Raw genomic sequence first — 676,802 nt, forward strand, 5'->3', positions numbered from 1 at the left:
AGAATCCTCGGCGCGCTCGCTGTAGCGCCACGACGACCGGGACGACTGCGCATCACTTTCCGCATAGCCGTGGGCGGCGTAGCGGCCGCCGTCAGAGCGATAGGACTCCCGATCGGCGTAGGCCCGTCCGCCCCGGGCGTCTTCGCTGTAGCTGTAGCTCTCGCTGCGTTCGTAGGACTCGTAGCTGCGGCCGCCCGCGCTGTAGCGGTCGTCCTGGCGATGGCCGTAGGCCCGCTCATAGGGCTGGGCGAAGTGGGTCACCGCGCCCGACTGGCCGTAGGCGTGGTAATGGTCGGCTGGCGCGTAGGCGTAGCGGTCGGCCTGCGGCGGCTGACCCTCGCGATGGTGGCGGTGACGATCGCGGTGGGACCAGGACTCCTCGCGCTCGGCGTACTCATGACCGCGGACCTGCGCCCCGCCCTCGTAGCGGCGGTAGTGGCGCTCGGTCTTCGCCGTGGTCCGGCGATGGGCCTTGGACGTCTTGCGCCTGACCACGGCGGGCTTCGCCTTGTGGGCCGTCTTCGTGGCCACCGGCGGGCAGACCGGCTGCGGCTGGGGCGGGCAGACGGCCGCGGGCTGCGCAGGCAAGGCGGCGGGCGCGGCGGCCGGGGCCGCAGCGATCGGAGCGGTGACCTTGCTGGGCAAGGACGGCTTGGGCGTGGGCGCCTCGTTGCACGCGCTCAGCGCCAGGGCGGCGGCGATCGGGATCAGCAGGCGAAAACGCATGGCGGCCTCTTGGTCACGGAGCCCACAAGGATGGAGACGCCGTCCCGTTAACGCTGTGCGATTCTCCGTGTGCGCGAAGGAACGCCTCAACGAGGCGATCATATAGCGCCAGGCGCTTGTAGTCGCGGAAGGCTTGCGGGGCGCTGCGCCAGGCCTGGGCGAACGCCGCCAGGCGCGCCGGCTCGGCTGCGACGTCGGCCAAGGGATTGAGCCAGATGCGGATCGTGAAGACGGCGCCGCCGGTCTGCGGCAGGCGTCGCAGGGTCTGGCGCTCCACCCGCAGAAACAGCGCCTCGCCAGCCGTCTGCGGCGTGACGAGCGGCAGCCGGGCGCGGTAGGGCGCAGGATCGGGGACGCTCAGGACGTCGGAATTGAATAGGCTCCAGTTGCGGCGCTCCAGCACCAGCCCGGGGCGCAGCCCCTCGAAGATGCGTTCCACCCGGCGCAGGAACCGCTCGGAAAAGCCGTTCACCGGCCCGTGCAGCTCGGCGAGGCTCTTGCCGAGCACCTCCTCCGCCCGGAAGAAGCTGGCCGCCGACAGGCTGAGGGCTGTGAGCCTCCAGGCGCCGTCCGACTTCTCCATGAGGCACAGGTCGTCGGACACCCGGCGGGCGGCGGCGTAGAGCGGCGGCAGGTCGCCGGCCGGTTCGCCCGGAGTCCCGAGGGCGGCGTCGACCAGCCGGGCGATTTCGAGCTGGCCGGCTCGGGAGCCCTGGGCCTCGGCGAACACGTCGGGCCGGGCCGCGGCGAAGAGCGGGTCCTTGCGGGCGGCGGGATCGGCCTCGCCGCCCTCCAGCCACCCGGTCTCCGGGATCGGCCTCAGCCCGATGGCGAAGTCGGCGGATTCGGTCCATGGGGCGTGGCGAAGGCTCATCAGGGCGCGCGCCGCCGCCGAAACGCACCGACGGCGACAGCCGCCGCCGCCACTCCCGTCGCATTGGCCACCACGTCGCGCCAGTCGCCCTGGCGGCCAAGCTGGGTCGCCGCCTGCAGGAGCTCCAGGCCGACGCCCAGAACCAGCACGCCGCCGATCAGGGCCAGCGGCCGCCGGGGAAACAGCAAGAGGCCAAGCCCCGTGAGCACCAGATAGGCCAGGGCGTGCTCGGCCTTGTCCCAGAAGGTGATGGACCGGGGCAGCGCGCTGGACGGAACCAGCGACAGCCAGAGCAGCACGGTCACGGCGAAGCCGAAGGTGACGATGCGCGGAAGCAGGGGCAGGCGCTCTGGAGACATCGGCTCGTGATAGCAGATCGCCAGGTCCGCCGCGCCCCTGGCGGCTTGCGCGGCCCGGCCCCGGTCTCTAGCGTCGCGCCGGTTCGAAAAACGGAGCGGAACGGGCGATGGCGATCGAGGCGGTGATCTGGGATTTCGGCGGCGTGTTCACCTCTTCGCCGTTCGAGGCGTTCAACCGTTTCGAGGCCGAGCGGGGACTGCCCAAGGACATCATCCGCCGGGTCAACGCCACCAACCACCACGACAACGCCTGGGCCCTGTTCGAACGCAATGAGATCGACGCGGCCCGGTTCGACGAGCTGTTCCTCGAGGAGTCCACGGCCCTGGGCCACCCGGTGCGGGGCGCCGACGTGCTTCCGCTGCTGTCGGGCCAGGTGCGGCCGCGGATGGTCGAGGCGCTGAAGATCTGCAAGCAGCATTTCAAGGTCGGCTGCATCACCAACAACGTGGTTTCGATGCACAGCCCCGGCCAGGACGAGATCCAGCGAGCCGCCGGCGCCATGGGCCTGATCATGCCGCTGTTCGACGCCATCATCGAAAGCTCCAAGGCCGGCGTACGCAAGCCCGACCCGAAGATCTACGTGATGATGTGCGAACTCCTGGCGGTGAAGCCGCAGGCCTGCGTCTACCTCGACGACCTGGGGATCAACTGCAAGCCGGCGGCGCAGCTCGGCATGACGGCGATCAAGGTCAGCGGCGTGGACCAGGCGCTGGCCGAACTGTCGCAGGCCACCGGCCTCACGTTTCCGGAAGAGGCGGCGGCCTGATGGGCCGGCCGGCCCGCATCGGCGCCGCGGCGGCCCTGGCGCGCCTGCCCGCGTGGCGCGCGGTGGAGGGCGGGCGCGACGCGATCGAACGCAGCTTTCGCTTCGCCGACTTCAACGCGGCCTTCGGCTTCATGGCCCGGTCGGCGCTGATGGCCGACAAGCTGGACCACCATCCGGAGTGGTTCAACGTCTACAACCGCGTCGATGTGGTGCTGGCCACCCATGACGCCGACGGGGTGACCGAGCTCGACGTCGAGCTCGCCGCCTTCATGGACCGGGCCGCGGCCGAGGCCGGGGCGATCTGACGAGAAAAGGGAGCGTACTCATGGCGGGACGGGTCGAGGGGAAGAAGGCGTTCATCAGCGGCGGGGCTCAGGGGCTGGGCGCGGCGATGGCGCGCCGGCTGGCCGAGGAAGGCGCCAAGGTGTCGCTGGCCGACATCAACCACGAAGGCGCCAAGGCCGCCGCCGCGGAGATCAACGCGGCGTTCGGCGCCGGCACGGCCTTCGCGTTCCCGCTGGACGTCACCCGGGAAGACCAGTGGATCTACGCCCTGGAGGAAGCCGACGCGGCCATGGGCGGGATCTCGGTGCTGATCAACAACGCCGGCATCAGCCGCGGCGGCGACATCGAGAGCCTCAGCTTCGAGGACTGGAAGCTGGTGATGAGCGTGAACGTGGATTCCGTGTTCCTGGGAACCAAGCACGCGCTGAAGTACCTGCGTCAGAACCAGCCCGGCTCGATCATCAACATCTCCTCGATCGCGGGCCTGATCGCCGCGCACAACACGCCGGTCTATAACGCCTCCAAGGCGGCGGTCTGGCTGCTGTCCAAAGGGATCGCCCTGCATTGCGCAAAGCAGGGCCTGGATATCCGCTCCAACTCCATCCACCCGACCTTCATCGACACGCCGATCCTGGACCCGCTGCGCCAGCGCTTCGGCAAGGAGGAGGCGGAGGCCAAGCTTGCCCGCCAGGTGCCCATCGGCCGCATCGGCGCGCCGCAGGACATCGCCAACGCCGCGCTCTATCTGGCCTCCGACGAGAGCCGGTTCATGACCGGGGCGGAACTGAAGCTCGACGGCGGCATCTCGGCGATGTGAGCGGGCGGGCGGGCGCCCGGACCGTCAGTTCATCAGGATCGTGCCGAACAGCAGGCGCGCGCCGGGACGTCCCAGCACGCGGTCGGTCTCGCGCTGCAGTTCGCGGCCGAGGAAGTCGGCGTTCGGCGGGGCGCCCGGCGCCAGGCCGTTGGCGTAGGTCTGCAGCACCTGGAAATAGGCGGCGCGCAGGCGCGGCGTCGAGGCCTCCGCGAGTTCGCGCACCTTGGGGTCGGGGACGTCGAGGCCCGTCTCCACCGTCAGCACGCCCCGCTTGCCGTTCCGCTTGCGGACGGTGGCGGTGAGGATCGGCATCCGCACATAGGGCGATGCGGGGCCCGCCGCCTTCTTTTCGCCGCCGCCGCTGGCGGCGGCCGGACCCGCAACGACCGACAGGACGGCCGCCGGCAGGGCGATCAGGGCAAGGAACGCACGGCGTCTCATGCGGTCGTTCTGCCGCATTTAGGGTTAGCGCTCTCTTTACGCCCCCCGTGGGCAGATGGCCGCAGCGATTCTCGACCACGTGACTGCGGAGGCCCTGGTGCAGCGGTTCGCCCCCACCTCGCTCGACCTGGACGGCAAGGTGATCCTGGTCACCGGCGGCACCGGCTCCTTCGGCCGCCGGTTCGTCGACCGGGTGCTCGGCCAGACCCGGCCGCGCAAGTTGATCGTCTATTCCCGCGACGAGCTGAAGCAGCACGAGATGCAGATCGAGCTGCAGGAGAAGTTCGACGCGGCGAAGCTGGCCTGCATGCGCTTCTTTCTGGGCGACGTGCGCGACCGCGAGCGCTTGACGCTGGCGCTGCGGGGCGTCGACGTGGTGATCCACGCCGCGGCGCTGAAGCAGGTGCCCGCCGCCGAGTACAACCCCTCCGAATGCATCCACACCAACGTGCTGGGGGCGGAGAACGTGGTCTGGGCCTGCCTGACCAACCGGGTGAAGCAGGTGGTGGCGCTCTCCACCGACAAGGCCTGCAACCCGATCAACCTGTACGGCGCGACCAAGCTGGCGTCCGACAAGACCTTCGTGGCCGCCAACAACCTCTCCGGCGACATCGGCGCGCGCTTCTCGGTCGTTCGCTACGGCAATGTGGTGGGCTCCCGCGGCTCGGTGGCCCCTCTGTTCCAGCGCCTGATCGCCAAGGGGGCGGACGAGCTGCCGATCACCGACCCGCGGATGACGCGCTTCTGGATCACCCTGAACCAGGGCGTCGATTTCGTCCTGTCCTCCCTGTCGATGATGCGCGGCGGCGAGATCTTCGTGCCCAAGATCCCCTCCATGAAGATGACCGACCTGGCCGCGGCCATGGCCCCGCAGGCCAAGATCAAGATCATCGGCATCCGCCCCGGGGAGAAGCTGCACGAGATGATGATCAGCCAGGACGATGCGCGCACCACCGTCGACCTGGGCGATCGCTACGCCATCGAGCCGGCCTTCGTGGAGTACGCGCGCACCCCGCACGCCGCCACCCACCCCCTCGTCGCCGAGACCTTCGCCTACTCCAGCGATTCCAACGACGAATGGCTGAACGGCGAGGGGCTGCTCGCCATGCTCAACGAATCCCATGACTGAGCCGATCCTGCCCTACGGCCGCCAGACGATCGAGGACGACGACATCGCCGCGGTCGCCGAGGCGCTGAGGGCGGACTTCCTGACCACCGGGCCCCGGGTCGAATCCTTCGAGCGCGCCTTCGCCGAGACGGTGGGCGCGCCGCACGCCGTGGCGTGCGCCAACGGCACGGCGGCCCTGCACCTGGCGATGCTGGCCCTGGGCGTCGGGCCGGGCGATGTCTGCATCGCGCCGTCGATCACCTTCCTGGCCACGGCCAACTGCGCCCGCTTCGTCGGCGCCGAGGTCGTGTTCGCCGACGTCGACCCCGACACCGGCCTGATGACGCCCGCCACACTGGCCGAGGCGCTTGGCCGCGCAGGGGGACGGGCGGTTCGGGCCGTGCTGCCGGTGCACCTGCGCGGCGAGGTTGCCGAGCTGCCGGCCCTCAAGGCGCTGGCCGAGGCGGCCGGCGCGGTGCTGGTGGAAGACGCCCCGCACGCGCTCGGCTCGACCATGCGCTTCGGCGTCCAAGAGACGGTCGGCGACTGCCGCCATTCGGCCATGGCGACCTTCTCGTTCCACCCGGTCAAGACCATCGCCACGGGCGAGGGCGGCATGGTGACCACCCGTGACGCGCTCCTCGCCGAGCGTCTCCGGACCCTGCGCAGCCACGGCATGGTGCGCCCGACCAGCGCAGATCCCTGGTGGTACGAAATGCCGGAGCTGGGGTTCAACTACCGGCTGCCGGACGTGCTCTGCGCCCTCGGCCTGTCGCAGTTGGGCAAGCTGCCTCGCTTTGCGGAGCGCCGCCGGAGCCTGACCGCCCGCTACCTGGAGCGCCTGGAGCCGCTGGCGCCCATGGTGCGGCCGGCCGCCCGGTCGGCCTGGAGCGATCCCGTGCTGCACCTGATGGTCGCGCTGATCGATTTCGAGGCCGCCGGCCGCTCACGCCGGCAGGTCGTCGAGGCGCTGCGGTCCCGCGGGATCGGCAGCCAGGTCCACTATATCCCCGTGCACCGCCAGCCGTACTATGCTCAGCGCTACGGGCCGCTGACCCTTCCCGGCGCGGAGGCCTGGTATGCGCGCTGCCTGTCGCTGCCGCTCTATCCGGGCATGGACGACGCCGACGTCGATCGCGCCGTGGACGCCCTGGCCGAGGCCCTCGGGGCCTGACGGGCTCGAGCGCGGGCGGCGTCAGGCGGCGACGCCGGCCTGCATGAAGAGGTCCTTCACCTGCGCCATGCGCTCGGGCGCGGCGGCCAGCTCGGCCCGCGTGTCGTCCAGGCGCGCCAGGCGCAGAGCCTCCATCCGCGCCCGGTCGGCGGCCGGCCCGAGGGGGGCGGCCTCGCCGGTGGCGAGCTTCAGCAGCAGGGTCAGGCGATGGGCGGCCGGCGCGGCCGCGCGGGCCACAGTGGCCGTTAGCTTGGCGTCGGCCTCCACCATCCCGCCGAGATCGCCCAGCTTGACCTGGATCGGCTGGTAGTCGTCGGGCAGGAGGCCGCCGCGCCCGACGGCCCTTTGCAGGCGCGCCAAGGTCGCCAGTTTGGCCGCCGGCGAGTCCGGGCCGTAACGGAATTCCTTCTCGAAGCGCAGGGCCATCACCACGGCTGCAAGGTAGCGGGCCGCCTGGCGCTTGTTGGCCGCGCCGATGACGTTCTCCACCAGCCAGATGAGCGCCTCGACCTCCTCGGCCGCCGACTTCTCGGTCCCGAGGTAGGATTCGACGAAGTCGCCGGTTATCAGGGTCTTTGAGCGGGCAACGAACACGGCCTGGACCTCTTCCGGAGGCAGGATCGCCCCGGTGGCGGCGGTGAGCGCCATGGCCAGGCCCCGCAGCACGTCGATCTCGCCCTCGGCGTCGCCGGGCTTCAGCCGGCGCGGGCCGTTGAGCTCGCGCATCACGCGGCGGACGATGGCCGAGCGCACGTGGCGGAACTCCTCGCCCTTGAGCCATTCGGCCAGGCGCTTCGCCGGCGCCGTGAGCTCCGGCATGATCTTGGCTACGGAGGGCTCCACCCGCATCAGGGCCTCGACCGCCTCCACGGCGGTCAGACGCGTCATCGCGGCCAGCCGCTGGCCAAGGTCGAGCTCCTTGCCCAGGAGGTCGTCCAGGCCGACGTTGGAGCCGAGGATCTCGGCCAGAGGCTGTTCGACGGTCTGCAGCGCCAGCTGCCGCGCCGGGCCCTTGGCCGGCGCGCCGTCGGCCAGGTCCAGGAGACGGCCGATCTTGTCGCTCCAGTTGCGCGCCGGGGCGATGGAGGCGGCCACGCCCGCGCCGAGGAGGTAGCCGCGCTCGGGATCCTGGGCCACGCGTTCGGCGGCGGCGGCGAACCCCTCCTTGTCGACGTCCGGCAGGACGCCTCGCCGCATGTCCTTCAACAGCCGCTCGATCGCCCGCTCGACCAGGGACTGGAAGGTGCGCATCAGTTCGTGGACGGTCAGGCCCCGCGCCTGGGCCTCGGGCACCGCCACCTTCTGGATCGCATGCTGCAGCTCGACGCCGGAGGCCTCGAGCTGTTCCACGAGATCGGCGCGATGCAGCAGCTCGAAGGGCGTGGCGTGATGGCGCTCCAGCCAGCCGTCGAGCAGCCGTCCGATCCGTTCGCGCGCATGGATGGTGTAGAGGTCCTGGGGCGCGACGCAGAGCGGCTCGCGGTCGTCGGCCGCCTTCTTGGGTTTGGCGGTGTCCGGCGCGCCCTTATTTAGTATGGTGACGGACTGGAATTCGCGCGTCTCTGGATCAAGGGTCTCCTTGGTGACGCGCACGGATATGGCGCGACCCTCCTTGAGGAGTTCCTCGGCCGAGGCGATCGCCGCCGTGCGGTTTTCCGTCGCCTGTTCGAGTGTCCACTGGGCGCCGGCCTTGCGACGACTGAAGACCTCATAGTGAATCTGTGCGCGATCCATGTGGGCCCCTCCCGCCCAAGTATTTAAGATTACACGGATATCCTTAAGGCCGCGTTGACCGCGCAGTGTTCGCCCAAATGAGGCCATGGTGCTGGCCGACTAGCACCTGACAAAGCTTCGCAAGGAGATGCGATCCCAGAATGGCCAAGATCACCCTGGTGGACGACGACGAGAACATCGTCACCTCAGTCAGCCTGGCCCTGGAAAGCCACGGCCACACCGTGACCGCCTACTACGACGGGGCGGCCGGCCTGGCCGCGCTGGAGTCCGATCCGCCCGACCTCGCCATCCTCGACGTCAAGATGCCGCGGATGGACGGCATGGAAGTGCTGCGCCGGCTGCGGCGCACCTCCGACGTGCCCGTGATCATCCTGACCTCCAAGGATGAGGAGATCGACGAGATCCTCGGCTTCAACCTCGGCGCCGACGACTACATGCACAAGCCGTTCAGCCAGCGGCTGCTGATCGAACGGGTCAAGGCGATCCTGCGCCGCGCGGGGCCGATGGAAGAGGACGCCGGCGGAGCCGCAAACGGCGCCAACGGCGCGGCCGGCGACGCCGCCTCCCGGGCGATCAAGCGCGGCAAGCTGACCCTGGATCCGGCCCGCCACGACTGCCTGTGGGACGGCAAGCCGGTGAAGCTGACCGTCACCGAGTTCCTGCTCCTGCAATCGCTGGCCCAGCGCCCCGGCTTCGTGAAGAGCCGCGACAACCTGATGGACGCCGCCTACGACGACCAGGTCTATGTCGACGACCGCACGATCGACAGCCACATCAAGCGGATGCGCAAGAAGTTCCGCGAGGTCGACAACACCTTCGACGCGATCGAAACCCTTTATGGCGTCGGATACAGATACCGCGAAAGCTAGGCGCGGCCCGCGCCCCTCGCGGATGCGCTGGCTGCCCGGCTCGCGGCTGGGGCGGACGATCATCGCGCTGAACATGCTGGCCCTAGCGGTGCTGGTGTCGGGCGCGCTCGTCCTGAACGAGCTGCGGCGGGGCCTCGTCAACGCACGCGTCGACAGCCTGACGACCCAGGGCGAGTTGATCGCCACGATCATCGACCGCGCCGCCACGGTGGGCGAGCCGACGCCGGCGATGAACGCCAGCTACGCCAGCGAAATCCTGCAGATCCTCTCCAACCCGCGCTCGCAGCGGGCGCGGCTGTTCGACGCCGAGGGCCGGCTGATCGCCGACAGCTACTGGGTGGCGGACCGGGTCGAGTGGAAGGCCCTGCCTCCAGCGCGGTCCCGGGACGAGGCCTTCGCCAACCCCTTCCAGGCCGAGCCGACCACCCCCGCCGGCGAGGAGGCCCAACGGGCCCTGCGCCGGGAGGTGGGGCTGGCCCTGCGCGGTGAGCACATCGCCGGGATGCGGGTGGCGGACGACGGCGAGCGGGTGGTCTCGGTCTCTATCCCGATCCAGCACGTGCAGGCCGTGCTGGGCGTGCTGACCCTGGAGGCCAGCGACGTCGACGAGATCATCGCCGCCGAGCGCGTGGCCCTGGTGCCCTTCATCCTGGTGGCCGTCAGCGTGATGCTGATCTCCTCCTGGCTGCTGAACCGGCTGATCGCCCAGCCGGTCCGCCGCCTCGCCCGCTCCGCCGACCGCGTGCGCCAGGCGCGGGCGCGCTCGATCTCCCTGCCGGACCTGGCGCGCCGGGACGACGAACTGGGCGACCTGACCCGGTCGCTCCAGGACATGACCGACGCCTTGTCCGAGCGGATGGACGCCATCGAAAGCTTCGCCGCGGACGTGGCCCACGAGATCAAGAACCCGCTGACCTCCATGCGCTCGGCCGTCGAGACCCTGGAGCTGGTGGCCGACCCCGTTGCCCGCGAGCGGCTGCTGCGCATCCTGAAGCAGGACGTGGGCCGCTTGGACCGGCTGGTGACCGACATCTCCAACGCCTCGCGCCTGGACGCCGAGCTTTCGCGCGAGGACCCGCGGGCGCTGGACCTGGGCAGGCTCCTGAACGAGGTCGCCAGCCTCTACCAGGCGACCCGGCGCGAGCACGAGCCGGCCGTGGTTCTCTCCGCCGCCGCCGAGCCGATGATGGTGTCCGGCCGCGAGGGGCCGCTTGGGCAGGTGTTCCGCAACCTGATCGACAACGCCCGCTCCTTCAGCCCTCCCGGCGGCGAGGTGCGCGTGGCCGTCGAGCGCGGCCGCGGCCAGGTGCGGGTGACGGTCGACGACGACGGCCCCGGGGTGCCGCCGGAGAACCTGGAGACCATTTTCGAGCGCTTCTACACCTCGCGGCCCAAGGGCGCGGCGTTCGGCGGCAATTCGGGCCTGGGGCTGTCGATCGCCCGCCAGATCGTCGAGGCGCACGGCGGCGACATTCACGCCGAGAATCGCGCTGACGCCGAGGGTCGGGTCCTGGGCGCGCGCTTCGTCGTCTTCCTGCCCGAGGCGCGGCGATGATCCTGCACGCCGGGCTCCTCGCCCGTCGACTGGACCGCGCCTGGGCCGGCGTTCTGGTCGAAGGGGCCTCCGGCGCCGGCAAGAGCGACCTGGCCCTGCGCGCGCTGGACGAAGGTTTCCGGCTCGTGGCCGACGACCGCGTAGTGGTCTGGGCCTGCGAAGGACGGCTCTGGGGCCGCGCGCCCGACGTCCTGCAGGACCTGATGGAAGTGCGCGGGCTCGGCGTGGTGCGCACGCCCGCCCTGCGGTTCTGCGAGATCCGCCTCGTCGCCCGCGCCGGCGCGAGTGAACGCATGCCCGAACCCTCGGCCGCCCGCCACCTGGGCGTGCGGCTGCCCCTGATCATGATTCAACCGCTGGAAGCATCGGCGCCTGCGAAAATGCGTCGCGTGCTTGAGCATCTTGGACAAGGACAAGAAGGGGCGTATCAAGCCGGGTTCGCGGCGCCGTGCTCGCCGCACCGGGTGGGGATACCCCGTTGAGAGAGTTGGCATGATCGGCCTCGTGATCGTCACCCACGGGCGGCTGGCTGAGGAATTCGTGTTCGCCATGGAGCACGTGGTCGGCCCGCAGACCGCCGTGGAGGCGATCTGCATCGGCCCCGACGACGACATGGAACGGCGGCGCCAGGACATCCTGCGGGCGTGCGAGCGCGTCGATTCCGGCCAGGGCGTGATCCTGCTCACCGACATGTTCGGCGGCACGCCGTCCAACCTCGCCATCTCTGTGATGGACCAGGCCAAGGCCGAGGTGATCGCCGGTCTGAACCTGCCGATGCTGATCAAGCTCGCCAGCGTACGCACCCGCCAGAGCCTGGAGGAATGCGTCGCCTGCGCCCAGGAGGCCGGGCGCAAGTACATCTCCGTGGCCTCCTATGTGCTGACCGGCGAGAAGTGAGCGCGCGGCGGATCGTCGAGATCGTCAACGAGCGCGGCCTGCACGCCCGCGCTTCGGCCAAATTCGTGAAGATGGCCGGCGCCTACGACGCCGAGGTGACCGTAAGCCGCGACGGCCAGACTGTGGACGCCCGCTCAATCATGGGCCTGATGATGCTGGCGGCGGGGCTCGGCTCGACCATCGAGATCGCCGCCGAGGGCGCCCAGGCCGCCGAAGCCGTCGAGGCCCTCGCAGCCCTGGTCGCCGGCCGCTTCGACGAAGACCGCTAGCCGCCTTGCGCTAGACCTCCGCCGCCTCGGGCGCGGCGTAGGTCAGGGCCAGGAAGATATCCTCCAGGTCCGGGTCCTCGGTGGCGATGTCCTTGATGTGCAGCCCCGAGGCCCGAACCGCGGCGAGCACCTGTTCGACGCTGGATTCCCCGGTTCGATAGGTCACGGCGAAAGCGCCGCCGGCCCGCGAGCGGGTCTCGAATCCCTCCAGCTGGGGCGCGGCGGCCACCGGCTCGGCCGGGGTGACGATCACGTTGCGGGTGTCCATGCGGCGCAGCAGCGTGGTGGTCGGCTCGCAGGCCACCACCTGGCCGCGGTTGATGATGGCGATCTGGTCGCACAGCTCCTGGGCTTCCTCCAGATAGTGCGTGGTCAGGACGATGGTCACGCCCCGGCGGTTGAGCTCCAGCACATAGTTCCAGAGCTGGCGGCGCAGCTCGACGTCCACACCCGCGGTGGGCTCGTCCAGGATCAGCACCGGCGGATTGTGCACCATCGCCTTGGCCACCATGAGCCGGCGTTTCATGCCGCCGGAGAGCTGGCGCACATAGGCCTTGGCCTTGTCCGCCAGGCCGAGGGCCGCCAGCAGCTCGTCGGTGCGCCGCTCTTGCCTGGGCACCCCGTACATGCCGGCCTGCACCTCCAGCGCCTCGCGGGGGGTGAAGAAGGGGTCGGCGGCGATCTCCTGAGGGACCACCCCGATGGCCGCGCGGGCGTCGCGCGGGCGCTCGTCGATGTCGCGGCCCCAGATGCGCACCGTGCCCGACGTCTTCTTGGTGAGGCCGGCCAGGGTGTTGATGAAGGTCGACTTGCCCGCCCCGTTGGGGCCCAGAAGGCCGAAGATCGAGCCGCGGGGAATCGCCAGGTCGATTCCCTTCAGCGCCCGCATCTCCGGGGTCGTCTTGGTCGCAGGATAGGTCTTGACCAGATCCTTGGCTTCTATCGCGTACTCAGGCAGGAACATCTTCACCCTGGGGCGAGGCCGAACGTTGACGGCCAAAGCCGTGGTCGCATACCTAGGCGCGCGCGGCCGCCTCGCCAAGCTTCGCGCCGCCGGAGATGTACAGCATGGCCCCCAAAGCCCCGTTCCAAGGCGCCCAGGCGCAGGTCGGTCCCGAGCCCGCGCCGGCGCACGCCGCCCTGACCCCGGCCGCCCCGGCCCCGGAGACCGTGGTGGTCCGCACACGCCGGATCGCCTGCGACGGCGTCGGCGGCGCCCTTGGCCACCCGCGCGTATGGCTGGAGATGGGCGCGGGCGACTTCGTCGAATGCCCCTACTGCGACCGCCGCTTCGTGCTGGCCGGCGGCCTGGAGGGCGCCGAGGACGAGCGCCTCGCGCCCGGCGTCTACGAGGGGCCGCACGGCCACTGAGGCTCCCCGCCGCCTGGTGGAGTCCGATCACCGCCAGCGCGTCACGCGCCGCGCACCTATATCGTCTCCACATCGCCGAGGAGACGACCCATGAGCCAAGACCAAGCCCTGGCCTTCCGCGCGCTGCACGCGGGCCCCGAGATTCTGATCCTGCCCAACGCCTGGGACGGGGCGAGCGCCGCCCTGATGGCGGACGCCGGCGCCAAGGCCGTGGCGACGTCCAGCGCCGCCGTCGCCTGGAGCCACGGCTATCCGGACGGGGACGCCCTGCCCGCCGACCGGCTGATCGCCACTTTGGAAACGGTGGCGGCGACGGTGGACGTGCCGGTCACCGCCGATATCGAGGGCGGCTATTCGGACGACCCGGCCGAGGTGGGCCGCCTGGTCGCCCAGGTGATCGACGCCGGGGCGGTGGGCGTCAACATGGAGGACGGCCAGGGCGAGCCAGACCTCCTGGCGCGCAAGATCGGCGAGGCCCGGGCGGCGGCCGAGCGGGCCGGCGTCGACCTCTTCGTCAACGCCCGCACCGACGTCTATCTGCACAACCTGGCGCAGGGTGATGCGGCGCTGGCGGAGACGCTCCGCCGGGCGGCGCTCTATCGCGACGCCGGCGCGGACGGAATCTTCGTGCCCGGACCGGTCGATCCGACGCTGATCGGCGCTCTCGTGACCGGCGTCAGCCTGCCGCTGAACGTGATGGGCCGGGCGGGCGCCCCTCCGGCGACGGAGCTGCAGGCGCTGGGCGTGCGGCGGCTGAGCTCGGCCACCGCCCCGTTCCGGGCGGCCTATGCGGCCCTGCAGAAGGCGATGGCCGCCTATCTCGCCAGCGGCGACGCCGGAGCCCTCGCCGCTCTGGGCCAGGGGCTGCCGGACCTGAACGTACGCTTCGCCGGCCGATGAGCCACATGGCGAAAGGGCCGGCGGTCGCCCGCCGGCCCCAGGAACTCAACGCACCAAACGAAATCAGATCTGCTTCAGGGCGTCCTGGACGGTCGCTTCGACGCAGTTGGCGTAGGCCGCCAGACGGAAGGTTTCGGAAGCCGTAGCCGTGCGGCAGAGCTTGCGCGCGGCGGCCGTGACATCGGCGTGGATCTGGGCTTCGGATTTGCCGGCCACGGCGACGGCCAGGCGGAATTCCTGGGCGCTGGCGGGCGCGGCGATCAGGGTGGCGGCGGCGGCGGCGAGCGCGGCGAAACGGATCATGTGACTATCCCCTCAAAGAATACTGCTTTGGCTGGCGCCGAGCTTCGCGGCGCATCCGGCTTGATCCGGACACGCACGTTTTTGCACCGCAACAATTAAGGGATGGTGCAGCGCAATAGTTAATTTGCTGCAACGCACATCGAGCGGATTTCACGGGCTGCTGATGACCTGCGGACGGGCAGAGCCTATCTTCGCGACATGACCGACGCCTCCACCCAAGCGCCCCCCGCGCCCGCCGCGGATCCTGTCGCCGACCTGCCGCGCGCCCCGACCCAGGACGGCCCAAGACCGCGCCTGTATCTGGTGGACGGCTCGGGCTACATCTTCCGCGCCTATCACGCCCTGCCGCCGCTGACCCGCAAGTCAGACGGTCTGCCCGTGGGTGCGGTGGCCGGCTTCTGCAACATGTTGTGGAAGTTCCTGGTGGACATGAAGGCGGAGGCAGAGGCCCCCACCCACCTGGCGGTGGTGTTCGACCACTCCGAGCAGACGTTCCGAAACAGGCTTTACGACCAGTACAAGGCGCATCGCCCCCCGCCGCCCGAGGATCTGATCCCGCAGTTCCCGCTGGTGCGCGAGGCCACCCGGGCCTTCGGCGTGCCGAGCCTGGAACTGGCCGGTTACGAGGCCGACGACATCATCGCCGCCTACGCCTGCAAGGTGCGCGATCTGGGCGGGGAGGTCGTGATCGTCTCCTCCGACAAGGACCTGATGCAGCTCGTCGGCGATCGCGTCCTCATGCTCGACACCATGAAGAACCTGCGCATCGGCCGCGAGCAGGTGATCGAGAAGTTCGGGGTGCCGCCGGAGAAGGTGGTCGACGTCCAGGCGCTATGCGGCGATTCCGTCGATAACGTGCCCGGCGCGCCCGGCATCGGGGTGAAGACGGCGGCGCAGCTCATCAACGAGTACGGCGACCTCGACACGCTGCTGGCTCGGGCGGGCGAGATCAAGCAGCCCAAGCGCCGCGAGACCCTGATCGCGTTCGCCGACCAGATCCGCCTGTCGCGCGAGCTCGTGCGGCTCGATTGCGACACCCCCCTGCCCGCCACGCTCGAGGAGCTCGTCGCCGACGCCCCGGACCCGGAGGTGCTGGCCAAGTTCCTCGACCAGATGGAGTTCCGCACCCTGGCGCGACGGGTGGACACCGCGCTGAACGGCGGCGGCGGCGCGCCCGCGGCCGAGCGTCCGGCGCCCCCGCCGCCCCCCGAAAACACGCCGATCGACGTGAGCGGCTATGTGTGCGTGCGAGACCTCGAGACCCTGGACGCCTGGATCGCCAGGGCGACGGCCAAGGGCGTGGTCGCCTTCGACACCGAGACGGACTCCCTGTCCTCGGCCAACGCGGGGCTGTGCGGCGTGTCCCTTGCGATCGCCCCGGGAGAAGCCTGCTACATCCCCGTGGGCCACGAGGCGGAAGGCGCCGAGGGCCTGGCCTTCGAGGCGCCCGCCGAAATGGACCAGATTCCGCTGGACGCGGCGATGGCGCGGCTGAAGCCGCTGCTGGAGGATCCGGCGGTGCTGAAGGTCGCCCAGAACGCCAAGTACGACATGGCGGTGCTGTCGCGCTACGGAATCCAGGTCGCGCCGGTCGAGGACACCATGCTGATCTCCTATGCGCTGGAGGCCGGCCTGCACAACCACGGCATGGACGAGCTGTCGGAGCTGTGGCTCGGCCACAAGCCGATCCCGTTCAAGCAGGTGGCCGGGACCGGCAAGGCGCAGAAGAGCTTCAAGCACGTGGCCCTGGACTCGGCCACCTGCTACGCCGCCGAAGACGCCGATGTGACCTTGCGCCTTTATCAGCGCCTGCGCCCGCGGCTGGCCGCCGAGGGGCTGCTGACCGTCTATGAGACGCTCGAGCGACCGATGCCGGCGGTGCTGGCGCAGATGGAATGCCACGGCATCAAGGTCGACCCGGACCGGCTGCGCCAGCTCTCCAACGATTTCTCCGTACGCATGGGCGAGTTGGAGACCGAGGCGCACCGCCTGGCGGGCCGGCCCTTCAACCTTGGCTCGCCCAAGCAGATCGGCGAGGTGCTGTTCCAGGAGATGGGCCTCGCCTCGGGGCGCAAGACGGCCACCGGCGCCTCCTCGACCGACGCCTCGATGCTTGAGGAGCTCGCCGCCCAGGGCCACGAGCTGCCCCGCGTGCTGCTCGACTGGCGCCAACTCTCCAAGCTGAAGGGCACATATACCGACAACCTCGTGGCGGCGATCGCGCCGCAGACGGGGCGGGTGCACACCTCGTTCGCCCTGGCCTCGACCACGACCGGGCGGCTGTCGTCGTCAGACCCGAACCTGCAGAACATTCCGGTGCGCACCGAAGAGGGCCGCAAAATCCGCAAGGCCTTCGTCGCGGAGCCCGGCAAGGTGCTGGTCAGCGCCGACTACAGCCAGATCGAGCTGCGCCTTCTCGCCCACATCGGCGACATTCCCCAGCTCAAGCGCGCCTTCGCCGAGGGGCTGGACATCCACGCCTCCACCGCCTCGGAGATGTTCGGCGTGCCGATCGAGGGCATGCCGGCGGAGACCCGCCGGCGGGCCAAGGCGATCAACTTCGGCATCGTCTACGGCATCTCGGCCTTCGGCCTGGCCAACCAGCTCTCGATCCCGCAGGACGAGGCGGCGGCCTACATCAAGACCTACTTCGAACGCTTTCCCGGCATCCGCGCCTACATGGACCGCACCAAGCAGGCGGCCCGGGCGCAGGGCTTCGTGACCACCATTTTCGGGCGCAAGGTCCACATCCCGGCGGTGCGCGGCAAGTCGGCGGCCGAGCGGGCTTTCGGCGACCGGGCGGCGATCAACGCGCCGATCCAGGGCGCGGCGGCCGACGTCATGCGCCGGGCGATGATCCGCATGCCTGCCGCCCTGCAGCAGGCGGGGCTGTCGGCCAAGATGCTGCTGCAGGTGCACGACGAACTGGTGTTCGAATGCATGCCGGACGAGGCCGAGGCGCTGATCGCCACCGCGCGCCGGGTGATGGAGCGCGCCGCCGAGCCCGCCGTCGCGCTCTCGGTCCCACTGGTCGTCGAGGCCCGCGCCGCCGACAATTGGGACGACGCCCACTAAGGCTCGCGCGAACGGGGGACTACGTGACCGACCTGATCCTGGCGATCTCGCACCACCTTCTGGTGTTCTCCCTGCCGGTGCTGCTGGCGACCGAAGCGGCCCTGGTGCGCCCCGGCATGCCCGCGGCGACCCTGCGGCGGGTCAGCCGCATCGACATCCACTACGGGGCCGTGGCTGGCGCGATCATTCTGGTGGGCGTCGCGCGGGTGATCTGGGGCGTCAAAGGCCCTGAGGCCTATCTGCCGAACCCGTTCTTCTGGGCCAAGATGGCGGCCTTCGCGGTGGTCGGTCTGCTCTCGGTACCGCCGACCCTGCGCATCCTCGCCTGGCGACGGCTCAGCAGGGACCATCCTGACTTCTCGCCCGACGAGGCCGAGGTGCGCTTCGTGCGCCGCTTCTTCCTGGCCGAGGCGCTGGTCTTCGTCCTCATTCCCGTGTTCGCCGCCCTGATGGCCCGCGGCTACGGCCTGGGGTGAGCCGCAAGGCTCTCCTGGCGGGGAGCCTTGCGACGCGTCCGACCGACCCGGCTACCGGCCCTTGAACTCCGCCGGCCGCTTTTCGAGGAAGGCGACCATGCCCTCGCGGGCGTCCTGGGTGCGGAACAGGGGCAGGAGCTGAAGGTAGACGTGGTGGACGTGGTCGTTGAACGTCTCCGACAGGCCCATGCGCATCATCCGCTTGGACGCCTGCACCGCCAGGGGCGCGCAGTCGGAGATTTCCCGGGCGAGGGCGCGGGCGAAGTCCATCAGCTCGTTGTCGGGAACCACGTGGTTGGCCAGACCCATCTCCAGCGCCTCGTGCGCCAGGAGGGTGCGGCCGGTGAAGATCAGCTCGGCCGCCTTGGCCCAGCCGATCATCCGCGGCAGGAACCAGGTGCCGCCGCTTTCGGGCACGATGCCGCGCTTGGTGAAGGCCGCGGCCAGCTTCGCACCCTCGGCCATGATGCGGATGTCGCATCCCAGTGCGGTGTCCATCCCGTAGCCCGCCGCCGAACCGTTCAGCGCACAGATGGTCGGCTTGTCCATGTTGAAGAGGACGGTGGGGGGCGTGGTCTTCAGGTCCAGGGAGGGCGACTGGGCCGAGGACTGCGAGCCGATCCCCTCGCCCTTGGTGGCCGAGGTCAGGTCCAGCCCCGCACAGAAAGCCCGGCCCGTCCCGGTCAGGATCACCACCCGCACCTCGGGATCGGCGTCGGCCTTGAGCAGCAGCTCGCCAAGCTGGCGCAGCATGGGGCCGGAGATGGTGTTCATCCGCTCCGGCCGGTTCAGGGTGATGGTCGCGATCTGGTCCTCGACCGCATACAGCACTTCATCGCCCGTCCGGGCGAGGGCTTCGACCTGGCTCATGTTTCCGTCCCTTGGTTCTGAAGCCCTCAGCTAAGGACCGATTGCCGTCCGGCGCAACGGTCCCCTTGCGGAAGGACTTCAGCCTCGGCGCTTGCTCTTCTTGGCTCCCCTGGGCGGCCCGGGGGGCCCGCCGCCGTCCCGCTTGGGCTTGAACGGCCGCCGGGGGGCGTCCTCGCCCGACCTTGGCGCAGCCGAGCGGGCCTCCTTCGGGCCGGGGGCTCCGGCCGGGGTGATCCGCAGCCCCTCCTCCGCCGGTCCGGCGATGGCGGCCAGGAAGCGCTCCTGCACGCGGTTGGCGATCTCGAACTTGGTCTCGTTGGCGAAGATGCGGATCTGGCCGATGTCGCCCTTGGTCACGTGGCCCTGGCGGCAGATCAGCGGGATCAGCCACTTGGGATCGGCGTTCTTGCTGCGGCCGATCGGCAGGCGGAACCAGGCGACTTCGTCGGGAGCCAGGCGCTGCGGCCTTTCCGAACGCTCGGGGCGATCGGCGCGTTCGCCGCGGGAACGCTGGGCGCCGGCGTCGTCGAACAGCTCCTCGGGCGCGGGCTGGCCCTCGCGGCGACGGCGGACGAGGACGGCGGCGATCTGTTCGGGCGAGTGGAGCTCCAGCAGGGCGCGGGCCAGCGCCAGGTCCTCCTCCGCGGGCGGCTCGCTGAGGCTCGGGTCGGCGAGCAGACGCTCGCGGTCCTTGGCGCGGATCTCGTCGGCGCTGGGGGGCGCGCTCCAGGCGGCTTCAATGCTCGCCGAGCTCAGCAGCATCTCCGCCTTGCGCCGGCGGGTGTGGGGCGCGAGCAGGATGGAGACGCCCTTGCGCCCAGCCCGCCCGGTGCGTCCCGAGCGATGCAGCAGGGCGGCGCGGTTGACCGGAAGGTCGGCGTGGATGACGAGTCCCAGGTCGGGCAGGTCGAGCCCGCGGGCGGCCACGTCGGTCGCCACGCAGACCCGGGCGTGGCCGTCGCGCAGGGCCTGCAGCGCCTCGTTGCGTTCGCGCTGGCCCATTTCTCCGGAAAGGCCCACGGCGGAGAAGCCGCGCTCGCGCAGGGCGGCGTGCAGGTGGCGCACGGCCTCGCGGGTGGCGCAGAACACCAGGGCCCCCGGCGGCTCGTAGTAGCGCAGCACGTTGACCACCGCGTGCTCGACATCGTTGGGCGCGATCCTTAGCGCGCGGTACTCGATGTCGCCGTGCGGCTGGTTGCGCACCGTGGTGTCGATGCGCAGGGCGTCGCGCTGATAGCGGCGGGCGAGGGCGGCGATCTCCCGGGCGATCGTCGCCGAGAACAGGAGGGTGCGGCGCTGCGGCGGCGCGGCGTCGAGGATGAACTCGAGGTCTTCGCGGAAGCCCAGGTCGAGCATCTCGTCGGCCTCGTCCAGCACCAGGGCGTCCAGCGCCGACAGGTCGAGGTTGCCGCGCTCCAGGTGGTCCCGAAGTCGCCCGGGCGTGCCGACCACCATGTGGGCGCCGGCGGCAAGAGCTCGCTGTTCGCGGCGCGGGTCCATGCCGCCGACGCAGGTGGCGATCACCGCGCCGGTCTGGCCGTAAAGCCAGGTCAGCTCCCGGGCGACCTGGATGGCCAGCTCCCGCGTGGGTGCGATGATCAGCGCCAGGGGCGCGGCCGCCTCGGCGAAAGCCTCGGCTCCGCCCAGCAGCGTCGGCGCGAGGGCCAGGCCGAACGCCACCGTCTTGCCCGAGCCGGTCTGGGCCGAGACCAGCAGGTCGCGGTCGGCCGCCTCGGCTTCCAGCACCGCGCTCTGCACGGGCGTCGGCTCTGCATAGCCCTGAGCGGCCAGCGCGCGGTCGAGCGCAGGGTTGATCGGAGGAAAGGCCATTTTCGGAAGTCCAGTTCAGTCGGCCGCCAGCCGTCGGCGGCGCGGGGCGTCTTACGACGCGACAATCAGGTCCAGGGCAAGCCCGCAAGCCCGAGAATCGCACGGGAGCGCCCGAATTTGGCGTGGCCAGTTGACGCGGAGAATTATACCCGGATAAAAGACGGCCATGGACAACGCCCGCAAGCGAGAGCTCATCCGCGCCTACAAGGACGCGCCGGTGCGTCAGGGCGTGTTCGCCGTCCGCTGCACGCCGACCGGCGAAGTCTGGGTCTCGGCCTCGCCCAATCTGGACAAGCAGCAGACGAGCCTATGGTTCGGGCTGCGCATGGGCGGCCACCCCAACAAGGCCATGCAGGCGGCGTGGACGGCTCACGGAGAGCCGGCCTTCAGCTTCGAAGTGCTGGAGACGCTGGAACTGGACGAGGACGCGCCGGCCTATGTGGCGCGGACCCGGCTCAAGGACCGGGAAACGCATTGGCGCGAGATGCTCGGCGCGGCCCGCGCCCTCGGCTGAGGTCAGCCCTGGGCGACGCGGCCCGGCCCCGGGAGCACGTCGATCAGTTCGATGCGGAAGATCAGCACGCTGTTGGGCGGGATTTCGCCGCCGCCGGCGCCTTGCTCGCCATAGCCGAGTTCGGGCGGCACATAGAGCATCCACTCATCGCCCGGCCGCATGAGCTGCAGCGCCTCAACCCAGGCCGGGATCAGCGCCTTCAGCGGCATGGCCGCCGGCAGGCCCCGCTCGTAGGAGCTGTCGAACACCTTGCCGTCGACGAACTTGCCTTCGTAGTGAACCTTGACCTCGTCGGTCTCCTGCGGACGCATGCCGCCGGGCGGGCCGGAGCGGACGACCTTGTACTGCAGGCCCGATGGGAGGGTTTTCACCCCCTCGGCCCCCGCGTTCTTGTCCATGAAGGCCTTGGCCTCGGCCGCCGAAGCGGCCAGGGCGCCGGGATCGGCCTTGGGCGAGCAGGCGGCCAGCGACGCCGCCGCGGCGATGGCGAGGAGCACCCGGCGCATCAGACGACCCTCGGCGGGTAGCCCTGATCACGCAGCGCGGCCATGATTTCCTCCGTGTGCTGGGCGTCGCGGGTCTCGATCATCACGTCGAACTCCGCCCCTTTGGCGGGCACGTCCAGCGCCAGCCGATTGTGCGCGACCTCGACGATGTTGGCGCCCATCTCGCCGATGATGCGAGAAACGTTGGCCAGCAGCCCAGGCCGATCATCGCCGATGATCCGTAGGCTGACGAGGCGCTGGTCGCGCACCAGCTCGCGCGTCAACACCGAGGCCAGGAGCCGCGTATCAATGTTGCCGCCGGTCAGGATCAGGCCCGCCTTTTTGCCGCGGAAGCGGTCGGGATAGGCCAGCAGGCCGGCGAGGGACGCCGCCCCGGCTCCCTCGGCCACGGTCTTCTCGACGTTGCAGTAGAGCGCCACGGCCCGCTCGAAGAACGGCTCCTCGACCAGCAGCACCTCGTCCAGCAGAGGGCGGGCCACCGAATAGCTGACGTCGCCCACCTGCTTGACGGCGATGCCCTCGGCGATCGTCGAGCCGCCCGATGTGCTGGCCGTGTTCACCCCTCGCATCTTGGCGGTGAAGGACGGGTACATCGCTGGTTCCAGGCCGATGACGCGGACGTCCGGCTTCACATGCTTGGCCGCCGTCGCCACCCCGGCGATCAGGCCGCCCCCGCCGATCGGCACCGGCAGGATGTCGAGGTCCGGCATGTCCTCGAACATCTCCAGGGCGACCGTGCCCTGGCCGGCCATGACGTCGAGGTCGTTGAACGGGTGCACGAACACCAGGTCGCGCGCTTCGCACAGGCGTCGGGCGTGGGCGGAGGCCTCGTCATAGCCGTCGCCGTCGATCACCACCTCGGCGCCGAACGCGCGAGTCTGCTGCACCTTCACGAAGGGCGTGCCCGACGGCATGACGATCGTGACCGGAATGCCAAGCCGCGCGGCGTGGTAGGCGAGACCCTGGCTGTGGTTGCCCGCGGACGCGGCGATCACGCCGCGCTTGCGCTCGGCCTCGGTGAGCTGCAGCAGCTTGTTGAGCGCGCCGCGCTCCTTGTAGGCCGCCGTGAACTGCAGGTTCTCGAACTTCACCCACACCTCGGCGCCGGTGATCTCCGACAGGGTCCGCGACAGGCGCATGGGGGTGCGCTCGATATGGCCCTTCAGCCGGTCGGCTGCGGCGCGGATGTCGTCGATGGAAAGCGTCATGGTGAAGCCGGGGGAGCGGAAGGCGCGCAACCTAACGGCGCCAAGGCCTCACCGCAATGCGACGTTCGCGCGGGTCAGCGCAGCGCCCGCCAGCGGTCCATCCGCCGCATCGCCTTGCCCGGAAGCTCCGACACCCTGCCCAGCGGCAGGGCTTCGGCCGCCGCGCGCACGCCATAGGCCGCGCCCCGCACCAGGGTGGCCGGCGAGGGCAGGCCGACGAAGCCGTGGCTCATCCCCTGGCGCGCGTTGGCCAGTTCGCGCTTGAAGCGATAGTCGCCGGGGCCAAGGTCCAGCCGGCGGTAGGGCGTTTCGTCCATCCACTTCAGGATCGACTGGAACAGCAGCAGGCCCGGGGAGAGCTTCTCGAACGCCGGGTCGTGGGCGATGATCCAGCCGTGGATCGTATGACGTCCGCGCAGATGCAGGTGCACGGCCGCCAGCCGGTCCCCCAGGTGCAGGGTGAAGAGGGCTCCGCCGAACTCCGGGTCGCGGCTGGCGAACAGGTCGCGCAGCAGCCGGCCGGTCCACTCGGCCGCGAAGATGTCGGTCTGTCCGGTGGCGCGGTACTGCGCACGCTTCCAGGCGATGAGCTGTTCGAAGGCGGCTTCGGAACGGGAATAGGCGGTGAACTTCACCTCGCCGTGTTCGCGTTCGGCCTTGCGCCGCTTCTTCTCGCAATCCTTGAGCAGGCCCACCCCGGCCGCCTTGCGCTCGGCCTCGTAGGCCGCATAGCCGCCCGAGACGTCGACCACATGGCTGACCATCCGCCCCCTGGCATAGGCGTCGAACGGCCCCACGCCCTCGAGCCAGTGGGCGAAGTCGAAGCGGTGAACGCCCAGGGCCTGCACGAGCTCGCGGGCGGAGACGCCGGCGCCCGGTTCGGCCACCAGGCCCTGATAGTCGCACATCGGCGCCCCGGCCGGCATGGCCGTATAGGCGCCGACCTTGGCCGCCAGGAACGCCACGTCGCGACCGCCGCGGCTGGCCACCACCACGCGCACGGCGTCGGAAGGCCGCTGCGCACGCGCCACCGCGCGCGCCCACTCCGGAGACAGATAGGGGCTGTCGAACAGGATGTCCTGCGCCTGCAGCTCCCCCCAGCGGGCGATGCGGGCGGGCGACAGGTCCTGCGGTCGGACGACCTCATACTCCAAGGGCGGCTTCCTGGACGCGACGGGAACGGGACTTGCACCCTAGCGTCGAACTCTTTCCGGCTGGTTGCCGGATCGACAGGCGGCGGGCGGCTCGCCTAAGACAGGAACGCGGCGAAGAAGGAGACGAACGTGGCCTCACCAGACGTCCGGACCGCCTGGCGCCAGGCCCGCGAGTGGCTGTTCGACGCCGCCCTGCCGCTCTGGGCGGAAGCGGGCCTGGATCCGGACGGCGGCTTTCACGACCAGATCGGCGACGACCGCCGCCCCGTGGCGGCGCCCAAGCGCCTGAGGGTGCAGGGCCGGCAGATGTTCGTCTACGCCGAGGCCGCTCGCCTGGGTTGGCGCGGACCCTGGCGCGAGGTGGTTCGCCATGGCCTGGCTTTCCTGGACGCCCAGGCGCCGCACGATGGCCTTTACGCCTCCCAGTTCGACAGCGACGGCGGGCGCGGGCACACCCTCTATGATCAGGCCTTCGTGCTGCTGGGCCTGGCGCACGCGCACGCCGGCCTGGGCGAGCCGCAGCATGAGGCCCGTGCGCTCGCCTTCCTGGCGGGTCTGAAGGCGCGCCTGGGCCGCGCCGACGGCGGCTTCGACGAGGTGGACGGCGGCGCTGCGCCCCTGCAGTCCAACCCGCACATGCACCTCTACGAGGCTTGCCTCGCCTGGCGGGCGCTGTCTGAGGCGCCGGCCTGGCGCGAGACGGCCGGGGCGATCCGGACCCTAGCCCGTACGGTGTTCATCGACGGTCGCTCGGGCCGGCTGGGCGAATACTTCGCGGACGACGGGCGCCCGGCGCCGGGCGAGCACGGGCGGGTGGCCGAGCCGGGCCACCAGTTCGAATGGGCCTCGCTGCTGATGATCGACAGCGCGGAAGACGACGCGGCCGCCGAGCGGCTGGTGCGCCTGGCCTCGGAGACCGGCGTCGACCGCGCCCGCGAGGCGGCCTTCTTCAGCCAGGACATCGCCACCGGCGCCCCGATCGAGGCCTCTGCCCGGTTGTGGTCGCAGACCGAGCGGCTGCGCGCCTGCCTGATCCTGCGCGGCCGCACGGCCGAACCGGACCGGTGGACCAGCGAAGCCCTCAAGGCCTTCGACACCCTGCAGCGCTACCTTGAGGTTCCAGGGAACGGCCTATGGCGCGACCGCATGGACGTGGACGGGCGTCTCGATTCCGAGCCCGCCAAGGCGAGTTCGCTCTACCACATCATCGGAGCGTACGCGGTCCTGAAGGACGCCGCCGAGGGGCGGCTCTGACGCCGGCGTTCACCGGCGCATGGTCGATTGCAGGATGCGCGGTCCCTCGTCGTCGATGCGAACGGCGGTGAGCACGCCGGTGGCGTAGGCGCCGGTGTCCAGACCCAGGCGGTGCGGCAGGAGCTGCGGCGACTGCATGGGCGTATGGCCGTGGACGATCACCTTGTCGAAGTTCGGCCGAGCTTCCAGGAACTCGCCGCGAATCCACAGAAGATCCTTCTCGGACTGCCGCTCCAGGGGAACGCCCGGGCGCACGCCGGCATGCACGAAGGCGTAGTCGCCCACCGTCACCATCAGCTCGAGGGTCTGGCAGAAGCGCAGATGCCGCGGCGGCAGGACCGCGGCGAACGCGTCGCGGGTCGCCGACCAGGCGGCCGTGTCCGTGCGCGTGGCCGGGGGCGAGACCCCGTAGGCGGCGAGCGTCGCTCCGCCGCCGTGCTCGAACCACACCGGTCCGAAGCCCGGATCGGCCAGGAACTCCAACAGGGCCTCCTCGTGGTTGCCCTTCAGGGTGCGGGTCTCGAAGGCGCCGGAGGCCTCCATCTCCAGCACAAGGTCGATCACCCGGGCGCTGTCGGGGCCGCGGTCCACATAATCCCCGAGGAACACCAGCATCGGACGTTCGGGCGGGGCGCTCTTCAGCGCGTCCGCGGCGATATCCCTGAGCAGCGGCTGCAGGAGGTCGAACCGGCCGTGGACGTCGCCGACGGCGTAGACCAGGCGTCCCGCCGTGGACGGCGGAGCCATCGGCTTGCGTTGAGCGAACAGCTTGGAAAACAGGGCGGAAGACATTCAGGGCGCCGTCCAGGAAACTTTAGAATAGGTCGAGCCGAGCGGCGGTTCAACGCTGGGTCAGGACCGCCGCCCATCTCGACCTTGCCTGCAGGAACCGCGCCACCGGCGCGGCGCCCTCAGGGGCGCAGTCGTGAACGCATGAACACGCGGCGGGTCTCGTCGAGTCCTCGCGCAAGGTGCGCCTCGCGGATCGCCCGCAGTTCAGCGTCGAGCTCGTCTTCGCCCAGCTCTGCGAAGCCCAGCCGCCGGTAGTAGGGGGCGTTGAAGGCCACCTCGCGAAAGGTCGAAAGCACCAGAGCCCGCGCGCCGGCCGCCCGGCCCTGTCGCGCGACCTCGGCCAGCAGCCCCGCCCCGATCCCCCGCCGGCCCCAGTCCGGCAGCACGTCGATCTGCTCGATGTACCAGTCCTGGACGAGCGGGCGGTGCATGACGAAGGCGACGGGCGTGTCGGCCTGCGCGCAGGCCACCGTCAGCCCGCCGGCGGCGATGCGGGCGGCCAGGAGCCCGGGGTCGGCAGGCTCATCGTCCGCCAGCTCCGGAAAGGGCGTGCTCAGCATCCGCACCGAGGAGGCGCGCTCGATGGCGCGGACGGCGTCGATCTCGTCCAGGCGGGCGGCGCGCAGGCGCAGGCCGGGGTCTGCAGGCGGTCTGGCAGGCATAGGAAAGTCCGTTCAGCTTGAAGGGCCGCGCGCGCTCGGGCGCGGCGGGATCTGTCTCGCAAAGGGCGGGTTCAGGCCTTCAAGGGTGCGCGGTCTCCCGGCGTCGAACGGTCACGAAGCATCCCGGACCGCCGGCGCCGAGTCAATCGGACGTCAGGCGGCGCGGCGGCGCGGCTGAGCGCCCGAAGCGGCCAAGGCGTCGATCCGGAACTGGGACACGAGGCCGGCCAGCCGCCCCATTTCGGCCCGGAGCGATTGGGTGGCGGCCGTGGCTTCCTCCACCATGGCGGCGTTCTGCTGGGTCACCTGATCCATCTGCCCGACGGCGGCGTTGACCTCGCCCAGCCCCGTCGCCTGTTCGGTGGCCGAACCGGCGATGTCGGCCACCAGGCCGTCGATCTCGACGATGCGGCCGACGATTGTCTCCAGGGCTCGGCCGGTCTGGCCGACGAGGTCCACGCCCGACTGCACCTGTTCGCTGGAGGCGGAGATAAGCTGCTTGATGTCCTTGGCCGCCTCGGCCGATCGCTGGGCCAGGGCGCGCACCTCGGAGGCCACGACGGCGAAGCCACGGCCAGCCTCCCCGGCCCGGGCCGCCTCGACCCCGGCGTTGAGCGCCAGGAGGTTGGTCTGGAAGGCGATCTCGTCGATCACCCCGATGATCTGGCCGATCTGGTGCGAGGACTGCTCGATCTGATCCATGGCCGCCACGGTGTTGGCGACCACCGCCTGCGAGCGCTCCGCCTCGGCCCGGGTAGTCGACGCCGCGGCGGACGCCTGCTTGGCGTCCGTCGCCGTGCGCTGGACGCTCGAGGTCAGTTCGGCGAGGGCCGCCGTGGTCTGCTCGAGGCTCGCCGCCTGGTGCTCGGTCCGGCTGGAGAGGTTGTTTGAGGCGGCCGCGATCTCATCGGAGCTCACCTGGATCGTCTGCACGGCCGTGCTCACGGCCCCCATGGCCGAGGCGAGCTTGCGGGCGGTCTGGTTGAAATCGGCCTTCAGCTTCTCGAACTGCGGCGCCACTTCGGCGTCGAGGCTGGTCGTCAGGTCGCCGGCGGCCAGGCGGTCGAGCGCATAGGCCAGGGCGTCGATGGCGGCGGTCTGCTCGTCCTGGGTCTTTCTCTGCGCGGCCTCGGCGGCCTGGCGCTGGTCCTCCAGCACCTCCAGATAGATCGAAATGGCGAGGTCCATGTCGAGCATGGCGGCCTTGACCAGCACCCCCAGCGCGTCGGCGAAGCTCTCGGCGCCCTTGCGGCCGCCGAATGCGCCCTTCGGCCAGCGGTCGGCGACCACGGCGCGGATCAGGCCGTCGGTCACCCGGGCGTAGCCGCCGATGTACCAGCTCGGCTCAAGGCCCAGGCGTGCGTGGGCCTGACCGATTGCGCGCACGTTGCGCTCATAGGCCGCCCCATATTCGCCGGCCGCGATCACGCCCCAGTGCTCGCTCTGGCGGGCCTTGGCGTGGGCCATGTGCCCTTCGTCGTCGAAGAAGGCGCGGGTCTTCGGCGTTGTGCGGACCTTGGCGTAGAAGGCGTCGAGGGAGGGGCCGACCGCCCGCTCGATCAGCGGCTTGAGGTCGCGAAGCTGCGCCTGCTCCTTCTCCCCCAGGCCGATGAAGTCGAGCCGCTCTTCCAGCGTCTGATGGCCGTCCATGTATCGATCTCACGCTCTTTCGCGGGAGCGGCCGGCCGCGCCGGCGCCCACGCGCGCATCGAGCGCAGGGTTCGCCGGCACGGTAAACGAAGTGTGGACGGGCCGGGCGGCGGCCCGCCAACTCCCTGATTAGACGGATCTTTTCCACAGCCTCGCGGCTGCGCCGCAGGAAGGTTTGAGCGCGCAGGCGGACGTTCGGCCGACGGAGTCGATCGCCGCCACAAGTATTTGCGCGCCGGCGCTCGCGTATTCGCAGGTCGCGACGCCGTCGGCGGCCCGCCACGTCTTGGCGTCGCCCCCAGATCGACCGCGACGGGACGGCCGCCTTGCTGGCGTCTTCCGCGGACGGACGGAGATCTGCTGACGGACTCCCCGCATGTCCTGGTCGCGACCATTGCGCGCAGACCCCTGAAAGCGCAGCGAAATGTCGCAGGTGGACGGCGTGCGGCGAGGCGAAGGACCGGCCCGGTCGCGGGGTAGTTTGGGGGATGCTCCCGGACCGGTCCCGAACCCTCCGATCAGCGAACACTGTCGAGCCGCCGCTGAACAGGAGAGATCGAAGATCTCAGTACGCACGAATTCAGCAGCGCGCCATTGGCCATCGCGATAATGGCTCGCAGTAACTGCAGAGAGTTACCCGATTCGAGTATTCGGCCGGCCGACGCTTCGGTGCGTCGGCCCTACGATTGGATCAGATGTTCATCCCGCTGGCGCGCCAGGCCCCGGCTTCACCCTTCCAGCGCCTCGATCATCTCCACCCGCGCCGCGTGCCGGCCGCCTTCGAACCCGGCGGCGAGGAAGGCATCGACGATGTCGAGCGCCAGACCCTCGCCCACGACGCGCGCGCCGATCGCGAGCATGTTCGCGTCGTTGTGCTGGCGGATCATCCGGGCCGAGTATGTATCGGCGCAGACGCCGCATCGCACGCCCTTCACCTTGTTCGCCGCCATCATGATTCCCTGGCCGGTGCCGCACAGGATGACGCCGAACCGGCAATCGCCGGAGGCGACGAGCCGGGCCGCCGCTTCGCCCTGACGCGGATAGTGGGTGCTCTGGGCCGTCGTCGGGCCGATGTCGACCGCCGCCCAGCCCTGCGCCGCAATGTGCGCGGCGATGGCCTGCCGCAGCTCGACGGCGTTGTGGTCGCTGGAAAGGACGATCCGGTTGTTCGCCGTCATGGGACTTCGCGCCGTCTGCCGAGGCCGCCCGCCGGCCCCGCCGCCTTGGACCAGCTACGCCGCGTCCCGTCAAACCTCCCGTCGCAGCGCATGCGAACACCGCGGCGGGGGCGCCGGGGCTTCGTGTCGATTTGCGGGAAGGTTCCTGGTGGAGCCGAGGGGAGTCGAACCCCTGACCTCCTCACAGGAGATTTGAGCGGACAGGCCAGGACAGGCTCGGCCAGGGCAAGACGGGGGCCGAAGCGATCTAGCTGTTTTTGCTTGGTTTTGTCGGTTCTTGGCCGCCACGTCGCGCCAGAACAAGCCGGGCCATGACTTGACCGGCTGCTTATCCAGCGCTTATCCGGTGCTTATCCAGCTGCTTATCGGGCCCTCCCGGCCCGGGCGCGGATTTTCTTTGGGGGGGCGCTGTGGCGAGCTTCAAACTGACCGACGGGACCGTCGAGGCGATCAAGCCGGCCGCGAAGGACGCGTACGTCTGGGACACCGCGCTCCCGCGGTTCGGCGTGCGGGTGACGCCGGCCGGGGCGCGGATCTACCTGGTCCAGTACCGCGCCAAGGCCGCGCCGGGCGCGCCGACCAAGACGCGACGGATCACGATCGGCCAGCACGACGGCGAACTGTGGAACGTCACCAAGGCCCGCGCGGCGGCCCGCAAGCTGCTCGCCCCGGTCGACCTGGGCCAGGATCCGTTCGCCGATCGCGAAGCCGAGCGCCTGGCGCGCCTGGCCGCCGAGGCCGAGGCGGCCGCCCAGGTCCGCGCCGCCGAGCTGCGCCAGCGGGACAGCTTCGCGGCCGTGGCCGAGCGCTATATCGAACTCAAGGCGAAGGCGAACCGCAGCTGGGCCGAGACGGAACGGCTGCTGCGGTTCGGCCAGGCCAAGCCGACGGACCCGGCCAAGCGGCGCAGCGGCAGGCCGCATCGCAGCGACACGATCGGCCCCATGACCGCCTGGGCCGACCGCCATATCGCCGAGATCCGGCGCGCCGACGTCGCCGATCTCATGGACGCGATCGGCAAGCGTTCCCCGGCCGTCGCCCGGGCGACGTACGCCGCGCTGCGAGGCCTGTTCGCCTGGTGCATGGAACGCGACCTGGTGGAGGCCTCGCCCTGCGACGGCTTCAAGGCCCCGCCGCGGCCGAAGGCCCGCGAGCGCGTCCTGGCCGACCAGGAGCTGCGGGAGATCTGGCGGGCGAGCGACGACCTGGGCGAACTGTTCGGCCCGATCGTCAAGCTGCTCATGCTGACCGGCCAGCGCCGCGCCGAAGTGGCCGGCATGGCCTGGGCCGAGCTGGACCTGGAGGCGCAGATCTGGCGGATCCCCGGCGAGCGCACCAAGAACGGCAAGGCGCATGAGCTGGATCTCTGCGACCAAGCCGTCGAGATCCTCAAGGGCGTGACGCGGACTGGCGGCCTGGTGTTCCCCGCCCGCGGCGAAGGCGCGGCCCGCGGCTTCTCGGCGACGAAGCGACGCCTGGACGACCTGGTCGCGGCGCTGCGGGCCAAGGAAGCGGCCGAGGCCGGCGTCGATCTGGAGGCGGCCGCGCCCTGGCGGCTGCATGATCTGCGGCGCACGGCGGCGACCGGCATGGCGGCGCTGGGCTTCCCGCCGCATGTGGTCGAGCGGGTCCTGAACCACGTCTCGAACACCCAGAGCGGCCTGGTCGGCGTCTATCAGCGGCATGAGTACCGCCAGGAGCGGAAAGCCGCCTCGGCCGCCTGGGGCGCGCACGTTGCGGCGGTCCTCGCCGGTGAGGCCGCCGCCCCGGCCTCGAACGTGATCCCGATCCGGGCCTAGCTCCCGCCCCAATCGGGCAGACGGCCCTGCGCCAGGCGCTCGGCCGTGGCTCGGTCCAGGCCAGCCTCGAACTCCAGGATTGCCGCCCGCTCCTCCTCATCGGGGGTCAGCGGCGGCGACGCCTGGGCTATATCCTGTTTTTCGGTGGGTACCGTGGGAACAGTGGGAACCTCAGCCGTAAGCCGTTGATCTGGCGAAGCTTCGTCGGATCCCACAGTTCCCGCCAGCGGTACCCACTCGCCCGCCGTTGGGAACCGCTCCTCGGCCCTGGTCGACCAGCGGGCATGCGCCCGGAGGAGCGCCGCTCGCAGCGGGCCATTCTCGGGCATCAGCCGGGTTCCTGGCCCCAGGTATTCTTGAGAACCTGGCTCGCGTTGTAGTCCCATAGGCCGGCCACGGTGGGCTGGAAATACTCGGCGGGCGTCGGCTTGTAGGTCCGCTTGAGCGAGATCTCGACGTCGACCATGCGCCCCACGCCGTTCGGCCCCAGCGACGTGTGAAGCTCGCGGACGTTGGTCACGACGAACCAGCCTAGCGCCGTGCCGTCCCCGCGCATGAGCGAGGCCGCGCCGCCGCTCTGTCGCATCCGGCGCAGCAGCTCCAGCTCGTCCAGGCCGCCGATCGCCTCCGGGAACAGGCGACAGCTCATCGTGACGGACTCTCCAGCCCACGGACCCGCCGCCAGCCGGCCGATTTCAGCGACCGCGCCTCGCCGGCGCGCGGACCGGTTTTCTCGGACGGCAGTTCGTCCTCGACCTGGTCGTCGCCGACGCCGCCGCCGAACGCGGCCTGGTTCTCCAGGATGAAGTTCCGCAGCGCCTGGAGGATCGCCCGCTCCTCCCGCGGCGTGTCGCGCCCGAAGGCGTCCGCCCAGCGCCAGAACTGCGCCTTGGCGGCCCTGGACGCGGCCCCCGGCGGCCAGGGCACCAGGCCCCAGCAGCTGGCCAGCTCGCCGGCGGCGGCGACGACGGCGAAGCGCCGGGCCACACGTCCCACCTGGGCGGAATCCCCCGGCCTGGCGGCCTCGGCCTCGAACGCGCCGGCGATATCCCGGGCGATCGCGGTCGCAGCCTCCCGATCGGCGGCGAGCTGCTCGAGAAAGCGCCGCCCGGCGTGGCCGTAGTTGGCGCGCGCCGCCCGGGTGACGGCCAGCGAGAGCTGGCGGCCGGCAAGCTTGCCTTCGTCCTCACTGATCTGCTCGCCGGCGGCGACCTTCGCGGCGATCGGCGCGAGATCGGGCAGGCCCGCGGCGTGGATCGTCTCCCAGATCCCCATGCGGCGGCCCGCGTCGGCGGGAATGTCGACCAGGCGCAACTCCTGGCCGACCGCCGCCCGATCGCGGAGAGCTAGCTTTTCGCGTCTCGCGCGCTGGCGGCCTGGAGCTTGGCCTGGCGCAGCTGGCCCAGGAACCGTCTCAGCTCGCCGAACCCGGCCCGCAGCTGGACGCCCTGCTTGGCCAGTCCGTCCAGGATCCGGGGCTCCAGGGCCGCCGTGGATATCCCCGGCTCCTTGGCCCAGATCTGTTGGAACAGGGCCTCGGCCGGTTCGCTCCACCTGGCGCGCTTCGCGATCATCTTCTCGGCTGTCCCGGCCCCGGCCTCTGCCAAGTCTGCGTCGCGCGCCACGCCGATCTCATAGATTTCGCCCAGCTGCTCGCGCAGCTCGGCCTCCCGCCAAGCTCGGCCGGTCCGCAGGCCCCGACGGAACCCTGACCATTCCGCCTGGATGATCTGGCGGCGCGCCTCCTGGCCCTCGGCGGAGGCGATCGGGACCGCTTCAAGCGAGCGGATCCGCGCCAGCAGGCCGAACAACTCGCGGAAGGCCGGGCGTAGCGGCGGCGGTAGGGCTGCAGGCTCCAGGGCCCAAGTGACCGCGGAGCCGCCGGCGTCCAGATCGGCGGCCAGCTGGTCGTACAGCGCCTGCGGATCCGTCTCGCCCAGATGATCCTGGATTGCGGCCAGCAGCAGCTCCTCGGGCCTCTCCCGCAGGGCCGCTGCGTCCCGCTCGAAGAAAACTTGGCGGATGACTGTGTCGCCGCCGGGGGCCGTAATCTTGACCCAGGCGGCCATCGCCCGCCGGGCGCTCCAGTCGTCGCCGACGCGCACCTCCTGCGGCGGCCTGATAAGCTCCGCGACCGATCCGGGCGGCGCTAGCAGCGGAACTGGATCCACGGGCTCCAGATCCTTCAGGGCCTCTAGCCAGGTCGCGTCGCCATGCTGGCCGGCGACCAGGCGCGCCTGGCGCAACTCAGTTGGACGCTCAAGCCCCGCCATTGTCGCCGCCGCGAGGATGGTTCAGCACGGCCCCGCTTCGCGTGGCCTGGACGACCAGGTCGACGCCTTCGGCGGCGAAGGCGTCGCAGAGCTTGGCCAGCGTCTCGGGCTTGAAGGCCCCCCCGCCCTGCTCGACGCGCAGCACGGTCTCCAGCGACACGCCGGCGGCCTTGGCCAGGTCGCGCATGGACCAGCGCAACAGGGCGCGCGCCGCTCGGCAGGCTTCCGGGTTCAGCGGCGGGGAATCAGCGACGGGCATGCAATAGCGATACAGGCGTATCGGTCGCATTGCCAACGCGACCAAACTGCGCCAGGACAAGCGTATCGATGAACAGGGGGCACACAGTGCAGATCACGACACTTGCGACCAGCTGGGCGGCCGAACAGGCCAAGGCCGACGCCGCATTCCGCCAGGTCCAGGCGGCCGAGCAGGCCGGCCGCAATCCCGACGCGCTGGAGGCGGCGTTCGACCGCCAGGCCGGCCGCGCCGACGACCTGGCCGACACGATCGCCGGGACGCCGGCGCGCACGGCGGCGGAAGCCGCGACCAAGTTCCGGATCCTGTTGCAGCGCTACGGCGACGGCCAGGGCGGGTTCGACCAGGCCGAGCCGATCGCGGCGTTCCTGGCCGACTTGGAGGAGCTGGCCCGGCGCGAGGCGATCGCCGCCTGATACGAACCCGGTTCGCATCGCCGAACGACAAGAGCCCCGCCCGGAGCCTATCCCGGGCGGGGCTCTTTCTTTGCGCCGAACTCTCCTGCGAACGGCGCTTCTGCCCCGGGCCCCGACACTTGGAGCCGACCCGGAACACGGGATAGCGCGTCGGGGCGAAGCCCCACGCGCGCCATTCCCTATCTCGTGCGAGCGCGGACGCGGAACTCGCCCGCCTTGTCCTTATAAATCTCGAACTTGTGGGCCATGCGGCGCCTCCCTGTTGGAAGGCCAAGCTTGGCGAACCGCCACATACGGTCAAGCCGCGCCGCCGCCACCTCACATCTCGTTGACGGCCCCACGATCCATGAGATCGTCTCGGAGATGAAGCGAGCCGCGCTCTACGTCAGAGTCTCCACCGACCAGCAGACGGTCGAGAACCAGCTTCTCGTCCTCAATGAGGTCGCTCAACGATCCGGCTGGACCATCGTCCACACCTTCTCCGACGAAGGCGTCTCCGGCGCCAAGGGCAGAGACAAGCGACCCGGCTACGACGCCCTCCTGAAGGCCGTGGCAAGGCACGAGGTGCAGATCGTCGCCGCTTGGTCCGTGGACCGTCTCGGACGCTCCCTGCCCGATCTGGTGGCCTTCCTGAGCGACATCCAAGCCAAGGGCTGCGACCTCTACCTGCACCAGCAGGCCATCGACACCTCCACGCCATCAGGCCGCATGCTCTTCCAGATGCTCGGGGTCTTCGCCGAGTTTGAACGCGCCATCATCACATCCAGAATCAAGGCCGCCCATGACCGCTGTCGTGTGAAAGGCGTGCGGATCGGTCGTCCGCCCATGGCCGTCAGCCGTGTCGAGAAGGTCGAACGAGCCTTGAAGGACGGTCAGAGCATCAGGGCGGTAGCCGCAGCTACCGGCGTCTCCACGGCCACCGTCCAAAGGGTCAAGCGCACCATGCAGACGACCGCCTAACCACGGTGATGGTGGTGATCGACACCACCATGGTGCTGCTGGTGCTGCTGATCGTCTTCATCGTGGTGATCATGCTGGCCGACGATGGCCACGATGGTGATCACCATCGCTACCACATCGGCCATCCGGCCACCTCGGCCACCACGTTGCCGCCGCGCCCCGCGCTCGTCAGCCTATCGCTGACTGAGTCTCGGAGCTTACAACGTGGCCCTCACCGCCGATCCCATCCCCTCGGCTCCACCAATCCTTTCGGATTGGCCCCCCAGCGACGCTGAATTACCGAACAAAATCAAGCCGAAGCCGGTCGCGGAATCCCGCGACCCGGAAGCTGCTGCACACAAGTGCTGCACCAAACTGGTTCACAATCGTGCCGCCGAAGGTGGCGTAAGCCCTTGTAGCTCAAGGGATTTATGCCCGTTTGGGTGCTGCACCAATGTGGTTCACAAACCGCGCAAACGGTCTCTTCCACCGTCCTCACGGTCGGGCGGCAATTTCCGGCGCCCATCGTCGGGGCTGATGCTGCGGGGAAGGGTCTTCTATCTTCGGCTCAGAGTGCCCAGAGCCTTGGAACAGACGGTCGGGCGGAGACACTGTGCGCACGGACGATCACATTTTAAGATGTGCGCGAGCGTGCGCATTTCAGATTGAGCGCGAACGTGCGCATTGACGGATGCGCGCGAACGTGCGCATCTTAAAATGTGATCGTCCGTGCGCACAGAGGCTCGACTTGCTCATAACCACCGCCCGCGACCTCGGCGCCGCAATCCGTGCGCGCCGCAAGCTGCTCGGCATGAATCAGACGGAACTCGCTGAACGTGTCGGCGTCGGTCGTCGCTGGCTGACCCAAGTCGAGAATGGCAAATCAGGCGCAGAAATTGGTCTTCTACTCCGCACGCTGAATGCACTCGGATTGGAAATGACGCTCTCGCCCCAGCACGAAAATCGGCGCTCGACCGCAGAGCCATTGATTGCGCCTGACCTCGACGCTGTCTTGGCTCGCGCTCGACGGAAGGATGGCGAATGACAAGCCACCTGATCGTTCTGATGAATGGTGCCGAAGCAGGGCGCCTCGACTACGAACGGGGGCGTCTCTCGCTCACATATGATGCGGCATGGCAAAACACTCGCGGCGCCATACCGATCTCACTATCGATGCCCCTTACACAGGCGGCTCACTCTGGCACCAACGTGGGCGCCTTCATCTGGGGCCTTCTTCCCGATAACGAGCAGATCATTCAGGACTGGGCTCGGCGGTATCAGGTTAGCGCACGCCAGCCCTACGGACTCATTGGAGCCGTAGGTGAGGATTGCGCCGGAGCAGTGCAGTTCGTAGCCCCCGAGCGCGTTCCCGCAGTCCTCAAGGGCGAGCGCGATAATATCGAATGGTTGAATGAGGCCGAAGTCGCAGAACGGCTTCTCGATCTACGCACGAGCCGTTCGGCTTGGCGACGGAGCGGGGACGCTGGTCAGTTCAGCCTCGCGGGTGCGCAGCCCAAGATCGCCCTGATCCATCAAGATGGGCGATGGGGCATCCCCGCTGGTCGTGTGCCAACGACCCACATTCTTAAGCCGCCCTCGGCTGACTTGGACGCTCAGGCGGAGAACGAGCACTTTTGCCTGTCAGTTCTCTCCCGACTCGGCCTGACGGTTGCGAGGTCCACCGTCCAAATGTTCGAGGGTGAAGTCGCCATCGTCTTGGAGCGCTACGACCGAACGCCAGCCGAAGGTCGCTTCGAACGCGTGCATCAGGAAGACTTTTGTCAGGCTCTTGGGGTCATGCCGCAGCAGAAGTATCAGAACCAAGGTGGCCCGGGCCTGCGAGACCTCATCGTCCTCATACGAGAGGTGTCTCTCTCACCAAATGACGACGTGGCGACCCTTGTGGACGCCTCCATATTCAACTGGATCATTGGCGGCTCGGATGCGCACGCCAAGAACTTCTCACTTCTTCTTACTGGCGGGGGACGGGCGCGTTTGGCACCGATCTACGACGTAGCCAGCATTCTGCCCTACGCACCCAAGGTTCAGTTCCAAGACGTGAAGCTCGCGATGAAAATCGGCGGCGAATACCGATTGAGCGAAATAGGAATCCGCCATTGGGTGAGGTTCGCGGAGGAGAACCGGATCGACTTTGACTATGTCCGATCCCGCATCGCGTCCATGGCGGACCAGTTGCCCGATCTCGCGAAGACCGTCCGCGACGAGATCGCGAAGGCGGGGGCAGCGCACCCTTTGCTCGACAAGCTGACCACGGTCCTTGTGGACCGCTCCGCATGGGTGAAGACTCAGTTAGAGAAGGCGATAGCGAGCGATTGACGCTCTGAATGGCCTCCATGCGAAGGCCAGCTTACGTAAGAATGAGCCTCCTTGGCCATGCAACACATAGGATGTGCATGCAGAGCCGGTTCGACGATCAGGGCCAGACGATCATCTGCACCGAGATCAAGATGAGCAGCCCCGCCACGAGCCGCTCGAATATCGCCTTGGGAATACGCTCGATCACCCGCTTCGCCGCCCATGTCCCGGCCACCATCGCCGCGCCCATTCCCAAGGCGAGCGGCCAGAACTCTCGCCCGAGGCTTAGCTCGCGCTGGTAGACGGCCATCTTCACCACATGCATACCCACGGCTGTCACCGCCTCGGTGGCGATATACGCGACAGGCGGCAAACCGAGGCTGAGGAAGATCGCGGCGCCCAGCGGACCCGCGCTGCCGACCAAGCCGGAGAGGAACCCCACTACGGCGCCGCCGACGACCAACAGGATCATGCTCCGCTCGAACCGGAGCACACCGGTCAGCCGGGCGGCGACGAACAGCAGGATCGCCAGTCCGACGAGCCGCACGATCAGGGTCTTGGGCATGGCGGTGAAGGAAAGCGCACCGATGGCCGCCGCAGGCAGAGCCGCGACCAAGAAGAGCCCTGCCGACCGCCACTCGACGAGGCGCACGCCAAAGCCGACGCGCGATAGGTTGCCGACCAACTGTGCGACCGTGAGCATGGGCACGGCCTGCTCGACGCCTACGGTGCGCGTGAGCAGCGGTAGCAGCAGCAGCGCGCCGCCGAACCCGGCTGCGCCGGAGATCGCGGCGGCGAGAAACGCGCCTGCGACGAGCAGAAGGACGATGAGGATCACTCTCTCCTTGCCGTTGAACGGGCGTCGTCGAGGGTCACCGGCTTAGAGACACCAGCACCGTTCCCCCAGCGATAAGGGCCACACCCGTCCAGTTCCAGCCCGACAGCCGCTCGCCGAGGAACACCACGCCGAACACGGCCACGAGGACGACGCTCAGCTTGTCCAACGGGGCGACACGGGCCGCATCGCCGAGCTTGAGGGCGCGGTAGTAGCAGAGCCACGAAGCGCCCGTCGCCAGACCGGAAAGGGTCAGGAAGAGGTAGGTCTTAGGGGAGATCTTCGAAAGCGGCTGAAGCTGGTGCGTCGCCGTCAGGATGCAGGCCAGCACAACGATGATCACCAGCGTCCGAATGAGTGTAGCGAAGTCGCTGTTGATGTTCTCGACGCCGACCTTCCCGAAGATCGCGGTCAGGGCGGCGAAGCCAGCGGACAACAAGGCCCAGACTTGCCAAGGCAAAGCCTGCATAAGTGTCTCCTTCAGGATGTGGTTTGTGAGGGCGTGGGGATCAAAGACGCCCGTCGCCGTAATGCACCACCTGCACGTTCTCCGTGGTGACCAGCCCGAGGTCGCGCATGTCGCCAAGCACATCGAGCAGAGTTTGAACCTTCTCTCGCGTGTCCACGATCTCGACGACCAACGGGAGCTTCGCGGACAGGTCCAAGATTTTGGCGGTGTGGATCGCGTGAGAGTGGCCGAAACCCATCGGGCCGCGCAGCACCGTCGCTCCGGCGAGGCCAAGTTCGCGAGCCTTTAGGACGATGGCTTCGTAGAGCGGACGGTCGCCGTTCCGCTTGCCCTCTTCGGTGTAGATGCGGAGGAGGACGGCAGGCTGTGGGGCTTTCATAGTCAGCTTCCCTTCACAGAGTTGAGGGCGGCGGCGACGGCGTAGCCGAGCCAGACAGCGATGAGGCAGGCCAGCACCGAGCCGGTCACATTGGCGCCGTCCGACGTTCGGCAGTTCGTGATGGTCGGGCTCTGCGGCGGCTACACCACCTTCTCGTCCTTCAGCCTTCAGACGCTCGCCCTCGCCCAAGATGGCGAGATGCTGCGCGCGGGCGCCAAGGCGCCGGGCGTTGACGGTGTATTCGAGCATTTTGAGGCTCCTGATTGGCTCGTGGCGATCCTGCCCGGCTTGAAAGTCCGTGGCGGCTGAGGCACAAGCGCGCCATTCATCGGACCCGGCTTGCTCGGGTGGCTCGTCCGGGCGCCTATCCCTCGGAAACCCAAGCAACCTAATTGAATGGCGCTGACCTGCGCCATCGGTTGCCGTGTGTGTGATCAATTCCAATGACATTTGTAGAACGGCTTCGCCACGACTGGCTGGCCAATCCGCGTAGCGATCTGCTGGCTGGGACGGTCGTCGCCCTCGCCCTCATCCCCGAAGCCATCGCCTTTTCCATCATCGCGGGGGTAGACCCCGCCGTTGGCCTCTATGCGTCGTTCGTCATCGCCGTGACCATCGCGTTCGTGGGCGGACGCCCGGCAATGATCTCCGCTGCGACAGGCGCGATGGCATTGCTGATGGTCGGCCTCGTCCGCGAGCACGGGCTCGAATATCTCTTCGCCGCCAGCCTGCTGACGGGCTTGATCCAGATAGCGGTCGGCCTCCTGAAGCTGGGCCGCTACATCAAGTTCGTCTCCCGTTCGGTGATGACCGGGTTCGTCAATTCGTTGGCGATCCTGATCTTCTTGGCCCAGCTTCCCGAGCTAATCGGCGCCAACTGGCAAACCTACGCAATGGTGGGCGGCGGGCTGGCGATCATCTACCTCGTGCCGCGTTTGACGAAGGCTGTCCCTTCACCGCTGATCGCCATCGTCGTTCTGAGCGCGATTGCCTACTTTACGCAGTTGGATGTTCGCACCGTGGGCGACATGGGCAGGATGCCGTCTGCCCTTCCTGTTTTCCATCTGCCAGCCGTTCCGCTGACTTGGGAAACACTGGCCATCATCGGGCCGGTGGCGGCCACCTTGGCCTTCGTAGGCCTGCTGGAATCGCTTCTCACCGCGAACCTGATCGACGACCTCACGGATACACCGTCAGACAAGGACCGTGAGACACGCGGGCAGGGCATCGCGAACGTCTTGGCTCCGCTCTTCGGCGGCATGGCGGGCTGCGCGATGATCGGACAGTCCATCATCAACGTGAAGTCAGGTGGGCGCGGGCGGCTGTCCACGCTGTGGGCGGGCGGCTTCCTGCTGTTCCTCATTCTTGTGCTTCAGGAGTGGGTGGCGCGGATACCGATGGCGGCTTTGGTCGCCGTCATGATCATGGTGTCCATCGGCACTTTCGATTGGAACTCGATCCTCCGGCTCAGGAAGACTCCTGTTGCGTCTTCCGTTGTCATGCTCGCGACGACGATGACGGTCGTGGCCACGCACGATCTATCCAAAGGAGTCGTTCTGGGCGTCGTCCTGAGCGCGATCTTCTTCGTGCGAAAGGTGTCGAAACTGCTCGTGGTCGAGGGGCAGATGGACGAGCTTGATAAGGTCCGCCGGTATGCGGTGAGGGGGCAACTCTTCTTCGCGTCTGCCGATCTCTTCGCCGCCGAGTTCGAGTTCCACGGTCACCCCAAGCGCGTCGAGATCGACATGACCGAGGCGCACATCTGGGACCTCACGGGCGTCGCCGCCGTTGACAAGGTGGTCTTCCGCTACCGCCGCCAAGGCGCCGAGGTCGTGCTGAAAGGCATGAACGAAGCCAGCGAGACCTTGATCGGCAAGGTGGGCCAGCACGACAAATCCCACCTGCCTCAAGCTGCTTCGCACTGAACGAGTCGAGGGCGGGCGCGCGCGCTGCGCCTGCCACTCATCTTCAGGTGAGGATCATTTTCGCGGCGGCGATGAGCAGCACGATCCCAAGCGCGTTGAGAAGCCGTTGCGGGTTTAGCTTGGAGATGCCCAGCCGTGTGCCCAGCAGCGCGCCGATCACCACAGCGACGACGAAGTAGGGAAGCTCCGGCGGTAGCTTGCCGACTCCGGCGAGGTTAGCCGTTCACGCTGGCGGCGCTGAGCGTGGAGGTGAGCTTCTTCTCCTTGGCCATCTTGGCGGCTTGCATCGCCGTCAGCTTTGGGAACCGCTTTGTCGGGTTCGTGGGTAGCCAGCGGAGCACTTCGAGCAGTTCGCGACACGCATCTCGGTCGATGCTCTGCAATTGGCGCCCCTCACCCCACACGTCGGTGACGATGGCTTTCAGGCTGTCGTAGTGCATCTCAGTCTTGCGGCTGCGCGCCTTGGCCGGATCGGCGAGGAACAGTCCAAAGAGATCGTCGATGGACTTGCCGCGCTCGGTCTGCACGACCTTGGGCTCAACCTTGGTCGGGATCGTCGCGCGCATGCTGGTGGCCATGGGTCTGACATCTTGGCCCTCACTCGCCCGGAATGATTGCTCGACCTCCCACGCGACGATCCGCGCGGCCCTGACGGCCTCGTGCCATCGTGACGTGCCCAATGACTTCCAGACGTGTGTCCGCCCGACCGTCTGTTCCAAGGCGCTGGGCACTCTGAGCCGAAGATAGAAGACCCTTCCCCGCAGCATCAGCCCCGACGATGGGCGCCGGAAATTGCCGCCCGACCGTGAGGACGGTGGAAGAGACCGTTTGCGCGGTTTGTGAACCACATTGGTGCAGCACCCAAACGGGCATAAATCCCTTGAGCTACAAGGGCTTACGCCACCTTCGGCGGCACGATTGTGAACCAGTTTGGTGCAGCACTTGTGTGCAGCAGCTTCCGGGTCGCGGGATTCCGCGACCGGCTTCGGCTTGATTTTGTTCGGTAATTCAGCGTCGCTGGGGGGCCAATCCGAAAGGATTGGTGGAGCCGAGGGGAGTCGAACCCCTGACCTCCTCATTGCGAACGAGGCGCTCTACCAACTGAGCTACGGCCCCAGGAGGCGCGGAATAAGGCGTCTGGCGCTCGTCCTGTCAAGCGTGATCCGAGCCTTGCGGGTTGCCCGGGGCGCCCTGAGCCGGCATTACAGGGCCGGGCTCTCAATTGGGACATTCGATGATCGCGCTGATCGGCTTCGTCTTCTACATCATCAACGCGCTGCTGACCCTGCTGGTGTGGGCCATCATCATCAGCGCCATCCTGTCGTGGCTGGTCGCCTTCGACGTCATCAACCTGCGCAACCAGTTCGTCTACAACGTCTCGCGGTTCCTGGACGCGGTCACGCGGCCGGTCCTGGCGCCGTTCCAGCGCATCATCCCCCCGCTCGGCGGCGTGGACATCAGCCCGGTGATCGCCATCCTCGTGGTCAGCGGCGTGCAGCGCTTCATCCTGCCGAGCCTCCACGCAGCCCTGATCAACCTCTTTGCCTGAGGCCGTACGTCTGGCGGTCCGCGTCACGCCCAAGGGCGGGCGCGAGGCGGCCGACGGCTGGGGCCGCGACGCCGAGGGCCGGCCCTATCTGAAGGTGCGGGTCTCAGCGCCGCCGGCGGAGGGCGCGGCCAACGCCGCGCTCGCCAGCTTCGTGGCCAAGGCGCTGAGGCGGCCGAAATCGGCCGTGCGGATCGTCTCTGGCGAGACGTCGCGGCTGAAGATCCTGGAGATCGAAGGAATCGACGCGGCCGCCCTGGCCGCCGTCTTCGGCGCGCCGGAGCCCTAGGCGGCCTGGGCCGCGACTTCGGCGGGCAGCACGCTGTCCAGCGACAGCAGGCTGACGATGCCGCCCTCGGTGGTCATGACCCCGCGCACGAACTCGCGAACGCCCTGGTCGCCGATGTCCGGCGGCGGCTGCAGCAGCCCTTCGGTGACGGTGATGATGTCGCAGACCGCATCCACCAGCAGCCCGACTTCGCGGCCGTCAATGTGCGCCACGACCACGACCGAGGACGCGCTGGGGGTGGTGGAGCCGACGCCCAGGCGCGCCCCGAGGTCGACCACCGGCAGGATCGCCCCGCGCAGGTTGATCATCCCCAGCACGTGGGCCGGCGCATGCGGCAGCGGCGTGGACGTGGTCCAGCCCCTGATCTCGCGCACCGACATGATGTCGATGGCGTACTGCTGATCGCCAATGCGCACTTCGATCAGCTCCTCCCCCGCGAGGGGCAGCCGTTGCGCGAACTCGTTCATGCCAGCTCTCCTGAAGCCGCAGATCCGCCGGGACCTGCGACCGCCGGCTCGAATCATGGAGCAAAACCCCCTCCAGCAGATTAACGCCGCGCCTGCGGTGGCCGGTCGCAGGGGCCTAGCTCTCCTGGTCGTCCTCCACCGCCGCCCGCAGGGCCACCAGCAGGGGTTCAAGCTGGCCGGGGCCGAGCTGCTGGGCCGCCTCCAGGAAGGTCTCGATCTCCTTTGGCGGGGCCGACCAGCGCGCGTCTCCGGCCTTCAGCCGCAGCCGGCGGCTCGGACCGCAGGCGAGCCGCTCGCGAAGCTCGGCCGCCGCCTCGGCCGAGGCGTCGACCTCCACGGCCACCATCGCCACGCCGTCCACGGCCGCCGGGAGCCCCAGGAGGCGCGCGCGCCAGCCGCTGCGCAGGGTCTCGACGAGGCCGCTGCAGGGGACCAGTTCGACGATCCGCCTGACGCCGCGCTCCGCCGCCTCCTCCAGCACCGCCAGGCGCAGCTCCCCGCACCGGCGCCGCTGGACCGGGTCGGGTCCGCAGATGTGGGGGGCGGCGTAGATGCGGGTGCGCTCCCACACCTCGGCGGCGCGGATCGACGCCGGGCCGGCGGCGACCATGTGGGCGAGCGCGTCGGGGATTCGCCCGCCCAGGTCCGTCGGCCGGAACCGGCAGGCGAACTCCGGCGCTCCACCGCCGTCCAGGGCAAGCAGGTGGACCGATCCGGGCTCCAGCCGCAGCGCCGCCCGCGCCAGCCCCTCCGTCAGGTTTCGCAGGGCCGCGAACTCGGCCTCGTAGAGCCGGCCGTTCTCTTCGGTGACGACATGGATCATTGGACTGGCCCTTCCCCGAAGCAGAATGTTCGGCGCCGCGGGCCGGGCGGTCACCTACACGAAAGGGGAGGGTCGCGGCTCAGTCGCTGGATTCGTCGAGCAGCACGCCCCGGCGCCACGCCGCGCCGGGCAGTTGGGCGCGGCGCGCCACGCCCAGCTTCTTCTTGGCGTTCTGCACGTGCCAGGCGACCGTCTCCTCGGAGATCTCCAGGATGCGGCCGATCTCCCAGTCCGACTTGCCCTCGGCGATCCAGTAGACGCATTGGATCTCGCGGCGGGTGAGCTGCGGCGCCGCAGGCTCGGCCTGGCGTTCCATCAGGGTCAAGCCGCGGACGGCGAACAGGGTCGCCGCCACGTGCATGCGCCGGCGCAGGTCCTGCGGGAAGCTGTCCTCGGTCTCGCTGGCCAGGGCCACGGCCATCACCTCGCCCAGCGGGCCGTGCACCGGCACCACCAGGCCGTTGCGCACCCCCGCTGCGCGCAGGCTGTCGAAGATGCCCCCTGCCTCCCGTCCGGCCGGGCGGGCCTCAACCTCGTCCCAGCTGAACGGCTCAAGGGCGCTGAACACCGCCTGCACGGTCGGATCGACCCGGTACAGGCGTTCACTGGCGTAGCGGGCGCTCCAGTCGGTCAGTCCCCAGGCGAACAGGGCCCTGGGCTGCACCGGCTGGCCGGGCGTGGCGACACGCACGCAGATCGCGCGCTGGAACCCGTGGGCGGCGATGCACGCGCCGAAGCTGTCGACCAGCTCGTCCAGCGTGGCCGCCTGCGCCGTGTCCTGGAAAAACCTGAGGGCCGCCGCTTCCGCCGGAGTCATGACGCCCCGACGCGCGCGACTGCCGGCCCGCAAACCATACGCATTGAACACACCCCTGCACGCCCGTCGTTAGCGTTAAGGTTGTATCTACGCGCTGTCCATCTTCTATCAGGCGAAAGACTCAATGCCGCAGGGGGGAAAGGCGCCGCCCGCATGCCTGGCGCGCCGCCGCAGGGGCCTGCGCGCGAAGGTTGTGGTCACGCGTCTTCGACGCGATCGCCCCAGCGCAACCGCCGATGGGCGGCGTAGGCGGCCCGGTCGCGACGGGCGACGAACCGGCGCTCGATCCCGCCAGGCGTGCACAGGCGGAACTCCAGCCCGGGCTTGCCCGCCCGGGGCGGCGAGAGCACCCGCGCGGCCGGGGCGGCGCGGCAGACGTCCGGTCGCGCCAGGGCGACGTAGGCGTGCTTCTCGTCCTCGAACGGCGCGTCCGCGCCCTTGGCGAGGCGATGGTCGCGCCCGCGCGGCAGGCGCTGGGCGAAGTGGCACCAGTCCGGGGCGGCGAGCGGGCAGGCCTGCTGGTGCGCACAGGGCGCGAGCACCATCGCCCCCTCCCGCATCGCCAGCTCGCGCGCAGCGAGCACCCGCGCCGTTCCCGCGGGCGTGCCGGGCTCGACGATGACCAGAACCCCGGCGCAGGCCGCCCACAGGCCGCGGACCGCCGCCTCCAGCCGCTCGGACGGGATTTCGGCCAGGGCGTAGCTCGTCACCACCAGGTCAGCCGCACGCCAGCCCTCTCCAGGCTGGGTCAGATCGCCGCGCCGCATCTCCGCGCCGGCCAGGGCCGCAGGACCGGCGGCCGCCAGGCGCCGCGCCGTCTCCAGGAACACGGGGCTGGCGTCGAGGAGGCGCGCCTCGGCGATCCGCGGCCAGGCTTCCAGGGCCGCCCAACTCGCCCCGCCCGGACCTGCGCCCGCGTCCAGCAGCGAGGCCGGTGCGAAGTCGGGGGCGGCGACGCGCACCTCGTCCAGGGCCGCGGCGACGGCGGCGTAGGTGGCCGGCAGGCGCGAGAGCACATAGGCCGTGGCGTCGGCGTCCTCGACGATGGCCGTCGCCGAGCTCCCGCCCCCGCGATAGGTGTTCGACACTTGCGCCGAGCGGCGCGCCAGGTCCTTGCGCGAGGCGCCCTCGAGCAGGGCCTCGACGGCGGCGCGCAGGGCGGCCGGCAGTTCGGGGCCCACGAAGCTCTAGCCGATGCGGTTCTTCACCAGGTCGTCCACCACCCCGGGATCGGCCAGGGTCGTGGTGTCGCCCAGGTTGGACGTGTCGTTCTCGGCGATCTTGCGCAGGATGCGGCGCATGATCTTGCCCGAGCGCGTCTTGGGCAGGCCCGGCGCGAACTGCACCGCCTCCGGCGCGGCGAAGGGGCCGATCTCCCGACGGATCCAGCCCTTGAGCTCAGCTTGCAGAATGTCGGTGGGCGTCACGTCGGCCTTGAGGGTGACGAAGCAGTAGATGCCCTGGCCCTTGATGTCGTGGGGGAAACCCACCACCGCGGCCTCGGCCACGGCCTGGTGCTCCACAAGGGCGCTCTCGATCTCGGCCGTGCCCAGGCGGTGGCCGGAGACGTTGATCACATCGTCCACGCGGCCGGTGATCCAGTAGTAGCCGTCCTCGTCGCGGCGGCAGCCGTCGCCGGTGAAGTACTTGCCGGGATAGGTCGAGAAATAGGTGTCGAAGAAGCGCTGGTGGTCGCCGTAGACCGTGCGCATCTGGCCCGGCCAGCTGTCGGTGATGCAGAGGTTGCCGCTGGTCGCCCCGTCCAGCACCTTGCCCTCGGCGTCGACCAGTTCGAACTTGATGCCCGGCAGGGGCTTGGCGCAGGAGCCGGGTTTGAGCGGCGTCGCGCCGGGCAGGGGCGAGGCCAGGCAGGCGCCCGTCTCGGTCTGCCAGTAGGTGTCGACGATCGGGCAGCGCTCCTCGCCCACCACACGATGATACCAGAGCCAGGCCTCCGGATTGATCGGCTCGCCGACCGTGCCCAGGAGGCGGATGGACTTGCGCGAGGTCCGCTTCACCGGCTCGTCGCCGTCGCGCATCAGGGCGCGGATCGCGGTCGGCGCGGTGTAGAAGATCTCCACCTTGTGCTTGTCGCAGACCTCCCAGAAGCGGGAGTTGGTCGGATAGTTGGGCACGCCCTCGAAGATCAGCGTGGTCGCCCCGTTGGCCAGCGGCCCGTAGACCACATAGGAGTGGCCGGTGACCCAGCCGATGTCGGCGGTGCACCAGAAGACCTCGCCGGGACGATAGTCGAACACCAGCTCATGAGTGTGGGCCGCCCAGGTCAGGTAGCCGCCGGTGGTGTGCAGCACGCCCTTGGGCTTTCCGGTAGAACCGGAGGTGTAGAGGATGAACAGCGGGTCCTCGGCGTTCATCGGCTCGGGGTCGCACTGGTCGGACACCGTCTGCTTCAGGTCGGAATAGAAGGCGTCGCGGCCCGGCGTCATGGGCACGTCGGCCTTGGTGCGGCGGATGACGATGACGTCGCTGACGCCCGGGCAGGACTTCAGCGCCTCGTCCACGTTCAGCTTCAGCGGCACCACGCGACCGCCGCGCAGGCCCTCGTCGGCGGTGATGACGATCCTGGAGTCGCAGTCCTGGATGCGGCCGGCGATGGAGTCCGGCGAGAAGCCGCCGAACACGACGGAATGCACCGCCCCGATGCGCGAGCAGGCCAGCATGGCGAAGGCCGCCTGCGGGATCATCGGCAGGTAGATGGTGACACGGTCGCCCTTCTTGACGCCCTTGGCCTTGAGCACGTTGGCCATGCGGCAGGTTTCAGCGTGGACCTGGCGATAGGTGAACAGGGCCTGCTCCCCGTCGTCGCCTTCCCAGATGATCGCGGTCTGATCGCCGCGCTCGGCCAGATGGCGGTCCAGGCAGTTGGCCGAGACGTTCAGCTCGCCGTCGGCGTACCAGCGAATATGGAAATCGTCCTTGTGGAACGAGACGTCCTTGATCCGGGTCGGCGCCTTGATCCAGTCGAGCCGACCGGCGACGTCGCGCCAGTAGCCCTCGGGGTCAGCGTCCACGCGCCGCAGCGCCGCCTCGTAGCCGGCCGCGTCCATGTGCGCCCGCCTGGCCCAAGCCTCGGGGACCGGAAAGACCTCGCCGTCGCTCATGGTGCGCTCCCTAGTTGCTTGGCTTGGGATTAAGCGGGAAGCGCCGCGGGGCGCAACCGCATCCGCGCCGATCGGCCGTGCGAAAATCCCGCATCCCCGCGGCCGGGAACGATAATTGTCGCGTGACGCGACAGCTCGAGGCGCACCGCCTCTCGTCAAAGCGGCCTTGCGATCTTGAGGCCTCGGGCCATTTCAGGGTTGTTTCACGCATCAAATGCGATCCATGCGGGAAATTGACGTGACCGCCACCGCCCAGCTTGGACGCGATCTCGACTTTGCGACCATCCCCCCGCCTATCGCCGGTTCATCCTGGACCAGCTGGCGATCTACAAAATCGATCCGGAGCGGTTCTGTCGGCCGCTGCCGGCGGCCGACGAGATGTTTTTCAAGGCGCTGCTTCCGAACTACGAGCAGGATGTTGGGATAGGGTTCTTCAAGTTCACCGAGTCGACCTTGAGATTCTACGACGCCTACAGGCAGATCGTGGACCAGGTCTTCGGCGGCTTCCACAACATCGACAGCGTCATGGACTTTGCCTCCGGCTACGGACGGCTCACGCCCATCCTCGAGCAAAAGCTTCAGCTGAAGCAGATCTGGGTCAGCGACATCTATGCCGAAGCCCTGGCGTGGCAGAAGTCCGCGTTCGGCGTGAACGTCGTTCCCTCCTCGCCGGATCCCGCGAAGTTCGAGCATCGGCGGGAGCACGACATCGTGTTCGTCGGCTCGCTGTTCCCGCACCTTCCCACAAGCCTCTTTCACGCGTCGCTCGCGCGGCTCTACCGGCTGGTGGCGCCAGGCGGCGTGCTCGCCTTCAGCGTCCACGACGAGAGCTTCCTGCCGGCGTCCGAAACCATGGATCCGTCGGGGCTGAGCTATTATCGGACGAGCGAAAGCGGCTCGCTGGACGCCGACATCTATGGGATGAGCTACGTCACCGAACGGTTCGTCGGCGACGCGATCGGTCGGTTGCCGGGCGCCCCCGGCTGGCGGCGCTTCCACAAGGGGCTCTATGAGAATCAGGATCTCTACGTCGTCGGCGGGCCCGGACGCGACGTCTCCGCGGTTAGGATCGCCAGCACGCCGATGGAGGTTTTTCAGCAAGCGGCGGCGCTGACCAACGGCGACATCGAATACTCCGGATGGGCTGTCGAGCGGACGCCGGGGGCGGGGCGCCCCTTGCTCCCCGCCACTCGGGAACCCAAGATCGGACCTTCGCAGGGCGAGCGATCCCGCTCGCCCGCAGGAGCCCAAAGATGCTGCTTCACCTGTCCACCTGGCCCGAGATCGAAGCCTTCCTGGCGCGCTCGAAGACGGTGGTGGTGCCTATCGGCTCCAACGAGCAGCATGGCCCCACGGGGCTCTTGGGCACCGACTGGCTTTGCCCGGAGATCATCGCCCACGAAGCGCAGAAGACCTCCGATCTGCTGGTCGCTCCGACCTTCAATATCGGCATGGCTCAGCACCACCTGGGCTTTCCGGGCACGATCTCGCTGCGGCCCTCGACCTTCATCGCCGCCATCGGCGACTGGTGCCGCTCGCTCGGCGCCCACGGCTTCACGCGGATCTATTTCCTGAACGGCCACGGCGGCAACGTGGCCACCATCGAGGCGGCGTTCTCGGAACTCTACGCCGAGGCGAGCTTTTCCGGACGCCCCCGCGGCTTCGCCCTGAAGCTGAAGAACTGGTGGGACCTGAAGGGCGTGACGGCGCTGGCCAACCGCCAGTTCCCCACCGGGCACGGCAGCCACGCCACGCCCTCGGAGATCGCCGTCACCCAGTGGGCCTATCCCGACGCGATCAAGAGCGCCAACTACGCCCCGCAGATCGCCCCTACCGGCCCGATCCGCGAGGCCCTGGACTTCCGCGCCCGCTACGCCGACGGCCGGATGGGTTCCGACCCGGCGCAGGCGACGCCGGAGAAGGGCGGTGAACTGGTGGCCCTGGCGGCCGCGGGCCTGGTCGAGGATGTCGCCGCCTTCGCCGCCGAGCGGCCCCCCGGCGAGGCCTAGAGCTTCAGAAGCTCATCGTCGGGGCGGCGATCCGCGGCGGGCCGCGATCCTTGGGACGGCCCGCCCAATCCAGCTCGTCGGCGGGCACGATGTCGACGGCGTCCTTGGCCACGTCGGCCGCCGACACGATCTCCAGCGGCTTGGAGGACTGGGCCGCCGTGGTGGCGGCGGGCTCCAGCTCCACCAGCACCGGCGCCTCGGCCTGGGCAGGCTTGCCTGCGGCCGGCTCGGCCACCTCGACGGTGGTTCCGGCGGTGATCCTGTCGATGGCGGCGATCTGGAAGCTCTCGGCCTCATCGCCGGCATAGGCGCCGCTGAACGCGGGGGGCAGGCCCCAGCCGCCGGTCCAGCGATAGAAGATGTGGGCGCCGATGGTGGCGACCTTCACCAGGTTCGGGCTCCAGTAGGGGGCCACGTAGCTGGCGTGATAGTGGGTGGCGTTGCCGACCTTGCGCATCACGTAGCCGTTCAGCGCGTCCCGGGCGACCTGGCGCGCCCTGGCCCAGCCGGCTTCGGAGGGCGTGCGTTGCAGCGACCCGTCGCAGGTGAAGGTGAACTGGCAACCCGTGGTGCGCTCCGAGCCCTGGAACACCACGCCGCAGACGGTGTTGGGATAGGCCGGATGGCGCAGGCGGTTCAGCACCACCTGAGCTACGGCCCGCTGGCCGTCCAGGCTCTCGTAGGCGGCCTCGTAGTAGATCGCCGCGGTCATGCAATCGAGGGCGCGGGCCTCGTCCAGGACCCCGTCGGTGGTCAGGTGGAAAGGCTTCGCGGCCGGGTTCGGCGCGGTGGAGATCGGATTGGCCGCGTTCCACGCGCGCGCCTGGTCGGGGGTCAGATCCTGCAGGCGCAGCACGTCCGGCGTCTCGGCCGCGGCGGTCCGGGTGACGGCGGCCTCGTGGCTGGCTGTCAGTTTGATCAGGTCGCGATCGACCACGCCGCCGGCCTTGGCGGTGGCGTTCACCGCCGGCGCCCCGGCCATCAGCGCGGAGCAGAGCGCCCACGCCACGCCCAGTTGCACGGCGGCGGTCCGCGTCGCGCCAATGTGGGACAGCCGGCCGAGGCGAGCCTCGACCGCCGCCGTCCTGCGCCCCAGATCCCGCATGTGCGGCGCGATCCAAGCCTTCAACCCAGACAAGTAGTTCACGATCGGACAACCCGCTCAAAATTGCGTCCAACGTGTCCGAACACGTCAGCGTCAGATGAACCGCACGCGGCTGAAAGATTCAGCCCCTCACGCCACTCTGCATGACTGACAGCACCGCAGCCCGCCCAAGACCAGGTCGCGCGAAGCGCGAAGCTTGACCTTGGAAGCCGCAATCCCCACCATTCGAACACCTGCGAGCGCGCATTTCACGCCAAGGCTTTCGAGCCGCTGTCCCAGTGCGACACAGTACATGGGACTAGCGGCGCGTCCACCACAAGCACGCACTCGCGACAGGGGAAAAGCAATAAGGGGGCCAGCGCCCCGTGAACGCTCAGGCGGTGACGATGCGCCCGTCCTTCACCGCCACCGGCCAGGGCCGCAACGCCTGACCGGCGCAGGGGCCGGCGGTGCAGAGCCCGTCGAGCGGCCGGAACAAAGCGCCGTGTCCCGCACAGAGCAGATGTCGGCCGTCGCGGGTCAAATAGCGGTCGTCGAGCGCCGCCAGCGGCCATCCCGCATGGGGACAGGAGTCCACATAGCCGGCCACTGTCCCGCCCTGACGCACGACGAACCCGGCGAACAGCGCCTCGCCCGCGCGGAAGCGGAACCCCCTGGCCCCCGGATCGGCCAGGTCGTCCAGGGCGCAGAGGTCCAGTCCCGGCCCTGGCCGGGCGTCGCCCAGGCTCAACGGCGCTGCAGGCTCAGGCGGAAGGGCCGGATCTCCACCCGCTCGAAGAGCCCGGCCTTCACATAGGGGTCGTCCGCACTGAACGCCTTGGCCTCGTCGAGGCTGTCGGCTTCCAGCACGATCAGCGAGCCCGCCATCTCGCCCGCGTCGTCCAGCATCGGCCCGGCGAAGGGCACCTTGGCTGCGGCGGCGCCCACATAGGCCAGGTGCGCCTCGCGGTTGGCCAGGCGCAGGGAAAGACTGTCGGGCTTGTCGATGCAGTAGAGCACGAATGCGGGCATGGAGAGGTCCTAGTCGTCGGCTTCGGTTCGCAGGGGACGGGAAAGAAGGCCCCAGATCGCGCCGTCCACGTCGACGCGTCCGGCCAGGACCGCATCCACGGCTTCGCAGATCGGCGTCTCGACCCCGACCTTCTGCGCCAGGGCCGTGACCGCGGGGGCGGACGCCACGCCCTCGGCCACCGACAGCTTGCCGGCGAGCGCTTCCTGAAGAGTCTGGCCGCGGCCCAGGGCCAGGCCCACGCTCATGTTTCGCGACTGGGCGCTGGAGCAGGTGAGCACGAGGTCGCCGAGGCCGCAGAGGCCGGCCACGGTCTCGGCCTGGCCGCCCAGGGCCACCGCCAGGCGGGTCATTTCGGCGAAGCCCCGGGTGATCAGGGCGGCGTGGGCGCTGCGGCCCATGCCGCGGCCCTCGACGATGCCGCAGGCGATGGCCAGCACGTTCTTCACCGATCCGCCGACCTCGGCGCCGATCATGTCGGACGCCAGGTAGGGCCGGAAGGTCGGGAGGGCGACGGCCTCCACGAGCCGCACGCCGACGTCCGCGTCGGGACAGGCCAGGGTGACGGCGGTGGGCAGGCCCTGGGCGACCTCGGCCGCGAAGCTCGGCCCCGACAGGACCGCGGGGACGGCCTGCGGCAGGGCTTCGGCCAGCACCTCGGTCATCAGCTTCAGAGTGCCCTGCTCGACCCCTTTCGAGCACAGGGCCACGGGCGTGTCGGCACGCAGATGGGGCGCAAGACCCCGCAGGGTCGCGCGCAGGTGCTGGGCCGGCGTGACCACAAGCAACAGGTCGCAGGCGCCGAGCTCGGAGAGATCGCCCGTCGCGCGGATCGCCGGCTCCAGCGGGTAGCCCGGCAGGAACACCGCGTTTTCGTGGCGGCCGTTGATGGCCTCCACCACTTCAGGCTCGCGCGCCCAGATGGTCACCTCGCCGCCCGCGCGGACGCAGACCTGGGCCAGGGCCGTGCCCCAGGCGCCGCCGCCGATCACCCCGACCCACCTCATGCCTTGGCTCCCTTCCGTCCTGGGACATGGGTGGGATTGGCCAGGGCCGCGGCCTCGTCCAGGGGCCAGCGGGGACGCGCCGGGGCGTCCAGCGGATCGCTCAGCCCCAGGGACAGCCGCTCGGCGCCGGCGAGGGCGATCATGGCGGCGTTGTCGGTGCAATAGGCCAGCGGCGGGGCGGAGAAGGCGAAGCCGTGCGCCTGCGCGGCCGCCTCCAGCCGCCCGCGCACCGTGCGGTTGGCGGCCACTCCGCCGGCGACCACGAAACGCAGGTCGCGACCCTCGTGCTCGCGGGAGAAGAGCGCCATGGCGCGTTCGCTGCGCTCGGCGAGCTGGCGGGTGATCGCAGCCTGTACGGCGGCGGCCAGGTCGGCGCGATCCTGGTCGCTCCGGGCGCCTTCCGCCAGGCGCGCGGCCGCCGTCTTCAGGCCGGAAAAGGAGAAGTCGCAGCCTTCGCGGCCGAGCAGCGCCCGCGGCAGCGGATATCGCTCGGGATCGCCGCCCTCGGCCAGCCGCTCCAGGGCCGGCCCGCCGGGATAGGGCAGGCCCAGGGCCTTGGCGATCTTGTCGAAGGCCTCGCCCGCCGCGTCGTCCATGGTCGAGCCCAGACGGCGGCAGGCGCCCACGCCCTCCACCGCCAGGAGCTGGCAATGGCCGCCGGAGACCAGCAGCAGCAGGAAGGGATAGGCCACGTGCGCTCCCAGCCTGGCGGACACCGCATGGCCTTCCAGATGGTTGACCGCCACCAGCGGCAGGCCCCGCGCCAGGGCCACCGCCTTGCCGAAGCTGAGGCCCACCATCACGCCGCCCACCAGGCCCGGTCCTGCGGTGGCCGCCACCCCGGTGAGGTCGCCGTAGTCCACGCCGGCGGCGCGCAGGGCCTCGGCGGCGACGCCGTCGATGGATTCCACGTGGGCGCGGGCGGCGATCTCCGGCACCACGCCGCCATAGGGTGCGTGCTGGGCGATCTGGCTGGCGACGATCGAGGACAGGACCTCCACCGTCCCGTCCGCATGGCGGCGCACCACGGCCGCGGCGGTTTCGTCGCAGCTCGTCTCCAGTCCCAGCACGGTTTCGGCGTCAGTGATGGCGGCCTCCAGGTCGTTCCGGCGTTGCGGGCTCGGGGCCTGTCCTGTAGCAGGCGGGTTCACCCGTGAACCGCCGAGGTAGCCCTCCCACCGTGCCCATGCAACCGCCCGTCCGGATCGGCGCCCGCGGCTCCAGGCTATCCCTGGCGCAGGCCGGCATGATGCAGCGTCGGATCGCCGAGGCCCTCGGGGCCGACCCGAAGGACGCCGAGCGCGTCGCCCCGCTGATCGTGATCACCACCTCGGGCGACCGCATCCAGGACCGCCGCCTCCTGGAAGTCGGCGGCAAGGGCCTGTTCACCAAGGAGATCGAGGAGGCGATGCTCGACGGGCGCATCGACTGCGCCGTCCACTCGATGAAGGACATGCCCGCCGTGCTGCCGCCCGGCCTGGCGATCGCCGCCGTGCCCGAGCGCGAGGATCCGCGGGACGCCTTCATCAGCCACATCGCCCAGCGCATCGAGGACCTGCCGCCGGGCGCCCGGATCGGCACCGCCTCGCTTCGCCGCCAGGCCCAATGCCTGCACCACCGTCCCGACCTGGAGGTGGTGATGATGCGCGGCAACGTCGACACCCGCCTGGCCAAGCTGGAGGCCGGCGAGGCCGACGCCATCCTCCTGGCTCTGTCGGGCCTGAATCGGCTGGGCATGGGCGACCTGCCCGCCAGCCTCCTCGACCCGGTGGAGCGGCCGCCCGCCCCCGGCCAAGGCGCCCTGGCCATAGAGACACGCGCGGGCGACGCGGACGCACCCTGGGTCCGGGCCCTGCGCCATGCGCCGACCGCGGTCGCCGTCGCCGCCGAGCGCGGCGCCATGGCGGCCCTTGAAGCTTCCTGCCGCACGCCGATCGGCGCCCACGCCGTGCTCACGGCCGACAGGGTCCGCCTGATCGTCGAGGCCTTGAGCCCGGACGGGCGCCTGCGCTTCCGGCGCGAGGGCGAAGCCGCGCTCGGGGCCGAGCCCGAGGCCGCCGCCCGCGCCCTGGGCTTCGAACTGGGCGCCGCGGTCGCCCGGGAGGGCGGCGAAGCGATCAAGCTGCCCGACTAGTCCTCGCCCCGCGTTCGCAGGCCAAGGGATTGATCCCGGGCCCGCGGCCAGCCACGGTTGAGATTCGCCCCAAGGACCAACCGCCCTCTGATGCCCGGTCGACCGCTGCACGTCTGGATCACCCGCGCCCAGCCCGGCGCCGAGGCCACCGCGGGGCGCGTGCGGGCCCTCGGCCACACGCCGATCGTCGTCCCGCTGCTGGAAGTGCGGCCTGTCCAGACGCCCGAGATCGACCTGGGCGGCGTCGCGGCCCTGGCGTTCACCAGCGCGAACGGCGCGCGCGCCTTCGCCCAGGTCTGTCCGCGCCGCGATATTGTGGTCTTCGCCGTCGGTCAGGCCACCGCCCGCGCCGCGCGGCAGGCGGGATTCTCCCGCGTCTTCTCCACCGACGGCGACGTGACGGCCCTGGCCCAGGGCATCGCGGCGCGCCGCGGAGAGCTGCAGGGCGAGCTGCTGCACCCCGGCGCCGAGGAACCGGCGGGCGACCTCGTCGGCGCCCTCGCAGAGTGGAACGTGCCGGCCCGCCGCCTGGTGCTGTACGCCTCGGAGACCGCAGATCTCGCCGACCCGGCGGTGGCCGAAGCCGCGGCCCAGGCCGACGTCGCTTTGGTCTATTCGCCCAAGGGCGGCCGCGCCTTGGCGGAGGCGCTGGCCATGCACCCGGCGCCTCGCCTGCGGGTGCTGGGGCTTTCGCGGGCCGTGCTCGAGCCGCTGGCCGACGCCGCCGTTGCAGGACGCGCCTTCGCCCCCTTGCCACTCGAGGCTGCTTTGCTGAATCTGCTGGACCGAGAGCCATGAGCGCCGCGCCCGACCCCGCCGAACTCACAGCGCCCCGCGATCCGGCCAGCTACGGCCGACCGCGCCGCGCCGGTCCGGGGGTGTGGGCTTTCGCCGCCTTCGGGGTGATCTGCGTGCTGGCTGGCGCGGCGATCGCCACCTTCGGGCCCGGCCTGCTCCCTGCTCGGCCGCCTGCCTTGGGAACGATGGCGGACGCCGCCCTGCATCCGGGCGAGCCGGCCCCGATCACGGCGCAGACCCCGGCCCCGCCGAGTGAGACGGCCGTCGTCCCCACAGCGCCGCCGCCCCTGGCCCTGACCCGCGATGCGCCGGAGATCGCCGCCCTCGGCGAGCGGCTCGCCGCGCTGGAGGCCGAGACCGCCGAGACAAGGCGGGCCGCGGCCGCCGCTCTGGCCGCTGCCGCCCTGGTGGAGGCTTCCCAGACCTCGCGTCCCTTCGCGGAGGAACTCGCCGCCGCCGAGGCGATCTCGCCGCCCTCGGCCGAGCTCGGCGCCCTGCGCCCCCTGGCCGCCACTGGCGCGCCGACCCGCGCGGCCCTGGCCGCAGCCTTCCCCGACTACGCTGCGCGCGCCGCCTCGGCCAGCCGCGCGCCGGACGAGGGCGCCGGCCTGCTGGAGCGCCTCGGCTACGCCCTCTCCCGCGTCGTGACCCTGCGCCGCGTGGGCGAGGTGTCCGGCGACGGGATCGACGCGCGGCTGGCCCGCGCCGAACGCCAGGCCGAGGACGGCGACCTGGACGGCGCGCTCAAGAGCCTGGACGGCCTGCCGGCGGCCGGCCGCGAGGCCGTCGCCCCCTGGCGCGCCCGGGCCGAGCGCCGCGCGGAGGTCGACCGCCGCGTGGCCGCCGTGCGCGCCCGGGCCCTGGCCGACCTGACCCGCCTGTCGGAGGCGGGCGCGTGATCCGCGCGGGCCTGCTCATCCTGCTGGTCGCCGCAGCGGCCGTGAGCATCCTCGCCCTGACCGGCGATCCGGGACGGGCGACGGTCACCTGGCTGGGATGGCGGGCCGACACCACCGCCGCGGCCGCGGTGCTGATCACTCTCATCGCAGCCCTGATCGCCCAGGCCCTGTGGCGGCTGCTGATGTGGGTGCTCGAAGCGCCGGCCCGGGCCGAGCGCACCCGCGCCGATTCCCGCCGCCGCCAGGCGAACGAGGTGCTGACCCGGGGCTTCCTGGCCGCGGCCGCGGGGGACGGCTCGGAAGCCCGGCGCCTGGCGGGCAAGGCCGCCGACCTTGCGGACGAAGCCCCAGGCCTGGCCCGCGTGCTCGCCGCCCAGGCCGCCGAGGCCGCGGGCGACGCCCAGGCCGCCCACGCCGCCTACAGCGCCATGCTGGGTTTTCCGGAAATGCGCCTGGCGGGCCACCGCGGCCTGATGCAGCTCGCCGCCGCCCAGGGCGACCGCGACGGAGCCCTGCGCCATGCCGAGCAGGCCTTCGCCCTGGCCCGCACCGCACGCTGGGCCTGGCGCGCCGTGCTGGAAGCGCGACTGGAGGCCGGCGACTGGGACGGCGGCCTCGAGCTGGTGCAGAGCGCCCTGGACCGCAAGGTCGTCTCGCCCATCGTCGCCGACCGGGCGCGCGCCGCCCTGCTGGCCGCCTCGGCCGCACGGCTGGAGCACGCAGTCGAACCCAAGGGCCGGGCTATGGCCGTCGATCAGGCCGTGCAGGCCGCCAAGCTGCAGCCGGGATTCGCGCCCGGGGTGGTGATGGCCGCCCGGCTCCTGGCCGCCGACGGCAAGACCGCCCGCGCCGCCCAGATGCTGGAAGCCGCCTGGAAAGCCCAGCCGCACCCTGCGCTTTGGCTCGCCTACCGGGACCTTCGCACGGACGAGACGCCGCGCTCCCGCGCCGACCGCCTGCGCGACCTGGCCGCCCTCAACCCCGGCCATCGGGAATCGCGCATCCTGTTCGTCGAGCAGGCCCTGATCGGCGGCGATCCGGCCGGCGCCGCCGAGGCGGCCAAGGCCCTGGAAGGCGAGCCGGTCACCGCGCGGATCGCCGGGCTGCGCGCGCGCGTGGCCTTCGCCGCCGGCCGCGCCGACGAAGCGCGCATGTGGATGGCCCACGGCGTGGCCGCGCCCCAGGAGCCGGACTGGACCGACCTCGATCCCGAGGGCCGCGCCTTCGCCTACCAGCCGTCCGACTGGGCGCGTCTGGTGGCTGCGTTCGCCGAGACCGGCGAGCTGGTGCATCCCCGCCACGAGCGGCGCGAGCGGGTCATGAGCGAACTGCCCGAGCTCCCGGCGCCCTATCTGGAACACGCGCCGTTCCTGGAGGGCGCGCCGGTGGAGCCGGTGCTCTATCCCCTCGCCGAGGAGGGCGGCGGCGACGAGGACCCGCCCCCCTCGCCGCCGCCACGCCCCGCTCCGCGCAGGCCAGCATCCCGCAGACGCTTGGCGAGCACGCCGAGAGCCGCTAAATAGGCGCCTCCGCGGGATCGGGCGGCGCTTCGCCGACCGTCCCGGCCTTCGGGCCGCCATAGCTCAGCCGGTAGAGCGGCGCATTCGTAATGCGTAGGTCGGGTGTTCGAGTCACCCTGGCGGCACCACCCTTCTCCCCAATTCGGCCCTTGGAGGCCAAGCCTTCAGGACGGCGCGGCGGAGAGCGTGGCGGCCAGTTCGGCGGCGAGGGCGTCCATGCGGTAGGGCTTGCGAAGCAGACGCAGACCCTCGCGGGCGGCCGCGTCCGCCGCGTCGCTGAAGCCGGTGGTCAGGATCACCGGCAGGTCCGGACGGCGGCGGGAGATCTCGTGGGCCAGGTCCAGGCCGTTCATGTCGCCCGGCATGATCATGTCCGACAGCACCAGGTCGAAGCCGGCGTCCTCGTCCAGCACGTTGAGGGCAGTCCTCGCGTTGGGCGCGCGGCGGGCGTCGTAGCCCAGTTCCTCCAGCATCTGGGCCACCACCTCGGCCACGCTGTCGTCATCCTCGACGAGCAGCACACGCGCCGGCTCGACCCGTTCGGGGATCGGCGCTGCGGCCTGCGGAGGCGGCGGCAGCGGCTTTGTCGTGCGCGGCAGGAACAGCGAGACGGTGGCGCCCTCGCCGGGGACGCTCTCCAGGCGCACGTCGCCGCCTGAGGCCTTGGCGAAGCCATAGACCTGCGCCAGGCCAAGGCCCGTGCCCATGCCCACGTCCTTGGTGGTGAAGAATGGCTCGAACGCCCTCGGGATCAGCTCGGCGGGCATGCCCACGCCCGTGTCGGTGACCGACAGGCGCACATAGTCGCCCGGCGCCAGCCCGGCCGGATCGCGCGCATTACGGACCTGGATGACGATTCGCCCGCCGCCGGGCATGGCGTCGCGGGCGTTGAGCGCGATGTTGAGCAGGGCCACTTCGAACTGGGCGGAATCGATCTCCACCGGCCAAAGGTCGGGCCCCTTCTCCAGGCGCACGGTGACGTTCTCCCGCAGCGAGCGGTCGAGCAGGGCGATGGTGTCGCCCATGCGCTCCCCCAGGTCGACCACCTGCGGGTCCAGCGGCGTGCGGCGGGCGAAGGCCAGAAGCTGCTGCGTCAGGCTGGCTCCCCGCTCGATCGCCTGGCGGATGCCCTGGCGCAGCATGGCCTGGCGTTTTGGATCGTCGGTGCGCTCCATGAGCTCCACGCCGCTGGAGGCGACCATCAGCAGATTGTTGAAATCGTGGGCCACCCCGCCGGTGAGCTGGCCCATGGCTTCCATCTTCTGGCTCTGGCGCAGCGCTTCCTCCACCTTCTCGCGTTCCGCCGCCTCGCTCCGCAAGGTGCGCTGGGCCTCGGCCAGAGAGGCGTTGGACACCCCAAGCACCACGACCAGCAGGGCCGCCATCACGACCAGGAAGGCGATGCCGGCGTAGCGCATGGCTCGCCGGCCGATGGGCTCTATGAACGCGCGAAGGTAGACCGAGCCCACCTTTGCGCCCCCGACCTGCACGGGCGCGGTGGCCACCAGGCGGTCCCCGTCCACCGCACGTATCTGGGCCGGGGCGGACTGGGGCGGTCCGGCGCCCAGTCCGAAGCCGGCGAACAGCCGGCCCTGGGCGTCGTAGACCCCGGCGGCCTCGATCTCCCGATTGACCCGCAGGGCTGCGATGTACTCCTGCGCCGCCTGGTGATCGTCGAACGCCAGGGCCGCCGAGACGCTCGCCGCGAGGATGTCGGCCTGCACGGCGACCTCGCGCAGCTTCTGGCCGCGCTGCTGCTGCTCGTTGAACACGGCCAGGGTCAGGCCGGCGAGCACCAGGGCGACGGCCAGTCCGATCGCGAACAGCGGCGACAGGATCCAGGGCTTGGGGAAAGCCGAGCGCAACATGGCCGCCCTACCCCCTGCGCCGGGCGGACACCGCCAGGCTGAGCAGCTTGGAGCTGATCACCACCCGCTGCGCCGCGGCCTGGCGCTGGTCGATGTCGAAGCGCACGCGACCATCCTTGACCACGAACTGGATCACGCCCCCGCCGACGCCGCGGCTGCGGTCGGTCACCGTCAGCACGGGGGCTCCGCGTACGAGCCTCAGGGCGTCGGCCGCAGACTGCTCCGCCGAGTTGGCCGCGTAGAGGATGTGGCAGCCCTGGGGCCCCTCGACCTTCTCCAGGCGCCGAACCGCCACCGGCCGCTGGGCCACCTGCTGGCCCTTGATCGCGGACTCGAGCATGTCGCTGAAGGGCGCGTCCCCCAGCACGCACACGTAAAGGGGGCTGGTCGCCGTGGCGAAGGCGCTCGCCGGCCACTCGACGAAGGGCACGAACTTGTAGAGGTAGGTCGCCTTGATCGCCGTCTCCAGCGCGGCGACCTGCGCCATCAGCGGCGCGGGCAGGCTCGCCGCGGCGAGCAGCGCCGCCAGCCACGCCCACTCCCGCCTCGACGGGCGGGCGGCGCGCGATGTCCCTAGAACCTCCATCGGGTGTCCACGAAGACGCTGCGTCCGGTGCGCGCGCCCACCGCGCCGAGCTGGAGGCTGGCCGAGGACGAGCCGAACTCGAGGTGGTCTTCGTCCAGGAGGTTGGAGCCGGTGACGACGATCTCGAGACGACGGCTGACGGCCCAGCGCAGGCTGGCGTCAAGCTCAGTGTAGGCCGGCGACGGGGGGTTCGGCAGATCGTCCACCCGCCGCAGGGCCAGTTCCAGGCTGGCCCGGTCGCCCAACTGCATGGTCGAGCGAAGCTGCGCCTGGTAGGCCGGATCGTTCCCCGCGATCGAGACGCCGCCGATACCGCTGGAGCCGGGCTTGAAGCGCAGGTCCCTCTGCATCCAGAACCCGCCGCCGCTCAGCCGCCACCAGTCCGTCGCCTGGAGCGAACCCCAGACCTCGACGCCGTAGGCCTCGCCCTCGAGCGCGTTGGAGAAGACGACCGGCAGTCCGCCGTCGGTCAGCTCGAAGCTGCGCAGGTCGTCGTAGACATGGTAGTAGGTCGACACCGACAGCGAGGTGCGGGGATTGGGCCGCCCGCGGTAGCCCAACTCATAGGCGACGAGGGTCTCCGGCTGGAAGTCCCGGCCGGTGAGGACCAGCGCCGATCCCTGCAGTTGGTTGAAATCGCGGTCCAGCCGCGAGGGAGCGCGCACCGCCCGCGACACCGCTCCCCACAGCAGCGCGCGGTCCGAGACCTTCCAGGCCAGACGCAGGCTGGGCAGGTGCTCCACGCCGGCGTAGGGGTCGTCCTCGAGCTTCAGGCCCGCGGTGGCCTCCACATTCGGCCCCAGGGCGATGGTGTCCTGCACAAAGGCGTTGGCGAAGCGCAGGGTCCGGCCGACCGGGTCGAAGAACTGGGTGTTCGGGGGCGAGGGCGCGATCGGGAAGTCGTCCTCGGTCACGCGATAGCCGCCGCCCCAGACCAGCTTGTGCCGCCCGCCCGCGGCGAAGCTGTGCTGCACATCGAGGTCGTAGGTGTGCAGGCGATAGCGGATGCGCCCGGGCACGTCGCGCTCCAGGAAATCGTAGTAGGCCTGCACCTGCAGGACGCCGCGCTCGCCGGTAGGGCGCGTCCAGCGGGCCATCAGATTGCGACCGGAGATGTCCTGGTCGGGGCGGTCCATCTGGTCCAGCCGCCCCTCGTAGGCGTCGCCCTGGACCGTCAGCAGATCCTCGCCCGGGCTCCAGTCGATGCGGAAGCCGCCCTGCAGCTTCTCCCAGCCGTCCCGGGCGTCCGCTCCGCTTGCGGTTTCGCCGTGGTCGTAATCCACGCTGGAGACGTAGAGCTGATAGGCTGCGTCCGGCCCCAGCTCGCCGTCGAACTGCGCCCCGAGCCGACTCGAGCGGTCGCCCGCCCCGGCCTGCAGCCTCAGTCCCTTTTCGGCGCCCGCCCGCCGGGTGACCACGTTGATCACGCCGTTGACGGCGTTGGCGCCCCACAGGGTCGCCCCGGGGCCGCTGATCACCTCGACCCGCTCGATCAGTTCGGCCGGAAAGTCCACCGCGTCCCAGAACACGCCGTGGGAGAAGGGGGTGTAGACGCTGCGACCGTCGATCAGCACCAGCAGCTTGTCGGCGGCCGCGCCGTTGAAGCCCCGCGCCGAGATCGCATAGCTGTTCGCGGTGACCCGGGCCACGTGCAGATTCGGCGCGAGCCGAAGCACTTCCGCTAGGCTCGTGGCCCCGGACCGGACCGCGTCCTCATGGGTGATCACGAAGACCGCCGCCGGCGCGTCGCTCAGCGGTTGCTCGGTCTTGGACACCGAGGAGACGTCGATGTCCGCGAGTTGCTCGATCGACAGCCGGCCGAGGTCCTGCAGGCTCGGCGCGGCGGTCGCCAGGGCGGACGAGGCGCCGGCCGAAGCCGCCGCCAGGGCGGCCGCGGCGACGCACAGGCGACGCCGCGGTCGGCCCCTGGGGATTATGAGATTGGCCTGCAACCACGCGCCTCCTCACGCCAGGACAACCGACGCTACACCAAGACCAGCGGGCAACGCAGCGTTGCGCCGCTTACGCCTCGCCGCGTCAGCCGGTGAGCGGGCGCAGGATCACTTCCACCCGGCGGTTCTGCGCGCGGCCGGCCTCGGTGTCGTTCGAGGCGATCGGCTGGCTTTCGCCACGCCCGGCCACATAGAGGCGGTCGCGCAGCACCCCGCGGCTGACGAGGTAGCTGGCCACCGAGCTCGCCCGCCGTTCCGACAGCGCCTGGTTGTAGGCGTCGGCGCCGGTGGAGTCGGCGTGGCCGATGACGTCGATGGTCGTCTGCGGATACTGGTTCAGGGTCTGGGCCAGCTCGTCCAGGACCGGGTAGAAGCGGGACTGTATGTCCGCCTGGTCGACGGCGAAGGTGACGTCCGAGGGCATGTTGAGGATGATGTTGTCGCCCTGGCGCTGCACATCGACGCCGGACCCGGCGAGCTGGGCGCGCAGCTGGGCCTGCTGGCGGTCCATGTAGTTGCCAACAGCGCCGCCGGCGAGCGCGCCGACGCCAGCGCCGATCAGCGCATTCTTGCGGCCCTGCTCGCCCTTGTTGGTGTTGGTCAGATAGCCCAGCAGGGCGCCGCCCGCCGCCCCGGCCAGCACGCCCGTGCGCGTGTTGTCCCGAACGACCTGGCCCGTGTAGGGGTCGGTGGTGGTGCACGCCGCGACGGCCATGGCGGCCGCGCCGGCGAGGGCGATGTGGACTGGGCGGATCATGGCGACCTCCTGTTTCCGACGACGAGAGCGCGCGCGGACAGGCGCCCGCGCACGTGGTCAAGCTCTAATGCACAGCTCGACGTTTCGATCCTTCTTGGCGTTGTGCGGACCGGCCCGGTCTAGCAGGGAGGCGTGGGGGATCGCCGGACCGGCCCGCGGCGCACGCTCCTGTCCGACAGGCAAGTCGTTGAGCGGACGAATGAACAACCGTCCGTGAACGGCGAAGTTCCCGCGGCAGGCGATCTCGCGCCTGTGGCGTTCCTCAACCCCCTTGGCCAGCCGCCGCGGCGCGGGCGACAATGGCCGCTCGGCCCCAAGTCGGCCGTTTGAACCCTAGATTCGTACATTTTCAGAGGACCGCCATGCCCGTCAGCCGCGAAATCCACCTTGTCCGCCGTCCGGAGGGCATGCCGAGCCCGAAGGACTTCGCTCTCGTGGAAGCCTCCGCGCCAGACGCCCGCGACGGCGAGGTGCTGGTGCAGAACCTTTACATGTCCGTCGATCCGGCCATGCGTCCGCGCCTCACCGCCGGGCAGGCCTTGAACGAGGCGATGATGGGCGGCGCCCTGGGCCGGGTGGCGCAGTCAAGGTCGGACGCCTTCGCCGTCGGCGACCTCGTGTCCAACCGCCAGGGCTTTCGCGAGTATTTCGTCAGCGACGGTAAGGGCCTGACCAAGCTGAACCCCGATCCCGACCTGCCGCTGACCGTTCACATGCACGCCCTCGGCATGACCGGCTTCACCGCCTACGGCGGCCTGCTCTTCATCGGGCAGCTCAAGGAGGGCGAGCAGGTGTTCGTCTCCACCGCCGCGGGGGCGGTGGGCTCGGTCGCGGCCCAGATCGCCAAGATCAAGGACTGCTACGTGGTCGGCTCCACCGGCGCTGAGGACAAGGCCGCCTGGCTCCGCGGCGAAGTCGGCCTGGACGCGGTGATCAACTACAAGGAAACGCCGATCCGCCAGGCGCTGGAGGAGGCCACGCCCAAGGGGCTGGACGTCTACTTCGACAATGTCGGCGGCGACCACCTGGAGGCCGCCCTGCGGCGGATGAACACCCTGGGCCGGATCCCCGTCTGCGGCATGATCTCCGGCTACAACTCCGGGCAATCGCCGGTGCGGAACCTCTCCAACATCATCTATTCGCGGGTGATGCTGCGCGGCTTCGTCGGCACGGACTTCATGCACCTCTATGGCGACTTCCAGCGCGACATGGCCGCTTGGCTCAAGGCGGGCCGGGTGAAGTACCAGGAGACGGTCCTCCAGGGGATCGCCGAGGCCCCCGCCGCCCTGATCGGCCTCATGGAAGGGCGCAACAGCGGCAAGATGCTCGTGAAGCTGGCCGACTGACCGGCGCATGACGCAGCCGTAAGGTTCACGGGCGCGGCGCGGATGCTATGGGTGGGGCCCCTCCCTTCCGGACCGCGCCCATGTTCCGAAACGCCGCCCGCGCCGCCTGCCTCGCCCTGGCCCTTCTGGTCGCCGCCCCGGCGGCCTGGGCGGCCACGCCGCCGCCGATCGTCTACAAGGAGCGCACCCTCGCCAACGGGTTGAGGGTGATCTCCTCGCGCGATCCGACGACGCCCAACGTGACGGTGCAGGTCTGGTACCAGGTCGGCTCCAAGGATGATCCGCAGGGGCGCTCCGGCTTCGCCCACCTTTTCGAACACATGATGTTCAAGGCCACGCGCGACCTGCCGGCCGAGAGCATCGACCGCATGACCGAGGACGTGGGCGGCTTCAACAACGCCTCCACCTTCGACGACTTCACCAACTACTACGAGGTCGTGCCGGCCAACCACTTGCAGAGGCTGCTTTGGGTCGAGGCCCAGCGGATGGGCTCGCTGGTGGTCGACGAAGCCAACTTCGCCTCGGAGCGCGACGTGGTGAAGGAGGAGCTGCGCCAGCGGGTGCTGGCCGATCCCTACGGACGGCTCTTCGCCCTCATGACGCCCCGCGCCACCTACACCACCCACCCCTACAGGCGTCCAGGGATCGGCTCGATCGACGAGCTCGACGCCGCCACGATCGACGACGTGCGCGGGTTTCATCAGGCCTACTACCGCCCGGACAACGCGGCCCTGATCGTCGTGGGGAACTTCGAGCAGGCCGAACTCGACGCCTGGGTCGATAAGTACTTCGGACCGCTCGAGCGCCCGGCCGAGCCGCTCAGGCGGGTGACGGCCGTCGAGCCGCCGCGGACGAAGGCCGGCGTCTACACCGGCTATGGCCCCAACGTGCCCCTGCCCGCGGTGCTGATCACCTGGCTGGGTCCCAAGGCCGCCGACCCGGATGCGCCGGCGCTGAAGGTGCTCGACGCCATCCTTTCAGGCGGCAAGTCCTCGCGCCTCTACAACAGCCTCGTCTACGACCAGCAGATCGCCGCCGAGGTCTATTCGGCGGCCGACCTGCCCCAGCAGCCAGGCATGTTCGTGGTCGGCGCCATCATGTCCGCCGGCCAGACCGTCGACGCCGGCGAAAAGGCCCTGCTGGCCGAAGTGGCCCGTCTGCGCGAGGCGCCGCCCGCCGCCGCCGAGCTCGACGAAGCCAAGAACGAACTCCTGGCCCACGATCTGCGCGGTCGCGAGACCATCGACGGCCGCGGGTTCGCCCTGGGCTACGCCCTCAGCGTCGAAGGCGACGCGGCGCGAGCCAACACCGAGCTGGCCGACCTGCAGGCGGTCACCGCGGCCGACGTCCAGCGCGTCGCCGCCAAGTACCTGCCGGACGACCGGCGCATGACCATCCGCTATCTGCCCGAGAGCGAACGGCCCGCCGGGGAGACCGACAGGACCGAGCCGCCGCCGCAGGTGGCCTCGGCCAGGTACGACGGCCCGGTGGTCGCCCTGGCCTCGCCGGACCAGCGCCAGGCGCCGCCGCCGATCGGCGCGCCGGTCGAACCGGTCCTGCCCAAGCCCGCCGAAAGGACCCTGGCCAACGGACTGCGCGTCATCGTCGCCCGCTCCTCCAACCTGCCGATCGTCACCGCCGACCTGACCATCAGGACCGGCGCCTGGGCCGACCCGCAGGGTCTGGCGGGGGCGGCCTCCATGACCGCCGGCATGCTCGCTGAGGGCACCACCAGCCGCAGCGCCCAGGAGATCGCCCGGCAGATCGAGGCGATCGGCGCCGACCTGGGCGCCGGCGCCGGAGTGGAATCCTCGTCCGTCAGCCTCAGCGCCATGACCGACAAGCTGGACGCCGCCATGCCGATCTTCGCCGACGTGGCCCGCCACCCCGCCTTCGCGCCCGAGGAGCTCGAGCGCCAGCGCCAGCTCGCGCTGGATTCGCTGTCGGTCAGCTACAGGGAACCCGGCGCCCTGGCGGGCTTCGCCGCCGCGCCCGTGATCTTCGGCGGCACCGCCTTCGGCCATGTCGCCGACGGCACCCCCGCGTCCATCGCCCGGCTGAAGCCGCAGGACCTGGCGGCGATCCACCGTCTCTACTACCGGCCGGACAACGCCATCCTGGTGCTGACCGGCGACATCTCCCCGGAGGCCGGGTTCGCGCTGGCCGAGCGCACCTTCGGCGACTGGACCGCGCCGAACAGTCCCCTGCCCGCCCAGCCGGTAGTGACGCCCAAGGCGCCGCCCCGGGCGATCGCGATCGACCTTCCCGGCGCCGGCCAGGCGGCCGTCACCGTCGCGGCCCCGGCCATCGCCCGCGATGCGCCCGACTACTATCCGGGGATTGTGGCCAACACCGTGCTCGGCGGCGGCTATTCGGCCCGGCTGAACCAGGAGATCCGCATCAAGCGGGGCCTCAGCTACGGCGCCGGCTCCAGCCTGGCGCCCCGCCGCACCACCGGCGCCTTCGTGGCCCGCGCCCAGACGAAGAACGAGTCCGCGCCGGAGGTCCTCGATCTGATCCGCGCCGAGATGAAGGGCCTGGCCGCCGCACCGCCCGGCGCCGAGGAGCTCAAGGCGCGCAAGTCCGTGCTGATTGGGGGCTACGGCCGCCAGCTCGCAACCTCCGGCGGGCTCGCCAACATCCTCGGAAACCTGGCCCTCTACGGCGTTCCGCTGGACGAGGTGGCCCGCTACACGGCCAAGGTCGAGGCGGTCAGCGCCGGCGAAGTGCAGTCCTTCGCCGCCAGGACCTTCGACCCGGCCAAGGCCAGCGTGATCGTAGCCGGCGACGCCAAGACCTTCGCCGAACCGCTGAAGGCGCGCGCGCCGAACCTGCAGGTGATTGCGTCCGACCAGCTCGACCTGGACAGCCCCACCCTGCGCAAGCCCGCCCCCTGAGCGGGCGCGGGCGTCGGCGCGCCGCTAGCCCTGGCGGGGCCTGATCTCGGCCTTGGCCAGTTTCCAGCGCAGGCGCGCGCCCACGTCCATGCGCGCCTGGCCGTGCAGCACCACGCGCTGGGCGCGACGCGGCTGGCCTTCGTGGAAGTGGACCGAGGTCTCGATGCTGACCTCCGCCGCGTCGTTGCGCAGCCACCAGCCGGCTTCCTTGCCGTCGGCGCGCAGGAGCACGCTCTTCTTGTCCATGGCCAGGGAGGCCCGCACGTCCGGATGGATGTGGAAACACACCGTGATCGGCAGGAACCGTCGGGTCTTGTCGCTGTCCCGCGGCGCCTTGCCCACCGGGGTGAAGCGATCCTCGCCGCGCAGCTCGTCGCCGGCGAGGTCGAGATAGATGCGCCGGCGGTGCTGCAAACGGAAGCGCTGCAGCCAGCCGTCATGCTGCAGCTCCAGCCAAAGGGCCTCTTCCGACTCGCGGCGCTCGGCGAGCACCGGGGCGTCGGCGCCGGTGAGCCGCGGGCCGAGCAGGGCGGCCAGCAGCCCCCCAAGCGGCTCGCCGCAGGCCTGGTCGCCCAGGGTGGCCGTGGAGCCGGCGTCGATCAGGCGCAGCGCCGGCGGACCCGAAGCGTCCGGCGACCAGCCGCAGTTGGTGATCAGCCGCTTGCCTCCAGCCAGGATCTCCACCGCCAGCGGCTGGGCGCAGGCGGTGACGCTGAAAGGGCCGCTTGCCGGCGCGGCGCCGTCGGCGACGACCTGCAGGCTCGCGCCGTCCAGGCGATGGAACCCGTTGCGCGTCACCGGCGTCGGGCGCGGGGGCTCGCCGTCCTCGACCGGCTCCTCCTCGCTGGCCCGGGCGGCTGACAGATAGGCGCGGCTGAGCTCCTCGCCCCCTTGGAAGGCCGGCAGCGCCCCGTCGGCCAGGGTGAAGAAGCGCACCGCTCCGGTCAGGCGGTCAATGGTGCGGGTCACCTCGTCGGGCGCGGCCTGACCGCGCTGGACCAGGGCCTCGTCCAGGGTCTGCAGGTCGAACAGCAGCTCCAGCGCCGCCTGGGGGCTGCGCGAGGCGTGGCCGCCATCGGCCTGCACCGTGCGGGGCAGGGCTTTGACCAGACGATCCAGCGCCTGGGCCTTCAACTGCTGACCCGCCTCGCCGGCGATGGCCGCCCCGGCCACGGCCGCCACCGCCGCCCGCTCGGCGGCGCGCTCGGGACCTTCGATGGTGGATAGCAGGTGCCGGGCTTGGCGGTAGAGATCGCGGGCCACCAGGGCCGTTTCGGCGTCCGAGGCCTTGTCGCAGATCGCCTTGGCCGCGCAGGCCAGGTTGAAGACGCGGCGCTCCAGGACCTCGGGGTGCCAGGAAAAGGCGTTCCAACCGCCGAACAGCCGCCGCCAGTCCAGGTAGAGGCGCAGGCCCTCGGCCGCCGCGCCCGCATCGGCGGCCAGGAGGTCTTTCAGCCAGCCCATCCTGTGCAGGGCCACTGCGAAGCGGCGGTGCGGGCTGGGGCGATCGAAGGGATCGCCCTTCGGCCCCGCCTGCATGGTCGCCCCGCTCAGCACGAAGACGCCGGTCATGATCCGCCGGCCCGCCTCGGCGTCGGCCGGTCGCATGTCCTTCGGCCGCACGGCCAGGGCCTGGACGTTGCGGCCGCCCAGCATCGCCCGGTGAACGGGCGAGGCGATCCACTCGCGACGCACCTGGCGCGCAACGCCGGCGGTCAGGGCCAGCGCAATCGTGGAGCCTGGCGGCGAGGTGGGGCCGGTTGGGCCGGCGGCCATAGGCGTCCTCCCCTCAGCCGCCCCGAAGCGCGCGAATGTTGCCGGCGTAGGCGTCCGCCCCGCCCTTGAAGACCGCCGATCCGGCCACCAGGGCCGTGGCCCCTGCATCGATGCAGCGGCGGGCGGTCTGTGGGTTCACCCCGCCGTCGACCTCCAGCACGATGTCGTAGCCGCCGCCGTCGATCATCCCGCGCAGGCGTTCGATCTTGGCGAGCTGGCTGTCCATGAAGCTCTGGCCGCCGAAACCCGGATTGATCGACATCACCAGGATCAGGTCGATCTCGTCCATCATCCACTCGATCACCGCAGGCGACGTCGAGGGGTTGAAGACCACCCCGGCCTTGGCGCCGAGCTGGCGGATGCGCTTCAGCGTGCGGTTCAGGTGCGGCCCGCTCTCCGGATGCACGCTGATCCAGTCCGCGCCGGCCTCGCGGAACCCTTCCAGGAAGGGATCGGCCGGCGCGATCATCAGGTGGACGTCGAAGGGGATCTTCACCAGGGGGCGAAGCGCCTTCACCACGTCCGGGCCGAAGGTGATGTTGGGCACGAAATGCCCGTCCATGACGTCCAGGTGCAGCCAGTCCGCGCCGGCCGCCTCGACGGCGCGCGCCTCCTCGCCCAGGCGCGCAAAATCTGCGGCCAGGATCGAGGGTGCGATGAGGATATTGTCGGTCATGGCCCCGACTTAGAGTGCGTTCAGCGAATTCGGAAACGCGTTTTGCCCGCAAAGGCGCTCGAAAATGGTTAAGCGCAGGGCGATTTTCAGGCGGCCGCCCGCGTGAACCGGGCGATGAAGAAGCCGTCGGTCCCGCCCTCGCGGTGGTGCGGCAGGATGCGAAGCGTCCCTTCGGCGGTCAGGCTCGCCGGCGGCGCCCCGCCCTCGCCCATCGACGCGGGCGCTAGGGTGAAGTCGGGCGTGCGCGCCAGGAACGCCCGAGCCTGGGCTTCCCCTTCCTCCGGCTCCAGCGAGCAGACGCAATAGACCAGCCGCCCGCCGGGCCGGGTCCGCCGCGCCGCCGAGTCCAGCAGCCGCGACTGGACGGCGGCGAGACTGGCCACATCGCTCGGGCGGGCGGTCCACAGAACGTCCGGATGGCGGCGGAAGGTGCCGGTTGCGCTGCAGGGCGCGTCCAGCAGCACCGCATCGAACTGGCGCGGATCGTCCCAGCCGGTCGCGTCGGCCGCCACCGTCTCGGCGCTCAGGCCCGTGCGCGCCAGATTCTCGGACAGGCGCTTCAGCCGTGCGGCCGAGCGGTCGACGGCTACGACCCTGGCCCCCGCCGCGGCCAGCTGCAGGGTCTTGCCCCCCGGCGCGGCGCACAGGTCCAAGGCGCTCTGTCCGGGCCGCACGTCCAGCAGGCGGGCCGCCACCGCCGCCGAGGCGTCCTGCACCCACCACCGGCCCTCGCCGTAGCCCGGCCAGGCGGTCACCTCGCCGCGCCGGGCGGTGCGCAGGCTCCCGCCGGGCAGCACCTCGGCGTCCAGGGCCTCCGCCAGCGCCTCGGCGTCCGCCGGGTCGCGCAGGCTGAGGTCGGTGGCCGGCTCGTGCGCGATCTGGGCGCAGGTCGCCAGGGCCTCGGTTTCGCCAAAGGCCGCCCGCCAGCGCGCGAACAGCCAGTCCGGCGCCAACGCCTGGGGCTCGTCCAGCTTTGGCGGCTCGCGCAGAAGGCCGCGCAGGACGGCGTTCACCAGCCCCTTGAACGGACGGGTCGCGCGACCCTGGGCCGCCAGGTCGACGCTGGTCGACACGGCGGCGAAAGGCGGCTGGTCCAGCAGGAAGGCCTGGGCCGTCCCCAGCCGCAGGATGTTCTTCACCGCTTCCGGCGGCTGGCGGTTCAGCCGTTCGTCGATGGCCCGGTCGATGGGACCCAGGTGGCGCAGGCTGGCCATCACCAGCGCGCGGGCGAAGGCGCGATCGCGGGGCGGCAGGTCGCGCAGGGCGGACGCGGACAGCGCCTCCTCCATGCCGGCCCGGCGGCTGAGCGCCTGGGTCAGAAGGTCGAGGGCGGCTGCGCGCGCCGGCAGTCCGGATTCGGATCGTTCGGTCACCGGCGCGGCGTGCCCGGTTCGACGGAGCAAGGCAAGCCCTCTTGGCGCGACCTAGCCGAGGGCGATGATCTCCACCTCCTGGCCGTTCACCTCCACGACATCCCCGGGCCCTTTGCCCAGAAGCGCCTGGGCCAGGGGAGAGACGTACGAGATCTTGCCCTGAGCAGGATCCGCCTCGTCCTCGCCGACGATACGGAAGGTGGAACGCCGCCCATCCTCGCGTTCAAAGGTCACTTGGCCGCCGAACGCCGCCACCTGGCTTTCGGGGTCGGCCGCCACGAGTTGGGCGCTGGCCCGCCGCGCGCCGTAGTAGCGCAGATCCCGCGTCGCCCGCGCCATCGCCGTGCGGTCGGCCTGGATGTCCCCGGCCTGGGCCGCCGCATAGGCGGCGCGCGCGGCGGCCAGCGCTGCGTCCAGTTCCGCCAGCCCCTGCGTCGTCACCAGGTTCGGATGCGGCGAGATCGGCCGGTCGGGCAGGTCGGCGGCGGCGGCCTCGTGATCAGTTTCCTTGGTGAAGGCGACGCTCAAGATGCGAACTCCGGACGCGGGAAGGGCGGTTCACGGACGATAGCGCCCTCGGGCCGCATTGCCGAGCGCTCCCCGCGCGCCTAAATCGCGGCCATGGACCAGCCGCTTCCGCCCAACGCCAATCCTGAACGGCCGCTCAGCCCCGCCGCCCGCCGCGCGCTGGAGGAAGCCGCCGCGCGCAAGGCCGCAGAGGCCGAGGCCGCCGCCCGCGCCGCCGAGCTCGGCGGACCAGCCGGCCCCGAGCCGACCCGCTTCGGCGACTGGGAGCGCAAGGGTATCGCCGTCGACTTCTGAAAGGCTCGCTGCTCGCCCTGGGCTTGCGCGGACTCGCACCTGTCGGTCCGCGACCTTAAGTTCCGGGTAAGAATTGACGAGGAGCGGCGCATGAGCTGGACGGCGCGCATCATCCTGGGCCTGGCGATCGCGGCCGGCGGCGGCGCGGCCATGGCCTGCGAGCGCGAGGCGCCTTGCGGCTCCGGCCGCTACGAGGCGCCGCCGCATTCCCACCGCGCCTGGCGCGAGCCTTATGGCCTGCGGCAAGACCCGCCGGCCTGCCTGCAGGGCTGCGGCGGCGAGATCACGCTTCCGTCCAGCTTCTTCGCCGGCGGCGGCGGGGTGGGGCCGATCCCGGCAGGGCCCGACTATGGCGTCTATGTGATCGTCCGCGGCGGCGGCTTCGGCGGGACCCGCGCCTTCGCCGCGTCCTCGGCGAGCGCCGTCGCCACCAGCCGCGTCAGCGTCAGTGTCTCCGGCGGGCGCCGCTCAGGCGGCTGCTGTCACTGAACCGCTGACATCTCCAGCGCGACCCGTTGAGCCGCCGCGCGGGGGTCCTGGTCCGCGGTGATCGGCCGGCCGCAGACGATGTGCGAGGCGCCCGCGCGCAGGGCCTCGGCCGGAGTCGTCGCGCGGGCCTGGTCGTTGCGAGCGGACCAGTCGGGCCGCACGCCCGGCGTCACCACCAGGAAGTCCTTGCCGCCTATGGCCCGGGCCAACTCGGCCTCGTGCGGACTGGCGACCACGCCGTCGCAGCCGGCGTGCAGCGCCTGATGGATGCGCCGCTCGACCAGCGCCTGCACGCCCGAGGCGTAGCCCATCTCCTCAAGGTCGGCGTCCGTCAGGCTGGTCATCACGGTCACCGCCAGGATCTTCAGGTTTGAACGGCCGCGCCCGCGAACGGCGGCGGCCATCACCTGCGGCTCCCCATGAACGGTCAGCAGGTCGCATCCGGACTCCGCCAGAACGGCGGCGGCGCGCTGGACGGTGGTGGGGATGTCGTGGAGCTTCCAGTCCAGGAACACGTCCTTGCCCTGCGCCTTCAGGGCGCGGGCCAGGTCCATGCCGCCGCCGGTGGCGAACAGCTCAAGCCCCACCTTGTAGAAGCTGACGGCATCGCCGATCGCCTCGGTCATCGCCCGCGCTTCCTCCGGGGTCGGCAGGTCCAGCGGCACGATCAGGCGGGCATCAGCAGCGGCGGCGGGCAGGCGGGCGGAGGCGGCGGCCATGGCGAGGCTCCCGTTCAGGCGCTTTCCCGTGGGTCGGCGCGGCGAAGGTTTTGGGCTAAGACGCCTGAATGAGCCAGGCAGACTTCGCGGTCAACTTCTTCGTCGCCCTCTTCGCCCTGATCGACCCGGTCGGCAACGTGCCGCTGTTCGCTGCGGCGACGTCGGCCGACAAGTCGGCGACGCGGCGGACGGTGGCCGTCTACATCTCGCTCTTCGTGGTCGGCTTTCTCACCTTCTTCTACTTCACGGGCCTGTCGCTGCTGGCCTTCTTCGGCATCTCCCTGGCCGCGTTCCGCATCGCAGGCGGGGTGATCCTGTTCCTGCTGGGCCTGGAGATGGCCCGGGACGACTTCACCGCCCAGTTCGCCGACGCCGCCGACGAGGCCGAGGCCGGCACCGCCGCGGCCCGCAGCCGTTCCGGAGCGCGGCGCCGGTTCGAGCGCCTGATCGTGCCCTTCGCCATGCCCCTGCTGATCGGGCCCGGCGCCATCTCCACCGTCGTGATCTACGCCAGCGAGGCAAAGGCCTTTGGACTGGCGGGCGCGGCGCTGGGCGTCGGGGTGATCTCCGCCGTCGCCGTGACCGTGCTTCTGTCGTTCCTCGCGGCCCCGATCCTCACCCGGATCCTGGGACGCATCGGCATGACCATCGTGGTGCGGGTGCTGGGCCTGATCCTCTGCGCCCTGGCGGTCCAGTTCATCCTGATCGGCATCGCAGATTCCACCCGCGGGGTGATCCGCACCGAAACCGCCGCCCCCTACGCCGCCGACCGCTAAGGCGCGGCCCAGGCTCAGACCTTGCGGAACTTGGGCCCTTGCCAGGCCATCAGCGCCAGGGCCCAGTCGTCGGGAATGGCCTTGGCGATCGCCGCGATGGTCTTGTTCGGCGCGCCGGGCACGCTGATGGGCCGGTTCGCCTCCGCGGCCTCATAGCCCGCCGCCGCCACCTCGTCGGCGCCCATCCACAGCCAGTCCGGGGTCGCCTGACTGACCAGTTCGCGGGTCTCGTTGACGTCGTGGAACTCCGAATAGGTGAAGCCGGGGCAAAGCGCCGTCACGTGCACCCCGGCCTGCAGGTTCTCCAGGTGGAGGCTTTGGGAGAACCGCACCAGATAGGATTTCACCGCCGCATAGAGGGTGTGTCCGGCGGCGCCGGGAACCAGCCCCGCGAGGGAGGCGACGTTGACGATCCGCCCGAAGCGCCGCTCGACCATGCCCGGCAGCACCTTGTGGGCGAATTCCGTGGGGGCGTTGAGCATCACCTGCAGGAAGGCCGCCTGATCCTCCCACCGGGTCTCGGAGAAGCCGCCGCCCAGACCGTAGCCGGCGTTGTTGACCAGCACGTCCACCCCGCGCCCGTGGGCCGCCAGATGGTCGAGGATCTCTTGCGGAGCCTGCGGGCGGGCCAGGTCCGCTGGAACGGTCAGGGTCTCCACGCCGAAGCGCAGGCTGATCTCCTCGGCCAGCCGCGACAGCCGCTCGGCCCGCCGCGCCGTGAGCGCCACGTCGTAGCCATGGCTGGCGTAGATGCGGGCGAAGGCCGCGCCGATGCCGGCCGAGGCGCCGGTCACCAGCGCGAGTCTGCGATCCATGTCGGCCCCTTCAGATGGTCGGCGTCGAAGGTGGCGAAAGCCGTGCGCCGGTTCAAGCGGGCTTCAGGCGGCGTTCAGGAGGTCGGCGACGGTGATCCTCGACAACCGCTCGGCCGCGGCCCTGTCGGCGGCGTCGATCGCCTGGGCCACGGCCCTGGGGATGCGCTCGCCCACCGGACAGCCCTTGGCCCCCGGCGGCGCGACGCCCAGGTGGACGCACCCGCCCACCGCCCGCAGGACCTCGTCAAGCCGTATTTCGTCGGCGCCGCGCAGCAGCCAGGCGCCTCCCTTGGCCCCGGCCCGGGTGCCGACGAGCCCCGCCTGCGCAAGCTGACCTGTCACCCGGCGGATCACCACGGGATTGGTGGGTATCGAGGCGGCCAGTTCGACGCTGGACACGGCCTTTTCCGGACTCATCGCGTCGCGATGTGCCAGATAGGCGAGGGCGTGCGTCGCAACCGGAAATCGTTGGCTGTCCGACATGGACCATGAACCTAGGCCTCTGCTTGGCGCATTCAATGACAAACGCCAGGCTCGCGCGCGACGTGTCGCCCGATTGAACCGTCCCTGGAAAGGGTGTATCGCGCCCGCCGCGCGACGGCATAGGGCCGCCCCAAGGGAACAGCGCCTTTCTCAATCGTTCCCGGAGACCTTGGATGGCTGATCAGGCCGGCGCCGCCGCGGACGCGACGGACGAAACCGCTCACTCCCCCAAGGAAGGGTTCTGGGCGCTCGCGCTCGGTTCCGTGGGTGTCGTCTTCGGCGACATTGGAACGAGCCCGCTCTACGCCATGCGCGAGGCCCTGGCCCATTCGCGCAGCGGCGGCACGTCCGAGCTTGCGGTGCTGGGCGTCGTCTCCCTGGTGATCTGGGCGCTGATCCTGATCGTCACCATCAAGTACGTCGTGTTCCTGATGCGCGCGGACAACAAGGGCGAGGGTGGAACCCTGGCTCTGATGGCGCTCGCTCAGAGGGCGCTTGGCCAACGCTCCACCATCGTCTTTTTCCTGGGGGTCTTCGGGGCCGCCCTGTTCTACGGCGACGGCATCATCACCCCTGCGGTCTCGGTGCTGAGCGCCATCGAAGGCCTGAAGGACGCGCCTGTCCTCGGCCGCTCGCTCGCGCCCTTCGTGGTGCCGATCTCGGCGGGTATCCTGGTGGGCCTGTTCATGGTGCAGTCCCGCGGCACGGCGCGGGTCGCCCGATACTTCGGGCCGATCACGGCGATCTGGTTCCTGACCCTGGCCGGCCTGGGCCTGCTCCACATCGCCGACGACCTGTCGATCTTCCGGGCACTGTCGCCGACCTACGGGGTGCTGTTCCTCATCGACAACGGCTTCCTCGGCTTCGTGATCCTCGGCAGCGTCTTCCTCGCCGTCACCGGCGCCGAGGCGCTCTATGCCGACATGGGCCACTTCGGCAAAGGGCCGATCCGCTCGGCCTGGCTGGTGCTCGTCCTGCCCAGCCTGATGCTGAACTACCTGGGCCAGGGGGCCCTTGTGCTGGCCCACCCGGACGCGCGGCACAATCCGTTCTTCGACATGATCCCCGAGGCGGCCTACTGGCCGGTGCTCCTGCTCGCCACCACCGCCACCGTCATCGCCAGCCAGGCGGTGATCACCGGCGCCTTCTCGATGACGCAGCAGGCGGTGCAGCTGGGGCTCTTCCCCCGCATCGACATCCGCCGCACCAGCGAGACGCAGGCGGGGCAGATCTTCGTGCCCCGGGTGAACACCTTCCTGATGGTCGGCGTGCTGGTGCTGCTATTCACGTTCCGCAATTCGTCCAACCTGGCCGCGGCCTACGGCATCGCCGTCACCGGGGCGATGTTCATCGACACCCTGCTGTTCTACGTGATCGTGCGGCACATGTGGAAACGCCCGGTCTGGCAGGCGGCCCTGGCCGCCGCCGGCTTCGGGGTCCTGGACCTTGTGTTCATCTCCTCGAACCTCCTGAAGATCCCGCAGGGCGCCTGGTTGCCGCTGGTTCTGGGCGCAGGCCTCGTCATCGTCATGTGGACCTGGACCCGAGGCGCCCAGATCCTGGCGGAGAAGACCCGCCGCGATTCCGTGCCGCTTCTGGAATTGTCGGAGATCCTCAAGGCCCGCGCGCCGCACCGGGCGCCGGGCACGGCCATCTTCCTGACCTCCGATCCCGACGTCGCGCCCGTCGCCCTGATGCACAACCTCAAGCACAACAAGGTTCTGCACGAGAAGAACGTGATCCTGACCGTCCGCACCGCCGAGACGCCGCGGGTCAAGGAAGAGGATCGCATCAAGATCGAGCCGGTCAACGACGACTTCAAGAAGGTCTCGATCACCTACGGCTTCATGGAAAGCCCGAACATTCCCAAAGCCCTGGGGCTTTGCCGCAAGCTCGGCCTCAAGTTCGACATCATGGCCACCAGCTTCTTCCTGGGCAGGCGCTCGGTGGTGCCCTCGGCCCAGTCGGGCATGCCGCTGTGGCAGGACAGGATCTTCATCTACCTGATGAAGAACGCCGCCAACCCGACCGACTTCTACAAGATCCCCCCCGGCCGAGTGGTCGAGATGGGCGCCCAGGTGACCGTCTAGGTGGAACAGGTCCTCGGATACGCCGCCGACGCCCTTTGGATCCTCGCCCTGGCGATCATGGCCTCGGCCTCTCGCCAGGCGTGGGGCCGCCTGCCCGCCGGCGCCGAGATCCCGGTGGCCCTCGGGCCCGACGGCTCTCCGGCGCTGAAGACGACGCGCGGGCCGGCGGTGCTGGCCGTGCCGGTCGCGGCCTTCGTCGCCGGTGCGGCGCTGCTGGTCGCCCGCGTGTGGGCTGATCAGAACCCGCTGGCCGCCGTCGCCCTCTTCGCGGTGCGCGCCATGGCCGCAGCGCTCTTCGCCCTGGCCCATCTGCGCTGGCTGCGCCTGGTCCTCGAGCGCGCCGTGCAAAGGCCTTGAACGGGCGGGCCGTTCGCCCTTAAACGCCCGCGACCTCCTCTCATCCTTCCCAAGGACATGCGCCCATGGCCGCCTCGATCAAGAAAGTCGTCCTCGCCTATTCGGGCGGCCTGGACTCCTCCACCATCGTCAAGTGGCTGCAGACCGAGCTGGGGGCGGAGGTCGCCACCTTCACCGCCGATCTCGGCCAGGGCGAAGAGATCGAGCCGGCGCGGCGCAAGGCCATGACCCTCGGGGTGAAGGAGGAGTACGCGTTCGTCGAAGACGTGCGCGAGGAGTTCGTGCGCGACTACGTCTTCCCGATGTTCCGGGCCAACACGGTCTATGAAGGCCAGTACCTGCTCGGCACCTCCATCGCCCGGCCGCTGATCGCCAAGAAGCAGATAGAGATCGCCCGGAAGATCGGCGCCGACGCCGTGGCCCACGGGGCGACGGGCAAGGGCAACGACCAGGTGCGCTTCGAGGTGGCCTACTACGCCCTGGAGCCGGGCATCCAGGTCGTGGCGCCCTGGCGGGAGTGGGACTTCAAGAGCCGCGAAGCCCTGCTGGACTTCGCCGAAAAGCACCAGATCCCGATCACCAAGGACAAGCGCGGCGAAGCGCCCTTCAGCGTCGACGCCAACCTTCTGCACTCCTCCTCGGAGGGCAAGGTGCTGGAGGACCCGGCGGTCGAGGCCCCGGAGTTCGTGCACATGCGCACGATCTCGCCCGAAGACGCGCCGGACAAGCCGACCGTCTTCACCCTGGACTTCGAGAACGGCGACCCGGTCGCCATCGACGGCGAGAAGCTCTCGCCCGCCGCCCTCCTGACCAGGCTCAACCAGCTCGGGCATGACAACGGCGTCGGCCGCCTCGACCTCGTCGAGAACCGCTACGTCGGCATGAAGTCGCGCGGGGTCTACGAGACGCCCGGCGGCACGATCCTGCTCGCCGCCCACCGGGGGATGGAGTCCATCACCCTCGACCGCGGGGCGATGCACCTGAAGGACGAGCTGATGCCCAAGTACGCCGAGCTGATCTACAACGGCTTCTGGTTCAGCCCCGAGCGCGAGATGCTGCAGGCGGCGATCGACCTGTCGCAGAAGAAGGTGACCGGCCAGGTGCGGGTGAAGCTCTACAAGGGCAACGTCACCGTCGTCGGCCGCACGAGCCCCTATTCGCTCTACGACCAGGAGCTGGTCACCTTCGAGGAAGGCAAGGTCGCCTACGACCACCGCGACGCGGCCGGCTTCATCAAGCTGAACGCTCTGCGCCTGCGGGTGGCCGCCAAGCGCGATCGCCGCGCCTGATCCTGCGCGCCGGCCGCCCTACGCCTCCAGCAGGTTGTACGGATAGCGGCCGGCGATCTCGTCGTCGTAGAAGCCGGCCTTCGACGCGGCGTCGATGAAGGAGCGGTGCACCTCTCCGGGCACCCCGACGTGGACCAGGTGCGCGCCGTCCCTGAAGCGGACCTCCAGCTTGGCGCGACCCTGATCGTAGCTGATGTCGGTGATGGTGTCGGCTTCCAAGCGCATGGGCGCCTCCCAACGGGGTCCGATCTTCAAAGAACGCGCGAGCCCCCAAGACCGGTTCCCGGGGAAGCTTGGCCGTGGCAACCTGGCCCGATGCGGCGCCAAGGCCGCCATTAGGGGGAAACCGCCATGCAATCCCATGCCTGGGTGGCGCTCGTCACCATAGCCGCTCTTCTCGTCTACGCCTGGATGGGAATCCGCATCGGCGGAGCCCGCAAGCGCAGCGGCGTCGCCGCCCCGGCCATGACCGGCGATCCGATCCTGGAGCGGCACATCCGCGTGCAGGCCAACACCCTGGAATGGCTGCCGATCTTCCTGGCCGGCCTGTGGCTCTTCGCGATCTGGTGGAACGACGTGGCCGCCGCCGTCCTCGGCGTCGTCTGGATCGTCGGTCGGATCCTCTACGCTCTCGGCTACGTCGCCGACCCGGCCAAGCGCGAAGCCGGATTCCTGATCCAGACCCTGGCCGCCGCCCTGCTCCTGTTCGGCGCCCTGGGCCGCATCGTCTGGGCCATGGCCACGGGCCTGGCCTGAAGCCTAGCGGAACAGCACCAGCGCCTGCGAGCCCGCCAGGCCCAGCACCAGCAGCCCGACGATCCAGGTCAGCAGGCGCAGCGGCAGCACCTTGGTCATCCAGCCCGCCACCGGGGCGGCAACGACGCCGCCTGCGATCAGGCCGACCACGGGCCAGACGTGCTGGCGCAGCCCGCCCGTCTCCCAGTGCCCGGTGAGCAGGGCGACGAGGAAGGCCGAGGAGATCGCCGCGGCGACGAAGAACTCCGCAGCGTTGGTGGTGCCGATCGCCTGGCGCGGGTCGGCGCCTGAGCCCATCAGGGTGGAGGTCACCACCGGGCCCCAGCCGCCGCCGCCCACCGCGTCGAAGAAGCCGCCCGCCAGGCCCAGGGGCGCCGGCGAGCGCCAGGAGAACGGGCGCGGCCGCACGCCCTTCCAGGCGCGATAGACGATCACCAGCCCCATGATCCCCAGCCAGGCGACGACGTAGGGCTTGACCAGCGCTCCGTCGATCGAGGTCAGCAGGTAGGCGCCCGCCACCCCGCCGGCGACGCCGCCCATCGAAAGCAGCGCCAGCAGCCGCCAGCCGACGTTGCCATGCACGATATGCGAGACCGCCGAGGCGGCGCCGGTGAACACCTTGGCCGCGTGCACGCTGGCCGAGGTCGTGGCCGGCGGCACCCCCATCGACAGCAGCACCGTCGAGGACACCACGCCGTAGGCCATGCCCAAGGCGCCGTCCACCAGTTGCGCGGCGAAGCCCACGCTCGCGAAGAGCCAGAAGTCAGGTCCCATGCGGACTCCGCTCGCAGAACTTTTTCAGGCCTGCAATCCCGATTAGCTGAGCGAGCCCGAGAGCTTTTCTGATAACGGCGGCCGCTGCGGGGGACTTGGGCGCTGCAGCGTATCGTCGGCGTTATTGATTGCAGTCAAGGCGTGCGTTCTGGCCTTTGGGGCACCATATTCGCATCCTAACCTTGTCTGCGTTCGTTCCGTCTCTGCGGGGGCTGTGGAGTAACCGACCGTCATGAGCCGAAAATTCGCCGTCATTCCAGCCCTGCTGGCCGTCTCGGCCCTGCTCGCGGCCTGCGCGACGGCCACGCCCTACCAGCCCAACCTGCCGGGCCAGAAGGTCAAGGGCGGCTATTCCGAGGTCCGCCTGGAGCCGGACCGCTACCGCGTCACGTTCCAGGGGAACAGCCTGACCTCGCGGGAGACCGTGGAAGGCTCGCTGCTCTATCGCGCGGCCGAGCTGACCGTCGCCCAGGGCTACGACTGGTTCTCGGTGGTCGACCGCAACACCGACCGCAAGGCGCGGACCTACATCGAGCCCGATCCGTTCTACCACCCCTGGTACGGGCCCTATTACCCCTATTGGAGCCCGTCCTGGCGCTACTACGGGCCGGGATACGGCTGGCGCACCTGGGATCCGTGGTGGGGCGACCCCTTCTGGGCGGACCGGGTCGACGTGCGCACCGTCGAACGCTTTGAGGCCACGGCCGAAATCCAGATGCGCAAGGGCGCCAAGCCGGAAGGCGACGCGCGCGCCTTCGACGCCCGGGCGGTCATGGAGAACCTCGGCCCGCGCCTGCAACGCCCGGCGCCCGGCGCCTGATCCGGCGAACTCGACCCGAATCGGGGGCTTGTCGCCCGGAGCGCGAACGCGTTCCGGGCGAACCTGCACAATAGCCTGTCGCGTCTCGCGCGAGTCCGCGCCGCAGCGCCTCTTGTCACGCGCGTGCGATATGTCGCCCCGCGAGATTATGGTTAATGAGAGGTGAATACGGTTTGCGGGCGGGGCCATGACGGACGAACTGGAGCATCAGCTTGCCGCGCTCGAGCTGTTGACGCGCGAACTGATCGCGATCACCGACCCCGACCGTCTCGCCGTCCTGGCCAGCCAGATCAGCCGGGGCATCCGCGAGACCGACGACATGGACGAGGCGGTCGCCCGCGGACGCGCCCTGTCCATCCTGGACTGCGCCCTGATCACCGACGACGACAGCCTCGAGATCCCGCTGCCGCCGGCCCGGGAGGTGCATCTTCGCCGCCGCCGCCTGCGCGCCATGCTGCGCTAGCCCACGGGCCTCCCCGCGCGGCCCGCAACGCCCCAGGTCATGTCCCGGAATCGAAACGCCGCCCCGTAGGGCGGCGTCGAGATGCTGTCTTCACAGCCGGAAATTTGGAGCGGGTGAAGGGATTATAACAAGCCACTACAAATAAACAACATTTTTTGCTACAATGACCCACACAGAACCTACACAGGTACGGCATATCAAGCACTTACGCCGCCAATCTGCACAGTTTCTGCACAGTGGGAAGCGGAGAAATGAGTTTCATCCTCGATAAAGAGCAGATCAAGCCCGGCCTTATCATCTTCCGACGCGGTGACGTCGGGCACGACCAGTATTACTGCCGGATCAGAATCCAGAACGAAGACCGCTACAAGACAATCTCGCTGCGGACGGCAGACCGGCAGACGGCCCGCGACCGCGCGATGGACGAGTATGCCGATATCCGCTTTCGGGTGAAACACGATGTTCCCGTATTCAACCGCCCCTTCTCGCAGGTGGCGGAGGAATATGCCGACGCCCAACAGCGGCGCGCCAACGCGGGCGAGGTCAGCCAAGCCCGCTGCAAAAATATAAGAAGCAAAATCGACGGGCCTCTCAAGGCTTATGTCGGCAGCACACAGATTCATCTGGTTACGCAAGACCGCTGGTCGGAATATCCGCTGTGGCGGCGCGAAAACGGCGAAGGCCGTCGCAAGAGCGTCATCAGCGATTCCACAATCCGCATCGAGATGACCATTTTTGCAGCCATCATGAACTTTGCAATCAGCAAGCGATACGTGCCCGCGCATCATCGCTTCGAGGGCATGCCGAAGCTCAAATCGAACCGCCGCGACGAGTTCACGCTTGAGGAATACCGCAAGCTGCACACCAAAGGCCGCAAGTGGATGAAGGAGGCGACCACGCCGCAAGGCGTCTGGTATCGCCAAGTCTGCTACAATTTCATTCTGATTATGTGCAACACGGGGATGCGCCCGCCAGAAGCGAAGAACCTGCGCTGGCGGGACATCACCACCGCAAAAGACAAAGACGGACAGGAAATCCTTGTCCTCTACGTTCAGGGCAAAGGCAAAACCCGCAAGCTGATTGCCCCTATCAGTGTCGGGAAATACCTCGACCGTATCCGCGAGCTTTCCAAGGCAACCAAGCCTGACGATCACGTCTTTACGATTATCAACGGCAAACCGGCAAAATGGCTCTATCGAGACACCGTCGAAGAGTTATTGAAATACACCGACCTTCGCGAGGGGCCGAGCGGCATTCCCCGCACCACGTATTGCTTCCGCCATACCTACGCCACGCTCCGGCTCTCCGCCGGGGTGGATGTCTATATCCTCGCCCAGCAAATGGGCACTTCCGTCAAAATGATCGAGCAGCACTATGGCCATGTGAATACCATCAAACATGCCGACCGCGTGCTCATGGGCATTGGCGGATGGGATGCTATGCATGCCGAAATGAACGCCGAAATCGACGAGCTGGAAGCCAAGGCCAAAGAGGTGCAGTCCATCAAAGCCAAGCAGACGGACAAGCCGAACCACCCCAAACGCTAGCGCGCATCGTACCAGCCATCGAGTTCGATGGCCGATGCAACAGAGCTATGCGTTTCTGCCGGACGTCACGACGCGCCGCTGGCGCTTCCCGGTCGTGGAGTCCGGCCAAGCGGGCACGGGAAAAAGGCGCGCCGAGCTTCAAGCGCCCCCGTGTTCGCGTCTTTCCGCGAAGCCGTTGCCTCAGCCGCTGGCGAACCAGAGGCAATGGATAGCGGAGCCTGCCTTCATGCAGGCCGCCCTTACCCCAAAATCGCTATATCTCAGGATATGCCGCTGACCTCTTAAACCGCCACTGATCCTTTGCAGGCGTTGGCTTTGTTCTCGGCTCCGTCCTGAATTCCCCTTGTCTTGTTTGCATCCCCATCGGGCAGCGTCATGCCCCCTGCCATGCGCGGGCGCTCATGGCGTCAACAGGAAGCCTCGGCTCCCCCGTCCGCAGGCATCCGGTCCCCCCAATTTTCCTGTGTGACGCCGCGCCATCGCGCCTGGCTCTCCGAGGGCACGCCCGAAAGGGAAATGCAAACCAAGGAGAAAAAGCATGACGAAAAAATCCGAAACCAAAGTGCCCGCGCTGATTGCGTGGCACGTCAGAGAAGCCAAAGGCGGCAAATCATACTGGACGCGCATCGGGGCCGCTTGGCCGCACCAGAACGGCGACGGCCACACTCTGCAACTCGACCTCTATCCGCTGGACGGCCGCATTGTTCTGCTCCCCCCGAAAGCCGACGAAGCGGCGGAAGGCGGTGAAGCATGACCCGCAGCCAGCGCCTCTCCAGTGGCCTCAACAGCATCTTCGATCACGTCAGCTTTATGCTCGACAACTACGAAACCATCACCGGCGACGCCCGCCGCGACCTGCAAGAGGTGCTCTACATCGTCGGTGCGGCTCAGGACGAAGCCGCCCAACTTCCCATCGCAGAGGGAGGTGCAGCATGAGCCGCCTCTGCAAACGCTATACGGAGCATCATGAAACCGTGTGGAACGGCGTGACCATTTCCATCAGCTATGAACCGCGCTGGCTCAGCCTTTCCGATGACTACGGCCTCGACACGGCCCACCTCGAAATCGAGGCCATCGCGCCCGAGCGCGCGCCGCTTCCCATCACGGAAACCGGCTACCGCTCGCACTTCACGACGGCAAATGCCGTCGCCGCCATGGGCGGGCCGGTGGCGCTTGTACGCACATGGCTGGACGAAGAAGCCGCGAATCCGGCGTGGCGGCGGCACGAGGCCGCCGCCCGTCAGCTCACCCTCTTTTGAGGGTGAGCCCTTGGGATTTCTGTAAAACAAAAAAGCTCTCTTTGTTCTTGTAACACAAAAAGCCATGAGCTAGGCTGATTTTGTGTTCAGAATCGAAGGGGGCATCATGGGTCGGCCAAAGGCTAATAAACCAAGAAACGCAATAACGAATGTTCGGCTAACCGAGGAAGAGCGGGCCTCTTTCGACGCAATGGCGACCGAGCGTGGCTTTGCCAATGTCAGTGAGTACATCCGCTTTTTGCACAATCAGCATGTCGGCGTAGCCGCCCAGACGGCAGAGCCCGACAGCTATCAGGCGCGGTTCCCGAAGAAGCTCATTCGCTCATTCTACAAGACCGGCCTTGGCGAAATGGTTTGGGGCGACTCACGCGCCTACCTGTTTCATGGAGCCAAGCCGGATAGCGTGGACCTAATCATGACCAGCCCGCCATTCGGGCTCGTGCGAAAAAAGAGCTACGGCAACGAAGACGCAGATGAATATTGCAACTGGTTCCGTCCTTTCGCGGAGGGCTTCAAGCGCGTCCTGAAAGACGATGGCAGCCTCGTCATCGACATTGGCGGGGCATGGGTGCCCGGGCAGCCCACCCGGAGCCTTTATCATTTCAAGCTGCTCGTCATGCTGGTCGAGGAATACGGATTCCACCTGTGCCAAGAGCATTACTGGTGGAATCCGGCGAAGCTCCCGACCCCTGCCGAATGGGTGAACGTCCGCCGTGTGCGCGTGAAGGATGCTGTTAACACGGTGTGGTGGCTTTCCAAGACGCCGTATCCGAAGGCGAATAACCGCCGCGTTCTCGCCCCTTACAGCAAGTCCATGCAGGATTTGCTTCGTAACGGCTACGTCGCCAAGCTGCGCCCATCCGGTCACGACATTTCGTCAAAATTTTCCAAAGACAACGGCGGTTCCGTCCCGCCGAACCTTCTTGCCATCGCAAACACGGAGTCAACGAGCCGCTATCAGGAATATTGCCGCGAAAACAATATCCCGATTCATCCCGCGCGCTTCCCTCCGCAGTTGCCCGAGTATTTCATCCGCTTTCTGACGGATAAGGGCGACACCGTGCTAGACCCGTTTGGCGGCTCGTGCGTCACGGGCGCAGTTGCCGAGGCTCTTGGCCGTCGGTGGGTTTGCTGCGAAATGTCAGAGGAATATCTGAACGGTGCCTTGGCTCGCTTCGAGCCTTCTCCCGCACCGCTTTTAAAAGACCGTCCCACCAATTACGAAATCGCGCCGCCCTGCGCCGTACCGGTGAGTGACAAGGATACCCCCTTGTTTGCGGACGGCGGAGCAAAGCGCCCGCCGCTGGCAAAGCAGCCAGCCGCTAAGCCGCAGCCAGAACAGCCTCGGCCCAAGCGTCGAGTCCGTGAGGCTGCCTGAGGATATCGAAATCCACGGCAAACGGCGCGGGTGAGATATGACTCGTCCGCGCCGGAACCAAGCGGGACAGCGCCACCAACGAGCGGGACAGCAACGCATCCTGCGTGGCGGGCTGGCCATAGGCGCGCCGATAGCGGACGACCTGTTCGACCGCTTCGCGAAATCTCACGCTCGCAGTGTCGCCCGCGATATACTTCACTTCGATGATGGCGACGACGGCGGCAAGGTCGCGGTCCACCACGATTAGGTCCGGCCTTTCGGTGCCGACGTTGATGCCGTAGTCGGCGAGCGCGCGGCGCGCCGCCACTTCGGACGGCTCAAGGGCGGGCGGCACATGGTGGCGCGTGATTTGTTGCCAATAAATGGCATGGCGTCCCGCCGTCACAATCGGGCCGGAGGAATCCGACCCGAGCAGGTGGAGTTGCAGCGCCGCACCGCTGGCGCGACCGAGCGCCTCACCGGCGGCCAGTCCGACCGCAAGCTCAAAGCGCCGCCAATCTTCAAGCGGGCCAATCAGGGCAGTGCGTGCAACCTGCTCCATCGCATCCAGTTGCCCGCGTTCCAATCCCTGGAGAACGCGATATGCCTCGACGGCAAGGCGATAGACCGGACGGCGCGCGCGGGCTGAATCTCTTACGGCCCCGGCGCTCGGACGCTGGCCAAGGGAAACCGCACGGAGCGGGTCGCGCAGCGCTTCGATACGCTGCACTTTGCGCATGTCCGTTTGGGCAGCTTCGATGGCAGGGAGATAGGCCGAGGTTGGCGATTGCCATGCCAAGAGCCGCGCCGTGTACGACGCGGCCTCGCGCAATACCCAAGCCAGCAGCATGTTCGGGCCAGTGTTGAAGCTCCGAACCGCCTCATGCGTCACAAGCGCGGAAGGCAAACCCGATTGCTTGCGGTACATCCAAGTTTTTCGGGCATCTATCCGGCCCCGCGCGACGGCATCGTCAACCTGCTCCCGATAGGCCAAGAGCGCCTGCGCTTCATGCGGACGATTCAGCAAGTATGTGACGAGAGTGCGCACCGGCGCCGATAGCGCCCAGTGCCCTTTGAGAATTTCCACGTCCCGCCGCTGGTCGAGACGCGGGATTTCCCCGCCGATGGCTGCTCCGCCCCGGAAATACCTCAGCAGCAGCCCCGCTGAATAATCGACGATGGCGGCATCGAGATTCATCAGATGGCCACGGCTTCCAGCCGGCGCTTGACACGCTCGGCGTCAGCCTCCGCCAGTCCAAAGGCCGCAATCGCCGCGTCGGCGATATTCATGGCGTCTTGATGGACGATACCGTCGAGCATGGGCAGCAGCACCATGTCGATGGCGTCGAGCGCGGCTTGCTGCATAGCTGCATCCGCCGCGCCAAAGAACGACGCTTCGGGGGCAATCACCTGAATGGCATGGATGGCGTCGATAATCGGTGCCGGTCCAATGGGACGCGCTGCATTGATAGCGCTCCACAAATCGGCAAGCGGGCAAGCTGCCCCTGCCGCGCCTGTCGGAATGCCCTTTGACGCAAGGTATTCCGCGATGAAACCCGCAACGTCCTGCGGGGCATCAACATAAACCCAGCCAAAGCGACGGCTGAGCGCATAGGACATCTGATAGAGCGAAGCCTTGTCGATGGAGTTTATCGTGGCGATAAGCCTCCAAGCGACGCCGGGCGCGAACTCGTGTTCCGCCGCATTCGGCTTCGGTTTCGGAAGGATGGCATAGGGCGGACTGTTCTTGTCCCTAATATCGGTACGATAGGGCAGCGTGGTTTGCTGCCCCGAAAGGACCGTGAATAGCGGTCCAATAACCTTGTCGATATCGCAGCGGTTCAACTCGTCGATGATAAGCGGACGGTCGAAATCCCGCAGTAGGATTCCCGGCACGAAATCCACGTCGCCGTCACCAATGGGCTGATACCCACCGATAATGTCCTGAGAACTCCAATCGGACGACCCCGTGACCAGAGTCCATAGGCCCCCGGGCAAACTGCTCGCTATCCAGCGAGCAAGGGAAGTCTTGCCCGTGCCGGGTGGGCCATAGAGCATGATATGCTGCTTGCCTGATTGCAGCATAGCGTTGATTTGCCGGTAAACCGAGGGGTCGATGCCGAGAAGCGCAGGGTTCTCGGGAATTTGGATGGTTGAGAAATCGAAATCCTCGAACTCGGGCTCATCGTCATCATCCTCCGCCTGCGCGGCGGCGGGAGCCGCCACTGGCGGAGGGCCTGCCTGTTTCCAAGCATCCTCAATGTCTGTTTTCAGCGACTTCACGGTAGCGTCGTCGCTGAGGTCATAGACCGGAATAGCGCTCGCCGTGCCGCCCTTTACTTGCACGGTAATGGCACCATGCAAGGCATCCAGCACCTCTCCATACGTCACGTTGTGCGGAGCACCCGCCATTGTGACCTGTTTCACGTCGCCGCGCGGCCTGAGCGCCAACAGCGCCGCAAAGATGTAATCTTCCGCTCGCGTCCCGACCTTCTTTGCACTTCTGGTGAGCACGCCACTCGTCGGATTGAACGTAAAGGGGTCGGCTGAACCACCGGCGAGAAGTGGGCCGTGGAAAACAAAGAGAAGATTGGCTTCAAATTCATCGGCTGCAACGAACGCGCCACCGCCGCAGTCAATAATGGGCAAAATCCGAACCGCTAGACCAGCCTTATTGCCGTCGCCAGTGTTCGAGTAACCGATGCCGATTTCGTCCAAATTGTTCGGAAGTCTAGCCACCGGCGGCGCACTGGTCACGTCTATCTGAAATAGCACCCGCGGAGGCTTCGAGCCGGAATATTGTGGATTCTGCCAAAACCCAGTCGTTTCATCGACAGCGTGCTTCCCAAGACTATCGCCGCCCTTGAAGCCTGATTGCGTAAATTGAAGGTTCGAATCGCGCAGGAACAGGTTGAACCAGCTAAAAACGGACTGTCGATTCTCTATTCCTGTCGCCATGCAGTTGCCCCCCGGCCATCGGTTTTACTCTACACAGCGCGGGAATATCGGCCCTCCTAAGAGCAAGAACCAAGTACACAGCGCCGCCACCAGACAGTCTAGCAAAAAGAAATCCGTTTGGGATTCCCGAATCTTAGCGGATGCCCTTAACCCCCAAAATCTCAAGAATCGCCACCATTTGAGCAGCTTGAGCTTGCCAGATTTCGGCTCGGCAACTCTGACCTAACGCCAGAGCGCCCCGATTCCCCGGTTACAATGCGTCCCAGTCAGCTTTCATCGCTCCTGCGGTGTTGTTCCGCCCTCAGTCATGCCGCGTTACTGGCGTCGGGCGCTTTGCCGTCAATGGGCCGCCCGCACCACCCCTTCGGGCCGTGTTGCCCATGACGGCAGCAGCTTGGTCCCGCCGCTCCGAGGTGCCGCGTCCTTCGGGACGAACAACACCAACCAAATGGAGCAACAAAATGGGACTGGATATGTATGCACTTGTGACCCGCGAGAAACCGGCAACGCCCTTCGGCTTCAAGGTCGAAGGTGCCGCTGAAATCCACTACTGGCGCAAGCATCCGAACCTGCACGGCTGGATGGAAAGCCTCTACTTCGAGAAGGGCGGCACGGATACGTTCAACTGCGTCACGCTCGCCCTGACGGCGGAGGACCTCGACCGTCTGGAAGCGGATGTGCGCGCAGGCCATTTACCGCCAACCAGCGGTTTCTTCTTCGGCGAATCCGACGGCAGCGAAAGCGAAGATGACCTGATGTTCATCGCCGCCGCCCGCGCGGCCATCGCCGAGGGCAAGACCGTTTTCTATGACTCGTGGTGGTAGCCCGACCTGCGGCGGGGCGCGGCATTGCCGCGCCCTCGCGGCTTCACACCTTCACGAACCGCGAGCCGACAATGGCGGCACGGGCGGTTTCGTCGCTCCATGCCATGCGGTCTATCTTGCCTTGGCCGATTTTCCCGCGCTGGCGGCGTATCGCTTCGCCGCGCTTGAGCGGATAGAGCGGTCGCAGCCATTGCGGCGCAGGCTCGACCGTGCAGGCCGTGACTTCAATATGCACCCACCCCCGGTCAATCTTGACGACTTGCCCCGTGATAACGCGGTAGCCGGTGATGACCGGCCTTTTCTTGGAATGGCGCGGCTGGGGTTTCCAAACCGGCTCGCGCCAGCGGATCACATCCGCCGCGATGAAATCAGTGCCGCAGGACAGCCATTTCACATCTCCCCCAATCCGGGGGCGCTTTTCATGCGCGGCATTGCCAGCGCATCTTCGCTTGCGCGTTCTCTGTGGTAAGCTTGACGCGCCCCCTGTCTCTTTAGATTGTGAAGGGGAAAGACGTTTGTGCGCAAGTACATCTGCAATGTCCTGTCCACGAGGCAGGACATTGCAAAGATGTGCCGAGGCGGCTCGCCGCTCCGCACAAACATACAAGTGTATGTTTACTAAGGGGGCGACATGCCGGAGGACGAGCCGAGCGCACCAACAGCAGATGAAGCGCTCAGCGCTTGGGAGCAAGGCGCAGGCAATACGCCCGATGCGCCGCCGCACCCGAAGCTCGCCCACCTCAAATCCCGCTTCGCCACGCATACGGATGTATGCAGCTTGGAAGCCGTGATTTCCGCCGCGATGAATGACCCGGGCGACGCCGTATCCGTGACGGTGGATGTGCAACCGGGATTGCTCGCGCTGCTCGCGCACATCGAAGAACTCGATTCGGCCCGAGTCGGGCGGAATCCCGCGCCGCCGTCGCACCTGCTCACGCAGATCGTCGCCAATTACCTCGAAAATCTGCTGCATACCATCGTAACCGACCCGACGAGCCATCCGCACTATGCGGAACTGTGGAACGCCCTCTGCGCCGCCGAAGGCGCGCCGGAACTGGCGGTGCCGACCGGCGACGGGACGGACGGGACGCCGCCCCCCCAAGGAGGGCCGTTCTGATGCGCGCGGCGACGAAGCCCTTACGGGCCGTCGCCTTATCGTTGGCGCTTGCCGCGTCGCCTTTGTCCGCCGCCGCGCAAGAAGCCGCGCCAAGCTGGCAGAAGGACAACCCGATATTCCGGCAGGGCGGCGAGCCGCGCGGGCTGGTGCTCCCGCCCGCGCAGCAGCGCGTCTTTGACCGCGATGCAGCGTTGCTGGCCGATATCCGCGTGGAGCTTGCGGAGGGCGAGTATCGCCGCAAGGCAGGCGAGATGGAGGCGGCGGCATGGCGCAGCCGCGCTAGCGAACTGCAAGGGGCAGAAACCGCCTTGCGCCGCAAATGGCAAGGCATCGGCACGGGCCAAGACCTCATGCTGAGCAGCGCCGCCGATAGCATCGCCCGCGAACGCATGGCAGCGCTCCGGGCGCAATACGACCCGCCCAAACAGCCGACCCCTTGGAACTACGTCACCGAGCTTGCAGGGATTGGCAAGGATATGGCCGTGGGCCTGTTTCGAGACAGTATCGGCTTTCTCGGCAGTCTGTTTTCTAGCCTGTTCGGCCCGCTGGCCGTGCTCGTGGGCGTCGTCGGGCTGATTTGGCTGGTGAAGGACAAGCGGCGCAAACCGAAGCCGAAACCCGCCCTGTCCGACAACTACGGCAGCGCCCGCTATGCGGAGGTACGCGACCGCCTTGCCGACCCATACGACGGCCATCGGGGCGTGTTTTTCGGCAAGAACAGCGCGCCGGAGCTTTCTGCCATCCCCATCGAGCAGCAAACGGGCGCGCCCGTGCTCTCGACGCCGGAACACCATACGCTGATTGTCGCGCGCACCCGCACGGGCAAAGGCACCCGCGTTATCGTGCCGACGCTCCTGCGCTATGGCGGCTCGGCGATTGTGATCGACCCCAAGGGCGAGAACGCCGCCATCACGGCGCGCATCCGGCGCGGCACCCTCAATAGCGACGTCCACATCATCAACCCGTGGGGCGAACTGGCGGAGACGTTCAAAGCGCGCGGCCTCGCCCCCGCGACCTTCAATCCGCTGGACGTGCTGGTACGCGACGACCCCAACGCCGTCGCGGTGGCGCAGGCGCTTGCTTCGGCGGTCTGTCCAACGACCCCCGGCGACAAAGACCGCTATTGGCAGGGCAGCGCCGCCAATGTGCTGACCGCCGTGCTCTTGTGGATCACCGACCAGCCGGGCGAGCAAAAGACGCTCGCCCGCGCGCGGGAGATTGTCAGCCTCAGCCGGAGGGATTTCACGGAAAGGTTTCTGGTGCCGATGGCGGCCAGCAGCGCCTTCGGCGGGGCGATACGCGAGATGGTCAGCCCGTATCTCGACCTCGCGCAGGAAACCTATTCGGGCATCATGTCCAATCTGTCGGAGGCGACCAAGTTCCTCTCCGACCCGCAAGTGAAGGCCGCGACCGCCACGTCAACTTTCGACATGGCCGACCTCATCCGCGAGGCGGTGACGGTCTATCTGGTCATCCCGCCCGACCGCATCGACACCCAGCGCACATGGCTCCGGCTCATGACCACGGCGGCCATGCATACGTTTAAGCGCTATCCGCTGGGCGGGCGTCCGCCGCACCGCTGCATGATATTGATGGACGAGTTTCCGGCGCTCGGGCGCATTGAGGATTTGCCCCGCGATATCGCCACCATGTCGGGCTACGGCATCGACTTCACCCTCATCGTGCAGGGCCTCGACCAGCTCAAAGACCTCTACGGCGCGGCGGCGGGCACCATCCTCTCGAACTGCGCTTACAAGTGGTTTTGCAACGTCAACGACCTTGAGAGCGCGAACTACCTCTCCGAAACCTTGGGCAAAGTGACCGTGCAGACGGTCGGCCACGGCGAGGGCCAGAACTTCGGTCCCGGCGGCGGCGGGCATAGCGAAAACCTCAATTACGGAGAAACAGGCCGCCCGCTGCTCATGCCCGACGAGGTGCTGGCCTTGGGGCGCGACGTGGCGATTGTCCTGAACCCCGCCGACCGTCCGCACTATGTCCGGCCCGTCGACTACTGGCGGCTGCCCGACGCCTTCGCGCCCCTCGCCAGCGTCTATCCGCATCTCTATTGGGAGCCACCGCTCGCCTACGACGACAACCCGTATTTTGTGCGCGGCAACAAGGACGGCGGCCAGCAGGGCCGCCAGTCCGGCGGCGCGCGCCAGCGCGCCGCAAAACCCAACGGCAAAATGACGCGCGCGGAAGCGCTCGACCTCCTCGGCCTTTCGGAAGGCGCAACCGCCGCCGAAGTGCGGGTCGCATGGAAGCGGCTGATGCAGAAGGTGCATCCCGACACTGGCGGCTCCGCCCGTTTCGCGCAGATGCTCAACGAGGCCCGCGACGTGCTCGCCACGGGCGGCGGCGAAGAAGGCCGCGCGGGATGAAAGCATCGCCGCATCGCTCGACTTCGTGCTATGCTGCGGCTCATCCCGCGCTGAGCGAGTCGCATACGATTGTATGCAGGCGGCGATACCCGCCCTTGCCGCAAGCGCTCGCTACCCCACACCTCAGCACGTCCCGTGCTATCCTAAGTTATGGCTTAGGAGAGTGTGCAAGCCATGTGCGGACTGACCGTCCGCACCCCGCACCTGAAGGTGCTGGCTTGGCAAGGAAGGCGCTTCGCCCTCCCGTTGCATCCCTCCCGAGCAAGGGGTTTCACACCCCTGCACCCGTGCGGGGAGCCTTCGTGCTCCCTGCGACCCATGACTGGGGCTTTGCCCCCGGACCCCACCAAGGCACATCGTCCTTGGAACCAGACAAGGGGTTATCGCACCCCTCGACCACTCGCCGGAGACTTCCGCGTCCCGGCACCCACGGCCAGAGCTTGCGCGCTCTGGACGACGCGCAGGCGGCTTTCATGCCCCTGCACCCTGACGGAGGGGGACACCCCTCGACCCCGCAGCCGGATACGTCCGGCAGAAAGGAGATGCGCTTGAGCGATAGCGGCTCGGAGCACAGCCCTTCCGGGCGGCGCAAGTCGGAGCGGCGGCAACGCACCGCCACCATCTATGCCCGCGTCACGCCCGACGAGAAGTCGGCGTTTCTCGCCCGCGCCGACAGGGCGGGCATGGCCGCCGCCGCCTTCGCCCGCGCGGCGCTCATCGGCGAAGCCGGTCCCCGCGCGCAGAGGCGCATCCCTGCTGACAGTGCTGCGCTGCGTCAAATACTCGGCCACCTTGGCAAGACCGGCAGCAATCTGAACCAGATTGCCCGCTACCTGCATACAGGCGGCGAGCCGGAAACCGTCTTGCCGGACCTGCGTGAAGCGCTGGCCGACTTCGCGCACATCCGCAGCCTTATCTATGACGCGCTGGGCAAAGAACCGGATAGCGCGCCAGCCGCGACATCGCCGCTGGCCTCGGCATCCGCACCGGCTCCAATCCCGGCACCGGCACCGGCAGCGCCGGAGGCCATCCCGCCTGCGGGATTGTCCAAGTTCATCCCGCCGCCCAAACCGTGAGGCAGCGGCATGATTATCAAAGGAGGCTCACGCGCCGGACCCCGCCAGCTTGCCGCCCACCTTCAGCGTACCGACACCAACGAGCGCATGGAGGTGCTGGAACTGCACTCCGGCCTCGATGACCTGGCCGCGACCTTCCGCGACTGGCAGACCCTCTCGGAGGGCACGCGCGGCAAGAAGGGCCTTTATCACGTCAATATCGACCCCGACGCCCGCTATGAGATGACGCCTCAGCAATGGGCGCGGGCTGTGGAAGTGCTGGAACAGGAACTCGGGCTGGACGGCCAGCCCCGCGCCATCGTCCTGCACGAAAAGAAAGGCCGCCAACACATCCATATCGTCTGGGCGCGCACCGACCTCGAAACCATGACCATGCGCTCGGATAGCAACAACTATCTCGCCCATGAGCGCGCCAGCCTGAAACTGGAACGCGAGTTCGGTCATGAGCATGTGCCGGGGAAACACGCCAAGCGCGACCGCGCCAAGCAGCCGGAGTTCCCGCGCGCGGAAGTCAGCCATGCGGAGCACCAACAGGCCGAACGCAGCGGTCTTTCCACCCAAGAGCGGCGGGCGCAGCTTGCGGCGCTCAAATCATCCTGTGACAGCGGCATGGCGTTCAAGGCCGCCGTGGAAGATGCGGGCTATGTGCTGGCGCGGGGCGACAGCAAGGACTTCGTGCTCGTCGGGCCGGAGGGCAGCGTTTACAGCCTGAGCCGCGAACTCAAAATGAAAGCCGCCGAGGCGCGGGCCTTCATGGCGGATGTGGAGCGCGATGCGCTCCCGACCGCCAGCGAGGCCAAAGCCCAGCAGCGTGACCGGCAGAAGGATGCCGAGACGCCCGCATTCGAGATGCAGCGCCCGCCCGTCGAAGATCTCGCGCCAGCGCCGGAGGCGCAGGGCGAGACACCGGACGCCCAAGAGCGGGATTCCGGCGCGCCGGAACTCGCGCCCGCCGTCGCGGCGGCGTTGGCCGCGCGCGAACAGGCCGAGGCCGAGAAACTGGCCAAGTGGCATCATGCCGAATTGCGCCAGCTCCGGCATGTGCTCGTTCTTGAGGCACGGGAAAAGCTGGACGGCCTGCGTCGCCAGCAGCAGGCCGAGCGCGAGCGCTTCATCCGCGACGGGAAATTATCCGGAATCGAGGGATATATCGAAGCCCTGCAAAACCGCCTCAATCCGGGGCGCGGCGCGGAGAAGCGCCTTGAGCGCGACACCGCATGGAAACACCTGCGAGAGCGGCAGGCCATCGAGCGCGCCGACCTCCGCACAATGCTCCGGCAGGACAGAGCCGAACACATCGCGGAACTGAAAGAACGCCACGACCAGCAACGGCGCGATCAGCAGGCGGGGTTTGCGCGGGACCGTGTCCGGTATGCGGAAGATTCAGCCCGCGCGGCGCGCTTGCTCGCGCAGGTAGAACAAGACCGCCTTGAAGCAGAGCGGCAACGGCAGGAGGGGCGCGCGGCGGAACCGCCGCCAAGACCCGCAAAGTAAGCGGCTCGCGTTTCCTGCAACCAGAACCGGGCCGCAAGAAAAAGAAGAAAAAGGTTGCCACAGGTCAGCAGGGCGAAGCCGCCGCCGAAGGACTGTTCGGCTGGCTTCCCGATATGGCGGCGATATCCGCTGCCATGTCGCGCTTCTTGCATCTGGACGCGATGCAATCATCGGAACCGACAGTTACAACCGCGACCGCGAAAGACAGTGACGGGTTTGATGACCCGCCCGAGCTTGTGCCAACGTTCATGCCGACCGTGCGCCGCGTGCTGTCGCGTTTCATGAATCCGGCCAAAAAGCGAAGCGTGAAAAACCGCCGTGCGCGCGGCCTTCGCGCGCTACTTGCGCGTACAGGATTCAGGTCGAAGTTTTTGGCGCAGCCATCGCCGCCGCCTGCACCGAAACCGACACCCCCACCGCCGCCAAAGTCGGCACAGCAAACACCCGCATCGCCATCATCATCCAAGCGGCCATCGCTGCGCGGGAAATTCAACAAGCCTATGGGGCCGTAGCCGAATTGACGGAGAAGACCGCCAGCGGCTTCCCGCTGGCGGCTTTCTCTTGCGGGCAGGGCTTAAAAGCCCGGCCCTTTGACGCGGCGCGTGATGATCGCGCGGTTGATGTTTTCGAGAGACGCCAGCGCATTTGCGCGCTCGGTGGTGGCGGGCTCGGTGAAGGTCAATTCCTGCTGCACGCGGTAGAATTTGGAGTGCAGAGCGGTTTCCGGCAGGTTGTCGAGTTCGGAGGCGACGATGAGGCGCATGGGCTGTCTCCCTATTGCTTGAGGCCGCAACCACTACGGCCTTTCATGCCCCCCGATGACGCCAGCGGCATTGCCGGGCGCATCCGTAGGACCGCAACGGAGAGAAGAAGCCCGCACGGGCTTGCGCCCAGCAGGCAAAGCTGCTGGCAGGGTGCATGATGGATAGGACGTATGGGGGCGGACACGCAGGGAGATTGTCCCGCGCCGGTTTCTGACTTGCCCTGAACCTCGTTTCCGCCGGATCACAACCGCCTGCATCCCATTCGCGCGGCTGGAAGGGTCTCACCCCCTGAGAATGTTCGCCGCCTGCGTATAGTTGTATGCCTCGTAGAGCGTCCACAGCCCGCCCGCGATAAACACGACGCCGATCAGGAAAACGAGCGTCATCACGCCGAGCGCGATGAGCGTCGCGCCCATCAGATAGCCGACCGTCGTCGGGATGCTATAGACAGCGCGCGTCTTGTCGTTGCGCAGTGCAAGCGCCTTGAAAACGCCGTTCTTCTCGCGTCCGGCCAGCGTCACCTCGTCGCCATCCCGAATGTCCGGCACATCGGCCAGCTTGATTTGCGCGGAGCGCTCGCCCACCCGAAACGCGATGACCTGTCCGGTTTTCACGGAGCCGCCATTGCGTCCGACCGTGCCTCGCGTTTCAGTCGAATGGCGAATGCCGCTGACGGCTCCGCTCAGTGTGGTCAGTCCCATATCATCCCCTTACGGCTTTCATTGCTGCTACAGCTTCGGCGCTTGCGCCTGCGCATCCGCCTTGCGCTTGGCTTCGGCCTTAAGGCCGTTCACCCATTGACTGCTGCGTATCTCCGCCGACCAGACCTCCCCGAGGTCGATGAGGGAGGCTTTGGCGGCGCGCACCGGCCCGCTCCAAATGTCATAGCTATAGGTGAGCACCTGCCCGCAGGCGGCGGGATCGCTGGCCAGCGTCAGGCCGAGCGATTGATACCGCCGTTCATTCTGGAACGTCGGGACTATCCTATTGCGGGAGAGTTCGTGCCCGACATAGGGGCGGTTGCCCCGGCGGGTGAAGGCGCAGCGCGGTTTGCCTGCTTCTTCCCAAACAAGCTGGTGCGGCTCAGCAAAGGACGGCTGGCCGTATTTGGCGAGAAGGCTTGAGCGGAATTGCTGCTGCGTCGGCGGGTTTTGCGTATGCGCGAGATTAGGGCGCTCAATGGCGATGACGCGCGGCTCGGACGGCGGCGTCGCGAAATACACGATGAATAGTTCAAACCCGCCGCCCGCAGGCTGGACCTCCATCCTGTCGAGAAATTCCGGCGTCGAAAGATTCTCCGGCCTGCCTTCCCCGGCAGAATAATTATAGCGCGAGGTCGTGCGGATAATCCGCATGCTGGCATCGAAGGCCGTCAGCGCCGCGCGGGCTTCCGCTTCGGTCATGCCGATACGCACCCCTGCAATGTCCATTTTGGCCGCAGGCGTGGACGCAGTTTGCGCGAAAGCTGGCGTGAGCGTGGCCAAAGCCGCGCCGATGAAAGCGGAACAAAGCGCAGCCCTTCGCTGCATCGGGAATCTCCTTAGAGGAATGAATGAAGCGCGACGGCGTCAGCCCGTCACGTCGCTGATATCGTTGGCGCGCCAGTCAGGCGGCATGGTCGATTGCGCGCAGTAGCGGGCGCTACGCTCCCAGCCATGCTCGCTCTTGGCGGTGAAGGCCGTATCCCCCGTAAGGGTGTAGATAGAGATGCTGGTTTCCGGCGGGGCGCTGTCCTGCAAGTCGCCGCAGGCTTCCGTCACGCGGTAGGTGTTCGGCCCCGTTCGCTCGATTTTCTTGAACTCGCAGAAATCCCGCGCGCCGCCGATGCCCTCACGGCGCAGCAGCGTCGTGGTGGCGTTGGAGGCTTGGCCGCACGGCGTGTCGCTCTCGACGTAATAGCCGCGCTTGAGCGGCAGCGCCGCGACGGTGGCCGCTTGCGCCTTGGCCGGAACGGCTTCCGGCGCTGAGGGCACGGCAGCTTGGTTTGCCGAGGCGGTACTGGTTTCGGCGGCAGTTATGCCCGCCGTGCCACCGGACACCGTTTCCGCCGCCGCCTCTGGGGCGGCGGTATTCTCCGCCGTCGCGGCGTTCTGGCCGCAGGCGGCAAGCCCTGCCGCGAGCAGCAGCGGCACGATGAGGGAACGGGTTTGGCTCATGACATCTCCGCGCGTGAAAATCCTTCCCGCTATGGTTAAGGTGGCGCGGAAGCCCGTTCGTCCCCTAAACAGGGGAGAAATCACGAAGCCTTGAGCAATGCCGCCGTGCGGCGTTGTTCATGCGCGGTTATTTGAAGAGCGGATAAGGTTAAATTTGTAACCGCATAAATACGGGGAGCGTTACGCGGCCATGCTGTCCCAAGAAGTCCTTGAACCTCGCCTCTCGGGATTGATTGCGCATCTATACGATGCAGCGGTGGACGATAGCCTTTGGGCGGGAACAGCGACGCGCATCGCGGAAACGCTCGGCTCGACCAGCACTGTTCTTAAATTGCACGGTGACAACGCCCGCGTGAATTTGCTGGAATGCACAGATAACCTCATGGTGTCCGAGCGAGAACAGGCATGGGCGGATGACTGGCACCGCAAAGATTTATGGGTAGAGCGCAGCGTAGCCTACGGCATGCAGCGCATCATCACCGACGAGGACTTGGTGACGCGCGAGGAACAGGCCCGCAGCGGCTTCTATCAGGAATGGCTAAGGCATCTGGATATCCATCACATGATTGGTGCGGTATTCCCCGCAGCGGACGGGGCGATTGGCGTTCTGGGCATCCACAGGCCGCAGGGGGCTGGTGCCTATACAGGCCACGAGCGGCGGCAGGCCGCGATTGTCCTGCCGCACTTGCAGCGGGCGCTGCGTCTCGGGCAGCGGTTTGCGGCGGTAGCCCAATCCCATGCCGCCGCCTTGCAGGCGCTCGACAGGCTGGATACCGGCGTCTTGATGATGGACGGCACGGGCCGTATTATTCAGGCGAGCAGCATGGCGGAGCGCCTGTTGCGAGAGAACGCGGAGCTTGCGGTTATTCGCGGACGGCTGGCGCTGCGCCCACCAGCCCTTCACGACAAGCTCTTGTCGCTGGTGCGCGGGGCGATGGAGACAGCACGAGGCAAGATTGCCAACCCCGGCGCCGCCCTTTCCATTCCACGCCCTCATCGCATGCCGCTGGCGCTTGAAGTCGCACCCTTGCGCGCCTCGGCTTCCGCCTTTGGCGAACAGCGGCCTTGCGTGCTGGTGTTCATCCGCGACCCCGAAGCGCCGATTGCCGCCGCGCGGCTGCGCGAACTCTTCGGCTTGACCCGCACGGAAGCAGTGGTTGCCGCTGCCCTCGGGCGCGGAGCCTCACTTGAGGACATAGCTGGAAACATGAGCATCGGCCTCGCGACCGTGCGCAGCCATCTCAAGCGGATTCTGGCCAAGACTGGTACCCATCGGCAGGCCGAAGCAGCCGCTTTGCTGGCGCGGAGCGTTTCGACGATTTCCAACCACTGACAGCATGGGCGCGTCCGGCTTTGCCGGATTGGGCTTTATGCCTTGCGGCACCGAGCCGCCGCGCAGCCGCGTCTCGGCCATACGGTAACAATCCTGCGCGCGGATAAGGCGCGGCCTTCGTCCGCATTACCTCTTTCTTTGGGGGCGTGCCGCCCTTCACCGTCAAGACCAAGCCCCAAGGGGCGGAAAACGGGGGCCGTGTAGTCGCTGCGCTCCGGCCCGCACCATCCCCCGTTTTCCGGTCTGGACGGCTGAATCCCCGCTCATTGCCGCGTGGCTAGTCGGTTGCATGCGCAACCCATCAGCCAAGGAAGAAAAGGCAATGAAACAAGATGTTTATGAACGAGTAACCGCCCACATTGTGACCACACTGGAAAGCGGCGTCCGCCCGTGGTTCCAGCCGTGGAGCGCCGAACATGCCGCAGGGCGCATCACCCGCCCGCTGCGCGCGAATGGTCAGCCCTACCGTGGAATCAATGTGCTGATGCTGTGGGGCGCAGCGTGCGAGCGCGGCTATAACGCGCCGATCTGGATGACCTACAAACAGGCGCAGGAGCTTGGCGGCAACGTCCGCAAGGGCGAAAAAGGCAATCTTGTCGTTTACGCCAACACTATCACCAAGACCGAAACCGACGAGAGCGGGCAGGAATCCGAGCGCGATATTCCTTTTATGAAGGGATACACCGTCTTTAACGTGGAGCAGGTGGACGGATTGCCCGCGCATTTCTATGCGCTGGCCGAGCGTCCCGCCGATACCGTGCAGCGCATCGCGCATGCGGAGGCGTTCTTTGCCGCGACCCGTGCGGATATTCGCCACGGCGGCAGCCGAGCATTTTTCAGCCCCGCACAAGACTTTGTGCAAATGCCGCCCTTTGAAGCCTTCCGCGAAGCCGAAGCCTATTACGCCACCCTTGCCCATGAAATGACCCACTGGACGAAAGGCGCGAACCGCTTGGAGCGAGATTTTGGCCGCAAGCGGTGGGGCGATGAAGGCTATGCAATGGAAGAACTTGTCGCAGAGCTTGGCGCGGCGTTCCTTTGCGCCGACCTCAGCCTATCGCCGGAACCCCGTGACGAGCATGCCGCCTATATTGGCAACTGGCTCAAGGTGCTGAAGGAGGACAACCGCGCCATCTTCAGCGCCGCCGCCCATGCGCAGCGCGCCGCCGATTATCTCCACAGCTTGCAGCCGCAGCCCGCCGCGTTGCAGGAGGCCGCCTGAAATGAAAACGCCGGAGGGGCGCCCCTCCGGCATCTGGCGGAGCCGCCGTGATTGGTGACGGCGGCTATTCCTTATCCCGCCCAACCCACCCCTGAGTAGGCGGCGCGACCTTTGGGGTCGCGCCGGACAGAGGGGCTTTCAGCCCTGATAATCCTCGAAGCAGCGCTCCCGCTTGCGCGGCACATCTTTATGGCCGCTACACAGCCAGCAGGAGCAAGGGCGGCAATGCGTAGAGGCATTGCGCCCGACCGCGCGCGGCGAATGCGCAGGCGCATCGGAGAGGCCGCGCGACCACAGCGTCATGACGCGGCGCGCCCGCGCTTTCATCCGCTCTTCGTTTTGTCTGCGCCTTGCTCGCATCGTCCTATCCTGCCGCTTCTAGCCCTAATATGGGCGCTGCGCGCCATAGCCGAGGGATGGCCCACAACAAGGCTCGAATCAACCCGAGACGGGGCTGCTTTGATGGGCGATATAAGGGAGGGTAGAAGCGGATTTTGCGCGCGTGCCCGCGCGACGGTTCCGCAAATTTTTCTGCACAGTACCTACACAGGCAAAAACCGGCGGTTTTTGCTATTGTTTTTCAAATCTTTAGTGGAATCTGAAGATTTGGAGCGGGCGATGAGATTCGAACTCACGACCCCAACCTTGGCAAGGTTGTGCTCTACCCCTGAGCTACGCCCGCGCTCCCCGGAACCGGCTCCACCTGGGCGCCGCCCCCGAAATTCGAGAGGCGGCTTATGGCAGACGGCCCCGGCCTTTGCAAGCGCCCTTAGCGGCCAAATTTTGGAGCCTTCAGGCGCCGCTTGTTGACGTGATCGGCGCGGGCCGGGGCCACGTCCTCGGGGAACTCGCCCTTGAAGTAGTAGCGCTGCCAGGCCTCCTTGGTGGCGTCCGGATCGCCGCGGAAGATCTTCTGGTTGAACTCCGAGCGGTGCTTCTCCCAGACCTCGTACTGGTCCCGCAGTTCGGGATTGGACTTCATCGAGCGGATCACCGGCTGGATCTCCTGCAGCGGCTTGTCCTGCACGAGGGTGATGAAGCAGAACGGCTCGCCCTTCTCGAAGCGCACGCGTCCGGGGCGGGTGAAAATCCAATTCATGGTGAAGGGGAACGGCAGCCAGTCGGTCTCCACCAGCCCGGCCAGCGGCTGGATGCCGTCCTTCACGTGGTTGGGCGGGCCCTGCACCATCATCGACCAGCCCGGAGGCGTGCGGAACAGATAGCCCGGGTGAAAGGTCGCCACGCCGTGGCTGAAGTGCGAGGTGACGAAGCGGTGGAAATCGGGGTGCGGCCGGTCGGGGGTTAGCTTGATGTCCTCCTGCATCAGCCCGCCGTTCCACTCCATGGTGAAGGCCATCGGGCAGAGGATCTCCCAGCCCGTGCAATTGGCCATGCTCAGCGGCAGGCATCGGTAAGGATGGCGCGCGGCGAACTTGTCCATCCAGGCCCGCTGCGGCCGGCCCGGCACGATCTCGGGCGGGCGTTCGCTGGTGGGATAGCACTCAAGTTCCATGGGGGCTGGCCTCGCGTTCTTCGTCTGCCGTCCCTCTAGCGCGCCGCGCCCTCCGCTGGAAACTGGGCAGCAAGCAAACGGCGCGCCCGCCCGCGAGGCGCCCTGTCGCACGCGCGCCCTCTTCGGCTATGGAAGCGGCATGAAAAGCCGCGCCGATCTCTTCGCCTTCTTCGACGCCCACGGCGTCGCCCACGCCACCCTCGAGCATCCGCCGGTGTTCCGTGTCGGCGAGGGCGAGGAGATCAAGAAGGGTCTTCCCGGCGCCCACACCAAGAACCTGTTCCTCAAGGACGCCAAGGGGCGCCTGTGGCTGATCTCCGCCGCCGACCAGACCGTGATCGACCTCAAGCGCCTGCATCTGGTGATCGGCTCGGCGCGCCTATCCTTCGGCTCGGCGGAGCTGCTTCAGGAGACGCTCGGCGTCGCCCCCGGCTCGGTCACCGCCTTCGCCCTCGTCAACGACCCGGAGCAGCGCGTCACCTTCGTCCTCGACAAGGCGCTCGCCGAAGCCGAGCATGTGAACTTCCACCCCCTGGCCAACACCGCCACCACCACGGTGGACCGCCAGGGCTTCGCCCGCTTCCTCGCCGCCCTCGGCCGCAGACCGATCGTAGTGGATTTCCCGGCCATGGCTGTGGTCGAGAATGCGCTGGCGCGTTGAAGCCGGCCGCGCATGCGACCATCTTAGGCGCGACGCGTTGAAGTCGCGGGACAAGGGACGAGTAAGGATATGACCCTCATCGGGGACACCGCCGGCGGTCCGGCGGGCGACGTCATCAAGGACGCCACGGACGCCAGCTTCGTCGCCGACGTCATAGAAGCCAGCCGCACCCAGCCGGTGATCGTCGACTTCTGGGCGCCCTGGTGCGGTCCCTGCCGTCAGCTCGGCCCCGCGCTGGAACGGGCGGTCACGGCCGCCAAGGGGGCTGTCAAACTGGTCAAGATCGACATCGACCAGAACCCGGCCTATGCGGGCCAGCTGCGGGTCCAATCCATCCCCGCCGTCTTCGCCTTCTCGGGCGGACGTCCGGTGGACGGCTTCATGGGCGCTCTGCCCGAGAGCCAGGTGAAGGCCTTCGTCGAGCGCCTGGCCGCCCAGGCCCGCGCCGGCGCCGGCCCTTCGGCCGCCGACGAAATCCTGGAGATGGCCAAGGAGGCGTTCGAGGCCGGCGACCTGGCCACCGCCGCCCGCGCCTACGCCCAGGTGCTCCAGGCCGAACCGGACAACGCAAAGGCTTTGGCCGGCCTCGCCCGATGCTACCTGGCCGGCGGCGACCGCGAACGGGCGCAGGAGGTGCTGGACATGGCGCCTCCCGAGGCCAAGGACCCCGAACTGGACAGCGTGCGCGCCGCCCTGGCCCTGGCCGAGGCCGCCCCGGACGAGACCGCCGGGTTCGAGCGGCGCCTGGAGGCCGACCCGAACGACCACGAGGCCAGGTTCGAGCTCTCCAAGGCCCTCGCGGGGCACGGGCGCCTGGACGCCGCCGTCGACCACCTGCTGTCGATCATCGAACGCGACCGCGACTGGAACGACGGGGCGGCGCGCAAGCAGATCCTGACGATCTTCGAGGCGGCGGGGCCCGGCTCCGACATCGCCCGCCAGGGCCGCCGGCGCCTGTCGGCGATCCTGTTCTCGTGAACCAGGCCGGTCGGCCCAGCAAGGGATGAGCTCCATGCCCGGCGGATACCGACGCATCGGCGATCTGCCCCAGGCCTTGCCGGTCTTTCCGCTCGACGGGGCCGTGCTGCTGCCGGGCGGCGAGCTTCCGCTGCAGATCTTCGAGCCGCGCTACCTCAACATGGTCGACGACGCCATGGCCGGCGATCGGATGATCGGCATGATCCAGACCCGGCCCGGCGGCGAGCGTGCGCGCCCGAACCTGGCCGGCGTCGGCTGCGCCGGGCGCATCACCGCCTTCGCCGAGACCGCCGACGGCCGCTACCTGATCACCCTGACCGGCGTCTGCCGCTTCCAGGCCGGCGACGAACTGCCGGTGCGCACCCCCTATCGCCAGGTGCGTGCGCGCTTTGAGCCCTACGGCGAGGACCTCGACGAGGACGAGACTCCGCCCGAGGGGCTGGACCGCACCCGCTTCGCCCGGGCGCTCAAGCGCTACCTGAACCGCCGCGAACTCGACATCGACTGGGAGACCGCCGCCGAGGCGCCGCTGGAAGCGCTGGTGACCAGCCTGGCCATGGGTCTGCCCTTCGACCCGGCCGAGAAGCAGGCGCTGCTCGAAGCCCCCGGTCTCATCGAACGCTTCTCCGCCCTTACGACGCTCCTGGAGATCGACAGCCTGCAGGATGGCGATGACGCCCCGCCCTCGGTGCAGTAACAAGCGGCCATGACCGAAGCTCCCGCCCTCGCCGCCGCCATCGACCCGCGCCTCCTGGAGATCCTGGTCTGCCCGGTCACCCACGGCCCGCTGGAATACGACCGCGCGCGCGGCGAGCTGATCAGCCGCGGCGCGCGGCTCGCCTACCCGATCCGCGACGGTGTTCCGATCATGCTGCCCGAGGAAGCCCGCGAACTGGCCGAAGGCGAGTAGGCAGCCCTAGAGCGCCTCTCCGCGCAACAGCCGCGGCAGGTCGCCGAAGGCGCCGCCGGCCTGCTGCATGAACATCCGGCGGGCCGGGCCGATGCGGTTGACGGCGGCCATGCCCAGCCCCCGCGCCAGGCGCACGGCCGGGTTGTCGTTGGAGAACAGGTGGACGAAGGCGTCCATGCCCGCCGACAGCATCGCCGTGTCGAACCGCCGCCAGCGGGCGTAGCGTTCAAGCACCGCCGCCGAGCCGATGTCTTCGCCCCGCCGGGCCGCCTCCACCAGGGTCTGCGCCAGGGCCGCCGCCCCCTTCAGCCCAAGATTCAGCCCCTGGCCCGCGATCGGGTGCACCCCGTGGGCGGCGTCGCCCAGCAGGGCGATGCGCGGCGCGCAGAACCGCTCAGCGAGCTGCAGGCTCAGTGGATAGGTGAACACCGGCCCCTCGCGCACGGCCCTGCCCATCACCTCGCCGAACCGCCGCTGGAGGTGCGCGTGGAACGCGTCCGAACCGGCCGCTGCAAGCGCCTGGGCGCGCGGCCGCCTCTCGGTCCACACCAGGCTCGCTCGGTCGTCGGTCAGGGGCAGGATGGCGAACGGCCCGCCCGGCAGGAAATACTCGTGCGCCACCCCCTGGTGCCCGTGCTCCAGCCGCACGGTGGCCACCACCCCGGTCTGCCGATAATCCCAGCCGATCACGCCGATGCCGGCGGCCCGCCGCACGGCCGAGCCCCGGCCTTCGGCGCCCACGGCCAGGGGGGCGGTCAGTTCGCGTCCGTCCGCCAGTCGGACCCGCGCGCAACCGGCCTCGACGTCGACCCCCTCCACCCGCGCCGGGGCGATGACCTCAAGGCCCGCCTCAGCCACGGCCTGCGACAGCGCCTGGCGGGTGCGCCGGTTCTCCAGCATGTAGCCGAGCGGCTCGCCGTCCGAGCGGTCGGCGATCTCGCTGGCGTCGAACCGCAGGAAGAAGGGCGAGGGCCCGCCGGTCGCCGCCCCGGGCGCGCGCCCGTCCGTAACCAGGATCTGTTCGATCCGCTGGGCGTGGGGCTCCATCGCGGGACCCAGCCCCAACGCCCGCCACTGGCGGAAGGCCGCATAGGCGATAGCCGAGGCGCGACCGTCGAAGGCGGGCTCAAGCTGGGTCTCGAACGGCATCGGATCGATCAGCACCGGCTTCAGGCCGGCGCGGTGCAACGACACCGCCAGGGTCGCCCCCGCCATACCGGCGCCGGCGATGATCACGTCTGCATCGAAGGGCTTGGTCATGGGGGGATATGCCGACGATCCAAAGCCGCCGTCCAGCCCCCTCCGCCCCCGGCCCCGCCGATGTCTCTTGCCGGCCGTTCAGGACTGCACTACCTCAGGGAATATATAGACCGATAAGTCCATTTTTCGTTTCGAGGCGTGCATTCATGGCTGGATTTGTCAGGCGCCACATAGTCCCCGTCGGCGTCAGCGCCGTCGTCGCTGTCGCGGTCGTCGTCGGCGGGATCGTCTGGTGGACCCATAAGCAGGCCTATGAGACCACCGACAACGCGTTCATCCAGGCCGACAACGTCGCCGTCGCCCCGCTGGTCGAAGGCTACGTCTCCGAAGTGCTGGTGACCGACAACCAGACCGTCGCCGCAGGCCAGGTGCTCGCGCGCATTGATCCGGCCACCATCCAGGCGCGCCTGGCGCAGGCCGAGGCCAACGCCAAGGCGCTGGACGCCGCCGTCCGCGGGGTCGACGACAAGGCCGCTCTGGAACGGGCGCTGATCGCCCAGAAGGCCGCCGGGGTCAGGAGCGCCCAGGCCGAGGCGCAGCTCGCGGACGCCGAGATGGCCCGCTACGGCGCCCTGGCCGACCGCGGCTATGTCTCGGCCCAACGGGTGCAGACCGCCCGGGCCGCCGCCGGCCAGGCCAGCGCCGCCGTGGCCCAGGCCGAGGCCGCCCTGGAGGCCGAGCGTCGGTCCGCCGAATCCCTGGGCTCCGCCCGCGCCCAGACCCTGGCCCAGGCCGCCGCCGCCCGCGCCGCCGTCGAGCAGGCTCGCATCGACCTGTCGCGCACCGAAATCCGCGCGCCGATAAGCGGAGTGGTCGGCGCCCGCGCCGTGCGCCCGGGCCAGTACGTGCGCGCCGGCAGCGTCCTGCTCAGCATCGTGCCCCTCGGCCAAGCCTATGTGGTGGCCAACTTCAAGGAGACGCAGGTCTCGCGCCTGCGCATCGGCCAGCCCGTGACGATTCGCGCCGACGCCTTCGGCAAGAAGGAGATCTCCGGCCGGGTGGAGAGCTTCGCGCCGGCCACCGGCGCCGAGTTCGCCCTGATCCCGGTGGAGAACGCGGTGGGCAACTTCACCAAGATCGCCCAGCGCCTTCCCGTCCGCATCGCCGTGGACCGTGACGATCCCCTCGCCGGCGCTTTGCGTCCAGGCCTGTCGGTCGAGGTCAAGGTCGATGTCCGCGACGAGACCGGGACCAGCTTCGCCGAGGCCGTCCCGGCCGGCCGCCTGGCCAGCGCCCGTCCGTAGGGCGTCATGAGCGACGCCGCCCTCGATCCCGCCGCCCGGCCCGCCGCGCCGGCGGTGGAGCAGACCCCGCTGGGCCCAGCAGACCAGGTCAACTGGACCAAGGTCTTCCTGGGGTTCGGCGGCATGGTCATCGGCCAGTTCATGGCCGTACTCGACGTGCAGATCGTGGCCGCCTCGCTTTCGCAGATCCAGGCCGGCATCGGCGCGAGCGCCGACGAGATCAGCTGGGTCCAGACCATCTACCTCCTGGCCGAGGTCGTGATGATCCCGCTCACGGCCTACCTGTCCAAGATGTGGGGGACTCAGAAGTTCTACGTGGCGGCGGTGATCGCCTTCATCGTCTCCTCCATCGCCACCGGGCTCTCCACCTCCATCGAGATGATGATCGTCACTCGCGCCCTGCAGGGGCTGGCGGGCGGCGCCATGATCCCGGCGGTGTTCGCCACCGCCATGACCGTCTTCCCCATCGAGCGGCGCATCACCGCCAATGTCATCGTCGGCCTGATCGTCACCCTGGCGCCGACCGTCGGCCCGACCCTGGGCGGCCACCTCACCGAATCCCTCGGCTGGCGCTGGCTGTTCTTTGTCAATGTGATCCCGGGACTGCTGGTGCTGTTCCTGGTCGGCCGCTACGCCGACTTCGACACGGGCGATCCGAAGTACGCCAAGGGCATCGACTGGCTGGGCCTGGGCCTGATGACCGCCTTCCTGCTTTCGATGCAGTACGTGCTGGAGGAAGGCGCCAGCGAGAGCTGGTTCGCCGACGACCTGATCCTGTGGCTGACGGTGCTCAGCGTCATCTGTGGGGCGGCGTTCATCTGGCGGCAGATCGCCTACCGTCAGCCCATCGTGTCCCTGGCGCCCTTCCAGGACCGCAACTTCACCTTGGGCAGCCTGATGAACTTCGTCGCCGGCATGAGCCTGTACGGCGGCACCTTCGTCCTGCCCCTGTTCCTGGCGCAGATCCGCGGCTACTCCCCGGCTCAGGTCGGCACGACCATGCTGGTCTCGGGCCTGACCATGTTCGCCGCCGCCCCGATCGCAGGCCGGGTGATCCGCGCCATGGACCTCCGGATCGGCATGATCATCGGCTTCACGCTGATCGCCCTGGGGCTCAGCCACGGCGTCTACGTCACCCGCGACTGGGGGTTCCAGGAGTTCATGGCCCTTCAGATCCTGCGCGGGCTGGGCTCCATGATCGCCATGATCGCCGCCTCCCAGATGAGCATCTCCACCATGCCGATCGCCCTGATGAAGGACGCCTCGGGGCTGGTGAACCTGATCCGCAACGTCGGCGGAGCCATGGGCCTGGCGATCCTGACCACGATCATCAGCCACATGACCGCCTATCACTACATCGACCTGGTCTCCGGGGTGACCAGCGCCAGCATGCAGGCGCAGGAGATGATGAACGGCCTGACATCGATGATGACCGCCGGCGGATCGCTCTCCCCCGAGGCGGCGGGACGCAAGGCGTTCGGCGGCATGTTGCACCGCCAGGCCCTGACCATGGCCTTTGGGGACGCCTTCCGCTTCCTCACGCTCGGCTGCGTGGTCGCCGCCCTTCTCGCCCTGTTCGCCGCGCCGTCCAAGCCGGCCGCCCCGCCCTCCGGCGGCGGAAGCCGCTGATGCCTCGGATTCCCGGCCAGATCGATTTGGCCAAGCGCGAGGCGATCCTCAACGCCGCCGGCGCCGTGCTGTCTGAGCGCGGCATGGCCGCCTCCATGGCCGAGGTCGCCCGCCGCGCGGGCGTTTCCAAGCAGACGATCTACAACCACTTCGGCAGCAAGGCCGAACTGGTCAGCGCGCTGTCACAGCGCCGCACCCGCGAAATGACCGCGCCCCTGGAGACGCCGGAGGCGGCCGGCCACCCGCAGGATGCGCTCGCCGGCTTCGCCCGATCGCTGCTCACGACGGCCGTGGCCGCCAACAGCGTGGCCTTCATGCGCATGGTGATCCAGGGGGCCGCCGACATGCCCGAGCTGGCCCGCGCCCTCTACGAGGCCGGACCCCGCGCCAGCAGGGCCCGATTGGCCGACTATCTCGCCGCCGAGCACGCCGCCGGGCGCCTGGAGGTGCCCGACCCGCCCCAGGCGGCCGAGTTCTTCGGCGGCATGGCGCTGGGGTCCTACCAGATGGCCGGGCTGCTCGGCGCCGACCGCACGCTGGACGACGCCGCAATCGAGGCGATCGCCCGCGAGGCCGCCGCTCGTTTCCTCAGGGCCTACGGCCGCTGACGTCCTCTTCGGCGAGGGCCTACGCCTCGGCCTCGTCCGGCAGGCCCATGATGTGGAAGCCGGCGTCCACATGCACCACCTCGCCGGTGGTGGAGCGGCCGAGGTCGGAGACCAGCCACAGCGCCGCCCCGGCGACGCCTTCCATGGAGGTGTCCTCCTTCAGCGCCGAAAAGGCCCGGCCCTGGGCGATCATGCCGCGGCCCCCGGAGATGCCAGCTAGCGACAGGGTGCGCATGGCCCCGGCCGAGATCGCGTTGGCGCGGATGCCCTTCGGACCCAGATCGCGCGCCACATAGCGCGTCGCCGCCTCCAGCGCCGCCTTGGCCACGCCCATGGTGTTGTAGTTCGGGATCACCCGCTCCGAGCCGAGATAGGTCAGGCACACCAGCGAGCCGCCGTTCGGCATCAGGCGCGCCGAGCGCCGGGCGCAGTCGACGAAGCTGAAGGCCGAGATGTCCATCGCCCGCAGGAAGCCCTCACGGGTGGTGTTCTCCACGAACGAGCCCTTCAGCTCGTCCTTGTTGGCGAAGGCCACCGCGTGAACGAAGAAGTCGATCGCGCCGAACGCCTGCTCCACCGCGGCGAAGGCCGCCTCCATCGAGGCGTCGTCCGTCACGTCGGCGGGGCTCAGATGCTTGACCCCGATGCTCTCGGCCAGCGGCTGCACCCGGCGCTCCATGCCCGGAAGATGCAGGAACGCCATCTCCGCACCCTGCGCCGCCAGCTGGCAGGCGATTCCCCAGGCGATCGACTGGTGATTGGCCACGCCCATCACCACGCCCTTCTTGCCCTTCATCAGCTCGCCCGTGGGCATCTGGAAGTCTTCGGCCATGTGCAGTCCTCGCCCGATGTCTTTGGGCGGTTTGTGGCCGTGCGCGGCGCAATGCGCAAGGCCGGTCGCATGGGCGTCCATTGTGAGCAGAGCTCACAAGAACGCGGCCCAGACGTCGTTTGACGGCCCCGCGCCCCCTCGGGACACTCCCATCGATGGAGCGAGGTGGGAGGCGGATGCTTCACAAGGACACCTTCGAAGGGGTCGCCAGGCTCTACGCCGAGGCACGGCCGGGCTACCCGACCGCGCTGTTCGCCGATCTCGCCGCGATAACGGGACTGCACGCCGCCGACCACGTGCTGGAGGTGGGCTGCGGCGCTGGTCAGGCCACCGTCGGCCTTGCCGATCTCGGGCCGCGCATCCTAGCGAGCGATCCCGGCGAAGCCCTCGTGGCCGAAGCCCGGGCCAGGTTGGCGGACCGCCCCAACGTCGCCTTCGCCGTCGCCCCGTTCGAGACCCTTCCGTTCGAGCCCGGCCGCTTTCGCTTGGTGACCGCGGCTCAGGCCTGGCACTGGCTGGATCCCGCACTCGCCTACGAGCGCGCCGCCGAGGCGCTGGAGCCTGAGGGGTGGCTGGCGATCTTCGGCCACGTTCCCCTGCCCCCCGCCGAGCCCCTGCTCGGCGCATTCGAGGCAGTTTTCCGTCGCTTCGCGCCCGACCTCTGGACGCCGGCCGGGGAGCATTGGTACCGGCCGGAGGGACCGATCAGGGCCCTGGTGGCCCGCTCGGCCCTGTTCGGACCGGTCCTGCACCGGGCCTACCTCTGGTCGCACGAACTGGACACGGCGGGCTATCTCGCCCTCTCCGGCACCAAGTCCTACTTCAACCTGCTCCCCTCCGGGCGCCGGACCGACCTGTTCCAGGCGCTGGCGGCCGCCGTGGACGGTCACGGCGGCCGCATCACCGTCGCCTACGAGACCCACCTGCACCTGGCGCAAAAGCTGGACTGAGGCGCCCGGCCTCGGCACGCGGGTCTGTCACATTCAATTGACGGGGGCCCCTGGCGCCGCGATGCTGCCGTCCGCTAGGGGGATCCCTGTCGTGCGTCCAACGCGTCAGCGCTTCGGCGAGTTCGACATCGTACAGCGTTGGGCGGGACCGATCCCGGCGCCGGTGCTTCAGGTCATCTTCGGACTCCTCGCCGCCGCCGCCAGCGGCGTGGCGCGCCTGGGCGTGGACGTGATCGCCCCATCCGCCGGGCCCTTCGCCCTGATCTATCCCACGGTGCTGATCGCCACCCTCTATGGACGCTGGCCCGCGGGAGCGGTGGCCTACGCCGCTTCGTTCCTCTACGCCTGGTGGTACGTCCTGCCCTATCCGAAGTCGTTCGCCTTCGCCGATCCGCAGGACGCCAGCCGCACCGCCGTCAACGGTCTCGCCGCCCTCGTGGTGGTGGCGTTCGCCGAGGTGTTCGGCCGCGCCGTCCGCCGCGCCGCCCGCGAGCGTGACCAGCAGATCGTGGCCCGCGACCTGCTGCTTCGCGAGATCGACCATCGAATGAAGAACAACTTCATGATCGTCGCCAGCCTCCTGGAACTGCAGCAGCGCCGAGTGGCCTCCGGCGCCGCGCGCGAGGCCCTGCGCAACGCCGCCGCCCGGGTGCACAGCTTCGCGGCCGCCCACCAGGCGCTCTACACCAACGGCGATTCCGTCCATGCGGTGCCGATGGCGGACTATCTGAAGACCCTGACCGCCAATATCGTCTCGGCCCTGTTCCTGCCGGAGCGGATCGAGCTGCGCCTGTCGTGTGACGACGCACGCATGCCCCACGACCAGGCGGTCTCCATCGGCCTGGTGCTGAACGAGGCGGTGACCAACGCGGCCAAGCACGCCTTCGGCCCCGACGAGCGCGGCGTGATCGGGGTGGAGTTCCGCGTCACCAATCGGGAATGGCGGCTGGAGGTCAGCGACGACGGCTGCGGGACGGCCGCGCAGACGAACGGCGGCGGCCTGGGGGCGAGCCTGATCGAGGCCTTCGCCCAGCGCGCGGGCGGCCAGGCGGTGGTCGAGCGCCTGGACCGCGGCACCCGGGTGGTCCTGACCGGCCCTGTATGATCCCGCCGAACCGCTCTAGGCGGCCCGGGCCATGATCAGGCAGCCATTGGTCCCGCCGAAGCCGAAGCTGTTGGACATCGCCGTCTCCACCTGCCGGTCCGCCCGCTCGCGCAGGATCGGCAGGCCCTCGAAGGCCGGGTCCAGGTGTTCGATGTGCGCGCTCTCGGCCAGGAAGCCGTTGTTCAGCATCAGCAGGCAGTAGATCGCCTCCTGCGCGCCGGCCGCTCCCAGGCTGTGCCCGGTGAGCGACTTGGTCGAGGAGATCGCCGGCGCCTTGTCGCCGAACACCGCGCGCACCGCCTCCATCTCCTTCACGTCGCCGACCGGCGTGCCGGTGCCGTGCGGGTTCAGGTAGTCGATGGTCCGGCCGGTGTCGCCCATGGCCAGCTTCATGCAGCGCGCCGCGCCCTCGCCCGAGGGGGCGACCATGTCGTAGCCGTCCGAGTTGGCGGCGTAGCCGACGATCTCGCCGTAGATCTTGGCGCCGCGCGCCTTGGCACGCTCGTAATCCTCAAGCACCACGATCCCGGCCCCGCCGGCGATCACGAATCCGTCGCGGTCCGCGTCATAGGCGCGGCTGGCGACCGCCGGCCGGTCGTTGAAGTTCGAGCTCATCGCGCCCATGGCGTCGAACAGCACGCTCAGCGTCCAGTCCAGCTCCTCGGTTCCGCCGGCGAACACGACGTCCTGCTTGCCCATCAGGATCTGCTCGTAGGCCGTGCCGATGCAGTGGGTGGAGGTGGCGCAGGCCGAAGAGATCGAAAAGTTCAGGCCGCGGATCTTGAACCAGGTGGCCAGGGTGGCCGAGGGGCCAGAGCTCATCGCCTTGGGCACCGCAAAGGGGCCCACGCGCTTGGGGCCGCGGGTCCGCGCCGTCTCCGCCGCCTCGACGATGGCGCGGGTGGAGGGTCCGCCCGAGCCGACGATCAGTCCGGTGCGCTCGTGGCTGACTTCGCCCGGCTCCAGGCCGGAATCGGCGATCGCCTGCTCCATGGCGATGTGGCCAAAGGCGGTGCCCTGCGCCAGGAACCGCGCGGCCCGGCGGTCGACCATGGATTCCCAGTCGATCTGCGGGGCCCCATGGACCTGGCAGCGGAAGCCGAGCTCGGCATATTCCGGCGCGGCGACGATCCCGGACCGGGCCTCCCGCAGCGAGGCGAGCACCTCGTTGGTGTTGTTGCCGATCGAGGAGACGATCCCCATTCCGGTGACGACGACGCGACGCATGATTCCTTCCCGGACCCCCGAGCCTTAAGGCCGCTGATAAAGGCCGACGCGCAGGTCCTCCGCCCAATAGATGGGGGTCCCGTCGGCTTCCAACACCCCGTCGCCGATGCCCATCACCAGGCGGCGGTTGATCACCCGCTTCATGTCGATCTTGTAGGTGACCTTCCTGATGTCTGGCGTCACCTCGCCGGCGAACCGGACCGCGCTGCAGCCCAGGGCGCGCCCGCGCCCCTTGCCGCCGATCCAGCCCAGATAGAACCCGACCAGCTGCCACAGGGCGTCCAGGCCCAGGCTGCCCGGCATCACCGGATCGCCCAGGAAGTGACAGTCGAAGAACCAGAGGCTCGGATTGATGTCGAACTCGGCCTCGATGTAGCCCTTGTCGTGGGCCCCGCCGGTGTCCCTGATGGTGATGATGCGGTCGAACAGCAGCATCGGCGGCGCCGGCAGCTGGGCGTTGCCGGGACCGAACATCTCGCCGCGCGCGCAGGCCAGCAGCTCGTCGTATTCGTATCGGTCCTTGGCTTTCGGCCCTGTCATGTCGCGCCTTTTTCGTCCGGCCTTGGTCTGGGACGTATGGCCGTAGCAGAGCCCGCCGCCCGGCTCAACGGCATTGGGGGCGATCGTCCGTACCCCACAGCGCCTTAGCGGGGGCCCAGCCGGACACCCCGTCCACGCGAATCCGGCACCAGTCCTTCTTGCAGCGGACAAGCGCCGCCAGCGCCCGCGGCCGCAGATAGGCGATCGTTTCGGCCTCGGCCTTTGGTCCTCGGCGCAGCGCCAGCGGCGTGGGCTCCCAGCGCATCACCATGCGGCGCCCGTCGGTGGTGCGCTTGTGCACCCAGGCCAGTCCGCGCTCGGGGTCGCACACCCGACGCCATTCGCTGGTCTCGGCGACGACCTGCACCGGCAGTCCGCGCGCGTGGTAGATCCACAGCAGCCGATGATCGTCGCCTGGGCCGGCCCGGGCGTTCACCTCGCCGAACTTCAGGGACACGTAGCGCGGCACGGGCAGGCCGGACGGCGTCGGCCGGTCGGCCGCCACCGCCGCATTGGGCGCCAGGCCATCGCGCGGCCAGAAGAAGCCGACGGCCGCACCCAGCGTCGTCAACGCCGCCGCCAGCAAAACTCCTCCCCGCCGCACGCGCTAGCCTCGCCTCGCCTTGGCCGCCCAGGGCCCCTTTGCTACAGGTGCAGGGTCGTACGCATCCGCGTGCGTCCCTGTTCCCCTTTTCAGACCCGGTCATGCCCGCTCGCAAGCCGAAAGTCATTGTCACGCGCAAACTCCCGGATCCGGTGGAGACCCGGATGCGCGAGCTGTTCGACACCGAGCTCAACCTCTCCGACAAGCCTATGGACCGGGCGGCCCTGGCTGACGCGCTGCAGCGGGCCGAGGTGCTGGCGCCCACCATCACCGACCGGCTCGACGCCGAGCTCCTGGCTGGCGCGGGCGACCAGCTCAAGTTGATCGCTAATTTCGGGGCCGGCTTCGATCACATAGACGTGGCCGCCGCCAACGCCCGCGGCGTGGTCGTCACCAACACGCCCGGCGTGCTCACCGAGGACACAGCGGACCTGACGATGTCTCTGATCCTCGCGGTCTCGCGCCGCATCGTCGAAGGGGCCAACGTGATCCAGGCCGGCGGCTTCACCGGCTGGTCGCCCACCTGGATGATGGGCCGCCGCATCCACGGCAAGCGGCTGGGGATCATCGGCATGGGCCGCATCGGCACGGCGCTGGCCCGTCGCGCCCGCGCCTTCGGGCTGCAGATCCACTACCACAACCGAAAACCGGTGAGCCCGCGCATCGCCGAGGAGCTGGAGGCGACCTACTGGGACAGCCTCGACCAGATGCTGGCCCGCATGGACATCATCTCGGTCAACTGCCCGCACACGCCAGCCACCTATCACCTGCTCTCGGCCCGGCGACTGAAGCTGCTGCAGCCGCACGCGGTTCTGGTCAACACCGCCCGCGGCGAAATCATCGACGAAGGGGCTCTGATCGAGCTTCTGGCCAAGGGCCAGATCGCCGGCGCCGGGCTCGACGTGTTCGAGCACGAGCCGCGGATCAACCCCAAGCTGCTGAAGCTGCCCAATGCGGTGCTCCTGCCGCACATGAGCTCGGCCACCATCGAGGGCCGGATCGACATGGGTGAAAAGGTGATCATCAACATCCGCACCTGGATGGACGGCCACAAGCCGCCGGACCGGGTGATCCCGTCGATGCTCTGAAGCGGAGCGGCCGTTCAGGACGGCCGCCCGCGCTGCGGTCAGATCAGCTGGCCGCCCAGCGAGAAGAAGGCCACGGCCACGGCCGCGGTGGCCAGGGCGAGGACGATCATGCCGACGCGGCCGAGACGGCCTTCGGCGCGTTCGAGGCGTTCGACGACTTCCTCGTCGTGATGCTTGGCGTGGGTGGTCATGGCGCTCGTGCCTTTTTGAGGTTCGCTTGCGTGGTCGCGATCGTGAGCTTTGGTCCGGCGTTTCGGGAAGTCCTTCGGTCCCCGCCGGGCTTTCCGCTTACGCCCGCTTGATGCAGACCTTTTGCACCCGCGAACGCGATGCTGCATTGCGGAATATCAAGCCGTTTCTTAATGCGCCGGCGGGGCGGCGATCGGCCCGAAAGAGACCCTAGCGCCCGCAGACCTCACACGCGGGATCGGCCCCCACCCGCACCGTCCGCGTCTCGCCGGACAGGCCATCGAAGATCAACAGCCGGCCGGCGAGGGGCTCGCCGGCGCCGGTGATCAGCTTGATCGCTTCCAGGGCCATCATCGAGCCGATCACGCCGGCCAGGGCGCCCACCACGCCCACCGCCGAGCAGGTCTCCGCGTCCGGGGGAATCTCCGGCACCAGGCAGCGGTAGCAGGGCGCGGACCCGAACACGCCCACCTGGCCGGTCCAGCGCCCGATGGCGCCGGAAACCAGCGGCCTGCCTTCGGCCACGCAGGCCGCGTTCACGGCGAAGCGGGTGGCGAAGTCGTCGGTGCCGTCCAGCACCAGATCGGCCTCCACGACCAGCTCGCGGGCGTTGCGCTCGGTCAGGGCGGCGCGCACGCCCCGCACCTCGACATGGGGGTTCAGCAGCCCCAGCCGCTCGGCGGCCGCCTCCACCTTGGGTCGGCCGAGATCAGCCTCGTCGTAGATCACCTGGCGCTGCAGGTTGGAGGCGTCCACCGCGTCGGGATCGACGAGGATGATCGTCCCGACGCCCGCCGCGGCCAGATAGAGGCTGACCGGGGCGCCGAGGCCGCCGGCGCCGACCACCAGCACGCGGGCGGCCTTCAGCTTCTGCTGCCCGGGCCCGCCGACCTCGCGCAGCACCAGGTGGCGGGCGTAGCGCTCGACCTCCGCGTCCGAAAATTCCATGCGCCTTGACCTCGCTCGCGTCCCTGGCCACATCGGCGGCCATGAGCACCGCCGCAAGCCCCCAAGCTACATCGTTTCCCGACTGGCACGGCACCACCATCCTCGCCGTGCGCAAGGACGGCGCCACCGTGATCGCCGGCGACGGCCAGGTCTCGATGGGCCAGACGGTCGTCAAGGGCAATGCGCGCAAGGTCCGCCGGCTGGCCGGCGGCAAGGTGGTGGCCGGATTCGCCGGCGCCACGGCCGACGCCTTCACCCTGATTGAGCGGCTGGAGGCCAAGCTCGAGCAATATCCCGACCAGCTCGCCCGCGCCTGCGTCGATCTCGCCAAGGACTGGCGCACCGACCGCTACCTGCGTCGGCTGGAGGCCATGCTGCTGGTCGCCGATTCCACCGCCATCTACACCGTCACCGGCGTCGGCGACGTCCTGGAGCCCGAAAGCGGCGCGGCGGCCATCGGCTCGGGCGGCAACTACGCCCTGGCCGCCGCCCTCGCCCTGATGGACTCCGCCCTGTCCGCCGAGGAGGTCGCCCGCAAGGCCATGGGCATCGCCGCGAGGATCTGCGTCTACACCAATGGCGAGCTCACCGTTGAAACGGTCTGACGCCGTCCTGGCCGTCCTCGTCACGGCCGTCAGCTTGCCGCCGCTCGCCACGCAGGCGGCCGATCCCGCACCCGTGGTCGCCGCCGAGCGGGCCTTCGCCGCCGACGGCCTCGCCCTGGGCGTCAAGCAGAGCTTCCTGAAGCACTCGACGCCGGACGCCATCCTCTTCGCGCCGGAGCCGGTGAAGGCCCACGACCTCTACGGCGCACGGCCGGACAAGCCCGGCCCGGCCCTGGTCTGGTGGCCCGTGTGGGCGGGGCTGGCCGAGTCCGGCGACCTCGGCTTCACCAGCGGCCCGGCCACCTACGACGGCAAGCCCAGCGGCTGGTACTTCACCGTCTGGAAGCGCCAGGCCGACGGCGGGTGGAAGTGGGTGTACGACGGCGGCGCCCCCAGCGACACCTCCGGCGCGCCTGGTCCCGACGCCGCCCCCGCGGCGCTGGCCGCCGCCAGCGGAGCCGCCCAGCGCCGGGAGGAGGCCTGGGCCGGCGTGGTCGCGGCCGAGACCGAGCTCGCGCGCGCCGCCTCGCAGGACCTTGTCGCGGCGTACGGCGCAGCTCTGGCCCCCGACGCCCGCGTGCAGGGCTCCTCCGCCGCGCCGGCGGTCGACCCGGCGGCGGTGAGAGCCGAGCTCGCCGCCCGCGCGCCCCGGATGGAGTTCTCCGCCCGCGGCGGCGAGGCGTCGCAGGCCGGCGATCTGGCGTGGACCTGGGGCGACGCCAGCTGGTCGCACGAGGCGCAGGCGGCGCGCGGCCACTATGTACGCATCTGGCGCCACGACCGTGAGGGCTGGCGGCTGGTCTTCGACCAGATCCTGCCCGTCCCGCCATCCAACCCCTGACCACCGGCCCGCGCCACGGGCCCCGATGACCCCATGACCGAATTTTCCCCCCGCGAGATCGTTTCCGAACTCGACCGCTACATCGTCGGCCATCCCGAGGCGAAGCGCGCCGTCGCCGTGGCCCTGCGCAACCGCTGGCGCCGCCGACGCGTGCCCGAAGCCCTGCGGGACGAGGTGACGCCCAAGAACATCCTGCTGATCGGCCCAACCGGCGTCGGCAAGACCGAGATCGCCCGCCGTCTGGCGCGCCTGGCCCAGGCCCCGTTCCTCAAGGTCGAGGCGACCAAGTTCACCGAGGTCGGCTACGTCGGCCGCGACGTGGACCAGATCGTGCGGGACCTGGTGGAGAGCGCCATGGCCATGGTGCGCGACAAGCGCCGCGCCGCCGTTCGCGCCCGCGCCGAGGCCGCCGCCGAGGAGCGCATCCTCGACGCCCTCACCGGTCCCGGCTCCACCGCCGCGCGGGAGTCCTTCCGCCGCAAGCTGCGCGCCGGGGAGCTGGACGACAAGGAAGTCGAGCTGCAGCTCGCCGAGACGGCTGCGGGTTTCCCCATGCTGGACCTGCCGGGCCAGCCGGGCGCGTCGCTCGGCGTCCTCAACCTGTCGGAGATGATGGGCAAGGCCTTCGGCGGCCGCACCAAGACCCACAAGACCACCGTCGTCGGCGCCTGGGCGCCGCTGATCGCCGAGGAGAGCGACAAGCTTCTCGACCAGGAGGCCCTGACGCAGGAGGCCCTGGAGCTGGCCGAGAACAGCGGGATCGTCTTCCTGGACGAGATCGACAAGGTCGCCAGCCGCTCGGACCGGGCCGGCGCCGACGTCTCCCGCGAGGGGGTCCAGCGCGACCTGCTGCCCCTGATCGAGGGGACCACGGTCTCCACCAAGTACGGGCCGGTGAAGACCGACCACATCTTGTTCATCGCCTCGGGCGCCTTCCACGTGGCCAAGCCGTCGGACCTGCTGCCCGAGCTGCAGGGCCGGCTGCCGATCCGGGTGGAGCTCAAGGCCCTGACCCGGGACGACTTCCGCCGCATCCTCACCGAGCCGGAAGCCAATCTGCTCCGTCAGCACCAGGCGCTTCTGGCGACCGAGGGCGTGACCCTGGAGTTCTCAGAGGAGGCCATCGACGCCCTGGCCGACGCCGCCGTCACCGTGAACGGCGCGGTGGAGAACATCGGCGCGCGGCGCCTGCAGACGGTTATGGAAAAGGTGCTCGAGGACATCAGCTTCACCGCCGCCGACCGCACCGGCGAGACGATCAGGGTCGACGCCGCCTATGTCGCCGCCCGCATCGGCGAGCTTGCCCGCAACACCGACCTCTCGCGCTTCATCCTCTAGGGGGGGCTTAGCCGCGCTCCATCCGCGCCTTGCGGATGGCCTGTTCCAGGGCGACGGCGAACTGGGCCCGTTCGGAGGGGCTCAGCGCCTGGGCCACGGCCACCTCCCGGCCGGAGAGCGCCAGCCGCAGCTCGACGGCCCGGTCGTCCTCGGTCTCCAGGGCGATGCGCGTGAAGGCGGTGGGCGATTCCCACACGAGGCGCACCTGCTCGCGGATCTCGTGGGTCACCCGCACGTGGCCCGCGCTAACCCGCACGCGCTCCACCTGCCGCGCAGCCCGGAAACTCGCCAGGAACGCAACGATCACCGCGGCGAGGTCCAGGCCCAGGAACACCGGCACCCAATGGGCGCCCATGGCGATGAACACGGCCGCGGAGATGCAGTTGAGGGTGGTGATGACGCCGATGAGGACGATGAAGCCCCGCTGCGAAAGCGAGCGGTTGGGCGTGATTTCGGCGTCCATGTAGAGCGTCGGGCTCATGGCGACGCAACATAGCCGCCCTCGCGCGCTTGGCGAAGCGCCGCGTGCGCGCCATGGTCCGCCCATGGTCAAGCCCGCCACCCGGACCCGCCTGAAGCCTGCCGAGCGGGCTCGCATCGACGAGATCTTCGCCCGCTTCCTGTCCGCCGAGGACGACCCGCGCACCGAGCTTGCGTACGACAGCCCCTACACGCTCCTCGTCGCCGTGGCGCTTTCGGCCCAGGCCACGGACGTCTCGGTCAACAAGGCCACCGCCCGGCTCTTCCAGGTCGCCGACACGCCGCAGAAGATGCTGGCGCTCGGCGAGGAGGGCCTGATCCCCTACATCGCCTCCATCGGCCTGTTCCGAACCAAGGCCAGGAACGTGATGGCCGCGGCCCGCATCCTGGTCGATCAGTACGGCGGCGAGGTGCCGCTCGAGCGCGAGGCCCTTCAGAAACTGCCCGGCGTCGGGCGCAAGACCGCCAGCGTCGTGCTGAACGAGCTGCGCATCGAGCCGGCGATCGCGGTCGACACCCACGTTTTCCGCGTCTCCCACCGCTTGGGCCTGTCCACTGGCAAGACCCCCGACCAGGTCGAGGCCGAACTCATGACGGTGGTGCCCGAGCCCTACCTTACGCGGGCCCACCACTGGCTGATCCTGCACGGCCGCTACACGTGCCTTGCCCGCAAGCCGCGCTGCGCCGAATGCCTGGTGGCCGACCTCTGCCCCTCGCGGAAGCTGTTCGCATGAGGGCGCTGGCCTGCATCCTGCTCCTGGCGTTCAGCGCCAGCCTGAGCGGCTGCGCCAATCTCGTCCATTCCGACGAACCCCTGTTCACCCGCGCCGACGCCCGCGGCGCGCCAGTGTTTCGCCGGGGCCTGTGGCTCGGCGAGGACCCCGATTGCGGCGTCGACGAGGCCCTGCCGCGAGACGAGTGGCCCGGCTGCGCCGAGGACTGGGAGATGACCGGCGCGGGCCTGGGCTCGATCTTCGACGAGGACAAGGAGATGAGCCTGCTGCTTGCCCGCGGCGATCCGAACATCGTCCAGGTCCAGCCGCCGAAGGGCGAGGCCGGGCCCTACGCCTATTGGGCCCTCGCGCCCACCCGGACCGACGGCCGCGGCCGCGTCACCGCCTTTTCCGCCTGGCCGGTGCTCTGCGGTCCGCCGGCGGCCGGCGAAGGCCCTGCCAGCCCCGCCGAAGCACGCGCCGGCGCCTCGTCCAACACCCTGACGCCCCAGCCACTGCCCGGCCTGGAGGTCCGCGGGCGCAACTGCTTCGCCGCCAGGGCCTCGGTGGTGCGCGAGGCCGCCCGCCTCAGCCGCGCCTGGACGCCGTTTCCGATGAGCGCCCACTGGGTCCGCGACGGCGCGCGCTAGCGTATCCGCGCGGGCGCCTGCGCGTCGCAGACGGTGAAGTCGGCGCCCTTCGCCTTTCGGCCGGCTGCGACGACGGCGGCGAAAGCCGGCCCGCGCACGTCCATCACCTCCACCTTCGGCCGCTCGGCGGCGGCCAGGTCGGACGCCACCCTGACCCGCAGCATACGGTCCGGCTCCGCCGGCGGCTCGCCCACCGCCATCGCGCGGATCGCATCCAGGCCGATCACCGCCGTCCCCCAGACCGTGTAGGCCCGGTCCAGCCGCCGGGCCGGCGCGCGCATGAAGAAGATCTCGCTATTGGCCGATCCCTCGTCGGCCTGCCGTCCCATCCCGGCCACCCCGGCGCAGTAGGCGCCCCAGGCGCGAAACGTCCCATCGGCGCGGCCGTCGGCGACGGAGGCCGCTTCCGCCGCCACCGGCGTCGCGCCGATGAAGCCCTCCAATCCATCGCTGGCGCGGCGAACGGCGGCGATTTCGATGGGCTTCACCCGGGCCGTGAACTCCGGCGGAAGGTCAGGATAGGCCGAGGTCCCGCCGTCACGGTTGTCCGGGTTGCCTGTCTGGTCGACGAACCCTTCGATCACGCGATGGAACTGCAAGCCGTCGTAGACGCCCTCCCGCGCCAGGCGCTTGATCCTCGCCACGGCCTGGGGCGCCAGGTCGGGCCGCATCTCCACCACGATCCGGCCCTTGGTGGTGTCGATGACCAGCGTCTCGTCCGGGTCCAGGGCGCGCCAATCCGCCGGCGAAGCGCCCATCGCGCACAGGCCGAGGAGGACCGCGGCGAACCGCCTCATGCGGCCCAGCCCTTGGCGTGGCGCAGCCGGATGCCGCTGAAGTGCAGGCTCGTCTCCCAAAGCCCTTTCAGGGGCGCCAGGGTCTCGGCCACGCGCAGCTCGACCCCCTGCGCCCGCAGGGCGCCGATCAGGTCGTCGATCGTCTCGCGGCCGATCGGCCGCTCGGTGCGGCGCGATACCCACATGCCGGCGTCCTCCAGGCTCTCGAACCCGCCCCGCGCGAATTCATAGCGGAACAGCCTGCCCGTGCGCACGCGATCCAGCCAGTCGTATTCCACATAGGCCAGGGTGCGGGCTCCGCTGGCGCCGAACCAGCGCTCATGGTCCGCGGCCGTGGTCTGCGGCGTCGCCCACAACAGCACCCGCGGGCAGTCCCGCGGGAACAGATACATGGCCTGGCGCGCCTCCTCGATGGCCCAGACCAACGGACCGTTCAGCCATTCACGCCCCGGCCCCCGTTCCGAAGGCGTGCGGACGGGCCGCGGCACGAAGGCGCCGATCTGGTCTTCCTCGCTGAAATGAAACAGCCGCATCTGATCGATCCCCCGCCAATCGGCCTTCACAAAGGGCTCGCCGCGCCGTTCGCGTTGATCGCGCACGGCTTTCCCTGTAGTCACCCGCCGACGTTCCCCCGGAAAGCCCTGATGACCGCCCTTTACGACGTCGCCGCCATCGGCAACGCCATCGTCGACGTGATCGCTCCCGCCAGCGACGATTTCATTACGGCCGAGGGCCTGGACAAGGGCGCAATGACGCTGATTGATCAGGCTCGCGGCGAGTCCCTCTACGCACGCATGGCGCCGGGCATCGAGACCTCGGGCGGCTCCGCGGGCAACACGATCGCCGGCGTCGCCTCCTTCGGCGGCCGCGCCGCCTATCTGGGCAAGGTCGCCGACGACCAGCTCGGGCAGGTCTTCGTGCACGACACCCGCGCCATCGGGGTGCACTTCGACGTGCCGCCGCTGGCGGGAGGCCCCGGTTCAGGCCGCTGCCTGATCAACGTCACCCCGGACGGCCAGCGGACCATGTGCACCTTTCTCGGCGCCTCGACCGAGCTGACCGCCGCCGACGTCAAGCCCGAGATCATCGAGGGCGCGGCCATCGTCTACCTGGAAGGCTATCTGTTCGATCCCAGCGAAGCCCGCCGCGCCTTCGCCAAGGCCGCGGGCCTGGCCCGGGCGGCGGGTCGGATGATCGCCATCACCCTGTCCGACGCCTTCGTCGTCGAGCGCCACCGCGAGGCGCTGATGGAGTTCATCGACACCCAGGTCGACCTGGTCTTCGCCAATGAGGCCGAGCTCACCGCCCTGTTCCGCACCACGGATTTCGACGCCGCCGCCGCCCAGATGCGTCAACGGGTCCAGCTCGCCGCCATCACCCGCAGCGAGAAGGGCTCGGTGGTGCTTGCGGGGGACCAGACCCACGCCGTGCCGGCCTTCCCGGTGGAAAAAGTCGTGGACACGACCGGCGCGGGCGACCAATACGCGGCCGGGTTTCTCTTCGGACTGGCGGGCGGCCGCCCCCTGCCCATATGCGGCAGGCTCGGATCGCTGGCCGCGGCCGAGGTGATCTCGCACTACGGCCCGCGCCCTCAGGTCAACCTGAAGGCGCTCGCGGCCGACAAGGGACTTTAGAAGGCTCATGGCTCGAACGGCGCAAGTCGTCCGCGAAACCAAGGAGACCCAGATCCGCGTCAGCGTCGATCTGGACGGCTCCGGCCGCGCCCAGGTGTCCACCGGCGTGGGGTTCTTCGACCACATGCTGGACAGCTTCGCCCGTCATGGCGGCTTCGACCTCGAGATCGAGACCAAGGGCGACCTGCACATCGACATGCACCATACGGTCGAGGACACCGGCATCGTCCTTGGCCAGGCGATCCACAAGGCCCTGGACGGCTTCAAGGGCGTGCGCCGCTTCGGCCACGCCTACATCCCGATGGACGAGACCCTGACGCGCTGCGCGGTGGACCTGTCCAATCGGCCCTACCTGATCTGGAAGGTGCAGTTCCTGCGCCCGAAGGTCGGCGACATGGACACCGAGCTCTTCAAGGAATTCCACCACGCCTTCGCCATGAATGCCGGCGCCTGCGTGCACCTGGAGACGCTCTACGGGGACAATTCACACCATATCGCCGAAAGCGGCTTCAAGGCCCTCGCCCGCGCCCTTCGCACCGCGGTCGAAATCGATCCCAAGACCCATGGTCAGGCCCCATCCACCAAGGGCGTGCTCTAGGAACCTTTCCCATGCAGAGCGTCGCCCTGATCGATTACGGGTTGGGCAACCTTCGTTCGGCCGAAAAGGCGCTGGTGAAGGCCGCGGCCGGCACGAACGTGGGGGCCGAGATCCGGGTCACCGCCGATCCTGACGAGGTGGCCCGCGCCGACCGGCTGGTGCTGCCCGGCGTCGGCGCCTTCGCCGCCTGTCGCCGCGCTCTGGATTCCCGTCCGGGGCTCGTCGAGGCCATGACACAGGCCGTGCGCGGCCGCGGCGCCCCGTTCCTGGGCGTCTGCGTCGGCATGCAGCTCCTGGCCACCCGCGGCCTGGAGTTCGGCGTCACCCCCGGCCTCGACTGGATCGCTGGCGAGGTGAAGCGGTTGGAGACCGCCGATCCGGCGTGCAAGGTCCCGCATATGGGCTGGAACGGACTGACGGGCCTCTCGGGCCAGCCGATCCTCGCCGGCCTCGCGGAGGGAACGCCGATGTACTTCACCCACTCGTTCGCCTTCTATCCGGAGCGGGACGCCGACGTCGCCGCCTGGGTCGACCATGGCGGCCGGTTCCCCGCCGCCGTCGCGCACGGCAATGTGGCGGGGGTTCAGTTCCACCCGGAAAAGTCGCAAGCTGCCGGGCTTTCCCTTCTAGCGCGCTTCCTGGAGTGGCGACCGTGATCCTTTATCCCGCCATCGACCTCAAGGACGGCCAGTGCGTGCGCGTCCTGCACGGCGACCTCGACACCGCAACGGTGTTCAACACCTCCCCCGCCGATCAGGCGACCAAGTTCGCCGACGCCGGATTCCAGTGGATTCATGTGGTCGATCTGAACGGGGCGGTGCAGGGCAAGGCGGTCAACGCCTCGGCCGTCGAGGCGATCCTGGAGTCCGTCTCCATCCCGGTGCAGCTCGGCGGCGGCATCCGCTCCCTCGCCGACATAGAGCGCTGGATCGAGGCGGGCGTCTCCCGCGTGATCCTGGGCACCGTGGCGGTGCGCGAGCCGGAGATCGTCAAGCAGGCCGCCCGCCGCTGGCCGGAGCAGATCGCCGTCAGCGTCGACGTGCGCAAGGGCAAGGTCGCGGTCCAGGGCTGGACCGAGGATTCCGACCTCGACGCCGTCACTGTGGCCCGCCGCTTCGAGGACGTGGGCGTCGGCGCCCTGATCATCACCGACATCGACCGCGACGGCGCGCTCATGGGTTTCAACGTCGAGGCATTCGGCGCCATCGCCGACGCCGTGGCGATCCCGGTGATCGCCGCCGGCGGGCTCGCCTCGGTGGACGACATCGTCAAGCTGCGCGAACGCGAGGGCGTGCCGATCGCCGGCGCGGTGCTGGGCCGCGCCCTCTACACAGGCGCGATCCGTCCGGCCGAGGCGCTCAAGGTCGCCGCCTGATGCTGAAGGTCCGCGTCATCCCCTGCCTGGACGTCAAGGACGGCCGCGTGGTCAAGGGTGTGCAGTTCCTGTCCCTGCGTGACGCCGGCGATCCGGTGGAGCAGGCGCGGGCCTACGACGCCGCCGGCGCGGACGAACTGATGTTCCTGGACATCACCGCCAGCCACGAGCGCCGCGACACCATCCTCGACGTCGTCGCCCGAACCGCCGACGTCTGCTTCATGCCGCTGTCCGTCGGCGGCGGCGTCCGCAAGGTGGAGGACGCCCGTCGCCTGCTGCTGGCCGGCGCGGACAAGATCTCCATCAACACCGCCGCGGTGGAGAACCGCGACCTCGTCTCCGCCTGCGCTGACGCCTTCGGCTCCCAGGCCACCGTCGTGGCCATCGACGCCAAACAGACCGAGCCCGGGCTGTGGGAGGTGTTCACCTACGGCGGTCGCAACAACACCGGCCTTAACGTCGTCGAATACGCCGAGGATGTGGTGCGCCGCGGCGCCGGCGAGATCCTCCTGACCTCGATGGACCGCGACGGCGCCAAGACCGGATACGACCTCGCCCTGCTCAAGGCGGTCACGTCCGCCGTCGGCGTGCCGGTGATCGCTTCCGGCGGCGCCGGCAACGCCCGCCATATGGTCGAGGCGGTGACCCAGGGCGGCGCTGACGCCGTCCTCGCCGCGTCCATCTTCCACTTCGGTGAAGTCGCGATCGGCGAGGTCAAGGCCGCCATGGCCGACGCCGCAATCCCGGTGCGCCTCGTGCCGGACGCCGCCTGAGCCCCGGCCCTCAGCGACGCCGATCGCCCTCTTCCACTACGGCGCCGCTTGAGGCTCTATGAGTCCATGCGCCTTGCACCGCCGCTCGCCGCCGTCGTCGTCGTTCTTTCCGCCTGCGCGCCGGCCGAGCCGACGCCGCCCGCCGCCGACGTGGGCTGGGCCCACTATGGCGGGGACGCCGGCGGCCAGCGGTTCTCCGCCGCCGCCCAGATCACCCCGGCCAACGTCAGGCGCCTGAAGACCGCCTGGACCTATTCGACGGGCGAACTGGCTGCGCGCGGCGAGGCCGTCGAGGCGGCGGCCTTCGAGGCGACGCCGATCCTCGCCGGCGGGCGGCTGCACCTTTGCTCGCCATTCAACGTGGCCATCGCCCTCGACCCCGCCAGCGGCCGTGAGCTCTGGCGCTTCGATCCCAAGATCGACCCGAAGGTCCGCTACCCCAACTCGTTCAACTGCCGGGGCGTGACCTACTGGCGCGATCCCGCCGCCCCGCCCGGCGAGCCGTGCGCCGAACGCATCTTCATGGCCACCAACGACCGGCGCCTGTTCGCCCTCGACGCGGCGACCGGCAAGGCCTGTGCGGGCTTCGGCGAGGCCGGCGTGGTCGACGCCATGCCCGGCGCGGACTTGGCCCGGCCGGGGGGCGCCCAGATCACCTCGGCCCCGGTGGTCGCCGCCGGCGTCGTCGTGGTCGGCTCCTCGATCGACGACAACCAGCGCGTCCACGAGACCTCCGGCGCGGTCCACGCGTTCGACGCGGTCACGGGCGCCCTCCGCTGGACCTTCGATCCGCTGCAGGGCGCGGGTCCCGGCGTGACAGCGGGGGCGGCCAACGTCTGGGCTCCCATGAGCGTCGACGAGGCCGCCGGCCTGGTGTTCCTACCGACCTCCAGCCCCAGCCCCGACTTCTACGGCGCCCATCGGCCGGGCGACGACGGTTACGCCAACTCCGTGGTCGCCGTGAAGGCCGCCACCGGCGAGGTCGCCTGGGCGTTCCAGACCACCCACCACGACGTCTGGGACTACGACGTGCCGGCGCAGCCCACGCTCGGCGTGGTCGCCTACAAGGGCGCAGCGCGGCCGGCCGTCATCCAGCCCACCAAGCAGGGCCTGATCTTCACCCTGGACCGCGTGACGGGCGCCCCGATCATCCCGGTCGAGGAACGGCCCGTACCGCAGGGCGGCGCCATCGGCGAGCAGCTGTCCCCCACCCAGCCCTTTCCAATCGCGCCCGAGCCCTTGTCGCCGCACCGGATCAAGGCCGACGAGGCGTTCGGTCTCACCCCCTGGGACCGCGGGGCGTGTCGGCGGCTCATCGCCGGCGCACGCAACGAAGGCATCTACACGCCTCCTTCCGTCGACGGCACGATCCTCTATCCTTTCACTGGCGGCGGCTCCAACTGGGGAGGGATCGCCTACGACGCCGGACGCGGGGTCGCCTACGTCAACACCTCCTCGGCGCTGCACAAGGTGACGCTGATCCCCGCCGAGGACGTCCCCGCCGCTCGGGCCGCCCAGCCTGGCGTCGAGATCAGCCCCAACACCGGCGCGCGCTACGGCATGAAGCGCGAGCTCCTGCGCTCCCCGCTGGGCATGCCCTGCAACCCCCCGCCGTGGGGCCAGCTGGCCGCCATCGACATGCGCGACGGCCGGGTGCTGTGGCGCGTGCCGCTCGGGACCACCGCCGATCTTGTCCCCGGAACCCAGTTCATCCTGCGCGGCGTCGGCACGCCCAATTTTGGCGGGCCCATCGCCACCGCCTCGGGCCTGGTGTTCATCGGCGCGGCCATGGACAACTACCTGCGCGCCTTCGACGCCGCCTCCGGCAAGGAGCTCTGGCGCGGCCGCCTGCCCGCCGGCGGACAGGCCACCCCCATGACCTATGTCTGGAAAGGCCGCCAGTATGTGGTGATCGCCGCTGGCGGCCACGCTAAGTCCCAGACCAAGCGGGGCGACCAGGTCCTCGCCTTCGCCCTGCCGGACTAGCCACGGCCCTTGCCCCGGCGGTGGCTGCGCCCTATCCAGGACGAGGTCTTCTGGAGGATCGCAGCATGAGCCGCTTCGCCGACGTCCTCGAACGCCTCGCCGCGACGATCGAGAGCCGCAAGGGCGCCGACCCGTCGGAGTCCTACACCGCCAAGCTCCTGTCCGAAGGGATCGACCGCGCCGCCAAGAAGCTGGGCGAAGAAGCCGTCGAGACGGTGATCGCGGCGTCGATGAAGGACAAGGACGGGCTGGCCTCCGAGAGCGCGGACCTGATCTATCACTGGCTGGTGCTCCTGGCCCACGCCGGCGTCAGCCTCGACGACGTCGCAGCCTGGCTGGAATCCCGCGAGGGCCGTTCCGGAATCGAGGAAAAGGCCTGGCGCCAGCGCTCGCTCTGATCGGCCGGTCGCTTCGCCCGCCGTCGGCGCCGCGGGGCCTTGCGCCAGCGCCCGGGCTGCGGAAACATCGGCTGCGCTGAGGGCGGAGGGCTCGCATGCTGAAGGCCGCCACGACCAAGGCGCTCTACGCCGGCTCGTTCGACCCGATCACCCGCGGGCACCTCGACATCATCGGCAAGGCGCTGATGACCTTCGACGCGGTCCACGTCGCCATCGGCACGAACCCGCGCAAGACGCGAACCTTCGACGTGGAGCAGAGCCAGCGGCTGATCGCCGAATCCATCGCTGAACTTTGGCCGGAAGCGCGTGGCAGCGCCCGGGAGCCCCTGTTCGGAGGGGCCCTCGAGGTCGGCGAGTACGCCAACCAGAGCCTGATCGGCTACGCCCGGCGGATCGGCGCCACCCACATCGTCCGCGGCCTGCGCGAGGCCAGCGACTTCACCGACGAGTTCAACCTGCATGGCGTGGCCGGGCGGATCGACCCGTCCATCCCCATGGTGCACTTCATCTGCGCCTCTCAGTTCCTCCACGTCTCGTCCAGCACGGCCAAGGAGCTGGACGCGGTCGGTGAGCCGATCGACTGGCTGGTCATGCCCTGCGTCGAGGCCGCTTTCGCCGGCCGCCGGCCCTGATCCCAGGCGTCCGGCGCCTCAGGCCGCCCCTGCGCCGCCGAACAGCTCGGCGAGCTTGCGACGCAGGTCCTCGGCGCCCGGACCCGGCGTGAACGCGGGAATGGTGAGGAAGTCCTCAAGCTGGCCGTGCGAGAAGTCGGCCAGCAGATCGATGCGTCCGGACTGGATCGCCTCGACGATCTTCGGTCCGCTGAGGAACACCGGGTCCACGAGCCTCAGCCCGCCCTGGACGTCCATCATCACGTTGCCCGGCCGCACGTCCGAACCGCCCCAGACCCGGTAGCGCCGCGCGCCCGCCGCGATCAGCGCTTCGACGCGGTCCCGCAGGATCAGAAGGTCCTCGTCCGGCGCAAGCGCCGCGGCCGCGCCCCGCGGGACGTAGCCGCTGTCGTTACCCACTCCCAGCGCCGCGCAGAATGCGGCGGCTTCCGCCTCCGGCGCCGGCTTCAGCAATTCCATGACGGTGACATAGCCGTCCCGCCGCAGCGGCCATATGGCCTCCACGCGCGGCAGCCAACGGTTGGGCCGGCCCTCAAGGCAGGCTCGCGCGTGCATCAGATAGGCGGGATCGAACGGGGTCACCCGTGCGGCGCGCGCGCCTTGCGGATCGACCAGCACCCAGGACCAGTCGCCGCGGGCTATCAGCCGCCAGCCGAGCCGCTCCAGGTGCTCCCGCGCTGCCCCGGCGTCGGCGTCCTGCGGAGGCGCGGGCGGCATGCTGGCGCTAGACCTTCGGCTTGCGCTTGAGCGCCACGTAGAGCGCCCCTTCGCCCCCATGGCGGCGGTGCGCTTCGGAAACCCCCGCCACCACGTCGCGAAGCAAGGGGTCGGCCAGCCACTCGGGCGCTCGCCGGCGCAGCACCCCGTCGCCGCTGAAGCCCTTGCCGGTGATCACCAGGACCGCGCGATGGCCCTCGTCCCGCGCGTGGCGGAGAAAGACCGACAACGCCGCGCGGGCGTGGTCCTGGGTCATGCCGTGCAGGTCGATGCGCGCTTCCAGCGGGTCCCGTTCGCGGCTGATGCGGCGCTTGCGGCCCGGCTCTATGTCGTACGGCCCGCCGCCTGCGGCCGCGGCCTTGCGCGAAGGAGCGGCGTGCTGGCCGACGACGAAGGGGGAGATCTCGAACCGTGCGGGCGCGGCTGGGGATGGGGCCGCTTCCCCGGCGGGCCGAACCGGGGGCGCCGCTTCGGCCTGCGGCTTGATCGCCCGCCCCGCGAGGGGATGGACCGTGGCCGCCACCGCCGACCAGAGCCTCAGCTCCTCCGGCCGCAGCGGTCGCTTCACGACTGAGGCTCGGGGCGGGGCGTCAGGCGGTACATCTTCAGGACATGGCGCACCCGTCCGGCCTCGGCCCCCGCCTGCGGCCCCAGGCCCAGGTAGAGGTCTGCGCGCGCGTCGCCCTTGATCGCCCCGCCGGTGTCCAGCGCCACGGCCAGGCGCCGGTAGGCGGGGAAAGCGCCCGTCAGGCTCGGGGCGGTGGCGTCCAGCCAGAATATCTCGCCCATCGCGTGGCGCGAGGGGTCCACCGCGATCGCGCGCCCAGGCGGCAGCGGCACGCCGGCCGAACCCACCGGCTGGGCCCCATCGTCGGGCGCGAGCTTGAAGAAGACATAGCGCGGGTTCAGCCGCATGATCGCCTCGGCCTGCGGTCCGCGGTTCGCCGCCAGCCAGCTACGGATCGCCTCGCCCGACGTGCCGTCCGGAGGCAGCAGGCCCTGGTCGCGCATCGGCGTGGCGACGCCCACGAAGGGACGGCCGTTGTGCCCGGCGAAGTTGGCCTTCATCCGCGCCCCGGTCTCGAAGGTCAGCACCCCTGAACCCTGGATCTGCAGGAAGAACAGGTCCTCCGGCCGCATCCAGGCCAAGGCCTTCTCCGGCGGCCGCGCCTCGATGGTCGCGCGGTCCGGATACGGCGCAACGCCGTTCGCCGTTTGCAACGCCACCCCGGTGACCCCGGCCAGGGCCGGGTCGAAGACGCCCGCGTCGATGGTGACGAGATCCGACGGCCGCGCGCGCACCGGCGCCGAGAACTCCCCATCGGGCCGCGAGCGGGCCGGATACTCGGGGGCGAAATAGGCGGTCAGCATGCCGTCGCCGCCGACCTGCTCGGCCCGGAAGTTCGCCTCGAAGAAGGCCCGCGCATGGAGGTCGTCGAGTTCGCCCTCCGCCCGCGCGCGGCGGCACACCTCGGCGAGCTGCGCGGAGCGTGCGGCGCCGCAGGTGGCGCGGAAAGCCCGGAACGCCGCGGCGTGGTCGTCCTCGGTCCAGCCCGGCAGGTTATGGAAGGCGAGTTCGGCGGGTCGCGGGGCGGCCGGCGGCGCCGGCTGCGGCGCCGCCGGGGCGCTCGCCGCAGGAGGAAGCGGTGGCGGCGTCGTTGCACAGGCGGCCAGGCTCAGGGCCGCAAGGACGATCCCCCCGAAACGCAAACGCAAGTCAGGCCTCCGCGGCGTCGACGTTCACCAGCGTCCAGTTGGGGTCGCGGCTCTTAAGATTGCGTTCGAACGTCCACAATTCGGCGGTCCGGCGGTCGTCCACCGCTTCGCCCTCGGGCCCCTTGGATCGGCTGCGGAATTCGGCCAGGAAGCGCACGACGATGCGGGCCACGTCGCCTTCCACGTCGGCCCGTTCCATATCCGCTCGCGGCGGATGCAGGAATTCCACCTTCTCGCTGCGGCCCTCGGCCTCACGCTGGGTGATCGCCGCCTCGAAGCTCGACAGCACCTGCGGCGAGAGCAGGTTCTTCAGCGTCGCGCGGTCGCCTGCGGCGAAGGCGCGCACCACCATCTCGTAGGCCGACTTGGCCCCGGAGAGGAACCTCGACATGTCGAAAGAGGGGTCGGCGGCGCGCACGGCGGCCAGGCCGGTCAGCGCGATCCCGTCCTCGGCCAGTTCGGGCGGGCGGTCGAGCGGCGCGGTCGGCGCCGGCCGTCCGGTCGCCGCGGGCGTGTCTTCCGGTTGCCGCCCCACCCGGCGTCCCAGCACCGAATAGAGCTGGTAGAGCACGATGGCGGCGAGGCCGGCGAAGATGATCAGCTCGAGGACTTGCAACGGGGTTCCGCGATGTGAAGTCGAAAGGTCAGGTCGTTGGGTCAATATAGGACGCGAAAACGCCGGCGTCAGGGCCGGCGTTGCATCCCCTCAGGCCGCATGATAGCAGCCCGGCCGTCGATAAGGACGCGTAAAGACGCGCGTTCCGACCGCCGGCGTCGTTTTTCGGCGCCTCCAGACCACGGAAACCGCAGTTCATGACCGACACCGACGCGGCCGCCCCCTCCGGCAACGGCGCGGACAATGGCTCCGCCCCCGGCATCCGCATCCTCGCCCAGTTCGTCCGCGACCTGTCCTTCGAGAACCCCCGCGCCCCGGATTCCCTGCGCGCCGGCGGTCCGCAGCCCCAGATCGACATGGGCGTGGAGATGAACGCGCGGGGCCGCGAGGACGGCTATTTCGAGGTCGACCTGAAGCTGTCGGCCCGCGCCGCCCGCGAAGACGGCCCGGTGTTCCACGTCGAGCTGGTGTACGGCGGGGTCTTCCATATCACAGGCGTTCCGGCCGAGGACCTGGAGCCGGTGCTGCTGGTCGAGTGCCCGCGCTACCTCTTCCCCTTCGCCCGGCGGATGATCGCCGACGTCACCTCCGAGGGCGGTTTCCCACCGTTCCTCCTGGAGCCGATCGACTTCGCGGGCGTCTACGCCGCCCGCCGGGCCCAGGCCACGGTCGGCCAGGCCTAGGATCGGCGACGAACAGGGGCCTCAGGGCGCCGCGGTCCGCGGCCGGCGCGCCCAGGCCCGCTTGAGCGCCTCGGTCAAGGGGCGCTCCACCGCCAGATAGGTGATCCAGGCCGTCGCCAGGGCGGCGGCCACCGCGGCGGCGAACAGCAGGACCGTCGGCAGCGCGGCCACGGCTGGAACCTTCAACGCCCTGGCGAAGGTGGTCATCACAATGGCGTGCGTCAGGTACAGCGAATAGGACGCATCCCCCAGCGCCAGCCACCAGCGGCCCAGGCGCGAGCGAATCTCCCCGGTGAACAGGGCGGCGTAGACCACGAGGGCCGCCGGCGCGCCCCAGGCCAGGAAGCGCCACTCCGGGGCCAGGCCCGCCGTGCCGTCCGGCGGCGCCAGCGCCGAGCCCGCCGCCAGTCCGGCCACGCCGACGGCCAGGACCGGGAGCGCGAAGCGCCCGGTCAGACGGCCGCTGCGATACAGGGCCGCCAGACCCATCCCGAACGCGAACTCCAGGGCGATGCGGTTGGTCAGGTGATCGCGCACTGGGCCGTCGGGCAGCAAATGGCCGAGGCCGATCGCCGCCACGATGAGCATGGGAACGCCCCAGGCCGCCGTGGCCGAACGCCCAAGCCAAAGACAAAGGGCGAAGAGAACGTAGAAGTACATCTCGAACACCAGCGTCCAGCCGACGTTCAGGATCAGGCCGTCGGTCGGCCAGAACAGCAGCGAAGCCGTCGCACCGGCGAGGGTCACCTCTCGGTTCTGGTAGGCGACGCCGCTCAGGTGGGCGGCGATGATGAAGGCGGTGCACAGCCAGTAGAGCGGCCCGATCCGGATCAGCCGGCGCACCAGGAAATCGCCGGCCGCGCCTGGCGCGCCGAAGCTGCGTCCAGCCGTGTAGAGCATGATGAAGCCGCTGATCACGAAGAACAGGTCGACCCCGGCTGCGCCGGCGCGCACTACGAAGTCCGGCATCCCCGCGCCGGACAGCTCCTCCAGCGCATGGTGGACGAGCACCGCGACGGCCGCCGCTCCGCGCAGCACCTGCACGCCCTGCAGTTCGGCCGGCGGCTCGGCGCGCCGCCCCGCCGCCACGGCGGCAGGTGTCATCAGGCTCTCGGCGACCATGGCGCCTCCGGGCTGGGGCGCTGCGACGGCGCCCGCGGGTTCAACCTCTGTCCCGGACCGGCGCGGCCGGAACGGTCGTTCGCTCGCCCCTGCAACCCGCATGCCTTGGAAGGGGGCTTCAGCCGATCAGGGTCTTGATGTGCGCCCAGCGCGCGCGCCAATGGTGCTCGTCCGCCCGCCAGCCGGCGCGCCGCGCCAGGGCCTCGGCCGCCGCGGCCTCATAGCCGCCGGCGCCGTTCAGCAGGCCCACATAGTCCTTTAGTCGAACCGCATGGGGCAGGGGGGTGGTGACCACGCCCACGCCGGCGTTGAGGTAGTGGTAGAGCTTGTCGAGGGCCACGTGGCGGGTCATCCGCTCGTTCAGATGGTAGGGCACCAGGCCCACCTCATACCGTGACAGGATCTCGCCGAGCGCCTCGTTGCGGTAGCCCCCAAGAAAGCGCACCCGGGGCCGGCTCGCGACCAACCTCTCCAGCACCGCGTGCGCCCACGGCGCCCGTTCGTGCACCGCCCCCCAGATGTCGATGTCGGTGCGCTCGCCCAGCGCCGCCAGAAGGTCGAAGTCCACCCGTTCGTCGATCGAGCCGATGTAGACGGCCGGCGGGGTCCCGCCCGGCCGCGGCGTCGGCTCCAGGTGCGAGGCGTTCTCCACCTTCCAGGCGCCCGGGTAGATCCGCATCATGCCGTCGACCATGACCATGGCCCGGGGACACAGCGCCCGCCAGATCCCGTCGCGGACCATGAACTTCAGATACGAGTAGCCCCGCGCGCCGTAGCTCAGCTCGTCATAGACGTCGTACACCCGGGTCGTCCGGGGGAAGCAGGCCGTCGCCCGCCAGGCCAGTTCCGATCGCGCGCCGCCGAGGCCGGTCAGCACCAGCGTGCGCTCCCCGCACAGGCCTCGCGCCAAGGCCCGAAGCTGCGGAATGGAGACGACCCGCCCATCGCCGCTCGCGAGATCGGTCACCGTCACCTCGCCGTCACGGCAGGCGATGTGCGTGACCTGCGCCCCGTCGGCGGCCGCAGCCCGCAGGAGCTCACGGCGCGGCTCGCGCAGGAAGGGCTGATTGTTGATGTGGACCAGACTGTAGCGCACGCCGCTCTCCCACCGACACCACAGCCGACCCGCGAAATCTTGTCTACAGCCGCGCTTGCCTGCGCCTCTGTCCGTCGTCCCTGTTCGCGAAAGCTCGAATATGGCGGGCCGGGGTCGGGCGCCGTCACGCGATCGCCGCATCGCCGTGGCATCACCCGGCCTTCGCCCACATCGGAGCAACGGCATGATCGAACGCGCGGCCCTGGCGGCCTTGGCCATCTTCTCGCTGGCGGCCTGCAGCGGCCCGACCCCGTCTGGCGGCTCCGCGCAGGACAAGTTCGCGGGCCTGGACGGCGAGATCAGCGCCTGGCGCGAAGACATCCTGAAGGCGCGGGCCGACTGCGCCGCCGCGCCCAAGGACAAGGCCTGCCGCGCCTTCGAGGTCGCCTGCAAGGGTGAACGGGAGATCGCCGCCGGCGAGAGCGGCGTGGACGCCAAGGTGGTCTCGGCCATGACCTTCGAGGCCTGGGACCCGGCCCGCTCGGAATACCATCCGGCCTCGGCCTTCGCCGAATTCGTCAAGACCGGGCAGGGCTGGACGCGGCAGGACACGCCGCCCGTCAATCTCTCCACCTGCGCCAGCCTCTGACGCCGGCCTTGCGGGCGCGGACGGCTAGAGCCCGTGCTTCTTCCAGAGGGTGTCGTCCTTCACCACGTCGCGGATGAAGGCTTCGTGCACGGCGCGCTCGGCGTCTGTCGAACGCAGGGGCAGGGGGCGCGGGCGAGCCCCGTAGCTCGCTTGGCGAGCCACGGAAACCGCCTGCACCGCCGTCGTGGTGGTCAGCTCCAGCCGGCGCTCACGGCCGCCCTTCAGCTCCAGATACACGGCGGCCAGCAGGCGCGCATCGATCAGGGCGCCGTGCTTTTCCCGCTCCGAAAGGGAAATCTTGAAGCGCCGGCACAGCGCGTCGAGCGAGTTGTGCATCCCCGGAAACCGGTGGCGCGCCAGTTCCAGGGTGTCGACCCAGCGCGTCTCGTGCAGGAGCTGGCGCTTCACCACGCCGAGTTCGTGGTTGACGAAGCTGCGGTCGAAGGCGGCGTTGTGCGCCACCAGCGGCGCATCGCCCACGAAGTCTAGAAATGCGTCCACCACCTCGGGGTCGGCGAACCGCGGCTTGCCTTTCAGGAACGCGGACGACAGCCCGTGCACCTTCTCGGCTTCGGGCGGCATGTCCCGCTCAGGGTCGATATAGACGTGGAAGTGGCGCCCGGTCGGGATGAAGTCCTCGATCTCCAGGCAGCCGATTTCGACCAGCCGGTGGCCGAGGTGCGGCTCGAAGCCCGTCGTCTCGGTGTCGAGGATGATCTCTCGCGCCATCGACGACGTTTTGGCCCGCTTCGAGCCTGGGTTCAACCGGGCCGATCAGCGCGGCTCTCCTAGGCGTCGGCCCGCTTCGGCCGGCGCGCGGGGTCGCGCATGGCGGCGATCACCTGGGCCACCTGGGCCCGGGCCACCTCAAGCCCCTGGCCGGTGTCGATCACGAAGTCGGCGCGAGCGCGCTTTTCGGCGTCAGGCGTCTGCTTTGCGAGGATCGCCTCGAACTTCTCGACCGTCATGCCCGGCCGATCGAGCACCCGCGCGCGCTGGACGTCGGCCGGGGCGCTGACCACCACCACCGCATCCACGTTTTTCTGGCCGCCGGTCTCAAACAGGAGGGGAATGTCCAGCACCACGATGTCCGCGCCCTTGGCCGCGGCGGCCTCGAAGAAGCCAACGCGGCTCGCCCCCACCAGCGGATGGACGATCGACTCCAGCTTCTTCATCGCCTCGGCGTCGCCCAGCACCCGCGCCCCGAGCGCTGCGCGGTCCACCGCACCGTCCTTGACGACGCCGGGGAAGGCCGCCTCGATCGGCGCCACGGCGGCCCCGCCAGGGGCGTATAGGCGGTGCACCTCGGCGTCCGCGTCATAGACCGGCGCCCCCGCCTCGGCGAACATCGCCGCCGTCGTCGATTTGCCCATGCCGATGGAGCCGGTCAGGCCAAGGATGATCATGATTTCTGCTCCAGGGCGGCCAGGGCCAGGGCGCGCACGTCCACGTTCGCGGGCGGCGGGCGGCCGAAGAAGGCCTCGAATGAGGGCGCAGCCTGGCCGATCAGCATTTCCAGCCCGTCGACGACGCGTCGGCCCGAGGCTTCGGCGTTGACCAGCAATGGCGTCTTGAGCGGCTTGTAGACCATGTCCATCACCACGCACCCCTGCGGCGAGGCCTCGAGGGGCAGGTCCAGGCCGGCCTCGTCGGCGAGGCCGGCGGAGGTCGCATTGACGATCGCCCCGGCGCCGGCGAAGGCGTCGCCGGCGCGGCTCAGGGGAAAGGCGCTGACACGGCCCAGGGCGTCCGCGATGGCTTCGGCCCGCGCCAGCGTCCGGTTGACGATCCGAACCTGCGCGCCGGCCTCCACGAACGCTGCGGCCGCGCCGCGCGCCGCGCCCCCGGCGCCCAAGATCACCACCGGAGCCGCCGTGGGCGAGAACCCGGGCGCCTGGGCGGCGAAGGCTGCCAGCAACCCAAGGCCGTCGGTGTTGTCGGCGAACACCGACCCGTCCTCGCGGAACACCAGCAGGTTGGCCGCCGCGGCCGCCGCCGCACGTGGGCTGGCCTCGTCGGCGAGGGCCAGGGCTTCTTCCTTGAAGGGCAGGGTGACGTTGAGCCCGCGGATTACGCCGCCGCGCAGGCCGTGCACCAGCCGGGCGAAACCGTCTGACGGCGGGGCGAACGGCACGTAGGCCGCGTCCAGCCCCGCCTCGGCGATCCAGGCGTTGTGCAGCACCGGGCTGAGGGAATGACGCACCGGCGCGCCGACTACGCCGGCGACGACGGCCTTTCCGGTGATGGTGTTCATGCGATCAGCACCCCGTGGCGGCGCAGCAGGTCCAGAAGGCCGAGCAGCGGCAGGCCCAGTATGGCGAAGTAATCCCCTTCAATCCTGGAGAACAGCTGAGCGCCCGGGCCCTCCAGCCGGTAGCAGCCCACAGAGCCGAGGGCCGCCTCCCCCTCAACCTCCAGATAGTGGTCGAGGAACTCGTCGCTGAACGGCCGCATGGCCAAGGTCGCGGTGACGATCTCCCGCCAGATCGGCGCGCCGTCCTTGGCGACGACCACCGCCGAATGCAGCATGTGGCGCTTGCCGCGCAGCGCCGCCAGGCGCTCTCGAGCCGCCTTCAGGTCCCCGACCTTGTCGTAGAGCCCACCCTCGAACTCAAGGGTCTGGTCGGCGCCGATCACCAGGGCGTCGACGCCCCTGGACACTTTCACGGCCTTCAGCTCGGCCAGGGCTTCGGCGATCCGCCGCGGGTCGGCGCCTACGGCGAGCAGGCTCTGCTTGACCGCTTCCTCATCGACGCCGGCGACCGCCGCCTCGTGCGGCACGCCGGCGCCGGCGAGCAGCTGGCGGCGCGCCGCGCTCTTGGACGCGAGGATCACCTTGGTCATCCCAGGATCTCCACCTGGCCGTGGCCGCCGTGCAGCAGGTTCAGCACGGCCGCGGCGGTCTCTTCCACCGACCGGCGGGTGACGTCGATCACCGGCCAGCCGTGCCGCTCATAGAGCCGGCGGGCATGCACGACCTCGTCGCGCACCGCGTCGGCGTCGATGTAGCTGGACTCCCGGTTCTCCTTCAGGCTGAGCAGCCGATTGCGGCGGATCTGGATCAGGCGGTCCGGCGCGACGGTCAGCCCGACGATCAGGGCGTTTCTCAGCTCGAACAGGCGCTCGGGCAGCGGCCGGCCCGGGACGATCGGCACATTGGCGGCCCTGACGCCCCGGTGGGCCAGATAGATGCAGGTCGGGGTTTTCGAGGTCCTCGATACGCCCACCAGAACCACTTCGGCGGAGTCCAGGTCCTGGCCGCCCTGGCCGTCGTCATGGCCGATGGCGTAGTTCAGCGCGTCCATTCGGTTGAAATAGTCGTTGTCGAGGGCGTGCTGCACGCCGACGCGGCTGGTCAGCGGCGCCCCCAGGTAGCGCGACAGGGCCGAGACCAGCGGGTCCAGGGCCGGGATGCAGGTCATGTCCAGTCGTCGGCAGCCTTCCTCGAGCGCCTGCCGCAGTCCTGCGTCGACGATCGTGTGGATCACGATCCCCGGCGCCTCCTCGATGTCGGCCAGCGCGCGGTCAAGCTGCCGCTGCGAGCGGACCAGGGCGTAGATGTGCTCGATCGGCAGCACGTTCTCGAAACGGGCGCACACCGCCCGCGCCATGGCGTTCAGGGTCTCGCCGGTGGAATCCGACACCAGGTGGACGTGGAAGTAGGTCGCAAAGTGCGGGGGGGTCATGAAGGGGCTGGCGCCTGCGGTCCGTTCGGAGTGGAAAAAGTCTGGGGACGAAAGAGTCGACAACCTCTTTAGCGAAGGCGGACGCCGAAGGGGATAGCCCCCAGGCGTGGCGCGCCGGCGGCGGCGGCTGGGGAGCAGCGGGGACGAATGGACAGGTTCGCGGCGCGTCCGTCCACGACCCGTTCCGGGCTTGAACGGCCTTGAGCGTGTCCGTCCACCCCGGTAGGGCCGGGTGTGACCGGCGCCTTCGCCCGTTCGACCGCGGGTTAACAAAACCTTAAGGCCGAACAGCAGCTTGGAACTCTTCCCCGCAATCCACAGCCGCGCGGCCCCAAGGGTTAAGGAAGTGTGAACATCTTCGGGACAAGGGCGGGGCGAGCCGGGTCGGAGCGGCGATATCCCCGCATGCGGCCAGCCCAACCACCCCTACCTCTGTTCAGATATTTTCGATTTGAAAGGATGTTGGAGGGACAAGGCGCGCCTCGGCGCTTGAGCCGGGCGAGCGAACCCGATTTAAGGCGAGGGTCATGACGCAAGCGCCCGTTCCGCTCCTCCTGCGCGCCCTCGCCGGCGAAACCCTTCCCCGTCCGCCCGTCTGGTTCATGCGCCAGGCCGGCCGCTCGCTGCCCGAGTACCGGGAGCTGCGCACGCGCGCCAAGGACTTCATCGCCTTCTGCCATGATCCGCAGATGGCCGCCGAGGCCACGCTTCAGCCGATGCGGCGGTTTCCGTTCGATGCGGCCATCGTCTTCGCCGACATCCTGCTGATTCCCCGCGCCCTCGGCCAGGACGTCTGGTTCGAGGCCGGGGAGGGGCCCCGGCTGGGCGAACTGCCGCCGGTCGAAACTCTGGCCGCGCAGGTCGAGGCTTCGACCGCCCGGCTCGCCGCTATTGGCGAGACCCTGTCGCTCGTGCGGGGCCAACTCGAACCTGAGCGCGCCCTGATCGGCTTCGCCGGGGGCCCTTGGACGGTCGCCACCTACATGATAGAGGGCCGCGGCAGCGATCGTTCCGCAGCGCGCACCTTCGCCTATCAGCATCCGCAGACCCTGGACCGTCTGCTCGAGGTCCTGGTGGACTCCACCGCCCGCTACCTCGTCATGCAGGCGAAGGCCGGGGCCCAGGCCCTGAAGATCTTCGAGTCCTGGGCCGAGGGCCTGGCCGAGGACGTTTTCGAGCGCATCGTGGTCGGCCCGCACAAGGCGATCGTGGAGAAAGTCCGCGGCGCCGGCGTCACGGCGCCCTTCATCGGCTTCCCCCGCGGCGCCGGCGCCCTGGTGGAGACCTACGCCGCCCAGGTTCCGGTGGAAGGCGTGGCGCTGGACACCCAGGCGCCGTTCGCCCTCGGCCGCCGCCTGCAGGCGCAGGGCAAGACGATCCAAGGGGCGCTCGACAACCTGCTCCTGCGTGCCGGGGGCCCGGCGCTCGACGCCCGGGTCGAGGCCTACCTGGAAGCCTGGGGGCAGGGGCCCTACATCTTCAACCTGGGCCACGGCATCCTGCCCGACACCCCCATCGAACACATCGCTCGCGTGGTGGAGCGCATCACCCGTGGCTGAGCGCCCGCGCCTCGCCGTCGTCCTGTTCAACCTCGGCGGCCCCGACAGCCTTTCGGCCGTACGGCCGTTCCTGTTCAACCTCTTCCGTGATCCGGCTATCATCGGCGCGCCGGCGCTGGTGCGGTATCCGCTGGCGGCGCTGATCTCCACCACGCGGGAGAAGACCGCTCAGGCCAACTACGAGATCATGGGCGGCCGATCCCCGCTGCTGCCGGAGACCGAGGCCCAGGCCGAGGCCCTGCAGGCGGCGCTGGCCTCGGCCCGGCCGGATCTGGAGATCCGAGTCTTCATCGCCATGCGCTACTGGAAGCCGCTGGCGCGAGAGACGGCGGCTCAGGTGTCGGCGTTCGCGCCTGACGAGATCGTCCTTCTGCCGCTCTATCCCCAGTATTCGACCACGACCACGGCCTCATCGCTGAAGGATTGGGCGCGCGTCTACAAGGGCCCCGGCCGCACCCGCGCGGTCTGCTGCTATCCGACCGCCGAGGGCCTGCTCGAAGCGCACGCCCGCAAGATCGAGGCGGCGTGGGAGGCGGCCGGCCGACCGGATGGCTTGCGCCTGCTGTTCTCGGCCCACGGCCTGCCGCAGAAGGTGGTGGATGCTGGCGATCCCTACCAGGTCCAGATCGAGGCTACGGCCCGAGCGGTCGTCGAGCGCCTGTCCGGCGATTGGGACTGGCGGGTCTGCTATCAGAGCCGTGTCGGGCCGCTCCAATGGCTTGGCCCGTCCACGGACGAAGAGGTCCGCCGCGCGGGCGCCGAAGGCAAGGGCGTGCTGATTGCGCCGATCGCCTTCGTGTCCGAACACGTCGAGACCCTGGTGGAGCTCGATCATGAGTATGCCCATCTGGCGGCGGAGTCGGGTTGCGCGCCTTATCTGCGGGCGCCGGCCCTGGGGGTGGAGCCGGCGTTCGTCGAGGCCTTGACGCGGGCCGTGGCCAGCGCGCTGGGCCGGCCGGGCGGATCGGCGCCTTGCGGCGCCTGGCGCTGTCCGGACGGCCTTGGGCAATGCGGCGCCCAGGCCGACGCGGGAGGAAAAGCGGCATGAACTACGATCTGTTGCGCGGGCTGCACATCCTTTCGGTCATCGCCTGGATGGCCGGCGTCCTCTATCTGCCAAGGCTGTTCGCCTACCACTCCGAGGTCGCGGTCGGATCGGAGATGGACAAGACCTTCCAGACCATGGAGCGCAAGCTCTACGGCATCATCATGCGTCCTGCGATGATCGCCACCTGGGTGTTCGGCCTGGCCCTCATCCACACCGACGCCGTCGGCCGCGGCTGGGACTTCCTGGCCACCCCGTGGATGATCACCAAGCTGACCGGGGTTGTATTCATCACCGGCTGGCACCAATTCCTAGGCAGGTCGCTCAAGGCATTCGCCGCCGGGCGGAACCTGCGCACCCGCCGCTTCTGGCTGATGACCAACGAACTGCCGTTCCTGGCCGCGATCGCCATGGTCATCGCCGTCACCACTGAGTTCACATTCTAGCGGAGTTCGCCGCAGTCGGGAGAGGCCTGAGCCGGAAGGCCGTCCGGCTCCGCTTGACCCGCCCCCGTTCCTGTGGTTCCCGTGAGCGACGCGTCGCGGTGATCCCGCGGCGCGCCCCGCCTTCTCACCGGCGCCGCGCGCGACCTGCGCTGCTGCGGCCCGGCCCCCGAGCACTCATTCCCGCCCCTCGCGGCGGCTCATATCGATCCGGCCCCACGCCCGAAGACCATCCGGTCCTGGCGGGCGCGGCGGCTCATTCCAAGAGCAATCCCATGCAAGACGAAACCCACACCGAGATCGCCGACACCCCGGCCGAAGACGCCGAACTGGCCAACGAGGCCGCCGAAGGGGTGGACGGCGAAGGCTCCGACGAAGGCTCCGAGGTCGCCGCAGCCATCGCCGCCATGGGCCTGACGCGCATGTCCCTTCAGGAACTGAAGGACAAATCGCCGTCGGACCTTCTGTCCTTCGCCGAGACGCTGGAGATCGAGAACGCGAACTCCATGCGCAAGCAGGACATGATGTTCGCGATCCTGAAGACCCTCGCCGACGAAGGCGTGGAGATCTCCGGCTCGGGGACCATGGAGGTCGTGCAGGACGGCTTCGGTTTCCTGCGCAGCCCCGAGGCCAACTATCTTCCCGGGCCGGACGACATCTACGTCAGCCCCTCGCAGATCCGGAAGTTCGGTCTGCGCACCGGCGATTCGGTGGAAGGCGCGATCCGTGCGCCGCGGGAGGGGGAGCGCTATTTCGCCCTGGTCAAGGTCGACCAGATCAACTTCGAGCCGCCCGAGAACGTGCGGCACAAGGTCCACTTCGACAACCTGACGCCGCTCTATCCGGATGAGCGGCTGCGGATGGAGATCGACGACCCGACTCTGAAGGACCGTTCCGGCCGGGTGATCGACATCGTCGCGCCGCTCGGCAAGGGCCAGCGCTGCCTGATCGTCGCGCCGCCGCGCGTGGGTAAGACGGTGATGCTGCAGAACATCGCCAAGTCGATCGCGGCCAACCACCCGGAGTGCTACCTGATCGTGCTGCTCATCGACGAGCGGCCCGAGGAAGTCACCGACATGCAGCGCACGGTGCGCGGCGAGGTGATCAGCTCCACCTTCGACGAGCCGGCCACCCGCCACGTCCAGGTGGCCGAAATGGTGATCGAAAAGGCCAAGCGCCTCGTCGAACACAAGCACGACGTGATCATTCTGCTGGACTCGATCACCCGCCTCGGCCGCGCGTACAACACCGTGGTGCCGTCCTCGGGCAAGGTGCTGACCGGCGGCGTCGACGCCAACGCCCTGCAGCGGCCCAAGCGCTTCTTCGGCGCCGCGCGTAACGTGGAAGAGGGCGGGTCCCTCACCATCATCGCCACGGCCCTGATCGACACCGGCAGCCGGATGGATGAAGTCATCTTCGAAGAGTTCAAGGGCACCGGTAACTCGGAAATCGTCCTGGACCGCAAGGTCGCCGACAAGCGCATCTTCCCGGCCATCGACGTGCTCAAGTCCGGCACCCGCAAGGACGAGCTGATCACGCCGAAGGACCAGCTGCAGAAGACCTACATCCTGCGCCGGATCCTCAGCCCGATGGGCGCTCAGGACGCGATCGAATTCCTCCTCGACAAGCTGCGCCAGTCGAAGAACAACGACGACTTCTTCCAGTCGATGAACACCTGACCGGCGCTGTTCCCGTTAGGTTCCGCAGGCGCCGACGGGCCGGGCGGAGCCGGCGGAGGCAGGGAACGGTTCCCCCTCTCCCGTGCAGGGGGAGGGGTTCGTCCGTTTCACGTGAAACACCCTGGCTGTCAGGGGATCAGCAGGCTGGCTCCGACCGTCGCGCGTGATTCCAGCGCCTCGTGCGCCCGCCGCACCTCGCCGAGCGGGAAGGTCTGGCCGATCTCCACCCGCACGGCGTCCGAGGCGATCACCTCGAACAGGGCCGCGGCGCTCGCGTCCAGTTCCGCCGTCGTCGCTACGTAGTCGAACAGCGTCGGGCGCGTGAAGTAGAGCGACCCCATGCGCGACAGCCTGCCCGGCTCCACCGGCGGCGCAGGTCCTGAGGCGTTGCCGAAGCTGACGAACAGGCCCCGTCGCGTCAGGCTTCCCAGCGTGCCCTCGAAGGTCGCCGCGCCCACCGAGTCATAGGCTACCGGCACCCCCGCGCCGCTGGTGATCCGCCGCACCTCGGCGGCCACGTCCTGCTCGCGGTAGTCAATCAGGTGGTCGGCCCCCAGCGCCTTGACTCGCGCCAGCTTGTCGGCTCCGCCGGCGGTGGCGATCACCACCGCGCCGATCGCCTTGGCCCACTGGACCAGGATCTGTCCGACGCCGCCGGCTGCGGCGTGGACCAGCACGGTTTCACCGGGCTGGAGCGGGTAGCATCGCCGCAACAGGAACTCGGCGGTCATTCCCTTCAACAGGGCGGCCGCCGCCAGGTCCGGGGTCACGCCCGGGGGGATCTTCACCGCCCTGTCCGCCGGCACGGCGTTGTATTCGGCGTAGGCGCCGATCGGCCCCGAGGCGTAGACCACCTGGTCCCCGGGAGCGAAGCGATCGACCCCCTCGCCTATGGCCTCCACCGTTCCGGCCGCCTCCATGCCGAGGCCCGACGGCAGCTTCACCGGATAGAGGCCGGAGCGGTGGTAGGTGTCGATGAAATTGACCCCGATGGCGGCGTGCCGAACCAGCACCTGGCCGGGACCGGGGCTGGGGATGGGCGCGTCCACCAGGTCCAGCACGTCAGGACCGCCGGTGCGGGTGATGCGGACGGCGCGCATGGTCAGGCCAGGGCCTTGTTGAAGAACGCGAGAGTGCGGGTGTTGGCGGTCTCGGCGTCGGCGGCGTGATAATGTTCGCCGCCTTTCCTCGCAAAGGCGTGGTCGCGGCCGGGATAGCTGAAGATCTCGACCTGCGGGTGGTTGCCGAGGGCCTGCTTGATCAGGGCCTGGGCTTCCTTTGGCACGAACTGATCTTCCTCGGCGATGTGCAGCAGCAGCGGCCGGGCGAGCTTGTCGGCCTCGCCGGTCCGCGCCTCGATGCCGACACCGTAGTAGCCGACGCTCGCGTCCGCGTCGGTCCGCGCCGCCGTCAGGAACGCCAGCAGGCCGCCGAGGCAGAAGCCCACGGCGCCGACCTTGCCGCTGCAGGCCGGATCCTTGCGAACCTGATCGATCACCGCCCGGATGTCGCGGACGCCCTGGTCGACGTCGAAGGCGTTGTAGAGCTCGAACGCCTTCTTCCATTCCGCTTCGGACTGGTCGGTGATGTCGATCCCGGGTTCGATCCGCCAGAACAGGTCTGGGCAGACCGCCAGGTAGCCCGCCGCCGCGAGATCATCGGCGATGCCTCGCATCACCGCGTTCACGCCGAAGATCTCCTGGATCACGACGATGGCCGGGGCAGGCGTCTTGGCGGGCTTGGCCACATAGGCCGAAAAGCTTCCGTCAGGCGTGGTGATGGTCATGGTTTCGGCGGCCATTCGTCTCTCCCGTGGTGAAGTGGGGCCAAGGGGTACTAGCGCGGCGGGGTGCGAACCAGCCATAACAAAGTCGTGGGTTGGACCGGAGCCGCGCCATGAAGATGAACCTTGAAATCGACTGCACCCCGGCGGAGGCGCGCGCCTTCCTCGGCCTGCCCGACGTCACCGTGCTGAACGAGCGTCTGGTCAAGGAGATGCAGACCCGGATGGAGGCCAACATGGCCATGCTGTCCCCCGAGGAGTTGATGAAGAACTGGGCCGCGTTCGGGGCCGGGGCGCAGGAGAATTTCCGCAAGCTGATGGCCGCCGCCACCGATGTCGGCCTGGGCGCCACCCGCCCGAAATGACGCCCACCATCTTCGCGGCGGCTACGGCGGCGGGGCGCGCGGCCGTAGCCGTGGTGCGCGTGTCCGGCCCGCGGGCGCGCGAGGCCCTTGTCGCGCTAGCCGGGGCCGCGCCGCGGCCTCGAGTGGCGACTCTTCGCGTGCTGCGCGATTCCGCCGGCGGGGAGATCGACCAGGCGCTCGTCCTGTGGTTTCCCGGGCCGGCGAGCTACACTGGGGAAGACAGCGTCGAGTTCCACGTGCACGGCGGACCGGCGGTGCTCGGCGGCCTTATGCAAGCGCTTGGAGCCCGCGGGCTGCGGCTCGCCGAGCCGGGGGAGTTCACCCGCCGCGCGTTCGAGAACGGCAAACTCGACCTGGCCCAGGCGGAGGGCGTCGCCGACCTCATCGAGGCCGAGACCGATGCCCAGCGCCGGCAAGCGCTCGAGCAGGTGGGCGGCGCTCTGGGTCAGGCCCAGGGGCGGTGGCGCTCCGCCCTCGTCGAGGCGCTGGCGGTGTTCGAGGCCGCCGTCGACTTTCCCGACGAGGAGGTCCCCGCCGACGTCGCCAGCCAAGCCCAGCCCATCCTGGCCGACCTTATCGGTGAACTGGAAGCGGCTTTGGACGACTCTCGTCGTGGGGAACGGGTTCGAGAGGGTTTCCGCATCGCCCTGGTCGGCGCGCCCAATGCGGGCAAGAGCACGCTGCTCAACGCCCTGGCCGGGCGGGAGGCGGCGATCGTCACTGCGACCCCCGGCACTACCCGCGACGTGATCGAGGTTCCGTTGGTGCTCGGTGGGTACAAGGTGTTGCTCGCCGACACCGCCGGGCTGCGCGAGACCGCCGACGAGATCGAGGCGGAGGGGGTGCGCCGCGCCCGGGCCTGGGCGGAGGGCGCCGACCTGCGCCTCTGGGTGGTCGACGGGTCGGGGGAGGGGCCGCTCACGACCGGGACGGACCTGGTCAGGCCGGGCGACCTCTGCATCCTCGCCAAGCAGGACCTCCCCGCCGGGGTGGCCGAGGGATGGGCGCGGAGCGCCGCCCAGGGGTGGGGCCTGGCGGTGGTCGCCCTGAGCGCGCGGTCGGCGAGCGACATCGCCGACCTGCGCGAGAGCCTGGCCGTCATTGTCACCGGGGCTCTGGCGGGCGGCGAAAGCCCTACGGCCACGCGCCTGCGCCATCGCGAAGCCCTGGGTGAGGCGTTGGAGCGGCTGCGGCGGGCGCTGGCGGAGCGCAGCTCGCCCGAGCTGGCCGCGGAGGATGTAAGACTGGCCGGACGCGCGCTGGACCGCATCACGGGCCGAATCGGGGCCGAGGACGTTCTCGACCGGGTGTTCGCGAGCTTCTGCATCGGCAAGTGAGCCGATGTTTCACGTGAAACACGACTGAACCATTCCGGGCGCGAGCCCATGTTTCACGTGAAACACCGTGGGCGCCGTCGACGCCCAGACCGGTTTCGCCTATATAGGGAAGGCCGCCCCCGCACGCCGGGGGCGTTGCGCTTAGAGGACCCGTAGTTTGACCACCTGGGATGTCATCGTCATCGGCGGCGGACACGCCGGATGCGAGGCGGCCGCCGCGGCCGCCCGCTTCGGCGCGCGCACCCTGCTGCTCACCCACAAGGTCGAGACAATCGGCGAGATGTCGTGCAATCCCGCCATCGGCGGCCTGGGAAAGGGTCATCTCGTCCGGGAAATCGACGCGCTTGACGGCGTGATGGGCCGGATGGCCGACAGGGCCGGCATCCAGTTCCGCCTGCTCAACCGCTCCAAGGGCGCCGCAGTGCGCGGACCCCGGTCGCAGATCGATCGCAGGCTTTACCGCGAAGCCATGCAGGCCGAACTCGCCGCCACGCCGAACCTGACGATCAAGGCCGACGCGGTGGAAGACCTGATCGTCCGCGACGGCCGCGTGACCGGTGTGGTCGGCCGGAGCGGCGAGAGCTACGCCGCGGACCGGGTCGTCCTGACCACGGGAACGTTCCTGAAGGGCGTGATCCATCTTGGCGATCGCCGCATCCCCGCGGGCCGCGCGGGCGAAGCGCCGTCCATTGGCCTCGCCGACCGGCTCTACGCCCTGGGGCTCGCCATGGGTCGGCTGAAGACCGGCACGCCGGCGCGCCTGGACGGCCGCACCATCGCCTGGGATCGGCTGGAGATGCAGGCGGCGGACGACCCGCCCACGCCGTTCTCGTTCCTCACCGAGATGATCACCACGCCGCAGATCCGCTGCGGCATAACCTACACGACAGCCGAAACCCATCGGATCATCGCCGAGCGGCTCGACGAGTCGGCGGTCTATGGCGGGCGCATCAACGGTCGCGGGCCGCGCTACTGCCCCTCGATCGAAGACAAGGTCGTCCGGTTCGCCGACAAGACCAGCCATCAGGTGTTCCTTGAGCCCGAAGGCCTGGACGACGACACAGTCTATCCCAACGGCGTCTCCACCTCGGTCTCCGAGGAGACCCAGGCGCTGTTCCTGCGCACGATCCCAGGCCTTGAGGCGGTGGAGGTCAAACGCTTCGGCTACGCCATCGAGTACGACTACGTCGATCCGCGCGAGCTCTATCCGACCCTTGAGGCCAAGCGCCTGAGCGGGCTCTACCTGGCCGGACAGATCAACGGCACAACCGGCTATGAAGAGGCCGGCGCGCAGGGGCTGGTGGCCGGACTGAACGCCGCGCGGGCCGCGTCGGGGGCGGACCCGGCCGTCTTCGCCCGCGACGAAGCCTATATCGGGGTGCTGATCGACGACCTCGTCACCCGCGGGGTCACCGAGCCCTATCGCATGTTCACCAGCCGCGCCGAATTCCGCCTGCTGCTGCGCGCCGACAACGCCGACCAGCGCCTTACGGGCCGTGGCGTCGATCTGGGTGTCGTCGGCTCGGCGCGGGCCGCGGCCTTCGCCGGCAAGATCCAGGTGCTTGAAGGCGCCCGGACCCGCGCGCGTGAGCTCACCCTGACCCCGGCCGAGGCGGCTCGCGCGGGTCTGCCGGTCAAGGCCGACGGCCAGAGGCGGGACCTGACGCAGCTTCTGGCGTATCCGGAGATCGATTTCGACGTGCTGGCGCGCGTCTGGCCCGAGCTGACCGCCTGGCCGGACCCGGTCCGCGAGCAGATCGCCATCGACGCCGCCTATGCCGGCTACCTCGACCGCCAGGCCGCGGACGCCGAGGCCTTCCGCCGGGACGAAAACCTCACCCTGCCGCCCGACCTGGACTACGCCGCCATCGGCGGCCTTTCCAACGAGGTCCGCGAAAAGCTCGCCGCCGTGCGCCCGCTGACGCTCGGCCAGGCGGCCCGCATCGAAGGCGTCACCCCCGGCGCCCTGACCGCTCTACTGGCTCATGTCCGACGTCGCGCCGCCTGACGCCGCCGCGGCCATGGGCCCGGCTGAATTCGCTCGCCTCAGCGAGGCGAACCGGCGCCAGCTCGCCGACCTTGAGCGCTACCGCGCCCTATTGGCCGAGTGGAACGAGAACATGAACCTCGTGGGCCCCGCCACCCTGGACGTCTTCTGGTCGCGCCATGCGTGGGACTCGGCCCAGCTTCTGAAGGTCGCGCCGGACGCCCTGATCTGGGCGGATCTCGGCGCCGGCGCAGGACTGCCCGGCGTCGTTCTTGCGATCCTTGGCAAGGAGCGCCCGGGCTTCCATGTCCACCTTGTGGAGAGCATGGCCAAACGCTGCCGCTTCCTGACCGAGGTGGTGAAGGCCCTGGACCTGCCCGCCACGGTTCACAACGATCGTGCGGAAAACCTGTCGCTGAATGTGGATATCGTCACGGCGCGGGCTTGCGCGCCCCTGACGCGGCTGCTCGGTTACGCCAAGCCCTACCTGGACCGCGGCGCTTTGGCGCTATTCCTCAAGGGTCAAGATGTTGAGTCAGAGCTTGAAGAAGCTACAAGAAATTGGAAGTTTGAGGCCGACATCCTGCCGAGCCTCAGCGACCCTCGGGGGCGGATCGTGCGAGTGAGGAGGCTTGGCCGTGGCCGGAAAGTCTGACCGGGCCCTACGGGTCCTGGTGATCGCCAACCAGAAGGGCGGCGTGGGTAAGACCACCACGGCCATCAATCTCGGCACGGCGCTGGCGGCGGTTGGCGAAAAGGTGCTGCTGATCGACTCCGATCCCCAGGGGAACGCATCGACCGGACTTGGCGTGGGCCGGGCCCGTCGCAAGAAGACGCTCTATGACGTGCTGATGGGCGAGGAGCCGATCGCCGAGGCGGTGGTCAAGACGGAGCTTCCGGGCCTCGACCTGGTGCCGGCCGACCCGGATCTGTCGGGGGTGGAGCTCGAGCTTGGCAACTCGCCGCGTCGCTCGTTCAAGCTCCGGGACGCCCTGGACGCGGTTCGGCGCGACGGGGCCTACACCTACGTGCTGATCGACTGCCCGCCGTCGCTGAACCTGCTGACGGTCAACGCCATGGCCGCCGCGGACGCGGTGCTGGTCCCGCTGCAGTGCGAGTTCTTCGCCCTTGAGGGGCTGACCCAGCTGATGCGCACGATCGAGCTCGTGAGGGGCAGCCTCAATCCACGCCTTGAAATCCAGGGGGTGGTGCTGACGATGTTCGACCGCCGTAACAGCCTGTCCGAACAGGTCGCCAACGACGTCCGTGGCCACTTCGGTGAAGCGGTCTATGAGACGGTCATACCGCGCAACGTGCGGGTGTCCGAGGCGCCGTCGTTCGGCAAGCCGGCTCTGGTCTACGACCTGAAGTGCGCCGGCAGCCAAGCCTATCTGAAGCTCGCCCGCGAGGTCGTGGTGCGCGAACGCGCCCGCCGGGCTCAAGCCGCCTAGGGGGACGCGGATGGCCGAGAATCGTAGAGGACTGGGCCGCGGCCTGTCGGCGCTGCTGGGCGACGTGGCCGAGACCGAGGCGGCGGCTGCGCCGGCGGAAGGCCGGACGCGGGAAGCGCGTGGGGTGCAGGAGATCCCCATCGACCTGATCCACCGCAACCCGGATCAGCCGCGGCGGACGTTCGGCGATGTCGAGCTGATCGAGCTCACCGAGTCGATCCGGGAGAAGGGCGTCCTTCAGCCGATCCTGCTGCGGCCCTCGCCGAAGACAGACGGCGAGTACGAGGTCGTGGCCGGCGAGCGGCGCTGGCGCGCGGCGCAGATGGCGGGACTGAACGCCATGCCTGCGGTGGTCCGCGAACTCGACGACCTGCAGGTGCTCGAGATCGCTATCGTCGAGAACGTGCAGCGGGCCGACCTGAACCCGATCGAAGAAGGTCTCGGCTTCAAGGCCCTGATGGATCGGTTCGGCCGGACCCAGGAGGCGATCGCCCAGGCGGTTGGCAAGAGCCGCAGCCACATCGCCAACACCCTGCGCCTGCTGCAGCTTCCGGTGGAAGTGCAGGATCATGTGATGCACGGGCGGCTCTCGGCGGGCCACGCCCGGGCCATCGCCACGGCCGAGAACGCCGCCGCCCTGGCGGACCGCATCGTCGAGCAGGGGCTCTCAGTGCGCGAAGCCGAAGCCCTGGCCCGCAAGGGCGCGGAGAAGAGCAAGGCGAGCGGACCGCGCAAGTCGTCCGGCAGCGGCAAGACCACTGACACCATGGCGCTGGAGAACGACCTGTCGGAGGTGCTCGGCCTCGACGTCTCGATCAGCGATCGCGGCGGCGCGGGCGAATTGACCATCAGCTATACGACCCTCGAACAGCTCGACGACCTCTGCCGCAGGCTCACCCGGGCCGGCTGAAAATCGCCTCTGTGGCGCAGGGAGCGGGCGCCGACCGACCTCCGGGACGGGCGGTTTTCGAGAGCAGCCTGTGGATAAGCCGAATTCCTGATCTATCCCATTGATCTGGAGGGGCTTTTCGGCCTGCGCTGGTCACGGTGCAATGGCCTCGAATCTGGCTCCCTAAGCTGTCCCGGGAGCCAAAGTCTGTCTGAAACAGGTTTGTCTTCCTTTTGCGCAATCGCGCCTCGCGCGAGAGGCCTACAAGGAATGACTGCGCAGTGGCGTCCCGCCGCCTGCTGGCTGAACGCAGCTTGAGCGCAGAGATGCCGGCGGTCAGCCGGGGCAGCCTGCGGAGGCCTACCATGCCTACCCTCACCACCAAGGACGGAACGGAGCTCTTCTACAAGGACTGGGGAACCGGACAGCCGATCGTCTTCCATCACGGCTGGCCTCTGACGGCGGACGACTGGGACGCCCAGATGCTGTTCTTCCTCTCCCAGGGCTACCGCGTGATCGCCCATGACCGGCGCGGCCACGGCCGCTCCAGCCAGACGGCCGACGGAAACGAGATGGACACCTACGCCGCCGACGTCGCCGAACTGGCGGCGCACCTGGACCTGAAGGAGGCGGTTCACATCGGCCATTCGACCGGCGGGGGCGAAGTCGCCCGGTACGTCGCCAGGCATGGCGGCGCCGGGCGGGTGGCCAAGGCCGTCCTGATCGGCGCTGTGCCGCCGATCATGGTCAGGACCGAGGCCAACCCCGAGGGGCTGCCGATCGAGGCGTTCGACGGCTTCCGCGCCGCCCTGGTCGCCAATCGCGCGCAGTTCTTCCTCGACGTGCCGGCCGGGCCCTTCTACGGCTTCAACCGTCCGGGCGCCCAGGTGTCTCAGGGCGTGATCGACAACTGGTGGCGCCAGGGGATGATGGGCGGGGCCAAGGCCCACTTCGACTGCATCAAGGCTTTCTCGGAAACCGACTTCACCGAGGACCTCAAGGCCATCGATGTCCCGGTCCTGGTGCTGCACGGGGAGGACGACCAGATCGTGCCCATCGCCGATTCCGCGTTCAGGTCGATCACGCTCCTGAAGAACGGCACGCTGAAGACCTATCCCGGGCTTCCGCACGGCATGTGCACGACGCACCCCGATGTCATCAACCCGGACCTGCTGGCCTTCATCCAACACTGAATCGACGCACCACGGCCGGCCGAGACCGGCCGGGGCCGTTTCAGAGGAAGCCGATCCAGCGGCCCGCGACCAACACAGCCAGCCAGAGGAGGGCGGACGCTGCGGCCAGGAGGCGGACCGACCCTGCCGGAGGCGCGCCGCCGAGCGCCTCCCGATAGGCCCGGCCGCGGTGCTGGACGGCTACATTGAGGACCGCAAGGAAAAGCATGGCCATCTTCCAGCGCCAAGCGGCGTTCTCGAAGTATTCGTGCGGCCTGACCGAGAAGAGCCAGGCGCCCGTGAACACGGCCAAGAGCACCCCGGCGGCGGCGGTGCGGGACAGGAAAGGGCCAAGCGCCTGAAGCGGCGGCGAGCGCAGCACGCCCAAGAGCCGCAGGTCTAGCGGAAGAATGGCGCCGAGGATCAGGCCCACCCCCAGGATGTGGGCCGCATTGACGAAGAGGTAGGCGACGGCGGACCGCTGCACGAGCCGCGCCCCGGGCCAGGCGCCGATCCAATCCGCCAGCTCCATCGCCTGGGCCTAATTGGCTGCGATACGCTCCGGATACATGTCGTAGACCTTGCCCCGGACGGTGATGCGCACGGCCTTCATGTGCGCCTGCTTCTTGTCCAGGGCGCGATTGCCAAGAACCGTGACAGCGTCGCCGGGACTTGCGCTCTTCGCCGTGAAGCCCGACCGCTGGGTCTTGCCCGGGTTGCCCAGCTCGACGCGCCAGACCACGCCGTCCGCGGCCTTGACCCTCAAGGTCGGGTGCGGCGGGGCCATCGAGACCTGCTGGATCACCCCCTTGAGCGTCGTCTGCTCCCCCTCCGCCCAGGACCAGCCATGGTGCGCGGCCGCCGGCGCGCCGACCGCAAGGGCGCCGGCCGCCGCGACCGCCAGGCCGACGCGCCGCGCCTTGAGTTCGACTTTGGCCATGGCGAACCTCCGTTGAATGTCCGGAAGAATGGTCGCCGCGGCCGACCGTCGAGGCAAGCGCCTCGCAAGAGAGTGAAGAGGCCGGCCGAGCACGGCTGGCTGGGGTCGAGTGGACCGCTATAGTCACAGGCAGGCAAGAACGAGGGGAGGCGGCCGTGGCGAGCGGGCTTAGCGAGGGATTTGCCGAAGGGCGCTACGCCCCGGTGCGGGACGCGTTCGAGCTGAACCTTGCGGGCGGGGCGGACGTGGGGGCTGCCTTCTGCGCCACGGTCGAAGGCGAAACCGTCGTGGACCTCTGGGGCGGATGGGCCGATGGGGCGCGGACGCGTCCTTGGGTGAAGGACACCATCGTCAACGTCTATTCGACCACAAAGACCATGACCGCCCTGGTCGCCCTGTGGCTGGCCGATCGCGGGGAGCTCGATTTCGACGCGCCGGTGGCCCGCTACTGGCCGGAGTTCGCCGCCAACGGCAAGGCGGGGGTGAAGGTCAGCCATCTCATGAGCCACTCGGCCGGCCTGCCCGACTGGGAGCCGCCGATCGCCAAGGAAGACCTCTACGACTGGGAAAAGGTGACGGACCTCCTGGCGCGGCAGGCCCCACAGTGGGAGCCCGGCGCCGCCAGCGGCTACCACGCCATCACTCAGGGATACCTGGTGGGCGAGGTGGCGCGGCGCATCACCGGACAGACCCTGGGGACGGTGTTCCGCCAGGAGTTCGCCGAGCCCCTCGGCGCGGACTTCCACATCGGGCTGCCGGCGTCGGAGGATGACCGCGTCGCCGAGCTGATTCCGCCGCCGGTCACGCCGCAGCTGAACGGACGGCCGGTGCTGATCGACGTCCACGACACCCGAACCCGGGCCTGGCGCGGCGCCGAGATCCCGGCGGCGGGCGGAACGGGGAACGCCCGCTCCGTGGCCGAGATCCACGCCATCCTCGCCAACGGCGGCGTCGCCAAGGGCAAGCGCTTCCTGTCCGAGGCCGGCTGCCGCCGAGCGCTGGAGCTGCAGGTGGAGGGGATCGACCGGGTGTTCAACGCGCCCATGCGCTTCGGCCTGGGTTTCGGCCTTGCCGGCGGCGCCGCCTCGATGCCCAATCCGAACACGATCTTCTGGGGCGGCTATGGCGGCTCGATCGCGATCATCGACATGGATGCGCGCACCACATTCGCCTACGTGATGAACAGGATGGGCGGAACGACCACCGGCGACATGCGCGGCCTCGGCCTGGCGATGGCCATGTGGTCGGCCCTCGGGACGATCTAAGCGCCATGGCGGTCATTCTAGCGATCCACGCCCATCCGGACGACATCGAAAACCTCTGCGCGGGAACCCTAGCGCTGCTGGCCAGGGACGGGCACACGATCCGCATCGCCACCCTGACCGCAGGCGAATGCGGTTCAGCCGACACCGACCTGGAGGCCACCGCGCGCATCCGCACCGCCGAAGCGGCTCGCGCCGCGGCGCTGATCGGAGCGGAGTACCGCTGTGGGGGTCTGCCGGACCTGGGGGTCTTCAACAGCGACGAGGCGAGACGCACGGCGACGGAGCTGGTGCGTTGGTCGGGCGCGGAGATCGTCATCACCGCCTCGCCGGCGGACTATCACCCCGACCACGAGGCGGTCAGCATGCTGGTGCGCGACGCCTGCTTTGCGTCCAGCGTCCCGAACTACCGCACGGGGCCCGCCGCGCCGCTCGCGGCGATCCCGCACCTCTACTTCATGGATCCGATCGGCGGCCGCAACCGGCAGGGAGAGTGGGTGAAGCCCGACTTCGCCGTGGACATCGCCGAGACCTTCGCGACCAAGCGGGCGATGCTGGGCGCGCATGAGAGCCAGGATGCGTGGATCGCCAAGCAGCACGGCATCGCCAATCACCTGGAGGCCATGGAGCGCTGGTCGCGACGCTGCGCCCGCGACTTCGGAGCCGAGCTGGCCGAAGGCTTCCGCCAGTACCGGCACATCCCTTATCCGCGCACGCCCGCGCTTCAGGCGCTGATCGGCGCCGCGCTTCTGCAGGCGTCGTCATAGGCGGCCCACATGGGGGCGCAGTCGACCATGGCGCCCGCGTCCATAGCCCTGTCGATCGCCATCACGGTGAGGCCCGCCTCCATGGACTCGAAGGGCGTCACCGGGAACGCTGCGCGCCCCTCGAGAGCGGCCAGCAGATCGCGGGCCATCGCCTGATCTGCGCCGTTGTGGCTGTCGGCGGTGCGGCCGCCGTAGTCGATCCGCTCGGGCTTGCCGCGCTCCAGGGCGCGGCGGATCATCAGCTTGTTGCGGACCAGATCGGCGATCAGGGTGCCCTCGGTTCCGGCCACGTACCAACGCCGTTCGGGCAGGGCGACATGGCTGTTGGCGTGAAACGACAGGCGCACCTGGTTCTCGTATTCCAGGATGGCGAGCTGGTGGTCGGTGACGTCCATGTCCGACTGGAAGGCGTCGTTGGCGCCGCCCCAGCCGGCGTCCCTCAGGGCATAGGCCGCCTCTCCGTCGCTCCACATCCGGGGCGGGTTCGTCCGGGTGGAGACAAAGATGCGGCGACCGCCGAAGCTGGCGGCGCGTGAGACCCGTGAACCGGCGATGCGGCCGAAGATATCGAAGTCGTGGCAGACCTTGTCGAGCAGGTAGGACCCGCCCCAGGCCTGCTTGCGCCGCCAGTTCCGCGCCAGGTAGCCGCCATGTTCAGGCGGCAGGTGCTCGGTGGCGTCGATCGACACGATCTCGCCGAGTTCCCCGGAATCCGCCCGCGCGATCACCTCGCGGACGATGCTCATCGAGCGCATGACGAGGCCGATGAACACCGGCGGGGTCCCGCCGGCGCCGAGCCGCCGGGCGAGGGCGCAGGTCTCGTCTTCGGTCCGCACGATCGGCTTCTCGGCGAACACCGGCCAGCCGGCGTCGAGCGCGAGGTTCAGGTGCTCGAAATGCAGGTGGTTGGGCGAGCCGATCATCACCAGATCGAACGGGCCGCGGGCGAGAAGGGCCGCAGCGTCGGCGCAGGGCTCTCCCATCGGAATCCCCGCCTCGGCCAGGATTGGCGCGCCGACCGGGGCCGGATCGGCATGGGCCGCCAGTTCAAGGCGCCAGCCCACTTCCTGCATGGCGGCGAGCACGTGGGCGATCCGCTGGCCAAGGCCGATGACGCCGATGCGATAGGTCTTCATCTCTCCCCCCTTGTCGGACCCCATGCGATCACACTCGCGGAAAACGGGCCACATGATTGAGCCTGCTCCAACTGGCGGAGTAGGCGGGCGGGTTGGTCCCGCGGCGCGGTTCGGGAAGCGCCGCCTCCCAGCGGGCCTCCGCCTCGGCCGCCTCGCGCCAGCAGTTTTCCACCAGGCTCGCCAAAGCCTGCGGGCCCGCGTCCCGACTGAGGGCGGCGTCGATTCGTTCGACGAAGCTGGCCTCCAGCGCATCGCGCTCGGCGGCGTAGTCCAGGCTGTCGCGATAGTCCTTCAGAACCCTGCGGTGCAGGCGCTCGTGCCGCCACCACAGGCTCGCGCCGTCGTAGCGGTCGCTGGGCGGGCGGCCGACCGGCGGCGCCGCGCCGGCCTCCAGGATCACGGGCTTGAAGACCGCCGTGCAGGGAGCGGCGGAGGCGGTCACCCAGTGGATCGCGGGAGCGTCGCGACGGATCTCGCTGACCATGGAGGCGACGGTCTGGCTGCGTCGGGCGCCCTCGGCGGCGTGCATGCAGATGGTGCGGCGTGCGGTGGTCGCCGGGCTCCATTCCTCGTCGACCTCGCCGTGGTCGCGCAGGATCCCCATCATCGCCGCGGGTGTCAGCCGGCCGGCGCCCCGCGCCAGGAGCTCGCCGCCGCGCGCGCATCGGCCGCGGCCGAAACCCACCGCGTCGCGGGCCTCGTCGATCAGGTGGGACGCCAAGTCCAGTCGTCCGTCCTGGCCACGCCAGCCGCGGGCCTCGGCGTGGGCCTCAAGCGCAGGGCTCAGCCGGTCGCCCTCGCCCGATATGCTGTAGGCGTTGGAGAGCGCACGGACGCCGGCGACGCGTTCGACGGCCCACCATCTGTCCATGGTTTCAAGGACATAGGCCTCTGCGTGATCCGCGATGATGAAGCCGTTGTGGTAGTAGAAGCGCGACAGGTGCCCACAGTCGCCTCCCTGGCCATGACGTTCCAGGAGCTCGATGATCACCTCGAGGGCCTCGGCGGCCGAGCCCGCCCGCTCCAGGCCCAGGCGCACTAGGTCCATGCCGGTCAGGGCGGGCCGGCGCTGGGCCGGGGTGCGCGCGTGCAGGGCCTCGTTGCCGATGACCACGCCGGCGTCGTTGGCGCCCATCTCCGCGCCCCACATCCAGAAGGGTCGGCTGATCAGGACCGTACGCGTGACCGCCACGTCGGGGATCGTCAGATAGGTGAGGCGCACAGACTCGCCTCCCCGGCGCGGGCCGTGCAGCTCCAGCGCCTGCGCCTCGTTGCGTTCGCGGTCGCTGTTCTTGGCGAACAGCAGGGCGCCGCGGGCGGTGGTCCGGGGCAGGGCGGCGAAGGTGTCGCACATGGCCGGAGCTTAGGCGATTTCGCCGCGGCGCCCAGGGCGCCTTTGTCGTTACAGTCCCTTGCGCCGGGCGCGGCCGGCGATAGTCAGCGCCAGGCGTTCGGCGATGAGCTGGTCGGGGGCGCCGGACTGCTTGCACAGGCGGTCGGCGTTCAGAACCTCGGTCTGGAGAAGGTCGAGGTCGTCCAGGGTCCAGCTGCGGGCCTGGCGCAGGAACTCGCGCTCGTGCTTCCAGAACACGCCGGACGCCTTGGCCGCCTCCTGCAGCCCCGCGCCTGACTTGGCGAGGGTGAGGGTGCGGCGCAGACGCCCCAGGTGAAAGCCCATGGCGCGGACGGCGGCGGGGCCGGCCTCGCCCTCCTGAGCCGCCCGGCGCAGGCCGGCCTGGGCCTCGGCCAGCCGCCCGCCGAAGGCGTCGGACGCCGCATCGGAGAGGGACGCTTCAGGCTCTACGCCGAGGAAGTCCTCCAGGTCCTTCGGCGTGGCCGTCAGGCCGCTGCCGGGACCGAGAAAGAGGGCCAGCCGCTCGATCTCCTGGCGGGCTACGCCGCGCTCCTTGGGCAGGCGGGCGACGAACAGGGCCAGGGCTTCAGCGCTCAGCGCGACATTGTCGCGGGTCAGGGTCTCGCGGACCAGGCGGGCGACGTCGCCGGGCTCGTCCTCGTAACAGGGGATGGCCGCGGCCTGCGGCGCCTTCTCGGCGGCCTTGCGCAGGTCTGAGGTGCGGCCGAGGTTTCCCGCCTCGATCAGGAAGAACGCATCCGGATTAAGGCGGCCCTCGGCGTGGGCGGCGAGCGCCTCTGCCGCCAGCTTGTCGAGGGAGGCCTTTTCGGTGGCGAAGCGCAGGCGCACCAGACGCCGGCCTCCCATCAGGGACTGTGCGGCGAGTTCGCCTTCCAGCCGGGCGGCGTCGGAGTCCAGGTCCCCGTCGGTGAGCAGGGCGACGTCGAAAGGATCGTCGGGGCGTTCCACGACGCGCGCGGCGAGGGCGTTGGCCCGGTCGCGCACGACGCCGGCGTCGCGGCCGTAGATCAGGGCGGCGCGGACCTGGCTGTCCGGCTGGGCCAGGAAGCGCTCGATGTCTGGCCGGCGGCTGAGGATCATGCCGGCGAACGCCTCAGGAGCGGCCCGCGAGCCAAGTGGCCAGTTCGAGCTGGATGCGGCGGGCGGCCTCTTCGGCGGCGCGGTCCTGCACGTCCTGCTGGGCGGCGACCGAGGCGTAGGGCTGGTCGGCGGAATCGTAGGTGAGCTCGACCCGCACCGTGCCGGTCTTGGCCCGGGCGCCGGAGGGAAGGGCGGTCAAGGTGTAGGTGGCGCTGAGCACGTACTCGTAGCGCGTGGCGACGTTGTCGATGCGCAGACCGCGGGGATAGCGGCTCTCGGCGAGCTGCAGGTCCATGCGGTACCTGGCGGGCGCGGCGCGGTTCTTGGCGAAGGCGTCGTCCAGGTGCTCGCGGATGAGGTAGCCGGCGCGTCCCTCCGGCGCCACCACGTCGACCGCGGCCAGGGAGGAGACCACCTCCGGCTGGCCGTAAAGCGGGGTGAAACCGCAGGCGGACAGGCTCGCCGCCGCGAGGGCGAGAGCGCAGGCGAGGGCGGGCCGGACCATCCCGTCAGCCCGCCACGATGTTGACGATGCGATCCTTCACCACGATCACCTTGCGGATGCTCATGCCCTCCAGACGCCGTGCGATCTCGGGATCGTCAAGCACGATCTTCTCCACGTCGGCCGGCTCCGCCCCGGCGGGCGCCTGGATCTCGCCCCGGCGCTTGCCGTTGATCTGCACCGGCAGGACCTTCACGGCGTCCTCGGCCAGCGCCGGATCGTAGGCCGGCCACGGCGCGGAGACCACTAGGCCCTCGCCGCCGATCCGGGCCCAGCACTCCTCGGCCAGATGCGGCGTGAACGGTGCGATCAGCCGGGCGAACACGCTCAGCGCCTCCTGGCGGGCGGCCAGGACCGCGGGGCCCGCCTTGTCGGCCGGATGGGCCTTCAGCGTGTTCAGGAATTCGTAGAGGCGGGCGATGCCGGAGTTGAACCTGAAGTCGTCGATCGCCTCGGTCATCGCTTTGGTCAGGCGGTGGGTGGCGCGGCGCAAGCCTTGCGCCGCCTCGTCGCCCATAGGATCGTCGCCGGCCGCGGCCGGCTGGGTCTCGAACTCGGTCCAGACGCGGTTGACGAAGCGCCAGGCGCCCTCCACGCCGGAGGCGGTCCACTGCACGTCGCGTTCGGGCGGGCTGTCGGACAGCACGAACAGGCGCGCGGCGTCCACGCCGTAGACGTCGAAGATCTCCTCCGGCGCGACGGTGTTGCGCTTGGACTTCGACATCTTCTCGACGTCGCCGATGACCACGGACTCCCCGGTGTCGACCAGGCGTGCACGACGGGTGTTCCCCTCGGCGAGGATCTCCACCCGCCCGGGCTCCAGCCATTCGCCGTCCTGGCGTCGGTAGGTCTCGTGGGTGACCATGCCCTGGGTGAACAGGCCGGCGAACGGTTCCTTGACGCTCAGGCGGCCCTCGTCGGCCAAGGCGCGGGTGATGAAGCGCGCGTAGAGAAGGTGCAGCACGGCGTGCTCGATGCCGCCCACGTACTGGTCGACGGGCATCCAGTAGTCGGCCGCAGCCTTGTCGATGGGCTTGGCGGCGGTGGGGTCGGTAAAGCGGGCGAAATACCAGGACGAGTCCACGAAGGTGTCCAGGGTGTCCGTCTCGCGGGTCGCAGCGCCGCCGCACTGCGGGCAGGTCGCGTGCTTCCAGGTGGGGTGGCGGGCCAGGGCGTTGCCGGGCTTGGAGAAGTCCATGTCCTCGGGCAGGGCCACCGGCAACTGGTCTGCGGGCAGGGCCACCACGCCGCACTTGTCGCAGTGGACCACCGGGATCGGGCAGCCCCAGCCCCGTTGGCGGGCGACGCCCCAGTCGCGCAGGCGATAGACCGTCGCCCCCTGGCCCTGGCCGGCGGCCTCGATGCGGGCCACTGCGGCGGCCTTGGCGGCCTCGACCTCCAGGCCGTCCAGGAACTGCGAGTTGTAGATGGTCCCCGGACCGACGTAGGCCTCGTCGCCCACGGTGAAGCCGCCCGGATCCTCGCCCGGGGGAAGCACCACGGGACGCACGGGCAGGCCGTACTTGCGCGCGAAGTCCAGGTCGCGCTGGTCATGCGCCGGGCAAGCGAAGATCGCTCCCGTGCCGTAGTCCATCAGGATGAAATTGGCGATCCAGACCGGCAGCTTCCAGTCGGGGTCGAACGGGTGGCTGACGGTCAGGCCGGTGTCGTAACCGATCTTCTCGGCGGTCTCAATCTCGGCCTCGGAGGCGCCGCCCTTGCGGCACTCGGCGACGAACGCGGCGACCTTCGGGTCGGCGGCCGCCAGCGCCTCGGCCAGGGGATGATCGGGCGCGACGCCGACGAAGCTCGCGCCGAACAGGGTGTCGGGACGTGTGGTGTAGACCTCCAGCCCGCCGTCGAAACCCACGGGCGGGTCGCCGGCGAACCGGAAGGTAAGGCGCGCCCCGCGGGAGCGGCCGATCCAGTTCTCCTGCATCAGCCGGACCTTCTCTGGCCAGCGGTCCAGGGATTTCAGACCCTCGATCAGATCGTCGGCATAGTCGGTGATGCGCATGAACCACTGGTTCAGCTTGCGCTTCTCGACGACGGCGCCGGAGCGCCAGCCACGGCCGTCGACCACCTGTTCGTTGGCCAGCACGGTCTGGTCGACCGGGTCCCAGTTGACGACGCCTTCCTTGCGGTAGACCAGGCCGCGCTTGAACAGCTCCAGGAACCAGGCCTGCTGCTTGCCGTAGTAGGCGACGTCGCAGGTGGCGAATTCGCGGGACCAGTCGATCGACAGGCCCAGCTCCTTCAGCTCGGCGCGCATGCGGTCGATGTTGTCGTAGGTCCACCCGCGGGGATCGACGCCACGTTCCATGGCCGCGTTCTCGGCGGGCAGGCCAAAGGCGTCCCAGCCCATGGGATGCAGCACGTTAAAGCCGCGGGCGCGCTTGAACCGGGCGATGACGTCGCCCAGGGCGTAGTTGCGGACGTGGCCCATGTGCAGGCGCCCCGACGGATAGGGGAACATCTCCAGCACGTAGTACTTGGGCTTGTCGGCGACGATGCTCGCCTTGAAGACCTCGGCCTTGTCCCAGGCCTCACGCCACTTGGGCTCGACTTCTTTCGGATTGTAGCGGGCCATGGATCAGCGCGCCCCTAAAACGGTGTTTGGTGGCGGCCGGCGCAGAAACGGCGCGCCGGCCCGGGAAAGCGGGCGCCGTCCGTCGCTCTGTCGGAAGATCGCCCGTTCGGGTGTCAGCCCTTGATGTTCGAAAGTCGAAGCTGACGCGCGCGCGTCAGGATCGCGTTTTCCATGTCCGTCTCGGTCTGGCTGGCGGTCTCGGAATCGACCCAGCCGCCGGAGGCGTCGCGGACCTGCTTGAACACCGCCACGTTCAGGCCGTCGGCCCGCAGACGCGAGTCGAGGATGTAGACGGTGCACTTGAAGCGCTCGTCCGGCTTTTCCGGATTGACGTACCAGTCGGTGATCACGACCCCGCCGTAGGGATCGGCCGACGCCAGCGGCATGAAGGCCAGGGTGTCCAGGGTGGCGCGCCACAGATAGCCGTTGACCCCGATCGCCGGCGCCTGGGCGGACTTGTCCGCGCCGCCGCCACGTCCGAACCCGAGGAATCCGCGATCCTGGGAATCCAGAGCCTTGGGCCCGCCGCTCGAGCAGGCGGCCAGGCCCGTGAGGCACACGGCCATGATCCCCGCTGAGACGCCTCGCATCCAGACTCCGCGCACAAACGGCATTATCATCCGCTCCAAGTCGTTTCTTCCGCGCCAATCGGCTGCGGCGCCGCCCCGCGCCGGCGCCCTCTATAACAACGCCTCGTCAGGCGCCAAACAGGAATCGCGTGGCGTTCTCGCCACAGACCTGCACGTTTCGTCCGCAGAGGGCCCCTTGACGCCGGACTCAGGTTGACCTGGGGCGGCCGGGGTCTCTAATCGATTTTGAAGGGCGCGGCCAAAAGGGCGCGCCAGGGGCAAGGGGGCCCTAAGTGGTGGTGATGTCCGTTCGGACGTTGATGTGCGCAGCCGGTGCGGCCGCCCTTCTCGGGGCGACCGGCGGAATCGCGCATGCCGAGACGGCCAAGCCGAAAGTGGACTTCAGCGTCCGCAACGAGCCGGCCACCCTCGCGACCCAGGGCGGCAAGTCGCTCAAGTGGGACACGCGCAACGGCCGTTGGGGCGTGACACTTAATCTTGAGCAGCCCGCCAGCCGCGACATGCAGTGGAACGACGTCGAAGCCGGCGCCTATTTCCGCGTCACTCCCAGCCTTCGGGTGGGCGGCGCCGTGGCCCTCGGCGACGAGCAGTCTCCGACCTTCAAGAAGACCGAGCCGCAGCCGGTCACCCCGCGCGTCCGCCTCGAAACCGCGTTCAAGTTCTAGACGCCAAGCCCTCCACGGCCGCAAGACCCGCCACGCCCGCGTCGACGAGACGGCGGGCGTTTTCGTTTGAGACGCCGCCAAGGGCGTAGACCGGGACCCCTGCGCGCCGGGCGATCAGAGACAGTCGCATCACGCCGAGCGGGCGCCCCGCCGAGGGGCTGCGGCTGGGGAACACCGGCGAGACCACTGCTGCGTCGGCGCCGGCGCGGGCGGCGCGGCGGGCGGCCGCCTCGCCATGGGCCGCAGCGGTGACGATCCAGCTGGGATGGGCGCGTTTGATCCGGCCCGCCCGCGCAGCGAGGCGCTGCGGCAGGTGGACGCCGTCGGCGCGGGCGCCCTGGGCCAGGCCCTCGTCCGCGCCGATCAGCAGCACGAGGCCGCGGGCCTTGCAGATGGCGCGCAGGCGCCGGGCCCGGGCCAGGGCGTCGGGGGCGCCGAACGCCCGGTAGACCACGGCCGCCCCCCGCGGCAGGCGCGCGGCGACGGCTTCCGGATCGGGCGTTCGGGCGGGGTCGGTGAAGAACATCAGCGGCGGGAGGGTCTTCCCCGGAACGGCCCGCGCCGTTAAGCAGCGGGCGACGCGCGCCAGCGTCCACCAGCTCCCGCCGTCGCCGATCGGCCCGTCATGACCCAGTCCACCGTCCAAGACTTCGATCCCGCCGCCGCCCGCCAAGAGGTGCTCTCCCGCATCGCCCGGGCCGCCGAAGCGGTCGGCCGCGCGCCGGCGGATGTGACCCTGGTGGCGGTCTCCAAGCAACAGCCATGGGAACGGATCGCACCGATCCTGGCCGCCGGCCAGACCGTGCTCGGCGAGAACCGCGTGCAGGAGGCGATGGGCCGCTGGGCGGAGCGCCGCGTTGGGCTGGAGCTGCGCCTGATCGGCCCGCTGCAGACCAACAAGGCCCGCGAGGCGGTCGGGTTCTTCGACGTGATCGAGACGCTGGACCGTGAGCGGCTGGCCCGGGCGCTCGCCGACGAGGCGCAACGGGCCGGCAGGTGTCCGCGCCTCTATGTGCAGGTGAACACGGGCGAGGAGCCGCAGAAGGCGGGGATTTCGCCCGGCGAGGCGGACGCCTTCATCAAGTCCTGCCGCGAGGTGTTCGGCCTTCGCCTCGAGGGGCTGATGTGCATTCCCCCGGCCGACGAGCCGCCCGGCCCTCACTTTGCGCTTCTCGCCGGCATCGCCGCCCGCAACGACCTGCCCTGCCTGTCCATGGGCATGAGCGACGACTTCGAGACGGCGGTGCGCTTTGGCGCCACCAGCGTGCGGGTGGGCTCAGCGCTCTTCGGAGCCCGGGCCAAGCCGTAGATCCGGACGCCCGCGCCCAGTGGGCTGGACGACGCCCGCGCCGGCGCGCTCCAGGACCGGATGGGGATTGACGTCGACGATGGAGACGGCCGATCCCGGCTCGGCCATGCGGATCAGCTCGGCTAGGTCGCCCGGCAGGAGGGCCACGCACCCTTCGGTGGGCTCGAAGTCCGGGCGGGCGACGTGCAGGAAGATCGCTGACCCCATCAGCGGCACGGGGGGATCGTCATTGTGGGCCAGCACGCAGACGAGATCGTAGAGGTGATCGTCGCGCCACATCCGTTCGCAGCTCGCCGGATAGGGCAGCTTGACCGGGCGGTTGTAGTTCCGATCGCCCGGCGCGTCGCACCAGCCGTCGTCCTCGGCGATCGGCGCCAGAGGAAGCCGGGTGGGCGGAGGCTTGATGCGGTCCAGGCGAAAGAGCACGCGGCGGATCGGCCATACCCCAAGGGGCGAGCAACCGTCGCCCTCGCGCTTGTCCTCCGCCGGAACCACGCCGGACCGGCCCAGGGCGCAGCGGGTGGTTCGCGAGCCCAGCTCGAAACGGCCGTCGGAATGGGCTGTGAAGATCACGGATTTCTCAATTGTCTTTGGCGCCGGGCCGCGACGCGGTGCATGTTCTCCACCATGGCACAACGCAAGACCTTGCTCATCGTCGATGACGACGAAGACCTGCGCGGCGCGCTTGCCGAGCAGATCCAGCTTCAGGACGAATTCAGCGCCGTCGAAGCCTCAACGGCCGAGGAGGGCGTCCGCATGGCCAAGGAGGCTCGCCCGGATCTGATCCTGCTGGACGTGGACCTGCCGGACATGAATGGCCGCGAGGCCTGCCGGCGCATGCGCCAGGGCGGGGTGGCGGCGCCGATCATCATGTTGACCGCCGCCGACACCGACCGCGACACCATCGAGGGTCTGGAGGCCGGGGCCAACGACTACGTCACCAAGCCGTTCAAGTTCGCCGTCCTGCTCGCCCGCATCCGCGCGCAGCTGCGCAGCGCCGAACATGCCGAGGGTGCGGTCTTTCACCTGGGCGGCTACGAGTTCCGGCCGGCGGCCAAGATGCTGGTGGACGCCAACCAGAAGAAGATCCGGCTGACGGAGAAGGAGACCAACATCCTGAAGTACCTCTATCGGGCCGGCGAGAAGGCGGTTTCCCGAGAGGAGCTTCTGGCCGAGGTCTGGGGCTACAACGCCGGGGTGACGACCCACACCCTGGAGACCCACGTCTACCGCCTGCGCCAGAAGATCGAGCCGGATCCGTCCAACGCCCGACTCCTGCTCACCGAGGCCGGCGGCTACCGGCTGGCGCCGTAGGCGAAGGCCAGGGGCTTGTGCGGCCCCTACGGCGCCCCGTCATAGTGGCCTGCGAAGGCGCCCGCACGAGAGGCGCGAGGGAGGCGGACATGGCGGCATTCCAGGACAAGGCGGCGATCGTCACCGGCGGGGCGTCGGGGATCGGGGCGGCGACCGTGCGCCGACTGTCGGCCGGCGGGGCCAGGGTGCTGATCTGCGATCTGAACGCCGAAGCCGGGGCGGCCCTGGCGGCGGAGACCGGCGCCAGCTTCCGTCAGGTGGATGTCGGCGATCCGACCCAGATCGAGGCCATGGTGGCCGGCGCCGAGGACGCGTTCGGCGGCCTCGACATCCTGATCAACAACGCCGGCGTCGGCAGTTTCGGCGAGACGCCGGACCTCGCCCCTGAGACCTGGCGCCAGGTGATGGCCATCGATCTGGATGCGGTCTTCCACGCCTGCCGTCTGGCGATCCCCCTGATGCGGCGCGGCGGCGGCGGGGCGATCGTCAACACCGCCTCGATATCGGGCCTCTTCGGCGACTACGGCTTCGCCGCCTACAACGCCGCCAAGGCCGGCGTGATCAACTACACCCGCACGCTGGCCATCGACCACGCCAAGGACGGCGTCCGGGTCAACGCCCTCTGCCCCGGTCTCATCGACACGCCGCTGACGGCCGGGCTGAAGACAATTCAGGGGCTGGAGGCGCACTGGACCGGGCTGATCCCCATGGGCCGGCCAGGGCTGCCCGACGAGATGGCGGCGGTGATCTGCTTCCTCGCCTCGGACGAAGCCTCCTACATGACCGGCTCGATCGTCGTCGCCGACGGCGGGGTGACCGCGCATACGGGCCAGCCGCAGTTCACGCGGATGCTGGGCTAACCGCCGGCGACTGCGCTTAGAACGCCAGGTCGGCGGTGACCGGGGCGTGGTCGCTGGGCCGCTCCCAGGCGCGCACGTCATCGTGGATGCGTGCGGACGCGCCGGCCGCGTGGAAGGCGCCCGCAAGGCCCGGGGTCACCCAGATGTGGTCGAGCCGCAGGCCGCGGTTCGATGCGCGGAAGTCGGCCGCCCGGTAGCTCCACCAGGAGAACAGCCGCTCCGGCTCGGGGCGCGTCTCACGGGCCAAGTCCAGGAAACCCAGGGAGGCCTTCAACGCCTCCATCGCCGCCACCTCGACGGGCGTGTGGCTGACGATCTTGGACATGTGCCGATGGCTCCAGACGTCATGCTCGCCGGGGGCCACGTTCAGATCGCCGACGATCGCCAGCGGCGCCTTCGGGTCGCGGCGGGTCATCTCCACCGTGAGCTTCTCGAAGAAGTCGAGCTTGTGGTCGAACTTGGGATTGAGCGTCCGGTCCGGAACGTCGCCGCCGGCGGGGACGTAGAAGTTCTGGATCTCGACGCCGGCCACCTTGGCCGAGACGCAGCGGGCGTGGCCCTCGCGGCAGACCGCCAGGGTCGGCGCATCCTCGATCGGCAGGCGCGAGGCGATGGCCACCCCGTGCCAGCCCTTCTGGCCGCTGATCCGCAGGTGCGGCAGGCCGACCGCCTCGAAGGCCCCCCGCGGGAACTCGTCCTCGCGGCACTTGATCTCCTGCAGGCACAGGACGTCAGGCGCCTGCTCGGCGACGAAGCGCGCCACCTGCTCGGCGCGCAGGCGGACGGAATTGACGTTCCAGGTGCAGAGGCGAAGGCGCATGGCTGTCTTCTAGAGGGCCGCCGCGCCGGGCGGGAGGGGCGGCCAAGAAAAAACGCCCGGGCACTGGAGAAGCCCGGGCGTAAAGGTTGTCTCTCATGCCGCCGCCGGGAGGGGATAGGTTCCGGCACGGGGTCCGCCGGCGCAACGTCGTCGCGCCAACGGCATGCGTGTCATTAATGCCACGGACGGCCGAAAAGTCAAGGACAAAATCTCTTAACGCTTGCCTGTTGTGAGATTGTCACATCCGAGCGCGTCCGGGGCTCTTCGGCCGCGGGTCCTCCAGCACGAAGAGGGAGGAGGCGAGGCCGGACGTCCGCTCCAGCCGCGTGAGGCGTATGCGGGTGGACTGGCCCTGGGCGTCGGTCACGGTCCAACCGGCGAGCCGCAGGGGGCTGTCGGTGAAGCTGAGGGTGATCTGGCCCTCCGCCTGCTTCTTGCCGTCGCGGGCGGTGATGGAGAAGCCGTCGGACAGGCGGGTGACGCGGCTGATCACCACGCCGCGATCCAGGCGGATCTGCCGCGCCAGGAACAGCGAGAGCGGCGTCGCCATCAGGGGATAGCTGTCGAAGGTCTTCAGCCTGGAGTTGGCGATCGACACCCGGCCGCCATCCGAAACCACCAGCAGGCCGACGGGCGGGTCATAGGCGAAGCGCGCCTTGCCGGGGCGCTTGATGTAGACGTCGCCCTCGGTGACCGCCCCGCGGGCGTCGGTCTGGACGAAGCGGCCCTTGGCTTCGTCGAGGTTCTCGAGGTAGGCGACCGCGCGGTTTACGAGCGCCTGGTCCGCCGCCGACAGGCCGCCGGCGCCCTGCGCCAGGGCCGAGGCGGGCGCGGCGGCGAGCGCCAGGGCCAGCGTGCGGCGCGTCAATGAAGTCATGAGCTTGGGCTCCTTTCGGTGACCAGCACTACGCCAGGGACGCGGCGTCAATAGGGCGTAGGAACGACGGCGGAGCCGGCCCGTTCCCGCGCACGGTCGCGCGCGGCTGAAGCGGCTGAAACAGAACGTCGCTGAAGTTGAGTTTGTTGCGATGCAACCGAGGGCTATGGGGGCGGCATGCAACTCGCTCCCAACCCCGTCGCGGATCCGCTGATCCACCCCACCGCCGTCATCGCCCCTGGCGCCGTGATCGGCGAGGGCACGCGCATCGGCCCCTACGCCGTGATCGGCGCCGGCGTGCGGCTGGGCCGCGACAACGAGGTTGGTCCCCATGTGGTGATCGACGGCGAGACTGTGATCGGCGACCGCAATCGCTTCCATCAGGCGTGCTCGATCGGAGCCGCCCCGCAGCACGACGCCTGGCGCGGCGGACCGGCGCCCCTGGCCATGGGCGACGACAATGTCGTGCGCGAATTCGCCACCGTGCACGGCGGCGTCCTGGCGCCCACCCGGGTCGGTTCGCGCAACCTGATCATGACTGGCGCGCATGTGGCTCACGACTGCCTGGTCGGCGATAACGTGCACATGGCCAATGCGGCGACCCTCGCCGGGCATGTGATCGTGGGCGACCATGCCTGGATCAGCGGGCTGTGCGCCGTCCACCAGCACAGCCGCATCGGCGCCTACGCCTTCGTCGCCGGCGGCGCGATCGTCACCCAGGACGTGCCGCCCTTCTGCCTGGTGCAGGGCGATCGCGCGCGGCTGGTGTCGCTGAACACGGTGGGGCTCAAGCGGGCGGGTTTCGCCTCGCGCGACCTGATGGCCCTGCGCCGCGCGTTCCGTGCGCTGTTCGCGGCGACCTCGCCGCTGGCCGAGCGGATCGCGGCGGTCGACGCCGAGGCGGGCGAAGCCGGCCCCGTGCGGGAACTGGTGGATTTCCTGAAGGCCGAAGGCCGCGGCGCGCTCACCAACCTGAGGCGGCGGGCCTCTCGCGCGGCCGCTTGAGATTTTCGCCGACGGACCGTTGAATTCCCCACCGTCAGGACCCGCACAAAGGTCCGGCGCGCCGGGAGGACGACATGGCCGAGGAACGCACCGGCGGGGCCGCCGGCGAGATCATCCTTCACCACTACGACACCTCGCCCTTTTCCGAGAAGGTGCGGCTGCTGCTCGGGCTGAAGGGCCTGGCGTGGCGTTCGGTGGTCACGCCGAACATCATGCCCAAGCCCGAGCTGACGCCCCTGACCGGCGGCTATCGGCGCGCGCCGGTGATGCAGATCGGTGCGGACATCTACTGCGACAGCCAGGTCATCCTGGCCGAGATCGAAGCGCGCGCGCCCGGTCCGCGCGCGGCGTCCGGCGGAGCCTGGGCGCTGAACCTGTGGGCTGACCGGCTGTTCTTCGGCGTCACCGTCCCGGTGATCTTCGGCGAACTCGGCGATGCGGTGGACCCCGCCTTCGTCGCCGACCGGGAGAAGCTCTCCGGCCGCCCGTTCGACGTGGCGGCGATGAAGGCCGCCGGCGAGCCGATGCGCCAGCAGTGGCGGGCCCAGGCCGCCTGGATCGACGACGCCTTGGAAGGCCGCGACTTCCTGGATGGCGATGCGCCGGGGCTGAGCGACATCAGCGCCTACATGAACGTCTGGTTCCTTGCCGGGGCGGTCCCGAAGACGGCCCGCGAGCTGATGACCGGGCTCGAGCGCCTGCAGGCCTGGGCCGGCCGGGTGCAGGCGATCGGCCACGGCGACCGGCGCGAGATGTCCGGCGCCGAGGCGCTGGAGGTCGCCCGTGCGGCCACGCCGGCCGCGCCGCCGGCGCATGACGTGCACGATCCGCTCGGCGCTGCGCCGGGCGATCCGGTGGTGGTGAGCGCCGACGACTACGGCCGCGACCCGATCGACGGCCGGCTGGTCGCCGCCACCCCGCAGCGCATCGTCATCGCGCGGGACGCCAGCCCGCTCGGCCGGCTCCATGTGCATTTTCCCCGCGCCGGCTACGTCGCGCGCCGGGCGGACCCAGGACCTGAAGGAGACTAGGGATGGAAGAACGGATCAAGGTCGAGGTGAGCAACGGCGTCGCCGACGTGCGGATGGTGCGCGTCGACAAGATGAACGCCCTGGACGACGCCATGTTCAGCGCGCTGGTCGAGACCGGTGAGGCGCTGAAGGCACGCAAGGACGTTCGCTGCGTGGTGCTGTCCGGCGAAGGGCGTGCCTTCTGCGCCGGCCTGGACATGAGCAACTTCGGCAAGATGGCCTCGGGCGAGCGCAAGGGCGGCGGCGGTATTGTCGGTACGCCGCGCACCCCGGGCGGCGCCAACCGCGCCCAGCAGGCCGTCTTCGTCTGGCGCGAGCTGCCGATGCCGGTGATCGGCGCCATCCATGGCGTGGCCTTCGGCGGCGGGTTTCAGCTGGCGATGGGCCCGGAGATCCGCTTCGTCGCGCCCGACGCCAAGCTGGCGATCCTGGAGATCAAGTGGGGCCTGGTGCCGGACATGGCCGGCCTGGTGCTGCTGAAGGGCCTGCTGCGGGACGATCTCGCCCGCGAACTGACCTACACGGGCCGCATCTTCGACGGCGAAGAAGCCTTCAAGCTGGGCCTGGCCACCCGCGTCTGCGCCGATCCCCGCGCCGAGGCGCTCAAGCTGGCCGCGGAGATCGCAAGCAAGAACCCCGACGCGATCCGTGCCGGCAAGCGGCTGTTCAACATGCAGCCCGATTCCGACCAGCGCGCGATCTTCAAGGCCGAGAGCGAAGAGCAGGGCGCCCTGATCGGCTCGCCCAACCAGATCGAGGCCGTGAAAGCCGCCATGGAAAAGCGGCCTGCGGTCTTCGCCGACTAGGTCATGCGCCCGCGGCCCCTTCGCCGCTTGCGCGGTGACGGGGCGCGGCCCGCCGGGGGGCCGGCGGCCTCAGCCCTCTGGCGGGAAAGGCTGGCGGCGGCCGTCGACCTTGATCGGCGCCCCGCGCTTCATGACGAAGGTGGGCCGCTCTAGTTCGGTGACGTCGGCCAGGGGGCTCTTGGCCACGGCGATGATGTCGGCGTCCTTGCCGGGCTCGAGCGTGCCCAGGCGGTCGGCGCGGCCGAGCAGGTCGGCGGCGTTGACCGTGGCGGCCTTGATCGCCTCGTTCGGGCTCATGCCGGCCTCGACCATCAGCGCGAATTCCTGGGCGTTGTCGCCGTGGGCCGACACACCGGTGTCGGTGCCGAAGGCGATCTTCACTCCTGCGGCGATCGCGGCCTTGTGGTTGGCGAAGGCGGCGGCTGCGGCGTCCTCGGCCTTCGGCAGGATGGCGGGCGGCAGCACGCCGCTGCGGGCCTGCGCCAGCGCCGCCCGAGGCGCGAGCATGGTCGGCGTCAGATAGGCGCCGGTCTTCTTGAACAGGGCGATCGAGCCGGCATCGACATAGGTGCCGTGCTCAATGGAATCGACACCGGCCTGCAGCGCCGCATCAATGCCGGCCTTGCCGTGGGCGTGGACGGCGACCTTGCGGCCGAGTTCGTGGGCGGTCTCCACGATCGCGCTCATTTCCGCGTCGGTCATGTGCCGGCCAAGGCCGCCGGAGACGTTGGAGAGCACGCCGCCGGTCGCGGCGAACTTGATCACCTCGGCGCCGGCGCCGATCTGGGCGCGCACCGCACGGCGGCAGTCGTCCGGTCCGTCGCACAGGTTGGTGGCCCGCTCGGCGGCTGCCCGGGCCGCGTCCCGGTTGACGCCGTTGGTGGAGTCGCCGTGGCCGCCGGTGATCGACACCATCCGCGCCGCTGGAACGACGGTGGGGCCAGGGATCGTCCCGGCGTTGATGGCGTCGCGCAGCGAGGTGATCGAGCGCGCCTCCGATCCCAGGTCGCGCACCGTGGTGAAGCCGGCCTCCAGGGTGCGGCGCGCGTTGTCGACGGCGATCAGCAGGTTGTCCTCGATGTCGCGGTTGATCTCCTCCATCCGCTCACGGGCCTTGTCGTCGTCGGAGAAGAGATGGACGTGCATGTCGATCAGTCCCGGCAGGACGAACTGGTCCTTCAGGTCGATCAGGCTGGCGCCCTGGGGCGGGGCGGCGAATCCGGATTCCACCGCCTCGATCCTGCCGTTGCGGACGATCAGGGTGGACGGGCCGCGGGGCGCCTGCCCTGGTCGGTCGAGCAGCGCTCCGGCATGGATGTAGGTCGCCGGCTGCTCGACGGCCGGCTGGGCCGCGGCGGCGGCGGCGAAGAGCGACAAAGACGCGGCGACGCCGCCCAGGATCCGCATGGAGCCCCCTCCCGAAATCGAAGCGGGCACTGTAGCGGCGCGGCCGGGCGCGTCCAGCGCGCCGCTGGCTCTGGCTTCGGCGCGGCGGGCGGATTAGGTGTGCGCCCATGACCGCCCAGACCTCGATCGCCGGCGTCCGCATCGCCCCCGTGCAAGGCCCCCTGCGGGGCGCCGCCGCGCCGCCAGGCTCCAAGTCGATCACGAACCGGGCGCTGCTGCTGGCGGCGCTGGCCAAGGGCCGCAGCCGGCTGACCGGAGCGCTGAAGAGCGACGACACCGCCCGCATGGCTCAGGCGCTCCGGGCCATGGGCGTCGTGGTCGAGGAGCCGGACGCGACCACGTTCGTCGTGCAGGCCAGCGGCGCCCTGTCGCCCCCGGCCGGGCCGCTGTTCCTGGGCAATGCGGGCACGGCGATGCGCTTCCTGACGGCCGCCGTCGCCCTGGTCGACGGGACCGTGGTGCTGGACGGCGACGCCTATATGCGCGAGCGGCCGATCGGCGCCCTCGTCGAGGCCCTGGCCATGCTGGGCGTGAAGGGCGAAAGCACGAACGGCCGCCCGCCAGTGACCATCCACGGACGGGGCGGATTTTCCGGCGACCGCGTCGAGATCGACGCCTCCCTGACCAGCCAGTACGTCTCGGCGCTTCTGATGCTGGCGGCCTGCGGCGCCGGGCCGGTGGACGTGGCGCTGAAGAACGTCGACATCGGCGCGCGCGGCTATGTGGACCTGACGACGGCCGCCATGGCGCGGTTCGGGGCGAAGGTGCGGGCGCTGGGGAACGGCGGCGTCTGGCGCGTCGAGCCCACCGGCTACGCCGCGGCCGATCTGGCCATCGAGCCCGACGCTTCGGCCGCGACCTATCTGTGGGCCGCCGAGGCGCTGACGGGCGGGTCCATCGACCTCGGCGTCGCGGCCGGCGACTTCACCCAGCCGGACGCGGCCGCGCACGCGCTCATCGCGTCCTTCCCGCGCATGCCCTCGCTGATCGACGGCTCGCAGATGCAGGACGCCGTGCCGACCCTGGCGGTCCTGGCGGCGTTCAACTCAACGCCGGTGCGCTTCACGGGCATCGCCAACCTGCGGGTCAAGGAGTGCGACCGGATCTCGGCGCTCAGCGCCGGGCTGAACGCCGTCCGCCCCGGCCTGGCGCGGGAGGAGGGCGACGAGCTGGTGGTCGAGGCCGATCCTTCGCTGGCGGGCCAGACGCGGCCCTGCCGGATCGACGTGCACGGCGACCACCGCATCGCCATGTCCTTCGCCCTCGCCGGCCTGAAGGTCGGCGGGATCGTCGTCGAGAACCCCGCCTGCACGGCCAAGACCTGGCCCGGCTACTGGGACGCCCTGGCCGGCCTGGGCGTGGCGATGGAGTTCGGCGTCTGATGAGCCGCTACTGGAGCGCCCTGGCGCACGGCCTGGAGCCCTACACGCCCGGCGAGCAGCCGCGGATCGAGGGCCTGGTCAAGCTCAACACCAACGAGAGCCCGTTCGGCCCATCGCCGCGGGCGCTGGCGGCCATCCGCGCCGCCGCGGACGACGCCCTTCGGCTCTATCCCGACCCGCAGGCCGGCGCGCTGCGCGAGGCGCTGGGGGCCTATCACGGCGTGACGGCCGACGAGGTGTTCGTCGGCAACGGGTCCGACGAGGTGCTGGCGCACGCCTTCGCCGGCCTCCTGAAGCACGAGGCGCCGCTGCTGTTCCCGGACGTGACCTACAGCTTCTATCCGGTCTGGGCCCAGCTGTTCGACGTCGCCTGGGCCGCCGTGCCGCTGGACGAGGCCATGGGCGTGCGCCTGGCCGACTACCGCCGTCCGGCGGGCGCGATCATCCTGGCCAATCCCAACGCGCCGACCGGCGTGGCGCTGTCGCGCGCCGAGATCGCAAGCCTGCTGGCCGAGCATCCCGACATTCCGGTGGTGATCGACGAGGCCTATGTCGACTTCGGCGGCGAGACGGCGATCCCGCTGGTCGCCGAACACCCGAACCTGCTGGTCGTGCGCACGATGTCCAAGTCGCGGGGCCTGGCCGGCCTGCGGGTCGGCTATGCGATCGGCGACAAGGCCCTGATCGAGGGCCTGACCCGGGTGAAGGACAGCTTCAACTCCTATCCCCTGGGCCGGCCGGCGCAGGCGGGCGCGCTGGCCTCGGTCGAGGACGAGGCGTTCTTCCGGGAAACCTGCGCGGCGGTGATCGCCGGGCGCGAGCGGATGCGCGCCGGGCTGGAGACGCTGGGCTTTGCGGTCCTGCCCTCTGCGGCCAACTTCGTCTTCGCGCGCCACCCGGCGCACGACGGGGCGGCCCTGGCCGCGGCGCTCCGCGAGCGTGCGGTGCTCGTGCGCCGCTTCAACGCTCCCCGCATCGCCGACTTCCTGCGCATCACCGTGGGAACCGACGCCCAGACCGACCGCCTGCTGGCGGCGCTCGCTGAGATTCTGGGCCCAGCGAACTAGCTGCTGGGCGAGCGCCTCGGGCGGCCCCAGGCCAGCCTTGTGCGTGTGGTGAACTCGACGATCCCGTTCACCGCGTGCGGCTCCAGGACGGCGCGCAGATCGGCGTCAAAGGCTTCGGCCAGGCCCCCCATCTTGGCCCGCGTCCAGCCAACGGACGACGACCGCCTGGTGGTCGGCGAGCCAGGGCGCGTCCGCCGGGCCGTCGCCGTCGACCGCCGCAATGATCCCGTCGGGCGCCAGGGCGTCGGCGAGCTTCGGGAACAGGACGGCGTGCGTCATCCAGTGCAGGCTCGCGTGCAGGGCGTCCGGATAGGGCGTGCGACTGAGGTAGCAGCGCGCGACCTCGGCGTCGGCGAACTTGGCGCCGGTGTTCTGCAATGTCGCGTCGTCGGCCATTTTCGCCCGCCTTAGAACCCCAGCGCCCCGACGCTGTCACGAAGCGGGCTGAGGCGCCAGGCAGGCCAAAGCTGCTGGACGGTCCGCCGGCGTTCGGCCCGGAAGGCGGGCAGGGCGACGTCGCGCCCGGCGCGGTAGCGGTTGTCGTCGGCGCAGGTGACGAGCACCGGTGGGCCGCCGAACTGATCGAGCGTCAGGTCGACAAGCCATCCGCCGCATTCCACCCAGGCGTGCCCCCGCCATTCGACGCCGTCGAAGAACCCGCAGACGGCGTCCTCCCGTGGAGCACCGCTGCGCCAGCGGGCGTCAAGGTGGAGGTCGCGCCGCAGCACTTGGGCGAGGAACAGGCTGGAGCGGCCGCACACGCCGGCGGACGGGATCGCCGGGGCCTCGCCGCGCAGGGCGTGCCACGCCCTCCAGTGCGGTTCGAGGAAGCTGCGTATCGCGGCGCCGGTCAGTTGGAGCGTATGGTCCATGCTCCAGCTTCCCGCGAACGACCGACAAAACCGTGACGGCGGCCCCTACGGCGGCGGCCGCGCCAGGATTTCGCGCTTGCCGGCGTGGTTGGCGGGGCTGACCACGCCTTCCTGCTCCATGCGCTCGATCAGCGAGGCGGCGCGGTTGTAGCCGATCTGCAGGCGGCGCTGGACGTAGCTGGTGGAGGCCTTGCCGTCGCGGGTGACGATGGCGACCGCCTGATCGTAGAGGTCGTTGGCCCCCTCGCCGCCGCCGCCGAAGCCGAGGTCGCCCTCCTCGCCCTCCTCGTCGCCCCCGGCGGTGATCTCCTCGAGGTACTGCGGCTGGCCCTGGTCGCGCAGGAAGCGGGCGACGGCCTCGACCTCCTGGTCGGAGACGAAGGGCCCGTGCAGGCGGGTGATGCGCCCGCCGCCGGCCATGTAGAGCATGTCCCCCTGGCCCAGCAGCTGCTCGGCGCCCTGTTCGCCCAGGATGGTGCGGGAATCGATCTTGGAGGTGACCTGGAAGGAGATCCGGGTCGGGAAGTTGGCCTTGATGGTGCCGGTGATCACGTCGACCGACGGGCGCTGGGTGGCCATCACCAGATGGATGCCGGCGGCCCGCGCCATCTGGGCCAGGCGCTGCACGGCGCCTTCCACGTCCTTGCCGGCGACCAGCATCAGGTCGGCCACTTCGTCGATCACCACCACCAGGTAGGGCATCGGCTTGGGATCGATCCGCTCGCTCTCGTAGACCGGACGGCCGTTGTCGTCGAAGCCGGTCTGGACCGTCCGCTCGAAGTGCTCGCCCTTGGCCGCGGCCTCCTTGGCGCGCTCGTTGTAGGAGGCGACGTTGCGGACGCCGATCTTGGACATCAGGCGGTAGCGGTCCTCCATCTCACGCACAGTCCACTTCAGCGCCACGATGGCCTTCTTGGGATCGGTCACGACCGGCGCCAGCAGGTGCGGGATGCCGTCGTAGACGGAAAGCTCCAGCATCTTCGGGTCGATCATGATGAACCGGCACTGCTCGGGCGGCAGGCGGTAGAGGATCGACAGGATCATGGCGTTGACGCCCACCGACTTGCCCGAGCCGGTGGTCCCGGCGATCAAGAGGTGGGGCATCTTGGACAGGTCGGCGATGTAGGGCTCGCCGCCGATGTTCTCGCCCAGGGCCATGGGCAGGGCCTGGGTGGACTTCTCGTATTCCGGGCTGGCCAGCAGGTCGCGCAGGTAGACGGTCTCGCGGCGGGCGTTGGGCAGCTCGATGCCGATGGCGTTGCGGCCCGAGACCACGCTGACGCGACAGGCCGCCACGCTCATCGAACGGGCGATGTCGTCCGCCAGGGCGACGACGCGGGCGGATTTCACGCCGGCGGCCGGCACCAGTTCGTAGAGCGTGACCACGGGACCGGGACGGATCTGGTCGATGCGCCCCTTCACCCCGAACTCGGCCAGCACGCTTTCCAGGAGCTGGGCGTTCTGGCGCAGGGCGCCTTCGTCGAACTGGCTGGCCCGGGGCTTCGGCTTGGCCAGCATGGCGAGCTCGGGCAGGGCGAAGCCGGTCGGCTTGACGAACTCGAAGGCGCCTTGGGCCTCCCGCGCCTCGCGGCCGGATTCCTTGGGCGTGGGCTTGGGCGCCTTGATCGCCAGGGGCGCGGCCGGCGCGGCGACCTGGGGGACGGCGTCTTCTGCGTCGGGTTCGTCCGCCGCGGGCGGAGCGGCGGCGCGCTCGGCGCGTCGGGTGCGGACGCGCTTCGGGCCGGCTTCGACGGCGGCGGCCGGGGCGGCCGGGCGGCGTTCCAGCGCGTGGGCCAGCCACTCGGCGATGGCGGCCATGTCGGGCCGGCGCATGCCCAGCGCATAGGCCAGGCCCGCGGCGGCGGCGGCGGCCAGCAGCAAGGCGGCGATCACGCCGGACAGTGGAATGCGAGCGAAGGCGAAGAGGCCGGCCAGGGCGTGCAGCAGCCCGTCGCCCCAGAAGCCTCCGAGGCCCTTGGCCAACGGCCAGGCGGCGGGCGGGGCGGGGGCGGCCAGGACGCCGGCCAAGGCGAGCACGCCGCCGACCCCGGCGAGGGCGCGCAGGCGCAGCGGCGTGCGGGTCTCGTCCGGGTGGGCGCAGGTGACGCGGGCCAGGCCGAAGACCACCATCATCAGGGCCGCGACGCCGGCCCCGAGGCCCAGCGACTGCACGCCGATGTCGGCGGCCACGGCGCCCGGTCCGCCGAGGGCGTTGGTGGGATCGAGAACGCTGGCCGCGTTCAGGCTCGGGTCCGCGGCGTTGTAGGTGGCGAAGGCGACCGCCAGGGCCACGCCGGCGACGGCGACGACCCCGCCGCGCAGGCGGGCGGTGTTGGGGTGCGACCAGGCCAGGCCGGCGATATGCAACCCAAGCTCCAGCCCCGTCTTCCGCGCGACGCGCGCCATGCACCCCTCCGATCTTGAAGGGTCATCTTCTGGCTCAAGAGGGTTAAGCAGCATTTACCCCGAAGGGCCCGCCCGCGCCCGGCGCCGGGACGAAGCGCCGCGTGAGGCGAAAGGGCCACGCCACGTGCGCGATGCGCCCTCCCCTTCGACGCAAAATCCTTCTAGATTCGTGCGCATGTGGACCATGCCCCTGCGCGCTCTCCAGGTCGTCGCGGCCCTGATTCTGGGCTGCGCCGTCCTTGGCTTCTACCTGGGCTTCACCGGCGCCCCCGGCCGCGCCCGGCTGCCCGGGGAGGCCGCCGACGGAAGTTCCGCCGCGCCCCTGACGGCCACCGATGCGCGGCCGATCTTCGAGACGCTCGAGCCCCCGCCGCCGGAGCCGGAGAAGGCGGAAGAGGAAAAGCCCGCCGAGGTCGCCGAGGCGCCGCCCGAAAAGCTTGAGGTGGAGGTGCCGCCGTTGGCCGTGCCGCCGCCCAAGGCCCCCGAGCCGGCCCAGCCGCCAGAGGACAAGGTCGGCGACCTGCTCGACGGCGTCACCCCGCCGCCGGTGGACGCGCCGATCTACTGACGCGCGCCGGCGCGCCGCGTCCGCACAGCCGTCGCCCCGTCAGACCTTGCGCGGCGCCAGGCCGTGCCGGGCGAAGTGGGCGAGCATGCGCTTCCAGCCGTCGGCCGCGGCCTCGGCGTCGTAGCTGGCCCGGTAGTCGGCGTGGAAGGCGTGCTGAGCCTCGGGATAGACGACGATCTCGCTGTCGGTCTTTCCGGCCGCCGCCAGGGCGGCCCGCATTGCTTCCACGTCCGGCAGCGGGATGCCGGCGTCCTTGCCGGCGTAGAGCCCCAGCACCGGCGCCTTGAGCTGGTCGACGAGCTGAATCGGCCACTGGCGCTCGGTCTCGCCCATGAATTCGCCCGGCGCCGGCGGCCGGAGGCGGCCGTACCAGGCCACGCCGGCCTTGAAATCGGCGAAGCGCTCGCACGACAGCCAGGTGACGGCGCCGCCCCAGCAGAAGCCGGTGATCCCCATCTTGGCGTGGTCGGCCCACGGCTGGGCGTGGAGGAAGGCCAGGGTCGCGGCCATGTCGCTCTTCACCTGGCCGTCCGAGGTGGCCGAGACGATCTGGCGAACAGCGGCGAAATCGGTGAGCGTGGACGGATCGCCTGCGCGGACGAAGAAGTCGGGGGCGATGGCGGCGTAGCCGAGCTTGGCCAGGCGCCGGCAGATGTCGCGAATGTATTCGTGGACCCCGAAGATCTCGGAGACGACCACGATGGTCGGGAAGGCGCCGGCCACGTCCGGGCGGGCGACATAGGCGGGGATGTCGCGGTCGGCGGCCTTGACCTGCACCGTCCCGGCGACCAGGCCCGAGGCGTCGGTCTTGATCGGCTCGGCCTTCGCCGACAGGGCCGAGACGGCGTAGCCGGCGAACACCGCCGCGCCGAGCGCCCGGCGCGAGAGGTTGAGGTCTTCAGGTTGCGTGCCTTCGGGGCGGGTGAGCGTGACCATGGGCGCCTCTCTTGGGTGGAGGGGCGATGGTGACCACCTCGGCCGCCCGGAGTCAAAGCGCGGCGGCGGCCCGGCGCAGGGTGAGGTTCAGCCGGCCGCCGCCGGGAACCAGGCGCGAGGAACCGGCGATCACCCGGTCGATCCCGTGGTGGGCCAGGCGCGCCGGTCCGCCCAGCAGGCACACGTCGCCCGAAGCGAGCCTCAGGGAGACGGTGGGGTCGGAGCGTTTCAAGCCCCCCAGCCGGAAGACGGCCGTGTCGCCCAGGGATATCGACAGCACCGGAAACGAAAAGTCGGCTTCATCGCGATCCTGATGCAAGCCCATGCGCGCGCCTTCCCGATAGAGATTGACGAGGCAGGCGTCCGGCGGGGCGGCGGCGTCGGCGAGCTCCGCCCACAGGTCCAGGAGCGCTTGGGGGATCGGCGGCCAGGGCTCGCCGGTGAGCGGGTGGCGCGGCGCATAGCGATAGCCCCGGGCGTCGGTGACCCATCCGAGGGGGCCGAGGTTGGTCATCTCCACGCTCATCGGCTTTCCGCCGGGGGTGATCGGTCGGTAGGGCGGCGCCTCGGCCATGGCCGCCAGGACTTGGTCGAGAAGCGCCGCCTGGGCGCCGGGGCCCAGCCGGCCGGGCCAGAGGCGGAAACCTTCGATCGTAGAGCGCGTCATAAGGCCTCATATAGGACGCATGGACCGCCCTTGGCTCACCCCTCGCGGACGCCGCCGGCCGCTGACGGCTGGAGAGGCGGCGCTGTGCGCCGAGGTCTTCGGCGAAGGGCTCGATCCGGTGCGGGTTCGGCTTTGGGCCCAGCCGCTGAACTGGCCCACGCGCGCCTTCGTGGCGGGGCCGAGGCTGGTGGTGTGGCCCTGGCGCGCGGCGCTGGCAGACTTCACTGCGCCGGGGGTGAGGCTCGGCGCCCAGGCCATGTTCGTGCACGAGATGACGCATGTCTGGCAGGCGCAGAACGGCGTCAATCTGCTGCTCGCAAAACTGCGCGCGGGGGACGGGCCCCGGGCCTACGCCTACGACCTGGGATCGGGCCGCGAGTTTGCAGACCTGAACATAGAACAGCAGGCGATGGTGGTGGAGCACGCCTTCGTCGCGAGCCGCGGCGGGACCACGCCGCACGACGCGGCGGCCTATGCGGCGCTGCGCGACGCCTGGCGGCGGGCTTGACGGCCAAGGCCCCTTCAAGTTTAGGGACATTCGCCCTTGCAGGGCTGTCGATTTTCCCCATATCGCGAGGCAAGACGGTTGACGCGAGAGTCAGCCGGACGAGACCTTATCGAACCGGGGACGTCGTCAATTGCGGCGCTTCATAAGAAGGCCCAGCCACGTCGTCCGCCAACAAGGAGCGAGCAAGACTCGAACATGAGCAAGATCATCGGCATCGACCTCGGCACCACGAACTCGTGCGTGGCCATCATGGACGGCAAACAGCCGAAGGTGATCGAGAACGCTGAAGGCGCGCGGACGACGCCGTCGGTCGTGGCGTTCCTCGACGACAACGAACGCCTGGTGGGCCAGCCCGCCAAGCGGCAGGCGGTCACCAACCCGGCGAACACCCTGTTTGCGATCAAGCGGCTGATCGGCCGCAACTTCTCCGACCCGATGGTCGAGAAGGACAAGGGCATGGTGCCCTATGAGATCGTCAAGGGTCCTAACGGCGACGCATGGGTGCGCGCCCAGGGCAAGGACTACTCGCCCCAGCAGATTTCCGCCTTCATCCTGCAGAAGATGAAGGAAGCCGCCGAGCAGCACCTCGGCGAGAAGGTCGAGAAGGCGGTCATCACCGTCCCGGCCTACTTCAACGACGCCCAGCGCCAGGCGACCAAGGACGCCGGCAAGATCGCCGGCCTCGAGGTCCTGCGCATCATCAACGAGCCGACGGCGGCGGCGCTCGCCTATGGCCTGGAGAAGAGCGAAGGCAAGAAGATCGCGGTCTACGACCTGGGCGGCGGCACCTTCGACATCTCGATCCTGGAAATCGGCGACGGCGTCTTCGAGGTGAAGGCGACCAACGGCGACACCTTCCTGGGCGGCGAGGACTTCGACATGCGTGTCGTCGAGTACCTGGCCGACGAGTTCAAGAAGGAGACCGGCGTCGACCTGCGCAAGGACAAGCTGGCGCTGCAGCGGCTGAAGGAAGAAGGCGAGAAGGCCAAGAAGGAGCTCTCGTCCACCTCCCAATACGAAGTGAACCTGCCGTTCATCTCGATGAACGCGTCGGGGCCGCTGCACCTGAACATCAAGCTGTCCCGCGCCAAGCTGGAGGCCATGGTCGAGGACCTGATCGCGCGGACGATCGCGCCCTGCGAACAGGCGCTCAAGGACGCGGGCCTGAAGAAGAGCGACATCGACGAGGTGGTGCTGGTCGGCGGCATGACCCGCATGCCCAAGGTCGTCGAGGCGGTGAAGGAGTTCTTCGGCCGTGAGCCCCACAAGGGCGTGAACCCGGACGAAGTGGTGGCCCTGGGCGCGGCGGTCCAGGCCGGCGTGCTGCAAGGCGACGTCAAGGACGTGCTGCTGCTGGACGTGACTCCGCTGACCCTGGGCATCGAGACCCTGGGCGGCGTGTTCACGCCCCTCATCGAGCGCAACACGACGATCCCGACCAAGCGCTCGCAGACCTTCTCCACGGCCGACGACAACCAGAACGCCGTGACCATCCGGGTCTTCCAGGGCGAGCGCCCGATGGCGGCCGACAACAAGATGCTGGGCCAGTTCGACCTGGTCGGCATCCCGCCGGCGCCGCGCGGCGTGCCGCAGATCGAGGTCACCTTCGACATCGACGCCAACGGCATCGTCAACGTTTCGGCCCGGGACAAGGCGACCAGCAAGGAACAGTCGATCCGCATCCAGGCCAACGGCGGCCTGTCGGACGCCGACATCGAGAAGATGGTCAAGGACGCCGAGGCCCATAAGGCCGAGGACGAGAAGCGCAAGGCCGCAGTCGAGGCCAAGAACCAGGCCGAGGCGGTGGTCCATTCCACCGAGAAAGCCCTGGCCGAGCACGGCGACAAGATTGGCGCGGACGACAAGTCGGCGATCGAGACCGCGCTCACCGATCTGAAGTCGGCCCTGGAAGGCGACGACGCCGAGGCCATCTCGGCCAAGACGCAGACCCTGATCCAGGCGTCGATGAAGCTCGGCGAGGCCATGTACAAGGCCCAGCAGGAGCAAGGCGGCGAGGCCCAACCGAACGCCGGCGAAGACGTGGTCGACGCCGAGTTCGAAGAAGTCAGCGACGACAAGCCCTCGGCGTGACGACATGCCCCATCGCGCTCTCATCCATGCGGTGCGAGAAGGTCGATGGGGATCGTCGCCGCCGTCCTTCGCGGACAGGCGCCCGCCCGGCGCAAGACTTGCAGCCGGGCGGGCAGCCGAACCCCCATTTCCCATAAAGCCATAGAACGCCTGACGACATGCGGGACTATTACGAGATCCTGGGCGTCGATCGCGGTTGCGACGCGGCCGCGCTGAAAAGCTCCTTCCGTAAGCTCGCCATGGAGCACCACCCCGACCGCAACGGCGGTTGCGAGGAAGCGGCCGGGCGGTTCAAGGAGATCAACGAGGCCTATTCGGTGCTGTCCGACCCGCAGAAGCGGGCGGCGTACGACCGCTTCGGCCACGCCGGCGTCAACGGCCATGGCGGCGCCGGCGCCGGCGCGCACGACGTGCATGACATCTTCAACGAGGTGTTCGGCGACGTCTTCGGCGACATGTTCGGCCGTGGCGGCCAGCGCCGCTCTGGCCCGGCCCGCGGGCAGGACCTGCGCTACGACCTGGAGATCACCCTGGAGCAGGCCTACGCCGGCGCCGAGGTGGCGATCGACGTGCCCGCAGCCATGACCTGCGAGACGTGCGAAGGGTCCGGCGCCACTCCAGGCACCAGCCCGACCGTCTGCGGCTCATGCGGCGGCCATGGCCGGGTGCGGGCGAGCCAGGGCTTCTTCTCCATCGAGCGGGCCTGCCCGCGCTGCGGCGGCACCGGGCGGCTGATCCTGGACCCGTGCAGCGACTGCCGCGGCCATGGCCAGGTGCGTCGCGAACGCCGCCTGCAGGTGCGCATCCCGGCCGGGGTGGACGACGGCGCGCGCATCCGCCTGGCCGGCGAAGGCGACGCGGGGGCCCGCGGCGGCCCGCGCGGCGACCTCTACATCTTCCTGTCGGTGCGTCCGCACGACCTGTTCGAGCGCGACGGGCTGGACCTGCTCTGCACAGTGCCGGTGCCGATGGCCACCGCCGTGCTCGGCGGCGAGATCGAGGCGCCGTGCCTGATGGGCGGCGAGAACTGCGACGGCGCCTGCAAGATCATGGTCAAGGTGCCCGAAGGCGCCCAGACCGGCCGCACCGTGCGGCTGAAGGGCCGCGGAATGCCCTCGTTGCGCTCGCGCGAGCGCGGCGATCTGGTGGTGGAGTTCTTCGTCGAAACCCCGGCCAAGCTGACGGCTCGGCAGAAGGAACTGATGCGCGAGTTCGCCGGGCTCTGCGGCGAGCAGCAGCATCCGAAGTCCGCCGGCTTCATCGACAAGGCCAAGCGCTTCTGGGAAGACGTGACGGGCGGCGGCTGAGCCGCCCGTCTCCCCTTACTGCATGTAGACGCGGTTCGCCGCGCAGATCGCGTTGATGTCGCCGTGGTCGAGCTCGCGCTCGCGCGCGGCCGCGTCGAGATCGCGGAACACCCCTTCCAGGCCGTGGCCGGTGCAGACCACCAGCATCCTCACCGGCCGGTCGGTCGCGTTGCCGAAGCTATGAGGCACGCCCCGCGGCAGATGCACCAGGCTGCCGGGGCCGGCGATGAGCTCCCCGGCAGGGCCGGTCAAGGTGAGTTCGCCCTCCATGACGAAGAACAGCTCGTCCTCATCCTCGTGGACGTGGGGCGGCACAAAGTAGCCCGGGGGCACCGGGTGGTCGGCGAAGAACAGCGGCCCGGCGCAGCCGCCGGACTTGATGACGATCGGCGCGCCCAGGACGTTGACCGGCTCGCCGGCGGCGGGGCCGATGACCTGGATGGCGCTAGGTTCGATGGGCATGGAACGTCTCCTCTCTAGGACCCGGCGGTCGTAGCGCCACGACTGATCGTCCGACAGGCCGGCACGATGGACAGATCGTTCGGTTCGAGCGAACAATCATCCATGACCAGTCCATTCGAGGGCATGATTGTCTTTGCGCGGGTCGTGGAGGCTGGCGGCTTCAGCCGCGCCGCCGAGGAGCTCGGGGTGACCAAGTCCTCCGTGAGCGAAGCGGTGCGCCGGCTGGAAGCGCGGCTTGGCGTTCGCCTCCTGGACCGCACGACGCGCAGACTGGCGGCCACCGACGCCGGGCGCGCCTTCTACGCCCGCTGCCGAGCCGCCCTGGCGGAGGCCGAGGCCGGGCGGGCGGAAGCCCAGGCGTTGCACAGCGAGCCGATCGGACCGTTGCGGGTGGCCGCCCCGGAAGCCTTCGCCCGGCTGCACATGGCGCCCGCCATGGCGGCCCTGCTGGCGTCGCACCCCGGGCTGCGTCTTGAGCTGGTGGAGGGCGCTCAGGCGGTGGACCTCATCGAGGCCGGCTTCGACCTGGCCATCCGCATCACGCCGCAGCCTGCCGAAAACCTTGTCGTGCGCCGCCTCGGGACCTCCCGCGTGCTGGTGGTCGCTTCGCCGGGCTATCTGGCGGCGCATCCTGCGCCCAGTTCGCCGCAGGAGGTGGTCGCGCACCGCACCATCGCCTATTCGCCCCTGTTCTGGTCGCGGGAGTGGCGCTTCGAGCGCCAGGGCGAGCGGGCCGACGTGCCGGTTCAGCCGACGCTCCTGTCCAACAGCGCCGAGACCCTCCGCGCCGCGGCCCTCGCAGGTCTGGGGCTGGCGGCCGTACCCCGATGGCTGGTGGCGGACGACCTGGCGGACGGCCGCCTCGTGCCGTGCCTGGGGGATTGGACCGCTCCGGAAAGCGGGATCTATGCGGTCTATCCGTCGAACCGGCTGATGGCGGCCAAGGTCAAGCTCTTCGTCGACCACGTGGCGCGGCATCTGCGGGCGAAGGGGCTCTAGAGGAGATCGCCATGGCCGCCCCACCCCCGATCGTCCGCGACATCTGCGAACACCTGCTGGACGAACTCGATTCCGCGCTTCCAGGACTGGTGGTCGGATTCTTTCTCACGGGCTCGGCCGTGCTCGGCGACTGGCGCGCCGGGCGGAGCGACATCGACTTCATTGGCGCGACCGCACGTCCAGCGTGCCCGGAAGAGGCCGAGCAGCTGAGGCGCGTGGCGGCGGCCGCGTCCCGCGGCCTGGGCGGACAGAAGATCGACGGCCACTGGCTGGCGGACCTCAGCGCCCCGCCGCCGCCGGGGGTGGACGTCGCTGTCGCCCTGCGCACGCTGGCGCTGCACGGCGCCGCCATCCGCGGCGCGATTCCCTCGGACATCTGGTGCGACCCGGGCGCGGTGCGCGCCGCCCTGCTGGCCAATCTCGACGACTATTGGGCGCCATGGCTCAGAGCGGCTCGACGGCCGCTGACGTCCCGAGGCCTAGCCATGCTGGGCGGCTGGGCGCCGGCCTGGGGCGTCCTGGGCCTTGCGCGGATCGCGTACACGCTGCGAACCGACGACATCGCCTCCAAGGCGGCGGCCGGCCGCTGGGCGATGGCCGAATTCCCCGGCCACTGGGCGGCCATCGGCGAAGCGCTGCGCCTGCGCGCGGGGGGCGGCGCCCCGGTCTATCCGCATCCCTTTGCGCGCCGCCGGGAGATGCTGGCGGCGATGGACGCCCTGCTGGCCTCGTGCCGGGGCCTCAGGTGAGGATGCGGATGTCCGCCCAGCGGTAGGCGACCTCGTAGAGCACGCCGCCCGGGCCGGGTTCGGGACGGGGCGCGTCCGCCACGCCGCCAAGGTGCTCGTAGAAGCTTCGCGCCGGCAGGTTGTCGCGCAGCACCGAGATCATCAGGCTCCTGAAGCCGCGGGCGGCCATGGCCCGGGCGCTGGCGCGCAGGAGCGCTTCGCCGACGCCGGCCCGCTGTCGGGCGCGAAGCACGTAGAGCGTGGCGACTTCGGCCTCGCCAGGGCGGCCTGCGCGCGAGGGCAGCGCCTGGGCGTAGCCGATCAGTCCGCTGCGGGCGGCGGCGGCCATGACCACCTCGGGCCCGTCGCGGCGGATCAGGGCCCTGCGAAAGCGCCGGGCGTGCACCGGCTCGGACATGGAATTCAGGAAGGCGTCGGGCAACAGGCCGCGATAGGTCTCGCGCCAGGTGGTGACGTGCACTCGCGCCAGATCCTCGTCGTCGGCGGGACCGGCCGGAAAGATCACGTAGTTCACGGCGCGCTCCCGTATTTCCAGTCATCCACAGCTTGGCACGGCTGGGGCGTGCTTCAAGTCCCCACGGAGCCGCGGCCGGGGCTGACGCGAGGCGCGGGCGCCGCTAGCTTGCGGCCGCAGATGAACGCTCCCGCCGCCCCGATCCCCGACGCCGCCGGCGCCAGCCCGGTGATGGCCCAGTTCTTCGAGGCCAAGGCGCGCCAGCCTGACGCGCTCGTCTTCTTCCGGATGGGCGACTTCTACGAGCTGTTCTTCGAGGACGCGGTGAAGGGCGCGGCCACCCTTGGCCTCAACCTGACCACGCGAGGCGTGCACCAGGGCGAACCCATTCCGCTGGCCGGCGTGCCCGTCCATGCGGCCGAAGCCTATCTCTCCAAGCTGATCCGCGCCGGCTTCAAGGTGGCCGTGGTCGAACAGACCGAGGACCCGGCCGAAGCCCGGAAGCGCGGATCCAAGGCGATCGTCCGACGCGAGGTCGTGCGGGTGGTCACCCCGGGCACCCTGACCGAAGACGGCCTCCTCGACGCCCGTGGCGCCAACCGCCTGGCTGCGGTGGCGGTCCGGGCGGGACAGGCGGCGGTGGCCAGCGTCGAGCTCTCCACCGGCGAGGTGGAGTGCCTGGCGGTGGGCCGGGACGGCCTCGCCTCGGCGCTTGCTGCACTGGGCCCCTCCGAGGTGCTGGTTCCTGACCGCATGTTCGCCGACGAGGCGCTTTCGGGGGCGCTCAAGGCCGCGGGCGGCTATTTGCAGCCGATGGCCCAGGCCCTGGCCGAGCCCTCCGCCTCGGAGGCGCGGCTGAAGCGGCTCTACGGCGTCGAGACCTTGGACGGCTTCGGCCAGCTCTCCGGCGCGGAGATCGCCGCCCTGGGCCTGATCGCCGCCCATCTGGAATCCACCCAGGCCGGGCGCATGCCGGTGCTGAGCGCCCCGCGCCGGGCGGCCGAGGCGGACGTCATGTCGATCGATCCGGCGACCCGGGCGAGTCTGGAGATCGACAAGAGCCTGGCCGGCGCGCGCGACGGGAGCCTCCTGGGCGCCATCGACCGGACGGTCAGCGCGCCGGGGGCGCGGCTGCTGGCGGCGCGGCTGGCGCGCCCGCTGCTGGACCCGGCCGCGATCGACGCGCGGCTCGACGCGATCGACTGGCTGCTGGAGCGACGCGCCCTGCGCGAGCGCCTGCGCGAGGCGCTGAAGGGCATGGGCGACATGGCCCGGGCGCTTTCGCGCCTGGCGCTGGGGCGGGGCGGCCCGCGGGACCTGGGTTGCCTGCGCGACGGCCTGGCCGCGGGACGGGCGATCGCCGAACTGGCGGCGCGCGAACCGGAGCCGCTGGATCCGCCGCCCGCCGAGATCGCCGAGGCCCTTTCCGCCCTGGACCCCGCGGGCAATCCCCGGCTCGAAGCCTTCCGCGCCCTGATGGCCGAAGGCCTGGGCGAGGACCTGCCGAACCTGGCCAGGGACGGCGGCTTCGTGGCCGCCGGGGTGCGGCCGGAGCTCGATCAGGCGCGCGCTCTGCGCGACGACAGCCGCCGGGTCATCGCGGCCCTGGAGCAGAAGCTGGCGGCCGAGAGCGGCGTCGCCCTGAAGATCCGCCACAACGCCGTGCTCGGCTATTTCGTCGAGGCCACGGCCAAGGCCGCCGAGCCGCTGATGGGGCCGCCGCTTAACGCCACCTTCATCCACCGCCAGACCCTGGCCAACCAGGTGCGCTTCACCACCGTGGAGCTGGCGGAGCTCGACGCCAGGATCGCGCAGGCGGCCGAGCGGGCGCTCGCGATCGAACTCGACACCTTCGAAGCCTGGCGCGAGGCCGCGCGCGCCGTGGCCGCCGAGATCCAGGCGGCGGCGGAGGGCGCGGCGCGGCTCGATGTTGCGGCGGGACTCGCCGAATGGGCCGAGGATGTCGGCGCCAGCCGCCCGATCATCGACCGCTCGACGGCGTTCGAGGCGGAGGCCGCGCGCCACCCGGTGGTGGAGGCGGCGGTGAAGCGGGCCGGGGAGGCCTTCACGCCCAACGACTGCCGACTGGACGGCGCCGGCGTGGGGGCGGCGCGGCTGTCCATCGTCACCGGCCCGAACATGGCCGGTAAGTCGACCTTCCTGCGCCAGAACGCGCTGCTCGCCGTCCTCGCCCAGGCGGGCTGCTTCGTGCCGGCCAAGCGTCTGCGCCTGGGCGTCGTGGATCGGCTGTTCAGCCGGGTCGGGGCGGGCGACGACCTGGCGCGCGGGCGCTCGACCTTCATGCTGGAGATGGTGGAGACGGCCGCGATCCTGACCCAGGCCACCCCGCGCAGCCTGGTCATCCTGGACGAGATCGGCCGCGGCACGGCCACCTACGACGGTCTGGCCATCGCCTGGGCCTGCGCCGAGGCGCTGCACGAGACCAACCGCTGCCGCGCGCTATTCGCCACCCACTATCATGAGCTCGCCGTGCTGGAGGGCCGGCTGGCGCACGTGGCGAACCTGTCGCTCAAGGCCAAGGAGTGGAACGGCGACCTGATCTTCCTGCACGAGGCCGGGCCGGGCCCCGCCGACCGCTCCTATGGCGTGCAGGTGGCCAAGCTCGCCGGGGTGCCGCCCGCCGTGGTGGTCCGCGCCCGCGAGGTGCTGGACCGGCTGGAGCGCGAGGCCGGCGCGCCGGCGCACCTGGAGGACCTGCCGCTGTTCGCCGCCAGCGCGCCCGAGCCGGAGCGCCGCGGCCCCTCGCCCGCGGAGGAGGCCCTGCGTGCGCTCGATCCCGACGGCATGAGCCCGCGCGAGGCGATGGACGCGCTCTACCGACTGAAGGGAATGCTGTGACGATCAAGGCGCTGATGGTCGACGTGGACGGCGTCGTGGTGCGTCACCCGCAGGGTCTGCGCTGGGACCGGGACCTCAAGGCGGACCTCGGGATCGACCCGCTGGATCTGCAGGAGAGGTTTTTCGCGCCGCATTTCGAGGACATCGTCCTTGGACGAAAAGGACTGATGGAGGTGCTGCCCGCCGCCCTCGCCGCCTTCGCCCCCGGCGCTAGCGCCCAGGCCCTGGTGGACTACTGGTTCGAAAAGGATGCTCACCTGGACCATGACCTGTTGAACGAGCTGGCCAAGCTGCGTGCGCGGGGGCTCCCCCTGCACCTGGCGACGGTTCAGGAGCATCTGCGCGCCGACCACCTGTGGTCGCGCCTGGGGCTGAAGGACCGTTTCGACGCCATTCACTACGCCGCGGCCTACGGCGTCAGGAAGCCGCAGGCGGCCTTCTTCGAGGCGGTGTGCGAACGCACCGGCCACCAGCCGCAAGAGCTGGCGCTGATCGACGACAGCCCGGCCAACGTGGAGGGCGCCCGCGCATGCGGCTGGGCCGCCGTGCTCTGGGACGCGCGCGAGCCGCTCGCGGCCGCCCTGGCGCGCGCAGGAGTGGTGGTTTGAGCCGCATCACCATTCGGCCGGCGCGGCGTGAGGATGTTCCGGAAATCGTCGCCCTCCTGGCCGACGATCCGCTCGGCGCGGACCGCGAGGACACCTCGGAGCAGGCCCTTGCGGCCTATCTGGCGGCCTTCGAGCGGATCGCCGCGGACGGGCGCAACCTGCTGGTCGTGGCCGAGGACGCCGGCGCGGTGGCCGGTTGCCTGCAACTCACCTTCATCCCGGGATTGTCGAATCAGGGCCAGGAGCTCGCGCTGCTGGAGGGCGTGCGGGTCGCCGCCGCGCGGCGAGGCGCCGGCCTGGGCGAACAGATGGTCCGCTGGGCGATGGCGGAGGCCGGCCGGCGCGGCTGCGGCGCCATGGAGCTCATGAGCCACGTCACCCGCACCGACGCCCAGCGCTTCTACGAGCGGCTAGGCTTCGCGCGCAGCCATGTCGGCATGAAGCGGGCGTTATGACGCGCCGGCCTGCCGCCCGGCGGCGCGGCGGCCTATATGCTCCTTAACCGTTAGCTCTTAAGTCGTCGTCCATGCCGCCTCGCCTGCGCCCGACCCGCCTGGAATACGTCGTCGACGGCGTGCGCCTGCGCGCCCAGCTTTCGGCTGCGGCGCTGGACGCGGTGGGCGATGAGGCCGAGCAGCGTCGTCGGGCGCTGGAGATCCTGAAAGCGGCCCTGTTCCGCGGCCGGATGATCGCCAAGGAGCGGCTCGAGAACGGCGCCGGCGGCATCGAGACCGCGCGCCTGCTTTCGGGCGTCACCGACGAGGTGGTCACCGCCCTCTACGACTTCACGACGGTGCACGTCTTTCGCGCGCGCAACCCGACCGAGGGCGAACGCCTGGCGCTGATGGCGGTGGGCGGCTACGGGCGCGGCACCCTGGCGCCCTTTTCGGACATCGACCTGCTGTTCCTGCGTCCCTACAAGGAGACGGCCCACGTCGAGAGCGTGATCGAGTTCATGCTCTATGCGCTGTGGGATCTGGGCTTCAAGGTCGGGCACGCTTCGCGAACGGTGGACGAGTGCGTCAAGCTCGCCCGCGAGGACTTCACCATCCGCACGGCGATCCTGGAGGCGCGGCGCCTGACCGGGGACGAGCGGCTGGCCGAGGAGCTCAAGCGCCGGTTCGAAGCCGAGGTGATCAAGGGCACCGAGGCCGAGTTCGTGGCCGCCAAGCTGAAGGAGCGCGACGACCGCCACGCCCGCGCCGGGGCCAGCCGCTACATGGTCGAGCCCAACGTCAAGGAGGGCAAGGGCGGCCTGCGCGACTTGAACACCCTGTTCTGGATCGCCGAGTATCTGCACCCCGGCGAGCAGGTGGAAGGGGTGCTGAGGCTCGGGCTGTTCGATGGCCGCGAGGTGCGCGCCTTCATCCGCGCCTTCGACTTCCTGTGGGCGGTGCGCAGCCATCTGCACTTCGCCACCGGCCGGCCCGAGGAACGTCTGACCTTCGACCTGCAGCCGGAAATCGCCCGCCGCATGGGCTATGGCGACCGCGGCGACGCGCCGGCCGTGGAACGCTTCATGCGCCGCTACTTCCTCATCGCCAAGGAAGTGGGCGCGCTCACCCGCGTGTTCGCCGCCAAGCTCGAGGCGGACCGGGTCAAAACCCAGCCGAAGGGGCTTTCGCGCCTGCTGCCCGGCCGGCGGACAAAGCGCAAGCCGCTGGACGTGGAAGGCTTCCACGAGGAGGGCGGTCGCCTGAACATCGACGGCCCGCAGACCTTCGAGGCCGATCCGATCAATCTCCTGCGGCTGTTCAGGATCGCCGACCAGCGCAATCTGGATCTGCATCCGGACGCCTTCACCGCCGCCACCCGGCTGGAGGGGCTCATCACCTCCAAGGTGCGTCGCGACCCGGCGGCGGCACGGGTGTTCCTGGACATCCTGGCGCACGGGCGAGACCCCTACCGGACGTTCACCCTGATGAACGAGGCCGGCGTGCTGGGGCGATTCATCCCGGAATTCGGCCGCATCGTCGCGCAGATGCAGTTCAACATGTACCACTCCTACACGGTGGACGAGCACACCTTGCGGGCCGTGGGGATCATTTCCGACATCGCTCACGGGCGCTTCGCCGAGGACCACCCGCTGTCGACCGCGATCATGCCGCTGATCGACGACCGCGAGGCGCTCTTCCTGGCGATGCTGCTGCACGACACCGGCAAGGGCGGCCTGGCCGGCGGCCAGGAGAAGGCCGGGGCGCGCTCGGCGCGGGCGGTGTGCGAGCGGCTGGGGTTCGAGCGCTCGCGGATCGAACTCGTGGCCTGGCTGGTGGAGCACCACCTGGTCATGAGCGACTACGCCCAGAAGCGTGACGTCAGCGATCCGCGCACGGTGGCCGACTTCGCCCGCATCGTGCAGACGCCGGAACGTCTGCGCCTGCTCCTGGTGCTGACCGTGGCCGACATCCGCGCCGTCGGACCCGGGGTTTGGAACGGCTGGAAGGGCCAGCTTCTGCGCGAGCTCTACGCGGCGACCGAATCTGTGTTCCGCGGGGGCAGAGGATCGGAAGGCGCCCAGATTGTACGCCGTCATCAGGCCGCCGCGGCCGAGGCGACGCGCACGCGGCTGGCGGAGGCCCATCCTGCGGCGGTCGAATGGGCCCGCAGCATGGAGGACGCCTATCTCACCAGCTGCTCGGACCAGGAGATCGCCGCCCACGCGGCGCTGGCCAAGCGGGCGGCGAAGAACGGCGGCGCGGCGGCCGAAGGCCGGGTGCGCGCCGACCTCAACGCCGCGGAGGTGGTGGTGGCCGCTGTCGACCGCGACCGGCTGTTCAGCGACCTGTCCCAGGCGATCACGGCGGTCGGCGCCAGCGTCCTGGGGGCCCGCGTCTACACCTCGCGCGCCGGCCAGGCGCTGGACGTGTTCTACCTACAGGACGTCACCGGCCAGCCCTACGGCTGCGACGCGCCGCAGGCCCTGCCGCGCCTGATCGAGGCGCTGAGCGCGGCTGGGCGTGGCGAGCCGATCCGAACCGAGGTCAAGCGGGCGGCCGACCTGGGCCGTGCGGCGGCCTTCGACATCACGCCCACGGTGATGATCGACAATGAGGCTTCCGAACACGCCACCGTCATCGAAGCCTCGGGCCGCGACCGCCGCGGCCTTCTGGGCGAGCTGGCGGCCACCATCTCGGATGCGGGCCTTTCCATCGTCTCCGCCCACATCGACAGCTACGGCGAGCGGGCGGTCGACGCCTTCTACGTGGTCGACCGCGACCGCGCCAAGTTCACCGATCCGCGCCGGCGCGCGGCCCTCAAGGCCGAGCTGATGGAGGCCCTGAACGACGCCGACTTGCCCTCTCGGATGCGGGTGAACCTGCACCGGGCCCGTGCCAGCGTCGCCCGCTAGCGCTTCCGCGCCGCCTCTGGCGGCGGAGCAGATGCAGGCTCCAGCTTGACCCCTGGGGCAGGTGCAGCGCAGACATCCGAGCCGTGACCGAGCCGACGCCTCCTGCCGCCAAAGCCAAGTCCGGGGGCCTGATCCGCTCCTCGATGATCTTCGCCGGCCTCACCCTGGTGAGCCGCTTCATGGGGCTGGCCCGGGACCTCGTCATCACCGCCCGCCTGGGCGCCAGCCAGACCATCGCCGCGGACGCCTACTACACCGCCCTGGCGTTCCCGAACCTGTTCCGCAGGATCTTCGCCGAGGGCGCCTTCGCGGCGGCCTTCGTGCCCGGCTATTCGCGCAAGCTCGCCGGGGAGGGCGAGGCGGACGCCGACCGCTACGCCGGCGACGCCCTGGCGACGGTAGCGGCGGCGACGGTGGCCCTGACCATCGTCGCGCAGCTCGCCATGCCCTGGCTGATGTATGCGATCAATCCGGGCTATGCGGACGAGCCCGCCAAGTTCAAGCTGGCGGTGGTGCTGACCCAGATCACCATGCCGTACCTGCCCTGCATGGCGATCGCGGCGCTGTTCTCGGGCGTGCTCAACGCCCGTGGGCGGTTCATCGTCTCCGGCTTCTATCCCACGGTCCTGAATGTGGTCATGCTGGCGGTGGTGCTGCCCCAGACCGACCCGGTGCGCGCGGCCTATGCGGCCTCGTTCGGGGTGGTCGTCGCGGGGATCGGTCAGGCGGGGCTGTGCTGGTGGGGCGCGCGGCGCTCAGGGGCTCGGATCCGGCTCCGCGCCCTGCGGCTCACGCCCGAGATGAAGGCGTTGATCCGCCTGGCCATTCCCGCCGCCGTGGCGAACAGCGCCACCCAGATCAACATCTTCATCTCCGGCATCCTCGCCTCCCAGGTGGACGGCGCGCGGGTGTGGATGAACGTGGCCGACCGGCTCTACCAGTTGCCCATGAGCCTGGTGGGCGTGGCCATTGGCGTGGCGCTGCTCCCGCGCCTGTCCAAGGCCCTGCAGGCCGAAGACCACGCCGACGCCCAGGGTGCGATGGACCAGGCGCTGGTGTTCGGCCTTGCGCTCAGCCTGCCGGCGGGGGCGGCGCTGATGGCGATGCCGGTGTACCTGATCGACGCCCTGTTCACCCGCGGCGCCTTCCTGGCGGTGGACGCCCAGGCGACGGGGGCGCTGCTCTTCCACTACGGCTGGGGCGTGCCGGCCTTCGTGCTGCTGCGGGTGCTGCAGCCGGCCTTCTTCGCCAGGCAGGACACCCGCACCCCCATGCGCGTGTCGCTGATCTCGGTCGCGGTGAACATCGCCGGCGGCGTCGGCCTCTTCTTCCTGATCGGCGTGCCGGGCATCGCGGCGGCCACGAGCCTGGCCGCCTGGATCAGCGTGGCGCAGATGAGCCTGGCCCTGAGGCGGCGCGACACCTACCGGCCCACGGGGCGGGTCTGGTCGAAGATCGCCCGGACCGCGGCGGCGAGCGCGGCGCTTGGCGCCGGCCTTTTCCTCGTGCAGCTGCAGCGCGCCGCGATCGAGGCGCCGCTGGCCGGAGTGTCGGTGGCCGGGCTCGGGGCAAAGGAGATCAGCGTGCTGGCCGTCTGCGCGCTGGGGGCGGCCCTCTATCCGGCGCTGCTGTTCGCTTTCGGCGGCGTCACCCCGGCGGAGGCGCGCGCTGCGCTGCGCCGGCGCAAGGGCGATGCGCCGGTCGCGCCCGCCGATCCCGGCTTGTCTTGAGCCGGTCCCGGGACTATTGGCGTCGCCATGGCTTTTTCCGATCGCAACACTTGGCGATGGCGCCGCGCCTGAGCCCGCCGATCCGGCGCGCGGACGCGCGCCTCAACGCCATCCCTACAGAAGCCTGATCCATCATGACCGACCAAGCTCCGGCCCCCTACGCGGGCCCCAAACGCGTGCTCTCCGGCGTGCAGCCCTCCGGCGCGCTGCATCTGGGCAACTACCTGGGCGCCCTGGTGAAGTTCACCCGGCTGCAGCACGAGACCGACACCTTCATCTTCGTGGCCGACATGCACGCGATCACCGTGTGGCAGGACCCGGCGAAGCTGGCCTCGCAGGTGCGCGAGATCACCGCGGCCTATCTGGCGGCGGGTCTGGACCCGAAGGTGGCGACCATCTTTCCGCAGTCGGCGGTGAGCGCGCACGCCGAGCTGGCGTGGATCTTCAACTGCGTCGCCCGGCTCGGCTGGCTCGACCGCATGACCCAGTTCAAGGACAAGGCGGGCAAGCACAAGGAGCGTGAGAGCGTGGGCCTCTACACCTACCCGGTGCTGCAGGCCGCCGACATCCTGCTCTACAAGGCCACCCACGTGCCTGTGGGCGAGGACCAGAAGCAGCACGTCGAGCTGACCCGGGACATCGCCGGCAAGTTCAACCACGACTTCGAGGCGCCCGGCTTCTTTCCGCTGCCCGAGCCGATGATCGAAGGGCCCGGCGCGCGAGTGATGAGCCTGCGCGACGGGACGGCCAAGATGTCGAAGTCCGATCCGTCGGACAATTCGCGGATCAACCTGACCGACGACGCCGACGCCATCGCCCAGAAGATCCGCAAGGCCAAGACCGACCCCGAGCCGCTGCCGGAGACGGTCGAGGAGCTCAAAGACCGGCCCGAGGCCCAGAACCTGATCGGCATCTACGCCGCCCTGGACGGACGCTCCAACGCCGAGGTCCTGGCCGAGTTCGCCGGGCAGGGCTTCGGCGTCTTCAAGCCGCGGCTTGCCGACCTGGCCGTGGCGAAGCTGGGGCCGGTCGGCGCGGCCATGCGAGACTACCTGTCCGATCCGGGGGAAATCGACTCGATCCTGGCCGCAGGGGCGCAGAAGGCGAGGGCGGTCGCGGCTCCGACTCTCTCGGAAGTGAAGAAGCTGGTGGGCTTCTGGGGGGCGTGAGCCCCCTCTTGCCTTGGCCGGCGGGCCGCGCCACCGTCCGCCCATGAGCCAGCGCAAGTTCCTCGTCATCGCCGACGACAGCCCCGAATTCCAGGCGGCCCTGCGCTTCGCCTGCCGCCGCGCCCGCTCCACCGGCGGCCACGTGGCCCTTCTGAAGGTGATCGAGCCTGCGGTGTTCGAGCACTGGAGCGGCGTGCGCGAGGAAATCGAGCGCCAGGCGCGTCAGGAGGCCGAGAGCGTCCTGCAGAAGCTGGCCGAGTTCGTGGTCGAGCAGACCGGCCTGCCGCCGGAGTTCATCATCAAGCACGCCGAGAACACCCGCCAGGCCCTTCGCCAGGTGATCGCCGACGACCCCGACATCAAGATCCTCGTCCTGGCGGCCGCGGTCGGCGGGCGGGGCCCTGGCCCGCTGGTCGCCTCCATCGCCAAGGAAGGCGTCAAGTGGGGGTCGCGCAAGCTGCCGGTGACCGTGGTTCCGGGCGACCTCACGGACGAGGAGATCGCCGACCTGGCCTGAGGCCTGCGGCAAAGGGTTCGCGGCTATTGCGCCGGCGCTCCCCAGCCGCCACATGTTCGGCATGTTCATCCAGACCGAAGCCACGCCCAATCCCGAGGTGCTGAAGTTCCTGCCCGGCCGCGAGGTCATGGCGGAGGGTTCGCGCGACTTCCGCGACGCCGAGGATGCCAAGGCGTCGGCGCTGGCGGCGGACCTGTTCGACATCGAGGGCGTCACCCGGGTCTTCTTCGGGCCCGACTTCGTGACGGTGGGCAAGCATCCCGGCCATGACTGGCCGCACCTGAAGGCGCCGATCCTGGCCGCCATCATGGACCACTTCACCTCCGGCCGGCCCCTGTTCGAGGACGCGGCCGAGGCGGCGGGCCACGACGCCGACGTCTACGAGGGCGAGACCGCCCAGATCGTCGCCGAGATCAAGGACCTCCTGGACACCCGGATCCGTCCGGCCGTGGCCCAGGACGGCGGCGACATTCTGTTCAACCGCTTCGACGCGGCGACCGGCGTGGTGTGGCTGCACATGCGCGGCGCCTGTTCGGGGTGCCCTTCCTCCTCGGCGACTTTGAAGGCCGGGGTGGAGAACATGCTCAAGCACTATGTCCCCGAGGTCACCCGGGTCGAACAGACGCTTTGAGCTGCGCGCGCGATCGTGTAGCGCCCGCCCATGATCGTTCTGGGCCTCGACACCTGCCTTGACGCCTGCGCCTGCGCCGTCCTCGAGGACGGCCGCGTGCTTGCGCGCGCGACCGAGCCCATGGCGCGCGGGCACCAGGAGCGCCTGGCGCCCCTCGTGCGGGACGCGATGCGGGACGCCGGCCTGGACTTTTCCCGCCTCGACCGGATCGGCGTGACCGTCGGCCCGGGCTCCTTCACCGGCCTGCGCGTCGGCCTGGCCTTCGCCAAGGGCCTGGGCGGCGCCCTGGGGGCGCCGGTCGTCGGGGTGGGGGCGCTGGAGGCCCTGGGGGCGAGCGAGCCGGAGGGGCTGACCTTCGCGGCGATCGACGCCAGGCGCGGCCAGATCTATCTGCAGGCCTTCCGCGACGGGGCGGCGCTGATGGCGCCCGACGCCCTGGACCTGGGGGCGGCCGCGGCGCGGATCGCCGAGTTCCACTCCGGCGAGCCGGTCGCTCTGGTCGGATCGGGCGGGCCGCTGCTGGCCGACGGGCTTCCCAGGGCGCGGCTGGTGTCCGCCGCCGGCTGCGATCCGACCGCCGTCGCGCGGTTGGCCGCGGCCCGCGCGCCCACGCCGGCGCGGCCTCTCTATCTGCGGGCGCCGGACGCGCGCCTGCCGCAGACATGAGGCTCGTTGCGGCCGGCGCGGCTGAGGCGGAGAGCCTGGCCCATGTTCACGCCCTGGCGTTCGACCCGCCCTGGAGCGCGGCGGAGATCAGCGGGGTGCTCGGCGCCCCGGGCGCCTTTGCGCTGCTGGCGCTGGATGCGGATGACCGGCCGGTCGGCATGCTCGTCGCCCGGGCGATCGGCGGGGAGGGCGAAATCCTGACGATCGGCGTATCGCCCGCGGTTCGCCGCCGCGGCCTGGGCCAGTCGCTCGTGCGGGCGGCGGCGGGCCTTGCGGCCCAGGGGGGCGCCGAAGCGCTGTTCCTCGAGGTGGCGATCGACAACGCCGCCGCGCTCGCACTCTACGAGTCCGCCGGCTTCGTCGCCGCCGGAACGCGCAAGGGATACTATGATCGCGGTCCGGCCGGGCGTGTGGACGCGCGGGTTCTGCGTCTCGACCTTAACAGCGCAAGCGCTTAGACCTATCTTTCTGCATATCTGACCTGTGGAGGGCCCCCAGTGGACCGCATCGAGAGCCTCTGCGTCGAGAAGGGCATGCGCATGACGGAGCAGCGGCGCGTGATCGCCCGCGTGCTTTCGGCTGCGCACGACCACCCGGACGTGGAAGAACTCTACCGCCGCGCCCACGACATCGACCCGCACATCTCGATCGCCACCGTCTACCGGACGGTGCGCCTGTTCGAGGAGGCCGGCATCATCGCCCGGCACGACTTCCGCGATGGCCGCTCGCGCTACGAGGAGGCCACTGAGGTCCACCACGACCACCTGATCGATATGAAGACCGGCAAGGTGGTGGAGTTCGTCGACGCCGAGATCGAGGCCCTGCAGGAGGCGATCGCCAGGAAGCTGGGCTACAAGCTCGTCGATCACCGCCTTGAACTCTACGGCGTTCCCATTGAGGACTGAGGCGCGCGGCGGCGCCGCTTGCGCCGTATCAGCGCCGATCGCATAAGGCCGACCATGTCCGCGCCCGCGCCCGAGAAGCGCCTCTACATCAAGACCTACGGCTGTCAGATGAACGTCTATGACAGCGAGCGCATGGCCGACGTGCTGGCGCCGCTGGGCTATGGCGTGACCGATGCGCCCGAGGAAGCCGATCTGGTGGTGCTGAACACCTGCCACATCCGCGAGAAGGCGACGGAGAAGGTCTATTCCGAACTCGGCCAGATCAAGCGGCTGAAGGCGGCCCGCGCCGAGGCCGGCGCTTCCATGACGATCGCCGTCGCCGGCTGCGTGGCCCAGGCCGAGGGCGAGGAGATCATGCGCCGCCAGCCTGCGGTGGACCTCGTGGTCGGACCGCAGGCGTATCACCAACTCCCGGAGCTGATCGCCCGCGCGCACCGGGCCCGCGGCGAGCGCCTTGCCGCAGACTTCGCTCCGGAAGACAAGTTCGACGCCCTGCCCGCCGAGCGTCGCCCGAACGGGGTGACCGCGTTCCTGACGGTGCAGGAAGGCTGCGACAAGTTCTGCACCTTCTGCGTGGTGCCCTACACCCGCGGGGAGGAGTGGTCGCGGCCCGTCGAGGCGATCGTGGCGGAAGCCCAGGCCCTGGCCGACAAGGGCGTCCGCGAGGTCACCCTGCTGGGCCAGAACGTCAACGCCTACGCCGGCGAAGGCGGGCTGGCGGGCCTGGTGCGGCGGCTCGCCAGGATCGAGGGGCTCGATCGGATCCGCTACACCACCAGCCATCCCCGCGACATGGACGAGGCGCTGATCGCCGCCCACGGCGAGGTCGAAGCGCTGATGCCCTACCTGCACCTGCCGGTGCAGGCAGGTTCGGACAAGGTGCTGAGGGCGATGAACCGCGCCCACACCGCCGACAGCTATCTTCGGCTGGTCGAGAAGATCCGGGCCGCCCGGCCGGACATCGCCCTGTCAGGGGATTTCATCGTCGGCTTTCCCGGCGAGCGGGACGCCGATTTCGAGGCGACGCTGCAGCTGGTGCGCGAGGTCGGCTACGCCAGCGCCTTCTCCTTCAAGTATTCGCGCCGTCCGGGGACTCCGGCGGCGGCCATGCCCGGCCAGGTGGCCGAGGAGGTCAAGGCTGAGCGGCTGGCGCGGCTGCAGGCGCTGCTGGACGAGCAGCAGCGGGCGTTCAACGCCGCCCAGGCGGGGAGCACCCTGCCCGTGCTGTTCGAGAAGGCCGGACGCCATCCTGGCCAGCTCGTCGGCCGCAGCCCCTATCTGCAGTCGGTGCATGTCGATGCGCCCGAACGACTGATCGGCCAGATCCTGCCGGTAGTTATCGAAGCCGGGGCGAGGAACAGCCTGTCGGGCGCGCTGGCCATGGTCGCCGCATGAGCCGGGCGCCGGAGTTCATCGCCCTGTCGGACGCCGCCTCCCGGGCGGTGGCCGGTCCCAGCAGCCGCCACGCCGCCCTGGTCGAGGACGCATTCGGCGTTCTTATGGAGACGCCGGGCGGGGGCGTGTCGCTGAGCGGGGACGCCAAGTCGAGGGCCTCCGCCCGGCGGGCGGTGGAGGCCATCGCACGGCGCGCCGACCAGGGCCTGGACGTCGGCGAAGCCGACGTACGCGTCGCCATCGGCGAGGCGCGGGGCGCGACGGGCCGAGCGCCCGCGGCCCGCACGTCCGTCGCCGGCCAGCCGACGCTGCCGGTGGGACGTCGCGGCCAAGTGTCGCCGAAGACCGTGGCCCAAGCCCGCTATCTGAAGGCGCTCGCCGAGTGCGAGATGGTGTTCGGCCTGGGCCCGGCCGGCACCGGCAAGACCTTCCTGGCGGTGGCGCATGGTGCGGGCATGCTGCTGCGCGGAGAGGTCGAGCGCATGATCGTCAGCCGGCCGGCGGTGGAGGCGGGCGAGCGGCTCGGGTTCCTGCCCGGGGACCTGTCGGAGAAGGTCGATCCCTACATGGCGCCGGTCTGGGAGGCGCTGAACGACATTCTGGGCGCCGAACAGCTGCGCCGCCGCCGGGACAAGGGCGAGATCGAGGTGGTGCCCCTGGCCTTCATGCGCGGCCGCACCCTGAACCACGCCTTCGTCATCGTCGACGAAGCCCAGAACGCCTCCCGGCTGCAGATGAAGATGGTGCTGACGCGCCTGGGCGAGGGGGCGCGCATGGCGATCACTGGCGACCCCACGCAGGTCGACCTCGCCAATCCGGCGGACTCCGGGCTGGCCCACGCCGTGGGGCTGCTCGAGGGCGTCGAGGGCATCGCCGTCACGCGGTTCGCCGCCGAGGACGTGGTTCGCCACCCGCTGGTGGAGCGGATCGTCAAGGCCTACGACGCCGACGCGGCCAAGCGCGGGCGCGCGGTGTGATCGACGTCGAGATCGAGGATGAGGCTTGGCTTGCGGCCCTGCCGCGGGCCGGCGCGATCGTCCGGGACGCCGCCCTGGCGGCGCTGAACGCCTTGCCGGGCGGAGCACGGCCCGACGCGGGCGTCGTGGTGCTGCTGGCTGACGACGCCGCGGTCGGCGACCTCAACATCCGCTTCCGCGGCAAGAGCGGCCCGACCAATGTGCTGTCGTTTCCGGCGCCGGCCAATCCGGAGGACTTGCTCGGCGACATCGCCCTGGCCTTCGGCGTCTGCGCGCGGGAGGCTCAGGAACAGGGAAAGCCCCTCGAACACCATTTGCAGCATCTGGTGGTGCATGGGGTGCTGCATCTAGTAGGATATGACCACGTGACGGACGCGGAGGCTCTCGAGATGGAGCGGCTGGAACGCGCCGTTCTGGCCGGTTTCGGGACCCCGGACCCCTACGCGGCCGAGCAGGGAGACGATGGCTAACTCCGAAGACCGAAGTCGAAGCGAGCCCGCGGCCCGGCCTGGACGTGGACTGCGGGCGCTACTGAGACGCTTTCGACGCGCCGGCGGCGGCCAGGGCGAGGGCGCTTCGCCCGAGACGCCGGGTCTTGGCGGCGACCTGATCAGCCAGGCGCGCGCCTTCCAGACGCTTTCGGTCGAGGACGTGATGACGCCGAGGGCCGACATCGTGGCGGTGGAGCTGGACGCGCCGTTCGGCGAGGTGGTTGCCCGCTTCGCCGAGGCCGAACACTCCCGCATGCCGATCTTCCGCGAAACCCTCGACGACCCTGTGGGGGTGGTTCATGTCAAGGACGTCTTCCGCCTGCTGGCGGTGGAGGCAAAGCGGCCCAAGGATGACGAGCAGATCCTGCATCGCCTGCGCCGGGACGCGCTGTACGTGCCGGGGTCGATGCGCGCCGCGGACCTGCTGCTGCGGATGCAGGCGCAGCGCACGCACATGGCCCTGGTGATCGACGAGTTCGGCGGGACCGACGGCCTGGTCACGCTTGAGGACGTCATCGAAGCCGTGGTCGGTGAAATCGACGACGAGCACGACGTGGCCCCCGAGACCGCGGTCGTGGCCAAGGCCGGCGGCGTCTTCGAGGCGGACGCGCGAGCGCCGCTTGAGGAACTGGAGCAGGCCGTGGGGGCGGATCTCGCCCCGCCCGACCTCGAGGAAGAAATCGACACGGTCGCCGGTCTCGTCACCACCCTGGCCGGCCGAGTTCCGCAGCGGGGCGAGGTGATCGCCCATCCCGCGGGATTCGAGCTGCAGGTGCTCGACGCCGATCCGCGGCGGGTCAAGCGCGTGCGTCTGCGGCCGGCGGCGCCCGCGACCGGCGGCTAAGTGGCGGTGATGCGTCTCGCCTCGCCTTGGTTGCTGCGGCTGGCCGCTCTCTGCGCCGGCCTCGCCGCCGCGCTCGCCCATCCGCCCTTCGGCCTGCTGCCGGGCCTGCTCGGCTACGGCGTGATGATGCGGCTGGTGGAGACCGGGGGGCCGCGCCCCTTGCGCTCGGCCTTTCTGCGCGGCTGGCTGGCGGGCCTCGGCTACTTTTCGCTCAGCGTCTGGTGGGTCGCCGAGGCCTTCCTGGTGGACGCGGAGGTCTACGGCTGGATGGCGCCCTTCGCTCTCGTGCTCCTGGCGGGAGGGCTGGCGCTCTTCTGGGGGGCTGCGGGCGTCGCCTACCGGGCGCTCTCTCCCGGCGGCGTGACGCGCGTTCTGGTGTTCGCCGGGATCCTCGCCGCCGTCGAATGGGCGCGCGGCCATGTGTTCACCGGCTTCCCGTGGAACCTGCCTGGCGAGACCTGGCGAGCCGGCTCGGCGCCGTCCCAGGCTGCGAGCCTGATGGGCGCGTACGGCCTGACCTGGATCACGGTGGCGATCGCCGCAGCGCCCGCGATCGCCTTTGACGCCACGCCCCGCATGCGGCGGGTCATCGCCGTGGCTGCGGCGGCCTTCGCCCTCGTCGGACTCGTCGGTTTCGGCGCCTGGCGGCTGGACCGCGCGGCGCCGACACCGCCCGGCGCGGCCCGCGTGCGGGTCGTGCAGGCGGACATCGACCAGAAGGAGAAGTGGAAGCCGGAGAACCTGGACCTGATCTTCGCCACCTATGAGGCCCTGAGCCAGGCGCCGGCGGAGCGGGCGCCGGACGTGGTGATCTGGCCCGAGGGCGCCTTGCCGGTGGTGATCGACGACTTCCTGGCGCCCGGCTCGCCCTATGTCGGGCGCATCCAGGCGATGCTGAGGCCCGGCCAGACCCTGATGCTGGGCGCCAACCGCGCCGGACTGGCGGCGGACGGGCGCTATGACTATTTCAACAGCTTGATCGCCCTCAGAAATACAGATCCCGGGCTGCAGGTCACCGCCGTCTACGACAAGTATCGGCTGGTGCCGTTCGGCGAATTCATGCCGCTGGGGGAGCTGGCGACCAAGATCGGCTTCCGCAGCCTGGTTCACATGCCGGAGGACTTCACTGCAGGTCCGCCGCCCCGGCCGATCTCGCCGCAGGGCCTGCCGCCCCTTCAGCCGCTGATCTGCTACGAGGCGCTGTTCCCCGGCTTCACCGCGCACGCGGCCGAACGCTCGGGCGTCCGTCCGCGCTGGATTCTCAATGTGTCCAACGACGCCTGGTTCGGCGCCACCAGCGGACCCAAGCAGCACCTGAATCTAGCCAGCTACCGGGCGATCGAAGAGGGCCTGCCGATGGTGCGGGCGACCCCAACCGGGGTCTCGGCGGTGATCGACGCCTATGGGCGTCCCGTTGCAGACCATGTGCTGAAGAGCGGCGCGTTAGGCGTTGTCGACGCGGACTTGCCCGCGCCCTTGAGTAAAACAACCTATGCGCGTTTTGGTGACGCGATTTTCGCCTTCATGTTAATCCTCTCAGGCGCTACTTCTGTGCTAGAGCGACTGCGTCGCGCACGAGTTCCTGAAAATCTTTAATGAAATCTGTGGTCGGCTGATCTGAGCTGCAGGAAGTCTTATGTCGAAAGATCTAGAACTAGGACGAGCGCCCAACCCCATTGATCGCCATGTGGGCCTGCGAATCCGCCTGCGCCGCCGGGAACTGGGCGTCAGCCAGGAGCGACTTGCCGACTCCATCGGCCTCACCTTTCAGCATGTGCAGAAGTACGAGCGGGCCGCCAACCGGGTCAGCGCCTCCAAGCTGTGGGAAATGGCCAAGGCGCTGCAGACCAGCATCACCTACTTCTACGAGGGGCTCGGCGAGGCGATCATCCCGCCGGCCGCAGAGGGCGTTGAGACCAGCGACATCCAGCAGTTCCTGATGACGCCCGAGGGGATGGAGCTGGCCGCGCTGTTTCCGCAGATCCGTCGCGCGCGGGTTCGTCGCCGCCTGCTGGACCTGGTGCGGGCCATGGCCGAGGAAGAGGCTCTGCGGCGGGAGTCCTGAACCCTGACGCGTGTAGCCGCTTGCGGGATATAAAGATTTCTTTATAGGTCCGGCTGCAACCCATGGCGCCGCGCTGAGCGCGGCCGTCGTCTGCGGAGCCCGCCCTTGATCCGTCCGTCCTACATCTTCACCAGCGAAAGCGTTTCCGAAGGCCATCCCGACAAGGTGGCGGACCGGATTTCCGACACCGTCGTCGACGCCTTCCTGGCCGCCGAGCCTGAAGCCCGCGTCGCCTGCGAAACCCTGGTGACCACCAACCGCATCGTGCTGGCCGGCGAGGTTCGGGCCGGCAAGCCGGGCGCCTCCAAGGCCGACAACAAAAAGCTGACCAAGGAAATCGTCGCTTCCCTGGAGCCGAAGGTGCGCCAGGCGGTGCGTGAGATCGGCTACGAGCAGAAGGGCTTCCACTGGGCCAAGGCCAAGTACGCTTGCTTCCTGCACCCGCAGTCGGCCCATATCGCCCAGGGCGTCGACGCCGCCGCCAACAAGGACGAGGGCGCAGGCGACCAGGGGATCATGTTCGGCTACGCCTGCGACGAGACGCCCGAGCTCATGCCGGCGACCCTGCAATACGCCCACCGCATCCTGCAGCGCCTCGCCGAGGTGCGCCATTCGGGCGAGCGCCCGGAGCTGGAGCCCGACGCCAAGAGCCAGGTGACCCTGCGCTACGAGAACGGCCAGCCGGTGGAAGTGCTGAAGATCGTCGTCTCGACCCAGCACAAGAAGCGCATCGGCCTGCAGATCGCCACGCCCAAGCGGGTCAAGGACCTGATCCAGCCCTATGTGGAAAGCGTGTTCCCCGAGGGCCTGATCACGCGCAAGACCAAATGGCTGGTCAATCCCACCGGCCGTTTCGAGATCGGCGGGCCCGACGGCGACGCCGGCCTGACGGGCCGCAAGATCATCGTCGACACCTACGGCGGGGCGGCGCCCCATGGCGGCGGCGCCTTTTCCGGCAAGGACCCGACCAAGGTCGACCGGTCGGCGGCCTACGCCTGCCGCTACCTGGCAAAGAACGTCGTGGCCGCCGGGCTGGCGCGCCGCTGCACCATCCAGATCAGCTACGCCATCGGCGTGGCCCAGCCGCTGTCCTTCTACGTCGATCTGCACGACACCGGCGAGATCGACCCGGCCAAGCTCGAAGCCGCGCTGCCGGAAATGATCGGCGGGGCGACGCCGCGGGCCATCCGCGAGCACCTGGGCCTTAACCGCCCGATCTACGCCCGCACCGCGGCCTACGGCCACTTCGGCCGCCAGCCCGACAACGAGGGCGGCTTCTCCTGGGAGCGCACCGACCTCGTCGACCAGCTGAAGAGCCTGGCCTGACCGCCTAGGCCAGGTGGCGCCGGAACCAGGCGATGGTCCGGCCCCAGGCGAGATCGGCGGCGGCCTCGTCGTAGCGCGGGCCGGCGGTGTCGTTGTTGAAGGCGTGGTTCACGTCCGGATAGACGTGGGCTTCCACCGTCTTCCCGGCGGCCTTGAGCGCGGCCCCGTAGGCCTCGGCGCCGGCGTTGATCCGCTCGTCCAGGCCCGCGTAGTGCAGCAGAAGGGGCGCGCGGACGGCCGCCACCTGGTCCAGGGGCGGCTGGATTCCGTAGTAGACCACCCCGGCGTCGAGGGCGGGCTCGGCCACCGCCAGGCGGTTGACCATGCCGCCGCCCCAGCAGAAACCCACCGCCCCCACCCTGCCGTTGGTCTCGGGCCGCCGGCCGAGCCAGGCGATCGCCGCGCGGCCGTAGGAGGTCGCGTCCGCGGGATCGAGCCCGCCGATCATCTCGCGACCCTTGTCCTGGTCGGCCGGCGTGCCGCCCATCGGCGACAGGAAGTCGAGGCCGAGCGCGACGAACCCCTCGGTCGCCACCCGCCGGGTCACGTCCTTGATGTGCGGGTTCAGACCCCGGTTTTCGTGGATCACCAGGACCGCGGGCGCGCGGGCGACGCCCTTGGGCCGGACCAGATAGCCGCTGAGGTTCTCGGCGCCCGGCACGGCCACCGTTTCGGCGCTGATGCGCGGGTCGGCCTCGGCGATCGTCTCGGCCCGGGCGTAGTCGTTCTCCAGCGCCGAGAGCAGAGCGGTGGCCGCCGTCGCGCCGCCGGCCAGCGCCGCCAGGCGCTCGAGGAAGGCGCGTCGGTTCAGCCGCCCGTGAGTGAAGTCGTCGTAGAGCCGGATGATCCCTGGTTCCATGGTCGTCTCCTCGCGTTTCCGTCTCAGTGAACCGGCCCAATGTTGCAGCCGCAATTCACGCCGGGGCCGCGGCGCGCTAGAGGGCGGCGATGACCGACCATCCTCCCATGCGTTCCTTCGGGCGCATCAAGTCGCGCCCGATCAAGCCGCGCCAGGCGGCGCTGATGGACACCCTCCTGCCCCGCATCCGCATTCCGGACGGGACGATCGAGCTTTCGGCCCTGGCGCCGGGCGCCGCCGAGGTCTGGCTGGAGATCGGGTTCGGGGGCGGCGAGCACATGGCCGCCCAGGCCGCGCGCAGGCCGGACGTGCTGATCCTGGGCGCCGAGCCCTTCCTCAATGGCGTGGCGAGCGCCCTGCGGCACCTGGACGAACGGGGGCTGGAGAACGTGCGCCTTCACGCCGGCGACGTGCGCGAACTCCTCTCGCGCCTGCCCGATGCGAGCCTCGCGCGCATCTTCATCCTGTTTCCCGATCCCTGGCCCAAGGCGCGGCACCACAAGCGGCGGCTGATCCAGGCCGACCTCCTGGCCGAACTGGCGCGCGTGCTGGCTCCGGGCGGGCGGCTGCGCTTCGCCAGCGACTGGGCGGACTATGTGGACTGGACGCTGGAGCGGGCGCTGAGAACGCCGGGCCTGTCGTGGACGGCGCAACGGGCGGACGACTTCCGCCGTCCGCCCGCCGACCACGTGACCACGCGCTACGAGGAAAAGCGTCTGGGCGACTGCGCCCCGGTCTTCCTCGACTTCGTGAAGGCCTGAAGACCTACTTCTTGGCCTTGCCGGCCTCGATCGACTTGCGGATCAGCTCGGCGGTCTCGTCCGCGTCCGCCCAGCGGACCACCTCGACCGACTTGCCCTTTTCCAGGTCCTTGTAGTGCTTGAAGAAGTGGGCGATCTGCTCGGTCAGGATCGCCGGCAGGCCGCGCCAGGATTCGACGCCGCGATAGAAGGGGTGGAGACTGTCCACGGGAACGGCCAGGACCTTCTCGTCGCCGCCGGCTTCGTCGACCATCATCAGCGCGCCGACCGGCCGGCAGCGGATCACCGCGCCGGGCACCACCGGGGTCGGGCCCACGACCAGAACGTCCATCGGATCGCCGTCGTCGGCCAGCGTGTGCGGGATGAAGCCGTAGTTGCCCGGGTAGAACATCGCCGTATGCAGGAACCGGTCGACGAAGATCGCGCCGGAGTCCTTGTCCAGCTCGTACTTCACCGGCTCGCCGCCCTGCGGGATCTCGATGACCGCGTGGATGTCCCAGGGGGGGTTGGGACCGATGGAAATCTTGGAGAGGTCCATAAGAGGAGGAGACCTTCTTTGAACTTGGGGAGGAGGCGCGCTCCATGGACCATTCCGCCGCGCGGATAAAGCCCCCGGCGCATTGATATGGCGCAAAGCGCCAAGCTTCACCGTGTGCGAGGCGTCGCCAAAACGGAGGGAGCTATCCACATGGTCATGACGCCTTACCTGATGCTTGTGATTGCGGGCTTCGGCCTGTTCGCCGTCGTCCTGTTCGTGATCTCCACCTGGGTGCGCATGAGCAAGGACTGAGCGGCCGCCTCGCGGCCCTGCGTCACGCACGTCGGGGCTGACAAGGGCCGCGGGACGATCTATATAGACGTCAACATCGTCCGTTAGCGCTGGATGGCGCTTTCGAGCGGCGGGCCCCGGCCCGGCCGCTTTTTTCTTTGCCGGAGGACGGCTCGACCTATGCGCGGCAGGACCGCCGAAGACGCAAGACTGCTCGACCTGCTCGACCCGGTGGCCGAGGCCGCCGGCTACGAGATCGTGCGTCTGCGCCTAATGGGAGGCGCCGAGCGGAGGCGCCTGCAGGTGATGGCCGAGCGGGCGGTGGACGGCGACATGAACGTCGAGGACTGCGCGCGCCTGAGCCGCGCCCTGTCCGAAGTGCTCGATCCGGCCGACCCGATCTCCGGGGAGTACACGCTGGAGGTCTCCTCGCCGGGGATCGACCGCCCGCTGACCCGGCTGAAGGACTTCGCCGCCTACGAGGGGCTGGAGGCGCGCATCGAGCTCGACCGCCTGGCCGAAGGCCGCAAGCGGTTCAAGGGCGTGCTGGCCGGCGTCGAAGACGAGGCCACCGTGGCCATCGACCTGGAAGGCGAGGAGCACACCGCGCTCATCCCCTTCGCCTGGATCACCGAGGCCAAGCTGGTGATGACCGATCAACTGATGAAGCGGGGGGCCGAGGAACGCGCCCGCCGCCTGCAAAACGACCCTGCGTCCGAGGAAGAGGGATAGTCCATGAGCCTGGGGATTTCCGCCAACAAGCTCGAGCTCCTGCAGATCGCCGAGGCCGTCGCCCGCGAGAAGTCGATCGAAAAGGAGATCGTCATCCAGGCGATGGAGGAGGCGATCCAGAAGGGCGCCCGCGCCCGCTACGGCGCCGAGCACGACGTGCGCGTCCACATCGACCCGAAGACTGGCGAGACGACGATCAAGCGGGTGGTCACGGTCGTCGATGACGACGCCGCCTGGGACGCCGAGGCCGGCGAGGAGGAACCCGCCGGCATCCTGCGCCTCTCGGACGCCAAGCGCACCGACAAGGACGCCTTCGTCGGCAAGGTCTACGAGGAAATCCTGCCGCCCTTCGAGTTCGGGCGCGTGCAGACCCAGATGGCCCGCCAGGTGATCACCGGCAAGGTGCGCGAAGCCGAGCGCGAGCGGCAGTACGAGGAGTTCAAGGACCGGGTCGGCGAGATCGTCAACGGCGTGGTCAAGCGGGTCGAATACGGCAACGTCGTCGTCGATCTTGGCCGCGGCGAGGGCATCATGCGCCGCGACCAGTCGATCCCGCGCGAGAACTTCAACATCGGCGACCGGATCCGCTGCTACATCTACGACGTGCGGCGCGAGACCAAGGGTCCGCAGATTCTGCTGTCGCGCGCCCACGGCGGCTTCATGGCCAAGCTGTTCGCCCAGGAGGTGCCGGAGGTCTACGACGGGGTCATCGAGATCCGCGCCGTCGCCCGTGACCCGGGCAGCCGCGCCAAGATGGCGGTGGTCTCCAACGACGCCTCGATCGACCCGGTCGGCGCCTGCGTCGGCATGCGCGGCAGCCGCGTGCAGGCCGTGGTGGCCGAACTGCAGGGCGAGAAGATCGACATCATCCAGTGGAGCCCGGACGAGGCCACCTTCATCGTCAACGCCCTGGCGCCGGCCGAGGTGTCCAAGGTGGTGATGGACGAGGAGGACGAGCGGGTCGAGGTCGTGGTGCCGGACGAGCAGCTCTCCCTCGCCATCGGCCGCCGCGGCCAGAACGTGCGCCTCGCCAGTCAGCTTACGGGCTGGCAGATCGACATCATGACCGAAAGCCAGGAGAGCGAGCGCCGTCAGCGCGAGTTCGCCGAACGCACCGCCCTGTTCCAGGAAGCCCTGGATGTGGACGAGGTCATCGCCCAGCTGCTCGTCACCGAGGGCTTCGCGACCGTCGAGGACGTGGCCTATGTGGACGCCTCGGAAGTCGCGTCCATCGAGGGCTTCGACGAGGACACCGCCGAGGAGATCCAGGCGCGCGCCCGGGACTACCTGGAGAAGGAGGCGGCGGAGTACGACGCCAAGCGCCGCGAACTGGGCGTCGACGACGCGCTGCTGGAGATCGAGGGCGTCACCCTGCCAATGGCCGTGGCCCTCGGCGAGAACGACGTGAAGACGGTGGAGGATCTGGCCGGCCTGGTGCCCGACGACCTGCGCGGCTGGTTCGAGAACAAGAACGGCGAGCGGGTGCGCGAGCCGGGGATGCTGGAGGCGTTCGGCCTGGACGCGGCGGACGCCGAGCTGCTGATCATGCGTGCCCGCGTGGCCATGGGCTGGGTCGAGCCGGAAGCGGAGACCGACGCTGAGATCGAGGCCGAGATGATCGAGGAAGATCAGGCCTTCGCCGAAGCCGAAGGGGAGTCGCGCGACGCCTGAGGCGCTCGCGCGTGACAAGGCCGCGATGATCGCGCCCGCCCCCGCCACCCATGCCGAGGCCTCGCGCCAGCGACGGGACATCGTCTCCGGCGAGGTGATGGACGAAGCCGGGCTCGTGCGCTTCGTCGCCGGGCCTGGCGGCGCCGTGGTCCCGGATCTCGCCCGCAAGCTGCCGGGGCGGGGGCTCTGGGTGGCGGCCGACCGCGCCAGCGTCGAGACCGCCGTGCGCAAGGGATTGTTCTCCCGGGCGGCGAAGGCGCGGGTGACCGCGCCTGCGGACCTGGCCGACCAGGTGGAGGCGCAGCTGCTGCGGCGCGTTGTCCAGGGACTCGGGCTTGCGCGGCGCTCGGGCGATCTTATCTGTGGTTTCGAGAAGGTCCTCGCCGCCCTCGCCGGCGGGCGTGCGGCCTGGGTGATCGAAGCTGTGGACGGCGCCGAGGACGGACGCCGCAAGCTGATCTCGGCCAGCCGCCGGTCGCCAAATCCGCCACGGTTGCTGGCAGTTTTCCGTTCCGAGGAATTGGGTTTGGCCTTGGGGCTGGAGAATGTGATACACACCGCCTTCCTTGCGGGGCGAGCCGCGGACCGCTGGACTTCCGACGTTCAGCGGTTATCAGGCTTTCGCCCGCTCTTTCCCGAGGGTTGGCGCGAGGAGCCTTAGGCGGCGGGCGAGGCCATCGGGCCCCGCGCGCCGCGACGCCATTTGAAGAGAGAGGCCGGGACCGTCCCGGCCGGTTAGTAAAGCGAGCGCATGAGCGACGAGAACGACAACGGCCGATCCGGCGGACGCCCGCCCCTGACCCTGAAGCCCCGCGGCGCGGGGTCGGTCAGCGCGGGCACCGTGAAGCAGAGCTTCAGCCACGGCCGTTCCAAGACTGTGGTTGTGGAGACCAAGCGCCCGCGCACCCATGCGCAGCAGGCGGGGAACCTGGCTGCGCCGTCGTCCGCCGAGCGCCGCGTCACCGATCAGCGTCCGCAGCCGCAACGCCCGTCCCCGGCGAGTGGCGACGGCTCCGGCCTGTCCGGCGAAGAACTGCGCGCCCGCCAGCGCGCCATCGAGGCCGCCCGCGAGCACCAGGCTCGCCAGGCCGAGCAGCGCGCCCGTGAAGAGCGGGCCCGCGCCGAGGCGGCCGCGGCTGCGGCGGCCGCCGCAGCCAAACCGGTCGCGGAGACTCCGCCGCCGGCTCCAGCCGCGCCGGCCCCTGCTCCTGCGCCGACCCCTGCGCCCCAGGCCGCCGCACCGCCGCCCGCGCCCCCGGCGCCCCGTGCGCCCGAGCCGACGCAGGCCGCCGCGCGCTCGGCCGCTCCTGGGCAGACCCGCACCTATTCGCCCTCGCCCGACCGTCGGGACGACCGGGCGTCCACCACCACCTACCGGCCCGAGCGGCCCAGCAGCCGCTTCGACGCCACCAGCTTCAACCAGCGCGCGCCCCGCCGCGACGACCGCGGCCCGCAGCCCGACCGCGGCCCGCGCCCGACAGGCGAGCGTCCGCAGGGCGACCGTGGTCCGCGCCGCGACGATCGCGGCCCGCAAGGCGACCGCGGCCCGCGTCCCGCCGGGGGCGACACCGTCCGCTATTCGGCGCTCGCGCCGCGTCCCGCGCCTGGCCCCGGCGGCGCCCGCCCAGGCGGTCCGCGTCCGGGACCGCGGGTCGGCCCCGCCGCCCCGCCCGCCACGCCGGAAATCCAGCGCGCCACCCGCCAGGCCCCGCGGCCCGGCTCGGCCAACCTCGACCGTCGTCCGGAGGATGATGAAGAGGGCGCCCGCCGCCGCGCCTCGGCCAACGCGCCGTCCAAGGCGATCTCCCGCGTCAAGGGCGCGGCTCAGCGCCGCGAAGGCCGGCTCACGATCCAGGCTGTGGCCGGGGACGACGAGGGTGCGGTCGAACGGATGCGCTCCCTGGCCTCGGTGCGCCGCGCCCGCGAGCGCGAACGCGAGAAGCGCAAGGGCGGGCCGCAGGAGCAGACCCGCGTCGCCCGCGAGGTGGTCATTCCGGACGTCATCACGGTGGCCGAACTGGCCAACCGCATGGCCACCCGCGGCGTCGACGTCATCAAGTTCCTGATGCGTCAGGGCATGATGCTGAAGATCAACGACGTGATCGACTCCGACACCGCTGAACTGGTGGCGACGGAGTTCGGTCACACGGTCAAGCGCGTCTCGGAATCCGACGTCGAAGAGGGCTTCATCGGCGCCGAGGACGTGGACGATCATCTGCTGCCCCGCCCGCCGGTGGTGGCGGTCATGGGCCACGTCGACCACGGCAAGACCTCGCTGCTCGACGCCCTGCGCTCGACCGACGTGGCCGGCGGCGAGCATGGCGGCATCACCCAGCACATCGGCGCCTATCAGGTGCGCCTGGCCGACGGCCAGCGCGTGACCTTCCTGGACACGCCGGGCCACGCGGCCTTCTCGGCCATGCGGGCCCGCGGCGCGACGGCGACCGACATCGTCATCCTGGTGGTGGCGGCCGACGACGGCGTCATGCCCCAGACGGTCGAGGCGATCCAGCACGCCAAGGCGGCCGGCGCGCCGATCATCGTGGCGATCAACAAGATCGACAAGCCGGACGCCGACCCGACCCGGGTGATCAACGAGCTCCTGCAGCATGAGATCGTCGTTGAGAGCCTCGGCGGCGACACCCAGGCGGTCGAGGTCTCCGCGCTGCAGAAGACGGGTCTGGACAACCTGATCGAGTCGATCCTGCTGCAATCTGAACTCCTCGACCTGAAAGCTAATCCGGACCGGACGGCCGACGGCGTGGTGATCGAGGCCAAGCTGGACCGGGGCCGCGGCGCGGTCTCGACCGTGCTGGTCAAGCGCGGCACGCTCAAGCGCGGCGACATCGTCGTCGCCGGGGCCAACTGGGGCCGGGTGCGCGCCCTCCTCAACGAGCGCGACGAACAGCTGCAGGAAGCCACCCCGTCGACGCCGGTGGAGATCCTCGGTCTGGACGGCACGCCCGATCCGGGCGAGCCCTTCGCCGTGGTCGAGAACGAGGCCCGCGCCCGGGAGATCACCGAATACCGGACGCGCCTGAAACGCGAAAAGGCCGGCGCGCCGGTCGCCGGCGCCAGCCTGGCCGATATGATGGCCAAGCTCGCCGACAAGAAGGTCTCGGAACTGCCGGTGGTCATCAAGGCCGACGTGCAGGGCTCGGCCGAGGCGATCGTGGGTTCGCTCGAGAAGCTGGCCACCGAGGAGGTCCGCGCCCGCGTGATCCTCTCCGGCGCCGGCGCCATCAGCGAAAGCGACGTGATGCTGGCCAAGGGCGCGGGCTCGCCGATCCTCGGCTTCAACGTCCGCGCCTCCAAGCAGGCCCGCGACCTGGCCGAACGCGAGGGCGTGGAGATCCGCTACTACGCGATCATCTACGACCTGATCGACGACATCAAAGGCGTGCTCTCGGGCATGCTGGCGCCGATCCAGCGGGAAACCTTCCTCGGCAACGCCGACGTCCTGCAGGTCTTCGACATCACCAAGGTCGGCAAGGTGGCCGGCTGCCGCGTCACCGAAGGGGTCGTGCGCAAGGGCGCGCGGGTCCGGATCGTGCGCGACGGGGTCGTCATCCTGGAGCTGGGCGTCCTGCAGACGCTCAAGCGCTTCAAGGACGAGGTCAACGAAGTTCAGGCCGGCCAGGAATGCGGCATGGCCTTCCAGGGCTTCCAGGACATCAAGCCGGGCGACACCATCGAGTGCTTCACCCTCGAAGAGGTCAAGCGCACGCTCTGATCGCAGCGCCTGGGTTCGATACCAAGGCCCGCTCCGGAAGACCGGGGCGGGCCTTTCGCATGGGCGCGCCTTGCGCTTGGGATGCGGATCAGACCGTTACGCCGTGGCGCGCGAACACGTCGGCGTAGGCCTTCGGGCTCATGTCCATGTTCCAGAGGTCGTACTTCATGTTCTGGAAGACCTGCTGGGCGCTGCGCACGTCGTCGTAGCCGGCCTGGCCGGGCCGCAGCATCACATAGCCTCCGCCGACGGAGTCATAGGCGAGCTTCACGTCGGAGCCGTACTGCGCCTGCAGCGTACGCTCGGCGTCCGCCAGTTCGCCAGCGGCGTCGATCTGCTCGCCGACGTAGCCGGCGAGGTCCCCGCCCAGGAACACATTGCCGGGTATGAAGCCCAGGCCCGGCGCCGATTGCAGGGCGCCGGCCTCCTGGTGGACGATCTCGACCTCGCTGGCGAAGCCGATCCCGTCGTAGGGCGTGCCCGCGATTGAGGCGGCCCGGACCCTTTGGACGTCTTCCTGCGAGAAGCCCGGGGCGGCCTGCAGTTCGACGGCGGCGGCCAGGGTTTGCGGGCTCAGGGGAGCGGCGGGCGGCGGCGCGGCTGCAACCCCTTGGCCAAGCTCCACTTTCTGCCTGGAAACCGTGCGCAGCCCGGTTCCACTGAGGTCGACGGACACGCCGTTCACATCGACGATCTGCTGGGGCGCCGTGCGGGGCGACCCCGCGCGGGGCTGGTCGGCGGCGGTGGGCTGCGAGAACAGATAGCTGGCGATGCTGGTCACGAACGGGCTCCCTGGCGCACGTCCAACGTGCAAGGTCGGGGCCAGTCGCCCCGGCCCGGGCGCGGCGCATCCGGATCGCGCCCCGCGCGTATCTTGGAGATGAGAAAGCTGATCATCCCTCTCGTTCTCGCGGCCGGCGCAGGTCTGGCGCTCGCGGCCTGCGCCACGCCGCCGGTCGGCAACCGGGCCGTGCCGCAACCGGCCAAGGCGGTCGATCTGCCGCGCTATCTGGGCAAATGGTACGAGTTCGCCCGCTACGACCACAGGTTCGAGCGGAACTGCGAAGGGGTGACGGCCGAATACGCCCTGCGCGACGACGGCCTGATCAAGGTCACCAACACGTGCCGCAAGGGCGGCCCTGCCGGCGCCGTGGAGGTCGCCGAGGGCAAGGCCAAGGTGGTGGAAGGCTCACGCAACGCCAAGCTGAAGGTCTCCTTTTTCGGCCCCTTCTACGTCGGCGACTACTGGGTGCTGGACCATGCGGACGACTACAGCTGGTCGATCGTGGGCGAAGGCTCGGGCCGGTATCTTTGGATCCTCACGCGCGAGCCGGTTCCGTCCCCCGAGGAGGCGAGAGCGCTCGTCGATCGCGCGGCCGGCCTCGGATATGACACCGAGCTCCTACATATGACCGAGCAGCCGCCGGCCTGAGGCGGTCCTACGAGCAGGAGCGCGTCCGTGAAGATCCTTGCCCGCCTTGGCCTGATCGCCGGCGCCCTCCTGATCCTCGGCGCCTGCGCGACCGTCGATCGTTATGGCGCCGCGCGCGACGTCCACGCGCTGCTGGTGTCCATCCGTGACGATGATCGCGCCACGTTCGAGGCCCATGTCGACCGCCCCGCGCTGGAGCGGCAGATCGAGGCCCGGCTGGTGGCCGAGACCAGGCGCAGGGCAGGGCAGGACCAGGGCTTGAACGCCCTGGGCGCGCTCCTGGCCCAGCCCCTGGCGCAGATGGCGAGCGACGCCCTGATCCAGCCGCGGGTGTTCCGCGCGGTGGCGGCCTCCTACGGCTACACGCCCGACAAGCCGATCCCTGGGCCCCTGGCTATCGGCGGCGCCCTCCGCGCCGTCGGAAAGGACCAGGTTTGCGCCACACGCAGGAAGGACGGCCCCTGCCTGCTGGTCTTCACCCGCCAGGACGGAGTCTGGCGCCTTTCAGGTTTCGAGGGCGAGATTTCGGAGCTGCGCGGCGGCGCCCGTTGAGGCTAGGCTCGCGCCCGACCTGGACGGGAGGGACGCAATGGGCTGGGAAAAGGCGCTTGCCGAGTACGAGCGGTTCGAGTTCTCCGATGGGCCGTGGACACGGCCTGTGTTCAGGCGGGGGTCGGGGCCCGCGGTCATCGTCATCCATGAGATGCCCGGACTGCACCCCGAAGTGCTGCCCTTCGCCAACCGCGTCGCCGCGGCCGGCATGACCGTCTACCTGCCCAGCCTGTTCGGCGATCCAGGCCGGCCCGTCACCAACGGCTACGCCATGGGCGCCATGCTGAAGGGCGTATGCATCAGCCGAGAGTTCAACGTCTGGGCGGCGGGCAAGTCGAGCCCGATCGTGGAGTGGCTGAGAGCCCTGGCGCGCCGGGCGCACGGAGAGTGCGGCGGCAAGGGGGTGGGCGCCGTCGGCATGTGCTTCACCGGCGGCTTCGCCCTGGCGATGATGACCGAGCCCGCCGTGGTGGCCCCGGTTCTGAGCCAGCCCTCGCTGCCGCTGACCGTGGGCCTGGGCGGCCGCAGGCGGGCGTCGGGCGTCGACGCCTCCAGCGAGGAGATCGCCTGCGCGCGCCGCCGCTTCGCCGAGGAGGACCTGAGCATGATCGGCCTGCGCTTCGAGGGCGACCCGATCGTGCCCCGGGAACGTTTCGACGCCCTGGAGAGGGAGTTCGGCGACAAGTTCGAGCGCTGGGACATCGATCCGTCCGAGGCGCGGCCCGGGGGGCTGAAGCACCCGCACTCGGTGCTGACGATCAACCTGAAGAACACCGGCAAGACCCAGGACGCCCTGATCCGCGTGCTCGCCTTCTTCCGCGAGAAGACCGGCGTGTCTTGACGTCGGCCTGGGTTGGGCGCTGGACTTCCGGCGGCGACCTCATTAGAAGCGCGCCCTTCCCTGCGCCCGGCGTTCGAGCCGCGGGCCAGGTTAGTCAAGGCTTCGCCATGAAACGTCATTCAGCCCAAGGCCGCGGCGCCCCCCAGGGACCCAGCCAGCGCCAGCTCCGTGCGGGCGAGCTCATCCGCCACGCCCTGGTTGAGATCCTGCGCGAGGAGGAGATCGCCGATCCCGCCCTGGAGGGCGTTTCGGTGACCGTGACCGAGGTGCGGATGAGCCCGGACCTGAGGCACGCGGTGTGCTTCGTAGAGCCGCTGGGCGGCGGCCACGCCCCCGAAGTGGTGGAGGCGCTGAACCGCGCCGCCCGGTTTCTGCGGGGCCGGCTCGGCCGGTTGATCGACATGAAGTTCACGCCCGACCTGAAGTTCGTCCACGACGAGTCCTTCGACGAAGCCAGCCGCATGAACCGCCTGTTCGACGACCCTCGGGTGCGGCGCGACATTGAACACGACAGCTCCGAGGATTGATCATGGCGCGCCGGAAGAAGGGCGATGCGGTCTCAGGCTGGGTGTGCCTGGACAAGCCCTATGACCTGACTTCCACCTCGGCCGTCAGCCGGGTGCGGAGACTGTTCAACGCCCAGAAGGCCGGGCACGCCGGCACGCTCGACCCCCTGGCCACCGGCGTGCTGCCGATCGCCCTGGGCGAGGCGACCAAGACGGTTCCCTTCCTGATGGATGCGGACAAGACCTACCGCTTCACCATCGCCTGGGGACGCACCACCGCCACCTTCGACCGCGAGGGTGAAACGACGGCCACCTCCGACGTACGCCCGACGCCCGAGGCGGTGGCCGCCGCCCTTCCGGCCTTCGTCGGCGAGATCCAGCAGGTTCCCCCGGCGTTCTCGGCGGTGAAGGTGGACGGCGAGCGCGCCTACGACCTGGCCCGCGCGGGAGAGGCGGTGGACCTGAAGCCGCGGCCCGTGGTGATCCATGCGGCCCGGGTGGTCGGCGCGCCCGACGCCGACCACGTCCAGATCGAGATGGACTGCGGCAAGGGGACCTACGTGCGGGCCGTGGTGCGCGACCTGGCCGCGGCGCTCGGCGCTTGCGCCCACGTCAGCGAGCTTCGCCGCACGCGGGTGGGGGGCTTCACCGAGGCGCGGGCGATAGGGCTGGAAAACCTGGAGGATTTGGGGCATAAGGCCCGCTTGTCGGAGGCATTGCTTCCGGTCGAGACCGCGCTGGACGACATCCCGGCGTTGGCCGTGACCGCAGAAGACGCCTTCCGGCTCAAGCAGGGACGGCCGATCGTTCTCGTTCCCCGACAGGTTGAAGCGCTGAAGGCCAGGCTCGCGCCCGGCTCCCGCACCGTTTCAGCCATGGCGGGTGGGTCGATCGTGGCGCTTTGCGAGATGCGCGCAGGACGGCTCGAACCTGCGCGGGTCTTCCATCTGGATCAGAGCGGAGACTAACCGATGTCGATCACGCCGGACCGCAAGGCCGAACTCATCAAGTCCCATGCCCGCTCCGAAGGCGACACGGGCAGCGCCGAAGTGCAGGTGGCGATCCTTTCCGAACGGATCTCGAACCTCACCGAGCACTTCAAGACGCACAAGAAGGACAACCACTCGCGCCGGGGCCTGCTGAAGCTCGTCTCCCAGCGCCGTTCGCTTCTCGATCACCTGAAGAAGTCCGACGAAGGACGCTATCAGGCGCTGATCGCGACCCTGGGCCTGCGCCGTTAAGGCGCGCGCCGAGACCAAAAGCACTGCGTCGTCCCCGGCCTTCGACAAGCTCAGGTCGGGGACGACGGAGGGGCCTAAGGAGGCCTCTCGAAACTCGCCGAGGGTTCAATGGAAATCCTCACCCTGAGCCTGTCGCTGGACGAGGATTTCCGGTCCGCTGATCAAAAGCCAAACCGCCCCCTGTCCGCCCCCGCTGGGAATTCGCCCGCGGGTTGAGAAAGAAGCAAAATGTTCGACATCAAACGCAAGACGATCGAGTGGGGCGGCAAGACGCTGACGCTCGAAACCGGCCGCATGGCCCGTCAGTCCGACGGCGCCGTCCTGGCCACCTACGGCGAGACCGTGGTGCTCGCCACCGCGGTGTTCGCCAAGACCGCCAAGCCGGGCCAGGATTTCTTCCCGCTGACCGTGAACTATCAGGAGAAGACCTACGCCGCGGGCAAGATCCCCGGCGGCTTCTTCAAGCGCGAGGGCCGTCCCTCGGAAAAGGAGACCCTGGTCTCCCGCCTGATCGACCGGCCGATCCGCCCGCTGTTCGTCAAGGGCTTCAAGAACGAGGTCCAGGTCGTCGCCACCGTGTTGGCCCATGACCTGGAGAACGATCCCGACATCGTCGCCATGGTCGCCTCCTCGGCCGCCCTGGTGCTGTCCGGCGCGCCCTTCATGGGCCCGATCGGCGCGGCCCGGGTCGGGTTCATCAACGGCGAATACGTGCTGAACCCCACCCTCGACGAGATGAAGGAGTCCCAGATGGACCTCGTCGTGGCCGGCACGCACGACGCGGTCATGATGGTGGAATCCGAAATCCAGGAGCTGACCGAAGAGCAGGTCCTGGGCGGCGTCACCTTCGCCCACAAGCACATGCAGCCGGTGATCGACGCGATCATCGAACTCGCCGAGCATGCGGCCAAGGAGCCCTTCGAGTTCGAGCCCGAGGACACCGACGCCCTCAAGGCCCAGATGAAGGCCCTGGTCGGCGCGGACATCGCCGCCGCCTACAAGATCTCCAAGAAGCAGGACCGCCAGGACGCGGTCGGCGCGGCCAAGAAGAAGGCCCTGGAGGCCATGGCCAAGTCCGACGCCAACCCTGAGGGCGCCGACCCGCTGAAGCTTGCGGGCGTCTTCAAGGAACTGGAAGCCGACGTCGTGCGTCGCGGCATCCTCGACACCGGCGTCCGCATCGACGGCCGCCCGGTGGACAAGGTCCGCCCGATCCTGGGCGAAGTGGGCGTCCTGCCCCGGGCCCATGGCTCGGCGCTGTTCACCCGTGGCGAGACCCAGGCCCTGGTGGTCGCCACCCTGGGCACCGGCGACGACGAGCAGTTCATCGACGCCCTGGAAGGGACGTACAAGGAGAAGTTCCTCCTGCACTACAACTTCCCTCCCTTCAGCGTCGGGGAGACCGGCCGCATGGGCTCGCCCGGCCGTCGGGAAATCGGCCACGGCAAGCTCGCCTGGCGCGCCTTGCGCCCGATGCTGCCGGAGCCCGAGGAGTTCCCCTACACGATCCGTCTGGTGTCCGAGATCCTGGAGTCCAACGGCTCCTCGTCGATGGCCACCGTCTGCGGCTCCTCGCTGGCGATGATGGACGCGGGCGTTCCCCTGAAGAAGCCGGTCAGTGGCATCGCCATGGGCCTGATCCTGGAGTCCGACGGCTTCGCGGTCCTGTCCGACATCCTGGGTGACGAAGATCACCTGGGCGACATGGACTTCAAGGTGGCCGGCACCGCCGACGGCATCACGTCGCTGCAGATGGACATCAAGATCGCCGGGATCACCGAGGAGATCATGAAAAAGGCGCTGGAGCAGGCCAAGGCCGGCCGCCAGCACATCCTCGGCGAGATGAACAAGGCCATGGAGGCGCCGCGCACCGAGCTCGGCGAATTCGCGCCGAAGATCGAGACCATGAAGATCGCCGTGGACAAGATCCGCGAAGTGATCGGCTCCGGCGGCAAGGTCATCCGCGAGATCGTCGCCGAAACCGGCGCCAAGGTCGATATCTCCGACGACGGCACCATCAAGATCGCCGCCTCCGAGCAGTCGAAGATCGACGCCGCCCGCGACTGGATCAAGTCGATCGCCTCGGAGCCCGAGGTCGGCCAGATCTACACCGGCAAGGTCGTGAAGATCGTCGACTTCGGCGCCTTCGTGAACTTCTTCGGCGCCAAGGACGGCCTGGTCCACGTGAGCCAGATCTCCAACGAGCGCGTGGGCAAGGTCTCGGACGTGCTGCAGGAAGGCCAGTCGGTTAAGGTCAAGCTTCTGGGCTTCGACGACCGCGGCAAGACGCGCCTGTCGATGAAGGTCGTCGACCAGGAGACCGGCGAGGACCTCTCCAAGAAGGACGAGGCGGCCGAGGCGCAAGCCGAGGCCTGAGCGTCCTCTCAACCTGATCGGAAGGGGCGGTCGCAGCGATGCGGCCGCCCTTTTCTTTGCCCGCGTCGCCGGCGCATCTGGCGGTTGCATGTCAGCGGGTGTTCGGGGCTCAATCGGTGGCGAAAGGAATCGCCATGCCCAAACCCGACCTGCCGCTCGAGGGCGGCTGCCGCTGCGGACAGGTGCGCTTCCGCATCGACGCGGCGCCGTTGATCACCATGGCCTGCCACTGCCGGGGCTGCCAGCAGATGACCGCCAGCGCCTTTTCCCTGAGCGCCCTGGTCCCGGCCGCGGCTTTCGCCCTGACCGCCGGCGAGCCGGTCGTCGGCGGCCTGCACGGGCCCACGCGGCACCTCTTCTGCCCATGGTGCATGAGCTGGGTGTTCACCCGGCCAGAGGGCGCGGACGGGCTCGTGAACGTGCGGGCGACGCTGCTGGACGACGTGGCCTGGTTCAGCCCCTACATGGAGACCTTCACCCAGGAGAAGCTGCCCTGGGCGTCGACGCCCGCGGTGCGCAGCTTCGAGGGCTTCCCGGCGCTCGAGGACTACGACGAGCTGTTGAAGGCTTACGCCGCCGCCAATCCCTAGGTCTGGGGACGGACCTTCTTCACCACTTCCTCGGCCTCTTCAGGATCGCGACGCTCCAGTTCGGCGAGTTCGTCGTGGGCGCCGGCCGTGGCGTGGATCAGCTCGTCCAGCTTGGCTTGCAGGGCTCTGGTGTCATGCGCCTGGTTGCGTTCGATGACGATGGCCATCACCAGGGTGATGATGGTCGCCGCTCCGTGCCAGTCGAGAGTCTCGCGTTCGAAAATCGCCCAGGCGGCGACGAAGAAGGCGGTGGCGATCAGGGCGTAGGGGTGGGAGAAGCCCCGCGCGAGGGCGAAGAGGCCGATCTGGAGGGCTCTGCGGCTCATGCGGTTCTCGAATCCGGGACCGCGTCTAAACGGGCGGAGAGGAGCGAGGTTGCCCCGGACGGCGAAAGGCCCGCCGCGAGGGCGGGCCTTCGCAAATCGCCAACCGCGCCGTGACTAGCCGCGCAGCTTGCGCAGCAGCACTTCGAGGTCGTGAGCCAGGCTCGTGTCCTCGGCTTTCAGGGCCTCGATGCGGCGCACGGCGTGCAGCACCGTGGTGTGGTCCCGTCCGCCGAAGCGGCGGCCGATGTCGGGCAGGGAGCGGGTGGTGATCTGCTTGGCCAGCCACATGGCCGCCTGACGGGGCCGGGCCACCGCGCGGGCGCGGCGTTCGGAGATCAGGTCCGCCTGCTTCAGGCCGTAGTGCTCCGCCACGGCCTTCTGGATCTGGTCCACCGTCACCCGGCGCTCATTGCACGACAGGTGAGGGCGCAGGATTGTCTGGGCCTCGTCCAGGGTCAGCCGGGCGATGTCGCCCCCCACCCGGGCCACCAGGGTGTTCAGCGCCCCTTCCAGCTCCCGTACGCTGTCGGTGAAGCGGTCGGCGAGGAACTGCAGCACCTCGGCGCGGGCCGACGGGACGAACCGTCCCTGCTGGGCCAGAGTCGCCAGTTTGCGCTCCAGGATGCCGAGGCGAAGGGTGCGGTCGGCCGGCTCGATGCCGCAGACCAGGCCCGCCTGCAGGTGGGAGCGCAGGCGCGGCTCCATCTCCGACAGCTCCGTCGGCGAGCGGTCGGCGGTCATGACCACGCGCCGGCCGTCCTCGACCAGGGCGATCAGGGTGTGGAACAGCTCCTCCTGGGTCGAGGTCTTGCCGGCCACGAAGTGCACGTCGTCGATCAGCAGCAGGTCGGCGTTGCGCAGCTCCTCCTTGAAGGCCGCCGTCTGGCGATCCTGCACCGCCTTGACGAAGGTGGAGGTGAAGCGCTCGGCGGTCAGATAGACCACCTTCTTCTCCGGGCTCGTGCGCATGGCTTCCCAGGCCAGAGCGTTCAGCAGGTGCGTCTTGCCGAAGCCGTAGGGGCCGTGGAAGACCACCGGATTGAAGTGTCCGTCCGCCCAGGTGGCGACGCGGCGCGCCACGGCGAAGGCGAATTCGTTGGCCGGGCCCGCCACGAAGGTCTCGAAGGAGAAGCGCTCCTGCAGGCCCTGCTGGCGGCCCTGGCGGGCGCTCTGCGGCGCCGGGCTGGCGACCTCCACCTCGGCGACCAGATCGGCGTCCGCGGCCGCCTGAGCGGCCTTGCCGAGGGGCGTGGACGGCGCGGGCTGGGCGTCGAACTCCATCTTGGACTTCAGGTCCAGGCGGCGGCCCATCGGGTCGTTCTGGGCCCACAGCTCGCCGATGCGGCGCCAGGCGTGACGGCGGATCCAGTCCCGCGCAACGCCCGTGGCCGCGACGAGGCAGATGTCGCCGTCGGATCGCTCCCGCAAGGACGCCTGGCCCAGCCAGGAGCCAAAGGTCGCTTCGCCAAGCTCGCGTTTCAGAGCCTGACAGGTCTTCGTCCAGACTGCGCCCGCCGGCGTTTCGGCAGCCATTTGCGCCGCACCCCCATTCGCCATCTTCGCCAATCCCGCCATCTCAGCCATCGGTCGGCCCCCCCGGCCGGCCGCCATTCGTTAGAGAACACCTTCCCATCCCGGCGAGCACACACACTCCCGCCGGTCTTTCATTTCATCCGCAATCAGATGGAGAAAACGTCCTAAGCCCGTGAAGACTAGTCGGGGGGGGTGGAGGGTCAACGGGGATTCTTCGGAGCCGAAGTCGATATTTTCGTTGACTCGGTGAGAGGGCTTCGCGCTGCAAGGGAAAGCGCAAATGACCCTCCGTCATCTGAGAACTTTGGTCGCAGGCGCCGTCTCCGAAAGGTGCCGGACAACAAAAACGCCCGCAGGCCAGCCGGCCTGCGGGTGCTTCCAAAAGCTCAATAAATTCAAGGCTTGATTAGGCCTCGGGCCTGTTCAGGCGGCCGCAAGCTTCTTCAGTTGAGCCGCGAGACGCGACACCTTGCGCGAGCCGGTGTTCTTGTGAACCACGCCCTTGGAGACGGCGCGCATCAGCTCGGACTGGGCCTCGACGAACGCAGTCTTGGCGGCCTCCGCGTCGCCCTTGGCGACGGCCTCTTCGAAGCGGCGGAGGAAGGTGCGAACGCGCGAGCGGCGCGCCTTGTTGACTTCCGTGCGGCGGGCGATCTTGCGGATCGCCTTCTTGGCGCCGGGCGTGTTGGCCATGTGTCAGCTCTCAAAACGTCTCGCGCCCGGACGACGGCCGGGCGGTGAAATCGGAGGCGCGGATATACGGGAACAGGCTCGTCGGGTCAATGCGTCAGGACTGGCTTATCGTCCTCGACGAAGGCGCGCCAGGACGGGTGGCTCATGACCAGGTCCGCCAGCTGCTGATAGCCGTCCGCGCCCGGGTGCGCGCCGTCCCCCGCCGCCGCCTCGGCCTCCCAGACTCCGGACTGCCGCAGCGGCGTGAAGACGTCGAGGTAGGGCACCCGGAGCTGGCCCGCCAGGATGCGCAGGGCGTCGCCCACCGAGGCGATCCTGGCCCGCTGCAGCGGGTCCGGAACCGGCGGCGGCCCCACCATCAGCACCGGCGCGAGGGCGGCCGCCTCCGCCAGGATGATCTGGGTGTTCTTCAACGTTTCCGCCGGCTCCACCCGCAGGGCGCCGTCCTGCAGGGCGCAGTCGTTGCAGCCGTAGGAGAACACCAGCCGCAGCGGCTCATGGCTGACGACGCGATCGGAGGCTTCCCGACGCCAGCGGGCGGCGACGTCGCCGCTGGTGTTCCCCCGTACGCCCATGTTGTAGAGCGTGACGTCCGTGCGCCCGAGCACGGTGCGGCCGACCCAGCCCAGGTGGTAGGGATCGCCGGCGCCAAGGACGAAGCTGTCGCCGAAGGCGAGGAGCCGCACCCTACTTGCCCTTGAAGTCGGGTTTGCGCTTCTCGACGAAGGCCGCCATGCCTTCCTTCTGGTCCTCGAAGGCGAACAGCGAGTGGAACAGTCGGCGCTCGACGGCGACGCCGGTGGAGAGCGTGGTCTCATAGGCCGTGTTCACCAGCTCCTTGTTCATCTTCACGGCCAGGGGCGACTGGCCGGCGACTTTGGCGGCCGCGGACAGCGCCTCCTCAAGCAGTTTGTCGGCAGGGACGACCCGCGAGACCAGTCCCGCCCGTTCGGCTTCGGCCGCGTCCATCATCCGGGCGGTCAGGATCATGTCCATGGCCTTGGACTTGCCGACGAGGCGGGTCAGCCGCTGAGTGCCCCCGATGCCGGGCATGACGCCCAGGTTGATCTCCGGCTGGCCGAACTTGGCGGTTTCGGCGGCGATGATGAAGTCGCAGAGCATCGCCAGTTCACAGCCGCCGCCGAGGGCGTAGCCGGCCACCGCCGCGATGATCGGCTTGCGGAACCCTTCGATGCGGCGGGCGGCCGCGCCGAAGAAGTCCTCCTCGAACATCTCGGCGTAGGTCTTGGAGGACATCTCCTTGATGTCGGCGCCCGCGGCGAAGGCCCGGTCGGAGCCGGTCAGCACCAGACAGCGGACGCCGGGGTCGGCCTCGGCGGCGTCAAGTGCGGACGACAGCTCGCCGAGGAGTTCGCTGTTGAGGGCGTTCAGCGCTTCCGGCCGGTTGAGGCGCACCAGGACGACGCCGGCTGCGCCGCCGGGGGCGGTCTCCACGATCAAGGTCTTGTACGGACTCGCTTCGGCCATGGTCCCCTCCGAAATCTCGCTGCCTGGGGCTTAAGGCCCCTTCACCGAATAGCCAAGGGCGCGCAGCCGCTCCGGCAGGCCGCCCTTGCCGACCAGGTGGCCGACGCCGACCACCACGACGGTGCGCCCGGAACCCTTCAGCCGCTGGTCCAGCACCTCGGCCCAGGCGGCGTTGCGGCGGGTGACCAGCCGTTCGTAGAGGCCGGGCGAGGCCTTGCGCAGCGGTTGAAGCGCCTCCTTGTCCAGGGCGTTCACATCGCCCCGCATCCAGGCCGAGACGAGCTTGGCGTAGGCGTCGGGATCGCTCTCGATCTCCTTGAGGCTGTCTTCCAGCGAGGCGATCTGCTCGTCCAGCGGCGCGCCGTCGAACAGGGCGATCTGTTCGGCAGGGGTCTCGAAGGCGCGCCGTGCGGCGCTCGCCGGCGCCTCCGCCGAGATGCTCTTTTCGACGCCGGCGTTCGCCTCCGCGCCCGCGGCGCGATAAGTGGCCCCGGCCAGCGCCACCTCGGCGAACCAGGGCTCCAGCCGCTCCAGCAGGGCGATCGAAAGGCCGTAGGTCTCGGCCACTCGGGCGAGCCGGCGCGCGCCGTCCGCCGACAGCAGGCTCGACAGGGTCTTGTCAGGCGGCAGATAGCCCCGGGCGACAGCAGCCTGCGCCACCTCCAGGTCGGCGGCCGGGTCGATCGGCAGCTCGAACCACAGGTCGTCGGCCTCGCCGAGCGCCTGGGTCAGGGCCGGGGGACGCCAGTCGAGCCCCGGCGGCAGCACGTGCACGGAGCCGAACAGCACGATTTCGGAATCGGCGTCAGAGACGATCCAGACCGGCGGCTGGGCATGGGCCGCGCCGGCCGCGAACGCCAGGGCCAAGGCCGCGAAGAAGGCGCTTCCGTGGCGCAAGACGGGTCTCATCGCTGGCACGCCGGGCAATAGAAGGTGGAGCGCCCGCCCTGGACCTTGCGCGCGATCACGCCGCTGCAGCCGGAATTGCCGCATGGCTGACCCTCGCGATCATAGACGGCGAACCGATGCTGGAAATACCCGAGGGCGCCGTCTGCGGCGGCGTAGTCGCGAAGGGTCGAGCCGCCGGCGGCGATCGCGTCCTCCAGCACCTGACGGATGGCCTGGGTCAGGGCGCTCAGCCTGCCGCGCCCGATGCGCCCTGCGGGTTTGAACGGGCTGATGCGCGCGCGGTGCAGCGCCTCGCACACATAGATGTTGCCGAGGCCGGCGACGACGCGCTGGTCGAGCAGCAGCGTCTTGGCCCCCTGGGCGCGGCCGGCGAAGGCGGCTTCCAGACGCGCCGCATCGAAGGCGTCGCTGAGCGGCTCGGGCCCCAGACCGGCGAACCAGGCGTGGCTCTCCAGGGCCGCCGTCTCCACCAGTCCCATGTAGCCGAAGCGGCGCGGATCGTAATAGGTCACCCGCCCGCCGGCGTCGGTTTCGAAGACCACGTGCGCGTGCCGCGGGTCCGGATCGGCCGCATAGTGGAACTCGCCTGGGCGCACCGCACCCTCGGGGCGGGCGATCTCAAAGCGGCCGCTCATCCCAAGGTGCATCACCAGGGTCTCGCCGCGGTCGAGCGGCGCCAGCAGGTACTTGGCCCTGCGCTTCAGGTCCAGGATGCGGGCGCCCGCCAGCCGCTGGACGAAGCCCTCGGGCAGCGGAAAGCGCAGGTCCGGGCGGCGCGCCTCGACCCGCGCCAGCCTCTGGCCGGAAAGCACCGGGGACAGGCCCCGGCGGACGGTCTCCACCTCGGGAAGTTCGGGCATGGCCCGGCTTGGCACGCGCCGGGCGCGAAGATCAATGGGCGACTTGCCTTCCGGCGCTGGCGCGGCCTGGACGGGAAGGATAAGACCGCCCTCATGACCGGCACCGCCACTTTCGGCTTCCGCGACGTCGACCCGCGCGAGAAGCCCCGCCTAGTCCGCGGCGTGTTCGACAGCGTCGCGCGGCGCTACGACCTGATGAACGACCTGATGAGCGGGGGCGTCCATCGGCTGTGGAAGGACGCGGCCGCCGCGCGGCTCAATCCGCAGCCGGGCGAGACCATCATCGACTGCGCCGGCGGGACCGGCGACATGGCCCGGCGTTTCGCCCGCATGGCCCGGCGCGTCCAGGCGCGGCGCGGGGGCGAGGACGCCAGGATCTTCGTGGTCGACTACAACGCCGAGATGATCGCCGCCGGACGCGAGCGCGACGTCATGCCCGAAATCGCCTGGGCGGTCGGAGACGCCCAGCGCCTGCCGCTGCCGGACCGTTGCGCCGACGCCTATGTGATCTCCTTCGGCATCCGCAACGTCACCGATATTCCCGCCGCCCTGTGCGAGGCGCGGCGGGTGCTGAAGCCCGGAGGCCGCTTCCTGTGCCTGGAGTTCTCCAGGCCGGCCACGGAACTGCTGCAGAAGGCCTATGACGCCTATTCCTTCAGGGTGATCCCCGCCATCGGCGAGGTGGTGGCCAAGGACCGGGCGTCCTATCAGTACCTGGTGGAAAGCATCCGCCGCTTCCCCGATCAGCGGGCCTTCGCCGGCCTGATGGGCCAGGCGGGATTCAAGAACGTCGGCTTCACCAACTTCACCGGGGGCGTGGCGGCCCTGCACCAGGGCTGGGCGATCTAGCCCATGGGGTCGCTTGGCGCGTTCGGCCGCCTCGTCGGGTCGGCCCTGATCCTGGTGCGCGAGGACGCGCTGCTGCCGCGCGAGCTGACGGACGCCTATCCCCCGGCCGTGCGGGCCGTGGCGGATGCGCTGCGGGCGTTCGCCGGGCCCGGCGCCACCCGCGGCCGCCCGGGAGAACGCCTGGCTCGCTCACTCGAGCGGCTCGGTCCGGTGGCGATCAAGCTGGGCCAGCTGCTTTCCACCCGGGCCGACATCTTCGGCGCGACCTTCGTCGAGGACCTCGCCCGGCTGAAGGACCGGCTCGAGCCGTTCCCGACCGAAATGGCCCGGCGGGAGATCGAGGCGGGCCTGGGGCGACCGCTTTCCAGCCTCTTCGTCAGCTTCGGCGACCCGGTCGCCGCCGCCTCGCTGGCCCAGGCGCACGAGGCGCAGCTCCTCGACGGACGGCGGGTGGCGGTGAAGGTGCTGCGGCCGGGGATCGTTCGGCGGGTGGCCCAGGATTCGGAAACCCTGGCCCTGGCCGCGCGCCTGGTCGAACGCTGGTCCGCGCCTGCGCGGCGGCTGGAGCCCCGAGCCTTCGCCGCCACGGTGATCCGCGCCACCGAGCTGGAGCTGGACCTTCGCCTGGAGGCCGCCGGCGCCGACGAACTCGGCGAGGTGATGGCGCGCGACGGGTACATGCGGACGCCCAAGGTGGTGTGGGACGGGGTGTCCAAGCGGGTGCTGACCGTGGAATGGGCGCCTGGCGTCGCGCTCACCGACCCGGCGGCCCTGGAGCAGCCGGGCCTCGACCGCCGGGCGGTCGCGGATAACCTGGTGCGCGCCTTCCTGGCCCAGGCCCTGGACCACGGCGTGTTCCATGCCGACCTGCACGAGGGCAACCTGTTCGTGGCCGCGCCGGCGCAGATCACGGCGGTGGACTTCGGCATCATCGGGCGGCTCGGCCCGGCCGAACGGCGCTACCTGGCCGAGATCCTCTACGGCTTCCTGGAGCGGGACTACGAGCGGGTGGCGCGAGTTCACTTCGAGGCCGGCTACGTGCCGCCGGCCCAGAGCATCGCCGCCTTCGCCCAGGCCCTGCGGGCGGTGGGAGAGCCGATCTTCGGCCGCGCGGCGCGCGATGTGTCGATGAGCCGGCTGCTCACCCAGCTGTTCGAGATCACCGCCCTGTTCGACATGCACCTGCGTCCCGAACTGGTGCTTCTGCAGAAGACGATGATGACGGTCGAGGGGGTGGCGCGCCGCATCGACCCCGACCACGACCTGTGGGCCGCGGCCGACCCGGTGGTGCGCAGATGGATGACCCGGGAGCTGTCGCCGCCCGCCCGCGCGCGCCGCATGGCCGAGGATCTCCAGGACTTCCTGCGGCGCCTCGCAGTGCGGCTGGAGACGCCGCCGGCCGCTCCGGCCCTTGTCGAGGTGCGCGAGACCCTGGCGCCGCTCCTCTGGTTCGCCCTCGGCGCGGCGGCGGCCGGTGTGGCCTTCCTGATCGGCGCCCTGGGAGGCTGACGGCGTCAGGCCCAGGCTGCGGCGGCCGGCGCCGTCAGCCTTCGGCCTCGCCGTTCCGGGCGGCGCGCTCGGCGCGGCTTTTCTCGCGGTCCACCTGCTCCTGCCAGTAGGCCATGCCGTCGTCCGGCTTGAACATGGTGCGCGGCGCTCCGTCCCGTGTGGCCACAGCGAAGACGTTGGCCGTGGCGTCGTAGATCAGAAGGTCGCCATTGGCCCGCTTGAGGGTCAAGGCGTCCTTCGGCGGGTGGCCGACGAAGGCGTGGGCCTTGCGCACGAAGTCGTCGAGGTCCCGCGCGCCGAAGGCTTCGCCGTTGCGGGCGAAGGCGCGCTCGGCGTTTTCCTGGGCCGAGTAGCGGCGGCTTGCCGACCACATGGGTCGCCCGTCCACCTGCGGCACAGCCTCCTGCCGGTGGTCGACAGCCGCTCCGGCTTCGTTCCCGCGCGAAGCATCCGCCGCCCTCGGCGCGTCCGTCGCCGGCGTTTCCTGATCCAGCCCGGCCACCGCCGACGGCCGCTCGCACCCGGAAAGGAGCAGGGCCGCCGCCCCGGCGCACAACGCAAATTTGAACCTGCCCATCCTGTTCCCTCCTGTCGTGCAGGCCAAGCTTGGAACAAAGAAAGAACAAAACCGCAGGTTTGTCCAGAGCGCTCTTACGCCGTATAGCGGGCGCAGCATTGAAAGGACCGCACGCCTTGCCGGAAAAGCGGATTCTCCTGATCGTCGGCGGCGGAGTCGCGGCCTACAAGTCGCTGGAGCTAGTGCGCCTGCTGCGCAAGGCCGGAGTGGCCGTGCGGCCGATCCTGACCCGGGCCGCCGCCGAGTTCGTGACGCCGCTGTCGCTCTCCGCACTGGCCGAGGACAAGGTCTATTCCGAGCTCTTCTCCCTGACCGACGAAGCGGAGATGGGCCACATCGAGCTGTCCCGCTCGGCCGATCTCATCGTGGTCGCGCCGGCGACCGCGGACCTGATGGCCAAGGCGGCCAACGGCCTGGCCGGCGACCTTGCCTCCACCACCCTGCTGGCCACGGACAAGCCGGTGCTGATGGCGCCGGCGATGAACGTGCGCATGTGGCTGCATCCGGCCACCCAGCGGAACCTCGCCACACTGAAGGTAGACGGCGTGCGCTTCGTCGGGCCCGACGAAGGCGCCATGGCCTGCGGCGAGTTCGGGCCGGGCCGGATGGCCGAGCCTGCGGCGATCTTCGAGGCGGTCATGGGCCTGCTGGCCGGAAACGCGGCCCGTCCCCTGGCGGGGCGGCGTGCGATCGTCACCGCCGGGCCCACGGCCGAGCCGATCGACCCGGTGCGCGTGCTGACCAACCGGTCCAGCGGCAAGCAGGGGTTCGCGATCGCCGCCGCCCTGGCCGAGCTTGGCGCGGAGGTGACCCTGGTCGCCGGGCCGGTGGCCGTGGCGACGCCGCCGGGGGTGAGGCGGGTGGACGTGGAGACGGCGCGGGAGATGCTGGCGGCCTGCGAGGCCGCCCTGCCGGCGGACATTGCGGTGTGCGTCGCGGCGGTGTCGGACTGGCGGCCGCGCGAAGCGGCGGCCAGCAAGGTCAAGAAGACCGGAGACGCTCCGCCGGCGATCGATCTCGTCGAGAATCCGGACATCCTGGCGACCTTGTCCCGGGCCACGGCCCGCCCGGCCCTGGTGGTCGGCTTCGCCGCCGAGACCGACCAGGTGGAGACCTACGCTCAGGCCAAGCTCGACAGGAAGGGCTGCGACTGGATCGTGGCCAACGACGTCAGCGTGGCCGGCACGATGGGGGGCGACGACAACGCCGTGGCGATCGTGACCGCGAACGGCGTCGAACGCTGGACGCGGATGAGCAAGACCGAAGTGGCGCGGCGACTGGCCGCGAAGATGGCGAAGGCGCTGACGTGAAGCCCCAGATCGAAGTGAAGCGCCTGCCCCACGGGGCCGGCCTGCCCCTGCCTGCGTACGAAACGGCGCTGGCCGCCGGCATGGACCTGCGTGCGGCGGTGGACGAGGCTGCGCCGCTGACCTTGCGGCCCATGGAGCGGGCGATGGTGCCCACCGGCCTGGCCTTCGCCCTGCCGCCGGGGTTCGAAGCCCAGGTGCGGCCGCGATCGGGCCTGGCCGCCAAGGTCGGGGTCACATGCCTGAACACCCCCGGAACCGTCGACGCCGACTATCGCGGCGAAGTGAAGGTGATCCTCATCAACCTGGGGGAAGAGGCCTTCACGATCCGCCGTGGCGACAGGATCGCCCAGCTCGTCATCGCCCCGGTGGTGCAGGCCGCCTGGACCGAAGTCGACGAGCTCGATGCGACCGCCCGCGGCGCCGGCGGCTTCGGCTCCACCGGCGCAGCCTAGGCCTGGGCCTTGAGGCCGAGCACGTCCTGCATGTCGTAGGCGCCGGGGGGACGGGCGGCCACCCAGGCGGCGGCGGCGACCGCGCCGCGGGCGAAGAGACCGCGGTCCAGAGCCGAGTGGGCGATGGTGAGCACTTCGTCCTCGGCGGCGAAGACGACGCTGTGTTCGCCGATGATCCCGCCGCCGCGCAGCACCGAAAAGCCGATGTCGCCTGTTCGCCGCGGCCCGGTCACGCCGTCGCGCGCCCGCTGCGAAACCGCGTTCAGGTCGACGCCTCGGCCCTGGGCGGCGGCTTCGCCGAGCATCAGGGCGGTTCCGGAGGGCGCATCGATCTTGCGCCGGTGGTGGGCCTCGAAGATCTCGATGTCGTAGTCGGCCGAATCCAGTGCGCGGGCTGCGCGGGCCACCAGGCCCATCAGCATGTTGACCCCGAGCGAGAAGTTGCCGGCGCGCACGATGGCGACCTTGGCGCTGGCGGCCTCGACGGCGGCCAGCTGGTCGGGCGTGAAGCCGGTCGAGCCCATGACGATCGCCGGCCCGCCCAGCTCGGCGCAGCGCGCGGCCAGGGCGGCGGAGGATTCTGTGGTGGTGAAGTCGATCACGACGTCGGCCACGGCCAGGGCCGCGTCCTGGTCGACGAGGCCGTCACCGACCGCGCCGGGCCGGTCGAAGCGGCCGGCGACGACGAGGTCGCTGCGGGCGGCGACCGCCGCGGCGACGGCCTTGCCCATGCGGCCGAGCGCGCCGGCGATGGCGATCTTCAGGGGTTCCGACAGGGCTGGCTCTCCGGCGCGGGGGGCTTCGACAGGCCCGTTAATCTGGGCGCCCCGCGCGCCGGGTCAACGCCAAAGGCTCACGCCGCCTGGAAGAGGCCCATCTCCTCCTGCATCGCCCGCGCGACGGCGGGCCGCTTGTGGAGGCGATCGACGTAGGCCGCGACCGCCGGGTAGGGCCCGAGGTCGACGGCGGTGAAGCGGGCCCAGTTCAGCACCGCCGCCAGATAGGCGTCGGCCACGCTGAAGCGGTCCAGAAGGTGCTCCCGCCCCGTCAGGTGCGCGTCCAGGTAGGCCAGCCTCGCGGGCGCGGCGGCCCGGGCGAAGGCCTTGGCCCCTTCGTCGGCCGTCGGGCTGAGCAGCGGCGTGAACACCGTCTTGTGCAGCTCCGAGCCGATGAAGCTGAGCCACTGCGAAAGCCGATAACGCTCAAGGCCCGACGCCGGGGCGAGGCCGGCGCCTGGGAACTGGTCGGCCAGATAGGGAAGGATCGCGGCGTTCTCGGTCAGCACCTCGCCGTCGTCGGTGCGCAGCGCCGGGACCTGCCCCTTGGGGTTGATGGCGAGGTAGTCGGCGCCGTCCGCCGTGCGCTTGGCGCGGGTGTCGACGCGGTGCAGGCTGACGCGGTCAGCGGCGTCCGCCTCGTAGACGGTGATCCGGCTGGCGAGCGAACAGGCGAGGGGGGAATAGTAGAGGTCCATGGCGATCTCCCGTCGTTGATTTACATACCGTCTCGCAAAGAATATGCGGGCGTCAAGGATTCTTTGCGAAATGGTACAGAAATCAGAGCGGACGCGCGGGCGCCCCCGGAGTTTCGATCCGGACAAGGTGCTTCAACTGGCCCGGGACGCGTTCTGGACGGCGGGCTATGCAGCCACCTCGCTCGACGACATCGCCCGTGCGACGGGGCTCAACCGCCCGAGCCTCTATGCGGCGTTCGGCGACAAGCGCTCGCTCTACCTGGCGGCCCTGCGCAAGACGCGCGCGGACATGGCCGCCAGCATGGCCGGGGCCCTGGGCGGCGAGGGCTCCCTGCGCGAGGCCCTGCTGCGGCTCTACGCGGGCGCCGCCTCGGCCTACCTGGCCGGGCAGGACGGCCAGCGCGGCTGTTTCCTGATAGGCACCGGCGTCACCGAATCCCTCCCCGACCCGGAGATCCGTCAGGAGATGGCCGCGGCCATCGCGTCGATGGACGAGGCGTTCGAGACGCGCCTGCGGCGGGCTCAGGCGGAGGGCGAACTCGCCGGGAACGCGGACGTCGCCGCCCTCGCCCGGGTGGCCACGGCCTGCATGAACACCCAGGCGATACGCGCCCGCGCCGGAGCGGGCGAGGCCGAGCTTCTGGCGGTCGGGCGGGCGGCGGTGGACATGCTCTGCCCGAACGCGACAGCCAAGCTTTCCTAGCGGATGGTTGTAGCGGGCGGGCCGCCTATGTAGGTTGCGCGCCTTTCAGATAACCACGAGTGTCCAAAGGACCCGCCGCCGTCATGAGCGACGCCGAAAAACGCACCTTCACCGACGAGGAAGCCCTGAGCTTCCACAAGCATCCGACGCCGGGGAAGGTCGCCATCGCGCCCACCAAGCCGATGGCCACCCAGCGCGACCTGAGCCTGGCCTATTCGCCGGGCGTGGCGGTGCCGGTCCTGAAGATCGCCGAGGATCCGGACAAGGCCTACGACTACACCTCCAAGGGCAACCTGGTGGCCGTGATCTCCAACGGCACTGCGATCCTGGGCCTTGGCAATCTCGGCGCCCTGGCGTCCAAGCCGGTGATGGAGGGCAAGAGCGTCCTCTTCAAGCGGTTCGCCGACGTGGACTCCATCGACGTGGAGATCAGCGCCACCGACCCCGACGAGATCATCACCGTCGTCAAGAACATCGGCGTCACCTACGGCGGCATCAATCTGGAGGACATCAAGGCTCCGGAGTGCTTCCGCATCGAGACCGAGCTGCAGGAGCTGCTCGACATTCCGGTCTTCCATGACGACCAGCACGGCACGGCGATCATCTCGGCGGCCGGCCTGATCAACGCCTGCGAGATCACCGGGCGCAGGCTGGAAGAGGTGAAGGTGGTGCTCTGCGGCGCCGGCGCGGCGGGGATCGCCAGCCTGGAGCTGGTCAAGGCGATGGGCGTGCGCTCGGAGAACTGCATCGCGGTCGACAACACCGGCGTCATCTACCGCGGCCGCGAAAAGGGCATGAACCAGTGGAAGTCGGCCCACGCGGTCGACACCGAAGCCCGCACCCTGGCCGACGCGATCGTCGGGGCCGACGTCTTCCTGGGCCTGTCGGCCAAGGGCGTGCTGACCCAGGACATGGTCAAGACCATGGCCAAGAACCCGATCATCTTCGCCATGGCCAACCCCGATCCGGAGATCACCCCGGAAGAGGTCCACGCCGTGCGCCCCGACGCCATCGTCGCCACCGGGCGCAGCGACTATCCGAACCAGGTCAACAACGTCCTGGGCTTCCCCTACATCTTCCGCGGCGCGCTGGACGTGCGGGCCCGCCGCGTGAACATGGAAATGAAGATCGCCTGCGCCAATGCGCTGGCCCAGCTGGCCCGTGAGGACGTGCCCGACGAGGTGGCCCTGGCCTACCAGGGCCAGCACCTGCGCTTCGGCCCGAACTACATCATCCCCACGCCCTTCGACCCGCGCCTGATCTCCTATATTCCGCCGTTCGTCGCCCAGGCGGCGATGGACACCGGGGTGGCGCGCCGGCCGATCGAGGACATGGACGCCTACCGCGCCGCCCTGGCGCAGCGCCTCGATCCGACGGCCGCCTTCCTGCAGAAGCTGCAGGGCGCGGTGCTGAACGCCCCGCGCAAACGGATCGTCTTCGCCGAGGGCGAGGAGCCGAGCGTGATCCGCGCGGCCTACGCCTTCCAGCAGGCGGGCCTCGGCCACGCCCTGCTGGTGGGGCGGGAAGAGCTGGTGCGCGAGAACATGTCCAGCGTCGGCCTGAACTACGAGGAGGCCGGACTGGAGGTCGTCAACGCCCGGGTGTCGCACCGCAATCCGGAGTACGTGGACTTCCTCTATGCGCGGCTTCAGCGGCAGGGCTACCTGCGGCGCGACGTCCAGCGCCTGGTCAACCAGGATCGCAACTCCTTCGCCGCCTCGATGGTGGCGCTCGGCCATGCCGACGGCATGGTGACCGGCGTCACCCGCAGCTATGACCAGGTGCTGGAAGAGGTCCTGCGGGTGATCGATCCGGCCCCGACCGGCCGGGTGATGGGCATGAGCGTGGTCCTCTCCAAGGGCCACACCCTGTTCATCGCCGACACCAACGTCACGGAGATGCCCGAGGCGGAGGAGCTGGTGGAGATCGCCCGCGAAGCCGCCCGCGCGGTGCGGGCCCTCGGCTTCACGCCGCGCGTCGCGTTCATGAGCTACTCCACCTTCGGCAACCCGATGGGCATTCGCTCGGAGAAGGTGCGCGAGGCGGTGGCCATGCTCGACGACATGGACGACATCGACTTCGAGTACGAGGGCGAGATGCCGCCGGAAGTGGCGCTGCTGCCGGAGCGGCGGGCCGACTATCCCTTCATGCGCCTCACCGGCCCGGCCAACGTGCTGATCATGCCGGCCATCCACTCGGCCTCGATCTCCACCCAGCTGGTCCAGGCCATGGGCGGCGCGACGGTGGTCGGACCGGTGCTGCTCGGCCTGGAGCGCTCGGTGCAGATCTGCCCCCTCTCGGCCTCGGTCTCCAAGATCCTGCACATGGCCACCCTGGCGGCCCTGGAAAGCCTGCACGTGGAGCCGGTCGTCTGATGCGCCGACTGCGCCGAGCCATCGTCGTCTAGGGATCTGCTCGCCGTGGGGCCGCGGGCGATCCGTCGCCCGGCCCCGCCAAGGAGCGTTTCCCATGGCCCAGGCCCTCAGCCTCGGGATCGATTTCGGCACCACCAACACGGTGGTGGCCCTCGCAGCCCCCGGTGAAGCGGCGCAACTGGTGAAGTTCCCCGCCCCCGAGCGGGAGATCTTCGCCTTCCGCTCGGCGCTCAGCTTCCACGCCCCGCCCGAGCGGCTCTCAGAACGCACCGTGGAGGCCGGCCCGTGGGCGGTGGAGGCCTATGTGGAGGACCCGCTGGAGACGCGGTTCATCCAGTCGTTCAAGACCTTCGCCGCCTCGGAGTCCTTCACCGAGACGCAGATCATCGGCCGCCGCTACCTGTTCGAAGACCTGCTGTCGGCCTTCCTGCTCCGCCTGCGGGAGCACGCGGGGCCTGCGATGGCGGATCTGCCGGGGCGGGTGATCGTCGGCCGTCCGGTGAACTTCGCCGGGGCCTCGCCCAATCCGGCCCTGGCCCTGTCCCGCTACGAGGCGGCCTTCGCGCGGCTCGGCTTCACCGAAATCCTCTACGCCTACGAGCCGGTCGGGGCCGCCTTCTTCTTCGCTCGCGAACTGGACCATGACGCCACCGTCCTTGTGGGCGACTTCGGGGGCGGCACCAGCGACTTTTCGATCATCCGGTTCCACCGCGAAGGCGGCGAGATCCAGGCCGCGCCCCTCGGCCGCTCCGGGGTGGGGGTGGCCGGAGACGCCTTCGACTACCGGATCATCGACCACCTGGTCTCCCCTGAGCTCGGCAAGGGATCCGCCTACAAGACCTTCGGCAAGGTGTTGCCGATCCCCAACCGGTACTACTCGGCCTTCGCCCGCTGGGATCAGCTCGCCCTCATGCGTGCGAGCCGCGACATGCGCGAGATCCGCCGGCTGGTGCGTGAGGCGGTCGATCCGGAAAAGCTGGAACGGCTGGTGGAGGTCCTGGACGAAAACCTCGGCTACCAGCTCTACCGCTCGGTCTCGTCGCTGAAGGAAGCCCTCTCCGCCGATGAAACCGCGCAGTTCCGCTTCGCCGCAGGCTCCATCGAGATCGTGCGAAATGTCGGCCGAGCCGAGTTCGAGAGCTGGATCGCCCCTGAGCTGGGCCTGATCGAGACCGCCGTCGACGAGGCCCTGGCGGCCGCGGGCCTTGCGCCGGACCAGATCGACCGGGTGTTCCTCACGGGCGGCTCGTCGCTGGTTCCGGCCGTGCGCCGGATCTTCCATCGCCGCTTCGATCCCCTCCGGATCGCGGCCGGGAGCGAGCTGGAGTCGATCGCCTCGGGCCTGGCGCTGATGGGCTGGGAGCGGGACCTGTCGCGCTGGACGATGCGGCCATGAGGTCGCGTTGACTCCCCACCGCGTGCGGGTATTTTCCGCGCCGTCCGCGTGACTGGCGATGGAGGTGGGCGACCACCGGGGAGCGCGGACCTCGAACGCCGCTCGCCTGGGCATCCCTCCTGACCAAGAGAGACGCCGTGCCCGCCGCTCCCGACTTCCCGCCCGCTCCCGATCGCGTCGCCGTCCGGCGCGCCCTGATCTCGGTGTCCGACAAGACCGGCCTCGTCGAAGCCGCCCGCGCCCTGGCCGACATGGGCGTCGAGCTGGTCTCGACGGGCGGCACCAAGGCGGCGATCGCGGCCGCGGGCCTGGCGGTCAAGGACGTGGCCGACCTCACCGGCTTTCCCGAGATGATGGACGGGCGGGTCAAGACCCTGCACCCGGTGGTGCACGGCGGGCTCCTCGGCGTCCGCGACGCGCCCGAGCACCGCAAGGCCATGGACGCGCACGGCATCGGCGCCATCGACCTCGTCTATGTGAACCTCTATCCCTTCGAAGCGACCGTGGCGAAAGGCGGCGACTTCGCCGCCTGCGTCGAGAACATCGACATCGGCGGACCGGCGATGATCCGTTCGGCCGCCAAGAACCATGGCTATGTGGCGGTCTGCACCGAACCGGCGGACCTGGAGGAGGTCCTGGCGGCGCTGAAGGCCGACGGCGCCACCGCCCTGGACCTGCGCAAGCGCCTGGCCGCGCGCGCCTACGCCCGCACCGCCGCCTACGACGCGGCCATCTCCACCTGGTTCGCCGGCCAGCTCGGCGAACAGGCGCCGCAGCGCCGCACGATCTCGGGCGAACTCGTCCAGACCATGCGCTATGGGGAGAACCCCCACCAGAAGGCGGCCTTCTACCGCACCTCCGAGGCCCGCGTGGGGGTGGCGAACGCCCGCCAGTTCCAGGGCAAGGAGCTGAGCTATAACAACATCAACGACACCGACGCCGCCTTCGAGCTGGTGGCCGAGTTCGAACCGCATGCGGGTCCGGTCTGCGCCATCATCAAGCACGCCAATCCCTGCGGGGTCGCCAGCGGCGCCACCATGGTCGAGGCCTACCAGCGCGCGCTCGCGTGCGATCCGACCAGCGCGTTCGGCGGCATCGTCGCCCTCAACCGGACGCTCGACGCCGCGACTGCAACCGAGATCCTGAAGCTCTTCACCGAGGTGGTGATCGCGCCCGACGCCGACGAGGACGCCGTCGCCCTGTTCCGCAAGAAGAAGAACGTGCGCCTGCTGACCACCGGCGGCCTGCCCGACCCGCTGGCCCCCGGCGAGACGTTCAAGTCGGTGGCCGGCGGCTTCCTCGTGCAGAGCCGCGACGACTCCCGGCTGACCGCCGCCGACCTGAAGGTGGTGACCAGGCGCGCCCCGATGCCGGAAGAGGTGCGCGACATGCTGTTCGCCTTCACCGTCGCCAAGCACGTGAAGTCCAACGCCATCGTCTACGCCCGCGAGGGCCAGACGCTCGGCATCGGCGCCGGCCAGATGAACCGGAAGGACTCGGCCCGTATCGCCGCCCTGCGGGCCGCCGACTTCGGCCTGGATCTGAAGGGTTCGGCCTGCGCCTCGGAGGCGTTCTTCCCGTTCCCCGACGGCTTGATCCAGGCGGCCGAGGCTGGCTGCACGGCGGTGATCCAGCCGGGCGGCTCGATCGGCGACGACAAGGTGATCGAGGCCGCCGACGCCCACGGCGTGGCCATGGTGTTCACCGGCCTACGGGTTTTCCGCCACTAGCGGCCGGCGGGACGGGCGCTATCTACGCCGTCCCTTGGCCGGAGCGCTCGCCAGCTCGCGCAGGGCGGCGTTGGCGATGGTGAGCTTAGCGAACGACCACCCGCCGCCGGCCGACTCGATCTCGTCCACCGTTCGCCGGGCGGCCTCGGCCGCGTCCCGCCGCAGGGCCGCCCAGGAGGCGACGGCGGCGCGGGCGGCGTCTGCGTTTTCCCCCGCCTGGGCGTCGCCGGCGAACTCCATGACCGCCTTGGTCAGCGCCGACTGCTCGGCCAGCAGATCCTCGACGAGGCGGCGCACGGCGGTGCGCTCGAAATGGTCGCCGGCGCGGTAGGCGCCCACCGCCGCCCGAAGTCGGTCGAATGCGAAGGCTGAGCCCGTCGCGTGGTAGAGCCGCGCCACCTCGGCCAGGCCCCAGCTCGAGCCTTCGGCCAGGTCGACGAGATCCGACGTCACCGTCATCGACTGCAGCGCCGCTGCGGCCATGGCGAGGTCCGTTGGCGCGCCCGCTTCGACCAGGGCTGCGGCGGCGGCCTCGACGCCGGCCCGCTCGGTGTCGGACAGGATCGCCGGCGTCAGCGGCGCGAGAATCTTTCGGGCCGGGCCGTAGCGTGCGACCAGGGAGCTCACGGTGGCGCCGGTCCGCGAAGCCCGCCGCGCCAGCCAGAAGGTCTCGCCCCGCAGCGCCGCGGTCAGACGACGGAATAGGAGCATCTGCGCCCTGGCCGGGACCTTTCCGTCGAGCTCGGCCACCGCCGTCCAGAACTTCGGCAGGCCGAGCACCGCCTTGGCGGCCTCGTAGCCCGTAACGAACGCCCGTACGTCGCAGGCCGCCGCCGTCATGAGCCGCGTCGGGAAGCTTGGCCCGCACCTGTTGACGGCGTCGTTGGCGACGACGGTGGCGATGATCTCGCGACGCAGCCGGTGACGGCGGATCGCATCGGCGTACTTGCGCAGCGGCTTGGGGAAGTAGGCCTCAAGCAGGGATTCGAAGAACGGCTCCTCGATGGCGCTGCTTTCGACCACCTCGGCGGACAGCTCGAGCTTGCCATAGGCCAAGAGCACGGCCAGTTCGGGCCGGGTCAGGCCGACGCCGGCCTGGGCTCGCTCGGCGATCACCTTGGCGTCGGGCAGACCTTCCACCGAGCGGTCCAGGCGCCCCTCGGACTCGAGCCGGGCCATGAAGCGCGCATGCGGCTCCAACTCCCCTGCGCTGTCCATCTCCAGCAGCGAAAGCGCCAGGGTCTGGTCGTAGTTGTGGGCGAGGACGTGGCTGGCCACCTCGTCGACCATGGAGCGCAGGAGCTTGTCGCGGGCCTTGCGCGTCAGCACGCCGTTGCGCTCCAGAGCCCCGGTCAGGATCTTGATGTTGACCTCGTGGTCCGAGGAATCGACGCCAGCCGAATTGTCGATGGCGTCGGTCTCGACACGGCCGCCGGCGAGGGCGAACTCAATGCGCCCGGCCTGGGTCAGGCCCAGGTTGGCGCCTTCACCGACAACCTTGACCCGAAGGTCGCGCCCGTTGACCCGCACCGCGTCGTTGGCCTTGTCCCCGACGTCCGGATTGGATTCGCCGGCCCCCTTCACATAGGTGCCGATGCCGCCCAGGTAGAGGAGCTCCGCCGGGGCCTTGAGGATGGCGCTGATCAGCTCGGCGGGGGTCAGCGCCTCGGCCGTCACCCCCAGCATCGCCTGCACCTGCGGAGAGAGCGGTACGGACTTGAGCGTGCGTGCGAAGACGCCGCCGCCGGGGGAGATCGCCTGGCGGTCGTAGTCGTCCCACGAGGAGCGGGGCAGGGCGAACATCCGCGCGCGCTCGGCGTAGGAGGCCGCCGGGTCGGGATCCGGGTCGAGGAAGATGTGGCGGTGGTCGAAGGCCGCCAGCAGCCGAGTCTGCCGCGACAGCAGCATGCCGTTGCCGAAGACGTCGCCGGACATGTCGCCCACGCCCACCACGGTGAAGGGCTCGGCCTGGATGTCCTTGCCCATCTCGCGGAAGTGGCGCTTGACCGCTTCCCAGGCGCCGCGGGCGGTGATGCCCATCTCCTTGTGGTCGTACCCGGCCGAGCCGCCCGAGGCGAAGGCGTCGTCCAGCCAGAAGCCGTAGGACTCGGCCACGCCGTTGGCGATGTCGGAGAAGGTCGCCGTGCCCTTGTCGGCCGCGACCACCAGATAGGGGTCGTCCCCGTCGTGGGCGATCACCCGCTCGGGCCGCACGACCTGGCCGTCCGGGGTCAGGTTGTCGGTGATGTCGAGCAGGCCCTGAAGGAAGGTGGTGTAGGCGCGGACGGCCTCGGCCCGCACCGCGTCCGGCGCCCCGCCCTTGGGCAGTTGCTTGGGATAGAAGCCGCCCTTGGAGCCGACCGGAACGATCACGGCGTTCTTGGTCTGCTGAGCCTTGGCTAGGCCCAGCACCTCCGTGCGGAAGTCGTCGCGGCGGTCGCTCCAGCGCAGGCCGCCGCGGGCGACGGGGCCGAAGCGCAGGTGCACGCCTTCCACGTGCGTGGCCCACACGTAGATCTCGCGGAACGGCTTGGGCGCGGGCAGGTCGGCCAGCTCGCGCGAAGCCACCTTGAAGGAGATGTAGGGCTTGGGCGCTCCGTCCTCGCCGGTCTGGTAGAAGTTGGTGCGCTGGATCGCCTGGACCAGCAGGGCCAGGCGGCGCAGCACGCGATCCTCGTCGAGGCTGTCGACCCGCTGCAGGGCTTCGAGGATCTGCGCCATCACCGCATTAGCCTGGGCCTGGCGGTCGGCCAGCTCGGCGTGCAGGGCCGGATGGAAGCGAGTGCGGAAGAGATCCAGGATCAGTCGCGCAACGCCTGGATGGGCTGCGAGCGCCTCTTCCTGGACCCTCTGGGAGGGGTCCAGTCCCGACTGCTGGCGATAGCGGGCGAGGGCGCGGATCAGCGCCGCCTCGCGCCAGGAGATCGACAGCTCCAGCACCAGGCGGTTGAATCCGTCGCTCTCGGTGCGCCCGCTCCAGATGGCGACGAAGGCCTCCTCGAAGGCGTCCTTGACCTCGGCGAACACCAGGTGCTCTCCGCGCTCGTCGCGCAGTTCGAACTCGTGCACCCAGACCGGCGCCTGGCCGGCGGGCCTCACCGGGTGTCCGGACTCGGCGATGGCCTTGAGGCCCATGTGCTCCAGGATCGGCAGCACGTCGGCGAGCGGCGCGGGCTGGCCCTGGCGGTAGAGCTTGAAGCGGAACTGTAGGGCCGTGTCGTCCGGCCGGCGGAAGGCGCGCACCCGGACCGGCTCGTCGGACCCGAGGTCGTCGATCGCGGCCACGTCCGCCAGGGCCTCGGCGGCGTCATAGCGCTCGCGATAGCCGGCGGGGAACGCCTCGAAGTAGCGGGTAAGGGTCTTGGTCACCTCCTCGCGCAGGCGGCCGCTGTCGCGAACGGCCGCCTCGAAGTGGTCGCCCCAGGTGCGCGACAGCTCGACGATCTCGGCCTCCACGGCCTTGAGGTCTGCGTCGGCGTGCAGGCCCGGGGTGAAGCCGATGATGTAGTGGATGCGCGCCAGCGGGGCGTCGGAGAAGAATGGATAGGCCGCCGACACGCGGCCGCCGTAGGCTTCGGCGAGCAACCGGCCAGCCTTGGTCTGAAGCTCGGAATCGTAGCGGTCCCGCGGCACGAACAGCAGGACAGAGGCGAATCGGTCGTAGGGATCGCGCCGTTCGAACAGCCGCACCCGCGGTCGGTCGAACAGGTGCAGAACGGCCAGGGCCTGGGCGAGGAGCTCGTCCTCGCTCATCTGGAAGACTTCGTCGCGCGGATAGTTCTCCAGGATGTTGTGCAGGCGCTTGGCGTTGTGGCTGCCTGGCGTCTTGCCGGCGCGCAGCAGCACGTTGCGCACCTTGGCGCGGATCAGCGGCACGTCCTCGGTCGGCTCGTCATAGGCTTCCGAGGTGAACAGGCCCACGAACCGCACCTCGCCGGCGGGCCGGCCGTCGGCGCCGTAGCGCTTGACCCCGATGTAGTCCATGTAGCCGCGACGGTGCACCCGCGAGCGCAGGTTGGCCTTGGCCACGGTCACGGGCGAATCCAGCTCCAGGCGGCGCCGAAGCTGGGCCGTGAGCAGGGCCGGCTCATTGGTGCGGCGCAGGACCCGGCGCTCGGGGTCGCGCAGGACGCCCAGGCCGTCCTGGGGCTGGAACAGGGGTTCTTCGGCCGCATAGTCCCCGTCGGCCAGGCGCGGATACTGGTAGACCCGCGCGCCCAGGAAGACGAAGTGCTCCTCCTGCAGCCATCGCAGGAACGCGATGTCCTCGCTGAGCGCCTCGCCCTTGGGTCCGTCGGCCTCCAGCTCGGCCACGGTTCGCGACATCAGGTCCAGCATCGACTGGAAATCCCCGACGGCGGCGCGCACGTCCGTGAGGGCTTCGGCCAGGCCGCCCAGAAGCACCGGCTCGCGGTCGGCGCCCACCCGCTCGAGGATCACCTGGATCATCGATTCCCGACGCTGCGTTCCCTGGGGCGTGCGTTCGCCCGCACGGTCGCGCCCGACGGTGAGCAGGGGGTGGAACATCGCGCGTACGGAGTAGCCCTGGGCGCTGATCTCGCCCATGACGCTGTTCACCAGGAAGGGGCTGTCGTCCTGCACCACCTCCAGACGGTCCAAGCCCGCCGCCTCGCCGCCGATCACCGGCACGATGCGCATCATCGGCCCGCGGCCCTTGCGTCGGGCGGCGAACTTCCAGAAGTCGGCCAGATTGGCGGCGAGGTCGTCGACGGACAGTTCCGGCAACTCGTCGGGCGCGGCGTCCTCGGCGGCCTGGCCCACGAACAGGCGCGCCGCCTCGTCGAGGTCGGCGCCCAGGCGGGTTTCGAAGGCTTGGATAAGGGCTTGGGCGGGGCGGCCCGCGGCCCGCTTCACGACGGCTTTGCGGGTCATGCGCGCCTCGCTTCACTCAACAGCGTCGGACAAACGAGAACGCCGCCGGAGGAGAGAGTCCGGCGGCGCCTGGCTCCGCCGTGGGGGGGGCGGCGGAGCGCTGGGGGCTCGTTACGTCCGCCGTCGCGAAAAGCGGACGTCGAGACATCCGGCTGCTTGGGGACCGGATAAGCCATAGATAGGGAGCGCGCTCTCAAGTTTAAGACTCTCGCTTTGAAGATCGTGCGGACGGCCTGCGGCGGGGCGTCGCGGGCGTGCGGGCGGGCTGGCCGGGGCGGTCGTCGTCGGAACTCTTCAGGGGTTGGCCGTCGGCGGAGAGCAGCACCGCCACCCATCGCGCCCCCTCGAACTGAGCCAGCACGACCATCGCCATCACCGTCAGCGGCGTGGACAGGAACATGCCCACCGGCCCCCAGATCGCCCCCCAAAACGCCAGGGACAGCAGCACCACCACGGGGTCGATGTTCAGGCTGTCGCTCTGCATGCGCGGCTGGATAACGTTGCCGACGACGAACTGGATCGTCTGCAGCACCGCCAGCAGGATCACCGCCGGCCAGATGGTGGGAAACTCCACGAGGGCGAACAACGGCGGCGCGGCCACGCCGACGACGCCGCCGACGATCGGGATATAGGAGGCGATGAAGATCAGGAACGCCCAGAAGACGGCGTTCTGCAGGCCGAGCACCTGCATGGCGATCCACGAGCCGACGGCGATCATCAGGCCGGTGACCGTCTGCACCCAGAGATACTGCTCCACGCCGTTGCGGATGCGCAGGAACGCTTCGGTCGCCTCCCGGCGTTCGCCGCGGTCGGGGAACAGCCCCATCACCTTGCGCTCGAAGCCCCTGCGCGAAGCCAGGATGAAGCCGAGGTAGATCAGCACGAAGATGGCGTCCGAGGCGAAGCCCTGAAGCCCGCGCGCCAGTTCGCCCAGGTATTGCTTGGGGTTCAGCTCCAGGAAGAGCTGTCCGACCGTCGGCGGCACCTGCACGCCGGCCAGGGCGGCGGCCTGGGCGATCAGGGCGTTCAGGCGCGGAGTGTAGTCGACAAGCTGGCTGAAGAACGCGGTGGCGTTGTCGGCGATGATGAATGCGGCCACCCCGAACAGGCCGACGGACACGAGGATCGCCACCGGGAGCACCGAGGCGACGGGCAGCACGGGCGCGACCCGGCGGATGCCTCGCGCCAGACCGTCGATCATCACCGCCAGGAACACCGCCAGCGCCAGGGGCGTGAAGATGCCGTGCAACAGGTAGAGCACGGCGCCGCAGGCGATCACCGCGAGGATCACCAGGGCGTTGCGCGATACGGCGGAGGGCTGGACGGTCATGGGACGGTCGATTCGTTGCGATCAGTCCTAGAGCGAAACGTCGGCCGCTTGAACAGAATTTGCCGATGTCGCCGCAACGACAGGTGATTGATTCCGCATCGATCCGGATGCGTGGGAGACCGTCCCCTTACCTGAGGCCGGTAAAGGGAGTGTACGCGACCCCGCAGAGAAAGCCGTCCGGGCCTGCGGCGAGGGTCGGCGCCGCCCGCAGGACGCGAGCCTGTCGCCGCGGGGCGCGGGTGTAAAGCGCGACCGCGACCAGCTTCTTGCGGTGGATGCCGACGCACGGCGCCGCTAGCTTGGCGGCGAAGCAGAGGAGATGCGCATGGCGGGCGAGAACGGCGTGCTGATCGGCTATTCCGACCATCCGGAGCTCCTGCTCCTGAACCGGGCCAACCGGCACGGCCTCGTCGCCGGCGCGACCGGCACCGGCAAGACCGTGACGCTGCAGATCCTGGCGCAGGGCCTTTCGGACGCCGGCGTGCCGGTGTTCGCCGCCGACGTGAAAGGGGACCTCTCCGGCATCTCCCAGCCTGGGACGCCCAACGAGAAGTTCCAGGCCCGAGCCGCCAAGATGGACCTGACGCTCGATCCGGCCGCCGCCCCGGTGATCTTCTGGGACCTGTTCGGCGAGCAGGGCCATCCGATCCGCGCCACCGTCTCGGAAATGGGCCCCCTGCTGCTGTCGCGCATGCTGGAGCTCAACGACGCCCAGGAAGGCGTGCTGACCGTGGCCTTCCGCGTCGCCGACGAAGAAGGCCTTCTGCTCCTGGACCTGAAGGACCTGCAAGCGGCCCTCACCTTCGTAGGGGAGAACGCCCGCGAGATCGGCGCGCGCTACGGCAACGTCTCTCCCGCCACCGTCGCGACCATCCAGCGCAAGCTTCTGGTGCTGGAGGACCAGGGTGGCGCCAACATGTTCGGCGAGCCGGCCCTGGCGCTATCGGACCTGATGCGGGTGGACGGCTCCGGCCGCGGCTATGTCAGCATGCTGGCGGCCGACCGGCTGATCGCCTCGCCGCGGCTCTACGCCACCTTCCTGCTGTGGCTGATGAGCGAGCTCTTCGAGGAGCTGCCCGAGGTGGGAGACCCGGACAAGCCGCGACTGGCCTTCTTCTTCGACGAGGCGCACCTCCTGTTCCGCGACGCGCCGAAGGGGCTGATCGAGAAGATCGAGCAGGTGGTGCGGCTGATCCGCTCCAAGGGGGTGGGGGTCTACTTCGTCACCCAGAATCCGGCCGACATCCCCGACACGGTCCTGGGGCAGCTCGGCAACCGTATTCAGCACGCTCTGCGCGCCTACACCCCCGCCGACCAGCGCGGGCTGAAGGCGGCGGCCGACAGCTTCCGGCCGAACCCGGCCTTCGACACGGCCGAGGCGATCCAGGCCCTGGGCGTCGGCGAGGCGCTGGTCTCGGTGCTCGACCCCAAGGGCGCGCCGACGGTCGTGCAGAAGACGCTGGTGCGCCCGCCGGCGTCTCGCCTGGGACCGATCCTGCCCGGAGAGCGGGCCGCGACCATGGCCGCCAGCCCCGTGAAGGGCCTCTACGACCAGACCAAGGACAGGGAATCGGCGTTCGAGCTGCTGAAGGCCCGGGCCGAGCAGGCGGCCGACGCCAAGGAGGAGGCCGAGGCCCGCGCCCAGGCGGACAAGGAGGCCGCCGCGGACGCGGCGGTGCGCGAACGGCAGGCGCGGCGCACCGAGCGGCTGCCTTCCGCAAGCCGGGCGCCGTCCCGGCGAAACTCCAACCGCCAGTCCATGGGCGAGGCCTTCGCCAAGTCGATGCTGCGCACCATCGGCAATCAGGTCGGCCGCGAGCTGATCCGCGGCGTCCTGGGCGGCCTGCAAAAAAGCCGCCGGTGAACCGGCGGCTCAAGGCGTGAAAGGACTGCGTGCGCCGACCCCGAATGCGATCCGGGGCCGGCGCGGACCTGCTTAGCGCGGGGCCATGCGGATGGCGCCGTCGAGACGCACGTCTTCCCCGTTGAAGTAGGGGTTGGTGATCATCTCCAGCGCCAGGGAGGCGTAGTCCTCGGCGTTGCCGAGGCGCTTGGGGAACGGCACCGAGGCGGCCAGGGCTTCCTTCACCTGCGGCGGGGCCGCGTTCATCAGCGGGGTGTTGAAGATGCCCGGCAGGATGGTGTTCACGCGGATGCCGTCGCCGGACAGGTCGCGGGCGATCGGCAGGGTCATGCCGACGACGCCGCCCTTGGAGGCGGAATAGGCCGCCTGGCCCATCTGGCCGTCCTCAGCCGCGACCGAGGCGGTGTTGACGATGGCGCCGCGCTCGCCGTCGGCCAGCGGCTCCAGGTCCAGCATGCCCTTCGCCGACTTGGCGATGCAGCGGAAGGTGCCGACCAGGTTGATCTGGATGATCAGGTTGAAGGCGTCGAGCGGGAAGTGCTTGGTCTCGCCCGTCTTCTTGTCGCGGCTGGCGGTCTTGATCGCGTTGCCGGTCCCGGCGCAGTTCACCAGGATGCGCTCCTGGCCGTGCGCCGCGCGGGCCTTGGCGAAGGCCGCGTCGACATCCTCTTCGGAGGTGACGTTGCACTTGCAGAACACGCCGCCCACCTCTTTGGCGACGGCTTCGCCCTTGGCTTCGTTCATATCGAAGATGGCGACCTTGACGCCTTTGGCCGCGAGGGCGCGGACGGTCGCCTCACCGAGGCCGGACGCCCCGCCGGTGACCACCGCGGCGACGGATGAATTGAGTTCCATGGACGCTACGCCTCCCAATGCGTTTAATGGGGCTAGAAGAGGAGCATCGCTTTAGCCCGATGACCGCGGACTCAAAAGCGTCACCCCACGTCAACGCCGGCGGATTTAATCCGCGCGACACGCTTGATCCGTCGCGGGCGCTGGTTCCGGCGGTGGTGCAGGTCAACGAACAGCGCGTCGCGCGGGGCTTCTGGCCCAAGATGCGGCGGGTCGCCCGCAGGATTCCCTTCGCCGCCGACCTGGTCTCCATCTGGTACTGCGCGCGCGATCCGGCGACCCCCTCCACCGCCAAGGGCCTCATGCTGGCGGGCCTGGCCTATTTCGTGGTGCCGACCGACGCCCTGCCGGACGTGCTCACCCTGGTCGGCTTCACCGACGATGCGGCCGTGATCGCCGTGCTCCTGAGCCTGGTGGGCAAGCACGTGAAGCCGCATCACAAGGACGCCGCCCGCGAATTCCTGGACCGCGCCGGGGAAGACTGAGACGCGGCGCTACTTCGCGCGCCGCGCCAGGTGCTGCTCGCGCCAGGTGATGAACAGGGTCGAGGCCACCACCACCCCGGCGCCGGCCAGGGTCCAGGCGCTGGGAATCTCGTGGAACAGCAGCAGGCCGGCCGCGGTGGCGAACACCAGGCGGATGTAGTCGATCGGCGCCATAGCGCCGGCGTCGCCGATGGACATGCCCTTGATGTAGCAGCCCTGGGTGAGGGTCCCCATAACGCCCATGAGGCAGAGCAGGAACAGGTCCATAGGGGCCGGCCAGCGCCAGACGAAGAGGGCGGGGGGCAGGGCGAAGACCAGGCCCAGGGTCGCCGACCAGACCAGCAGCACCATGGGGCTGTGGTCGCGGGTCATCACCTTCATGCCGGTGACGGTGAGGGCGAATAGCAGCGAGGACGCCAGCATGGCCAAGGCCGGCACGCCGATGGCGAAGCTCCCGCCGGCGCCGGGCCGGATCATCAGGAGCACGCCGAGAAAGCCGACCACCGCCGCGCCGATCCGCAGAGGACCCACGCGCTCGCGCACCACGAAGGCGGCCAGCGGCACCAGCCATAGCGTGCGCGTGAAGGAGAGCGCGTTGGCGTCGGCGAGCGGCATCTTCTGGAAGGCGTAGAACGACAGGATCACCCCGAGAGTGCCGGCGCTGGCCCGGAAGATCAGGATCCAGGGCCGGGTGGTGGCGAAGGCGGCGCTGCGCCGCTGGATGATCACCGGCGCCAGCACGATCAGGCCCGCCGCCTGCCGGTAGAAGGTCTGCAGCGCCGCCGGGTAGTCGTCGCCCAGGAACTTGATCAGCGTCGTCATCGCGGTGAAGCCGACGGCCGAGGCGAGCATCCAGAGGGCGCCGTGCACGTTCGGCGCGAGCCCGGGCCGGGGTTCCTCAGCGCTCACGGATCCATCCGGTGACCGAAAGGCGATCGCCGCCGGCGAACGAGGCGACCTGGGTGACCGCGTGCGCCTGGGGCACGCGGAAGATGTTGAGGGCGTTGAAGCGCGGGACGTAGGCCTCGGCCACATGGCCGTCAGCGTCGTGGAAAGCGAGGAGGCCGCCCCAGTCCGCCCGCCAGGCCGGCGTAAAGTTCAGGACATAGGCGAACAGGCGCTTCTTGCCCTCCACGTCGTCGTCGTGGGCGGTGAGGAAATCGCCCGGCCGGTAGCGCGTGGCCTGGGCGTCGCAGAAGTCGACGCGGGGCTCGCCCGTCAGCGCGCGGATGAAGCCCAGGAACACCGGGCCGTTCAGGAACTCGTAGAGCGACTCCAGCGGCGCCAGGGCCCCGCCCTGGCGGCGGCCGGCGTCCATCTCGTCGCTCAGCCGCCAGGCGTCGAACAGGTACTGGAACCCCTCGCGCGCGGTCGCCTGGACGGCCGCGTCCAGCTCCCGGCGACGTTCGGGGGGCATGGCCTGCAGCGTCTCCAGGCCGATGTCGTAGCTCTTGCCGTGGACGGTGAGGGAGCGGAACCAGGGGACCGGCCCGGCCAGGGCCTCGCCGATCGCCCTTGCGTCCGCCGGATCGAAGACGCCCGGCAGATGCAGCCGGCCGTGCCGCTGGAACAGCGGCCGGAGCCTGGCCGGGTCGAGGTCGCCGGCGAGCCTGGGGTGGCCGGCGCCGCTCACGACTGGGCGGCCGCCGCCTCCGCCAGGGCCTCGGGCGTGACGCCCAGGATCTGGGCGAAGGGCGAGACCATCGTCTGGTCCCAGGCGTGGCGCCCGCCCACAGTGATGCCGCCGTCCACCACCAGGTGCGTTCCGGAGACGAAGGCCGAGGCGTCGGACGCCAGGTACAGCGCGGCCTGGGCGATATCGTCGGGGACGCCCGCCTTGGGCACCGGCTGGGCGGCCGCGCCATGCTCGGCGACCCGCGCCGCCATCTGGTCGGCCACCTCGCGGGGCATGCCCATGGAGGCGCCGAAGATCGAGGTGGCGATCAGGCCGGGGCAGATCGCGTTCACGCGGATCTTCTGCGGCGAGAGCTGGGCCGCGCCCACCTTGCTCATGTGGATCACCGCCGCCTTCGCGCTGGAATAGGCGATCGGCCCCCAGCCGGCCTGGAGCCCGGCGATGGAGGCCGTGTTGATGATCGAGCCGCCGCCGCGTTCCACCATCAGGGGGGCGGCCAGCTTCATGCCCAGGGCCGGCCCGCGCACCAGGATCGCGTAGATCCAGTCCCAGCCTTCCGGCGTGATCTCGGTGATCGAGGTCATCCGGTCGGAGATGCCGGCGTTGTTGAACAGGACGTCCAGGCCGCCGAACTCGCTCTTGGCCAGGTTCAGAGCCCCGGCGATGTGGTCTTCACGGGTGACGTCGCAGTGCGCGTAGCGCACGCGGCCGCCGAACCGCTTCTCCAGCATCGCGCCTTTTTCGTCCTGGATGTCGGCGGCCACCACGCTCGCGCCCTCGGCCGCGAACAGCTCCACCGTCCCCAGGCCGATCCCCGAGCAGCCGCCCGTGATCACCGCCACCTTGCCGTCCAGACGCCCCGCCATGCCGGCCTCCCTCGCCGTCTTATGTGAACGCCGATCAGTAGCGGGGAGCGGGGGCGCCGTCGAGAGGCGCCCCCTCGCCTCAGTCCATGGTCACCACGACCTTGCCCATGGCCTTGCGGCTGGCCAAGTGGGTGATGGCCTCGCCGGCCCGGGCGAGGGGGAAACGCTCGGAGACGAAGGGCTTGATCTTGCCGGCGGAATGCAGATCGAACAGCTCCCGGACGTTCTCCTGGTGCTGCTTGGGATCCTTCGACACCGCCGCGCCCCAGAACACGCCGACGATGTCCGCGCCCTTCAGGAGCGGCAGGTTCAGCGGGATCTTCGGAATGCCCGCCGGGAAGCCGACCACCAGGTAGCGGCCTTCCCAGGCGATGGAGCGGAACGCCGGCTCGGCGTAGTCGCCGCCGACGCCGTCGTAGATCACGTCCACGCCGTTCGGCCCGCAGGCCTGCTTGAACATCTCGGCCAGCGCCTTCTGCCCATCCCGGTCGAACGGGCCGGGCGGATAGACCACCCCGCTCTCGGCGCCGTGCTTCATGGCCAGGTCCACCTTTTCCTGACTGGACGCCGCGGCGATCACCCGCGCGCCCATCGCCTTGCCGAGCTCCACGGCCGCCAGGCCCACGCCGCCGGCGGCCCCCAGCACCAGGAGGCTCTCGCCGGCCTTGATCTTCGCCCGCTCCTTCAGCGCGTGATACGAGGTGCCGTAGGTCATGATGAAGGCGGCGGCTTCATCGAAGGGCATGGTGTCGGGGATCTTCTGCAGGCGGCCGGCCTCCAGGGCCAGTTCCTCGGCCATGCCGCCCCAGCCGGTGTTGCCCAGCACCCGGTCGCCGACCTTGACGTTGGTGACGCCCTCGCCGACCGCCTTGACGACGCCGGCGATCTCCCCGCCCGGGCTGAAGGGCCGGGCCGGCTTGAACTGGTACTTGTCCTCGATGATCAGGACGTCGGGATAGTTGACGCCGCACGCCTTCACCGACACCACGGCGAACCCCTTGCCGGGCTCAGGGCTCGGCAGGTCCTCCAGGACCAGGGTCTCCGGACCGCCGACCTGTTTGCTCAGCAACGCCTTCATGGGGGCCTCCCGCTTCTCAGTCTCAATTTTCGGCGCGACGCTAGCCCAGCGGCCCGCCGGGCGGAAGGCCGCAGGCGAACATTTGTTTGAGGGCGCCGCGGGGGGCGCCTTGCGCCGGCCTCCGGCGCGCCGTTCACTGACGCTGACGACAGGACCGGGAGGAAGAGAATGGACGACGCCGCACCCAGGCTGACGCCCCGCACTGTGGCCGCACGAGTCCTGCCCGTGCCCAAGACCGCGAGCCCGGAGCTGCAGCGCTCGATCTCCCTGCTGGCCGAAACCCCGATCGAGGTGCTGCAGCGCGCGCCACAGACGCCCGAGCAGTGGCGGGGCATGATCGCGGCGAGCGACGCCATGGGGCGCGAGCGTCTGGCGGCCCTGCTGGAGCGGGCGCCGGCGCAGATCGAAACCCGCACCCTGGGCGGCGTCACCGTCCGTGAAGTGACCCCGCCGCAGGTCGACCCCGCCAACCGGGAGCGCGTCCTGCTCCACTTTCACGGCGGCGCCTATGTGATCTATGGCGGCGAGGCCAGCGTGGCCGAGGCGGTGCTGGGCGCGGCCTACGCCAGGACACGGGTCGTTTCCGTCGACTACAGGATGCCCCCGGACCACCCGTTCCCCGCCGCGGTGGCCGCGTGGCGGGCGCTGATCGAGACGCACGAGCCGGCCCGCATCGGCGTTTTCGGCACCTCGGCCGGCGGCGGCCTGCTCCTGGCCATGACCCTGAAGCTGAAGGCTCTCGGCCTGCCCTTGCCGGCGGCCCTCGCCCCATCGACGCCCTGGTCGGACCTCTCCGGCGAAAGCGACAGCTATCGCACCAACGCCGGGGTCGACGGCGTCCTGCCATTCTTCGAAGGCGTGCTGGAGGAGGCGGGCAAGCTCTACGCCGGCGGCGAGAGCCTGATGCATCCCCTGATCTCGCCGGTCCACGGCGACTTCGCCGGCTTTCCACCCAGCCTGCTGACCACCGGCACCCGCGACATCCTGCTCAGCGACACGGTTCGGGTCTATCGGGCCATGCGCAAGGCCGGCGTCGACGCCCGCCTGGAGGTCTATGAGGCGATGAGCCACGCCGAATACACGGCGGCCCCGGACAGTCCCGAATGCGCCGGCGTGTTCGGCGACATCGCCGCCTGGTTCGACCGTCACCTGGCGCGCTAGGGGGTCGCAGGCGGGCGCATTTGGTCTTGCGGGACGTTCGCCCTATATTCCGCGCCTTCCGTCGACGGGGATCTTCTTGGGCGTCACGCTGGACCTGACCCGCACGGCGGCTTCGGCCGCTCCCGTGCTACCGAACCTTTCGGGCCTGACCCGCAAGGCGCTGGCTGACGCGCTGGTCGCCGCCGAGGTCGTGCGCCCGGAAAAGGCGCGCATGCGCGCCAGCCAGCTCTGGCGCTGGATTCACCACTACGGCGTCACCGACTTCGCCGAGATGACCGACGTCGCCAAGGAGACGCGCGCGGCCCTGGCCCAGGCCTTCACCCTTGCGCGGCCCGAAGTGGTCGAGCGCCAGGTGAGCCGGGACGGCACGCGCAAGTGGCTGATCCGCATGGCGCCGGGCATCGAGGTGGAGACCGTCTACATCCCGGACGTCGGTCGCTCCGGGGCGCTGTGCGTCTCCAGCCAGGTGGGCTGCACCCTGAACTGCACCTTCTGCCACACCGGCACCCAGGCGCTGGTGCGAAACCTGACCGCCGCCGAGATCGTGGCCCAGGTGCAGGTCGCCCGCGACGACCTCGGCGAATGGCCTTCGCCCAAGGAAGACCGGCGGCTCTCCAACATCGTGTTCATGGGGATGGGCGAGCCGCTCTACAACCTGGACAACGTGGCCGACGCCATCGACATCATCGCCGACAACGAGGGGATCGCCATCTCGCGCCGGCGGATCACGGTCTCGACCTCGGGCGTGGTTCCCGAGCTCAAGGCCTTGGGCGAGCGCACCCAGGCGATGCTGGCGATCAGCCTGCACGCCACCAACGACGAGCTGCGCGAAAAGCTGGTGCCGCTGAACAGGAAGTACCCCATCGCCGAGCTGATGGAGGGGATCCGCGCCTATCCCGGCCTGGGCAACGCCCGGCGGGTGACCTTCGAGTACGTGATGCTGAAGGGGGTGAACGACAGCCCGGCCGAGGCCAAGGCGCTGGTGCGCCTGCTCAAGGGCATCCCGTCCAAGATCAACCTGATCCCGTTCAATCCCTGGCCCGGCAGCGCCTATGAATGCTCCGACTGGGGGACCATCGAGGCCTTCGCCGCGGTGCTGAACCGGGCCGGATACGCCTCGCCGATCCGCACCCCGCGTGGACGCGACATCCTGGCGGCCTGCGGCCAGCTCAAGTCCGACAGCGAGAAGGTTCGCGCCAGCGCCCGACGTCGCGCCGCCGCCGAGCCGGCCGACAGTTCCCCCGACGCCAGCGAGTAGCGCCGCGCATGCCCGAACAGCTCCAGTCGCCGGAAATCCAGGCCTTCGCCACGGGTTTCCCCCTCACCCTGCTGCACTTTGCGGTCACCTCGCTCATCCTGTTCCTAGGCACGGCGCTCTATGTGGTGCTCACGCCGCACCGGGAGATCGCGCTGATCCGTGAGGGCAACGCCGCGGCGGCCGTGTCGCTGGGCGGGGTGCTGGTGGGACTGTCGCTGCCGCTGGCCGTGTCGCTGAACGCCTCGACCTCGCTGGTCGACATCTCGATCTGGGGCGTGTCCACCGTCGTCGTCCAACTGCTGGTCTTCCGCCTGGTCGATCTGATCCTGCGCGGCCTTCCCCAGCGCATTCAGGAGGGCGAGGTGGCCGCCGCCGCCCTGCTGGTGGGCGCCAAGCTGTCGACCGCCATCGTCCTTGCGGCGGCCGTCGCGGGCTGACCTCGTGCACTTCCCCCGGCTTCCTGACTGGCTGGTCTATGGCGCCGTCGTCCTGGCGCTGGTGATCGCGGCTGTCGGCCGTCAGGAGAACGCCGACGCCCCTGAGGCGCCGCCGCCCACCACCCAGGTCGAGGGCATGCCGCTTGGCCCCGCCTCGCCCTTCGACCCGTCCGTGGTGGTGGATGTGCCGGACAAGGCCGAGCCGGGCGTCGGCACGGCCTTTTCCGTGGCTGACAGCGGCGTGTGGGTGACCGCGCGGCACGTGGTCGACGGCTGCGGGCGCACGGCGATCATGGTCGGCGAGGATCAGGGCGTGGCCGCAACCGTGCATGTCGACCCGCGCGGAGAGGCCGCGATCCTGACCACGGAGGGCGGCGCGCCCGCCCTGCCTCTGGGGCTGGACCGACCGCTTCGCCGCGGGGATCGGGCGTTCCATCCCGGCTATCCGCAAGGACGTCCCGGCGAAGCCACCTCACGCCTTCTGGGCCGCGAGAACCTTGTGGTGCGCGGGCGCGGCGCCCGCTCCGAACCGGTGCTTGTGTGGGCCGAAGCCGGCCGCACCGACGGGCTGGAGGGCACCCTGGCCGGCCTGTCCGGCGCGCCGGCGCTGGACCGCGCGGGCCGGGTGATCGGCGTCACGGTCGCCGAAAGCCCGCGGCGCGGGCGGATCTACACCACCGTGCCCGAGACCCTGCGCGACGCCTTGCAGGCTTCCGGCCGTCGTCCGGCCGCCTTTGCGGTGGGCGAGCCGGTGACGCCGGACAACTACGGCCGCGTCGCCGACGACCTTCGTCGCGACCTGCGGGTGGCTCAGGTGATCTGCATCAACGCCTAGGCCGGTTCGGAGGCGTCCGGGGCCGGGTCGGTCCCGGCCTGGCGCATGGCGACCAGGAAGGCGAGCAGGATGCCGATCGCCCCGATGGCCGCCGAATAGAAGAAGAAGGCGACGTATCCAGCGCCGAGCGCCGCCGCCGGCACGCCCGACTTGGCCACCGCCTCGGCGAAGGCTTGCGGCGGGGTGGCTGCGAAGAGGCCGGTCAGCGCAGCGGCCGGCCCCCCCGCCTGGGCTGAGGCGGCGGTCGCCTCGACGATGCGGCCCGATTGCGAGGCCAGCAGTTTTCCCGGCAGCGAATAGAGCGAGGAGAACAGGGCGTACTGGGTGGCCGTGAAGCCCTCGCTGGTCAGGCTGGACATGTAGGCGATGAGGCAGGTTCCGGCGAAGCCCGAGGCGATGTTGTCGACGCCGATGGCCACGAACAGGGCCCAGAGCTGGGGCCCCTGCACCGCCAGCCAGGCGAAGACGAGGTTGGAGAGGGGGCCGGCGAAGGCGCCGACCAGCAGGGCGCGCATCAGCCCGAGGCGCGCCACGGCGTAGCCGCCGGCGAACACCCCGGCCATGGACATCACCACGCCGAACACCTTGCGCACCTCGGCGATCTCGGTCTTGGAGAATCCGAGGTCCAGGTAGAACGGGTTCATGATGTTCAGGACGAAGTCGGACAGCCGGTAGAGGCAGATCAGCGCCAGGATCAGGCCGGCGGTGCGATGGTGGCGGGCGAAGAAGTCCTTGAGCGGATCGCCAAGGGCGGCCGCGAGATAGATCCCCGGACGGGTGCGCACTCCTGGCGCCGGCCGCGCGGCCAGCACGATGACGAGGCCGCCCGCCGCCACGCCCGCGACCTGCAGGAAGACGCCCCAGGGCTTGGCGGTCCAGGCCGCCGCCAGCCGCTCGCCGGCGCCGCCCTGGCCGACGGCGCCGAGGGCGGAGGCCAGCAGCCCTGCGTTCCCCGCCAGGCCCGAACCCAGGATCAGGGCGCCCAGGGCGAACAGCGCCAGACGCGCGATCCACTCGGGGATTTCCAGGGCCGGTCGCGCGGGCGCGCCCTCGGCATGGATCGGGCGCACCGCATGCGCCGCTTCGCGCGGCGCGGCCAGCACGGCGGCCACGCCGATCGCCATCAGGCAGGCCATGGCCGCGTAGGAGAAGTTCCAGCTGAACGCCTCGGCCAGCACCAGGGGCGCGGCGCCTGCGACGATCATCGAGATCCGGTAGCCCCACTGGTAGGCTGCGGCCATTGCGCCCTGCTTCTCGTCCGGCGCGGCCTCGATGCGCCAGGCGTCCACGACGATGTCCTGGGTGGCCGAGGAGAAGCCGACGAACACGGCGAACAGGGCCATGGCCCCCAAGCCGCCGCCCGGGTCGCCGCCGGCCACCAGCCACAGTCCGGCGATGATCAAGGCTTGGCAGACCAGCATCCACGAGCGCCGATGGCCCAGCCAGGCCGTCAGGCCAGGGATCGCAGCCCGGTCCACGAGGGGCGCCCAGAGGAACTTGAAGGAGTAGGCGAGGGTGGCCAGGCTGAAGAATCCGATCACCTCGAGCGACAGGCCCGCGTCCCGCAGCCAGGCGGAGAGGGTGTCGAAGATCAGCAGGTTCGGCAGGCCGCAGGCGAAGCCCAGCCCCAGCATCACCAGGGCGCGGCGCTCGAAGAAGACGGCGAGGGCGCCCAAGGTCCCCTTGGCGGGGGTTGAAGGCTTGCGGTCTTCGGCGGACGTCACGGCGGGCCCTCGTGGCGGAGGCCGGAGCGCCCCCTGGTTCAGCCGACCTTGGCGCGCGCCGCCGATTGCGTAAAGCGAGCCCTGCCCAGGTGGCGGCTCAGCACGGCGCGTAGCGCCTCCGGTGACAGCGGCTTGACCAGGAAGTCGTCCATGCCCGCCGCAAGGCAGGCGTGGCGGTCCTCCTCGAAGGCGTTGGCGGTCAGGGCGACGACGGGCGTCGCCACCCCGTCGGCGCGAAGGCGGCGCGTGGCCTCCACCCCGGACAGGCCGGGCATGCGCATGTCCATGAGGATCAGGTCGTAGGCCCCGACCTTCACGGCCGCCAGAGCCTCCTCGCCCGCGCGGGCATGGTCGACCGCACAGCCTTCGCGGGACAGGAGGGTGCGGGCCAGCAGCGCGTTGATCGGATTGTCTTCCACCAGCAGCACCCGCGCGCCCGGGGCGGTGGCCGTGCGCACGCGCTCGTCGTCATGGGCCTGGGCGGGGGCGGGGCCGGCGTGCGGGTCGGCCAGCGCCCGGGCGGCGAGGGAGGCCCGCCGGAGCGGCTTGATCAGGTATCCGGCGAATCCGTCGCGCCGATAGCGGGCGATGCGCCCGCGCTCCTCCGGCGCCAGCAGGATGATGGCGGTGCGATCGGCGGGCGCCGGCAAATAGCGTCGGCCCCGCGCCAGGGCCTGGTCGAGCAGGAACACGTCGCCGGACTTCGTCGCCGCGAGCGCTGCGGCGAGGTCGCAGGCCTCCACGGCGGTTCCGCCGCAGGCCTCGATCTGGGCCCGCGCGCCGGCCCGCACCACCGCGCTGGGGCTGACCACCGCGACGCGGCGGCCGGCCAGCGGCCGCTCAGCCGGGATCGGCCCGGCCGGGTCGAACGCCGCTTCCATCCAGAAGGCCGCGCCCTTGCCGGGGAGCACCTCGGCCGCGCCGACCCCGACCTCGCCCTTCATGGCGCGGGCGAGCTGGCGGGCGATGGCGAGGCCCAGGCCGGCTCCGGCGTGGAGGGTCTCTCCGCCCTGTTCGGCCTGGGCGAAGGCCTCGAAGATCTTGGTCCGGGCGGCCCGCGAGACGCCTGGGCCGGTGTCCTCGACGGTGAAGCGCACACGCTCGGCGCCGCCCTTGCCGGGCTTGGCGCGCTCGGCGCGGATCAGGACGCCGCCTTCGGCCGTGAACTTCACGGCGTTGCCGGCGAAGTTGAGGAGGATCTGGCGCAGGCGCCCTTCGTCCGCGAGGATCGGGGGCAGGTCGCCGGGCGCCGACCAGGCGATTTCCAGGCCCTTTTCCCGCACCCGCGGGCTCATCAGTTCGCAGACCGTCCGCAGGACGGCCTCGACGTCGACCGGAGCGAGCTTGAGCTCCACCTTGCCGGCGCCCAGCTTGGCGAAATCGAGCACGTCGTTGACCAGGCTCAGCAGGTGTTCGCTTGAATCCCGCAGGGCGGCGACATAGGTGCGCTGGTCCGCGGTGAGCTGCGTGCCTTCAAGCACCCGCGCCATGCCCAGGATGCCGTTCAGCGGGGTGCGGAACTCATGGCTGAGGGAGCCCAGCGCCTCGGGGCTGATGGGCGCGGCGCCACGAACGCGCCGTTGTTTCGACGACTTCGGCGCGGAGGATCGCGTCTTCGGCATGGGAAGACCCTAGCCGGAGCGGCTTAACGGGCGGTCAAGCTCAGATTCTTCGGAACATGAAGCTCTGCCTTGCGTTTAAGTCGAATGAGCGGGCGCGTGATGGGGAGCGCGCCAGTCGGGGGTTGAAGCGCAGACGGAGGCAGCGATGCACGACGACGACTTCAAGACCGAATTGACCGAGCTGATCCCGAGCATGCGGGCCTTCGCACGTTCGCTGGCGCGCAATCCGGCCGAAGCCGATGATCTGGCCCAGGACGCCTTGCTGAAGGCCTGGACCCATAGGGAGAGCTACACCGAAGGGACAAACATGAAGGCCTGGGTCTTCATGATTCTGCGCAACCAGTTCTATTCCGAGAAGCGCCGCGCCTGGCGCCGCCAGGACCTGGATCCGGAGGTCGCCGAACGCACGCTGATCGCGGTCACGAACCCCGACGGGGGCCTCGCCCTCGACGAGGTCAGGCGGGCGCTGGCGATGCTGCCCGACGACCAGCGCGAGGCCCTGATCCTGATCGGCGCCGGCGGCCTTTCCTATGAAGAAGCCGCCGATATCACCGGCGCCGCCGTCGGCACCGTTAAGAGCCGCGTCTCCCGCGCCCGCGACCGGCTGGCCCGTATCCTGGAGGAAGGCGCCTACGAGAGCGACGATGTGCCCCCGCACCAGGCCATGGCCTGCATCCTGGCCCACATGGATCGTCTGAGCGGCCGCATCGCCGCCTGACGCCGAGGTCGAACACGAACAGGAAAAGGGGCGCGGGCGACAGCCGCCCGCGCCCCTTCTGTCAGGCGAAGCTCGCCGAGGCGAAGTTGCCCAGGGCGTCGCCGCTGGCGTCGCCGCATCCGCTGCCGCCGTCGACGGGGATGATCGCGCCGTTCACATAGGCCGCCCGATCGGTGGAGAGGAAGATCGCCATGTCCGCGATCTCGTCCTTCGTGCCATAGCGGCGCAAGGGGTTGCGGCCCTTCACCCGCGCCTCGGCTTCGGCGGTCGGGGCCAGTCGGGCCATGCCCTCGGTGTCCGCGATCGGACCCGGCGAGATCGCATTGACCCTTACGCCCCCGGGCCCCCATTCCAGCGCCAGGCACTTGGTCAGCATGTTGATGCCGGCTTTCGCGGCGCAGACGTGGGCCTGATAGAGGCTGGCGCGCTCCGCCTGGCCGGCGGTGATCGAGATCAGGCTGGCGCCCGGCCGGTTGAGGAACTGGAAGGAGGCGCGCAGCACGTTGAAGGTGCCGATCAGGTCGATGTCGACCACGGTCTTGAAGCCGTTGGCGCTCATCCCGAGGGCCGGGGCCACGAAGTTGCCCGCCGCGCCCGACAGCACGATGTCGATGGGGCCGAGCTCGTCGTGCGCCCGCTTCAGTGCGGCTTCGACGGCGGCGTAGTCGCGCACGTCGGCGGCCATGCCGATCGCCGGCTGGCCGAAGGCGGAGACCTCCTTGGCCGCCGCCTCGATCTTCTCGGCGCTGCGGCTGATCAGGGCCACCTTGGCGCCGGCGGCGGCGAAGCGCTTGGCGATCCCCAGGTTGATGCCGCTCGATCCGCCGGCGACAAAGGCCGTCTTGCCGGCCAGTTCCAGGTCTTGGGTCATGATCTCCCCTTTGGCTTGTCGTTGTCGGGAAGGACCCTAGCCCGGCGCCGCGGCGTCAGTCGCGGGAAGATGTCACGCGCGCTCCAGCTCCGCGCCGGTCTGGCGCCAGGCGAGGGCCTCGGCGACGTGGACCCGGCGCACGGCCTCGGCGCCCTCCAGGTCGGCGATCGTGCGGGCCAGGCGCAGGGTGCGGGTCCAGCCGCGGGCGGTCAGGCCGCCGGCTTCCGCGGCCCGGCTCAGCAGCGCCCGGGCCGGCGCGTCGAGGGCGCAGATGCGCTCCAGACCCTCGCCGGCCGCCTGGGCGTTCAGCGGATCGGGCAGGCCGTGCTCGGCGGCGCGGGCGGCCTGCCAGGCGCGGGCGCGGGCCACCCGGGCGGCGGCCTCGGCCGTGCCCTCGGCCGGCGCAGGCAGGGCGAGGTCCGCGGCCGTGACCGGCGGCACGTCCACCATCAGGTCGATACGGTCGAGGAAAGGCCCGGAGACCCGCCGCTGATAGTCCGCCTGGCAACGCGGCGCGCGCCCGCAGGCGCCCTTGCCGAGGCCCCCGGAGCCGCAGCGGCAGGGGTTCATGGCGGCGACCAGCTGGAAGCGGGCGGGATAGCGCACGTGGGCGTTGGCGCGGGCCACCATGACCTCGCCGGTCTCCAGCGGCTGGCGCAGGGAATCGAGCGCCTGGGCGCTGAACTCCGGCAGCTCGTCGAGGAACAGCACCCCGTTGTGGGCCAGGCTCACCTCCCCGGGCTTGGCCTTGATCCCGCCGCCGGTGAGCGCAGCCATGCTGGCGGAGTGGTGGGGGCTGCGGAACGGCCGGGCGCGGGTGAGGGCGCCCTTGGCGATCAGGCCCGCCACCGAATGGACCATGGAGGTGTCGAGCAGCTCCTCCGGCGTCAGCGGCGGCAAGAGGCCGGGCAGGCGCGCGGCCATCATCGACTTGCCGGAGCCGGGCGGTCCGCGGAACAAGAGATTGTGGCCGCCGGCGGCGGCGACCTCGAGCGCCCGCTTGGCGTTCTCCTGGCCCTTGACGTCGCGCAGGTCGGGGACCGCCTCGCCGTCCAGCATCGGGCCGGGCCGGGGCGCCGCCAGGATCTGGCTGCCGCGGAAATGATTGATCAGGCTGATCAGGGAAGGCGGGGCGAGAATCCGGGTGTCCCCGGCCCAGGCCGCTTCCGGCCCGCTGGCTTCCGGGCAGATCAGGCCAAGGCCCATGGCGCCGGCGGCCATGGCCGCAGGCAGGGCGCCGGCGACCTGGACGATGCGGCCGTCCAGCGACAGTTCGCCGACGGCCGCCCATCCGTCCAGCGCGTCCGGCGGCGCCACGCCCATGGCGGCCATCAGCGCCAGGGCGATCGGCAGGTCGTAGTGGCTGCCCTCCTTGGGAAGGTCCGCGGGGGCGAGATTGGCGATGATGCGCCGCGCAGGCAGCGCCAGGCCGAGGCCGGCGAACGCCGCCCGGACCCGCTCGCGGCTTTCGGCCACGGCCTTGTCGCCCAGGCCCACGACGATGAAATTCACCGCCCCGCCGGTGAGCTGGACCTCGACGTCCACCCGCCGCGCCTCGACCCCTTCGAAGGCGACGGTGACGATTCGCGCGACCATGAAACGCCTGCCTCCCCACGGCCGAGATATCCACAACCCCAGCACGATCGCCGGGTCGGATCAAGAACAAAAATAGAACTTTCGGGGAAACTGAGACGATTCCGACACATAGGAACGTCTCTTACAGTCATGCTGCAGCCGGTGCTGCAAGCCGTGTCGTGGGCGAATCCGGAGGCCCGGGGGCCGGCCGGCGGCTCAGCCGCGAAGCTGGACGATACGGTCCCACATCAGCTCGGTGGCGTCCACGCCCGTGAAACGCTTGAGCTGCTGCGCCCCGGTGGGGGAGGTGACGTTGATCTCGGTGAGGTAGTCGCCGATCACGTCGATGCCGACGAACAGGAGGCCGCGCGCCTTCAGCTCCGGGCCGATGACGTCGCACAACTCCCGGTCGCGTTCGGTGAGGTCGACCGCCTCGGCGCGGCCGCCGACCCGCAGGTTGGAGCGGATCTGGCCAGGGTTGGGGACGCGGTTGATCGCGCCCACCGGCTCGCCGTCGACCAGGATGATGCGTTTGTCGCCCTTGGACACCGCGGGAATGAACTTCTGGGCGATCACCGGCTCGCGGCCGATCATGGCGTGAAGGTCGAGCATGGCGTCCAGATTCGGATCGTCGGCCATCAGCCGGGCCACGCCGGAGCCGCCGCCGCCGTAGAGCGGCTTGAGCACGATGTCTCCGTGGTGCGCCCGGAACTCGTAGATCGCTTCGTGATCGGAGGTGATCAGGGTCGGCGGCTGCACGCCGGGGAAGCCGGTCACGAACAGCTTTTCCGGCGCGTTGCGCACCTCGGCGGGATTGTTCACCACCAGGGTCTTGGGGTGGATCCGCTCCAGGAAGTGGGTGGTGGAGATGTAGGCGAGGTCGAACGGAGGGTCCTGCCGCAGCAGCACCACGTCGGACTGCGACAGGTCGCGCACCTCCCAGGGGCCGAACTCGACGTGGTCGCCCTTCACCGGACGAACCGTGCAGGGCCGGCCGCGGGCCACCACCGAGCCGCTCTCCAGCGACAGGCGGTCCGGGGTGTAGACGAACAGCTCGTAGCCGCGGGCCTGGGCCGAGAGCATCATCAGGAAGGTCGTGTCGCCCTCGATGTTGATCCGTTCGATGGGGTCCATCTGGACGGCGACCTTCAGCGACATGGGCATCTCCTGCAGCGGCGCCGTTCAGATAGTCCGGCGAAGCGCCGAGCGCCAGCGCGCGGACCTCAGTTGAGGCGCAGGCGCACCCGCTCGCGCTGGGCGCGCGCCGCCAGGGCGGCGCCGCCGTCCAGGGTCGAGGCCCTCGCCAGGGCCTCCAGCGCCCCCGCAAGCGCGCCCTGCCCCTCGCGGGCGGCGGCCACGTCGAGCCAGGGGCGGTGGTCCTTGGGATCGATCAGGGCCCGTCGCAGGGCCGCGCGCTCGGCGCGCTGGTAGTCGCGGGCCGCCTGGGCGCGGGCGAAGATGTTGTTCTGAAGGCGGATCAGCACGGCGCGGTCGCTGGCCGGCGCCATGAGCTGGTCGAGCCGGTCGGCGATGTTGGGCGGCAGGCCGGCATGCAGGGCCCGCCGCGTCAGCTCCGAGGGCAGCACCACGCGGCCTTCGCTGTAGGGGTCCAGGGCCAGGGGGCCCTCCTGGGTCTCGATCCGCAGCAGGAAATGGCCGGGAAAGTCCACCCCGTGCACGGTCAGGCCGCAGCGGCGGGCCACATGCAGGTAGTAGACCCCCAGCGCCACAGGCAGGCCCTTGCGCCGCTCGGCGACGGCGAGCACGTCGGCGTTGTCCGGGTGGTCGTAGGTCAGCAGGTCGCCCGCCAGCCGCAGGTCCCCGGCCAGGGTCTCGGCCAGGGCCTCTTCCGGGCTTTCGACCGCCAGCCTCTCAGCCAGGCGCTCGATGCCGGACTGGGCGAGGGCGCGGGTCTGCGCAGGATCGCGGGCGGGGTCTTCGTGCAGAGCGCAGGCGACGGCGGCCTCGAACAGGGGAAAGCCCTGGTCGGGCGAGGCGCCGGCCTCAAGCAGCAGGGTTTCGGCGTCCTCGCGGGTCATGCCGTCCTGTCGGAATGAATATTCGGCGCGCCCTGAGAGCCGACGCGCCGTGGTTTCAGCGTTCTGCGACAGAATTTGATTCTTCGCACGACAGTTTCCGCCTTGTTCGGGCGGGTGCGCGCATTGGTCTCGAACTGCGCAGCTTCTTACGCCCCTTTCCAGGCGTCGGCACGATGCTGCGGCCAGCGGCCCGGCGCAAGCGCCACCAGGTCCAGCCGCACGGCGGCGTCCCTCAGGGCCGGGCGCCGGGCGGCCAGGTTCGCACCTGCTCGCCGCAGGCGCTCGCGCTGCTCGACGGCCACCGCCTCGAGCGCCTCATCCAGGGTGCGCCGGCGCTTGACCTCGACCACCGCCAGGATGCGGCCGCGTTGCGCCAGAAGGTCGATCTCGCCCTGCGGCGTCTTCAGCCGAAAGCCGAGGATGCGATAGCCCTTGGCCATCAGCCAGAGCGCGGCGACGAGTTCGGCGCGCCTGCCGGAGGTCCGCGCCGCCAGGCCCCGTACGCGGCGCGCCTGGCTCATTGGGCGGCCTTTCTGAGCTCCATCGCCCGGCGGTAGAGGTCGCGCCGCGGCAGGCCCAGGGCCTTGGCGACCTCGGCGGCGGCGCCGGCGGGCTTCAGACGCTTCAGGGCGTCGGCGAGGGCGGCGTCCGCGTCCTCTGGGCTGGCCTGGGCTTCGCGGCCGGGCCCGACCACGATGACGATCTCGCCCTTGGGATCCGCGAGCCGCGGGTCGACCGCAAGCTCGGCCAGGGAGCCGCGTACGACGGTCTCGTAGAGCTTGGTCAGTTCCCGGGCGACGGCCGCCTCGCGCGGGCCGAGCACGGCGGCCATGTCGGCGAGGCTGGCGGCCAGGCGCGAGCCGCCTTCGAAGAAGACCAGGCTGGCGCGCACGCCGGCCAGTTCCTCGAGAAAGCTGCGGCGGGCGGCGCTCTTGGGCGGCGGAAACCCGGCGAAGAGGAAGCGGTCGGTGGGCAGGCCGGCCACGGTGAGCGCCGCCAGCAGGGCCGAGGGGCCGGGAATCGGATGTACGGCGAAGCCCTGCTCCAGGGCCGCGCGCACGAGGCGGTAGCCGGGATCGGACACCAGCGGCGTGCCGGCGTCGGACACCAGGGCGACGCGCTCGCCGGCCGCCAGCGCCGCCAGGACCCTGGGGCGCATGCGCTCGGCGGCGTGCTCGTCATAGCGCTCCAGCCGCGCCGAGAGGCCGTAGGCGGCCAGGAGCTTGCCGCTCACCCGCGTATCCTCGGCCAGGACGAGGTCGGCCTGGGCCAGGACGTCGAGCGCGCGCAGGGTGATGTCGCGCAGGTTGCCGATCGGCGTGGCCACCAGGTAGAGCCCAGCTTCCAGGGGCGTGTCGGACAGCGGCGGCGGCGGCGGGCGTCGGCTCATGGGCAAGCCATCCCGCGTGCGGATCGCGAACGCAAGGGGCGCGCGTTCAGGCGCTGAGTTCGGCGATCAGCCGGTCCAGGACGAGGCGGCCCGCCGAGGTCGCGCGAAGCCGGCCGACGTCGGCCTCCAGCAGGCCCATGGCGCGCAGCTCGGCGACCTTGTGCGCCCGCACGTGAAGGCCGAGCGGCGCGAGCTCGTCGAAGCCCACGCCTTCCTCAACGCGCAGGCCCATCAGCAGCCGCTCCTCGGCCGCCTCGCGGGGGGTGAGCGCCTCCTCCGCGACGACGCCCGTGCCGCCCTGTTCCACGCAGGCGATGTAGTCGGCCGGGGCGCGGGCGGCGACCGTCGCGCGGCGAACGCCCTCCAGGGTCAGGCGGCCGTGGGCGCCAGGACCGGCGCCGATGTAGTCCCATCCGCGCCAGTAGACGAGATTGTGGCGCGAGCGGGCGGCCTCGCCCCGGGCGTGGTTGGAGATCTCGTAGGCGGTGAACCCCGCTTCGCCCAGGATGTCGCCGGTGGCCTCGTAGAGGTCGGCCCCGACGTCGCTGTCCGGCGGGACCAGGGTCCCGCGCCGTGCGGCGCGCTCGAACGCCGTGCCCGCCTCTATGGTGAGTTGATAGGGCGAAACGTGCTCTGGCTGCAGCTCCAGGGCGGCCGCCAGTTCGGCGCGCCAGGCCGCGACCGTCTGTCCGGGACGGGCGTAGATCAGGTCGATCGACAGCCGCGGAAAGGCCGCGAGGGCGATCTCCGCGGCCCGGCGCGCCGCCGCCGCGTCATGGTTGCGGCCCAAGAGGGCGAGGGCGGCGTCGTCCAGGGACTGGATCCCCAGGGACAGCCGGTTGATCCCGGCGGCGGCGAAGTCGGCGAACCGGCCGGCTTCGGCGTCGGTCGGATTGGCCTCCAGGCTCGCCTCGACCTCGCCGTCCGGCGTCCATAGCGCCCTGGCCGTCGCCAGGATCTCGGCGACCCACTGCGGCTCCATCAGCGAGGGCGTGCCGCCGCCGAAGAACACCGACACCAGCGCCCGCGGCCCGATGCGGGCGGCCTGGGCGCGCAGGTCGGCGACGATGGCCTCCGCGAGGCGGGTTTGCTCGGCGCGCCGTCCCCGGTCGCGCAGGACGTTGAAGTCGCAGTAGGGACAGATCCGCGAGCAGTACGGCCAGTGGATGTAGACGCCCAGCGGCGTCAAAGCAGGGTCGCCTTGAGCTTGGCGAAGGCGCGGGCGCGGTGGCTCATCGCATCCTTGGCCGCCGGATCCATCTCGCCGAACGTCAGGGCCTCGCCTTCTGGCTGGAAGATCGGATCGTAGCCGAAGCCGCGGGTCCCGCGGGCGGGGAAGGCGAGCGTCCCATCGACGCGGCCCTCGACCACCACCGCCGGACCATGCGGCCAGGCCAGGGCGAGGGCGCAGGTGAACCAGGCGGACAGATCCTCGCCCCCCGCTGCCTCCACCCGCTCCTCCACCTTGCGGATCGCCTCGGCGAAGTCCTTGTCCGGCCCGGCCCAGCGGGCGGAGTAGACGCCCGGCGCGCCGTCGAGGGCCGCGACGGACAGGCCGGAATCGTCGGCCAGGGCGACGAGGCCGGAGCGGTCGGCGGCGGCGCGGGCCTTCAGGAGGGCGTTGCCGGCGAAGGTCGTCTCGGTCTCTTCCGGTTCGGCCAGGCCCAGCTCGCCAGCGCTCACCAGGTCGAAGCGGTCATCCAGGATCGCCGCCAGTTCGCGCGCCTTGCCGGGGTTGTGCGTGGCGACGACCAGCCGGGCGCCGGGTTCAAGCTTCAGGGCCATGGGGGGCTCCGGTGTAGGGGACTGCGCCGAAATACAGGTGCGCGACGGCGGCGTTAAGCCCCTGCGACGCAGCGCGGAATCCTTGTCCGGCAAGGGAATCGTCCTGGCGCGGATCTTGCTGCATTGCGAGATGGTAATCTATTACGACGATTTAATATCGTTTTTCGATAATCTCCTTGATCGGAAAACGATGCGTCTGTATCGATTATCGACATGGACGACGGATGTGTCGTCACCCGCATACCGCAACGCAACATAGAGCTTCTGGAGACCTCAAATGACTGCTTCGAAGATGATGAACTGGATGGACCGCACCGCGATGGCCGTCGCCGTCCTTCTCGCCTCCCTCCCGGTCCTGACCGTGGTCGCCGGCGCCTCGATCCTCTAGTCTCGGTTCCATGATCGGAACCCGCCCCCGCCGCCGGCCGCCCGCGGCGGGTTCGCGCGTGGGACCGACCCGCAGGACCGTGGGGGAAGTGTGGTGATGATGCGCGCCTTGGGGCCCGGCTCGGTGTCGAGCCTTCTGAAGATCATCCTGGACGTGGTGTTCGTGGCGCTGTGGATCGGCGTCGGCGGCGCGGTAGGCCTGCTGGCCCTGGCCGCCCTCCTGCTCAGCTTCAACCCCGAACTGCTGTCTCAGATCAGCGTCACCGCAGGCGGCGAAGAGGTGAGCGGGCGCGGCCCCTTCCTCACGGTCGGCCTGATCGCCGTCTGCCTGTACATGGCCGGCGTGCTGGTGATCGTCGACCGACTGCGCCGGATCTTCTCGACCCTGACCGCGGGCGATCCGTTTCACCCGGACAACGTGACCCGCCTGCGGGTGGTCGGCCTGATGCTGGCTATGCTGGAGATCGGCCGCTACGCCCTGTGGACGGCGAGCGCCTGGCTGTTTCCGGCGGCCGACGAGGTCCAGCCGAACTTCAGCCTGACCGCCTGGTTCTCCGTGCTGGTGGTGTTCGTCCTGGCCGAAGTGTTCCGCGAGGGCGCGCGCCTGCGGCGCGAAGCCGAGTTGACGATCTAAGCGGGCCGGAGCGTTTCATTCATGCCGATCCGCGTGCAACTCGACCGCGTGCTGCTGGAGCGGCGCATGTCGCTCACCGAACTCGCCGACCGCGTAGGCGTGACCATCGCCAACCTGTCGATCCTGAAGACCGGCAAGGCGCGCGCCGTTCGGTTCTCGACCCTGGCGGCCCTGTGCCGCGAGCTCGACTGCCAGCCAGGGGACCTTCTCACCTACGAACCCGGCCCTGGAGACGACGTCCCGGACGAGGACGGCTGACAGCGCGCGGTCCGACGGAACCGCCCGGCTGCGGCTGCGCTTAGCGACTGTGCTGACGACCAAGATGAACCCGCGGGTGTTCTGGGGCGCCAGTGTGGTCGTCGGACTGCTGCTGGCGGTGGCCGTCGCCGCGCCGGCCGCATCGGACTTCGCATTCCATGCCGCCCAGTCCTGGGTGATCGCCTCGTTCGGCTGGTTCTACGTGGCCGCCGTGGGCGGCTTTCTGCTGGTCTGCCTGTTCCTGGCGGTCGGGCCCACGGGGCGGCTGAAGCTCGGTCCCGACGACGCCGAGCCGGACTATCCCTACGTCTCATGGCTGGCGATGCTGTTCGCCGCCGGCATGGGCATCGGGCTGATGTACTTCGCCGTGGCCGAGCCGGTTCAGCACTTCGCCGCGCCGCCCGAGGGCGCGCCCAGGAGCTTGGCGGCCGCGCGCGAGGCGATGGTGATCACCTTCCTGCACTGGGGCGTTCACGCCTGGGCGATCTACGCGGTGGTCGGGTTGAGCCTGGCCTTCTTTGCGCATCGTAAGGGCCTGCCGCTCACCCTGCGTTCGGGGCTCCGGCCGCTGCTCGGCAAGCGGACCGACGGGCCGATCGGCGACGCCGTGGACATCTTCGCCATCTGGGGCACGCTTTTCGGCATCGCCACCTCGCTGGGCCTGGGCGTCGCCCAGATCAACAGCGGCCTGGCCTACCTCGTCGGGCTTCCCGCCACGCCGCTGACGCAGGTGGCGCTGATCGCCCTGGTGATGGGCGCGGCCACGGTCTCGGTGCTGACCGGGCTGGATCGCGGCGTCCGCCGGCTGTCGGAGCTGAACCTGTTCCTGGCCGTGTGCCTGATGCTGTTCGTGCTGGTCGCAGGTCCCACCGGGTTCCTGCTCAAGGCGCTGGTGCAGAACTTCGGCCTGTATCTCGACGAGTTCTTCCTTCGCACCTTCAACCTTTACGCCTACGAGCCACGCGGCTGGATGGCCAACTGGACGCTGTTCTACTGGGCCTGGTGGATCGCCTGGTCTCCGTTCGTCGGCATGTTCATCGCACGGATCTCGCGTGGAAGGACCGTGCGCGAGTTCGTCGTCGGGGTGCTCGTGGCCCCCACCGCGTTCACCTTCCTCTGGATGACCGTCTTCGGCGACACCGCCATCAGCCTGGACCTGGGTTCGGCGGCCGGAGCGATCTCTCAGGCCGTCGCTGCGGACCTGTCGACGGCGATCTTCCGCTTCTTCGAACACCTGCCGGGGACGGCGATCGCCTCGACCCTCGCGGTGCTGCTGGTGGCCGTGTTCTTCGTCACCTCGGCGGATTCCGGATCGCTGGTGATCGACACCATCGCCTCGGGCGGCGCGGATGACACGCCCCGCTGGCAGCGTGTCTACTGGTGCGTGCTGGAAGGCTTGGCCGCCGCCCTTCTCCTGCTCGCTGGCGGCCTGAACGCACTGCAGGCGGCGACCCTGGTCGCGGCCCTGCCGTTCGCGGTGGTCATGGTGATGCTGGCGGTCGGCCTCGTGCGCCAGATGCGGGCGGACGCCGCCGGCGTCGCCCTGGAGCCGGAGGCCCCCCGCCTGCGCGAACGCCTGCGCCAGGTCCTGGCGCCGCCGAGGCGAGGCGACATCGAGCAGCAGATCGAGGAGAACGGCACCCCTGCGCTCGTGGCTGTCCGGGAGGCCTTGCGCAAGGAGGGCTTCGCGGAGGCCGCCGTCGAGCGATCGGCCACGGGGGTGAGCCTGGTGGCGCCCCAGGGCGCGACGGCCTTCACCTATCGCCTTGCGGCCGAGGCGCGCCCCCTGCCGGCCTACAGCTTCCTGGAGGCGCCCGAGCCGCGCCGCACCCAGGAATGGCGGCTGGTGGCCCGGCACGCGGCGGACGAGCGGCGCCACGACGTCACCGGTCTCAGCCGCGACCAGCTTATCGCCGACGTGGTCGAGCGACTTCGGCAATGGCGCCAGAGGCCGGACCTTCGAGGGAGCTAAGTCGGCGAGTGCGCTGCAACATCAGGTGCGACATGTTGCAGCGCGGCCACGGACAACGCCCTCCCGGCTATTGAATTGTTAGCCTTTGGCTCCTATGTGCGCTGCAACATTGCTGCGATGCACAAAGGAGTTCGCCATGTTCGCCTTCTTCGAACGCCTGGTCCAGCGCCTGGCCGCGCCCTACGCCTATGAACTGGCTCGCATGCCGGACTCGGCGTTCCGCGCGCTTCTCGCCCGGATCTGAGGCGAAGACGCGGGCGGCGTCAGCCGCCCGCCGCCGCCTTCTGAAGCGCGCACAGCTCGCCGATTCCCTTGCGGGCGAGCCCGAACAGCGCCTCGAACTCGGCCTGGGTGAATCCGCGCTTCTCGCCGGTGGCCTGGATCTCGACGATGTCGCCCGACCCCGTCAGCACGAAGTTGGCGTCCGCCTCGGCGTTGGAATCCTCCTCGTAGTCCAGGTCGAGCACAGGGGTTCCCTCGAACACCCCGCATGAGATCGCCGCCACCTGGTCCAGGATCGGGTCCTTGGCGATCAGCCCTTCCTCCAGCATGTAGCGGGTGGCCAGGCGCAGGGCGACCCAGGCGCCGGTGATCGCCGCCGTGCGCGTGCCGCCGTCCGCCTGGATGACGTCGCAGTCGATGCTGATCTGACGCTCGCCCAGCGCCTTCATGTCGACCACCGCGCGCATGGAGCGACCGATCAGCCTCTGGATCTCCTGGGTGCGGCCGGACTGCTTGCCCTGGGCCGCCTCGCGCCGGCCGCGGGTGTGGGTGGCGCGAGGCAGCATCCCGTACTCCGCCGTCACCCAGCCCTGGCCCCGGCCGCGCAGGAACGGCGGTACGCCTTCCTCCAGGCTGGCCGTCACCAGCACCTTGGTGTGACCGAAGCTCGCCAGGCACGAGCCCTCGGCGTAGCGGTTGACGCGGGTCTCCAGGACCACAGGGCGCAGGACGTCTGGGCTGCGTTCGGACGGGCGCATCGGGAGACCTCTTCGTACATGCGGCGCCGCGCGCCTTGCGCGGCGGATGCGCGGGCTTATCCTATGCAAAGAGGTTCAGTCCATGGCGACCAGCCGACGTTCAACGCACCGCCCGACGTGACCAGTTCGCCCCTGCTCCCCCGGGGTCCGTCCCTGACCGAACTCGACGAACGGGCCCGCGACATCTTCCGCCGGGTGGTGGAAAGCTATCTTGAAACGGGCGAGCCGGTGGGTTCGCGCACCCTGTCGAAGGGCGGCGTCGGCCTGTCGCCGGCTTCGATCCGCAACACCATGCAGGACCTGACGCAGCTCGGCCTGCTGGGCGCGCCGCACATTAGCGCCGGGCGACTGCCGACGCACGCGGGGCTGCGCCTGTTCGTCGACGGCCTGATGGAGGTGGGCGACGTCGCCGAGGAGGAACGCCGTTCGATCGAGGCCCGGCTGCGCGCCCATGGCCGCAGCTACGAGGACGCCCTGAACGAGGCCTCCGCGATCCTTTCCGGCCTGGCCGGCGGGGCCGGGGTGGTGGTCACCCCGGTGCGCGACGCCGGCGTCAAGCACGTGGAGTTCGTCGCCCTTGGCGGCGATCAGGCCCTTGCGATCATGGTGTTCGAGGACGGGGTGGTCGAGAACCGGCTGATGCGGGTGGCCGCCGGCGTCACTCAGTCGGCCCTGCAGGAGGCCTCCAACTTCCTGAACGCGCGCCTGCGTGGGCGCACCCTCGGCGAGGCCCGCGCCGAGGTGACCGGCGAACTGGAGCGCGGCCGGCGCGAGCTGGACGCCGCGGCCGCGCGGTTGGTGGAGGACGGGCTGGCGGCCTGGAGCGGCGGCGAGGACCGCGAACGCGCCCTCATCGTGCGGGGCCGGGCCAATCTTCTCGGCGACCGCGAGACCCTCGACGATCTTGAGCGCGTGCGCATGCTGTTCGACGACCTGGAGGCCAAGGAGCAGCTCATCGGCCTGCTGGACGGAGTGCGCGACGCCGAAGGCGTGCGCATCTTCATCGGGGCGGAAACGCGCCTGTTCTCGCTTTCCGGTTCCGCCGTCATCGCGGCGCCCTATATGACTGGCCGACAGAAGGTGCTGGGCGCGATCGGCGTGATCGGCCCTGCGCGGCTGAACTACGCCCGGGTCATCCCGCTGGTGGACTACACCGCCCGCGTGCTGAGCCAGGTGATCAATGTGTGAAGGAAGACGATGACCGACGATCATACGCCGGCCGACGAAGAGACCGAAGCGACGGCCGAAGCCGCGCTCGAGACGCTTGAGGCGCTGCGGGCGGAGAACGCAGCCCTGAGGGAACAGGTGCTGAGGGTCGCCGCCGACGCGGAGAACGCCAAGCGCCGGGCCGAGCGCGAGGCGAACGACGCGCGCGCCTACGCCATCCAGAAGTTCGCCCGCGACCTCCTGGGGGTGGCCGACAACCTGTCCCGCGCCCTGGCGGCCCAGCCTGGCGGCGAGGCCGACGCTGCGGTGAAGAACTTCGTCGTCGGCGTGGAGATGACCGAAAAGGCGCTGCAGACCGCCTTCGAGCAGAACGGCCTGAAGAAGGTCGATCCGGCGAAGGGTGAGAAGTTCGACCCCCACCTCCACCAGGCGGTGATGGAGCAGCCTTCGGACGAGGTCGCCGGCGGCGGTGTCATCCAGACGCTGCAGGCCGGCTACGAGTTGTTCGGCCGAATCGTCCGTCCGGCCATGGTGGCCGTGGCGGCCAAGGGCTCGGGCCCGGCGCCCCAGGCGGACGGGTCCGGCAATCCCTACGACGCGGACGGCGACGGGTCTGGCGCTTCGGTGGACAGGCGCGCCTGAGCCCACGCTCGGGGCCGCACAAGCCCTTTCCGCCGCCGGGTTTTCGGTTAATGTCCCAGGTCCCTTCCCACTGGGGGGTGCGGCCCGTACAGAAGCGGGCCGTTCAGGAGGTTCGGACAGGTTATGAAGCTGACGATTGAACGGGCGGCGCTCTTGAAGGCGCTGGGGCACGTGCAGAGCGCCGTGGAGCGGCGCAACACCATCCCGATCCTGTCGAACGTTCTGTTGTCGGCCGAGCGCGACCGGCTGACCTTCTCGGCCACCGACCTCGACATGGAGATCATCGACGAGGCTCTGGCCCAGGTGGATCAGACCGGCCAGATCACCGCGCCGGCGCACACGCTCTACGAGATCGTGCGCAAGCTGCCCGAGGGCGCGGACGTCTCCCTCGGCTTCACCGGCGAAGACCCGCGCCTGACGGTGCAGGCCGGCCGCTCGCGCTTCGCGCTCCCGGTGCTGCCCGCCGGCGACTTCCCCGTCATGTCCTCGGATGGACTATCCGGACCGATCGGGGTGGACGTGAACGAGCTGATCCGCCTGATCGACAAGACCCGCTTCGCCATCTCCACCGAGGAGACGCGCTACTACCTGAACGGCCTCTACCTGCACACGGTGGTGGACGGCGGCGTGCAGAAGCTGCGTGCGGTCGCCACCGACGGACACCGGCTGGCGCTGGCCGAGATGATCGCCCCGGAGGGCGCGGCCGGCACCCCCGGCGTCATCGTGCCGCGCAAGACCGTGGGCGAGGCCCGCCGCCTGCTCGACGACGCCGGCGAGCAGATCGACCTGCAGGTGAGCCCGCAGAAGGTGCGCTTCGACCTGAACGGTGCGGCGCTGACCTCCAAGGTGATCGACGGCTCGTTCCCCGACTACGCCCGCGTCATCCCCCGGGACAACAACCGGGTGATGATGGTGGACAACAAGCTGTTCGCCAAAGCCGTCGACCGGGTGGCCACCATTTCGGCCGAGAAGAGCCGCTCGGTGCGCATGGCGATCGAGCCGGGCCGGGTCATCCTGACGGTGCGCAACATGGAGGCGGGCCAGGCGGTCGAAGAGATCGAGGTCGACTACGACGGCGAGCCCTTCGAGCTTTCCTTCAACGCCCGCTACCTGCTGGACGTGACCGACCAGATCAGCGCCGAGCAGGCCGAGTTCCGCTTCGGAGGGCCCAACGATCCGGCCCTGGTGCTCGATCCGGGCGACGCGGACGTCCAGTATGTGCTGATGCCGCTCAGGGTCTAGACGGTGCAGTGTCTGCACGAGGCTTGGCCTGGAGGCTGAGCGACAGCGCGCGCGGTTCGGCCCGAAACGGGATATGAGGCGGCGGTGACGCGCCTTTTCCGCCTGACCCTGACGGACTTCCGCTCCTACGCCCGCGCCGACCTGGTGATGGACGGGCGGCCTGTAGTGCTGGCCGGCCCCAACGGCTCGGGCAAAACCAATCTTCTGGAAGCGGTGAGCCTGCTGATTCCCGGTCGCGGCCTGCGCAACGCCGCCTTGGCCGAGTTCGGCCGCCGCCTGCCTGGCGAAGGGCGCGGCCGGGCCTGGGCGGTCCATGCCCAGATCGAGGACCGCGGCGACAGCTTCGGCGTCGGCACGGGCGTGGAGAGCGCCGGCGCGGCGCGGCGGACGGTCCGGATCGAGGGCGAGCCCGTGCCGCCGGGCCGGCTGGCCGAGCACATGCGCCAGGTCTGGCTGACCCCGGCCCAGGACCGCCTGTTCGTCGAAGGCGCCGGCGATCGCCGCCGCTTCTTCGACCGCCTGGTGTTCGCGGCCGAACCGAGCCACGCGGCCTGCGCCTCGGCCTATGAGAAGGCCCTGCGCGAGCGCATGCGGCTGTTGACCGACGGGATCGCCGACGCCGCCTGGCTGGGCGCGCTAGAGGCGCGCATGGGCGAGGCGGGCGTGCTGATGGCCCAGGCCCGCGTGCGCACGCTCCAGGCCCTTCAGGCCGAGATCGACGGGCGGGGCGATCGGCCCTTTCCCCAGGCGCGGCTTGCGCTCACCGGCGAATGGGAGCGGATGGCCGGCGAGGGCGTGGAGACCGCCGAGATCGAGGATCGGCTCGTCCGCACTCTGGCCGGCGCGCGCGACCGCGACGCGGCGGCGGGGCGCGCCCTGTCCGGCCCGCACCGGGGCGATCTGGAGGTCGTCCACGCCGAAAAGGACCGTCCGGCCTCGGAATGCTCGACCGGCGAGCAGAAAGCCCTGATTCTGAACCTGGTCCTGGCCCAGGCGGCGCGTCTTTCGCGTGCAGAATCGGCTCCGGTTCCTATATTATTGCTGGATGAAGTCGCAGCGCATCTGGACCGCCGAAGGCGAGCCGCGCTGTTCGACGAGATCGTGGCGCTCGACCTCCAGGCGTTCCTGACCGGGACGGACGAGCACCTCTTCGAAGACCTACAGGGCCGGGCCCAAAGCGTCCCGATGGACGCTGCCGGTTTCACCCATTCGGACGACAGATGACCGACGAGATCGAGAGCAACGGCCAGGCCGAGTACGGCGCCGAGTCCATCAAGGTGCTGAAGGGCCTGGACGCGGTGCGAAAGCGCCCGGGCATGTACATCGGCGACACCGACGACGGCTCGGGCCTGCACCACATGGTCTATGAGGTCGTCGACAACGCCATCGACGAGACCCTGGCCGGCTGGGCCACCCGCGTGGAGGTGATCCTCAACGCTGACGGCTCCTGCACGGTCACGGACGACGGCCGCGGCATTCCCACCGACATCCACGAAGGCGAAGGGGTCTCGGCGGCCGAGGTCATCATGACCCAGCTGCACGCGGGCGGTAAGTTCGACCAGAACAGCTACAAGGTCTCCGGCGGCCTGCACGGCGTGGGCGTGTCGGTGGTGAACGCCCTGTCGGACTGGCTGAAGCTGAAGATCTATCGGGGCGGGCTGCAGCACGAGATGGAGTTCCGCCGGGGCGACCCCGTGGCCCCGCTCGCGGTCACCGGCAAGGCGCCGCTGCGCGAGAACGGCGAATTCCTGTCGGGCACCGAGGTGACCTTCCTGCCCTCGACAGAGACCTTCTCGTTCATCGAGTTCGACCGCAAGACGCTGGAGCATCGCCTGCGCGAACTCGCGTTCCTGAACTCCGGCGTGACCATCTGGCTGAAGGACTTCCGCGAGGCCGAACCCTTCGAGGAGGTGATGAGCTACGAGGGTGGGATCGAAGCCTTCGTGCGCCACCTCGACAAGGCCAAGACGCCGCTCGTGAAGGCGCCGATCGTCATCCGCGGCCGGCGCGAGTCGGTCGAGGTCGACCTGGCGCTCTGGTGGAACGACGGCTACCACGAGAACGTCCTGTGCTTCACGAACAACATCCCGCAGCGGGACGGCGGCACGCACCTGGCGGCGTTCAGGAGCGCCCTGACCCGGATCATTTCCGGCTATGCCGAGAGCTCCGGCGCGGCCAAGCGCGAGAAGGTTTCGGTTTCAGGCGAGGACGCGCGTGAGGGCCTGACCTGCGTGCTGTCGGTCAAGGTGCCCGACCCCAAGTTCTCCTCCCAGACCAAGGACAAGCTGGTCTCCTCCGAAGTGCGCCCGGCGGTCGAGGGCCTCGTGTCGGAAGGGCTGGCCACCTGGTTCGAGGAGCACCCCAACGAAGCCAGGCTGATCGTCCAGAAGATCGCCGAGGCCGCCGCGGCCCGCGAGGCCGCCCGCAAGGCCCGCGAACTGACCCGCCGCAAGTCGGCGCTCGACATCACCTCCCTGCCCGGCAAGCTCGCCGACTGCCAGGAGCGCGACCCGGCGAAGTCCGAGCTGTTCCTGGTCGAGGGCGACTCGGCCGGCGGTTCGGCCAAGCAGGCCCGCAACCGTGAGAACCAGGCAGTGCTGCCCCTGCGCGGCAAGATCCTGAACGTCGAGCGCGCCCGCTTCGACAAGATGCTGTCGTCCGATCAGGTGGGCACGCTGATCACCGCCCTCGGGGCCGGGATCGGACGGGACGACTTCGACATCGAGAAGATCCGCTACCATAAGATCGTCATCATGACGGACGCCGACGTCGACGGCGCCCACATCCGCACGCTGCTGCTGACCTTCTTCTACCGGCAGATGCCGCAGGTGATCGAACGGGGCTACCTCTATATCGCCCAGCCGCCGCTCTATAAGGCGACCAAGGGCAAGTCCTCGCGCTACCTGAAGGACGACGCTGAGTACGAGGTCTATCTGATCGACGAAGGCGTCGATGGCGCGACCCTGGATCTGGCCAGCGGCGAGCGCCTGGCCGGCCAGGACCTCATCGACCTGGTGCAGACCGCACGCGGCGCCAAGGCCAACATCGAGCGCCTAGCCCTGCGCGCGCCGGCCTTCGCGGTCGAGCAGGCGGCGCTGGCAGGACTGCTCGGCGAACAGCCCGATCCCGCCGCCGCGGCCCGACGCTTCGACCTCTACGCCGAGGAGGGCGACGGCCCGTGGAGCGGCGAGCCGGGGGAAGGGGGAGGGTTCGTCTTCTCCCGCGTCAAGCGCGGCGTTTCCGAGCGTGTCGTGCTGGACGAGCTGCTGCTGCACGCGGCCGACGCCCGGCGCCTGGGCGACCGCGCCGCGGCCCTTGCCCAGACGTTTTCCGGACCGGCCACGTTCACGCGGCGGGACCGCACGACGACGGTGCGCGGCCCGATCGACCTCGTGAACGCGGTGCTGGACTCCGGCCGCCGTGGGCTTTCGATCCAGCGCTACAAGGGCCTGGGGGAAATGAACCCCGACCAGCTGTGGGAGACGACGCTGGACGCCGACGCCCGCACTCTGCTGCAGGTGAAGGTGACCCACGCCGACGACGCCGACGACATGTTCACCCGACTGATGGGCGATCTCGTCGAACCGCGGCGCGAGTTCATCCAGGAGAACGCCTTGGACGCCGAGGTGGACGTCTAGAACATCGACGGCGAGATCCGCCCGCCAGGCCTGCGCGGCCCGGCGGGCGCTCGACGTCTACCAGCGCGCGGCCACGCCCAGGTAGTAGGTGCGGCCGTAACGCTCGTAGTTGGTCAGCCAGTCGTCGCGGCCGGCCTGATACTCGCGCAGCACCTCGTCATTGAGGTTCTGCAGATCGGCGAAGACCTCGATCCGGTCGGTGATCCGATAGCTGATCTTGGCGTCCAGGCGGCGGTAGTCGTCGTCCCAGGTGTCGGCCTCCACATCGCCGCCCAGTCCCTGAATGGCCTTGCCGGTGTGGTGGTAGGACAGCGCCGCTTCCAGCCGGTCGTTCTGGTAGAAGATCTGGGCGCCCCACAGCAGGTCCGACTGCGCCGGGAACGGCGTTTCGCCGCGGTCGGGCACGATCAGCTCGGAGTCGGTGAACGTCACGTTCCCGGCCACGCCGAAGCCGCTCCAGAACCCGGGCAGGAAGGCGAACTGCTGCTGATAGGCCAGTTCCAGGCCGGTGATCTCGCCCTTGTCGGCGTTGCGCGGCTGGGAGTAGCGCAGCGTCTGATAGGTTCGACCCTCGATGGTCACGTTGGTGCGGGTCTCGGCGAAGCCGAAGATCGGGTCCTTGATCGACTTGTGGAACAGTCCGGCCGAAACCATGCTCCCCGGAGCGAAGTACCACTCGAAGCTGAAGTCGATATTGTCGGAGATGTAGGGCTTCAGGTCGATGTTGCCCTCGCTGAGCGAGCCTTCGAACACGCCGGCCGAGACCTGCTCGTACTCCAGTTCGCCGCCCGGCTTCAGCTGCGGGTACTGCGGCCGGCCGAGGGTGCGGGTGTAGGCGGCCCGCATGACGATGTCCTCGCGCGGCTCGTAGCGGACCTGGATGTTGGGCAGGAAGTCGGTGTACTCCCCGCTGGTCGACACCGGAGTCACGACCGTGCCGCCGGTCAGGCGGAAGCCGGACACCTCGGTCTCCGTGCGCTCGATGCGCCAGCCGCCCGTCACCTTGACCTGGCCGAAGTCCACATGGGCCATGGCGTAGCCGGCGTAGACCCGCTCGGTGAGGTCGTAGTCGTTGAGCGTGGCGTTGCTGAGCGTGGTGGCCGTGTCCAGCACGAACTTGCTGGAGTTGAGGTTCGCGACCGTGAAGGCGCTGATGGCGTCGGCGTCGATCGTCAAGGCGTTGGTGTAGACGTGGTCGCCCAGGTCCACCTCGCTCACGCCGCCGGCCAGGTCGTAGTCGGCCAGGGTGAAGCGGTTGGCGCTGGAGCCGCGGCCCCAGACGTCGGTGCGCCCGTCGAAGGACTTGTCGGTCTGCCGCGCCTTGAAGCCGAACTTGAAGTAGCTGTCCTGCCCGACGTCGATCGCACGCTTCAGGTCGAGCCTGGCCGCGACGTTCGTCTCTTCGCCGTACTCGTCCTGGCGGGTGTACTGGTAGAAGCCCAGGTCCGACGGCTTGGCCCCGCGCGGCGTGGCCGTGTAGAGCAGCGGCCGCATGTCGACGTCGACGGTGTAGTTCACCAGGCTGCGGAACTGCCAGACCTGGTTCGGCTCGACCAGCTCATTGTAGCCGTAGGACAGGTCGTAGCTGGCCTCCCAGGGGCCGCGCTCGTTGAGACCGCCCGCCGAGAATGTAGTGATCGACTTTTCCTTGTACTCCAGGCGAAGGTCCTGGCGCATCTGAATGCCCGTGGCGACGCCGGTCGCGCCGTCCGCGTTCAGCACCAGCCGGCCGCTGGACAGCACCGCGTTGGTGGCGAAGTCGAGACGGTTGCGCTGACGGTACTCGTCCTCGGTGAAGCGGCTGTAGAGCCCGCGCAGGTGGTACTTGTCCTGGTTGGTCGGGCGGAACTCCAGAGCGAAGCTCGCGCCGATCCGCTCGCGGGTGAGGTTGTAGTTGGTCGCCTTGATGTTGGTCGGCAGGCCGCCGCGGGCGACGCCCGGCACCGAACGCCAGTCATCGGGATAGAGGCCGTCGGAGCGGTAGTCGCGGTAGGAGTAGTTCACGCCGAACAGGGTGCCGATCCTGCCGTCCGCGAACACGCCGCCGATGGCGCCGTCGCCCTGCACGGGAGTCTTCTCGTTGAATTCCTGGTAGCCGCCCTGCAGCGACAGCTGCGCGAAGCGGTTCTTGCCGGCGTCGAACGGCGACTGGGTGACAAGATTGATCGTGCCGCCGATGCCCTGGGCGTCCATGTCGGGGGTCACGGCCTTGACCACCTCGATGCGCCCCAGGAGCTGGCCGCCGACGATGTCCAGCGGCAGGGCGCGGCTGTCGCCGTCGGGATTGCCTACCTCGACGCCGTTCAGGGTGACGTTGTTCAGGGAGGCGCCGATGCCGCGGATGGCGACATAGCGGCCTTCGCCCTGGTCGTAGGCCAGGCCGACGCCGGGCAGGCGCTCGAGGTTTTCGGCGACGTTCTTGTCGGCGAGTCGGCCGATGTCGTCGGCGCTGATGGCGTCGACGACGCCGACGGCTTCGCGCTTGGTGTCCATCGCCCGCTGCAGCGACAGGCGCTGGCCGGTCACCACCAGTTCGTCCACGGCGGCGTCTTCCTGGGCGAGCGCCGGCGTGCAGATCGCCGTCGACGTGAAGAGGGCGCCAATCAGCGCCGGACGCAGGTATCTGTGCATGTACATCCCCTCGGCTCGTTCTGTGCGAGGGGGCGCCTTAGCCACGGCGAATATCGGATCGGCGACGTTTGGGTGTCGGTTCGATGTCGCGACGCCGACTTGTCCGGATTTCGTTTCGGCCGCCGGGGGACGCGCTTTGGACGTCGGCCTCCGGCGCCCCGATCGCCCCCTGAGCGGGCGCCCCGCGCCCCTGGGCGCCTAGAGCGAAGGCGCCCCGGCTGCGTCAGCCTTCCCCCAGGGTCAACTCCGCTCCGGACGACCTATAATCGCACGGGCCGGATCGCTCCGATTCGGTCGGACGGCATGGGGGCGCCGTGGAAAACGATGTGACGCTGCGCCCCGAGCGCATTCTCCACCTGTCGGAGCGCCTGTCGGCGGTGGCCGGCGCGAAGATCGGTGAGATCTCCTCGATCAACCGCGAGGCCAAGATGCTGGCGATCAACGCGCTCATCGTGGCGGCGCGGGCCGGTGAAGCGGGAAAGAGCTTCGCCATCGTCGCCGAGGAGTTCAAGCGCATCTCCACGGAGATCGACGAGGTCGCCGAGGCGCTCGAAAGCGAAGTCCGCGCCGATCTGAACGAGCTCTCCGCCGTTGGAGGGGCGATCCTGGGCCACCTCAGGGGCCAGCGTCTTGCGGACCTGGCGCTGAACGCCATCGAGATCATCGACCGCAACCTCTACGAGCGCACCTGCGACGTTCGCTGGTGGGCGACGGACTCGGCGGTGGTGGACTGTCTGGCCGCCGGCGGCTCGCCCCAGGCGGCCAGGTACGCCTCGAGCCGCCTGAAGGTGATCCTGGACGCCTACACCGTCTATCTGGACCTTTGGATCTGCGACGCCCGCGGTCAGGTCCTGGCGACGGGGCGGCCGGAACGCTATCCGCGGGCCACCGGCCTGTCGGTGGCCGACCAGGCCTGGTTCCGCGACGCGATGAAGACGAAGACGGGCGACGCGTTCGCCGTGGCCGACATCGCCCGCAAGGCCGTGCTCGACGGCGCGCCGGTCGCGACCTACGCCACCGCCATCCGCGAGGGCGGGCGGGTCGACGGCAAGGCCCTCGGCGTCCTGGGCATACACTTCGACTGGCGGCCGCAGGCGCAGGCGGTCGTCGACGGCGTCCGGCTGACGGACGAGGAGCGCGCCCGATCACGCGTCATGCTGCTCGACCGCAACGGCCTGATCTTGGCGGCTTCGGACCGCCAGGGCGAACTGATCGAGACCTTCACCTTGCCGCCCAACGCCGGGGCCATGGGCAGCTACGCCGAGAACGGGGTGACCGTCGGCTACGCCCTGACCCCTGGCTACGAGACCTACGAAGGCCTGGGCTGGTTCGGCTGTATTCTTCAGCGTGAGGGCGAGTAGTCTCACTCCCATCTTTGTCACGAAATATTATCAGAGTCGTCGCGGACGTGTCGAATGTTTGTATCGGCCGATTCAGGTCGAAACCGCGCCTTTAGATTGAGATTTGGCCAAATTTTACCTAGTCCAGACAAAAAATACACGTCTGAAATGTGTTCGACAAGTTTAGGTGTCGTCGTAGTGCAGTCGTAACGCCGTCGCTGGCGCGCCATCTGTGGAACGTAAATCTCCTCGGCTTTCGGAGGGGATTTTATGAAAGTCGAAACACATCGGAGACGCTGGACGCTCATGTCCAGCGCCGCTGTCATGGCCGCAATGCTGGCCGGACCGGCCATTGGCGCGGAAGCGGAAGGCGAAGTCTCGGAGCTGGTGGTCACCGCACGCCCGATCGCCGAATCCGAGGCCAAGGCCCTGGAGATTCAGAAGGCGTCGCCGGCGCTGGTCAGCGTGATCGCGGCCGACTCCGTCGGACGCCTTCCGGACCAGAACATCGCCTTCGCCATCGGCCGCCTGCCGGGCGTGGCCGTCGAGCGCGACCAGGGCCAGGCCCGCTACGTCAACCTGCGCGGGGCGAGGATCAACTGGACCACCCTGTCGTTCGACGGCCTGTCGGTGGTCAGCCCGGAGGGGCGCGCCTCGCGCTTCGACAACATCCCGTCGGCCCTGGCCAGCCAGATCGTCGTGAACAAGGCGGTCACGGCGGACATGCCGGGCGACACGGTGGCGGGGAACGTCAACATCATCACCCGCAGCGCCTTCGACAACCCGGGACGGAGCATCACGGGCAAGGCCGGCCTTGGCATCGTCATGCTGGGCGGCGGCGAGGAGGCCGACGCGTCCCTCTTCTTCTCCGACCGCTTCATGGACGGGAAGCTCGGCGTCGTGCTGCAGGGGTCCAAGTACCACCGCAACATGGTGACGGACAATTTCGAGACCGATCCCTGGCAGCAGGGCGGCGGCTCTCGCGACCGCCGTCCCGGCTACGAAGACCGCCGCTGGGCGCGGGAACACGAGAACAAGGCCTATCGCCTGACCCGCGGCAACATCGGCGGAACGGCCAAGATCGAATACGAGTTCGACGAGAACAACCGCGTCTTCGCCAGCTCGATCTACACCGAATACCAGGACGAAGAGCTGCGGAACAACTACATCTTCCGCCTGGACAACGGCGCTGTGACCGTCACCGGGGCCTGCCCGGCGACGCCGGCGGCCCAGACCACCTCCGGCGCGTTCGACATCTGCAACGGAAATACGCCAGACAAGGGCGTGGTCTACGGCGCCCAGATCACCGCGACCTTCAATTCCCTGGAATCGTCGGAGTACACCTGGACCAACACGCTGGGCGGCGAGCACCTGTTCGGCGGCTGGGACCTGTCCTGGCGGCTGAACTACACCCAGACCGAAGACGGCCAGAACGCCCCGGCGCTCACCAACTTCGCCAGCCCCTCGACCCTGACCCTGCGCCCGACGGTGGCCTACGACTTCACCGACGACGAGAACCATACCGTCCAGCTCTACCGCACCGTCGTCACCAACGGCGTCCGCTCGATGGGCGCCCGAGCCTACTCGATCGACGAGTTCGCCCTGCCGCTGGCGTCCAGCGGAAACGTCATCCAGACACGTGACGGCGGCGATCCCAGCTTCGCCTACACCGCCAAGTTCGACGCCGGCCGGGACCTGGAGCTGATGGGCTCGCCCCTGCGCGTGAAGCTCGGCGGCCTCTATTCGATCCGCACCAAGAAGCACGAGGAGGTGCTCTACGCGGCGACCGCCGCCCAGCTGGCGGCCGCCGGCCGCACCTTCACCTACGACGACATCCGCAACACCAAGCCCTTCCAGGGCGACATCGCGCTCGGCTACTCGTTCAACTACTTCTCCAAGAGCGCGCTCGACAACCTGGCCGGCGAGCTGCTGCGTGACGGCGTGCTGGTGCGCCAGAACTCCAACGGCAACTACTACCGCGTCCAGGAGAGAATCCTGGCCGCCTACGCCATGGGCACGTGGGAGCAGGGCTGGGGCGACGTGGTGTTCGGGCTGCGCGCCGAGCGGACGGAGAACTCCGGAACGGCCTACGCGAATGTCGGCGGGGTGCAGACGCTGGTGACCGCCGAGAACGAGGACACGCTCCTGTTCCCGAGCCTGCACCTGAACTACGACCTGAACGACCAGATGAAGGTCCGCTTCGGGATCACCACGGGCGCCTCCCGCCCCGACTATGACGAGCTGCGGCCGAACTTCAGCTACAGCGACACCGATCAGACCGTGTCCGGGGGCAACCCGGACGCCGGCCCCGAAAAGGCGGTCGGCGCGGATCTCTACTTCGAATGGTACATGCAGCCTCAGGGCTTCTTCTCGGCCGGTCTCTACTACAAGAGCCTGACCGACGTGCTCTTCACCCAGGCCGGCGTCTTCGGGCGCGACATCCTGAACTCCGGCGGCGTCGACCGCTCAGGCTACACCCTGACGACCCTGCGCAACGGCGGCGACGGCTACCTGCGCGGCGTCGAGGTCGCCTACTCGCAGTCGATCGCGCCGCTGGTCGAAATGGCGAGCCTGCCCGAGTGGCTCGGCGGCTTCGGGCTCCAGGGCAATGTCACGCTTAACGACTCCGAGGTGACGGTGCCGGCGGTCGGCAACGTGCCGGAGCGGAAGATCCCGCTGCCGGGCACGTCGGACCTCGTCTACAACCTGTCGCTCTACTTCGAGAAGTATGGCCTCTCGGCGCGGCTGGCGTACCAGTTCCGCACCGAATGGGGCCAGTCGGTCGGCGACTACCAGGTGCTGAACGGCAAGGTTGTGCCTGTCACAAACGGCGACGTCTATTGGGACGACGACGAGGAGCTCGACCTGTCGGTCCGCTACCAGATCAACGAAAACTTCGAGTGGTACTTTGACGCCGCCAACCTCACCAACGACGCTGGCCGCCGCTACGGCGCCGATCCGAGCCATCCGATCGAGCACGAGACCTTCGGCCGCCGCTACATGACCGGCGTTCGCTTCACCTTCTAGTTCCGCAGTCCGACTGCTGCGGGGGCGCGTCCGAGGGGCGCGCCCCCGTCCGCCTGTTCATTCGGGGTACCCATGCCGCCAGTTCAGATGCTCCGCCTCGCCCTCCTCGCCGCCCTGCTCTCGACAGCGTCGGCCCAGGCCCACGATGCGGCCGTCCCGGTCCAGGGGCGCGCATGGCTGGCGGGGGACCATCATGTCCATAGCCGCTACAGCGTGGGCTACACCCCCTCGCCCAATCCCGGCGAACCGCCGACCCCGGTCATCGCCGGCGACGCCCGCTACCCGATCCCCACCAACGCGCAGATGGCGGTCAGGCACGGCCTGTCCTGGATGGTGTCCACCGACCACGGCGGGCCCAACCATTCGAAGGTCAACAGGGAGATGGCTTATCCGGAACTGCTGCGCTCCCGCCAGGAAGCACCGGGACTGATCCAGTTTTACGGCATGGAGTTCGACACCCCTGGCGCCGACCACTCCAGCCTGATCGTGCCGCACACCGACGACGAGCGCGAAGTGCTCTACGAGATCGAGAGCCGCTTTTCCGAACGCGAACCCTGGCCGGCCGATCCGGGTCGGGACACCGAGCCAAAGATGCTTGAGGCGCTCGAACACATGAAGTCGGTGGCTACACCGCCGGTCGTGATCGCCAACCATCCTTCGCGCTCGGCCAAGGGCGTGGGCGACTATGGCCAGGACACGCCCGCCGAGTTGCGCAACTGGAACGACACCGCTCCGCGGATCGCCGTCGGCATGGAGGGCGCGCCCGGCCACCAGGCGAGCGCGCTCAAGCCCGACGGCTCGGTCAAGCCGGAGGGCGCCCGCGGCGGCTACCGCAACGCCCCGACCATGGGCGGGTTCGACCAGATGACGGCGCGCCTCGGCGGATTCTGGGACTCGATGCTGGGCGAGGGACGGCGCTGGTGGGTGACCTCGACCTCCGACTCCCACCGCCACTACACCGAGGGCGGCAGCGACTTCTGGCCAGGGGAGTATTCCAAGACCTACGTCCTGGCCCGCCACGACTACGACGACATCCTCGACGGGCTCCGTAACGGACGGGTGTTCGTCACCACCGGCGACCTCGTCTCGGAACTTGACGTGACCCTGGCGCCGGCTCGGGGCCGCCGCGACGGCGGCGCGTCCATCGGCGGCGAGCTTCACGTGCGCAAGGGCCAGGACGTGCGCGTCACGATCCGGTTGCGCGACCCGGCCGGCGCCAACTTCGGCGGACGCAGCCCGGCGGTCGAGCGGATCGACCTGATCCGCTCCGAGATCACCGGTCCGCTCGCCGACCGCACCAGCGACGCCAATCCCCACGCCAGGGTCGAGAAGCGCTTCACCGCCGCCGACTGGAAGCGCGACGGCGAGGTGCTGACCATGAGCTATGTGCTGCAGGACGTGCGCCAGGCCAGCTACGTGCGGGTGCGCGGGACGAGTTCCGCCGAGCAGGAGCCCACGCCCGATCCGGCCGGCGAGGATCCCTGGAGCGACCTGTGGTTCTACGCCAACCCCGTGTTCATCGCCGTCGATTGAGCGCCCTGCGACAGCAGCGCCCATCTGACAGCCGCGAATTCGTGTAGAGTGAACGCCGTTCTCTAGGGAGGGCGCGTTCAATGGAGCCCAACAGGCGCGATATCGCCCGACTGCTGGCCGCGGCGGGGGCCGCGGCCGCCTGCCCTCTGCCGGCGTTGGCCCAGGCCACGCCTGCGGCGGCGATCGCCGACGACGACCATGACAACACGCCAAGCCAGGTCGGCCTGGAACGGGATGCGTCCTTGCGGATGCTGGCGCCGGTGATGATCAACGGCCAGGGCCCCTATCAGTTTCTGGTCGACACCGGAGCCAACCGCTCCTGCCTGCGCCGCGAGGTCGCCGAAGCCATGGGCCTGCCTGCCGGCCCGACCGTGGCGGTCACCACCGTGGCCGGACGCTCGCTGAAGCCGACCGTGGTGGTCGATGAACTGCACGTGGGAACGCGGGTGCAGCGCGGGGTCAAGGTGCCTTTGTTGCGCATGCCTGGGGACGAGGCCACCGATGGAATCCTGGGCGTCGACTGGCTCAAGAACCGCCGGCTTCTCCTCGACTTCAAGGCCAGGGTCCTGGAGATCGCGGCCCCGCGCCATGAGACCAACGACAAGAACCGGGTGATCGTGCCGGCCCGGCGACGCTCGGGCCAGCTCACCTTGGTCGATGCGGAGTCCGGCGGGCGGCGGATCAGCGCCATGATCGATTCCGGCTCTGAACTCACCTTGGGCAATTCGGCCATGCGCCGGCTGGTGGCTGAGACCACCCGCGGCTCCGTAGGGCCTCCGGTGCGGCTGACCATGCAGACGGTGCTCGGCGAGACCTTCCACGGCGACCTGCTCTATGTGCCGTTCATGCGCCTGGGCGGCCTGACCCTGGGCAATGTGCCGGTGGTGTTCGCCGAGAGCCAGGTGTTCTGGCTGTGGGACCTGCACGACAAGCCCACGGTCGTGCTCGGCATGGACCTGCTCAGCGAGTTCACGGCGGTGGCCCTGGACTTCGGCCGGTCCACCGTTCGGTTCGACATCGCCTGAGGCTCAGGCCGCCTCGGCAAGCACCGCCAGCACCGCTGCGCCGTAGCGGGCGAGCTTGCCTTCGCCGACGCCGGAGACCGCGCCGAGGGCCGAAAGGCCGCCGGGACGCAGCCGCGCGATCTCGGCCAGGGTCCGGTCATGGAAGATCACGTAGGGGGGCACATGCTGGCGGGCCGCCTCGTCGCGCCGCCAGGCTCGCAAGGCTTCGAACAGCGGGGCGTCGTGCGGCGACATGTCCGCCGGCGGCTCGCCCCGCCTGCGGGCTCGACCGCCGCGGGCGGCGCCTGGCTCGGCCTTGCGCATGTTCACCCGCCGCTCGCCGCGGTAGGTCGCGCGGACCGCCTCTGCGTCGCCCAGGCCGATCAGCGGGCGCCCGTCGTTCGGGTCCTCTCGCAAGAGCCCCTCGAAGAGGAGCTGGTCGAGCAGATCGCGCCAGCCGCTGGCGTCCAGTTCCGCGCCGATGCCGAAGGTCGACAAGCCGGCCTCGAAATCCGAGACGTCCTTGGTCTTGCCCAGGAGATGGTCGACCAGCCGACCGCGCCCATAGCGCCCGCCCAGGCGATGGACCGCCGACAGCGCCTTCTGGGCGGCCTCGGTCATGTCCGTGGCCTCCGGAGCATTGAGGCAGAGATCGCACACGCCGCAGGGCGCGACGTCGGTCTCGCCGAAATAGCGCCGCACGGCCGCGGCCCGGCAGCTGGCGCCGTCCAGCATGGCGTAGAGCTGGCGCACCTTGCGCGCCTGCACCTGTTTGACGCCTTCGTCGACCTCGCGGCCCTCGAGCCGGCGCAGGGCCCAGGCCATGTCCGCCGAGCCGTAGAGGGTGAGCCCTTCGGCCGGCTCGCCGTCGCGGCCCGCCCGGCCGATCTCCTGCCAGTAGGCTTCGATGGAGGCGGGCGGATCGGCGTGGATGACGAAGCGAACGTCCGGCTTGTCGACGCCCATGCCGAAGGCGATGGTCGCCACCATCACCGCCGCCTCGGCCTCGAGGAACGACTCCAGCCGCTCGGCGCGCACGGCCTTGTCGAGCCCAGCGTGGTAGGCGAGCGCCGGGACGCCGGCCTCGACCAGCGCCTGGGCTAGCCGCTCGGTCCCCTCCCGCGAACCGGCGTAGATCACCCCGGAACGGTTCGGCCGCTCCTTGACCAGCTCCAGCACCCGCTTGTGGCCGGCGCCGCGCTTGCGCTCGGCGGAGAGGGCGAGCTCGGGCCGGGCGAAGGAGGCGACGAACTCGCGGCTGCCTTCCAGGCGCAGCTCGCTGCGGATGTCCTCGCGGGTCCGCGCGTCCGCCGTGGCGGTGACGGCCAGGCGCGGGACTTGCGGAAACAGCTCCGCCAGCCGACCCAGCATCCGGTACTCGGGCCGGAAGTCGTGGCCCCACTGGCTGACGCAGTGGGCTTCGTCGATCGCCACGAGGGCCAGGGGCGTCCGTGACAGGCGATCCAGCATCCACGGCTGCATCAGCCCCTCGGGCGAGAGGTAGAGAAGGTCGAGTTCGCCCGCTTCGATGCGCCGCCAGGTGCGGGCGCGCTCGTCCAGGTCGACGTTCGAGTCCAGGCGTGCGGCGGCCACGCCGGACTGCTGCAGCCCGGCGACCTGGTCGGTCATCAGGGCGATCAGCGGCGAAACCACCAGCCCCAGGCCCGGCCTCAGCAGGCTGGGGATCTGGTAGCAAAGGCTCTTGCCGCCGCCGGTGGGCAGGACGGCCATGGTGCTCCGTCCGGCCAGCACTTCGGCGATCACCTCGGCCTGAAGGCCCCGGAACTCGGAATGGCCGAAGGTGCGGCGCAGGACCTCCCGCGCCTCGTCGAGCGAAGCGGACATGCGCCCCTTATGGGGTGCGTCGGGAAAAAGCGCGAGGCCGTGCGCTATTCCGCCGCCATCGCCGCTGGCTCAGCCTGGGCTCCGCGCAGCAGCCGGCCGGGCAGGGCGCCGGTGGGCTCGCCGTCGCGATAGGTGACCTGCCCGGCGACGATGGTCGCCACGATGCCGTCCGCCTTCTGGATCAGCCGCCGACCGCCGGCGGGCAGGTCGTGGGCGACCTGCGGCGCGTGCAGCTTCAGCCGGCCGAAGTCGATGACGTTGAGGTCGCCGCGGTAGCCGGGGGCGATCAGGCCGCGGTCCATCAGGCCGACGGTCTCGGCCGTTCGCCGGGTCTGGCCGCGGACGAGGTCCTCGAGCCGCAGCCGGGGGCCGCGGCTGCGATCCCGGGCCCAATGGATCAGGTTGAAGGTGGGGAAGGAACCGTCACAGATCATGCCCACGTGGGCGCCGCCGTCGGACAGTCCCGGCACGCAGTCCGGGTGCTGCAGCATCTCGTAGGACGGATCGAGCGAGCCGTGGCCGTAGTTGAGGAACGGAAGGTAGAGCATGCCGCGCCCGTCGTTGGTCAGCATGTGGTCGAGGGCCACCACCTCCGGGTCCACGCCGCGGGCGGCGGCGATGGCTTCCACCGTCTTGTCGGCGGTGGGCTCATAGTCGGGCTCGGACTGCATCAGGTACATCTGGCCCCAGTTGCGGGGCTGGGTCCCGGCGAAGCCGCGGCGGTTTTCGACCTCTTCCGAAAGCAGCCGGGCCCGGACGGCCGGGTCGCGCAGGCGCGCGATCTGCTCGCCGAAGGGCACGGCCGCGATCTCCTGGTAGGTCGTCGTCTGGCTGAACGGATTGAGGGTCAACTCGAAGCCGAACAGCACGCCTACGGGCCGGCCCGCCACCTGGGCGCGGATCGGCAGGCCTGCGGCGGTCGCCTCGGACAGCCGCTGCAGCAGGAAGCGATAGCCGTCCGGCGCGCGGTGTCCCTGCAGCAACGAGAACGACAGCGGCCGTCCCGAGCGCTCGACGATCCGGCGCAGCATAGCGAATTCGGCCTCCGGATCGGCGAAGTCGGAGACGAACTGCAGGACGCCCTTGCCAGCGGCGGCGAGGCCCATGGCGATGCCCGTCAGCTCGTCCTCGCCGGCGGTGAGGGTCGGGGTCGGCTGGCCGTCGCTCGTACGGTGGTTCAGGGTCCGGGACGTGGAGAAGCCCAGGGCGCCCGCTTCGACCGCCCGCTTGGCGAGGGCGGCCATCGCGGCGATGTCCGCTTCGTCGGCCCGCTCGCGGTTCGCCCCGCGCTCGCCCATGACATAGACGCGCAGGGCAGCATGCGGCAGCTGGGCGCCGATGTCGATGTCGAAGGCCCGCTCCTTCAGGCTTTCCAGGTAGTCCGGATAGGTCTCCCAGTTCCAGGGCAGGCCCTCGGCGAGCACGGGAAAGGGGATGTCCTCGACCCCTTCCATCAACCGGATCAGCCTGCCGTGGTCGTCGGGCCGGCAGGGGGCGAAGCCGACCCCGCAATTGCCCATCACCGCCGTGGTCACGCCGTGCCAGGAGGAGGGCTGCAGGCGATGGTCCCAGGTGACCTGGCCATCGTAGTGGGTGTGAATGTCGACGAAGCCGGGGGTCACCAGCTTGCCGCGGGCGTCGACCTCTTCGGCGCCGGCCCCGGCGACGCGGCCCACGGCGACGATGCGGCCGTCCTTCACGGCGACGTCGGCCTCGAATGCATCCGCTCCCGAGCCGTCGACCACCTGGCCGCCGCGGATCACGAGATCGTAGGCCCTTTCCATGGTCGTCCTCCCTCTGTTTCGTCCATTAGGCCGCCCGTGACGCCGGGGCGGTCAAGAGGAAAGGGCGTTCGGCGGACCTAGCCGGCAGCTCGCTCCGCGCATCCGACGAAGCTCTGCTCGCCGAGCTGCACCTCGGCCGCGTAGGGATAGACGTGGTCGCTCATGCCGTCGGAGCAGTCCTGCTCGACCATGGCCACCACCACCGGCTCCTCGCCGGCAAGCGAGGCCCAGACGGCCTGTGGCCCGGCCATCCGCGGGCCGTGGTTGGGTGCGGTCGCCGGCGGCCGATCGGGCTGCATCACGGTGATCCCCTCCGGGGTGATGCGGGCGGCCCAGAACGGCTCGGTTCCCCGCGCGTCGAAGCTTCCTCGGAAGGCGGCGGGGACGGGCGGGCCCGGCGGCTCGGCCGGCTTGGCCGGCGCAGCTTCAGCCGGCTTTTCCTCTGCGCGGCGCTCGGCCTTCGGCTGGCACCCCACGGCGAGCGCGGCGGCCAGGGCGACGGCGAGGATCCTGCAGCGCACACGCACCTCCTTTCACGAACGCGGAGGCAGGCTAGTCTCCTGCCGGATGAGTCGCGCGCGCCCCTTCACCTTCTACGAATTCTTCGCCGGCGGCGGCATGGCCCGCCTGGGGCTGGGGGACGGCTGGACGTGCCTCTTCGCCAACGACTTCGACCCGGTCAAGGCGCAGGTCTACCGGGCCAACTTCTCCGACGCGCCCAGACACTTCCGGCAAGGCGACGTCTGGGCGCTGGACGCCGCCGACCTGCCGGCCACGGCGGATCTCGCCTGGGCGTCCTCGCCCTGCCAGGACTTCAGCCTCGCCGGAGGGCGGGCCGGGCTCAAGGGCGGCCGCTCCTCGGCCTTCTTCGGCTTCTGGCGTTTGGTGGAAGCCCTGAACGGAGAGGGCCGCGCGCCCCGGACGATCGTCGTGGAGAACGTCAGCGGCCTGTTCACCTCGCACGGGGGGGCCGATTTCACCGCCCTGTGCGCCGCCCTGGCCGGAGAAGGCTACAGGTTCGGCGCCCTGGAGATCGACGCCGCACGCTTCCTGCCCCAGTCCAGGCCTCGCGCATTCGTGATCGCCGTGAAGGATGATCCGCCCGCGGAGCTGGTCGGCGAAAGCAGCTTCCAGACGCGGCTGGTGCGCGAGGCGCAGGCGCGGCTGCCGGCGGCGCTGGCGTCCCGCTGGATCTGGTGGCGGCTGGACGAACCGCCCCGTCGAAACGCCGACCTGGCCAGCCTGCTCGATCCTGGCGCGCCCTGGCACGAGGCCCGCCGCACGGAGGCGCTCCTGGCGCTGATGTCGCCGTTGCACCGGCGGCGGGTCGAGGCGCTCCGCACTTCGGGCGCGCGCGCCGTGGGGTCTCTCTTCCGGCGCATGCGGGTCGAGGACGGGGTGCGGGTTCAGCGAGCCGAGGTCCGGTTCGACGGCCTGGCCGGCTGCCTGCGCACGCCCCGGGGGGGCTCGTCCCGCCAGACTCTCCTGGTCATCGAGGACGGCGCGGTGCGCACGCGCCTGATATCGGCCCGGGAAGGCGCGCGCCTGATGGGACTTCCCGAGGGCTACGCCCTGCCACACGGCGCCACTCACGGCCTGCACGTGATCGGCGATGGGGTGGCCGTTCCCGTCGTGCGCTGGCTCGCCGAGCGCCTGCTGGAGCCGCACCTTTCCACCTCGCCCACGGTTCTGGCGGCCGAATAGGCCCTTTCAAATCGCGGCCAAAGTCCTAGGTTCTGGCCCGGAAGGGCAATTCCAGAACAGAGGTCCGACATGGACGCCACCCCGGACAAGACCTACGACGCCGCCCGCTTCAAGCGCGCCGGGCGCGGCCGGGTCTACGACTCGATCATCGACACCCTCGGCGACACGCCGCTGGTCCGTCTCCCGCGCCTGACGGCCGCCCTCAAGCCGAAGGGCGAGGTGCTCGCCAAGCTGGAGTTCTTCAATCCGATGGCCTCGGTGAAGGACCGCATCGGCGCCTCGATGATCGAATACCTCGAGGCCAAGGGCGTGCTGAAGCCCGGCTCCACCATCGTCGAACCCACCAGCGGCAACACCGGCATCGCCCTGGCCTTCGTCGCGGCGGCCAAGGGCTATCCCCTGACCCTCGTGATGCCCGAGAGCATGTCGATGGAACGCCGCAAGATGCTCGTTCTGCTCGGCGCCAAGCTGGACCTGACGCCCGCTGAGCGCGGCATGGCCGGCGCCGTGGCCCGCGCGCGCGAACTCGTGGAAGCGACCCCCGGCGCGGTCATGCCCCAGCAGTTCGACAACGAGGCCAATCCGCTGGTCCATCGGGTCTCCACCGCTGAGGAGATCTGGAACGACACCGACGGGGCCGTGGACTACGTCATTTCCGGCGTCGGCACCGGCGGCACGATCACCGGCGTCGGCCAGGTGCTGAAGGCCCGCAAACCCTCGGTGAAGATGGTCGCCGTCGAGCCCGAAGCCTCGCCTGTGCTGTCGGGCGGCTCGCCGGGCCCGCACAAGATCCAGGGCATCGGCGCCGGCTTCGTGCCCTCGATCCTCGATCGCGGCGTGATCGACGAGATCGTCCAGGTGTCCAACGACGACAGCTTCGCCATGGCTCGGCGCGTGGCGCGTGAGGAGGGCCTGCCGGTCGGCATCTCCTCCGGGGCGGCGCTGACGGCGGCGTTCGACGTCGCCTCGCGCGACGAGGCCGCGGGCAAGACCATCGTCGCCATCATCCCGAGCTTCGCCGAACGCTACCTGTCGACGGCCCTGTTCGAAGGCTTGTGAAGTCCGACCCGAGCGCGCCCGCTCCCGAGGCCGGAGAGGGCGGAGCCTCCTCCACGGACGTCTTCACCGCCGAGCAGCGCTCGGCGGTGATGCGGCGGGTGAAGGGGCGGAACACGTCCCCCGAGTTGGTGGTTCGCAGGCTTCTGTGGAAGCTTGGCGCGCGCTACCGGCTCAACCGGTCTGACCTCCCGGGCTCGCCCGATATCGTTCTTCCCGGACGGAAGCTGGCGATCTTCGTGCACGGCTGTTTCTGGCACGGCCACGACTGTCCGCGCGGCGCACGCGTGCCCAAGGCCAACCGCGACTACTGGATCGCCAAGGTCGCCCGCAACCGGGCCCGAGACGAGAGGGCCGAACAGGCCCTCGCCGCCTCCGGCTGGCGCGTGGAGACGGTCTGGGAATGCCAGATGAAGGATCGCCAGGCCCTCGAATCACGCCTCGCCGCCCTGATAGGGAAAAAACTTTCCACTTCGTAACGGCCCGCAAACCATGGCCGGGGCAGACTGTCTGCGCGGGAGAACGCCCGCGGTTCGGGAGATCCCGATGGACGTCGTCAACATCCACGCCGGCGCGGTTCCGCCCGATCCTTCGGCCGCCCGCCGGCCCGTCAATCCGGCCCAGCCGGTGGACGGTCCCATGGGACGCGATGCGCCGCAGCCGCAAAGCCGCGGCGAGGCGGTGGTCTTCGGCGGCTCGCTGGCCAACATGGACCCGGGTTCGCGCAGCCGCGACAGCGTGCGCCAGAGCAAGCTCGAACGCCGCGAAGCCGAACAGGAACAGAGCGCTGAGCGCCGGGCCGAGGCCGACGCCCGCCGGGCCGAACGCGAAGCCGGCCGCAGGGTCGACGTCAGCGCCTGACCGGCGTCAGGTCCCGCCCAGCCGCTCCAGGGTCGCCGGGTCGGGCTCGCCAGCGAAGTACCGGCGAAGCGCCTCTGCAAAGGCCGGCTCTTCCGGCGCCACGCGGACGAACAGCGTCAGGCTGGAACGCAACTTCGCCTCGTCGGGCCAGCCGAAGATGTCGTGGGCGCTCAGTCCCTCATGGGCGTTGAGCGCCTGAACGCAGGCGACCAGCCGTGGTCCCAGCACCGGATCGGCGACATAGGCCCGGGCCTCGTCCAGGGAGGCGATGGCGTAGCGCTGGGCCATGGCGCTCGATCCCAGGCCGGCGATCTGCGGGAAGACGAACCACATCCAGTGGCTGGCCTTGCGTCCGGCGCGCAGCTCGGCGAGGGCGCGTTCGTAGACGCCGGACTGAGCCTGGCGGAAGCGTTCGAGGTCGTGAGGGTCGTCGGCGGCCATGGGCGAAGACTACGCCCCTGCGCGTCGGATCGCGTGAGATTCTAGGCCGCGCTCGCCTTCGCGGCGGCTTCGACGGCGTCCGCGGCCGCCCGTTCATCCAGGGCGCGGGCGATGGCGCCGTGCAGCAGAGCGGCGTCGAAGGGCTTGGGCACCGAACTGGTCATGCCGGCCTGGCGGCACGCCTGCCAGTCGCGCTCGGCCGTGGAGGCGGTGCAGGCGATGACGGGCGTCGCCTGGTTCGGACCGGGCGTCGCGCGCAGGCGCATGGTGGTCTCGCGCCCGTCCATTTCGGGCATGTAGAGGTCCATCAGGATCACGTCGAAGGCCGCCACGGACGCCAGCGCCAGGGCCTGCTCGCCGGATGCGGCGAGGGTCAGGTCCACGCCGAGCGGCTCCAGCATAAGCGCCATGGCCCGGCGGTTCACCTCGTGGTCGTCGACGCCAAGCACCCGCACGTTCGTCACCGGCGCGACGGGCTCGGGCGGTGTGCTGGCCGCGGAGCCGGCGGGGCCCGCCTGGATCTGCAGGGTGAAGGTCGCGCCCTTGCCTGGCTGGCTTGCGGCGGTGAGGTCGCCGCCCATCAGGCGGGCCAGCTCCCGGCTGATGGTCAGCCCCAGCCCGGTGCCGCCGTGGGTGCGGGCGGTCGAGGCCAGAGTCTGGTCGAAGGGGATGAACAGGCGCGCGAACTGCTCGCGCGTCATGCCGACGCCGGTGTCGGCTACCGCGAACACCAGCTTCCACCCGTCGGCGTTGGCCGCTGCGTCCACCGCCAGGGCCACCCCGCCGCGGTCGGTGAACTTGATGGCGTTGGAGAGCAGGTTGTTGAGCACCTGGCGCAGGCGGGTCGGGTCCGCCGCCACCCGGGCGGGCAGGCTCTCCAGGCCCTCGACGGTCAGGGTCAGGCCCTTGTTCCGCGCCTGGGCGGCCCAGAACGCGACCGTGTCGGAGACCAGGGCGGCCGGGTCCATTTCGATGATCTCGACGCTCATGCGCCCCGCCTCGATCTTGGACAGGTCCAGCAGGTCGCCGAGGAGCGCGCGCATCATGCGCCCTGATTCGGCGATCAGGGCGGCGTTGGCGCGCAGGTCGAGGGGCGCATGCGGCGCGTTCTGGATGGACTCGGCCCCGGCCAGGATGGCGCTGATGGGCGTTCGCAGCTCATGGCTGACCATGGCGATGAAGGCGGATTTCGCGCCGACGGCGGACTCGGCCTGCAGCCGCCGGCGGTCGGCCTCCATGCGCGCCCGACGCTGGGCTTCGAAGGCCGCCGCGCCCGAGCGCCACAGGGCCGAGGAGGAAAAGACCAGGAGCCCGCTGACGGCCGCCAGGGCGATCGCCTTGGGTCCCGCCCCCGTCAGTTTTGCGGCGAGGTAGCACAGCGCCAGGAAGTAGCCGATGTAGGGCGTCATGGCCGCGGTGTACGCGGCCTGGGAGCGCTGGTTGGTGACGACGGCGTTCAGCACTGCGCCGGCCAGGAACAGGGCTCCACAGGTGACGCCGACGTAGCCGCCGAACAGGGCTGTGGCGATCGACAGGCCCCCATAGGCGACGCTGCTGGCGAACAGCAGGGCCAGGGCGGTCCGCGCGTCCGGCGAGACCTGACGTCCCCGGCGGTAGAGCCACGCTTCCAGCGCCTGCACGGCGACGAAGATCGAGAACCAGGCGAGGCTGGCGATCCAGCCGGCCATGGGCGAGAGCGCAAGCCCGTAGATCGCGGCGAACACGATTCGGCTGCGCCACGCAGTCTGGCGCGCCTGCATGGTCTTTGTCAGGCCGGAGGCGCCCTCCGGACGTGACGCGGCGCTCATCGGCTTGCCCCCCAGGGGCGTCGCTTCGCCCCTACTCGCCGAACCGTGCTACGCCCCGAGATTGAAACAAAGGTTAAGCGCCGCTTTGGCGGGCAAGCCCTTGGGCGCGCTCGTCCAACCCGCCGCGGCGGCGGCTCCCGCGTCGGCCGCAGGCTTCAGGTGTCGTGGTCGGGGTGCTGAAAGGAGACGACCGAATCGTAGTGGGCCTGCATGGCCGCGGCCTCGGATTGGCCGATCCGCGGCAGGCGCGCGATCTCGGCGACCCAGGGCAAGGCGGCGTCGGTCGCGAGCTGCGCGGCGGGCTGGATGGCGGCGGCCTGGTCGAAGGCGCCGATCGCCAGCTCCATGACCTGATCGCTCCATTCGAAAGTCAGCGGCGTGCCGCAGTCGCCGCAGAAGCCGCGGCTGACCTTGTTGGAGCTGCGGAAGCGCTTGGGCTCCCCCCGTGTCCACGAGAACGCGCTCATCGGCGAGGAGACGAACGGGCCGAAGGCTGAGCCGAACGCCTTCTGGCACATCCGGCAATGGCAGATGCTGGCGCGCCCCAAATCGCCGTCGACGGCGAAGCGAACCGCCCCGCACTGGCATCCACCGGTCCAGCGGGTCATGACGCCAGGCTCGCCATGCAAGGCGCCGCGGTCGGTTCGGCGGCCGCGCGGCGGCCGTCGTGCCCGGTGATCCGCATACGGACCAACTCGCCGGCGGGCGCTGCGCCGATGAAAGCGACCTCGGTGAAATCCGGGGCGCGGGCGAGGCCGTCGCGCTCCACCAGCACGTCCAGCTCTCGGCCGATCTGACGGTCCAGGTGGCGGGCGAGGGCGGCTTCCCCGGCGGCGCGCAGGCGCCCGGCGCGGTCCTTGACCACCTCCCGCGCCACCTGCGGCATCCGTGCTGCGGGCGTACCGGGTCGCGGGCTGAAGGGGAAGACGTGCAGGAACGCCAGCCCCGCCTCGTCCACCAGGCGCAGGGTGTTCTGGAACATCGCTTCGCTTTCGGTGGGGAAGCCGGCGATCAGGTCGGCGCCGAACGCCACGTCGGGCCGCACGGCGCGCACCCGTTCGACGAGCTGCAGGGCGTCGGCTCGGCTGTGGCGGCGCTTCATGCGCTTCAGGATCATGTCGTCGCCGGCCTGCAGCGACAGGTGCAGATACGGCGCCAGCCGCTGTTCCTCGGCCAGGCAGCGCATAAGGTCCGGATCGATCTCGGCGGCGTCGATGGAGGAGAGCCGCAGCCGCGGCAGCTCGGGAACCAGTTTCAGGATGCGCGCCACCAGTTGGCCCAGGGTAGGCTGGCCCGGAAGGTCGGCGCCCCAGCTCGTCACGTCGACGCCGGTCAGCACCACTTCCCGGTAGCCCTCGCCGGCGAGCCTGCGCACCTGTTCGACCACTTCGCCGGCGGGCGCCGAGCGCGAGTTGCCACGGCCAAAGGGGATGATGCAGAAGGTGCAGCGGTGGTCGCAGCCGTTCTGAACCTCCACATAGGCCCGCGCACGGTCCTTCAGTCCGTCGATCAGGTGGCCGGCGGTCTCGCGCACGCTCATGATGTCGTTGACGCGCACCCGCGGCGCGTCGGGCGTGGCTTCGGCGTAGACGCCCGGAGCGGCCTTCTCGGCGTTGCCCAGCACCAGGTCCACCTCGGCCATGCCGGCGAAGGCGGCCGGATCGATCTGGGCGGCGCAGCCGGTCACGATCAGCCGCGCATCGGGCCGCTCGCGCCGCGCCTTGCGGATCGCCTGCCGCGCCTGGCGCACGGCCTCGTTGGTCACCGCGCAGGTGTTGAAGACCACCGCGTTGGCGAGCCCGTCCTCGGCGGCCCGGGCGCGGATCGCCTCGCTTTCGTAGGCGTTCAGCCGGCAGCCGAAGGTGACGATGTCCACCCCGGAGGCGTCGCGGGGCTTCACGGCAGAGACCCGGTGAAATCGACCGCCGCAGGCCCGGTCATGATCACGTGGCCGTCGGCTTCGCGCCACTCGATCACCAGCTCTCCACCGTCCAGCTCCAGGGTCGCCTTGCGGTCGGTGAGGCCGCGGCGCGCGGCGGCGACCAGGGCGGCGCAGGCGCCGGTGCCGCAGGCCTTGGTCAGCCCCGCGCCACGCTCCCAGACGCGCAGGCGGATGCGGTCGCGGGCGCGGATCTCGGCGAAGCCCACGTTGACGCCTTCCGGGAACAGGGGATGGTGCTCGATCAGCGGCCCAACTTCCCTGACGGGCGCGGCCTCCGCGTCGGGCACGAAGAAGACGACGTGCGGATTGCCCATGGAGACGCACCCGGGCGTGTGCAGGTGCGGCGCATCGATCGGCCCGACCTGCAGCTCGATCCCGCGGGTGTCCATTTCCTCGGCGAGCGGGATCTGGTCCCAGCGCAGGCCGGGCTCGCCCATGTCAACGCTGACCATGCGCTCGCCGGCCCGGCTGGCGCGCAACAGGCCGGCGCGGGTCTCGATCACCACCTCGTCGCGGCCCGAGGCTTCCATCAGCAGCCAGCCCACGCAGCGCGAGGCGTTGCCGCAGGCGCCGACCTCCTCGCCGTCGGCGTTCCAGAAGCGCACCGCGGCGTCGGCCTTCGCGGACGGATCGATGGAGACCAGCTGGTCGCAGCCCACCCCAAGCTCGCGATCGGCGATCGCGCGGACGTCCTCCGCGCTCGGCGCGAAGGGCTGGGAGCGGGCCTCGACCACGACGAAGTCGTTGCCGAGCCCGTTCATCTTCAGGAACGGACGGCTCATGGCTTGCGGCTATATAGGGCCAAACCATGCGCCTGGCACGCGTGGCGAGACAAACGCGGCCGCGGACCGCTAGGCTGGCGGCATGAAAGCCCTCGCGCCGGCCCTGGCGGCCGCTCTCTTCGCCCTCTCCCTGCCTGCGCCGTCGGCCGCCCAGGACGCGGCCGATCCCTTCCAATGGCTGGAGGAGGTCGACGGCGCGAGGGCGATGGCCTGGGTCGAAGGACAGAACGCCCGCACCGCCGCGCGACTGGAGGCGGACCCGCGCTACGGCGAGTTCCTGGCGGAAGCCCGCGCCATCTTCACCGCGGAGGACCGCATCCCGGCCCCGAGCTTCCGTGCGGGCGGCGTCGACAACCTGTGGCAGGACACGGCCCATCCGCATGGCGTTTGGCGCCACACGAGCCTTTCCGACTTTCGATCGGAGTCGCCCGAGTGGCGGGAACTGATCGACCTGGACGCCCTGTCGAAGGCCGACGGCCGCAACTGGTTCTTCAAGGGGGCGAGCTGCCTTCGCCCCGACGAGGCGATCTGCCTGGTGCGCCTGTCCGACGGCGGCGGCGACGCCGTGGAGGTCCGCGAGTTCGACACTCGCTCCCGCAGTTTCACGCCGGGGGGCTTCGTCTTTCCCGCGGGCAAGCAGTCCCAGGCCTGGCTCGACGCCGATCACGTGGTTGCGGGCCGCGAATGGACGCCTGGAGAGGTCACGGAGAGCGGCTACGCCTATGTGCTGAAGGTCGTCGGGCGCGACGGCTCGTCCCGGGAGGTGTTCCGCGGCGACAGGACCGACGTCGCGGTCGATCCCATCGTGCTGCGGGGCGAACGCGGCGTGGACGCCCTCATGGTTCGGCGCGGCGTCACCTTCTTCGAGAACGAGTTCCTTCTGGTCGGCGACGGCGGATTGACCCGGGTGCGCCTGCCGCGGCGCGCGGAGTATCAGGCCTATGTCGACGGGCAGGTCATCTTCTCCCTGCAGGCGGCCTGGGGCGGCTTTCCTGCGGGCGCCCTGATCAGCTACGACCTGGGCGACGTGCTGCGCGATGCTGCACGTGCGAAGGCGCAGCAAGTCTTTGCTCCGGGCCCGCGGCAGGCGATCCAGGGAGCGGCGGAGACCAGGAACCGCCTGGTGGTTTCGCTGCTGGAGGACGTGAAGGGCGCGGTCCAGGTGTTCGCGCATGACGCCGACGGCTGGCGCTCGACGCGGCTGGCGCTGCCGACCGATTCCAACATCACGATCCAGGACGCCTCGGCCGACGACGACCGGGTTTTCCTTTATGTGGAAGGGTTCCTGACGCCGACGACCCTGTGGCTCGCCGACGCCGCGAGGGGCTCGGCGGACGCGGTCAAGGCGCTGCCTTCGAGGTTCAATGCTGCGCAGCATGAAGTGCAGCAATTCTGGGCGACCTCGAGCGACGGGACGTCGATCCCGTACTTCCTGGTGCGCCGCAAAGGCGTGTCCGACGACGGCTCGACACCGACGATCATGTACGGCTACGGGGGCTTCGAGGTCTCAAAGCCGCCGATCTATCTGCCGGAGATGGGCAGGCTGTGGCTGGAGCGCGGCGGGGCCTATGTCATCGCCAATATCCGCGGCGGCGGGGAGTTCGGACCCGGCTGGCACCAGGCGGCCCTGCGCGAGCATCGCCAGTTTGCGTTCGACGACTTCGCCGCGGTCGCGCGGGACCTGTTCGCCCGCAAGGTCACCTCGACCCGGCGTCTGGGCATCTATGGCCGATCCAACGGCGGTGTGCTGACCAGCGTGTCGATCACCCAGCATCCGGACCTGTGGAACGCGGCCGTCATCGAAAGCCCGCTTATCGACATGCTGCGCTATCACAAGCTGTCGGCCGGGGCCTCCTGGGTGGGCGAATATGGCGACCCGGACACGGCGGACCGGGACTTCATCGCCGCCTACTCCGCCTATCAGAAGCTTGGCCCCGGCATGAAGCTGCCCGAGGCCTACATCACGACCAACACCCGTGACGATCGGGTGCATCCTGGTCACGCCCGCAAGTTCGCCGCCAAGCTGGAGGCGCTGGGCTATCCCTATCTCTACTACGAGAACACCTTCGGCGGGCACGCCAACGACGCAGACCCCGAGCTGAACGCCCGCCGCTGGGCGCGTCACTACGTCTACCTGGCGCAGAAGCTGATGGACTGAGCCGCCGAGCGGCGGCTCAGACGCCTCGGCGCCACTCGACGGCCATGTCCGGTTCGCGGAAGGCGAAGCGGACAAGGTGGCTCTCCATCACTTTCTCCAGCCGCTCCAGGCCTTCGGGATCGGGCGAGGTGGCGACCATCATGAGGGTGTCGGGGGAGGCGCGCATCGCCGCCTCGCCGACGTCGAAGGTGATGCGCCCCTCGCGCTGGTCGAAGCTGGCCGGCACGCGGTGGCCAAAGTGCCTGCAGAGCTGGACCATGTAGCGGTGGGCGTTCGGCGTGGCGACCGTTGCCGTGGACTTCATGAGCGCTTCCTCAGACTCGCTCGATCCTCACCGCGGCCTCGTCGATCGCCGCAGCGATGGCGTCGACCTGCGCCTCGGTTACGTCGCCCTGCTGCAGGCGCAGGCTCAAGGCGACCTTCAAGTTCTGCATGGCTCGCCGCAGCTTCGGCCGCGCTTCGCTGGAGTGGGCCGCGGCCTCGTCCATGCGAACGAAAACGGCGTCGACGTTGGCGCGGTTGCCTTCGAGCGCGGTCCGGCCCTCGTCGGTGATCTCATAGGCCTTGCGGCCGCCTTCGGCGCCGACCTGGCGGACGAAGCCTTCGTCCTCCAGCAGGGAGAGGGTGGGGTAGACCACGCCCGGGCTCGGGCGATAGGCGCCGCCGGTGCGCTCCTCGAGGGCGCGGATCAGCTCGTAGCCGTGGGCCGGCTTGTCAGCCAGCAGGGCCAGGATGACGAACCGCAGGTCCCCGTGTTCGAGGAGGCGGCCGATGCGCCCGCCGCGATGACGGCCGGGACCGCCGTGCATGTGGCCCCCGAAGCCGTGTCGGCTGTAGTGCTCGCGGCCCTTCCAGAAATGTCGATGCATGTGTTTCGATCCTATTTCGATATGCCTTAAGAGCAGATATATCTAAACGGTCGGCGGCGCAAGTCCGATATATCGAAAATTGCGCGGCGCGTTGTCTGGATAGGACTTTGGGAAGGAGACGGGGCTCAGGCCCCGCGGAGAACCTCGGCCAGCAGCCGGCCTTCGGCGGCGCGGCTGGAGCCGGCGCGCCAGGCCACCACGATCTCGCGGCTGGGGTGGTCGGCGGCGATCGGGCGCACGGCGACCGAGGCGGACTCCGTCAGCCCCGCATTGACGGCCATGGCCGGAAGAAAGGTGACGCCGAGCCCCGAGCTCACCATCTGCACCAGGGTGGGCAGGGACGTGGCCGCGAAGATCTCGTCCTCGCCGGCCGACTTGGGCGGGCGCAGGCCGCAGGCCGCCAGGGCGTGGTCGCGCAGGCAGTGCCCATCTTCGAGCAGGATCAGGTCCCCGTTCTCCATGGCCGAGGGCAGGATCTCCTGCTCACGGGCCAGCGGGTGGTCGGCGGGGGCGGCGGCCATGAGCTCGTCGTCGGAGACGTGCGCCCAGTCCAATCCGGTCATGTCGTACGGCAGGGCGATAAGGACCGCATCCAGCTGGCCGGCCTTGAGCGCGGTGATCAGGCGATGCGTCAGGTCTTCACGCAGGAACAGGCGCAGCGCGGGGAAGCGCTGGCGCAGTATCGGCAGGGCCTTTGGCAGGAGGAAGGGGGCGACCGTGGGGATGACGCCAAGCCGGAACCGGCCGGTCAGCGGCTGGCCCGCATTCCTGGCCGCCTGCACCAGCGCCTCGGCCTCGTTGAGGATCATGTTCGCCCGGCGCAGGGCCTCGACGCCCATCGGCGTGAGGATCACGCCCGATCTCGCCCGGTCGACGACCGGCGCGCCGAGCACCTTCTCGAGTTCCTGGATGCCGGCGGAGAGCGTGGGTTGGGTGACGTGCGCGGCTTCGGCCGCCCGGCCGAACGAGCCATGTTCGGCAAGCGCCTTCAGGTACTGCAGTTGTCGCAGCGTCGGAAGCACGCCGCACTATAGGCGCAATCTATGAAAATCGCAAAATCAATTGATTGGCCTTGTCGTGCGTCAGCGCCTATCTGCCCTCGCGAGGGTGAGAGACACCCGCCGGTCCGGGGGGCGCGCGCCCCTCCCCAGTCGAAAGCGCCTCCCGGACCACCCCCTCCTTGAACGGCCCTGCTATGGCCCTGAAGTCGCGACGTGGCGAGCGAAGCGGCCGAGCTGGACCCCCAGCACCTGGTCCACGGCCTCCGCCCACTGTTTGACCCCCTCCGGGCCGTAGCCGCCGACGTTGTAGGTCAGCACGACCTCGGTCCCACCGTCCCGAGGCTGCAGGGCGAACGTCAGGGCGCCGGATACGCCCTCGCCCTGCAGGGGGCCGAGCGCGCTGTCCAGCCGCAGCGTCCGCCCCGGCAGGGCCAGGACGACGACCCCATGGCGGACGCCGCCGCCCCCCTCGAGCCGCTCGCAGAAGCAGCCGCCCGCCTCCAGCGGCATGGTCATGTTGGACGCCTTGCCGGAATAGGTGTGGGCGTCGTCCCACCAAGCCCCAACCCGCCCCAGGGCGGCGTAGGCGGCGGCCGGCGAAGCGGCGACTTGCGCCTTATGCACGACGGTGAAGCCGGTTTCAGACCGCCGGGTCACCTCGGCGTGGGCTGTCCCGGCCAGCACGGTCGCCGCTGCGGCGGCGCAGATCATGGATTTCATCGGTGGACCCTCAAGCCTGCTCGAAGCTTAAGGGGCCTCCCCAGAAGGTCTCAACCAGCTTGTGCTGCGCCCCCGGCCGCCCGGTGGTCAGAAACCTGCGCAGGCCGCTTGAGCCCGGCTCGTACTCCGGATGGCGCTCCAGATAGCGCTGCAAGGCGTCGGCGGTGGCGTCGGGCTGGTGGATCAGCGGCGTGCCCGCCGGCAGGGCCGCGCGGAAGATGTCCGCGATGATCTCATAGTGGGTGCAGCCCAGGATCGCACGATCCGGCGGGCGGCCGATGCGGGTGGTGATCGCCCCCACGTGGTCCTCGACGACCTTGGCCAGCTCCACGGCCCCAGCCCCGTCCTCGATCATGCGGGCAAGCTGGGGGCAGGGCTCGGAGAAGACGGCCACGTCCTGGCGGCGCTTGTCGATCTCGATCTCGTAGACCCGGCTGCGCGCGGTGGCGGGGGTGGAGAACACGGCCAGGATGTCGAGCTTCTCCACCTTCTCGCCGCGCCGCTCGGCCTCGTGCTCCCAGGGCAGGCCGGTGGCCGCCTCGATGGTCGGCACGATGATGCCCAGTATGTTGACCGGGCGGCCCAAGGCCTCGCGAAAGCCCGGCAACCAGGTCTGCTGCAGGCGGCGAAGGGCGATCCCCGAGGCGGTGTTGCAGGCCAGGACCACCAGGTTGCAGCCAGCGTCGAACAGCCGCTCGCAGCCGGCGCGGGTGAGATCGACGATCTCCTCGCCGCCGCGTCCGCCGTAGGGCGCGTTGGCCTGATCCCCAAGATAGACGAAGTCGGCCGTCGGCAGCCGCTCCACCAGCGCCCGATGCACCGTCAGGCCGCCCACGCCGGAATCGAACACGCCGATAGCCATGCTCCGCGCTTAGCCGTCGCGGCGGCGGCCGTCCAGGGGGCGCAGGAACGGGCGCGCCGATGTTGCGGCGCACACATGCGACGCTGCGTCGCAGCATGCCCGCCAAAGTCAAGCTGTCAAAGGCTCGGCCTGGCTTGGCCGCCGAGCCGCCGCCCAGGCTCGCATTGACGCACGCGTCATTCTGACTTGACAGTCAAAGCGAGGCTAACCATATGCGCTGCGACGATTTTTTCGCGCGGCGAATGCGCGCATCCGGACTCCTCTGAATGATCTTCCGACATCCTCTGCGGTCGAAGGCGGCCGCCACGGAGCAGACGCCGTGGGAAATCAGCGTCGATGTGGACATCCAGCTCGCCCTGGCGCTGAGCCGCGCGTCCGTGAACGCGCTCCTGGCTCTGTCGCCGCACGCGGCGGCTGTGGTGCGCGACGCCTTGGCGCGGGAAGTCGACGCCTTGCAGGCGCAGAACGATCCGCCTTCGCTGGCCGCCGCCAGCAGCGTCCTTGATCTCCTGCGCAAGGCCGCGTGAAGCGCGCGCCGATCAAGGTCAATCTGGCCGCCCGCGCCGCCAACGCCGAGATCCGGCGCCGGCGCACCCGTGCACGGCTGATCGACGCGGCCCTTGCGGTGGTCGCGGACAAGGGGCTGGCCGCGACGATCGAGGATTTCGCCGCAGCCGCCGGCGTCGCGCGCGGAACCGTCTACAACTACTTCCCGACGGTCGCCGACCTGCTGGACGCGGTCCGCCGCCGCATCCTGCGGGACGTCGGCGAAGGGCTGGGCGTGGCCCTGGCGCAGGTCAGCGACCCGGCGGCCGAGCTGGCGACGCTGTCGCTGTTCCTCGTCGCCTATTCGCAACGCCAGCCCCTGCAGGGCTGGGCCGCGCTGCACCTTGAGCGGCTGCAGCCCGGACGCAGGACCGACGGGGCCGATCCCTTCGACCGCATCCTGGCCCGCGGCGTGGCCGAGGGGCGCTTTCGCGCCGTCGACGTTGGCGCTGCGCGGATCCTGGCCGCGGGCGCGGTGCGCATGGCCATCCACGACGCCCTCACCCGCCCGGCGCCCGGTGAACAGGTCGTATCGGTCTGCGGCCTGATCCTGGCCTCGCTCGGCGTGCCGCCCGCGGAGGCGCTGGCGATCGCCGAAAGCGCCGCGCGCCGCCTTGCGGCCTGACGCGCCCGTTCAAGCGTCACATTACATCCCTGTCATGTGACGGACGGTGACGCGGCCCCTAAGGTCGCCGACAACCAATTGTCTATCTGGAGTTCCCATGCACCGGCGCACCTTCCTGGCCGCCTCCAGCGCGCTCGCCGCCTCCGCCGCCCTGCCGCCCCTCGCCCTTGCGGCGGACGTCAATCCGCTGACCGCGTCCTGGACAGGCCCCTACGGCGGCGTGCCGGCGTTCGACAAGGTCAAGGTGGCCGACTTTCCCGCCGCCCTGGACGCGGCCATGGCCGAGGAACTGCGCGAAGTGGACGCCATCGCCAACGCCTCGGCCGCTCCCACCTTCGACAACACGATCGCGGCGCTGGAGCGGTCCGGCCGTACGGGCTCGCGCGTCTATACCTTCTACGGAGTGTGGTCGAGCACGCTCTCCTCGCCGGAGATGCGGGCCGTCGAGCAGCAGATGGAACCCAAGCTCGCGGCGCACGGCGACAAGATCTTGCAGAACGCGCCGCTCTTCAAACGCATCGAGGCCGTCTACGAGGCGCGCGAGCGGTCCGGCCTGACGCCTGAGCAGCAGCGCCTGACCTGGCTCTACTGGAACCGCTTCGTGCGCGCCGGCGCCAAGCTTGACCCTGAGGCCAAGGCGCGCGTGGCGGCGATCAACGAGGAACTCGCCGGCCACTTCACCACCTTCAGCCAGAACCTTCTGGCCGACGAGACCGACTACGTCCTCTATCTGACCAGCGAGGACGAACTGGCCGGCCTGCCGGCGGACGTGCGCGCGGCCGCCGCCGCGGCGGCCGAGGCCAAGGGCCGCAAGGGCGCCTGGGCGATCCTCAACACCCGATCCTCGATGGATCCATTCCTGACCTACGCCGATCGCCGCGACCTGCGCGAGAAGGTCTGGCGCACCTACTACAGCCGCGGCGACAACGGCGACGCTCACGACAACAACGCCGGGATCCGGAAGATCCTGAAGCTGCGCGCGGAGCGCGCCAAGCTCCTGGGCTATCCCACCCACGCGCACTGGCGGCTGGAAAACACCATGGCCAAGACGCCCGAGGCGGCCATGGCGCTGATGATGCGGGTCTGGCCGTCGGCCGTCGCACGCGTGCGCGAAGAGGTCGCCGAGATGCAGGCGATCGCCGACAAGGAGGGCGCCAAGATCAAGATCGAGCCCTGGGACTACCGCTACTACGCCGAAAAGGTGCGCGCCGCCCGCTACGACCTCGATATGAACGCCGTGAAGCCGTACATGCAGCTCGAAAAGCTGCGCGAAGGCATGTTCTGGGCCGCCGGCCAGATCTACGGCTTCCAGTTCGCCCAGGTCTCAGGCGTGCCCGTCGCCCATCCCGACATCCGCGTCTGGGAGGTCAAGGACGCCAAGGGCGATCACGTGGGCCTTTGGTACTTCGACCCCTACGCCCGCGAGGGCAAGCGTTCGGGGGCCTGGATGAACGCCTACCGCACCCAGGAGAAGTTCGACGGCAAGGTGACGACGATCGTCTCCAACAACTCCAACTTCGTGAAGGGCGCGCCCGGCGAGCCGGTGCTGATCTCGTGGGATGACGCCGAGACCATGTTCCACGAGTTCGGCCACGCCCTGCATGGCCTGAACTCGGACGTGAACTACCCCTCGCTGTCGGGCACGGCTGTGTTCCGAGACTATGTGGAGTTCCCCAGCCAGGTGAACGAGCACTGGCTGCCCACCAAGCCTGTGCTCGACCAGTTCGCCCGCCACCATCAGACCGACGCGCCGATCCCGGCCGACCTGGTCGCCAAGATTGAGAAGGCCCACACCTTCCGCCAGGGCTTCGACGTGACCGAATACCTGGCCTCGGCCCTGATCGACATGAAGCTGCACCTGGCGGGCGACGCCGACATCGATCCGGACGCCTTCGAGCGCGAGGAACTGGCCAAGCTCGGCATGCCGCCGGAGCTGCCCATGCGCCACCGTACGCCGCAGTTCGCGCACATCTTCGCCGACGACGGCTATTCGGCCGGCTACTACAGCTACCTTTGGTCGGAGGTGCTGGCGCTGGACGCGGTCGAGGCGTTCGAGGAGTCCCCGGGCGGCATGTACGACAAGGCGGTGGCCAAGCGGCTGCACGACCACGTCATGAGCGTGGGCAACACGGTCGACCCGGCGGAGGGCTATCGCGCCTTCCGCGGCCGCGATCCGGACGTGAAGGCCTACCTGCGCGACAAGGGCTTCCCAACCGAGGTCTGACGCCGCGCGCGCCGGCGGCCTAGATCTCCAGGGTCCAGGTCGCCACGCCGGCGGCGCGAAGGGCCGCCATCCGGGCGAAGGACAGGGTCAGCGCCTTGCGCCGCGCCCCAGCCAGGGGCGTGGCCGGCGCCTCGCGCACGATCGCCCCGCCGAAGCCGTCGGCCACGATCAGGCCCGGCGCGTCCGGCAGCGCCTGGCGGGGGAACTCGGGCGCGACGGCGAAGGCGAAGGCGTCGCAATACGGCAGGTACTCGCCCCACTTGCCGTCGGCGCGGAAGTCCTCGATCGAGGACTTCACCTCGACGATGAAGATGCGCCCCTTGCGGTCCAGGGCCATCAGGTCCGCGCGCCTGCCGTTGGGCAGGGTGACCTCCGCCAGCGGCGCGTGGCCCAGCTCGGCGAGAAGCCGCGCCGCGCCGCGGGTCACCTGGGCGGTGATCTCAGGGCGTGTGACGCCGACGATGGCCTGGGAGGCGGTCATGCCCCATCCTGTTCCGCCTTCGTTCCGGATTCAAGGGGCCGATCGGCCGCAGGCCCTCGATGCGTCAGTTGCGGGCCGGCTTGGGGAACTCGAGAAGGCCGGTGTTGAAGCCAAGCTGGCGCACCCGGGCCAGGGCGTTGGCCTTGGCCGAGGGGGCCAGAGAGGGCCGCTGAGACATCAGCCAAAGGTGCTGGCCGGTCGGCGTGGTCAGCAGCAGCCAGCCTTCGTCGGGGCGATGGTCGATCACCCAGTACTCCTGGTTCACGAGCCCGCCGAAGAAGCTCATCTTGAACCGGGTGTTCTCTCCCGGGTTGGCGACCTGGGCCTTGGCCTTCCATTCGGTCTTGGGGCCGTCCGGCGCATCCTTGTGGCAGGTCTGCACGACGGCGTAGCCGTCGCCGGTGCGCCGCCAGTCCGAGGTGGCGCCCTCGCAGTTCCTCTGCAGCTTGTTGGGGATGCGGGCGACTTCGTACCAGCGTCCGGCCATCTTGGTGAGTTCGATCTTGTCCGGGTCGGGCTTGACCGGCACGGGCGGACCGGCGGCGATCAGGCCCAGGGCGGCGAACGTGACGAGAGCGGCGCGGATCGGGAGCATTTCGAAGCGTTAGGCGGCGGCGGCTGAACGCATGCTGAACTACATCACGTGGGCGACTTCAAGGCGTGGGCCCCGCCAGACCTGCCGCCCGTCGACGCAATTCGCTGCGGATTGCGTCAGAACGCCGGGCGCAGCGCCCTGTTCCCGATCTCCGAGCGCCCCCGAACAAAGGACGCCCGCCTCCGGCGGAGGCGGGCGTCGATGTGCTTGCCTACTCCGACGCGGCGCCGGAGCGGACCTGGACCGAGGCTACTCGGTCGCGATCGAAACCGCCTGGGCGACGCGGTCCTTGAAGTTGATTTCCTGGAGGTACTTGATGCCCTCCTCGGCGATGTCGTCGCCGACCATCCGGTCGCCCTCGCCCTTCAGCTCGTCCATGTCGACATAGGTCGCATAGAAGGCCTTGGTGCGGTCGGTGATGATGCCCGCGTTCAGCAGGGTCTTCACCAGCACGCGGAAGATGTTGGTCTGCTCCTTCATGCTCTCGCGACGGACCTCGTCGTTCATGTTGGCCGCCATCTCGGCGATCACGCGGTCGGGATCGAGGCCGAACTCCTCATAGAGGTCGCGCTGCTGGCTCGGGGCCACCAGGTTGAACAGCAGGGTCTGGAAGCAGTGGGCCGCCCAGTCCTCGATGATCGCGTGCTCCTCGGCGGTGAGCTTGGGGATGGTGCGGTCGGCCCAGATCTTCCCGAACTTGTGGTGGAAGGCCTCGTCCGTCATCACCAGCTGGAGCAGCTTCTTGCCCATCGGGTCGCGGATGTTGTTGAAGAAGGTGGCGAAGGCGCCCATGGCCAGGCCCTCCACCAGCATCTGCATGCCGATGATCTTCTTGTAGACTTCGGGGCTGGCGATGATGTCGACCAGCAGGGCCTTGAGAGTCGGCCCGCATTCCACCGGCCGGCCCCAGCGCGCCTTGATGTACTTGGCGAAGGCGGTGACGTGGCGGGCTTCTTCCCGGGTCTGGTTGGCGGCGTACTCCTGCGCCCCCTGGTCCTTCAGCACGTGGCACAGGCTGGCCGAAAGGTTCAGCGCGCCCTGCTCGCCGTGCAGGATCGAGGAGAACGAACGCAGCGCCGACTGGTTGGCGAAGCGCACGCGGGTCTTCCAGTCGGTCAGGTGGTTGGAGACGTAGTCCGTGGACAGCGAGATGATCATGTCCTCGGGGAGGAGCATCTCGTTTTCCATGTCGAAGGGCTCGTCGAAGTCGATGTACTTCTTGTCGAGCGGGTCCCAGAAGTGGTCGTGGGTGGCTGAGATGATCTTGTCGAAGGCGGTCGAACGCGCGTTGTAGCGGTCGAGCTCAAGCATCGACTCGAAGTCGTCCGGAGCGACGGCGTCGTAGATCAGGTCCTTGGTGATGTTGCCGTCCGCGGCCATGGTCGATCCTCCTGGGGGGTCCGTCCGGTCGCGCGCAGGCGCCGGCGAAATCTTGATCTGGATCAAATTTCCACACGTTCCGAGGGAAGTCAATGAACGTGACGCGGGCGTCATTTTCCTAACGCAGGTCAACCATGGAGACCTTCGGGCGCGCGCTTGGCCCCGTCTAGCGAGGCGCGCCTAGTTTGCGCCCGCCAGGGCCGCGCGCTCGGATCTCAGTTCGGCCAGGGTCTTCTCGGCCGCCGTCACCCCCGCCGCGTCACCCTTGTTGCGGGCCTGGATCAGGTCGCTGGTCGCCTCCATCTCCCGCACCGGGATCAGGTGGGTGTCATCCGCAGGCTTGAACGGCGCGGTCTGGATGCGCGCCAGGATCGCCCGCTGCCGCTCGGCCTCCGCGCCTTCGCCCACGCCGTAGGCGAACATGAACTTGGCGATCTTGGCCTTGACGCGCGGATCCAGGTCCTTGCGCCAGATCATCGGATCCTCGGGGATGGTCGGCGAGGTCCAGACGACTTCGATGGCGTCCAGGGTGCGCCGGGCCATGGCGGAGTCCTGCATGGCCAGCCGCTCGATGGATTGGGTGTTGTTGGTGGCCGCATCCAGAACGCCCGAGCCCACGGCGAAGAGATTCGCCTCATGGTTGGCCGAGCGGACGGTCTTGAAGCACTGGACCGGGTCGATGCCGCGCGGGGCGAACAGGTAGGTGATCGGCGCCAGCGTCCCCGAGGTCGACTTGGCGTCCCCCATGCCGAAGTCCAGGCTCCCATCGCAGGCCAGGACACGGTCCAGGGTGAGGCCCGAGCCCTTCTGCACGACGATCACCGCCTGATAGCCGTCGGCTCCGTCGGGGTCGGCCGTACGGGCGAACACTTCGCCCCCCGCGCGGCGTACGGCTTCCAGCCCCGAGTTGTTGGAGAACCAGCCGAGGTCGGTCTGCTTGAACCGCATCGCCTCGATGATGGCCGTGTAGTTGGAGCCGAAGAACGGCTTCACCTTCAAGCCGGTCGCCGCCTCCATATCCTTCAGGAACGGCCCCCAGTCGACCATTTGGGTCTGGGCGTTCTCGGTCGACAGGATGGAGAAGGTCACGCTGGTCGGTTCGGGCCCTTCGCCAGGCGCGGGGGTTTGCGCCGGCTGCTGGCTGCACGCGGCGAGCAGCGCGGTGGCGAGTAGCGCGGCGAGCGCGCGGCGCGGGATCACGGCCGGTCTCCGGCGGCGGGCAGGGCGGGGACTTGCGCCGCCACCATGGCGCGCTCCGCGCGATTGATCCCCCACAGAAGCCGCGGATCGGCCGGATCCCAGGCGATCGCCTGGCCGGGGATGGGCGCCGCTATGGTCGCCAGGTGGACGAGCACCTCGCCTTGGGCCGGCAGTTCCAGCACATAGACCTCCCGTCGATCGTGCCCGCTCACGTACAGCCGCCCGTCCGGGCCGAAGGCGCCGCCGGAGCTGGAGGTCGGGGCGAAGCGTTCCAGGACGGTGTCCGGGAAGCGCCAGGACGCCATTTCGCGCCAGGCGTCGTCGTACTTCACCAGCGTCGTGAACCGGTGATCGCGGCCGGGCTCGCCGCCGCGCCCGTCGTAGTTGGCGAAGCAGGCCCACCAGAAGCCGTTGCGCCGCTCGACCCAGGTCAGCGAACCGTGGCCGCGCCCCAGCGGGATCGAACGCAGGTGGACCATCTTCGCCGGATCGAACACCTCGACCGTGCTGGCCATGGGAATCTGCGGAAAGTTCGATGAGGCGCAGACCAGCTCGGCGAGGATCACCGAGCACGAGTTGAGATGGGGAAACGTCGCCCGGTCGCCCGACCAGACCGCCACGCGCTGGCCAGTGGCCTTGTCGTACTTGGCGATGGTGGAGTTGGCGACGGCGTAGACATGGGTCGCGTCGGCCGCCACGCCTTGGGTCGCCTCGGGGGCTGGGATGCGACGCACTTCCTCGGCGGCCATCTCGGCCCGGGCCGCTGCGGCCAGGACCAAGGCTCCAGCAAGAGCAGCGAGCATGACAATCCCCGGTTAAGCCGCGACGACCGCGCGGGCATAGGCGTCTTGCGTGTCGGACCGCCGACATTTCGATTGTGCTTCCGTGACAGCGCTCCGGGCGGTCGATGAAATGCGCTCTTGAGGCGATCGGCTTTGAGCGCTACCGCCTCGCCCATGCTGCATGGACTTTCCCACCAGGCCCGCGAGGCCAAGAGCTGGCCCTTCGAACAGGCGCGCATACTGCTGGACCGCGTGCTGCGCCTGCGCCTTTCCGACGCCGAGCGCGACCTGGCCTCCACGCTGATCGGCGCGGGCAAGGCGGCGGACGCCGTGGCCACCTTCGAGGCGCTGCGCAAGCCGGTGGTCTTCCAGTGCGGCTTCGGCGCCTCGGGCCTGCCGCACATGGGCACCTTCGGCGAGGCGGCGCGTCCGACCATGGTGCGCACCGCCTTCCGCGCCCTGACGGAGGACGCCATCCCCTCCAAGCTGATCGTCTTCTCCGACGACATGGACGGCCTGCGCAAGATTCCCGACAACGTGCCCAACCGGCAGATGCTGGAAGAGGACCGGGACAAGCCGGTCACCCAGGTGCGCGATCCCTTCGGCGAGCACGAGAGTTTTGGCGCGCACAACAACGCGCGCCTGCGCGCCTTCCTCGACGGCTTCGGCTTCGACTACGAGTTCATGTCCTCCACCGCCTGCTACACCTCCGGGCGGTTCGACGAGGTGCTGCTTAGGGTGCTCGAGCGGTTCGACGCCATCCAGGCGATCATGCTCCCGACCCTCGGCGAAGAACGCCGCGCCACCTACTCGCCGTTCCTGCCGATCAGCCCGAAGACCGGGCGGGTGCTGCAGGCCCCGACCCTGGAGCGCCGGATCGACGCCGGCACGATCGTCTTCCCCGACGAGGATGGAACGCTCACGGAGGTGCCGGTCACCCGCGGCCACGTGAAGCTGCAGTGGCGGCCCGACTGGGCGGCCCGCTGGACCGCCCTTGAGGTCGACTACGAGATGAGCGGCAAGGACCTCGTGGACTCGGTCCGCGTGTCGAACCGCGTGTGCAAGGCTCTCGGGGGCGAGCCGCCGGAGGCCTTCCACTTTGAGCTCTTCATGGACGAGAACAACCAGAAGATCTCCAAGTCCAAGGGCAACGGCCTGACCATGGAGGAATGGCTGCGCTACGGCGCGCCCGAGAGCCTCGCCTACTACATGTACCAGTCGCCGAAGTCGGCCAAGCGGCTCTATTTCGACGTGATCCCCAAGGCGACGGACGAGTACCTGCAACAGCTCGACGCCTTCAATCGCGCCGGGACCCAAGCCAATGCGCCGGCGATCGACAACCCGGCCTGGCATGTGCATCGGGGCGAGCCGCCGCAGAAGGGTTCTCCGGTCTCCTATTCCCTGCTGCTCAACCTGGTTTCCGCGGCCGACGCCTCCACCAAGGACATCCTGTGGGGCTTCATCTCGCGCTACATGCCCGGTGCGAGCCCCGAGACCGAGCCCATGCTCGACCGTCTGGCCGACTATGCAATCCACTATTACGAGGACTTCGTGAAGCCCTCGAAGCGGTTCCGCGCGCCCAGCGGCCAGGAGCGGGCTGCGATGCAGGACCTGGCCGGACGGCTGAAGGCGCTGCCCGCGGGCGCGGACGCCGAGACGATCCAGAACGAGGTGTTCGAGGTGGGCAAGGCGGCCGGCTTCGAGCCCCTGCGCGCCTGGTTCCAGGCCCTCTACGAGGTGCTGCTCGGCCAAAGCCAGGGCCCCCGCTTCGGCTCCTTCGTCGCGATCTTCGGCGTCGAGCGCACCATCGCCCTGATCGAAAAGGCCCTGGCCGGCGAGCTGGTCGCCGGCTGAGGGGCGCGCCTAGAGAGCCTTGGTGAAAAACACCTCCGGCGTCGCCTGCACGCCGTTGAGGCGAAGCGCTCCGGCTTCCTCGTAGCCGTTGGCGCGGTGGAAGGCCTGGGGGCCGGGCTCGTCGGCCACGGCGGACGTCATGACCTGGGCGGCGCCCTGCGCCTTCATCTGAGCTTCCCAGGCCGCGACCAGCGCTCGGCCTACGCCTGCTCCGCGAGCGCGGGGTTCGACCTGGATCATCTCCAGATAGGGGACGCGCCCCCAGAAGCGGCTGAAGCGCAGAAAGCCGTCCGGCGAGGCCCCGCGCCAGGCGAGCAGGTATTCCTGCTGGTCGAGGCATCTTCGGACCCAGTCTGCGCTCACGTGGACGTCGTGAGCGAGCAGCCAGTCGAGGTCGCCCGAAACGGCGTGCACGATGCGAAGCGTCATGCCTGCAGACTAGCACGACCCTCGGTCGGCGCGGCTCACCAGATCCCGTCGTCGCCGATCGGCATGCCGGGCGGGGTCTCGGGTTTCTGGCCCTTGGCGAGGGCGAGCTTTTCGAGCGTCTCCGGATCGGCGATCAGGCCCGCCAGGCGCTGGCGGTGCGCCTGTTCGGCCGGATCGCCGGCCTTGGCTTTGAGCGCCTGACCCAGGCGAGCGAGTTCGGCGCCGATAGCGGCGGCCGCAGCCGGAGACAGCGCGGGGTCCGCCTTGGCGGCGGCGAGGTCGAGCACCAGCCGGGTCTGGGCTCGGCGCTGCACCTCGGCCAGGCGTCCCGCCGCCGGCTTGCCGGGGAACACCGTGGCGGTCAGCCGGCCCAGCACCTCCTCGGCGCCGGGCAGGCCGGGGTCGGCGCGGTGCTGCTCGACCAGCCGCGCCAGCCGGTCGCCCGCCAGGAGCTGGTCGAACACGAGGCCGGCGGCCACGTCGGCGGCGACCAGCGGGTCGAAAGCCGGACCGCCCATGGTGTCGAAGATCTCCATGTCGAACTGCGGGTCCGGCGTGCCGGTGAAGCCGGCCGAGAGCAGCGTCACCAGCTCGGGCGGGGTGTCGAGTTCGGCCGGCGCCAGGGCGGCGAGCAAGGCGTCCAGCGCCTGCGCCTGGGCGGCCGCCGGCACACGCCTGGCGGCTTCCACAGGGTCGCCCTTCACCGAATAGGGAAAGTCTATACCGCCCACGAGCTTGGCCGCAGCCTCCACCTGGTAGCGGTGCAGGAGGTAGATCGGCACGTACTTGCGCCTGAGGTTGGCCACCGGTTCGCCCGGGCGAAGGGCCGATACGCCAAAGCCGTCCAGGGCGACGCGGCGGACTTTCATCATGCGGTCGAGCTCGGCGGCGGGATCGGCCCCGTCGTCCCACAGGCTCGCCCAGGGTTGGCCGACGCCAAGCGGCCGGCCGTCCACGTCGTCGACGAAGCGGCGGCCGGAGGCGACCATGGCGCGGGCCTTGGCGTCCAGCTCGGCCTGGCCGGCCGCTCCGGGCGCGACGGGACCATAGAGCCAGTCGACCGTGAACTTGTCCCAGTCGCCGATACCCACGGCGTAGGCCTCCGACAGGTCAATCCGGCCGTCGGTCAGCTTGATGCGCGGCGGCGGGTAATCCATCACCGAGGCCCGCTCCTGGGTTGAGGCGGCGAAGTTGTGGGTGAAGCCTAGCGAGTGGCCCACCTCGTGCGCGCCAAGCTGGCGGATCCGGGCGAGGGCGGCCTGCACCGGATCATTGGGCCCGCCGCTTCCCGACTTGTCGGCGCCCACGAGCCCTTCGAAGATCAGGATGTCCTGGCGCACGCGCAGGGCGCCCAGCACCACGGCGCCCTTCACGATCTCGCCGGTGCGCGGGTCCACCACCGTCTGGCCGTAGGACCAGCCGCGGGTCGCGCGGTTGGCCCAGTTGACCATGTTGTAGCGCACGTCCATCGGATCGGCGCCTGGAGGCAGCACCTCAGCGCGGAAGGCGTCCTTGAAGCCGGCGGCTTCGAACGCCTGGTTCCACCAGCCGACGCCGTCGACCAGCGCCTGGCGCACGGGCTCGGGGGCGCCGTTGTCCACATAGAAGACGATCGGCTTCTTCACCGGCGACACGGCTGCGGAGGGGTCGGTCTTCTCAAGGCGGAAGCGGCGGGCGTAGCGGTAGACGATCTCGCCGTCGAGCGGCGCGGCGAAGTCGTTGATCACGATGGCGCCCAGGCCGCCGGTTCGCGGATCGTAGAGGCGCGGTTCGAAGCCGGGCTCCGGCAATTTGACCAGCGAATGGTGGACCGCCAGCGTCACCGCCTTGGCCTCCGGCGCGATCTCCCGCGCCCCGGGCCCGGGGGTGTCGGAGGCGAAGGTCTGGACCGCGTCCAGCTCGATGTTCTCGGGGAACACCTTGGTCTTTTCGACGTCGGCCAGGGTCAGGTCGGCGACCTGTTTGAAACCGGGCTCGCCCGCGCGCTTCAGGCTATCGGCCGCGTTGACGGCGTCGCGCGTCAGGAAGCTGGTGAAGTCGATCAACAGGCCGCCGTCCGGCGCCTCGGCGGCCACCGGCGCGGCCCAGACGACAGAAGTGGCGAAGCTGTTTCGGGCGGAGGCCTGCTCCTCCTGCGTGCCGCCTGTGGCGCGGTAGCGGGGGTTCTCGAACTCCGCCACCACCTTGCCGCCGATGCGGCGAAAGGCCAGGACCTGGGTCTCCGCCTGCTTGCCGCGGTCGAGGCCGCTGGCCGCCGAGCCGAAGCCGGTGCGCAGGGTTGCCTGATAGAGGTAGCGTCCGGCCACCCCGTCCTTGTCGGGGGGCGGCAGCGCCAGCAGCACGCGGCCCTTGGCCTTGTCGACGTAGACCGGCAAGAGGCCTTCGCGCCGCTCCAGGCCGGCGATCTGCTGGGCGTAGGCGCCCTGGGGCGCGGCCGCCGTCGCCGGCGCCGCCAGCGCTCCAGCGGTGAGAAGCACGCCAAGGGCGCAGGACGTCAGAAAGCGGTTCATCGCTAACCCCCCGATACTGGACCGGCGAGGGTTAGGCCCTGGCGGCGGCGTGGTCCACCGGCGGCTGTGCTGGCCGCGCTTCTCGAGGGGAACGCCCAAGGGGCGGGCGCCGCCGGCCAAGCTCCAGGGCGCCCCTACGTCATGGCTGAGCTTGACGTTGACGTAAGAGTTACCCTAGATTTCGCTCCCGTCCATAGGGAGGACGACATGCCCGCCGATCTGCGCCGGCCGCACCGCACATTCACCATTCGCCAGCTCTGCCAGGAGTTCAAATGCACGCCCCGGGCGCTGCGGTTCTATGAGGACAAGGGCCTCCTGAACCCTGCCCGCGACGGGATGAACCGGGTCTATTCCTACAAGGACCGCGCCCGCCTGGTGCTGATCCTGCGCGGCAAGCGCGTCGGCCTGGCTCTTTCCGAGATCGGGGAGATCCTCGACCTCTACGAGGCCGACGACGACGGCGTGGCCCAGAACCTGAAGTCGCTTGGCAAGTTCCGCGAGCGCATCGTGGCCCTGGAAGCCCAGCGCGAGGACATCGACAAGGCCATCGCCGAACTGAAGGTCGGCTGCGAGCGTTTGGAGCAGCACCTGGCCAAGACCCGGCCGGATCTCCTGCCCCAGGCGGAGGACTACCACCAGATGCTCGGTCAGCGGCTGGGCGACCTGGAACACGCAGACGCCAAGTAACGACGCGGCCACGCCGTCGTCCCGCATCCCTGCGCCCGCCGGGCCGGCGGGCGAGCGCCATGGCCGGTGCGCCGGCCGGAGTCCGACATGACCTACACCCCGCCCGTCCGCGACCACGCCTTCCTCCTGGGCGAAGTGCTCAAGATCGACCGCTACGCCGACCTGCCCGGCTTCGCCGAGGCGCCGATGGACGTCGTGCACCAGATCCTTGAGGAGGCGGGGCGCTTCACAGCCGAGGTGCTGGCCCCGCTCAACAGCGTGGGCGACAAGGAGGGCTGCGTCTGGAAGCCGGACAACACGGTGACCACGCCATCCGGCTTCAAGGAGGCCTATCAGGCCCTGGTCGAGGGCGGCTGGCCGGCGCTGGGGGCGGTCACCCAGTACGGCGGCCAGGGGCTGCCGGCTGTGGTGAACCTGTCGTTCAGCGAGATGAGCTCGTCGGCCAACATGGCCTTCTCGATGTACCCGGGCCTCACGCACGGCGCCTATTCGGCGATCCTGAACGGCGGCTCCCAGGCGCAGAAGGACCTCTACCTCCCTAAGCTGGCGTCCGGCCAGTGGTGCGGCACCATGAACCTGACCGAGCCGCACTGCGGCACCGACCTTGGCCTCTTGCGCACAAAGGCGGTTCCGCAGGGGGATGGGACCTACCGGATCAGCGGCCAGAAAATCTGGATCTCCGGCGGCGAACACGACCTGGCCGAGAACATCGTCCACCTGGTGCTGGCCCGCATCGAGGGCGCGCCAGCGGGAACCCGCGGCATCAGCCTGTTCATCGTGCCCAAGTTCATCCCGGATGCCGACGGAAGGCCGGGCGAGCGCAACAGCGTCTATTGCGCGGGCCTCGAGGAGAAGATGGGCATCCATGGCAACGCCACCTGCGTGATCCAGCACGAGGAGTCGCTGGGCTGGCTGGTCGGCGAGGAGAACCGCGGCCTCAACCTGATGTTCGTGATGATGAACGAGGCCCGGATCGGCGTGGGGCTGCAGGGCGTGGCGCAGGCCGAGGCCGCCTACCAGGCCGCCGCATCCTTCGCCAAAGAGCGGCTCCAGGGCCGCTCCCTGACCGGCCCGAAGAACCCGGACGGCCCGGCGGATCCGATCATCGTGCATCCCGACGTGCGGCGAATGCTGATGGACAGCCGCGCGATCGTGGAGGGCGGTCGGGCGTTCCTGTTCTGGACCGCACTCCAGGGGGACCTCGCCCATGCGAGCCCGGACGAGGCGGTGCGCCAGAAGGGCGACGACTACATGGCCCTGATGACGCCGGTGGTGAAAGGCTTCCTGACCGATCGCGGCTTCCGCGTGTGCTCCGACGCCCTGCAGGTGCACGGCGGCTCCGGCTTCACCGAGCACTTCCCCGCCAGCCAGTATGTGCGCGATTGCCGCATCACCATGATCTACGAGGGCGCGAACGGGGTTCAGGCGCTCGACCTAGTGGGCCGTAAGCTTGCGGCCGCTGGCGGCCGCGCGGTGATGACTTTCTTCGCCGAGATCGACGCCTATATCGAGACGCGCGAAGGCGATGCGCAACTGAAGCCGTGGCTCCAGGGCCTCGCCGCCGCCAAGGCCGAGCTGCAGGACGCCACCATGTGGCTGATGCAGAACGGCCTCGCCAATCCCGACAACGCCGGCGCCGCGTCCAGCGACTACATGCACCTCTTCGGCTTGACCGCCCTGGCCTACATGTGGACCCAGATGGTCGAGGCCGCGCAGGCGAAGATCGACGCAGGCGACGCCGACCCCTTCTACGCCGCCAAGGTGGCGACCGGCCGGTACTTCCTGGAGCGGGTCCTGCCCGACTCGGCCGCCCACCTGGCCAAGCTGAAGACCGGCGCCGAAAGCCTGATGGCCCTGCCGGCTGAGGCGTTCTGATGGCCCGCTACACCGCGACCACGGACTGGAGCCTGAAGCCCGGGGAGGATTTCCTGAAGGGCCGCTACAGCCGCGGCCACACCTTAAGCTTCGACGGGGGCGTGGAGGTTCCGGCCTCCGCCTCGCCGCACGTGGTCGGCAAGTGGGCCGTCGAGGCCGCCGTGGACCCGGAGGAGATGCTGGTGGCGGCGCTCTCCAACTGCCACATGCTCACCTTCCTGCATAAGGCGCGGCTCGCCGGCTTCCTTGTCGCCGCTTACCGCGACGAGGCCTATGGGGTGATGGAGGAGATCGCGCCGGGCCGCATGGCCGTGACCAAGGTCGTGCTTCGTCCTCAGGTGACGTACGACGGCGCCGCGCCGGACCAGGCCCAGCGCGATGCGCTGCACCATGCGGCGCACGAGGAGTGCTTCATCGCCAATTCGGTGAAGACCGAGGTGAGCGTCGAAGACGCCGGCTGAAGCTGCCCTAAAGGTCGGACCAGAGGTCCTGGGTGTCGCCCTTGCGGTTGAGCACCCGCACCGCGCGCTTGACGACCTGCAGCAGCCGTTCGCGCCGCTTGTCCTCGTCGTAGGTCATCGCCCCCTTGGCCATGCCCTCCAGAAGGAAGCGGCCCAGGTCGCGGCTGGTCTGAAAGCGGGGGTCGAGTCCGGCTTGGGCCAGGGCCAGGAAGCGGTCGCCCACCTGGGCGCGGTCGAAGGCGCTCTGAGCCGCCGCCAGGCGCTCGCGCAGCATCCTGTCGGTCCGCGCCGCAGCTTCCAACTCGGCGAAGGCCACGAACGGGAGTTCGTGCAGCAGGCGCCAGTAGGCGTCGATGGCGTGCTCGGCGGCGTCCACCCCCGGCGCCGGCGGCTGTGACGCCGCCTGCTCGAACAGGCGGGCCCGTTCCAGGTCGATGTGGGCCACCGCCGCCTCCACCAGCTCTTCGCGGCTGGAGAAGTGATAGAGCATGGCGCCGCGCGTCAGGTTCGCCGCATCGGCGATCATGGCGTTGGTGGCGGCGTGGTAGCCGACCTCGGCGAACAGCCGCATGGCCGCATCCAGGATGCGCGCGCGGGTGCGGCGAGACTTGGGAGTCTCTTTGGCGGGATAGGTTCTGGCGTCCATGAGACCTGGGGAGGATCTTACAAGCGTTTAAGTAGGTCGGCTTTGCCGCGGCGCCTAGTCGTTCTCGTTGCGGCGCGGCATCGCAGGCGCCGTTTCATTAAACCGACATGCAATCAGCCTAATCGGCGGGCAATTCCCATGGCCTCAGGGGGCGTTGGTGGACCAAGTCGGAGACCGGCGTTACCGGACCGTATTCATTTCCGATATCCATCTGGGCACCCGCGGGTGCCAGGCCGAACTTCTTCTCGACTTCTTCCGCCACATCGAATGCGACGCCCTATACCTGGTGGGCGACATCATCGACGGCTGGAAGATGAAGTCCGGCTGGTTCTGGCCCCAGGCGCACAACGACGTGGTCCAGAAGATCCTGCGCATGGCCCGCAAGGGCGTGAAGGTGGTCTACGTGCCCGGCAACCACGACGACCGGGTGCGCGAGTTCTGCGGCGTACACTTCGGGGGCGTGGTGGTGGCGCGCGACGCCATCCACGAGACGGCCGACGGCCGCCGTTTCCTGGTGACCCACGGCGACGAGTTCGACGGCGTGGTGCAGCACGCCAAGTGGCTGGCCCTGCTGGGCGACTACGCCTACCGGGCGCTGCTCACCGCCAACACCTTGTTCAACCGGGCTCGGCGACGCCTGGGCTTCGGCTACTGGAGCCTCTCGGCCTTCCTGAAGACGCGGGTGAAGAACGCTCTGCAGTTCATCGAGAACTTCGAGGGCGCGGTCACCGAGGAGGCCCGCCGGCGTGGCGTCGACGGGGTGATCTGCGGCCACATCCACAAGGCCGAGATGCGCGACATCGACGGGATCACCTACGTCAACGACGGCGACTGGGTGGAGAGCTGCACGGCCCTGGTGGAGCACATGGACGGCAGCCTGGAGATCCTGGAGTGGGCCAAGCTGCGCCACTGGTCGGCGATCAAGAGGGCTCGCAGCCTCGAGGCCCTTCCCGCTCCCAAGGCGGCCTGACGCTCACGGACGGTTGACAGCAAAGCCGAAGTCATGACAGTCCGCACTGTCATGAGCACGCCCCGTTCCGGCTACTCGTCCAGCCTGCGCGACCGCCAGAAGGCCGCCACCCGCGACGAGATTCTCCGCGCCGTCGCCCGCAAGCTGGAGACGACGCCCCTCGACGAACTGGGCTTTGCGGAAATCGCCCAGGAAGCCGGGGTCGGCGAGCGCACGGTCTACCGTCACTTCCCGACCAAGGAGGCGCTGCTTGGCGCCTTCTGGGCCTGGATGCAGACCCAGGCGGTCACCCGTCCTGCGCCGGCGCGTCCGCGTGAGCCGGCGCCTGCGCCGCGGGACGATGCCCAGCGGCCGATGCGGATCCTGCTGGCCACCGACGCCTGGGAGCCCCAGGTCAACGGCGTGGTGCGCACCCTGACCAAGGTGGTCGGCGAGCTGCGCGAGATGGGCCATTCGGTCGAGGTGGTCAGCCCCGACCAGTTCAAGACCTTCCCGCTGCCGACCTATCCGGAGATCAAGGTCGCCATCGGCGTCTACGAGCCGGTGCAGGAGCGCTTCAAGGCCTTCGAGCCCGAGGCCATCCACATCGCCACGGAAGGTCCCATCGGCCTGGCGGCCCGGCGGATCTGCGTGGAATGGAAGCTGCCCTTCACCACCAGCTACCACACGCGCTTTCCCGAATACGTCTCCGCCCGCCTGCCCGTGCCCCTGGCCGCCGGCTACGCCTACATGCGCTGGTTCCACAAGCCTTCGGGGCGGCTGATGGTGGCCACGCCGACCATGCGCAACGAGCTGACCCAGCACGGCTTCCGCAACATCTCGCCCTGGACCCGCGGGGTCGACACCGTCACGTTCCGCCCGCGCGCCGATCACGAGGACGACATCTTCGCCCACCTGCCCAAGCCGATCTCGCTCTATGTGGGCCGGGTGGCGGTTGAGAAGAACATCGAGGCGTTTCTCGGTCTGGACCTGCCGGGCACCAAGGTCGTGGTGGGGGACGGTCCCCAGCGTGAGGAGCTGGCCGCAAAGTATCCCCGCGCCGTCTTCACCGGCGCCAAGTTCGGCGCGGAGCTGACGGCGCACTTCGCCTGCGCCGACGTCTTCGTCTTCCCGTCGCTCACCGACACCTTCGGGCTGGTGATTCTGGAGTCCATGGCCTGCGGCACGCCCGTGGCCGCCTATCCCGCGCCGGGACCGATCGACATCATCCCGGACTCTGGGGCGGGCGCCCTGGCGGCCAGCGCCACGGAGGGCCTGCGCGAGGCCTGCCTGGAGGCGCTCAAGATTGACAGGGCGGCCGTGCGCGCCTTCGCCGAGACCTTCTCCTGGCGGGCCTGCGCCGAGGATTTCGTGCGCAACCTCCAGCCCTATCCGGAGCCGGAGAAGACCCGCTTCTGGCGCCGGCTCCGGCGCCTGGCGCGGGTGAGGCGCCGGCCGACCGTCGCGGCCTGAGGCCTCGTCGTCTCAGGCGGAATCCTGGACCTCCGCCCACGCCGCGCCGACCAGCTCCCCCAGCACGTTCAGGTCGATGTCGGCGAGCTTGTTGATGTAGAGGCAGCCCTTGCCGGTCGCATGCTTGCCCAGGCGGGCGAGCCGCTCGTCCCAGCCCGGCGCGTGGCTCAGGTAGAGCACCAGGGCGCTCTTGCGCGGCGCAAAGCCCATGGCCAGCGTCTCGCCCTGCCTGCCGCCCGCCAGGGCGTAGGCGCGCCGGCCGAAGCCGACGATCGTCGGGCCCCACATATGCGGTTCAAGGCCGCTCACCCGGCGCATCAGCGCGCAGAGAGCCGCACCGTCGGCTGGCCTGGCCGAGGCGGCGACGAAGGCGTCGACGTCCGCGTCGGTGGCCCGGGTCTTGGGCTGGTACGCCATCGCGATCCCCGTCGGCTGGTTGCAGGCGCGAGGGCCGCCAGCGTTCGCCAAGGGCGCTGCGAGGTCAAGGCGCCGGCGCCTCGCCGCGGGAGGCTCAGATCAGGCGCGAACGGATCGTCTGGCTCAGAAGGTCGATGCAGGTCACCGCCACGACGATGACGAGGCCGATCGCCGAGACGCGCGAGTAGGCGAAGCTGTTGAGGCTGTCGAACAGGATCTGGCCGATGCCGCCGGCGCCGATCAGGCCCAGCACGGTGGCGGCCCGGCTGTTCGATTCGAAACGGTAGAGCGCATAGGAGGTCCACAGCGGAGCCACCTGCGGGATCACCCCCCAGACGATCTCCTGCAGCGGCGCCGCGCCCGTGGCGCGCACGCCCTCCACGGGGCCCTTGTCGATGGCTTCCACGGCCTCTGAGAAGAGCTTGCCCAGCACCCCGCCGGTGTTCAGCGCCAGGGCCATCACGCCGGCGAAGGGGCCGAGGCCCACGGCCACCACGAAGATGGTGCCTATGACCAGGTCCGGCACCGATCGCAGCAGGTCCATCAGCCGGCGCACCGGCTGGCGGATGAAGGGCGGCGAGATGTTGCGCGACCCGGCCAGCCCCAGCGGGATCGCCAGCAGGACGGCGATGAAGGTGCCCCAGAGGGCGATCTGGATGGTCAGCCACATCTGGCTGATCAGGAGCTTCCAGTCGGAGAAGTCCGGCCGCAGGAACTCCGAGCCGAACTGCCGCATGTTCTCGGAGTTGGCGAACAGCAGGGGAAGCTTGCGCATCTCAGCCGGTCCGAAGCTGAGGATCAGGAGGGCGGCGATGCCGCCCCACAGCGCCACGTCGAAGGCGATCTCGCCAACGCTGCGCGCCGGCGGCTTCAGGGTGTCAGGAGCGGGATGTGTCACTGGCCTGGAGGGGCTTTCGTCGGGATGCGCTATTGGGCCGGCGCCGGCTGGCCGGCCTTCGCCGCCAGGGCCTCGCGTTCGGCGCGGATCGCCGCCAGCGCCCGTTCGGCTTCGGCGATCTTGTCCTGGTCGCCGCCGTTGCGGGCCTCGAGCAGGGCTTCGGTGGCCTCCATTTCGCGCACCGGAAGCAGGTGGTTGTCGTCGCTGGGACGGAAGCCGCCGATGGATAGCTTGGACAGGAGGTCGCGCTGGCGCTGGGCCTCTGCGCCCTCGCCCTGGCCATAGGTCAGGAAGAACTGGCGCAGCTTTTCCTTCACGGCGGGATCGAGATCCTTGCGCCAGATGATCGGGTCCTCCGGCAGCTTGGGCGATTCCCAGATCACCCGCACCTTGTCCACCACCTCCGAGCCGCGTTCACGCTGCAGGCGAAGGGCGGTGGAGTTGTTGGTCGCCACGTCCAGCACGCCGTTGGCCACGGCGAACAGGTTGGCCTGGTGGTTGCCGTTGCGAACCTGCTTGAAGCAGGTCTCGGGACGCACGTTGTTGGGGGCGAACAGATAGGTCATGGGCGCCAGGGTGCCCGACGTCGACTTGGCGTCCCCCATGCCCAGGGTGAGCGACTTGTCGCACTTCAGCACGTCTTCCAGCGTCGTCTTGCTGGCGGCGGGCACGAGCAGGATCGAGCGGTAGCCGTCCTCCCCGGACGGGTCGAAGGTCCGTGCGAAGACCTCGCCGTTGGCGCGGCGCACGGCCTCCAGGCCCGACAGATTGGAGAACCAGCCGGCGTCGGTCTGCTTGAAGCGCAGGGCTTCGATCAGCGCGGTGTAGTTGGAGCCGTAGAACGGTTTCACCGGAATCCCGATCGACTTTTCCATGTCGGCCAGGATCGGCTTCCAGAAGGTCTCCAGGCTGGTCGCGTTCTCCGTCGCCAGGATGGAGAAGTTCAGCACCTTGGGCGCCTCGCCGGGCGTCACCGCGGGCTTCTGCTCGCAGGCGGCGAGGATCAGCGAAGCGCCGGCGCTGGCCAGCAGTTGTCGGCGTGCGATCATTTGGGCGCTCCCTCCCAGAAGACGTCCTCGAATTCCGGGCCATAGATGTCGATCAGGCGTGGACGGGTCAGGCCCTCGGGCGGGCCGTCATAGACGATCTTGCCGGCCTTCAGCGCCACCACCCGGCGGCAGTATCGCAAGGCGTAGTCGACCTGGTGCAGGGTCACGACCACGGTCAGGCCGTCGACGGCGTTGAGGTCCTTCAAGACCTCCATGACCTTGCGGGCGGAGACCGGGTCGAGCGAGGCGACGGGCTCGTCGGCGAGGATGATCTTGGCCTTCTGCACCAGCGCCCGGGCGATCGCGGCGCGCTGCTGCTGGCCGCCGGAAAGGGTGTTGGCGCGCTGGGCGGCGTATTCGGCCACGCCCACCCGGGCAAGGGCCGCCATCGCCGCGGACTTGGTCTCGGCCGGCCAGCGGCCGGCGAGGCCTCGCCAGAAGCCGATGCGCCCCAGCGAGCCCAGGGCGACGTTCGTGAACAGCGACAGGCGGCCAACCAGGTTGAATTGCTGAAAGATGAAGCCGATGCGGATGCGCGCCTCGCGCACCTTGTCGCTGATCCGGCCCTTGGCCTGGACCGTGCCGCCGAACGCCTCGATCCGTCCTTCGTCGGCGTCGATCGGCGCCAGCCCGGAAATCGACCGCAACAGGGTCGACTTGCCCGAGCCGGAAGGGCCGATGAGCGCGATCATTTCGCCGCGCGAGACGTCCAGCGACACGGAGTCCAGCGCCCGGCGCTGGCCGAACGTCTTGGACACGTTCCTGATCGACAGGACTGCGGCGTCGCTCATTGAACTCTTAGGCTTCCCCGGGGCCGGGCGCGCAGCGGGCGCAACCCTTCTGATCGCTGACCGTTGCTACGGTTTCATGACATGACGGCGGCGCGACGGTCCAGCCTCGAAGCGATCCTGCGACTTCGAAGGCAGGCCCTTTACATTCGGGGCGTAGGCTCTTATGTCGCTCGGCTCCGGCGGACCCGATGTCCTGAAAAGCGCTGCTAACGCCGGTCTGGGTTCAACAATCCGTTGGGGGTTGCGTGAGGTGCATAGCTACCATACGCCCCTGGACCTGGTCCGCGAGCGGTCGCCCGAACGTCCTGTCGCCTTTGCGCGACCGGATGCGGTGGCCGTAGCGGCGCGCTGGTTCCAGGACAATTTCAAAGGCGACGTTTTCTACGCCGTGAAGGCGAACCCTTCGCCGTGGGTGATCGAAACCCTCGCGGCGACGGGTGTGAACTCGTTCGACGTCGCCTCCATCGCCGAAATCGAGCTTGTCTCGCAGCACGCGCCCGGCGCGCGCATGGCCTTCATGCATCCCGTGAAGAGCCGCCGCGCGATCTCGGGCGCCTACTTCGACCATGGGGTCAGGACCTTCTCTTTCGACACCCATGAGGAGCTGGCCAAGATCGTCGACGCCACCGGCGGGGCCAAGGACCTCAACCTGATCGTCCGCCTGGGCGTGCAGGCCGAGGGCGCGGCCTATTCGCTGGCGGGCAAGTTCGGCGTGGACATCCACCAGGCGCCCAGCCTGCTGCTGGCCGCGCGCCGCGCGACCCAGGAACTGATGGGCGTGTCCTTCCACGTGGGCAGCCAGTGCATGCGTCCGACCGCCTATCAGGCGGCGATGCAGCAGGCCTCCCGCGCCCTGGTCCGCGCCGGGGTGTTCGCCGACGTGGTCGACGTGGGCGGCGGCTTCCCCTCGATCTATCCGGGCATGACCCCGCCGGCGCTGGCCGACTACATGGACTCCATCGATCGCGGCTTCGCCGAGATGATGGTCCACGAGACGACCGAGCTGTGGTGCGAGCCGGGCCGGGCGCTGGTGGCCGAGGCCTCCTCGATCCTCACCCGGGTCGAGCTGAAGAAGGGCGACGCGCTCTATCTGAACGACGGCTCCTACGGCAGCCTGTTCGACGCGGCGCACACCAAGTGGCCGTTCCCCGTAAAGCTGATCCGCGCCGAGGGCGGCGAGGCCCATGAGGTGGAGGGCCAGCTCCGGCCGTTCCGCTTCTATGGCCCCACCTGCGATTCCCTCGACCACATGCCCGGGCCGTTCTGGCTGCCCGAGGACGTGCGCGAAGGCGACTATGTCGAGATCGGCATGATGGGCGCCTACGGCGTGGCGATGAACACGCGCTTCAACGGCTTCGGCGAAGCGGACACGGTCGTCGTCTCCGATCCGCCGATGGCCTCGATGTTCGGCCTGGCCGCGCGGTCCATCAAGACGCCGCGGACCGACGCGCAGAACGTCGTGAAGCTGTCGCGGGCCCGGGGCAAGAAGCGCCGCAAGCGGTAGGAATTCGCCGATGCACTTCTGGCGCGGCCGGTCGCTCCGTCCCGGCCGCGTCCTGTTCCTTTGGACGGGCGCTCAAACTCAAGGGAAACCCGAGAATGAACGCTGACGTTCAGAAGACCAACAAGAAGGCCGAGCTCCTGGCCAAGACCGTCGAGCACGTGGCGATCGACCAGTACGACGCCCGTCCGGTGATCGACGCCATGCGCAACATGAGCTTCACCAGCCGCGACACCGCGCGGGCGGCGGACATCCTGTCCATGGCCATCGAGGATAACGGCTGCTCCACCTGGCTGACCCTGGCGGGCTCGACCAGCGCCGGCGGCTGCATGCACATCTACCGCGACATGCTGAAGTACGGGATGATCGACGTGGTCGTCTCCACCGGCGCCTCGATCGTCGACATGGACTTCTTCGAGGCGCTCGGCTTCAAGCACTACCAGGCCCAGGCCAACGTCGACGACCGCGATTTGCGCGATCTCTACATCGACCGGATCTACGACACCTACATCGACGAGGAAGAGCTTCAGGCTTGCGACGCGACCATCTACGAAATCGCCAACAGCCTCGAGCCGCGCTCCTATTCCAGCCGTGAGTTCATCTGGGAGATGGGCAAGTGGCTGGCGGCGGGCAACGCCAAGAAGCCCGACAGCCTGATCGAGACCGCCTATCGCGAGGGCGTGCCGATCTTCTGCCCGGCCTTCGTGGACTCCTCCGCGGGCTTTGGTCTCGTCAAGCACCAGGTCGAGCGGATGAAGGCGGGCAAGCCCTACCTGACCATCGATGCGATCGCCGACTTCCGTGAGCTGACCGACATCAAGGTCGCGGCCGGCACTACGGGCCTGTTCATGGTCGGCGGCGGCGTTCCCAAGAACTTCGCCCAGGACACGGTGGTCTGCGCCGAGATCCTCGGTCAGGAGGTCGACATGCACAAATACGCCGTCCAGATCACGGTGGCGGACGTGCGGGACGGCGCCTGCTCCTCCTCAACCCTCAAGGAGGCCTGCTCCTGGGGCAAGGTCGACGTCACGTGGGAGCAGATGGTGTTCGCCGAGGCCACCACCGTGGTCCCGCTGATCGCGTCGGACGCCTGGCACCGGGGCGGCTGGCGCAGCCGCGAGAAGCGCCGCTGGGCCAAGCTGTTCGACAAGGCGGCCTGAGCCGATCGAAGTCCCGCTTCCCTCCAGGAGGGATCATAGTGTCTGTGCGGCCGGCGCCTGAGGCGCCGGCCGCCTTTTGTGCTTCAGGGGACGTAGGCGGCACGCGCGCTCATCAGTCCTGCGGCCGGGCCCGCGTCGGCGCCCCGCCGCCTCACCTGATGTATGGCGTCCACGAGCTGGTGCATGCTGACGGGCTTGGGCACCGCGCCGTCGAGGCCTTCGCGCAGGTAGCGGGTCACCTCGTCGGGCATGGCGCTGGCGGTCACCGCCAGGACCGGAGTGCGGGGCCGCCCCGACGCGAGTTCCGCCTCGCGGATTGCGCGGGTCGCCTGCACGCCGTCCATGCCCGGCATGTGGATGTCCATCAGCACCACGTCCCAACCCTCCGCCTGCCAGGCCTCGAGGGCCTGACGGCCGTCCTCGGCGACGCCCACCTGGGCGCCGAAGGATTCCAGGAGCAGCCGGAGGGCGGCGAGATTGGTGTAGTTGTCGTCGGCCAGCAGGATGCGCAGGCCGTCCAGCTCCTCCTCGATCGCCGGGGCGGGGGCGGGGCTCTCGGGCGCGTCGCGGGCCGGGGGCATCGGCGCGCAGAAGGTGAAGCACGAGCCGGCGCCGGGGCTGGAGGACAGGCTGATGCGACCGCCCATCATCCGGGTGAGCTCGCGGCAGATCGCCAGACCGAGACCCGTGCCGCCGTTGCGGCGGGTGGCCGAGGCGTCCACCTGCACGAACCTTGAGAAGACATGCTCCTGGTCGGCGGCGGCTATGCCGATGCCGGTGTCCCGCACCTGACAGACGACCTCGCTCGGGTTCGCCGAGATCTCCACCACCACCTCGCCGGCAGGTGTGAACTTCAGGGCGTTGGACACCAGGTTGGACAGCACCTGCAGCAGGCGCTCCTCGTCGCCGAAGCGCTTCTCGCCGATCTCGAACTCGGTCAGCACCAGGAATCGCAGGCCCTTCTCCCGGGCCAGCGGCGCATAGAGACGGCGCAGAGTGTCGGCCACGTCATCCAGCCTGAAATTCGCATTGCGGATGGCCAGCTCGCCGGCCTCGATCTTCGACAGGTCGAGCACGTCGTTGAGAATGTGCAGGAGCGACTCGGCCGACCGGCGCATCAGGTGCAGGCGCTCCCGCTGCGCGGGAACCAGCGGCGAGCGATCCATCGCCTGCGCCAGTCCGATAACCCCGTTCAGCGGCGTGCGCACCTCGTGGCTGATCGTCGCCAGGAACGCGGCCTTCGCCCGGTTCGCCGCCTCGGCCTTGATGGTCAGCGCCTCGGCCGCCAGCCGCGCCCGCAGCTCGCGCAGGACCGCCCCGCGCATCAGGGTGGCCATGCCCAGGGCCGCGAAGGCCCCGGCCAGCCCGATGAAGACATGCTTGTCGATCAGCTCTGCGCCGGTGGCTCGACCGAACCACACCAGTCCGCCGGCGCAGGCGGCCACGAAGAGGTAGGCCGTGCGCTGGGTGGGGGCCGTGTTCGCGGACACCAGGGCCAGCAGCACGAAATAGATGAGCTCATCCGGGTCGAAACTCAGCCTCAGGGAGGCGGCGATGTTGGCGAAGATGCACAGGAAGAGGCCTGCCGTCGCGATCTCGAGCGCGGCTCCGGGCGGCGATCTGCGCCGCAGCCAGGCCCACACGCACGCCGCGAACACCGCCGAGGCTGAGGCCAGGGGGGCAAGAACCGCCAGCGCCAGGCCGGTTTCGAAGAACGGGTGGGACAGGGCGATGATGGCGTAGTAGCCGGCCGTGGCCGCGGCGAAGCCCCGTACGACAGGTGTGTAAGCGGTCCCGGCGAGGGCCGACAGGTTCGTCTCGGAAGGGGAAGGACGTCCGCTCATGCTTCGATCCGCTCGGGCGCCCCGCCGTCGGGGCAGGTCGGGATGGAGCCAAGCTTGGGTTCTCGGTGTTGATCACTTGTGAATATTGCGGCCCAGTTCCCCAGATCTGGTAGAAGAAGTCGCAGATTTTCAGGGGCTTGAGCAGCCGCCAGCGGAGTTCCCGCGACCTGTGCTTGTCTCGTCGCGGCGCCGCCACGCAAACGAGAAGGCCGTCTCAGTCGCCGCGGCGCGCCGTCAAGGGCAGGTTGATCTCCACCACGACGCCGGAGGCCGCATAGGTGGTCGTGACCGCGCCGTCGACGCCTTCCAGCAGCCGTTGCAGGAACACCGAGCCGTAGCCGCGCTTGATCGGCGGCTCCACGGGCGGGCCGCCGCTCTCGGTCCAGCGGATGATCCGCCTTCGGCCCTCGATCCGCCAGCTGATCGTCACCCGTCCCTGCGGCCCCGAAAGCGCGCCGTACTTTGTGGCGTTGGTCGCCAACTCGTGGGCCGTCAGGGTGAGGATGGTGCGCAGTTCCGCAGGCAGCGGCGCCTCTTCCTCGCCGGTCAGGCTGAACCGCGCGAGGTCGAATGACGCCAATGCGGCGGCGAGCACGCCCCGCATGTCGGCTGGGCCGCGGCCTTCCTCGCCGTCGAAGCTGACGTGCGATTGGCTGGCGATGATGCGTTCATTGATCGCGCGGGCCATCTCCGGATCGGCGCGCAGGCTCTGGCGCACGATCGCCTGGGCCATGGAGATGAGGTTGCGGGCGCGGTGCTGCGCTTCGCGCGTCAGCGATATGCGCCGTGTGTCTTCGCGCATGAAACGGGCGATCACGTCGCGATGACGTTGCAGGACCGCGACCGTCAGGCCGGCGGCGACGACGTAGACGCCAAGATCGACCCGCCGGGTCCCGTCGGCGAGGAGGGCGGCGAATCCGCCGTCCGGCGCCGCAACCGCCAACAGGCCGCCCAGCCCCGCCGCAATCAGTCCCGCGCGGGCGCCCCCCAGGGCGGCGGCGAGCACGACGGCCGGATAGAACACCGCCAGCGGGGTCAAACGCACGCCGGCGAAGCGTTCCAGGCCCACATCGACGGCCACCGCGGCGGCGGCCAGGGCGACGGCCGCTGCGTAGGCCTGGGGGGAGTTCGCCTTCAGGCCCAGGCGCATCAGTCGCCGGAAACGCATGGACAGGCGCGCGGCCCCGGGGTTGGTCCGGAACTCGCCGCGGGCAGGCCGCGCAAGCGGCGGACGGGAGACCTCGCCGCGGCGCGGGCCGGGCGCAGGGCGAGCCTGCTTCAGCTCCAGATAGGCCGCCGAGAGGGTCGCCGAATCGGCGATCGCCTGAAGCAGCTGAACCTCGCGCGGCTGGATCTGGCGGACGCTGGACCAGTAGGCGCCCAGGGCGGCGATGGGCGCGTCCCGCCGCACCGGAACCATGGCCAGACTGCGCACGAAGGTCGGCCGATAGGCGTCGATTGGGATCCTCGGATCCAGAAGGATGTCCGGAATGGCCGCGGGCTGGGCGTGCATCATGCACCAGCCGGAAATGCAGGCGCGCATCGGAAAGCGCTGACCTTTCCAAAGCGGCGAGATCGCGTCCTCTTCTGCGTAGTAGCAGCGGTCCCCGTCGCGCAGAACGAAGGTCGCGCCATCGGCGCGCAGCAGGGTGCGCACGGCGCGCGTCACCACCGCCATCACCTCCTCCATCGTCCGGGCGGCGGATAGTTCGGTGATCAGGATGGGCAGTCCCTCGAAGGAGGGCGCGGGGACATCATGTCCAACGGGTGCGCCTGAGACGTCCAGCGTGGCGCACATCGCGCAAGCGTCTCCCCGAACATGCCATGGCCGGGCGCTTGAGCGCAGCCTGTTTGCGAATATTAACACATGCTAATCGTCGCCCGGCGCGACGGTTCGCCGCTGCTGCAGGCCAAATCCTCCAGGCGAGGTTGATCTGCGCTCTACGCGCCCGCCCTAGATGCCGGCGTACCAGGCGTAGTCGCCGCGATCCTCCCAATAGCCGCCCTTGCCGCGGCCCAGATGGGCGAAGTCGGCGACCGCCTCGATGCGCATGACGTATTTGGCGTGCTTGTAGCCGAGCTGGCGCTCCACCCGCAGGCGCACCGGCGCGCCGTGCGCCACTGGCAGCACCTGATCGTTCATGTCGTAGGCCAGGATGGTCTGCGGGTGAAACGCGTCGATCAGGTCGATGCTCTCGTAGTACTTGCCGTTCGCGGCGCCCCCGAGGCTGTCGGCGCAGTGGAAGGCGATGAAGCGGGCTTCGGGCTTCAGGCCCGCCCGCTCCAGCAGCGGTCCAAGGCGCGCGCCAGTCCACTTGCCGATGCTCGACCAGCCCTCGACGCAGTCGTGGCGCGTGATCTGCGTGCGCGCGGGCAGGGCGCGCAATTCGGCCAGGCTGAGCGACAGCGGCCGCTCGACCAGACCGCCGAGCTCCAGCCGCCAGTCCGCAAACCCCGAGGCGAGATGGGCGCGATAGTCCGCATCGCCCGGTCGGGTCGTGCCATTGGCGCGGAAGTCCGGGGAGATGTCGGCCTCGGTGAACTCCTTGGCCAGGGCTTCGCGGGGCACGACCAGCCGCTGGGCTCGCCGGGTCAGGGTCTCGGCCTCGGCCAGGGCGCCGTGTACGGCGCTGTTGCGGTTGAGTTGGTCGCAGGCGGCCAGCCACAGTCCAGCCAGGCTGGCGCCCGCGCCCTTCAGCCATCGGCGGCGATCGGTGCTCATGGAGCCGGCTCCTCGACTTCGATGGCGTAGCGCCCGGTGATCATCGAGCGGATGTTGTTCCAGGTCCCGGAGGCGACGACCATCAGGAGGTGGACGAGCACGAAGGCGACGATCGCGCTCGCGGTCAGGAAGTGGAGGGTCCGGGCCGATTGCCGTCCGCCGAACACCTCGGTCAGCCAGGGCAGGGCCGCGTTCATGCCCGGCGACATGGAAAGCCCCGTCGCCAGCATCAGCGGCAGAAGCACCAGGATCACCGCCAGATAGGCGCCCTTCTGCAGGACGTTGTATCGCCGCGCCGCCTCGCCCTTGGGAAATCTCAGGCGGGCGTGCTGGACGACCTCGTGCGCGAGGTGGCGGGGCGAAAGCTCGCCGCGACGGGGCCACAGGTCGTTCGAGAGGTGGCCGCTGAGGATCGCGGCCGACAGATAGGCGAGCCCGTTCAGCACGAACAGCCAGGCGAAGGCGAAGTGCCAGATCCGCCCGTCCGCCAGCGAGCGCCAGCTCGGGATCGTGGCCCATGCCGGAAAGCCCCGCGGCTCCATCACGCCCTTGCGCGCAGAATAGCCAAGCACGCCGGTGGTCTCGAAGGTCAGCGGACCCACCGTGGTTACGCCGACCACGCGTTCGCCACGCTCCTGGGCGGACATGGCGATCCAGGGCGCGGCGAAACGCGAGTCCTGGCCCCAGTAGAGCGCCGGATGAGCGTTGAAGATCTGCAATCCGCTCATCAGCAGCACGACGAGGGCGACGACGTTGACCCAGTGGGTCACGCGAACCATCAGGCTGTGGCGGCGGATCAGCACCCTCATGGGCGGGGCGTTCGGCATCTGATCGTCTCCGGTGCGGCAAGCATGCCTGACCCCAGGTTCGTGCGAAACCGCCGATCGGTTACGCCGCGATTGCGGGCTTCCGCCATCCTCCCTAGGTTCCGCGCGGCGACGGAGGGCGGGCGTGAACGATCAGGCGCGGGAAGAGACGGGCCCCGAGGTGTGGGGCGGCGGCGTCAACACCTGGGAATGCGACGAGATGGGCCACATGAACGTGCGCTTCTACGTCGCCAAGTCGATGGAAGGCCTGGCGGGCCTCGCGGCGCACCTCGGTCTGCGCAAGGCCTTCGCACCCCACGCCGAGTCCACGCTGCTGGTCAGGGAGCAGCACATCCGCTTCCTGCGGGAGGCGCGGCCGGGGGCGGGCCTCTACATGACCGGCGGCGTCATCGAGATGGGCGTCAGCGAGGCGCGGCTGCTCATGGTCATGCGCCATCTTTCCGGCGAGCCGGCGGCGACCTTCCAGACCGTGGTGGCCCACGCCACTCCCAAGGAGGGCGCGTCCTTTCCGTGGACGGAACGCATGCGCGAGGCCGCCCGCGCGATCACCATTCCGCTGCCGGCCTATGCGGCGCCCCGAAGCCTGCCGCTGGAGCCGGTGAACACCAGCGCGAGCTTGGCCCGCGCCGACGAACTGGGCCTGAAGCGCATCGGCCTGGGCGTGGTCGGCCCACGGGACTGCGACGTCTTTGGGCGCATGGCGGTCGACCAGTTCATGGGCCGGATATCCGACGGCATTCCCCGCCTGCTCGGTCGGCGGCCCACGGCCGACGAAGTGCAGGGCGCCAGCGGCGCGCGGATCGGCGGGGCCGCGCTGGAGTACCGCCTGATCCACCACGCCTGGCCCAGGGCCGGCGATCGGCTGGAGATGCGTTCGGGTACGGCGTTCGCCGACGGCAAGGTGCGCCGCTTCGTCCACTGGCTGCTGGACCCGGCGACCGGGCGGCCGTGGGGAAGCGCGGCGGCGATCGCCGTCAACTTCGACCTCGACGCGCGCAAGGTCGTGGCTCTGGCTCCCGAAGCGGCGGAGGCGGCCAGGGCCCAGGTGATCGAGGGCCTGTCGCTCTAGCGCGCCTGGGCGGCCGCCAGCAGCGCGTCACGGACGAGGTCCGGACGTTCCATCGGCAGGAAGTGCGAGGACTGCGGCACGGTTTCGAGGGTCACCCGTCCGGTGGCCGCGAGCACGTCCTCGTGGCCCTCGATGCGGCAGGTGGAAGCCTCGGCCGCGCGCAGGATGCGGATGGGCGCACGGCCCTGGTGGAAGGCGGCCCAGGGATCGTGGCCGTGCGAGGCGAAGTTGGAGGCTTCCCACTGGGGGCTGCAGGCCAGCTCCACCTGCCCGTCGGGACGGTCCTTGAAGCCGCCGGCCACATAGTCGGCGAGTTGGGCCTCGCTCCAGGTCTTGAAGGCGCCGCGGCCGCGATAGGCGGCCAGCGCCTGGGCCCGGTCCTCGAACACCGCCCGGCGGCGAAGGGCGCCCTGCACCATCGGCGAATGGCGGATCTCGTCGGAGCCCGCCTGGCGCACCTGGTCCGGGGGCAGGATCACCGGGTCGAACAGCACCAGGCGCTTGACCCGCTGGGGAACCTCGGCCTCGGCCAGCAGGCAGGTGGCGCCGCCCATGGAATGGCCGGAAAGGACGACGGGGGCCTGGTCCAGCTGTTCCAGGAGGGCGACGAGGTCGTCGCGGAAGTCGCTCCAGCCGAGGCGCCCCTCGGTCTCGGCGGGCAGGGTGCTGTCGCCGTGCCCGCGCATGTCCACCGCCAGCAGGCGCAGCTCCGCCGCCAGCGGCGACAGGATGGTCCGGTAGGTGCGGGCGTTGAAGCCGTTGGCGTGGCAGAAGACGATGTCTATGGGGCGGTCCTGGGGGCCGTACTCCAGCGCCGCCATCTCTCCACCGCGGCCAGGCAGCGCGAAACGCCGCGCGCGCGGCTCATAGGCGACGATGGCGTCCATGCGTTCACTCCCTCCGACCCGGCCCATATAAACCCTGATCACCTGAAGGCCACCCCCGCGTGGCCGCAACCGCGGGCGCTTGGCGCTGCGCGCGCGCTGGCCGATGATGAAGCAAACGAGGAGACGCCAATGAACGCCCACGCCCCGGTTGCGGCGACCGCCGCTGAATGGACCTGCTTCGAAGTCACCATCGAGGACCAGGTCGCCCACATCCGGCTGAAGCGGCCGGAAGCCTTCAACAGCATGATCCGGGCTTTCTGGAACGAGCTGCCGCAGATCGTGCGCGACATCGACGACAACGCCCGGGCCCGCTGCATCGTCATTTCGTCGAGCGGCAAGCACTTCTCGGCCGGAATGGACCTGGCGGTGTTCCAGGGCGGCGGCTCGACCGCGCCTTCGCAGAACGTCGACCGGCACATCAACGCCGAGGCCCAGCGCTATCACATCAAGCACCTGCAGGACGCCTTCTCCTGCCTGGACGAGGCGCGAATGCCCGTGCTGGCGGCCATCCAGGGGGGCTGCATCGGCGGGGCGGTGGACATGACCTCGGCCTGCGACATCCGCTACGCCACGGCCGACGCCTTCTTCTGCATTCAGGAGATCAACATCGGCATGACCGCCGACGTCGGCACCTTCCCGCGGCTGTGCAAGCTGATCCCCGAGGGCTGGGTGCGCGAGATGGCCTACACCGGCCGGCGCATGCCGGCGCAGAAGGCCAAGGAGATCGGGTGGGTGAACGAGGTCTACGACACCCACGAGGCGATGATGGAGGCGGTGATGGCCACCGCCCGCGAGATCGCGTCCAAGGCGCCGCTGGCCGTCACGGGCTCCAAGGTGATGATCAACTACGCCCGCGACCACACCATCAGGGACGGCCTGGACTACATCGGCGTGTGGCAGACGGGCATGTTCTCGGGGCCGCACATGGCCGAGGCGTTCAAGGCCAAAGCTGAGAAGCGCGACGCCGATTTCCCGGACCTCGCCCCCGTGCGCAGGCAGATGTAGCCGACGTCAGGCGCGGGGCCTTTCGGCTCCCCGCAGGTCCGCGCCGTCCAGCTTGGCGAAGGCCAGGTCCGCCTCCAGCAGGCGGGCGCGGCGAAGGTCCGCGCCGCGCAGGTCGGCGTGGCGCAGGCTGGCCGCCGTCAGGTCGGCGCGCAGGTAGCGGCCCTCGGCGATCATCAGCGGCCCGAGGACCGCCTCCCGCAGATCCGCCCGCACCAGTTGCGCGCCCTTGAGCCTGGCGCCGCGCAGGTCCGCGCCCTTGAGGTTCGCGCCGCGAAGATCCGCGCCGCTCAGGTCCGAGCCCTGGAGCTGCGCGCCTTCCATGTTCAGACCAAAGAAGATCCCTCGCGGCGCGACGAGGCCAGTGAGCTGGCGCTTGCTCAGGCGTCGCATGGGCCGGAAATCGACGTCGCCCAGCCGCGCCACGGCGCCGGTGCGGCCCTGGCTGGTGCAAAAGGCCTCGTGATCGGCCAGCACGTCGGCGAGCGGTCGGTCGTCGATGTAGATCACCGGCGGCGGCGCCCGCAGAATCTCGGACAGGTCGGCATCTTCCAGGTTCGCCGAGGTCAGGTCCACCCCGGCTACGATCGCCTTTCTCAGCGACGCGCCGCTCAGATCGGCCCCGAACACCACCGCTCCAGTCAGGTTGGCGTTGTTCAGCACCGCCCGATGCAGCCGCGCTCCACCCAGGCTCGCGCCGGCGAGATTGGCGTCGGTCAGGTCCGCGGCGGTGGCCACGCCGGCGCCCAGGCTCGCGCCGGCGAGGTTGGCGCCGGCCATCACCGCATAGTCGAGTTCGCCTTCGCGCTTCTGGTGCTTGAGGATGCGGAAGCCGTCCACCCGGTCCTGCACAGCGATCAGGCCCTCGCGCAGGTCGGCCTCGACCAGCTGAGCGCCTTCCAGGTTCGCCCCGCGCAGGCACACGCCCTTCATGTCCGCCCGCGTCAGGTTGGCCCGGCGCAGGTCCGCATCGCGCAGATCCGCGCCGAACAGCACGGCGTTGGAGAGGTCCGCCCCTTCCAGCACCGCGCCGGCCAGGCGCGCGCCCGACAGGTCCGCGTCGCGCAGTTCTGCGCCCTTAAGCGTGAAGTTGGAGAGATCGGCGTGGGCCAGGGTCGCTCGGGCCCCGCCGCTGCGGCCGGCGAGATAGCGGCGATGCCGCTCCAGGATCCGTCGCAGCGACGCGGCGTCGAATTGACGGACAAGGCCGGACGCAGAGGTCATGGAGCTCGCAAGCGGTGTCGGGAATCCGCGGAGCTTCGCGCCGCAGGCTTAAGGAACCCTTGCGACAATCCGCCTCAGGCGGGGTTTTCCACAGCTCGCGGAAAGGCGTTCGGGATCAAGGGCTTGTCGGCCGTTCGCCGGTCGTGGCCTCCGATCGCCCGAACTACTCCCGCGTCGCTTCCTCACGGGCCGCGGCGGCCTGGATCAGCGCGGCGATCCGGTCGGTGGAATCGGCGGCCTGGCTCAGGATCGAAAGCGGCCCGGAGCCCGGGCGTGCGGCGGTCATCATCTGGCTCGCCGCCGACTGGGCCACGGCGATCGCCACGTTCTGCGCGGTGTTGAGGCCGGAGTTGGCGGTCTGCTGGGCGCTGGCGTCCTGATAGATGAAGCCGTAGGTGGGATAGGTGCTGGAGCCGAGGTCGCGCACCGGGTCATACCAGACCTTGACGGCGCTCCAGTCGCCGGCCGGCGACACGTCGACGACGGTGACGTCCTTTTCGATCTGCCCGCGGGAGCCGCCGATGCGGGACCAGTTGGCGTGGCTGATCTGGATGACGCGGTCGGTCAGCACCTGGCTGACCACGGCCACGTGCCCCAGCTTCATCTTGCCCGTCGGCTTGAAGCACAGAACGGCGCCAGCCTGGGGCTGGAAGCCCGTCTCGTACTTGCCGGCGGCCTGCTTCCACCAGGTCCAGGCGTCGCCGAAGATCTGGATCCCACTCGCCAGCCGCGCGAACGGCACGCACTGCCAGTAGGTCTCGGCGACGGCGCCGCTGATCGGCGCGAAGCTCATAACGGCCGCAACGGCCAGGGAACCGAAGACGGTTCTCGCCCGTAGACGCATAGCTATGGGTACTCCCCCGACGCGAACTGCGGTTAGGGGTAACAATGCCGTGCGCGTATGAAAAGAGGGTTTAAACGCCTGCGACCGACGGTCGCCGCGAGTCCCACGCGTCGGCCCACAGCTTCATCCGCGCCCGGGCCGGCTTCTCGATGAGATGATAGGACAGCGCGGCCAGTGGAACGACGGCGGCGATGAACGCGATCCACAGGGGCAGGGGCAACTGCTCGCCGTTCAGCTCAAATACTCTGACGGCCGCGTTCACGAATACGATCTTCCACGGCACGCAGATCATGTAGATCGAATAGCTGATCTCGCCGAGGTACACGAAAACAGGGTTACCAAAAGCTTTCGAACCGGTCTGTGCGAGACCCGCCAGGAAGAAGATCACCGCCCCAAGGCCGATCACAATTGCGGCGTCCGGCGCCCCGATTGCGGCCATGAAGATCGTCACGGCGCCCGAAATTGCGGCGTTCGTCAGGGCCTCGCCGCTCTTGCGGGCGGGCCGGGCGCGCCACAGCGCGTGCAGGGCGCAGCCGAGCGCGAAGCAGGGGACGATGCGAAGCGCGCCCCAATGGATGGTCGCCTGGGTGAGAGGAAAGCCCGCCAGGGCCTGGAAGGCCGCATAGAGCCCGACGAGGAAGGCGACCGCGCCGGCCACAGCGATCACCGGGCGGTCCTTAAGGCGGATGGCCGTCCAGGCGAAGAGCGGAAAGGTCAGATAGGCGAACCACTCGGCCGAGATCGACCACGACGGATGGTTCCAGCCGGCCACCGGAGCCAAGCCCCAGGCGTGGACCAGGAGCAGGTTCGCCGGGAGCGCCTGCCAGGAGAGGATGTTGGCGTCGACGGCGAACCCGGCGAGCGTCGCCGCCGCCGCCACCAGGCCAAGGCCCGCCAGGGTGGCCAGGTGCAGCGGATAGACCCGCGCCAGGCGCGCCCAAAGGAAGGAGGCGTAGCGGAAACGACCGTCTTCGACGCTGGTCCGGTAGACGTGGGAAAGAATGAAGCCGGACAGGACGAAGAACAGCTCCACGCCCAGATAGCCCTTTTCCACGAACATCGGTGCGGCGGGCCCGGCCAGCTTTGGCCAATAGTGGAACAGCACCACCCAAAAGGCGGCGAAAAACCGCAAGGACGTCAGTTGTCGGATGTTCTGACCGTCTGTCATCAGGTGCGCGTCCCATTCTGGCGCCGCCGCCGGGCGCCCCAGGAAGGCGACTGCAAGTCGCGCACCGGGCGAGCCGCCAGCCGGTTCGCCACCCTGACAGCGAAAACTCACCAGCCCGTTGACGACGAGACCCCTGGGCGTGGCGCACGAATGCACTAGATAGGCATACGCACAGCTGGGAGATCATCGACGATGGAGAATGTATTCGGTTGGGTCTCAGATCCGACCGCCTGGGCGGCCCTTGTGACCCTGATCGTGATGGAAGTGGTCCTTGGCATCGACAACCTGATCTTCATCTCGATCCTGTCGAACAAGCTGCCGGAGCATCAGCGCAGCCGCGCGCGCCGGGTCGGGATCTCGCTTGCGCTGGTGCTGCGCCTGGGCCTTCTGTCGACCCTGGCCTTCATCGTCAGCCTCACTCAGCCTGTCTTCACCCTGCCCTGGACGCCCACGCCCGGCCCGGACGGTCACGCCCCGTTCGACCTGGCCTTCTCCTGGCGCGACCTGATCCTGATCGCGGGCGGCCTGTTCCTGGTGTGGAAGGCCACCACGGAGATTCACGAGAAGGTGGACGTCAGCGATTCCCACGGGGTGCTGGACGTGAAGGGGCCGGCGATCGCCAACTTCGGTGCGGCTATCGTGCAGATCCTCCTCATCGACATGGTGTTCTCGATCGACTCGATCCTCACCGCCGTCGGCATGACCGACCATCTGCCGATCATGGTCATCGCCGTGATCGTGGCGGTCACGGTGATGATGCTGGCGGCCGATCCGCTGGCCAAGTTCATCCACGACAACCCGACCGTCGTCATGCTGGCCCTGGGCTTCCTGCTGATGATCGGCGCCGTGCTGATCGCCGACGGGTTCGGGGTCCATGTGCCGAAGGGCTACATCTACGCCGCCATGGCCTTCTCGGCTCTCGTCGAGGGGCTCAACATGGCCGCCCGGCGCGCGCATCGGGTGGGCGAGGGGAAGAAATCCCAGGGCGACAACGCCGGATAGCGTGTAGCTTGTTTCTGCGCCGGCGGCCTCGGCCGCCGGCGTCCGCATAATTAGAAAATTCAATTGGGGGCGGCGCATTTTCGCCGCCGGGAAACGCATTTGGAAACGCTGCATGAGTTCAGCGACGACGAACGTCGCCTGACCCTGATTTCCGTCCTCATCATCTTTCTTCTGAGCGCCATGAGCCAGACGGTGGTGGCCACGGCCATGCCGCGGATCGTGGCGGAGCTGTCGGGACTGCACCTCTACGCCTGGGCCACCACGGCCTATCTGCTCTCTTCCACCGTGATGGTGCCGATCTGGGGGAAGCTGGGGGATCTCTACGGGCGCAAGCCCGTCCTGCTCGCCGGCATCGGAATCTTCCTGCTTGGCTCCTGGCTGGCGGGGCTCTCGGGAGAGTTCGGGGACCTGCCGCTGCTGGGCGAAGGCATGACCCAGCTCATCGTCTTCCGCACCATTCAGGGGCTGGGCGGCGGCGCGCTCTTCACCATCGCCTTCGCCATCGTCGCCGACCTCTACGCGCCGCGAGAACGGGCGAAGTTCTCTGGCCTGTTCGGGGCCACCTTCGGCGTCGCGAGCCTGCTGGGCCCGGTCATCGGCGGCTTCTTCACCGACCATGGGACCGTGGTCCTGTTCGGCCACCTGATCCAGGGATGGCGCTGGGTGTTCTATGTGAACGTGCCGTTCGCCCTGGCGGCGGTGGTGATGATCCTGGTGAAGATGCCCAGCCTGCCCCGGCGCGGCGGCGGGCGCATCGATCTGGCCGGCGCGGCCCTGATCGTGACGGCCTTCGTTCCGCTGCTGCTGGCGATCACCTGGGGCGGCCATGAGCATGCCTGGACCTCGCCCCTGATCGTGGGACTCTTCGGCGTCGCCGCGGCTGCCCTGGTCGCCTTCGTCGTGGTCGAACGGGTCGTGCGCGATCCCATCCTGCCCCTGGAGCTGTTCGGCAACCGCACCTTCACCACGGCGAACGGCGCCAGCTTCGTCTACTCCATGGCCTTCATGGGGGTGACCGCGTTCCTGCCGCTCTACATGCAGGTCGGCCAAGGCGTGCCGGCCACCCGCAGCGGCCTGACCATGCTGGCGCTGATGGGCGGCCTCGTCGCCTCATCCACTGTCAACGGGCAGTTCGTCACCCGCACCGGCCGCTACAAGCCCTTCATGATCGGCGGCGGCGTGGTGCTGATGATCGGCGTCGGCCTGCTGTGCTTCATCGGGCCGGACACCTCGACGCTGGACCTGACCTGGCGGCTCCTGATCGTCGGCGTGGGGCTTGGGCCCGGCCAGAGCCTGTTCAACATCGCCGTACAGAATGCGGTGCCGATCCACCAGCTCGGCGTCGCCACCAGCTCGGGCCAGTTCGTTCGCCAGATCGGCTCGACCATGGGGGTCGCGCTGTTCGGCGCCCTGCTCACCGCCGGCCTTTCGAGCGAATTGGCCCACCGCGCGCCCCCCGACCCGGCCCATGCGGTGCGCGCGCTCGACCTGTCGGACCTGCAGCGGATGGCGGTCGAACGGCAGACCCGGCCGGCGGAGGCCGATGCGCCCGCCGATCCCCAGGCCCAGGCGATGGAGCGGATGGTGCGCGAAAGCTTCTCCGTCGCCATCGTCCACGGCATGGCGTTCAGCCTGGCGATCCTGGTCGGAGGCTTCATCCTTATGCTGATGATCCCGGCGCTGCCGCTGCGCGAGCGGCCGGCCGCGGCGCCCGCGGGCCCGCCAGCCAAGGCCTGAGGCGAGCTATCGCACAGAGGTCCAGGGCTTGCTGAGCAGCGCCGCGCAGTTGATCAGCCCGACCAGGGAGTAGGTCTGGGGGTAGTTGCCCCACAGCTCCGAGCCGTCGAAGGAGATGTCCTCCGACAGCAGGCCCGCCGCGGTCCGCCGCGACAGCATCTCCTCGAAGAGGTTGCGCGCCTCGTCGATGCGGCCGCACATGTGCAGCGCCTCGATCAGCCAGAAGGTGCAGATGTTGAACGCTGTCTTCGGTTCGCCGAAATCGTCGGGCAGGGCGTAGCGCAGCATGTAGGGGCCGCGGCGCAGGCCGCTCTCCAGCGCCTCGATGGTGGCGGCCATGCGCGGATCGGTCGCCGGCACGAAACGCACGTCGGCGAGCTGCAGAAGGCTGGCGTCGAGCTCCTCGCCGTTGAAGGTGGACGAGAACCGCCCCAGCTTTTCGTTGTAGGCGCGCGTTTCGATGGTCGCCCGGATCTCTGCGGCGCGCCCGTTCCAGTAGTCCGCCCGCTCAAGCAGGCCGAGCTTGGCCGCCGCATTGCCGAGCCGGTCGCAGGCGGCCCAGCACATCATCGCAGAATAGGTGTGGACCGCCTCGCGTCCCCTGAACTCCCACAGGCTGGCGTCGGGCTTGTCGTGCAGTTCGAAAGCCCGCTCGGCCACCGGCTCCAGGGCACGGAAGTCGTCGATCGTGGCCGGACGCAGCAGCCGTTCGTCGAAGAAGGCCTGGACGCTGGACAGGATGATCTGCCCGTAGACGTCGTGCTGCAGATGCTCATGGGCCTGGTTGCCGATCCGCACCGGCCCCATGCCGCGATAGCCGGGCAGGCCCTCGGCGAAGCGTTCGGTCAGCGCCGGCTCCAGGCCGACCCCGTAGACCGGCTGGATGTGACCGCCCTTTGCCTTGTCCACCAGGTTGCGCAGGTAGCTGAGGTAGTTCTCCAGCATGTCCGCGGCGCCCAGCCGGTTGAGCGCCTGGACCACATAGTAGGCGTCGCGCAGCCAGCAGTAGCGGTAGTCCCAGTTGCGGGCCGGCTCGCCCGGCTCCGGAGCGTGCTCGGGGATCGAGGTCGTCAGGGCGGCGACGATGGCGCCGGTCTCCTCGTAGGCGCAGAGCTTCAGGGTGATCGCCGCCCGGATCACAGCTTCCTGCCACTCCAGCGGCAGCGACAGGGTTCGCACCCAATCGCGCCAATAGTTCGTGGTCTCGCTCAGCATGCGCTGGGTGGTGGCCGACACGTCGGCGTCGAAGCCTTCGTCGGGGCCCAGGAACATCGAGATCGGCTCCTCCAGACGGAAGAAGCGCTCCGATTCGATGTGCGAGACTGGGCAATTGGTCGTCATCCGCAGGGTTGCGGCGGCGCCGACGTAGCGAATGTGGTTCGAGCCGCTGGTTCGCCGCGCCGGCTCCGATCCCCAGGCCGAGGTCGGACGCATCCTAATGCGGATCCGCGGCGTTCCCGAGATCGGGCGGACCAGGCGGATGAAGGCCAGGGGCCGGTAGACTCGGCCGAACTGGCGGTAGCGCGGAGCGAAGTCGATGATCTCCAGCACGGCGCCGTTGGCGTCGGTCAGCTCGGTGCGCAGGATCGGCGTGTTGCGATCGTACGCCTGGTGCACGTGAACCAGGCTCTCCACCTCCACCGCCCACAGGCCCAGCGTCTCGTCCGCGGCGGGATCGCGGTCGGACAGCAGCGCCGAGAAGACCGGGTCGCCGTCCACGCGCGGCGCGCAGGCCCAGACGAACCGCCCCTGCCGATCGATCAAGGCGCTGGCCTGACAATTGCCGATGGGGAAAAGATCAACGGTTTGCATCAACTGCGCCGCCTCTACGATGTCGCCGTGTTCCGCGGCCCAGACCGGACACGCCCGATGGCCGGTCGGCGGCGATCGGGCTCAAATCCGGGTCCCACAATCGTGGTCCGCGATCTAGAACGTCTACTGCCATGGTCCGATCCGGGCCGCGGCCCAAGGCCGCGGGATCGCCAACAGCTTATGGAGCTTCGATGATTCGGTCCCGCCGCGCCCGCATCGTGGCCACCCTCGGCCCCTCAAGCGCCGCCCCGGACAAGGTGGCGGCCCTGGCCAGGGCCGGCGCCGATGTCTTCCGCGTAAACTTCAGCCACGGAAGCCATACGGTGCACGCCCACGCCATAGCGGCGGTCCGCACCGCCGAGGCGGCCCTCGGCCGGCCGCTGGCGGTGCTGGCCGACCTGCAGGGCCCGAAGCTTCGCTTGGGCGCCTTCGCCGACGAGGCGGTGCGGCTGAAGCCCGGCCAGGATTTCCGTCTCGACACCAATCCGGCGCCTGGAGACTCCAGCCGCGTCAGCGCCCCACATCCGGAAGTGTTCGCCGCCCTCCGGATCGGCGCCGACATCCTGCTGGACGACGGCAAGGTGCGCCTGCGGGTGCTCGAGCACGGGCCGGACTTCGCCCGTACGACGGTGGTGGCCGGCGAACGCCTGTCGAACCACAAGGGCCTGAACCTGCCGGGCCTGACGATCCCGATCCCGGCCCTGACCACCAAGGACCGCGCCGATCTCGCCTTTGCGCTGGAGCAGGGAGTCGACTGGGTCGCCCTCAGCTTCGTCCAGCGCGCGGCCGACATGGCCGAACTGCGGCAGATCGTGCAGGGCCGGGCCGGCGTCCTCGCCAAGATCGAGAAGCCCGCGGCGCTGGAGGCGCTCGACGAGATCCTCGACCTCTCCCAGGCGGTGATGGTCGCGCGCGGCGACCTGGGCGTCGAACTCGCGCCGGAGGAGGTCCCCGTCGCCCAGAAGCGCCTGGTGCGCGCCGCGCGCCTGCGCGGACTGCCGGTGATCGTCGCGACCCAGATGCTGGAAAGCATGATCCGCTCGCCGACGCCCACCCGGGCCGAGGCGTCCGACGTGGCCGGGGCGGTCTATGAGGGCGCCGACGCGGTCATGCTCTCCGCCGAGACGGCGGCGGGGGACTATCCCCTCGAGGCGGTGGCCATCATGGACCGCATCATCACCCGCGTGGAGCAGGACCCGCGCTGGCCGGAACTGATGAGTGCGGAGTACCCGCGCGACGAGAGCGACGCCGAAGCGCTGGTCGCCGCCGCCAGCCGCGCCGCCGAGGTGGCGGACATCGCCTGCCTCGCAGCCTTCACCACCAAGGGCCAGACCGCGCAGCGGCTGGCGCGCGAGCGGCCGCTCCAGCCGACCCTGGCCCTAACGCCCAGCGTCGCCACCGCCCGGCGCCTGGCGCTGGTCTGGGGTGTGGAGTCGCGCGTGGTGGAGCAGCCGGACGATCCGGAAGTCCTGGCCAAGGTCGCCGTCGAAGAAGCGCTGGCCCAGGGGCTCGCCCCGCCCGGCCGGCGCGTGCTGATCCTGGCCGGTCTGCCGATGGGCTCGCCCGGCGCGGCCAACATCCTGCGCCTGGCCCATACGCCGCGCCGCTGATCGTCAGAGCAGTCGCAGGGCCAGCCCCTCCACCGGCCGGCTGCGGACGGCGACGTGCTCGCCGATCCGCTCGAAGACCACGTCGGCGACCGCCGACCCCACCCTCAGGCCCTCGATCTTCAGTCGGTCGATGCCCAGGGGCAGGTGCGGATTGTAGACGTCGATCCGCCGTTCGGGGGCGTTGATGTGCAGGCCAAGGCACGCCTGCAGGATCATGAACACCGATCCGGCCGCCCAGGCCTGGGGCAGGCACGCCACCGGGTAGGCCACCGGCGGCTCCCCCGCTAGGCGCGGGAAGCCGCAGAAGAGCTCGGGCAGGCGCATCTCGAAGCTGGCCGCGGTCTCGAACAGGCCCGACATCAGGCGCACCAGCCCGTCCCGCTCGCCATAGCGGGCCAGGCCCATGGCGCAGATCGCCGTGTCGTGCGGCCAGACCGAACCGTTGTGATAGGACATCGGATTGTAGCGGACCTCGCCGCTGGCCAGGGTGCGCAGTCCCCAGCCGCTGTTGAACGGCGCAGACAGCAGCCGGCGCGCCACCTTCCTGGCCCGCTCGGGATCGGCCAGGCCCACGAACAGCAGGTGGCCCGGATTGGAGCTCATCACCCGGCAGAGCCGTCCCTCGCCGTCCTTGGCGATGCCGTAGTAGCCCTCGTCCTCCATCCAGAACTCCCGCTCCACCGCAGCTTTCAGTCGCGTGGCGCGGCCTTCCCACCGGCGGGCGGCCTCCATGTCGTCGCGCCGCTCGGCGAACCGGGCCATGGCGCGGTAGGCGGCGTAGGCGTAGCCCTGCACCTCGACCAGGGCGATGGGGCCCGCAGGAAAGCGCCCGTCGGCGTGGAAGACGGAGTCCTCGCTGTCCTTCCAGCCCTGGTTGGCCAGGCCTGACTGCGCGCCGCGGGCATAGTCGATCAGGCCGTCGCCGTCGGAATCGCCGAACCGCTCCATCCAGTGCACCGCCCGCTCCAGGGCCGGCCACAGGGCGTCGATCAGGGCGTAGTCGCCGGTGCGCTCGGCGTAGGCTCCGGCCAGGGCGACGAACAGCGGCGTCGTATCGACCCCGCCGTAGTAGCGGCCGAAGGGCACCTCGCCGACGGCCGGCATCTCGCCCTTGCGGGTCTCGTGCATGATCTTGCCGGGCGCGCTGTCGCGGAAACTCGACACCTCCTCGGCCTGATGCGCCGCCAGATAGGCCAGCACGCCCCGGGCGAGCGAGGGGTCGAACCACAGAATCTGCCAGGCTGTGATGATCGCGTCGCGTCCGAAGGGCGTGGAGAACCAGGGGATGCCGGCATAGGGATAGGGACCGGTCTCCAGCCGCGTGACCAGCAGCGCCAGGTCCGAGCGCGACCGGGCGAGCCAGTGGTTGAACAGCCGGCCGGAGGTGACGAGCCGCGCGCCGTGGCGCCTGCGGGCGCGCATCTCCCATCGCGCGCGGGCGGCGCAGGCCCGGAAGCGTTCACGGCAGGGGGTGTGGCCGTCGTGGCCGCCGGCTTCCAGGAAAAGCTCGAAGCGGCTCTCCGGCGCGATAGAGAACAGGAACTCGGCCCGGTTTTCGGACAGCCGCCCCGGCGGTTCGGAAAAGGCGATCACGCTGGTGCGCTCCACCTTGTCCAGCCCCAAGTAGCGGAAGCGCACCGACCGGCCCTCGATCTCGGTGGGCAGGCGCGCGCCGCGACTTCTGCGCTTGGCTCCCCGCACCTCGAACATGTCGTGGAAGTCGGCGTCGAACTCGATGACGACGGGCGTCAGCACCGCATCGCGGCTGTAGTTGACGATGGCGATCCGTTCGTAGAGGCGCTCGTCCCACAGGAACCGCTTGCGCTCGACGTGCAGCACGCCGGGGGGCCCCATCGGTCCGCCCGGCAGGGGCAGGGCCTGGTTGGAGCCGTGCGAGGTGAAGAAGACGTTGTCCTCGGAGATCGCGGCGCTGAGGAGCGAGGGCTTGCCGGGGCCCAGCAACAGGCGCAGCCGGGAGAGCACGCGGGTGTCGTTGTGGAACAGGCCGTCGCCGCGCCCGATTACATCGCCCGACGCGTCGGCGACCAGGAAGGTGTCCCGGTCCTTTAGCGCATAGAGCAGGTGGGGAACGCGGGCGTCGCCCGTCGCGTCCTGTTCGGCGGTGGGGCTGGGGCCGGGTGCAAGATCGTCCATCAGCCGTGCTCAGGCGATCGCCGCCAGCGGCGGCTCCGGCTGGCCCTGCGCCAGAAGCTGGTCGTAGAGGGCGAGGTAGCGGCCGGCCATGGCGGTCGCCGAGAACCGCGTTTCGAAGCGGCGCCGGATTTCGCGCCGGTCGAGCCGGCGGGCCGCCTGCACGGCCGCCGCCGCCTGTTCCTCGTCCTCGACGATGAAGCCCGTGACGCCCGGCTCGACCACCTCGGGGACCGAGCCGCAGTTGAACGCCACCACCGGCGCGCCGCAGGCCATGGCCTCGATCATCACAAGGCCGAAGGGTTCGGGCCAGGCGATCGGAAAGAGCAGGGCTTCGGCCCCGCCCAGGAACGACGACTTTTCCGCATCGCCGATCTCGCCGATGAACTCCACCTGCGGCGCGTCCTGCAGCATCGGGGCGATCTCCTCGCGGAAATAGGCCTCGTCGACCTTGTCCACCTTGGCGGCGATCTTCAATGGCATGCCGATCCGCTGGGCGATGCGGATCGCCCGATCCGGCCGCTTCTCCGGCGAGATGCGCCCCAGGAACGCCAGATAGCCCCGCGGCGCGGCCGACGGCGCGAACAGGTCGGCGCGCACCCCGTGGTGGACGGTGGCCATCCAGTTGGCGAAGGGCAGGGGACGGCGCTGCTCATGACTGATCGAGACCAGCGGGAAGTCGCGCCAGCGCCGGTAGACCTCGGGCAGATCCTTCAGGTCGAGGCGCCCGTGCAGGGTGGTCAGCGTGCGTCCGGCGATGTGTTCGAACAGCGGGAACTGGATGAGATCGGTGTGGAAATGGATCACGTCGAAATCGGCCGCGCGTCTGCGCACTTCGTGCAGCATGCTCAAGTGCGCGGCCAGGTCCGACTTGAGCGGGGCCGGGTCCAGGCGGATCGCCTGATCGCGCACGGGGGCCAGGGCCGCGCTGGTCCGGGCCTCTGCGCTGGCGAACAGCGTGACCTGGTGCCCCAGACTGATCAGGGCGTCTGTCAGATGGGCGACCACCCGTTCAGTGCCGCCGTACAGGCGCGGTGGGACGGCTTCGTAGAGGGGAGCGACCTGCGCGATTCTCATGTCTATGTCTCGCTGCTGGAACGGACCGCCCCACCTGGGCGCCGAAGGCGCCGCTGCACGCGAAATCTCCCGGGCGGTCTTCGCGTTCCCATGGACTCGCGAAATCGTGCACACGGCCGGCGAGGCCCTTGAAGCGCAATGACGGCGGAGGCGTTATGAGCGGGTCATGATCGAGGTCTTCGCCAACCAGGGCGCAGCCGCAGACGCCGCCGCAGCCTTCGTCGGCGATCGCCTGGCCGAGGCGCTGGGCCGGCGCGGCCGTGCGGTGCTGGCGGCCACCGGCGGCCGCTCCCCGACGCCGATCTACGATCGCCTGTCTCGGGCGGCGCTGGACTGGACGCGGGTGGTCGTCACCCTGTCCGACGACCGCTTCGTCCCGGACGACAGCCCGGATTCGAACGCACGGCTCGTGAACTCGCACCTGCGGGTGGGCCGCGCGGCGCGATCCATCTTCATACCCCTCTATTCGCCCGAAGCCTCGCCGGAGGCCGCGGCCTCGAAGGCCGAGCCGCTGGTGCGCGCCGTCCTGCCGTTCGATCTGGTGCACCTGGGCATGGGCGAGGATGGTCACGTCGCCTCCCTGATCCCCGGCGCGTCCGTGCTTGACCAGGCGATGGACCCGAGCTGCCGCCAGATGGTGATGGGGGTTCCAGAGCCGGTCGGCGCGCCGCCCGTGGCCCGGATCACCCTGACCCTGCCGGCGCTGCTTCAGGCGCAGGCCATCCTGATCACCGTGGCGGGTGAGGCCAAGCGCGAGATTCTGCGCGCCGCAGCCGCCGGTGCGGACTTCCCGGTGGGCGCCGTGCTCCAGCAGAGCGCCGCGCCCGTCCGCATCATCTGGTCGCCCTGACCGCTCGCCCGCAAGAGGAGACATCCGCCATGCATCCCGTCGTCGCCGACGTCACGGCCCGGATCGTCGAGCGCAGCCGCGACCTGCGCGCCGACTACCTGGCCCATGTCGAGGAAGCCCGCCACGCCGGCCCGGGACGCGCAAAGCTGTCCTGCGCCAACTTCGCCCATGCCTTTGCGGCCACGACGCCGGGCGACAAGACGCGCATGCGTGATCCGACCGCGCCAAATGTGGCGATCGTCACCGCCTACAACGACATGCTTTCGGCCCATCAGCCGTTCGAGCGGTTTCCCGACATCATCCGCGCCGCCGCGCGCGCGGCGGGCGCCACCGCCCAGGTGGCCGGCGGCGTGCCGGCCATGTGCGACGGCGTCACCCAGGGCCGCCCGGGCATGGAGTTGTCGCTGTTCTCGCGGGACGTCATCGCCATGTCGACGAGCGTGGCGCTGACGCACGACGCCTTCGATGCGGCCCTGCTGCTGGGCGTGTGCGACAAGATCGTCCCGGGCCTGGTGATCGGCGGGCTGGCCTTCGGCCACCTGCCGGTGATCATGGTCCCGGCCGGGCCGATGACCTCGGGCATCTCCAACAGCGAGAAGGCCCATGTGCGCGCCCTCTACGCCGAGGGAAAGGTCACCCGCGAGGAGCTGCTCGATTCGGAGATGAAGTCCTACCACGGGCCGGGCACCTGCACCTTCTACGGCACCGCCAACTCCAACCAGATGATGATGGAACTGACCGGCCTTCACCTGCCCGGCGCGGCCTTCGTCACGCCCAATACGCCCCTGCGCGACGCCCTCACCGCGGCCGCGCCCCGCCGGGCGGTGGAGATCGCCCAGGGCGGGAACGCCTACACGCCGATGGCCCAGGTGGTCGACGAAAAGAGCCTGGTGAACGCCATCGTCGGCCTTCTCGCCACCGGCGGGTCGACCAACCACACCCTGCACCTGCTGGCCATGGCCCGCGCCGCCGGCATCCTCCTGACCTGGAACGACTTCGATGACCTGTCGCGGGTCGTGCCCCTGCTGGCCCGGGTCTATCCCAACGGGTCGGAAGACGTGAACGCCTTCCATGCGGCGGGCGGCATGGCCTTCGTCGTGCGCCAGCTGCTGGACGCGGGGCTCGCCCACGAGGATGTGGTCACCGTCGCCGGCGGCGGGCTGCGGCTGTACCAGACCGAACCCTTCCTCAAGGACGGCCGGCTGGTCTGGCGGGAGGGCGCGGGGGTCTCCCTCAACCGCGACCTTCTGCGTCCCGTCGACGATCCCTTCCAGGCCGAGGGCGGACTGCGCCTGCTGGAAGGCGGGCTCGGCCGGGCCGTGATCAAGACCTCCGCCGTCAAGTCGCAGCACCTGGCGATCGAAGCGCCGGCCGTGGTCTTCGAAGACCAGGAGCAGGTGATCGACGCCTTCAAGCGCGGCGAGCTGAACCGCGACTTCATCGCCGTCGTCCGCTTCCAGGGCCCAAAGGCCAACGGCATGCCGGAACTCCACAGCCTGACCCCGACCCTGGGGGTCCTCCTGGACCGCGGCTTCAAGGTCGCCCTGGTCACCGACGGGCGCATGTCGGGCGCCTCGGGCAAGGTGCCCGCCGCCATCCACGTCACCCCCGAAGCCGCCGACGGCGGACCGCTCGCCCGGGTGCGCGACGGCGACGTCATCCGCCTGGACGCCGAAGCCGGCGTCCTGGAGATCCTGGTCGACCCGGCCGAGCTGCAGCGAAGGGGCGCCGCATCGACGCCCCCCGCTGCCCGCGGCTACGGGCGCGAGCTGTTCGGCTGGATGCGCCGCGCGGCCAGCCGCGCCGACCAGGGCGCCAGCGTCCTGTTCGAGGCCGCGGCGTGAAGGGCGAGCATCGGGGACTCGTGGGCGACGTGGGCGGCACCAACGCCCGCCTCGCCCTGGTGGACGAGGACGGGCGCATCCGCTTTCCCAAGAACTACCTGTGCGCCGACTATCCGTCGCTCGACGCGGTGCTCGAGGAGTATCTGGAGACCACCGCCGGCCGGATACGTCCCGCGCGCGCCGCCCTCGCGGTCGCCGGTCCGGTGATCGACGGCGAGATCGAGTTCACCAATCTGTCCTGGACGGTTTCGGAGACCGAGCTGGTCGGCGCCTTCGAGCTGGAAGCCGTGTCGCTCATCAACGACTTCGCCGCCCAGGCCCTGGCTGCGCCGCTCCTGCAGGGCGACGAGCTGCGCCGGATCGGGCCGGAGCTGAAGGGCGCCGAAGGCCATCCCGTCGCCGTCATGGGCGCCGGCACCGGCTTCGGGGTCGCAGCCCTGGCCCGTTCGGGCCTGACCGAGACGCCGCTCGCCACCGAGGGCGGGCATGCCGCCTTCGCGCCGGACGACGAGGTCGAGGTGGAGGTCTGGCGCCGCCTGAAGGCGCGCTTCGGCCGGGTCTCGCGCGAGCGGGTCCTGTCGGGCGCCGGGCTCTACGACCTCTATGGCGCCCTCGCCGACATCGAGGGGGCGCCCGCCCCGCTCGCCGACGAGAAGGCCGTGTTCGCCGCGGCCCTAGACGGCGACCCGCTCTCCAGCCGCACCCTGGACAGGTTCTGCGAGATTCTGGGCGGCGTGGCTGGGGACCTGGCGCTCACGTTCGGCGCCCGCGGCGGGGTGTTCATCACCGGCGGCATCGCCCCTCGCATGGTCGAGCGGCTGGACTCCGGCGGCTTTCGTCGCCGCTTCGAGGACAAGGGCCGGCTCTCCGACTATGTGAAGGACATTCCCACCACGCTGATCGTCCATCCCTATGCGGCGCTGGTGGGCGCTGCGCGCGAGCTGAAGCGCATGGAAGGAGGCCTCCTGTGACCCTGGACGAGATCCTCACCCTCGCCCCCGTCGTCCCGGTCCTGATCGTCGAGGATCCCGAAAAGGCCGAGCCCCTGGCGCGGGCCCTGGTGGCCGGCGGCCTGCGCGCCCTGGAGGTGACCCTGCGCACGCCGGCGGCGATCGAGGTCATCCAGCGCATGAGCGAGGTGGAAGGGGCGGTGGTCGGGGCCGGCACGGTAACCACCGCAGCGGCCCGTCAGGCGGTCGCCGACGCCGGCGCGCGGTTCGCGGTCAGCCCCGGCCTGATCGAGGGCGAGGGCGCCGAAGGCCCGGTCCCCCTGCTTCCGGGCGTCGCCACGGCGACCGAACTGATGGCCGGCCTCGCCGCCGGCTTCGAGCGCTTCAAGCTCTTTCCTGCCAATGTCGTGGGCGGCGTCGGCGCGCTGAAGGCCTTCGCCAGCCCGTTTCCCCAGGCGCGCTTCTGTCCCACGGGGGGCGTGGACGCCGCCAACGCCGCCGACTACCTCGCCCAGCCCAACGTGATCTGCGTGGGCGGCAGCTGGGTGGCCCCCGCCGACGCCGTTCGTGCGGGCGACTGGGACCGCATCACCGCCCTGGCCCGCGAGGCGGCCGCCCTGCGAAGGGGGGCTTAGCCGCCCGGCCCGTCGACGGGCGCCGGCAGGCTCATGTGCAGGTCGATCGCCTGCGCCCGGGCCTCCACGGCGTCGAGGTGGTCCGGATCGCGCAGCAGGGCGCGCAGGCAAAGCCGCGCGGTCGCCCGCGCCTGGTCGGCCGCTGGCATGGCCGCCGCTTCGCCGGCCGCAAGCACGCTGGTCTCCGTGAGCTGCAGCATCTGCTCGGCCGCCAAGGCCGGGGCCTCGCAGACGAAGTCGCCGGCCGCCACCCCCGCGTCGATCAGGCGTCGATAATGGTCGACCATTTCGGCGCGCGCGGCCTGGGCCGCGGCGAACTGCGGGCGGCGTAGCTCCGGCAGGTAGAACAGCGCCGGATAGTCCGGGTCGATCGAGGCCACGACCGAGACCTCCTCGTGCACGGTCCAGTAGAGGCGCGCCGGCGCCGGCGCGTCGATCGCCTGGAGAGCGGCGTAGAACCGCAGGGACGGCGCCGCCGCATAGACGATCAGTTCGTCCAGCAGGACGTCCTTGGAGGGGAACAGGTTGAACAGCGAGGCCGGCGCGGCGTCCAGGGCCGCGCCCAGCCTGCGCACGCTGGCGCCGGCGAAGCCTTCCCGCGCGATCAGCTTGGCCGCGGCCTGCAGCACCGCGTCGCGGCTCAGGTGCGGGCGCCCGTCGTGGCGCGGCCGGCCGACGGGACGCGCTTCGCCTGGGCGGGGAGATGGAGTCATTGCGTCAGCCTAGGCCCCAAAGGCCGCGGCGTCTATTTTATAACGAACGATCAAAATAATTGACAGGCGGCCGACCAGCCCCCAGCATGATGTGCGGAGGAACCGCCCATGCCACCGATCCCGCCGCCCGGCCTGACCGCCGAGGAATGCGCCCGCGTCGCCGCGCCCCTGGAGCAGGCCTGGACGCTGCCGCCCGCCGCCTATGTCCGCGAGGACGTCTACGCTCGCGAAGCCGACCGCGTGATGCGGGCCGGATGGGCGCCTGTCTCGCGCCTGGACCAGACGCCGAACCCCGGCGACTACCTGTGCATCGACCTGATGGGGCAACCCCTGCTCGTCTCCCACGGGATGGACGGGCGCGTGCGGGTGTTCTCCAACGTCTGCCGCCACCGTTCGGCCCCGGTGGCCGAAGGCGCCGGCACGCGCAAGCTCTTCACCTGCCCGTACCACGCCTGGTCCTACGACACGGAGGGCCGGCTGGTGCGCGCCCCGCTGATGGAGGGGGCGGAAGGCTTTTCCGAAGCCGACTGCAGTCTGCCGCTGGTGCGCTCGGAGACCTGGGAAGGGTTCATCCTGGTCAACCTCGACGGCGAGGCGGCGCCGTTCGCGCCCCAGGTCGAAGGGCTTCGAAGCTATTTCGAGGCCTTCGGCATGACCGACATGGTGGTGGCCCGCACGCTGGAGTTCGACAGCGGCTGGAACTGGAAGGTCCTGGTCGAGAACTTCATGGAGGCCTACCACCACATCGCCACCCATTCTCAGACGTTCGAGCCGGTCTTCCACGCCGCCGACTCCAAGGTGTTCGGCGACGAGGCCTGGGCCGTGCTGCACATGCCGGCGGCCCATCCGGAGGCCTCTTCTCCCCCTCTGATCGCGGGGCTGGAGCCCTGGCAGGCCAGCGACCTCTTCGCCGCCGTGGTCTATCCGCACTTCATGATCGCCCTGCATGGGGCGGGCATGGCCTGGTATCAGGTCCTGCCGACGGCCGCCGGGCGCCTCCTGCTGCGCATTCACGTTTGCGTCCCCGCCTCGGCCAGGGCCCTGCCGGAATACGAAGAGATCGTGGAGGCCTCGGCCCAGTTCACCGCCCATGTCCATGCCGAGGACATCGCGGCCAACGACCTGGTCTGGCGCGGCCTCAACGCACCGATGGCGCGCCAGGGGAGGCTCTCCCCGCTGGAGGCGGCGATCTGGCGGCTCAACCAGTGGTGGCTCAGGCGGATGCAGGACGCCTGAAACCCTCCGGGGCGGGCTTTCGGCGCGCCCCCCGCACCTGCTAAGGTGCCTGCCGCGCGTGGTCGCGGTTGGGGGTCATGACGTTGACACGATTGGGGTTTCTGGGGCGGGTGGCGCTGCTGCTCTCCTTCGTGGCGGCTGCGAGCTACGTCGCTTCGTGGAACCTTGACCTGCCGGCGGTCGTCTCGACGGCCTGGAAGGGGGCCGGCCTGACCCTGATGGCCGTCTACGCGGCGAGCGTGGCGCGCGGCCTCGACGGCTGGCTGCTCGTCGCCGTCCTCGCCCTCGGCGCTCTGGGCGACGTCCTTCTGGAGACCCACGGGCTGGTGACCGGCGCCTTCGCCTTCCTGGCGGGCCACCTCGTGGCGATCACCCTATACCTGCGCAACCGCCGGCCGAGCCTGACGACAAGCCAGCTCCTGTTCGCCGCCATCCTGCCGCCCGCCACCGTGGCCATCGCCTATTCCCTGCCGGCGGACCGGGCGCTGGCGTCCGGCGTGGCGCTCTACGCCCTGGGCCTGTCGCTCATGGCCGCCTGCGCCTGGATCAGCCGCTTCCCGCGCTATCTCACCGGCCTGGGCGCCCTGATGTTCGTGGTCTCGGACCTGTTGATCTTCGGCCGGGACGGGGCGCTGAAGGGGGTGTTCGGGATTGGCGTGGCGATCTGGGCGCTCTACTACCTCGGCCAGTTCCTGATCTGCATCGGCGTGGTGGAAGGCCTCGCCCGCCGGCGGGCCGCGGGCGCCTGACCGTCCACGCCGCCGCGGCGTCCGCGCCGAACCCAGGGTGAGGCGGCGATCCTTCGAGTACCCCAGCGCGTTCGACGCTCGGCTCGTCTGCGGGCCTGTCGGTTCAGACAGCTTGTGTCTCGCGCCATCGCTCAGCAAGCTGGCGCCAAGACGGAGGCGGAGCTGAAGCCGCCCTTGGGCGAGGAGCAAGGACGCGGCGTGAACCTGGACCTGACCCCCGAAGACCTGGCGTTCCGCGACGAGGTGCGCGCCTTCCTGGACGAGGCGCTGCCGCCGGAGCTGAGAGAGGCCGGCCGGCGCATGACCAGCGTCTTCTGCGACAAGCGCTTCAGCCTGCCCTGGCAGAAGATCCTCCACGGCCGGGGATGGGTCGCTCCAAGCTGGCCCAAGGCCTACGGCGGTCCAGGATGGACCGAGACCCAGCGCTCGATCTTCGCGGCCGAGTGCGTGCGGGCCGGCGCTCCCAGCCTCGCCCCCATGGGCCTGCGCATGGTGGGGCCGGTGATCATGCGCTACGGCACGGCCGAGCAGAAGGCGCACTACCTGCCGCGCATCCTGTCCGGGGAAGACTACTGGTGCCAGGGCTATTCCGAGCCGGGGTCGGGCTCGGACCTGGCGTCGCTGCAATTGCGCGCGGTGTCCGACGGCGACGATTACGTGCTGTCGGGCAGCAAGATCTGGACGACCCACGCCCACTGGGCCAACCGCATGTTCTGCCTGGTGCGGACATCGACCGAGGGCAAGCCGCAGGCCGGCATCACCTTTTTGCTTCTGGACATGCAGTCTCCTGGAATTCGGGTGGATCCGATCATCACCCTGGCGGGCGAGCACGAGGTCAATCAGGTCTTCTTCGACGAGGTGCGGGTCCCAAAGGCCCACCGGCTGGGGGAGGAGAACCAGGGCTGGACGGTGGCGAAACACCTTCTGGAGTTCGAGCGCGGCGGCGGGTCGGCGCCCGGACTCGGCGTTGGCCTGGACCGGGTGCGAGCGGCCGCGGTCGCAGAACCCAGCGACCAGGGCGCCACCATGCTCCAGGACGCGCATTATCGACGAAAGCTCGCCGAAGCGGAGATCGCCGTGCAGGCCATAGACATGTCGGAGCGCCGAGTGCTGAGCGCGCTGGTCTCGGGCCAGAACCCCGGCGCCGCCTCGTCCATGCTGAAGGCGCAGGGGGCGGAGGCCGTACAGCGGATCGACGAACTGGCGATCGAGGCCATCGGGTCCTACGCCGCCGTCCACCAGCCGCTGGCGCGGGAGGCGGGCTCGAACCTTGAGGCGATCGGCCCGGATCACGGGCTGACGTCCATGGCGCGCTACCTCAACAACCGCGCCTCGACCATCTATGGCGGTTCAAACGAGATCCAGCGGGACATCATCGCCCGCCTCGTGCTGGGCCTCTAGCGGAGCCCGGCGATGAGCGACCTGTCGGCTTCGGCGCGGGCGGCCCTGGGCGCCGCCGCCGCGCGCGCCCAGACGCACATCGTCGGCGGGAAGAGTGGAGTCGACTACACCCAGCCCACAGGCGATCCGGGCTTCTACGGTCCCGACTCCGTCGCCTGGCGGGTGCACGCCAATCCCGTGTCCCTGGCGGTCGGCGGGATCGCCGCGGTGATCCTGGAGCTGGCCGAGCCGCGGGTTCGCTCGGGGGTTTGGGATCACTCCACCTTCCGCACCGATCCGCTGGCGCGCATGCAGCGCACCGGCGAAGCGGCGATGATCACCACCTATGGACCCACGGCGGCCGCCCAGGCCAGGGTCGACATGGTCACCCGCATGCACCGGCGGGTCAGCGGGACCACGCCCGAGGGCCAGGCCTATGCGGCGCTGGAGCCGGAGCTGATGACCTGGGTGCACCTGACCGCCGGCTACGGCTTCCTCAGCGCTTATCTGCGCCACGTCGAGCCCGGGCTGAGCCGCGCCGACCAGGACCGTTACTACGCCGAGGGCGCGCGCATGGGCGAAGCCTTCGGAGCGGTCGACCCGCCGCGGTCGGCGGCCGAGGCGGAGGCCTGGATGCTGGCCATGCGGCCGAAGCTGCGGCCGCACCCGATCATCGGCGAGTTCCTGAAGATCGTCTCCACCACCTCGCCGCTCGGCTTCGCCGGACGCGCCCTGCAGCCGCTGGTGGTTCAAGCGGCGATCGACCTGCTGCCGGACTGGACGCGCCGCGAACTCGCCCTTCCGGTGAGCCGCAGCCGTCGGCGGATGGCCCAGCCGCTGCTGAGCGGCCTGGCGCGCTTGGCCAAGGCCGCCCCAGGCGAGATCCCGCGCCAGGCCTACGCGCGGATGGGACGCAATCCGCCGGCCTGATCCCTCGCCCTCACCTGCCGGTTTGATGTTCTGGGGCGGAGGAGGCGCGGCGCCGACCGCTCACCACGCGGTGTTCAGCACTCGTCGTTGAGCACCGGCTGGGTGAGGCCCTGATCCTTCATCAACTCGCCGGAGGCGAAGCCGGGTGCGTTGAGGCTGCGGGCCAGGAACCGGGTATTGACGTCCATCAGGGCCTCGGGCGTGCGCGCCGAGGGCAGTTCGGCCAGGTACTCCAGCCAGAGCTCACAGCCGCTCTTCCAGAGCTCGTAGCCCTCCCACATGGCGCGGGCCATGCTCTCGCCCACCGCCGTGGCGGCCGCATCGTTGAAGGTGTAGGCCATCGGACGTCTCCCTGTCCGCCGGTTGGTCGAGGGAACGTTAACGATCGTCGCGTCCCCGTCGTTGACCGGAATCAAGCCTCGGCGGCCGCCCTTTGTTCCAAGCCGGCGCCGAGTCAGCGTCCGAGGAACCGCCCGGGACGACGCTCCTGCACGGCGCGGACGCCCTCGGCGAAGTCCTCGGTCGCACGCAGAATCGCCTGTTGCTCGTGCTCATGGTTGGTCTGGGCGCGCACCGCCTGGGCGAGCTTGCCGCGCAGGGTCTTGCGCGTGGCCACCACCGCCAGGGGCGCGTTCTCGGCGATCTCGGCCGCCAGCTCCTGGGCCCGTTCGCGCAGGCTCTCCAGCGGCGCGACCTCGTCGACAAGGCCCCAAGCCAGGCCCTCCTCGGCCTTGATGCGGCGTCCGGTGAGGAACATCAGGTCCGCACGCTGCTGGCCGATCACCCGGGGCAGGGTGTGGGTCAGGCCGAAGCCCGGATGGAAGCCCAGCTTGACGAAATTGGCCGTGAACCGCGCCTCGGGCGCGGCCACGCGGAAATCGGCGACCAGGGCCAAGCCCAGTCCCGCGCCGACCGCCGCGCCCTGCACCGCCGCAACGATCGGCGTCTCGATCGAGAACAGACGCACGGCCTGGTCATAGAGCGGGGCGATGCCGCTCATGCCCGAGCCACCGATCCCGTCGGCGGACACGAGGTCCGCCCCCGCGCAGAACGGCTTGCCGGCCGAGCACAGGACGACGGCGCGCACGCCGTTGTCGCGGTCCAGTTCCTCCAGCAGGTCGGCCAGGCCCCGCACCAGCTCGACGCTCACGTGGTTGTTCGGCGGGCGATTGAACTCCACCGTCGCGACATGGCCGTCGCGGGTGACGCTCAGGTGGTCGGCCAGAACCTTGGTCATCGTCTCGTCCCCATCAGGTTGCGGGCCACCACCATGCGGTGGACTTCCGAGGGCCCGTCGTAGATTCGCATGTTGCGCACGCTGGCGGCCATCAGCTGCAGCGGCAGGTCCTTGGTCATCCCCATGGCCCCGAAGCACTGCATGGCGTGGTCGATGACCTCCCAGGCCATCTCGGTGGCGAACACCTTGATCATAGAGATCTCGTTGCGCACGTCGCGGCCTTCGTCGAGCTTCCAGGCGCAGTCGTAGGTCATCAGCCGCGCCGCATGGATCTTCATCGCTGCGTCCGCGGCCCACCACTGCACCGCCTGGCGGTTGGACAGCGGCTGGCCGAAGGTGACCCGCTGCGGCGCGTATTCGCACATCATGTCGAGCGCCCGCTGGGCAAGGCCGATCGACCATGCGGCCATCTGGATCCGCCGGGTGCCGAGACGCGTCTGCATGGGCGCAAAGCCCTGGCCCTCGGTCCCCAGGAGCTTCCAGCCGGGAACGCGGCAGTCCTCCAGCGCCACCTCGTAGGTGAAGGCGCCGCCGATCATCGGAATGCGGCGCAGCACGTTGAAGCCGGGCGTGCCCTTGTCCACCAGGAAGGCGCTCATCCCGCCTCGGGCGCGCTTCTCGGGGTCGGTCACGGCCATGACGATGGTGAAGTCGGCCTCGGCGGCGCGGCTCGTCCAGATCTTGCGTCCGTTGATCACCCAGTCGTCGCCGTCGCGCACCGCCCGGGTGATCATCCCGGCGGGGTCGGCGCCGGCGCCCGGCTCGGAGATGCCGATGGCGCTCACCGTCTCGCCGCGGGCGTAGGGGGCGAGATAGGCCTCGCGCTGCTGCTCGTTCACCGTGGCCATCAGCATGCGCAGGTTCGGCGAGTCCGGCGGCAGGGTGTAGGGCGTGACCGTCGAACCCATCGCTTCGTTCACGCCGACCAGGGCGACCATCGGCAGGTCCGAGCCGCCCACATCCTCCGGCGCGTCCAGCCCCCAGAGGCCGAGCTCGCGCGAGACCTTGTCTACCCGCGCGCGTTCCTCGGGGCTCAGCCAGATGCCCTTCCCGTCGGCGTCGCGGGCCAGCACGGCCGGCTCCAGGGGGATCAGCTCGTCGCGCACGAAGCGTTCGACGAGGTCCTTGAGCATCCGGTGCTCTTCGGAAAGTTCGAAGTTCATGCGCCCTCCTCCGCCGTATGTTTTGTCCTGGTCAACTCCTAAGGCCGGAGCTAAGCATTTCCTATACGTGGATCGCATTTTCACGCATGTGAATTCGTGGGGTCGGGCAGCAATGGACAGGGATGCGGTCAAGTCCGCCCGGCGCGCCTTTGAGATCCTGGAGCTGTTCGACCGTGAGCGCCGGCCCCTGGCCCTGAAGGACATCCTGGAAGCCCTCGGCTACCCCGCCTCCAGCGGCTCGGCCCTGCTGAAGTCGCTCGTCGCCCTCGGCTACCTGGACTACGACCGCGACCGCCGCACCTATTTCCCGACCATGCGGATCTCCGCGCTCGGCGCCTGGGTGCCAGACGCCCTGTTTGGCGACGGCGCGCTCCTGGGCGCGATGGAGCGGCTGCGGGCGGTGACGGGCGAGACGGTGATCCTGGCCACTCAGAGCGACCTCTTCGCCCAGTACGTCCACCTCCTGCATTCGGCCGAACCGCTGCAGTTCTCGGTCCCGCCGGGGGCGCGGCGGCCGCTCGCCGCCTCGGGCCTGGGCTGGTGTCTCCTGAGCGCCAAGTCCGACGAGGAGATCGAGCGCCTGCGCCGGCGCATCAACGCCGAGCCGGGGCAGGCGCAGCCGCTCTCGCGCGAGGCCCTGATGGGCCGCGTCAACGAGGTGCGGACCCGCGGCTACGCCGTTTCCAAGCACACGGTCTCGCAGGGCGCGGGGGTGATCGGGGCGCCGCTGCCGCGCGGCGCCCACGGCCGGGTCTTCGCCCTGGGCGTCGCCGGGCCGGTCGGCCGCCTGGAGGCGAAGGAAGCGCTGATCATCGGCGAGCTGCGCGCAGCCCTGGAGCGGCTGCGCCCATCGCAGGCCGAAGCCCATAGACACGACAGGGAGGGATTGCCCGCATGACCGCCAAGACCGCCGGAACGCTCCAGACCAAGGCCACCGGGCCGCTGGCCGGCGTCCGCATTCTCGACCTCACCAGCGTCGTCTTCGGCGCCTACGCCACCCAGATGCTCGGCGACCAGGGGGCCGAGGTGTTCAAGCTGGAGGACCCAGGCTCGGGCCGCGGCGACGGCGGCGACATCATGCGCTGGGCGGGTCACGTGCCGGAGGGCGCGCCGCGCGACCTCGGCCCCATCTTCATGTCCATCAACCGCAACAAGCGCTCGGTGCTGGTCGACCTGAAGGATCCCCAGGCCCGTGTGAAGCTGGAGGCGCTGATCGCCACCTGCGACGTGTTCGCCGCCTCGGTGCGCTATGAGGGGCTCAAGCGCCTGGGCCTCGGCTACGAGGACGTGGTCAAGATCAAGCCGGACATCGTCTACGTCCACGCCGCGGGCTACGGCTCGGACGGACCCTATGCGGGCGAGCCGGCCTATGACGACCTGATCCAATCGGCCTCGGGCCTTGCCGACCTGTTGCCGCGCATCGACGGCGATCCGGCGCCGCGCATCCTGCCGACCCTGGTGGCGGACAAGGTGTCGGGCCTGTTCATGTGCCAGGCGATCACCGCCGGACTGCTGCACCGCGAGCGCACCGGCGAGGGTCAGTTCATCGAGGTGCCGATGCTGGAGTGCGTGACCAGCTTCAACCTCGTCGAGCACCTCTACGACCACACCTGGGAGCCGCCGATCGGCCAGTGGGGCTACCAGCGCGTGATGAATCCGAACCGCAAGCCCTACAAGACGAAGGACGGCTACATCGGCCTTCTTCCGTATACGGATAAGCAATGGGACCAGTTCTTCGCGGCCGCCGGAATGGGCGAGACCTTCGGCAAGGACCCGCGCTTCTCCGACTACGCCACACGGGCCCGCCACATCCAGGAACTCTACGGCCTCGTGGAGACGGTGACCGAAACGCGGACCACCCAGGAGTGGCTGGACCTCCTGAAGCCGCTGTCGATCCCGGTGGTGCGCACCAACCGGATGGACGACCTGCCGCAGGATCCGCACCTGCAGGCCGTCGGCTTCTTCCAGACCTACGAGCACCCGCACGCGGGGCCCTACAACGCGATGAAGCCCCCGGTGAAGTTCTCAAAGAGCCCTTCGAACATCCGGCGCCATCCCCCGCGCCTCGGCGAGAACACCGACGAGGTCTGGGCCGAGCTCGGGGTGAAGCTCGCCGGAGACGAGAAAGTGTGACGCGCCTCCCGGCCGGCGGTCTCCTCCCCCGGACAGGGGGAGGAGATGCAGCGTCAGACCGGGGAGAACACCGGCACGGGCGGGCCGCTCTCGGTGTCCTGGAACTTCACCTTCACCCGCTGGCCGATCGCCAGCGCGCCGAGGTCGCAGTCCACGAAGTTGGTCAGCACCGCCGGACCTTCGTCCAGGGTGACGTAGCCGATGGCGTAGGGGCCGGTCGGCGAGCGGTGCATCACCGAGTAGGTGTAGATCACGCCCTCGCCCGGGCTCTCTTCCCAGACCGTGTCGGTCGAGAAGCAGATCGGGCACACCGCGCGCGGATACCAGTGGGCCTTGCCGCACGCCTTGCAGCGCTTGATCAGGAACCGGCCCTCGGCGGCCGCGTCCCAGAACGGCTTGGACTCGATCGTCACCACCGGCGCGGGGATCTTGCGGGTCTCGGCCTTGGGGGCGTCTTTGACGGCTTGATCGCTCATCGGGCCTACTCCCGTTCCATGATGAGGGTGGCCGCGCCGTGGCGCACGCCGAGGGAACCGCCCGTGCCGTGGGCGATGGCGAGGTCGCAATTCGGAACCTGGACCTTCGGATGGGCTTCGCCGCGCAACTGGCGCACCGCCTCGATCACCTTGGTGATCCCGCCCCGGTTGGTCGGGTGGTTGTTGCACAGGCCGCCGCCGTCGGTGTTGAAGGGCAGCTTGCCGACGCCGGAAATCAGGTTGCCGTCGGCCACGAACTTGCCGCCCTCGCCCTTCCTGCAGAAGCCCAGGTCCTCGAGCTGCATCAGCACGGTGATCGTGAAGCTGTCGTAGATCGAGGCGTACTTGATGTCGGCCGGCGTCACGCCCGCCTCCTCGAACGCCCGCGGGCCCGACCACACCGCCCCCGAATAGGTCAGGTCCAGATCCTGGCCGCCGGCCGGGCCCTTGGGCGCCTCGCCGGCGCCCATCACCTTCACCTTCGGCCGGTTGAGGCTCTTGGCCACCTCCGGACTGGTGACGATCAGCGCGCCGCCGCCGTCGGTGACGACGCAGCAGTCCAGCAGGTGCAGCGGATCGGCGATCATCCGCGAGTTCACCACCTCCTCGACGGTGACCACGTTCTTCAGGAAGGCGTGCTCGTTCCACTGGGCGTGGTGGCTGGCGGCCACCTTGATCCAGGCCAGCTGTTCCGAGGTGGTGCCGTACTCATGCATGTGACGCATGGCGCACATGCCGTAGGTGTTGTGCGTCGTGCCGCCGTAGATGTTCTCAAAGCCGGCTTCCGGCGGCCCGTCGCCAAGTTCGCCGGGCTTCAGGCGCGGACCGCCGAAGCCGAACTTGTTCTGACGCGGCCGGCCGGCCAGGGTGATCAAGGCCACGCTGCACTTGCCCGCGGCGATCGCCTGGGCCGCGTGGCTGACGTGCAGGATGTAGGACGAGCCGCCGGTCTCGGTGGAGTCCATGTGCCGCAGCTTCAGGCCCATGTAGTCGGCCATCGACATGGCGCCGAAGCCCGGCGCGTCCCCGGCGCAGAAGTATCCGTCGACGTCGTCCTTGCTCAGTCCGGCGTCCTTCAGGGCGCCCAGGGCGGATTCGGCGTGGAGCTGGGGGGTCGACTTGTCGGGCGCATCGCGCGTGGGGTGCTCATAGGCCCCCATGATGTAGGCCTTGCCCTTAATGCTCATGGTCTCTCCCGAAACAATCGTCTTTAGAAGAATGCGGTCCCGCTTATCGCAGCGCAGCAATGGCGACAACCGTCCGCTAGGGAGGGTCGCAGCGCCGGCCTCGGCCGCGGGCTGAAGGTCAGGCGTCGGCCTTGATGCGCGCGTCGCGCAGGGCGGTGCGGCGCACCTTGCCGGCGTCGTCGCGCAGGGGCTCGTCGACGAACTCGTAGCTGCGCGGCTGCTTGTAGGTGACAAGCTTGGCCGAGACGTACTCGCGCAGCTCGGCCTCCCTGGTTCCCGGCTGGGCCTGGACGATGGCGTGCACCCGCGCGCCGAGGTCGTCGTCGGGCAGGCCGATCACGGCCGAGGAGATCACCTTTGGGTGCTCGTCCAGCGCCGCCTCGATTTCGGCCGGATAGACGTTGGACCCGCCCACGAGGATCATGTCGGTGCGCCGGTCGGCCAGGTAGAGATAGCCGTCCTCGTCGAACCAGCCGATGTCCCCCAGGCTCTCCCAGCCTCCCGGCAGGGTGCGCGGCGTGGCGCCGCGATACTGATAGGACGGCGGCGCGCCGGCCGGGCGGCGCATGTAGATCTCGCCGACCTCGCCGGCCGGCAGGGGCCTGCCGTCCTCGTCGAACGCCTGCATCTCGCCCACCGACACGCGGCCGACCGACCCGCGGTGCTCGAGCCATTCGGCGCCGTTGATGATGGTGACCGCCTGGGCCTCGGTGCCGGCGTAGAGCTCCATCACGGTCTCCGGTCCGAACCAGTGGATGAAGTTCTCCTTCAGCCAGGGCGGGCAGGGGGCCGCCATGTGCCACATCGTCGTCAGCGAGGAGACGTCGTAGGCCGACCGCACCTCCTCCGGCAGATGCCAGATGCGGTTCATCATCGTGGGCACCAGGTAGAGCCAGCTCGCCCTGTGGCGCTGCACGGTCTCCAGGGTCCTTTCCGGATCGAACCTCGGCATGACGATCACATGCGCGCCCACGGTGATTCCGGCGGCGGCCATGCCGAAGGGGGCGTTGTGGTAGAGCGGCGCGGGGATCACCATGGTGGAGTCCGGATTGACGCGGAAGCCGCCGACCTGCGGAATCTCCTTCGAGGTCTCGCCACGATTGCCCGACAGGATCAGCTTGGGGCGTCCGGTGGAGCCCCCTGAGGTCGGGGCCTTGTAGACGGGAGCGGTCACGTCGGGCAGGTCGGTCTCGTCGGTGGAGCGGGCGAGCAGGTCGTCCACGCCCACCAGCGGCCGGTCGATCTGGTGGGCGAACTCGCCGATCACCACCGGCGTGGCCGCCAGCTCCATGATCGCCTCGAGCTCGGCCTTGGGCAGGCGGAAGGAGATCGGCTGCGGGGTGGCGCCCAGCTTCCAGATCGCCCAGGTCGCCTCGACGAAGCCGACGCTGTTGGGCAGGCCAAGGGTGACGAGGTCGCCGTACTTCACCCCCAGTTCCGCCAGGGCGCGGGCGATGCGGTTCGTGCGCCGGTGCAGCTCGCCGTAGGTGAGTGTGGTCTCGCCGCTGCTCACCGCCGGGGCGTCGGCCTTCATCTGCGCCAGCGCTTTCAGGCGCGCGCCCAGGGAGATCATCTCTTCGGCCATGGGTGTTTCGTCCCTCAAATGATCGGTGCGCCGCGGTTCGGCCGCGGTCGGCTTCAATGCATCGCCGCCCAATGGATCGGCGGCCGGCCCTAGCTTCACCGCCTGACGCCGCGTCCGCAAGGGCCTGCCGCGTCGATTGCGGTTGTCGCCGCGGCGGGCGAAGGGCTAAGCAGCATACGCGTTCGAACAGGCGTTTGGCCGAGCAAGCGTGATTGGGAGGAGTTGCATGTCCGTCGAAGAGATCCTCACCCGGGACTTCGCCACCCTGCCGGAGGTGATCCACGAGCAGGCCAAGGAGCGCCCGGACCAGGACGTCCTGGTCGACGCCCGCCGCACCCTCTCCTACGCCGGCCTCGACGCCCTGATGGACCGCATCGCCGCGGCCCTGCAGCGCGACGGCGTGGCCAACAAGGACGTGGCGGCGGTCTGCGCGACGACCTCGGTGGAGTACGGCGCGACCTTCCTCGGGATCCTGCGGGCCGGCGCGGCGGTGGCGCCGCTGGCGCCCTCGTCCACCCCCGAGAGCCTGGTGATGATGCTCAACGACTCCGGGGCCAAGGTCTTCTTCCTGGACAAGGGCGTGGCCGACGCCCTGGCCGGCGTGGCCGACCAGATCAAGGCCCGGCGTGTGGCCCTCGACGGCTCGGACGCCGGCCTCGCCTTCGAATCCTGGCTGGCCCCGGAAGGCGCCAAGCCGGCGCCGGTCAGCGTCGAGCCGAACCAGGCTTTCAACATCATCTATTCCTCGGGCACCACCGGCACGCCCAAGGGCATCGTCCAGCCGCACGCCATGCGGTGGGGGCAGATCCGCCGCGGCGTCTATCCCGCCGGCTCGGTGACCATGGTCTCGACCCCGCTCTATTCGAACACCACCCTGGTCTCCTTCCTGCCCACCGTCTCCAACGGCGGCACCGCCGTGTTGATGCCCAAGTTCGACGCCGAGCAGTTCCTGAAGCTGTCGGAAAAGCACCGCGCCACCCACGCCATGCTGGTGCCTGTGCAGTACCGCCGGATCATGGAGCGGCCGGACTTCGACAGCTATGATCTGTCCAGCTACGTGATGAAGTTCTCGACCTCCGCGCCCTTCTCGCCGGAAGTGAAGGCGGACGTGCTTAAGCGCTGGCCCGGCGGCCTGATCGAGTACTACGGCATGACCGAGGGCGGCGGCTCCTGCGGCCTCGTCGCCCACGAGCATCCGGACAAGCTGCACACCGTCGGCCGGCCGCTGCCGGGCCACGACATCCGCCTGATCGACGAGAACGGCAAGGAAGTGCCCCAGGGCGAGATCGGCGAGGTGGTCGGCCGCTCGGGGGCGATGATGGTCGGCTATCACAACCAGCCGGGCAAGACGGCCGAGGCCGAGTGGTACAGCCCCGACGGCCTGCGCTTCATCCGCACGGGGGATGTCGGCCGCTTCGACGAGGACGGCTTCCTCACCCTCATGGACCGCAAGAAGGACATGATCATCTCCGGCGGGTTCAACATCTACCCGTCCGACCTGGAGGCCGAGCTGGCGACCCATCCGGCGGTGCTGGAATCGGCGGTGGTGGGCGTGCCTTCGGAGAAGTGGGGCGAGACCCCCGTGGCCTTCGTCGTCCTGCGCCAGGGCAAGAGCGCGACGGCCGACGAGATCATGGCCTATGTCAACGGCAAGGTCGGCAAGACCCAGCGCCTGGCCGACCTGATGCTCGTCGACACCCTGCCGCGCAGCCACATCGGCAAGATCCTCAAGCGCGACCTGCGCGACGGCTACAAGGGAAAGGCGCTCGCCTGAGCGGCACTCACATGAGCGATGACGGGCATTCGGTCGCAGACCTCTGCGACGAACACGAGGAGACCGCCGAAGTCTGCCTGGTTCAGTTCCGGGACTTCGGCGCGCGGCGGTCTTTTTCCGGGCCGATCCGCACCGTGCGCTGCTACGAGGACAACAGCCTGGTGAAGGCCACGCTCTCGGAGCCGGGCTACGGCCGGGTGCTGGTGGTGGACGGCGGCGGCTCCCTGCGCCGCGCCCTCCTGGGCGACGTCCTGGCCGCCGACGCCGTGCGCAACGGCTGGGCCGGGGTGGTGATCAACGGGGCGGTGCGCGACGTCGCCGTGCTGGGCGGCATGGACCTCGGCGTCAAGGCGCTGGGTTCGGTTCCCATGCGCAGCGTCAAGCGCGGCGAGGGCGTGGTCGACACCCCTGTGGCGTTCGGCGGCGTGGTGTTCGTTCCGGGCGACATGCTGCACGCCGACTCCGACGGAGTGGTGGTGCTGCCGGCCGACGCCTGAGGGGCCAAGCCTTGCCTTACCCGACGTCGGCTTCCCACCTGCAGGAAAAGGCGGAGGAGCCAACCCATGTCCGGTGAGAACAAGGCCGCCGAGTTCGCCGAGCGCCAGCGCGGCTTCCTGCCTGGCGAGCTGGGCATCGCCTGGGATGAGGTCAGCCACGGCGAGGCCCGCGGCCGCTTCGTGGTCGCCCGCGGACACATGGCGCCGAACGGCTACATGCATGCGGCCTCGGTGGTCGCCCTGGTGGATTCCGCCTGCGGCTACGGCTGCATGAGCTCGTTGCCGGAAGGCGCCTCGGGCTTCACCACGATCGAGCTCAAGACCAACTACCTGGGCACGGCGCAAGAGGGCGAGACGGTGGCCTGCGAGGCGCGCCTCGTCCACGGCGGGCGCATGACCCAGGTGTGGGACGCCGAGGCCCGGAACCTCAGCACAGGGAAGGTCATCGCCCTGTTCCGCTGCACCCAGATGGTGCTCTGGCCGCGCTGAAATCCGCCGCGCTGGAAAGGCTTGCGCGCGCCGGGGCGGATGAGTAGGTTCCGCGCCTCACTCAGCGGGCCCCTCCCGAAGGCGGCCTCGCCCGGCTTGGAGAGGTGGCTGAGTGGTTGAAAGCACCGCACTCGAAATGCGGCATACTCGCAAGGGTATCGAGGGTTCGAATCCCTCCCTCTCCGCCACCGCTTCCGCTTTGGTGCGCGACGCCGCCGAACTCAGAGTCACCTGATCTACGAACGGCGCCGCACGGCTCCATGATGCGCTTGACGTCGATCAAGGCTGGCCCGGGGCGCGCGCCGGAGTCTGAAATCCGGTCGGCTCGTGCGCGGCGTCGGGTGTGGTAGGCTCCACGCGCAGGCGGACGGCGAAGGGACGGAACATGGCGCTCAGAGATTGGCCGCTGCGGGCGGGACTGGTGGCGGGGGCGGCGATCGGAGTCGGCGCGGCCGTGGTGGCTCCGGCCGTGTTCCGCATAGCCCGGCCAGCCCTGAAGACAGCGCTGAAGGCGGGCTTCACCGGATTGGCCAGCGCCCAGACGGCCGCCATGCGCGCCGGCGAGCACCTGGAGGACCTCCTGGCCGAGGTCGCGCACGAACTCGCTCATGAGGAGGCGGGCGCAGCCGCCACCGCCGCCCAGGCCGCCGCCGCCGGCGCCGCCGCCGCCGCTTCGGCCATGGCCGCGGCGAAGGCTGAGGCTCCCGATGCGCCTCCATCCGAATCCGCAGCCGGGTAAGCGGACATGCGCCTCGCCCACCGCACCGCCGGGCGGGTCCGGCTGGAAGCGCCCCAGATCCGGGGCGACCTTGAGGAGGGCCGCCGCCTCGCCGAACGGGTCGGCGCACTGCCGGGCGTGAGCAAGGTGGAGGCCCGCACCGCCACCGGCTCCCTGGTGATCTTTCATATCGGTGACTGGGCGCCGCTGGCCGAAGCCCTGGCCTCCGCCACTGGCGCGACCATCGAGGAGGAGGCGCCGGAGGACTCGGCCGCCGCCGACGCCCTGACCACAGGCGCCCGGCTGATTGACGCCCTTGACCATGCTGCGCGCCACGCCCTTGGGGGGCGCACCAGCCTGTCGGAACTCACCTTCCTGGCCCTGGTCGCCGCCGGCGCCGTTCAGCTCGCGCGGGGGCAAGTGGTCGGTCCGGCCAGCGCGCTGTTCGGCCAGGCGCTCAGCCTGATGGCGGCCCGGCGGATGCGCCCAGGGCCGTGATCCGGCCGGCGCGCCGTCCGCGCCGCAACTCCGAAAGCAGCATCGAGCCGCCGACCGAGGCGACGGTCACGCCGATCAGCCGCGGGTGCGGCCGGCCGACGCCCAGCATGCGGCCGAGGCCGGGCACGGCGAACGGCAGCACCAGCAGCCCGGCGGCGCCCGCCAGCGACAGCTCCAGCCGCCGCTCGCTGAGCGAGCGCGCGGCCGGGTCGCCCGCGGAGCGGTCGCGCAGCGAGAACGCGTGAGCCAGCTGGGCGCCGGCGAGGGAGACGAAGGTGGCCGTTCGAACCTGGGCCGGCGCGGTCCCGCTCATGTGGCCGACGAAGTGCGGGATCAGGGCCGCCATCGCCATCTGCACGCCGTCCAGCAGCAGCGGTCCGCGTTCGGCCCGGCCCAGGATCGGGCCGCGCAGGTCCGGCGGAGGACGCGACATGACGTCGCCGGCGGGCTCGGCCGTGGCTAGGCCGATGGCCGGAAAGACGTCGCTGACCAGGTTCAGCCAGAAGAGCTCCATCGGCGTCTCCTGCTCCTGGGGCGGGCCGAAGGATTCCACGAGCATCACCAGCACCTCGGCCAGGTTCTGCGGCAGGAGGAAGCGAAGCGCGTTGCGGATGTTGTCGTCGGTCGAGCGCCCGCGGCCTATGGCGCGACCGAGGGCCGCTAGGTCGTCATCGGCGATCACCACGTCGGCGACCTCCCGCGCCACGTCCGAGCCCTTCCTGCCCATGGCGATGCCGACCCGCGCCTCGCGCAGGGCCGGGCCGTCGTTCACCCCGTCGCCCAGCATGCCGACGACGGCGCCCCTCGCCTGCAGGGCGCGCACGATGCGCAGCTTGTCCGCCGGGGTGACGCGGGCGAACACCGTGGCCTCCGCCGCCGCGCGGCCCAGGGCGGCGTCGTCCATCGCCGCGATCTCGCCGCCGGTGACCACCCGCACAGGCGCGCCGCCTGCCAGGTCCAGCGCCTCGGCCACGGCCTGGGCGGTGACCGGCTGGTCCCCGGTGATCATCAGGGTGCGCACCCCCGCGGCCTGGAAGGCGGCGACCGCCGCCCTTGCGCTCGGCCGCAAGGGATCGGCCAGACCGACGAGACCCAGCCACTCCAGGTCATCCGGCCGCTCCGGGTCGAAGGCGCCGGTGCGCGAGCGTCGCCGGGCCACCCCCAGCACCCGTTGGCCCATGCCGGCCAGGGCCGCGTTCTGCGCCAGGATCTCTTCTCGCCTGGCCGCGTCCAGCGGCGCCCGGCCGGCCGTGCGCCGTTCGTGCCGGCAGAGCGCCAGCACCTCCTCCGGCGCGCCCTTCATGAACAGCAGCGTCTCGCCGTCGGCGGCGTGCAGCGTCGACATGAAACGCCGGGTCTGGGTGCGTTCGCGCACCGCCATGCAGGGGGCGGCGGCGCGAACGGCGGCCACATCGGTCCCGACGCGGGCGGCGAATTCCAGGAGCGCCAGCTCCGTGCCGCTGCCGTTCTCGTGGCCTTCGCTCGACGGCTCGGCGGTGTTGCACAGGGCGACCGCCTCGGCCAGGGCGGCCAGGGCGCGGCGGTCCTTCTCCTGGGCCGGCTCGCCGTCCTCGCGCACCAGGGCGCCGGCGGCGTCGACGGCGTAGAGCGCGCTGCCCCCCGCCGCGCCAGCCACGCTCATGCGGTTTTCGGTAAGGGTGCCGGTCTTGTCCAGGCAAAGGGTGTCGATCGCGCCGATCGACTCGATCGCCGGCAGCATGCGCACGAGGATGCCGCGCTTCTCCATGGCTCGCGCCTCCAGCGCGAAGGTGGTGGTGGCCACCGCCGGCAGGCCCTCGGGCAGGCTCGCCACCGCCAGGCCGACGGCGCTGCGCACCAGCTCGACCATCGGTCGCCCGCGCATCAGCCCGATGGCGAACACCAGGCCGCTGGCTCCGATCGCGGCCACCGCCATGACGCGGCTCAGCTCGTCCAGCTTCTCTTCGATCAACGGGCGCGGCGGCCGGGCCGCCGCGATCAGGCCGCGCACGGCGGCGGCTTCCGTGCGTCCGCCGGTGCGGGCGGCCACCGCCAGGCCCTGGCCGCCGATCACCACCGAACCGGCGTGGACCATGTTGTTGCGCTCGGCCAGGCGTGCGCCGCTGGTCGGCGCGGGGGCGGCGGTCTTCTCCACGCCGAGGCTCTCGCCAGTCAGGATGGACTCGTCCACGGTCAGGTCCCGCGCCTCGATCAGCCGCGCGTCGGCCGGCACGGCCTGCCCCGGCCCGAGGGCGATGAGGTCGCCCGGCGCGACCTCCCGCGACATCACGCTGCGAGCCCGACCGCCGCGAACCACGACGGTGGCGTGCTCCACCGGCTTTCCGAGGCGGGCGATCAGCCCCTCCACCGCGTCTTCCGTGCCGAAGCCGATGGCCGCGTTCAACGCGATCACGCCAAGGGTCACGACCGCGTCGAACACGCCGCCGGTGGCGAGCGACAGCACGGCCGAGCCCGCGAGCAGTCCGGCGGGCAGGTTGGTGAGCTGGCCGCCGAGGATCGTCGCCCGCGATCGCCGCTGCGGCGGCGGCAAGGCGTTGGGGCCGTAGAGCGACAGGCGCCGGCCCGCCTCGGCTTCGTCTAGACCGCGGGTGGTCGCGCCGAGCATCTCCAGAACGGCGGGGACGGGGGCGGCCATCAGATGACCGATCTCCGGATCCGCCTCCCCGGCGAATCCGGCGGTGGGCCCGCCAGCGCCGGCCAGGATGATCGCGACCGTCTCCGCCACCTGGCCAGGCGGGATCGTCTGAGGATGCCGCACCAGAAGGCTGCGGGTCACGGCGTTGCATCCGGCCAGGGTCCACCCGCGGCGAGCGAGGGCTTGGCGCAGCGCATCTGCGCGGCCCGCGTCAAGGACGGCGCCGGCCTCCAGGCGGGTGCGGCCGGGGATGTGGTGACGGACCCGTGCGGCCGTCAACGGGACGGGCCGAAGGGGATGGGGATCGACCGTGGCGTTCATCTGAAGTCCATGGCGACCAGGATTGCTCCATCGCTCACCTGAGCGCCGCCAGCCTACTGCGCCCGCCGCCGGCGCGGCACTCCGCGGAACTACGGAGGGCGCCGTTCAGGTCGTCCCCAGCGCCCGTTTCACCGCTTTCGCCGCCGGCTTTGGCGGACCGACCCGCCAGCCGCGCGTCTTGTCGCGCACGACGGTGTAGAGGCCCATGTGCGCCTCGAAATCGCTCCAGTAGGGCTCGTCCAGCAGCTCGTAGACGTGGGCGGCCTCGATCCGGTAGGCGGTGCGCATGCGCCGATAGTAGGCGATGCGGGCGGCGAGCTGGCGCGCGTTCTCGGCGCGGCTGGCGAAGTTGCCGCCGCCGGCGTTGAACTCGGTGATCCAGATGGGCCGCCCGTAGGAGGCGAGCTTGGCGAGGTAGCTCTCGCGGACGCCCTCGTAGTCGTGCCAGACGGTGATGTCCCAGGCCAGGCCGTCCTGCGCCATCCGCTCCACCGCGCCCAGATGGCCCCAGCCGGCGGTGCCCATGGCGCGCAGGGCCTTGGGGTCGCCCTCTGCCACCCCCTTGGACAGGCCGTCCAGCGCCGCGCTGACCTGCGCCCAGCGAGCGCCCACGTACTCGAGCGGGCCGACCCCGCCGGCCGGTCCCCATTCGCAAGGGTACTTCGTGCCGTCGTCGCGGATCTCGCAGGGCTGGATGATGGCGAAGTTCTCCATCTCGTTGCCGAGCTCCCAGACCGGCACGCGCCCGCGGAAGTGGCGCGCCATGGTCCGCCCCAGCTCGAACGCGCGCTCCCGCACCTGGGGGAGGGGCGAGTCCGTCCAGCCATCGACCTCCAGGATCGGCAGGATGGCGATCCCGCGCGCCTCGGCCAGCGGCAGGATGTGGTCGAGCTCGGCCACGCCCGCCCCGTTCACCCGGTAGCTCGTCATGCCCAGGTCGCGGGTAAGGTCCAGCTGCTGCTCCAGCGGAATGCCCGGATAGGCGGTGAACGGATGGCCGTTGACGCCCCAGACAAGGTCGCCGCGCGCCGCGCCGGTCAGCGGCGCCGAAAGGGCGGCGGCCAGGGCTCCGCCGAGCACGCTGCGCCTCGAGGACCCCACGCGGGCGGGCCAGACCGTGGATGCAGTCTCGGGTGCGGAGTCCATGCCGGTCCTTCGGATGGCGCAAGCGGTCGATCATGCCGCCGCAGCGCGAAGGCGGCCACCGATTTCGAGAGCGGCTGTCCACGCCGTCTTCGCAGGCACGCCACAAAAGCGTGATCCGGGCGGGGCAAAGTCGCGCCTGGAATCAGGGAGGGCGGCATGAAGATTCTGGTGAAGGTTCTGGCGGCGTGGGCGCTGATCGGGGGCGTGGCCCACGCAGGCGACGCCGAAACGCGCAGGATGACGTTCCCCAATGCGGCCAGCGGCGCGCTGGTGCTGCCGGTGGACCTGCATACCCACAGCGTCTTCTCCGACGGTCACGTGTGGCCCAGCGTGCGGGTCTGGGAGGCCGAGCGCGACGGGCTGGCGGCCTATGCGGTGACCGAGCACATCGAGTACCAGCCGCACAGGGCCGACATCCCCCACCCGGACCGCAACCGGTCCTACGAGCTCTCCAAGTCTCTGGCCAAGCCCGACCTGCTCGTGATCCCGGGCGCCGAGGTCACCCGCAGCATGCCTCCGGGCCACGTCAACGCGGTCTTCATCGCCGACGCCAACAAGCTGCTCGTCGATGACGCCGAAGCCTCGCTGAAGGAGGCCAACGACCAGGGCGCCTTCGTCTTCTGGAACCACCCGTATTGGCATGCGCAACGACCCAGCGGCGTGGCCGAGCTCACCGACATGCACCGCGACCTGATCGCCAAGAAGCTCCTGCACGGCATCGAGGTCGCCAATGGTCCCGACCTGTCCGAAGAGGCCCTGACCATCGCCCTGCAGAACAACCTGACCATCCTCGGCACCTCCGACGTGCACGAGCTGGTGGACTGGGACTACGACGTACCCGGCGGCGGGCACCGCACCGTGACCCTTGTCCTCGCGCAGGAGAAGTCGCTGCCGGCGATCAAGGCCGCCTTGCAGGCCGGCCGCACCGTGGCCTGGTACAAGAGCTTCCTCATCGGCCGTGAAGCCCACGTCGCCGACGTGGTGCGCGGAGCGCTGACGATGACCGTGGCCGATCCGCTGGCGAACACGGCCGTCACGCCGGTGACCCTGGCCAACAGCTCCCCTGCCGATCTTGTGCTGCGCAACGTGTCCAACGCCAGCTTCTACGACGGCGCGGACATCGTCACCGTTCCGGCCCGGGGCCAGATCACCCTGCTGTTGAAGGCGACGCCGAAGCCGGCCGAGGCCAGGCTGCGCTTCGAGGCGCTCAACACCTGGATCGCTCCGCGCAGGCACCTCGCCTTCGACATTGCGCCGCGTTAGCCGGACGAGGCGGCGGCGGCGCTTGCGCCGTCTCCGCCCAGGCCGCACCATCGCCGCAATGACAATGTGGGGAGGATGCGGCCATGAAGGCATCCGTCGATGGCTTCGACCTTGAAGCCCACGCCGCGCGCCTGGACGTCGACGGCTTCACGGTGATCGAGGACTTCATGGGCGCCGCCGACCTGGCCGAGGCGCGGCGCGCCCTGGCGCCCTACCTGGGCAGCCACACCGGGCGCAACGCCTTCGAGGGCTTCGCCACCGAGCGCGTCTACACCCTGGTGGCGCGCGGCGCGGTGTTCGAACGGCTCGCCGAGGAGCCGCGGGTGATGGCCCTGCTGGACCGTGTGCTGCAGCCCGGCTTCCTGCTCACCGCCAGTCAGGCGATCAGCATCCGCCCCGGCGAGGCGGCCCAGGCCCTGCACTACGACGACGGCTTCTATCGCCAGCCGCGGCCCCGCCCGGCGATCAGCTACACCCTGATCGCCGCGGTCGACGCCTTCACCGACCGCAACGGCGCCACCGACATCATCCCGGGCAGCCACCGCTGGAGCGACGCCGACATCGAGGCCCTGATGGCCGAGCCGGAACGGCTGACGGCCATGATGCGGCCCATGGTCATGCCGGCAGGGGCCTGCGCGATCTTTGCAGGGACCCTGCTTCACCGGGGCGGCGCCAACCGCTCGGACAGGCCGCGCCTGGCTTTCACCAACCAGTATTGCGAACCGTGGGCGCGCACGCAGGAGAACTTCTACCTGGCGATCCCGGCGTCCATGGTCCGCGCCATGTCGCCCCGCCTCAAGCAGCTCCTGGGCTATGAAATCTGGCCGCCGTTCATGGGCCAGGTCACCGCATCCCATCCGCTGAAGGCGCTGGAGCCCGGCTTCCGGCCGCCCGTCGTCGTCCAGCGGGAGGAGACCATCGCCGATCGCGCCGGGGAGGGCGCAAACGCATGACGGACAACGAAAAGACCATCGCCGACTTCATCGCCGCCTGGTCGCGGCTAGACGTCGACGAGCTGGTGGGCTTCTTCGCCCCTGACGGGGTCTATCACAACATGCCGACCCAGCCGGTCGCCGGCCACGCCGCCTTGCGCGCTTTCATCGGCGCCTTCGTCAAGGACTGGACCTCCACCACCTGGGATGTGCTGACGCTCGTCTCCCGCGGCGATGTGGTGGTCGCCGAGCGGCTCGACCGCACCCGCGTGGGCGACAAGCCGGTGGACCTGCCCTGCTGCGGCGTCTTCCAGATGGAGAACGGCAAGATCAAGGTCTGGCGCGACTATTTCGACATGGGGACCTACGTGTCGGCCCTGCGCGCCTGAGCCGGTTCGCCCGCGTTCATCGCCTGTTAGCGCCGTTCGAACACTGTTCGAGCTGACAACGGGAGGTGGGTCGTGGGGGTGCATAAACTGGCTGAGCCGCCGCTCGAGACGAGCCTGGCGACCATGCTCGACGTGCTGGCGTGGGAGATCGAACTGGCGGGCGCGCGCTGCGTCTCGCTCGATGCGATCGTGGGCGAACTGATGCCGGCCCTGCCGCCGGCGCAGCGCCAGCGCCTCACCGAGGGCATGCACGTGGTGGACCTCCTGGCCCAGCACCTGACGTGCCTGTCGGCCTTCGCCCGCCGCCTCAGCGAGGATGCGCCCGCCGCGGCCACGGTTCCGGTCACCGACGCTCTTGCCGGCATCACCCTGGGCGCCCTTGCGGATCGAATGGCCAGCGCTTTCGGCCGCGAGGAGACCGCCGAGGAGCCGGTTGAAGCCGGCGATCCGGACTTCTTCTGAGCCGGTGCGCAGTCGGCGGCTGAAGATGGGAGCGTGGCGATGAACTACGGCGCCCGGCAGGCGACGGTCATGATCGCCGAGCACGACCGTGCGGTGCTGGAGCTCATCCAGATCCGCCTGTCGGTTGCCGGCTACGGCACGTGCATGGCCCGCACCGGCGTCCTGGCCATGCAGAGCCTCGAGGGCCTGCGACCGGACGCCTTGGTGATCGACCGCGACCTGCCCGAACTCAACGGCTTCGAGGTGCTCGAGACCTTGCGCGGCCACGGCGTGCGGCCGACCTACCCGATCCTGTTCCTGATGAAGGCGCCTTCGCGCGAGGACATCCAGCGGGCTGTCGGCCTCGGCGCGCGCGACGTCATGACCAAGCCGTTCAGCGGCGCGGAAATCGTCGAGCGGGTGGAACGGATGCTGCGCGCGCCCGCGCCCCCGCCGCGCAGGGCTGCGGCCGGTTAGGCGTCAGCGGCTTCGGCCAGCACGCCCTGCAGGGCGGCCATGATGCTGCGCACCTCCACCGGCTTGGGAACGCAGTCGTCCATGCCGGCGGACAGGTAGCTCTCGGTCTCGTGCGTCAGAACGCTGGCGGTCACCGCGATGATCGGGGTCCGCGGGCGCCCAAGCTCGTGCTCGCGCTCGCGAATGCGCAGGGTGGCCGTCACCCCGTCCATCTCGGGCATGTGGATGTCCATCAATATGGCGTCCCAACTGCCGGACTCCCAGGCCGCGAGGGCGGCCCGGCCGTCAGTGACGCAGTGCGACTCCACCCCGAACTGGTTCAGGAGCGCGGTCAGCACCATCCGGTTGGTGGCGTTGTCGTCGACCACCAGCACCCGCAGAGCCTCTCCGCCCCCGCCGTCCTCGGCCTGCGTCTCCGCGGGTGCGGCCGGCGCCTGGGCGGAGGGCAGGGGGACCTCGAAGGCGAAGCGCGAGCCCTCGCCCTCGCGGCTCGTGAACGCGATGGTGCCGCCGAGGAGGCCGATGATCTCCTTGGAGATGGCCAATCCCAGGCCGGCGCCGCCGTAGCGGCGCGTCGCCGAGCCGTCCACCTGCACAAAGCGTTCGAACAGGCGCTCCTGCTGGTCTGCGGGGATGCCGAGGCCGGTGTCGCTGACGGCGAACACGAGCCGCTCGCCCACCCGCACCAGGCTCACCCGCACCTCCCCCTTGGCGGTGAACTTCAGGGCGTTGGAGATCAGGTTCGAGGCCACCTGGCGCAGGCGTACGGCGTCGCCCAGGAACCAGCCGCGGGCGTCCGGGCAGACGTCCATTGTGAATTCCAGCCCCTTTTCGGCGGCCAGCGGCCGATAGAGCGCCGCCAGGTTGTCGGCGAACTTGCCAAGATCGAAGGGGGCCGGGCGGATCTCCAGCCGGCCGGCCTCGATCTTGGAGATGTCCAGTATGTCGTTGATCACGCCCAGCAGGGCCCGGCCGGACTCCTCGATCGTCTCCAGGCGCTCGCGCTGCTGGGGCTCGAGGCCCCCCGCGGCCATGATGTGCGCCATGCCCAGAATGCCGTTCAGCGGCGTGCGCAGTTCGTGGGTCATCGTCGCCAGGAACTCGGACTTGGCGCGGCTCGCCGCACGCGCCTGGTCGGCCAGCGTCAGGGACTCGCGCCGCCTCACCTCGGCTTCAGCCTCCAGGGCGGCCTTGGCCACTGCGGCGTCGCGGAAGGTGGCTATGGCCGCAGCCATGAGGCCGATCTCGTCCTGTCGCCTGACGGCCGGCACCTTCACCGCGTTGTCGCCCGAGGCCAGGCGGCGCATCACCTGGGTCAGGGCGACGATCGGGGAGGCCATGCTCGTCCACAGCACGACGCCGACGGCGCAGGCCACCGCGGCGGTCAGCGACACGCCGATGGCCCAGGCCAGCTTGATGTTGCGGGCCGCCCTGGCCTTGATCGCGGCCTGTCGGGCGACATCGGCGCGGGCGGAGGCTTCGATGACGCCCAGCGAGGCCTCGGCGCGCCCCATCAGCGTGTCGGCCGGTCTGGCGTGGCCGATCATCGCCGCCGCCTCGGCTCCTTTCGCCGGGTCGGCCGCCAGGGCCGCGACCCGGTCCGCCGCGCCGAGCCGCCAGTCCTCGAAGGTGGACCTCAGCCTGGCGATGTTGGCGAGCGTCTGCGGCTCTTCCGCGCTCAGCCGCTCCAGTTCGGCCACGCGGGCGAAGAAGGTGGGCCGGTGCAGGTGGGTGATCCGGTCCAGGTAGTAGGCGTCTTTGGAGATCAGGTAGCCCCGCAGCGAATTCTCCTGCCGCGCCAGGGCGAACCGGGCGTCCTCCAGGGCGTGCAGCGCCCGAGTCGAGCGGGTCATCTCCGCGTCCGCCCGCTCCAGGGCCGAGAAGTTGACGAACAGCACCGCGCCCACGCCGAGGATGGAGGCCAGCACGGCCCCCAGTCCGACCGAGATCTTCAGCGGCGCCTTGAGGTTCTGAAAACGCACTCGATTCAACCAGTTCGGCATGGGCCATGCCTCCTGCGCGTCAAGCCGCACGCTGCGGGCATTTGGGTTGAGCGAGCGTTAACTTCCGCCGGCTTTGGGCAGGCGCGCTACCCGATGTGAGCAGCCCGCGGGCCGCACGCTTTCTTAAGCGCCCGCCCGTAAGCCCGATCGGGGAGCGCGAGGGCTTTACGCATGGATGTCGGCGGTTTCTTCCGCGGTCGGGCGGGACTTTGGCGCACGGCGGCGATCGCCTGGCTGGTCATCGGCCTGTTCCTGCTCGCAAGGGCCCAGGTCTGGAATGGCCTGCACGATCTCGACACCGATGACGCCATGCGCCTGGTGCAGGTGCGCGATTGGCTGGCGGGGCAGGACTGGTTCGACGTCGACCAGCACCGTGGTTGGCCGGCCCCGGGTTTCTCCATCCATTGGTCGCGCATTCCCGACCTGGCGCTCGGCGGTCTGATCGCCCTCTTCGGGCTGGTCCTGCCTGCGCCTGCGGCGGAGACGGCCGCTCTGGTCCTCTGGCCCCTGATCCAGCTCTTCCCGGCGCTGGCCGCCGTCGGCTTCGTCGCGCGTCGTCTTGCAGGCGCGCCGGCGATGGCTCCGGCCATGCTGCTGTTCGGCCTCCTCGGCCCGGCGCTCTGGCAGTTTCCCCCCGGCCGGATCGACCACCACGCCCTGCAGCTGCTGGGCGCCCTCGTCATGCTCGCCGGGGTTATGGGCCTGCGCCGCGGGGCGTGGATGGGCGTCCTCGCGGGCCTCGGCGGCGCGCTTTCCCTCGCCGTGGGACTGGAGGCGCTGGTCTTCTGGCTCGTGCTCTGCGGCGCCGCAGGGCTGATCCTGGCGCGGGACGGCGCGCGGGTGCGTGACGCGGTGCTCGGGTTAGGCCTGACCGTCGCCCTGGCCACTCCGCTTATGGCGTTCGCCTTCAATCCCACCCGCTACGTCGCGTCGGCCGTCTGCGATCAGGTCGCCTGGCCCGTCCTGGCCCTGGCGGTCGTCGGCGGCCTCGGACTGGCCCTCGCTGCGGGCGTCGGTGGGCGCCTGGCGTCCCCGCTCGCACGCCTGGCGCTGTCGGCCGCAGCCGGCGTCGCCGGCGTCGCCGCCTTCGCCTGGGCGGGGCCCGCCTGCCTGCAGGGGCCCTTCGCCGCGGTCGACCCTCGGCTGGGTCCCATCTGGCTCGACCATGTGCAGGAGGCCCGCACCCTTCCCGGACTGCTCGGCCGGTTCGATCCGTTCGGAATGGCCTCGGCCGTGCTCCTGCTGATCGGGCTCTGCGCCATGACCTGGGTCGCCTGGCGTCGACCGGCCCGCAGATGGCCGCTCGCAATCCTTGGTCTTCTGTGGCTGGCGTCCATCGCCATGCTGTTCGTCCAGATGCGCGGCATCGTCTACTCGGTCGCCTTCGCCAGCCCATTGATTGCGGCTGCGATGGTCGGCGCGGCCCGGGACGCCGGGGTTTCGCGCCGCGACTGGGGGGCGGTGATGCTGGTCGGGCTGATCCTGGCCGTCGGGCTGCCCCTGGGCGGCCGCGCCCTGGGCAAGGCCCTGGCGCCGAAGGCGCAGGGCGCCGCCCTGACCTCGTCGAAAAGCTGCTTCGACCCCGGCGCCTACGCCGGGCTCGGCGATCTGCCTCCGGGCCTGGTCGCCGCGCCGATAGATTCGGGACCGTTCATCCTGATGGCCTCGCCCCATCAGGTCATGAGCGCGCCCTACCACCGCAATCCCGAGGGCATCGTCGCCGTCCACGAGATGCTCAAGGCGCCGCCGGCCGAGGCCCGCGTCCTGGCCCGCAACCTGGGGGTCGACTACGTCGTCGTGTGCCGCTCCGGGGAGGTCCTGCGTCTGATGCGTCTGGCGCCCGCCGGCCTTGCGGCGCGGCTCGAGGCCGGCGAGGTCCCGGACTGGCTCGCGCCGGCGGCGGGCGAGGGCGAGGTCCGCGCCTGGCGGGTCCGCTGAGACGGGCGCAATCTAGGCGCGAGATTAATTCGGATTCACTACGTTCGGCCGCAAGGCCTTAACTATGGGTCGCCCATGGTGCCCGCGATCCAAGCGGGAGCGGGGCATGAGCCAACACATCGAAACCCTCGTCATCGGGGCGGGCCCGGCGGGCCTCACCACGGCCTACACCCTGGCCAAGGAGGGCCGCGGCGTGATCGTGCTGGAGCAGGACCCCCGCTACGTCGGCGGCATCAGCCGCACCGTGGACTACAAGGGCTTCCTGTTCGACATCGGCGGCCACCGCTTCTTCTCCAAGTCGAAGGAGATCGTGGATCTCTGGAACGAGATCCTGCCCGACGACTTCATCGAGCGGCCGCGCCTGTCGCGCATCTACTACCGCAACAAGTTCTACGCCTATCCGCTCAAGGCGTTCGAAGCCCTGGCGAACCTCGGGGTCTTCACCAGCTCCTTGTGCATGGCGTCCTTCGCCTGGGCCAAGGCCTTCCCGGTCAAGGCGCCGAAGACCTTCCACCAGTGGGTCCGCAACCAGTTCGGCGAGAAGCTGTTCTCGATCTTCTTCAAGACCTACACCGAGAAGGTGTGGGGGATGGGCTGCGACGAGATCTCCGCCGACTGGGCCGCCCAGCGCATCAAGGGCCTGGACCTGGGCTCGGCGATCGTGGACGGCCTGAAGCGTTCTCTCGGCCTGAACCGAAAGGGCGGCGGCGCGGCCGCCAAGACGCTGATCGAGTCCTTCCGCTACCCGCGGCGTGGCCCCGGCATGATGTGGGACGCCTGCGCCGCCAAGGTTAAGGCCCTGGGCGGCGAGGTTCGGATGGGTCGGCGGGTCTCGGCCCTGGCCTTCGACGCCGCGACCAAGGTCTGGACCGTCACCGCCGTCGACGAGCACGGCCGCGAGGAGGTGTTCACCGCCGACAACGTGGTGTCCTCGGCGCCGATCCGGGAACTGATGGCCGCCATCACGCCGACGCCCATCAGCCTCTTCCACGCCCGCGACCTGAAGTACCGCGACTTCCTGACCGTGGTGCTGATCGGCAAGCCGCAGAAGGAGCTGCCGGACAACTGGGTCTACATCCACGATCCGAGCGTCAAGGTCGGGCGGGTGCAGAACTTCCGCTCCTGGTCGCCGGAAATGATCCCCGACGGCGTCTCCACGTGCCTGGGCCTGGAGTACTTCTGCTTCGAAGGCGACGGCCTGTGGGCCTCCGACGACGCCGACCTGATCGACCTGGCCAAGGCCGAGATCGGCAAGATCGGCCTGATGGACCCGGCCGACGTCTACGACGCCGCCGTGGTGCGCCAGCCCAAGGCCTACCCGGTCTACGACGACGCCTATGCGCACAACGTCGACATGATCCGCCTGGACCTGTCGCTGTCGTTCCCCGGCCTGCACCTGGTCGGCCGCAACGGGATGCACAAGTACAACAACCAGGACCACGCCATGATGACGGGCCTGCTGACGGCCCTGAACATCGCCGCGGGCGAGACGCTCTACGACGTGTGGGAAGTCAACGAGGACGCCGAGTACGGCGAGGCCGGGGTGTCGGGGGCGCAGGAAGCCCTGTCCAGCCAGCGCCTGGTCCCGCGCAAGGTCGCCGCCTGAGCCGGGCCGTCGGAGCGGATTGACTTCCGCGACGCCGCCGGTCCCCACTGCGGGCGAGGCGCGGCCGACCCGGCCGCGCCGGCGTGCGGGAGGACGACATGACGCAAGGCGCGATCGCTGGCTGGCACGAGTTCGTTCGTACGCGGGACCCGGCCGTCCTGCATGAGCTGCTGGCCGAAGACGCCGTCTTCGAGTCTCCGGTGGTGCATACCCCTCAGGCGGGTCGGCCGATCGTCGAGAAATATCTCCTGGCGGCCATGACCGTGCTGGGCGGCGACAGCTTCCGGTATCTCGGCGAATGGACGGCGGAGAATTCGGCGGTGCTGGAGTTCGCCTGCGAGATCGAGGGGATCGCCGTCAATGGCGTGGACATGATCGCCTGGAACGAGGCGGGCAAGATCACACGCTTCAAGGTGATGGTCCGGCCGCTGAAGGCCATCAACCTCCTGCACCAGATGATGGGCGCGCGCCTTTCGGCGGCCTAAGACCCGGCTTCGACTCACGTTTCTGGCGCCTGCGGGAAACTGAATCGTAGCGACTCTGCGCGATCCTGGCGGCCACAGAATGTGAGCTTGGACGCCGAAATGCTGTCTGAACGCCCGCCGCCCGGACGCGGCGCATGAGCGCCCTGATGGGGTCGCGCCCGGCCGACTATCGGGCGATCCAGCGTCACTACGAGGAGACGCTGGCAATGTTCGGACCCAACGTCCACGGCGTGGACTGGCCGAACCTGGAGGATCTGGAAACCCGCTTCCGCATCATGGCGAGCGGCGTTCCGGCGACCGACGAGCCTGTCCGCCTGCTCGACGTCGGGTGCGGCGTGGGCCTGTTCCTCGACTATCTGCTGGAGAACGTCGTTCCCGGGACCTGGACCTACACCGGTCTCGACATCTCCAGGGCGATGGTCGACAACGCGCGCGGCCGGCACCCGCACGCGCGCTTTCTATGCCGCGACTTGATCGCCTCGCCTGACCTGGGCGAGATGTTCGACTTCGCCATTCTCAACGGCGTCTTCACGGTCAAGCGCGATCTGCCGCAGGTGGAGATGGAGGCCTTCGTCAAGGCGCTGCTGACGGCGGTCTGGCCGCATTGCCGGCTGGGCGTGGCCTTCAACGTGATGAGCGTCCACCTGGACTATCCGCGGGACGACCTGTTCCACTGGCCAATGGACGAGGCTGTCGCCTTCGCCACCCGGGCGCTCAGCCGCGAGGTGCGCGTGCGCGCGGACTACGGACTCTACGAATACACGACCTTCGTCTACCGCGAGCCGAACCTGGCCTGACGACCTGCCTTGACCGGCGGCCTCGCGCCTCAGGCCTTGTTGACCGTGTTGGCCTTGATCACCGCGCGGCCGTCCGCGGCGAGGTCGAAGCGCGTCTCGTTCAGCGCCAGCGGGCCGCGAAGCGTCGCGTTGACCTCGTCGATCCCCGCGCGGCCCGAGCCCTGGGCCAGCAGATAGCGCAGCGAAATGCGCTCGTGGTCGGCCGCGTCCGGCTGGGTGCCGTGCAGGGTGCAGGCGTGCCACATGGCCGCGTAGCCGGCGTCGCCGGTCAGGATGAGCTGGCGCGCGGTCATCTCGCCGCCGCGGCGGTCGCGGTAGGTCCAGGCGTCGGGCCCGGCGCGGCTCAGGTCGTGGGGGAACAGCGTCCCGCCCAGCGCATGGGTGCCGGTCAGCAGGAACAGCGGCGCGTCCAGCCGCGTGACCGGGTGCAGATAAATGTAGAGCGTCAGGAAGTCGGCCGGCCGGTCCTTGTAGTCGATCAGGTCCTGGTGGAAGTCGATGCCGTAGAAATAGGTGATGTCGCGATACTCGGGCCTGACATAGGCGCCGAGGTTGTTCACCGGATTGCCGAGGATGCGTTCGCGCAGCCATTCCGGCACCGAGCTCTGGGGCACGCCGCAGACGATCTTCTTGTTGAGGATCTCATAGTCCGCGCCCAGCAGCGCCGAGACCGCCTCGACGATGTGCGGCGCCTGCTCGACGAAGCCGAGCTGGTCCTCGAACCGCTCCAGCAGGTTGCGGCCGGGCCTGGGATTGACGCCGGTGTACTGCGGATCGGCGTCGAACTCGGCCTCCGACAGGAACAGGCGATGGTCGAAGTTCCGCGTGGCGCGGATGTCGGCCAGGAGGGCGGCGGCCGCCTGCGGATCGACGCGCTGGTCGAACACGTGCGCGCCGTCGTGGACGAGGTTCTCGACGGCGGGATGCGCAGGATCGGAGGCTTTCAAGGCGAGGCTCATCCGTCATCTCCAGGCAAGGGCGCTCGTCGCCCACGGTCTGTCTTCCGGCGAGGGTCGCAAAACATGGTTAACGGACGATGAGGGCGGCCGCGCTCTCAGAAAGCCCCGTCGTCGCGCCCCTCGCGCGTGCTTGCCGAAGGAAACGTGGTTAACCGGGTCTTAGTATCGCGGGCCTAGCCTCCCTGCTCGGAGGCGCCATGGATTCCGCAACCCTCACGAAAAACCTGCTCGACGCGCGAAGACTTGTGCTCGGCGGCGACGCCGCCGCCGCGGTTCTCCTTTTGCAGCGAATGGCCGCTGGAGCGCCAGCGGAGGCCGAGTGCCGCTATTGGCTGGCGTCGGCGAGCCTGGCCCTGGGCGATGCAGACGCCGCGACGGCGCACCTCAACGATGCGCGCATTCTTCAGGCCATTCCGCTCATCAGGGGTATGCGGGCCGATCTCGCCAGATGCCGCGCCGAGCCCGACTTCGCCGCGCGCATCGCCCAGGCGCTTTACGGGCAGGGTTTCGTCGCACTCTCCTCGGTCGTCTGGACCATGGCGCTGCAGGCGGAGAAGCCAGCGGCGCAGACCCTGTTGAGCTTCGCCCTCTCGCTTCAGCATCAGGGGCGGATCGACGAGGCGGTTCAGGTCTTCCGCGCCGCCGATGAGATGTTCGACAGCGCCTCGGTCGCGCAATTCCTGTTGTTTCCCTTGCTGTTCTGCGAGGATGGCGGCGAGGGCTACGCGCGCGAGGCCATGGCCTGGGCCCGCAGGTTCGCCCCGGGTGAGCAGGGGCGGAACGTTCAGCAGTTTCCGCCTCGTCGCGGCAAGCTGCGCATCGGCTATGTCGCGCCACGCTTCGCCGGCTCGCAACTGAACCAGTTCATCGCGCCGCTCCTGAACAACCACGATCCAGACGCCGTGGCGGTCACGCTCTATCCAGAAAGCGCCGAAGAGATCGGCAATTGGCCCGAATGGATCGATGTCCATCCGATCGGCGGGTTGAGCGCTCACGCTGCGGCGGAGCGCGTTCGGCAGGACGGGATCGACGTGCTCGCCGACTGCTGGGGCCATACGGCGGGGTCGCGCCTGGACGTCTTCGCCCTGAAGCCCGCTCCGGTGCAGGTCGCCTGGCTGAACTTCGTTCAGACCACCGGCCTGCCGCAGATGGACTACGTCCTGCACGCCTCGTCAGCGATCGGCCTCAGCGATCCCGCCCTCTTCACGGAGGAGGTGTGCGATATCGGCCCGGTGTTCACCGCGTTCGAGCCCTCGCCGAATCGCCTTGCGCCGGTCGACACGCCGGCTCTGGCCAATGGCTACGTCACCTTCGGATCGTTCAATCACCCGGCGAAGCTCGGCGCGTCCGTCGTGGAGACCTGGTCCAAGGTCCTGCAAGGCGCGCCAGGTTCGCGGCTGCTCCTGAAGTACCGCTACTTCGTCGATCCGGTGCTGCAGCGGACCACCCAGGCGCGGTTCGCGGCGCATGGTGTCGCGCCGGAACGGATCGTCTTCGAGGGGCACTCCTCCGGCGACGCCTATCATCGAGCCTTCGGAGCCGTAGACTTGGCGCTTGATACCTGGCCGGCGCCAGGCTCCACCACAAGTCTGGAGGCCCTCTCCAACGGCCTTCCGGTGCTTGCGCTGAGTGAGGGCTGCCTGACCGGCGCCTACGCGGCGAGCTTCGCGCGCGCCTCTGGCCTTCCAGAACTCGCGGCTCCGGACGCGACCGCGTTCGTCGAGAAGGCGATCGAGCTCACGCGGGACCCCATCGTCCTGAACGCCTTGCGGAGCCGCGTGCGCCCTGCCTTCGAGCACGGTCCGGTTTGCGACGGCGTTGGCTTTACGCGCAGGATTGAGCGGCGGTTCGCCGAACTTGTTGAGCAACGACGGTCCTCGTCCGTCGCGGCTGGCGCGGCTTGACCGAGCGGCGCCAAGCTTGGCGCAGGCTGGGGTGCGTGCTCCAGGCTCAAGGCGGGCCGCTGGCGTTCAGTCACGCCATGCTGCCGACGCCCATGCTGGTCGACGGCGTCGTTCGCGTGCTCTTCGCCTCGTGCGACTATGAAATGCGCGGCCGAATCTTCGCGGCCGAGTTCGCACCCAAGCCGCCGTTCGACCTGCTGAACGTGTCGGCCGAGCCGGTCCTCGATGTGGGCGCCCCCGGGGCGTTCGATTGCGATGGCGTGAATCCCTCACAGCTTCTCCGTGTCGACGGAGAGGTAGTGCTTCTCTACATCGGATGGCGAAGGGGGTCGGTTGAGACGCCCTACACGCTGTTCGCCGGGATGGCGCGCTCGCGAGATGGAGGACGAACCTTCACGAAGGACGATGCGCCATTGCTTCCGCCGCTTCCAGGCGAGCGCTTCTTCCGGACAGCTCCCTTCATCACGCCGCGGCATGGCGGATACGAGATGCTCTACATTGGCGGCGAGTCGTTCTTTGATGGGCCTCTAGGCAAGCGGTTGCCGAAATACAGCCTCCGGAAGCTCCATTCGACGCATGCGGATTCCTGGAGCGGTCCCGGTGACATCGTCCTAGAGCCCGACGTCGCCGCTGGCGAGATCGGCTTCGGGAGGCCAGTGATCACTGGGAAGAACCAGGATCGCCTCATGGTCTCAATCCGCACCTGCGAGGGGTATGAGTTGGTGGAGGGCCCTGCGCCGGGGATTCCTGGCTCCCGTCCGCCCCTCAACCCTGTGTTTCAGCCGCCATTCGAATCCTGGGAGGCGCAGATGCGCTGCTTTGGCGCGCCATGCGTCATGGGAGACTACGAGTTGCTCTTCTACAACGGAGACGGCTTCGGGCGAAGCGGCGTGGGCTTGGCTTGGCGCCACCGAGACTAGAGCTCCACCCGATAGAAGTCGTGAACCACCGCGCTGGCGCCGAACTCCTCCTTCTGGCGCACGAGGCCTTCGTTCAGGCTGCGCCCCTGATCGGTGTTCGAGATGCCGAAGTCGAAGAAGCGCCGGCTTGCCGAATAGAACTCGATCAGGTGGAAGAACAAGCCGTCCAGGGCCCCATGCTCCCGGCCACGGTCGCTGGCGGCGATATACTGCGCATGCGCGACCGTCGGGGTGCAGAACATGACGACGCCCGCTGCGACCTCGCCCTCGATCAGCGCCACGTGAAGGGCGATTTCCTCCGGAAACCGTTCGGCGAGAAGGCGGATCTCCGCCTCGCTGTGCACCGGCCTTGCGCCGTGGCGGTCGCCGAGCACCGACTCCAGCAGCGCCCAATAGGCTGCAAAGTCCGTTGAGCGCTCGTACGTCGCCCCCGCCTTCTCCGCCGTCCGCGCGCCGCGCCTTCGGCGCCGCGAAGCCGGTCCCGGCGCGCGGTAGTCGATGGCGACGCTCACATCGCGACGGATGAGCTGCGCCTCCCGGCGGAACAGCCAGTAGAGATCCTCCTGCGCCGGACGTGACGGATAGATCCAGGGCGTCGCCTTGTAGACGAGGCTCGACGCGCCGTCGGATCGCAGCCTCCGGGCGAAGGCGTCGAGCACCTCGAGCGCGCGGGTTGCGCCGAGGTCCTCGTGGATCAACCCGCCGAAGGTCAGGCCCTGGTGGGACCAGACCGCGTCGCCGTCACGATTTGCGGGCAGGAGCGCGATCGGGCGGCCGTCGTCCAGCGCCATCAGGGAGGCGTCGCTGAAGCGGTCGGCGTGGTAGTCCATGAAGCCGCGATCGAACAGGAAGTGACCGTTGCCGGCGGCGCGGTTCAGGGCGTTCCAGGCCTGGCGGTCTTCGCCGGTGTAGGCGCGAACTTCCAAGGCTAGTCCGAGACCCGGCAGTACCGCTTGGCCGATATCTTCCGCCGCTCCGCGGGGTGACCCTGGTAGACGCCGTCGGCTTCGGTGGAGGCGGTGACCACCGCGCCCATGCCGATGAAGTTGTCTTCAGCGACCGCGACATGCGGCGCGAAAGAGGCGTTGACGCCAACGAAGCTGCGCGCGCCGATGCGGCAGAAACCGGAAACCACCACGTGTGAGGCCATGAACACGTCGTCCTCGACCACCGTGCGGTGGCCGATGTGGTTGCCGCTCCACAGCGTGACGTTGTCGCCGATCCGCGTGAACGGCTGCAGGACGTTGTTCTCCAGGATGAAGCAGTTCTCGCCGATCTCGACGTTTCGCCAGACGAAGGCGGCGCTGCTCACATAGCTTGCGAGCGCATAGCCCTGGCCCTTCACCTCGTCCAGAAGCCGGCGCCTGAGCCGGTTGAGCTGGCCGTCTCCGACGGCCACGAAGGCGTCATAGGCGCCCGGCGGGTGGCTTCGCACGAGTTCTTCGAGCGGAACCACGGGAACACCGCCGAGCTCCGTCTCCTTGATGTAGGTGCGTCCGATGGCGAAGGCGGCCACTTCGCGCTCGCTGTCGTAGGCGAAATATTGATGCGCCATCTCGGCGATTTCGCTGTTGCCGATGATGACCAGGGGCTTGTCCGCCATTTCAGGGCCTCATGATCAGGAGATCGTCGCGGCGGTTGGCCATGGGAAGGCCCGGGTCCTGCGGCAGGAGATAGGCGTCGCAACCGGCGGCCTGCGCGCGCTGGACCAAGGCAGTAAGGACCGCGTCGTCGATCTTGCCCGGAACGGTCTCGTTGAACTTCACCTCGTAGGGCTCGGAGCTTCCGGTGAAGTCGGCGTGAAAGCGGCGTCCGGTCTCGCTGGCGAAGAAACGTCGGCGCTTTGAGTGGTTGGGGATGTCGCCGATGAGGGCGCGGCCCCCGGGCGCGAGCAGATCGACGACGGCGTCGATGAAGTCGAACAGGTTGCTGTCGACGTAGATGTAGTGGAGGACGCTGTAGCAGAGCAGGACGTCCACGCCGTTCGCCGCCGCGGCGGCGACCTGCGCGGCGTTGGCCGGGAACAGCCCCGGACATGCGATCACGCCATCGCCCTGCGGCAACAAGTCCAGCATTTCGGGGCTGTCCACGAGCACGAGCCTGTGGCCCCGCTCGCCGCAGAGTTCGGTCAGCATCCGCGGCAGCCCCGCGCAGCCCGGGCCGATGTCCACGACCGTCTTGTCGCGCCCGTCCGAGAGCGCCGGCAGCTTCGCAAGGATGTCGGCGAAGATCGCCGCCTCGTAGCCAGCTCGATAGCTGTCCGGGAACCCGATCTTCTCGTTCAGGCTGAGATGGGGATTCTGCGCCAGTTCGCGAAAGCCGGCGAAATCCAGTTCGACCGTGGCGAGGTCGACCGATCTCGAATCCCGCAGTCCGCGCTGGCTCATGAGGCGAAGAACTCCCGGACGCGACGGATCACCAGGTCGATCTCCGCCGCGGTGTGCGTCGGGTCGAGCGGCAGGCTGAGCCCGGCCGAGGCGATGTGCTCGGCGTTCGGGAAGTCGCCGCAACGCCAGCGGCCAGCGTAACAGGCCTGCAGATGCACGGGTATGGGATAGTGAATGTTCGTGCCGACGCCGTGTTCGGCAAGCCAGGCTTGCAGCGCGTCGCGCCTTCCCGGAGCGCGGACGGGGAAGACATGCCATACGGGCTCCGCCCAGGGCCGCACGGCGGGAAGTTCCAGGCCCGCGAGATCCGACAGTCCGGCGAAGTACCGCAGCGCATGTTCCCCTCGCCTCGAGTTCCAGCGGTCAAGCCGGGGCAGCTTCACGCCCAGGACTGCGGCCTGGATCGGATCGAGACGCGAATTCCGGCCGCTCAGGGCGTGGTGATACTTCTCGGTGGCGCCGTAGTTGCCGAGCTTACGGACCAGGCTGATCAGCTCGCCGTCCTGGCTCGTCAGGGCGCCGCCGTCGCCCAACGCCCCGAGATTCTTTGTCGGATAGAAGCTGAAGGCTGCGGCGTCTCCGAGCGCCCCGCAGCGGTCGCCCTTGTAGCGGGCGCCATGCGCCTGGCAGGCGTCTTCCAGAATGCGGATGTCCCTCCCGGCGATCACCGCCTTGAGATGATCCATGTCGGCGGGGTGGCCGTAGAGGTGCACCGGAATCACGGCCCGCGTCCGCGCGGTGATCGCTCCGGCGACCGCATCGGCGCTGATCAGGCCGGTGTCGGCCTCCACGTCGACCAGGACGGGCGTCGCGCCCACCTCGTCGACGGCCAGGCTCGTGGCGATGAAGGTGTGGGCCGGGACGATGACCTCGTCGCCGGGTCCGATGTTCCAGGCGCGGAGAGCCATTGCGAGGGCGTCGAGCCCGTTGCCGAGGCCCACCGCGTTGGCGGCGCCGCAATAGTCGGCGAAGGCGGCTTCGAAGGCGGCGACTTCGGCGCCGCCGATCAACTGACCGGACTGTACGACGCGGCGGATGGCCAGCTCGACGTCGGGCCCCACCTCGTCATTGTAGCGGCGCAAGTCCAGATAGGGCGTGGCGAGCGGCGCGTCGGCGCCCGCCTCCCACCGTTCGAACGCGTCATAGTCGCGGATGTAGTCGGCTTCGTCGTACTCGGCCGAGGCCAGGACGATGACCACCGAATCTTCGGAAAAGTCGCTCAGGTCGCGCCAACACCCCGCGTCGACGATCGCGGCCTCGGGCCGGGCGCCGAGTCGCCGCTCGATCGCGCGACCGTTCTTGACCACGCGCAGCGTGACGCTGCCCCGCAGGCAGAGGAAGCATTGTCGAAGGGCCCTGTGGCCATGGCCGCCTCGTCCTTCACCGGTCGGCACCTCCTTGATGTAGTAGGCCCGATGGACGGGAAAGCCGATGTGCTTGGAGACTTCGGCGACTCCGAGGACCCCGTTCGGCATCGGGATCGTCTGCAGGTTTAGAACGCGGAGGAAGTCGTCCTCAGCGCCCGTCGCGGAGGCGACGACGTCACGCCGCTCCACCCGACCATGCGCCTGGGCCATTTGAGCAAGTCTCCACGATCAGCCTCGACAAAGGCAGGCTAGGAGAATCGGCGTTCGAAAATCGTTAACCCTGTCTGGCGGCCGCCGGACCGCGCATCGCGCAACCGCTGTGGCCAACCGCCGCATTCCCGGGCCATCATGCCGCCAAGCATCCGGGCCGCCGAACGGCCCGCCAGGAGGAACGCCCGATGACCCACGCCCTGCCGCAGCAAGGAACCCCCTGGCCGGACCTCTCCGCGCGGATGGACGCCATGTCCGCCCATGACGTGAAATGGCGCGACGGGCGGGCCGCGGTCTATGTCTTCAACGCCGGGCCCGACGTCGAGGAGGTGCAGAAGAAGGCCTACCTGCGCTTCATGTCGGAGAACGGCCTGGGTCCGGCCGCCTTCCCCAGCCTCAAGCAGATGGAAGCCGAAGTGGTCGGCTATGGCCTGTCGCTGCTGCACGGGCCGGACGGTGCGGTCGGGCACATGACCTCCGGCGGCACCGACTCCATCCAGATGGCGGTCAAGGCCGCGCGGGACTACACCCGCAAGGCCCGCGGCGTTAAAGGCCGGCTCAACATCGTCCTGCCCCGTTCGGCCCATCCCGCCTTCGACAAGGCAGCCGCGGTCATGGAGATCGAGGTTCGGCGCGTCCCGCTGAAGGGCTGGCTCGCCGATCCCCAGGCCATGATCGCGGCCTGCGACGCCTCGACCGTCATGATGGTCGGCTCGGCGCCCTGCTTTCCGTTCGGCCTGATCGATCCCATCGCCGAGCTCGGCGAGGTCGCGGCGGCCAAGGGCGTGTGGCTGCATGTCGACGCCTGCGTGGGCGGCTACATGGCCCCGTTCGTGCGGATGAACGGGGCCGACATCGCGCCGTTCGACTTTGAAGTCCCCGGGGTCTGGTCGATGTCGGCGGACCTGCACAAGTACGGCTACTGCGCCAAGGGCGCTTCGACGGTCTTCTTCCGCGCCGAAGCCCTGCGCGACCACATGGTCTTCGATCTCGACGTCTGGCCGGCCGGTCGGATGGTCACGCCGACGCTGGCGGGCACCCGCCCGGGCGGGGCGATCGCCTCGGCCTGGGCGGTGATGAACTTCCTGGGGGTGGAGGGCTACCGCGCGCGGCACGCCCTGGCGGTGGGCGCCCGCGAGACGATCGAAGACGGCGTCAAGGCCCTCGGCTTTTCCGTGGTCGGCGCCCCGCAGCTCGGCCTCATCGCCTTCACCCGCGACGACGTGAACTGCCACGCCATCGCGCGCGCCATGTACGAGAAGGGCTGGGTGACGAGCGCCATCACCGAGCCCAAGGGCCTGCACCTGATGCTCTCGCCGATCCACGCCGGCGTCACGGCCGCCTATCTGGCCGACCTGGAGGCCGCGCTCGCGGCGGTGAAGGCCAGGGCCGGCGCGCCGGTCGCCGAGGTGCGCTACGGCGGCTGACGCTATTTCGCGGCGGGCGGCGGCGGGGAGACGAACGAACCCGCGTCTCCCGGGAAGACCACCGGGCTCTCGTAGCCGTGGGCGGAGACCGCCGAGACGCCGAAGAACCAGTCGTCGATGACCACACCCTTCAGCACGGTCTCCGCCGCGTCCGCGCCCTCGACCCAGCGGCTGTAGCGCCACTGCGGTTCGGTGGTGGAGCGCCACCAGACGCGATAGCCCGCCGCGCCCTTCGCCGGCGTCCACTTCACCGTGGTGTCGGCGCTGACCGCGCCGGAGATCGCCACGCCCTCGGGCGGCGCCGGGGCGCTGGCCAGGGACGCAAGGGTTACGGCGTTCAGCCGCGTCACCTGCGCGAGGTAGGGAAAATCGACCCCGGAGATCACGTCGCCGTAGGCCACCCCGCTCTCGGTGCGCAGGTCCTGGTGCTGGCGGATGTAGTTCTCGACCGCTTCGGTCACCCGCACCGCGGGGAAGCCCGCCTCCAGCATGCGCACCTGGTCGCCGCCACGGCCGAAACGGTCGGTGCGATAGACCATCACCACGTCCAGGTTGGTGAGATAGGCGTCGGCCAGCCGGTCCATGTAGCGGGCGAGATTGCGCGAGGGGCTGTCCACCTCGCCGCCGTTGTAGCGCCGGCGGTTGGCCTGGGCCTGGGTCTCGACGGCCTTGGTGCCCTCGGAGAAGACCCGCACGTGGGTGTTGTCGCGCACCCCGCCGATCCCTTCGGTGTTACCGACGATGTCGTTGTTCAGGTTGGCCTCGACCCGCCAACCCTTTTCGCGCGCGTAGTCGGCCAGCACCTTTCCGCCCAGCAGCCCCTGTTCCTCGCCCGACAGGGCTGCATAGACGATGGTGGCCCTGAACCTGTGCTTGGACAAAACCCGGGCGGCCTCCATCCCCGCCGCCACGCCCGAGGCGTCGTCATTGGCCCCAGGGGCGTCGCTCGTCGCGTCCATCACGTCGCTGACGCGGCTGTCCAGGTGGCCCGAGATCACGATCACCCGGTCGGGCTCCTCGGTCCCGCGCTGGATCGCCAGCACGTCCATGACCTCGGTCGGCGTCGGCACGCGCTCGCCGCTCATCACCTGTGAGGGCGTGGCGATCTCCAGGCAGCCGCCGCAGTCCTTCGAAATGGCGGTGAACTCAGCCGCCACCCAGCGGCGGGCGGCGCCGATGCCACGGGTCGGGGACCTTGTGTCCGAAAGGGTGTGCCGCGTGCCGAAGCCCACCAGGCGCTCGATGGTCGCGCGCTGGCGCTCGGCGCTCACGGCCGCGGCGATCTCGCGCAGGAGGGCCTGGTCGCCTGGCGGGGGTGGAGCGGCCCTAGCCGCCGGCGCGATGCAGAGCGCCGCGGCGGCGCAGGCGAAGACAGCTTTCATGGGGCGGCGCTCCGAAATTCCCGAGGGCCTACTCAAGCGTCGATCCGGCCTCGGATCAATGCAGGGCGGACTCGTCGTCGGGGATGTCGAGGCCGTTGTTCGAGGACGGGGCGCGCGGCCGCGGCGCCGGCTTGGGCGCCGGCTTCGCGGGCGGCCTGGGTGCTGGCTTGATGGCGGGCCTGGGCCTGGCGGCGGGCTTCGGCGGGGCGGGCGGCTTTGGTGGAACGTGCGCCGTGAGCTGAATTTCGACGACGCCGGCGCTCGGCAGCAGTTCGGCGACGCCCACGGCGGTCCAGGCGGGATAGGGGGGCTTGAAGTACTCGTCCTTCACCTCGGCGAAGGCGCGGAACTGGGCGTCCTTGTCGCCCTCGAAATTGGCGCTGTTCCAGACGTGGAAGGTCTCAAGCCGTGCTACGTCGGCGAAGGTCAGCCCCGCCGCCTTCAGCGCCGCGTCCAGATAGGCGAAGGCCCGGCGCGCTTGGGCCTTGAAGGCCGCGGCGTCGCGCGCTTCGCCGGGCCTCGGTCCGATCACCACCCCCGAGAAATAGACCACGTCGCCCACCCGACGGACGGGGGCGAACTTCAGTTCGCTCCAGGCGGTCTCGTCCCGCGGCCCCACCAGAACCACCTCGCCGCCGGGGGCGGGAATGCGGCGCACGTCCGGTCCGGCGGGGGCGGAAGGCGCAGCGCCCGGCGCAGGCGCCTCCGCCGAGGGCGCGCTCGCCGCCAGCGCCGCCGCCGCGGTCATCGCAATCCAGGCCGCCGTCATGCCCATCCCCATCGAGACGCTTACGCCCAGCCATCTTCATAGACGGAGTCGAGCCGCGCGAGCACGCCCGGCGCTTGCGCGCTCGCCACAGCCGCGCGAGGCTTGGGCCATAAGACATTTCATTAGGGAGATTTCAGCCATGTCCGCCGTCATCAATCCGAACGGCCCGCTCAAGGGCAAGACCGCCCTGGTCACCGGCGCCAGCCGCGGCATCGGCGAGGCCATCGCCGCGCGCCTGGCGATGGAGGGCGCACGGGTCGTGGTGTCCGCCCGCACGGTGGAGGAGGGCGATTCCAAGCTCCCGGGGACGCTGTCCCACACGGTCGAGCGGATCAAGGCGGCCGGGGGCGAGGCCTCCCTGATCAAGGCCGACCTGTCGTCGGCCGAGGATCGCGAGCGGCTGGTCGAGGCGACGATCGGAACCTACGGCCCGGTCGACATCCTGGTGAACAACGCCGCCGTCACCTTCTTCATCCCGGTCCAGGATTTCCCGGAGAAGCGCTTCAAGCTGATGATGGAGGTGCAGGTCTATGCGCCGTTCCACCTGGCCCAACTTGTCCTGCCCTCGATGCGCGAGCGGCATACGGGCTGGATCGTCAATATCTCCTCGCCCGCCGGCATCCATCCCAAGCAGCCCTACGGCCCCGGGCGGGGCGGCACGGTCTACGGCATGTGCAAGGCCGCGCTCGAGCGCTTCACCACGGGCCTGGCCTCCGAGGTCTACGCCGACGGAATCGCCGTCAACGTGGTCTCGCCAGGTCTCGTCGACACCCCCGGGGTGGCGGTGCATGGGCTGATCAACGCCGCCACAAAGGATCGCGTCCAGCCGATCGAATACATCGCCGAGGCGGTCTACCAACTCGCCAGCGGCGATCCAAAGACCATGACCGGCCGCGTGGACTACGCCGAGCCCCTGCTCAAGGAGCTGGGGATCTCGCCCTCGCCCCTTATCTGAGACCTCAAGAACCCGGCGCGCCGCCTAGGAAGGAGCTGCGACATGTCCCCTCAATCCCTGCAGATCCGCCGCGTGGCCGGCGCGCTGGGCGCCGAGATCCTCGGCGTCGACCTCTCCCAGGACCAGTCGGACGAGACGATCGCCGCCATCCGGTCGGCCTTCGTCGAGCACCAGGTGATCTTCTTCCGCGACCAGAGCCTCAGCCCCGAGCGACAGGTCGCGTTCGGCCGCCGGTTCGGCCCGCTCAACATCCACCCCTACGTGGCCGGAATGGCCGCCCACCCGGAGGTGATGGAGATCATCAAGGAGCCGGAGGACAAGCTGAACTTCGGCGGCGGCTGGCACTCGGACATGAGCTTCCTGCAGCACCCTTCGATCGGCTCGATCCTCTATGCGGTGGAGACTCCGACCTTCGGCGGCGACACCCTGTTCGCCAGTCAGGCCGCCGCCTTCGAGGCGCTCACGCCGGGGCTGCAGGCCACGCTGGAGAGGCTGAACGCCGTCCATTCCGCCGGGCGGGAGTATTCGGCGAAGGGCCACTCGGCCCAGAAGCGCAAGTCCATGAGCGTGGTCGAGGCCGAGGGCGCGGTCGGCGAGTTCGTCCATCCCGTGGTCAAGGTGCACCCCGAGACCGGCCGCAAGGCGCTCTACGTCAATCCGGCCTTCACGATGCGCTTCGACGGCTGGTCGAAGAAGGAGTCGAGGCCGCTCCTCGACTTCCTCTTCGAGCACTGCCGCTACGAGGGCTTCACCTGCCGCTTCCCCTGGCGGCCCGGGTCGGTGGCGATGTGGGACAACCGCTCCGTCTGGCACTTCGCCCTGAACGACTATCCCGGCCAGCGCCGGCACATGCGCCGCGTGACGGTGGACGAGACCCCCGCCGCCGCCCGCGTCGCGGCCGAGTAGGCGAGTCCTAGCCGGCGATCCGCACCAGCATCTGCTCATAGCCCTTCACGAAGCTGGAGCGCACCCGCCGCGGCTCCTCCAGGACCTCGATCCGCTCCCAGCGCTTCAGGATCTCTTCCCAGACGATCCTAAGCTGCATCTCGGCCAGGCGGTTGCCCACGCACCGATGGATGCCGAAGCCGAACGACAGGTGCTGGCGCGGCCGCTCGCGGTCGATGATCAGCCGGTCGGGGTCCTCGATCATCGTCTCGTCCCGGTTGCCCGAGACGTACCACATGACCACCTTGTCGCCCTTGCGGATGGTCTTGCCGGCCAGCTCGACGTCCTGCAGCGCCGTGCGGCGCATGTGGGCCAAAGGCGTCTGCCAGCGGATGATCTCGGGCACCATGCTGGCGATCAGCCCATGGTCGGCGCGCAGCTTGTCGTACTCCTGCGGGAACAGGTTCAGCGCATAGAGCCCGCCGCTGATCGAGTTGCGGGTGGTGTCGTTGCCGCCGACGATCAGCAGGATCACATTGCCCAGATATTCGTCTGGGCTCATGTCCCGGGTGGCCTCGCCGTGGGCCAGCATCGAGATCAGGTCGGTGCGCGGCGGCTCGTTCACCCGCTCGTTCCAAAGGCGTGTGAAATAGGCCAAGCACTCCATGAGCTCGGCCTGCCGCGCCTCTTCGCTCTCCACCAGTTGGCCCGGCGCGGGGATGGTGATGGCCACGTCGCTCCACCGGGTCAGCTTGCGCCGCTCCTCGAAGGGGAAGTCGAACAGCGTGGCCAGCATCTGGGTGGTCAGCTCGATCGAGACCTTGTCCACCCAGTCGAAGGGCTCGCCCACCGGCAGCTCGTCCAGGATCTTCGCCGCCCGCTCGCGGATGATCGGCTCCATGGCCTGGAGGTTGTGCGGGGAGACAATCGGGCTGACCGTCTTGCGCTGCACGTCGTGCTTGGGCGGGTCCATGGCGATGAAGCTTGGCCGCCGCAGGTCGGGCCGTGCGTCGCGGATGGTGATGCCGCCCAGCGCCGCCTCCGAGGAGAACACCTCGTGGTTGGTGTCCACCGCCATGATGTCGTTGAAGCGCGTCACCGACCAATAGGGGCCGAACTCGCTGTCGCGGCAGTAGTGGACGGGGTCCTCCTTCCGCAACCGTTCGAACCAGGGCCAGTGGCTGTTGGTGCGGAACAGGTCCGGGTCGCCCGGATGGAAGTCTTCGAGCGGCGTGGCGTAGGCCCGCGCCCGGGCTTCCTCCAGGCCCTCGGCCGGCATGATGGCGCCGTCGGCCATGGTCTCCTCCCTGGGGTGTCCGCCTTGCTGGCGGATCATTGATAAGTCACGTGATCAAACGCCCATCCTGCGCCTAGGACAAGCGTTCCTTGAACTCGGCGTCGGCGCGCTCCTTGGTCTTCAGCCAGCGCGCGCGCAGGGCGGCCGGCCGTTCGGGATAGCGCTCGTCCAGGAAGCTGGCGGCGACGACCCGGTCGGTGCGGAAGCTGCGGAAGTCGGCCCGCAGCTCGCACCAGGCGATCAGCAGGCGCACGGTGTCGAGATAGCCCACCGTGATCGGCCAGATCACCCGCCGGCTGTCGCGCGCCTGCTCGTCGCGATAGGTCAGGTCGATCTTGCGGCCGGCCCGGATGTGCAGGCGCACCTGCGCCATGTCCAGGGCGTCGGCGCGCGCATACATCGAAGGCGGCGCCGCGGTGGAGGGTTCCAGCACATAGGGCCGCAGCCGCTCCGGGACCGCCGCGGCGATCTTGGCGATCAGGTCCTGCGCCGCCCGGGACAGCGCCGGGTCGCCGCGCCGGGTGACCCACTGCGCGCCCAGCACGGCGGCCTCGATCTCGTCCGGCGTCAGCATCAGCGGCGGTAGGTCGAAGCCGTTCTCCAGCACATAGCCCATGCCCGCCTCTCCGCGGATCGGCACCCGCTGGCCGATCAGCGTCGCCACGTCCCGGTAGACCGTGCGTTTGGAGGTCTCGAGCTCCTCGGCGATCGCGTCCGCCGTGGTCGGCCGGCCCGTCCGCCGCAGGATCTGGATGATCTGGAACAGTCTGTCCGCGCGTCTCATGGGCCGGGTCTACCGCCGGGCTGCTGCCAGCACGATGTCAGCAGCATGGCGGTAGGCGTCGGCTCCCGCAACGGAGTCCTCCCATGACCGTCTCCCCCGCCATCTCCCTCCACGGTTTCGGTCCCGGCTTCGGCCTGCCGGAGATCAGCCCCTACGTCTGCAAGACCGAGGTCCAGCTGCGGATGGCGGGGCTGCGCTACCGCCGTGCGCCGGTGGATCGGGCCGTCGCGCCCAAGGGCAAGGCCCCCTACCTCGACGACGACGGGCTCATCGCCGATTCCACCTTCATTCGCAGCCACATCGAACGGAAGTACGGCGTCGACCTGGACGAAGGGTTCGACCCTGCTCAGCGCGCCCTGGCCTGGGCGGTGGAGCGGATGCTCGAGGACAACCTCGCCTGGGCGATGGTCCATTTCCGCTGGCTTGAGCCGTCGAACTTCGCCCGGGGACCTGCGCACTTCTTCGACGGCGCGCCGCCGCACGTGCGTGACGAGGCCCAGGCGGCCGTCGCCCGCAGCCTGTGGAGCCACGGCCTGGGCCGCCACAGCGATCTGGAGATCCTAGAACTCGCCGAGAAGTCCCTTGAGTCCTTCGCCGCTCTCCTCGGCGACAAGCCCTACCTCCTCGGGGCGGAGCCGTGCGGCGCCGACGCGACGGCCCTGGGGGTGCTGGCGGCCGTGCTGACGCCCTTCTTCGATTCGCCGCTGCGCCGTCTGGCCGAGAGCTATCCGACCATCACCGCCTATGTGGCGCGGATGATGGCCCGGTACTATCCGGAGTTCGAGTGGGCCGCGCCGCCGCGCGCCGAAGCGGCCTGACTTGGCCCCCGCGCGCTTGCGCCGCACCCCCGAAAGTAATCTCAAATAAACCTTGTTCTGCGGAATTGCTCTTTAATGACAAAGGGCTGTTCACGCGCAGGTGGCGCCGCTGACTGGATTCCAGCGGGAGCGATCGCACTCGCCGGCCTCGCCGCCGCGGTGGCCGTCGGCCTGCGCCCGCAAGATCCGCGCGAGGCGGCGGCCGTCTTCCCGCCATGGTGGAGTCAGGCGCGCGCCGCCAACGCGGCGGCTGTGGCGGGGAACATCGTGGCGGTGGGGGTCGCCCCGTTCGTCGTCGTCGCCCGCTCCGACACCCCAGACATCGCCGCCGCCCTGAGGGCCCAGGGCGCGTGGCTGGTCATAGACCCCGGCCTGGCCGCAGCCTGCGGCGCAAGGGAATCCTGAGCATGTTCAAGTCGATCGACGAGCAGCGTGCGTTCGGCAACCGCCTTCTGGTCGGGTTGCTGTGGGTGATGTGTCCGATCATCGCCGTCGTGGCCCTGGGCCTGAAGGGGCCCTGGATGGCGTTCGGCGGCGCCTCCGCCGGCGTTGCCCTGGCGGCGACCGCCGCCTGGAAATTCGACCCTGAGGGCGTCAGCGCGCGCCTGGCCGTCGCCGCCGCCCTCATGGCGCAGGTCTCCCTGCTGGTCGCCGCCCACAGCGGCCATGCCTGGCAGATCGACATGCACATGGCCTACTTCGCCGCCCTGGCGGCCCTGCTGGTCTATTGCGACTGGCGCGCCATCCTGGCCGGCGCGGCGGTCGTCGCCCTGCACCACCTGACGCTCAGCTTCATTCTGCCGGCGGCGGTCTTTCCCGGCGGCGGCAGCCTGGCCCGGGTGATCGTGCACGCCGTCATCCTGGTGGCCGAAGCGGCGAGCCTGATGTGGATCGCCAACAGCATCGTCGGCATGTTCGCCGTCTCCGACACCGCCCTGCGGCGCGCGGAAGCCGCCCTTCGCGAGGTGGAGGAGGCGACCGCCGCCGCCGAGGCCGCCCGCGCCGCCGAGGGCCGGGCCTCCCAGGAGCGCGCGGCCCTGCAGGCCAGCGTCGAGGAGGAGCGCCGCGTGGTCGTCGACAGCCTGGCGGGAGGTCTGGAGAAGCTGGCCGAAGGTGATCTTGCGTTCCGCCTCGACCAGGCCTTCGCGCCGCAGTTCGAGAAGCTGCGCACCGACTACAATCGCGCGGTGGAGCGGTTGGAGGCGACCCTGGCCTCTATCATCGCCTCGACTAACGGCATGAACGGGTCGATCCGTGAACTCAGCCAGGCGGCCGGCGCCCTGTCGCGGCGCACCGAGCAGCAGGCCGCCAGCCTGGAGGAAACCGCCGCCGCCCTGGACGAGATCACCGCCACCGTCTCCAAGAGCGCGGCGGGCGCCAAGCAGGCGTCCGGCGTTGTGGCCGCGGCCCGGGACGACGCCGGCAGGAGCGCCGAGGTCGTGAGCCGCGCGGTGTCGGCCATGGGCCAGATCGAGCAGTCCTCGCATCAGATCAGCCAGATCATCGGGGTGATCGACGAGATCGCCTTCCAGACCAACCTGTTGGCCCTGAACGCCGGGGTCGAGGCGGCCCGCGCAGGCGAGTCCGGCCGCGGCTTCGCCGTCGTCGCCTCGGAAGTCCGCGCCCTGGCCCAGCGCTCGGCCGAGGCCGCCAAGGAGATCAAGACCCTGATCAGCGCCTCGACCGAGCAGGTCGGCGCCGGCGTTCACCTGGTGGCCGAGACCGGCGAGGCCCTGGAGCGGATCGTCGCCCGGGTGGCCGAGATCGACGGTCTGGTGTCCGAGATCGCCGCCTCCTCACAGGAGCAGGCGATCGGGCTCAACGAGGTGAATACGGCGGTCAACCGGATGGACCAGACCACCCAGCAGAACGCGGCCATGGTCGAGGAATCCACCGCCGCCAGCCACGCCCTGGCCGCCGAGGCCCAGTCTCTGGCCCAGGCGGTGTCCCGTTTCCGCATCGGACGGTCGTCGTCGTCCGGGCCGGCCGCCCGCGCTGCTTGACGCCGCCCTCCGGTCCATGGGTCATGGCGTCATGCGCCAGGCCCTGCACACGCTGGACGTCGCCACCTCCGGCCGGGGGCTGGTGGAACTCACCGCGCCGGTCCGCCGCTGGACGGACGGGCAAGGGATCGCCGCCGGTCTCCTGACCCTCTTCTGCCGTCACACCTCGGCGTCCCTGCTGGTGCAGGAGAACGCCGATCCCGACGTGCGCGCAGACCTGGAGCGGTTCTTCGCCGAGCTCGCGCCGGAGGGGCCCGGGCGCTACCTGCACGACGCCGAAGGGCCCGACGACATGCCGGCCCACATTCGCGCAGCCCTCACCCAGACCCAGCTCTCCATTCCCCTGGCCGAGGGCCGCCTGGCGCTGGGAAGCTGGCAGGGGGTCTATCTCTTCGAGCACCGGCGCGCGCCGCACCGCCGGCAGGTCGTCCTGCATCTGATCGGGGAATAAGGGCGGGCTCAGGCGTCAGGAAGCGGCGGCGGCGGTGCAATTCACCCCCTGGCCTTCCGGGCGAACGTGACTGTATTGTCCGCCCTTCGCGCAAGAACCTGACCCGAAGTGGGGCTGTACCCGATGAAATCTGCTGTCCTCGCCTTGATCGCGGCGATGTTCCTCTCCCTGGCGGGCGGCGCCCAGGCCCGTCCGTTCACCGCCAAGGACATGGTCACCCTCGACCGCGTCAGCGATCCTCGGGTCTCCCCAGACGGGCGCCACGTCGTCTACAGCCTGCGCGTTGCGGACTATGACGCCAACAAAGCCGTCTATGAGCTGTGGCTGGCGGACCTCGCCGCCCCCGTCGCAGGCCCTCGTCGCCTGGCCGCCAGCGACGGCGGCGCGATCGGCGCGCGCTGGGCGGCGGATGGGCGCATCTACTTCCTGTCCGGCCGCGGGGGCTCCGATCAGGTCTGGTCCACCGACGTCTCGGGCCAGTCGGCGCGGCAGGTCACGGACCTGCCCTTCGACGTGGGCGCCTTCGCTCTTTCACCCGACGGGCGGCGCATCGTGGTCTCCCTCTCGGTCTTTCCCGACTGCCCGACCCTGGCCTGCACCCGGGAGCGTCTGGCGGCCGAGAAGCAGTCCAAGACCACCGGCGTCGTCTATGACCGCATTTTCGTGCGCCACTGGGACGCCTGGTCCGACGGGCGGCGCAACCACCTCTTCGTCCAGGACCTCGGCTCGGACGGCCGCGCCATGGGCGAGGCGCGGGACCTGACCGCCGGCGTAGACGGCGACGTCCCTTCCAAGCCCTTCGGCGACGACGCCGACTTCACCATCTCGCCCGACGGCCGGACCCTCGTCTATTCCGTGCGGATCGCCGGCAAGAGCGAGCCCTGGAGCACCAATTTCGACCTCTACAGCGTCGCCCTCCAAGGCGGCCCCGCGGTCAACCTGACCGCCGACAATCCAGCCTGGGACGCGGGACCCGTCTTCTCGCCCGACGGAACCAGGCTCGCCTATCGGGCCATGAAGCGCCCGGGCTTCGAGGCCGACCGTCTCGGAGTGATGGTGCGCGATCTGAAGACCGGCCAGGTTCGCGAGATCGCGCCCGCCTGGGACCGTTCGGCCGACAGCGTGGCGTGGTCGGCCGACGGCCGCACGCTCTATGTCACGGCCCAGGACGTGGGCCAGACCCGCCTCTTCGCAATCAACGCCGCCAGCGGCGCGGTGCGGCCCCTTACCGGACCCGGCCACGTCAGCGGCGTTTCGGTCGCCGGCGGGCGGATCGTCTACGCCCAGGACCGGCTGGACGCCCCGGCCGACCTCCACCTGCTTTCGGGCGCCAGGCCCCGCCAGCTCACCCGCCATAACGCCGCGACCCTGGCGGAACTGGAATTCGGCGCCTACGAACAGTTCAGCTTCCCGGGCTGGAACGGGGAGACCGTGCACGGCTATCTGGTCAAGCCGGTCGGCTACGAGCCCGGGCGCAAGTACCCGGTGGCCTTCCTGATCCACGGCGGGCCCCAGGGCAGCTTCGGCAATCTCTTCCACTACCGCTGGAACGCCCAGACCTACGCCGGCGCCGGCTACGCGGTGGTGATGATCGACTTCCACGGCTCCACCGGTTACGGCCAGGCCTTCACGGACGCCATCAGCCGCCACTGGGGCGACCGGCCGCTGGAAGACCTGCAGAAGGGCTGGAGCTACGCCCTCGCCCAGTACGACTTCCTCGACGGCGGTCGCGCCTGCGCCCTCGGAGGCTCCTACGGCGGCTTCATGATCAACTGGATCGCCGGCAAATGGGCCGAGCCCTGGAAGTGCCTGGTGAACCACGACGGCGTCTTCGACACCCGCGCCATGGGCTACTCCACAGAGGAGCTGTGGTTCTCCGAGTGGGAGAACGGCGGCCCGCCCTACGCCGAGGGCGTCACCTACGAGACCTTCAACCCCGCGCGCCACGTCGCCGACTGGCGCACGCCCATGTTGGTGGTGCACGGCGGCCAGGACTTCCGCGTTCCGCTCGAGCAGGGGCTGTCCGCCTTCAACGCCCTGCAGCGGCGCGGGATCGAGAGCCGGCTCCTCTACTATCCGGACGAGAACCACTGGGTGCTGCGGCCGCAGAACAGCGTCCAGTGGCACCGCGAGGTCCAGGCCTGGCTCGACCGATGGACGGCGCCCGACGGGCGGTGAGGCGACGACGGGGGCCGGGCCGGCTCAGTGCAGCTTGAACTGCGCCCCCACCGCCTTCAGCTCCGCCGGCTTGATCAACTGGCGGTGCCCCACGGTGACCGAATGCAGCACCCCGTCCAGGGTGTGGCTCCAGAAGTCGAGGAACTTGCGCAGGACCGGAAACTCAGGCGCCAAATCGTACTCCTGCCAGATGTAGCTCTGCAGGATCACCGGATGGTCGGGCAGGCGGTAGAGGATCTCGGCGGTGGTCAGGCCATAGCCTTGAAGCTGCTTTCGGAACTGGGACGAAACGGACATCGACGACCTCGTGAGAGCATGAGGCTAGCGCCGGCCGCGCGCCGGCGACAAGTCAGCGTGCGGACCGAATCGTGAATTTTTTCTTTTGATTCCAGATAGTTAGCACTCGCCAGGCGTCGCTGCTGCCAAGCTCGCCTGCGCAAGGGCCAGCTGCTCGGCCATGATCGCTTTCAGCCGTCTGGGCGCGAGGATCTCCACCTTGTCGCCCCAGGTGAACAGGTGCCACGCCAGCTCCAGCATGCCGCTGGCGCGGAACTCGACGATCACGCCGCCGTCGGCCTGCGGCGTCAGGGTCTGGGTCGAGTGGAAACGCCAACCCATGGCCTCCTCCGCGCCGTGCGGCCGGATTCGCAGCCGCACCTCCTCGATCGCGTCCTGGTAGATGCCGAAGCTGCGGTCGACGAACGCCGGCAGCGAGAATCCGGTCGTCGCCACGCCTGGGACGTCCGTCGCTTCGATGTCCTTGATGCGGTCCAGGCGCCAGGTGCGCGGCTCCACCGCCTCGCCCTCGGCGGCCACCAGATAATTCGCGCGGCCGAACAGCAGCCCGAGCGGCGTCACCTCGCGCACCCGTCCCGGCGCCGAGCCGCCGAGGTAGCGGAAGCGCACCCGCCGCATCGCCTTGATCGCCGTGCGCAAGGCGCTGAGCAGCGCTTCGTCCTCGAAGGGGCGGGGGCCCGGATAGACGGCCATGGCCTCGGCCTGCATCAGCGCCTCCAAGTCGGGCGCCAGCCTTCGCCGCGCCGAAGCCCGCAACGCCGCCAGGACCTTCAGCTCCAGCCGCGCCAGGTCTTCGGCCCGCGCACTCGCGCCAGCGCGGCGCAGGTGCTCGTGCGCCGCACGCAGCGCCGCGAGCTCATCGGCGCTGGGGGCCTGGAAAAGGCCGTCGAGGCCGGCCGGAATCCGGAAGCGCCGGGTGGGCGGGTCGTCCACCTCCTCCATCTGCGGGAACACCTCGCGCACCGCGTCGCGCATCCGCTCGGCGGTGCGCCGGCCGACCCCCAGGTCGCGGGCCATTTCGTCCAGGGTCAGCCCTTCCGCGCTGGCGGCCATCCGCCGGGCGAGCTCAAGCACCTGGGCGGCCTTCTCGTGGCGCATGAACATCTCCGGAACTTGGTGCGACCGATTTTGACGCATGCTGCCTCTATCACGGCGTCATCGCAAGGAAAACGGAGCCCTCCGATGCCTTCAGCCGCCCGCGCCCCCCGTTTCGCCCCCCGCAGCGCCCCGGCCTCGTTCGGCGTGTTCGACCTCGCCCGGCGCGTGGCCCCGCCTTCGGCCGAGCTGGTCAGCGCCATCCAGCGCTACGCCGATGTCGAGGAGGACGCCGGCGGCGGGCGCCTGCGCCGCCGGGTCAGCGCCCATCGCCTGGCCGAGTTGGAGGCCCGCGGACTGATCGACGCTCCGGCCGAGCGCGCCGCCTGCGTCGCCCTGCTGTGGGACGAACGTGAAGGCCAGATCGTGCGCGTCCTCGACGACGCGCCCGCCAAGGCTCGCGGCGTTTCCGACCGAGCCTGGTGGGAAAGCCTCTGGGACGAGCCGCGTCTGACCCTCGCCGCCCAGGCCGGAGGCGCCCGGTGAACGCTCGCCCGGCCTCCCTCAGCCTGTTCGCGGGCCGCCTGCCGTTCGCCCCCGCCCGGCTCTTGACCACGCCGCCGGCGAGCGGCATCGCCAGCCCATGTCTCGCTCCACGCGCGCCACGCTCGCCCTCGACAAGGCCGCCGTCGCCTACCAGCTTCACACCTACGCCTATGACGGCGAGGCTCAGCGCATCGGACTCGCCGCCGCCGAGAGCCTGGGGGTCGAGCCGGCCCGCGTGCTCAAGACCCTGATGGCCATGGTCGACGGCAAGCCCGTCTGCGCGGTCATTCCCTCCGACCGCGAGGTCTCGATGAAGAAGCTGGCGGCGGCGTTCGGCGGCAAGTCGGCCCAGATGATGAAGCCGGCCGACGCCGAGCGCATCACCGGCTTCCACGTCGGCGGCATCAGCCCGCTCGGCCAGAAGCGCGCCGTGCCCACGGTGATCGAAGACTCCGCCCGCGCCCACGCCCGCGTCTTTGTCAATGGCGGACAGCGGGGGCTGCAGGCCGAGCTGGCTCCAGAGGATCTCGCCCGCGCCGCCGGCGCCCGGTTCGCCGCCGTCGTCTAGAGCCCAAGGCCATCGGCCTTGACGCCAATGTTTCGCGCCCGACGCGCGCGGGCCGCAATCTTGCCCCGACGGCAGTTCAGCATTGCGAAACCCAGGGTAAACTAGCGTAAGTTACCGTCGTTCAGGTGCCCTGGCGGCGCGTGATTCGCAGGCGTAGTTCAGGGAGGGGCGCCGTTGACTGCTGTTAGTCTGTCGAAGCGCCGCGGCTACCACGTCGGCAATGTGCGCGTGCAACTGCTCTCGGCCGCCCGTGACCTGCTGCAGGAAGAGGGCAAGGCCCGTCTGTCCCTGCGCTCCATCGCCGGCCGCACCGGCGTCGCCCCAGGCACTGTCTACTACCACTACGCCGACAAGCACGCCCTCCTGGCGGGCCTCGCCATCGACGGGTTCAAGGAGATGGCGGCGGCCATGCGCGAGGCGGTGCGCACCCGTGGCGAGCTGTCGGGCCTTCGCGCCGCGGGCCTCGCCTACATCGCCTTCGTCAAGGAAAAGCCCGCGCTGTACGAGCTGATGTACGACGCGCGCGAGCACGGCCGCAGGGCCGACGTGGCCGCGGCCGAGCAGGCCGCCTTCCAGATCCTCGCCGACGCCATCGCCGACGACCTCGAGGGACGCCATCCGCCCGAGCGCGCCCGCCAGGCCGCCCAGGCGCTCTGGGCCTTCGGCCGTGGCGCGGCGACCCTGGCCCTGACCTGCGGCGAACCGGGCGACGGGCCCCAGGCCGAGGTCATCGAAGACAGCGTCGCCGGCCTGGAATTCCTCATCCTCGGACGCTGAAGGACAGCGCACGGCGCATTAACGCCACAAGTGTTGCAGTTTCGCCCTATTCGAGCGGCGTTCGAATCCGGCTGCGTGGGTCATCAAATGCGCGCGTGACAGGCCTCCAAAACATCGCCTGCCGCGGCTGGGAGGAAATTGATGACTGAATACTCGCGCTTGCGCAGCCTTCTTGTGCTGGGCGTTTCCACCGTCGCGATGGCCGCTGTGGCCGCCCCCGCCTTCGCCCAGGAGACCATGCTCGAGGAGCTGGTCATCACCGCTGAGAAGCGCGAGCAGAGCCTGCAGGACGTGCCCGTGGCCGTCACGGCCTACACCAGCGAGCGCCGCGACGTGCTCGGGGTGGCGACCGTCGAAGACTTCGCGCGTATCACGCCGAGCGTCACCTACACCAACAACGACCGCCTCTCGATCCGCGGCTTCGGGCGCCTGACGAACTCGATCGGCACCGACCCCAGCGTCGCGCTCTATTCGGACGGCATTTTCTCGAACTCGATGGCCGACTCCTCGACGCCGTCGCTGTTCATCGACCGCACCGAAATCCTGCGCGGGCCGCAGGGCACCCTCTACGGCCGCAACTCGATCGGCGGCACGCTCAACGTCATCTCCAAGCGCCCGAGCCACGAGTTCGAAGCCGAGGTGCGCGGCATGGCCGGCAACTACGAGGCCTGGCGCACCGACGCCCTGGTCAGCGGGCCGATCACCGACAACCTTCGCTTCCTGGTCGGCGGCTCGCTCGAACGCCGCGGTGAAGGCTACATCGAGAACGTCGGCCCCGGCGGCGACACCGCCGGCCTTGAGCGCTACATGATCGAGGCGCAGATCGAAGCGGACCTCGGCGACAACATCACCGCCCGCCTGCGCTATTCGAAGTTCGACTGGGATGACAGCTACGGCGTCGGCAACACCTTCCTGGCCAACGTCACGCCCTTCGACACCACCTCGGTGGTGGGCTCGGGCACCTCGGCCCTCTACTACAATACGGCCTACGGCTATTCGGGCTCGAACCCGATGGTCCAGGACCCCTACAAGATCAACACGAACTACACGGCGATCGGCAAGCTCAGCAACCACGACCGCCTGCACTTCGACATGACCTGGGACCTGGGCTGGGCGACCCTGAAGTACCTGGCCGGCTATCAGGCCTACACCTACGACACCGGCGGCGATTCCGACCAGACGCCGCGCACCGCCACCCAGAGCGTCAACACAGGCTTCGGCTTCACCGCCACCGGCGTCTCCACCGACGCGCGCACCTTCTATCAGGAGCGCCAGAAGTGGTGGTCGAACGAGGTCAACCTGTCGTCCAACAGCGACGGCCCGCTGCAGTGGATCGTCGGTCTCTACCAGTACCAGCAACAGTACGACCAGCCGCAGGGCATCCGTGTCGTCGGCGATCCGGCGATGATGGCCCCGCTGACGCTCACCGGGGCGGCGGCCGATCCCAACCCCTCCGGCGCGTTCCTCTCGGTCAACGGCCACCTGGACACCAAGTCCTACGCCGCCTTCGGCCAGATCGACTACGACTTCGCCGAGACCTGGAAGCTCACCGCCGGTCTTCGCTACACCTATGATGAGAAGGACGGCTACGACACCGCCCGCTATGTCGCGCGCCTGCCGACCCTGGCCCTGGCGCTCGCCGGCGCCGGCGTGCCGATCAGCGTCGCCCAGGGTCTGGCCGTCGACATCACCGCCCTGCAGGTCTGCGGCGGCCCGACGATCGCCTCCTGCGCCGCCAACGCGGCCACGGCCGACCTCTATCCCAATGTCGGCGGCGGCCTGCGCCGCGACCTGTCCGGCGATTGGGATGCGCTCACCGGCACTCTCGGCGTGCAATGGACGCCGGACACCGACACCAATCTCTATCTGCGCTACTCGCGCGGCTATAAGTCGGGGGGCTGGCTGGGCTCCAACGGTCTGACGCCGAACCCCTACGCCGATCCGGAATACGTCGACTCCTACGAGTTCGGCGCCAAGAAGACCTTCGGCGGCCGCCTGCAGGTGAACACGGCCCTGTTCTACTCCGACTATCAGGGCTTCCAGACGCCGCTCACCGTGGCGCTGGGCACGATCACCGCCTCCACCTTCCTGAACCTGGACGCCAAGGTCTGGGGCCTGGAGCTGGAGTCGCTGTATTCGCCGGTGCGCAACCTGCAGCTCATGCTGAACTACGCCTACCTGAACACCGAGATCACCAAGGGCTGCTGCTTCGTCGACACCGCCGACCCGGCGGCTCTGGCGGCCGGCGCCCGTCCGGTGGGCGCGGCCGTGGGCGGGCGGGTGTCGCAGGACCTCGTCGGCAACCAGATGCCGATGGCCCCGGAAAACAAGGTGACCGTCGGCGCCACCTACACCTGGGAGTTCGGCCCGGGGTCCCTGATCGCCAGCGGCACCTACACCTACACGGACGACCAGCAGTCGACGATCTTCGCCAACCCGCTCTACACGGCGCCGGCCAACGAAATCGCCGACTTCCGCGTGCTGTGGAAGGACATCGACGACCGCTACACCCTGATCGGCTTCGTCAAGAACGCCTTCGACGAAGTGGCCTACCAGCGCTCGGTCGCCAACCCGACCTCGCCGACGGCCGCCGGTCCGCGCCGGGAAGTCATCCTGAACATGCCGCGCACCTTCGGCGTGGAAGTCCAGTACCGCTTCTAAGGCTTCCACCAGGAGCCAGGGGAAGGGCGTCGCGGCTTGCCGCGGCGCCCTTCGTCGTTTTCGGGAGGCGAGCCCGCCGCCAGCGGCGCAAGGGTTCGTCCGCCATAGTCCGCTTGGATCATGCGGCCCGGACCGCACCGCAGGCAGGGATGCGACGTTTCGTCACTTCCGTACCTGGGGGATATCCAACATGCGCTTCCTGCTCGCCGCCCTCGCGGCGCTCGTCTTCATGGGCGCGGCCGCGGCCGGTCCCGCGGCGGCCCAGACGACCTCGACCGTCACCAACCCCGATGGCACCAAGATCACCACAGTGATCAACGGGCTGAACGACATCCGCATCTCGATCACCGGCGGCCCCAACTTCACCAGCAATCCGGCGGAGGTCCGCTTCTCCGAGGTGCTGCCCACAGGCGACACCATCAAGTACACCGGCACGATCTCCCAGGGCGGCGTGACCTCGCCCTTCACCTGCACGCTCAACACAACGACCAAGACCGTCACCGGCACGGGCGCCTGCGACATCGCCTTCTCCGGCGAGACCGGGGGCTCCTCGACCCCCAGCACGCCGACCACGCCCACCACCCCGACCACGCCGACGACGCCGACCACCACCACCAATCCGGACGGCTCGACCACGACCACCACCACCACCCCTGACGGCACAGTGGTCACCGTCACCGTCGGCGACCAGCAGGTCATCTCGGCGGTCGAGGCGGACCAGCTCATCCTCGCCCTGCTGGGCGACCGGCTGACCTCGCAGACCATGCAGGGCTTCATCACCAATCGGATCCAGGCGCTTTCGCTGGCCGCCCTCGCGCCCGCTCCGCGACGTATGACCGACGCCGGCGGGTATCGCGGCCGCTCGGCCGGCGCTGAGGCGCTGGGCGTGGGCGTGTGGGTCAATGCCACCGGCTCCTACACCGAGGACGACCGTCCTGGCTCGGCCCAGGACGGCTGGACCGGGGCTGGCGCCCTGGGCGTCGACGTCATGCTCGATAACGCCATCGTCGGCGCCTACGCCGGCTATGACAGCACCGACCTCGACGGCCCGTCCCTTGCGTACGGCGCCGACGGCTGGACCGTCGGGGCTTACGGAAGCTGGTCGGCCAGCCCGGCTTTCCGCGTCACGGCCGCGGTCGGCTACAGCCAGCACGACGTCGACTATCGCCGCCAGACCACCGGCGTCCTGTCGTTCGGCGACACCCAGCGCGACCAGGTCTTCGGCTCCCTCAGCATGGAAAGCCAACTGGCCCTGTCGGAGCGCCTCGTGGCCATTCCGAGCCTCGGGGTCTCGGTGTCCAGCTCCCAGACCGACGGCTACACCGACAACGCCGGGCGGCGCATCGGCAAGGTCGACTCCGACCTCTCGACGGCGATCCTCGGCGGCGCCCTGTTCTATCGCGGGGACCGCATCCTGCCCTATGTGGCCGCCAGCCTGAACGAGGACCTCGACGACCAGCCGGGGGTCGACGGCAGCTATGGAACGATCGGCCTCGGCTTCGCCGCGCCCCTGTCGGACACGCTGTCGGTTTCAGTCTCGGTGCAGCGTCTGCTGGCCAAGAAGAACGAGGAGGAGACCACCATCGGCGCCACCCTGCGCCGCGGCTTCTAGGGCGATGAGCCGGTCCGCGGCCCTGGCGCTCGCGGTCCTGGCGTCTGCGTCGCCCGCGACCGCCGGACCGGAACCCTGGGGCGGCTGGATCCGTCTCGATCTTGCCGCCGCCGGCCGTGCCTTGGTCGCGGCCTCGCCGAAGGAGAGCGGCGCCGGCCAGGTCCTGACGGTGGTGATCGAGGGCGACGGCGCCGCGCACGACCGTAGGGGCCGCCCCACGGCGGACCCTACGCCCCGGCGGGCGGCAAGCCTTGAGATCGCCCGGGCGTGGCCTGGCGGGCCCCGCGCCTGGCTCGGCCGCCTTTGCCAGTATGGCGCGCGCGCGGACCCGGCCTGCACGCCGGCCGATTGGACCACGGGCCGGTTCTCCCCGACGGCGGTCGCCGCCGCCGACGCGGCAATCGACCAGCTCAAGGCCCGGGCCGGCGCTGCGCAGGTTCTTCTGGTAGGTTGGTCCGGCGGCGGCGTCATGGCCGTCCTCGTCGCCGCCCGCCGCGACGATGTGGCGGGCCTTGTCACCCTCGCCGCGCCCTTGGACCTTGGGGGGTGGACGGCGCGGCAGGGGCTCACTGGGCTGGCGGATTCCCTCGATCCGGCCGGCCTGCCGCCAATGCCCCAGATCCCCCAGGCGCATGTCTTCGGAAGCTTCGATACGACGGTTCCGCCGGACCCGGCCAAGGCCGTGGCGCATCGGCTCGCCGGGCCAGCGGGCCGGGTGGTCGTCTGGCCTGAGCGCCACGCCTGCTGCTGGGCCCGCCGGGTCGACGAGCTGGCCGCCCTGCTGAAGGCGGCGGGATCAGACCCCGCTCTTGCCGGGCGCCAGCCGGCGCAGGAGACGGCCGCCGCGCCATAGCTCGGCCGTCTCCAACTCCGTGCGCTCGGCGCGGGCGAGCGCCGCATGCGCCTGGTCTTCGTCCTCGCAGTCGAACGCCTCGCCCAGGCGCATGCGTCCGCGGGAGTCGATGAAATAGATGCGGTACCTCGCCACGCTCCAGGCCCCCCTCCTGGATCAACTTCGACGCGAGTCACCTAGTACTAAAGGTTGCGACCCGTGTCTCGGTCCGCGCGCGTGCGAGGCCTATTTGCCGCCCAGGGAGGCGCGCAGCATCCAGGCGTGCTTCTCGTGCGCCGTGAGACGGTCGGAAAGCAGGCTTGCTGTCACCTCGTCTCCGGCTTCCTGCGCCGCAGGAAGGGCGGCGCGGGCGGTGGCGACGATGGTTTCCTGATCGCGCATCAGTTCGGCGAGCATGTCTTCGGCCGACTTTTCCGGGTCGCCGTCCTTGATGGACGTCAGGTTGCCGAAGGCGCCGTAGCCCTGGGGCGCGAGCTGGCCGAGAGCCCGGATGCGCTCGGCCACGGAATCGATGGCGCCCCACATCTCGGTGTACTGCTCCATGAACAGGGCGTGCAGCGACGCGAAGTTGGGGCCCCGGACGTTCCAGTGGTAGCCGTGCGTCTTCAGATAGACCGCGTAGGTGTCCGCCAGCAGTTTGGACAGCCCGGCCGCGACCGCTTCGCGGGCCTTTGCGTCCAGTCCGGTGTTCACTTGCGTCGACATTATCCTTCTCCTTCTGGGAACTGCTCTAGGCCGCAGCCGGCCGTCCGTCCGCTCGCCGTTCCGCAGCGGCCCACGCCCTTTCATGTAGGGCGAAGGCGACGGTCTGGAACAGCGGCTCGACCAACCCGATGGCCAGCGCCGCCTGCCAGTTGCGGGTCAGCGCGAAAGCCACGCAGAACGCCACGGTCAGGTGCATGACGCTATATGTGAGGGTCTTCTTGACGGTCTTCATTGCGCGAACTCAATTGCGAACGATTCGCATATAAGCGCCCGGGCGCACATTCCAAGTCCCCCCGGCGCGTCGCGACCGCGACTCAATGGCTTGGCGGTGGCGATGAAAGGGTTATCGTCGTTCACATGACCGCCCGTCAGAGGCGGCGTGCGGAGGAACGACCATGAAGTTCACCTGGTTCAATCTCATGCCGTGGCCCTATCTGCCGGACGACTTCCGGGAGAAGCACCGCTCGGTCTGGGTCGATATCGACCAGCGCCTGTTTGACCCGGCCAGAAGCCACGAGGTCTACAACACCTACATGGACCTGCTCGAGTACGCCGACACCCTCGGCTTCGACGGGATCGGGGTGAACGAGCACCACCAGAACGGCTACGGCATCATGCCCAGCCCCAACATCATCGCCGCCGGCCTCGCGCGGCGCACGTCGAACGCCGCGATCGTGGTGCTGGGCAACTCCATCGCCCTCTACAATCCGCCTGTGCGGGTGGCGGAGGAATTTGCCATGCTGGACTGCATCTCCGGCGGGCGGCTGGTGGCTGGCTTCCCGGTGGGCACCTCGATGGACACCAATTACTGCTACGGCCAAATCCCCTCGCTGACGCGCGAGAAGTACCAGGAGGCCCACGATCTGATCATCAGGGCCTGGACCGAACGCGATCCATTCGCCTTCAACGGCCGCTACAACAAGCTGCGGCACGTCAACATCTGGCCGCGGCCGATCCAGCAGCCGACGCCGCCGATCCACATCCCGGGCGGCGGCTCGGTCGAGACCTACGACTTCTGCATCGACAACACCTACTCGTACTCCTACCTCAGCTTCTCCGGCTACCTGCGGGCCAAGGCGCTGATGCAGGGCTACTGGGATCGGGTGGCGGCGCGCAACACGCCGGACGAAAGCCCCTATCGGGCCGGCTTCGCCCAGACGATCTGCGTGGCCGAGACCGACGAGGAGGCCGAGCGCCTCTACGCCCCTCACGTCAGCTACTTCTACAACCGCTGCCTGCACGTCTATCCGGGCTTCGCCGACGCGCCGGGCTACCGCACGATCAAGACCATCCAATCCGGCGCCCTGTCGCAGTACGCCCCGCCCAAGGGCGGCTACGCGACCCTGACCTGGAAGGAACTGACCGAGCAGGGCCACGTCATCGCCGGCAGTCCTGAGACGGTGCGCCAGCGGATGGAGGACCTGATCAAGGGCCTCAACGTCGGCAACATCTTCTGCCTGATGCACGTGGGCGACATGCCGGCGGACAAGTGCATGTACTCGACCAAGCTGTTCGCCGAGAAGGTGATGCCCAAGCTGCGGAACATGTTCCCCGACTACGCCGACGACGACCGCTTCTGGTGCAAGCCGCTGGCCAAGCGCGTCGCCGCCGGATCCCTGCCCGCCGCGCCGTCGCGCGCGCCGGTGGACGCCTGAGGGGAGGGCGCGCCATGGAACTCAAGACCGTCCAGACCCGGCATGTCCCCGTCCGCTACATCGAAGGCGGCGCGGGACAGCCTCTCGTCTTCCTGCACGGTGCCGGCGGGGTCACGCCGCAGGACCCCTTCCTCGCCGAACTCGCCAGGACGCACCACGTCTACGCCCCGCTCATCCCGGGCTACGGCGACAGCGAGGAATGTCCCGAGGTGCGCGACATGCTCGACTTCACGCTCCACACCTGGGACGTGGTGGAGGCGCTCGGCCTGAAGGACCCGATCTTCGTCGGCCATTCCATGGGCGGGATGATCGCCGCGGAGATGGCCGCGCTCGCGCCGAACGACGTTTCGCGCCTGGCGCTGATCTGCCCGGCGGGCCTGTGGGACGACGAGCACCCGATCGCCGACCTCTTCTCGCTGATGCCGTTCGAAATGCCGCGATACCTGTTCCACGACGAGGCGGCTGGCGCGGCGATGCTGACGGCCGGCCGGGCGGTGGACGACCCGAATTTCCTACAGACCTATCTGGTGCAGAACGCCCGCCAGCTCGGCATGGCCGGACGCATCCTGTTCCCGATCCCCGAGCGGGGCCTCGCCCAGCGGCTCTACCGCATCAAGGCGCGCACCGTGATCGTCTGGGGCGATTCCGACCGCCTGATCCCGCCGGTCTACGCCCACGGCTTCAAGAAGGGGATCCCCGGCGCCGAGCTCGTCTCGATCCCCGAGGCCGGCCACATGGTGATCCTGGAAAAACCCGCCGTGGTCGCCGAGGCGGTGGGCCGCCTGGGCTGATCCCCAGGCGACGGCCAACACAAGAAAAGGGCCGCCGGAGCGATCCGGCGGCCCTTGAGCCTGCAATGAGCTCTGCGTCCTAGAAGATCTCGAAGAGACCCGCCGCGCCCATGCCGCCGCCGACGCACATGGTGACCACGCCGTACTTGTAGCCGCGGCGTTTGCCCTCGTGGAGGATATGGCCGGTCGCGCGGGCGCCGGTCATCCCGTAGGGGTGGCCGATCGAGATCGCGCCGCCCGAGATGTTGTACTTCTCAGGATCGATGCCCAGCTTGTCGCGGCAGTAGAGGCACTGCGAGGCGAAGGCCTCGTTCAGCTCCCACATGTCGATGTCGTCGATCTTCAGGCCGTTGCGCTCCAGCAGCTTCGGGATCGCAAAGACCGGGCCGATGCCCATTTCTTCCGGGCCGCAGCCGGCCACGGCCATGCCGCGGTAGGCGCCCAGCGGCTCCAGTCCGCGACGCTCGGCTTCCTTGCGCTCCATCAGCACCACGGCGGCCGCGCCGTCGGAGAGCTGGCTGGCGTTGCCGGCCGTGACGTACTTGCCTTCCTTGATGAACTGGCCGCCCTTGAACACCGGGGCCAGCTTCTGCAGGTCGGCCAGGGTGGTCTGCGGGCGGTTGCCTTCGTCGAGCTTCAGCTCGACTTCCCGTTCGGAGACCTCGCCGGTTTCCTTGTTCTGCACCAGCATGATCGACTTCAGCGGGGCGATCTCGGCGTTGAAGACGCCGGCGGCCTGGGCCGCGGCGGTGCGCTGCTGGGAGATCAGGGCGTACTCGTCCTGGGCTTCACGGCTCACGCCGTAGCGCTCGGCGACGATCTCGGCGGTTTCGATCATCGAAGTGTGGATTTCCGGCACGTGCTGGTCGAGCCACTTATCCGACGTGCGGTAGCGGTTCATCTTGTCGTTCTGCACGAGCGAGATGGACTCCAGCCCGCCGCCGACCGCCACGGTCGCGCCATCGTTGATGATGTACTTGGCCGCCGTGGCGATGCCCATCAGGCCCGAGGAGCACTGGCGGTCCAGGCTCATGCCCGACACGGTGTTGGGCAGGCCGGCGCGCAGGGCGGCGCGGCGGGCGATGTTGTTGCCGGTCGAGCCCTGCTGCAGGGCCGCGCCCATGACCACGTCATCCACTTCGGCCGGATCGATCCCGGCGCGCTTGACCGCCTCGGCGATCACGTGGCCGCCCAGTTCGGCGCCCGAGGTGTTGTTGAACGCACCGCGGTAGGCCTTGCCGATCGGCGTGCGGGCGGTGGAGACGATGACGGCTTCACGCATTTAGGAATGGTCCTGTCGTTTGGGAGGATGGTCCCGCCTCACGTAGGGTGAGCGGGCAGGGAAAAGAAACCCGCCTGAACCCGGAGTTCAGGCGGGCTGTCTTCGAACTCAGAGGTCGGAGAACTTCTTGCCTTCGGCCACGACCTTTTCGAGGAGGGCGGCGGGCTTGAACTGGTCGCCCATCTTGGCCTGGAATTCCTTCATCTTTTCCAGGACCTTGGCCGGCCCGATCTGGTCGCCGTACCACATCGGGCCGCCGCGATAGACGGGCCAGCCGTAGCCGTTCTGCCAGACGACGTCGATGTCGGAGGCGCGGATGGCCTTGCCTTCCTCGAGGATCTTCACGCCCTCGTTGATCATCGGATAGATGCAGCGTTCCAGGATCTCCTCGTCGGAGATCTTGCGCGGGTTGGCGCCCGACTTGACGATGAAGTCGTTGATGATCTTTTCGGTCACCGGCGATGGCTTGGCGTTGCGGTTCTCGTCGTAGTCGTAGTAGCCGGCGCCGGTCTTCTGGCCGCGGCGGTCCATTTCGCACAGCACGTCGCGGATGGTTTCGCCCTTGGACTTTTCCTTCACCCAGCCGATGTCCAGCCCGGCCAGGTCGCTCATGGCGAAGGGGCCCATGGGGAAGCCGAAGTCGTAGAGGACGCGGTCAACGTCCCAGGGCATGGCGCCTTCCATGACCAGCTTTTGGGCTTCGCGCTGGCGTTGGCCGAGGATGCGGTTGCCGACGAAGCCGGGGCACACGCCCACGAGCACCGCGACCTTGCCGATCTTCTTGGCCAGCTTCATCGAGGTGGCGATCACCTCCTTGGAGGTGTGGTCGGCGCGGACGATCTCCAGCAGCTTCATCACGTTGGCCGGCGAGAAGAAGTGCAGGCCGATCACGCTCTCGGGCCGCTTCGTGACGCTGGCGATCTCGTCGATGTTCAGGCCCGAGGTGTTGGTCGCCAGGATCGCGCCGGGTTTGCAGATGGCGTCGAGCTTGGTGAAGATGTCCTTCTTGACGTCCATACGCTCGAACACCGCTTCGATGACGAGGTCGACGTCGGCCAGGGCTTCCATCTCCAGCGAGCCCGAGATCAGGCCCATGCGCTCTTCGACCTGCTCGGCGGTGATGCCGCCGCGCGAGGCCGTCCGCTCGTAGTTCTTGCGGATCACGGAAAGACCGCGGTCCAGGGCGTCCTGCTTGACCTCGACGATCACCACCGGAATGCCGACGTTGGCGAAGTTCATGGCGATGCCGCCGCCCATGGTGCCGGCGCCGATGATCCCCACCTTGTTGATCGGGATCAACGGGGTGTCATCCGGCACGTCCGGGATCTTTTGGGCGGTGCGTTCGGCGAAGAAGGAATAGCGCTGAGCGGCGGACTGGGAGCCGGTCATCAGCTCCATGAACAGCTTGCGCTCGACGGCCAGGCCTTCCTCGAAGGGCAGGTTCACCGCCGCCTCGATGCAGCGGATGTTGTATTCCGGCGCCAGGAAGCCGCGGAACTTGCGCGCGTTGGCCTTGCGGAAGTTCTCGAAGATCTCGGGCTTGCCGCGGTCGGCGGCGACCTTGGAGTCGTTGTCGCGCACCTTCACCAGCGGCTTGTTCTCGGCCACGCACTTCTTGGCGAAGGCGATGGCGGCCTCGCGCAGCTTGCCTTCCTCCGCGAGCTCGTCGACCAGGCCCATGGCGAGGGCCGCCTTGGCCGGCACGTGCTGGCCCGAGGTCATCATCTCCAGCGCCTTCTGGGCGCCGACGATGCGCGGCAGGCGCTGGGTGCCGCCCGCGCCCGGCAGCAGCCCGAGGTTCACTTCCGGCAGGCCGACCTTGGCCGAGGGAACGGCCACGCGGTAGTGGGCGCAGAGCGCGACCTCCAGGCCGCCGCCGAGCGCCGTGCCGTGGATCGCGGCGACCACCGGCTTGGGCGAGCCTTCCATCATGTCCTGCACCTCGTGCAGGCCCGGGCCCTTGGAGGCGCCGCCGAACTCGGTGATGTCCGCGCCGGCGATGAAGGTGCGGCCCTCGCAGATCAGCACGATGGCCTTGGCGGCGGGATCGGCGCCGGCGGCCTTGAAGCCCTCGTAGAGGCCCTCGCGGACCTTGGCCGACAGGGCGTTCACCGGCGGCGAATTCAGCGTGATGACGGCGACGTCGCCCTCGACCGTAAGATCGGTCACTTCATTGATGGCGGTCATTATGGCGGTCCCTCGATGTTATGCCTTGGCGGGTCGCTTCTCGCGGGGCGATCCGGAAATTCAAACGCGTGTTATAGGCCCCAGGCGGACGGCGCGAGTCAAATGTGCGTAGGGCCTGGCGGCCCTTCCTGCGCACGATTTTCGCCACGGATCACCACGCCAGGGAGGCTTACATGGCGCTCGACTTCTTCTCACTGGAGGGCCGCACCGCCCTCGTTACCGGCGGCTCGCGCGGCATCGGAAAGATGATCGCCGCCGGCTTCATCGCCCAGGGCGCCAAGGTCTACATCTCCTCGCGCAAGCCGGCGGCATGCGACGAGACGGCGGCTGAGCTGTCGAAGGACGGCGGCCAGTGCATTTCGCTGCCGCAGGACGTCTCCACGGTGGAGGGCTGCAAGGCCCTGGCCGAGCGGCTGACGGCCCTGGAGCCGAAGCTCGACATCCTGGTGAACAACGCCGGCGCCGCCTGGGGCGCAGACTTCGACGAGTTCCCGGAGAGCGGCTGGGACAAGGTGATGAACCTGAACCTGAAGTCGCCCTTCTTCCTGACCCAGGCCCTGCACGGGGCCCTGGCCGCGGCGGCGCAGGACGACCGGCCTTCCAAGGTGATCAACATCGCCTCGATCGACGGGATCCGGCTCAATCCCCAGGAGACCTACTCCTATCACGCCTCCAAAGCCGGGCTGATCTATCTGACGCGCCGGATGGCCGCGCGGCTGATCCGCGACCGGATCAACGTGACCGGCATCGCGCCGGGCGCCTTCGCCTCTGAGATGAACCGGGTGGCCCGCGACCATGGCGACGAGATCGCCAAGCGCATCCCCTCGCGTCGCATCGGCCGCGACGAGGACATGGCCTGCGCGGCGATCTACCTGGCCAGCCGCGCGGGCGACTACGTCGTCGGCGAGACGATCGCGGTGGACGGGGGCGTGGCCCTGGCCAGCGTCGGGATCGGCTGAGCGCCCGGGCGCTCCTCCCCCCGCGACGCGGGGGGAGGAGTCGGGGTCAGAGGGCCCGGTAGGCCGGCAGGGTGAGGAACTCCTCGAAGCCGTCCGACAGGCTCATGTCGGTGAAGATCTGGATCGCTTCGGCGAAGCGGCCGGTCTCGAACGCGCCGCCCGGCAGGGTCTGGCGCAGCGCCGCCATCTCCTCGTCGAGCAGGCTCTTGAACAGCTCGGGGGTCACCGCCCGGCCGTCGTTCAGCTTGGCGCCGTGGCGGATCCACTGCCAGATCTGCGCGCGGCTGATCTCGGCGGTCGCGGCGTCTTCCATGAGGTTGTAGAGCGGAACCGCGCCGCGGCCGCGCAGCCAGGCCTCGATGTACTGGACGCCGACGCGGATGTTCTCGCGCAGGCCGTGTTCGGTGCGCTCGCCCTCGTGGACCTTCAGAAGGTCCTCGCGGGTGACGGTCACGTCCTCGCGCAGCTTGCCCAGCTGGTTCGGCGTGGGCATCACGCGGTCGAACACCTCCATGGCCACCGGCACGAGGTCGGGGTGGGCCACCCAGGTGCCGTCGTGGCCGTTGTTGGCCTCACGCTCCTTGTCCGCGCGCACCTTGGCGAAGGCGGCCTGGTTGGCGGCCTCGTCGCCCTTCACCGGGATCTGCGCCGCCATGCCCCCCATGGCGAAGGCGCCGCGGCGGTGGCAGGTCTGGATCAGCTTCAGCGAATAGGCGGCCAGGAACGCCGAGCCCATGCCCATGACCGCGCGGTCCGGGGTGAGGGCGTCGGGCTGGGCCTTCAGGCGCTTGATGAACGAGAAGATGTAGTCCCAGCGGCCGCAGTTCAGGCCCGCCATGTGGTCGCGAAGCTCGTAGAGGATCTCGTCCATCTCGAAAGCGGCGGGCAGGGTCTCGATCAGCACGGTGGCCTTGATCGTGCCGACCGGCACGCCGAGGGTCTCCTGGGCGTAGACGAAGACGTCGTTCCACAGGCGCGCTTCCAGATGGCTCTCCATCTTGGGCAGGTAGAAGTAGGGGCCGGAGCCGGCGGCAAGCGCCGTCTTGGCGCAGTGGAAGAAATAGAGGCCGAAGTCGAACAGGCCGCCCGACATCTCCTGGCCGTCCACCTGGGCGTGGGCCTCCGGCAGGTGCCAGCCGCGGGGACGCACGATCAGGGTCGCGACCTTGTCCTTCAGGGCGTAGCTCTTGCCGGTGTTGGGATCGGTGAAGCCGAGGTTTCCGGCCCAGCGGTCCTTCAGGTTCACCTGGCCCTCGATCATGTTCTCCCAGGTCGGGGAGGAGGCGTCCTCGAAGTCGGCCATGAACACGCGCGCGCCCGAGTTCAGCGCGTTGATGATCATCTTGCGGTCGACCGGGCCGGTGATCTCCACACGGCGATCCTGCAGGTCGGCGGGGATCGGCGCGACCTTCCAGTCGCCGGCGCGGACCGCGGCGGTCTCAGCCAGGAAGTCGGGCTTTTCGCCGGCGTCGTAGCGCTTCTGGCGTTCGGCGCGGGCGGCCAGCAGCTCCAGGCGGCGGCCGTTGAAGCGGCGGTGCAGTTCGCCCAGGAAGGCCAGCGCTTCAGGGGTCAGCACCTCGGCGGCGCGGCCCTCCACGGGGGCTTTGATTTCGATCGGCCGGGCGGCGGTGTCGACGGTCATGGCTGACTCCAGTCAGGAGAATAACGAACAAGCCCGCCCCTGGGGGCTTCCAAGGGCGGGCTCTTTGTACGCGAAGGCTGGCCCGGGATCAGGCCGGCAGTACGAGTTGCTCGGAAGCGATGGCGAAACGCGCGGTCGCGCAGCTCTTGGTCTCGTGCGAGATGCGTTTCCAGGCGGCGGTCGCCTCGTCGCGCGACTCGAACGGGCCGATCACCTGCGGGGCGCCGTTCTTGAGGGTGGTGAACTCCATGTTGGCGTACTCGCCGCCAACGACCCAGTAGCGTTGCTTGGTCATGGTCCATTCGCCTCCCCGGCCGAAAAGCCGGATCTTCGAGCTTCTATCGGAAGGTGGCGGTCCGGGGCGGTGGCCCCGGGCGCGCCGGTCGTCGGTCGAACCGTCGCCTCAGGCGAACTGGTTCATGGTGTTGTGGACGCCGCCCGCCTTCAGGGCCGCTTCACCGGCGAAGTACTCCTTGTGGTCGTCGCCGATGTCCGAGCCGGACATGTTCTGGTGCTTCACGCAGGCGATGCCTTGGCGGATCTCCTGGCGCTGGACGCCTTGGACGTAGCCCAGCATGCCCTGCGCGCCGAAGTACTCCTTGGCCAGGTTGTCGGTGGACAGGGCCGCGGTGTGGTAGGTCGGCAGGGTGATCAGGTGGTGGAAGATGCCGGCGCGCTTGGCCGCATCGGCCTGGAACGTGCGGATCTTCTCGTCGGCTTCAGCCGCCAGCGGGGTGCTGTCGTAGTCCACGCTCATCAGCTTGGCGCGATCGTAGGCCGAGACGTCCTTGCCTTCCTTGGACCAGGCGTCGAACACCTGCTGGCGGAAGTTGAGCGTCCAGTTGAACGACGGCGAGTTGTTGTACGCCAGCTTGGCTTCCGGACGCACTTCGCGGATGCGGTCGACCATCTCGGCGATCTGCTCGACGTGCGGCTTCTCGGTCTCGATCCACAGGAGGTCCGCGCCGTTCTGCAGCGAGGTGATGCAGTCGAGGACCACGCGGTCCACGCCGGTGCCTTCGCGGAACTGGAACAGGTTGGAGGGCAGGCGCTTCGGGCGCAGCAGCTTGCCGTTGCGGTTGATCACCACGTCGCCGTTCCGGGCGTTCTCGGGGGTGATCTCTTCGCAGTCCAGGAAGCTGTTGTACCGGTCGCCCAGGTCGCCCGGCTCATGGCTGACGGCGATCTGCTTGGTCAGGCCGGCGCCGAGGCTGTCGGTGCGGGCGACGATGATGCCGTTGTCCACGCCCATCTCGAGGAAGGCGTAGCGCACGGCGCGGAGCTTCTGGATGAAGTCCTCGTGCGGGACGGTGACCTTGCCGTCCTGGTGGCCGCACTGCTTCTCGTCGGAGACCTGGTTTTCGATCTGGATGGCGCAGGCGCCGGCCTCGATCATCTTCTTGGCCAGCAGGTAGGTCGCCTCGGCGTTGCCGAAGCCGGCGTCGATGTCGGCGATGATCGGAACGACGTGGGTTTCGAAGTTGTCGATCTCTTCCAGCAGGGCCTGTTCCTTGGCGTTGTCGCCGGCCTTGCGGGCGGCGTCGAGGTCACGGAACAGCAGGCCGAGCTCGCGGGCGTCGGCTTGCTTCAGGAAGGTGTAGATCTCTTCGATCAGGGCCGGCACGGTGGTCTTCTCGTGCATCGACTGGTCCGGCAGCGGGCCGAACTCGGAGCGCAGGGCCGCGACCATCCAGCCGGACAGGTAGATGTAGCGGCGCTTCGTCGAACCGAAGTGCTTCTTGATGGAGATCAGCTTCTGCTGGGCGACGAAGCCGTGCCAGCAGCCCAGCGACTGGGTGTACTGCGAGGGGTCGGCGTCGTAGGCCGCCATGTCCTTGCGCATGATGTCGGCGGTGTACTTGGCGATCTCCAGGCCGGTCTTGAACCGGTTCTGCAGACGCATGCGGGCCACGGCCTCGGGGCTGATGCCGTCCCAGGTTCCGTTCTTGGACTTGATGAGCTGGCCCATCTCGATGATGTGGTCTTGGTAGGACATCGGCCTCTCCCAAAAATGAGGGCTTTTACAAGCGGTGGCGCCCCATAACGCTTGTGGCGCCTGGGGGTAAACCCGTGGTGCGTTGCAAAAGGGCGTCTCTGTCACAGCGCGACCTTGTAATGTATGTAAAGATGTGACAAACACACAGGCATGGCCGTCGCCCCCACCGACCGCAAACTCTTCCTGGGCGCTCGCCTGAAGCGCCTGCGCCGCGACCTGGGCCTGACCCAGACGCGCATGGCCGAGGACCTGGGGGTTTCGCCCAGCTACCTGAACCTTCTGGAACGCAATCAGCGTCCCGTGACGGCCCAGGTGCTGCTGCGGCTCGCCGAAGCCTACGACCTGGACCTCAAGAGCCTGGCGGGAGATCCGGAATCCACCGGCGCCACCGGGCTGACTGAGGTCTTCTCCGACCAGATGTTCCGCGACCTGGGCATCGCCCGCCATGAACTGGCGGAGGTGGCGGAAAGCGCGCCGATCGTCTCGGAGGCCATCGTGCGCCTCTACCGCGCCTATCTCGACCAGCGCCGGCTGACCGACCTGGGCGCCATCGGCCGCCCGGAAGAGGGCGGCTCGCCCGCCGCCTCGGTTGTGACGCCCTCGGACTGGGTGCGCGACTACATCCAGGCGCAGAAGAACCATTTCCCCGAACTCGAGGACGTGGCCGAGGAAATGCTGCAGGACATGGCGCCCGAACCCCAGGGGTTTGCGGCCGCCGCCCGCGAGCGGCTCGCCACGCGCCACGGCATCCAGGTCCGCGTCGTCCCGATGGACGTGCTTCCGGAGTCCGTCCGCCGCTTCGACCACCACCGCCGGCGGCTGTTCCTTTCGGAGGTGCTGACGGGCGCGGGACGGTCCTTTTCGCTGGCCTACCAGCTCGCCGTGCTGGAGCACGGATCGCTGCTCGACGTTCTGGCCGACCGCGCCGGCCCTCCCGACCGGCCCACCCGCAACCTGGTGAAGGTCTCGCTGGCCAACTACCTGGCCGCGGCCCTGATGATGCCCTACGCCGCCTTCCACGAGGCCGCCGAGCGGACGGCCTATGACATCGAGCTGATACGGGCCCGCTTCGGGGTCAGCTACGAACAGGCCTGCCATCGGCTGACCACCTTGTCCCGCCCGGGGGCGCGGGGGGTGCCCTTCTTCATGCTGCGCCTGGATTCCGCCGGCAACATCTCCAAGCGCTATGCGGGGGCCAACTTCCCGTTCTCGCGGTTCGGCGGCACCTGCCCGCGCTGGAACATCCATTCCAGCTTCCGCACCCCGGGCCGGATCGTCACCCAGATCGTCGAGACGCCGGACGGCCAGCGCTATTTCACCGTCTCGCGCACGGTCTCGCGCATCGCCACGCCCTACGCGGGCGACGACTCGGAACTGGCGATCGGCCTGGGTTGCGAGCTGAAGTTCGCCGAGAGGCTGGTTTATTCCCGCGGCATCGACCTGCGCGACCCGGCGGTGACGGCCATCGGCCCGGCCTGCCGGATCTGCGAACGTCCGGCGTGCCCGCAACGGGCGGCGGAGCCGATCAACCGCACCTTGATGGTCGACGACTTCACCAAGTCGATCACGCCCTATCCGTTCGCCTCCGGCTGAGGCGCGTTTCCCAAAGGCGCGCCGGTGGGATAGACAGGCGGTTCGGCGCACAGAGGGCCTGCGCCGCGGAGCGCCACGACTTCATGGCCGACGACAGCACCGCCGTCAGATCCACGGCGCGTTTCGAGCGAAAGCGCGAGGCCATTCTCGATTCGGCGACGGCCGTCCTGAACCATCATGGAGTGAAGGGGCTGACGCTGGCCGTGGCGGCCTCGGCCGTGGGGCTGTCGACCACCAGCGTGACCTACTATTTCCGGCGCAAGGATGACCTGGCGGCCGCCTGCCTGATGCGCGGCGTGGAATGGATCGAGCAGGCCGCGGACCAGGCCCTGGCCGAGCCGACGCCGGAGGCCCGGCTCTATCGGCTGCTGGAGCTCTATCTGAAGCGCCTGCGCCTGGCGGCGACCGGCGAGGCGGCCGAACTCCCCGTGCTGTCGGACATCCGCGCGCTGAACGATCCGCAGCGCACCGAGGTGTTCGAGGCGTTCATGGCCGTATTCCGCAAGGTGCGCCGGCTGTTCGAGAGCGGGGAGCTGTCCTGGCTCTCCCGCGGGCGCGCCACGGCCCGCACGCACATGCTGCTGGAGCAACTGTTCTGGGCGGCCGCCTGGCTGCCGAAATACGATCCCGAGGACTACGGCCGCATCCGAGAGCGGATGTTCGACATCCTGCTCCACGGCCTGGCCGCCGACGGCGAGGTCTGGGCGCCGAACGCCCTGCCGCCGGTGGGCGCCGCCGAGGGGCAGGAGGCGCTGCGCGAGACCTTTCTCCTGGCCGCGACGCGCCTGATCAACCGGCGAGGGTATCGCGGCGCCTCGGTGGAGCTGATCTCGGCCGAGCTCAACGTCACCAAGGGCTCGTTCTACCACCACCACGAGACCAAGGACGAACTGGTGGTCGCCTGTTTCGAGCGCACCTTCGAGGTGATGCGGCGGATCCAGCGCCTGTCGATGGCCCAGGCGGGCAGCCAGTGGTCGCGCCTGACCACGGCGGCGGCGGCCCTGACCGAGCACCAGTTGTCCGAGCACGGCCCGCTGCTGCGCACCTCGGCGCTCACGGCCCTGCCCGAGGCGATCCGCGAGGAGATGGTGCAGCATTCGAACCGGGTCTCGGACCGCTTCGCCTCGATGATCTCGGACGGCATCGCCGAGGGCTCGATCCGACCGGTCGACCCGTCCATCGCCGCGCAGATGCTGAACGCCACCCTGAACGCCGCGGCCGAGCTGCGCTTCTGGGTGCCCGACCTCAGCCAGAAGGGCGCGCCAGCCGTGTTCGCCAGGCCGATGATGATGGGCGTCTTCGAGCGCTAGGCTCAGCCGTCGGCGCGCGCCTCGAGCCCTGCGTCCACTTCATGCTCAGCCTGTTCGGCCAGGGCCGCGGCCTCCCGCAGGCGCTCCAGGTTGCGCTCATGGGTCGCCCGGTCGATCCGATAGAACGCCAGCACGGCGATCGACAGGCCCGACAGGACGGCCACGGTCGGCAGATAAGCGAGGGCGAGGCTGCGCATGGTCTCGAAGCTGACGCTGCCGGGCAGGGCGTGAGACGGGAAATCCACCAGGCTGAGCAGCGCCCCGGCCATGAAGGCGCCGACCCCGGTGGTGCACTTGCCGAGGAAGGAGTTGGCGGCGAACAGCAGGCCCTCGGAGCGCTGGCCCGTGCGCACGGCGTTGTCCTCCACCACGTCGGCCACCATCGAGGTGACGATGATGAAGCCCATCAGGCCCAGGGTGGTGGTGACCACATAGTCGCCGACCAGGATGCCCAGGAGCAGGGCCGAGCCGTTAGGCGGCATGAGGTCCAGCAAGCGCAGGCTGAGGGGCGTGAGCAGGGCCACGAGCGAGACCGAGAACAGCGTCAGCATCGCCCGCTTCTTGCCCATCAGCCGTGAGACGAGCGGGGCGAGGGTGACGCCCAGGAGCGAGGCGATCAGGCCGCCAGCGATGATGTAGGACACCTGCTGCGACTGCAGGCCCCACAGGTGGATGTAGAAGTAGGTGGAAAGCCCGCTCGTCAGGCCGAGGGACACCCCGCCGACAAGACCGGACAGCATCAGCACCAGGAGCGAGCGGTTGGAGAAGTTGGCCGCCACCTCCGCGATCGCCTGGCGCAGGGTCATGTCCCGGGCCGGCGCCTGGTGCAGGTGGCGGATGCGCCCGTGGGTGGCCGCGGTCGAGGCGAGGACGCAGACGAACATCACCACCGCCGCAAAGGCGCCGAAGCGGGCGTAGCCCTCCGGGTTGAGGACGCCCAGGGGGTTGGCGGCGTCCTGCCGCAGGAACACCTGGTAGAGCAGGAAGGTGATCGTCGCCCCGCCGATGATCCCGAAGAAGTAGCGGAAGGCCAGCAGCGTGGTGCGCTTGTCGTAGTCCGGGGCGAGCTCGGGGGCCAGGGCGGTCGACGGGATCTCGTAGAGCGAGACCGAAAGGCGGACCAGCACCAGCATGCTGATCATGAACGCGAACTGGCCCGGCGTCGAAAGGGCGTGCGGCGGGTTCCACAGGAAGAAGAAGGCGAAGGCGATCGGTCCGGCCGACGCGTACATGAAGGGGTGGCGGCGGCCCCAGCGGGAGCGGAAGTGGTCGGACCAGCGGCCGATCAGCGGATCCAGCACAGCATCGACGACGAGCGAGGCCATGATCGCCGCCCCGACCCAGACCGCCGGCAGGCCGATCACCTGATTGAAGTAGAGCTGCAGCACGGCGGCGGAGAGCGCCTGGCTGGAGATGCCGAAGGCGACCGAGCCCACGCCGTAGCTCAGCATCGTGGGGAGGCCGAGCCTGGGTTCCTGGGCTTGGGTCGCTGCGGTCATCCGCGAACACTCCGGCAGGTTCGAAATCTCGGTACGCGTGCGGACGGCATGAGCCGGGGCGGGGACATGGAGGCTAGATCGCCGAGGGGCCGGCGGGCGCGAGGCCGCCGGTCGCGGGCGCTGCAGCCGGCGCCTGCGCGCCGTCCGAGGCGGCGTCTTGGGCGCGGCGGGCGGCGAGGATGCGCAGGTTCTCCTCGTGCTTGGCCCGATCGATGTTGAAGGCGAAGATCGTCAGGATCGCCGCGCCGTAGAGGATCGCCGCCATCGGCAGGTAGGTGAGGGCCAGGTTGCGCAGGATTTCCGGGTCGACGGCGCCGCGCTCCGCGTTCGTCGGGAAATGCACGGCCTTGAGGATCGCGCCGGCGATGAAGACGCCGACCCCTGAGACCATCTTCTTGAAGAGGTTGTCGGCCGACAGCAGCAGGCCCTCGGAGCGGCGGCCGGTCTTGACCTCGGCGTCCTCGACCACGTCGGCGACCATGGACAGAAGCAGAACCACCATGCCGGCGGCCATCGCCGTGTTCAGGAACTGCTCGGCAAGCAGGATGATCAGCAGCGCCTGGGTCCCGTTGGGCGGCAGCAGTTCCATCAGCCGCAGGGTGATGGGCGCCACCCCGATCGCCAGGGCGGCGGTGAACATCAGGATCGCCCCGGTCTTCTTGCCCAGCATGCGCGCCACCTGCGGGGCGATGATCACGCCGATGGCGCTGCCGACGACGCTGACGGTGGTCAAGAGGGCGAGCTGTCCCTGGGTCAGCTCCCAGAAATAGATGCCGAAATAGAGCTCCAGCCCGTTCTTGGAGCCGGTGGCGATGGCGATCAGCATGCCGGTCACGGCGGTGACGATGAAGCCGCGGTTCTTCAGCGTCTGGCCGACCTCGCGGGCCATGGCGCGGGCGGTGATCTTCCGCAGCGGCGCCTCGCGCAGATAGGGGATCCGGCTGCTGGTGCCGAAGGAGGAAATCAGGATGACCGCGAAGATCAGCAGGCCCGCGGCCAGCGAGTAGGAGAAGTATCCGTCCCTGGCGAGCACGCCGCCGGTGCCGTCAGGGTTCTCCTTGAGGAACACCTGGTAGGCCATCAGCGTCATGCCCAGGCCGCCGACGACGGCGAACAGCATGCGCATGGAGATCAGGCTGGTGCGCTGATGATAGTCCTGCGCGAGCTCCGGGGCGAGCGCCTGGTGGGGCAGTTCGAAGAAGGTGTCGAACAGCCGGATCGTGAGCACGCAGGCGATCATGTAGATGAAGAGCGCGTTCTCGCTCCACCCCTGCGGCGGGTTCCACAGGAGGAAGAAGGCCACCGATACGGGCAGGGCCGCGGCGATCATGAACGGGTGGCGCCGTCCCCAGGGGGAGCGGAAATTGTCCGAGATCTGCCCGATCAGCGGATCGACAAGGGCGTCGAAGATCAGGGCGATCATCAGCACCGCCGCCACCTTGTCCGGCGGCAGGCCTACGACCTGATTGTAGAAGATCATCAGGAAGGTCGACAGGCCGCGCTGCTTGATGGCGTTGGCCATCGCGCCAAGCCCATAGAACACCTTGACCGAACGGCTGAGCGGAGGGGCGTCGGACGGCTGGGCGCTCATGCCAAAGCGCCTCGCGATCCCGGCGTGGCCAGGCTGGGCACCACTCGTTTCCTCCCCACACGCAGAGCGCGGTCGTTGTTCTTGCGGCGTCGACGACGAAGCGGCCAGGGGCGCGCTTCTCCACCCGCGTCGCCGAAAGCGTGTGCGAGGCGCCCCCTCAGGTCAACGGTTTTGATCTTGCCGGACTGACACAAAAGTCCCCGAACCGAAACTTCGGTATGGCGGGAAAGGATTTCGGTTTGCCTCCGCGAGGCGCGCAGCGCACCCTTCGCCTCGCCAGAAGCGCGACGACAGCGAAGGGGGACGAGGCCATGGCGGGACGGCTGCAGGGCAAGGTTGCGGTGATCACGGGCGGATGTTCGGGCATCGGCCTTGGAACCGTGGAGCGCTTCGCCGCCGAGGGGGCCAAAGTGCTGGTGGGCGACGTCGACGAGGCGGCCGGCGGCCGGCTAGCGGAGCGGTTCGACGGCGCCGTCGCCTTCCGCCGCTGCGACGTGACCGAGGAAGCCGATCTGGCGGGACTGATGGACGCGGCCGCCGAGCGGTTCGGCGGCCTGGACGTCGTCTTCAACAACGCCGGCGCCGGCGGGGCCCGGGAAACCCTGGCGGAGATGACCGGCGAGGCCTGGGACCGCACCCAGGCGCTGTTGCTGCGCTCCGTCGCCCTGGGCATGCGCTACGCCATCCCGCACCTGAAGCGTCGCGGCGGCGGATCGATCATCAACACCGCCTCGATCGCCGGCATGCAGGCCGGCGCAGGGCCGATCGCCTATTCCACCGCCAAGGCCGCGGTGATCCACCTGACCCGGCTCGCGGCGGCCGAACTTGGCCGCGACGGCATCCGGGTGAACGCCATCTGTCCGGGGCTGATCCTGACCAACATCTTCACGCCGGCCGACATGATCCCGCCGGGCATGGCCGACATGGTCAAGGCGTCGATGGCCCAGACCGCGCCGGACGCGCAGCCCATCGCCCGGGCCGGCCAGCCGGCCGACATCGCCAGCGCGGCCCTCTTCTTCGCCTCGGACGAGTCGGCGTTCGTCACCGGCGTGCACATGCTGGTGGACGGCGGCATGTTCACCGGCCCGCGGCAGGCGTGGGACCCGGAGATGAGGGCCGAGCGCCAACGCCTCATGGAGGAGCGCCGCGCCGCCTTCGAGGCGGCCCAGGCCGAGGGCCTGGCCGACTGAGCGCGCCTTGGCCCGGCGGCGTTCAGCCGACCGTCAGCACCACCTTGCCCACGTGGGCGCCCTCCTCGAGGTAGGCGTGGGCCTTGGCCGCCTCGGCCAGGGGGAAGGTCTTGTCCACTCTCTGGCGCACCTTGCCGGCCGCGATCCAGGGCCAGACCACGCGCTCGACCTCCGCGGCCAGGCGCGCCTTCTCGTCGGCGTCGCGCGGGCGAAGCGTCGAGCCGGTCACGATCACCCGCTTCATCATCAGCCGCATGATGTTCAGGCTGACCTCCGCCCCGGCCTGAGCGGCGATGTGCACCAGCCGGCCGCCGGTCTTCAGGGAGTCCAGGTTGCGCGCGAAATAGTCGCCGCCGACCATGTCCAGGATGACGTCGCACCCGCCCTGGGCCTTGGCGATCTCGGCGAAGTCGTCGAGCGTCGCGTCGATGGCGACGTCCGCGCCCAGCTTGCGCGCGGCCTCGGCCTTTCCGGCCCCGCGGGCGGTGGCGATCACCCGCGCGCCAGCCGCCTTGGCCATCTGGATCGCGGTGACGCCGATGCCGCTGGTGGCCCCGTGCAGCATGAGGGTCTCGCCCGCTTTCAGGCCCCCGTGCTCGAACACGTTGGCGTAGACCGTGAAGACCGTCTCGGGCAGTCCGGCGGCCTCGGCCAGGTCCACCCCCTCGGGTATCGGAAGGGCGTGGCGCGCGTCGCAGACCGCGTATTCGGCGTAGCCGCCGCCGCCGAGCAGGGCGCAGACCCGGTCGCCGGGCTTCCACCGGCCGCCGCCTTCCACCACCTCGCCTGCGACTTCCAGGCCCAGTGTGGCCGGCGCGCCGGGCGGCGGCGGATAGAAGCCCAGGCGCTGGACGATGTCCGGACGGTTCACGCCGGCGGCCTTCACCCGGATCAGGATCTGTCCGGGGCCCGGCTGCGGGCGCGGGGCGGCGGCGGCGCGAAGGGCCGAGGCGGGGCCCTTGCCGCCCTCCACCTCCACGGCGGTCATGGTCGCGGTCGATTGGTCCATGGGTGTGGCCTCCCTGATCTTGCGCGGCGGGCGCGATGCGGCTTGGATAACGCCCGGTGTGGGGGCGGCAAGGGGGAGTTCGCCACGATGGACGAGCCGGCGGATGCCCGGGTCGGGCGCGGCCAGCGCCTGCAGGAGGCGGTGCGCGAGGATCTGGAGCTGTTCAGCGTCGAGGAACTGGAGGCGCGGATCATCGTCCTGGAGGCCGAGATCGCCCGCAGCCGGGCGGAGATCGGCCGCAAGCAGGCCGGTCGCGCGGCCGCCGACGCCCTGTTTGGCAGGAAGCCGGAATGAGCGGGCGCCCGGAATGGGAAGGCCTGCGCTGGATCGCCGCGCGCAGTGTGGCACAACCGTTGCAGATCGAGGCCTTTCGGACGGATGGAGCATCCGCCGAATGCTGGACAAGGGGCTGAAGGAAGCCAAATGAGCGATATCAATGCGTCGGCCAAGCCCTGGCGTGCGGATGTGATCCAGGACTTCGCCCGGTCGGAACTTTTTGACCGGACGTTCCAGGAAGGCATGGACCTGGTGGAAGAAACCGCCGGCTATCTGGACGGGGCGGGCCGCCAGGAATCCAAGCTGCTGTCGCGGAACGCCGCCCTGGCCTACGCGGCCGAGAGCATGCGCCTGACCACCCGCCTGATGCAGGTGGCCTCCTGGCTGCTCGTGCAGCGGGCCGTGCGCGAAGGGGACATGGCCCCCGAAGCGGCCTGCGAAGACCGGTACCGCCTCGCCGCGGAAGACATCTGCCGTCGTCCGGCCGAAACGGCCGAGGACCTGCCGCCGAGCCTGCTGCTGCTGCTCGACCGCTCGGAGCGGCTCTATGAGCGGGTCCGCCACCTGGACCGGCGGATGTACGTCGAGGAGGCCGAGGAAGAGGCGCCCAACCCGGTGCTCTCGCAGTTCGACCGTCTGCGCAGCGCCTTTGGCGGCTGAGCGCCCGCCACCCACGAAACACCGGAAAACGCCCCTCGCCCAGCGGGGGGCGTTTTTCGTTGCGCCAGGACCAACGCAAGAAAGCCGGCCCGCGTCGCCGCGGCCGGCTCCAGATCGGCGCAGGCGGGCGTTCGGCCCGCTTGGCTTTACTTGCGGGTGAAGGCGCCGAACTTGGCGTTGAAGCGCGACACGCGACCGCCGCGGTCGAGCAGGGTCTGCTGGCCGCCGGTCCACGCCGGGTGCGTCTTCGGGTCGATGTCCAGGTTCAGCGTCGCGCCTTCCTTCCCGTAGGTCGACCGGGTCTGGTAGGTCGTGCCGTCCGTCATCACCACGGTGATGAAGTGATAGTCCGGATGGGTGTCTTGTTTCATCGCGCGGGCAACCGACGTAAAGGATCAGCCAGAAATGCGGGGGCCGCTGTCGAGCGGCTCCGCAGGAAGCCCGCGCCTATACAGGAAAAGCCGGGTCCAAGGCAAGGACGCGCAGTAGATGAGTGACACATCGGCCGCAGGCCCCGTCGACGGGCGGCCGAGCGCCGGCGCGGCGCTGGTTCAGTCGATCGGAGAGGCGGCGACCCGTCGCCCCCGCAGCCGCAATGTCAGGTCTCTTTCGCGCCTCGTCCCGTTCGTCGGCCGGCACAAGGGCGACGCGGCCCTGGCGGGGGTGTTCCTGCTGACCGCCACGGGGGCGACCCTGGGGATGTCAGGCGCCCTGCGCCTGCTGGTCGACAACCTCACCAAGCTGCGGGCGGGCGCGGGCGACGTCGCCTCGATCGACCGCTGGTTCCTGCTGATCACCGCCGTGGCTCTTGCGCTCGCCGCCTCATCGGCGTTGCGCTACTTCTTCGTCACCAAGCTCGGCGAGCGGATCGTCGCCGACCTGCGCAAGGCTGTCTACGCCCACATCCTGACGCTGGATCCGGCCTACTTTCTGCAGACACGCACCGGCGAGGTGCTCTCGCGGCTGACGACCGACGTGCAGATCGTGGAGAGCCTGATGGCGACCTCGATCTCGGTCGCCCTGCGCAACCTCCTGACGCTTGTCGGCGCCCTCGCCCTGCTGATCTGGGTGAGCCCAAAGCTGACCGGGCTGGTGCTTCTGACCTTCCCCTTCGTGTTGGCGCCGCTCTTCCTCTTCGGCCGGCGCGTTCGTCGCCTGACCGCCTCCACCCAGGATCAGTTCGCCGCGGCCGTCGGCCATGCCGGCGAAACCCTCGACGCCCTCGAGACCGTCCAGGCGTTCGGCCGCGAACAGTCGGCGGCGGCGCGCTTCGGCGCGGCGGTGGAGGCGTCGTTCCGCACCTCGCTGCGGCGCATGACGGCGCGGGCGGTCATGACGGCCATGGTCATCGGCCTTGTGTTCGGGGGCGTGGTGGCGATCTTCTGGCTCGGTGTCCATGCGGGCCTCCGCGGCGAGGTGAGCTGGGGCGCGCTCTTCCAGTTCGCCTTCCTGGCGGTGCTCGCCGCCGGCTCCGTCGGGGCCCTGGGCGAGACCTGGGGGGAGTTGCAGAAGGCCGCCGGAGCCATGGAGCGGATCGGCGAGCTGCTGGACGCGCGGCCGGGGATCGCCGCGCCCGAACGGCCCCGCGCCCTCCCCGAACCGGCCAGTGGGGCCCTGGAGTTCAAGAACGTCGTCTTCGCCTATCCCGGCCGGGACGATCTGCCGGCGCTGAGGGGCTTTTCACTCAGCGTCGCTCCCGGCGAGCGGGTCGCCCTGGTCGGGCCTTCGGGGGCTGGCAAGAGCACGGTGCTGCGGCTTCTGCTGCGCTTCTACGATCCTCAGTCCGGCGCCGTGTTCCTCGATGGCGTGGACGTGCGCCAGGCCGATCCGGCCGCGGTGCGTGCGCGCATGGCGCTCGTCGCCCAGGACTCGCCGCTGTTTTCCGGATCGGCGCGGGAGAACATCGGCTTCGGCGCCGACGGCGCGAGCGCCGACGCGATCGCCGCCGCCGCGCGCGCGGCCCAGGCGGAGGGCTTCATCACGGCCTTGCCCGAGGGCTACGACACGCCGGTGGGCGAGCGGGCGCGCGCGCTCTCCGGCGGTCAGCGCCAGCGCTTGGCCATCGCCCGCGCCCTGGTGCGCCAGGCGCCGATCCTCCTGCTGGACGAGGCCACCAGCGCCCTGGACGCCGAGAACGAGCAACTCGTCCAGTCCGCCCTGGACGAGGCGATGCGCGGGCGGACGACCATCGTGATCGCCCACAGGCTGGCGACGGTGCTCAAGGCCGACCGCATCGTGGTCATGGACGAGGGGCGGGTGGTCGAGCAGGGGGGGCACGCCCAGCTCGTCGCCCAGGGCGGGCTCTATGCCCGGCTCGCCGCCCTGCAGTTCGGCGAAGCCGCCTAGGCGCGGGTCAGCCGCGGGCCTTCACCGCCAGGGCGGGGAAGTCGCTGAACACGCCGTCGACGCCGGCCGCGTACAGCGCCCTGAACACCGCCTCCACGTCGCCGTGCTCGGCGGGCCCTTCGCCGCGGCGCAGCCTGGGCGGCAGGAACTGGTTCTCCGCCCTCACGGTCCAGGGATGGACGGCCAGGCCCGCGGCGTGGGCGTCGGCGACAAGGGAGGTCGGCGCGCCGAGGCCGCCGTCGGGCGTGCGCGGCAGGACCAGCGACCAGTCCGGGCCGAGACCGTGCGCGTAGGTCGCGATCTCCTTCAGGCCGTCGGGCGTGATCATGTCGGCGTAGAGGGTTCCGGCGCGATCCGCAGGGCCGCTCTCGGCCGCGACCAGCTGCACGCGCGTGACGCTGGACAGGGTCGCGAAGGTCTTCAGGGGCGCCACTTCGAAGCACTGGACGATCACCGGCGCGCGCGGCGAGTCGACGCCGTTCCGGCGCAGGGCGTCGGCGAGCCGCCCCTCGATCGGCAGCCCCGCCATCGCCAGGAAGGTCGGATGCTTCATTTCGGGATACACGCCGATGGTGCGGCCCACGCGCCGGCTTTCGGCCTTGGCCAGGTCGATCACCTCCTGGAAGGTCGGGATCGCCTCGCGCCCGTCGAAGGCCGCGCTCTGAGGCCGCAGCTCGGGCAGGCGCTCGCGGGCGCGCAGGGTCTTCAGTTCGGCCAGGGTGAAGTCCTCGGCGAACCACCCTTCGATGGCCTCGCCGTCCACGGTCTTGCTGGTCCTGCGCCCGGCGAACTCGGGGCGGGAGGCCACGTCGGTGGTGCCGGAGATCTCGTTCTCGTGGCGCACCACCAGCTCGCCATCCTTGGTGACCACCAGATCCGGCTCGATGAAGTCGCAGCCCTCCTCGATCGCCAGGCGATAGCCCATGAGGGTGTGCTCGGGCCGCTCGCCGCTGGCGCCGCGGTGGGCGATCACCAATGGATGGCGACCTTCGTGGGCGCGGGCGGCGGGGGCGAAGGGCAAGGCCGCGGTGATGGCGGTCCCCAGGGCGGCTTGGGCGAAGGTGCGTCGGCTGAGCGTCATGGCGCCGATCTAGCGCCGCCGTGCGACGGTTTCGTCAAGCGCCGGGCTGGATCAGGCGGCGGCCCGCAGGCGCTCCAGCATCAAGGGATGAAGGTCGAGGTTGGCGGCGCAGACCGTGCCCTTCGCCAGCACGTCCTCGCCCCCGTCGGCGTCCGTGACCTTGCCGCCGGCCTCGCTCACCAGCAGCATGCCCGCCGCGAGGTCCCAGGGGCTCAGGTCGCGCTCCCAGTAGCCGTCGAAGCGGCCGGCCGCCACGAAGGCCAGGTCGAGGGCCGCCGAGCCGAAGCGGCGCACCCCGGCGACCCGCTGGGTCATCTGGTGCAGTTCCTTCAGGAACCGGGCGTGCTGGCCGTGGCCGAGGAAGGGGATGCCGGTGGCCAGCACCGCCTCGTCCAGCCGCTGGCGGGCGGCCACCCGCAGGCGCTTGTCGTTGACGAAGCAGCCCTTGCCCTTTTCGGCCCAGAACAGCTCGTTGGTGATGGGGTTGTAGGTGACGGCCGCGACGATCGCGCCCTCGCGCTGCAGGGCGATGTTCACCGCGAAATGGGGGATCGCGTGCAGGAAGTTGGTCGTGCCGTCCAGCGGATCGACGATCCAGGTGTGGGTCTTGTCAGTTCCCTCCACCAGGCCGCGCTCCTCGCCCAGGAAGCCGTAGCCGGGGCGGGCCTTGCCGAGGGCCTCGAACAGCACCTGTTCGGCCCGCAGGTCGGCGGCCGAGACGAAGTCGGCGGCGCCCTTCTTGGAGACCTGCAGCTCGGTAAGCTCGCCGAAATCTCGGTTCAGCCCCCGCGCAGCCTTGCGGGCCGCATCGGACATCACCTTCAGGAGGGCGGATTGGGTGGACACGTCTGGGCCGGCTTTCGGGCGGAGTGGAGGGCGCGGAACCTAGTGGCCGCGCCGGCTCAAGGCAAGGCGAGCGTCAGGAGGCGGCGGCGGCCTGCCGGTCGGCCAGGCCCTTGGCGATTTCCTCGTTGAGCGCCTTGACGGCCGCCGCTGGGCCCTCGCCATGGCTCCAGACGCCGGCCGACACGGCCAGGAAGTCGGCGCCGGCGGCCACCAGCGGGCGCGCGTTGGCCGCCGTGATCCCGCCGATGGCGACGCAGGGGACCTCCATCGTCTCCTGCCAGATGGAGAGGATCTCCGGATCGGCGCGCGTGGGCGCGTCCTTGGTGGTGGTCGGGTAGAAGGCCCCGAAGGCGACGTAGTCCGCGCCGGCCTCGGCGGCTTCCATCGCCAGGTGGCGGCTGTCATGGCAGGTGACGCCCACCATCCTGTCCTTGCCCATCAGGCGGCGGGCCTCGGCATAGGGAGCATCCTGCTGGCCCACATGCACGCCGTCGCAATCCAGGCGCGCCGCCAGGTCGGGCCGGTCGTTAAGGATCACCGCCACCCCGCGGGCGTGGGCGATGGGGGCCAGCACGTCGACCGCCGCGGCGATCACCTCGTTCGGCGCGTCCTTCAGCCGGATCTGCAGGGCGGCGACGTCGCCTGCGTCGAGGGCGTGGCCGAGCACGTGGCCAAAGGCGGCCAGATCGTCGATCTGGGAGGGCGTGATGAGATAGAGGCGGCAGGCGGGGACCATGGCGCGCTTCTAGACGATTTTACGCCGGGCGCGAGGGCTCTCAGCCTTGGCCAGGGGCGTCGGTCGGCTCGTCGAAGGGGCGGGCGGCGAGGCGCACGATCAGATAGCCGCCGGCGCCGAAGACGAGGATGTAGGCCGCCCACAGGCCGAGCACCGCCAGCGAGCCGACGACCGGCGATGGCGAGGCGGCGGACCCGAGCCGGCTGGCCATCCACCCGGCCATGAGCGCGGCCATGCCGGTCGCTCCCATGGCCAGGCTCACGTGCAGAAAGGGTCGCGAACGCTCCGGCCCGCCCCGGCGGCGGACCAGCCAGGCCGCCCACAGCGCCAGCGAGACGACGGCGGCGCCAAGCACCGCCTCCAGCGGGGAGGGGCCGACCCCGGCCGGCGCCGGCAGGCTCCAGGCGTGGCCGCCCACGGCCAGTCGCAGGGGCGCGCAGATGGCGACCATGCCGACCGACATGCGCAGGGCGATGGCGCTGGCCGCCTCGTCGGGCCGACGCAGCAGCCGCGCGGCCGAGACCGCCGCCACGAGCAGCGAAGTCGCCAGGAAGGCGCCCAGCACGAAGCTGGCGAGGGTTTCAGCGACGGACCCGCCTGCGGACGGCGCTTCGTGCTGGAGCGTGACGATCCAGACCGTGGCGGTCATCAGCAGTACGGCCATGGTGATGCTGACCAGCACGTGGGAGGGCGCGCCGATCCGGCCATGCCCGGCGAGCATCGCCCAGGCGAGGCAGCCGATGGCCACGATGGCCGCCAGCAGTTGCGGCCCCGACCAGCTCCAGCCCACCGCATGGCCGATCGTCAGGGTGGCGACGACGCTGAGCAGCAGGCAGACGGCGAAGATCCGTGACCAGAAGCCGTAGAGGGCGCGGAAGGTCTCGTTGCGGCTGGCGACCCAGAGCACCTCGAGCACCGCCAGGTAGCTGGCCAGTCCGATCGCGAGGCTTGGGAACGCAAGCTGCGCCGCCGCTCCGATCATGGCGTTCAACGGCGTGAGCGTCTGGACGTAGGCGTCCATTCTCGCCTGCCCCCGTGAAGTCAGCCTGGTCCAGCGCCAAGCCGGGCGGACTCTCTGTCAGAACCCTGGCGGCGGCGAATCCTTCTTGAGCGACATAGGGTCGCGCGGCGGATTGATGCGAACGAGTTGCAAAGTCGATGTCATCTGGTAGATAGGTGGCGTCATCATCTGGGGACCAGGTCGGCGTGTACGTCTGCAACTGCAATGGCATTCGCGAGCGCGACGTGCGCGCGGCGATCGAGGCGGGGGCCGGTCGTCCGGCCGAGGTCTTCAAGCATTGCGACGCGCGTCCGCAGTGCGCGCGCTGCGTCTGCGAAATGCGCGAGATGATCGACGAGCAGGCCGAAGTCCTGCGCTTCGCGGCCGAGTGAGGTGTCGGCGCGGTCCGGCAGGGCAAGCGCCAATCACTTGCAAACAAAGCTTTTGACACTCCGCCGGGCTCAACCGAGGGTGCGCCCGTTGGATCCTGACGAGGTGTGCGATGCAAGGCGACAAGGCGATCATTCGGCTGCTGAACGCCGTGCTCACCAATGAGCTGACCGCGGTGAACCAGTACTTCCTGCACGCCAGGATGTACGAGAACTGGGGCTTCAAACGCCTTGGCAAGATCACCTACGACGAGTCGATCGGCGAGATGAAACACGCCGACAAGCTGATCAAGCGGATCCTGTTCCTCGACGGCCTGCCCAACCTGCAGGACCTGCACAAGCTTAAGATCGGCGAGAGCGTGCCCGAATGCCTGGCCGCCGACCTCTCGGTCGAGGTGGCCGGCCGCGTGGATCAGATCGAGCTCATCAAGCTCGCCGAACAGTCCGCCGACTTCGTCACCCGCCAGATCGTGCGCGAGATCCTGACCGACACCGAAGAGCACATCGACTTCCTGGAGACGCAACTGTCGCTGGTGCGCTCGCTCGGCGAGCAGAACTACCTGCAGAGCGCCCTGGGCGAGCTGGAAGGCGGCGACTCCTAGGCCGGACGGCGGAACCGGCGGCTCACCCCGGGGTTTCCTGGTTAAGGTGGGACGCGCCGCATGACCAAAGAGATCCAGATCCCCTCCCAACGTGAGGACCAAGGGCCGTTCGGGCACATCCTGATCGGATTGGCCCTGGCGGGCGGCGTGCTCGCCTGTTCGGCTCTGGCCGGCGCCGGCGAGGCGCGACGCGAGGCGCGGGAGGCCGAGGGGGACGCAGAGCCCGAAGAGCCCGGCCGAATGGCTTCGCTGGTGAGCATCCTGTGGCCCCCGGCGCTGCTGGCCCTGACCGCCCAGGGGCTCAGGGTGTGGAGCGCTCCGCGCAGTCCGCAGCGCACGCGGGCGCTCGGCCTTTGGGGCGCCGTCCAGATGCTCGCCGCCGCCTGGACGGCCTGGGGAACCCGCCGCCTGGGCGGGGATCTGACCCTTTCGGCGGCCGCCCTGGCGACAGGCGCGGCGTTCGCCCTCAGCGCCCGCCAGGTGGCGACCCCCGCGGCCAGCCGGGCGGGAACGTCCGCGTGGCTGGCCGCCGCCGCCGCGGCTCGCCGCTCCGCAGGGGCGGGGCCGGCCACGATCCACTGAGACTGTCCACGCCGTCTGGGCGATTGCCTGGAGCCGAACGGACCGGGGAATGATCGAGGACTGGATCTCACTCAACGGCCTGGCCATGCTCGGCGCGATCGTCGCCGGCGGACTGGTGGGCATGGAGCGGGAGTACCGGGGGCACGCCGCCGGCTTCCGCACCCACATCCTGGTGAGCCTGGCCTCGGCGCTCCTGATGCTGGCGGCCGGGCGCCAGACGCATTGGTTGGGCGACTTGCCGTACGACGTGCTGCGCATCGATCCCGTGCGGATGGCGCACGGCATCCTCACCGGCGTCGGCTTCCTGTGCGGCGGCGTCATCCTGCGGCAAGGTCTTTCCGTGTACGGAATGACGACCGCGGCCTCTCTGTGGATCACCTCCGCCATCGGCGTGCTGTTCGGCGCCGGAGTGTTCGGGCTGGCGATCGGCGGAACGGCGGCCACCGTGCTGATCCTGGCGGCGCTGCGGCTGAGCGCGGCCTGGCTGCCGCAGGTGGAGCACCTGGACGTCACCATCCGGTATCGCCGCGAAGCCACCGATCCCGAGGCCCGCCTGCGGGCGCTGGCCGAGGGCATCGGCCTGCACGTCGGCCGGCTCGGCTACGCCATGAGCGGCGAGGGCGCCGCTCTGGAGCTCAACGGCTCCCTTCGCGGCCGCGTGCGCGAGGCCGCGCGCCGTCTGGCCGAGGGCCTGAGGGACGATCCGGACATCGTCTCGTTCGATCTGGCGCCCCGCAACGACTGAGGCTCAGCCGTCAGCGCGGGTAGAGGATCACCTGGGTGCAGCGGAAGGCCGCCATCAGCCGGCCGCTGGCGGCGTCCCGAACCCAGGCGTCCCACACCTGAGTGGTCCGGCCCCCGTGGAGGAGCTTGGCTTCCACCTCCACCTCCCCTTCCCGCAGGGTGCCGACGAAGTTGCATTTGACTTCGGCCGTCGTGAAGCCGCTCGCACCCTCCGGCCATACGGTGGAGACGCCGTAGGCGCAAAGGATGTCGGCGATGCTGAGCACGGAGCCGGCCAGGAGAAACCCCGTGTGGGCCACGAGATCCGGCCGCGCCTCGAAGCGTCCGATCACCCCGCCGTCCTCGACTTCCGTGATCCGAAGCCCGATATGCTCGGGGAGCTTTCCGACGTTGGCGCGATTGAGATCCTCGACGGAAGTGTGGTTCGTCGTGGCGGGCATGGCGCGTCCTTGTTCTCAAGCTTGTCGCCCAGCACAGTCGGCGAGTCATGCCTCCGGCGCCACCACAACCTGAGCCGGCGCCGGCTTTCACCTTCTGCGAGGCTTCTTGGACACGCCGCAAGACACCGCCCCAGCATCGTCCAGCCTGGCCGGTCCGCTGCTGCTGCTGGCCTGGCTGAGCCTCGGCGCGGCGCTTGTGCGCTGGCCGCAGTTCACGGGCGTCCTGACCTTCGCGTTCGTGATGGTCGGCTGGGTGCTGGCGGTGGCGGTGCATGAATTCGGCCACGCCCTGACCGCCTACGTGGCGGGCGACCATTCCGTGCGCGCCAAGGGTTACCTGTCCTTCGACCCGCGCCGCTACACCGACCTCGGCGTGTCGATCGTGATCCCGCTGATCGCCCTCGCCCTCGGCGGGATCGGCTTTCCGGGGGGAGCGGTCTATCTGCGAGAGGACCTGATGCGCAGCCGCGCGTGGCGATCGCTCGCCTCCCTGGCCGGACCGTTCGGCACGCTGGTCGTGCTGATCGTCCTGACCCGCGCCATGCCGCTGGCGGCCGGCGCCAGCACCGCGCTCTACGACGCCCTGGCGTTCCTGGCGTTCCTTCAGGCCACCGCCCTGGTGCTGAACCTCGCGCCCATTCCCGGCTTCGACGGCTACGGCGCTATCCGGCCCTGGCTGCCGGGCGCGGTGGCCCGTGCGCTTGCGCCGATCGAGGGCCTAGCCGTCATCGCGTTTCTGGGCCTTCTGTTCCTGCTGCCCGGCGCGGCGGCCTTGCTGTTCGGCGCAGCGTTCGTGATCTCCGAGAGCCTCGACGCGCCGATCCACGCCGTGCGCGCCGGGTGGGAGGCGTTCCGATTCTGGCGCTGAGGCCCGTGTCTTCAAGATTGCTTAACCCTCGCCGCTTCCTGTACCCCTAAGCAGGAACAGATGACGAACGGCCGGTGATTCCTTCCGCTCCCTTGCGCATTCTCGGACTCGACCCCGGCCTCCGCCGCACAGGCTGGGGCGTGATCGTGGTGGACGGCGCGCGCCTGGTCCACGTGGCCCATGGGGTGATCGCGCCCAAGGACAGCGCCCCCTTCGCCGAGCGTCTGCTGGTGCTGTTCGACGCCCTGTGCGAGGTCATCGAAGCCCACGCGCCCCACGAGGCGGCCGTGGAGGAGACCTTCATGAACAACAACGCCGCCTCGGCCCTGAAGCTCGGCCACGCGCGCGCCGCCGCCTTGATCGCCCCGGCTCGCGCCGGGCTGCCGGTGGCGGAATATGCGGCCACCGTGGTCAAGAAATCGGTCGTCGGGACCGGCGGCGCAGACAAGGCCCAGGTCGGCTTCATGATCCGCCGCCTGTTGCCCACGGCCGGCGAAACCACCGCCGACGCGGCCGACGCCCTCGCTGTTGCGATCGCGCACGCCCATGCCCGCAAGGCGCGCCGCCTGGGCCGGGTCGCATGATCGGCCGGCTGCGCGGCGTGGTCGCCGAGGTCGGCGAGGAGGACGCCCTGATAGACGTCATGGGCGTCGGCTATGTTGTGCGGTGCGGTGCACGCACGCTCTCGCGCCTGCCGCCGGTGGGGGAGGAGACGGTCATCCACCTCGAGCACCAGTGGGCCGAGGCGACGGGGCCGCGGCTCTACGGCTTCCTCGAGCGGAGCGAGCGACGCGCCTTCGTGCTTCTTCAGGCGATCCAGGGGGTCGGGCCCAAGGCGGCCCTGGCCGTCCTGGACGTGCTGCCGCCGGCCGATCTCGCCGCCGCCGCGGCGCGGGACGACAAGGCGGCCGTGGCCCGCGCCCAGGGGGTTGGGCCCAAGCTCGCCCAACGCATCGTCGCCGAACTGAAGGGCAAACCGATCACCGACGGCCCGGTGGCCGCTTTCCAGCCCGCGCCCTTGCCGGCCGAGCCGGCCCGACCGTCGGCTTCGGGCGAGGCCGTGGCCGCCCTCATGGGGCTTGGGGTGGCCGAGGTGAACGCGCGGCGGGTCGTGGATCAGGCCACCCTCCGCCTGGGTGAGGACGCCGAGGTGCAGGCGCTGATCAAGGCCGGCCTGCAGGAGCTGGGGCGGTGAGCCGCCTCGTGTCGGGGGAACCCGCGCCGTTCGAGGGCGCGGACCGGGCGTTGCGGCCCCAGACGCTCGCCGAGTTCGTCGGCCAGGAGCAATCCAAGGCCAACCTGCGGGTGTTCATCGAAGGGGCCAGGTCCCGAGGCGAGGCGCTCGACCACGTGCTGCTGTTCGGGCCGCCGGGGCTGGGCAAGACCACCCTGGCCCAGATCCTCGCCCGCGAACTGGGCGTCAACTTCCGCGCCACGTCCGGCCCGGTCCTGGCCAAGGCCGGCGACCTGGCGGCCATCCTCACCAACCTCGAGCCGAACGACGTCCTGTTCATCGACGAGATCCACCGCCTTGCGGCCAACGTGGAGGAGATTCTCTATCCGGCCATGGAGGACCACGTGCTGGACCTGGTGATCGGCGAGGGGCCCTCGGCCCGCTCGATCCGCATCGATCTGGCGCCCTTCACCCTGGTGGCGGCGACCACCCGCGCCGGGCTCCTGGCGACGCCGCTGCGCGACCGCTTCGGCATTCCCATCCGCCTGGAGTTCTATACGCCGGCCGAGCTGCAGCGGGTGCTCGCCCACGGCGCCTCGCGCATGGGGCTGAACCTGGCCGCCGACGGCGCGGCCGAGATCGCCGCGCGGGCCCGCGGCACGCCGCGGGTGGCCGGGCGGCTCCTGCGCCGCGTGCGCGACTTCGCCGCCGCCGAGGGGGCCGGCGTCATCGATCGCCCGGTCGCGGCCCGCGCCCTGGCGCGGCTGGAGGTGGACGAGGCCGGGCTCGACAGCCTGGATCGCCGCTATCTGCGGGCGCTGATCGAGAACTACGGCGGCGGCCCCGCCGGGGTCGAGACCATCGCCTACGCCATCGCCGAGGCGCGCGATGCGGTGGAGGATGTGATCGAGCCGTTCCTGATGCAGCAGGGCTTCATCCAGCGCACCCCGCGCGGCCGCGTCGCCTGCGCCAAGGCCTATGCGCACCTGGGGCTGGCCGAGCCGCCCCGCGCTGCGCCGCCCTCCACGCCCGACCTGTTCGACGAGTAGCCGAGCCGCTACGCCGCCGCCCGGCGGCTTGAGGCCAGTGCGGCGTTCATGGCCTCCAGGAGCCGTTCGGCCTTGATCGGCTTTTCGACGACCCCGTCCATGCCCTGGGCCATGTAGCTGGCCGCGTCCCACGGGTCGGCGTTGGCGGTCAGCGCCAGGATCGGCACCTCCGCGGCGGCGCCTTCCAGTCCGCGGATCCGGCGGGTGGCGGCCACCCCGTCCAGGTTCGGCATCTTGATGTCCATCAGGATCAGGTCGAATCGGCCGCTGCGCGCTGCGGCCACCGCCTGTTCCCCATCCTCGACGCTCTCGCTCGTGCAGCCGAACATGCTGCACAGCGTCTCGGCCACGAGCCGGTTGGTGGCGTTGTCGTCGGCGATCAGCACCCGCAGTTCGGCCTCGGCGGCGGGAGCGAGCACATGGGGTTCCATCTCGCTGTCCCCGGCCCGCGGGGCGGGGACGTCGAACAGGGGGAAGCCGAAGCGGAACACCGTGCCGCCGCCGGGGTTGGCGGCGGCCATGATCGTCCCGCCCATGCGCTCGACGATCTCGCGGCAGATCGAGAGTCCCAGCCCTGCGCCGCCCTGGCGCTGTCCGGCCTCGGTCTGGCTGAACGGCTGGAAGATCGACGACAGCAGGTCGTCCGGAACGCCGACGCCGGTGTCGGCGACCGAACCCTCGATCGCAACGTGCTGGTCATCGCGGCGGGCCGCCAGGTGCACCTCGACGCCGCCGGCGTCGGTGAACTTCAGGGCGTTGCCGATCAGGTTGTTCAGCACCTGCTTGATGCGGACCTCGTCACCCAGCGCCCACTGGTCGGCGGCCCCGTCGTAGGCCAGCGACAGCCGCAAGCCCTTCTGCTCGGCCCGCGCGGTCCACAGAGCGGCGACGTCCTCCAGCAGGCGCGGCACGCTGAACGGCTCCTCGGCCAGTTCAAGGCGTCCGGCCTCCGCGCGGGACAGGTCCAGCGCGTCGGTCAGCAGGCGCAGCAAGGTCTGGCCGGAATCCTGGATGGTGTGGACGTAGGCGGAGAGTTCGGGCTGGGTGAGCTTGCGCTGCAGGATGTCCGCCACGGCCAGCACGCCGTTCAGCGGCGTCCGGATCTCGTGGCTCATCACCGCCAGGAACTGGGACTTAGCGGCGAGGGCGGCCTGGGCCTGGCGGGTGGCCGCATCCAGCGTCTCGGCGAGGCGGGTCATTTCCTCGGCGTGGGCGCGGTTGGATTCGCTGGTGGCCTGCAGCAGCGACAGGGCGCTCGCCACGCCGGCATAACGTCCGCCCTGGGTGACGATGAAGCCGCGCAGCAGCTCGGAGGGACGCTCGGCCAGGGCCTGCCCGCAGAACTCCGCCACCGACCGGTCGCCTTCCACGATCAGCGGATCCTTGCTCATCAGCAGGGAGATGGGACGCAGGGCGTAAAGCGCGCGGCCGTACTGGGCCGCCATCGCCACGAAGAAGGCGTTGCGCTCCACCAGGCCGAGCGGGCGGCCCTCCTCGTCGACCACCGCAATCGCCAAGGTGTCGGGCTCGGCCTGGAAGCGGTCGTAGACCCGCTGGCCTGGCAGAGTCGGCGCGATCGGCGCAATCGACTGGGCGAGGTCGAGAAGCGTGGCGTGCATGAGATCCCCTGCTGGGGGGACTGCTAGCCGAAGCGCTCCTAATGGATGGTGAAAGATACTTGCCCTGCGCAGAAATAAGTCCGTCTATGACCTGCGTATATTTGTCGCGAAACTGTCATACTGTCGAAAATGCTTGGAATATCTGAATCTAGGCTTTGGCGCCCCAGCGGGTTGCAGCGGTACGGCTTCGCTGTAGGATCGCCCCGTCAGATCAGCGAGGCGTCGATGTCTGAGCTTGTTCCGGGGACCCGGGCCTAACAGCCGAGCCGGAGTCCCCATTTCCGCGGCTTTGGGCCCTTGGCCGTCCGCGCCCACGCGTGGGCGCGATTCGTCATGCCTGAATCCGGACTACGCCTTGAACATCTCCAAACCCCAGCAGCGTACGCTGCACGCCCTGGCGCAGGGCGGACGCATCGTCGTCGAACGCAACGAAAAGGGCGCCGTCGTGCTCGCCGAGTGCATCACCCGGGACGGGTGGCGCCTGAGCGACTGCGACATCGACGTCTTCAAGAGCCTGAAGCGCAAGCGACTGATCGCCAGCCGCGGCGGCGGCCCCTATGCGATCACCCGCGAGGGCCTCGTCAACCTGCGCAGCCAGCTGGACAACCGCGTCTCAAGCCGAGGCTGGTGACCAGCGCAGGAAATGGACGCGCGCGGCGCCGTAGTCGCGCGCGTCCAGCACCTCGTATCCCTCTACCGAGAATGGCGGCTCGCCGGCGCCGCGCTCGAACATGACCATCGCGCCGGGGGCGAGCCAGCCGCCGGCGGCGAGCCGCTCCAGCGCGGTCTCGCCCAGCCCCTTGCCGTAGGGCGGATCGAGGAACGCCAGCTCGAACGCCGGACCGTCGGCGCCCGGCCTTGTCCCCAGCGCGGTCGCATCGCGCCGATGCACCCTGGTCCGGCCGAACAGTCCCATGGCGTCGACGTTCTCGCGGATAGCGCCCCGGGCCGCTTCGTCGGTCTCCACGAACAGGCAGAAGGCCGCGCCGCGCGAGAGCGCTTCAAGGCCCAGCGCACCGGAACCGGCGAAGAGGTCGATCACCCGCTTGTCCCGCACCCCGTCGGACCAGGGGGCGTGCTCCAGAATGTTGAAGACCGCCTGGCGCGCGCGATCGGATGTCGGCCGCGTGGCCGCGCCGGGCGGCGTGACCAAGGTCTTGCCGCGGAAGTCGCCGGAAACGATGCGCAAGGCCGCCCTCCTCGAATCGCCGACGACCTTGCCGCGCCGGGCGCCGCGTTCCAAGCTCCCGCGCAAAGCGATGCGCGGGAGGAACAGATGGGACTGGTGACGGTGGAGCGCCGCGGCGGCGCGGCCGTGTTGATCTACGCCAATCCGCCGTTCGGGACGATGACGGCGACCGGCGTCTCGAAGATGCACGGGGCGCTCGCAGCGGCGGCGCAGGACCCGGACGTGCGCTGCATCGTCGTCACCGGCGGCCTGCCGGGGATCTTCATCCGCCATTACGACGTCACCGAGCTGTCGGACATGAGCGACGCCCTCGCGGGTCCGGCCGGGCCGTCCGGCGGCGAAGCCCCGCCACGCGAACCCGGCTTCCTGAACTTGTGGACCTGATCGCCGCGGCGCCCAAGCCGGTGGTCGCGGCCATCAACGGACTGTGCATGGGCGGCGGCTTCGAGCTGTCCCTCTATTGCGACCTGCGGATCGCTTCGCCGGACGTGGCGGCGATCGGCCTGCCGGAAACGCGCATCGGCATCTTTCCTGGCGGTGGAGGCACGCAGCGCCTGCCGCGGATCATCGGCGAGGCGCGGGCGCTGGAGATGATCCTCCGTGGGCTGACGGTCGACGGCGCCCGGGCGCACGACCTTGGCCTGGTGCACGAGCTGGCGTCCGATCCGCTCGGCCGCGCGCTTGAGATCGCCGACGAGTTCGCGGCGCGTCCCGCCGAGGGAATCGCCTACGCCAAGCGCCTCACCCGCGCCGCCTTGGACCGCCCCCTGAGCGAGGGCCTGGCGGACGAGCGCCGCTCGTTCCTCGAGGTGATGCGGACGTCTTCGGCCCGCGAGGCCCTGCGGGGCGCGCGGACGCCGGCCGAGATCCAGGCGCTTTAGCCGCGCCGGGGCCGATCACCGTCTTGGCCGCAGGCTTCTTGCGCGCGCCGGCCTTGGCGTGGGCCGGACGGGCGGGGGGTTTGGGCTTGGCCCAGCCGGCCTTGTAGACCTTCTTGCGGGGCTCGCCCTCGGGCGCGCGGCTGACGAGACCGTCGGGCTGCTCGCTCCGGCGGCCCGGCTCGGCGGCCGAGCGACGAGCCTTGCCCGGCGCCGCCTTGACCGCGAATTGCGGCCGATCGCCCTTGGGCAGGTTCTCGGGAGCGATGTGCTGGGCGAGCTGTTCGCGGATGACGCGGGGCCCGACCTCCTCGATCTGGCCGCTCTCCAGGGTCCCCAGGGCGAAGGGGCCGTAGGACAGTCGGATCAGCCGATTCACCTTCAGGCCCAGCGCTTCCAGCACCCGGCGCACCTCGCGATTCTTGCCCTCGCTCAAGGTCAGGGTGATCCAGAGGTTCGCGCCCTGCGGTCCCTCCTTGGCCTTGTCGAGCTTCGCGTCGATCGAGCCGTAGCGCACGCCCTCCACCGTGATCCCGTCCTTCAGCCGGTCCAGCCGCTCCTGGGTGATGCGGCCGTGGGCGCGGGCGCGATAGCGGCGGATCACCCCGTTGGACGGCATCTCCAGGGCGCGGGCGAGGCCCCCGTCGTTGGTCAGCAGCAACAGGCCCTCGGTGTTCAGGTCCAGCCGGCCGACGGAGATCAGGCGCGGAAGGCCCTCGGGCAGGGCGTCGAAGACCGTGGGGCGGCCCTGCGGGTCCTTGTGGGTGGTCACCAGGCCGACCGGCTTGTGGAAGCGGAAGAGGCGGACGGGCTCGGCCTCGTTCACCACCTGGCCATCCACGGTCAGGATGTCGCCGGGCTCCACCTTCACGGCAGGGGTCGTCAGGACCTGCCCGTTCAGGGCCACGCGGCCGGCTTCGATCAGGCGCTCGACGTCGCGGCGAGAGGCCACGCCCGCTCGGGCCAGGGCCTTGGCCACCCGTTCGGCTTGACCAGAAGCGCTCGCGTCGGTTCGTTGGGGATCGTGGACCATGATCTTCGCACCATGCGCATCGCCCTCGAAGCTGCGCAAGACGCCGCCGCACGAGGCGAGACGCCGGTCGGCTGCGCGATTGTCGATCCGTCCACCGGCGAAGTGGTGGCGGTCGGCGCGAACGGCCCTATCGGCGCCCACGATCCCACGGCCCACGCCGAGATCGTCGCCCTGCGGGAGGCGGCGCGAAGGCTCGGCAACTACCGGCTGACCGGCCTCACCCTCGTCGTGACGCTCGAGCCCTGCGCCATGTGCGCTGGGGCGATCAGCCACGCGCGAATCGGACGTGTCGTCTTCGGCGCGGAGGACCCCAAGGGCGGGGCGGTGGTCCACGGGCCACGCTTCTTCGAACAACCGACCTGTCACTGGCGTCCCCAGGTGACCGGCGGGGTGCTGGCGCAGGAGAGCGCCGACCTGCTGCGGAGCTTCTTTCGGGCCAGGCGCGGCAGGGGAGAAACGGCGTGAGCGCCTGCACCGTGCAGGTGGATGAGGCGGCGGCGCACATGCGCCCCGCCATCGAGCAGATGATGCAGCTCTACATCCACGACTTCTCGGAGCATTGGGCCGGGACCGAGCGAGGCGAACTGCAGGACGACGGGCGGTTCGCGCCCTATCCGCTGGACGCCTACTGGGCCGAGCCGGGGCGCGTCCCGCTGCTGATCCGCGCTGGCGGACACTTGGCGGGGTTCGCGCTGCTGAACCGCTACGCCCACAGCGGCCAGCCGGCGGACCGCTGCGTCGCCGAATTCTTCGTGGTGCGCAAGCATCGCCGCTCCGGCGTCGGCCGCAGGGCGGCGCAGGAGATCTTCAGCCGCTGGCCGGGCCTTTGGGAGGCCGCCGTCGTCCGCCGGAACACGGCCGCCCTCGCGTTCTGGCGCCTGGCCGTCGCCGAGCATCCCCGGGTGTCGAACATCGAGGAGGTCGATGTGCGCACCCAGGCGTGGGACGGGCCGATCCTGAGGTTCCGCGTCGGCTGATCGGCTTGTCAGGACCGCGTACCGGTCCAAAGATGTCCCCATAGATTAGATCATTGGGGAGACGACACATGGGACTGCTGGACGGCAAGGTCGCCATCATCACCGGCGCGGGCGGCGGCCTGGGCGAAGCCTACGCCAAGCTGTTCGCCAAGGAAGGCGCGGCCGTGGTGGTCAACGACCTCGGCGGCGCGCGGGACGGCTCCGGCGACGGCTCGAGCGCTGCGGCGCAGAAGGTGGTCGACGAGATCGTCGCCGCCGGCGGACGAGCGGTGGCCAACGGCGACGACGTGTCGACCATGGCCGGCGGCGAGAACATCCTGAAGACCGCCCTGGACGCCTTCGGCCAGGTGGACATCCTGGTCTGCAACGCCGGCATCCTGCGCGACAAGACCTTCGCCAACACCTCGGAGGCGGACTGGGACCTGGTGGTCAAGGTGCACCTGAAGGGGACCTACTGCTGCACCATGCCGGTGTGGAAGTGGCTGAAGGACAACGGCCGCCCGGGCGTGATCGTCATGACCTCCTCGACCTCCGGGCTCTACGGCAACTTCGGCCAGTCGAACTACGGCGCCGCCAAGGCCGGCATCTACGGCTTCATGCGGGTGCTCTCGATCGAGGGGCGCAAGTACGGCATCCGCGTGATGGGCCTGGCGCCCGGCGCCTTCACCCGCATGACCTCCGACCTGCCCGGACGGCAAGGCCGCGAGCCGGACCCCATGAGCCTGCCGGAAAACATCGCGCCGGGAGTGCTCTACATGGTCTCCGACCTGGCGGCCGATCACACGGGCAAGGTGCTGGGCGTCTCCTCGCGCGGGGTCCGCGAGATCAAGATGCTGGAGACGGCGGGCTTCACGCCCGGCCGGCCCTACACCGCCCAGGAGGTCGCAGAGCACGCCGACGAGGTGTTCTTTCCGGCCAGCATGGAGCGCACCCTGGCCAGGGCCTGAGGGGGACGCGGTCCTCGCCCCTTTTGGCGTGCGCCGCCAAAAAAAAGCGATCGGCGCATCCGTCCCTCTTGCGGGCGGCTTGGGGCGACCTATTTCAGCTTCGCCCCCTCTGGGGCGTTTCCTCCCTATTTGCCTTGAGCCGCGCCGGATTGGCCGCGGCTCTTTTTTTGCCGGGGCTAGGCCTAGCCCAGGAGGAGCTGAGCCGCCTGGACCAGGTAGACGGCGCCCACGGCGCTCACCACCCAGCGGGTCCAGCGCTTGAAGTTGACGTCGCTCATCCGCTCCAGGATGCGCCCGCCGGCCACGGTGCCCAGCATCGACACCGGAACGGCCATGGCGAACATCCACCACGGCGGCAGCGCGCCGGCGCCGCTCGCCAGCAGGGGCGCGCCGTAGACCAGGATCTTGGCGAGGTGGCTGAACACCTGGGTCGCGGCCTTGGTCGCCACGATGCCGTGACGGGTGAGCTCGGTGCGCACGAAGAAGATGTCGAGCAGAGGTCCGGCCACTCCGGCCGTCAGGTTCAGCGCCGTGACCAGGAAGCCGGAGGCCAGGGCGTGCGCCGGCTTGGCCGCGTCAAGCCGCAGCGACGCCTGCGGCAGCCACACCAGCCCGGGCACGAGGCCGAGCATCAGGTAGAGCAGGGGCTTGGACGGGGTGAAGGCGACCAGGGCCACGGCGATCCCCGCCGCCAGCGACGCCAGGGCGTAGAAGCCGACGATGCTCCAGCGCACGTGCCGTGCATGGATGATCGCACGCCAGCCGTTGGCAACCATCTGCAGCAGCCCGTGGGTGACGAAGGCCGCCGAGACCGGCAGCACCAGGGCCAGGGCCCCCATCAGCACCAGTCCGCCGGCCATGCCGAAGACGCCGGACAGCATCGCCGTCAGGAAGGCCGCCGCGGTGACGAACAGGGCGGTGAGAATGCTCATTTCGATCCTCCGGAAGAGTCGCCGGCCCCGGCAGACGGACACAGGCCGTCAGCGGTCGCCGGTCGACAGAGCGTCGCGCTCGGGAAGGAAGAGGCGCTGCAAGCCGCTGCGGGCGAGCGCCGGGGTCATCGCCGCAGCCGGGGCTGGGCGGGAAGATGGCGGGCGTTTCCATGCGAAACCGCCACCGTTTACACCGCGGCCAAAAGAAAAGCCAAGGTCGGCGGCGGCCGACCTTGGCTGAAATGGATTCGCAATGCGGCCGCCCGCGAGGAGCGGCCGGTCGCGCGTCAGTGGCGGAAGATCGAGGTCTCGCCGGGATCGCGCGGCATTTCGCGGTACTGGCGCAGCTCGTTGCGGCCGACCACCATGTGGTGAACCTCGTCCGGCCCGTCGGCGATGCGCAGGGTGCGGGTGTTGGCGTACATGCGCGCCAGAGGCGTGTGCTGCGACACGCCCAGGGCGCCGTGCATCTGGATCGCCTGGTCGATGATCTGGCAGACCCGTTCCGGCACCATGGCCTTGACCATGTGGATCCACACGCGGGCTTCCTGGTTGCCCAGGACGTCCATCGCCTTGGCGGCCTTGAGCACCATCAGGCGCATGGCCTCGATCTCGATCCGCGCGCGGCTGACGATCTCGAGGTTGCCGCCCAGCTGGATGATCGGCTTGCCGAAGGCCACGCGGCTGAGGCCGCGCGACACCATCAGGTCCAGCGCCTTCTCAGCCGAGCCGATGGCGCGCATGCAGTGGTGGATGCGGCCCGGACCCAGGCGCAGCTGGCTGATCTCGAAGCCGCGGCCCTCGCCGAGCAGCATGTTCGAGGCCGGCACGCGGGCGTTGTCGAAGATGATGTGCATATGGCCGTGGGGGGCGTCAGGGTCGCCGAACACCTGCTGGCCCTGAACAATGCGCACGCCTTCGGTCGGCAGCGGCACCAGGATCTGCGACTGCTGCAGGTGCGGCGGGGCGTTCTCTTCGCCGGTCCGGACCATGGTGATCATCACCTTGCAGCGGGGATCGCCGGCGCCGGAGATGTAGTGCTTCTCGCCGTTGAGGATGTACTCGTCGCCGACGCGGACGGCGCGGGTGTCGATGTTCTTGGCGTCGGAGCTCGCGGTGTTCAGCTCGGTCATGCAGTAGGCCGAGCGGATTTTCCCTTCCAGCAGCGGCTTCAGCCACTTTTCCTTCTGCTCGGGCGTGCCCACCCGTTCCAGCACTTCCATGTTGCCGGTGTCGGGCGCGGCGCAGTTCATCGTCTCCGACGCCAGGCGGTTCTTGCCGAGCTCGACGGCGATGTAGGCGTAGTCGAGGTTCGAAAGGCCTTCGCCGGACTCCGCGTTGGGCAGGAAGAAGTTCCACAGGCCGGCGGCCTTCGCCTTGTCCTTGGCCGCTTCGAGCACCTCGAGCTGGCCCGGCGCGTATTGCCAGATGTCAGGCCGGCCCTCGCCCAGGCGATGGAACTCCTCGCTCATCGGCTCCACGACGTCGCGGATGAACTCCTTGACCTTCTTGAGCAGGGGCATCGCCTTGTCGGACATCCGCAGGTCGTTCAGCTCGTCCTGCGGGTTGAGCTGGAAGCTCGATTCCGGTCGTTCCGCGGTCATGCTCATCTTCGTTTCCTTCCCAAGGAGCGGCTTGCAGGTGGGCGCGCCGAGCGAGCCCGGAACCCCGACGGATCGGCATCCGTTGGCGGCGAGGCGACCATGAGCGCAAGTTTGACGAAAATCAAACAACTGTTCGCCGATCGCGATCACAAGGAGTTCAAACGTTTGTTTGAATGGAGGCTGCAGCCATGGATTTCGACTATTCGCCGCGTCAGAAGGACCTGATCGCCCGTGTCGCCGCCTTCATGGAGGAGCACATCTATCCCGCGGTTCCCACCTACGAGGCCCAGCAGGCCGAGGGCGAGCGCTGGAAGGTCATCCCCATCGTCGAGGAACTGAAGCAGAAGGCCAAGGCGGCCGGCCTCTGGAACATGTTCATGCCGCCGTCCTCGGGGCACCCGCACGTGGACGACACCTTCGAGTTCGAGGGACTGCAACTCACCAATCTGGAATATGCGCCTCTCGCCGAAATGTTCGGCCGCGTCGAGTTCGCCTCAGAGGTGTTCAATTGCTCGGCCCCGGACACCGGCAACATGGAGGTGCTGAACCGCTTCGGCACCCGCGCGCAGAAGGACCGCTGGCTGCGCCCGCTGATGAACGGCGAGGTGCGTTCGGCCTTCCTGATGACCGAGCCCGCGGTGGCGTCATCCGACGCCACCAACATCGAGACCCGCATCGACCGGGACGGCGACCACTACGTGATCAACGGGCGCAAGTGGTGGTCTTCGGGCGTCGGGGATCCGCGCTGCAAGGTCGCGATCGTCATGGGCAAGACAAATCCCGACGCCTCGAGCCACCAGCAGCAGAGCCAGGTGCTGGTGCCGATGGACGCGCCGGGCATCAGGGTCGTGCGCATGCTGCCGGTGTTCGGCTACGACGACGCCCCGCACGGCCACGCCGAGGTCGTGCTGGAGAACGTGCGCGTGCCCGTGGAGGACAGCCTGATCCTAGGCGAGGGCCGCGGATTCGAGATCAGCCAGGCGCGGCTCGGGCCCGGGCGGATCCACCACTGCATGCGCACCATCGGTGCGGCCGAAGTGGCGCTGGAGAAGATGTGCAAGCGGCTGATGAGCCGCAAAGCCTTCGGCAAGTACGTCTCCGAGCATTCGGTGTGGGAGGAGCGGGTGGCGCGCGCCCGCATCGACATCGAGATGACGCGGCTTCTGTGCCTGAAGGCCGCCGACATGATGGACAAGGCCGGCAACAAGGTCGCCCGGCTCGAGATCGCGATGATCAAGGTCCAGGCCCCGACTATGGCCCTGCAGGTGATCGACGACGCGATCCAGGCCTTCGGCGGAGCCGGGGTGACGTCCGACCCGGGCCTGGCCCGCGCCTACGCCAACCAGCGGACCCTGCGCCTGGCCGACGGGCCTGACGAGGTGCACAACCGGACGATCGCCCGCATGGAGTACGCCAGATACGGCGATCTGGCCCAGAAGATCCGGGCCGAACGCGACGCCGAGCGGGTTCCCGTCGGGATTCGTTGAGCCTCGCGCCCGGCGGCGGCGTCCTCACGGCGCCGCCGGGGCCTCGATGGACTCTGAAGAACGCAAGTGGCCCCGAGCCGTCCGCCCGGGCTGGTCCGCGTCAGGCGAAGGCGTCGTGCGTGCCGGCCAGCAGGACGATGGCCACGGCGATGGCGAGGACGAGGATAGGGGGCGCTAGTTTCCACCAATGTGTCATGCCTGAAAAAATGGGGAGCGACGGCCCTTGGTTCCAGACCTTGGCCGCAGACTCTTTTTCGTCCGGGGGTTCGGACGCTCAGGCGGGCAGGTGGCAGACCGCTTCGATGTTGTGGCCGTCCGGGTCGAGAACGAAGGCGCCGTAGTAGTTCGGATGATAGTGGGCGCGCACGCCCGGCGGCCCGTTGTCGCGCCCTCCGGCGGCAATCGCCGCTGCGTAGAAGGCGTCCACCGACGGCCGGTCCCTGGCGGTGAAGGCCACGTGCAGGCTTCCCGTCGGAGGACCGCCCGAGCCCACCCAGAAGTAGGGCTTTCCCTCCGATCCATAGCCGAGGAAGCCGGCGCCGCCGGTCTCCTCGGGCGTCACCTGCATCATCACCCCGATCCCGAGAGGGGCGAGGGCGCGATCGTAGAAAGCCTTTGCGCCGGCGAGGTCGGAGACGGTGACGCCGATGTGGTCGAGCATGGACTTCCTGCCTTCCTGGAGGTTGGACGACCCAGGACCACGGCCTGCGCAGCCGCAGGCCGCCGTTATTTCGTCGGCAGGCCCGCCGCGCCCGGGCAGACCGCGCCGATGAGGGCCTTGTCGTCTGCGGAGGTCGCCGCCTTGCCCTTCTCGCCGCGCCAGCCGTCGGCCTCCGCAGGGACCACGCCGGGCTTGTAGGAGGAGACCAGCACCACGGTCTTGCGTGCGCAGTCCAGGGCGACGATGGAGCCGACGCCGTCCGGCTTGCCGGGACCCGAGGGGCCGATCTTCGCCGAGGGCTTGGAGACCGCCTGCATCACCACGACTTTGCCGCTCTGCTGGTCGCGATAGGAGTAGTCGGCGTCGTAGAACCACTGCAGGGCCGCCGGATCGCCGGCGAAGGGCGTCCACGCCTCGGCGGCGGCCGAACCTGCGGCCAGGGTCAGGAGGGCGGCGATCGCAAGGGCTCGGCGCATTAGGAGATCCTTTACTCAACGAGGTCGCGCGACCCTAGCGAGGGAGGCCCGCCGTCTCCAGGAAAAGTTCGCGCGCCGCCTTAGGCTGCGATCCGCCGCGGTCCGGCAAGGGCCTGCTCGGCCTTGTACATGTAGTCGCGGGTGATCGGCGCCGCTTCGATGCGGCGCGCGAGCTGGATCTGGAACACCATGTGTCCGCGTCGGCGGAACGCCAGCTCGCTGACCACGAGATAGAACTCCCACATTCGGCAGAACTGCTCGCCGTAGAGGGCGGCGGCCTCGGAGCGGCGGGTCAGGAACCGCTCGCGCCACGCCCGCAGCGTCTCGGCGTAGTGCAGGCGCAGGATCTCGATGTCCGTGACCATCAGGCCGGCGCGCTCGATCGCCGGCAGCACCTCGGACAGCGCGGGGATGTAGCCGCCCGGGAAGATGCGGCGGGCGACCCAGGGCTGGGTTACGCCTGGCCCTTCGGAGCGTCCGATGGCGTGCACCAAGGCGAGCCCGTCGTCGGCGAGCCGGGCGGCGACAGCTTCGAAATAGGCCTTGTAGTGCGGCCGCCCGACGTGTTCGAACATCCCGACCGAGACGATCCGGTCGTAGCGGCCCTGTACGTCGCGATAGTCGGTGAGATGGAAGCGGGCCCTGTCGGCGACGCCTGCGTCCCGCGCCCGCGCCTGCGCCACGGCGAGCTGTTCGGGCGAGAGGGTGACGCCGTCGACCTCGGCGCCCAGGTCGCGGGCCAGGGTGAGGGCCAGCCCGCCCCACCCGCAGCCGATGTCCAGCACCCGATGACCCTGTTCGATCCGAAGCTTGGCGGCGATGTGGCGCTTCTTGGCGGCCTGGGCCTCCTCCAGGCTCATGTCCGGCTGGGTGAAATAGGCGCAGGAGTACTGCAGGTCGTCGTCCAGGAACCGGCGATAGAAGTCCACCGACAGGTCGTAGTGGCTGCGCGCGTTGCGCCGGGCGGCGCGCCGGCTGTTGGCCTGCATCCGCAGGTCGCTCCACCAGCGGGCGAGCGGCCCCCCGGCGGGTGTCTGCGCCGGGATGTTGCGGGTCAGCAGGTCCAAGAAGCCGTAGAGGTCGCCCTGCTCGATCACCAGGGCGCCGGCCATGTAGGCTTCGCCCAGCTCCAGCCCCGGCCGGGCGGCGACGCGGGCGAACCAGACCGGATCGGTCAAGGCGGCGGCGATCTGCGGCCCTGTTCCATCGCCCAGGTCCAGGGTGGCCCCTGGAATGCGCAGCCGCAGCGCGCCCTCGCGCATCGTCCTGCGAAGGAAGTTGCGTAGGTCCATGGCTGAAGATCCCGCTCGCCCGATCTCTCGTGCGAACGCGGGCCTGACGGTGTAGTTCCCGCCGAGGCGCAGCTCGCGTCCGCAGGATTTCCCCGGACCGCTCGCTTGACTCCGAACGAGGCCTTGCCTACCTCCCGCTCGGCGTTAGCACTCGATGGCTGCGGCTGCTAATATGCAGCGCCTCGGGGCTCGTCACCAATTTCAACCGTCCCGAACGGAGACAACATCAATGGCGTTTCGTCCTCTGGGAGACCGCGTCCTCGTGAAGCGCGTCGAGGAAGAAGAAAAGACCAAGGGCGGGATCATCATCCCCGACACCGCCAAGGAAAAGCCGCAGGAAGGCGAAGTCCTGTCCGTCGGCCCCGGCGCCCGTGACGACAACGGCAAGGTCCAGCCCCTCGACGTGAAGAAGGGCGACCGCATCCTCTTCGGCAAGTGGTCTGGCACGGAAGTGAAGATCGACGGCGAGGACCTCCTCATCATGAAGGAGAGCGACATCCTGGGCGTCGTCGAGTAAGCGCCCGGACCCCTCCAAAACCCCATCTGAAAGAGCAGGAAAATGGCCGCTAAAGACGTCTATTTCTCTTCTGACGCGCGCGACCGCATGCTGCGCGGCGTCAACACCCTGGCCAACGCGGTCAAGGTGACCCTGGGCCCCAAGGGCCGCAACGTCGTCATCGAAAAGTCGTTCGGCGCTCCGCGCTCGACCAAGGACGGCGTCTCGGTCGCCAAGGAAATCGAACTGGCTGACAAGTTCGAGAACCTGGGCGCCCAGCTGATCCGCGAAGTCGCCTCCAAGACCAACGACAAGGCCGGCGACGGCACCACCACCGCCACCGTGCTGGCCCAGGCCATCGTGGTCGAAGGCCTGAAGTCGGTCGCCGCGGGCATGAACCCGATGGACCTGAAGCGCGGCGTCGACAAGGCCGTGGCCAAGGTCGTCGAGGAGATCAAGTCGACCTCCAAGAAGGTCACGACCAACTCCGAAATCGCCCAGGTCGGCACCATCTCGGCCAACGGCGACACCGAGGTCGGCGAGATGATCGCCAAGGCCATGGACAAGGTCGGCAACGAAGGCGTGATCACCGTCGAGGAAGCCAAGACCGCCGAGACCGAACTCGACGTCGTCGAAGGCATGCAGTTCGACCGCGGCTACCTGTCGCCCTACTTCATCACCAACGCCGACAAGATGGAGGCCGAACTCGAAGAGCCGCTGATCCTGCTCTTCGAAAAGAAGCTCTCGTCGCTGCAGCCGCTGCTGCCGGTGCTGGAAGCGGTGGTCCAGTCGGGCCGTCCGCTGCTGATCATCGCTGAAGACGTCGAAGGCGAAGCCCTGGCCACCCTGGTGGTCAACAAGCTGCGCGGCGGCCTGCGCGTCGCGGCGGTCAAGGCGCCGGGCTTCGGCGACCGCCGCAAGGCCATGCTGGAAGACATCGCCATCCTGACCGGCGGCCAGCTGATCTCCGAAGACCTGGGCATCAAGCTCGAGAGCGTCACGCTCGAGATGCTGGGCCGCGCCAAGAAGGTGTCGATCACCAAGGACGACACCACGATCGTCGACGGCGCCGGCGAAAAGGAAGGCATCGAGGCGCGCGTCGCCCAGATCAAGCGCCAGATCGAGGACACCACCTCGGACTACGACAAGGAGAAGCTGCAAGAACGTCTGGCCAAGCTGGCCGGCGGCGTCGCGGTGATCCGCGTCGGCGGCGCGACCGAAGTCGAAGTGAAGGAAAAGAAGGACCGCGTGGACGACGCGCTGAACGCCACCCGCGCTGCGGTGGAAGAAGGCATCGTTCCGGGCGGCGGCGTCTGCCTGCTCAAGGCCTCCAAGGCGCTTGAAGGCCTCAAGGGCGACAACGACGATCAGGACGCCGGCGTCGCCATCGTCCGCCGCGCGCTGCAGGCCCCGATCCGCCAGATCTCCGAAAACGCCGGGGTCGAAGGCTCGATCGTGGTCGGCAAGGTGCTGGAGAACGCCTCGCCCACCTTCGGCTTCAACGCCCAGACCGAAGAGTACGTCGACCTGGTGCAGGCCGGCGTGATCGACCCGGCCAAGGTCGTGCGCACGGCTCTGCAGGACGCCGCCTCGGTGGCCGGCCTGCTGATCACCACGGAAGCGGCGATCGTCGAAGCGCCGAAGAAGAACGCTCCGGCGGCCCCCGGCGGCATGCCGGGCGGCATGGGCGACATGGACTTCTAAGTCCGGGCGCTCAGACGCAGATCGGAAGGGCGGGGCCGCAAGGCTCCGCCCTTTTTCTTTGGCCGCCGCCGCGCTCAGCCCTTCTTCGGCTCGGCGGCGACGACCGAACCGGCCCAGGACACGAGGCCGGTGATGATCGCCGCCATAATCCCCGAGCCCAGCCCGTCGACCGAGAAGCCGGGAATGACCGCGGCGACGAGGCCGATCATCGCGGCGTTCACCACCAGCAGGAACAGGCCGAGCGTGATGATCGTGAAGGGCAGGGTCAGGATCACCACGATCGGGCGGATCACGGCGTTGACGAGGCCCAGCAGCACGGCGGCGATGATCAGGACGGTGGTGCTGCTGACGTTCACGCCGCTCAGAAGCTGGGCGGCCAGCCATAGCCCGAGGGCGCCGAAGGCCGCGCGGATGATGAAATTGACCATGGCTGCCCCCTTGGTGCGGTGAACGAGGCCGGACGATGGGGCGCCGCGCCTGACCGTGCAACCGCCCCAAGGGGCGCTGTTACGGCGCCGTTACCGCCCGGGCCCAATTCGGCCAGAGCCGGGGATCAGGCTCGCCGCCCATGACGCCCTCCCGCTTCGTCCTTCGCACCACCCTTGCGTTCGCCGCGGCCGTCCTGGCCCTCGGTCCCGCCGCCCACGCCGCCCCGCCGCCCGGCGAGCCCGCCCCTGAAGGTCCGGGAGGCCCAGGAAGAGGGCCGGGCGCGGGCCGCCTGTTCATCAGCCCGGCGGGCGAGCCCTTCCGGGACGAGGACGGCCGCGCCGCCTGGTTCGCCGGGGCGGACACCGATCACGACGGCGTCCTCACCCTGGCCGAGTTCCGCGCCGACGCCATGCGCTTCTTCAAGCGGCTGGACGCCGACGCCGACGGCCTGGTCGGCGGACAGGAGAACCAGGTCTACGAAAAGACCATCGCCCCGGAGATCACCCGCATGTCCTTTGACGCGCAGGGTCCGGGAGGCGGACGGCCGATGCGGGGCGGCGGCGAAGGCGGGCCGCCCGGCGGGGCCAAGCGATCCGGCAAGGCGGTGATCGGCCGCGAGGGCGCGGCGCGCTTCTCCATGCTCAACGAGCCGCAGCCGGTGCGGGGCGCCGATCTCAACCTCGACTACCGCGTCACCGCCGACGAATGGGCGAGGACCGCCGCCAAGCGGTTCACCATCCTCGACAAGGATGGCGACGGGCAGCTGACGCTCGCCACGCTGCCCCGCGCGCCGGACGGTCCGCCCGGTGGCAAGGCGCCCAGGGATCGGGCCGACCGGAGCGGTCCGCCGCCGCGCTGAAACCCTCGGTTCACCATTCGCGGCCACCTTGACCGCGGCCTCGGGCCGCAGACGCAGGTGCGCCGATGTTCGGTATCGCAGGGACGCCCCAGGCGGACGCCTTCAGCCTATTGGACCGTCGTATCGACGGCGTTGCCCGCGACGCCCGCAGGACCACGGCGGCCAGGCTGGTGTCCGGCGTCCTGGCGGCCGCCTTGATGACCCTGACGTTCGGCTGGGCGATGAGCGCCGGCTGGCTGGCCGCCCTCCTCGCCACCGAGGCCTGGAGTTTCGCCGCCACCCGCCGCCAGATGGCGGGCGGCGAAACCACCCTGGCCGGGCGGGTGAACTATCTGGCCGCCGTCTTCGTGATGACCTGCGTCTGGTCGGCGGGCGGCGCGGTCTACTGGCTGACCGGCAAGCCGGCCCTTCAGCTCGCCGCCTTCTGCTACTTCGCCGGCCAGCTCATTCATGCCCAGGCGTTCACCTCCCGCTCCCAGCTCGCCTTCGGCCTGGTTGCGGGCGTGCCGACGTCGGTGCTGGCGGGCCTGACCATCTTCTCGGGATTCAGCGGTGCGGAGTGGGTGACCGCCGTGGCCGGTTCGATGATGGTGGTGGGCTACGCCATCGCTGCGGCCCAGATGCACCGGCGCGCCTCCGCCGAGCTGGAGGCCGCGAAGGCGCAGGCGCTCCACGCAAGCGCGGCCAAGTCGGCCTTCCTCGCCATGATGAGCCATGAGCTGCGGACGCCGATGAACGGGGTCCTTGGCATGGCCCGGGCGCTCAGGGAGGGCCCGCTCGATCCACGGCAGGCCGAGCAGGCGGACATGCTGATCCGCTCGGGCGACACCCTGATGGCGATCCTCAACGACATCCTCGATCTTTCGAAGGTCGAGGCCGGCAAGCTGGATCTCGTCAGCGAGCCCTTCGACCTGCACGACCTCGCCGCCCGCGTCCGCGATCTGTGGCTGGACGCGGCGAACGCCAAGGGCCTGCGCCTGATCTGCGACATCGACCCGGCGACGCCGCGCTGGGTCGAGGGCGATCCGACCCGGCTGCGGCAGATCCTGCTGAACCTGGTGTCAAACGGCCTGAAGTTCACCGCCCAGGGCTGCGTGCGCCTGTCCCTGCGTCCCGCGCGGGGCGAAGGGGTCGAGATCAGCGTGGACGACACGGGCATCGGCATGTCGGCCGAGCAGCAGGCGAGACTGTTCCAGCCGTTCACCCAGGCCGACCTCAGTGTCGCTCGTCGGTTCGGCGGCACGGGCCTTGGTCTGGCCATCTGTCGCGAACTCGCGAGCCTGATGGGCGGCTACATCATCGTGGAGAGCGCCGAAGGCGAAGGCTCGACCTTCCGCGTGACCCTGCCGCTGTCCGCGGTGGATGCGCCGGCGCCCGCCGAGGAGCCCGTCGCGCCCGAGGGCGGCGTCGAGGGCCTGCGGCTGCTCGTGGTGGAGGACAACCGTATCAATCAGGCGGTCGCCCGCGCCGTGCTGGAGGCCGCCGGCGCGGTGGTCGATACGGCCGACGACGGCGTCCAGGGACTGGAGATGCTGCGAATCCGCGCCTACGACCTGGTGCTTATGGACCTCCACATGCCGCGGATGGACGGGATCGAGGCCCTTCTGGCGATCCGGCGCGGCGAGGCGGGCGTCGCCCCGGACCTGCCCGTGGTGGCGCTGACGGCGGACGCGATGGTGGGCGAGGACGAGCGCCTGACGCGCCTGGGGTTCGACGCCGTCCAGGCCAAGCCGATCAATCCGCGCGAACTGATTCTGGCGATCGCCCGCGGCGCCGGCGGCGCTTCGACCCTGGCGCGTGTCCGCGCCGCCTAGGAGGCTCCGACCGCCTCGACCGAGGGGATGTGCGGCGAAAGCCGGCCGCCGACGCGGATCGGCTCGACCCGGTGCGCCAGCCCCGTCGCCGGGTCCGTCTCGACATAGACGCCGCAGACGGTGGCGGGGCCCTCCGCCGGCTTGAACCGGCCGCCGGAGACACGCGTGGTGAAGCGCCGGAGCGGCTCTTCCTTCTGGTTGCCGATCACGCTGTCGTAGTCTGCGCAGGCCCCGGCGTCGGTCTGGTAGGCGGTGCCGCCGGGCAGGATCTGGGCGTCGGCGGTCGGCACGTGCGTGTGGGTGCCCACCACCAGGCTCGCCCGTCCGTCGCAGAAGTGGCCCATGGCCATCTTCTCCGAGCTGACCTCCGCATGCATGTCGACGACGATGGCGTCGGCCACGGCGCCGAGAGGACAGGCCTCCAGCTCGCGGTCCACGGCGCCGAAGGGGTCGTCCAGCGGGTCCATGTAGACCCGGCCCAGCAGATTGATCACCAGGATGCGACGGCCAGAGTCGGTCTCGAACAGCTGGGCGCCGCGGCCGGGAATGTCGGCGAAGGGCGGATAGTTGAGGGGGCGGATCAGGCGCGGCTCGCGCACGATGTAGGTCAACGCCTCCTTCTGGTCCCACGAGTGGTTGCCCAGGGTCAGGCAGTCGGCGCCGGCGTCGAACAGTTCACGGGCCGTGCTCTCGGTCACGCCGAAGCCCGCCGCGGCGTTCTCGGCGTTGACGATCACGAACTCCAGGCCCAGGCGCCGGCGCAGGTGGGGCAGGTGTTCGGACAGGCCGTCGCGGCCCGACCGGCCCACGACATCTCCAAAGAAGGCGAAACGCATCGGCTATTCCTATTCGAACTCCATATAGCCCGTCTCGGTCAGCAACGCGTCAAGGCGCTGGTCGTGCGCATCGAGCTCCAGGCGGTCCACCTCCTGGCCGGCGAAGGCGAGGCCGAGCACCAAGACCGGGCCGCTTGCCCGCAGCGCCTCCAGGGTGCGGTCGTAGTGCCCGCCGCCCTGGCCGAGACGCCCGCCGAAGCGGTCGAAGGCCAGGAGCGGGGTGATCACCAGGTCCGGCCGCACGCGGGGCGCATCGGCCGGCGGGGCCGAGGCGCCGAGGGCGTCGGGCTCCAGGACCATGTCCGCAGTCCACAGCCGAAACTCCAGGGGGCTCTCGCGGTCCACGGTGACGGGCAGGGCGAGGTCCGCGCCGCCTTGCGCCACCAGGGCGCGGGCCAGGGGCAAGGGGTCGATCTCGGCGCCGACGGGGTGGTAGGCGGCGATCACCCGCGCCCGCGCCGCCAGATGAGGCGGCGCATGCGCCGCGGCGTCCGCCCCCGCGTTCGGGCGCGCGGCGGCGAGGCGGCGGCGCAGGGCCCGCAGGCGTCGGCGCAGCTCGAGCTTGGCGGAGGCAGGATCGGCGGCGACGCCCAGAGCTTGAGTTCCCAGCCATTGGGGACGTGGGTGGCGGCGCCGCGTGAACCGTGAAGGGCGGTTTAAATCCCCTCGACCTGGTAGACCAGGTGGGCGCCGTATGCCCGAGACCACGGTCCCGGACAGGGACAGCTCCCTTCGAGATGATTAAGGTCGCTGGGATATGTTGCCTTCGACGTGAGCCGCAGCACGACCCGCCGTTTCCGAACGTAGGGGGTCGGAAGGGTTTTCACAACGGGGCGGGGCCCGCGGCGTCACGCCGCTAGTGGCCCTACTCGCCGGCGAGCTGCTCAATGCGGCGGGCGGCCTTCTCCAGGACGGTGGCGGCGCGGGCCTCGATGCGGGCGTTGTCGGACTGCAGCCGGGCCAGTTCGCCCTGGATGGCGGTCATCCGCGCGCGGGTGTCGGTCATCTCGTCGGCGAGCAGAAGCGCAGCCATCAGGAACAGCCGGGTCTCGCCCAGCTGGCCCATGTCCTGCGAGACCTGTCGCACCAGCCGGTCGAACATCCGCGCCAGGTCCAGGAGGTGCTGCTCCTGGCCGTCCTCGCAGCCGACGGTGTAGGGCCGGCCGTTCACGTCGATGGTGACCTGGGCCATGGGCTATTCTCCCACCGGGGCGGCGGCTTCCGCGCCCAGGGCGGCGCGGATCTCGTCGATGGCGCGGCCAAGGGCCGCAGAGGCGGCGGCGCCGGCCTCCTCCAGCGCCTGTTCGCGCCCGCGGGCTTTCTCCAGCTCCTCGGCGAGGCGGGCCGCGTCCTGGTCGAAGAGACCGGCCGAAACCTGGCCTCCGCCTTGTGCCGCCAGCTTCTGCTCCAGTCGCGTCAGGGCCCGCTCCAGCCGCCTTGCGGCCTGGTCGATGGCGCTTTCGCTCGGCTCACGGATCATTCCGCACTCCCAGGGTGTGGCTCCCAATCTATAGACCGCCCCGGGGCGTGATCGAAAGCGCTTGGTTTTCTTGACCCTCGCCGCGCCGCATGCCACGCCCGCCCTCGCCTCGACTCCGCCGATTTGGGACCACCGCCGCAATGTCTGCACCGCAACCGACCATGGCCGACGCCATCCGCGTGCTCTCGATGGACGCCGTCGAACAGGCCGCCTCCGGACACCCCGGCATGCCCATGGGCATGGCCGATGTGGCGACGGTCCTGTGGTCCAAGTTCCTGAAGTACGACGCCGCCAAGCCGGACTGGGCCGACCGCGACCGCTTCGTGCTCTCGGCGGGCCACGGCTCGATGCTGATCTATTCCCTGCTGCACCTGACCGGCTTCAAGGCCATGACCATGGAGCAGCTGCGCAACTTCCGCCAATGGGGCTCCAACACCGCCGGCCACCCCGAGTACGGCCACACGCCGGGCGTGGAGACGACCACCGGGCCCCTGGGCCAGGGCATCGCCACCGCGGTGGGCATGGCCATGGCCGAGCGCCATCTGGCCGCTCGCTTCGGCGCCGACCTGGTCGATCACCGCACCTGGGTGCTGGCCGGCGACGGCTGTCTGATGGAGGGAGTCAGCCACGAGGCGATCAGCCTGGCCGGGCGGCTCAAGCTCGCCAAGCTGACGGTGCTCTGGGACGACAACAACATCACCATCGACGGACCGATCACCCTGTCGGAGACCGGCGACCAGATGGCCCGCTTCAAGGCCGCCGGCTGGGCGGTCAAGGCGATCGACGGCCATGACGCCGGCCAGATCCGTCGCGCCCTGGCCTGGGCCGTCAAGCAGGACCGCCCCAGCCTGATCGCCTGCCGCACCAAGATCGGCAAGGGCGCGGCCACCCTCGAAGGCAACCACAAGACTCACGGTGCGGCCCTGGGCAAGGACGAGGTGGCGGCCACCCGCGAAAAGCTTGGCTGGCCGCATGAGCCCTTCGTCGTCCCGGAAGAAGCCTACAAGCCCTGGCGCGCCGCCGGCCGCCGGGGGCGCAAGCTTAGGCGCGCCTGGGAAGCTCGCCTGGCCGCCTCGCCCCATCGCGCGGTGTTCGAGCGGGCGATCAAGGGCGAGTTGCCGGCCGACGCCTTCGAGCGGCTGGACCGCCACATCGCCGAGGCGATCGCCTCCAAGCCGGCCGCCGCCACGCGCCAGCACTCCGGCGCGGCGCTCGACGCGCTGTTCCCGGCCATCCCGGAGATGGTCGGCGGCTCGGCCGACCTGACCGGCTCCAACAACACCTTCGTCAAGAACACCCAGTTCTTCGACGCCCCTGACTACGCGGGCCGCTACGTGAACTACGGCGTGCGCGAGCACGGCATGGCCGCGGCCATGAACGGCATGGCCCTGCACGGCGGGATCATCCCCTACGGCGGCACCTTCCTGGTGTTCTCCGACTACAGCCGGCCGGCGATCCGGCTGGGGGCGCTGATGGGGGTGCGGGTGGTCCACGTGATGACCCACGATTCCATCGGCCTGGGCGAGGACGGACCGACCCACCAGCCGGTGGAGCATCTGGCCTCGCTGCGCGCCATGCCGAACCTCTTGGTGTTCCGTCCGGCCGACGCGGTGGAGACCGCCGAGTGCTGGAAGGCCGCCCTGCAGGCCAAGGCGACGCCATCATTGCTCGCCCTGTCGCGGCAGAAGGTCCCCGCCGTGCGCACCGAAGCCGCCGAAGAGAACCTCTCGGCCAGGGGCGCCTACGAGCTGGCGGCCGCCTCGGGCCCGGCCAAGGTCAGCATCTTCGCCTCTGGCACCGAGGTGTCGATCGCCCTGGCCGCCCGTGAGGCGCTGGAGGCCGACGGCGTGCCCACGCGGGTGGTCTCCACCCCCTGCTGGGAGCTGTTCGCCGCCCAGCCCGCCCGCTACCGGGCGCAGGTGATCGGCAAGGCGCCGGTCCGCGTGGCGGTCGAGGCCGCCGTCGGCTTCGGCTGGGAGCGGTTCATCGGCGAGGACGGCGTCTTCGTGGGCATGACGAGCTTCGGCGCCAGCGCCCCCGCCGAACGGCTGTACAAGGAATTCGGCATCACGGCCGAGGCGGTCGTCGCCGCGGCGAAGGCCAAGCTCGGAGCCTGACGACCATGCGCCTCGGCACGCCGCTCTCGCCCACCGCCCTGAAGGTGATGCTGCTGGGCGCGGGCGAGTTGGGCAAGGAAGTGGTGATCGAACTGCAGCGGCTGGGGGTCGAGGTGATCGCCGTCGACCGCTACGCCGACGCCCCGGCCCAGCAGGTGGCGCATCGGGCGCACGTAATCGCCATGACCAACGCGCTGGCGCTGCGTGACCTGGTGGAAGCTGAGCGCCCGCACCTGATCGTGCCGGAGATCGAGGCGATCGCCACCGACGAGCTGGCCGCGATCGAGGCCGAGGGGCTGGCGGTGGTGGTCCCGACGGCGCGAGCCGTGCAACTGACCATGAACCGCGAGGGCATCCGCCGGCTGGCGGCCGAGGAGCTGGGACTGCCCACGTCGTCGTACGCCTTCGCCTCCTCCGAGGCGGAGCTGGCGGCGGCGGCGCGGGGCGTGACGGGGTTTCCCTGCTTCGTGAAGCCGGTGATGTCCTCGTCCGGCAAGGGCCAGAGCTATGTCGAAGGCCCGGGGGAGATCGCCCAGGCCTGGCGCTACGCCATGGAAGGCGGCCGGGTGGAGCAGCCGCGGGTGATCGTAGAGGGCCGCATCGACTTCGATTTCGAGATCACCCAGCTCACCGTCCGCGCCCGCTCGCCGGACGGCCAGATCCAGACCAGCTTCTGCGCGCCGATCGGCCATCGCCAGGTCAAGGGCGACTATGTCGAGAGCTGGCAACCGCAGGCGATGAGCCCGGCGGCCCTCGAGCGCGCGCGGAGCATCGCAGACCAGGTGACCACTGCGCTGGGGGGACTTGGGATCTTCGGCGTGGAGCTGTTCGTGAAGGGCGACGAGGTGTGGTTCTCTGAGGTGAGCCCGCGGCCGCACGACACGGGCCTGGTGACGCTGGCCACCCAGCACCAGAGCGAGTTCGCCCTGCACGCCCGGGCCATCCTCGGCCTGCCGGTGGACGTGTCCCTGCGCGAACCCGGCGCCAGCGCCGTGATCTACGGCGGCATGGACGCGAAGGGCGTCGCCTTTGAGGGCGTCGACGAGGCTCTGGCGCTCCCGGGGGTGGACCTGCGCCTGTTCGGCAAGCCCGAGGCCTATGAGCGCCGGCGCATGGGCGTGGCGCTCGCCCGCGCCGCCGACACCGACACCGCCAGGGCCCGCGCGAGCGAGGCGGCGGCCCGGGTTCGGCCCGTCCGAGGCTGAGGACGGCGGCCCCCGGATCGGCGGGGAACCTCACGCGTTTCAGTCCGACACTGGACTTGATCTTGCTAAGCGCCCGCCGGGGGTTGACTCGGGCGGCCCCGGCCTCAAGAAACCGCCCCAAAACAAGCCAATCAGGGCCGCCCGGCCCGCCATCAGGAGAACTCCGCCATGACCGTTCGCGTCGCCATCAATGGTTTCGGCCGCATCGGCAGGAACATCCTGCGCTCGATCGCCGAGCATGGCCGTCGCGACATCGAGGTCGTCGCCATCAACGACCTGGGCCCGGTGGAGACCAACGCTCATCTGCTGCGCTACGACAGCGTGCATGGCCGCTTCCCCGGCGAGGTGAAGGTCGACGGCGACACGATCGACGTGGGCTTCGGCAAGATCAAGGTCACGGCCATCCGCAACCCGGCTGAGCTGCCGCACAAGGAGCTGGGCGTCGACATCGCGCTGGAGTGCACCGGCCTCTTCACCTCCAAGGACAAGGCCAAGGCCCACCTGGACGCCGGCGCCAAGCGCGTCCTGGTCTCGGCCCCCTGCGACGAAGCCGACAAGACCATCGTCTTCGGCGTGAACCACGACACCCTGACCAAGGACGACCTGGTCGTCTCCAACGCCTCGTGCACCACCAACTGCCTGGCGCCGGTCGCCAAGGTCATCCACGACCTGTGCGGCATCGAGCGCGGCTACATGACGACCATCCACGCCTACACCGGCGACCAGCCGACGCTGGACACCATGCACAAGGATCTCTACCGCGCCCGCGCGGCGGCCATGAGCATGATCCCCACCTCCACCGGCGCGGCCAAGGCGCTGGGCCTGGTGATCCCGGAACTGAAGGGCAAGCTGGACGGCTCCTCGATCCGCGTGCCGACCCCCAACGTCTCGGTGGTCGACCTGAAGTTCGTCCCGGGCCGCAGCATCACCAAGGACGAGATCAACGAAGCCCTGAAGGCCGCGGCGTCGGCCGGACCGCTGCAGGGCGTCCTGGCGGTCTCCAACGACCCGCTGGTGTCGATCGACCTGAACCACCAGCCGGCGTCCTCGACCGCGGCCCTGCCGCAGACCCAGGTGATCGAAGGCCAGCTCGGCCGCGTGCTGGCCTGGTACGACAACGAGTGGGGCTTCTCCACGCGCATGAGCGACACCGCGCTCGCCATGGCCAAGCTGATCTGACGCTTCTGCGCCCCCCGGCCCCTGCGGGCCGGGGGAATCCAGGTGAAATCACAGACCGGTGCGGTCGGCGCCGTCCCGGGCATGGCGCGGGACGCACGGTGAGGATGACCGAATGAAGTTCAAGACCCTCGACGAGGCGGACCTGTCCGGCAAGCGGGCACTGGTGCGCGTAGACTTCAACGTGCCGATGGCCGACGGGGAGGTCAGCGACGACACCCGCCTGCGCGCGGCCATCCCCACCATCGAAAAGCTGCGCCAGGGCGGCGCCAGGGTGGTGCTGATCGCCCACTTCGACCGGCCCAAGGGCAAGCGCGTCCCCGAGATGAGCCTGGCGCCCATCGCCCCGGCCCTGGCCAAGGTCCTTGGCGCGACCGTCGCCTTCGCCGACGACTGCGTCGGCGAGCCGGCTCGCGCGGCCGTCGAGGCGCTGAAGCCCGGCGACGTGGTGCTGCTGGAAAACGTCCGCTACCACCCGGGCGAGGAAGCCAACGATCCGGAGTTCGCCCGAGCGCTGGCCGCGAACGGCGACCTCTATGTCAACGACGCCTTCTCCGCCGCGCACCGGGCCCACGCCTCCACCGAAGGCCTCGCACACATCCTGCCGGCCTATGCGGGCGAGCAGATGCGCCTGGAGCTCGACGCCCTGAACAAGGCGCTGGGCGATCCGCAGCGGCCGGTGATGGGGATCGTCGGCGGCTCGAAGGTCTCTTCCAAGCTGGACCTCCTGCGCAACCTGGTGACCAAGCTCGACAAGCTCGCCATCGGCGGGGGTATGGCGAACACCTTCCTGTACGCCCAGGGCCATGATGTCGGCGCCTCCTACTGCGAAAAGGAGATGGCCGAGACAGCGCGGGAGATCATCCGCCTGGCCGGCCAGAACAACTGCAAGCTCTTCCTGCCGCTGGACATCGTGGTGGCCGAGAAGATGGCGCCCGGCGCTCCGGCCCGGGTGCGGGGCCTTGGCGAAGTGGACGACGACGAACGCATTCTGGACGCAGGCCCTGAGACCGTGGAACGGCTGGGGCGGGCGATGGCCAACTCCAGGACGTTGATCTGGAACGGGCCGCTCGGCGTCTTCGAGATCCCGCCTTTCGACAAGGGTACGGTGGAGGCGGCGCGCCTGGCGGGGAACCTCGCCAAATCTGGCAAGTTGGTGGCGGTGGCCGGCGGCGGTGATACGGTGGCGGCCCTGCACCACGCGGGCTGCGCGGAGGACTTCACATTCGTCTCGACGGCCGGCGGCGCGTTTCTTGAATGGATGGAGGGCAAGACGCTGCCCGGCGTGGCGGCCCTGGCCCAATAGGATACGAAGGACGGAACGGCGAGAATGGCCCGGATTACTCTGAGACAGCTCCTGGATCACGCCGCCGAGCATGGCTATGGCGTGCCGGCGTTCAACATCAACAACATGGAGCAGGCGCTGGCGATCATGGAGGCCGCCGAGGCCACCGACTCGCCGGTGATCATGCAGGCTAGCCGCGGCGCCCGCTCCTACGCCAACGACATCGTCCTCAAGCACCTGATCGACGCCATGGCGGAGATGTATCCGCACATCCCGATCTGCATGCACCAGGACCATGGGAACAACGAGGCGACCTGCGCCACGGCGATCCAGTACGGCTTCACCTCGGTGATGATGGACGGCTCGCTGAAGGCCGACGGCAAGACCCCCGCCGACTACGACTACAACGTCCAGGTGACCCGCAACGTGGTGGACATGGCCCACTGGGTCGGCGCCAGCGTCGAGGGCGAACTGGGCGTGCTGGGCAGCCTTGAAACCGGCATGGGCGAGAAGGAGGACGGCCACGGCTTCGAGGGCAAGCTCGGCCATGACCAGCTCCTGACCGATCCGGATCAGGCCGTCGAGTTCGTGAAGGCCACCGAGGTCGACGCCCTGGCGATCGCCATGGGCACCAGCCACGGCGCCTACAAGTTCACGCGCAAGCCGGACGGCGAAGTCCTGGCCATGAACGTGATCGAGGAGATCCACCGCCGTCTGCCGAACACCCACCTGGTGATGCACGGCTCCTCGTCGGTGCCGCAGGAACTGCAGGACATCATCAACAAGTACGGCGGCGAGATGCCCCAGACCTGGGGCGTGCCGGTGGAGGAGATCCAGCGCGGCATCAAGCACGGCGTGCGCAAGATCAACATCGACACCGACAACCGGATGGCCATGACCGGCGCGATCCGTAAGGTTTTCGCCGAAAACCCCTCAGAGTTCGACCCGCGCAAGTACCTGAAGCCGGCCATGGAGGCCATGCGCGCGGTCTGCAAGCAGCGCTTCGAAGAGTTCGGAACCGCGGGCCACGCCTCCAAGATCAAGGCGATCCCGATGTCGGCCATGGCCAAGCGCTACGCCTCGGGCGAGCTGGCCCCGAAGATCGGCGTGTCGCGCCAGGCCGCCGAGTAGCGGCCTAGGAAGTTCAGGCGCGGCGCTCCGCCGTCGCGCCTGCCAGGAACGTCGTCGCTCCGGCTTTTTCGTCGCCAGGAGAGTTCGGGGCGCGGACGTGGCGGAGCGGCGCTGGGGGCGGATCTGCGCCCCCCGCCGCCCGCGTTCCCCTCTTGGCGAATTCTCCGGCGACCTAGCCTTCCAGCTTGGCCAGGTCTTCGTCGGCGATGTCGTAGTTTCCGTAGACGTTCTGCACGTCGTCGTCGTCTTCCAGCGAGTCGATCAGCTTCATCAGCGTCGGGACCTGCTCGCCGTCCACGGGGGTCAGGGTCTTGGGCCGCCAGGCGATGGTCGTGGACTTGGCTTCGCCGAGGGAGGCTTCCAGCGCCTGGGCGACTTCCGAGAGCTGTTCGAAGGCGGTGTAGATGACGTGGCTTTCCTCGTCGGACTCCACGTCGTCGGCGCCGGCCTCGATGGCCGCCTCCATCACCTTGTCCTCGCCGCCGACGGATGCCGGGTAAGTGATCTGGCCCACGCGGTCGAACATGAACGACACCGCGCCGGTCTCGCCCAGATTGCCGCCGTTCTTGGCGAAGATGGAGCGCACGTTGGAGGCCGCACGGTTGCGGTTGTCGGTGAGAACCTCAACGATCACGCCCACGCCGCCCGGACCGAAGCCTTCATAGCGGATTTCCTCGTAGGTCTCCGCGTCGCCTCCGCTGGCCTTCTTGATGGCGCGGTCGATGTTGTCCTTGGGCATGGATTCGGCCTTGGCGTTGGCCACCGCCAGCCGCAGCCGCGGGTTCATCGCCGGGTCCGGCATGCCGGACTTGGCCGCCACGGTGATCTCGCGCGAAAGCTTGGAGAAGAGCTTGGAGCGGGCGGCGTCGGCGCGCCCCTTCCGGTGCATGATGTTCTTGAATTTTGAGTGTCCGGCCATGTCGCTCGATCGGGCAGGTCTATAGGATTGGGGAGCGCTTCTAGCGTCCGGCCGCAGGAAAGGCCAGATGTGGGGGCGGACAGAGCAGCAAGGGTGAGCGCCAGGCGATGTGGCCGGACCTGAAAGATACGCCGATCGAGGACTATGAATACGCCGTGGCCGGGGGCGGGCGGGGCGTCTATGGCCGCCCGCCGCGGCTGCTGCACCTTTCGCCCGGCCTGCTGGCCTCGCTGATCGGCGGGGCCTTCGCCCTGGGGGTGGCCGCCGGCTACGTCCTGTCCGAAGTGTTCGACGACTAGGAGGGGTCAGGCCGTCACGTCGATGATGACGCCGGTCTTCTTGGTGGCGTCGTTCTCGACCTGCTCCTTGATCATCTCCTTGATGCGCTCCTCGATCTTGAGGCGCTCCTTGTCGTCCATCGCCCTGAGGTCGTCCTCCGTGAGGCCCATGGCGCCGAGGATCTGCGCCCGCATCTTCTGCGCGGGCGTCATGCGGGCGAATTCGAGGAACTCTTCCTTGGGCGAGGGGGCGCCGACCGCGCCGCCGCCCTGGCCGTAGCTGGAGATGGAAGCCGCCCCGCCGGTGGGGGCTACGCCGAACGAGAACATGACGCCTCCTTGTCCTGCGCTTGCGCCTGCACGTTGCGTGCGAGGCTTCGGTCCCGAAAAAAGCCAGAGACTTCAATGGCGCCAGGCGCGGTCCGGTCCGGCCTCGGCAGACGGCGCCGTGCAGGACTTGCCCGCTGGGGCCCAGCCTGCCGCCTGGCGGCCGTTCTCGCGCCGCTCGGCCCCAAGCCGATCAGGTCAGGCCTCGATCCTCTCGATGAGGCCGCCGGCCAGGCGGAACACGGCGTCCTGCGGGACGGGAAGCGCGAGGGCCGCCTCGCGCGAGAGGCCGGCGTAGAGGCCGCGGAGCACGCGGCCGGACACGCCGTGGCTCACGGCGATCACCCGGCGGCCCGGCTCCGGCTCCAGGCCGGCGAGCCAGGCGGTCAGGCGGTCGCACACCGCCTCGTACGTTTCGCAGGCCGGCGCAGTGAACATGTAGCCGGTGGGGCTGAAGGCGTCCGGATACTCCGTGCGCAGTTCCTCGCGCAGGCGGCCGTCCCAGGCGCCGAAACTGACTTCGGTCAGCTCGGCATGGACCTCCACCGCCGCTCCGCCGAGGGCGCGGGCGATGTGCTCGGCGGTCGTGCGGGCGCGGCCGAGGGGGCTGGCGACGATGCGCCAGCCCATTTCTTCTCCGACGAGCGCGCGCAGGCGCTCGCCCACGCGCCGCGCCTGCTCGAGGCCCAGGTCCGTCAGCTCCGAATCGACGTGACCCTGCAGGCGGCCGTCGCGGTTGAAGGCCGTCTGCCCGTGACGAACCAGGTAGATCACCGTTTGCGGCGCACCACGGGGTGGGAGCTGGACAGGCCGCCATCGACCACGATGGCCTGGCCGTTGACGTAGGAGCTGTCGTCGGACGCCAGGAACAGGCCGGCGGAGGCGATCTCGCCAGGCAGGCCGTAGCGCGCCAGCGGATTGAGCTGGCCGATCTTGTCCTCGTTGCCGCGGGCGCGGGCGCCGTCGAATATCGGCTTGGTCATGCCGGTTTCGATCAGGCCGGGGCAGATGCAGTTCACGCGCACGCCGGCGCCGTAGAACTCGTTGGCCGCGGTCTGCGCCAGGTTGATCACCCCGGCCTTGGAGGCCGAATAGGGCGAACCGCCGGCGCCCGAACGGATGCCGGCCACGGACGCCGTCATGATGATCGAGCCCCTGCCCTTGGGGAGCATCACCCGCGAGGCGTGCTTCACGGCCAGGAACGCGCCGATCAGGTTGACCCGCAGGATCTCGGCCCAGAACGCGGCGTCCTGCTGGTCGAATTCGGTCCAGCCGCCGCTGACGCCGGCGTTGGCCCAGCAGACGTCCAGGCCGCCGTATTCGGAGACCGCCCGGCCGATCAGGCTTTCGACGAAGGCCTCCTCGCCGGCGTCGCCGACCAGAGCCGCGGCCTTGCCGCCGGCGGCGCGGACCATGTCGGCGGTCTCGTTCACCGTCTCGGCCTTGTCCGCGATCACCAGGCTGGCGCCCTCCTGGGCGAACAGCAGGGAGGCGGCCCGGCCGATGCCGGAGCCTGCGCCGGTGATGACGGCCGTGCGGCCGGAAAGACGTCCCATGGGGTGTTCCTCTTCTTGCGTATCAGGTCTCAGGCGCGGGCGGCGGCGGACAGGATGGCGTCGGCCACGATGTCGTAGAGCGCGGGCGGCAGGTCGTGGCCCATCCCCTCGATCACCCGGAGCTCCGCGCCGGGAATGGCCGCGGCGGTGGCCTGGCCGCCCGCCAGAGGCACCAGCGGATCGTCCGCCCCATGCAGCACCACAGCCGGCAGCTTCAGCCGGCCCAGCCGCTCGGTCCGGTCGCCATCCCCGCGGATCGCTCCCATCTGCCGCTGGCTGCCGGTGGGGTTGAAGGCGCGGCGGTATTCGGCGGCTGCGCGCTCGCGCAAGGCGCCCGGCGGCCAGGGATAGCCCGGGCTGCCGATCACCAGGGCGTTCTTCTCCGCATGGGCCAGGAACGCCTCGAAGTCGGCCTTCGGGTCCGGGGGAACGGCCGCGAGCACCGCGCCGGCCTCAGGCGTGGAGTCCAGGGTCCCAGGGGCCCCGCTAGCCGACATGATCGAGGTGAGCGAGCGCGTGCGTTGCGGATGTTCGATCGCCACGAGCTGGGCGATCATGCCGCCCATCGACACCCCCGCCACGTGAGCCTCGTCCGCCCCGGCGGCGTCGAGCACGGCCATTGCGTCGGCCGCCATGTCCGACAGGGTGTAGCGGTCGCCCGGCTGGAACCAGGTCGATAGGCCGGTGTCGCGGTTGTCGAAGCGGATGGCGCGGAAGCCCCTCTCGGTCAGCCTGGCGCAGAAGGGTTCGGGCCATCGCGTCATCTGCGAGCCGAGGCCGTTGATCAGCAGGATGGCGGGCGCGCCGTCCGATCCGAACACCTCGTATTCGAGGCTGACCGCGCCGTTGCGGGCTCTTGGCATGGGATGCTCCTGCGCCGGGGATCAGGGGACCAGGACCACGCGGCCGACGGCGGCGCGGCTTTCGATGTAGGCGTGGGCTGCGGCGGCCTCGGACAGCGGGAACACGCGGTCGATCACCACCTCCAGCTCGCCCCTGGCCGCGTCGTCGATCAGGCTCTGGATGTTGTCGTGCACCCGGTCGGTCATGATCTCCGCGCCCAGGAAGACGCCGGAGAGCGAGCGGTTGCCGCCCATCATGGAGCTCACGTCCACCACCATCGGCTCGCGGCCGGCGGCGCCCACCATCGACACCCGCCCGCGGTAGGCCAGGCTGTGGATCGAGCCCTGCAAGGTCGATCCGCCCACGGAATCGACCACCACGTTCACGCCGTTGTTGTCGGTCAGCCGCATGACCTCCTTGGGCACCTCGTGGGTCCGGTAGTTGATGCCCTGGTCGAGGCCGAGGGGCTTCAGGCGCTCCAGACGCTCGTCCGACGAGGCTGTGGCGAGGACGAGGGAGGCGCCGCCGCGCTTGGCCAGCTGGATGGCGGCCACGCCGACGCCCGAGGCGCCGGCCTGCACCAGCACGGTCTCGCCGGCCTTCAGGCGGCCGAACTCGAACAGGCAGTCGTGGGCGGTGCCGAAGGTCACCGGAATCGCGGCCGCCTTCTTGATGTCGTAGCCGTCCGGCACCGGCCAGCAGTTGCGCGCCGGGACGGAACGCAGGGCCGCGTGGCTGCCCCAGTTGTTCACGGTGGCGACCCTCTGGCCGACCTTGAGGTGGGTCACCTCCTCGCCGACCTCGACGATCACGCCGGCGGCCTGGTAGCCGACCACGTGGGGGTTGGTCATCAGCGGGCCGCGCCAGCGGTTCAGGGTGTCGCCACCCTCGATCGCGATGGCCTGAACCTCGATGATCACGCCCCTGGGGTGGCATTGCGGGTCCGGCACGTCCTCGTACTTCAGGACCTCGGGGCCGCCGTTCTCGTAATAGACCGCCGCCTTCATGAGCGCCTCCTCCAATGGCTTAAACAATCGTTTGACTTCACGCCTCTCACGCCTGAGGTGTGGAGGCAACCCAGGAAAACTATCGTAGGGGAAGCGGCATGGAACTGGCGAAGCCACGAGTCGACATTGGTCTGTCGACGAACCGCCTGGATCCCCTCCTGCGGTTCTGGCAGGGCGAGGTCCAGATCCCCTTCGACCACGTCCTGAAGATCCGCCGCGGCCAGGACCAGCACCGGCACGACGTGCTGGGTTCGGTGCTGAAGATCAACCACCATGCCGAGCCGCTGCCCGACGCGCCCCCGAGCGGCTATCGCGAACTGATCATCGCGCGTCCCGGCCTGACGGCGCCGCTGCCGATGTCGGACCCCGACGGCAATCGGGTGAGCCTGGTTCCGCCTGGGCACGGCGGGGTGGGGCAGATCGGCGTGCGACTGGCGGTGCGCGACCTCGACGCCCATCGCGCCTTCTATCGCGACGCCCTGGGCCTGGCCGAGGAGCCGCACGACGGCGGCGCGGCGTTCCGGGCCGGCGAGAGCCTGCTGATTCTCGAACCGTCGTCCGACGCCGTGGCGGAGGCCGGCTTCCGCGGGACGGGCTGGCGCTACATCACGTTCCAGGTGTTCAAGGTCGACGCCGAACACGCACGGATTCTCGAGCGCGGCGGACGCGAGGCCGTGGCGCCCGTGACCCTCGGGACGACCGCGCGGATCTCCATGGTGCTCGACCCCGACGGCAACTGGATTGAGATCTCGCAACGCGCGTCGATCGTCGGTGTTCTTGACTGACGTCGCATTGGCGTGGCCCGCTTCGCGCCTCGCGTGCATCCTACCGTCCATGAGTTGCGTATCTTGAGTTCTATCGGCCGGGAGGGGGCGGTCGCCTGCATGAAGGACACCTCGGGCGCGAACGTCGCCCTGGTCATCGAGACGCTCTACCAGATCGCCGCCGACCCGGAGGGGTGGGAGCAGCTGATCGAGGTGCTTGCGCTCTCCTCCGGCGAGGAGGCGCCGGCGGGCGTGGCGCCGGACCTGGAGCGGATGGCCGACATCGCCCGGCTGGTCAGCCGAGGCGCGTCCTCGACACCGAGGTCCGACGTGGCCTGGGCGGTGCTCTCGGCCGCCGGCAGGGTGCTGGGCTGCAACCCGTCGGCCCAGGTGGTGATGGCCTCGGGGCTCGGCCGCCTGCAGGTCGGCGCCGAGCTGGCTTTCGATGATCCGGCCAATGGCGAAGTGCTGGCCAGAGCGTTGGACCAGGCGGCCCAGAAGGGCGGCGGCCAGACGATCCTGAAGTTCGAGCGCGACGGCGAGGAGGAAGGCCCATGCTTCGCCTACCTGGTGCCGGCGCTCGCCCTGCCGACCACCGTCGGGCGCAGCTTCCCGGCGCCGGAGGGAGGCGCCTTCGCGCTCGTGTTTCCCGCCGCCGAGGCCACCAACCGGCTCTGGAGCACCCTGCGCGAGAGCTTCGGCCTGACGGCTGCGGAGGCGCGTCTGGCCCGCAAGCTGCGCGATGGCCGCTCGCTGCAGGAAGCGGCCGAGGAAATGAAGGTCAGCGTCAACACCCTGCGCAACCAGCTGCGGGCGATCTTCGAGAAGATGGGGCTGAAGCGGCAGAGCGACCTGGTGCGCGCCCTGACCGAGCTGTCGTCCGTGGCCGGCGCCATCGAGGCGGAGGCGATGCGGCCGCCCGCAGCGCTCTCGGGCAAGGCGCCGCCGGTGGCGCACGTCCGCCTGCCCGACGGACGGCGGCTGGCCTATCGCGACTATGGCGATCCGGCCGGGCGGGTGGTGCTGGCCTTCCACGAGGGCATGGGCTCCAGCCTGCTCCCGCCGGGGACCGACGATCTGGCCGCGCGGCTGGGGCTGCGGATCGTCTGCGCCGACCGGCCGGGCTTCGGACTGTCCGATCCGCACCCCGACTACAGCTTCGACGCCGTCGCCGACGACATGGTCGAACTATGCGACCAGCTCGCCCTCAAGGAGGTGGGGCTGGCGGCGATTCTGTCGGCGACGCCTTCGGCGGTGCAGACGGCGATCCGTCTGGGCCCGCGCGCGCGCCGCCTGCTGATCTGTTCCGGGCGCCCGCCGCGTCCCCTGGAGAGCAACGGCCAGGCGCGGGGCCCGTTGATGCTGTTCCGTGAGCAGATCCAGAAGAGCCCGTGGGTGGTGGACACCTTCTACGCGATCATCCGGTTGCAGCTTTCGGTGTCGCTGGTCGAGCGGGTGGTGCGGCGCACCGCCATGTTCTCGGCCGGAGACAAGGCCTATTTCGAGGACCACCCGGAAGTCGCTGAGTTCATTGCGGCCTATGTCGGCGAGTGCCTGGCGCACAGCACCAAGGGGCCGGCCGACGAGCTGAGGGCGTTCCGCCGGGCTCAGAACCTGACCGCCGCCGAGCTGACGACGCCGCTTACGATCTGGCATGGGGAAGAGGACAAGCTCGCCCCGCTGCAGGACCTGCTGGACTACCTCGGCGATAAGGCCGAGGAGGTCTGGTTGGCGCCCGGCGTCGGCCATTTCCTGGCCCTCAAGCACTGGGACGCGCTGCTGCGCCGCATGGCGGCGAACTGAGATAACCGGTCCGTGATCACAATCTGCGGCCTCATAGTCCGTTTTGATCATGCGCGACGCGCGGATGCGGCGATAAATCGCAATCAGGACGACGCCGCGATTCGCCGAACCCTTCCGGGGCTTCGACGGCGCGGCGGCCCCGCGACGCCCGAAAGCCTTCCCAGGCAAGGCGGCGCGCGGCCGGCGCAAGTGTTTCGGAGCCCTCTAACCAGAGCCCGAAATCGCCCGGCGGCTCAACCGGTTCGCCCCCTGCTATGAATCGCTGAGTCGCCGGGCGCTCCCGGCGGCCGCGCCGGCATGACGGCCTTCCCCGCAGATGAAGCGGCTTGCGCAGGCCGGCGGCGCAGTCTTTAGAACGGCGCGTTTCAAGCCGCGCCAAGGCGCCCCCATTTTCAGATCAGGGATTTCCCATGCAGCCGGGCCCGACGCCTGCCGCCTACGCCTTCGACGACGCCCTGCCCCTGGCCGCAGACGGCCGGCGGCGCTGGCTGAGCCGGGTGGACAAGCGGTACTGGAACGCGATCGGACCTTGGGGCGGCTGGACGGTGGGACTGCTGCTCAAGGCGGTCCTCGCCGAACACGACCACGCGGGCACGCCGGTGGCGATGACGGCCAATCTGATGGGCGGGCTGGACGAGACGCCCCTGGCGCTGGAGACCCGGGCCGTGCGCCAGGGCCGCTCGATGGAGTTCTGGACCTCCGAACTGATCCAGAACGGCGAACCGACAGCGATGGCGATGGTGACCCTGGGCCAGAGGCGCGAGACGCTGAGCGCGCACGAAGCGGTGTTCCCCCAGGCGCCGGCGCCGGAGGGGCTGCCGAAGCCCGAGCGCAGGGGCCTTTCCTTCGGGGCCATGTTCGAGAGCCGCCCGGTGCGAGGCACGCCGCCGTTCCAGGGCGAGAGCGAGAGCACCAACACCCTGTCCTGGATCCGCGACGCCGAAGCCCGGCCGCTGGACTATCCCCTCCTGGCGGCCCTGGCGGACGCCTTCGCCCCGCGCATCTTCTACCGCAGCCCCGAGCGGCGGCCGGTCTCGACGGTGAGCATGAGCGTCTATTTCCACGCCACGCCGGCCGAACTTGAGCAGGTGGCCGGCGACTGGGTGCTGGCCGAGGCCCAGGCCCGGCGCTTCGAGAGCGGCTTCTTCGACCAGCATGGGGCGCTGTGGAGCCGGGAAGGAACGCTCCTGGCCACGACCGAACAGCTCTGCTGGTTCAAGTAGGCGGCGCGCGCCCGAAGGGTCAGGCCTTCCAGATCTTCTCGGCGAAGGCGCCGTCCAGCCGGGCGGTGGCGTTGCGCGTGTCGACGACCAGGGGCAGGGCCGCGGCCAGCGCCGCATAGTCGACGGCGTCGTGATCGGTGCAGATCACTGCGCAGTCGTAGGCCGCAAGCGCCTCGGGCGACCAGGCGATCGAGACCATGCCCGCGGCTTCGGGATGCTCGGGCGTATCCGCGGCCACGGGAATGTGCGGGTCGTAATAGTCCACGCTCGCGCCGCGCTCGCGCAGCATGCGGATGACATGCAGCGAGGGGCTCTCGCGCATGTCGTCGACGTTCTTCTTGTAGGCCAGGCCCACCACCAGGATCCTCGCCCCGTTCACCGCCTTGGCCCGGGCCGTGGAGAGCGCCTCGGCCACATGTTCGACCACGCGCTTGGGCATGGCCGTGACCACGTCGCCGGCCAGTTCGATGAAGCGGGTCTGTTCGCCGTGGGCGCGCGCCTTCCAGGTCAGGTAGAAGGGGTCGATGGCGATGCAGTGTCCGCCCAGGCCGGGGCCCGGATAGAAGGGCATGTAGCCGAACGGCTTGGTCTTGGCCGCGTCGACCACCTCCCAGATGTCGATGCCCATGCTCTCGAAAACGACTTTGAGCTCGTTGACGAGGGCGATGTTCACCAGGCGGAAGATGTTCTCGGTCAGCTTCACGGCCTCGGCGGTCTTCAGGTCCGAGACCGGCACGACCGTGGTCAGCGGCGCGTAGACCGCGCACGCCATCCGCCGCTCGGCCTCGGTGTCGGCGCCGACCACCTTGGGAATCGAGGTGGCGCCGAACTGAATGTTGCCGGGGTCCTCCCGCTCGGGGCTGTAGGCGATGGCGAAATCGATCCCCGCCTTCAGGCCGGAGCCCTCCAGGATCGGACGGATCAGTTCCTCGCTGGTGCCGGGATAGGTGGTGCTCTCCAGCACCACGAGCTGGCCGGGGCGCAGGCGCTCGGCGATGGTGCGCGCGCAGGCTTCGACATAGGACAAGTCCGGCTCGCGGTGCACGTTCAGCGGCGTCGGCACGCACATCAGCAGGGCGTCGGCTTCGGCCAGGCGGTCGGCGTCGGTGGTGGCGTCCAGCAGCCCGCCGCCCACCATCGCCGAGACCCGCTCGTCGGAGATATGGCGGATGTAGGTGCGCCCGGCGCGGATCGAGTCGATCTTGGCCGCGTCCGGATCGTAGGCCAGCACCCTGAATCCGCGCCCGACGAAGCCTTCGGCCAGGGGCAGGCCGACGTAGCCGAGCCCGATGACGCCGATCACCAGCTCACGGTCGGCGGCGCGGCGCTCGAAGGCCGCGGCCATGGCTTCGGCGGGAGAGGCTCCGGTGTCGGCGCTCATGCGTTCTTGCCGACGTGGGCGCGGATCGCGGCGATGATCTGGTCCTGCACGTCGGCCTCCAGATAGGGATGCATGGGCAGGCTCATCACCACGCCGGCCTTGGCGTCGGTCACCGGCAGGCCGCCTGGCCCCTGGGGATATCCAGAATAGACGCCCTGCCGGTGGATTGGGATGGGATAGTAGACGGCGCTTGGGATGTCCTTGGCCCGCAGCGCGGCGACCAGGCCGTCGCGGTCATCGGTCTCGATGGTGTACTGGGCCCAGACCGAGACGCCGCCCTCGATCACCTTCGGCGTTGCAACGACGCCCCTCAGCCCATCGGCGTAGCGCTCGGCCACCCGGTTCCGCGCCTCGATCTCGTCGGCGAAGATGGTCAGCTTCTGCAAAAGGACGGCCGCCTGGATGGTGTCCATCCGGCTGTTCATCCCCACGCGCATGTTCAGGTACTTGGGGTCGTGCTCGAAGGTGCGGCCCTCGACGTCGGACTTCACCGCCTGGCCGTGGACGCGCAGGGAGACGAGCAGGTCGTGCAGCCGCTCGTCCTTGCAGAGCACCGCCCCGCCGTCGCCGTAGCAGCCCAGGGGCTTGGCCGGGAAGAAGCTGGTGGTGGCCACGTCCGCCCAGTGGAGCGGGTGCTTGCCTGCCAGCGTGCAGCCGAAGCCCTGGGCGGAGTCGGCGATCAGCTTCAGGCCGTGCTTGCTCGCCACCGCTGCGAGGGCCGGATAGTCGGCCGGCTGGCCGAACAGATCGACGGCGATGATCGCCCTGGGCTTCAGCTCGCCCCTGGCTTTGACCGCCTCGATGGCCGCGTCCAGGTGGGCCGGATCCATGTTGTAGGTGTCCGGCAGGATGTCGACGAACACCGGCGAGGCGCCCACCAGGGGCATCACCTCGGCCGTGGCGGCGAAGGTGAAGGAGGGGCAGAACACCGCATCGCCCGGCCCGATCCCCCAGGCCATCAGCGGCAGTTGCAGCGCCTCGGTGCCCGATCCGCACGACAGGACGAACGGCACCTGGCCGAACTCGCCCAGCGCCTTCTCGAAGGCGGCGATCTCAGGGCCCATCACATAGGCGCCGGAGCGGACGACCTTGAGAATGGCGTCCTCGAGGGCCTGGCCGAGGCGGGCGCGCTGCGCCTGGAGGTCGATGAACGGAATCGGCATGGCGGAAACACACAGGAGTTCAGAGCGGCGCGCTACATGCCATGAGCCGCATGGCCACGCCAAACACGCTTGTTTTCGCAAGATTGCGCCCGAGCCCGGGACCTGGTGCTAGAGGGGTCGCGTCATCAGGGCCGGACCGGCCATCGCCGGATCGGTGACGGAGTCGCGGCCGGTCTCCAGACGCCCCGCCAGGCGGCGCAGATAGGCTGGCTCGCCGTCGACGGTGAGCGTCAGGTCGTACCAGCCGCCGGTGTCGCCCAGGCGCCAGGCCTTTGACGCGGCGCCATGGGGGTCGAGCGGCGCGGTCCAGCCCGCCAGGGCCTCGCCGTAGGCGCTCGGCTTCACCTGCACCGTCAGGGGCTCGCGGGTGGGATTGCGCAGGGTCAGGGTGACGAGCGCGCGGCGCGCGTCGTAGGCGGCCATCACCTCGGGTTCGCCGGCCGCGGCGAGGCCGGCGAAGTGGCGGTGAAAGCCGTTGGGGCCCAGGACCCACAGGTCATAGCCGTCGGCGTCGTCCCAGAGATCGGTGAGGCTCTTTCGAGGCTCCACGGTGTAGCGGCGCGGCGCCTGGTCGAGGCGCTTGCGATCATAGACGTGCAGCACCGCGGCGGCCGCGCCTATGTTGCGGAAGGTCAGCCGCACGCCGCTCGCCTCGCCCTTGGCCGCGACGTCGAGGGCGTAGGGCAGGGCGCGGGAGGGCCGGGGCCCGGCCGCCTGTTCGGGCGCGTGCGGAACGGCAGGCGTCGCTGGCGTGGTTCGGCCGGGCAGGGCCTTGGCGCGGTCGGCGACGGCCGCCGTGGCCGGCAGGGCCGCGGTGAAGGCGGCGTCGTTGGGCGTCCTGAAGTCGAAGCAGGAGGTCAGGTCGCCGCAAACCGCACGTCGCCAGGGCGAGATATTGGGCTCGGTCACGCCGAAGCGCGTCTCCAGGAAGCGGATCACCGAGGTGTGGTCGGCGACCTGGGAGTTGACGAAGCCGCCGCGGCTCCAGGGCGAGACGACATAGAGCGGCACCCGCGGACCCAGGCCGTAGGGCCGGCCGATCAGCTCGGGGCGCTCGGACGGGGCGTCGGCCTCGCTGCGGACCAGGTGGTGTTCGCCGGTCAGGTCCGCGGTCGAGCCGCCCGCCAGGCCGCCGGGGCGGGCGGCGTCGCGGGAGGGCGGCGCCGGCGGCGGCACGTGGTCGAAGAAGCCGTCGTTCTCGTCGAACATGATGAAGAGCACGGTGCGGGCCCACACCTTCGGATCGGCGGTCAGGGCGTCGAGCACCTGGGCGGTGTAGTCGGCGCCTTGGGCCGGGCTCGAGGGGCCGGGGTGTTCCGATTCCGCCGCCGGGGCGACGATGAAGGAGACCTGCGGCAGTCGTCCGGCCAGCACGTCCGCCTTCAGGCCGTCGAGCTTGCGGGTGCCAAGGCCCAGTTCCTTGAGGACGGGATCGGCGCCGGGGGCGCCGGCGAAGGCCTGCCGGAAGCTGGCGAAGCCGGCCAGGGGGTTGTCCTCGAAGTTGTCGGCCATGTCCTGGTAGACGCGCCAGGTGATCCCGGCCTTGCCAAGGCGCTCCACATAGGTGGTCCAGGTGTAGTCCTGTGGATGGCCGCCGAGGCTCGGCACGTTGTCGTGCGAGTTGCCGATCGCCGGGCCGCCGTTCTTGCCGCCAGGATCGTTCGTCCCCGTCCAGAGCATTAGCCGGTTGGTGTTGGTCCCGGTCTGGATGGAGCAGTGGTAGGCGTCGCAGAGGGTGAAGGCGTCGGCGAGGGCGAACTGGAAGGGGATGTCGGAGGCCCGGTAGTAGCCCATGGCGTGGGCGGTCTTGGCGTCGGGCCAGCGGCTCATCCGCCCCTCGTCCCAGGCGGCCTGCGCGTCCGGCCAGCTATGCGGCGTGCCCTCCACCCGCATGAGGGCGAAGCTCTGGGCGGTGTCCAGCGGGAAGGGCGCGATCAGGCGCGGTCCCGCGCCGGCCTTGGTGTGCTCCTGGACCCAGACCGTCCGGTCCTGGGCGCCCTCCACGTCGCTCAGCGGGATCGGGAAGCGGTCGCCGAAGCCGCGCACCCCGTTCATCGTGCCGAAGTAGTGATCGAAGGAGCGGTTTTCCTGCATGAAGATCACCACGTGCTCGACGTCGGCGATCGTGCCGGTGCGCACGGCCGCGTCGATGCCGCGGGCCCGGGCGATGGCCGGGGGCAGAAGGAATCCGGCCGCGCCCGCGAGGACGCTGCGACGATCGATGCGCGGCATGAGGCGCTCCCAACTCGAACTCGGCCGCCGCCTTAGCCGCCGAAGGTCGCAGGTATGTGACGGCGCCGGCGCTTTTCAGCGGGAGCCGCCACATCCAGGCCGGGATCCTAGATCTGGCGCTTGCGGCCTTCCCAGTACGGCGCGCGCACCTTGTTGCGCTGGATCTTGCCTGCCTCGGAACGGGGCAGGGAGGTGACGAAATCCAGGCTGCGGGGCACCTTGAAGCTCGGCAGGTGGCGGCGCCCGAAGTCCAGGATCTCCTGCGCCAGGGCTTCCGAGGGCTCATAGCCCTCGCGCAGCAGGATCACCGCCTTGACCTGTTCGCCCCACTCGTCGTGCGGCACGCCCACCGTGGCCGAATCCTCCACCGCCGGGTGTTTGATGAGCTCGTTGTCCACTTCCTGCGGGTAGATGTTCACCCCGCCCGAGATGATCGTCTCGGCGTTGCGGCCGGTCAGGAAGAGGTAGCCCTCCTCGTCGAAATAGCCGACGTCGCCCATGGTGAAATAGTCGTCCAGGCGCGATGCGGCGGTCTTGGCCGGGTCCTTGTAGTACTGGAAACCGCCCCCGGGCGGCAGCTGGTGATAGATCGTGCCGGGCACGCCGGGAGGGCACTCGGCGCCTTCCTCGTCGATGATCTTGGAACCCAGCAGGGCCGGCCGCTTGCCCACGCTCCCCGGCTTGCGAAGCCACTCCTCGGAGGTGATGAAGAAGCCCGCGCCGCCTTCGGAGCCGGCGTAGTACTCGCTGAGCACCGGGCCGAACCACTCGATCATGGCGGTCTTCACCTCGGGCGGGCAGGGCGCCGCGCCGTGGATTATGAAGCGCACGTGGCTGACGTCGTAGCGCGCCTTCACCTCGTCCGGCAGCGACAGCAGGCGCTGGAACATGATCGGGACAAGATGGAAGTGGGTGACCTTCTTCTCGGAGATGGTGCGCAGCACATGCTCCGAATCCCACTTATCGATGAATACCAGCGGCACGCCCGCGGTCATGGCCGCATTGATGTCGAAGGCGAGGGGCGCGGCGTGATAGGCGGGACCGGCGCACATCTGCACGTGCTCGCGGTGGTCGTAGTCGCCGCGCACGGGCGTGATCGCCGCCGGCGGGGGCGTGGGCCGATAGACGCCCTTGGGCCGTCCGGTGGTGCCGGAGGTGTACATCATCTGGTTGCCGAGCACCGGATCGTCGATATCCGACGGATCGTGCGCCGCCAGCGCATCCTCGTAGGGGACGAAACCGTCGATCTCGCCGCCGATAGAGACCTTCAGCAGCAGGTCGGGGCACATCTCGACCGCCGGGCCGGCGGCGGCGACCCGGGCGTCGGCGAACACCGCCTTGGCCTCGCAGTCCTGGATGATGTAGGCGATCTCGTCGGCGGTCAGATGCCAGTTCACCGGAGTGATCCGGATGCCGGTCCGCTTGGTGGCGGCGAGCACCTCGACGAACTCGGCGCGGTTGGAGCAGACCAGGGCCAGGGAATCCCCGGCCTTGAGGCCGGAGGCGCGCAGCAGCCGGGCGATCCGGTTCGCGTTGGCGTTCAGTTCGGCGAAGGTGCGCGTGCGGCCTGAGGGATCGTGGATCGCCACGCGGTCCGGCTGGACCTTGGCCCAGACGGCGGGGATCATGCCCACCGGCGCGGCGGCCGTCAGGGCTTGGGTCAGGTCGAAGCGCTCTTTCAAATCCTGCATCAGTATCCTCCCGGGCGCCGCCGTCGCGCGCCCTCTGGCGGGGCGGTGCGGCGACGCAGACCAAATCAAAGGGCGGGGATCCGGTGCGGTGAGCGCGGGCGAAGAATAGGCCCGCGCGGGACCACCGCGCCCGCCTGGGGCGGCACAATGACAGGGGATGACGCAGCGGTAAACGCCGCCGGAATTCGAACTAAGACCGAATCGCACCCAGGCGGCGCATGGCCTCGAAGCCGGCTGCGGCGGCGACGGCTGTGAGGGTCGCGCCCCAGGTGACGTCGATCACGGTGATCGTCGTCGACCACACCTTGAGCGTGGCCTGGTTGGTCAGGTCGTAGGTGGCGTAGGCCATGGCCCCCAGGAGAGCGCCGTTGGTCGCCGCCGCCCGTATGGTCCCCTCCCGCAGGGCCGGGCGGACGGCGAGCAGCATCACGCCTGCCACATAGGCGAGATAGAAGGCCAGCGCCGGGACCGGCCGGAAGGCGTCGGCCAGCACCGGATCGAGGGCCGGGCGATAGAGGTAGGGCCCGACTTGCGTGAGCCAGACCGCGTCCAGCAGGCCCATGGCGAGCCCGGCGGCGAGATAGCCGACGGCGTAGCGGCGCATCGTTCGTCCTCCCAGGGTCAGGCGGGTTTCAGGCGATAGTGGGAGACGCCCCACTCCTCGCCGCCGCGATGGCCGAACAGGCCCGCCGTGGCGAGGAAGAACAGCCGCCAGCGCCTTCGCCACAGCATCGCCTCCGCGCCGTAGACCTCCTCCAGGATGCGGCCGATCTCGGCCTCCTTGCGGTCGTAGTTCGCCAGCCAGTCGAGCGCGGTGCGCTGATAGAGGCGGCCGGACCAGCGCCAGTCCGCCTCGACCTCGAAGAGGTCGCCGAAGCGCCGGATCAACCCGTGGCTCGGCATGACGCCGCCGGAGAAGAAGTAGCGGCCGATCCAGTCGGCCTCGTCCTCGACCACGAAGCGATAGGGCGTGGAGCGGTGGGTGAAGACGTGGATGAACAGCCGCCCGTCCGGCTTCAGCCAGTCACGGGCCCGGCTCAGAAGCGCCCGCCAGTTGGCCATGTGCTCGAACATCTCGACCGAGACGATCCGGTCGTACACGCCCGGCGCCTGGAACACGTTCATGTCGGCGGTGAGCACCGTAAGGTTCGTCAGACCTTCGGCGGCGGCGCGGGCGCGGATGAAGTCGCCCTGGCTCGCGGAGTTGGAGACCGCGGTGATCCGCGCGGCGGGGAGGGTGCGGGCCATCCACAGCGAAAGCGAGCCCCAGCCGCAGCCAAGCTCCAGGATGGTCTGTCCGTCGCGCAGGTCGGCGTGGACGGCGGTCTCCAGCAGGGCCTGCTCCTCGGCCTCGGCCAGGCTCTCTGCGCCGGTGGGATAGAAGCAGCAGGAGTACTTGAGCTGCGGGCCAAGCACCGCCCGGAAGAAGGCGGCGGGCAGTTCGTAGTGCTGCGCATTGGCCGCGTCCGCATGTTCGGCGATCGGGCGAGCCGCCATCTCCTCGGCGAAGCGGGCCTCCGCGTCGGCGGGCGCTTCGGAGAGGCCGCGGCGGGCGCGGGCCACCAGGAGTTCGATGGCGGCGCGGCGCATCACGTCCGGCAGGGGCGCGCCCTCGAAGGCGTGGATCGTGCGCGCGACGAAGCTCATGGCGGGTCTCCCGGCGATGCGCCCGGCGGGCGCTCCTGGGCGATCTACGCAGACGCGCGCGCTGCGGATGCGCCTGCATCCGGCGCTTCTGGCGATCCGTAACTGGGCATGGGCTCCGCAGAGGCGGGGCGAGTTCGGACGGGGATCGATGCCAAAGGAACGACCATTCAACATCGCCGTCGTCGGCGCGGGGATCGCCGGCCTTTCGGCCGCGTGGCTGCTGGGACGACGCCACCGGGTGACCCTGTTCGAGAGCGACGGGCGCCTGGGCGGCCACGCGAACACCGTCGAAGCCCCCGGCCTTGAGCGCCCGGTTCCGGTGGACACCGGCTTCATCGTCTACAACGAGGCCAACTATCCGAACTTCACCGCCCTCCTCGATCATCTCGGCGTCGCAAGCCGGGCGACGGACATGTCGCTGAGCGTGTCCCTGGACGACGGAGGCTTCGAGTATTCGAGCTATGGCGCGGGCCTCTTCGCCCAGCGGCGCAATCTCTTCAGCCGCCGGTTCTGGGCCATGCTCAGGGACGTCACCCGCTTCTACCGGGAGGGTCCGAAGGACCTGGCCGGGCTGGAACAGCCGCTGACCGCGCTCGGCGACTACCTTGAGTCCAAGGGCTACTGCCGCGCCTTCCAGGAAGACCACCTGCTGCCGCAGGCCTCGGCGATCTGGTCGACGCCGCTCGGCGCCATCCGGGACTATCCGGCCGCCGCCCTGATCCGCTTCTTCCAGAACCACGGCATGATGCAGGTGTTCGGCCGAGGCCTGTGGCGCACGGTCGCCGGCGGCAGCCGCAGCTATGTGGCGGCGCTCTCGGCCGAGGCGAACATGGAGGTGCGCAAAGGCGCCCGCATCGTCTCCGTCCGCCGGGGCGCCGACGGGGTGGAGCTGCGCGACGCGCAAGGTCAGGCCAGCCGCTTCGACCACGTGGTGATCGCCACCCACGCCGATCACGCCCTGGAGCTGCTGGAAGAGCCCGCCCCGGACGAGGCGCGGATTCTCGGCGCCTTCCGCTACAGCCGCAACCTTGCGGTCCTGCATACCGACAAGGCCCTGATGCCGCGCCGCCGCATGGCCTGGGCCGCCTGGAACCATATCGGCCGGCGCGACGATCCCGCCGCCGGCTGCGTCACCTACTGGATGAACCGGCTGCAGCATCTGAAGGAGGCGCCCAGCCTCTTCGTGACGATCAATCCGACCAAGGCCATCGCGCCCGAGGCGGTGATCCACACCGACGTCTATGACCATCCGCTGTTCGACGCGGGGGCCATCGCCGCCCAGGACGAGCTCTGGTCGCTGCAGGGCGGTCGGCGCACCTGGTTCTGCGGCTCCTACTTCGGCCACGGGTTCCACGAGGATGCGCTGCAGGCCGGGCTGGCGGTCGCCGAAGCCCTGGGCGGAGTGCGCCGGCCCTGGACGGTGGCGAACGAGTCCGGCCGCATCCGTCTGCCTCCGGCGGCCGCGCCTGCGGCGGTGGAGAAGGCTGCGTGAGCGTCGAGACCTCGGGACTCTATGCGGGCGTGGTCAGCCACGTGCGCAGGCGGCCCCGGGCGCACCGGCTGCGATACCGCATCTTCATGCTGCTGCTGGACCTCGACGAGATCGACGGCCTGGCGCGGCGCTCACGGCTGTTCGCGCGCAACCGCTTCGGGCTTCTGAGCTTCCACGACGCCGATCACGGCGACCGCCGCGGCGGCGATCTGCGGACCTGGGCCGAGACGCAACTTAAGGCCGCAGGCCTGCCGTACGGGGGCGCCATCCGCATCCTGTCGATGCCCAGGATCCTGGGGTTCGGCTTCAATCCCCTGAGCGTCTGGTTCTGCCATGACCCGGCCGGCGGGCTGTCAGCCGTGATCTACGAGGTGAACAACACCTTTGGCCAGAAACACAGCTACCTGATCCCCGCGCCGCCGGGGCCGAGGCTGCGGCAGGCCTGTGACAAGGACTTCCACGTCTCCCCCTTCATGGACATGGACCTCGGCTACAGGTTCCGGATCGTCGCGCCCGGCTCGGCCGTGGCGATCGGGGTCGACGCCCATGACGGCTGCGGCCTGGTGCTGGCCGCGGCGTTCGCCGGCCAACGGCGCCCGCTCACCGACGGCGGTCTCCTGCGCGCCTGGCTCGGCCATCCCTGGATGACCCTTGGGGTGCTGACGGCGATCCACTGGGAGGCGCTGAAGATCTGGCTCAAGGGCGAGCGCCTGCGACCACAGCCGCCGCAGCCGCTCTCGCCGGTCACCATCGTCCCGGGCACGCGATCGGCCTGAGGCGCAGCTTGTCGAGCCCAAGGACGGCCGGGCGCGGCGCCGTCCGTCACAATAGGCCCCTAGGCGAACGCCTGACTGTGTCGTGCGTCCCACGCGCCGGGACGAAGCAGGGCATTCCCTGCCGCGGCGTCAAAACAACGCTGGCGCGAGTCGGACCGGCGCGTCACAATTGACGGCATACTGAAAGAAAGAACTCGTGATGAGTAATTCCCGCCCCGGCCGCTGGGGTGTGGGGACGGGCGAATTCGGCTCCGTGAACGTGGCCGAAGCGCCGAGGGTTCTCACCCGGATCACGGCCCTGGCGCTGAAGCACCCGGGCCGGCTGGCCCTGGCCATCGGCTGCAATCTCGGGGCGGCGGTGGCCAGCCTCACGCTTCCCAAGCTGTTCGGCCGGGCGGTGGATCACGCCCAGTTGCTGCTCCAGTCCGGCGCCGCCCAGGCCGAGGCGGCGCGTTCGGCCCTGTGGGTGACGGCGCTGCTGGTGATCGCGGCCACCCTGGTGCGCGGCTTCCTGACCATGGCCGGCGGTTTCCAGGGCGAATACGTCAGCCAGCGGGTCGGATACGACCTGAGGCTGCAGTTCTTCCAGCAGTTGCAGCGGCTCTCATTCGGCTTCCACGACCGCATCCATTCCGGCGACCTGATCACCCGCGGCATGCTCGACCTGGAGGGGGCGCGGGTGTTCATCCAGGGCGGGCTGATGCCGGTGCTCAGCCTGGCCATGCTGCTTGGCTTCGCCAGTTGGATGATGCTGTCGGCGGACCTCGCCATGGGGCTGGTGGGCCTCGGGTTCGTGCCGATCGCCGCGCTCGCCCTGGCGCGGATGGGCTATCTCCTGCGGGTCACCTGGCTGCGCGTCCAGGAACTGATGGCCGCCCTGACCCTCACGATGGAGGAGAACCTCCAGGGCATCCGCGTCGTGCGCGCCTTCGCCGGCAAGGCCTTCGAGATGTCCAAGTTCGACCGTGCGGCGGGCGAGGCGCTGGACTACTCCAACCGCCGCATCACCATGCGCATGCGCGGCGTCTCGGCGATGCAGGTCAGCTACTACACGTCGATGGGCCTGCTGCTCTGGATGGGCGGCCACAAGGTGCTGGCGGGGCAGATGAGCGTCGGCCGCCTGACCGAGTTCCTGACCTACATGACGCTGCTGCAGGCCCCGATCCGCCAGATCGCGATGATCTTCAACTCGGCGGCGCGGGCCACCTCTTCGGGCGCGCGGCTGTTCGGGGTTCTCGACCTGGAGCCGGAGATCGCCGATGCGCCCGGGGCCAGGCCGCTGGCGCCGACCCGCGGCGTTCTTCGCTTCGAGCAGGTGGACTTCGCCTATGAACCCGGCGGCAAGAAGGTGCTGAGTGACATCGACTTCGAGGTGGCGCCGGGCCGCACCCTCGGCGTCGTCGGCCCTCCGGGCTCGGGGAAGTCGACGATCGCGAACCTTGTTCCGCGCTTTTACGACGTCACCGCTGGCCGCATCACCATCGACGGGGTGGACATCCGCGACGTGACCCTGGCCTCCCTGCGCGAGTATGTCGGCCTGGTGCAGCAGGAGGCCTTCCTGTTCGACGCCTCCGTGGGCCACAACGTCGCCTACGCCGATCCCTGGGCGGATGACCAGCGGATCGAGGGCGCGGCGCGGACGGCGCAAATCCACGAGCACATCGCGGGCCTGCCGGCGGGCTATGAGACGCGGGTGGGCGAACGCGGCGTCGCCCTCTCCGGCGGCCAGCGCCAGCGCATGTCCATCGCCCGCGGGGTGGTGCCGGGGCCGGGCGTGATGATCTTCGACGACTCCACGGCGGCGATCGACGCGGTGACCGAGCGGCGCGTGCGCGACGCCTTGGCCGGCGCGACCCGCACCAAGGCGACCATCATCATCGCCCACCGGCTGAGTTCCCTGATGCACGCCGACGAGATCCTGGTGCTCGACGACGGGCGCATCGTCGAGCGCGGCTCCCACCGCGAGCTGATCGCCCGGGGCGGGGTCTACGCCGATCTCTACGCCCTGCAGACCCGTATCGAGCAGGGCGGCGTGCTGGACGACGTCCCGGCCGAACGGCCCACCGAAGGAGCCCAGGCGTGAGCGACGCGGCCATCGATTCGAACCCGCCCGGCGCGCGGGCGCCGCGCGCCTCCCTCGGCTCGCCGGAGGGGGACGACGTCTTCGGGACCTTCGATCCGCGGGTGGCGCGGCGCTTCCTCGCCTACGTGAAGCCGCATCGGCGGGCCTTCGCCCTGGCCATCGGGGCGGTGCTGCTCTCGGCCGTCGGCCAGCTTTTCATCCCCATGACCATCGGCATGGCGGTGGACAGCGCCGCGTCCGGCGACCGGCGCATGCTGGACCTGTCCCTGGCTGGCTTCGCGGCCGCGGGTCTCGCCTTCACCGGCTTCTTCTTCCTGGAGCAGTGGCTGTCGGCGCGCCTGGCCCAGCGGGTGATCTTCGATGTGCGGCGAGCGATGTTCTCGCACTTCCAGGACGTGTCGCTCTCCTTCATGGACAAGACCCACGTCGGCCGCATCATGGCCCGCCTGCAAGGTGACGTGAACGCGCTGCAGGAGTTCCTGGAAAGCTCGACGGGAGCCGTCGGCGACTTCGTGATGCTGGTCGGCATCGCCGCGGCCCTGCTGGTGATGGACTGGCGGCTGGGACTGCTGACCCTGACGGTGCTGCCGGCGCTGATCGCCATCCGCGCGGTCTGGCTGCCGTTCTCCAAGAAGAGCTTCCGCGAGGCGCGGGACGCCTCGTCGACGGCCAACAGCGCCCTGGCCGAGAACATCAACGGCATTCGCACCGTGCAGGAGACCCGGCGCGAGGCGGTCAACTACGAACTTTACCAGGCCAAGGCCCACGACAATTTCAAGGCCCAGGTCGGCGCCTCGTGGATGACCCAGATCATGGTGCCCACGGTCGACATCCTGACCGGCCTCGCCATGGCCATCGTCATCGTCGTCGGCGGCGATGCGGTGATCGGCGGGCGGCTGGAGGTGGGGGTGATGGTCGCCTTCATCTTCTATGTTCAGCGCTTCTTCGATCCGGTCCGGATGCTGTCCCAGCAGTACACGATCATGCAGCGGGCCATGGCCGCGGGACATCGCATCTTCGAGGTGCTCGACGTGCCGGTGACCATCCAGGACAAGCCCGGCGCCGTGGCGCTGAAGGACGAGCCGCCGACGGTGGAGTTCCGCAACGTCACTTTCGGCTACGACCCGGCCCGCCCGGTCCTGCACGACATCAGCCTGACGGTGCGCCCGCGCGAGGTGGTGGCGCTGGTCGGGCCCACGGGATCGGGCAAGACCAGCATCATCGCCCTCACCCACCGTTTCTATGAGGTGGACCAGGGTCAGGTGCTCGTGGGCGGCAAGGACGTGCGCGACGTGACCCTGGACTCCCTTGGCCGCACCATCGGCATGGTGCTGCAGGAGCCCTTCCTGTTCACCGGCACGATCGAGGACAACATCCGTTACAACACCGTGTCGGCCACGCGCGAGGACGTGATCGCGGCCGCCAAAGCGGTGAGCGCGCACGACTTCATCACTCGCCTGCCGCAGGGCTACGACACGCCGCTCGGCCAGCGGGGCCGCAACCTGTCGGTGGGCCAGCGCCAGCTCATCAGCTTCGCGCGGGCCCTGGTGGCCGACCCGCAGATCCTGATCCTGGACGAGGCTACGGCCAACATCGACAGCTTCACCGAACAGGCGATCCAGAAGGCGCTGAAGGTGCTGTTCGCCGGGCGCACCTCGATCGTCATCGCCCACCGGCTGGCGACCATCCGCGACGCCGACCGAATCGTGGTCCTGCGCCAGGGCCGCATCGTCGAGCAGGGGCCGCATGAGGCGCTGATGGCCAAGGACGGGCTCTATCGGCGTCTCTACACCTCGGCCCACGCATCCTTCGACGACGCCCAGGTGGCCGAAACGGGCGATGCGGAGTTCGCCACCCGGACCTGACGTCCGGAGTTTCCGATCGAGGAGTCTATGAAGCGCTTCATCCTGACCGGCGCGCCGGGCGCCGGGAAGACGACGCTCATCCGCGCCCTGGCGCAGCGGGGTTACGCGGTGGTCGAGGAAGCGGCCACCGACGTCATTGCCGAACGCCAGGCGGCAGGCGTCGCCGAACCGTGGACGGAGCCGTCGTTCATCGATCGGATCGTCGCGGCGCAGCGAACGCGACGCCGGGCGCCGTGCGAGGCCGCGGTGCAGTTCCACGACCGCTCGGCGGTCTGCACCTACGCCCTTGCGCTCCACCTCCGCCGGCCGGTCACCGCCGCCCTGGCCGCGGAGCTGGAGGCGATCGCCCGCGAAAACGCCTTCGAGCGGCGGGTGCTGTTCGTGCGCAACATCGGCTTCGTCGAGCCCACGGCGGCGCGCCGGATCAGCTTCGAGGAGTCCCTGGCCTTCGAGGCGACCCACGAGCGGGCGTATCGGGAGCTGGGCTTCGATCCGGTCGATATCGGCGCCGGGCCCTTGGAGCAGCGGCTGGCGGCGCTGCTGGCGGCCGCGGAAGGCTAGGTCCGGGGCGGATAGGCGTGCAGCCCGCCCCGGTAGTCCTCCACCTCGCCGTCGCCGAGGTAGCCGGGGCCGATCGGCACCTTGCCGTGACCGTCGGGGATGTCGAGCACATAGGTCGGCTGGCAGAGGCCCGAGACCCGCCCGCGCAGGGCCCGCATCAAGGCCTGGCCCTCGGCCACAGTCGTCCGCAGGTGGCCCGTGCCGGGGGCGTAGTCGGGATGGTGCAGGTAGTAGGGCCTGATGCGCGTCTCCACGAACGCGCGCATCAGCTCGGCCAGGGTCTGCGGATCGTCGTTCACGCCCTTGAGCAGGACGCTCTGGCTGACCATCGGCACGCCGGCGTCGATCAGCCGGGCGCAGGCGGCGCGGGCGGCGGGGGTCAGTTCGCGAGGATGGTTGGCGTGCAGCGCCACGAACACCGCCTTGCCGCCGCCGCGCAGAGCTTGGACAAGGTCCGGGCTCACCGAGTCGGGATCGACGACGGGCAGGCGGGTGTGGAAGCGCACCACCTTCACATGCTCGATCTCGGCCAGGCGCCGCATCAGCTCGGAGATCCTGCGCGGCGAGAGCACGAACGGGTCGCCGCCAGTGACGATCAGCTCCCAGATCGCCGGGGTGCGCGCCACATAGCCGAGGGCGGCGTCCAGAGCCGCGCCGGACAGGGGCCGCAGGCCCTGCGGGCCGACCATCTCCCGCCGGAAGCAGAAGCGGCAGTAGACCGCGCAGGTGTGGGTGATCTTCAGGAGCGCCCGATCCGGATAGCGGTGGACGATCCCCTCCACTGGGCTGAATGCGGCGTCGCCCACCGGGTCGTCGCGCTCGCCGGGACGCTGGGCCAGTTCGGCGGCGTCCGGCACGAACTGGCGCGCGATCGGGTCCTCGGGGTCGGCCGGATCGATCAGCTCGGCCATGGCCGGCGTCACGGCCACCGCATAGCGGGCGGCCACCTGCTCCAGCACCGGCAGCCGCTCAGGCGCGATCACCCCGGCGCAGGCCAGGTCTGCGGCCGAGCGCAGGGTCCTGTCGCTGGTTTGCGGAACGGCGGTGTCGGATGCGGCCATGGGCGCGGCATATGGGCCATGCGGCCGGCCAGGGCAACGGCGCCTCAGCCCGCCACCGGCGTCCAGAGCACCTGGTCGATGCGCTCGGCCCCCAGCGCCAGCATGACCAGCCGGTCGAAGCCGAGCGCCGCCCCGCAGGCCGGCGGCATGCGCCCCAGCGCCGCCAGGAAGTCGTCGTCCAGGGGGTATCGCTCGCCGTAGACGCGCTGCTTCTCGTCCATCTCGGCCTGCAGGCGTCGCCGCTGCTCGACCGGATCGGTGAGCTCGGCGAAGGCGTTGGCCAGCTCCACCCCGCAGGCGTAGAGCTCGAACCGCTCGGCGACCCGGGGCGAGCCGGGCTTCACGCGGGCAAGGGCCGCCTCCGGCGTCGGATACTCGCAGAGCACCGTGGCCCGGCCCTGGCCGAGGTTCGGCTCGACCTTCTCCACCAGCACCCGGGAGAAGACGTCGGCCCAGGTGTCGTCGCCGGCGACCCGGATCCCGACCTCGCCAGCCTGGGCGGCCAGGCGGTCGCGGTCGACCGCCCCGTCCTCGGCCACGGTGGCCAGAAGGTCGATTCCGGCGAAGCGGTCGAAGGCCTCCGCCAGGGTGATCCGCTCCGGCTCGGCGAAGGGGTCCACGCTTCGTCCGCGGAAGGTGAAGGCGCGGCTCCCGGCCGTCTCGGCGGCGAGGGAGAGGAGCGCGGCGCAATCCTCCATCAGCCGTTCGTAGGGCTCGCCCGCCCGGTACCATTCCAGCATGGTGAACTCCGGATGGTGCAGGGGGCCGCGCTCGCGGTTGCGCCACACCTTGCCCAGGCTGAAGATCCGGCGCTCGCCGGCGGCCAGCAGCTTCTTGCAGGCGAACTCCGGTGAGGTGTGCAGGAAGAGCGGGGAGCGCTCGCCGCCGTGACCGACCGCCTCGGTGGCGAAGGCGTGCAGGTGGGCCTCGTTGCCGGGCGAGACCTGCAGCGCTGCGGTCTCCACCTCGACGAAAGCCTGGCCTTCCAGCCATCCGCGGACCGCCCGGGTGATCGCGTTGCGCGCCAGCAGCCGCGGCCGGCGGTCGGCGTGGACATGGGCGCTCCACCAGGGCGAGGCGGTCGGATCGGGCACGGTCGGGCCTTTCGGATGCGCGGCGTGAGCTCGCGAAGGGCTGGCGAACTCGGCGCGGATCGCTATAGGTGCGCGCAACTCCATCCGCCAGCCAACTCGCGCAGGCTCGTGAAAGCCAGCGTGGTCAAGGAAGAAGATACGTGAAGGTCGCCGCCAGCTCCCTCCGCAAAGGCTCCGTCGTCGACATGGACGGCAAGCTCTACGTGGTCCTCAGCGCCCAGAACATCCATCCCGGCAAGGGCACGCCGGTCACCCAGCTCGACATGCGCCGCATCTCGGACGGGGTGAAGGTGTCCGAACGCTATCGCACGACCGAGCAGGTCGAGCGCGCCTTCGTGGACGAGCGGGAATACACCTTCCTCTACGAGGACGGCGAAGGCTTTCACTTCATGAACCCGGAGAACTACGACCAGATCGTCGTGCCGCCGGACGTGGTGGGCGATGCGGCCGTATGGCTGCAGGACGGCATGGCCGTCCACGTCTCGACCCACGAGGGCGTGCCGATCGCCATGGAGCTGCCCTCGCGCGTCACCTTCGAGATCACCGACACCGAGCCGGTGGTGAAGGGCCAGACCGCGTCCTCGTCCTACAAGCCCGCGACGCTGTCCAACGGCCAGCGGATCATGGTGCCGCCCTACATCACCGCCGGGACCCGCGTGGTGATCCTGACCGAGGACGGCTCCTACGTGGAACGCGCCAAGGACTGAGCCTCAGCTCAGCTTCACCCCGTCCAGGGTGATGCGGTGCATCAGGCGGTGATGGCCGTGGTAGTCGTTCATCGCCTGGTGCCAGGTGCAGCGGTTGTCCCAGATCGCCATCGAGCCCGGCCGCCACTGGAAGCGGTGGACGAACTGCGGCTTCACTGCATGGGTGTAGAGGAAGCCGAGCAGGGCCAAGCTCTCCTCCCGCGTCCAGCCGACGATGCCGGTGGTGAAGGCGGGATTGACGTAGAGCACCTTTCGGCCGCTGTCCGGATGGGTGATCACCACCGGATGGATCGCCTCGGGCACGTCCTTGTGTCCGGCCAGCACGGCCTGGTCGGTCTTGGCGTAGACGCTGCCCTCGCCGAATACGTGGGCCGAGGCGTGGTGGGCCTTCAGCCGCGACAGCGTGTCCTTCAACCCGTCTGACAGGGCGTCGTAGGCGGCGTACATGTCGGCGAACAGGGTGTCGCCGCCGGACGGCGGGGTCTGGATCGCCAGCAGCACCGAGCCCATGGCCGGGGCTTCGTCATAGGAGTGGTCGGTGTGCCAGCCGCCCCCGATGTTGGTGGTCTGCTCGGCGGTCTTCTCGACCTTGGCGATCTCCGGATAGCGCTCGGACTTCGGGAAGTAGCGGTTGACGACGATAGGTCCGATGCGGCGGGCGAAGGCGATCTGCTCCTCCGGGGTCATCTTCTGGTCGTGCAGGAAGGCGACGCCGCGCTGGAACACCGTTTCGCGGATCAGGTCGATCTCGGCGTCGCTGGCGCGGGCGGCGTCCACGCCCTCGATCTCCGCGCCGCAGCCGCCGGTCGTGCGCACCGATAGGGTGGTGGCCAGGGTCATTCGGGGTCCTCCCGGGAAGCCTTCGTTTCCGGCATCCTAGGCTCGCCCTCGCCAGCGATTGTCACTCAAGTTACTTTAGCGCATGAGCGCGAACGATCGAGACCGGGCCGCCGAGGTGCTGGGCCGGGCCGCCTGGCTGCGGGGCCACGACCCCGACCTCGTGCGCGCGCTCCTGGCGCACGGCCGGCTCGTGCGGCTGGAGCCCGGCCAATGGGCCCAGGCCGAGGGCGACGAGGATACGGGCCTTCTGGTGGTGATCGAGGGCGGCGTGCAGATCCTCTGCCAGGCGCCCGGCGACCGCGAGGTGCTGGTGGGCGCGGGCGGCGTGGGCCTGGCGATCGGCCAGACCATGCGCTTCGGCGGCGGTCCGCGGCTGGTCACCGTGCTGTGCGCCGAGCCGAGCCTGTTGCTGAAGGTGTCCGATGCGGCCTTGACCCGCATCGCCGCCGAACGTCCGGAGATCTGGCGGGCGGTGGCGGCCCTGGTCTATCTGCAGTTACGCGGGATGCTGCTGGTGGCCGCCGAGGCGGCCGCCCTGCCGCCGCGCCAGCGCCTGGCGGCGCGGATGCTGATCCTAGCCCGAGCCTTCGACCAGACCGGCGCCGAGACCACCTTGCGCCTGGGCCAGCAGGCCCTGGCCGAGATGCTGGGGCTCACCCGCAAGACCGTGAACGGCTACCTGGCGGACTTCCAGCGCCGCGGCCTGGTGCGCCTCGGGTACGGCCGGATCGAGTTGCTGGACCTGGGGGGACTGCGCCGCGTCGCCGAAAGCTGAAGCCGCCTAGGGCTTGCGGAACAGGTGCACGGCGCCGACGCCGCCCAGGTCGACCGGCTCGCCCTGCGGCTCCAGGCCTGCGGCCCGGGCGAAAGGCTCCGGATCGGCGGCGTAGTAGGTGAGGCGCTCGCGTGAGCGCTGGCGGGCCGCGCCCCGCGCGTCGATGACGACATAGTCCATCACCTGGTCGAAGCGGCCGGGGCCCTCGCGGAAGCGCCGATCGTGCACGAACAGCAGCAGCTCGCAGCCGCCGTCCGCCGGCAGTCGCGCCACCGGCCGGACCGGGTCGGGCGCGCCGGCGCTGGCCATCAGTTCGCGGTCCGGCAGGTGAAAGGCCGCCCGGCCGCCCGGCGAAAGATGCGCGGCGACCCCGGCGAAGACGTTGCGCCAGGCGGCGCCGGCCGGCAGATGCGCCAGGCCGAAGAACGGGCAGATCACCGCGTCGAAGTTGCGTCCCAGGCGCAGCGCCGCCATGTCGCCGAGACGGAAATCAAGGCGCGCGGCGACCTCGGGCGGCAGGCTCGCCCGCCGCGCCTCGGCCCGCGCCAGCATCGCGGGCGCGGCGTCCAGGCCCGTCACCTGAAAGCCCCGCTCGGCGAGGGCGACGGCCACCCGGCCGGTGCCCGAGCCCAGCTCCAGCACGCTTCCGCCCTGCGGGACCAGCCCGGCGTAGAGCTCGATGTCGCCGTCCAGGCTGCGGTCGTGCGCCGTCACCAGATCGTAGAATGCGGCGCTGAGCGCCTTGTCGGCGTAGTAGGCGCTGACCTGCGCCATTGCGTATCCCCCGCCGGCGCGGAGCCCGTTCCCGGCTCCTCCCCCGGCCATTGCCAAGCCCGGCACAGCTTGTGGGGCAAATTCGGCGGCCGGCCAATGGAATTGTGGCGGCGCATGTCGGCGCCGTTACACAGACTTAATTCGACGGGCGTTGCGCCCGATCAACGCGCGGGCCACATAATCCGCGCCCAAGCTGACACATGGTCACGACTTGCTGGGGAGACCCGACTTGAGCCCTCTTCGCCACCGTCTTTCGCGCGCGGTCCTCATCGTGCTGGCGCCGCTCCTGGTCGCCGGGTGCGGCATCAACACCATTCCGACCAAGGATGAGCGGGCCAAGGCCGCCTGGGCCGAGGTGCAGAACCAGTACCAGCGCCGCGCCGACCTGGTCCCCAACCTCGTCGAGACCGTGAAGGGCTATGCGGCCCAGGAGCGCGACGTCCTGACCGCCGTGACCGAGGCGCGCGCGTCGGCCACCCAGGTCCAGGTCGATCCATCGACCATCACCGATCCGGCGGCCTTCCAGCGCTACGCGGCGGCCCAGGACCAGCTCACCGGCGTCCTCGGCCGCCTTATGATGATCCAGGAGCGCTATCCAGACCTGAAGTCGAACGAGAACTTCATGGCCCTTCAGAGCCAGCTCGAGGGCACCGAGAACCGAATCGCCATCGCCCGGCGCGACTACAACGAGGCCGTACGCGACTACAACACCGAGATCCGCACCTTCCCCGGCGCCCTGTGGGCCGGTACGGTGCACCGCTGGGCCAAGCCCATGCAGACCTTCCAGGCGAGCGCGGCGGCGCAGACGGCGCCCAGCGTCAGCTTCCAGCCCCCGGCCGCAGCTGCGCCGGCCCCCGCCGCGCCGGCGCCGGCGGCCGCACCGGCACCGTGAAGGCGGGACGATGAGGCCGGCCCTGCGGGCCCGCCCGCATACAGCGTGGCCGGTCCTGGTCCTTGTGCTGCTCGTCGCCGTGGCGGCGGCGGGCGCAGCCCTGGCCGCGCCCGCCTTCCCGCAGCTCACCGGCCGTGTCGTCGACGAGGCGAACATCCTCTCGCCCCAGGCCGAAGCGCGCCTCACCGGCGAGCTGAAGGCCCTGGAGGACAAGACCGGTCGCCAGATGGTCGTCGCCACCGTGCCCGATCTCCAGGGCTATGAGATCGAGGACTACGGATACCAGCTCGGCCGCGCCTGGGGGATCGGCGGCAAGGAGCGCGACGACGGCGTCGTCTTCCTCGTCGCACCCAATGAGCGGAAGGTCCGCATCGAGGTGGGCTACGGCCTGGAGCCCGTCCTCACCGACGCCCTGTCCAGCCTGATCCTGCAGCGCCAGGTGATCCCGGCGTTCAAGGCGGGGGACATGGAAGGGGGCGTCGTGGCCGGGGCGGAAGCGATCATCGCCCAGCTCGGCTTGCCCGAGGACGAGGCGCGCGCCCTCGCCGCCCAGGCGGCCGAGCAGCCGGCCGAGGAAGGCGGACATTTCCCGGTCGCCATCATCGTCATCATCGTCCTCCTGTTCCTGTTCGGCCGCTTCTTCGGCGGCTGGTGGTGGCTGCCGTTCATCCTGTCGAGCGGCGGTCATCGGGGGGGACGTCACGGCGGATGGGGCGGCGGCGGTGGCGGCGGATTCGGCGGCGGCGGCTTCTCGGGCGGCGGCGGCTCGTTCGGCGGCGGCGGATCTTCGGGGAGCTGGTGAGCGATGTTGAACGACGAGGAACGCCGCAGGATCGAGGAGGCCGTCCGCGCCGCCGAGCTGCGCACGAGCGGCGAGATCTACTGCGTGCTGGCCGAGGAATCCTCCGACTATCGCGAAACGCCCCTGGCCTGGGCGGCGATCGCGGCCCTGCTGGGGCCGGCCGCCCTGCTGCTCGCCGGCGTCGAGGTCTCGGCGCCCGAACTGCTGGACGGCGGCTGGAGCGCGACCCAGGTGAGCGACATGGCCGAGGTCGCGGCGCGCAGCGCCCTGGTTGGCGCCATCCTGCTGCAGGGCGTGCTGTTCGTGGCGGCGGGCCTCTTGGCCGCCTGGGGCCCGATCCGCCGCGTGCTGACGCCGCGCCCGCTGAAGCGCGAGCGGGTGCGCGGCCGAGCCCGCGAGCTGTTCCTGGCCAAGAATCTCAGCGCCACCCGCGCGCGCACCGGCGTCCTGATCTACGTCTCCATGGCCGAGCACATGGCCGAACTGGTGGCTGACGAGGGCATATCCAGCCGCGTGGAGCCGGGCGCCTGGGACCGGCCGATGGCGGCCCTGATCGCGGGACTGAAGCGCGGGGAGACCGGCTCCGGGTTCGCCGCGGCCGTCGGGCTTTGCGCCGAGATCCTGGCCGAGCACGCGCCGGCCGACAGGTCGGACAATCCCAACGAGCTTCCTGACGCCGTCGTCGAGCTGCCGCGGCTCTGACCGCGCCTAGCGCCGGGGATCGGCGAGCGCCAGACGCGCTTCCGCCGCCGCTAGGTCCTGGCGCGTGTTGATGTTGAAGAAGGCGTCGGCGTCCTTGAAACGGACCTCTGCGGCCCCGGCCGCGGTCAGCACCTGATGCACCGGCGGATGGAGATCGTCCGCCAGGGCGGCGAACACCTCGTCCAGCATCGTCACACGCCAGGCGGCGCACAGGGGCTGAAACCCGTCGCTCGTGCGCGCCACGGCGGCGGCGTGGCCTTCCGCCGCCGCCAGCAGTCGCGGAGCGATGTCGGCAGGCACGAAGGGCGCGTCGCAGGGCAGGGTGACGAGCAGCTCCTCGTCCTCGCGCTGGGCCCAGACGAGGCCGGCGGCGATCCCGGCGAGGGGCCCTCTGGGCGCGTGCGGCGGGTCCCGCACGAGCGGCGCGCCCAGGCTGATCGCCAGGCGGCCCGCCTCCGACACCCGAGGCGCATTCACCCCGATGATCCGGCAATGGGCGGCCAGCCGCCGATGGGCGTGGGCCAGGAGGGGCATGCCGCCCAGGCGCGCGGCCGCCTTCTCGCCGCCGAACCGGCTCGGGCGTCCTCCCGCCAGTATCAATCCCAGGACCATGCCGACCTGCGCGCTCCCCCGATTCGCACCGACTGCCCGACGACGACACACCAATCCGTTCGGCGGCTCAATCTGCGGAACGTGAAAGATCGCCCCGCACGGCCTGCACTGGCGCGACTGTGATCCACAGGGCCGCTTGCCGCAGCCGCGCCGGCGCCCCTACAGTTTCGCCGACAAAAGGGGAGACGCGCGGATGGGGATCACGATCAACGTCAATGGGAAGGCGCGTTCGGCGGAGGTCGATCCCGACACGCCGCTCCTGTGGGTGCTTCGTGATCAGCTCGGAGTGCTTGGGCCCAAGTACGGCTGCGGCGTCGGCCTGTGCGGCGCCTGCACCGTCCATGTCGACGGAACGCCCGTGCGCGCCTGCAGCACGCCGGTCGAAGCGGTGGGGGGCGGCCAGGTCGTCACCATCGAAGGCGTCGGCCAGTCCGAGGTCGGCGCCCGTGTCCAGAAGGCGTGGATGGAACTGGACGTGGCCCAGTGCGGCTACTGCCAGCCCGGGCAGATCATGTCTGCGACAGCCCTGCTGACCGCCAACCCGGCCCCGACCGACGAGGACATCGACGCGGCGATGGGTGGCAATCTCTGCCGCTGCGCCACCTACGTGCGCATCCGCGCGGCGATCAAGCGGGCCGCCGGCCAGAGCCAGGAGGCGTGAACATGGGCCGGCAGGTGATGACGAACGCCCCCTCGCGACGCACGTTCCTGAAGACCGGCGCGGCCGCCGGCGGCCTGATGCTGAGCTTCAGCCTGGCCGGACGCGGGGTCGCGGCCGAGGAACTCGCGCCGCTGAACGCCTATGTGCGCATCGGCGCCGACGGCCTTGTGACGATCGTCTCGAAGAACCCGGAGATCGGCCAGGGCGTGCGCACCATGCTGCCGATGCTGATCGCCGAGGAACTCGACGTCGACTGGAAGAACGTGCGCATCGAGCAGGCGCTGAACGATCCGGACACCTACGGCCGCCAGTTCGCCGGCGGCAGCATGGCCACGCCGCTGCACTATGACCAGCTGCGTCAGGTGGGCGCGGCCGGGCGCGCCATGCTGGTGGCCGCCGCGGCCGCCGACTGGGGCGTGGCCGCCGCCGACTGCGCGACCGAGCCGGGCGTGGTGGTGCACAAGGCCTCCGGCCGCCGCGCGGACTATGGCGCGCTGGCCGCCAAGGCGGCCAAGCTGGCGCCGCCGGACCTGAAGACCGTGCCGCTCAAGGACCCGAAGGCCTATCGCATCATCGGCAAGCCGACGCCGCAGTACGACACCCGGGCCATCGTCACGGGCGAGCCGCTGTTCGGGATCGACGTGCGCCGGCCGGGGATGCTGTTCGCCACCTATGAAAAGGCGCCGGTCTTCGGCGCCAAGGTGGCCAGCGCCGATCTCGCCGCGGCCAAGGCGGTGAAGGGGGTCAAGGACGCCTTCATCGTCGAAGGGGGCGATGATCTGTCGGGCCTGCTGCCGGGCGTCGCCGTGGTGGCCGACAGTTGGTGGGCCGCCCGCAAGGCGCGCGACAGGCTGAATATTCAGTGGACGGATCATCCCACCTCGGCGCAGTCCACCGAGAGCATCGCCAGGCGCGCCGCCGAGCTGACGGCCGCGCCGCCCCAGCGCACCCTGCGCGCCGACGGCGACGTCGAAGGGGCGCTCAAGGCGGCCGCCAAGACCGTCCGGGCGGACTACTTCTATCCGTTCATCCACCACGCCACACTCGAGCCGCAGAACTGCACGGTCGAGGTCAAGGACGGCAAGGTCGAGATCTGGGCGCCGACCCAGAACCCCGAGCCGGGCCGCCAGCTGGTGGCCAAGACCCTGGGCGTGGCGCCGGGCGACATCACCATCCACATGATCCGTTGCGGCGGCGGCTTCGGCCGCCGACTGGCCAACGACTACATGGTCGAGGCCGCCTGGATCGCACGCCAGGCGGGCGCGCCGGTGCAGCTGATCTGGACGCGGGAGGACGACACCCGCCACGGCTTCTATCGGCCCGCCGGGTTCCATCGGCTGGAGGGCGGCGTCGACGCCTCTGGCGCGGTGACGGCCTGGCGGGACCACTTCGTCAGCTTCGGCGAAGGCGCCGAGTTCGCCCGCAGCGCCGGCATGAGCCCCACCGAGTTCCCGGCCCGCTTCACACCTAACTATCGCCTGGACGTATCGACCATGCCGCTGGGGATTCCCACCGGCCCGCTGCGGGCGCCCGGCAGCAATGCGATCGCCTTCGTCGTGCAGTCGTTCATCGACGAGCTGGCCCACGCCGCGGGCGCGGACCCCGTCGCCTTCCGCCTGCGCTTGCTGGGCGACAAGGGCGAGGTCGGCGAGTCCGGCCGCGGCGGCTACAACGCCCAGCGCATGGCCGGGGTGCTCAGGCTGGTCGCCGAAAAGTCCGGCTGGGGCAAGACTTCCCTGCCCAAGGGAACCGGCATGGGCGTGGCCTTCCACTTCAGCCACCTCGGCTATTTCGCCGAGGTGGTGCAGGCCAGGGTCGACGCCGAGGGCGCGGTGAAGGTCGAAAAGGTGTGGGTGGGCGCCGACGTGGGCCGGCAGATCATCAACCCGTTCGGCGCGATCAATCAGGTCCAGGGATCGGTGATCGACGGCCTGTCGGAGGCCCTCGGCCAGGAGATCACCATAGAGCGCGGCGCGGTCGTCCAGGGCAACTACGACGACTTTCCGCTCATCCGCATCGACGCCGCCCCGCCGGTGGACGTGCATTTCCTGACCACCGACTATCCGCCCACGGGTTTAGGGGAGCCGGCGCTGCCGCCCGTCGTGCCGGCGCTGTGCAACGCGATCTTCGCGGCCACCGGCAAGCGCATCCGGCGGCTGCCGATCGACGCGTCCCAGTTGAAGCAGGCCTAGGCGACATGGGGAGCGACGCTGCAGCCAGCCGCTCGCCGACCCGGCGGTACGCCGAGAGGCAGACCGCCATCATCGCCTCCGCCGTGGAGGTGCTGAACCGCAAGGGCGTGCGGGGCATGACTCTGGGCGAGGTGGCTGCGCGGCTCGACCTCGTGCCGACCGGCGTCATCTACTACTTCCGCAACAAGGAGGAACTGGCGGCGGCCTGCTTCCTTCGCGGCGTCGAGCTGTTCAACGGCTTCATCGCCGAGGGCGCTGCGGCCGAATCGCCCCGCGAGCGGCTGGGCGGCTTCATCCACGCCTATGTCGATTTCCAACGCCGGGCGGCGCTTGGCGAGGCCGAACCCCTGGCCGTGTTCAACGACGTTCGGGCCCTGCGGCGGGCGGCGGTGGACGAAGCCTACGTGGACATGTTCCGCGCAATGCGCGGCCTGTTCGACGGACGGCCGACGCTGGCTCTTTCACGGCCGGAACGCAATGCGCGCACCCACCTGCTGCTGGCCGAGATCCTCTGGACCGCAGCCTGGCTGCCCCGGCGCGAGCCCGAGGACTATCGCCGCGCGGCCGAGCGGCTGCTGAGCGTGGTGGCGGACGGCCTCGCCGCGCCCGGCGCCCCCTGGCCGGAGACCCGCCTGGCCCCGGAGGCGCTCGACGACCCGGCCGCCGGCGACGATCCCGCCGAGCAGTTCCTCCGGGCGGCCACCGAACTGATCAACGAGGAGGGCTATATCGGCGCCTCGGTGGAGAAGATCTCGGCGCGGCTGAACGTGACCAAGGGCGCCTTCTATCATCACAACCAGACCAAGGACGATCTGGTGGCGGCCTGCTTCGAGCGGACGTTCCAGGTGATGAACCGGGCGATCCGAGCGGCGCAGGCGGCGTCGGAGAGCGGCCTGCAGGCGCTGGTCTCCCTGTCAACGTTGCTGGTGGAATACCAGCTCTCCGGCCGCGCGCCGCTGCTGCGCACCTCAGCCCTGACCTCGGTGCCCGAGACCCTGCAGCCGGCGCTGCTGGCTAGGTTCGACCGCATCTCCGAACGTTTCGCGGCCATGATCAGCGACGGCATCGCCGATGGCTCCCTGCGCCCGGTGGACGTCAACATCGCGGCCCAGGCGGTGACGGCGATGATCAACGCCGGGTCCGAGCTGCGCCACTGGGCGCCCGAGGTCGAGCGCGCGGAAGCCCAGAGCCTCTATGTGCGGCCCTTCTTCCAGGGTCTGCTGTCGCCGGGACGCGGCTGAACCGACGGCGGCTCAGTGCGGCACGTAGGTGCGCAGCACGTCCTCGATGATCCGCTCCAGTTGGGCCAGGGTGTTGCAGGTCTTGGCCACGTGGCAGAACCGCTCATAGCGGTGCATCACCGAGTCCCCCTGGCTCCAGTAGCTCTCCGGCTCCGGGTTCAGCCAGATGACCGCCCGCGAGCGGTCGTGGATGGACTTCATCAGGTCCAGGCGCGGATCGGCGTAGTTCGACCGCCCGTCCCCCAGGAAGATGACCGTGGTGTGCCGGTCCAGGCTGTCCAGGTGGTTTTCGCAAAAGTCGGCCAGGGCCCGGCCGTAGTCGGTCTGCTGGAAGCCGATCTTGGTCAGGACGTTGAGGATCGCCCCTTCGACGCCATGGTCGTCCAGCACCTCGTTCACCGAGATCAGCCGCCCGGAGAAGGCGAAGGCGTCGAGGCGGTCCACCACCTCGTTCAGCGAATAAAGGAAGGTCAGGAGGAACTGCGCGGCGGCCGCCACCGACTTCGAAACGTCGCAGATGGCGACGATCTTGGGCTTGTCGATCTTCTTGGTCTTCCAGGCGATCTCGAACGGTACGCCCCCGTGCGCCATGCTCTTCCGCAGGGTTTTGCGCACGTCCATGTGGCCCTTGAGGGCGCGATTGCGGCGGCGGCTGTAGCGGTCGGCCAGGCGCTTGGCCATGCGCCGCACCAGGGCCTGCATCATCGCCAGGTCGACGGGATCGACCCCGCCCTCGGCGTTGAGCGCCTTGCGGGCCAGGAGTTCTTCCCGCAGCGCCTTGCCGGAGCCGGCGGCGTAGAGGTCGTGCTGGCGCTCGACATAGCGCTGGGCCTCGGCGACCAGGGCGCGGCGGCCGGCGTCCAGGCGGTCGGCCAGGCCCTCCCCCTCAGGCAGGCGGCGGGCGGCGGCCAGGATACGCTCGATCTCGGCCAGGCCCATTTCGTCGAGCAGGCGCCGGGTCATGCGGCTGCGCTGGGTGCTGAGGCGGATCTCCGACACGCCGGCCCGCTGCGCGGCCTCCTCCATCGCCTGGGACAGGCCCGCCGCGTCGCCATTCAGCAGCATCTGCGCCAGGGGCGACTGCTGGGCCTCGGCGGCGGCCTCGCTGGACTGCGCCTCATCGGGCGAGCCGCCCTCGGCCTCGCCCCCCTGGGGCGGCGGTGGAGGCAGCTCGAAGGCCGAGCGGGCGAAGAAGGAATCGAAGGCGCTTTCGAACCGCACCACCTCGTCGGCCGACTTGGCGAGGGTGGCGCACAGCGCGTCGCGCAACAGCTCGCGCTCGCCGTAGCCCACCGCCGCGACCGCCAGGTGCGCGTCGATGGCCTCGGCGGGAGAGACGCGCACGTCCGCCGCCCGAAGGGCGCGGAAGAAGTCCTCCATCGTCCGCTGCATGACCGCCTCAGGCCAGGGGCTTGCGGATCAGTTCGACGATCTGCGGCTCCACCGCGGCGATGTCCTGCTCGAACTTCAAGATCACGTTCAGGGTGTCGCGCACCAGCTCCGGCTGGAGCGAGTCGGCGTGCAGCAGGATCAGCGCGCGCGCCCAGTCCACCGTCTCGGAGATCGAGGGCGACTTGCGCAGGTCGAGCGTGCGGAGCGACTGGACGAAGGCGACCAGTTCCCGGGTGAGGGTCGCCTCGATGCCGGGCACCCGGCTGGCGACGATCTTCTCCTCGAGCGAGGCTTCCGGCAGCGGAATGTGCAGGTGCAGGCAGCGCCGTTTCAGGGCGTCGCCCAGGTCGCGAACGTTGTTGGAGGTCAGGAACACCAGCGGCGGCGTCTTGGCCTTGATCGAGCCGATCTCGGGAATGGAGACCTGATAGGCCGAAAGCACTTCCAGCAGGAACGCCTCGAACGCCTCGTCGGACTTGTCGATCTCGTCGATCAGCAGCACGCAGCCGCCGTCCTCGCGCAGGGCCTTCATCAGCGGGCGCGGTTCGAGGAACGGCTCGGAGAAGAACAGGTCGCCCATGCCGTGCAGGCGCTCCATGGCCTCGTCCATGGTCGACGCGTCGGCCAGGGCTTCGCCCATGCGGTCCTTGAGGATCTGGGTGTAGAGGAGCTGCTTGCCGTACTTCCACTCGTACAGCGCCTTGGACTCGTCGAGTCCCTCGTAGCACTGCATGCGGATCAGCGGCAGCCCGAGCAGGGCGGCGGTGGAGAGCGCCAGTTCGGTCTTGCCGACGCCCGCCGAGCCTTCCACCAGGATCGGCTTCTGCAGATTGACGGCCATGTAGAGCGCGGTGGCGATGCGGCGGGAGGCGATATAGCCGACGCTGGCGAGGCCTTCGATCAGGGCGTCGACGGAGACGAGGGGGTCAGGTCGCGCCGCTTCGAGCGCCGCGGAAGCGGAAATCGTCAATGGATCAAGCTTTCAATAGCGGGCGCTTGGCGCCCCGATCAGTTCAAAGCCTGAAATGTGACGGCGGCGCGCGCCCCGCGCAAGCCCGGGGCGCGCGCCGGCCTCCTAGTACTTCATCGTCACCGTGACGAACCAGGTGCGCGGGGCGCCGTAGTAGGCCGTGCGGATGCCGCCCACCGAGGAGAACTCCTGGGCGTCGGTCTTGTAGACCTCGTCCGCCAGGTTCTTGCCATAGAGGCCCACCGAGAGCTTGCGGTCGGGGCGCTCCCAGACCGCCTGGGCGTCGTAGAGCCAGTAGTCGTCCTGCCACATGCCCGGGAAGCGGGCGCGGGTGGCGAGGTTGGCGTTGTCGACGGCCAGCGCCATCTCCGAGCGATAGCGGGCCTGGGCGCCCAGGGTCAGGTACCCGGCGTCGCCGAGCACGAACTCGTAGGCCCCGGCGAAGCGGCCCGTCCATTCCGGCGAGAAGGCGGGCGTCTGCCAGGCGCGGTCCAGGCCGACGAAGCCGGTGGCGGGCGGGGTGGCGGCGCGCTGCTCGACGAACTCGCCGTACTCGGCGTGCAGGTAGCCGATCTCCGCATTCAGGCTGAGCCCCTGGATCGGATTGGCCGCCAGTTCCAGCTCGGCGCCGTAGATCTCCAACTGGCCGGCGTTGAGCACGGCGAAGTCGATCGAGGGAATCGGCTGGGTAGGGGAGACCACGGCGCGGCCGACCCGGGCCTGGAAGTCCTGGTAGTCGTTGTAGAAGACCGTGAAGTTCGCGCGCGCGCGGCGGTCGAAGAGCTGGCTCTTCAGGCCGGCTTCGTAGGAGACGACGGTCTCGGGATCGTAGGGCTGCTCTTCGCCGGGATTGTTGGCCCGACCGTTGAAGCCGCCCGACTTGAAGCCCTTGGACACGCGCGCATAGAAGAACAGGTCGTCCGTAGCCTGATAGTCCACCGAGACCATCGGCGAGACGTCGTCCCAGGTCTCGTCGGCGGCGAAGGTGAAGGTCCCGTTCAGGGCCGCGAGGTTGGAGAAGGTGGAGGTGGTGCGGAAGTAGTCCTTCTCTTCCTCCGTATAGCGGATGCCGGCCGACAGCCGCAGCTTCTCGGTCAGCGCGTAGCTGGCGTTGGCGTAGGCCGCCCAGCTCTTGGTGGTCAGGTTGTCGCCGATGGTGCGCAGGAAGCTGAACGGCGCGACGAAGGCGTCGGCGTAGGCTTCCTGGTGGGAGCCCACGTTCTCGCGCAGATAGTAGAGGCCGCCGACGACGTTCCAGGGGCCCTGCTCGTAGGCGAGCTGGAACTCCTGGCTGGTCTGGTCCTGGTTCACCGCCACCAGCACGTCGCCGAGCTGCACCTGGCTGGCGTCGATGTCGATGTAGTCGTCGCTGGAGAGCTGCCGGTAGGCGGTGATCGACTTCAGCGTCAGGGCGTCGGTGAGGTCATAGGTGAAGGTGGCGTGGGCGCCCCAGTGCTCGAAGCGGGTCTCGTTCGGCAGGCCTGGGGTGGTCGTGGTCTTGAAGTCGTACTCGGGCGGTGTGGCGGGCAGGGGCAGCAGCACCGCGCCGAAAGCCGAGGTCAGGGTGCTGGTCGGCTGGCCGACGGTCAGGCCCGAGTTGTCGCGGGTGTAGTCCGCCGCCGCATCCAGGCGCAGGCGGTCGCTGGGCGTCCAGGCCAGGGCCGCGCGGGCCGAGACGGTGTTCTTGTCGTTGTAGGTCTTGTTCAGCACCGGGTCTTCAACGAAGCCGTCGCGGGCCGAGCCCATCGCCGACAGGCCGAGGGCCAGGGTGTCGCTCACCGGACCGGACAGGGAGGCCTTGGCCTCGAAGAACCCGTAGTCGCCGGCCGAGACCGACGCCTGCGAACGCACCTGTTGGTCGGGCGCGCGGGTCACCAGCTTCAACGCGCCGCCCACGGTGTTCTTGCCGTAGAGCGTGCCCTGCGGGCCGCGCAGCACTTCCACCCGCGCCAGGTCAAGAAGGTCGAACTGGGTGCCGCGGATGCGGCTGATGTAGACGTCGTCGATGTAGACGCCGACCGCCGGGTCGAAGGTCTGCAGGGCGTCGGGCTGGCCGACGCCGCGGATATAGATGTTGGTGGCGTTGGAGGAGCCGCGGCCCTGGACGAGGTTCAGGTTCGGCACCGCCCCCTGCAGGTCGGTGACGCTCGTCGCCCCCGCGCGAGACAGGCTCTCGCCGGAGAAGGCCGAGATGGCCACCGGCGTGGTCTGCAGATTCTCTTCGGTCCGGCGGGCGGTGACGACCAGTTCTTCGACGGTCGGCGCCGCAGTCTGAGCCGCGGCCGCGCCGGCCATGACGGACCAAGCCCCGCTGGCGGCGAGCGCCAGCTTCCAACTGATTCCCATGACGAATCCTCCCAGCCGCCCAGGTGGGCGACGATCACGTTTGGCCGGACGGTGCGACCGCACCCTTTCGGCGTCAATTATTCATTCTGCGTTGAGTGAATTTCAGGGTGCGGTTGTCGGCGACCGATGCGCGCGTGCAACAGGTGTCCGCAACTTGGGGTTCAGGGCGCCGCGGCGAGGAAGGCCGCGATCGCGGCCTCGGCCTGCGGCTCCTCCAGGAGGGGGGCGTGGCCGACACCCGGGACGTCGAGGCGCTGCAGGTGGGGGGCCGCGGCGGCCATGCGCTCGGCGGTAGCCGCCTCGAGGATGTCGGAGGCCGCCCCGCGGACCAGCAGGGTGGGCCGCCCGGCGGTCATCGCCGCGAACAGGGGCCAGAGGTCCGGCGCGGGGGCCGGCGGGGCGCCGGCCGGCGCGGTCCGGAAGACCTGGGAGATTGCCGGGTCGTAGTCGGGCGCCAACCGGCCGTCCGGCTCGCGGCGGAAGGTGCGTTGCGCCATCGCCTCCCATTGGGCGTCGGTCAGATGGGGCAGGGCCTCGCCGTTGGTGCGCCGGCAGTAGGCCTCCGCCTCGTTCCAGTCGGCCGCCCGGAAGGGGCCGCCGACATAGCCGGCGATGCGCGCCAGCCCCGCCTGCCCGACCTCGGGGCCTACGTCGTTCAGCACCGCGCCGCCGATCAGGTCGGCGCGCATGGCCGCCAGGGTCATGGTGATCAGCCCGCCCATGGAAGTGCCGACGAAGATCGCCCGGGCGACGCCCGCCTGGGTCATCAGGGCGATCACGTCGCCCGCGTAGACGGCCGGGTTATAGTTCATCGCATTGGGGTCGCGCTCCGAGCGCCCGCGTCCTCTCACGTCAATGGCCAGGACCCGGCGGCCGAGGCCGGCGATGCGCGGCGCGACCACCTCGAAGTCGCGGGAGTTGCGGGTCAGGCCGTGGATGCAGATCACCGGCAGTCGCGCTGGGCCTGCGGCTCCGTGATAGTCGCGCGCGAACAGCGTGAGCCCGTCGGCGCTGGTCCAGCGGCGCTCGATTCCCTGCGGCATGGCGGTCCTCCCCGTGTGCAGGAATTGCGCGCCGCCGCTGGGGCCTTGTCAATCGTTCATCAGATGATGAACAAATGAGCCGCCGATCTATCGCGTTGTTTCCCTGGACTTTGCGGGGCCATAAGGAGAGGCGGCATGAACGGCGCGGGCGCCGCTCGCGCCCGGACCGTTGTGGCGGAGGCCTGATCGATGACGAGCGCAGCGCGGGCCGAGACCCCAGCGCCCCGGCGCAGCGGCAGGACCCGCGCCGAGAAGAGCCAGGCCACGCGCGAGCGCATCCTCGACGTCGCCGAGGGCGAGTTCTCCCGGCACGGCATGGATGGGGTGACGCTGCGGGCCGTCGCGCGCAAGGCCCGCGTCGACACCGCTCTGCTGCACTACTACTTCGACTCCAAGAAGGGGCTGTTCGACGCGGTCTTCCTGCGCCGTGCCGAGGTGCTCAACAAGGACCGCATGGAGGCGCTGGACCGCTACGAGGCCGAGGCCGGGGATGCGGTGACGGTGGAAGGGGCGGTGGCCGCCTTCCTCAATCCCGTGCTGGACCGCTGCGCCAACGCCGGCCCCGGCTGGCGCGCCTATTTCGCCCTGATCGGCGTGGTCAACAACACGCCCCTCTGGGGCGGCGAGACGATGACCCGCTACTTCGACCCAGTGATCCACCGCCTGATCAAGGTGGTGCGCCGCGCCCTGCCGGAAGCCCGGGAGGAGGACCTGTTCTGGTCCTACCACATGCTCTCGGGCTCCCTGACGCTCACCCTCGCCGAGACCGGACGGATCGACACCCTGTCGGGCGGGATCTGCCGGTCCGACGACATTGCGGCGGTGGGGCCGCGGATGATCGCCTATGCGGCGGCGGGATTCCGGGCCGTCTGCCGGCCCGGCGGGGATCAGCCCAGCGCATAGGGCCGATAGGGCCCGGCGATGAGCTGTTCGAACACCCCCATGCCCTTCATCGGCGCTTCGCCCGGCACGCTGAGCGTCACGCGCGAGAGCGCCTGGATGTGCCAGTTCTCCGGCGACGCGGCGTTGACCGAGGCCAGCTCGATGTCCTCGCGCTCCACCACCAGCTCGCCCTTCCAGCCGCCGTGGCGCCAGTTGGGATGGCCGTAGCCGATGCCGCGCATGAAGAAGGTCATGAACGGCTCGAAGGTCACCGAGGCCTGGCCCTGCTTGAGGGGTATGTTGAGCGTGCCGGTGCGGGCGTGCCGGGTTCCCGCGATCAGCTCCACGTCCTCCATCTTCGCCGCCTCGGTCTCATAGAAGCCCTCGGGACCGTCGCCGTCGCGGGCGATCACGGCGCGGGTGTTCCAGGGCTCGCCGTCAGGGTCGGCGTTGACGTGGAAATAGACGCTGCGGTCGGCGAAGTTCAGCGGGCACCACTGCCAGAAGAAGCCGGTGAGCGTGGCGGGCGCCACCGGCTGCGGGTCGGGCGTGCCCACCGGGCGGATGCCCCAGGAGCGGTCCCGGGTGCCTACCGATCCGTCGGCGACGATGCGGCGGACCCCGTCGATCTCGATCCAGCCGGAGACGCGCACGTTCTGGGTCAGGCGGGTGTAGTCCATGAAGGCGCGGGGGCCGATCCGGCGCATGAAGCGCGGCTCCTCGATCGGGAAGGTTCGACCCTCGAACACCAGCTCGGCGGCGAGCCCTTCGGTGGGCGCCACCACCACCTTCAGCTTCTGCAGGGGCTCCAGCACCTGGATGGAGATCGGCCCGCAAGCCAGGTCCATGCGCTCCATGTTGAGGAGGCGCGAGGCGTGCAGGCAGTACTGCACGCCGTCCCGGACCACCGAGAAATGCGCGTCGGCGACGTTGAGGTGGGGGTAGACCCCGAAGGCGATGGCGAAAAATTCCGAACCGTCCGGCGCGTAGCCGTTGAAGAAGTACCGATCGTAGAAATTCCGGTCCGTGCCTGCGTAGGCGATAGGCTCCGGCGTCTGGTGGATCGGATAATCGTCGGCCTTGGTCAGCATCCCTGGCGTCCTCCCTGTGTGCGGCGATCTTATCGAGCGTCCGATGTCGGTATTGCGACCGCAGCGGCGGCGGCGCTATTCAGGTGATCAATGATAAGAACTCAAGGGAGAGGTCTCCTTCGCTGACGTTGGGTCAGGTCAATCCTGCCGTAAGGTGAGGTTGTCGTGTTCCGTCGGCTGGGCGGCCTGAGGCGCATGACGCTCAGCGACACCAGGATTCCGGGCGAGATCGCCGCAAACCTCGTCGATCCGGCGGCCTACGCCGACGCGCGGATCCACGACAGCTATCGCTGGCTGCGCGCCAACGCCCCGCTCAGCGTCGCCGAGCCGGACGGGTTCGACCCCTTCTGGGTCGTCACGCGGCATGCCGACATCCTGGAGATCAGCCGCCAGAACGGTCTGTTCCTGTCGGGCGCACGCTCGCCGACGCTCGTGAGCGCGGACGTCGACGCCAAGGTGCGCGCGGCCATGGGCGGCAGCCCGCACCTGTTGCGCACCCTGATCCACATGGACGCGCCGGACCATCCCAAGTACCGGGCCATGACCCAGGCCTGGTTCATGCCGCAGAACCTGCGCGGCCTCGAGGACCGCATCCGCCAGATCGCCCGCACGTCGGTCGACAAGATGCTGGCGACCGGCGGCGAGTGCGACTTCGTCAGGCAGGTGGCGCTGCACTATCCCCTGCATGTGGTCATGGAGATCCTCGGCGTGCCCGAGGAGGACGAGCCGCGCATGCTGACCCTGACCCAGGAGCTGTTCGGCGCCGCCGACCCCGAGCTCTCGCGCAAGGACGCGCCGCCCCCCGATCCCATGGCCGCGCTCAGCCAGGGGGTGATCGCCGACTTCTACGCCTACTTCTCCCGGCTCTCCGCCGACCGGAGGGCCAACCCGCGGGGCGACCTCGCCTCGGTGATCGCCAACAGCCAGGTCGACGGCCAGCCGATCAGCGAGCTGGAGGCGATGAGCTACTACATCATCGTCGCCACGGCGGGCCACGACACCACGTCCTCCTCCACCGGCGGCGCGCTCTGGGCCCTGGCCGAGCGTCCGGGCGAACTCGCCAAGCTCCAGGCCGATCCCTCGCTGATCCCCGGCCTCGTAGAAGAGTCGATCCGCTGGACGACACCGGTGAAGACCTTCATGCGCACAGTCGCCGAGGACACCGAGTTCGAAGGCCGCAAACTCGCGAAGAACGACTGGATGATGCTCTGCTACGCCTCGGGCAATCGCGACGAGAGCGTCTTCGAAGACCCCGACGAGTTCCGCGTCGACCGCAAGCCCAACAAGCAGCTCGCCTTCGGCTACGGAGCGCACCTTTGCCTGGGCCAGCACCTGGCCCGCATGGAAATGCGCATCCTCTGGGAAGAGCTGATTCCGCGGCTGAAGACGCTGGAACTCGCCGGCGAGCCGAAGATGTCGCAGGCGACCTTCGTCAACGGGCCGAAGACGCTGCCGATCCGTTTCACCATCCAATAGCAGGGCCCAAGTGAGTTCATCCCTCGAAGGGCGGCTCGCCGCCTACATCGCCGAGCGCCTGGACGGGGCCCGCGACGTCGCCGTCGACAGCCTGGCGCGCATCTCCGGCGGAGCCTCGCGCCAGACCTTCCGCTTCCGGCTCCTGTGGACCGACGCCGGCGGCCGGACGAACGAGCGCCGCCTGATCCTGCGGCGCGACCCCCCGGCCAGCCTGATCGACACCGAACGTCGGATCGAGTTCGAGGCCTACCGCGCCTTCCACGGCTCCTCGGTGCCTGTGCCGCAGATGCTTTGGCTGGAGGAAGCCAGCGACGCTCTCGACCATCCGTTCTTCATCGCCGAGGAGATTTGCGGCTTCCAGGCGGGTCCTGGCCTCCTGTTCGCCGAGCCCTATGTCTCGACCCTAGCGCAACTGGGCCGGCGCAAGTGGACCATCCTCGGCGACATCGCCAAGGCCGATCCGGCCGACCTCGGGCTCGACCAGGTGATGACGTCCGTGGCGCCCGACGCCTGCTGGCGGCGCGAACTCGACTATTGGGAGGGCGTGCTCGACGAGGACGAGGCCGCCCCGCTGCCGATCATCCGCGCGGCGATCCGCTGGCTTCGCGCAAATCCCCCGCGCCCGGCGCAGAAGATCTCGGTGGTCCACGGCGACTATCGCACCGGCAACTTCCTCTATGACGACAAGGGCCAGATCCATGGCGTGCTCGACTGGGAAATGGCGCACCTGGGCGATCCGCTGGAGGACCTCGGCTGGAGCTTCAATCCGGTCTGGTCGTTCGGCCGCGGCGTTCCCGGGGGGCTGCTGCCCCGGGAGGACGCGGTCGCCGCTTGGGAGGCCGCGAGCGGCTTGAAGGCCGATCCCGCCGATCTGCACTGGTGGGAGCTCTTCAACTGCGTGAAGGGCCAGGCGATCTGGGTGTCCAGCGCCCGGGCCTTCATCGACGGCGGCAACCGCGAGCCGATCATGGTCTACCCCTCCTGGGCGCTGCAGAACGCTCAGGACCGGGCGACGCTTCAGGTGATGGGACGGCTATGACCCCCAAGATCCCCGATGTCCTGCACGAGCTGGCGGCCCTCGTCGCCAGGAACGCCATGCCGGACGTGGACCCCGCCGACCGGGCCTCAGCCCTGGGGCTCTCCTCCATGCTCCTGTCCATCGCCGCCCAGGAATGGGACCGGGCCGCCGCGCGGCTGGTGGAGGAGAACGCCATGATCCGCGCCCTCCTGGCCGAGGCCCCCGGGGCGCTCGGAGAGGGCGAACTCGGGGAGCGGCTTTGGGACCTGTCGGCGTCCCAGGAGCAGGACCTGCGCATCTGCGCCCTTGAAGCCTCCAACGCCGTGCTTCGGGCCGCCCTGATCGAGCTGCACGCCGCACTGGAGGCCGCGCCGGGCGAGGCCGCCCGCCGCCTGGAGGCGGCGATCTGGGAGGAGCTGCGCGCGTCCACCGAGCGGCGACAGGTCGCCGGGGCGCCGGTGTAGGATCGACAAGCGCGCGCAGGTCGTCTTTCCTGCGCCGCCCGGCGCATTCACGCCGGGAGACGAGCCCAAGACATTTTCATTGAGGGATGGGATCTGATGCCAAGGATGTTGCCTGAGCCCACGCCGGAGACCCGGCATTTCTGGGAGGGCTGCAAGTCAGGCGAGCTTCGCCTGCAACGCTGCACCGAGTGCAAGCACAGCTATTTTCCGCCGCGCGCCTTCTGCCCCAAGTGCGGCGGCCGCGAGGTCGAGGTCTACGCCGCCAGCGGCAAGGGCAAGCTCTACAGCTATGTCATCAACCACCGTCCGCGTCCCGACATGGGGACCGAGCCGCATTCGATCGCGGTGGTCGAGCTGGCCGAAGGCCCGCGCATGATGACCAACATCGTCGGCTGTCCCCAGACGCCGGAGGCCCTGCAACTCGATATGGACGTGCAGGTCGTCTTTCAGAAGGAAAGCGAAGAGATTTCGCTGCCCCTGTTCGAGCCGGCGAAGGGCTGATCCGATGAAGCAGAAGTCTGTCGCCGTCGTCGGCGCCGCCGAAACCAGCAAGATGGGCAAGATCCCGGACGTGTCCGTGATCGGCCTCCACGCGGACGCCGCGCTCAACGCCATGAAGGACGCGGGCCTGAAGCCCTCGGACATCGACGGGGTGGCCACCGCGGGGATCAGCCCCGTCGAGCTCGCCCACTACCTGGGGATCACCCCCACCTATGCCGACGGCACCAGCGTCGGCGGCTGCTCGTTCATGCTGCACGTGCGCCACGCGGCCGCGGCCATCAACGAGGGCCTGTGCAAGACCGTGCTGATCACCCACGGCGAATCCGGCCGCTCGCGGGTGGGCGCCGGCGGTTTCGGCCGTTCGCCGTCCAGCCTGATGGGTCAGTTCGAGATGCCCTTCGGCGTCACCTCGCCCCCCACCATGTTCACCATCCCGGTGCTTCGCTACATGAAGACCTACGGGGTGACCGAGGAGGACCTGGCGATGGTCTCGGTCATCCAGCGGGAATGGGCGGCCAAGAATCCGCGGGCCTCGTTCAAGGACCCGATCAGCGTCGACGACGTCTTGAACTCGCCGATGATCGCCTGGCCGTTCCGGATGCTGATGTGCTGCCTCGTCACCGACGGCGGCGGAGCCCTGATCCTGACCAGCGCCGAGCGGGCCAAGGACTTCCCGCAGAAGCCGGTCTACATCCTGGGCACCGGGGAAAGCGTGGAAACCCCGATGGTCAGCCAGATGGAGGACTTCACCTCCTCCAAGGCGTTCCGCGTCTCGGGCAAGAAGGCCTTCGAGGAGGCCGGGATCACGCACTCGGACGTCGATCACCTGATGATCTACGACGCCTTCGCCCACCTGCCGCTCTATGGCCTGGAGGACCTCGGCTTCTGCAAGCCGGGCGAGGCCAAGGACTTCATCCGTGAGCGGAACACCGCCCCCCCGAAGGACGGAAAAGGCGGCGGCAAGCTGCCGCTGAACACCAACGGCGGCGGGCTCAGCTACATGCACTCGGGCATGTACGGCATGTACGCCCTGCAGGAGAGCGTGCGTCAGATGCGCGGGATCGCCCCCGCCCAGATCGAAGGCGCCAAGATCAGCGTCGCCCATGGCGTCGGCGGCATGTTCGCCGCCTCCGGCACGGTGATCTTCTCGAACGAGCGCTAGGTCGGCGGAGCCGGGAGCCTTCAGGCTTCCGGCTCTTCCTTTTCGGGCATCTTCACGTAGTCGACGAGGGCCCACAGGCCTTCGAGCACCGACTGGAGCTGGCCGTTCGTCGGGCCCACCGTGCTCCAGATCACCTTCATCGCCTCGGTGCAGACGTTGACCGAGGACCAGTCGACGCGGCCCTGGGTGCGCAGGCGGTCCGACAGTTCGCAAAGGGCGTAGGCGGCTTCCGACAGCGGACGGTCGTCATAGAGGCCGGCCACGTCCAGCACCTCGGTGGAGAGGTCGTAGACCGCGTCCATGCTCGCAGTCTTCTCGCGGCACAGGGTTTCGAGCTTGCCGATGGTGACGCGCACCGCCTGGCGGGCCTTCTCCTCCTCGGCCGAAAGCTCGCGGGCGGCGCGCTCGGACGCCAGCCCTGCGGTCATGCCGCCTTCGCGGGCGATCTGGTCGGTCAGCTTGTAGCGGACCTTGATGAACTGCGCTTCGCTCATAGGCTCACCCGGGTCGGCTTCATCAGCATGTCGATCTCGTCCTGGACCATGTTGGGCTCCTTGGCGACGCCGACCTTTCCGGAAAGGTCGTCCTTGCGCCGGCCCTTCTTGCCAAGCGGCGGGCCCATGTTCTTGAAGCGTCGGTCCGGGCCGACGTAGCTGTCGCAACTGACGATCTGGCGTTCGTCCTTGGCCACCCAGTAGATCCGCTGCAGCAGGACCTCCGGCGTGAAGGGCTTGGCCAGGATGAAGTTCGCGCCGCAGTCGCGGCTCGACTCCACCGTCGCGCGGGCGGCGTGGCCCGTCAGCATGATCACCGGGGTGAAGCGCGCGTCGGGCGGCGCCTCGCGCCGCAGCCAGCGCACGAAGTCATAGCCGCTCATCCCCGGCATGGCGGTGTCGATGATGATCAGGTCCAGCTCTCGGGTCTTGACGATGTTCTGCGCATCGGCGGCGGACATCGACTTGACCTGCCTGTGCACCCCGAACCCGCGGAACATCGCAGCGAGCAGGTCGAGCGCCTGGGGATTGTCGTCCACAAGAAGGACGACCGACCTCTCCAGGTTCATCCGGATGTCCGGAGGGAGGCCGAAGCTGCTCATGGCTCAGAACAGGTCCAACTCGCCGGCCACTTCGGCCGCGATCATCTCGTCGATGGGCGCCTTGTAGACTTCGGTGGCGATCCGATTGGCCAGAGAGGCGAGGGGAATTCGCTCCAGGCCGGCGCCCAGCTTGTAGGCGCCCTCGGTCATCAGGCCGTCTTCGAGCAGACCCCGAATGAAGCTGGCCAGGGCCGACAGGTGCTGGGTCAGGGCGTCGACCGTCTGGGCCTCGCTCATGACCAGCTGCTTGTCGCCCTCGCTCTCCTCGATCAGCCGTGAGACCAGCATCTCGAGCTGGCCGCAGAGCGCGCCGGCGAAGTCCATTTCCCGCGCCAGGGCGGTGAGCAATGCGGGAGAATGCACCATGCTCTCCTGGGCTTCGGCGGCGGCGACCTGCATCAGAACAGCTCCACGGCGCCATCGTCGACGGCCGGCGCCGGCGCGGGCTTGGGCCGCTGGCGAAGGCTGGCGAGATCGGCATGATCGGTGACGGTCTTCTGCTGGGCCCGCCCGGTGGTCGGCCAGAACTGCACCCGGCGAGCCTCCATGCCCCCCAGGCTCGATCCGACCACGGCGATGCCTTCGTCGCGCAGAAACTTCTCGGCGAAGGCGGCGTTGGAGGCGCCCACGTCCGACAGGCCGTCGAACATGCGTGCGCCGCCGAAGAGCTTGGCCTGCAGGCGCTCGCGCTTGGCGCCCAGCCGCAGCAGGTCGTTGATCAGCAGTTCCATGAGGTTCACCCCGTAGCGGCGGCCGGCGTCGGCGCCCTCGGTGCGGCCCTCGGGCAGCAGGAAGTGGTTCATGCCGCCGACGCCGCGCACGGGATCGGTCATGCAGACGGCCACGCAGCTGCCCAGGATGGTGGTGAGCAAGGTGTCCGGATCACCCGAGACGTAGTGCTCCCCCTGCACGACGTGAACCCGATGGTGGGGGCGGTTGGAGATGTTCTCGACCTTCATGTAAGCGGCCCGAAGACCGCTTCGATCTTCTCCTTCAAGGTCTGGGTGGTGAACGGCTTCACCAGGTAGTTGTTGACCCCGAACTGCACGGCCCGCTGCACCAGGTCGCGGTCGGCGCGGCCCGTCAGCATGATGACCGCCGTCTTCGAGATCGGCCCGTGGGCGCGGATGGCGCGCAGGAGACCGAGCCCGTCCAGCTTGGGCATGTTGAAGTCGGTGATCACCAGCTGCGCCGGCTGGGCCAGGAGGGCGCGCAGGGCGTCCTCGCCGTCGGCCACCTCGCGTGTGTTGTTCACGCCGATGGCGTGCAGGCTCGTGCGGACCAGCGAACGCATGGTCTGCTGATCGTCGACGATCAAGGTTTTGATGGCGGAAGCGGCGGGCATCAGACGCTCCTTTGCGGCTCTGTCGCCGCACACAAGTTTAGCATTGCCGCGGCCATGCGAGGCAGCGACGTTTGGGTCTCCACCGCGCCGATCTCGAAGGCGGCCTTGGGCATCCCGTAGACGACGCAGCTCGCCTCGTCCTGGCCCAGGGTGCGCGCCCCTTTCTGGCGCATGGCCAGAAGACCCTTGGCGCCGTCGCGGCCCATGCCGGTGAGGATGACGCCGACGCTGGGGCGGCCCAGCGCGGCCACCGACTCGAACAGCACGTCCACGGACGGGCGGTGCCCGTTCACGGTGTCGCCCTGGCGCAGGCGGCAGATCGGCGCGGTCTTGGAGGCGACCTCCAGGTGGTGCTCGCCGCCGGGCGCCAGATAGATCCGGCCCGGAGCCAGGCGAGCGCCGTCGGTGGCTTCCTCCACGTGGGCGTCGCACACCCGGTCCAGGCGGGCGGCGAAGCTCTTGGTGAACGCCGCAGGCATGTGCTGGGTGATGACGGTCGGCGGACAGTTCTTCGGGAAGGCGGACAGGATCGTCATGAGGGCTTCGACGCCCCCGGTCGACGAGCCGATCGCCAGGATGCACTCGGCGGCGGCCTTGTAGTCGGCGTGGCCGTCGTGCGGCTTGGCCGGTCCCGCGAAGGGCCGCACGTTCGAGCGGGCCGCCATCTTCACCTTCTGGGCGAGATCGGCGAACGCCTCGGCGGCCGTGGCGCCGCCGGAGGGCTTGCCCACGCAGTCCACCGCGCCCAGTTCGAGGGCGGCAAGGGTGGTTTCGGCGCCGGCCTGGGTGAGGGTGGAGACCATCACCACCGGCGTCGGCCGCAGGCGCATGATCTTCTCCAGGAACTCCAGGCCGTTCATGCGCGGCATCTCGACGTCCAGGGTGATGACGTCGGGGTTCAGGCGCTTGATCGCCTCGCGGGCTTCCAGCGGATCGTTGGCGAAGCCCAGCACCTCGATCTCGGGATCCTGGCGCAGAGTCGCGGCGATCAGGCTCCGCATGGTGGCGGAGTCGTCGACGATGAGGACCTTGACCGTCATCATGCCCTCCTGAGCCGATAGGTGGTGAGACCGGAGGTCTCGAACAGGCTCGCCGCCGGGCCCGCAACCCGTTCGGAGTGGCCGATGTAGAGGGTGGCGGGCGGAGACATGACGGACGCAAAGCGTTGCCAGATCCGCTCCTGGGTGGGTTCGTCGAAGTAGATCACAACATTCCGGCAGAAGATGACGTCGAACCGGCCGCGCATGGGCCAGTCGCCGATGAGGTTGAGTTCACGAAAGCTGACGAGCTGGCGCAGGGCCGGCGCCACCGACCAGCGGCCTTCGCCGCCGGGCGCCTTCTCCAGCCACCGCCGGCGCAGGTCCAGCGGGATCGGAGCCACCGCGTCTTCGCGGTAGAGGCCGGCCTTGCCCTCGGCGACCATGTTGGGGTCGATGTCGGTGGCCAGGATGCGCACGTCCAGGTCCGCCGCCTCCGGCAGGGCCGACAGGACGGTGATGGCCATGGAGTAGGGCTCCTGGCCGTTCGAGCACGCCGCCGACCACAGCCGCACCCGTCCGCCGGCGCGGGCCCGGGCCGCCAGTTCCGGCATGATCTGGTCGCGCAGGTGGTCGAAGTGGTGCGGTTCGCGGAAGAAGCGGGTGACGTTGGTGGTGAGCGCGGCGGTCATCGCCTGGCGCTCGTCGACGCCGTCGACCCCGTCGATCAGCCGGCAGTATTCGCGGAAGCTGCGCATGCCCAGGGCGCGCAGGCGCTTGGCCAGCCGCGAGTAGACGAGCGCGGCCTTGCCTTCGTGCAGTGAGATGCCCGCATGGGAGTGCAGGATGTGCGCGATCTTCCGGAAGTCCTCTGCGGTCAGCAGGAACTCGCCGTCCACGAGGCCGTTCTGCGGCCCGCCGTGATGAGGATCGGCCGTCGACGTCGTCATGCGGCTTCGGCTTCCAGTTCAGGCAGGACGTTGTCCAGCGAGATCAGGCTGATCATGCGCCCGTCGATCGCGAACAGGCCCTTCACGAAGGTCCGCACGGTGTCGCACGCCACGTCCGGCGTCGGCTGGACCGCATCGTCCGTCAGGTTGATTATGTCGGACACCGCGTCCACGAGCAGGCCCATGGTCCGCTCGCCGACCTTGACCACCATGATCACATGGCGCGCCGTCGGCTCGGAGGTGGTCAGGCCCAGGCGGGCGCCGAGGTCGATGATCGGCAGGACCGCGCCGCGCAGGTTGATCACGCCCTTCACGAAGGAGGGGGTGCGCGGCAGCGGGGTGGCCGGGGTCCATCCGCGGATCTCCCGCACCGACATGATGTCGACGCAGAATTCCTGATCGCCGATGCGGAAGGCGATGAGCTCGCGCCGGGCGCCGGCGCCGGGGTTCACGAGGTCGTTCATGCTGCAGCCATTCGTTTTTCAGGACGAGCCGACTTGCGGCGGGTGTTGGTGACGAGGGCGTCGACGTCGAGGATCAACGCCACGCGGCCATCGCCGAGGATGGTGGCGGCGGCGACGCCGTCCACCTGTTGGTAGTTGGCCTCCAGGCTCTTGATGACGACCTGGCGTTGACCTTGGATCGCCTCGACCAGGAGGGCGGCCTTGCCGCCGCCTTCGCTCTCCACGAGGATCGCCACCCCGCTGGCCGCGTCGATCGGCGCATCGCGGAAGCCCAGGGAGACGCCCACGTCGATCAGCGGCACGAAGCTGTCGCGGATGCGGATCACCGCGTCCTTGCCGCCGATGTAGTGAACGTCCTCGGTGCGGGGGGTCAGGCTCTCGACGATGTTGCTGAGCGGCGCCACCAGGGTCTGCTCCGAGGCCGACAGCACCATGCCGTCCAGCACCGCCAGGGTCAGCGGCAGGGACATGGTGAACTTCGAGCCTTTGCCGGGCTCGGAGCTGATGGCGATGCGGCCGCCCAGGGCCTGGATCGACCGTTTGACCACGTCCATGCCGACGCCGCGGCCGGAGATGTCGGACACCGTCTCGGCGGTCGAGAAGCCCGGCAGGAAGATCAGGTTGTCGACCTCGTCGTCGGTCAGCACGGCGTCTTCGGCGATCAGGCCCTTGGCGATGGCGATGCCGCGGACGCGTTCGCGGTTGATGCCCTTGCCGTCGTCGCTGACCTCGATGACGATCCGTCCGCCGCGGTGCAGGGCGGCGAGCTTGACCGTGCCTTCCGCCGGCTTGCCGGCGGCCGCGCGCTCATCGGGGCCTTCCAGCCCGTGGTCGATGGCGTTGCGCAGCATGTGCGTGATCGGGTCGCTCAGGCGCTCGATGACGGTCTTGTCGACTTCGGTGTTCTCGCCCTCCATCACCAGACGGGCGCGCTTGCCCGTCATGTCGGCGACTTCGCGCACCAGCCGCGGCATGCGCTGGAACACCGATTTCACCGGCTGGGCGCGGATGGCCATGACGCTGTCCTGAATCTCCCGGGTCAGGAGCTCCAGGTCCTCCAGGCCGAGGGCGACGGCCGAGGAGCGGGCCAGGCCGCTCTCGATCACGCGCTGGGACAGCATGGCCTGCTGAATGACCAGTTCGCCGACGGCGTTGATGAGCCGGTCCACCCGGTCCAGGTCCACGCGGATCGTGGCCTGCGGGGGCGGCGAGCCGCTGGTGGCGGGCGAAGCGGCGGCGGCGGGGGGAGCGGCGGGCGCCGCAGGCGCCGCCTTCTTGGCCGGGGCCGGGGCGGCGGCGGGCTGCTGGGCGGCGGCCTCGACGACCGGGCCGGCTTCCTGCGCGCGGGCGATCAGGGCGGCGACGTCCAGGCCCGCCGCGGCTTCGGCCGCCTTGGCGACGGCTTCCGGCGATTCCGCCTCGGGTTCGGGTTCAGGCTCGGGTTCGGCCGGGGCCGCCTGGGCCTTGGCCAGGATTGCGGCCAAGTCGAGGGCGCCCTCGGCGCCCGCCGCCTCGGCGCCGTCGCAGGTGATCGAGAGTTCGCAGTCGTCCTCGACGAACTCGAAGACCTCGCGGATCGCCTGCTCATCGGCGTCGGTCTGCAGGCGGATGGTCCAGGACAGATAGGCGTGCTCGGCCGACAGCTGGTCCAGCGGCGGCAGTTCGGACTGGTCGAGCTCGACCTCCACCGCGCCCAGCCGCGCCAGTTCGCGCAGCACGAGCCCGGCTTCGTTGGCCTTGGCGTACATCTCCGAGCGGGGCTTGAAGATGATGGTCCAGCTCGGCGTCGCGGCGGGCTCGGCCTCGGCCTCCGGCGCCGCTTCGGCGACGGGGTCTTCCTCGATCGTCAGCGTCAGCGGCGTGAAGTCGATCTCGCCGCCGTCGAGTTCGCCGTCCGCGTCGTCCATGTCGACATCGCCGATCAGGGACTGCAGTTCGGCCAGGATCGGGGCGGAGCGGGATTCCTCCACGGCCCCGCCGGTGCGCGCGGCCTGGACGTGGTCGGCCAGCACGTCGGAGGCGCGCAGCAGGATCTTCGCGACCTCGTCGGTGAAGACCATGTTCCCGGACCGCAGTTCGTCCATCACCGTCTCGAAGACGTGGGCGAACCGGATCAGGTCCTCGAGGCCGAAGGCCCCGGCGCCGCCCTTCACCGAATGCACGGCGCGGAACACGGCGTTGATGGTCTCAGAGTCGTAGTCGCCAGCCTCCATCGCGAGCAGGCCCTGCTCGGCGTCGGTCAGGAGCTCGTCGCACTCCTGGAAGAAGGTGGCCTTGATACTCTCGAGCGGATCCACGGCGTGCTCCGAAGCAGGCGAACGTTAGGCGGCGACGCGGCGAACGGCGTCGATGAGCTTTTCGGGATTGAACGGCTTGACGATCCAGCCCGTGGCGCCGGCCTTGCGGGCGCGGTCCTTCTTCGTCGCGTCGCTCTCGGTGGTGAGCACCAGGATCGGCGTCGCCCGATGCGACGGATTGGCGCGCACGCCCTCGATCACGCCGAAGCCGTCCAGGCGGGGCATGTTGATGTCGGTGATGACCACGTCGGCGCCTTCCGCCTCGAGGACTTCGAGTCCCTCGACGCCGTCGACGGCCTGGATGACGCGGTAGCCGGCCTGGGCGAGCGCCAGGTTCAGCATCTCCCGCATGGTGCGAGAGTCGTCGATGGTGAGTACGGTCTTGGTCACGGATGCCCCCTCTTAGGCCTGGACGTGAACGTCTGGATTGCCGAAGGCCGCCATCTGCTCGACGAAGGCTTCGGAAGGTTGGTCGATGCGCATCGGCAGACCGTCGGCCTCCCACGCAGCGCGGGCGGAAAGCAGCACTTGCAGACAAAGGCCGCCCATGCGGGCGACCTGGGACGCGTCGATCTCGAGCGGGCGGCCGCGCAGCGCCAGCAACTCGGCGCGCAGCGGATCGGCCGCCTGCAGGTCCAGAATGGCCGGCAGGCTGACAGTGGCGGCGGATTGGGCCTCGTCCGTCATCAGAAGTCCTCCCATTCGTCGGATTTCGGGCGGAGCGCCGCGGACTGGCCGCGCGCCCCGACGGTCTTGAGCACCGGCGCGGCCGCGCGAGCGGGCCGGCGCTGCGGCGCCGTCCGGCTGTTGGCGATGCGGAACCGGGCGACGCCCTGGGCCAGCATGTCGGTCTCCTGTTCCAGCGCGTGGCTGGCGGCGGTCGACTGTTCGACCATGGCCGCATTCTGCTGAGTGACCTGATCCATTTCGTTAATGGCGAGGTTCACCTGATGCAGTCCTTCGGCCTGCTCGCGGGCCGAATGGGCGATCTCCGCCACGAGCTGGCTGATCTCGCCGACCTTGCCGACCATCCGCGACAGGGCCTCGCCCGTGCGGCCGACCAGCTCCACGCCCGAGCCGACCTGTTCGGTCGAAGCGGTGATCAGGGTCTTGATCTCCTTGGCCGCCTCGGCCGAGCGCTGGGCCAGCGCCCGCACCTCGGAGGCGACGACGGCGAAGCCGCGGCCGGCTTCGCCCGCCCGCGCCGCCTCGACCCCGGCGTTCAGGGCCAGAAGGTTGGTCTGGAAGGCGATCTCGTCGATCACCCCGATGATCTGGCTGATCTGCTTGGCCGACTGTTCGATCTCGCCCATGGCGGCGACCGCGTCACGGACGATGGCGCCGCTCTCCTCAGCGTCGGCCTTGGCGGCGCGGGCCGCCGCGTCGGCCTGGGTCGCGCCTTCGGTCGCGCGCTTGACCGTGGCGGTGATCTCGTCCAGCGCCGCGGCGGTCTGTTCCAGGCTCGCCGCCTGCTGCTCGGTGCGGCGCGACAAATCGTCCGCGGCCTGCCCGATCTCGCCGGCGCCGGCCCGTATGGCCGCCACATTGGCGTCGATCACCGCGACGGCGTCTTCCAGCTGCGAGATCGCGGCGTTGAAGTCGTCGCGCAACTGGGCGTAGGCCGCCGGGAACGGCTCGGTCAGCCGGAAGCCGAGGTCGCCTGCGGCCAACTGCGCCAGCCCGACTTTCAGCCCCTCAACCACGAGCGTCTGCTCCGCCTGCAGGCGACGGCGCTCGGCCTCGGCGGCCGCACGCTGTTGTTCGGATGTCCTTTGGTAAACGCCCAGCACCACGCTCATGTCGAGCAGGCCGGCCTTGATGAGGGCGCTGACGCCGTCGATCGTCCGCTCGCGCCGCCGGCTCTTGGCGCCCAGGCCCTTGGGCCAGGATTCCTGCAGCACCGCGCGGACCAGCTGCTCGATGATCAGGCCGTAGCCCTCGACGTACCATTGCGGGTCCAGGCCGATGCGCGCATGCGTCTGGCCGATCTTCACCGCGGCGCCGACGTAGCTCTCGTTGTACCGGCCGGTGGTGATCTCCCCCCAGTGCTCGATCTGGCGGCGGCCGGCCGCCTGCATGTGCGCCGGGTCGCTGAAGAACCGACTGGTCTCGGCAAACTTGCCAAGATGATCGTAGAAGCTGGCGATGGCCGCGGGGAGCGCCGCGTCGATGCTGGGTTTCAGATCCGCCAGACGAGAACGCGCCTCGCCGTCCAGCCGCAAAAAATCCAAGTGACGCTGGAGGACGAATTCCTCGTCCCGCGCCGCATTCGCACTCATTACCCCGCCCCCAAATCAACGGCACAGCTTCCCCGCCGCCATTGCTTGGTGATTTGGTTTCAAAATTCTTCCCAACCATCGCTCGCCGGCTCGATCTTGCGCGCCGCGCCACCCGTGCCGGTTGCGCGCATCTGCGGAACCGCGTGACGCGCGGTGGGGCGGGGGGCAGGAACCGCGGATGCGGCCTCGCCGATGCTGAAACGGGCCACCGAACTGCTCAGGCTGTCGGCCTCGGTGTTGAGCCCATGGGCGGCGGCGGAGGTCTCTTCGACCATGGCGGCGTTCTGCTGGGTGACCTGGTCCATCTGGTTCACCGCCGTGTTCACCTCGGCGAGGCCGGAAGCCTGCTCCTGGGCGCTGGCCGTGATCTCGGCGACCAGGGCGTCGATCTCCGCCACCTGGGTGACGATGCGCTGCAGGGCTTCGCCGGTCTTGCCGACCAGATCGACGCCGGCCTCCACCTGCTCGGTCGAGGCGCTGATCAGGGTCTTGATCTCCTTGGCCGCCTCGGCCGAGCGCTGGGCCAGCGCCCGCACCTCGGAGGCGACGACGGCGAAGCCGCGGCCGGCTTCGCCCGCCCGCGCCGCCTCGACCCCCGCGTTCAGGGCCAGAAGGTTGGTCTGGAAGGCGATCTCGTCGATCACCCCGATGATCTGGCTGATCTGGCGCGAGGACTGCTCGATCTCGCTCATCGCCGCGACGGCGTTGGCGACCACCTCGCCGGACGCGTGAGCGTCTCCCCGGGCCGCGACCACGACGCCGGAGGCCTGCTTGGCGCCTTGGGCCGTCTTCTGGACAGTGACGGTGATCTGGTCGAGGGCCGCGGCGGTCTCCTCCAGGCTGGCGGCCTGCTGTTCGGTGCGGCGGGCCAGATTGTCGGAGGCCTGGGTGATCTCACTGATGCCCGAGCGGATGCCCGCCACGTTGCCGACGACCACCTTCATGGCGTCCTGCAACTGGGTCATGGCGGCGTTGAAGTCGTTCTGCAGCTTGACGTAGTCCTCGGGGAAGGCCTCGGTCAGGCGCGCCGTCAGGTCGCCCTGGCTGACCCGCTCGAGGCCGCGGGCGAGGGCTTCCACCACCTTGGCCTGGGCTTCGGCGGCGGCGGCCTTGGCGGCCTCGTTGCGGGCCCGCTCAGCCTCGGCGGCGCGGCGCTGTTCCACCGTCTGGCCTTCCAGCCGCAGCTTGGCGATGGCGGCTTCCTTGAAGACCACCACCGCCGCGGCCATCTCGCCCACCTCGTCGCGACGATTGGCGGCCGGCACCTCCACGTCGTGGTCCCCATCCGCCAGGCGCCGCATGGCTCGGGTCATCATCGACACCGGCCCGGCGATGGCGCGGCTCAGCGCCCAGCCGAGCACCACCGCGATCAGCAGCACCACCGCGACGCCGGACAGCATCACGACATAGGCCTTTCGGGTCGTCGCCTGCTGCATGGCGCTGATGTCGGCGCTTCGCTTGGTCTCAATCTCCACGATCGCGTCCATGGCGTCTTCGGCCGGCGCAATCAGCTCGTCGGCGACGCCGTCGGGACCCACCAGGGCCACGGCCTGGGCATGGGTCGCCGGATCGCTCGCCAGGCGCGCGCCGTCCTCGACGATCGTGGCGAACCACTTGTCGGCGGCCGCTTCGGCTTCGGTCGCCTTGGCGTCCACCACCGGGTCGCCGTTGACATCGCGCAGCGTCTTCAGCCGGGCCTTGAAGTTGGCCCGGTGCTTGTTGGCGCGGTCGATGTAGTAGGGATCGATGCTGAGCAGGTAGCCGCGGAAGCTGTTCTCCTGGCGCGCCAGGAAGAACTTGGCCTCGGTCAAGGCGACCATCGAATCGCGGCTCTGGGCGGTTGCGGCCCGCGCCTCGTCCAGGGCGCGCAGGTTCATCAGGGTCACCGCGCCCATGGCGGCGATCGTGAGGGTGATGGCGGCGAAGCTGATGCCCAGCTTTCGCGAGATCTTCAGGTTGTCGAACATCATGACGGGGCTCCAGGCGCGGCGCGTCCGCGCGCCGCTGACAGGGCAAACAAGGGGTCCCGGCACCAGGGCGCAGCGCGCGCTTCCCACGGGCGCCGCCGCGCCGCCGTTCTAGGCGGCTCGTCGGCGCGGACCTCCCGCCGACGGCTTGTCCAAGGGCTAGGGGGCGCGGCTTGAAAAAAGGGTTACCAAAGGGCTCCCGGCTGACCTAGTCAGCGGATTCTCCGGGATTTTCCCGGATTTCACGGCGCGTCTGCGGCAATCTGGCGCAGACGCGCCGGGCGGTCTCACGAAGGTGATCGCGGTTCAGTCAATCACCGGTCGAACTTGGTCGAAAGTACGATCGAAGAGTTTGTCCGCTCCACCCCGCGGACGGCGCCGATCTCGTCGATGAGGGCGTCCATCCGCTCCACGGAGGAGGCCTCCACGGCGGCGATCATGTCGAAAGGGCCGCTCACCGACTGCAGCCGGCGAACTCCGGTCAGGCGGCGCAGGGCCGCGGTGACGGCCGCCGCCTGCTTCGGCTCGACGGTGAGCATGACGAAGGCGTGGATCTGGCCGCCCTGGGCCGCTTCAGACAGCCGCACCGCGTAGCCGGCGATCACGCCGCTGCGCTCCAGCCGCGCCAGCCGGCTCTGCACCGTGGTCCGCGACAGGCCGAGCGCGCGGGCGAGTTCGGCCACCGGCGCCCGGGCGTTCTCGCGCAGGCGGTCCAGTAGGTGCTGATCGAGATCGTCCATTGCGCATTCCGCCCGAAAAGTTCGTCATAACGACGAAAGGTTCCCTCCATACCGCCGACTTGGCAATTGATTCCGACGCAGAGCCGGCTGAGCCTTGTGCTGCACCGAAGCCAAAGGGAGCCGCGGACATGCGCAAGGTCGCCGTCGTGGGGGCTGGCAAGATCGGATCGACCATCGTCGACCTTCTGGCCGACTCCGGGTCCTACGAGGTCACCGTCCTCGATCAGTCGGACGCCCAGCTCGCCGCGATCCGCGCGCGGCCGGCCGTTCGTCCGCTCGCCGTCGAGATCGACGAGGCCGGTGCGCTGGCCGCGCAGTTGAACGGCCACTTCGCCGTGCTGAACGCCGCGCCCTTCCACCTGACCACCCGGATCGCCCAGGCCGCCGCCGCCGCCGGCGCCCACTACCTGGACCTGACCGAGGACGTGGCTTCCAGCCGGCTGGTGCGCGACCTGGCGCAGGATGGCCGGACAGCCTTCATTCCCCAGTGCGGCCTCGCGCCCGGCTTCATCACCATCGTCGCGGCCGACCTGGCCCGCAGTTTCGACGAGCTGCACGACGTGCGCCTGCGCGTCGGCGCCCTGCCGCGCTATCCGTCGAACGCCCTCAACTACAATCTTACCTGGAGCACCGACGGGGTCATCAACGAGTACTGCGAGCCCTGCGAGGCGATCGTAGACGGCCGCCTGCGCGAAGTTCCGGCCCTGGAAGAGTGCGAGGAGTTCTCCCTCGACGGCGTGACCTACGAGGCGTTCAACACCTCGGGCGGGCTCGGCACGCTCTGCCAGTCGCTGCAGGGCCGGGTGCGCAACCTCAACTACCGCACCATCCGCTATCCGGGCCATGCCTCGATCATGAAGGCGCTGCTCAACGACCTGAACCTCAGGAACCGGCGCGCGCTCCTGAAGGACATCCTGGAGAACGCGGTGCCCGCGACCTTGCAGGACGTGGTGATCGTCTTCGTCACGGTCAGCGGCCTGCGCGGCGGCCGCCTCATGCAGGAGACCTACGTCAACCGCATCTACGGCCAGGTGATCGGCGGCGCTCTGCGCTGCGCGATCCAGGTGACCACCGCCGGCGCCATCTGCGCGGTTCTCGACCTTCTTGCGGAAGGCGCCCTGCCGGCGCGGGGCTTCGTCCGTCAGGAGGACATCGCCCTGGAGAAGTTCCTGAACAACCGCTTCGGCCGGTGCTATGCGCCGGAGGAGCCCGCTCGCCGCATCGCCTGATCCGGAGCCAACGATGACGATCCAGACGCCGATCGCCTCCGCCGCGGCCGAGGCCGCTGCCGTCCTCGACCGCCTGGGGGTCGCGCCCGGCCTGCACGCCGCCGGCGAACGCCCGGTGACCTCGCCGATCACGGGCGAGACGATCGCCATGGTCAAAGACGCCACTCCCGAGGATGTGGCGGCCGCCGTCGAGGCGGCGCAGGCCGCCTTCCTGGCCTGGCGCAAGGTCCCGGCCCCCCGTCGCGGCGAATTCGTGCGCCTCCTCGGCGAGGAACTGCGCGCGGCCAAGGCGGACCTCGCCCGCCTGGTGACCCTGGAAGCCGGCAAGGTCGTCTCCGAAGGCCTCGGCGAGGTTCAGGAGATGATCGACATCTGCGACTACGCCGTGGGCCTGTCGCGCCAGCTCTTCGGCCTGACCATCGCCACCGAACGGCCTGACCATCGCATGATGGAGACCTGGCATCCCCTAGGGGTGGTGGGGGTCATCTCGGCCTTCAACTTCCCCGTGGCCGTCTGGTCCTGGAACGCGGCGCTCGCGCTGGTGTGCGGCGACGCCGTGGTCTGGAAGCCCTCGGAGAAGACGCCTCTGACGGCCTTTGCCGTTCAGGCCGCCGTCGATCGCGCGGCGGCGCGCTTCGGCCCCGAGTTCCCCAGGGGCCTGAGCTGCGTGATCCTCGGCGGACGGCAGGCGGGCGAGGCGCTGGTGGACCATCCGAAGGTCCCGCTGGTGTCCGCCACCGGTTCCACCGCCATGGGCCGCGCGGTGGGGCCGCGCCTTGCACAGCGTTTCGCCCGCGCCCTGCTGGAGCTCGGCGGCAACAACGCCGCGATCGTCGCGCCCACGGCGGACCTGGACCTGACCCTGCGCGCGGTGGCCTTCGCCGCCATGGGCACGGCCGGCCAGCGCTGCACCACCCTTCGCCGCCTGTTCGTGCACGAGGACGTGTACGAGGCCCTGCTGCCGCGGCTGAAGGCCGCCTACGCCTCGGCGAGCGTCGGCGATCCGCGAACGCCCGGCGTCCTTGTGGGCCCGCTGATCGACGCCCAGGCCCAGGAGGCCATGATGTGCGCGCTGGGCGAGGCCCGCGCCGCCGGCGGGCTCGTCTGCGGCGGCGAACCCGTGGGGGATGCAGGCGGCGCGTATGTGCGCCCCGCGCTGGTGGAGATGCCCGGCCAGGCGCCGGTGGTTCTGCGTGAGACCTTCGCCCCGATCCTCTACGTCATGAGGTACCGCGACCTTGGCGAGGCCATCGCGCTGCAGAACGCCGCGCCCCAGGGCCTGTCCTCGGCGATCTTCACCCTCAATATGCGCGAAGCCGAGCGCTTCATCTCCGCCGAGGGGTCCGACTGCGGGATCGCGAACGTCAACCTCGGCCCTTCAGGCGCCGAGATCGGCGGCGCGTTCGGCGGCGAGAAGGAGACCGGCGGCGGCCGAGAAGCCGGTTCGGACAGCTGGAAGGCCTACATGCGCCGGGCCACCAACACCCTGAACTACGGGACGGGCCTTCCGCTGGCGCAGGGCGTGGTGTTCGACATCTGACCGCCGCCCGGTCTGATCAGAAGCGGAAGTGGGCGGCCAGGCGCAGGTCGAACACGGCCAGGTCGTCGCGCATCTCCGCGCCGCCTTCCACGGCGAAGGCGGCGCCGACATCCTCGCCCTTGACGGCCCCGCGGATCACCGGACCCGAGCCGGTCACCTCGTCGGCGAGCAGGGTGAAGTCGTCCGTGCCCGAGACGAAGCGGCCGATGGTCTTGCCGTTCTCGCCGCTGACGGTGCGCCAGCCTGCCTGAACCTCGGGTCCCCACCAGCCGTCGTCGCCGAAGCGGGCGCCGCCCGCCACGCCAAGGAAGCCGTCCAGCCGATGGGAGGTGCGCTCCTCGACCGTCAGGTCGATCGCGTCCCCGCCGCCGGCTTCGGTGTAGCCGTCCTCGCGGAGCCAGAAATAGTCCAGGCTGGCCGTCGGGCGCAGGTAGTAGCGCCCATAGCGCATCTCGTAGCCGGTGGAGAGGCGGCCGGAGAGCGCGGCGCCCGACCACTTGCCCTTGGTGTTGCGGAACAGAATCCGGACATCGTCGCTGTCGTAGACCGCCACGGCGCGCTGGTTGGTGACGCCGACCCAGGAGCCCGCCGCCCGGGCGTTGAGCGCCCAGCCTCCGTTCACCAGCCGCCAGTAGCCTCCGAGCTCGACGGTGTTGACGACCATGGAGTCGCCGGCGACATCGATCTCATTGTCCACCTTGCCGGACGTGCCGGCGAGCGTGGCGCCGACCACGCCGATCGGGAAGCGGCCGGTCTCCGCGCCGGCCACCAGCCCGAGGGTCCAGGCCGTGTAGCCGGGGTCGTCGGCCAGGTCGTCGCGGGCCACGGCGACCGCCGTCTCCTGCAGCCAGAAGCCGCCGGCGTCGGGGCCCTGGCGGTCTTCCACGGCCCGGCTCACCGCCTTGCCGCTGGCGGCGACCAGTTCGGCGACCGCGCCCTGGTGGTCGGGCAGCATCTGATTGTAGACGCCCATGAAGCCGGCGCGGTCGATCTGGGCCAGGAAGGCGTCGCGCACCTCCTCGTCCAGGACCATGGCCGAGACGATGGGGTCGTAGGCGGCGCCGGTGGTTTCGGGCAGGGCGAGTTCGGCCTGTGACTTGCGGTCCAGGTGCAGGTCGATCGTGCCCGCCGCCGTGTCGGCGATCAGCGAGGCGCTGTACAGGTAGGGGATCTCTCCGAGCAGGCTGGAGTCCAGGCCCTCCGAAGTGAGCGCCCCGGCCGTGACCAGAGTGTAGCTCGCCTCGTCCTCCAGGAATGAGCTGAGCTGCACGCCGAGCTTCGCGCCGTCCGCGATGCTCGCCGACCCGGCCACGTCGAGGGCCGTATAGGCGTCGTTTTCGGGATCGATGGTCAGGATCAGGGTCGACTCCGATCCGAGGTTCAGGGTCTCCAGGTCCAGGGCGCCGGTGTTCTCGATCCGCAGGTCGCCGGCCCCGATCGTCAGGGCCAGCGTGCCGGCCGAGGCGGTCACCGCGCCCTCGACGCTGGCGCCGCCGTCGATCACCAGGCTGTTGGCGCCGGCGCCGAAGGCGATGTCGCCGGTCACCGTGCCGTTCAGCACCTGCATGCTGTCGTCGCCCGAGCCGAAGTAGACGTCGCCGACCACGGCCGGCTCGTCCGCATCGTCGACGCCGTCCTCGTCCTCGTCGTCGTCGGCCACGCCGTCGTCGCTGTCGTCGCCGTCGTCGACCCCGGTCTGCACGAAGCTGACGCCGGTGGTGTTGGCCGACAGGTCCATGGCGATGGTGCGTCCGCTCACCGCCTCGTTGTCGGCGTCGGTGTCGTCGTCGTCGCCGTCGTCGTCATCGTCCGTGGGCGAGATGGTCGCGGTGATGAAGCCGGTGTTGCTGATGCTGGTCAGCGTGCCCGAACGATCGAGGATCGCGATGGCGTCGCCCGTCTCGCCCGAAACGCTCGCGGTGATCGAGCCGGCGTTGGCCAGCGAGCCGGCCGTCGCGCCCGATTCGATCAGGATGGCCGCCGCCGTGAAATGATCCTCCGAGATGATCGAGGACGACACCGTGCCTTCGATGGTCATCTGCGGAACCACCGCCCCCGGGTTCGGGTGCAGGCTGATGGCGTCGGCGTCGTAGGCCGAAGCCAGGACGCTGCCGGATACCGACAGGCCGCCGCCCAGATCGACCTTGCCCCCGCCGTCCACGCCGATGCGCAGGGCCTCGGCCGGCACGCCGTCGTAGACGCCGTAGGCGCCGACCACGCCCTTGATCACCAGGCCGTAGGCGTATTCGCCCTCGCCGACGTTCCCGATGCTGATGTCGCGGCCGACCGCGCCGATCTCGATGGCCGGCGCCGCGCCATAGGAGGTGACGTAGGCGGTCCCCTCCTCGTCGTCGTCGACGCCGTCGCCGTCCTCGTCGTCCACGTCCTCGTCGTCGTCGCTGGGCGGGATGTCCAGCAGCACGCCGCCCTGCACGTCGCCGCTGATGGTCAGCGCCGCGCCGCCCTGCAGCAGGTCGTCCGAGTCCAGGGCCTCGAGCACGTCCTCGTCCGAGGAGCGCGACGTCGAGCGGTAGCCCGTGGAGGTGATGCTGCCCTGGATGGTGACGGTCCCGCCGACGAGGCCCTGCAGGTCGACCCCCTGGGCGTCCTCGCCCACGGCGCTGATCGTGCCGGTCAGGCTCACGTCGCCGGTCACCGTGCCGGTGGCGCGCAGGCCGACCGAACGGTCGCCCGTGACCGCGATGGTGCCGGAGGAATCGATGGCTCCGGACAGGTCGGTCTCGGTGGAGACGCCCGCGGAGTCCTCGCCTTCCACCGTGATCGAGCCAGAGTTGACGATCGACCCGTTGAACGGCTCGTCGCCCGTGATCCGGATGCCGTAGCGATTGGCGCCCGTGGCGAAGGGGCCGTCGTAGTCACCGTCCTCGTCCGTGTCCTCGATGTCGGTGGTCTCGTCGATGACGATGGCCCCGGAGTTGGTGATGGGTCCGGTGCGGCCGCCCTGGGCGGACACGCCCACCGCGCCGTCGGCGTCCTCGATGGTGATCGTGCCCGCGTTGACCACCGCATTGTCGCTGTCGAGGGTGACCGCCACGCCGCCGTCCAGGGTGATGGAGCCGTCGGATGTGATGGTCACGTCGTCGGCCGCGCCGTCCGCGGCGGTGGAGGTGGCGACCGCGGTTGTGCGCGCGCTGGTGATCTGGGTCTCCGCACTGGCCTCGGCGGCGATCAGCAGGGACGACAGGCCGAGCAGGGCGGGTTTCAAGGGGGGGCGCCGCATCAAGGGACCTCGTTCGCAAGGGGGTCCTTGGTCGAGGCGGCGTATTGCTCGTGTTTTGCCGGGGCGTGGGGTCAGGCGCCGGCTTTCGCGGCGCTGTGTTACATCGCCGCATGTTGCACCGGCGAAATGTAACAGACACTTGCGGCAAGCCTACGATCCGGAAACGCCCGGGCCAATCACGCCTGAGATGGAGGCGTCCATGGACACACAGAGGCTATCCACCCCAGGCGCCGGCTCGGTGCTGGTCGTCGACGACGATCCCCGCATCCGCGACCTGCTCAGCGACTTCCTGAAGACCCACGGCTTCCATGTGCGCACCGCCGTCGGCGCGGCGGCCATGGACCGCGTCCTGGCCGAGGAGCCGGGCATCGAGGTGGTGATCCTCGACGTCATGATGCCGGGCGAGGACGGCCTCAGCGTCTGCCGTCGCCTGGCGGACCGCAACGGGCCGGCGATCATCATGCACAGCGCCATGGGCGAGGAGACGGACCGGGTGGTCGGCCTCGAACTGGGGGCCGACGCCTACCTGGCCAAGCCCTGCAGTCCGCGCGAGCTGCTGGCCCAGGTGCGCGCCGTGCTGCGCCGCCAGCGGGAGCCGGCCCTGTCTCGCTCCCCGTCCCATGCGCCCTACACCTTCGAGGGCTGGCGGCTCGACCCGATCAGCCGCAGCCTCACCGCCCCGGACCAGGTGGTGATTCCGTTGGCCAATCGCGAATTCATGCTGCTCAAGACCTTCCTCGACCAGCCCCAGGTCGTGCTGTCGCGCGAGCAACTGGCCGAAGCCATGCAGGGCACCGGCGACGCCGACGGCCGCTCGATCGACGTGCAGATCAGCCGCGTGCGCCGCAAGCTGGGCGACGGGTCGGAGAGCCTGATCCGCACCTTCCGCAAGGCGGGCTACATGTTCATGCCCAAGGTCGTGCGCGGGTGAAGCTTCGCCCGCCGTTCTGGCGCAGGGGTGCAGTCAGCCTCTTCGTCCAGGTGCTGGCGATGCTGCTCGCCCTGGTGGTGATCGTGCAGGTCGCCAACGCGGCGTTGCTGCTCCTGCTGCCCCCGCCGCGCCCGGAGATCTACCGGCTGGACGACGTGGTCCAGGTGCTGAAGGGCGACAGCTCGGCCAAGGCCCTGGAGACGATGAAGGTGGAGGTGCGCTCGCGCGCGCCGCAGACGAGCGGCATCCAGGCCGCCCAGCGCTTCGAGACGCCTCTCGACCGTGGCGTCCAGGCCGCCCAGCGCTTCGAGACGCCCCTCGACCGGGCGGCGGTCGAGGCGCTCGCCGAACGCCTCGGCGTGCCGACCAACCATATCCAGCTCGAAACGGCGCGGTCCCTGCCTTTCATCTTCCGGATGACCCGCCGCGCCCGCGAGTCCCGCGGCCCGATCGAGGGCGAACCGCCGCCGCCGCAGGATCGCCTGTTCATGCCCGCCAGGCCGCCGCCGGAGCAGGGCTTCGCCGCACCGCGCGAGATCGTCGGCACGGTGACCGGGCCGGGTGGGCGCGGCCTGGCGGTGGTGGGCGCGGGGGCGGGCCCCCGCACCGTGGCCTTCGCCGGCGATCCGCCGCTCATCGCGCCCTTCAAGGTCGGCCTGATGCAGGCCGACGGCAGCTGGCTGGTGGTGCAGAGCCGCGAACCTTTCCCCACGCCCTGGCAGCAGCGCATTCTTCTGTGGCTGGCGATCACGGCCTCGCTGTGCGTGCCGCTCGCGTGGATCTACGCCCGCTGGCTGGCCGCGCCCATCCGCCGGTTCGCCGAGGCCGCCGACCGGCTCGGCGGCGATCCCAGCGCCTCCGAGCTTGAGATCTCCGGGCCGGCGGAGGTGCGCATGGCGGGCGAGGCGTTCAACCGCATGCAGGAGCGCCTGCAGCGCTATATCGAGAACCGCACGACCCTGGTGGGCGCGGTGGCCCACGACCTGCGCACGCCGCTCGCCAGGATGCGTTTCCTGCTGGAGACGCCGACGGAGGACCTGCGCCTGCGCCTGGCGAGGGAGATCGAGGAGATGGACGCCATGGTCGGCGCCACCATGGCGTTCGTGCGCGACTCCACGACCAAGGCCGTGCGCGTGGACCTGGACCTGCCGTCCCTCCTGGAGAGCCTCGTCGACGACGCGGCCGAGGAGGGGCACCAGGTCCGCACGGGCGACCTCGGCGACGCGGTGGTGCACGGCGACCCGATCGGGCTGAAGCGCCTGTTCGACAATCTCATCCGCAACGGCGTCAAGTTCGCCACGGAAGTCACGGTCGAGCTGCGCCGGGAAGGCGGCGAGGCCGTCGTCGAGGTGATCGACAACGGCCCGGGCCTGCCCAGCCACGACCTGGAGCGGGTGTTCGAGCCGTTCTATCGGGGCGAGGCCTCGCGCAACCGCGAGACCGGCGGCATGGGCCTCGGTCTGGCGGTCGTCCGATCCATCGCCCGTGCGCACGGCGGAGACGCGGTGATGATCAACCGTCCGTCGGGAGGACTGATCTGCCGCGTCCGGCTGCCCCTGCGGGCGTCGGCGAAGGGTCTCTAGGCTCCCACCCCGAAAATCACGCGCAGTTGCTGGCGGCCCGCCGCGCGCAGCGCCTCGGCGCGGTCCCCTGCGGGCAGCACCCACAGTCGGCGCAGCACCGCCGACATGCTCGTGGACCAGATGAACGCGTCCAGGGCGTCGGCGCTGGCGGCCCCGTGGCCATGCAGGATCGGCAGCGAGGTCGCTCCCCGGGTCGAGAGCAGGTCCCGGGCCAGGAGCTGCAGGCCGGGGTCGCGGGCCGCGGCCCGGTGCAGCGCCTCCATGGCCCGGACGCTCCAGGCGATCGGACTGTCGGCGTCGACGATGCCAGGCGGGCTCAGGCCCTCCTCGCCCTGGGCGAAGTCCTCCAGCACCTGCGCCCGAACGCGCCGATGCAGCTCGTTGAAGGCCGCGTGCAGCAGCTCGCTCTTGGTGCGGAAGAAATAGGTCGTCGCGGCCAGGGAGACGCCGGCGGCCGTGGCCACGTCGCGCTGGGTCAGCCGGTCGACGCCTTTCTCGGCGACCACGCGCAGCGCCGCGTCGAGGATCTTGCGCGCGCCCTCCGCTTCGGGGGCCTGGGCCAGGCGCGATCCCGCGTCGAGGCCCGGCGCGACCGGCGGCCCCACCTCCCGTCCACGCAGGCGCGCGTCAAGGCGCACGGCGGCGTCGAACACCCAGCTCAGGCGGCGGTGAGGCTCCGGCTCCGGCGTCAGCGCGGAGGCGAGGCCTTCGGCGAGGTTGGCCCAGGCCTCCGCGGCCGCAGGTTCGGCGCCGGTGCGGCGCGCGCCCTCGACCCAGAAGCGGTGCATGTCGGCGATCTCGTCCGCGGCGGCCTTGCGCAGGACGTCGTCGCCCAGTTCTCCCTCGGCCTCGAGCTCCCATTGCAGGGCCAGATGCGTGCGGCGCGAGGCGAGGAGGTGCTCGATTCTCGCGGTGGCCCAGGCCGACGTCGACAGCCAGGCCGGCTGCGGCGCCGAGAGCGCGTCCGACTGGCCGGCGCGCCAGGCCTCCAGCGCGGCCAGGGTCCGGGACTGCACTTCGCGGACCAGCCGGGCCCGGCCGCCGAAGTGGTAGGTCATCGCCGAGGGGGCGAAGCCGGAGTGGTCGGCGAGAGACCGGGCGCTCAGGGCGCCCAGTCCGCGCTCCAGGCAGAGTTCGAGCGCGGCTTCGGCCAGCCGCTCGGCCGGATGAGCTCGGGAATCGTCCGGGGCGTTGGTCATGGGTCCTGTTTGGTCCGGTCCGTCCGATCTGGCAACGATGTACAAACGTATCAAACCGGCGTGGGTGTCGGCCCTCCCCGTGCGTGGAAAGCGCGCGAAGCCCCACGTATGACGTCGATATGACGGTTCATACTCCAAAAGTTCTTGGAAGCTTCATGCTGTACAATCGTACCAAATGTTAGGGACGCCCCGCGTTTCGACGAGGGGGTCTCATGTTCCGTCATCTCATTCCGGCCGCGAAGGCCCTGCTCCTGGCCACGGCGGCCGCCGCGCCGCTGGCCGCGCCCGCCGCGGCGCAGACCATCGAGACCGCAGCGGCCGCGAGCGTGCGCGGCCGGGTCGTCGACGCCTCCGGCGCCTACCTCGCCGCCGCCCGTGTCCGGGTCCCTGCGCTGGGCCTCGCGGTGGTGACCGACCGCGAGGGCGTGTTCAGCCTGAACCTGCCCGCCGGCCGCCACGAGCTGCTGATCAGCTATCCGGGCCACGCCGACCGCCGCATTTCGGTGATCGCGCCGCAGGCGCAACTGGAGACGGTGACCCTGTCGATGGCCGGCGCCGAGGAGGTCTCCGAGCTGGTCGTCACCGCCAGCCCCATCGTGGCCTCCCAGGCCGCCGCCATCGCCCAGCAGCGGGCGGCGGACAATATCGTCAGCATCGTCGCCGCCGACGCCATCGGCCGCTTCCCCGACCAGTCGGCCGCCGCCGCCCTGTCGCGCGTCCCTGGCGTGGCCATCGAGCGCGACCAGGGCCAGGAGCGGTACGTCCAGCTCCGCGGCGCGCCCGAGCGGTGGACCGTCGTGGCCGTGGACGGAATGAACGTGCTGGGGGCCGAGGAGCGGGTGTTCCGCTTCGACTCCGTGCCCGCCGTGGTCATCCAGACCCTGGAGATCAACAAGACCCTCACGCCCGACCAGCCCGCCGAGGCCCTGGCGGGGCGCATCAACATCGTCACCGCCTCGCCCTTCGACCAGAAGGGCTTCCACGTCTCCGGCGACGCCGGCTACGGCGAGATGGAGCTGGGCGGCGGGCCCCAGCGGCAGTTCTCCGGCCGGGTGTCCTGGTCGGGCGAGCACGTCGGCGTCACCGCCGCCCTGGCCCACTATCGCCGCAACCAGACCACCGACAACCGCGAGATCAACTGGACCCGCGACGGGAACAGCGACACGCCCGACGACTTCAGCTTCCGCTCCTACAGCCTGGAGCGGGAGAACAACGCCGGCCAACTCCGGATCGAGTACCGGCCCGACCGCGGCGGCAGGATCTTCTTCGACAGCCTCTATTCGGAGTTCATCGACCGCGAGCAGCGCAACCAGTACGACTTTCAGCTCTCGCGCGCCCTCACCCAGTCGCCCGCCAACCGCGGCGCCGATTCCGGCTTCGTGGACGGCGCCGGCTACACCGCGACTTGGGAATACGGCCGCTACTACGACGACACCTTCACCAACACCCTGGGCGGCGATCATCCCGACGTGATGGGGTTCGACGTGTCCTGGCGGCTGAACTACACCCACACCGACTCCGGCGCCTACCTGCCGCTGATCCAGCAGAACTTCCTGCTGCCGACGGGCCGCCTCTCGCTCGTCTACACCAACGCCACCAGCGGCGTTCCGAACCTGCAGCTCTACAGCTCGGTCCCGGGGGCGACCTTCACCCGCGGCGCCGCCCTGAGCGCCCTGCCGCAGACGGGCTCGGCCGCCGACGTCTTCATCCCGATCATCTATGAGACCAATACGGACTCCTGGACCGGCCAGGTGGACGTCGCCCGCGACTGGACCTCGTTCGGCGCGGCGTCGCAGTTCAAGGGCGGGCTGAAGCTCGACCGGCGCAAGGCCAACGGCAACACCTTCTCTGGGCTGCCGGGCTCGGTGCCGAACCTGACCACCATCTCGCGCACCCTCGGCACGAGCTGGAGCGTGACGCCCCGCATCACGACCGGCCAGTGGCGAAGCGACTTCCAGCGCGGCTGGGCGGTCTACGAGGTCGACAACATCGGCCTGCGCGACGACCTCGACGTGCTGATGGACAAGGCCGTAGCCGCGGGCCTCTTCGACCCCTCCACGGTGGTCACCCCGCAGGATCGCTTCTCGGTCACCGAAGACATCTGGTCCGCATACGGACAGAACAAGTGGACCTCCGGACCCTGGGAGATCCTCGCCGGCGTGCGCGTCGAGAGCGTGAAGGTGAAGAGCGCCGGGGCCCTGGTGGCCGGCGCGACCGCTACGCCCCTGGTGGTCGAGCAGGACTACACCGACATCTTCCCGTCCGTGCACGTGAACTATGACGTCACCGAGGACGTGAAGGCGCGCGTGGCCCTGATCCGCGGCGTCGCCCGGCCCTCCTTCGGCGAGATCCGCACCGGGGTGTCGGTCAACGACGTGGCTGAGACCATCACTGGCGGCAACCCGACGCTCGAGCCGGAACGCGCCTGGGGCCTGGACGCGGCGCTGGAGTGGTACCTGCCCGGCGCCGGCCTGGCGTCGGTCTCGGCCTTCTACCGCAAGGTCGACGACGTCATTTTCGACGCCACCACGCTGATCGCCGACGACACCTACGACACCACGGGCTTCGACCGCACGGGCTATGAGTTCACCACGACGCTGAACGGCTCGGACGGCAAGATGTCAGGGGTCGAGTTCGCCTACCTGCAGCAGTGGCGCTTCCTGCCGGCGCCGTTCGACGGCTTCGGCTTCCAGGGCAACGTCACCTTCCTCGACGGCGACTTCAAGACGCCGGGCGGCGCGACGTCCAAGTATCCGGGCCTCTCGGACACCATCCTCAACGCCTCGATCTTCTATGAGAACTACGGCGTCTCGGCGCGGCTGTCCTATCAGTGGCGCGACGCCTGGCTCGACGAGCCGAGCGTGGATGCGACCGACGAGACCTACTGGGCGGCCACCGAACAGCTCGACCTGTCGCTCCGCTACCAGGTGCGCGACGGCCTGACGGTCTATTTCGACGCCAACAACCTCACCGACGAGATCGGCCAGCGCTACCAGGGCAAGGAGTCGCGGCCGATCGAGACCGAAGGCGTGGGCCGCCGCTTCATGGCCGGCGTCCGCTTCAACTTCTGAGGAGACAGGGTTCCATGACGCGCAGATTGCTGGCGGTCCTTCCGGCCGCCATCCTGCTGGCGGCGGCGAGCGCGCCGGCGCCGGTGCTCACGAGCGCGCAGGTGCAGCGCCAGGGCGGGACCTACGAGCTGAGCTGGAGCACGTCCAGGCCCGGCGCCCCGGTCGACGTCTTCGTGGCCGGCCGCCCCGACGCCCCCGCCCGCGAACTCAAGCGCCTGGCTGACGACGACACCGACGGCAGGGCTAGCTTCACTGCGCCGCTTGGCGAGGGGGTCCGGCCCTACTTCTATGTTCGCCCCGACGCCGCCCGCACCGGCCTTTGGACCGCCGCCCGCGTGGTGCCCCTGCAGGGCGCCGCGAACTTCCGCGACCTGGGCGGCTACGCCACGGCCGACGGACGCCATGTGAAATGGGGCCTGATCTACCGCTCCAACTCGCTGGCGGGCCTTACGGCCGACGACTACCGCGTCGTCAGGAGCCTGGGCGTGCGCCTGGTCTGCGATCTGCGGACCGATCAGGAGCGGGCCGAGGAGCCGACCCGCTGGCAGGGCCAGGCGCCGAAGTTCCTGAATTCGCCCAAGGCCAATCTCGACATCAACATGCGCGCCCTGTTCGGCGACGGCCCGCCGACTGGAGAGGTCGTGCGCGCCAACTTCATCAAGTTCTACGCCGAGACCCCGAAGGCCTACGCCGGCGAGTACAAGGCGATGTTCCGTCGCCTGATCAAGGGCGACGCCCCGATGCTGATGCACTGCACCGCCGGAAAGGACCGCACCGGCGTCGGCTCGGCCCTGGTGCTCACGGCGCTCGGCGTGCCGCGCCCCACGGTGGTCGCCGACTACGCGATGAGCGCGCCGCTGCTCGCCGCCGCGCCCCCGGCGGCGGCTCCGGACCTCGGCCGCTCGCCCTCCACGGCCATGCTGGCCAAGCTGCCGCCCGACGTGATCCAGGCGCTGATGGGCTCGGAGCCGGCCTACATCGAAAGCACGCTCGACGCCCTGACGGCCGAGTACGGATCGGTCGAGGGCTTCCTGGACAAGGAGCTCGGCGTCACCGCCGCCGACCTCGCCGCCCTGCGGGCCCGCTATCTCGAATAGGCTCAGCGCGCCTCGTAGACCACCGCGCCGTCGACCACCGTCATGACGGCGCGGGCCTTGGGGATCTCCGCCTCGGGCGCGGTCATCAGGTCGACGGAGAAGACGCTGAAGTCGGCGCGCTTACCCGGCTCGATCGTGCCCAGGTCGTCCTCGGCGAACCGGCCGTAGGCCGCCGCGGAGGTGAAGAGCTTCAGCGCCTCGGCCCGGCTCAGCGTCTCCTCCGGATGCCAGTTGGGCGCGGAGAAGCCCTTAAGGTCCTTTCGGGCGACGGCTCCGTAGAACTCGATCAGCGGATCGCCGCGTTCGACCGGCGCGTCCGAGCCGCCGACCACCACCGCGCCGCTGTCGAGCAGGCTCTTCCAGGCGTAGGCGCCCTTCAGCCGCTCCTCGCCGAGCCGTGCGGGGGCGAAGTGGAAGTCACCGATGGCGTGGCTCGGCTGCATGGAGGCGATCACACCCATCGCCGCGAACCGCGGAATGTCCCCGGGCCGGACGATCTGCGAGTGCTCGATGCGCCAGCGTGGCGCGGCGAGCTTGCGCTCAGCCGGCGGAACGGCGTCGAACATCGTCTGATAGAGATCGAGCGTGACGGCGTTGCCGCGATCGCCGATCGCGTGCGTGCCGACCTGCAGGCCGGCCTTCAGCGCGGCGGCCATGATCGGCGCCATGTCCTCCGGCTGGGTCACCAAGGCGCCGCGGGTCTCGTGAGCGTCGGCATAGGGCTCGAACAGCGCCGCCCCGCGCGAGCCGAGCGCCCCGTCCGAGAACAGCTTGATCGCCCGTGTGGTGACCCGCCCGTCGGCGCTGGCCCGGGGGCCGGCCTTCAGCAGCGGCTCGGCCTGGCCGCCGGACACGAAATTATAGACGCGCAGCGGCGCTTCGCCCTTGGCGGCCAGTCCTTCCAGCAGGGCGACGTCGGCCCAGTCCACGCTCATGTTGTGCACGCCGGTCCAGCCGTAGCGGGTCTCCACCTGGAAGGCCGCCCGGTAGGCCGCCAGCCTGTCCGCCTCGCTGGGCTGGGCGCGGAGCGCCCGAACCAGGCCCATGGCGTTGTCCACCAGCATGCCCGTGGGCTCGCCCGCCTCGTCCTTGAGGATCGCCCCGCCGTCGGGGGCGGCGGTGTCGCGGGTGACGCTGGCCGCGCGCAGCGCCGCGCTGTTGGCCACCAGCGCGTGGCCGTCGGCCCGGACCAGCAGCACCGGCCGGTCGGGCGCCACGGCGTCCAGGTCCTGGCGGATCAGGAAGCGGCCCTCCGGCCAGCCGGTCTCGATCCAGCCGCGGCCGACCAGGGGGCCTGTGCCGGGATGCTTGGCCAGGTGCGCCTTCAGCCGGCCCATCGCCTCGGCGGCGGACTTCGAGCCTTCGAGGTTCAGGGTCAGCTCCCGCTCGCCGATCCCGCGCAGGTGGGCGTGGGCGTCGGTGAAGCCGGGGAACATCGCCGCGCCCTTCAGGTCGACCACCTGCGTCTTCGGTCCCACCATGGCCTTTGCGCTCTTGCGGTCGCCGGCGTAGACGATCCGCCCCTTGGCCACGGCCACCGCCTCGACCCTCGGCTGCGCATCGCGAGCGGTGTAGATCGGCCCGCCCCAGAAGACGGCGTCCGCAGGTTCGGCCGCAGCGGCCGTGGAAAGGGCGAGGGCGGCGCAAAGGCCAAGGAGCAGGGTTCGCATGCCGCCAAGCCTAGCCGTGGCGTCCCCGCCCTCCAAGCACGCCGAGCCCCTGGCCTTCCGCCTCAAACGGCTGTTCAAATCTGCGGCGGCGGGCGACAACGATCGCCGCCTGCAAGAACAGATAGACGGAGGACGCCGGGGAATGCCGATCAAGAGCGTGCTGATCGCCAACCGGGGGGAGATCGCGATCCGCATCGCCCGCGCCTGCGCCGACCTCGGCCTGAGCAGCGTCGCGGCCTTCTCCGAAGACGATGCGGCGTCGCTCCATGTCCGCCTGGCCGATGATTCGGTCGCCCTCAAGGGCGTCGGGCCTCGGGCGTACCTGGACATCGACGCCATGATCGCCGCCGCCCGCGCCGCCGGCTGCGATGCGGTCCATCCGGGCTACGGCTTTCTGGCCGAAAGCGCCGCCTTCGCCCGCGCGTGCCAGGCCGCGGGCCTGGTGTTCGTCGGCCCCGACCCGGACGCGCTCGACCTCTTCGGCGACAAGAGCCGCGCCCGCGCCCTGGCGGCCGAACTCGGCGTGCCGCTGCTGGCCGGCGTCGAGGGCGGAGCCACCCTTGCGGCGGTGCGCGCCTTCCAGGAGCGGCTGGGTCCGCAGGCGGCGGTGATGATCAAGGCGGTCGCCGGCGGCGGCGGCCGCGGCATGCGCCGGGTCGAGCCGGGCGAGGACCTGACCACCGCCTTCGAGGCCTGCGCGCGCGAGGCCGAGGCGGCGTTCGGCGATCCGTCTCTCTACGCCGAGCGCCTGATCCGCAACGCCCGCCACATCGAGGTGCAGGTGATCGGCGACGGCCGGGCCGTGGTCGCCGCTCACGACCGCGAGTGCTCGATCCAGCGCCGCCACCAGAAGCTCGTGGAGATCGCCCCGGCGCCCGGCCTTTCGGGGGCGACCCGCGCGGCCATGGCCGAGGCCGCCCTGACGATGGCCGGCGCCGCCCGGTACAACGGCCTGGCGACCTTCGAATTCCTCCTGGACGCAGATGACGGCGCCACCTTCGCCTTCATCGAGGCGAACGCCCGGCTCCAGGTGGAGCACACCGTGACCGAGGCCGTCACCGGCCTGGACCTCGTGCAGATCCAGCTCCGCATCGCCGGTGGCGAGAACCTCGCCGACCTGGGCCTGGCGCAAGGTGTTCCGCCGGCCGCCGGCTGCGCCGTGCAGCTGAGGGTCAACCTCGAGACTCTGGGCGCCGATGGCGCGGTGGCCAGCGGCGCCGGCGGCGTCATCGGCCGCTACGAGCCGCCGTCCGGCCCGGGGGTGCGGGTCGACGGCTACGGCTATGGCGGCTACCGCACCAGCGCGGCCTTCGACTCCCTGATCGCCAAGGTGATCGTCCATAGCCCCGTCCCCGACCTGGAGAGCGCGATCACCAAGGCGCGCCGCGCCGCCGCCGAATTCCGGCTGACCGGTGTGGGGACCAACCTGCCGCTGTTGCGCGCCGTGCTCGAGACGCCGGAGGCGGCGCAGGGGCGGGCCACGACCACCTTCCTGGAGACCCACGCCGCGGCCCTGGCCGCCCGCGCCCTGGAAATCGCGGCCGCCGAGCCGAAGGAGGAGGCTGCGGCCGCCTCCGCGCCGACGCGCGGACCTGCCCGTCCGGCGCCGGAGGGGACGGTCGGCGCCGAAGCGCCGCTGCGCGCCACCGTCGTCGGCTTCGAGGTGGCCGAGGGCCAGGAGGTTCGCGCCGGCCAAGCGGTCGCCGTGCTGGAAGCCATGAAGATGCAGCACCTGGTCCTGGCGCCGGTGGCGGGACGGGTGCGGGCCGTGGCGGCCGCGCCGGGAGAGACGGTGGACGCCGGCGAGGCGCTGCTCTTCATCGAGCCCGGCGAGCACGTCGACGCGGCGGTGGAGGCGCAGGCTCTCGATGTTGACCATATCCGCCCCGATCTCGCCGAGGTGATCGCCCGCCACGCCCTAACCCTGGACGCCGCCCGCCCCGCCGCGGTCGCCCGCCGGCGCAAGACCGGCCAGCGCACCGCCCGGGAGAACCTCGACGACCTGTTCGACCCCGGCAGCTTCAGCGAGGTCGGCGCCATGGCGGTCGCGGCCCAGCGCCGGCGCCGTTCGCTGGAGGACCTGCAGGTCAATACGCCGGCGGACGGGATCGTCGTGGGGGTCGGCGAGGTCAACGGCGCGCTGTTCGGCCCGGACAAGGCGCGCTGCGTGGGCCTCGCCTACGACTACACCGTGCTGGCCGGCACCCAGGGCGCCTTCAACCACAAGAAGACTGACCGCATCCTGGAGTTCGCCGAGCACTGGAAGGCGCCGGTCGTCTGGTACACCGAGGGCGGCGGCGGCCGTCCGGGCGATGTAGACGGCGGGGCGATGTCGGCCTCGTCCCTCGACACCACCAGCTTCACCACCTTCGCCCGGCTGTCGGGCCTGGCGCCGCGCATCGCCATCAATTCCGGGCGGTGCTTTGCGGGCAACGCGGTGTTCTTCGGCTGCGCCGACGTCACCATCGCCACGCGCTATTCCAACATCGGCCTGGGCGGGCCGGCCATGATCGAGGGCGGAGGGCTTGGCGTCTTCACACCCGACGAGATCGGCCCCTCCGACGTTCAGTGGAAGAACGGCGCCCTGGATCTGCTGGTCGAGGACGAGGCGGCGGCGACCGCCGCGGCCAAGCAGGTGCTGGGCATGTTCCAGGGTCCCGTGAAGGCCTGGACCTGCGCCGACCAGCGCCTCCTTCGCCACCTGATCCCCGAGAACCGCGTGCGCGCCTATGACGTGCGCGAGGTGATCCGCACCCTGGCAGACGAGGGCAGTTTCCTAGAGCTGCGGGGCGGCTATGGGGTGGGCATGATCACCGCCTTCGTCCGCATCGAGGGCCGGCCCCTGGGCCTGATCGCCAACGATCCCCGCCATCTGGGCGGCGCGATCGATTCCGAAGGCGCGGAGAAGGGCGCGCGGTTCATGCAGTTGTGCGACGCCTTCGACGTGCCCGTGCTGTCGCTCTGCGATACGCCCGGCTTCATGGTGGGGCCGCAGAGCGAGGAGACGGCCGCCATCCGCCGGGGCTCGCGCCTGTTCGTCACCGCCACGAGCCTTACCGTGCCGCTGTTCGCCGTGGTCCTGCGCAAGGGATACGGCCTCGGCGCGCAGGCCATGACCGGCGGGGACTTCTCGGCGGCCGCCATGACGCTCGCCTGGCCCACCGCCGAGTTCGGGCCGATGGGCCTGGAGGGCGCGGTGCGGCTGGGCTATCGCAAGGAACTGGAGGCCGAGAGCGACCCCGCCGCCCGCCAGGCGCTGTTCGAGAAACTGGTCGGGCGCATGTACGAGAACGGCAAGGCGCTCAGCGTCGCCTCGGTGGTGGAGATCGATGCGGTCATCGATCCGGCCGAGACGCGAGCCTGGATCGTGCGGGGACTGAAGGCGTGCCCCGTCCCACCCCATGGTCCGGGCAAGAAGCGGCCGTTCGTGGACGTGTGGTGAGGCCGATGTGACGGCCCCCGGTCCCGGCTTTGCGGACGCGAGGGCCGTCCAGGATCAGGCGGCTTCCGCCGTCGTGGTGGTCTCGGTGGCGGACTCCTGAGCCGCCTGATAGGCGCTGGACGCCATCTGGGCGAAGGACTGCTCGATCGCGGCGGCCAGTTCGTCGGCGCTGACGAAGCCGTCGCCGTTGGTGTCGAGCTGGCTCACCGCCGAGGCGACGTCCTCGGAGCCGGAGGTTCCTCCCGCCTGAGAGATCGCCGAGGTGATCTCGTCGACGCTGAGCTGGCCGTCCTCGTCCTCGTCCGCCGAGCTCAGAAGGTCGGAGGCCATGTCCGCGGACGACGGCGGCCCTCCGGGCGGCATGCCGAACTCGGCCATCCGCGACTCGATCGCCGAGGTCAGCTCGTCGGCGCTCAGAAGGCCGTCGCCGCTGGAGTCGAGCTTGGCGATCGCGCTTGAGAGCGACGAGACGTCGGCCAGGCCGCCGGCGCCGGAGATCGCTGTCGAGATCTCCTCGGCGCTGAGCGCCCCGTCGTCGTCCGTGTCGGCGGCGCTGATCAGGTCCGAGACAAGGTCGGACGCCGAAGGCTGCTCCTGGCTGGACAGGAGCGAGGACAGGGTGTCCCCGGCGAACTGGCCGGAGGCCTCCTGCATCCGCTGGGGCGGCGGTCCCGGCGGCGGCCCGGAAGGAATTGCCCCAGACGACCCGTTGGGCATGTTCTGCCCAGTGGACGAGGACTTGGAGCCTGACTGCAGACCCAGCAGGCGCTGCAGCTCCATTCCTGCGTAACTCGTTGATGTTGAACCGATTTGCATGGGATCTCCAATCGGTGGCGACGTGAACGCCCTGTCGCTGGCCTCGAACGCGCCGTGGCTCGGCATGCAGAGCGTCCGTATTAATGCAAGTATTGTGCAGTAAAAATCCTGCCGCGACTTGAGATCGCGTGAGATGTATATTGTAATGTCAGATGCATTCTGTGTATCCGATGCGCCATGATTTGTAACGTCTAATTTACAGTGTGGGCGCGTCCCGCCGGCGCTTGTGCGTGCGAACGAACTAGGCAGCCGCCGCTCCAGGCGCCCAAGCCTGCGGCGCCTTGGCTGTCGGGCGGCTCGCCACGTATTACGAATTTCACTCTTCGTAATACCGGAGCCAGGATCGCCCCATGAGCACAGATGTCTCACAGCTCGCACGCCTCAGCGTCAGCCTGCCGGCCGACCTCCTGGCACAGCTCGACGCCATGGTCGCCGAGCGCGCCCTGCCCAGCCGCTCGCAGATGATCGCAGAGCTGATCCGCCACGAACTCGCCGAGCATCAGGAAGGCCGTGCGGGGGCCGTCCTGGCCGGCACGCTCACCCTGATCTACCGGGCCGAGCGCGGCCGCGTGCGCAGCGCCCTGGCCCAGGCCCAGCAGGCCTATCTGAAGGAGGTGATCTCCTCCCAGCACGTCTTCCTGGAGGACGACCAGTCGCTGGAAGTCCTCCTCGTCCAAGGGCCTTCGGAACGTCTCCAGGCTCTGTGCGACGAACTCCGCAAGATCCGCGGGGTGCAGCAGATCAAGCTTGTCACCACCACCGCGCTCCTGCCGCCGCTGCACGCGCACGGCGAGGCGGAGCCCGCCAGCGCGAGGCGCGCCTGATGAGCAGCACGGCAGATCCCTACGCCGCCCGGGCCCACGCCCGCGCCCAGGGCGGGACACGGGTGGAGGCGATGCCCACCCTGCCGCCCGGCGCCGCCGAGGACATTCCCGACGGCGTGGCCGCCGCCGACATGGTCTGGGCCGAGACCATCGCGCCAGGCGGCTATGCGGCCAAGCGGCTGAACCGCGGCGCGCGCCTGCGGCTGGTGGACCTGAGGGGCGACGCCTGCGTCTCCATGCTGCTTTTCAACGCCGAGCGCCCGGTCGAGCGGCTGAACGTGGCCGACACCGTCAAGGTCCAGTGGAACGCCTACCTCGGCGCCGGGCGGCTGCTGTTGTCCGACATGGGCAAGGTGCTGGCGAGCGTCCTTGAAGACACGGCCGCGACGCACGACGCCTTCTGCGGCGCCTCGAACGCCGCGTCCAACGCCCGCCGCTACGGCGAGGGCGACAATTGGGGGCCGCACCCCAACGCCCGCGACCGGTTCAAGCTGGGCGTCGCCAAGTTCGGCCTCGGGGCGCGGGACATCCACCCGTGCGTCAACTGGTTCAAGGGCGTGCGCATCGGCGCGGACGGATCGACGGTTCTCGAATCCGGCCCCTTCGCCCCCGGCCGGCAGGTGACGCTCCGCGCCGAGATGGATGTGATCGTCGTCCTGGCCAATTGCCCGCACGTGCTCGACCCCCGGCCGGCCTACACGGTCACGCCCGCCCGCGTGCTCGCCTGGCGTGGTCCGGCGACGCCGCAGGACGACCCCATCCGCAACGCCACGCCGGAAGGCATGCGGGCCTTCCTGAACGTCGAAGACGACCTGCGCCGCTGAGGACGCCATGACCGAAACCGCGCTCCAGGGGCTCGCCGGCTCCATCGTCCTGGACCAGATCGTCCCCGCCCGCGCTCCCTGGGACCATGTGGTGCGCAAGGGCCAGACCCTGCGCATCGTCGACCTTGAGGGCAACCAGGCGGTGGATTTCCTGATGTACGCCCTGGCCGACGACGCCGAGCGCTACAGCGCCCAGGACACCATCGCCGCCCAGGGGAACATCTTTCTCAGGACCGGCTCGGTGCTGATGTCCAACGAGGGCCGGCCCATGGCCGTGGTGGCCGCCACCTCCGTCGCCTATCACGACACCATCGGCGGGGCCTGCAGCTGCGAAAGCAACACCCTGCGCTATGGCCATCACACAAAGGCCCAGCACGCCTGCGTCGAGAACTTCCTGCAGGCCAACGCCCGCCATGGCCGCGGCAAGCGGGACATGGTCTCCAACATCAACTGGTTCATGAACGTGCCGGTCGAGGCGGACGGCGCCCTCGGCATCGTCGACGGCATCTCGGCGCCGGGACTCTACGTCGACATCCGGGCGGAGATGGACCTCGTGGCCGTGGTCTCCAACTGCCCGCAGATCAACAACCCCTGCAACGGCTTCAATCCGACGCCGGTGCGCATGATCATCGCGGAATAGCGGCGTGTTCACCAAGGTCCTGATCGCAAACCGCGGCGCTATCGCCTGTCGTATAATCCGTACGCTGAGGAAAATGGGCGTGGGCTCGGTGTCGGTGTTCTCCGACGCGGACGCCGGCTCCCTGCACGTCAGCCAGGCGGACCAGGCCGTCCGCGTCGGTCCCGCGCCGGCGGCCGACAGCTATCTCAACGTGGAAGCGATCCTCGCTGCGGCGAAAGCCACGGGGGCCGAGGCGATCCATCCAGGCTACGGCTTCCTCAGCGAGAACACCGGATTCGCCGAGGCGTGCGAAGCGGCCGGGATCGCCTTCATCGGGCCGACCTCCGACAACATCCGCGCCTTCGGCCTCAAACACGCCGCCCGCGACCTGGCCCGCGCCCATGGCGTGCCGCTGGCGCCGGGCACCGACCTGCTCACCGACGCCGAGGATGCGGTTCGGGCGGCGCGGGAGATCGGCTTCCCAGTGATCCTCAAGGCCACCGCCGGGGGCGGAGGCATCGGCATGCGGGTCTGCGAGGACGAAGCCGCGGTGGCCGATGCCTTCGCCCAGGTCGCGCGGCTGGGCGCCTCCAACTTCGCCGACGCCGGCGTGTTCCTCGAACGCTATGTGCGCCAGGCCCGCCACATCGAGGTGCAGATCTTCGGCGACGGCGAGGGCCGGGTGATCGCCCTCGGCGAACGCGACTGTTCGCTGCAGCGACGCAACCAGAAGGTCGTTGAGGAGACCCCTGCGCCGCACCTGCCGCCCGCCACGCGCCAGGCCCTGATGGGCGCGGCCGTGCGCCTGGGCCAGGCGGCCCGCTACCGCTCGGCCGGCACGGTCGAATTCCTCTACGACGCTGATCGCGACGACTTCTTCTTCCTCGAGGTGAACACCCGCCTGCAGGTGGAGCACGGGGTGACCGAACAGGTCACCGGAGTCGACCTGGTGGAATGGATGATCCGCGGCGCCGCGGGCGATTTCTCGTTCATGGATTCGGGGGCGCCGGCGCCGCAGGGCGCATCCATCCAGGCCCGCCTCTATGCCGAGGACCCCGGCCAGGACTACAGGCCGAGCTCCGGACGCCTGACCCAGGTGCGGTTTCCCGCCGAGGCCCGTGTCGACGCCTGGGTGGCGGACGGGGCGGAGGTCTCGGCCTTCTACGACCCTCTGCTCGCCAAGCTGATCGTCACCGCGCCGGACCGCCCGGCCGCGGTGAAGGCTCTGCAGCAGGCGCTGGACGCCACCCGCCTGTCGGGACTGGAGACCAACCTCGACTGGCTGCGCCAGGTGGCCCGATCGGAAGTGTTCGAGACCGGCCAAGTCTCCACCCGCGCCCTGGCGACCATCTCCTACGAGCCAAGGACCATCCGTGTGCTCAGCGGCGGGCCCTCCACGACGGTTCAGGACCATCCCGGCCGACTTGGCTATTGGGACGTCGGCGTGCCGCCCTCCGGGCCGATGGACGCCCTGGCCTTTCGCCTGGGCAATCGCCTCCTGGGCAACCCGGGGTCGGCCGCTGGCCTAGAGATCACCGCCCTCGGCCCCACGCTGCTCTTCAACCACGAGGCGGTCGTCTGCCTGACGGGCGCGGAACTGGACGCCAGCCTCGACGGCGCGCCGGTCGAGGCCTACGCCCCCTTCGCCGTGCATGCGGGCCAGACCCTGAAGCTTGGACGCGTGAAGGGCGCGGGCCTTCGGGCCTATCTCCTGGTGCAGGGCGGCCTCGACGTCCCGGCCTTCCTCGGCAGCCGCTCCAGCTTCACCCTCGGCGGCTTTGGCGGCCATGCGGGTCGGGCCTTGTCGGCGGGCGACGTGCTGCACCTGGCTCACGCGGACGGCGCCGGCGTCGAGCCGCCCCTGGACCCGCGCGCCCGCCCGCAGCTCGTGAAGACCTGGACCGTCCAGGTCCTCTACGGCCCCCACGGGGCGCCGGACTTCTTCACCCCCGACGACATCGAGATGGTCCGCACCGCCGAATGGCGCGTGCACTACAACTCCAACAGGACCGGCGTGCGCCTGATCGGGCCCAAGCCGCAGTGGGCCCGCCGCGACGGCGGCGAAGCGGGGCTGCACCCCTCCAACATCCACGACAACGCCTACGCCATCGGCGCGATCGACTTCACCGGCGACATGCCGATCATCCTGGGGCCGGACGGCCCTTCCCTTGGCGGCTTCGTCTGTCCCCTGGTGGTGATTCAGGCCGACCTCTGGAAGGTGGGCCAGCTTGCCCCAGGCGACACGGTGCGCTTCGAGGTGGTTAGCGACGCCGAGGCCGTGGCGGCCGAGGTCGAGCAGGACCGGCTCGTCGAGGCCTTGTCGGTTCCCCTCAGCCCCTCCGGGACAACTCCCCCAGCGGGGGAGCAGCGAGCGCCGGGGGAGGTGGCGGCGAAGCCGACGGAGGGGGTCTTCTCGCCCATCCTGGGGACCATCCCGGCGCAGGGCCACCGCCCTACGGTCACCTACCGCCGCCAGGGCGACCGCCACCTGCTGGTCGAGTATGGCCCGATCGTCCTGGACCTGGAGCTGCGCCTGCGCATCCACGCCCTGATGCTCGAGCTTCGGGCGCTGGACCTGGTCGGCGTCATCGACATCACCCCCGGCATCCGATCCCTGCAGGTGCACTACGACAGCCGGGTCCTGCCGCAGAACCGGCTGCTGCGGGCCCTGGCGGACGCCGAGGACCGCCTGGGCGGGCTGGACGACTTCGAGATCCCCTCGCGGGTGGTGCACCTTCCGCTCTCCTGGAAGGACCCGGCCATCTACGAGACCATCGACAAGTACATGGCCTCGGTGCGGGACGACGCGCCCTGGTGTCCGGACAACATCGAGTTCATCCGGCGCATCAACGGCCTGGCCAGCGAGGAAGACGTGCACCGCATCGTCTTCGACGCCCGCTACCTGGTGATGGGCCTGGGCGATGTCTACCTCGGGGCGCCGGTCGCCACGCCGGTGGACCCGCGCCATCGCCTGGTGACGACCAAGTACAACCCCGCCCGCACCTGGACCCCGCCGAACGTGGTGGGCGTCGGCGGCGCCTACATGTGCATCTACGGCATGGAAGGTCCGGGCGGCTACCAGCTGTTCGGCCGCACGATCCAGGTGTGGAACAGTTGGCGTCAGACCTCGGCCTTCATCGAAGGCAAGCCCTGGCTCCTGCGCTTCTTCGACCAGATCCGATTCTTTCCGGTCAGCGCCGAGGAACTCGTCGAGTGGCGGCGGGACTTCCCGCTGGGCCGGCGAGAGATCAGGATCGAGGCCGACACCTTCCGCCTGTCGGACTACCGCCGCTTCCTTGAGGACAACGCCGAGGACATCGCCCGTTTCCAGTCGGCCCGGCAGGCTGCCTTCGACGCCGAGCGCGCCGATTGGGAGGCGAGGGGAGAGTTCGCCCGCCTCGAAGCCCTCGCCGGAGCCGACGACGCCGCGGCCGAAGCCGTCGCCATCGAGGCGCCCGAAGGGGCCGACCTGATCGAGGCGCCCCTCGGCGGCAGCGTCTGGAAGATGCTGGTCCAGCCGGGCGACCGGGTGGAGAAGGGCGCGATCATCGCCGTTATCGAGGCCATGAAGACCGAGTGCGACGTGCCGAGTCCCGCCGCCGGCGTGGTCCGCCAAGTCTACGCCCAGGAGCGTCAGCCGATCGCGCCCGGCGCGCCGATGATCGCCCTGGAACCGGCCTGAGGCGCCGCCCATGGACCGTCCCTCCGCCCGCACCATCGCCGCCGAGGTCGCCTCGGGCGTTCGCTCCGCCGAGGCGGTGGCCCGCGACGCCCTGGCCCGTATCGCCGCCTACGACGCCGTCCAGCCGCAGACCTGGATCGAGCGGCCGCCTGCGGAGGCGGTCTTGGCGAAGGCCCGCGCCGTCGACGCCCGCATCGCCGCCGGCGAGAGCCTGCCGCTGGCCGGCGTCCCCTTCGCCGTGAAGGACAACATCGACGCCGCCGGCCTGCCGACCACGGCGGCATGTCCATCCTACGCCTATCGCCCGAAGCGGTCGGCCGAGGTCATCGAGCGGCTGGAGGCGGCAGGGGCGGTTCTGATGGGCAAGACCAATCTGGACCAGTTCGCCACGGGGCTCGTCGGCGCGCGCAGCCCCTATGGCGCGCCGGGCTGCGTGTTCAACCGCGCCTATGTCAGCGGCGGCTCGAGTTCGGGCTCGGCGGTGGCGGTGGGCGCCGGCCTCGTCGCCTTCGCCCTTGGCACCGACACCGCCGGCTCAGGCCGCGTTCCCGCCGCCTTCAACGATCTGGTGGGCTGGAAGCCGACCAGGGGACGCTGGAGCGCCCGGGGGCTGGTTCCCGCCTGCCGGTCCCTCGACTGCATCACCGTCTTCACCCCGCACGCCGGCGACGCGGCCCTGGTCGATTCCGTGGTCGCCGGTTTTGATCCGCTGGATTCCTGGTCGCGCCGCGAAGCGCCGGGGCCCGCCCCCCTTGAAGAGGCGTTCACCTTCGCCGTCCCGCGCTCGGCTCAGCTTCAGTTCTTCGGCGACCTGGAGGCCGAGGACCTGTTCGCCGTCGCCGTCGCCCGCCTTGTCGCAATGGGCGGGCGCAAGGTCGAGGTGGACGTCGAGCCCCTGCTCGCCGCCGCACGCCTGCTCTATTCCGGCCCCTGGGTGGCCGAACGCACCGCGGCCGTCGAGGACCTGCTGCGCACCAGCCCGACCGCCGTGCATCCGGTGGTGCGCGCGATCCTGCAGGGCGGCTTCGGCGTCTCCGGCGTCGATACCTTCAAGGCGATCTACGAGCTCGCCGACCACGCCCGCGCCGCCGAGGCGGTGTGGGCGGCGGCAGACGTCCTGCTGCTGCCGACCGCCCCCACCATCTACCGGATCGCCGAGGTGTTGGCCGAGCCCTTCGCGCTCAACGCCAACCTCGGCCTCTACACCAACTTCGTGAACCTGCTCGACATGAGCGCCGTGGCCGTGCCCGCCGGCTTCCGCGCCAACGGCACGGGCTTCGGCGTCACCCTGATCGGCCCGGCCTTCGCCGACGCCCGGCTCCTGGCCCTGGCCGCCCGCTACGAGGAGATCGCCCCCATGCCGCAATCGCCCGCCCTCGACGTCGACGGCAAACCGCAGACCGTGAAGCTGTGCGTGGTCGGCGCGCACCTGGCGGGCATGCCGCTGCACTGGCAGTTGACCTCGCGCGACGCCCGCCTGGCCGCCCGCACGACGACCGCCCCCGTCTACAGGCTCTACGCCATGACCGCCGCCACGCCCGTCAAGCCCGCCCTGATCCATGTCGGCGACGGCGGGGCGGCCCTGGAGGTGGAGGTCTACGAGCTCGGGGTCGCCGAGTTCGGCTCCTTCGTGGCCGAGGTGCCGCCGCCCCTGGCCATCGGCACGGTGACCCTGGAGGACGGCTCCCAGGTCAAGGGCTTCGTCGCCGAGCCCCGCGCTACGGCCGGGGCCGAGGACGTCACCGCCTTCGGCGGCTGGCGCGCCTACGTGGCCTCGCGCGGCTAGATCGAGCGGGCGACGACTTCCTTCATGATCTCGCTGGTGCCGCCGTAGATCCGCTGCACCCGCGCGTCGCGCCACATGCGGGCGATCGGATATTCGTTCATGTAGCCCGCGCCGCCGTGCAGCTGCAGGGCCGTGTCGCAGGCCTCCCACTGCAGCTCGGTGTGGAAGAGCTTGGCGGCCGAGGCTTCCGCCGCGGTCAGCTCCTTCTTCAGGTGCCGGGCGATGCACCAGTCCAGGTGCGCCCACCCGGCCTGCAGCTTGGCCTTCAGCGCGGCCAGGGTGAAGCGCGTGTTCTGGAAGTCGAACACCGTCTGGCCGAACGCCTTGCGCTCCTTGGTGAACTTCACCGCCTCGTCGAAGGCGCGCTGCGCGCCGGCCTGGGCGGAGGAGGCGATCTGCAGCCGCTCCTGCGGCAGCTGGTTCATCAGATAGCCGAAGCCGCGGTTCTCCTCGCCGAGGCAGTTGGTGATCGGCACCCGCACGTCCTCGAAGAACAGCTCGGAGGTGTCGGCCGAGTTCTGGCCGATCTTGTCGAGGTTGCGCCCACGCTTGAAGCCGGCGCGGTCCGCCTCCACCAGGATCAGCGAGGTGCCCTTGGCGCCCTTTTCCGGATCGGTTTTGGCCACGACGATGATGACGTCGGCGTTCTGGCCGTTGGTGATGTAGGTCTTCGAGCCGTTGATCACGTAGTGATTGCCGTCGCGCCGGGCGGTGGTGCGCACCCCCTGCAGGTCCGAGCCGGCGCCCGGCTCGGTCATGGCGATGGCGGTGATCACCTCGCCCGACACCATGCCGGGCAGCCACTTCTTCTTCTGCTCCTCGGAGCCGTAGTTGATGATGTAGTCGACGGTGATGTCCGACTGCAGGGTGATGCCGGCGCTGGAGCCGGCGTAGGTCAGCTCCTCGCCGATCACGGTGTTGTAGCGGTAGTCGAGCCCGAGCCCGCCGTACTCGGCCGGCGTCTGCGGGCACAGCAGGCCGGCCTCGCCGCAGGCGCGCCAGAACTCACGGTCCACCACGCCCTCTTCTTCCCAGCGGTCGAGGTTGGGCGTCAGCGCCTGGGCGAAGAACTTGCGCACCTGGTCGCGGAACAGGTTCAGTTCTTCGTCGAAGATGGGACGATTGGCGGTGTCGAGCATGCGCGGCCTCCCTGGCGCGGGCGTCGTTGGACGGTTTGCGCCTTTCTAGCCGCTTGCCGCTAGGTGCGCCTAGCCGATGGCGCAGGCCTCGGCGATCTCGGCGCGCAGCTCGGGAAGGCCTGTTCCCTTCTCCGAGGACGTGGCCAGCACCCGGGGGAAGGCGGCGGGCCGCTTCGCCACCGCTTTCAAGGTGCGCTCGGTCACCGCGGCCACCTCCGCCGGCTTCAGCTTGTCAGCCTTGGTCAGCACGATCTGGTAGGACACCGCCGCCGCGTCGAAGGCGTCCAGCGCCTCGGCGTCCACCGCCTTCAGTCCGTGCCGCGCATCGATCAGCAGATAGGCGCGCTTCAGGTTCGGCCGCCCGCGCAGATAGTCGCGGCCGAGGTTCTGGAACTTCTTGGTCGCCACCTTAGAGGCCCGGGCGAAGCCGTAGCCGGGCAGGTCCACCAGGCGCAGCTTCTCGTCCAGCAGAAAGAAGTTCACCTCCCGGGTGCGCCCCGGCTCGTTCGAGGCGCGGGCCAGGTGCTTGTGGCCGACCAGGGCGTTGATCAGCGAGGACTTGCCCACGTTGGAGCGCCCGGCGAACGCCACCTCCGGCAGGTCCGGCGGCGGCAGGCCGTCGATGGAGACCGCGCCCATCAGGAACACGGCCGGCCGCGCGAACAGCACCCGCGCGGCCTCGATCTGGTCCGCGTCGAAGGGCGTATCGGCGCTCACCCGACGACCTTGCGCTTGCCGCTCAGCCGCCCGATCAGGTCGTCGATCGGATTCTCCACCTTGAAGCGGCGCATGATCACGTACTGCTGGGCGATGGTCAGGACGTTGTTCCAGGTCCAGTAGATCAGCAGGCCCGCAGCGAACGGCGCCATGATGAAGGTGAACATGATCGGCATCAGCTGGAAGATCCGCTGCTGCACGGGGTCCGGCGCGGGCGGGTTCATGGCCGTCGTCAGCCACATGGTGAACCCATAGATCACGGCCCAGGCGCCCAGGTGCAGGGGGCCGCCCATCAGCCCGCCGATCAGCGGCAGGGCCGCCGGGTCGTAGGGGATCAGGCCGAAGAGGTTCCAGAGGCTGGAGGGGTCGCGCGCGGAGAGGTCCTGGATCCAGCCGAAGAAGGGCGCGTGGCGCATCTCGATGGTGACGGTCAGCACCTTGTAGAGCGCATAGAACACCGGGATCTGCACCAGCATGGGCAGGCAGCCCATCATCGGATTGATCTTTTCCTTCTGGTAGAGCCCCAGAAGCTCCTGCTGCTGCTTCGCCGGGTCGTCCTTGTACTTCTTGCGCAGCTCCTCCATCTGCGGCTGGATCTTCTTCATCTTCGAGAGCGACTCATAGCTCTTGTTCGCCAGCGGGAAGAACAGGAGCTTCACGCAGACGGTCAGGGCCAGGATCGCCAGGCCGAAGTTGCCCACGTGGCGATAGAGGAATTCCAGGAACAGGAAGATCGGCTTGGTGAAGAACCACAGGTTGCCCCAGTCCACGGCGTCGCTGAACCGCGGGGCGCCGAGCTTCTCCTCGTAGGATTTCAGCACCGGCACGCTCTTGGCGCCGGCGAAGAAGCGGGTGGTCTCGGTCACCTGGCGGCCGGCGCCGATCTCGCGGGCCGCACCGACGAAGTTGGCCTCGAAGATGTCGGTGCCCGGCGCCTTGGTGACGCGGAAGTCGCCCTTGATCTTCTCGTTCTGGTTCGGGATCAGGGCGGCCAGCCAGTACTTGTCGGTGATGCCGACCCATCCGCCGGTGGAGGCGACCTCCGGGCCGCCCTCCTTCGCCCACTTCTTGTACTTCACGAGCTTCAGCTCGAGCTTGTCGGCGCCCAGCATGCCCACCGCGCCTTCATGCACGATCGAGTTCTTGCCCAGCTCCGGCGGCAGCCCCTGGCGCTGGACCGAGGCGTAGGGGGCGAGGGTCACCGACTGGCCCGACAGATTGGCCACCGTGTCAGTCACCGTGAACATGTACTTGTCGTCCACCTCGATGCGGCGGGTGAACACCAGGCCCTGGCCGTTGTCATAGCGCAGGGTCAGCGGCTGGCCGGGTGCGAGGGTGGAGCCCTCGGCCACCTGCCAGAGCGTGTCGCCGTTCGGCAGGCCCGGCAGGTTCGCGCCGGCCCAGCCGAACTCGGCGAACCAGGCGTGGTCGGCGCCCTCCGGGCGCAGCAGTTCGACCGGCGGCGAGGACGCGGCCAGCTCCTGGCGGTAGTCCTTCAGGTAGAGGTCGTCGATGCGCGCGCCACGCAGGGCCACCGAGCCGGAGAGGGCGGGCGTGGAGATCGGCGCCCGGGGGCTGGCGGCGGCGGCCTCCGCGCGCGTCGCCGCCTTCTGAACAGGCGCGATCTGGGGGGCGGTGCGCCCGGCCGGGCCCGCCGCGGCGGCCGGCGCGTTGAGCGCGGCCTCCCGCTCGCGCCGCTTGGCTGCGGGATCCAGCACGAACACCTGATAGAAGATCAGGATCAGGGCGGCGCTGACCACGAAGATGATCGTGTTGCGATTGTTCTGGTTCATGAAGACGCGCGCTCAAGCGGAGAGGGGGAGGAGGGGGCCGCAGGCCCTGGGGCCCGGTTCTCGCTGTCGGCGGCGAGGCTTATCAGCGCGCTTTTCACGTCGTCAAGCAAACGCGGCCAGGGCCGCGCCGGCGTGCCGTTGCGGGCGATGAAGACATAGTCCGTCCCGGGCCGCCCGAACTGCGGCAGGAGGACGCGGGCGGCTTCGCGCAACCGGCGCTTGGCGCGGTTTCTCACGACCGCCCCGCCGATCTTGCGGGTGGCGGTGAATCCTACGCGGATGAGGGAATCGGCGTCCTCGCGCGGCCGCGCCTGGATCACCACGGCTCCGCGCGCCGCCGAGGGCGCGCGCGCACAGGCCAGGAACTCGGGCCGTGTCTTCAGGCGCTGGATGTCAGGCGAGGCGTCCGTCACGCGGACACCATAATCCTCTTTCGAGGATTCAGGCGGTCAGGCGCTTGCGGCCCTTGGCGCGCCGGCGGGCGATCACCTTCTGGCCGTTCTTGGTGGCCATGCGCGCACGCCAGCCGTGACGGCGCTTGCGCACGAGTCGGGACGGCTGAAAGGTCCGCTTCACAGGTGTAGCTCCGGGTCAAAATCGAGCGGCGGTGATTAGGGGATGGGGCGCGGCCTGTCAACCGGCCGTGGTTCGAACGGCGGCGGCCGCCGCCCAGATCGGCCGCCCGGCCCGGGGCTCAGGCCGCCAGCGTCACCACCACCGGTCCGCGCGGGGTGGCGACCAGGGTGTGTTCGTACTGCACCGCCGGCGCCCCGCCCAGCGGGCGCAGGGTCCAGCCGTCGCCGGTCTCCTCCACCCAGTCGTCGCCGAGGGACAGGAACGGCTCGATGGTGAAGACGAGGCCGTCGTGGATGCGCCGCTTGTCCTGCGGCTCATACCAGGTGGCCAGTTCCGTGGGCTCCTCATGCAGCGCGCGGCCCACCCCGTGGCTCGCGAGGTTGCGGATCAGGGTGTAGCCGTTGCGCTGGGCGAAACCTTCGATGGCGCGGCCGATCTCGTTCAGCGCTCCGCCGGCCTTCACCGACCGGATGCCGGTCCACATGGCCCGCCGGCCGTCACGGCACAGGCGCTCGATCCTCGGCGCGACCGGCGGCACGGCGAAGCTGGCGCCCGTGTCGGCGAAGAAGCCGTCGACCTCCGCGGAAACGTCGATGTTCACCAGGTCTCCGGCCTGCACCCGCCGATCGCCCGGAACGCCGTGCGCCACGTCGGGGCCGATGGAGATGCAGGTCGCGCCTGGGAAGCCATAGGTGATCTCCGGCGCCGAGCGGGCGCCCTCGCGCTCCAGCATGGCGCGGCCCAGGTCGTCCAGCTCACGGGTGGTGATCCCGGGCTCCAGGGCCTTGCCCATGGCCTCCAGCGTGCGGGCCACCAGCCGGCCGGCGGTCTTCAGGCGTTCCAGGTCGTCTTCGCTGCCGACGGTCATGGCGGGTCCTCAAAGGTCGGGACTGATGATGGTCTTGCCGACCACCTTGCGGGCGGCGAGGGTGTCAAAGGCCTCGCGCCAGCGGTCGAGGGGGAATTCCTGGTCCACGCGCGGGCGCACCACGCCCTCGGCGGCCAGCTTCCAGATCGCCTTCTGGTTTTCGCGACCGCGCTCGGGGAACTGGCGGCCGTACTCGCCGGCCCGCACGCCCATCACGGAAAAGCCCTTGATCAGCGGCATGTTCACCGAAACCGTGGGAATCCGGCCTGAGGTGAAGCCGATCACCAGCAGCCGCCCGTCGAAGGCGATGCAGCGCACGCTCTCGTCGAACACGTCGCCGCCGACCGGATCGTAGATCACGTCCGCCCCGCGCCCGCCGGTGATCTCCTTGACCTTTTCGCGGAAACCGCCGGTCACGTTGACCAGGGCGTCGGGCGAATATTCCGCCGCCACCACGGCCAGCTTCTCGTCCGAGGCCGAGGCGGCGATCACACGCGCCCCCAGGGCCTTGGCCAGGTCCACGCAGGCCAGGCCCACGCCGCCGGCCGCGCCGTGAACCAGCACCCACTCGCCAGGCTGCACGTTCGCCCGCCGGACCAGGGCGACGTAAGCGGTCAGGTAGGCCGCGCCGAAGCCGGCGGCCTGCGACCAGCTCAGTCCGGCGGGCTTGGGGTTCAGCGCTGCTGCGGGCGAGACGGCGTACTCGGAAAAGCCGCCGATGCGGGCGGGCCCCACCACCGGCGCGCCGATCTCCCAGCTGGTCACGCCATCGCCCAGGGCGTCCACCTCGCCGGCCACCTCGAGCCCGGGGATGAACGGCAGGGGCGGCTTGTGCTGGTATTCCCCGCGGGTCTGCAGAAGGTCCGGGAAGTTCACGGCCGCCGCGCGCACCTTGACGCGCACCTCGCCGGGACCGGGCTCCGGCGTCTCGATCTCCTTAACCGCGCAGCCGGCGTAGTTCGCCGCCAGCGCCTCGACCACAAGCGCTCTCATCAGTGTATGCGTCCCTCAAAGCCTTCGCGCACCAGGCCCGCGACCTCGCGGCAGGCCACGTCGGCGCACGGGACCGCGCCCGTGAAGGCGGTGAAGCCGTGCGCCAGCCGGTCGTAGCAGCGATAGACCACCGGCACGCCGGCCGCCTTCAGCGCCACGGCGTAGGCCTCGCCCTGGTCGACCAGCGGGTCGAACCCGGCCGTCACGACCACGGCGGGCGCCAGGCCCGCCAGGTCCGCCTGGTGGATCGGCGACAGCCGCGGGTCGGCCGGATCGGCGTCCGGGCCCATGTAGTGCCCCATGAACCAGTCCATGGTGGCGCGCGACAGCGGATAGGCGTCGGCGTAGGTGGTCATCGAGGCCGTCTCGCTGGCCACGTCCACCGCCGGATAGATCAGGAGCTGGAGGTAGGGCTGCGGCTCGCCCTTTCGCTTCATCTCCTGGGCGACGATCGCCGCGAAGTTTCCGCCCATGGAATCGCCGCCGATGGCGACCGCGTCCGCCGGGGCGCCGAAATCCGCCGCATGGCTGCGGGCCCAGCGATAGGCCGCCAGCACGTCCTCCAGGCCGGCGGGGAACCGGTGTTCCGGCGCCAGACGGTATTCCACCGACAGGACCGGGCAACGGGCGACCCGCGCCAGGATGCGGCAGAAGACGTCGCTGGTGTCCAGGTCGCCGATCACCCCGCCGCCGAAGTGGGCGTAGACCATCAGCGGTGCGGCGGGGTCCTGGTTCTGCGGGCGGTAGGCGCGGGCCGGGATCGGTCCCTCCGCGCCCGGAACGCTCATCGGCTGCATCGTCACCCCAGGCTCGGGCTTGCCGGCCAGGACCGCCAGCCCCTGGGCGCTGGCCGCGCGCGCTTCCGGCGGTGACAGGGTGTGCAGGCCCGGCGCCCGCGAGCCGGCGGCGGCCAGGAACTGCAGCCGCGGATCCAGGGTGCGACCGCCCTGGTAGACGACCCCGCCGCCCGACATCAGCCGAAGGATCGGGGCGGGAAGGGACAGCAGCGCCTTCAGAATGGTGCGCTGGACCGCGGCGTTGGCCATTGACGGTCCTTAACCTCGCGCCTTGGGCAGGCCGTGCAGGCCCGAAATGATCATGGTGACTGCGAAGTCCGCCGCCGCCTGGGTGTCGATCGGCCGCCGCTCCAGCATCCGGTCGCCGACCTCCCGGGCGATGGCGATGCAGGCGCTGGCCAGGAAATCGGGGTCCGCCGTCGGGCCGCCGCGGGCGATCTCCTCGAGGATGGCGCCGCGGACCTCGGCGAACACGGCCGCCATCTCCGGCGTCTCGCCGGTGACATGCAGGTGCGGCTCGCCCGCCCGCCGTTCGGCCCAGGCGGCGTGCTCGACCTCCAGGAAGCCGTAGTAGGCGTGGATGGCGGCGCGGACGAACTCCTCGAAGCCGTTAGAGCGGCCGCGCAGGCTCTTCAGGATCGGGGCGAAGCGCCGCGCGCCGTCGTCGGCCAGGGCGGCGAACACCTCCTCCTTGGATTTGAAGTAGTTGTAGAAGGTGCCGGCCGCCAGGCCCGTGCGCCGGATGATGTCGCGCACCGTGACGTTGTCGTAGCCCAGCTCGGCGAACACAGCCCGTGCGGCGTCCAAGATCGCCTGGCGATTCTGGACCTTCGTCTGCTCACGCTTGCCGGCCGGCAGATAGGCGACTTGCGACATAGGACCCCTGCACCAGGAAAAAACTGACGGGCGTCATTCTAGAGGCGTGCGTCACCGTACGCCAAGCGTTGTGACGGTCTCGTCACCTTGCGGTCACTGCGCCGGGCGCGTCGCAGGCCGCCCGGCACTGGCTCCAGGCGCCGGGACAGTCGTCCGCCAGCTCCGAGGCAAGGCAGAAGTAGTAGGACTGTGCGCAGGACAGCCGGCACTGGCCCGCCGTATCGCCCAGGGCGGCCGGCGGCGAGGCCGCCGAAGCCAGCGGGGCCGCCGGCGCCGGCGCGGGGGACGGGGCCGCCTCGGTCTCGGCGCCCTGCGGGGGCGAGGCCGCGGCAAGGGCGGGCCGGGCGCCTCGCAAAGGCGCCGCCGTCTGCGCCTGGGCGGACGCCGCCGCCAGGATCAGGCTCAGAATCAGCACCGCCTCGCGCACCATGCGCCGCACACTCCCGCCCTGCGCTTAAGACCTGGTTAACTATACCGTCCGCTGGGCCCGGTCCTTGGCGTTCGTGGCCTGAATGGCGTCCCGCGCGGCGGCCCACTGCTCGTCGGTCCAGGCGCGCAGGCTCGAGAAGTTGCCGCCGCCGGCCTGCCAGGACGCCCCGTCGATGGCGATCGACTGACCGTTCACATAGGCCGACAGCGGGTGCAGCAGATAGACCGCCAGATTGGCGAGCTCGCGCATTTCGCCGACCCGGCCCATCGGATTGCCGCTCATGTCCCGATAGGCGCCGCCGGTGTCGCGGCTCTGGTTCGGGTTCAGCCGCGCGCTCATCCCCTCGGTGGGGAAGGGGCCGGGCAGGATGTTGTTGAAGCGGATGCCGTAGCTTCCCCATTCCACGGCCAGCGACTGGCTCATGGTCGCGATCGCCGATTTCGACATTGCAGAGGGCACGGTGTAGGGGCCGCCGTTCCAGATCCAGGTCGTCAGAATCGAGACCACCGAGGCCTTCCTGCCCTCGGCGATCCATCGCTTGCCCGCATCCAGCGTCACGAAGAAGCTGCCGCGGAAGACGATGTTGGCGATGGCGTCGAACCCCCGGGGCGACAGGTCCTGGGTGCGGCTGATGAAGTTGCCGGCGGCGTTGTTGACCAGGCCGGTCAGGGCGCCGCCCTCGGCCCAGATCCTGTCCATCATCTCGGTGATCGCCTCGGGCACGCGAATGTCGCAGGCGATCGGCGCCACCTTGCCGCCGTGGGCGTCCATCAGCTCCTTCGCCGTCTCCTCCAGCACCCCGCCGCGGCGTCCGCAGATGAACACCTCCGCGCCCAGCATCAGGCAGGCCTCGGCCATCACCTTGCCAAGGCCTGTGCCGCCGCCGGTGATCAGGATGCGCTCGCCCTTCATCAGGCCGGGCTTGAACATCAGGTCGTCCATGGAAAGCTCGGCCATGGGGGTTCCTCCTTCATATCGTTGGAGGAACTGCGCCGACCTGACGCCGGGGAGGTCAAGCGGCGGCGTCAGACCCGCTCGATCAGCGCCATCGCGCCGGCCGGCGCGCGCACCTTTCCCTCCGAGATGAAGAAGGCGAAGACGTCGCGGTCGGCCTTGGGCGCCGGATGGGCCGGATCGGCGAACGCCAGGTCCGCCGGCGCGCCGCCGGCCGCATAGGTCCTGAACCGCCCGGCCCATTCGTCGATCTCGGCGGGGGGATAGCAGGTCTCGATCTCGTCCGAGCCCTTGATCAGCCGTGCGTAGACGAAGTCGGCGGTGACGTCGGCGATCTGCGGGAACTCCGCGTGGTGGGCCAGGCAGATGGCCGCGCCGCGGTCGCGGCACAGGGCCACGAAGGCCGGGTCGACGAAGCTCGGGTGCCGCACCTCCATCACGTGCCGCAGGGGCCGGCCCTCGAGCCTGTCCGGCAGCAGCTTCAGGAAGGCGGAGAAGTCCTCCGCGTCGAACTTCTTGGTGGCCATGAACTGCCAGACGATCGGTCCGAGCTTGTCGCCGAGCTCGGTCAGACCCTGGGCGAAGAACTTCTCGACGGACGGCCCGGCCTCGGCCAGCACCCTGCGGTTGGTGCAGAAGCGCGAGGCCTTGAGCGAAAAGACGAAGCCGTCCGGCGCGGCCGCCGCCCACTTGGCGAAGCTCTCCGGCTTCTGGCCCGAATAGTAGGTGGAGTTGATCTCGATGGCCGTCAGGCGGCTGGCCGCGTAGGCCAGTTCGTCCGCCTGCCTTAGGCCCTTGGGATAGAAGACCCCGCGCCAGGGCTCGAAGGTCCAGCCCCCGATTCCGGCGCGAATGGTTCCAGCCATCGAGATCGCTCCAGTTGCGTGCGGCCTACTTGCGCTGGGCCGCGGTCTTGTCGCGCTCGGCCTTGAACTCCGCGCCCTGCTTCCATTCCGGCCAGGCGGTCGAGTTGGCGAGCTTGTGGCCCAGGTCGAACATCAGCTCGCCGTCCTGAGCCACGCCCTCCAGGTTCCAGCTGTCGTCGTACTCGTCGGCCGGCTGGTGGTAGCGGTTGGCGGTGTACTCCTTGGCGAAGGCCTTGCCGGCCTCGACCCCGCCGTCGACCAGATCCTCGCCCGAGCCGTAGGAGATTGCCGGCACTCCGCGCTTGGCGAAGGAGAAGTGGTCCGAGCGGAAGAAGCTGCCCGCTTCGGGGCGCGGATCGGGGCTGTAGCGACGCCCCTGGGCCTTGCCCGCCGCGATCAGGTCGTCCTGCAGGGTCACCGGCGCATCGCCGGACGTGGTGAAGTCCTTCGCCGGCCCGCCGGGACGCAGGGCGTCCATGTTGATGTTCGCCACCGTGGTGGCCAGCGGATAGAGCGGGTTCGCCGCATAGTACTCCGAGCCCAGCAGGCCCTTTTCCTCGGCGGTCACCGCCAGGAAGACGACCGAACGCTCCGGCGGCTTCTCCTGGGTGAAGGCGCGGGCGATCTCGATCATGGTCGCCACGCCGTCGGCGTTGTCGACGGCGCCGTTGTAGATGGTGTCGCCCTTAGCGTCGGGCAGTCCGACGCCGATGTGGTCCCAGTGCGAGGTGTAGATGATCCGCTCGTCCGGCCGCTTCGCGCCCGGGATCACCCCCACCACGTTCTTGGAGACGATCTTCTGCGCCTTGACCCCGTAGTCGGTGGAGAAGCTCGCGCCCTTCAGCTCCACCGGCTGGAAGTCGCGGCTCTGGGCCTGCTTCTTCAGGGTTTCGAAGTCCAGGCCCGCGCGCTTCAGGATCTCGGCGGCCGCGTCGCGCTGGATCCAGCCTTCCAGCAGCGGATGCACCGACCCGGGATCGTCGCGGATGATGTCGAAGATCGAGTTGGTGTTTGAGTTCTTCACCGTCGCCCAGCCGTAGGACGCCGGCGCGGTCTCATGGACCACCAGCAGGCCCAGTGCCCCCTGCCGGGCGGCTTCCTCGTACTTGTAGGTCCAGCGGCCGTAGTAGGTCATCGCCTTGCCGCCGAAGTCGCCGGAACCGGTCTCGAAGTCCGGGTCGTTGACCAGGACCATCACGACCTTGCCCTTCAGGTCCATGTCTTTGAAGTCGTCCCAGTTGCGCTCGGGCGCATCGACGCCGTAGCCGGCGAAGACGATCGGCGCGTCCTTGATGGTGACGCGGTCGGCGCCCGTGGAGGCTGCACGCAGGGCCACTTCCTCGCCCTGGGTCCAGTTCAGGGTTTCGCCGCCTGCGGCGACGCTCACCGCCACGGGTCCGTCGATCTCGAACATCGCCAGCGGCACGTCCTGGGTCCAGGCGCGCGTCCCGTCCTTCATCAGGTCGCCGCCGGGCTTCAGGCCCACGGCCTGGTACTGCTGGGCGATGTAGGCGACCGATTTTTTCTCGCCTTCGGTGGCGGGGGCGCGGCCCTCGTACTCGTCGGAGGCAAGGATCTTCACATGTTCGGCGATCTTGGCAGGATCGATGTCGGCGGCCTGGGCGGGCGACGACAGGATCGCCACGGCGGAGGCGGCGGCCAGCAGGAAGGTCTTCATGAAAACTCTCGAAAGGTCGGAAGTTGACGGCGACCCTAGAGCAATTTTCGCCGATGGCGACGGTTGCGCGCAGAAATTGCTCCGTGGCCGCCGTTTCACGGCCTGATCCATGCCCGGGCCTGTCGCTCTGGCGCAACACCGGTCGGTGAACAGCGCTGGGCGCGCGTCTTGTGCTGGCGTTTGTCTCCGGACTGTAATCTGAGGGTGTTCCGGCTATGCTCAAAGCCGCCGCGCGGGCGCGCCGCCGGGGCGCCCAGGGGGTAGGAACCAGCCCGGATTCAAGGCTGCTAAAGCGAAAAGAGACGATGCGCCTCGAAAGAACCGCAGCCGTCATGGCCTGTCTTGCGCTCGGCGCCTGCGCGGCCGGCCGCGAACCGCAGGTCGGCCTGCCCGCCGCCTATGACGCGCCGAATCCGGGCGAGCTGCCTGCCGAGACCCTCGACCGCTGGTGGACGAGCTTCGGGGATCCCCAACTCGAGGCCCTGATCGAGCGAGCCCTGGTCGAAGCGCCCGACGCCCGCTCGGCGGCCGCCCGCCTTGCCGAGGCCCGCGCCTCGGGGGCCACGGCCCTGACCGCCTTCCTGCCCCAGGGCAACGCCACCGGCTCGGCCCGGCGCACCGAGACGCGTCAGACCGAAGGCCCTCAGCTCGACATCCCCGGCTACTCCCTGAGCGGCACGTCCGACGCCTACGCGGCCAACTTCAACGTAAGCTGGGAGATCGACCTCTTCGGCCGCTTCTTCGCGGCCCGCCAGGCCTATCGCGGCGACGTCGCCGCCGCCCGCTTCAGCTACGAGGGCGCCCGCGCCAGCCTCGCCGCCGCCATCGCCGACGCCTATTTCCAGGCCCGCGGTCTCGCCATTCAATTGGAGGACGCCCGGGAGACCGTGCGCATCCAGCGCGCGCTCTATGAGGTGGCCCAGGCCCGGGCCGAGCGGGGCCTGGGCGCCAGTTCCGACGCCGACCGCGTCGCCGGCGACCTGGCCCAGGCCGAGACCCAGGCGGCGAGCCTGGAGGCCGAGCTGCAGGCGGCCCGCCGCTCGCTGCTGGTGCTGGTCGGCCGCGGCGCTGCGCCCATCGCCGAGATGCCGGCGCCTCCCGCGGTCGGCACGATCCCTGCGGTCCCCGCGACCATTCCCGGTCAACTGCTCGCCCGCCGCCCCGACGTCCGGGAGGCCGAGGCCCGCGTCCAGTCCGCCCTGGGGCGCGGCCGTTACGCCCGGCTCGCCTTCTTCCCCACCTTCGACCTGACGCCGGGCCTCGGCCTGAGCCGGTCGGTGCAGCCGGACTACGAGTACACGACCGAGAACTGGTCCATCGGCGCCCAGGCCACCATTCCCGTGCTCGACATCCCGCGCCTGCTCCTGGAGCTCAAGGCGCAGGATGCGCGGACCGAACAGGCGGTGATCGCCTACGAGGACGCCGTGCAGACCGCGTTCGGCGAAGCGGAGAACGCTCTCGTGCGCCTGGCCGCCGACCGCCGGGGCGTGACCCTGCTGCAGGACGGCGAGGCCCGCGCCCGGCGCGCCTTCGAGGCTTCGCGCACAGGCTACGAGGCCGGGCTCACGGACTTGCAGACCGTACTGGGCGCCGAGCAAAGCTGGCGCGCCACCCGCTCGCAGTTGGCCGCCGCGCAGGTCCAGGGCCTGCGCCGTGCGGTCCAGACCTACAAGGCTCTGGGGGGCGGCTGGCCAGCCGGTCCCGTCCAGACCGCAGAAAAGGCTCGCTGAGACGTGACGAGACCGACGACCGCCCTAGCCTTCGCGCTCGCCCTGACGGCCGCCGCCCTTGGCGCCTGCTCCAAGCCGGAGCCCAAGGAGAGCGAGACCCAGCGCGCCCGCGCCGTGAACGTCGCGCGGGTCGAGGCGCGCCCGATCAGCGGCGCCCTGGCCGCCTCGGGCTCGCTGATCCCGCGGGAGGAAGCCGCCGTCTTGCCCGAGGTCACGGGCTATCGGGTGGCCCGCGTCCTGGTGGACGCCGGCGTCTGGGTCAAGGCCGGCCAGCCGCTCGCCGTGCTCGACGGCTCCCTGCTCGCCGCCCAGGTCGAACAGCAGCGCGCCGCTGCGGCCCAGGCCGAGGTCCAGGCCCAGCAGGCCGAGGCCCAGGCCGCGCGCGTCCAGGGCCTCGACGGCCAGGGCGTCCTCTCCCAGGAGCAACTGGAGAACCGCCGCTTCCAGGCCCTGGCCGCACGCGCCACGGCCGAGGCCCAGGCCGCCGCCCTCAAGGACGCCGAGACCCGCCAGCGCAAGCTCAACGTCACCGCGCCGGTCAGCGGCCTGGTGCTGGAGCGCAACGTGCGGCCTGGCGACCTCGCCGCCGGCGGCGCCTCGCCCTGGTTCCGCATCGCCGAGGACGGTCAGATCGAGCTGCAGGCGGAAATGGCCGAGGACGACCTGTCCCGCATCCGCGTCGGCCAGACGGCCACGGTGACCCTGCCGTCGGGCACGACGGTCGAAGGCCGCGTGCGCCTGGTCTCGCCGCAGGTGGACGCCCAGACCAAGCTCGGCACGGTGCGGATCACCCTGCCGGTCCGCGCCGACGTGCGCGCCGGCGGCTTCGCCCGCGCCGTCTTCGGCGGCGCGTCGGCCGAGGGGCTCACCGTCCCGGAGACGGCGGTCCGGTATGACGCCGACGGCGCCAGCGTGATGGTGGTCGGCCCCGACAACCGGGTGAAGAGCGTGCCGGTCCAGACCGGCGCCCGCGGCGGCGGCTTCGTGGTCCTGACCAAGGGCCCGCCCGCGGGGGCGCGGGTGGTGGAGAACGCGGCGGCCTTCCTCCTGGACGGCGACCTCGTGCGGCCCACCGACTCCAAGGCCTCGGCGCCGCAGAAGGCCGCGCCCGCCCCGGCCAAGGGCGCGGCGCAATGAGCCACGAACCCGAAGCCCGGCGCGAGGACGGCGGCGGCGACGGTCTGCGCATCTCCGCCTGGGCGATCCGCAACCCGGTGCCGGTGGCGGTGCTGTTCATCGCCCTGATCCTGGCCGGCCTGGTCTCCTACTCGGGCCTGGCCATCAAGCAGTTCCCGAACGTCCAGTTCCCCGCGGTTTCGGTCACCGTCACCCAGAGCGGGGCCGCGCCGGCCGAGATCGAGACCCAGATCACCCGCCAGGTGGAGGACGCCCTGGCCGGCATCTCCGGGGCCAAGAACATCTATTCCGCCGTCAGCCTGGGCGCGTCGTCGACGACGATCGAGTTCGAGCTCGGCGAAGACCTGCAGAAGAAGACCGACGACGTCCGCTCGCGGATCGACCAGATCCGGGCCAACCTGCCGCGTGAGATCGACGAGCCCACGGTCACGAGGGTCGAGCTGGATTCCCAGCCGATCCTCACCTACGCAGTCTCGGCCCCCGGGATGAGCGATTCAGAGCTCTCCTGGTTCATCGACGACACCATCGCTCGCGAACTCCAGGCTGAACGCGGGGTCGCCCAGATCAGCCGGGTGGGCGGGGTCAACCGCGAGATCAACATCATCATCGACCCCGACCGGATGGCCGCCCGCGGCCTGACGGCGCCCCAGCTCAACAACGCGTTGCGCAGCTTCGACGTCGACGCCCCCGGCGGGCGCGTCTCGGTCGGCGGACGCGAGCAGACCCTGCGCGTGCTCGGCGCCGTCGACACCCTGGAGGCCCTGCGCGCGCTCACGATCCCCACCGGGACGGGCTCCTATGTGAAGCTCACCGATGTGGCCGAGGTCGGCGACGGCTCCAGCGAAGTGCGCGGCTTCGCCCGGCTGAACGGCGAGGCGGTCGTCGGATTCCAGGTGATGAAGACCCGCGATTCCAGCGATGTGCGGGTCGACGACGCGGTGGTCGCCACCCTCGAGCGCCTGGAGAAGCAGTATCCCGGCGTCACCTTCACCCGCATCTTCTCCTCGGTCGACGAGACGCGGGCCAGCTTCCGCGCCACCGAGCACGTGCTCCTGGAAGGCATGCTGCTCGCGGCCCTCGTGGTGTTCTTCTTCCTGCGCGACTGGCGCTCGACCCTGATCACCGCCTTCGCCATGCCGGTGTCGCTCATCCCGACGTTCTTCGTGATGAGCCTGCTCGGCTTCTCCCTGAACATCGTCACCCTTCTGGCCCTGACGCTGGTCATCGGCATTCTCGTCGACGACGCGATTGTCGAGATCGAGAACATCGAAAAGCGCGTGGCCATGGGCATGCGGCCCTATCAGGCCGCCATGCAGGGCGCCGACGCCATCGGCCTGGCCGTGGTGGCCACCACCTTCGCCATCGTCGTGGTGTTCACGCCGGTCTCGTTCATGAAGGGCATGGCGGGCCAGTTCTTCCGCGAGTTCGGTCTGACCGTCTCGGTGGCGGTGCTGTTCTCCCTTGTGGTGGCGCGCCTGCTCACGCCGCTGATGGCGGCCTATCTCTTGAAGCCGGTCTCCCACGCCCGGCCGCGCAAGCCCTTCAAGGGCATCTACCGCAACGCCCTGGAGTGGGCGCTCGACCACCGGATCATGGCCTCGGTGCTGGGCGGCGTGGTGTTCGTCGCCTCGCTGCTGATCGTGCCGCTCCTGCCCACAGGGTTCCAGCCGGCGGGCGATCCCGACTACATCTACGTCAGCGTCCAGGGGCCGCCCGGCGCGACGGCCGAGGACATGGAGGAAGTGGTCCAGCGCGCCACGCGCATCTTCGAGGGCCGGCCCGGCGTGCGGGCCGTCTTCGCCCAGGTCGGCTCCACCGTCGCCGCCAGCGGGCCCGGATTCGGCGGCGGCTCGTCCAGCGCGCTGAACTCCGGCACCATCACCGTCCTGCTCGACGTGCACCGATCCATCACCGGCGAAGAGCTGAAGAGCCAGACCCGCGAGGCCCTGCGTCAGGTGCCCGACGCACGCCTGACCTTCCTCGACTTCCAGGGGGCGGCGGGCATCCAGGCCAACCTCACCAGCAACGATCCCGAAGCCCTGCAGGCCGCCGCCCGCGCGCTCGAGACCCAGATGCGGACCCTCGACGAGGTCGCCGATCCGCACCCGGCCGCCGCCCCGGTGGGCCCGGAGGTGATCATCCGGCCGAAGATGGACGAAGCCGCGCGCCTGGGCGTCTCGGTCGACACCATCGCCCAGATCGCCCGCGTGGCCACCGTGGGCGACATCGACGCCAACGTCGCCAAGTTCACGGACGGCGAACGCCGCATCCCCATCCGCATCCGCCTGCCGGTCGAGGCGCGTTCGGACCTGGAACGCATCAAGGCCCTGCGCATCCCAACGGCGTCCGGCGCGATCACCACCCTCGACGCGGTGGCCGACGTCTCGTTCCAGGCCGGTCCGGCCCGGATCGACCGGCTCAACCGCAAGCGTCAGATCCAGGTGGTGGCCGAACTGAACGGCGCCGAGCTCGGCGAAGCCAACCAGGCCATCAACAACCTGCCGATCATGAAGAACCTGCCGGAGGGGGTGACCAAGGCCGAGACCGGCGAACTGGAGGCGATGCAGGAGCTGTTCGGCTCGTTCGGCATGGCGATCTTCGCTGGCGTGTCGATGATTTTCGGCGTGCTGATCCTGCTGTTCCGCAGCTTCTTCAAGCCGCTGGTCATCCTCTCGGCCCTGCCGCTGGCGGTGGGCGGGGCGTTCCTGGGCCTGCTGATCTTCAACCTGTCGCTGTCGATCCCTTCGCTGATCGGCTTCCTGATGCTGCTCGGCCTGGCGGCCAAAAACTCGATCCTCCTGGTGGAATACGCCATCGAGCGCGAGCGCGACGGCATGCCCCAGCGCGAGGCGCTCATCGAGGCCTGTCGCGAACGGGCCCGGCCGATCGTCATGACCACCGTGGCCATGGCCGCGGGCATGCTGCCCACCGCCCTGGCGCTGGAGAAGGGGGCGGAGTTCCGCCAGCCGATGGCCGTGGCGGTGATCGGCGGCCTCATCACCTCGACGCTGCTGTCGCTGGTGCTGGTGCCGGTTGTCTATGAGTTCGTCGACGACTTCGAGCAGTGGATCCGGCCCAAGCTGGCCAAGATCATCACCCCGCGCGAAGCGCCGCCGGCCCAGGAGAGTTCGGCCGAGCCGTCCAGGCCGGTCTAGGCGCCCGCGCTGAGGAGCCGGCGATAGAGGGTCGAGCGGTGTACGCCCAGCCGGCGCGCCGCCAGGCTGACATTGCCCCCCGCCGCCGTCAGCGCGCGGCGCATGGCGGCCAGTTCGGCGTCCTCCAGCGTACCCGCCCCGGGGGCGGCCACGGGCGGCTCGTCCCGTGCGTCGTCGGGGAAATTGGCCACGGCCGCGAAACGATCGCCGGCATGGGTCGTCAGGGCGCCGCGACGGCCGAGGGTCTCCATCGGCGCCGCGAAGATCTCCTCGAAGCGGGCGGCGTCCAGGGCCTCCCACCCGCGGCCGACCAGCGAGAGCCCCCGGCGGTTCGCACCCACCAGCCGCTCGTCCTTGAACACCAGCACCCCCTCTCGGGCCGCCCCCAGGAGGTTGGGGTCCGTGTGGAAGCGCACCACCACGCAGCCTTCGAACGGCTGGCGCAGCAGCCGATGTTCGATCTGCTCGACCGCCATGCGCACCAGGCCCAGGGCGTGGGCGTGCGGCACGCTGGCGGCGCCGGACATGTCCAGCGCGCCGACGATCGCGCCGCGGGGATCGATGATCGGAGCCGCCGCGCAGGTGAGCCCCCTGTGCTCTGCGTAGAAGTGCTCGGCGCCGTTCACCGCCACCCCGCGCCGCTCGGCCAGCGCCGTGCCGATGGCGTTCGTGCCTGCCCCCGCCTCGTTCCAGACCGCGCCGGGCCGCAGCGCCACCTGGGCCGCCCGTTCGGCGAAGCCGGGATCGCCGACGGCGTCCAGGATCACGCCCTCGGCGTTGGTCAGGATGACGATGGCGCCGGTTTCCCGCGCCTCCGCATACAGCGCGTCGAGCTCAGGACGGCTGATGCGGCGCAGGGTCTCATGGCGGTCGCAGGCGGCTCTCAGCTCGGCCGCGCTCATCGGCGCCACCCGCGGCTGGGCGCTGGCGTCCAGCCCCATTTCCGAACACCGGATCCACGAACGCAGCACTGAATGGTTGAAGTCCGCCGGCAGCCGGCCGTCCCGGAAGAACGCTGTCCGCGCCGCTTCGACTGACATCAGATTGGCCATGGCCGCCGCCTCCAGGTGTCGCAACTTGCGACAGGGGCGCTCTTACTGTCGCCTCCGGCGACAAGCTCGTCCTTCGACCGGCGACCTGTCTACTGATTTCTTGGCTTTGATTGTCGCAGACGCCGCAACCCATTTGACCCTCATCGGCGCGGGTTCTTTCGTCAGGGCTTCGAAAACTCAGCGGCGGCGGGCGAACCGGCCGCCGGATCAGGGAGCCAGGACATGACCAAGCACGAGCGCCTCGTCGCCCAGGCCGCGCCCTTCAAGGCGCGGTACGGCAACTACATCGGCGGCCAGTGGATCGAGCCCGCCGCCGGGCGTTATTTCACCAACATCTCGCCGGTGAACGGCCAGACCCTCTGCGAGGTCGCCCGCTCGGACGCGGCGGACGTGGATCGCGCCCTCGACGCCGCCCACGCCGCCAGGGCCGCCTGGGGTCGCACCAGCGCCGCCGAGCGCGCCCAGATCCTCAACCGCATCGCCGACCGTATGGAGGCCAACCTGGATCTGCTCGCCCGGGCCGAAACCTGGGACAACGGCAAGCCGATCCGCGAGACCACCGCCGCCGACGTGCCGCTGGCCGTCGACCACTTCCGCTACTTCGCCGGCTGCGTGCGCGCCCAGGAAGGATCGATCGGCGAGATCGACCACGACACCGTCGCCTACCATTTCCACGAGCCGTTGGGCGTGGTGGGCCAGATCATCCCCTGGAACTTCCCGCTGCTGATGGCCGCCTGGAAGCTCGCCCCCGCCCTGGCGGCCGGCAACTGCGTGGTTCTCAAGCCGGCCGAACAGACGCCGGCCTCGATCCTGGTGTGGGCCGAACTGGTCGGCGACCTGCTGCCGCCTGGGGTCCTCAACATCGTCAACGGCTACGGCCTGGAAGCGGGCAAGCCCCTCGCCTCCAGCCCCCGCATCGCCAAGATCGCCTTCACCGGCGAGACCTCCACCGGGCGGCTGATCCTGGAGTACGCCGGCAAGAACCTGATCCCCGCCACCCTCGAGCTGGGCGGCAAGAGCCCGAACATCTTCTTCCAGGACGTCACCGCCGAGGACGACGACTTCCTCGACAAGGCCGTCGAGGGCTTCGTCATGTTCGCCCTCAACCAGGGCGAGGTCTGCACCTGCCCCAGCCGCGCGCTGGTGCACGAGAAGATCTATGACCAGTTCATGGAGCGCGCCCTGGCGCGGGTGGCGGCGATCAAGCAGGGCGACCCTCTCGATCCCAGCACCATGATCGGCGCCCAGGCCTCGTCCGAGCAGATGGACAAGATCCTCGGCTACATCGAGATCGGCCGGCAGGAGGGCGCCCAGGTGCTGGCCGGCGGCGCGCGCAACACCTCGCTCACCGGCGACCTCGAGGGCGGCTTCTACATCCAGCCGACGGTCCTGCGCGGCCACAACAAGATGCGGGTCTTCCAGGAGGAGATCTTCGGCCCCGTCGTCTCTGTGACCACCTTCAAGGACGAGGAGGAGGCCCTGGCCCTGGCCAACGACACCCTCTACGGCCTCGGCGCCGGCGTCTGGAGCCGCGACATCAACCGCTGCTACCGCTTCGGCCGGGCCATCGAAGCCGGCCGGGTGTGGACCAACTGCTACCACGCCTATCCGGCCCACGCCGCATTCGGCGGCTACAAGCAGTCGGGCATCGGCCGCGAGACCCATCGCATGATGCTCGACCACTACCAGCAGACGAAGAACATGCTGGTCAGCTACAGCCCGTCCAAGCTGGGCTTCTTCTGAAGCCCTGCCGCCCGCCTTCCGGCCATCCTCCCTGCTCGGCGCGAGGGAGGCGGGCGGCCCGTCTCACAGGTGCTGGTGCATCACCAGCGCGTCGACGTCGCCCAGGCGCGGGTGGGCGAACGCGCCGGGAAGGCGGCCGACGGTCTGGAAGCCCAGGCTCTCCCACAGGCGCACGGCCCGCACGTTGGTGGAGACGACGATGTTGAACTGCATGGCCCGGTAGCCCCGCGCCCGCGCATGCTCCAGCGAGTGCAGTCCCATGGTGCGGGCCACGCCCCGGCCCTGGGCGGCCGGGTCGGTCATGTAGCCGCAATTGGCCACGTGCGCGCCGCCCCCGCCCTGGTTGGGCCGCATGTAGTAGGACCCGAGGATCCGGCCGTCCGCCTCGGCCACGAACACCTCGTGGGCGGGACTGAACCAGTAGGCCCGGCCGCGCGCCTCGTCGATGTCCCGGTCCACGGCGTAGGCCTCGCCTGGCCGCACCACCGCCTCCAGGATCGGCCAGATCGCGGGCCAGTCCGCCGCCGGATCGGCGGGCCGCACGACGAGGTTCACGCCTCGCCCCCGATGATCCGCGCAAAGACCCCCGGGTCCACGTTGCCGCCGCTGAGCACCAGGCCCACTGCGCCGTCGCGCCCGGCCTTCACCTTGCCGGCCAGCAGCGCGGCCAGGCCCGCCGCCCCGCCCGGCTCGACGACCAGCTTCAGCGTCGCGAACGCCACGCGCATGGCCTCGGCCACTTCCGCGTCGGAGACCACCGCCACGTCGGCCAGGGTTCTCATCAGTATGGGGAAGGTCAGCTCGCCCGGCGCGGGGGATTCCAGCGCATCGCACAGGGTGCGGACGGCGGGCTTCAGCGTCAGCCGCCGCCCGGCCTGCAGCGAGCGCAGGGTGTCGTCGTAGCCTTCCGGCTCGGCTCCCACGAGGGCGGTCCCGGGGGACAGCGCCTTCACCGCCGTGGCGACCCCGCCCATCAGGCCGCCGCCGCCGATCGGGGTGACCACCACGTCCAGCTCTGCGCCCAGGTCCTGGGCCTGGCGCACCAGCTCCAGGCCGACCGTGCCCTGGCCGGCGATGATGTGCGGATCGTCGTAGGAGGGGACCACCAGCGCCCCGCGCGCCTGGGCGATCTCCGCGGCGATCGCCGCGCGGTCGTCGCTCAGCCGGTCATAGAGCCGGATCTCGGCGCCGTATGCGCGCGTGGCCTCCAGCTTCACGGCCGGCGCGTCGGACGGCATGACGATCAGCGCGGGCGCGCCCAGGAGCTGCGCGGCCAGGGCCACGCCCTGGGCGTGGTTGCCGCTGGAGAAGGCCACCACGCCGGTCCGGAGCTCGGCCGGCGAAAGCTGGGCCAGGCGGTTGTAGGCCCCGCGGAACTTGAAGGCGCCCACCCGCTGCAGGGTCTCGGGCTTGATCAGCACCCGCCGGCCGACCCGCGCGTTCAGCGCCGGGCTTTCGATCAGCGGCGTGGCGAGCGCCTTTCCGGCCAGGCGGCCCGCGGCCGCTTGGACGTCGGCGAAGGAGATGGCCAGGCCGTCTGCGCTCACGTGGCGAAAACCATGGAGTCGTCGGCGAAGGCCTTGAACTCCAGCGCATTGCCCGACGGATCGAGGAAGAACATCGTCGCCTGCTCGCCCGGCAGGCCCTTGAAGCGGATCTGCGGTTCGATGATGAACTTCACCCCCGCCGCCCTCAGCCGCTCCGCCAGGGCCTCCCAGGCCGGCAGGGTCATGATCACGCCGAAGTGGCGCACCGGCACGGCCTCGCCGTCGACCGCGCTCGTGCGTCTGTGGCCGGCTTCGTCGGGCGCCAGGTGGGCGACGATCTGATGGCCGTGGAAGTTGAAGTCGACCCAGTCCTCGCTGGAGCGCCCTTCGGCGCAGCCCAGAAGGCCGCCGTAGAAGGCGCGCGCCTCGGCGAGGTCGTGGACGGGGAAGGCGAGATGGAAGCGGGGCAGGTCCATGGCGCGCTTGATAGCTCCTGTCCGCATCGCAGGCGAGGGGTTGACGCGGCCGCCGCGCCGCTGTTTAGAGCGTGCCGCCGCGTTCGGCGCATTCCGCGTCCCGCAGCCTCAATCGATCCCATCCACTTGCCGAGGGCCTGTCGAAGGGCTGGTGGATCACCCTGGCAGGCGGAAGGATCGTATCCATGGCCAACGTCACCGTTATCGGCGCCCAGTGGGGCGACGAAGGCAAGGGCAAGCTCGTCGACTGGCTGTCCAACCGCGCCGACGTCGTCGTGCGCTTCCAGGGCGGGCACAACGCCGGCCACACCCTGGTGGTCGGCAATCAGACCTACAAGCTCAGCCTGCTGCCCTCCGGCGTGGTGCAGGGCAAGCTGTCGATCATCGGCAACGGCGTGGTGGTCGACCCCTGGCACCTGGTCGAGGAGATCGCCAAGCTTGGCGGGCAAGGCGTGAACATCACCCCGGACCTGCTGGTCCTGGCGGACAACGCCTGCCTGATCCTGCCCCTGCACCGCGACCTGGACCAGGCCCGCGAGGCGGCCGCCACCAACAAGATCGGCACCACCGGCCGCGGCATCGGGCCGGCCTATGAGGACAAGGTTGGCCGCCGCGCGATCCGCGTCGCCGACCTCGCCGACCGCGACGCCCTGGAAGCCAAGATCGACCGCCTGCTCGCCCACCACGCGCCGCTGCGCCGAGGGCTCGGCCTGCCGGAAGCCGATCCGGCCCGGCTGCTGGCGGACGTCGAGGCCATCGCCCCGAGGATCCTGCCCTACGCCCAGCCCGCCTGGCGGCTGCTGGACGAGGTGGTCAAGAGCGGCAAGCGCGTGCTGTTCGAAGGCGCCCAGGGGGCCCTGCTGGACGTCGATCACGGCACCTATCCGTTCGTCACCTCCTCCAACACCGTCGCCGGCCAGGCCGCGGCCGGGTCGGGGCTGGGGCCGAAGGGGCCCGGCTACGTGCTCGGCATCGTCAAGGCCTACACCACCCGGGTGGGCGAGGGGCCGTTCCCGGCCGAGCTGTTCGACGAGGACGGCCGGCGACTGGGCGAGCGGGGCCACGAGTTCGGCACCGTCACCGGCCGCGCCCGCCGCTGCGGCTGGTTCGACGCGGCCCTGGTCCGCCAGTCGGTGGCGCTGAACGGCATCGAGGGCGTGGCTCTGACCAAGCTCGACGTGCTCGACGGCTTTTCCACCCTGAAGATCTGCACCGGCTACCGCCTCGGCGAGCGCGAGGTCGACCACCTGCCCGCCGGCCTCAAGGAACAGGCGGCGCTGACGCCGGTGTTCGAGGAGCTGGAAGGCTGGAGCGAAAGCACTCAGGGCGCGCGGTCCTGGCGCGACCTGCCTGCGGCGGCCGTCAAGTACGTGCGTCGGGTGGAGGAGTTGATCGGCGCGCCGGTGGTGCTGCTATCCACCAGTCCGGAGCGCGACGACACCATCATGATGCGCGATCCGTTCCAGGACTGATGGCGGCGGCCGAAGGACAGCGCGGCGCGTCAAGGCGATCTTTACCGAACCCGGTCACCCTTGTGGCGATAGGTCCGCAGAGTTCCGCGCCCCCGTGTACACCGACGACGCCAAGCTGATTCAGAAGATGCGGCCGCTGCTGCAGCGGGTGCTGGTGATCGATCCGCACCCGGCCAGCGCGCGCCTGCTGGCCGACCTGATGCGCACGATGATCGGTTCGCAGGTCTGGATCGCCCCCTCGGGCCGCAAGGCTCTGACCATGATCCACGAGGTCGACGCCCAGATCATCTTCGTGGAGATGTCGGGCCACGACACCGACGGAATCGAGTTCACCCGCCGCCTGCGCCGCAGCGACGCGGTCTGCCGCCAGGCGCCGGTGGTGATGATGACCGCCGAAGCCACCGCCCAGGCGATCCGCGCCGCCCGTGACGTCGGCGTGCATGAGTTCATGCGCAAGCCCTTCACCACCAAGGACCTGATGCGGCGTCTCGAGGCCGTGACCCTGCGCCCGCGCGACTGGATCGAGGCGGTGGAGTACATCGGCCCCGACCGTCGGCGCTTCAACTCCGGCGACTACAAGGGCCCGCTCAAGCGCAAGTCCGACGCGCGCCAGACCCCGGACGCGGCCCGCATCAGCCAGGCCCTGAAGATCCTGAAGTCCGCCGTGGCGGCGGTCGCCAGCGACCCCACCCAGGCCCTTCGCGCCATGCTGGCCCAGGCGGCCGACCTGCAGAAAGCCGCCCTGGCCGTCAACGACCTGAAGCTGGCCACGGCCACCGCCGACCTGCAGCGCTACCTGACCGCGGTGGTCGACAAGTCCGCCCCCTTCACCGTGGAAGAGGCCGGCAAGCGCATAGCCCCGCTGCTGGTCTTTCTTCCCGCCGACGCCCAGGCCAAGCCGGCCGCGCCGGGCCGCCCCAAGCCGGCGGCGGCCTGAACCCAAAGAAAAACGGCGCCGCGGGGGCGGCGCCGTTCCTCGGACTCCTGGTCCGCCTTTTCGGCGTCAGGCGTCGATCAGGTTGCGCTCCTCGGCGGCGGCGCGCATCGACTTCTGCAGCTTTTCGAAGGCGCGAACCTCGATCTGACGCACCCGTTCGCGGCTGACGCCGTACTGGGCGGCCAACTCCTCCAGGGTGGTCGGTTCGTCCTTCAGCCGCCGCTCGGTCAGGATGTGGCGCTCGCGGTCGGTCAGCTCGGTCATCGCCTCTTCGAGCAGGCTCATGCGGATCGAGCGCTCCTCGTTGTCGGCGACCAGGGTCTCCTGGCTGGGGGTGTCCTCATCGACCAGCCAGTCCTGCCACTCGCTCTCGCCGTCGGCGCGCAGGGGCGCGTTCAGCGAGGCGTCGCCGCCAGACAGGCGCCGGTTCATCGAGACGACTTCCTCGTCCAGCACGCCCAGCTTGGTGGCGATCTGGTGCACCTGGTCGGGGCGCAGGTCGCCTTCCTCCAGGGCGCTGATCTCGCTCTTGGCCTTGCGCAGGTTGAAGAACAGCTTCTTCTGCGCCGCCGTCGTGCCCATCTTCACCAGCGACCAGGACCGCAGGATGTATTCCTGGATCGAGGCGCGGATCCACCACATGGCGTAGGTCGCCAGGCGGAAGCCGCGGTCCGGATCGAACTTCTTGACCGCCTGCATCAGCCCGACGTTGCCTTCGGAGATCACTTCCCCGATGGGCAGGCCGTAGCCGCGGTAGCCCATGGCGATCTTGGCCACCAGACGCAGGTGGCTGGTGACGAGCTTGTGGGCCGCCTCGGGGTCCTCGTGCTCCTGCCAGCGCTTGGCGAGCATGAACTCCTCGTCCTTGGCCAGCATGGGGAACTTGCGGATTTCGTTCAGATACCGGCTGAGGCCGCCCTCCGGCGACATCACGGCGAGCATGTTCGCGGCCATGGTCAATCCCCTCTAGCATTTCGGAAGTCCGGGCGGTGGGCGCGCGCAAGCGCCAGCGACCTGTTCCCCCTACATCCGTCAGATAGGTATCGATCCGGCCTGGGGGAAGACCGCCCCGGGGAGGAACGGCCCGAAAATCCGACTTCTCAACTAGGTTATTCCTATACCCCGACGGCGCCGGCATCAAGGCGCGCTTGTTTCAGAATGCTTCCATGTTTTCAGAGGGCGCCGAGCAGCTTTTCTAACGTGGCCATGTCGGGCGGAAGCGGGCTTTCGAAGCGCAGCGCCTCGCCGGTGACCGGATGCACGAAGCCCAGCACCGCCGCGTGCAGGGCCTGGCGGGCCAGCCCCGCCTCGGCGATGGCCGCGCGCACCGCCGGCGTCGGCGGCCCCGAGCCGTACACCGGGTCGCCCAGGCACGGGCATCCCTTGGACGCCAGGTGCACGCGGATCTGGTGCGTGCGCCCGGTCTCCAGCCGGCAGGCGAGGCGCGCGGCCGCCGGCTTGTCCGCCGGGCCGAACACCCGCTCGGTGGCGTAGTGGGTGACCGCCTCGCGGCCGCCGGCCTTCACGATCGCCATCTTCTTGCGGTCGTGGGTCGAGCGGGCGATGCGTCCTTCTATGGTCCCGCGCGCGGGATGCGGCGCGCCGCGCACCAGGGCGACATAGACCCGCTCGATGTCGTGGGCCGCGAACAGGGCCGAGAGCCCCTGGTGGGCCGCGTCCGTCTTGGCGGCCACGACCACCCCCGACGTCTCCTTGTCGATGCGGTGGACGATGCCGGGCCGCGCAACCCCGCCGACGCCCGACAGGCTGTCGCCGCAATGATGCAGGAGGGCGTTCACCAGCGTGCCGCTCTCGCTGCCGGGCGCCGGGTGCACGGCCATGCCGGCCGGCTTGTCCACCACGATCAGGTGCGCGTCCTCGAAGAAAACGCTCAGCGCGATCGCCTCCGGCCGGGGCTCGGCCGGCGCCGGCGGCGGCACGGCCAGCACATAGTCGCCCGCCCGCGCCCTGGCCGAGGCGTCGCGCACGACTTCATCGTCCAGGCTGAGCCGCCCTTCGGCGATCAGCGCCTGGATGCGGGCGCGCGAAAGGTCGCCAAGCCGCGCGGCCAGCGCCTTGTCGATCCGCTCGCCGGCGAGGTCCGCGCCGATCTCGGCGACGCGGAGGTCGAAGGCCTCGTCCTCCTCGTCCGCCGCCGGCCCGCCGGGGTCAGAGGCCATGCTTGCCGCTGGCGTCCTCTTCCTTTCCGGTGATCGAGCCCTCGGAGAAGAGGTATTCCTTCAGCTGGGCCTCGAACTCGCCGTCGTTGCGCCGCACCCACTCCAGCGCCATCGCCGCATGCTCGATCTCCTCGCGGGCGTTGTGCAGCAGGATCGCCTTCAGCTCGGGATCGTCGCAGTCGTCGGCCCGCTGGCGGTACCAGTCCACGGCCTCCAGTTCCTCGATGAGCGAGGCGATGGCGTAGTGAAGGTTCAACGTCCTCCTCGACAGCTTCTCGCGGGGGACGTGCAGGCCTTCGCTGGACATGGTCATCATGCTCCTGTCGTAGAATGGCCTTCTATTGCACGCGCCGAAGTGCGGCGCGACCTGCGGGGGTGATGCAAATGAAACTGGACAGACGTCGGGCGCTCGCCCTCCTTGGCCTTGGCGCGGCTGCGCCGGCGGTTTCGGCCAACGCCGCCGCCTACGCGGGCAAGGTCGCCTTCAACCACGGCGTCGCCTCGGGCGATCCCACCCAGGACCGCGTCATCCTGTGGACCCGCATCACGCCCCTCGCCGCGCCCGGCGGGGACATCGCCTACAAGTGGCGGCTCAACCCCGTGGACCGCCGCGCCGGCGGCGCCAAGTCGGGCGAGGGGATCACCGGTCCCGACCGTGACTACACCGCCAAGGTCGACGTGACCGGCCTCGAGGCCGGCCGGGCCTACACCTTCGAGTTCGAGGCCCTCGGCGTCACCTCGCCGACCGGCCGCACCGCCACCCTGCCGGCCGGCTCAGTGGAAGACGTGGTGCTGGCCGTGGCGTCCTGCTCTCTCTATCCGAACGGCTACTTCAACGCTTACCAGGCGATCGCCGACCTCCCCCGGGTCGACGCGGTCCTGCACCTGGGCGACTACATCTACGAGTACGGCGGGCCGGGGTCCTATGGCATGGACTCGCCGGTCGCCGGCGAGCGTCCGCACGATCCCCCGCACGAGATCGTCACCTTGGCCGACTACCGCCGCCGCCACGCGCAGTACAAGTCCGACCCCGCCCTGCAGGCCGCCCACGCCCGCGCCCCGTGGATCGTCGCCTGGGACGACCACGAGACCGCCAACAACAGCTTCCTGGGCGGCGCCGAGAACCATTCGCCGGAAACCGAGGGCGACTGGACCGCGCGCAAGGCCGTGGCCCTCAAGGCCTACTACGAGTGGATGCCGATCCGCGAACCGGCCCAGGGCAAGACGCTGGACGCGGCCTGGCGCAGCTTCCACTTCGGCGACCTCGCCTCGCTGATCATGCTGGAGACGCGGCTCTCCGCCCGCGACCATCAGCTTGACTACTCCGAGGACCTGAAGGGCACGAGCCCCGAGGAGCTCGCCGCCTTCCGCGCGAAGCTCGCCGATCCCTCGCGCAAGATGATGGGCGAAGCCCAGCACGCCTGGGTGGCCGCCGAGGTCAAGCGCTCGGTGGCGGCCGGCCACGCCTGGCAGATCCTGGGCAACCAGGTGGTGATGGCGCGGGTGAACATCGCCAGCTTCAGCAAGGCCATGGGCAAGGAGGCGCTCGACAAGGCCCTGGCCGGACTGCCCGACAGCGTCCGCCCGCGCATCGCCCAGATGGACGCCCTCGCGCCCCTGAACATGCCCTACGGCCTGGACATGTGGGACGGCTACCCGGTCGACCGCCAGCGGCTCTACGAGAACCTCGCCGGCGCCAACCCGATCGTCGTCTCCGGCGACAGCCACGCCTTCTGGGCCAACGAGCTCTACGACGCGCCGGACGGCGGACGCCTGGTGGCCGTCGAATTCGGTACGACCGGGATCACCAGCCCCGGCGGCGGCGACTACCTGACGACCGTCCCCCTCGGCGAAATCTACGCCGAGGCCAATCGGGAGATCGTCTACACCAACCAGGCCGCCAAGGGGTTCGTCCTGCTCACCCTCAACCGCCAGGAAGCCCGGGGCGAGCTGAAGAAGGTCTCGACCATCAAGGAGCGGACCTTCGAGACCCTCACCGACAAGGCCTTCCGGGTCACGCCGGTCGCCGGCGGCGGCGTCTCGCCGCTCAGCGAGGTCTGAGGCGAGGGCTCAGCGCCGCTCGAGCGCCAGCCGGGCGGCGAACGCCAGGAACACCCCGCCGGTCGTCCGGTCCAGCCACTGGACGACGGCCGGCCGGCGCAGGGTGCGGGCGATCGGCCGCGTCGCCGCGATCAGGGCGGCGAACCAGACGACGCCCATGAGGGCGTGAATCGCCGCCAGCAGCAGCATGAAGCCGACCGGCTCCACGCCCTTGGCCGTGAACTGCGGCAGGAACGACACGTAGAAGACTCCGACCTTCGGATTCAGCAGATTGCCGAGGAAGCCGCGCCGCAGCCAGGCGGCGGACCCGGCCGCCATCGTCGACGGCCCGGCTGTGGCGAAGCTGTCGCGCGGCTTCAGGATCAGGTTGATTCCGAGCCAGGCCAGATAGGCCGCGCCCGCCCACCTCAGGAGGTCGAACGCCGTCTGCGACGCCGCCAGCAGGGCGCCCACGCCGAACGCGGCGGCCGCACCCCAGGTCAGACAGCCGAGCACCACTCCCAGGCCCGCCAGGGCCGCGCCGCGCGCGCCTTCCGCTGCGGCGGTGCGCAGCACCAGGGCGGTGTCCAGCCCCGGGGTGATGGTCAGCAGGCCCGCCGCCAGGCTGAAGGCGATCAGCGCCTCGGGGACCGTCACGGCCGCTCTTCCAGGGCGCCGTCCGCCCCGATCACCCGATAGAAGCAGGAGCGGAACCCGACGTGGCAGGCGCCGCCGTCGCCCTGCGGGCGCACCTTGATCCAGACGGCGTCCTGGTCGCAGTCGATGCGGATCTCCTCGACCTTCTGGATCTGGCCGCTGGTCGCGCCCTTGTGCCAGAGCTCGCCCCGCGAGCGGCTGAAGTAGTGCGCCTCGCGCGTGGCGATGGTTCGCTCCAGCGCCTCGGCGTCCATCCAGGCGAACATCAGGACCTCGCCGGTGTCGGCGTGCGTGGCCACCGCCGCGATCAGGCCATTGGCGTCGAAGCGGGGGGCGAGCTCGGCGCCGCGCTCCAGGGCGTGCTTGTCGGGGGCGGTCGGAAAGCGGGTCATGGCCTTCATATAGCCGCGCAAAGCAGGCATGAGGAGCGTCCGTCGCGTCCCAACGGAGCCCTTCGCCAATGGCACAGACCCGCCGCGCCCTGATCGCCGCCGCGAGCGCCTTCGCCCTGCCGGCGCTCGCGCCCGTCGCCGCCGACGGCCGCCCCTGGGGCCGCAAGTCCAAGGGATGCACGGGGCGTGAGGCCTATGTCGGCCAGGGGCTCCGGCCCCAGCTCTTTCCCTCTGTGTTCGACGCGGCGGAGGCTTCGGCCAAAGCCCGCGCCCACATGATCATCCACGAGGAGCTCGACGAGGCCTTCGACAAGGCCGCCGGCCAAATGCGGACCCAGGCCCTCTGCGCGGCGATGATCACGCCGGACGGCGGCCAGTGGAACCAGCTTCGGGTCCCACGCGGCGATCCGGAGCCGCAGATGTTCTTCTGGGCCAGCGTCGGCAAGGCCTACACCGCCACCGCGATCTTGCAGATGGTGGAGGAAGGCAAGCTCGGTCTCGAGGACCGCCTGAGCAGGTGGGCGCCCGAGGCCCCGGGCGCGGCTTTCATCAAGATCGACGATCTCCTGACCCACACGAGCGGCCTCTACAGCTTCCAGGCCGATCCGGGTCTGCGCGCCGCACCGGGCTACAAGGCGCCCGACCAGCTGCTTGCGGCGGCCTACGCCCAGCCGGCCGCCTTCTGTCCCGGCGCGAACTGGAGCTACTCCAACACCGGCTACGTGCTGCTCGGCAGGATCATCGAGGCGATCGACGGCGTGGCCTATCACGAGGCCCTGACGAAGCGGATCGTCGAACGACTGGGCCTGGAGGAGACGACCATTCTTGCGCCGCGCCAGACGCCGCAGGGCCTGGCCACGCCGACCGCGAGCGCGGCCGAAGCGGGCGGAACGGCGGACGACCTGACCACCCCTTTCGCGGCCGGTGCGGTGGCCGCCTCGGCGCTGGACGTGGTGCGCTTCTGGCGCGGCCTCATGGCCAACCGCCTTCACGGACAGGCGACCACCCGCGGCCGGTTCTATCGGCTCTATCCCATGGCGGGCGCAGGGCCGGGCTACTACGGCCAGGGCGTGATGGTCACCGATCTCTACAAGGTCGATCCCCAGTCGCGGGACACCTGGCTGGGTCACGCCGGCGGCCTGCCGGGCGCCAAGGCGCTCGTGGCCTATTCGGTGCAGAAGAACGCCTTCGCCGCCGTCGCCCTGACCGGCGAGGGTTCGCCCGAAGCCGCCGCCAACCAGCTCTTCGCGGCCCTGCCGGACGCGAAGACCGCTTGAGGTTGACGCCGGTCAAGGCGGCGGCTGGAGGATCGGAGGAGGGTGCGGCCTTCCGCAGCGGGGCCTTCCATGTCCGACGTGATCGTGCACACGCAGACGCTCAGTCCCTACGGCTGGACGGCGCGGATTTGCGCGGCCGAGAAGGGCGTACCCCATACCGTGCGGGACGTAGACACCACCTCCCCCGAGCACCGCAGGCTGCATCCCTTCGGCAAGATCCCGGTGCTGCAGCACGGAGAGGCGATCATCTACGAGACCCTCGCCATCGCCCACTACATCGACCGCGCCTTCGAGGGTCCGGCCCTGCAGCCGGTCGACTACCGCGGCCAGACCGACATGCTGCGCTGGATCAGCATCGTGAACGGCTACGCCTATCCGGTGATGAACGGCCTCATCAAGGCGCGCTTCAGCGTGCTGGCGACGGGGGCGCCGGCCGATCCGGCCGTGCTGGCCGACTTCCAGGCGCGCTTGGCCGAGCAGCTGGCGCTGATCGAACAGTCGCTCGCAGCCCACGCCTTTCTCGTCGGCGACCGCTTCACCCTCGCCGACGCCTTCCTCTTCCCGCAGCTTCACTACGCATCGCAGACGCCCGAGGGCGCCGAAGTCTTGGCCGCTGCGCCGGCCGCCCGGGCGTGGCTCGAGGCCATGCGCGCCCGCGCGAGCGTGGCGACCACCGGCCCCTTCGCCCAGGCTTAGCGCACGTAGGCAGGGCCGCCGCGGTCCACTACCCATAGGTCCATGAGTCTTGCGGACTGGATCAAGGCGCGCGTCGCGGCGCTGGAGACGGCGGCTCGGCCGTGGGCCGAACGCAGCCGGCTCAACGGCTTCATCTTCGAGTTCCTGATGTTCGGCCTGAAGCAGGCCTGGGCCTGCCTGTTCGGTGCGATGATGCTCGGGCTGCTCCTCGTCACCCGCTACGTCTATCCGGCCGACGCGCCGCTGGCCCGCTACGACTTCCTGGTGCTGGCGGCGGTGGCCATCCAGGTCCTGCTTCTGGCGCTGAAGCTGGAGCACCCCGACGAGGCGGTGGTGATCTTCGCCTTCCACGTCGTCGGCACCGCCATGGAAGTCTTCAAGACCGCGCATGGCTCGTGGATCTATCCGGAGGCCAGCGTCCTGCGAATCGGCGGGGCGCCGCTGTTCTCCGGCTTCATGTACGCCTGCGTCGGCTCCTACATCGCCCGGGCCTGGCGCATCTTCGACTTCCGCTTCATCCGCTACCCGCCGGTCTGGGCCGCCTGGACGATGGCGCTGCTCGCCTACGCCAACTTCTTCACCCACCACTTCATGCCCGACATCCGCTGGGGGCTCTTCGTCTTCTGCGTGGTGATCTTCGGGCCGGCATGGATCGTCTATACGCCGGACGAAAAGCCCCGCCGAATGCCAATGCTGCTGGCCGGGGTTCTGGCCGCCTTCTTCATCTGGATCGCCGAGAATCTCGGCACCTTCGCCCAGGCCTGGATCTACCCGGCCCAACGCGATGGCTGGTCCATGGTCTCCTTCGCCAAGCTCGGCTCCTGGTACCTGCTGATCAATCTCAGCTTCGTCCTGGTCACCCTGGTGCGTCGGCCGCGGGCGCCCGCGGCGGCGGGGGCGCAGGGCGTGGCGAACGCCGTCGCCGAGCCCGCCGCATAGGGGGCGGACCCGGCGCCGCGCCGGCTCACATGCGGTGCAGGGCGCAGAGCTTGTTGCCGTCCGGGTCGCGCAGATAGGCTAGGTACATCTTGCCCGTGGAGCCTTCGCGCACGCCGGGCGGATCCTCGCAGGTGGTTCCCCCGGCGGCGAGCCCCGCCGCATGCCAGGCGTCGGCCTGGTCGGACGAGGCGCAGGCGAAGCCGATGGTGCCGCCGTTGGCGTGGGTGGCCGGCTCGCCGTTGATCGGCAGCGACACGGAGAACACGCCGGTGGGCGTGAAGTAGAAGATGCGGTGCCCGTCGACCCGGGCCGGCGGCACGCCCAGCGTGCCCAGAAGGGCGTCGTAGAAGCTCTTGGCCCGGTCCAGGTCGTTGGTGCCGATCATGATATGCGAGAACATCGCCGGTCTCCTCCCAAGGATGCGGCCGCTCGCCGCCCAGCCCTGGTCATGGGGCATGGGCGCGCCCCTGACAATCGCAGTCAGAACCTTCCCGAACGTCAGGCGCCGCCCAGCCAGGCCAGGATTTCGGGATTGAGCTCGCGCGGATAGGTGTGGCTGAGGTCGGCCACCTCGCGATAGGTCACGCGCGCCCCCGCCGCCTGCATCGCCGCGCTGGCTTCGCGGGCCATGTCGACGGGGAACATCCAGTCGAGCGCCCCGTGCACGATGTGGACCGGCAGGCCGCGCACGCGCTCCGGATCGGCCATCTGCGCCAGCATCGGGTGGAAGGCTGCGCTCACCGGGGCCAGGTGCGTGAAGGGCGATTCCGCCTCGAGCCCGCTGACATAGCTGAAGGTGCCGCCGTCGCTCATGCCGGTCAGCAGCAGCCGGCGCGGGTCCAGCGCCCAGCGGCTGTGCACGAACTCGAGGATCCGCGACAGGTTGGGGGTGTCGTGATCGGTCCCCTGCAGGGCCCAGGTCTCCCCCACGGCGGTGGGGCACACCAGGATCGCCCCATGCGTCCGCGCCTCCCGCAGCCAGCTCCACAGAAAGCCGCGGCCGTTCCCCGCGCCGCCGTGCAGCGCCATCACCAAGGGGGCGGGCGCGTGCGGGGCGTAGGTCTCCGGGACGTATATCGAAAAGCCGCCGCGACCGCCGGGGGCCTCGCCGACGTGCGCGAGGCCTGTGTCGTCCCGCGGCTCCGCGCCGGCCAGCCGGGCGATGAGGTCCTCGTCGTCGCGCCGCCCCGGCTCAAGGAAGAAGCGGCTCACCGGCTTCAGCCCGTCGGCCAGGGGGAACAGCGCTTCCTGGGCGCGCGGGCCGTGGCGCAGGGCGCGGAAGATCAGGCGGAAGTCTCCCGCCTGGGCCGCGGCGGCGTCCAGCTCGTCGAAGGCCGCCAGCGTCTCCTCGCAGGCGGTCGCCAGCGCCCGGCCGGCTCCGGCCAGGGCCTGCGGCCAGTCGGCGAGCCGCGGCAGCAGAACGCGCAGCGGCTCGTGCGGGCGGCCCACGGCGCCCAGGGCCTCGGCCGGGTCGTAGGGGTTCATGTGGCGGGCGACGAATTCGAGCGCGTCCAGCGCCTGCAGCAGCGGCGGCAGGATGGCCGCCACGTCGTCGATCTCGCGGTCCATCGTTCCCAAGTCTCCCGTCATGCCATGGTCCCGCGGCGCGTCGCCGGCTATGCGGGGGGCGCCGGACAGGCTAGCTCATATCGCATGAGCTTTCCCTTCACCGCCGCCTTCCGCGATGTCCTGGCCGAACGCTGCGCAGCCTTTCCGCGGATCGCCCATGACGGACAGGAGCTCAAGCGCGCGGCGGTGACCATCACGGTGGTCGAGGCCGACGACGGTTCCGGCCAGGCCGCTTTCCTGCTGACCCGGCGCGCGGCGGGCCTGCGCGCCCACGCGGGCCAGTGGGCGCTGCCGGGCGGCCGCTGCGATCCGGGCGAGACCTTGGAGCAGGCGGCCCTGCGCGAGCTGCACGAGGAACTGGGCCTGAGCCTGCCGGCCCGGCGCGTGCTCGGCGTCCTCGACGACTATCCCACGCGCTCGGGCTATGCGATCGCCCCGGTGGTCGCCTGGCTGGACGATGTGGCGGCCCTGCGGCCCAATCCGGACGAGGTCGCCTCCACCCACCGCTTCCGCATCGACCAGATGCTCGACGCTGCGGCGGTGGAGTTCGAGACCATTCCCGAGAGCACGCGGCCGGTGATCCGCCTCAACGTCGGCGGCCACCACATCCACGCTCCGACCGCGGCGGTGATCTACCAGTTCCGCGAACTGGTGGCCGGCCGCGTCACCCGCGTGTCCGAGCTGGAGCAGCCGGTCTTCGCCTGGCGGTGAGCCGCCTCAGCGCTTGTTGACGAAGTCCAGGAACCGCTGGCGCAGGGTCGCGTCGGTCTTGAACACCCCGGTGAACTGGGTGGTGATCGTGCTCACGTGGCGGTGGTGCACGCCGCGGGTGGTCATGCACTGGTGCGCCGCGTCGATCAGCACGGCCACGCCGGCCGGACGCAGGCTGTCGGTGATGGCGTCGGCGATCTGCTGGGTCATGGTCTCCTGCGTCTGCAGGCGACGGGCGAAGATCTCGACCACGCGGGCGATCTTGGAGATGCCCACCACCCGGTTCGTCGGCATGTAGGCGACGTAGGCCTTGCCCAGGAAGGGGGCCATGTGATGCTCGCAGTGGCTCTCGACCTCGATCTCGCGCAGCATGACGATGTCGTCGTAGCCCTGCACGTCCTCGAAGGTGCGGCTCAGCTCCTTGGCCGGATCGGCGGCGTAGCCCTCGAACCATTCCGCATAGGCGTCCACCACGCGCTTGGGGGTGTCGATGACGCCTTCGCGGCGCGGATCGTCGCCGGCCCAGGCGATCAGGGTGCGGACGGCCTCCATGGCCTCTTCGCGGGTCGGGCGCTTGACGGGCTCGAGATCGGAAACGCCGACGAGCGTGCGGTCGGGAGTGCGGGCGTCCATGTTCAAGGGGATCTTTCCAGGCTGAGTTGCGCCGGGACGAAGGCCCCGGAAATGACGCGTGCCACCTTTGTTACGGCCCAGATTTAGGCGCGGATGCGCCGTGGCCTAGGGCCCTGGCCAACTGTATATGGGTCCAGGCCGCGCCCCGGCAACAGTCACGCAGCGTCAAGTCGACCCATGGCCCTTTCCCTCTACGACACCATGGCCCGCGAGAAGCGGCCCTTCGTTCCCGCAGATGCGAAGCGGGTGACGATGTATGTCTGCGGCCCGACGGTCTACAACTATGCCCACATCGGCAACGCCCGGCCCGTGGTTGTCTTCGACGTCCTGTTCCGCCTGCTGCGTCATCTCTACGGGCAGGACGCGGTGATCTACGCCGCCAACGTCACCGACGTGGACGACAAGATCAACGCCAAGGCCCTGGCCGAAGGCGTGCCCATCTCCACCATCACCGACCGCTACCTCGCCATCTACAACGCCGACATGGCGAGCCTCGGCGCCCTGCGGCCCACGCTGCAGCCGCGGGTCACCCAGACCATGGACGCGATCATCACCATGATCGGCCGGCTGGTGCGCAACAACGCCGCCTACGCCGCCGAAGGCCATGTCCTGTTCGACACCCAGGTGTTCGGCGACTACGGCAAGCTGTCCGGCCGCTCCATGGAGGACATGATCGCCGGGGCGCGGGTGGACGTGGCGCCGTACAAGCGCCATCCCGCCGACTTCGTGCTGTGGAAGCCGTCCAAGCCGGGCGAGCCGGTGTGGGACAGCCCCTGGGGCCCCGGCCGCCCCGGCTGGCACATCGAATGCTCGGCGATGATCGACGAGGCGCTCGGCCTGCCGATCGACATCCACGGCGGCGGCCACGACCTGATCTTCCCGCACCATGAGAACGAGATCGCCCAGGGGGTCTGCGCCGGCCACGACCACGGCCGGGCCGAGGAATACGCCCGCTACTGGGTGCACAACGGCTTCCTGAACTTCGGCGACGAGAAGATGTCGAAGTCCCTGGGCAACGTGGTGCTCGTCCACGAACTGATCGAGAAGGCCCCGGGCGAAGCGGTCCGCTGGGCGCTGCTGGTCGGCCACTACCGCGCGCCGCAGGAATGGAGCGGCGAACTCCTCACCCAGGCCCGCAAGTCCCTGGACCGGCTCTACGGAGCCCTGCGGCGGGCCGCCGATGTGACGCCCTCGACGGACCAGCCTTCGCCCGCCTTCGTCGCCGCCCTCGAGGACGATCTCAACACGCCCCAGGCGATGGCCGAACTCTTCGCCCTGGCCTCGCGCCTGGAGACGGGCGATGCGGACGGGCGCGCCGAAGCCAAAGGCCAGCTCCTGGCGAGCGGCGCCCTCATGGGGTTCCTGCAGGCCGATCCGGAAGCCTGGTTCCAGGGCGGCGCCGACGACGAGTTCAAGGCCCGCATCGACGCCCTGATCGCCGAGCGCATCGCCGCCCGCGCGGCCAAGGACTGGCCCAAGGCCGACCGCATCCGCGACGAGCTCACGGCCCTGGGCGTCGAGGTGATGGACATCGCCGCCGGCGCGACCTGGCGGCTGAAGGAGGCCACCTGATCCGGCCGGCGGTCCCGGCGGGCGTCATGACGCGGCGGCGATGGTCTGTTACGAAGTTCGCGGACGGATCCTGGCGCAGCGCGTATCTGGGCCGATCCGAAGACCATCCTAGCTCCAGAGCCTTGAATCCATGCCGGTGAACACGCCCCAGACCTTCAATGTAGCCTCCGGCTTCAAGTTCAAGGGCGGCGGCGGCGGGCCCAGCGGCATGCGGATCGAGCACCGCGTGGGCATCCAGGCGCCCTCCGACGTCATCTGGGACGTGCTCTACGACCTGGAGGGCTGGTCGAAGTGGAACCCGCTCTATCCGCAGGCCTCCGGCCAGATCCGCATCGGCTCGACCCTCACCATGTCCCTGGCCCTGCCGGACGAGGAGCCGCGGGTGATCCATCCGGTGGTGCTGGAATGGGTGCCGAGGGAGCAGCTCCATTGGCGCCTGAAGATGCTGGGCGGCCTTGTGTCCAACACCCGCTACATCGAGATCGAGCAGCTGGCCGACGAGAGCTGCATCGTCTCCAACGGAGAGCTGTTCGGCGGCTTCCTGGGCCCGCGGGTGGCCCAGCGGATGGGCCGCAAGGTCTGGCGGGGCTTCGAGGCCATGAGCCTGGCGCTGAAACAGGAAGCCGAGACCCGCTGGCGCGCCGGCAAGGCGGCGCCTACATCCGACGCATGATCGACGACCTCTATTCGGCCAGGCTGCTCAAGCTGGCGGCGAACATGCCGCGGGCCGGTCGGCTGCCCGCGCCGCAGGGCACGGCCGAGAAAGTGGCCAAGCTGTGCGGCAGCCGGGTCGTGGTCGACGTGGCTGTCGAGGACGACCGCGTGGTGGACTTCGCCCAGGACGTGAAGGCCTGCGCCCTCGGCCAGGCGGCCGCGGCGGTGCTCGGCGCCCATGTGGTCGGGGCGCGGCTGCCGGAGATCGAGATGGCCCGGGACGCCTTTCGTGCTATGTTGAAAGAGGGCGCGCCCGCGCCCGAAGGACGCTTTTCGGACTTGGCCATGCTCGCCCCGGTGAAGGACTATCCCGCCCGTCACGCCTCGACGCTCCTGGCGTTCGAAGCGACGGTCGACGCCGTCCGCCAGGCGATGGAGCGAACTAGCCGCGCCGGCGCGGCTTGATTCGACGCGTCCTGCGACGTAAGCGCTGGCCCTGACCAGCACGGCCGCGATCGGCATGACTCTCTATGAAACCTGCGTCAAAGGCGCCTTGCGCGCCTACAAGCTGACGCTTTCGCCCTTGATCGGACGCCAGTGCCGGTTCCTTCCGACCTGTTCGGAATACGCCGCCGAAGCTCTGATCTCCCATGGGCCCGTGCGGGGCGGCTGGCTGGCCGTCCGGCGGGTCTGCCGCTGCAACCCCTGGGGCGGGTCGGGCTACGATCCGCCGCCTGAGAAACCCGACGGGGCGCGGCGACGAAACTGGACGTGTGAGAAGACATGATCGACCTGGTTTTCCCTGACGGCTCCAAGCGCCAATTCGAAGATGGCGTCACGGGCCGCGACATCGCCGCCTCGATCTCCAAGTCCCTGGAGAAGAAGGCCATCCTGGTGAAGCTCGACGGCGCCCTGTTGGACCTGGAGCGGGCCCTGCCGCACGGCGGCGCCTTCGAAATCCTGACGCGGGACAACCCCGAGGCCCTGGAGGTGATCCGCCACGACGTCAGCCACATCCTGGCCGAGGCTGTGCAGGAGCTGTTCCCCGGCACGCAGGTCACGATCGGACCGGCGATCGAGGACGGCTTCTACTACGACTTCGCGCGCAACGAGCCCTTCCAGCTCGACGACCTGGCGAAGATCGAACAGCGCATGCGCGAGATCGTCGACCGCGACGAGCCGATCCGACGCGAGGTCTGGGACCGCGACGAGGCCATCGAGCACTTCAAGTCGATCGGCGAGGCCTACAAGGCCGAGATCATCTCCGACCTGCCGAAGGAGGAGACGATCACGGTCTACCGCCAGGGCCAGTGGAAGGACCTGTGCCTGGGGCCGCACCTGCCCTCGACGAAACACGCCGGCAAGGCCTTCAAGCTGACGAAGCTGGCCGGCGCCTACTGGCGGGGCGACCATCGCAACGCCCAGCTCCAGCGCATCTACGGCACGGCCTGGGCCAGCGAGGCGGATCTGGAGGCCTACCTCAAGCGCATCGAGGAGGCCGAGAAGCGCGACCACCGCAAGATCGGCCGCCAGATGGACCTGTTCCATATCCAGGAGGAAGCGGTCGGCCAGGTGTTCTGGCACCCCAAGGGCGCCACGCTTTACCGGACGCTGGAAAACTACGTTCGCCGCAAGATCGAGCGGGCCGGCTACGTGGAGGTCAAATCGCCTTCGCTCATGGACAAGAAGCTCTGGGAAACGTCCGGCCACTGGGCGAAGTACCGGGAGAACATGTTTGTGTGCGAGGTCGAGACGGATGATCGCACGCTGGTCGTTAAACCCATGAACTGTCCCGGCCACGTGCAGATCTTCAACGTCGGCCAGAAGTCCTATCGGGAGCTGCCGCTGCGCATGGCCGAGTTCGGGTCCTGCCACCGCTACGAGCCCTCGGGCAGTCTGCACGGCATCATGCGCGTGCGGGGCTTCGTGCAGGACGACGCCCACATCTTCTGCACGCCCGAGCAGTTGCCGATCGAGGCGGCCACGGCCGGCCGGCTGATCTTCCACACCTATGAGGAGCTGGGCTTCGAGCGGGTGGACGTGAAGCTCTCCACGCGGCCCGAGCAGCGCATCGGCTCGGACGAGATCTGGGACGCCGCCGAGGCCCAGCTCGCGAAGGCCTGCGAGATGATGGGCGTGGACTATGAGGTCAATCCGGGCGAGGGCGCCTTCTACGGCCCGAAGCTGGAGTTCACGCTCTACGACGCGATCGGGCGGGCCTGGCAGTGCGGGACGGTGCAGGTCGATTTTAACCTGCCGGAGCGATTTGGCGCCGAGTATGTCGCCGAGGACGGCTCCAAGCAGCGGCCGGCCATGTTGCACCGCGCCGTGCTGGGGTCGATGGAACGTTTCATTGGTATCCTGATCGAAAACTACGCTGGCGCATTTCCCCTCTGGCTGGCGCCTGTTCAGGTCGTGGTCGCCACAATTACGTCCGACGCCGACGACTATGCTCGCGCCGCAGCCGAAGCCCTGCGCCAGGCGGGCCTGCGCGTGGAGACGGACCTGCGAAACGAGAAGATCAACTACAAGGTCCGCGAGCACAGCCTCGCCAAGACCCCGGTGATCGCCGTCGTCGGTCGCCGCGAGGCCGAGCTCGGCCAGGTCGCCCTGCGCCGCCTGGGCTCCGAGCGCCAGGAGGTGCTGCCCCTGGCGGAGGCCGCAAACAGGCTTGCCTTGGAGGCGACTCCGCCTGATCTTGCCCGACACGCGTCGGGCGAGGCGGGTTCGCCTCGAGAGGCGGCCGGGGCCATGGAGGCTTGATGAACGGCATCGCCGCACCGATCGTCGCCGCCGAACCGGCTCCTCTGGAGGAATTCCTGAGGTCGCGCCGGCGGGTGTCGGTCGTGATGGTCGTCTACATGACCGGCGAGGCCCTGGGCGAGAGCGTCGCCCGGGTGCTGGCCGATCCGCTGGTGGACGAGTTCGTCATCGTCGATAACGGCAGCCCCTGCGCCGAGGCCACGCGCCTGCAGGGGCTGGCGGAGCGCGACGGGCGCGTGCGGCTGATCGCCGGCCAGGGCAACGTCGGCTTCGCGCGTGGCGCCAATCTGGGCGCACGGGCGGCGAGCGGCGAGATTCTGGTGTTCCTCAATCCCGACGCCTTCCTGCAGTCCGGGTGCGTGGCCGGGCTGGTCCGCGCCATCGAGAACCGCCCGGTGCCCTCGCTGGTCGGCGGCCGGGTGCTGAACGCCGACCGCACCGAACAGCGCGGCGCGCGGCGCGGCGACATCACGCCGATGACCGCCCTGATGTCCCTGAGCCGGCTGGCCCAGAAGGTGCCGGCCTGGCGCCAGTACGAGGTGCACTGGGAGAACGACGCGGCTCCAGACCAGGTGGCGCCGGTTCCCACCGTGTCCGGCGCCTGCCTGTGCATGCGCCGCGAGGATTTCGAGGCCGTCGGCGGCTTCGACGAGGGCTACTTCCTGCACGTCGAGGACGTCGACCTGTGCTGGCGCGTCCGGCGCGCGGGCGGTCAGGTGCTGTTCCATCCGAAGGCCGAGGTGGTCCACCTGGGCCACACCAGTCAGACCAGCCCCCTGCGGGTGGAGTTCCACAAGGGCGTGGGGCTGGCCCGCTATTTCCGCCGCCGGGCCGAGAGCTTCTCCCAGCGGCTGCTGGCCTGGGTCCTCTCGCCGATCATCGTCTGCACAGCGATCGTGCGTCCGGTGGTCTGGCGCTTCCGGGGCCGCGCCGCCTAGGCCGCGAGCGCCGGGAATCCCCCGGCCCGGCTGACCGAGGCCGCCGGCGCCTTTCCCAGAAGACCCGATATCCAGCGGGCGGTTTCGATCAGTCTGCCAAGGTCATAGCCGGTCTCGAAGCCGGCGCGCTCCAGCATGTAGACGAGATCCTCGGTGCCGATGTTGCCGGTGGCCGCCGGGGCGAAGGGGCAGCCGCCGAGGCCGCCACAGGAGGCGTCGAGCACGTCGATCCCGGCCTCGACGGCGGCGAAGGCGTTGGCGAGGCCGGTGTTGCGGGTGTCGTGGAAGTGCATGCGCAGGGTGGCCCCCGGCGCGGCGGCGCGCGCGGCCTCGATCCGGCGGCGCACGGTCCACGGGTCGGCCACGCCGATGGTGTCGGCCAGGGCGATCTCGGCGACCCCGAGGCCGGAGATCTCGCGGACCAGCTCGCCGACCTGCTGTTCGCTGACTTCCCCGTCGAAGGGACAGCCGAAGGCGACGGAGATGGTGGCGGTGATCGGCGGGCCGCCCTCGGCGGTGCGGCGGGCGACAATGGCGGCCAGGGCCGTCATTTGTTCCGCGGTGCTCGCGCCCTGGTTGCGAATCCCAAAACCGTCGGTTGCGCAAACCACGACGTTGGCTTCCTCGCAGCCGGCGGCCACGCAGCGCTCCCAGCCGCGCTCGTTCAGCACCAGCCCGATGCGCGAGAGGTTCTCGGCGGGCAGGGCGGCCATGATCTCCTCGGCGCCGGCCATCTGCGGCACGCGCCGCGGATTGACGAAGGAGACCGTCTCGATGCGCCGGGCGCCGCAGTCGCGAAGGCGCTCGATGAAGGCGATCTTCTGATCGATCTCCAGCAGGGTCTTTTCGTTCTGCAGGCCGTCGCGGGGCCCGACTTCGACGATCTGGATGCGCCGGCTCATGGGGCGGCCTCCCTGCGGTTTGCGACGGCGACGGCCGGCTCCGGAGCGTAGATGCGCAGCCGCATCTCGTCGCCGTTGGAATAGTCGAGCCCGTCGACCACGGCGGTCTGACGGGGGGTGAGGCCGCGCGCGGCGGCCGCGTCAGCGAAGGCCGCGGCCTCGCGGTCCTCGACGATGGCCGGCCGGTGCTCGGCCAGGGCCTGGGCCGCCTCCTCGGCGCCGCCGAGGTCGGTGGTGGTGCCGAGCGCGAAGACCAGGCTGGGCTCGGCGTAGCCGGCCACGGCCACCGGGCCTGGGGTGACCCCCTGGCGCGGCAGGAGCCTGGCCTCGGCCAGCTTGTCCTCCACCCGCTGCGACAGCCACAGCGGCCCAAGCCCGGGGGCGAACATGCCGGCCAGGGCCGCGTGGCCCAGCACGCCCAGGCCGCAGGCGGCGATGGCCGCGCCGCGGGCGGATTCGCGAACCAGCATATAGGCGCCGGCCAGCCCCGCCGCCAGCATCAGCCCGCCGGTGAGGGCCGCGGCGGTGACGTCGCCGCCGCCGCCGTAGGCGCCCAGCAGATAGAAGGTCCCCGCCGCGAGCAGCACCCCCGTGAGCGCCGACAGCGCAGCCCCGCTCCAGCGCAGGGCGGGGGTGGGCGCCTGGCGCGCGGCGGCCGCGGCCAGCCAGGCCAGGGCGCCGTAGACCGGCAGGGGATAGTGGACCAGCTTGGTCGGCATCGCCTCGAAGACGATCCACGCCGGGACCAGCCAGCAGATGGCGAAGCGGATCCCCGGCTCGCGGCGCTCGCGCCAGGCCGTGACCAGGGCGGCGGGCAGGAGCAGGCTGGCCGGGAAGAAGAGCAGCGGGGCGAGCAGGGTGTGGTAGCCCGGCGGCGCGCCATGGCTCTCCTGGCCGCCGGCGAGCTTGGGCGCCAGGTCTCCGCCCACGGCCACCGCCCAGAAGGCGCCGTCGGTGGCCACCGTCACCGCCCAGGCCCAGGGGCCCACGACGGCGAGGAACAGGATCGGCCCCCAGCCCCAGGCCAGCGACTTCAGCCAGCCGCCCTTGCGGTCCCAGGCCCACAGGGAAAGGGCGGTGAGCGCCACGACCATCGGCCCCACCGGACCCTTGACCAGGGTGGCGCCGGACAGGCCGAGCCAGAACAGGAGCCGGGTCAGCCGCCCGGCCGGCGGCCCGCCCCGGGCGGCGGCGTAGACGTGGGCCAGGGCCGCCACCGCCAGGGTGGTGGTCCCGGCCAGCACCGCGTCGGTCTTGGCGATGAAGGCCTCGGTGGAGAGCAGCATGGTGCAGGCGAGCAGGCCGCCGGCCACCAGGCCGTTGACAGGGCCGAAGAAGGCCCGCGCCCCCCAGGCGCAGGCCGCCGCCGCCAGCATGGCGCCCAGGAGCGATGGAATGCGGTAGGCCCAGATCCGCCGGGCTTCCGCCTCGGACAGGAGGCTGACGCTGGCCGCCTGCAGCCAGTGGATTCCCACCGGCTTCTTGAAGCGTGGCTCGTCCTGGAAGCGGATGACGACGAAGTCGCCGGTCTCCAGCATCTGGGCGGTGGCCTGGGCGAACCGGCTCTCGTCGCGGTCGAGGGGTGGGACGGTGAAGACGCCCGGCAGGCCGGCCAGGAACGCCACGAAGGCGGCCAGCACCGGCCCTCGCCAGCCGCGGCTCACCCGCTCGAGATAGGTCTCCAGACTCATCGGGGCTTGATAGCACGAGTTTGCCGGCCGGCCGCGAGGCGGGTTTCGGGCGGGCGGCCTCGCCCCTGCGGGCGCCGGCGCGGCCTGAGCCTAAACGCCGCCGTTCCCTAAGGGCGCGCGGCGCTCTATGGAGGTGGCATGAGCCCAACCCCCGAGAATAGCGCGCCGGACGTCAGCGTCGTGGTCCCCGTCTTCGACGAGGAAGGTGCCGCGCCCGGCCTCGCCCGGGAGATCGCCGCCGCCTTTGCGGGGCGCAACTTCGAGATCGTGTTCGTCGACGACCGGAGCCGCGACGGAACCCGCGCGGCGCTGGAGGCGCTGAAGCCGGAGATTCCGCAGCTGCGGGTGCTCTCGCACACGGCCAACGCCGGCCAGAGCCGGGCCATCCGCACCGGCGTGATGGCCGCCCGCGCTCCCGTGGTCGTGACCCTGGACGGCGACGGCCAGAACGACCCGGCCGACGGGCCGGCCCTTGTGGACATGCTTGTCGCCGGCGGCCCCGCCCTGGCCCTGGTCGGGGGCGAGCGGGTGAAGCGCCAGGACAGCCAGGCCAAGAAGCTCGCCTCGCGGATCGGCAACGGGGTGAGGAAGCGGCTCCTGAAGGACACGGCCAACGACACCGGCTGCGGCCTCAAGGCCTTCCGGCGGGAAGCCTTCCTGCGCCTGCCCTACTTCGACCACATCCACCGCTACCTGCCGGCCCTGATGCTGCGGGAGGGCTATGAGGTGGCGTTCAGGCCGGTGAACCACCGCCACCGCCAGACGGGCCAGTCGAAATACACCAACCTCGGCCGGCTCTGGGCCTCGCTCTCCGACCTTCTGGGCGTGATGTGGCTGCAGAGCCGCGCACGCAACCCCGGCGGGGTGGTGGAGTAGGGGGTCAGGAGGCTCCGCCCTCCGCCGCGGCGATCTGCGGGCCGTCGGCCCCGGGGGCAGGCCCCTTCGTGCGGGCCAGGGCGGCGGCGAGGTCGTCGACCAGCAGCGCGTCGCCGGCCAGCGACAGGTGGTTGTCGTCGAAATAGAGCGGGACGCCGTCGGCCATCACCCGGCAGGTCTGCGCATCGCACAGGCTCTCGGCCGGGCGGATGCGGACGAGGTCCGGTCCGTCGGGGATGTCGTTGAGAGCGGCGCGCACCCGCACCATGCGCTGGGCGAACAGTTCGCGGGGGATGGTGAAGCCTTCCGGGTCCTGCCCATGGGCCACGAGCCGCGCGACGGTGGAGGGCACGAAATAGCCGACCTCGGGCGTCGGATAGACCAGGATCACCCGCTTGCCGGCCGCGCGCAGCGCCGCGACCGTGCGCAGGAAGCCGTCGATCACCGCATCGGGGGCGTCCTGGGCGGAGAGGGCGTGGCCCTCGGCGTCGAACCAGCGTGCGGGCTTGGGGGTGTCGCGGGCCGGGCCGGGGCCCTCCCACGGGCCCTCGACGTGTTCCTGAAGGCGCGCGACCAGGATCACGGTGTCGATGTCGGCGTCGGCGCGCAGGGCGGCCAGCACCTCGTCGTTGTAACGCCGGCAGTGGTTGTCGCCGGAGGCGTCGCGGCGGTCCATGCCGGGAATCGGCGCGCAGCCGAGCCGGGCGAAGAGGCGGAAGCGCTCGCCCGCGCCGTCGGCCGCCTGCAGCACGGCCGGGGCCAGGGCGGGGGCGTGGCTGTCCCCCCACACGGCCAGCCGGATGGCTCCCGTCTCACCGTAGACGCAGGCGTCCTTCGGCGAGATCCAGCGTCCGGCCCAGCCGGCGCAGGCGTTGGTCCGCGGGTCCTTGCTGTCTTCGGCCGCGTCGAGGCGCGCGACCTCGGGGACGAAGCGGCCGGGCATGCCCTCGGCCAGGTGCGCCCAGACGCCGAAGGCGAGTGCCGCGGCCGCGCCGGCGCCTGCGGCGGCGAAGACCGGCCCGCGGGCGAGCGCCTTGGGCTGGGGCGGACGGCTGCGGAACGGCGCCTCGACGTAGCGCCAGGAGAGGGCGGCGATCGCCACCGAGGCGGCGATCAGGCCCGCGATCTCAAGCCCTGACGGATCGACGATGCGCCAGTAGCGGTAGAGCACGATGATCGGCCAGTGCCACAGATAGAGCGAGTAGGAGATCAGGCCGATGAACACCACCGGCCGCAGGCCGAGGAGCCGCGAGACAAGGGTCTCGCCCTGGCCGCCGCTGTGGATGATCAGGGCCGCGCCAAGGCACGGCGCCAGGGCGGCGAGGCCCGGGAACGGCGTGGCGCTGGAATAGAGGAACACCGGCGCGGCGATCAGGCCGAGGCCGAGGAGGCCCGTGACCTCCAGCGCCAGGCGCGAGCGGATCGCCGGCGCGGCGCCCAGGGCGAGCAGGCCGCCGATCCCCAGTTCCCAGAAGCGGAAGGGGGACAGGTAGAACGCCGCCGTGGGATAGCGCGACAGCGCCCACTGGGCGGCCGCGAAGGACACCGCGCAGATCACCGCCGTCCACAGAAGCGCGTTCCGCCGCCAGCGGGCCAGCAGCATCATCAGCAGCGGAATGACGATGTAGTACTGCTCCTCCACCGCCAGCGACCAGGTGTGGAGCAGCGGCTTGGTCAGGACCCCGGCGCCGAAATAGTCCCCCTCGCGCCAGAACAGGATGTTGGAGCTGAACAGGGTGGCCGCGACGGCGCTCTGGCCGAAGTCGCGGAAGGCCCGGGGCAGCAGCAGGATCGCGCTGGCCACCGCGGTCGCCGCCAGGGTGGCGAACAGCGCCGGCAGGATGCGGCGCACGCGGCGTTCGTAGAACTTCAGGATGGTGAACTTGCCCGCGGCGATCTCGCCGGCGATGATCGAAGTGATCAGATAGCCCGAGATCACGAAGAAGACGTCGACCCCGACGAAGCCGCCGCTGAATGGGCTCACGCCGGCGTGGAATAGCACCACCGGCGTAACGGCGACGGCGCGCAAGCCGTCGATGTCCCTGCGATAGGTCTGCACGCGATACGCCCCCGTCTCGTTTCAGAACGGCGTCCCCCGCCGTGCGTCGGGTTGTGCAATGTTCGCGCAACAAATCTTGCAGTGGCGATACAAAACACCCTCAAGTTGAAAACGGCCGCGCCGCCGCTGCGCGTTGAGGGGCTCCCGGCGGTGTGCGGGGCGGCCCGGGGCGGCCGTCGGCTGACGGCTTTGCGCGGTGGGCGCGAGGGAGTAACCCTAGGGCGTTTCGACGGCCGAGGGGAGCCTGGTCATGTTTGCTGCGGTTCCGCTGCTGGTGCTGCCGGTGGTCGTCTACAACATCGCGGCCCTGACGCTGGCCGGCGGCTTTTCGGCGACGGACGCGACGGCGCGGATGAACGAGTCGGTGCTGAGCATCCCGATGACGTCGGGGGCGGTGTGGCCGGTCAGCCTGGGCGATCTGCTGATCGCGGTGTCCCTGGTGGTACTGTTCATCGAGCTGCTGAAGTCGACGACCAGCCGGCGGGTGGCGATCATCAACCACTCGCTGTCGATGGTGCTGTTCATCGCCTGCCTGGTGGAGTTTCTCCTGGCGCCGGCCTTCGCCACCTCGACCTTCTTCCTGATCACCCTGATGGTGCTGCTTGACGTGCTGGCCGGCTTCATTGTGACCATCGTCGCCTCGCGGCGGGACCTGGACTTCTCAGCCGGCGAATAGGGCCGGTCAGGTCAGGATGGTGAAGATCAGGGTGACGACGGCGATGTCGAAGATGCGGGTGGCCAGGACGATCATGCTTAAGCCCGTGAGGTTCGATTCACCTGCGGTTAAGCAAGACCGGCGCCAGGGCCGCGGTGGGCGCTGATGGCGCTGTTCTTCGACGCGGCGTGGTTCGATGCGGCCCTGGCCGAGCGGGGCCTGTCGCGCGCGGTGCTGGCGGCGGCGGCGGGGATGAGCGAGGCCGAGCTGGCCCTCGCCTACAAGGATCAGCGCGAACTGTCGGCGCGCGAGGTGGCGGCGTTCGCCGAAATCCTTGGGGTGAGCGCGGCTGAAGTGGCCGACCATGCGGGAATCTCCACACCGGCGCCCAGGGCCGAGCCCGCCGCCGACGCGCTCGCGCGGCTGGAGTCCCTGGAGCGGCGGGTGGCGGTGCTGGAGGCTGAGCTGGCCCGGCTGAGGCCGGGTTAGATCCGGGTGCGGGCCAGGCCGCCCTTGGGCGCGCGACGGTCGGCGGCGCCGGAGAATTCCGTCCGGGTGTAGGCCGTTTTTGCCGCCTCGAGCACCCCGACGCCGGCGCGCAGGCCGCGGCGGCGCTCCTGGCCCAGGCGGTGGGCGTCGAACACCGCCTCGTCGACGGGGTCGACCTCGAGGGCGGGGGCGGCGGGAGTCGCGGAGGTCTCCTCCGTCGGCGCCTCGGCGCGGCGCCCGTGCGCGTGGGCGCGGGGCGCCTTGCGGACCGGAACGGTGCGGCGGACGGGGTCGACGGGCGAGGTCATGGCGCGATCCTGGGCTGAAGGTTCTTAACGAACGCCTCGCGGGGCGAGCCGTTCTGTCCCCTCACCCTAGCAAGAGATGCGCCTAGCTCTTGCTGGCCAGCTTCTCAATCTGGGCCTGCATCTCCTCCAGCCGCTTCTTCAGCTCGGCCAGGCCGTCGTCGGCCGGCTCGGCCGCCGGCTTGGGGGCGGGCCTGGCCGGCGCCGGCTCCGCGGCCGCCGCCGCGGGCGGGGCGGCGAAGGCGAAGGGCGAGAACATCTTCATGGCCCGGTCGAACAGGGCCATGTTCTGGCGGATCTGCTCGTCGTAGGCGCCCATGCCGGAGCCCGGGGTAAGGGCGGCGAACTGGCTGCGCAGCCGCTCCTGCTGCTCGGCGAAGCTGGCCAGGGACAGCTCCAGATAGCTTGGCAGGAAGGCCTGCACGGAGTTGCCGTAGAAGCCGATCAGCTGGCGCAGGAACTGGATGGGCAGCAGGTTCTCGCCGCGGCTCTCCTCCTCGAAGATGATCTGGGTGAGGACCGTGCGGGTGATGTCCTCGTTCGTCTTGGCGTCGTAGACGACGAAATCGACGCCCTGCTTCACCATCTCGGCCAGATGCTCGAGGGTGACGTAGGAGCTGGAGGCGGTGTTGTAGAGCCGCCGGTTGGCGTACTTCTTGATGACGACGCGCTCGTCGCCCGGCTTCGCGCCGCTGTCCTGGGTGTCGGCCATCCCAAATCCTTTTGCGGACCCGGCCCCCGACGGCGGGTCCCGTTCTGCACTGCAGTATCGCGGATGAAGCGCGATTGGCAAATGCGTCACGTGCATGCCGACAAGTGATTGTAGCCTTGCCCTAATTCGATCCGATCGGGATAGATGGGCCCGACAGACCCTTAACGCGTCTCCACAAGGAGCCCAGCCATGACCGACGTCGTCATCGTCTCCGCCGCCCGCACGCCGGTCGGCTCGTTCAATGGGGCGCTGTCGTCCCTGCCGGCCCACGAACTGGGCCGGGTGGCCATCGAGGCGGCGGTGGCCCGGGCCGGGATCGCGGTGGCCGACGTCGAGGAGGTGATCCTGGGCCAGGTGCTGCAGGCCGGCGCCGGCCAGGGCCCCGCCCGGCAGGCGGCCGTGCGCGCGGGCGTGCCGGTGGAATCGCCGGCCTGGAGCCTGAACCAGCTTTGCGGCTCGGGCCTGCGGGCGGTGGCTCTGGCGGCTCAGCAGATCGCCGACGGCTCGGCCAAGATCGTGGTCGCCGGCGGCCAGGAGAGCATGAGCCAGTCGCCCCACGCCCAGAACCTGCGCGGCGGCCAGAAGATGGGCGACCTGGCGTTCGTCGACACCATGATCAAGGACGGCCTCTGGGACGCGTTCCACGGTTACCACATGGGTCAGACCGCCGAGAACATCGCCGCTCGCTGGCAGATCACCCGTGAGGACCAGGACAAGTTCGCCGTCGCCTCGCAGAACAAGGCCGAGGCGGCGCAGAAGTCCGGCAAGTTCGCCGACGAGATCGCGCCGGTGACGATCAAGGGCCGCAAGGGCGACACGGTGGTCGACACCGACGAATACGTGCGCCACGGCGTGACGCTGGAGAGCGTCTCGGGCCTGCGCCCGGCCTTCGCCAAGGACGGGTCGGTCACCGCGGCCAACGCTTCGGGCATCAACGACGGCGCGGCGGCCCTGGTGCTGATGAGCGCCGAGGAGGCCAAGGCCCGCGGCCTGAAGCCGCTGGCGCGGATCGCGTCCTGGGCCCACGCCGGGGTGGAGCCGGAGATCATGGGCACCGGCCCGATCCCGGCCAGCCGTAAGGCGCTGGAAAAGGCCGGCTGGAGTGTGGCGGACCTCGACCTCGTGGAATCCAACGAAGCCTTCGCGGCCCAGTCGATCTGCGTCGTGCGCGACCTGGGCCTGGATCCCGAAAAGGTGAACGTCAACGGCGGGGCGATCGCGATCGGCCACCCGATCGGCGCCTCGGGGGCGCGGATCCTGACCACCCTGGTGCACGAGATGAAGCGCTCGGGCGCGTCCAAGGGCCTGGCCACGCTCTGCGTCGGCGGCGGCATGGGCGTGGCCATGTGCGTCGAAAAGATGTGATCCGAACGTCCTAACCAAGGGGCGCGGGTCCAGTACGGCTTTTGGGAGGAAGCGTATGGCGAGAGTGGCGCTGGTGACGGGCGGGACCCGGGGCATCGGTCGGGCGATCTGCGAGCGGCTGAAGGCCGACGGCATGCTGGTGGCGGCCGGCTATTCGGGCAACGACGAGGCCGCCGCCGCCTGCGCGCGCGAGCTCGGGATCATGGTGGTCAAGGGCAACGTCGGCAACTTCATGGACTGCAAGCACGCGGCCGAGAAGGTGACCGCCGAGCTGGGGCCGATCGACGTTCTGGTGAACAACGCCGGCATCACCCGCGACGGGGTGTTCCACAAGATGACCAGCGAGCAGTGGTCCGAAGTGATCCGGGTCAACATGGATTCGCTATTCAACATGACCCGCCAGGTGATCGAGGGCATGCGCGACCGCGGCTGGGGCCGGGTGGTCAACATCTCCTCGATCAACGGTCAGAAGGGCCAGATGGGCCAGACCAACTATTCGGCGGCCAAGGCGGGCATGATCGGCTTCACCAAGGCCCTGGCCCTGGAGAACGCCAGGAAGGGCGTCACCGTCAACTGCATCGCCCCCGGCTACATCGACACCGAGATGGTGCAGGCGGTCCCGGAGAAGGTGCTCGAGGGCATCATCGCCCAGATCCCGGTCGGCCGCCTGGGCAAGGGCGAGGAGATCGCCGACATGGTCGCCTTCCTGGCCGGCGAGCGGGCCGGTTATGTGACCGGAGCCACCCTGGCGCTGAACGGCGGCCAATACATGGTCGGCTGAAGGACGGCGGGGCGTCCAAAAAGCGCCCCAGTCGGTCGGCATCACCGGAGCGCCATGGCGAGCGGAAGACCGGCGTTTCTGTCGAAAGGTGTAGTCGTGGCGACCCTCGTCGCCATGACCTGCGCCCTTGCGGGCGGGGCGCAGGCCCAGACCCTGCGTGAGGGCCTGTTCGGCCCGCGCCCCTCGGACGGGCGGCGGATGTCGCCGCCGCCTGTGGCCCGGTATGTTTCCGAGGACGGCGAGCATTTCGTGCTGGACCGGTCCACCGCGCGCCCGCTCCTGAAGTTCGACGACAGCCCTGAGGTCTACGCCCTGCAGGCCCAGCCGGCGCCTCGCGGCGATGTGATCTACAAGAACGACCTGGGCGAGCCGGTGCTGCGGGCCACGCGCCTGGGCGGCCTGACCCTGTTCACCGACGACCGGCCCGGCGGCACGGCCGCGGCCCTGGACGGCGACACCCAGCCCCTGCGCCTGCCGGTGATCGGGCCGCAGGCCCTGCTGGAGCGGCTGGCGCAGGCGAGCGCGCGCGCCAGCCGGGCCGCGCGGCGGCTGATTCCCTTCGAGGCCGACGCCACCCCCACCTCGGCCCCGCTGCTGGCCGACGCCGCCATGGTGACCGCTGAGGCCGTGGTGCACATGTCGCGGCGTCCGGACGGCCGCGCCGTGCTCTCGCGGATCACCAAGGTGGAGCTGGTCGAGGGCAAGAAGCCCAGCGCCGACATCGCCCGCGGGGTCATGCGGGTGACGGTGGTGCCGGCCCAGGGATTGGCCGGGCGGCCCTCCTCCAAGCGCATCATCTCGGCGGCCCAGATCCGCTAGCCCGCGCGAAGGGCCGTGCGTCCGGGCGTGGATCTTGGCCCGGCCTGCGCTAGGTTGCGCGCAGATCACAATCGCACGGGGAGAGGACCATGGCGGGAGAGGCGTTGCGGGCGCGGCGGCTGGACTGGGGCGTCAAGCAGAGCTTCTGCGGCTACGTTCAGTCCGCGGGCGGAACCATCGAGACCGCCGCGGGCGCGACGCGGCGGGAGGACGGCGCCTTTTCCTTCGTGCCGGCGCCCGACAGCGATCTGGCCCTGAGCTCGGACGGAGTCCCGGTGGGCGCCGGCCGCTTCCTGGGCGAGGTGAAGTTCTCCGCCCACGGCGGCATGCTCTCGGTGCTGCTGGCGGACCCGGTTGTCGAGATCGGGCCGGCGGGCGCGGTGCTGACGGTGGCCGAGGACGCCGCGCGCAAACGCCGGCTCCAGGTGGCCAAGCTGGATCTCCCCGCCGCCGCGCCGGGGGAGGCGGGGGAGACGGTCATCCCGGCGGCCCTCACCCTGGACGGGCACTTCTACCTCGGCGACCACTATCCCCCCGGAACGGCGCTGGACCCTGTCCGCGTGTGGTGGGGCTAGGCCGCAGACTCAGTTGGCGGCCTGGGGAAAGGCCGGCAGGTCGGCGACGTCCGTAGGCTCGTGCGGAATGATGATCTTCGCGCCAAGGCTGGCGGCGATCGCCTTCAGCCGCGCGATCGAAGCCAGGCTCTCCGCGCGGCTGGTGTTGAAGCCCGGCACGCCCTCGCGGCGCAGGTTCTCGTCGAAGTGGACGACGTCGCCGGAGAGCAGGACCGGGCCGGTGCGCGGCAGGCGGACCAGCAGCGACCGATGCCCGGGCGTGTGGCCCGGCGTCCTCAGCATCACAACGGAGCCGTCGCCGAAGACGTCGTGGTCATAGGCCAGGGGCTCGACCTTCGCGCCGCCGCCGAGCCAGGGGCCGAACCGCGCCGACAGGTCGGGTCGAACGCCGATCACCTCCCAGTCGCGCCGGTCGATCAGCAGGGTGGCGCCGGGGAAGTCGGCCGCCTGGCCGGTGTGGTCGAAGTGGTGGTGGCTGATCCCGACGAAGGTGATCTGTTCGGGCCTGACGCCGATGACGGCGAGCTGGTCGCGGATCGACCGGTCCAGGAACAGCCGGTCGCCCCCGTCGCTCGCCGGCCGGCCGACGAGGTCGCGGGAAAGGCCGGTGTCCCACAACAGATAGCGTCCGCCGTTACGGATCAGATAGCAGCTGTCGGTGAAGACGGCCTTGCGCCCCGCATAGAGGAAGGCGTCGGAATAGTCGTCCAGATCGCCGATCTCGAGCCTGCCGCAGTCCAGGCGCCAGAGGGCCAGGTCGGACGGCTCGGCGGCCCGCACAGGCCAGGCGGCGCCGAGGATGCAGGCGAAGGCGACGGCTAGAAGCGCGCGGGCGGCCCTTACGCCCACAAGGCCGCGGGGCGGCTGGAATACGGCTGTCATCGCGAGCTCCGTGTCGTGGTCAGAGGCGTGAGCCATGCATAGCAGTTCGCCCGGTCGCAGGCGCGTCGGCGGCTCGAGGGGACCCGCCGCCGGGCGTTCCGGCTCGGACGCACCCTCAATCCTCGATCGCCTCGACGCCAAGCCGCTCAAGATGCGCCAGGTGGTCCCGCATCGCCTGCAGTTGCTCGGGCGAGTGGCCCTGCCAATCCTCGACCTCGCCGAGGACACGGATTGGATCGCGGCTGCGGTAGGACTTCGTCGGATTGCCGGGAAACCGCTTGTCGGTGAGGTTGGGGTCGTCTTCGTAGGGGCCGGTGGGCTCGACGCGGTAGATGCGGCCACGCCCCTCGCCCCGGGCCAGTTCGGCGCCCCAGGCCGCGGCGTCCAGCGTGGCGGTGAAGTAGACGAAGGCCGCCGGCCTGCGCCTTCCGTAGTTCGAGGCGTGGCCGGGCCTGATCAGATCCCCCGGCGTCAGGTCGGCCTTGGCGCCGTGGTAGAGCGCCGGCGCGTCCGGCGAAGTGTCAGAGGCCATCTTGCAGAGCCCTTGCTGCGGGGAAGCGTCCCCTCGTGGAAGGCGCTAGAGACTGCCGAAAAGTCGCGCGACGCCAATTCTTGAACTGAACTCTTTCGCGCCCAGATCATGGTGGGACGGAACGGCGCGCGCCGGCGCGCCCGGCCCTGGCGCCCGTCCGGGTCCCCGGGGCCCAAGGGCGCACCCCGTCGGCCCGCCATGCGGCAAGCTTGGGCGGAACGACCTTGGCCTTCGCGGATTAGCACCGATGGGCTTGCGGACAGGCGTTCGCCCGGACCGGCGGTGCGTCGAGCTCGCGCCCCGCCGGATGGGCGAGGACGGGGTTGATTGTCTGTCGGCCCGCTACAGGGACCGGCGCCGCATGTCTGACCATGATCACCCGCGCTCTGCCGACGAGGGGGCGGGGACGAAATTTCTGGCCGGCGGCGGGGAGTTGGGCGCGCTGATCCGGGCGCACGACTGGTCGAACACGCCCCTGGGCGCGCCGGTCTCCTGGCCCCAGAGCCTGAAGACCGCCGTGCGCATCATGCTCACCTCGCGCCAGCCGATCTGGATCGGCTGGGGGCCGGAGCTGACCTACCTCTACAACGATCCCTACCAGTCGATCATCGGCGGCAAGCACCCCTGGGCGCTGGGGCGGCCCACCTCGGAGGTGTGGCGCGAGATCTGGCCCGACATCGGACCCATGCTGTCCACGGCCCTGGGCGGGGAGGAGGGCGCCTACGTCGAGGAGCAGCTCCTGATCATGGAGCGCAACGGCTATCCGGAGGAGACCTATTACACCTTCTCCTACAGCCCGATCCCGAACGACGAGGGCGAGCCGGACGGCATCATCTGCGCCAATACAGATGACACCCAGCGGGTGATCGGCGAGCGCCAGCTGGCGCTGCTGCGCAAGCTGGCGGCCGAGACGGTGGACGCGCGCACCTGGATCCAGGCCTGCCGGGCCAGCGTGGAGGCGTTGGCGAGCAACCCCAAGGACATCACCTTCGCCCTGCTCTACATGGGCTCGCCCGAGGCCGGCGAGCTGACCCTGGCCGCCGCCACCGGGCTCGGCGCCGATTCGCCCGGCGCGCCCCAGACCCTGGACCGCACGGCTGAGGCGCCCTGGCCGGTCGCCGCGGTCATGGCCGACCACGATCCGCGCCTCGTCGAACTCGAGCCCGTGATGGACGGGCGGACGCCTGACGGGGCGTGGGACCGGCCGAGCCGGCAGGCCGCGGTGCTGGCGATCCCGCCTTCGGGCGAGACGGGCCGCTCGGGGGTGATGGTGGTGGGGCTCAACCCCTACCGCCTGTTCGACACCGGCTACCGCGGGTTCCTCGGCTTGGCGGCGGGGCAGATCGCCGCGGCGGTGGCCAACGCCGACGCCTATGAGGAGGAGCGGCGTCGGGTGGAGGCCCTGGCCGAGCTGGACCGGGCCAAGACCGCCTTCTTCTCCAACGTCAGCCACGAGTTCCGCACCCCGCTGACCCTGATGCTGGGGCCTTTGGAGGAGGTGCTTTCCGGCGCCGCCCGCGAAGACCAGGTGCGCGGCCATGTGGAGCTCGCCCACCGCAACGGAGTGCGCCTGCTTCGGCTGGTGAACAGCCTCCTCGACTTTTCGCGGATCGAGGCGGGGCGGGTGCGGGCGGCCTTCGAACCCACCGACCTGTCGCGCCACAGCGCCGAGATCGCCTCCAGCTTCCGCTCGGCGATCGAGCGCGCAGGGCTGGCGTTCCGGCTCGACTGCTCGCCCCTGCCGCAGCCGGTCTATGTGGACCGCGAGATGTGGGAGAAGGTGCTGCTGAACCTGATCTCCAACGCCTTCAAGTTCACCCTGGACGGCGAGATCGAGGTCTGCGTCCGGCCCGCGCCGGACGGGTCGGCGGCGGTGGTTCGGGTGCGCGACACCGGCATCGGCATAGCGGACGAAGAGATTCCCCGGCTGTTCGAGCGCTTCCATCGGGTGCAGGGCGCCCAGGGGCGCAGCTTCGAGGGCAGCGGAATCGGCCTGGCCCTGGTGCACGAGCTGGTCAACCTGCACGGGGGGACCATCGCGGTGGAAAGCGCGCCCGGGGCGGGCGCCGCCTTCACGGTGACCCTGCCGTTCGGACGCCGCCATCTGCCGGCCGAACAGGTGCGCGAGGACGGAGGGGCGCCTCCCGCCGTCGCGCGGGCCGTCGAGTACGTCGAAGAAGCCCTGCGCTGGCTGCCGCAGGCCACGCCGGAGCTGGAGGCGAGCGGCGAGCTTTCGACCGCCGGCCTCGGGGCCCTGGCGCCGCCCGCCGTGCTGGCGCCGGGCGCGGGCAAGCGCGTGCTCCTGGCCGACGACAACGCCGACATGCGCCAGTACGTCGCGCGGCTGCTGCAGTCCCAGGGCTATCAGGTGCAGGAGGCCGCCGACGGCGAGACGGCTCTGGCCATGGCGCGGGCCGCGCCGCCCGACCTGGTGCTGACCGACGTGATGATGCCCAGGCTCGACGGCTTCGGCCTGCTCCGCGCGATCCGCAGGGAGCCGCCGCTGGCGGGCGCGCCGGTGATCATGCTGTCGGCCCGGGCCGGCGAGGAGGCCAAGGTCGAGGGGCTGGAGGCCGGCGCCGACGACTATCTGATCAAGCCCTTCGCGGCCCGCGAGCTGCTCGCCCGGGTGAACGCCAACATCCAGATGGCCGAGGTGCGCCGCGAGGCGGCGCGGGCGGTGGTGCAGAGCGAGCAGCGCTACCTGATGACCCAGGACCGGCTGTCGCTGGCGCTCTCCACCGGCCGCGTGGCGGTGTTCGAATGGGACGTGGACGACGACCGCCTGGCGCTCCTGGGGCCCCTGGCCGAGGTGTTCGGCGTGAACAAGGACATCGCCGAGACGGGCCTTCCGCTTTCGGAGTTCATGGCCGGCGTCCACCCCGAGGACCGCGACGCCGTCGCCGCCGCCGTGAACCGGTCCGTCGAGTCCGGCGAGCCCTATGAGGCCGAATACCGCGTTATGGGCGGCGGCGGGCGCAGGGTGATCGCCCGCGCCCGGGTGCAGGACGATCCGCACGGCGGCCGGCGCATGGCCGGCGTGCTCATCGACGTCACCGAGGAGGCGGCGGCGATCGCCGCCCTGGAGGAGCAGACCCGCGCCCTGAACATCCTGAACCGGGCGTCCGCCGCCATCTCCGGCAACCTCGACCTGGGGCAGTTGGTGCAGACGATCGTCAACGCCGGGGTGGAGGTGACCGGCGCCCAGTTCGGCGCGTTCTTCTACAACGTCGTGGACCAAGACGCGGAGAGCTACAGCCTCTACGCCCTGTCCGGCGCCCCGCGGGAAGCGTTCGCGGAGTTCCCGATGCCGCGCAACACGCCGCTGTTCGCCCCGACCTTCGAGGGCCGAAAGGTGGTCCGCTCGGACGATGTGCGCAAGGACCGGCGCTACGGCCGCGCCGCGCCCTACCACGGCCAGCCGGAGGGCCACCTGCCGGTGGTCAGCTATCTGGCGGCGCCGGTGAAGTCGCGCTCCGGCGAGGTGCTGGGCGGCCTGTTCTTCGGCCATGGGGACGCCAGCGTGTTCGACGCCCTGTCGGAGGAGCGGATCCTGGGCTTGGCCGCGCAGGCGGCGGTGGCCATGGACAATGCGAACCTGTTCCAGGCGGTGCAGAAGGAGCTGGCCCAGCGGCGACGGGCCGAGGCCGAGCTTCAGGCGCTGAACGCTTCGCTGGAAGAGCGGGTGCTGGAGGAGGTGGCCGAGCGCACCAAGGCCGAGGAGGCGCTGCGCCAGGCCCAGAAGATGGAGGCCGTCGGCCAGTTGACCGGCGGTGTGGCTCACGACTTCAACAACCTGCTGACCGTGATCATCGGCGGGCTGGACACCATCCGCCGCGCCAGGCCCGAAGACGGCGCGCGCATCCAGCGGGCCCTGGACATGGCCCAGCAGGGCGCCCAGCGGGCGGCGAACCTGACCACCCGCCTCCTGGCCTTTTCCCGCCGCCAGCCGCTAGAGCCCAAGCCGCTCGACCTGAACCTCCTGGTGCGGGACATGACCGACCTTCTGCATCGCACGCTGGGCGAGCAGATCGAGCTGGAAGGGGTGCTGGCGCCCAGGCTCTGGACGGTGGAGGCCGATCAGAACCAGTTGGAGAGCGCGATCCTGAACCTGGCGGTCAATGCCCGGGACGCCATGCCGGACGGTGGGCGGCTGACCATCGAGACGGCCAACACGGCGCTGGACGAGACCTATGCGGCCACCGACGCCGAGGTGGTGCCCGGGCAGTACGTGATGGTGTGCGTCAGCGACAGCGGAAGCGGCATGTCGAAGGAGACGCTGAACCGGGTCTTCGAGCCGTTCTTCACCACCAAGGAGGTCGGCCGCGGCACGGGGCTGGGCCTTTCGATGGTCTACGGCTTCGTCAAGCAGTCCGGCGGACACGTGACGATCTACAGCGAGGAGGGCCACGGCACGACGGTGCGCCTCTACCTGCCGCGCTACCTGGGGGAGACGCAGAGCCGCGCCGAAGTCGCCGATCGGCTGACCCCGCGGGGCAGTGAGGGCGAGGTGGTGCTGCTGGTCGAGGACAACGACGATGTGCGGGCCTACAGCTCGATGATCCTCAACGAGCTGGGCTATCGGGTGATCGAGGCCGCCCACGCCGATTCGGCCCTGGCGGTGCTGGCCACCAAGCAGCGGGTGGACCTGCTGCTGACGGATGTCGTGCTGCCCGGCCGCAGCGGCCGGGTGCTGGCCGACACGGCGGCCGAGCTTCGCCCCGGGCTGAAGGTGCTGTTCACCACCGGCTATTCGCGCAACGCCATCGTCCATCACGGCCGGCTCGACGCCGGCGTGCAACTGATCACCAAGCCCTTCACCTTCGAGCAGCTGGCCGCACGGGTGCGGGACCTGCTGGACCGGGGCTGAGGGCGGTCCGGCCCAACGCCCAGCGCCTAGAGCAGGTTGGGCTGGTCGCCGCCGCGGCGGCGTACCTCGCCGTCGGGATCGTGCGGGGCGTGGCGGTCGGGATCGTCGGCGTCGAGCCCGCCGCGTCCCGCCTCGGCCTCGTGGGCGGTGGCCTGGACGTTCGACGGCTCGGCGCCGTAGCTCCCCGTCCGGCCCGGCGAAGGCGCGTCGGCGACCGGGTCCCTGTTCTCGAACAGGCCCACCAGCTCCCCGCAGGCGATCACCGAACCCTTCACGGCGTTGACCAGCTCCTTAGGGCCGGTCTCCGGGCCCATGCCCAGGCGCTTGCCCAGGGCGAAGAGCTGGAAGTGGTAGCGATGGACGCCGTGGCCCAGCGGCGGCCGCGGCCCGAACCACCCATAGCCGCCCCGGCCGTTTCGGCCCTGGACCGCGCCGGCCGGCTCGCCCGGATGGGCCGCCGCTTCGATTCCGCGAGGAAGCGCCGTGGCTGTCCCCGGAATGTCCCAGATCAGCCAGTGGATGAAGGGTTCGTCCCCCGGCGCGTCGGGGTCCTCGACGACCAGGGCGAAGCTTTCGGCTTCCAGCACGGCCGTCCAGCTCAGCGGCGGCGAGCGGTTCTCGCCGTCGGCCGAAAAGATGGGGTCGATCCAGCGGTCCGCGTCCAGGGCCGTCGAACGCATCACCAGAGTGCGCTGCGCCAGAGGCGCCACGGCCTGGATCGTCAGCGGGGCGCCGGCGTGCGGCGAGGTCGAGTGCGCCATGGTCATCTCCTCCTGACGGGGGAACAACCCGGCCCGCCGCGATTGGTTCGCCGGCCTGCGTGCTCGGCGGCGGCTAGACCACCCCGCGCGGCCGCAAGCCGGAGCCGGCGAGCCCCGCAAGATCGGTCAGCGCCCGGGCCAGGACGGGCCGCCGCGCCGGCCCGCCGAGGCACAGGCGGATGCCTTCCGGATGCGGCGCGCCGGCGACGGCGAAGGCTTCGCCGGGGGCCACCGCCAGGCCGCGGTCGAGGGCGGCGGCCGCCAGGCGCGCAGCTTCGCCTGGCGCCGCCAGCGGCAGCCACACGTGCAGGCTCTCCGGCGGGCCCACCGCGGCGGGCAGGGCTTCGGCGGCCAGGATGCGGCGGGCCTGGGCCTCGGCCCGCACCCCGCCCAGGAGCCGCTCGGCCACCCCCTCGCGGATCCAGGCGGCGGCGACGGCCGCCATCAGCGGCGCGGGCATCAGCGCGACGGCGCGCAGGGCTTCGCCCAGGGGCGCGACGAGGCTCGGCGGGCAGGCGACGAAGGCGATGCGCAGGCCCGGCGTCAGGCACTTGGAGAGGCTGGACAGATGCACCGTGCGCTCGGGCGCAAGGGCCGCCAGGGCCGGGTGCGGCGCCGGCGACAGGCGGGCGTAGGGATCGTCCTCGATGATCCAGACGTCGTGGGCGGCGGCGATCCGGGCGACCTGCCTGCGCCGCTCCGGCCCCATGGTGGCCGTCGTCGGGTTCTGCATCGTGGGGATCGCATAGATGGCGCGCGGGCGGCCGGTGGCGCACAGGCGCTCCAGGTCCGCCGGCAGCAGGCCCTCGGCGTCGGCGTCGCACGCCAGCAGCTTCAGGCCCAGGCGCTCGGCCGCCTCGCGCAGGCCCGGATAGCTTAGGGACTGGGCGACGACCGCGTCCCCCGGCCGGCAGAGGGCGAACAGGCTGGCGGCGAGACCGGCCTGCGCGCCCGGGGCCACGAGGATGCGTTCGGCGGCGGTTTCCCCGAGCACCGGGCCGAGCCAGGCCGCGCCCGCCGCGCGCTGGCCCGCCGCGCCGGCGGCCGGATGATAGGCCATCAGGCTCGCCGCGTCGGTCCTCGCCAGGACGGCGGCCGCGGTCTCCTGCAGGCATGCGCCGAGCGACACTCCGAGGGGAGGCGGCGGCAGGTTCATGCCGAGGTCGACGCGACCGGCGTCGTCTTCGGCCGCCCCGCGGCGCACGAAGGTGCCACGCCCAGCGGAGCCCTCCACCAGGCCCCGTTCGCGGGCGGCGGCGTATGCGCGGGTCACGGTGGTCAGGTCCACCCCCAGCCGCTCGGCGACGGCGCGCTGGGGCGGCAGGCGGTCACCGGGCGCCAGCTCCCCGGCGCGCACCGCGGCCTCCAGGGCGTCGGCCAGAGCCAGGTAGATCGGGCCCCGCGCGCCGGCCAGGCGGGCGAGCCATTCGGCATGAGGTCTTGAGGCTTCGATCATGAATCCATACATTATGCAGTAATTGTATGGATATAAGTCCAGATTGTATGGAGAGCAAGGCCATGAGCGATGGTCCGTCCACCCTCGAAGCCGGCCTGCGCTGCCGGTGCCCGCGCTGCGGCGAGGGGCGGCTGTTCGCAGGCTTCCTGAAGCTGGCGCCGGCCTGTGAGCGCTGCGGCCTGGACTACGGCTTCGCCGATCCGGCCGACGGCCCGGCGTTCTTCGTGATGAGCGGCGTCGGCATCCTCGTCACCGCCCTCTGGGCCTGGTGGGCGGTGGCCGCCCAACCGCCGATCTGGGCGCAGATGGCGGTGGTGTTCCCGGCGATGATCGGCGGCTGCCTGGCGTGTCTGCGGCCGGTGAAGGCCTGGCTGGTGGCCGAGCAGTACGTGCACAAGGCCGAGGAGGCGCGCTGGGCGACCCTGGGCAAGCACGGCGAGGGCGGCTTCGTGCGCGACCGCCGCAAGGCCTCCGGCGGCTGAGGTTCGCCGCCTGCGCCGTTCGGCGTCAGGCCGCCCGCGCCAGCAGGCGCTCCAGCCCCTGCGCCAGGGTCTCGGCCGAGATCGGCTTTGGTATGAAGTCGTCGGCCCCGGCCTCAAGCGCCGCTTGTCGATCCTGCTCCCCGGTGTTGGCGGTCATCATCGCGATCGGGGTGCGCGGAAGGCCCCGCTCGGCCTCGGCCGTGCGGATGGCGCGGGTGGCCGTCAGCCCGTCGGCGACCGGCATCCGCATGTCCATGAGGATGGCGTCGAAGCGGTCCGAGACGAACCGCTGATAGGCCTCCGCCCCGTCCTGGGCGATGGTGACCTCGACGCCGAACGGCTCGAGCAGCAACTGAACCACGCGCTGGTTGGTCGGATGGTCCTCGGCGAGGAGCACGCGGACCGGGCCCACCGCCGGGCAGGGAGAGGCCGGCTCCGCCGGATCCTTCGTCTGGCCCTCGACACGCGGCAGCGGCAGGCGAAGCCGAAAGGAGCTGCCGCCGCCAGGCCGCGCGCCAGCCGCGATCTCTCCGCCCATCAGCGTGACGAGCGACTTGCAGATGGACAGGCCAAGGCCGGTGCCGCCGAAGCGGCGGGAAATCGAATCGTCGGCCTGGACGAACCGCTCGAACAAGCTGTCCAGCGTGGCCGGGTCGAAGCCTATGCCGGTGTCGGACACCTCCACCAGAAGGTCGCCGGGCTCGGAGGGGCCGGGCCCCGCGCGCCAGTCCACGGCGACGTCCACGCTGCCCGCCTCGGTGAACTTGACCGCATTGGAGACCAGGTTGGCGACGACCTGGCGGATGCGCACGGCGTCCCCCACCATCACGCCGTCGGCGGAGTCGGCGAAGGTCAGGTCGAGCCGCACGCCCTTGTTCGTCGCCTCTGCGGCGAAGAGCTCGACCGCGCTGCGGATCTCGCCGCGCAGCCCGAACGGCGCGGAGACGACCGACAACTGGCCCGCGTCCACCTTGGCCAGGTCCAGAATGTCGTCGAGGATTCGCTTGAGCGAGTGGCCCGAGGACAGGATCAGCTCCACCAGTTCGCGCTGGTGCGCGTCCAGCGGCAGGCGCGCAAGGGCGCCGGCGACGCCGATCACCCCGTTGAGGGGCGTGCGGACCTCGTGGCCCATATTGGCGATGAATTGGTCCTTCGCCTCGGCGGCGGCCTCGGCCTGCCGGCGCGCCAGCGCCAGGTCGGCCATGGCCTCGACATGACTGGTCACATCGACCCGGATGGCGGTGTAGCCGACCACCCGGTCCGCCGCGTCCACGTTCGGCACGATGGTGGTGTCGACCCAGTAGAGCTCGCCGGACTTGCGGCGATTGCACAGCGTGCCCCGCCACGTACGCCCCGAGGCGATCGTCGCCCACAGGTCCTGGAAGACTTCCGGATCGTGCGCGCCGGAACTGATCATGCGGTGGTTGGCGCCGACGAGCTCCTCCCGGTCGTAGCCGCTGATCTCGCAGAAGCGGTCGTTGCAGTAGATGATCCGCCCGCGCCGGTCCGTGACCGCCACGATGGCGGCCTCGTCGAGGGCGTGGGCGAAGTGCCCGGCGTTGGCCTGCTCGAAGGTGGTGAGGACGCGCGCAGGGCCCGGAAGCATGGCGTCCATCCCTAGAACTCCTGCCAGTCGTCGTCCGACACGGCCGCCGCCAGGCGCGCCGCGGCCGGGCCCCGCCGGACCGCCCGCGCAGGGCGCACGGGCGCGGGCGCAGCCGGGGCCCGGGCCAGGCGGAAGCTCGCGATCAGCCGGGCGAGCCGGTCGGTCTCGGCGGTCAGCGAACGGGTGGCGGCGGTGGCCTGTTCGACCATGGCCGCGTTCTGCTGGGTCATCTGATCCATCTGGCCGACGGCGGTGTTGACCTCGGCCAGGCCGGTGGCCTGTTCGTCGGCCTGCCGGGCGATGGCGGCCACGTAGAGGTCGATCTCGACGATGGAGGCGAGGATCGCCTCCAGGGCGCGGCCGGCGTCGGCGACCAGGGACACCCCTGCGTCCACCTGCTGGGCCGAGCGGGTGATCAGGGTCTTGATCTCCTTGGCCGCCTCAGCCGAGCGCTGGGCCAGCGCCCGCACCTCGGAGGCGACCACCGCAAAGCCGCGCCCCGCCTCCCCGGCCCGGGCCGCCTCCACCCCGGCGTTCAGGGCCAGGAGGTTGGTCTGGAAGGCGATCTCGTCGATCACTCCGATGATCTGCTCGATCTGGCGCGAGGAGCCCTCGATCTGGCCCATGGCCTGCACCGTCTGGTCGACGACGGTCTGCGACTTCTCGGCCTCCCGCCGGGTGACCGTCGCCCGTTCCGACGCCTGGCGGGCGTCCTTGGCGGTCCTGCCGACGCTGGAGGTCAGTTCGCTCAGCGCCGCCGTCGTCTCCTCCAGGCTGGCCGCCTGGTGCTCGGTGCGGCGGGAGAGGTTGTCCGAGGCGACGGCGATCTCCTCGGCCCCCACGCGGATGGTTTCCGCGGCCTGGGCTACGCCGCCCATGGTCTCGGCGAGCTGCGCCACCGTGCGGTTGAAGTCGGACTTCACCTTTTCGAACTCTGCGGCGACCGCCTCCCCCACCCCGGCGGTCAGGTCGCCCGCCGCCAGCTTCTCCAGGCCTGCGGCCAGCAGGGTCATGGCCTGAACCTGCTGGGCCTGGATCGCCTGGCGCTCGGCCTCCAGGGACTGGCGCTGCTGCTCGAGGGTGTCCAGGTAGATCGAGATAGCCAGGTCCATGTCGAGCATGGCGGCCTTGACGACGACACCCACGTCCTCGGCGAGCTCGGCCGCCGCCTCTCTGCGCACGAAGGGCGACTTGGGCCAGCGTTCGGCGATCAGGGCGGTCAGCAGGCCCTCGGTGACGCGGGCGTAGCCGCCGATGTACCAGCGCGGCTCCAGGCCCAGCCGCGCGTGGGTCTGGCCGATGGTGCGGACGTTGCGGACGTAGTCCGCGCCGTACTCGCCCGAGGCGATGACGTCCCAGTGCGCGGCCTGGCGGGACTGGGCGTGTTCGATGTGGCCAGGGTCGTGGAAGAAGCCGGCCGTCTGCGGGGTGCTGCGGACCTTCTCGTAGAAGTCGTCCAGGGCCGGACCGATGGCCGCGTTCAGCAGCGGCCGGACCCCTCTCAGGCGGCTCTGCTCGCGCTCGCCCAAGCCAATGAAGTCCAGCCTTTCCCCGAGGGTCGCTTCCGCGTTCATCCGCCTGCTCCTTACGCGCCGACCGTCCTGGGACGGCGCCGATCACTGGCGAACATTGTGCCAATTCGTATACGACAAGTTTATCGAAAGGATAAGCCTACCAATTATGGGTCACGCTCTATTATTGGTGGCGAGGAAATAGTATAAACGACAAGTGGATATAAGTTAGATTTCAGCATGTTTCAGCATTTGACATATGTCAATTTTCAGTATGCTCTAAAGGCACATGAAAATATAACTAAGAATATAGGTCGGATCATCTTCTGAGTCGTGGGCGCGCCGTTAAGGCCGCAGGACCTCGCAGAGTCCGTGTGCAGGCGCGCGCAGACGGGATTACATCCCAATACTGATGATCTCGCCGTTCAGGAGCCGCCTTTCGGCGGGTAGGGCGTTCCGTCGCGGCGGCGGTATCCGGCCGCGTCGGCGAGCATGTCGATGTCGGCGTAGGCGCACACGTCCTCGGGGTCCGAGTTCCCCACTTCCAGGACCCTGGCGTCGCGGTCGGAGCGGTTGACGAGGTGGTGGCCGTCCGGCTCGCCCGCGCGGAAGGCGGCGCAGTCGCCGGCGCGCAGCACCTCCTCGCCGGCGTCGGTCACCAGCACGACCTCGCCTTCCAGCACCCATACGAACTCGTCCTCTCGGCTGTGCCAGTGGCGCTGGCTCGACCAGGCGCCCGGCGGCAGCACCAGGAGGTTCACGCCGAAGGCGGTGAGGCCGAAGCGCCGCGACAGCCCCTGGCGGGTGCGGGCGGCGCAGGGAACGTCGAACGGCGCCGGATAGCTTGAGCCGGTGCGGACGGGCACAGTGGAGAGATCGATCTTCTTCATGGCCGCCAGCATAGCGCGCCGACGCTGTCAGCCGATGTCAGCAGGCGCCCTCAACCCTTGAAGTTGTCCTTTGCGGCGCGGACCGCGGCGAAGGCCTCATGCGCGGGCTTGTCGGCGGCCCCGACGCGGGCGGCCAGCAGCGGGGCCCGCAGGAAAGGGTTGGTGGCCTTCTCGAGGGCGATGGTGGTCGGCACGGTGGGCTCGCCCCGCTCGCGGGCGGCGAAGATCTGCTCCGCGCGGGCCTTGAGCGCCGGATCGTCGTCCACCGAAAGGGCGAAGCGGGCGTTCGCGGCGGTGTATTCGTGGGCGCAGTAGACGGTCGTCTCGTCCGGCAGCGCCGCCAGGCGCGACAGGCTGGCCCACATCTGCGCGGGCTCGCCCTCGAACAGGCGCCCGCAGCCGAGGGCGAAGAGGGTGTCGCCGACAAAGGCGATGCGGTCGGCGTCGTCGTAATAGGCGATGTGCCCCAGGGTGTGTCCGCCAGCCTCGATCACCTCGAACGTCGTCTCGCCTAGCTCGACGGTCTCGCCACCGGATAGCTCGCGGTCCAGAGGGGCGATGCGGCGCACCTCGGCGGGGCCGACGATCTTCGCGCCGGTTGCGGCCTGGACCTCGGCGTTGCCGCCGGCGTGGTCCGGATGCCAGTGGGTGTTCATGATCAGCGCCAGCCGCCAGCCGAGCGCCTTCAGCTGCGCCAGGACGGCGGCGGCGTCCGGGGTGTCGATGCAGGCGGCAAGGCCCGTCGCCTCGTCGCGGACGAGATAGCCGTAGTTGTCGGACAGGCACGGAAACTGATGGACGGTGAGCGGCATGGCGGCCTCGCGGTCGAGAGGGGCGGGACAAGGCCCGCCCGTCCGATTTAGGGTGCAGGCCCCTCAAGGTCGAGCACCGCCTCAAGACGAATGCGCCGCGACGTCCTGGAACTTCGCCAGTTCTACGCCTCCGCCCTGGGCCGACCGGCCCGGGAGATGATCACGCGCAAGGTGGTCGAGGCGTGGGGCGACGCGCACGGCCTGGACGTCCTGGGCCTGGGCTACGCCACCCCGTTCCTGGGCCACCTGCACGGCACGGCGCGCCGGGTTGCGGCGGCGATGCCGGCGCAGCAGGGGGTGGAGGTCTGGTCCCCCGGGGGCGGCAACCTGGCGACCCTGGCGCACGAGGACGCCCTGCCGTTTCCCAACGCCCTGTTCGACCGGATTCTGGCGGTGCACGCCCTGGAGGAGAGCCCCGATCCCCTGGCCCTCCTGCGCGAGGTCTGGCGGGTGCTGGCGCCCTCCGGGCGCGTGGTGGTGGCGGTGGCGGCGCGCAACGGCATGTGGGCCAACGCCGAGGCCACGCCCTTCGGCCACGGCCGGCCCTACTCGCGCCGCCAGCTCGCCGAACTGCTGCGCGAAGCCGAGCTGGAGCCGTCCGGCTACACGCGGGCGCTCTATGTCCCGCCGGCGGCCTGGATGGCCGGCTGGGCGGAAGGGTTCGAGCAGGCGGGCTCGCGGCTTTGGCCGCAGGTCGCCGGGGTGGTGCTGATGGAGGCGGTCAAGCAGACCTTCGCGATCAAGGCCAAGGCGGTGCGGGTGCGCGCACGCCGCCCTCTGCCGGGGCTGGCGCCGCAGCCGGTGGCCCGCGCCGGGCGGTCGAACGGCGCCGGATGAGGCCCTGGCGCCTCAATCGCAGGCGCCGGAGCCGCGCTCCCGCAGACCCCCTTGGAGCGCCCTGCGGATCGCCCTAGCTTTGGCGTGAACCCCGCACTCCTGCGGACCAACCGGAGACGCGCCATGAAGATGATCGTCGCGGTCATCAAGCCCAGCCGCCTCGACGCCGTGCTCGAGGCCGTCACCGAGGCGGGCGCCTCGGGCCTGACCGTCACCGAGGTGCGCGGCTATGGCCGCCAGCGGGGCAAGACCGAGGTCTATCGGGGCGCCGAATACGAGGTGAAGCTGCTGCCGAAGGTGAAGCTGGAGATCGCCGTGCCCGACGACATCGCCGATGCGGTGGTCGAAGCGGTGGCGGCGACCGCCAACACCGGCAAGATCGGCGACGGCAAGGTGTTCGTGCTGGACCTGGAAGCGGCCTTGCGCATCCGCACCGGCGATCGCGACGCGGCCGCGATCGCGGGCTAGGCGGCCGGGCGCCGCGTCAATCGAACAGGTCGGCCTTCGGGGCGGGCGCCGGCTCGGGCGCGCGGCGGCTGAGCAGGTAGATGGCCGATTCGGCGCGCCAGTTCTCGATCGGCCGGGAAGGGTCGATGGGCCGGGCCGGCTGGCCCTGGGCGAGAGCCGCGCAGGCGTCGATGCGCAGGTCGAGATCGGCGCACAGGCCGTTGAAGTCGCGCAGGGTGCAAAGGTGGATGTTGGGCGTCGACCACCACGGGTCTGGCAGGGCCCGGGTCTCGGGCATCCGGCCCTGGGTGAGAAGGGCCAGCCGCACCCGCCAGTGTCCGAAGTTCGGCACCGAGACCACCGCCTGGTCGGCGATCCTCAGGAGCTCGCCCAGCACGTGGCGGGGCTCGCGCATCTGCTGCAGGGTCTTGGACAGGATGGCGTAGTCGAAGGCCCGGGACGGGAAATGGTCCAGGTCCCGGTCGCCGTCGCCCTGCACCACGGAAAGGCCCTTGGCCAGGCAGGCGGCGACGTTCCGGCCGCTGATCTCCAGGCCCTGGCCCTCGACGCCCTTTTCGCGGGCGAGCAGCTCCAGCAGCTCGCCCTCGCCGCAGCCGACGTCGAGCACGCGCGAGTCCGGCCGCACAAGGCGCAGGATTTCGCGGAAGTCCTCGCGCAGGCCGCTCACGCCAGCCCCTGGGCGTGGGCCGCCGAGTCCAGGAACCCGCGCAGCGCCGAGTCGAACTGCGGCTCGTCGAGGAAGAATGCGTCGTGGCCCTTGTCGGTCTCGATCTCCACGAAACTGGTGCGGCAGCCGGCGGCGTTGAGGGCGCGCACGACGTCGCGGCTCTCGGCGGTGGAGTAGAGCCAGTCCGAGGAGAAGGAGAGCACGCAGAAGCGCACATGCCGCGCCCTGCGGAAGGCCTCGGCCAGAACCCCGCCGAAGCTGGCCGCCAGGTCGAAGTAGTCGAGGGCGCGGGTGATGTAGAGGTAGGAGTTGGCGTCGAAGCGGTCGACGAAGCTGGCGCCCTGGTGGCGCAGGTAGGTCTCCACCTGGAAGTCGGCGTCGAAGCCCCACGACAGGCCGTCGCGCTGCAGCTCGCGGCCGAACTTGCGCTGCAGCGCGGCTTCCGAGAGGTAGGTGATGTGGGCGGCCATGCGGGCGACGGCCAGGCCCTTCTCCGGGCGCACCCCGTGGCGCAGGTAGTCGCCGCCGCGCCAGTCCGGGTCGGCCATGATCGCCTGCCGGCCGACCTCGTGGAAGGCGATGTTCTGGGCCGAGTGCCGCGGGGCCGCGGCGATGCAGATGGCGTTGACGAGGCGCTCGGGATAGTCGGCCGCCCAGCGCAGCACCTGCATGCCGCCCATGGAGCCGCCGACGACGGCGAACAGCTTGTCGACGCCCAGGGCCTCGACCAGCATCGCCTGGGCGCGAACCATGTCGGCGATGGTGATCATCGGGAACGACAGGCCGTAGGCCTCGCCGGTCTTCGGGTCGATCGAGGAAGGGCCCGTGGAGCCCATGCAGCCGCCGATGACGTTGGAGGCGATGATGAAATAGCGCGCCGGATCGAGGGGCAGGCCGGGTCCGATCACCCGGTGCCACCAGCCAGGCTTGCCGGTGGTGGGATGGGGCGAGGCCGCGTACTGGTCGCCGGTCAGGGCGTGGCAGACGAGGACCGCGTTGGACTTGTCGGCGTTGAGGGCGCCATAGGTCTGGTAGCCGATTTCAAGGGGCGCAAGCTGGGCGCCGGAGTCCAGGCGCAGAGGCCTGTCGGCCGGAAAGCGGATCGTGCCTCCGCCTGTCTCGAATGCGATCGGCGCCTCAACCGCGATGGTCATGGCCGCCTTGGACCGTCTAGGCTGGGCGCTGTCAACAGCTTCGCATGCGGCGCCGGGACGGCTAAGAGACCCCCGCAGCGATGGAGAGACGATGGACCGGCTGATCCTGTTCCGGCACGGCAAGGCCGAGCCCCACGCCCGAAGCGGCGAGGACTTCGACCGCACGCTCACGCCGCGGGGCGAGCGTGAGTCGCGGGCCATGGCCGAGATCCTGGCCGACATGGGCTTTGCGCCGGACGTGGTGCTGGTCTCGACCTCGGCCCGCACCCGCGGCACCTGGGCCGCCGCCGAGCCGGTGTTTCCCCAGGCGCGCGTGACCTTCGAGGACGAGCTCTATCACGCCGAATCCGGCGTGGTGCGGCAGTATGCGGAGCGGGCGGGGCGCTCGGCCGGCACGGTGATGATGGTGGGCCACAATCCGGGCCTGCAGGAACTGGCGGTGGAGATGCTGCTGGAGGGCGCCTGCGCGCCCTCGCTGGTCTCGCGGGCCCGCAACCAGTTCCCGACCGCCGCGGCGGCGGTGTTCCTGATCGATGCGGCGGGCCGCCCGTCCTACGACGGCCTGTTCTTTCCCCCGAGGGACCACCGGTGAGGGTCTACAAGATCCTGTCCCGGGCGGAGTGGGCGGCGGCCCGGGCCGCGGGGCGTTTCGAGGGCTCGGCCGTCGATCTGGCCGACGGCTACATCCATTTTTCGACCGCGGCCCAGGCCCAGGCCACGGCGGCCAAGTGGTTCGCCGGCCAGGATGATCTCGTGGTGCTGGAGGTGGAGGCCGACGACCTGCCGGACCTGAAGTGGGAGCCGGCCCGCGGCGGGGACCTGTTCCCCCATCTCTACCGGCCGCTCGAGGTGGCCCTGGTGCGGGCGGCGCGCGCGGCGCCGCTGGACGCCGCCGGCGTCCCGCAGGTGGAGGCGGCGCGGTGAGCGGCATGCACGATCTGGCCGCCCGGGCGCTGCACGCCCTCGACCCCGAGGACGCCCACGGCCTGACCATCCGGCTGCTGCAGGCGGGACTCGGGCCCCGGGGCGGGGCGGACGACCCGATCCTCGCCACGGACCTGGCGGGGCTGAAGCTCGCCAATCCGGTGGGACTGGCGGCCGGCTTCGACAAGAACGCCGAGGTGTACCGGCCGATGCTGGCGGCGGGGTTCGGCTTCGTGGAGTGCGGGACGGTGACGCCCCTGCCCCAGGCGGGCAATCCGCGGCCGCGCCTGTTCCGCCTGTCGCAGGATCGGGCCGTGATCAACCGCATGGGCTTCAACAACGCCGGCCTGGAGGCCTTCGCCGCGCGGCTCGCCGGCGCCCGGGCGGCCGGGGTGGTGGGCGCCAACATCGGGGCCAACAAGGACGCCGCCGACCGGGTGGGCGACTATGTGACCGGCCTTGAGCGCCTGTGGGGCCTGGCCTCCTACTTCACCATCAACATCTCCTCGCCCAACACCCCGGGCCTGCGGGCGCTGCAGACGCGGGCGGCGCTGGAGGAGCTCCTGGGCCGCCTGGCCGAGGCGCGGGACGCCTTGCCCCCCGCCGGGCGCGCGCCGATGTTCCTGAAGGTCGCCCCGGACCTGGAGGACGGGGAGGTCGAGGCGATCGTCGAGACCGTGGCCGCCCACGGGCTCGAGGGGATCATCGTCTCCAACACCACCATCTCGCGTCCGCCTCTGGCCTCGGCCCAGGCAGGCGAGACGGGAGGGCTGTCGGGGGCGCCGCTGATGGGCCTGTCGACCCAGGTGCTGGCGCGCTTCCATACGGCCGCGGCCGGCCGGCTGGCGCTGGTCGGCGCCGGGGGGATCGCCAGCGGGGCGGACGCCTACGCGAAGATCCGCGCCGGGGCGCGGGCGGTGCAGCTCTATTCGGCCATGGTCTACGAAGGGTCCGGGCTCGTCGGGCGGATCAAGCGGGACCTCGCCGCGCGGCTTCGCGCGGACGGGTTCTCGAGCGTCGCCGCGGCGGTGGGGACCGCCTAGGGCGCCCCGCGCAGGAACGAGGCGCCGCCGGTTGCGGGGCGGCGGGCAAGCTTCGCCTGCGTTGCCGAAGCCGCCCGCGTGCAGTAACGGGTTCATCCATGGCGGACGCCCCATCGCCGCAGGCGCCTTCACGGCTGCGCAGCCGCCGTTTCTTCTGGCCGGGCGGGCTGTCGGCGCGCCTGCTGATCCTGACCGTGCTGTTCGTGGTGTTCGGCGGCGTGCTGGTGCTGCCGCCCACCCTCGCCGCGTTCGAGGAGCAGTGGCTGCTGGACCGGGTGCGGGCGGCCGAACTCGCCTCCCTCGCCACCGAGGTCGCGCCCGACCGGGTGGTGTCGGACCAGATCTCCGAACAGCTTCTGGAGGGCGCGGGGGTGCAGTGGGTGGCGATCCAGAGCGAGGGCATGCGCCGGCTGGTGCTGCGCGGGCCCGAGCTGACGCGCACGCCATACCTGGTCGACCTGCGCGACCAGGCGCCGGCCTCCTGGCTCGCCGCCCCGTTCCAGACGCTGTTCGGCCCCCGCGACCGGATGGTGCGGGTCGTGGCCGAACCGCGGTTCCGCGAGGGCGACTTCATCGAGATCGTGGCCCCCGACGCCGAGCTGCGCACCGAGCTGCGGCGCTACCTGGTGCGCCTCCTGGCGATCACCGCCTTCGTCTCGGCGATCGCCGGCGGGCTGGTCTACCTGTCGCTGAACTTCTTCCTGGTGCGGCCGATGCAGCGCATCACCTACGCGATGGAGCGGTTCCGGGCCGATCCTGAGGATCCCCGCGCCAGGGTGGATTTGTCGGGCCGGCGCGACGAAGTGGGCCGGGCGGAGGTGGAGCTGGCGCGGATGCAGGCCGACCTGCGCGCGGCGCTGAACTCGCGTGCGCGCCTGGCGGCCCTTGGCGAGGCCGTGGCCAAGATCAACCACGACCTGCGCAACATGCTGACCAGCGCCCAGATCGCCTCCGAGCGGCTGGCGGCTCTGGGCGATCCCAAGGTCAGCCAGGCCCTGCCGCGGCTGGAGCGGGCGTTGGACCGGGCGGTGAAGCTGGCCACTGACGTCCTCGCCTACGGCAAGACCCAGGAGCCGGCGCCGGTGGCGCGGCCCACCCCTCTGGCCGCGGCGGTGGAGGCGGCGGCCGAGGAGGCCCGGCTGTCGGAAGAGGGCGTGCGCCTCGTCAGCAAGGTCGATCCGCGGGCCCAGGTGCTGGCCGATCCGGATCAGCTCCACCGCATCCTCGCCAATCTGATGCGCAACGCCCGCCAGGCGATCGAGCTCGACGCCGAGCGCCAGGGCCTCCCGGGCGAAGTGCAGGTCAGTCTGGAGCAGGCCGGCGAGGTGAGCGTGGTGCGGGTGGCCGACAACGGGCCGGGGGTGCCCGAGCGCGCCCGCGAGCGGCTGTTCCAGCCCTTCGCCGGCTCCAGCCGCCCCGGCGGAGCGGGGCTGGGCCTGGCCATCGCCCGCGAACTCGCCCAGGGGCACGGCGGCGAGCTGGCCCTGGCCGAGACCGGTCCCCAGGGCACGGTCTTCGAACTGCGCCTGCCCGGAAGCCCGGGGCCCGCGCCGGCCCCGCGCCGACGCGCGAAGAAGCCAGCCTAGGTCCGCACCGGAGTCCCGGAGCCTCAGGCGCTCAGAAGCCGATCGCCACGCCCTCGCGGCGGGGATCGGCGCCGCCTTCGAGGCCGGTCGGCGTGGCCTTGATGGCGTGCAGGCCCGAACCCTCGGCGCCCGCGCCGTTGATCAGCTTGACCCCCTTGGCGGCCAGTCCCTCGACGACGGCGGGAGGCATCTTGTCCAGTTCCGTGCCGTAGATCGAGCCGCGGGCGACCATGTTCGGCAGGGCCAGGGCCTCCTGCACCGGCATCTTCCAGTCGAGGATCGCGACCAGGCCCTTGAGGTTGTAGCCCAGGATCGAGGTGCCGCCCGGCGAGCCGACGCCCAGGACGAAGCGGCCCTGCGAGTCGAGCACCACGGCCGGCGCCATCGACGAGCGCGGCCGCTTGTTGGGCGCCACGGCGTTCGCGGCGGGCACGCCGCCGCTCAGCGTCGGCGAGAAGGAGAAGTCGGTGAGCTGGTTGTTCAGGAAGAAGCCGCCGACCATCCGGCCCGAGCCGAAGATGCTCTCCACCGTGGTGGTCATGGAGACCACGTTGCCGGCCTTGTCGACGATGACGAAGTGGGTGGTGCCGCCCGGCTCCAGCGTCGCGTCCGGCGCGCGGATTCCCGCGCCCTTCGGCTTGCCCGGGGCCGGCGGCGGGCCGGCGACGGGGCCGATCAGGGCGGCGCGGGCCTTCAGGTAGTCGGGATCCAGGAGCCCCTCGGTGGGCACGTCGACGAAGTCGGGGTCGCCCATGTAGCGGTCCCGGTCGGCGTACATCAGCCGCTCGGCCTCGGCGAACAGGTACCAGCCCTCGGCGGTCTGCGGGCCGTGGTCGGCGATGTCGGTGTTGGCCAGGATCCCCAGGCCCTCCAGCACGGCCGGGCCGCCGGAGGGGGCGGGCGGGGTGCAGACCACCCAGACCCGGTAGGGGCGGCACAGGGCCGGTCCGACCTTGGCCTCATAGGCCTTCAGGTCCGCCAGGGTCATGGAGCCCGGCCGCGGCCCCTCGTGCACCCGCGCCACGATCGCCTCGGCGATCGGGCCCTCCAGCAGGGCCTTGGGGCCCTCGGCGGCGATCTTGCGCACCGTGGCGGCGTAGGCGGGGTTCTTCAGGACGTCGCCGGCCTGGATCTTCGTGCCGTCCGGCTTGGTGAAATAGGCGACCGCGTCCGGCGCCGAGGCCTGGGGCGCGCGCTTGGAGTTGGCCATTTCGGCGAGCCGCGGGCTGACGACGAAGCCCTCGTCGGCCAGCCGTTCGGCGTCGGCGAACAGATCCTTCCAGGCGAGCTTGCCGTGCTGGCGCTGGGCCAGGGACAGCATGGCCACCGCGCCGGGAACGCCGGTGGAGCGGCCGCTCAGCACCGCTTCGGGGAAGGACAGCGGCTTGCCGTCCTCGCCCAGGAACATGTCGGGGCTGGCGCCGGCGGGCGCTTTTTCACGGCCGTTGTAGGCGGTCACCGCCTTGGTCTTCGCGTCGTAGTAGACCATGAAGGCGCCGCCGCCGAGGCCCGAGCTCTGCGGTTCGACGAGGCCCAGCACGGCCTGGACCGCGACCGCCGCGTCGACCGCCGAGCCGCCGGCCTTCAGCACCCGCACCCCCGCCTCGACCGCCAGCGGATTGGCCGCCGCGACCATGGCGGTTGGGCCGGCGGGCGCGGCGGCTGCGGGAGCCGAGGTCTGCGGCGCCTTCGGCGCGGGGGAGGCGCAGGCGGCGGCGATCAGCGAGAACAGGACGGCGGGAAGGCGAAGGACTGGGCGCACGGCGAACACTCGAAACCTCAAAGATGGCGCCACCATAGACGCCGGGAGCTTCGCCACAATGCCCCGCGGCGCCGGACGGCCCGATCGCGCCCCTGCGCCTGTCCGCGACGCGGCCGCAGCCCTGAAGACGGGCGCCCGCTCCGGCTTTTTCGCGCCCGGAGCGAATGCTAGACATCGTCTCCTGGGTTCAGGAGGAAATACCATGGGTTGGGCGCGGACGGCGGCGGTCGTTGGACTGGCCGCGGCGGCGGGAACGGCGGGAGCGCAGACGCGCCAGGAGGTGACGGGGCCGACGGCCGTCTACTGGATGAGCGCCCAGACCACGAGCGGCATGGCCGCCATGATGGGCGCCATGGGCGCGGGCCCCGGCGCGGGCGGCCCTGGCGCACGCCGCCCCTCGATGGGCGCGATGATGGGCATGATGATGGGCGGCGGCCTGGGCGGGCCGGGCGGCATGGGCGCGGCCCAGCACAGCCTGACCCTGCAGCTCGGCTCGGCCCGTACGGCCCAGGGCGCGCCCTCGGCCGAGCACCTGCCGCCGCAAGGCCTGGGGGCGGGCCCGTCCCTGCCGCTGGTGACGCCCACCGCGGCGCCGGCCCAGCGGGTGGAGGAGGAGCCGACGCTGCCGCAGGAATACCAGAAGCCGCGCGGGCGCATGCTGATCTTCTGGGGCTGCGGCGCGGAGGCCAGGCCCGGCCAGCCCCTGGTGATCGACTTCTCCAAGCTGACGCCCCAGGCGATGGCCGCGGGCCAGCTTCCCCCCGGCTTCGAGGCGATGAGCAGGGGCCTGGCGATCACGCCGATGCGCCCGCCGGCGCCGGGCCGCAACGCCACATACGGCGAATGGCCCAATGCGCGCACGCGCACGAGCGTGCCCGGCGAGGGTTCCCTGGTCGGCGCGCACACGGTCCGCGGCAACTACACCCCGCAGATCGAGTTCCAGCTCGCCCAGAACCAGGACTTCCTGGCCCCGCTGCGCCTGCGCACCAGCCAGGCGCCGTCCGGCGCGGGGCTCCTGAACTGGGGCGCGATCCCCGGCGCCAAGGCCTATCTGGCCACCGCCATCGGCGGCGGCGACGGCGAGACCGTGGTGCTGTGGACCTCCAGTGAGGTGCAGGCCTCGGCCTTCTCCCTGCCCGACTACATCTCGCCGGGCGACCTCGACCGGCTGGTCCAGCAGAAGGCGTTGATGGCGCCGGCCACCACCCAGTGCGCCATCCCCCGCCAGGTGGTGGCCGCCGCGCCCCAGGCGATGGTGCAGCTCGCGGCCTACGGCGGCGAGGCCAACTTCGTCTATCCGCCCCGCCCCAGCGATCCCAAGGTCCCCTGGAAGCAGGAGTGGCAGGTGAAGGTGCGCTACCGCTCGGCCACCAGCGCCATGCTCGGCATGGACATGGACGCCATGATGGGCGGCGACGACGAGGAGGAGGCCCCCCGCCGCCCCTTCGGCCTGCCGCGGTTCTAGGGACGGGCCTTCGCGCGCGGCGCCGCCGGGGTGAAGGACGAAAAATCCTGCCCGCCCCGGCTTGCGCTTTGCCCGATCCCCGACTAGGTTCCGCGCCCTCGCCGTAAGGCGGTGCGCGCCCGTAGCTCAGCTGGATAGAGCATCAGACTACGAATCTGAGGGTCGGACGTTCGAATCGTTCCGGGCGCGCCATTTTCCCCGAACTCCCGCCCAAGTTCCCCCGCCCTCACGGCCGCTCCGGCGGAACCAGGGGCGACTCGTGCGATTGAGCGGGGATGCTGTCGGCGCTTCTGCCCGTGCGGAGTCTCCTGGCCGCCATCTTCATCCTGATGGCGGGGGCGGGGTTCGTCGGCAGCCTGACCGCGTTGCGGCTTGAGGCGGCCGGCGTTGCGTCGCTGCAGATCGGGGTGGTGGCGACCGCCTATTTCGCCGGGCTGACGATCGGCTCCCTGCGGGCGCCGGCGGTGGTGCGCCGGGTGGGGCACATCCGCGCCTACGCCGCCTTCGTGGCCCTGCTCTCGGCCAGCACCCTGGCCTACGGCCTGCACCAGGGCCCCTGGTTCTGGACCGGGCTTCGGCTGATCGACGGGATCTGCCTGGCCGGGGTCTACGTCTGCATCGAGAGCTGGCTGAACGACCGGGCCGAGGCGGGCGGGCGCGGCTCGGTGCTGGCGGCCTACATGATCTTCCTCTACGGCGGCCAGGCCCTGGGCCAGTCGTTCCTGACCCTGGAGGCGAGCCCGGCGACGCCGTTCCTGGTGGCCTCGATTCTGGTCTCCCTGGCGGTGCTGCCGGTGGCCCTGACCCGCAGCGCCGGGCCCGTGCTGCTTGAGCAGCCGCCCCTGCCGCTTCAGCGGCTCTACCAGGTCTCGCCCCTCGGCTTCGTCGGCGCCGCCTTGACCGGGGTGATGCTGGGCGCCTTCTACGGCCTGGGCGCGGTCTACGCCCAGCGCCTGGGCCTCAGCCTGGCCGCCACCGCCGGCTTCATGAGCGCGGTGATCGCCGGCGGGGTGGCGCTGCAATGGCCCCTGGGATGGCTGTCGGACCGGCTGGACCGGCGCAAGGTGATCGTCGGCGCGCTGGCCGGCACGGCGGGCGTGGCCGCGGGCCTGTCGCTGGCGGCGCCGGCGGGGCTGCTGCTCTCGCTGCTGGGGGCGATGTTCGGCGGCCTTAGCTTCGCCCTCTACCCGCTGTGCGTGGCCCACGCCAACGATCACCTGTCGCCGGAGCAGCGGGTGGCGGCGAGCGGCGGGCTGGTGCTCGTCTATTCGGCGGGCGCGGCCGCCGGGCCGGTGGCCGGGGCCGCGGCGCTCGGCCTGTTCGGGGCGCCCGGCCTGTTTGGCCTGATCGCTGTCCTGGCCGCCGCCGGGCTGGCTTTCGGCCTTTGGCGCCAGGCCGCGCGGCCGCCGGTGGCCGCCGACCTTCAGCAGTCCTATCAGATCCTTCCCCGCACCACGCCGCTGTCGGCGGCGGTGGTGGACCCGGCCGCGGAGGCCGCGCCCGACCAGGCGTGAGGGGACCAACTGCGCCCTCGTGCGTTGCAATGGGCGCCATGCCAAGCACACCTGCACCATCGCCCGATGGCGGCCCGTCCGCGTCGGTGCTCCGCCGCGCCGTGGCCGCCTCGGCCATGGGCAACGCCACCGAGTGGTTCGACTACGGGATCTACGCCTACGGGGTGGCCTACATCTCGGCCGCCCTGTTCCCCGGTGAGGCCCAGCAGGCGACGCTGTTCGCCCTGGCCACCTTCGCCATCTCCTTCCTGGTGCGCCCGCTGGGCGGGCTGTTCTGGGGGCCGCTGGGCGACCGGCTGGGGCGCAAGTCGGTGCTGGCGCTGACCATCCTGCTGATGGCGGGGGCGACCTTCTGCGTCGGCCTGATCCCCCCCTATGAGGCGATCGGCGTCTGGGCTCCCCTGCTGCTGGTCGCGCTGCGCATGGTCCAGGGCTTCTCCACTGGGGGCGAGTACGGCGGCGCCGCCACCTTCATGGCTGAGTACGCCCCCGACGACCGCCGCGGCTTCTTCGGCAGCTTCCTGGAGTTCGGCACCCTGGCCGGCTTCTCCCTGGGCGCGCTGCTGATGCTGGGCTTCTCGCTGATGCTCGGCAACGAGGCGATGTACGCCTGGGGCTGGCGCCTGCCGTTCCTGGTGGCCGCGCCGCTCGGCCTGGTGGGGATGTACCTGCGCTCGCGGATCGAGGACACGCCGGTATTCCGCGAGGCGGAGGAGGCCGAGGCCCGCAGCGCCCAGGCCGGGGGCGGCGGCCTCGGCAAGCTGGTCACCGGCTACTGGCGCCCGCTGCTGGAGATGGGCGGGATGGTCGTGGCCCTCAACGTCGTCAACTACACCCTGCTCAGCTACATGCCGACGTATCTGGAGCGGCGCCTGGGGCTGACGATCCAGCAGGCGCTGATCGTGCCGATCGTCGGCATGCTGTTCATGATGCTGTTCCTGCCCTTCGCCGGAGCGCTGTCGGACAAGGTGGGCCGAAAGCCGATGTGGTGGGTCTCGCTGATCGGCCTCTTCGTGGCGGTGATCCCCGTCTACCACCTGATGAGCCTGGGCATGGTCCCGGCGATCATCGGCTTCGCCGTCCTGGGATTGCTCTACGTCCCGCAGCTGGCGACGATTTCGGCCACCTTCCCGGCGATGTTCCCGACCCAGGTGCGGTTCGCCGGCTTCGCCATCTCCTACAACCTGGCCACCTCGCTGTTCGGCGGCACGGCGCCGGCGATGAACTCATGGCTGATCGGCGTCACGGGCGACCCGGTGACGCCCGCCTACTACATGATGGCCGCCTGCGCGGTGGGCATGGTCGCCCTGTGGTTCACGCTCGAGACCGCCGGCCAGTCCCTGCGCGGCCATCATCTGCCCGGCAGCGAAGCCGCGCGGCGCGAACTGGCGGCCGAGAGCGCCAGGGCCTGAGTCGCCACGCGGGCTTTTCGCCGGAACCGTCCGGGTGCGGGACGTGTTCGCCAAGCAGCTTCCAAGGTGAAAGGCCAGCCATGTCCACATCCAAGCATTCGCCCTCCGGCCATACGCCGACCACCCTTCCGCGGGACGACCTGGAGGACAACCCGGCCATCGGCGCCTCCAAGGGAACCACCATCGCCGGCGAGGATCCGCACATCCTCCAGGGGGAGAACACCGAGGAGGGCGACGTCGAAAACGACGCCGACGCCGCTGGCGCGCCCACCCCGCAGAAGCGCCATCGCACCAACCCCTAGGCCTTGCGCGGCGGCGCCCCCGGTGGAACCGGCGCGTTCCGCAGGGATTGCGGCACGCATGAAACCGCGCCGCCTCCTGCCTCTCCTGCTCGCCGCCGCCCTCGCCGGGTGCGACGGCTGGACGCCGCCGACGCCGGCTGACGGCGTCGAGTACCGGCCCGAGGAGGCCGGGACCGTGGATCACGCCATGTGCCTGCTGGGCTTCGTCGCGGTTCCGCTGCGGCGGCTGGCGTCCGGGCACCAGCTGGTGTCCGGCGAGCTGAACGGCAAGCCGGCCACCTTCGTCCTGGACACCGGCGCCAACGTCAGCGTGGTCGACAGCGCCTACGCCGCCGACTTCGGCCTCACCCCGCAGCGCTTCGTCGGCGGGGCGGCGGTCGGCGTGGGCGGCGGCCTGAAGGTCTCGCGGTCGAGCATAGAGGAGCTGCGGCTCGGCGGCGTCGACACCCGCCACCGCCACCTGATGCTGGCCGACCTCTCGCAGATGGTCGGCGCCCTGGGCCGCCTCTCGCCAGAGCCGATCCAGGGCATCATCGGCCAGGACCTGATGCGCGAGCATCGGGCCGTGATCGATGTGGCCCGGCCGATGCTCTACCTGCAGGCGGACGACGCGGATCCCGCCCCCGTGCCGGCCGAGCGGTGCGGGGGCCAGGCCGCGGCCTGAGCGGGCGCAGCGCCCCGCCCGTTGGGGAACCCGGCGGGGCGTCGGCGGTTCTGAGGGCCAGACAGGAGAGCGCCGATGTTCAAGTCCCCCTGGGTGCGCTGGGGCGTGGTGTTAGGCTTCGCGCTGGGCGGCTTCTTCGATGGCGTGCTGCTGCACCAGATCCTGCAGTGGCACCATCTGCTCAGCCTGGTCCCCGGCGTTCTCGACCTGCGGGCGCAGGTGCTTTGGGACGGCTGGTTCCACGCTCTGATGTATCTCATCGCCGCGCTCGGCCTCTGGGGCCTGTGGCGCGCCCATCGCACCGTCGAGGGCGGCTGGGGCCGGCAGCTGGCGGGCGCTCTGCTCCTCGGCTTCGGCGCCTGGCACCTCGTGGACAGCGTGCTCTCGCACTGGGTGCTCGGAATCCACCGGATCAATCTGCAGAGCGACAACGTGCTCTTCTGGGATCTCCTTTGGTTCGCCGCGTTCGGGCTCCTCCCGGCGGGGATCGGGTGGCTGCTGCTGCGCCGCCAGGCGCCTGGCGGGCTGCGGACGATCGGACCGGCCCTGGCGGTGATGCTGGTCGCCGGCGCGACCACGGGGGCCGGGGCCTGGGCGATGCGCCCGCCCCCTGAGCAGCCGTTCACCACAGTGGTGTTTCGTCCCGGCGTGACGCCCCAGGACGTGCTGGCTGCGGTCGCCGCCGCCGACGCCCGGCTGGTGTGGACTGACGGGGCGATGGGCGTGGTGGTCGTCGCCGCCGCGCCGCATCGCCGCTGGACCTTCTATCGCCGCGGCGCCCTCCTGGTCAGCGGCGCCGGCGCCGCCGGCTGCCTGGACTGGAGCCGAGGCGCGCCGGCCTAGCGGCGCCCGGCGCTGTGACGTCCGGCGGAGCCGGGGCGTCAGGCGTCGACGCCAAGCTCGCGCGCCTTCTTCTCGAACTGCGGACGCACGTCGCCGAGGGTCGGCAGGCCCAGGGACTTCAGCTCGCGGTGGATCTTCCGGGCGGGCTCCGAATCGAGGTCGCGCTTGAAGTTGGTCACCACGTCGTCCGCCGAGCCGTAGCCGCGGAAGCGGTCGATCTCGGACCTGGTGGCGTCCTGCACGTCCTTGAGCTTGCGCTTCTCGGCGTCTGAGCGCCCGTCGGGCCTGGCTTCGAGCACCGGGTCGAAGGCTTCCTTGACGAGGAAGTTCACCAGTTCCTGTTTGGCCGTAGCCATCTGCTCACCTCTGGATGTGCGGCCCGCCGGGCTGGGAGACGCCGCTGAGGGCGGTTTCCGCCTGGGACGGGTCGTTGCTCTTGGAGATGTCGCCGAGGGAGATGATCCCGACGAGGCGCTTTTCACGGTTGACCACCGGCAGGCGTCGCACCTTCAGGTCGCTCATCTTCATGGAGGCCTCGTCGAGATCCTCGTCGTCGAAGACGTACTCGACCCCCTGGCTCATCACCTCGCGGACCTTGGTGTCGAAGCTTCGGCCCTCGGCCACCGCGCGGATCGCAATGTCCCGATCGGTGATCATGCCGACGAGACGGTCGTTCTCGCCGACCGGGACGGCGCCGGCGTCGGTCTCCTTCATGATGCGCGCCGCCTCTCGAAGGGTCGCCTCGGGCGTGGTGGTGCGCACCTGCGTACTCATGCAGTCTCTGACGTTCATCGATGTCTCCTGGGATGTGGCCCGCTGCCGGGCTCGCCCAGAGAACCCGTCGGACAAGGGAGCGTTTCAGCGGGGCCGCAAACTTCGTTCGTGCGGTCCGAGCGGCGCAGGACGGCAAGTCATCCGTGGGCGGACGGAATGGAGGCGTGATGCGCCGCGTGGCGCAACTGTGCGCACGTGGAGGCGAGGACGTGGTGTCTCCAAGTGGTTGCATTTATTCGGCGGCGCACGTCAAGTAACGGCGTTACCCGGCGCGGTCGGATTGCTCACCCAGGGAGAGGCAAGTTGCGTCTCTTGGTCGCAGGCTGGTGAATCTCCAGTTTACTCAACTTTAATTCGCAAAAGCCAAGCTCGCATCAACGGCTGATTCAGGACTCCGGCAAGAGAAAATGCCGGAAGGAAGGGCGCTTGGCGTGTCAACGTCTAGTAGTGTTGATGTTGAATTCTCAGGCGATTTGACAATTCGGTCAATCGCCGAGATCTGCAATCATCTTCGTGAAGCGCTTCAAGCTCACGACGACGTAAAGGTGAGTGTAGCGGAAGACGCCGAAGCGGACCTCACCTTCGTTCAGCTCATGGAATCGGCGCGTCGCTCTGCGGAAAGCGACGGCAAGCGCTTCGCCCTCGCACAGGCGGCGGCCGGCGGACTTCTGGAAACCCTGCGGCGCGGCGGCTTCCTGTCGGAACGCGACGAGGCGCGCCGGGACTTCTGGCTTTCGACTTCGGGGACTCTCTAGATGACGGCTATTCTCACGGTAGACGACTCCGCAAGCATCCGGTAGGCGATCAAGATCGCCCTGTCCGGCGAGGGCTACGCCGTGACGGAGGCGGCGGACGGCGCCGAAGGCATCGCCAAGGCCGACGCCGGATCGTTCAACCTCATCATCACCGACCTGAACATGCCGGTGATGGACGGGCTGACCATGATCCGCCAGCTGCGCGCCAAGCCGGCGCACGCGGGCGTGCCGATCCTGTTCCTGACCACCGAGAGCGACGCCGACATCAAGGCCCAGGCCAAGGCGGCGGGCGCCACGGGCTGGCTGACCAAGCCCTTCGATCCCGAGCAGCTGGTGAGGATCGTCAAGAAGGTCCTGGCGTCGTGAGCCCGGACGATCCCGCCGCGATCTTCCGGCAGGAAGCCCAGGATCTGCTGGAGCAGATCGAATCCAACCTCGTGGACCTGGCCAGCCGGCCGGGCGACCGCGCGCTGATCGACGCGGTGTTCCGCGGACTGCACACCCTGAAGGGTTCGGGGGCGATGTTCGGCTTCGACGCCCTGGCCGCCTTCACCCACCACTGCGAAAGCGCCTTCGACAAGGTGCGCAAGGGCCAGGTGGCCGCGACGCCGGAGCTGGTGTCGGCCGTGCTGGCCGCCCAGGACCACATGCGAGCCCTGGCCGAGGGGCGCGAGGCGTCCCCCGCCGAGGGCGAGGCGCTGTTGGCGGCGCTGCATCGGGCCGTGGACGGAAGCGCCGGGGCGGCGCCGGCGCCCGAGGTTCCGGCGGCCACGACCTGGAAGGTCCGCTTCAAGCTGCCGGCCGACGCCCTGGTCAACGGCACCCGCCCGCTGCCGCTCCTGGACGAGCTGCGCGAGCTAGGCGACTGCGAGGTGGTCGCGTTGACCGAGGGGGTTCCGCCGCTGGAGGCGCTGGTCCCCAGCGAGTGCCACCTGGCCTGGGAAGTGACCCTGACCACGACCCACCCTAAGAGCGCCATCGAGGACGTCTTCATCTTCGTCATCGACGACATGACGCTGGAGATCGAGGCGCTCGAGCCCGAAAGGTCCGACGCTGAACCGCAGGCCGCCGCCGTCGAGTCCGTCCCCGCCGCCGCCGCGGCCGCCGAACCCACCGCCGCCGCCGCCGCCGCCGAGTCCAAGGCGGCCCGCGGCGGCGACACGGTGCGCGTGCCGGCCGAACGGCTGGACGAGCTGATGGACCGGGTCGGCGAACTGGTGATCGCCCAGTCGCGCCTGAAGCAGGTGGCCGCCACCAGCAACGAGCCGAACCTGAGGGCCGTCTCCGAAGAGATTGAGCGCCTGGCCGCCGAGCTCCGCGACACCATGATGGTGGTCCGCATGGTGCCGATCGCCCAGCTCTTCGGGCGCTTCCGCCGGCTGATTCACGATCTGTCGCGTGAGACGGGCAAGGCCATCGAGTTCGTCACCGAGGGCGAGACCACCGAGCTCGACAAGACGGTGATCGAGCGTCTGGCCGACCCGCTGGTGCACCTGATCCGCAACGCCGCCGACCATGGCCTCGAAGACCCCGAGGCGCGCGTCGCCGCCGGCAAGGCGCGGTCCGGGCGCATCACCCTGGCCGCGCGCCAGGCGGGCGCGGAGGTGATCATCACCATCGCCGACGACGGCAAGGGCATCGACCGCGACCGGGTGCGGGCCAAGGCCGAGGAGGCCGGCCTGATCGCGCCGGGCGCCGTGCTGAGCGACGCCGAACTTTTCCAGTTCATCTTCCACCCGGGCTTCTCCACCGCCAAGGCGATCACCAGCCTCTCCGGCCGCGGCGTCGGCATGGACGTGGTCAAGCGCACCATCGAGGGGCTGCGCGGCGCCATCGAGGTCGCCAGCCGCCCGGGGGAGGGCTCGCAGATCTCCCTGCGCATCCCGCTGACCCTGGCGATCATCGACGGCCTGCTCGTGCGCGTGGGAGCGGGGCGCTACGTGATCCCGCTGGCCGCGGTCGAGGAATGCGTGGAGCTGTCGGTGGAGCAGGACCTGCGCTCCACCGGACGCAGTCTGATGACGCTGCGCGACCGGCTGGTGCCGTTCCTGCGCCTGCGCGAGCTGTTCGAGACCGGCACCGCCCCGGACCCGCACCAGAAGCTGGTGGTGGTGTCCACCGGACAGGAGCGGGTGGGGCTGGTGGTGGACCAGATCCTTGGCGACCACCAGACCGTCATCAAGTCGCTCTCCGGCTTCCACGCCGACGTGGCGACCTTCTCCGGGGCGACGATCCTGGGCGACGGCGGCGTGGCGCTGATCCTGGACGTGGCGCACCTGGTGGCCGCCGGCCAGCGGGCCGAGGCGCAGCTTCGTGCGGCCGGTTGAGGAGACGCAGATGACGGGCGCCCCGAAAAGCGAAGCCATGCAGGTGCTGACCTTCGACCTGCACGGCGAGACCTTCGCCCTGGAGGCCGGGCTGGTGCGCGAGGTTCTGGACCTGGCGCCGGAAACGGCCGTGCCGGGCGCCGCGCCCTTCGTGGCGGCGGTGATCAACTTCCGCGGCCGGGTGATCCCGCTGGCGGACCTGAGGCTGGCCTTTGACCTGGAACGGGGCGAGGCCACCGTCGACAGCCGCATCGTGGTCATCGAGCACGACCTGGACGGCGAGCCGACGCTGATCGGCCTGCGCGCCGACAAGGTGCACGAGGTCACCTCCATCGAGCCGCAGGACACCGAGGACGCGCCGCGGGTGGGCCTGCGCTAGCGCTCGGACTTCATCCGCTGCCTGGCGCGACGGAGCGGCGACCTGATCGTCGTGCCGGACCTGGCGCAGATCTTCGCCACACGCGGCGGCGCTACGGCCGCCGTCATTCAACTTCCAGCGGCCTAGGTGAGGCGCGCGCGATGAGCCAAGTGCAAAGGCCCGCCTCGCGCCAACCCACGCCGGTCCAGCTTCGCCCAGAGGGGTTCTGAAATGCGCGCAACCATCAAAGCCAAACTGGCCGGCGCCTTCGCCGTCGTCCTCCTGATCTCCGCCGTCCTAGGCGTCGTGGGGGTCATGAAGATGGGAACGGTGAACGACCAGTCCACGATCATCACCGAGAACTGGATGCCGAGCATTGATGCGATCCATCGCATCAACACGGCGACCTCGGACCTGCGTGTGCAGCAATACTGGCATGTCGTCTCGACCGATCCGGCCGCGATGTCGGTCGCCGAGAAGGAGATCGCCGCGACCCTCGAACTGATCAAGGAGACGCGGGCCAAGTACGAGAAGCTGATCTCGTCGGACGAGGAGCGCAATCTCTACAATCAGTTCTCCAGGAAATACGAAGCCTATCTCCTGGAATGGAACAAGATCCTGGCCCTTTCCAAGGCCAACCAGAATGAAGCGGCCGCTCGCGCCCTGCTCGACAGCAAGGCGCTCTATGACGACATGTCGGCGGACACGCTGAAGCTGGTGGACCTCAACGTCGAAGGGGGCAGGACCGCGAGCGAAACCGGAGACAAGGTGTTCGCCGATGCGCGGACGCTGTTCATCGGGCTGGTGGTCGTGGCGCTCGTCCTCGGCGTGGCCGCGGCTCTCTGGATCTCCAGGACGGTCTCGATGGGCCTGCGCAAGGTCGGGGCGGCCGTCGACGCAGTGGCGATCGGCGACCTGAACCAGGACATCACCGTCACCACCAACGACGAGATCAAGGATCTGATCGACGCGGTGAACACCATGACGGCGAACCTGCGCGCGACCGCCGCGCTGGCCGACGCGGTGGCCGGCGGCGACCTGACGGTGCAGCCCAAGCCCCTGTCGGACAAGGACACCCTGGGCCTGGCGCTGGAACGGATGGTGGAGCGTCTTCGCGGCGTCGTGGCGGATGCGATCGCGGCGGCGGAGAACGTGTCCTCGGGCAGCCAGGAGCTCTCGGCGACGTCCGAGCAGATGAGCCAGGGGGCGACCGAGCAGGCCTCGTCGGCCGAGGAGGCCTCGGCCTCGATGGAGGAGATGGCGGCGAACATCAAGCAGAACGCCGACAACGCGGCCCAGACCGAGAAGATCGCCCGCCAGTCGGCGAAGGACGCGGAGACCTCGGGCGAGGCGGTGGCCCGCGCGGTGAGCGCGATGCAGACGATCGCCGAGAAGATCACCATCGTGCAGGAGATCGCCCGCCAGACCGACCTTCTGGCGCTGAACGCGGCGGTGGAGGCGGCGCGGGCCGGCGAGCACGGCAAGGGCTTCGCCGTGGTGGCCTCGGAGGTGCGCAAGCTGGCCGAACGCAGCCAGACGGCGGCGGCGGAGATCGGGGCGGTGTCCTCGGAGACGGTGAAGGCGGCGACGTCCGCGGGCGAGATGCTGTCGAGCCTGGTGCCGGACATCCGCAAGACCGCCGAACTGGTGGCCGAGATCAGCGCGGCCTGCCGCGAGCAGGACATCGGGGCCAGCCAGATCAACGAGGCGATCCAGCAACTCGACAAGGTGACCCAGCAGAACGCCAGCGCTTCCGAGGAGATGAGCGCCACCTCCGAGGAACTGGCCGCCCAGGCCGAGGAGCTGCAGGCCTCCATCGCCTACTTCAAGACCGACGCCGCCGGCCAGGCGCGCCGCGCCCCCGCCCCGGTCAAGCGCCCCGCCGCCGCTCCCAAGGCCGCGGCCAGGCCGGCCGCCAAACCCAAAGCCGTCGTCAACTCGGTGGCCGCCCAGCAGGCGCGGGCCAAGGGCTTCGCCCTTGACCTGTCGCAAGGGGGCCCGGACGCCGAAGACGCCGATTTCCGCGAGTACGCCTGATGGCCGCCGCCTTCTCGGAAGCTCAGTTCGTCACCCTCGGCCTCGGCCAGGAGACCTTCGCCGTCCCGGTGGCGTACGTGAGGGAGATCCTGGACTACGCTCCGCCGTTCGCCATCCCCGAGGGCCCGGCCTATCTGCTGGGACTGACGGACGTGCGCGGCCGCGCCACCCCCACGCTGGACCTGCGGCTCAAGCTCGGCCTGCCGGCCGTGCCGCCGACCTCCAGCACCCGCATCCTGGTGCTGGACGTGCCCGTGGACGGGCGGATCCTGTCCCTGGGCCTGGTGGCCGACCGGGTGATCGAGGTGGTCGCCTTCACCGGCGAGGAGGTCGAGCCCAAGCCGGACATCGGCGTGCCGTGGCGCTCCGAGTACATTGAAGGCGTGGTGCGGCGGGACGGCGGCTTCGTGGTCTTGTTCGACCTGGCCTGCCTGCTGACCAGCCAGGAAGCGGCCGCCCTGGCCGTGGGCGCCGCCGCGTGAGCGCCCTCGCCCTCTCGCTCGAGGTCGAGCGGCCCGCACCGGTCGGCGACCGGTTGAGCACGGCGAACTTCGGCCGGATGGCCGAACTGATCCACACCTACAGCGGCATCAAGATGCCGCCGAACAAGCGGACCATGCTCGAGGGCCGCCTGCGCCGCCGCATGCGGGCCGTCCAGATTCCGACCCTCAACGACTACTGCCGCTTCGTGTTCGAGGAGGGCGGCCTGGACGCCGAGATCGTCCACCTGATCGACGCGGTGACGACCAACAAGACCGAGTTCTTCCGCGAGCCGGCGCACTTCACCTTCCTCGAAACGACAGGCCTGCCAGCGTTCGACAAGCGCGGCCGCAAGCCGATCAAGGCCTGGAGCGCGGCCTGTTCCACCGGGGCCGAGCCCTACACCCTGGCCATGGTGCTGGAGGAGCATCGCCAGCGGACGAGGGGGCCGGACTTTTCGATCCTGTGCACCGACCTTTCGACCCAGGTGCTGGCGCAGGCCGTGGCGGGAATCTTCCCGGCGCCGATGGTCGAGCCGGTGCCGATGGAGCTTCGCCGCCGCTACCTCATGCGCGGCAAGGATGGCCGCCGCGATCAGGTGCGGATCGCGCCGCAACTGCGCGCCAAGCTCGCCTTCGCCCGGCTGAACCTGATGGACGAGGCCTATCCCGTCGATCGCGACCTGGACATGATCTTCTGCCGCAACATCCTGATCTATTTCGACAAGGCGACCCAGGCGGGCGTGCTGCAGCGGCTGTGCGGGCACCTGCGGCCCGGCGGCTACCTGTTCCTGGGCCACTCCGAATCGATCGTCGGCATCGACCTGCCGGTCGCCCAGATCGCCAACACGGTCTTCCAGCGGGTCTAGGACTGCGATGCCCGGCCGCAAGATCCGTGTACTGATCGTCGACGACTCCGCGACCGTTCGCCAGACGCTCGCCGCGGTCCTGGAGTCCGATCCGCAGATCGAGGTCCTCGGCGTGGCGTCGGACCCCTATGTGGCGGCCCAGCGCATCCGCAACGAAGTGCCCGACGTCATCACCCTGGATGTCGAGATGCCGCGGATGGACGGCATCACCTTCCTGCGCAAGCTGATGGCCCAGCACCCGATCCCGGTGGTGATGTGCTCGTCGCTGGTGGAGGCGGGCTCGGAAACCCTGATCCAGGCCCTGGAGGCCGGCGCGGTCGACGTGATCCTGAAGCCGAAGCTGGGGGTGGCCGAGCACCTGGAGGACTCGCGGATCCGCATCTGCGACGCGGTGAAGGCCGCGGCCGGGGCCCGGGTGCGCGGGCGGCGCGAGGCGCCCCCCGCCCTGGTCCACCGCGAGCCGGAAAAGAAGCTGACCGCCGACGCCATGCTGCCGCCGCCCACCGGGCGGGCGATGGCGCGCACCACCGAGACCATCGTCTGCATCGGCGCCTCCACCGGCGGGACAGAGTCCCTGCGCGAGGTGCTGACCGCCCTGCCGGCCGCCGCCCCCGGCATCGTCATCGTCCAGCACATGCCCGAGAAGTTCACCGCCTCCTTCGCCAAGCGGCTGGACAGCCTGTGCGAGATGGACGTGAAGGAGGCCGAGGACGGGGACGCGGTGCTCCGGGGCCGTGTGCTGATCGCGCCCGGCAACATGCACACCCTGATCCGGCGCAGCGGCGCCAACTACTACGTCTCGGTGCGCGACGGGCCGCTGGTCTCGCGCCACCGCCCCTCGGTGGACGTGCTGTTCCGCTCGGCGGCGCAGGCGGCGGGGGCCAACGCCGTGGGCGTGATCATGACCGGCATGGGCGACGACGGCGCCCGCGGCCTTGCGGAGATGAAGGAGGCCGGCGCGCGCACCATCGCCCAGGACGAGGCGACTTCGGTGGTGTTCGGCATGCCCAAGGAGGCGATCGCCCGCGGCTGCGTGGACCGGATCGTCGGCCTGCCGATGCTGGCGCCGGAGATCCTGCGCGCGGCGGCGCGCTGAGGCGCCCGCCGGGGCCCCGGAGGCCGGGGCCTGGAACAGCCGGGCCCCTAGAACAGCACGTCGTCGAATTCGTCTTCCTTCGCGGCCGCGGCGGGCTTGGCCGCCGGCGCTTCGGCGGCGGGCGCGGCATCGAGGTCGCGGCCGCGGGTCATGGCCTGGTGGACCTCCCGCTCGCTGGCCATGGTGTAGTCCCGCGCGATCGCCTGCAGCAGCTCGGCCAGGGGCGCGCGCACGTCGTCGATCCAGGGCGCGTCCTCGCCGGCGGTTGCCGCCAGGTCGGCGGCGGCCTGGCGGATGATCGCGCCGATCTCGCTATGGAAGTCCAGCCGCGCGGCGGCGCGGCGCAGCGCATCGACCACGGCCTCGCCCTGGCGGGCGAGCTCCACAAGGTCGGCCTCCACCGAAGCGCCGACGCTGCGCAGCCGGTCCACGGCGTCGGCCAGGGCCGCGCCCGCGCCGGGGGCGGCCTCCGGTTCGATCCCGCCGTCGCCGGCCAGGCCCGCCGCCTCGGCGGCCATGCCGTCCAGGGCCTCGAGCGCCTGCTGCGAGGAGGTCTCCATGTGGCCGGCGTGGTGGCGCAGCTCCACGGCGATCACCGCCAGGGGCTTTCCCGGGTCGCCGATGCGGGCGCACTTGAGCGTGGCGTTGAGGGCCATCTGCTGCACGTCGGTCTTGATCGACTGCAGGTTCGTCACCTTGGCGGTGAGGTCGCCGGCCGCCGCCGCTGCGGAACGGCCGAGTTCAAGGGCCGCCACGTCGGCCTGGGCCAGGCGGTCAACCAGGCCCAGGGCCTGGCCGACGTACGATTCCATGCGCTTCAGGAAGCTCTGGCCGTCGGCGCCCTGCCGCCCGAAGGCGAGGTCGCGCAGGCGCAGGATCTCGGCGGCGTCCCCGGCCATGCCCGCCATGTTGGCGCCGATCCGGGCCACGTCGCGCTCGAAGTCCTCGGCGGTGGCGGCGAGCTGCGCGGCCAGGAGCTGGTGGACGAAGGCTTCCAGCCGGCCGCGGGCTTCCGGTGAAAGCCCGCCAACGGCCCCGGTCAGCTCCAGCGCGTGCTGCACGTGCTCGATGCGTTGGCGGGTGATGTCGCCGATCTGCAGGGCCGCCAGCACGCCGCCGACCTTCTTCTGGACCTGGCGGGCGAGCCCGGCCACCTCGCCGGCGGCCTCGGAGATCCGCTCGTGGTGCTCCACCATCTCGCGTGCGCTGGCGGCTAGCCCGTCAGGCACGGCGGGAACCAGCCCGTCCAGGTGGGCGGCGAGGTCGCGCTCCTGCGCCAGGGCGGCGGCGAGGTCGGCGCACAGGGCCGACAGGTCGGCGTCGAAGGCGTCGAGTTCGCGGCGGCCGCGCTCGATGCGGTCGTGCACCTCCTGGGTGAAGACGCCGAACTCGCTGCGAGCGGCGGCGATGCCCCCGGCGGTGATCTTGATGTTGATGGCGTAGGTCTGCAGGTAGGCCAGCGTGCGGCGCATGTCGCCGATGCAGCCGGTGAGGCCGCGTCCGGCGCCGATCATCCGCTCGACCAGCTCGCGGCGGGCGCCGTGGCGATCGGGCAGGGCCGACAGATCGTCGGCCGCCAGGCGCAACTGTCCGGTGGTGGCCTCGACGGTGGCCGGCTCCAGGGTGGAGGCCAGGGCCTCGAGCGAGCCGATCAGCCGGCCGACGCCCTCGACCGCGTGCGACAGCACGTCGCCCGCTTCCAGGAAGCGCCCCTCCACCGCGCGCCGCGCGGCGTCGAGCCGCCCGGCCAGCGCCGGTGCGGGCGATAGGTCGCCCGTTCGGGCCAAGGAAGAAGCATGGATCATGTGGTCGCCGAGCCGCCTGGTCCCACTATGGGGCCGTATGTCCAAAGGTCGGGTAAAGGGAGGCCTCGGGTTCGGCCAGCACCGCCTCGATCGCGTCGAAAAGGGCGCGGGTCGTGACCGGCTTTCCAAGGTGGCGGTCGGCGCCGACCTCGAGACTCGCCTTGATGTGTTCGGCCCGGTTGTTGGCCGTCAGCATGATCACCGGGGTGCGCCCGCGGCCCTGGGCGCGCTCCACCCGGCGCAGTTCGCGCACCGCGGTGTGGCCGTCCATCACCGGCATCTGGATGTCCATCAGCACCAGGTCGAAGTGGCCCGCCACAAAGGTCTCCACGGCCTCGGCCCCGTCCTCCGCGGCGACCACGTCGGCGAGTCCGGACAGCATGAGCTGCACGATCTGACGGTTGGTCGGATGGTCGTCGACGAGCAGCACGCGAAGGCCGCCGGCCGGCTCGCCGTCGCCGGCGGGCGCGGCGGCCCCGGCGGAAGCGATCGGCAGCGGCGCGTCGAACCAGAAGCGCGAGCCGCCCTCCGCGCGGACTTCGGCGTCGATGGTCCCGCCCATCAGCGACACCAGCTCGCGGGCGAGCGCCAGTCCGAGCCCGGCGCCGCCGAACCGGCGGGTGGACGAGTTGTCAGCCTGCTGGAAGCGGGCGAACAGGCCGGCCTTGCGGGCCGGGTCGAAGCCGACGCCGGTGTCTTCCACGGTGAAGACCACGCGGTCGCTCTGGGACGCCCGCGCGATGCGGACCTGGACGTTCCCGGTCTCGGTGAACTTCACGGCGTTGCCGATCAGGATGCTCAGCACCTGGTGCAGGCGGGCCGAGTCGCCGAACACGAGCCCGTCGGCGCCGGGCGCCACCTCGACCGCCAGGGCCAGGCCCTTCTCCTCGGCCTGCGGACGAACGAGTGCGACGGATGCGCGCACCGCTTCGCCGAGGTGGAAATCGTGGCGTTCCAGGGCGATCTGGCCCTGATCCGCCCTGGCCAGGTCCAGGACGTCGCCGAGCAGGCGCTCCAGGGCCGCGCTGGAATTGCGAATCATCGCCACGAGGTCGCGGGCGGCCGCGCTCAGATCCTGGCGGGCCAGGAGGTCGGCGCCGGCGATCACGCCGTTCAGCGGCGTGCGCAGCTCGTGGCTCATGTTGGCCAGGAAGGCGCTCTTGGCCTCGCTGGCCTGTTCGGCGGCTTCGAGCGCCTGGCGCAGGGCTTCGGCGGCGCGATGACGCTCGGTGACGTCGTCGGCCAGGGCGATCAGGTGGCGTGGACCGGCGTCGTCGTGGGTGGCCAGCAGCTTGACCGTGAACTCCCGGCGCTCGTCGCCCGCTTCGGGCGGGTGGCTGAAGTCGAAGGCCTGCATCTCGCCGGTGGCCAGCACCTGGTCTTCGGCCCGCCGCAGCTTGTCGGCGACATGGGGGGCGACGGGCTCGCCGTCGCTCCAGCCGAAATCGTCGTGCAGGCGAGCGCCCAGGAGGTCCTCCGCCGCCCGGTTGACCAGCAGCAAACGCCGGTCGTCCGCCGCGCGCACGATCAGCGGCGAGGGCAGGAGCTGGATGACCGAGCGCAGGAAGGCGTGGGTCTCGACCTCGGCGGTGACGTCGCGGGCCGTCGCCAGGAGCCAGGTCGGCGCGCCGCCGTCCGCGTCGGGCACGGGGGAGACCGCAGTCTCCCAATAGGCCGCCGACCCGTCCGCCCCGTGGATGAAGGCGCGGAAGTGGCTGGCCTGGCCCTGCGCCGCCGCCTGCAGGGCGCGGTCCAGGCTGAAACGGGCCTCGGGCGGCCAAAGCCGCGAGAGGGTGACGTCCGCCGCGTCCGCCGCCCCGCCGCCGCCGAAGTGGCGGGCCGCGCGGGGGTTCATGTAGTGGATCTGACCGTCGAGCCCCAGCAGCCACAGGCACTCCTGGCAGGCCTCGCCGAGGATGTCTATCGAGGGCGAAGGCCGCCGGGGGCGGTCCGCCAACCCATCCTCGTCAGACTGCTTCAACGCCTGGTCCCCTGCGCCCTCCATCGCCGGACCGTGGCACGGGCCGCTTGAAGGTTCGGTTAAGCTGGGCCGTGGCCGGCGCGCCGGACGAGCGCCTGCGCCCGGCGTGGCGAAAGCCTCGCGCCTGGGCTACATCCGGCGCCTGGGCCGCTTGCGGGCGGCCGTTCGCGCAGGGGGGAGAGAAGATGGGACCAGCGGAAGAGCGCTTCGACGTGCTGATCGTCGGCGCAGGCCTGTCGGGGATCGGGGCCGCCCACCACCTGCAGAAGCACTGCCCCGACCGCTCCTTCGTCATCCTCGAAGGGCGCGAGGCGATCGGCGGGACCTGGGACCTGTTCCGTTACCCGGGCATCCGCTCGGACTCGGACATGTACACCCTGGGCTACTCGTTCCGGCCCTGGACCGAGGCGAAGGCGATCGCCGACGGGCCCTCGATCCTGAAGTACATCCGCGACGCCGCCCGCGAAGGCGGGATCGAACCGCACGTCCGATTCGGCCACAAGGTCAGGCGCGCGGCCTGGTCGAGCGCGGATGCCGCCTGGATCGTCGAGGCCGAGCGGGCTGACGGGCGCACGGCGCGCATCGCCTGCAACTTCCTGTTCCTGTGCGGCGGCTACTACAGCTACGAGGGCGGCTACACGCCGGACTTCCCGGGCGTGGAGCGCTTCAAGGGCCGCCTGGTGCATCCGCAGGACTGGCCGGCGGACCTCGACTACGCCGGCAAGCGCGTGGTGGTGATCGGCTCGGGCGCCACCGCCGTCACCCTGGTCCCGGAGATGGCCAAGGACGCGGCGCACGTCACCATGCTGCAGCGCTCGCCGACCTACGTGGTCTCGCGGCCGGCCGAGGACGGCGTCGCCAACGCCCTGCGCCGCTGGCTGCCGGCCAAGCTGGCCTACGCCCTGGTGCGGTGGCGCAACGTGCTGTTCGGCATGTACTTCTTCCGCATGGCGCGGGAGAAGCCGCAGGCGGTGAAGAAGCGCATCATCGACATGGTGCGCGCCGAGCTCGGGCCGGACTACGACGTCGAGACCCACTTCACGCCGAGCTACAATCCCTGGGACCAGCGGCTGTGCCTGGTGCCCGACGCGGACATGTTCAAGGCGATCAAGGCCGGCTCGGCCAGCGTCGTCACCGACCACATCGAGACCTTCACCGAGACCGGCCTGCGGCTGAAATCCGGCCAGGAGCTCGCGGCCGACGTGGTCGTCTCGGCCACCGGCCTGGTGCTGCAGGTGATGAACGGGATCGAGCTCGCCGTGGACGGCGTCCGCGTCGATCCGGCCAGGACCTTGACCTACAAGGGCATGATGTACGAGGGCGTGCCGAACCTCGCCTCGGCCTTCGGCTACACCAACGCCTCCTGGACCCTGAAGTGCGATCTGACGTGCGAATACGTCTGCCGCCTCCTCAACCACATGAAGGCCACGGGCCTGCGCCAGGCCACCCCGCGCAACAGCGATCCGGACGTGGGCGAGGCGCCGTGGCTCGACTTCAGCTCCGGTTACGTCCAGCGCTCGATCGCCAAGTTCCCCAAGCAGGGGACCAAGGCGCCCTGGAAGCTGCACCAGAACTACGCCCTGGACCTGATGAACCTGCGCTACAGCCGCATCGACGACGGGGTGATGCAGTTCTCCAATCCCGCCGCCGCGGCCCCGGCGCGCCCGCGCGAGGCGGCCTGAGGTCGCGAACGGTCCCGCAGCTCAGGCTTCGGCGCGCTTCCACGGCTTGATCCGCCGGCTGACGGGGGCCAGGCGGTAGTCGCCGTAGCGCGGATCGAAGTTGGGGCCGAAGAAGGGGTCGTTGTCGAGAACATCGCCCCAGCGCTCGCGCATGTAGGCGATCTCGCGGTTGGCCCGGGCCACGGCCTCCGGCTTCACGTCGGTTCCGCGGGTTGCGCTCTCCATATGGTAGAGCTCGGCGTGCGGCGTCCAGACGACGCCGTAGCCGGCTTCGCGGATGCGCAGGCACAGGTCCACGTCGTTGAACGCCACGGTCAGGTTCACCGCGTCCAGCCCGCCGACCTCGTCGAACACCGCCTTGCGCAGGGCCATGCAGGCGGCGGTGACCGCCGAGCAGTTCCGCGCCACGCGCAGGTGGCCGTAGTAGCCGGTGTCCTCCCGCGCCGCCGACGGGTGCAGGTGGCCGGCCACCCGGGGGCCGTCGTGCGGGCCGACGCCCAGGATCACCCCCCCGTGCTGGACGGTGCCGTCCGGATAGAGAAGCCGCGCGCCGACCGCGCCGATCTCGGGCCGCACCGCCTGGGAGACCAGTTCGGCCAGCCAGTGGCCCTCGATCACCTCGATGTCGTTGTTGAGCAGCAGCAGGATTTCGCCGCGGGCCTCCGCGGCGGCGGCGTTGTTGAGGGCCGAATAGTTGAAGGGCCCGGGCCGGCGCAGCAGGCGCACCCGCGGGTCGGCGACCAGCGTCTGGAACAGGGCCTCCGTCTCCGGTTCGACGCTGCCGTTGTCGACGATGATCAGCTCCAGGTTCGGATAGTCGGTCTTGTGCAGCACGCCCTCGGCGCAGGCCGCGAGCAGCTTGGCCCGATCGCGCGTGGGCACGATGATCGAGACCATCGGCGCCGGGTCCGGCAGCGGGCGGCGCACCTGCAGCCAGGCGGGCAGCTCCGGCTGGTTCTCGACCGTGACGCCCTCGGCGCCGGTGCGCTGAAGGTGCTCGCTCACCGCCTGACGGGCCGCCCTGGCGCACTGGTCCAGGAACCCCTCCGAGAAGGAGGCCTCCGCCGCCTGCTGGCGCCAGTGGTAGAGCACGGCGGGGATGTGGCGGATGCGCTCGGGCGTGGTCTGCTCGATGGTGCGCAGGGCCAGGTCGTAGTCCTGGCTGCCCTCGAAGCCGACGCGCAGCCCGCCGATCTTCTCCAGGATGCTGCGCCGGTAGACCCCAAGGTGGCTGATCATGTTCTGGGTCAGGAACAGCTCGGGGTTCCAGTCGGTCTTGAAGTGCGGCTCGAACCGGCGGCCCTCGCCGTCCACCTTGTCCTCGTCCGAATAGATCAGGTCCGCGTCGGGATGGGCGTTGAGCTCGACCACCACTTCATAGAGCGCCTGTTCGGGTAGGAGGTCGTCGTGGTCCATCAGCGCGACGAACTCGCCCGCGGCGAGCTCCAGGGCCGAGTTGGTGGCGGCGCTGATGTGGCCGTTCTGCGCCCGGCGCACGACCTTGATCTTGGGATTGCGCGCGGCCGCCTTCTGCAGCGCCGCCCAGACGTGCGGCTTGGGCGAGGCGTCGTCGGCGATGCAGAGTTCCCAGTTCGGATAGAGCTGGGCCTCGACCGAGGCGATGGCCGCCTCCAGCAGGGCCTCGTCGGTATTGTAGGCGGGCATCACGACGCTGATCAGCGGCTGATGGGCCAGGCGAGCGACGTGGGCGCGGATGGCGGCCCGGTCCTCGGCGGTCAGGGTGTCGTTGTCGGCCACCCACTGGGCGTAGTCGTTGGTGGCGTAGCCCTTGGTCGCCAGGGTGAAGTGCAGCAGCCGCGCGACCGGGGGGAACACCTGCAGAGCCTTGGCCAGGGCGTGGGCGGGCGCGTGCACGATGGGGCTGGCGCGCAGCGCCTTGCGCAGGTTCAGGAGCCGCTCGCGGTTGGCGTCGGTGTAGAGGGAGCTCATGGGCCTCCGGTCAGTCTGCAGCGCGCCGGGCGCGTCCCGCCATTGGACGCCGAGCTCGGCGGTTTCGTGTCGGGCGCGCGGCGATTCGCGCGCTCCTTTATCGCATTCTGCGCGGGAACACGTCCCAGGCGCGGGGCGGGCGCTCAGGCGGCCATCAGCTCGTCGAGCTTGCGGATGTCCATGACCGGCGAGGCGACCCCGGAGTCCATGCGCATCACCTTGTTGCAATAGAGCCGCAGCAGGTCGACCTCGTGCGAGGCCAGCACCAGGATGCCGGCGCGTTCGACCAGGTCGAGCAGCCGGCGGTGCGCCAGCTTCTGGAACTGGGCGTCGCCGACGGCGATCCACTCGTCCATCAGAAGCACGTCGGCCTCCACCGAGGTGGCGACCGCGAAGGCGAGCCGCGCCTGCATCCCGGCCGAATAGGTCTTCATCGGCATGGCCAGGAACGGGCCGAGCCCCGTGAACTCGGCGATCTCGTCCATCCTGGACTCGATCTCGCGGGCGCTGAGGCCGGCGATGCGCCCGCGCAGACGGATGTTGTCGATGCCGGTGGCCGAGGGGTCGATTCCCAGGCTGAGGTCCAGGAGGGCGGCGATCCGGCCCCGCACCTCGATCTGTCCCTGGTCCGGCTCATAGGCGCCGGAGAGGGCGCGCAGAAGGGTGGTCTTGCCCGAGCCGTTGTGGCCGATCAGGCCCAGGCGGTCGCCCGGCCGCAGCTTCAGGTTCAGGTTGGAGATGGCCGTCACCTCGGTCGCCCCGGCGATGGACTTCGCCAGGCTGCCGCCCACGGTGACGCGGGCGAGGTGCTTCTTCAGCGACTTGGCGTCCACGCCATAGACCGGGAACCGCATGGTCAGGTCGGTGACGGTGATCGAGACCTCGGGCGAGGCCGGGCTGGCGAGGGTCATAGGAAGTGGACGATCCGGCGGCGGGTCAGGCTGAAGATCGTGAAGGTCGCGGCCCAGCCGATCACGGCCATGGCCGTCAGCACGATCCAGGTCAGGGAATCCACCGGCTCGCCCAGCAGCGGGGCCCGCACGGCGTGCAGCAGGTGGTGGAAGGGGTTGAACGCCAGGAACGCGTGGCGGTCGGGGAAGGCGTCGGCCTTCCAGAACACCGGGGTCATGAACATGGCGAACTGGGTGACCGAGACGACGAGCTGGGGCACGTCGCGGAAACGGGCGGACGCAATGCCCGCCAGCATGCTGATCCAGGACAGGTTGGCCAGGGCCAGCACCATGCCGGCCGCCGCCAGGGGCAGGTTCAGCGTCTTCCAGTGGCCGTACCAGACGAGCACGCCGACGATGATCACCAGGTGGTGGCCCAGGTTGATCAGGTTCCGCAGCACCGTGCGCCAGACGAAGGTGAACATCGGCAGCGAGGTCTGGGAGAGCATCCCGGCCGCGCCGGTGAAGGTGGCGCAGCCCTCGTTGATGGTGTTGGTGATGGCGCCGAACAGCACGATGCCCAGGGCGACGTACGGGACGTAGTCGTTCAGCGGCACCTCGAAGAGCTGGGCGTACAGCAGGCCGATGCCCGCCACCATCAGCCCCATGCTGAGCGTGATCCAGAACGGCCCCAGGATCGAGCCGCGGTAGCGCGCGACCACGTCCGCCCAGGCGAGGGAGGAGGCCAGGCCCAGCCGGTCGAAGGAGGCGCGCAGGTCGCGCAGCGCCATGGCGAACTCGAAGGCGGTCCCGCGCCGTCCGGTGCGCAGCATGTGTTGTGCGGGTTGCATCAGGTCTCCCGGCGAGTGGGCGCTGGTAACAGCCGAACTATTGCGGCGCAAGCATGACGCGGGCGGCGCGCGCGAGCCACGGCGGCGTTACGATTCCGCACCCAGGGCGCGCGCTTTGCAACCGCTTGCGGCGCATGCTAGCCGGACCCCGAGAGGTCCCGCCGCATGTCCGTCGTCGACCATATTCCGCGCTTCGAGGCGGTTCGAACGGCGGAGCCCAGCCTGGACGGGGCCGGCGTGTGGATGGTCGTGCCCTGCTACAGGGTCAAGGACCACATCCTGCGCGTGATCGAGCGGGCGCCGCCCTGGGTCGAGGGGATCGTCTGCGTCGACGACGCCTGCCCGGACCGCTCCGGCGACTTCATCGAGGCCAACGCCACGGACCCGCGGGTGGTGGTCCTGCGCCTCAGCGAAAACCAGGGCGTGGGCGGGGCGACCATGGCCGGCTACGCCGAAGCCGACCGCCGCGGCGGCCGCATCCTGGTCAAGGTGGACGGCGACGACCAGATGGACCTGGCCTACATGGCCCAGCTCGTCGCCCCGATCCTCCTGGGCGAGGCCGACTACGCCAAGGGCAACCGCTTCACCTCGATCAGCCACCTGCGGGCCATGCCGGGGGTGCGCATGTTCGGCAACGCGGCCCTCAGCTTCGCGGCCAAGGTCTCCACCGGCTACTGGAACGTCTTCGACCCCACCAACGGCTTCACCGCCATCGAGGCCTGCGTGGCGCGGCGCGTGCTGGAGCGGCGGGTCTCCAGGCGGTTCTTCTTCGAGACGGACCTGCTCTATCACCTGGGAACCCTGCGCGCGGTGGTGCGCGACGTGCCGATGCCCGCCCGCTACGGCGAGGAGGTGAGCAACATCCGCATCGGCGCGATCGTCGGACCGTTCGCCCTGAAGCACTTCACCAACTTCCTGCAGCGCATCCTCGGCCAATACTTCGTGCGCGACTTCAACGTGGCGACGGTGGAGCTGATCTCGGGCCTGGCCGCGGTGCTGTTCGGCGTCGGCTACGCCCTGCACTGGCTGGCGGTGCGCAATCCGGGACAGGCCGCGTCGGCCGGGGTGGTCATGGCCGCCTCCCTGCCGCTGATCATTGGGGTGCAACTGCTGCTGCAGGCGGTCAACTTCGACGTGCTGAACACGCCGACCCGGCCGATCCATCCCTATCTGCGGGCGATCGAGCGGATGGAGGCGGTGGCGAGCGCATGAGCCCCAGGGATTTCGCCCTCTGCGCCGGCTTCGCCCTGGCCCTGCCGATCGGCCAGGTGATGTTCAAGTGGGCGGCGCTCTACGCCGCCCGGCTGGAGGGGCCGCTGCTTCTCAAGCTCTTGCAGAACTGGCCGCTGATGGTGGCCTTCGCCTGGTACGGCGCCAGCGCGTTGCTGTGGTTCTACATCTTGACGCGGGTGCCGCTCAGCGCGGCCTATCCCGTGGCGATCCTGGGCTCGGCCCTGGTGCCGGTCCTCGCCTGGGCGGTGTTCCGCGAGCCGCTGAGCTGGAGCCTGGCCGGCGGCTACGCCCTGATGCTGGCGGGCCTGTTCCTGACCCAGCGCGGCGCCGCCTGATCGCTCAGGCCGGGAACCGGGCTTCCCAGGCCGCGGCCACGTCCAGCCGCGGCGCGCGGGCTTCGATGAAGCGGTAGAGGGAAAGCTGGCGGCCAAGGCCGAAGCTGTCGACCCGCGTCTCGGCGAACAGCAGCCGCGCCAGCCCCTCGATCTCGGCGGCGGTGTTGACGTGCTCGTGGCGCATCAGCACCCCGTAGTCGAGCCCGTGGCGCAGGCGGAACTCCAGCCCCGTGGTCAGGCTCCAGCCCATGCGCCACAGGAACCCGCCCTCCGCCGGGATCGCCGCCCGGAACACGCCGCCGGGCGCCAGCAGCCGGGCCGAACGGGCGAGGACGAAGGGCAGGTCGGCGATGTGCTCGAGCGCCGCGACGCTGGTGATCCGGTCGTAGCGGCGCTCGGCGGGAACCTCGCGCAGGTCGGCGAAGACGTCGCGCACCCGCGCCTTGGCGGGGGCGTCTTCCAGAAGCGCCGTGAAGGGCTCTACCACGTCGTAGGGCGCCCCCTCCGGCTCGTAGGGGAGCTGGTTGAGGGTGCCGGCCCCCAGCTCCAGCGTCGGGCGGGCGCGCCCGCCGCGCACGTCGGCGGCGACCTTGCGGTGCATCCAGCTCTCAAGGCGCTGCGACAGCGAGGCCGCAGCCGTCTCGCCGCTCCGGTTCTCCTTGTACTGGGCCGCATAGATCGCCTGGAAGGCGGGCGGAAGGGGCGGGCGGGTCTTGGGGAAGCGCCGCAACAGCCGCTCGGCCGGGCCCTCGGAGGGACCCGCGGTCGCAAGGTTGACGTCCATGGGGCGAGGACTTCGCGGAATCCGGGCCCGGAGGCAAGGGCCGTGCGCATCCGGCCTGCAGGAACGCGCTTCTCTTGCGTGCGTGCTGGCCTTAACCAGGGGCGAAGCGGGACCCCCCCACGCCGGAGCCCTCCATGATCGCCGCCCCTCCGTCATGCTGAGCCCCAGGGACCCGGCTGCGCCGGGGGAGGCGCGGGCGGGCCAGGCCCTGGCGGCGAGCGCCTATCGCTGGGTGCTCTGGGGCGGCTTCCTCGTGATGCTGGGGGCCAACCTGCCCGGGCACCTGTCGTTCGATTCGGTGGTCCAGCTTCACGAGGCCCGGACCGGCGTGCGGGAGACCTGGGCCCCGGCGGTGATGTCCTGGATCCTGCGCCGCTTCGACGACCTGTCGCCCGGCGCGGGGCTCTATGTGACGGCGAGCGCCCTGCTGCTGTTCGCCAGCCTTCTGGCCCTGCGCGGGCTACGGCCGCGCACGTCCTGGGCGGCGCCGGCGGCGGCGCTGGCCGCGGCGGCGACGCCGATGCTCCTGATCTATCCCGCCATCGTGTGGAAGGACGTGCTGTTCGCCGACCTGGCGGTCGCCGGCTTCGTGGCCCTGGCCTATGCGGCCCGCGGCTGGGCGGACCGGCGCGGCCGCCTGGCGCCCCTGGGGGCGGCCCTCGCGGCGCTGAGCCTGGCGGCCCTGGTGCGGCAGAACGGGGCGGTGGCGCTGGCCGTCGCCGCGCTCGTGGTGGGCTGGACGGCCCGGGGCGGCGGCGCGCGGGCGATGCTCGGCTGGGGCCTGGGCTTCCTCGCCGCGGGCCTGGTGCTGTCGCAGGCGATCGGGGTGGCCGCCCAGCCGCAGGGCGCGCCGGCGGCGAAGGACACGCGCATTGGGCTTCGGGTGCTGCAGCACTACGACATCGTCGGCGCCGTCGCGCATGAGCCGTCGCTGCCGCTTGAGGCGCTGAGCGCCGAGGCGCCGGCCGCCGCTGCGGTGGTCCGGGCGCAGGGGCCGGTGGCTTATTCTCCGGTGAGGGTCGAGACCTTCGACCGCGCCCCCGAGCTCGGCCGGGCCTTGTGGAAGACCCCCGAAGGCGCGGTGGCGCGTCAGTGGCGCGAGATCGTCCTTGGCCATCCCGGCGCGTATCTGAGCCACCGGCTGGAGGTGTTCCGCTGGGTGTTCCTGACTCCGGCGCTGGACCAGTGCCTGCCGGTGTTCACCGGGGTCGCCGACGTGCCCGGCAAGCTCGCGGATCTGCAGATCGCAGCCGGCCAGCGGCCACAGGACCGCGCCCTCGCGGACTATGCGGCGCGGTTCTTCGACACTCCGGTCTATTCGCACCTCGCCTATGCGCTGCTCGCCCTTGCGGTGGGCGTCTTCCTCCTCTGGCGCGGCGAAGCCGCCGACCTGGCGATCGCCGGCCTGCAGGCCGCGGCCCTGGGCTTCGCCGCCAGCTTCCTCCTGATCTCCGTCGCCTGCGACTACCGCTATCTGTACTTCCTGGATGTCGCAGCCATGGCGGGCTTCCTATATGTGGCCCTCGACCCGTCTTTGATCCGTCGCCGGCGTCGAGCCGGTTGAGCCGTGCGGCCCGTCGGTGCATTGAAAGGACGGAAGAAATCGGAGGCTGGGATGAACCCGACCCAAATCCTGCCGGCCCTTGCGGCCGGCGTGGCGCTGTTGCTCGCGGGGTGCGACAGCGCCGGCCAGAGGTCTGCGGACGTCGCGGCCGAGCCGGCCCGGCTCGCCCCTGACGGCCCGCCGCCGGCCGAGCGCGTCCAGCCGATCCGCTGGAACGAGACGGAAGAGCGCTTCGAACTTAACGGCCAGCCGCTGAAGGCGGCCAAGCTGTGGACCTTCGACGACTCCACCGAGGGGTTCGTGGTGGCCGGCGGCGAGGCCGGCCTGACCTCGGGCTCGGGCCTCAGCGTGATCCTGCAGCAGCCGGACCCGATCCTGCGCACGCCCAGCGGCCTGAACGTGGACGGCAGCGTCAACACCCTGGTGCTGGTGCGTCTGACGCGCGCGGCGCCGGGCGACCTGTGGAGCGGCGCGGTCCACTACACCACCGAGGGCCACGGCGAGTCGGCCGACTATATCGCCATGCCGATCCAGGGCGCCGACCCGGCCGTCAATGAGACCACGATCCTCGTCTACGACATGAGCAAGCTGAAGCGCGGCGGCGACGACTGGACCCGCTCGGTGATCGACCAGATCCGCTTCGACTTCGAAGACGCCCCCGGGGGAGAGTTCCTTGTGCGCCAGGTGGCCATCGCCCGCGATCCGGCCGCGCCGGCGGCCGCGGAGGGCTAGTCGCCCGCCAGCAGGCCGTCGATGACGGCCTGCGCCTTGCGCAGGTGCGCCTGCTGGTGATCCTCGAACTGGCGAAGCTCCAGGAGGTCCGAGCGCACCTGGTCCAGGTCGCGCGTCACCGGCGAGACGAAGACGCCGAAGTCGGCCTTCATCCGCGCGATCTCGGCGGCGGCGGGGGCGAGGGCGGCCGGGTCGGCGGCGCCCGACCGGGCCGCCTCCTCGAACCAGGCCAGCACCCCGGCGGCCAGGGGGCCGACCTTGGGCGTGGCCGCCAGGTCCCCCAGCGCACGGTTGTGGCGCAGGTCCGCCGTCAGGAACCCGTCGATCTCGCGCTCGGCGCGGGAATCCAGGCGCGGCAGCGGCGCGCCGTGGGCCGCCTCGATGCGCGCCGCCTCGGCCCGCCAGTCGGACAGGAGAGCGTCGTAGGAGACGAACGCCCTCGGCAGGTCGCGGCTATAGGCCTCCGCCGACAGCATATAGGCGCACCAGAGCAGCACCGACTTCTCCACCGGGAACCCGTCGCGCCGGCCGAGGGACGCGGCCACCGCCAGGGGGTGGCGGACGGGAATGACGCAGCGCGCCCCGACCGACAGGCTCCTCAGCGCCGCCCGCCACATGGGCAGCAGCACGGTCACCCGGGGATCCTTCAGGAGCGGGTGGCGCGCGCGGCCGTACTCGTCCTGGAACAGCTCGACCGCCTCCCGCAGCCAGGCGGCCTCGGCCTTGTCCTCCAGGGGCGTGTAGGGAAAGGCGAAGACGTCGTCCCAGGCGCTGGTCCCGGCGCGCAGGCGGCGGCTGTTGAACTGGGCGATCTTCCAGGGCTCGAAGTAGCCCTTGGCGTTGTGCTCGTCGCCCGGCATCACGTTGGCCGGCAGGTCCGCGCCGCACAGGGCCAGCAGCTGGGTCACCGCCGAGGTGCCCGAGCGGTGCATCCCCAGGACGAGATAGGCCGACCGCCCGGCGGGCGATCCCTTGGCCGAAGTTTGGGTCATCGGGCCCCGAGCCGTGGTGATCGAGGGCCCTGGTCTAGGGCGGGGCGGGGGCCCCGGCAAGGCCGCCCCGGTTGATCCGTGTCGCGTGCTGATGCAAACCGCCCGGCGAAGGGAAGACTGCAGCATGGCCGACTCGGCCCTCTTGGACCGGACCTACCGCCTCGTGTCGGGCGCCGTGGACGCGGGCTTCTATCTGGGGCTTCACCGCGAGGCGATGGCCGGCGCGGCCGACCCGGTGGGGCACTACGTCCGCAGCGGCTGGCGCGAGGGCCTGGACCCGGCGCCCTGGTTCTCCACCGCCGACTATCTCGCCGACCATCCCGACATCGCCGCCGCCGGCGTCAATCCGCTGGCGCACTATCTGGCCCAGGGACGCCTGGAGGGCCGCGGGATCCGCCGATCGCGCCAGGCCGAACGCTTCTACGCCGAGGTCGCCGGCCCGGACGCCGCGGCCTGGACCTTCACCCCCGGCAAGCGTCCGCGCGCGCCTGGCCAGAGCGCCGAGGACGAGGCCCGCGAGGAGCGGATGGCCGCCGAGCGCGCGGCGGTGGGCCCCGAGTTCAACGGCGCCTACTACATGGCCCTTAATCCGGACGTGGCCGCCGCCGGCGCCGACCTGCTGGACCACTTCCTGACCTTCGGCTGGCGCGAGGGGCGCGACCCCAACGGCGAGTTCTCGGTGAAGAGCTACCTGAGCCGCTATCCGGACGTGGCCGCCTCCGGGATCAATCCTTTCGTCCACTATGTGACCCAGGGCCGGGCCGAAGGGCGCAGCCCCCGCGAATCCCTCGGCTTCCGCTATGATGTGATCGAGCGGCTGATCCCGATCGAGGAGCGGCTGGCGGCCTGCGACCGCAACACCGCCGCCGTGCCGCTGGACGATCCGGCGCGGCTCGCCGCGGCGCTGGCTGCGGCGCGCGAGCGGCTCGGCGACGTGCACGTCACCTTCAGCCACGATGATCCGACCACCCACGTCGGCGGCGTGCAGCTCTGCCTGCGGCGCGAGGGCGAGGCGGCCCGCAAGGACGGCCGCACCCATCTGCACGTCTTCCCGCCCGCCGCCCGTCCGATGCTCCGCTGGCGGCGCAGCGGCGCGGTCTGGGGCGTGCTCCTGGACGACGAGCCGCTGGGCGCCTTCGCGCCGCTGGACGTGATCGCCGCCTTTGGGGACGCCCTGGCCGGGGTGACGCCGGGCCGGCGGAGCTTCGCCATCCACAACCTCCTGGGCCATCACGTCGAGGATGTGATCGAGCTCTTGGCGAGGTTCGGGCTGAAGGCCGGCCATCTCTGGCTCCACGACTTCGCCAGCGTCTGCGCCGGCGTGCATCTGCTGCGCGACGACGTGGTCGACTGCGGCGCCCCGCCGATGGACAGCCCGGCCTGCGGCGTCTGCATCTACGGCCCCTATCGGCAGGATCACGTGGAGGCCCATGCGCGCCTGTTCGACAATCTCGAGCTGACCGTGGCCGCGCCCTCGCAGGCGGCCCTGGACACCTGGCGGCTGGGCCCCGCCTACCCGCACGCCGGCGCCGTGGTGGCGCCGCACGCGCGCCTGGTTCCGCGCCCTGCGCCCGCCGTGCGCCGGGCCGATCGGCGCCTGCGCTTCGGCTATCTGGGCTTTCCCGTGGCGCACAAGGGCTGGCCGATCTTCAGCCAGCTCGCCTTCCGCCACGCCGACGATCCGCGCTACGCCTTCGTCCACCTGGGCAAGACCTCAGTGCCCGGGGTGCCGTGCCTGTTCCGCCACGTGGCCGTGACCCTGGACCGGCCGCTGGCCATGCGCGACGTCATCGCCGCCGAGTCGCTGGACGTGGTGATGGTCTGGTCCCTCTGCCGCGAGACCTTCTCCTTCGCCGCCTACGAGGCGGTTTCGGCCGGGGCGGCGGTGGTGACCGGGCCGGACAGCGGCAATGTGGCCGCCTTCGTCGAGGCGGGCGGCCACGGCCTGGTGCTGCGCGACGAGGCCGAACTGGCCGCCGCCTTCGAGAGCGGGGAGATCCTGGACCTGGCCCGCGCGCGGCGCGGCGAGCGCGTCTACGACCTGGAGTTCTCGGCCCTGACCTTCGACCTTCTGCGCGGCGGGGCCTGATGCGCGTTCTGGTCTATTCGAGCTTCACCTTCTCCTACCTCAACCGCGCGCGGGTGCTGTTCCAGACCCTGCGCCGGCATCATCCGGAGTGGGAGCTGGCGGCCCTGATCACCGACGAGCCGCCGCCCGGCTTCACCTTCGATCCGGCGCGGGAGCCGTTCGACCGGCTGGTCTATGCCCAGGACCTGGGAATTCCCGACTTCCGCGCCTGGCTGTTCAAGCACGACGTGGTCGAGGTCTGCACCGCGGTGAAGGGCCCCTTCATCCACCAGGCCTGCAGCGGCGGCTACGACGCGGTGATCTACCTGGACCCCGACACCGCGCTGTTCGCCCGGCTGGACCCGCTGGTGGCGCTGCTGCAGGAGCACGACGTCCTGCTGACGCCGCATCTGGTCGATCCCAACACCGACGACGCGGCCATCCGCGACAACGACCTGTCGGCCTCGCGCACTGGGATCTTCAACCTCGGCTTCGTGGCGATCCGCACCGAGGGCGAGGGCGTGCGCTTCGCCCGCTGGTGGAACGACCGGCTGCTGTCCTATTGCTACGACGACATCCCCAACGGCCTGTTCGTGGACCAGCGCTGGTGCGACCACGTCCCGGCCCTGTTCGACGGGGTCAAGGTGGTCCGCGACCCGGGCTACAACGTCGCCTCCTGGAACCTCAGCCAGCGGTCGGTGGCGATCGACAAGGCCGGGGCGATCACCGTCAACGGCGCGCCGCTGCGCTTCTGGCACTTCACCAAGCTGGGCCCCACGGGCGACGCCATGACCCGGCGCTACGCCGGCGACAACTATCCGGTCTACGAGATCTGGAACTGGTACAAGCGCCAGGTGGCCGAGGCGAGCGATCCGGCGATCCCGGCCGGCTGGTGGGCCTACGGCCGGTTCAGCGACGGCGCGGCGATTTCCAAGGCCCATCGGACGCTCTACAGGGAGCGCGAGGATCTGCAGGCGGCCTTCCCGGACCCGTACGCCTCGGGGGATGGCGGCTATGCGGCCTGGTTCGCCGCGCAGGGCTTCTGAAGGTGCGGGGCGGCGAGGACGCGGACATGCTGAGAGAAAGGTCCATGGCCAAGGACGTGGCCCGATGAGCGCGGCCGAGGAAACGGCCGTGGTCGATGCGGCGGCGCTGCTGGCCAAGGTCGAGCGCCTGGCCGCCTGGTGCCGGCAGGCCAAGGCGACGGCGCAGACCGCCCAGGCCGAGGCCGCGATGCTGCGCAGCCGGCTCGGCGGAGCGCTGAGCCAGGCCCTGGCCGAGCGCGCCGCGGCGGTCGCCCGGGCCGAGGCCCTGGCGCTGGCGCGCTTCGTTGACGCCCGCCGCGGCCGTGCGCGCCCGC

General features: G+C 70.0%; 655 protein-coding genes, 5 tRNA genes, 1 other RNA gene, 4 pseudogenes, 1 riboswitch and 1 other annotated feature (1 of these 667 cut by a window edge). Of the genes and pseudogenes, 353 read left to right on the plus strand and 312 right to left on the minus strand.

Going from position 1 to position 676,802, the window contains the following annotated elements:
- The 3 genes in view from ACK4YQ_RS03225 to ACK4YQ_RS03235 are tightly spaced (at most 13 nt apart) and all read right to left on the minus strand, a layout consistent with a single transcriptional unit that may run on beyond the window.
- Window positions 1-726 carry the 5' portion of a hypothetical protein gene (locus tag ACK4YQ_RS03225; protein WP_409608219.1) on the minus strand. 120 nt of this gene lie to the left of the window's left edge, so the window shows 726 of its 846 coding nt (coding positions 1-726); it begins with the start codon at window positions 724-726; its stop codon lies off the left edge, out of view.
- Between the two features lie 13 nt (window positions 727-739).
- Entirely contained in the window at window positions 740-1,600 is an 861-nt protein-coding gene (locus ACK4YQ_RS03230) for a heme-dependent oxidative N-demethylase subunit alpha family protein (protein ID WP_409608221.1), read from the minus strand.
- Window positions 1,600-1,959, minus strand: a complete 360-nt coding sequence (locus ACK4YQ_RS03235; protein WP_409608223.1) for a hypothetical protein — start codon at window positions 1,957-1,959, stop codon at window positions 1,600-1,602. Before ACK4YQ_RS03235 ends, ACK4YQ_RS03230 begins: the two co-directional genes overlap by 1 nt.
- Before the next feature lie 107 nt (window positions 1,960-2,066).
- On the opposite strand from ACK4YQ_RS03235, the gene ACK4YQ_RS03240 reads away from it, so the two are divergent.
- The 3 genes from ACK4YQ_RS03240 to ACK4YQ_RS03250 are packed head-to-tail and all read left to right on the plus strand — an operon-like array spanning window position 2,067 to window position 3,828.
- Window positions 2,067-2,726 (plus strand): HAD-IA family hydrolase, encoded by a 660-nt coding sequence (locus tag ACK4YQ_RS03240; protein WP_409608225.1) that lies wholly within the window; start codon window positions 2,067-2,069, stop codon window positions 2,724-2,726.
- Complete coding sequence (locus ACK4YQ_RS03245) at window positions 2,726-3,031, plus strand: 4a-hydroxytetrahydrobiopterin dehydratase (protein WP_409608227.1); 306 nt, start codon at window positions 2,726-2,728, stop codon at window positions 3,029-3,031. Before ACK4YQ_RS03240 ends, ACK4YQ_RS03245 begins: the two co-directional genes overlap by 1 nt.
- 20 nt (window positions 3,032-3,051) lie before the next feature.
- Window positions 3,052-3,828 (plus strand): SDR family oxidoreductase, encoded by a 777-nt coding sequence (locus ACK4YQ_RS03250; RefSeq protein WP_409608229.1) that lies wholly within the window; start codon window positions 3,052-3,054, stop codon window positions 3,826-3,828.
- A gap of 24 nt (window positions 3,829-3,852) precedes the next feature.
- Here the strand turns inward: ACK4YQ_RS03250 and ACK4YQ_RS03255 are convergent, their stop codons facing one another.
- Window positions 3,853-4,269 carry a hypothetical protein gene (locus ACK4YQ_RS03255; RefSeq protein WP_409608231.1) on the minus strand — a complete coding sequence of 139 codons (417 nt, stop codon included), beginning with the start codon at window positions 4,267-4,269 and terminating at the stop codon, window positions 3,853-3,855.
- A 55-nt stretch (window positions 4,270-4,324) separates the two neighbouring features.
- Here ACK4YQ_RS03255 and pseB point away from each other — a divergent pair, with 55 nt between their 5' ends.
- Together pseB and pseC are read left to right on the plus strand one after the other, a co-directional pair.
- Complete coding sequence (gene pseB, locus ACK4YQ_RS03260) at window positions 4,325-5,398, plus strand: UDP-N-acetylglucosamine 4,6-dehydratase (inverting) (RefSeq protein ID WP_409608233.1); 1,074 nt, start codon at window positions 4,325-4,327, stop codon at window positions 5,396-5,398.
- On the plus strand, window positions 5,391-6,551 hold the full coding sequence (gene pseC / locus ACK4YQ_RS03265) for a UDP-4-amino-4,6-dideoxy-N-acetyl-beta-L-altrosamine transaminase (protein WP_409608235.1): 1,161 nt from the start codon (window positions 5,391-5,393) through the stop codon (window positions 6,549-6,551). The genes pseB and pseC overlap by 8 nt, the downstream gene beginning before the upstream one ends.
- A gap of 21 nt (window positions 6,552-6,572) precedes the next feature.
- Here pseC and ACK4YQ_RS03270 read toward each other — a convergent pair whose 3' ends face one another.
- Window positions 6,573-8,285 carry a hypothetical protein gene (locus tag ACK4YQ_RS03270; protein WP_409608237.1) on the minus strand — a complete coding sequence of 571 codons (1,713 nt, stop codon included), beginning with the start codon at window positions 8,283-8,285 and terminating at the stop codon, window positions 6,573-6,575.
- Window positions 8,286-8,425: 140 nt separating this feature from the next.
- Here ACK4YQ_RS03270 and ACK4YQ_RS03275 point away from each other — a divergent pair, with 140 nt between their 5' ends.
- From ACK4YQ_RS03275 to ACK4YQ_RS03295, 5 genes are read left to right on the plus strand one after another with little or no spacing between them, the layout of a single operon-like run.
- Entirely contained in the window at window positions 8,426-9,154 is a 729-nt protein-coding gene (locus tag ACK4YQ_RS03275) for a response regulator transcription factor (protein ID WP_409608239.1), read from the plus strand.
- Window positions 9,123-10,709 carry a stimulus-sensing domain-containing protein gene (locus ACK4YQ_RS03280; RefSeq protein WP_409608241.1) on the plus strand — a complete coding sequence of 529 codons (1,587 nt, stop codon included), beginning with the start codon at window positions 9,123-9,125 and terminating at the stop codon, window positions 10,707-10,709. The genes ACK4YQ_RS03275 and ACK4YQ_RS03280 overlap by 32 nt, the downstream gene beginning before the upstream one ends.
- The gene (locus ACK4YQ_RS03285) at window positions 10,706-11,191 is read left to right on the plus strand and encodes an HPr kinase/phosphorylase (protein WP_409608243.1); all 486 of its coding nucleotides are present in this window, start codon (window positions 10,706-10,708) and stop codon (window positions 11,189-11,191) included. The genes ACK4YQ_RS03280 and ACK4YQ_RS03285 overlap by 4 nt, the downstream gene beginning before the upstream one ends.
- Window positions 11,192-11,201: 10 nt before the next feature.
- The gene (locus tag ACK4YQ_RS03290; RefSeq protein WP_409608245.1) at window positions 11,202-11,606 is read left to right on the plus strand and encodes a PTS sugar transporter subunit IIA; all 405 of its coding nucleotides are present in this window, start codon (window positions 11,202-11,204) and stop codon (window positions 11,604-11,606) included.
- The gene (locus ACK4YQ_RS03295) at window positions 11,603-11,875 is read left to right on the plus strand and encodes an HPr family phosphocarrier protein (protein ID WP_409608247.1); all 273 of its coding nucleotides are present in this window, start codon (window positions 11,603-11,605) and stop codon (window positions 11,873-11,875) included. Before ACK4YQ_RS03290 ends, ACK4YQ_RS03295 begins: the two co-directional genes overlap by 4 nt.
- 10 nt (window positions 11,876-11,885) lie before the next feature.
- Here the strand turns inward: ACK4YQ_RS03295 and ACK4YQ_RS03300 are convergent, their stop codons facing one another.
- Window positions 11,886-12,839 (minus strand): ABC transporter ATP-binding protein, encoded by a 954-nt coding sequence (locus ACK4YQ_RS03300; protein ID WP_409608249.1) that lies wholly within the window; start codon window positions 12,837-12,839, stop codon window positions 11,886-11,888.
- A 104-nt stretch (window positions 12,840-12,943) separates the two neighbouring features.
- Here ACK4YQ_RS03300 and ACK4YQ_RS03305 point away from each other — a divergent pair, with 104 nt between their 5' ends.
- Together ACK4YQ_RS03305 and ACK4YQ_RS03310 are read left to right on the plus strand one after the other, a co-directional pair.
- Complete coding sequence (locus tag ACK4YQ_RS03305) at window positions 12,944-13,246, plus strand: zinc-finger domain-containing protein (RefSeq protein WP_409608251.1); 303 nt, start codon at window positions 12,944-12,946, stop codon at window positions 13,244-13,246.
- A 90-nt stretch (window positions 13,247-13,336) separates the two neighbouring features.
- Window positions 13,337-14,146, plus strand: coding sequence for an isocitrate lyase/phosphoenolpyruvate mutase family protein (locus tag ACK4YQ_RS03310; protein WP_409608253.1), 810 nt, complete (start codon window positions 13,337-13,339; stop codon window positions 14,144-14,146).
- A gap of 63 nt (window positions 14,147-14,209) precedes the next feature.
- On the opposite strand, the gene ACK4YQ_RS03315 is transcribed toward ACK4YQ_RS03310, so the two are convergent.
- On the minus strand, window positions 14,210-14,449 hold the full coding sequence (locus ACK4YQ_RS03315) for a hypothetical protein (protein ID WP_409608255.1): 240 nt from the start codon (window positions 14,447-14,449) through the stop codon (window positions 14,210-14,212).
- A gap of 198 nt (window positions 14,450-14,647) precedes the next feature.
- Between ACK4YQ_RS03315 and polA the strand changes: the two genes are divergently transcribed.
- Complete coding sequence (polA, locus tag ACK4YQ_RS03320) at window positions 14,648-17,524, plus strand: DNA polymerase I (RefSeq protein ID WP_409608257.1); 2,877 nt, start codon at window positions 14,648-14,650, stop codon at window positions 17,522-17,524.
- 23 nt (window positions 17,525-17,547) lie between these two features.
- A complete protein-coding gene (locus tag ACK4YQ_RS03325) occupies window positions 17,548-18,000 on the plus strand; it encodes a DUF2214 family protein (RefSeq protein ID WP_409608259.1) in 453 nt (150 codons plus the stop codon).
- A gap of 51 nt (window positions 18,001-18,051) precedes the next feature.
- Here ACK4YQ_RS03325 and ACK4YQ_RS03330 read toward each other — a convergent pair whose 3' ends face one another.
- Window positions 18,052-18,870, minus strand: coding sequence for an enoyl-CoA hydratase/isomerase family protein (locus tag ACK4YQ_RS03330; protein ID WP_409608261.1), 819 nt, complete (start codon window positions 18,868-18,870; stop codon window positions 18,052-18,054).
- A gap of 78 nt (window positions 18,871-18,948) precedes the next feature.
- On the minus strand, window positions 18,949-20,700 hold the full coding sequence (locus ACK4YQ_RS03335) for a DEAD/DEAH box helicase (protein WP_409608263.1): 1,752 nt from the start codon (window positions 20,698-20,700) through the stop codon (window positions 18,949-18,951).
- Window positions 20,701-20,866: 166 nt separating this feature from the next.
- Between ACK4YQ_RS03335 and ACK4YQ_RS03340 the strand changes: the two genes are divergently transcribed.
- On the plus strand, window positions 20,867-21,214 hold the full coding sequence (locus ACK4YQ_RS03340; protein WP_409608265.1) for a GIY-YIG nuclease family protein: 348 nt from the start codon (window positions 20,867-20,869) through the stop codon (window positions 21,212-21,214).
- A gap of 2 nt (window positions 21,215-21,216) precedes the next feature.
- On the opposite strand, the gene ACK4YQ_RS03345 is transcribed toward ACK4YQ_RS03340, so the two are convergent.
- The 3 genes from ACK4YQ_RS03345 to ACK4YQ_RS03355 all read right to left on the minus strand — a co-directional run bounded on the left by ACK4YQ_RS03345 (window position 21,217) and on the right by ACK4YQ_RS03355 (window position 24,082).
- Window positions 21,217-21,720: an FKBP-type peptidyl-prolyl cis-trans isomerase gene (locus tag ACK4YQ_RS03345; protein WP_409608267.1), complete on the minus strand. Its 504-nt coding sequence runs from the start codon at window positions 21,718-21,720 to the stop codon at window positions 21,217-21,219.
- On the minus strand, window positions 21,720-22,928 hold the full coding sequence (locus ACK4YQ_RS03350; protein WP_409608269.1) for a threonine ammonia-lyase: 1,209 nt from the start codon (window positions 22,926-22,928) through the stop codon (window positions 21,720-21,722). The genes ACK4YQ_RS03345 and ACK4YQ_RS03350 overlap by 1 nt, the downstream gene beginning before the upstream one ends.
- 74 nt (window positions 22,929-23,002) lie before the next feature.
- Window positions 23,003-24,082 carry a GNAT family N-acetyltransferase gene (locus ACK4YQ_RS03355; protein WP_409608271.1) on the minus strand — a complete coding sequence of 360 codons (1,080 nt, stop codon included), beginning with the start codon at window positions 24,080-24,082 and terminating at the stop codon, window positions 23,003-23,005.
- A 129-nt stretch (window positions 24,083-24,211) separates the two neighbouring features.
- On the opposite strand from ACK4YQ_RS03355, the gene ACK4YQ_RS03360 reads away from it, so the two are divergent.
- Window positions 24,212-25,336: an AGE family epimerase/isomerase gene (locus ACK4YQ_RS03360; protein WP_409608273.1), complete on the plus strand. Its 1,125-nt coding sequence runs from the start codon at window positions 24,212-24,214 to the stop codon at window positions 25,334-25,336.
- Window positions 25,337-25,345: 9 nt separating this feature from the next.
- Here the strand turns inward: ACK4YQ_RS03360 and ACK4YQ_RS03365 are convergent, their stop codons facing one another.
- The 4 genes from ACK4YQ_RS03365 to rpiB form a co-directional block, all read right to left on the minus strand.
- The gene (locus tag ACK4YQ_RS03365; protein ID WP_409608275.1) at window positions 25,346-26,128 is read right to left on the minus strand and encodes a metallophosphoesterase family protein; all 783 of its coding nucleotides are present in this window, start codon (window positions 26,126-26,128) and stop codon (window positions 25,346-25,348) included.
- A 119-nt stretch (window positions 26,129-26,247) separates the two neighbouring features.
- Window positions 26,248-26,790, minus strand: coding sequence for a GNAT family N-acetyltransferase (locus tag ACK4YQ_RS03370; RefSeq protein WP_409608277.1), 543 nt, complete (start codon window positions 26,788-26,790; stop codon window positions 26,248-26,250).
- Window positions 26,791-26,943: 153 nt separating this feature from the next.
- Window positions 26,944-28,440 (minus strand): globin-coupled sensor protein, encoded by a 1,497-nt coding sequence (locus ACK4YQ_RS03375; protein ID WP_409608279.1) that lies wholly within the window; start codon window positions 28,438-28,440, stop codon window positions 26,944-26,946.
- A gap of 728 nt (window positions 28,441-29,168) precedes the next feature.
- Window positions 29,169-29,618 (minus strand): ribose 5-phosphate isomerase B, encoded by a 450-nt coding sequence (rpiB, locus tag ACK4YQ_RS03380; RefSeq protein ID WP_409608281.1) that lies wholly within the window; start codon window positions 29,616-29,618, stop codon window positions 29,169-29,171.
- A gap of 410 nt (window positions 29,619-30,028) precedes the next feature.
- On the opposite strand from rpiB, the gene ACK4YQ_RS03385 reads away from it, so the two are divergent.
- Window positions 30,029-31,417, plus strand: coding sequence for a tyrosine-type recombinase/integrase (locus ACK4YQ_RS03385; RefSeq protein WP_409608283.1), 1,389 nt, complete (start codon window positions 30,029-30,031; stop codon window positions 31,415-31,417).
- Window positions 31,418-31,745: 328 nt separating this feature from the next.
- Here ACK4YQ_RS03385 and ACK4YQ_RS03390 read toward each other — a convergent pair whose 3' ends face one another.
- The 4 genes from ACK4YQ_RS03390 to ACK4YQ_RS03405 all read right to left on the minus strand — a co-directional run bounded on the left by ACK4YQ_RS03390 (window position 31,746) and on the right by ACK4YQ_RS03405 (window position 33,949).
- Window positions 31,746-32,066: a phage tail protein gene (locus ACK4YQ_RS03390; RefSeq protein WP_409608285.1), complete on the minus strand. Its 321-nt coding sequence runs from the start codon at window positions 32,064-32,066 to the stop codon at window positions 31,746-31,748.
- Entirely contained in the window at window positions 32,063-32,731 is a 669-nt protein-coding gene (locus ACK4YQ_RS03395) for a hypothetical protein (RefSeq protein ID WP_409608287.1), read from the minus strand. Before ACK4YQ_RS03395 ends, ACK4YQ_RS03390 begins: the two co-directional genes overlap by 4 nt.
- 32 nt (window positions 32,732-32,763) lie before the next feature.
- A complete protein-coding gene (locus tag ACK4YQ_RS03400; RefSeq protein ID WP_409608289.1) occupies window positions 32,764-33,588 on the minus strand; it encodes a hypothetical protein in 825 nt (274 codons plus the stop codon).
- A gap of 88 nt (window positions 33,589-33,676) precedes the next feature.
- Entirely contained in the window at window positions 33,677-33,949 is a 273-nt protein-coding gene (locus ACK4YQ_RS03405) for a helix-turn-helix transcriptional regulator (RefSeq protein ID WP_409608291.1), read from the minus strand.
- A gap of 86 nt (window positions 33,950-34,035) precedes the next feature.
- Here ACK4YQ_RS03405 and ACK4YQ_RS03410 point away from each other — a divergent pair, with 86 nt between their 5' ends.
- The 5 genes from ACK4YQ_RS03410 to ACK4YQ_RS03430 all read left to right on the plus strand — a co-directional run bounded on the left by ACK4YQ_RS03410 (window position 34,036) and on the right by ACK4YQ_RS03430 (window position 37,638).
- A complete protein-coding gene (locus ACK4YQ_RS03410; RefSeq protein WP_409608293.1) occupies window positions 34,036-34,362 on the plus strand; it encodes a hypothetical protein in 327 nt (108 codons plus the stop codon).
- Window positions 34,363-34,638: 276 nt separating this feature from the next.
- On the plus strand, window positions 34,639-35,322 hold the full coding sequence (locus ACK4YQ_RS03415; protein ID WP_409608295.1) for a recombinase family protein: 684 nt from the start codon (window positions 34,639-34,641) through the stop codon (window positions 35,320-35,322).
- A 14-nt stretch (window positions 35,323-35,336) separates the two neighbouring features.
- Window positions 35,337-35,597: a hypothetical protein gene (locus tag ACK4YQ_RS03420; protein WP_409608297.1), complete on the plus strand. Its 261-nt coding sequence runs from the start codon at window positions 35,337-35,339 to the stop codon at window positions 35,595-35,597.
- Window positions 35,598-36,049: 452 nt separating this feature from the next.
- On the plus strand, window positions 36,050-36,346 hold the full coding sequence (locus ACK4YQ_RS03425) for a helix-turn-helix domain-containing protein (protein ID WP_409608299.1): 297 nt from the start codon (window positions 36,050-36,052) through the stop codon (window positions 36,344-36,346).
- A complete protein-coding gene (locus ACK4YQ_RS03430; RefSeq protein WP_409608301.1) occupies window positions 36,343-37,638 on the plus strand; it encodes a type II toxin-antitoxin system HipA family toxin in 1,296 nt (431 codons plus the stop codon). Before ACK4YQ_RS03425 ends, ACK4YQ_RS03430 begins: the two co-directional genes overlap by 4 nt.
- Before the next feature lie 97 nt (window positions 37,639-37,735).
- Here the strand turns inward: ACK4YQ_RS03430 and ACK4YQ_RS03435 are convergent, their stop codons facing one another.
- The 3 genes from ACK4YQ_RS03435 to ACK4YQ_RS03445 are packed head-to-tail and all read right to left on the minus strand — an operon-like array spanning window position 37,736 to window position 39,300.
- Window positions 37,736-38,455, minus strand: a complete 720-nt coding sequence (locus tag ACK4YQ_RS03435) for a TSUP family transporter (protein WP_409608303.1) — start codon at window positions 38,453-38,455, stop codon at window positions 37,736-37,738.
- A gap of 34 nt (window positions 38,456-38,489) precedes the next feature.
- Window positions 38,490-38,921 (minus strand): EamA family transporter, encoded by a 432-nt coding sequence (locus ACK4YQ_RS03440; protein WP_409608305.1) that lies wholly within the window; start codon window positions 38,919-38,921, stop codon window positions 38,490-38,492.
- A gap of 40 nt (window positions 38,922-38,961) precedes the next feature.
- Window positions 38,962-39,300: a DUF190 domain-containing protein gene (locus tag ACK4YQ_RS03445; protein ID WP_409608307.1), complete on the minus strand. Its 339-nt coding sequence runs from the start codon at window positions 39,298-39,300 to the stop codon at window positions 38,962-38,964.
- A gap of 60 nt (window positions 39,301-39,360) precedes the next feature.
- Between ACK4YQ_RS03445 and ACK4YQ_RS03450 the strand changes: the two genes are divergently transcribed.
- Together ACK4YQ_RS03450 and ACK4YQ_RS03455 are read left to right on the plus strand one after the other, a co-directional pair.
- Entirely contained in the window at window positions 39,361-39,609 is a 249-nt protein-coding gene (locus tag ACK4YQ_RS03450; RefSeq protein ID WP_409608309.1) for a CrcB family protein, read from the plus strand.
- A gap of 18 nt (window positions 39,610-39,627) precedes the next feature.
- Window positions 39,628-39,681 (plus strand) — a sequence feature (sul1 is cis-regulatory element that is thought to sense ions involved in sulfur or methionine metabolism; They are found in Alphaproteobacteria).
- A 62-nt stretch (window positions 39,682-39,743) separates the two neighbouring features.
- Window positions 39,744-41,225: a SulP family inorganic anion transporter gene (locus ACK4YQ_RS03455; RefSeq protein WP_409608311.1), complete on the plus strand. Its 1,482-nt coding sequence runs from the start codon at window positions 39,744-39,746 to the stop codon at window positions 41,223-41,225.
- 215 nt (window positions 41,226-41,440) lie between these two features.
- On the opposite strand, the gene ACK4YQ_RS03460 is transcribed toward ACK4YQ_RS03455, so the two are convergent.
- The 3 genes and pseudogenes from ACK4YQ_RS03460 to ACK4YQ_RS03470 form a co-directional block, all read right to left on the minus strand.
- A complete protein-coding gene (locus ACK4YQ_RS03460) occupies window positions 41,441-41,803 on the minus strand; it encodes a hypothetical protein (protein WP_409609546.1) in 363 nt (120 codons plus the stop codon).
- Window positions 41,804-41,839: 36 nt separating this feature from the next.
- Window positions 41,840-42,304 (minus strand): annotated as a pseudogene (locus tag ACK4YQ_RS03465) (DUF6538 domain-containing protein); the annotation flags it as partial.
- Window positions 42,266-42,341, minus strand: a tRNA-Ala gene (locus tag ACK4YQ_RS03470). The pseudogene ACK4YQ_RS03465 and the gene ACK4YQ_RS03470, both read right to left, overlap by 39 nt.
- A gap of 118 nt (window positions 42,342-42,459) precedes the next feature.
- Between ACK4YQ_RS03470 and ACK4YQ_RS03475 the strand changes: the two genes are divergently transcribed.
- Together ACK4YQ_RS03475 and ACK4YQ_RS03480 are read left to right on the plus strand one after the other, a co-directional pair.
- The gene (locus tag ACK4YQ_RS03475; protein WP_409608313.1) at window positions 42,460-42,774 is read left to right on the plus strand and encodes a YggT family protein; all 315 of its coding nucleotides are present in this window, start codon (window positions 42,460-42,462) and stop codon (window positions 42,772-42,774) included.
- Window positions 42,767-43,060, plus strand: a complete 294-nt coding sequence (locus ACK4YQ_RS03480) for a DUF167 family protein (protein WP_409608315.1) — start codon at window positions 42,767-42,769, stop codon at window positions 43,058-43,060. The genes ACK4YQ_RS03475 and ACK4YQ_RS03480 overlap by 8 nt, the downstream gene beginning before the upstream one ends.
- Here ACK4YQ_RS03480 and ACK4YQ_RS03485 read toward each other — a convergent pair.
- The 5 genes from ACK4YQ_RS03485 to acs all read right to left on the minus strand — a co-directional run bounded on the left by ACK4YQ_RS03485 (window position 43,057) and on the right by acs (window position 48,289).
- On the minus strand, window positions 43,057-43,527 hold the full coding sequence (locus ACK4YQ_RS03485) for a chemotaxis protein CheW (protein WP_409608317.1): 471 nt from the start codon (window positions 43,525-43,527) through the stop codon (window positions 43,057-43,059). The genes ACK4YQ_RS03480 and ACK4YQ_RS03485 overlap by 4 nt on opposite strands.
- Window positions 43,528-43,642: 115 nt before the next feature.
- On the minus strand, window positions 43,643-44,350 hold the full coding sequence (locus ACK4YQ_RS03490; RefSeq protein WP_409608319.1) for a hypothetical protein: 708 nt from the start codon (window positions 44,348-44,350) through the stop codon (window positions 43,643-43,645).
- 79 nt (window positions 44,351-44,429) lie between these two features.
- Entirely contained in the window at window positions 44,430-45,167 is a 738-nt protein-coding gene (locus ACK4YQ_RS03495; RefSeq protein WP_409608321.1) for a helix-turn-helix transcriptional regulator, read from the minus strand.
- A 197-nt stretch (window positions 45,168-45,364) separates the two neighbouring features.
- On the minus strand, window positions 45,365-46,348 hold the full coding sequence (locus tag ACK4YQ_RS03500) for a small ribosomal subunit Rsm22 family protein (RefSeq protein ID WP_409608323.1): 984 nt from the start codon (window positions 46,346-46,348) through the stop codon (window positions 45,365-45,367).
- Between the two features lie 6 nt (window positions 46,349-46,354).
- A complete protein-coding gene (gene acs, locus ACK4YQ_RS03505) occupies window positions 46,355-48,289 on the minus strand; it encodes an acetate--CoA ligase (RefSeq protein ID WP_409608325.1) in 1,935 nt (644 codons plus the stop codon).
- Between the two features lie 525 nt (window positions 48,290-48,814).
- On the opposite strand from acs, the pseudogene ACK4YQ_RS03510 reads away from it, so the two are divergent.
- Window positions 48,815-49,042 (plus strand): annotated as a pseudogene (locus ACK4YQ_RS03510) (hypothetical protein); the annotation flags it as partial.
- Between the two features lie 500 nt (window positions 49,043-49,542).
- On the plus strand, window positions 49,543-50,298 hold the full coding sequence (locus ACK4YQ_RS03515) for a creatininase family protein (protein ID WP_409608327.1): 756 nt from the start codon (window positions 49,543-49,545) through the stop codon (window positions 50,296-50,298).
- A gap of 4 nt (window positions 50,299-50,302) precedes the next feature.
- On the opposite strand, the gene ACK4YQ_RS03520 is transcribed toward ACK4YQ_RS03515, so the two are convergent.
- The 5 genes from ACK4YQ_RS03520 to tsaD all read right to left on the minus strand — a co-directional run bounded on the left by ACK4YQ_RS03520 (window position 50,303) and on the right by tsaD (window position 54,519).
- Entirely contained in the window at window positions 50,303-51,403 is a 1,101-nt protein-coding gene (locus ACK4YQ_RS03520) for a cell wall hydrolase (protein ID WP_409608329.1), read from the minus strand.
- Window positions 51,404-51,776: 373 nt separating this feature from the next.
- Window positions 51,777-52,133: a Rieske (2Fe-2S) protein gene (locus ACK4YQ_RS03525; protein ID WP_409608331.1), complete on the minus strand. Its 357-nt coding sequence runs from the start codon at window positions 52,131-52,133 to the stop codon at window positions 51,777-51,779.
- Window positions 52,130-52,414: a YciI family protein gene (locus ACK4YQ_RS03530; RefSeq protein ID WP_409608333.1), complete on the minus strand. Its 285-nt coding sequence runs from the start codon at window positions 52,412-52,414 to the stop codon at window positions 52,130-52,132. Before ACK4YQ_RS03530 ends, ACK4YQ_RS03525 begins: the two co-directional genes overlap by 4 nt.
- Before the next feature lie 9 nt (window positions 52,415-52,423).
- Window positions 52,424-53,419, minus strand: a complete 996-nt coding sequence (locus ACK4YQ_RS03535; protein WP_409608335.1) for an NAD(P)H-dependent glycerol-3-phosphate dehydrogenase — start codon at window positions 53,417-53,419, stop codon at window positions 52,424-52,426.
- A complete protein-coding gene (gene tsaD, locus ACK4YQ_RS03540; RefSeq protein ID WP_409609508.1) occupies window positions 53,416-54,519 on the minus strand; it encodes a tRNA (adenosine(37)-N6)-threonylcarbamoyltransferase complex transferase subunit TsaD in 1,104 nt (367 codons plus the stop codon). Before tsaD ends, ACK4YQ_RS03535 begins: the two co-directional genes overlap by 4 nt.
- Window positions 54,520-54,599: 80 nt before the next feature.
- Between tsaD and hemC the strand changes: the two genes are divergently transcribed.
- The 5 genes from hemC (at window position 54,600) to ACK4YQ_RS03565 (ending at window position 58,898) form a co-directional block, all read left to right on the plus strand.
- Window positions 54,600-55,553: a hydroxymethylbilane synthase gene (gene hemC, locus ACK4YQ_RS03545; protein ID WP_409608337.1), complete on the plus strand. Its 954-nt coding sequence runs from the start codon at window positions 54,600-54,602 to the stop codon at window positions 55,551-55,553.
- Between the two features lie 90 nt (window positions 55,554-55,643).
- A complete protein-coding gene (locus ACK4YQ_RS03550) occupies window positions 55,644-56,351 on the plus strand; it encodes a uroporphyrinogen-III synthase (protein WP_409608339.1) in 708 nt (235 codons plus the stop codon).
- A complete protein-coding gene (locus tag ACK4YQ_RS03555; RefSeq protein WP_409608341.1) occupies window positions 56,348-57,250 on the plus strand; it encodes a COG4223 family protein in 903 nt (300 codons plus the stop codon). The genes ACK4YQ_RS03550 and ACK4YQ_RS03555 overlap by 4 nt, the downstream gene beginning before the upstream one ends.
- On the plus strand, window positions 57,247-58,773 hold the full coding sequence (locus ACK4YQ_RS03560) for a heme biosynthesis protein HemY (RefSeq protein ID WP_409608343.1): 1,527 nt from the start codon (window positions 57,247-57,249) through the stop codon (window positions 58,771-58,773). Before ACK4YQ_RS03555 ends, ACK4YQ_RS03560 begins: the two co-directional genes overlap by 4 nt.
- Window positions 58,774-58,822: 49 nt before the next feature.
- Window positions 58,823-58,898 (plus strand) — tRNA-Thr (locus tag ACK4YQ_RS03565).
- A gap of 36 nt (window positions 58,899-58,934) precedes the next feature.
- Here ACK4YQ_RS03565 and ACK4YQ_RS03570 read toward each other — a convergent pair.
- The 4 genes from ACK4YQ_RS03570 to ACK4YQ_RS03585 form a co-directional block, all read right to left on the minus strand.
- The gene (locus ACK4YQ_RS03570; protein ID WP_409608345.1) at window positions 58,935-60,638 is read right to left on the minus strand and encodes an ATP-binding protein; all 1,704 of its coding nucleotides are present in this window, start codon (window positions 60,636-60,638) and stop codon (window positions 58,935-58,937) included.
- 7 nt (window positions 60,639-60,645) lie between these two features.
- Window positions 60,646-61,224 (minus strand): YfiR family protein, encoded by a 579-nt coding sequence (locus ACK4YQ_RS03575; protein WP_409608347.1) that lies wholly within the window; start codon window positions 61,222-61,224, stop codon window positions 60,646-60,648.
- Window positions 61,212-63,176, minus strand: coding sequence for a TonB-dependent receptor plug domain-containing protein (locus ACK4YQ_RS03580; protein WP_409608349.1), 1,965 nt, complete (start codon window positions 63,174-63,176; stop codon window positions 61,212-61,214). The genes ACK4YQ_RS03575 and ACK4YQ_RS03580 overlap by 13 nt, the downstream gene beginning before the upstream one ends.
- An 85-nt stretch (window positions 63,177-63,261) precedes the next feature.
- Window positions 63,262-63,933 carry an OmpA family protein gene (locus tag ACK4YQ_RS03585; RefSeq protein WP_409608351.1) on the minus strand — a complete coding sequence of 224 codons (672 nt, stop codon included), beginning with the start codon at window positions 63,931-63,933 and terminating at the stop codon, window positions 63,262-63,264.
- A 362-nt stretch (window positions 63,934-64,295) separates the two neighbouring features.
- Here ACK4YQ_RS03585 and ACK4YQ_RS03590 point away from each other — a divergent pair, with 362 nt between their 5' ends.
- Both ACK4YQ_RS03590 and ACK4YQ_RS03595 read left to right on the plus strand, forming a co-directional pair.
- Window positions 64,296-65,279 (plus strand): NADP-dependent oxidoreductase, encoded by a 984-nt coding sequence (locus ACK4YQ_RS03590; RefSeq protein ID WP_409608353.1) that lies wholly within the window; start codon window positions 64,296-64,298, stop codon window positions 65,277-65,279.
- An 80-nt stretch (window positions 65,280-65,359) separates the two neighbouring features.
- Window positions 65,360-68,176: a M16 family metallopeptidase gene (locus tag ACK4YQ_RS03595; RefSeq protein ID WP_409608355.1), complete on the plus strand. Its 2,817-nt coding sequence runs from the start codon at window positions 65,360-65,362 to the stop codon at window positions 68,174-68,176.
- A 24-nt stretch (window positions 68,177-68,200) separates the two neighbouring features.
- On the opposite strand, the gene ACK4YQ_RS03600 is transcribed toward ACK4YQ_RS03595, so the two are convergent.
- The 4 genes from ACK4YQ_RS03600 to greA form a co-directional block, all read right to left on the minus strand.
- Entirely contained in the window at window positions 68,201-69,952 is a 1,752-nt protein-coding gene (locus tag ACK4YQ_RS03600) for a heparinase II/III family protein (protein ID WP_409608357.1), read from the minus strand.
- Between the two features lie 13 nt (window positions 69,953-69,965).
- The gene (gene rpe / locus ACK4YQ_RS03605) at window positions 69,966-70,628 is read right to left on the minus strand and encodes a ribulose-phosphate 3-epimerase (RefSeq protein ID WP_409608359.1); all 663 of its coding nucleotides are present in this window, start codon (window positions 70,626-70,628) and stop codon (window positions 69,966-69,968) included.
- Between the two features lie 86 nt (window positions 70,629-70,714).
- On the minus strand, window positions 70,715-72,001 hold the full coding sequence (locus tag ACK4YQ_RS03610; RefSeq protein WP_409609510.1) for an RsmB/NOP family class I SAM-dependent RNA methyltransferase: 1,287 nt from the start codon (window positions 71,999-72,001) through the stop codon (window positions 70,715-70,717).
- Window positions 72,002-72,052: 51 nt separating this feature from the next.
- On the minus strand, window positions 72,053-72,529 hold the full coding sequence (gene greA, locus ACK4YQ_RS03615) for a transcription elongation factor GreA (protein ID WP_409608361.1): 477 nt from the start codon (window positions 72,527-72,529) through the stop codon (window positions 72,053-72,055).
- A 93-nt stretch (window positions 72,530-72,622) separates the two neighbouring features.
- Here greA and ACK4YQ_RS03620 point away from each other — a divergent pair, with 93 nt between their 5' ends.
- Window positions 72,623-72,823, plus strand: a complete 201-nt coding sequence (locus tag ACK4YQ_RS03620; protein WP_409608363.1) for a DUF1674 domain-containing protein — start codon at window positions 72,623-72,625, stop codon at window positions 72,821-72,823.
- 90 nt (window positions 72,824-72,913) lie between these two features.
- Entirely contained in the window at window positions 72,914-73,312 is a 399-nt protein-coding gene (locus ACK4YQ_RS03625) for a hypothetical protein (RefSeq protein WP_409608365.1), read from the plus strand.
- On the opposite strand, the gene pyrF is transcribed toward ACK4YQ_RS03625, so the two are convergent.
- A complete protein-coding gene (gene pyrF, locus ACK4YQ_RS03630; RefSeq protein ID WP_409608367.1) occupies window positions 73,306-74,031 on the minus strand; it encodes an orotidine-5'-phosphate decarboxylase in 726 nt (241 codons plus the stop codon). The two genes, ACK4YQ_RS03625 and pyrF, sit on opposite strands and share 7 nt — an antisense overlap.
- Window positions 74,032-74,099: 68 nt before the next feature.
- Between pyrF and ACK4YQ_RS03635 the strand changes: the two genes are divergently transcribed.
- A complete protein-coding gene (locus ACK4YQ_RS03635; protein ID WP_409608369.1) occupies window positions 74,100-74,807 on the plus strand; it encodes a MarC family protein in 708 nt (235 codons plus the stop codon).
- A 14-nt stretch (window positions 74,808-74,821) separates the two neighbouring features.
- On the opposite strand, the gene ACK4YQ_RS03640 is transcribed toward ACK4YQ_RS03635, so the two are convergent.
- Both ACK4YQ_RS03640 and ACK4YQ_RS03645 read right to left on the minus strand, forming a co-directional pair.
- On the minus strand, window positions 74,822-75,622 hold the full coding sequence (locus tag ACK4YQ_RS03640; protein WP_409608371.1) for an SDR family NAD(P)-dependent oxidoreductase: 801 nt from the start codon (window positions 75,620-75,622) through the stop codon (window positions 74,822-74,824).
- Between the two features lie 63 nt (window positions 75,623-75,685).
- Window positions 75,686-76,105, minus strand: coding sequence for an Rrf2 family transcriptional regulator (locus tag ACK4YQ_RS03645; RefSeq protein WP_409608373.1), 420 nt, complete (start codon window positions 76,103-76,105; stop codon window positions 75,686-75,688).
- Window positions 76,106-76,278: 173 nt separating this feature from the next.
- On the opposite strand from ACK4YQ_RS03645, the gene ACK4YQ_RS03650 reads away from it, so the two are divergent.
- The 3 genes from ACK4YQ_RS03650 (at window position 76,279) to ACK4YQ_RS03660 (ending at window position 79,841) form a co-directional block, all read left to right on the plus strand.
- Window positions 76,279-78,195 carry a potassium transporter Kup gene (locus ACK4YQ_RS03650; protein WP_409608375.1) on the plus strand — a complete coding sequence of 639 codons (1,917 nt, stop codon included), beginning with the start codon at window positions 76,279-76,281 and terminating at the stop codon, window positions 78,193-78,195.
- Complete coding sequence (locus ACK4YQ_RS03655) at window positions 78,196-78,552, plus strand: hypothetical protein (RefSeq protein WP_409608377.1); 357 nt, start codon at window positions 78,196-78,198, stop codon at window positions 78,550-78,552.
- A gap of 65 nt (window positions 78,553-78,617) precedes the next feature.
- On the plus strand, window positions 78,618-79,841 hold the full coding sequence (locus ACK4YQ_RS03660) for an argininosuccinate synthase (RefSeq protein ID WP_409608379.1): 1,224 nt from the start codon (window positions 78,618-78,620) through the stop codon (window positions 79,839-79,841).
- 18 nt (window positions 79,842-79,859) lie between these two features.
- On the opposite strand, the gene ACK4YQ_RS03665 is transcribed toward ACK4YQ_RS03660, so the two are convergent.
- Entirely contained in the window at window positions 79,860-80,066 is a 207-nt protein-coding gene (locus ACK4YQ_RS03665) for a KTSC domain-containing protein (protein ID WP_409608381.1), read from the minus strand.
- A gap of 126 nt (window positions 80,067-80,192) precedes the next feature.
- Between ACK4YQ_RS03665 and ACK4YQ_RS03670 the strand changes: the two genes are divergently transcribed.
- A complete protein-coding gene (locus tag ACK4YQ_RS03670) occupies window positions 80,193-80,597 on the plus strand; it encodes an MAPEG family protein (RefSeq protein WP_409608383.1) in 405 nt (134 codons plus the stop codon).
- Between the two features lie 3 nt (window positions 80,598-80,600).
- On the opposite strand, the gene ACK4YQ_RS03675 is transcribed toward ACK4YQ_RS03670, so the two are convergent.
- On the minus strand, window positions 80,601-81,371 hold the full coding sequence (locus ACK4YQ_RS03675; RefSeq protein WP_409608385.1) for a sulfite exporter TauE/SafE family protein: 771 nt from the start codon (window positions 81,369-81,371) through the stop codon (window positions 80,601-80,603).
- Between the two features lie 232 nt (window positions 81,372-81,603).
- Between ACK4YQ_RS03675 and ACK4YQ_RS03680 the strand changes: the two genes are divergently transcribed.
- The 7 genes from ACK4YQ_RS03680 (at window position 81,604) to ACK4YQ_RS03710 (ending at window position 86,838) form a co-directional block, all read left to right on the plus strand.
- A complete protein-coding gene (locus tag ACK4YQ_RS03680; RefSeq protein ID WP_409608387.1) occupies window positions 81,604-82,191 on the plus strand; it encodes a CC0125/CC1285 family lipoprotein in 588 nt (195 codons plus the stop codon).
- Window positions 82,192-82,378: 187 nt separating this feature from the next.
- On the plus strand, window positions 82,379-82,654 hold the full coding sequence (locus tag ACK4YQ_RS03685; RefSeq protein ID WP_409608389.1) for a hypothetical protein: 276 nt from the start codon (window positions 82,379-82,381) through the stop codon (window positions 82,652-82,654).
- 251 nt (window positions 82,655-82,905) lie between these two features.
- Window positions 82,906-84,201, plus strand: coding sequence for a tyrosine-type recombinase/integrase (locus tag ACK4YQ_RS03690; protein WP_409608391.1), 1,296 nt, complete (start codon window positions 82,906-82,908; stop codon window positions 84,199-84,201).
- Window positions 84,202-84,739: 538 nt separating this feature from the next.
- A complete protein-coding gene (locus ACK4YQ_RS03695) occupies window positions 84,740-84,955 on the plus strand; it encodes a hypothetical protein (protein WP_409608393.1) in 216 nt (71 codons plus the stop codon).
- Window positions 84,952-85,137, plus strand: coding sequence for a hypothetical protein (locus ACK4YQ_RS03700; RefSeq protein ID WP_188070896.1), 186 nt, complete (start codon window positions 84,952-84,954; stop codon window positions 85,135-85,137). The genes ACK4YQ_RS03695 and ACK4YQ_RS03700 overlap by 4 nt, the downstream gene beginning before the upstream one ends.
- Window positions 85,134-85,460 (plus strand): hypothetical protein, encoded by a 327-nt coding sequence (locus ACK4YQ_RS03705; RefSeq protein WP_409608395.1) that lies wholly within the window; start codon window positions 85,134-85,136, stop codon window positions 85,458-85,460. The genes ACK4YQ_RS03700 and ACK4YQ_RS03705 overlap by 4 nt, the downstream gene beginning before the upstream one ends.
- An 82-nt stretch (window positions 85,461-85,542) precedes the next feature.
- Entirely contained in the window at window positions 85,543-86,838 is a 1,296-nt protein-coding gene (locus ACK4YQ_RS03710) for a DNA methyltransferase (RefSeq protein WP_409608397.1), read from the plus strand.
- Here the strand turns inward: ACK4YQ_RS03710 and ACK4YQ_RS03715 are convergent.
- Together ACK4YQ_RS03715 and ACK4YQ_RS03720 are read right to left on the minus strand one after the other, a co-directional pair.
- A complete protein-coding gene (locus tag ACK4YQ_RS03715) occupies window positions 86,783-88,015 on the minus strand; it encodes a hypothetical protein (RefSeq protein ID WP_409608399.1) in 1,233 nt (410 codons plus the stop codon). The two genes, ACK4YQ_RS03710 and ACK4YQ_RS03715, sit on opposite strands and share 56 nt — an antisense overlap.
- Window positions 88,015-89,775: an AAA family ATPase gene (locus ACK4YQ_RS03720; RefSeq protein ID WP_409608401.1), complete on the minus strand. Its 1,761-nt coding sequence runs from the start codon at window positions 89,773-89,775 to the stop codon at window positions 88,015-88,017. Before ACK4YQ_RS03720 ends, ACK4YQ_RS03715 begins: the two co-directional genes overlap by 1 nt.
- Window positions 89,776-90,236: 461 nt before the next feature.
- Here ACK4YQ_RS03720 and ACK4YQ_RS03725 point away from each other — a divergent pair, with 461 nt between their 5' ends.
- The gene (locus ACK4YQ_RS03725; protein ID WP_409608403.1) at window positions 90,237-90,599 is read left to right on the plus strand and encodes a hypothetical protein; all 363 of its coding nucleotides are present in this window, start codon (window positions 90,237-90,239) and stop codon (window positions 90,597-90,599) included.
- 43 nt (window positions 90,600-90,642) lie between these two features.
- Here the strand turns inward: ACK4YQ_RS03725 and ACK4YQ_RS03730 are convergent, their stop codons facing one another.
- Complete coding sequence (locus ACK4YQ_RS03730; RefSeq protein ID WP_409608405.1) at window positions 90,643-90,993, minus strand: hypothetical protein; 351 nt, start codon at window positions 90,991-90,993, stop codon at window positions 90,643-90,645.
- A 237-nt stretch (window positions 90,994-91,230) separates the two neighbouring features.
- Between ACK4YQ_RS03730 and ACK4YQ_RS03735 the strand changes: the two genes are divergently transcribed.
- From ACK4YQ_RS03735 to ACK4YQ_RS03750, 4 genes are all read left to right on the plus strand, one after another.
- Window positions 91,231-91,716 carry a hypothetical protein gene (locus ACK4YQ_RS03735; RefSeq protein ID WP_409608407.1) on the plus strand — a complete coding sequence of 162 codons (486 nt, stop codon included), beginning with the start codon at window positions 91,231-91,233 and terminating at the stop codon, window positions 91,714-91,716.
- Window positions 91,716-94,097 (plus strand): type IV secretory system conjugative DNA transfer family protein, encoded by a 2,382-nt coding sequence (locus ACK4YQ_RS03740; RefSeq protein WP_409608409.1) that lies wholly within the window; start codon window positions 91,716-91,718, stop codon window positions 94,095-94,097. Before ACK4YQ_RS03735 ends, ACK4YQ_RS03740 begins: the two co-directional genes overlap by 1 nt.
- Window positions 94,098-94,645: 548 nt before the next feature.
- Complete coding sequence (locus tag ACK4YQ_RS03745; RefSeq protein WP_409608411.1) at window positions 94,646-95,173, plus strand: plasmid mobilization protein; 528 nt, start codon at window positions 94,646-94,648, stop codon at window positions 95,171-95,173.
- A 9-nt stretch (window positions 95,174-95,182) separates the two neighbouring features.
- Window positions 95,183-96,667, plus strand: a complete 1,485-nt coding sequence (locus ACK4YQ_RS03750; RefSeq protein ID WP_409608413.1) for a relaxase/mobilization nuclease domain-containing protein — start codon at window positions 95,183-95,185, stop codon at window positions 96,665-96,667.
- Between the two features lie 64 nt (window positions 96,668-96,731).
- Here the strand turns inward: ACK4YQ_RS03750 and ACK4YQ_RS03755 are convergent, their stop codons facing one another.
- The 5 genes from ACK4YQ_RS03755 to ACK4YQ_RS03775 form a co-directional block, all read right to left on the minus strand.
- Window positions 96,732-97,133 carry a hypothetical protein gene (locus tag ACK4YQ_RS03755; RefSeq protein WP_409608415.1) on the minus strand — a complete coding sequence of 134 codons (402 nt, stop codon included), beginning with the start codon at window positions 97,131-97,133 and terminating at the stop codon, window positions 96,732-96,734.
- A gap of 108 nt (window positions 97,134-97,241) precedes the next feature.
- Complete coding sequence (locus ACK4YQ_RS03760) at window positions 97,242-97,430, minus strand: hypothetical protein (protein WP_409608417.1); 189 nt, start codon at window positions 97,428-97,430, stop codon at window positions 97,242-97,244.
- A gap of 282 nt (window positions 97,431-97,712) precedes the next feature.
- The gene (locus ACK4YQ_RS03765) at window positions 97,713-98,132 is read right to left on the minus strand and encodes a hypothetical protein (protein ID WP_409608419.1); all 420 of its coding nucleotides are present in this window, start codon (window positions 98,130-98,132) and stop codon (window positions 97,713-97,715) included.
- Window positions 98,133-98,159: 27 nt separating this feature from the next.
- Complete coding sequence (locus ACK4YQ_RS03770; protein ID WP_409608421.1) at window positions 98,160-98,960, minus strand: hypothetical protein; 801 nt, start codon at window positions 98,958-98,960, stop codon at window positions 98,160-98,162.
- Between the two features lie 39 nt (window positions 98,961-98,999).
- Window positions 99,000-99,587 carry a hypothetical protein gene (locus tag ACK4YQ_RS03775; protein WP_409608423.1) on the minus strand — a complete coding sequence of 196 codons (588 nt, stop codon included), beginning with the start codon at window positions 99,585-99,587 and terminating at the stop codon, window positions 99,000-99,002.
- A 190-nt stretch (window positions 99,588-99,777) separates the two neighbouring features.
- On the opposite strand from ACK4YQ_RS03775, the gene ACK4YQ_RS03780 reads away from it, so the two are divergent.
- Together ACK4YQ_RS03780 and ACK4YQ_RS03785 are read left to right on the plus strand one after the other, a co-directional pair.
- A complete protein-coding gene (locus tag ACK4YQ_RS03780; RefSeq protein WP_409608425.1) occupies window positions 99,778-100,920 on the plus strand; it encodes a helix-turn-helix transcriptional regulator in 1,143 nt (380 codons plus the stop codon).
- 322 nt (window positions 100,921-101,242) lie between these two features.
- Window positions 101,243-102,142 carry an ArdC family protein gene (locus ACK4YQ_RS03785; protein WP_409608427.1) on the plus strand — a complete coding sequence of 300 codons (900 nt, stop codon included), beginning with the start codon at window positions 101,243-101,245 and terminating at the stop codon, window positions 102,140-102,142.
- A 607-nt stretch (window positions 102,143-102,749) separates the two neighbouring features.
- Here the strand turns inward: ACK4YQ_RS03785 and ACK4YQ_RS03790 are convergent.
- Both ACK4YQ_RS03790 and ACK4YQ_RS03795 read right to left on the minus strand, forming a co-directional pair.
- Window positions 102,750-102,824: transfer RNA gene (locus ACK4YQ_RS03790), tRNA-Gly, on the minus strand.
- A gap of 87 nt (window positions 102,825-102,911) precedes the next feature.
- Window positions 102,912-103,655: a DUF6065 family protein gene (locus tag ACK4YQ_RS03795; RefSeq protein ID WP_409608429.1), complete on the minus strand. Its 744-nt coding sequence runs from the start codon at window positions 103,653-103,655 to the stop codon at window positions 102,912-102,914.
- A gap of 139 nt (window positions 103,656-103,794) precedes the next feature.
- Here ACK4YQ_RS03795 and ACK4YQ_RS03800 point away from each other — a divergent pair, with 139 nt between their 5' ends.
- The 4 genes from ACK4YQ_RS03800 (at window position 103,795) to ACK4YQ_RS03815 (ending at window position 106,204) form a co-directional block, all read left to right on the plus strand.
- A complete protein-coding gene (locus ACK4YQ_RS03800) occupies window positions 103,795-104,316 on the plus strand; it encodes a prolyl-tRNA synthetase associated domain-containing protein (protein WP_409608431.1) in 522 nt (173 codons plus the stop codon).
- 69 nt (window positions 104,317-104,385) lie between these two features.
- The gene (locus tag ACK4YQ_RS03805) at window positions 104,386-105,294 is read left to right on the plus strand and encodes a tetratricopeptide repeat protein (RefSeq protein WP_409608433.1); all 909 of its coding nucleotides are present in this window, start codon (window positions 104,386-104,388) and stop codon (window positions 105,292-105,294) included.
- Between the two features lie 34 nt (window positions 105,295-105,328).
- Window positions 105,329-105,991, plus strand: a complete 663-nt coding sequence (locus ACK4YQ_RS03810; protein ID WP_409608435.1) for an LON peptidase substrate-binding domain-containing protein — start codon at window positions 105,329-105,331, stop codon at window positions 105,989-105,991.
- A gap of 9 nt (window positions 105,992-106,000) precedes the next feature.
- Window positions 106,001-106,204 carry a Trm112 family protein gene (locus ACK4YQ_RS03815; RefSeq protein ID WP_409608437.1) on the plus strand — a complete coding sequence of 68 codons (204 nt, stop codon included), beginning with the start codon at window positions 106,001-106,003 and terminating at the stop codon, window positions 106,202-106,204.
- A gap of 6 nt (window positions 106,205-106,210) precedes the next feature.
- Here ACK4YQ_RS03815 and ACK4YQ_RS03820 read toward each other — a convergent pair whose 3' ends face one another.
- Window positions 106,211-107,464 (minus strand): UbiH/UbiF/VisC/COQ6 family ubiquinone biosynthesis hydroxylase, encoded by a 1,254-nt coding sequence (locus ACK4YQ_RS03820; RefSeq protein ID WP_409608439.1) that lies wholly within the window; start codon window positions 107,462-107,464, stop codon window positions 106,211-106,213.
- Between the two features lie 146 nt (window positions 107,465-107,610).
- On the opposite strand from ACK4YQ_RS03820, the gene ACK4YQ_RS03825 reads away from it, so the two are divergent.
- Genes ACK4YQ_RS03825 through ACK4YQ_RS03835 form a run of 3 tightly spaced genes read left to right on the plus strand, consistent with a single transcriptional unit; the run spans window position 107,611 to window position 110,945 of the window.
- The gene (locus tag ACK4YQ_RS03825; protein WP_409608441.1) at window positions 107,611-108,708 is read left to right on the plus strand and encodes an HlyD family secretion protein; all 1,098 of its coding nucleotides are present in this window, start codon (window positions 107,611-107,613) and stop codon (window positions 108,706-108,708) included.
- Window positions 108,709-108,714: 6 nt separating this feature from the next.
- On the plus strand, window positions 108,715-110,337 hold the full coding sequence (locus ACK4YQ_RS03830; RefSeq protein ID WP_409608443.1) for a DHA2 family efflux MFS transporter permease subunit: 1,623 nt from the start codon (window positions 108,715-108,717) through the stop codon (window positions 110,335-110,337).
- Window positions 110,337-110,945 carry a TetR/AcrR family transcriptional regulator gene (locus tag ACK4YQ_RS03835; protein WP_409608445.1) on the plus strand — a complete coding sequence of 203 codons (609 nt, stop codon included), beginning with the start codon at window positions 110,337-110,339 and terminating at the stop codon, window positions 110,943-110,945. Before ACK4YQ_RS03830 ends, ACK4YQ_RS03835 begins: the two co-directional genes overlap by 1 nt.
- A gap of 19 nt (window positions 110,946-110,964) precedes the next feature.
- Here the strand turns inward: ACK4YQ_RS03835 and ACK4YQ_RS03840 are convergent, their stop codons facing one another.
- Entirely contained in the window at window positions 110,965-111,777 is an 813-nt protein-coding gene (locus ACK4YQ_RS03840; protein ID WP_409608447.1) for an enoyl-ACP reductase, read from the minus strand.
- Between the two features lie 176 nt (window positions 111,778-111,953).
- Here ACK4YQ_RS03840 and ACK4YQ_RS03845 point away from each other — a divergent pair, with 176 nt between their 5' ends.
- Both ACK4YQ_RS03845 and ACK4YQ_RS03850 read left to right on the plus strand, forming a co-directional pair.
- On the plus strand, window positions 111,954-112,727 hold the full coding sequence (locus ACK4YQ_RS03845) for a class I SAM-dependent methyltransferase (RefSeq protein WP_409608449.1): 774 nt from the start codon (window positions 111,954-111,956) through the stop codon (window positions 112,725-112,727).
- 91 nt (window positions 112,728-112,818) lie between these two features.
- Entirely contained in the window at window positions 112,819-113,832 is a 1,014-nt protein-coding gene (locus ACK4YQ_RS03850) for a sensor histidine kinase (protein WP_409608451.1), read from the plus strand.
- A 15-nt stretch (window positions 113,833-113,847) separates the two neighbouring features.
- Here the strand turns inward: ACK4YQ_RS03850 and fabB are convergent, their stop codons facing one another.
- From fabB to ACK4YQ_RS03865, 3 genes are all read right to left on the minus strand, one after another.
- Complete coding sequence (gene fabB / locus ACK4YQ_RS03855; RefSeq protein WP_409608453.1) at window positions 113,848-115,059, minus strand: beta-ketoacyl-ACP synthase I; 1,212 nt, start codon at window positions 115,057-115,059, stop codon at window positions 113,848-113,850.
- A 24-nt stretch (window positions 115,060-115,083) separates the two neighbouring features.
- Window positions 115,084-115,599, minus strand: a complete 516-nt coding sequence (fabA, locus tag ACK4YQ_RS03860; RefSeq protein WP_409608455.1) for a 3-hydroxyacyl-[acyl-carrier-protein] dehydratase FabA — start codon at window positions 115,597-115,599, stop codon at window positions 115,084-115,086.
- A 64-nt stretch (window positions 115,600-115,663) separates the two neighbouring features.
- Window positions 115,664-116,170: an SH3 domain-containing protein gene (locus ACK4YQ_RS03865; RefSeq protein WP_409608457.1), complete on the minus strand. Its 507-nt coding sequence runs from the start codon at window positions 116,168-116,170 to the stop codon at window positions 115,664-115,666.
- A gap of 134 nt (window positions 116,171-116,304) precedes the next feature.
- Here ACK4YQ_RS03865 and ACK4YQ_RS03870 point away from each other — a divergent pair, with 134 nt between their 5' ends.
- Window positions 116,305-117,291, plus strand: a complete 987-nt coding sequence (locus tag ACK4YQ_RS03870; protein ID WP_409608459.1) for a 2-hydroxyacid dehydrogenase — start codon at window positions 116,305-116,307, stop codon at window positions 117,289-117,291.
- Between the two features lie 38 nt (window positions 117,292-117,329).
- Here the strand turns inward: ACK4YQ_RS03870 and ACK4YQ_RS03875 are convergent, their stop codons facing one another.
- Window positions 117,330-117,482 (minus strand): hypothetical protein, encoded by a 153-nt coding sequence (locus ACK4YQ_RS03875; RefSeq protein WP_409608461.1) that lies wholly within the window; start codon window positions 117,480-117,482, stop codon window positions 117,330-117,332.
- A 208-nt stretch (window positions 117,483-117,690) separates the two neighbouring features.
- Window positions 117,691-118,428, minus strand: coding sequence for a HesA/MoeB/ThiF family protein (locus ACK4YQ_RS03880; protein ID WP_409608463.1), 738 nt, complete (start codon window positions 118,426-118,428; stop codon window positions 117,691-117,693).
- A 41-nt stretch (window positions 118,429-118,469) separates the two neighbouring features.
- Here ACK4YQ_RS03880 and hslV point away from each other — a divergent pair, with 41 nt between their 5' ends.
- Genes hslV through hslU form a run of 3 tightly spaced genes read left to right on the plus strand, consistent with a single transcriptional unit; the run spans window position 118,470 to window position 121,212 of the window.
- The gene (hslV, locus tag ACK4YQ_RS03885; protein ID WP_409608465.1) at window positions 118,470-119,033 is read left to right on the plus strand and encodes an ATP-dependent protease subunit HslV; all 564 of its coding nucleotides are present in this window, start codon (window positions 118,470-118,472) and stop codon (window positions 119,031-119,033) included.
- Entirely contained in the window at window positions 119,020-119,874 is an 855-nt protein-coding gene (locus ACK4YQ_RS03890; protein WP_409608467.1) for a nuclear transport factor 2 family protein, read from the plus strand. Before hslV ends, ACK4YQ_RS03890 begins: the two co-directional genes overlap by 14 nt.
- A 33-nt stretch (window positions 119,875-119,907) precedes the next feature.
- Complete coding sequence (gene hslU, locus ACK4YQ_RS03895; protein ID WP_409608469.1) at window positions 119,908-121,212, plus strand: ATP-dependent protease ATPase subunit HslU; 1,305 nt, start codon at window positions 119,908-119,910, stop codon at window positions 121,210-121,212.
- 7 nt (window positions 121,213-121,219) lie between these two features.
- Here hslU and ACK4YQ_RS03900 read toward each other — a convergent pair whose 3' ends face one another.
- Window positions 121,220-121,693, minus strand: coding sequence for a DUF2244 domain-containing protein (locus ACK4YQ_RS03900; protein ID WP_409608471.1), 474 nt, complete (start codon window positions 121,691-121,693; stop codon window positions 121,220-121,222).
- Between the two features lie 64 nt (window positions 121,694-121,757).
- Between ACK4YQ_RS03900 and nth the strand changes: the two genes are divergently transcribed.
- Both nth and ACK4YQ_RS03910 read left to right on the plus strand, forming a co-directional pair.
- Window positions 121,758-122,426 (plus strand): endonuclease III, encoded by a 669-nt coding sequence (nth, locus tag ACK4YQ_RS03905; protein WP_409608473.1) that lies wholly within the window; start codon window positions 121,758-121,760, stop codon window positions 122,424-122,426.
- Window positions 122,423-123,055: a hypothetical protein gene (locus tag ACK4YQ_RS03910; protein WP_409608475.1), complete on the plus strand. Its 633-nt coding sequence runs from the start codon at window positions 122,423-122,425 to the stop codon at window positions 123,053-123,055. Before nth ends, ACK4YQ_RS03910 begins: the two co-directional genes overlap by 4 nt.
- Here ACK4YQ_RS03910 and ACK4YQ_RS03915 read toward each other — a convergent pair.
- Window positions 123,052-123,852 carry a peptidylprolyl isomerase gene (locus tag ACK4YQ_RS03915; RefSeq protein ID WP_409608477.1) on the minus strand — a complete coding sequence of 267 codons (801 nt, stop codon included), beginning with the start codon at window positions 123,850-123,852 and terminating at the stop codon, window positions 123,052-123,054. The two genes, ACK4YQ_RS03910 and ACK4YQ_RS03915, sit on opposite strands and share 4 nt — an antisense overlap.
- Window positions 123,849-124,385 (minus strand): DUF6886 family protein, encoded by a 537-nt coding sequence (locus ACK4YQ_RS03920; protein ID WP_409608479.1) that lies wholly within the window; start codon window positions 124,383-124,385, stop codon window positions 123,849-123,851. Before ACK4YQ_RS03920 ends, ACK4YQ_RS03915 begins: the two co-directional genes overlap by 4 nt.
- A 111-nt stretch (window positions 124,386-124,496) precedes the next feature.
- On the opposite strand from ACK4YQ_RS03920, the gene ACK4YQ_RS03925 reads away from it, so the two are divergent.
- From ACK4YQ_RS03925 to coaD, 8 genes are all read left to right on the plus strand, one after another.
- Window positions 124,497-125,486, plus strand: coding sequence for an adenosine kinase (locus tag ACK4YQ_RS03925; protein WP_409608481.1), 990 nt, complete (start codon window positions 124,497-124,499; stop codon window positions 125,484-125,486).
- 7 nt (window positions 125,487-125,493) lie between these two features.
- On the plus strand, window positions 125,494-126,084 hold the full coding sequence (gene hisB / locus ACK4YQ_RS03930) for an imidazoleglycerol-phosphate dehydratase HisB (RefSeq protein ID WP_409608483.1): 591 nt from the start codon (window positions 125,494-125,496) through the stop codon (window positions 126,082-126,084).
- A gap of 11 nt (window positions 126,085-126,095) precedes the next feature.
- Entirely contained in the window at window positions 126,096-126,740 is a 645-nt protein-coding gene (gene hisH, locus ACK4YQ_RS03935; protein WP_409608485.1) for an imidazole glycerol phosphate synthase subunit HisH, read from the plus strand.
- On the plus strand, window positions 126,737-127,459 hold the full coding sequence (gene hisA, locus ACK4YQ_RS03940; RefSeq protein ID WP_409608487.1) for a 1-(5-phosphoribosyl)-5-[(5-phosphoribosylamino)methylideneamino]imidazole-4-carboxamide isomerase: 723 nt from the start codon (window positions 126,737-126,739) through the stop codon (window positions 127,457-127,459). The genes hisH and hisA overlap by 4 nt, the downstream gene beginning before the upstream one ends.
- Window positions 127,459-128,232 (plus strand): imidazole glycerol phosphate synthase subunit HisF, encoded by a 774-nt coding sequence (hisF, locus tag ACK4YQ_RS03945; RefSeq protein ID WP_409608489.1) that lies wholly within the window; start codon window positions 127,459-127,461, stop codon window positions 128,230-128,232. Before hisA ends, hisF begins: the two co-directional genes overlap by 1 nt.
- A 66-nt stretch (window positions 128,233-128,298) precedes the next feature.
- Window positions 128,299-130,218, plus strand: coding sequence for a pyrroloquinoline quinone-dependent dehydrogenase (locus ACK4YQ_RS03950; RefSeq protein WP_409608491.1), 1,920 nt, complete (start codon window positions 128,299-128,301; stop codon window positions 130,216-130,218).
- A 65-nt stretch (window positions 130,219-130,283) separates the two neighbouring features.
- Window positions 130,284-130,616, plus strand: coding sequence for a phosphoribosyl-ATP diphosphatase (locus tag ACK4YQ_RS03955; protein ID WP_409608493.1), 333 nt, complete (start codon window positions 130,284-130,286; stop codon window positions 130,614-130,616).
- A gap of 95 nt (window positions 130,617-130,711) precedes the next feature.
- On the plus strand, window positions 130,712-131,248 hold the full coding sequence (coaD, locus tag ACK4YQ_RS03960; protein ID WP_409608495.1) for a pantetheine-phosphate adenylyltransferase: 537 nt from the start codon (window positions 130,712-130,714) through the stop codon (window positions 131,246-131,248).
- Window positions 131,249-131,266: 18 nt separating this feature from the next.
- On the opposite strand, the gene ACK4YQ_RS03965 is transcribed toward coaD, so the two are convergent.
- Genes ACK4YQ_RS03965 through timA form a run of 4 tightly spaced genes read right to left on the minus strand, consistent with a single transcriptional unit; the run spans window position 131,267 to window position 134,297 of the window.
- Window positions 131,267-131,965 carry a hypothetical protein gene (locus tag ACK4YQ_RS03965; RefSeq protein WP_409608497.1) on the minus strand — a complete coding sequence of 233 codons (699 nt, stop codon included), beginning with the start codon at window positions 131,963-131,965 and terminating at the stop codon, window positions 131,267-131,269.
- Window positions 131,966-131,972: 7 nt separating this feature from the next.
- Entirely contained in the window at window positions 131,973-132,533 is a 561-nt protein-coding gene (locus ACK4YQ_RS03970) for a Smr/MutS family protein (protein ID WP_409608499.1), read from the minus strand.
- The gene (locus ACK4YQ_RS03975) at window positions 132,530-133,681 is read right to left on the minus strand and encodes an MltA domain-containing protein (RefSeq protein WP_409608501.1); all 1,152 of its coding nucleotides are present in this window, start codon (window positions 133,679-133,681) and stop codon (window positions 132,530-132,532) included. Before ACK4YQ_RS03975 ends, ACK4YQ_RS03970 begins: the two co-directional genes overlap by 4 nt.
- A gap of 1 nt (window position 133,682) precedes the next feature.
- Entirely contained in the window at window positions 133,683-134,297 is a 615-nt protein-coding gene (timA, locus tag ACK4YQ_RS03980; protein WP_409608503.1) for a TIM44-related membrane protein TimA, read from the minus strand.
- A gap of 197 nt (window positions 134,298-134,494) precedes the next feature.
- On the opposite strand from timA, the gene secB reads away from it, so the two are divergent.
- On the plus strand, window positions 134,495-134,980 hold the full coding sequence (gene secB / locus ACK4YQ_RS03985) for a protein-export chaperone SecB (protein WP_409608505.1): 486 nt from the start codon (window positions 134,495-134,497) through the stop codon (window positions 134,978-134,980).
- Between the two features lie 21 nt (window positions 134,981-135,001).
- Here secB and ACK4YQ_RS03990 read toward each other — a convergent pair whose 3' ends face one another.
- Window positions 135,002-136,102, minus strand: a complete 1,101-nt coding sequence (locus ACK4YQ_RS03990; RefSeq protein ID WP_409608507.1) for an acyltransferase family protein — start codon at window positions 136,100-136,102, stop codon at window positions 135,002-135,004.
- 118 nt (window positions 136,103-136,220) lie between these two features.
- Complete coding sequence (locus ACK4YQ_RS03995) at window positions 136,221-137,198, minus strand: hypothetical protein (protein WP_409608509.1); 978 nt, start codon at window positions 137,196-137,198, stop codon at window positions 136,221-136,223.
- Window positions 137,199-137,382: 184 nt separating this feature from the next.
- Here ACK4YQ_RS03995 and ACK4YQ_RS04000 point away from each other — a divergent pair, with 184 nt between their 5' ends.
- Complete coding sequence (locus tag ACK4YQ_RS04000) at window positions 137,383-137,787, plus strand: hypothetical protein (RefSeq protein WP_409608511.1); 405 nt, start codon at window positions 137,383-137,385, stop codon at window positions 137,785-137,787.
- Between the two features lie 24 nt (window positions 137,788-137,811).
- Here ACK4YQ_RS04000 and dnaQ read toward each other — a convergent pair whose 3' ends face one another.
- From dnaQ to ACK4YQ_RS04025, 5 genes are read right to left on the minus strand one after another with little or no spacing between them, the layout of a single operon-like run.
- Entirely contained in the window at window positions 137,812-138,516 is a 705-nt protein-coding gene (gene dnaQ / locus ACK4YQ_RS04005) for a DNA polymerase III subunit epsilon (protein ID WP_409608513.1), read from the minus strand.
- A gap of 59 nt (window positions 138,517-138,575) precedes the next feature.
- Window positions 138,576-139,193: a dephospho-CoA kinase gene (gene coaE / locus ACK4YQ_RS04010; RefSeq protein WP_409608515.1), complete on the minus strand. Its 618-nt coding sequence runs from the start codon at window positions 139,191-139,193 to the stop codon at window positions 138,576-138,578.
- Window positions 139,190-140,041: a shikimate dehydrogenase gene (aroE, locus tag ACK4YQ_RS04015; RefSeq protein ID WP_409608517.1), complete on the minus strand. Its 852-nt coding sequence runs from the start codon at window positions 140,039-140,041 to the stop codon at window positions 139,190-139,192. The genes coaE and aroE overlap by 4 nt, the downstream gene beginning before the upstream one ends.
- Window positions 140,038-140,631 carry a Maf family protein gene (locus ACK4YQ_RS04020; RefSeq protein WP_409608519.1) on the minus strand — a complete coding sequence of 198 codons (594 nt, stop codon included), beginning with the start codon at window positions 140,629-140,631 and terminating at the stop codon, window positions 140,038-140,040. The genes aroE and ACK4YQ_RS04020 overlap by 4 nt, the downstream gene beginning before the upstream one ends.
- Window positions 140,628-141,473 carry a pyruvate, water dikinase regulatory protein gene (locus tag ACK4YQ_RS04025; RefSeq protein WP_409608521.1) on the minus strand — a complete coding sequence of 282 codons (846 nt, stop codon included), beginning with the start codon at window positions 141,471-141,473 and terminating at the stop codon, window positions 140,628-140,630. Before ACK4YQ_RS04025 ends, ACK4YQ_RS04020 begins: the two co-directional genes overlap by 4 nt.
- Before the next feature lie 527 nt (window positions 141,474-142,000).
- Between ACK4YQ_RS04025 and hemE the strand changes: the two genes are divergently transcribed.
- From hemE to rho, 4 genes are all read left to right on the plus strand, one after another.
- Entirely contained in the window at window positions 142,001-143,032 is a 1,032-nt protein-coding gene (gene hemE / locus ACK4YQ_RS04030; protein ID WP_409608523.1) for a uroporphyrinogen decarboxylase, read from the plus strand.
- On the plus strand, window positions 143,025-144,080 hold the full coding sequence (gene hemH / locus ACK4YQ_RS04035) for a ferrochelatase (protein ID WP_409608525.1): 1,056 nt from the start codon (window positions 143,025-143,027) through the stop codon (window positions 144,078-144,080). The genes hemE and hemH overlap by 8 nt, the downstream gene beginning before the upstream one ends.
- A complete protein-coding gene (locus ACK4YQ_RS04040; RefSeq protein WP_409608527.1) occupies window positions 144,077-144,523 on the plus strand; it encodes a CopD family protein in 447 nt (148 codons plus the stop codon). The genes hemH and ACK4YQ_RS04040 overlap by 4 nt, the downstream gene beginning before the upstream one ends.
- A gap of 272 nt (window positions 144,524-144,795) precedes the next feature.
- Entirely contained in the window at window positions 144,796-146,199 is a 1,404-nt protein-coding gene (gene rho, locus ACK4YQ_RS04045) for a transcription termination factor Rho (RefSeq protein ID WP_409608529.1), read from the plus strand.
- Between the two features lie 128 nt (window positions 146,200-146,327).
- Here the strand turns inward: rho and ACK4YQ_RS04050 are convergent, their stop codons facing one another.
- Window positions 146,328-147,299 carry a quinone oxidoreductase family protein gene (locus ACK4YQ_RS04050; protein WP_409608530.1) on the minus strand — a complete coding sequence of 324 codons (972 nt, stop codon included), beginning with the start codon at window positions 147,297-147,299 and terminating at the stop codon, window positions 146,328-146,330.
- Window positions 147,300-147,301: 2 nt separating this feature from the next.
- Entirely contained in the window at window positions 147,302-148,000 is a 699-nt protein-coding gene (locus ACK4YQ_RS04055) for a dienelactone hydrolase family protein (RefSeq protein ID WP_409608532.1), read from the minus strand.
- A gap of 95 nt (window positions 148,001-148,095) precedes the next feature.
- On the opposite strand from ACK4YQ_RS04055, the gene ACK4YQ_RS04060 reads away from it, so the two are divergent.
- From ACK4YQ_RS04060 to ACK4YQ_RS04090, 7 genes are all read left to right on the plus strand, one after another.
- On the plus strand, window positions 148,096-148,347 hold the full coding sequence (locus ACK4YQ_RS04060) for a DUF6489 family protein (protein ID WP_409608534.1): 252 nt from the start codon (window positions 148,096-148,098) through the stop codon (window positions 148,345-148,347).
- On the plus strand, window positions 148,344-149,684 hold the full coding sequence (gene mnmE, locus ACK4YQ_RS04065) for a tRNA uridine-5-carboxymethylaminomethyl(34) synthesis GTPase MnmE (protein WP_409608536.1): 1,341 nt from the start codon (window positions 148,344-148,346) through the stop codon (window positions 149,682-149,684). Before ACK4YQ_RS04060 ends, mnmE begins: the two co-directional genes overlap by 4 nt.
- A gap of 157 nt (window positions 149,685-149,841) precedes the next feature.
- Window positions 149,842-151,692 (plus strand): tRNA uridine-5-carboxymethylaminomethyl(34) synthesis enzyme MnmG, encoded by a 1,851-nt coding sequence (mnmG, locus tag ACK4YQ_RS04070; protein ID WP_409608538.1) that lies wholly within the window; start codon window positions 149,842-149,844, stop codon window positions 151,690-151,692.
- 13 nt (window positions 151,693-151,705) lie between these two features.
- Entirely contained in the window at window positions 151,706-152,326 is a 621-nt protein-coding gene (gene rsmG, locus ACK4YQ_RS04075) for a 16S rRNA (guanine(527)-N(7))-methyltransferase RsmG (RefSeq protein WP_409608540.1), read from the plus strand.
- On the plus strand, window positions 152,310-153,122 hold the full coding sequence (locus tag ACK4YQ_RS04080) for a ParA family protein (protein WP_409608542.1): 813 nt from the start codon (window positions 152,310-152,312) through the stop codon (window positions 153,120-153,122). The genes rsmG and ACK4YQ_RS04080 overlap by 17 nt, the downstream gene beginning before the upstream one ends.
- 10 nt (window positions 153,123-153,132) lie before the next feature.
- Complete coding sequence (locus ACK4YQ_RS04085; RefSeq protein WP_409608544.1) at window positions 153,133-154,032, plus strand: ParB/RepB/Spo0J family partition protein; 900 nt, start codon at window positions 153,133-153,135, stop codon at window positions 154,030-154,032.
- 344 nt (window positions 154,033-154,376) lie between these two features.
- Window positions 154,377-155,204, plus strand: a complete 828-nt coding sequence (locus ACK4YQ_RS04090) for an alpha/beta fold hydrolase (protein ID WP_409608546.1) — start codon at window positions 154,377-154,379, stop codon at window positions 155,202-155,204.
- A 40-nt stretch (window positions 155,205-155,244) separates the two neighbouring features.
- Here the strand turns inward: ACK4YQ_RS04090 and ACK4YQ_RS04095 are convergent, their stop codons facing one another.
- On the minus strand, window positions 155,245-155,715 hold the full coding sequence (locus ACK4YQ_RS04095) for a DUF6644 family protein (protein WP_409608548.1): 471 nt from the start codon (window positions 155,713-155,715) through the stop codon (window positions 155,245-155,247).
- A 9-nt stretch (window positions 155,716-155,724) separates the two neighbouring features.
- Entirely contained in the window at window positions 155,725-156,123 is a 399-nt protein-coding gene (locus tag ACK4YQ_RS04100; RefSeq protein ID WP_409608550.1) for a DUF6152 family protein, read from the minus strand.
- A gap of 155 nt (window positions 156,124-156,278) precedes the next feature.
- Between ACK4YQ_RS04100 and ACK4YQ_RS04105 the strand changes: the two genes are divergently transcribed.
- Complete coding sequence (locus tag ACK4YQ_RS04105; protein WP_409608552.1) at window positions 156,279-157,388, plus strand: serine hydrolase domain-containing protein; 1,110 nt, start codon at window positions 156,279-156,281, stop codon at window positions 157,386-157,388.
- A gap of 5 nt (window positions 157,389-157,393) precedes the next feature.
- Window positions 157,394-158,152 (plus strand): PIG-L deacetylase family protein, encoded by a 759-nt coding sequence (locus ACK4YQ_RS04110; RefSeq protein ID WP_409608554.1) that lies wholly within the window; start codon window positions 157,394-157,396, stop codon window positions 158,150-158,152.
- Here the strand turns inward: ACK4YQ_RS04110 and ACK4YQ_RS04115 are convergent.
- The 6 genes from ACK4YQ_RS04115 to ACK4YQ_RS04140 form a co-directional block, all read right to left on the minus strand.
- On the minus strand, window positions 158,110-159,288 hold the full coding sequence (locus ACK4YQ_RS04115) for a Gfo/Idh/MocA family protein (protein ID WP_409608556.1): 1,179 nt from the start codon (window positions 159,286-159,288) through the stop codon (window positions 158,110-158,112). The genes ACK4YQ_RS04110 and ACK4YQ_RS04115 overlap by 43 nt on opposite strands.
- A 28-nt stretch (window positions 159,289-159,316) precedes the next feature.
- The gene (locus ACK4YQ_RS04120; RefSeq protein WP_409608558.1) at window positions 159,317-160,642 is read right to left on the minus strand and encodes a hypothetical protein; all 1,326 of its coding nucleotides are present in this window, start codon (window positions 160,640-160,642) and stop codon (window positions 159,317-159,319) included.
- A gap of 48 nt (window positions 160,643-160,690) precedes the next feature.
- Window positions 160,691-161,743 (minus strand): DNA polymerase III subunit delta, encoded by a 1,053-nt coding sequence (holA, locus tag ACK4YQ_RS04125; protein WP_409608560.1) that lies wholly within the window; start codon window positions 161,741-161,743, stop codon window positions 160,691-160,693.
- Between the two features lie 13 nt (window positions 161,744-161,756).
- A complete protein-coding gene (gene lptE, locus ACK4YQ_RS04130; protein WP_409608562.1) occupies window positions 161,757-162,248 on the minus strand; it encodes an LPS assembly lipoprotein LptE in 492 nt (163 codons plus the stop codon).
- Window positions 162,249-162,252: 4 nt separating this feature from the next.
- Window positions 162,253-164,835 carry a leucine--tRNA ligase gene (leuS, locus tag ACK4YQ_RS04135; RefSeq protein ID WP_409608564.1) on the minus strand — a complete coding sequence of 861 codons (2,583 nt, stop codon included), beginning with the start codon at window positions 164,833-164,835 and terminating at the stop codon, window positions 162,253-162,255.
- A gap of 113 nt (window positions 164,836-164,948) precedes the next feature.
- Entirely contained in the window at window positions 164,949-165,449 is a 501-nt protein-coding gene (locus ACK4YQ_RS04140; RefSeq protein ID WP_409608566.1) for a DUF3576 domain-containing protein, read from the minus strand.
- A 257-nt stretch (window positions 165,450-165,706) separates the two neighbouring features.
- Between ACK4YQ_RS04140 and ACK4YQ_RS04145 the strand changes: the two genes are divergently transcribed.
- A complete protein-coding gene (locus ACK4YQ_RS04145) occupies window positions 165,707-166,090 on the plus strand; it encodes an NtrZ family periplasmic regulatory protein (RefSeq protein WP_409609512.1) in 384 nt (127 codons plus the stop codon).
- On the opposite strand, the gene ACK4YQ_RS04150 is transcribed toward ACK4YQ_RS04145, so the two are convergent.
- The gene (locus ACK4YQ_RS04150; RefSeq protein WP_409608568.1) at window positions 166,080-166,616 is read right to left on the minus strand and encodes a thiamine phosphate synthase; all 537 of its coding nucleotides are present in this window, start codon (window positions 166,614-166,616) and stop codon (window positions 166,080-166,082) included. The two genes, ACK4YQ_RS04145 and ACK4YQ_RS04150, sit on opposite strands and share 11 nt — an antisense overlap.
- Window positions 166,617-166,715: 99 nt before the next feature.
- On the opposite strand from ACK4YQ_RS04150, the gene ACK4YQ_RS04155 reads away from it, so the two are divergent.
- On the plus strand, window positions 166,716-167,399 hold the full coding sequence (locus tag ACK4YQ_RS04155) for a YggS family pyridoxal phosphate-dependent enzyme (RefSeq protein WP_409608570.1): 684 nt from the start codon (window positions 166,716-166,718) through the stop codon (window positions 167,397-167,399).
- Here ACK4YQ_RS04155 and ACK4YQ_RS04160 read toward each other — a convergent pair.
- On the minus strand, window positions 167,367-167,972 hold the full coding sequence (locus ACK4YQ_RS04160) for a L,D-transpeptidase (RefSeq protein ID WP_409608572.1): 606 nt from the start codon (window positions 167,970-167,972) through the stop codon (window positions 167,367-167,369). The genes ACK4YQ_RS04155 and ACK4YQ_RS04160 overlap by 33 nt on opposite strands.
- 54 nt (window positions 167,973-168,026) lie before the next feature.
- On the opposite strand from ACK4YQ_RS04160, the gene ACK4YQ_RS04165 reads away from it, so the two are divergent.
- Window positions 168,027-168,713, plus strand: a complete 687-nt coding sequence (locus ACK4YQ_RS04165) for a response regulator transcription factor (RefSeq protein ID WP_409609514.1) — start codon at window positions 168,027-168,029, stop codon at window positions 168,711-168,713.
- Window positions 168,714-168,802: 89 nt separating this feature from the next.
- Window positions 168,803-169,573, plus strand: coding sequence for an SDR family NAD(P)-dependent oxidoreductase (locus tag ACK4YQ_RS04170; protein ID WP_409608574.1), 771 nt, complete (start codon window positions 168,803-168,805; stop codon window positions 169,571-169,573).
- 16 nt (window positions 169,574-169,589) lie between these two features.
- On the opposite strand, the gene ACK4YQ_RS04175 is transcribed toward ACK4YQ_RS04170, so the two are convergent.
- Both ACK4YQ_RS04175 and ACK4YQ_RS04180 read right to left on the minus strand, forming a co-directional pair.
- Entirely contained in the window at window positions 169,590-170,393 is an 804-nt protein-coding gene (locus tag ACK4YQ_RS04175) for an exodeoxyribonuclease III (RefSeq protein WP_409608576.1), read from the minus strand.
- Between the two features lie 238 nt (window positions 170,394-170,631).
- Window positions 170,632-171,270: a LolA family protein gene (locus tag ACK4YQ_RS04180; RefSeq protein WP_409608578.1), complete on the minus strand. Its 639-nt coding sequence runs from the start codon at window positions 171,268-171,270 to the stop codon at window positions 170,632-170,634.
- Window positions 171,271-171,447: 177 nt separating this feature from the next.
- Between ACK4YQ_RS04180 and lpxA the strand changes: the two genes are divergently transcribed.
- From lpxA to ACK4YQ_RS04195, 3 genes are all read left to right on the plus strand, one after another.
- Window positions 171,448-172,275: an acyl-ACP--UDP-N-acetylglucosamine O-acyltransferase gene (gene lpxA / locus ACK4YQ_RS04185; protein WP_409608580.1), complete on the plus strand. Its 828-nt coding sequence runs from the start codon at window positions 171,448-171,450 to the stop codon at window positions 172,273-172,275.
- A 74-nt stretch (window positions 172,276-172,349) separates the two neighbouring features.
- The gene (locus tag ACK4YQ_RS04190) at window positions 172,350-173,306 is read left to right on the plus strand and encodes a glutathione S-transferase family protein (RefSeq protein WP_409608582.1); all 957 of its coding nucleotides are present in this window, start codon (window positions 172,350-172,352) and stop codon (window positions 173,304-173,306) included.
- Between the two features lie 2 nt (window positions 173,307-173,308).
- A complete protein-coding gene (locus tag ACK4YQ_RS04195) occupies window positions 173,309-174,112 on the plus strand; it encodes a crotonase/enoyl-CoA hydratase family protein (protein ID WP_409608584.1) in 804 nt (267 codons plus the stop codon).
- A gap of 69 nt (window positions 174,113-174,181) precedes the next feature.
- Here the strand turns inward: ACK4YQ_RS04195 and ACK4YQ_RS04200 are convergent, their stop codons facing one another.
- Window positions 174,182-175,519: an amidohydrolase family protein gene (locus ACK4YQ_RS04200; protein ID WP_409608586.1), complete on the minus strand. Its 1,338-nt coding sequence runs from the start codon at window positions 175,517-175,519 to the stop codon at window positions 174,182-174,184.
- Window positions 175,520-175,626: 107 nt separating this feature from the next.
- Between ACK4YQ_RS04200 and ACK4YQ_RS04205 the strand changes: the two genes are divergently transcribed.
- Together ACK4YQ_RS04205 and hisC are read left to right on the plus strand one after the other, a co-directional pair.
- Complete coding sequence (locus tag ACK4YQ_RS04205; protein WP_409608588.1) at window positions 175,627-176,901, plus strand: 3-phosphoshikimate 1-carboxyvinyltransferase; 1,275 nt, start codon at window positions 175,627-175,629, stop codon at window positions 176,899-176,901.
- Window positions 176,901-177,968, plus strand: a complete 1,068-nt coding sequence (gene hisC, locus ACK4YQ_RS04210; RefSeq protein WP_409608590.1) for a histidinol-phosphate transaminase — start codon at window positions 176,901-176,903, stop codon at window positions 177,966-177,968. Before ACK4YQ_RS04205 ends, hisC begins: the two co-directional genes overlap by 1 nt.
- Before the next feature lie 105 nt (window positions 177,969-178,073).
- On the opposite strand, the gene ACK4YQ_RS04215 is transcribed toward hisC, so the two are convergent.
- Genes ACK4YQ_RS04215 through ACK4YQ_RS04225 form a run of 3 tightly spaced genes read right to left on the minus strand, consistent with a single transcriptional unit; the run spans window position 178,074 to window position 181,246 of the window.
- A complete protein-coding gene (locus ACK4YQ_RS04215; protein ID WP_409608592.1) occupies window positions 178,074-178,364 on the minus strand; it encodes a hypothetical protein in 291 nt (96 codons plus the stop codon).
- A gap of 11 nt (window positions 178,365-178,375) precedes the next feature.
- The gene (locus tag ACK4YQ_RS04220; RefSeq protein WP_409608594.1) at window positions 178,376-178,840 is read right to left on the minus strand and encodes a hypothetical protein; all 465 of its coding nucleotides are present in this window, start codon (window positions 178,838-178,840) and stop codon (window positions 178,376-178,378) included.
- Between the two features lie 45 nt (window positions 178,841-178,885).
- Window positions 178,886-181,246 carry a DNA translocase FtsK 4TM domain-containing protein gene (locus ACK4YQ_RS04225; RefSeq protein ID WP_409608596.1) on the minus strand — a complete coding sequence of 787 codons (2,361 nt, stop codon included), beginning with the start codon at window positions 181,244-181,246 and terminating at the stop codon, window positions 178,886-178,888.
- Window positions 181,247-181,421: 175 nt separating this feature from the next.
- On the opposite strand from ACK4YQ_RS04225, the gene ACK4YQ_RS04230 reads away from it, so the two are divergent.
- Complete coding sequence (locus ACK4YQ_RS04230; RefSeq protein WP_409608598.1) at window positions 181,422-181,814, plus strand: hypothetical protein; 393 nt, start codon at window positions 181,422-181,424, stop codon at window positions 181,812-181,814.
- A 39-nt stretch (window positions 181,815-181,853) separates the two neighbouring features.
- On the opposite strand, the gene ACK4YQ_RS04235 is transcribed toward ACK4YQ_RS04230, so the two are convergent.
- Both ACK4YQ_RS04235 and ACK4YQ_RS04240 read right to left on the minus strand, forming a co-directional pair.
- Window positions 181,854-182,750, minus strand: a complete 897-nt coding sequence (locus ACK4YQ_RS04235; RefSeq protein WP_409608600.1) for a dienelactone hydrolase family protein — start codon at window positions 182,748-182,750, stop codon at window positions 181,854-181,856.
- A 52-nt stretch (window positions 182,751-182,802) separates the two neighbouring features.
- Window positions 182,803-183,417 carry an alpha-ketoglutarate-dependent dioxygenase AlkB gene (locus ACK4YQ_RS04240; protein ID WP_409608602.1) on the minus strand — a complete coding sequence of 205 codons (615 nt, stop codon included), beginning with the start codon at window positions 183,415-183,417 and terminating at the stop codon, window positions 182,803-182,805.
- A gap of 19 nt (window positions 183,418-183,436) precedes the next feature.
- Between ACK4YQ_RS04240 and ACK4YQ_RS04245 the strand changes: the two genes are divergently transcribed.
- The 3 genes from ACK4YQ_RS04245 (at window position 183,437) to dnaJ (ending at window position 187,323) form a co-directional block, all read left to right on the plus strand.
- On the plus strand, window positions 183,437-183,925 hold the full coding sequence (locus tag ACK4YQ_RS04245; RefSeq protein ID WP_409608604.1) for a hypothetical protein: 489 nt from the start codon (window positions 183,437-183,439) through the stop codon (window positions 183,923-183,925).
- 78 nt (window positions 183,926-184,003) lie between these two features.
- Window positions 184,004-186,016 carry a molecular chaperone DnaK gene (dnaK, locus tag ACK4YQ_RS04250; protein WP_409608606.1) on the plus strand — a complete coding sequence of 671 codons (2,013 nt, stop codon included), beginning with the start codon at window positions 184,004-184,006 and terminating at the stop codon, window positions 186,014-186,016.
- 158 nt (window positions 186,017-186,174) lie between these two features.
- On the plus strand, window positions 186,175-187,323 hold the full coding sequence (gene dnaJ / locus ACK4YQ_RS04255; RefSeq protein WP_409608608.1) for a molecular chaperone DnaJ: 1,149 nt from the start codon (window positions 186,175-186,177) through the stop codon (window positions 187,321-187,323).
- Between the two features lie 15 nt (window positions 187,324-187,338).
- Here the strand turns inward: dnaJ and ACK4YQ_RS04260 are convergent, their stop codons facing one another.
- A complete protein-coding gene (locus ACK4YQ_RS04260; protein WP_409608610.1) occupies window positions 187,339-187,785 on the minus strand; it encodes a cupin domain-containing protein in 447 nt (148 codons plus the stop codon).
- 102 nt (window positions 187,786-187,887) lie between these two features.
- Here ACK4YQ_RS04260 and ACK4YQ_RS04265 point away from each other — a divergent pair, with 102 nt between their 5' ends.
- Both ACK4YQ_RS04265 and ACK4YQ_RS04270 read left to right on the plus strand, forming a co-directional pair.
- The gene (locus ACK4YQ_RS04265; protein ID WP_409608612.1) at window positions 187,888-188,784 is read left to right on the plus strand and encodes a LysR family transcriptional regulator; all 897 of its coding nucleotides are present in this window, start codon (window positions 187,888-187,890) and stop codon (window positions 188,782-188,784) included.
- A gap of 11 nt (window positions 188,785-188,795) precedes the next feature.
- Entirely contained in the window at window positions 188,796-189,533 is a 738-nt protein-coding gene (locus tag ACK4YQ_RS04270; RefSeq protein WP_409608614.1) for an aminoglycoside adenylyltransferase domain-containing protein, read from the plus strand.
- Here ACK4YQ_RS04270 and ACK4YQ_RS04275 read toward each other — a convergent pair.
- The gene (locus tag ACK4YQ_RS04275; protein ID WP_409608616.1) at window positions 189,526-190,047 is read right to left on the minus strand and encodes a GNAT family N-acetyltransferase; all 522 of its coding nucleotides are present in this window, start codon (window positions 190,045-190,047) and stop codon (window positions 189,526-189,528) included. The genes ACK4YQ_RS04270 and ACK4YQ_RS04275 overlap by 8 nt on opposite strands.
- 120 nt (window positions 190,048-190,167) lie before the next feature.
- Here ACK4YQ_RS04275 and mutS point away from each other — a divergent pair, with 120 nt between their 5' ends.
- The 18 genes from mutS to metK all read left to right on the plus strand — a co-directional run bounded on the left by mutS (window position 190,168) and on the right by metK (window position 209,519).
- On the plus strand, window positions 190,168-192,846 hold the full coding sequence (mutS, locus tag ACK4YQ_RS04280; RefSeq protein WP_409608618.1) for a DNA mismatch repair protein MutS: 2,679 nt from the start codon (window positions 190,168-190,170) through the stop codon (window positions 192,844-192,846).
- Window positions 192,843-193,454: an HAD family hydrolase gene (locus tag ACK4YQ_RS04285; protein ID WP_409608620.1), complete on the plus strand. Its 612-nt coding sequence runs from the start codon at window positions 192,843-192,845 to the stop codon at window positions 193,452-193,454. Before mutS ends, ACK4YQ_RS04285 begins: the two co-directional genes overlap by 4 nt.
- Complete coding sequence (locus ACK4YQ_RS04290) at window positions 193,451-193,909, plus strand: GNAT family N-acetyltransferase (RefSeq protein ID WP_409608622.1); 459 nt, start codon at window positions 193,451-193,453, stop codon at window positions 193,907-193,909. The genes ACK4YQ_RS04285 and ACK4YQ_RS04290 overlap by 4 nt, the downstream gene beginning before the upstream one ends.
- 71 nt (window positions 193,910-193,980) lie before the next feature.
- Window positions 193,981-196,803: a [protein-PII] uridylyltransferase gene (locus tag ACK4YQ_RS04295; protein ID WP_409608624.1), complete on the plus strand. Its 2,823-nt coding sequence runs from the start codon at window positions 193,981-193,983 to the stop codon at window positions 196,801-196,803.
- 83 nt (window positions 196,804-196,886) lie between these two features.
- A complete protein-coding gene (murJ, locus tag ACK4YQ_RS04300) occupies window positions 196,887-198,533 on the plus strand; it encodes a murein biosynthesis integral membrane protein MurJ (protein WP_409608626.1) in 1,647 nt (548 codons plus the stop codon).
- A 134-nt stretch (window positions 198,534-198,667) separates the two neighbouring features.
- The gene (gene trpS, locus ACK4YQ_RS04305; RefSeq protein ID WP_409608628.1) at window positions 198,668-199,702 is read left to right on the plus strand and encodes a tryptophan--tRNA ligase; all 1,035 of its coding nucleotides are present in this window, start codon (window positions 198,668-198,670) and stop codon (window positions 199,700-199,702) included.
- 43 nt (window positions 199,703-199,745) lie between these two features.
- Window positions 199,746-200,219 carry a universal stress protein gene (locus ACK4YQ_RS04310; protein ID WP_409608630.1) on the plus strand — a complete coding sequence of 158 codons (474 nt, stop codon included), beginning with the start codon at window positions 199,746-199,748 and terminating at the stop codon, window positions 200,217-200,219.
- A 61-nt stretch (window positions 200,220-200,280) separates the two neighbouring features.
- Window positions 200,281-200,850 (plus strand): NifU family protein, encoded by a 570-nt coding sequence (locus tag ACK4YQ_RS04315; protein WP_409609516.1) that lies wholly within the window; start codon window positions 200,281-200,283, stop codon window positions 200,848-200,850.
- A gap of 33 nt (window positions 200,851-200,883) precedes the next feature.
- Window positions 200,884-201,516, plus strand: a complete 633-nt coding sequence (gene tsaB, locus ACK4YQ_RS04320) for a tRNA (adenosine(37)-N6)-threonylcarbamoyltransferase complex dimerization subunit type 1 TsaB (protein WP_409609518.1) — start codon at window positions 200,884-200,886, stop codon at window positions 201,514-201,516.
- Window positions 201,414-201,974, plus strand: coding sequence for a GNAT family N-acetyltransferase (locus ACK4YQ_RS04325; protein WP_409609520.1), 561 nt, complete (start codon window positions 201,414-201,416; stop codon window positions 201,972-201,974). The genes tsaB and ACK4YQ_RS04325 overlap by 103 nt, the downstream gene beginning before the upstream one ends.
- Before the next feature lie 39 nt (window positions 201,975-202,013).
- Entirely contained in the window at window positions 202,014-202,421 is a 408-nt protein-coding gene (locus ACK4YQ_RS04330) for a Fur family transcriptional regulator (protein ID WP_409608631.1), read from the plus strand.
- A gap of 54 nt (window positions 202,422-202,475) precedes the next feature.
- A complete protein-coding gene (gene miaB / locus ACK4YQ_RS04335) occupies window positions 202,476-203,816 on the plus strand; it encodes a tRNA (N6-isopentenyl adenosine(37)-C2)-methylthiotransferase MiaB (protein WP_409608633.1) in 1,341 nt (446 codons plus the stop codon).
- Window positions 203,813-204,793, plus strand: coding sequence for a PhoH family protein (locus tag ACK4YQ_RS04340; RefSeq protein WP_409608635.1), 981 nt, complete (start codon window positions 203,813-203,815; stop codon window positions 204,791-204,793). Before miaB ends, ACK4YQ_RS04340 begins: the two co-directional genes overlap by 4 nt.
- Window positions 204,790-205,263 carry an rRNA maturation RNase YbeY gene (gene ybeY, locus ACK4YQ_RS04345; RefSeq protein ID WP_409608637.1) on the plus strand — a complete coding sequence of 158 codons (474 nt, stop codon included), beginning with the start codon at window positions 204,790-204,792 and terminating at the stop codon, window positions 205,261-205,263. Before ACK4YQ_RS04340 ends, ybeY begins: the two co-directional genes overlap by 4 nt.
- Window positions 205,256-206,128, plus strand: a complete 873-nt coding sequence (locus tag ACK4YQ_RS04350; RefSeq protein ID WP_409608639.1) for a hemolysin family protein — start codon at window positions 205,256-205,258, stop codon at window positions 206,126-206,128. The genes ybeY and ACK4YQ_RS04350 overlap by 8 nt, the downstream gene beginning before the upstream one ends.
- Before the next feature lie 9 nt (window positions 206,129-206,137).
- On the plus strand, window positions 206,138-207,724 hold the full coding sequence (lnt, locus tag ACK4YQ_RS04355) for an apolipoprotein N-acyltransferase (RefSeq protein ID WP_409608641.1): 1,587 nt from the start codon (window positions 206,138-206,140) through the stop codon (window positions 207,722-207,724).
- Between the two features lie 40 nt (window positions 207,725-207,764).
- On the plus strand, window positions 207,765-208,193 hold the full coding sequence (locus tag ACK4YQ_RS04360; RefSeq protein ID WP_409608643.1) for a helix-turn-helix domain-containing protein: 429 nt from the start codon (window positions 207,765-207,767) through the stop codon (window positions 208,191-208,193).
- A 105-nt stretch (window positions 208,194-208,298) separates the two neighbouring features.
- Window positions 208,299-209,519: a methionine adenosyltransferase gene (gene metK, locus ACK4YQ_RS04365; protein ID WP_409608645.1), complete on the plus strand. Its 1,221-nt coding sequence runs from the start codon at window positions 208,299-208,301 to the stop codon at window positions 209,517-209,519.
- Window positions 209,520-209,523: 4 nt separating this feature from the next.
- On the opposite strand, the gene ACK4YQ_RS04370 is transcribed toward metK, so the two are convergent.
- Entirely contained in the window at window positions 209,524-210,378 is an 855-nt protein-coding gene (locus ACK4YQ_RS04370; RefSeq protein WP_409608647.1) for a dienelactone hydrolase family protein, read from the minus strand.
- Between the two features lie 89 nt (window positions 210,379-210,467).
- Here ACK4YQ_RS04370 and trmB point away from each other — a divergent pair, with 89 nt between their 5' ends.
- Window positions 210,468-211,139, plus strand: coding sequence for a tRNA (guanosine(46)-N7)-methyltransferase TrmB (trmB, locus tag ACK4YQ_RS04375; RefSeq protein WP_409608649.1), 672 nt, complete (start codon window positions 210,468-210,470; stop codon window positions 211,137-211,139).
- A 4-nt stretch (window positions 211,140-211,143) separates the two neighbouring features.
- Here the strand turns inward: trmB and ppa are convergent, their stop codons facing one another.
- Entirely contained in the window at window positions 211,144-211,677 is a 534-nt protein-coding gene (ppa, locus tag ACK4YQ_RS04380) for an inorganic diphosphatase (protein ID WP_409608651.1), read from the minus strand.
- Window positions 211,678-212,088: 411 nt separating this feature from the next.
- Here ppa and rimP point away from each other — a divergent pair, with 411 nt between their 5' ends.
- The 4 genes from rimP (at window position 212,089) to infB (ending at window position 218,044) form a co-directional block, all read left to right on the plus strand.
- Window positions 212,089-212,640: a ribosome maturation factor RimP gene (gene rimP, locus ACK4YQ_RS04385; RefSeq protein ID WP_409608653.1), complete on the plus strand. Its 552-nt coding sequence runs from the start codon at window positions 212,089-212,091 to the stop codon at window positions 212,638-212,640.
- Between the two features lie 3 nt (window positions 212,641-212,643).
- Window positions 212,644-214,311: a transcription termination factor NusA gene (gene nusA, locus ACK4YQ_RS04390; RefSeq protein ID WP_409608655.1), complete on the plus strand. Its 1,668-nt coding sequence runs from the start codon at window positions 212,644-212,646 to the stop codon at window positions 214,309-214,311.
- Between the two features lie 25 nt (window positions 214,312-214,336).
- Entirely contained in the window at window positions 214,337-214,972 is a 636-nt protein-coding gene (locus ACK4YQ_RS04395; RefSeq protein WP_409608657.1) for an RNA-binding protein, read from the plus strand.
- Between the two features lie 90 nt (window positions 214,973-215,062).
- A complete protein-coding gene (gene infB / locus ACK4YQ_RS04400; RefSeq protein WP_409608659.1) occupies window positions 215,063-218,044 on the plus strand; it encodes a translation initiation factor IF-2 in 2,982 nt (993 codons plus the stop codon).
- 88 nt (window positions 218,045-218,132) lie between these two features.
- On the opposite strand, the gene ACK4YQ_RS04405 is transcribed toward infB, so the two are convergent.
- Window positions 218,133-218,825 carry a hypothetical protein gene (locus tag ACK4YQ_RS04405; RefSeq protein ID WP_409608661.1) on the minus strand — a complete coding sequence of 231 codons (693 nt, stop codon included), beginning with the start codon at window positions 218,823-218,825 and terminating at the stop codon, window positions 218,133-218,135.
- 99 nt (window positions 218,826-218,924) lie between these two features.
- Between ACK4YQ_RS04405 and ACK4YQ_RS04410 the strand changes: the two genes are divergently transcribed.
- The 8 genes from ACK4YQ_RS04410 to ACK4YQ_RS04445 all read left to right on the plus strand — a co-directional run bounded on the left by ACK4YQ_RS04410 (window position 218,925) and on the right by ACK4YQ_RS04445 (window position 225,582).
- The gene (locus ACK4YQ_RS04410; RefSeq protein WP_409608663.1) at window positions 218,925-219,476 is read left to right on the plus strand and encodes a lipocalin family protein; all 552 of its coding nucleotides are present in this window, start codon (window positions 218,925-218,927) and stop codon (window positions 219,474-219,476) included.
- A gap of 27 nt (window positions 219,477-219,503) precedes the next feature.
- A complete protein-coding gene (locus tag ACK4YQ_RS04415) occupies window positions 219,504-220,028 on the plus strand; it encodes a DUF2939 domain-containing protein (RefSeq protein WP_409608665.1) in 525 nt (174 codons plus the stop codon).
- Between the two features lie 37 nt (window positions 220,029-220,065).
- The gene (locus ACK4YQ_RS04420) at window positions 220,066-220,869 is read left to right on the plus strand and encodes a dienelactone hydrolase family protein (protein ID WP_409608667.1); all 804 of its coding nucleotides are present in this window, start codon (window positions 220,066-220,068) and stop codon (window positions 220,867-220,869) included.
- 107 nt (window positions 220,870-220,976) lie between these two features.
- Window positions 220,977-221,396: a 30S ribosome-binding factor RbfA gene (gene rbfA, locus ACK4YQ_RS04425; RefSeq protein WP_409608669.1), complete on the plus strand. Its 420-nt coding sequence runs from the start codon at window positions 220,977-220,979 to the stop codon at window positions 221,394-221,396.
- 2 nt (window positions 221,397-221,398) lie between these two features.
- On the plus strand, window positions 221,399-222,343 hold the full coding sequence (gene truB, locus ACK4YQ_RS04430; protein ID WP_409608671.1) for a tRNA pseudouridine(55) synthase TruB: 945 nt from the start codon (window positions 221,399-221,401) through the stop codon (window positions 222,341-222,343).
- Between the two features lie 3 nt (window positions 222,344-222,346).
- Window positions 222,347-222,616 (plus strand): 30S ribosomal protein S15, encoded by a 270-nt coding sequence (gene rpsO / locus ACK4YQ_RS04435; protein WP_409608673.1) that lies wholly within the window; start codon window positions 222,347-222,349, stop codon window positions 222,614-222,616.
- Window positions 222,617-222,844: 228 nt separating this feature from the next.
- Window positions 222,845-224,992 (plus strand): polyribonucleotide nucleotidyltransferase, encoded by a 2,148-nt coding sequence (pnp, locus tag ACK4YQ_RS04440; RefSeq protein WP_409608675.1) that lies wholly within the window; start codon window positions 222,845-222,847, stop codon window positions 224,990-224,992.
- Between the two features lie 134 nt (window positions 224,993-225,126).
- The gene (locus ACK4YQ_RS04445) at window positions 225,127-225,582 is read left to right on the plus strand and encodes a GFA family protein (RefSeq protein WP_409608677.1); all 456 of its coding nucleotides are present in this window, start codon (window positions 225,127-225,129) and stop codon (window positions 225,580-225,582) included.
- Here ACK4YQ_RS04445 and ACK4YQ_RS04450 read toward each other — a convergent pair.
- The 7 genes from ACK4YQ_RS04450 to mutM all read right to left on the minus strand — a co-directional run bounded on the left by ACK4YQ_RS04450 (window position 225,579) and on the right by mutM (window position 231,391).
- The gene (locus tag ACK4YQ_RS04450; protein WP_409608679.1) at window positions 225,579-225,908 is read right to left on the minus strand and encodes a low affinity iron permease family protein; all 330 of its coding nucleotides are present in this window, start codon (window positions 225,906-225,908) and stop codon (window positions 225,579-225,581) included. The two genes, ACK4YQ_RS04445 and ACK4YQ_RS04450, sit on opposite strands and share 4 nt — an antisense overlap.
- 114 nt (window positions 225,909-226,022) lie before the next feature.
- Window positions 226,023-227,492, minus strand: a complete 1,470-nt coding sequence (gene dnaA / locus ACK4YQ_RS04455; RefSeq protein WP_409608681.1) for a chromosomal replication initiator protein DnaA — start codon at window positions 227,490-227,492, stop codon at window positions 226,023-226,025.
- Window positions 227,493-227,864: 372 nt separating this feature from the next.
- Entirely contained in the window at window positions 227,865-228,134 is a 270-nt protein-coding gene (rpsT, locus tag ACK4YQ_RS04460; protein ID WP_409608683.1) for a 30S ribosomal protein S20, read from the minus strand.
- 86 nt (window positions 228,135-228,220) lie between these two features.
- On the minus strand, window positions 228,221-228,820 hold the full coding sequence (locus ACK4YQ_RS04465) for a GDSL-type esterase/lipase family protein (RefSeq protein ID WP_409608685.1): 600 nt from the start codon (window positions 228,818-228,820) through the stop codon (window positions 228,221-228,223).
- Window position 228,821: 1 nt separating this feature from the next.
- The gene (locus ACK4YQ_RS04470) at window positions 228,822-229,622 is read right to left on the minus strand and encodes an enoyl-CoA hydratase (RefSeq protein WP_409608687.1); all 801 of its coding nucleotides are present in this window, start codon (window positions 229,620-229,622) and stop codon (window positions 228,822-228,824) included.
- A 30-nt stretch (window positions 229,623-229,652) separates the two neighbouring features.
- On the minus strand, window positions 229,653-230,519 hold the full coding sequence (locus ACK4YQ_RS04475) for a TraB/GumN family protein (protein WP_409608689.1): 867 nt from the start codon (window positions 230,517-230,519) through the stop codon (window positions 229,653-229,655).
- A gap of 8 nt (window positions 230,520-230,527) precedes the next feature.
- Window positions 230,528-231,391, minus strand: coding sequence for a bifunctional DNA-formamidopyrimidine glycosylase/DNA-(apurinic or apyrimidinic site) lyase (gene mutM, locus ACK4YQ_RS04480; protein WP_409608691.1), 864 nt, complete (start codon window positions 231,389-231,391; stop codon window positions 230,528-230,530).
- Window positions 231,392-231,484: 93 nt separating this feature from the next.
- On the opposite strand from mutM, the gene ACK4YQ_RS04485 reads away from it, so the two are divergent.
- Both ACK4YQ_RS04485 and ubiB read left to right on the plus strand, forming a co-directional pair.
- The gene (locus tag ACK4YQ_RS04485; RefSeq protein WP_409608693.1) at window positions 231,485-232,240 is read left to right on the plus strand and encodes a class I SAM-dependent methyltransferase; all 756 of its coding nucleotides are present in this window, start codon (window positions 231,485-231,487) and stop codon (window positions 232,238-232,240) included.
- Window positions 232,241-232,243: 3 nt separating this feature from the next.
- Window positions 232,244-233,749, plus strand: coding sequence for a 2-polyprenylphenol 6-hydroxylase (ubiB, locus tag ACK4YQ_RS04490; RefSeq protein WP_409608695.1), 1,506 nt, complete (start codon window positions 232,244-232,246; stop codon window positions 233,747-233,749).
- A gap of 34 nt (window positions 233,750-233,783) precedes the next feature.
- On the opposite strand, the gene ACK4YQ_RS04495 is transcribed toward ubiB, so the two are convergent.
- Window positions 233,784-234,326 (minus strand): hypothetical protein, encoded by a 543-nt coding sequence (locus ACK4YQ_RS04495; protein WP_409608697.1) that lies wholly within the window; start codon window positions 234,324-234,326, stop codon window positions 233,784-233,786.
- A gap of 116 nt (window positions 234,327-234,442) precedes the next feature.
- Between ACK4YQ_RS04495 and coaBC the strand changes: the two genes are divergently transcribed.
- Window positions 234,443-235,636, plus strand: coding sequence for a bifunctional phosphopantothenoylcysteine decarboxylase/phosphopantothenate--cysteine ligase CoaBC (coaBC, locus tag ACK4YQ_RS04500; protein WP_409608699.1), 1,194 nt, complete (start codon window positions 234,443-234,445; stop codon window positions 235,634-235,636).
- The gene (dut, locus tag ACK4YQ_RS04505; RefSeq protein ID WP_409608701.1) at window positions 235,633-236,088 is read left to right on the plus strand and encodes a dUTP diphosphatase; all 456 of its coding nucleotides are present in this window, start codon (window positions 235,633-235,635) and stop codon (window positions 236,086-236,088) included. Before coaBC ends, dut begins: the two co-directional genes overlap by 4 nt.
- Here the strand turns inward: dut and dapB are convergent.
- The gene (gene dapB / locus ACK4YQ_RS04510; protein WP_409609522.1) at window positions 236,085-236,864 is read right to left on the minus strand and encodes a 4-hydroxy-tetrahydrodipicolinate reductase; all 780 of its coding nucleotides are present in this window, start codon (window positions 236,862-236,864) and stop codon (window positions 236,085-236,087) included. The genes dut and dapB overlap by 4 nt on opposite strands.
- Before the next feature lie 77 nt (window positions 236,865-236,941).
- Entirely contained in the window at window positions 236,942-237,562 is a 621-nt protein-coding gene (locus ACK4YQ_RS04515; protein WP_409608703.1) for a glutathione binding-like protein, read from the minus strand.
- A 70-nt stretch (window positions 237,563-237,632) separates the two neighbouring features.
- Between ACK4YQ_RS04515 and ACK4YQ_RS04520 the strand changes: the two genes are divergently transcribed.
- The 4 genes from ACK4YQ_RS04520 (at window position 237,633) to purH (ending at window position 243,766) form a co-directional block, all read left to right on the plus strand.
- Entirely contained in the window at window positions 237,633-238,265 is a 633-nt protein-coding gene (locus tag ACK4YQ_RS04520) for a TetR/AcrR family transcriptional regulator (RefSeq protein ID WP_409608705.1), read from the plus strand.
- An 83-nt stretch (window positions 238,266-238,348) separates the two neighbouring features.
- On the plus strand, window positions 238,349-240,640 hold the full coding sequence (locus tag ACK4YQ_RS04525) for an NADP-dependent malic enzyme (RefSeq protein ID WP_409608707.1): 2,292 nt from the start codon (window positions 238,349-238,351) through the stop codon (window positions 240,638-240,640).
- Window positions 240,641-240,734: 94 nt separating this feature from the next.
- Complete coding sequence (locus tag ACK4YQ_RS04530) at window positions 240,735-242,036, plus strand: Hsp70 family protein (protein WP_409608709.1); 1,302 nt, start codon at window positions 240,735-240,737, stop codon at window positions 242,034-242,036.
- A 38-nt stretch (window positions 242,037-242,074) separates the two neighbouring features.
- A riboswitch (ZMP/ZTP riboswitch) is annotated at window positions 242,075-242,155 on the plus strand.
- An 18-nt stretch (window positions 242,156-242,173) separates the two neighbouring features.
- Window positions 242,174-243,766, plus strand: a complete 1,593-nt coding sequence (gene purH, locus ACK4YQ_RS04535) for a bifunctional phosphoribosylaminoimidazolecarboxamide formyltransferase/IMP cyclohydrolase (protein ID WP_409608711.1) — start codon at window positions 242,174-242,176, stop codon at window positions 243,764-243,766.
- A gap of 18 nt (window positions 243,767-243,784) precedes the next feature.
- Here purH and ACK4YQ_RS04540 read toward each other — a convergent pair whose 3' ends face one another.
- A complete protein-coding gene (locus ACK4YQ_RS04540) occupies window positions 243,785-248,659 on the minus strand; it encodes an NAD-glutamate dehydrogenase (RefSeq protein WP_409608713.1) in 4,875 nt (1,624 codons plus the stop codon).
- Between the two features lie 199 nt (window positions 248,660-248,858).
- Complete coding sequence (locus tag ACK4YQ_RS04545) at window positions 248,859-249,989, minus strand: AI-2E family transporter (protein WP_409608715.1); 1,131 nt, start codon at window positions 249,987-249,989, stop codon at window positions 248,859-248,861.
- Between the two features lie 325 nt (window positions 249,990-250,314).
- Here ACK4YQ_RS04545 and ACK4YQ_RS04550 point away from each other — a divergent pair, with 325 nt between their 5' ends.
- Window positions 250,315-251,853, plus strand: a complete 1,539-nt coding sequence (locus ACK4YQ_RS04550) for a helicase HerA-like domain-containing protein (protein ID WP_409608717.1) — start codon at window positions 250,315-250,317, stop codon at window positions 251,851-251,853.
- Window positions 251,854-251,925: 72 nt separating this feature from the next.
- Here ACK4YQ_RS04550 and ACK4YQ_RS04555 read toward each other — a convergent pair whose 3' ends face one another.
- Entirely contained in the window at window positions 251,926-252,708 is a 783-nt protein-coding gene (locus tag ACK4YQ_RS04555) for an SDR family NAD(P)-dependent oxidoreductase (protein ID WP_409608719.1), read from the minus strand.
- Window positions 252,709-252,767: 59 nt separating this feature from the next.
- Here ACK4YQ_RS04555 and ACK4YQ_RS04560 point away from each other — a divergent pair, with 59 nt between their 5' ends.
- Window positions 252,768-253,190: a YkvA family protein gene (locus ACK4YQ_RS04560; RefSeq protein WP_409608721.1), complete on the plus strand. Its 423-nt coding sequence runs from the start codon at window positions 252,768-252,770 to the stop codon at window positions 253,188-253,190.
- A 9-nt stretch (window positions 253,191-253,199) separates the two neighbouring features.
- On the opposite strand, the gene ACK4YQ_RS04565 is transcribed toward ACK4YQ_RS04560, so the two are convergent.
- The 4 genes from ACK4YQ_RS04565 to ACK4YQ_RS04580 all read right to left on the minus strand — a co-directional run bounded on the left by ACK4YQ_RS04565 (window position 253,200) and on the right by ACK4YQ_RS04580 (window position 256,770).
- Entirely contained in the window at window positions 253,200-254,042 is an 843-nt protein-coding gene (locus ACK4YQ_RS04565; RefSeq protein ID WP_409609524.1) for a DMT family transporter, read from the minus strand.
- Between the two features lie 46 nt (window positions 254,043-254,088).
- Complete coding sequence (locus ACK4YQ_RS04570) at window positions 254,089-254,823, minus strand: 2OG-Fe(II) oxygenase (RefSeq protein WP_409608723.1); 735 nt, start codon at window positions 254,821-254,823, stop codon at window positions 254,089-254,091.
- Window positions 254,820-255,692 (minus strand): SDR family oxidoreductase, encoded by an 873-nt coding sequence (locus ACK4YQ_RS04575; RefSeq protein WP_409608725.1) that lies wholly within the window; start codon window positions 255,690-255,692, stop codon window positions 254,820-254,822. Before ACK4YQ_RS04575 ends, ACK4YQ_RS04570 begins: the two co-directional genes overlap by 4 nt.
- A 79-nt stretch (window positions 255,693-255,771) precedes the next feature.
- Window positions 255,772-256,770 (minus strand): NADPH:quinone oxidoreductase family protein, encoded by a 999-nt coding sequence (locus ACK4YQ_RS04580; RefSeq protein ID WP_409608727.1) that lies wholly within the window; start codon window positions 256,768-256,770, stop codon window positions 255,772-255,774.
- A 168-nt stretch (window positions 256,771-256,938) separates the two neighbouring features.
- On the opposite strand from ACK4YQ_RS04580, the gene ACK4YQ_RS04585 reads away from it, so the two are divergent.
- The 4 genes from ACK4YQ_RS04585 (at window position 256,939) to ACK4YQ_RS04600 (ending at window position 260,461) form a co-directional block, all read left to right on the plus strand.
- Window positions 256,939-257,931 (plus strand): alpha/beta hydrolase, encoded by a 993-nt coding sequence (locus ACK4YQ_RS04585; protein WP_409608729.1) that lies wholly within the window; start codon window positions 256,939-256,941, stop codon window positions 257,929-257,931.
- Between the two features lie 76 nt (window positions 257,932-258,007).
- Window positions 258,008-259,189 (plus strand): 23S rRNA (adenine(2503)-C(2))-methyltransferase RlmN, encoded by a 1,182-nt coding sequence (gene rlmN, locus ACK4YQ_RS04590; protein WP_409608731.1) that lies wholly within the window; start codon window positions 258,008-258,010, stop codon window positions 259,187-259,189.
- Window positions 259,190-259,197: 8 nt separating this feature from the next.
- On the plus strand, window positions 259,198-259,626 hold the full coding sequence (locus tag ACK4YQ_RS04595) for a DUF350 domain-containing protein (protein WP_409608733.1): 429 nt from the start codon (window positions 259,198-259,200) through the stop codon (window positions 259,624-259,626).
- A gap of 4 nt (window positions 259,627-259,630) precedes the next feature.
- Window positions 259,631-260,461, plus strand: coding sequence for a serine protease (locus ACK4YQ_RS04600; RefSeq protein ID WP_409608735.1), 831 nt, complete (start codon window positions 259,631-259,633; stop codon window positions 260,459-260,461).
- Here ACK4YQ_RS04600 and ACK4YQ_RS04605 read toward each other — a convergent pair.
- Both ACK4YQ_RS04605 and ACK4YQ_RS04610 read right to left on the minus strand, forming a co-directional pair.
- The gene (locus ACK4YQ_RS04605; protein ID WP_409608737.1) at window positions 260,458-262,185 is read right to left on the minus strand and encodes an AmpG family muropeptide MFS transporter; all 1,728 of its coding nucleotides are present in this window, start codon (window positions 262,183-262,185) and stop codon (window positions 260,458-260,460) included. The genes ACK4YQ_RS04600 and ACK4YQ_RS04605 overlap by 4 nt on opposite strands.
- 38 nt (window positions 262,186-262,223) lie before the next feature.
- Window positions 262,224-263,807: a response regulator gene (locus ACK4YQ_RS04610; RefSeq protein WP_409608739.1), complete on the minus strand. Its 1,584-nt coding sequence runs from the start codon at window positions 263,805-263,807 to the stop codon at window positions 262,224-262,226.
- 145 nt (window positions 263,808-263,952) lie between these two features.
- Here ACK4YQ_RS04610 and ACK4YQ_RS04615 point away from each other — a divergent pair, with 145 nt between their 5' ends.
- Complete coding sequence (locus tag ACK4YQ_RS04615) at window positions 263,953-264,525, plus strand: sigma-70 family RNA polymerase sigma factor (RefSeq protein WP_409608741.1); 573 nt, start codon at window positions 263,953-263,955, stop codon at window positions 264,523-264,525.
- Window positions 264,526-264,586: 61 nt separating this feature from the next.
- On the opposite strand, the gene ACK4YQ_RS04620 is transcribed toward ACK4YQ_RS04615, so the two are convergent.
- The 8 genes from ACK4YQ_RS04620 to rdgB form a co-directional block, all read right to left on the minus strand.
- Window positions 264,587-265,396 (minus strand): SDR family oxidoreductase, encoded by an 810-nt coding sequence (locus ACK4YQ_RS04620; protein WP_409608743.1) that lies wholly within the window; start codon window positions 265,394-265,396, stop codon window positions 264,587-264,589.
- Between the two features lie 72 nt (window positions 265,397-265,468).
- Window positions 265,469-266,992 (minus strand): YifB family Mg chelatase-like AAA ATPase, encoded by a 1,524-nt coding sequence (locus ACK4YQ_RS04625; RefSeq protein WP_409608745.1) that lies wholly within the window; start codon window positions 266,990-266,992, stop codon window positions 265,469-265,471.
- Between the two features lie 195 nt (window positions 266,993-267,187).
- Window positions 267,188-268,129: a glutathione synthase gene (gshB, locus tag ACK4YQ_RS04630; protein ID WP_409608747.1), complete on the minus strand. Its 942-nt coding sequence runs from the start codon at window positions 268,127-268,129 to the stop codon at window positions 267,188-267,190.
- A 65-nt stretch (window positions 268,130-268,194) separates the two neighbouring features.
- A complete protein-coding gene (locus tag ACK4YQ_RS04635; RefSeq protein ID WP_409608749.1) occupies window positions 268,195-269,010 on the minus strand; it encodes a SirB1 family protein in 816 nt (271 codons plus the stop codon).
- Between the two features lie 146 nt (window positions 269,011-269,156).
- Window positions 269,157-269,531: a YraN family protein gene (locus ACK4YQ_RS04640; protein ID WP_409608751.1), complete on the minus strand. Its 375-nt coding sequence runs from the start codon at window positions 269,529-269,531 to the stop codon at window positions 269,157-269,159.
- Window positions 269,528-270,400 carry a 16S rRNA (cytidine(1402)-2'-O)-methyltransferase gene (gene rsmI, locus ACK4YQ_RS04645; RefSeq protein ID WP_409608753.1) on the minus strand — a complete coding sequence of 291 codons (873 nt, stop codon included), beginning with the start codon at window positions 270,398-270,400 and terminating at the stop codon, window positions 269,528-269,530. The genes ACK4YQ_RS04640 and rsmI overlap by 4 nt, the downstream gene beginning before the upstream one ends.
- Before the next feature lie 46 nt (window positions 270,401-270,446).
- The gene (gene hemW / locus ACK4YQ_RS04650; RefSeq protein ID WP_409608755.1) at window positions 270,447-271,589 is read right to left on the minus strand and encodes a radical SAM family heme chaperone HemW; all 1,143 of its coding nucleotides are present in this window, start codon (window positions 271,587-271,589) and stop codon (window positions 270,447-270,449) included.
- The gene (gene rdgB / locus ACK4YQ_RS04655; protein ID WP_409608757.1) at window positions 271,586-272,185 is read right to left on the minus strand and encodes an RdgB/HAM1 family non-canonical purine NTP pyrophosphatase; all 600 of its coding nucleotides are present in this window, start codon (window positions 272,183-272,185) and stop codon (window positions 271,586-271,588) included. The genes hemW and rdgB overlap by 4 nt, the downstream gene beginning before the upstream one ends.
- Before the next feature lie 484 nt (window positions 272,186-272,669).
- Here rdgB and ACK4YQ_RS04660 point away from each other — a divergent pair, with 484 nt between their 5' ends.
- From ACK4YQ_RS04660 to ACK4YQ_RS04670, 3 genes are read left to right on the plus strand one after another with little or no spacing between them, the layout of a single operon-like run.
- Window positions 272,670-273,206: a DUF2975 domain-containing protein gene (locus ACK4YQ_RS04660; RefSeq protein ID WP_409608759.1), complete on the plus strand. Its 537-nt coding sequence runs from the start codon at window positions 272,670-272,672 to the stop codon at window positions 273,204-273,206.
- A 21-nt stretch (window positions 273,207-273,227) separates the two neighbouring features.
- Complete coding sequence (locus ACK4YQ_RS04665; protein ID WP_409608761.1) at window positions 273,228-273,464, plus strand: helix-turn-helix domain-containing protein; 237 nt, start codon at window positions 273,228-273,230, stop codon at window positions 273,462-273,464.
- Window positions 273,465-273,513: 49 nt separating this feature from the next.
- On the plus strand, window positions 273,514-275,436 hold the full coding sequence (locus ACK4YQ_RS04670) for a BCCT family transporter (RefSeq protein WP_409608763.1): 1,923 nt from the start codon (window positions 273,514-273,516) through the stop codon (window positions 275,434-275,436).
- Between the two features lie 263 nt (window positions 275,437-275,699).
- Here ACK4YQ_RS04670 and rph read toward each other — a convergent pair whose 3' ends face one another.
- Complete coding sequence (gene rph / locus ACK4YQ_RS04675) at window positions 275,700-276,416, minus strand: ribonuclease PH (protein WP_409608765.1); 717 nt, start codon at window positions 276,414-276,416, stop codon at window positions 275,700-275,702.
- Window positions 276,417-276,479: 63 nt separating this feature from the next.
- On the opposite strand from rph, the gene hrcA reads away from it, so the two are divergent.
- The 5 genes from hrcA to gyrB all read left to right on the plus strand — a co-directional run bounded on the left by hrcA (window position 276,480) and on the right by gyrB (window position 283,105).
- Window positions 276,480-277,604, plus strand: coding sequence for a heat-inducible transcriptional repressor HrcA (gene hrcA, locus ACK4YQ_RS04680; protein WP_409608766.1), 1,125 nt, complete (start codon window positions 276,480-276,482; stop codon window positions 277,602-277,604).
- A gap of 9 nt (window positions 277,605-277,613) precedes the next feature.
- On the plus strand, window positions 277,614-278,225 hold the full coding sequence (gene grpE / locus ACK4YQ_RS04685; RefSeq protein WP_409608768.1) for a nucleotide exchange factor GrpE: 612 nt from the start codon (window positions 277,614-277,616) through the stop codon (window positions 278,223-278,225).
- A 123-nt stretch (window positions 278,226-278,348) separates the two neighbouring features.
- Complete coding sequence (dnaN, locus tag ACK4YQ_RS04690) at window positions 278,349-279,467, plus strand: DNA polymerase III subunit beta (protein WP_409608770.1); 1,119 nt, start codon at window positions 278,349-278,351, stop codon at window positions 279,465-279,467.
- Window positions 279,468-279,551: 84 nt separating this feature from the next.
- Window positions 279,552-280,691: a DNA replication/repair protein RecF gene (gene recF, locus ACK4YQ_RS04695; protein ID WP_409608772.1), complete on the plus strand. Its 1,140-nt coding sequence runs from the start codon at window positions 279,552-279,554 to the stop codon at window positions 280,689-280,691.
- Window positions 280,688-283,105, plus strand: a complete 2,418-nt coding sequence (gene gyrB / locus ACK4YQ_RS04700) for a DNA topoisomerase (ATP-hydrolyzing) subunit B (RefSeq protein ID WP_409608774.1) — start codon at window positions 280,688-280,690, stop codon at window positions 283,103-283,105. The genes recF and gyrB overlap by 4 nt, the downstream gene beginning before the upstream one ends.
- Before the next feature lie 57 nt (window positions 283,106-283,162).
- On the opposite strand, the gene ACK4YQ_RS04705 is transcribed toward gyrB, so the two are convergent.
- Window positions 283,163-285,742, minus strand: a complete 2,580-nt coding sequence (locus tag ACK4YQ_RS04705; RefSeq protein WP_409608776.1) for a TonB-dependent receptor — start codon at window positions 285,740-285,742, stop codon at window positions 283,163-283,165.
- 308 nt (window positions 285,743-286,050) lie between these two features.
- On the opposite strand from ACK4YQ_RS04705, the gene ACK4YQ_RS04710 reads away from it, so the two are divergent.
- The 4 genes from ACK4YQ_RS04710 (at window position 286,051) to ACK4YQ_RS04725 (ending at window position 292,661) form a co-directional block, all read left to right on the plus strand.
- The gene (locus ACK4YQ_RS04710) at window positions 286,051-287,097 is read left to right on the plus strand and encodes a methyl-accepting chemotaxis protein (protein ID WP_409608778.1); all 1,047 of its coding nucleotides are present in this window, start codon (window positions 286,051-286,053) and stop codon (window positions 287,095-287,097) included.
- A 285-nt stretch (window positions 287,098-287,382) separates the two neighbouring features.
- The gene (locus ACK4YQ_RS04715; protein ID WP_409608780.1) at window positions 287,383-290,103 is read left to right on the plus strand and encodes a TonB-dependent receptor; all 2,721 of its coding nucleotides are present in this window, start codon (window positions 287,383-287,385) and stop codon (window positions 290,101-290,103) included.
- A 72-nt stretch (window positions 290,104-290,175) separates the two neighbouring features.
- Window positions 290,176-291,636 (plus strand): phosphoesterase, encoded by a 1,461-nt coding sequence (locus ACK4YQ_RS04720; RefSeq protein ID WP_409608782.1) that lies wholly within the window; start codon window positions 290,176-290,178, stop codon window positions 291,634-291,636.
- An 80-nt stretch (window positions 291,637-291,716) separates the two neighbouring features.
- Entirely contained in the window at window positions 291,717-292,661 is a 945-nt protein-coding gene (locus ACK4YQ_RS04725; RefSeq protein WP_409608784.1) for a retroviral-like aspartic protease family protein, read from the plus strand.
- A gap of 3 nt (window positions 292,662-292,664) precedes the next feature.
- Here ACK4YQ_RS04725 and recQ read toward each other — a convergent pair whose 3' ends face one another.
- From recQ to ACK4YQ_RS04740, 3 genes are all read right to left on the minus strand, one after another.
- Entirely contained in the window at window positions 292,665-294,485 is a 1,821-nt protein-coding gene (gene recQ, locus ACK4YQ_RS04730; protein WP_409608786.1) for a DNA helicase RecQ, read from the minus strand.
- Window positions 294,486-294,529: 44 nt separating this feature from the next.
- Complete coding sequence (locus ACK4YQ_RS04735; RefSeq protein ID WP_409608788.1) at window positions 294,530-296,269, minus strand: N-acyl-D-amino-acid deacylase family protein; 1,740 nt, start codon at window positions 296,267-296,269, stop codon at window positions 294,530-294,532.
- A 77-nt stretch (window positions 296,270-296,346) separates the two neighbouring features.
- Entirely contained in the window at window positions 296,347-296,790 is a 444-nt protein-coding gene (locus tag ACK4YQ_RS04740; RefSeq protein WP_409608790.1) for a COG3650 family protein, read from the minus strand.
- A 46-nt stretch (window positions 296,791-296,836) separates the two neighbouring features.
- Between ACK4YQ_RS04740 and ACK4YQ_RS04745 the strand changes: the two genes are divergently transcribed.
- The 4 genes from ACK4YQ_RS04745 (at window position 296,837) to ACK4YQ_RS04760 (ending at window position 299,890) form a co-directional block, all read left to right on the plus strand.
- Window positions 296,837-297,973, plus strand: a complete 1,137-nt coding sequence (locus ACK4YQ_RS04745) for a DNA cytosine methyltransferase (protein ID WP_409608792.1) — start codon at window positions 296,837-296,839, stop codon at window positions 297,971-297,973.
- Between the two features lie 69 nt (window positions 297,974-298,042).
- A complete protein-coding gene (cysK, locus tag ACK4YQ_RS04750; protein WP_409608794.1) occupies window positions 298,043-299,032 on the plus strand; it encodes a cysteine synthase A in 990 nt (329 codons plus the stop codon).
- Window positions 299,029-299,508 carry a very short patch repair endonuclease gene (locus ACK4YQ_RS04755; RefSeq protein ID WP_409608796.1) on the plus strand — a complete coding sequence of 160 codons (480 nt, stop codon included), beginning with the start codon at window positions 299,029-299,031 and terminating at the stop codon, window positions 299,506-299,508. The genes cysK and ACK4YQ_RS04755 overlap by 4 nt, the downstream gene beginning before the upstream one ends.
- 67 nt (window positions 299,509-299,575) lie before the next feature.
- Window positions 299,576-299,890 carry a hypothetical protein gene (locus tag ACK4YQ_RS04760; RefSeq protein WP_409608798.1) on the plus strand — a complete coding sequence of 105 codons (315 nt, stop codon included), beginning with the start codon at window positions 299,576-299,578 and terminating at the stop codon, window positions 299,888-299,890.
- Window positions 299,891-299,896: 6 nt separating this feature from the next.
- On the opposite strand, the gene ACK4YQ_RS04765 is transcribed toward ACK4YQ_RS04760, so the two are convergent.
- From ACK4YQ_RS04765 to dapF, 5 genes are all read right to left on the minus strand, one after another.
- Window positions 299,897-300,331: a DUF1810 domain-containing protein gene (locus ACK4YQ_RS04765; protein ID WP_409608800.1), complete on the minus strand. Its 435-nt coding sequence runs from the start codon at window positions 300,329-300,331 to the stop codon at window positions 299,897-299,899.
- 41 nt (window positions 300,332-300,372) lie between these two features.
- A complete protein-coding gene (locus tag ACK4YQ_RS04770; RefSeq protein WP_409608802.1) occupies window positions 300,373-302,139 on the minus strand; it encodes an ATP-binding protein in 1,767 nt (588 codons plus the stop codon).
- A 155-nt stretch (window positions 302,140-302,294) separates the two neighbouring features.
- Complete coding sequence (locus tag ACK4YQ_RS04775; protein ID WP_409608804.1) at window positions 302,295-302,747, minus strand: GFA family protein; 453 nt, start codon at window positions 302,745-302,747, stop codon at window positions 302,295-302,297.
- Entirely contained in the window at window positions 302,744-304,039 is a 1,296-nt protein-coding gene (gene mtaB, locus ACK4YQ_RS04780) for a tRNA (N(6)-L-threonylcarbamoyladenosine(37)-C(2))-methylthiotransferase MtaB (RefSeq protein ID WP_409608806.1), read from the minus strand. Before mtaB ends, ACK4YQ_RS04775 begins: the two co-directional genes overlap by 4 nt.
- A complete protein-coding gene (gene dapF / locus ACK4YQ_RS04785) occupies window positions 304,036-304,863 on the minus strand; it encodes a diaminopimelate epimerase (RefSeq protein ID WP_409608808.1) in 828 nt (275 codons plus the stop codon). Before dapF ends, mtaB begins: the two co-directional genes overlap by 4 nt.
- An 82-nt stretch (window positions 304,864-304,945) precedes the next feature.
- On the opposite strand from dapF, the gene ACK4YQ_RS04790 reads away from it, so the two are divergent.
- Window positions 304,946-307,021, plus strand: coding sequence for a prolyl oligopeptidase family serine peptidase (locus ACK4YQ_RS04790; protein ID WP_409608810.1), 2,076 nt, complete (start codon window positions 304,946-304,948; stop codon window positions 307,019-307,021).
- Window positions 307,022-307,037: 16 nt separating this feature from the next.
- Here ACK4YQ_RS04790 and ACK4YQ_RS04795 read toward each other — a convergent pair whose 3' ends face one another.
- The 5 genes from ACK4YQ_RS04795 to ACK4YQ_RS04815 all read right to left on the minus strand — a co-directional run bounded on the left by ACK4YQ_RS04795 (window position 307,038) and on the right by ACK4YQ_RS04815 (window position 310,473).
- The gene (locus tag ACK4YQ_RS04795) at window positions 307,038-307,325 is read right to left on the minus strand and encodes a DUF2218 domain-containing protein (RefSeq protein WP_409608812.1); all 288 of its coding nucleotides are present in this window, start codon (window positions 307,323-307,325) and stop codon (window positions 307,038-307,040) included.
- A 10-nt stretch (window positions 307,326-307,335) separates the two neighbouring features.
- Window positions 307,336-307,890 (minus strand): PadR family transcriptional regulator, encoded by a 555-nt coding sequence (locus ACK4YQ_RS04800; protein ID WP_409608814.1) that lies wholly within the window; start codon window positions 307,888-307,890, stop codon window positions 307,336-307,338.
- Window positions 307,891-308,015: 125 nt separating this feature from the next.
- Window positions 308,016-308,912, minus strand: a complete 897-nt coding sequence (locus tag ACK4YQ_RS04805; RefSeq protein ID WP_409608816.1) for a hydrogen peroxide-inducible genes activator — start codon at window positions 308,910-308,912, stop codon at window positions 308,016-308,018.
- 171 nt (window positions 308,913-309,083) lie between these two features.
- The gene (locus ACK4YQ_RS04810) at window positions 309,084-309,611 is read right to left on the minus strand and encodes an SRPBCC family protein (protein ID WP_409608818.1); all 528 of its coding nucleotides are present in this window, start codon (window positions 309,609-309,611) and stop codon (window positions 309,084-309,086) included.
- Window positions 309,612-309,621: 10 nt separating this feature from the next.
- A complete protein-coding gene (locus ACK4YQ_RS04815; protein WP_409608820.1) occupies window positions 309,622-310,473 on the minus strand; it encodes a glutamate racemase in 852 nt (283 codons plus the stop codon).
- A 266-nt stretch (window positions 310,474-310,739) separates the two neighbouring features.
- Between ACK4YQ_RS04815 and ACK4YQ_RS04820 the strand changes: the two genes are divergently transcribed.
- From ACK4YQ_RS04820 to ACK4YQ_RS04830, 3 genes are all read left to right on the plus strand, one after another.
- Window positions 310,740-311,000 (plus strand): hypothetical protein, encoded by a 261-nt coding sequence (locus ACK4YQ_RS04820; RefSeq protein ID WP_409608822.1) that lies wholly within the window; start codon window positions 310,740-310,742, stop codon window positions 310,998-311,000.
- A complete protein-coding gene (locus tag ACK4YQ_RS04825; protein ID WP_409608824.1) occupies window positions 310,997-311,644 on the plus strand; it encodes a TetR/AcrR family transcriptional regulator in 648 nt (215 codons plus the stop codon). Before ACK4YQ_RS04820 ends, ACK4YQ_RS04825 begins: the two co-directional genes overlap by 4 nt.
- 97 nt (window positions 311,645-311,741) lie before the next feature.
- Window positions 311,742-313,868, plus strand: coding sequence for a M3 family metallopeptidase (locus ACK4YQ_RS04830; RefSeq protein WP_409608826.1), 2,127 nt, complete (start codon window positions 311,742-311,744; stop codon window positions 313,866-313,868).
- Between the two features lie 19 nt (window positions 313,869-313,887).
- On the opposite strand, the gene mmcB is transcribed toward ACK4YQ_RS04830, so the two are convergent.
- The 5 genes from mmcB to ACK4YQ_RS04855 all read right to left on the minus strand — a co-directional run bounded on the left by mmcB (window position 313,888) and on the right by ACK4YQ_RS04855 (window position 318,327).
- A complete protein-coding gene (gene mmcB / locus ACK4YQ_RS04835; RefSeq protein ID WP_409608828.1) occupies window positions 313,888-314,349 on the minus strand; it encodes a DNA repair putative endonuclease MmcB in 462 nt (153 codons plus the stop codon).
- A 64-nt stretch (window positions 314,350-314,413) separates the two neighbouring features.
- On the minus strand, window positions 314,414-314,944 hold the full coding sequence (locus tag ACK4YQ_RS04840; protein ID WP_409608830.1) for a lipocalin family protein: 531 nt from the start codon (window positions 314,942-314,944) through the stop codon (window positions 314,414-314,416).
- 249 nt (window positions 314,945-315,193) lie between these two features.
- On the minus strand, window positions 315,194-316,324 hold the full coding sequence (locus ACK4YQ_RS04845) for a ferritin-like domain-containing protein (RefSeq protein WP_409608832.1): 1,131 nt from the start codon (window positions 316,322-316,324) through the stop codon (window positions 315,194-315,196).
- A 180-nt stretch (window positions 316,325-316,504) separates the two neighbouring features.
- A complete protein-coding gene (phnD, locus tag ACK4YQ_RS04850; RefSeq protein WP_409608834.1) occupies window positions 316,505-317,524 on the minus strand; it encodes a phosphate/phosphite/phosphonate ABC transporter substrate-binding protein in 1,020 nt (339 codons plus the stop codon).
- Window positions 317,521-318,327, minus strand: coding sequence for a hypothetical protein (locus ACK4YQ_RS04855; protein ID WP_409608836.1), 807 nt, complete (start codon window positions 318,325-318,327; stop codon window positions 317,521-317,523). The genes phnD (ACK4YQ_RS04850) and ACK4YQ_RS04855 overlap by 4 nt, the downstream gene beginning before the upstream one ends.
- A gap of 153 nt (window positions 318,328-318,480) precedes the next feature.
- Between ACK4YQ_RS04855 and ACK4YQ_RS04860 the strand changes: the two genes are divergently transcribed.
- A complete protein-coding gene (locus ACK4YQ_RS04860) occupies window positions 318,481-320,160 on the plus strand; it encodes a lysine--tRNA ligase (protein WP_409609526.1) in 1,680 nt (559 codons plus the stop codon).
- 9 nt (window positions 320,161-320,169) lie between these two features.
- Here ACK4YQ_RS04860 and ACK4YQ_RS04865 read toward each other — a convergent pair whose 3' ends face one another.
- Both ACK4YQ_RS04865 and ACK4YQ_RS04870 read right to left on the minus strand, forming a co-directional pair.
- Window positions 320,170-320,589 (minus strand): GNAT family N-acetyltransferase, encoded by a 420-nt coding sequence (locus ACK4YQ_RS04865; RefSeq protein WP_409608838.1) that lies wholly within the window; start codon window positions 320,587-320,589, stop codon window positions 320,170-320,172.
- Window positions 320,590-320,624: 35 nt separating this feature from the next.
- A complete protein-coding gene (locus ACK4YQ_RS04870) occupies window positions 320,625-323,099 on the minus strand; it encodes a zinc-dependent metalloprotease (protein ID WP_409608840.1) in 2,475 nt (824 codons plus the stop codon).
- Between the two features lie 207 nt (window positions 323,100-323,306).
- On the opposite strand from ACK4YQ_RS04870, the gene ACK4YQ_RS04875 reads away from it, so the two are divergent.
- From ACK4YQ_RS04875 to ACK4YQ_RS04885, 3 genes are all read left to right on the plus strand, one after another.
- On the plus strand, window positions 323,307-323,786 hold the full coding sequence (locus tag ACK4YQ_RS04875; protein ID WP_409608842.1) for a MerR family transcriptional regulator: 480 nt from the start codon (window positions 323,307-323,309) through the stop codon (window positions 323,784-323,786).
- An 87-nt stretch (window positions 323,787-323,873) separates the two neighbouring features.
- Entirely contained in the window at window positions 323,874-325,661 is a 1,788-nt protein-coding gene (locus tag ACK4YQ_RS04880; protein WP_409608844.1) for an acyl-CoA dehydrogenase C-terminal domain-containing protein, read from the plus strand.
- Window positions 325,661-326,122 (plus strand): OsmC family protein, encoded by a 462-nt coding sequence (locus ACK4YQ_RS04885; protein ID WP_409608846.1) that lies wholly within the window; start codon window positions 325,661-325,663, stop codon window positions 326,120-326,122. Before ACK4YQ_RS04880 ends, ACK4YQ_RS04885 begins: the two co-directional genes overlap by 1 nt.
- 7 nt (window positions 326,123-326,129) lie before the next feature.
- Here ACK4YQ_RS04885 and ACK4YQ_RS04890 read toward each other — a convergent pair whose 3' ends face one another.
- On the minus strand, window positions 326,130-326,768 hold the full coding sequence (locus ACK4YQ_RS04890) for a TetR/AcrR family transcriptional regulator (protein ID WP_409608848.1): 639 nt from the start codon (window positions 326,766-326,768) through the stop codon (window positions 326,130-326,132).
- 157 nt (window positions 326,769-326,925) lie between these two features.
- Between ACK4YQ_RS04890 and ACK4YQ_RS04895 the strand changes: the two genes are divergently transcribed.
- The 3 genes and pseudogenes from ACK4YQ_RS04895 (at window position 326,926) to ACK4YQ_RS04905 (ending at window position 329,190) form a co-directional block, all read left to right on the plus strand.
- Window positions 326,926-327,738, plus strand: coding sequence for a UDP-2,3-diacylglucosamine diphosphatase (locus ACK4YQ_RS04895; RefSeq protein ID WP_409608850.1), 813 nt, complete (start codon window positions 326,926-326,928; stop codon window positions 327,736-327,738).
- A gap of 51 nt (window positions 327,739-327,789) precedes the next feature.
- Window positions 327,790-327,984: pseudogene (locus tag ACK4YQ_RS04900) on the plus strand (TetR/AcrR family transcriptional regulator); the annotation flags it as partial.
- 108 nt (window positions 327,985-328,092) lie between these two features.
- Window positions 328,093-329,190 carry a glycosyltransferase family 4 protein gene (locus tag ACK4YQ_RS04905; protein ID WP_409609528.1) on the plus strand — a complete coding sequence of 366 codons (1,098 nt, stop codon included), beginning with the start codon at window positions 328,093-328,095 and terminating at the stop codon, window positions 329,188-329,190.
- A gap of 12 nt (window positions 329,191-329,202) precedes the next feature.
- Here the strand turns inward: ACK4YQ_RS04905 and ACK4YQ_RS04910 are convergent, their stop codons facing one another.
- The 4 genes from ACK4YQ_RS04910 to phnC all read right to left on the minus strand — a co-directional run bounded on the left by ACK4YQ_RS04910 (window position 329,203) and on the right by phnC (window position 332,345).
- Window positions 329,203-329,607 carry a DUF1801 domain-containing protein gene (locus ACK4YQ_RS04910; protein WP_409608852.1) on the minus strand — a complete coding sequence of 135 codons (405 nt, stop codon included), beginning with the start codon at window positions 329,605-329,607 and terminating at the stop codon, window positions 329,203-329,205.
- Window positions 329,608-329,701: 94 nt separating this feature from the next.
- Complete coding sequence (phnE, locus tag ACK4YQ_RS04915) at window positions 329,702-330,505, minus strand: phosphonate ABC transporter, permease protein PhnE (protein ID WP_409608853.1); 804 nt, start codon at window positions 330,503-330,505, stop codon at window positions 329,702-329,704.
- A 29-nt stretch (window positions 330,506-330,534) separates the two neighbouring features.
- Window positions 330,535-331,554 (minus strand): phosphate/phosphite/phosphonate ABC transporter substrate-binding protein, encoded by a 1,020-nt coding sequence (phnD, locus tag ACK4YQ_RS04920; protein WP_409608855.1) that lies wholly within the window; start codon window positions 331,552-331,554, stop codon window positions 330,535-330,537.
- Window positions 331,551-332,345, minus strand: coding sequence for a phosphonate ABC transporter ATP-binding protein (gene phnC, locus ACK4YQ_RS04925; RefSeq protein ID WP_409608857.1), 795 nt, complete (start codon window positions 332,343-332,345; stop codon window positions 331,551-331,553). Before phnC ends, phnD (ACK4YQ_RS04920) begins: the two co-directional genes overlap by 4 nt.
- A 250-nt stretch (window positions 332,346-332,595) precedes the next feature.
- Between phnC and ACK4YQ_RS04930 the strand changes: the two genes are divergently transcribed.
- A complete protein-coding gene (locus tag ACK4YQ_RS04930) occupies window positions 332,596-333,849 on the plus strand; it encodes a type III PLP-dependent enzyme (protein WP_409608859.1) in 1,254 nt (417 codons plus the stop codon).
- Between the two features lie 95 nt (window positions 333,850-333,944).
- Window positions 333,945-335,006, plus strand: coding sequence for a 1,9-bis(guanidino)-5-aza-nonane synthase (locus ACK4YQ_RS04935; protein WP_409608861.1), 1,062 nt, complete (start codon window positions 333,945-333,947; stop codon window positions 335,004-335,006).
- A gap of 83 nt (window positions 335,007-335,089) precedes the next feature.
- Here ACK4YQ_RS04935 and ACK4YQ_RS04940 read toward each other — a convergent pair whose 3' ends face one another.
- From ACK4YQ_RS04940 to ACK4YQ_RS04955, 4 genes are all read right to left on the minus strand, one after another.
- Window positions 335,090-336,850 (minus strand): ATP-binding protein, encoded by a 1,761-nt coding sequence (locus ACK4YQ_RS04940; RefSeq protein ID WP_409608863.1) that lies wholly within the window; start codon window positions 336,848-336,850, stop codon window positions 335,090-335,092.
- Window positions 336,851-337,064: 214 nt separating this feature from the next.
- On the minus strand, window positions 337,065-338,648 hold the full coding sequence (locus tag ACK4YQ_RS04945; RefSeq protein WP_409608865.1) for a sensor histidine kinase: 1,584 nt from the start codon (window positions 338,646-338,648) through the stop codon (window positions 337,065-337,067).
- Between the two features lie 156 nt (window positions 338,649-338,804).
- Entirely contained in the window at window positions 338,805-339,572 is a 768-nt protein-coding gene (locus tag ACK4YQ_RS04950) for a molybdopterin-binding protein (RefSeq protein ID WP_409608867.1), read from the minus strand.
- On the minus strand, window positions 339,569-340,399 hold the full coding sequence (locus tag ACK4YQ_RS04955) for a cytochrome b/b6 domain-containing protein (protein ID WP_409608869.1): 831 nt from the start codon (window positions 340,397-340,399) through the stop codon (window positions 339,569-339,571). Before ACK4YQ_RS04955 ends, ACK4YQ_RS04950 begins: the two co-directional genes overlap by 4 nt.
- A 124-nt stretch (window positions 340,400-340,523) precedes the next feature.
- Between ACK4YQ_RS04955 and ACK4YQ_RS04960 the strand changes: the two genes are divergently transcribed.
- On the plus strand, window positions 340,524-341,468 hold the full coding sequence (locus ACK4YQ_RS04960) for a thioesterase family protein (RefSeq protein WP_409608871.1): 945 nt from the start codon (window positions 340,524-340,526) through the stop codon (window positions 341,466-341,468).
- Here the strand turns inward: ACK4YQ_RS04960 and ACK4YQ_RS04965 are convergent.
- Window positions 341,465-342,355 carry an alpha/beta fold hydrolase gene (locus ACK4YQ_RS04965; RefSeq protein ID WP_409608873.1) on the minus strand — a complete coding sequence of 297 codons (891 nt, stop codon included), beginning with the start codon at window positions 342,353-342,355 and terminating at the stop codon, window positions 341,465-341,467. The genes ACK4YQ_RS04960 and ACK4YQ_RS04965 overlap by 4 nt on opposite strands.
- Before the next feature lie 129 nt (window positions 342,356-342,484).
- Between ACK4YQ_RS04965 and ACK4YQ_RS04970 the strand changes: the two genes are divergently transcribed.
- Window positions 342,485-343,360 carry a crotonase/enoyl-CoA hydratase family protein gene (locus ACK4YQ_RS04970; RefSeq protein ID WP_409608875.1) on the plus strand — a complete coding sequence of 292 codons (876 nt, stop codon included), beginning with the start codon at window positions 342,485-342,487 and terminating at the stop codon, window positions 343,358-343,360.
- Window positions 343,361-343,366: 6 nt separating this feature from the next.
- On the opposite strand, the gene ACK4YQ_RS04975 is transcribed toward ACK4YQ_RS04970, so the two are convergent.
- From ACK4YQ_RS04975 to ACK4YQ_RS04985, 3 genes are all read right to left on the minus strand, one after another.
- Window positions 343,367-344,581 (minus strand): pentapeptide repeat-containing protein, encoded by a 1,215-nt coding sequence (locus ACK4YQ_RS04975; RefSeq protein ID WP_409608877.1) that lies wholly within the window; start codon window positions 344,579-344,581, stop codon window positions 343,367-343,369.
- A gap of 163 nt (window positions 344,582-344,744) precedes the next feature.
- Complete coding sequence (locus ACK4YQ_RS04980) at window positions 344,745-345,425, minus strand: CHAP domain-containing protein (RefSeq protein ID WP_409608879.1); 681 nt, start codon at window positions 345,423-345,425, stop codon at window positions 344,745-344,747.
- A gap of 70 nt (window positions 345,426-345,495) precedes the next feature.
- Window positions 345,496-346,593 (minus strand): acyltransferase family protein, encoded by a 1,098-nt coding sequence (locus ACK4YQ_RS04985; RefSeq protein WP_409608881.1) that lies wholly within the window; start codon window positions 346,591-346,593, stop codon window positions 345,496-345,498.
- 192 nt (window positions 346,594-346,785) lie between these two features.
- On the opposite strand from ACK4YQ_RS04985, the gene ACK4YQ_RS04990 reads away from it, so the two are divergent.
- Both ACK4YQ_RS04990 and ACK4YQ_RS04995 read left to right on the plus strand, forming a co-directional pair.
- Window positions 346,786-347,595, plus strand: coding sequence for a TerC family protein (locus ACK4YQ_RS04990; RefSeq protein WP_409608883.1), 810 nt, complete (start codon window positions 346,786-346,788; stop codon window positions 347,593-347,595).
- A gap of 99 nt (window positions 347,596-347,694) precedes the next feature.
- Window positions 347,695-349,332, plus strand: coding sequence for an MDR family MFS transporter (locus ACK4YQ_RS04995; RefSeq protein WP_409608885.1), 1,638 nt, complete (start codon window positions 347,695-347,697; stop codon window positions 349,330-349,332).
- Window positions 349,333-349,338: 6 nt separating this feature from the next.
- On the opposite strand, the gene ACK4YQ_RS05000 is transcribed toward ACK4YQ_RS04995, so the two are convergent.
- The gene (locus ACK4YQ_RS05000; protein WP_409608887.1) at window positions 349,339-351,147 is read right to left on the minus strand and encodes a glycoside hydrolase family 15 protein; all 1,809 of its coding nucleotides are present in this window, start codon (window positions 351,145-351,147) and stop codon (window positions 349,339-349,341) included.
- A gap of 188 nt (window positions 351,148-351,335) precedes the next feature.
- Between ACK4YQ_RS05000 and pyk the strand changes: the two genes are divergently transcribed.
- A complete protein-coding gene (gene pyk / locus ACK4YQ_RS05005) occupies window positions 351,336-352,754 on the plus strand; it encodes a pyruvate kinase (RefSeq protein WP_409608889.1) in 1,419 nt (472 codons plus the stop codon).
- A 3-nt stretch (window positions 352,755-352,757) separates the two neighbouring features.
- Here pyk and ACK4YQ_RS05010 read toward each other — a convergent pair whose 3' ends face one another.
- Together ACK4YQ_RS05010 and ACK4YQ_RS05015 are read right to left on the minus strand one after the other, a co-directional pair.
- Window positions 352,758-354,908 carry a glycogen debranching N-terminal domain-containing protein gene (locus ACK4YQ_RS05010; RefSeq protein WP_409608891.1) on the minus strand — a complete coding sequence of 717 codons (2,151 nt, stop codon included), beginning with the start codon at window positions 354,906-354,908 and terminating at the stop codon, window positions 352,758-352,760.
- Between the two features lie 9 nt (window positions 354,909-354,917).
- Window positions 354,918-355,982, minus strand: a complete 1,065-nt coding sequence (locus tag ACK4YQ_RS05015; RefSeq protein ID WP_409608893.1) for a glycosyltransferase family 4 protein — start codon at window positions 355,980-355,982, stop codon at window positions 354,918-354,920.
- A gap of 166 nt (window positions 355,983-356,148) precedes the next feature.
- On the opposite strand from ACK4YQ_RS05015, the gene pgl reads away from it, so the two are divergent.
- Genes pgl through eda form a run of 4 tightly spaced genes read left to right on the plus strand, consistent with a single transcriptional unit; the run spans window position 356,149 to window position 360,261 of the window.
- A complete protein-coding gene (gene pgl, locus ACK4YQ_RS05020) occupies window positions 356,149-356,832 on the plus strand; it encodes a 6-phosphogluconolactonase (RefSeq protein WP_409608895.1) in 684 nt (227 codons plus the stop codon).
- A gap of 29 nt (window positions 356,833-356,861) precedes the next feature.
- Window positions 356,862-358,676, plus strand: a complete 1,815-nt coding sequence (edd, locus tag ACK4YQ_RS05025; RefSeq protein WP_409608897.1) for a phosphogluconate dehydratase — start codon at window positions 356,862-356,864, stop codon at window positions 358,674-358,676.
- Window positions 358,673-359,647 (plus strand): glucokinase, encoded by a 975-nt coding sequence (gene glk / locus ACK4YQ_RS05030; RefSeq protein ID WP_409608899.1) that lies wholly within the window; start codon window positions 358,673-358,675, stop codon window positions 359,645-359,647. Before edd ends, glk begins: the two co-directional genes overlap by 4 nt.
- On the plus strand, window positions 359,644-360,261 hold the full coding sequence (eda, locus tag ACK4YQ_RS05035) for a bifunctional 4-hydroxy-2-oxoglutarate aldolase/2-dehydro-3-deoxy-phosphogluconate aldolase (protein WP_409608901.1): 618 nt from the start codon (window positions 359,644-359,646) through the stop codon (window positions 360,259-360,261). The genes glk and eda overlap by 4 nt, the downstream gene beginning before the upstream one ends.
- On the opposite strand, the gene ACK4YQ_RS05040 is transcribed toward eda, so the two are convergent.
- The gene (locus ACK4YQ_RS05040; protein ID WP_409608903.1) at window positions 360,258-360,974 is read right to left on the minus strand and encodes a TetR/AcrR family transcriptional regulator; all 717 of its coding nucleotides are present in this window, start codon (window positions 360,972-360,974) and stop codon (window positions 360,258-360,260) included. The two genes, eda and ACK4YQ_RS05040, sit on opposite strands and share 4 nt — an antisense overlap.
- 108 nt (window positions 360,975-361,082) lie before the next feature.
- Here ACK4YQ_RS05040 and ACK4YQ_RS05045 point away from each other — a divergent pair, with 108 nt between their 5' ends.
- From ACK4YQ_RS05045 to ACK4YQ_RS05060, 4 genes are all read left to right on the plus strand, one after another.
- Entirely contained in the window at window positions 361,083-362,210 is a 1,128-nt protein-coding gene (locus ACK4YQ_RS05045; protein ID WP_409608905.1) for an aromatic ring-hydroxylating oxygenase subunit alpha, read from the plus strand.
- Window positions 362,211-362,287: 77 nt separating this feature from the next.
- Window positions 362,288-362,959, plus strand: coding sequence for a lysoplasmalogenase family protein (locus ACK4YQ_RS05050; protein WP_409608907.1), 672 nt, complete (start codon window positions 362,288-362,290; stop codon window positions 362,957-362,959).
- A 198-nt stretch (window positions 362,960-363,157) separates the two neighbouring features.
- On the plus strand, window positions 363,158-364,360 hold the full coding sequence (locus ACK4YQ_RS05055; protein ID WP_409608909.1) for an acyl-CoA dehydrogenase family protein: 1,203 nt from the start codon (window positions 363,158-363,160) through the stop codon (window positions 364,358-364,360).
- Window positions 364,361-364,372: 12 nt separating this feature from the next.
- Window positions 364,373-365,269, plus strand: coding sequence for an oxygenase MpaB family protein (locus tag ACK4YQ_RS05060; RefSeq protein WP_409608911.1), 897 nt, complete (start codon window positions 364,373-364,375; stop codon window positions 365,267-365,269).
- A 74-nt stretch (window positions 365,270-365,343) separates the two neighbouring features.
- On the opposite strand, the gene ACK4YQ_RS05065 is transcribed toward ACK4YQ_RS05060, so the two are convergent.
- The 3 genes from ACK4YQ_RS05065 to ACK4YQ_RS05075 all read right to left on the minus strand — a co-directional run bounded on the left by ACK4YQ_RS05065 (window position 365,344) and on the right by ACK4YQ_RS05075 (window position 367,669).
- Window positions 365,344-365,610, minus strand: coding sequence for a hypothetical protein (locus tag ACK4YQ_RS05065; RefSeq protein WP_409608913.1), 267 nt, complete (start codon window positions 365,608-365,610; stop codon window positions 365,344-365,346).
- 113 nt (window positions 365,611-365,723) lie between these two features.
- On the minus strand, window positions 365,724-366,506 hold the full coding sequence (locus tag ACK4YQ_RS05070) for an enoyl-CoA hydratase/isomerase family protein (protein WP_409608915.1): 783 nt from the start codon (window positions 366,504-366,506) through the stop codon (window positions 365,724-365,726).
- Window positions 366,503-367,669 carry an acyl-CoA dehydrogenase family protein gene (locus ACK4YQ_RS05075; RefSeq protein WP_409608917.1) on the minus strand — a complete coding sequence of 389 codons (1,167 nt, stop codon included), beginning with the start codon at window positions 367,667-367,669 and terminating at the stop codon, window positions 366,503-366,505. The genes ACK4YQ_RS05070 and ACK4YQ_RS05075 overlap by 4 nt, the downstream gene beginning before the upstream one ends.
- Window positions 367,670-367,781: 112 nt before the next feature.
- Between ACK4YQ_RS05075 and ACK4YQ_RS05080 the strand changes: the two genes are divergently transcribed.
- Together ACK4YQ_RS05080 and ACK4YQ_RS05085 are read left to right on the plus strand one after the other, a co-directional pair.
- The gene (locus ACK4YQ_RS05080; RefSeq protein ID WP_409608919.1) at window positions 367,782-368,567 is read left to right on the plus strand and encodes an IclR family transcriptional regulator; all 786 of its coding nucleotides are present in this window, start codon (window positions 367,782-367,784) and stop codon (window positions 368,565-368,567) included.
- The gene (locus tag ACK4YQ_RS05085; protein ID WP_409608921.1) at window positions 368,564-369,802 is read left to right on the plus strand and encodes a CaiB/BaiF CoA transferase family protein; all 1,239 of its coding nucleotides are present in this window, start codon (window positions 368,564-368,566) and stop codon (window positions 369,800-369,802) included. The genes ACK4YQ_RS05080 and ACK4YQ_RS05085 overlap by 4 nt, the downstream gene beginning before the upstream one ends.
- A 53-nt stretch (window positions 369,803-369,855) precedes the next feature.
- Here the strand turns inward: ACK4YQ_RS05085 and ACK4YQ_RS05090 are convergent, their stop codons facing one another.
- The 3 genes from ACK4YQ_RS05090 to ACK4YQ_RS05100 all read right to left on the minus strand — a co-directional run bounded on the left by ACK4YQ_RS05090 (window position 369,856) and on the right by ACK4YQ_RS05100 (window position 373,050).
- Window positions 369,856-370,278: a Zn-ribbon domain-containing OB-fold protein gene (locus tag ACK4YQ_RS05090; RefSeq protein WP_409608923.1), complete on the minus strand. Its 423-nt coding sequence runs from the start codon at window positions 370,276-370,278 to the stop codon at window positions 369,856-369,858.
- A gap of 5 nt (window positions 370,279-370,283) precedes the next feature.
- Window positions 370,284-371,465, minus strand: a complete 1,182-nt coding sequence (locus tag ACK4YQ_RS05095; protein ID WP_409608925.1) for a thiolase domain-containing protein — start codon at window positions 371,463-371,465, stop codon at window positions 370,284-370,286.
- Window positions 371,466-371,583: 118 nt separating this feature from the next.
- Window positions 371,584-373,050, minus strand: coding sequence for an AMP-binding protein (locus ACK4YQ_RS05100; RefSeq protein WP_409608927.1), 1,467 nt, complete (start codon window positions 373,048-373,050; stop codon window positions 371,584-371,586).
- 226 nt (window positions 373,051-373,276) lie between these two features.
- Here ACK4YQ_RS05100 and ACK4YQ_RS05105 point away from each other — a divergent pair, with 226 nt between their 5' ends.
- The 6 genes from ACK4YQ_RS05105 to ACK4YQ_RS05130 all read left to right on the plus strand — a co-directional run bounded on the left by ACK4YQ_RS05105 (window position 373,277) and on the right by ACK4YQ_RS05130 (window position 377,026).
- The gene (locus ACK4YQ_RS05105) at window positions 373,277-374,824 is read left to right on the plus strand and encodes a class I adenylate-forming enzyme family protein (RefSeq protein WP_409608929.1); all 1,548 of its coding nucleotides are present in this window, start codon (window positions 373,277-373,279) and stop codon (window positions 374,822-374,824) included.
- A gap of 11 nt (window positions 374,825-374,835) precedes the next feature.
- A complete protein-coding gene (gene rraA, locus ACK4YQ_RS05110) occupies window positions 374,836-375,321 on the plus strand; it encodes a ribonuclease E activity regulator RraA (protein ID WP_409608931.1) in 486 nt (161 codons plus the stop codon).
- Window positions 375,322-375,387: 66 nt separating this feature from the next.
- Window positions 375,388-375,810, plus strand: coding sequence for a PaaI family thioesterase (locus ACK4YQ_RS05115; RefSeq protein ID WP_409608933.1), 423 nt, complete (start codon window positions 375,388-375,390; stop codon window positions 375,808-375,810).
- 98 nt (window positions 375,811-375,908) lie between these two features.
- Window positions 375,909-375,998, plus strand: a tRNA-Ser gene (locus ACK4YQ_RS05120).
- 197 nt (window positions 375,999-376,195) lie between these two features.
- Window positions 376,196-376,549, plus strand: a complete 354-nt coding sequence (locus ACK4YQ_RS05125; RefSeq protein ID WP_409608935.1) for a DUF5132 domain-containing protein — start codon at window positions 376,196-376,198, stop codon at window positions 376,547-376,549.
- 6 nt (window positions 376,550-376,555) lie between these two features.
- Complete coding sequence (locus ACK4YQ_RS05130) at window positions 376,556-377,026, plus strand: HMA2 domain-containing protein (protein WP_409608937.1); 471 nt, start codon at window positions 376,556-376,558, stop codon at window positions 377,024-377,026.
- Here the strand turns inward: ACK4YQ_RS05130 and ACK4YQ_RS05135 are convergent.
- A complete protein-coding gene (locus ACK4YQ_RS05135) occupies window positions 376,986-379,982 on the minus strand; it encodes a cation-translocating P-type ATPase (protein ID WP_409608939.1) in 2,997 nt (998 codons plus the stop codon). The genes ACK4YQ_RS05130 and ACK4YQ_RS05135 overlap by 41 nt on opposite strands.
- 105 nt (window positions 379,983-380,087) lie before the next feature.
- Entirely contained in the window at window positions 380,088-381,128 is a 1,041-nt protein-coding gene (locus ACK4YQ_RS05140) for a hypothetical protein (protein WP_409608941.1), read from the minus strand.
- Between the two features lie 156 nt (window positions 381,129-381,284).
- Between ACK4YQ_RS05140 and ACK4YQ_RS05145 the strand changes: the two genes are divergently transcribed.
- From ACK4YQ_RS05145 to ACK4YQ_RS05165, 5 genes are all read left to right on the plus strand, one after another.
- Window positions 381,285-382,391: an Sb-PDE family phosphodiesterase gene (locus ACK4YQ_RS05145; protein ID WP_409608943.1), complete on the plus strand. Its 1,107-nt coding sequence runs from the start codon at window positions 381,285-381,287 to the stop codon at window positions 382,389-382,391.
- A gap of 83 nt (window positions 382,392-382,474) precedes the next feature.
- On the plus strand, window positions 382,475-383,344 hold the full coding sequence (locus tag ACK4YQ_RS05150) for a phytanoyl-CoA dioxygenase family protein (protein ID WP_409608945.1): 870 nt from the start codon (window positions 382,475-382,477) through the stop codon (window positions 383,342-383,344).
- On the plus strand, window positions 383,341-383,712 hold the full coding sequence (locus tag ACK4YQ_RS05155) for a limonene-1,2-epoxide hydrolase family protein (protein WP_409608947.1): 372 nt from the start codon (window positions 383,341-383,343) through the stop codon (window positions 383,710-383,712). Before ACK4YQ_RS05150 ends, ACK4YQ_RS05155 begins: the two co-directional genes overlap by 4 nt.
- A 72-nt stretch (window positions 383,713-383,784) precedes the next feature.
- A complete protein-coding gene (locus ACK4YQ_RS05160) occupies window positions 383,785-384,174 on the plus strand; it encodes a hypothetical protein (protein WP_409608949.1) in 390 nt (129 codons plus the stop codon).
- A gap of 39 nt (window positions 384,175-384,213) precedes the next feature.
- A complete protein-coding gene (locus ACK4YQ_RS05165; protein WP_409608951.1) occupies window positions 384,214-384,630 on the plus strand; it encodes a response regulator transcription factor in 417 nt (138 codons plus the stop codon).
- On the opposite strand, the gene ACK4YQ_RS05170 is transcribed toward ACK4YQ_RS05165, so the two are convergent.
- Window positions 384,627-386,612 carry an ATP-binding protein gene (locus tag ACK4YQ_RS05170; RefSeq protein WP_409608953.1) on the minus strand — a complete coding sequence of 662 codons (1,986 nt, stop codon included), beginning with the start codon at window positions 386,610-386,612 and terminating at the stop codon, window positions 384,627-384,629. The genes ACK4YQ_RS05165 and ACK4YQ_RS05170 overlap by 4 nt on opposite strands.
- 192 nt (window positions 386,613-386,804) lie before the next feature.
- Here ACK4YQ_RS05170 and ACK4YQ_RS05175 point away from each other — a divergent pair, with 192 nt between their 5' ends.
- The 4 genes from ACK4YQ_RS05175 (at window position 386,805) to ACK4YQ_RS05190 (ending at window position 391,459) form a co-directional block, all read left to right on the plus strand.
- The gene (locus ACK4YQ_RS05175; RefSeq protein WP_409608955.1) at window positions 386,805-388,571 is read left to right on the plus strand and encodes a hypothetical protein; all 1,767 of its coding nucleotides are present in this window, start codon (window positions 386,805-386,807) and stop codon (window positions 388,569-388,571) included.
- A 106-nt stretch (window positions 388,572-388,677) separates the two neighbouring features.
- Window positions 388,678-390,177 (plus strand): NAD(P)/FAD-dependent oxidoreductase, encoded by a 1,500-nt coding sequence (locus ACK4YQ_RS05180; protein WP_409608957.1) that lies wholly within the window; start codon window positions 388,678-388,680, stop codon window positions 390,175-390,177.
- A 98-nt stretch (window positions 390,178-390,275) separates the two neighbouring features.
- Window positions 390,276-390,662: a nuclear transport factor 2 family protein gene (locus ACK4YQ_RS05185; protein WP_409608959.1), complete on the plus strand. Its 387-nt coding sequence runs from the start codon at window positions 390,276-390,278 to the stop codon at window positions 390,660-390,662.
- Window positions 390,663-390,796: 134 nt separating this feature from the next.
- Window positions 390,797-391,459, plus strand: a complete 663-nt coding sequence (locus ACK4YQ_RS05190) for a class I SAM-dependent methyltransferase (RefSeq protein ID WP_409608961.1) — start codon at window positions 390,797-390,799, stop codon at window positions 391,457-391,459.
- Window positions 391,460-391,488: 29 nt separating this feature from the next.
- Here ACK4YQ_RS05190 and ACK4YQ_RS05195 read toward each other — a convergent pair whose 3' ends face one another.
- A complete protein-coding gene (locus ACK4YQ_RS05195; RefSeq protein WP_409608963.1) occupies window positions 391,489-392,418 on the minus strand; it encodes a phytanoyl-CoA dioxygenase family protein in 930 nt (309 codons plus the stop codon).
- A 197-nt stretch (window positions 392,419-392,615) separates the two neighbouring features.
- Between ACK4YQ_RS05195 and ACK4YQ_RS05200 the strand changes: the two genes are divergently transcribed.
- Together ACK4YQ_RS05200 and ACK4YQ_RS05205 are read left to right on the plus strand one after the other, a co-directional pair.
- Complete coding sequence (locus tag ACK4YQ_RS05200) at window positions 392,616-394,322, plus strand: hypothetical protein (protein WP_409608965.1); 1,707 nt, start codon at window positions 392,616-392,618, stop codon at window positions 394,320-394,322.
- A gap of 35 nt (window positions 394,323-394,357) precedes the next feature.
- Window positions 394,358-395,242: a hypothetical protein gene (locus ACK4YQ_RS05205; protein ID WP_409608967.1), complete on the plus strand. Its 885-nt coding sequence runs from the start codon at window positions 394,358-394,360 to the stop codon at window positions 395,240-395,242.
- Here ACK4YQ_RS05205 and ACK4YQ_RS05210 read toward each other — a convergent pair.
- Genes ACK4YQ_RS05210 through ACK4YQ_RS05225 form a run of 4 tightly spaced genes read right to left on the minus strand, consistent with a single transcriptional unit; the run spans window position 395,239 to window position 399,206 of the window.
- Window positions 395,239-396,168, minus strand: coding sequence for a GNAT family N-acetyltransferase (locus tag ACK4YQ_RS05210; RefSeq protein WP_409608969.1), 930 nt, complete (start codon window positions 396,166-396,168; stop codon window positions 395,239-395,241). The two genes, ACK4YQ_RS05205 and ACK4YQ_RS05210, sit on opposite strands and share 4 nt — an antisense overlap.
- Window positions 396,169-396,170: 2 nt before the next feature.
- Window positions 396,171-396,845, minus strand: a complete 675-nt coding sequence (locus tag ACK4YQ_RS05215; protein WP_409608971.1) for an acetyltransferase — start codon at window positions 396,843-396,845, stop codon at window positions 396,171-396,173.
- Between the two features lies 1 nt (window position 396,846).
- Window positions 396,847-397,629 carry a hypothetical protein gene (locus ACK4YQ_RS05220; protein WP_409608973.1) on the minus strand — a complete coding sequence of 261 codons (783 nt, stop codon included), beginning with the start codon at window positions 397,627-397,629 and terminating at the stop codon, window positions 396,847-396,849.
- On the minus strand, window positions 397,626-399,206 hold the full coding sequence (locus ACK4YQ_RS05225) for a DegT/DnrJ/EryC1/StrS family aminotransferase (RefSeq protein WP_409608975.1): 1,581 nt from the start codon (window positions 399,204-399,206) through the stop codon (window positions 397,626-397,628). Before ACK4YQ_RS05225 ends, ACK4YQ_RS05220 begins: the two co-directional genes overlap by 4 nt.
- A gap of 188 nt (window positions 399,207-399,394) precedes the next feature.
- Here ACK4YQ_RS05225 and ACK4YQ_RS05230 point away from each other — a divergent pair, with 188 nt between their 5' ends.
- Window positions 399,395-400,633, plus strand: a complete 1,239-nt coding sequence (locus ACK4YQ_RS05230; protein WP_409608977.1) for a pyridoxal phosphate-dependent decarboxylase family protein — start codon at window positions 399,395-399,397, stop codon at window positions 400,631-400,633.
- Window positions 400,634-400,635: 2 nt separating this feature from the next.
- Here the strand turns inward: ACK4YQ_RS05230 and ACK4YQ_RS05235 are convergent, their stop codons facing one another.
- A complete protein-coding gene (locus tag ACK4YQ_RS05235) occupies window positions 400,636-402,015 on the minus strand; it encodes a M20/M25/M40 family metallo-hydrolase (RefSeq protein WP_409608979.1) in 1,380 nt (459 codons plus the stop codon).
- Between the two features lie 55 nt (window positions 402,016-402,070).
- Entirely contained in the window at window positions 402,071-402,784 is a 714-nt protein-coding gene (locus ACK4YQ_RS05240) for a Rid family hydrolase (protein ID WP_409608981.1), read from the minus strand.
- 139 nt (window positions 402,785-402,923) lie between these two features.
- Here ACK4YQ_RS05240 and ACK4YQ_RS05245 point away from each other — a divergent pair, with 139 nt between their 5' ends.
- Both ACK4YQ_RS05245 and ACK4YQ_RS05250 read left to right on the plus strand, forming a co-directional pair.
- Entirely contained in the window at window positions 402,924-403,739 is an 816-nt protein-coding gene (locus ACK4YQ_RS05245) for an SDR family NAD(P)-dependent oxidoreductase (RefSeq protein ID WP_409608983.1), read from the plus strand.
- 42 nt (window positions 403,740-403,781) lie between these two features.
- Window positions 403,782-404,645 carry a TauD/TfdA dioxygenase family protein gene (locus ACK4YQ_RS05250; RefSeq protein WP_409608985.1) on the plus strand — a complete coding sequence of 288 codons (864 nt, stop codon included), beginning with the start codon at window positions 403,782-403,784 and terminating at the stop codon, window positions 404,643-404,645.
- Between the two features lie 7 nt (window positions 404,646-404,652).
- Here ACK4YQ_RS05250 and ACK4YQ_RS05255 read toward each other — a convergent pair whose 3' ends face one another.
- Both ACK4YQ_RS05255 and ACK4YQ_RS05260 read right to left on the minus strand, forming a co-directional pair.
- A complete protein-coding gene (locus ACK4YQ_RS05255; protein ID WP_409608987.1) occupies window positions 404,653-405,921 on the minus strand; it encodes a cytochrome P450 in 1,269 nt (422 codons plus the stop codon).
- A gap of 73 nt (window positions 405,922-405,994) precedes the next feature.
- Window positions 405,995-406,705 carry a helix-turn-helix transcriptional regulator gene (locus tag ACK4YQ_RS05260; protein WP_409608989.1) on the minus strand — a complete coding sequence of 237 codons (711 nt, stop codon included), beginning with the start codon at window positions 406,703-406,705 and terminating at the stop codon, window positions 405,995-405,997.
- 83 nt (window positions 406,706-406,788) lie between these two features.
- On the opposite strand from ACK4YQ_RS05260, the gene ACK4YQ_RS05265 reads away from it, so the two are divergent.
- The 5 genes from ACK4YQ_RS05265 to ACK4YQ_RS05285 all read left to right on the plus strand — a co-directional run bounded on the left by ACK4YQ_RS05265 (window position 406,789) and on the right by ACK4YQ_RS05285 (window position 412,155).
- A complete protein-coding gene (locus ACK4YQ_RS05265) occupies window positions 406,789-407,523 on the plus strand; it encodes a glutathione S-transferase family protein (protein ID WP_409608991.1) in 735 nt (244 codons plus the stop codon).
- A 252-nt stretch (window positions 407,524-407,775) separates the two neighbouring features.
- A complete protein-coding gene (locus tag ACK4YQ_RS05270) occupies window positions 407,776-407,928 on the plus strand; it encodes a hypothetical protein (RefSeq protein ID WP_409608993.1) in 153 nt (50 codons plus the stop codon).
- Between the two features lie 2 nt (window positions 407,929-407,930).
- Window positions 407,931-409,526 (plus strand): methyl-accepting chemotaxis protein, encoded by a 1,596-nt coding sequence (locus tag ACK4YQ_RS05275; RefSeq protein WP_409608995.1) that lies wholly within the window; start codon window positions 407,931-407,933, stop codon window positions 409,524-409,526.
- Between the two features lie 31 nt (window positions 409,527-409,557).
- Window positions 409,558-409,977: a secondary thiamine-phosphate synthase enzyme YjbQ gene (locus ACK4YQ_RS05280; RefSeq protein ID WP_409608997.1), complete on the plus strand. Its 420-nt coding sequence runs from the start codon at window positions 409,558-409,560 to the stop codon at window positions 409,975-409,977.
- 123 nt (window positions 409,978-410,100) lie between these two features.
- Entirely contained in the window at window positions 410,101-412,155 is a 2,055-nt protein-coding gene (locus ACK4YQ_RS05285; RefSeq protein ID WP_409608999.1) for a prolyl oligopeptidase family serine peptidase, read from the plus strand.
- A 24-nt stretch (window positions 412,156-412,179) separates the two neighbouring features.
- On the opposite strand, the gene ACK4YQ_RS05290 is transcribed toward ACK4YQ_RS05285, so the two are convergent.
- Both ACK4YQ_RS05290 and ACK4YQ_RS05295 read right to left on the minus strand, forming a co-directional pair.
- The gene (locus ACK4YQ_RS05290) at window positions 412,180-412,452 is read right to left on the minus strand and encodes an usg protein (protein ID WP_409609001.1); all 273 of its coding nucleotides are present in this window, start codon (window positions 412,450-412,452) and stop codon (window positions 412,180-412,182) included.
- A 99-nt stretch (window positions 412,453-412,551) separates the two neighbouring features.
- A complete protein-coding gene (locus ACK4YQ_RS05295; protein ID WP_409609003.1) occupies window positions 412,552-413,550 on the minus strand; it encodes a helix-turn-helix transcriptional regulator in 999 nt (332 codons plus the stop codon).
- 84 nt (window positions 413,551-413,634) lie between these two features.
- Here ACK4YQ_RS05295 and ACK4YQ_RS05300 point away from each other — a divergent pair, with 84 nt between their 5' ends.
- From ACK4YQ_RS05300 to ACK4YQ_RS05325, 6 genes are all read left to right on the plus strand, one after another.
- Window positions 413,635-414,033, plus strand: a complete 399-nt coding sequence (locus ACK4YQ_RS05300; RefSeq protein ID WP_409609005.1) for a hypothetical protein — start codon at window positions 413,635-413,637, stop codon at window positions 414,031-414,033.
- Window positions 414,034-414,130: 97 nt separating this feature from the next.
- The gene (gene ybaK / locus ACK4YQ_RS05305) at window positions 414,131-414,601 is read left to right on the plus strand and encodes a Cys-tRNA(Pro) deacylase (RefSeq protein WP_409609007.1); all 471 of its coding nucleotides are present in this window, start codon (window positions 414,131-414,133) and stop codon (window positions 414,599-414,601) included.
- Window positions 414,602-414,775: 174 nt separating this feature from the next.
- Window positions 414,776-415,378, plus strand: coding sequence for a TetR/AcrR family transcriptional regulator (locus ACK4YQ_RS05310; RefSeq protein ID WP_409609009.1), 603 nt, complete (start codon window positions 414,776-414,778; stop codon window positions 415,376-415,378).
- A 141-nt stretch (window positions 415,379-415,519) separates the two neighbouring features.
- Window positions 415,520-418,039 carry a TonB-dependent receptor gene (locus ACK4YQ_RS05315; RefSeq protein WP_409609011.1) on the plus strand — a complete coding sequence of 840 codons (2,520 nt, stop codon included), beginning with the start codon at window positions 415,520-415,522 and terminating at the stop codon, window positions 418,037-418,039.
- 190 nt (window positions 418,040-418,229) lie between these two features.
- Window positions 418,230-419,651, plus strand: a complete 1,422-nt coding sequence (locus tag ACK4YQ_RS05320) for an autotransporter outer membrane beta-barrel domain-containing protein (protein ID WP_409609013.1) — start codon at window positions 418,230-418,232, stop codon at window positions 419,649-419,651.
- 4 nt (window positions 419,652-419,655) lie between these two features.
- Window positions 419,656-420,504, plus strand: a complete 849-nt coding sequence (locus tag ACK4YQ_RS05325) for a hypothetical protein (RefSeq protein ID WP_409609015.1) — start codon at window positions 419,656-419,658, stop codon at window positions 420,502-420,504.
- Here ACK4YQ_RS05325 and ACK4YQ_RS05330 read toward each other — a convergent pair.
- From ACK4YQ_RS05330 to ACK4YQ_RS05340, 3 genes are all read right to left on the minus strand, one after another.
- Window positions 420,448-420,639, minus strand: coding sequence for a hypothetical protein (locus ACK4YQ_RS05330; RefSeq protein WP_409609017.1), 192 nt, complete (start codon window positions 420,637-420,639; stop codon window positions 420,448-420,450). The two genes, ACK4YQ_RS05325 and ACK4YQ_RS05330, sit on opposite strands and share 57 nt — an antisense overlap.
- Window positions 420,640-420,729: 90 nt before the next feature.
- Window positions 420,730-421,209 (minus strand): Dps family protein, encoded by a 480-nt coding sequence (locus tag ACK4YQ_RS05335; protein WP_409609019.1) that lies wholly within the window; start codon window positions 421,207-421,209, stop codon window positions 420,730-420,732.
- Window positions 421,210-421,234: 25 nt separating this feature from the next.
- Window positions 421,235-421,441: a DUF2061 domain-containing protein gene (locus ACK4YQ_RS05340; RefSeq protein ID WP_409609021.1), complete on the minus strand. Its 207-nt coding sequence runs from the start codon at window positions 421,439-421,441 to the stop codon at window positions 421,235-421,237.
- 163 nt (window positions 421,442-421,604) lie between these two features.
- Between ACK4YQ_RS05340 and ACK4YQ_RS05345 the strand changes: the two genes are divergently transcribed.
- Together ACK4YQ_RS05345 and ACK4YQ_RS05350 are read left to right on the plus strand one after the other, a co-directional pair.
- Window positions 421,605-422,864, plus strand: coding sequence for an LLM class flavin-dependent oxidoreductase (locus ACK4YQ_RS05345; protein WP_409609023.1), 1,260 nt, complete (start codon window positions 421,605-421,607; stop codon window positions 422,862-422,864).
- A 14-nt stretch (window positions 422,865-422,878) separates the two neighbouring features.
- Window positions 422,879-423,655, plus strand: coding sequence for an alpha/beta fold hydrolase (locus tag ACK4YQ_RS05350; RefSeq protein WP_409609025.1), 777 nt, complete (start codon window positions 422,879-422,881; stop codon window positions 423,653-423,655).
- Window positions 423,656-423,734: 79 nt separating this feature from the next.
- Here ACK4YQ_RS05350 and ACK4YQ_RS05355 read toward each other — a convergent pair whose 3' ends face one another.
- Window positions 423,735-424,937, minus strand: coding sequence for an acetyl-CoA C-acyltransferase (locus tag ACK4YQ_RS05355; RefSeq protein WP_409609027.1), 1,203 nt, complete (start codon window positions 424,935-424,937; stop codon window positions 423,735-423,737).
- Between the two features lie 108 nt (window positions 424,938-425,045).
- Window positions 425,046-427,124, minus strand: a complete 2,079-nt coding sequence (locus tag ACK4YQ_RS05360; RefSeq protein ID WP_409609029.1) for a 3-hydroxyacyl-CoA dehydrogenase NAD-binding domain-containing protein — start codon at window positions 427,122-427,124, stop codon at window positions 425,046-425,048.
- A 173-nt stretch (window positions 427,125-427,297) separates the two neighbouring features.
- Here ACK4YQ_RS05360 and ACK4YQ_RS05365 point away from each other — a divergent pair, with 173 nt between their 5' ends.
- Window positions 427,298-428,083 (plus strand): SDR family oxidoreductase, encoded by a 786-nt coding sequence (locus tag ACK4YQ_RS05365; protein ID WP_409609031.1) that lies wholly within the window; start codon window positions 427,298-427,300, stop codon window positions 428,081-428,083.
- Window positions 428,084-428,129: 46 nt separating this feature from the next.
- Here the strand turns inward: ACK4YQ_RS05365 and aceB are convergent, their stop codons facing one another.
- The 3 genes from aceB to ACK4YQ_RS05380 form a co-directional block, all read right to left on the minus strand.
- Window positions 428,130-429,725 carry a malate synthase A gene (gene aceB / locus ACK4YQ_RS05370; protein WP_409609033.1) on the minus strand — a complete coding sequence of 532 codons (1,596 nt, stop codon included), beginning with the start codon at window positions 429,723-429,725 and terminating at the stop codon, window positions 428,130-428,132.
- Between the two features lie 88 nt (window positions 429,726-429,813).
- Window positions 429,814-430,020 (minus strand): DUF4170 domain-containing protein, encoded by a 207-nt coding sequence (locus tag ACK4YQ_RS05375; RefSeq protein ID WP_409609035.1) that lies wholly within the window; start codon window positions 430,018-430,020, stop codon window positions 429,814-429,816.
- Window positions 430,021-430,128: 108 nt separating this feature from the next.
- Window positions 430,129-431,721, minus strand: a complete 1,593-nt coding sequence (locus ACK4YQ_RS05380; protein WP_409609037.1) for an isocitrate lyase — start codon at window positions 431,719-431,721, stop codon at window positions 430,129-430,131.
- 150 nt (window positions 431,722-431,871) lie between these two features.
- Here ACK4YQ_RS05380 and ACK4YQ_RS05385 point away from each other — a divergent pair, with 150 nt between their 5' ends.
- Together ACK4YQ_RS05385 and ACK4YQ_RS05390 are read left to right on the plus strand one after the other, a co-directional pair.
- On the plus strand, window positions 431,872-433,314 hold the full coding sequence (locus ACK4YQ_RS05385) for a short-chain fatty acyl-CoA regulator family protein (protein ID WP_409609039.1): 1,443 nt from the start codon (window positions 431,872-431,874) through the stop codon (window positions 433,312-433,314).
- 83 nt (window positions 433,315-433,397) lie between these two features.
- Window positions 433,398-434,624, plus strand: coding sequence for a TetR/AcrR family transcriptional regulator (locus ACK4YQ_RS05390; protein ID WP_409609041.1), 1,227 nt, complete (start codon window positions 433,398-433,400; stop codon window positions 434,622-434,624).
- A gap of 2 nt (window positions 434,625-434,626) precedes the next feature.
- Here ACK4YQ_RS05390 and ACK4YQ_RS05395 read toward each other — a convergent pair whose 3' ends face one another.
- Window positions 434,627-436,123, minus strand: a complete 1,497-nt coding sequence (locus ACK4YQ_RS05395; protein ID WP_409609043.1) for an MFS transporter — start codon at window positions 436,121-436,123, stop codon at window positions 434,627-434,629.
- Window positions 436,124-436,196: 73 nt separating this feature from the next.
- Window positions 436,197-437,714 carry an MFS transporter gene (locus ACK4YQ_RS05400; RefSeq protein WP_409609045.1) on the minus strand — a complete coding sequence of 506 codons (1,518 nt, stop codon included), beginning with the start codon at window positions 437,712-437,714 and terminating at the stop codon, window positions 436,197-436,199.
- A gap of 311 nt (window positions 437,715-438,025) precedes the next feature.
- Here ACK4YQ_RS05400 and ACK4YQ_RS05405 point away from each other — a divergent pair, with 311 nt between their 5' ends.
- Window positions 438,026-438,904 (plus strand): SDR family NAD(P)-dependent oxidoreductase, encoded by an 879-nt coding sequence (locus tag ACK4YQ_RS05405; protein WP_409609047.1) that lies wholly within the window; start codon window positions 438,026-438,028, stop codon window positions 438,902-438,904.
- A gap of 22 nt (window positions 438,905-438,926) precedes the next feature.
- Here the strand turns inward: ACK4YQ_RS05405 and ACK4YQ_RS05410 are convergent, their stop codons facing one another.
- A complete protein-coding gene (locus tag ACK4YQ_RS05410; protein ID WP_409609049.1) occupies window positions 438,927-439,913 on the minus strand; it encodes an NAD(P)H-quinone oxidoreductase in 987 nt (328 codons plus the stop codon).
- Window positions 439,914-440,000: 87 nt separating this feature from the next.
- On the opposite strand from ACK4YQ_RS05410, the gene ACK4YQ_RS05415 reads away from it, so the two are divergent.
- Both ACK4YQ_RS05415 and ACK4YQ_RS05420 read left to right on the plus strand, forming a co-directional pair.
- Window positions 440,001-440,207 (plus strand): DUF1192 domain-containing protein, encoded by a 207-nt coding sequence (locus ACK4YQ_RS05415; RefSeq protein WP_409609051.1) that lies wholly within the window; start codon window positions 440,001-440,003, stop codon window positions 440,205-440,207.
- Window positions 440,208-440,336: 129 nt separating this feature from the next.
- Window positions 440,337-440,849 carry a DUF1465 family protein gene (locus ACK4YQ_RS05420; RefSeq protein WP_409609053.1) on the plus strand — a complete coding sequence of 171 codons (513 nt, stop codon included), beginning with the start codon at window positions 440,337-440,339 and terminating at the stop codon, window positions 440,847-440,849.
- Window positions 440,850-440,995: 146 nt separating this feature from the next.
- Here the strand turns inward: ACK4YQ_RS05420 and rpmE are convergent, their stop codons facing one another.
- A complete protein-coding gene (gene rpmE / locus ACK4YQ_RS05425; RefSeq protein WP_409609055.1) occupies window positions 440,996-441,220 on the minus strand; it encodes a 50S ribosomal protein L31 in 225 nt (74 codons plus the stop codon).
- 118 nt (window positions 441,221-441,338) lie between these two features.
- Here rpmE and ACK4YQ_RS05430 point away from each other — a divergent pair, with 118 nt between their 5' ends.
- On the plus strand, window positions 441,339-443,195 hold the full coding sequence (locus ACK4YQ_RS05430) for an ABC transporter transmembrane domain-containing protein (RefSeq protein ID WP_409609057.1): 1,857 nt from the start codon (window positions 441,339-441,341) through the stop codon (window positions 443,193-443,195).
- Between the two features lie 7 nt (window positions 443,196-443,202).
- Here ACK4YQ_RS05430 and ACK4YQ_RS05435 read toward each other — a convergent pair whose 3' ends face one another.
- From ACK4YQ_RS05435 to ACK4YQ_RS05450, 4 genes are all read right to left on the minus strand, one after another.
- Window positions 443,203-444,276, minus strand: coding sequence for a glycerophosphodiester phosphodiesterase (locus tag ACK4YQ_RS05435; RefSeq protein WP_409609059.1), 1,074 nt, complete (start codon window positions 444,274-444,276; stop codon window positions 443,203-443,205).
- A gap of 51 nt (window positions 444,277-444,327) precedes the next feature.
- Complete coding sequence (locus ACK4YQ_RS05440; protein WP_409609061.1) at window positions 444,328-445,122, minus strand: inositol monophosphatase family protein; 795 nt, start codon at window positions 445,120-445,122, stop codon at window positions 444,328-444,330.
- Window positions 445,123-445,195: 73 nt separating this feature from the next.
- Window positions 445,196-445,858, minus strand: coding sequence for a thiamine phosphate synthase (gene thiE, locus ACK4YQ_RS05445; protein ID WP_409609063.1), 663 nt, complete (start codon window positions 445,856-445,858; stop codon window positions 445,196-445,198).
- A gap of 40 nt (window positions 445,859-445,898) precedes the next feature.
- Complete coding sequence (locus ACK4YQ_RS05450; RefSeq protein WP_409609065.1) at window positions 445,899-446,879, minus strand: cytochrome ubiquinol oxidase subunit I; 981 nt, start codon at window positions 446,877-446,879, stop codon at window positions 445,899-445,901.
- Between the two features lie 185 nt (window positions 446,880-447,064).
- On the opposite strand from ACK4YQ_RS05450, the gene ACK4YQ_RS05455 reads away from it, so the two are divergent.
- The 4 genes from ACK4YQ_RS05455 to ACK4YQ_RS05470 all read left to right on the plus strand — a co-directional run bounded on the left by ACK4YQ_RS05455 (window position 447,065) and on the right by ACK4YQ_RS05470 (window position 449,176).
- Window positions 447,065-447,250: a bacterioferritin-associated ferredoxin gene (locus tag ACK4YQ_RS05455; RefSeq protein ID WP_409609530.1), complete on the plus strand. Its 186-nt coding sequence runs from the start codon at window positions 447,065-447,067 to the stop codon at window positions 447,248-447,250.
- A gap of 110 nt (window positions 447,251-447,360) precedes the next feature.
- Window positions 447,361-447,849 carry a bacterioferritin gene (gene bfr, locus ACK4YQ_RS05460; RefSeq protein ID WP_409609067.1) on the plus strand — a complete coding sequence of 163 codons (489 nt, stop codon included), beginning with the start codon at window positions 447,361-447,363 and terminating at the stop codon, window positions 447,847-447,849.
- Between the two features lie 60 nt (window positions 447,850-447,909).
- Complete coding sequence (locus tag ACK4YQ_RS05465; protein WP_409609069.1) at window positions 447,910-448,431, plus strand: tryptophan-rich sensory protein; 522 nt, start codon at window positions 447,910-447,912, stop codon at window positions 448,429-448,431.
- Window positions 448,432-448,480: 49 nt separating this feature from the next.
- A complete protein-coding gene (locus tag ACK4YQ_RS05470) occupies window positions 448,481-449,176 on the plus strand; it encodes an MgtC/SapB family protein (protein ID WP_409609071.1) in 696 nt (231 codons plus the stop codon).
- 10 nt (window positions 449,177-449,186) lie between these two features.
- Here the strand turns inward: ACK4YQ_RS05470 and ACK4YQ_RS05475 are convergent, their stop codons facing one another.
- The gene (locus ACK4YQ_RS05475; protein WP_409609073.1) at window positions 449,187-449,615 is read right to left on the minus strand and encodes a PaaI family thioesterase; all 429 of its coding nucleotides are present in this window, start codon (window positions 449,613-449,615) and stop codon (window positions 449,187-449,189) included.
- 106 nt (window positions 449,616-449,721) lie between these two features.
- Between ACK4YQ_RS05475 and ACK4YQ_RS05480 the strand changes: the two genes are divergently transcribed.
- From ACK4YQ_RS05480 to ruvB, 4 genes are all read left to right on the plus strand, one after another.
- The gene (locus ACK4YQ_RS05480; RefSeq protein WP_409609075.1) at window positions 449,722-450,483 is read left to right on the plus strand and encodes a site-2 protease family protein; all 762 of its coding nucleotides are present in this window, start codon (window positions 449,722-449,724) and stop codon (window positions 450,481-450,483) included.
- A 77-nt stretch (window positions 450,484-450,560) separates the two neighbouring features.
- Window positions 450,561-451,067, plus strand: coding sequence for a crossover junction endodeoxyribonuclease RuvC (ruvC, locus tag ACK4YQ_RS05485; RefSeq protein WP_409609532.1), 507 nt, complete (start codon window positions 450,561-450,563; stop codon window positions 451,065-451,067).
- On the plus strand, window positions 451,064-451,678 hold the full coding sequence (gene ruvA, locus ACK4YQ_RS05490) for a Holliday junction branch migration protein RuvA (protein ID WP_409609077.1): 615 nt from the start codon (window positions 451,064-451,066) through the stop codon (window positions 451,676-451,678). The genes ruvC and ruvA overlap by 4 nt, the downstream gene beginning before the upstream one ends.
- Window positions 451,675-452,706: a Holliday junction branch migration DNA helicase RuvB gene (gene ruvB, locus ACK4YQ_RS05495; RefSeq protein ID WP_409609079.1), complete on the plus strand. Its 1,032-nt coding sequence runs from the start codon at window positions 451,675-451,677 to the stop codon at window positions 452,704-452,706. The genes ruvA and ruvB overlap by 4 nt, the downstream gene beginning before the upstream one ends.
- Before the next feature lie 8 nt (window positions 452,707-452,714).
- Here the strand turns inward: ruvB and ACK4YQ_RS05500 are convergent, their stop codons facing one another.
- Complete coding sequence (locus ACK4YQ_RS05500; RefSeq protein WP_409609081.1) at window positions 452,715-454,325, minus strand: ATP-binding protein; 1,611 nt, start codon at window positions 454,323-454,325, stop codon at window positions 452,715-452,717.
- A 355-nt stretch (window positions 454,326-454,680) separates the two neighbouring features.
- Here ACK4YQ_RS05500 and ACK4YQ_RS05505 point away from each other — a divergent pair, with 355 nt between their 5' ends.
- Window positions 454,681-454,956, plus strand: coding sequence for a YjhX family toxin (locus ACK4YQ_RS05505; RefSeq protein ID WP_409609083.1), 276 nt, complete (start codon window positions 454,681-454,683; stop codon window positions 454,954-454,956).
- Here ACK4YQ_RS05505 and rsmD read toward each other — a convergent pair.
- Complete coding sequence (gene rsmD, locus ACK4YQ_RS05510) at window positions 454,939-455,514, minus strand: 16S rRNA (guanine(966)-N(2))-methyltransferase RsmD (RefSeq protein ID WP_409609085.1); 576 nt, start codon at window positions 455,512-455,514, stop codon at window positions 454,939-454,941. The two genes, ACK4YQ_RS05505 and rsmD, sit on opposite strands and share 18 nt — an antisense overlap.
- 87 nt (window positions 455,515-455,601) lie before the next feature.
- Between rsmD and ACK4YQ_RS05515 the strand changes: the two genes are divergently transcribed.
- A complete protein-coding gene (locus ACK4YQ_RS05515; RefSeq protein ID WP_409609087.1) occupies window positions 455,602-455,898 on the plus strand; it encodes a hypothetical protein in 297 nt (98 codons plus the stop codon).
- Window positions 455,889-456,395, plus strand: a complete 507-nt coding sequence (locus tag ACK4YQ_RS05520; protein ID WP_409609089.1) for an enoyl-CoA hydratase/isomerase family protein — start codon at window positions 455,889-455,891, stop codon at window positions 456,393-456,395. The genes ACK4YQ_RS05515 and ACK4YQ_RS05520 overlap by 10 nt, the downstream gene beginning before the upstream one ends.
- Window positions 456,396-456,708: 313 nt before the next feature.
- Here ACK4YQ_RS05520 and ACK4YQ_RS05525 read toward each other — a convergent pair.
- Window positions 456,709-457,425, minus strand: a pseudogene (locus tag ACK4YQ_RS05525) (pseudouridine synthase); the annotation flags it as partial.
- 12 nt (window positions 457,426-457,437) lie between these two features.
- On the opposite strand from ACK4YQ_RS05525, the gene tadA reads away from it, so the two are divergent.
- The 3 genes from tadA to ACK4YQ_RS05540 all read left to right on the plus strand — a co-directional run bounded on the left by tadA (window position 457,438) and on the right by ACK4YQ_RS05540 (window position 459,349).
- Window positions 457,438-457,890 carry a tRNA adenosine(34) deaminase TadA gene (gene tadA / locus ACK4YQ_RS05530; protein ID WP_409609534.1) on the plus strand — a complete coding sequence of 151 codons (453 nt, stop codon included), beginning with the start codon at window positions 457,438-457,440 and terminating at the stop codon, window positions 457,888-457,890.
- Complete coding sequence (locus tag ACK4YQ_RS05535; protein ID WP_409609091.1) at window positions 457,887-458,402, plus strand: GNAT family N-acetyltransferase; 516 nt, start codon at window positions 457,887-457,889, stop codon at window positions 458,400-458,402. Before tadA ends, ACK4YQ_RS05535 begins: the two co-directional genes overlap by 4 nt.
- A 68-nt stretch (window positions 458,403-458,470) precedes the next feature.
- Window positions 458,471-459,349, plus strand: a complete 879-nt coding sequence (locus ACK4YQ_RS05540) for an SDR family NAD(P)-dependent oxidoreductase (protein WP_409609093.1) — start codon at window positions 458,471-458,473, stop codon at window positions 459,347-459,349.
- A 182-nt stretch (window positions 459,350-459,531) separates the two neighbouring features.
- Here the strand turns inward: ACK4YQ_RS05540 and ACK4YQ_RS05545 are convergent, their stop codons facing one another.
- Both ACK4YQ_RS05545 and ACK4YQ_RS05550 read right to left on the minus strand, forming a co-directional pair.
- Complete coding sequence (locus tag ACK4YQ_RS05545) at window positions 459,532-460,281, minus strand: TSUP family transporter (RefSeq protein WP_409609095.1); 750 nt, start codon at window positions 460,279-460,281, stop codon at window positions 459,532-459,534.
- Window positions 460,282-460,568: 287 nt separating this feature from the next.
- Window positions 460,569-461,891, minus strand: a complete 1,323-nt coding sequence (locus tag ACK4YQ_RS05550) for an acyl-CoA dehydrogenase family protein (RefSeq protein WP_409609097.1) — start codon at window positions 461,889-461,891, stop codon at window positions 460,569-460,571.
- 182 nt (window positions 461,892-462,073) lie between these two features.
- Between ACK4YQ_RS05550 and ACK4YQ_RS05555 the strand changes: the two genes are divergently transcribed.
- On the plus strand, window positions 462,074-463,372 hold the full coding sequence (locus tag ACK4YQ_RS05555) for an acyl-CoA dehydrogenase family protein (protein ID WP_409609099.1): 1,299 nt from the start codon (window positions 462,074-462,076) through the stop codon (window positions 463,370-463,372).
- Between the two features lie 274 nt (window positions 463,373-463,646).
- Here the strand turns inward: ACK4YQ_RS05555 and ACK4YQ_RS05560 are convergent, their stop codons facing one another.
- The 3 genes from ACK4YQ_RS05560 to ACK4YQ_RS05570 form a co-directional block, all read right to left on the minus strand.
- Window positions 463,647-464,033, minus strand: coding sequence for a VOC family protein (locus ACK4YQ_RS05560; RefSeq protein ID WP_409609101.1), 387 nt, complete (start codon window positions 464,031-464,033; stop codon window positions 463,647-463,649).
- Between the two features lie 65 nt (window positions 464,034-464,098).
- The gene (locus ACK4YQ_RS05565) at window positions 464,099-464,509 is read right to left on the minus strand and encodes a hypothetical protein (protein ID WP_409609103.1); all 411 of its coding nucleotides are present in this window, start codon (window positions 464,507-464,509) and stop codon (window positions 464,099-464,101) included.
- An 80-nt stretch (window positions 464,510-464,589) separates the two neighbouring features.
- Complete coding sequence (locus ACK4YQ_RS05570) at window positions 464,590-465,801, minus strand: class I SAM-dependent methyltransferase (protein ID WP_409609105.1); 1,212 nt, start codon at window positions 465,799-465,801, stop codon at window positions 464,590-464,592.
- 229 nt (window positions 465,802-466,030) lie between these two features.
- On the opposite strand from ACK4YQ_RS05570, the gene groES reads away from it, so the two are divergent.
- Entirely contained in the window at window positions 466,031-466,318 is a 288-nt protein-coding gene (groES, locus tag ACK4YQ_RS05575) for a co-chaperone GroES (RefSeq protein ID WP_409609107.1), read from the plus strand.
- Window positions 466,319-466,360: 42 nt separating this feature from the next.
- Window positions 466,361-468,001: a chaperonin GroEL gene (gene groL / locus ACK4YQ_RS05580; RefSeq protein WP_409609109.1), complete on the plus strand. Its 1,641-nt coding sequence runs from the start codon at window positions 466,361-466,363 to the stop codon at window positions 467,999-468,001.
- A gap of 74 nt (window positions 468,002-468,075) precedes the next feature.
- On the opposite strand, the gene ACK4YQ_RS05585 is transcribed toward groL, so the two are convergent.
- Window positions 468,076-468,429, minus strand: a complete 354-nt coding sequence (locus ACK4YQ_RS05585; RefSeq protein WP_409609111.1) for a phage holin family protein — start codon at window positions 468,427-468,429, stop codon at window positions 468,076-468,078.
- A 140-nt stretch (window positions 468,430-468,569) separates the two neighbouring features.
- On the opposite strand from ACK4YQ_RS05585, the gene ACK4YQ_RS05590 reads away from it, so the two are divergent.
- On the plus strand, window positions 468,570-469,289 hold the full coding sequence (locus tag ACK4YQ_RS05590; protein WP_409609113.1) for a hypothetical protein: 720 nt from the start codon (window positions 468,570-468,572) through the stop codon (window positions 469,287-469,289).
- 65 nt (window positions 469,290-469,354) lie between these two features.
- Complete coding sequence (locus ACK4YQ_RS05595; protein ID WP_409609115.1) at window positions 469,355-471,103, plus strand: ATP-binding protein; 1,749 nt, start codon at window positions 469,355-469,357, stop codon at window positions 471,101-471,103.
- On the opposite strand, the gene ACK4YQ_RS05600 is transcribed toward ACK4YQ_RS05595, so the two are convergent.
- The 5 genes from ACK4YQ_RS05600 to ACK4YQ_RS05620 form a co-directional block, all read right to left on the minus strand.
- Complete coding sequence (locus ACK4YQ_RS05600) at window positions 471,100-471,939, minus strand: YmdB family metallophosphoesterase (RefSeq protein WP_409609117.1); 840 nt, start codon at window positions 471,937-471,939, stop codon at window positions 471,100-471,102. The two genes, ACK4YQ_RS05595 and ACK4YQ_RS05600, sit on opposite strands and share 4 nt — an antisense overlap.
- Window positions 471,940-471,948: 9 nt before the next feature.
- Window positions 471,949-472,548 carry a 5-formyltetrahydrofolate cyclo-ligase gene (locus ACK4YQ_RS05605; protein WP_409609536.1) on the minus strand — a complete coding sequence of 200 codons (600 nt, stop codon included), beginning with the start codon at window positions 472,546-472,548 and terminating at the stop codon, window positions 471,949-471,951.
- A 17-nt stretch (window positions 472,549-472,565) separates the two neighbouring features.
- Window positions 472,566-472,727: non-coding RNA, 6S RNA (ssrS, locus tag ACK4YQ_RS05610), on the minus strand.
- 77 nt (window positions 472,728-472,804) lie between these two features.
- Window positions 472,805-473,131: a cell division protein ZapA gene (locus ACK4YQ_RS05615; protein WP_409609119.1), complete on the minus strand. Its 327-nt coding sequence runs from the start codon at window positions 473,129-473,131 to the stop codon at window positions 472,805-472,807.
- Between the two features lie 3 nt (window positions 473,132-473,134).
- Window positions 473,135-473,419 (minus strand): DUF4164 family protein, encoded by a 285-nt coding sequence (locus tag ACK4YQ_RS05620; protein ID WP_409609121.1) that lies wholly within the window; start codon window positions 473,417-473,419, stop codon window positions 473,135-473,137.
- Between the two features lie 140 nt (window positions 473,420-473,559).
- On the opposite strand from ACK4YQ_RS05620, the gene tkt reads away from it, so the two are divergent.
- From tkt to fba, 5 genes are all read left to right on the plus strand, one after another.
- On the plus strand, window positions 473,560-475,536 hold the full coding sequence (tkt, locus tag ACK4YQ_RS05625) for a transketolase (protein ID WP_409609123.1): 1,977 nt from the start codon (window positions 473,560-473,562) through the stop codon (window positions 475,534-475,536).
- Between the two features lie 5 nt (window positions 475,537-475,541).
- Entirely contained in the window at window positions 475,542-476,741 is a 1,200-nt protein-coding gene (purT, locus tag ACK4YQ_RS05630; RefSeq protein ID WP_409609125.1) for a formate-dependent phosphoribosylglycinamide formyltransferase, read from the plus strand.
- Between the two features lie 168 nt (window positions 476,742-476,909).
- Window positions 476,910-477,920 carry a type I glyceraldehyde-3-phosphate dehydrogenase gene (gap, locus tag ACK4YQ_RS05635; RefSeq protein WP_409609127.1) on the plus strand — a complete coding sequence of 337 codons (1,011 nt, stop codon included), beginning with the start codon at window positions 476,910-476,912 and terminating at the stop codon, window positions 477,918-477,920.
- 112 nt (window positions 477,921-478,032) lie between these two features.
- Window positions 478,033-479,223 carry a phosphoglycerate kinase gene (locus ACK4YQ_RS05640; RefSeq protein WP_409609129.1) on the plus strand — a complete coding sequence of 397 codons (1,191 nt, stop codon included), beginning with the start codon at window positions 478,033-478,035 and terminating at the stop codon, window positions 479,221-479,223.
- Window positions 479,224-479,247: 24 nt separating this feature from the next.
- Entirely contained in the window at window positions 479,248-480,333 is a 1,086-nt protein-coding gene (gene fba / locus ACK4YQ_RS05645) for a class II fructose-bisphosphate aldolase (RefSeq protein WP_409609131.1), read from the plus strand.
- A 172-nt stretch (window positions 480,334-480,505) separates the two neighbouring features.
- Here the strand turns inward: fba and ACK4YQ_RS05650 are convergent, their stop codons facing one another.
- A complete protein-coding gene (locus tag ACK4YQ_RS05650; protein WP_409609133.1) occupies window positions 480,506-481,252 on the minus strand; it encodes a YebC/PmpR family DNA-binding transcriptional regulator in 747 nt (248 codons plus the stop codon).
- Between the two features lie 107 nt (window positions 481,253-481,359).
- Here ACK4YQ_RS05650 and ACK4YQ_RS05655 point away from each other — a divergent pair, with 107 nt between their 5' ends.
- Window positions 481,360-481,551, plus strand: a complete 192-nt coding sequence (locus tag ACK4YQ_RS05655) for a hypothetical protein (RefSeq protein WP_409609135.1) — start codon at window positions 481,360-481,362, stop codon at window positions 481,549-481,551.
- Between the two features lie 6 nt (window positions 481,552-481,557).
- On the opposite strand, the gene ACK4YQ_RS05660 is transcribed toward ACK4YQ_RS05655, so the two are convergent.
- The 5 genes from ACK4YQ_RS05660 to ACK4YQ_RS05680 form a co-directional block, all read right to left on the minus strand.
- Window positions 481,558-481,860 (minus strand): hypothetical protein, encoded by a 303-nt coding sequence (locus tag ACK4YQ_RS05660; RefSeq protein WP_409609137.1) that lies wholly within the window; start codon window positions 481,858-481,860, stop codon window positions 481,558-481,560.
- A 195-nt stretch (window positions 481,861-482,055) separates the two neighbouring features.
- Window positions 482,056-482,631: a histidine phosphatase family protein gene (locus tag ACK4YQ_RS05665; RefSeq protein ID WP_409609139.1), complete on the minus strand. Its 576-nt coding sequence runs from the start codon at window positions 482,629-482,631 to the stop codon at window positions 482,056-482,058.
- A complete protein-coding gene (locus ACK4YQ_RS05670; RefSeq protein WP_409609141.1) occupies window positions 482,628-483,413 on the minus strand; it encodes an SDR family NAD(P)-dependent oxidoreductase in 786 nt (261 codons plus the stop codon). The genes ACK4YQ_RS05665 and ACK4YQ_RS05670 overlap by 4 nt, the downstream gene beginning before the upstream one ends.
- Before the next feature lie 29 nt (window positions 483,414-483,442).
- Entirely contained in the window at window positions 483,443-484,276 is an 834-nt protein-coding gene (locus ACK4YQ_RS05675; protein ID WP_409609143.1) for an alpha/beta fold hydrolase, read from the minus strand.
- Window positions 484,277-484,297: 21 nt separating this feature from the next.
- Window positions 484,298-485,263 (minus strand): zinc-binding alcohol dehydrogenase family protein, encoded by a 966-nt coding sequence (locus ACK4YQ_RS05680; protein WP_409609145.1) that lies wholly within the window; start codon window positions 485,261-485,263, stop codon window positions 484,298-484,300.
- Between the two features lie 98 nt (window positions 485,264-485,361).
- On the opposite strand from ACK4YQ_RS05680, the gene ACK4YQ_RS05685 reads away from it, so the two are divergent.
- The 3 genes from ACK4YQ_RS05685 to ACK4YQ_RS05695 all read left to right on the plus strand — a co-directional run bounded on the left by ACK4YQ_RS05685 (window position 485,362) and on the right by ACK4YQ_RS05695 (window position 489,053).
- Entirely contained in the window at window positions 485,362-486,048 is a 687-nt protein-coding gene (locus ACK4YQ_RS05685; protein ID WP_409609147.1) for a VOC family protein, read from the plus strand.
- A 63-nt stretch (window positions 486,049-486,111) separates the two neighbouring features.
- Window positions 486,112-487,830, plus strand: coding sequence for an alpha/beta fold hydrolase (locus tag ACK4YQ_RS05690; RefSeq protein ID WP_409609149.1), 1,719 nt, complete (start codon window positions 486,112-486,114; stop codon window positions 487,828-487,830).
- Window positions 487,831-488,240: 410 nt separating this feature from the next.
- On the plus strand, window positions 488,241-489,053 hold the full coding sequence (locus ACK4YQ_RS05695) for an acyl-CoA thioesterase (RefSeq protein ID WP_409609151.1): 813 nt from the start codon (window positions 488,241-488,243) through the stop codon (window positions 489,051-489,053).
- Between the two features lie 19 nt (window positions 489,054-489,072).
- On the opposite strand, the gene ACK4YQ_RS05700 is transcribed toward ACK4YQ_RS05695, so the two are convergent.
- The 6 genes from ACK4YQ_RS05700 to ACK4YQ_RS05725 form a co-directional block, all read right to left on the minus strand.
- Complete coding sequence (locus tag ACK4YQ_RS05700) at window positions 489,073-490,434, minus strand: nucleotide sugar dehydrogenase (protein ID WP_409609153.1); 1,362 nt, start codon at window positions 490,432-490,434, stop codon at window positions 489,073-489,075.
- Window positions 490,431-491,597 (minus strand): DegT/DnrJ/EryC1/StrS family aminotransferase, encoded by a 1,167-nt coding sequence (locus ACK4YQ_RS05705; RefSeq protein ID WP_409609155.1) that lies wholly within the window; start codon window positions 491,595-491,597, stop codon window positions 490,431-490,433. Before ACK4YQ_RS05705 ends, ACK4YQ_RS05700 begins: the two co-directional genes overlap by 4 nt.
- Before the next feature lie 108 nt (window positions 491,598-491,705).
- Window positions 491,706-493,829, minus strand: a complete 2,124-nt coding sequence (locus ACK4YQ_RS05710; RefSeq protein WP_409609157.1) for a phosphocholine-specific phospholipase C — start codon at window positions 493,827-493,829, stop codon at window positions 491,706-491,708.
- Window positions 493,830-493,936: 107 nt separating this feature from the next.
- Window positions 493,937-495,520, minus strand: a complete 1,584-nt coding sequence (locus ACK4YQ_RS05715) for an AMP-binding protein (RefSeq protein WP_409609159.1) — start codon at window positions 495,518-495,520, stop codon at window positions 493,937-493,939.
- Window positions 495,521-495,710: 190 nt separating this feature from the next.
- The gene (locus ACK4YQ_RS05720) at window positions 495,711-496,124 is read right to left on the minus strand and encodes a DUF2177 family protein (protein WP_409609161.1); all 414 of its coding nucleotides are present in this window, start codon (window positions 496,122-496,124) and stop codon (window positions 495,711-495,713) included.
- Between the two features lie 17 nt (window positions 496,125-496,141).
- A complete protein-coding gene (locus tag ACK4YQ_RS05725) occupies window positions 496,142-497,167 on the minus strand; it encodes an SAM-dependent methyltransferase (protein WP_409609163.1) in 1,026 nt (341 codons plus the stop codon).
- A gap of 148 nt (window positions 497,168-497,315) precedes the next feature.
- On the opposite strand from ACK4YQ_RS05725, the gene ACK4YQ_RS05730 reads away from it, so the two are divergent.
- The 5 genes from ACK4YQ_RS05730 (at window position 497,316) to ACK4YQ_RS05750 (ending at window position 503,944) form a co-directional block, all read left to right on the plus strand.
- On the plus strand, window positions 497,316-498,659 hold the full coding sequence (locus ACK4YQ_RS05730) for an NAD(P)/FAD-dependent oxidoreductase (RefSeq protein WP_409609165.1): 1,344 nt from the start codon (window positions 497,316-497,318) through the stop codon (window positions 498,657-498,659).
- Window positions 498,656-499,435: a DUF1365 domain-containing protein gene (locus ACK4YQ_RS05735; protein ID WP_409609167.1), complete on the plus strand. Its 780-nt coding sequence runs from the start codon at window positions 498,656-498,658 to the stop codon at window positions 499,433-499,435. Before ACK4YQ_RS05730 ends, ACK4YQ_RS05735 begins: the two co-directional genes overlap by 4 nt.
- 199 nt (window positions 499,436-499,634) lie before the next feature.
- Entirely contained in the window at window positions 499,635-501,518 is a 1,884-nt protein-coding gene (locus ACK4YQ_RS05740; protein WP_409609169.1) for an ABC transporter ATP-binding protein, read from the plus strand.
- The gene (locus ACK4YQ_RS05745) at window positions 501,515-503,383 is read left to right on the plus strand and encodes an ABC transporter ATP-binding protein (RefSeq protein ID WP_409609171.1); all 1,869 of its coding nucleotides are present in this window, start codon (window positions 501,515-501,517) and stop codon (window positions 503,381-503,383) included. Before ACK4YQ_RS05740 ends, ACK4YQ_RS05745 begins: the two co-directional genes overlap by 4 nt.
- A gap of 27 nt (window positions 503,384-503,410) precedes the next feature.
- Window positions 503,411-503,944, plus strand: coding sequence for an AAA family ATPase (locus tag ACK4YQ_RS05750; protein WP_409609173.1), 534 nt, complete (start codon window positions 503,411-503,413; stop codon window positions 503,942-503,944).
- Here the strand turns inward: ACK4YQ_RS05750 and ACK4YQ_RS05755 are convergent.
- A complete protein-coding gene (locus ACK4YQ_RS05755; protein ID WP_409609175.1) occupies window positions 503,941-505,005 on the minus strand; it encodes a lysine-2,3-aminomutase-like protein in 1,065 nt (354 codons plus the stop codon). The two genes, ACK4YQ_RS05750 and ACK4YQ_RS05755, sit on opposite strands and share 4 nt — an antisense overlap.
- 44 nt (window positions 505,006-505,049) lie before the next feature.
- The gene (gene epmA / locus ACK4YQ_RS05760; protein ID WP_409609177.1) at window positions 505,050-506,099 is read right to left on the minus strand and encodes an EF-P lysine aminoacylase EpmA; all 1,050 of its coding nucleotides are present in this window, start codon (window positions 506,097-506,099) and stop codon (window positions 505,050-505,052) included.
- Window positions 506,100-506,239: 140 nt separating this feature from the next.
- On the opposite strand from epmA, the gene efp reads away from it, so the two are divergent.
- Window positions 506,240-506,806 carry an elongation factor P gene (gene efp / locus ACK4YQ_RS05765; RefSeq protein WP_409609179.1) on the plus strand — a complete coding sequence of 189 codons (567 nt, stop codon included), beginning with the start codon at window positions 506,240-506,242 and terminating at the stop codon, window positions 506,804-506,806.
- Between the two features lie 3 nt (window positions 506,807-506,809).
- On the opposite strand, the gene ACK4YQ_RS05770 is transcribed toward efp, so the two are convergent.
- On the minus strand, window positions 506,810-507,646 hold the full coding sequence (locus ACK4YQ_RS05770; protein ID WP_409609181.1) for a TauD/TfdA dioxygenase family protein: 837 nt from the start codon (window positions 507,644-507,646) through the stop codon (window positions 506,810-506,812).
- Between the two features lie 82 nt (window positions 507,647-507,728).
- Between ACK4YQ_RS05770 and ACK4YQ_RS05775 the strand changes: the two genes are divergently transcribed.
- Complete coding sequence (locus tag ACK4YQ_RS05775; protein WP_409609183.1) at window positions 507,729-508,421, plus strand: Crp/Fnr family transcriptional regulator; 693 nt, start codon at window positions 507,729-507,731, stop codon at window positions 508,419-508,421.
- A 6-nt stretch (window positions 508,422-508,427) separates the two neighbouring features.
- Here the strand turns inward: ACK4YQ_RS05775 and ACK4YQ_RS05780 are convergent, their stop codons facing one another.
- Complete coding sequence (locus ACK4YQ_RS05780) at window positions 508,428-509,195, minus strand: class I SAM-dependent methyltransferase (protein WP_409609185.1); 768 nt, start codon at window positions 509,193-509,195, stop codon at window positions 508,428-508,430.
- A gap of 229 nt (window positions 509,196-509,424) precedes the next feature.
- On the opposite strand from ACK4YQ_RS05780, the gene ACK4YQ_RS05785 reads away from it, so the two are divergent.
- Genes ACK4YQ_RS05785 through ACK4YQ_RS05795 form a run of 3 tightly spaced genes read left to right on the plus strand, consistent with a single transcriptional unit; the run spans window position 509,425 to window position 511,591 of the window.
- Complete coding sequence (locus tag ACK4YQ_RS05785) at window positions 509,425-510,087, plus strand: LemA family protein (RefSeq protein WP_409609187.1); 663 nt, start codon at window positions 509,425-509,427, stop codon at window positions 510,085-510,087.
- 10 nt (window positions 510,088-510,097) lie between these two features.
- Window positions 510,098-510,889: a TPM domain-containing protein gene (locus ACK4YQ_RS05790; RefSeq protein ID WP_409609189.1), complete on the plus strand. Its 792-nt coding sequence runs from the start codon at window positions 510,098-510,100 to the stop codon at window positions 510,887-510,889.
- A 3-nt stretch (window positions 510,890-510,892) separates the two neighbouring features.
- Entirely contained in the window at window positions 510,893-511,591 is a 699-nt protein-coding gene (locus tag ACK4YQ_RS05795; protein WP_409609191.1) for a TPM domain-containing protein, read from the plus strand.
- 6 nt (window positions 511,592-511,597) lie between these two features.
- Here ACK4YQ_RS05795 and ACK4YQ_RS05800 read toward each other — a convergent pair whose 3' ends face one another.
- Window positions 511,598-512,203: a molybdenum cofactor guanylyltransferase gene (locus tag ACK4YQ_RS05800; RefSeq protein WP_409609193.1), complete on the minus strand. Its 606-nt coding sequence runs from the start codon at window positions 512,201-512,203 to the stop codon at window positions 511,598-511,600.
- Between the two features lie 193 nt (window positions 512,204-512,396).
- On the opposite strand from ACK4YQ_RS05800, the gene ACK4YQ_RS05805 reads away from it, so the two are divergent.
- Genes ACK4YQ_RS05805 through ACK4YQ_RS05815 form a run of 3 tightly spaced genes read left to right on the plus strand, consistent with a single transcriptional unit; the run spans window position 512,397 to window position 516,297 of the window.
- Window positions 512,397-512,864 carry a (2Fe-2S)-binding protein gene (locus ACK4YQ_RS05805; RefSeq protein ID WP_409609195.1) on the plus strand — a complete coding sequence of 156 codons (468 nt, stop codon included), beginning with the start codon at window positions 512,397-512,399 and terminating at the stop codon, window positions 512,862-512,864.
- Window positions 512,865-512,866: 2 nt separating this feature from the next.
- Window positions 512,867-515,056, plus strand: a complete 2,190-nt coding sequence (locus tag ACK4YQ_RS05810; RefSeq protein ID WP_409609197.1) for a molybdopterin cofactor-binding domain-containing protein — start codon at window positions 512,867-512,869, stop codon at window positions 515,054-515,056.
- A 5-nt stretch (window positions 515,057-515,061) separates the two neighbouring features.
- Window positions 515,062-516,297 carry a TetR/AcrR family transcriptional regulator gene (locus ACK4YQ_RS05815; protein ID WP_409609199.1) on the plus strand — a complete coding sequence of 412 codons (1,236 nt, stop codon included), beginning with the start codon at window positions 515,062-515,064 and terminating at the stop codon, window positions 516,295-516,297.
- A gap of 12 nt (window positions 516,298-516,309) precedes the next feature.
- Here the strand turns inward: ACK4YQ_RS05815 and ACK4YQ_RS05820 are convergent, their stop codons facing one another.
- The 4 genes from ACK4YQ_RS05820 to ACK4YQ_RS05835 all read right to left on the minus strand — a co-directional run bounded on the left by ACK4YQ_RS05820 (window position 516,310) and on the right by ACK4YQ_RS05835 (window position 522,048).
- Window positions 516,310-517,689, minus strand: a complete 1,380-nt coding sequence (locus tag ACK4YQ_RS05820; RefSeq protein ID WP_409609201.1) for a VWA domain-containing protein — start codon at window positions 517,687-517,689, stop codon at window positions 516,310-516,312.
- Between the two features lie 7 nt (window positions 517,690-517,696).
- Entirely contained in the window at window positions 517,697-518,659 is a 963-nt protein-coding gene (locus tag ACK4YQ_RS05825) for an AAA family ATPase (protein WP_409609203.1), read from the minus strand.
- Window positions 518,660-518,764: 105 nt separating this feature from the next.
- Complete coding sequence (locus ACK4YQ_RS05830) at window positions 518,765-521,005, minus strand: TonB-dependent receptor (protein ID WP_409609204.1); 2,241 nt, start codon at window positions 521,003-521,005, stop codon at window positions 518,765-518,767.
- Between the two features lie 161 nt (window positions 521,006-521,166).
- On the minus strand, window positions 521,167-522,048 hold the full coding sequence (locus ACK4YQ_RS05835) for an alpha/beta fold hydrolase (protein WP_409609205.1): 882 nt from the start codon (window positions 522,046-522,048) through the stop codon (window positions 521,167-521,169).
- 189 nt (window positions 522,049-522,237) lie between these two features.
- Between ACK4YQ_RS05835 and ACK4YQ_RS05840 the strand changes: the two genes are divergently transcribed.
- Window positions 522,238-522,951: a TetR/AcrR family transcriptional regulator gene (locus ACK4YQ_RS05840; protein ID WP_409609207.1), complete on the plus strand. Its 714-nt coding sequence runs from the start codon at window positions 522,238-522,240 to the stop codon at window positions 522,949-522,951.
- Here ACK4YQ_RS05840 and ACK4YQ_RS05845 read toward each other — a convergent pair.
- A complete protein-coding gene (locus ACK4YQ_RS05845) occupies window positions 522,936-524,021 on the minus strand; it encodes a hypothetical protein (protein WP_409609209.1) in 1,086 nt (361 codons plus the stop codon). The genes ACK4YQ_RS05840 and ACK4YQ_RS05845 overlap by 16 nt on opposite strands.
- A gap of 165 nt (window positions 524,022-524,186) precedes the next feature.
- On the opposite strand from ACK4YQ_RS05845, the gene ACK4YQ_RS05850 reads away from it, so the two are divergent.
- The 5 genes from ACK4YQ_RS05850 (at window position 524,187) to ACK4YQ_RS05870 (ending at window position 528,642) form a co-directional block, all read left to right on the plus strand.
- The gene (locus ACK4YQ_RS05850) at window positions 524,187-525,497 is read left to right on the plus strand and encodes a cytochrome P450 (protein WP_409609211.1); all 1,311 of its coding nucleotides are present in this window, start codon (window positions 524,187-524,189) and stop codon (window positions 525,495-525,497) included.
- A gap of 10 nt (window positions 525,498-525,507) precedes the next feature.
- On the plus strand, window positions 525,508-526,536 hold the full coding sequence (locus tag ACK4YQ_RS05855; RefSeq protein WP_409609213.1) for a phosphotransferase family protein: 1,029 nt from the start codon (window positions 525,508-525,510) through the stop codon (window positions 526,534-526,536).
- Complete coding sequence (locus ACK4YQ_RS05860) at window positions 526,533-526,979, plus strand: hypothetical protein (protein ID WP_409609215.1); 447 nt, start codon at window positions 526,533-526,535, stop codon at window positions 526,977-526,979. Before ACK4YQ_RS05855 ends, ACK4YQ_RS05860 begins: the two co-directional genes overlap by 4 nt.
- A 96-nt stretch (window positions 526,980-527,075) precedes the next feature.
- Window positions 527,076-527,480: a Zn-ribbon domain-containing OB-fold protein gene (locus ACK4YQ_RS05865; RefSeq protein WP_409609217.1), complete on the plus strand. Its 405-nt coding sequence runs from the start codon at window positions 527,076-527,078 to the stop codon at window positions 527,478-527,480.
- Window positions 527,481-527,484: 4 nt separating this feature from the next.
- Window positions 527,485-528,642, plus strand: a complete 1,158-nt coding sequence (locus tag ACK4YQ_RS05870; protein WP_409609219.1) for a thiolase C-terminal domain-containing protein — start codon at window positions 527,485-527,487, stop codon at window positions 528,640-528,642.
- Between the two features lie 20 nt (window positions 528,643-528,662).
- Here ACK4YQ_RS05870 and ACK4YQ_RS05875 read toward each other — a convergent pair whose 3' ends face one another.
- The 14 genes from ACK4YQ_RS05875 to ACK4YQ_RS05940 form a co-directional block, all read right to left on the minus strand.
- Entirely contained in the window at window positions 528,663-529,136 is a 474-nt protein-coding gene (locus tag ACK4YQ_RS05875; RefSeq protein WP_409609221.1) for a hypothetical protein, read from the minus strand.
- Entirely contained in the window at window positions 529,133-529,705 is a 573-nt protein-coding gene (locus tag ACK4YQ_RS05880; protein WP_409609223.1) for a response regulator, read from the minus strand. The genes ACK4YQ_RS05875 and ACK4YQ_RS05880 overlap by 4 nt, the downstream gene beginning before the upstream one ends.
- A gap of 36 nt (window positions 529,706-529,741) precedes the next feature.
- Window positions 529,742-530,137 (minus strand): hypothetical protein, encoded by a 396-nt coding sequence (locus ACK4YQ_RS05885; protein ID WP_409609225.1) that lies wholly within the window; start codon window positions 530,135-530,137, stop codon window positions 529,742-529,744.
- Complete coding sequence (locus ACK4YQ_RS05890; RefSeq protein WP_409609227.1) at window positions 530,137-530,697, minus strand: chemotaxis protein CheD; 561 nt, start codon at window positions 530,695-530,697, stop codon at window positions 530,137-530,139. Before ACK4YQ_RS05890 ends, ACK4YQ_RS05885 begins: the two co-directional genes overlap by 1 nt.
- Window positions 530,694-531,083 (minus strand): response regulator, encoded by a 390-nt coding sequence (locus ACK4YQ_RS05895; RefSeq protein WP_409609229.1) that lies wholly within the window; start codon window positions 531,081-531,083, stop codon window positions 530,694-530,696. The genes ACK4YQ_RS05890 and ACK4YQ_RS05895 overlap by 4 nt, the downstream gene beginning before the upstream one ends.
- Window positions 531,083-532,126 carry a chemotaxis response regulator protein-glutamate methylesterase gene (locus ACK4YQ_RS05900; protein WP_409609231.1) on the minus strand — a complete coding sequence of 348 codons (1,044 nt, stop codon included), beginning with the start codon at window positions 532,124-532,126 and terminating at the stop codon, window positions 531,083-531,085. The genes ACK4YQ_RS05895 and ACK4YQ_RS05900 overlap by 1 nt, the downstream gene beginning before the upstream one ends.
- On the minus strand, window positions 532,123-533,010 hold the full coding sequence (locus ACK4YQ_RS05905) for a CheR family methyltransferase (protein ID WP_409609233.1): 888 nt from the start codon (window positions 533,008-533,010) through the stop codon (window positions 532,123-532,125). Before ACK4YQ_RS05905 ends, ACK4YQ_RS05900 begins: the two co-directional genes overlap by 4 nt.
- Window positions 533,007-533,474, minus strand: coding sequence for a chemotaxis protein CheW (locus tag ACK4YQ_RS05910; protein ID WP_409609235.1), 468 nt, complete (start codon window positions 533,472-533,474; stop codon window positions 533,007-533,009). The genes ACK4YQ_RS05905 and ACK4YQ_RS05910 overlap by 4 nt, the downstream gene beginning before the upstream one ends.
- Window positions 533,471-535,771, minus strand: coding sequence for a chemotaxis protein CheA (locus ACK4YQ_RS05915; protein WP_409609237.1), 2,301 nt, complete (start codon window positions 535,769-535,771; stop codon window positions 533,471-533,473). The genes ACK4YQ_RS05910 and ACK4YQ_RS05915 overlap by 4 nt, the downstream gene beginning before the upstream one ends.
- 24 nt (window positions 535,772-535,795) lie before the next feature.
- The gene (locus ACK4YQ_RS05920; RefSeq protein ID WP_409609239.1) at window positions 535,796-536,161 is read right to left on the minus strand and encodes a response regulator; all 366 of its coding nucleotides are present in this window, start codon (window positions 536,159-536,161) and stop codon (window positions 535,796-535,798) included.
- A gap of 12 nt (window positions 536,162-536,173) precedes the next feature.
- On the minus strand, window positions 536,174-536,458 hold the full coding sequence (locus ACK4YQ_RS05925; RefSeq protein ID WP_409609241.1) for an STAS domain-containing protein: 285 nt from the start codon (window positions 536,456-536,458) through the stop codon (window positions 536,174-536,176).
- Window positions 536,458-538,050, minus strand: a complete 1,593-nt coding sequence (locus tag ACK4YQ_RS05930; protein ID WP_409609244.1) for a methyl-accepting chemotaxis protein — start codon at window positions 538,048-538,050, stop codon at window positions 536,458-536,460. Before ACK4YQ_RS05930 ends, ACK4YQ_RS05925 begins: the two co-directional genes overlap by 1 nt.
- 59 nt (window positions 538,051-538,109) lie before the next feature.
- Window positions 538,110-540,020 carry a methyl-accepting chemotaxis protein gene (locus ACK4YQ_RS05935; protein WP_409609246.1) on the minus strand — a complete coding sequence of 637 codons (1,911 nt, stop codon included), beginning with the start codon at window positions 540,018-540,020 and terminating at the stop codon, window positions 538,110-538,112.
- A 311-nt stretch (window positions 540,021-540,331) separates the two neighbouring features.
- The gene (locus tag ACK4YQ_RS05940; RefSeq protein WP_409609248.1) at window positions 540,332-540,757 is read right to left on the minus strand and encodes an Lrp/AsnC family transcriptional regulator; all 426 of its coding nucleotides are present in this window, start codon (window positions 540,755-540,757) and stop codon (window positions 540,332-540,334) included.
- Between the two features lie 128 nt (window positions 540,758-540,885).
- Between ACK4YQ_RS05940 and ACK4YQ_RS05945 the strand changes: the two genes are divergently transcribed.
- Both ACK4YQ_RS05945 and ACK4YQ_RS05950 read left to right on the plus strand, forming a co-directional pair.
- Complete coding sequence (locus ACK4YQ_RS05945; RefSeq protein WP_409609250.1) at window positions 540,886-541,986, plus strand: saccharopine dehydrogenase NADP-binding domain-containing protein; 1,101 nt, start codon at window positions 540,886-540,888, stop codon at window positions 541,984-541,986.
- 13 nt (window positions 541,987-541,999) lie between these two features.
- Window positions 542,000-543,526: an aldehyde dehydrogenase family protein gene (locus ACK4YQ_RS05950; protein ID WP_409609252.1), complete on the plus strand. Its 1,527-nt coding sequence runs from the start codon at window positions 542,000-542,002 to the stop codon at window positions 543,524-543,526.
- Between the two features lie 16 nt (window positions 543,527-543,542).
- Here ACK4YQ_RS05950 and ACK4YQ_RS05955 read toward each other — a convergent pair whose 3' ends face one another.
- On the minus strand, window positions 543,543-546,767 hold the full coding sequence (locus ACK4YQ_RS05955) for an autotransporter domain-containing protein (RefSeq protein ID WP_409609254.1): 3,225 nt from the start codon (window positions 546,765-546,767) through the stop codon (window positions 543,543-543,545).
- Between the two features lie 199 nt (window positions 546,768-546,966).
- Here ACK4YQ_RS05955 and ACK4YQ_RS05960 point away from each other — a divergent pair, with 199 nt between their 5' ends.
- On the plus strand, window positions 546,967-547,698 hold the full coding sequence (locus ACK4YQ_RS05960; RefSeq protein WP_409609256.1) for a response regulator: 732 nt from the start codon (window positions 546,967-546,969) through the stop codon (window positions 547,696-547,698).
- The gene (locus ACK4YQ_RS05965; protein ID WP_409609258.1) at window positions 547,695-549,281 is read left to right on the plus strand and encodes an ATP-binding protein; all 1,587 of its coding nucleotides are present in this window, start codon (window positions 547,695-547,697) and stop codon (window positions 549,279-549,281) included. The genes ACK4YQ_RS05960 and ACK4YQ_RS05965 overlap by 4 nt, the downstream gene beginning before the upstream one ends.
- Here the strand turns inward: ACK4YQ_RS05965 and ACK4YQ_RS05970 are convergent.
- Window positions 549,278-550,480 (minus strand): TetR family transcriptional regulator, encoded by a 1,203-nt coding sequence (locus ACK4YQ_RS05970; protein WP_409609260.1) that lies wholly within the window; start codon window positions 550,478-550,480, stop codon window positions 549,278-549,280. The two genes, ACK4YQ_RS05965 and ACK4YQ_RS05970, sit on opposite strands and share 4 nt — an antisense overlap.
- Before the next feature lie 212 nt (window positions 550,481-550,692).
- On the opposite strand from ACK4YQ_RS05970, the gene ACK4YQ_RS05975 reads away from it, so the two are divergent.
- Window positions 550,693-553,551, plus strand: coding sequence for a TonB-dependent receptor (locus tag ACK4YQ_RS05975; RefSeq protein ID WP_409609262.1), 2,859 nt, complete (start codon window positions 550,693-550,695; stop codon window positions 553,549-553,551).
- A 14-nt stretch (window positions 553,552-553,565) separates the two neighbouring features.
- Window positions 553,566-554,648 (plus strand): tyrosine-protein phosphatase, encoded by a 1,083-nt coding sequence (locus ACK4YQ_RS05980; RefSeq protein WP_409609264.1) that lies wholly within the window; start codon window positions 553,566-553,568, stop codon window positions 554,646-554,648.
- A gap of 2 nt (window positions 554,649-554,650) precedes the next feature.
- On the opposite strand, the gene ACK4YQ_RS05985 is transcribed toward ACK4YQ_RS05980, so the two are convergent.
- On the minus strand, window positions 554,651-556,318 hold the full coding sequence (locus ACK4YQ_RS05985) for an amidohydrolase (protein WP_409609266.1): 1,668 nt from the start codon (window positions 556,316-556,318) through the stop codon (window positions 554,651-554,653).
- A gap of 142 nt (window positions 556,319-556,460) precedes the next feature.
- Between ACK4YQ_RS05985 and ACK4YQ_RS05990 the strand changes: the two genes are divergently transcribed.
- Window positions 556,461-559,760, plus strand: a complete 3,300-nt coding sequence (locus tag ACK4YQ_RS05990; RefSeq protein WP_409609268.1) for a carboxyl transferase domain-containing protein — start codon at window positions 556,461-556,463, stop codon at window positions 559,758-559,760.
- 54 nt (window positions 559,761-559,814) lie between these two features.
- Here ACK4YQ_RS05990 and ACK4YQ_RS05995 read toward each other — a convergent pair whose 3' ends face one another.
- Window positions 559,815-560,540 (minus strand): EF-hand domain-containing protein, encoded by a 726-nt coding sequence (locus tag ACK4YQ_RS05995; RefSeq protein ID WP_409609270.1) that lies wholly within the window; start codon window positions 560,538-560,540, stop codon window positions 559,815-559,817.
- Between the two features lie 386 nt (window positions 560,541-560,926).
- On the opposite strand from ACK4YQ_RS05995, the gene ACK4YQ_RS06000 reads away from it, so the two are divergent.
- The 5 genes from ACK4YQ_RS06000 to atzF are packed head-to-tail and all read left to right on the plus strand — an operon-like array spanning window position 560,927 to window position 568,311.
- Window positions 560,927-561,400, plus strand: a complete 474-nt coding sequence (locus ACK4YQ_RS06000) for a CopG family ribbon-helix-helix protein (RefSeq protein ID WP_409609272.1) — start codon at window positions 560,927-560,929, stop codon at window positions 561,398-561,400.
- The gene (locus ACK4YQ_RS06005) at window positions 561,400-562,224 is read left to right on the plus strand and encodes an urea amidolyase associated protein UAAP1 (protein WP_409609274.1); all 825 of its coding nucleotides are present in this window, start codon (window positions 561,400-561,402) and stop codon (window positions 562,222-562,224) included. Before ACK4YQ_RS06000 ends, ACK4YQ_RS06005 begins: the two co-directional genes overlap by 1 nt.
- A gap of 7 nt (window positions 562,225-562,231) precedes the next feature.
- The gene (locus tag ACK4YQ_RS06010) at window positions 562,232-562,864 is read left to right on the plus strand and encodes an urea amidolyase associated protein UAAP2 (RefSeq protein WP_409609276.1); all 633 of its coding nucleotides are present in this window, start codon (window positions 562,232-562,234) and stop codon (window positions 562,862-562,864) included.
- A 4-nt stretch (window positions 562,865-562,868) separates the two neighbouring features.
- Window positions 562,869-566,525, plus strand: coding sequence for an urea carboxylase (uca, locus tag ACK4YQ_RS06015; RefSeq protein ID WP_409609278.1), 3,657 nt, complete (start codon window positions 562,869-562,871; stop codon window positions 566,523-566,525).
- A 10-nt stretch (window positions 566,526-566,535) separates the two neighbouring features.
- Window positions 566,536-568,311 (plus strand): allophanate hydrolase, encoded by a 1,776-nt coding sequence (atzF, locus tag ACK4YQ_RS06020; protein ID WP_409609280.1) that lies wholly within the window; start codon window positions 566,536-566,538, stop codon window positions 568,309-568,311.
- Here atzF and ACK4YQ_RS06025 read toward each other — a convergent pair.
- The 13 genes from ACK4YQ_RS06025 to ACK4YQ_RS06085 form a co-directional block, all read right to left on the minus strand.
- Window positions 568,308-569,450, minus strand: a complete 1,143-nt coding sequence (locus ACK4YQ_RS06025; RefSeq protein ID WP_409609282.1) for an acyl-CoA dehydrogenase family protein — start codon at window positions 569,448-569,450, stop codon at window positions 568,308-568,310. The genes atzF and ACK4YQ_RS06025 overlap by 4 nt on opposite strands.
- A gap of 69 nt (window positions 569,451-569,519) precedes the next feature.
- Window positions 569,520-570,167, minus strand: a complete 648-nt coding sequence (gene yihA, locus ACK4YQ_RS06030; RefSeq protein ID WP_409609284.1) for a ribosome biogenesis GTP-binding protein YihA/YsxC — start codon at window positions 570,165-570,167, stop codon at window positions 569,520-569,522.
- The gene (gene yidC, locus ACK4YQ_RS06035; protein WP_409609286.1) at window positions 570,164-571,960 is read right to left on the minus strand and encodes a membrane protein insertase YidC; all 1,797 of its coding nucleotides are present in this window, start codon (window positions 571,958-571,960) and stop codon (window positions 570,164-570,166) included. Before yidC ends, yihA begins: the two co-directional genes overlap by 4 nt.
- Entirely contained in the window at window positions 571,957-572,373 is a 417-nt protein-coding gene (gene rnpA / locus ACK4YQ_RS06040) for a ribonuclease P protein component (RefSeq protein WP_409609288.1), read from the minus strand. The genes yidC and rnpA overlap by 4 nt, the downstream gene beginning before the upstream one ends.
- Window positions 572,374-572,401: 28 nt before the next feature.
- A complete protein-coding gene (gene rpmH / locus ACK4YQ_RS06045; protein ID WP_409609290.1) occupies window positions 572,402-572,536 on the minus strand; it encodes a 50S ribosomal protein L34 in 135 nt (44 codons plus the stop codon).
- 118 nt (window positions 572,537-572,654) lie between these two features.
- Window positions 572,655-573,404: a type I methionyl aminopeptidase gene (gene map, locus ACK4YQ_RS06050; protein WP_409609292.1), complete on the minus strand. Its 750-nt coding sequence runs from the start codon at window positions 573,402-573,404 to the stop codon at window positions 572,655-572,657.
- A 9-nt stretch (window positions 573,405-573,413) separates the two neighbouring features.
- On the minus strand, window positions 573,414-574,397 hold the full coding sequence (locus ACK4YQ_RS06055; protein WP_409609294.1) for an NADPH:quinone oxidoreductase family protein: 984 nt from the start codon (window positions 574,395-574,397) through the stop codon (window positions 573,414-573,416).
- On the minus strand, window positions 574,397-575,443 hold the full coding sequence (locus ACK4YQ_RS06060; RefSeq protein WP_409609296.1) for an alpha/beta hydrolase: 1,047 nt from the start codon (window positions 575,441-575,443) through the stop codon (window positions 574,397-574,399). The genes ACK4YQ_RS06055 and ACK4YQ_RS06060 overlap by 1 nt, the downstream gene beginning before the upstream one ends.
- A gap of 9 nt (window positions 575,444-575,452) precedes the next feature.
- The gene (locus ACK4YQ_RS06065) at window positions 575,453-576,070 is read right to left on the minus strand and encodes a TetR/AcrR family transcriptional regulator (RefSeq protein WP_409609298.1); all 618 of its coding nucleotides are present in this window, start codon (window positions 576,068-576,070) and stop codon (window positions 575,453-575,455) included.
- 82 nt (window positions 576,071-576,152) lie between these two features.
- Window positions 576,153-576,509, minus strand: coding sequence for a hypothetical protein (locus tag ACK4YQ_RS06070; protein WP_409609300.1), 357 nt, complete (start codon window positions 576,507-576,509; stop codon window positions 576,153-576,155).
- A gap of 30 nt (window positions 576,510-576,539) precedes the next feature.
- A complete protein-coding gene (locus tag ACK4YQ_RS06075) occupies window positions 576,540-577,457 on the minus strand; it encodes an SDR family oxidoreductase (RefSeq protein ID WP_409609302.1) in 918 nt (305 codons plus the stop codon).
- Between the two features lie 68 nt (window positions 577,458-577,525).
- Window positions 577,526-578,320: a DUF72 domain-containing protein gene (locus tag ACK4YQ_RS06080; protein ID WP_409609304.1), complete on the minus strand. Its 795-nt coding sequence runs from the start codon at window positions 578,318-578,320 to the stop codon at window positions 577,526-577,528.
- 25 nt (window positions 578,321-578,345) lie between these two features.
- Complete coding sequence (locus ACK4YQ_RS06085; protein WP_409609306.1) at window positions 578,346-579,998, minus strand: M28 family metallopeptidase; 1,653 nt, start codon at window positions 579,996-579,998, stop codon at window positions 578,346-578,348.
- 305 nt (window positions 579,999-580,303) lie between these two features.
- On the opposite strand from ACK4YQ_RS06085, the gene ACK4YQ_RS06090 reads away from it, so the two are divergent.
- The 3 genes from ACK4YQ_RS06090 to ACK4YQ_RS06100 are packed head-to-tail and all read left to right on the plus strand — an operon-like array spanning window position 580,304 to window position 586,020.
- Window positions 580,304-581,728 carry an efflux transporter outer membrane subunit gene (locus tag ACK4YQ_RS06090; protein WP_409609308.1) on the plus strand — a complete coding sequence of 475 codons (1,425 nt, stop codon included), beginning with the start codon at window positions 580,304-580,306 and terminating at the stop codon, window positions 581,726-581,728.
- A gap of 3 nt (window positions 581,729-581,731) precedes the next feature.
- The gene (locus ACK4YQ_RS06095) at window positions 581,732-582,865 is read left to right on the plus strand and encodes an efflux RND transporter periplasmic adaptor subunit (RefSeq protein WP_409609310.1); all 1,134 of its coding nucleotides are present in this window, start codon (window positions 581,732-581,734) and stop codon (window positions 582,863-582,865) included.
- Complete coding sequence (locus ACK4YQ_RS06100; protein WP_409609312.1) at window positions 582,862-586,020, plus strand: efflux RND transporter permease subunit; 3,159 nt, start codon at window positions 582,862-582,864, stop codon at window positions 586,018-586,020. Before ACK4YQ_RS06095 ends, ACK4YQ_RS06100 begins: the two co-directional genes overlap by 4 nt.
- Here ACK4YQ_RS06100 and ACK4YQ_RS06105 read toward each other — a convergent pair.
- Window positions 586,017-587,072, minus strand: coding sequence for a helix-turn-helix domain-containing protein (locus ACK4YQ_RS06105; RefSeq protein WP_409609314.1), 1,056 nt, complete (start codon window positions 587,070-587,072; stop codon window positions 586,017-586,019). The genes ACK4YQ_RS06100 and ACK4YQ_RS06105 overlap by 4 nt on opposite strands.
- A 222-nt stretch (window positions 587,073-587,294) precedes the next feature.
- Between ACK4YQ_RS06105 and adh the strand changes: the two genes are divergently transcribed.
- Complete coding sequence (adh, locus tag ACK4YQ_RS06110) at window positions 587,295-588,815, plus strand: aldehyde dehydrogenase (protein ID WP_409609316.1); 1,521 nt, start codon at window positions 587,295-587,297, stop codon at window positions 588,813-588,815.
- A gap of 63 nt (window positions 588,816-588,878) precedes the next feature.
- On the opposite strand, the gene ACK4YQ_RS06115 is transcribed toward adh, so the two are convergent.
- The 3 genes from ACK4YQ_RS06115 to ACK4YQ_RS06125 are packed head-to-tail and all read right to left on the minus strand — an operon-like array spanning window position 588,879 to window position 590,778.
- The gene (locus ACK4YQ_RS06115; protein WP_409609318.1) at window positions 588,879-589,370 is read right to left on the minus strand and encodes an N-acetyltransferase family protein; all 492 of its coding nucleotides are present in this window, start codon (window positions 589,368-589,370) and stop codon (window positions 588,879-588,881) included.
- Entirely contained in the window at window positions 589,367-590,347 is a 981-nt protein-coding gene (locus ACK4YQ_RS06120; RefSeq protein ID WP_409609538.1) for a threonine/serine dehydratase, read from the minus strand. Before ACK4YQ_RS06120 ends, ACK4YQ_RS06115 begins: the two co-directional genes overlap by 4 nt.
- An 11-nt stretch (window positions 590,348-590,358) precedes the next feature.
- On the minus strand, window positions 590,359-590,778 hold the full coding sequence (locus tag ACK4YQ_RS06125) for a VOC family protein (RefSeq protein WP_409609320.1): 420 nt from the start codon (window positions 590,776-590,778) through the stop codon (window positions 590,359-590,361).
- Between the two features lie 185 nt (window positions 590,779-590,963).
- On the opposite strand from ACK4YQ_RS06125, the gene ACK4YQ_RS06130 reads away from it, so the two are divergent.
- Complete coding sequence (locus tag ACK4YQ_RS06130) at window positions 590,964-592,250, plus strand: adenylosuccinate synthase (RefSeq protein WP_409609322.1); 1,287 nt, start codon at window positions 590,964-590,966, stop codon at window positions 592,248-592,250.
- Window positions 592,251-592,344: 94 nt separating this feature from the next.
- Complete coding sequence (locus tag ACK4YQ_RS06135; protein ID WP_409609324.1) at window positions 592,345-593,187, plus strand: two-component system response regulator; 843 nt, start codon at window positions 592,345-592,347, stop codon at window positions 593,185-593,187.
- Between the two features lie 66 nt (window positions 593,188-593,253).
- Here the strand turns inward: ACK4YQ_RS06135 and rpoH are convergent, their stop codons facing one another.
- The 3 genes from rpoH to ACK4YQ_RS06150 form a co-directional block, all read right to left on the minus strand.
- Window positions 593,254-594,141, minus strand: a complete 888-nt coding sequence (gene rpoH, locus ACK4YQ_RS06140) for an RNA polymerase sigma factor RpoH (protein ID WP_409609326.1) — start codon at window positions 594,139-594,141, stop codon at window positions 593,254-593,256.
- Window positions 594,142-594,359: 218 nt separating this feature from the next.
- Window positions 594,360-595,367, minus strand: coding sequence for an RluA family pseudouridine synthase (locus tag ACK4YQ_RS06145; RefSeq protein WP_409609328.1), 1,008 nt, complete (start codon window positions 595,365-595,367; stop codon window positions 594,360-594,362).
- Complete coding sequence (locus ACK4YQ_RS06150) at window positions 595,357-595,674, minus strand: ferritin (protein WP_409609330.1); 318 nt, start codon at window positions 595,672-595,674, stop codon at window positions 595,357-595,359. Before ACK4YQ_RS06150 ends, ACK4YQ_RS06145 begins: the two co-directional genes overlap by 11 nt.
- Window positions 595,675-595,751: 77 nt before the next feature.
- Between ACK4YQ_RS06150 and ACK4YQ_RS06155 the strand changes: the two genes are divergently transcribed.
- On the plus strand, window positions 595,752-597,428 hold the full coding sequence (locus ACK4YQ_RS06155; protein WP_409609332.1) for an alkaline phosphatase D family protein: 1,677 nt from the start codon (window positions 595,752-595,754) through the stop codon (window positions 597,426-597,428).
- Window positions 597,429-597,437: 9 nt separating this feature from the next.
- On the opposite strand, the gene ACK4YQ_RS06160 is transcribed toward ACK4YQ_RS06155, so the two are convergent.
- Window positions 597,438-598,064, minus strand: a complete 627-nt coding sequence (locus ACK4YQ_RS06160; protein WP_409609334.1) for a LysE family translocator — start codon at window positions 598,062-598,064, stop codon at window positions 597,438-597,440.
- Window positions 598,061-598,456: a phosphoribosyl-AMP cyclohydrolase gene (gene hisI, locus ACK4YQ_RS06165; protein ID WP_409609540.1), complete on the minus strand. Its 396-nt coding sequence runs from the start codon at window positions 598,454-598,456 to the stop codon at window positions 598,061-598,063. The genes ACK4YQ_RS06160 and hisI overlap by 4 nt, the downstream gene beginning before the upstream one ends.
- Before the next feature lie 68 nt (window positions 598,457-598,524).
- On the opposite strand from hisI, the gene ACK4YQ_RS06170 reads away from it, so the two are divergent.
- The 3 genes from ACK4YQ_RS06170 (at window position 598,525) to ACK4YQ_RS06180 (ending at window position 601,368) form a co-directional block, all read left to right on the plus strand.
- Complete coding sequence (locus tag ACK4YQ_RS06170) at window positions 598,525-599,733, plus strand: serine hydrolase domain-containing protein (protein ID WP_409609336.1); 1,209 nt, start codon at window positions 598,525-598,527, stop codon at window positions 599,731-599,733.
- Window positions 599,734-599,802: 69 nt separating this feature from the next.
- A complete protein-coding gene (locus ACK4YQ_RS06175) occupies window positions 599,803-600,429 on the plus strand; it encodes a glutathione S-transferase family protein (RefSeq protein WP_409609338.1) in 627 nt (208 codons plus the stop codon).
- A 42-nt stretch (window positions 600,430-600,471) separates the two neighbouring features.
- Window positions 600,472-601,368 carry a DUF817 domain-containing protein gene (locus ACK4YQ_RS06180; RefSeq protein WP_409609340.1) on the plus strand — a complete coding sequence of 299 codons (897 nt, stop codon included), beginning with the start codon at window positions 600,472-600,474 and terminating at the stop codon, window positions 601,366-601,368.
- Between the two features lie 25 nt (window positions 601,369-601,393).
- On the opposite strand, the gene ACK4YQ_RS06185 is transcribed toward ACK4YQ_RS06180, so the two are convergent.
- Both ACK4YQ_RS06185 and ACK4YQ_RS06190 read right to left on the minus strand, forming a co-directional pair.
- Window positions 601,394-601,768 carry a VOC family protein gene (locus ACK4YQ_RS06185; protein ID WP_409609342.1) on the minus strand — a complete coding sequence of 125 codons (375 nt, stop codon included), beginning with the start codon at window positions 601,766-601,768 and terminating at the stop codon, window positions 601,394-601,396.
- A 98-nt stretch (window positions 601,769-601,866) separates the two neighbouring features.
- Window positions 601,867-602,937, minus strand: a complete 1,071-nt coding sequence (locus ACK4YQ_RS06190; RefSeq protein WP_409609344.1) for a hypothetical protein — start codon at window positions 602,935-602,937, stop codon at window positions 601,867-601,869.
- Window positions 602,938-603,021: 84 nt separating this feature from the next.
- On the opposite strand from ACK4YQ_RS06190, the gene ACK4YQ_RS06195 reads away from it, so the two are divergent.
- Window positions 603,022-603,648, plus strand: a complete 627-nt coding sequence (locus tag ACK4YQ_RS06195) for an NUDIX hydrolase (RefSeq protein WP_409609346.1) — start codon at window positions 603,022-603,024, stop codon at window positions 603,646-603,648.
- Between the two features lie 6 nt (window positions 603,649-603,654).
- Here the strand turns inward: ACK4YQ_RS06195 and folE are convergent, their stop codons facing one another.
- A complete protein-coding gene (folE, locus tag ACK4YQ_RS06200) occupies window positions 603,655-604,281 on the minus strand; it encodes a GTP cyclohydrolase I FolE (RefSeq protein WP_409609348.1) in 627 nt (208 codons plus the stop codon).
- A gap of 177 nt (window positions 604,282-604,458) precedes the next feature.
- On the opposite strand from folE, the gene cysS reads away from it, so the two are divergent.
- The 6 genes from cysS (at window position 604,459) to ACK4YQ_RS06230 (ending at window position 610,208) form a co-directional block, all read left to right on the plus strand.
- Window positions 604,459-605,853: a cysteine--tRNA ligase gene (gene cysS / locus ACK4YQ_RS06205; protein WP_409609349.1), complete on the plus strand. Its 1,395-nt coding sequence runs from the start codon at window positions 604,459-604,461 to the stop codon at window positions 605,851-605,853.
- Between the two features lie 130 nt (window positions 605,854-605,983).
- The gene (locus ACK4YQ_RS06210) at window positions 605,984-606,526 is read left to right on the plus strand and encodes an SRPBCC family protein (RefSeq protein WP_409609351.1); all 543 of its coding nucleotides are present in this window, start codon (window positions 605,984-605,986) and stop codon (window positions 606,524-606,526) included.
- Window positions 606,523-606,972 carry an iron-sulfur cluster assembly scaffold protein gene (locus tag ACK4YQ_RS06215; RefSeq protein WP_409609353.1) on the plus strand — a complete coding sequence of 150 codons (450 nt, stop codon included), beginning with the start codon at window positions 606,523-606,525 and terminating at the stop codon, window positions 606,970-606,972. The genes ACK4YQ_RS06210 and ACK4YQ_RS06215 overlap by 4 nt, the downstream gene beginning before the upstream one ends.
- Before the next feature lie 55 nt (window positions 606,973-607,027).
- Entirely contained in the window at window positions 607,028-607,294 is a 267-nt protein-coding gene (gene yidD / locus ACK4YQ_RS06220; protein ID WP_409609355.1) for a membrane protein insertion efficiency factor YidD, read from the plus strand.
- Window positions 607,291-609,270 (plus strand): threonine--tRNA ligase, encoded by a 1,980-nt coding sequence (gene thrS / locus ACK4YQ_RS06225; RefSeq protein WP_409609357.1) that lies wholly within the window; start codon window positions 607,291-607,293, stop codon window positions 609,268-609,270. Before yidD ends, thrS begins: the two co-directional genes overlap by 4 nt.
- Entirely contained in the window at window positions 609,270-610,208 is a 939-nt protein-coding gene (locus tag ACK4YQ_RS06230; RefSeq protein WP_409609359.1) for a glycosyltransferase family 2 protein, read from the plus strand. The genes thrS and ACK4YQ_RS06230 overlap by 1 nt, the downstream gene beginning before the upstream one ends.
- On the opposite strand, the gene ACK4YQ_RS06235 is transcribed toward ACK4YQ_RS06230, so the two are convergent.
- The gene (locus ACK4YQ_RS06235; protein ID WP_409609361.1) at window positions 610,205-611,110 is read right to left on the minus strand and encodes a hydroxymethylglutaryl-CoA lyase; all 906 of its coding nucleotides are present in this window, start codon (window positions 611,108-611,110) and stop codon (window positions 610,205-610,207) included. The two genes, ACK4YQ_RS06230 and ACK4YQ_RS06235, sit on opposite strands and share 4 nt — an antisense overlap.
- Window positions 611,107-612,801: an ArnT family glycosyltransferase gene (locus ACK4YQ_RS06240; RefSeq protein WP_409609363.1), complete on the minus strand. Its 1,695-nt coding sequence runs from the start codon at window positions 612,799-612,801 to the stop codon at window positions 611,107-611,109. The genes ACK4YQ_RS06235 and ACK4YQ_RS06240 overlap by 4 nt, the downstream gene beginning before the upstream one ends.
- A gap of 138 nt (window positions 612,802-612,939) precedes the next feature.
- On the opposite strand from ACK4YQ_RS06240, the gene ACK4YQ_RS06245 reads away from it, so the two are divergent.
- Window positions 612,940-613,677, plus strand: a complete 738-nt coding sequence (locus tag ACK4YQ_RS06245) for a glycosyltransferase family 2 protein (protein WP_409609365.1) — start codon at window positions 612,940-612,942, stop codon at window positions 613,675-613,677.
- A 4-nt stretch (window positions 613,678-613,681) separates the two neighbouring features.
- On the opposite strand, the gene ACK4YQ_RS06250 is transcribed toward ACK4YQ_RS06245, so the two are convergent.
- Window positions 613,682-615,736, minus strand: a complete 2,055-nt coding sequence (locus tag ACK4YQ_RS06250; protein WP_409609367.1) for an acyltransferase family protein — start codon at window positions 615,734-615,736, stop codon at window positions 613,682-613,684.
- 250 nt (window positions 615,737-615,986) lie between these two features.
- Between ACK4YQ_RS06250 and ACK4YQ_RS06255 the strand changes: the two genes are divergently transcribed.
- Both ACK4YQ_RS06255 and ACK4YQ_RS06260 read left to right on the plus strand, forming a co-directional pair.
- Window positions 615,987-616,412 carry a hypothetical protein gene (locus tag ACK4YQ_RS06255; RefSeq protein ID WP_409609369.1) on the plus strand — a complete coding sequence of 142 codons (426 nt, stop codon included), beginning with the start codon at window positions 615,987-615,989 and terminating at the stop codon, window positions 616,410-616,412.
- A 144-nt stretch (window positions 616,413-616,556) separates the two neighbouring features.
- On the plus strand, window positions 616,557-616,880 hold the full coding sequence (locus tag ACK4YQ_RS06260) for a helix-turn-helix domain-containing protein (RefSeq protein WP_409609371.1): 324 nt from the start codon (window positions 616,557-616,559) through the stop codon (window positions 616,878-616,880).
- On the opposite strand, the gene ACK4YQ_RS06265 is transcribed toward ACK4YQ_RS06260, so the two are convergent.
- Window positions 616,877-617,188 carry a hypothetical protein gene (locus ACK4YQ_RS06265; RefSeq protein ID WP_409609373.1) on the minus strand — a complete coding sequence of 104 codons (312 nt, stop codon included), beginning with the start codon at window positions 617,186-617,188 and terminating at the stop codon, window positions 616,877-616,879. The two genes, ACK4YQ_RS06260 and ACK4YQ_RS06265, sit on opposite strands and share 4 nt — an antisense overlap.
- An 82-nt stretch (window positions 617,189-617,270) precedes the next feature.
- Window positions 617,271-617,897: a polyhydroxyalkanoate synthesis repressor PhaR gene (gene phaR / locus ACK4YQ_RS06270; RefSeq protein ID WP_409609375.1), complete on the minus strand. Its 627-nt coding sequence runs from the start codon at window positions 617,895-617,897 to the stop codon at window positions 617,271-617,273.
- A gap of 189 nt (window positions 617,898-618,086) precedes the next feature.
- Here phaR and ACK4YQ_RS06275 point away from each other — a divergent pair, with 189 nt between their 5' ends.
- The 4 genes from ACK4YQ_RS06275 to ACK4YQ_RS06290 all read left to right on the plus strand — a co-directional run bounded on the left by ACK4YQ_RS06275 (window position 618,087) and on the right by ACK4YQ_RS06290 (window position 621,437).
- Entirely contained in the window at window positions 618,087-619,262 is a 1,176-nt protein-coding gene (locus ACK4YQ_RS06275) for an acetyl-CoA C-acetyltransferase (RefSeq protein WP_409609377.1), read from the plus strand.
- 55 nt (window positions 619,263-619,317) lie between these two features.
- Entirely contained in the window at window positions 619,318-620,043 is a 726-nt protein-coding gene (locus ACK4YQ_RS06280) for a beta-ketoacyl-ACP reductase (protein ID WP_409609379.1), read from the plus strand.
- Window positions 620,044-620,139: 96 nt separating this feature from the next.
- The gene (locus ACK4YQ_RS06285; RefSeq protein WP_409609381.1) at window positions 620,140-620,862 is read left to right on the plus strand and encodes a DUF4908 domain-containing protein; all 723 of its coding nucleotides are present in this window, start codon (window positions 620,140-620,142) and stop codon (window positions 620,860-620,862) included.
- Window positions 620,863-620,951: 89 nt separating this feature from the next.
- Window positions 620,952-621,437: an HtaA domain-containing protein gene (locus ACK4YQ_RS06290; RefSeq protein WP_409609383.1), complete on the plus strand. Its 486-nt coding sequence runs from the start codon at window positions 620,952-620,954 to the stop codon at window positions 621,435-621,437.
- 9 nt (window positions 621,438-621,446) lie between these two features.
- Here the strand turns inward: ACK4YQ_RS06290 and ACK4YQ_RS06295 are convergent, their stop codons facing one another.
- Both ACK4YQ_RS06295 and arr read right to left on the minus strand, forming a co-directional pair.
- Window positions 621,447-622,319 (minus strand): N-acyl homoserine lactonase family protein, encoded by an 873-nt coding sequence (locus tag ACK4YQ_RS06295; protein WP_409609385.1) that lies wholly within the window; start codon window positions 622,317-622,319, stop codon window positions 621,447-621,449.
- A 115-nt stretch (window positions 622,320-622,434) separates the two neighbouring features.
- Window positions 622,435-622,851: an NAD(+)--rifampin ADP-ribosyltransferase gene (gene arr, locus ACK4YQ_RS06300; RefSeq protein WP_409609387.1), complete on the minus strand. Its 417-nt coding sequence runs from the start codon at window positions 622,849-622,851 to the stop codon at window positions 622,435-622,437.
- A 361-nt stretch (window positions 622,852-623,212) separates the two neighbouring features.
- Between arr and ACK4YQ_RS06305 the strand changes: the two genes are divergently transcribed.
- The gene (locus ACK4YQ_RS06305) at window positions 623,213-627,721 is read left to right on the plus strand and encodes an ATP-binding protein (RefSeq protein WP_409609389.1); all 4,509 of its coding nucleotides are present in this window, start codon (window positions 623,213-623,215) and stop codon (window positions 627,719-627,721) included.
- Between the two features lie 26 nt (window positions 627,722-627,747).
- Here the strand turns inward: ACK4YQ_RS06305 and ACK4YQ_RS06310 are convergent, their stop codons facing one another.
- Window positions 627,748-628,488 (minus strand): YbhB/YbcL family Raf kinase inhibitor-like protein, encoded by a 741-nt coding sequence (locus ACK4YQ_RS06310; RefSeq protein ID WP_409609391.1) that lies wholly within the window; start codon window positions 628,486-628,488, stop codon window positions 627,748-627,750.
- 67 nt (window positions 628,489-628,555) lie between these two features.
- The gene (locus ACK4YQ_RS06315; protein ID WP_409609393.1) at window positions 628,556-629,938 is read right to left on the minus strand and encodes a PLP-dependent aminotransferase family protein; all 1,383 of its coding nucleotides are present in this window, start codon (window positions 629,936-629,938) and stop codon (window positions 628,556-628,558) included.
- A gap of 47 nt (window positions 629,939-629,985) precedes the next feature.
- On the opposite strand from ACK4YQ_RS06315, the gene ACK4YQ_RS06320 reads away from it, so the two are divergent.
- A complete protein-coding gene (locus ACK4YQ_RS06320) occupies window positions 629,986-630,420 on the plus strand; it encodes a DUF983 domain-containing protein (RefSeq protein ID WP_409609395.1) in 435 nt (144 codons plus the stop codon).
- A gap of 25 nt (window positions 630,421-630,445) precedes the next feature.
- Here the strand turns inward: ACK4YQ_RS06320 and ACK4YQ_RS06325 are convergent, their stop codons facing one another.
- The 4 genes from ACK4YQ_RS06325 to gloB form a co-directional block, all read right to left on the minus strand.
- Window positions 630,446-632,035, minus strand: a complete 1,590-nt coding sequence (locus ACK4YQ_RS06325; RefSeq protein ID WP_409609397.1) for an ATP-binding protein — start codon at window positions 632,033-632,035, stop codon at window positions 630,446-630,448.
- Between the two features lie 2 nt (window positions 632,036-632,037).
- Window positions 632,038-633,600 (minus strand): methyl-accepting chemotaxis protein, encoded by a 1,563-nt coding sequence (locus ACK4YQ_RS06330; protein WP_409609399.1) that lies wholly within the window; start codon window positions 633,598-633,600, stop codon window positions 632,038-632,040.
- Window positions 633,601-633,962: 362 nt separating this feature from the next.
- Window positions 633,963-634,427, minus strand: a complete 465-nt coding sequence (locus ACK4YQ_RS06335; protein WP_409609401.1) for a cupin domain-containing protein — start codon at window positions 634,425-634,427, stop codon at window positions 633,963-633,965.
- 50 nt (window positions 634,428-634,477) lie between these two features.
- The gene (gene gloB / locus ACK4YQ_RS06340; protein WP_409609403.1) at window positions 634,478-635,239 is read right to left on the minus strand and encodes a hydroxyacylglutathione hydrolase; all 762 of its coding nucleotides are present in this window, start codon (window positions 635,237-635,239) and stop codon (window positions 634,478-634,480) included.
- Window positions 635,240-635,329: 90 nt separating this feature from the next.
- Between gloB and ACK4YQ_RS06345 the strand changes: the two genes are divergently transcribed.
- Complete coding sequence (locus tag ACK4YQ_RS06345) at window positions 635,330-636,076, plus strand: class I SAM-dependent methyltransferase (protein WP_409609405.1); 747 nt, start codon at window positions 635,330-635,332, stop codon at window positions 636,074-636,076.
- Between the two features lie 123 nt (window positions 636,077-636,199).
- Complete coding sequence (locus tag ACK4YQ_RS06350) at window positions 636,200-636,544, plus strand: P-II family nitrogen regulator (RefSeq protein ID WP_409609407.1); 345 nt, start codon at window positions 636,200-636,202, stop codon at window positions 636,542-636,544.
- 16 nt (window positions 636,545-636,560) lie between these two features.
- Here ACK4YQ_RS06350 and metW read toward each other — a convergent pair whose 3' ends face one another.
- A complete protein-coding gene (metW, locus tag ACK4YQ_RS06355; RefSeq protein WP_409609409.1) occupies window positions 636,561-637,211 on the minus strand; it encodes a methionine biosynthesis protein MetW in 651 nt (216 codons plus the stop codon).
- Window positions 637,208-638,365, minus strand: a complete 1,158-nt coding sequence (locus tag ACK4YQ_RS06360; protein WP_409609411.1) for a homoserine O-acetyltransferase — start codon at window positions 638,363-638,365, stop codon at window positions 637,208-637,210. Before ACK4YQ_RS06360 ends, metW begins: the two co-directional genes overlap by 4 nt.
- 91 nt (window positions 638,366-638,456) lie before the next feature.
- Between ACK4YQ_RS06360 and ACK4YQ_RS06365 the strand changes: the two genes are divergently transcribed.
- From ACK4YQ_RS06365 to ACK4YQ_RS06380, 4 genes are all read left to right on the plus strand, one after another.
- Entirely contained in the window at window positions 638,457-638,957 is a 501-nt protein-coding gene (locus ACK4YQ_RS06365) for a SixA phosphatase family protein (RefSeq protein WP_409609413.1), read from the plus strand.
- Window positions 638,954-639,289: a DUF952 domain-containing protein gene (locus ACK4YQ_RS06370; RefSeq protein WP_409609415.1), complete on the plus strand. Its 336-nt coding sequence runs from the start codon at window positions 638,954-638,956 to the stop codon at window positions 639,287-639,289. The genes ACK4YQ_RS06365 and ACK4YQ_RS06370 overlap by 4 nt, the downstream gene beginning before the upstream one ends.
- A 5-nt stretch (window positions 639,290-639,294) precedes the next feature.
- The gene (locus ACK4YQ_RS06375; protein WP_409609542.1) at window positions 639,295-640,332 is read left to right on the plus strand and encodes a quinone-dependent dihydroorotate dehydrogenase; all 1,038 of its coding nucleotides are present in this window, start codon (window positions 639,295-639,297) and stop codon (window positions 640,330-640,332) included.
- A gap of 98 nt (window positions 640,333-640,430) precedes the next feature.
- A complete protein-coding gene (locus ACK4YQ_RS06380) occupies window positions 640,431-641,918 on the plus strand; it encodes a sensor histidine kinase (RefSeq protein WP_409609417.1) in 1,488 nt (495 codons plus the stop codon).
- Between the two features lie 31 nt (window positions 641,919-641,949).
- Here ACK4YQ_RS06380 and ggt read toward each other — a convergent pair whose 3' ends face one another.
- Window positions 641,950-643,716, minus strand: a complete 1,767-nt coding sequence (ggt, locus tag ACK4YQ_RS06385) for a gamma-glutamyltransferase (RefSeq protein WP_409609419.1) — start codon at window positions 643,714-643,716, stop codon at window positions 641,950-641,952.
- A 166-nt stretch (window positions 643,717-643,882) separates the two neighbouring features.
- Between ggt and ACK4YQ_RS06390 the strand changes: the two genes are divergently transcribed.
- From ACK4YQ_RS06390 to ACK4YQ_RS06420, 7 genes are all read left to right on the plus strand, one after another.
- A complete protein-coding gene (locus ACK4YQ_RS06390; protein WP_409609421.1) occupies window positions 643,883-645,145 on the plus strand; it encodes a hypothetical protein in 1,263 nt (420 codons plus the stop codon).
- Between the two features lie 115 nt (window positions 645,146-645,260).
- Window positions 645,261-645,337 (plus strand) — tRNA-Arg (locus tag ACK4YQ_RS06395).
- Between the two features lie 83 nt (window positions 645,338-645,420).
- Window positions 645,421-646,659 carry an MFS transporter gene (locus ACK4YQ_RS06400; protein WP_409609423.1) on the plus strand — a complete coding sequence of 413 codons (1,239 nt, stop codon included), beginning with the start codon at window positions 645,421-645,423 and terminating at the stop codon, window positions 646,657-646,659.
- Between the two features lie 86 nt (window positions 646,660-646,745).
- Window positions 646,746-648,071 carry an MFS transporter gene (locus ACK4YQ_RS06405; protein ID WP_409609425.1) on the plus strand — a complete coding sequence of 442 codons (1,326 nt, stop codon included), beginning with the start codon at window positions 646,746-646,748 and terminating at the stop codon, window positions 648,069-648,071.
- Window positions 648,072-648,151: 80 nt separating this feature from the next.
- Window positions 648,152-648,373, plus strand: coding sequence for a hypothetical protein (locus ACK4YQ_RS06410; protein ID WP_409609427.1), 222 nt, complete (start codon window positions 648,152-648,154; stop codon window positions 648,371-648,373).
- Between the two features lie 58 nt (window positions 648,374-648,431).
- The gene (locus ACK4YQ_RS06415; protein WP_409609429.1) at window positions 648,432-649,037 is read left to right on the plus strand and encodes an aspartyl protease family protein; all 606 of its coding nucleotides are present in this window, start codon (window positions 648,432-648,434) and stop codon (window positions 649,035-649,037) included.
- Window positions 649,038-649,112: 75 nt separating this feature from the next.
- Window positions 649,113-649,880, plus strand: a complete 768-nt coding sequence (locus ACK4YQ_RS06420; protein WP_409609431.1) for a DUF2243 domain-containing protein — start codon at window positions 649,113-649,115, stop codon at window positions 649,878-649,880.
- 38 nt (window positions 649,881-649,918) lie between these two features.
- Here ACK4YQ_RS06420 and ACK4YQ_RS06425 read toward each other — a convergent pair whose 3' ends face one another.
- Together ACK4YQ_RS06425 and ACK4YQ_RS06430 are read right to left on the minus strand one after the other, a co-directional pair.
- Window positions 649,919-650,236 carry a hypothetical protein gene (locus ACK4YQ_RS06425; protein WP_409609433.1) on the minus strand — a complete coding sequence of 106 codons (318 nt, stop codon included), beginning with the start codon at window positions 650,234-650,236 and terminating at the stop codon, window positions 649,919-649,921.
- A 4-nt stretch (window positions 650,237-650,240) separates the two neighbouring features.
- On the minus strand, window positions 650,241-650,672 hold the full coding sequence (locus ACK4YQ_RS06430) for a CBS domain-containing protein (RefSeq protein ID WP_409609435.1): 432 nt from the start codon (window positions 650,670-650,672) through the stop codon (window positions 650,241-650,243).
- A 413-nt stretch (window positions 650,673-651,085) separates the two neighbouring features.
- Between ACK4YQ_RS06430 and ACK4YQ_RS06435 the strand changes: the two genes are divergently transcribed.
- The 8 genes from ACK4YQ_RS06435 (at window position 651,086) to ACK4YQ_RS06470 (ending at window position 658,575) form a co-directional block, all read left to right on the plus strand.
- The gene (locus ACK4YQ_RS06435; protein WP_409609437.1) at window positions 651,086-651,409 is read left to right on the plus strand and encodes an STAS domain-containing protein; all 324 of its coding nucleotides are present in this window, start codon (window positions 651,086-651,088) and stop codon (window positions 651,407-651,409) included.
- Between the two features lie 60 nt (window positions 651,410-651,469).
- The gene (locus ACK4YQ_RS06440) at window positions 651,470-651,775 is read left to right on the plus strand and encodes a response regulator (protein WP_409609544.1); all 306 of its coding nucleotides are present in this window, start codon (window positions 651,470-651,472) and stop codon (window positions 651,773-651,775) included.
- Window positions 651,772-653,736 carry a chemotaxis protein CheA gene (locus ACK4YQ_RS06445; RefSeq protein WP_409609439.1) on the plus strand — a complete coding sequence of 655 codons (1,965 nt, stop codon included), beginning with the start codon at window positions 651,772-651,774 and terminating at the stop codon, window positions 653,734-653,736. Before ACK4YQ_RS06440 ends, ACK4YQ_RS06445 begins: the two co-directional genes overlap by 4 nt.
- A gap of 10 nt (window positions 653,737-653,746) precedes the next feature.
- A complete protein-coding gene (locus ACK4YQ_RS06450) occupies window positions 653,747-654,115 on the plus strand; it encodes a chemotaxis protein CheW (protein WP_409609441.1) in 369 nt (122 codons plus the stop codon).
- A 210-nt stretch (window positions 654,116-654,325) separates the two neighbouring features.
- Window positions 654,326-656,131, plus strand: coding sequence for a methyl-accepting chemotaxis protein (locus tag ACK4YQ_RS06455; RefSeq protein WP_409609443.1), 1,806 nt, complete (start codon window positions 654,326-654,328; stop codon window positions 656,129-656,131).
- Window positions 656,131-656,613: a chemotaxis protein CheW gene (locus ACK4YQ_RS06460; protein WP_409609445.1), complete on the plus strand. Its 483-nt coding sequence runs from the start codon at window positions 656,131-656,133 to the stop codon at window positions 656,611-656,613. Before ACK4YQ_RS06455 ends, ACK4YQ_RS06460 begins: the two co-directional genes overlap by 1 nt.
- Window positions 656,610-657,479, plus strand: coding sequence for a CheR family methyltransferase (locus tag ACK4YQ_RS06465; protein ID WP_409609448.1), 870 nt, complete (start codon window positions 656,610-656,612; stop codon window positions 657,477-657,479). The genes ACK4YQ_RS06460 and ACK4YQ_RS06465 overlap by 4 nt, the downstream gene beginning before the upstream one ends.
- Window positions 657,480-657,486: 7 nt before the next feature.
- On the plus strand, window positions 657,487-658,575 hold the full coding sequence (locus ACK4YQ_RS06470; protein WP_409609450.1) for a chemotaxis response regulator protein-glutamate methylesterase: 1,089 nt from the start codon (window positions 657,487-657,489) through the stop codon (window positions 658,573-658,575).
- 47 nt (window positions 658,576-658,622) lie between these two features.
- Here the strand turns inward: ACK4YQ_RS06470 and ACK4YQ_RS06475 are convergent, their stop codons facing one another.
- Entirely contained in the window at window positions 658,623-660,362 is a 1,740-nt protein-coding gene (locus ACK4YQ_RS06475) for a hypothetical protein (RefSeq protein ID WP_409609452.1), read from the minus strand.
- Window positions 660,363-660,405: 43 nt separating this feature from the next.
- Window positions 660,406-662,337, minus strand: coding sequence for an ATP-binding protein (locus ACK4YQ_RS06480; protein ID WP_409609454.1), 1,932 nt, complete (start codon window positions 662,335-662,337; stop codon window positions 660,406-660,408).
- Between the two features lie 209 nt (window positions 662,338-662,546).
- Here ACK4YQ_RS06480 and ACK4YQ_RS06485 point away from each other — a divergent pair, with 209 nt between their 5' ends.
- Window positions 662,547-664,043 carry a flavin-containing monooxygenase gene (locus tag ACK4YQ_RS06485; protein WP_409609455.1) on the plus strand — a complete coding sequence of 499 codons (1,497 nt, stop codon included), beginning with the start codon at window positions 662,547-662,549 and terminating at the stop codon, window positions 664,041-664,043.
- 21 nt (window positions 664,044-664,064) lie between these two features.
- Here the strand turns inward: ACK4YQ_RS06485 and ACK4YQ_RS06490 are convergent, their stop codons facing one another.
- From ACK4YQ_RS06490 to ACK4YQ_RS06500, 3 genes are all read right to left on the minus strand, one after another.
- Entirely contained in the window at window positions 664,065-665,993 is a 1,929-nt protein-coding gene (locus tag ACK4YQ_RS06490) for a glycosyltransferase family 2 protein (protein WP_409609457.1), read from the minus strand.
- Between the two features lie 143 nt (window positions 665,994-666,136).
- Entirely contained in the window at window positions 666,137-666,904 is a 768-nt protein-coding gene (locus ACK4YQ_RS06495) for an ABC transporter ATP-binding protein (RefSeq protein WP_409609459.1), read from the minus strand.
- On the minus strand, window positions 666,901-667,734 hold the full coding sequence (locus ACK4YQ_RS06500) for an ABC transporter permease (RefSeq protein ID WP_409609461.1): 834 nt from the start codon (window positions 667,732-667,734) through the stop codon (window positions 666,901-666,903). The genes ACK4YQ_RS06495 and ACK4YQ_RS06500 overlap by 4 nt, the downstream gene beginning before the upstream one ends.
- A gap of 165 nt (window positions 667,735-667,899) precedes the next feature.
- On the opposite strand from ACK4YQ_RS06500, the gene ACK4YQ_RS06505 reads away from it, so the two are divergent.
- Both ACK4YQ_RS06505 and ACK4YQ_RS06510 read left to right on the plus strand, forming a co-directional pair.
- Window positions 667,900-668,946, plus strand: a complete 1,047-nt coding sequence (locus ACK4YQ_RS06505) for a glycosyltransferase family 2 protein (protein WP_409609463.1) — start codon at window positions 667,900-667,902, stop codon at window positions 668,944-668,946.
- On the plus strand, window positions 668,943-669,302 hold the full coding sequence (locus tag ACK4YQ_RS06510) for a hypothetical protein (protein ID WP_409609465.1): 360 nt from the start codon (window positions 668,943-668,945) through the stop codon (window positions 669,300-669,302). Before ACK4YQ_RS06505 ends, ACK4YQ_RS06510 begins: the two co-directional genes overlap by 4 nt.
- Window positions 669,303-669,306: 4 nt before the next feature.
- On the opposite strand, the gene ACK4YQ_RS06515 is transcribed toward ACK4YQ_RS06510, so the two are convergent.
- A complete protein-coding gene (locus tag ACK4YQ_RS06515) occupies window positions 669,307-670,086 on the minus strand; it encodes a class I SAM-dependent methyltransferase (protein WP_409609467.1) in 780 nt (259 codons plus the stop codon).
- A 154-nt stretch (window positions 670,087-670,240) separates the two neighbouring features.
- Here ACK4YQ_RS06515 and ACK4YQ_RS06520 point away from each other — a divergent pair, with 154 nt between their 5' ends.
- Both ACK4YQ_RS06520 and ACK4YQ_RS06525 read left to right on the plus strand, forming a co-directional pair.
- Entirely contained in the window at window positions 670,241-671,650 is a 1,410-nt protein-coding gene (locus tag ACK4YQ_RS06520; RefSeq protein WP_409609469.1) for a hypothetical protein, read from the plus strand.
- A 51-nt stretch (window positions 671,651-671,701) separates the two neighbouring features.
- Complete coding sequence (locus ACK4YQ_RS06525) at window positions 671,702-672,382, plus strand: hypothetical protein (protein WP_409609471.1); 681 nt, start codon at window positions 671,702-671,704, stop codon at window positions 672,380-672,382.
- On the opposite strand, the gene ACK4YQ_RS06530 is transcribed toward ACK4YQ_RS06525, so the two are convergent.
- The gene (locus ACK4YQ_RS06530; RefSeq protein ID WP_409609473.1) at window positions 672,379-673,374 is read right to left on the minus strand and encodes a sulfotransferase family protein; all 996 of its coding nucleotides are present in this window, start codon (window positions 673,372-673,374) and stop codon (window positions 672,379-672,381) included. The genes ACK4YQ_RS06525 and ACK4YQ_RS06530 overlap by 4 nt on opposite strands.
- A gap of 124 nt (window positions 673,375-673,498) precedes the next feature.
- Here ACK4YQ_RS06530 and ACK4YQ_RS06535 point away from each other — a divergent pair, with 124 nt between their 5' ends.
- From ACK4YQ_RS06535 to ACK4YQ_RS06545, 3 genes are all read left to right on the plus strand, one after another.
- Window positions 673,499-675,463 (plus strand): hypothetical protein, encoded by a 1,965-nt coding sequence (locus tag ACK4YQ_RS06535; protein WP_409609475.1) that lies wholly within the window; start codon window positions 673,499-673,501, stop codon window positions 675,461-675,463.
- Window positions 675,463-676,488, plus strand: a complete 1,026-nt coding sequence (locus tag ACK4YQ_RS06540) for a hypothetical protein (protein ID WP_409609477.1) — start codon at window positions 675,463-675,465, stop codon at window positions 676,486-676,488. The genes ACK4YQ_RS06535 and ACK4YQ_RS06540 overlap by 1 nt, the downstream gene beginning before the upstream one ends.
- 64 nt (window positions 676,489-676,552) lie before the next feature.
- The coding region (locus ACK4YQ_RS06545; RefSeq protein WP_409609479.1) for a hypothetical protein at window positions 676,553-676,802 on the plus strand (250 nt) is incomplete at its 3' end.

This window comes from Phenylobacterium sp. (genome assembly GCF_046291545.1).
GTDB lineage: Bacteria > Pseudomonadota > Alphaproteobacteria > Caulobacterales > Caulobacteraceae > Phenylobacterium.

Coding starts and splice junctions, on each gene's coding strand:
- ACK4YQ_RS03230 (WP_409608221.1), bottom strand. CDS start 1,600: ATGAGCCTTCGCCACGCCCCATGGACCGAATCCGCCGACTTCGCCATC.
- ACK4YQ_RS03235 (WP_409608223.1), bottom strand. CDS start 1,959: ATGTCTCCAGAGCGCCTGCCCCTGCTTCCGCGCATCGTCACCTTCGGC.
- ACK4YQ_RS03240 (WP_409608225.1), top strand. CDS start 2,067: ATGGCGATCGAGGCGGTGATCTGGGATTTCGGCGGCGTGTTCACCTCT.
- ACK4YQ_RS03245 (WP_409608227.1), top strand. CDS start 2,726: ATGGGCCGGCCGGCCCGCATCGGCGCCGCGGCGGCCCTGGCGCGCCTG.
- ACK4YQ_RS03250 (WP_409608229.1), top strand. CDS start 3,052: ATGGCGGGACGGGTCGAGGGGAAGAAGGCGTTCATCAGCGGCGGGGCT.
- ACK4YQ_RS03255 (WP_409608231.1), bottom strand. CDS start 4,269: ATGAGACGCCGTGCGTTCCTTGCCCTGATCGCCCTGCCGGCGGCCGTC.
- pseB (WP_409608233.1), top strand. CDS start 4,325: ATGGCCGCAGCGATTCTCGACCACGTGACTGCGGAGGCCCTGGTGCAG.
- pseC (WP_409608235.1), top strand. CDS start 5,391: ATGACTGAGCCGATCCTGCCCTACGGCCGCCAGACGATCGAGGACGAC.
- ACK4YQ_RS03270 (WP_409608237.1), bottom strand. CDS start 8,285: ATGGATCGCGCACAGATTCACTATGAGGTCTTCAGTCGTCGCAAGGCC.
- ACK4YQ_RS03275 (WP_409608239.1), top strand. CDS start 8,426: ATGGCCAAGATCACCCTGGTGGACGACGACGAGAACATCGTCACCTCA.
- ACK4YQ_RS03280 (WP_409608241.1), top strand. CDS start 9,123: ATGGCGTCGGATACAGATACCGCGAAAGCTAGGCGCGGCCCGCGCCCC.
- ACK4YQ_RS03285 (WP_409608243.1), top strand. CDS start 10,706: ATGATCCTGCACGCCGGGCTCCTCGCCCGTCGACTGGACCGCGCCTGG.
- ACK4YQ_RS03290 (WP_409608245.1), top strand. CDS start 11,202: ATGATCGGCCTCGTGATCGTCACCCACGGGCGGCTGGCTGAGGAATTC.
- ACK4YQ_RS03300 (WP_409608249.1), bottom strand. CDS start 12,839: ATGTTCCTGCCTGAGTACGCGATAGAAGCCAAGGATCTGGTCAAGACC.
- ACK4YQ_RS03305 (WP_409608251.1), top strand. CDS start 12,944: ATGGCCCCCAAAGCCCCGTTCCAAGGCGCCCAGGCGCAGGTCGGTCCC.
- ACK4YQ_RS03310 (WP_409608253.1), top strand. CDS start 13,337: ATGAGCCAAGACCAAGCCCTGGCCTTCCGCGCGCTGCACGCGGGCCCC.
- ACK4YQ_RS03315 (WP_409608255.1), bottom strand. CDS start 14,449: ATGATCCGTTTCGCCGCGCTCGCCGCCGCCGCCGCCACCCTGATCGCC.
- polA (WP_409608257.1), top strand. CDS start 14,648: ATGACCGACGCCTCCACCCAAGCGCCCCCCGCGCCCGCCGCGGATCCT.
- ACK4YQ_RS03330 (WP_409608261.1), bottom strand. CDS start 18,870: ATGAGCCAGGTCGAAGCCCTCGCCCGGACGGGCGATGAAGTGCTGTAT.
- ACK4YQ_RS03335 (WP_409608263.1), bottom strand. CDS start 20,700: ATGGCCTTTCCTCCGATCAACCCTGCGCTCGACCGCGCGCTGGCCGCT.
- ACK4YQ_RS03340 (WP_409608265.1), top strand. CDS start 20,867: ATGGACAACGCCCGCAAGCGAGAGCTCATCCGCGCCTACAAGGACGCG.
- ACK4YQ_RS03345 (WP_409608267.1), bottom strand. CDS start 21,720: ATGCGCCGGGTGCTCCTCGCCATCGCCGCGGCGGCGTCGCTGGCCGCC.
- ACK4YQ_RS03350 (WP_409608269.1), bottom strand. CDS start 22,928: ATGACGCTTTCCATCGACGACATCCGCGCCGCAGCCGACCGGCTGAAG.
- ACK4YQ_RS03365 (WP_409608275.1), bottom strand. CDS start 26,128: ATGTCTTCCGCCCTGTTTTCCAAGCTGTTCGCTCAACGCAAGCCGATG.
- ACK4YQ_RS03370 (WP_409608277.1), bottom strand. CDS start 26,790: ATGCCTGCCAGACCGCCTGCAGACCCCGGCCTGCGCCTGCGCGCCGCC.
- ACK4YQ_RS03375 (WP_409608279.1), bottom strand. CDS start 28,440: ATGGACGGCCATCAGACGCTGGAAGAGCGGCTCGACTTCATCGGCCTG.
- rpiB (WP_409608281.1), bottom strand. CDS start 29,618: ATGACGGCGAACAACCGGATCGTCCTTTCCAGCGACCACAACGCCGTC.
- ACK4YQ_RS03390 (WP_409608285.1), bottom strand. CDS start 32,066: ATGAGCTGTCGCCTGTTCCCGGAGGCGATCGGCGGCCTGGACGAGCTG.
- ACK4YQ_RS03405 (WP_409608291.1), bottom strand. CDS start 33,949: ATGCCCGTCGCTGATTCCCCGCCGCTGAACCCGGAAGCCTGCCGAGCG.
- ACK4YQ_RS03430 (WP_409608301.1), top strand. CDS start 36,343: ATGACAAGCCACCTGATCGTTCTGATGAATGGTGCCGAAGCAGGGCGC.
- ACK4YQ_RS03440 (WP_409608305.1), bottom strand. CDS start 38,921: ATGCAGGCTTTGCCTTGGCAAGTCTGGGCCTTGTTGTCCGCTGGCTTC.
- ACK4YQ_RS03445 (WP_409608307.1), bottom strand. CDS start 39,300: ATGAAAGCCCCACAGCCTGCCGTCCTCCTCCGCATCTACACCGAAGAG.
- ACK4YQ_RS03450 (WP_409608309.1), top strand. CDS start 39,361: ATGAGGCAGGCCAGCACCGAGCCGGTCACATTGGCGCCGTCCGACGTT.
- ACK4YQ_RS03455 (WP_409608311.1), top strand. CDS start 39,744: ATGACATTTGTAGAACGGCTTCGCCACGACTGGCTGGCCAATCCGCGT.
- ACK4YQ_RS03460 (WP_409609546.1), bottom strand. CDS start 41,803: ATGGCCACCAGCATGCGCGCGACGATCCCGACCAAGGTTGAGCCCAAG.
- ACK4YQ_RS03475 (WP_409608313.1), top strand. CDS start 42,460: ATGATCGCGCTGATCGGCTTCGTCTTCTACATCATCAACGCGCTGCTG.
- ACK4YQ_RS03485 (WP_409608317.1), bottom strand. CDS start 43,527: ATGAACGAGTTCGCGCAACGGCTGCCCCTCGCGGGGGAGGAGCTGATC.
- ACK4YQ_RS03490 (WP_409608319.1), bottom strand. CDS start 44,350: ATGATCCATGTCGTCACCGAAGAGAACGGCCGGCTCTACGAGGCCGAG.
- ACK4YQ_RS03495 (WP_409608321.1), bottom strand. CDS start 45,167: ATGACTCCGGCGGAAGCGGCGGCCCTCAGGTTTTTCCAGGACACGGCG.
- acs (WP_409608325.1), bottom strand. CDS start 48,289: ATGAGCGACGGCGAGGTCTTTCCGGTCCCCGAGGCTTGGGCCAGGCGG.
- ACK4YQ_RS03515 (WP_409608327.1), top strand. CDS start 49,543: ATGCTGCTTCACCTGTCCACCTGGCCCGAGATCGAAGCCTTCCTGGCG.
- ACK4YQ_RS03520 (WP_409608329.1), bottom strand. CDS start 51,403: ATGCGGGATCTGGGGCGCAGGACGGCGGCGGTCGAGGCTCGCCTCGGC.
- ACK4YQ_RS03530 (WP_409608333.1), bottom strand. CDS start 52,414: ATGCCCGCATTCGTGCTCTACTGCATCGACAAGCCCGACAGTCTTTCC.
- ACK4YQ_RS03535 (WP_409608335.1), bottom strand. CDS start 53,419: ATGAGGTGGGTCGGGGTGATCGGCGGCGGCGCCTGGGGCACGGCCCTG.
- ACK4YQ_RS03550 (WP_409608339.1), top strand. CDS start 55,644: ATGCCCGGTCGACCGCTGCACGTCTGGATCACCCGCGCCCAGCCCGGC.
- ACK4YQ_RS03555 (WP_409608341.1), top strand. CDS start 56,348: ATGAGCGCCGCGCCCGACCCCGCCGAACTCACAGCGCCCCGCGATCCG.
- ACK4YQ_RS03570 (WP_409608345.1), bottom strand. CDS start 60,638: ATGTTGCGCTCGGCTTTCCCCAAGCCCTGGATCCTGTCGCCGCTGTTC.
- ACK4YQ_RS03575 (WP_409608347.1), bottom strand. CDS start 61,224: ATGGAGGTTCTAGGGACATCGCGCGCCGCCCGCCCGTCGAGGCGGGAG.
- ACK4YQ_RS03585 (WP_409608351.1), bottom strand. CDS start 63,933: ATGATCCGCCCAGTCCACATCGCCCTCGCCGGCGCGGCCGCCATGGCC.
- ACK4YQ_RS03590 (WP_409608353.1), top strand. CDS start 64,296: ATGCCCGTCAGCCGCGAAATCCACCTTGTCCGCCGTCCGGAGGGCATG.
- ACK4YQ_RS03595 (WP_409608355.1), top strand. CDS start 65,360: ATGTTCCGAAACGCCGCCCGCGCCGCCTGCCTCGCCCTGGCCCTTCTG.
- ACK4YQ_RS03600 (WP_409608357.1), bottom strand. CDS start 69,952: ATGGCCGCCGGCCCAACCGGCCCCACCTCGCCGCCAGGCTCCACGATT.
- rpe (WP_409608359.1), bottom strand. CDS start 70,628: ATGACCGACAATATCCTCATCGCACCCTCGATCCTGGCCGCAGATTTT.
- ACK4YQ_RS03620 (WP_409608363.1), top strand. CDS start 72,623: ATGGACCAGCCGCTTCCGCCCAACGCCAATCCTGAACGGCCGCTCAGC.
- ACK4YQ_RS03625 (WP_409608365.1), top strand. CDS start 72,914: ATGAGCTGGACGGCGCGCATCATCCTGGGCCTGGCGATCGCGGCCGGC.
- pyrF (WP_409608367.1), bottom strand. CDS start 74,031: ATGGCCGCCGCCTCCGCCCGCCTGCCCGCCGCCGCTGCTGATGCCCGC.
- ACK4YQ_RS03635 (WP_409608369.1), top strand. CDS start 74,100: ATGAGCCAGGCAGACTTCGCGGTCAACTTCTTCGTCGCCCTCTTCGCC.
- ACK4YQ_RS03640 (WP_409608371.1), bottom strand. CDS start 75,622: ATGGATCGCAGACTCGCGCTGGTGACCGGCGCCTCGGCCGGCATCGGC.
- ACK4YQ_RS03645 (WP_409608373.1), bottom strand. CDS start 76,105: ATGTCGGACAGCCAACGATTTCCGGTTGCGACGCACGCCCTCGCCTAT.
- ACK4YQ_RS03650 (WP_409608375.1), top strand. CDS start 76,279: ATGGCTGATCAGGCCGGCGCCGCCGCGGACGCGACGGACGAAACCGCT.
- ACK4YQ_RS03660 (WP_409608379.1), top strand. CDS start 78,618: ATGGCCGCCTCGATCAAGAAAGTCGTCCTCGCCTATTCGGGCGGCCTG.
- ACK4YQ_RS03665 (WP_409608381.1), bottom strand. CDS start 80,066: ATGCGCTTGGAAGCCGACACCATCACCGACATCAGCTACGATCAGGGT.
- ACK4YQ_RS03670 (WP_409608383.1), top strand. CDS start 80,193: ATGCAATCCCATGCCTGGGTGGCGCTCGTCACCATAGCCGCTCTTCTC.
- ACK4YQ_RS03675 (WP_409608385.1), bottom strand. CDS start 81,371: ATGGGACCTGACTTCTGGCTCTTCGCGAGCGTGGGCTTCGCCGCGCAA.
- ACK4YQ_RS03680 (WP_409608387.1), top strand. CDS start 81,604: ATGAGCCGAAAATTCGCCGTCATTCCAGCCCTGCTGGCCGTCTCGGCC.
- ACK4YQ_RS03685 (WP_409608389.1), top strand. CDS start 82,379: ATGACGGACGAACTGGAGCATCAGCTTGCCGCGCTCGAGCTGTTGACG.
- ACK4YQ_RS03690 (WP_409608391.1), top strand. CDS start 82,906: ATGAGTTTCATCCTCGATAAAGAGCAGATCAAGCCCGGCCTTATCATC.
- ACK4YQ_RS03695 (WP_409608393.1), top strand. CDS start 84,740: ATGACGAAAAAATCCGAAACCAAAGTGCCCGCGCTGATTGCGTGGCAC.
- ACK4YQ_RS03700 (WP_188070896.1), top strand. CDS start 84,952: ATGACCCGCAGCCAGCGCCTCTCCAGTGGCCTCAACAGCATCTTCGAT.
- ACK4YQ_RS03705 (WP_409608395.1), top strand. CDS start 85,134: ATGAGCCGCCTCTGCAAACGCTATACGGAGCATCATGAAACCGTGTGG.
- ACK4YQ_RS03715 (WP_409608399.1), bottom strand. CDS start 88,015: ATGAATCTCGATGCCGCCATCGTCGATTATTCAGCGGGGCTGCTGCTG.
- ACK4YQ_RS03720 (WP_409608401.1), bottom strand. CDS start 89,775: ATGGCGACAGGAATAGAGAATCGACAGTCCGTTTTTAGCTGGTTCAAC.
- ACK4YQ_RS03725 (WP_409608403.1), top strand. CDS start 90,237: ATGGGACTGGATATGTATGCACTTGTGACCCGCGAGAAACCGGCAACG.
- ACK4YQ_RS03735 (WP_409608407.1), top strand. CDS start 91,231: ATGCCGGAGGACGAGCCGAGCGCACCAACAGCAGATGAAGCGCTCAGC.
- ACK4YQ_RS03740 (WP_409608409.1), top strand. CDS start 91,716: ATGCGCGCGGCGACGAAGCCCTTACGGGCCGTCGCCTTATCGTTGGCG.
- ACK4YQ_RS03750 (WP_409608413.1), top strand. CDS start 95,183: ATGATTATCAAAGGAGGCTCACGCGCCGGACCCCGCCAGCTTGCCGCC.
- ACK4YQ_RS03760 (WP_409608417.1), bottom strand. CDS start 97,430: ATGCGCCTCATCGTCGCCTCCGAACTCGACAACCTGCCGGAAACCGCT.
- ACK4YQ_RS03765 (WP_409608419.1), bottom strand. CDS start 98,132: ATGGGACTGACCACACTGAGCGGAGCCGTCAGCGGCATTCGCCATTCG.
- ACK4YQ_RS03770 (WP_409608421.1), bottom strand. CDS start 98,960: ATGCAGCGAAGGGCTGCGCTTTGTTCCGCTTTCATCGGCGCGGCTTTG.
- ACK4YQ_RS03775 (WP_409608423.1), bottom strand. CDS start 99,587: ATGAGCCAAACCCGTTCCCTCATCGTGCCGCTGCTGCTCGCGGCAGGG.
- ACK4YQ_RS03780 (WP_409608425.1), top strand. CDS start 99,778: ATGCTGTCCCAAGAAGTCCTTGAACCTCGCCTCTCGGGATTGATTGCG.
- ACK4YQ_RS03785 (WP_409608427.1), top strand. CDS start 101,243: ATGAAACAAGATGTTTATGAACGAGTAACCGCCCACATTGTGACCACA.
- ACK4YQ_RS03795 (WP_409608429.1), bottom strand. CDS start 103,655: ATGGAACTTGAGTGCTATCCCACCAGCGAACGCCCGCCCGAGATCGTG.
- ACK4YQ_RS03800 (WP_409608431.1), top strand. CDS start 103,795: ATGAAAAGCCGCGCCGATCTCTTCGCCTTCTTCGACGCCCACGGCGTC.
- ACK4YQ_RS03805 (WP_409608433.1), top strand. CDS start 104,386: ATGACCCTCATCGGGGACACCGCCGGCGGTCCGGCGGGCGACGTCATC.
- ACK4YQ_RS03810 (WP_409608435.1), top strand. CDS start 105,329: ATGCCCGGCGGATACCGACGCATCGGCGATCTGCCCCAGGCCTTGCCG.
- ACK4YQ_RS03815 (WP_409608437.1), top strand. CDS start 106,001: ATGACCGAAGCTCCCGCCCTCGCCGCCGCCATCGACCCGCGCCTCCTG.
- ACK4YQ_RS03820 (WP_409608439.1), bottom strand. CDS start 107,464: ATGACCAAGCCCTTCGATGCAGACGTGATCATCGCCGGCGCCGGTATG.
- ACK4YQ_RS03825 (WP_409608441.1), top strand. CDS start 107,611: ATGGCTGGATTTGTCAGGCGCCACATAGTCCCCGTCGGCGTCAGCGCC.
- ACK4YQ_RS03830 (WP_409608443.1), top strand. CDS start 108,715: ATGAGCGACGCCGCCCTCGATCCCGCCGCCCGGCCCGCCGCGCCGGCG.
- ACK4YQ_RS03835 (WP_409608445.1), top strand. CDS start 110,337: ATGCCTCGGATTCCCGGCCAGATCGATTTGGCCAAGCGCGAGGCGATC.
- ACK4YQ_RS03840 (WP_409608447.1), bottom strand. CDS start 111,777: ATGGCCGAAGACTTCCAGATGCCCACGGGCGAGCTGATGAAGGGCAAG.
- ACK4YQ_RS03845 (WP_409608449.1), top strand. CDS start 111,954: ATGCTTCACAAGGACACCTTCGAAGGGGTCGCCAGGCTCTACGCCGAG.
- fabB (WP_409608453.1), bottom strand. CDS start 115,059: ATGCGTCGCGTCGTCGTCACCGGAATGGGGATCGTCTCCTCGATCGGC.
- fabA (WP_409608455.1), bottom strand. CDS start 115,599: ATGACAGGGCCGAAAGCCAAGGACCGATACGAATACGACGAGCTGCTG.
- ACK4YQ_RS03870 (WP_409608459.1), top strand. CDS start 116,305: ATGCCCGCTCGCAAGCCGAAAGTCATTGTCACGCGCAAACTCCCGGAT.
- ACK4YQ_RS03875 (WP_409608461.1), bottom strand. CDS start 117,482: ATGACCACCCACGCCAAGCATCACGACGAGGAAGTCGTCGAACGCCTC.
- ACK4YQ_RS03880 (WP_409608463.1), bottom strand. CDS start 118,428: ATGGAATTTTCGGACGCGGAGGTCGAGCGCTACGCCCGCCACCTGGTG.
- hslV (WP_409608465.1), top strand. CDS start 118,470: ATGAGCACCGCCGCAAGCCCCCAAGCTACATCGTTTCCCGACTGGCAC.
- hslU (WP_409608469.1), top strand. CDS start 119,908: ATGACCGAATTTTCCCCCCGCGAGATCGTTTCCGAACTCGACCGCTAC.
- ACK4YQ_RS03900 (WP_409608471.1), bottom strand. CDS start 121,693: ATGAGCCCGACGCTCTACATGGACGCCGAAATCACGCCCAACCGCTCG.
- nth (WP_409608473.1), top strand. CDS start 121,758: ATGGTCAAGCCCGCCACCCGGACCCGCCTGAAGCCTGCCGAGCGGGCT.
- ACK4YQ_RS03910 (WP_409608475.1), top strand. CDS start 122,423: ATGAGGGCGCTGGCCTGCATCCTGCTCCTGGCGTTCAGCGCCAGCCTG.
- ACK4YQ_RS03915 (WP_409608477.1), bottom strand. CDS start 123,852: ATGAGGCGGTTCGCCGCGGTCCTCCTCGGCCTGTGCGCGATGGGCGCT.
- ACK4YQ_RS03920 (WP_409608479.1), bottom strand. CDS start 124,385: ATGCGGCTGTTTCATTTCAGCGAGGAAGACCAGATCGGCGCCTTCGTG.
- ACK4YQ_RS03925 (WP_409608481.1), top strand. CDS start 124,497: ATGACCGCCCTTTACGACGTCGCCGCCATCGGCAACGCCATCGTCGAC.
- hisB (WP_409608483.1), top strand. CDS start 125,494: ATGGCTCGAACGGCGCAAGTCGTCCGCGAAACCAAGGAGACCCAGATC.
- hisH (WP_409608485.1), top strand. CDS start 126,096: ATGCAGAGCGTCGCCCTGATCGATTACGGGTTGGGCAACCTTCGTTCG.
- hisF (WP_409608489.1), top strand. CDS start 127,459: ATGCTGAAGGTCCGCGTCATCCCCTGCCTGGACGTCAAGGACGGCCGC.
- ACK4YQ_RS03950 (WP_409608491.1), top strand. CDS start 128,299: ATGCGCCTTGCACCGCCGCTCGCCGCCGTCGTCGTCGTTCTTTCCGCC.
- ACK4YQ_RS03955 (WP_409608493.1), top strand. CDS start 130,284: ATGAGCCGCTTCGCCGACGTCCTCGAACGCCTCGCCGCGACGATCGAG.
- coaD (WP_409608495.1), top strand. CDS start 130,712: ATGCTGAAGGCCGCCACGACCAAGGCGCTCTACGCCGGCTCGTTCGAC.
- ACK4YQ_RS03965 (WP_409608497.1), bottom strand. CDS start 131,965: ATGCCGCCCGCGCCTCCGCAGGACGCCGACGCCGGGGCAGCGCGGGAG.
- secB (WP_409608505.1), top strand. CDS start 134,495: ATGACCGACACCGACGCGGCCGCCCCCTCCGGCAACGGCGCGGACAAT.
- ACK4YQ_RS03990 (WP_409608507.1), bottom strand. CDS start 136,102: ATGGTCGCCGAGAGCCTGATGACACCTGCCGCCGTGGCGGCGGGGCGG.
- ACK4YQ_RS04000 (WP_409608511.1), top strand. CDS start 137,383: ATGATCGAACGCGCGGCCCTGGCGGCCTTGGCCATCTTCTCGCTGGCG.
- dnaQ (WP_409608513.1), bottom strand. CDS start 138,516: ATGGCGCGAGAGATCATCCTCGACACCGAGACGACGGGCTTCGAGCCG.
- coaE (WP_409608515.1), bottom strand. CDS start 139,193: ATGATCATCCTTGGCCTGACCGGCTCCATCGGCATGGGCAAATCGACG.
- aroE (WP_409608517.1), bottom strand. CDS start 140,041: ATGAACACCATCACCGGAAAGGCCGTCGTCGCCGGCGTAGTCGGCGCG.
- ACK4YQ_RS04020 (WP_409608519.1), bottom strand. CDS start 140,631: ATGACCAAGGTGATCCTCGCGTCCAAGAGCGCGGCGCGCCGCCAGCTG.
- ACK4YQ_RS04025 (WP_409608521.1), bottom strand. CDS start 141,473: ATGACCCCCCCGCACTTTGCGACCTACTTCCACGTCCACCTGGTGTCG.
- hemE (WP_409608523.1), top strand. CDS start 142,001: ATGACGCAAGCGCCCGTTCCGCTCCTCCTGCGCGCCCTCGCCGGCGAA.
- ACK4YQ_RS04040 (WP_409608527.1), top strand. CDS start 144,077: ATGAACTACGATCTGTTGCGCGGGCTGCACATCCTTTCGGTCATCGCC.
- rho (WP_409608529.1), top strand. CDS start 144,796: ATGCAAGACGAAACCCACACCGAGATCGCCGACACCCCGGCCGAAGAC.
- ACK4YQ_RS04050 (WP_409608530.1), bottom strand. CDS start 147,299: ATGCGCGCCGTCCGCATCACCCGCACCGGCGGTCCTGACGTGCTGGAC.
- ACK4YQ_RS04055 (WP_409608532.1), bottom strand. CDS start 148,000: ATGGCCGCCGAAACCATGACCATCACCACGCCTGACGGAAGCTTTTCG.
- ACK4YQ_RS04060 (WP_409608534.1), top strand. CDS start 148,096: ATGAAGATGAACCTTGAAATCGACTGCACCCCGGCGGAGGCGCGCGCC.
- mnmE (WP_409608536.1), top strand. CDS start 148,344: ATGACGCCCACCATCTTCGCGGCGGCTACGGCGGCGGGGCGCGCGGCC.
- rsmG (WP_409608540.1), top strand. CDS start 151,706: ATGGGCCCGGCTGAATTCGCTCGCCTCAGCGAGGCGAACCGGCGCCAG.
- ACK4YQ_RS04085 (WP_409608544.1), top strand. CDS start 153,133: ATGGCCGAGAATCGTAGAGGACTGGGCCGCGGCCTGTCGGCGCTGCTG.
- ACK4YQ_RS04090 (WP_409608546.1), top strand. CDS start 154,377: ATGCCTACCCTCACCACCAAGGACGGAACGGAGCTCTTCTACAAGGAC.
- ACK4YQ_RS04095 (WP_409608548.1), bottom strand. CDS start 155,715: ATGGAGCTGGCGGATTGGATCGGCGCCTGGCCCGGGGCGCGGCTCGTG.
- ACK4YQ_RS04100 (WP_409608550.1), bottom strand. CDS start 156,123: ATGGCCAAAGTCGAACTCAAGGCGCGGCGCGTCGGCCTGGCGGTCGCG.
- ACK4YQ_RS04110 (WP_409608554.1), top strand. CDS start 157,394: ATGGCGGTCATTCTAGCGATCCACGCCCATCCGGACGACATCGAAAAC.
- ACK4YQ_RS04115 (WP_409608556.1), bottom strand. CDS start 159,288: ATGAAGACCTATCGCATCGGCGTCATCGGCCTTGGCCAGCGGATCGCC.
- ACK4YQ_RS04120 (WP_409608558.1), bottom strand. CDS start 160,642: ATGTGCGACACCTTCGCCGCCCTGCCCCGGACCACCGCCCGCGGCGCC.
- holA (WP_409608560.1), bottom strand. CDS start 161,743: ATGATCCTCAGCCGCCGGCCAGACATCGAGCGCTTCCTGGCCCAGCCG.
- lptE (WP_409608562.1), bottom strand. CDS start 162,248: ATGGTCCGGCCCGCCCTCGCCTGCGCTCTCGCCCTCGCGGCGGCGAGC.
- leuS (WP_409608564.1), bottom strand. CDS start 164,835: ATGGCCCGCTACAATCCGAAAGAAGTCGAGCCCAAGTGGCGTGAGGCC.
- ACK4YQ_RS04140 (WP_409608566.1), bottom strand. CDS start 165,449: ATGCCGTTTGTGCGCGGAGTCTGGATGCGAGGCGTCTCAGCGGGGATC.
- ACK4YQ_RS04145 (WP_409609512.1), top strand. CDS start 165,707: ATGTCCGTTCGGACGTTGATGTGCGCAGCCGGTGCGGCCGCCCTTCTC.
- ACK4YQ_RS04150 (WP_409608568.1), bottom strand. CDS start 166,616: ATGTTCTTCACCGACCCCGCCCGAACGCCCGATCCGGAAGCCGTCGCC.
- ACK4YQ_RS04155 (WP_409608570.1), top strand. CDS start 166,716: ATGACCCAGTCCACCGTCCAAGACTTCGATCCCGCCGCCGCCCGCCAA.
- ACK4YQ_RS04165 (WP_409609514.1), top strand. CDS start 168,027: ATGGCACAACGCAAGACCTTGCTCATCGTCGATGACGACGAAGACCTG.
- ACK4YQ_RS04170 (WP_409608574.1), top strand. CDS start 168,803: ATGGCGGCATTCCAGGACAAGGCGGCGATCGTCACCGGCGGGGCGTCG.
- ACK4YQ_RS04175 (WP_409608576.1), bottom strand. CDS start 170,393: ATGCGCCTTCGCCTCTGCACCTGGAACGTCAATTCCGTCCGCCTGCGC.
- ACK4YQ_RS04180 (WP_409608578.1), bottom strand. CDS start 171,270: ATGACTTCATTGACGCGCCGCACGCTGGCCCTGGCGCTCGCCGCCGCG.
- lpxA (WP_409608580.1), top strand. CDS start 171,448: ATGCAACTCGCTCCCAACCCCGTCGCGGATCCGCTGATCCACCCCACC.
- ACK4YQ_RS04190 (WP_409608582.1), top strand. CDS start 172,350: ATGGCCGAGGAACGCACCGGCGGGGCCGCCGGCGAGATCATCCTTCAC.
- ACK4YQ_RS04195 (WP_409608584.1), top strand. CDS start 173,309: ATGGAAGAACGGATCAAGGTCGAGGTGAGCAACGGCGTCGCCGACGTG.
- ACK4YQ_RS04200 (WP_409608586.1), bottom strand. CDS start 175,519: ATGCGGATCCTGGGCGGCGTCGCCGCGTCTTTGTCGCTCTTCGCCGCC.
- ACK4YQ_RS04205 (WP_409608588.1), top strand. CDS start 175,627: ATGACCGCCCAGACCTCGATCGCCGGCGTCCGCATCGCCCCCGTGCAA.
- hisC (WP_409608590.1), top strand. CDS start 176,901: ATGAGCCGCTACTGGAGCGCCCTGGCGCACGGCCTGGAGCCCTACACG.
- ACK4YQ_RS04215 (WP_409608592.1), bottom strand. CDS start 178,364: ATGGCCGACGACGCGACATTGCAGAACACCGGCGCCAAGTTCGCCGAC.
- ACK4YQ_RS04220 (WP_409608594.1), bottom strand. CDS start 178,840: ATGGACCATACGCTCCAACTGACCGGCGCCGCGATACGCAGCTTCCTC.
- ACK4YQ_RS04225 (WP_409608596.1), bottom strand. CDS start 181,246: ATGGCGCGCGTCGCGCGGAAGACGGGGCTGGAGCTTGGGTTGCATATC.
- ACK4YQ_RS04230 (WP_409608598.1), top strand. CDS start 181,422: ATGTGGACCATGCCCCTGCGCGCTCTCCAGGTCGTCGCGGCCCTGATT.
- ACK4YQ_RS04235 (WP_409608600.1), bottom strand. CDS start 182,750: ATGGTCACGCTCACCCGCCCCGAAGGCACGCAACCTGAAGACCTCAAC.
- ACK4YQ_RS04240 (WP_409608602.1), bottom strand. CDS start 183,417: ATGACGCGCTCTACGATCGAAGGTTTCCGCCTCTGGCCCGGCCGGCTG.
- ACK4YQ_RS04245 (WP_409608604.1), top strand. CDS start 183,437: ATGGACCGCCCTTGGCTCACCCCTCGCGGACGCCGCCGGCCGCTGACG.
- dnaJ (WP_409608608.1), top strand. CDS start 186,175: ATGCGGGACTATTACGAGATCCTGGGCGTCGATCGCGGTTGCGACGCG.
- ACK4YQ_RS04260 (WP_409608610.1), bottom strand. CDS start 187,785: ATGCCCATCGAACCTAGCGCCATCCAGGTCATCGGCCCCGCCGCCGGC.
- ACK4YQ_RS04265 (WP_409608612.1), top strand. CDS start 187,888: ATGACCAGTCCATTCGAGGGCATGATTGTCTTTGCGCGGGTCGTGGAG.
- ACK4YQ_RS04270 (WP_409608614.1), top strand. CDS start 188,796: ATGGCCGCCCCACCCCCGATCGTCCGCGACATCTGCGAACACCTGCTG.
- mutS (WP_409608618.1), top strand. CDS start 190,168: ATGAACGCTCCCGCCGCCCCGATCCCCGACGCCGCCGGCGCCAGCCCG.
- ACK4YQ_RS04295 (WP_409608624.1), top strand. CDS start 193,981: ATGCCGCCTCGCCTGCGCCCGACCCGCCTGGAATACGTCGTCGACGGC.
- trpS (WP_409608628.1), top strand. CDS start 198,668: ATGACCGACCAAGCTCCGGCCCCCTACGCGGGCCCCAAACGCGTGCTC.
- ACK4YQ_RS04310 (WP_409608630.1), top strand. CDS start 199,746: ATGAGCCAGCGCAAGTTCCTCGTCATCGCCGACGACAGCCCCGAATTC.
- ACK4YQ_RS04315 (WP_409609516.1), top strand. CDS start 200,281: ATGTTCATCCAGACCGAAGCCACGCCCAATCCCGAGGTGCTGAAGTTC.
- miaB (WP_409608633.1), top strand. CDS start 202,476: ATGTCCGCGCCCGCGCCCGAGAAGCGCCTCTACATCAAGACCTACGGC.
- ACK4YQ_RS04340 (WP_409608635.1), top strand. CDS start 203,813: ATGAGCCGGGCGCCGGAGTTCATCGCCCTGTCGGACGCCGCCTCCCGG.
- ACK4YQ_RS04350 (WP_409608639.1), top strand. CDS start 205,256: ATGGCTAACTCCGAAGACCGAAGTCGAAGCGAGCCCGCGGCCCGGCCT.
- lnt (WP_409608641.1), top strand. CDS start 206,138: ATGCGTCTCGCCTCGCCTTGGTTGCTGCGGCTGGCCGCTCTCTGCGCC.
- ACK4YQ_RS04360 (WP_409608643.1), top strand. CDS start 207,765: ATGTCGAAAGATCTAGAACTAGGACGAGCGCCCAACCCCATTGATCGC.
- ACK4YQ_RS04370 (WP_409608647.1), bottom strand. CDS start 210,378: ATGGAACCAGGGATCATCCGGCTCTACGACGACTTCACTCACGGGCGG.
- trmB (WP_409608649.1), top strand. CDS start 210,468: ATGACCGACCATCCTCCCATGCGTTCCTTCGGGCGCATCAAGTCGCGC.
- ppa (WP_409608651.1), bottom strand. CDS start 211,677: ATGGACCTCTCCAAGATTTCCATCGGTCCCAACCCCCCCTGGGACATC.
- rimP (WP_409608653.1), top strand. CDS start 212,089: ATGCGCGGCAGGACCGCCGAAGACGCAAGACTGCTCGACCTGCTCGAC.
- nusA (WP_409608655.1), top strand. CDS start 212,644: ATGAGCCTGGGGATTTCCGCCAACAAGCTCGAGCTCCTGCAGATCGCC.
- ACK4YQ_RS04395 (WP_409608657.1), top strand. CDS start 214,337: ATGATCGCGCCCGCCCCCGCCACCCATGCCGAGGCCTCGCGCCAGCGA.
- infB (WP_409608659.1), top strand. CDS start 215,063: ATGAGCGACGAGAACGACAACGGCCGATCCGGCGGACGCCCGCCCCTG.
- ACK4YQ_RS04410 (WP_409608663.1), top strand. CDS start 218,925: ATGAGAAAGCTGATCATCCCTCTCGTTCTCGCGGCCGGCGCAGGTCTG.
- ACK4YQ_RS04420 (WP_409608667.1), top strand. CDS start 220,066: ATGGGCTGGGAAAAGGCGCTTGCCGAGTACGAGCGGTTCGAGTTCTCC.
- rbfA (WP_409608669.1), top strand. CDS start 220,977: ATGAAACGTCATTCAGCCCAAGGCCGCGGCGCCCCCCAGGGACCCAGC.
- truB (WP_409608671.1), top strand. CDS start 221,399: ATGGCGCGCCGGAAGAAGGGCGATGCGGTCTCAGGCTGGGTGTGCCTG.
- rpsO (WP_409608673.1), top strand. CDS start 222,347: ATGTCGATCACGCCGGACCGCAAGGCCGAACTCATCAAGTCCCATGCC.
- pnp (WP_409608675.1), top strand. CDS start 222,845: ATGTTCGACATCAAACGCAAGACGATCGAGTGGGGCGGCAAGACGCTG.
- ACK4YQ_RS04445 (WP_409608677.1), top strand. CDS start 225,127: ATGCCCAAACCCGACCTGCCGCTCGAGGGCGGCTGCCGCTGCGGACAG.
- ACK4YQ_RS04450 (WP_409608679.1), bottom strand. CDS start 225,908: ATGAGCCGCAGAGCCCTCCAGATCGGCCTCTTCGCCCTCGCGCGGGGC.
- dnaA (WP_409608681.1), bottom strand. CDS start 227,492: ATGGCTGAGATGGCGGGATTGGCGAAGATGGCGAATGGGGGTGCGGCG.
- rpsT (WP_409608683.1), bottom strand. CDS start 228,134: ATGGCCAACACGCCCGGCGCCAAGAAGGCGATCCGCAAGATCGCCCGC.
- ACK4YQ_RS04470 (WP_409608687.1), bottom strand. CDS start 229,622: ATGGCCGAAGCGAGTCCGTACAAGACCTTGATCGTGGAGACCGCCCCC.
- mutM (WP_409608691.1), bottom strand. CDS start 231,391: ATGCCCGAACTTCCCGAGGTGGAGACCGTCCGCCGGGGCCTGTCCCCG.
- ACK4YQ_RS04485 (WP_409608693.1), top strand. CDS start 231,485: ATGACCGGCACCGCCACTTTCGGCTTCCGCGACGTCGACCCGCGCGAG.
- ubiB (WP_409608695.1), top strand. CDS start 232,244: ATGGGGTCGCTTGGCGCGTTCGGCCGCCTCGTCGGGTCGGCCCTGATC.
- ACK4YQ_RS04495 (WP_409608697.1), bottom strand. CDS start 234,326: ATGGGCAGGTTCAAATTTGCGTTGTGCGCCGGGGCGGCGGCCCTGCTC.
- ACK4YQ_RS04515 (WP_409608703.1), bottom strand. CDS start 237,562: ATGGACCTCTACTATTCCCCCCTCGCCTGTTCGCTCGCCAGCCGGATC.
- ACK4YQ_RS04520 (WP_409608705.1), top strand. CDS start 237,633: ATGGTACAGAAATCAGAGCGGACGCGCGGGCGCCCCCGGAGTTTCGAT.
- ACK4YQ_RS04525 (WP_409608707.1), top strand. CDS start 238,349: ATGAGCGACGCCGAAAAACGCACCTTCACCGACGAGGAAGCCCTGAGC.
- ACK4YQ_RS04530 (WP_409608709.1), top strand. CDS start 240,735: ATGGCCCAGGCCCTCAGCCTCGGGATCGATTTCGGCACCACCAACACG.
- ACK4YQ_RS04540 (WP_409608713.1), bottom strand. CDS start 248,659: ATGACCCGCAAAGCCGTCGTGAAGCGGGCCGCGGGCCGCCCCGCCCAA.
- ACK4YQ_RS04545 (WP_409608715.1), bottom strand. CDS start 249,989: ATGACCGTCCAGCCCTCCGCCGTATCGCGCAACGCCCTGGTGATCCTC.
- ACK4YQ_RS04550 (WP_409608717.1), top strand. CDS start 250,315: ATGGCGGGCGAGAACGGCGTGCTGATCGGCTATTCCGACCATCCGGAG.
- ACK4YQ_RS04555 (WP_409608719.1), bottom strand. CDS start 252,708: ATGGAACTCAATTCATCCGTCGCCGCGGTGGTCACCGGCGGGGCGTCC.
- ACK4YQ_RS04560 (WP_409608721.1), top strand. CDS start 252,768: ATGACCGCGGACTCAAAAGCGTCACCCCACGTCAACGCCGGCGGATTT.
- ACK4YQ_RS04565 (WP_409609524.1), bottom strand. CDS start 254,042: ATGCTCGCCTCGGCCGTCGGCTTCACCGCGATGACGACGCTGATCAAG.
- ACK4YQ_RS04575 (WP_409608725.1), bottom strand. CDS start 255,692: ATGGCGGGGCGTCTGGACGGCAAGGTGGCGGTGATCACGGGCGGCTGC.
- ACK4YQ_RS04580 (WP_409608727.1), bottom strand. CDS start 256,770: ATGAAGGCGTTGCTGAGCAAACAGGTCGGCGGTCCGGAGACCCTGGTC.
- ACK4YQ_RS04585 (WP_409608729.1), top strand. CDS start 256,939: ATGGACGACGCCGCACCCAGGCTGACGCCCCGCACTGTGGCCGCACGA.
- ACK4YQ_RS04595 (WP_409608733.1), top strand. CDS start 259,198: ATGCCCGAACAGCTCCAGTCGCCGGAAATCCAGGCCTTCGCCACGGGT.
- ACK4YQ_RS04610 (WP_409608739.1), bottom strand. CDS start 263,807: ATGCCGAAGACGCGATCCTCCGCGCCGAAGTCGTCGAAACAACGGCGC.
- ACK4YQ_RS04615 (WP_409608741.1), top strand. CDS start 263,953: ATGCACGACGACGACTTCAAGACCGAATTGACCGAGCTGATCCCGAGC.
- ACK4YQ_RS04620 (WP_409608743.1), bottom strand. CDS start 265,396: ATGACCCAAGACCTGGAACTGGCCGGCAAGACGGCCTTTGTCGCCGGC.
- ACK4YQ_RS04625 (WP_409608745.1), bottom strand. CDS start 266,992: ATGGTCGCGCGAATCGTCACCGTCGCCTTCGAAGGGGTCGAGGCGCGG.
- gshB (WP_409608747.1), bottom strand. CDS start 268,129: ATGTCGCTGAAGGTCGCCGTCCAGATGGACCCCATCGAACGGATCAAC.
- ACK4YQ_RS04635 (WP_409608749.1), bottom strand. CDS start 269,010: ATGACCCGCGAGGACGCCGAAACCCTGCTGCTTGAGGCCGGCGCCTCG.
- ACK4YQ_RS04640 (WP_409608751.1), bottom strand. CDS start 269,531: ATGAGCCAGGCGCGCCGCGTACGGGGCCTGGCGGCGCGGACCTCCGGC.
- rsmI (WP_409608753.1), bottom strand. CDS start 270,400: ATGAGCCGACGCCCGCCGCCGCCGCCGCTGTCCGACACGCCCCTGGAA.
- rdgB (WP_409608757.1), bottom strand. CDS start 272,185: ATGGCCCTGAAGCTTGAACCCGGCGCCCGGCTGGTCGTCGCCACGCAC.
- ACK4YQ_RS04660 (WP_409608759.1), top strand. CDS start 272,670: ATGATGCGCGCCTTGGGGCCCGGCTCGGTGTCGAGCCTTCTGAAGATC.
- ACK4YQ_RS04665 (WP_409608761.1), top strand. CDS start 273,228: ATGCCGATCCGCGTGCAACTCGACCGCGTGCTGCTGGAGCGGCGCATG.
- rph (WP_409608765.1), bottom strand. CDS start 276,416: ATGCGCCCGTCCGAACGCAGCCCAGACGTCCTGCGCCCTGTGGTCCTG.
- hrcA (WP_409608766.1), top strand. CDS start 276,480: ATGCAAAGAGGTTCAGTCCATGGCGACCAGCCGACGTTCAACGCACCG.
- grpE (WP_409608768.1), top strand. CDS start 277,614: ATGACCGACGATCATACGCCGGCCGACGAAGAGACCGAAGCGACGGCC.
- dnaN (WP_409608770.1), top strand. CDS start 278,349: ATGAAGCTGACGATTGAACGGGCGGCGCTCTTGAAGGCGCTGGGGCAC.
- gyrB (WP_409608774.1), top strand. CDS start 280,688: ATGACCGACGAGATCGAGAGCAACGGCCAGGCCGAGTACGGCGCCGAG.
- ACK4YQ_RS04705 (WP_409608776.1), bottom strand. CDS start 285,742: ATGTACATGCACAGATACCTGCGTCCGGCGCTGATTGGCGCCCTCTTC.
- ACK4YQ_RS04715 (WP_409608780.1), top strand. CDS start 287,383: ATGTCCAGCGCCGCTGTCATGGCCGCAATGCTGGCCGGACCGGCCATT.
- ACK4YQ_RS04720 (WP_409608782.1), top strand. CDS start 290,176: ATGCCGCCAGTTCAGATGCTCCGCCTCGCCCTCCTCGCCGCCCTGCTC.
- ACK4YQ_RS04725 (WP_409608784.1), top strand. CDS start 291,717: ATGGAGCCCAACAGGCGCGATATCGCCCGACTGCTGGCCGCGGCGGGG.
- recQ (WP_409608786.1), bottom strand. CDS start 294,485: ATGTCCGCTTCGCTCGACGAGGCGCGGGAGGTCCTGCGCCGCACCTTC.
- ACK4YQ_RS04735 (WP_409608788.1), bottom strand. CDS start 296,269: ATGGAAAGGGCCTACGATCTCGTGATCCGCGGCGGCCAGGTGGTCGAC.
- ACK4YQ_RS04745 (WP_409608792.1), top strand. CDS start 296,837: ATGAGTCGCGCGCGCCCCTTCACCTTCTACGAATTCTTCGCCGGCGGC.
- cysK (WP_409608794.1), top strand. CDS start 298,043: ATGGACGCCACCCCGGACAAGACCTACGACGCCGCCCGCTTCAAGCGC.
- ACK4YQ_RS04760 (WP_409608798.1), top strand. CDS start 299,576: ATGGACGTCGTCAACATCCACGCCGGCGCGGTTCCGCCCGATCCTTCG.
- ACK4YQ_RS04765 (WP_409608800.1), bottom strand. CDS start 300,331: ATGGCCGCCGACGACCCTCACGACCTCGAACGCTTCCGCCAGGCTCAG.
- ACK4YQ_RS04770 (WP_409608802.1), bottom strand. CDS start 302,139: ATGAGCGCCGCGTCACGTCCGGAGGGCGCCTCCGGCCTGACAAAGACC.
- ACK4YQ_RS04775 (WP_409608804.1), bottom strand. CDS start 302,747: ATGACCCGCTGGACCGGTGGATGCCAGTGCGGGGCGGTTCGCTTCGCC.
- dapF (WP_409608808.1), bottom strand. CDS start 304,863: ATGAGCCGTCCGTTCCTGAAGATGAACGGGCTCGGCAACGACTTCGTC.
- ACK4YQ_RS04790 (WP_409608810.1), top strand. CDS start 304,946: ATGAAAGCCCTCGCGCCGGCCCTGGCGGCCGCTCTCTTCGCCCTCTCC.
- ACK4YQ_RS04795 (WP_409608812.1), bottom strand. CDS start 307,325: ATGAAGTCCACGGCAACGGTCGCCACGCCGAACGCCCACCGCTACATG.
- ACK4YQ_RS04800 (WP_409608814.1), bottom strand. CDS start 307,890: ATGCATCGACATTTCTGGAAGGGCCGCGAGCACTACAGCCGACACGGC.
- ACK4YQ_RS04810 (WP_409608818.1), bottom strand. CDS start 309,611: ATGAAATCCATGATCTGCGCCGCCGCAGCGGCGACCGTGCTGGCCGGG.
- ACK4YQ_RS04815 (WP_409608820.1), bottom strand. CDS start 310,473: ATGGCTATCGGCGTGTTCGATTCCGGCGTGGGCGGCCTGACGGTGCAT.
- ACK4YQ_RS04820 (WP_409608822.1), top strand. CDS start 310,740: ATGATCTTCCGACATCCTCTGCGGTCGAAGGCGGCCGCCACGGAGCAG.
- ACK4YQ_RS04830 (WP_409608826.1), top strand. CDS start 311,742: ATGCACCGGCGCACCTTCCTGGCCGCCTCCAGCGCGCTCGCCGCCTCC.
- mmcB (WP_409608828.1), bottom strand. CDS start 314,349: ATGACCGCCTCCCAGGCCATCGTCGGCGTCACACGCCCTGAGATCACC.
- ACK4YQ_RS04840 (WP_409608830.1), bottom strand. CDS start 314,944: ATGCTCCCGATCCGCGCCGCTCTCGTCACGTTCGCCGCCCTGGGCCTG.
- ACK4YQ_RS04845 (WP_409608832.1), bottom strand. CDS start 316,324: ATGGCCGCGGACGGCAACATCACCAAGGACCTGATCTACGACGCCGTC.
- ACK4YQ_RS04855 (WP_409608836.1), bottom strand. CDS start 318,327: ATGCTCGCTGCTCTTGCTGGAGCCTTGGTCCTGGCCGCAGCGGCCCGG.
- ACK4YQ_RS04860 (WP_409609526.1), top strand. CDS start 318,481: ATGCTGCATGGACTTTCCCACCAGGCCCGCGAGGCCAAGAGCTGGCCC.
- ACK4YQ_RS04865 (WP_409608838.1), bottom strand. CDS start 320,589: ATGACGCTTCGCATCGTGCACGCCGTTTCGGGCGACCTCGACTGGCTG.
- ACK4YQ_RS04870 (WP_409608840.1), bottom strand. CDS start 323,099: ATGAACCGCTTTCTGACGTCCTGCGCCCTTGGCGTGCTTCTCACCGCT.
- ACK4YQ_RS04875 (WP_409608842.1), top strand. CDS start 323,307: ATGCCCGCCGATCTGCGCCGGCCGCACCGCACATTCACCATTCGCCAG.
- ACK4YQ_RS04880 (WP_409608844.1), top strand. CDS start 323,874: ATGACCTACACCCCGCCCGTCCGCGACCACGCCTTCCTCCTGGGCGAA.
- ACK4YQ_RS04885 (WP_409608846.1), top strand. CDS start 325,661: ATGGCCCGCTACACCGCGACCACGGACTGGAGCCTGAAGCCCGGGGAG.
- ACK4YQ_RS04890 (WP_409608848.1), bottom strand. CDS start 326,768: ATGGACGCCAGAACCTATCCCGCCAAAGAGACTCCCAAGTCTCGCCGC.
- ACK4YQ_RS04905 (WP_409609528.1), top strand. CDS start 328,093: ATGCGGATCCTGCTGGCCACCGACGCCTGGGAGCCCCAGGTCAACGGC.
- ACK4YQ_RS04910 (WP_409608852.1), bottom strand. CDS start 329,607: ATGGCGTACCAGCCCAAGACCCGGGCCACCGACGCGGACGTCGACGCC.
- phnD (WP_409608855.1), bottom strand. CDS start 331,554: ATGATCGCACGCCGACAACTGCTGGCCAGCGCCGGCGCTTCGCTGATC.
- phnC (WP_409608857.1), bottom strand. CDS start 332,345: ATGAGCGACGCCGCAGTCCTGTCGATCAGGAACGTGTCCAAGACGTTC.
- ACK4YQ_RS04935 (WP_409608861.1), top strand. CDS start 333,945: ATGAACGCTGACGTTCAGAAGACCAACAAGAAGGCCGAGCTCCTGGCC.
- ACK4YQ_RS04940 (WP_409608863.1), bottom strand. CDS start 336,850: ATGAGCGGACGTCCTTCCCCTTCCGAGACGAACCTGTCGGCCCTCGCC.
- ACK4YQ_RS04945 (WP_409608865.1), bottom strand. CDS start 338,648: ATGTGCGCCACGCTGGACGTCTCAGGCGCACCCGTTGGACATGATGTC.
- ACK4YQ_RS04950 (WP_409608867.1), bottom strand. CDS start 339,572: ATGAGCACCGATCGCCGCCGATGGCTGAAGGGCGCGGGCGCCAGCCTG.
- ACK4YQ_RS04955 (WP_409608869.1), bottom strand. CDS start 340,399: ATGCCGAACGCCCCGCCCATGAGGGTGCTGATCCGCCGCCACAGCCTG.
- ACK4YQ_RS04965 (WP_409608873.1), bottom strand. CDS start 342,355: ATGGACGCCATCGTCGCCTATGAGCCGCGCGCGCGGCGTTTCGCGCTG.
- ACK4YQ_RS04970 (WP_409608875.1), top strand. CDS start 342,485: ATGAACGCCCACGCCCCGGTTGCGGCGACCGCCGCTGAATGGACCTGC.
- ACK4YQ_RS04975 (WP_409608877.1), bottom strand. CDS start 344,581: ATGACCTCTGCGTCCGGCCTTGTCCGTCAATTCGACGCCGCGTCGCTG.
- ACK4YQ_RS04980 (WP_409608879.1), bottom strand. CDS start 345,425: ATGCGTCTACGGGCGAGAACCGTCTTCGGTTCCCTGGCCGTTGCGGCC.
- ACK4YQ_RS04985 (WP_409608881.1), bottom strand. CDS start 346,593: ATGACAGACGGTCAGAACATCCGACAACTGACGTCCTTGCGGTTTTTC.
- ACK4YQ_RS04990 (WP_409608883.1), top strand. CDS start 346,786: ATGGAGAATGTATTCGGTTGGGTCTCAGATCCGACCGCCTGGGCGGCC.
- pyk (WP_409608889.1), top strand. CDS start 351,336: ATGATTCGGTCCCGCCGCGCCCGCATCGTGGCCACCCTCGGCCCCTCA.
- ACK4YQ_RS05010 (WP_409608891.1), bottom strand. CDS start 354,908: ATGGACGATCTTGCACCCGGCCCCAGCCCCACCGCCGAACAGGACGCG.
- ACK4YQ_RS05015 (WP_409608893.1), bottom strand. CDS start 355,982: ATGAGAATCGCGCAGGTCGCTCCCCTCTACGAAGCCGTCCCACCGCGC.
- pgl (WP_409608895.1), top strand. CDS start 356,149: ATGATCGAGGTCTTCGCCAACCAGGGCGCAGCCGCAGACGCCGCCGCA.
- edd (WP_409608897.1), top strand. CDS start 356,862: ATGCATCCCGTCGTCGCCGACGTCACGGCCCGGATCGTCGAGCGCAGC.
- ACK4YQ_RS05040 (WP_409608903.1), bottom strand. CDS start 360,974: ATGACTCCATCTCCCCGCCCAGGCGAAGCGCGTCCCGTCGGCCGGCCG.
- ACK4YQ_RS05045 (WP_409608905.1), top strand. CDS start 361,083: ATGCCACCGATCCCGCCGCCCGGCCTGACCGCCGAGGAATGCGCCCGC.
- ACK4YQ_RS05050 (WP_409608907.1), top strand. CDS start 362,288: ATGACGTTGACACGATTGGGGTTTCTGGGGCGGGTGGCGCTGCTGCTC.
- ACK4YQ_RS05060 (WP_409608911.1), top strand. CDS start 364,373: ATGAGCGACCTGTCGGCTTCGGCGCGGGCGGCCCTGGGCGCCGCCGCC.
- ACK4YQ_RS05065 (WP_409608913.1), bottom strand. CDS start 365,610: ATGGCCTACACCTTCAACGATGCGGCCGCCACGGCGGTGGGCGAGAGC.
- ACK4YQ_RS05070 (WP_409608915.1), bottom strand. CDS start 366,506: ATGACCAAGGTTCTGGCCGACCACCTGAGCGTCACCCGCGACGGCCAT.
- ACK4YQ_RS05075 (WP_409608917.1), bottom strand. CDS start 367,669: ATGAACTTCGAACTTTCCGAAGAGCACCGGATGCTCAAGGACCTCGTC.
- ACK4YQ_RS05080 (WP_409608919.1), top strand. CDS start 367,782: ATGGACAGGGATGCGGTCAAGTCCGCCCGGCGCGCCTTTGAGATCCTG.
- ACK4YQ_RS05085 (WP_409608921.1), top strand. CDS start 368,564: ATGACCGCCAAGACCGCCGGAACGCTCCAGACCAAGGCCACCGGGCCG.
- ACK4YQ_RS05090 (WP_409608923.1), bottom strand. CDS start 370,278: ATGAGCGATCAAGCCGTCAAAGACGCCCCCAAGGCCGAGACCCGCAAG.
- ACK4YQ_RS05095 (WP_409608925.1), bottom strand. CDS start 371,465: ATGAGCATTAAGGGCAAGGCCTACATCATGGGGGCCTATGAGCACCCC.
- ACK4YQ_RS05100 (WP_409608927.1), bottom strand. CDS start 373,050: ATGGCCGAAGAGATGATCTCCCTGGGCGCGCGCCTGAAAGCGCTGGCG.
- ACK4YQ_RS05105 (WP_409608929.1), top strand. CDS start 373,277: ATGTCCGTCGAAGAGATCCTCACCCGGGACTTCGCCACCCTGCCGGAG.
- rraA (WP_409608931.1), top strand. CDS start 374,836: ATGAGCGATGACGGGCATTCGGTCGCAGACCTCTGCGACGAACACGAG.
- ACK4YQ_RS05115 (WP_409608933.1), top strand. CDS start 375,388: ATGTCCGGTGAGAACAAGGCCGCCGAGTTCGCCGAGCGCCAGCGCGGC.
- ACK4YQ_RS05125 (WP_409608935.1), top strand. CDS start 376,196: ATGGCGCTCAGAGATTGGCCGCTGCGGGCGGGACTGGTGGCGGGGGCG.
- ACK4YQ_RS05130 (WP_409608937.1), top strand. CDS start 376,556: ATGCGCCTCGCCCACCGCACCGCCGGGCGGGTCCGGCTGGAAGCGCCC.
- ACK4YQ_RS05135 (WP_409608939.1), bottom strand. CDS start 379,982: ATGAACGCCACGGTCGATCCCCATCCCCTTCGGCCCGTCCCGTTGACG.
- ACK4YQ_RS05140 (WP_409608941.1), bottom strand. CDS start 381,128: ATGGACTCCGCACCCGAGACTGCATCCACGGTCTGGCCCGCCCGCGTG.
- ACK4YQ_RS05145 (WP_409608943.1), top strand. CDS start 381,285: ATGAAGATTCTGGTGAAGGTTCTGGCGGCGTGGGCGCTGATCGGGGGC.
- ACK4YQ_RS05150 (WP_409608945.1), top strand. CDS start 382,475: ATGAAGGCATCCGTCGATGGCTTCGACCTTGAAGCCCACGCCGCGCGC.
- ACK4YQ_RS05155 (WP_409608947.1), top strand. CDS start 383,341: ATGACGGACAACGAAAAGACCATCGCCGACTTCATCGCCGCCTGGTCG.
- ACK4YQ_RS05165 (WP_409608951.1), top strand. CDS start 384,214: ATGAACTACGGCGCCCGGCAGGCGACGGTCATGATCGCCGAGCACGAC.
- ACK4YQ_RS05175 (WP_409608955.1), top strand. CDS start 386,805: ATGGATGTCGGCGGTTTCTTCCGCGGTCGGGCGGGACTTTGGCGCACG.
- ACK4YQ_RS05180 (WP_409608957.1), top strand. CDS start 388,678: ATGAGCCAACACATCGAAACCCTCGTCATCGGGGCGGGCCCGGCGGGC.
- ACK4YQ_RS05185 (WP_409608959.1), top strand. CDS start 390,276: ATGACGCAAGGCGCGATCGCTGGCTGGCACGAGTTCGTTCGTACGCGG.
- ACK4YQ_RS05190 (WP_409608961.1), top strand. CDS start 390,797: ATGAGCGCCCTGATGGGGTCGCGCCCGGCCGACTATCGGGCGATCCAG.
- ACK4YQ_RS05195 (WP_409608963.1), bottom strand. CDS start 392,418: ATGAGCCTCGCCTTGAAAGCCTCCGATCCTGCGCATCCCGCCGTCGAG.
- ACK4YQ_RS05200 (WP_409608965.1), top strand. CDS start 392,616: ATGGATTCCGCAACCCTCACGAAAAACCTGCTCGACGCGCGAAGACTT.
- ACK4YQ_RS05215 (WP_409608971.1), bottom strand. CDS start 396,845: ATGGCGGACAAGCCCCTGGTCATCATCGGCAACAGCGAAATCGCCGAG.
- ACK4YQ_RS05220 (WP_409608973.1), bottom strand. CDS start 397,629: ATGAGCCAGCGCGGACTGCGGGATTCGAGATCGGTCGACCTCGCCACG.
- ACK4YQ_RS05225 (WP_409608975.1), bottom strand. CDS start 399,206: ATGGCCCAGGCGCATGGTCGGGTGGAGCGGCGTGACGTCGTCGCCTCC.
- ACK4YQ_RS05230 (WP_409608977.1), top strand. CDS start 399,395: ATGACCCACGCCCTGCCGCAGCAAGGAACCCCCTGGCCGGACCTCTCC.
- ACK4YQ_RS05235 (WP_409608979.1), bottom strand. CDS start 402,015: ATGAAAGCTGTCTTCGCCTGCGCCGCCGCGGCGCTCTGCATCGCGCCG.
- ACK4YQ_RS05240 (WP_409608981.1), bottom strand. CDS start 402,784: ATGACGGCGGCCTGGATTGCGATGACCGCGGCGGCGGCGCTGGCGGCG.
- ACK4YQ_RS05245 (WP_409608983.1), top strand. CDS start 402,924: ATGTCCGCCGTCATCAATCCGAACGGCCCGCTCAAGGGCAAGACCGCC.
- ACK4YQ_RS05250 (WP_409608985.1), top strand. CDS start 403,782: ATGTCCCCTCAATCCCTGCAGATCCGCCGCGTGGCCGGCGCGCTGGGC.
- ACK4YQ_RS05255 (WP_409608987.1), bottom strand. CDS start 405,921: ATGGCCGACGGCGCCATCATGCCGGCCGAGGGCCTGGAGGAAGCCCGG.
- ACK4YQ_RS05260 (WP_409608989.1), bottom strand. CDS start 406,705: ATGAGACGCGCGGACAGACTGTTCCAGATCATCCAGATCCTGCGGCGG.
- ACK4YQ_RS05265 (WP_409608991.1), top strand. CDS start 406,789: ATGACCGTCTCCCCCGCCATCTCCCTCCACGGTTTCGGTCCCGGCTTC.
- ACK4YQ_RS05275 (WP_409608995.1), top strand. CDS start 407,931: ATGTTCAAGTCGATCGACGAGCAGCGTGCGTTCGGCAACCGCCTTCTG.
- ACK4YQ_RS05280 (WP_409608997.1), top strand. CDS start 409,558: ATGCGCCAGGCCCTGCACACGCTGGACGTCGCCACCTCCGGCCGGGGG.
- ACK4YQ_RS05285 (WP_409608999.1), top strand. CDS start 410,101: ATGAAATCTGCTGTCCTCGCCTTGATCGCGGCGATGTTCCTCTCCCTG.
- ACK4YQ_RS05290 (WP_409609001.1), bottom strand. CDS start 412,452: ATGTCCGTTTCGTCCCAGTTCCGAAAGCAGCTTCAAGGCTATGGCCTG.
- ACK4YQ_RS05295 (WP_409609003.1), bottom strand. CDS start 413,550: ATGCGCCACGAGAAGGCCGCCCAGGTGCTTGAGCTCGCCCGGCGGATG.
- ACK4YQ_RS05300 (WP_409609005.1), top strand. CDS start 413,635: ATGCCTTCAGCCGCCCGCGCCCCCCGTTTCGCCCCCCGCAGCGCCCCG.
- ybaK (WP_409609007.1), top strand. CDS start 414,131: ATGTCTCGCTCCACGCGCGCCACGCTCGCCCTCGACAAGGCCGCCGTC.
- ACK4YQ_RS05315 (WP_409609011.1), top strand. CDS start 415,520: ATGACTGAATACTCGCGCTTGCGCAGCCTTCTTGTGCTGGGCGTTTCC.
- ACK4YQ_RS05320 (WP_409609013.1), top strand. CDS start 418,230: ATGCGCTTCCTGCTCGCCGCCCTCGCGGCGCTCGTCTTCATGGGCGCG.
- ACK4YQ_RS05325 (WP_409609015.1), top strand. CDS start 419,656: ATGAGCCGGTCCGCGGCCCTGGCGCTCGCGGTCCTGGCGTCTGCGTCG.
- ACK4YQ_RS05335 (WP_409609019.1), bottom strand. CDS start 421,209: ATGTCGACGCAAGTGAACACCGGACTGGACGCAAAGGCCCGCGAAGCG.
- ACK4YQ_RS05340 (WP_409609021.1), bottom strand. CDS start 421,441: ATGAAGACCGTCAAGAAGACCCTCACATATAGCGTCATGCACCTGACC.
- ACK4YQ_RS05345 (WP_409609023.1), top strand. CDS start 421,605: ATGAAGTTCACCTGGTTCAATCTCATGCCGTGGCCCTATCTGCCGGAC.
- ACK4YQ_RS05350 (WP_409609025.1), top strand. CDS start 422,879: ATGGAACTCAAGACCGTCCAGACCCGGCATGTCCCCGTCCGCTACATC.
- ACK4YQ_RS05355 (WP_409609027.1), bottom strand. CDS start 424,937: ATGCGTGAAGCCGTCATCGTCTCCACCGCCCGCACGCCGATCGGCAAG.
- ACK4YQ_RS05360 (WP_409609029.1), bottom strand. CDS start 427,124: ATGACCGCCATCAATGAAGTGACCGATCTTACGGTCGAGGGCGACGTC.
- ACK4YQ_RS05365 (WP_409609031.1), top strand. CDS start 427,298: ATGGCGCTCGACTTCTTCTCACTGGAGGGCCGCACCGCCCTCGTTACC.
- aceB (WP_409609033.1), bottom strand. CDS start 429,725: ATGACCGTCGACACCGCCGCCCGGCCGATCGAAATCAAAGCCCCCGTG.
- ACK4YQ_RS05375 (WP_409609035.1), bottom strand. CDS start 430,020: ATGACCAAGCAACGCTACTGGGTCGTTGGCGGCGAGTACGCCAACATG.
- ACK4YQ_RS05380 (WP_409609037.1), bottom strand. CDS start 431,721: ATGTCCTACCAAGACCACATCATCGAGATGGGCCAGCTCATCAAGTCC.
- ACK4YQ_RS05385 (WP_409609039.1), top strand. CDS start 431,872: ATGGCCGTCGCCCCCACCGACCGCAAACTCTTCCTGGGCGCTCGCCTG.
- ACK4YQ_RS05390 (WP_409609041.1), top strand. CDS start 433,398: ATGGCCGACGACAGCACCGCCGTCAGATCCACGGCGCGTTTCGAGCGA.
- ACK4YQ_RS05395 (WP_409609043.1), bottom strand. CDS start 436,123: ATGACCGCAGCGACCCAAGCCCAGGAACCCAGGCTCGGCCTCCCCACG.
- ACK4YQ_RS05400 (WP_409609045.1), bottom strand. CDS start 437,714: ATGAGCGCCCAGCCGTCCGACGCCCCTCCGCTCAGCCGTTCGGTCAAG.
- ACK4YQ_RS05405 (WP_409609047.1), top strand. CDS start 438,026: ATGGCGGGACGGCTGCAGGGCAAGGTTGCGGTGATCACGGGCGGATGT.
- ACK4YQ_RS05410 (WP_409609049.1), bottom strand. CDS start 439,913: ATGGACCAATCGACCGCGACCATGACCGCCGTGGAGGTGGAGGGCGGC.
- ACK4YQ_RS05415 (WP_409609051.1), top strand. CDS start 440,001: ATGGACGAGCCGGCGGATGCCCGGGTCGGGCGCGGCCAGCGCCTGCAG.
- ACK4YQ_RS05420 (WP_409609053.1), top strand. CDS start 440,337: ATGAGCGATATCAATGCGTCGGCCAAGCCCTGGCGTGCGGATGTGATC.
- rpmE (WP_409609055.1), bottom strand. CDS start 441,220: ATGAAACAAGACACCCATCCGGACTATCACTTCATCACCGTGGTGATG.
- ACK4YQ_RS05430 (WP_409609057.1), top strand. CDS start 441,339: ATGAGTGACACATCGGCCGCAGGCCCCGTCGACGGGCGGCCGAGCGCC.
- ACK4YQ_RS05435 (WP_409609059.1), bottom strand. CDS start 444,276: ATGACGCTCAGCCGACGCACCTTCGCCCAAGCCGCCCTGGGGACCGCC.
- thiE (WP_409609063.1), bottom strand. CDS start 445,858: ATGGTCCCCGCCTGCCGCCTCTATCTCATCACGCCCTCCCAGATCGAC.
- ACK4YQ_RS05450 (WP_409609065.1), bottom strand. CDS start 446,879: ATGGACGCCTACGTCCAGACGCTCACGCCGTTGAACGCCATGATCGGA.
- bfr (WP_409609067.1), top strand. CDS start 447,361: ATGCAAGGCGACAAGGCGATCATTCGGCTGCTGAACGCCGTGCTCACC.
- ACK4YQ_RS05465 (WP_409609069.1), top strand. CDS start 447,910: ATGACCAAAGAGATCCAGATCCCCTCCCAACGTGAGGACCAAGGGCCG.
- ACK4YQ_RS05470 (WP_409609071.1), top strand. CDS start 448,481: ATGATCGAGGACTGGATCTCACTCAACGGCCTGGCCATGCTCGGCGCG.
- ACK4YQ_RS05475 (WP_409609073.1), bottom strand. CDS start 449,615: ATGCCCGCCACGACGAACCACACTTCCGTCGAGGATCTCAATCGCGCC.
- ruvA (WP_409609077.1), top strand. CDS start 451,064: ATGATCGGCCGGCTGCGCGGCGTGGTCGCCGAGGTCGGCGAGGAGGAC.
- ACK4YQ_RS05500 (WP_409609081.1), bottom strand. CDS start 454,325: ATGCACGCCACGCTTCTCGACCTCGCCCAGTCGATTGCGCCGATCGCG.
- ACK4YQ_RS05515 (WP_409609087.1), top strand. CDS start 455,602: ATGGGACTGGTGACGGTGGAGCGCCGCGGCGGCGCGGCCGTGTTGATC.
- tadA (WP_409609534.1), top strand. CDS start 457,438: ATGCGCATCGCCCTCGAAGCTGCGCAAGACGCCGCCGCACGAGGCGAG.
- ACK4YQ_RS05540 (WP_409609093.1), top strand. CDS start 458,471: ATGGGACTGCTGGACGGCAAGGTCGCCATCATCACCGGCGCGGGCGGC.
- ACK4YQ_RS05545 (WP_409609095.1), bottom strand. CDS start 460,281: ATGAGCATTCTCACCGCCCTGTTCGTCACCGCGGCGGCCTTCCTGACG.
- ACK4YQ_RS05550 (WP_409609097.1), bottom strand. CDS start 461,891: ATGAGCATGACCGCGGAACGACCGGAATCGAGCTTCCAGCTCAACCCG.
- ACK4YQ_RS05555 (WP_409609099.1), top strand. CDS start 462,074: ATGGATTTCGACTATTCGCCGCGTCAGAAGGACCTGATCGCCCGTGTC.
- ACK4YQ_RS05560 (WP_409609101.1), bottom strand. CDS start 464,033: ATGCTCGACCACATCGGCGTCACCGTCTCCGACCTCGCCGGCGCAAAG.
- ACK4YQ_RS05565 (WP_409609103.1), bottom strand. CDS start 464,509: ATGCGCCGAGCCCTTGCGATCGCCGCCCTCCTGACCCTGGCCGCAGGT.
- ACK4YQ_RS05570 (WP_409609105.1), bottom strand. CDS start 465,801: ATGGACCTACGCAACTTCCTTCGCAGGACGATGCGCGAGGGCGCGCTG.
- groES (WP_409609107.1), top strand. CDS start 466,031: ATGGCGTTTCGTCCTCTGGGAGACCGCGTCCTCGTGAAGCGCGTCGAG.
- groL (WP_409609109.1), top strand. CDS start 466,361: ATGGCCGCTAAAGACGTCTATTTCTCTTCTGACGCGCGCGACCGCATG.
- ACK4YQ_RS05585 (WP_409609111.1), bottom strand. CDS start 468,429: ATGGTCAATTTCATCATCCGCGCGGCCTTCGGCGCCCTCGGGCTATGG.
- ACK4YQ_RS05590 (WP_409609113.1), top strand. CDS start 468,570: ATGACGCCCTCCCGCTTCGTCCTTCGCACCACCCTTGCGTTCGCCGCG.
- ACK4YQ_RS05595 (WP_409609115.1), top strand. CDS start 469,355: ATGTTCGGTATCGCAGGGACGCCCCAGGCGGACGCCTTCAGCCTATTG.
- ACK4YQ_RS05600 (WP_409609117.1), bottom strand. CDS start 471,939: ATGCGTTTCGCCTTCTTTGGAGATGTCGTGGGCCGGTCGGGCCGCGAC.
- ACK4YQ_RS05615 (WP_409609119.1), bottom strand. CDS start 473,131: ATGGCCCAGGTCACCATCGACGTGAACGGCCGGCCCTACACCGTCGGC.
- ACK4YQ_RS05620 (WP_409609121.1), bottom strand. CDS start 473,419: ATGATCCGTGAGCCGAGCGAAAGCGCCATCGACCAGGCCGCAAGGCGG.
- tkt (WP_409609123.1), top strand. CDS start 473,560: ATGTCTGCACCGCAACCGACCATGGCCGACGCCATCCGCGTGCTCTCG.
- purT (WP_409609125.1), top strand. CDS start 475,542: ATGCGCCTCGGCACGCCGCTCTCGCCCACCGCCCTGAAGGTGATGCTG.
- gap (WP_409609127.1), top strand. CDS start 476,910: ATGACCGTTCGCGTCGCCATCAATGGTTTCGGCCGCATCGGCAGGAAC.
- ACK4YQ_RS05640 (WP_409609129.1), top strand. CDS start 478,033: ATGAAGTTCAAGACCCTCGACGAGGCGGACCTGTCCGGCAAGCGGGCA.
- fba (WP_409609131.1), top strand. CDS start 479,248: ATGGCCCGGATTACTCTGAGACAGCTCCTGGATCACGCCGCCGAGCAT.
- ACK4YQ_RS05650 (WP_409609133.1), bottom strand. CDS start 481,252: ATGGCCGGACACTCAAAATTCAAGAACATCATGCACCGGAAGGGGCGC.
- ACK4YQ_RS05655 (WP_409609135.1), top strand. CDS start 481,360: ATGTGGCCGGACCTGAAAGATACGCCGATCGAGGACTATGAATACGCC.
- ACK4YQ_RS05660 (WP_409609137.1), bottom strand. CDS start 481,860: ATGTTCTCGTTCGGCGTAGCCCCCACCGGCGGGGCGGCTTCCATCTCC.
- ACK4YQ_RS05670 (WP_409609141.1), bottom strand. CDS start 483,413: ATGGGACGTCTTTCCGGCCGCACGGCCGTCATCACCGGCGCAGGCTCC.
- ACK4YQ_RS05675 (WP_409609143.1), bottom strand. CDS start 484,276: ATGCCAAGAGCCCGCAACGGCGCGGTCAGCCTCGAATACGAGGTGTTC.
- ACK4YQ_RS05680 (WP_409609145.1), bottom strand. CDS start 485,263: ATGAAGGCGGCGGTCTATTACGAGAACGGCGGCCCCGAGGTCCTGAAG.
- ACK4YQ_RS05685 (WP_409609147.1), top strand. CDS start 485,362: ATGGAACTGGCGAAGCCACGAGTCGACATTGGTCTGTCGACGAACCGC.
- ACK4YQ_RS05695 (WP_409609151.1), top strand. CDS start 488,241: ATGCAGCCGGGCCCGACGCCTGCCGCCTACGCCTTCGACGACGCCCTG.
- ACK4YQ_RS05700 (WP_409609153.1), bottom strand. CDS start 490,434: ATGAGCGCCGACACCGGAGCCTCTCCCGCCGAAGCCATGGCCGCGGCC.
- ACK4YQ_RS05705 (WP_409609155.1), bottom strand. CDS start 491,597: ATGCCGATTCCGTTCATCGACCTCCAGGCGCAGCGCGCCCGCCTCGGC.
- ACK4YQ_RS05710 (WP_409609157.1), bottom strand. CDS start 493,829: ATGCCGCGCATCGATCGTCGCAGCGTCCTCGCGGGCGCGGCCGGATTC.
- ACK4YQ_RS05715 (WP_409609159.1), bottom strand. CDS start 495,520: ATGCAGGATTTGAAAGAGCGCTTCGACCTGACCCAAGCCCTGACGGCC.
- ACK4YQ_RS05720 (WP_409609161.1), bottom strand. CDS start 496,124: ATGCGCCGCTACGCCGTCGGCTATCTCGCCGCCGGGCTCGCCATGGGC.
- ACK4YQ_RS05725 (WP_409609163.1), bottom strand. CDS start 497,167: ATGAGCTTCGTCGCGCGCACGATCCACGCCTTCGAGGGCGCGCCCCTG.
- ACK4YQ_RS05730 (WP_409609165.1), top strand. CDS start 497,316: ATGCCAAAGGAACGACCATTCAACATCGCCGTCGTCGGCGCGGGGATC.
- ACK4YQ_RS05740 (WP_409609169.1), top strand. CDS start 499,635: ATGAGTAATTCCCGCCCCGGCCGCTGGGGTGTGGGGACGGGCGAATTC.
- ACK4YQ_RS05750 (WP_409609173.1), top strand. CDS start 503,411: ATGAAGCGCTTCATCCTGACCGGCGCGCCGGGCGCCGGGAAGACGACG.
- ACK4YQ_RS05755 (WP_409609175.1), bottom strand. CDS start 505,005: ATGGCCGCATCCGACACCGCCGTTCCGCAAACCAGCGACAGGACCCTG.
- ACK4YQ_RS05770 (WP_409609181.1), bottom strand. CDS start 507,646: ATGACCCTGGCCACCACCCTATCGGTGCGCACGACCGGCGGCTGCGGC.
- ACK4YQ_RS05775 (WP_409609183.1), top strand. CDS start 507,729: ATGAGCGCGAACGATCGAGACCGGGCCGCCGAGGTGCTGGGCCGGGCC.
- ACK4YQ_RS05780 (WP_409609185.1), bottom strand. CDS start 509,195: ATGGCGCAGGTCAGCGCCTACTACGCCGACAAGGCGCTCAGCGCCGCA.
- ACK4YQ_RS05790 (WP_409609189.1), top strand. CDS start 510,098: ATGAGGCCGGCCCTGCGGGCCCGCCCGCATACAGCGTGGCCGGTCCTG.
- ACK4YQ_RS05795 (WP_409609191.1), top strand. CDS start 510,893: ATGTTGAACGACGAGGAACGCCGCAGGATCGAGGAGGCCGTCCGCGCC.
- ACK4YQ_RS05800 (WP_409609193.1), bottom strand. CDS start 512,203: ATGGTCCTGGGATTGATACTGGCGGGAGGACGCCCGAGCCGGTTCGGC.
- ACK4YQ_RS05805 (WP_409609195.1), top strand. CDS start 512,397: ATGGGGATCACGATCAACGTCAATGGGAAGGCGCGTTCGGCGGAGGTC.
- ACK4YQ_RS05810 (WP_409609197.1), top strand. CDS start 512,867: ATGGGCCGGCAGGTGATGACGAACGCCCCCTCGCGACGCACGTTCCTG.
- ACK4YQ_RS05815 (WP_409609199.1), top strand. CDS start 515,062: ATGGGGAGCGACGCTGCAGCCAGCCGCTCGCCGACCCGGCGGTACGCC.
- ACK4YQ_RS05820 (WP_409609201.1), bottom strand. CDS start 517,689: ATGCAGCGGACGATGGAGGACTTCTTCCGCGCCCTTCGGGCGGCGGAC.
- ACK4YQ_RS05830 (WP_409609204.1), bottom strand. CDS start 521,005: ATGGGAATCAGTTGGAAGCTGGCGCTCGCCGCCAGCGGGGCTTGGTCC.
- ACK4YQ_RS05835 (WP_409609205.1), bottom strand. CDS start 522,048: ATGCCGCAGGGAATCGAGCGCCGCTGGACCAGCGCCGACGGGCTCACG.
- ACK4YQ_RS05840 (WP_409609207.1), top strand. CDS start 522,238: ATGACGAGCGCAGCGCGGGCCGAGACCCCAGCGCCCCGGCGCAGCGGC.
- ACK4YQ_RS05845 (WP_409609209.1), bottom strand. CDS start 524,021: ATGCTGACCAAGGCCGACGATTATCCGATCCACCAGACGCCGGAGCCT.
- ACK4YQ_RS05860 (WP_409609215.1), top strand. CDS start 526,533: ATGACCCCCAAGATCCCCGATGTCCTGCACGAGCTGGCGGCCCTCGTC.
- ACK4YQ_RS05865 (WP_409609217.1), top strand. CDS start 527,076: ATGCCAAGGATGTTGCCTGAGCCCACGCCGGAGACCCGGCATTTCTGG.
- ACK4YQ_RS05870 (WP_409609219.1), top strand. CDS start 527,485: ATGAAGCAGAAGTCTGTCGCCGTCGTCGGCGCCGCCGAAACCAGCAAG.
- ACK4YQ_RS05875 (WP_409609221.1), bottom strand. CDS start 529,136: ATGAGCGAAGCGCAGTTCATCAAGGTCCGCTACAAGCTGACCGACCAG.
- ACK4YQ_RS05880 (WP_409609223.1), bottom strand. CDS start 529,705: ATGAACCTGGAGAGGTCGGTCGTCCTTCTTGTGGACGACAATCCCCAG.
- ACK4YQ_RS05885 (WP_409609225.1), bottom strand. CDS start 530,137: ATGCAGGTCGCCGCCGCCGAAGCCCAGGAGAGCATGGTGCATTCTCCC.
- ACK4YQ_RS05890 (WP_409609227.1), bottom strand. CDS start 530,697: ATGAAGGTCGAGAACATCTCCAACCGCCCCCACCATCGGGTTCACGTC.
- ACK4YQ_RS05895 (WP_409609229.1), bottom strand. CDS start 531,083: ATGCCCGCCGCTTCCGCCATCAAAACCTTGATCGTCGACGATCAGCAG.
- ACK4YQ_RS05900 (WP_409609231.1), bottom strand. CDS start 532,126: ATGATGACGGTCAAGGTCCTCATCGTCGACGACTCCGCCACCATGCGG.
- ACK4YQ_RS05905 (WP_409609233.1), bottom strand. CDS start 533,010: ATGACGACGTCGACGGCCGATCCTCATCACGGCGGGCCGCAGAACGGC.
- ACK4YQ_RS05910 (WP_409609235.1), bottom strand. CDS start 533,474: ATGAACGACCTCGTGAACCCCGGCGCCGGCGCCCGGCGCGAGCTCATC.
- ACK4YQ_RS05925 (WP_409609241.1), bottom strand. CDS start 536,458: ATGACGGACGAGGCCCAATCCGCCGCCACTGTCAGCCTGCCGGCCATT.
- ACK4YQ_RS05930 (WP_409609244.1), bottom strand. CDS start 538,050: ATGAGTGCGAATGCGGCGCGGGACGAGGAATTCGTCCTCCAGCGTCAC.
- ACK4YQ_RS05935 (WP_409609246.1), bottom strand. CDS start 540,020: ATGATGTTCGACAACCTGAAGATCTCGCGAAAGCTGGGCATCAGCTTC.
- ACK4YQ_RS05940 (WP_409609248.1), bottom strand. CDS start 540,757: ATGGACGATCTCGATCAGCACCTACTGGACCGCCTGCGCGAGAACGCC.
- ACK4YQ_RS05945 (WP_409609250.1), top strand. CDS start 540,886: ATGCGCAAGGTCGCCGTCGTGGGGGCTGGCAAGATCGGATCGACCATC.
- ACK4YQ_RS05950 (WP_409609252.1), top strand. CDS start 542,000: ATGACGATCCAGACGCCGATCGCCTCCGCCGCGGCCGAGGCCGCTGCC.
- ACK4YQ_RS05955 (WP_409609254.1), bottom strand. CDS start 546,767: ATGCGGCGCCCCCCCTTGAAACCCGCCCTGCTCGGCCTGTCGTCCCTG.
- ACK4YQ_RS05960 (WP_409609256.1), top strand. CDS start 546,967: ATGGACACACAGAGGCTATCCACCCCAGGCGCCGGCTCGGTGCTGGTC.
- ACK4YQ_RS05970 (WP_409609260.1), bottom strand. CDS start 550,480: ATGACCAACGCCCCGGACGATTCCCGAGCTCATCCGGCCGAGCGGCTG.
- ACK4YQ_RS05975 (WP_409609262.1), top strand. CDS start 550,693: ATGTTCCGTCATCTCATTCCGGCCGCGAAGGCCCTGCTCCTGGCCACG.
- ACK4YQ_RS05980 (WP_409609264.1), top strand. CDS start 553,566: ATGACGCGCAGATTGCTGGCGGTCCTTCCGGCCGCCATCCTGCTGGCG.
- ACK4YQ_RS05985 (WP_409609266.1), bottom strand. CDS start 556,318: ATGCGAACCCTGCTCCTTGGCCTTTGCGCCGCCCTCGCCCTTTCCACG.
- ACK4YQ_RS05990 (WP_409609268.1), top strand. CDS start 556,461: ATGCCGATCAAGAGCGTGCTGATCGCCAACCGGGGGGAGATCGCGATC.
- ACK4YQ_RS05995 (WP_409609270.1), bottom strand. CDS start 560,540: ATGGAGCTGCAGCGCCTGCTGGGTCTGCAGTCAGGCTCCAAGTCCTCG.
- ACK4YQ_RS06000 (WP_409609272.1), top strand. CDS start 560,927: ATGAGCACAGATGTCTCACAGCTCGCACGCCTCAGCGTCAGCCTGCCG.
- ACK4YQ_RS06005 (WP_409609274.1), top strand. CDS start 561,400: ATGAGCAGCACGGCAGATCCCTACGCCGCCCGGGCCCACGCCCGCGCC.
- ACK4YQ_RS06010 (WP_409609276.1), top strand. CDS start 562,232: ATGACCGAAACCGCGCTCCAGGGGCTCGCCGGCTCCATCGTCCTGGAC.
- atzF (WP_409609280.1), top strand. CDS start 566,536: ATGGACCGTCCCTCCGCCCGCACCATCGCCGCCGAGGTCGCCTCGGGC.
- ACK4YQ_RS06025 (WP_409609282.1), bottom strand. CDS start 569,450: ATGCTCGACACCGCCAATCGTCCCATCTTCGACGAAGAACTGAACCTG.
- yidC (WP_409609286.1), bottom strand. CDS start 571,960: ATGAACCAGAACAATCGCAACACGATCATCTTCGTGGTCAGCGCCGCC.
- map (WP_409609292.1), bottom strand. CDS start 573,404: ATGACCGTCGGCAGCGAAGACGACCTGGAACGCCTGAAGACCGCCGGC.
- ACK4YQ_RS06055 (WP_409609294.1), bottom strand. CDS start 574,397: ATGAGAGCGCTTGTGGTCGAGGCGCTGGCGGCGAACTACGCCGGCTGC.
- ACK4YQ_RS06060 (WP_409609296.1), bottom strand. CDS start 575,443: ATGGCCAACGCCGCGGTCCAGCGCACCATTCTGAAGGCGCTGCTGTCC.
- ACK4YQ_RS06065 (WP_409609298.1), bottom strand. CDS start 576,070: ATGTCGCAAGTCGCCTATCTGCCGGCCGGCAAGCGTGAGCAGACGAAG.
- ACK4YQ_RS06075 (WP_409609302.1), bottom strand. CDS start 577,457: ATGGCCGAGCTTTCCATGGACGACCTGATGTTCAAGCCCGGCCTGATG.
- ACK4YQ_RS06080 (WP_409609304.1), bottom strand. CDS start 578,320: ATGGCTGGAACCATTCGCGCCGGAATCGGGGGCTGGACCTTCGAGCCC.
- ACK4YQ_RS06085 (WP_409609306.1), bottom strand. CDS start 579,998: ATGAAGACCTTCCTGCTGGCCGCCGCCTCCGCCGTGGCGATCCTGTCG.
- ACK4YQ_RS06090 (WP_409609308.1), top strand. CDS start 580,304: ATGCGCCTCGAAAGAACCGCAGCCGTCATGGCCTGTCTTGCGCTCGGC.
- ACK4YQ_RS06100 (WP_409609312.1), top strand. CDS start 582,862: ATGAGCCACGAACCCGAAGCCCGGCGCGAGGACGGCGGCGGCGACGGT.
- ACK4YQ_RS06105 (WP_409609314.1), bottom strand. CDS start 587,072: ATGGCCAATCTGATGTCAGTCGAAGCGGCGCGGACAGCGTTCTTCCGG.
- adh (WP_409609316.1), top strand. CDS start 587,295: ATGACCAAGCACGAGCGCCTCGTCGCCCAGGCCGCGCCCTTCAAGGCG.
- ACK4YQ_RS06125 (WP_409609320.1), bottom strand. CDS start 590,778: ATGGACCTGCCCCGCTTCCATCTCGCCTTCCCCGTCCACGACCTCGCC.
- ACK4YQ_RS06130 (WP_409609322.1), top strand. CDS start 590,964: ATGGCCAACGTCACCGTTATCGGCGCCCAGTGGGGCGACGAAGGCAAG.
- rpoH (WP_409609326.1), bottom strand. CDS start 594,141: ATGGCCGCGAACATGCTCGCCGTGATGTCGCCGGAGGGCGGCCTCAGC.
- ACK4YQ_RS06145 (WP_409609328.1), bottom strand. CDS start 595,367: ATGGCCTCTGACCCCGGCGGGCCGGCGGCGGACGAGGAGGACGAGGCC.
- ACK4YQ_RS06150 (WP_409609330.1), bottom strand. CDS start 595,674: ATGTCCAGCGAAGGCCTGCACGTCCCCCGCGAGAAGCTGTCGAGGAGG.
- ACK4YQ_RS06155 (WP_409609332.1), top strand. CDS start 595,752: ATGAAACTGGACAGACGTCGGGCGCTCGCCCTCCTTGGCCTTGGCGCG.
- hisI (WP_409609540.1), bottom strand. CDS start 598,456: ATGACCCGCTTTCCGACCGCCCCCGACAAGCACGCCCTGGAGCGCGGC.
- ACK4YQ_RS06170 (WP_409609336.1), top strand. CDS start 598,525: ATGGCACAGACCCGCCGCGCCCTGATCGCCGCCGCGAGCGCCTTCGCC.
- ACK4YQ_RS06175 (WP_409609338.1), top strand. CDS start 599,803: ATGTCCGACGTGATCGTGCACACGCAGACGCTCAGTCCCTACGGCTGG.
- ACK4YQ_RS06180 (WP_409609340.1), top strand. CDS start 600,472: ATGAGTCTTGCGGACTGGATCAAGGCGCGCGTCGCGGCGCTGGAGACG.
- ACK4YQ_RS06185 (WP_409609342.1), bottom strand. CDS start 601,768: ATGTTCTCGCATATCATGATCGGCACCAACGACCTGGACCGGGCCAAG.
- ACK4YQ_RS06190 (WP_409609344.1), bottom strand. CDS start 602,937: ATGGACCGCGAGATCGACGACGTGGCGGCCATCCTGCCGCCGCTGCTG.
- ACK4YQ_RS06195 (WP_409609346.1), top strand. CDS start 603,022: ATGAGCTTTCCCTTCACCGCCGCCTTCCGCGATGTCCTGGCCGAACGC.
- folE (WP_409609348.1), bottom strand. CDS start 604,281: ATGGACGCCCGCACTCCCGACCGCACGCTCGTCGGCGTTTCCGATCTC.
- cysS (WP_409609349.1), top strand. CDS start 604,459: ATGGCCCTTTCCCTCTACGACACCATGGCCCGCGAGAAGCGGCCCTTC.
- ACK4YQ_RS06210 (WP_409609351.1), top strand. CDS start 605,984: ATGCCGGTGAACACGCCCCAGACCTTCAATGTAGCCTCCGGCTTCAAG.
- ACK4YQ_RS06215 (WP_409609353.1), top strand. CDS start 606,523: ATGATCGACGACCTCTATTCGGCCAGGCTGCTCAAGCTGGCGGCGAAC.
- yidD (WP_409609355.1), top strand. CDS start 607,028: ATGACTCTCTATGAAACCTGCGTCAAAGGCGCCTTGCGCGCCTACAAG.
- thrS (WP_409609357.1), top strand. CDS start 607,291: ATGATCGACCTGGTTTTCCCTGACGGCTCCAAGCGCCAATTCGAAGAT.
- ACK4YQ_RS06230 (WP_409609359.1), top strand. CDS start 609,270: ATGAACGGCATCGCCGCACCGATCGTCGCCGCCGAACCGGCTCCTCTG.
- ACK4YQ_RS06235 (WP_409609361.1), bottom strand. CDS start 611,110: ATGAGCCGGCGCATCCAGATCGTCGAAGTCGGGCCCCGCGACGGCCTG.
- ACK4YQ_RS06240 (WP_409609363.1), bottom strand. CDS start 612,801: ATGAGTCTGGAGACCTATCTCGAGCGGGTGAGCCGCGGCTGGCGAGGG.
- ACK4YQ_RS06245 (WP_409609365.1), top strand. CDS start 612,940: ATGAGCCCAACCCCCGAGAATAGCGCGCCGGACGTCAGCGTCGTGGTC.
- ACK4YQ_RS06255 (WP_409609369.1), top strand. CDS start 615,987: ATGTTTGCTGCGGTTCCGCTGCTGGTGCTGCCGGTGGTCGTCTACAAC.
- ACK4YQ_RS06260 (WP_409609371.1), top strand. CDS start 616,557: ATGGCGCTGTTCTTCGACGCGGCGTGGTTCGATGCGGCCCTGGCCGAG.
- ACK4YQ_RS06265 (WP_409609373.1), bottom strand. CDS start 617,188: ATGACCTCGCCCGTCGACCCCGTCCGCCGCACCGTTCCGGTCCGCAAG.
- phaR (WP_409609375.1), bottom strand. CDS start 617,897: ATGGCCGACACCCAGGACAGCGGCGCGAAGCCGGGCGACGAGCGCGTC.
- ACK4YQ_RS06275 (WP_409609377.1), top strand. CDS start 618,087: ATGACCGACGTCGTCATCGTCTCCGCCGCCCGCACGCCGGTCGGCTCG.
- ACK4YQ_RS06280 (WP_409609379.1), top strand. CDS start 619,318: ATGGCGAGAGTGGCGCTGGTGACGGGCGGGACCCGGGGCATCGGTCGG.
- ACK4YQ_RS06290 (WP_409609383.1), top strand. CDS start 620,952: ATGGCGGGAGAGGCGTTGCGGGCGCGGCGGCTGGACTGGGGCGTCAAG.
- ACK4YQ_RS06295 (WP_409609385.1), bottom strand. CDS start 622,319: ATGACAGCCGTATTCCAGCCGCCCCGCGGCCTTGTGGGCGTAAGGGCC.
- arr (WP_409609387.1), bottom strand. CDS start 622,851: ATGGCCTCTGACACTTCGCCGGACGCGCCGGCGCTCTACCACGGCGCC.
- ACK4YQ_RS06305 (WP_409609389.1), top strand. CDS start 623,213: ATGTCTGACCATGATCACCCGCGCTCTGCCGACGAGGGGGCGGGGACG.
- ACK4YQ_RS06310 (WP_409609391.1), bottom strand. CDS start 628,488: ATGACCATGGCGCACTCGACCTCGCCGCACGCCGGCGCCCCGCTGACG.
- ACK4YQ_RS06315 (WP_409609393.1), bottom strand. CDS start 629,938: ATGATCGAAGCCTCAAGACCTCATGCCGAATGGCTCGCCCGCCTGGCC.
- ACK4YQ_RS06320 (WP_409609395.1), top strand. CDS start 629,986: ATGGAGAGCAAGGCCATGAGCGATGGTCCGTCCACCCTCGAAGCCGGC.
- ACK4YQ_RS06325 (WP_409609397.1), bottom strand. CDS start 632,035: ATGGACGCCATGCTTCCGGGCCCTGCGCGCGTCCTCACCACCTTCGAG.
- ACK4YQ_RS06330 (WP_409609399.1), bottom strand. CDS start 633,600: ATGAACGCGGAAGCGACCCTCGGGGAAAGGCTGGACTTCATTGGCTTG.
- ACK4YQ_RS06335 (WP_409609401.1), bottom strand. CDS start 634,427: ATGAAGAAGATCGATCTCTCCACTGTGCCCGTCCGCACCGGCTCAAGC.
- gloB (WP_409609403.1), bottom strand. CDS start 635,239: ATGCCGCTCACCGTCCATCAGTTTCCGTGCCTGTCCGACAACTACGGC.
- ACK4YQ_RS06345 (WP_409609405.1), top strand. CDS start 635,330: ATGCGCCGCGACGTCCTGGAACTTCGCCAGTTCTACGCCTCCGCCCTG.
- ACK4YQ_RS06350 (WP_409609407.1), top strand. CDS start 636,200: ATGAAGATGATCGTCGCGGTCATCAAGCCCAGCCGCCTCGACGCCGTG.
- ACK4YQ_RS06360 (WP_409609411.1), bottom strand. CDS start 638,365: ATGACCATCGCGGTTGAGGCGCCGATCGCATTCGAGACAGGCGGAGGC.
- ACK4YQ_RS06365 (WP_409609413.1), top strand. CDS start 638,457: ATGGACCGGCTGATCCTGTTCCGGCACGGCAAGGCCGAGCCCCACGCC.
- ACK4YQ_RS06375 (WP_409609542.1), top strand. CDS start 639,295: ATGCACGATCTGGCCGCCCGGGCGCTGCACGCCCTCGACCCCGAGGAC.
- ACK4YQ_RS06380 (WP_409609417.1), top strand. CDS start 640,431: ATGGCGGACGCCCCATCGCCGCAGGCGCCTTCACGGCTGCGCAGCCGC.
- ggt (WP_409609419.1), bottom strand. CDS start 643,716: ATGGTGGCGCCATCTTTGAGGTTTCGAGTGTTCGCCGTGCGCCCAGTC.
- ACK4YQ_RS06390 (WP_409609421.1), top strand. CDS start 643,883: ATGGGTTGGGCGCGGACGGCGGCGGTCGTTGGACTGGCCGCGGCGGCG.
- ACK4YQ_RS06400 (WP_409609423.1), top strand. CDS start 645,421: ATGCTGTCGGCGCTTCTGCCCGTGCGGAGTCTCCTGGCCGCCATCTTC.
- ACK4YQ_RS06410 (WP_409609427.1), top strand. CDS start 648,152: ATGTCCACATCCAAGCATTCGCCCTCCGGCCATACGCCGACCACCCTT.
- ACK4YQ_RS06415 (WP_409609429.1), top strand. CDS start 648,432: ATGAAACCGCGCCGCCTCCTGCCTCTCCTGCTCGCCGCCGCCCTCGCC.
- ACK4YQ_RS06420 (WP_409609431.1), top strand. CDS start 649,113: ATGTTCAAGTCCCCCTGGGTGCGCTGGGGCGTGGTGTTAGGCTTCGCG.
- ACK4YQ_RS06425 (WP_409609433.1), bottom strand. CDS start 650,236: ATGGCTACGGCCAAACAGGAACTGGTGAACTTCCTCGTCAAGGAAGCC.
- ACK4YQ_RS06430 (WP_409609435.1), bottom strand. CDS start 650,672: ATGAACGTCAGAGACTGCATGAGTACGCAGGTGCGCACCACCACGCCC.
- ACK4YQ_RS06450 (WP_409609441.1), top strand. CDS start 653,747: ATGACGGGCGCCCCGAAAAGCGAAGCCATGCAGGTGCTGACCTTCGAC.
- ACK4YQ_RS06455 (WP_409609443.1), top strand. CDS start 654,326: ATGCGCGCAACCATCAAAGCCAAACTGGCCGGCGCCTTCGCCGTCGTC.
- ACK4YQ_RS06460 (WP_409609445.1), top strand. CDS start 656,131: ATGGCCGCCGCCTTCTCGGAAGCTCAGTTCGTCACCCTCGGCCTCGGC.
- ACK4YQ_RS06470 (WP_409609450.1), top strand. CDS start 657,487: ATGCCCGGCCGCAAGATCCGTGTACTGATCGTCGACGACTCCGCGACC.
- ACK4YQ_RS06485 (WP_409609455.1), top strand. CDS start 662,547: ATGGGACCAGCGGAAGAGCGCTTCGACGTGCTGATCGTCGGCGCAGGC.
- ACK4YQ_RS06490 (WP_409609457.1), bottom strand. CDS start 665,993: ATGAGCTCCCTCTACACCGACGCCAACCGCGAGCGGCTCCTGAACCTG.
- ACK4YQ_RS06495 (WP_409609459.1), bottom strand. CDS start 666,904: ATGACCCTCGCCAGCCCGGCCTCGCCCGAGGTCTCGATCACCGTCACC.
- ACK4YQ_RS06500 (WP_409609461.1), bottom strand. CDS start 667,734: ATGCAACCCGCACAACACATGCTGCGCACCGGACGGCGCGGGACCGCC.
- ACK4YQ_RS06505 (WP_409609463.1), top strand. CDS start 667,900: ATGTCCGTCGTCGACCATATTCCGCGCTTCGAGGCGGTTCGAACGGCG.
- ACK4YQ_RS06510 (WP_409609465.1), top strand. CDS start 668,943: ATGAGCCCCAGGGATTTCGCCCTCTGCGCCGGCTTCGCCCTGGCCCTG.
- ACK4YQ_RS06515 (WP_409609467.1), bottom strand. CDS start 670,086: ATGGACGTCAACCTTGCGACCGCGGGTCCCTCCGAGGGCCCGGCCGAG.
- ACK4YQ_RS06520 (WP_409609469.1), top strand. CDS start 670,241: ATGCTGAGCCCCAGGGACCCGGCTGCGCCGGGGGAGGCGCGGGCGGGC.
- ACK4YQ_RS06525 (WP_409609471.1), top strand. CDS start 671,702: ATGAACCCGACCCAAATCCTGCCGGCCCTTGCGGCCGGCGTGGCGCTG.
- ACK4YQ_RS06530 (WP_409609473.1), bottom strand. CDS start 673,374: ATGACCCAAACTTCGGCCAAGGGATCGCCCGCCGGGCGGTCGGCCTAT.
- ACK4YQ_RS06535 (WP_409609475.1), top strand. CDS start 673,499: ATGGCCGACTCGGCCCTCTTGGACCGGACCTACCGCCTCGTGTCGGGC.
- ACK4YQ_RS06540 (WP_409609477.1), top strand. CDS start 675,463: ATGCGCGTTCTGGTCTATTCGAGCTTCACCTTCTCCTACCTCAACCGC.